Raw genomic sequence first — 737,516 nt, 5'->3', positions numbered from 1 at the left:
GTCGTTTGCTCCGATCAAAGTTCCAGGAAATGGGAGGTCGCCCGTAAGCTCCCTTTCGATGCCGCTCTGCATGATCTTTTCCTTGTCTTTCCGTACCTGTTTTCCACCGGGGATGCGCCTCCTGCATCCGGTTCCGGCGACCTAAGTCTTTGCTACGACGTCCGCTGCCGCCGCCGGCAGATGAACGTCGCCCATTATCCGCGGGAACCGGTGCCGGCCCATGGAAGCCAGTCCGCGTTGTGGGTATGTCAGGGCAATACAACACCGTCCGGCGAAAAGAGCGCCGGCGCGCCGTCTACCTGCCATGTCTAGTTACGCCAGTCCCCTACGCATCGAAAAAAGACAAACCAAACCCGTCCGCGGACTTGATCCGCGTTGCAAATCCCGCCAATTTAAGCTGGCCGATTCAGGCTTGGGTTAAGGGCCAGAGCCCGTCCCTTTCGATAGATCGACACTACCGAAAACGCTGTGGATAGGGCAAGGCCACGTCTAACGGATTTTTAAGGAATCTGGTTAGTGAAGGCGGGTTCGAGTGGCGTGCCGCGACGGCACATTTTAACAAAGCCATTGTGATTCAAACCCTTTTCCGGCGAATATGAAAAACCGGGCGCCGAGAGAAAAATTCTGAAATAATTCGCTTGACAGCTACTTGTCCCCCATCGGGTTGGTCCGGTGTGGACAAGCTGTGGATCACCATCCGTAAGCGTTTGAAAAATATAGACTATTTCTGATAGCCACGAATCCTTAAGTCAGCCCTTTTCAAGCCTGGCGACCAACAGCGGGCATGCATATGCCGGCAAAGTATTCCCAATCGTGAAATCCGAACAAGACATCGTTTGCGGACATTCTTTTTAAGTGCTTGCCGGCAAACGAAAAAACCCGGCACGAACGGCCGGGTTCGAAGAACGTCAGTCTAGGGAAGTAATGTCAGGCCGACAGAACCTTAACCCGCTGAGCCAGTCGCGACACTTTGCGGGACGCGGTGTTCTTGTGGATCACGCCCTTGGTTGCGGCGCGCATCAATTCCGGCTCCGCGATCTTGAAGGCAGCCTGTGCGGCAGCCTTGTCACCGGAGGCAAGCGCCTCTTCGACCTGGCGGATATAGGTACGGACGCGCGAGCGACGGTTCTTGTTGACCGCTGCGCGACGGACGATCTTGCGTGTTGCCTTTTTGGCCGAGGATGTATTGGCCATGATGCCTCTCTTCTGATCTGGTCGGCGCATGCGGGATGCCGCAGGGCGCAAAAAACAAACGGGCAGCCACGGGGCCGCCTCGGTTGGTGCGGCTTATAGTTCAGCTTTTCCGGCGCGTCAACGCTGCCCGGCCTTCTTTTTGGGCTACCAACAGCCATCTTCTTCGCGGCCAAGGGATGGCGTCAGCGGTTGGTGAAATTCGGCTTTCGCTTTTCGATGAAGGCCGCCATGCCTTCTGTCTGATCGTCCAGTGCAAACAGCGAATGAAACAGCCGGCGCTCGAACCGCAATCCCTCGGTAAGCGTCGTCTCAAAGGCGCGGTTGACCGCCTCCTTTGCCATCATCACCGATGGCAGTGAGAAAGCGGCGATCTTGGCCGCCGCCTTCAGTGCCTCCTCGACGAGTTCGCCGGCTGGCACAACCCGCGACACCAGGCCAGAACGCTCGGCCTCGGCGGCATCCATCATCCGCCCGGTCAGGCACATGTCCATTGCCTTCGACTTGCCGACGAAGCGGGTCAGCCGTTGCGACCCGCCCATGCCTGGAATGACGCCGAGCGTGATCTCGGGCTGGCCGAACTTGGCCGTGTCGGCGGCGATGATGAAATCGCACATCATCGCCAGCTCGCAGCCGCCGCCCAGTGCATAGCCCGCCACCGCTGCGATAATAGGCTTGCGCGCTCGCGTAAGCTCTTCCCAGCCGGCAAAGAAATCTTGGCTGTAGGCGTCCGCATAAGAAATAGACTGCATTTCCTTGATGTCGGCGCCGGCGGCGAAAACCTTTTCGGAACCGGTGATGACCATGGCGCCGATGCCGGCATCGGCGCTGAACCCGTTCACGGCGGCGACCACTTCGGTCAGAACCTGGGAGTTCAGCGCGTTGAGCGCCTGCGGCCTGTTCAGTGTGATCAGCCCGACCTTGCCGTGGGTCTCGGTGATGATCGTCTCATAGGTCATGGCTGCTTCTCCTCGCTCGTGCTCGTCTAACTCACCGCTGACACGTCCGGCAATAGAAGGTCGATCGGCCGCTCTGCACGATCCGTTCGACATGGCCGCTGCAGCCGTGCTTCGGGCAGGCCTCGCCTTCGCGGTCGTAGACGGCGAAGGCGTGCTGGAAATAGCCCAGCGACCCATCGGTCTGCATATAGTCCCGCAGCGAGGACCCGCCAGCCGCGATCGCATCTGATATTACCGAACGAATGGCTTGCGCGAGGTGTTCGCTTTGGGCCTGGGCTTTCTTTCCGGGCTTGGCGATCGTGCCCGCCTCGCGCAGCGGCGACAGACTGGCACGCCACAGCGCCTCCGACACATAGATATTGCCGAGCCCGGCGATCAGCCTCTGGTCGAGAAGCGCTGCCTTGAGCGGTGATCGCCGCCCTTTCATCAATGAGGCAAGCAGCGTGCCGTCCAATGTGTTGCCCGTTGGCTCGACGCCGAGTCCGGCCAGCATCGGATGAACGTCCGGCCCATCCGCAAACAACATGAAGCCGAAGCGGCGCGGATCATTGAAGATCACGCGGGATCGGGTGCCTGCCGGAGATACGACATGGAAGACGACGTGGTCGTGACTGGAACTCTTCGAGCGGTCGTGCTGGAAGACGCCGGGCATGTCACTGCCATCCGCCGTCTCGATGCGGAATGAACCCGACATGCCGAGGTGGCAGATCAGCACGGGACCGCCTTCCAGGTTCATGGTCAGATACTTGGCCCGGCGGCCGAGCGCCGTGATCGTCTTGCCGGTCAGTCGCTGCGAGAATTTCTCGGGAAATGGAAAACGCAGATCCGGTCGGCGCGCCTCGACACGGGCAATGGTGGCGCCTTCCAGAACCGGCTGCAGTCCGCGGCGGACGGTTTCGACCTCCGGCAATTCAGGCATGACCGCCGATCGCCGTATAGAAAGAAGTGCCGTAGCGCCCGCGCGCCAGCCCGAGATGCTCGGCCACGGTTTCACCGATGTCGGCGAATGTCGTTCTCAAGCCTATGTCGCCGCCCTTGAAGCCCGGTCCGGTGCCGATCACCGGAATGCGCTCGCGCGTATGATCGGTGCCGCGCCAGGTCGGATCGTTGCCGTGATCGGCAGTCAGGATGAGAAGATCGCCCCGCCGCAGCCTTGCAAATGCCTCCGGCAGCCGCCGGTCGAAGGCCTCGAGCGCGGCAGCATAACCTGCAACATCGCGGCGATGGCCGAATTCGGTGTCGAAGTCGACGAAATTGGCGAAGACGAGATCACCGTTGCCGGCATCATCCATCGCGGCCACCGCCTCGTCGAACATCGCCATGTTGCCTGCCGCCTTGCGCACTTGCGAAATGCCGCGATGGGCGAAGATGTCGCCGATCTTGCCGACGGCGATGACCCGGCTGCCACGCGCCGTCAGCCGGTCGAGTAGGGTCGGCTCCGGCGGTGGCACGGCGTAGTCATGGCGGTTATACGTCCGCTCGAAAGTGGCGGTGGTTTCGCCGACGAAAGGCCGCGCGATAACCCGTCCGATCCTCAGCGGGTCAACCAGCCTACGCACCACCTGACAGAATTCATAAAGCCGCTCCAGGCCGAAATGGACCTCATGCGCGGCGATCTGCAGGACAGAGTCGACCGACGTGTAGCAGATCGGCTTGCCGGTGCGGATGTGCTCCTCGCCGAAGCGCTCGATGATCTCGGTGCCCGGCGCATGACAATTGCCGAGGATGCCCGGCACTTTGCCCTCGCGGATCATCGCCTCGGTCAGTTCAGGCGGAAAAGCGGGAACCGTGTCCGGGAAATAGCCCCAGTCGAAACACACCGGCAGGCCGGCAATTTCCCAATGGCCCGACGGGGTGTCCTTGCCACTCGAAACCTCCTGTGCGGCGCCGTGGAAGGCAGTGGCGAGCAGATCCGTCCCGCTGCTGGCAAAGCCCAGCCCCGTCGCGGTTTCGGCAGCCTTGCCAAGCCCGAGCGAGGCCATGTGGGGGACAAACAGCGGTCCACTGCGAAGCCCTTCGCGATCAGCGCGGTCTTCCGCGCAGGCTTCTGCGATGTGCGCGAACGTGTTGGCGCCGGCGTCGCCGTAGCGGTCGGCATCGGCCGCGCCGCCAATGCCGAAGGAGTCCAGAACGAAGAGGAAAGCACGCGCCATCGAGTTGTTGCCAGCTTGAACGACCAGACATAGAGTTCCGCGACTTCATTGGCATTTCGGAAACCAAACGGCAACGGCTTGGCGTGATAGTCCAGTGATGTCGCCCAAATGTGCGCAGCGGTTTTGGGCAACGACATGCACAAAACAAGGAATGCATGTCGCCACGATGCATTGGGCATTGGCATGGATCGAGGACAACAGACGGTGGTTCTGTCATGAGGGTTGCGCTGAAGACTTATACCGCCCTCATGCTGGTGCAGGTCGCGTTCTGGTCCAATCCGGCGCATGCCGACTGGCGCGATGATATCGGTACGTTTCGCATCGGCATCGTTGCCGAGCCAGGCGCCGGCAACTCCGTTCCGGGCTTGGCACTGTTGACCGACGCCTACACCAAGGCCTTGGGCATGAAGGTCGAGTTTGTCGTTGCCCGCAACTATGCCGCGCTGATCGAGGCGCAGGCCAGTGCCCGTATCCAATACGCGATCTATTCGGCCACCGCCTATGCGACGGCCTCACAGCGCTGCTTATGTATCGAGCCGCTTGTGGCTCCGGTCGATTCTGACGGCGCGGTCGGCATCCGCTCCGTTCTGCTGACGCGGGACGGCAAGCTGCCCGACCTGGCGGCGATGGACAGCCATCGCATCGCCATGGCGCCTTCGGACAGCGTCGGCGGTTCTCTCTTGCCATTGGCGGCGCTGGCGGCGGAAGGCCGCAAGATCGCGGAAGATGCACCGTTTCTGGTCCATGCCGACTCGGCCGAGACGGCCGAAACGATGCTGGTCGATGGCAAGGCCGATGGCCTGTTCGGCTGGGTGACGGCCGCGGCTGACGGCCCGCGGGAAGCGTCGGGCACGCAGGTAAGGCTGGAAGCGGCAGGGCTCTCAGTGACGGCGCTTCGGATCGTATGGACGTCGGGCCTGTTGAGATATGGTCCCCATGCGGTCCGAAGCGATCTCGACCCTGAAGCCAAGCGCAGGCTCACCGTGTTCCTCACCAACCTCAAGTCGACGACGCCTGATATCTACGACCTCCTGGAATCGAGACATTCCGGCGGCTTCGCTACCGTCGCACCAAAAGACTACGAGATGGCCGTTGCTATCGTGCGCTTTGTCTCGGGCGATCCGCAACGGTAACGCGTTCCGGGAACGGCTTTTTTATCCGCAGTGCAATGCCGACAGAGAGCTGGAGCGATCCTGAAAACCGCAAAGGGCTATTTCTGTTCAACAGTCGGTGCAAGGGATCGCCACGCTTCTGCGGGGACGCAGATAGTAGGTTTCGCCCATATTTATCGGGTTGAAAGCAGAGTTTATCGCAAGCTCGATGACCGGCTTGTAGACGAGAGTGCTTTCGACGCGGATGAGGAAGGTGTTGGCGACCTTGAGTGTTGCTGGAACCGTGGTCTCCCCGGTGGCGCCGACGCTGAAGCCGCCATTGATCGACGTGCGTGACCATACCACCGTTGCCTTCGCCCCGTCGGGCGAGACCTGTATCGCCGTGATGGTGATGGTCGGAACCGAGCGGTTGTAGGGCTGAAGGGTGACGCTGCCGATCTTCATGATGGCTTTGACATCCTCCTGGACGACGCTTGTCTGCTGGGTGACGAGATCGGCCACCATGCTGCCGATACGACTAACCTTCTTGCTGGTCTCGATGGCTTGTGACGCTTCCATCGTCACGAAATACATGATCAGCAGAATAGGCATGATCAAAGCGAATTCGACCGCGGCGATGCCGCGGCGATCGGACCAGAATCGACTTGCTTTCCGCCAAACTCCGGTAGCCATAAGATGTGCCCCCGCACGCATCATATCCATTGCCCTTTTTCTTCTACTGCTCGCGGATCCGCCTCGAACTCAGTTGTCGAACGGCTCGTTCTGCCAGGTCACCGATGCGAAATGCAGTGTCTTGTTGCCGCCCATCGACTGCGCCAGCAGGTCGGTCATGATGGGCCATTTGTAAAAGACCCGAAGCATGTTCCTCGACTCCGCCGCACCCCATGTCACTGCAAACGATTGGGTTTCGGTGCCTTTCGTCAGTACGACATCGCCGTTCTGGATCTTGAAGCCCGCCGTGGCCGCATCGGCGAACGATGTATATTGTTGAAGATCCACCAGCAGCTGATTGGGACAATCCTGGGAGACGATGATCCGCAGTTTTGCGCAGATCATGTCCCGCAAACTGTTTCCGGCGATGTCGGCCGCCCTCAAATGGCCTGTGCGCAACTGGCGAGCGACATCGTCGGTGATGTTGGCCATCACTTCCTGGCCGGCAAACGAGATGCAGCTTTCCAGAATGGCAAAGACAAGCAGTGCGAACGGGACGGAAAGGATTGCGAATTCGATTGCCGTGGCGCCGCGCCGGTCACGAAGGAAGCGGGCGAAAAACCTTGGTCGCCTCGCCCTGTGGTCGCCTGTGCAGCCGAATTCCTTGCTCATCTCTGATCCTGCCGATCTCTATGCGGTCTCGGAAGGAGCATTAGCGCAAACCGATTGAGGTCCGGTTTGAATGACCGTTAAAGTCGGCGTTGGCGTTTTAACCAGCCGATAACCGGAACGGCATTCGATTGCGCCACCCTACCGGCTGACACTCATCTCCGCTTCGGAGGACTTCTCCGCATCGCTCTTGTAGGAGCTTTCGCAATAGGGTGTGCAAGACATCGTCTGGATTTCGGCGCGCCGATAGATACGCACGGACGAGGCGGCCTGCCGCACGACGGTAACCTGCTCGTCGACGATAGGGCTGCCCTCCGTATCGAGCACGACCAGATTGGTGACGCCGAAGCCTTTGCCGGTCAGCACGATCGTCGAAGCGTCCTGCACGGAAGCGTCGGCGATTGCCGGGTTGCCGACCACGATGGTGTCGGCGGGGCGCGACAGTTTGACGATCTTGGCCTGGTTCATCGTGACCTCGATGCCGGCGCCGGCCATGGCGGGCGCCGCGAAGGTCGTGGCGGCAAGAAGCGCGGCAATCAGGATTGACGATCTCGGCTGGGCCATTGAGGCGCTCCACGCAGGCGGACTGATCAACGGAACATGAACGAGATTGGTGAACCAACGGTTAAGCGTGCGATGTTGCCAATCGTGCAACGACCGACAAGGGCGCCCGCGAGGCGCGGTCCGGTCAGGTGGCAAGCCCACCAATCCCAGGACTGGAAGGCGCGGCGGTACTTTAGCCCGGAGTTAACCACGCAATGTGTGCGAACCGGGAAAGGAATCGGTAAGCCTGTTTATTAAGCCGATCGAAAGAGCTTCTCCCTAGATTGGCAGCATCCGATCAACCATCACAGAAGTTGACGGAAGTGCTGTAACACGTGGAGTAGGAGCTCTCGAATGTCTAATCTCATCGCACGTTTCGTGAAGGACGAATCCGGCGCGACCGCTATCGAATATGGTCTGATCGCCGCTCTCATCGCGCTCGCCATCATCACCGGCGCCGGCGCGCTCGGCAATGCACTCAACTCAAAGTTCCAAGCTATTGCAACCAAGTTGAGCACGACTGGCAGCTGATTCGTTATCGCCAAAACAATCAACTTACTTCTTGCAGCAAGGGCCGCCTCACTGGCGGCCCTTGCTTTGTTGTCAGACCATAGGGTGCCAGATTTTTTAGCTGCTGGCCTCATCAATCGTTAATCGAACATGTCTACACTGGCCGCACTGGAATTGAACAATAGGCGCGGCGCCGATGCTTGAAGCCCTGATCTTCGTCGTCTTTCCGTTTTGCATGCTGTTTGCCGCGATCTCCGACATGCTGTCGATGACGATCGCCAATCGCGTGCCGGTGGTCCTTGTCGTCGTTTTTGCGCTGGTTGCGCCGCTGACGGGCATGGAATGGGCGGCCTATGGTGGGCATTTCGCCGCCGGCGCCCTGGTCCTGGCCGTGACGTTCGGCCTGTTCGCAATGGGCGGCATGGGTGGTGGCGACGCCAAGCTTTTGGCTGCCACCGCGATGTGGATGGGTCTCAATGTGAATCTCGTCGCATATCTCGTCGCCTCGACAATCATCGGCGGCCTGCTGACGTTTGCGATCATCCTCTATCGGAAGTCGCTGCTTGCGGCCGTTACCAGCCGAAATCCGTTTCTTCGCCATTTCGCCGACGAGGAGAACGGCGTTCCCTACGGCATCGCGCTCGGACTTGGCGGGTTGCTGACCTATCCGGATTCGCCTTTGATGGTATGGGCGCTGGCCAGGCTGGCGGCCTGAACACGATTTCTTTTATCTGTCAGCATCGCCGCAACCGGCTTTCAATAGGGCCTGCCCCGGTCATTTTGGCCGGTCTGGCCATATTCCGTCTAATTTTTGTAAACCTTAAATTAATCACGATCGTAAGCATTACATTAACCTTGTTTTGACGATTGCCGCTGCAAAGTCCGGCCTGGCTACGTGGTTTGCCAGGGCAAGGGTTCGGACAGATGCCAGCATCGCGATTGATAATTCTGGGCGTGGCGGTGGCCGCGGCAGGTGGCGCCGGCTATGTCGCGAAAAACATGGTGGCACCGCCACCCCAGATCGTCGTCGATTCCGGACCTCAAGCGCCGGCCGTATCTCTGCAGGACGTGCTTGTGCTTTCGGGCGATGTTCCGATGGGCAGCCCACTCGAAAGCAACATCGCCTGGCAATCCTGGCCCGCTGACGGCATCAACGCGAATTTCATCACCCGCACCGCCGAGCCCGAGGCTCTGGACAAGCTTAAGGGTTCCGTTGCCCGTGTGGCGATGTACGCAGGAGAGCCTCTGCGGCGTTCAAAGCTGATCGGCGAAGGGCAGAGTTTCATGTCGTCGATCCTGCCTTCCGGCATGCGGGCGGTCGCCACGGCAATTTCGGCCGACACGTCGGCTGGCGGCTTCATTCTTCCAAACGATTTCGTCGATGTCATCATGACTCGCAGGGCAGATGCCAGCGCCGCTGGCGCCGGTTTCAACACCGAGACCATCCTCAAGAACATCCGCGTTCTGGCTATCGACCAGACCATTCAGGAGGATGAGGAAGGCAAGAAGACCAGGGTGGGCCAGACCGCCACGCTGGAACTGACGCCCAAGCAGGCAGAGATCATCACTGTCGCCCAACAGATGGCGGATCGCCTGACCCTGGCGCTACGGGCAGTCGCGGACACACAGGAAAAGAATCTGGGTGAGGCCGACTATCTCGTTTCCGGCAACGGACGCAGAGGAACGGTGAGGCTGATCAAGTCGGGCGAAGTTTCCGAAGTAGGGGCAAGGAAATGAGGCTAAGTGGCAAACTGCCGGCAATCGTAGCCGCGGCATTCGGCCTGCTGCTCGTCGGAGCGAATGTGCAAGGCAGCGTTGTCGAGGCAAAGAACGCGCAGGTCACCGCATCGACGGCCACCCAGCGCGTCAAGCTCGGCCTTAACAAGTCGGTGGTCATCGACCTGCCGAGCGATGCCTACGACATTCTCGTCGCCAACCCGGCGGTGGCCGATGCTGTGACCCGCACCGCAAGGCGCATCTACCTGTTCGGCAAGGCGGTCGGCGAGACGAACATCTTTGTCTTCGGCCCGAATGGCGAGCAAATCGTCAGTCTGGATCTGGCCGTCGAACGCGACGTTGCCGGGCTTGAGGATTATATCAGGCGCTTCCTCCCGACGTCAGCCATCAAGGTCGAACTGCTGAATGACAATGTCGTCCTGACCGGAACGGTCGACACGCCATTGGACGCAAAACGCGCGGTCGATCTCGCGACGATCTTCGTCTCGGGCGGTGAAGCGACGACGGGACAATATTCGCAGACCGCGGCCGGCGGTTCGGCCCAGAGTGGCGTCGACATCAACAATCCGGACCAGGAACGCCGCACCAGCAAGATCGTCAACCTGCTGCAGATCATCGGCGACGACCAGGTTACCCTGAAGGTGACCGTCGCCGAAGTCAGCCGCTCGGTGATGAAGCAGCTCGGCGTCAATATGGTCGGCAGCGGCGGCAGCAATGGCATCAGCTACGGCGCGCTCAGCGACCCTTTCACCGGTCTCGGCAAGCCGTTGTCGAACGCGGGCCTCACTATCGGCACCTCCGCCTTACAGGCCTATGTCAACGCCATGGAGCAGTCCGGGGTTATGAAAACCCTGGCCGAGCCGACCTTGACCGCCGTATCCGGGGAGAAGGCGACCTTCAAGGTTGGCGGTGAATACAACATGGTGACGGGTGTCTCAGCAAACGTATCGCAAGACAACCAGACCGGCCTGAAGACCTATAGCGTCGAAAAGATCGAGTACGGCATCGGCCTGGAATTCCAGCCGGTGGTTTTATCTCCAGGCCGCATAAGCCTGAAAGTCAGAACCTCGGTTTCCGAACCGACAACCGAAGGGTCCGTGTCATCATCCACGGACAATCAGAGTATCGGCATGAATGCCCTGTCACTTCGCAAGCGTCTTGCCGATACGACGGTGGAACTGCCCTCGGGCGGCTCCATGATGATCGCCGGCCTGGTGCGCGACGACGTCAGGCAAGCCGTCAACGGGTTGCCCGGACTGACAAAGATCCCGGTGCTCGGCGCGCTCTTCCGCAGCAGGGACTTCGTGCGCAACGAGACCGAGCTCGTCATCATCATCACGCCCTATCTGGTGAAGCCGGTGGCGCGCAACGACCTTGCCAAGCCGGACGACAATTTCAACGCCGCCAGCGATGGCGCCGCCATGTTTCTTGGCCGCGTCAATCGCGTCTACGGCACCATGCAGACCGACAAGCCCAACGGCCGCTACCACGGCGTTGTCGGCTTCATCTACAAGTGAGCGGGGAAGCGGACATGTCTCAGTCAGCATTGAAGGCAAGGACCATCGCCACGACGATGCGTTTTGGCCGTTCGCAGGTCTGCCGACGGGCCGTTCCGATTCTGGCGGTTGCCGTGGCCGCGCTGCTTGCCGGCTGTGCCCAGCGCGACAGCGTCACGGTAGGCGCCATTCCGGACGACTATCGCACCAACCATCCGATCGTGATCGCGGAGAAGAACCAGAAGATCGACCTGCCGGTTGGCGCTGGTGATCGCGGCATGACCGGTTCCCAGCGCGATACGCTTCTTGGCTTCCTGGACGGCTATGACAGGAGTGCCGCCCCGACGCTGACGATCCAGGTCCCGAGCGGGTCCGCAAACGAGGTCGCCGCAACTGCTGCGTCCCGCGATTTCGCACGACTCGCGGTCGCCAGCGGCGTCAAGCGGAACCGGATCGTCGTCACCTCCTATCAGTCCGTTTCCGCCGAAGCCTCGGCCCCGATTCGCGTCGCCTATATCTCGGTGAAAGCCCAGACCGATAAATGCGGGCGTTGGCCCGAAGATCTCGTGGAGACCTCGGAAAACAAGCACTACGCCGATTTCGGCTGCTCCTATCAGAACAATCTTGCCGCCCAGATGGCCAATCCGGCCGATCTGATCGGCCCGCGCAAGCCTTCTACAATCGATGCTGAAAATCGCGGCGCGGTGATCGATGTCTACCGCGCAAGAGGCATCTCGGACGAGTTCCTCGGCAATTCGGAAGTGACGTACTGAGCCGCCAGTCTCGGACAGAACAGGCTACGGGAAAGAGTATGACGATGAGCAACCTTGCCTACGACGCCCCGGTGGATGGCAGCGATACCTCGCAGCAGGACATCGCCGCGATGCAGGCATTGCGGCCGATCCCGCGCATCTCGATTCAGGCATTCTGCGAGACCGAGGGCGTTGCCAATCCGGTCGAGCGCGCCGGCGAGGACCGCCGCATGGCGAAGGCACATCTTAAGGTCCATATGGGTGGCGTCCCCACCGCCATCGAATTCTACCAATCGGCGCCAACGCCCAACCTGATTCTGCTGGAATCGCGCAGCGAGCCGAAACAATTGCTGGAGCAACTCACCCAGCTCTCGGAATATTGTGATCCGACCTCGAAGGTCGTGGTGATCGGCCACTACAACGATGTCGGTCTCTACCGCGAGCTCATCCGCAACGGCATCTCCGAATATGTGATCGCACCGGTGTCGATGGCTGACATCGTCAGCGTGGTGTCGTCGATTTTCATCGATCCGGAAGCCGAGCCGCTTGGCCGCTCGATCGCTTTCGTCGGCGCCAAGGGTGGTGTCGGCTCCTCGACGATTGCCCACAATGCGGCTTGGGCGATGTCCTCCCTGTTCAAATCCGAGGTGGTCGTCGCCGATCTCGATCTCGCTTTCGGCACGGCCAACATCAATTTCGACCAGGACCCGGCGCAGGGCATCGCCGAGGCGGTATTTTCGCCGGAGCGCATCGATGAAGTCTATCTTGACCGGCTGCTGACCCAGTGCGCCGAGCATTTGTCGTTGCTGGCAGCGCCTTCGACGCTAGAACGGGTTTATGACTTCGATCCCGAGGCCTTCGCCCAGCTCATCGACACCGCCCAGCGCAGCGTGCCGCTTCTGGTCCTCGATGTTCCCCATGCCTGGACGGGCTGGACCAAGAACACCCTGGTCAAGGCCGACGAGGTCGTCATAACGGCGACACCGGAACTGGCCAATCTGCGCAACACCAAGAACCTCGTCGACATGCTCAAGCGGCTTCGTCCCAACGACCCGCCGCCGAAGCTGATCATCAACCAGGCCGGCGTCCCAAAGCGCCCGGAGATTTCGCCGTCCGATTTCGCCGAGCCGCTCGGCCTGTCGCCAATGTCGGTCATTGGTTTTGATCCGTTGCTGTTCGGCAATGCCGCCAACAACGGACGCATGCTTGGCGAAATGGATGCCAAGAACCCGGTTGTCGCAATGATCAACGAAATCGCGCATGTGCTGACCGGGCGTAGCGAAATCAAGGCCAAGAAGAAGGCCGGGCTTGGCAACTTGCTCGGCAAACTCTCGCGCAACAAGAAGTGACGCTTCAGCAGTGGAATCGGTAGTCGATCATGTTTGGTAAAAGAGGCAGCGACGACGGCAACCGGTTCACGCCGGAATTTCGCCCGCCAGCACCGGCGCCTGCTGCGCCGCCGGCTGCAAGTTCTGTGGACACTGCGGTTCTGACCCGGCCTGCGGCCGCGCTAAGTGCTCCTGTCGCGCCGCCGGCGCGCCGTGCGGTCGAGGCTCCGCCATTGGCGCCCGAGCCGAAGCGGGCACAGCGCGAAAAGAGCGAAACTTATTACGATACCAAGAGCCAGGTTTTCTCCGCGCTCATCGACACGATCGATCTGTCGCAGCTCGCCAAGCTTGATCCGGAAAGCGCACGCGAGGAAATCCGCGACATCGTCAACGACATCATCGCGATCAAGAATTTCGCGATGACGATCGCCGAGCAGGAAGAGCTGCTCGAAGATATCTGCAACGATGTGCTCGGCTATGGACCGCTCGAGCCGCTGCTCGCACGCGACGACATCGCCGACATCATGGTCAACGGCTCCAAGAACGTCTATATCGAAGTCAACGGCAAGGTCGAACAGACCGGTATCCGCTTTCGTGACAACCAGCAGCTCCTCAACATCTGCCAGCGCATCGTCAGCCAGGTTGGCCGCCGTGTCGACGAATCCAGCCCTATCTGCGACGCGCGCCTTCCCGACGGCTCCCGTGTCAACGTCATCGCGCCGCCGCTCTCCATCGACGGTGCCGCGCTCACCATCCGCAAATTCAAGAAGGACAAGCTGACGCTCGATCAGCTGGTCAAGTTCGGCGCCATCTCCCCGCAGGGCGCCGAAGTTCTCAAGATCATCAGCCGCGTTCGCTGCAACATCGTCATTTCGGGCGGTACCGGCTCGGGCAAGACGACGCTGCTCAACTGCCTGACCAACTATATCGACCGCGAGGAGCGCGTCATCACCTGCGAGGACTCGGCCGAGCTGCAACTGCAGCAGCCGCATGTCGTGCGCCTCGAAACCCGCCCGCCCAATCTGGAGGGCGAGGGTGAGGTGACGATGCGCGACCTGGTCAAGAACTGCCTGCGCATGCGTCCCGAACGCATCATCGTCGGCGAAGTGCGCGGACCCGAAGTGTTCGACCTTCTGCAGGCGATGAACACAGGCCATGACGGCTCGATGGGAACGATCCACTCGAACAGCCCGCGCGAATGCCTGAACCGTATCGAATCCATGATTGCCATGGGCGGCTATTCGCTGCCGCAGAAGACCGTGCGCGAAATTGTCGTCGGCTCCATCGATGTGATCATCCAGGCAGCGCGCCTGCGCGATGGATCGCGTCGCATCACCCACATCACCGAGGTGATCGGGATGGAAGGCGACGTCATCATCACGCAGGACATCGTCCTCTATAACATCAAGGGCGAGGACGCCAATGGCAGGCTGCTGGGAGAGCATGTGTCAACCGGTATCGGTCGACCGCATTTCTGGGACCGGGCCCGCTATTATGGCGAGGAGCAGCGTCTCGCCATTGCGCTCGAGGCGATGGAGAAACGTGCTGACTGACGCATCTTGGGGCGTAAGGGTTCGGACCAATGTTTGGAATTGACGGCACAGTACTGGCGTTTGTCGTGCTCGCCGGCTTCAGCGCCGGCGCCGTCGCCTATGCATTTCTGTTCACCCGGATCAGCAATGAGAAACAGGTCGGCAAGCGGCTGGAAACGATCAGGACCGCTGAGACGGATCGCTCCGTCGTCAAGGCCTCGCGCGACCGCGTGGCGGAAGCAGCCAAACGGCGCAAATCGGTTCAAGATTCGCTCAACGAACTCGACGCAAAGCAGAAAACCAAGGACAGCGCCGTCAAGAAACCGCCGCTGAAAGCCCAACTCCGCCAAGCCGGCCTGAAGACCACCGTCGAGCGCTTCTATATATATTCCGCCGTATGTGGCCTCGTTTTGACGATGGCCGCCTTTGTGGCCGGGGCGCCGATGTTCGCCTTGCCGGGCGTGCTGCTGGCCGGGGCGCTGGGCCTGCCGCGCTGGTTCGTCTCGTTTCGTCGCGCCCGCCGGGTCAAGGCATTCCTCAACGAATTTCCAAACGCGCTCGACATCATCGTGCGCGCTGTCAAATCCGGCCTGCCGCTGAACGACGCCGTGCGGCTGATCGCCAACGAATCGCCCGAACCCGTGAAGGCCGAGTTTCGCCGCATCGTCGATTCACAGCAGATGGGCCTCTCGATCCCCGATGCGACCTTGCGCATGCCCGAAACCATGCCTTGTACGGAAGCAAGCTTCTTCGGCATCGTCATCCAGATTCAGTCGCAGGCCGGCGGCAATCTTTCCGAGGCGCTGGGCAATCTTTCGCGCGTGCTTCGCGATCGCAAGAAGATGAAAGCCAAGGTCCAGGCTCTGTCGATGGAAGCGAAGGCGTCCGCTGCGATCATCGGTGCGCTGCCCTTCATCGTCGCCTTTCTCGTCTACCTGTCGAGCCCGGCCTACCTGATGCCGCTTTTCAACACCAGCGTCGGAAATCTGATCCTTGGTTGCTCGGCGATCTGGATGTCGATCGGCATCATGGTGATGCGCAAGATGATGAACTTCGAAGTCTAGGATGCTGGCATGACCGATCAAGTCATCAAATCCCTGACGGATCCGAGCTTCCTGATCGCGCTGCTGGTCGCAATAGCGGTGTTTGCGACCGTCTTCACCTTGCTGCCGGCGTTTGGCGGAAACCAGCTCAAGGCACGTATGAAAACCGTTGCGCTGGAACGCGACGAATTGCGTGCCAAACAGCGCGCCCGGCTTGCCGTCGAGGCGGATCGCCGTCGCAAGGGCCTGCGCGAAGAGCAGTCGATTGGCATGCGCAACATTGTCGACCGGCTGGATCTAAGGCGCGCACTCGCCGATGAGGGCACGTTGCAGAAACTCAAAGTGGCCGGGTTTCGCGGCCAGAATCCGCTGACGCGGTTTCTTTTCTTCCGCCTCGTGCTTCCTTTTGCCGGCTTCGCCCTGGCCGCAATCTACATCTTCGTGCTCGGAGGATTGCCCGACAAGCCATTGATCATCAGGCTGTTCGTTTGCATCCTCGTTGCTTATGGCGGCTTCTACGCGCCGGTCGTCTATGTCAACAACCGCGCCACCAAGCGCAAGCAGTCGATCCAGATGGCATGGCCGGATGCGCTCGATCTCATGTTGATCTGCGTCGAATCGGGCATGTCGGTGGAAGCGGCACTCCGCAAGGTCGCTGACGAGATCGGCGCGCAATCGGTGGCGCTGGCGGAAGAATTCATCCTGACCAATGCCGAGCTTTCCTATCTGCAGGAGCGCAAGCAGGCCTACGAGAACCTGGCAAGCCGCACCGGCCTGGATTCGGTCAAGTCGGTGTCGCAGGCACTCGTGCAGGCAGAGCGTTACGGCACGCCGGTGGCGCATGCCCTGCGCGTGCTTGCCGCCGAAAGCCGCGACATGCGTATGAATGCGGCCGAGAAAAAGGCCGCCGCCTTGCCGCCAAAGCTCACCGTGCCGATGATCCTGTTTTTCCTACCGGTGCTCTTCGCCATCATTCTAGGTCCCGCCGGCATTCAGGTCAGCCAGCGCGGTATCTTCGGCGATCATCCGGCGCCGGCGACAAACGCCCAGTAGCGGCGAGGCAAATTCCGGCATTCCACCCCAACGAAGAAGCCGCGCTGCATGCAGCGCGGCTTCTTCGTTTGGGGTGGTTGGGATTGTGGTCTCAGTTGGTCGCGGATTTCGGCTTGTCCTGATCCTTGAGCTGGCTCCAGGCATTCTGCTGGGCCAGCATCTGCCTTAGATAGGCGACATTTGCTTGCGCCTGTTCGGGCGAGAGTTCCTGCGAGGCGATCTTCTCGGCTTCGTCGAAACGGCCTTGCAGGCCGACGACCAGCGCCAGGTTCTGGCGGACCCGGCTGTCCGCATTCGGCTGCTGCGCGGCCGAGCGCATATAGGTCTCGGCGGTGCGCAGGTCGCCTTCCAGCACATAGGACATGCCTAGATTGGAGAGCACGGAAGGTTCGTTCGGCTTGAGGTCGAGTGCCTTGCGGTAAAGCTGGCGCGCATCGTCCTTCTGACCGGTCTGGTCGAGAATGGCCGCTTCGGCCGACACCAGCTTCCAGTCGGGATATTCCGGCGTCTGAGCGCGGCGCACGGCGTCGAGTGCCGCCTCGAACTGGCCATTGGCGGCCAGCGCCTTGCCATAGGATGCAAGCACGTCGCGATCCTTCGGCAGAGCGATGGCGAGCTTGCGCATCACGGCCAGCGACTGGTCGGCGTCGCCGTCCATCTGCAATGCCGCCGCATAGTTTGTCGCTATCCGCTTGTCGTTCGGATTCCTGGCATAGGATTGGCCAAGTGCGCCGGTGGCATTGTGCAGTTCTCCGGCCGACATGGTTTCCAGCGGTTTGCCGCTGGTGCGTCCGATCGAGCCGGTGGAGAGCTTATCGGTCCCGCAACCGGCGACACCGGCCGCGAGCGCCAGCATGAGGGCCGTGGTGATAAGCCGTTTTCCCCTGGCATTGATCGTGCGGTCGGTCGGCATCGGCACCTGGGCCTCCATTCGTGCGCGGCCATTGCGTGGCCGTCTTCCCTCCCGCAGAAATATTCTGTTAACCCTAACGGACGGTTAAGAACGCCGACTCAACGGCCGCCCCACGGAGAACATCGAATGTCTGTCGAACTCGTCGAGAAGAAACTGCCGGGCGCTCTCCCGGTCCATCTGGTCGCCAGGGACGGCCTCGATGCAGCTGGTCTTGCGCCAGCCGCCGTGGCCTGGGCGAGGGCTAACGGCTTTTCAGGCGAGGCAGGCAGGACGCTGGTCGTGCCCGGCGAAAACGGAGCGCTCGGCGGCGCCTTGTTCGGTATCGGCGATGGCGAAGGCGCGCTCGCCCTCGGCGCATTGTCGAAAGCCTTGCCGGAGGGTGACTGGCATTTTGCCTCGGCGCCGGCCGGGCCGGAACTTGCCGCAACCGCGCTGGTGCTCGGCGGCTATGTCTTCACCCGATATGGCAAGAAACCAGGCAAGACGCTGCGCTTCGGCTTGCCTGCCGGCGTCGATGCCGGGCGCGTTCGCCACATCGCCGATGGCGTATTCCTGACACGCGATCTAGTCAACACGCCGACCAGCGACATGGGTCCGGAAGACCTGGAGCAAGCGGTGCGAACCCTGGCCGGCGCCCACAATGCGGAAGTCTCGGTGGTGAAGGGCGACGATCTTCTCGAGCAGAATTTCCCGATGATCCATGCCGTCGGCCGCGCATCGGCCGGCGCACCGCGCCTGATCGACATGCGATGGGGGCAGCAAGGCGCGCCGAAGGTGACGCTGGTCGGCAAGGGCGTCTGTTTCGACACCGGCGGTCTCGACATCAAGCCCTCGGCCGGCATGCTCCTGATGAAGAAAGACATGGGCGGTGCCGCCAATGTGCTTGGTCTGGCCTCGATGATCATGGCTGCCGGGCTGAATGTGCGGCTGCGCGTGCTCATTCCCGCGGTCGAGAATTCGATTGCCGGCAACGCCTTTCGGCCCGGCGACGTGCTGACGAGCCGCAAGGGCATCACGGTCGAGATCGGCAACACGGATGCCGAGGGACGGCTGGTGCTGGCCGATGCGCTGGCGCTGGCCGACGAGGAGGAGCCGCAGCTTCTGGTCGACATGGCGACACTGACCGGGGCAGCTCGTGTCGCGCTCGGCCCGGACCTGCCGCCGTTCTACACCGGCGACGAGGCGCTGGCATCCGATCTGGCGGCGGCTTCCGTCGCGACGGAGGATCCGCTGTGGCGCATGCCGTTGTGGCGGCCCTACGATGCAAAACTGTCATCGAAGATCGCCGACATCAACAATGTCACTACGGACGGTTTCGCCGGCTCGATCACGGCGGCGCTGTTCCTGAAGCGCTTCGTCGAAAAGACCGCGGGCTGGGCGCATTTCGACATCTTCGCCTGGAACCCGGCCGACCGTCCGCATGGTCCGGCAGGCGGCGAGGCGCAAGGCATTCGCGCGCTGGAGCGGATCATCTCGAAACGCTACGGCTGACAGTTGCGGGCAGAGCCGGCAAATTGCCTTGACTGAAACGGAACCGAAACAATTTGCCGTCATGCTGGCGCGATGTCGATTGCGATGCGCCCGAGCCAGGCCTTGCGACTGTGGCAGCAAGTGATGCTGTCGCAGGTGCGCGACGATGCACCGGATCTGACCATGCGCCAGACAGCGATCCTGTTCACCATCTATCTCGATCCGCCGCCGCACACCGTGCGCGGGCTCGCCGCCCGCCTCAATGTCACCAAGCCGGTGATCACCCGCGCGCTCGACACGATGGGTGCATTGAAGCTGGTGTCCCGGCATCGCGACGAGCTCGACAAGCGCAATGTGCTGATCAGGCGCACGGTCGAAGGGGCGCTCTTTGTCGAGCGCTTCGGCGATGGTATCATCGCCAAGGCCCACGAACTGCCGATTTAGAGCATGATCCCGAAAAGTGGGAACCGGTTTTCGGACAAGATCATGCGGAAACAAACAAAAGCCGAGTTGCCGATTTGACTGCCAGGGATGCCCGCCTTCACGCTTTCCGTTCCGACCTCGCCGATGCACGGCTGAAGGGCGAGGTCGCCGCCGACCGCTTCGTCGCCGGTCGGCCGGCGCGCATCACCGCGTCCGTGGCCGATATGCGCAAGGCGCCGCGGCCGGATGCCGGCGTCAACACGCAACTTCTGTTCGGCGACGATGTCCTCGTCTTCGAGGTCACTGAGGGCTGGGCCTGGATCCAGGCGGAACGCGACGGCTATGTCGGCTATGTCGCCGATACGATGCTGGGCGGGCGGGACCATGCGCCCACGCACATCGTCAGCGTGCCGCGCACCTTCCTCTATCCCGGGCCGGATCTGCGCTTTCCCATCGCAGGACAATTGTCGATGGGATCGACGGTGACGGTGACGGACGCCGCCGAAACGCGCGGCACGCACTATGCTGTTCTTCCCTCTGGAGAGGCGTTCATCGCAGGTCACCTGCGGCCAGTCAGCGAAGTTGCCGCGGATTATGTCGCGGTTGCCGAGACGTTTCTTGGAACGCCGTATCTCTGGGGTGGTACTTCCGGTTTCGGCATCGACTGCTCGGGCCTAGTGCAACTGGCGATGCGGATGGCCGGCAGCGACGTGCTGCGCGATTCCGACATGCAGGCGGCGACGCTCGGCGAGCCGCTGGAACCGGGACCTGATTTCTCAGGGCTGCGGCGCGGCGACCTGGTGTTCTGGAAGGGCCATGTCGCCGTCATGACCGATGCCGACACGATGATCCACGCCAACGGCCACACCATGCTGGTGTCGCGCGAAGGGTTGAAGGACGCCGTCGCCCGCATCGGCTACCTCTATGGCGGCCCGACAGGGTTTCGGCGGCCGTAGGGAAGAACGATCCCCTTTTGTTCCGATTCTTCTTGGCGTTCGCGCGCCGTCGCGCTACCTCTGGCGAGTGACAGAGCAGCCGCGCCTTGCCGAACAGAATGCCACCGTGGCCCTGCCCGAACCATTCATCAGATGGTTTGGCGAGAAGGGCTGGTCGCCGCGTGCCCATCAGATCGAACTTCTGGCGAAAGCCCAGGCTGGACAGTCGGTGCTGTTGATCGCGCCGACCGGCGCCGGCAAGACGCTGGCCGGGTTCCTGCCCTCGCTGACCGAACTGGCCAACCGGCCAAGGCGAAAGCCAGGCCAGGCGCATCGCGGAATCCACACGCTCTACATCTCGCCGCTGAAGGCGTTGGCCGTCGATATCGAGCGCAATCTCGGCAAGCCGGTGGAGGAAATCGGCCTGCCCGTCACCATCGAGACACGCACCGGCGACACGCCGTCACACAAGCGACAGCGCCAGAAGCTGGTGCCGCCCGACATCCTGCTCACCACGCCCGAGCAACTGGCGCTGCTGATCGCGGCGCCCGACGCCAGGCGTTTCTTCGAGGATCTGCGCTATGTCGTGCTCGACGAGTTGCACTCGCTGGTGACATCGAAGCGCGGGCATCTGCTGGCGCTCGGTCTGGCACGGCTGCGCAGCTACGTGCCTGGCCTGCAGACGATAGGCTTGTCGGCGACGGTGGCCGAACCAGACGAGTTGCGGCGCTGGCTTGTCAGCCAGAATCCGCCGGGCACCATGGCCGGCCTGATCACCGTGGCCGGCGGGGCCAAGCCCGACATCTCCATTCTCGACTCGGAACAGCATGTGCCGTGGTCCGGCCATTCGGCCCGCTACGCCATTCCCGAAATCTATGAGGCGATCAAGCGGCACCGCACGACGATCCTGTTCGTCAACACGCGCAGCCAGGCGGAACTCCTGTTCCAGGAATTGTGGCGGGCAAATGAGGACTCGCTGCCGATTGCCTTGCATCACGGCTCGCTCGATGTCGGTCAGCGTCGGCGGGTCGAGAAGGCGATGGGCGAGAATGCGCTGCGCGCCATTGTTGCGACGTCGACGCTCGATCTCGGCATCGACTGGGGCGATGTCGACCTGGTCGTGCATGTCGGCGCGCCGAAGGGTGCGAGCCGGCTGGCGCAGCGCATCGGTCGCGCCAACCACCGTATGGACGAACCCTCCAAGGCGATCCTCATTCCGGCCAATCGTTTCGAGGTGCTGGAATGCCGGGCTGCCCTTGACGCCAATTATCTCGGTGCGCAGGACACGCCGCCGCTGATCGACGGCGCGCTCGACGTGCTGTCGCAGCATGTGCTGGGCGTCGCCTGCGGCGCGCCTTTCCACCCCGACCATTTGTTCGAAGAAGTGCGCAGTGCCGCGCCCTATGCCGGTCTGGCCCGCGAAACCTTCGATCGCGTCGTCGATTTTGTCGCCACCGGCGGCTACGCGCTGAAGAATTACGAGCGCTACGCCCGCATTCGAAAGACGGTCGGCGGGCTGTGGCGGGTCTCACATCCGCGCATCGCCCAGCAATACCGGCTGAATGTCGGCACCATCGTCGAAATGCCCGAACTCAATATCCGCTATGTCAGGCAGGGTCGTGGCATGGCTGGGCGCGGCGGGCCGGTGCTGGGCAAGGTCGAGGAGTATTTCGCCGAGACCTTGCGTCCCGGCGACAACTTCCTGTTCGCCGGCAAGGTGCTGCGCTTCGAGGGCATTCGCGAGAACGAATGCGTCGTCTCCAACGGCGCCGGCGCCAACATCATCGTGCCGTCCTATGCCGGTGGTAAGTTTCCGCTGTCGACCTATCTCGCCGACCAGGTGCGCGGCATGCTGGCCGACAGCGACCGCTGGCAGGCGCTGCCCGAGCAGGTCGCCGACTGGCTGCGGCTGCAGAAGGAAAAATCGGTGCTGCCGAAGCGCGGCGACCTTCTGGTGGAAACCTTTCCACGCGGCAACCGCCACTACATGGTCGCCTACCCCTTCGAAGGCAGGCTGGCGCACCAGACGCTCGGCATGCTCCTGACGCGGCGGCTGGAGCGCGCCAATGCGCGACCGCTCGGCTTCGTCGCCACCGACTATTCGCTGGCCGTCTGGGCGCTGGACGACATGGCGGCGCTGTTCAAGGCGAAGAAGCCGTCATTGGCCGCCTTGTTCGACGAGGACATGCTGGGCGACGACCTCGAGGCCTGGCTGAACGACAGCTGGATGCTGAAGCGGACCTTCCGCACCTGCGCCGTCATTGCTGGACTGATCGAGAAGCGTTTTCCTGGCCAAGAGAAGAGCGGCCGCCAGGTGACGGTGTCGGCCGATCTCATCTATGACGTGCTGCGCAGCCACGAACCGGACCATATCCTGTTGCAGGCAACGCGCACGGATGCATCGGCCGGACTGCTCGATGTCAGCAGACTTGCCGAGATGCTCTCGCGTGTGCGAGGTCGAATCATGCATAAGCATCTCGAGCAGATATCGCCGCTGGCCGTGCCGATCATGCTGGAGATCGGCAAGGAATCGGTGAATGGCGGCGCCAATGAGTCGCTTTTGATGGAAGCGGCCAATCTGGTCGAGGAGGCCATGGGCCAAAGATGAGACCGATTTCGAGATGAATTTTTCGCTGGCGCGCACATCGCTGATCGCCGAGGCCGACCTTGTCGGCATCGCCGGCGAGCGTGCCGTATGCGATCCGCGCGGCGTGCTTTATTTTCCGGACCTGCGGCTTCTGGCCGTTTCCGACCTGCATCTCGAAAAAGGTTCGTCGCTGGCGCGACGCGGCACGCTGATCCCGCCCTACGACACCGGCGCGACCTTGCTGCGGTTGCAGGCCGTCATTGCTGACTACCAGCCGTCCATCGTCATCAGCCTGGGTGACAGCTTCCACGACGGCGGCGGTGCCGAGCGGATGCATGCAAGCTTCCGTGAACGGCTGGAAGCGCTGATATCAGGCCGCGACTGGTTCTGGGTTGCCGGCAATCATGATCCTGAAGCGCCAGCCGACCTGCCCGGTGAGACGGTGCAGGAACTCGCCATAGGCTCGCTGCTGTTCCGGCATGAGCCATCGAAACAGCGTGTCGAAGGCGAAATAGCGGGCCATCTGCATCCTTGCGCGCGCATCGTGCAGCGCGGCCGTTCGGTGCGGCGTCGTTGTTTCGCCGGCGACGGCGGCCGCATGATCATGCCAGCCTTCGGCGCCTACACCGGCTCGCTCAACGTCCTCGACCGCGCCTATGCCGGGCTGTTCCGCCTGGATACGCTGATGGCTTATATGCTCGGCACGGAGCGAATTTTCGCGATTTCGCGCTCGATGTTGCGGCCCGGCTGAACAGCCCTACCTGCCGTAGTAGAGCATGACGGTGTGCTTCGCCTCGGCGAAGAACAGCCATCTTTCGACCAGCATGCCGGCGAACTGCACGATGGCCGCCAGCACCGCCAGTAACGCCGCCAGCGGCCAGGGCAGCGCGAACACAATGGCGAGCAGCAGGATGGGCAAGGCGAAGGCCAGCACCTGCGTGATCTGGCGCAGCCGCGCGCTGTGCTTGCGGGCGATGCGGAAACCCATTTCCTTTAGCAGGTAGTTTTCCTCGGTATGCGGCCATTCCAGCGACCGCACCGTCCCGCCCGCCAACCCCGTGGCGGTGTTGGCGGTGGTCGGGATTTCCAGTCGGTCATTGTAGCGCCAGGTCGCCAGTTTCCAGCCCCAGCCGAGCAAAGTAAGCAGCAGGCAAGCCGCCAGCAGCACCTTCGAACCGAGCGCAAAACCCTGCAGCAGCGCGTTCATCAGCACGCTGCCGGTCATCGCCGAGAAGATGAGATAACCGGGCAGGGTGAAGCGGCTATGCCACTGGGCGATCGGTTTCAGCGACGCATAGATCATACCGGTGGTGCAGACGGTGACGACTGCACAGCCGGCCATTAGAAATCCGGCGATGCCGACCCAGCCATCGGTGCGGCCGAAAAACACCCAGCCGACGCCGAACAGTCCCGCCGGGATGAAAGTGATGACCGAAGCAATACCTTCGCGCGACAGCCATGAGCTCCGCCATTGCGAGAACGCTCGCCAGGCGCGTTCGGGGCGGCCGAGGTGACCGGTCGATGACAACAGCCCGGCCGTGATCAGGCCGAGAGCCAGGGCCATGCCGATAAGGCCCAGCCAGAAATCGGGCGGGATGATCTGGAAGCCTCCGAGCACGCCGAGCAGCGCCAGCAGCCCATAGCCGGCGCCGGTGGCGGTGGTGAAGAAGACAACGGAGAAGGCTGGATGCATGGGTCAGTTCGAAAGCATGCGGTCGACCCAGCCGAGGAAACCGCCTTCGGCCCGCACCGGTTCGAGAGCCGGTGCGGCAACCGATGCGGCGCGCTTGCTGTGGGCGCGCGGCGGCAAATATTTGTTGGTCGGGCGATAGCCAAGTTCCGGCATCAGGTCGACGCCGCCGCGCTCCGCCACCAGTTGCGAGATTGCCGAGAGGGGATCGCCGAGATCGCCGAAATGCCGGGCGCTGGTCGGGCATGCGGCGACGCAGGCCGGCACGCGGTCTTCCTCGGCCAGATTGTCATTGTAGATGCGGTCGACGCACAGCGTGCACTTCTTCATCACGCCGACATCGGTGTCAAATTCGCGCGCGCCGTAGGGGCAGGCCCAGCTGCACAATTTGCAGCCGATGCACTTGTCCTCGTCGATCAGCACGATGCCGTCCGAGGCTCGCTTGTAGGAGGCGCCGGTCGGGCAAACGGTGACACAGGCCGGCGTCTCGCAGTGCAGGCAGGAGCGCGGAAAGTTGACGGTGCGTCCGCCCATCTCGGTCGTGTGCTCATAAGCGTGCACACGGTTGAACCAGACGCCGTCGACATGGCCGCCATAGGGGTCGATGTCGGTCAGCGGCGCCATGTGGCCGCCGGTATTCCATTCCTTGCAGGCCGTGACGCAAGCCTGGCAACCGACGCAGGTGTCGAGATCGATGACGAGGCCGAGCTTCCTGTCGGTTTGCGCTGGAAGGCACGTCATAGGGTTTCTTCCCGCTTGCGCCGAAACTCGGCACCGAAAGTCAGTTTGTCGGGCGAGGATTCGAAATGCGGCGGCTGCTGGAAACGCTCGAACTGCGGCTCGGTGAAGCCGGCTTCCTCGGCCGCGCATTTCACGATGCGCACGCGCAGGTCGAACCACGCCGCCTGGCCGGTGACCGGATCTGAGTTCGAATAGCGTTTGCCCTGTGCATCTGCCGAGGTCTGGTCGCCGATGATGTGGTTGAGCAGGAAGCCGCGATTGGATTCGGCTGCGTCGTCCTTCAGCCCCCAGCTGCCGCGCCGCTTGCCGATGGCGTTCCAGGTCCAGACAGTGCTTTCGTTCACCCCATCGATCAGCTTGATCTGCCCCTTCACCCTGCCGTTGATGCTCTCGATCCACACCCAGTCGTCATCGACGAGGCCGAGGCCAGCTGCCGTCCGGTGATGCACGAACAGCCGGTTCTGGCTGGTGATCTGCCGCAGCCATGCATTCTGCGATCCCCAGGAATGGTACATGTGCATCGGCCGCTGCGTCAGCGCATGAAGCGGATATTTTTGCAGGTCAACGACAGCTTCCTCGAACGGCATGTGCCAGAAGGGCAGCGGGTCCATGTAGGTTTCGATGCGCTCGCGATCGCCTTCCGGCGGTAACACACGGCCATGGCCACGCGCGGCGAGTCTGAAGCGCTGCATCGGCTCCGAGTAGAGTTGGAAAACGATCGGCTCTGCTTTCGGGATAAAACCCATCTGCACCGCGAAGTCGAGATAGGAGCGGTTGGCCATCTTGTAGTAGCGCTGGTCGTCCGCGAAGTCATGATGCCAGAAGCCGCCATTGTCGATGTAGCGCTGCAACTGGTCCTGATTGGCCTCGCCCTTGCCGATCGCGGTTCCATCCTTGCCGCGCCAGCCGGCGAGCGGACCGATGCCGGGCGTGCGCTCATGGTTGACGATGTAGTCTGCGTAGTCGGCATACTTGGCCGAGCCATCGTCGTTGACGAAACCGGGCAGGCCGAGCCGGGCGCCGAGTTCGATCAGCACCGACTGGAACGGTCTGACGTCGCGGTCGGGCTCGACGACGGGATGACGAATGGCGTCGCCGGGTCCGTCGGCATGGCTGATCGGCCGGTCGAGCAGGCTGATGCAGTCGTGGCGCTCGAGATAGGTGGTGTCCGGCAGCACAAGGTCGGCGAACGGCACGGTCTCGGAATAATAGGCATCGGAATAGATGATGAAGGGGATCTTGTAGTCGCCCGCTTCGTCGCTGTCGGTCAGCATTGCCATGGTCTCGACGGTGTTCATCGAGGAATTCCACGCCATGTTCGACATGTACATCATCAGCGTGTCGATCTTGTAGGGATCGCCGGCCCAGGCATTGCGGATGACGGTGTGCATCAGGCCGTGCGCGGCGAGCGGCGCGTCCCAGGAATAGGCCTTGTCGATGCGAAGAGGCGTGCCGGCCTCATCGACAAGCAGATCGTCCGGTCCGCAGACGAAACCGAGCGGCATGCCATCGAGCGGCGTCATCGGCTTGACCGTCTTGCCGGCCGGTTTCGGCTCGGGCGGCGCGGAGCGGGGGTAGGGCGGCTTGAAGCGGAAGCCGCCGGGGACATCCACCGTGCCCAGCAGCACTTGAAGCAAATGGATGGCGCGGCAGGTGTGAAAACCGTTCGAGTGGGCCGAGATGCCGCGCATGGCGTGCATCGAGACAGGCCGCCCCTTGATTGTCTCGTGGCGGCGCCCGGCCCAGTCGGTCCAGGCGATCGGCAGTTCGATCGTCTGTTCGAAGGCGACATGGGCGAGTTCGGCGGCGATCCTGCGGATCGTGTCGGCGTCAATGCCGCAGCGCTCGGCGACCGCGTCAGGTGCATAGCTCTCATCGAGATAGCGGTCGGCGATGAGCTGGAACACCGGGACGCAGCGGCGGCCATCGACGTCAAAGCTGCCGGTCAACGCCGGCTTGGCATCTGCATCGGCGGCACTGACAGGCGTCTTCGCAACCCTGTCCCAGGCGAGCGGATTGCCATCGGCGTCGCGAGCGAACAGCCCGTCATCGGCCGCACCAGGCTCCTGGATGACGAGCGAATGGGCGTTGGTGTAGCGCAGCAAATAATCGAGATCGACGCGGCCCGCCCTAAGCAATTCGTGGATGAGGGCGAATACGAACAGGCCGTCGGTGCCGGGCCGAATGCCGATCCAATCGTCGGCTATCGCGTTGTAGCCGGTGCGGCACGGATTGATCGAAACAACCTTGGCGCCACGCGCCTTGAGCTTGCCCAGACCGATCTTGATCGGGTTGGAATCATGGTCCTCGGCAACGCCGAACAGCATGAAATATCGGGTGTTGTCCCAGTCGGGCTCGCCGAACTCCCAGAACGAACCGCCGATCGTGTAGAGCCCGCCCGCCGCCATGTTGACCGAACAGAAGCCGCCATGGGCGGCGAAGTTCGGCGTGCCGAACTGGCCCGCCCACCAGCCGGTCAAGGATTGGGATTGATCGCGGCCGGTGAAGAAGGCGAGTTTCTTGGGGTCGGTCCGGCGGATGTTCGACAGCCGTTCCGTCGCGATCGAAAACGCCTCTTCCCACTCGATCTCGCGGAACTCACCCGAGCCGCGTGGACCGGTCCGTAGCAGCGGCTTTTTCAGCCTTGCCGGACTGTAATGCTGCATGATGCCGGAGGCGCCCTTGCCACAGATCACGCCGCGATTGACCGGATGGTCCTTGTTGCCGTTGATGTAGCGGACCTTGCCATCCTTGATGTGCACGTCGATGCCGCAGCGGCAGGCGCACATGTAGCAGGTCGTCTTGGCAATGCTGTCGGAAACGTCAGGCGAAGTGTCGACGCCGTCGCCTTCATCAGGCGCGCGCGTGTCAGCCAGCGGGCGTTGCGATGGTGCCGAATTCGCGCCGCGCGGCGGTCCCTGCCTCATGATCCGGTGGTGCCTGTACGGCCCACGGATTTGGCCCGTGTCTTCGGTCCGGGTCCGCGCATGTAATGCTCTTCCGGGTGATATCGATCACCGGCCAGCCGCCGCCTTATGCCGCGGGTCCAATGCGCAAGCACGGATCTGAACCGCCCGATCATTCTGCTCTCTGCGATCCCCTAGCGATTTTTTTCTAACTTCGCCCGAAAACTTAGAATAAAGCTATCGATCTGTCTAATCAGTTGTTCTTGTAAATTCAATCGGTATTGGTTCTTAATGCGCTCATGACCCTGGACCAGTTGCGGATTTTCGTCGCCGTCGCCGAGCGCGGCCATATGACCAAGGCGGCGGAACTGCTGGGCATTTCTCAGTCGGCCGCATCGGCCGCTATCCGGGCGCTTGAGGAACAGCACGGCGTCCATCTGTTCAACCGGGTTGGCCGCAATATCGAGCTTGCCCAGACCGGTCACCGCTTCCTGCCCGAGGCCAAGGCCGTGCTCGAGCGGGCCGCTGCTGCCCGCAATGTGCTGGAACATGTCTCGCAAACGGTCACCGGCAGCCTCTCGATCGCCGCTAGCCAGACCATCGCCAGCTACTGGTTGCCACGCCGGCTGGCTTCCTTCCACGAAGCTTATCCGGCCGTCAGGCTGAGCGTCTCCATCGGCAACACCAGGCAGGTGGAGGCCAATGTCCTCGATGGCGCGGCGGACCTCGGCCTGGTCGAGGGGCGCACCGAGTCCGACATCCTGCGCCGCACCAAGGTCGACGTCGACAGGCTGATGCTGGTGGTCGCCAGCGCGCATCCGGAGATCGCCGAAGTCGCGCCCGGCCACCCAGACATCAAGGGCTTGCGCTGGATCATCCGCGAGGGCGGTTCGGGAACGCGCGAGGTGCTGGAGGATCTGGCGCGCCGCGAAGGAATTTCACTCGCCGACTTGCAGATATTCCTGGTGCTGCCGAGCAATGAGGCTATCCGCCAGGCAGTCGGGGCTGGAGCCGGTGCCACCATTATTTCGGAGCTTGTCGTGGCCCGCGCCGTCGCCGAAGGCAGTCTCAGATCCGTGCCCCTCGAATTGCCGAAACGCGACTTCGCCATGATCACCCATCGCGACCGCCAGGCAAGCCTGGCCCAGATGGCGCTCAAGGCGCATCTCGGCGCGGAGATGAACGGGTCTGCGCCAAGGTAGGGTTCGTTGAGATTCAGGTCAGGCCGAGTCGAAAATGGTTGATGCCGAGAACCGGAGCGGAGCGTACTTAAAGTACATGAGCACCGGCCTACGCCGGCCATAGCCTTAACTGCCACGACCACGCTTGATTGCTTCGGCCGGCGAAGGCCGGAAGCGCAGGTATCAGCCATTTGCAGGCCGGCATCACCTGAATATCAATGGACCCTGGTCAGCCGAACTTGCGTTGCGCATCCAGCGCCAGGCCAAGCCCGACCGAGCCGAACATGTCGCCTTCGATGACGGATGCCTGCGGCACCAGCGACAGGATTTCTCGCCTTGCCAGCGGGATCGCGGTCGATCCGCCGGTCAGGAACACCGCGGTGATGTCGGATGGCTTCACTTCAGCGTCCCGGATGGTCTGCGCCACCGTTGCGGTGACCCGCTCGATGTCCCTGGCAATCGTGGCGTCGAGCCCGTTGCGCGTGATTTCGGCGGCGAACCCAGCGCCCGGTAGCTTCACCGCGACCTCCGCGGATGATCTGTCGGTCAGCTCGATCTTGGCCTTTTCGACAAGTGCCGCCAGCGCATGTCCGTAGCGGTGTTCGACGATGTGGATGAAGCGGTCGACAAGGTCGGCGCGTTCGGCCTCGTAGCGGATCTGGCGCAGATGCGTCATCGCCTTTGCGGTGTAGACCAGGTTGATGCGCTGCCATGTCGCAAGGTCGATGAAGTAACTTGCCGGCAGATTGCGCTTGCCGTCCTTGGTTGGCGTCAAATAGCCGAGCTGCGGCATCACATGGGCAATGCTCAGCAGCCGATCGAAATCCGTGCCGCCGATATGGACGCCGCGGCTGGCCAGTATGTCGTCCTTGCGGTCGAGCGAGAGGGAGCGCTGCGGTGAAACGCGCACGATCGAGAAGTCCGACGTGCCGCCGCCCATGTCGATGATCAGCGCCAGTTCTTCGCGCGTCACCTTCTGCTCGTAGTCGAGCGCCGCCGCGATCGGCTCGAACTGGAAAGCGATGTGCTTGAAGCCCTGGGCGCGCGCGGCGTTCTCCAGTTCATTTTGCGCCTTCGCGTCGGCCTCTGCGTCATCGTCGACGAATTGCACCGGCCGGCCAAGAACCACGGTCTCGACCGTGTCGCCGGCATCTGCTTCCAGCTTCTTCTTGAGATGGCCGAGGAACATGCCGACGATCTCCATGAAGCCGATCGACCGCGATTTGATGCGTGTCCTTTCATGGGCAAGCGAACTGCCGAGCACGCTCTTCAGCGAACGCATCAGCCGGCCTTCGATGCTGTCGGTGTAGTTGGCGATGGCCTGGCGGCCGAAACAGGTGCGGTTGTCCTCGAAGTTGAAGAACACGGCACTGGGCAGCGTCACCTGGCCGTCCTCAAGCGCGACGAGGCGCGGCTGCCCGTTGCGGACCACGCCAACGGTCGAGTTTGAAGTGCCGAAATCGATGCCGCCGAATGCTGGTCGCAAAGCAGCCTCCTGTCATTGTCCAGCCGGTGGATCGCGCTCGCCGGGAGACGTGCGCCGCGGCCCGGGCAACCGGACCACTCTGCCGAATTGAATTGTGTGTGTTTGCCCGTCGGGCGGGGAGGTGCGGTCTATAGCATGATCGGCGAAAGGGAAACCCCTTTTGGATGGCTCAGTCCTTTCGGAAGATCACCCTTCCAAGCCAGCCCGTCATCATGGCCAGTGATATCGCGAAGATGCCGTAGAGGAAGGAATAATTGTGGGCGACGCGGAAGATCGACTGTTCGAAACCGGATTTGCGGATTTCGAGCTGGGCCGAGCTTTCCTTGATAAACAGGCCGCTCTTGAACAGGAAGGCGCGCGCCTTGTGGGTGCCGACCGGAACGTTAGGCGCTAGCCTGACGGTGGCGCGGAACAGGTTCTGCGACAGGAATTGCACGCCGCCGACATTTTCGCTGTAGAGGCCTGTAGCCGCCTTGCGGCTGCGCAGCGCCGCGGTGAATTCCTCGATGGTCGCCGGGCTGTCGCCGGCATCGGCCGGCTGCATGTAAAGGTTGGAGGCGCCGAGCGACAGCTGTTTGTAGCTGTTGGGTTCGGTGATGTCCTGCAGCGGCCGCGTCGTCGCCACCGAATAGGACACTGGCACGTTCTCGAAGGTCTCGGAGTCCAGGTTGACCCAGACGCCGAGCACCCGGTCCTTGCGGCGCACCACCACCGGTTTGGGTGGGCCTTCGAGCACGACGATGACATCGTAACGGCCTTGGCGGGCGACGAGTGGGTCTGGGTTTTCCAGCGAGCCGAAAATGGTCAGGTCGGCGCCGGAAAAGCCGGCAGTGATCGACACATTGTCGGTGGAGAGCCCGATCTGGATGCCTTCCGTCAGCGGGACCTGTGCCTTCGCCGGCACGGCGGCCGCGAGCAACGACAGGACAATGGCGGCTGCGAACGCGTTGGGACCCTTCATCAGTTGAGGTCCGCGGCAGACAGCGAATAGAGATTGGGCGGGGTGACGAAAAGATCGATGGCAAGCCGGATCGCCACCGCCAGCACCAGCAGCGCCAGCAAGGCCCTGAGCTGCTCGCCGCGCAGGCGCTGGCCGGCCTTGGCACCATATTGCGCGCCGGCGACGCCGCCCGCCATCAGCAGGAAGGCCAGCACGACATCGACCGTTTGGTTGGTGGTGGCATGGACCAGTGTCGTATAGGCGGAGGTGAAGATGATCTGGAACAGCGAGGTGCCGATGACGACATTGGTCGGCACTTTCAAGAGATAGATCAGCGCCGGCACCATGATGAAGCCGCCGCCGACGCCCATGATCGACGACAGGAAGCCGATGCCGGCGCCAAGGCCAAGCACCGGGATGACGCTGACGAACAGTTTTGAGGCCCTGAACCGCATCTTCAGCGGCAAGCGGTGGATCCAATTGTGCTGGCCGGACTTCTTCAGCACCGGCGCCGCACCGCTGCGCGTGGCGCGCAACGCATTGACGCTTTCGACCAGCATCAGCCCGCCGACGGTGCCGAGCAGCACGACGTAGAGCAGCGAGATGAACAGGTCGAGCTGGCCGAGCCTGCGCAGGAGGGCGAAGACGTAGATGCCGCCGGTGGAACCGATGATGCCGCCGGCCAGCAACACCCCGCCGAGCTTGAAGTCGAGCGTGCCGCGCTTCATATGCGAAAGCACGCCGGAGACGGAGGAGGCAATGACCTGGTTGGCGCCGGTGGCGACCGCGATCGCTGGGGGGATGTTGTAGAAGATCAAGAGCGGCGTGATGAGGAAGCCGCCGCCGACGCCGAACATGCCCGACAGGAAACCCACCGCCGCACCCATGGCCAGCAGGACGAAGACGTTGACGGAAATTTCCGCGATCGGGAGATAGATGCCCACCCGTCAGTCTCGATCAGTTCTGCCTGTCGGCGAATGCAACCGTTGCGGGCATCTTGGACCGACAAGCCAATTCGTTCTTGCGCCGGAGGTGCTGCGAAGTCAAACCGCGCTACGCCGCCGAAACAAAAAACATCTCAATCAGTTAACAGGCAAATGTGTGGCAAGGGCGTCGTGGAAGCGACGCCTCTGCCGTTATTTGCGCGCCAGCAGCGCCTTGACCAGTTTTTCATCGACCTCGCCGGTCGCCGGCATCTTATTGTCGGTCTGGAAAGCCATGATCGCGGTCTTTGTTTTCTGGCCCATCTTGCCGTCGGCGCCGCCGGCGTCATAGCCATTCTTGTTGAGAATGCGCTGGATGTTCTGGACAGCCTTCTTCATGTCGATGCTGGCCGTCGTCTGCGGTGCGCCGTCCTGCCAGGATTCAGGGATGTCGGCCGAATTGGCCGTCGCATCCAGCGGCTTGGCCTTCCACAGTTCGGCTGCGGCGCGGGCGCGTTCGAGCTGCTCTGGCCGCAGCGCATTGGCGATCTCGTCGCGCTTGGCCGCCGCATCCTTGTCGCCGGTCTTGGCAACGAGCGCGAACCATTTGTAGGATTCCTCGAGGTTCTGCTTCATGCCGACGCCCTTGGCAGCGAGGATGCCGAGATTGAACTGACTGTCCTTGACGCCGACATCGGCCGCCGCCTGGAACCAGTGCGCGGCCGATTCATTGTCGGTCACGCCGTCCGCGGCCATGGCGAACAGCACGGCCAGATTGTGCATGCCGCTGGCGTTGCCCTGCGCCGCGGAAAGCTGGTACCAGGTCTTCGCCTTCTTGATGTCGCGCGCGACGCCGATGCCCTTTTCGTAGAAATTGCCGATGCGATATTCGGCCGGGGCGAAGCCGAGTTCCGCCGACTTCTCGTACCATTTGGCCGCCGCCGCCATGTCTTCCTTGACGCCGCGCGACTCGGCATAGCGCGAGCCGATCTCGAACAGCGCCTTGGCATCGCCGCCGGCGGCGGCATCGCGCAAGGCGACCGGGCCGGCGTCGGTGGGAATGTCGATCTTTACAGTGGCCACCGCCGGCGAAACGTCCGCTGGCGGAACCGCGCCGGTGCTGCTGTCCTTGGCGCTGGTCGGCTGAGCCGCCATCGGCTGGGTGCCGGTGTCTGCATCGGTTGCTTCCGGGGCGACTGGAACAGTCGGGGCCGGTGCAGCCGAGGCTATCGTGTCGGAAGTCGCCGCGCTGGCATCGGCTGGTGTAGCCGAGGCGACGGGCTCGGGAACCGACTCTGCTGCCGGCGCAGCATCCATCGACGGTCCGGGCGGCGCGGCCATCATGCTTTGCGTCGCCACATCGTCCTTGGTTGCCGGTTCGGACGGCTCGGCCTGTCTGACGGTGCGGTCCGGCGCGCTTTCCACTGCCGTGGGCTGAGCGTCCGCCTTCGGCTGCTGGTTCGCGGTATCGAGCGAGGCGGTCTGCACCGGTTGCGAGGCGGCGATCGGCGCGGCATCGTTGCTCGCCACTTGCGCCGGCTCGGCGAAAAAAGCCTTGCCCAGTTGCAGGCCGCTCAGTGCCAGCAGGATCGCGGTTGTCCCCATCAGGAGCGGCTTGCGCCGCGCCTTGAGCAGGTCGCCGATCCGCAGCGCCTTCACCGGTCCGGTTATCGTCGACTGGCGCTTCAGCGCGTCAGCCTCGGCGGCCGCGGCCTGCGCCGCGCGCCGGGCTGCGGCGATGAAATCCGACTTCGCGGCGTCGGTGTCGCTGGGCTTGGCCGGCTGGCCGCGCTCGTCGCGCACGCGCTTCATGATGGCATTGAGGTCAGGTGCACCGGAGCCGGGCTCCAGCGGCCGGTTGGCCATTTTCGGATCGAGCGGCTCGTCGAGATCGACGCTTGGTATCGGAGCAGTCGGCGCCGAGCCGGCCAGCGGCGGAATGTCCGCCTCCTTCTTGCCCTTGAAGGCGCGGGCCAGCCCGCCGAATAACGATTTGCGGCCACCGGCCTGATCGCCTTTCTCGGCGATCGTGTCGGAACCAAGCGCGGCCATGGCAGCTGCCGCGGCGGCCTCTGCCGGCGTGCGCGTGCCAATACCAATACCCAGGTCGCTACGAGCACCCGGCTCATTGCGCAGGATGGCGGCGGCGCGGCTATCGAGATCGGCCATGTCCCCGGCCAATGGCAGGGGCTGATCGATATCCATCGACGGCGCGTCGACGGCCATTTTGGGTCGCCGTGCGCCGCGCCGGTTGCTCGGCTCGGCCGGTGCCGCATCCAGCAATTCGCTCATCGCCTCGACCGGCTCGCCGGGTTCAAGCGAACCCAGCCGATCGACGATCTTGAGCAACGTGTCGTGGATAGCCTCGAACGTCCTCGAATTGCGTTCGTCGGAGCGCCGTGTCAGCGTTTCAAGCGTCTTCAAATCCTGGGCGAGGCCGGAAACGGCGGTCGTATTGGCGCTCGAACCGGCCAGAGATTGCACTGCGTTCTCGGCCGCTTCGCGCGCCGCGCCAAGGATGGACTCGCGGGTTCCGGCAAGCGACTTTTCGATTTCGTTGAGACGCGGGCTGATGTCCTCGAATTCCGGCAGCGGCGTGCCGGGCTTGGAGAGATGCGCGGACAGGCCGGCGACCTGCGCCTCCAGGCTGCGGATCAATGCCGGATCGATGCCGGCCACCTGCGCGGCCGACACGTCGAGCCGGCTTGAAATGTCTTCGAGCCGGCTTTCCAGGCCGCGGATCGCCGCTTCGCCAGCGGGATCGGGAATACGCGTTTCCATGCGCTTGGCCAGCGCGGTGAAGCGGGCGTCGATGGCTTCCATGATGCCGCTGCTGTCGACCTGCGGCATGCGCTGGTCGAGCCTGTCGGCAACCTCGTCCAGCCGGCGCTCCAGATCGCGGAACAGCATGTTGCCCTGTTCGATGGCGTCACCCTGGCGGCGTTCCATCATACTGGAGAGCACGTCGAAGCGTTGCTCCAGTCCGTGGAAGATGTAGTCGGCGTCGGGCATGGCGGGCGCCTGATCGATCTTGTCGGCGATAAGTGCGATCTGCCTGGCAAGGCGTTCCATCGCCTGCTCGGGCAGATTGGCGCGGCCGGCGAGTTCGTCGACCCGGCTCGACAAGGTGCTCAACCGGTCCATGACTGCGTTGCCGGGACGATCCTGCGCCACTTCCTCGATCTGCCGGGCAAGCGAGTCGATCCGCTTCTCGATGCGCTCGAAAGCCTCGTGGTCGAATGAATTGGCTTGCGCCGCGACCGTCGATGCGACGATGGCGCGGGAAATCTCGTCCAGCCGCTCGTCGATCAGGCCAAGCGTGTCGCTGCCGCGATTGTCCTGCTGGCTCACGAAATGGTCGACGGCGCCGGCAAGCGTGCGCACCTTTTCCTCGAGCGAACGCAGCGACAGCGATTCCGGCAGGTTGTTGACGGCGTTGCTGATCTGCTCCAGGCGGTCGGTCAGAACAGACAGGCCCGGGTCGTCCGAGCGGTTGCGCTGGTTGGCGTCGACACGGTCCTCGAAAGCCGTCCAGCGGCGATCGAAATCGTCCCAGCGGCGGTCGACCTTCTGCACGCTCTCTTCGCGCGCCAGCGTCTCGAGCGCGGCTTTGACCTGTTCGAGTTCGAGCCGCAGCATGTTGACGCTTCTGTCGTCGCTCTTCTCGGCCAGCGTCTGGATGGCGCCGGAAAGCCTTTCGAATTCAAGGCCGAGTTCGGCGCTGCCCTTGGCCGAAGCGCCGGGCCTAGCGCCCGACTGGAAAGCCCGCTCGATGTCCTTGCGCAGCGCTTCGAATTCGCGCTGCAGCCCTGATGTCATCTGGTGGCGCAATTCCTCGCGCATGCCGCGAAGTTCACCGGCAATCTTGCCGACCATGGCGACGCCGTCTTCCTGGCCTCGTACGCGATCGATGTCGCGGGCAATAGCCTGGTAATTCTGCTCGAAAGCGGCGGCTCCCTGCATCGGGCTCTTCGGCCGCGGCGCCGGCTGCGGATCCTCATACCAGCGCTGCTGGCCGGTGGGCCGGGCTGCGGGATAGCGCGCATCGGCACCATACTGGCGGGGATCGGGTTGGCGGAGATCGGAACGTGCCATCGGTTCCTCGCGCGTCCGCTCCAACCGCTGCTCCAGCGTCTCCAGCGACCGGTTCAACTGCTCGAGCGTGGTCTGCGGCCTGCGCTGCCTGCCGGCGTTGAGTGTGTCGAGATAGGACCGCTTGCTGTTCATCGGTGCGTCCGTCTTTCAGAATGGCTGGCTCGTGCCAGTTCCCCCAAGTCCCTGTCGGAACGAAGGCAACCGGGCTTCTATGCCGCGGTGGAAGACGAGCTTCCCAGGTTCTCACCCGCGCTCCGAAAAACCGTGAAAAATTCGATACAAGATAAACACGGGTAGCCGACGTGCCCACATTTCCCCCAACGTGGTAAACAACGCGTTAACCAAACTTAAGAAGTTGCAAGGATGTTGGCTGCCGGCCGTACGGTGCGGCATAAAGGGCGACGCGCAAAACGCCCTTGCGTCATGAGGCGGCTATCGGTATAGAATTGACGTAAACGTAAAAGACGCATCGTGCGTGCTGTTTGCGATTTGTTTGTTGAAACCACGGCTGGAAGCAGGCCCCCGCTTCCAGTCAGGCGACGCACGGTCCAGGACCGCGACGCCACCAGACGGGGAAAGCCAGTGACTATGAAGCTTATCTCGGCCGGCGAGACCGCGGCCAATACCAATATGTCTGTCGAAGCCGGCGAAGATCTTGTCCGCATCGGCGAGATGGCGAAGAAATACGGAGTGACGCTGCGCACGCTGCGTTTCTACGAAGACAAGGGCCTGCTCAACCCGCAGCGTGACGGTTCGACCCGTCTCTACACGCGCCGCGACAAGGCCCGGCTGAAGCTGATCCTGCTTGGCCGCAAGGTCGGGTTCTCGCTGCGCGACGTCAAGCAGATGATGGATCTCTACGATCCTACCGGTTCGAACACCAAGCAGCTCAAGCTCGCGCTGGACAAGTCGGAAAAGCAGCTTGCACGCCTGCAGAAGCAGCGGGCGCTGATCGACGACGCCATTAACGAGCTGAGCGGCTCGATGTCGGCGGTGCGCCAGATGCTGGCCGAACGTTCGGCGCCGCAGGCGAGCGTCGCGAGGTAAGGCAATTTCGGGAAAAGCGTGAAGCAGTTCCGTTCGGAATCGCGTCAAACTCTTCATCCGCCGATTGTCTGATTATCAAAGCCGCGTGGCCCTGCCGCGCGGCTTTTCGTCGTCCTGGCGTTCATCCATCAGCCTTTCGGCTCTGGCTTGCGCGACCCTGCGCCGCTACGCTCACCGCCGCAACGGGCGGGAAATCTTGTCGCATTGAAAAAATTGACGTTTACGCAAACGTCAATTTTTGCTATCCCGCTCCCAGCATGGGTCCGCATGCCGCCCCTGGCTTGTCATCGGGGCGTTCGGACCGGGTTTGCAGGGTGGAGAAAAAGCATGCCGACATACAGGGCTCCGGTCCAGGATACGCTGTTCGTGCTCAACGAGGTGCTGGGCTATCAGCGCTATTCGAACCTTCCCGGATTTTCCGACGCCACGCCCGATGTGCTCGAGGCGATCCTCGCCGAAGGCGCCAAGCTCGCCGAAAACGTCATGCACCCGTTGAACCGTATCGGCGACATGGAGGGCTGCGTGCGTCATGACGATGGCTCGGTGACGACGCCGAAGGGCTTCAAGGAGGCCTTCGATCAGTATCGCGAAGGCGGCTGGATGGGATTGGCCGCACCGGTCGAGTTCGGCGGCCAGGGCCTGCCCTACGCCGTGCACACCGCCGTCGCCGAATATATGGTGTCGGCCAACATGTCGCTGATGATGTATCCGGGCCTGACGCAGGGCGCGATCGCGGCAATCATCACCCACGGCACCGAAGAGCAGAAGGCCAAGTGGCTGCCCAGGATGATCGAAGGCGCCTGGACCGGCACCATGAACCTGACCGAGCCGCATTGCGGCACAGATCTCGGCCTGCTGCGCACCAAGGCGGTGCCGAATGGCGATGGTACCTATAAGATTTCAGGCCAGAAGATCTTCATCTCGGCCGGCGAGCACGACATGTCGGATAACATCGTCCATCTGGTGCTGGCCCGCATCGAGGGCGCGCCGGAAGGCGTCAAGGGCATCTCGCTGTTCATCGTGCCGAAGCTCAAGCTCGACGCATCGGGCAATCCGGGCGCCAGGAACACTGTCTCCTGCGGCTCGATCGAGGAGAAGATGGGCATCCACGGCAATTCGACCTGCGTCATGAACTATGACGAGGCGCAAGGCTCGCTGCTCGGCGAGGCCAATGGCGGCCTGAAGGCGATGTTCACCATGATGAACGAGGCGCGCCTTGGCGTCGGCCTGCAGGGGCTGTCGCTGTCGGAGATTGCCTACCAGAATGCCGTCGCCTACGCCAAGGACCGCTTGCAGGGCCGCTCGCTGTCGGGGCCGAAGGCGCCGGACAAGAAGGCCGACCCGATCATCGTCCATCCCGACATCCGCCGCAGCCTGATGACCATGAAAGCCTTCAACGAGGCCGGCCGCGCGCTGGCACTGTGGACGGCGATCAAATCCGATATCGCCCACCGCTCCGGCGACGACAAGGACCGCCAGGCCGCCGACGACTACACCGGCCTGATGACGCCGGTGGTCAAGGGCGTGCTCACCGACAAGGGGTTCGACCACGCCGTCATGGCGCAGCAGGTGTTCGGCGGTCACGGCTATATCGAGGAGCATGGCATGAGCCAGTTCGTGCGCGATGCCCGCATCGCCATGATCTATGAAGGCGCCAACGGCATCCAGGCGCTCGACCTCGTCGGCCGTAAGCTCGGCCTGAATGGCGGCCGCGCCGTGCAGGCCTTCTTCAAGGAGGTCGGCGAATTCTGCGAGGAGAACCGCGCCGACGAGAAGATGGCGCCGTTCACCAAGACGCTGAAAAAGGGCCTCAACGATCTGCAGGCCGCCACCATGTGGCTAGTGCAGAACGGCATGGCCAAGCCTGACAATGCCGGTGCCGCCTCGACCGACTACATGCATCTCTTCGGCCTCGTCGCGCTGGGCTATATGTGGGCGCAGATGGCCAAGGCGGCACTTGGCAAGACGGACGCCAATGGCGCTCAGTCGTTCTACGACAACAAGGTTGTGACGGCTCGCTTCTTCATGGAGCGGATCATGCCGGAGACATCGGCGCACCTCGCCCGCATTTCGAGTGGCGCCGACACTTTGATGGCACTGCCGGCGGAAGCGTTCTAAAGATGATCGGCGTCCCCCTCCCCCTTGAGGGAAGGGTGGCCCGAAGGGCCGGGTGGGGTCCTGCGTGAAGCGCGCCGACCTCACCTCTGAAGATGCGCTCTGGGAGGAGTATCACAAGCATGACCAACCCCGCTGAAATCCTGAACCTCCCCAAGCCCGCCTGGGCGGCGGACGAAGTCGGCATGCTCTACGACATGGCGCACCGCTTCATGTCGGAGGAGATCGCACCGCGTTACGACGAGTTCGAGAAAAACGAGATGGTCGATCGCGAAAGCTGGCTGAAGGCAGGTTCCGCCGGCCTGCTCTGCGCCTCGATGCCGGAGGAGTATGGCGGCTCTGGCGGCACCTTCGCGCATGAGAGCGCCATCATCGAGGCCATCGGTCATGTCGGTGTCGACGGCTTTGGCATTGGCCTGCACAATTCGATCGTCGCGCCCTACATCCTCCACTACGGCTCAGAGGAGCAGAAGAAGAAATGGCTGCCGAAGCTGGCGACCGGCGAGTTGATCGGCGCCATCGCCATGACCGAGCCCGGCGCCGGCTCCGACCTGCAGGGCGTCAAGACGCGGGCTGAGAAGGATGGCAACCAGTACAAGATCAACGGCTCCAAGACCTTTATCACCAACGGCCAGCTTGCGAACTTCATCATCGTCGTCACCAAGACCGACCCGGAGAAGGGCGCCAAGGGCACCTCGCTGATCGTCGTCGAAACCGATGAGGTCGAAGGGTTCGAGCGCGGTCGCAACCTCGACAAGATCGGCTTGAAGGCCAACGACACGTCGGAGCTGTTCTTCAGCGACATGCGCGTGCCGACCTCCAATCTGCTGGGCCATGAAGAGGGGCAGGGCTTTGTCCAGCTGATGCAGCAATTGCCGCAGGAGCGGCTGCAGATCGGCACTGGCGCCATCGCCATGATCGAGCGGGCGCTGGCGCTGACTATCGACTATGTCAAGGAGCGAAAGGCGTTCGGCAAGGCAATCATCGAGTTCCAGAACACCCAGTTCAAGCTGGCCGAACTGAAGACCGAGGCCACCATCGGCCGCGTCTTCTACAATGATTGCGTCACCCGCCACATCGCCGGCGGCCTCGACCCGGTGACCGCGTCGATGGCCAAATACTGGCTCAGCGACCTGCAGGGAAAAGTCGTCGACGAATGCCTTCAATTGCATGGCGGCTATGGCTACATGAATGAATATCCGATCGCCCGCATGTTCCGCGACGCTCGCGTCCAGCGCATCTACGGCGGCACCAACGAGATCATGAAATTGCTGATCGGACGCTCGCTCTAATGCATGTCGCTCAAAAGTGGTTCCGGTTTCGGGAAATCGACATGCATCAGTCTAAAGCCGTTCGATAAACCAGGGAGCAAGAAAATGGCTGAAGCTTATGTCTATGACGCCGTGCGCACGCCGCGCGGCAAGGGCAAGAAGGACGGATCGCTGCACGAGGTGCCGGCGGTGCGGCTTGCCGCCAAGACGCTCGAGGCGTTGCGCGACCGCAATGGATTGGACACCGGCAATGTAGATGACATCATCTTCGGCTGCGTCGACCCGGTCGGCGAGGCGGGTTCGGTCATTCCGCGTGCTGCTGCCTTCGAGGCCGGCTACGACACCAAGGCGCCCGGCATGCAGATATCGCGCTTCTGCGCTTCCGGGCTCGATGCCATCAATTTCGGCGCTGCAAAGATCGCGCAAGGCGCCGATGAGATCGTCATCGCCGGTGGCGTCGAATCGATGTCGCGCGTCGGCATGGGTGCCTCCGGCGGCGCCTGGTTCATGGATCCTTCGGTTGGCCTGCCTGGTTGGTTCGTGCCGCAAGGCATCTCGGCCGACCTGATTGCCACCAAATATGGCTTCTCGCGCGACGACGTCGACGCCTATGCGGTCGAGAGCCAGAAGCGTGCCGCCAAATCCTGGGCCGACGGCCGTTTCAAGAAGTCCGTCATCACGATCAAGGACCAGAACGGCCTGACCATCCTCGACCATGACGAGCATATGCGCCCGTCGACCGATATGCAGTCGCTGGCCTCGCTCAATCCGTCTTTCGTCATGCCCGGTGAAATGGGCGGCTTCGATGCTGTCGCCGTGCAGAAGCACCCCGAGGTGGAAGAGGTCAATCACGTCCACCATGCCGGCAATTCGTCCGGCATCGTCGATGGCGCAGCAGCCGTGCTGCTCGGTTCGAAGAAGGCCGGCAAGGCGATGGGGCTGAAGCCGCGCGCCCGCATACGCACCTTCGCCAACATCGGCTCCGAACCGGTGCTGATGCTGACCGGTCCGGTCGACGTCACCGAGAAGCTGCTGAAGCGCGCCAAGATGAAGCTCTCCGACATCGACCTGTTCGAGCTCAACGAAGCTTTCGCCTCGGTGGTGCTGCGCTACATGCAGGCGTTCGATATCGAGCATGACAGGATCAACGTCAATGGCGGTGCCATCGCCATGGGCCATCCGCTCGGCGCCACCGGCGCGATGATCTTCGGCACGGTGCTGGACGAGCTCGAGCGTCGCGATCTCAACACCGCTTTGGTGACGCTGTGCATCGGTGCCGGCATGGGCACCGCAACCATCATCGAACGCGTCTGACGGGGAGAGAAACGATGAGCTACACCAATTTCACCCTCGACATCGACGCCGACGGCATTGCGCTGGTCACCTGGGACATGCCCGGCCGTTCGATGAACGTCTTCACCGAAGAGGCGATGCGGGAGCTGAATGCCATCGTCGACAAGGTGGCAGGTGACGCCGCCATCAAGGGCGCGGTGATCACCTCCGGCAAGGACGCCTTCTCCGGCGGCGCCGACATCACGCTGCTGCAGAAGATGCTGACGACCTTCGCCGCGGAAAAGGGCAAGGACGCCGAAAAGGCCACCAAGGCGCTGTTCGACAATGCCGGCATGATGACCGGCCTGTTTCGCAAGCTGGAAACCTGCGGGAAGCCGTGGGTGTCGGCGATCAACGGCACCTGCATGGGCGGTGCCTTCGAGATGTCGCTGGCCTGCCATGGCCGCGTTGCCGCCGACAGCGACAAGGTGAAGATGGCGCTTCCCGAGGTGAAGATCGGCATCTTTCCGGGCGCCGGCGGCACCCAGCGCGTGCCGCGGCTGACCGACCAGCAGCAGGCGCTGCAGATGCTGACCTCCGGCCAGACATTGTCGCCGCAGAAGGCCAAGTCGATGGGCCTGATCCATGAAATCGCCGAGCCGGCCAGACTGGTCGAGACCGCCAAGGCGATGATCAGGAACGGCCTGAAGCCGGTGGCGCCATGGGACGAGAAGGGTTTCAAGCTGCCCGGTGGCCAGATCTATTCGCCCGCAGGCTTCAATCTGTGGCCGCCGGCCATCGCCATCCTGCGTCGCGAAACCTATAGCAATTATCCGGCTGCCGCCGCGATCCTCAAATGCGTCTATGAAGGCCTGCTGGTGCCGTTCGACACCGCCTTGCGCATCGAGCAGCGCTATTTCACCGAGATAATGCAGACCAAGGAAGCGGCTGCGATGATCCGCTCGCTGTTCGTGTCGCTGCAGGAATTGAACAAGGGCGCTCGCCGCCCGGCCGGCGTGCCCGAAACCAAATTCAAGAAGGTCGGCATTCTCGGCGCCGGCTTCATGGGCGCCGGCATCGCCTATGTCACCGCCAAGGCCGGCATCCCGGTGGTGCTGCTCGACCGCGACATGGAGTCGGCCGAGAAAGGCAAGGCGCATTCCGACGGCCTGATCTCGGATCAGCTGAAGAAGGGCCGCGCCAAGCCGGAGGACAAGGACAAATTGCTGTCGCTGATCACGCCGACGGCCGACTATGCCGACCTTGTGGGCTGCGATCTGGTGGTCGAGGCCGTGTTCGAGGATTCCGGTGTCAAGAAGGCCGCCACCGAACAGGCGGAAGCCGTTCTGAAGCCATCGGCGATCTTCGCGTCGAACACCTCGACCATTCCGATCACCGGACTGGCGAAGAATTCGGCACGGCCGAAGAATTTCATCGGCATCCATTTCTTCTCGCCGGTCGACAAGATGATGCTGGTCGAGATCATTTTGGGCAAGAAGACCGGCGACAAGGCGCTGGCCACCGCCATCGACTTCGTCCGTGCCATCAAGAAGACGCCGATCGTCGTCAACGACACGCGCGGCTTCTACGTAAACCGCTGCGTGCTGCGCTACATGTCGGAAGCCTACAAGATGCTGATAGAAGGCGTGCCTGCGCCGATGATCGAGAACGCTGCGAAAGCCGCCGGCATGCCGGTCGGTCCCCTGGCGCTGACCGACGAGACGGCCATCGACCTTGCCCAGAAGATCATGAAGCAGACCATCAGGGATCTCGGCGATAAGGCGGTCGATCCGAAGCAGATGGCGCTGATCAACACCATGGTCGACACCCACGGCCGCTTCGGCCGCAAGAACGGCAAGGGTTTTTACGACTATCCGGCCAAGCCTGCCAAGAAGAAGCTGTGGCCGGGGCTGAAGGACCTCTATCCGCAACTCGCACCCGAGAAGGTCGATTACGAGGAGCTGCAGCAGAGGCTCTTGGTCACCATCGCGCTGGAGGCGGCCCGGGTGATGGAAGAGAGCATCGTTACCGACCCGCGCGAGGCCGATGTCGGGTCGATCCTGGCTTTCGGCTTCGCGCCCTATACCGGCGGCGCGCTGTCCTACATCGACGGCATCGGCGCCAAGGCATTCGTCAAGATCGCCAAGGGTCTGCAGAAGAAATACGGCGCCGAGTTCAAGGCACCCAAGCTTCTGCTCGACATGGCCGAGAAGGGCGAGACCTTCTACCAGCGCTTCGATCCCTACGCGAAAGGCGACGTGAAGCAGGCAGCCTGACGCATGGGTGAAATCAGGCGTCTTGCAGCGACCTTTGCGCGTCCAAGCGGACACGGGGTGCTGTAATGTATGTCTGGGCGCGCATGGTGCGCATGATGGCCACGGCACGCAGCCGTGGCCCCTATGTGATGGGTGGCGAAGGCCGGCTGGCTTTCCGCTGCCTGCCGACCGACATCGATTTCAACATCCATCTCAACAATGCGCGCTACATGATGCTGGCCGATCTCGGCCGCATCGACCTGTTTGTTCGCGCAGGCCTCATCACGCTGGCGAGGAAGCATGGCTGGGCGCCGATGATGGGCGGGCTGCAGGCGGTCTATGCACGCGAGATCAGGCTGTGGCGCCGCTTCGAAGTGGTGTCCTCGATCGAGACCTGGGAAGGCACCCAGGTTGTCGGCAAGCACCGCTTCGTCCTCGACAATGGCGAGACTGCCGCGTTGATCCTGACGACAGCCGGCGTCTACGATCGCAAGGCTCGCAACTTTCTTGAGATTGACAAGGTCGTTGCGGCACTTGGTCGTGCCGTGAACCCGCGGCCACCGACGCAAACGGAGCGGATTTTCATGACATCGCACCAGGGTCTGCGCAACTTGGCCAAGGGTGTCGATCGATCCCGGTAATCGGACTTTCCGCGATCGACGGGAATGTTTGCAACCACTCCACGACCGGTGGACAAAACGACATTCCGAGACTAGAAGGGAAAGGTATTTTTTCCTGCACCAAAGGAGAGCGAGCATGCTCTCGCACGACCGAGTCTGGGCTGCCATCGATGCTCTTGCCAAGCGCTATTCGCTTTCGGCTTCGGGTCTGGCCAAGCGTGCGGGGCTCGATTCCACTGCCTTCAACAAGTCGAAGCGTTTGTCGTCGGATGGCCGACCGCGCTGGCCTTCGACCGAATCACTGGCCAAGATCATCGAGGCGACGGGCGCCTCGCTCGACGAATTCACCGGCCTGATCGAAGGCCGGTCCGGGATCGGCAATGGTGCTTCGACCGACGCCTCGGTTGCCCGTAGGCGCTCGGTGCCGTTGCTCGGCTTTGCCCAGGCCGGCGCCGGCGGCTTCTTCGACGATGCCGGCTTTCCAGTCGGGCAGGGCTGGGATCTGGTCGAACTTCCGGCGCAGTCGACCGAGAGTTCCTATGCGCTGCAGGTGCAGGGCGATTCCATGCTGCCGCTCTACCGCAATGGCGACGTCCTGATCGTCGAACCGGGCGCCATCACCCGCAAGGGCGACCGCGTCGTCGTCAAGACCACCGGCGGAGAGGTGATGGCCAAGGTGCTCGAGCGCCAGACCGTCAAGTCGATTGCGCTGGCCTCGCTCAATCCCGATCATCCCGACCGCGATATTCCCATGCGCGATGTCGAATGGGTGGCGCGGATCGTCTGGGCAAGCCAGTAGGTCAAGCTGGTGCGGCCCCTTCATCATGCCCTGGCGGTTCTGATGGTCCCGGTGATGGCCGCTATGGTCGTCGCAGGCGGACGCACGCTGAAAGGAAGCGACAGCGTCGTCACGCTGGACCAGATTGATACGGGCGCCGATACGATCTCGCAGCAGGGCGCCGAAACGGTGCCCGATGAGCCGGCCACCTCAGCCATAGCAGCTACGCAGCCGCCAAAGCCGGCGCAGCATTCGAGGGCGATCGATCCTGAAATCATTGCCCCACCGGAACAGCCCGCCGAGGGGCTTGAACGGGTCGAGCCGCGCGAGCCGTTGAGCAAACTTGCGTTGGCCGTGCCGCCCAAGCCCAAAATGCCCGACGATTGGAACGGCACAAAGCTGTTCCAGCCGGTTGCGCCGGCCGCCGGCCTGATCGAGGCGAAAGGCTACTCGGTCGCGGTTTCCGGCATCGACATCGTCGGGCAGGACGAGACCTGCAGCGAGGACGGCAAATCCTGGCCGTGCGGTGTTCGCGCGCGGACGGCATTCCGCGCCTTTCTGCGCGGCCGCGCGGTGGTCTGCACGGTGCCGCCGCAGGGTGGCCGCGACCTGATCGCCGCCGAATGCCGGATCGGCAAGCAGGATGTCGGTCAGTGGCTGGTCGAAAACGGCTGGGCGCGCGCCGCCAAGGGCGGCCCCTATATCGAGGCCGGCGACAAGGCGCGGACGGCGAAGAAGGGCATTTTCGGATCGGCGCCTGATCTGTCCGGCATGCCGGCGATGCCGGCCGCGCCAAGCCCAGCGCCTCAGGCGCCGGGTTCGATCCTGGAAGAGGTCGACGGCGTGCTCAAGCCAGCTGACCAGCCAGCGCCCGCCCAATGAGCGCACGCGTCTCCGCAATACCATAGAGCGCGGCGAACGATCCGAAGCGCGGACCGCGCTCCTGGCCGATCAGCACCTGGTAGATCATCTGGAAGAAGGCGCCCGATACGCCGGGGCCGCCTTCCGGGCTCTGCTTGGAATGGTCCTGATAGCGCTCGATCTTGCGCGCGACATTGAGCGAAGCGTTCTGGATCGCTTCGCCATTGGCGTCCGCCGGCAGCGCGCCAAGTGCTTCGTCGAGAGCCGCCAGCGCCTCGCGCTCGACCTCGTCTGCCGGCCGGAAGGTCTTCGTCGGCTTCACGAAATCGTCGAAATAGCGGATCGCATGGCCGACCAGCCGGTCGAGTTCGGGATGCGTCTTCGGTGTGACCCCCACCGTATGGCGCGAGATGAAGCCCCACAGCACGTCCTTGTTCTGGGCATTGGAAGCGCTGACCAGATTGAGCAGCAGCGAGAACGGCACCGGCATGTCGATCGCGGGCGGGTTGCCGTCATGCATATGCCAGACCGGGTTGCCCAGCCGTTCCTTCCAGTCCTGCCTGGGATACGCGGCGAGGAAGGTATAGTATTCGTCCACCGCCCTCGGGATGACGTCGAAATACAGCTTCTTGGCTTGCCGCGGCCGCTGGTACATGTAGAGCCCGAGGCTTTCGGTCGGCGCGTAGGTCAGCCAATCGTCGATGGACAGCCCGTTGCCCTTGGACTTCGAGATCTTCTGGCCGTTCTCGTCGAGGAACAGTTCGTACACGAAATGCTCCGGCGCCCGTCCGCCCAGAATGTTGCAGATGCGGTCGTAGACCACAGCATTGGTCTGGTGGTCCTTGCCGAACATTTCGAAGTCGACGCCAAGCGCTGCCCAGCGCATGCCGAAATCCGGCTTCCATTGCAGCTTCACGCGGCCGCCGGTGATCGAAAGCGTGGTCTCGGTGCCCTCGTCGTCGAAGGTGATGGTGCCGGCCTTGGCGTCGACATGCTTCATCGGCACGTAAAGCACGCGGCCGGTCTTCGGCGAAATCGGCAGGAACGGGCTGTAGGTCGCCTGCCGCTCGGAGCCGAGCGTCGGCAGCATCACCGCCATGATCTGGTCGTAGCGTTCGGCGGCGCGCAGCAGCATCGCGTCGAAGCGGCCGGACTTGTAGTATTGCGTCGCACTAGCGAATTCGTAGTCGAAGCCGAACGTGTCGAGGAAGCGGCAAAGCATCGCGTTGTTGTGGTCGGCGAAGCTTGCATACTCTCCACCGAAGGGATTGGGGACCGACGACAGCGGCTTGTGCAAATGCGGCTCGAGTGCGGCGCGGTCCGGCACGCTGTCGGGTATCTTGCGCATGCCGTCCATGTCGTCGGAAAAGCACAGCAGCTTGGTCGCAACCTTGTCCTGCGTCAGGACACGGAAGGCATGGCGCACCATCGATGTGCGCGCCACCTCGCCGAACGTGCCGATATGCGGCAGGCCGGATGGCCCGTAGCCGGTCTCGAACAGGATCGTTTGCGGAAAGTCAGCGCCTTTGTAGCGCTCGATGATCTTTTTGGCTTCCTCGAACGGCCATGCCTTGCTCTCGGTCGCAGCCGCCAGCAGCTCGGGATTGAGATCGATGATGTTTGATCCCGCCATGTCACAGTTTTCCAAATCATTCGTCGGCCCAATCGTTCGAAGCCAAATCACTCGAAGAAGGGGCCGCGCCAAGGGGTTTTCAACCGGTCTCTAGGCGTGCGGCGCCGGAGCGTCAACGCGTGCAGCGCTTTTTCCTTGCGGTGCCGATAGTGCGTTCCTACCTTCGAGACCCGGTTCAAGGAGAAAAAATTGCCGACGCCGCATGAAGCCCTTATTTACCTGATGGTCATCACCTCGGCCTCCGATCGCGACATGACCGACGTCGAACTGGCGCGGATCGGCGACGTCGTCCGCTCATGGCCGGTATTCGAGGATTTCAACCACGACAGGCTGGTCGGCGTCGCCCAGGACTGCCAGAAGCGCCTGCACGAAAAGGACGGGCTGGAAGGCGTTCTGGCTGAAGTCGCCGAGGCACTGCCCGAGCGGTTGCGCGACACCGCCTATGCCGCCGCCTTCGAGGTGGCCGCCGTCGATCTCGAAATGCGCATGGAAGAAGTGCGGGTGCTGCAGCTGATCCGGCGTCAGCTCGATCTCGACACGCTGACGGTCGCCGCCATCGGCCGTGCCGCCAAGGCGCGGCTGCGCACGCTGACCTGAAAGCCCTTGGCCGGGCGCTGTTGAGATTCAGGTCAGGCCGAGTCGAGAATGGCGGTTTGCGAGAACCGGAGCGGAGCGTACTTAAAGTACGTGAGCACCGGCCTACGCCGGCCGTAGCCTTGACTGCCACGACCACTCATAAGTGCTTCGGCCGGCGAAGGCTGGAAGCGCAGGAAACCACCGTTCGCAGGCCGGCATCACCTGAATATCAGCAGCGCCCTAGAAAAAACTGACCGGGAAATAGCGCAGATAAAATTCGGCGAACGTGCCTTTCATCGAAATCTCCTGCAGCGCGTAGTCGAACGCGGCGGCCAGCGCCGGATTGTCTGCTTTGGTGGCGATCGCCATGCCTGAGCCCAGATATTCAGGCGCCAGGTACGGACCGCCGGCGAAACGGCAGCAGCCCGCTGCGTCCGAGCCGCCCAGCCAGAAGGCCAGGCGCATGCCGTCGCCGAAGGCGGCGTCGACCTTGCTGGACTTGAGATCGGCATAGAGGTCTTCCGGCCTGTCGAAGGGGACGACTTGAACGGTGCTGAAATAGTCGCGCAGCATGCGCTCATGCGCTGAGCCCGATATCACGCCGACACGCTTGCCGTGCAATTTGTCAAAGACCGGCTCGGTCAGCGCCTTGCTCTTGCGCATGATGAAGCGTGCCGGAAACTGCAGATAGGAGCGCGAGAAGGCATAGGTCGCGCGCGAATCCGGCGTTGCGGCGATGCCGGCGATGATCGCCTCGCCTTCGCCTTTCTGCAGTGCGCCTTCCAGTTCGGCCCAGGGCAAGGCCTGGATCTGGCATTTTTCGACGATGCCGAGTTCGGCGCAGATGGCGCGTGCCAGATCGATGTGGAAACCGGACAGCTTTCCCGAGCCGTCGAGGAAATTGAAGGGCGGGAAATCCGTGGTGGTCAGGAATCTCAGCCGGGGAAGCGCCGAGAGATCCGGCTTAGGCAGCCGCTCCTTGGTATCCCACAGCACCGGAACCTGGGGTCCCGCGGCGCGTGCACCATCGGCGAACGACAGCAATCCGATCAGCATCGCAAGAGCGAAGGACCTCCACTGGAACACCAAGATAAAACTCCGCCACCGTCGTGCTCGCGCCGGTTCTCGTACGAAAATGGGACAGGCACAATGGTTTTTGATTTCAACACGCCGATTTAAGGATATGATTTAGCCGGATTGCAAATCAGCTTTGGCCGCCTTGGTGAGAAGATCAAGGTCGGGAACCATAGAATAAGAATGCGATTTGCAATCCGTGGTCGCTGGCGAAGTGTAAATCAGGCACGCATCATCGGCCGCAATGAATCAGGCAACATGGGGTTGATGTTGCGATGGGTCAATTCGATCGCACGCTGGAATTCATAGACCAACTGCAGCACGCCTCAACGGCGGCGGCGGTCTGCGAAAAGCTGCTGGGCATAACGTCGGATTTCGGTCTTACCGCGCTGATGGCGGGAACCGTGCCGCAGCCGGGCACGCCGGCCGGCCAGCAAAAGCAGCATGTGCTTCTCTGCGATTGGCCCGGCGAGTGGCTGGAGCGCTATGTCGCACGCAACTATGTCGATCACGACCCGGTCGTCAGCCATATGAAACAGCTGCAGGCGCCGTTCCAATGGCGAGAGGCGTCGCAGAGCATCCGCATAGACAAGAGCAGCGGCGAAGTGATGGGCGATGCCGGCGCCTTCAAATTGCGTGATGGGCTGGCCTTCCCTTTGATCACGCTCGACGGCCAGATCGTCATGGTGTCGCTGGGCGGCGAGGCCGTGGAATTGTCCGCTGCCGAGTTCGGCCAGGTGTCGTTGGTGTCGACCTACGCGGTTGGCCGCGCCATGCAACTGCACACCATGGCGAGCAAGACCATCGATCATATCGTGCTGACGCCGCGCGAGCGCGAATGCCTGCAATGGGCCGCCGTCGGCAAGTCCGAATGGGAGATTTCGCAAATCCTCGGCATCTCCGAGCACACCTCGGAGAAACATCTTCTTAACGCCAAAAGCAAACTCGGTGCCGTCAACCGGGTGCAAGCCGTCGCGGAAGCGATACGACGCGGCTACATTAGTTAGGTCGGCCGTGCCGGCCTAGCAATTCTTGCCTACGCGATCACGCAATTTTCTCATCGAAGCACGGCCGTATCTTCCTCTGAACACAGGAGACATCGGCATGCTTTTTTCCCTCACAACCCAGGAATTGATGGAACGTCCCGACCTTTGGGAGGCAGTCCATCGGCTGCGCTACAAGATATTCGTGGAGGAGATGGGGTGGGATGATCTCAGGCGCCCGGACGGACTCGAGCTCGACCAGTTCGATCATGACGAGGCCGTCCATCAGATCGTCATCAGGGGCAACGAAGTCGCGGGCTATCAAAGGATGTTGCCGACCACGCGGCCTCATCTGCTGACCGAGGTCTTGACCGACCTTTCCGAAGGAACGCCGCCATCGGGTCCAAACATCTGGGAATTGACTCGCTATGCGGTGGCTCCCGCCTTTCGCGATGGCCGCCGCGGCGTCTCGACCGTCGGCACCGAATTGATCGCCGGCTTCGTCGAGTGGGGGCTGAAGCGCGGCGTCGACAAGGTGATCATCGAGTTCGAGCCGATGTGGGTGCTGCGCGCATTGCAGCTGCATTTCCTGGCAACCCCGCTGGGCTATCAGCGCACCTATGGCAACCAGCAGGTCGTGGCCACCCTGCTTACCTTCAATGAGCACACGCTCGATGTGGTGCGTTCGCGCCGCAATCATTTTGCTCCCGTGCTGACCAGGGGATATCCCGACATGCTCGGGCAAAGGCGTGCGTCGTGAGATCGGAGACAGTCATGAGCACACACCCGCAACCTGAACTTCGCAACCACACGCTGGTGGTCACCGTGTCGTCGACCGATGGTCGGCCGGTGCTGGACAGGAGAGCCTATGAAAGCCTGGCAAGGACCTTCCATGAAGCCGCCGACAATGAGGAGGTCCGCGTCGTCGTGCTGCGCGGCCTCGCTGGCTGTTTCTGTCTCGGCGGCGACTTCTCCGAATTCCTCGATGCCACCAAGCACCAGAAGCTGATCGCCGCCGTCACCGACCTGTTCCGCACGCTGGCGACGTTTCCCAAGCCCATCCTTGCCTGCGTCGACGGCGATGCGGTCGGCGTCGGCTGCACCATCCTGTTCCATTGCGACATGGTGATCGCGTCCGATGAAAGCAGCTTCCGGGTGCCGTTCGTCGATTTTGGCCTGGTGCCGGATGCCGCGACCAGTATCCTGGCGCCGCAGAAGCTCGGCTATGCCGGTGCCTTCCGCTTCTTCTGCCTCGGTGACACGCTTCGCGCCGAGGACGCCAAGGCGCTCGGCCTCGTCGCCGAGATCGTGCCGGGCGGCAGCGTCGAGGAAGCGGCCCTCGGCAGGGCGAGACAGCTTGTCAAGAAACCGGTTGCTGCCCTGCTGCAGACGCGCGGCCTGCTCAAGGGGAATACCCAGGCGCTCTGCGACCGCATCGATCAGGAGATTTCGCTTTTCCAGCAGGCACTCCAGGACGACACCACGCTGCGGCGATTGCAGCGGATTGCCCGGCTCGCCGCCTGAGCGAATGCGTCAAGCAATACGCGCCGCGCGGCCTTGGTCGCGCGGCGCAAGGAGCGTCAGTCCTGTTTTCCCAGGAAGGACGGTCCTTCGCCGATGATCTTCTTGTCTTCCTTGCCGATCACGTCGAGATCGCGCCCCTCATAGGGCAGCGACAACAGGATGCGGCGCATGACCGCCAGCCGCGCGCGCCGCTTGTCATTGGCGCGCACGATGATCCACGGCGCGAATTCCTTGTGGGTGTGCTCGAACATGGTGTCGCGCACCTTTGTGTAGTCGTCCCACTTGGTGATGCCGGCAACGTCGATGGGCGAAAACTTCCAGCTCTTCAGCGGGCTGTAGCGGCGGTCGTGAAAGCGCTCTAGCTGCGTCTCCCGGCCGATGTTCAGCCAGAACTTGAGGAAGTAGATGCCCTCGTTGGAGATCATCCGCTCGAAATGCGGCGTCTCGTCGAGAAACTGCTCGTGCTGCTGGGGCGTGCAGAAGCCCATCACCGGCTCGACGCCTGCGCGGTTGTACCAGGATCGGTCGAAGGTGACGAACTCGCCCGATGTCGGGAAATGGTCGACATAGCGCTGATAGTACCATTGCCCCATCTCTGTCGGGGTCGGCTTCGTCAGCGCCACGTTGCGTGCCGTGCGCGGGTTGAGATACTGGCGCACCACGAAGATGGTGCCGCCCTTGCCGGCAGCGTCGCGGCCCTCGAACAGCGCCATCACCCGTTTGCCGGTCGACTGCAGCCAGGCCTGCGCCTTGACCAGCTCGATCTGCAACGTCTCGAGTGTCTCGTCATACTCGTCGCTTTTCATCTTCTTGTCGTAGGGATAGCCGCCTGCGGTCAGCTTGTTGTCCTCGACCCAGTCGGGAAGCACGGGGTTTTCGATGTCGAACTCCCGCTCCTTGCCATCGATCCTGATCTTCAGCGGTCCCGAAGTCGGCGTGGCGGAGTTTTCCTTGGTTTTTTTCATCGAGACGAACCCTTCTAACCCTCTGGACTCATGCTATTGGGAGCCACTAGAGCGCCGCGCGCCGTTTGGACTCGCAAAGGACGCTGTAGCACTTTTAATTTGCGCATGATCCTTTCCGAAAATCGATTCCCGATTTTTGGGTCATGCGGCAAGCGGTCCAGCGGAAGTTTTCGTTGCCGCCCGACCGGTGGGAAGACATGGGACGCGGGCGCGCGAGCGAATGACCAATCTGGACGCAGAGCAGAAAGGTGCGGCGCAGACCATGGCCGCCCGGCTGTGGAACAGCCGCTGGCTGCTCGCGGCCGGTATTGTTGCGGTTCTCGCTGTTTATGCCTTGGCCGCGATTTCAGCCTATGTCGTCCTTGCGGCGCTGCTCTTGCTGCTTGCCGCGGCAATACTGCCGGTCGCCGGCGCGCGCCAATCCACCGAGAGCGGCGCTGCCATCGAGGCCATCGGCTTGCAGCGGCTCTCCGGTGAATACCTGGCCGCCGCCGTCGCCGATCCGCTGATCATCTTCGATCGGACCGCCACCATCGTGCATGCAAATGCCGCCGCTTTCGCCGCCTTCGGCGGGATCGCGCCGGGCATATCTTTGTCTTTGAAGTTCCGGGCACCGGAAATGCAGGCTCTGCTGGATGGCGTGCTGTCGGGCGATGTCGCCTCCGATGTCGTAGACTATACGGAGAAGCTGCCGGTCGAACGGGCTTACCGGGTGAGCGCATCCTCGGTCGGTCACGCCACCGATCTCTATGTGCTGGTGTTCAAGGACCAGAGCGAAGCGCGCAGGATCGACCGCATGCGCGCCGATTTCATCGCCAATGCCAGCCACGAACTGCGCACGCCGCTGGCCTCCATTGCCGGCTTCATCGAGACGCTGCGCGGGCCGGCCCGCAACGATCCGGCGGCGCGCGACCAGTTCCTGCAGATCATGCAGAGCCAGACCGGCCGCATGGCGCGTCTAATCGATGATTTGTTGTCGCTGTCGCGGCTCGAGATGAAGCCCTATCTGAAGCCGGGAACCGAGGTCGATCTGCGCGAGACCGTCGACAGCGTCATCGACTCGCTCGGTCCGCTGGCCAGGGAAAACAGCGTTGCCATCGAGCGGGACTATGCCGATGGGCCGCTCGATGTGCCGGGCGATCGCGACGAGCTTTTCCAGGTTTTCGAGAACCTCCTGGAAAACGCCTGCAAATACGGGCAGTCGGGCGGGCGCGTGATGGTGTCGATCGCGCACAGCGATGCCGGATCAGAGCCGGGCATCGACGTGACGATCAAGGACTTTGGCCCCGGCATTCCCGAAGAACACATCCCGCGCATCACCGAGCGCTTCTACCGTGTCGATGTCGAGACGAGCCGCACCCAGAAAGGCACCGGCCTTGGCCTGTCGATCGTCAAGCATATCCTGACGCGCCACAACGCCAGGCTCTCGATCAAGTCCGGGGTCGGACAGGGCGCCGCCTTCTCGGTTCATTTGCCGACGCACTGAAACCGCCCTAGTTTTCCAGCAGGCCGTTTCTTTTTTCTGTCATCTGGCTAGCGTATCAGCGGGGATTCGAGGAAACGACTCAAAGTTAAAACACCCCGTGGGAAGGCATTTTGCCATGCAGTCCGTGCACATCGTCAGCGCCTATGACGAAGAGCTGAAATATCTGTCGAAGCGCATCGCCGCCATGGGCGGCCACGCCGAGCGCATGGTCGAGCAGGCGATCACCGCTCTCGTCAATGCCGACCCAAGCCTCGCCCAGAAGGTCATCCGCGATGACTCCGTACTGGATGAGGGTCAACGCGAAATCGACGACAAGGCGATCATCATCATCGCCAGGCGGCAGCCGATGGCAACGGATCTGCGCGAGATCGTCGGGACCATTCGCATCTCCGCCGACCTCGAACGGGTTGGTGATCTCGCCAAGAACGTTGCCAAGCGAGTGGTCGCCGTCACCGACGGACGCCAGCCGACCAGCTTGTTCCGCGGCCTCGAGGCCCTGACCAACCTGGCGCTGACCCAGCTCAAGGACGTGCTCGACGTCTATGCGTCTCGCTCGGTGGAGAAAATCGGCTTTGTTCGCGATCGCGACGACCAGATCGACGCCATGTACACATCGCTGTTTCGTGAATTGCTGACCTACATGATGGAAGATCCGCGCAACATCACGCCCTGTACGCATCTGCTGTTCTGCGCCAAGAACATCGAGCGTATCGGCGATCACGCCACCAACATTGCCGAGACCATCTACTATATCGTCACCGGCGAACAGATGCCGGCCGAGCGGCCCAAGGGCGACAAGACCGACAAGATCAGCCTTTCTTCGACATTGCCGGTTAATTGAACGTCGCGCTCTCGAACCGTCACCCGAATTACGCTAAGCTTTCCGGGCTTTTACCTCTATCCTCGTCCGTGGGTTTGCTTCGGGAGGCCGTGATGGAAAATGTTCGGAACCTGAGCCCGGTGTCTGCGCCGGCGTCCGGCATTATCGCTTGCGGCGTCTACACGGCCGGGCGCCGTATCGCAGACATTCCCATCGAGGAAGCCGGCGAATGGGCAAAAAAGTCCGGTCATGTTGTCTGGATTGGCTTGCTCGAGCCCGACCGCAACCTGCTGTTGCGCGTCCAGGCGCAGTTTCACCTGCATGAGCTGGCGATCGAGGATGCCGAGCACCCGCATCAGCGGCCGAAGATCGAGCAATATGGCGACGCCCTGTTCATCGTCGCCCGCACCGCCCAGCTTATCGACGGGCGGGTCACCTTCGGCGAGACCCATTTGTTCGTCGGCTCGGGCTACATCGTCAGCGTCAGGCACGGCCCTTCGACATCCTATGCCGCCGTTCGTCAACACTGGGAAAGCTGCCCGCATTCGCTGGCCAAGGGCGAGGATTTCGTTCTCTACGCCATTCTCGATTTCATCGTCGACAACTACATGCCTGTGCTCGAGCAGATCGAGGACGAGGTCGAGGCGATCGAGGACAAGATCCTGCTGAAGCCGATGACCGGTCCCGACATCGAGCGGCTCTATATGCTGCGCCGCGATCTTTTGCGCCTGCGCAATGCGGCGCTTCCGCTGGTCGAAGTCTGCCGCCGGCTGACCAGCGCCGAGCTGCCGCAGATCCATACGGCCATGCATCCGTTGTTTCGCGACGTCACCGATCACATCCGCACGGTCCAGGAAAAGATCGACAGCCTGCGCGAGGTGCTGGCGTTCGCTTTCGAGGCAAGCCTTCTGGTCGGCCAGAGTCAGGAAACGGCGAACACCAAGAAGCTCGCCTCCTGGGCCGCCATCCTGGCGGTGCCAACGGCGCTCGCCGGCATCTACGGCATGAATTTCAACGACATGCCGGAACTCAGGATGGAATATGGCTACCCGATAGTGCTGGCCACAATCGCGCTGATCTGTGCGTTTCTCTACTGGCGGTTTAGGAAGAATGGGTGGCTGTGAAAAGCATAGCGAATAGCGAATAGGGAGTAGCGAATAGGGAATAAAAAACGGCTTGCTTCCTGTCACAGAGGCCAAGCCGTTTCTATTCGCTATTCGCTATTCGCTATTCGCTATTCGCTCAACGGCTCCGCCGCCGCTCCGATGCCGGCTGGAACGCCACGCGGGCGTGGTACTTGCAGTACGGTCCAGTTTCGGCGGCCTCGTTGCCGCAGAAATGGAAGTCCTCCGAAAGCGGGTCGCCGTTCGGCCATTTGCAGGTCCGCTCGGTCAGCTCGACGAGCTGCAGGTGCCGCGAGATCGGCAACACGACATTTTCGACCGGACGGATGTAGTGGCGTGCCACCGGTTCGGCATCGAACTGCGTCTGCAAGGCCGTTGCGCCGATCGATGTCGTGACATGGCGTGCAGCACTTGCGGCGCGCGACACCGATTTCTGAACGGTCGATCCTTGCGCTGCCTTCTTTTGGCGTGCCGGCGCGGCGGTCGAGCGTCCTCGGCCCGACAGTTTCAGCCGATGCACCTTGCCGATGACCGCATTGCGGCTGACCCCCCCAAGCTGCGCAGCAATCTGGCTTGCGCTCAGACCCTCCGACCACAGTTTCCTCAAGAGTTCTACCCGCTCGTCAGTCCAGTTCATGAGACCGCGCTCCTGCTAAGCGTGCGGCAATCGGAATCCACTCCCGACCCGGCAAAATTTGCCGGGGCAGACACCACATATATCTGGTGATTAGGTCCGCCGCACGAAATCTAGTTATTTCTCGACTACAACTACTATATGCGCTGACTCGGTGACAAGAGTCCCAAGTGCAACACGAATCGGTTTTTTCGGTTTTCCCCAACTTGCCCGGTCGCTTATGAGCCGGCGTCTCGTCAGAGGGCTTGCCGCGCGTCACTACGCGACGTTTTCGTTGACTTCATGGCCGAAAAACACGATAAGCCGCACAGGCCGCCGCTTTGGCGGCTTTTTTGATTTTCCGGTACCGGAGACGCATATAATGAGCGGTTCGGCGCTTTACGAGACCTTTGCTCGCGCACCCCTGGCCTTCGACCACGGGGAAGGCACCTGGCTGGTTACCGACAAGGGCGAGCGATATCTCGACTTCGCCGGCGGCATAGCCGTCAATTCGCTGGGCCACAGCCACCCGCATCTGGTCGCAGCACTCACCGAGCAGGCCGCCAAGCTTTGGCATGTTTCCAATCTCTACGAGATTCCGGGGCAGAGCCGGCTTGGCGAGCGGCTGGCTGACGCCACCTTCGCCGACAAGGTGTTCTTCACCAATTCGGGCGCCGAGGCGCTGGAGTGCGCGATCAAGACGGCACGGCGCTACCATTTCGTCAAAGGAAATCCCGAACGCTTCCGCGTCATCACCTTCGAAGGCGCCTTCCATGGCCGCACGCTGGCGACTATCGCGGCCGGCGGCCAGTACAAATATCTCGAAGGCTTCGGCCCCAAGGTCGAAGGTTTCGACCAGGTCGGTTTCGACGACATCGACGCCGCCGAAAAGGCGATCACGCCGGAGACGGCCGCCATCCTGATCGAACCGGTGCAGGGCGAGGGCGGTATCCGCCCGGTGCCGACGCAATCGCTGAAGCGGCTGCGGCAATTGTGCGAGCAGCACGGCCTGCTGTTGATCTACGACGAGGTCCAGTGCGGCATTGGCCGAACCGGCAAGCTGTTCGCGCATGAATGGTCCGGTGTCACGCCCGACATCATGGCGATCGCCAAGGGCATTGGGGGCGGTTTTCCGATGGGCGCCTGCCTTGCCACCGATGAAGCGGCCGTCGGGATGACCGCAGGCGTGCATGGCACCACGTTCGGCGGCAACCCGTTGGCCATGGCCGTCGGCAACGCCGTGCTCGATGTCGTTCTGGAAGACGGCTTCCTCGAAGACGTCCAGCGCAAGGCGCTGCTGATGAAGCAGGGACTGGCATCGGTCGCCGACGAGTTTCCCGAGGTCATAGAGGACATCAGGGGCGCCGGACTGATGCTCGGCCTCAAATGCGCCATGCCCAACACCAAGGTGAACATGGCACTGCGCGACCAGCACCTGCTGGCGGTTCCGGCCGGCGACAACGTCATTCGACTGCTGCCGCCACTCACCGTCACCGATGCCGAGATCCACGACGCGCTCAACCGCATCCGCGCCGGCGCCAAAGGCCTGGCGGAGGCGATCGCCGCCGCCGCTGCGAAGTAATCCCGGAACCATTGCCGATGTCAGTTCGCCATTTCACCGATCTTTCCGCCGTCTCCGAAGGCGATCTGCGCTTCATGCTGGACGATGCGGTGGTACGAAAGGCGCGCCTCAAGGCCGGCGAGCGGACCAAGCCGCTCGAAGGCAAGGTGCTGGCGATGATCTTCGACAAGCCGTCGACGCGCACGCGCGTGTCCTTCGACGTCGGCATGCGTCAGCTTGGCGGCGAGACCATCATGCTGACCGGCACCGAGATGCAGCTCGGCCGCTCCGAGACCATTGCCGACACCGCCAAGGTGCTGTCGCGCTATGTCGACGCCATCATGATCCGCACCACCTCGCATGTGCGGCTGCTGGAGCTGACCGAGAACGCTACCGTGCCGGTGATCAACGGACTGACCGACGACACCCATCCCTGCCAGCTGATGGCCGACATCATGACCTTCGAGGAGCATCGCGGTCCGGTCGCCGGCAAGACCATCGCCTGGACCGGCGACGGCAACAATGTGCTGCATTCCTTGCTCGAGGCCTCGGCCCGGTTCCGCTTCAACCTCAACGTCGCCGTTCCCGAAGGCAGCGAGCCGGCGCAGAAGCATATCGACTGGTCGCAGGCGCATGGCGGCAAGCTGCACTTCACCCGCTCGCCCGAGGAAGCCGTCGATCAGGCCGACTGCGTCGTCACCGATTGCTGGGTGTCGATGGGCCAGGAGCATCGCGCCCGCGGCCACAACGTGTTCTCGCCCTACCAGGTCAACGCCAAGCTGATGGCCAGGGCCAAGCCGGACGCGCTGTTCATGCACTGCCTGCCGGCGCATCGCGGCGAGGAAGTGACCGACGAGGTCATCGACGGGCCGCATTCGGTGGTCTTCGACGAGGCCGAGAACCGGCTCCATGCCCAGAAGGCCGTGCTCGCCTGGTGTCTCCGCGCTTGATCTCTGGGAGCTTGATCTGCGGGGTTGTGATGCCTATTTGCGCCGCATCACGCAAATCAAGCGCGTTTCGACGCATGCGCCCCGGAGGGCGGCATGGCCGCGCCCCGGAGCTTTGTCATGTTGGAAACCTATCAAGTGACTGAACATCACCCCAAACTCGGCGAATTCGGCTACGCCGGCGACGATCACGTCGTGCCGTTCGAGGTCGGCCCGCTCGATGTGCGCGGCCGCACCGTACAGCTCGGGCCGATGCTCGACGCCATCCTCGGCCGTCACGATTATCCCGAGCCGGTCGCCCGCCTGCTGGCCGAGGCTTGTGTGCTGACGGTGCTGCTCGGCACTTCGCTCAAATTCGAGGGCAAATTCATCCTGCAGACCCGCACCGACGGGCCTGTCGACATGCTGGTCGCGGATTTCTCCACGCCCTCGGCATTGCGCGCCTATGCGCGTTTCGATCCCGACCGGCTGGAATCGCTGGTCGCGGCGGGCGAAACCTCCCAGCAGACGCTGCTCGGCAGCGGCGTTCTCGCGCTGACCATCGATCAGGGCGCTCATACGCAGCGCTATCAGGGTATCGTCCAGCTCGATGGCGAGACGCTGGAGGATGCGGCACGCACCTATTTCCGTCAATCGGAGCAGATTCCGACCGATATCAGGCTGTCGGTGGCCAAGCTGCTGACGCCCGGCCCCGGCGGTGCTCGTGAGCAATGGCGCGCCGGTGGCATCCTGGCGCAGTTCCTGCCGCAGTCGCCCGAGCGCATGCGCGTGCCGGACCTGCCGGGTGGCGATGGCGATCCGCGCGAGGAGATCCACGATCCGGCCGACAATTCCTGGCAGGAGTTGCTGGCGCTGCTCGGCACCATCGAGCCGACCGAGCTGATCGACCCGACGATCGGCGCCGAGCGGCTGCTCTACAGGCTGTTCCACGAGCATGGCGTGCGCGTCTTCGGCGGCGTTCCGGTCGCCGACCAGTGCTCGTGCTCGCGGGACAAGATCCGTGGCATCCTCGAGGGTTTTTCCGCGCAGGAGATCAAGGACAGCACCGAGGACGGCGGCATCCACGTCGCCTGCGAATTCTGCTCGAAGCAATATGACTTCGATCCGGCGGAATTTGCGGCCCAGTAAAGAAAACCACGCCTCACCGGTCGCTTCGCGGCCGGTGAGGCGAAACTAATTCACCGTCCGCCGCGTCCCCGGCAGGTCGAGTGAGAACGCGGGGATGGCGATGTCGAACGTCTCGCCCCGGTTGTTGCGCATCGTGTAGTGCCCGACCATGATGCCGGACGGTGTCGAGAGCGGGCAACCGGACGTATACTGGTAGCTGTCGCCGGGATTGAGTTCAGGCTGGTCGCCGACGACGCCGGGGCCTCGCACCTCCTCGACCCGGCCGGTGCCGTCGGTGATGTGCCAATAGCGCGACAATAGCTGCACGAAATCGTCCGACTGGTTGTCGATCGTTATCTGATAGCCCCAGACATAGCGGTTCTCGGCCGGATCCGAGCGGTCCTCCAGATAGAACGGCCTGACCTGAACTTCGATGTTGCGCGTGACGGCGCTGTACATAAGCGGCTCCAAAAAACGGCTTCGGCGGAACTTTCGGCGCTCCGTGCGATTAGGTCAACGGACCGCGGCCTTCTCCGGCCGACATCGTGGGCAGGTGCCGACAAAGAATGTCATTTAAGTGACATATGATAATGATGGTGTGCGCGGACTGGTGCCGCGCGAATCGGGCGCTCTGTCGAACTGTTGAAATCGGTCGCTATGCGCACCGATTCTGGAGTGACCGGATTTCGATGGAACTCACTCTCATAGCCGCCTCGCTTTCGATCGCTCTCATTCTCTCAAATCTCGCCAGCATCCTGCTTGCCGCTTCGCGTCTGAAACGGCGCCGCACCATCGCGCCGCCGGCCGGCAAGCAGCAAGCGGTGTCGATCATCGTACCGTCGCGCGGCGTCGAACCATTCACACAGGAGACGCTGGAGCGCGCCTTCTCGCTCGATTGGCCGCGCTACGAGCTGATTTTCTGCGTCGCCCATGCCGACGATCCGGTAGTCAAATTGATAAACAGGGCGATTGTCCTGTTTCCGAAGGTGGCGGCCCGGCTGCTTGTCGGCGACGACCGCGTCAGCGCCAATCCGAAACTCAACAATTGCGTCAAGGGCTGGGAAGCGGCGCGCCACGATTGGGTCATCCTGGCCGATTCCAACGTGCTGATGCCGAGAGACTACGTCCAGCACCTAATGGCCGCATGGCGGCCCGAAACCGGCCTTGTCTGTTCGACCCCGATCGGCTCGCGACCGGCAGGCTTCTGGGCCGAGGTCGAATGCGCCTTCCTCAACACGCTGCAGGCGCGCTGGCAATATGCCGGCGAGGCGCTTGGCCTCGGCTTTGCCCAGGGCAAGAGCATGCTCTGGAACAAGCCGATGCTCGACGCCAGTGGCGGCATCCGCGCGCTGGCCGCCGAGATCGCCGAGGACGCCGCCGCGACCAAGCTGGTCAACGGCCTCGGCTTGCGCGTCAATCTCGTTTCCGCGCCCTTCGAGCAGCCGCTCGGGCGGCGCAGGTTTGACGAGATCTGGTCACGTCAGGCCCGCTGGGCGCGCCTGCGTCGCGTCACCTTCCCGCTGTTCTTCGCACCCGAAATCCTGACTGGCGCGGTGGTGCCGCTGGCGCTTGCGCTGCTTGCTGCGGCAAGCGCCGGCATTGGCCTCTGGGCAACCGCCATCGCCGTGCTGGCGGCCTTCTATCTTCCGGAATGCGCCCTGGCCTGGTCCAAAGGTTGGTACCTGTCGCCACGCATAATCGCCGCGATCATGGCGCGCGACCTGATCCTGCCGGCGATGTGGGCGCGCGGCTGGCTCGGTGGCGCCGTCGACTGGCGCGGCAATGCGATGACCATCGGCACCAAGACGGCCGAACTGGAAGAGACGCCGTCTGGCGCCTGAAACGACAGCCCTCTTATCTGGCCTTCAGCGCCTGCGCGATATCTTCAAGCAGATCGTCGGTGTCTTCCAAGCCAACCGACAGCCTGAGCGTGCCCGGCCCGATGCCGAGTTCGGCGCGTGCCTCGTCGCTCAGATTCTTGTGCGTCGTCGTCGCCGGGTGGGTGATCAGGCTCTTGGCATCGCCGAGGTTGTTGGAAATCAGCACGATGTCGAGCGCGTTCTGCAGGGCGAAGGCCGCCTGTTTGCCGCCCTTGACGTCGAGGCAGATCAGCGTCGAGCCGCCCGCCATCTGCTTCTTGACGATATCGGCCTGCGGGTGGTCGGCACGGCCGGGATAGATGACGCGGGCGATTTCCGGCCGCTCGGCCAGGAAATCCGCGATCTTGCCTGCGCTTTCCGTCTGCTGGCGCACGCGCAGCGGCAGCGTCTCCAGGCCCTTCAGCAGCGTCCAGGCGTTGAAGGGCGACAGGCTCGGACCGGTATGGCGGAAATAGTCGTGCAGGTTCTCGTCGATCCACTTCTTGTCCGACAGGATGACGCCGCCGAGACAGCGCCCCTGGCCGTCTATGTGCTTGGTCGCCGAATAGACGACGATATGCGCGCCGAGCTGCAAGGGCTTCTGCTGCAGGGGCGTGGCGAAGACATTGTCGACGACCAGCCTGGCGCCGATCGAATTGGCAAGCGAGGCGACAGCGGCGATATCGACCACTTCCAGCGTCGGATTGGTCGGGCTCTCCAGGAAGAACAGCTTGGTGTTCGGCTTGACCGCCTTTTCCCAGTTGGCGATGTCGGTGCCGTCGACCAGCGTCGCCTCGATGCCGTATCTCGGCGCCAGCGTCTCGACCACCCAGCGGCAGGAGCCGAACAGCGCGCGCGCCGCCACGATATGGTCGCCGGCCTTGGCACTGCACAGAAGGGCAGCCGTCACCGCGGCCATGCCGGAGGCGGTGGCGCGCGCGTCTTCCGCACCTTCGAGCGCGCACATGCGTTTCTCGAACATGTCGACGGTCGGATTGGCGTAGCGCGAATAGATGAAGCCCGGTTCTTCGCCCTTGAAACGGGCTTCGGCGGCCTGCGCCGTTTCGTAGACATAGCCCTGGGTGAGGTAAATCGCTTCCGACGTTTCGCCGAAACCGGAACGCAGCGTTCCGCTGTGCACGAGTGCCGTCTGAGGCTTCCAGTTGCGCTTCTTGGTGCTCATCGCTCTTCTTCCAGACACAAAAAAAACCGGCCGCGAAAGTCGCAACCGGTCCATACGGCCTTGCGGCCCGACGGTCCTTTAGCGACTTGTTTAACGTGGCTGCAAGCCGACCGGCCAAATCACCACGGGATAACGACCCTTTAGACCCGCACCGCGCTTGCGTCAATTGCCGGCTTCATTAAGAGGTTTGTACCAAGCAGGTTCCGCAAAAGTGTTCCACGGTTTTGCGACAAGAACCTGCGACAAGAAAATCGTCTTGTCTAGGAGTGGAGCCTTGCGGCAGACAGGCATTCTTCCCGACCAGGACATATCGGCGCTGTTCCAGTCCGGCGCGCTGAAGTCGGCGCGTGCGCTCGATGCCGATCAGATCCAGCCGGCCAGTCTTGATCTAAGGCTCGGCGACAAGGCCTGGCGGGTGCGTGCCTCCTTCCTGCCGGGTCCCAACCACAAGGTTTCGGAAAAGCTCGACCGGCTGAAGCTGCACGAGATCAATCTGGCCGAGGGCGCTGTGCTGGAAACCGGCTGCGTCTATATCGTGCCGCTGCTCGAAAGCCTGGCATTGCCGGCGGGTATTTCGGCCTCGGCGAATCCGAAAAGCTCGACCGGACGGCTCGACATCTTCACGCGCGTCATGACCGATCGCGGCCACGAGTTCGACAAGATCGCCGCCGGCTATCACGGGCCGCTCTATCTGGAGGTCAGCCCGCGCACCTTCCCGATCGTCGTGCGCACCGGCTCGCGTCTGTCGCAGATCCGTTTCCGCACCGGCAATGCGCTGCTCTCGGAAGCCGAGCTGCACGACCTGCATCGCGCGCAGACGCTGGTCGCCACCGAACCGCCCAACATTTCCGGCGGCGGCATCGCGCTGTCTATCGACCTCAACGGCGATCAAAACGGGCTGGTCGGCTATCGCGGCAAGCATCACACCGGCCTCGTCGATGTCGACAAGCGTGCGGCACAGGAGGTCGTCGACTTCTGGGAGCCGATCCACAAGAGCGGCGCCGGCGAACTGGTGCTCGACCCTGATGAATTCTATATCCTCGTCAGCCAGGAGGCGGTGCATGTGCCGCCCTTCTACGCCGCCGAGATGACGCCCTTCGATCCGCTGGTCGGCGAGTTCCGCGTCCACTACGCCGGCTTCTTCGATCCGGGCTTCGGCCACTCCGCGTCCGGCGGCACCGGTAGCCGGGCGGTGCTGGAAGTGCGCAGCCATGAAGTGCCGTTCATCCTCGACCATGGCCAAATCGTCGGCCGGCTGGTCTACGAGCATATGCTGAAGCGGCCGCAGGCGCTCTACGGCATCGATCTCGGCTCCAACTACCAGGCGCAGGGCCTGAAGCTGTCCAAGCATTTCCGCCCCGCGCGCTGAGCGCCTATTACCACCAGGCAAAATACTTGCCTGCGCTGGCTCGCCATGCTTGGCTGCCTTGCCGTCCGTCAGGCTGGCGGCGTTCAAGGGGAACCAAGAATATGCAGATTTCAAGATGGATCGTATCGACAGCGAGCGCTGCCATGCTGGTGGTGGCGGCCGGCTCTTTGTCGGCGCAGGCAGCGGAGAAAATCAAGATCGGCACCGAGGGCGCCTATCCGCCGTTCAACACCATTACAGCTGACGGCAAGGTCGAAGGCTTCGACATCGACATCGCCAACGCGCTGTGCGCGCAGATGAAGGTCGAGTGCGAAATCGTCACCCAGGACTGGGACGGCATCATCCCCGCTTTGCAGGCCAAGAAATTCGACGCCATCATCGCCTCGATGAGCATCACCGAGGAGCGCAAGAAGCAGGTCGCCTTCACCAACAAGTACTATACGACACCGCTCGCTCTGGTGGCGCCGAAGGACAGCGATCTCACCTCGACCGAACCGTCGGCCCTGGCCGGCAAGACGGTCGGCGCCCAGGCCTCGACCACGCAGGCCGACTATGCCCAGAATGAATATGGCAAGGCGGGCGCGGAGGCCAAACTCTACCCGACCCAGGAAGAGGCGATCACCGACCTGACCAACGGCCGTCTCGACGCCGTGATCTCGGACAAGTTCGTGCTGATGGACTGGTTGAAGAAGGCAAGCGACGGCTGCTGCAAGCTGGTTGGCGACGTCAAGGGTACTGAGACGCAAGCCGGAATTGCCGTTCGCCTGGAAGACACGGCCCTGCGCGACAAGCTAAACGCGGCCATCGACGCCATCGTCGCCGACGGCACCTACAAGAAGATCCAGGCCAAGTATTTCGATTTCGATATCTATTGAGGTTGGGCGCTTCTTCCCTTCTCCCCTTGTGGGAGAAGGTGTCGCCGAAGGCGACGGATGAGGGGTGTTCCAGGGAACGCCAACGTCTCACTCCGCTGGAACACCCCTCAACCGTCTCGGCGCTACGCGCCAATCCACCTTCTCCCACAAGGGGGAGAAGGAAAAATCCGCCCTCACAGCGCCTTCACCGCCACCTGCACCGGCTGCTCGATCTCGAGCGGATTGCGCAGCGGCAGGCCGAAATCCTTGGCTTCGATCTCGAACAAATCGCCGGCTTCGGTCTTGATGCCGTCGGCGAAGGACAGCGTCGCCGTGCCGAACATGTGCACATGCACGTCGCCCGGCTGGCGGAAGGCCGCATACTTGAAATGGTGATGTTCGAGATTGGCGATGGTGTGCGACATGTTCGCTTCACCCGACAGGAACGGCTTTTCCCACAGCACCTGGCTGTCGCGCACGATGCGCGAGGTGCCGCGGATGTCGGACGGCAGGTCGCCGATCAGGATTTCCGGCCCGAACGAAGCGTTGCGCAGCTTGGAATGAGCGAGGAACAGATAGTTCACGCGCTCGGTGACGTGGTCGGAAAACTCGTTCGACAGCGTGAAGCCGACGCGGAATGGCGCGCCGTCGTCGCCGATGACATAGATGCCGGCCACCTCAGGCTCTTCGCCGGCGTCCTTGGCGAAGGCCGGTGACAGGAGTGCGGCACCTGGCGCCACTGCCATCGTGCCGTTGCCCTTGTAGAACCATTCCGGCTGCACGCCGATCTGACCTTTCGCCGGCTTGCCGCCCTCTAGCCCCATACGGAACATCTTCATGGAATCGGTCAGCTGTTCCTCGCCGTCGGCGCTGAGCTTCTTGTGCATGGAATCGCGCGTCGCGGCCGAACCCAGATGCGTCAGCCCGGTACCCGTCAGATGCAGATGCGCCGGATCAGGGTGGTTGATGGGCGATAGCAACCGCCCCTTCTTGTAGGCGGCGTCGAGATCGATCGTCTCGCCGAGCCCCTTGCGTTCGATCAGCGCGACGAGGCCGACGCCGGTGCGCGCGGCCTCCATCGCCAGCGAATAGACGCTGCGGGCGCCATTGATGATCCGGGTCTTTCCGCCATTGCGGGCGACGACGCGGATGGTCTCGGCGTCGTCAAGGATCTGGGAGATCAGCATGATGAATCCTCTCTCATTTGCCTTGGCAGGGCTGCCAAACGGCAAACCTTGCCTAGCGCGGCCGGGACCTCGTCCATGCCACGGTTGAAATTCTCCGTTCGGATTGCGCCCGCGGGCCTGGTCCCTCAGGGGACTTCTGTTACCGGCGGGTGGCCGGCAGCACCGCGATCGTATGCCTCCTGCTTGCCTCGCCTAAGCCTGTTCAAGCCTTGTTCTTGTTGTAGACGTCGAAGATCACGGCGCCGAGCAGCACCAGGCCTTTGACCACCTGCTGCCAGTCGACATTGACACCCATGATCGACATGCCGTTGTTCATCACGCCCATGATGAAACCGCCGACCACCGCGCCGATGACCTGACCGACACCGCCCATGGCCGAGGCGCCGCCGATGAAGACGGCGGCGATGACGTCGAGCTCGCTGCCGAGACCCGCGGCGGGCACTGCCTGTCCGAGACGGGCCGCGATGATCAGGCCGCCAAGCGCCGACAGCACACCCATGTTGACGAACACCATCAGCGTCAGCCGTTCGGTCTTGATGCCCGACAGCTGCGCGGCCTTGGCGTTGCCGCCCATTGCATAGATGCGGCGGCCGATGGTCATGCGCTTGGTGACGAAGACGAACAGCGAGATCAGCACGCCCATGACGAGCAGCACCACCGGCAGGCCTCGGTAGCTGGCGAACTGGTAGACCAGGAACAGCGCCAGCGCGCTGCCGACCAGCGTCTTGACGACGAACAGGGCAAAGGGCTCGGCCTCATAGCCATGGCGTTCGCGTTTGCGCCGCGTCCGCAGCCCGAAATAGGCATAGGCCAAAACAGCGATCAGACCCAGCACGATCGTCGTCATGTGCAGCGTCAGGCCGCTGCCTATGATGGTCTTGCCGGCCGCGTTCACTGTTGGCGGGATAAGCGTCAGTGGCCCGATGACGTCAGGGATGAAGCCGGAGCTGAGAGCCTTGAAACCGTCCGGAAGCGGCCCAACCGAGGATCCGCCGCCCAACAGCGCCTGGCAGATGCCGCGGAAGATCAGCATGCCGGCCAGCGTGACGATGAAGCTCGGTATTCGGTGATAGGCGATCCAGTAGCCTTGCGCCGCGCCGATCGCGCCTCCGACGATGAGGCAGATGATCGACACCACCAGCGGATTGCTGAGCGGACCAAGCGGCCAGATCACCATCATCATCGCCGCCAGTGCGCCGATGAAGCCGGCAACGGAGCCGACGCTGAGGTCGATATGGCCGGAGACGATGACCAGCAGCATGCCGAGCGCCATCACGATGATGAACGAGTTCTGCTGCACCAGATTGCTCAGGTTCACCGGCTTGAACAGCGTTCCCGACGTGGTGAACTGGAAGAACACCATGATGGCGATCAGCGCCAGTATCAGGCCGTATTCGCGCAGGTTCGTCGTCAGCGCGGAGACGGCGATGCGTGGACGCTGCGGCACGTCTTCGGCAACGTTGCTCTGCGGGGCGGGGGCGCTATCGGTGCTCATGCTGCTTTTCCTTCTCCACGAACGATGGCGCGCATTATTTTTTCCTGGCTTGCGTCCGCCGCGGGCATTTCGCCAACGATGCGCCCTTCGTTCATGACGTAGATGCGGTCGGTGATGCCGAGCAGTTCTGGCATTTCCGACGAGATGACGACGATCGCCTTACCTTCGGCGGCGAGCCGGGCGATGATCGTGTAGATTTCATACTTGGCGCCGACATCGATGCCGCGTGTAGGCTCGTCGAGGATCAGCACTTCCGGGTCGGCGAACAGCCATTTCGACAGCACCACCTTCTGCTGGTTGCCACCGGAAAGATTGCCGGTCATCTGATAGACGCTGGAAGCGCGGATATTGGTCTTTTTGCGATAGTCGTTGGCTACGGCGAGTTCGCGCATGTCGTCGATCACGCTGTGGCGCGACACGCCGCTAAGATTGGCCAGCGTGATGTTGTGCTTGATATGGTCGATCAGGTTGAGGCCGTAGGTCTTGCGATCCTCGGTCACGTAGGCGATGCCGTGTTCTACCGCTCGGCTCACCGAGGAGACATCGACTGGTTTGCCCTTGAGCAGCACCTCGCCGCTGATGCGGCGGCCATAGGAGCGGCCAAACAGGCTCATGGCGAATTCGGTGCGGCCGGCGCCCATCAGCCCGGCAATGCCCACAACTTCGCCCTTGCGGACATTGATATCGATGCCCTTGATCACCTGCCGTTCGGCGTGGAGCGGGTGATAGACCGACCAATTCTTCACTTCGAACACCACCTCGCCGATATCAGGCTCGCGCGGCGGATAGCGGTCGTCGAGTGAGCGGCCGACCATCGAAGTGATGATGCGGTCTTCCGAGATGTCTTTCTTGGCCAGCGTCTCGATGGTGCGTCCGTCGCGGATCACCGTGACCTTGTCGGCGACCCGGTTCACCTCGTTGAGCTTGTGCGAGATCAGGATCGAGGTCATGCCTTGCCGCTTGAATTCAAGCAGAAGGTCGAGCAGCGCCTGGCTGTCCTTTTCGCTGAGCGATGCCGTCGGCTCGTCGAGGATCAGCAGTTTCACTTCCTTGCTTAGCGCCTTGGCGATTTCGACCAGCTGCTGCTTGCCGACGCCGATATTGGTGATCAGCGTCTTGGGGTCCTCCTTGAGGCCCACCTTCTTCAACAGCGCGCTGGTGCGCGTCTCGTTGGCGTCCCAGTCGATGACGCCGAATTTCGCGTGTTCGTTGCCGAGGAAAATGTTCTCGGCGATCGACAGCATCGGCACCAGAGCAAGCTCCTGGTGGATGATGACGATGCCCTTGTGTTCGCTGTCATGGATGCCTTTGAAGTGGCATTCCTGGCCGTTAAAGATGATCTGGCCGTCATAGGTGCCCGTGGGGTAGACGCCCGACAGCACCTTCATCAGCGTCGACTTGCCGGCGCCGTTCTCGCCGACCACGGCATGGATCTCGCCTTCCTCGACGCTGAGGTTGACGTTCGACAGCGCCTTCACGCCGGGAAACGTCTTGGTGATGTCGCGCATCTCCAAAATCGTCGAAGCCATGGGAACTACCGCTCCTTGAGAGGTCGGCAAACACTGCCGGCGAGGTCGGCAAACAATACCGGGCTCGCTGGTGAACGAAAAGGGGTCCTGCGTTGCGCAGGACCCCTGACTTTGTAACCGGGGTTACTTCAGTTCGTCGGCCTTGATGTAGCCGGAGTCGACCACCAGTGCCTGGTAGTTCGACTTGTCGACGTCATGTGGCGTCAAAAGGATCGAGGGGACGACCTTGACGTCGTTGTTGTAGGTCTTTTCATCGAGGCCGTCCGGCTTGCCGCCCGAGAGCACCTTGTCGACGAGTTCGACGGTGGCCTTGGCCAGTTCGCGGGTGTCCTTGAACACGGTCGAGTACTGCTCGCCCGAGATGATCAGCTTGACCGAGGCGGTCTCGGCGTCCTGGCCGGTCACGATCGGCCAGGGCTGTGCGTCCGTGCCGTAACCGACGGCGCGCAGCGAGGCGGTGATGCCGCGCGACAGGCCATCATAGGGCGACAGAACGCCATCGACGCGGCTGCCGTCCGAATAGTTGGCCGACAGCAGGTTGTCCATGCGCGCCTGGGCGGTGGCGGCGAGCCAGCGCAGCGTGCCGACCTTGTCCATGCCGGTCTGGCCGGACTTGATCTTGATCGAGCCGTCGTCGATCAGCGGCTGCAGGACGGAGATCGCGCCATTGTAGAAGAAGAAGGCGTTGTTGTCGTCGGGCGAGCCGCCGAACAGTTCGACGTTCCACGGCTTGGTGTTCGGGAAACGCTCCTTGAGGCCCTTGACCAGGGAATTCGCCTGGATCACGCCGACGCCGAAATTGTCGAAGGTGGTGTAGTAGTCGACATTGGCGGTCTTCTTGATCAGGCGGTCATAGGCGACGACGACGACGCCGGCGTCAGCGGACTTCTGCAGCGCGTCCGACAGGGTGGTGCCGTCGATCGAAGCGATGATCAGCGCCTTCGGACCCTTGGTGATTTCGTTTTCCAGCTGGCTGAGCTGATTGGGGATGTCGTCCTGCGCATATTGCAGGTCGACGGTGTAGCCGAGAGCCTCGAGCTGGGACTTGACGGCGTCGCCGTCGTTGATCCAGCGCTGCGAGGTCTTGGTCGGCATCAGCACGCCGACGAGGCCTTTGTCGGCTGCCTGCGCCGAGTAGGTCATGGCAGCGATGCCAAGGGCCGCGACGGCGGCCAGTGTCTTGATGATTTTCACTTTAACTCTCCCTGTTTGATGGACGCGGCACCCCGGGGGTCGCGGGCCGCGCAATCGTGCAGAAGTGCCAAGGCACTGCTGCCGTCATATCGATCTCCGGTATCCTCCCATGGTCCCGAGCCTGATTTCAATCGATACGATTTTTCTCGTCAGCGACCGTCACGTCTCGGAACGCGCGGAGGGTGTGGCTCTTTGCCATAACTGTCAAATGCGATCTTTGATGGTTGCTATATCATGACTGGTATATGGTATCGAGGCGTGACGGGCTGCCGCGAAGGTCGACCGGCGACGAGCGGAGGCGAAGAAAAGCGATGGCGGCATTGGGGAATCCGATTGCGATTTCAGGCGGTTACAGAGAGACGCCGGGCGATGGTGAAACCCTGCTGCGCAGCGGTCTCAGTTTGCGCCACATGCGCATGATCGTCGCGCTCGACGACCATGGCCGGGTCAGCGCCGCGGCTCAGGTCATGAACATTTCGCAGCCGGCGGCCTCGCGCATGATCAGCGAGATGGAGGCGGTCCTCGAGGTCAAGCTGTGCGAGAGGCTGCCGCGCGGCATCACCTTGACACCCTACGGCAAGGCGTTGGCCAGGCGCGCGCGCTCGATCCTGCTGGAGATGCGCGAGGTCGACCGCGAGATTTCCGAGCTCAAGGCAGGCAAGGGCGGTTCGGTGTTCCTGGGCGCGGTGACCGCACCGGCAATCGAGCTGGTGGTGCCGGCGATTCGCGAAATCCGCCGCATCCATCCGCGCATCGAGATCACCATGCAGGTCGAGACCTCCAACGTGCTGGCGCGCGAGTTGATCGCCACCCGCCATGATTTCATCATCGCGCGCATTCCCGACGATCTCAATCCGCGGCTGTTCGAGTCGCGCGTCATCGGCGTCGAGAAGGCCTGCCTGATCGTGCGACGAGGCCATCCGCTCACCAAGGGCAATGCGGTGCGACTGGAAGAGACCGCCGCCTATGACTGGGTCTTCCAGTCGGGCGGCTCGCCCTTGCGCCAGGCGATGGAGAGCAATTTCCTCAACCGCAACATCGCCTTGCCGGACCGCATCCTCAACACCAGCTCTCTGCTGCTGACCCTGGTCATGGTTGCCCAGTCCGATGCCATTGCGCCGGTCTCGGTCCAGGTGGCGAAATTCATCCAGAATCCGGACGGGCTGGCCGGCGCCATCGACGTCGTCCAGACCGAATTCGATATCGAGGTCAGGCCCTACAGCCTGATCACGGTGAGGAACCGCGCGTTGTCGCCGGCCGCCAAGATGCTGCATGATTTCATTCTGAGGGAAGTAGGATGATTGTTGCAGCGGGTGGGGCTAGCTGGAGCGGGTAGCGGGAATCGAACCCGCGCGTTCAGCTTGGGAAGCTGACAAGCTACCATTACATCATACCCGCGCATGCCCTCGTTACCATGAGGGTTAGCCTTCGGGCAATCGCAAAGCGGTCCGTTCTTGCACGACGCGGTCGTACCGCGGATCACGGCGCGCCCGCGACCGTGAATTGCTGTTTTGCCTTCGCGACCTTGTTGCTGGCGGCGAAGCTTGGCCAGTATTTCGAGATGGCCAGCGTCGCGCCGGCGGAAGAGAAGTGGCCATAGTCGAAGTAGAGGAATTGCTTGGTCTTGGCGTCGGCGTATGAACAACCGGCCGGGTCGCACAGATACGTCAGCGGATCTATGAAATCGGCCCCTTTGGTGAACGGCAGCACCCGCGCGTTGATGTCCGGATCCATGGCCATCGGCCAGGATGTGGTTCCAACATGCTCCCGTTTCGCGAAGAAAGCGATCTTCTGGACGTCGGCGATGAATTCCGGAGACTGGCCGACGGTATAGACCTTGACCCCCATCTCGCGAAGCCGGTCGATCGTCTTCTGCAGGCCGCCGAAGCCTCTGGCCTGGTAGTCGGTCCATCGGCCGCTCAGGATCACCGCCTGGATGTTGGCGTCGTGGATAATCGACAACGCCCGTTCGTTGAAGCGGGTACAGGCAGGCCGGGCATAGGAAAAATAGGTCAGGTCGGGCGGACAGCCGGCATAGGTGTACTGGATGACATTGGCCTGAATTTTCTGGGCGTTGGGCTCAAGTCCCGAAACATAATGGGCGGCGAAGGAATCGCCCCACAGCAGCACATTGGTGGCAAAGCCCGTTGTACGGGTGCAGTCGGCGAGGTTCCAGTCTTCGATGCGGGTCCCGCCTTCGTTGAAACAAACGCCGTTGCGCCAGTCGCCGACCCGGATCCGTTCGGTCGAGAAATCCGGGAACCGTTGCGGAAAACCGTTGCTCAGCGCGCCGGCCAAACCGCCGGCGCACAGCAGCGCGATCGCCGTCGCCGAAAAGGCGAAGATGGGCAGCGGGGCGGTGAAGGCACGTTTCTGGCGGAAGGGCTGCTCGACATATTTCCAGGAAAATGCCGCCAGGGCGAAACTGGCCACCGTCATCGCGACGATCGTCGGCACGCCGATGGCCTTCAGCGAGAGATAGTGGACGAACGAGTTGATCGGCCAGTGAACGAGGTAAAGCGAATAGGAAACGAGGCCGACCCAGACCAGCGGCGCCAACCGAAGCACGCGGGTCGCGACAGGCGCCGGCCTGTCCGCGTTATCCTGGCCAGCATAGATCAGCAGGGCCGTTCCGATGCAGGGGAACAGGGCATTGTAGCCGGGAAAGGGATCGCTCTGCGAAATCGTCAAAAAGCCAAACGCAATCAAGGCAAAGCCGGCGAGGCCGATCAGGTCCATCGCCAGCCGGTTGGCAAGGACCGGAGGCTTCCGCAGCATCAGCATGGCGCCCAGCGCCAGTTCCCACATGCGTGTCGGCAAGAGATAGAAGCCTGCCGTCGGTGCCAGTGAGGTTGCTATCACCGCCAGGGCAAAACTGCCGACGGCCAGCGGCAAAAGTACCGTCAACCAGCGCTTCGAGGCATATCGGTAGATCAGATAAAGGAGGATCGGCGCGAAGATATAATATTGCTCTTCCACCGAAAGCGACCATGTGTGCAGCAGCGGCCGCAGCTCGGCGTCGATGGAGAAATAGTTCGTCGTTTTCCAGAAATAGATGTTCGAGCAGAAGGTCGAGGCGGCGATCGCACTGAGGCTGAATTCGTGGAGATCCGACGGCAGAAGGATGAACCAGGCGGCAATGCTCGCGAGCAGGATGACGAAGGTCAGCGCCGGTAGGATGCGCCGTGCGCGGCGCCAATAGAAGCGGCCGATCGAGAACTGGCCCCGCTCAAGATCGTCGAGCAGGCTGCCGCTAATCAGGTAGCCCGATATGACGAAGAAAATGTCGACGCCAGTGAAGCCGCCAGGAATGGCGGACACGCCGAAATGGTAGAGTACGACGGGCAGCACCGCAACGGCCCGCAGGCCATCGATGTCGCGCCGGTAATTCATCCGGCCGGCTCGCATGTCGCGACTGCCAATATCCGTGCGGCGGACACAGTGCTCATGCGGCTATGCCACCGGTCATGCGAAAAATCCTGGCTCGTCGATGTCACGGGCGTGTCCCTCGGCCACCCAATTTGCTGCGCTGCAACATGGGTGTCAAGGCGTAAATCGAAGGTTCCGAACGTTTGCGAAATTCGCTCGGATCAGGCGCCGGGCAAATAGATCACGGCGTAGTCGTCCGCATAAGCCCGCTTCCAGCCCAGTTGCTCGAAGAAGGGAATGCGGTTGTCGTCGGCTGACAGCAGCGCCCAGCCTATCGCATACTTCTTCAACTGGGCCTCGAGCAGCGGCTTGCCACCGCTGTGTCCCGTCTCATCCTCGCTTTTTGTGAAACCGCCCAGGAACAGTTGGTCCGTCCGCCCGTCGATATAGGTCTTGATCCCGTGGAAGATCAGCGTGCCGCCGAAATTGTAGGAATTCAGCACGTTGCCGGACAGATGATGGCTTTCGGCGAATGCCAGCGCCCCGCTGGCCGACGTCTTCGGGCTCGGCGTGACCTGATGGGCGCTGCCGAGCGCGGTGACCGCACCAATCAGCAAAACGGCCGCCACGGCCCAAATCGCGTAAAACCGCCGGGCGACGAATTTTTCCAGCCCGTCGCGCTTTTCCGCCAACCATGCGTTGAGCGAAAGCAAGGGATATTGCTGTGCAGCCTCCATAGCGATCACCAAGGGGACCAGGAGGAAGAACAGATACATGAAACGCACATGGGCGAGATAGACATGCAAAGTGAATACGATGAACAACGCCTTGGCCCAGCCAATTCGCAATGGTGACACCAGCAGCCCGAAAAACGCCAGCAGCATCGCAATTTCCTGGACGGGATAGGCTTGCGCATCGAACGGTCGCCATTCCGTGATCAGCGACACCGCCTCATTGCCATAGGCCACGGCGAGGGTCGCCAGGATGGCTTGGACACCATAGGGATGGATCAGGCTCACCAGCGGGCAAGCCAGCCCGAACGCGATCCATTTCGCCAGCAGGACTGGTTTCGACAGGCCCGTGCGCGCCAGCAGATCGAGACCGGCGAAAGCCGCTATGACGAAACTCAAGGTGAAGGTGGCGTGCAGGTTCGCCCACAACACAACCAGCACAAGCAGCCACCAGGGCGGCGCCCGTTCTTCGCTTGCCGCACGAAAGAGCACCGCCGTCCAGATGACGATGATCGGCAAGGTGAAGACATGAGGACGCGCCGTGTAGATCGGATCGATCAGGAAGGCCACGACGAAGGCCAATGCAATCGCCAGGATCGGCTTTAGCCATGTGCTGAGAAACCACCCCGTCAGGAAAACCGTCAGGGAAATCGTGGCGATGATCAGGGTGACCACCCCGTTCCAGCCTCCTGCCTGGTAGGCAAGGGCGAGCAGTACCTGCCCCAACCATTCCTTGGCGATCCATGGCTGGCCGGCAAAAGTGTGGGAATACGGATCGACGGTCGGAAATGTCCGGTTTGCCAGGAAATCCAGCCCGACCTTCACCTGCCACCAATTGTCGGGATCCTGCAGGGTGGCGTTGGCAAAAGCAGCCAGTGCCGCCGCCATGACACAAGCAGCGAAAAGGCAGAAGATCAGCCGGATACGCTGCGCGTCATCGAGCGACGGCGTGGCCGGCAAGATTGCTTCGGTCGGTGTCACGTCGCGGCTCCAGGCCATTTCGCGTTCATTCCGGTCAAGGAATCGGGATCATCGGCGCCGCCGACGAACACGAAACGGGCCGAGCCGACATAGAAGATGACCGAGTAAAGGCAGTTTCCTGCCAGATGGACAAACGGGTTTTCGATATAGCCGGCAGACATGGCAGTGACAACGATTCCCAGGTTGGCACCGTAGGCGACAAGGAAGGTGACCGCGTATCGCACAACCGCGCCGGGGCGAAAGCCGCCGGCCCGGCTAAATGTCCATTGGCGGTTGAGGACGAAGCCGAAGGTGAGGCCTGCGACATAGCCCGCCGCGTTGGAGGCAATATCGCCGAAGCCTAGCGCCAGTCCGGCCAGAATGAGCGTATATCCAAGCGCCGTGTTGAGGAGCCCGACGACACCGAATCGCAGCATCCGCGAGAAATCAGACGGAAGAGCCGATCGCATCCTGCCCATGTCGCTACATCCGGTCGATCTCCGCCTCAAGCACGTGCGGCCCTCTTTGCCATCTCCTGCAGGCGATGGACGGGCAGTTCCTTGTCCTCGGCTGCGTGGTTGCGCGAAACGATCTCGTCGACGAAGTAGAGTGGCCGCCGCTTTGTCTCCATGTACATGCGTCCGAGGTACTCGCCGAAGATGCCAAGCACCATAAGCTGAACGCTGCCGAGGATCAGCATGATCGCGGCAAGGCTGGTCCAGCCGGGCAACACGTTTCCGACCGACCATTCGAACAGCGTGTAGCCGAGCACAAGCAGCCCGAGAAACCCGAACATCATTCCGAGCAACGAGGCGAACCGCAAAGGCACGATGGAGAAGCTGGTCATCGCGTCGACCGCCAGAAGAATCATCTTCTTCAGGGGATAGTGGGTGGTGCCGGCGAAGCGCCGGTGCCGTTCATAGGGCAAAGCCACCTGTTTCAGACCGATCCAGCTCACCATGCCGCGAATGAACCTGTAGCGTTCGGGCATCGCGTTCAGATGGTCGAGCGCGCGACGGTTCATCAGCCGGAAATCGCCGGTGTTCGGCGCGATATCCACGTCGACCATCCGGCGCAGCAAGCGATAGAACATCGAGGCGGAAGCGAGCTTGAACCAGCTTTCGCCGTCGCGCGTCAGCCTCTGGCCGTAAACGACATCGAAGCCCTCGGTCATCTTCGTCATCATCGCGCCGAGCAGCTCCGGCGGATCCTGCAGGTCGGCATCGAGAATGAGAATGCGCTGGCCGCGGCAGAATTCCAGCCCCGCGCTCAGCGCGATCTGATGGCCGTAATTGCGGGCAAGGTCGATGGCGACGATATGGTCGTCCTTTTCAGCCAGCTGGAAAATGGCCTCGCGCGTGCCGTCGGTCGCGCCGTCGATGACAAGGACGATCTCGTAGGAGGGGCCATGTTCCAGGCATGCGGCCGTTACCCGCCGATGCAGTTCGGCCAGCCCGGCCACCTCATTGTAGCATGGGACGACCACCGACAGCATGACGGCGCGTCGCGCGGTGTTTTTCTCCGTCTCCACCAAAAGCCTTGCTCCCGCTATTCGATCGGGAATAGCGGCAATTGGTTAGAAAACAGATAAGCCAGCGGCATCGGCCGCGGCAGTAGCCGGCAGTCTGACATGCGCCCTGGCTCGGCTTGCGGCCACACCATGCCCGGTGTCCTCGCTATCCCGCAAAACTGTCGGCTTGAAGCGGGCAAGCCAAGTGCGTATGTCTGGGCCGACGCCTTCCAAGTCTGGTACCTCAATCCGGAGACGGCCTTGTCCGCACTGACGCGCTTTCTCGGCGACTCGCCGCTCAGGGTGATCCTGAAACTGCTGGTCGTGTCTTTCCTCGTCGGCTTGGTCATGAATGCCTTCGGCTGGTCGCCGATGGATGTTTTCTATGGCATCCAGAAGTTCTTCATCGATCTCTGGAATCTCGGCTTCCACGCCATCGACCGCTTTCTCGGCTACATCCTGCTGGGTGCCGCGATCGTCGTGCCGGCCTTTATCCTGCTCAGGCTCGCCAATTACCGGAAGTAGCTATCGGGCGTAGCCTGCGGCGACCTCGAACAGGATGGCGTGCCTCGCCGCGAGTGCGGGCACATCGGTTGAATAACCACCGCCGATGACGCCGCAGACGGGAATGCCCTGCGTGCGAAAATGGCTGATCACCATGTCGTCGCGGGCGCGCAGGCCGTCATCCGATAGCGACAGCCTGCCAAGCCGGTCCTCTGCATGGACGTCGACGCCGGCATTGTACAAGACGATGTCCCAATGCGCCTGGGCGGACAATTCCGGCAGGAGGGCGGCGAGCCTGTCCATGTAAGCGGCGTCGCCCATGCCATCGGGCAGCGCGACATCGAGGTCGGAAGCGATCTTGCGCGCGGGGTAGTTGCGGTCGCCATGCATGGAAAAGGTGAACACGCGCGGATCGCCAGCGAGAATATCCGCCGTGCCGTCGCCCTGGTGCACGTCGAGATCGACGATCAGGACGTTTTTTGCCGAGCCCTCGGTGAGCAGCACCAGCGCGGCGACAGCGACATCGTTGAAGGTGCAGAAGCCCGCACCTTGCGCGCGCCGCGCATGATGGCTGCCGCCGGCGGTGTTGCAGGCGATTCCGTGGCGCAAGGCGAGCCGCGCCGCCAGCACCGTGCCGCCGGCGGCAAGCTGTGCGCGCAGCGAGACACGTGGCCCGATCGGAAAACCGATCTCGCGTTCGATCTTTTCGGGCACCGAGCAACTGATGACCTGGGCGACATAGTCCGCCGCATGGGCAAGCTCCAGCCATGATGCCGGCGCCGGTTCGGCGGTGTTGAGCGCGTCGGACCCGGCCAGTCCGCGTGCACGCAGGGCCTCCATCAGCAGCGGATATTTGCTCATCGGAAAGCGATGGTTGGTGGCGAAGCCGGCGTCGTAGTCGGGATGATGGACGATCTGCAGGGGCATGAACTGGATCCGGCGGGCTCGCGCCAGACCGGGACATTCGGTTGGCCGTCACGGGATGAGTGATTGCGCGATGGCGGGAAAATGAGGCACATCGGCGGTTCGATCAAGCCGCAATCAGCAAGGCAGCAATCCTTGGACAATGATGCAACCCCAGCCGACGCCAGATCCCCAATCAACCGCGGATCTTTTGTCGTCACCAACCGTGCCGTGCTCGCCATCGCGGTGCCGATGACGCTTGCCTATCTGACGACGCCGATGCTCGGCCTCGTCGACACGGCTGTCGTCGGTCAGTTCGGCGATGCCGCCTTGCTCGGCGGCCTGGCGGCTGGCGCGCTGATCTTCGACGTCGTCTTCACTTCCTTCAATTTCCTGCGCTCCGGCACCACCGGGCTCGTCGCCCAGGCGTTCGGGCGCAGCGATGCCCTGGAGGAACAGGCGGTGTTCTGGCGCGCGGTGCTGATCGCGGTTGTCGCCGGCATCGTGCTCGCCGCGCTTGCGCCGCTGGTTGCCATCGTCGGACAAAAATTCATGGGCGCCGAACCGCGCGTCAGCGAGGCGATGGGCGTCTACATCAGGATCAGGCTGCTCGCGGCACCCTTCTCGCTGATCAACTACGCCATCCTTGGCTACGTGCTTGGGCGTGGCGAGGGCGGACTCGGGCTGATGCTGCAGCTGGTGCTGAACGGCATCAACATCGCGCTCTGTTTCCTGCTTGGATTGGAGCTTGGCTGGGGCGTCGCCGGCGTCGCCTGGGCGACCGTCACCGGTGAGTTCCTTGCCATGCTGCTCGGCCTGGCAATCGTGATCCGCCGCTTTCGCGCGGCCCCATCCTTGCCGCGCCATCGCCTGCTCGACATGGCCGCCTTCTTGCGCATGCTGTCGCTCAACCGCGACATCATGATCCGCTCGTTCTCGCTGCTCGCCGCCTTCGCGCTGTTCACCCGCCAGGGCGCGCAGTTCGGCACGGTGACGCTGGCCGCCAACGCCGTGCTGATGAACTTCTTTCTCGTCGCCGGTTATTTCCTCGATGGCTTTGCCACCGCCGCCGAACAGCTGGCGGGCCGAGCCGTCGGCGCGCGTGCCGCCGCACCGTTCCGGCAGGCCGTGCGGCTAACCCTGTTCTGGGGTTTTGGGCTGGCGGGAGCCGCGACGCTGGTGCTGCTGTTTGGTGGCGCCAATCTGGTTGCTCTTGTGACGACATCGGAGGAAGTCCGTTCAGTGGCCGACATCTACCTGCCGTGGGCGGCATTCACCGCGCTGAGCGGTGTGCTGGCGTTCCAGATGGATGGCGTCTTCATCGGCGCCACCTGGTCGCGCGACATGCGCAACATGATGCTGCTATCGTTCCTCGTTTTCGCGGCGGCACTGCTGACCCTTGCGCCGGCCTTCGGCAACAATGGACTTTGGGCGGCGCTGCACGTCTTCCTGCTCGCACGCGGCTTCAGCCTGCTGACGATCCTGCGGCTCAGGGTGCGGACGGCGTTTTAGAGTCCCCGGAAGGCCGCGCCGTCCAGGGTTCCGAACTCAGGTTAACAAAGGCGGCCAGCTCGGCGGTATCGGCGGCTTTTGTGCCGGCAGCTTTTCACGATAGGAATTTTTTCTTGACTCCCTGCCGTCAGCTATGGTACATATTTTCCTATGGTGCTGATTTGCGCCAGTGACCCGCCGCACAGGCGGGTTTTTCGTTTGATGCTCCGTCAGCCTACGCGCCGGCGAAGGCTCCGAAGGAACCGTTAACCCGAGTTCGTAGCCTGCCGCGCCGTCGGATGCGCTTGCACTTCTGGTCGATTTCAAACAGACTTGATGCACCAATTGTTCCAGGGCGAGCTTATGCGAAGCTACTTCCCATATGTCTTGGGCGCGGCGCTGGGGTTGCTCGCTGCGTTCATTCTCTCCGCGGTTTTTGGCATCGGCGGAACCGCACAATTGCTTCTTTTCGGGGTGTTGCCTGCCATCGGTGGCGGCATCTGCGAGCGGGCCGTCAGTCGCAACCTACGGCCCTGAGAGCAATTCAGAGTTGCTTGGACGCCCAGAAGTCGAGGCGGCTGTCGCGCAACTCGCAAATCGACTTCAGCCGCTCTTTTTCCGCGAAACGGATCATTCCGGAAAGAATACGGCCTGGCAGCGAAGGCCCGGCATAGATCATGCCGGTGTAGAGCTGCACCAGATCGGCGCCGGCGCGGATCTTGTCCAGCGCGGTCTCGCCGGAATCGACGCCGCCGACGCCGATGATGGCGCGGTCCGGGCCAAGCAGCCTGCGCATCTTCGCAAGCACGATGGTCGAACGCTCGAACAGGGGTTTTCCCGAGAGCCCACCGGTCTCGCGCGCTGCATCGCCGCTGCGCAGTCCCGGCCGTGAAATGGTGGTGTTGGAGACGATAACGCCGTCGATCCGTTTCTCGGTGACCTCGGCGGCGATGTCCTCCAGCTCGGCCTCGACCAGATCCGGCGCGATCTTGAGGAAGACCGGCGGCTGGGCCGTTGCCGCGGCGCGCGCGGCCATGACCCGTGACAAAAGTTCGCCAAGCTGCTCGCGTGCCTGCATGTTGCGCAGGCCGGGCGTGTTGGGTGAGGAGATGTTGACGGTGAGATAGCTGGCATATTGCGCAAACCGGGCGACGCCACGCTCATAGTCGCCGATACGGTCGCTGCTGTCCTTGTTGGCGCCGATGTTGACGCCGACGATGCCGCTGCGATCCTTGCGCGCGGCAAGGCGTTTTTCGGCGGCCGCGTGGCCTTCATTGTTGAAGCCCAGCCGGTTGATCACCGCATCGTCGGCCGTCAGCCGGAAGATGCGCGGCTTCGGGTTGCCGGCCTGCGGCAGCGGGGTGATCGTGCCGACCTCGGCGAAGCCGAAACCGAGACCAAGCAGCGCGTCGGGCACCTCGGCGTTCTTGTCATAGCCGGCCGCCATGCCGAGCGGATTGGGAAAATCGAGGCCGCAGACCGTCACATTCAGCCGTGCGTCGCGCGTCGTCGACCCACCAACCGGTACGCCGCATCGCAAGGCCGCGATCGACAGGCCATGCGCGGTTTCCGGATCGAAGGCGAACAGCAGCTTCTGGCCGAGCCGGTCGAGCACGCTCATTGCCCCTCCAGTGCCGGGAACTGGTGCACACCATCGGCGCCAAGCGGCAGTGGCTGGACCCATAGCACGGCTTTCAGGTCCAGCACGCCATAGAGATGCGGAAACAGCGCGCCGCCGCGCGAGACTTCGTATTTCAGCGCCGCGCCCAGGCTGCTCCCGTCGATGGCGACCAGCAAAAGGTCGGTCTGGCCGGAAAAATGCTTTGCCGCCGTTTCCTTGACCTGCGCTGCCGTGGAGAAATGGATGAAGCCGTCGGCGATGTCGATCGGCGCGCCGGTGAAGCGGCCATTTGTTTCGGCCTCGCGCCAAGGCGCTTGCGGGCTTATCTTGTAGATAATCTGAGACATGGTTGCGCTATAAAGCAACTCCAGGAAAAGTGTGAAGCGGTTTTCCGTCCGGAATTGCGTCAAAATGCGTCCGAACCAGCCACGCGGGAAAGGCCACGCCAAGGGTCTTCCCCATTTCCGGCGCAAACATGCGATATTTCAGGCCTTGGCCATGGAGGACAACATGCGTCTGCAACACATCCTGATCCCCGCCGCGCTCGTTTCGCTGGTCGCGGCTTCAGCTTACTCGGAAGAGACCGACCGCTACCGCCTGGAAAAGTCCGATAACGGCTTTGTCCGCATGGATACGCAGACCGGCGCCATGTCGATCTGCGAGGAGCGCTCCGGCCAGCTCGTCTGCAAGATGGCGGCCGACGAGCGCGCGGCTTTCCAGGATGAGGTCGACCGCCTCCAGACCTCGATGAAGGCGATGGACGAGCGCGTCACCAAGCTTGAGAATTCGCTCTCCGCCCGCCTCGAATCGAAATTGCCGAGCGAGGAGGATTTCAACAAGACGATGAGCTACATGGAGCGCTTCCTGCGCGGCTTCATGGGCATCGTCAAGGATATGGACAAGGACAGCGGCGCCCAGCCCAATTCACAGAAGACCTGAGCGGCGCCTACAGCGCCGCGCGTCCTTTGGACGCGCAAAGGACGCTGTAGCACTTTGATTTTGCGCATGATCCTTTCCGAAAATCGAAGTCGATTTTCGGGGTCATGCGGCAAGGGAAAACGCGGCGCGCTGGCTTTGCTGCTTGAAAACAGCGCGCGGCCCCTCATAATCGTTCAACTGATCCCAAAAAAGCTAAAAATCATCGGGGATTCGGGGAGGGACATTTGCCGGCAGGCTATTCTTTCGTCATCGCCGACGATCACCCGCTGTTTCGCGGTGCGCTGCGCGAAGCACTCGCAGGCATCGGCAATGTTGCCGCCATCCACGAAGCCGGCGATTTCGAGAGCGCCAAGGCGCTGGTCGTGGCCAACGAGGATGTCGACCTGGTGCTGCTCGACCTGTCGATGCCGGGCGCCAGTGGGCTCTCCGGCCTGATCTCGCTGCGCGGCATCCATCCGGCGGTGCCACTGATCGTGGTGTCGGCGCATGACGATCCGGCGACCATCAGGCGGGCGCTCGATCTCGGCGCTTCCGGCTTCATCTCCAAATCGGCTAGCATGGAAGAGATCCGCAGCGCCGTGCAGTCGGTGCTTGCCGGCGATATTGCAGCACCGGTCGGGGTCGATCTCGGTGTTGAGCGCGATCCCGAAATATCCGACCTGATCAAGCGCCTGCAAGCACTGACGCCCCAGCAGACTCGCGTGCTCGGCATGCTGGCCGAGGGCCTGCTCAACAAGCAGATCGCCTATGAACTCGGCGTCTCCGAGGCCACCATCAAGGCGCATGTCTCCGCCATCCTGCAGAAGCTTGGCGTCGACAGCCGCACCCAGGCGGTGATCCTGCTGTCCAAGATCGGCAGCGACCCGCTGCAGTCGGCGGGTTGATCGCCAAACGAACAGCTCTATTCAGTTGCAGGTTTTGGCCGCCGATCAGCGGCGCCGCCAAGAGCTCGCCGGTTGCCGGGCTCCGGGAATTGCGCGTTGGTTGACGTAAACGCTTACGGCCGCTCTGAAGCTACATGGGTGTTTGAGTTGGGCATGGGACCGGCGTCAGCCGAGCCGTACGGACAGCTCGACATCCTCGCCGAAGGGCGTGGACATGTAGCCCGATGCCGGCGAGCGCACGCGTTCCAGATATTCGGGCGAGAGATCGGCGTTGTCGGCGATGACCAAGGCACCAGGCCTCAGGCGGCTCTCGACGAGGCTCAAAATCTCCGGGTAGATCGCCTTGGCGCCGTCGAGGAGCAAAAGGTCGATCGTATCCGGCAGGTCGGCGCTCAGCGTCTGCAGCGCGTCCCCCTCGCGGATCTCCACCAGGTCGACGAGGCCGCCCTCGGTCAAATTGGCCTTGGCCCGCATCACCTTCGACGGCTCGAACTCGGTGGTGATCAGATGGCCGCCGCCATTGTCTCGCAGCGCTGCGGCAAGATAGAGCGTCGAGATGCCGAACGAGGTTCCGAACTCGATGATCATGCGCGCGCCGCTGCCGCGCGCCAGCATATAGAGCAGCGTGCCGGTCTCCGGCGAGATCGCGAGCCAGAGGTCCTTCAGCCGTCCGTAGAAATCGACATATTCGGTCTTGCTGTTGAGCAGGCGCGCGCGCTCCTCGTGCGAGAGTGCGGCCACCGCCGGACTGGTCGCGGCATTGGCTTCTTCGAACAGGCGGGCGAGCAGGGGTGCCAGCGGGGCATTGGTTAGCGTCGTCATGAAAGTCTCCAGGCGAAATGGCTGCGTCCTTGTGTCGTGTCGAAAATACGAATAATCCTTCAGTTTTCCAATTCGCATTTGCCGAGCCGAGACATGACCGGACGCTCAAGCCTTTTGATTTCCTCACGAAAACAGCCCAAACAGGCACGCGCGGCGGACCTTGTCGCGGCGATTTTGCAGGCTGCTGTTCAGGTTTTGGCGAGCGAAGGCGCGCAGCGCTTCACCACCACGCGCGTGGCGGAAAAGGCTGGGGTCAGCGTCGGCTCGCTCTATCAGTATTTCCCCAACAAGGCCGCACTTCTGTTCCGGCTGCAGAGCGATGAATGGCGGCAGACGACCGACCTGTTGTGCCGTATTCTCCAGGAAGCCGGAAGGCCGCCCCTCGAACGGCTGCGTATCCTTGTGCATGCCTTTGTCCGCTCGGAATGTGAAGAAGCGGCAGTGCGTGGTGCGCTCGACGACGCGGCACCGCTTTATCGGGACGCGCCTGAGGCTCAAGAGGCGAGGGCTTCGGCGGAGCGCACGGTCGAGATATTCATGCAAGAGACACTGCCCGAGGCCCCGCATGCCACCCGAGCCTTGGCCGGCGAACTGGTCATGACGATGCTTAGTGCGGCGGGACGGGATTTTTCGGCTAGTCCGCGAATGCCGGCGGAGATCGAGACCTATTCCGACGCGATAGCCGACATGTTCTGCGCCTACCTCACGAGCCTGGGGCACAGGGCCTGAGATCGCCAGCCATGGCCGGGCGGCCTATTGGCGTCACTCGGCCGCCGATGCCAGCGGCCTGACCCTGGCCATCATCGAGCGCAGCACCGCCGGTTTGAGCGGCTTGTTGATCACCGCAATCTCGAGCCCGCCTGCCGCCGTGCGTACCTCGTTGGAGCGGTCGGCGGTGACCAGCACGGCCGGCAGGTTGTCGCCATGAATCGCGCGCAGCCTGACGATGAGTTCGAGACCGGTTTCGCCGTCGAGATGATAGTCGGCGAGGACGATGTCCGGGCGATGCATTGCGACACTCTCCAGGTCCGCTGAGCCAGACACGGTGTCGACATTGCAGCCCCAGCCTTCGAGCAGGAGCCGCATGCCTTCCAGGATGCGGGCATCGTTGTCGATGCACAGCACGTGCAGCCCGGCCAGCGAAGCGGTCGCGCGGGCAGGAGCCCTGGTTTCGATTTCGCGCCGCGGCTCCTGCACGGCCGCCACGGGCAGGATGACGGAAAAGCGCGTGCCCTTGCCCGGATTGGAAAATATCCGGATCTCCAGGCGCAGCACCCGGGCGATGCGGTCGACGATGGAGAGGCCGAGACCGAGGCCCTGGGCCTCGCGCGCGCCTTCGTCCAGCCGGGTGAATTCGTGAAAGACCGTGTTCAGCTTGTCGCCGGCGATGCCGATGCCGGTGTCGATCACCTGGATCTCGGCCAGTTCGCCGCGCCGCCTGACGCCGACCAGAACGCGGCCGTGGCGCGTGTATTTGATGGCGTTGGAGACGAGGTTCTGGATCAGGCGGCGCAACAAGTTGCGGTCCGTCGTCACGGTCAGCGATGACGACATGATCGTCAGCTCGAGCTTCTTTTCGGCGGCCAGCGGCCGGAAGTCGTTGCCGATCTGGCGCAGCAATCCGTCGAGATTGAAGGCGGTGTCGTCCGGCTTCATCGCGCCGGCATCGAGGCGGGAGATGTCGAGCACGGCGCCGAGAATGGTCTCGACCGATTCCAGTGAGGATTCGATGTTGACCGCTGCCTTGCCGGCAGGCCCCTTGCCGGCCTTCTCGATCAGCGATGAGCAATAGAGCCGGGCGGCGTTCAGCGGCTGCAGGATGTCGTGGCCGGCCGCGGCGAGGAACCGCGTCTTGCCGAGATTAGCCTCCTCGGCCAGCATCTGCGCCTGCGCCAATTCCTCATTGACCCGGGTCAGTTCGATGGTGCGGGTCTTGACGCGCTGCTCCAGCGATTCATTGGCCCGTTTCAGCGCCAGATCCTGCTCGACGCGTCCGGAAATGTCGGCATAGGTGGCGACGATGCCGCCGTCCGGCATCGGGTTGGAACGCAGCTCCAGGATACGGCCACTGGTCTTCAGCTCCATTTGCCATGGGCTGACGAAACTGGTCAGCCGGTTGAGCATGCCAACGCGCTGCTCTGCCGGAATGTCGCCGCGCTCGGCAAGATGCCGCAGGATGCTGTCGAGCGAGACGCCGACCTGGCCCATCTCGTCGGGCAGGTCGAACAGCGCCCTGTACTGGCGGTTCCAGCAGATCAGGCGGAAATCGCGGTCGAAGACGGTAATGCCTTGCTCCATCTGGTCGAGCGCTATCTGCAAGAGGTCACGGTTGTGCTGCAGCGCTTCGGTGGCGTCGTCGAGCAAGCGGAAGTCATCCCTGGATTCGCGGTCGTGGCGCCGAAACAGCAGCGACAGGATCAGCCGCGCCGAGGAGGAACCGACGGCGCTGGCCAGCAATTGCTCGGAAAAGCGGATGACGTCCATGCTCGCCTGCTCGTTGCCGTGCAGCGAGGTTCCGTTGGTCTTTTCGAACGACTGGAAGGAGCGCTCGGTGCGCTCGACGCCGAGATAGCGCCCGATCGTGTCCTTGAGGTCGTTGACGGTGATGGCTGTGCGGAAGCGGCGCAGGCTGGGCATTGGGCCGGCATCGCGCGGCACGAAGATCGACGCCTGGATGCGTTCCAGCGGCACCGATACGCGCGACAGCGAACCCAGCACAAAGAACACCGCGTTGATGGACAGGCTCCACAACACGCCGTGGTTCAGCGGTTCGGCGACGGTGCCGAACAGCGCCTGCGGCCGCAACGCCTCGAAGCCGAACAGCCCGTGCACGATGATACCGGTATCGGATGCGGCAAGCGATGGGAACAGCAGCGTGTAGCCCCAGACGAGGATGCCGGCGACCATGCCAAGTGCGGCACCCCGACCATTGGCGCCGCGCCAGATCAGCCCGCCGATCAGCGCCGGCGCGAACTGGGCTATTGCCGCGAACGACATCAGGCCGATCGATGACAGGCGCGCGCTGTTGGTGCTCTCGCGGTAATAGAGGAAGGCGATGAACAGCAGGATGAAGATCGCTCCGCGCCGCACATTGAGGATGAGCGTCGACCAGTCTTCGGTCTCGGAGGTCGAGGTCTTGAGCAGGCGGCGCACGAACAGCGGAATGACGAGGTCGTTGGAGATCATGATCGACAGCGCCACGCTTTCGACGATCACCATCGCCGTCGCCGCCGACAGCCCGCCAATGAAAGCCGCCATCGCCAGCACGTCATGGCCGCTGAACAGGGGCAGCGACAGCACGTAGAGGTCGCTGCTGGTTCCGGTGCCGACCAGCGAAAGGCCGGCGAAGGCGATCGGCAGCACGAACAGGTTGATCGCTACGAGGTAGAGCGGAAAAACCCATGTCGCGGTGCGCAGTTCGGCCTCGCCGCGGTTCTCGACGATGGTGACGTAGAACTGCCGCGGCAGCATGATGATGGCAAAACCGCTCAGGCACGTCAGCACCAGCCATGTGGCGAGCGAGGTGTTGTAGCCCATCGCCTGCCGGACCTGCGCGTTCTGCGCGAGCTTGTCGAACATGTCGCCGGGGCCGCCGAAGATCAGGAAGATGACCATCAGGCCGATCGCCAGGAAGGCGGCAAGCTTGACCACGGTTTCGACCGCCACAGCAAGCACCAGCCCGTCCTGGTGTTCGGTGGCGTCGGCGTGGCGTGTGCCGAACAGCACCGCAAACAGCGCCAAGAGCATGGCGACGACCAGCGAGATATCGCTGACGAACGGATCGAAGGAGGGCGGCGATCCCGTATAGTGCTCGACCATCAGGCTGACCGAACCGGAGATCGCCTTCAACTGCAGCGCGATATAAGGCACCGCGCCGATGGTTGCGATCAGCGTGGCGATCGCCGCGACGGTAAAACTCTTGCCATAGCGGGCGCCGAGGAAGTCGGCGATCGAGGTGATCTTCTCGGCCTTGGCCAACCGCACGATGCGGTTGAGCAGCGGAAAGCCGAACACGAAGACCAGCACCGGGCCGGTGTAGATGCCGAGGAATTCGAGGCCGCGCTCGGAAGAGAGGCCGACCGAACCGAAGAACGTCCAGGACGTACAGTAGATGGCCAGGCTGAGCGCATAGATGAAGGGCCGGGCTCGACTCGGCTCGGATATCGCCGAGCGGCGGTCGCCCAGGCTGGCGATGGCGAACAGCAGCGTCACATAGGCGATCGCGACGATGACGATGAACAAGCCCTGCACGCCGGCAAGATCCTCCCTGTGCCGAATTTCAACCCGGCTTGCCCAGACGCAATCACAGCTTGGCTTCCGAGTCCATCACGGCTTTGGGCGCATGAAGGCCACGATTTCCGGGACTGCCGCCGGGTAAAGAGAAAGCGGTTGCTTTCTCCTTTTGCCGATGTTGCAACCGTAGGTTTTTGTTATGTTGTCCTTAGGTCGATGCCCGCAAGGACGGAAACGGCAGCTCGGCCGGTCATGACAAGGAGGGTCGAATGCTGAAAGAATTCCAGGAATTTATTTCCAAGGGCAATGTGATGGACCTTGCGGTCGGCGTCATCATCGGCGCTTCCTTTGGCACTATCGTCAAGTCGCTGGTCGACGACGTCATCATGCCGATTGTCGGCGCGATCTTCGGCGGACTGGATTTCAACAACTATTTCCTTGGACTTTCCTCGGCTGTCAACGCCCCGACACTGGATGCGGCTAGGGGGCAAGGCGCGGTCCTTGCTTATGGCAGCTTCATCACTGCGGTGCTGAACTTCCTCATCCTCGCTTTCATCATCTTCCTGATGGTCAAGGCTGTGAACAACATGCGCAAGCGGCTTGAGCGCGAGAAGCCTGCGGCACCTGCTGCCCCGCCGCCCGCCGACGTCGCGCTGCTCACCGAAATTCGCGACCTGCTCGCCAAAAGATAACTCAGCAAAGCATTGCTGGACCAAAACCCCGGTCGTTCACGGCCGGGGTTTTCTGTTTTCGCATCTGGTAAGGAGCGCTGATCAACGCCCGAGATCGGAACGGACCCGCCCATGCCCTTGATCGACAGCCTTCGCGCCGAAGCCCGCGCCGCGCCCGAAAGCGGCATTGTCGCCGTCGTCAATTACGGCCGGCTGCGCGAGGGCATGATCCCTCTCTGGGCCGGCGAGGGCGATCTGCCGACGCCCGCCTTCATCGCCGATGCCGCATCGAAGGCGCTGGCCGGCGGCGAGACGTTCTACACCTGGCAGAGGGGCATACCCGATCTCAGGCAGGCGCTTGCCCGCTACTATGCCAGGCATTTCGGCAAGACTTTCCCCGAAGAGCAATTCATCGTCACCGGGTCCGGCATGCACGCCATCCAGCTGGCGCTCGACGCGCTTGCCGGCGCCGGCGACGAGGTTGTCTATCTGTCGCCGGCCTGGCCGAATTTCGACGCTGCCGCAGCGATATCGGGAGCCATTCCGGTGGCGGTCACGCTCGATCACTCCGGCAATGGCTGGTCCTGCGATGTCGAGAAGATCGCGGCGGCGGTGACGCCGCGCACCAAGGCGCTGTTCATCAACACGCCGTCGAATCCGACCGGCTGGACCGCCGATCACGAGACCTTGCAGGCGATCCTCGATCTTGCGCGCGCGAAGAACCTGTGGATCATCGCCGACGAGATCTATTCGCTGTTCCACTACGGCCATGGCCGCGCACCGTCTTTCCTCGACATCGCCACGGCGGAAGACCGCATCCTGTTCGTCAACAGTTTTTCCAAGAACTGGGCGATGACCGGCTGGCGTGTCGGCTGGATCAAGACGCATCCGAGCTTGCAGCAGGTGTTCGAGAACCTGATCCAGTATTCGAACTCGGGCGTCGCCCAGTTCATGCAGCGTGGCGCGGTTGCCGCCCTTGATGAAGGGGACGCCTTCATTGCCGAACAGGTGGAGCGGGCGCGCAAGGCACGCGATCTGGTCTGCGGCATTCTCGGCGCCACAGGCCGCGCCCGGTTCACCGTGCCGCAAGGTGCGTTCTATCTGTTCTTCACGGTCGACGGCATCACCGATTCACGCGCGGCTGCCTTCGACATCGTCGACAAGGCCAATGTCGGCCTGGCGCCCGGCACGGCCTTCGGTCCCGGCGGCGAAGCCTTCCTCAGGCTGTGCTTCCACCGCCGCCTCGACCAGATCGAGGAAGCGGCGCACCGGTTGGCAAAATGGATGAAGACTATCTGAGCCCAATCATCCGTTCCTCTGCGCTATATAACTCTGAACCTCGTGGGCGGGCAGCTCTTGAGAAGAGTTTCCGCTCCGAACATAGATTTTGCTTACTTTGTGCCCTTCTTTTGTGGTCACATTGATTGGCATCAACATATGGCTTTTTGCGACGTCCATCCTGCATATCTCAACGCCCGTCGCTATTGGAAAAGATACCTTGATCTTGCCGGCTTTGAATGCCGTCCCAAATTGGTTCTGCAGCGAATTAGTGAGAGCCAGCTCAAACCCGTCTTTGTCTCCTCCAGCGACCGCGTAGTCAGGCTCTAGGCCAACAGCGCCCGACTCATCATGGACGCCGATTAGCAATGTTCCACCATCGGAATTAGTGAAGGCTGCCACGGCCTTGGCGATGACCTCCTCCATCTTTTTGCTTGGCTGACCTCGTTCAACATCCCAACGAAAGGTCTGCTTGAATTCGAGCTCTGCAGACTCTCCAGATTCGATCAATTCATCTATCGTGGCCTCGACGGCAACAGTGGACTTGGCGCCCAAAGAGTCGAGGTGAGCATTGATAGCTCCGGCAATCAAGTTTCGCCGGGCAGTTAGGAAATCCTCGAATCTGGCTATGTCCCAAAGCGTCTTATCCTCTGGGATGCATTGCCGAGCCAACGCGTTCGGGAAAGTCTCCATGGCCGAAGTCAAATAGGCGGTCGGCTCCGCATCTGATTTCTGACGATTTCCAACCTTGGTAAGAATCATCCGATTAGATACTTCCTGTGCCAGAGCATATTTAGGAGCATTGGACTGCCCATAGCCATGTTCTTTCAAAAGTCGAGTTGGGAAAATATGGTCGCGCTCCAAAGAATATTTCTCGCCCATCGTCTGATGAAGTTTAGTTCCAACTGTCAGGCAAACGGCGTCACGAGCTTTAAATACCCAACGCATCACAGTAAAAATAGGATTCTGGATAGGGATTCTTTCCAGCTCTTCAGGTGTAATGGCAAGCGGTCTCTTCTCTGCTATCAATGCGACCAGATTGTCCCACGGATCGTCCACTTTTTCAATTATCTTCAGCTCTGTTTCAAGCTTCTGAAGAACGCCAACAGAATATCTTTGTCTGGCTTGAGACAGATAGAACCATCTTACCATTCGATTTATAGATGATTCGCTTGGCTTGACCTTTGCTTTGTAAAGCCATGAAATAAGCGGAACCATGACATAGGGAGTCGATAGCTCCGAACTATGATCAACGAAAGCGTGGCCCCTCAAGAGATTGATAGCATAGTCTATTGTCTCGCCGCTCAATTTTGACCAAGCGTCTATCAATCTATCTTTGTTGTCAGATGGGTGAAGCTTATGGAGCTCTGTCCCAGAAGAGTAGAGGCAGGCAAGAATTATATAAATTAGTACGTCCAGCGAAAATTCAAATCCGCTTTCGCGAAGCGTGTCGAGTTTCCTCTTCAATTCTTCGCGGGCCTGGGGCCAATATCCGCTGATCTGGGCAAGCGCCAGTTCAGCGTCCGTCAGCGTTATGCCGGCTTTATTTACAATATAAAATATTTCAATCGCCTCGCCAACAGTAGCCCTAATAGGTATAGTTTGTTCTGGTATATCATAATCAAGTATGCGCTTAACAGAATCAATATTTTGGCCGATAATCTGTTGAGTTTGCTGATCAAGAGGGAAGCCAGTCTTTTCAAACTCCGGGAACAAGCCCCATGCATTTACCTTGTTCTGTAATATGTCGGTTAGGCGCTGCCATCTTGGGTCGCCTGAACGTTTTGCGTCGCTGCCATAGTCCGGCTTAAGATTTAAGAGATCGATCCACATACCCGAAGGATCAACCAAAATATCTGTGGAGTTATAATACGGTGGCGGCGCGGAGCGCGCTAACATATACAGTGTTGTCACACGTTGCTGGCCATCAAGAAGAATTTTAACTGCACCTTGGTTTTCGTGATATTTGTGAGGCCCCTTAAGTTCTGGAGGTTTATTTGTTTCCCAAACGAGCAGCGTTCCTGTTGGATACTCCTTCAGCAATGATTCTACCAATTTCAGTGCGTCTGGCCTTTGCCACCGATATTCGCGTTGGAACGCTGGTACGAAAAGCTGTTTCTCGTCGATCTTATCGAGGATAGTTTTGATTTTCATAGAAAGCCCCGCTGATACCACCATTACAAGTATGACGAGTATTCGTTCTGAGAGCTATCCTTATCGAGAAGGCCGATGACTTATGCACATGCGCAGCCATTCGGATGCGGCTAAGTCGCCACCATCCGCTTGGCAACGGGGAGCCAAAACAGCTGATCGTGTGGAGCAAGGCAGCGGACGAAGGTGGTGTAAGCCGCTAACCGACTCTGGCGAGGTAAAATGGCTGCCGGAGTAGAGTTTCGAACAGGCTTTAACCGCCGGACTTAGGTACGAGCAAGGGAATAACCCGGTCGCTCTTGGCCACCGAAGGCCGTCCTGCGGAGCCGTAGGGAATGCCGAGTGCATCCCAGGTCTCGACCAGCGCATCTTGCAACTCGGCGATCAGCGCATCGGAATGGAACGGCGTCGGTGTGATGCGCAGCCGCTCGGTGCCGCGCGGCACGGTCGGGTAGTTGATCGGCTGGATGTAGATGCCGTGCACGCCGAGCAGGCGGTCGCTGGCCATCTTGCAGGCCTCCGGGTCGCCGACCAGCAGCGGCACGATATGGGTGGGCGAGTCCATCACCGGCAGGCCAGCGGCCGACAGGATCTGCTTGGTTCTCGCGGCCTGCTGCTGCTGGGCGTCACGCTCGGCCTGCGAGCGCTTGAGATGGCGGATCGATGCGGTCGCGGCGGCGGCGATCGCCGGCGGCAGCGCCGTGGTGAAGATGAAACCCGGGGCGTAGGAGCGCACGGCGTCGATCACAGCGCTGGTGCCGGTAATGTAGCCGCCAAGCGTGCCGAATGCCTTGGCCAGCGTGCCTTCGATGATGTCGATGCGGTCGGCCAGTCCTTCGCGCTCGGTGATACCGCCGCCGCGCGGCCCGTACATGCCGACGGCATGGACCTCGTCGATATAGGTCATGGCGTTGTAGCGCTCGGCGAGTTCGACGATCTCTCTGATCGGCGCGATGTCGCCATCCATCGAATAGACGCTTTCGAAGACGATCAGCTTGGCGCGTTCGCGGCCCGCCGCCTGCAGCAGGCTTTCCAGATGCGCGACATCATTGTGGCGGAAGATCTTCTTCTCGGCGCCCGAGCGCCGTACGCCTTCGATCATCGAGGCGTGGTTCAATTCGTCCGAGATGATCAGGCAGTTGGGTAACAGCCGCGCAATGGTCGAGATAGAGGCTTCGTTGGAAACGAAGCCGGAGGTGAAGACGAGGGCAGCTTCCTTGTCGTGCAGGTCGGCAAGCTCCACTTCAAGCTCGACCAGCGGATTGCTGGTGCCGGAAATGTTGCGGGTGCCGCCGGCGCCAGAACCCATCTTGCCGGCCGCATTCTGGAAAGCGGCGATGACGTCGGGATGCTGGCCCATGCCGAGATAGTCGTTGGAGCACCAGACGGTGATTTCCTCGGCGCGGCCGTTGGAACGCCAGATTGCGCGCGGAAACTTGCCCGCGATGCGCTCCAGGTCGGCGAAAACGCGATAGCGACGCTCGGCATGGAGCTGGTCGATCGCTTCTTCGAAAAACCGCTGATAGTTCATGTCGATTTCCCAATTTTGCGCGGGATCATAATCATTGCCCTATTGGTCGTCCACCTGGCCTTTTTGGTCAAAATGCCACGCCCCTGACCTGTTCCTAACGGCCACGGATCGTGGCCTATTCCCTTGATGTGGATCAAGTTTGTTTCAGGATGATGCCACTTGCCGGCCATGCCGGTTACCATGAGTTCTAATGGCCATGCGGCGGGCTTTCCAGTAGAGCGGGGTTGAGACAGTTTCCGATAAATCTTGAGATGCGAGGACGCGGATGACGGTTTTGGTAACAGGCGGCGCCGGTTATATCGGCAGCCATATGGTCTGGGAGCTGCTGGATGCCGGCGAGAGTGTGGTCGTTCTCGACCGGCTTTCCACAGGTTTCGAATGGGCGGTGGCGCCGGAGGCGAAGCTGGTGGTTGGCGATGTCGCCGACAGGGAATTGGTCGGCTCTATCATCAGGGACAACAAGGTCGACGCGATCATCCATTTCGCCGGCTCGATCGTGGTTCCGGAATCGGTTGCCGATCCGCTCGGCTATTACGAGAACAACACCTGCAAGACACGCACGCTGATCGAAACCGCGGTGCGCGAGGGCGTGGCCAATTTCATCTTTTCATCGACCGCTGCCGTCTATGGCGGCGCCGGACTGGAGCCGGTGCGCGAGGATGCTCGCCTGGCGCCGGAATCGCCCTATGGCCTGTCCAAGCTGATGAGCGAATGGATGCTGCGCGATGCGGCGATCGCGCACGGCCTGCGCTATACGGCGCTGCGCTACTTCAACGTCGCCGGAGCTGACCCGAAGGGCCGCACCGGCCAGTCGACGCCGGGCGCCACCCATCTGATCAAGGTCGCCTGCGAGACCGCACTCGGCAAGCGACCGTTCATGCAGGTGTTCGGCACCGATTATCCGACGCCGGACGGCACCTGCATGCGCGACTATATCCATGTCAGCGATCTGGCGGCGGCGCATCGCCTGGCCCTGCAGCGGCTGCGTGCCGGGGGACAAAGCCTTGTCGCCAATTGCGGCTACAGCCATGGCTACTCGGTGCTCGAGGTCATCGACAGCGTGCGCCGCGCCTTTGGCCATGATTTCGAGGTGAAGATGGGCGATCGCCGCCCCGGCGACGCTGCGGCGGTTGTTGCCAATTCGGATCTCGCCCGCGCCGAACTCGGCTGGACCCCGCAGCGCGACGATCTCGACCAGATCGTTGCCGACGCACTCGCCTGGGAGCGCATCCTGACCGGCAAGAACTCCGCGCGAGGCTGAGCCGGGCTCTCCCAAGGGCTCGCAAGGCGGGCGGTGAAGCGCTATTGAAGGCATTCGCGGTACGGCGTGGAGGCGCTGCGCCTCCGAGCTTTTGAGGAATGGCATGAAAATAACGGTGCTCGGGGCCGGTGTCGTCGGTACGGCGGCCGCCTATTATCTGGCGAGCGATGGCCATGAGGTCACCGTGATCGAGCGCCATCCGGCGCCGGCGCGCGGTACCAGCCAGTCGAATGCCGGCCTGGTCTCACCGGGGGACGCCACCGCCTGGGCCTCGCCGGCGGCGCTGAAAACCTTTCTGCGCGCGCTCTACAATCATGATCTCGGCATCAAGGTGCGGCTGCGCTTTGATCCCTATTTCCTCGCCTGGAGCCTGCGCTTCCTGCGCCAGTGCACGAAAGAGCGTCTGCGCGCCAACAGTCAGGTCAAGCTGCGCCTGGCGCTCTATTCCCGCGATTGCATCAACGCCATCTCGGCCGAGACCGGCATCGGCTACGACGAGCGCAAGAAGGGCATCCTCTATTTCTTCCGCTCTCAGCACAGCCTCGACACCGGCACCGACAATTATCGCTACCTGGCTAAGCACGGCCTGCCGATCGAGATCGTCGGCCGCGACCGGCTGGTCGAGCTTGAACCTGGTCTTGCCGGCGTGAAGGAAAAGATCGCCGGCGGGGTCTATTCGCCGATCGACCAGACCGGCGACTCCCGCCAGTTCGTGGAAAAGCTCGCGGCCTATTCAGCCGAAAACCTCGGGGTGAGTTTTCTCTACGGCACGACGGTCGAGGGTCTCGACATCGAGGGCGGCCGGGTGCGCGCGGTGATGACCTCGGCCGGACCGGTTTCCGGCGATGCCGTGGTCATCTCGATGGGACCGGAGAGCGGCCTGCTTGGCCGCCGCTACGGGATCGACCTGCCGGTCTATCCGGTGAAGGGTTATACCGCGACGATTCCGTTGGAGGACGAGAGCAAAGGCCCGACCATGGGCGGCGCCGACGAGGACCAGCTCATCGCCTATTCCAGGTTGGGCAACCGGCTGCGGCTCGCTTCGACCGCCGAATTCACCGGCTTCGACCGCAGCCACAGGCCGAGCGATTTTGCCGCCATGTTCAGGACCGGCAAGGATCTGTTCCCCGGTGCCTTCGATGAGAAGAAGGCGGAACTCTGGGCGGGCCTGCGGCCAATGATGCCGAACTCGGTGCCGGTCATCGGCCAGGCGCGCTACGACAATCTCTATCTCGACACCGGCCATGGCCATGTCGGCTGGACCATGGCCTGCGGCTCGGGAAAATTCCTCGCCGATGTCGTCGCGGGCCGCAAGCCGGAGATCGATCCGCAAGGGCTGGTCTACGGGGGGTAGGATGTCGGGACCGCAAGTCGCCATCGACCTCGGCCGCATCGAGCGCAATGCGCGCACGATCGTCGGGCGCTGCGCATCGTCGGGCATAAAAGTGTTCGGCGTCACCAAGGGCACTTGCGGCATGCCGCAAGTGGCGCGCGCCATGCTGCGCGGCGGTGTCGCCGGCATCGCCGAATCGCGTTTCGAGAACATCCGCCGGCTGCGCGACAGTGGCATCAACGCGCCGATCATGCTGTTGCGCAGTCCGCCAATGGCGCGTGTCGAGGAGGTGGTGCGCACCGTCGACATCAGCCTGCAGTCGGAACTCGCCACCATCCGCGAAATTTCGCGCATTGCCGAGCGCATGGGGCGCGTCCACGACATCATGCTGATGATCGATCTCGGCGATCTCCGCGAGGGCATCTGGCCAAATGACCTGGTCCCCACGGTCGAGCAGATCCTGCAGTTCAAGGGCGTGCGCATTGCCGGTATCGGCACCAATCTCGGCTGCTTCGGCGCCATCATGCCGACGCCGGAAAATCTCGGCCAGCTCGTAGCCCATGCCTACAAGACCGAGCGCCTGTCGGGCAGAAGCCTCGACGTGATTTCCGGCGGTGCCTCCTCGTCGCTGCCGTTGCTGCTCGAAGGCAGACTGCCGGCCGGCATCAACAACCTGCGCGTCGGCGAGGCGATCCTGCAAGGCGGCGTCGAGACCTTCCGCGATGTGCCATGGGCCGAGCTCGAACCCGATGCCTGCCGGCTGACCAGCGACATCATCGAGGTCAAGCTCAAGCCGTCACGGCCGATCGGCCAATCCGGCTACGACGCCTTCGGCAACCAGCCGGTCTTCCCCGACGAAGGCGACAGGCTGCGCGCCATCGCCAATATCGGCCGCGAGGACGTGCTGGTCGAAGGGCTGACGCCGATCGCCAAGGGGATACGGGTGCTCGGCGCCTCAAGCGACCATCTGCTGCTGGACGTCGCCGATGCAGATCCGAGGCCTTCCGTCGGCGACCGCGTCGCCTTCCGCATGAGCTATGGCGCCATGCTTTTGGCGATGACCTCGGAATATGTCGAGAAGGCCCCGATGCACGACGTCGAGGACTTTTCCGGCCGCAAAATGGTGCAGATCACGGCCGAGCAAGAGGCTGCCGGCATCCTGGCTCGGGAGGGCACTGGCGCGCGGCTGGAGGTGATGAATTTCGACGTCGTCGAGTTGGCCGATATCGAGCGCCCTCCTTCAGGGCTGATCCGGCTGACTGTCGGCACCGATCGTCGCATCGCCCACAAGGCGCTGACCGCAACGGCGCGCGCGACGCATTCCTTCGGCCTGATCTGGATCGATTCCATCGCCGCCCTGATGCCCGAGGACGAGGACGGCATCGACCTGCCGGAAGGTTCGGTTCTGGCGCGAGCGCTTGGCCTCGACCACAAGGCAGGTGCGCTGCAGCCGCAGCTGTCGCCGGAAAATGTCGTCATCGTCGGCTTGCGCCATGCCGACCCGGCCGAAGCCAGGGTGCTGAAGGACTCACGCGTGTCAGCCTTCACCATGACCGACATCGACGCCATGGGAATGCGCGACCTGATGCATGAGGCGATCCGTATCGCCACCTCCGGCACGCAAGGCTTCCATGTCAGCTATTCGCCCACAGTGACCGAATTCGCCGGCTGGGCTGCGGGCTCCGGTGGGCTGACCGTGCGCGAGACGCATCAGGCGATGGAGGCGATCGCGCTCTCCGGCGGGCTGCTGTCGATGGATGTTTCGGGCCTGACGGCGGATATGGAGCCGCGGATCGGCACCGACGCGGTCAATTTCGTCATGTCGGCCTTCGGCAAGCGGATCTTGTAGCTGAGCATGATCCCGAAAAGTGGGTTCCGGTTTTCTCGGACAAACAGAAATCGTTTGTCCAGAGATCATGCTCAAGCAGACAGACCCTATCTCTGCGCCTTGACCGCCGCGCGCCAGGCGCCGACATAGTCGGCCCAGACCGGGTCGGTCGGCGGCTCCATTCTTTCGCCTTTGCCCTGCGCCATCAGTTGATCGGTTGCCAGCAGTGCGGCGCCGATGCTGGTCCCGGTCGCAGCTTCGGATGCAACAACGGCGCGTGCCGTGCTTGCTGCCAGCATTTCGACAAACAGCCGGTTGCGGGCAAAAGGGCCTTCGACTGTGGTCGGGCCATCGGCGCCGATCAGGTCGAGGCAGGTCGCCGTCATCAGCGCCAGATAGAACGAGATAGCGGCAAAGCGCTGACCATTGTTCATGCCGTTAGCGTTGAGCCATGTGGCAGCCTGATGCGGGAACGGCCCCGACCCTTGCTGGGTCGATGGCAACAGCAGCATCTTTCGCGCCAGCACGGCGCCGACATCATCGTCGCTCCACTCGTCCGGCTGGTCCTTCGTCAGCAAAGAAAACTCGCGGCCACCCATGAAGCGCGCCGAGGGAACGGGATTGCCGAGCGCGTTGACATTGACCAGCGTGTCGCGCGCGGCATCCAGCGCGATCTGCTTGCCGCCGACCGCCATCGACACCACCCAGGTGCCGGTCGAAACCACGGAGAATGGCGGTTTTTCGGACAGCAGATGCGGCAGCAGCGAGGCGTTGGAATCATGCAAGCCGCAGAACACCGGCGTTTGCGCATCGAGTCCGGTTCGCGCCGCAATAGCGGGCTGGATCGAGCCGAGGCGTTCGCTCGCCGGCCGCACCGGCGCCATCAGCCGTCGCCATTCCAGGCTGTTGACCAATGATGAAAAATCCGCCGTCCACGGATTCCACAGATCGGTATGGCAGCCGAGCGAGGTCACCTCGTTGGCGGCGATGCCGGCCAGGCGCAAGGCCCAGTATTGTGGGTACATTAGCATCGCGACGGCCTTGGCGAATTCCGCTGGGAAGCTTTTCTGCTGCCAGAAGAATTGCGCGCCGAGATTGAGGCCGAGCGGCAGGCGCGGCGTCCCGGTCTCGGCGAAGGGCGGGCGGATCGCGTCATAGTCCGCTGCCAGTCTGTCGGGACCGTCGAATTCATAGTCGAGCACCGGCAGCACCAGTTCGCCCGCGGCGTTGACCAGCGCACCCGTCGCGCCATGGGTGGTGATGGAAATGGCGTCGATGCGCTGTTCGCGGTTGAGGCCGGCAAGGCTGTCGAGGATGAATGTCCACAAAGCTTCGACATCGTGATGCGGGTAGGGCGCCTGCCGCACTGGCGCATTGGCCATGCGGCGCAGCGCCACCTCGCTCAACATCGCGAGGTCGACCAGCGCCACCTTGGCGTTGGTCTTGCCGATATCGATGACGGCGATGTGGCGGGGTGCACTCATTCCATATGGAACACGGTTTCCAGCGGCACGGCCACCGGCTCGTTGTCCGGCCTGGTTTCCATGATGTCAGCCATGCGCGCCCACCAGCGCTGCATCACTGGATGCTTCGGCAGTTCGTCCATGCCGTGGTCATCTCGCCGCCACAGCACGCCGAACAGGATATTGGTCTCCTCGTCGAGATGGATCGAATAATCGGAGACGCCGGCTCGCTTCAGCAGCGCGACCAGCGACGGCCAGATCTCGTCATGGCGCTTCTTGTACTCGGCCTTCGTGCCGGGCTTCAGCTTCATCTTGAATGCGTATTTCTGCGGCATCAGCGACCTCCGAGGAGCCGCCGCCAGACGATTGGCAGTGCAATGACGATGATCAGCAGCAGGCCGATGAAGATCGACATGACGATGCCGGGCACGTTGAGCAGGCCAAGCCCGAAGGTCACCAGCCCCATGATGAACGCGGCGAGCACGACGCCAAGAATGCTGCCTGCGCCACCGAGGATGCTGACGCCGCCGAGCACGACCATGGTGATGACTTCCAACTCATAGCCTTGCGCGATCGAGGGCCGCGTCGAGCCGAGCCGCGAGGTGATCAGCACCGAGGCAATGCCCGACATCAGCCCGGTGAGGCAAAACAGGATGAACTTGGTTCGACCGACACGCACGCCGGAAAATTGTGCTGCGACCGGGTTGTTGCCGATGGCAAAGACACGACGGCCGAAACTCGTGCGGTGCAGCAGGAACCAGTAAACGACGGCCGCGATGAGGAAGAGAACCAGTTCGAACGACACCACCCACCAGACATAGCCCTGGCCGAAAAAGGCGAAGCTTGAGGGATAGCCCTTGTAGGCCTGGTCGCCGAGAATGATGAAGGCAATGCCGCGAAACAGGCTCATCGTACCGATGGTGACGACGATCGACGGCAGGCCGAGCCTTGTGACCAGCAACCCGTTGAAGGCGCCGCAGCCTAGCCCGACGACGATGCCGATCAGCACCAGCACGGGCGTGCCGGCGCCGGCCTGCACCGCCATGCCCATCATGGTTGACGCCAGCGCGATAATGGCGGCCACCGACAGGTCGATCTCGCCAGAGATGATAAGCAGCGCCATGGCGAAGGCGATCAGGCCCTTCTCGGTGAAATTGAAGGTCAGATCCGACAGCGAGTACGGATCAAGGAAATAGGGCGAGGCGAAGCTGTTGATGGCGAAGATAGTGACCGCCACCACGACCAGCAGCGCTTCCCAGGAAAAGATCGCCGAACGGAACGGCTTATCGAGCCGGTCGGGAATGTGGCGCGGGGCAGGGATGTCGGTCATGTCGCCGCCTCCACCTTTCTGAGGATAATGCGGCCTTGCTGGCGTTCGCCACGCGCGTTGAGCACCACGGCCAGAATGATGGCGCTGCCCGAAATCGCCATCTGCCAGAAGGGCGAGATGTTGATGACCGGCAAGGCGTTGGAGATGATGCCGAGGAATAGCGCGCCGAGCACCGCGCCGCCGACCGAGCCGATACCGCCGGCAATCGAGATGCCGCCGATGACGCAGGCGGCAATGATGTTGAGCTCATAGCCATTGGCGACCTCGACCGAGGCGATCACATAGCGGGAGATCCAGAGGTAACCGGAAAGCCCGCCGATCATGCCGGAGATGCAGAAGACGATGAATTTCGTGCGGCCGACATCGATGCCGGCATAGACCGAAGCCGTCGGGTTGACGCCGATGGCATAGATCGAGCGGCCGAGCGCGGTGCGCGTCATCAGGATGAAGAACAGCGCGATGACCAGGATGGCGATCCAGGACAGCACCGGAATGCCGAGAAAAGCCGCGCGCTGAAAGCCGATGAAGTCCGGGCTCATCTTGTCGGCATTGACCCAGGCGCCGCCGGACAGCACGAAAGTGGCGCCACGATAGATGGTCAGCGTGCCCAATGTCACCACGATCGAGGGAATGTTCAGCCGCCAGACCAGCAGGCCGTTGATGGCGCCGAGAACCAGGCCGACGGCCAGTGCGATGACGATCAGCAGCGGGATCGGGATTGCCGGATGCGCGGCGTTCAGCATCGCCACCACCATGCCGGTGAAGCAGAGGTTGGAGGCCATAGACAGATCGATCGACCGGGTCAGGATGACCACCATCTGGCCAAGCGCCAGGATCATCAGGATCGAGGTGTCGTTGAACACCTGGCGCAGATTGCCGGGGTCGGCAAAGGCCGGGAAGCGCGTCGAGATCAGGCCGATCAGCACGACGATCGCCGCGAACAGCCAGATTTCACGGTATTTGAGAAGAGCCTTCATGCCGCGATCCCTGCTGCCGTCCTGACCAGCGTTTCGGCGTCGAGCCCCTTGTTGTCGTAGACCGCCGCGACGAGCCCCTCGCGCATGACAACGACCCGATCGGACATGCCGAGGATTTCGGGCAATTCGGACGACACCATGATCACCGACAGCCCTTGCGCCACCAACTCGGCCATGAAGCCGTGCACGGCAGCCTTGGAGCCGATATCGATGCCCTTGGTCGGCTCGTCCAGGATGATCACCTTGGGCGCCGTCGCCAACCATTTGGCGATCACGATCTTCTGCTGGTTGCCGCCCGACAGCGTACCGACATCCTGGCTGAGCGAGGAGGCCCTGAGGTCCAGCCGCTCGGTATAGGAGCGGGCGAGCGAAAACTCCTCCGCCAGCCGCAGCAGGCCAGACTTGGATGTGCGCTTGAGCGAAGGCAGCGAGACGTTCTGGAAGATTGGCAGGCCGATCACCACGCCTTGCTTGCCGCGTTCTTCGGGCACGTAGACGATGCCGGCATCGATCGAATCCGCCGCCGATTTCGGCGCGATCGTCTTGCCTTCCAGCTTGATCGTGCCGCCCGATATGCGGGTGATACCCGATATCGCCTGCATCACCTCGCTGCGCCCGGCGCCGACAAGGCCATAGAAGCCAAGAATTTCGCCCTTGTGCAACTCGAAGCCGATGTCGTTGAATTCAGTCGGGTGCGACAGGCCGGAAACGGAAAGCACCGGCGCGCCGATCTCGGCCTTGCGCTGCGGGAAGATATGGTCGACCGCGCGGCCAACCATCATGCGCACGATCTGGCTCTGGCTAGCGTCCTTGATCAGGCCTTCGCCGACCATCTCGCCGTCGCGGAACACCGTGTAGCGGTCGGCGATGCGGTAGATCTCGTCGAACTTGTGGCTGATGAACAGGATCGCCTTGCCTTCGCTCTTGAGGAACTCGATCAGCAAAAAGAGCTCCTCGATCTCCTTCATCGAAAGCGCGGCGGTCGGCTCGTCCATGATGACGATCTGCGCGTCGATCGACATGGCGCGCGCAACGGCGACCAGATGCTTGTTGGCGATGCCGAGGTCCTTCAGCCGCGCGTCGGCGTCGATATGGCCGGCATGCATGGTGTCGAGCACTTCGCGCGCATTCTTGCGCATGGTGCGCCAGTCGATGGTGCCGAAACGTGTGCGCGGCGCGTGGCCGAGAAAGATGTTTTCGGCCACCGTCAAATCATCGAACAGCACGGTTTCCTGGTGGATGGCGGTGACGCCGTGCCCAAAGGCGGCATGCGCGCTGGGCAGGGTGATGGCGTGGCCGTCGATGCTGATCGTGCCCTCGTCGGGCTGATAGATGCCGGTCATGATCTTGACCAGCGTCGACTTGCCGGCGCCGTTCTCGCCGATCAGCGCGGTCACCTGACCAGGATAGAGCGACAGGCTGACATTGTGCAACGCGCGCACGCCCGGAAAGCTCTTGGAGATGCCGGACAGCGTCAGGCGTGGAGCCGAGGCCGGAGGCCGCTCCTTCACCGCGCCGTGTTGGGCTGTCGTGTCCATAGTCGTATCAAGCCCTGAAACAAGGTCCGTTTAAAGTCGCGGCGGGACGTGAGCCCCGCCGCGGCAGCTCTAGATGGCTCCAGATCAATAGATCTTGGAGAACTTCTCGATGTTGCTCTTGTCGAACTGGAAGGGCGGAGCCATCGCAGCCGAATTGGTGTCGTCGAGCGTTACCTTGCCGACGCGGCCGATCGACAGCGTGGCACCGGGCTTCGCCTCTTCCTTCTTCACCGCCAGATCATGGGCGAGGTAGACGGCCGAGTAGCCGAGGTCGATGGGGTTCCATAGGGCAACCGCCTGGCTGGAACCGTTGTCGATGAACTTCTTGAACTCGGACGGCAGCGCGAGGCCGGTGACATTGACCTTGCCGATCAGGTTTTCGTCGGTGACGACCTGGGCGGCGGCAACGACGCCGACGGTGGTCGGCGCGATGATCGCCTTGAGGTTCGGATAGGACTTCAGAAGACCCTTGGCCTCGTCGGTGCTCTTGGCGGAGTCGTCATCGCCATAGACGGTGGCAACGAGTTTGATCTTGGGGAACTTCACCGGCAAGATTTTCTTGGCCGCGTCGATCCAGGCGTTCTGGTTGGTCGCGGTCGAGGAGGCCGACAGGATGGCGACGTCGCCGCCTTCCGGCAGATAATCGGCGGCAAGCTTGATGATGGTCTCGCCGATCAGGCCGGTGTCGGACGGGTTGAGGTGAAGCTGGCGGCCTTCCTTGGCGACGCCCGAATCCCAGGAGATGACGGTGATGCCGCGCTCCATGGCCTTCTTCAGCACCGGAACCAGCGCATCAGCGTCATTGGCCGAGATGGCGATGGCGTTGACCTTCTGGGCGATCAGCGAATTGACAACTTCGATCTGCGCTTCGGCGGTCGCCTTGGTCGGGCCGGTGTAGATGATGTCGACATCGCCGAGTTCCTTGGCCGCCTCTTCGGCGCCCTTGTTGGCGGCATCGAAGAAGCCGTTGCCGAGCGACTTCACCACCAGCGCGATCTTGACGTTTTCGGCATAGGCGGCATTCACGAACATGGCGGCTGAGAATGCAGCCGTCACCATCAGTTTCTTCAAGAAGCTCATCGAATTTCCTCCCTTGAGCGTTGCATTCCATCGCCGCTGCGGGCGTGAGTTGGCCTCATGCCTGCAGTGAAGATTCTTCCTTGTTGGTTGCGGATGTGCGGGCGACGATCAGCGTCACGCCGGCGGTTTCGAGCATTTTTGCTTCGCGGTCCTCGATGCCGTCGTCGGTGATGACGGTGGCGATGCGCGACAGGCCGCACAGGATCAGGCTGGAGCGTTTGCGGAATTTCGAGGAATCAACCAGCACCACCAGTTCGTCCGCCTGGTCGATCAGTTTCTGCTCCGCCTGGATCAAAAGCGGATCGCCCTCCATCAGGCCGAGCGGCCCCAACCCTTGCGCACCCATGAACATGCGGCGCGCATAGAAATTGCGCGTCACGTCGTTGTCGAAGGGCGACAGGATGATGTTCTGCTCTCGATAAATGGTGCCGCCAGACAGCATCACCGTGTTCTTGGAGTGCTTGAGCAAATGCTCGGCGATCGGGAAGGAATTGGTGAAGATCGGCATGCGGCGGCCGGTCAGGAAATGCACCATCTGGAAGGTGGTGGTGCCGCCATTGATGATGATCGGCTCGCCGTCCTTGCACAACTCGACTGCTTCCCGCGCAATAGCGCGCTTCTGCGAGGCGTTGATCGTTTCGTTGACGGAAAAGGGCCGGCCGGCCAGCCCAATGAACTGCGGCGGCGAGATCGCCTCGGCGCCACCGCGCACACGGCGCAGGCGCTTCTGGACATGGAGAGCCGCGATATCGCGCCGGATCGTCGCCTCGGAGGATTCCGTCAGGTCGACCATCTCCTGCACCGTCACCACAGGCTTTTCCTGGACGGCGGACAGAATGATCCTGTGGCGCTCTTTTTCGTGCATGGTTCCTCCCTGCCTGAGCATCTAGGCACCCAAAACGCGCAGTGTCAATCATTTCCGATCATATAATTTCATTGTGCAGTGCAATATGATCGATCTTGATCGTTTGTGATTGACAAGCTGGCTGCTTCCGTGGAAATTCGGGCCAAATTGGCCGCACCGTTTGCGTGCCTTTCGGGAGGATACCCTATGCTCGACAAGCGCACCGCGCGCCTCGCCAATCTGTGGGACGACGCGAAGGCCAAAGGGATGAGCGACCCTGAGCTTCTAGTCTACCGCTCGAACACGCTCGGCTCCGACAAGCGCGTCACCAACTATGGCGGCGGCAACACGTCGTCGAAGATCTGGCAGAAAGACCCGCTCACCGGCGAGACTGTCGAAGTGCTCTGGGTCAAGGGCTCGGGCGGCGACAGCGCCTCGATCAAGCGAGACGGTTTTGCCACGCTCTACATGGACAAGCTGCGCGCGCTCAAAGGCCTTTATCGCGGCGTCGAGCACGAAGACGAAATGGTCGGCTTCCTGCCGCACTGCACCTTCAACCTCAATCCGCGCGCGGCCTCGATCGACACGCCGCTGCATGCCTACGTGCCGAAGCCTTTTGTCGACCACATGCATCCCGATGCCATCATCGCCATTGCCGCCGCGAAGGATTCCAAGGCGCTGACCAAGGAGATCTTCGGCGACGCCATCGGCTGGCTGCCGTGGAAACGTCCCGGCTTCGAGCTCGGCCTGTGGCTGGAGAAATTCTGCCTCGAACACCCCGCCGCCAAGGGCGTCATCCTCGAAAGCCACGGCCTGTTCACCTGGGGCGAAACCCCCAGGGAATGCTACGAGACGACGATCTCGGTCATCAACCAGGCGATCGAATGGTTCGAGCGCCGTTCCGAAGGCGTCGCCATCTTCGGCGGTGAAGTCGTCAAGTCACTCGACGCCACTGAGCGCCGTGCCATCGCGGCGAAACTGATGCCGAAAATCCGCGGCCTGATCTCGGAAAAGAGCCATAAGCTTGGTCATTTCGATGATTCCGCCGCCGTGCTCGAATTCGTCAACTCCAGGGATTTGCGTCCGCTGGCGGCACTTGGCACGTCGTGCCCGGACCATTTCCTGCGCACCAAGATCCGTCCGCTGGTCATCGAGTTCGATCCGGCAAAGCCCGATGTCGATGCGGTCATCGCGCGTCTTGCCGACGACATCGCCGCCTATCGCGTTGGCTACCAGGCCTACTACGACAGCTGCAAGCATGCGGACTCGCCCGCCATCCGCGATCCCAATGCAGTCGTCTACCTGATGCCCGGCGTTGGCATGTTCACCTTCGCCGGCGACAAGGCGACGGCGCGCATCTCGGGTGAATTCTATGTCAACGCCATCAATGTCATGCGCGGCGCCTCGACGGTCTCGTCCTATGTCGGCCTGCCCGCACAGGAAGCCTTCGACATCGAGTACTGGCTACTCGAGGATCTGAAGCTGCAGCGCATGCCGAAGCCGAAAGCACTCGCCGGCCAGATCGCGCTGGTCACCGGCGGCGCCGGCGGCATCGGCCGCGCGACGGCTAACCGGCTGCTGCGCGAGGGCGCCTGCGTGGTGCTGGCCGACATCGACGAGGCAGCGCTCGCCAGTGCCAACGATGAACTGGCCAAGGCCTATGGCAAGGATTTCGTCCGGCCGGTGCTGATCAACGTCACCTCGGAGGATCAGGTCATTTCGGGCTTTGCCGAGACGGCGGTCGAGTTCGGCGGCATCGACATTCTGGTGTCGAATGCTGGCCTTGCCTCCTCGGCGCCGATCGAGGAGACGACGCTGGCGCTGTGGAACAAGAACATGGATATCCTGTCGACCGGTTACTTCCTGGTCTCGCGGGAGGCGTTCCGGCTGTTCCGCGTGCAGAAGATCGGCGGCAACGTCGTCTTCGTCGCCTCCAAGAACGGCCTTGCCGCATCGCCCAACGCCGCCGCCTATTGCACCGCCAAGGCCGCCGAGATACATCTCGCCCGCTGCCTGGCGCTGGAGGGCGCTGAAGCGCAGATCAGGGTCAATGTCGTCAATCCGGATGCAGTGCTGCGCGGCTCGAAAATCTGGACCGGCGAGTGGAAGGAACAGCGCGCCGCCGCTTACAAGATGTCCACCGATGACCTCGAGGAGCATTACCGTTCTCGCTCGATGCTGAAGCGCTCGGTCTTCCCGGAAGATATTGCCGAGGCGATCTATTTCTTCGCCTCCGACATGTCTGCCAAGTCGACCGGCAACATCATCAACGTCGACGCGGGCAACGCCCAGTCGTTCACGCGCTGAGCGGAGGAGGACGATGGAACAGATCATCTCCGCCGACGTCGTCGACAAAGACAATGCCGCGCGCAAGGCCGACCTTGAGCGCGACTATGCTTTCCTTGGCGAACGCCTCGACCGCCGCGGCATCGCCATCGACGCCATACGCGACAAGGTCGAAAAATTCGCCGTGGCGATCCCCTCCTGGGGCGTCGGCACCGGTGGTACACGCTTTGCCCGCTTTCCCGGCGCCGGCGAGCCACGCGACATCTTCGACAAGATCGAGGACTGCGCCGTCATCCAGCAGTTGACGCAGGCGACGCCGACCGTCTCCCTGCACATTCCGTGGGACAAGGCCAACCCGAATCGGCTGAAGCAGGCAGCCTCGCGCTTTGGCCTCGGCTTCGACGCCATGAACTCCAACACCTTTTCCGACGCCAAGGACCAGGGGCTTTCCTACAAATTCGGCTCGCTGTCGCATGCCGATGCCGGCACGCGCCGACAAGCCGTCGAGCACAATCTCGAATGCATCGAGATCGGCAAGACGCTGGGCTCGAAGGCGCTGACGGTGTGGATCGGCGACGGCTCGAATTTTCCTGGCCAGGTCAATTTCGCCAAGGCGTTCGAGCGCTATCTCGACGCCATGAAGCAAGTCTATGCCGGACTGCCCGCCGACTGGAAGCTGTTCACCGAGCACAAGATGTACGAGCCGGCCTTCTACTCCACTGTCGTGCAGGATTGGGGCACCAACTACATGATCGCGCAGGAACTTGGCGACAAGGCGTTCTGCCTCGTCGACCTCGGTCACCATGCGCCCAACGTCAACATCGAGATGATCGTCTCGCGCCTGATCCAGTTCAAGAAGCTTGGCGGCTTCCATTTCAACGATTCGAAATATGGCGACGACGATCTCGATGCCGGTTCGATCGATCCCTACCGGCTGTTCCTCGTCTTCAACGAACTGGTCGATGCCGAACTTTCCGGCGCCGAAGGTTTCGACCCCGCCCATATGCTGGACCAGAGCCACAACGTCACAGATCCGATCGAAAGCCTTATGCTGTCGGCGGTCGAGGTGCAGCGCGCCTATGCGCAGGCGCTGCTGGTCGACCGCAAGGCGCTGGAAGGCTATCAGGACAGCAACGACGCGCTGATGGCGACGCAGACACTGAAAGCCGCCTATCGCACCGACGTCGAGCCGATCCTGGCCATGGCGCGGCTGAAGACCGGCGGCGCCATCGACCCAGTTGCCGCCTATCGGGCAGCAGGCTACCGCGCCAAAGTCGCGGCGGAACGCCCTGCGGTTGCAGGCGGTTCTGGCGGGATTGTCTGAGACCGAGCCGGCCACTCATCCGGCCGCTTCGCGGCCACCTTCTCCCCGCTGGGGAGAAGAGACTGGCGCCGGCGCTGGCAACCTCCTCTCCCCTCGGGGAGAGGTCGGATTGCCCCGAATTGCCCTTGCAATTCGGTTGGCAATCCGGGTGAGGGGGTCTTTCTCGCGCTCCTTCAATTGTTATTGGACTCGATCATTCCAACACGGTCTTCTAGCGCACCCCCGCCCGGAGAACCGCCATGCCTCTCAACCGTCGGACACTGATCGCCGCCAGTCTTTCCATCACCTTCGCCCTCGCGCCGCTGACGAGCGTCTTCGCTGCCTCGCCGGCGCCAGCCAAGGGCGAGCACGGCATGGTGGTGACTGCCCAGCATCTGGCATCGGAAGTTGGCGTCGAGGTCTTGAAGAAGGGTGGCAATGCTGTCGATGCGGCTGTTGCCGTCGGCTATGCGCTCGCCGTCGTCTATCCCAATGCCGGCAATATCGGCGGCGGCGGCTTCATGACCATCCGCTTCAAGGACGGCAAATCGACCTTCCTCGATTTTCGCGAACGGGCGCCGCTGGCAGCAACCAAGACCATGTATCTCGACAAGGACGGCAACCCGGTGAAGGGCGCCAGCCTCGACGGCTATCTCGCGGTCGGCGTGCCCGGTTCCGTCGCCGGTTTGGAGATGGCGCGCGAAAAATACGGCAAATTGTCCCGCCAGGATCTGATGGCGCCGGCAATCAGCTATGCCAGGGACGGGTTCATCCTCAATCAGGGTGACGCCGCCTCTTTTGCCGGCAGCGCCGACAGGCTGGCGAAGGACCCCGCGGCTGCCGCGATCTTCCTGAAACCCGATGGCAAGCCCTATGGCATCGGCGAGCGGCTGGTCCAGCCCGATCTTGCCGCTTCGCTCGCCGCCATTTCCGAAAAAGGCGCGGATGCCTTCTACAAAGGCGTCATCGCCGATGCCATCGTCAAAGCAAGCGGCGCCAAGGGCGGCATCCTGGCCAAGCCGGATTTCGAGCAATATGCGGTGCGCGAACTGAAGCCCGTGACCTGCTCCTATCGCGGCTACGAGATCACCTCCTCGCCGCCGCCCAGCTCAGGCGGCGTCATCGTCTGCGAAATCCTGAACGTGCTGGAGGGATATCCGTTGTCCTATCTCGGTGCCGGTTCCGCCGAGACGGTTCATGTCATGGTCGAGGCGATGCGCTACGCCTATGTTGACCGCAATTCGGCGCTTGGCGATCCTGATTTCGTCGACAACCCGGTCTCGAAATTGCTGGACAAGGCCTACGCCAAGGATATCCGCGACAAGATCGACCCGTTCCGGGCCGGCGTGTCGAAGGATCTGATGCCGAAGGGCTTTGGCGAGAGTAAGGAGACGACGCATTATTCGATCATCGACGATGACGGCAATGCGGTCGCGGTCACCTATACGTTGAACGGCTCATTCGGCGCCGGCGTCGTCGCCGACGGCACCGGCATCCTGCTCAATAATGAGATGGACGATTTCACCCAAAAACCCGGCGTGCCCAACCTCTATGGCCTGGTCCAGGGCGAGGCCAATGCCATCCAGCCGAAGAAAACGCCGCTGTCGTCGATGAGCCCGACCGTGGTGGCCAAGGACGGCAAGCCGTTCATGGTCATCGGCAGCCCCGGCGGCTCGCGCATCATCACCATCACGCTGGAAGCGATCGTCAACGTCATCGACCACGGCATGAACATCCAGGAGGCGATCGACGCGCCGCGCATCCACCACCAGTGGCTGCCCGACACGGTCTATGTCGAGCCGTTCGGGCTGTCGCCCGATACCGAAAAGCTGCTGGCCGGCATGGGCTATCACCTCGATCTTGCTAACCAGACCTGGGGCCAGGCGGCCGGCATCCTTGTCGGCGGCAAAAGCCTGGCGGAAATCGAGAAAGGCGGCGGCGCCCGCTACAACGGCGCCATCGACAGCCGCGCGGCCTCTGGCGAGGCGCTCGGATACTGATAGCTCAGAGGAAAGGCTTGGAGCAGCGTAGCGAGTCGGGTTGATCGCCCGCTGCCCAACGGGGTTGGCTCATGGCCGGTCGAACCGTCACAAGACCAGCGTGATGGTGGACGCAATCAGCATCAAGGCGGCAATGCCGACAAACAGCGCGTAGATGCGCGGCCGGTCGAGCAGCAGCGCGTTTCCGGATATCCAGGCAGACGTGGCGCCGCCAAGTGCGAAGAGGAAGCCGTTGCGGTGCCCGAAGACCATCGAAGCCGCCATCAGCCCGCCAATGATCAGCGCACCGAACACGATGATCACGGCAACGGCATATTTCTCGAAATCATTGCCGCTTCCCATGCTCGGACCGATCGCGTTCAACGTCGGCAGGTCGTCCGGATCGTAGGGATTCGTCGACCCATATTCGTCTTGACCGGCAGGCTCTCGCATCATTCGTTCTCCGTATAGCGGCAACAAACCATCAAGCCTTGCCGAGTGCAACCCGATCGCGCTCCCTTCGATGCGTTCGGTACGGTCTTCTACACCTTCCGGCAGCGGCTGCCGTGGCTTTTTTGATTCGTTCCTTCCTCAGGCAACCCAATCCAGCGCGCCCCTGCCCGAAGGCGACCGTGCCCGGACCATCATCGAATGAATTCGTGGAGGAAAGATGATGCCGTATGTGGATTGGAGTGATTGTCGGTGGGGCGAGACGTCGCACAGGGCTGCGGGGGCCGAATCGCCTTGCGGCCAGCACCGACAGATTACGCATGCTCACTCGCGGCCAATCGAGGCGGGCGGGCTGGCCCGCATCAGAACTTCATGCTGAGGCTGCCCTTGATGACACGGCCTTCGCCATAGATGCAGCTGAGGTCGGGATTGCTGCCGGCCTCATAGCAGGTCGAATAGTAGGTCTTGTCGAACAGGTTGGAGACATTGAGAGCCGCCTGCCAGCCATTCTTCTTGTAGCGAAGTGCAGCGTCGACCAGCGTGTGGCCGGGCACGTTCACGGTGTTGGCATTGTCGCCGAAGCTGGCGCCGATGTAGCGCACGCCGGCGCCAACGCTCAGGCCCTCGAGCACGCCGCTGCCAATCTCGTAATTGGCCCACAGCGATGCCTGGTGTTCCGGTACCCTGGCCGGTCTGTTGCCGATGATGGCGGCGGCATCGCTGGTTATCTCCGCGTCGAGATAGGTGTAGGCCGCCGTCATGCCGAGGCCGGAAGCCAGATCGGCGTTGGCCTCGATCTCGAGGCCACGATGGCGGACTTCTCCGGTCTGGACCTGGTAGACGGGATTGGCTGCCGCCGTCGGCACATTGGTCTTGCGCAGGTCGAACAGCGAAGCGGTGATGAAGCCGGGGAAGAAGGTCGGCTCATATTTCACGCCGACTTCGTACTGCTTGCCCAGCGAAGGCAGCAGCGGGTCTCCGGACTGGGTCGGGCCGATATTGGTGGTGAAGGACCCGGCATAGCTGGCATAGGGCGTCAGGCCATTGTCGAAGAGATAGCCGATACCGACATTGCCGGTGAAGGCATGGTCCTTCTGATCGTAGCTGCCCGTTCCGTCGAGCCGGTCGAAATTGGCGTTGTCGATCCAGGCCTGCCGGCCACCGAGGGTCAGGACCCAGTGGTCGGCGATCTTGGCCTGGTTCTGTGCATAGAGGCCGACCTGGCCGATCGTCTGCTTGCGATCCGTAATGATGAGGCTCGGCGGCGTGACCGGGATCGAGTAGTCCGGGTTGAGGGTGTCCAGCGGCGGACCCTCGCCGTAGCCGTTCCGCCCGTCGACCGACTGTCTGCTGTAATCGAGGCCGAACAACAGCTTGTTTTCGATCGCGCCGAAGTCGGCCTTGTATTCGGCCTGGTTGTCGACGTTGAACAGCGTGGCCGTCTCATCCACGGTGAATAGCGTGCGCGACATCGTACGGTCGTCGATCATGTCTTGGCCGCCAAGCCATTCGCCATAGTAGAGCTGCCGATAGTCGGTTTCCTGCTGCGAGTAGCGAAGGTTTTGCCGCACCGTCCAATGGTCGTCGAACTCGTGGCTGAACTGGTAGCCGATCGAACCATGGTTGGCATCGAAGCGGTCGAAATCGGGGGAGCCGGTGAAGAAATTGCGCGGCAGATTGCCATACTGCGCGGGCAGAAACTGAATTGGCGTCAGCCTGTCCCACTGGTAGTTTGCAAGGATGGTCAGTGAGGTCTGCGCATCCGGCTGCCACTTGAGCGCCGGCGCGACGAAGATGCGGTCGTTGCGGGAATAGTCGGTTTCGAGCTCACCGTTGCGGACCAGGCCGGTCAGCCGGTAGGACCACACGCCGGCATCGTCTATCGGGCCGCCGATATCCAGCCCGGCCTCGACCGTGTTGAAGCTGCCATAGCTGAGGAAGCCGTCATAGATCGGCTTGTCGGTCGGCCGCTTGGTGACGGCATTGACCATGCCGCCGGCCTCGTTCTCGCCGTAGAGCACCGAGGACGGTCCCTTCAGCACCTCGATCCGCTCCAGCCCGTAGGGCTCGATCTTGAAGCCGGAGAAGTCGATCACTTTCTGCGGCAGTCCGTCGCGATAGATCGCCGAGGTGCAGAGGTCGAAACCGCGGATCAGGCATTGGTCGAAGCGATCGTCGATACCCCATGGCGAAGTGGTGACGCCGGCAAGATAGGACAAAGCGTCCTCAAGTTGCCCCGGCTGGCGGTCGTCGAGTTGCTTGCGGGTCACCACCGAAATCGACCGCGGTATTTCCTTCAGCGGCGTGTCGGTCTTCGAGCCGGTGGTGGTATTCTTGGCGATGTAGCCGTCATCCGGGCCGATCGGGCTGTCGGTCTGTCCCTCGACATTGATGGGGTTGAGTTCGGTCGTGGCATCCTGCGCGAGGGCCTGGCTGCAAAGCAGGGTCGAGAGCGATGCGACCACAAGGCCCTGGGTCCGGCTTCGCCGACGCGCCGCACGATGTGCACTCGACCTCATCTCGATACCTCTCACTGCCTGCAAAGCGCGCAGGGTCGTCCTGCCCTGCGCTAATTTCAAATTGTTGACTCGTTTAATCATCTTAAATGTTGACTATTAAAGTCATGTTTCATAGTCAACCGGCCATCGGCTGCCGGCAGCCAGATTTTTGAACCGCGTCGTGTTGGAGAAAAACCCGTGCCTGAAATCCACGCCCAGCCGGCTTTCCGCACCGGTGTTGTGCTGTGATGGCGGCCCTTGAATCCCACAGGGCTGAGCGTCTCCACGGTCGGATCACCCGGCGCGGCGCGCTGGGACTTTTCGTTTTGCCCTTCATAGGAATTGCATCGCCGTCTGCCGCGGCGAAACCGTTGCGCATCGTCTGCCTGGATGACGGGCTGGCCGAGACCTTGCTCATGCTGGGCGTCGGCCCGATCGCCATTGCCGGTCGCGACATCTGGGAGACCTGGGTGGTCGAGCCACCGCTGCCGCCTGAGATCGCCGATGTCGGCACGCTGCTCGAGCCCAATCTCGAATTGCTGCAGCAGCTCACGCCCGACATCATCCTGTCCATGCCGTATCTCGACGGCATCAAGCCGCTGCTCGAACGCGTGGCGCCGGTGACGACGATCGGGCTCTATACCGAAGCCGGGCAGCCCTATCAGCGCGCCATCGAGGCGACGCGCCAGCTCGCCGGGCTTGTCGGCAAGGAAAGCGAAGGCGAGGCGCTGATCGCGGCGACAGACGCGTATTTCTGGGAAGTTCGCCAGCAGCTGGCGCCGCTTTCGGCGCGGCCGATCTATGTCGTCAGCTTCATGGACCCGCGCAATGTGCGCGTCTACGGCGCAAAGAGCCTGTTTCAGGAGGTGTTCGACCGCATCGGGCTCCGCAACGCCTGGACGGCCGAGACCAATTATTGGGGGTTTTCGACCGTCGGTATCGACGGGCTGGCGACATCCAGCGACGCGCGCCTTGTCTATCTCGAACCCTTGCCCGAGGGCGCCGGCGGCACGCTGACCGAGAGTCCGGTCTGGAACGCCATGCCTTTCGTGCGCAACCGCTCGATCATGGGCCTTCCCGCCGTCCATATGTTCGGCGCGCTTCCGTCCGCCACCCGTTTTGCTCGGGTCTTGGCATCGGCGATGACCGTGGAGGCCGCCCGTGGTTGAGGATGCTGCGGCCATTGCCCAAGGCGGAAAGCCTGCGTCGGCCGGCCGGGTCTCCCGATGGAGCTTTCTTGGCAATCAGCCGGTAGGCGCGATCCTGCTTTGCGCGATGCTACTCGCGGCGGCGGTAGCGGCAACCGTCTCAAACCTCACGGTGCAGCTGCCATCGGCGCTCTGGCTCCAATCGCTCGCCGCCCCCGACATCGCTGACATGCGGCAGGTGCTCGTCCACTACGCCTTCTTGCCCAGGCTTGCCGTCAGCCTCTTGTGTGGTGCGGCGCTCGGGCTTGCCGGAACCGTCTTGCAACAGGTTCTGCGCAACCCGCTCGCCTCGCCCGAAACGGTCGGCGTCTCGGCCGGCGCCTATCTGGCGCTGGCACTGGCGACGCTTCTGTCGCCTTCCGTGCTTGCTTTCGGCCGCGAATGGGTGGCGCTGGCTGGCGCATTCATGGCCCTTGCCGCCGTCCTCGCTTTGTCCTGGCACAAGGGCCTGTCGCCGCTTTCGGTCGTGCTGGCGGGGCTGGTCGTCAGCCTCTATGCCGGCGCCATCGGTGCTGTTCTCATTGTGCTGCGGCATGAATGGCTGGCCAGCCTGTTCATCTGGGGCGCTGGTTCGCTCGGCCAGCAGGACTGGTCGACGACGCTGTGGCTTTTGCCACGTATCGGCACTGCTGCGCTGACGATCTTCCTCATGGTGCGGCCGCTGACCTTGCTTGGCCTCGACGATGAAGGCGCGCGCAGCCTTGGCCTGCCGCTCGGCGCCTATCGCTTCGCCGGACTGGCGGCTGCCGTCGCGCTGATCGCCTTTGTGGTTGCCGCAGTCGGCATCATCGGTTTCGTCGGCCTGGCGGCCGCGACGCTTGCGCGTATCGGCGGTGCCCGCCGGCTGGGCCAGCAACTGGTGATGGCGCCGCTGATCGGCGGCGCACTGCTGTGGGCCGCCGACCAAGGCGTGCAGATCGCGACCGGACCGCAAGGCGACTTGCTGCCGACCGGAGCGATCACCGCGCTTCTCGGCGCGCCGCTGCTGCTCTGGCTGCTGCCGCGCCTTGCTCTTGGCTCGGAAGCCCCGGCTTTGACGGCCGCGCGCCTGCCACGCGCAAGCCGGCCCCACCTCGTGCTGGCGACGATCGGCCTGGCTCTGCTTTTGTTGTTGGGGCTGGCCTTGCTCTATGGGCCGGGGCCGCATGGCTGGACCTTCGCTTTCGGCGACGAGCTTCAGCCCCTGCTGTCGTGGCGGTGGCCCCGTGTGCTTGCGGCGCTGAGTGCCGGCGCCATGCTGGCGCTCGCCGGGCTGATGATGCAGCGGCTGACCGGCAATCCGATGGCCAGCCCCGAAGTGCTGGGCATCAGCGCCGGTGCCGCCCTTGGCATGATGGTGGCGCTGTTTGCGCTCTCCGATGCCGGACGCCCGGTTCAGACGGCGGCCGCAACCATCGGCGCCTTCGCCGCTTTGCTGGTGACGCTGGCGATCGGCCGCCGCGCCGCCTATGCGCCGGAGCGGCTGCTGCTCGCCGGCGTGGCTCTGACGGCTTTGTTCGATGCGCTGATCCTGGTGCTCACCGCCTCTGGCGACCCTCGCGCGATGCTGTTGCTCAACTGGCTGACCGGTTCGACCTACGGTGTCGACGTCGGCGCCGCCTTGCTGACGGGCGGCATTGCCGTCTGCCTCTTCGCGCTGGCGCCGCTCTTCATCCGCTGGCTCGACATCCTGCCGCTTGGCCCCGCCGCCGTTCAAGGCCTTGGCATCAGCCTGAAGAGGACGCGGCTTCTCGTACTGCTGGTGGTCGCGGCACTCACCGCCGCCTCGACGCTGATCGTCGGTCCACTGACCTTCATCGGTCTGATGGCGCCGCATCTTGCCCGTCGTCTTGGCCTTTCCCGATCTCTGCCGCAAGCCGCCGGCGCGGTGCTCGTCGGCGCGCTGATCATGGTCGCCGCCGACTGGATCGGCCGCACCGCCATCTTCCCGCGCCAGATCCCGGCCGGTCTCGTCGCCACGCTGATCGGCGGACCGGTGCTGATGTGGCTGCTGCGCCGCCGCTGACCTTTTTGCCCCTGTGGAGATATTCCATGTCCAAGTCGATGCCAGCCCTGATCGCCGACACCACGGTCCACGACCTTGTCCCGGCGCATGGCGGCGCGCCCTGGCGGATATTCCTGCACGTGCCGTCCGCGCCAGCGCCCGAGGCCGGCTGGCCTGTGCTCTACATGACCGACGGCAACGCCGTCATCGGTACTGCGGTCGACGCCATGCGCGCACAGGCCTTCTATCCCGCGGGCACCAATGTCGGCTGGGGCGTCATCGTCGCCATCGGCTATCCCGTCGACGGCGCCTACGACCCGCTGCGCCGCTCATGGGATCTCGGCCCGCCGCCGGGCAAGACCTATCCGCCCTACGAGGGCACGCCCGAAGTCCGGACCGGTGGGGCAGGGGAATTCCTTGCCTTCATCGAGGACGAGCTGAAGCCATGGGTCGCCAGTCGGGTCACGGTCGATGCCAGCCGCCAGGCGCTTTACGGCCATTCCTTCGGTGGCCTGTTTGCGCTCTACGCCCTGTTCACGCGGCCTTCTTCCTTCCAGACCTGGATCGCGGCGAGCCCCGCCATCTATTGGGAAGACCGCACCATCGACCGCTTTCTTGAAGGGTTCGAGGCCGCGGTTCCCTACGGCCTGACGGCGACCGTGATCCTGTCTGCCGGCGAATACGAGACGGACAAGCTGGCGCCGTTCCAGATTGGCGCCGAGGACGAGGAAAAGCGCCTCCAACAGAAGAAGGTGACACGCACCGACGAATTCGCGCGGGCAATGGCGGAGCGTCTCGACGCCCTTCCGGGCGTGCGCGCCAGTTTCGAGCTGCATGCCGGCGAGAACCACATGTCGATCCTGCCGGTCACCGTCAATCGCGCGGTGCAGGCAGCGTTTGCGGTGAGGGCGAAGGATACCGCCCTTTGCTGAACGCTGCAGCAAGGTGGCCGGCGCCTCGCTGTCATTCCTGTGAAGGGGAGGCGCTCAATCGGCGGTAGGAGACGCCGCCGAAGTTTGCCGTCACAAAATCCGGGACGGACATCTTGCGTCTGGCTCCGTCGCTGCAGGCGTAAACCGGCCAACCGGCATCGCTGCATTCGCTGGCAGCGCAGATGCGCGCCAGGCAGTTTCCGATAGTGAGCCGGAAGCCGCCCTTGCCGGCGAAACCTTGCAACAGGCTGCCGTCCGCCGATCGCCATGTCCGCGCACGGAATTCCGCCCGCAAAAGCAGTGGTTCGAGGGGGACCGCAAGGTTGGTTTCGCCGGCACGCCCTGCGAGCTGCAGACGGAAGCGCGCCATTGCGGTCGTGTATGCGGTCACAAGATCTGCTTGGCGAAAATAGGCGGTCGTCAGGCTGGAGCGCTCAAGCAGATGAGACATCCACTCGCCTGCCTCTACGGGCCTCACCAACGCAACAAAGGCAAGAAAGACGAAGCAAGCTCGTGACATTTTCCAGCAGCCATATCGATCTCGGCGTGCCGGTTTGCCCCCCGGTTGCCCTCCTATAACATCCCGCCAATCGGCGCCCGGCGCAAGCCGCTTGCTGAGGCAGTCCAGAAGGCCGCCGAGCAAGGGCGGCTGGAGCCGAAGACGGCGACCCGCATCGACGAATCTGTGCGGGCGATGGAGAGGTGGAGGCGGCGTTTTGCTGCCAGGGTGAAGACCTTCACCAGCCAGGGTTCCTTAGCCGATGCGAGCCGGCGGCAGCTCATACAGCGTGGCGCCGTTCTCCTGGCCGCGCTCGACATAGCCGATGACGCCAAACCATCTGGCGACGTCAGGCCCCTGGAGCCAGCTGCGCGAGTGGATGGGGAGGTTGCCCGTGAGCGCCTGGATATGCCTGATATGCCGCTTGCAGAAACGGACGGTGGCGGCGCGGAAGAAATCCTCCTGCGCGGCGAACAGCGTATCGGCGGCATCGCTGTTCTCATGCCAGGCGATGATCGCCACGGCCTTGTCGCCCTCGACAAGCGCGTGCGCGCGGCCTTCCTTCAAATTCATCATCAGATTGTCGTAGGCGATCTTGCTGTCCTTGCCGGCGGCCACATATTCGTCGGACATCCGCTTGGACAGGCCGCGAAAGACATCCTCCAGATCCCCAAGCGTTGCTGCGCGTGCTCTCATTTCTCCTCCTGACGCCCCAGCAGGCAGTTTGCCCTAAGGTTGGGGGATCACCAAGCAAATCAAATCCGCCGGTGGGCCGATGAGCGCAAACTTGTTTCGGCCGATGATGCTTGCCAGCTTTGATGGCTACCCTGCTGGCCGCTCCAAGGCCGGGGGATGCAGCCTTGTGTCGAGAGCAAAAGTTTCCTGGAGCTTCAGCGCATAGGTACCTGCCGCTACGCTCGCCACGAAGATCAAGTTCCAGCTGTATGAAGAGACCGCGCTCGGTATCGCCACCACGCGATGCTTCATCAGAAGGTCGTCCCCGAATGCCTGCTGACCCGCGCTTGGTATGCCGGGGCGCAGCCAGTTCGGATTGGGCACGCTTGCAGGATCGACGACATGTATAGCCGATGCATCGCCGATGACAGCGGCCGTTAGTGTGTGGAGAACTGTGTCGAGGGCACGAAAACCCTTATGCATAGCGACTTCGAGGATAGCCGTGGCGGGATCGAGCGAGCAGTACACAGCCCTTACGCCCTTGCTGTTCCAGCGACCGCCGACCCGGTAGGCACCTTCACCGCTGTTCCATGTCGCGGCATGGACGGCCTGGTCGAGCCGCCACGCAATGAGTTCCGTTCCTCCGAGCGCTGGCGGCAGAGGCGTCATGCATAGACGCCGTATTCAAGCCGCTCCAGATGGTCTTCGACCAGTTCCACGCCGGCGGGAGTACCCAGCAGATCGATCGGACGGCGCTGGTCGAGACCGATCGCCGGGCGCTCCAGCCATTGTTCAGCTTCCGACTGCGTGCCGAGGACTTCCGTCGCTTTCGCCAAGATCTCCGCGAATTTCCAAGTCCGTCCGCTCTGCTCCTGGCTAAGGGGCTTGGATGGAGCGTCTTTGCGACGCTGCCAGGTTCGCAGGCTCATTCCAACCGCCTTTTCGAGCGACGCCGTCTTGTCGATGAAGACCAGTTGTCCGACGAGATGGTTTAGCGCCGAGGCCGGCAGACCGCTTAGAAGCAATTCATGCGCATCAAGTGCACTGGTCAATCGACGCGACAATATACGAGACCCGCCGAGCAGCGCCTCCACCCGTTGGAGACCGCCGCCTCTCGTTTCCGTAACGACCTTATCCGCCGTAGTCGCCATGTGCGCCTCCTGTGTCATCTGTCGCGTAAAATATGACAGTTGACGTTCAGGATTTCAAGTGGGCGGCGCAGGCGCTGATTATACCCAGCCAAGGAGATTTGCCGCGTGCGCGGGTGTCGGTAGCAAGACAATCAGAATTGAGGCCGGAAAGGCAGTCGCATAGTGGATAGGGTTTCAATGGCGCGCAAAGCGGCCAACCATCCGATAGGTAAGTCGTTGATATTGTTGAGAAAATGGTGCCCAGAGGCGGATTCGAACCACCGACACGCGGATTTTCAGTCCGCTGCTCTACCAACTGAGCTATCTGGGCCTAATTCGGCAAACGAAATCTCGTTGACCGGAATTCATCGAGGCGCCGTGGGCGCCCCTTGAAAGCGCGTGGGTTATAGCACGGGAATTCGGCCTGTCCAGCGCCTAGGTGGCGATTTCAGACAGGAAAAGCGATGCCGTGCAACGCCCCGGTTTCCATGCTGCTTGCGTGGCCGGAATGGCGCACAGCATGGCACGATCCGGCCTTCGTCACCCTTATCCGCGTCGCTGTTCCAGCCCGAACTGCCGTGACACGTCTTTTAGCCGTCGATCGAGGCGCGCCAATGCTTCGCGGCACCGGGCGCGCCGCTGGTCGCTGCCGCCTATCTGGCGCCGGTCACGCCTCTGCGAAAATCGGAGGGGGACATGCCGGCCAGCTTGCGGAACGACTTGTTGAAGGCGCTGAGCGAGCCGAAGCCGGAATCCATGGCGACGCGCAGCACGTTGGCATCCTGATGCATCAAAAGCGCCTGCGCGTAGCTCAGCCGCAAAAGGTTGACATACTCGTTGAGCGTCATGCCGGTCGACTTCTTGAACAGGCTCATGGCGTATTTGGGATGGATGTCGGCGGCGGCTGCGATGTTCACGCAATCGATGTCGTAGAGGAAATTCTCGGCGATGAAATCGCACATGCGCCCGACATTGCGCGACGATTGCTGGTCGAACGGGCTGCCCGTTTCCTGGCCGGGCGCGGTCCCGGGCACCAGCCGATAGGGCTCGAACCGCACCCGCTCCAACCTGAGCAGCAACTCGTTCACGGCATGCTCGATCATGGCCGGATCTTTCGAGCGGAAGTAGCGGTTCCACCGCTCGAAATTGTGGTGGTCCGCTGGGTCGGTGGCGCCGGTCACCAGCGTCGCGCCCGTCATCAGGCGATGGCGGACATCCGTCGGCAAATGCAAGCGAAAGAAATGCACCAGCGGCAGATGCGCGCCGGCATAGATGGCGTCGTCCGAAAGATCGTCCATCTGGTGCGGCAGGCCGCCCCAGAACAGGCACATGTCGCCTGCCGAGAGTGCGATCTCATGTTCGTTCATGCGGTAATGCACGCTGCCGTGCACGATGAAATTGACCTCGACCTGGGCATGCCAATGTGGCTTGAGCATTACCAGCGGATGGTTGTGAAACATCTGCAAGGCCAGCGGCAGGCCTTCCACGCTGCTGGCGCCAGGCTGATAAAATGGCCGTTCCGGCATCTTACTTTCCGCCAATTTCATATTCCCTTTGACGGCGACAGGCCTTGCCCACCGCATAGTCTAGCCATGCTCGCAGTGAGAGAGCAAATGAAATGGGAGGATTTCTATGCGCATCACAATGACCTGCGCCGCGCTCGCGCTTGCCCTGGGCTCAGCCCCGGCCTTTGCGCAATCCGGCGAAATCACCATCTGGAGCTGGAATGTCGCTGCTTCATCGCTGAAGGCGACCATTGCCGGCTTCAACAAGCAATTCCCCGACATCAAGGTCACGGTCCAGGATCTTGGCAACCAGCCGACCTACGACAAGTCGATCGCCGGCTGCGCCGCCGGCGGCGTCGGCCTGCCTGATGTCGTCACCATCGAGAACGGTGAGGCCGAGAATTACTGGAGCCAGTTCCCCGATTGCTTCGTCGACCTGCATACGCTGGGCTACACCGCCGAGGATCAGGCGAAATTCCCCGACTTCAAGCGCACCGAGCTCGAAGTCGGCGACAAGGCCTACTCGATGCCGTGGGATTCGGGTCCGGTCGCAGCCTTCTATCGCCGCGACTTCTACGAAAAGGCCGGCGTCGACCCGGCGTCGATCAAGACCTGGGACGATTTCATCGCCGCAGGCAAGAAAATCCAGGCCGCCAATCCGGGCGTCACCATGACCAACGCCGATTTCAACGGCGACTCGGAATTCTTCCGCATGATCGCTAACGAGCAGGGCTGCGCCTATTTCGCCGCCGACGGCCAATCGATTACGGTCAATCAGCCCAAATGCGTCGACGCCATGACCAAGGTCAAGGAGATGAAGGACGCCGGTATCATCTCATCGGCCGACTGGGGCACCAAGATCACCAACAACACTGCCGGCACTGTCGCCACCCAAATCTATGGCGGTTGGTATGAAGGCACCATCCGCACGGAATCGGCCGGTGAAAACGGCAAATGGGGCGTCTATCTGATGCCGAGCCTCACCGCCGATGGGCCGCGCGCCGCCAATCTCGGCGGGTCCTCGCTGGCCATCACATCGGCGTCCAAGAACAAGGAGGCTGCCTACGCCTATCTGAAGTACACGCTCGGAACCAATGAAGGCCAGATCACGATGCTGAAGGAGTTCGGCCTGGTGCCATCGCTGGTGTCGGCGCTCAATGACCCCTATGTCTCGGAAGGCCTACCCTATTGGGGCGGCCAGGCGGTGTGGAAGGATATTCTGGGCACCTTGCCCAAGGTCGTTCCAAGCCGAGGCACGCCGTTCCAGAGCGATGCCGAAATCATCGTCCGCGCCGTGCAGACCAAATATCTGGCCGGCGGCTACCCCGACGCCAAGGCGGCGCTCGACGACGCCGCAAGCCAGATAGCGGCGGCGACCGGATTGCCCATCAAGTCATGACCTCCCAAGCCGGGTCCGGGACAGGCGCTCGCGCCGCCCGGACCCGATGGCGGCCTGTGGGGTCCTCCCGCGGGACATGTATTTTTTGACAAACCGGCCCCGCCCAGCGGGGCCATGGCTTGAAGCGCCAACGGATGAAGGAGGAGGAAGATGCGCAATCGTAACGCCACGGCCTATCGCTTCCTCACGCCCTATCTGCTGATCTTTGCAATCTTCTGGGTGTGGCCGATCATCAGCTCGTTCATGATCTCCTTCCAGGCGACGCGCACCGTGCCGTGGCGGTTCGCGCCCGGCTTCAACTGGGGCCGATTGATCGGAGATCCGGCCTTCTTCAACGCGCTGAAGAACACGCTGCTCATCCTGGTCATCCAGGTGCCGGTGATGATCTCGCTGGCGCTCGTCATGGCGGTGCTGTTGAATTCGCCACTGCTCAAGGCGCGCGGCCTCTACCGCTTTGCCTTCTTCGCCCCGGTGGTGGTCGGCGAGGTCGCCTATTCGGCGGTGTTCCGGCTGATGTTCAACCTCGATTTCGGCATCATCAACAAGCTGTTGAACAGCGTCGGCCTGCCCAAGATCGACTGGTTCTCCAACGTCACGCCGGCGATGGCGCTGATCATGATCGCGGTGACCTGGCGCTGGGCCGGCTACAACGCCATCATCCTGCTCGCCGGCATGCAGTCAATTCCCGAAGATGTCTACGAGGCGGCGACGCTCGACCGCGTCAGCAAGCTCAAGCAATTCTTCTACATCACCCTGCCGCTGCTGAAGCCGGTCATCGTGTTCTGCCTTGTGCTGTCGATCATCGGCACCATGCAGCTGTTCACCGAACCCTTCCTGATCACCGAGCGCGGCGGACCGGGCGGCGGCACGGAGACGCTTGGCCTGCTGCTCTACCGCCAGGGTTTTCGGTCGCTCAATTTCGGCTACGCGTCGGCCGTCGCCTACACCATGGCCGGGCTGGCGATCGCCATCACGCTGGCGCAGCTGTGGCTGACGAGGGAACCGAAATGAGTTCGCTCTCCTCCGCCAGGCTGGGACGCAGCATCGCGCTGCATCTGTTCCTGACGCCGCTGGCGCTGATCTGGCTGTTTCCGCTGTGGATGATGGTGGTGTTCTCGACCATGCCGGACAACGGCATTTTCAGCCCCGGCATCGAGCTTTTGCCGCACGGCAATTTCATCGACAATTTCAACAATCTGCAGCGTGACACCAACTTCGTCGGCGCCATCGGCATCTCGGTCTCGGTGGCGGTGACCTACACGTTCCTGTCGGTGCTGCTGACGTCGATGGCCGGCTGGGCGCTCGCCCGCTACCAATTTTTCGGCAAGGGCGTGGTTGTCGCCATCATCCTGGGCACCATCACGCTTCCCTATGCGGTCGTGCTGATCCCCCAGTTCATCATGGTAGCGCGCGACTTCAAGCTCGCCAACACCTGGGTGGCGCTGATCGTGCCGCCGCTGTTCAATTCGCTCGGCGTGCTGTTCATGCGGCAGAGTTTTTCCATGATGCCGGACGACCTCTTTGATGCGGCGCGCGTCGAGGGCGTCAAGGAATGGCGCATCTTCGTTTTCGTCGCGCTGCCCTTGGCGCGGCCGATGCTGGCCGCGCTTGCCATCATCCTGTTCCTCGCCTCCTGGAACAATTATCTGTGGCCGCTTTTGATCAACAGCCAGCCCGGTTCGATGACGGCGCCTGTGGCGCTCGGCACGCTGATCGGCCTCACCAAGGTGTCGTGGGGCGGCATCATGGCGGGCGCGGTCATGCTGACGGTGCCGATGCTCGTCGTCTTCGTGCTGCTGCAGCGCCATTTCATCGCCGGCATCGCTGCCGGCGCGGTCAAGTAGACAGGATCAGCATGGCAACGGTTACGCTCAACAACGTCATCAAGCGCTTCGGTGTCTTCGAGGTCGTCCACGGTGCCAACATCGACGTCAAGCACGGCGAATTCGTCGTCTTCGTCGGTCCTTCCGGCTGCGGCAAGTCCACGCTGCTCAGGATGATCGCCGGGCTCGAGGACATCAGCGGCGGCGAGATCGCCATCGGCGGCAAGGTGGTGAACGATGTCGAGCCGGCCGACCGCGGCATTGCCATGGTGTTCCAGTCCTACGCGCTCTACCCGCACATGAGCGTCGAACAGAACCTCTCTTTCGGCCTGCGCATGACCGGCAATCCGAAGGCCGACACGGACAGGCGGGTGAAGCGGGCGGCTGAGATACTGCGCATCAGCGAATTGATGGACAGGCGCCCGAAAAAACTCTCCGGCGGCCAGCGCCAGCGCGTCGCCATCGGCCGCGCCATCGTGCGCGAACCGCAGGTGTTCCTGTTCGACGAGCCGCTCTCCAATCTCGACGCCGAATTGCGCGTCCAGATGCGGGTCGAGATCTCCCGGCTGCACAAGGAACTCGGCGCCACCATGATCTATGTCACGCACGACCAGACCGAGGCGATGACGCTCGCCGACAGGATCGTCGTGATGCGCGCCGGCCATATCGAGCAGATCGGCCGGCCGCTCGATCTCTATGACAACCCCGACAATCAGTTCGTCGCGGGCTTTGTAGGCTCGCCGAAGATGAATTTCATCAAAGGCCGGGTTGTCGGGCACGATGCGCGTGGTGTCGTGGTCGAGCTGGCGGGCCAGGAGAAAACCCGCATCACGCAACCGCTGACGGACGCCGCGCCCGAAACCGGAAACAAGGTCATCGTCGGCGTGCGGCCCGAACATTTCGGCAATGCCGGAGAGGGCGACACCGACCTTGTGGTTGCCATCGACGTGATCGAGCACCTGGGCGGCACGAGTTTCCTCTATGCCAGGACCGCCAACGGTGACGACGTGGTTGTCCAGCGCGACGCGGCAAAGGTCCCCGACACATCAGAAATCACCGTTTCCATCCGCAAATCCTACCTGTTCGACGAAAAAGGACTGCGGCTGCGCTGACCGGCCGCCCTTTCCAGCCTCCAAGGAGAAATGACAATGACCGCAACCACGCCCATTCGTTGGGGCATTCTCGGCCCGGGCAGCATCGCCCAGTCCTTTGCCGGCGGCGTGGCCGCTTCGCGCACCGGAAAGCTGGTTGCCATCGGCGCACGCAACCCCGCCAAGCCGGGCCTCGCCGAGAGCTTCCCCGGCGCGCGCATTCTGGACGGCTACGACGCGCTGCTCGCCGATCCCGACATCGACGCCGTCTATATTTCGATACCGCATCCCGGCCATGCGCAATGGGCGATCAGGGCGGCCGAGGCCGGAAAGCATGTGCTGTGCGAAAAGCCGATAGCGCTGACCGCTTTCGAGGCCGACGCCATGATGCATGCCGCGCGCAAGGCCGGCACATTCCTTGGCGAAGCCTTCATGTACCGGCTGCATCCGCAGACGCTGAAGCTGGTCGAGCTGATCAGGTCCGGTGTCATCGGCGAGATCAGGATGATCAAGTCGAGTTTCGGCTTCGCCATGCCGAGCTTCATGCCGCAGCACCGGCTCTATGCCAACGACCTCGCCGGAGGCGGCATTCTTGACGTCGGCGGCTATCCCGTCTCGATGGTGCGGCTGATTGCCGGCGCCGCAGCCGGAAAACCCTTCGCCGAGCCGGACAAGGTGGTCGGCACCGCCCATCTTGGCCAGTCCGGCGTCGACGAATGGGCCTCCGCGCTGCTGCATTTCCCCGGCGGCATTGTCGCCGAAGTCTCCTGCAGCATCTCGCTTAACCAGGACAATGTCTTGCGCATTCTGGGCACAAAGGGCCGCATCGAGGTGCCGGACTTCTGGTTCGCCGGCGGCAATCGCGACGTCGGTCTCGGCCGGATCGACGTCATCGGATCCGATGGCACGCGCGAGACCATCAGCGTCGACGAGAAACGCCATGTCTATTCCTTCGAAGTCGACGCAGCCGGTGAGGCCATCCTCGCCGGCCGGCAAGAATTCGCCTGGCCGGGCATGGCCTGGGCGGAAAGCCTCGGCACCTTGCGTGTGCTCGACAGATGGCGGGCGGCAGCCGGCCTCGAATACGGGATCGAAAAGGCCGCGCAGCGAACCAACACCATCTCCGGTCGGCCTTTGCGATCGGGCGGGACGGCGATCGCCAAGCGCACGATCCCGGGTCTGTCGAAGCCGGCGTCGGTGGTGGCGCTGGGCTTCGAGGATTTCCGCACGTTTTCCTCGGGCTCGATCCTGCTCGATGCCTTTTTCGAGGCCGGCGGCAATCTCTTCGACACCGGCTATGTCTATGGCGGCGGCTATACCGAGAAGCTGCTTGGCGAGTGGTTGAAAAACCGCGGCGTGCGCGCGCAATCGGTGGTCATCGCCAAGGGTGCGCATTCGCCGCTTTGCTATCCAGACGTGATCGGCAAGCAGCTCGACCAGTCGCTCGACAGGCTGCAGACCGACCATGTCGATGTCTATTTCATGCACCGCGACAATCCGGACGTGCCGGTCGGCGAATTCGTCGATGCGATGGATCGCGAGGTGAAGGCCGGCCGCATCCGTGGCCCGTTCGGCGGCTCGAACTGGACGATGGAGCGCATGGATGAGGCGATCGCCTATGCCGAACGCACCGGCAAGCAAAAGCCCGGCGCGCTGTCCAACAATTTCTCGCTGGCCGAAATGCTGGAGCCGATCTGGGCTGGCTGCGTGACCTCATCGAGCGATGCCTGGAAGGCCTGGCTGACTGCCCGGCAGATGCCGAATTTCGCCTGGTCGAGCCAAGGGCGCGGCTTCTTCACCGATCGCGCCGGTCGGGACAAGCAGGACAATGAGGAGTTGGTTCGGGTCTGGTACTCGGAGCGGAATTTCGGCCGCCGCGACCGGGCGATCGAACTTGCCGCGAGACTGGGCAAGAGCCCGATCCATATCGCGCTGGCCTATGTGCTCGCTCAGCCCTTCCCATCCATCCCGCTGATCGGGCCGCGCACGCTTGACGAGTTGGACGACAGCCTGCGCGCCCTCGACATCACGCTTTCACGGGCCGATCTCGAATGGCTGGATGGCGGCAGTCGGCGCGCTGCCTAGCCAGCTGCCTGCTTAACAGTGGCGGCGTCAGGTCTCGTCATCAGACGCCCTGACGCCGCGCCTGGCCGGGGTTCTCATGCTGGCATACATGCCGGTGGTGCGGAATTGGCTGGGCGTGATGCCGTAGCAGCGGCGGAAGACCTTCGAAAAATAGTTCGCGTCCTCGAAGCCGCACAGGATGGCGACTTCCTTGACCGGCAGGAAATCCGCCTTGGTCAGCAGCTTCGCCGCGCGTTGCAGGCGTTGCTGCAGCACGAACTCGGCCGGCGGCAGGCCCTCGCTTTCGGCAAAACAGCGTGAGAAATGAGCCCGGCTGAGACCACTGATCTGGACCAGGTCCGCCACTGGCAGCGGCCTGTCGAGATTGGCATTGATGTGATCGATGACAGGCTGCATGGCGCTCTGTTTTTCGGCGAAGGCATGAGAGCCGAAGACATCGTCATAAAGCGCCATCGCAGCCTCATAGGCGACAGCGGAAGCAGCACCCGGCGAAGCGGCCCCTTTGATCAGGCGCAGGCTGCAATCGGCAAGGTGATCGATCGTCGCCTGCTGCAGCCGAAATACGGGACCGGAGACGCTGAGGATCGACTTGTGGATGCGCAACGCCTCCTCGCCGTTCATCGAAATCCAGAAATATTCCCAGCGCTCATCCCTGGCCAGCCAGTAGCGGTGGTTGTGCGGCACCAGCACCAGCAATGTGTCGTTCTTCTGCAGGCGGTAGTTGCGGTTTTCGTAGCGCAGCCGGCCGGTCCCGCTGATCGTGTGCTGGAGCACGGTGAACGGTGTCTGGCCGCGCCTGCGCCCATCCCAGTCGTAGGTTTCGTCCTCGCGCACTTCATAGCCCGTGCTCGTCGGCATGGCATGCAGGCGCTGGCGCCCGCGCGGCAGCGAGATCGTGCGCATCGACTGTCCGTGAGCTATCAAATCCCGCAGCACAAAATTACCCCTGAAAGCATAATCCTTCTCTGGTCGCGCTCGCGAATAAGCGCATAATCCCCGTCGAAAAGCGAGAGAGATCCGCAGGCGAGGAGCGGACAAGGAGGTTGGCGAGCCGGATTCCGGCTTGTCCTGCATACATGTCGCAGCATGTGGCTACAGCTTCCCATTGTCATTCCTTGCCTGCCATTTGAATGGGATGAGGTGCGGCTGATGAGTTTCAAAATCGCTATCATTGGTGCCGGCAGCGTCGGCTTCACCAAGAAACTGTTCACCGACATCCTGTGCGTGCCCGAATTCAAGGACATCGAATTCGCGCTGACCGACGTCAGCGAGCACAATCTTCAGATGATCAAGGCGATCCTCGACAGGATCGTCGAGGCGAACAGATTGCCGACCAGGGTGACGGCGACCACAGACCGCCGCAAGGCGCTCGAAGGTGCTCGCTATGTTATCAGCTGCGTACGGGTCGGCGGCCTTGAAGCCTATGCCGACGATATCCGCATTCCCCTGAAATACGGTATCGACCAATGCGTCGGCGACACGATCTGTGCCGGCGGCATTCTCTATGGCCAGCGCAACATCCCGGTGGTCCTGGATTTCTGCAAGGACATCCGCGAGGTCGCCGAGACGAACGTCAAATTCCTGAACTACGCCAACCCGATGGCGATGAACACGTGGGCGGCGATCGAATACGGCAAGGTCGACACCGTCGGGCTCTGCCACGGCGTCCAGCACGGCGCCGAGCAGATCGCCGAGGTGCTTGGCGCGAAGTCCACGCAGGAGCTCGACTATGTCTGTTCCGGCATCAACCACCAGACCTGGTTCATCGATCTGCGCCTGAACGGCCGTCCTATCGGCAAAGACGAACTGGTGGCCGCCTTCGAGGCGCACCCGGTCTATTCCAGGCAGGAGAAACTGCGCATCGATGTCCTGAAGCGCTTCGGCGTCTATTCGACCGAGAGCAACGGCCATCTTTCCGAATATCTGCCCTGGTACCGCAAACGTCCCGACGAGATCACGCGCTGGATCGATATGTCCGACTGGATCCATGGCGAGACGGGCGGGTATCTCCGTTACTCCACCGAAACCCGCAACTGGTTCGAGACGGAATATCCGCAGTTCCTCGAAGCGGCGTCAAAGCCGATCGACCGCGAGAAACGCTCCAATGAGCATGCCAGCCGCATATTGGAGGCGCTGGAGACCAACCGTGTCTATCGCGGCCACTTCAACGTCAAGAACAATGGCGTGATCACCAACCTGCCGCAGGACGCCATCATCGAGTCGCCCGGCTTCGTCGACCGTTTCGGCATCAACATGGCCGCCGGCATCACGCTGCCGGAAGCGTGTGCGGCCACCTGCATCGCCTCGATCAACGTCCAGCGCATGTCGGTGCATGCCGCGATATCAGGCGACATCGATCTTCTGAAGCTCGCCGTGCTGCACGACCCGCTGGTCGGCGCGGTTTCGACGCCGGAGGAGGTCTGGCAGATGGTGGACGAAATGGTCGTCGCCCAGGCGGCCTGGCTGCCGCAATATGCCCATGCGGTTCCGGCAGCCAGGGAGCGGCTATCGACATCCCAGGTGAAGACCCGCGAGTGGGCGGGCGCCGCACGGCGCAGCGTTCGCTCGATCGAGGAATTGCGCGCCGAAAAAGCCGCGCTGAAGCAAGCCGGCTGAAACCTCATAATACGGTGATGGTGGATCCAGGGGAGGCGGATCCACTGCCACGAAACCGTTTGAATTCGAGGAGAAGCGGAGCGGGTGCAAAGCTCCGGAACAAACAAGAGGGAGAGAGACAGTGAGGAATTTATACGATATCGGCCTTGCCGCCGGACTGGCGCTGAGCGTCTCGGTCTCGGCACTCAATGCATACGCTTCCGAGCCGACGGTTCCGCCGGCGCCGACACCGTTCCCCGCCGAGGGCAAGATCAACTATGTCGCGCGCGACTCCATCCTGGAGTACAAGGCGCTCCCCGAATATCACGAGCCCGACTGGGTCACCGAGAAATACGTCAAGACCGGCAAGCTGCCGCCGGTGAAGGACAGGCTGCCTAAGGAACCGCTGGTCTTCAAGACAAGCAATATGCAGGACGGCATCGGCGTCTATGGCGATACGATGCGCCATGTCATCGGCGGGCGGCCAGAAGGCTGGAATTACGGCGCCGGCCAGACGCAAGGCTGGGGCGGCATCGATATCGGCCTGTCCGAATGCCTGACGCGCACCGCGCCGCTGTTCCAGGTCGAGGCCAAGGACACCGAGCCGCTGCCGAACCTGGCCAGGAGCTGGGACTGGTCGAGCGATGGCCACAAGCTGACCATGCATCTCATCGAAGGCGCTAAATGGTCGGATGGCGTTGCCTTCAACGCCGACGACGTCATGTTCTACTGGGACGACGAGGTCGTTGACCCCAATGTCTCGCCGCTGAACGGCGCGACGCCGGAAACCTTCGGCGTCGGCACGACGTTGAAGAAGATCGACGACTACACCGTCGAGTGGACCTTCAAGGATGCGTTCCCGAAACAATATCTCTATGCGATGGCCTATGGCACTTTCTGTCCCGGCCCCGCGCACATTCTGAAGCCGCAGCATCCGAAATATTCGAAGAACACCTACGACCAGTTCAAGAATGCCTTCCCGCCGGAATTCATGAACATGCCGGTGATGGGCGGCTGGGTGCCGGTCGAATACCGGCCGGACGACATCATCGTCATGCGCCGCAACCCCTACTACTGGAAGGTCGACGAGAAGGGTAACCAGCTGCCTTACCTCAACGAACTGCACTACAAGCTGTCGACCTGGGCCGACCGCGACGTCCAGGCGGTTGCCGGCGCGGCCGACTTCTCCAATCTGGAGCAGCCGGAAAACTTCGTCGCCTCGCTGAAGCGTGCGGCGGAGGCGAATGCGCCCGCACGGCTGGCCTTCGGGCCGCGGCTCATCGGTTACAATCTGCGCTTTAATTTTTCCGCCAATGGCTGGGGCAATCCGGACGAGCGCGGCCAAGCGATCCGCGAACTGAACCGCAACGAGGATTTTCGCAAGGCCGTCACCATGGCGCTCGACCGCAAGGCGCTCGGCGACTCGCTGGTCAAGGGGCCGTTCACCGCCATCTATCCCGGAGGCCTGTCATCGGGCACCAGCTTCTATGACCGCGATTCGACGGTCTACTACCCCTTCGACCTCGAGGGCGCCAAGGCCGAACTCGCCAAGGCCGGCCTCAAGGATACGGACGGCGACGGCTTCGTGAACTTCCCTCCCGGCACCGCCGGCGGCAAGAATGTCGAGATCGTGATGCTGGTCAACAACGACTATACGACTGACAAGAGCCTTGCCGAAGGCGTCGTGGCCCAGATGGAAAAGCTCGGGCTTCGGGTCGTGCTCAACGGCCTCAACGGCACACAGCGCGACGCTTCCCAGTATTCCGGCCGCTTCGATTGGCTGGTACGACGCAACGAACAGGAACTGACCTCGGTGGTGCAGAACACCGTGCAGCTTGTCCCGGTCGGTCCACGCACCAGCTGGGACCATCGTGCGCCGGAAAACGGCGAGGTCGATGTGATGCCGTTCGAAAAGGACCTCGTCGACATCGTCAACAAGTTCGTCTCGACGCAGGACAATGACCAGCGTGCCAGCCTGATGAAACAATTCCAGAAGATCTCGACGGAGCACGTCTACAATGTCGGCCTGACGGAATATCCCGGCGCGCTGATCGTCAACAAGCGCTTCTCGAACATTCCGCAGGGCACGCCGATCTTCATGTTCAACTGGGCCGAAGATTCGATCATCCGTGAACGGGTCTTCGTCGCGGCCGACAAGCAGGCGAAATACGAATTGTTCCCGCAAGAGCTTCCTGGCAAGCCCGGAGAAAAGGGGCCGATGGACTAGGTTTACCTCCCTGACTGAGAGAATTCCGGTCGCGCCGCTGGCGCGGCCGGACAAAACCAACCTCCGGACGCAACCAAAGGGCGCGGTCGGCGAGATGAGGAAGCGGACCGTCCATGTTGCGATTCCTGCTCACGCGCATAGCGTCGGCAATACCGGTTCTCGCCATTTTGAGCCTGGTCACCTTTGCCATCATCCAGGCGCCGCCGGGCGACTATGCCGATTACATCCGCTCGCAGGCGATCAACCAGGGTGGAGCCTCATTCGCCGAGGCCGACGCGCAGGCAAAGGCCTATCGCATCGAGCATGGCCTCGATAAGCCGCTGCCCGTCCAGTACCTCAACTGGATCGGCGGCATCATCACCCGCGGCGATTTCGGCTACAGTCTCTACTACAACAAGCCGGTCGCCGAAGTGGTCGGTGAGCGCCTGCCGCGCACGCTCCTTCTGGCGCTGGTCTGCCACCTGCTCGCCTCGGTGCTGGGCATCACATTCGGCATATGGGCGGCGACCCGGCAATACACCTGGATCGACTCGACACTGTCGGCCATCTCCTTCCTCGGCATGACGGTGCCGCGCTTCCTGATGGCGCTGATCATCGTCTATCTCCTGGTCTTCCAGTTCAACGTGTCGGAGATCGGCAGCTTCTTCTCGCCACAGTATGGCGGCGCGCCGTGGTCGTGGGCCAAGCTCGTCGATCTGGTCAAACATGTCTGGCCGGTCGTGGCGATCGCGACTTTCGGCGGTCTCGCCTACAATATGCGCGTCATGCGCGGCAACCTGCTCGACACGCTGAATGCACAATATGTCGAGACGGCCAGGGCTAAGGGGCTGACCGGCGCCGCCGTCGTCATGCGCCACGCCGTACCCAACGCGCTGCACCCGCTCGTCATGTATCAAGGCGTGGTGCTACCCTATATGCTGACCGGCGAGATCGAGACCGCAATCATCTTCGCGCTGCCGACCGTCGGCCCGGCGATCGTCGGCTCCATGGCCGTCGGCGACGTCTATGTCACCGCCACCTTCATGATGGTCTTGTCGGCGACGCTGATCGTCGGCAACATCATCGCCGACATGCTGCTCGTCCTGCTCGACCCGCGCGTGCGCCAGTTCGGGGAAAGCTGAGATGCTGGCGCGCGATCCATCCCCTCCACCGCTGCCGGCCGAAGGACCCATCGTCGCCAAACCGCCGCGCGGCAACGAAAGCTATATCGCACTTGTCTGGCGCCGGCTGAAGCGCTCCTGGACCGGCATGGCCGGGCTTTGGCTCGTCGTGCTTCTGCTGGTGATGGCCGTGTTCGCCGAGTTCATCGCGCCAATGGACCCGAAAGTCACGGATGTCGGCTTTGCTCCGCCGCAGCTGCCAAGCTTCCATGACAAGGACGGCAGCTTTGTCGCGCGGCCGAGGGTCTATGCGCTGGCCGATTCGGCGGACCTCGATCCGGTCACCTTCCAACCCGTCGTCGGCCCCGACTATGACCACCCAAGGCTGCTTGGTTTCTTTGTGCATGGCGCGCCCTACAAATTATTCGGGCTGGTGCCTGCAGACCGGCATCTGTTCGGCTCGCTGGACGGCCAGCCGGTGCATTTTCTCGGCACCGACAAGTTCGGCCGCGACGTGCTGTCGCGCGCTATCCACGGTTCGCGTGTCTCGCTGATGATCGCGCTGACGGTCGTCTTCATCATCACCGTCATCGGCACCACCGTTGGCATGGTCTCCGGCTATTTTGGCGGTAGGTTCGACGTTTGGATGCAACGCTTCGTCGAACTGGTGCTCGCCTTCCCGCAACTGCCGCTCTATCTGGCGCTGACGACGCTGATCCCGGTCACCGCTCCCACCAACGTCTTCCTCGCTTTCGTCATTATCGTCATGTCGGCGCTGGGCTGGGCGCAGATGTCGCGCGAGGTGCGCGGCAAGACGCTGGCGCTGGCGCGGATCGAGTATGTGCGCGCCGCCATGGCGGTCGGCGCCACCGACCGGCGCATCATCATGCAGCACATCTTTCCCAATGTGATGAGCCATGTGATCGTCGCCGTGACGCTGGCGATCCCGACGGTGGTGCTGCTCGAATCCTTCCTCGGTTTCCTCGGCTTCGCCGTCAAGCCGCCGCTGATCTCGTGGGGCCTGATGCTGCAGGACACCGCGACCTATTCCGTTATCGGCACCTATCCCTGGATCCTGTCGCCGGTCGGTTTCGTGCTCGTCACCGTCTTTGCTTTCAACGCGCTGGGCGACGGCCTGCGTGACGCCGTCGACCCTTATTGAGGTGCCACAGATGTCCGTCGCGCTCGCCGAATCCTTCGCACCAACCGTCCGTCACGACCATGACGGACGCCAGGACCAGCCCGTCATCGACGCCCGCAACGTCGCCGTGGCCTTCAAGGTCGAGCATGGCGTCGTCGAAGCCGTCAAGGACATCTCGTTTCAGCTCTATCGCGGCGAGACGATCGCAATCGTCGGCGAATCCGGTTCCGGCAAGTCGGTGACAGCTCGCACCGTCATGGGACTGCTGTCGCGGCGCGCCACCGTGTCGCCCGGCTCCAGCGTCTGCTATGACGGGCAAAACATCCTGAAATTTCCCGAAAGCGCCCGGCGCAAGCTGCGCGGCGATCGCATTTCGATGATCTTCCAGGAGCCGATGAGCTCGCTCAACCCGATCTATACGGTCGGCAGCCAGATCGTCGAGGCGATCAGAGTGCATCGCAAGGTCAGCCGCAAGCAGGCCTGGGCGCGAGCGCTGGAACTTCTGCAGCACGTGCAGATTCCCGATCCCGCCGCGCGGCTTAAGCAATATCCGCACCAACTCTCGGGCGGGCAACGCCAGCGGGTGATGATTGCCATGGCGCTGGCCAACAATCCCGACGTGCTGATCGCCGACGAGCCGACCACGGCGCTCGATGTCACCGTCCAGGCGCAAATCCTGAACCTGATCCGCAGCCTGCAGAAAGAGCTGCGCATGGCGGTGATCCTGATCACCCACGACCTGACCGTGGTGCGCCAGTTCTCCGACTACGTCTATGTCATGCAGCATGGCGAAATGTGCGAGCACAACGTCACCGAACGGCTTTTCGAAGATCCGCGGCATCCCTATACGAGGCGGCTGCTGGCTTCGGAGCCGCGCGGGCAGCCCAAACCGCTGCCGGAGGGTTGCGGCACCATTCTCGAGGCCAGCGGAGTGCGCGTTTCATTCATGCTGCGCCACGGCACCTTCCTGAAACCGGACTGGCGCGAGCTGGTTGCCGTCGACGATCTCAGCCTCAGCCTGTGCCGGCATGAGACGCTGGGCCTGGTCGGCGAATCCGGCTCCGGCAAGACCACCTTCGGCCAGGCCCTGCTGCGGTTGATCGATGCCAAGCGCGGCGAGATCCGTTTCGACGGCAAGCCGATCCACGGCCTGTCGAGGGCCGAGATGCGGCCGCTGCGCTCGCGCATGCAGATCGTCTTCCAGGATCCTTTCTCCTCGCTCAATCCGCGCATGACGATCGGCCAGATCATCGAGGAAGGGCTGGTCGTCAACAGCATAGGGGCAACCCGGCGCGAGCGGGTCGAACGGGTGCGCGAGGCGCTGGTCGCCGCCGGCATGCCGGGCGATATATTGTCGCGGTTTCCGCACGAATTCTCCGGCGGCCAGCGGCAACGCATCGCGATCGCCCGTGCCATAGCGCTCGAACCCGAATTCATCCTGCTCGACGAGCCGACATCCGCGCTCGACCTCTCCGTCCAGGCGCAGATCATCGACTTGCTGCGCATGCTGCAGGACGAGCGCGGCCTCAGCTATCTCTTCATCTCGCACGACCTCAAGGTGGTGCGCGCGCTGTGCCACCGCGTCATCGTCATGCAGAACGGCAAGATCGTCGAGCAGGGTCCCGTCGACGACGTTCTGTCCAATCCCAAGACCGCCTACACCGAACGGCTCGTCAGGGCCGCTTTCGACGTGGCCTGAACATATGCCGGAGGTTAGCATGGCAAGAAATCCCAAGATCACGTTCATCGGCGCCGGCTCGACGGTGTTCATGAAGAACATTGTCGGCGACCTGCTGCAGCGCTCGTCGCTTTCCGGCGCGACGATCGCGCTGATGGACATCAATCCGCAGCGGCTGGAAGAGAGCGCCATCGTCGTCAACAAGCTGATCGCGACGCTCGGCGTCAAGGCGAAGGCCGAGACCCATTCGGACCAGCGCAAGGCGCTGGCGGGTGCCGATTTCGTCGTCGTCGCCTTCCAGATCGGCGGCTATGAGCCCTGCACGGTCACCGACTTCGAAGTGCCGAAGAAATACGGCCTGCGCCAGACGATCGCCGACACGCTCGGCGTCGGCGGCATCATGCGGGGCTTGAGGACCGTGCCGCATCTGTGGAAGATCTGCGAGGACATGCTCGCCGTCTGCCCACAGGCGATCATGCTGCAATACGTCAACCCGATGGCAATCAACACCTGGGCGATATCAGAGAAATACCCCGACATCAGGCAGGTCGGCCTCTGCCATTCGGTGCAGGGCACGGCGATGGAGCTGGCGCACGATCTCGACCTTCCCTACGAAGACATCCGTTATCGCTCGGCCGGCATCAACCACATGGCCTTCTACCTGAAATTCGAGCATCGCCAGCCGGACGGCTCCTACCGCGACCTCTATCCCGATCTCGTGTGCGCCTACCGCGAAGGCCGTGCGCCCAAGCCCGGCTGGAACCCGCGCTGCCCTAACAAGGTGCGCTACGAGATGCTGACCAGGCTCGGCTATTTCGTCACCGAAAGCTCGGAGCATTTCGCCGAATACACGCCCTATTTCATCAAGGAAGGCCGCCCGGACCTGATCGAGAAGTACGGGATCCCGCTGGATGAGTATCCCAAGCGCTGCATCGAACAGATCGAGCGCTGGAAGGGGCAGGCGGAAGCCTATCGTTCGGCCGATCGCATCGAGGTCGAGCAGTCCCGGGAATATGCCTCCTCGATCATGAATTCGGTCTGGACCGGCGAGCCGTCGGTGATCTACGGCAATGTCCGTAACAATGGCTGCATCACCTCGCTGCCCCGGGATTGTGCCGCCGAAGTGCCGTGCCTGGTCGATGCTTCCGGCATCCAGCCGACCTATGTCGGCGAGCTGCCGCCGCAATTGACCGCGCTGATCCGCACCAACATCAACGTGCAGGAACTGACGGTGCGGGCGCTGATGACGGAAAACCGCGAGCACATCTACCATGCGGCGATGATGGACCCGCACACATCAGCCGAGCTCGATCTCGACCAGATCTGGTCACTGGTCGATGATCTCTTGGCCGCTCACGGTGACTGGTTGCCGGGCTGGGCGCGCGTCAACCGCAAGAACGAAGCCGCCTGATCGGCGGCGCTCGTCTTACTTCGGAGCGTCGGGGTCCGTCTCTTCCTCGTCGTCGCGGGCCTTGATGACATAGGCGCCCTTCAGCCAACGGTTGAGGTCGATGTCCTTGCACCGCGTCGAGCAGAACGGAAAGGTGTCGCGCGCCGATGGCTTGCCGCATTCGGGGCAGGGGCGCTTCGGGCGCAAGGGCGTGACTTTGGAATCCGAATTCATAGCCGGGGTCCCGCCAGCCAGTCGCCATGCACCTTGAAGCCTTCGCCGCTCAGCAGCGCGACGGTCTCGTAGAGCGGCAGCCCGACGATGTTGGTGTAGGAGCCGACCAGCTTGACGACGAAGGCGCCGGCGAGACCCTGGACGGCGTAGCCGCCGGCCTTGCCGCGCCATTCACCCGAGGCGACATAGGCGTCGATCTCCTCGCGCGGCAGCCGCTTGAAGCGCACCCGCGTCTCGACCAGCCGCTGGCGCAGCTTGCCTCCTGGGGTGATCAGGCAGATGCCGGAATAGACCCTATGCGAACGGCCCGACAACAGCCCGAGGCAGTTGGCGGCGTCGTCGAGGGTTTCTGCCTTGGGCAGGATACGCCGCCCGACGGCAACCACCGTGTCGGCGGCCAGCACGAAGCCCGGCGCATAGTCGGCTTCGGTCTGCAGCGAGGCGAACGCCTTCTCGGCCTTTTCCTTCGACAGCCGCTTGGCCAGCGAGCGTGGATGCTCGGCACGCAGCGGCGTTTCGTCGACATCGGCCGGCAGCACACGATCCGGCTCGATGCCGGCCTGCTGCAAGAGCTCGATCCGACGTGGCGAACCCGAGGCAAGCACCAGCTTCTGCAAAATGCTCATCGCGGACCAGTCGGGCTTTGCTTACTTGAAACGATAGGTGATGCGGCCCTTGGTCAGGTCGTATGGCGTCATCTCGACCAGAACCTTGTCGCCGGTCAGCACGCGGATGCGGTTCTTGCGCATGCGGCCGGCCGTATGGGCGATGATCTCGTGTTCGTTTTCGAGCTTTACCCGGAACATCGCGTTGGGCAACAATTCCGTCACGACACCCGGAAACTCGAGGACTTCTTCCTTCGGCATTCGATACCTTTGCTTGGATGGGAGTTCCAGCGCCTAGAGCATGATGCCGAAAAGTGTGAAGCGGTTTTCGGACGACATCATGCTCTACTTCTTTGATTTAGAAACGGATTCACATTTCAGGTCGAACAGACCTGAAATCATCCGACTCTAGCCGGAATTTCGGCGGAACCTATATGATAATCGTGCGCTTGTGAACACGCTTAATCCGTCGCGTTTTTTGCCTCTGGAAGCAAAAAACGTCGGCCGATCCGCGCTTTCAGCCGCTCGCGCACGTCCCGATAGGCTGCCATGATCTGTTCGCGCGTGCCGCTGGCACCGGTCGGGTCCGGCGTCGGCCAGTATTCGACCTCGACGGCGAGCGAGCGGGTGAGCTCGAGCGCGGCATGGTGCGCTTCGGGCGCCAGCGTGACGATGAGGTCGAAATAGTCGTCCTCAAGATCGTCCATCGTCTTTGGGTGACGCTCGCCCAGCGTGAGACCTTCCTCGGCCAGCACCGCATCGACGAACGGATCGCGCTCGCCGGCGCGAACGCCGGCCGAAGCGACGAAGATGGTGGCGGGCAGCATGCGCCGCGCCAGCTGCTCTGCCATTGGCGAGCGCACGGCATTCATGCCGCACAGGAACAGGATCGAACGGGGCAGGGCGCCGGGTGCCAGGGCTAGCCCCGCCAGTGCAGCACGCAGACCAGCGTGAACAGCCGGCGCGCCGTGTCGAAATCGATGTCGATCTTGCCGGACAGCCGATCCATCAGTGTTTGCGAGCCTTCATTGTGCAGGCCGCGGCGGCCCATGTCGATCGCCTCGATGTGGCTCGGCGTCGAGGAGCGGATGGCGTCGTAATAGCTTTCGCAGATCATGTAATAGTCCTTGACGATGCGCCTGAGCGGCGTCAACGACAGGATATGGGTGACGACGGCACCGCCATCCTCGCGCGCCACGGCAAACACCAGGCGCTGCTCGGCCAGCGACAGTTTCAGCCGATACGGGCCGTCGCCGCTGTCATTGACCGGTTGAAAACTGTTCTCCTCGATCAGGTCGAAGATCGCCACCGCGCGTTCATGCTCGACATCGGGTGTCGAACGGCCGATCGATTCATCGAGTTCGACATCGATCAGCCTGGCGCGGGTTTGATCGGAGTCCGACATCGCGGCCTACATGTTCAACCGTATGGCGACGGAGCGTCCGTGCGCATCAAGGCCTTCCGCCTTGGCGAGCGCAATCGCCGCCGGCGCCAGGATACGCAACTGCTCCGGTCCGAGCCTGAGGATCGAGGTGCGCTTGACGAAATCGAGCACGGAAAGGCCGGACGAGAAGCGTGCCGAACGCGCCGTCGGCAACACATGGTTGGAGCCGCCGACATAGTCGCCGATGGCTTCCGGCGTGTGCCGGCCGAGAAACACGGCACCGGCATTGCGCATCCGCGACAGGAAACCCTCGGCATCGTCGATGGCGAGTTCGACATGTTCGGCGGCGATGCGATCGACCAGCGGCAGCGAGGATTCAATGGTTGGAACCAGGATCACAGCGCCAAAATCGCGCCAGCTTGCCGCTGCCGTCTCGGCGCGCGGCAGGCTCTGCAACTGGCGCTCAACCGCCTGTTCGACGGCGGTGCCGAAGGCCGGATCGTCGGTGACCAGGATCGACTGCGCCGATGTGTCGTGCTCGGCCTGGGCCAGCAGATCGGCAGCGATCCAGTCCGGATCGTTGCTGCCGTCGGCCACGACGAGCACTTCCGAAGGCCCGGCGATCATGTCGATGCCGACGGTGCCGAACACCTGCCGCTTGGCGGCCGCGACATAGGCATTGCCCGGGCCGACGATCTTGGCGACCGGCCTGATTGTTTCGGTGCCGTAGGCAAGGGCCGCGATCGCTTGCGCGCCGCCGACGCGGTAGATTTCCGACACGCCCGCAATATCGGCCGCCACCAGCACCAGCGGATTGATGATGCCGCCCGGCGCCGGCACGACCATGACGATGCGTTCTACGCCGGCCACTCTGGCCGGGACGGCGTTCATCAGCACCGAGCTTGGATAGCTCGCCGTGCCGCCCGGCACATAGAGCCCGACCGCCTCGACCGCCGTCCAGCGCCAGCCGAGCTCGACGCCGGCGGCATCGGTGTAGCGGTCGTCCTTCGGCCGCTGCCGCCCATGATGCGAGCGGATGCGATCGCGCGCGAATTCCAGCGCCTCGATCGTCTTTGGGTCGGCGGCCTTGTAGGCTTGGGCGATGTCGTCCTTCGAGACGGCGATACCGAGTCCAGCCAGATCGGCGCGATCGAACTTCTGCGAATAGTCGATCAATGCCGCGTCGCCCTCGGCGCGCACGCGCGCGATGATGTCGCGCACCGCGGCATCGACATCGGCCGACACCTCCCGCTTGGTCAGGAGGAAGGCGGCGAAACGCTGCTCGAAATCGGCGTCGGACTGACGAAGCGTGATGGCCATTGGACGCTCAGGCCTTGTGAATGGGGCGCGAGGTGGCTTCCCACGCCCCGCCGATATCGGCGAGGCGGGCCTCGATGCACTCGACGTCGAGCATGATCGTCCCGCCGCCGGCAAAGATCAGCTCGACGATGCCGGCCGGCTTGCTGATCTCGATGAAGCTGATCGCCAGGAGGGACAGGATCTCGGCCGGCTTGTCACGGTCGATGCCGCTGGTCTTGGCGCCGAGCACGCGGTCGAAATGCAGCACCGCCTGGCGCCGCTCATTGTGCTGGCGAAACAGGCCGGATTTGGCCTCCCAGACGAAACGGTTCATGGTCAGCAAGAAACGCTTGGCCGCGGGCAGGAATTCGAGGTCGCTGACCTTCAGCACGGCGTCCTGGACATGGGCCGAAACAATGCTCAGATCCTGATCGTCGAGCGCGATAAGCTTTAGGCCGGTCATGCGGATTTCGCACCTGAAGGTTGATTGTTCAGCCTTCTGTTAGGCGGTCTTTCCGGCCGGTGCAACCGCGACTGGCATAGGCGCCATCAATGAAGCTGCCGATCGGGGGAGATGCCCGGCAGGGCAGAGGGGGGTGCTGTCCCTCCGGCTTGCCGTCAACCGGCGCTAAATTGCAGGCAGTTCAGGGCTGGGAGGCAAGGGCTCCGAAGCGATTGCCTACGCCGAAATTCGCTCGATCACCGCGCCGCAGTTGGACAGCTTTTCTTCCAGCCGTTCGAAGCCGCGGTCGAGATGGTAGACGCGGTTGACCGTGGTTTCGCCTTCCGCAGCCAGGCCGGCAATGACCAGCGACACCGAGGCGCGAAGATCGGTCGCCATGACCGGGGCGCCCTTCAGCTTCGGCACGCCGTCGACGATCGCCGTCTGGCCCGAAAGCGTGATGTGGGCGCCGAGCCGCGCCAGCTCCTGCACATGCATGAAGCGGTTTTCGAAAATCGTCTCGGTGATGCGCGACTTGCCCTTGGCCATGGTCATCAGACCCATGAACTGTGCCTGCAAATCGGTCGGGAAGGCCGGGAAGGGTGCTGTCGTCACGTCGACCGGCGAAATGCCGGCGCCGTTGCGCTTCACACGAATGCCCGAATTTGTCGGCGTGATTTCGGCTCCGGTCTGGGCGATCACGTCGAGCGCGGTCTGCAGCAGCTCCGGCCGCGCGCCCTCAAGCACGACGTCGCCGCCGGTCATGGCGACGGCCATGGCATAGGTGCCGGTCTCGATGCGGTCGGGGATGACGCGCACGCGGGCGCCCGACAGCGATTCGACGCCGTCGATGGTGATGGTTGGCGTTCCGGCGCCGGAAATCTTCGCGCCCATGGCGTTGAGGCACTCCGCGAGGTTGACGATCTCGGGCTCGCAGGCCGCGTTTTCCAACACCGTCTCGCCCTTGGCCAGGGCCGCGGCCATCATCAGCACATGGGTGGCGCCGACCGAGACTTTCGGGAAGATATAGCGGTTGCCAACAAGGCGGCCGTTCCGGGTCTTGGCGATGACATAGCCGGTGTCGACGTCGATATCGGCGCCCAGCGCCTGCAGGCCTTCGAGGAACAGATCGACCGGGCGCGTGCCGATGGCGCAACCGCCCGGCAGCGACACTTTCGCTTCGCCCATGCGGGCCAGCAGCGGGCCGATCACCCAGAACGAGGCGCGCATCTTCGACACCAGCTCGTACGGCGCCGTCGTGTCGACGATGTTTCGGGCGGAGAAATTGATGGTGCGCGAATAGCCCTCATTCTGCTTCTCGCGACGGCCATTGACCGAATAATCGACGCCGTGATTGCCCAGGATGCGGATCAGCTGCTCGACATCGGCCAGATGCGGCACGTTTTCCAGCGTCAGCGTGTCGTCGGTCAAAAGCGAGGCGATCATCAGGGGCAGCGCCGCGTTTTTCGCACCCGAGATCGGAATGCTTCCGGAGAGCTTGTTGCCCCCGACAATTCTGATGCGATCCATGGAAGAACGTCCCTCTCGGCCGAAAAAGGCCGGTTCAATCGTTTGAGTAGCGGCCCGTCTAGACCATTGGCCGGCTTGGTTCAAGAAATAGGATTTCGCCCAGCCCGGGCCAAGAGTGGCCGATTTGAGTTAATCTTTTTGTATTTCCTTCGATGCAGCGAGCCCGTCCGGCCGCTGATCGGCTTCTCCGGTGCGGCGCGAGCGCGACTGCGCCTTGCGCTTCTGCAGATTGGCACGCAATTGCTCGGCCAGCCGATCTTGGCGGTTGGCGCCGCCCTTTTTCGCTGGACCATCCTCTTTCAGTGGAATTGTCTTGTCGTTCATCGTCCCGTCCCGGCCGGCGACCAGCCAGCCCGCCGGCGATCAGGGATAGCCAACATTGTGGCGCCGCCATGTCATTAAAAGCCATCCGGCAAAGCCTTTCACAGAAGCGTTGCACTTGGCCTTGCGCTTGCCGGTTCGATATGGCAGAAGCCCCGCCATCAGCGGCTGCGGTAGCTCAGTGGTAGAGCACTCCCTTGGTAAGGGAGAGGTCGAGAGTTCAATCCTCTCTCGCAGCACCAGTCAATCTCTTGAATCCTCGATCCCTTCCAGCATCGCCTGGGCGACACGATCTGCGGCATGAGCCACCGATCGGGCCGGAATCGACCGTCACATCGGCGCCGGCAATCGCCGAGGTGATAGACAACACCAGATGCGAGTTGCTTCCGCGACCTCATTCCTGTAAAATTTTTTCCAGATTTGACACCATTTCACAAAATTGTAAGATAATCATCTTCCGTTAGCGATAGGTGATGACCATGTCCATCCGTGAAGAACTGGCCAACACCACCGTGGCGTTCACCTCCGCGGAAGAAAAGATCGTTCAGGTCCTGCTGGCCGATTATCCCATGTCGGGGCTGGGTACGGCGACCCGGCTGGCGCGGCGCGCCGGTGTCAGCGACCCGAGCGTGACGCGCCTGATGACCAAGCTTGGCTATGGCGGCTTTGCCGACTTCCAGGCACGACTGCTCACCGAAGTCGAATCCAGGCTGCATTCGCCGCTTTTGATGATGGAGGCCAAGCGTCCGGGCGGCTCCAGCGAAGGCACGGCACTGGCCTACTTCCATTCGGTTTCCGACAGCCTGGAGCGCACCCGCACCGCGGTGCCGGTGCAGGCCTATACGCGCGCCGTCAACATGTTGCTCGTGAGCAAGGGCCAGGTCGTGCTACTGGGCGGCCGGTTCAGCCGGCATATCGCATCCATGCTTGCCGGCTACCTCCTGCAGTTCCGCTCCGGCGTGCGCGACATCGGTTCGTTGAGCCCCGCCGATTTCGATCTGTTGATCGACCTTGGCAAACGCGACTTGCTCGTAGTCTTCGACTACAGACGCTACCAGTCGGATGTGGTGAGATTTGCGCAGCAGGCAAAGGAACGCGGCGTCTCCGTCCTGCTGTTCACCGATGTGTGGCTGTCGCCTATATCGGATATCGCCGACCTGACCATGGTCGCCGCGATCGACGCCAATTCGCCGTTCGACACGCTGGCGACCGCCGTCGCCCAGATGGAGACCGTCTTTGCCCATGCGCTGGAGGGCCATGGCGCCGGGGTACGCAAGCGCATCGAGGACATCGAGAGGATCCGCAGCGCCAATGCGGTCACGCTCGATGCAGCCCTGTCGCCTGCGACGGACGACGCCAAACCAAAACCCACCAGGAAATAGCATCGATGCGCCCGGCGCCGCGATGCAAGGAAGGAATCGCCAATGCCTGACAACCAAGCCGTCATCGATGCCGTGCAGGCTGAGATCGAGACCGATCGCGACTGGTTGATCGGGCTGACCCGCGACATGGTTCGCATTCCTTCGGTCAATCCCAAATTCGAGCCCAATCCGGCGATCAACCGCGAGGCGGATGTCCAGGCGCTGCTCGAACCGATCCTCAAGCAAGACGGTTTCAAGACCGAGCAATGGGATGCCTTGCCCGGCCGGCCCAATCTGGTCGGCGAATGGGCGGGAGACGAAGACCACAGCCTGATCCTGTGTGGGCATATCGACGTCGTGCCGGTCGGCGCGATGAAGGACTGGTCCGTCGATCCGTTCGGCGGCGAAATCACCAATGGCCGGCTTTATGGCCGTGGTGCCGTCGACATGAAGGGTGGTGTCGCCGCCTGCGTCGCCGCCGCGCGCGCGATCCGCAAGGCGGGCATCACGCTGCAGGGCCGGCTGGCCATCCATTCCGTCGTCGACGAGGAAGCCGGTGGCTTCGGCGCCATGGACGCGGTCAAGAAGGGCAAGCTCGCCAAGGCGGTGCTGGTCGCCGAACCGACCTGGGGCGATGTCCTGCCGGTCGAAGGCGGGCTCGAATGGGCGCGGGTGACGATCCGTGGCCGCAACGCCCATTCGGCGCTGCGCTACAACGAGATTTATCCGCAGCGCCACGACAAGGACCGGCTGGAGCCGGGCGTCAACGCCATCGAGATCGCCGCCCGCTTCATCGCAGCCGTGCGCCAGTATGAGCTGGACCGGACGCGGGCGAAATCCCATCCGCTGCTGCCGATCGGCATGAACACCATCAACATCGGCGTCATGCATGGCGGCACCGGCCTTGGCGAGCACGGCCTGCCGACCGTGATGACCAACCCGGCCATCATTCCCGATGTCGCGGTGCTCGACCTCGACATGAAATTCCTGCCGGACGAGAATTCGGCCGACTATCGCCGCGACTTCGAGACTTTCGTCCACCATTTCGCGCAGACCGATGCATGGCTGCGCGACAATCCGCCGGCGATCCAGTGGGAACTCGGCGGCCTCTACTTCCCGCCGATGAACACGCCGGTCGATCATCCGCTGGTGACCTCGCTGATGAAGCGCAAGGCCATGGTCGGCAGGGCGCCGCAGGCGCGTGGCTTCGTCGCCGTGTGCGATGCCGCGCACTATGCGGGCGCCGGCGTCGACGGTGTCATCTTCGGCCCGTCGGGCGACGGTTTTCATGGTTCCGACGAATATGTCGAGGTCGAGTCGGTGGTCGAGACCGCCAAGGTCATTGCCGCTTCGGTCATCGACTGGTGCGGCGTGCGTTGAACGGCGGCGCCTTCAGGGCAATCGCTTCACGTTTGCGCTGCCCAATCAGGCGGAAGCATTGCTTTGATGGAAGGTCGACCCCCACTCCGTCGAGCTTCGCTTGTCCAGCCGATAGATGGGTAACAGTTTGAACCGGATACATAGGTAACAGTTTTCCCCCTTATAATGGGTTCGCCGCAGCGCCAAGCGGTTGGATTGGCGCGGCGCTGCGGCGAACCAGTTTCATGTGCTTGTGGTCGATGAAGCCGAGCGGATGGGCATAGAAGCGCACCGCCCATTCGCCGTTCTCAGTCTCTTCGATGGCAATCGGCTCGCCTGCCAGCGTGGCCGAGACGTAGATTTCTGCGCCCTGCCATTTGACGGCGCCGTTCTGGCGCACGCTGCGCACCGCCGCCTCGTCCGGATAGTCCGGCTCGGGGATCGTCTTGGGCATGGGACGGGTCGAGGGACGGTAATGCTGCGCCGGGGTGCCCATGCCAAGTGCCTCGTGCGGGCGCTCCTCATTGTAGCTGCGCCGGAAGGCCTCGAAGGCCTTGGCTTGAGCCGCCCTGTCGGCCTCCGGTGCCTTGGCCATCGGCAGCATGGTCAGGTGGAAGCGCTCATGGCGCCCGTTCTGCTGCGGCTTGCCCGGCTGGATGCGCTCAAGAGCGATGCCAAGCTTGATGAAGCGCGCCGCAAGCGGTGTCAGCCCAGTGACGCCGGGCGATGCAAAGGGCGGGCCATTGTCGCTTCGGAACCGATCCGGCAGGCCATGTTCCTCAAACAACCGCTCAAACACCGGCCAGGCTTCGGCATCCGCCGTCGAGCCCGTCGCTTCGAGCGCCAGGAGGTAGCGGCACGCCCCATCCATCACCGTCAGCGGCTCGCAGCGCCAGCCGTCGCCGGTCCGGAACCAGCCCTTGTGATCGCCCGTCCACAGCGCATTCGGCCCCTCGGGCTCCGGCCATGGACCGTTGCCCGCCGCCCTCCAGCGCGCGCGCCGACGCCCGACAAGGCCATGCCGCTTCAGGATCTCGCCAGCCGTCGAGACCGCCGGCCAGCCGCAGCAGGGCTCCGCACGCTTCAGCCGGGCCATGATCTTCTTCGGCCCCCACAGCGGATGCGCTTCCTTCTCCGCCACGATCCGCTCCACCAGCTCCGCTGCCGTTGCCCGGCCGTGCTCGAGCGACGCCCGCGGCTGGTCGTGCAGGCCTTCCGGCCCGAACTCCCGGTAGCGTCCAAGCCATTTGTATCCGGTCTTGCGCGAGATCTCGAAGGCAGCACACAGCTGCGTCATCGTCTCCTCGCCAGAAAGGCATTCCACAACAAACCGAAGCCGCTCATCCATGATGTCAGTCTCTCGCCAAACCATCGCCGGTCCTCCCGGCGAAGGAGAAAACTGTCACCCATCTAATCAGTCCATTCTGTTACCTATCTATCCGGTTCGGACAGCTCGACACCTCTCCCCCGATCGACGGGGGAGAGGAAAGGCGCGAGTTCACCAGCCTTGGCGCCCTTCCTCTCCCTCCGGAGGGGGGAGAGGTGGCGCTCCGAAGCAGCGACGGAGTGGGGGAAGCCATTCGCCAAACGCCCAATAGCCGACAGGCACAACCCTTTGGAGGGGGAAATGCCTGACAGGTCAATGCCGCGCCGACTTCGGCAGATTGATCCTGCTCCCCTCTCCGAGCCGATCAGCCCGGGCGTTTGAGCCGCCCGGCGATGGCACCCCACGCCGCCTTGATCATGCCGACGAGTCCGCTCGGGTAGGCCAGCATCACGCCGATGATCAGCACCGCCGTGATCATCGGCCGCCACGCGCCGAAATCGGCCATCCATTCGGCGAAGATCGTCAGCACGAAAGAGGCGATGATGGCGCCGTAGATGGTGCTGGTGCCGCCAAGCAGCACCATCGACAGGATGATGGTCGCCAGGCTCATGCCGAAGACATCGATCGAGGCGTTGCGCTGGTAGGCGGCGTAGAATGCGCCGGCGATGCCGGTGAAGAAGGCGCTCGCGGCAAGCGTCAGCATGCGCTGGCGCACGATCGAGACGCCGCGGCTGATAGCGTATTCCTCATTGTCGCGCAAAGCGACGATACTGGCGCCGGCGCGTGAGCGCACGAACACGCGCAGGAACAGGGTGCTCGCCACCAGCAATGCCAGCGCGATGTAGAAATAGGCTGATTTGCCGTCGCGGACCATGTTGTGGTCGAACACATAAAGTCCGGGAATGCGCACCAGCCCCTGCGTGCCACCGGTGATGGCGGACTGGCTGATGATCACCTGCATCACCAGTTGCGCAAAGCCGAAGGTGACCAGGATGATATAGATGCCCTTCAGCCGCAGGATCGGGATGGTCACCAGGATCGCCGCCAGCGTGGCGATGACACCGCTGGCGAACAGCGCGACCCACGGGTCGAATTCGGCCAGCTTGGTCAGCAGGCTGTAGGCATAGACGCCGATGCCGAACAGCGCCAGATGGCCGAAATTGAAGACGCCGCCATAACCGAGGCTGAGGTCCCAGTTCGAGGCGACGATCGCATAGATGAAGGCCATGATCAGGATGTGGCGGGCATAGGTGTCGCCGAAAATCAGCGGCATCAGTGCCAGCAGCGCGAAGCCGAGCAGGAAGCCGATGGCCTCGTGCTTCCACGGCGTGCGACCGGGAGCGACCGAGGTCGCCGCCTCTGCGTGGCTCAGGGTGATCGGCGATGTCGTGTCGGTCATGCAAGGCCTCGGGAGCGGCTGGCGAAAATGCCCTCGGGGCGCACCATCAGGGTCAGGATCAGCACGCCGAACAGCAGCGCCGGCGTCCAGTAGAGGCCGAAATAATAGCTGCAGGCGGCCTCGAAGAAGCCGATCAGATAGGCGGCGAAGATCGGACCCGATATGCTCGATATGCCGCCGAAAACGACAACGATCAGCGCCTTGAGCAGGGGATCGCTGCCCATCACCGGTGACATGAAGCGGTAACCGCCCATGAAGATGCCGGCGAGCCCAGCCAGCGACGCGGCGATGGCGAAGGCCAGCCCGTAGAGCGCGGTGACGTTCAGCCCGACCAGATGGCTTGCATCTTCGTTCTGCGCCACGGCGCGCAGCGCCAGCCCCAGTCGCGTGCGATTGAGGAACATCCAAAGTGCTGCCAGGATCAGCGGCGTCATGACGATGATGGCGATCTGATGCAGTGAGACGCCGACGCCGCCGATGGTGGCGTTACCGGCGATGAGCGCGGGGATTTGCTTCGAGCGCGGCCCCCAGATGGTCAAAGCGCCGTTCTCGATCAGCGATCCGGCCGCCAGCGTAGTGATGACGACGACCAGCACGATGTTGGGCCGGCCAATCAGCGGCCGCACGACGCTTGCCTGCAGGATCCAGCCGACGCCGGCCATGACGACGACGGCGATCGGAAAGGCGACCGCCGCCGGCAGGCCGAGCTCGACCAGCTGCCAGGCGATGTAGGCGCCCAGCATCATGAACACGCCATGGCTGAAATTGAACACGCCGATCGTCGTCCAGACGAGAGCCAGCCCGACCGCCATCATAGCGTAGAGCGAGCCCTGGAACAGGCCGCCGAACAGGATTTCCGCCAATGCGCTCATTCCAGGTTCCTAATGGCCAAAATACATCGACATGATCTCGCCATGGTCGAGGCTTTCGCCCGGCTTGATCTCGGTCGCCACCGCGCCATGGTTGACGAGGTAGAGTTGCTGCGTCAGCTCCAGCAGGAATTCGATGTCCTGCTCGACGACGATGAGAGGGACGCCGCCGCGCGAAATGTCCATGACGGAGGCGCAGAGCTCGTCCTTGATCTTGGGCGCCAGCCCCAGCGTCGGCTCGTCGAGGATCAGTAGGCGCGGATGGCTCATCAGCGCCGTGCCGATCGACACCATCTGGCGCTCGCCGCCCGACAGCGTGCGCACGCGCTGGCGCCAGCGTTCCGCCAGTTTCGGGAACAGCTTGATCACCTTTTCGCGGTTCTCCGCCTCATGCGGCCTGGCGCGTGGCGAATAGGCTCCGAGCGCCATGCAGTCGGCGATCGAGAGATCGGGGAACAGCCGGTTGCCTTGCGGCACATGGATCAGGCCGGCGCCGACGATGGCACGCGCGCTGTGGCCGACAATGTCCTGTCCGTCGAACCGGATGCGGCCGCTCTTCGGCTGCAGCAGCCCGGAGATCGCCCGCAGCAGCGTCGTCTTGCCATGGCCGTTGGGGCCGAACAGGCCGACATTGCCGAAGCGGCCTGCCTCCAGCGAGATATCGTGCAGCACGGTGACGCGGCCATAGCCGGCGGTGACGTTTTCGACGGTGAGAATGGGGTTCACGCCGCCGACCTCCTGGTGCCGAGATAGGCTTCGATGACGCGCGGATCGGCGATCACGCCGGCCGGATCGCCTGCGGCCAGGATGCGGCCATTGTTGAGCACCAGCAGGTGCCGAGAAAGGCTCATCAGGAAGGTCAGCACATGCTCGATCAACAGGATGGTGATGCCGCGTTCGGCGGTGCGGCGGATCAGGCCGATCGATGTCTCGATCTCAGGCTTGGTCAGGCTCGACGCCGGCTCGTCGAGCAAGAGCATGCGCGGCTGCATGGCGATCGCGGTGGCAAGCATCAGGCATTTGCGCTCGAACACGGACAATTCGCCGGCAAGCCGGCCGAACGACTGGGATCCCAGACCGACGAACTCCAGTGCCTCGGCGGCGGCATTGCGGGCCGTGGCCGCTGTCTTTTCCTGCTTGCCGTAGCTGGCGCCGATCAGCGCGTTCTCGAATACGGTCAGCCCGTCGAAGCTGGTCTCGCGCTGAAAGGTCCGGGCAAGGCCGAGACGCGCGATGGCATGTCCCGATTTGCCATTTATGGCCGTCCCGTCAAAGCGGATCTGGCCCCGGTCGGGACCGAACGGAATGCCGGTGATGATGTTGAACAGCGTGCTCTTGCCGCTGCCGTTCGGGCCGGCGATGCCAAAGATCTCGCCGGCCTCGACCTTGAACGACACGCCGTCGACGGCCTTCAGCGAACCGAAGGCCTTCGACACGTCGCCCAGTTCAAGCAGGGCCATTCCTCACTTCATCCAGGGCTGGAGCTGGAATGCGCCGGTGGCGTATTTCTCCGGAGAAATCAGCGTGCGTTTGCCGTCCCAGATCTGGAAGAAGGTGATCGGGATATAGTCGTCGCCCTGTGTCGCAAGGTGAGTGGCCGGATCGAACTTCAGCCGCCCTTCCGCCACCTGTTTGTCGGTCTCCGACAGCGCCTTCATGATCGCCGCATGGTCGGATGCGCCGCCGACCTTCTTGACCGCGTCGAAATAGACATTGGTCATCTCATAGAGGCCGACGCCATAGGTGCCGCTCTCAACGCCGTATTTCGCCTTGAACTTGGCTGCCACCTCGTCGGCACGCGGGTTCTTAGGCGTCGTCAGCGCGCCGCCGAGCAGATTGTAGATGACACCATCCGACTTCTTGCCGGTCAGTTCGACGAACTCCGGAACGCTCGGCGCGTATTGCAGGAAGACGAGGCTCTTGGTCGGCTGTTCGAGGAACTGGTTGAGGAAGGACGCCGAATTGCCCGGCAGATAGTCGGTGTTGATGACGACATCGGGAACGTTCTCGCGCACCTTGGCGAGGATCGAACGCCAGTCGGTCACTTCGCCGAAGGGCACGATCTCGTCGACGGTGATGGTCCAGCCCTTCTCCTTGAAGGTCTTCTTCATGCCTTCCGAAATGGTCTTCGAATAGGCGTTGTCGGACGAGATGATGGCGACCTTCTTGGTCGGCAGGGTGATCTTGCCGTCGGCCGCGAGCTTTTCGACGAACAGGGTGACGTCGGTGTTGTAGGCGTCGAAGGAGGGCGTCAGCGACCAGCAGCACATATATTTGTCGGGGCTCGGCGCGATGATGTCCCTGGTCTGCTGCGAGGTGGCCGCGAGCATGTAGGGCATGTCGGCTTCCGCCATGTTGTCGATCTCGAAATTGGTCAGGCTGGCATAGCCGGTCAGCATGAAATGCACGCCCGGATCGCCAAGCAGGCGCTCGACCGCGCTGGTGACGTTGCCGGCGGATTGATCCTTGACGTCGCCGACCACCAGTTCGAACGTGTCTCCGGCAACGCCGCCGGCCGCGTTCGCCTCGTCGATGGCCATCTGCACACCGCGCTGGAACTCCTGGCCGTCCGCCGCGGCCGGGCCGGTCAGCGGCGCAAGCAGGCCGATCTTGACGACATCGGCGAAGGCGGGGGCGCCTGATGCGGCAAAAATGCCGATCAGCGTCGTGCTCATCAGAATATGGCGGACTCGACTTGCGGCGGATTTGGGTTTCATCATGCTGTTCCCTGTTTTCCTCCCGTTCATCGGGAGTTGGATAATTGACAATCTACGCATAATTGTTCTTATTTGAAAAGGATTTTTCAGCGCGACCCGACCGGGAAATGTTTTACGGCGGGACAAGGAAACAGTGGCGCTTTGTTGCGCAACTGCTTCAAAACAGGGCAATTCCAGACGGAGCGGACAATGACGATCTCGCAGAAGACCCTTGAAACAAGCCACGGCAAGATCGCGGTGCGCCAGACCGGCGGCCAGGGAACCGCTGTCCTGCTGATCCACGGCAATTCGTCTTCCAGTGCCGTTTTCCGCAACCAGTTGGACGGCCCGCTGGGCGAGCGCTATCACCTGATCGCTCCCGATCTGCCCGGCCACGGCGCTTCCGGCGATGCGATCGATCCCGAGCGTTCCTACAGCATGGAAGGCTATGCCGATGCCATGACCGAAGTGCTCGGGCTGCTCGGTGTCGACAAGGCCATCGTCTTCGGCTGGTCGCTCGGCGGCCATATCGGACTGGAGATGATCGACCGCTTTCCCGGCCTGCTCGGGCTGATGATCACCGGCACGCCGCCGGTCTCACCCGAGGAGGTCGGCAACGGCTTCAAGCCGAGCCCGCATATGCACCTTGCCGGACAGGAAACCTTCACTGCCGCCGACGTCGAGGCCTATGCGCGCAGCACCTGCGGCGAGCCGTTCGAGCCGTTTCTCCTCGACACAGTGGCGCGCACCGACGGGCGCGCACGGCGCTTGATGTTCGAGAAGTTCGCGGCCGGCACCGGCCGGAACCAGCGCGAGATCGTCGCCGGCAAGACACCGCCGATCGCCGTTCTGAACGGCATCGACGAGCCATTCGTCAACACCGATTTCGTCTCGGCGGTGAAATTCTCCAATCTGTGGGAAGGTAAGGCCCACCTGCTCGACAAATCCGGCCACGCGCCGTTCTGGGATTCGCCGGACCGCTTCAATCCAGTCTTCGCCCGCTTCCTGGCAAGCGTCGACAAAGCGTAGGTTCGCAGGAAAACCGCGCCACCGACCCCGCCTTCGTGGGGGGTGGGGTGACAATGGCGAGCATCTGCCGTATATTGACATAAAGATATCCTTATGTGACACGGATTGGCTTGTCGCCAAAGGGATAAAAAATGTCGCAGAATTCTGCATCGCTGGACGCTTTGTTCGGCCCCGTCGCGGCGAGACCCGACGGGTCGGAGGTGCTTGCGGCGCTCACAGCGGCGGCGCGCGAACGCATCCTCATCCTTGACGGTGCCATGGGCACGCAGATCCAAGGGCTCGGCTTCGACGAGGACCAATTTCGCGGCGAGGCCTTCGCCGGCTGCGCCTGCCACCAGCAAGGCAACAACGATCTTCTGATCCTGACGCAGCCCAAGGCGATCGAAGAGATCCACTATCAGTACGCCATGGCAGGCGCCGACATCCTCGAGACCAACACTTTCTCCTCGACCTCGATCGCCCAGGCCGACTACGGCATGGAGGATGCCGTCTACGCGCTGAACCGCGATGGCGCGCGGCTGGTACGGCGCGCAGCGGTCAGGGCCGAGCAGCAGGACGGCAAACGCCGTTTCGTCGCCGGCGCGCTGGGGCCGACCAACCGCACCGCCTCGATGTCGCCGGATGTCAACAATCCCGGCTATCGCGCGGTAACCTTCGACGATCTTCGCCTTGCCTACGGCGAGCAGCTGCGCGGCCTGATCGACGGCGGCGCCGACATCATCCTGATCGAGACCATCTTCGACACGCTGAACGCCAAGGCGGCGATCTTCGCCTGCAATGAGATATTTATCGAGAAAGAGGTGCATCTGCCGGTGATGATCTCCGGCACGATCACCGATCTGTCCGGGCGCACGCTGTCGGGCCAGACGCCGACAGCCTTCTGGCATTCGGTGCGCCATGCCAGCCCGTTCACCATCGGCCTCAATTGCGCGCTCGGCGCCAATGCCATGCGCGAGCACCTTGCCGAAATATCGGGCGTCGCCAACACCTTCACCTGCGCCTATCCGAATGCCGGCCTGCCCAACGAATTCGGCAGGTATGACGAGAGCCCGGACTTCATGGCCGCGCAGATCGAGGATTTTGCGCGCGAAGGGCTGGTCAATGTCGTCGGCGGCTGCTGCGGTTCGACGCCGGATCATATTCGCGCCATCGCCGACGCCGTGAAAAAGTATCCACCGCGCGCCATTCCGGACATCGCGCCGAAGATGCGCCTTTCGGGGTTGGAGCCGTTCACGCTGACCGACGAGATTCCGTTCGTGAATGTCGGCGAGCGGACCAATGTCACGGGATCGGCCAAGTTCCGAAAACTGATCACGGCGGGCGATTATGTCGCCGCGCTCGACGTGGCACGCGACCAGGTCGCCAACGGCGCGCAGATCATCGACATCAATATGGACGAGGGGCTGATCGATTCGAAGAAGGCGATGGTCGAGTACCTCAACCTGATCGCCGCCGAGCCGGACATCGCCCGCGTCCCGGTCATGGTCGACAGTTCGAAATGGGAGATCATCGAGGCAGGGCTCAAATGCGTGCAGGGCAAGCCGCTGGTCAACTCCATCTCGATGAAGGAAGGCGAGGAAGCGTTCCTGCATCATGCCAGGCTGGTGCGGGCCTATGGCGCGGCGGTGGTTGTCATGGCCTTCGACGAAGACGGCCAGGCCGACACCAAAGCGCGCAAGGTCGAGATCTGCACCCGCGCATACAAGCTGCTGACCGAGCAGGCCGGCTTCCCGCCTGAGGACATCGTCTTCGATCCCAATGTCTTCGCCATCGCCACCGGGATCGAGGAGCACGACAATTACGGCGTCGACTTCATCGAGGCCACGGGCGAGATCACCGGCACGCTGCCGCATGTCCATATTTCCGGCGGCGTGTCGAACCTGTCCTTCTCGTTCCGCGGCAACGAGCCGGTGCGCGAGGCCATGCATGCCGTGTTCCTCTACCATGCCATCCAGCGCGGCATGGACATGGGCATCGTCAACGCCGGCCAGCTTGCCGTCTACGACACGATCGAGCCGGAGCTGCGCGAGGCCTGCGAGGATGTCGTCCTCAACCGCGTGCCCAAGGCCGGCGGCACCGCCACCGAACGCATGCTGGAGATCGCCGAACGCTTCAAGGGCACGGCAGGCAAGGAAGCGCAGGAACGCGATCTCGCCTGGCGCGAGCTGCCGGTCGAACAGCGGATCAGCCATGCATTGGTCAACGGCATCACCGAATTCATCGACGCCGACACCGAAGAAGCGCGGCTTGCCGCCGAGCGCCCGCTGCATGTCATCGAAGGCCCGCTGATGGCCGGCATGAATGTCGTCGGCGATCTGTTCGGCGCGGGAAAAATGTTCCTGCCGCAAGTGGTGAAGTCGGCGCGGGTGATGAAACAGGCCGTCGCAGGATTGCTGCCGCATATGGAGGCCGAGAAGCTGGCCAATGCCGCCAACGGCATCGACAATGGCGAGCGTCAGACGGCTGGAAAAATCCTGATGGCGACGGTGAAGGGCGATGTCCACGACATCGGCAAGAACATCGTCGGCGTCGTGCTCGCCTGCAACAATTACGAGATCATCGATCTCGGCGTCATGGTGCCGGCAGCCAAGATCCTGCAGACGGCACGCGAGCAAAATGTCGACATTATCGGCCTGTCCGGCCTGATTACGCCGTCGCTGGACGAGATGGTGCACATGGCCGCCGAGATGGAGCGCGAAGGCTTCGACATTCCGCTGCTGATCGGCGGCGCGACGACCAGCCGCGTGCACACGGCGGTGAAAATTCACCCGCGCTACACCAAGGGCCAGACGGTCTATGTCACCGACGCCAGCCGGGCGGTCGGCGTCGTCTCGTCCTTGCTGTCGAACGAGACCAAGGGCGGCTATGTCGACACGGTGCGCATCGAATACAAGAAGGTCGCCGACGCGCATGCCCGCTCCGAAGCCGACAAGCAGCGGCTGCCGCTCGAGAAGGCGCGTGCCAATGCGCATCGGGTTGACTGGTCTGCCTATGAGCCGCCGAAGCCGTCCTTCACAGGCGTGAAGGTCTTCGACAATTGGGACCTTGCAGAGCTCGCGCGCTACATCGACTGGACGCCGTTCTTCCAGACCTGGGAGCTGAAAGGCCGTTATCCAAAGATCCTCGAAGACGAGGCGCAGGGACCGGCCGCGCGCCAGTTGTTCGAGGATGCGCAGGCGATGCTGAAGAAGATCATTGCCGAAAAATGGTTTGCCCCGCGCGGCGTCATCGGCTTCTGGCCGGCCAATGCCGTTGGCGACGACATCAGGCTGTTCACGGACGAGAAGCGGTCGCAGGAACTGGCGACCTTCTTCACCCTGCGCCAGCAACTGACCAAGCGCGACGGCAAGGCCAATGTCGCGCTGTCGGATTTCGTCGCGCCAGCGGGCAGCGGCAAGCCCGACTATATCGGCGGCTTCATCGTCACCGCCGGCATCGAGGAAGTGGCGATCGCCGAGCGGTTCGAACGCGCGAACGACGACTATTCGTCGATCATGGTCAAGGCGCTGGCCGACCGGTTCGCCGAAGCCTTTGCCGAGCGTATGCACGAGAAGGTGCGCAAGGAATTCTGGGCCTACGCGCCCGAAGAAGTGCTGGCGCCAGACGAACTGATCGGCGAACCTTACCGCGGCATCCGCCCGGCGCCCGGCTATCCGGCACAGCCCGACCACACCGAGAAGAAAACGCTGTTTCGGCTGCTCGACGGCGAAGGCAATGCCGGCGTGAGCCTGACCGAAAGCTATGCGATGTGGCCGGGTTCCTCGGTGTCAGGCATCTATCTCGCACATCCCGAAAGCTATTATTTCGGCGTCGCCAAGGTCGAACGCGACCAGGTCGAGGACTACGCGCGCCGCAAGGCGATGCCGTTGGCCGAGGTCGAGCGCTGGCTCGGCCCCATCCTCAATTATGTGCCGGCACACTATGCCGAGGCGGCTGAATAGCGGCGGCAAGTCTTCAACAGAATTTGCGCAGGTTGCCGGCTTGTGATCCATGGCGTGACGGTTACACCTTCGCGGGCAGCCGTCCTTCCAGTTGGAGCGCCGAATGACGTTACTCACACGCCGCGGACTTTTGAAAACGGCAGCGATTGCCGGCGCGGGCGGGATCGGGCTCTCGGCCATGGACCGGCTTGGCGGCTGGGCTGCTGCCACGCCTGAGCCGGTGGTTTTGCGGACGGCAAGGATCCAGGCAAAGCTGATGGATGTCGGCCAGACCAGGGATGTGCTGACCTATGGCAACGCCGGGATGCCGCCCGTGCTCAGGATGAAAAAGGGCGAGCCCTTCGCTGCCCGCCTTGTCAACGCGATCGACGATCCGACGACGATCCACTGGCACGGCATACGCGTTCCAAACAAGATGGACGGCGTGCCGTTCCTGGTCCAGCCCTATGTCTATACCGGCGATCATTTCGATTACGCCTTTACCCCGCCCGACGCCGGCACCTTCTGGTATCACCCACATTGCAACACGCTGGAGCAGATGGGCCACGGCCTGACGGGCGTGATCGTGGTCGAAAACCCCGGCGATCCGGAATTCGATGCCGAAATCGTCCTCAATCTGCGCGACTGGCGCCTCGGCGACGACGGCCAGTTCATCGACCAGTTCCGGCCGCGCGACGCCGCCAGAACCGGCACTTACGGCACGGTGCGTACCGCCAACTGGCTCGATCAGCCGCAATATGATGCGCCGGCCGGCGGGCTGGCGCGGCTGCGCGTCGCTATCACCGACGTTACACGGATCTACGCTTTTCGCATCGACGGTGCGGAAGCGACTGTCATCGCACTGGACGGCAATCCGGTGCCTGAGCGTTTTTCACCCGATGCCTTGTTGCTTGGACCCGGCCAGCGCATGGAGCTGGCTATCCGCATGCCCGACGAGGAGGGTGCGATCGTCAGCCTGAGGGACGTCAGGGGCACCAAGCCAAAAATCCTGGCAACCCTGCGCGCGACAGGAAAATCCCTCAAACGGGACATTCGTGATGTCGCTCCGCTGGAGGTCAATCCGGTGGCGGAAGTGGATCTCGCCGGCGCCAAGCATATTTCCCTGGCTCTGAGCGCCACGGCGGAAAACGTCCCGAGCGATGGCATCTGCGGTTCGCTAGGCTACAGTTTCTGGGCCATCAACAAGGTGCCGTGGCCCGGCGATACGCCGGATCCGACCGCGCCGCTGGCCGAATTGAAGCTTGGCCAAAGCTACGTCATCGACATGGAGAACCTGACGCCGCAATCCCACCCCATGCATCTGCACGGCATGAGCTTCAAGGTGCTGTCATCCTCGACGCGCCCGGTTCAGCCTGTGATTTCCGACGCATATCTCATCCAGCCCAACGAGAAGGTTCAGCTCGGCTTCGTCGCCGACAATCCCGGCGACTGGCTGCTGCACTGCCACATCATCGAGCATCAGAAATCGGGCATGACGAGCTACGTCAGGGTGGTTTGAAGCGACATCAGACGGTTTCATTGGCAAAAGGGGGCGGTTCCCTGCTATTGCCGCCTCCAAATCACGAAGCTGTGGACATTCCTGCATGACCAATGTTGCCCTGACCGGCCTTGCCCGCGATCTCGCCAGGCGTGCCGCCGAGGGTCGCCCAGTGCGCATCGGCGTCATCGGCTCGGGCGAAATGGGCACCGATCTTGTCACGCAAGGCATGCTGATGCCGGGCATTTCGGTCTGCGCCGTCTCGACGCGCCGCCCGCACACCGCGCGCGATGCGATCCGTATCGCCTATGGCGATGAAGCCATGGCGCTCGAAGCCGACACCGCGTCGAAAGTCACCGGCGCCATCGAGAGCGGCAAGATCGCCATCACCTCCAACGAGATGCTGGTCACCAATCCGTTGATCGACGTCGTCATCGACGCCACCGGCAAGCCGGGGGTCGCCGCCGATTTCGACCTGAAGGCGATGGAGCATGGCAAGCATCTGGTGATGATGAACGTCGAGGCCGATGTCACCATCGGCTGCTATCTCAAGCAGCAAGCCGACCGGCTTGGCGTCGTCTATTCGGTGGGTGCGGGCGACGAGCCGTCGAGTTGCATGGAACTGATCGAGTTTGCGTCGGCGCTCGGGCTGACCATCGTTTCGGCCGGCAAGGGCAAGAACAACCCGCTCAACCACGACGCCATGCCGGCGACTATCGCGCGGAAGCGATTCGCCGCAACATGAACCCGCGTATGCTGGTCGAGTTCGTCGACGGTTCCAAGACGATGGTCGAGATGTGCGCCATCGCCAATGCCACCGGGCTGGTGCCGGATGTGCCCGGCATGCATGGCCCGAAGGCCGACCGCGACGACCTCGCCAAGGTGCTGATCCCGCGCGAGGATGGTGGGCTATTGCTGAAGAAAGGCGTCGTCGACTACACGGTCGGTAAGGGCGTCGCGCCCGGCGTCTTCGTCATCGTCGAGGCGACGCATCCGCGCATCATCGAGCGCATGGACGATCTGCATATCGGCCACGGCCCCTATTACAGCCTGTTCCGGCCCTATCATCTGACCTCGCTTGAGGTGCCGCTGACCGCCGCCCGCATCGTCCTTTTCGGCAAGCCCGACATGGTGCCGCTGCCGCGGCCGGTCGCCGAGGTGTGCGCCGTCGCCAAGCGCGACCTCGCCGCGGGCGAGACCTTCGATGCGATCGGCGAGACCTGCTACCGCTCCTGGACCATGACCGTCGGCGAAGCCCGCGCCCAGCGCGCCGTGCCGGTCGGCCTGCTCGAGGGCGGCAAGGTGCTGAAACCGGTCAGGAAAGGCGAGTTGCTGACCGCCGACAATGCCGCGCCTGACCAGACGACGAGGCTGTTCGCCCTGCGCCGACTGCAGGACGAGATGCTGTACGGAAAATAGCCCGTTATGGCGCTGTCATGACAAATGCACTATATTGTAGTGCAGATGCCGATGAGGACGCCAATGAATCTCCAGATTAGGGACCCGCGCGCGCGTGAACTGGCACGACGGCTCGCCGCCAAACGCAAGATTTCCATGACCGAGGCGGTAATCGAAGCGCTTGAGTCTGAATTGAAACGGGAAAGCGGACGCGTTCCCCTGGCGGAGCGGCTTGCTGCCATCGCCGAGGATTTAAAGGCCAAAGCCGGCCAGGGCGGCCGGCCTGTAAGTAAGGATGAGATCGACGACATGTGGGGACATTCCTGATGTTCGTCGACACTTCTGTCGTTGTCGCAATTCTTTCGAGAGAAGAGGATGCTGGCGAATGGAGCAATCGGATCCAGGCAACACCACACAAAATAACCTCCGCGCTAGTCGTGCTCGAAGCAGCGATGCGGCTCTCCACCATGCTTGCTATCGAGCCTGTTATTGTAGAAGCGGCGATAGAGGCTTTTCTGCGCGAGGCTGAAATCGAAATTGTGCCGATCGGCGCCGGCGATGCCAAGTTGGCGATTCAAGCATTCTCGGACTACGGGAAGGGGCGCGGGCATCCCGCTCAGCTCAACCTCGCGGATTGCCTATCCTACGCTTGCGCAAAGAGTCATGGCTCGGCCTTGCTCTACAAGGGCAACGACTTTTCCCACACGGATCTCGCTTAGACGTCCGTTTACTTCCCCAGTTCGACAGACCTGAGTCGCGCTGCCTCCACCGCCTGCGTCAGCAGGTTGGTCAGCCTGTCCTCGCCCATCAGAACGGCTAGCGCCGCCGCCGTCGTGCCGTTGGGGCTGGTGACCTGTTGGCGCAGCACACCCGGTTCCTCGCCGCTTTCGGCGGCGAGCGAGGCGGCACCGTAGACGGTCTGCATGGCGAGCAGCTTGGCGGTCGCCGCCGGCAGTCCGGCCTTCTCGGCTGCCACGGTCAGCGCTTCGATGAAATGGAAGATGTAGGCCGGCCCCGATCCGGACACGGCGGTCACCGCATCCATCAGGCCCTCATCGTCGATGGTGGCCACTTCGCCGCTCGCCGACAAAAGGTCGGCGACGAACCGCTTGGTATCGTCGGAAACCCGCTTGTTGGAAAACACCACCATCATGCCCTTGCCGATCGCCGCGGGCGTGTTGGGCATGCAGCGCACGACCGGCGCGCGATTGCCCAGGATTTCCTCGAAGGTGGCGGCCGGTGTTCCCGCGGCGATGCTGACGAAGGTGGTGCGGCCGTCGCCGAAGCGTTTGTAGGCGGCGGTGACGTCGCGGATCACCTGCGGCTTCACCGCGATGACGACGAGATCGGGCACGGCGTCGGCCGGAATGGCACCGGCATCGGCCGCAGTGCCGCAACCTAGTGCGGCGGCGCGCTTGCGCAGATCGGCATTGGGCTCGACTACGAAAACCGCCGACGGTGCAAGCTTGCCTGATTTCAGCCAGCCCGAGAGCATGGCGTAACCCATATTGCCGCAGCCGGCGAGAACAAGCCTGATCGTCATTGAAAGCCCTCCGGAGGAAGACCTTCACATAGACGCTAGCGCTTCCCTGGGGAAGCCCTGTCATCGGGATCGCGCACCGCGATCGGCCGCAGCGAGACTTGCCTGAGGCCAAGCACGCCGAGCACGAAGAACAGCCAGACCGGGTCGCCGCGATGGAAGAAGAAGCTTTCGAGGAAGGCATTGAGCGCCGTGAACAGCACCACCATCATGAAGAAGTCGCCGAGAAAGATATTTTCCCTGCGCAGCGGAATGCGCATGTAATCGCGCAACGGCGCGATGAGGAAGGTGTAGACCGCCACGCAAAGTGCTGGAATGCCCATCAGCACGGCGATGTCGAGATAGCCGTCATGGCCGTGGACGATGGTTCTGATGTCCCATGGCCGGTCGAAGGGCTGGTCCTGGTTGAGCAGCAGCGGCGTGCCCCAGAAGCTTTCATAGCCGTAGCCGGTCCATGGCTTCTTCGCCAGCATGCTGCCGGCGAATTCCCACAGCGTCGTGCGGCCGGTATAGGTCATATCGGGGAAATAGATCGCCGCCAGATGTTTTATCGGTGGCAGGAAGACGATACCCAGCGTGCCGACCGCCGTGGCGATGATCGCCAGCGCAAACAGGATCGGCGTGCCGAGCCGCATGCCCAGCAGGCTTGGGAACATCACGATCAGGATCGAGAACGGCACCAGGCCGGCGGTCGTCTTTGAGCCGGTGTGCAGCATGAAGACCATCGCCGCGAAGAAGATCCCGGCGCCCCAATACCGCTGCCCGCGCCGGTAGAGATACAGGCCTGCGAAGCTGAGGCAGGCCATGATCGGGCCGGCGATGTTCTTGTGGGTGAACACGCCGCGCCACAGGCCGGCATGTTCGGGCTCCTGTGAGTCGGCGGTGTGCATCGCCTCGTGCGGAAAGACGATCAGGCCGAGATAGGAAAGGCCCATGACCACGACGGCGGTGAAGATGATGACCTTCGAGAAGGCCTCGGCGTCGCGCGGCAGCACCAGGATCGTTGCCATCGTCAGGATGCCGATCAGGGTGAAGGAAGCGGCGCGCACGGCCGAAGACGGATCGGTCGACAGGATCACCGACAGGAAAAAGAAGCCCAGCATCAGCATCCAGGACGGGCTGAGCAGCGAGCGCACCACACGCGGATCGGCAAACGCCATCAGCGAGAAGATCGACATGGCGCCGAGCGAACCGAAGCCGAGCTGGTTGACGATGTCGCCGCCTTGACCGGTGAGTTCGGCACCGGCCGGCTGGAACGGCCGGAAGGACACCATGATGACGGTGAACAGCAGCGCGGCAATAGCCGTGGCCACGCCTTCGCGCGTGAACGCGGCGCTGAGTGGCGCGCGCTCAGTTTTTCTCAGGCTGACGGTATTGCTCATTGGCATATCCGAATTCGGCCAGCACGCGGCCCAGCGCCACATGGACGGGGTAGATGGCGATCGCCGGCGATCGCGTCCGCACCAGCCGGATCAGGCCGCGAAACGGCGAGGCGGCAAGCAGCGCCAGGCTCTTCAGCAACACCTTGGCGCCGGCTAGCGGCATGCCGGCGCGCTTCTTCTTTTCGACCAGTGTCGAGATCACGCCGTTGCGCAGGCTGCGGGCACGAATCCAGTCGGCTTCGACACGCCGGGCCGGAACGGTTTCTTGCACTTGCGCTTCAGCACACCAGCCAAGCACGAAACCGCGCTGCGCTGCCCGGCTCAGGAAATCGGAGTCGCCGCCGCCCATGAAGTTGAATTTCAGATCGAGAAAGGGCGGACCCATGGCGATCAGCACGTTGCGCCCGACCAGAAGATTGCCGGACGAATAGAGTGCCGGAACGCGCCCTGTCTCCCGGTAAGGCGGTGCGAACACCGGATGCTCGGCCCATCTCGCATGGGCTGGATCGGCAAACACGGGCACCTGCGGGCCGCCGACAATATCGGCGTCGAGCGTTTCGGCAGCCCGGCACATCCGTTCCAGCCATTGCGGATCGGCGATCTCGTCATCGTCGATGACCAGCAGGTGCCTGAAGTTGGGGAATAGCTGGATCGCCGTCTGCCAGCCGGCATTGTAGGCGCTGCAATTGCCGCGATCATGCGCGACGATGACCAGGCCTGGTATCTCGCCGCGCTCGAACAGCGGCAGTGCCGCCTTGGCGCCGGCGCGCGCCTCGGCTTCGTTTTCCATGACGATGACGGCAAAGCACCTGCCGGTTTGCTGCGCGTGCAGCGACGCCAGCGTTTCCAGCACCTGCTCGGGCCGCTTGAAGGTCGGCAAGGTGACGACCGCTTCGACGGCCTCGACGTCAAGCCGTGGCGTGCGCCCCGCGATCGATACCGAACCGTCCGATGGCAAAGGGATCATCCGCGTCCAGCCACATGGTGAGTTGGGCTCTGGTAGCACCGCGGTTGATAAGGTTTCGTTAATCACCTTGCACGGAGAACGCCGGCAAGCGGGGGCTTTCGGTCGTTGATTGTGCCCGCTTAATCAAGGGTTCACCGCACTTTGCTACCGGCTACACCACAGGATAGGTGAGATGCATCTGCTGTTCGCCACATCGATCGTGCCCGACGGCGCTCTCGCCTCGGGCTACGAGATCGCCAACGCTGCGATCATCGCCGCCTTGCGGCGCGCTGGCGCGCGCGTCACCGTCATCGGCTTCACCTGGCCGGGAAAACCCGCGGCCGATCCCGAAAACACCGTGGTGCTGGGTGCGATCGACGTGCGCACGGACAATGCCTCCGCACGGCAAAAGCTGGCCTGGGTCGGCAAGGCGCTGCTTTCGGGTCTCACCTTCGCGTCGGTCAAGCTGCGCGCCGTCTCCGACACCGATGTTGTCGCTGCCATAGAGAGCGCCGGTCCGGTCGACGGCTATGTCCTGAATTCCGTGCAGCTAGCGGGCGCCTTCGAAAAGCTGTTCGCTGACCGGCCTTCGATCTTTGTTGCCCACAATGTCGAGCATCTTTCGGCGCGGGAGAACGCCGCTGCCGCTGGCAGCCTCTTCCAGCGCCTGCTGTTTCGCCGTGAGGCGAGGTTGCTCAAGGTCATGGAAGAGCGTCTCTGCCGCCGGGCACGCTTCGTCTTCACCCTGGCGGAGGAAGACCGCGCCGCACTCAGTGTCGCCTCCGACGATCGCTCGGCGGTGCTGCCACTGGTGATCGGTGCCCAGGCGCCAACCCCGAAAGGCCCGCGCCGCATAGACTGCGACGCCGCCCTGATCGGCACCTGGACCTGGCAGCCGAACCGCATCGGCCTCGACTGGTTCCTGGAGAAGGTCGTACCGCATCTGCGGCCCGGTTTCCGCATCCGCGTCGCCGGCCACATGCCTTCGGGCGTCACGTCGAAGCATCCGGGTGTCGAATTTGTCGGCCGCGTGCCCGACGCGCAGGCTTTCGTGCGTAATGCTGCCGTCATCCCGCTGATCAGCACCGCCGGCAGTGGCGTCCAGTTGAAGACCATCGAAACCTTCGAGCTCGGCCTGCCTTCCGTCGCCACCAGCCGCTCGCTGCGCGGCATCGACCACCGTCCGGCCAATTGCGTCGTCACCGATGATCCCGTTGCCTTCGCCAGGGCGTTGGAGGCCGCGGCCGCCGACATCCGTGACGTCGACGGCAGCGCATTCCGGCGTTCGCAAATCAAGGCTCTCGATGCCGCCATCCGGCACGGCCTCGAAAAGCTCGGACACGCCAGGCAGGAGGCGCTTGCATGAACATGCATTCCGCCCGCGTCGCGTTCGGGCTCGACATGCTGAAGACGATCCTCGGCATCCCGGTGGTTGCGATCCGCTGGAACGATGCCATCGTCCTGCTGAACCGGCTGATTGCCGAGCAGCGCTTCACCAAGGTCAGTTTCCTCAACGCTCACAACGCCAACATCGCCTATACCGACCCGGTGTTCGCCCAGGCGCTCGATGATTTCCTCATCCTGCCCGACGGCATCGGTGTCGATCTGGCGGCGAGGCTCCTTTACGGGGCGCCGTTTCCGGACAATCTCAACGGCACCGATTTCGTCCCCGCCTTCCTGCAGGCCTCGACGACACCGCTGACCGTCGGGCTGCTCGGCGCGACGCGCGTCAACGCCGAAGCGGCGTCGGTCAAGCTGGCGGCACTGGCCGTGCAGCATAGCTTCGTGGTGATCCATGACGGCTATTTCCCCGCTTCGCAGGAGCAGGAAATCGTCGACCGGATCGCCGCGCTGCGGCCTGACGTGCTGCTCGTTGCCATGGGTGTACCGCGCCAGGAATTGTGGATCGAACGCCACATCGACGCACGCCACTGCACGCTGCCGATCGCCGTCGGCGCATTGCTCGATTTCCTGAGCGGCGCGGTGCCCCGGGCGCCCTTGTGGATGCGCCGGCTGCGGCTCGAATGGCTGTTTCGGTTGGCTGTCGAACCGAGCCGCCTGTGGCGCCGCTACGTTGTCGGCAATCCGCTGTTCCTGCTGCGTGTTGCCAGGCAGAGATTTTCGCGGACACCCGAAGCCGCGGGAGACAGCAATTGAACAGCAGGTTCGTGCCAGGCGCCGCTGTAGAGCCGAGCCCGCTGCGGCAGATACCGACGGCGGCAATAGTGACGGCAAGCTACGCGCCCGATTTCGAGCGCTGCCGCCTATTGTGCGAGACACTTGACCGCCACGTTTCCGGCGCTGCGCACCACTACATCCTGGTCGAACATCGCGATGTCAGGCTGTTTCGCCAATTGGAGACCGGCCGTCGCAGAGTCGTCGATGAGCGGGAATTGCTGCCGCGCTGGCTGCATGCCTTCGACGATCCGCTCAGCCTGTTTCGCCGGCGCGTCTGGCTCAGCCTGAAGACCCAGCCGTTGCGCGGCTGGCACGTGCAGCAATTGCGCCGCATTGCGATTGCCGCGCACGCTGGGGAAGACATTTTTATCTTCTGCGATTCCGACGTCGCTTTCCTCAAACCTTTCGACTGCGGCGCCTTCTGGCGCGACGGCAAGGCGCGGCTGTTCCGCCGCGACGGTGTGCTGGCGGACGAAGGCCATGAAGAGCATCGCATTTGGTCGCGCAACGCGGGGTCGGCACTCGGCATCGATCCGTCCCGGACATCGGTCCACGACTACATCTCGACGCTGGTCGCCTGGCGGCGCGACACCGTGCTGGCCATATGTGGCCGGATCGAGAAGGTCCATGGCCGCGACTGGGTCGAGGTCGTCGGCTCGGCGCGCAAATTCTCCGAATGCATGATCTACGGCCGTTATGTCGACGATCTGCTGCAGGGCGCCGGCCACTTCCACGGCTCGGAAGAGTTCTGCCGCGTCCACTGGACCGGCGAAGCGCTGTCGGACGACGAGTTCCGCCGCTTCGTTGCTTCCATGGAGCCGGAGCAGGTGGCGATCGGCATGCAATCCTTCATCGGCACCGATATCGGCCGCATCCGCCGTTTGATTGGGCTCGACCGCTCGTAGTGCTAGATCGGCTTCGCCGGCTTGCGCATCGCCGAATAGGTGAGCAGCGTCGAGGCGAGATACAGAAGCAGGAAGACGACGTTGAGCGACAGCACCAGGTCCGGCGTGTCGAGGATGGTTGTCAGCACATAGGTCAGCAACAGCGCCTTCAGCCCAGCGAGCAGGCCGAGATTGAGCGCCCGCACCAGCGTCTGGCCGCGTGCGAACAAAAGCTCGGCCTGGTATTCGACCAGATTGCGCAGTCCCGGCACGCAGATCGCCAGCACCACCAGCGGGGCCGCCTCGGCGACATTCTTGCCGAGCGCATTGGGGAAGAAATGCAGCACGATGCCAAGTGTCAGCAGCGCCAGCGTCGACACCGCGAACACGCCGCCTTCAATGCCGCTCTTGACCGCCAGCCGTGACAGCAGCTCCGGCGCGCGCATCATACGTTGCACCAGCATCATCGAGAAGGTGCGGATCGGAATGGCGGTCAGGTCGACCAGCCGCATGATGATGGCGTAGATGCCGGCCAGATGCGGTCCGCCGATCGCGAGAACCAGCAGTTTGTCGAACTCCATCTGCAGGTAGAACAGCACTTCGGCGCCGGCCACGTAGATCGAATCAGCCAGCCGCCGCAAATACAGCTCGATGCGCAGCCGCAGCCGCTGTCGCGGATAGAACCAGCCGAAAGCCAATATCAACGAGGCGGCATTGGCGCCGATGTAGAACCACGACCATATCCAGACGCTGTGTTGCGCCCAGAACATGAACAGCACCGCGCCAAGCGCCCGCAACGCCGTCGCCAGGATGGCCAGCAGCGCGGCGCGGCCGAATTTGCCCAGGCCGTTGTTGACGATCAGCGCCACTTCCACCGGCCGCCACAGCAGCGCTTCGGCAAAGACGATTGCGGCAAACACCGACAGCGGCACGGTGTTGGCGAAGAAAAGCAGATAGACGCCGAACGAGGCCGCGGCCAGCAGCGGCAGCGACAATACGCCGAGCAGCAGGAAGCCGGCGGTGAAGGTGCCGATCAGGTTGGGACGGATGGTGGCGGTGCGGTAGAGCGCCGAGATGAAACCGAAGGCGAGGATGCGCGACAGCATGACGCCGGCCGCCGATGCGGTGGCGAACATGCCGAACTCGGAAATGGACAGCGTGTTGGCCAGCGCGATGAAATAGGCCAGCGAAAACACCAGCCGCCCGCCGGCGCCGCTGATCGCCGAGAAATAGTCGCGAAGCAGCCCCCGTCGTTCGGCCAAAAAGCCGCCGATCCGGGCGAGGGGCCGCCTTTGCGGTATGTCACTGGCCTGCGTCATGTCTCAGGGAGAGCCTAGGCCGGAAAGCTTAACGTGCCGTTCTGGAGCTTGAGATTGCGTTGAAAATAGATGCAACCAAAGAGAGAAACCTTGCCGCCGGCGCGGGAAAATTAACCTTTTGTTTTCCATGCCTGTTTAGCGTGGCTTAACGAATGGCCAATCGCCGTTCGCAGGTCGCCAAGGGTAAAGTTCCAGACGATGGTCGACAGGGAAAACCGCGAAGACTGGAAGCGCGAGCGCTCGTTGCTGGCACTTGGCCAGGCTGTGCGCGGTGACGAACCCGACGCGTCACTGGTCTCGATCGGCGATCGCGCGGACCCGTCGTGGCGCGAGGATGCCGCGACGCGCCATCGCCTCGCCCGGTCACGGCGCGAGACGCCGACGAACCCGAAGCTGTCGGATCCGGCTGCAACGGACGGGTATCAGGCTGGCTATGAACCCGCTTCGTCAGCGAGCCATGCGCACGCCACCTCTCGGACACAGCCTGCTGCCGCCGAAACCGTTGGCACCTATCGCCCCGATCGTACCTCCGAACCATCCCATTCAGGCGACGCGCCGGCGTCCCACAACGACGGCCCGGACAGCCAGCAGTGGAAGCCGCTGATCGATCCGATGCAGGTCGTCCGTGGTGTTGGCAAGTCGAAAGCGCTGATCGTAACGACAACGATACTGGGTGCCGCGCTCGGCATCGCCATCGCGCTGTCGACGCCGAAGAAATACGAAGCCACCACCGAACTGATCGTCGATCCGCGCGACCTGAAGCTCACCGACCGCGACCTGACCCAGTCGGTCGTCGCCTCCGACGCCACGCTGGCCATCGTCGAAAACCAGGTCCGGGTGCTGACATCAGGCACCGTTCTCAACAAGGTCGTCGACAAGCTCAACCTCGTCAATGACCCGGAATTCAATGGGCAAGGCGGAGGCGGCCTCAGCGTCATGTCGCTTATCCGCTCCGTCCTGTCTCGCAATGACGGGCCGGGCGGTGTCGACGACAGCCGCCGCCGTGCGCTTGCTGTCGGCAATCTCGCCGAGAGCCTGTCGGTCGAGCGTGGCGGCAAGACCTTCGTCATCACCGTCAGTGCCACCACGCAGAATGGCGAAAAATCGGCCCTCATCGCCAACACGATGACGGATGTCTTCCTGCAGACCTTTGGCCAGATCCAGTCGAACACAGCCGGCCGCGCCACCGACGAACTGACGGCCAGGCTTGACGAGTTGCGCAAGGGCGTCGAGGCGGCCGAGCGCAAGGTCGAGGATTTCAGGGCCTCGCACGACCTTGTCGATGCGCAGGGCCACCTCATCAGCGACGACGAAATGCTGAAGCTCAACGAGCAGCTGTCGATTGCGCGCGCCCGAACGCTGGAACTCAACGCCCGGGCCGCTTCGGCGCGTTCGGTCGACGTCAACTCGGTCCTGACCGGCACCTTGCCGGAGGAGATCAACTCCAACACGATGAGCGATCTGCGTTCGCAATATGCGTCGCTCAAGCAGGAGGCTGACCGCGCCGCCATCCGGTTCGGCCCACGTCACCCCGAACTCCAGGCACTCAATGCACAGATTGACGGCGCACGCGACCGCATCGCCGCCGAGCTGCGCCGCATCGGCTCGTCGCTGCAGGTCGACCTCAAGCGCGCGGTCCAGCTCGAACAGGATCTCGCCTCTCGCCTGGCGCAGCTGAAGGTTCGCAGCGGCGACGTCAACAGCGATCTGGTGTCGATGCGCGAACTGGAGCGTGAAGCGGCTGCCAAACGTTCCGTCTACGAACAGTATCTGCTGCGCGCCAAGGAGACCGGCGAGCAGAAGGACATCAACACCGCCAACATCAACGTGATCTCGAAGGCCTTCGCGCCGCTTGAGCCGAACGGGCCGTCGCGGGTCGTGGTGGCGCTTGCCGGGCTGTTGCTGGGCTTTGCCTCCGGCATTGGGCTCGGTGCCATGCGTGGAGCCTATGAGAGCCTGCGCGATACCGCCAATTCGCGATCGCGCCGCGACCGCGGCACGGACGAACGCCGTACGAGCTACGAGGACAAGCCGTATCGGGCAGCACCGCCACCGGCGCCACAACCACCAACACCGCAGCCATCGGCACCCCCGCCAGCGCCGCCACCGCCGGCCGCACCGCCGCCCGTCCAGCAGGCCGAGGTCGCGCCGGCCGAAGGTCCCGGCCGGATCGGTGCCTTGCTGTCGAGGCTGCATAAGGCCGTGTCCCGCGAGCCGTCCTCCGAAGAACCCTTCGATGGCGGTGAGTGGGTCTCCGCTGAAAACAGGAAGCCAACGTCCGATCCGGCGTCCCCCGCTTTTCCGCAGCCGGCACCGGCCTTCGCGCCTCGGCAGCCGGTTGCTGCAGCCTACCCGCCTCCGCCTTTTCAGCCGGGCGGCCGCGCCCCTCAAGCGCAGCAGCCGGCGCAACCGCCATCGCCTCCGATGATGCCGCAGCGACCGCATTCGGGTCCGCAACTCTATCCCTACGCGCAGCCGCTGGCCTATATGCAGCAGCCCAGCTATCCCCGTCCGCAGCCCATGCCTGCCTCCAATGCCGGGCAGACGCCATATCCGCCTCAGCCTGCTTCCACGCCTTATCCGCAGCCGCCTATCCCGCAGCAGGGGCCTCAGCCTCATCAGCGATCGGAGCCGCGGCGGGCTGTGGAGGACGTCGAGCAGCAAGCGCCAATCGAGGAAATCCGCGCCAGCCTGCGCGAATTTCGTGAAGCGGTTCGCGAACTCACCGAGAGCCGGGCGCGCCGCAGGTATTTCTGAGCCACAAAATTCTTCGCTGTGCCGTACAAAAACATGCCGGTTTCGCGTAAACGGCATGGGACGGCGCTTTGGCGGGATTGCGTGTTGGAATTTTCGTGAAAATGCCACGCTGTGAAAGATCGAAAAGCGCGTCGCTTCCTGAAGCGACGCGCTTGGGCATTCTGGTGTTGAGGGTGGTTCATGGCCGAAGTGATTGATGGCAAGAGCGTTGCCGGAGACGTTGTGCGGACGGTCAAGACCCTGACGGCCGAACTTGTCGCGAACGGCAAGGCCAAGCCCGGTCTTGCCGTTGTCATCGTGGGCGAGGATCCCGCCAGTCAGGTCTATGTCGCCTCCAAATCGCGCACCGCCAAGGAATGCGGCTTTCATTCCGTCCAGCACACGCTGCCCGCCGAAACCTCCGAACCGGCATTGCTGAAGATCATCGGCGACCTCAACGCCGATCCGGCCATCAACGGCATTCTGGTCCAGCTCCCGCTGCCGGCCCATATCGACGCCGGCAAGATCATCCAGACCATCGCGCCGGAGAAGGATGTCGACGGCTTCCACTTCATCAATGTCGGCAAGCTCGGCACCGGCGAACTCGAGACAGCCTTCGTGCCCTGCACGCCGGCCGGCTCGATGCTTTTGATCGAGCGTGTGCGCGGCAAGGATTTGTCCGGCCTCAATGCCGTCGTCGTCGGTCGCTCCAACATCGTCGGCAAGCCGATGGCCAACCTCCTGCTTGCCGCCAATTGCACCGTCACCATCGCCCACAGCCGGACGAAGGACTTGCCGGCCCTGGCCCGCACCGCCGACATTCTTGTCGCCGCCGTCGGCCGGCCGGAGATGATCAGGGGTGATTGGGTGAAGCCAGGTGCTACCGTCATCGATGTCGGCATCAACCGCATACCGGCGCCGGAAAAGGGTGAGGGCAAGTCGCGCCTCGTCGGCGATGTCGCCTATGCCGAAGCGTCCAAGGCCGCCGGCGCCATCACGCCGGTTCCCGGTGGTGTCGGCCCGATGACCATTGCCATGCTGATGGCCAATACGTTAGCCTCGGCCTACCTTGCGGCCGGACTGAAACGGCCGTCATTCTGACCCGCCAGAAAGCCGCAGCTTTGCCGAACCCCAGTGTTCCCTCAGAACGGCCGGTCATGACGGACCCCGTTCAAGGCGGCCGGCAATTCGCTTTCCTGCTGGTCGACAAGTTCTCCATGTTCTCGCTGGCCGCGGCAATCGATACGTTCCGGTCGGCAAACCGGTTGCTCGGTCGCGACTTTTACGGGTGGACGACGGTGTCGGCCGATGGCGATCCGGTGATGGCCTCCAATGGCCTGCCGCTCAAGATCGATTATGCCGTTGCCGACCTGCCGCCGGTCGATATCCTCTTCGTCTCGGTCGGGCTGACGACTGAATTTCCCGGCAAGAGCAAGGTGCTGGCGGCTTTGCGCAGCTGGGGCAGGCGCGGCAATGCGCTCGGTGCCTTGTCGGTCGGATCCTACCTGCTGGCCGAGGCCGGCCAGCTCGAAGGCTATCGCTGCACCATCCATTGGGAGAACCGCGCCGGCTTCGTCGAACGGTTCCCCGACATCAACTGCACGGGCAATGTCTTCGAGATCGATCGCAAGCGTTACACCTGTGCCGGCGGCACCACCTCGATCGACCTGATGCTGGAGATCGTGCGCGGCGATTTCGGCTCGAACCTCGCCAATGGCGTCGCCAACCAGTTCCAGCACGAACGCATCCGCTCGGCCGGCGACCGCCAGCGTGTCGGGCCGGAACGCGACCTGACCGGCAAGTCGGAGAAGCTCAGGCGCATTGTCGAACTGATGGCCGACCATCTCGACGAGCCGCTGTCGGCGGTGCAACTGGCTAAATCCGCCGGCCTGTCGGTGCGCCAGGTCGAGCGCCTGTTCCTGCGCCATCTCAGCGTCACGCCCGGCCGTTACTATATGCGGCTGCGGCTGGAGCGGGCGCGCGAATTACTGCGCCAGACCAACATGCCGATCCTCGACGTGGCGATCGCGACCGGCTTCACCTCGCATTCCTACTTCGCCCAGAGCTACCGGCTGCAATTCGGCAGGCCGCCCTCGGAAGAGCGCCGCACGACCTACTGAGCGGATTTCGCTTCCACTGAAAAGTTTGGCATTCGGCCCCGGCGCATCGGGCCAGGGCTACGAACTCGGGTTAAGATCGGTGTCGGCAGCTTTTGTGCCGGTAGCTTTTTGTGATAGGAATTTTTTCTTGACTCGGTGAGGGCAGCTATGCTACATATTTGCCTATGGTGCTGACTTGCGCCAGTGACCCGCCGCACAGGCGGGTTTTTCTTTGATGCTCCGTCAGCCAATGCGCCGGCGAAGGCTCCGAAGGAACCAGTTGACCCGGATTCGTTGCCTTGCGCATCGGGCGTCCGGACTTGTGTGCCGGCGCGACGTCAAATAGCTTTGCCGCCCGGATCAGGGGCGGATTTGAGGAGATTTCAATGGCGGGATTTGCACGGGGCGTCGCTGCGGCGATCCTCCTTTTGTCGATGACGACGTTCGGCTTCGCCGCAAACAAGGTCATCGTCATTCTCGACGCCTCCGGCTCGATGTGGGCGCAGATCGACGGCAAGCCCAAGCTCGAAATCGCCCGTGAGTCGCTTCGAACCGTGCTTCAATCGGTCCCCACCGATGATGAGATCGGCTTCATGGCCTATGGCCATCGCGAGAAGGGCAGCTGCGAGGATATCCAGCTGATCGTGCCGCCGCAGGCAGGTTCTGGCAGCGCCATTTCGGCCGCCGCCGACAGCCTGAAATTCCTAGGCAAGACGCCGCTGACGGCGGCCGTCAAACAGGCTGCCGAAGCGTTGAAATACACCGAGGACAAGGCGACCGTCGTGCTTATCACCGACGGGCTCGAAACATGCGGCGGCGACCCTTGTGCGCTTGGCAAGGAGCTCGAGGCATCCGGCGTCGACTTCACCGCCGATGTCGTCGGCTTCGGCCTCACCGCCGACGAAGGCAAGCAGATCGCCTGCCTCGCCGACAACACCGGCGGCAAATACATCCAGGCCTCCGACGAGAAGGCGCTGCAGGAGGCGCTTGTCGAGACCGTGGCGACAGCACCAGCGCCTGCTCCAGAACCGGCTCCCGCACCTGCCCCGGCGCCTGCGCCTGAGCCGGCCAAACCGGACTTCAATTTCCAGCCGACAGTGGTGATGGCCGAAGGTGGCGAGCCGATCACCGACGGCAATGCCTGGGAGATCTACAAGGCGAGCGCTGATGGCTCGCGTGGCGATTCCGTCACCACCGAATATGGCACCTACAACGGCAATCTCGAGCCGGGCGACTATGTCGTCGTCGCGCGCGACGACGAGGCCAAGGTGGAGCAGAAAATCAAGATCGAGGCCGGCCAAGTCTACAAGCCGCTCTTCACCTTGAACGCAGGCACCATTCTCATTCATCCGCGGCCAAACCAGGGCGCCGACATCAGCGACGCGGCCAGCCTCGATTTCGCTTATCCGGGCGGCAGCACCACCCACTATGGCGACACCAAGGTCATCGTGCCGGCGGGCGAACAGAAGATCACGGTCCAGATCGGCGCCGGCAGCGTCACCGAGACCATTCAGCTAACCGCAGGGCAGACGATCGAGAAGGACGTCATCGTCGGCGTCGGCCATGCTGTGCTCAACGCCTTCTATGTCGCCGGCGGTGACAAGGCCGACAGTTCCGGCCTCGGCTTCGAGATCGTCAAGGCGAAGAAGAAAATCGACGGCACGCGCGACAGTGTCGAGCATTCCTATGGACCGGACAGCAAGTTCTGGCTGCCGCCGGACGATTATGTCGCGCTGACCACGCTTGATCTTGCGGTCGTCGAGCAGCCGTTCAGCGTCAAGGTCGGTGATGTCATGGACATCAAGGTGCCGCTCGATGCCGGCGTTCTGGCCATGTCGGCCCCCGGTGCCTATTCGATCGAGATACTGTCGCCGAAAAAGGACATAGAGGGCAAGCGCAAGGCGCTTGGCCTGAACTATGGCGACACCTGGCAGCAGATCGTTCCGGCCGGCGACTATGTGGTCGTCCGCCACATGTCCGATGCGGGCCATGAAAAGGAAATGCCGGTGACGATCAAGGCTGGCGAACGGAGCGAGATCACCGTTACACCGTAGTGGCCGTCTCGCAGGCAACGAAAAGGGCGGCCACGTGCCGCCCTTTTTCATGAACTATGCGAAACTGCCGTCAAGCCGTGCCGAAGGCGCTGGCGCCATGGTCGGCGCGGCCGACCAATTGCCGGAAGCCGGCAAACAGCTCGCGGCCGAAGCCGAACTCGTTGCCGATGAGGTCGGCATCCGCTGTCCGGCGCAGTGCAAAGTCGCCGGCCGGCACCAGCACTTCCAGCGTTCCGGCCTCGGCGTCGAGTCGGATGATGTCGCCTTCATGGATCCTGGCGATCGGACCGTCCTCGACCGCCTCCGGCGTCACATGGATCGCCGCCGGCACCTTGCCGGAGGCGCCCGACATGCGCCCGTCGGTGACCAGCGCCACGCGCTGGCCGCGATCCTGCAGGATGCCGAGCACGGTGGTCAGCTTGTGCAGCTCCGGCATGCCATTGGCCTTCGGCCCCTGAAAGCGGATGACGGCGATGAAATCGCCGGTCAGCGTGCCTGCCTTGAACGCCTCGTTCAGCCCGTGCTGGCTGTCGAAGACCCTGGCCGGCGCCTCGATGATACGCCGCTCCGGCTTCACCGCGGAGGTCTTGATGACGGCGTGGCCTAGATTGCCCGACAGCACCTTCAGACCACCGGTCGCCTGGAACGCCTTGTTGAAAGGCGCCAGCACTTTCTCGTCGCCGCTTGTCCGCGGCGAGGCTTCGCGCACGACGCCGCCGTCGGCGCCGAGCTTTGCTTCGACCGCGTAGGGCCGCAGGCCTTCGCCCCATACCGTCTGCACATCCTCATGCAGGATGCCTTCATCGAGCAGTTCGCGGATCAGGAAGCCGAGGCCGCCGGCGGCATGGAAATGGTTCACGTCGGCGAGACCGTTCGGATAGACCCGCGCCAGCAGCGGCACCGCTTCCGAAAGGTCGGAAATATCCTGCCAGGTGATGGCGATGCCGGCCGCCGCCGCCATGGCGATCAGGTGGATGGTGTGATTGGTCGAACCGCCGGTCGCGTGCAGGCCGACCACACCGTTGACGATCGAGCGCTCGTCGATCATCCGGCCGACAGGCGTATAGGCATTGCCGAGCGCTGTGATCGCCAGCGCCCGTTTCGTCGCCTCGCGGGTCAAGGCCTCGCGCAGCGGCGTGCCTGGATTGACGAAGGAAGCGCCTGGCGTGTGCAGGCCCATGATCTCCATCAGCATCTGGTTGGAATTCGCCGTGCCGTAGAAGGTGCAGGTGCCCGGTCCATGGTAGGACTTGGACTCGGCCTCCAGCAGTTCGGCGCGCCCGGCCTTGCCCTCGGCATAGAGCTGGCGGACCTTGGCCTTTTCATCGTTGGGCAGGCCGGTCGTCATCGGTCCGGCCGGAATGAACACCGCCGGCAGATGGCCGAAGGTGAGAGCAGCTATCACCAGCCCCGGCACGATCTTGTCGCAGACGCCGAGGTAGACGGCGGCGTCGAACATGTTGTGCGACAGGCCGATCGCGGCAGCCATGGCGATCACGTCGCGCGAAAACAGCGACAGCTCCATGCCGGGCTGGCCCTGGGTCACGCCATCGCACATCGCCGGCACGCCGCCGGCCACCTGGGCAATGCCGCCGGCCTCGCGGGCCGCGTCCTTGATCAGCGCCGGAAAGGTCTCGAACGGCTGATGCGCCGACAGCATGTCGTTGTAGGAGGTGATGATGCCGAGGTTTGGCACCTTGTCCGCACCCAGCGCGAGCTTTTCCGAGGGGCTGCACACCGCAAAGCCGTGGGCAAGATTGCCGCATGACAGCACAGCCCGGTTGGCGGTGCGGTTCGATGCCTCGGCGATGCGGCTAAGATAGCGCTCGCGGCCCGGCTTTGAACGTTGGCGGATACGTTCGGTGATGGCTTCGATGTCGCGTCTGGCGGTCATGGGTCGGTCCTTTCAGGCGAGGTCCCGGAACACAATCCGGCTGTCCGCCGGGACCCTTGGCAAGTTCAAATCAGGGCGCCCAGAAAACCTCTACGGGCCTATGGGCGGCGTCGAGCACGGCGCGGATTGGCTTTCGCGGTCCAGGTGCCACCGCGCCGTCGAAGGCGGTGCGCTTGTCTTCGCCTTCGATGTGCAGCGCGATGAAGCCGGCATCGACGATGCGCGCCAGCGACAGGGTCAGCCGCGGCTCGCCGGCACTTGTCGCATGAACCGGCAGCACGATCCTGTCGGAAGACGGATCGAGCAGTGTTGCGAGATCGTCGGCATCGGGAAAGAACGAGGCGGTGTGGCCGTCCGGTCCCATGCCGAGCACGACGACGTCGAGCGGCCAGGGCAGCGATTGCAGCACCGCATTGTCGGATGAAGCCGCATCCTCGATGCTGGTGGCTTCGTGATAGAGCGGCACGAAGCGCGCCGCCTTGGCCGCGTTCTGCAAGAGATTGGCGGCCACCAGCCCGGCATTGGAGCGCGGCGAGGAGGCGGGTACGAAGCGCTCGTCGACCAGCGTCACGATCACCTTGTCCCAGGCAATGGGTATCGCCGAAAGGGCGGCGAAGAACTTTGCCGGCGTGGTGCCGCCGGACACGGCGAGCAGCCCCGTGCCGCGCTCGGCGATCGCCTTGGTTAGGCGGCCGGCGACATGGCCGGCAAGGGCGGCCGCCAAATCCTGGCGCCCGGCGAAGCCGTTCCAGCTGTAGGCGGTATTGTTCAATTGCTCTCGTGCCATGTCCGCCCGTCACGTTCGATCAGTGCTATCGAGGCCGACGGACCCCAGGTGCCTGCCGTATAGCCTTGCGCCTCCTGCCTGGCGCTTTCCCAGGCATTCTGGATCGGGTCGATCCACTTCCAGGCCGCCTCGACTTCGTCACGGCGCATGAACAGGGTCTGGTTGCCACGGATGACGTCCATGATCAGCCGTTCGTAAGCGTCCGGGGCGCGGCCATCGAAGGATTGCGCGAAGCTCATGTCGAGCGAGATTTGGCGCAGCCGCATGCCGCCCGGGCCTGGATCCTTGATCATGATGAACTGCTTGACGCCTTCGTCCGGCTGCAGCCGGATGACCAGCTGGTTGGCGAAGATCGGCCCGGCGCTGTCGCCGAAGATCGAATGCGGGATCGGCTTGAATTCGATGACGATTTCCGAAACCCGCGTCGCCAGCCGCTTGCCGGTCCTGAGGTAGAACGGAACGCCCGCCCAGCGCCAGGTGCCGATCTCGGCCTTGATGGCGACGAACGTCTCGGTGTTGCTGTCGTGGGAAAGCTCCTCGACATAGCCCTTTACAGCTCCGCTGGCCGAGGCGCCTGCGCGGTACTGGCCACGCACGGTGTGCTTCGGCGCCTCGTTGCCGTTGATGCGCTTCAGCGCCCGCAGCACCTTCAGCTTCTCGTCGCGCACCGCGTCGGCATCCATCGACGACGGCGCTTCCATGGCGACGAGGCACAGGAGCTGCAGTATGTGGTTCTGCACCATGTCGCGCAGCGCGCCGGCCTTGTCGTAGTAGGTGACGCGGTCCTCCAGCCCCACGGTCTCGGCCACGGTGATCTGCACATGGTCGATATGAGCGGAGTTCCACAATGGCTCGTAGAGCGCATTGGCAAAGCGCAGCGCCATCAGGTTCTGCACCGTCTCCTTGCCGAGATAATGGTCGATGCGGAAGATCTGGCTTTCGTGGAAATCGTCGCCGACCAGGTCGTTGAGCTTGCGTGCCGAATCGAGATCGCGGCCGATCGGCTTTTCGAGCACGATGCGCGAGTTCGGCGTGATCAGATTGTGCTCTTTCAGCTTGTGCGAGATATCGCCGAACAGCGCCGGCGCCACCGCCAGGTAGAAGGCGCGGATGCGGTCGCTGTCGCCGATCTCCTTTTTCAATTTGTCGAAGCCGGCGCCGCTCGTTGCATCGGCGGAGACATAAGAGAGGCGCGCGAGGAATGTCTTCAGTTCCTTGGCATCGATGTCGGCCGGTTTGACATGCTCGGAGATCGCCTGTTTGGCGAAGGCCTGGAATTCCTCATCGCTCATTTTCGAGCGCGAGGTGCCGATGATGCGCGTCGGCTCGGAGAATTGATGGTCGCGCTGGCGATAATAGAGCGACGGCAGCAGCTTGCGCTCCGACAGATCGCCGGTACCGCCGAAAATGATGAAGTCGAAAGGGTCGACGGGGATGATCTGGCTGGTCATGGTCTGTCCGCTTTGACGCCGGTCGCTGGTACGCGGCTGATATAATCTAATCGATTTAAATTTTCCAGTGCCATGGTGTCACATCTGGGTGTATGCGCCTGCCCCTTGACAGTCCGATGACCCGGAGGCTTGTCGACAGGCGCGGCTCCGGAAGCCTTCGCAGTTGCAGCATAGAGCGGGATCGAAGCGAAAGCCAAAGGAGAAATCGGCGATGGCCGCACATCTTTCGACCAATCCGGTCAGAAGCCGTGGCTTTGCGCGGATGCGCGCCATTGGCGTGGCGGTTGATCGTTACCAATCATGAACGGGAAGAACATGCGTCTGGAAAACAAGGTTGCCGTCATCACCGGTGCTGCGTCGGGTTTTGGCGAGGGCATTGCAAGGCGATTTGCGCAGGAGGGCGCCAGGGTCGTTGTCGCCGATCTCAACGCCAAGGGAGCGGAGCGCGTCGCCGGCGAGATCGGTGAAGCGGCGATCTGGACCCAGACCGATGTTTCGCTGCGCTCCGAATTCGACGAGATGATTTATGCCGCCAAGAGCTCCTTCGGCCGCGTCGACATCATGGTCAACAATGCCGGTTACACCCATCGCAACGGCGACATGCTCGATGTCGACGAGCAAACCTTCGACTTGATCACATCAGTCAACATGAAGGCGATCTATCACGCGGCACTTGCCGTGGTGCCGATCATGGAACGGCAAGGTGGCGGCGTCATCCTGACCACGGCCTCCACCGCTGGTCTGCGGCCGCGGCCCGGCCTCACCTGGTACAATGCGTCAAAAGGCTGGGCGATCACCGCCACCAAGTCGATGGCGGTGGAACTGGCGCCGAAGAACATCCGCGTCAACTGCCTCTGCCCGGTTGCCGGCGAGACCGGCATGCTGGAGAAATTCATGGGCGCCGACACGCCCGAAATCCGCGAGAAGTTCCGCGCATCGATCCCGCTTGGGCGGCTTTCGACGCCGCTCGACATCGCCAACGCCGCACTCTGGCTGGCCTCGGACGAAGCCGCCTTCATCACCGGTGTGGCGCTGGAGGTCGACGGCGGCCGCTGCATCTGAAAGCCTTATGTATGTCGTCCACTGAAAGCCTGGTGTATGTCGTCCAAAAGTGCGCAGCGGTTTTGGGGAACGACAGACGCCAAAGCAAGGGCGTGCCCCACCCAAGGCGGTAGGCGTCAGGCGCCGGTCTTGATGTAGCTCTTGTAGATCCAGCCGGTCTTGCCGTTGTAGGTGATCTGGCACCATTGCTTGCAGCTCATCACCTGCACCGAGGTTCTGGCTGGCACCGTGCCGATGGCGGCGGCATTTTTCTTCGGACCGCTCCGCATGGTCACGGTCCTCAAGATACGCCCTGTTCCAGCGGCAGCAACCTTCCGTGACTTCGCCTTGGCCTGGCTGCCGTCGCCTTCCGTGGCCGAGGGCTGTTGTGTCGGCACCTGCGGCTGCGCTTCAGGGATGGCGGCGGTTTGTGCGCCATCGGGGTGGCTGCTCGCGGTCGCGGTGGGCGCGGCCACCTTGGCAAGCTCAGCGGTAGCATCGGTATCGGCTGCCGGCTGCGCGAATGCCGTCGCTTGCTTATCCGGTGCCTTGTCCGCCGCCACCTGGCTCGGAGCAGTCGAGGCGGAAGCGGATGCAGCCTTCTGCTGCGAACCGGTCCAGCGCGGATCATTGGCCGCGAGTGCGGGTATATTGGCTTCCGCGGCCGCCACGGTCGGTGAAACCGCGTCGGACTTGCGCGCTGCCTGCGGCACGGCTGCCGCGGCGACTGCGGCTCCCACCGGGGCTATTTTCGTCGTCTTCACCGGAATGGTTGGAATAGTCTGTTCGGGGCTTGCTGCCGCTTGCCTGTCGCTGGCCGGCAATGCCAGCCATAGCGCCACGGCGGCGACGCCAAGCAGTGCGGCGGTGCCGATCGCGGCGATCACCAGATGCGAGTTCGAGCGGACTCCCTGCCAGAAGGACGGCCGCATGTCGTATCCGAACTGCATGGCAAAGCGCCGACGTTCCGGCGTGCCGAAACTGAAGGGCTCTCTCACTCTTGCCACCTCCATAAGCGGGCCGATGTTCTTTCGATCGAATGCCAAGAACCTGGCGCCAAATCTGCATCGGTCCCAAGAAACCGGAGCGGGCAAGCCCGCAGAATTCCCCGTCAGTCGCCCGTAACCGGCATCTTTTGCCGGTGATTGTGGCATCACTACGCCTTCCCAGGCGATTCTGCGCCTTTGCAAGGGATTCTGCAATGTGCCGCTACGGCAACAAATATTACAGCAATATTACAGGAACTCAGAGCGAACCTATCCAGCCTGGAGCATGATTCCGAAACGTGGCATCCGGCTTCGCCAAAATCATGCTCTAGCCGACAGATGGAGTCCGGTCCTGATTCCATCGGGACGGAACAGTCCCTATATCCTGTCCCGCAGCGCAAACCAGTTGAGCGCCAGGAACAGCAGTGGCGTGCGGAAGCGCCGGCCGCCGGGGAAGGGCGGGATTTTCAGATCTTCGATCAGCTTCAGCCGGTCGCGGTTGCCGGCAACGGTTTCAGCATAGAGCTTGCCGAAGAAGTTGGACAGCATGACACCGTGGCCGGAATAGCCGCCGGCCGAGATGACATTGGGCATCACTTCGCGCACGAACGGCTTTCTCGGCACCGTGATGCCGACATAGCCGCCCCAGCCATGCGTGATCTCGACATCCTGGAGTGTCGGATAGAGCTCGGCGATCTGGCGGCGGATGTGGATATGGATATCCTTCGGATCGTTGACGCCATAAACCTCGCGTCCGCCAAACAGCAGCCGCCCGTCCTTCGATTTGCGGAAATAGCGCACGACGAAGCGGGAATCGTCGACCGCTTCGCTGCCTGGGAGCACGTCTGAGTCTGCCCCCAGAGGCACCGTCGCGCCGATGAACGAACCGATCGGCATGATGTGCGCGGCACTCACCGGCTCGAGCGTGCCGCCATAGGCGTTGACCGCGATCAGGCATTTCTGCGCTGTCACCGTGCCTCTCGGCGTCGAAACCTTGACCTTGCCGCCACTGGAAACGATGCCGGTCGACGGCGTCCCCTCGAACAGCTGCGCGCCCGCCTGCGCCGCCACCCGCGCCGTGCCGATCACCAGCTTCATCGGATGGATGTGCCCGGTGCCGGTGTCGCGGGTCCCGCCGAAATAGGCGGTCGAGCCCAGCCGCTCCGCCGTTTCCCTGGCATCCATGAATGAGATATGCGGGTAGGAAAAACGGCTCGCCATGATCTCGGCATGCGCCTTGTAGTCGTCGACATAGCGCGGCTTGTGCGCCACCGAGAGCTGGCCCGGCATATAGTCGATTTCGATCTGGTTGGAGGCGGTGAATTCAAGCAGATGCGCCTTCGCCTCTTCGGCAAGATCGAACAGCGCCTTGGCACGGGACAAGCCATATTCGGCTTCCAGGTCTTCGGCCCAGGCACGTTGGCCGGTGCCGAGCTGTCCGCCATTGCGCCCAGAGGCGCCGTCACCGAAGCGGTGCGCCTCGATCAGCACGACATTGGTGCCCGCCTTGGCCAGATGCGCCGCCGCCGACAGGCCGGTGAACCCACCCCCGACGATGACGACGTCGCATGTCCGGTCGCCATCAAGCGCGGGATATTCAGGTCTCGAGCCGGCTGTATCCTCGTACCAGGAACGGCCGGGGGAGATCGGGGATTGGTAAGGCATGGTGTGGCGAAGACTCGGAGATTTTGGAGGTGAAAGCGAATAGCGAGTAGCGAATAGGGAAAGCGGCCAATATTGCTTCTATTCGCTATTCGCTATTCGCTATTCGCTACCCCTCTACACATTCAGCAACAAATACTCCCGCTCCCACGGGCTGATCACTTCCATGAATGTCTCGAATTCCGCCCGCTTGATCGCCGCATAGGTCGCGGCGAAGGACTTGCCCAGATGCGCGCAGAGTTCCTCGTCGCCCTCGAACAGGTCGACGGCTTCGAGCAGGCCGCGCGGCAGGTCGATCTCGTCGGCGTTGGCAGTGGTCAGCACGGGAGGCTCGGCCTTGACCTTGTTGGTGATGCCGATCAGCCCGCAGGCAAGCGATGCCGCCAGCGCCAGATAGGGGTTGGCATCGGAGGACGGGATGCGGTTTTCGACGCGCCGGGCCGCCGGATCCGAGCGCGGCACACGAAACGCCGTGGTGCGGTTGTCATAGCCCCATTTGTTGTTGACCGGCGCCGACGCCGCCTGTGTCAGCCGGCGGTAGGAATTGACATAGGGCGCGAACATCACCAGCGCGTTCGGCACATGCTTCTGCATGCCGCCGATGAAGTGGAAGAAATCGTCGGTTTCCGAGCCGTCCGCGGCCGAAAAGATGTTCTGTCCGGTCTTCTTGTCGATGATCGACTGATGGATGTGCATGGCGGAGCCAGGCTGCCCCTGGATCGGCTTGGCCATGAAGGTGGCATAGATCTCGTGCTTCAGCGCCGCCTCGCGAATGGTGCGCTTGAACATGAACACCTGGTCGGCCAGTTCGATCGGGTCGCCGTGGCGCAGGTTGATCTCCAGCTGGCCGGCGCCTTCCTCGTGGATCAGCGTATCGATCTCCAGGCCCTGGCTTTCGGAGAAATGATAGATGTCGTCGATCAGTTCGTCGAATTCGTTGACGCCGGCGATCGAATAGCCGGCGCCGCCGCCGATCGCGCGTCCCGACCGGCCGACAGGCGGCGTCAGCGGATAGTCTGGATCGGGATTCTTGCGCACCAGATAGAACTCGATCTCCGGCGCCACCACCGGCTTCAGGCCGAGCTTGTCATAGGCGGCAACCACGCGCTTCAACACATTGCGTGGCGTGAACTCGACCGAGCGGCCATCCTGGTGGACGAGGTCGCAGATGACCGCGGCAGTCGGGTCTTCTTCCCAGGGCACCACCGTCAGCGTCGACAGGTCCGGCATCAGTTTGAGGTCGCCGTCGTCTTCCGGGTAATGGAAGCCGTTGCCATCCTCGGGGTAGCCGCCGGAAATCGTCGTCATGAAGACAGCCGACGGCAGTGCCAGCGAGGTGTTGGAGGTGAATTTCTTCGATGGCATCATCTTGCCGCGCGCGACGCCGGCCTGATCAGGCGTGATGCACTCGATGTCCTCGATGCCGCGCCATTCCAGCCAGGCGCTGACTTCCTTCCAGTTCTTGACGCCACGTTGGTTTTTTACGAAGGCAGGCGTGCGGGGGCGTCCTCCGCGGCTCGACGGACGGACTTCCTTTTTTGCAGGCGGCATCAATCACCAGATTGGGTTGCGGATTGTGGAGTATAGCCGTGCCGCACTGTGGAAGGGAAGGGGAGCCGCGTCGGGCATTGGCTGACCCGGTTGAAAATCGCGCCAATCGGCTTAGTTTTCGCACTCTCAATCCAAATCGGGACATTCAATGCGGCACGACGGCAAACTGACGACCATAGGCTTCGACGCCGACGACACACTCTGGCAGAACGAGCAGTTCTTCCGCCTGACGGAGAAGCGCTTTGCCGCGATGCTTGCCGATCATGGCGAAGAGGAGCACATCTCGGCACGATTGCTGGAAGCCGAAAGGCGCAATCTTGCTGTCTACGGCTTCGGCATCAAGGGATTTACCCTGTCGATGATCGAAACGGCGATCGAAGTCACGCAAGGCCGCGTACCGGCTTCGGTTATTGCAGAGATTCTCGATGCCGGCCGCGAGATGCTGAGCCACCCGATCGAGGCCCTGCCGCATGCGCGCGAAACGGTCGAGAAGCTAGCCGGCACATTTCGCCTCGTGCTGATCACCAAGGGCGACCTCTTCGATCAGGAGCGTAAGCTGGCTGGGTCGGGCCTGGGCGACCTGTTCGACGCGGTCGAGATCGTCAGCGACAAGAATGCCGCCACCTATAGCAGGCTCTTCAGCCGCCACGGCGATGGCCCGGCCAAAAGCATGATGGTCGGCAACTCGCTGAAGTCGGACGTGGTGCCGGCCATCGAGGCCGGCGGTTGGGGTGTCCATGTGCCGCATGAACTGACCTGGGTGCTGGAGCATGTCGAGGCTCCCGTGGCCGAATCGAGGTTCCGCCAGATAGTCGATCTGGGACAACTGCCCGGACTGGTTGAAGGCATCGTGAACGCAGGCTGATCGCAGGCCCAGCTATTTCTGCGCAATTCCCGAGGGAAAGCGCTGTGCGCTTTCCTGGGAAAACCGTTACGCAGCTATTCTGCAATTGCTCTAACGATTGAGCAGGCGATCGATCACCGGCTGCAGTCGTTCGGGCGTGATCGGCTTGGCAACCACCACGTCGATGACACTAGACAGGCCTAGGCTCTCCGGCGTGCCATTCTTGGTTGAAAGCAGGATCACCGGTGGCAGGGATTTGCCCGAAATCCGCCGCAACGCGTCGATGCTGGACATCAGATTGTCGCAGTCTTTGTTATCGGCGCCGCCGTCAAGGACAACCGCGCCGGGAATAAGAGACCGCAAGATCCTTACCGCCGTGTCGGGAGATTCCGAGATCGGCTTGAGCCCGGATCGCTCGACAATCTTCGAAATCACCACCCGATTGATCGGCGATTTGCCGACGACAAGCACCTGCGACGGATCACGGATCGCCTCGGTGCTTGCGTCGCGGTTCACCCAATTCAGGTGTCTTCGAGTCTCGCCTTCGCGATTCACTGGGCACACAAGTCGGCCAAGAAGCTCGCCCCCATTTCAATGCAGAGTTGAATCCGGAGCGCAATTGGCGTGAGATCGGCCGCCATGTCAAGTTGAAATAAAAGACCTGGAAATCATCCTCGGGAGCAATGAATTTCAAGCAACGCTACTGTACTGAACTGTCCATACTGCATTTCATAAAAAGAAAATTCACCTGCGCAGAGGCTGCGCAGGCGAAAGATCGGTTGTGCGGATTAAGGTCAGCCGTGGCTCTGCTGCGTGACGATCACCGGGATCAGCAGATCGCCCCAGTTGCCGTCGCCGCCGTGATGGCGTGCCGAGCGCACGAGCTCCACCGAGACGCCTGCCTCGACCGCCTTCATCACCGACTGATTGAGGCGGTGCAGGTCGTTGGCCAGCATGCGGATCGTCGCTTGCTGGTCGACGCTCATCGTCGTGGACTGTTCCTCGGCGCGTTCCTTGACGCGGCTTATCGATGCCATTGGTCTTCTCCTTGTGTCCCAGGCCCTGTTGGGCGTTTCCTCTGAGTTCTTCCGTTCGCTATTCGGCGGCCGGTTTGAACTGCGCGTGCTCCGTCGATTCATGCATGGCGGTGGTCGACGACTGGCCGCCGGTGATCGCCATCGACACGGCGTCGAAATAACCGGTGCCGACCTCGCGCTGATGCTTGGTCGCGGTGTAGCCATTGGCCTCGGCCGCGAACTCTGCTTCCTGCAACTCGGAATAGGCCGCCATCTGCCGCGCCTTGTAGCCGCGAGCCAGTTCGAACATGCCATAGTTGAGCTGGTGGAAGCCCGCCAGCGTGATGAACTGGAACTTGTAGCCCATCGCGCCGAGCTCCTTCTGGAACTTGGCAATCGTCGCGTCGTCGAGGTTCTTCTTCCAGTTGAACGACGGCGAGCAATTGTAAGCGAGCAGCTTGTCGGGGTGATGCTTGCGCACGCCCTCCGCGAATTTCCTGGCCTGCGCCAGGTCGGGCTTCGAAGTCTCGCACCAGATCAGATCCGCGTAAGGCGCATAGGCAATGGCGCGAGCGATGCAGGGCTCTATGCCGTTCCTGACATGATAGAAACCCTCCACGGTGCGCCCGGCGTCATAGTCGACGAAAGGCTGGTCGCGTTCGTCGATGTCGGAGGTGAGCAGCTTGGCGGCTTCCGCATCGGTGCGCGCGACGACCAGGGTCGGCGTGCCCATCACGTCCGCTGCCAGACGCGCGGCGTTGAGGTTGCGGATATGCGCTGCGGTCGGGATCAGCACCTTGCCGCCGAGATGGCCGCACTTCTTTTCCGACGCCAGCTGATCCTCGTAGTGGACGCCAGCAGCGCCTGCCTCGATGAATGCCTTCATGATCTCGAAAGCGTTGAGCGGTCCGCCGAAACCGGCTTCCGCGTCGGCGACGATCGGCGCGAACCATGTCTCGACCGAAAGCCCGTTGCCTTCGGAGGTCTCGATCTGGTCGGCGCGCTGCAGCGTGCGGTTGATGCGCTTGACCAGTTCCGGCGCCGCATTGGCCGGATAGAGCGACTGGTCCGGATACATCGCAGACGCGGTGTTGGCGTCGGCCGCGACCTGCCAGCCCGACAGATAGATCGCCTTCAGCCCGGCGCGCACCTGCTGCATCGCCTGGTTGCCGGACATGGCACCGAGCGCATTGACGAAGTCCTCCTCGTGGATGAGTTTCCACAGCCGGTTGGCGCCCATTTCGGCAAGGCTCTGGCGGATCTGCACCGAACCGCGCAGCCGCTTCACATCCTCTGCCGAATAGGGTCGTTCAATGCCGTCGAAGCGACCTTCCGGCGCTGAAGGGACGAGGTTGTAAAAATCAGTCATGGGTCACTCCGAAGGATTGCTGCACCGTGCCCGGGCATCAATCATCTGTGCGCCGGAATGTGACTGAATTTACATTTCGGTGCGGAATGAGCCAGGAGAATCAATGAAATCGGCAAAACATAAGAGAAAACCTGTGTTGTGTTTGACAGAAGCACGCTGTAAATTTGTCATGATTGTAAAGAGCGACGCAACTAGATTGCCGCGAAAGTTTGTGTAAATTTCTGTCAAGGACAGTCGATGGCTGACCAGAAAATATTTGCCGGACCGCGCATCCGGCGCATCCGCAACGCCAAAGGCCTGACCCAGACGGCGATGGCCGAGGGCCTCGGCATATCGCCGTCCTACCTCAACCTGATCGAGCGGAACCAGCGGCCGCTGACGGTGCAACTGATCCTGAAGCTGGCGTCCGTCTACAAGGTCAATCCGCACGAGCTGCAGGGCGAGGCAAGGGGATCTGTCGCGGCCTTGAAGGAAGTGTTCACCGATCCCCTGCTGGTCGGCGAGTTGCCGGGAGATCAGGAACTGATCGAGCTTGCGGAGGCAGCGCCCAACGCGTCCGCGGCGGTGATAAAACTGTTCCGCGCCTATCGCGAACAGGCCGAGCGCCTATCCGATCTCAACGAGCTCTTGGCGCGTGAAGGTCGGGTGACCGCGCTTTCCGGCGCCCGACTGCCGATCGACGAGGTGCACGAGATTTTCGAGCGCCGGCCGAACCATTTCGCAGCCCTCGAGGAGGAGGCCGCGGCGTTCACCGCAGTGCTCGATCCGGGCGACGATTTGTTTGGCGCGCTGAAGGCCTGGCTGAAGCGTGAATACGGCATCGTGGTCAAGGTGCTGCCGGTCGCCACCATGCCGAACTGGCGCCGCCGTTACGATCGCCACTCGCAGCGCCTGTTCCTGTCCGAACGCCTGTCGCCGTTCGACCAGTTGCGCGAAGTCGCGATGGAGGCTTGCCTGATCCGCATGACGGTCGCGGTCGCCGGCGAGATCCAGGCGCTCAAGCTGACCACCGACGAGGCACGCCGCCTCGCCCGCTTCGAACTCGGCCGTTATGCGGCGCATGCGCTGATGATGCCCTACCAGGCCTTTCACGCGGCTGCCGTGCGCGCCCGCTACGACATCGACGTCCTGCGTTCGCGCTTCGGTGTCTCCTTCGAACAGGCGGCGAACCGGCTGACCATGCTGCAGCGGCAGGGTGCCTCGGGCGTGCCGTTCTTCATGCTGGAGGTCGACAATGCCGGCAATCGCTTCCGCAAGGCCGGCAGCCAGGGCTTTCCGCAAAGCCGCTTCGGCGGCGGCTGTCCCAAGCTGCCCGTGCATGCCGCTTTCACACAGCCGGGCCAGATCTTCGTCGAGGCGGTGGAAATGCCCGACGGCGCCGAGTTCCTGTGCATCGCCCGCACGCTGGAAGGGCCGCAAGGCGCGTTCTCGGAACGCCCGCGCCGCACCGCGCTGCTACTTGGTTGCGACATCGGCTTTCGTGACGAGATCGTCTATGGAGCGGCACTGCCCGGCGCGGCAATCGCCGCGAAGGCCGGCAGTGTCGCGGCGACGCCGGTCGGGCCGGCCTGCCGGCTTTGCGAACGCGTCGGCTGCCTGGCGCGCGCGGAACCGCCGGTGACGCGTCCGCTCGGCCTCGACGAGATGGTGACGGGCCTGAGCGCTTTCGATTTTCAGTAGCGGCGCGAGCTTGCAAGGAAGGTCATCCGGCTTTGCGGAAGAAGCTGCCAAGCTTCGCCGTAAAGTATTGTCGATCGAAATATTGATTTGGAAATGACAACGGGATATCAAAAACGAATTGCGCAAGGCTGGGGGGCGGCGATGGGCAGGACGGTTTTTTGGCTTGGGCTGACATTTGCCCTCTCAGCTTCATCTGCATATGCAGAAAAATCCTCGGATTTCTTCAGTTCCTACAAACAGTACAATGATGCCGGTAAGGCATTCCTGGACAAGATAGATCCAAAGACCGGACCGATAGACCTCGCCGAAGGCATTCACCTCGATCTCAAGGGCAAGTTCTACTTTCTGGATAAGAAGGACGCCGTCTCGGTCCTGACCGAGGCTTGGGGTAACCCACCCGACGCCGGTTCCGACGCGATCGGCATGATCTTCCCGAGCAATTATGACCCCATCGCCGACAACAATTGGGGCATAGAGCTGCGCTGGGAAAAGATCGGTTATGTCGATGACGGCGACGCTGCCTCCATCAATTACAGCGAACTGTTGAGCAGCATGAAGGCCGATACTTTGTCGGGCAACGATCAACGGGTGAAGGACGGTTTTCCGCCCATCACGTTGATCGGTTGGGCTTCGCCGCCAGTCTATGATGCCGTCAACAAGCGGCTGCATTGGGCCAAGGAACTCCAGTTCGGAAACGACGCCGTCCACACGCTCAACTACGATGTCCGTTTCCTTGGCAGGGAGGGCGTCTTCGTGATGAGTTACATCGCCAATGTCGAGCAGGTGCCGGAGATAAAGCAGAGCCTGGATGAAGTGCTTGGCCTGGCGGGCTTCAGCGCGGGCAAGAAATACACGGATTTCCTGCCCGGCACCGACACGGTCGCCGCGGTTGGGATTGGCGGCCTCATCGCCGGGAAATTGGCGGCAAAGGCTGGTCTTCTGGCGGTGGCGCTCATCGCCTTGAAGAAATTCGGACTGATCCTGCTGGTTCCGTTGGCAGGCCTTTGGCGGCTCATTCGGGGCAACAGGAACGCCTCCTCCTAGGTGGGGACGATCAGCCAACCCAGCAGGCGATTTGGTCCAGGCGTCTGACCAGTGCGCCAAAGGGGAACGTGAAGCTGGATCACGCCCGGCCGCTGCCGATGTATTAGGCGAAAACGGCACGTTTCTGTCGCCCATTGCGCATCGTGCAGCGCCGAAAACGCTGACAGTGGAAGCCATGACCGCCACCGCATCATCGCCGATCGTCGCACCGCCAGCCGTCTCGCCGCGCGAGGAACGTGTCGGCATGCTTTTGGTCTTCCTGTCGGCGCTGATGTGGAGTTTTGGCGGCACCATCGCCCGCTTCATCGCCGTTGGCGACAGCTGGACCGTGGTGTTCTGGCGCTCCATGTGGGCCGCCGCCTTCCTGCTCAGCTTCATGGTCTGGCGCGACGGCTGGCGCGGCACGCTGAAGCTGTTCCGCGACATGGGCCTGCCCGGCCTTGCCGTCGGGATCTGCTTTGCCACCGCATCGACCGCCTTCGTCGTGGCGCTGGCCTACACCACCGTCGCCAACATCCTGTTGATGCAGGCCGGCGTGCCGCTGCTGGCGGCGCTGTTTGCCTGGGCGTTGTTCCGCGAAAGGGTTGGTGTCGCAACCTGGGTGGCGATTGCCGCCGTCATTGCCGGCGTCGCCATCATGGTGTCGGAATCGCTCGACGGCGCCGTCTCGCCGATTGGCGACGGGCTGGCGCTTTTGATCGCGGTTATGTTCTCGATCGCCACCGTCATCACCCGGCGGTTTTCCGGCGTGCGCATGACGCCGGCGACCTGCCTCGGCACCATGCTCGCAGCCGGCTTTGCCGCGTCGCAGGCATCGACTTTCGCTGTATCGGGCAGCGACATGGGTTTTCTCTTTGCCTTCGGCGTGGTCAATCTCGGCCTCGGCCTTGCGTTCTTCGCCACCGGCGCGCGGTTGATCCCGGCTGCAATAGCAGCACTGCTCGGCACGTTCGAGCCGATCCTCGGTCCGATATGGGTCTGGCTCATCCATTCCGAGGTGCCGTCCGGGCGCACCATCATCGGCGGCGCGGTGGTGGTCACCGCGCTGCTCGTCCATATCGGGCTCGAGTTCAAGCGCCAGACACGGCCCGAACGCGCAGGGGTCACCGGGGTGCCGTCGCCTAATTGAAGAGGCGCGCAGCTTTGCCATTGACAATGTCGCTGCCGCGCGGGCAGGCTGGGAACACGGCAACAACAAGACAGGCGTATCTTGCCAAGTCTCCCAGCCGGTCAGATCGAGACCGGACCATATCGTCGTATCTCTGCCCGCGCCACGGCGAAAGCCTCCGACGGCATCGGCATGCCTCCCAGGCCGCCCAAGGGACTTAGAGCCATCTCTTGCCGCTCAGCGAACCGCCTGCATGGTGTCGGCAGTTCGCGCTTGTCGCCCCTTGGAAAGCTCAATAGTCTGAAGAAAATGCCGGTCGCGCTGATATCGCGACGAGCCGGTGAAGGAACACTCATCAAAGGAGAATAGCATGATCCGCAAAGCGCTCTGGCTTTCGGCAACCTCGGCATTTCTGACGCTTTTCACCGTCGGCGGTCACGCCGAAGACCGTGTCGTCAACGTCTTCAACTGGTCGGACTACATCGACAGTTCGATCATCGACGATTTCACCAAGGAAACCGGCATCAAGGTCGTCTATGACACCTTCGATTCCAACGAAATCCTGGAAACCAAGCTGCTTGCCGGCGGCAGCGGCTATGATGTCGTCGTGCCCAGCGGCAATTTCCTTGCGCGCCAAATCCAGGCCGGCGTGTTCCAGAAGCTCGACAAGTCGAAACTGCCCAACATTTCCAACATGTGGGACACGGTTACCGAGCGAACCGCCAAGTATGACCCCGGCAACGAATACTCGGTCAACTACATGTGGGGCACGGTTGGCATCGGCTACAACATCAAGAAAGTACAGGCGGCACTCGGCACCGACAAGATCGACAGCTGGGATGTGTTCTTCAATCCCGACAGCCTGGCCAAATTGAAGGACTGCGGCGTGTATGTGCTGGACTCCCCGGCCGACATCATTCCGGCGGCACTGAAATATCTCGGCCTCGACCCGAACAGCACGTCACCAGACGATATAGCCAAGGCCGAGGAGACTTTGCTCAAGGTCCGGCCTTATATCAGGAAGTTCCACTCCTCCGAATACATCAACGCGCTCGCCAACGGCGATATCTGCCTGGCGGTCGGCTGGTCGGGTGACGTTTTCCAGGCCCGCAACCGCGCGGTCGAGGCAAAGCAGGGCGTCGAGATCGGCTATTCCGTGCCGAAGGAGGGTGCCCAGATGTGGTTCGATCAGATGGCGATCCCTGCCGATGCGCCGCATGTCGCCGAGGCGCTCGAGTTCATCAATTACATGATGAAGCCGGAAGTTATCGCCAAGTCGTCGAACTACGTGCTCTACGCAAACGGCAACAAGGCTTCGCAGCAATTCGTCGACAAGGCGCTGTTGGAGGATCCTTCGGTTTATCCCGATGCCGAGACGATAAAGAAGCTCTACACCGTCTCACCATACGATCCCAAGACCCAGCGCGTCATCACGCGCACCTGGACCAAGATCGTTACTGGCCAGTAAGCAATCTGACATGGTCCCGGCAGCCACTGCCGGGACCATTTTTCTGGGGCAAGAAGCAAGAAAATCAGGACGGAGTGGGACATGAAATCGCTTGGCAGCATCCGCAGGGATTTTGCGCCGTGGAACGACCCGAACGCCAAGCCATACATCCAGTTCGAAAACGTCACCAAGAAGTTCGGTGACTTCACCGCCGTCAACAATCTGTCGCTGACCATTTTCGAGCGCGAGTTCTTCGCTCTGCTCGGCGCGTCAGGCTGCGGAAAGTCGACGCTGCTCAGGATGCTCGCCGGTTTCGAGGAGCCGACAGCCGGCCGCATCCTGCTTGATGGCCAGGACTTGCGCGGCATCCCGCCCTACCGGCGGCCGGTCAACATGATGTTCCAGTCCTATGCGCTGTTCCCGCACATGACGGTCGAGAACAACATCGCCTTCGGCCTCAAGCAGGACGGCATGCCGAAGCCCGAGATCGCGTCGCGCGTTGCCGAGATGCTGAAACTGGTCAAGCTAGAGCAATTCGCCAAGCGCAAGCCTCATCAGCTGTCCGGCGGCCAGCGCCAGCGCGTTGCGCTCGCCCGCTCGGTTGCCAAGCGGCCGAAGGTGCTGCTGCTCGACGAGCCGCTTGGCGCTCTCGACAAGAAGCTGCGCGAAGAGACGCAGTTCGAACTGATGGACCTGCAGCAGAACCTCGGCCTGACCTTCGTCGTCGTCACCCATGATCAGGAGGAGGCGATGACGATGGCCGATCGCATCGCCATCATCGACAAGGGCGAAGTGATGCAGGTGGCAACGCCGGCCGAAGTCTACGAGGCGCCGGGATCGCGCTTCGTCGCCGGTTTCGTCGGCAATGTGAACATGTTCGAAGGCAAGATCGCGCGTGGCGAGGCTGGCGCCAGCATCGATGCCGGCAATGGCATCACCATCCGCACCGACAATGCCGGCACCGCCAGCGCCGGAACGGCCGTCACCTTCGCCATCAGGCCGGAAAAGATCAAGGTGTCGTCGAAGAAGCCGGCCGAGGCCGTCAACGCCATCGAGGGCGAGGTCTACGACATCGCCTATCTCGGCGACATGACCGTCTATCACGTCAGGCTGGACGATGGGCAGGTGGTGCGGGCGAGCACCATGAACGCGGCCCGCATCACCGAGGATCCGCTAAGCTGGAACGATCGCGCCTGGGTTTCCTTCCGGCCTGATGCCGGCGTCGTGCTGACACGATAGGAGGCGGTCATGTCGAGTGCCACCGTCACCACTGCATCAGCTCCTCGTGCAACCAATGCCGACAAGTCCGCCCTCGCCAGGTTGGGTGCTGCCTTCGTTGGCCGCCTGGTCATCATCATCCCCTATGTCTGGCTGCTGTTCTTCTTCCTCATCCCGTTCGTCATCGTCTTCAAGATTTCGCTGTCGCAGACGGCGATCGCCATTCCGCCCTATACGCCGGCACTTGATTTCAGCGGCGGCTTTTCCGGGTTTCTGGCTCAGCTGAAACAACTCAGCCTCGACAATTACACCTGGCTGACGCAGGACGCGCTCTACTTCAACGCCTATGTGACCAGCGTCATCATCGCCGCGATCTCGACGGTCCTGACATTGCTCGTCGGCTACCCCATCGCCTACGGCATGGCGCGCGCGCCGGCGACGATCCGCCCGACCTTGCTGATGCTGGTGATCCTGCCGTTCTGGACCTCGTTCCTGATCCGCGTCTACGCCTGGATCGGCATCCTCAAGCCCGAGGGGCTGCTCAATCAGCTGCTGCTCGCCACCGGCATCATCCACCAGCCGCTGATCATCCTCAACACCTACACCGCGATCTTCATCGGCATCGTCTATTCCTACCTGCCATTCATGGTGCTGCCGCTTTATTCCGCGCTCGAGAAGATGGATTATTCGCTGATCGAAGCGGCCAAGGATCTCGGCTGTCCGCCGACCAGCGCGTTCTGGAAGATCACCTTCCCGCTGTCGCTGCCCGGCGTCATCGCCGGCTGCCTGCTGGTGTTCATTCCGGCCGTCGGCGAATTCGTCATTCCCGATCTGCTCGGCGGATCGCAGACGCTGATGATCGGCAAGACGCTGTGGAACGAGTTCTTCGCCAATCGCGACTGGCCGGTTTCGTCGGCCGTCGCGGTCATCCTGCTGTTGCTGCTGATCGTGCCGATCATGCTCTTCCAGCGGGCTCAGGCGCGCGCTCAGGAAATGGACAGGTGAGATCATGAACACCACCTGGAGCCGCTTCAACATCACCTCGATCGTGCTCGGTTTTGCCTTTCTCTATCTGCCGATCGTGCTGCTCATCGTCTTCTCGTTCAACGAGTCGAAACTGGTCACTGTCTGGGGCGGTTTCTCGACCAAATGGTACGTCTCGCTGTTCCACAACCAGGGCCTCATGGACGCAACCTGGGTGACGGCGCGTGTGGGCCTGATTTCGGCCACCGTGGCAACGGTGCTCGGCACGCTGGCGGCACTCGCCTTGACCCGCTACACGCGCTTCAAGGGCAGGGTGCTGTTCTCCGGCATGGTCTTTGCGCCGCTGGTCATGCCGGAAGTCATCACCGGCCTGTCGCTGCTGCTGCTCTTCGTCGCCGTCGGCCTCGACCGCGGCTTTCTCACCGTGACGCTTGCCCACATCACGCTGACCATGTGCTTCGTCGCCGTCGTCGTGCAGTCGCGCCTCATCACCTTCGATCGTTCGCTGGAAGAAGCCGCGATGGATCTTGGCGCAACGCCGGTGAAGACCTTCTTCCAGATCACGCTGCCGGTCATCATGCCGGCGATCGTCTCCGGCTGGATGCTGGCTTTTACGCTTTCGCTCGACGATCTGGTCATCGCCAGCTTCACCTCCGGGCCGGGCGCCACCACGCTGCCGATGAAGATCTACAGCCAGGTTCGCCTCGGCGTGACGCCGGAAATCAACGCCGCCTGCACCATCCTGATCGCCGTCGTCGCGATTGGCGTCATCATCGCCTCGCTCGCCAACAAGCGGCGCGAGGTGCAGCGCCAGCTCGACGAGCAGGCCGCCCAGCGCGGCTGAAGGATAGAAGGCGCGGCGGCCTATTCCCCCGAAACGCCGCGGCTGATCGGGGAAATGAACGGCGTGCTCCAGGTCCCGCCGACGAAAAACGATGACTGGTTGGGGCCTTGCTGGCCATTGGCCTGCGTTGCCGCCTGGTCCGGCTGAATGACACCGCCGGACAGGGCCAGCCCGCGGCCGGCGTAGGACGCGATACCGGACAGCCAGATCTTGTACTTCGCCGAATTGGCCTCGGCCTTGTCGATCCGTGCCACGCCCTTCGAAATGCTGGCCTTGATCTCGGCGCCGTCGATCTGCAGCGTTCCGTCGGAGACGTCGTCAAGCGCGAAGAAGCCGCCTTGTTCGGTATGCTTGAGGAAGGCCGGCAGGTTGAGCTTGCTCAACGCACCTGGCCCAAAGGTCGCCGAGACCGAGCCGTCGGCATTGTCGAAGATGGAGTCCCAGGTTCTGCCCGGTCCCTTGAGGATCACCGAGACGGTGCCCGTGCCGACCGGTACCAGGCGCGTCATGCCCGCCGCCGTCGCGAAAGCGCCGCCATCGATGTCGGACGCCAGCAGCCGGATCTCGACCTGCGAGCCTTCCGGCTTGCGGTCGAAGCGAAGGCTGGTCTGGATGTTGCCGCCAAAGGCCGAGGCGTCGGAGATGTCGAAGACGGAAAGGCCATCCTTGACCTGGGCAGTGGCGGCGACATCGGCAAGCTGGATGGGTCCCGCCGTGGCGTGCGCTGCCGACAGCCTGAGATCGAGGTTGATCTTGTCGGCGAAACTTGTGTCGATTTCGCCGGGTCCCGCCCCTCCGGTCGGTACCAGCGGGGTAAAGGCGGACAGGAACGATCTAAGGTCGAGCGTGTCGAAAGCGAGCGTTCCGGAGATCACCGGCTGCGCCTCGCCAAGCGAGAGGTCCAGCGCTCCCATTCCCGGATTGCTGTCCAGCGAAATCGCGGTGTTGTCGAACTTGACGCGCCCGCCCGTCGCCGTGATCTTGCTCGAAATGCTGACCGAGCCGATCGCGGCACTTGGAGCGATGCCGGCCTGCGACCACTCCAGGACACGGCGCAGCGAGGGTGCCGAGAACTTCGCCTGGCCGTCGAAATAGACGTTTTCGGACATGCTGGCCGTGCCGTCGAACGAGAAGGTGGCTGGTGCCGCCTTGAAGGACAGCGTGAGTGGCGCCGTACCGCCGGCAAACAGCACGAGCGGTTTCGCCGAAGCGACGTCCAGCGCGACGGTTTCGCCGCGCCAGATCCCGGTGGCCGACAGCGTCGCATTGCTGTTCATCGCCGCCCAATTTGCTTGGCCGGTCAAGCTGCTCAGGATCTCGACGTCCTTGCCGGCGATGGACGCCACCATGCGGCCGTCGCGGAACTCGACCGTGCCGAAGGTATCGGTAGGCAACTTGTCGAGGTCCGGCTTGGCGGGGTCGGCATTGACCACGCCGCGCGCCGCGTCGATGGAGCGCGTGATGCGCCCGCCGGTCGGGACGGCGGGCAGGAAGAGGCCGGCTGGCGTGCGCTGGACCCGGATCGTCGGCCGCACCAGCCGCGCCGTCGAAAACACGACGTCGCCGCGCAGGGCCGCCATGGCGGAAAGATCGACCTCGACCCGTTCGGCCTCGACGACCGGCGGTGCCTTGGTGTCGGTCCACTGCGAAAGCGTCACATCGGTCAGGATCGCCCGGAATGTCGGCCAGACCTCGATGCGCGGCGAGCCCTCGATGGCGACCCGGAAGCCGCTCCACGCACTCATTTCCCAGGCGATGCGGTCGCGCACGATACGGGTGGAGGCGATCAGCGGCAAGGCGGCAACGACCAGCGCGATGACGATACCGGCAGCGCCGATCGCCCATATTCCGCGCCGGATCAAAGATGATGGCATATGGCCCCGTATGCTTCCATTCCGACAAACCCGCCCGACGGGTGTAACCCCAGTCGTTACCACAACCCGCAGTGCTACCACGACTCCAGTCGTCACTACGACTTAGGGCCGAGGCATTTCAAGTCTTTATGGCCCGGCGATGGCATTTGCGCACATCTGGTCGCATCAGCCGAACAAAATCTTGCTCTGCTGCGCTGCGATATGCATAAGCGATGGCGACCGTGGAGGAACGATCATGGCTGCCGAAGAACCGCTCTGGACCCCGACGCAAGACCAGATTGACGCCGCACCCTTGACCGCCTTCACCAAGGCCGCCGAATTGAAAGCCGGCGTAGCGTTTTCTTCGTATTCGCAGCTTCACGGCTGGTCGGTCGAGGACCGTGAAGGGTTCTGGAGCCTGATCTGGGATTTCTGCGGCATCGTCGGAGATAAGGGCGAGCCGGTGCTTGTCGATGGTGACAAGATGCCCGGCGCCTCCTTTTTCCCCGACGCGACGCTGAACTTCGCCGAGAACCTGTTGAAGAAGACCGGCTCAGGCGACGCAATCGTATTTCGCGGCGAGGACAAGGTCGATCGGCGGCTGTCCTGGAACGAGCTGCATGCGCTGACCTCGCGGCTGCAGCAGCTTTTCGTCTCGCTCAAGGTGAAGAAGGGCGACCGCATCGCGGCGATGATGCCCAATATGCCGGAGACGGTTGCCGCCATGCTGGCCGCCGCCTCTATCGGTGCCGTCTGGTCATCCTGTTCTCCCGATTTCGGCGAGCAGGGCGTGCTCGACAGGTTCGGCCAGATCGAGCCCGTCATCTTCATCGCACCGGATGGTTATTGGTACAACGGCAAGGCGATCGAGGTCGCCGACAAGATCGCCGTGGTCGCGGCCAAGCTCTCGACCGTCCGCAAGATCCTGGTCGTCGACTATTTGGGTACCTCGAGCGATGTCGCTGCTACCATCGACAAGGCGGTGGCGCTTGAAGAAGCGCTGTCGCCCTTCGCCGGCAAGCCCATTACCTTCGAGCCGCTGCCGTTTTCGCATCCGCTCTACATCCTGTTTTCGTCGGGAACGACCGGCATTCCCAAATGCATCGTCCATTCGGCTGGCGGCACGCTGATCCAGCATGTCAAGGAACACCGGCTGCACGCCGGTCTCATCGACGGCGACCGCTTCTTCTATTTCACCACTTGCGGCTGGATGATGTGGAACTGGCTGGTGTCGGGCCTCGCTTCGGGCGCCACGCTGCTGCTCTATGACGGCTCGCCCTTCTATCCCGACGGCAATGTACTGTTCGACTTCGCCGACGCCGAGAAGATGACCTTCTTCGGCACCTCGGCCAAGTTCATCGATTCCGTGCGCAAGGCCGGTCTCAAGCCGATCCGCACGCATGATCTGTCCACTGTGCGGGCGATCTCCTCCACCGGCTCGCCGCTGTCGCCGGAAGATTTCCGCTTCGTCTATGACGGCATCAAGAAGGACGTGCATCTGGCTTCGGTCTCCGGCGGCACCGACATCGTCTCCTGCTTCGTGCTCGGCGTGCCGACGCAGCCTGTCTGGACCGGCGAGATCCAGGGACCCGGCCTTGGCCTTGCGGTCGATGTCTGGGACGACGACGGCAGGCCGGTCCGGCAGGAAAAGGGCGAACTGGTCTGCACCAAGGCCTTTCCGGCGATGCCGATCGGCTTCTGGAACGACCCCGAGGGCAAGAAGTACCGGGCGGCCTATTTCGAGCGTTTCGACAATGTCTGGTGCCATGGCGATTTCGCTGAATGGACCGAGCATGGCGGCCTCATCATCCATGGCCGTTCCGACGCCACGCTTAACCCAGGCGGCGTTCGCATCGGCACGGCGGAGATCTACAACCAGGTCGAACAGATGCCGGAAATCCTGGAAGCGCTGTGCATCGGCCAGGACTTCGACAATGACGTGCGCGTCGTGCTGTTCGTGCGCCTTGCAGCCGGCGTGCTACTCGACGAGGATTTGGAAAAGCGCATCCGCGCCAAGATCCGCACCGGCGCGAGCCCTCGTCACGTGCCGGCAAAAATCGTCGCCGTCAGCGACATCCCGCGCACCAAGTCGGGCAAGATCACAGAGCTCGCGGTGCGCGACGTGGTGCATGGTCGCGCCATCAAGAACAAGGAGGCGCTCGCCAACCCCGAGGCGCTGGAGCTGTTCAAGGACTTGCCGCAACTGGCCGAATAAATTGGCGACCGGCATGGTTAACCGAATATGTCTCGCGAATTTACCTAGATTTCATGAGTGGTACACATTCGTAAATTTTCCACCGCGCCGGTAAGGAGTTGTTAAGGTCCGGCGTCGATAGTCGCATGTAACTTGAGGGAGAAATCCCGCTCCTCAGCCCCCGGAGGATCCGAATTCGCTCAAGCCCCCGTTGTGACAGCAATCCCATCTCTTAAGGCGTCCTTTGGGCGCCTTTTCTTTTATCGGAGAGGGCTGTGGCCTATTCCGCGAGCACGCGGGTCGACGGGAAAGCGACCTCGACCAGAGTGCCTTCTCCTGGTGTCGAGTTGATGGTGAACCGGGCGCGGTTGGCTTCCACCATCGCCTTTGTCAGCGGCAAGCCAAGGCCGGTGCCGTCGCCGCGTCCGCGCTTCAGCGCGTTGATCTGCTTGAACGGCTTCAGCGCCTGCTCGATCTCGGCATGGCTCATGCCGATGCCGGTGTCGCGCACCCGCATGACGACGTCGCCCGACGTCTCATAGGCGGTCGAGACGATCACCTGGCCACCGGCCTGGGTGTAACGGATGGCGTTCGACAGGATGTTGAGCGCGATCTGGCGCACGCTGCGCAGGTCGGCCACCACTTCCGGCAGCCGCGAAGCGAAGCTGGAGCGGATGATGACGCGTTCGCGGTTGGCCTGCGGCTGCATCATCGCCACCGTCTCGGCCAGCGTGTCGTTGAGCGATACCGCCTCGTAGGCCATCTCCTGCTGGCCGGCCTCGATCTTCGAGATGTCGAGCAAGTCGTTGACGAGGTCGAGCACATGATTGCCCGAGCGGTTGATGTCGCGCAGATAGTCGCGGTAGCGGTCATTGGCGACAGGTCCGAATTTCTCATCGACCATCAGTTCGGAAAAACCGATGATGGCATTGAGCGGCGTGCGGATCTCGTGGCTGATGCGGGCGAGGAAGTCGGTCTTCTGCGAGGACGCGCGCTCGGCCACGGCACGCGCTTGCGTCAAATCCTCTTCGGCCCGCTTCCACTGCGTGATGTCGCGCACGACAGCGCAGAAGCCGCTGTCGTTGGGTAGCCGGCCGATGGTCATGAACAGCGGAATGAAGCGGCCTTGCGACTCGCGCCCGATCACCTCGCGGCCGTCATTCATGACGCTCGCCACGCCGGGCTCGGACAGCCCGTTGAGGTAGTCGCGCGCCGCACGCTGGCTTTCGATCGCAAACAGCGAGGCGAACGGCTTGCCGGTCACGTCGTCGCTGTCGAAGCCGAACAGCGCTTCGGCCGGCCGGCTGATCGATCGGATGGTGCCGTCACGGCCGATCAGCACGACGCCGTCGGTGGCGGTGTCGATAATGGTGCGCATCTCGGCGATGCGCGCCTTGAGCTCGGAAATATCTGGCTGCGTCGGCTCGTCGCCAACCGCATGCACCGGCGCATCATCCTCGCCGGAGCGGCGCACGACCAGCATCAGCGCCTTGCCGTCGCGCCAGGGGACAGAGCGCAAAATGGCCTCGATAGGGAATTCCTGTCCATCACGCGTCTTCAGCCGCAGCGCGTGATCGGTGCCGTCGGAAACGCCGTCATCGGCGTAGGGGTCAGCAAACAGCGCGCCGAGGCCACCGGCATCCGCCAGGTCGTCGAGCGCCTCGTAGCCGGTCAGGTTGAGGAATTCCTCGTTCGCATAGTGCAACTGGTCGCCGGAATGGATGAGCAGCGGCACCGGCAGCTTGCCGAGCAGCGAGGTGTCCGGAGCCTTGTGCTCATCTCCCGCCGAAAACGCCGACGGCACGAAGCCTTCGGCCTTGAGCGGCGGCACCCGCAGGCGAGGGCGCTCGACGCGTATTTCCGCAGCGTCGCCTGCACTGACGGTTTCCTCGGCAACCGCCTGCTCGTCGGGCGACGCGGCTTCCTCGTCTGGCTGCGCCCAATCCTCACTATCCTCGGCATCGCGAAAATCTGCTGACGTCATGCTGTCGTCATCGAGGGAGTCATGTGTCGTCGCGTCAGTGGCTTCAGGCTCTTCGCCAGTCGCGACGGGCCTGGTGCTTTCTGGTTCCGCCACCACAGGGCCGTGTTCGTCATCATGGCCGGCATAGTCGAGCAGCGAGCCCGTCACATTCGGTTCGGATGGTCCCTCATGAGCCGCTTCGTCCGGGTGACCGCCGTCAAGCCGCGCCAGATCCTGCTCGTCTTCGGCCTCGGTCTCGGATGGCTCGACCGGTTCGTTCTCTGGCTCTGCCGCTGGGATTTCGCCGGCGTGCGTCGGGTCGCCAGCCGCCTCGACCGCTGCTGTCGGCACGTCTGCTTTTTCAACCAAAGGTTCAGCAGGCGTCTCGGTCGTCGCTTCGCTGGGTCCCTTGGCACTGGGCGTCTCGGTCTCCGGCGGCTCGACCGGAGCACTATCCTTCTTCAGCCGTTCGCCGATCTCGCGGAACGCGCTGCGTTCCAGGGTCGACAGGCCCTTGTCGTTGGCCGGCTGGCGATGTTCGGCCAACCGGATCACCTTGTCGGCAAAGCGCCGCTCCGGTTTCGGCACGATGGTCAGCGCCGGCACTTCGCCCTTGAACGGGTCCGATGCCTGAGGGGCCTCGGCCTTCGGCTCTTCAGCCGTTGGTTGTTCGGGCGCGGGTTCGACGGCTTGCGGTTCCGGCGCCGCCGGCGCCTCGGCATTAGGCACCAGCGCCATGCCGATAGCCTCCGGATCGACGACCGCGTCACTGGCGCGGGCGACGCCGAAGCCGCGGAAACCCTCGAAGGCGCGGCTGCGGCCATAGACAGGCAGCGCCGCCAGATCGACAGGAACCTTCAGATCGGTGCCGACAACCGGCCACAGCACGGAGCGCCCGGACCAGGTGTCGCGCCGTTCCAGGAGGCCTGATATCTCGCCGGAGGGGTCGAGGCCGAATGTGGCGGCAACATCCCTGAAGCGTCGGCCGATCACGTCGGCTGCCGGTTTGCCGACGATGTCGGCGAATTCCGGCGACAGCGCGCTGAACTTACCCTCGGCATCGGTGCGCCAGACGAAGCGTACCGGCGCCGCTGCACGATCTATCGCCGAGACGGTCGTCGGCGCAGCCGCGGGGATGGCTTGGACATCATTGTGTTTCGTGCCTTGGGCGGGAACTTCCAGGGCCGCCGGTTCTTGAGGTGCTTCAGCTTCGGACGCGGTCGGTCGCCGCGCTTCTTGCCCTTCGTCCTGGCCGGCGTTGAAGTACCAATGGTCGTGTTGCGCCGGCGCGCGTTCCAATGCTGGTTGATCGCTGTTGGCTGCAGACGGCGTCTGCCCGGTCGCGTCGGCGATCTCATGTGGCTGCGATGCGGCGATGTCGTCGGCTGGCACCTCGGGACCCTGTTCCGGCTGGACAACCGCGTCGCCATCCGGCGTGGCCCCGGCAATGGTTGGCGCCGGGTGTTTGTCGGCGGGGGTCGTGTCGTCGAGTTGATCCTCGTCGATCACCACAAGCAGGTGCCGTTCCTCGGTCAATCGTGCCAGCCCTGCGGGATAGGAAGCCGCGCTGCCGGGGACGAGGCGCTTGACGATGCGGTCGCTCTCGGCCGCGACGTCGGCAACCAGCGCCGCCAGCGTTTGCGGCCGAATGCCCAGCGCCGAAAATCCTTCCGAGGCCGCCTCGACGTTGCCGCCGGCATCGACAAAGGCGATGAAATGGCCATCCTCGGTAAGGCCGCTGATGGCACGAGTGGCGATTTCGCCGGCGCTGTGAGAGCCCGTCTGCGCCGCCGGTACCGCCAGCATGATCGCTTTTTCGGCGTCCGGCATGGTTACCTCGCTGGCCAGGAAGCCGACGGCGCGGCTGGTCATGCCGGTTGCCAGTCGCACCATGATGGCGCGGTCGCTGCCGATTTGCGGAAATCCGCTGGTCGCCATGATCTGGCGCCTGGCAATCAATGGCAACTGCGCCGAGGCGCCGATGATGGCCTCGATGTCGGGGTAGCCGAACATCGCGGCTCCCGGCCCATTGGCCCAGATCACCTGCTCCAGATCCGTCGACAGGATCGCGATCGCGTCGCCGGCGGCAAAGCGCTGGCGGACCGCGTCGAGCACGGCGACGTCGAGGAAGGAATATTCGGACGGCATGCGCTTGGCGAACCCTCACGGAGCGGCAAATTTGCAGTTAACGCTTTGTTAATAAAAGCCGGAGGCGCGAAGGTCCACAAGCCAGAACGTGCAAAGGCTGGAATTTGGGCTCTTGGTTAACGGCCCAAAAGAAATTATGGTGCACTGCAACAAAGATATTGCAATGCACAAAATTTGCCTTTATATTGCCATCATACATGAACGAGACGGCTTTCTGTCAAAGCCGCTGCCGCTGAAAAGGATGGAAAATGTCCAGGACCAAGACCGCCGAGACGATCGAAAACGTTGAATTCCCGAGCTTCGACGCTTCCAAGGCTACCGACCAGATCCGTGCTTTCGCCGAAAAGGGCGTTGAGCAGTCGAAGGAAGCCTATGCCAAGCTGAAGACCGGTGCCGAGGAGACCCAGAAGGCCCTGGAGTCGACCTACGAGACCGCCAAGACCGTTTCCAGCGATCTGTCGCTCAAGACCATTTCTGCTTTGCGTGCCAATGCCGAGGCAGGTTTCTCCCACCTCGAAGCCCTGATCGGCGCCAAGTCGCTGTCGGAAGTCGTCGAGCTGCAGACCGCCTTCCTGCGCAAGCGCGTCGAGATGACCGTCGAGCAGGCCAAGGACTTCCAGACCGTCGCCTCCAAGGCGGCCGAGGATGTCTCCAAGCCGATCAAGACCGCCTTCGAAAAGGCGATCAAGGAAATCAAGGTTGCCTAACATTTGCGCATGATCTGAAGATGCAGCAAAGGTCGCATTTTCTTAAAACGGATCAAGCGTATGATGGTAGCTATCAAGGAATACCCGGCGGGTGGAACCTCCTCCCTCTGCTCTCCGGGGTGACCAGCCAGCACCTCCTCCCGCTGGCTCGTAACAGGAAAAGGCCGGCACCTCCTCCCGCCGGCCTTTTTCTTTGTCTGATGCCCTGTTCTTGCCTTGTGCGTTCTTTTTGCCGGGCAAATGCCGCGCCGATGTGGGGAAGTGCCCTTTGCTTTCCAAAAGCCTTGAATTAGAATCCATAAGCCCGTAAGGACGCATCGCCGAACGACAGAGCGGTCGTGTAGATGGTTTTCTGCTTCGATCCCGCTCAGGCAAACGGGCCGTTGTAGCTCAGATGGTTAGAGCGCCGGATTGTGGATCCGGAGGTCGCTGGTTCGATCCCAGCCAACGGTACCATTGGTTTATCCGATAAGTCGTCGATTTAATTTGATAATTGCGGGCCGGTTCGCGGACCTGACGCGTCCAGAATTTGCGACGCCGATCGTCAAGGCGATTTGTGAAGGACTTGGGCATTATAAGCGGCGACGCGGGTCGCCGCGCTATGCCGATGTACCGCGCACTCATGGTTGGCAAACGACCCGACAGAGTGCCGGTCGTTCCGACCCACTCAAATTATTGATCTAGTATGGCAACGCCAGCATGGGCTCCGCGGGTGGCCGATCGACGCCTGAGACTTACCGGATCGGCGTCTCGCCGCGAAACAGCGGCTGGTGAGCCCGCATCAAGGCTGTAATCCGGTCGGCGACTTTTCGTACCGGCAGGGAATGACGTTCCTCGTGATGGGTGACGATCCATTGGTCGGTTTCGAGTTCTGGGATCGGCTGGGCGACGCGAACCAGCCGAGGATCACTGTCGCCGACGAAACACGGAAAGATCGAAAGGCCCGCACCGGCGGCCACCAGTTCGCGCGCCGAATGGGCGTTGTTGCCGCGTACGGCGATGCGGTCGCCGTGATGGGCTTGCAGCCAGCGCGCCGAAGCAATGTTTGCCCCTTCGCCGGTGACGCCGACGAACAACCCCGCTGCGATGCCGTTGATCAGGTGGCGTCCGGAATAAATGGCGTGGGCGACCTTGCCGCTTTGGCGGCCGGCCAGCCACTGCTCGGTCGGGCGCTCGCTGCGTATGCCGATGTCGGCGGCACGGCGTCCGATATCGACCCTATCGGTGGTGGTGATCAGCTCCACCCTTAAGCCGTCATCGACCGTCCAGATCTCGCCGATATGGGCGGAAACGAAGGCGGAGGTCCATGGCCCGGCCGAGACGCGGACAATGCGGTCGGGCAGGCTTCCCTCGCGCCAACGGGTCAGTGACTGCATTGCTGCCTCGACGTCTTCGGCGCGCCGCAGCAGTTCTTCACCGACCGGGGTCAGCCGGTAGCCGGTCTGCTGACGCACGAACAGCGGTTCGCCGATCTGCTTTTCGAGCGCGGTGACGCGTCGTCCAAGGGTGGCAGCGCTGAGGCGCGTGGTTCCCGTCGCCGCGCTCAAGCCACCCAGCCGCGCAACGTCGAGAAATAACCTCAGATCGTCCCAGCCGATATCCATTTTGCAGAAATGAAAAACTCGTTGCGACCGTGGTTGTAGCGCGAAGCGGGCATCACACGCAAGTATGCTGGCATTGGAGACGTTGGACAATCTTGCTTGGCGGGGCAAATGACAAGCGCCTCGGTTGGCAAGGCGCCAGCGCAAACCTTTCGATCGCGCATGCGCTTCGTGCGGATGTATTGCGCTTTCGACGAACCCCGGCGCGCGGGCATTCTGCGCCCCAAAAGGAGACGATCATGTTGTATGAACTTCGATGCCGTTTCGCCCGCTGGCTTGCCTATCGCCAGACGGTTGCGAGCTTGAGGCATGTCCCGGACAGAACACTGGCGGATGCTGGCATTTCTCGCGAAGAGATCCGCGAGCGTGCCCGCCACGCCAGCCTGCATCGATAAGGCTGATGGGCCATCGGATCAGTGGGAAATGGATCGGGTCTCCTCGGATCGGCCTGAATGGACAACCTTACGACGCTCACATCTACCGCCCCCAGACAACGGCATTCTCATGCCGCTTGATGATGTGCTTCAGGTTCTCGAAGGCGGTCGTGACGTGGCCCGCGAAGCGCTCCGCGGCGGGCGAGCGTGGCCCGCTGACCCGGCGCAGGATGCCGAGCGAGCGGCTGGGCTGCGGGATTTCATAGGGTAGCACCGTCACCCGGTTCTCCTTGCGCTGCGCGAAGACCACGGAGAATGGCAGTACGGCCAGCGCATCGGTTTCGGCAAGGAAGTTGATCACGCTCATCAGCGAGCCTCCCGAATAGCGGACGTTCAGGTCCGACATGCCGATGCTCATCAGGATCATCTGCAGGTCCGACATCAGCGGAGAGCCGGGCAGGGGAGCCACCCAGGGGAAGCTGGTCAGGTCATGCGCCCTGAGCCGGCGATTTCGCAGCAGGGGATGGTCGGGCCGGCAAGCCACGACGTTGCGTCCGGGCAGGATTTCGGTGAATTCGAAGCCGGGTCCAAGGTCGAGCACGCCGATCGGCACGATCCCGAGGTCGATCTGGTTGCTTTCCAGCGCCGCGACCATCTCGGGCAGGTTCATATAGCTTTGCTGAACGGTGACCTCGGGTTCGAGCTTCTGGAATTCTCCGATCATCCGGCTGATCATCGCATCCATGAAGAAAGGCACGCCGCCGACGCGGACGACGCCCTTCGTGCCTTTCATGAAGCCCTGTACCGCATCCGACGCCTTGCGCGACGCGGTGATGATCGTTCGGCCCTGCGCCGCCAGCTGGAAGCCGAGCGGTGTCGCCTGCAGCGGCCGGCGGCCCTTGAGGAAGAGCGGCTCACCCACCCGCGCTTCCAGCATGGCCAGCGATCGGCTGACCGCCGGCTGGGTCAGGCCCAGCATGGCGGCTCCTTCCGACACGCCGCCAGCATCCAGCACCGCGGCGAGCTGCATGAGGTGGCGCTCGTTCAGCTTCATAGCAAAACGCTATACAAGGGACGTCACATCTCATCAAGCATCGCGTCGGGCCGTGCTATCCCGCTTGGCAAGGGGAAGGGAGGCCCCGGCGGAATGCACGGCCAGCACGACCCGAAGAGGGATGAGTTCCCCAAGGCGATCTCGACGCAGGCCGAGGAATTCTCGCGGCGTCTGACAGTGATGGGCCAATCCCGACTGGCGGCGGCGGCGCAGGCAGCCGTGGATGGTTTGCACGCACTGATCGTGGAGTTGCGGCCCTCCGGCGAGGAATTCCGACAGGCGATAGATTTTCTGACCGAGGTTGGCCACTACGCTGATGCGCGGCGCCAGGAATGGGTGCTGTTCGCCGATGTCCTGGGCGTGTCTTCGCTGATCGAGGATCAAAACAGCCCCCGCCCCGACGGGGCGACCCCAAACACCCTGGCTGGACCCTTCTACCGGGCCGATGTGCCGGAGATGCCACCCGGCGCGAACGTCTCGCGCGATCACAAGGGCGAGCCGCTGGAGGTTGCGGGCCGGATCGTCGCGCTCGACGGAGTGGGGATTGGCGATGCGATGGTCGAGATCTGGCAGGCCAATGCCGAGGGTCTCTATGAGAACCAGGAACCCGACAGGCAGCCGGAATTCAATCTGCGCGGGCGGTTCCGTACCGATCCGCAGGGACGGTTCCGCTTCATCACGGTGAAGCCGAAGGGCTACACGCTGCCGTCGGACGGACCAGTCGGTCAATTGATGTCAGCGCTTGGCCTTGGCCTCGAGCGGCCGGCCCATATCCATTTTCGCGTCTCGGCGGAGGGCTTCGAGACGCTGACGACCCACATCTTCGACCGGTCCGACCCTGCGATCGGTCGGGATGCCATCTTCGGGGTCAAACCCGAACTCATGGCCGAGTTCCGCGCGCTGCCGCCCAATGGAGGAAAGCGGAAGTACGCGCTCGACCTCAACCTCGTGCTCTGCCCGCAGCGGCGGGACGAAACCGAAACCTCTGGGAGGAGATGACCGATGGCACGTATCAGCGGCTACCACCATTTGACGCTCTCGACCGACAGCGCTCAGGAAGATTTTGATTTCTATACCAAGGCGCTGGGCCTGCATTCGGTCAAGCGCACCGTATTGTTCGACGGCGTCATCCCTGTCTACCACCTCTATTACGGCTCGCCCAATGGCGATGCCTCGACGATCATCACCACCTTTCCGTTCCGCAAGCCCGGCGTCTATGGCCGCCGCGGAACCAACCAGTCGCGCACCATCATGCAGTCGATCCCAAAGGGGGCCGCGGATTTCTGGGTCGACCGGTTGAACGCCCGCGGCATCGAGGCCACCAAGATCACACGTTTTGGCGCCGACCGTGCGGCTTTCGCACATCCCTGCGGCATCCCGCATGAGTTGGTGGAAAGCGACAGGGATCCACGCGCGCCCATCACCAACGAGGCGCAGGGCATCGGCAAGGCCCACGGCATCAAGGGTATCTACGGGGCTGTGGTGGCGGTGATGGACCGCACCGCCATGGACGACTTTCTGACCATCGCGTTGCCGCTGGAGAAAGAGGCCGACAACCACGAGGGGCTCGTGTTCCGCGTGCCCGACGCGACCGGCGTCGCGCAGCGCGTGGAGGTCATTGTCGACCGTGACAGCCAGCAGGGCACCTGGACGCTGGCGGGCGGCACGATCCACCACCTCGCCCTCAACACCGGCGACGAAGAGAACCAGTTGAAGCTGCGCGCCCATATCGAGGGCCTCGGCTTCACCGATATTTCGGAGCAGAAGGACCGCAACTACTTCAAGTCCTGCTATGTTCGCTCGCCCGGAGGCGCGCTGTTCGAAATTGCCTGGACCACGCCGGAAGGCTGGGCCAAGGACGAGCCCCCCGGCCAGATCGGCAAGACACTGGTCTTCCCGCCATGGTTCAAGGACCGCGAGAGCGAATTGCAGGCTGGCCTGGAAGAGGCGGATTTCACGTGAGTTCAGGCAGCGGTCCGCTCCGGCTTGGGCCAAGGGGTCCGGAGGCGAAGGCGATCTGCGTCTTCGTCCACGGCCGCGGCCAATCGCCGGAAGAGATGCAGTCCCATGTGCTGGCGCGGCTTTCCGCGTCTGCCGTGGCCTTCATTCTGCCGCGCGCACCGCTCGGCATGTGGTGGGAGGCGCGTGCCGTCGACCCGTTGACGCCGGTCGCCCGCGCGCAGCTTTCCGACGCGCTCGACCATCTTGCGGCCGCAATGGTCGCAGCGCGGGCGGAACTGCCCGGACTGCCGCTTCTTCTGGCGGGCTTTTCGCAAGGGGCGTGTCTGTCGATCGAATATCTCTGCGCGGGGCTGCCGCCGCCTGACGCTTTGGCGGCGTTCACGGGCTGTCGTGTCGGTGTTCCGGCGGACGAAAGATCCGAGGCGGCGCCGGCCGGAATGCCGATCTATCTTTCCGGTGGCGATGCCGATCCCTGGATTCCCGTCTCGGCATTTGCCGATGCCGCACAAACACTGGGTCGTGTTGGCGCCAGCCTGCGGGCCGACCTGTTTCCTGGTCGGGGCCATGAGGTCTCGGATGCCGAGATTGTCATGCTGGGCACGATGCTCGACGACCTCGCGGCCGGCCGTGGCCCGCGCATGGAGGCGGCGCGATGATGGACAGCTTCACCTTTCCGGGCTTGACGACACGGGTGGTCTTCGGTGCTGGCACAATCGCTCGCGTCGAGGAGGAAGTCCGGCGGCTCGGCCACGACAAGGTGATGGTGCTATCGACACCGCATCAGAAGGGCGATGCGGAAAGGCTGGCCGCAAGCCTTGGCGGCCTCGCCGCCGGTATCTTTGCCGGCGCGGTCATGCATACCCCCGTCGAGGTTACGGAAGAGGCCGTAGATGCGTTCCGCACCAGCGGCGCCTCGGCTGTCGTTAGCCTCGGCGGCGGCTCGACCACCGGGCTCGGCAAGGCCATTGCGGTGCGCACGGGCGCCGACCAGGTGGTCATTCCCACCACCTATGCCGGCTCGGAAATGACCGACATCCTGGGCGAGACGGCGGCCGGCGAGAAGACCACCCGCCGCTCGCCGGACATCCGCCCCGAGACGGTGATCTACGACGTCGATCTGACACTGAGCCTGCCGGTAGACCTCACCGTCACCTCGGCGATGAACGCGATCGCTCATGCGATGGAGGCCTTCTATGCTCCCGATCGCAATCCGGTGATCGTGCTGATGTGCAGGGATGCCCTGGTTGCCTTCCGGGACGGCATTCCAAGGCTGATCGGCGATCCGCGGGATCGCGCGGCGCGGACGCAGGCGCTCTATGCGGCGTGGTGCTGCTCGACCGCGCTCGGCTATGTCTCGATGGCGCTGCATCACAAGCTGGCGCATGTCTTCGGCGGCTCGTTCGACACGCCGCATGCCGAAACCCACGCCATCCTGCTGCCCTATACGACCGCCTTCAACGAAGAGGCGGTGCCCGATCTGCTGGCTCCGATCGCCGAAGTGTTCGGCGGTGGTTCGGCGGGCGGCGGGCTCTGGGATTTCGCGCAGTCGGTGGGCTCTCCGCTGAGCCTGAAGGCGATCGGCATCAAGGAGAGCGATCTCGACCACGCGGCGGCGATCGCTGTGAAGAATGCCTATGCGAATCCGAAGCCGATCGATCCGGGATCCATAAGGGAACTCCTTCAGGCGGCGTGGGAGGGACGCCGTCCGGGGGACTGAGAACAAAACAAGAGGGAGGAGCTAAACATGATCACAAGACGCAGCCTACTGAAAGCCTCGGCGGCGACAGGCCTGGCGCTCGCCGGTTCGCGCCTGGCGACGCCGGCCATCGCGCAAGGCGCCAAGATCCGCCTGGGCTATGTTTCGCCGCAGACGGGGCCGCTCGCCGGCTTCGCGGAGAGCGATGCCTATAACATCAAGGCCTTCCTCGCTTCCGAGGCGGGCAAGAACTTCGAGGTCATCGTCAAGGACAGCCAGTCGAACCCCAATCGTGCGGCCGAGGTGGCGAAGAGCCTGATCGTCGATGACGAGATCAACCTGATGCTCGTCGGCTCGACGCCCGAGAACACCAACCCGGTGGCCACCACCTGCGAGGCGGAGGGCGTGCCGGTTATCTCGACGATGGCGCCGTGGCAGCCCTGGTTCATCGGCCAGCAGGGCAATCCGGCCGATCCGTCCTCGTGGAAGCCTTTCAACTTCGCCTATCATTATTTCTGGGGTCTCGAAGACATCATCGCCGTCTACACCGGCATGTGGAAGCAGCTTTCCACCAACGGCAAGGTGGGCGGGCTGTTCCCGAACGATGCCGACGGCAATGCCTGGGGTGATCCGAAGAACGGGTTGAAGCCGGGTCTCGATGCCGCCGGTTTCAGCCTTGCCGATCCCGGCCGCTATCAGAACCTCTCCGACGATTTCACCGCGCAGGTCAACGCTTTCAAGGCGGCCAATGCCGAGATCGTCACCGGTGTGGTCATTCCGCCCGACTTCACCACCTTCTGGAACCAGGCTCGCCAGCAGGGCTTCAAGCCCAAGGCGGTGACGGTGGCCAAGGCAATCCTCTTCCCGCAATCGGTCGAGACGCTCGGCGATGCCGGCCACAACCTCTCGTCCGAGGTCTGGTGGTCGGCCTCGCATCCGTTCAAATCGTCGGTGACGGGCGAGAGCTCGGCGGACCTCGCAGGGGATTTCACCGCCAAGACCGGGCGTCCCTGGACCCAGCCAATCGGCTTTGTCCATTCGCTGTTCGAGGTGGCGGCCAATGTCATGGGCCGCGTTTCGGATCCAACGAATGCCGAGGCGATCGCGACGGCCATAGCCGCCACCGACATGACGACCGTGGTGGGCAAGGTGGCCTGGAGCGGTGCGGGACTGCCGCCTTTCGCCGGGAAGAACGTCTGCAAGACGCCGCTCGTCGGCGGGCAGTGGCGCAAGAAGGCCGGTGGCGGCTTCGATCTGGTGATCGTCGAAAACGCTGGCGCCGCCGAAATTCCAACCGCCGGCAAGATGGAAGCCCTGGCCTGAGCCTTGCGAGGGCGGCTGATACCGCCGCCCTCGTTCGGCGCGACCCGAGGATGACAGTGATGATACTCAGGCTGGAAAACGTTTCGAAGTCGTTCGGCGCCTTGAAGGTTGCGGATTCCGTGACCGTCAGCGTGCCGCGCGGCGAAGCGCTGGGCATTATCGGCCCGAACGGCGCGGGAAAATCGACGCTCTTCAACCTGATCACCGGCAATTTGTTTGCAAATGAGGGTCGCATCGAATTCCTCGGCCGCGACGTGACCCGTGCTCCGGCGATGGAGCGGGTGCGCATGGGCGTCGGCCGCAGCTTCCAAATTCCGCAGCCTTTCGAGGGGCTGACCGTGTTCGAAAATCTCTTGACCGCGGCCGCCTTCGGCCGAGGCGGACGCGAGGCCGAGATGGTCGGCGATTGCGCGCGCATCCTCGAGGAGACGGAGCTTCTCAGGAAGGCCAATTTCGTGGCCGGCTCGCTGAGCCTTCTCGATCGCAAGCGCCTGGAACTCGCCCGCGCCCTGGCGACAGGCCCCGAGCTTCTGCTTCTGGACGAGATCGCGGGCGGTCTGACGGAGGGTGAATGCAAGGCCCTGGTCGCGACGATCAGAGCCATCCACGGCAGGGGAACCACCATCATCTGGATCGAGCATGTGCTGCATGCCCTGACGTCGGTGGTCGAGCGGCTTCTGGTACTGGATTTCGGGCGCGTGATCGGGATCGGTGCGCCCAATGAGATCATGGCCTCGAAGGCGGTTCGCGAGATCTATCTGGGGCTCGAGGTCTGATGCTGGAAACGCACGGCCTCACCGCGAATTACGGCCAGTTCCGGGCGCTGTTCGGTGTGGATATCACCGTGGCCGCGGGCGAATGCGTGGCGATCATCGGCGCCAATGGCGCCGGCAAATCCACGCTGATGCGCTCGATCACGGGCGTGCTCGGCAACGAGCCCGGCATGGTGCTGCACAGGGGCGAGCCGATTGGCGCGCTGTCTTCGGCCGAGATCATGAAGCGCGGCATCGCCATGGTGCCGGAGGGGCGCCGGCTGTTTCCTTCACTGACCGTCGAGGAAAACCTGCTGGTCGGCGGGCAGGCGCGCAAGGTGCCGGGGCCGTGGAGCCTCGACGCGGTCTATGACCTTTTCCCGATCCTGCGCGAGCGGCGCAAGAGCCCTGGCACCGCGCTCTCGGGCGGCCAGCAGCAGATGGTGGCGATCGGCCGGGCGCTGATGTCGAACCCGGAATTGCTGCTCTGCGACGAGATCAGCCTCGGCCTCGCGCCCGTCGTCATCCGCGATATCTACGCGGCCCTTCCCAGTATCCGCGAAGGCGGCGCCGCGATCGTGCTGGTGGAACAGGATATCGGCAAGGCGCTGGCGGTCGCCGACCGCGTCTACTGCATGATGGAGGGCCGCGTCACGCTGGCCGCCAAAGCGGCCGAGGTCACGCGCGAAGACATCCATTCTGCCTATTTCGGAGTGGCGGCATGACGAGGCAACCAAGGCTCAGTCGTCTGCTTGCGCAGCGCTCTTGTGGCCTGATCGAGGTGGCGCGGCGATGATCTGGCTGGACACCCTCGTGCAAGGGATTCTGCTGGGCGGGCTCTATGCCCTGTTTGCAGCGGGGTTGAGCCTCGTCTTCGGCATCATGCGGCTGGTGAACCTCGCCCATGGCGACCTTATCATTCTTGCCGCCTATCTGGTGTTGATGGGCGTCACGCTGCTCGGTCTGTCGCCCTGGATCGCTGCCCTGATTGCCATGCCGGTGATGTTCGCGCTCGGCTGGCTGTTGCAGGCCGCCGTGCTGAACCGCGTGCTGGGCAAGGACATCCTGCCGCCGCTTCTCGTCACCTTCGGCCTGTCGGTCGCCCTGCAGAACGGGCTGCTCGAGGTCTTTTCCGCCGACAGCCGCCGCATCCCGGTGGGCGCGTTGGAGGGGGCATCGCTTGATCTCGGGCTGGTCACGGTGGGGATCATGCCGTTGATGACCTTTGCCTCGGCGATCGTGATGATCGTTGCCTTGAACGGGCTCTTTTACCACACCGCCCTTGGCCGTGCCTTCCGCGCCACCTCGGACGACGCCGTGACGGCGGGGCTGATGGGGATAGAGCCGAAGCGGATTTTCGCGATCGCCACCGGGATTGCCATGGTCGTGGTGACGCTGGCGGCGCTCTATCTCGGCATGCGGGCGAATTTCGATCCCTCGATCGGGCCGGCGCGGCTGATCTATGCCTTCGAGGCGGTGATCATCGGTGGCCTCGGCAGCCTATGGGGAACGCTTGCCGGCGGGATCATCATCGGCGTGGCGCAGACGTTTGGGGCCGCGCTCAATCCGGAATGGCAGATCCTGGCAGGCCACATCGCCTTCCTGGCCGTGATGCTGCTCAGGCCGCGCGGGCTTTTTCCGCGCGCAGTGGATTGAGGGGCGGCATGTATCGACTGACAACACGCACCCGCGCCGGAACCGTAACCGCGATTGCCGCGCCCATCCTTATCGTCGCAGCGCTCGTGCTGCCTGCCGTGGCCTCGCGAGGCGTCATACAGGATCTGTTCTTCATCCTCACCATGCTGACGCTGGCGCAAATATGGAACCTGCTGGCGGGCTATGGCGGCCTGGTCTCGGTGGGTCAGCAGGCCTTCGTCGGCATCGGCGCCTATGCGATGTTTGCCGGCGTGATCCTGCTCGACTGGAACCCGGTCCTGGCGATCCCGCTGGGCGGCCTTGCGGCGCTGGTGCTGGCGGTTCCGACGGCCTTCTTCGCATTCCGTTTGCAGGGCGCCTATTTCGCCATCGGCACCTGGGTGATCGCTGAAGTAACGCGCCTGCTGGTCGCGCAATGGAAAGCGCTCGGTGGCGGCACCGGCACCTCGCTGCCGCGCGAGGCGACGAGCAGCATCCTGGGCACAGATGCGATCCGGGCGCTGTTCGGCGTCCGCGAGGCCGCGGCACGCGACGTCCTGGCCTACTGGCTGGCTTTGGCGCTGGTCGTGGCCGTGACGGGCGGCATCTATTGGCTGCTGCGCAGTCGCCTTGGCCTGGCGCTGGCGGCGGTGCGCGACAATGTCGACGCGGCGCAATCGGTGGGCGTCGATACCGGGCGGCTCAGATGGGCGGTCTTTCTGATCGCCGCGGCTGCCACCGGGCTGACCGGCGCGCTGATCTTCCTGCAGACGGCCCGCATCTCGCCGGGAGCGGCCTTTGCCGTCACCGACTGGACCGCCAACGTCATCTTCATTGTCGTCATCGGCGGCATCGGCACCATCGAGGGGCCGATCCTCGGCGTGCTGGTTTTCTTTGCGCTGCGCTCGGCGCTGGCCGACTACGGCAGCTGGTACTTGATGACGCTCGGCCTCATCGCCGTCGTCGTCATGCTTTTTGCACCAAAGGGACTGTGGGGGCTGATCGCGTCCCGCAGTGGCCTGCACCTGTTTCCGGTCCGCCGCAGGCTGACCGGTCCGAAGATCGAGGGAGGAATTTGATGGCGGATATCGAAACCGATGTGCTGATCGTCGGCACGGGTCCGGCCGGTTCGGCCACGGCGGCGCTGCTGTCCAGCTACGGCGTGGCCAACATGATCGTCAATCGCTATCGCTGGCTGTCGAACACGCCGCGTGCCCACATCACCAACCAGCGCACGATGGAAGTGCTGCGCGACCTCGGTCCGAATGTCGAGGCAGAGGCCATGATGCATGCCTCGCCGCAGGAGTTGATGGGCGAGAACGTGTTCTGCGAAAGCCTGGCCGGCGAGGAGCTCGGCCGTATGAAGAGCTGGGGCACAGCGCCGCTCTCCAAGGCCGAACATCTCCTGTCGTCTCCCTGCTTCATGAACGATCTGCCCCAGACCTTCATGGAGCCGATCCTGTTCAAGTCGGCCTGCGCCCGCGGGACGCAGGCACGCATGAGCACGGAATATGTCAGCCATGTCCAGGATGCGGACGGTGTGACCACGACCTGCCGCGATCGGCTGTCGGGCAAGGATTTCACCGTGCGGTCGAAGTTCCTTGTCGGCGCCGACGGCGGCAACTCGCTGGTGGCCGAGCATCTGGGCCTGCCGCTCGAGGGCAAGATGGGCGTCGGCGGGTCGATGAACATCCTATTCAGGGCCGATCTCTCGAAGTATGTCGCCCACCGGCCGAGCGTCCTCTACTGGGTCATGCAGCCCGGCGCCGACGTCGGCGGCATCGGCATGGGTCTCGTTCGCATGGTCCGGCCGTGGGACGAGTGGCTGATCGTCTGGGGCTACGACATCAACCAGCCGCCGCCGGAGGTGACGCCGGAACTGGCCACCGAGGTCGCGCGTCAGCTAGTCGGAGATCCCGCGCTCGAGATCGAGCTCCTGGGCGCCAACACCTGGACCGTGAACAACTGCTTCGCCACGCAGATGCAGAAGGGGCGGGTGTTCATCATGGGCGACGCCGCGCACCGGCATCCGCCCTCGAACGGGCTCGGCTCGAACACGTCGATCCAGGACGGGTTCAACCTTGCCTGGAAGCTTGCCAAGGTCATCAAGGGGCAGGCGGGGGTCGGGCTTCTGGACAGCTTCTCGGCCGAGCGTGCCCCGATCGCGCGCCAGATCGTGACGCGTGCGAACCAGTCCATCGCCGAATTCGGACCGATCTTCGAGGCGCTCGGCATGGACGGCGGCGTGGATCACGACAAGATCCAGAGGAACATGGAGGCTCGCGCCGATGCGACGCCCGCGGCCGAAGCGCAGCGCGAGGCGCTCCGCAAGGCCATCGCCTTCAAGAAGTACGAGTTCGACGCCCATGGCGTCGAGATGAACCAGCGCTATGCGTCGGGCGCGGTTGTGACCGACGGCCAGGGCGAGCCGGCTTTCGAGAAGGATCGCGAGTTGCATTATGCACCAACGACCTGGCCGGGCGCGCGCTTGCCGCATGTCTGGGTCTTCGAGCGCTCGGGCAGGAAGGTCTCGACGCTCGATCTTTGCGGCCATGGCGAGTTCACGCTCTTGACCGGCATCGGCGGCGAGGCGTGGGTCGCCGCGGCGGAGACGGTGGGCGCGGAGCTCGGTCTGCCGATCCGAACCCATGTGATCGGCCCGCGCCGCGCGATCGAGGATCATGCCGGCGACTGGGCCGACGCGCGGGAGGTCCGCGACGCCGGCTGCCTGATCGTGCGTCCGGACCACCACGTCGCCTGGCGCTCCGAAACGCTGGCGGCCGATCCCGCGGCCGAACTGCGCCGGGTCTTCAAATCCGTTCTGGCGCGCTGAGGAGGATCCCATGATCGACGAACACGAATCCGGCTATTTCACCGAAGCGAACTCGGCCGAGGTGGTCGTGGCGCGGAACAGGAACGCCAAGGACGAGCGGCTCAAAGAAGTGATGGAGGTCGTCACCCGCAAGCTGCACGAAGCGGTGAAGGAGATCGAGCCGACACAGGAGGAATGGTTCGGCGCGATCATGTTCCTGACCCAGACGGGCCAGATCTGCAACGAGTGGCGGCAGGAATACATCCTGCTGTCGGATGTTCTCGGCGTCTCGATGCTGGTCGATGCGATCAACAACCGCAAGCCGTCGGGCGCCTCGGAATCCACGGTGCTGGGACCCTTCCACGTCGCCGATGCGCCCGAACTGCCGATGGGCTCGAACATCTGCCTCGACCAGAAGGGTGAGCCCATGTTCGTGCATGGCCGCATCCTCGATACCGAGGGCAACCCGATCGCAGGCGCCAAGATCGACGTCTGGCAGGCCAATGACGAGGGCTTCTACGATGTGCAGCAGAAGGGCATCCAGCCCGACTTCAACCTGCGCGGCGTGTTCCGCACCAGCGCCGACGGGCGTTACTGGTTCCGCGGCGTGAAGCCCAAATACTACCCGATCCCGGATGACGGCCCGGTCGGCAAGCTGCTGGGCGCGCTGGGGCGCCACCCTAATCGTCCGGCGCATCTTCACTACATCGTCGAGGCCGAAGGCTTCGACGCGCTGACCACGCACATCTTCGATCCAGACGACCCGTACATCGATTCAGATGCCGTCTTCGGCGTGAAGAAGAGCCTGCTCGCCGAATTTCGCAAGGTCGAGGACGCCGGAGCCGCCGCCAGGGTCGAGGTCGCGTCCCCGTTCTACGACGTGGAGTTCGATTTCGTGCTGTCGCGCAAGGGAGGAAACTGATGGCTGCACTTGAGAAAATGTTCGATGTCAGGGGCAAGTCGGTGATCGTCACCGGCGGCGCCAGCGGCATCGGGCGGGCCTATGCCGAGATCATGGCCGAGCACGGGGCGAAGGTCTGCATCTTCGACCTGAACCCTGCCGGGCTGGAACAGACCGTGACGGCGATAAAGGCGGCGGGTGGCGATGTCTGGGGCCAGATCGTCAACGTCGGCGACCGCGCGGCCATGGCCGAAGCCTTCGACAAGGTGGCCGGGAAGGCGGGCTCGATCGACGTGGTGTTCGCCAATGCGGGGATCGATGCCGGACCGGGCTTCAACACCCCGACGGGCGAAAGGAACCCTGAGGGCGCCATCGAGAACCTGCCCGACGAGCACTGGGACAAGGTGATCGAGATCAACCTGACCTCGGTCTACACCACCATCAAGCACGCCGTCCGGCACATGAAGCCGAATGGCGGCGGCCAGATCATCGTCACGTCGTCCATCGCCTCGCTGATCAACGAGAGCATCGTGGGCACGCCCTACATGCCCGCCAAGGCCGCGGTGAACCATCTCGTTCGCCACATGGCGATGGAACTCGGCGCCTACAACATCCGCATCAACGCCATTCTGCCTGGACCGTTCATCACCAACATCGCCGGCGGTCGGCTGCGCAATCCGGCAGACCGCAAGGCCTTCGAGGCGCAGTCGCTCATCGGCCGGATCGGCGACCCTGAAGAGATCAAAGGCCTGGCGCTTTATCTGGCGTCGCCGGCCGCGTCCTACGTGACGGGCTCGCTGATCGTCATCGATGGCGGCTCGCTGCTGAGGATGACCTGAAGCCGCAATGAAAGGGAGACCGGCACCGTCGATGAGGGCGGGCCGGGAAGAGCTTAACAACGGGAGGAACCGACAATGACCTACTACAACAAACTGGTGAAATCGGGCTTGCGGCCCAGCCGGCGAAGCGTCCTGAAGGGGCTTGGAGCCGGCGTTGCCGCCAGCACGCTGGGCATGCCGGCCTATGTGCGCGCCGCGACGGCGGGGAAGATCAAGCTGGGCTATCTCAGCCCGACGACCGGGCCACTCGCCCTGTTTGGCGAAACGGACGGCTATACCTTGCAGAAGATCCGCGCCCTGCTCGGCGGCCAACTGCAATGCGCCGACGGCAATACTTACGAGATCGAGATCCTCGATCGCGATAGCCAGTCCAATCCGAACAAGGCATCGGAAATCGCCGGCAACCTCATCCTGAACGACGAGGTGCATCTGCTCGTTCCAGCCTCGACCACCGACACGATCCTGCCTGCGGCAGAGCAGGCCGAGCTCTATGAGACCCCCTGCATTTCCTCCGGCGCTCCCTGGCAAGCGGTGATCATGCCACGCGGCGGCGGCAAGCAGACCTTCGACTGGACCTATCATTTCTTCTGGGGCCTCGACGAAGCGCTGAACACCTTCGTAGGGCTCTGGAACCATCTGGAGACCAACAAGAAGGTCGGGATGCTGTTTCCCCAGAACATCGACGGCGAGACCTGGGGCAACGACGAATATGGCCTGCCGGCGCCGACTCGTAAGGCCGGCTACGAGGTCGTGGTGCCCGGCTATTTCCAGCCGCGCACCAATGATTTCTCCGCACAGATCGCCGAGTTCAAGAAGCAGGGCTGCGAGATCATCGGCGGCATCACCTATCCGGACGATCTGAAGACCTTCGTCACCCAGTGCAACCAGCAGGGTTTCAAGCCGAAAGCGGTCACGGTGGCGGCGGCGCTGCTGTTCCCGGGCGGCGTCGAGGCGATGGGTCCTCTGGGCAACGGCATGTCCTCGGAGGTCTGGTGGACGCCGGCCTTCCCGTTCAAGTCGTCGCTGACCGGGCAGGTCAGCAGTGACATTGCCAGCCAGTGGGAAGCCGATTCGAAGCGCCAGTGGACGCAGCCGCTGGGCTATTCGCATGCCTTGCTCGAGGTCGCGCTCGACATCTTGAAGCGCTCTTCCAATCCGCTCGACCGTACGGCCAACCGTGACGCTCTGGTCGCCACCGATCTGCAGACGCTGGTCGGTCACATCAAGTTCGACGGCTCGCCCCACAAGAATATCTGCAAGACGCCGATCTTCGGCGGCCAGTGGGTGAAGGGCGAGAAATGGCCCTATGACCTGAAGATCGTCGACAACACCGTCAATCAGCTCTTCGCACCGCAACAGGCGATTCAGCCGATCGCCTGGTGATATGAGCAGGGACGCGGGCAGAGCTATGGATAGAGAAATCCTGCTGAAAGCGCATGGCGTGTCGAAGTCCTTCGGCGCCGTCCGCGTCCTGCATGAGGTGAGCTTCGACGTGCGTCGGGGCGAGGTGCTGGGCATCCTCGGCCCGAACGGAGCGGGCAAGACGACGCTGTTCAACATGATCAGCGGCGATTTGAAGGCGTCGGGCGGCGAGATCCAGCTCGGCGACACCGCACTTCGCGGCGAGCCGCCCTTCCGACGCTGCCAGATGGGGATCGGGCGGACCTATCAGATCCCCCGTCCCTATTCCGGCATGACCACCTTCGAAAACCTGCTGGTCGCCGCCGCTTTCGGCGGCGGCCGGTCCGAGAAGCAAAGCTATGCTTTCTGCGCCCAGGTCCTGCGCGATTGCGAGCTCTCCGACAAGGCCAACGTCTCGGCCGGCGCTCTCACTCTGCTCGACCGCAAGCGGCTGGAACTGGCGCGCGCGCTGGCATCGGATCCGAAGCTGCTGCTGCTGGACGAGATCGCGGGCGGGCTGACCGACGATGAATCGAAGGCGCTGGTGGCGCTGGTGCGCCGTATCCGCGACCGTGGCATCACCATCGTGTGGATCGAGCATGTGCTGCACGCGTTGCTGGCGGTAGCCGACCGGCTGTTGGTGCTGAACTTCGGCGAGAAGATCGCCGAAGGTGTGCCCGCCGAAGTGATCGCATTGCCCGAGGTCCAGCGCGTCTACATGGGGATCGAGGCATGACGGCCGTTCTTTCCACCCATGGGCTCCTGGCCCGCTATGGTGACTTCCAGGCGCTCTACGGCGTCGACATCGAGCTGCACCAGGGTGAGGCCGTGGCTCTGATCGGCGCCAACGGGGCCGGAAAGTCCACCCTCCTGCGTTCGATCATGGGCCTGCTCCCGGTCGGGCGCGAGATGGTGCTGCTGCATGGCGAGCCCGTCGGCGGCACCGCCACCGACCGCATGGTGCAGAAGGGCGTCGCCATCGTGCCGGAGGGTCGCCGCCTCTTCACCGGCATGTCGGTCGAGGACAATCTTCGCGTCGCCATCGACCAGGCCGCGCGCATGGGCGCCAAGGGCGGGTGGACGCTGCCGCGGCTGCATCAGCTGTTCCCGATCCTCAAGGAGAAGGCCCGCACGCAGGTGCAGAGCCTTTCGGGCGGGCAGCAGCAGATGGTGGCGATCGGCCGCGCGCTGCTCTGCCAGCCGCGCGTGCTGCTCTGCGACGAGATCAGCCTCGGTCTTGCGCCCAAGGTGATCCGCGAGATCTATGCCGCCTTGCCCGAAATCCGCGCCACCGGAACGGCGATGATCGTGATCGAGCAGGATGTAGGCCTCGCCCGAACCGCCTCGGACCGCCTCTACTGCATGCTGGAGGGCCGTGTGACCCTGACCGGCAGGTCCGCCGAAATCACGCGCGAGCAGATCGGCAAAGCCTATTTTGGAGCGGACCATGGAGTGGTTTGACGCCTTGGTGCAGGGAATCCTGCTGGGCGGCATGTATGCCCAGTATGCGCTCGGCATGGCGCTCATGTTCGGCGTCATGCGGATCGTCAACATCAGCCATGGCGATCTGGTGATCCTTTTGTCGCTGATAGGCATCTCGATCGCCACAGCCTGGGGGCTGGGACCGCTGCCTGTTCTGATCGTACTGGTGCCGCTCGCGGTGCTGATGGGCTGGGTGCTGCAGAAGGCGGTGCTGAACCGGGTGGTGGGCAGCGATCCGCTGCCCTCGCTGATCGCGACCTTCGGACTGTCGATCGCGCTGCAGAACCTGATGCTCCAGATATGGTCCGCGAACAGCCGATCGCTGCCCGGCCACGGCATCGAGAGCCAATCCATCGAGATCGGCGGTATCTATGTCGGCCTCCTGCCGCTGATCGTGCTGGCAGTCGCCACGGGGCTGACATGGGGGCTCGACCTGACGCTGAAGCGCACGCGCTTCGGCCGCGCGCTCCGCGCCGCGTCGGCCGATGTCGAGGCGGCGGCGATGACCGGCATCAACCCTCGCGCCGTCTATGCGATGGCCACAGCGGCGGCGGTCGGCATCCTAGGCTTTGCAGCCGTCTTCCAGGCGTTGCGGTCGACCGTTGCGCCGGCCGATGGACCTGCCCAGCTGATCTACGCGTTCGAAGCGGTGATCATCGGCGGCATGGGGACGGTATGGGGCGCCTTCGTCGGCTCGATGGTGCTTGGCATTTCGCAGGCCATCGGCTTCCGCATCGATCCGGGCTTCGGCGTGCTTGCCGGACATATCGTCTTCCTGATCGTGCTGGCGACCCGGCCGCAGGGCCTGTTCGGAAAGGCATTGTCATGAGTGCAATCCCCTATGTGGCAACCGAGGTGCCCGAGGTCCTGGTCCAGCGCCAGACCCGGTCCGGCCGCATCGCGATGACACTGGCGGTGCTGGCCATGATCGGTGTCGCTGCCATGCCGTGGTGGGCCTCGACCGGCACCATCCGGTCGATTCTGGTGCTGTGCTGCTACATCGCCGTCGCGCAGATGTGGAACCTGCTCGCCGGCTATGCCGGCCTCGTCTCGGTGGGCCAGCACGCTTTCATGGGCGCGGCCGGCTATGCGCTTTTCGTGCTGGCACAGACTTACGGCATCAATCCGTTTGTGGCGGTCTTCCTGTCGCTCCTGGTGCCGGCCGCGCTGGCCGTGCCGATCTACCTGCTGCTGCATCGCCTGGATGGCCCCTATTTTTCGATCGGCACATGGGTGGTGGCCGAGGTTTTCCGGCTGACCGCCTCGAACCTGCCGCTCGTCAATTCCGGCGCGGGCATGTCGCTTCGCGTGATGAAGGATTATTCGGCCTTCGAGCGGAATGTCGCCATGTCGCTGCTTTGCGCAGGGATGCTGCTCGTCACGCTGGGCGGCAGTTACTGGCTGCTTCGCTCGCGCTTCGGCCTTGCGCTGATCGCCATGCGCGACAATCCGGTCGCGGCTGCCAGCCAGGGCGTGAATGTCGCGAAGCTGCGCTTCCTGATCTACGTCGCGTCGGCGGTCGGCTGCGGCCTTGCGGGCGCGATCTATTTCATGGCGCAGCTGCGCATAACCCCGGGTTCGGCCTTCGATCCGATGTGGGCGAACGTCGCGATCTTCATCGTCATGGTCGGCGGAATCGGGTCCATCGAGGGCGTTCTGATCGGATCCCTGATTTTCTTCATCGCGGACCGCTGGTTCGGCGAGTACGGCGCGACCTATTTCGTCGTCCTCGGCCTGATGACGCTCTTGGTCGCGCTCTACGCCCGCACCGGCATCTGGGGCCTGATCTCGAAACGATGGGATGCGCCGTGGTTCCCGATCCGGCGCAAGCTCGTCGATCCGAACCGCTGACGAGGAGGATTTCATGAAAGCCGCTATCTTCGATAGGGTCGGCGTCCCGCTGCGGATCGGCACGGTGCCGGATCCGACGCCGGCACCGGATGAGATCGTCTTGCGTGTCGCCGCTTGCGGCATTTGCGGCAGCGATCTGCACATCACCGAGGATCCGGTGCCCTTCGGCATCGGGGCAGGCTTTGTGCTCGGCCACGAATTCGCCGGCGACATCGTCGCGATCGGATCGGAGGCAACGGGCCTTCGGATCGGCGACCGTGTGGCTGTCGTGCCGATGCGCGGCTGTGGGCATTGCGAGGCCTGTGGACGAGGCGATCCGGGGCGCTGTCGCGAGATGGAGCTGATCGGCGGCGGCTATGCGCAATATGCGACCGTGGCCGCACGCCAGTGTCATATCCTGCCCGACGATGTGGCGCTCGAGGATGGTGCGTTGGCCGAACCGCTCTCGGTCGCCCTGCATTGCATCGTCCGCTCGGGCATGAAGCCGGGAGACACGGTCGCCATCCTTGGCGCCGGGCCGATCGGCCTGCTCGTTGCCTTCTGGGCGCGGCGGCTGGGGGCGTCGCGTGTCGTGGTGGCCGACATCCACGGCCATCAGCGCGAACGTGCGCTCGCTCTCGGCGCGACTGGCTTCGCGCTCTCCGGCGAAAAGCTGACCGAGAACCTCGCCGATCTGTGCGGCGGGGCACCCGATATCGTCTTCGAATGCGTAGGCAAGCGCGGCCTGATCGGCGCGGCGGTCGAAGCGGTCCGGCTGCAGGGCACGGTGGTGGGCGTTGGCCTCTGCATCGGCGGCGACCAGTGGGACCCATTCATTGCGCTGACGAAGGAAGTGAACCTGCTGTTCTCGGTCTTCTTCCATCAGCGCAACGAATTCGGCGTCGCCCTCGATGCACTGCGCGGCGGGCCTTTCCCACCGCAGGCTTTGATCACCGATCGGATCGACCTCTCGCCGGTTCCGCAGATTTTCGAGAGCCTTCGCCGTCGCACCACGCAATGCAAAGTGCTGATCCAGCCGGACCTTGCCTGAGGAGAAATGAAAATGGCCGTTCAATTCGAAACGCTCGAATACGATGTCGGTGGCGTGAAAACGGTGGTGAAGGCCATCGGTCGGGGCAAGCCCGTGCTGTTCCTGCACGGCGCCTCGACGCTTGAGGGATTCGACTTCGCCGAAGGCCTCGCCGACCGCTTCCGCATGCTCTGCCCGAGCCATCCGGGCTTCGGCTTTTCGGGGCCTGCGCCGCATGTGACCGGAATGTCCGACATGGTTCTGCACTACCTGAACCTGCTCGATGGTCTGGACCTGCCGGAGAAGCCTCATCTCATCGGCTTTTCCATGGGTGGCTGGATGGCGACCGAGCTCGCCGGCCTGGCGCGCGCGCGCTTCGACAAGGTGGTGCTGATTGCGCCGGCAGGACTCGACGATCCCGCGCATCCGGCCACGGATCTCGGCGCGGTCGCGCCGCAAGAGCTGCCGGTCTATCTGGCACATGATGTCTCGGTGGCGCTGCGCTATTTCCCGGATGGCTCCGACCCCGCCTTTGCCGAGGCCTTCGGTGCCGATCGCGCCCGCGAAGGCGAGACGCTCGGCCGGTTGCTGACGCCGTTCGGCATGGGCCATCCGAACCTGCGGCGCTTCCTCGCGCGCATCACCAACCCGACGCTGGTCGTCTGGGGCACCAAGGACCGCATGCTGCCCGCCAGCCAGGCGCCGCTCTTCGTCGAGGCGCTGCCCGACGCGCGGCTGATCCTAGTTGAGGATGCCGGCCATTTCGTCATGCAGGAAAAACCCGAAACGCTCAGGAAGATCGGCGACTTTCTCGCCGGCTGACCGATTTGAAAAAGGAGGAGAAGACGATGAACAAACCCATCAAGCACGGGTCGTGGGGCACGACCACAGACTATCGCGACTTGCTTAGGCAGATCGCGGAGATCGGGCCGGCCCTGGAAGCCAACGCCACCGCCGATGAGGAGAGTGGCGAATTGACTGCGGCCACGTTCGCGCTGCTGAAGCCGTTGCGGATGTCGCATATCTTTGCCGCTGAGAGCCTCGGCGGCGCGCAGTTGCGGCCCACCCAGGGTCTCGAACTGCTGGAGGCGATCACCTGGTATTCGGGAGCGGCCGGTTGGGTTTCGATGGTGCATTGCTGCATCGGCGCGATGTCGGCAGCCTTTCTGCCGGACAGCGCGGTCGACCGGCTTTTCGCGCCGGGCACCGACAACCGTTTCTCGGGGCAGGGCGCGCCGCTCGGCATGCTGAAGAAGGTCGACGGCGGCTACCGGCTGAACGGCAAGTGGAGCTATGGCAGCGGCTTCAGCCACGCCACCTATAGCCACAGTGCCGCCTTCGTCGATGACGGCACCGGCAAGCCAGCCAAGGACGACAAGGGCAATGTGATCATCATGTGCGCCCATGCCCCGATCTCCCAGCACAAGCAACTCGGCAATTGGGACGTTCTGGGCCTCGGCGGCACCGGCAGCATCGACTATGCGGCCGAGGATGTCTTCATCGCCGACGATCTCGTTTTCCCGATCCTGACTGCACCGCCGCTGCGCCAGAAGGAGTTTTTCAGTCTCGGTGTCGTGGGCCTCGCCGCCATCGGTCATACCGGCTGGGCTCTCGGCACCGGGCGGCGGATGCTGGACGAGATCGCCAAGTTCGCCCGCAGCAAGTCAGGCCGCGCCGGACTGATCGGCGAGAGCGAGAAGTTCTGGCACGACTATGGCCGCGCCGAAGCCCGCTATCGCGCCGCCCGCGCCTTCGTCTTCGAAGTCTGGCGCGACATCGAGGCGACGGTCGAAGCCGGCAATAGCGTATCGACGCGGCAGATCAGCTTTGTCCATCTGGCCAAATCCGAGATCCACGAGGTTGGCGTCGATATCTGCAACTTTGCCTACCGTGCTGGCGGCGGCGCGTCGCTGCGCGCCGGTGTGATCCAGCGCACCTTCCGCGAGATGATGGTGGCGGCCAACCACTTCACGATCGCGCCGTCGATCGTCACCTCGGCCGGCCGCGACATCGGCGGCCTGTGGAGCGATCGCACCTGGCAGTTCTACGACCTGATCGAGAAGAAGTAGTCGCAAGGGCCGGACAGCGGACGCCGTCCGGCCCCTTTTTCATGCTGCAGAAGAGAGATGTCGATGAGCTTCCCGCATCCGATGACCAACGCCTTCCGCGAAGCCTTTCGCCACCATCCGGCCGGTGTTGCCGTGATCACGGCCGATCCCGGCGACAGGCCGGTGGCGATGACCGTGTCCTCGCTGATCTCGGTAAGTGCCGCGCCGCCGGTGGTCGCGTTCTCGCTGTCGATGAAATCGACCTCGTCCGAGCCTTTGCTGCGGGCGCAGACCATGGTGATCCACCTGCTGCGCTTCACCGATATCGACTTGGCGCAACTCTGCGCGTCGAGCGGCGCGGAACGCTTCCCGCCAGGCGGCGCCTGGGCGCGGCTGCCCACCGGCGAACCGCGCTATACCGGCGTTTCGACCTGGTTCCGCGCCCGCCGGCTTGGCATCCTGCCGATCGAGGGCGCGACGCTGGTCGCGGCCGAGCTTCTGGACGGCGAGGTGCAGCCGGACGAGGTCCCCCCGGAGGCGCATTCGCTGGTCTATCTCGACCGTCGCTGGCATCGCCTGCACAAGGAACTGGACGGCGTGGCCGAGCTTCTTGAGTCGTCGCGTTTTCTTTAAGCGAACCGGGTTCCAAAAAGGATTCAGGTGCCGCATGCCCGGGCGTAGACGTCGATGCTTCGCTGGACGTGACCGATCGCGATCTCCTCGCCGTCACAGGCGCGGTCAGCCCATGTGGCTGCCGAAGGCAGGTGCTGGAGAAACAGCGTCACCGGCACCTTCCAGCCCTTCAACGCATCGAACAGCCGGTCGCAGGCGGCACGGGCTTGCGGGGTCGCCCAATAGTATCGGATGCGATCGGAATAGGAGTAGTGGCGCAGCGTCCGCTTGTCGGCATCGCTGCCGTGATAGTGGCTTGCCCAATTCTTGGGGGCATCGAGCATCAGCTCTTCCATGGCGTGGTAAAGCGGCCGCTCGCCATAGCCAGGCACCAGGTCGGAAGCGATCAGGTCGAGCGCGTACAGCGCCTCGCGCAGTTTGAAGGTCAGCTCGGGGCCGACCTTGAGGATGGCGAAGCCGTCCTCGACGAGTTCGCGCAACGGCCTCTCGCCCTGATAGTCCGTCGAATGGGCTTCGAAAATGAGCGACGGCAATCTGTCCAGAGTCGCCGCCAGATCGCTGGCCTTCGCCCGATCGTAGAAAATCACGTTCTGGTTGCCGAACTCCACGCCCGGCTGCACCACAAGGCCGATGACGCGGGAAAACGCGCTTTCAAGCCCGGCCGCCTGGAATGCTTTGGCGTGAATGGCATGTGTCTGGCGAGCGGCCTCCGGACGGGTCGGGGTGATCGCATCCAATGCATGATCGGCGCCACCGGGCGGCGGTACTTCCGTGCCGATGATGTAGACCGGGCTCGCCCCGCTGCTCCGCGCTGCCGCCTGTTCGGCGACGCCCGCCAGCCTGGCCGCACGCTCGGCCACCGTGTGGTCGTCGAGCGCCGCCGGCTCACCCGCGCAGCCCATCGAGGCATCGAGGTGGATCTTGCGGAAGCCGGCGCGGACGTAAGCATCGACCATGGTCCCGGCTTGCGCCATCGCCTCCTCGGCGGGCCGGTCTTTCCAGGGATTGGGGCCGAGATGATCCCCGCCAAGCACGATCAACTCTTTCGGGCATTGCTCGGTCGCCGCGAGTGCGTCCACCATCGCCGCGAAATCGGCCGGCGTCATGCCCGTATAACCGCCCAGATGGTTGACCTGGTTGCACGTCGCCTCAATCAGGACGGTGGTGCCGGTTTCCCGGCCGTGGCGGAGTGCGGCTTTCAGCACCAGCGGGTGCGCCGAACACACCGAGGTCACCCCGATCTTCCTGCCCTCCCTTTGCAGGGCCGGCAAATCTTCGATCGCCACACGCATCAGCTTCTTCTCGCCGTTCTTGCCATGAAATCTTCCAGTTCGGCACGCGTTCCGGCTCCCTCCATGGGGCCAAGGCGTGTGACGTTGCGCGCCCCTGCCGCGTTGGCGAATTCGAGCGCAGTCTGCAGCGGCATGCCCAGCCGCCGGCATGCGACATAGGCTCCGCCGAAACAGTCGCCGGCGCCGGTGGGGTCCGTTTCCTCGACGATAAGGCCGGGGCAATCGACGCGAGCGCCGGTGCGTTGACGGGCCGACGCGCCATGTTCGCCGCGCTTGACGGCGATCTCCTTGACCCCTCGCTTGAACAGCGCCTCGATCGCGCGTTCCTCGCCATCCATGCCGGCGGCCAGGAACAATTCGTTGCCCGACGGCAGCAGCAGGTCCGCTTTGTCCACCAGGCTTGCGAATTTCTCCTCGGTCTGGCCGTGCGCCAGCAATTCCTTGCGCAGGTTGGGATCGAGCGACATCGTGCCGCCGCGTGCCTTGATCAGCGGGATCGCGCGTTCGGTGATCGCCCAGGCGGCGGGACTTGCGAACACCGTTCCCATGACGTGGATATGCCCGCAACGCGCGATCAGCGCCTCGACCCGCGGGCTCCATTCCAGCCGAGCGGCGGCGGATTTAGCGATGTTGTAGACGAAATCGCGGCTGCCGTCCTCGCGATAGCGAACAAAGGCGCTGCCCGTCGGATAATCCGGGGAAACGGCGATGGCGGAAATGTCTACGCCGTCCCGCTTCAGGCGCTCGATGTTGGCGAAGCCGAAATCGTCGTCGCCGACCACGCCCACCATCGCGGCCGCTCCGCCCATACGCGCGCATTGATCGATGAAGATGGCGGGCGCGCCGCTCGGAAACGGGCCAATGAGGTCGATAGGTTCCCTGAAGCCGGTGCCTGTCTGCCTCGCGACGATCTCCACCAATATTTCTCCAATGGTCACGGTTGGCCCGAGCGAGTCCGGTGCAAGCGTTTGGAGGTCGTTCATCAAGCGTCCAATCCTGGGTGTGGTGTCCTTTGCGATTTCATGAGGCTGAGGCGCAAGGGGATTCTTACCGGATCGATGGAATCGACCATCAGGATAGCCCCAAGAGCCGTTAAGCTTCGCGCAATCTATGCAATCTATCCTGGCTTGCAGATTGCCGAGGGAACATGAAACGCAAGCCGCTTCTGCTTTTCGCCTTTCCGTTTCTCATTCTTGCGGTCCTGGCAGGGGAGCGCCTGGCGACCTTCCTGCTGGGAACCTATCCAGCCAGCCCCACCGCATGGTGGATATGGCTTGAGCTGCGCCCTCTGTCGGCGATGCTTTGGCAGCAGGTGGATGCCTGGCTGGGTGGCTCGATGGCTGTCGACGCCGCCATCCTGGCCGCCGCATCGATCGTCTGCTGGGTGGCGTGCCATGCCAAAAGGTCGGCTTTCTTCTTCCTCGCCAACCACGTCGCCCTGATTTTCGCCGGGCTGATGATCGCGGTCGGCAGCCATTCGGAAACGGCGAGCACGATCGCTGCCTTCACCTCGCCCAGTGGTTTTCCATTCGCGCTGACGGTTGATTTCACCTTGAAGAACAGCCTGGTGCTGATTTTGGGCGCAGTGGCCTGTGCGTACTGCCACATCGCTTTCCTGGCCGAAGCGCGGGAGCGGTCCGTCCGAACCATCCGCATCCTGGCCCTGCAGCGCGATCTCTAGACCGCGGCTCTGCCCAAATCCAGGCTCTATAGCGTCTAGTTCATCCTGCGGTAATAGACCTTGCCGTCGGGCTGCTCGATGCGCTGGTAGTTGGAGCTTGGGGCAGGGGGCGACGCCGATGCGATCCTCTTGCGGGGCGCGGGCGGCGCCTCGATGACGCCGGGTTCGCTCGTGCTCTCGCCGTCGAGGGCTTCAGGCGCCTGCGCCAGCGTGCTGGTGGCGATCTCGGACGGTTCCGCGGCACTCGACATGGCCTCGCCGCCGGCGGCCGGCATAGTCTGCCGCAACCGGGCGATGCTGGCATCGATCTCGTTGAAGCTGCCTTGCAACTGGCTGTCCAGTTTCTCGAACCGGCTCTGGAAGCCGTTGTTGACCGTGTCGAGCCGGGCCGCGATCCGCTGCTCGAACGCGCCGAGCTGCTCCAGCCGCGCCTCGACGAAGCGCAGGTCGCTGATACCCCGATAGAGATAGACCGCGGCCGCTATGTTGATCGCGGTGATCAGCAGCGCGCCACCGGCGACGATGACGCCGATCGTCTTTGCCTTGCTGGGTTTCTCGACCGCAACCGGTTCGCGCTGTTCCTGGTTTCCGATGTCGATCGCCGGCATGTCCGGTTCGCTGATCGTCGTCATTGGACCACCACCTTTGCGCCGACCGCGACGCGCTTGAAAAGATCGATCACATCCGTGTTGGTAAGCCGAAAACAGCCCGATGTCCCGTCGAAGCCGACTCCCGAAGGATCGTTCGTGCCGTGTATCCGGTAGAGCGTGTCGCGCCCGTCCCGAGACAGATAGAGCGCCCGTGCGCCGAGCGGATTGTAGGGACCGGCGGGCACCATTTTCGGCAGCTCCGGCTGGCGCGCCCGCATTTCCTGCGGCGGGCGCCATTCCGGCCATTCGGTCTTCGCCCCCACCTGGACGACGCCCGTCCAGCCGAACCCGTCGCGCCCGACGCTGATCTGGTAGCGCAGCGCCTGGCCCTGGCGGGTCACCAGGTAAAGCGCCTTCTCGTCCTTGCGGATGATGATCGTTCCCGGCTGCTCGGTGGTCGCGAAGGCGACGGTCTTGCGCAGGCTCGGTCCCATCGCCGGCAGCGGCGGCCGATCGACCGATCGCGCCTCGGCGAAGTCCTGCACGGACAGCGCCATCGCAACGCCGAGCACGCAGGCGCCGGCCAGCCTCGCGCCGATCCTATATCTATCGGGCAGCATCATCGAGCCGCTCTTTGAACATCCGCTTCAGATCCTTGTTGAAGCGCGCCCGCCCATCCACCTCGGAAGGCGGGATGGCCCTGTTCAGCGCATCGGTCAGAAGCGCGTTGTCCAGCGCGACCGACTTGATGTGCGGCGCCTTGAAGATCTTTTCGAGCTCGCTGCGCGAAAAATGGTTCCCGAACCATTTGCGCTTGTGCTTGTTGGCGACCAGCGTGATGTTGACCGCATTGCCGCGCAGCTCGCGGATCTTCTTGTAGAGCCGCTTGCCTTGCCGCAGCGAAGCGACGTTGAGTTCGAAGACGATGAAGATCTCGTCGCTCGTCGACAGCACGGAATTGTGCCAGGGCGTTTCGAGATTGGGCAGGTCGATGACGATGTCGTCGAAGCGGTAGGCGACGAGGTCGAGCAGCCGGAAGACGAAATCGCCGCCATGCGGCTCGAACGGCAGTTGCGGCCGCTCGAAGGCGTAGAGGGTGAGGCCGGACGGGCGCGACAGCTTGATGACGTCCATCAGCTCGACATCGAGCCGTTCCGGCTGGCCGATGATGCCGGCAAGATCGAACTGGTTGAACAGATTGAGATAGGCGCCGCAATTGGCGCTCTGGAAATCCAGGTCGACGAGACAGGTGGACGCCGCGCGCTCGGTCGATTTCGAAGCCAGGAATTCGGCCGCCGACAGCGCCAGCGTCGTCGCACCCGCGCCACCGCTGGCGCCGATGAAGGTGATGATCCGGCTTTTGGTTCCCTGGTTGCCGGTATCGTGGAAGGTCACCGCGTTGAGCAGCTCCTTGCCGTCGAGCGGCTTGTGCAGCCAGTCCGAGGCGTTCATGCGCACCAGCACGCGCGTCCGTTCCGAGGTCAACTCGTCGGAAACCGCTATCAGCGGCACGCTGGCCCACAACGCGCGCGCCTCGACGATGCCGGGCCTGCCGAGCAACTCGCCATTGCCGAGATCGAGGATGACGATGCCCGGGCGTGTGTCGGCCGGCGGTCCCCTGAGGAAGTCGCTCGTCTCGGAAACCTTGACATCATAGATCGCCAGCGCATCGAGCCGCGTCGCCACCTCGCGCTTGAAATTCGGATCCGACGAGAACAGCGCCACCTGCTTGCGCTTGGTCGGCGTAACCTTGGTGTTGATGGCATTCATGGCCAGCTACTCTTCAAATCTTCGCCCGTAACCGTGCTCAGCATGGAGGGCATGGTGATGTTTCCGAATCCGAGCAGTCCGCCCAGGAAGAAGAACTGGAAAGGATGATTGGTGATGCTGACGGTGATGGTCGGCACCGGCCCGCTGGGACGCGTCCAGTAGCCGAGGCCGGAGGCGGCATATTCGATCCGCACCTGGGATTTTTCCAGCATCGGCAGGAAGTCGTGCATCCCGGCACGGTTGGTAGTGCCATCATAGATCGCATCGAACGAGTCCTGGCTCGCGATCGACGGATCGCACGTGCTGACTGCTAAGCTGCTGCAGCATGCGACACCTGCAGTGCTCGCCGTGCAGGTATAGTCATACGTGCCGGCCGGCACCGCAGTACCGACTTTGGTGACATCGCTCTGCGTTATCGTCTCGGCTAGAAGCCCGCTAGCGACAGGTGTAGAAATCTGCGCCAGCCTTGCGCCGGCTTGCACCGCTTTGTTCCCCGCATTCCATTGGTAAAAGGCGTAGCCGAAATCGACGAAGCCAAGCAGGAGTGTCAACAGCAGCGGCATCACTATGGCCATTTCGACCATTGTCGCGCCGGACTGGCTAGCCCAAAACTTGATGCGCTCCGTCACCATCCAATGACTCGTTCCTGATGGGACACAGTGAGGGTCAGTGGACTAAAGCCAAGATATGACAGGAATCCGAAGCCTGAATAGGAATAGGAGGTAGTGACGTCCACGACATCGACTTTGGTCGTGCTGCTAAGATAAAGCTGCGTGCCCGTGGACACATCAACCGCGTCCAGCGAGACCGCCTTGGTGATGTCAACTGCCGCCGGCAGCCATCCGGTCACTCTGGCGCTGCCGTTAGCGACCGCCCCATTGGCAGCAAGGTTTTGGGCTCGGCCCTTGCAAGTCGCCCAATCGCTGCTGCATCGTGCCATGTAGCGACCCGCGTCCTCAACGCCGGCTTCGAGAAGCAGGCGCGTGTTCAGGATGTTGGAGAACTCGAACACACCGGCCGATAACAGCAAGACGAGTGGTATGGTGATCGCGGCTTCCACCAAAGCGGCGCCACTTTCGTCGCGTTGGAACCGTCCAATGATTCTGCGGAGCCTGGTCATGTCAACGCTACCGATACAACTGGGCTTCGTTGCGAAATGCTTTGTCGACCAGGGTGTTGTTGGCGAACCCGCCATCAACGTCGACGATCTCCAAACTGATAGGCTTTTCGGCGCCGGTGCCGTCTGGGTCGTCACTCGGGTTGGATTTCGCAATTGGCGCGACCAAGAAAACACTGGCATATCCGTCCGGCTTCAGCTGCGTATGCCCGTTGATCTTGGCCTGGTTGGCGATGCAGTCGACGATCGCCATGTTGAGCAGCCGCCGATCGGGATCCGCAGTCGGGGTCGCGCCTTTGAAGCAGGCAGGCGTTCCTCTCTCGTTTGATGGACCCTTTGATTTGTCTGCAACAAGACCAGCGGTCGCGATTTCATATTTGTAGACATCGTATCGAGACGCCGGTGCCGTCTTCGATACCGGGTTGGTAGAACTGGGGATGTTAGGGACGCTGGCTTTGTGATTGCTACTCCAATAATTGCCGTAGAATGTCGTGGCGTTGGTGATCTTCTGCGAATATGCGTTGTTGCCAGCGTCCCATACGCCGGGCGGGAGCGGCAGTGCCGATGCCGGGGGTCCGTCGGTTGCAGGATCGTATTTGTTGCACGTATTGCTTTGCTGTCCCTTGCGAACATTGCTTGCCGGTCGATACGCCCAGTCGTTGTCATATTTATTGAGAGACCCGCTGTAGAGATCAAAGCGGACGTTAAGGCCTGCGCTTACTTGGCCCAAGGTCACACCGGTTTTTGTGGTGATTGCATTCCGGTTGTAGCAAGTGCCGGCTGTTCCCATTGCTATGGCATCGCGCAGCGAAGTGAGGCTGTTGTCGAGCAGGCCGAAGTTGCCGGGACCAGGATTGCTGTCGACCTTAAGGATACGGAGCTCGCGACTGTAGGTATCGCCCGACGCGAACGCCTGCTGGATGGTCTTGCTGGTCAGTGGATCGGTCGTCTCGAACGGATTGCACATGAAGATCGGCACCGTTTCGCAGATCGACTGGACAAATCCGGCCACAGCCTGTGGTTGAATATCGAAGGTGTTGTTGCCGCTGACAACGCTTGCCGGAAAAATCGCTTCGAAGGCCCCGGCACCATCCGCCAAGCCGGACGGATTCACGGTCACCAAGGAGAACGACACGGCTTTGGGATCGGTGCTTGCCCAGTTCACACCATTGGCGTCGACGCCGGCGGCACTCAACTTGATGCTGTCGTCGGCCGGTATCCCGGTCAAGTATGTAACGGTCACGTCGGCTAGGGCGAGTGTATGATCGCCTGCCGTTGAAAACTTGGTCTTGTTGGTGAGAAGTGTCGTCTTGGCCAAGTTGGCTCGTGTGATCGAATCCGCTCTGCCATCCAGTTCCGCGGCGGTCGCGAGCGCTAGCGCATCGACACCCTTCTGCAGATCGTTATGCAGTCCGTTGGCCCGGCTCATATCGATGGCCAGCAACGCGAAGCCGATAAGCACGGGCAGCATGATAGCCACGAGGATCATCGCTACGCCGCGTTGATCGTTCCAGAAGGCACGAATGGTCCCCAACATGACCTTACTCTCTGCTTTCCTGCGCCAGAGCCCCTCGCATGCCCGGCACCCTCCGCATCCTTCCGTTCAGTTCACTGCGTCACACCCGACCCGCCGACATTGACCGTGATGGCTGGCGGCGGTGGTGGTGGCGGTGGATATTTGTAGGCTTGGGCAACAGCGGCGGCGCGCGCGCCGTCGCCTTCGATATGTGTGTTCCTGGAAGCCGGATTGAGCGGATCGACCGTCTGCAGCAGCGAATTGAATTTCTGCGTGTCGCCGGCGGCCAGGGTCACCGAGTCGTAATGGTTCAGATAGTCCGCCGCGCAGCCCGACAGCGCACCGGCGCACAGAAGGAGGATCAAGGCGCTATTTCTTGACATAGAGCATCTTGTCCTTCGATTTGAAGTCGAGCATGTGGCCATAAGGGCCGGTTACGCCGTCGCCCGTTTCATATTTTCGGATCATGTCCTTGTTCACCTCGAGCTGGCCGAGCACGAAGAACTCCGGATCGTTGGCCGGCCGCGTCTTGTCGAATGGCGTCGCCAGTTGCTCGCCGGGTTTCACCGGCCGCACGATGTGTGGTGTGACGATGACCACCAGCTCGGTCTCTTCCTTCTGGTTGCTCGAACTGCGGAACAGCGTCCCGATAACCGGCACCTGGCCGAGCCAAGGCACCTGGTCCTGGAGCTTGGTGGTTTTGCTCGACAGAAGCCCGCCGACCGCGAAGCTCTGGCCGTCGCGCAATTCGACCACGGTCGCTAGTTTGCGGTTGGTGAAGATCGGGTCGCCCGCAGTGGTGAAGCCGGTCAGGTCGCTGACTTCCGGCGCCAGGTTCATATGGATCTTGCCATCGTCGAGTACGACTGGCGTGAACAGCAGATTTACGCCGAATTGCTTGTAGGTGATGCTTATCTCGCCATCTTTGTCGAGAGTGCGGATAGGCACTTCGCCGCCGGCATTGAAGCTGGCTTGCTCGCCGGAAAGCGTGGTGAGGTTGGGGTTCGCGAGCATGCGCACCGCGCCCTTGGCTTCGAGCGCCTCGATGACCAGGTCGACCTTGATGTTGCTGTCGATGACGCGGGTGATCAGCGCTGCGAAGGGATTACTGTCCGAAAGCAGACCGGTGATAATATTGCCGGGTCCGGCCACCACTCTGTCTTCATCGACGGCGGCATCGCCAGTTCCGAGGCGGGTAGTGCCGCGGCTGTTGCGGCTCCTGATCGACACGCCGAGATCGCGGCCCGCATTGCGCTTGGCCTCGAGCACGCGCACTTCCAGATTGACCTGCTGGCTGTCGTCGACGATGACGGAGTTGATGATAGCATCGGGTCCATATTGCTGCGCAACCGCCATGATCGCCGCCAGTGTGGCGCCGTCTTTCACATGACCGCCAAGCCTGACCCTGCCGTTGACCGAGCCCACTTCGATGCGCGACTTTGGCGCCACCTGGCGGATCGCCTGCGCCATGTCGCTGACGTCGACGCCAACCTCGATCTGGAGGGCGCCGAGCGAACGCTTGTCGGTCGAAAACAAATTGACGGTGGTGGTGCCGGCGCCCTTGCCGATGACATAGAGCGTCCGGTCGGTCATCGGCTGGGCATCGGCGATCTTCTCGTCGCCAACGACGATGTCACCCAGATTGGCACTCACTTGGATCGTCACCGATTGCGACATCGGCAGGAAAATACGATGCACGGCAGGGGTCGACACATCGATGAAGCGGTCGGCCGCACCGGCCGCCAGGTTTGACAGAAACAGCGTGGCCAGACACGACAACGCGGCCGCCGCCATCCTTAACCAAGACCCCTGCATCCCCGTCTCCCCACTCGCTGCCGATGGCAGCCCCGTTTTATTAGCCGCACTCTATCATGGTTGTCGCGGCACGTCATATGTCTCGAGCTTCACGCCCCGAAAAACGCCGATCGTCGCCCGTGCCGGAGGTTCAGGCTGCACGTATTTGACCACTTCCTTGACGACCGGCTGCGGTGCGGGTGCCGTCGTCACGACCGGAGCGGGCTTTACCTTGCCCAGTTCGTCGAGGCGGCTTCCCACCCGCTCCACGGCCTGGGTCAGCCCGGCAATCTTGTCTTCGGCGCGCTTGCGCTCGGCTGCAGCCTCCGCTTCCGCTGCCGCCTTCTTGTCGAGCTCCGCCTGCCTGGCGGCGACATCGGCCGGCGTTTCGCCGGTCAGGTCGGAAAGCGTCACCCTTTCGGTCGTCTCGCCCTTGCTGGCCGCGGCCTGGCGAAGCGCCAGCGACAACTGGCCCGCACCGGCCGCAAGCGTCAGCTTTTGAGCGTCCCTGGTGCTGGCTTCGAGCGTCACGGACTTCACCACCGTCGGGCTGTCTTTGCTTTCGTCGGCCACCTGGTCGATGGCGAGCACCTTCATGCTCTGCAGCAGCACGTCGACAAAACTCTTGTCCGCGCCATCGTCGCCGCGCGCCGTGCGGGTGAGTAGAATATCGACCCGATCGCCCGGGAAAACGAAGCCGGCCACACCGAGCACGTCGTTGACGCGGATGGACACGGCCTTCATGCCTTCGCCGAGCACCGCCGAAAGCGTGGCGCGCTGGCCGGGGCCGGTAATCTTGGTAGCAAGAATCGGCTCATTGACGCCGATCGCTTGCAATGCCTGCTTGGCACCGTCGCCAGCTAACAGGTCTTTTGTTGACTTGAATGCCCCCGCTGGAACCGCGCCCGCAGGCCATGCGACTTCGCGCAATTTCTCTGCGCTCAGCGCGTCGCCGAACTTCAGCGGTATTGAAGCAACCACGACTGTACTGCCCTGGCCGATCCCAGTTTGCGCCATGGCGCTTCGTTGGCCGGCCAGCCAAATATTGACAAGAACCACGGCCAGGACGCCGAACACGCCGGCAAGAACGATCATGATGAGTGTATTGGCGCGCATAAGCCCAAACCCCGAAAAGGCAGCAGAACGGCCGAGTGACCTGAGTGAGATCAGGCCCGGATCCGATCCGGGCCTGATCTCCGCTTGCTAGTTAGGAGCCCACGCCGCCGGCGTCGCAGCCACCTTTTGTGGTGATAACGCTAGCGGCCTGCAGGTCAGCGCAGAGGTCAGTGAACCGGCCCGTCACCCAGCCGCCGATGGCGATGACGACCAGAATAGACGCCGTTGCGATGATGCCGATAAGGATGGAATATTCGACCATGGCAGCGCCGTTCTCATCGTCGCGGAACTGCCGGGTCATCGTCATGAGCTTCTTCATGTCAATTTTCTCCCTTTGGAGGTTGCAACCCGACGAGACAGAGCACGGGATGAAATCCATACCCAAGCATCCCCCGTCATCTCGATCCTAGGTCCCGAGAAAATGCAGAGTCAAACGACATTAAGGGTTCCTTAACTTTCATATACGTGATTCGGCAAGAAGATTGCAAAGCTCAATCTTACCAAGGGATTGATTCTTTTCATTTTTCAATCGCCCTTAACCATTCGTTCACAATTTGGCCGCTCATGTGGCGAAATTAGGTAAGCATTAGCTATAATGCATATTCCTTTATATCTAAGGGCTTAAGCGGTAGTTTTGCTCATTTTCGCGGCGCGGTCGGATGAGCCCGAGAGCCGCGGATAAAACTTGGAGAACCGCGCATGCCGTCCGCATCAAATAAACAAGGGGTTGACGGCCTTTGATCTTAACTATGTCGAAAGTAATGGCTGTACGCGGGGCATCCAGGCGCTTGTGCGCTCGTTGGTTAACGTTTAGTTTCCGCTAATGCGTGTCTGAGGGGAGTATAAGCGATTATGCTGGGGCGATTCATCAAGGGAGCAGGCGAGCCGAAGGCCCAGGTAGAAGCCGAGCCGACCGCAGCGCTGACTGTTGTCCCAGCACTATCTCCGGCAGCCGAAATCGAATCCTATGGCGATGATTTCCTGACGCTCAAGGTCGAGCTTCATCGCCACTTGATCGATCGTTTCAATCTGACCGCTCTTGAAAATGCCTCCAAGGATGAGATCCTGAATGAGATTCGTCCGATCGTGCGCGAGTTCGTTCGCGCTCGTGCGGTGCCGCTGAACGCCCGCGAGCTCGATCAACTGACCAGCGACACGGCCGACGAGATGCTGGGTCTCGGGCCGATAGAGCCGCTGCTCAAGGACGATTCCATTACGGATATCCTGATCAACACCCACAAGCGCGTTTTCATAGAGCGGCGTGGCATCGTCGAGGAAACGCCAATCCGGTTTCGGGATGAGGCGCATCTGCTGCGCGTCATCAACAAGATTGTTTCGGCTATCGGCAGGCGTGTCGACGAATCCTCGCCAATGGTCGATGCGCGGCTGGAGGACGGCTCTCGCGTCAACATCGCGGTGCGGCCTGTCTCGGTCGACGGTCCGCTGGTGTCGATCCGCAAATTCTCGAAGAATCCCTATTCGCTCGAACGTTTGATGGCATTCAATTCGATCCGGCCGCCGATGATCGAACTGCTGCGGATCGCCGTGCAGGCGCGCAAATCGATCCTGGTCTCGGGCGGCACCGGCAGCGGCAAGACCACCTTGCTCAATGCATTGTCGAGTTACATCCCCTCCAAGGAGCGTCTGATCACCATTGAGGATGCGGCCGAGCTGCAATTGCAGCAGCCGCATGTCGGGCGGCTGGAAACGCGTCCGCCCAACGTCGAAGGAAAAGGCGAGGTGCGCCAGCGCGAATTGCTGAAAAACGCCTTGCGCATGCGGCCGGACCGCATCATCGTCGGCGAGGTGCGCGGCGAGGAAGCCTTCGACATGCTGCAAGCGATGAACACGGGCCATGAAGGCTCGATGACCACCATCCACGCCAACACGCCGCGCGATGCGATCTCGCGGCTCGAACAGATGGTCGGCATGGCCGGCATGCCGATGACGCACGACTCGATCCGGGCGCAGATCGCGTCCGCCATCGACATCATCGTCCAGACACAGCGTCTTTCGGACGGAGGCCGGCGTGTCACCTCCATATCGGAGCTGACGGGCATGGAGGGCAATGTCGTGCAGCTTCAGGAAATCTATCATTTCGTCCGCCGAGAGGTCTCAGCCGAGGGCAAAGTCATCGGAGACTTTCGCGCGACCGGTGTGCGTCCGCGCTTCGCTCCGGAGGCCGCGACCCTGGGGCACCATTTTGCCAAGGACGCCTTCAACCCGCAGGTCGCCCTCTGATGCCGACCGGTCAAGCTCTGCTGTACTTCATCTATATGCTGGCGGCGGCCTCGCTTATTCTCGCCGGCGAAGCCCTGTATCTTTCTTTTGCCGGCCGCCGCTCCCGGTCCATGGCAGTCAATCGCCGGCTGAAGCGGCTTGCCGGCGAGGTTCCGGCCGAGCAAACTTTACAGGGGTTGCTGCGAGAGCGCGGCCTCACGGACTCTGGCGACTTTCTTTTTGGGCTGGTCGGGTTGAACAGGCTCTATACCCAATCCGGCATCACCGGAAATGCCCTGACGTTCGCCGCGACGTTCCTGCTTGCGGGGTTGGCGATAGCGTTGCTGCTGGCGATCTTTTTCAATTTCTCCACCTTCGCATCGCTCATTGTCTTTCTGGTCGTGGGGCTCGTCTTGCCGCTTCTCGTCCTCCGGCGTGCCCGCAACAAACGCATCCAGAAGTTTGCCAAACAGCTGCCGGATGCGCTCGACATGATTGTTCGTTCGTTGCGCGCCGGACACCCCGCTTCGATCGCGATCGGTCTGGTTGCGCGCGAAATGCCCGATCCGCTCGGCACCGAGTTCGGCATCGTCGCAGACGAGATCACCTTTGGTCTCAGCATAGAGCAAGCCGTGCGAAAGCTTTCGCAGCGTGTCGGCTTCGAGGGTCTTCAACTGCTGTCGGTGTCGCTGTCGATCCAGGCGAAGACGGGCGGCAATCTTACCGAAATTCTGGCCAATCTTTCCTCGGTCCTGCGTGACCGGCAGAAATTGCGAATGAAAATCAGGGCGCTTTCGGCAGAAGGTCGCGTCTCCGCTTGGATCATCTCACTGTTTCCGGTGGTTATGTTCGCGATCCTTCAGCTCATTGCCCCGGCCTACTACGGCACTATCTGGGGCAACCCGCTCATTTTTCCGGTGTTCTTGATTTTTGGGCTGTGGGCGCTGCTTGGCGACTTCATCATGTACCGGATGGTCACTTTTGATTTCTGACTGGAGCGACGAACAAACTTGTTTTCGAACATTCAGGACCTGGGTTACTTGGTGTCTATCGCCGTCTTTGTGGCGGCGGTGTCCCTTTTCCTTTTCGGTGCGCTTGTCTTCTTGCCGGCTCTGCAAACTCGAAAGCTTGTCGCGCAGAGCTTGATGGGCGGAGAAGTTACCGACCGCCGATCCATGCTCGGACAAGACCAGCTTGCCAAGATTGCGGCGGAACGGCCGGTCGACGCATACTTCAAGTCGATCGAGAAGGAGCGCGATGAACCAAACGCGCTGGAAGCGAAGCTGTTTCGCGCCGGCTTTTATCAATCAAGCGCACCGCTGATCTATACGCTGTCGCGCTTGGTCGCAGTCTGCGTCGGGTTTTTGGCCATCTATGCAGTTTTGTCGCGAGTTCTGCCGCCGCACCTGCCAGGTTTCATCACCTTTGCCGGCTCTTCCCTGTTCGGCCTCGCCTGCATCGTGATTCCCGGCATTTTGCTCGATCGATTCGAGAATGGCCAAAAGAAGATTTATCGCCGGGCATTCCCCGATTTTATGGATATGATGATCACCTGCGCTGATGCTGGCATGAGCCTGGAGGGGGCAGTCGAACGCGTCAGCCAGGAGATGGCCGCCACCCACAAATGGCTGGGAATACAGCTGTCGATCATGAATTTGCAACTACGCGCCGGCAAGCCACTGAGGGAAGCGCTACGTGAACTCGCCGATCGCATCGGGCTTGACGAGGCGAGGGCACTGGCGGTGCTGTTTCGGCAGTCGGAAGAACTCGGCACCAGTCTCACCGATGCCTTGCGTGTTTATAGCGCCGAGATGCGTGGCCAAAGAATTCTGAGTGCCGAGGAACGCGCCAACTCTCTGCCGGTGAAGATGATGATTCCGTTGGGGTTGTGTATCTTCCCGGTGGTTATGATGGTTATCATGTTGCCGGTCATCATTCGCATGAAGGGCATTTTCTTCTAGTTAGGTATATGATTTTATCCTAATGTGAGTCGGGGACCCCCAGGGGACACATTTATGAAGAGGGTTATCGCGGCCGCGGCCTGTCTGTTGATGGCGGTGCTTGCCGGCTGCCAGACGGACGCAACCGATGGTGTCGTTCGCACCAATGAGCCGTCGAAAGGCGACGTAACGTCTTTTGGCGATGCTTTTGACGGGCTGAAGACGGTCAGCGATGTCGAATACTATGCCTCCGACCAGGCAGTTGCCGAAGCCAAGAACCAGTTCCGTGCCGAAAATTACGGCAATGCCGGCGCGCTGTTCTTCAAGGCAACACAACTGGCGCCCAATGACGGTGGCGCCTGGATGGGGCTGGCCGCCTGCACCGACCGGATCCACCGCTTCGACCTGTCCGACCGGGCCTATGCCAGGGCCTCCAAGCTGGTCGGCGCGACGCCTGAATATTACAACAATGTCGGCTACTCCTATCTGCTGCGCGGCAAGCTGCAGGACGCCCGCTCGAATTTTCTCAAGGCTTATGAACTGGCACCCAACGATCCGACAGTAGCCAACAATCTGAAGCTGCTGTCGTCGAGCGTGCAGAACATCGAGCGTTAGCATGTTGCTGGGCGAAGCGCTGCTGCTGAAAGTGCTCGCCATCCCTCTGCTAGCATGGATTGGCTGGCTCGACTTCACCACCCAGAAGATTTCCAATCGCGACGTGCTGCTGCTGCTCTGCCTGGGAGCTGGGGGCTTGCTGCTGCTCTCGCTTCAAACCGGCTCGTGGTGGGACATGGGGCTGAGCGCTCTCGCCGGGCTTCTGTTGTTCGCCGCGCTCTTCCCCTTCTGGGTGCTTCGCAAGGTCGGCGCCGGCGACGTCAAGCTGATAGCAGTCGTGCCCTTCCTGATCGGCGGTGGCGATCTCGCGGTGTTTTCGGTGCTGCTCCTGGTTTTCGCCCTCGCCACCGCGGCGATCGTGAAAAACCCGTTCATGCTGCCCGCGGGAGCTTTTCGGCTCATCGTCCAGCATCTGGACCGCAAGGGCGTGGTGCCCTTCGGCGTGCCGATCTCGATCGCCGCGATCTGTACGCTAGCGTTCCTGATCTACAAGAGTTTGGTGCTGGCGAGCAGTTCTGGGATCCTCAACCAGCTGAACTGACCTTGACATCTCGCGCGGTCGAACGCGCTGCGATCCTGTGCGGCGGGTCACTGGCGCAAATCAGCACCATAGGCAAATATATGCCATAGCTGACGGCACGGTGTCAAGAAAAAATTCCTATCTTGGAGAACTACCGGCACAAAAAGGCTGCTAACACCGCCGAACTGCCTGCCGCCAGGCGGTGACGAAAACCTTGTCGAGAAAGCAGGTCGATGGCTAAATAAACGATCACAGGGAGAAGGCAGCATGGCACTTCACCTTTCGGCGGATGCCCCGGTTTCAGTCGCGGCATCTCCGCAGAAATATCTGTTTGGTCCATTCATCGATTTTTTCATGCTGGGCGGGAGCGCGTTCGTGATCCTGCCGGTCCTGTATTTCGTGCCTCTCAAATACGAAGGTCTCGTGGCGCTGACGGCGTTCTTGCTGTCGCATCTCATCAACCAGCCGCACTTTGCTCACTCCTACCAGATTTTCTATCGCAATTTCGCGCGCAAGATGCGCGGTGACGGATACGACAGGAACCTTCAGATACGCTACATTTTCGCGGGCATTGCCGTCCCGCTGATCATGGTCGCCTTCTTCGCCTATGGCTCGGTAACCGGCAACGCCCGCCTGCTGGGATATGCAACCAATGCGATGGGCTTTTTCGTCGGCTGGCACTACGTCAAGCAAGGCTACGGCATGCTGATGGTGGACGCCGTGCTGAAGCGCAAATTCTTCAAGGAACAGGACAAGAAAGTGTTGCTGTTCAACGGTTATGCCGTGTGGCTGTTCGCATGGCTTCAGACAAATTTGGTGATCACCGAACGGCAGTTCTGGGGCCTGGATTACTACACATTCGCGGTTCCGCCATGGCTCATCAACATCGCCGTCTCGGTCGCCGCTGCTTCCTCGGCGGCCACCGTGGTGATGTTCGTCAATCGCTGGCGCAAGAACGGTGGTGCGCTGCCGTATAACGGCGTCGTCGCTTACATCGTGACCCTCTATGCCTGGATTCTGTTCGTGACGTTGAACCCACTTTGGCTGCTCGTGGTACCGGCGCTCCATTCGTTGCAGTATTTGGCGGTGGTCTGGCGTTATCAGACCAATGTCGAACGCGACCGCGCGGATGCCGTCAAGGATCCGGAATTCAAAATCCTGTCCATTCTGGGGCCGTTGTACAGGCTGCGAGTGCTGACTTTCATCATCGCCGGCACGATTCTCGGCGCTCTTGGTTTCTGGCTCGTGCCGATGGCGCTGAGTGCCTTGGTTCCCTACGACAAACAGGTGCTCGGCTCGTCGCTTTTCCTCTTCATAGCGTGGATATTCATCAACGTGCACCACTACTTCCTGGACAATGTGATGTGGCGTCGCGGCAACCCGGAAGTGTCGAAATATCTGTTCCGCTAGTGCGGCGCTCCGTTCAGTCCCGCAGCAGATCGAACATCAGCTTGAAGAAGCGGTCCGCATCGACCTCATACGCGATGCGCGCATTGTCCTTTTCGCCGCGTTCGCCCCAGTAATCGGCGATGGTCGCGCCGAAGGCGTAGGTGCCGGACAGATCGACGCCGATATGAGCGGGGCGCGTGCGCACCAGCGTCGGGTCGATGGCCAGCGCCAGCGCCAAGGGATCGTGCATGGCACCGCCGACGCCCATCGAGTTGCGGTGCAGCTTCTCGTAGAACAGCAGCCAGTCGTTGACGAGCCGGCCGAGCGGCGTGTCGATGGTGGCCAGTTCGGCATATTGCGGCGCCTCGACCAGCACCTGCATGGTGACGTCGAGCCCGACCATCAGGATCGGCACGCCGCTGTCCAGCACGATCTTCAGCGCTTCGGGGTCGCAGAAGGCGTTGAACTCGGTCGGCGTGATGATCTCGCTCTTGCGGTAGAACACGCCCCCCATCCAGATCAATTCCTTGATCTTGGGCAGCACGTCGCGATGCTTGAGGATCATCAGGCCGATATTGCTGAGCGGGCCGGTGGCGACGACCAGGATCGGTTCGGGCGCGGCACGCAGCTTGTCGGCCAGGAAATCGACCGCATGCCGGTCGACCGGCTTGATCGTCGCCCGCGGCAGGTAGGGCGAGCCCTCGAGGCCGCTTGGACCATCGGCGGTGCCGAGCACCAGCGGGCGCGCCAGCGGGCGGTGACAGCCCTGCGCGACAGGCACGTCGCCGGCGCCGATATATTCCAGGATGCGCAACGCATTGGCGGTCGTCTTCTCGACCTCCGCATTGCCGCAGGTCGTGGTGACGCCAAGCAATTCGATGGCAGGCGAGCGATGCGCCATGACCAGCGCAATGGCGTCGTCGTGGCCCGGGTCGCAATCGAACAGGATGGGAGTTGGCTTGATCATCATGTCGTCTTTCACGCCGCCCGCTCGTAGCGCGCTATGGTTTTCTTGAAGCTGTCGAGGAAACGCCGGCCGTCGAGGCCGGTGCAGATACGGGTGGTTTTGGGTCCGCCGCCGGGCAGCAATTGCCGGCCGCGATAGGCGACGGTCTGGCCGCGCGCCAGCCGGCCGTCGAGCACGACGTCGGCGAACAGCGGCTCGGTCATCGTCGCCAGGCCGGGATCGAAAGCCAGCGCCACGGTGATCACGTCGTCCATCGGGAAACCGACGAGATCGAAGAATTCCCGCCAGATGTCGATGTAGATCGGGAAGCTGTCGGCGATCATGTCGACCACGGCATTGTCCTTGGCCACTGCCTGCATGTCGGCGATGTCGTCGCGCGTCAGCATCGAATCGGCGACGCGGTTGTCCTCGCAGATGTCGAGCGGCACGAGAATCTTCTCGACATCGGCGTTCAGCACGATGCGCGAGGCCTCCGGGTCGGCCCAGATGTTGTATTCCGACAAAGGCGTGATGTTGCCCGGCGTCTGGAAATTGCCGCCGAGCACGATCAGTCGCTTCAGTGCACCGGTCAATCCTGGCTCCTGCAACAGGGCCATCGCCGCATTGGTCAACGGGCCGGTCGTCACCAGCGTGATTTCGCCGGGATTGGCCATGACCGTCTCGATGATGAAATCGACCGCATGTCCCGGTGTGGCTTGCCGCGCCGGCGTCGGCGCCGGCGGGTTGAATTTCTTCAGCCGGTCGCCGAACCGGGCAACAAGCCGTTTTTCGAAATGCACCGGCGCCTCCATGTCGGCCTTGGCGTTGCCGACGATCGGCCGCCATGCGCCGGCGTGAACGGGGATATCGTCACGCCCGGCGAGCGTCAGCGTGTTGAGGACGACGTTGGTGACTTGCTCGATCGGGCCGGCCGCACCGGTCACGGTGGTCACGCCCTCGAGCCGCAGCTTCGGATTGACCGCTGCAAACAGCACGGCGAGAATATCGTCGCCGGCCGAATCCACGTCGAGGATTATGCGTTCCATAGAGACTTCCTTCACTGGGGATTTTTGCCGCCGGGCTCGGCGCTCCTGTCTACCGACAGCAGTTTCCGCATCGACTCCAGCGTCTCAGCGATGACCCTCGGGCGCGCCCGGTAGGACAGCGCGAACAATGCGATCAGCGCGACGACATAGGGGACGGTGAGAACCAGGTAGGATGGATAGCCGAACGTCTGCAGGCGCAACGAAAAGGCATCGGCGAAGCCGAACAACAGGCAGCCAGCCAGAACCTTCAGCGGATCGCCGTTGGAAAAGATCAGGATCGCGACGGCCATGAAACCACGGCCCGATGACATGTTCTCGGTGAACATGGTGATGTAGCCGAGCGACAGATGCGCGCCGGCGAGGCCCGCCAGCAATCCGCACAGCAGGGACGCGGTGTAGCGGACGCGGGTGATCGAGATGCCGAGCGCCTCGGCGGCTTCCGGCTTTTCGCCGACGACGCGGATATAGAGGCCGAGCCGCGTCCTGTTGTAGCACAGAACCAGCAGCGGCACCGCGATCAAGGCGACATAGACGAGTGGCGTGAAGCCGGAGATCAGCGGCGCCCATGAACCGAGAAGGTCGCGGGCACCGGGCAGCTGGACTTTCGGCAGGCCGACGATACCGTGACCGACGATCGAGCCGCGCGTGCCGAAGATCGCTTTCATCAGCGAGATCGTCATGCCGCCGGCCAGGATGTTGAGCGCCAGCCCGACGACCACTTCATTGGCTTTGAAACTCACCACCAGGACGGCAAAAACCAAGGCGAAGACAAGCGCCGCCGCGACGCCGCAGGCGACGCCCGCGAACGCGGAACCCGTCCAGATCGAACCAAGGACGGCGAAGAAGGCGCCTACCAGCATCTGCCCTTCGAGGCCGATGTTGAAGATGCCGGCCTTGGTGGTGAACGATCCGCCAAGCGCGACCAGAAGGATGGGCGCGGTGGTGCGAAGCGTTGCTGCGATCAGTGCGACGTTGATGAGCTTGTCTAGAATTTCCATCGCCGCTCCCCCGCCTGGCTGTCGCCGCGCTTTCTCACAAGCACCTGGGCCGACACGCTGAGGATGATCAGCGCCTGGATCACGGTGATGATCTCGCGCGACGCGCTGGTGTCGACTTCGAGCAGCAGCGATCCGTTGCGCAAGGCGCCGAAGAACAGGGCGGTGAAGATGGTGGCGACCGGCGAGCCATTGGCGAGCAGGGCGGCGATCAGCCCGTCGAAGCCGAAACCGGGAGCAAACCCTTCCATGAACCGGTGATGGACGCCGAGCGTCTCGACGCCACCGGCCAGCCCGCCGACCGCCCCCGACAGGAGTAAGACCAGGAAACCCTGCCGTTTCACATTGACGCCGCCATATTCGGCGAATTTTGGTGCCGAACCGACCATCGTGACGCCGTATCCCCATTTGGTGTAGCGGAAGACGAGGGCTGCGCCGACTGCCAGCACCAGACCCATGACCAGGCCCCAGTTCAACCGCGAGAAGGTGAAGATTTCCGGCAGATAGGATGTGGGCAGGATCGGTGGCGTCTCCGACCAGCCACCCGGCCGCTTGAACAGGAAGATGGTGAAATAGGACGTGAGCAGCACCGCCACGTAATTCGACAGGATCGTCGAGACGACCTCGTTGGTGTTGTAGCGCGCGCGGAAATAGGCGGGGATGGCGACCCAGGCCGCGCCTGCCACGACCGCGAGCGCCAGCGCGGCCAGCGTGTGAATGCCCGCGGGCAGGGGCATGGCAAAGCCGACCCAGGCGGCGGCGAAGCCGCCGAGGAAAAGCTGGCCCTCGATGCCGACGTTGAACATGCCGCCGCGCAGGCCGATGCAGGCAGCGACACCGCAGATCAGGATCGGCGTCGTCTGCAGCAAGGTCCCGGCGATCTTTTCCTGGTCGCCGAAGGCGCCGCGCAACAGTGTCATGAACACACGCACCGGACTTTCGCCAACCATGAGGATGATGATCGCGCCCATCAGCAGCGCCACGCCGATGGCGATGGCCTGGCCGGAAACCGCACGCAAATGGTCTTTCATCGTGCGGTCTCCATGGCGAAGTCTGGCGCGGCCACGCCTGCCATCATCATGCCGATGCGCTCCTCGTCGGCGTCATCGCCGGCGACCTCGCCCATGATCCGCCCGTTGAACATCACCAGGATGCGGTCGGCAAGGGCGGCCAGTTCGTCGAGCTGCACGGAAATCAGCAGGATCGCGCGGCCGGCGGCGCGCTGGCGCATGATCTCGTCATGAATGGCCTCCTGGGCACCGATGTCGACGCCGCGCGTCGGCTGATCGATCAGCAGGAAGTCGGCGCCGTTGGTGAATTCTCGGGCCAAAACGACCTTCTGAATGTTTCCGCCCGAAAGCCGCTTGACCGCATCGCCGGGTCCGCGCGTGCGAATATCGAAGCCCTTGATCAGCGTTTCGGTATTTTTGCCGATGGCGTTCCAGTTGAGCACGCCGCCGCGGCTCCACGGTGCGCGATGCTGGCGGCCCATCAGGATGTTGGCCGATATCGAAGCGTTGCGATCGACCCCGCGCACCATGCGGTCGCCTGGAACATGGGCAAGGCCCGCCTCGCGGATGGCTGCGGGGGAGAGGGCGGTGAGGTTCTGGCCCTTCAGCCACGCCACGCCATGGCTTGCCGGCCGCAGGCCCGAAAGCACCTCTGCCAGCTCCGTCTGCCCGTTGCCGGCGACACCCGCGATCCCCACCACCTCACCGGAGCGGACCGTGAAACTGGCGTCGCGAAGCGCCGGCAGCAGGCGATCGTCGCGCGCCCACAAATCCTTCACTTCGAGCACCACGTCACCGTGCAGCGAGGCGCGCGGCCGGCGGTCGAAGCTGACCTCGCGGCCGACCATCATATGCACAAGCTCGTCCTTGCTGAGCTCGGCCGTCCGGCGGGTCGCCACCTTTCTGCCGTTGCGCAGCACCGTCACCGTGTCGGACACGCCCATCACCTCTTCCAGGTGGTGCGAGATGAAGATCACCGTCATGCCCTCCGCGACGAAGCTGCGCAGCGTCTGGAACAGTTCGCGGCTCTCCTGCGGCGTCAGCACCGCGGTCGGTTCGTCGAGGATGATGGTGCGCGCGCCGCGCACCAGAACCTTCAGGATTTCGATACGTTGCTCTATGCCGACAGAGAGCAGCCCGACACGCTCGGTCGGATCGACCTGCAAGCCGAAGCGCTTCGACAGTTCGCGCGTGCGCGCAACCTGTGCAGCGTGATCGATCAGCCCGTGGCGGCGGATTTCCATGCCGAGAAAGACGTTGTCGGCGACCGAGAGCGAGGGAACCAGCTTGAAATGCTGGTGAACCATGCCAAGGCCGGCCTTTATCGCCACCGACGGGTCGGCGATCACGATCTCTTCACCGTTCAGCCGGATCGAGCCTTCGTCTGGCTGCAAGAGGCCGAACAGGATGTTCATCAGTGTCGTCTTGCCGGCACCATTCTCGCCGATGATGGCGTGGATCTCGCCGCGGCGAACCGCAAGGTCGATGCCGGCATTGGCGACGAATGCGCCAAAACGCTTGGTGATGCCAGTCAACTCGACGGCCATTGCGGCAGTGCTGTGGAGGGTCGGCGACCCCGGCGTGTTCGACAACATGGCTCTCATAGATTGGACGCTGGTCCGCCGCGGCAAGCCGCGACGGACCAGCGTAGCGCTTTCTTGGGAGGGAGGCGCTGTTGTTGGCCTACTTCGCCTTGGCGATCACGATCTTGCCGTCGAGGATGCCCTTCTTGATCTCATCCAGCTTGGCGGTCACGTCAGCCGGGATATTTGGGGCGATATCATCGCAGACCTTGACTTCGACACCACCCGACGCGAGGTCGAAAGTACGGGTGCCGGCGGTGATCTTGCGGCCCTCGACCTCGTCCTTGATCAGCGTATAGACGGCGATGTCGCCGCGCTTCAGCATGCTGGCCAGCACATTGCCGGGAGCCGAGCCGCACATGTCGATGTCGACGCCGATCGAATATTTGTCGACCGCGGCACTTGCCTGCATGACGCCTTCACCCGTCGGGCCGGCGACGTTGTAGACAATGTCGGAGCCTTGGCCGTAAAGCGCCTGGGCAAGCTCGCTGCCCTTGGCCGGATCGTCAAAGGTTCCGGCGAAGACGGAGTTCACCTTTACATCGGGAGCGGCATATTTTGCGCCTTGCTCGTAGCCGCCGAGGAAATTGCGGATCACCGGGATATCGCGGCCGCCGACGAAGCCGATTGCCTTGCCGTCGCCGATCTTGTCAAAGGCGGTGCCCTTGGCCTCGATCATGCCGGCAAGCGCGCCGGCGACGAAGGATCCCTGTTCCTCGGCGAAGTTGGCGTAGATCATCTTGGGGTTGTCGAGCACCCCATCGATGAACACGAAGCGCTGGTCGGGATATTCAGCGCTGACCTTTTGCAACGAGTCCACCAGTTCCCAACCCATCACGAAGATGAGGTCGTATTGTTTGCCCTTGGCAAGGTTCTCGAACTGCTGCTGGTAGTCTAGCGCGCGATTGCCGGTGTCGACCAGCTTGAGGTCGATGCCGAAATCGGTCTTGGCCTTGTTGAGGCCGTTGACGATCGAAACGCCAAAACCCTGTGCGAAATATCCCGAGATGGCGGCTACGGAAACCTTGGCCTGTGCGGCGGCCGATCCGAACGAAATGGCAAGCATCGTGCCGGCCAGAAATAAACTCTTGAGCGCCCTTTTCATGTCATTCCCCTTCAGCTTTTTTCAGCTTTTGAAGCCACGCCTTGACCATCCCCAAATGTCGCCTGGACAGTGGCGATTTCGTTGATGGTCATATGAGTTTAGGAGCGGCTTAAGAGGCTGTCAATCGCCATCCGATACAGTTTTCTTGGCCCTTCGTTCGCTTCCTCGACGTCGACGCTTGACAAATATCGCCAGGCATAATTGTTGATACTCTAACGAGTTTTTATGGACGAAGGGAGCGAACAATGCCCGCTGTGGTGGTCAGGAAATTTCTGGTTCAGGTCGAAGAGATATTCCACGAGGGCGGACCTCGCGCGGCGCGCCCACTGAAGCGCGGCGCGGTCGTCGCGGTCATCGCCAACCCTTTTGCCGGACGCTATGTCGAAGAGATCGCCGGCTTCATGGAGGATCTGAAGCCGCTCGGTCTCGATATGGCTCGGCGCCTGATCGACGCCATTGGCGATGGCGTCCCGGCCATTCAAGGCTATGGCAAGGGTGCCATCGTGGGCGCCGCCGGCGAGCTTGAACACGGCGCGCTCTGGCACAATCCAGGCGGCTACGCGATGCGCGAACTGCTCGGCAACGCCAGGGCTATCGTGCCTTCGACCAAGAAGGTCGGCGGCCCCGGAACGCGCATCGACATCCCGATAACGCATATAAACGCCTCCTACGTGCGCAGCCACTTCGATGCGATCGAGATCGGCATTGCCGATGCGCCGCGCAGCGACGAAATGGCGGTCATCCTGGCGATGACGACCGGCGCACGCGTTCATGCACGGGTCGGCGGCCTTGCCGCAGCCGACATCAAAGGCGAGGACGGATTGCGATGAACCCGGAAATCCGCCGCATCATCACCATCGTCGAGGAAACCCGGATCGAAGGCGGGCGGCCCGTCGATCCGCCGACGCGGCGTGCCGCGGCCATCGCGGTGATCCGCAACCCCTATGCGGGCACCTATGTCGAGGACTTGTCGGCACTGAGTGCCATCGGCGAAACGTTGGGCGATATCTTGCCCAAGCGCGCGATTGCTGCCCTGGGCATTGCCGGCGACCTGGTCGAGAGCTTCGGCAAGGCGGCCGCCGTCGGCGCCGATGGCGAACTCGAACATGCAGCGGCTATCCTTCATCCAAAGCTAGGCGCCCCGTTCCGCGACGTGCTCGGCAAGGGTGCCGCGCTCATTCCCTCATCGAAGAAGCGCGGCGGCCTCGGCGTGCCGCTCGATATTCCGCTCGGGCACAAGGATGCGGCGCGGGTGCGCAGCCATTTCGACGGCATGGAGGTCCGCGTTCCCGACGCGCCGCGAGCCGACGAGATCGTCGTCGCCATCGCGGTCACCGATTCCGGCAGGCCGCACCCGCGCGTCGGCGGGCTGACCAAGGACAAGATTGTCGGGATTGACGGCGTCGGCTGACCGTCAGGCCGCCAGGACTTCCGGCACCCGGAGCGCCGGAGGCGTATTTCTGCTGCGGCCGGTCCGTACCACGCCGTCGATGACGACCATGCCGATGCCCGGCAGATTGCCGAGCGCCACGCTGTCGAGCAGCCCGTCGCCGGCGCCGCCGATCGCCTGATCCATGAAGATCAGGTCGGCGGCGCGACCGACCTCGATCAGGCCGCGATCGTCCAATCCGCGCACGCGCGCCGTATTGCCGCTGGCAAGACAGAACGCCACTTCCGGCGCAATACCACCCAGCGAAGCCAGCATGGTCAGGGTCCGCAGGATGCCGAGCGGCTGCACGCCGGATCCGGCCGGGCTATCCGTGCCGAGGATGACGCGCGCAAGTTCGCCGCGCTGCCTTGCCAGGTCGAGCACGAACAGTCCGGTGCGCAAATTGCCGTTGTGAACGATTTCAAGCGCCCTCGAACCCTTCTCGCAGATCTGCCGTATTTCCGCGTCGGGCAGGGCGGTTGGCCCGCCATTGACGTGGGCGACGATGTCGGCGTCGACCTCCAGCACGACATCCGCGCCGATGCGGCCTGAGCCGGGTAGCGACGGACCGCCCGTGTGGGTCATCGAGGTCATGCCGTATTTGCGCGCCCAGGCGATCATCTGCCGGCCGGTCGGGCCGTCCTTGACGCCGCCTAGCCCGACCTCTCCGACAAGTGTCACGCCGGCTTCGGCGAGCGTGCGGAAATCCTCCTCGGTGAGGCCGGGCTCCAGGATCGGCGCGCCGGCCAGGATCTTCATGCCGTTCGGACGGAAGTTGGAGAAGGTGCGCTGGGCGGCGATCGCCAGCGCCTTCAGCCCGACCAGGTCGCGCGGGCGGCCCGGTGTGTGGACTTCCCCCGCCGAGATGATGGTGGTGACGCCTCCATGCACGGTCGAATCCATCCAGCCGATCTGGTTCTGCCGCGGCGTCCAGTCGCCGGCCACCGGGTGGGCGTGATTGTCGATAAGCCCGGGCGCGACCGCGCAGCCCATCGCATTGATGACCGTCGCCGCGCTGCCGCTGTCAACGTCGCTTGCCTTGCCAATGCCGGTGATGTGTCCATCGGTCACTACGATGGTGTCGGCGTCGATGATCGGTTGTGCGAGATTGCCGCTCAGCATGAGACCGATGTTGCGGACGACGAGCGTGTTGGCAGACGACTGGGGGTCGGACGACATCGGTTCTCACTTCTGCTGTTATGGAAAGGTCTGGACGCCGCTTATTTGCCGCCGTCGCCATTCGACGGATCGTCGTCGTTGATACGCTGGAGCAGGCGAAGCAGCGTCGCCTGCTCTGCCGCTGAGAGCGGCGACAGCAATCGCCGCCCGACCTCGACGCTGCGTTCGAGCCGCTCGAGCGTGTAGTCGGTCCCCTTGCCGGTCAGCGCGATCATCGTCAGGCGTTGGTCGGTTTCGGAGGCGCTGCGCGTGATCAGCCCGTGTTTGAGCAGTTTGCGCATGACGATGCTGATGGTTGACGGGTCCATCGCCGTCAGCCGGCCGAGATGGTTCTGCGAGACTTCGCCATGCTTGAGGATCGTGGCAAGCGCGGCGAACTGGGTAGGGGAAAGGTCTTCGCCGGCCATGACCTGCTGGAAGCGCAGCGTCGCGCGCTGGTGCGCCCGGCGGATGACGTGCGCCGGATGGCGATCCAGTTCGTAGCCGGTCTCGGCATATTGCTGCAACACTTGCTCGCGGCTCAGGGGCGCCGCATTGCAGGCTGGCTCTTTCGGCGTCCCGCCTTTTTTGGCTTGTGGTTTCTTTTCAGTCGTCACACCGGACTCCTATCGCCGCTGTCTCGGATATCGCCGGCTGGAAAAACCTCAAGCCGCGACCTCCGCTGGTTGAAGCGACGTCCCGTCGCGGAGGGCTGCGACGACATCAGCCGAATCGCTGACCACGCCGAAATGCGTCGCTATGTCGTAAAGCGAGCTTTCCTGCTCGCGTGGCCCCGTCGCCGCGCAGCAATCGCTAGGCACCACCACCTCGTAGCCCTGGAAAAAGGCGTCATGGACGGTCGAGCGCACACAGATGTTGGTGACCACGCCGAAGATGATCAGCTGATCGGTCTGCATGTCTTTCAGCGTCAGGTCGAGATCGGTTTGAAAGAAGGCCGAGTAGCGCCGCTTGATCACGTGGATCTCATCAGCGCGGGCGCCGAGATCCTCGATGATTTCGGGTCCCCAGCTTCCGTCCAGGCAATGCGGCGTGCGCTTCAGCCATTCACGCTCGCGTCGCATGCCGGGCCGGTGGCTGTCATGGACCCAGATCACCGGCACGCCGGCGGCGCGCGCCGCCTCGATGACGGCCAGTTGCGGTGCGACCAGCGCCTCGTATCCAGGCAGGACCATCGCCCCACCGGGCTTGCAGAATTCATTGACCATATCGATGACGACAACGGCCGCACGACGTGGATCGAGGCGCACCGCGTCATCGTGCCGATGTGAGGAAAAACTGTCCACGGGCATGGCGGGCTCCTTTGACCGATCGTTGATGCTCATACAAAAAACCCTGGCGGATGCCAAGTCAATCCCGTTCGACGCAAAGCCAGGGCTTCGAACTCAGGTTAACAAAAGGCCTGACGACAGCCAGTTCGGCGGTGTCGGCAGCTTTTGTGCCGGTAGCATTTCGCGATAGGAATTTTTTCTTGACTCCGTGCCGTCAGCTATCGTACATATTTGTCCATGGTGCTGATTTGCGCCAGTGACCCGCCGCACCGGCGGGCTTTTCGTTCATACTCCGTCAGCCTATGCGCCGGCGAAGCCTCCGAAGGAACCCGTTAACCCGAGTTCGTAACCCCGGACGCAAAGCGTGCTCGTCGGTCTTGCGCACCGCTCCGACAAGCGTATGCGCTATTTGTCCAGCGCGAAATGGCCTTGACAACGCTTGTCAAGCATGTGCTCGATTTGTACGACCATCAATGATATTCCAGCCGCTGAATTGCGGACCGAGGTCGAGATATGAAGACGATCGTCACCGGAGCCAGTGGCCTGCTCGGCCGCCATGTGGCCGAGGCTCTGGTTGCGGCCGGTCACGATGTGCTTGGTGTCGATGCCGTGGCACCGGGTAGGGTCGCATGGCGCCATGCGACCGCTGATTTGACCGATCTGGGATCGACGCTGCAACTGGTGCGTGATTGCGATGCCGTGGTGCATGTCGCGGCTATTCCGCGACCGACCGGCCGGGCCGGCGGCGAGGTGTTCAAGACCAATCTCGCGACCGCCTACAATGTGGTCGAGGCAGCCGTCATGGCCGGCGCCAGGCGCTTCGTCTATGCCTCGTCCTTCAGCGTTTTCGGCTATCCCTTTTTCGAGAAACCTGTGCGGCCGCCCTATCTGCCGGTCGACCTGAACCACCCGGTCGGCGCGCAGGACCCTTACGGCCTGTCCAAATGGCTGGGCGAGGAAATCGTCGACGCGGTGGTGCGCCGCGGTGCCTTTTCGGCGGTCAGTATCCGCATGCCGTGGATCCAGACGCCGGGTTCTTTTTTCGACGGCGTCGGTCCGCGCCGCGCCACCGCCGACAGCGCCCGCGACCTGTGGGCCTATCTCGACGCGCGCGATGCCGGGCAGGGCTTCCTGCGGGCGCTTGAATGGCAAGGCGAAGGCCATCTGCGCGTCATCCTGAGCGCCGCCGACACCTTCATGGAGGAGGAAACCGAAGCGCTCGTGCGCCGGGTCTACCCTGATGTCGCGCTGTCGCGGCCGATCGCAGGCTTCGGCACCGTGCTCGACACGATCCATGCGCGTGAAACGATCGGCTTCGAGCCAATCCATTCGTGGCGTTCCTATCCGAAGCCGGAGACCGAAGGATGAAACGGTTCGACCAGAAGAAGATCCTCGTCACCGGTGGGGCCGGCGCGATCGGCAGCGCTGCCGTGCGGCGTTTCCTCGACGAAGGCGCACGGGTTGGCATTGTCGACCGCAATGGCGCCGCGGCGCAGCAACTGGCTCGTTCACTCGGTGAAAACACCATTGCCATCGAAGCCGACGTCACCGATGAAGCGGATGTGCGGCGCGCCGTCGAGGCGACCGTCGAGACGTTCGGCGACCTCGACGTAGTGTTCAACAATGCCGGCATCTCCGGCGTCGTCGCTCCCGTTCACGACCTGCCGGTCGACGATTGGGATACGATCATCCGCATCAATCTGCGCGGCATCTTTCTCGTTTTGCAAGCCTCGCTTCGGGCGATGATCAAGGCCGGGACCGGCGGCTCGATCGTCAACATGGGCTCGTCCATGGCCGGTTGGGACGTTCTTTCGGGCGGTGCCGGCTATGTCGCTTCCAAACATGGCGTGGTCGGCCTGACACGGGTCGCGGCGCTCGATGCCGCGCCCTATGGCATACGCGTGAATGCCATCTGCCCCGGCGTGATCGAGACGACGCTTGGCGTACCGGCTTCCGGCGGCGGCGATTTCAAGAGCAGCGTCCAGCATTTCGCCGACCGCATCCCATTGCGCCGCATCGGCCAGCCGGACGATGTCGCGGCCGCGGTGGCTTTTCTGGCCTCCGACGAGGCGAGGCACGTCACCGGCGTGGATTGGCTGATCGATGGCGGGCAGACCTTGCAGAGCTGGGCCAACGCGCCGGCCGGCGGCGCGTTTCCGAAATTTCGCTAAAGCAATTCCAGGAAAGGTGTGAACGGTTTTCCGTTCGGAATTGCGGCAAAACAAAGAGTTAGAGCAGTTCACCGTTTCCGCAAAACGGTGAACTGCTCTAAAGTCTCAATTTCGCTAAAGCCTCTTGGGCGGCATTGCCTGGATGATCCGGACGGCAAGGTCGAGATCGGCGAGCCCGCCCGAAAGCGGCGTGCGCGGCTTCGCGCCGGCCTGGATGCAATCGGCGAAATGCAGCCATTCGCGGCGAAATGACGTATCCGGAACGCCAGGTAGCACACGTTCGGACGCGGCTTCGCCTGCCGCCTCGCGTAGCCGAACGGTTGCCGAGGCATTGCGGAAATAGGGGTTCTGGAATTCGATCCGCACCTCGTCGCGCTCGCCATGCACGTGGATCCACTCGTCCCACCATTCATACTGGGCAAGCGCCATGTCGAAGACGCAAGGGACGCCGCCATAGTCGAGCACGGCCAGCAACTGGTTCGGACCGGTCTGCTGTGCGTGGACGACGCGGTCCGGCGTGCCGAAAGCACCACGCATGACGGCAAGATCGTGGCTGCTGAGACCCAGCAGCAAGAGATAGAGGTCGCGATAACCGGTATGATCGGCACCGAGGGCCGCTTCGACGCGTCGGGCGACGGCATTGCGTCCCGTCGCGAGCATGTCGGCCGGCACGTCAGCGATGCGGGTCTGGGTATAGAGCTGGCCATAGCGGTCGAAGCGGCCGGCGAAATCATGGACATGGATCGACTTCGGACGGCCGATCGCGGCGATGCGCTCCAGCCCGATCTCATAGCCGGGATCATAGAATTTCATGTAGCCGACAAGGGCGACGAGGCCGCTCCGCTCGGCCTGCTCGACCAGCGGGCGCGCCTCCTCGGGCGTGAAGGCAAGCGGCTTCTCGACGATCAGATGCTTGCCGGCGCGCATCGCGTCGGCGACCATCTCGCCATGATCGTAGGTGCAGATCACCACCGCATCGACATTCGGATCGGCGAGCAGGGCGCGATGGTCGGTATATCTGGCAGTGACACCATAATGTTCCGCGACCTTGTCGACCGTGCCGGGTGAGATGTCGCACAAAGCCGCGATGCGAAACGCCGGCAATTCCATGAGATAAGGCAAGTGCATCAACTGGGCGATCTCGCCGCAGCCGATGACGCCAACGCCAATAACGCGATCCTGCATTTCAACCCTTCACGGCGCCGGCGGTCAGGCCGGCGATGAACTGCCGTTGCATGGCGACAAAGACGACGATCACCGGCAGTGTCGTGATCGTCAACGCGGCGAAGTAGAGGCTCCACAGCGAGTCGTACTGCTGGAAGAAGCTGACCAGTCCGAGCGGGATGGTCTGTACGGAAGGGTCGCGCAGCAGCAGGAAAGCCAGGAAGAAATCGTTCCAGATCTCGATGAAGCCGAAGATGAGGATCAGCGCCACGCCCGGCCGCACCAGGGGCAGCATGATGTGGATCAGGATCTCCAGCCGGCTGGCGCCATCGACGCGCGCGGCATCTTCGAGGTCGGCCGGCAGCGTGATGAAGAAGCTGCGCAGGATGAAGACCGAAAGCGGCAGCGATGTCGCGGCATAGATGAAGGCAATGCCGAGCCGGCTGTTGATCAGGCCGAGATCACGCGCCACCAGGAACAACGGAATGGCCATCACCTGCGGCGGCACCAGCATGGCCGCCACCGCGACGGCAACCACAAGCCCGCGTCCGGGGAAACGAAGACGCGCCACCGCATAGGCGCAAGGCGTCGCGACGACGACCAGGATGATCAATGCCGAACCGGTGACGAAGACGCTGTTGACGATGCGCGATCCCATGCCGGCGATCCGCCAGGCATCGGCATAGTTCTGCAACACCAGGCTCGATGGCGGACCCCATACATTGCCGAGCATTTCCTGCTTGGTCTTGAGCGAGCCGAACAGCACCCAAAGCAACGGATAAAGCGTCTCGAAGAGCACGAGGACGAGCGCGGCATAGACGCCGGCAAGTTCGAGGATGCCGCGCATGCCGAGGCGCTGCATGAGCCCGCGATGGCGAAGGCCGGCAGCGCCGTCGTCCAGGGAAAATGGAGGGTTGGCGGCGACTCTCATCAGATATCGAGCCTTTGTCGGCGCATCAGGGCGAGCAGGCCGACGCTGGCCAGCCCGACGATCAGGAAGAGCACATAACCGATCGCCGCGGCGTAGCTCATGGCGCCGTCCTGGAAGGCCTTGCTCATCATGTAGGTGAGCACCACTTCGGTGGCGTGGTTCGGACCGCCCTTGGTCAAGACATAGACGATGTCGAAGTTGCGCACAAAGGCGCCGGAAAGGCCGAGGATAGTGTTGATGAAGACGATCGGCATCATCATCGGAACGGTGACATGCCGGAAGCGCTGCAAGGGGCCGGCGCCGTCCATCTTCGCCGATTCATAGAGTTCCGAGGGAATCGTTTGCAGCCCAGCCAGATAGATGACGGCGTGGAAGCCAAGCCATTTCCAGACATCGACGACGATGATCGAGTAGAGCGCGATGTCGGCGTCGCCAAGCCATGATCGTTTCAGCGCGCCGAGGCCGGCGAGATCGAGCCCGCTGTTGAGCAGCCCGAAGACCGGATTGTAGATCCAGGACCAGAGCAGGCCGACGGCGACGAAGGACATCGTCACCGGGATGAAGGCGGCGGCGCGAAAGAAGGCGCGGCCGAGCAGCGCCCGGTTGAGAAGTAGCGCCAGCCCGAGGCCGAGCACGTTCTTCAGGATGACGACGGCAGCGACGAAGATCAAATTGTTGCGCAGCGCGCCGAGGAAGATGCGATCGTGCATGAGGCGCTTGTAATTGGAAATGCCTGTCCAAGTCGGGTCGGAAAACCCGTCCCAATTGTGCAGGCTGAGCCAGAAGCCGTTGACGAACGGCCAGAGGTAGAAAAGACCGAAGAGGATCGCGGCGGGCAGGATCATCAAGAAGGCGACGGCCCCGTCCCCGGCATCGAAGCGCCAGGTGCCGGATCGGCTCGAGACAGGAGCCGCCTCTCGCGATCGCGTGATCATGTGGCCTTCGCGCCTTGCGGGGTCAGCACCAACCCGAGCGTGTCCCTGACATAGGCGATGCTCTCGAGCGTGCTTTGCTCCGCCGTCTTCTTGGAGGCATCCAGCTCGATAATGGCGAGGCCATCGTAGTTGGCCTCCAGCAAGATATCGACGATGCCGGCTAGATCGACGACGCCGGCGCCGAGCTCGCAAAAGGCGCCATAGCGGTCATAGCCCTTCAGCGCCGGATCGATCTTGGTGTCCTTGAAATGCATGTAGCGCACGGCCGAAACGTAGGTCTTGACCGCGTCGACCGGATCGGAATTGGTATGCGCAAGATGCGCCGGATCGATGCACAGGCCGGCCAGGTCGGTATCCAGTTCATCCATCATGCGGTCGAGCTGGTCGCGGCGCTCGATGAAGGTGTCGAGATGCGGGTGATAGACCGTCTCTATGCCAAGGTCCTTTGTCCGCCTGCCGATGTCCTCGAGTGCCCGGCAAAAGGCGCGGTAGTCGTCGGCCGTGTGCGACCCGGCAATGGCTTCCGATGGACCGCCGCCGAGAACCAGCACCGGTGAGCCGAACCCCTTCAGCATCCTGGTCAGCGCGACGAGCACGTCGCGTTCATAAGGCCAGGCGACAGGGTTGGTGAAGATCGCATTGACGTAGAAGGAGGACAGCTTGATGCCATATTCGCTCTGGCCTTCCGACAGCAGCGCGTAGCGCCGCAAGATGTCGGTGTCGGTGGTCACTCCCATCGGCGCCTGATTGCCGAGCTGCATGTATTTGCGGGCGTACTGATCCGACAGGCTGGTGAAGGCGAGGATTTCAAACCAGCCGAAGCCCTGGTCTGCCAGGAACTTGATGGCCGGCCTGAGTGGAAGGCCGGTCAGGTCCCAGCTATTGAGATGATAGCCGATCGAGAAGCGCTGCCGTTCGGCGCGATTTGTCGTCATGTGTTCTCTCCGATGGGCGAGGCTGCCCGAAGCAGGCAGTCTCTGTTCTTCTTGCCTGGCGCATCAGCCCCACTGCTGCGCATGCGCTTGCGGGCGCTTACTTGCAGGGCCTCATTTGGGCGGCCAGCTGCCCTGGGCCTTGAGGTCGTCGAAAATGGTCTGGATCGATGCGGCGGCGTCTTCGGGCGTGGTCGTGCCGCCGACGATGCCGGCGATTGCCGAAGCCGTGGCGCTCGCGACTTCCGATGGCCAGATCCAGTCGAGGAACTTGATCGTGCTCGGGAAGGCTTGCTTGCGCAGTTCGACGGCATAGGCATCGTCGACCTGCGGCACGCCCTTGATCGAGGCCGCGATCGGCTGTTCCGGCGCGAGATAGAGCGTCGCGACCTCGGGCCTTGTCAGATACTCGATGAACTTGACCGCGGCATCGAGCTTTTCGGGCGGGATCGAGGAGGCGACGCACATGCCGTTGTCGGCACCGCCGCCATGGCCCGGCGCTCCTGGCGTTCCGTCCATTTTCGGAAAGGCAAAGACACCCCATTTGAAGTCCTTGACGCTGGTCTGCAGCGACGGGATTTCCCAGGTGCCGCCATAATACATCGCGCTCTTGCCGGCGGCGAAGGCCGCACGCATGCCGTCCTGGTCGACGGAAAGCGAATCCTTGGAAAGGATGCCGTCATCGACCCATTGCTTGATCAGCTTGAACGCTTCGACATCGGGCGCATCGGTGAATTTCGCCGTGCCTTCAAGGTTCTTCTGCGTCTTGCCGACCGGGTCGCCCGAGGCCTGCGAAAAGGTTTCGAAGTACCACATCGGCCACATCACGGTGTTCGAGCCCTGATGCAGGAGAGGGATCACGCTCGCGGCCTGGAACTTCGGCACGGCTGCCTTCAGGTCGTCATAGGTCGGCGGAACAGGGACGCCGAGCTTCTGAAAGAGATCGACATTGTAGAAGATCGTCGATGTCGAAAGCGTCGAGATCGGCACGCCGTAGACCTGCCCGCTGACCGTGAAGGCGCCAAGCGCCGCGGCGTCGATCCTGTCCTGGAACGGCTTGATCCTGTCGGTAATCGGCATCACCAGTTTGCGCCTGACATAGGCACCATTGGTGTAGAAGGCCGGGCAGGCGATCAGATCCATTTCTTGGTTTGCAAGCTTGGCGGTCATCACGCGCTGGATGGAGTCGGTTTGCGGCCCCTGGGCATCCCACTCGACCGCGGCGACGTCGGGATTGGCCTTGAGGAAGCCGTCGATAACCTGCTGCTGGATTTTCTTCTGCTCGTCCGGCGGTTGACGCGGCGCGAGTTCGTCGAGCGCCGAGCCGCCGAAAATCTTCAGCGTGATCCCGTCGGCGTGGCCGATACCGGGTAGTGTGATCAGGCCGAGGCTTAGCAGTGCGGTGGCAAGGATGGAGGCGGTGGGACGTTGTTTCGGACGATGGGTCACTCTCTGCTGAAGGGGCATCTGGCTCTCCTTTACGCCAATGCCGAGGGGCAACCTCGGGACCAAGATCGTTGATGGTCATATGATCTTGGTCGCCTGTTGATGTTTTTGTCAATCGGCAAGAGTGCCTATTATTTCATCGATCGCGGCGGCCCCTCGCAGGGGTTGAAAATGGCTCGATCAGTCACCTCCACGCCGCGCTCAGAGGATATTGGCGCGGGTCGACATCAGCGCGCTCGAGACGAGCGAAGCGGAAATAGTCAGATGCGGGCGACTCTCTGTTAAGGCCAAGCCCAATCTTCATGACCTACTTCACGCCGATGCCGGCGGTCAGGCCGCCATCGATCTTGTAGTCCGCGCCGGTGCAGAAGCCGGCCTTCGACGAACACAGGAAGGCGATGAGTTCGGCCACCTCCTCCGGCTCGCCGATGCGACCGATGGGATGCGCTTCGCCGAAGCGCTTGTATGCGGCCTCGACATCGGCATCCGTCCCGTTCTCGCCGCGGGCGGCTTTCTCCAGGATCGGGGTCCGGATCGAGCCCGGGCTGACCGAATTGACGCGGATGCCGGAGCGCGCATGGTCGAGGGCCAAAGCGCGCGTCAGCGTGTGGATGGCGCCCTTGGTCGTGGCATAGGCGGCGACGTTTTGCTGGCAGGCAAAGCCCTGCACCGAAGCGACGTTGACGATGGCGCCGCCTCCCCTGCGGACCATTTCGGGAATGCCGAAATGCGCGGTCAGATAGATCGACCCGACATTGACCGACATCGCTCTGTTCCAGGTCTCGAAATCGGTGCTGACAGCGGTTCCGTACGGATGCACCGCCGCGGAATTGACGATGATATCGATGCCGCCGAATTTCGCGACGCCGGCCGCGACCGCGTCGCGAACCTGATCCGGCACGGAGACGTCGGCGCCTATGACCAGCGCCATGGCTCCGGACCCTTCCAGTTCCGCTGTCAGCGCTGCGTTGGCCGCGCGGTCGATGCCGCAGGCGATAATCGCGGCACCGCCTGCAGCGAGGCGTCTGGCGGTTGCCAGGCCAATCCCGGTCGTCCCCGTCACCAAGGCCACCTTGCCGTCGAAATCCTTCATCGCGGGAACTCCTTCATTCGCTACCCCGGTTTTGGGATAACGACATGCATAAATCAAAGCCCCAAAGCGCGCCGCCAGAATCCGTTGAAACGCGAGGCGCTTTAGTTTGACACTCATTGTGGTCCGACAATAGGTTGCCGTCCTCTCGCAGAAGGAAGCGGCAATGGAACAGTGCTGGCGCTGGTATGGACCAAACGACCCGGTAACACTCGATCACGTCAAACAGGCAGGCGCGACAGGTGTGGTATCGGCGCTGCACGATATCTATGACGGGCGCGCCTGGCCGCTCGAGAACATTCTGGAGCGCAAGCGAATCATCGAAGCCGCCGGCCTGACATGGTCGGTTGTCGAGAGCATCCCGGTCCATAACTCGATCAAGATCGGCTCGGCCGAAAGGTTGCGCTATGTCGGCTGGTACAAGGACACGATCCGCGCGCTCGCCAAGGCCGGCATCGCGACGGTCTGCTACAATTTCATGCCCGTGGTCGACTGGACCCGCACGGATCTGGCCTACCGGCTTCCGACGACGGGTTACGCGTTGCGTTTCGATGCGATCGATTTCGCGGCCTACGACCTGTTCGTGCTGAAGCGCGGCAATGCCGAGGCCGGTTACAGCGCCGCCCGCATCGCCGAGGCGGAGGCGCGGCTGAAGGAGCTGAGCAGCGAGGCGATCGACAGGATCGAGCGCAACCTCATCGCTGGCCTGCCGGCGACCGAACGCAGCTATGACAGGGACAGTTTTCGCGAGGCCCTGGCGGAATACGATGCGATCGGACCGACGGAACTGCGCGACAACCTTGCGTGGTTTCTGCGCGAGATCATTCCTGTGGCCGAAGAGGAGGGAGTGCGCATGTGCATCCATCCCGACGACCCGCCCTTCTCGCTCTATGGCTTGCCACGCATCGTTTCGACCGCCGAGGATGCGCGTTTCATACTCAACGCCGTCGACAGCCCCGCCAATGGCCTGACGTTCTGCACCGGCTCTTATGGCACGCGCGCCGACAACGACATCGTCGCCATGGTCAAGGAATTCGCCGACCGCATTCATTTCGTCCATCTGCGCAACATCACCATCGAGGATGACGGCTCGTTCTATGAGGCCGAGCATCTCGAGGGCGGCACCGACATGGCGCATGTCATCCTGGCTCTGATGCAGGAAGAGACGCGCCGCCGTAGGGAAGGCCGTGCCGACTGGCGCATTCCGATGCGACCCGATCATGGTCACCTGCTCGCCGACGACATCGGCAAGAAGAAGATCAATCCCGGCTATTCGCTGATTGGCCGGCTGAAAGGCCTCGCCGAGCTGCGTGGCATCATGCGCGCCGTCGAGCGGTTCCGGCTGGCTTGAAGCCGTCCCGCCGGTCGGCTGGCTGGATTTATAGACGATCATACGCGGTTGCGCTTCCGCTCTGACTTATACGATGTCGCACTGGAAAGTGCGGTCCACGAGAGGCATGGCGGATTAAGCACCTGTCGGGAAATTATTTGCCGGCAGGTCACAATATGCAGCGCTGACGTTCTTCCATCCGGCCCAGATTGGACTTCCTGTTGCTTTGATCGGCACGCCTTGCGTGTCACTTTGAGATGCATTCATGCTCGAAGCTCTTGCCGGTGGTCGCTTCTACTTCTCCTAAGCCAAGGCAGAGAAAAGAAGGAACCTGACCATGCCCAGAATTGTGCCGGTGCTTGACCTGAGCCGTCTCGAACAAGGTGCGTCCGAGTATCGCACTTTTCTCCTGGACCTGCGTACGGCGGCCCGGGATGTCGGCTTCTTCTACCTCAGCGGCCACGGTATTTCCGCTTCGGAGATCGACGACGTGCTCGATGCCTCGCGCCGGTTCTTCGCGCTGCCGGAGACCGACAAGCTGGCGATCGAAATGGTCAAATCCCAGCAGTTTCGCGGCTACACCCGCGCCGGCGGCGAACTGACCAAGGGTGCGGCCGACTGGCGTGAGCAACTGGACATTGGCGTGGAGCGCCAGCCCATACCGCAAGGGCCGGGAATAGCGCCCTGGACACGGCTGCAAGGGCCGAACCAGTGGCCCCTGGCGCTGCCGGAACTCAAGCCGGCGCTGCTGGCATGGCAGGCCAAGGCGACGGCGGTGGCGATCCGGCTGCTGAAAGCCTTCGCATTGTCGCTCGATCAGCCCGAGGACGCCTTCGACACGATCTATCGGGACTCGCCCAACCATCGCATGAAGATCGTGCGCTATCCCGGCCGTGACGCGACCGAAGGCGACCAGGGCGTCGGCGCGCACAAGGATGGCGGTTTCCTCACCCTGCTGTTGCAGGACGACAACAAGGGCCTGCAGGTCGAATACGATGGAAGCTGGGTGAATGTGGATCCGCTCCCCGGAACGCTGGTCGTCAACATCGGCGAACTGCTCGAACTGGCATCGAATGGATATTTGCGCGCCACCGTTCACCGCGTCGTGACGCCGCCTGCCGGCGTCGAGCGGATTTCGGTTCCCTTCTTCTTCAGCGCCCGGCTGGATGCGACCATACCGCTTCTGACCCTGCCCGAGGAATTGGCGGCCGAAGCGCGCGGACCGGCAAGCGATCCCGACAACCCGTTGTTCCGCGATGTCGGTACCAATGTGCTCAAAAGCCGGCTGCGTTCACATCCCGACGTGGCACGCCGCCACTATGCCGATCTTCTCGAGACCGGAGCCGCGGGTTCGTGAGGGTTCTGCAATAAGGCGCACGAATTTTTGCCGGTTTGTATTTTTTTTGGAATTCCATTCGTCGCCAAGGCTTTGAAATAAGCTCAAACAGGTAAAATCGTTCGGCGGTTTCCTCCCATTCCGCTGGACGGTGTTCCCCTCTGAAGGTTTTGACCTTCTTTTGGCCGGGCCGCATTCGAGCCCGGCCATTTTTTGTCCTGGTCCCGGGCGGCGCAAAACTGACATGCTGCAGAAGCCAGGCGCGGAGGAACAGGATATCTTCCCGAACTGGACGGACCGTCCGATCCTTGGTTCAGGATTCGAGCGATGGTGCTCGATTGCATCGATCGGTCGGAATGGCTTTCATGACACAAAAACAATTGCGCCTCGGCGCCTTCATGCGCCCCGTCAGCCTGCATACGGGCGCCTGGCGCTATCCAGGCGCCTATCCCGACGCCAATTTCAATTTCGCGCATCTGAAGCGCTTCGCCCAGACCCTGGAGGCGGCGAAGTTCGACGCCTTCTTCATGGCCGACCATCTGGCCGTTCTCAACATGCCGATCGAGGCGCTGCGGCGCAGCCACACGGTCACGTCGTTCGAACCGTTCACGCTGCTGTCGGCGCTCGCCGCCGTCACCGACCATATCGGGCTGGTCGCAACCGCATCGACGACGTTCGACGCGCCCTATCATGTTGCCCGCCGCTTCGCCTCGCTGGACCATATCAGCGGTGGGCGCGCCGGCTGGAACATCGTCACCACGTCCAATCCCGATGCGGCGCTCAACTTCGGCCTCGACGAGCATGTCGAGCATGATGAGCGCTACCGGCGGGCGCGGGAATTCTACGACGTCGTCACCGGCCTGTGGGACAGCTTTGCCGACGATGCCTTCATTCGCGACGCTGACAGTGGGCTTTATTTCGACCCCGCCAGACTGCACGTGCTCGACCACAAGGGCGAGCACCTCTCGGTGCGCGGGCCGCTCAACATCGCGCGGCCGGTGCAGGGCTGGCCCGTCATCGTCCAGGCCGGCGCCTCGGAGGCGGGGCGGCAACTGGCGGCCGAAACGGCGGAGGTCATTTTCGCTGCCCATGCCGATCTCGCCTCGGGGCAGCGTTTCCTTGCCGACGTCAAAGGCCGTGCGGAGAAACTTGGCCGGTCGCGCGACGACATCAAGATCCTGCCGGGTGCCTTTGTCGTGGTCGGCGACAGCGTCGAGGACGCGCAGGCCAAACGGGCGAAGCTCGACAGCCTCGTCTATTACGAGAGCGGCATCGCCTCGCTGTCGATTGCCATCGGACACGATGCATCCGGCTTTGACCCGGACGCGCCCTTGCCCGAAATCCCCGAGACCAATGCGAGCAAGAGCGGCCGCGAGCGCGTCATCGAACTGGCGCGCCAGGAGAACCTGACCGTCAGGCAGCTTGCCCAAAGGCTGGGCGGCTATTCCGGCCTTGCTTTTGTCGGCACGCCTGAAACAATCGCCGACGAGATGGAGGAATGGCTGGTCGCCGAGGGCTCCGACGGGTTCAACATCATGTTTCCCTACTTGCCTGCCGGGCTCGATGATTTTGCCGAGAAGGTCGTGCCCGAACTGCAGCGGCGAGGGATATTCAGGCGGCAGTATGAGGGGTCAACGCTGCGCGAGAATCTCGGCCTGAAGCGGCCGCCCAACCGGTTTTTCGATTAGAGCGTTCTTCGCAAAGAGGTTTTCGATGTCGATCCAGTCCAACACCCGCATCGTGCTCGCGGCGCGACCGCAAGGCCGGCCGAAGCCAAGCGATTTCCGCATCGAGACAGTGGACCTCGTCCAGCCGGAAGAGGGCGAACTGTTGCTGCAGGTCCTCTATCTGTCGCTCGATCCCTATATGCGCGGACGCATGAACGCCACGAAATCCTATGCCAAGCCGGTCGATGTCGACGGCGTGATGGAGGGCGGCACCGTCGCGCGCGTCGCGATCTCTCGCCATCCGGAATTTGCTGAAGGCGACATCGTCCTGTCCCACTCCGGGTGGCAGAGTTTTGCACTGTCCGACGGTGTCGGGCTGCGCAAGCTCGATCCCGTGGCTGCACCCATCACAACCGCGCTTGGCGTTCTCGGCATGCCGGGCTTCACTGCCTATGCTGGCTTGCTCACCATCGGACAGCCGAAGCCTGGCGAGACGGTCGTCGTGGCGGCCGCCAGCGGCGCGGTCGGGTCGGCCGTTGGCCAGATCGCGCGCATCAAGGGCGCGCGTGCCGTCGGCATCGCCGGCGGCGCCGACAAATGTGCTTTCGTGAGAGACGAACTCGGCTTTGACGCGGTCGTCGATCACCGTGCCGATGATTTTGCCGAGCAGTTGAAGGCAGCCTGCCCAGATGGCATCGACATCTATTTCGAGAATGTCGGCGGTCCTGTCTGGGACGCGGTGTTCCCTCTACTGAACGAATTTGCGCGTGTGCCGGTCTGCGGGTTGATCGCGCAATACAATGCTATCGCGGATGCCGGCACTGATCGGCTGCCGACACTGATGCAGCAAGTGCTGCGCCGCAGCCTGACGATCAGGGGTTTCATCCAGCGTGAATTTGTCGACCAGCGCCCGGCCTTCTACAGCGATATGGCCGACTGGATAGCATCCGGGCAGGTTCGATACAGGGAAGATATCGTGGACGGTCTGGAGAATGCGCCACAGGCCTTCCTGGGGCTTCTCGAGGGCAGGAATTTCGGCAAGCTTGTCGTGCGTGTCGCGGGAATTCCCTGACTGCATCGCCGCGGAATTTCGGACTCTGTCGAACCCGAAAGTGGGCTTCGCGATTGAGCGTCGTTCCCTCTTCACCACATCATGAAAGAGGCGACGTCCGCATCAGAAACCTTGCCGGCATTCACGTCGGCGATCGCCTGGTCGACGATCGCCACGCCCTCCGCCACCTCGTCTTCCGTCAGCGTCAGCGGCGGCATGAACTCCAGCACATTCGCCTTCAGCCCGACATAGGTGAAGGCGGCGCCCAGCTCGTAACCGCGATAGATGATCTTGGCCGTGGTCGTCGCCGCAACCGGTTCGCGTGTCACGCGGTCCTTGACCAGGTCGACGCCGATGGCAAGGCCGCGCCCGCGCACGTCACCGATGGTCTCGTGTCTGGTGCCGAGTGCCCGCAGCGCATCGGAAAACAGCGTGCCGATCCGCGCCGAGCGTACGACCAGGCCTTCACTCTCGATCGTCTTCAGCACCGCGTTGCCGGCCGATGTCGCCACCGGGTTGCCCGCGGTCGTCTGCAGCGCAAAGGCCGGCGCATGGTCCATGATCTCCTTCGGGCCGATGACGGCCGACAGCGGCAAGCCACCGCCGATGCCTTTGCCGAAGACGACGAGGTCCGGCGTCAGTCCTTCGTGCTGGAAACAGTGCATCATGCCGCTGCGGGCGAGCCCGACCTTGACCTCGTCGACGACTATTCTGATGCCGTGCTTGCGGCAACGCTCCTGCAGCGCCTTCAGGAAGCCGGGCGGCGGCACGATCAGTCCGCCGTCCGACATCAACGGCTCGATGAAGACGGCCGCGACCTGATGCGGCGGGCAGGTGGTTTCGAACTGGTAGTCGAGCAGCCCAAGCACGTCCTCGCCGCTGAAATTCGGCCGGTACGGATCGGGATAGGGCAACAGAAGCACGCCCGGCCGCGGCAGCGTGTGGGTCATGGCGGTATGGCCGCTGATGCCCATCGAGCCCGAGAGGTTGCCGTGATAGGAACCGATGAAGGAGATGAAGCGCGAACGGCCGGTGGCCGCCTGCAGCACGCGCACCGCGCAATCATTGGCGTCGGACCCGGAATGGCCGAACCAGACGCGCCGTTCACCTTCTCCCGGAGTGATCGCCAGCAACCGTTCTGCCAGCGATACAGCCGGCTCGTTCGGGTAGAGCAGCAGGCTGGCGCCGGCCATGTCGCGGATCGACGTCTCGACCGCTTCGACGACGGCCGGATGGCCGTAACCGAGCACCGCCGGGCCGGCCGATCCCGACAGGTCCAGAAGCGAACGGCCGCCTTCCTCGATCAGCCGGTTGCCCTTGCCGCCGATGACGCTGAGCGGCGAGAAACGCAGCTTGCCGATCTGGGCGATGGTCGCGGCGTCGCGTTCGCGCAGGCTGAGATTGCTCACGGCACGGCTTCCGTCTCCAGGGCTGGCAGTGCCGCCGCCAGGCGGTCCGCCCATTCCTCGATGCCGGACCGTGTCGACAGCAAATCCTGCCGGATCTCGACCAGCACGGCGGGGATGCCGCGATCGTCGCCATGGATCGGCACGGCGTAGTCGGCGTCGCGGCTGATCACATAGGGCACATTGGCCGCGACATTGAGCGCCGGATCGGTGCGAAGGCCCGAGAGGATCGCCTCGGCGAGACCGCTTGCATCGCCATGCAGCACGCCGGCATGCCAGGGCCTGCTGACACCGAGGAAGACCGGCGTGAAGGAATGGATCGTGATGATCCGCGTCGGCCGGCCTGCTTGCGCCCGGCCGTCGAGATGGGCAGCCACCTGGTCATGAAACGGCGAAAAGATGATCTCGGCGCGCCGGGTTCGCTCCGTCGCATCGATGCCGACATTGCCGGGAATGTCGGTGTCTTCCGACAGCACCGGAATGCTGCCTGGGGTGCCCAGTGGCCGGTTGAGGTCGATCAGCAGTCGCGAATAGCCGCTGAGGAAGGCCGGAGCATCAAGCTTCGCGGACAGCAGGCGGGTCACTTCGACGGCACCGATATCCCAGGCGATGTGGCGCTGCAGATGGCTGGCATCGAGGCCGAGCTGTCGATGCTCGGCCGGCATGTGGTTGGACGCATGCTCGCACAACAGCACGATATCGGAATGGCCGTGCTCGTTGAGAACCTCGACGGCGTCGGGCCAATCTTTTTGAGCAGGCGGTTCTTTTTCAGTCTGTGCGGTCATCAATAGAGCGTCCGGTAGAGATCGCAGATGGCAACTGGATCGAGACCGGCAAGACGCTCGGCTTCATGTCGTTTCAGGCCGACGAAGGTTTCGATGAACACAGGCGCGAACCATCCCGCCACGGTGCTATCGGCGAGAAGCGCGTCCAGCGCCGCCGGCAGGGTTTCGGGCAGGCGCACGAGACCGAGCTTTGCCCGCTCCGCCTCGCTCATCAGTGTCGGGTCGCCGGTGACCAAAGGTGGCGACGGCAGGCCCGCCTTCAGCCCTTCTAGTCCAGCGCGGATGATCGCCGCCAGCGACAGATAGGGATTGCCGGTGGCGTCCGCCGCCCGGTATTCGATGTTGTACTGCCGCGCCGGATCGCGCCCACCAATCGTCACCGTCGGGCAGATGCGCAAGGACGCCTCGCGGTCGCGGTCGGCGAGCCAGGTGTAGGACGAACTCCAGCTGTGCGGCTTCAGCCGGTAGAAGGAGGATACGCTCGACGCCGTCATGGCGGTCATTCCAGGCAGATGGCGCAGCACGCCGGCACAGAAGGCGCCCGCTTTGGCGGAAAGGCCTCCGGGCTGTGCCGGATCGTAAGTCGCCGGCTTGCCGGCCTCATCGACGAAGCTGAAATGGATGTGGACGCCGTTGCCGACGGCATTCGGCGCCGTCTTGGGGGCGAAGCTCGCCCGCCAGCCGGCATTGCGCGCCAACTCACGCGTGATTTCGCGGATGGCGACGGCGCGGTCGGCTGCCGTCAGCGCGTCCGCCGGTTCATGCGTCACCTCGAACTGCTCGTCGCCGAATTCGGCGATGACCACCTCCGGGCCAACGCCTGCTTCCTCCAGCGCGGCCATCAGATTGGGTGCAAACGGATCGGCGCGGCGCAGTGCGGCGAAAGACATCGAATGCGCCGGTGCGAAGCCGCCGTCGGCGACGTTGAATTCATGCTCGAAGGCGGCGATGACCGACAGGCCAGTTGCGGCCTTCAGCTCCGTCAGCGCGTCCTTCAGCATCGTGCGCGTGCAGCCGAGCCATGGGCTGCCGTCGAGTTCGACGATGTCGCCGGCGACCATGTCGAACGGCGTCGTCGATCCGGTGCATATCGCGCGGAAGCGCGCCTTCAGATCGGGTATCAGCCGCAGGTCACCCGACGAGCCCCAGGGGTTGGGGTCGACGATCGAGTTGAACGGCGTCAGCGACAGATTGGCCTGCAGCCAGCCGACGCCGGTCGTGGCGGTCTTTTGCAATTTGCTCTCGACGACGAAACGGCCCCGCGTAACGGCGGAGAGATCCGTGGTGACGATTGCAACCAGAGGCTCGACGGTCGATGTCATGCCGTTTTTCCCAAAGCGTTGAAGCGGTCGACGACCGTGTCGGTGTCGGCGACCCAACAGTAGCCGCCGAACGCCTTGAGCGCGATGTCGTGGCGTTCCTGGGTGATGGTGGCGCAGGCGTCCGATACGCAGGTGACGAGATAGCCGCGGTCGGCGCCGTCGCGCACCGCCATGTCGACGCATTGATCGGTCAGCACGCCGACCACGACGAGATAGCGAATGCCAAGGTTCTTCAGGAGATAGTCGACATTGGTCGAGTTGAAGATGCCGGACGACGTCTTCGGCAGCATGATCTCGTCGCCGACTGGCGCCAACGACGCCACCGGCAGGCCCTCGGGGAGACTGGGCGCAACATGGATCGGTGTCAGCTTGTGGTCGAGCGAGCGGTCACGGCCGTCTTCGGTCAGGCTCTGGATGATGGTGTGCAGAACCTCGACGCCGTTGGCCCGGGCGGCCGCCAGCAGGCGCTCCTGGTTGGGGATCGTTTGCGACGATGTCTGCCGGTAGAAGTAGTGATCCGGCCCACGCTCCGGATGCGACGGATCGGCGCCCGGCTCCAGCCAGATGCGCTGCATGTCGACGAGCAGCAGTGCCGTTTCGCCGGAGCGGAAAGCTTCGTTTCGTTTGGGTAGAGCCTGCGTCATGCCTTGTCGTCCTACTTTGCTGATTTGGGTCCCGGCGTCTTGCGTATGCCGTTCTCTTGCGGGTCGCTGTCGAGTGTCACGGCATTGGCATGCCGCACCTTTTCGAGCCGCTCGATGCGGGCGCGGGCGTCATCGCCCAGCGTCGAAACGATATGGGCGACCAACGCTTCCATCTGTGCGATCGCCGGCGCCAGCGTGTCGTAGGGCGAGGCGACTTCGAGTGGGCTGACGATGGTGACTTCGGCGAGATCTGATATCGGCGACAGCCACTGGTCGGTGAACAGGACGATGCGCACATCGAGCGCTGCCGCCTGTTTTGCATAGGCCATCACATCCAGCTGGTAGCGGCGATAGTCGAAGACGACGAGCACGTCGCGACGGCCGAGGTCGGCCAGCGTGTCGAAGGTCTGCGGAGAAAGCACACCGAGATCGCGAACCCCGGAGCGAAACTGCACGAGGTAGCCGGCAAGCATGCCGGCGATGTGACGGCTGAACCGGCCGCCGACCATGACAATCTCGCCCTTGGCCTCCATCAGCAGACGGGCCGCCCGCTCATATGTCTGGACGGGTGTCGCGGCGGTGGCTTTCTGCAAGGCCGTGGTGACGCTGTCGAGATAGGCCAGCACGGCGCTGTCGCTGGAACCGCTCTGTCGCTTGGCCTCCATCATCAGCAGCGGCGAATGCAGCCTTGCCTCGACCTCGGCCAGGAGCTTCGCTTGGAAATCCGGAAATCCTTCATAGCCGAGCTTCATCACCAGCCGCACCACGGTTGGATCGCTGACGCCGGCGCGCCGCGCCAGCGACGAAGCGGTGCCGAGGCCGGAGGTCGGATAGTCCGTCAACAGCAGCCGGACGATCTTCTCCTCCGACGGCGTCAGCGCAAGATCGCCGCGCATCAGAACATCGCGTATCGCCATGGGCCTCCCCGAAATCCGTGGTCTCTTGTTTTGTCGAGTTTATTACAGAGATTTAAATCTTGGTCAACAATGAAGAGATGTTGACATTGTACGATCGCTGGCCCTACCTTGTCGGAAAGCAGCCAAGAGACTGTGGGGAACAGCCATGCGAAACGGAAGCGACGTTATCGTCGTCGGTGCGGGAATTGTCGGATCGAGCGCCGCCTATCATCTGGCCAAGGCCGGTGTGAAGGTCACGCTTATCGAGCAGACCCATCCGGCCGGCGGCCCGTCGGGCAAATCGTCGGCGCTGCTGCACGCCTTCTACCTGATGCCGGAACTGTCGCAGCTTTCCATCCGTGGCCGCGAGATCCTCGTGTCGCTGCCGGAAATCGCGGGCGAAGGATCCTTTGTCACTGAAATCGGCATGATGTGGGTCTGCGGCAACGACAACAAGGCAAGCTGGACGGCCGCCGCCGAACGCATTCGCGGCGAGGGCGCGCGCATCGAGACATTGTCGCCGCAGGCCTTTGCCGATGCGGCACCCGGCTTTGCCCTGGACAATGTCGCACTGGCTTTGTGGGAGCCGGAATATGGCTATGCCGATGCCTTCGGCGCCACCAATGCCATCGCCCGCGCGGCCCGTGCAAAAGGTGCCAAGATCCTCCAGAACACCCTTGTCCAAAGCCTCCAGCGGCAGGGCGATCGCATCACCGGCGTGACCTTGACCGGCGGAACGGTGCTGGAAGCCGATACCGTCGTCCTGGCCGCCGGTCCGTGGACGCGCCGCCTGCTGGCGACGGGTGACCTCGATCTGCCGCTGCATGTCGAGCGCCATCCGATGGCCGTTCTCGACGCCGCCGGCAAGGCTAGGCAGGTCATGCCTTTCGCCTGGTGCGACGACATTTCCTGCAACTACGCGCGGCCCGACAATGACGGCGTCATCCTGGCTGGCACCTGGGCCGGCGGCGGCACCGGCCTGCGCCACGAACATGCCGGCCGGCCGCGTTTCGTCGAGAATCCCGACACCTACATGGAAGGTGTCGAGGAGGCGGAATCGGTCGAGATCCTGGAGACCTTCGCCACCCGCGTGCCGGCCATGGCCGAGCTTGGTGTCCGGCCGGGCTATGCCGGGCTCTACGACATGAGCCCCGACGACCTGCCTGTCATCGGCGCCATGCCTGGTGTCGAGGGACTGGTCGTTTCGGCGGGGTCCTCCGGCCACGGCTTCAAGACCGGGCCAGCCGTCGGCGAGGCCGTGGCCAGACTGGTCACCGAGGGCGCCCAGCCGATCCTGGCGCCGTTCTCGCCCAGCCGCTTCAAGACCGCGTGATGGCGTCGGTGACGATGAGCGAGAGCAAGCCACGTAGCTTCGTGCCGGCGGCGTTCCGCAACGCCACGGCCGACGCCTTGTGCATGGTCGCGGTGCTGCTGCTGGTGGCGCTTGCCGCCTTCATCTTCGGTGGCGCCGCCATGCAACGCGTCGTCACCTACGCCGCGATCATGCTGACGGCGGTGCTTGGCCTGCAGATCTTCTCCGGCAACAGCGGCATCGTCTCGTTCGGCCAGGCAGCCTTTGTCGGCCTCGGAGCCTACGCCACCGGCATTCTCACCATGCCGGCCGCGCTGCAGCGAACGGCGCTGCGCGACCTGCCGCAGTTCCTCGCCGGCCATCAACTCTCCTTCTTCGCGGCGCTGGCCGTTGTCCTGGTCCTGGCGGTCATCATCGGCCTATTGACCGGCACACCGCTGCTCAGGCTTTCCGGATCGAGCGCCTCGATTGCCACGCTGGCCATGCTGATCATCGTCTACACGCTGCTGGTCGCCGGGCGCGAGATCACCCGCGGCAGCCAGCCCTTCTACGGCGTGCCGCGCGAGGTCGGGCTGTGGACGGCCGCCGCTGTCGCTTCGGTGGCGTTGGTTGCGGCGAGGCTGTTTCGCGAAACCTTCTTCGGCCTTGCCACACGCGCCGCCGCCAACGACGAGCGCGGCGCAGCCGCCGTCGGCGTCGACCAGCGCACGGCGCGTCTGGCCGCCTGGGTGGCGGGTGTCGTCGCCGCCATGGCCGCCGGCTCCATGATGGCGCAATTCCTTGGCGCGTTCTCGCCACGCGATTTCTATTTCGATCTCGGCTTCACCATGCTTGCCATGCTGATCGTCGGCGGCATGACCTCATCGCTCGGCGCCTTCGCCGGCGTCATCGTCACCATCGTCTTGATCGAAGTGGTGCGCCGCTTCGAAGGCGGCGGCGAGGTGCTCGGCCTGCATCTGCCCGTCCTGTTCGGCCTGACCCAGGGCGTGCTGGCCATCGCCATGATCCTGGTCATCTGGCGGCGCCCAACCGGTCTGTTCGGCGAGCGTGAATTGAACCTGCTGCGCCGGCCCGGACGCCAGGCCGTGACAGCTTCGGCCGCGCCACCTCGCCACGTCGAGAGCGATCGGCTCACCGCCGATCACTTGTCGCGCCGCTATGCCGGCGTCGTTGCGGTCGATGACGTCAGTCTCAGTTTCGAGACCAACAGCATCACCGGCATCATCGGCCCCAACGGCGCGGGCAAGACGACGCTGCTCAACATGCTGGCCGGCGATGTCCAGCCAAGTGCCGGTACCGTATCGGTGGGTGGCGCGGTGCGGCAGGCTTCGGCCTTCCGCTTTGCCCGCTCCGGCGTTGCCCGCACGTTCCAGAACATCCGCGTCTTCCCGCACATGACGGTGCTGGAGAATGTCGTCGTCGCCGCACGCCAGGTGGAACCTGATCTCGGCCATGCCGAGGCGGCGGCCATGGGCGAGCTGGCGCGCATGGGGCTGGAGAAATTTGCCGACCAGCCGGCCGCCAGGCTCGCCTATGGCCAGCGCCGCCGGCTGGAAGTGGCACGTGCGCTGGCGTTGAAGCCGCGCTTCCTGCTGCTCGACGAACCGGCCGCCGGCATGAATGCCGTCGAGACCGCCGAGCTGGTTTCCATCCTGTCGACGGTTCGGGACGAGCGTCGCATCGGCGTCGTCCTGATCGAGCACGACATGCGGCTGGTGATGAATTTGTGCGAGCGCATCGTCGTCATCGATCATGGCCGCGTCATCGCCGACGGCACGCCGGGCGATGTCCAGAAGAACCCTGCCGTGATTGCCGCTTATCTCGGCAGCCGCACGGCGCGCGCCAAGACGGCAACGCCTGAAAACCAAACCGCATAGACCGCAATGACCAACGATAAGAAATCCAGAAGGAGAACCGACATGCCAAGCCTCTATCGCCTCCATCGCGCCGCCCTGTGCGCGGCCGTGTTCGGCATTGCCGCCATTTCGACTGCCTCTGCCGAGGAGATCATCATTGGTGCCGCGACCGCGCAGACCGGCGGCCTCGCCCCTTATGACCAGCCGGCACTTGCAGGACTGCGCATGTCGCTCGACGAGCTCAATGCCAAGGGCGGGCTCGGCGGCAAATACACCGTCAAGCTGCTGATCAAGGACACCCGCTCCGACACCGCGCAGACCGCCACCGTCGCGCAGGAGCTGATCGACGCCGGCGCCAAGATCATGATCACGCCGTGCGATGCCGATCCCTCGATTTCCGCGGGCCAGCTGACCCAGCCGCTCGGCATTCCGACCTTGACGCTGTGTGGCTCTGCCCCGGTGCTCACCGGCGCGGTCGGCGACGTCATGTTCGGCACCTATCCGGCCGACAATGTGCAGGCGACGGCGGTTGCCGACTTCGCCGTCTCCGAAGGCAAGAAGAAGGTGTTCCTGCTGACCTCGCCGGACTCCACCTACACCGCCAATCTTCCGGAGTATTTCGGCAAGGTGTTCGAGAAGAAGGGCGGCGCCGTGGTTGGCCGCGGCACCTTCAGCATGGGCCAGCCCGACTTTTCCGCCGAGATCACCAACATCAAGGGCCTGGCCGACAAGCCCGACCTGATTATGACGGCCGCCTATGAGCCCGATTTCCCGGCCTTCATCCAGCAATTGCGCGGCGCCGGCGTCACCATCCCGGTCTATGGAGCCGATGCCATCGGTACGCCGACCATCAAGGCTTTGGGCAAGCTGGTCGACGGTGTCGTCTACACGGCGGCCGGCTATGCCGAGCCGGGCAGCAAGCTCGAAGCCTTCAACGCCGCCTTCACAAAATATGCCGGCCATGCGCCGGAATCGACCTATGAGGTCAATGGCTATGAGATCGGACTGATCCTCGACCAGGCGGTCAAGACGGCAGGCTCCGACGACCCGAAGGCGATCCGCGACGCCATCGCCGCTTTGAAGGATTTCGACGGCATCACTGGCAAGATCACCTATGCCGGCACCGACCGGATGCCGCTGCGGCCAGTGGCGCTGATGCGCTATGAGGGCGGCGAGGGCAAGCATGTCGAGACTATGATACCCGACGCCGCCGACGTTCCCGCGCCGTGATGTCATGCTGAGCGTCGAAGCCCTGAAAATCCGGTATGGCGAGGTCGAGGCGGTGCGCCGCGTCGACCTCACCGTCGACAGCGGCGAGATCATCGCTCTGGTCGGCGCAAACGGCGCTGGCAAGAGCTCGACGCTCGGCGCCATCGCCGGGCTGGTGCCTGCGGCGTCCGGCAACGTCGTCTTCGACGGTGTCGACATCACCGGCATGGCGCCGGAGGCGATCGCCCGCAAGGGCGTCGCGCTGGTTCCCGAAGGCCGCCGCATCTTCGCCAGCCTGACGGTGGCCGACAATCTGCGTCTCGGCGGCGCGGTGCATCAGCCGGCGGCCGAGGCGCGACTGCGCGAGGAGGAGATGCTGGAACTATTCCCGATCCTGCGCCGCTACCACCGCGTCAAAGGCGGCAATCTGTCAGGCGGCGAACAGCAGATGCTGGCCATCGCCCGCGCGTTGATGGGCAAGCCGCGCATGATCCTGCTCGACGAGCCGTCGCTCGGGCTCGCGCCGCAACTGATTGACACCGTCTTCGACCTGATCGCCGAACTGCGCCGCAAGGGCCTGACCATCCTTCTGGTCGAACAGAATGTGGCGCTGGCGCTCGAAATCGCCGACCGTGCCGTCGTGCTCGCCAATGGCGAAGTGGTGCTGTCGGGCACGGCAAAGGAACTCGCCTCCTCGGACCTCGTCCGCCAAGCCTATTTGGGAGCTTAAGAAGCATGATCGCGCAGCAGATCATCAATGCGGTGAGCCTCGGCGGCGTCTATGCGCTGCTGGCGCTCGGGCTGGCGATCGTCTTTTCCATCGTCGGTCTTATCAACTTCGCCCATGGCGAGCTGATGACCCTGTCGGGCTATGCGCTTCTGGCCTCGCTGGTGCTTGGCTTTCCCTTCCCGGTGGCGGTGCTTGTTGCCGTCTCCTGCGGCGCGCTCGCCGCCGTCGCCATGGAGCGCGTCGCGTTCCGGCCGATGCGCGGCGCCAGCGTCACCAGCCTGCTTCTGACCAGCTTTGCCGTCTCCAGCCTGCTCAAGGTCGTTTTCCAGAACGGCATCTCGGCGCGGCCGCAGGCTGTCGCCATGCCCGGCTGGATGACCGGCGCCTTCTCCTTCGGCGATTTCACCATCGGCGTCGGTCCCAGCATCTCCATCGTCGTCTCGGCGCTGGCGCTGGTTGCCCTGGAAGTCTTCCTGCGTCGCTCGGTGACCGGCACGGCGATGCGCGCGGCGGCGGAAGATTTCGACGTCGTGCGCCTGATGGGTATTCCGGCCAGCCGCATCATCGCCACCGCCTTCCTGCTCTCCGGCCTGCTGGCCGGGCTGGCGGCCATGCTGTGGGTGGCGCAGCGTGCCTCGGTCGATCCGCTGATGGGCTTCACGCCGGTGCTGAAGGCCTTCATCGCCGCCGTCGTCGGCGGGCTCGGCAGCCTGCCCGGTGCTGTCGCCGGCGGCTTCCTGCTCGGCATCATCGAGGTGCTGTTGCAGGCCACATTGCCGGGGGCGATCGCGCCCTACCGCGACGCCATCGTACTGTCGGGTGTCATCGCCGTGCTGCTGGTTCGCCCGCAAGGCCTGATCCCGGCGGTTCGCGCCCAGCGAAGCTGACCTGATGTATACCAAGCCTGAATTTGCGCCGCTGTCGCGCGACGAGGTGTTCGGCCTGATCGAAGCCGCGGCCTTCGCCACGGTGGTGACAGCGGGACCGCAAGGGCTGGTCGTATCGCATCTTCCCTTTGTGCTAGATCGCGACCGTGGCCCGAGCGGAACGTTGGTCTCGCATCTCGCCAGGGCCAATCCGCACAGTGCGCTGATTGCCGAGGGCAGGGAGACGGTCGTCATCTTCCACGGCCCGCATGGCTACATCTCGCCGTCCTGGTATCCGCGCAATCCGGTGCGCGACAGCGCGCCGACCTGGAATTTTGCCGTCGTGCATTGCCATGGCAGGCCGGTTCCGCTCGACGACCATGCCACCGCCCGGCATCTCTTGCAGCTTGTCGACGTGCTGGAAAAAGATCGCGACGATCGCTGGCGCATGCGCGAGCTCGGCCCTGGCGGCATGGAGCGGCGCATACCTGATATCATCGGCTTCGACCTGCCGATCGGGCGGCTCGAAGCCAAGTTCAAGATGGGACAGGATGAGCGCCTCTACGACACAGGCGGAGCCATCAGGGCGCTGGAGCAAAATGATCCGGCGCTGGCAACGATGATGAAGGCACACAACGCGCATCGCCAGGACTGACCGCCGGCATGCGGCAAGGATAAGAAAAAATGATTCCCAATCTCAACATCGTGCCCTTCGTCAGCGTCGATCATATGATGAAGCTGGTGCTGAAGATCGGCGTCGAGCGCTTCCTCGTCGAACTCGCCGGCTACATCGAGGATGATTTCCGCCGCTGGGAGCTGTTCGACAAGACGCCGCGCGTCGCTTCGCACAGCGCCGAGGGCGTCATCGAACTGATGCCGACCAGCGACGGCGAAGTCTACGGCTTCAAATATGTCAACGGCCACCCCAAGAACATGCGCGAGGGCCGCCAGACGGTCACCGCTTTTGGCATGCTCGCCGATGTCCACAACGGCTACCCGGTGCTGCTGTCGGAAATGACCATCCTGACCGCGCTGCGTACGGCGGCGACGTCGGCGCTTGCCGCCAAGTACCTGGCGCCGACCGGCTCCAGCTGCATGGCGCTGATCGGCAATGGCGCCCAGGCCGAATTCCAGGCGGTGGCCTTCAAGGCGCTGCTCGGCGTCGACAGGCTGAGGCTTTACGACATCGACCGCACGGCCACCGAAAAATGCATCCGCAATCTAGCCGGCCTCGGCTTCGACATGGTCGCTTGCAGTACCGCTCAGGAGGCCGTCGAGGGCGCTGAGATCATCACCACCGTCACCGCCGACAAGCAGTATGCCACCATCCTCACCGACAACATGGTCGGCTCCGGCGTGCACATCAATGCGGTCGGCGGGGACTGCCCGGGCAAGACCGAACTCCACCGCGACATCCTGCTGCGCTCCGACATCTTCGTCGAATATCCGCCGCAGACGCGCATCGAGGGCGAGATCCAGCAGCTTGCACCGGATCATGAGGTGACCGAGCTGTGGCAGGTGATGTCAGGCGCCGTGCAAGGCCGCCGCGACCCCGGCCAGATCACGCTGTTCGATTCGGTCGGCTTCGCCATCGAGGATTTTTCGGCGCTGCGCTATGTCAGGGATCAGCTGCGCTCGACCGGCCTCTACCAGGAACTCGACATGCTGGCCGACCCCGACGAGCCGCGCGACCTGTTCGGCATGTTGCTGAGAGCGGCCCAGCAGGGTTGAGGCATAGGTTCAGCCGGCCGAACCCCACATGGCATCCGGCACCACCACCAGTTTGCCGACGAAATCCTTGGCGATGAAATCCGCCTGCGCGTGGTGGAAATCGGAGAGCTTGTAGACGCCGCCGACCAGCGGCCGGATTTTCTTTGCCTCGATGTATCCGACGATGCGGCGGAAATCCGCGCGGGTACCCTGGCTCGACCCATGCAGCTGCAACTGCTTCAGATACATGGTCCTTAGATCGAGCTGCACGACCGGACCGGCAATCGCGCCGGCGGTGGTATAGCGACCCTCGGGTCGCAGGATGCGCAAGAGGTCGTTGAAGATGGCGCCGCCGACGAGGTCGGCCACAACGTCGATCGGCTGGCTGCCGGTCGCCTCGTTCACGGCTTGCGGCAGGTCGGCAACGCCACGGGTGATGACAGCTTCGGCGCCGATGTCGAGAACCGCCTGTTCCTTTCCTTTGCCGACGACGGCATAGGGAATGGCGCCGCGCGCCCGTGCCAGTTGCACGATGCCGGAGCCGACGCCGCCCGAGGCGCCGGTGATCAGCACGCGCTCGCCGGCCTTGAGCGCGGCTCGTTCCAGCATCTGTTCGCCGGTAAGGTAGGCGCAGCAGAAGGTGGCGAGTTCGACGTCGGTAAGGTCTGTGTCGACGACATGAGCGTTCTCGGCCGGCACGGCCTGGTATTCGGCGTAGCCGCCGTCGCGCCCATGGCCCATATAGTCGATGTCGGCGAGCGAATCGTCGTCGCGATTGTAGATGGAGAAATCGACCATCACCCGTTCGCCGATACGGTTCGGCGAAACGCCTTCGCCGACGGCAACGATGGTGCCGACGGTGTCAGTGCCCTGGATGCGCGGAAAGCTCAGCGTGTTGCCCTGGCGGCGCCAGGTCGACACGGCCGCGGCATCCTCCTCCGTGCCATAGGCGCCCTGGCGCACCCAGACATCGGTGTTGTTCATGCCGCAAGCGCTGACCTTGACCAGCACTTCACCTGGTGCAGGCGCGGGCACTTTCACATCGCTGCGGTAGACGAGTTTTTCCGGTCCGCCGTGCCCGGTGAGCAGCACCGCGGCCATGGTGGCGGGGAGAGTTTTGGTCATGGCATTCATGGGTCGATCTCAGAGATTGGCAAACACGCTCTTCACCGCATCGGCGGTCTTCGAAACGACGATGTCGGCTTCTTCACGGGTCAGGCAGAGCGGCGGCGCAAATCCAAGAATGTCGCCCTGCGGCATGGCGCGGCCGATGACGCCGCTTGCCGCAAGCGCCGTCGCCACTTGCGGTCCGACCTTGAGCGAGGCGTCGAAGAACACCCGGTCGTCCTTGTCGGCAACGAACTCGACCGCTGCCAGCATACCGTCGCCGCGCACGTCGCCGACATTCCTGTGGCCGCCGACGGCTTTTGCGAGTTCTGCGCGGAAATAGGCGCCGGTCTCGCGGGCATTTGTCACCAGGTCCATCTCGTCGATCAGTTCGAGATTGGCGACGCCGGCGGCGACGCAGATCGGGTGCGCCGAATAGGTCCAGCCATGGCCGAGCGAGCCGAGCTTGTCGGAACCCTCAACCAGCACCTGCCACATCTTGTCGGCGACGATGACGCCCGACAGCGGCGCATAGGCCGAGGTCAGGCCCTTGGCGATGGTGATCAGGTCCGGTTTGATACCATAATGGTCGGAGCCGAACATGGTGCCCAGCCGGCCGAAGCCCGTCACCACCTCGTCGGCAACCAGCAGCACGTCGTACTTCTTCAGCACCGCCTGGATCTTTTCCCAATAGCCGGCCGGCGGCGGCACGATGCCGCCGGTGCCGAGGATCGGCTCGCCGATAAAGGCAGCGACGGTTTCGGGGCCTTCGGCCAGGATCATCTCCTCGAGCTTGTCGGCGCAGTGTTGCGAAAACTGCTCCTCGCTCATCGAGCGGTCGGCGCGACGGAAGTAATAGGGCGCCTCAGTGTGCAGGATCGGCGCGCGCGGCAGGTCGAAGGCGTTGTGGAACAGGTCGAGCCCGGTCAGCGATCCCGTCATCACGCCCGAACCGTGATAGCCGCGCCAGCGCGAGATGATCTTCTTCTTCTCTGGCCGTCCCAGCACATTGTTGTAGTACCAGATCAACTTGATGTTGGTTTCGTTGGCATCTGAACCCGACAGGCCGAAATAGACCCTCGACATCCCCGCGGGCGCGCGGTCGATGATCATCTTGGAAAGCGTGATAGAGGCCTCGGTGCCGTGGCCGACATAGGCGTGGTAGTAGGCGAGGTTCTTCGCCTGGGCGGCGATGGCATCGGCGATCTTCTGGCGGCCGTAGCCGACATTGACGCAATAGAGGCCGGCGAAGGCATCGAGGCTCTTCCTGCCATTATTGTCCCAGACGGTGACGCCTTCACCGCCGGCCATGATGCGCGTCGGGCTCTCGCCGCGCGCGTGCGTGCCCATATGCGTCGAGGGGTGGAAGAAGTGGTCGCGATCCCAGGCGGCGAGTTCGTTGGACTGGTCGAGCATTTTTTTACTCCTTGAGAAAATCTGTCGCGACTTAAGATGTGTCGAGATTCAGGTCAGGCCGAGCCGAAAATGGCGGGTTTCGAGAACCGGAGCGGAGCGTACTCAAGTACGTAAGCACCGGAAGCGCAGAAGCCTGGCATTTGCAGGCCGGCATCACCTGAATATCGGCACATCTTAGGCTACATCCAGGCAGAGATATTTGAGATCGGTGAAGGCTTCGAGCCCATGGCGCGAGCCTTCGCGCCCGATGCCGGACTGTTTGACGCCACCGAACGGGATCGGCGCGCCGGTGATCTTGACACGGTTGATCGCGATCATGCCGTAGTCGAGCGCGCGGCCCATGCGCTGCTGGCGGGCGCCGTTCTCGGTGACGACATAGGCGACGAGGCCATATTCTGTGGCGTTGGCGCGGGCGATCACTTCGTCCTCGCTGTCGAAAGGTGTGACGGCGGCGACCGGGCCAAAGGTCTCCTCGCGCATGATCAGCGCCTCGTCGGTGACGTCAGCCAGCAGCGTCGGCTGGTAGAACAGGGGGCCAGCCTGATGCCGCGCGCCGCCAGTGAGGCACCGCGCGCCGTGAGCAACGGCATCGGCGACCTGTTCCTCGACCTTCTTGACGGCGCGCTCGTGCATCAGCGGGCCGATGTCGGTGTTATCAGCAAGGCCGTTGCCGGTCCGCAACGTTTCGATGCGCTTCGCAAACGCGGCGCAGAAGCGATCGTAGATCGGACGCTGGACATAGATGCGGTTGGCGGCGAGGCAGTCCTGGCCCGACGTGGCGAATTTGGCGTCGATGGCGATATCAACCGCTTTGTCGAGATCGGCATCGGCAAAGACAATCAGCGGCGCATGGCCGCCAAGCTCCATCACCAGCCGCTTCATGGTCGGCGCGCTCTGGGCGGCGATCAGCCTGCCGATCTCGGTCGAGCCGGTGAAGCTCATGGCGCGAACGCGCGGATCTTCGCACATCCGCCCGACGATGATCGAAGCCTTGCCGGTGATGATGTTGAAGACGCCTGCGGGCAAGCCGGCGCGTTCGCCGAGTTCGGCCAGCGCCAGTGCCGACAGCGGCGTTTCGGAGGAAGGATGCGCGACGATGGTGCAGCCGGCGGCAAGAGCGGCGGCGGCCTTGCGGGTCAGCATCGCCGACGGAAAATTCCATGGCGTGACGACACCGACGACACCGAGCGGCTCGCGCCGCACCATCATTTCCGCGCCCGCCAGATGGCTGGTGACGCTCTCGGCGTTGAGGCGTTTTGCTTCCTCGGCATACCATTCGATGAAAGAGGCGGCGTAGTCGATCTCGCCCAGCGATTCCTGCAGCGGCTTGCCCTGTTCCAGCGTCATCAGCAGAGCCAGATCATCCTTGGCGGCGACGATCAGCTCGAACCATTTTCGCAAAATTTTCGAGCGCTCCTGCGGCAACAGCGCCCGCCACGCCGGAAAGGCACGCGCTGCCGCATCGATTGCCTTCGTCGTCTGCCGGCCATCGAGCGCGGCGACGAAAGCGACGGTGGTGCCGGTGGCCGGATCGGTGACCTCAAAGCTTTCCGCGGCGTCGCTCGCTGTCCAGTGGCCATCGATATAGGCGAGTTCGCGCAGCAGCCGGCGGTCGGCGAGGCGATCGAGCGCTTCATGGCGATGCGAGCGGGCGAAATGCGCGGACATGGTCGAGGCCTCCCGGTTCGGACTGATACGGAAGACTATCCGTCCGATGCAGACAGAGAGGCTGTTTGGATGCTTTGAACTAGAGAGATTCTCTCTATTGTGCCGCCTCGGCAGACGATCTCTCCGGCCTCAAGCCGACGCCGGCAGCAGGTCGGCTATGGGCAGCGCGATCTCGTCCTTCACTGTCTTGATGACGATGTAGGTGAAGTAGCGATCGATGCCGATCTCGCGGTCCAGCAAGCCGTCGACCAGCCGCTGATAGGCGTCGATGTCGCGCGCCATCACCTTCAGCACATAGTCGACGCCGCCTCCCACCGACCAGCAGGCGACGATTTCGGGAATGTCGCGGATGACGCGCTCGAAGCGGTCGAAGTCGGCCTGGCGGTGGTTGGCCAGCGTCACCTCCATCAGCACGGTGGCGACGGGTGCGACGACGCGCATGGCGATCCTGGCGTGGTAGCCAGACACGATGCCGGCCTTTTCCAGCTTGCGCAGCCGCATCCAGCACGGCGTCGGCGACAGGCCGACCTGCTCGGCCAGCGCCAGCTTGGTAATGCGTCCGTCGCGCTGGATGGCGTCGAGGATTTTCAGGTCGGTCGGGTCGAGTTTCGCAGCGTTCATCGTCGTCCACTTTCGTCCATGCACCATGACGGCGCATTATTTCGATTGTCAATTGCACTGATTTCGATCTCTAATAAGTCATGACATTGTGGCAACCCGATCCCGCGCTCATCCGACGGCCGGCCTATCAGTCGCTTGCCGACCAGTTCGCGCGCGCCATCCATGACGGACGTCTGGCCAATGGCGCACGGCTGCCGACCCATCGCCGGTTGGCCGACGACCTCAAGCTTTCTGTGCAGACGGTCAGCCGCGCCTATGAGGAGCTGATCCGGCGCGGCCTGATTTCGGGCGAGATCGGCCGCGGCAGCTTCGTCCAGACGCAGCGCCGCGAGCCGGAGCCGCCCTATCTGCCGGAGCGGCTGGGCGAAGTCATCGACCTGTCGATCCTCAAGCCGGTCTGCGAGCCGATGCATCTGGAGCGGCTGAAGCAGGTGCTGGGCTGGCTGGCCGAGAACCTGCCTTCGAGTTCAGCACTTTCATTCCGGCCCAACATGGTGTTTCCGCGCCATCGGGCGGTGGCGGTCGAATGGCTGAGACTGTGCGGCCTCGAAGCATCGCCGCAGAACATCAGCCTGACCAACGGCGCCACCGCTGGCATGACCGTGGCGCTGATGAGCGTCGCGCCGCCGGGCTCGACGGTCGCCACCGAGGCGATCGGCCACCACACATTGGTGCCGCTGGCGCGCTATCTCGGCTTCAACCTGGAAGGCCTGCCGATCGACGACAACGGCCTGATCCCGGAGGCGTTGGACGAGGCCTGCCGGCTTTCCGACATCCGGGCCGTCTTCGTGCAGCCCTCGGTGATCAACCCGACGGCGACGCTGATGGACGCGCGGCGCCGCGAGCAGATCGCGGCTGTGGCGCGCAAGCACGACATCGCCATCATCGAGAATGACGTGCTGGGTCCCCTGGTCGAGGACCGGCCGCCGCCGATTGCCGCGTTTGCGCCGGAGCGCACGCTCTACGTCACTTCCTTCACCAAGATCGTGGTGCCCGGTTTGCGCATCGGCTATCTCGCGGCGCCCGACCGCTATGTCGCCGCCGTTGCCAATCGGCATCTGGTCTCGAACTGGATGGCGACGCCGATGGTGGCGGAGATTGCCACCAAATGGGTGACCGACGGCACGGCGATAGAGCTTGTCCACTGGCAGCGCGCGGCATTGCGGCGCCGGCTGGATATCGCGGCACAAGTGCTGGCGGGCGTCGACTATCGTGCCCGGCACGACGGGCTGCATGTTTGGCTGCAACTGCCTGCCGACCGTGCCGAGGAAAGTTTTGTCGCCCAGGCTCGCCTGCAGGGCGTGGCGATTGCACCCGGCGCATCCTTCCGCATTTCGGATGCGCCCTGGCATCCGGCGGTGCGCATCTCGCTGGGCTCGACCACCGAGGGGGAACTGCGCGCCGGCCTTGGCGTTGTTACCAAGCTTTTGCTCGGCGATCCCGAGCATCTGCTGCTTGCGATCTAGGCCGGAAATGCTGGGAAATTGTGCAGAATCAGAATAATTGTCATGATATTATTTTCCCAATTGACATGATTTGGCGCGTTCCGCATCGTTAAGGGCACAGGCTTCTCCAGCACGGGGAAATTCATTTGTCCGCATCAGCGCCCATCATCAAGATCGACGGCATCTCGAAGAGCTTCGGCACTTTCAAGGTGCTGGACGGGCTGTCGATGCAGGTCATGCCCGGCGAAAAGCTGGCGCTGATCGGCCCGTCAGGCTCTGGCAAGACGACGATCCTGCGCATCCTGATGACGCTGGAGCGCATCGATGGCGGTCATATCCAGATCGACGGCGAGCAACTCTACCATGTCGAGCGCAACGGCCAGTTGCTGCCCGCCGACGAGCGGCATCTGACCAGGATGCGCCAGAAGATCGGCATGGTCTTCCAGCTGTTCAATCTGTTTCCGCACAAATGCGTCATGGACAATGTCACGCTGGCGCCGATGCTGACCAAGGGCACGCCGCGCGCCGCGGCCGAGAAGCGGGCGATGGAGCTGCTCGAAATGGTCGGCATGGCCGACAAGGCCAAGAATATGCCGGCACAGCTTTCCGGTGGCCAGAAGCAACGCGTCGCGATCGCTCGGGCGCTGGCACTGTCGCCGAAGATCATGCTGTTCGACGAAGTGACGTCGGCGCTCGATCCGGAGCTGGTCGAGGAGGTGATGAATGTCATGCGCAAGCTCGCCGCCGAAACCGACATGACCATGCTGCTCGTCACCCACGAGATGGGTTTTGCCCACGATTTCGCCGACCGGGTTCTCTTCTTCGATCGTGGCAAGATCGTCGAGGAAGGCAAGCCCGACGAGATTTTCCGCCATCCCAAACAGGAGCGCACGCAAGGCTTCCTGAAGAAGATCATCGCGGCCGGACATCGCGTCTGACCGCAATGCACCAGGGCGGCGAAGCCGTCCCGCAACAAACCAAGAAAACGAAGACAAGGAGTTGGGAACAATGAAGAAACTTGGCATTCTGGCCGGCGTCGCCGGCCTTGCGCTGACTGCGGTGCTGGCCGTCTCGACCGCCGGTTCGGCCGATGACAGCAAGCTCGAACAGCTCAAGGCGCAAGGTTTTGCTCGCCTTGCCATCGCCAACGAGCCGCCCTACACGGCGGTCGCTGCCGACGGCAAGGTTTCGGGTGCCGCACCTGATGTGGCGCGCGAGATCTTCAAGCGGCTCGGCGTCGCCGACGTGGCAGCCTCGATCTCTGAATATGGCGCCATGATCCCCGGCCTGCAGGCCGGCCGGTTCGATGCCGTCACCGCCGGCCTGTTCATGAAGCCGGAGCGCTGTGCCGCGGTTGCCTATTCGGAACCCGTGCTGTGCGACGCCGAGGCGATGCTGGTGAAGAAGGGCAATCCGAAGGGCTTCAAGAGCTATGAGGATGTCGCCAAGGATACGACCGCGACCATCGGCGCGCCGGGCGGCGGCACCGAGGAGAAGCTGGCGCTCAATGCCGGCGTGCCGCGCGAGCGGGTGATCGTCGTGCCAGACGGCCAGAGCGGTTTGAAGATGCTGCAGGATGGTCGTATCGATGCCTATTCGCTGCCGGTCCTGTCGATCAACGATCTGGTCAAGAAGGCCGCCGATCCGAACCTCGAAGTCATCGCGCCGGTGCAGGGTGCGCCGGTCTATTGTGACGGCGCCGCCTTCAAGAAAGGCGACGAGGCGTTGCGCGATGCTTTCGACGTCGAACTCGCCAAGATGAAGAAATCAGGCGATTTCGCCAAGATCATCGAGCCCTACGGCTTCTCGGCGGCGGCGGCGATGTCGACGAGCCGCGACAAGCTCTGCGCGGCGAAGTGAAGTAAGGAAGACCCCCTCATCCGGCCCTTCGGGCCACCTTCTCCCCGCTGGGGAGAAGAGGCTGGCGCCGACGCTGGTAGTCTCCTCTCCCCGCCGGGGAGAGGTCGGCCGAGCGTAGCGGAGGCCGGGTGAGGGGGCTTCGATCAAACGTCCAAGTGGAACAGTTCACTAGATGACCCAGTGGTCCGGCTATTTCGGCCTGATATTGCAGGGAGCGCTTGTCACCATCGAGCTGACGCTGATGGGATCGGTGCTTGCCCTGTTCATGGCCTTCCTTGCCGGCATGGGGCGGCTTTCGCGCTTCTTCGTGCTGCGCGCACTGGCCACCGCTTACATCGAATTCTTCCGCGGCACCTCGATCTTCGTGCAGTTGTTCTGGGCCTATTTCGTGCTGCCCTTCATTGGTATTTCCCTGACGCCGTTGCAGGCCGGCGTGCTGGCGCTCGGCCTCAATGTCGGCGCCTATGCCGCCGAAGTGGTGCGCGGCGCCATCCAGTCGATCGGCCGCGAACAGTATGAGGCCTGCACCGCGCTCAACCTCGGCCGCTGGCAGGGCATGCGCCACATCATTCTGCCGCAGGCGCTGCTGGTGATGCTGCCGACCTTCGGCAACAACGCCATCGAATTGCTCAAGGCGACCGCCGTGGTGTCGCTGATCTCGCTTGCGGATCTGACTTTCCAGGCGCAAGTGGTGCGCGCCCAGACCGGCAACACCCTTGTGCCGTTCACCACCATCCTCGTCATCTATTTCATCCTCGCCCTGCTCATCTCATGGGGCGTGCGCTCGCTGGAACGCCGCATGGCGCGCGGCCTCGATGGGGTGCGCGTCTGATGGCCAATGCCCTTCTGATAAATTGGGCCTGCTGATGGAATGGGATTGGAATTTCGTCTGGGAAATCATGCCGACGCTGATCCAGGGCGTGAAGATCACCATCCTGGCGACGCTGCTCGGCTCGGTGCTGGCGGCGATCGTCGGGCTGGGCATCGCGCTGGCGCGCCGTTCGCCCAACAAGGCGCTGTCGCGCACGGTCGGCTTCCTGGCCGAGTTCATTCGCGGCACGCCCTTGCTGGTGCAGCTTTATTTCATCTTCTACGTTCTGCCCGACATCGGCATCCTGCTGCCGCCGCTGGTCGCCGGCGTCATCGGGCTCGGGCTGCATTACGGCACCTACACGGCGGAGGTCTACCGCGCCGGCATCGACAATGTGCCGCGCGGCCAATGGGAGGCGGCCAAGGCGTGCAATCTGAGCGCTGGGCAGACCTGGACCCACATCATCATCCCGCAGGCCATTCCGCCGATGATCCCGGCGCTGGCCAATTATTTCATCGCCATGTTCAAGGAAACGCCGCTGCTGTCGGCAATCACAGTGCTGGAGCTGATGAACCAGGCGAAAAGCGTCGCCAACACCTATTATCGTTACATCGAGCCGATTACGCTGGTCGGCGCTTTCTTCCTCGTCATCAGTCTGTTTTCGGTCGTGCTGCTGCGCTGGCTGGAACGTCGCTACGGCAAGATTGAGAGGTAGCCGATGAAACCCTTGCCCGAGATTAAGGTCTATCCGAAGCGGCCGGAGTTGGAGGCGCGTCCGCTTGAGCGGCGCGTCGGTCTGATCATCCTGGCCACCGACCACACAAGCGAACCGGACTTTCGCCGCATGGTGGCGAGCGAGCGCGTCGGCGTTTATGTTGCACGCATTCCCTATGCCAACCCAACCACGCCGGAAAACCTGCGCAAGATGCAGCCGGCGCTGACGGCAGGCGCGGCTCTGATCCTGCCGGATGAGCCGCTCGATGCCATCTGCTATTCCTGCACTTCGGCGTCGGTGGTGATCGGCGATGCCGAGATCGAGACAGCGATCCAGGCTGCCAAGCCCGGTGTTTCAGTCGTTACCCCGCCCATGGCGGGCGTGCGCGGGTTGCATGCGCTGGGCGCAAGCAAGATCAGCATCCTCACCCCCTACACCGTCGAGACATCTAGGCCAATGGCCGCCTATTTCGCCGCGCAAGGGTTCGACATCGTCAGCTTCACCTGTCTTGGTTTCGAGGACGACCGCGAAATGGCGCGCATCGCGCCGGCGGTGCTTGTCGATCTGGCGCGCGAGGCGATCGACGCGGACGCCGATGCGCTGTTCGTCTCCTGTACGGCGCTGCGCGGTGCTCTCGCGGTCACCGGCATGGAAAAGGCGATCGGCCGCCCCGTGGTGACCAGCAACCAGGCGACCGCCTGGAATTGTCTGCGGCTTTGCGGCGACGAGGCGCCGCATCCGGAGTTCGGGCGGCTGATGACGTTGCCGTTGCCGCGTGATTGATGATCATGACACAGGTCGCCCTTGAGCACATCCGCGCCGCCCGTGACCGTATCGCCGGCAAAGTCGAGCGCACGCCAACCGTCTTGTCCCACAGCCTCTCGGAACAATTCGGCGTCCCCGTCCACCTCAAGCTGGAACACCGCCAGACCACCGGCAGCTTCAAGCTGCGCGGCGCCTCGAACGCCGTCGCTTCGCTGAGCGCCGGCGAGAGGGCGCGGGGCGTGGTCGCGGCGTCGACCGGCAATCATGGCCGGGCGCTGGCGCATGCGGCGAAGCTCGAAGGCCTGCGCGCCGTGATCTGCATGTCGCGGCTGGTGCCGGGCAACAAGCTCGATGAAATCCGTCGGCTTGGCGCGGAGGTCCGCATCGTCGGCAACAGCCAGGACGATGCCCAGCAGGAAGTCGATCGGCTGGTGGCGCAGGAGGGGCTGGTCATGCTGCCGCCCTTCGACCATCCCGACATCATCGCCGGGCAAGGCACGCTCGGGCTGGAGATGATCGAGCAGGTTCCGGATGCTGCCCTTGTTCTGGTTCAGTTGTCGGGTGGCGGGCTCGCCTCAGGCGTTGCCGCAGCCATTAAAGGCGTCAGCCCGGGGACAAAAATCATCGGCGTCTCGATGGCGCGCGGTGCGGCGATGAAGGCGAGCCTCGATGCCGGCCGTCCCGTTCTGGTGGAGGAATTGCCGACGCTGGCGGATTCGCTGGGCGGCGGCATCGGCCTCGACAACCGGCTGACCTTCGCCATGTGCCGCGACCTGCTCGACGGTGTCATCCTGCTTGGCGAGGACGAGATCGCCGCCGGCATCCGCCACGCCTATGCAAGGGAACGCGAGATCGTCGAGGGCGCCGGCGCCGTCGGTATCGCCGCGCTGCTTGCCGGCAAGGTCAAGTCTGACGGGCCGGTGGTCGCTCTCCTCTCCGGCCGCAACATCGATATGGACGCGCACCGCAAGATCGTTTGTGGCGAGGCGCCGTCGCTCAAGGAGCACGCCGCATGAGCAGAATGACAATCCTAACCGAGAAAGAATTGCGCACAATCGTGACGCTCGATCTCGATGCCGTCGCCTGCATCGAGAACGCCTTCCGCGCACTCGCCACTTTGCCGGTGGCGATGCCGCCGATCCTGCGGCTCGACATCCCGGAGCATCGCGGCGAGGTCGATGTGAAGACCGCCTATGTGCCCGGCATCGATGGCTTCGCCATCAAGATCAGCCCCGGCTTCTTCGACAATCCGAAACTAGGCCTGCCCAGTGTCAATGGCATGATGGTGCTGCTGTCGGCCAAAACAGGTCTGGTCGAAGCGCTGCTGCTCGACAATGGCTATCTCACCGATGTCCGCACGGCGGCGGCCGGCGCGGTCGCGGCGAAACATCTGTCGCGGCCGAATTCCACTGTAGCCGCGATCTTCGGCGCCGGCGTGCAGGCCGGGCTGCAACTGGAAGCACTCATGCTCGTGCGGCCGATTGCCGAGGCGCGCATCTGGGCGCGCGATGCCGCCAAGGCTGAGACGACCGCCGCTGCCTTGCGCGAGAAACTCGGCATTGTTGTGCGTGTCGAGCCCGACGCGGCAAACGCGGTTGCCGGCGCCGACATCGTCGTCACCACCACGCCCTCGACGGAGCCACTGATCAAGGCGGGGTTCGTTTCCGCAGGGCAGCACATCACCGCCATGGGCTCCGACGCCGAGCACAAGAACGAGATCGCGCCGGCAATCCTGCGCATGGCCGATCTCTATGTTGCCGACAGCGCCCGCCAGACAAGGCGGTTGGGTGAACTGCACCATGCCATCGCGGCGGGTGTGATGGCTGGAGATGCAGACGTGACCGAACTCGGCCAGATCATCGCCGGCGAAAAACATGGCCGCCGCTCGGCCAGCGACATCACCATCGCCGACCTGACCGGCACCGGTGTGCAGGATACGGCGATAGCCACGCTCGCCCGTGACCGGGCGCGGGCGGCCAATTCCGGGACCACTTTCGAAAGCTGATGCTGGCCGCAGGAGCATGATCTGGAAAAGTGGGAACCGGTTTTCTCAGACAAACGATTCCCGTTTGTCCAGAGATCATGCTCAAACAAAAATCGACCGGAGCCAGATTCAACGAAGTTGAAGCGGGTTCCGAGGCCCAACAAACGAGGACCAAGAACAATGCAACCGAACCTGAAGTTCTCGCGCGGCGAATATGCGGATCGCCTCGCCAAGACGCGCAAAGCCATGGAGGCGAAGGGCGTCGATCTTCTTGTTATCAGCGACCCCTCCAACATGGCCTGGCTGACCGGCTATGACGGCTGGTCGTTCTACGTGCATCAGGCGGTCATCGTGCCGCCGTCGGGCGAGCCGGTCTGGTACGGGCGCGGTCAGGACGCCAACGGCGCCAAGCGGACCGCCTATCTCGCGCATGACAACATCGTCGGCTATGCCGATCACTATGTGCAGTCGACCGAGCGCCACCCGATGGACTTCCTGTCCAGCGTGCTTGCCGATCGCGGCTGGAGCAAGCTCACCATCGGCGTCGAGATGGATAATTACTGGTTCTCGGCCGCCGCCTTTGCGTCGCTGCAGAAGCATCTGCCCAACGCTCGCTTTGTCGACGCCACCGCATTGGTGAACTGGCAGCGTGCGGTAAAGAGCCCGACCGAGATCGACTATATGCGCAAGGCCGCCCGCATCGTCGAGGCGATGCACCAGCGTATCGTCGACAAGATTGAAGTCGGCATGCGCAAATGCGATCTCGTCGCCGAGATCTACGATGCCGGCACGCGCGGCGTGGACGGCATTGGCGGCGACTATCCGGCGATCGTGCCGTTGTTGCCGTCGGGCGCTGATGCCTCGGCGCCGCATCTGACCTGGGACGACCGGCCGATGCAGCGGGGCGAGGGCACCTTCTTCGAGATCGCCGGCTGCTATGCCAGGTATCACTGCCCGCTGTCGCGCACCGTCTTCCTCGGCAAGCCGACGCAGGAATTCCTCGATGCCGAGAAGGCGACGCTGGAAGGCATGGAGGCAGGCCTGGCGGCGGCCAAGCCCGGCAACACCTGCGAGGATATCGCCAATGCCTTCTTCGGCGTGCTGAAGCGATACGGCATCGTCAAGGACAACCGCACCGGCTACCCGATCGGTTTGTCCTATCCGCCGGACTGGGGCGAACGCACGATGAGCCTGCGTCCCGGCGATCGCACAGAACTCAAGCCCGGCATGACCTTCCATTTCATGACCGGCCTATGGCTGGAAACGATGGGATTGGAGATCACCGAATCCATTCTGATCACCGAAACCGGTGTAGAGTGCCTGGCCAATGTGCCGCGCAAGCTGGTGGTGAAGGATTGATGCCGATGTCCGCTCTACGTCCGTCGCCGATCGCGCCTACCGTCGATTTTGACCGCGACGGCATCCAGCATGGTTTCCTGCGTCTGCCCTACAGCCGCGACGATTCGGCCTGGGGCTCGGTGATGATCCCGATCTGCGTTATCCGCAACGGCAAGGGGCCGGCCGCACTGCTGACCGGCGCCAATCATGGCGACGAGTATGAAGGGCCATTGGCGCTCTACGACCTCGCCAGCACGCTCGATCCCAAGCATGTCAGCGGCACGGTGATCATCGTGCCGGCGATGAATTATCCGGCCTTTCGCGCTGGCACGCGCACCTCGCCGATCGACAAGGGCAACATGAACCGCAGCTTTCCCGGCCGGCCGGACGGTACGGTGACCGAGAAGATCGCAGACTATTTCCAGCGTGAGCTGCTACCTCGCGCCGACATCGTGTTCGACTTCCATTCCGGCGGCAAGACGCTGGACTTCGTGCCGTTCTGCGCCGCGCACACGCTGCCGGACAAGGCGCTGGAACAGAAAGCCTTCGACGCGGTGGCGGCCTTCGCCGCCCCGTTCTCGATGCGCATGATCGAGATCGATTCAGTCGGCATGTACGACACGGCAGCGGAAGAGATGGGCAAGGTCTTTGTCAGCACCGAGCTTGGCGGCGGCGGCACCTCGCGCGCGCAAACCGTGCGGATCGCCCGGCGCGGCGTTCTCAATGTGCTGCGCCATGCCGGCATTGTCGCCGGTGCGGTCGAGAAGACTCCAACCCAGTGGTTGGATATGCCGTCGGGCGATTGTTTCTCCTTCGCCGAGGATGACGGCATGATCGAAACCATGGTCGATCTTGGCGAGCCCGTCGAGGAAGGCGCGGTGCTGGCGCGCATTCATTCCACCGGCCGCACCGGCATCGCCCCTCAGGAAATCCGGGCAAAAATGTCGGGCATGCTGGCGGCTAGGCACTTTCCTGGCCTGGTCAAGGCCGGCGACTGCGCGGCCGTGGTGGCTGTGCACTTCTGAGCGGTTCCGCCGAGGCTGGATCCGCACGGTCACGTCCACAATCATTTGCTCCGCGTGCCGCGCGGAGCCCTTTGGCGCGGCGGAAAGAAGCAGCATGGCGCGCAGAGTCGACATTGCATGAGGATGACACTATATAGCGGCGGCTTCGACCCGCGCGCCTGAAGGTTTGCGCCGCGAAGCGACTGTGAATGTGTTGTGTGTTGCGCCATCTATTGTGACGAAAATCGGCTCGGAAACCGGAAAAAGCGAATAGAAACAGTGGCGCAGCGCTGGGCGTGACCCAGCCAATGGTACCGACCCCTCCAGAATCAGAAAATGCTCTTGACCCCTCGATTTCCTATGGCTCTGTGGACCTTGGACGGCATTGGCTTGCCGGCTGACCGCGACTCGGCTCGAATGGGGACATGCATCCTTTGCGGGATGTCGACGTTTATGATTACCAACCGGCTTTGCCGCCAGGGAACAGCAGTATGAGTGAACACGCCATCGAGTTCTTGCGGGAATGGATCGGCGAAAAGGTCCATTGCCAGTCATCCCAGGCCAGGATCGACAAGCAGGCCGAGACGTTGGCCAAGGAATGCGCTGCCGAGGCGGCCGAGGTCGGCATCCCGTTGGAGGATATCCAGGAAGAAGTCGGCGATATCAAGGAACTTATTGCATCCCGGCTTGAGGAAGCTGCTGAGGCCGAAGATAGCCAGCAGGCCCCCAGCAAAGCTGCGGAATGACCGCATAGCGGCGACATTGGCTGAACTCGCGGGCTTCTGGCCCGCGTTTTTGTCTCACGGCGGCTTTCAGCCAAACTTCTCTTTCAGCCACGCCTTCGGCAGCGCCGGCACGAAATTGCCGTCGCGGCCAACCATGTCGTCATTGGCGATCAGAGCGTTGAGGATCGCTTCCTCTATGCCTTGGATGACCGCATCGAAAAACGGATCGATGTCGGTGTCCGGAATGAAATCGGCGCTGGCAATGCGGCCGGATGGCGCCAGCGCCGCGCTCGCATTGGCGGTTGAGAAGGCGATGAAAATGTCGCCGGAACTGTGATAGCCGAAGCCGCCGGTCATGGCGACGCCAAGCGGCACGCGGCGGGCCAGCCGCTTTATCTGGTGCGGCAGGAAAGGTGCGTCGGTGGCGATGACGGCGATGATCGAGCCCTTTTCGGCACGCTGCGTGCCTTCAAGGACCGCCGGTTCGACAAGCTCCGGCCCGGCGCGCAGGCCGCGAACGGCAATATTGCGCCGTTTGCCGAAATTCGACTGTACGAAGGCGCCGACGGTGTAGGCACGGCCGTGCCAGTCGACGATGCGCGATGCCGTGCCGGAGCCGGCCTTGAAGCCGAAGGTGATCATACCAGTGCCGCCGCCGACGCTGCCCTCCTCGACCGGTCCGCTGGCGGCGTCCTCAAGTGCCTGGGCAACATGCTCTGATGTCAAATGGTGGCCGTTAATGTCGTTGAGGAAACCGTCATAGGTCTCCGCCGCCACCGGCAACCCCCAGCCGCTGTCGAGCGCCGCCGGCAGCACGCTTTGCATCCAGCGCAGCGTGCCGTCGCGTGAGACACCGCAGGAATGCGTGTTGGTGATGGTGATCGGGAAGTTGAAAGCGCCGGTTTCCTCGACGATGTGCGAGCCGGTCAATTCGCCATTGCCATTTTGGCTGAAGATGCCGGCAAAGACCGGTGTGGCGAGCTCGGCGCGCGGCCTGGGCAGGATAGCGGTCACGCCGGTGCGCACCGGTCCCTGGCCGACGACGAGCGCGCCATCGCCTGAAATCAGCGTCGTATAGCCGACCGCAACACCGGGCACGTCGGTGATCGCGTTGAACGGCCCGGGCTTCCCGTCGAAGCCGATGCCAAAACTTCGCGCGCGCGGCTTGCCGGAAGGCGTTGCCAGATGATGCGGATTGTCGGTCATGGTGTCAGAACAGGGATCCCTGATTGCCAGGCTCTTTGACCTTGCCCGTTGGCTTGGCCACGGCCTTCGGTTTTGCCGTGCCGCTGATTGCAACCGCATCAGCGGTGCCGTCGGCGAATTCCAGCGAAAGCGCCATTCCCGACGCCACATCGGCCGCCTGCTTGATCACCGCGCCGTCAGCATCCTTCACCAGGGCAAAGCCGCGCGCCAGGACGGCCTTGTGCGACAGCGTCGACATCAACCTGTCGGCCTGGACGACGCGGCCGCGCAGGCGCTCCAGCCTGAGCACCACCGCTTGCGTGCCGCGTCTCGTTAAAGCCGCCAGAAAATCCCTCTGCACCCGTTGCCGCCGCGCCGTCGGCTCGATGGTGATGCGGCCCTGCAGCAAAGCCAGCTGCTGCCTGTGCCGCTGCAGCGATGCTTTGGCACATTTTGGCAACTGATCCGCCGCACGATTGAACTCCGCCCGCCGGGCTCTCGACAACGCGCGCAGCGCGCCTCGCGCGCGCAAAAGATTGCGCTCGTTGTTGCGCCGCGCCTCGGCAATGCGCTGTGACAGCATTGCCGGCGTCAGCTTTACAGCGAAGAACCGCGCGCGCTTGCGTTCGGTGGACACCAACAGGCCTCGGCCGAGCCGGCTGGTTGCTTCATCGAGGCGTCGGCGCGGCAGCGCCAGCAATTGGTCAGGCGAAGGCAGTGCACGGGCCGCCGCCCGCGCCGCCTGCCGTTTGCGTTCGAAATTGCGCAGGACCGCCGCCTTGAGCCGTGCGCCGAGGCTGACAAGCGTCGCTTCGAGGTCGGCCTTCACCGGCACGGCAATTTCGGCCGCACCCGTCGGCGTCGGCGCCCGCACGTCGGCAACGAGGTCGATCAGCGTCCAGTCCGTCTCGTGGCCGACAGCCGAGATCACCGGTATGCCGGAGGCGGCGACGGCGCGCGCCAGCGCCTCGTCGTTGAAACCCCAGAGGTCTTCGAGACTGCCGCCGCCGCGCGCCACGATCAGAAGATCGGGACGCTGAATGGCGCCATCCCATGCCAGCGCGTTGAAGCCATTGACCGCGGCGGTCACTTCCGCGCCTGACGTCTCGCCTTGCACACGCACCGGCCAGACCAGGACATGCAGCGGAAACCGGTCCTTGATGCGGTGGATGATGTCGCGGATGACGGACCCCGTCGGTGAGGTGACGACACCGATGACGCGCGGCATGAATGGCAGCAACCGCTTGCGGCCGGTGTCGAACAGCCCCTCGGCCTGCAGCCGCCGCTTGCGCTCTTCCAGCAGCGCCATCAGCGCACCGGCGCCGGCCGGCTCCAGATTGTCGATGACGATCTGATAGTTGGACTTGCCGGGATAGGTGGTGAGCTTGCCGGTGGCGATCACTTCCATCCCTTCTTCGGGACGGAACTTCAGCCGGCTCATCGTGCCTTTCCACACCACGGCGTCGAGCCGCGCGCGGTCGTCCTTCAGCGCGAAATACGCATGACCGGAGGAATGCGGCCCGCGATAGCCTGATATTTCGCCGCGCACCCGCACATTGCCGAAGACGTCCTCGACCGTGCGCTTCAGCGCGCCGGAAATCTCGCTCACCGTGTATTCGGTGGCGTTGGTGCGTGATTCGGATGCTGCGTCGCTCATCGGCCGATTGGGGGACGGTTGGGCGTCCGCGTCAAGGCGCCCGTGTTGGCTTTCATATCCCGCGCGGGACCCTTCCTACCAGCCCGGCAGGATCTGGTTCGGCTTGGTTCGCCGCATCTTGCTGAAAGCGAGCGCCGCGAAGTCGAATGATCCCGTCTCCTCGCCAAGCGGCACGGAAATATTGTCCAGGCTTTCCGAAATATGGCGCGCAAGCGCGTCGACGATCTCGGGCCGCGACGTCTGGCCGCGCATGATGCCGATGCGGCAGTCGGGAAGGGCGCCGAAGCCGTCGGCCTCGCCCAGCACCCGCATGCCGGGGCGCAGTGCGCATTCCGGCAGCACCGAGATCGCCAGGCCCGAAAGCACGGCGGCGGTGATGACGGTGGCCGAGAAGCTGGTGAACAGGATGCGATAGTCGCGGTTCTGCTGGTCGAGCACATCGACGGCAGCGCGCCGCCAGATGCAGTTCGGCCGGCCGAAGGCCATCGGCAGCGTTTCCTGCTCATGCGTCGCATGGTTGGCCGAGGTAACCCACAGCAGCGGTTCGCGCCGCACCACCTCCGACTGGCCGCGTACGTCGTTGTGCGTCACCAGCGCCAGGTCGAGATTGCCGCGCTTGATATGTTCGACCAGGCCCGGCGTCGGCTCGCAGATGACGGTCAGTTCGACGCGCGGATTGGAGCGCGTGAACCGCGCCATGATCTCGGGCAGGAAACGGTCCGCATAGTCGTCGGGCGTGCCGATGCGGATCGTGCCTTCGAGCCGCCGGTCGTCGAAAGCCGCCAGTGTTTCGCGGTTGAGATAGAGCAGCCGCCTCGCATAAGAAAGCAGCTTGTCGCCTTCCTCGGTCAGCCTGTTGGTGCGCCCGTCCTTTTCGAACAGCGGCTTGCCGATCCGCTCCTCCAGCCGGCGCATCTGCATCGACACCGCCGACTGGGTCCGGTGCACCTCTTCGGCCGCTCGGGTGAAGCTGCCGGTGTCGGCAATCGAGATGAAGGTCTGCAACTGATCGAGATCGAGCGGCGATTTCATCGACATGATCCATCACTAGTGTTGATGCTAAAGATTAGAAACATTCGTTGGATTAATCAATCGCTCGATGGCAAATTGGCATTGTCCACATGAAGGCATGTGAATCGAAGCCGGAACGGCCGCTGTCGCCAGCGCCGATCGCCTGGTTTTGTCCGCCCTACAGCGCCGCGCGTCCTTTGGACGCGCAAAGGACGCTGTAGCAACTTTGATTTGCGCATGATCCTTTTCCGAACCTCCGGTTCGGGGTCATGCGGCAGTCTGAAGGAGACCGACAATGACCACGTTTGATTTCGCCACTGAGACCTCGCGCATCACCTCGCGTCCGGCCGTTGCGACGCGCGTGGCCAACACCGTCTCCAACATCTACCGCGCCTGGAAAAACCGCCGCGCCTTCTACCGCCTTGGCGAGATGTCGGACGCCGAACTCGCCGATATCGGCCTGACGCGCGCCGACCTGCATGTCGCCATCGACGTGCCGTTTGGCCGCGATCCGACGGCCATGTTGCGCGAGATCGCCAGCGATCGCGTCGAAACGATCGAGGATTTCGCCCGCAAGGTCGCCTGATCGGTTGCTTGTTGTTTAGGTTGCTTTGAACCCTTTCGGGGTTCGGCGCGACTGACGAGTATGCAGGCCCCCACTCCCTGCCGGATCCCCGCCGGCCCGCCTGCACTCTGCCCGGTCCTCCCAGGACCGGGCTTTTCTTTTGGCAGTCAGGCGAATGCCAGCTTTCGTGATGGCCTTGGTATCGATCTGCCGAGCTTTTGCGCGGCCTCTATCCAAGATGCTATGGCGTCCTGGACATTCGCGATGGCCTCTTCAGGGGTGTCGCCGTAGCTCACGCAGCCTGGCAAATCAGGCACGAACGCGGAGAAACCGCCGCCGTCCTCTGCAGAAAGTGGCGCTATGACGACCGGATATTCAAGTCTGTCCATCATGTCTCTTTGCCTCGTCGACAAATGCCGCGAGCTTGCGACTACCTTCGGTCCATGTCCCGCTTGAACTGGTCGAAGATCGTTTCCACGCCCTTCTGATACTCGTCACGCTGCTGGGCGCCGGTCTCGAACATCTTGCCGAACAGGTCGTCGAACGGATTCCTTGGCCTGCCGCTCGGATTGGCCTGTGGCTGCGGTGCCTGACGCTGCTGTGGGGGCGCTTGAGGCTGTTGCGGGGCCGGCTGGCCGCCTGGGATGCCGAAGCCACCGCCGCCTTGCCGCAGCATCTCCTCGAAGATTTTTCCCAGCGGATTGTCACCGTAGGGGCTTTGCGTCTGCTGAGGTTGCGGCTGCGCGCGGCCTTGCGGCTGCGGCTGAGGCGCGCCGCCGCCGAACATGTCCTGCAGCACCTTGCCGAGCGGATTGTCGCCATAGGGATTGGGTGCCGGCTGCGGCGCGCTTTGCGGCTGTGGCGCACCGCCGCCGAACATGTCCTGCAACACCTTGCCGAGCGGGTTGTCCATAGGGTTCTGCGGCGGCGGCGCCTGGCGCGGCTGCGGAGCTGGGGCCTGCCCACCTTGCCGCATCATCTGCTCGATGATCTCGCCGAGCGGATTGTTGCCACCGCCGCCGAAACCGCCGGCGGCCTGCATCTGATTTGTCGTCTGCTTGAACAGCCCGCCCATGACCATCGAGGCGATCGCCGGCAGCATCTGCTGCAGGATCTGCTGGTTGACGCCGCTCGCTTGCGCCGCCTGGCTGGCCACGGCGCGCGACAGATCCTTCGAACCGAACAGGTGCCCGAGAATGCCGTTGCCCTCGTCGACGCCCTGCGGCGAGAAGGCCCGGGTCGCGTCCTCGAAATACTTGGCGTGCTGGCCGCTCGCCATCGCCGTCATGAAGGCGCCGAGCCCGTAAGGATCGGCGGTGTTGCGCTGCAGCCCCTGCGAAAAGGCCGGCAGCAATGCGGCGACCGCCGCCTGCGTCTGCTGCATCGAAAGCCCGTATTGCTGGGCAAGCGCCTGCATGCCGTTGCCGTTCTGGGCCTGCGTCAGCATGTCGAACAAGGAAGGCATTGGTCTCTCCTCCGGAAATCCTCGCCGGAGAAGCCTAGTTCGTTTCCACTTCCGATTGAAGCGACTTTTGCCGATCGATCCGCGGCGTCAAATCCGAGAGTTAATAGGCATATTCCATGAACACCGGCTCGATCGAGCCGCCCCAGCGCGTGTGGTAGGCCGACAGCATCTCCTCGGCGCTGGTGGTGCCGCGCGCCACGACTTCGTCCAAAGTGTTGAGGAACGAGGTCTCGTCATAGCCGTCGCGGTTCTTCTTGCCGCGGTTCTTCAGGCCCATGCGCGAAATGACAAGCACGTCACGCGCGATCTCGCGCAGCGTGGTGTTGCGGAACGGCGCGGAGATGCCCTGTTCCGGCACGGCATTGCGCATCGCCAGCGTTTCTTCATAGGTCCAGCTCGCGGTCAGCGCCTCGGCGGCATCGAGTGCCGCCTCATCATAGAGCAATCCGACCCAGAACGCCGGCAACGCGCAGATGCGCCGCCATGGCCCGCCGTCGGCGCCGCGCATCTCGAGGAAACGCTTCAGCCGTACGTCCGGGAACAGCGTCGACAGATGGTTTGCCCAGTCGCCCATCGTCGGCAGCCCGTCCGGCACTTCGTTGCGCGCGGCCCCGGCCATGAACTGGCGGAAGGTGATGTGCGTCATGTCGTGATAGCGGCCGTCGCGGATGACGAAATACATCGGCACGTCGAGCGCCCATTCGACATAGTCGGCGAAGCCGAACTCGGGCGAGAAGCAGAATTCGAGCAGGCCTGAGCGCTGGTTGTCGGTGTCGCGCCAGATGTCGCCCCGCCAGCTCTGCAAGCCGTTCGGGTGACTTTCGGTGAAGGGCGAATTGGCGAACAATGCCGTCGACAGCGGTTGCAGCTTCAGCGACACCTGCATCTTGCGGCGCATGTCGGCCTCGCTCTCGAAGTCGAGATTCACCTGGATCGTGCAGGTGCGGTACATCATGTCGAGGCCCTTGGTGCCGACCTTGGGCATGTAGCGCGTCATGATTTCGTAGCGCGATTTCGGCATTTTCGGCGTCTCGGCCAGCGACCATTTCGGGCTGCCGCCGAGGCCAAGAAAGCGGATGCCCATCGGCTCGGCGATCTCGCGCACCTGCGCCAGATGGGCATTGCCCTCGCGGCAGGTCTGATGGATAGTCTCCAGCGGTGCCCCGGAAAGCTCGAATTGGCCGCCGGGTTCCAGCGAAATCGCCCCCTGGCCGGTCGGTTCGACCAGGCCGATGATGCGGCCGTCATCGACAATCGGATCCCAGCCGAGCTTTTCCTGCATGCCTTCGAGGATGGCGCGGATGCCGCGCTCGCCGCCATAGGGCACAGGCGCGTTGCCGTCGACATAGAAGGGGAATTTCTCGTGCTCGGTGCCGATGCGCCACTTGTCGCGCGGCTTGTTGCCTTCGGCCAGGTGCTCGACGAGTTCGTCGACACCTTCTATCGGGCGGAAATCGGTCGTATCGCGCGCCATTTATAAGCCCTTTGCACATGATCCCGAAAATCGGCTTTCGATCTTCGCTGGGGATCATGTGCCCCAATGGAATGCTACAGCGTCCTTTGCGTGTCCGAAAGGACGCGCGGGCGCTTTAGGACGGTCGGACGACCGCCGGCGCTAGATGGACGAAATGTCAGTAGACGATCAAGCGAAAAATCCTGAGCCAGAGGTCAAGAGGAATTGAACGTTGCTTCTTCCCTTCTCCCCTTGTGGGAGAAGGTGGATCGGCGCGCAGCGCCGAGCCGGATGAGGGGTGGGTGACGGAGTACTGGCGGCGCCAAGCTGAAGCACCCCTCATCCGACCTCGCTTCGCGAGGCCACCTTCTCCCGCAAGGGGAGAAGGGAAGATCCCTCACCAGTCCCCGACCGTCGCCTGCATCACCGCGAGCGCGGCTACCGCTGCCGTGTCGGCGCGCAAGATGCGCGGTCCGAGCGGAATGGCGGTGACGAAAGGCAGCGCGCGCAGCATCTTGCGCTCGTCGTCGGAAAAGCCGCCCTCCGGCCCGACCAGCAGCCCAAGCTTGTTTTCCTTGACCGCCTGCAGCGCGGCCAGTGGATTGTTGGTCGACGCGTCCTCATCGCAGAAGATCAGCCGCCGTTCCTTGTCCCAGCCGGTCAGCAAGCGGTCGAATTTTTCCGCCTCGCGCACCCTCGGCACCGCCAGGATGCCGCATTGCTCGGCGGCTTCGACGACATTGGCGCGTAGCCGATCGATCGAAGGTTTTGCCACCTGCGTGTGCTGGGTGATGACCGGCTGCAGGATGCCGGCACCCATCTCGACCGCCTTTTGTACGAGATAATCGAGCCGGCCCTGCTTCAGCGGCGCGAAGCAGTAGACGAGATCGGGCAACTGTGGCTGCGGCCGTTGCAGCGCCGACACTTTTAGCCGCACCGCCCTTTTTGTCTTCGCCGCGATGGCCGCCGACCATTCGCCGTCGCGGCCATTGAACACCAGGATTTCGGCGCCTTCGCCAAGCCGCAGCACATGCAGGAGATAATGGCTCTGCTGTTGGCCGGCGTCGAACTCGACATCCGGTCCGAGATCGTCGGGCACGAACAGACGTTGCATCTTGTAATTGGCGCGCATCGCCGAGGAATGGGCGAGCCGGCCGCCTCCGTCAAGCCTCGGCGGTCGGATGCCACACCGGCCGAAAGCCATGCCGCAGCACGGCGAGCGTCGTCCCAGGCGTCAGCAGCGAGAGCGTCTTGCCTTTGAGCAGGCTAAAGTCGGTGGGCGGGCCATATCCCGCAAAAGACCAGCGCAGTGCCTTGCCGCCGCGCAAGGCATAGGCGTTGCCGCCATCCGCGACCACGGCGCCATCCGGCAGTCCGGCAAGCTCGTCAAGGCTCACCACTGGCGGCTTGCCACCCGACGCCGGCCGCTCCTTGTGCAGCCGCTTGTCGACCTGCGGCGCGCGCGGCTCGGCAATGCCGAAGGCTTCGCCGAAGCGGGTGACGAAATCCTTGGCCCGTTCGCGCTGGCAAAAGAAGCAGGGGCGATGTCCGGCAGCCAGCGCCGTCACCTCGTCGAGGAAGAACAGCTCGGTCCAGCCGGCCTTTCCGCCCGGCCGGTTTCGGCCCATCGGCTCGCGCCGCACATTGCGGAATTGGCAGACGCAGATGATCCAGGCTGGTAAAGCCCAGCGCTTCTTCAGCAATGTTTTCGTTTCCGGGTCATGGATGATGCCGCGATTGCCGGTGAACAGCCCGCGCTCGGGTACGGCGTGGATGGCGCCGAACGGATCGACCCGGTTCTGCAGTGGCATAGTTTTCTCCTGGAATACGCATCTTGGCTGCAATGCGGACGGCATGATATCGCTCGTCGCATCATTTTCATGTCAGCAGGGTTTTGCGATGCGGGTGCTGGTGGTCCAGAACTACGACAATACCGGCCTTGGTCAGGTCGGTGCAGCACTTGCTGAAGCCGGCGCCGATCTCGACCTGCGTCTTCCTTACAAAGGCGATCCCTTGCCGGATGACGCGACCGGGCATGATGCCATGGTGGTCCTCGGCGGTGGCCAGAATGCGCTGGCCGATGATGAATATCCCTATTTCCCGGCACTGCTCGAACTGACCCGCGATTTTGCCGACAAGGATCGCGCCGTGCTCGGCATCTGCCTCGGCAGCCAGCTCGTCGCCCGCGCCTTCGGCGGCGAGAACCGTATCGGCGGCGCCAATGAGTTCGGTTGGCACGGCGTGTCGCTGACGCCGGACGCCAAGGCCGATCCGGTGCTGGGCGCGCTGCCGGCAAAATTCCCGATCTTCCAGTGGCACGACGATACGTTCGTTTTGCCCGAAAACGCCGTACGGCTTGCCGGCAACGAGGTCGCCGAGAACCAGGCGTTTCGCGTCGGCCGCGCCGTCTATGGTTTCCAGTTCCATTTCGAGGCCGACCGGCCGATGGTGCAGGATTGGAGCATGTCCTTTGCCCCGATCATCGCTTCGCGCCATCCCGACTGGGCCGACAAGCTCGATGGCGAAATGGCCCTCAACGGACCTGACGCCGACGCCGCCGGCCTGGCCATAGCCCGCGCCTGGGTAGCGACCATCTGAGCATCCATCCTCAGCGTCCTGCCGCGTGACATAATTGGCACGCTGCAATGAATCCGCCTGGGGAAAACCGGTTTCATCCTTGGCTTGTGTCCATCCGCCATCCTAGAAGGCGCGCGCTTTGCATCTTTTGTGCAACCGCGATGAACCTTTGTGTGACCCGCGCGACACACCGTTGAAACAGAACATGCCTAGAAGCGCGAAATCGTCGAAAGTTTGAAGCGAATTCTCCGTTTCAACGCATTGGTAACCGCCTCGTGCACAGATGCAGAAAGCTCAACAAGAGATGACGTCCGTGAAAGCAGCGCTTCTGTCCTTTGCCATGTTGTCGGCCATCGTGCTGTGCGGCCTCGGCATTTATGCCGCCGACGCGGCCAACAACCACAACGCCGTCGACGGCTACGGCGTCACCGCCTCTCTGCGCTAAAGCCGGGGCTGCGCCACGAGCCGAAGCGTCTTTCGCGCCCTCTGACGCGACGCTCAGGCTTCCTTAAAGGTCATTGTCAGGATGCGTTTGTCCGAGCCGTCGACGACGAGCGCGGTCAGCATCCCTGATTGCCAGGCAAGCGTGTCGACATTGACGCGGTTGGCCATTACTTCCGCCTCGGGGACCGGCGTGTGGCCGTGCACGACGATCTTCGGATAGAGCCCGGTGTGATCGTGGAAGACGTCGCGGATCCAGATCAGGTCCTGCCGGTTTTGCCTGTCCAGGGGAATGCCCGGCCTGATACCGGCATGGCAGAAGAAGAAATCGCCCAGTGTCAGCGAAAACGGCAGCGACCGCAGGAAGTCGATGTGGCTTTCCGGCACGGCCTCGACCAGCGCCTGATGTCCTTTGCGCACGGCGGACTCGGCTTTGCCGAACCATACGCTGGCGCCTTCACTGATCGCCACGCCATAAGACTGTGCCGTCTGGATGCCGCCGAAGCGGATGAAAAGCCCGTCCGGGTCAGGGGTCTTGAGAAATTCGAGAAAACCGATGTCGTGGTTTCCGGCCAGCATCAGATGGCGGGGGTCGCGCTCTCGCGCTTCGATCAGGAAGTCGATGACGCCCTTCGAGTCCGGCCCGCGGTCGACATAGTCGCCCAGATGGACGACGCGCCAGTCGGCAGGCGCGTCCTGTTCGATCTCGGCCTTGATGCGCTGATGCATGGCGGCCAAAAGGTCGAGGCGGCCGTGGATGTCGCCAATAGCGTAGACACGCATGCCGTCCGGCCCATGCGCGTCGAGAAAGTGGATGCCGGGTTCCGTCAACGTCGCGTCGTCTCCGTGGTCGGGTTGTCACGGAACTCTAGCGCCGGAGCTGGTCCTTGCCCATGTCGGTGACCAGACGCTTTCCGCACAGCGCCAGCGTGATGTCCATCTCTTTTCGGATGATTTCCAACGCCTTGGTAACCCCTTCCTTGCCAAGCGCACCCAGGCCGTAAAGAAATGGCCGGCCGATATAGGTGCCCTTGGCGCCGAGGCAGAGTGCCTTCAGCACATCCTGGCCGGAGCGGATGCCGCCATCCATATGCACTTCGATCGTGTCGCCGACCGCATCGGCAATCTCTTCAAGCACGCCGATCGATGATGACGCACCATCGAGCTGGCGTCCGCCATGGTTGGAAACGATGATCGCGTCGGCGCCGGTCCTGGCCGCCATCAGCGCGTCTTCCTTGTCGAGAATGCCTTTGAGGATCAGCTTGCCGCCCCAGCGCTCCTTGATCCAGTCGACATCCTTCCACGACAGCTGCGGATCGAACTGCTCGTTCGTCCATGAACCAAGCGATGAGACGTCGCCGACACCCTTGGCATGGCCGACAATGTTGCGGAAGGTGCGGCGCTTCGTGCCGGCAATGCCCATCAGCCAGCGTGGGCGCATGGCGATGTTGGCGATGTTGGCGAGCGTCATCTTGGGCGGCGCCGACAGCCCATTGCGGACATCCTTGTGGCGCTGGCCGAGAATCTGCAGGTCGAGCGTTAGCACCAGCGCCGAGCATTTCGCCGCCTTCGCCCGGTCGATCAGATTGATCACGAAATCCTTGTCGCGCAGCACATAGAGCTGGAACCAGAACGGCTTGCTTGTCACCGAGGCGACATCCTCGATTGAACAGATGCTCATCGTCGACAGGGTGAAAGGCACGCCGAACTCTTCCGCCGCCTGCGCGGCCAGCATCTCGCCATCGGCGTGCTGCATGCCGGTCAGGCCTGTCGGGGCCAGCGCCACCGGCATCGACACCTTCTCGCCGATCATGGTCGATTCCAGCGAGCGGTTGCTCATGTCGACCAGCACGCGCTGGCGGAACTTGATCTTCTGAAAATCCTCCTCGTTGGCCCGATAGGTGCTTTCGGTCCAAGCGCCGGAATCGGCATAGTCGAAGAACATCTTCGGCACGCGCCGGCGTGCGAGATCCTTGAGGTCGGCGATGGTCAGGATCTGGCTCATGGGATTCCCGTTTCGATAGTTAGGAGCGTTTGCGTGCAGGTTCGGTATCGGCGGCGTCGACGCGCTGTTTCAGCCTCAGCCGGGAGACGCGCTGCCAATCGCCGCTGCGCTCGGCCTCCGCCATCGACCGTTCGACATAGGTGATGTGGTCCATTGCCGCTTGCCGGGCGGCGGCCGGGTCGCCGGCCTTCACCGCTGCATGGATCGCCCGATGCTGCGCAAGCAGCGCCTCGCGCGCGCCGGGCACGGTGAACACCAGCAGCCGGTTCTGGAACACCCCTTCCGACAACAGCCGATAGCAGGAGCGCAGCGTGTGCAAAAGGATGATGTTGTGCGCGCATTCGCAGATCGCGTGGTGGAACTCGACGTCGATCTCGGCCTCGTCGTCGAAGTCGTCGGTCCGGTGCGCATCGTCCATGCGTGCCATGATCTTGTCGAGCAGGGCTATGTCGTCCGGCGTGGCGCGCCGCGCCGCGTATTCAGCCGCGATCCCTTCGATCTCGCGGCGGTATTCCAGGTAGTCGGTCACGGCCTTGCGGTGCATCGAGATCAGGTCCGTCACTGGCTTGGTGAACAGCTGGCCGATGACATCGGCGACATGCGTGCCGCCGCCGGGCCTTGTCGTCAAAAGGCCGCGCCCCTCCAGCGTCTTCAGGGCGTCGCGCAGGATCGGCCGCGACACGTCGAACTGGCGTGCAAGCTCGCGCTCGCCCGGCAACCGGTCGCCGGTGCGCAGCACGCCTTCGAGGATGAGACTCTCGATCTGCTGCACCACCTCGTCGGCGGTGCGAGAATGCTCGATCCTGGAAAAAATGTCGCTCAACTCAATGCCTGGAAGGTGAACCGGTGTCGCGCAGGATAAAGCCTGCGTCGCCAACTGGTCAAATTATTTATCCAATTGGTCGAAGCGTGTCGATTTCGCCGCCAGTCGCCATATCGTCTTCGGCTAAACTTTGCTGTTTGCGTCATCGGGCTATTGGTCTAGAGGGACGCGAGTGCAACAGGGTTCAAGGGAACCCCGGGGGACAAGCCGTGTCAGACGACCCGCCCGATCTCGAGTTCCAGCCGCGCGCCAAGGGCAGCGTCATGGGGTTTCCCGCGCATGAGGGTCGGCCCGGCGCGCTTGGCGAGGTCCACGCCCGACCTCATCCGTTGATCGAAAAGCCGCGCATCCTGGTGCAACTCGCCTTCATGACGGAGGGCGGCTCCGGCGTCGACCATGCGGTGCTCTCCGAATTGTCGCGACGCCTCGGCATCGCCGCACCCGACCGCCAGGCCCGCCACCACGCCATGAAATGGGGCAAGGGCTCGCTGCGCTGGGAGCGGCACACGGAATTCTCGACCTATCTGTGGGAGGGGCCGCTCTCCGAAAGCGGCAGGGCGCAGGAGGACTCGCCGTTCGGCAATGGTTTTTCGCCGCCAGGTACCGTCATTTCCGGCATCCGGCTCGAAATCCGCAAATGGACGCAGGCGAGCGAGCGGCTGATCGCCGGCTTCGACCCGACCAGCCTGTGCTACTCGCTGGTCGAGCGCGGCAACGCCGCCATCGTCACGGACTTCCGCCAGGACGGCGACGGCATGACGCGCATGCTGGTTCTCGATCGGGGCCTGACCCCGGCCCGCACCGGCGCGCTGTCGCAACGGCTGATCGACATCGAAACCTACCGGACGCTCGCCATGCTCGGCCTGCCGTTGGCGCTGACCTTGTCCGGCCGCGCCCGCCGCATCGAGGACCGGCTGGCGCAGACCACGCGGGAGATGAAGGTCACCGAGACCCGCGACAGCCAGACCTTGCTGGCCGATCTCACCGAACTCGCCGCCGAGCTGGAGGCGGACGCCGCTTCGAGCCTTTACCGTTTCGGCGCCAGCCGCGCCTATGACGGCATCGTCGTCGAGCGGTTGGAAGCGCTCGAGGAAGAGGCCGTGCCCGGCTACGACACATGGCGCGGGTTCCTGCAGCGCCGGGTGGCGCCCGCCATGCGCACCTGCCGCTCGGTCGAGGAGCGGCAGGAAAATCTGTCGCGAAAACTGACCCGCGCCACGACGCTGCTGCGTACGTGGGTCGATGTCGAGGTCGAGAAGCAGAATCGCGACCTGCTCGCCTCGATGAACAACCGCGCCCGTCTGCAACTGCGCCTGCAGCAGACCGTCGAAGGGCTCTCGGTCGCCGCCGTCTCCTATTATGTGGTTGGCCTCATCGGCTATGTCGCCAAGGGCGCCTCGATCTTCGGCCACGCCTTCGCCCCGGAAGTCGTCACCGCCGCCTCGGTGCCCGTCGCCATCCTGCTGGTCTGGTGGGGCGTGCGCCGCGTGCGCCGGATGCATTCCGAACCTGGCAAGCACCCGGGCGAATAGCGCCGGATTTCCGCCGTGGAAGCCTGTATGGCTCGACTTCCCACCAAGGCAGGATTTGCAACCGGCGCGCTTCACTGGTAAAAGATTTTGACCAGTCAAGCGAAACGAGGCTGCTGATGTCCGGCCTGGCCATGCCGAAACCAGACGACGCCACGATGCGCCGGCGCGACGAGATCGTCGCCGACATGCGCATCATCGTGCCGGGCGAGGGCGTCGTCGATGCCGCCAATTCCATGCGTGCCTTCGAGAGCGACGGCCTGACCGCCTATCGCCAACTGCCGCTGGTTGTCGTTTTGCCGCAAACCGTGGCGCAGGTTTCCCGCGTGCTGAAATACTGCAACGACCGCAATATCCGCGTCGTACCGCGCGGCTCCGGCACCTCGCTGTCGGGCGGCGCGCTGCCGCTCGAGGATGCAGTGCTTTTGGTGATGAGCCGCTTCAACTGTATCCTCGAGATCGATTTCCCCAATCGCGTCGTCGTCGCCCAGCCGGGCGTTACCAATCTCGGCATCACCACGGCCGTCGAGCAGGAGGGCTTTTACTACGCCCCCGATCCATCCTCCCAGATCGCCTGCTCGATCGGCGGCAATGTCGCGGAGAATTCCGGCGGCGTGCACTGCCTGAAATACGGCCTCACCGCCAACAATGTGCTCGGCATCGAGATGGTGCTGATGAATGGCGAAGTGGTGCGGCTGGGCGGCAGTCACCTCGATGCGGAAGGCTACGACCTGCTCGGCGTCATGACCGGCTCCGAAGGGCTGCTCGGCGTCGTCACCGAGGTAACCGTGCGCATCCTGAAGAAGCCGGAGACGGCACGTGCACTGCTGATCGGCTTCCCGACCAGCGAGCAGGGCGGCCAATGCGTCGCCGACATCATCGGCGCCGGCATCATTCCGGGCGGCATGGAAATGATGGACAGGCCGGCGATCCACGCGGCCGAAGATTTCGTCCATGCCGGCTATCCCCTCGATGTCGAGGCGCTGCTGATCGTCGAGCTGGACGGACCTGGCGTCGAAGTCGATCATCTGATCGGTCTGGTCGAGGCGATCGCCTACAAGAACGGCTCGACCACCTGCCGCATTTCGCAGTCCGAGCAGGAGCGGCTCAGCTTCTGGGCCGGCCGCAAGGCGGCATTTCCTGCAGTCGGCCGCATCTCGCCGGACTATTACTGCATGGACGGCACCATTCCGCGCAAGGAACTGCCGCGCGTGCTCGCCGGCATGCGCGAACTGTCGGAGAAATACGGCCTCGGCGTCGCCAATGTCTTCCATGCCGGCGACGGCAATCTGCATCCGCTGATCCTCTACGATGCCAACGTGCCGGGCGAGCTCGACAAGGCCGAAAGCTTCGGCGCCGACATCTTGCGGCTGTGCGTCAAGGTCGGCGGCGTCTTGACCGGCGAACACGGCGTGGGCGTGGAAAAACGCGACCTGATGCCGGAAATGTTCAGCCAGGTCGACCTCGACCAGCAAATGCGCGTCAAATGCGCCTTCGATCCCAACCATCTGCTCAACCCGGGAAAAGTCTTCCCGCAACTGCGGCGATGCGCCGAGCTTGGACGGATGCACATTTCCGGCGGCAAGCTGCCGTTTCCGGACATTCCGAGGTTTTGAGGGTGCATGTCAGCGCTTGAGCACCCCCCTCTGTCCTGCCGGACATCTCCCCCTCAAGGGGGGAGATTGGCTGCCACGTCCGACTTCGCCACTCTCCGCCGTCGGCAGAAGGGCGAGGCGCGCAATCTGCCAATCTCCCCCCTTGAGGGGGAGATGTCCGGCAGGACAGAGGGGGGTGCCAAGGAACGCGGCGTCTCCGCACTCGCGGGTGCGTCGCGTCCATGACCACCTTCACCCCCACCACCCCATCCGAAGTCCTGTCCACCGTCGCCTGGGCGGTGGCGCAAGAATCACCGCTGGAAATCCTTGGCCATGGTTCCAAACGTGGCATCGGCCGCCCGCTGCAAACCGAACACACGCTCGACCTGTCGAACCTCTCCGGCGTCATGCTCTACGAACCGGCCGAGCTGGTGCTGTCGGCAAGAGCCGGCACGCCGCTCGCCGAGATCGAGACGCTGCTGGCGGAAAACGGCCAGCAACTTGCCTTCGAGCCGATGGACTACGGCCCGCTGCTCGGTGGCGAGGCCGGCAAAGGCACGATCGGCGGTGTGCTCGCCGCGAACCTTTCCGGTCCGCGCCGGCTCAAGGCGGGTGCCGCGCGCGACCATATTCTGGGCATCCATGTGGTGTCCGGCCGTGGCGAGGCGTTCAAGTCGGGCGGTCGCGTGGTCAAGAACGTCACCGGCTATGACATGTCGAAGCTGATGGCCAACAGCTGGGGCACGCTCGCCGTATTCACCGACGTCACCTTCAAGGTGCTGCCGGCCGCCGAGACCGAAGTCACGCTCGCGATCCGTGGGCTGCTCGATGATGCCGCAGCAAGCGCCATGGCGCTGGCGCTCGGTTCCAGCGCGGAAGTGTCGAGCGCTGCCCATCTGCCCGAGCGGATCGCCGCGCGTGTCGCCGGCGGCGCGCTCGGCAACGAGGCAGCCACGCTGCTGCGCGTCGAAGGCTTTGGCCCGTCCGTCGCCTATCGCGTCGCCGCGCTGAAAACGCTGCTCGGCGGGGCCGGGCCGCTGGAGGAGATTGGCAGCGAGGCTTCACGGCTGATCTGGCGCGATGTGCGCGATTGCAGGCCCTTCGCCGACAACAGCGAGAAACCGGTGTGGCGGGTCTCGATGGCGCCTTCTCAGGGCCATCAGATGGTGTTGACGCTGCGTATGCAGGCAGCCGTCAGCGCCTTCTACGATTGGCAGGGCGGACTGGTTTGGTTGCGCATGGAACAGGGCGATCCGGAAGCCGCTTTGCTGCGTGGGCTGTTGAGAAAACATGGCGGCGGCCATGCGACGCTGGTGCGCGCGGCACCTTCGCGTCGCGCCGCCCTGCCGGTGTTCGAGCCGCAGCCGCCCGCACTTGCCGCACTATCGGCGCGCCTGAAGCAGGAATTCGACCCGAAGCACATCCTCAATCCCGGCCGCATGGCCTAGGACCCAGCGCGATGCAGACCAATTTTTCGCTTGCCCAGCTTGCCGATCCGCATGTCGCGGAATCCGAAAAGATCCTGCGCAAATGCGTGCATTGCGGCTTCTGCACCGCGACGTGCCCGACCTATGTGACGCTGGGCAACGAGCTCGATTCGCCGCGCGGACGCATCTACCTGATCAAGGACATGCTGGAGAACGGCCGCCCGGCCGACAAGCAGATTGTCACTCATATCGACCGCTGCCTGTCCTGCCTCGCCTGCATGACCACCTGCCCGTCGGGCGTCAATTACATGCATCTGGTTGACCATGCCCGTGCCCATATCCAGGAAACCTACAAGCGGCCGCTGCTCGACCGCCTGACCCGCGCCATGCTGGCCTTGGTGCTGCCTTATCCCCAGCGTTTTCGCGCTGCGCTCAAGCTTGCGAAGCTGGGCAGACCGTTCATCGGCCTGTTCGACAAGGTTCCGGCGCTGAAACCGCTCGGTGCAATGCTCAAACTCGCGCCAGCATCGATCCCGGCAACCTCGCCGATGACCTCGCCAGGCGTCCATGCCGGGCAGGGGAGCAAAAAAGGCCGCGTCGCCATCCTCACCGGCTGCGCGCAGTCCGTGCTCGATCCCGCCATCAATGAGACGACGATTTCGCTGCTGACGCGGCTCGGCGTCGAGGTCGTGGTGCCGCCGGGCGAGGGCTGCTGTGGTGCGCTGGTCCATCATATGGGGCGCGAGCAAGCCGCCCTTGCCTCGGCGAGACAAAATGTCGACGCCTGGACGCAGGCGATCGACCAGGGCGTGCTCGATGCCATCGTCATCACCGCGTCGGGTTGCGGCACCACGATCAAGGATTACGGCTTCATGCTGCGGCTGGATCCGGCCTATGCCGACAAGGCCGCGCGTGTGTCGGCGCTGGCTAAGGACATCACCGAATATCTGACCGGCCTCGAGCTGCCCGAGCCGATGCGCAAGCCGGGCACCGTCGTCGCCTATCACTCGGCCTGCTCCATGCAACATGGCCAGAAGATCACCCGCGAGCCGAAGGAGCTGCTGGCCAAGGCCGGTTTCGTCGTGCGCGAGCCGCGCGAGGGCCATCTGTGCTGCGGTTCGGCCGGCACCTACAACATCCTGCAGTCCGAGATTTCGGCCAAGTTGCGCGACCGCAAGGTGAAGAACATCGAGGCGACGGGGGCTTCGATCGTCGCCACCGGCAACATCGGCTGCATCACGCAGATCGCCTCCGCCGCGAAGCTGCCGGTGGTGCACACGATCAAGCTGCTCGACTGGGCTTACGGTGGACCGAAGCCGGAAGGTGTCCCCGAGGAAGGGCTGGTTGCGGCTGAGTAGCGTGGCGCGCTGTCAGAGTTACGGCAAATCCCCCTCATCCGGCCGCTTCGCGGCCACCTTCTCCCCGTTGGGGGAGAAGAGATTTGCGCCGGCGGTGACAGCCTCCTCTCCCCTCGGGGAGAGGTCAGCCGAGCGAAGCGGAGGCTGGGTGAGGGGGCCTTGGCGCCGCCCTGTCCTTACTCCGCCGCGAGCCTGTCGGCCGTGCCGTAGGTCGCCTCATAAAGCGCGCGCTGGCGGCTGAGCGCGACCATCGTGTTGCGCAGCAGGATGGCAACCGTGATCGGGCCAACGCCGCCCGGCACCGGGGTGATCCAGGAGGCGACCTCGCGCACGCTTTCGGTGTCGACATCGCCGACGATGCGGCTGGAACCGTCAGGGCCGATCTCGGAATTGATGCCGATGTCGATGACGGCAGCACCCGGCTTGACCATGTCGGCCTTGATCAGCCGCGGCTTGCCGACGGCGACAAACAGCGCGTCGGCGCGCCGCGCATGCGCGGCGACCGATCGCGTCATGTGGTGGCAGACCGTAACCGTGGCGCCTTCGCTCATCAGCAGGAAGGCGATCGGCTTGCCGACAATCTCGGAATGGCCGACGATCACGACTTCCAGTCCCTTGAGGTCGAGGCCGGTTTCCTTCAGCAGTTCGACCGAGGCGGCCGCCGTGCAGGGGGCGAGGTCGAGCTGGTTGTAGACGATGTTGCCGATCGAGGCTGGATGCATGCCTTCGACATCCTTGAGCGGGTGCACCGCCGCCTGCAGCGTCTTGATCGGGATATGCGCGGGCACCGGCCGCTGGATGATGATGCCGGTGACGCGCGGGTCGGCGTTCAGGCCGTGGATGGCCGCTTCCAGTTCGCCTGAGGTAATGGTGGCGGGAAAGCGCCGCTCCTCGAAATCGATGCCGGCGAGCTCAGCCTTGGCGCGCTGGTTGCGCACATAGACGTCCACCGCCGCGGTGTCGCCGACGGTGATCGAGATCAGCTTGGGCGGAAAACCCTCGGCTTTGGCGATCGCGGCATCCTCGCGGACAGTGGCAATGATGCGCTGGGCGACCGGGCCGCCCCGGAGATAACGGCTGTCTTCGGACAGGGGCATGGTGGACCCTTTTGTGGAACTTGCCACCGAGATAGCAAAAGAATGCGGCGAAGGGCAGCATGAAAGCGAACCGCTATGCCCGTTGCGCGACGCGTGGGTGAACTTTGCCCTCGATTTTGCTCAAAAACGGAAAGGGCAGCGCGGTTTCCCGTGCTGCCCTTCCTGACCGGCCGCATCCCCATACGGCCCGTCCCCCGTTATCCCTAAACTGGCCTCGAAAAGCGGACTGCTTTGCCGGCCAAGTGATTCGCAGGACCTATTATATCACCTCGACCGTGGTTCCGACATTGACCCGTTCATAGAGGTCGACGACGTCCTCGTTGCGCATGCGGATGCAACCCGATGACACCGCGCCGCCGATCGTCCATGGCTGGTTGGTCCCGTGGATACGGTACTCCGTGGTGCCGAGATAGAGCGCGCGTGCACCAAGCGGGTTCTCCATGCCGCCGGCCAGATAGGTCGGCAGATAGCGGCCCTTGGCGGCTTCGCGCTTGATCATCTGCGCCGGCGGGCGCCAGTCCGGCCATTCACGCTTGTTGGTGATCTTGTGCGTGCCCGACCATTCGAAGCCCGGCTTGCCGGTGCCGACGCCATAACGCCGCGCCTTGCCGTCCTTCTCGACGAGGTAGAGGAAATTCTGGGTGGTATCGATGACGATCGTGCCCGGCTTCTGCCCTCCGTCATAGTCGACTTCCTGCGGCAGGTAGATCGGGTTGATTTGCTGGCGCGTGGCCACGCGTTTGGCCGGTGGTTGCACCGCCGCCGTCTGCACCTGGTCGGACTGCGCCGAGCGCAGGCGCCGCTGTTGCTGCTGCTGCACCACCTGGCGGTTCTGGCGTACGATGCCGGGCGCGTGGCCAAGCTGCAGCACCCAGGGTGCGGAAAGGTCGGGGCTCATCATCACCGGCGGCCTGTCGGCATAGCGGTCGCCGGCGGTTGAGGGCGTGACGCCGGCGGCAAGCACAGCCACGGCGCCGAGCACGGGAAACAACATTGTCTTCATCGGAACGCACCTTGATCGTCTGATACAAACGGGTGGAAACGTCCTCCCGGTTCGGCGATCATTGGTGCGCAAGCAGCAACCGAAACATGAATCGGAATGCGTAAAATGCGGCTTTGTCAGTAAACCTTTTGGTGTGGTTACCGCCGGGTTCAGGAATCTGGTAAAGCCGCGGTAAATGCAGCGCAAAAGCGCATTAACGAACGGATTTTGGCAATGAACAAGGAAAATACCGGTCTGCTCGCCGGTCCCGACGGTGTCGCGCGCTGCTTCTGGCACGGCAATCTGCCCGACTATCTGCACTACCATGATCATGAATGGGGCCGGCCTGTGGCCGACGATCGCAGGCTGTTCGAAAAGATCTGCCTCGAAGGCTTTCAGTCGGGCCTGTCATGGCTGACCATCCTGCGCAAGCGGGAGAATTTTCGGCAAGCCTTCGCCAATTTCGAATTCGACAGGGTCGCCGCTTTCACCGACAAGGATGTCGAGCGCCTGCTCGGCGATGCCGGCATCATCCGCCATCGCGGCAAGATCGTCTCGACCATCAACAACGCCAAGCGCGCCCGCGAAATGGCCGATGAATTCGGCTCGCTGGCCGCCTGGTTCTGGAAGTTCGAACCCGGCAAGGAGGAGCGGCCCGAAATCGTCGACCTCGCCCATCTGCGCGCCAACCCGACCACGGCCGTCTCGGTCCGCATTTCGAAGGAGCTGAAGAAGCGCGGCTGGAGCTTCGTCGGCCCGACCACGGTCTACGCCTTCATGCAGGCGATGGGTCTGGTCAACGACCATCTCGAGGGCTGCGTCTGCCGCAAAGAGGTCGAGAAGGAGCGGAAGGCCTTCAGACGGCCGAAATAGGGCTCAGGTGCCGTTGGCGCTGGCCAGCACCAGGCCGGCGACGATCGCCACCACCGTGGCCACGGTCGGATAGATCACCAGCAGGCCCGTCATCAACGCGTCGCGCATGGATGGGTCCTTGCCCGCATCGGCGGGCACTTCGAAAGGACCGGCAGCCTGGCCGACCATTTTCGGAGCGTGGATGTCGGCCGGGCGCAGGCGTGCGGGCAATTCGGCATCGCCCTCGATGGCATGGACTCTTGCTGTGCTGATCATGGCCCCGAACCCCTCATTTCGGCGCGTTTATTGCTTGCGATTGTGTCGGCACGATGCCGCACCCATGGCGGGATTGTTTCATTTCGGTGCGGTTTGGTTTCAGAGGCAAATGAAACGAAGGCGAGAACTCACGCACTTCGCCTCGAAAGGGACGGAGATGGTACGCCTCGGCGCCCTTGCCGCACAAAGCCGCTTCGGCTAGGACACGCGCACTCGAAACAAGTCCGTATTTACCAGCAAAAGACACCAGCTCATGGCCGACAAATCGGAAAAGACGAAAGCGCGACTGCCGCGCGGTTTTGCCGACCGCAGTGCCGAGGACATCCGCGCCGTCGAAAAGATGATGGCGACAATCCGCTCGGTCTATGAGCTTTATGGGTTCGAACCGGCCGACCAGCCGCTGATCGAATACACCGATGCGCTCGGAAAATTCCTGCCTGACCAGGACCGGCCGAACGAAGGCGTGTTCTCCTTCCAGGATGACGACGACCAGTGGCTGTCGCTGCGCTATGATTTGACCGCGCCGACGGCGCGGTACGTCGCCGAGAATTACGAGCGGCTGCCCAAACCCTATCGCAGCTATCGCTCCGGCTGGGTGTTCCGCAACGAAAAGCCCGGTCCCGGCCGCTTCCGCCAGTTCATGCAGTTCGACGCCGACACGATCGGCACGCCGGGCGGGATCGGTGGCGCCGCCGCTGACGCAGAGATGTGCATGATGATGGCCGACGTGATGGAGAAGCTTGGGATCAATCGGGGGGAGTACGTCGTCCGCGTCAACAATCGAAAAGTGCTCGACGGCGTGCTGGCGGCCATCGGCCTCGGGGGCGATGAGAACGCCGGCCGAAGGCTGCAAGTACTCAGGGCGATCGACAAGCTCGACAAGTTTGGCCCAGAAGGCGTGAAGCTTCTGCTGGGACCGGGGCGCTGGGATGGCGGCAAGGAAGGCGAGGGAGACTTCGCCAAGGGTGCCGGGCTGGACGAGAAACAGATATCTTGTTTTGAACCCCTGTTAACGTATCAGCGTGATCAGAGTGAAATCTCAGTCGCAATTGCGACCGAAGACGCTCTGAAGCCGATCTTTGTAAAAGTGCGAAGAGACGAAAATAGGGTTCCTGTATCGCCGTCACCAGCCGCCCAGAAATGCATCGATCAGTTCGGTTGGGAAAATGCCAGTGCCTTAGGTTACCTGAGTTCGATGTACGATCGTATCGAGAACGCATTCCCCGAAAGCGCTAGCATATTCGCTACGGGGGGCGTCGGACATCAAGCCTATAGCGAGCTTTCGCAGATTGCAGCGCTGGCGCAAAGCGCGGGCTACTGTCAGGACAGAATTCAAGTAGCCATCGACCCGTCCGTCGTGCGCGGCCTCGAATACTACACCGGCCCCGTCTTCGAGGCCGAACTGCTGGCCGAGATCCCCAATGAGGATGGCCAGATCGTCCGCTTCGGCTCGGTCGGCGGCGGCGGGCGCTATGATGGCCTCGTCTCGCGCTTTCGCGGCGAGCCGGTTCCGGCCACCGGTTTTTCCATCGGTGTTTCCAGGTTGATGACGGCGCTGAAGAACCTCGGCAAGCTCGACAGCGCGGATGTGATCGCGCCGGTCGTCGTGCTGGTGATGGACAGGGACACCGACAGCCTTGGCCGCTACCAGAAGATGGTGGCGGAGCTGCGTGCCGCCGGCATCCGTTCGGAAATGTATCTCGGCGGCGCCGGCATGAAAGCGCAGCTCAAATATGCCGATCGCCGCGGCTGCCCGGTCGCCATCATCCAGGGCGGCGACGAGCGCGCCAAGGGCGAGCTGCAGATCAAGGACCTGATCGAAGGCGCGCGCATGTCGGCCGAAATATCAGACAACGCCGAATGGCGCGCCGCCCGCCCGGCGCAAGTGACTGTGGCGGAAGGCGAGCTGGTCGCCGAGGTGAGGAAGATTTTGGCGGCGCAGGCCGAGGAGAGGGCTCGTGGCAAGTAGAGGCCGCGCTCTACGGCGCCCCCCTCTGCCCTGCCGGGCATCTCCCCCTCTAGGGGGGAGATCAGATGTCGCCTCGGCTTTCGCCAATCTCCAACGTTGCAAGGGGAATGCCATCGGCGAAGCTGCCGATCTCCCCCCTAGAGGGGGAGATGCCCGGCAGGGCAGAGGGGGGCGCCGTAGAGCGCCGGCCTTCGCCTGGATCGTTAGCACCTCTGATTTGGGACCAGTGGGTCGGAGTGCATCGAGGTCTGCAGGATGACCTCCCGCTACCCCGCCATCTCCACCGACATCACCAACCTCTTCGCCTCCCGCAACACACATGCGGTCGAAGTCGCCATATTGCAGCCGGCGGACCCGTTCCTCGACATGGCCGGCGAGGATTTGCGCCGCCGTATTTTCCTGACCGAAAGCGAGACCGGCCAGACATTGTGCCTGCGGCCGGAATTCACCATTCCGGTCTGCCTTGACCACATCCACTCGCAGGCCGGTACGCCGCGCCGTTATTCCTATCTGGGCGAGGTGTTTCGCCAGCGCCGCGAAGGCGGCAACGAGTTCTTCCAGGCCGGCATCGAGGATCTCGGCGATCGCGATACGGCTGAAGCCGATGCCCGCTCGGTGGCCGACGCCCATGCGCTGCTGTCGCTGGTGCTGCCTGGCCAGGCGCTGGCGATCACGCTCGGCGACCAGACCATTTTCGAGGCGGTGCTGGCTGCCCTCGGGCTGCCGCGCGGCTGGCGCATGCGCCTTGCCCGTGCCTTCGGTTCGGCGCCGATGCTGGAGGCGGCTCTCGCCGACCTCGCCAACCCGCCGCGCAACAGCCAGCTCTCCGGCCCGGTCGCCGCCCTCGTCCTCGACGGTGATCTGGATGGTCTTTCCGCCCACATCGCGACCGGCATGGAAGAAGCCGGCCTGTCGGCGTCCGCCGGACGCTCGCCATCCGACATTGCCCGGCGGCTGATCGAGAAGGCCGAATTGCGCAGCGTGCGGCTGTCGAACGAGGCTTTCGCCGCGCTGAAGGGTTTTCTGGCAATCGACGTTCCGCTCGATGGCGCGGCCCAGGCGCTGGAGAGCTTCGCTAGGGGCGCCGGGCTTTCGCTTGATACCGCGCTGGAGAAATTCGCCGCCCGTGCCAAGGCGATCGAGGCGCATGGCCTGCCAGCCGAAAAAATCCGCTACGATGCCGCCTTCGGCCGCCCGCTCGATTATTACACGGGCTTGGTCTTCGAGATCGCGGCGCAAGGTGGCGACCGGCCGCTGGTCGGTGGCGGCCGCTATGACCGGCTACTGACCTTGCTTGGCGCGAAGACGCCGATCCCCGGCGTCGGCTTTTCCGTCTGGCTCGACCGCATCGAGGCGCTGCGGGAGGCGGTGCAATGATCACGCTGGCGATTCCATCCAAAGGCCGCCTGAAAGAGCAGGCGTTGGAAGTGCTGGCCAAAGCCGGCCTCGCCGTCAGCCTGCCCGGCGACGAGCGCAAGTACCACGCCCGCGTCGAGGGCCTGGACAATGTCGAAGTGGCCTTCCTGTCAGCCTCCGAGATTGCAGGCGAGATCGGCCAGGGCGCGGTCGATCTCGGCATCACCGGGGAGGACCTGGTGCGTGAAAACCTCTCCGACTGGGAGACCCGCGCCGAAATCGTCGCCCGTCTCGGCTTTGGCAATGCCGATGTCGTGGTCGCCGTGCCGGACATCTGGCTCGACGTCGATACCATGGCCGACCTCGACGACGTCGCCGCCGATTTCCGCCAGCGTCACGACAGACGGCTGCGCATTGCCACCAAATACTGGCGGCTGACTCAGCAATTCTTCTCGCAAAAACACGGCATCCAGGTCTACCGCATCGTTGAGAGCCTCGGTGCCACCGAAGGCGCGCCGGCGGCGGGGCTGGCAGACGTCATCGTCGACATCACAACCACCGGCTCGACGCTGCGCGCCAATCATCTCAAGGTGCTGGGCGATGGCCTCGTCCTGCGCTCGCAGGCCTGTCTGGTGGCGTCGAAGAAGACACGCGCGCCGGCGGATGAAGCGGTCCTGCGCGACATTGCCGCGAAGATGGCGGGTGCGGCCGGATAGCGGCGGGGCCACTACCCTCCCGGCTCCGAACCCAGCTTGACAAAACCCTGACAGCGGCCCCTCTGCGGTGTCGGTAGCTTTGCGCCGGGGTTTTTCCTGCATAGGAATTATTTCCTTGACTGGTGACGGCAGCTATGGTATATTTTTGCCTATGGTGCTGATTTGCGCCAGTGACCCGCCGCCCAGGCGGGTTTTTGCGTTTTGAAGCTTCGTCAACCAACGCGAAGGCTCCGAAGCATCGTTGACCGGATCGTTGCCCTGCCACGACTATCGGCGGGATTTTCACCACCCCTTCGGGCTGATAGGCTCGGCTAATACGTGTCGCCCAAATGACCTCGGTTTTGGGAGAACGACATGCATAAAAACAAAGACCTAAAGCGGGTCGCATGGATCCGTTTCAGCGCGACGCGCTTTAGTCCCGGGAGGAGAGAGCGGTGCCAGTCAATCTCGACGAGCTGAAGAACGCCAGCAATCTGCGCGGACGCGGAGCGCGCAATGGCGGCACCTTCGTAGCACCCGTCGATGGCAAGGCGCATGTCTCGGGCGAGCGCAGCGTGCCGTTGCTCAACAAGACAATTCCCGCGCTGTTTTCCGACACAGCCAGCAAATATGCCACGCAAGACGCCGCCGTCTTCGTCGACCAGGATAAGCGCTTCACCTGGAGTGAACTGTCGGACACGGTCGACGCTCTGGCCGCCGGCTTCCTGGCGTTGGGCCTCGAAAAAGGCGATCGCGTCGGCATCTGGTCGCCAAATCGCTGGGAATGGCTGGTGACGCAATTCGCCACCGCCCGCATCGGCCTGATCCTGGTCAACATCAATCCGGCCTACCGGCTGACCGAGCTGGACTATGCGCTGAACAAGGTCGGCTGCAAGGCGCTGGTCACCGCTGCCAGGTTCAAGACGTCGGACTATCTCGGCATGATCGAGGCGCTGGCGCCGGAGATCGCCAAGGCCACGCCCGGCAAGCTCAAGGCGCAAAAACTGCCGGCGCTGAAGATCGTCATCCGCATGGGCGAGGAGAATTCGCCCGGCATGTTCAATTTCGGCGATGTGCTGGCCATGGCCGGCCGCGACGAGCATGATAGCCTCGACCGCATCTCGGAAGGGTTGAAGCCCGGCGACGCCATCAACATCCAGTTCACGTCAGGCACCACAGGAGCCCCCAAGGGCGCGACGCTGACCCACAACAACATCGTCAACAACGGCAATTTCGTCACTTCGGCCATCAAACTGACCGTCGACGACCGGCTCTGCATCCCGGTGCCGCTCTATCACTGCTTCGGCATGTCGATGGGCACGATGGGCTGCGTCACGAAGGGCGCAACCATGGTTTTCCCGGGCGAGGGGTTCGATGCCGGCGCGACGCTGAGGGCGGTGGCTCAGGAACGCTGCACCGGGCTCTACGGCGTGCCGACTATGTTCGTGGCACTCCTCGATCACCCGGATTTTTCCGCCTTCGATCTCTCCAGCCTGCGCACCGGCATCATGGCCGGATCGCCATGTCCGATCGAGGTGATGAAGAAGGTGGTATCGCTGATGCATATGGAACAGGTGACCATCGCCTATGGCATGACCGAAACCAGCCCGGTCTCGTTCCAGAGCGGCGTCGACGATCCGCTGGAAAAGCGCGTCTCGACCGTCGGGCGCATCCACCCCCATGTCGAGGTCAAGGCGGTCGATGCCGATGGCGCCACCGTCGCCGTCGGCGCGCCGGGCGAGCTTTGCACGCGCGGCTATTCGGTGATGAAGGGCTACTGGGACGACGACGACAAGACCCGCGAGGCGATCGACGCCGACGGCTGGATGCACACCGGCGACCTCGCCACCATCGATGCCGAGGGCTATTGCAACATAGTCGGCCGGGTCAAGGACATGGTCATCCGCGGCGGCGAGAACGTCTACCCCAGAGAGGTCGAAGAATTCCTCTACCGCCATCCCAAGGTGAAGGAGGTGCAGGTGTTCGGCATTCCCGACGCCAAATATGGCGAGGAGCTGTGCGCCTGGATCGTGCTCAAGCCAGGCCAGATCGCCACCGAACAGGAGATCAAAAACTTCTGCGCCGGCCAGATCGCCCACTACAAGATCCCGCGCCACATCCGCTTCCGCACCGAATTGCCGATGACGGTGACCGGCAAGCCGCAGAAGTTCCTGATGCGCAACGCGATGGTCGAGGAGCTGGGGCTGGTGACGCAGAAGACGGCGTGAGCGAGGGCGGCGCTTCAATTTGTCCGGGGCGCTGGGTGCAGCCAGGTCGCGATCCTGCGGCATCATCTGGAGCGCGTTGTTTGTCAGGGGGCGAACGCCGGCCGTCGGGGCCTGCCGGATATTCTCCAAGGTGCTCCCACATGGGTTTTCCGCAAGGTTCGCAGAAACGATAGGGGCTTGAATGAGCGGTTTCAGACGATCGGTGACTTCTTATGCGATGCCCTTGGCCGCCTTGGTGATGGCTGTTGCGGTCAGGGCAGGCGGGCTGTCGGCGGACGAAGGTTCGCTGAGCGTCAGGATACTCGTCGGAGCGCTTTCGAGTGCGATTATGTTCACCACCATTTTCGTGGTGCTCGACCACGCCGAGGCGGTGGCTCGACGTGTAGGAGAGCCCTACGGCACATTGGTGCTGACTTTTGCCGTGACGGCGATCGAGGTGTCGATCATCGTTTCCATGATGCTGCATGGAGAGAACAACCCTACGCTTGCACGTGAGTCCGTCTTTTCAACGGTGATGATTGCATCTACCGGCGTTGTCGGCACGTGTCTCGCGCTTGGCGGCTGGCGTCATCGCAAGCAGGCAATTGTCCGACAAGGGACCAGCGCATATTTGGCGGTTCTGATCGCACTGACCATCATGACGCTTATTCTGCCAACCTACACACAAACTACGGGGCCGGGCACATTTTCAGCAGCTCAACTTGGCTTTGTGAGCGTGCTTTCGGTGCTGCTTTATGCAAGTTTTGTGTTCGCGCAGACTGTCCGGCACCGAGACGACTTTATCGAAGGGCAGGCGCACGGCGTTTCGCTGCGGACTGCCCCTCACGAAAGCGTCCTTGCCAGCACCTTGCTGCTGTTGATCGGGCTGATTGGCATTGTCATGCTCGCCGAGCAAGTCGCCGCAGGTGTTGAAAATACGCTCGTTGCCTATCAGGTGACACAAGCTGACAGTATTGTGGGGGCATTGATCGCCGGGCTGGTTTTGATGCCAGAGGCCATTTCGGCGGTTCGCGCTTCACTCAACAATGAGCTGCAACGCGGTTTGAATGTCGCGATGGGTTCCGCTTGCGCTACTATTGGTTTGACAATACCGGCGGTCGCAGCCGCCAGCCTGCTGACGGGAAGAGGGTTAACCCTGGGGCTTCCAGCGACTGACACAGTGCTTCTGATTTTAGCGCTCTTCATATGCAACGTGAGCTTTAGCACCGAAAGAACAACATTCTTGACGGGTACGGTCCATATCGTGGTATTTTTTACTTATTTATTTCTTATATTTGTACCATGAAAAATTTGGCTCAGGCTGGCAATGAGATGCGGCGACGAGGAACTGGGGCTGGTGGTGCGGAAGACGGCCTGAGGGCCGGCTTAACTTTGTGGCTGGGTTGCTTCGGGCCAACTGTCGACGACGGCGACGAGGTAATGAACGTCTCAATCGGGGCCGGAAGCAGACTGACAGACGGAGCGAACGTATTTGCATTCAATCTGCCCCGAACGTGGTCCGGCATTTGGCGGTGGCTTCATCGAGCCAGTTCTCCCGTTGCTCCTCGGAACTGCCGACAACCGGCCTGAACACATGTCGTTCGTGTTCCAGAACCCCGCAATATGGGAGGACGCATCGTTCCCAGATCAGCCCGAGCGGGTCGCCCAGGTCATTCACCTCTCGCTCCGCATTGGTATCGGAAGTATTGAAGACAATTGCTTTCTTGATCGATAGGAGGCCTTCGGGCAACCCATCCGCGGTTTTCAGGCGATAGGCGACACCAGGAACCAGAACGCGATCGAGCCAGCCCGCCAGAATTGCAGGCGGCTTCCCCCACCAGTTCGGGTGGACGATCAGTAGACCATCCGCATTCGCGACTTGCGTCCGGTGCTGGAGCAAGACGCGATCCTCGGCGCGTGAAAGCGCTTTTTCCAGCGTGTCGCCGACCGTGTAGGCCTCTTCCGCGGTTAGGCACGGATCGAAGCCTTCCATGTAGAGATCATGATGTTCGATAATGTGGCCGTCGCCGATCAGCGAGTTGCAAACGCGTGCGGAAATTGCGTGGCAAAAACTGTTGGCACGCGGGTGGGCTATGATGGAGAAGATGCGCATCGTTTACTCCTCGGCTTGAGAGGCGCGGGAATTGAGGGACTGGCAACCGTGCTGCCTCGCCTTGGTTGCCGTGCCGACATTGTCGATACCGCACGAAGAGGACGAGAAGGTAAATGTTCATTTGTGGCCAATGACGGCAGGGGTCAAAGGCAGCGCTGCCATTGCCGCCAGGATCGGGTCGATGCAGATCGACGCATCTGCCGGCGACGTATCCTTTCACTCAGTTCGTCCGTCTTAGTTGATGGGCGCGGTCATCCTGAACGTCGCCATCCTAGACGAATTGGAGCGTGACAATGAACAGCAAGCAGAGCTTGGCAAACAAGATACACTACGAAACGCTCGCCGAGGCTTGGCGCAGCGGTCGAGAATCGCCGCAGGATGCCTCCGAGTGGTCTGTTTTGACGGCGGAGCCGGGCGGCGTCGACTATGTCGAAACGAACCTCGGCGACAAGACCGCCCTGTGGGTAAGGCCAAAACTGGCGGCCGAAGATCGGGTCATGCTTTACCTGCACGGCGGTGGCTATGTTGGCGGATCGATCTGGACCCATCGCAAGATGGTCGGACATCTGGCCAAGGCGATTGGCTGCAACGCCTTGCTCGCCACTTACGACTACGCGTTTGAGAGCAAGTTCCCGCGTCAGATCGAGCAGGCTGTGGCCGCGTTCGAGTGGCTGGCCGAGCAAGGTATCGAGCCGAAGCACATGATCGGTGCAGGCGATTCGGCCGGCGCGGGCCTGATCGTCGCAGCCGCGATAAAACGCCGTGATGCGGGACGTCCGCTGCCGGCTGCGCTCCTCAGTATCTCAGGCTGGCATGATTTTTCGGCGAGCGGGCGTTCGTACGAAACCAATCGCGAGAAGGATGCCTTCTTCCAGAAGGCGTCTGTGGATATGCTGACATCGATGGTACTCGGAGGGAGCGATGCGCGAAATCCATTGGCCAGCCCGATCTTTGCCGATCTCAAGGGCCTGCCGCCGATCTATCTGCAGGTGGGCGGAGATGAGACCTTGCTCGACGACAGCCGAGTGCTCGCCGACCGCGCAAAGGCCGCCGGCGTCGAGGCGCGCGTGGATATATTTCCGGGGATGCTGCACTCGTTCCAGATGATGGCCGGGCGCGCGCCCGAAGCCGACGACGCGATAGAGCGGTTGGCACAATGGGTTCGCCCCAAGCTCGGTCCGGGCGGAACCGCGGCGACACGCGATGAAAGTCAGCAGGTCGCATGACTCGCAAATTGAAAGTGGGGAGCTTCGTCTCGCTCGACGGCGTGATCGAGAACCCGATGACGATCGCGGGGTCGTATTTCGATGAAGAGGCGAAGGAATATTCGTACGAAGCTTTGGCCGATGTCGAGTTCCTACTGCTCGGTCGCGTTGCTTACGAGATGTTCGCCTCGCGTCCGGAGACGAGAGGTGACAAATACGCAGATCGCCTCAACGGCATGAAGAAGCTCGTCGCCTCCCGGACGCTCAAGAAGACAGCGTGGAACGCCTCGTTGATAAAGGGCGACGTGGCTGCCGAGCTTGCAAGGATCAAGCAACAGCCGGGCGGCAACATCGTAAAATACGGCATCACCAACCTCGATCGGACCCTCCTCGCGGCGGGTCTGGTCGATGAGTATCAGATTTGGGTGATCCCCAAGGTGGTCGGCGAGGGCAAGCGCGTATTTGAAGACGTTGACCATGATCTCGTCCGTCTGAAGCTTGTCGATACGCATCGCTTCAAGAATGGCGTCATAGTCCTCACCTATGTTCCTCAATGACGCCAAGATGTGGCAGGTGAAGGACATGCCTGAGCGACCGATCGGCCTATTCGACGCGCAGTATCGAGCCTTCCTCGAGACGGTGTCGGGCACCCGCGCGCAACTGCATCGCTATTGCACCCGCATGACCGGCTCACGGCTCGACGGTGAGGATCTCATGCAGGAGACGCTGTTCGAGGCCTACACCAAGATCGAGACCCTCGACGATATCAGCAGGCTGAAATCCTGGTTGTTTCGCATCGCTCACAATCGCTGCATTGACTTTCTGAGGCGGCGCCATGCGCGCGAGCGCGCGGAAAGCACCTATTCGGACGACATCGGCGTTGTCGCTGCAGAGCCGGCGACGACCGATGCCCGTCACGCCATCGAACGGCTGGTCGGTCACCTGCCGCCCAAGGAGCGCGCCTGCGTGCTCTTGAAGGATGTGTTCGACTATTCGCTGGAAGAGACCGCGGAACTCGTGGACTCGACGGTTGGCGGCGTCAAATCCGCGCTCTCCCGTGGACGGGCGAAGCTCGCTGACTTGCCTGCTGAACCTATTGGCGAACCGAGCCATCCGCTTGATCCCGACACCGCGCGGCTGTTGCAGCGCTATGTTGACCTCTTCAATCGCCATGACTGGGAGGGCGTGCGGGGCCTGACCAGCGCCGACGCCCGGTTGCGGGTCGCCGACTGCTTCGATGGACTGCTCAGAAGCTCTCCCTATTTCGTCGAATACGAACGAAACCCGGAGACGTGGATCATGGAGGTCGGGGCGATCGATGGAGAACCCGTCCTGCTCGTGCTCTTCCAGCGAGGCGACCAGTGGCAGGTGGCGTGGCCGGTTCGTGTCCATGTCACCGGTCGCGTCATCGACTGCATCGAAGACTATTATGCCTGCCCATGGATGTTGGAAAACGCCTCGGAGTCCGACTTGAAACTCACGCCGGGGCCAGCCGTTTTGGGAAGAGCATGACGCGACGACTTCTCACTCTGGCTTGGCGGAGTTACGATGGTGAGTTCTCAACGAAAAATCGTGGCCTGCCTCGGATCGAGCAGCACGGCGGGCAAGGGCCAGGCATTCGATTGGATCGCCGAGCTCCGCCGCCGGCCGGGCAACGGGCAATTTGAATTCCGGAATTTCGGCGTCGGCGGCGACCTGGCCTATAACGCGCGGCAGCGGCTGCCGGACGTGCTCGCCTGTCGTCCCGGCAAGGTCATCGTCTGGGTCGGCGGGAACGACGTTCTCGCACTCGTGTCGCGCAAAGTGCGGCGGTCCTTTGCGTTCTGGAAGCGCCTCCCTCGCACGCCGTCGCCTGACTGGTTTCATGAGAATCTGACCGAGATAGCACGCAGGCTGAAGCGCGAGACGGCGGCGGACATCGGCCTTTGCTCGCTCCCTCCGATAGGAGAAGCACCGGATTCGGACGACCCGTTCCAGAGCGAGCTCAACCGGCGGATCGAGGAATATTCTGCGATCGTGGCCGCCGTCGCGCACGAGGAACGCTGCTTCTATATCCCGGTTCACGAGGCGATCAGCGAGGCGATCCGCGCCTCGCCTGGCCGGGCCTTTACGGCGTTCAACTTTCTTCCGTTCTACCGCGATGCCTTTCGCGTACTGGTGCTGCGGCAGCATCCGGACGAGGTCGCCCGCAGAAACGGCTGGCTGTTTCACAGTGACGACGTGCACTTGAACAGCCGCGCCGGGCGGCTCGTTGCGGATCGCGCACAGAAGTTCATTGAGGCCTGAGCCTGAGCGGCAAGGCCGTATCCGATGGACCGAGATGCAATGGGGAGATCGACGATGCACATTCAGTTCGCGGAGCTGCCGGTGTTCGACCAGGAACGCGCCAAGGCGTTCTACATCGATCACTTGAATTGCCGCGTCGTGGCCGATCAGCCAATGGGCAATGATGGGTGGCGATGGATCGAACTCGGATTTCCAGGAGCCGATACCACCCTCCACTTCCTAAGGCGCAAGGACGAAACACCATCTGAGGGGTCCGTCCTCGTGCTGGTTGACAACGAAATCGAAGTCACCGTCCAGAGACTCAAATCGCGAGGCGCCGAGATCATAACAGAACCGCGCCCCGCGCCATGGCAAACGGGGCGCACGATCGCGGAGTTTCGAGACAGCGAAGGCAATCGCATGATGATCACCAGCAGATGACGCACTCACCCATCATGACCGCAACATGCTCTTGCGGTGGCGTCGAACTCAAAGCGTTTGGCAGGCCGATCGTGAGCAGCGTCTGCTACTGCGACGACTGTCAGAAGGGAGCTGACAAGATCGAAGCTTTACCAGGTACTGGCGCCATACGCGATCCCGATGGTGGCACCGCATACATCCTCTATCGAAAGGACCGTATCGAGTGCTCCAAGGGGGCCGAACTGCTGAAGGGTTATAAGCTTAAGGAAGTTTCGGTCACGAATAGGGTTATCGCCACGTGTTGCAATTCGGCGATGTTCATGAACTTCGATAAAGGTCCGCATTGGGTCTCGGCATACAGAGCTCGGTTTCGCGGAGAACTCCCGCCACTGCAGCTGCGGATTTGCACGAAGTTCAAACCGCATGGCGTTGTCCTTCCCGACGACGTGCCGAGCCACCGGGGCTATCCCCCAGGGTTCGTTGTTAAGCTTCTCGCATCGCGCCTGGCGATGTTGCTAGGTCGATAAACCGGCCGCCAGCCTGCGCGATAAGACATTCAGATAGATGCGGCGCGATGCGTACCGACAGCTTATCACTGTACTCACGCCGCGCGTCATGCAGCTGCGCCGGCTGGTGATTGGCGAGGTCGGCCGTTTGCCTCAGCTGGCGAGGGCTCTCTTTGATGATGGACCCAGGCGTGCAATGGCCGCGATGGCAGTGTTGTTTGAACGCCTGGCCGATCGTGGACTACTTGCGATCGATGATCCGGCTGTCGCCGCTTCCCGGTTCAATTGGTTGATCATGGGCGAGCCATTGAACAGGGCCATGCTGTTGGGTGACGATTCAATTCCGAAACCGGCGGAGCTTCGACGACACGCCGCAGCCGGCGTGCGCGTGTTCCTTGCGTCATATGGCAAGTGAGGCATGCCACGGCGACCTCCAGCCTGGTTGACGCGATGTCCGCTTTCAGGTGGTCGCAAAACTGATCGCAATGTCAGACATGAGGCGCAAAGCAACCATGCCGCCGTCGCGTGTGAGACTCTGATCTGGTGACAAGCAAAACAGCAGCCCCCTACGACTCGTCCCTCTCATCGCGCAAATTGGACACGACGCGGCGGTTCTGCGACCTGCAGGCGGCGTCGGGGCAGTCGCGGACGAGCCTGTCCTTGCCGTAGCCCTTGGCCCACATGCGGTTGCGGTCTATGCCGCCGGCGGCGAGGTAGTCCATCACCGCATCGGCGCGCTGCTGCGACAGCGCCGTTTCACTTGCGCCGGGATCGTCGGCGAAACCTTGCAGCTTGAGCAGCCAGCGCGGATGCTTTGCTAACCAGGCGATCTGGGTGTCGAGGGTGGCCTTGGCGACAGAATCGAGCGCGGCCGAACCTTGCGTGAAATAGGTGCGGCGGCCGACATTGAGGATAAAATCCTCCTCGCTGCCCGGCTGCACGTTCTGGAAGCCGGCAATCTCGGCGTTGGTGATGTCGGGCGTGGAAGGGGCCAGCGTGTTGCTGGTCGAGCAGGATGCGGTCAGCACCAGCAGGCCGGCGGCGAGCAGCCGGCGCGTGTTTTCAATCATGCGGTTCATGAGGCGCCAATCATTCGACAGTGGTGGAAGCGGGCGCCTGGTCGGCGATGTGCGGCAGGACCTCCACCGCGGTGCCGATCGGGCAGCGCTGGTAGAGGTCGATGATGTCTTCCGGGAACATGCGGATGCAGCCGCTGGAAGCGTCGGTGCCGATGCTCCATGGCTCCAGCGTGCCATGCAGGCGGTAGCCGATGTCGGCGCCGTCGCGGTACAGATAGAGCGCGCGCGGCCCGAGCGGATTGTTGGACGCGCCGCCTGCGATCATGTCCGGTAGCTCCGGCTTGCGCTTACGCATTTCGGGGGGCGGGACCCATTGCGGCCACAGCGCGCGGCGGTCGATCGTCGCGCGGCCGTACCATTTGAAGCCGTCCTTGCCGACGCCGACGCCGTAGCGGATGGCGGTCTTGTTTTCCATGATGACGTAGAGGAAATGGTGGCGGGTATCGACCACGACGGTGCCGACCGGCTCGCTGCTGAAATACTTGACGATCTGGCGATGCCATCTCTTGTCGATCTTGGCGAAGTTGGTCTTGCGATAGACAAAATTGTTGTCGCTGGCGGTACCGGCGAAAAAGGATTTCGCCGCCGCGGCTTGAACAATATTGCTGGTTGCACCCACCGCGACCAGCGCCAGACCGCCAAGCACGACACCCCTGCGTGACAAAACCATCGGCAATATTCCCCCATGCCTAAAGCCTGGCGGACCATAGTTGAGAATTATTTCGCCTCAAAATGGAAAATGCTGCGTTGCTTCAGTCAGCCGAAAGCGAAACGTCCGCTTTTAGGGCGCTGCACCACGGCGGCGGCGAGCCAGACACTGTACAGAAGGCGATCGACGCGACGGCGCCAAGGCCTTACCTGACTCTATGTTCCCTTCACGATTCTCGGTTTAGTTGGTCGGCGGGATTGAGACGCGCTTTCGAGGGCCAGGGCCAACCGCTTCTCGTCTTCGATAGCGCGATCGACTGCCTCAATTTCCTCTTGGAGCACCTTCAGCTCGGCTCCGTAGCTGGAGCCGTCGCTGTCCCCGATCTGGAAGCCACTTGCCCGCATTGCGTCGCGAGTATGGTGCACATTACGCACTCCTTCGCGTCGAGTCGCGACCAAGATTTCCCTGAACTCTCCAAGACGTTCAACGTGATTGCGAGCCATTGCGTTCTCCTATTTCGTCGTCATCGTCGCCGACGGCGGTTCAGAACGGCTAAAACCTACGGAGATACTCTCGACAAAGCATGAGTGCGGAAGCTCAAATTTGAACGACGGCGACGAGGTAATGAACGCCTCAATCGGGGCCGACAGCGGAATGGCCACTTTAAGGAAGCTGCAGCGGTAGAGCATGCCCCCCGGTGTTCGGTCCCGAATTGGAACTTTGCAGCAGCTTTGGTTTCGGCGCTAAAACGGGAAAGGGTCTCGGCATATGGGATTTGAGCTCGCAGGCCTGAGGCCAAGAGTGCTTGGAACAGAATAGAGCCTGCCCGGACCAAACCTTGGTTTGGTCGAACGTAAGCCCGGAGCGAAAATGCGGACAAGGGACCGCTGCTCATCCTGCATCAGGATGACGGCGAATATCCCCAGGTTTCGTTCGTGGCAGAGTTTGACGCATGAGGCGTAGTCAAGTGTCGATTCATCCGCGCAGGCAGGGCCGCTATTCCCACCCTGCAAATATGGACACAGCCCAAGATCCGTCTCTTGGTGCCAGCGATAAAGTTGCCACGCCCCGGGCGTAAAGAAGGTCGTTGCCTGTTGCCGCGCCTGTTGGGAGAGCAGAGCAAGGTTCGCTTCGCATTGAGCAAGCTCGCCAACCGCCCTTGTGGCAGCCGCTGACCACGATGCGCCTGCCGCAAACCCCATCGCCGGACAACGGCCGGAACTGTCGCTGGAGATTGCCGCAACTATTGGCACCGCCAGATCCAACGTAAGTCGCAGAAGCCGCAATTCGCGACCTCGGCGCCGAAGCCAATCCTCGTAAGAAGATACGGTGTCGCTTGCCATCGACTTCGGATCGATTCGAGGCAGAACAAGTCGATTGTACCACCAGATAGAGGTCGCATCTCGCTCTATCAGCTCGAGAAGTGCGCTCATCGCAGCGTCCTCAGGGTTGATCCCCAGCGCAAGTCCGTTCGAGTCGGCAGCCGGCAGAGATAATTCCTCGCCACCGGGATCATATCCCAGGAAACACAGCCCCGCGGGCACCCAGGCTTGCTCCGTACCGAGCTTGTCGTCACTCAGGATCCAGTCTTCAGGCGCGGATCTATCCCAGCGGGCCGGAACCGTGTTGCGGGGTGTGGGCTGCCGGTTCCCGGCCTCTCGCCGGTCATATTGCTCTTCGCTGAAAAGAAGGATGCTGGGCGGCTCGACGACCCGCCCATCAATCGCATTGGCACACAACCGGAGAATTCGCCTCTCGGGAACGATCTGGGCGAAGTAGGTCTCGTCCGCCTCATAAAGGCAGCCTTGCAGCGCCTGCTCGACTGTCGTGCCCCACCCAGACACGAAGTAAGCGCTCTCATCGCCATCCCTGGCGGCGCGAACGCGGCCGGCCGCCACAGTGAGAGGACAGCCGAGCAATGGGTCCGAGATCACCACCGGGCCATAGAGAAGACTCGACCCCACGCAGACCTCGAATGTGCGGATCTTTCGCATTGCGAGCGCTTCTGAACGGATTTCGCTCTGTCGTACGTCCGACGCTCTTCGTGCAGCAGTTTACACGCTGTCATGCGCCATAGCATCATGCAAATGTGCTAAAGTACGTTCGGACGTCCGACCGAGGTATGGATTGACCCCAAAGTATGGATTAGCCGTAAGCAACGGCACCCTGAAGCGACGCCTGACTGCGATCGTGGTCGCCGATGTGGTCGGCTATTCGCAACAAATGGCGGAAGACGAGGAAGGCACGTTCACCCGCGTCCGAACGCTGATGCACGACGAGATCCCAGGCTACGTTCATCAGTATGATGGCCGCGTTGTAAAGAACACCGGCGACGGAGTCGTTGCGGAGTTCCTCAGCGCGGTCGAAGCGGTCCGGTGTGGCGTGGCTATTCAGGCCTATCTCGCAAGCCCCGAGCGATCGCTGCCCGGTCTGTTGCTTCGAATGGGCATTAATTTCGGCGATATCATCGTCGACGGCGATGGAGACGTGTTCGGCGACGGGGTAAACGTGGCTGCACGCCTTGAACAGATTGCAGCCCCCGGAGGCATTTGCCTTTCGGCAAAAGTCCATGAGGAGGTCCGTGGAGGGCTGCAATTACCCTTCGAATATTGCGGTGAGTTTCAGCTCAAGAACATTCCCCGACCCGTAGCAGTCTACTCGCTTATTCACAGACCCGACGGCCCCTCTCAGAGCATCGGCGCCGAGACTTCGGGCTCGAACAGGCCATCGATCCTGGTTCGCCCATTTGTCAGCACCGGCGGCGTGGAACCCTATTTCAGCGAAGGGTTCACAGAAGACGTGATCACCGAGCTGACGCGGTTCACGCAGCTCTCCGTCGCGTCATATCATACCTCGATGCGGCTCAAGGATGTGGACCTGCCGAAGCTGGTCTCGGAAATCGGGCTCGATTTCGAGCTTGCGGGGCGAATCCGGAAGATGGGGAGGCGCATCCGCCTGTCGTGCGAACTGGTTGACGCCACGTCCGGCGGTGACGTTTGGGCCGAGCATTATGACAGCGACGATCAGGACATATTCGATGTGCAGGACGAACTGGTTCGCAAGATCGTGGGCACAGTTATCGGGCGGCTCAAGGCAGCGGGTGCTGAGAAGGCGCGACGCAAGCCGCCGGCCAACCTGGCGGCCTATGAGTGCGTGCTTCGCGGCAATGCCCTGCCGCTAGGCGACCTCGCGTCCGAAGCGGAAGCCAGGCAATGGTATCAGCGCGCCATCGACCTCGATCCGACCTATGGGCGCGCCTACGCCAAGCTGGCTCACTACAAGCAGCTGGAATGGTTTCGCGACATGGGACCTTCGGATGCCCTGCTCGACGAGGCGCATGCAATCGCCAAGAAGGCGGTGGCGCTCTCCGCCAACGATCCGGTTTGCCTCAACATTCTCGGCTGGGTGCTGCTGCACTTGCGAGACTTCGACGTCGCCGCGCAACTCTACGCACGAGCCCTCTACCTCAATCCGAACGATCCCGAGCAGGTTTCTTATCTCGGCACCCTCTACACATTTGGCGGCGAGCCGGATCGCGCCATGCAATGGTTCGAGCGGGCGCAGGTGCTCGATCCACTCTACGAACCATCCTGGTATTGGCCGTTTCGCGGCATCGTCCACTTCATTGCGGGCCGGCCCGAGTCGGCACTGGTCGCTTTGAGCCGTTCGTCGACAATGCCGGCATGGGTTACCGCCTACATGGCCGCTTCGAGCTCGGTGCTTGGCCGGGACAGCGACGCAAAGTTGTATGCGGCTCGCGTGTTGGCGGGTACGCCCAGCTTTTCTTGCCGTCGATTTGTGGCCAAGGAGCCCTATCGGCTGGAGGAGGATCGGGCCACGCTGTTCAAGGGGCTGCTCGCCGCAGGGTTACCGGACTGAAATTGAAGTTTGCTATCGGCAGCCGAAAAGGACCGCGGACGCAAGCTCGTCATGATAGTGCCGACCCTGTGCGTTGTTGTGGTACGTCCCTAGGTAATCCAGCAGATCCTCTCGCGTGACGACGCCTTCCGGCAGGGCTGGTAGGACTACAGTCAACTCCGTTGGGGCGTCGCACACCAGTTTCACTTTCGCGTCGACGATTTGCTCCAGCACAATAGTGACTTCGCTACGAAGAGTAGCGTCATTCAAGTCTTTTACTTTCGACACCACGCCATTCACCAAACTTTTGCCTTTGTAGTCGATATCGACACCGGCAAGATCAACTACACGAAAGGTTTTTCCCGAAGTGCCCGTGGTGATCGGTCCTACCATCACACTTCGAACGCCGCCGGTCCTGTCTTTAGTGCGCAGAGCTATGACGTCATTGAGCATGAATGCGTTCGCCACGTTGACGGTTATACTCAAAGGGCCGGTCGAACCTACTGCTGATATAGTCGCCGTGAACGCGGGCGGCAAAGCCTTTAGCCAAGCCCCCACGAGCGCCGCGCCAATCTCCTGGGCCTGTCGGCCTGGCTTGAGTTTCACCTTGGGCACAAGCGTTGCTCCCCGCGCTTTGAGGCGTGCGAGACAACCTAGGCTGCTTCTTCTTTGGCGGCAAGGAGGTTGCCGTGGACAGATAGAGGTATTGGGAGCATTCTGTCAGCCAGTCGACCAGCGGACGGTAGGGATTCATGAAGCTCGCCTGGCTTGTGACTTTTATCATTACATATCAGCTCGCCGCCATTCTTTCCGCGCCCACTATTGTGTACGCGGACGAAGCCCCCGGCGAGCCACAAGTTACGCAACGTACATTCGTCGCACCACTTGCGGACAAGGTCATATTTGGAACGAGCATCGCCAACCTGAACAAGATCAATCCGTTGGGGGAAGCACTGCAGGCTGTCGACATGCCGGACCTGGGATTTAGCCTGGTCACTGGAAGCTTTACCGACGAGGAAGCTGACAAGCTTCGATCGGAGGGGTATCAGGAACCGGACTCCCTTGAAGTAAGCCTGTTCGCGGATGGCGCTTGCGAAGGACGCCGTCGGCTAGAGCCTGTGATGGGTGACAAGCTGGTGCCGCCGAGCGTTTGCAGAGTAATCGGGTCGCCCAGTCCTGTGACCAACGGGTCCGCGGTCTGGATCATCGATAGTGGTATCGACGACGACGTCGTCACAAACGGGCTTCTTAATATTTCGGAACGGATCAACTGTATGGTCACTCCATGCAGCAAGGTCATCGGCGTGCCAGACCATCAAGGTCACGGCACGATGGTTGCAGGCATTATTGGTGGAATGCGTGTGCAAAGTGGAACAAGCGGTCAATACCTTGGCATCGTTGGGGTCAGCCCCGGTGTGCCGCTCAAGATTGTCAAGGCATTTGAGGACAAGAAGTCGAAGATCGTCGGACCGCCGCTTGTCGCCCTGCAATATGTTCGTGATAACGCGTCCGCCGGCCAAATCCTGAACATCAGTTGGGGCGCGCAGTTCATGGAGACCGCGAGGAAGGGTGGCCAGTTAGACCTGCTTGGTCAGATGGACAAGCTGCTGTTTGAGATCGCAAACAAGCAGGTCCGCATTGTGATTGCGGCGGGCAATGCGCAGGAAGACGACGAGCCGTCGTGGGTACAATCCTTTTTCCCGGCGAATGCGTCGGAATACGTTTCTCCAAACCCGACGCAAGGCTTCATCCAAAGTGTCTCGGCATCCGATAGCACATATATAAAGGCCGGCACCACCGGCACAGGCGCGTGCAGCACCGTTTCAGGCGATTGGTGTGATCTGCTTTGGAATGGCGGCGCTTTTGGCGCGGCCATGTCCGAGCCCGGCGTTGGCATCCAGGTGCTTTGGCGGAGCACGGACAATCACAAGCTAAGACAGAATATCTGTTCGGGGACATCCTTTGCCGCTCCAGTTCTGGCAGGACTGCTGGCTCGGAACCCTGCGAATTTGCCAAAGGTCCCGACCAAAAAGAGCGTGATCCCAAATGCCGATCAGCTTGGATATTCGACGGCAGGAAAGTCGGACGTCACTGATCCGGATTATCCGACATGCAATTGACGCGCCGTGCGGCCCTCCAGTGTTTAGGTCTTGCCTCGCTGTTTGGGACGAGCGCAGGGCGTGCTTCGGCGGTTTTTTCTGGCGACAGCCACCCGCGACTACTGGTCGTTCACCTTCGGGGCGGACTTGATGCGCTGGCCGCGCTGCCGCCCTATGGTGATCCGGATTTCCCGCGAGTGCGAGGCAGGGCGAGAGAACTTGACGTCTCCGACGACGGTGGGAAGCTTGATCCGCTGTTTGCGCTTCATCCGGCGCTGGAACCTCTTGCTCCGTTCTATTCGGCCGGCGAACTGCTGATCCTGCCCGCGACGGGCATCCCGGGTATCGGGAAATCGCATGGCGTCGCGCAGAGGGTCCTGTTCGACGGCGATGTCGACGGCGGCGATTTTGGCTGGCCAGGAAGAGCCGCTTCGGTGCTGTCGCAGGGAAGGCAACCAATCTGGCGTCCAGCGCCGGCCGACCTCTCGAATGATGTGCTTTTCGATCTTGTATTGGCCAATCCGGGACTTGACATCGCCCGCCTTTGCCTCGGTGAGGCGTCTGGTACAGCCGGAGACGCGGTGCAGACGTTGCTTGCACGGCGACATGCGCTGAGTGCCGCCAGCTTTGCCGCAGCGGCGACCTCCGCGGCGCAGGCGCTGTCCAGGCCGGACGGTCCGCGCGTGGCCCTGCTGCAGTTGGACGGCATCGATACCCACGTTGCTCAGGGAGAGCGTCTTTCGGCGACCCTTGGGACATTGGCGCGTGGCGTCGTCGCTTTCTCGGAAGCAGCAGCCGCGATCTGGCATCAAACCGTTGTGCTCGGCATTACGGAATTCGGGCGCTCTATCCACTTCAACGAGCAAGGCGGCACCGACCATGGTGGCGCCAGCGTAGCGTTCTTGATGGGTGGTGCGATAGCCGGGGGGCGGATCGCGGGTCGCTGGCCCGGATTAGCGCCAGATCAGCTCCACGAGGTGACCGATTTAGCGGTCACCACCGATGTCCGCTCGATCGTCAACGCGGTGTTGAAAGACCATCTTGGGCTCTCAAGCCAGGCAATGGCGATGGTCGCTCCAAACGCGTCGGGCCTTCAAACAACTAAGGGGTTGTTTCGGATTTGATGCATCCTTCGCAAGAACGCGTAGCAGCGCGATGTCCTCTTGCTTGGCTGCCTTTCGCTAACTCACGGTTTCGGCTAAGGGATATCTCTCAACATCGGAGCACGGTCGTCTTCGTTGAAAGGCTCGGGATGGTCCGCCCTATTGCGGACTTCCCAAGAAATCCCCCTGTCTTTTACTGTGGATTGTCCCTTCCGATAACCAGCAAAGGAAAGCAGCTCAAAGGCGAAGCCTCAAGTCCTTAGTCATTGTCGTCGTTCGGCCTCGCCATCATTGCATCTGTCCCTGCCATAAGGGCAAGCCACTTTCCGCAGCGAAGTCTCTATCCTCGGCGTAGATTGGCTCACCTCTTCTCACCATCCGTCGAAGCAAATCCGCATCTTCGTCGACATGATATCGAAAGGCATTTCGGGTGTCGTATCCATGCCCGGCTTGGGACAGGGAAAACCCGCTGACCACAACAGGAGCGAAACCGGCGAAACGCGCCAGCGTGATCGCGAAAACGCCGGTGGAGATTTTCCGGTGCCAGCCGCGGGACACATGATATTTGCCGCTAACCCGCCAGACGATGTTGGCAAGCTGCCATTTGGTAAGCGCCTGCAAGGTGTCATAACGATAGTTGAAGGTGCGGCAACCGGCTTTCAACTTGTCCTCGACATCAGGCCAAACCGGGACGATCAGGTGCTTTGCCTGCCGTCCTTTCAACAAATCACGCTTATAAAGATCCTGCTCGCTGTCGCCGACTAAAATGCCGCGGCGGATGAGGGCGATATCAGGAGCGGAGAGGCCGAAGGTTTCCGCCAAAAGCTGGGAAGCGTTGATGGTCACAAGCGCCCAACCGGCATCATGCCGCTCAGGGAGGCGAAAATTCGGCGCCGATCCCATCACCAATGCGGGACCCGTGCCGCTGGGCAAGCGAAGAACTGGCTTTGGCAAGAGGTCCGAAAGCGCCATTTTCATACGGGGATCTGAATCGCATTTTCCTCAAACGCGCGCAGAATGCTCTCTTCTCTGCTCCACAATTCGTCCCATTGCGTCGCGCCGGACCAGCCCGCGAACCAGGGACCGCCGAGCGTGTAGTGGGCCAGCGAGACATCGGCGGGATCGAGTTCGGAAGCCGAAGCCCCGACGAGGTAATTCCAGGCCAGAGGCAACTCCCCGATCTCATCGTCCTCAAGCCATTTGAAGGCGTGGAGGTCGCGTCCGGGCCACGTATTGAGCATCTCGTTGGTCAGTCTTTTGTTGGCGGGATGATCCAAATTCCACAAGACGACCGACGACCAGTTTTTGCGGCGATAGAACATCTGCGTTTGTCCGTCCATCTTGACCGCTTCGGATTCGCGTTGCCGGTGCTTGACGGCCATAATCGCGTAGGAAGGGTCGACCAGGTCGAGCAGCTTGACCGGATCCTTCAGAAACAAGACGTCACAATCGCAGAACATGGCCCAGCCGCCTTGCCGCATGAACGGAACGGCAAAGCGCGATATGGCAAACTCCGTCGCCATCGGTGCCTCGGAAATCGGGCACCAGAGCCTGCCGTCACGTATCTCCATCGGCCGCTTCATGATTCCTTGAGCTTCAAGCTCTCTGAGCACGAGTGGCTGTATCTCCAGCGGCGTGCTTGTCCGCCGGAAGGCGCTCCACCGCGCTACGTCCAGAACTCGGGCTTCGCGTGGATCATACCCGATGTAGATTGGTATCATGTGGCAACTCTGTAATTGGATTGGATGTGAATTTACTCGAATTGGAGGTGATTTTACTCGAATCGTGCATAACAGCACTGCAAGCCGGAGACCCGAAGCAAGCGGACCACTTCGTCGCGGTGGCGACCGTACAAAGCCAGAACGTCGCAGACGGAATATTGCTGCAGCGCATGTTCCAACTCAAGGGGTAGAAATGACGGAATTCCGGATCATGCGGCACCTATCTCGTTTTGCGGGAACATGGCGCGACGTGATTCAGCATCGAGCTCAGCCTTGAAGGTATGCTTTGCCTTCATGTCCAAGGCTCGCTGAACCGCAGAGCGCTTGGTCACTTCGTCCATGAAGCGCATGACATTGGGATAGTCGCCAAGGCCTTTCTCGCCGAATGCATATCCGGCGGAGGCGGCCCAACCCCAAAGCGCCATGTCCGCGATCGTGTACTCGTCGCCCGCCAGATATCGTGCCTGCCCAAGCCGACGGTCCAGAACCGCGTAGTGGCGCTCGAGCTCCTTCACGTAACGATTTTTCGCATAGACGATATCTTCCGGCGCGTAGTGCAGAAAGTGGATCGCCTGGCCGGAAAACGGCGATAGGCCCGTCGCCACGAACTGAAGCCATGACAGCATCAAAGCCTTGGTCCTCAGTTCGCCAGGAATGAATTTTCCGTGCTTCTCGGCGAGGTAAAGCAGGATGGCATGGGAGTCGAATATCGTCACATCCCCGTCCACCATCGCCGGAACCTTGCCGTTTGGATTGATCTCCCGGAATTCCGGCGCGTGCTGCTCGCCCTTGAAGATATCGACCGGCGAGACGTCGAAAGGCAATTCCAGTTCTTCCAGCAGCACCGCCACCTTCATTGAATTCGGCGTGGCGTGAAAATACAGATTGAGCATTTTTTCTGTCCCATCGTTGAACAACCACCCAGTCCGCCCGATTGGCGTCTGCCGATGTTGAAGCGCCTGAAACATGCTGGCATGTCCGCCAACGCGCCAATCGATCATGCGCATTGGTGGCATCGAGCCCGTTGATGGCAGGTCGGGCGATGGGGTGGGTTTGGATTTTAACAAGTACCAAACCCATGAACACGATCGATTCGTCTCATCGTGAAGCGCGATTTCTCAAGGCGCGCGCAGAGTTCTAGAGCGGTGACATCAACCGATCGAAAGGAACCGATCATGATCTCCCGCTCTGTAATGGCTGGCGTCGCAGCCATGGTTTTCTTCAATATTGTATCGCCATCGATGGCCGACAGCACGGCTCAGGGAATTTCGTTCGCCTCCGACCAGAGTTATCCGGAAAGCATTACGTGGTCGGCCAGGCAGGACATTTTCATGGTCGGCTCGGTGCGTCATGGCCTGGTGGCCAAGGTCGATGAAACCGGGAAGTACACGGCGTTCGTCCACGACGCGAGGCTGGTTTCCACGGCGGGCCTGCTCGTCGATGACGAGCGCAATACGCTCTGGGTGACGAACTCCGATCCGGGCGTCGGCGACCGCACCAGTGCGTCGACCAAGGGCAAGCTTGCGGGAGTGGCCACATATGATGCCACGACCGGCCAGAATCGGGCCTATTACGATCTCGGCATCCTCAGCGAAGGCACGCATTTTGCCAATGATATCGCGCTCGACGCCGACGGAAACGCTTATGTGACCGACAGTTTTGCCCCGATCGTCTACCGGATCGATACAGCGGGCAAGGCGACGATCTTTGCGCAGGATCCACGCTTCATGGCTGGCGATGGCTTCAACCTGAACGGCATCGCCTGGCACAAGGACGGCTATCTGCTCGTGGGCAAATACAATACGGGTGAGCTGTTTCGCGTCAGCATCGCCGACCCCCGCAAGGTCGAGCCGGTGACGCTGCCCGAGGCCCTGACGGGTGCCGACGGCATTCAGTTGATCGATGACCAACACCTCGTGGTCGTGCAGAACCTTGGCGTCGATCGCACCGTCGAACTGGTTTCCACCGACGGTTGGGCATCGGCAACGATCGTCCGGCAGAAGCGCAGCATCATGTCGATGCCGACGGCCGCGGCGATTTTGGGCGACGATGTCTACGTGCTGAACTCGCGGCTCGATACGCTGTTCGACCCCGCTGCCGACAAGGTCGGCGACTACCTGCTGCAGAAGTTCTGATTGCACGGCATATGGTGGCCGGAATGGCGTCCGGTCACTACTCTTCGTGACTGCGGCGAGCGCTCTGCATCACCAGTTTGCGCAGCCATATGTGGGCGGGGTCACTGCGCATCCGCGGGTGCCAGAACAGGTTCATGGCGAACGGCGAGAGCTGTAAGGGGGCTTCGAACAGATCGAGGATTTGAGCGAAGCGCTTCAGGAAACGCCGGGGCAGGGTGCAGATCAGATCACTGTTGGCCAGAACGAGCGGGGCCAGGGCGTAGCTCTGGATGGAGACCGTCACGTTACGCTCGTGGCCAATTTCGGCAAGCGCGTCGTCGATCATCCCTGCAAAATGCCCGCCGCTCGTCGAAATGAGCAGATGGTCGAGGGCACAGAATTCGTCCAGGGTGATTGGTCCCTGGCCACGCGGATGGCCGTGCCGCTGCGCGGTAACGAATTCCTCTTCGAACAGTTTCTGACCGATCAGGCCACTGGAACCGTCTTCCGCGGCTCCGATGAAGAGATCGACGTCGCCTTGCTCGAGGTGCTCGACGATCCTCGGCTTGTTGGGCACCGTAAAGGCGACCTTTGCGTTGGGAGCCTGGGATTTGAACCGCGGAATGAGGTCCGGAGCCAGGATCGCCGCCGGATTGTCCGTTGCGGCAATGCGATAGACACGTTTGCTTGTCGCGGGGTCGAACAGATGAGCGGCATTCACGAAATCGCTCAACCGTTCGAGCAGCCGCGTGAGTTCGGGCTCAAGTGCCAGGGCGTGAGGCGTCGGGATCATTCCCCGCCCGGACGCCGCCGTTGTGAAGAGTGGGTCGTTCAGCAATTGACGCAGCCGCGTCAGGCGGGCCGACAGGGCCGATTGGCTAATGTTCAATCTCGACGCCGCATGGGTGACGTTCTGGTGCTTCAACAGCGCGTCGAGGGTCAGCAGCAAGCCAATGTCGAAATCCGATAGCCGTTGTGTCAATGGGACCTCGAACCAGCAGGCGCTATTCAATCGGTAGCGATGTCTAGCACGATTCCGGAGATTGAAGGACATGCGGTTCCAGTCAATCTCGCTATGGCTCGAAGCTCACTTCCCGGTACGCGCCGCCTTCAGGCGCGGGGCCATGGCCCGCGCCTTTTCATATTTAGCCTTCCAAAGCTCAGTCCTTCTCGAAGATGCGTGCCTTGGCAACCACGCCGGCAATGGCGCCGCCGATCAACGGTGCAATGATGAACAGCCAGAGCTGGCCGATCGCGGCAGTTCCCGAAAACAGCGCCGGGCCGATCGAGCGGGCCGGATTGAGCGACGTGCCGGTCACCGGGATGATGGCGAAGTGCAGCCCTGCCAGCGTCAGGCCGATAACCAGCCCGGCGAACGCCGTCGAGTGCTTTTCAGCCGTGACGCCAAGGATCACGGTGACGAAGGTGAAGGTGCCGATCACTTCCCACAGGAATGCCGAACTGACACCCCATTTCGTCACATCCCAGCCATTGGCGCCGAAGCCGGTGGTGTGTCCGCCAACCTGGCCGGAGACGATGATCCACAACGCCAGCGAGGCGAGGATGGCGCCGATGATCTGCGCGATCCAGTAGGGGATGACGTCCTTAGCCGGCAGCCGGCCGGCAAGGAAGACACCGAGCGTCACCGCCGGATTGAGATGCGCGCCCGAAATCGGGCCAATCGCATAGGCCGCCGCGATGAGGCCGATGCCGAACGCCAGACCGATGCCTTCCTGGCCGAGCGGCAGGGCACCGCCAAAGCCGCCCGTCACCACCGACGCCGTGCCGATGAACACCAATAGAAATGTGCCTAGAACTTCCGCCAAATAAGTCTTCATTGCCCTCTCCTCGTAGCGATCCGCCGGCCCGCGTTTTCCGCGCCGCGAATCATGCCGGCAAGAGTATTCCCTGGCGAAAAACTTGGGAAGCAGCGCAGTTGCGCCAGATTGCGTGCTTGCAGACATCAGTTGCGAACATTAGAGACCTTTCATCTATTGATATGTCTGTTGCTGCTTGCCGAGGATATCATCTGCTGGCGCGCCGCGACCGGGATTGCCTCGCTCGTTGCAAAGGCGAAAGCGGGGTTCAATCCAGGCGTGAAAGGCTCTAAGAGCAGGCCCAGAGATCATGTGCTCGATTTGATGGAATGACGAATGCGACTGGGCGGACGGCTGGCTGCGGCCATCGAAGTGCTGGAAGACATCGGCCGGCGCCACCGGCCGGTGGCGGACGCGCTGAAGGATTGGGGCCTGTCGCATCGCTTCGCCGGCGGCGGCGACCGGGCGGCCATCGGCAACATCGTCTATGACGCCTTGCGCCACAAGCGTTCCGCCGGCTGGCTGCTGGGCGAGGACACGCCGCGCGCAATCGGCTTCGGCGCGCTGCTGCTCGAATGGGGCCAGACGGCACAATCGCTCAACGACGCGCTCGATGGTGACAAGTTCGCACCACCGCTGCTGACTGCAACCGAGCTTCAGGCAATTGCCGGGCGCCGGCTTGCCGATGCGCCGGCCGCGGTTCGGGCTGACATACCGGATTGGTGCGAACCGCTTTTCGAACAGGTCTTTGGTGCCAACTGGGTCGACGAGGGCGCGGCACTGGCGACACGTCCGCCACTCGATCTCAGGGTCAACACCTTGCAGGCCAACCGCGACAAGGTGCTGGCTGAATTGACGGGAACCGGTGCGAAACCCGCGGCCATCGCACCGCACGGCATCCGAATCCCGCCGATCGACGGCGACGGCCGGCACCCGAACGTGCAGGCTGAACCGGCCTTCCAGAAAGGCTGGTTCGAGGTCCAAGACGAAGGCTCGCAGGTGGCGGCCGCCCTTGCCGGGGCCGAAGCCGGCATGCAGGTGCTGGATTTCTGCGCCGGCGCCGGCGGCAAGACGCTGGCGCTTTCGGCTTCGATGGACAATCGGGGCCAGATCTTTGCCCACGATGCCGAAAAGGCCCGGCTTGCGCCGATCTTCGATCGCATTCGCCGCTCTGAAAACCGCAATGTCCAGATCGTCACCAAGCCGGCCGAACTCGCCCCGCTCGGCAACCACATGGACATCGTGCTGGTCGATGCGCCTTGCACCGGCAGCGGCACCTGGCGGCGCCGTCCCGATGCCAAATGGCGGCTGACGCAAAGGCAGCTCGACGCCCGCAAGGGTGAGCAGTCGGCGATCCTCGATGCGGCCAAAGCCTATGTCAAACCGGGCGGCCTGCTGGTCTACATCACCTGCTCGGTCTTCGATGAGGAGAATGGCGAACAGATCGCGGAGTTCAGGCAGCGTAACAGCGGCTTCGTGCCGGTCGACCACCGCGCGCTCTGGGACAGCCGTTTTCCCGGCCATGCGGCAGCCGCACGCATCGGCGCCAAAGGCGACATCTCGCTGTCGCCAGCGCTGAGCGGCACGGATGGGTTTTACTTCTGTGCGTTGCGCAGGTCGGCCTGAATCCGATTGGGCATCGCCATTCCTGACGGCCGCCAGCCCGCAGGCGCGGACGATTGCTGCAGTGCAGCAAAAGCATTTGCCTGCCGCCCATGCCTCTGCAATAAGCTTATCCGCATAAAGGAAGGCAGCGGCCATGGCAGCAAAGATCGTACCCGCCCCGGACTATGAAGATCGCGTCAGGACCTCCTTCGCGCGCCAGAAGGCGATGGCCACGATCGGCGCCGAACTGACGCTGGTGACGCCCGGCATCATCGAGATCGAGATGCCCTATTCGGCAGCGCTCACCCAGCAGCACGGCTTCCTGCATGCCGGCGTCATTTCGACCGCGCTGGACTCGGCCTGCGGCTATGCCGCTTTCTCGCTGATGCCGGAAAACTCCGGCGTGCTGACCATCGAGTTCAAGGTCAATCTGCTGGCGCCGGGCCGTGGCGAGCGCTTCCTGTTCCGCGGCTCGGTAACCAAGCCCGGCCGTACCATCATCGTAGCCGATGGGCAGGCCTATGCCTTCGCCGCCGACGGCGAGGCCAAGCTGATCGCCACCATGACCGGAACCATGATGACGGTGGTCGGCCGTGATGGCATAGAGGGGTGAGTGGCCGGTTCGCCGCAGGCGAATTCATCGTGCCGGTGGCACGATGAAAGGCCACGAACGCCGGGAGCTGCCGGAGGCAGCGGGTCCCGGCGAGCGGCGGTGCAGATAAGCAAGTGATCGGGAGGAGTAAATCACCATGGCCGATAAAGTGTCCCGCCTCTCCGGCAAGGACGTCCTCTTCGTCATGGCGGCGCAGGCCGAATATGGCCCGCACCTCAAGCAGCTGTTCACGCCATTGATGACAGGCGTCGGTCCGGTCGAGGCCGGCGTCAGACTGGGCGCGGAATTGTCCTGGCTGAAGTCGCAGAAGGCGCTGCCCGACCTCGTCGTCTCGCTCGGCTCTGCCGGCAGCCGGACACTGGAGCAGACGGAAATCTACCAGGCGACCTCGGTCAGCTATCGCGACATCGACGCCTCGCCGCTCGGCTTCGAGAAGGGCGCGACACCCTTCCTTGACCTGCCGGTGACCGTGCCGTTGCCCTTCAAGATACCGGACATCAAGCTGGCGACCCTGTCGACCGGTGGCGCGATCGTCACCGGCGCGGCCTATGACGGGATCGCCGCCGACATGGTCGACATGGAGACCTTCGCCTGCCTGCGCGCCTGTCAGTTGTTCGACATCCCGCTGATCGGGCTGCGCGGCATTTCCGACGGTGCGGCGGATCTCAGGCACGTCGGCGACTGGACCGAATACCTGCATGTCATCGACGAGAAGCTGGCGGACGCCGTCATGCGGCTGGAGCGGGCGATCGGCTCGGGCATGCTTCGGACGGAACCATCCCATGAAGATGCCAGGCCAGTCTGAAGGTCGCAACCCATTGCGCCGACTCATTTCTTTCTCTAAACGCTCGCCATGAAAACAGCCAATCATCCCGACACCGTCCTGATTGTCGATTTCGGCAGCCAGTTCACCCAGCTCATCGCCCGCCGCATCCGCGAGGCAGGCGTGTTTTCCGAGATCGTGCCGTTCCAGTCGGCCGAAGCGGCGTTCAAGCGCATCAATCCGAAAGCCGTGATCCTGTCGGGCGGTCCCGCATCGACCGGCGACATCGGCAGCCCGCGCGCGCCCCAGATCGTCTTCGACGCCGGCGTGCCGGTGCTTGGCATCTGCTATGGCCAGATGGCCATGTGCGTGCAGATGGGCGGCGTTGCCGAAAGCTCCGACCATCGCGAGTTCGGCCGCGCCTTCGTCGAGATCGAAAAGGACAGCCCGCTGTTCGAGGGCCTGTGGGCGCCTGGCCAACGCCACCAGGTGTGGATGAGCCATGGCGACCGCGTCATCTCCTTGCCCAAGGGCTTCGAAGTGTTCGGCAAGTCGGAAGGCTCGCCCTTTGCCATTTTCGGCAATATCGAGCGCAAGATGTACGGCATCATGTTCCATCCTGAGGTGGTGCATACGCCTGATGGTGCCCGGCTGCTCAGGAACTTCGTCCACAACATCGCCGGCATCGAGGGCGACTGGACCATGCGCGCCTATCGTGAGCACGCGGTCGAGACGATCCGCAAGCAGGTCGGCAAGGGCAAGGTCATCTGCGCGCTGTCGGGTGGCGTGGATTCCTCGGTCGCAGCACTTCTGATCCACGAAGCAGTCGGCGACCAGCTCACCTGCATCCTCGTCGACCACGGGCTCATGCGCAAGGACGAGGCCGCCAGCGTGGTGGCGATGTTCCGCGAGCACTACAATTTGCCTCTCATTCTGGTCAACGCGTCGGATCGATTCATTGGTGCGCTTGAAGGCGAGTCGGACCCGGAGAAAAAACGCAAGACCATCGGCCGGCTGTTCATCGAGGTGTTCGAGGAAGAGGCCAAGAAACTCGGCGGCGCCGAATTCCTAGCGCAGGGCACGCTCTATCCCGACGTCATCGAAAGCGTCTCCTTCACCGGCGGCCCGTCGGTGACGATCAAGTCGCACCACAATGTCGGCGGCCTGCCCGCGCGCATGAACATGCAGCTGGTCGAGCCGCTGCGCGAACTGTTCAAGGACGAGGTGAGGGCGCTTGGCAAGGAGCTCGGCCTGCCCGAAAGCTTCATCGGCCGGCACCCCTTCCCAGGTCCCGGTCTCGCCATCCGCTGCCCCGGCGGCATCACCCGCGAAAAACTGGAAATCCTGCGCGAGGCCGACGCCATCTATCTCGACGAGATCCGCAAGGCCGGCCTTTACGACGCTATCTGGCAGGCCTTCGCCGTGCTGCTGCCGGTGCAGACGGTCGGCGTGATGGGCGACGGCCGCACCTACGAGTTCGTCTGCGCGCTGCGCGCCGTCACCTCGGTCGACGGCATGACGGCCGATTTCTACCACTACGACATGGCCTTCCTCGGCGCCGCCGCCACCCGCATCATCAACGAAGTCCGCGGCATCAACCGCGTCGTCTACGACGTCACCTCGAAGCCGCCGGGAACAATCGAGTGGGAATGATTCAGACCTACCCAAACGCCGCCGAAAATAGGCCGGTCTGCGACGTAACGTACTGAGAACAAAAATAAATCTGTTCAGAGACAATCGGCGACAATCGGTGCGCAGAGATTGGCTTTGACGGACCGCTTGACGGACCTTCCGCATATTGCCCACTCTAATTTATCAAAGTACCGTCAGGCCAAATGAGGCTCGTGACGGTACTTTTTTGTGCCTTAAGGCATTGAAGAAAAAAGGAATTTCCTTCCGCGGAGCCTCGAAATTGTACTGACGGTACTTTTTAGGAGGCAATGGGTATGTTGACGGACGCCACCCTTAAGGCACTGAAACCAAAAGAAAAAATCTACAAGATCGCTGACCGTGACGGCTTGTACGTCCGCGTCATGCCCAGTGGCGCGATCTCGTTTCGCCTGGATTACAGGCTGAATGGACGCCGTGAGACGGTCTACCTAGGCAGATATGGCAGAGATGGCATCTCGCTCGCGTTGGCCCGAGAGAAGTGCCTCGACGCCAAGCGCGCCATAGGCGAAGGGCGATCGCCGGCGATCGAGAAGCAGCGTGACAAGCGGCGCTTGAAAGAGGCAAAGAGTTTTGGCGAATTCGGTGAGAAATGGCTCACTGCCGCGCCGATGGCCGACAGCACGCGCGCCATGCGGCGCGCCATTTTCGAACGGGAGCTTCTTCCGGTCTGGCGCAATCGCCTCCTGACGGAGATCACACCCGATGACCTCCGGGCCCATTGCGGCGCTATCGTTGAACGCGGTGCTCCAGCGACCGCCATCCACGTTCGAGACATCCTGAAGCAAATCTACGGCTTCGCGATCTTGCACGGGGAGAAGGTCGCCAATCCGGCTGATGAAGTCGGGCCCGCTTCAATTGCTACCTTCGTGCCAAAGGACCGCTCGCTTTCGCCCTCAGAAATTCGCGTGATGCTCAAGCAGCTGGAGCACGTCGCCACAATTCCCACGATCCGTTTGGGAATGCGGCTGTATCTGCTCACCATGGTGCGCAAGAGCGAGCTGCAGGACGCGGTGTGGGACGAGGTCGATTTTGAGAATGCGGTCTGGACGATCCCGAAGGAACGCATGAAGCGGTCGAAGGCGCATAACGTCTACCTGTCGCGCCAAGCGCTCGACATCATGATTGCCCTGAAGACCTGTGCGGGAAATTCCAGATACCTTCTTCCATCGCGGTACGATGCGGATGCTCCGATGTCGCGTGCAACCTTCAATCGGATCACTTACGCAGTCGTCGAGCGCGCGAAGTCCGAGGGGCTGCCCCTCGAGCCGTTCACGGTTCATGACCTGCGGCGAACGGGCTCAACTCTGTTGAATGAACTTGGCTTCAACAGCGATTGGATTGAAAAGTGCCTGGCCCACGAGGACGGACGCTCGTCACGTGGCGTCTACAACAAGGCCGAATACGAAATGCAGCGCCGCCACATGATGCAGGAATGGTCGGACATCATCGACGCCTGGGTCGTTGGCAAGAAGTTCGTCCCGACGCTCATCCCGCCGTCGATGCCCCTCTTGGAGCCTGATCCGGCTCTCTGATCGGCCGAGCCCGACGCTGCTTAAGGTCCGGTTTCGGAGCGCGCAGGATTGGCTTTGAGCGACGGGCCGCGAGCCATGCTTGAACCTCGCCCAGATCCCAAACCACGCATCTTGGAGTCAAGGCGAAGCGGCGCGGGAATTCGCCCCGCTGTTCCATTTCGTAGATCGTACTGTCCGCAAGCGGCACCATTTCACGCAGCTGGCGTCTCCGGATTGTGCGCTTGAGCGCTTCTTCATTCGATCGGGTCATCTCGTACTCCTCAGCAACGAGTCGAAATTGAAGGCGATTGTGTTCGATGAGAAAAGAGCTTCAGCCCCGGCGTCGTGTCATCGGCGGTTTCGACCTGTGAAAGGGACAAGTCTGACCGGGTCTTGAGCTTCAGATGTTGCAGTATGCATTGGCTTCGGCCGAGCCCCCGGCTTTCTAAGCAAAGGGCAGCAACAACAGGAGAGTTGACGAATGTCAGTTCCCAGCCGCTGACGTTCGTCGCTTGACACTCGGCCTTGCCAAGGCACTGCTGACTGAGCCACGGTCTATCATCGTCGCCTGTAGCAAGGTTTCCTTGGCAGGACCTGTAGCCTCGCCTTGCAAACGAGCGATCAGATCTTCTGTCGCAGCTTTGGCTAAGTCTCTGATGGGCTGCGACACAACGGTCAGGGGCGGCGTCACCGCCGCCGTCCAGTCGGCGTCGTCAAAGCAGATGAGCGAAACCTTGTCGGGTATCGATAAATCTAGCTCCCGAAGAACGTTGAGAAGGACGAGGGCGACGGAACTGTCTGTCGCGAGAAAAGCGGTCGGACGGTTCGCAGACTGACAGAGCTGGCGCAACTGGCGAGCAAGATTCTCAGTGTCCCAACCTCCGAGGATAATCAGCTTGGGGACAATCTGGATGCCGGCGTCGTGGAGCGCTGCGCGGTAACCGTCGATACGCTCGCGAACAGAGGAAATCAGGTAATGTTGCTCCCCACGAGATGGAGCGTTGGACACCAGCGCGATGCGTCGGTGTTCTTGCTTGATGAGAGATGCCACCGCCTGATGGGCCGCGCGAAAGTTGTCAATCGCAAAGGTGTCGGCATTGAGTACCGGCACGCGTCTGTCGAGAAGGACAAAGGGGCAGCCCATGTCCCGCGCGCCGATGAGGTGATCCACCTCGATGCTGGAGGTTGGCGAAACAATCAGGCCATCGACACGGTTGGCGAGCAGCACGCGCACCGCGTCACGCTCAAGCTCAATATCCTCGTCGGTGTTGGCTAGAACCACACCGAAGCCATTTGCACTGGCTGTGTCTATGATAGCCCGAATGGCTCGCGCAAAATACAGATTCTCAATATCGGCTACAACGACGCCAATCATCTCGCTGCGGCCGGTCGCCATGCTGCGAGCGAGTTGGTTGGGCTGGTACGCCAGGCGTTTTGCGGCGTCGAAGACGCGCTGGCGCGTCTCAGCACCGGCATAGCCGTAACCGCCAAGCACCCGCGCCGCGGTTGCGCTTGAGACACCCGCCGCACGCGCAACGTGGGCGATCGTCGGCTGAGCGCCGGAGCGTCCATTATCCTTCATGGTCTGATCGCATCCGCGTTGCGGGACTCGTGCCCGTGCATGGCGGACAAATAGACCGCCGCGACGCCCCTTGACAACCCATTGGGAAGTGTGAGAGCGTTATCACATGAGAGCGCTATCACATCTTGATCGCAAAAAGAGAGGCACTGTGAATCGATACCCCAATCTTGTCCCAACAGATGTCGATTTCCGTCGCATCACTGAAGCCGCCGTCGAGCAACGCGAACGGATCAGGCACGTGGCCAAGGCCGCAGCTGATGGAATGCGCAACCTCTTCCTGATCGGTTGCGGTGGCTCCCTGAACGACTTCTCTGCCGCATCGTACCAGTGCGACCGAAGCGCCGGATTTCCGACTTTCTGCCTTAATAGCGAAGAGTTCAATCGCCGCCATCCTGCGCTGCTCGGGCCGGGATCAGTGGTGCTTGTCGCATCGCACAACGGCACGACGGGAGAAACGATCGAAGTCGCTCGCTGGTCGCGCTCCGCCGGCGCCCGCGTCATCGGCTTTACCAAGAACGAGACGACCAAACTCGCCGCCGAATGCGATGACGTCTTCACGTACCACAGCGACCGAACCATCCTGGCGCCGAAGCAAGTGCTGATTGGCCTGATGGTGACGGCGCTTCTGAAGGAAGCCGGTGCAAAATTCGATTTCGCGGCATTGGAACAGGCTTTCGCTGCGGTGCCGGCAGCTTTTGAACTGGCTGTGCAGGAGGCGGAGGCGCGCCTCCACGAGATCGCCACTGACTTCGCGGCCGAGACCCTGACTTACGTCCTGTCCGCCGGTCCCAACCAGGGCGCCGGCTACGGATTCGCCATGTGTTATCTCATGGAGATGCAGTGGAAGCACGCGTCCTGGTTCAACGCGAACGAATTTCTGCATGGGGCTTTCGAGGTTGTTCAGCCCGATACGGCGGTTCTTCTGTTCAAGGGCGAAGACGAAACCCGCCCGGTGATCAACCGAGTTGAGGCTTTCCTTAACAAGAACACCCGGCGCTGCCGCGTGATCGATTCGATGGACTACAGCCTGCCCGGCGTGCCGGCGTCGATGCGTGGGGACATTTCCCCGCTCCTTCTCTCGACCCTTTCCAAGCGTTTGGCCGAACACTACCAGGCGGTCACCGGGCATTCGCTCACAGACCGCCGCTACATGTTCAAGACAACCTACTGAGGCATTTCGCATGCGTGTCTGTGGCGTCGGTGACAATGTTGTCGACCGATATTTCAATCAAAGGCTGATGTTTCCGGGAGGCAACGCGGTGAATTTCGCCGTTCACGCCCGGCGAAGCGGAGCGCACGCTGCCTATCTCGGCGTGATCGGCACCGATGCCGATGGCGATCTGATCCGCTCGAGCCTGCAGGCTGAAGGCATTGAGCTCGAGCGGCTGCGTGTCGAGGACGGACCCAATGCCTTTGCCACCGTTCATATGGACGACAGCGGCAACAACCGCAGATGGGGTCTCTGCGAGAAAGGCGTATCGATGTTCCGACTCGACAACGCCGATCTCGACTATCTTGCCGGCTTCGACCTGGTTCACACCGGTGAGACAAGCCGATTGGACAACCAGCTTCCCGACATTCGCGAGCGCGTTGCGATTTCCTTCGATTTTTCCGAACGGAGTTTGGAATATGCTGCTGGTGTCCTGCCTTATTTAAGGGCAGCTGCCTTCTCGCGCGGCAGTGCCGGCGACGACGAAGTGGCGCGTGTTCTGGGTTGCGCCCAATCGGCCGGCGTCGAACTGGTCACGATCACCCAGGGCGCGCGTGGCGCCACCGTGTGCCACAAAGGCGAGATCCTGTTCGCGCCCGCGGTGCCTGTCGATGCCGTCGATACGCTCGGCGCGGGCGACGCATTTGTAAGCCGCCTCGTTTACCGCGTGCTGACCGGCGTACCGCTTGCCGAAGCGGCCAGCGACGCGGCGCAGTACTCCGCGCTCATCTGCGGCACGCGTGGCGCCTTCGGCCATGCCCGTCCCATCACACGCGAAATACCATCGTGAGAGCAAAATGAACGAGAACCCTTCGAACTCCAGGCTCACCTTTCCTTCCGAGGCGGATTACGGCAAACGCCTCGAACGCGCCCGAACTGCGATGAAGCAGGAGGGCATCGACGTTCTCGCGCTGTCGAGCTTCGACAATCATCGTTTCTTTGCCGGACTGGATGGCATCGCATCGGTGCGGCCGGTCTGGTTCGTGCTGCCACAGGAAGGCGCAGCGGCTTTTGTCTCGCCTCGCATCGAAGCACCTGAGATACGGGCGCAATGCAGCGTGCCCGTGGCTATCGAATGGGTCGAATGGGAAGAGCCGGCGAAGCCGCCTATGTCGTTCTCAGCCGCGCTCGCCGAGCATATCGGAAAAGTAGCTCCGGAAGCCCGCACGATCGGCGTCGACTTCGACGCTACCTCGGCGCGCAATCTCGACCTGGTCAGGGATGCCCTTGGTACCGAACGTATCCGGGACGTGACAGTCATGCTTCGTGAGGTGCGTCGCCGCAAGGATGCCGCAACGATCGACGTCGTCCGGCGCTGCGCCGACATCGCTGCCCACCAGTTCAAGGCAAGCTGCGAAGCTTTAGCCCCCGGTGTTGCCGAATGGGAAGTGGCGCTTGCTTCCCGCACGGCCGCGATGCGGCGTGCCGCGGAATGGTGGAACGGCGATGAGAACCATTCGCCGCTTCTCCAGGGCATCCATGTCATGGGTAGCGGCAGCATCCGTTCAGGGCGCGCCCATGCAGTTGCCGCCGGTCGGTCTATGCGGGAAGGGGAACTCCTGCAGCTCTGCTATTGCGGCCGGCCGTTCTTTGGGCACGGCATCTGTTTCGACCGACCGGTCCAGGTGGGGTCGACGGGTTTGCCGGCGGATGTTCGCAAGATCGTGGACGTCGCACGCGAGGCCCAGGAAGCGGCGTTGGCAAAGGTGCGCGCGGGCGTGACGACCGGCGAGGTTCACGCTGCCGCCGTCGCGGTCATCGGACGCCACGGCTGGGACCGTGCCATGCAGCATCGCACCGGTCGCGGGATCGGCCTTTCCGATCCTGAGTTTCCCGAGATCAAGGCCAGCGACCCGACCGTGCTTGAAGCGGGCATGCTCCTCGGCATCGAGCCGGGCGTCTATGTCGACGGCGTCGGTGGCGCCCGCTTTGGCGACACGATCCTTGTTACCGAAACCGGATACGAGCCTCTCACGCCGCTTGACCTAGGAAGGGCCGTGGAATGACAGGCCAGCCACTCCCCGCCGTTTCCTTTCAGGGTGTCACCCGACGCTATGGCAGCGTGTGCGCGGTGAGCGACGTTACCCTCGACATCTCATCGGGGGAGTTCTTCGCACTGCTCGGCTCGAGCGGCTCCGGCAAGACGACGCTTCTTATGCTCCTGGCGGGGTTCGACACGCCGACCGAAGGCCGCGTGCTGATGTCGGGCACGTCTGTCTCGGACGTGCCTCCGCATCGGCGACGGATCGGGGTGGTCTTCCAGAACTACGCGCTTTTCCCGCATATGTCGGCTGCCGACAACGTTGCCTACCCGCTGAGGATGCGCGGCGTCGGGCGTGCCGAGCGCGAGGCGCGAGTGAACGCCGCGCTCGGCCTCGTCAATCTTGCCGATCGCTGGTCGTCATATCCTTCGCAGTTGTCCGGTGGACAACAGCAACGCGTCGCGCTTGCCCGCGCCCTCGTCTTCGGCCCCGACCTTCTGCTCATGGACGAACCTCTTGGCGCGCTCGATCGAAGGCTCCGCGACCAGATGCAGCAGGAATTGAAACGCATTCAGGGCGAACTCGGCATCACCGTCATCTACGTGACACACGACCAGTCGGAAGCCATGGCCATGGCGAACCGGATCGGGATCATGGCCGGGGGGCGGCTTCTCCAGGTCGCCGATCCGGAAACCATCTACGCCGCACCATCCAATCACTTCGTCGCACGCTTCCTCGGCGAGTGCTCGATTCTGCGCGTTACCGCGACGGATGGCGGCCGTGGATACGAGATCGCTGGCGTGCGCCAACCATTGCCGTCCCCCGCGACGGCGCCTTTCGATATCGTGGTGAGGCCGGAGAACGTCTCCGTCCGCTCCGCACATCAAATCGTATCAGACAGTGCCCCTGGTGTTCCCGCGACGATCCGCGATGTCACCTACCTCGGTGCCGGCTGGCGCGTGGCGCTGGAACTTTCCGACGGGCAGTCCCTGCTCGCCAGCATCACGCGTGGAGATGATGCGGCCGGACACCTGGCTCCCGGCAAACCCGTCATCGCGCGATGGATGCCGGCATCCGTCGCTGTTCTTCCGGCTGAAGGATCACCCTGAAGCGGATTCAAAGGGGAGTAAAAAATCATGACAAAAAACAGACTTTATATGGGTGTGTCCGCTGCCTTGCTGGCGGCGGCCAGCGTGGTCTTCTTTGCGCAGTCAGCACCTGCCGCCGATCCGGCTGAGGTCGTGGTCGCCTCCTACGGCGGCTCGTTCCAGGACGCGCAGACGAAGGCCTTCTTCGACACCTACGCCAAAGCCACGGGTGCCAAGGTGACCGGCACCACCGGTTCGGGCTACGCCAAGGTGAAGGCCATGGTCGAGAGCGGCAACGTCACCTGGGATGTCGTCTCGGCAGAGAGCTCGGCTCATGCGAACGAGGTGAAGGACGATCTTCTTCAGCCGCTCGACTATTCGGTCATCAAGGCCGACGGCATTCCGGCGGAACTCCGCACGAAATACGGTGTCGGCTACATCAAGTTCGGCATGAACCTCGCGTGGAGCAAAGACAAGTTTTCGAGCGGACTTACTCCGGCTCAGTTCTTCGACCCGGCGGTGAAGGCTCGTCGCGCGGTTCCGTTGGAACCGGAATACACTCTCGAATTCGCGCTGCTGGCCGACGGTGTGAAGCCCGCCGATCTCTACCCCCTGGATGTGGATCGCGCCCTCAAGGTTTACGAGCGGATCAAGGACCAGATCGTCGCCTACAAGGGGGCCGCGGATACCCAGGCGCTCATCCAGCAGGGAGAGGTAGACCTGGCCTACATCCCCAATGGTCGGGTCAATGATGCCATAAAGGCTGGAGCTAAATGGGCTTATGGCTGGGACGCTTCCGTCTCCGATACCGAATGGTGGGTGGTGATGAAAGGTGCTCCGCATGCAGCCGAGGCCATGAAGTTCATCAACTTCGCCGTCCAGCCCGAGCAGCAGGCAGAACTTACCCGGCAAATTCCGTACGGCCCGACCAATGTCGACGCGCTGAAGCTTCTCGACCCTGCCGTCGCCAAGGATCTGCCGAGCTATCCGGACAACGCGAAGCTTGGCGCAGTTCTCGATTCGAAATGGTGGAACGAGAACCGCGAGTCTGTGAAGACCCGCTGGAACACGGCCATCATGCAGTAGCAGAACTTAGACGGGAAAAAACGATGATGAGACGGAGCGGTATCATAGATTGGGGGCGGCTTTGCCTGCTCGCTCCAGCATTCCTGCTGCTCCTCCTCGCTTTCGCTCTACCGTTGCTTGCCATTGTGCCGGAAGCGTTCGGCGGTGATGCCGTCGGGCGCTTCCTACGAATTTTCGGAAGTCCGGTGTACCGAACGGTCATCTGGACGACGGTTCGCATCAGTCTGGAAGCAACCGCGATAACGCTCGTCGTCTCGTTTCCCTTGGCGTGGCTCTTGAGCCGGGCGAACGGGGTGAAGGGCCTGCTTCTTGGGCTATTGGTGCTGGTTCCCTTCTTGACCAGCGTGCTGGTGCGGACTTTCGCCTGGTTGGCGATCCTCGGACAGCGTGGCCTTGTCAACGCGACGCTTCTCAGCCTCGGGCTGATTTCGGAGCCGCTCCCCCTTCTCTTCAGCGAGCCGGCGGTCGTTCTCGCCCTCGTGCACTCCTCCATTCCGATGATGGTCTTTGCTCTTGTCAGTGTCCTGCGGCGCATCGACGGACGCATTCTTCTGGCCGCTCATACGCTCGGCGCCAACCCACTGCGCGCCTGGCTGGGCATGGTTGTTCCGCTTGCAATTCGCGGCATCCAATCCGGTGTCACCATCATCTTCCTTTTCACCATGGCGAGCTTTATCGCGCCTGCCTTCCTCGGCAACCAACGCCAGCAGATGCTCGCACAAGTGATCCAGTCGGAAATCGAGACCGGGGCCGACTGGGGTTTCGCCGCGGCACTGGGCATTACGCTCGCCGTGACGGCCACGATCATTGTCGTAGCATTGTCCACAATGGCGCGATTCTTCTCGCGGTGGCAGCGTCCGGGCTCGTTGCCGCCGACCTTGCCGCAACAGCAGGCACGGAACGTGGACAAAGCACTTCTTCGCCAGCCGGTGGCCCAGCGCACCCCGCGGCCACACAGTCCCACGATCTGGCGCTTCGCCGCGCGGCTTGTCGAACCGACCTATCTTTGCGTTATATCTGTCTTCATTCTCCTTCCACTGGTCGTGCTCATTCCGGTCTCGTTCAGTGCGGCGGACGTGCTCATCTTTCCGCCTCCAGGCTACTCGATGCGATGGTTCGAAGCGATCCTCGGCAGCCCGGAATGGATTGCGGCAGCACTCACCAGCCTTCGCATCGGATCTGCCACCTGCGTTGCGACCCTCGTCCTGGCCACTCTCACGGTGCTCGGCTTTGGTCGTCATTTCCGGTTTCAGGGTGCTGCCGAAGCCCTGGTGCTCTCGCCCTTGACCGTACCAAGCGTTGTCTTCGCGCTCGGTGCCTATCTGACCTTTGCGCGCGTGGGACTGGTTGATACCGAGGCAGGCATCATCATAGCCCACACGGTTCTGATTTTCCCGGTGGTTTACCTCGTCGCATCGGCGACACACAGTTCCATTGATCCATGGCTGTCACTTGCCGCAGCAAGCCTTGGCGCCAACCCTTGGCGCATCTTTCGCACCATCATCTTCCCACTGCTGCTTCCGGGCCTGGCCGTCGGCGCTCTGCTTGCGATACTTCTCTCATTCGATGAATCGGTGGCTTCGATCTTCCTCAGCGATCTGTCGGTGAAGACACTGCCGAGAAAATTGTGGGAGGGTATCCGCTTCAACACAAGCCCCGAATCCGCGGCCGTCTCCGTCATGCTGCTTGGCGTGACATGCGTCGTGGTCATAGCCGGCATGGCGGTTGTCCTCGGGCGCCGGAAAACCGCTCTGTTGTCGTTGCAAGCGCGTTCCTGAATCGGTCTTCTTGACCGACCTCAGAGCGGAACTCGGACAAGCGGCGCTACGAGTGCGGAAAAGCCACAGGCAGTTCCGCGATCGTTGTTTCTAAGGTCATCCCCGTTCGGGCGATTGCGTGTCACGACGCTGCTCGACGGTCGCCGTTAACAGAGTTCGACTAATTCATGTGCGGGGCGTGCGCTGTCATGTCCGCCTCGCTCAGCCTGTCGCTCGCTGTACCCAACTGGTGCCAGTAGGGGTAGATAATCGGCGGCACACTAACCTCATCCAGACGTTTCCGCTCCTCCGCGGTCAGGTTCAGGTCGGCTGCTGCCAGGTTATCTTTGAACTGCGCTTCGGTCCGTCCACCGATGATGACTGAGGTGATTGCCTTTCGTCCTATTAGCCAAGCAAGCGCCACCTGCGCGGCCGAAACGCCGCGGCTTTCCGCAATTGAAACCAACGTATCGACGATGTTCCACAGTCGATTTTCGTCGCGGATCGGCGGTTCCGTCCAGCCGGCGAACTGGCGCGTGCCCTCAGGCGCGGTTTGGTTTCGCCGATGCTTGCCAGAGAGCAGACCGCCTGCGAGCGGGCTCCAGAGAAGCACACCAAGGCCTTGGTCTACGGCAATCGGAAGCAGCTCATATTCGGCCTCCCGCGCTTCCAGCGTGTAGTGGATCTGCTGGCTGACGAAGCGCTGGCGCTTGTCTTTCTCGCTCACGCCGAGAGCCTTCATGATGTGCCAACCGGAAAAGTTCGAGCAGCCGATATAGCGAACCTTGCCATCCCGAACGAGCGTGTCGAGCGCCTCCATCGTTTCTTCGAGGGGCGTCTGTCCGTCCCATTCGTGGAGTTGGTACAAGTCGATGACATCGGTCTTCAAGCGCCTGAGGCTTGCCTCGCAGGCAGCGATCAGGTGCTGGCGAGACGAGCCGACATCGTTGGGGCCGTCGCCCATGCGGAAACGCGCCTTGGTGGCAAGCAGCACGCCGTCCTTGCGCTTGCCGCCGAGGATGTCGCCAACTATCTCTTCGGACTTGCCATCGGAATAGACGTCGGCGGTGTCGATGAGATTGACGCCGGCATCCAGGCAAAGATCGACCAGCCGTTTGGCTTCGGAGACGCCGAGATCGCCGACTGTCCTTGCCCAGCCTACCCCGCCGAAGGTCATCGTACCCACTGTGACGGTCGAAATCTTGAGGCCCGAACGGCCAAGCAGACGATACTCCATAATTTCCTCCCAAGAATTGAAACAGGCGGTCGCCGGCGGCACGCTGCACGTCGCGATCCTACGGCTCAGGTGATGGCCGCTCGGCTCTCCCCGTTTCTATAGCAATGAATTACGCTGTTGACAATCCAATCGATTGTATGAATGATACAACCGATTGGATAGTGCTGCCGATGTCTTTGAGAAGCGTGGCAAAGGAGTCATATGCCTGGTCCCTATGTCGTCCCGGTTGCCAGTGACGAGAAAATTCCGCCGCGCGTGGATGTGGTCGTGATTGGCGGCGGCATTGTCGGTGCTTCAACCGCGTTGGAACTCGCCGAGCGTGGCCATTCGGTGGCCCTCTGCGAAAAGGGAGGTATCGCCTGCGAGCAGTCGAGCCGGAACTGGGGATGGGTGCGCCTTTCTCGCCGGGATATCCGCGAGCTGCCGCTCATGCTCGAGGCGCAGAAAATCTGGAGCGGCCTCTCCCAGCGCATCGGTCGCGAGACAGGGTACCGCCAGACGGGCATCGTCTTCACCGCCCCTTCGGAAAGCGTTCAGGCCCAGAATGCGCGGTACCGCGACGAGCTTCAGCACTATCAGGTGCCGTCCAATCTTCTGTCCGCCGCGGACGTGAAGGCCAAATACCCTGAGCTTGATCTGCCGCTTCAGGGGGCTTTGTTGACGCCCAGCGACGGCCGCGCCGAACCGCAGCTGGCCGGACCGGCCATCGCGTTGGCCGCCCGCGATCGAGGGGCGAATATTCTGGTCGAATGCGCCGTTCGAGGTCTGGAGCTTTCGGCCGGTCGGGTGTCTGGTGTCGTTACCGAGCATGGACCGATCGCCTGCGATTCCGTGGTGCTGGCCGGTGGTGCCTGGAGTAATTTCTTCGCCCGCCGCTACGGTATCGATATTCCGCAGCTTAATGTCACTGCTTCTGTGCTGCGGACCAACCCCTTGGAAGGGGGGCCGGAAGAGGCGATGTGGTGCGAAGACTTCGCGCTGCGAAAGCGCCTGGACGGTGGCTACACGATTGCCTCAGGCCACGAAAACGTCGTGGATATCGTGCCGCGCTCTTTCAAGTACATGTTCCGGTATCTGCCTGCGCTTCGGTCGGATTGGAAGTCCCTGAACTTCCGGATTTCGGGCCAGTTCTTCAAGGACATGTTGGATGCCAAGCAGCGGCCACTGGATGAAGCCAGCGCATTCGAATACACGCGCGTCCTCGATCCAGTGCCTTCGAAGAAGCTCTCCGACGGCGCTCTCAAGGCGCTTGCCAAGCACTGGCCGGTCTTCAGGCAGGCGACGATCGCACAGCGCTGGGGTGGTCTCATCGACGTCACCCCAGACGCTATCCCGGTTATCGACGCGGCAGCAAAGGTTCCCGGTCTGTTTATCGCTACAGGATTTTCTGGTCACGGGTTTGGCATCGGACCCGCCGCCGGACGGCTGATGGCGGACCTCGTCACCGGAAAGCCTCCAGTCGTTGATCCCAAAGCCTTCAGGCTGTCTCGGTTCAGCGACGGAACCAGGATAGTTCTTTCGCCGGAGCATGCGTGAGGCAGAAGCTTCAAGCATGGCCTAAATTTATCTCACTCTCATTAGCAAAAGAGAAAAAATGTCCAACGTCACCAAAATAAAGTCCGGAAGTCCATTTGAAGACAAGGAGAGTTACTCGCGTGCAGTCGTTGTTGACAACTGGATATTTGTTTCCAACACTGCGGGTGTGAATTACAAAACCCAGAAAATGTCAACCGACCCGGTGGAGCAGGCAAAGGAGTGCCTCAACAAGATAGAAGGTGCGCTTAAATCAGTTGGCGCCAGCTTGGCCGACGTCGTAATGTCGACGGTCTATATTCCAAACCCTGAAGATGCGCCTACTGTCATGGCCTACATCGGTGAACGCTTTAAGGGGATTGACCCCGCCCGTACGGTGCTGTGCCCCGGACTTGGAGGCCCCGATTACAAGGTGGAGATTGAGGTGCAGGCCTATCGCGGCGTCGGCACCGCGGAAGTTGAGCACAAGGTGATCAGTCTTTGATTTCGGGACTGGAGAGGTCGGACTTAGTCCGACCTTTTTCGTCGAAGCGGACTTTTCCGTGTACAGCGATTGGCGAAGCCAAAAAACCTGCCGTGTGCACTTGCACGTGGCATCACCTCGCAGGCAACGTGTTGGAGATTGCGCCTTTCTCATCCAGACCCATTTATTGAACGGACATGGCCACTTCATTGACCGACGATAGGACGGAAAAGCCGACTGGCGGCCGACAGCCCAGGATGGCCGACATCGCTCGCATAGCGGGCGTCGACATTTCGACCGTCAGCCGAGCTCTGTCGGGAAGTGAGCGAGTCACCGTGGAGACGCGGGCGCGAATTCAAGAGATTGTACGCGATACCGGCTATGTCGTTAACAAGGCAGCTCGTACTCTGCGTGATGGTCGCGCCAATCAGGTGCTGGTCATCATTCCGGAGCTCTCGTCAAAGTCCTACCCAGAGATGGTTCAAGGCATAATCGAGGCCCTGGATGAACACGAAATCAATGTTCTTTTGGGCGCTACGCAGCGTGAGGCCAAGCGCGAGGCGGAACTCGGCAAGCGACTACTGACCGGCGTCGTAGACGGCATCATCACCATTACCGGAAGCATCCCCGAGACTATCCTCAACATGCCGGACTTCCAGCGCAAAGTCGTCGCCTTGGCGCGACCGGTCCCGCAGCCGGGCATTTGCTGGGTTACCATGGACAACTACGCAGCATCCAAGGAGGTCATGGAACACCTGTATGGCATGGGGCATCGGAGCATCGTCCATATCGGGGGAATAATGAGCTCCGAGACATTCCGTGCCCGTTCCGCGGCCTATGTCGACTTCATGCGGGAAAATGGCCTGGCCGACCTGATCACTGTACGCCCAACCGATTACTTCGACGCCGACGCTGGGGTCGAAGTCATGAAGTCCCTGCTCGGAGCTGGCCAGCGCCCCACCGCTATCTTCTGTGCATCTGACGACTTAGCGATAGGCGCCATGGCGGTGGCGCGGCAAGCCGGGCTCAGTATTCCAGACGACATCTCGTTCGTTGGTTGCGACGACCTGGGGGTGGCCGCGCTGATGCATCCTCCACTTTCGACGGTGTCGGTTCCGCGCATCGAGATCGGTCGCTCTGGAGCCGAGGCGCTCTTTGGCCAGATCTACCAGGACATTATTGCGCCTGCGAAAATCGTGCTGCGCCATCATCTGGTCCTTAGGGACAGTGTAGCGCGGATCGGGTGACTTGATAGGCCGGTCAGCGGTTTTGGCTACGGGCACCCAAGGATGAAGTCCAGTGTGTGACCTGTGGGTGCAAATGCACCCACAGGGCGCTGTTCCTTGGGCCACGCGACCCAATACCCACAAGATGCCATCCTGAGACGCCATGAAACAGCACTTCGCGCTATGTCACCGAAGATTCACAATTGACAATCCAACCGATTGCATGATTGATACAAACGATTGGATTGCCGCATCGGTGCAAGGCAGTTGGTTCGCGCCACACACGAGAATTCAGAGAACGCCATGATCGAGAACCCAACGAATTCCAGGCTCACTTTTCCTACCGATGCGGACTACGGCAATCGCGTCGAACGCGCCCGAACTGCGATGAAGGGGGAAGGGATCGACGTTCTCGCCTTGTCGGGCGTCGACAATCATCGTTTCTTTACCGGATTGGATGGCATCCCAGTCGTCAGGCCGATCTGGTTCGTCTTGCCACAAGATGGCGCGCCGGCTTTTGTCTCGCCCCGCATCGAAGCATCGGAGATACAGGCGCAATGTAGCGTGCCGGTGGCTGTCGAATGGGTCGAATGGGAAGAGCCGGCGCAGACTCCCATGTCGTTCTCAGCCGCACTCGCTGACCATATAAGGAAAGTAGCGCCGAAGGGCCGCACGATCGGTGTCGACTTCGATGCTACCTGGGCCCGCAATCTGGATTTGGCCAGGGAGGCACTTGGCACTGAACGCATCAGGGATGTCTCGGCCATGCTTCGCGAGGTCCGTCGGCGCAAGGATGCTGCAACGATCGATGTCGTTCGGCGCTGCGCCGACATCGTTACCCACCAGTTCAAGGCAAGCTGTGAAGCTATTGCCCCCGGCATTCCCGACTGGGAAGTAGCGCTTGCGTCCCGCACGGTCGCAATGCGGCGAGCCGCACAATGGTGGAACGGCGACGAGGAACATGCGCCGCTTATCCAGGGATTCCATGTCATGGCTAGCGGCGTACGCTCAGCCCGCGCCCATCCTTCTGCTGGCGCTCGCATTATGCGAGAGGGGGATATCATGCAGCTGTGTTATTGCGGCCGGCCGTTCTTCGGGCATGGAATCTGTTTCGACCGACCGGTCCTGGTTGGTTCGACGGCGTTGCCTGCGGAAGTCCGCAAGATCGTTGATGTCGCACGCGCGGCCCAGGAAGCAGCTCTGGCAAAAGTGCGCCCTGGCGTGAGAGCGGGCGAGGTACATGCGGCAGCGGTGGAGGTGATCGAGCGTGGAGGTTGGGACAATCCCTTCCGGCACCGCACAGGCCGCGGGGTCGGTCTCTCCGATCCCGAGTGGCCCGAGCTCAAGGCCAACGACCCGACCGTGCTTGAGCCGGGCATGCTCCTCGGCATCGAGCCGGGCGTCTATATCGCCGGCGTCGGTGGTGCCCGCTTTGGCGACACGATCCTAGTTACCGAAACCGGGTACGAGCCGCTCACACCGCTTGACCTCGGCCGAGCGATCTAATGAGAGCCCTGCCGCTCCGCCGCAAATGAACAAAAACCATGAGAGCACCATGAACGAGGATCCAGCGAATTCCAGGCTCACTTTTCCCACCGATGCGGATTACCGCAATCGCATTGATCGGGCCCAAGCTTCGATGAAGCGTAGCGGGATCGACGTTCTCACCATTTCTGGCTTCGACTACCTTCGCTTCTTCACCGGATTGAATGGGCTCCCCGTCGGCAGGCCGATTTGGCTGGTCCTGTTGCAGGATGGCGCGCCGGCCTTTGTCTCTCCTCGCAGCGAGGCCAAGGAGATAAGGGCGAGATGCAACACCCCCGTGGCTATGGAATGGGTCGAATGGGAAGAGCCGGTGCCGGCTCCCATGACGCACCATGCCGCGCTCGCGAAGTATGTAGGAGAAATCGCACCGACGGCCCGCACAATTGGCGTCGACTTCAATTCCACATGGGCTCTAAACATTGAGTTGGTCGAGCAAGCACTTGGCGCCGAGCGCGTCAAGGACGCCACCGTGATGTTGCGCGAGTTGCTTGCTCGCAAGGATGCAGTAGCGATCGACGTCATTCGACGCAGCACCGACATCGTTGCTCACCAGTTCGCGGCCTGCCGTGAACTTGTCGCCCCCGGCGTTCCCGAATGGAAAGTAGCGCTTGCTTCTCTGACAGCCGGGACGGAGCGGGCAGCACAATGGTGGAACGGCAATGAGGAGCAGTCACCGTTTGTGCAGGGCATGCAAATGATGGGAGCCGGCCGCGAGCGCACGGCGCGCTGCCATTCTGCTGGCGGCGGTCGCCAAATGCGAGAGGGCGAAATCCTGCAAGTCTGCTTTTGCGGCCCGTCCTTCTTCGGGCACGCAATTGGTTACGACCGGCCATTTCACATTGGGTCGAAACCATTGCCTGCGGACCTGCGCAAAGTCGTGGATGTCGCGCGCGAGGCCCAGGAAGCGGCGTTGGCAAAAGTGCGCCCCGGCGCGTTGGCGGGAGAGGTCCATGCCGCGGCTGTGGCGGTGATCGAACGCCAGGGCTGGAAGAGTCCCTTCCTGCACCGCACCGGTCGCGGGATCGGCTACTCCGATTGGGACGGGATCGAGCTCAAGGCCAATTCTCCGACCGTGCTTGAGCCGGGCATGGTGCTTACCGTCGAGCCGGCCCCCTATGTCGACGGCATTGGTGGCGCTCGCTTCGGCGACACCGTTCTCGTGACCGAAACCGGATACGAGGTGCTCACCCCGTTCGACCTCGGCAGGGATATCTAATGGCAGACAAGTCGCTTCCCGCCGTTTCCTTTCAGGGTGTCACTCGGCGCTATGGCAGCGTTTCTGCGGTGAGCGACGTTACCCTCGACATCTCATCGGGGGAGTTCTTCGCGCTGCTCGGCTCGAGCGGTTCCGGCAAGACGACGCTCCTTATGCTTCTGGCGGGGTTCGACACGCCGACCGAAGGCCGCGTGCTGATGTCGGGCACGTCCGTCTCGGACGTGCCTCCGCATCGGCGACGGATTGGGGTGGTCTTCCAGAACTATGCGCTTTTCCCGCACATGTCGGCTGCCGACAACGTTGCCTACCCGCTGAGGATGCGCGGCGTCGCGCGTGCCGAGCGTGAGGCGCGAGTGAATGCCGCGCTCGGCCTCGTCAATCTTGCCGACCGCTGGTCTTCATATCCTTCGCAGTTGTCCGGCGGGCAGCAGCAACGCGTGGCGCTTGCCCGCGCTCTCGTCTTCGGCCCCGACCTCCTGCTCATGGACGAACCTCTTGGCGCGCTCGATCGAAGGCTCCGCGACCAGATGCAGCAGGAATTGAAACGCATTCAGGGCGAGCTCGGCATCACCGTCATCTACGTGACACACGACCAGTCGGAAGCCATGGCCATGGCGAACCGGATCGGGATCATGGCCGGGGGGCGGCTTCTCCAGGTCGCCGATCCGGAAACCATCTACGCCGCGCCATCCAATCACTTCGTCGCACGCTTCCTCGGCGAGTGCTCGATTCTGCGCGTTACCGCGACGGATGGCGGCCGTGGATACGAGATCGCCGGCGTACGCCAACCATTGCCGTCTCCCGCGACGGCGCCTTTCGATATCGTGGTGAGGCCGGAGAACGTCTCCGTCCGCTCCGCACCCCAAATCGTATCAGACAGTGCCCCTGGTGTTCCCGCGACGATCCGCGATGTCACCTACCTCGGTGCCGGCTGGCGCGTGGCGCTGGAACTTTCCGACGGGCAGTCCCTGCTCGCCAGCATCACGCGTGGAGATGATGCGGCCGGACACCTGGCTCCCGGCAAACTCGTCATCGCGCGATGGATGCCGGCATCCGTCGCTGTTCTTCCGGCTGAAGGATCACCCTGAAGCGGATTCAAAGGGGAGTAAAAAATCATGACAAAAAACAGACTTTATATGGGTGTGTCCGCTGCCTTGCTGGCGGCGGCCAGTGTAACCTTCTTTGCGAAATCGGCACCTGCCGCGGATCCGGCGGAAGTTGTGGTCGCCTCCTACGGCGGCGCCTTCCAGGACGCGCAGACAAAGGCCTTCTTCGACACATACGCCAAAGCCACGGGCGCCAAAGTTACCGGCACCACCGGCACCGGCTATGCCAAGGTCAAGGCGATGGTGCAGAGCGGCAACATCACCTGGGATGTCGTCTCGGCCGAGAGTCCGGCCTTTGTGAACGAAGTGAAGGATGGCCTCCTTGAGCCGATCGACTATTCGGTCGTCAAGGCTGATGGCATCCCGGCCGAGTTCCGCAAACAGTATGGTGTCGGCTATATCAAGTTCGGCACGAACCTCGCGTGGAGCAAGGAGAAGTTCCCGAACGGAGTGACCGCAGCTCAGTTCTTCGACCCTGCGGTAAAAGCCCGCCGCGTGATGCCGTCGGACCCGACCTACTCCCTCGAATTCGCGCTGATGGGTGACGGTGTAAAGCCCACTGATCTCTACCCCCTGGATGTGGATCGCGCCTTCAAGGTTATCGATCGGGTCAAGGATCAGATCGTTGGCTACAAGGGTGCCTCAGATCAGCAGGCTCTCATCCAGCAGGGCGAGATCGACCTAGCCTACATCGCGAATGGCCGAGTTAACGACGCGATCAAGGCAGGCGCCAACTGGGCTTATGGTTGGGACGCCTCGCTGTCGGATACAGAATTCTGGGCCGTGATGAAGGGCGCTCCGCATGCAGCCGAGGCGATGAAGTTCATCAACTTCGCCGTCCAGCCCGAGCAGCAGGCGGAACTGACCCGTCAAATCCCCTACGGCCCGACCAATGTCGACGCGCTGAAGCTTCTCGACCCTGCGGTTGCCAAGGATCTGCCGAGCAATCCGGACAACGCGAAGCTAGGCGCAGTCCTCGATTCAGAATGGTGGCACGACAACTACGAGTCCGTGAAGGCTCGTTGGTCCACCTACATCATGCAGTAACGGCGGGTAGACGGGGTAAACGAAAATGAGGCGGAACGGGTTGATCAATTGGGAGCGGCTTTGCCTGCTCGCTCCAGCATTCCTCCTGCTCCTCCTCGCTTTCGCTCTCCCGCTCCTGAACATCGTGCCAGAGGCGTTCGGCGGTGATGCCGTCGGACGCTTCCTGCGGATTTTGGGGAGCCCGTACCCACAGATCATCGCGACGACGGTTCGCATCAGTCTGGAAGCGACCGCGATAACGCTCGTCGTCTCGTTTCCCTTGGCGTGGCTCTTGAGCCGGGCGAGCGGGGTGAAGGGCCTGCTTCTTGGACTATTGGTGCTGGTTCCGTTTTTGACCAGCGTGCTGGTACGGACCTTCGCATGGCTGGCGATCCTCGGGCAGCGTGGCCTTGTCAACGGGACGCTTCTCGGTCTCGGGCTGATTTCGGAGCCGCTCCCCCTTCTCTTCAGCGAGCCGGCGGTCGTTCTCGCCCTCGTGCACTCCTCCATTCCGATGATGGTCTTTGCTCTTGTCAGTGTCCTGCGGCGCATCGACGGGCGCATTCTTCTGGCCGCTCATACGCTCGGCGCCAACCCACTGCGCGCCTGGCTGGGCATGGTTGTTCCGCTTGCAATTCGCGGCATCCAATCCGGTGTCATCATCATCTTCCTCTTCACCATGGCGAGTTTTATCGCGCCTGCCTTCCTCGGCAATCAGCGCCAGCAAATGCTTGCACAAGTGATCCAGTCGGAAATCGAGACCGGGGCCGACTGGGCTTTCGCTGCGGCACTCGGCATTACGCTTGCTGTGACGGCCACGATTGTCGTCATGGCACTCTCCTCGGTGGCTCGATACTTCTCGCGTTGGCAGCGTCCGGGCTCGTCGCCGCCGACCTTGCCGCGACAGGGGGCAGTGCAGGCGGACAAGGCGCTTCTTCGCAAGTCGATAGCCTTGCCAACATCGCGTTTCCACATTCCGGGGTTTTGGCACTTCAGCGCGCGTCTCGTCGAACCAGCCTATCTTGGCGCCATATCTGTCTTCATTCTCCTTCCGCTGGTCGTGCTCTTCCCGGTGTCGTTCAGTTCGGCGGACGTGCTCATCTTTCCGCCTCCCGGTTATTCGATGCGATGGTTCGAGAAGATCCTCGGCAGCCCGGAATGGGCCGCGGCCGCACTGACCAGTCTTCGCATCGGCGCCGTCACTTGTGTCCTAAGCCTCGTCCTGGCCATTCTCACGGTGCTCGGTTTCGGTCGTCGTTTCCGGTTTCAGGGTGCTGCCGAAGCCCTGGTACTGGCGCCGTTGAGCGTGCCGGCCGTCGTCTTCGCGCTGGGGGCCTATCTCGCCTTCGCGCGCGTCGGGCTCGTCGATACCGAGGCAGGCATCATCATAGCTCATACGGTTCTGGTCTTTCCTGTGGTCTATCTCGTTGCATCCGCGACATACAGTTCCATTGACCCTTGGCTGTCGCTCGCCGCTGCGAGCCTCGGGGCCAATCCGTGGCGCATATTTCGAACGATCGTCTTCCCACTCCTCCTTCCGGGCCTGGCCGTCGGCGCTTTGTTGGCGATGCTTCTCTCATTCGATGAATCGGTGGCTTCGATCTTCCTCAGCGATCTGTCGGTGAAGACACTGCCGAGAAAATTGTGGGAGGGTATCCGCTTCAATACAAGCCCCGAATCAGCCGCCGTGTCCGCCATGTTGCTTGGCGTGACATGCGTCGTGGTCATCGCCGGCATGGCGGTTGTCCTCGGACGCCGGAAAACCGCTCTGTTGTCGTTGCAAGCGCGTTCCTGAATCGGTCTTCCTGACCGACCTCAGAGCGGACCTCGAACAAGCGGCACAGGCACGAACGAGTGAGGGAATTGAGATCAATCATGTGCAGGAACTGCCTCCATCGGAAGAACTGTGGACGCATCGCTTCTCACCGGCGACAGCCGTGCGTACCCCGGTCGATCATCATTCCAATGTTTTCCCCATCCTGGCCTCGTGGCGGCGGCGGCCAGGACGCCGGTGGGCATCAAACCTCCCAGATGGCCCACCGGCACCCAACTAGAGCGCAAAGCGACGCGTTGCCGCCCAGTTCGAACGCGTTACCCCCTACTTGATCCGCGTTGATGACAAGCGGCGAGCGTTACGGGGAGCCAGCCATCCCGTAGAACGAGACAGGGCGAGCAAACGCCGACGAGGTTGGAAAGGGCGGACAGGAGCTGATGCAGAAAGCCGTTGATACCGCCGAATCAGGAGAACCCAATTGGACCGTGCACCTTCGAGTGCGAGCTTTCGATCGGGACCTGATCCGCGCGAATGGCATTGTTGCCAGCGGCATATGAAGAGCCGCACCTACAGGTCGGATACGTGGCCGCACCAACCAGCAACTGCAGAGCGCTCAAGTAGAACCCTTCCCAATGGAGAGCCGTCCATACACGGCCCAAGCAAGACATTGGAATTCAGCGCGCAGACTTTGTCCGCCTTCTGGCGCGAGGCGGATGTTGGCTAGCGGCAGCTTTTGGCCTTGGGAATGCTTGGTTGAAGGTGCAGGTGCGACTGGGCAAGGACTGTTAGATTTGCCCCCCGGTCGCTGCTTTTGGGCGAGCTTTCTCAAGCCGCCGGCTGCATGGCCGCCCTCAGCAGCATACCGAACAGGTCGCGTGGCTCGTCGGGATCGGCGAGCAAATCGAGTTCCTCATAGAGGCCTGTTGCTTGCAGCTGGTCACGCACATAGCGCAGCGCCGAGAAATCCTCGATCGCAAAGCCGACGGAATCGAACAGCGTGATCTGCTTGGCGTCGCGGCGGCCTTGAACCTTGGCGGCGATCACTTGCCAGAGCTCGGTCACGGGATGATTGGGATCCAGCTGCTGGATCTCGCCCTCGATGCGTGTCTGTGGCGGGAACTCGACGAAAATGTCGGAGCGCAGCAGGATGTCCTTGTGGAGTTCCGTCTTGCCGGGGCAATCACCGCCGACGGCGTTGATGTGGACGCCGGAGCCGACCATATTGTCGGTGAGGATGGTGGCGCACTGCTTGTCGGCGGTGACCGTCGTGATGATCCCGGCGCCTTCAACCGCTTCCTGCCCGGTTTCGCAGATGGTGATGTCGAATCCCATGCCAGCCAGGTTCTTCGCGCATTTCAGCGATGCCGATCGGTCGATGTCGTAGAGCCTGAGCCGGTCGATGCCGGTCAACGCCTTGAAGGCGATCGCCTGGAATTCTGATTGGGCACCATTGCCGATGATGGCCATGGTGCGTGTGCTCGGCGCCAGATATTTGGCCGCGACAGCGGAGGTGGCGGCTGTGCGCAGCGCGGTCAGGATGGTCATTTCGGTGAGCAGCATCGGGTAGCCGCTGCCGACATCGGCGAGCACGCCGAAGGCGGTCACCGTCTGCAGACCCTGGCGCATGTTCTTCGGATGGCCGTTGACATATTTGAAGCCATAGAGGCGCCCATCGCTTGTCGGCATCAGCTCGATGACGCCGTCATGGCTGTGCGAGGCGATGCGGGGCGTCTTGTCGAAAAGCTCCCAGCGTCGGAAGTCTTCCTCGATGTAGCCGGCGAGCTCGGTCAGGAAGCGCTCGACGCCGATGACATTCACCAGCTTCATCATGCGGTCGACGCTGACGAAGGGGACGATGTTCAGCTTTGCCGTGGTCATGATCAAAAGCTCCCGGAATGGCTGCGGGTCGGACGGTCCATGATGCGGCGGCCCATCAGGCTCGCCGTCAGGTCGACCATCAGCGTCGCGGTTCGGCCACGCTCGTCCAGAAAGGGGTTCAGCTCGACCAGGTCCAGGCTGGAGACGAGGCCGCTGTCGGACAGCATCTCCATCACCAGATGCGCCTCGCGGAACGTCGCACCGCCGGGAACCGTGGTGCCGACTGCCGGTGCGATCGACGGGTCGAGGAAGTCAACGTCGAGACTGACATGAAGCAGTCCGTCTTCAGCCGATACACGCGCCAGAAAGGCACGCAGCAGCGGCGCGATGCCATGCTCGTCGATGGCCCGCATGTCATGCACGGTCACGCCCGCCTGGTTGAGCGCGCTACGCTCGGCCGGGTCGACGCTGCGCAGACCCATGGTGCAGATACGCTTGGGATCGACCGCTGCCGGCAGATCCGGAAAATAGCCGCTAAAACCCGGCTGGCCGCTGGCGTAAGCGAGCGGAACACCGTGCAGATTGCCGCTGGCGGTGGTGTCGAGCGTGTGGAAATCTGGATGCGCGTCGAGCCACAGCACGAACAGCGGGCGCCCGGTCTCTGTGGCGCGGCGGGCGAGGCCCGACACGGTCCCGGCCGAGATCGAATGGTCGCCGCCGAGAAAGATCGGCATGGCATTCTCGCTAGCCGCGTAGGCGGCTTCGGCAATGGCGGATGTCCAGGCCGATATTTCAGGCAGGGCCTTCAGCGCCAGATTCCCATGCACAATGCGCCTCGCCGGAATTGCCTGGACGGCGCCCATATCCTCGACAGCGTGACCGAGGCCGGACAGCACCTCAACAAGCCCGGCGGTTCTCAGCGCACTCGGCCCCATTTCGCATCCCATTCTGCCGGCGCCGTCCTGCACCGGCGCCCCGACGATTTTGCAACGCATTGTTTTTCCCGCAGCCTAAGTTCGAATGACCGCAAGAAGATCACGGCGAGCCGGCGATATGAACAGGTAAAATTGGCAATTCGGGAAGCATGGTTTATCGTAATGGGACCCAAACTGATCAAAATGGTACCCCGATGGATTCGCTGGACGAACGGCTCGTGACCTTGCTTCGGCATGACGCTCGGCGCAGCGTATCGGATCTCGCCGTCGATCTCGGCGTCTCGCGCGCCACAGTCAGGGTACGTATGGAGCGGCTGGAACGGTCCGGCGACATCATCGGCTACACGGTGGTGCTGCGCGCCGACGCGGTTGATCAGCGCATCCGCGGTATCATGCTGATCGAGATTGAGGGCCATGCCGCCGATCGGGTGGTCCGGGCGCTGGGTGGCTTCCCGGAAGTCTCGACCATCCATACCACCAACGGGCGCTGGGATCTGGTCGTCGAACTTGGGACGTCCTCGCTCACTGATTTCGACGCGGTGCTACGACGCATCCGACTCATTGCCGGCATAACAGGCAGCGAAACCAGTTTGCTGCTGGCGACACCGCGCACGACCCGAGCACTACTGACCTAACGGTGGCGCTTAGCCGTTGCTGCCGGCCAGAAACTGACGGAAGCGGTCCGATCGGCTGGCCGTGAACAGTTCGTCTGGCGGTCCTTCGTCCTCGACCAGCCCCTTGTGCAGGAATACGACCTTGCTGGAGACATCTCTGGCGAAACCCATCTCGTGAGTTACCACGAGCATCGTCCTGCCTTCTTCGGCAAGCGCGCGCATGACGCGCAAGACTTCACCGACAAGTTCGGGATCGAGCGCCGAGGTCGGCTCGTCGAACAGCATAACTTTGGGCCGCTGGGTAAGCGCCCGTGCGATTGCTGCACGTTGCTGCTGGCCGCCGGACAAGTGGGCCGGATAGTGGTTGCGCTTATCGGCAATCCCCACCTTGACCAGCATCGCCTCCGCCTCTTCCACGCACTCTGCACGAGGACGTTTTTGGACGTGGATAGGCGCTTCGATCAGGTTCTCGAGGATGGTCATGTGAGACCAAAGATTGAATCCTTGAAACACCATGCCGACGCGAGCGCGTATTCCTTGGAGCTGCCGCAGATCTGCCGGTCGCGTCTTCCCGCCCTTTTTCTCGAGCAGGATTGTTTCGCCCCCGACCTCTATGCGCCCTTCATCCGGAATTTCCAGCATGTTGATGCAGCGCAACATCGTCGACTTTCCCGATCCAGATGAACCAAGGATCGAGACCACGTCTCCCTCCCTGGCCACCAGGGAGATGCCCTTCAAAACCTCCAGGTTGCCGAAACGTTTGCGAAGCCCGGTCACGCTGACGGCCGGTTGATGTGGGTCTGTCATCGTGTACCTCTCTGCTGGGCGTCGGCGGGCACCGGTGGCAGCCTCAAATGACCGGTCAGACCGTAGTCAGCCCACTGGAGGAGCCGCGTGACGAGGAAGTTGATCAGGAGGTAGATCGCCCCCGCGACGACAAGAATTTCGATGGCGCGGAAAGACTGGGAGATGAGTTTGGCGGCGAGGCCTGTCACCTCCATCAACGTGATGATCGATGCCAGCGACGTCGCCTTCACCATGAGGATGAACTCGTTGCCGTATGCTGGCAGTGCCTGACGCAGGGCAAGGGGAAAGACGATCCGCCGGTAGAGCACTATGGTGCGCATGCCGCAGGCTCGTGCCGCTTCGATCTGTCCTGAGGGAACCGACAGCAGTGCGCCGCGAATAACCTCGCTCGAATAGGCAGCCGTGTTCAGGGTCAGGGCGATGAGGGCGCACCAGTAGGGTTCGCGCAGCATCGGCCAAAGGAAGCTCGCCCTGATCGCCGGAAACTGACCCAGACCATGGTAGATCAGGAAAATCTGCACAAGCAATGGAGTGGAGCGGAACACGAAGACGTAAAATCGGGCCGGCCACGCCAGCAGGGTCAGTCCGGACAAGCGCGCCAGAGCCAGCACGATGGCCAGTACAGTTCCGAGCGCTACCGAGGAGACTGCCAGTTGAAACGTCAGCGGGACACCGGTCAGGAGCGTCAGCAGCGTTTCGTACAGGAAAGGAAAGTCCATCAGACTGGCCTTGATGCGCGTGTTAGGCGCCATTCGGTGCGCTGTAACAGCCACCCCGAGATCGACGAAATCACCAGATACAAAACAGCAGCGGCAAGGAAGAACGTGAACGGCTGGCCCGTCGAACCGGCCCCGATTTGCGCCGTCCGCAGAATTTCCACGAGGCCAGTGACAGAAACGAGCGCGGACTCCTTGAGCACCAGCTGCCAGACATTGCCGAGACCCGGCAGCGCATGCCGGAGCACCAGCGGGGCTACAATCCTGCGAAACAGTGTCAGTCGCGACATGCCGCTTGCAATCGCCGCCTCGATCTCGCCCGGAGAGACCGCCCGGTACGCCCCGCGCATGACTTCGGTCTGATAGGCGCCCGATACCAGGCCGATGGCGAGCGAACCCGCCAGGAAACCCGGTATGCTTATGAAACCGGAAGCCCCAAAAAGCCCGCCCAGCGGTGTCAGCACTGCGCTTGAACCGAAATAGAAGAGATAGATCACAAGCAAATCGGGTATGCCGCGAAGAATAGTCGTATAGGCGTCGGCAAGGCTCCTGTTGAAATATCCGCCCTTAAGTTTTGCCCAGGCGCCAATCGCACCAATGAGCAGGCCTATCCCGAACCCTGTCAGTGCCACCGCCAAGGTCATTACGGCCCCATGAAACAGCAAGGGCCCCCAGCCATTCTCGCCAAAGCCAAGTACGAAGCCGGCGCCCATCACCCCGTGGCTCCCTGCTGTTCATGCTGCGCAGCATGAATTGGCCTAATCGCACCGTTCGAAAATCGGTTGGGACTGAAAGCCGTGATCGGAAGCGCGCTCTTGCCGTCGGCGATCATATCCGAGACGACCGAACCAACGATCGGGCCAAGCTGAAATCCGTGACCGGAAAATCCGAATACATGCCAGAAGTTTCTGGCAACCGAGCTTGCACCGATGATCGGAAGGAAGTCGGGCGTAACCGCCTCCAGCCCCGCCCAGGTTCGAACGATAGTCGCCTGACGCAGAACCGGGAAAAAATCCCAAACGGTTTGCGCGCTTTCGACCATGCGGTCAGCCACGGTCAGCGTTGCTCCGGCATCGAGGTCCGGCTCGCCAAGAATGCCGCCGCCGATCACCACCGTGCCGACTTCCGTCTGCTTCAGGGATAGCTTGCGGTCGATGCCGATGACGACGGGATCGAGAAAGTGCTGTAGACGCGACGTCACCATGAGAGTCAGGGCGAGATGTGTCCTTGGCAATTGTTCGCCGATCATCTCAGCGATCTGCCACGCCCACGCACCGCCACAATTGACGACGACGTCCGCAACCATTTGGCCTCGAGTTGTATCGATCCGCCATTTCGAACCAGCTTCGGCCACATCGGTGACGCAGGTCTGCTCGTAGAAGCGGGCACCAAGCTGCTCTGCCCTGGTACGGAACGCCTGCGTCGTGCGAAACGGATTTGCGTGGCCGTCGCGACGGGAAACGATGCCGCCAATGCAGATGTCCGATAGTGTCGGGACCAGTTTCCTGAGGTCGCTGGGATCGAGCATTTCCTCGAAATCGTAGCCCAGCGCATTCATGTCGGCGGCCCGCTGCTCGCACCAGGCGAGCTCCGAGGCGCTTGCTGCTACCCCCACCTGTCCGACACGGCTGACGAATTCGCAGGTTTCAGCCAATTGCGGTCCGAGCAGCCTGTCCAGGTTTTCCCAAATATCCATCGCGGCGATCGACAGGGGGATTTCAGCGACATCCCGCATCAATTGCCTGACGCCACCGGCATTCACTCCCGACGCATGGCGGCCCACGACGTTTTTTTCCAGCACGATCGGCTTGAAACCCCGCTGCGCCAGGTGAAGCGCGGTTGAACAACCGTGCAGGCCTCCGCCGATGATGATGACGTCTGTTTCCATGGTCCCTAGACTCTCTGGCTGGGATCGCCAGAACTGGCAGGCAGTTCAGGGTGGCATTCGGCATTCTGCAGATGAGCCAGTTGATCGAGTGGCAGTGGTTTGACCGGAATGCGAAGCCGGAAATAGCCGACATCCTTCATCGAGAGGCCGCGGTGTTCAGCGAGGATACGCGCTATGGTCTGGCCACACATGCGGCCCTGGCATTGCCCCATTCCGCATCGGCTTTGAGATTTGAGCTGATCGAGTTCTACAAAACGCTGGCCGTCGACCAGTTGTCTGATCTCCCCGGCAAAGACCTCCTCGCATCGACAGACGATGTCAGCGTCGGCCGGGGTACTGATCGCTTCAGAAGGAGAATAGAGGTGGTCGAGAAGGCTGCGCAGGCCGACCTGAAGGGCGAGCGCCTGCTTGTCCCCGGTTGCCATCCGGTCTCGTTCCTCCATCGACAGCCGGCCAAGTCGAAAAGCCGTTTCCAGCGCGGCAAGGCGGCCGGAATGCGGCGCGGCCTTTGCGCCTCGGATGCCCGCTCCATCGCCGGCGACGGCGATACCCTCATGGCAGGTGGTTCCCCATCGATCGAGAACCGGTGCCCAAGCCACTTGCGCCTCGTCCCACCGATGTGAGCACCGCAGGCTCGCGGTCAACTGGATGTTGGGTATCACGCCCTCGTGAAGAAGAAGGGCGGACGCGTCGATGCGATGGCGCTGCCCCCGGCTTTGGAACGTGACCGCTTCCAGTCTGTCCCGGCCTTCACCTCGGATGTCACTTGCGTGGAGTACTGGAACGCCGGAGGACTTGATCGCTCGGATCCAATTCAGTCCGTCAAGCAGATCGCCGGCGCCAGCACGCACTTGTGACAGAAGCCGGATTTTCGAAAACCACGACGTGGGTTTCTGCGTCTGAAGGATGGCGCGCAAAGGCGCACCGGCAGCAAGCAGTTGCAGCGCGATGAGATAGACAAGCGGTCCAGAGCCGGCGAGAACCGTGTCTTCATCCGGTACGATGCCGGCGGCTTTCATCAGGGTCTGAACGGCACCTGCCGTCATAACCCCCGGTAGCGTCCATCCCGGCACTGGCACCGGCCGCTCGACGGCTCCGGTAGCAATCAGCACGCGGTCGGCTTTGAGAAGGTAGGCCTGCCCAGATTGTGAGACACCGACCTTGCCGTTGGGCGTGACCTGCCAAACCGAGCTCGAAGGCTCGTAACGAGCTCCACTTTGGCGGAAAGCCTCCACGAGCGCGCTTCCGTGCGCGTAATGCTTTCCCAGAATTTTCAACAGGCGGCCGGAAGCGAGGTTGACGGCCTCGATATTGCGATAGACTTGGCCGCCTGGAGTCGGCTGCTCGTCCAGAAGCACAGTGTCGATGCCAAGCCGCGCGGCAAGTGTAGCGGCCGCAAGGCCTGCTGGACCACCGCCAATGACCGCGAACTGGCATGTTCTTGGGGCTGTCATCTGTCGTCCCATCTGCCTGTCCCCGACTGACTCCGAACGATCATTCCGTCTGCAACAATCGACAGGCACGCCTGACGGTCAGCCCGTCCGTCGATCTCCACCAGGCAATCGAAGCAGTTTCCAATCATGCAGAAGGGCAAGCGCGGGGCTCCCGAAACGGGTGTCGTGCGGAAGTGATCGACGCCAGCAGCAAGCAACGCCGCGGCAACGCTTTCTCCGGCCTGGCATGAAATCGCCTGACCATCGAAGACGATCGTCGCCGTCAACGGCGCTTCATTGAGGCGTCGAAATTTCATGGCGCATTTCTCGAGTTCGGTTGTCGCTGGAGCCGGAGCCCGTGCTGGGAATGAGACAACGCCACGGCAACCGCCGCGGAGCGCTCATCATGCCGTGCGGTGCGAGCGACCAGGCCGCTCGCACCGGGTGATGTCAGTCCTTGACCGAGATATCGGCCCCGAACCATTTTTCAGTCAGTGCCTTGTTGAACCCGTCGGAATCCACCGAATGGATCGCAATGTTGAATTTCTCCTTGAGCGCGGTGTCGCTTTTGCGAAGTGCAACATTCGTCGTACCGCTGCCGAGCACGCCTTCGACGAACGTTGGCCCGACCAACGCTGCACCACTCAACTCGGGCTTGGCCAAAGCCGCGTTGAGAACCGTGACGTTCGCCATGACGAGATCAACCCTGCCTGCCACCAGGTCGAGGTTCATCTCATCGATCGTCTTGTAGGAACGGATGGTCACCGCATCCTTCAGGTAGGCATCGGCAAAGAGCCCTGCCGTCGTCGATCCCTGAACGCCAAGAACCTTTCCTTTGAGGGAAGCAGCCAGATTTTCGACCACCTTTTTGGAGCCGTCGGGATTGATGCGCAGGTTGAAATCCTCCCGCGCCGGAACAACCTTGTCGAGGCCGCTCTCCTTCATGGCCATGAACGCATTCGGTGCCCTGGAATATGGATCGGAGAAAGCAGCGACTTTCTGACGATCGGGCGTCACCCCCATGGACGCAATGATGGCGTCGAACTTCCCTGCGTTCAGCGCCGGCAGCATTCCATCCCAATCCTGCCCAACGATCTCGCATTCAGCCTTCATGCGACGACACAACTCCTTGGCGAGATCGATTTCGTAGCCGGCCAGGCTCCCGTCAGGGAGCGTATAGTTCCAGGGTGCATAAGCACCTTCGGTGGCAATACGGATGTGGGTGACGTCCTCAGCCCAAGCTGAGCTGGCCGACGGCATGACAGCGAGAGAAAGGACGGCCGACAACAGAATATTCTTGATCATGTGAACCCCTTTTTTGTTGCCGAACAGCGACCGACACGTCCGAAACGAATCGGAAAATTGAATAGGATCGGTGCGAGCGACAATCGACCCGCACCTGCGCCAAGTTCGTGAAACTGTTCGATTTAGCCTGCTTTGTGCAGACCTGGTCGGAGTTAATTACAAATCGCCGCTCCGTTCCAATACGAAAAGTTGCGCAGCGTATAGGATTTACCTATGGATTTGACTCATGAGTGCCGAGGAGCGTGATCCATGAACTACAAGCAGCTCGAGGCGTTCCGCGCTGTCATGGAGGCGGGAACCGTGACCGGTGCAAGTGAGCTTTTGCATATAGCCCAGCCATCGGTCAGCGCCCACATCTCCAACCTTGAACACGCCTTGAAGATCCAGCTGTTCATACGGCGTGCTGGTCGCCTGGTTCCAACTGCGGAAGCGATGCTGCTCAACGAGGAGGTTGGCCAGATCGTCAAGGGCATGACTCGCATTCGCCGCCTTGCAGACGACATTACCCAACTGGAGGCCGGCCGCCTCACCATCGGCGTATATCCAGCACTTGCAAGCATTGTCCTGCCGCGTTTTCTCAAGGATTTTGCCGGACGCCATCCGAAGGCTCGGATGAGCATTTTCCCCAGCGCCTCACCGAGGATCGCCGAGTTGACTGCTGGGCGGCAGATCGACGTTGGTCTCATCCAGGCGCCGGTGGTCGACATTGCGATCACCTGCGATCTGATCTTTGAGGCCGAGTGTGTCTGCGTGGCGCCTCTCGACCATGCCTTTGCCAACGAGGAAATCATTGGCCCACTGCAATTTGCGGAGCAGGCATTCATCGCCTTAGGACGAGACGATCGTACCAGGCAGGATATTGATCGCGCACTCGTCGATGCGGGCATTTCCATCGACTGCCGTTTTGAAACCCCTTTCGCCGACACAGCCTGCGCGCTCGTCGCACAAGGCCTGGGAGTTTCAATCGTCGATCCGTTTTCTGCAGCCCGGTGGGAAGGCCAACTCACTATCCGACCTTTCGCCCCTCGACTTCCCTGTCACATCTACATGACACGCAACCGCACGCAGGTGTCGTCGATGCTGCAGCAGGTATTCGAGCGGGAGTTCCGAACGGCGCTTGAAGATAACCGAAGTGGCAATGTGAGGCTGTTTTAGACACTGCAACACATCTCAGGGCTCAGGCTGCGCAACCGCGATGCTGTCAAGGAGCGCTTCCGCAGGGCGGGCATCGCCACCTTGTGCAACACGCTCGACGGCGTTGCCTGCGGCGGCTTCACCGACACCGCTGCGTAATAGCAATGTCGTGGTGGCTTTCAATTTAGGGGCGCGCGTCGACGCGGCGCGTCAGCCAGCGAGCTTACCCTCACGCCAGGCATCGCGAAGATGGGCGCCGACGCGAAGCGCCTGGGCACAAACCGTCAAAGCCGGATTCAACGCGGCGGAAGACGGAAAAAAGCTGGCGTCGACGACATGGAGATTAGGATGATCATATGATTGGCAAAGGTTGTTAAGCGCGGACGTAGCCGGTTCGTCGCCCATGCGAACCGTACCGCACTGGTGAACCGGCCCCTTAATTCCAGACGGACGATGCAGAACGAAGGGGAAGATCTTGCGGAGATGGCTTCTTACGTGGCCAACGAACCTGTTATGGGCGGCAAGACCGCCAGGATGATAGGCCACTTCAACGCGGTCCCCTGGCAGCAATCGGACCCGGCTTTCGGCGCTCGGCAAATCCTCGGACATGCAGAGCCAGTCGACGCTGTGCCGAGCAACGATATCTGCCATCCGCTTTGGCATCCATGGGATATTCGAGCGGATCATCGGTCCCTTGAGATTGGCGAGCATCTGGATATTGCCGCCCGCAGCTGGATCTTCGGGCAAACCGTAATAGAAATCATTGACCGCCATCGTTTTGGTGAATTTAGTTTCGTTCACGCGGAACGGCATAAGGCCCACCAACCCCGTGAGATGGTGGTTCATCAGATAGCGGCCAACGACGCCCGAGCGATTGGCGATGCCATCCGGATAAGCCTCGTTCGCGGACCGGAGCAAAATGAGTGCCGAATTGATCGCACCTGCGCTCAACACGACCGTGCGAGCTTCCACGCGCAAAAGTTGGCCTTCACGCAACACTTCGACAGCGGCAATGCGGCCGTCGGATGCGGGAATAAGACGTGTGACCTGAGCTTTGGTCCATAGCCGGACGTCAGGATGGTTAAGGATCGGCCGGATAAGGCGTGTCTCACCGTCCCCTTTTGCTCCATAGCGACATGCGAAGGCATCGCATGCCCCGCACCGGCGGCAACTCCCGCCTGGACCAAAATCTATGGCGACAGGATTTGGAAACGGCCGCAGGCCCTGCCGGGTCAACCGGTCAGCCATTTCCGCAATCAAGGGTTCGTGTGGGACGGCGTCATGTGCGTAACCGGCGGAACGCGGCGGCTCTGTGGGATCGATACCGGCTTGGCCGCGTACGCCGAAAAGGCGCTCTGCAGCATCATACCAGGGTTCGAGATCGTTATATGAGATTGGCCAGGCAGGTGAAATTCCATCCTCGCGACCAACTTCTCTGAAGTCGCTTTCACGGAAACGGAACATAGCCGTCCCGTACCACTTTGTATGGCCGCCAACGTAATAGTACTGCGAGGGCCGATAGCGATTTCCAGCTTCATCCTGGTATTCTTCGTGCGTCCGATACCGCCGGTGGCTGTATACTGCTTCAGCATCGGAATTTTCCGGCTCGTTTGGCACGAAATCGCCACGCTCGAGGATCAATATCTTCGCACCTGATCCCACCAATTGCCCAGCTACCGAGCCGCCGCCGACACCCGAGCCAATGATGATGACATCCGGCTTGAATTCTTGAGCCACGTTTGCCTCCATATACGCCTGCGTCACCTGGGTCAGACAGCCATCTTTAGATTGCCTAGTCGGGATGGTCGGACGGACTGCCCATTTTTGCGACCGCAGCGCCGGAACATTTCAGCTACTGCGCCTCACGAGGGTTCGTCTCGGCAAGCCTTGACGCTGCAAAGCAACGACAGCAGGCCGAGACAAGATCTCCCGCTGAGAAAGCGCATTTCGCCTGCACTAACTCGCGAGCAAGCCATCAGGCCGTGGAAGAGCTTGCAGCAAAGCCTCGCGCATCGCGAAAATGGGCGCATCTACGTTCGTGTAGAGTGTAAATTGGTGGACTGCTTGATGCAGCAACATCAGCCAGCCGGGCACTGAAATGAGGCCACGCCGTTCGGCCTCGGCACAAAGTGGCGTGTGAACGGGGTTGAATACAACATCAAACACAACCTTCGCATCCGGAAAGCGGTCCAGATCAAGAAGTTTTTCCGACAACGTCGCAACAGGCGTTGTATTAACCACCAAGTCGAATCCCGGAAAGTGCAATTTCTGCAAGTCATGCGGAGACGGCAGGTCAAAATCCGTCGCCAGCACGCTGGCAGATTGCAAGTTTCTGGCCGCGACTTCTACATGCCATCCAGCATTTTTAAGACCAAATACTAAAGCCCGCGCGGCGCCACCTGCGCCCAGGACAATTGCGCGACCTGGCTGTTCTACGCCACGCTCGCATAATGCGTCCATCGCACCGCGCCAGTCCGTGTTATGTCCTGTAAGGCGGCCGTCTGTGTTGACCACAGTGTTGCAGGCACCGATAGCTGCCACATCCGGCGAAACTTCATTCAAATACTTAATGATTTCAAGCTTATAGGGCATCGAGACCGCGAAACCTCTGAAGCCCAATTCGATAAACGAAGCGACTGTCCCTTTAAGATCCTGGCTCTCAGCGGCAGCATACCCAAAATCCAGGTCTAGCGCCTGGTATCCCGCTTTATGCATCTTAACACCCAGCACCGGGGGAGTTACCCGCCCCGAAACAGAACCGCAAAGCGTGGGGAATGTGCGTGCCATCGTGATGTTTGCCTTGCTCAGGTTGTTCAGTGCTAGGTTTGGTAAAGTCCGCGCCATCTCAGTTAATGTGAGAGCGCTCTCATGTGAGATCGCTCTCACATTACGCCGCCGATTGTCAAGAACTTTGTGCGCCCATCTGGCGCGCCGCTTCGGCTCGCACGTGGAAGTCGAGACGGCGCGGCAACTCGCCCCACCTTCGCGGAAGGGACAGCTAGGCTGGCGGAAGCCTATCTGGGCAAATTGGGTTGAGCGGAGCTGTCGAATCGCGAAAGCCGGCGGGCAGGTTGCGCGAAACGCAGTTCTTGTTTCCACCCCCGTTGAAGCCCTGATCCGGCACGCAGGCGATCGTGCCTGGCCACATTCTCTTCGATGTTTGGTCTAGAGGGCATCTTGAGGCTATTTGGTTTCGGTGGTTCGGGGAAAATCGGAGGAAGGAGCAGACCGGGAGACTGAACGGCTGCGCCGTATCGCCGAACTGTACGAGATGCTAAAACCCTATGATGGAGTTCGCCTATGCGCGACCACCATGTGCATGTTGCGCGGCGATGAAGGTCAGGCAAGTCGTCAGAAGCGGTTGGTTCGGACTTTTTTGAATTGAGCCGGCGACTGGCCCGACAGCTGACGAAAAGCGCGCGAAAAGGCACTCGTCTCACTGAAGCCCAGCGCAAGTGCGGCCTCAGTCACCGACCACCGGTTATCGGACATAAGAAGCCTGGCGCTATCGAGCATCACGCAGTTTCTCAGGTCGCGGAACTTCGCTCCATAAGCGGCGAGCTGTCTGTGCAGCGTGCGCACGCTGATGCCGAGTTGACGGGCGACATTCGGCGCATTGAGTTGTTCGAAATTGCCGGCGCTGAACGCGTGCTTCAGCAACTTCACGACTATACTCACAAGGTCACTCCGCGAACCTAGATTTCGAAGATCGTCGAAGACCCGGTCTGCGACGATCCTGTAGAGATACGCGTCTTTGAATCGGCCCGGCTGATCCAAGGCACTCCGCTGCACAAATATCGCGTTGCGGTTCGAATTCGGCCGAAAATCCGTTCCAAGCCAAGCAGGAGCCGCACCTCGCTCCCAATCGGGATAATGTTCTAGATCGAGTCGGCAGACATTGGAGGCACCACCGTGACCCTTGCGGAGTGCGGCGCCGAGCATGGTCACGGAGAACTCCGCGTCGGGCCCCTTTTCTTCCGGCGTTCCGAACCGGACGGAGTATGATATTCGCGCCAAGTCGCCCTGCACCTCGAAACCGATTTCGGTGTTCTCCTGAAGAAGTTCAAAGGCAGCGCAGAAATCGTTCAGCGCGGTGCCCAGGTCGGGTGCAAGTTCGAATAGATAGCCGATCGCGCCGAACGAGCGCACATCGAAAGCCTCCGCGAACTCCATGCTGAAGGTTGGCAGTCCGGTTTCCTCGGCCGCCGCGCGTAACAGTGACGAGAAAGCGGATAGAGTGATCTCCGGTGTGTGCGCCACCGGCTGAAATGTGTGCTGCAATCCCGAAGCTTCAATGACGCGCGCAGGATTGCCGCCATGTCGCCTTACGATCTCATCGAGGCCAATCGTGACCCCAGCGTGCACCATACCCAAATGGCCTATCGTTGGAGGGTGACGCTGCCCTTGGCGACCTAGCTCCAATCCCACAGCACTCTCCAGCGATTGCAGTCTCTGCCTTCGGAGCTCGTCGATTAAAGTCTCAGGTCTGAAGCACAGACGCGGCCATTTGGCTGAAACTGTCAACACTCTGACCGACGCTGTCAAGCTTGTGCTGCCTAGATAGGGCAGGTTTGACGAACTCAAAAAGGGGGAGACGCATCATATGCCGGATAATCAATCTACGGCTATCGGCCTGAGGCCGGAATCGCTCGGCCTGGCGAGCATCGTTTTCTTTGTTGTTGCAGCGGCAGCGCCCCTCACTGCGATCGTGGGTGCGGCGCCTTTGGCCTTCGCACTTGGAAACGGCGCTGGTGCCCCTTCCGCCTATATCTTCGCGGGCCTTACTTATCTGGTCTTCGCCGCAGGCTTCACTGCAATGAGCCGTCACGTCGGCAGTGCCGGAGCGTTTTATGTCTTCGTGTCGCATGGACTTGGAAAATCCTGGGGTGCGGCAGCCGGCGCAATCACATTGCTCACCTACATAGAAATTCAGATCGCCGTTTACGCATTCTTTGGCGTCGTCGTCGCGGGCATCGGGGAATCTGCCGGCATAAGGCTGCCGTGGTGGGTCTGGGCTGCTATCTGCATGGTCGTGATCGACTTTTTCGCTACACGGAATATCGAATTCTCCGGAAAAGTGCTTGGCGTCTGTATGATCGGAGAAGTCACCGTCCTCGCCATCCTTGACGTGATGATTCTTCTTCAGGGCGGCGGTCCGGAGGGCATAGGATTCACATCCTTCGCCCCACACACAGTGTTCTCGACGGGTTTGGGTGTCAGTCTGCTTTTCGCCGTAGCATCATTCATTGGTTTCGAAGCGACGGTGATATTCGCCGAGGAGGCCAAAGACCCCCGCCGCACAATTCCTGCGGCAACCTATATGGCGGTCATCGCGATAACCGTTTTCTATGCTTTCTCGGCATGGTGCATGGTGGTCGCGTACGGGCCTTCCAGCATCCGGGACGTCGCCAATGGCGATCTTGCGAATTTGTTCACCAACACAGCGGCAGCTCGGGTGGGCGATTGGCTGAAGCTTGCGATGACCGCTCTGCTCATAACCAGTCTGTTTGCAGCCGCCCTTTCCTTTCAGAACACGATCAGCCGCTATCTCTTCGCGCTGGGCCGTGATGGTCTCCTGCCGAAAGCGCTCGGTTCCACCGATCCCGTACACCGTTCGCCGCGACTGGCATGCCGGTCTTACACCATTGCGGCGCTGCTCTTCATTGGTGTTGCCGTGGCACTGCATCTCGATCCCTACACGATCCTGTATTCATGGCTGGCTGCTGCATCCGCGCTTGGAATCTTGATCGTGCAGTTGTTGGTCTGCGTAGCCATCGTGAGGTTCTTTGGTGCGGATCGGCGCGGGACGACTGTGTGGCAAAGTCGCTTTTCGCCTATACTTTCCATCATCGGCCTCGGCGGTTTCCTGCTTCTTGCCCTCACCAACCTTTCACTCTTGACGGGTGATGACACCTGGAAGGTTTGGCTCATTCCATGTGCCTTCGTCGTGGTCGGGCTGCTGGGTTGGTGGCGATCTCGTCAAGTCGAGATAAACGTTGCCAATTCCCTTGCGTCGCCAGCCGGCGAGTAGGACCTGGTCATGGCTTACGAGCTTAATCAGCTGATACTGCCTGATGGAAACACCATGGAGTATGTGCGCCGGCCTGGCGGAGAAGAGCCAATGGTCCTGATCCATGGATATGCCGACAGTTGGTATTCATTCAAAGGAGTGATGGACTTCCTACCCGACAATGTCGCGGTTTTCGCGCCAAGTCTGTTGGGGCATGGCAGATCATCCAAACCGAAGCAGGCTTACTCGATCGAAGGGTATGCCGCCGATGTCCTGGAGTTCATGCGGTTGATGGGCGTACAGCGTTCGGCAATCGTGGGGCATTCCATGGGAACCTTCGTCGCCCAAAACATTGCGATCAGCAATCCGGACAGCGTTTTGAGCTTAGTTCTGATTGGATCCGCGGTTACCGCCGACAACTCCGTTCTTCGAGATCTGCATAGGGAAACGCTCGAGTTCGAGGATCCGGTTCCATCCGACTTTGTAAGGAGCTTCCAAAGCGGAACCTGCGTTGGACCAGTCGATCCCTCGATGTCGATGGACGATATCGTCAATGAGAGCAGTCTGCTGCCCGCGCATGTGTGGTCGTCGGCACTCGAAGGGCTGATAAAGTATCGTGACGCCGATTTCGACAGTCGGGCTTTGCATTCGCTTCAGACGCCGACGCTCGTTCTGGGAGGCATGATGGATGAAATATTCGATGAAGCCGCGCAAAGAAAATTTGCTGACGCACTTCCGAACTCGGAAATCTGGTTGGATGCAAATGGCGGCCATTCTCCAAATTGGGAGAAGCCACAACGGACCGCGGCACAGATAGCGGACTTTGTCGGAAAAAATAGCTGACGGCTCCGTTCTGGTCTCCTTATGAGGCCAAGCTGCGCAGCTGGCCAACGTCTCTTGAGGCGATAGACGCAGTAAGCGATAGGGAAGGGCGCCGCGATGCCTACGGATACCATCCCGCTTCAGGAGCTCCTGGGCCACATGGAACGGGCGGTTCAAAGCTCACTGCATCTCTGGCCCATGCCCACCAACGCTGTGGCGAGATTGATCAATGTGTCGGAAAACGCGACATTTCTGGTTGAAGGGACCAACTATCGATCGGTCTTGCGCGTACACCGGCCGGGCTACCACAGCCGGAAGGGTATCCAGCAGGAGTTGGCTTGGTCGACAGCCCTCGCTCGCGACGGAATGGTCATCACCCCGGCGCCCGTCGCGGGCATCGACAATGAATTGGTCCAGGTCCTGCAATCGCCCGGCCTTGCGGAGCGTCACTTCATGGTGATGTTCGAATTCGCAGAAGGCCGGCAGCCTGACCCGGGCGACGATCTGACCAAACCCTTTGGCCGGCTTGGTGCCATTGCCGCACAAACACACGAGCACTCTCGTGCCTGGACGCATCCGCAGCCGTTGGAGCGTTTAACCTGGGATGCGGAAGCGGTGTTCGGCCGCTCACCGACCTGGGGTAACTGGCGCGATGCCCCGAACGTCACCTCCGAGATTAGGAATATCCTCGACAAGACGGAAGCCTTGATTGCGAGGAGGCTGGATGCATTCGGCAAAGGCAGAGACCGCTATGGCCTAATCCATGCCGACATGCGATTGGCCAACTTGCTGATCGAGGGCGAGAGAACGTGCCTAATCGATTTCGACGATTGCGGACTGGGCTGGTTTCTCTACGACTTCGCCGCGGGCATCAGCTTCATGGAAGACCATCCGCAAGTGCCTGCACTTCGCGAAGCTTGGATTGAAGGGTACCGCAGCGTACGGTCGCTTGCGGTCTCGGAAGAACGTGAGATCGACACGTTCGTCATGATGCGGCGAATGGCATTGCTGGCATGGATAGGCAGCCACATCGAAGCACCAGAGCCTAGGGCCATGGCACCGCATTTCGCCATGGGCACCGCCCAACTGGCGATCCGCTACCTCGATAACTTTTCAGAATCCTGAGGTACCAGCGCGGCGACGGATCAAGCTCAGATGGATAGAGCGTCGCCCTAGACGCACTATATCTGTCATGCGCGCCCTATCAAATTGCGCGTTGTTTTCCAGTTTTTAGGCCGGTTCGGGCACAACCGTTGCCACGATCGACGCGTCCAGCGCCTCGTAGCCAACCAGGTCGATGGTATCGTAGAGCTCTGCACGTGTCTGCATTTCGCCGACCATTGCCTTGGTCGAGCCGTCCCGCCTAAGTGTGGCGTAGAGCTTTTCCTGCGCCTTGTTGGCGACGCGCAGCGACGAGACCGGCCAGATCACCATCCTGTAGCCCATTTCCTCGAATTCCTTCGCGGTGAAGAACGGCGTGCGACCGAACTCGGTCATGTTGGCAAGCAGCGGCACGCCGGGCATGCGGGCGGCAAACTCGCGGAACATTTCCGCCGTGTTCAGCGCCTCGGCGAAAATCGCGTCGGCGCCTGCCTCCATGTAGAGCTGGGCTCGGGCCACCGCGCCGTCGATGCCTTCGCTGGCGGCGGCGTCTGTGCGCGCGACGATGTAGAGATGCCTGCGCGCCTTTGCTGCGGCAGCTACCTTGGCCGCCATGTCGCGGGCGTCGGCGAGCTTCTTGTCGTTGAGATGGCCGCATTTCTTCGGCAGCAGCTGATCTTCCAAGTGGACCGCACCGGCGCCGGCGCCCTCGAACGTGCGCACCATGTGCATGACGTTGAGCGCCTCGCCGTAACCGGTATCGCCATCGACAAGCAGCGGCAGGCCGGAGGCGCGCGCGATTTGTCGGATGAAGAATGAAACCTCGTCGACTGTGATGATGCCGAGGTCGGGAATGCCCATCGAGGCGGTCATGGCCGCGCCGGACAGGTAGAGTCCCTCGAAGCCGGCGGCTTTCGCTTGCAGTGCTGCCATGCCGTTATGGGCGCCGGGAAGCTGGGCGATGCTGTCGCGCTCGACCAACGCACGGAAGCGCTCGCCGGCCGGCCTCTGTGGGAGATCTGAAGATACAAGATAGGGCATTCTCTCTCCTCACGCAGCCTTGCTGGCGACGTCCGGCCGACCGCGCTTCTCAATCGGCACGAACTCCAGATTCTCAGGGCCGACATAGTTGGCGGAAGGCCGGATGATCTTGTTGTCCTGGCGCTGCTCGATGATATGGGCGGCCCAGCCAGACGTGCGCGAGATGACGAAGACCGGCGTGAACAACGCAGTCGGCACGGCCATCATGTGATAGGAGACGGCGCTGAACCAATCGAGGTTTGGGAACATCTTCTTCGCGTCCGCCATAGTCGATTCGATGCGCTCGGCGATGTCGAACATTTTTGTCGAGCCGGCCTCTACAGAGAGCTGCCGCGCCACTGTCTTGATCATCTTGTTGCGCGGATCCGAGACCGTATAGACCGGATGGCCGAAGCCAATGACGACCTCCTTGGCCTCGACGCGCTCGCGAATATCGGCCTCCGCCTCGCCAGGATCGGCATAGCGCTTCTGAATCTCATATGAGACCTCGTTCGCGCCGCCATGCTTGGGTCCGCGTAACGCGCCGATCGCGCCGGTGATTGCCGAGTAGATGTCGGAACCGGTGCCCGCGATGGAGCGAGCCGTGAAGGTCGAGGCGTTGAATTCGTGCTCGGCGTAGAGGATCAGCGACACGTGCATCGCCTTCACATGTGAGGACTTCGGCGCCTTGCCATGCAGCAGGTGCAGGAAATGCCCGCCGATGGAATCGTCATCGGTCTCGACCTCAATGCGGCGGCCGTTGTGGGCAAAATGATGCCAGTAGAGCAGCATGGAGCCGAGCGAGGCGAGCAGCCGGTCGGCAATATCGCGCGCGCCGGGATGGTTGTGGTCGTGAGCCTCCGGCAGCACGTTGCCGAGCACGGACACGCCCGTGCGCAGCACGTCCATTGGATGGGCGGAGGCCGGCAGCAGTTCAAGCGCCTGCTTCACTGCCTGCGGCAGTCCACGCAACGCCTTCAGCTTTGCCTTGTAGGCGGCCAGTTCGGCCACAGTAGGCAGCGATCCGTGGACGAGGAGATGGGCGATCTCCTCGAACTCGCAGGTCTCGGCCACGTCGAGAATGTCGTAACCACGATAGTGCAGATCATTGCCGGTGCGGCCTACGGTGCACAGCGCCGTATTGCCGGCGACGACGCCGGAGAGAGCAACGGATTTTTTTTGCTTCGGCGGGGTCATGTCCATCTCCTCAACCAAGCTTCCAGTCGAAAATGCCGGTTCCCGTAGCAGCACCGAGCTTTCCGGCATCGACGGTGAAGGTCAGGCCAGCTAGCTCCGCGGGCTTGAGATCAAGCAGGTGCTCGACTGTCGTGATGAAGCGGTCCTGCTCTCGTGCCTCGACGATGCCGTCCGAAAGTGTGCGGAACTTGTTGACATAGTCGGGACGCGTGAAGGGACGCGCGCCGAACGGATGCGCGTCGGCCAGGGCGATCTCGTCCTCGACCACCTTGCCGTCCTTCAGCGTAACGACGACGCGGGCGCCAAAGGCCAGTTTGTTGGGGTCGCGGCTGTGGTAGCGCTCAGTCCAGACCGGATCCTCGACGGTGCGGATCTTGTGCCAGAGCGTGACGGTTTCGGGCTGGGTGGCTCGTTCGCGTGCATAAGAGCGCTCATGGTGCCAGCCGCCATCCTCCAGCGCGACGGCGAAAATGTACATGATCGAATGGTCGAGCGTCTCGCGGCTCGCCTTCGGGTCCATCTTCTGCGGATCGTTGGCACCCGTGCCGATCACATTGTGTGTGTGATGGCTGGTCTGGATCACGATGTCCTTGACATTGGCCAGGTCGCTCGCCCTCTCACGGACTTTCGGTCCCATGCGGCGCGCCAGGTCGATCAACGCCTGGCTTTGGTATTCGGCCGAGTGCTCCTTGGTGTAGGTTTCCATGATGGCGCGCTTGGCCTCGCCCTTTTTGGGCAGCGGCACTGTGTACTCCGCGGTTGGGCCCGACAGAAGCCAGGCAATGAAGCCGTCCTCACCCTCCCAAGCCGGCGACGGCGCACCTTCGCCACGCATGACCCTGTCGACCGCTTCGACGGCCATCTTGCCGGCGAAGGCCGGCGCATAGGCCTTCCAGCTGGAAATCTCACCCTTGCGCGACTGACGCGTCGTCGTCGTGACATGCAGCGCCTGCTGAACCGCCTGGTAGATCGTCTCGACAGGAAGCCCAAGCGCCGTGCCGATGCCTGCGGCAGACGACGGCCCCAGATGGGCAATGTGGTCGATCTTGTGCTCGTGAAGGCAGATGCCCTTCACCAGATCGACCTGAATCTCGTAACCAGTCGCGAGACCCTTCGCGAATTGCGAACCTGAAAGGCCGCAATGCTGCGCGACAGCGAGGATCGGCGGGATGTTGTCGCCCGGATGCGAGTAGTCGGCGGCGAGAAAGGTGTCGTGGAAGTCGAGTTCGCGCACGGCGACGCCATTGGCCCATGCCGCCCATTCCGGCGAAACGCGCGCGGCAGGGGGAAGGCCGAAAACGGTCGCGCCCGGCGCACTCGGCAGGAACGGGTGAGCCTGCGCCTGCGCGCGGGCGCTGACGACTGGCCGGCGTGCCAGTGACGCGGCGGCAACGGCGGCATTATCGATGATCCGGTTGCCGATCATATCCACGACGTCGGCATCAAGCGGGACATCGTCTGCGGCGACGGAGGCGATCTTCCATGCAAGCTGGTCCTCGCGGGCAGGCTTCTCGGCGGATTTGTAGGTGCGGACGGAATGCGACTTCACGAAAACGGCTCCCTCTGTATGGTTTGAATCTGAAGGTGGGATCGGCATTGGGACGCGTCCGGCACCGGGCGGAATTTCTTGCTGCCGACGTCCTCAGATCTGCCGCAACCAGTCATTCCAGCGTGGATCGTTGAACAGCGTCCTCGCCCTGGCATATTTCCAGATCCCATATTTCTGGTAGTCGAAATCCCAGGTAGACAGCTTCCGTTGCTGCACTGCCCATGAACCCCATTTCATGTCTGACACCGCGCGAGCGACCCACACCCGGGCGACCAGTTCCTGACGGATTTCACCGTAGTAGCGCTCGATCATCTCAACCGTCGTGGCTTCGTCGGTGAAGGTCTCGCCGAGGAACGCGCCGATCTCGTAGGCGCGCTCGTTGTTGGAGGCGAACTCGAAGTCGATGAGTTTCATGTCACGGATAGTGTCGCCGGACATAGACACCATGAAATTGCCTGCCATGCAGTCGTTGTGACAGGGGACGATATCCAGCCCCGATGCCATGAACGTGCTCTTGGCACGACCATACTGGTAGAGCAGCCAGTCGAAGTCCGCGGGGCGGATCACGCCCAATTCATCTCCCTGCTCGATGTGTTCATCGGTCATGGCGAACACATCCTTGGTGACCGGCAGCCGCTCGCAGGAATTGAACTTCTGGAGGAGATCTACGACCGCCTCGAGAAAATCGTTCCGCATGAAATCGGCCGCTGTCGAGGGTCTATAGCCGTCCAGGAATTCGAAGACTTCGATGCCGGCTTCAGGATCGAACAATTCGACGCGTGGCGAAATCCCCAGGACGTTGGCCTTGGTGGCAGCCTCGTTTGACAACCGTCGGTCGACGAAGCTCTCGGTTCCCTTGCCGAAGATCTTGAGGAAGTAGGTAACACCCTCATAGGTGAGCAGCCAGTTGGAGTTCATGAGCCCGCCGGTCAGCGGGCGCCGGATGACCTTCTCGTGATCCCAACCCGGAATGGCCGAGATGGCGGCGACGACTTCGTGTTCGATCTGTTCGTCCATTGGCTTTCCCTCTACGCCGCGCTGCGAAGCCGATCGGCGGCGTGCGAGCGCTGTGCCAGTTCATTGAAACGCATGAACCGCCATGAAGCGTATTTGGCGAATTCGAGGCTCCGGCGGGGCGAGGTCGCTGCCATCAAGGCGCCGATGAGTCCCCAACGCAGGTCGTCCAGGATGCCGTAGATCATTGCGCGCTGGAAATGCCCTTCGTGGAAACGGCCGAACCATTCCTCGAAACCCTGGCGCGCCTCGGGTTCGCATTCGAAAAACTCCAGCAGATAACATCCAGCGTCTTCGAACGGGTCGGCGTTTGCCGAAAGATCGAAATCGATCAATTTCACTTGGCCATCCGGGCCGATCATAAGATTTGCCGTGTTGCCGTCGCGATGGCAGGGAACCTTCTCGGCGCCGAGAACCGTGATCGCCTGCCGGGCCTGATCTGAAAATGCAAGATAGGCGCTGATGTTGAGCGGAAGGCGCGACTGGGCAGAAACGCACGCTTGATTCAGCGATGCAATCTCGGAGAAAATGTCGCCATCGCGTGGGAATTTCGGCCCTTTGTGGAGAACTTTCTTGGCCGCGATGATCTGGCAGCGGAGGTCCGGCTTCACACAATCATGCAGTCCACCCGCCCGCCACCCTTCGCCCAGATACTCCATGACGACCAGTCCGTGCTGGGACACCGTATCGAGGACTTTGGGACCCACGCCGGCCTCGCCAGCCAACTTCGCTACCGACGAAGCGCAGGCGACATCGACATAGGCGCCGATGTCGTCGTGATAATGCTTGTATATCTCTGCCGAGACCCCCTTCCTGGCCAGCCAGACATCGGCTTCCACGCCCCGCCACGCCGGCGAAGCCAGAACCGTCAGCGGACTCTCGAATGTTTCGAGTTCTCCGCCCAGCCGCTGCGTCGCAATTTCCCGGACTGGCATGCTTCTATCTGCGCTCATCTGTCCCCTCAATCGCGTGGTACGAGAGGCCAGGCGCGGTCTTGTTCCGCACCGCCCCAGATCTCGGTCTCCAAGGCAGCCGCAAGGCGGCACAACCTGACGTCGTCGAAACGCTTTCCCACGATCTGCACACCAATTGGCAGCCCGCGCGCATCGAAGCCGGCGCAGATGGCGGCGGCAGGGTGGCCGGACTGGTTGAAAGGCGCCGTGAATGTACAGTGACGTAATGGATTCTGCGGATCGGGCGCGCGATCCTCAGCTGGGAAGTTGACCACCGGCATCACCGGCGTCAATAGGAAGTCGACGCCTTCAAATAGGGCGTTCGCCTGGGTGACTCCTCTCGCGATTCCCGCTTCGAACCGCGCAACGCGATCGGCGTCCCAGCCTTGCGCCTCGGCGAACCAGTTGAAGATCGCCTTCGGCGTGTTTGCGCGCATTGCCTCGGAGACCGAGGCATATTCGCGCCAACCGCGCAGCTTGAAGGACTCCTCCATCGGCAGTATCGCGTCGAAATCGAAATGTCTGCTGCCGTCCACGACGCGGCGAACCAAACGGCCCATTGCAGTTTCAGCAGTTTCGAGTGCCTGCCGGACCGCAGGCTCGACGCTGGGACCAAAGCCGAATTCGCCGTAAACGGCTACCGTCGCCTCCCTGAAGTCGCGTTCAGGCTCCGTGACCGGGACCGAGAAGCGGTCGCCAGCATGCACGCCGCCGAGAATGCGCAGGTATGCCTCGAGGTCGCCGGCATGCCGCACCATTGGACCCGGGGAGCGCACATCAGACGCGGGCGTGTGCGCGATCATGCCCTGGGTGGGCTTTATCGTCGCGAGCCCGCAATGGGAGGAGGGCAGGCGCACCGAGCCGGCTATGTCGGTCCCCACCGACATCATTCCGATGCCCGCGGCCAGCGATGCTCCTGCTCCGGCGCTGGAACCGCCAGGGTTCCAGCTCTTACCCCAGGGATTGCGCACGATGCCATAGCAGGAGCTGACGCCCGAACCGCTCAGGCCGAAATCGGGCATCGTGCCTTTGCCGAAGATGATGGCACCTGCCGCCTTCAGCTTCGCGACCGGCGGCGAATCCACCGTGGCGACGATGCCATCGCCATGAATCTTCGAACCGTGGCGCCAGACCATGCCCGACGCATTCACCGAATCCTTGATGGAGACGGGGACGCCGTCGAGAGGCCCTGCGGGTATACCGGCGCGAAACCGCCTGCTGGCCTCCTTCGCCGCCACGAAGCTGGGGTCGCGCCGCAGATCGTAAAGCGCCGTGAGTTCATCGTTTACCCGCTCGATCTGGTCGAAGGTAATCTCCACTACCTCGACGGGATCGATCCGCAGGTCGTTGTAGCCGGCCTGCAGTTCGGCAAGCGAAAGCTTCGACAAGTCAAGAACGTCCATCGGTTCTCCTTCCGACGCGGACCGCCGAGTGTGCCGGCGAAGGCCAGCCATCAAACGATAGCGCGCGCTGCGGTCAGGGCGCCTGTCATAGAGGTGCCCGACTATCTTAATCCCCAGCGCGGGCGAACGCGCGCGGTATGCCGAGCCCTATGCTTTCGATCCGCCCGTGACGATGCCGCTGCGTCCTACTAGCGTTCGAAACATGCTTCCCTGCAACAGCAAATCGGTCGACAGCCGTGTGCGAAAAGCGGCTGGCGAAAAGCATCGCGCCCGCCCGTGCCGCAGGCGTTGCTAACGACCGTTGATGCTCTCCAGCTTGCGGGTTATCGTGTCGCGAGCAATGGCGAGATCCTCCACTGTTCCCGACATGAATATCCGGCCTGATGCGCCCATCATCTGAACATCGTTTATGACGGCGTTAGGCGCGGCCCTTTCCGCCTCGTTTGCAGCGACACACGCGAACAGTGCCGGCGCCATTTCGTAGATCAGCAACGCGACGCCCGGGACCAGGATAGAAGCATCGCGTGACCGATTGAGAATGACTGCGTGCTGGTCCGAAAGGTCTTCAATGATGTCGTGGTAGAGAATCTGCGGGCGGAGCTGATCTTGCGGCTGAGCCCCTATGCCTTTGAGGATTGCACCGCCCGCTGCCTCCAGTTCCTCCATCTTGTTGGAATGGAGTTCGAGCAGGCCGAACTGGCGTTCGGTGTAAAGGATTCCGGGTTCCATCGCCGGATTGGATTTGAGGGCCAGGTCCGTGATGCGATGGATCGCGAGGGCGGGGGCAACCTCGATGATCAGCGAATGCTGACCTTCGAAGGGTGGGTAGCCCCTCGCACGCGTGGGCGAGGACAAATACGCCGCGAACTGCGGCTGCAGATCTTCGATAGGCAGATAGACGCGCAGCTCCGTCATGCCCTTGTCCTTCTTCCGATGTTTCGGGCCGGTCTCAGCTCTTGACCGCTTCAAAGTGCGCGGAGAGATCCGGGTGCGGACGCGGAATGACGTGGACGGCCGTGACTTCCCCGACTGCCGAGGCGGCTTCAGCTCCCGCTTCGGTCGCGGCCTTGACTGCACCGACATCGCCGCGCACGACAACGGACACCAGTCCGCCGCCCACTTCCTTTCGGGCGATGATCTCGACGTTGGCCGCCTTGACCATTGCATCCGCGGCGCAAAGCGCCGGCACGTATCCCTTGGTTTCGATCATTCCAATTGCAAGATTTGCCATTTTAGGCGCTCCGTGATTTGCGTTTCGTCTGTTGTTCATCGATTGAGCCAATAATCAGGGCGTCGATCGGTGCGGACCGTTCCGCAAACCATCCCGCCGCGACCGAGCCCTGGGTTACCAGCACGCTCTCGCCGTCCGCACAGCCAAGCGGATCGAATGCGATCAACTTGACGCCCGTTTCAGTTTCAACTTCGAGCAACGCGCCCGTTGGCAATGTACTTAGATGGCGGCTAGACCAGAGCCTGCCGCTGACACGCGCTCTAATCATACGATTGTCCTTTCGATCCTGATGCCTCGGCGGCGGGCTTCGTCATTGGCAAGCGGAGTAAGACGCGCCGTCTTTGTGATGCGCAGCCGAGTTTCGCCGCTCCCGACCGCTGCAAGATCACGCTCCGTAATCAAATTCTTACGGAGCTCTGCGACCCTGGATGGGACTGTCGTCACAAGGGTCTCCGGTTGCCTCACGACAGGCGTTCGCTCGACAGCGAGCGCAACTCGATCCTGGCATTCGGGATTTCCAATATTCCGAACCGGCTCGAAATGGAGGCGGCCGCCGCGCAGGGCCGATATGAACCCAGCATCGTTCGCGCGGTCGAGAATGGAAAGCGCAAACCTGTTCAGGTCGGCCGATGTACTGACGCTCACCCGCTCCACAGCTGAATCGCAGCCGAGTGTGGCCCGCAGCGAAGAGAATTCTTCGGCAAGAATTTCTTTGATGAGAGCGCGGAGGTCTTCCATCAATCTGCTCCGGCGTCGCGAAGCGCGCGTTCTGCTGCATCGCGAGCGTTGCGGACATCTGCTTCGGTTCCAGCAAGGTAAAGCCGGCCGTTCGCTCCTATCATGCGCATGTCGACGACCTTGATGTCAGCCGCCTTTTCCGCCTCGTTGCAGGCCAGAATCGCGTATGCCGCCGGCTGGCATTCCAGCAGATAGATGCTCTCTCCACCCAGGACCATCGAGCCCGTCTTGTTGCGGTTCATGAGGAAGGCGTGCTGGGCATCGACCCGGGTCACGATCTTCGACGCCATGATCTTCGGCCTCTCGGCCTGGTCGGGGCGCTTGCCCATCGCCGCGAGCGCCGCTTGCGCTCCAGCCTGGACTTCAGCCGTGGAGTACGCATGGAACTGAAGAGTGCCGAACTGACGTTCGACAACCAGAAAGCCGGCTCTCACTTCAGCACTCTTCAGCACCGTGTCGGTGAGAGCCTCGATGTCGAGGCCCGGCGCGATCTCGATGATCTGAGCCGCCATTCTGGCGCGCGGCAGCGTGCCGCGCATCCACGTGGCCGTGTAGGCCAGCGTCTGGGGCTGCAACTGATCGATGAAGATGAAAGCGCGAAGATCGGTCACGGCTCGCTCCGGGTCAGTTGACGAAGTTCCTGGAGGATCAGTTGACGCAGCACATCGCGATCGATGCTGCTTCCCTCATCGACCGCTGTGGTCGCCGCAGGTGGAGATGGCTTGAAGGATGGTGCAGAGACCCCGTCTCCATTGTCGAACGGCGCGCGTACCTCGCTGAAATCGCCAAAGGGCACGGACGCATCGCTGTTCCACGCCAATCGCGTCCAGTGGACGAGATGCTGCGGCCCAATGTTTTCGCCGACTGACGATCGTCCGAAATAGCCCGTGCCGATCATGAAGGACGGTGCGAGATGAGTCGCGAAACCGGCCGCCCCTTGCGAACAGGGTGCGTTGACGACAACCCGGTAGACCGGCAGTGCGTTCGCGAAAAGCATCGCACGTTGCCGATCCTCGCCATGGAAAGCCGCCGAATGTCCCGACCCGGTCACGCGAAGAACCATCTGCGCCATGCTCGTGGCGCCTTCGAAGCTTGCGGCGCTGGCAAACGTCAGTACCGGACAGAGCTTCTCCTTGGTGAGAGGCTCCTCGATACCGAGATGGCTGACCGGTGCGACCAGCGTGCGGATGGAGCCGACCACACGGAAGCCCGCCTGTTGCGCGATCCATTCCGCGCTTTTGCCGACCGCGGCGGTATTGAGATGACCTTCCGGGAAGAGCCAGTCCCGGAGCTTCGATGTTTCGGCCTCGCTACAGATATGAGCGCCTGCCGCGCGCAACGCCCGCTCGAGCTGCTGCCTGCTTTTTTCCAGCGTGATAAGCACGCTTTCGTTGGTGCACAGGACGGAATTGTCGAAAGCCTTGCTGTCGACGATACGCCGTGCCGCGGTATTGAGGTCCGCGCTCGGATCGACATACACGGGCGCATTGCCTGGACCGACGCCGATCGCCGGATTTCCGGACGAGTAAGCTGCACGAACCATCGCGCCGCCACCCGTCGCGAGGATTACCTGGATTTTCGGCGAAGCCATCAACGCTTGCACCAACGGCACGGACGGCTGCTCGATACATTGGATCAAACCAGCCGGCGCTCCCGCCGCGACTGCGGCCGCTTCGAGTTTGGCGGCCGCGTCGCAGCAGCAGTCGCGCGCCAGCGGATGAGGGCTGAAAACGATGGCGTTGCGGCCCAGCAGTGCAATGATCGTTTTGTAATAGAGCGTGGATATGGGATTGGTCGCAGGGGTCAGTGCCAGGATGATCCCTGCCGGCTTGGGAATTTCGACCATCCTGCGGGCTTCATCGACCCGCGGATTCACGAGATCCGTGTTCTCGTAAAAGTCGATTAGCGCATGGGAGGAAAGTTCGTTCTTGAGCTTCTTGTGCTCGACGACCCCCATTCCCGTCTCACGAACCGCCCATGCCGCGTAGTGCTGTGCTTGGGAGAATGCGACCTCTGCAACGGCTCGCGAGACTTTCATGACTGCTGCCCGGTCGAAACGAGCGAATGCGCGAACTGCCCAGCCGGCACGTTCGATCTTCATCCTTGCGATCGCCTCAGCCTGGTCGGGTACGACGAGGCGAGGCGCATCTTCTCGACTGTGCATATGCGTACCCATCGTCTAAGCCACTCGCCGTGTTTTGCGCAGCAGTTCGCGAACACGAGGCATCACCGCTTCCATGCGGTCCACGATTTCCTGGCAGGTCGCAGCATCGAGGAGCACGCCTGGCTTGAACTGCAGCACGCGCTTGTCGAGTGACGAGAAGATCGCCCACACTCCGTTCTGGTACAGCGCGCGGGAGACTGCGACCGCCCCCTCGGGATGATCGAACTCCAGCCCGATAATGACGCCGCGCTGGCGGATGCCGACGAAAATATCGCTGTTGGCTGCCATGAGTGCGGAAAGGCTGCGGCGGAAGAACTCCGCAACCGAGCGGACGTTCGCAATGACTTCGGGGCGCTGCAGTATGTCGATGACCTGGTGACCAACCACGCAACCCAACTCGGAGCCGCCGGCGGTAGAGATGTGCGCGGCGCCGTCTTCATGGAGCCAGCCGCCGCATTGCTCCGTCACCACGCAAGCTGAAATGGGATAGATTCCGCCGCCAAGTCCCTTGCCAGTAACGAACATATCGGGTTGCAACCCATAGGATTGCCAGCCCCACATGACACCGGTGCGCAGGAGGCCCGTCTGTACTTCATCGGCGATGTAGAGGGTGCCGTAGCGACGGCAGAGGTCCTGGCAGGCCTTCAGGTAACCTTCATCAGGAAGCGGGAAGCCATAGGTCGCAGGGATCGTTTCGATAATGAAAGCCGCCACGTCGCGACCGCGCAATGCGCGTTCCAGGGCGTCGACGTCATTGAAGGGCACCTGGAAGAATTCGTCCGGACGATCCGCCAGGAATATCTTCGAGAAGCGATCGTCACCCGTTGCGACAGACAGCCCGGAATGACCGTGATAACCTTTGACGATCGATACGATCTTGCGCCGCTTTGTGGTGTATCGGGCGGTCTTGAGTGCGATCTCCACGGCCTCAGCTCCGCCAGCGCCGAAGATCGCATACTTCATTCCGGGCGCAGTCCCGACCAGCTTCTCCGCGAATGCGGCTCGTGCAACTGACGGGAACCAATGGTTCCCCATATCGAAATAATCCAGTGCCGACTTCAGCGTAGCGACGAGCTCGGGATGGCGGTGGCCGAAATTATATGTGCCGCCGTTCAAATGCAGGTCGATCAGGCGCTTGCCCGACATGTCGTAGAGGAAATACCCCTCGCGGCGATCGATCACGAGGTCGATGCCGGCGTCCTGCCAGAACTTCGTCTTGCCAGGGTTCCAGTACTCGATCGCTTTGTCGAGCAGTTCGGCCTTGGACTCGAATTTGAAGAAGCCGTAATCGAACAATGAAGTCTCTCCCGTCGCCCGACTATTGGCACGCAAAATTTTAACTTGCAACATATTTCTGCTGCATGTCGGGCAAAATCTTGTTTGCCTCTGGGCGCTCAATCTGTAACTCTGCCACATCGGGTATTGGGAGGTCGGCCAGATGGCCATGCAGAAGTCTCGTAAGGGCGTCCGCCAGGACAACATTCTCGCGGCGCTGGAACGAAATCCGGCGTTGCGCGTGGTTCAGATAGCTGAAGAACTGGACGTCTCGACGGAGACGGTGCGGCGTGATCTGACCGAACTGGAAAGTACGGGGAGGCTCAGTCGTACCTATGGTGGCGCGATCAAGAACACGAATCGTTTCGAGCCTGCGCTCAGCGAGCGTCTGTCACTGAAGGTTTCGGAGCGGCGCGCTATCGCCTTGGAAGCGGCCTCCCGTTACGCCACGGAAGAAGCCTTGCTTTTGGGTGGAGGCTCAACGATGATCCAGTTTGCGCGAGCACTCCGCGAGGTTCCGCGGCGGATCACCGTCGTAACTCCAGCATATCCCATAGCTGTCGAGCTTGCTGCCAACCCGATGATCGAAATCATCATGCTACCGGGGATTTTCGAGCCCCAGGAGCATATGGTGGTGGGGCCGGACACCATGCGCGCCATGGATCGCTATAAGGTGCGCACCGCCATCATCGGTGCTTCGGGCCTGAACGCCGACGGTGTGAGCGAGGCGCTTTTGAGGGTCGGCGAAGTGTATGGAGCGATGGTGGAGCGGTCGGAGCAAACTGTGGTGCTCGCGGATTCGGATAAGTTCGATAAGCGTGCCCTCGTCTTGCTGACCGACTGGAACGCAGCGACGACGCTTGTCACGGACGTCGCCCCACAGGGCGCGCTTAAGAGCGCGCTTGATCGCGGCGGTGCGAAAGTGATCGTCGCCTCTGCGAATTAGGATGGTCGGGGCGGCACAGGCCTCTGTCTCAATCAATCAGGCCGGCACTAAGCGGAACTCGTCCGACGTAGATCTGACAAGGGGTATTGCGGTGCCTAGCCTTGCACCGGTGATCTCGACGCCCCCCAATCGGGGCCAGCATCAGCCGAGGCGTCTCGGTCTGCGTCGACTCGCAGAAGCAACTTGCCCGACATGCTACTAAAATTTGTTGCAAGTCAAAATTTTATATGCAACGTTGATAAACGGCTAAGAAGCCGCAAGAAAACCAATGACAGCCAGAGGGACGGTGTTATGCTCAAAATCTCCAGGCGTTCTCTTTTGACAGCAGCGGCAGGTGGCCTCGCTTCGACAGCGTTGCCTACTCCCTTCATCCGGCCGGCGTACGCGCAGGGCCGTAAGTCTTTGATATACGGCTCCGCCCAGGCCCTGACCGGCAACTGGGACCCGACCAGCCACACTCAGCTGGCCCAGATCAATTTCGAGAATTTCGTCTTCGGGTATCTGTTCCGCACGCCGATGCGCCCCGAAAATCCGTCGGAAATCGTCTGGGAACTGGCGACCGGTCAGAAGCTGATCGATGAGTACACGATGGAATACACGCTGCGCGACGGCGTGACGTTCCACGACGGCGCGCCGTTCTCGGCCGAGGATGTCAAGGCGACGTTCGAATACTCCACGAGCACGGGCAGGCCTGCGAGCGCGTTGTATCCCAGTCAGTGCGAAGTGGAAGTCGTGGACCGGCTGACGGCCCGCGTGCATACGAAGAAGTTCGGGTGCCCGGCGTCGGCGTTCCAGTTTACCGGCGCCCTCATGGCGATCGTTTCGAAGGACGACGTCAAGGACCCCAAGGTTCTCTCACAGAGGCCGAACGGGACAGGGCCCTTCAAGTTCGTCAAACAGGAAGGCGATTCGAGCCATCTCGTCGCCAACGACAAGTACTTCCGTGGCCGGCCGAAGCTCGATCAGGTCGAGTTCAGATATGTCGCCGACGCCACGGCCCGCATTCTCGGGCTGATGTCCGGCGATATCGATCTTCTCCAGCGTCTCGAACCGGAGCAGTATGCGACGGTCAAGGAGAACAAGGCCGTGAACAGCTGGGAAGCGCTGTCGACGGAAAACAAGTACCTGCACTTCCGCTGCAACAAGCCGCCTTTCGACAATCCGCTGGTTAGGCTGGCGGCTGGCCATGCGATCGACCGCTCGCAGATCCTCGCGGTCATGGACGTCGCTGGTGCAGCCAGCAATTCCTATATCAGCAAGCTGAAATTCGGCTCCGTGGACGTTCCGGGCTATCCTGAATACAACCCCGAAAAGTGCCAGCAGCTCTTGGCCGAAGCCGGCTTCCCAAACGGTCAGGGACTTCCCTCGCTCGAATATCTTACTTCGACTGGCTTCTATCCGAAGACCAAGGAATACGGCGAAGTCATCACGTCTATGATGAATGAGCAGGGCTTCAATGTTAAGCTGAACGTGATGGATGCCGCGGCATGGGAGGGCCGTCTCTACCAGACGGCCGACAAGGTGGCCGATGGCCACATGATCGACTGCGGCTGGATGTCGGGCTCGCCGGAGCCGGACATCGTGCTGCGTGCGATGTTCTATTCCAAGGCCAGTGGCGGCGGTGGTCTGATCAACGGCATCAAGGACAAGGACATGGATGCGGCGCTCGACGCCGAGCGTGCGGAAGGCGATCCGGCCAAGCGCGAGGTGCTGATTGGCAAGGCAACTGAGGTAATCGCATCCAAGCTGCCGTCGCTGTCCTTGTTCACCTCGGTCAATCTCAATGCCTGCCGGGCCGGGCTGACGGATTTCTACGTCTACCCCAACGGCCTAATGGACGTGTCGCGCGCCTACTACAAAGACGTTTGAGAGATTCCGTCGGATGGTCTCGCTCGTCAGCTTTCTCGTCCGGCGTATCCTGCAGGGCGTGCTCATCATTCTCCTGGTGTCCTTCGGCATCTTCGCAGTCCTGCGACTGGTGCCGGGGGACCCCGCCCGACTGGTCCTCGGCCCCATGGCCAGCGACCAGGTTGTGGAGGCGACAGCCAGGGAGATGGGTCTGCGCGATCCGATACCGATCCAATATGTGCATTGGCTCGGCGCGGCTCTGCATGGCGATCTGGGTCAGTCCTATATCCGCGCGCTCAACGGCTCGCAGGTTGCGGAATCGCAGGGAGGGCTCGCCCAGGCCGGGAAGGCTCATGTGCTGGACCTGATCGGGCGAGCCTTGCCCTATACCTTGCAACTGTCCGCGCTGGCGCTGCTTTTCGCCGCGATCATCGCCATCCCGCTCGGCATTGCCGGCGGGATGCGTTCGGGAGAATGGCCCGATAAGTTGGTCCTTTATGTCAGTTCGGCCTTCGTCTCGATCCCGAATTTCTGGCTGGCGGTGGTGCTGGCGCTGGTCGTTACCGCCCAGCTCCATCTCATCCCGTCGATCGGTTATCAGGGCTTCTCCTATACGATTTTGCCCGCGTTCGTGATCGCGATAGAAATGTCGCCGATCTTCATGCGAAGCCTCTCGTCGTCGGTGTCAGGTGCCAGACAGCGAGGCTTCGTAAGCCTGGCAGAGATCCGCGGACTGTCGCGCTGGCGCATCTTCTTCGGCCATATCCTGCGCAATGCAGCCGTACCCGTCCTGAACCTGTTCGGCGTTCAGATCGGCGCTCTGCTCGGTGGCATCCTGATCGTCGAGTTCATCTTCAACTATCCCGGAATCGGCCTGCTGACCGTGCAGGCCGTGCTTCAACGCGACTTTCCGGTGATTCAGGGCGTTGCGGTTCTTTCCGCCGTACTTTTCATCGTGATCAACATACTTGTTGATCTGGTTTCTACCTGGATAGATCCGAGGCTCGATTTCTGATGTTGATCGACCCCGTCACCGTCGTCACTGCCGTACCCGCCGACAAGACGGCCGCCGTCAGTCCCGGACGGCGCGTCTGGCGGACGGCTTATGCCGAGCCGCAGTTTCGTGTCGGCCTCGTGCTCCTCGTTATCCTGATCGCCACGGCCCTTATCTTCCCGCATCTGACGTCGATGTCGGCGACCAAGATGGCCGTGCTCGAGCGCTTCAAGCCACCGTTCTTCCTGTCCGGCGGGACGTGGCTGCATCCGCTGGGAACGGATCAGCTCGGCCGCGACTTGTTCCTGCGTTCGCTGATCGGCCTGCAGAACGCGCTGCTCATAAGCGTGAGCGCCGTCATCATCATGTTCGTGTTCGGCGCGGTGATCGGGCTTTTTTCCGGCTATTATGGCGGCTGGATCGACACGGTGCTGATGCGTATCACCGACGCGCAGCTTGCCGTTCCGGTGATCATTCTCGCCATCACCATCCTGACCGTGCGGCGACCGAGCGTGGAGACGGTAACGCTGGTGCTCGCCTTGTCGGGCTGGCCCGCCTATGCGCGCGTGACCCGTTCCGTCACGCTTTCGGAGCGCCAGCGCGAATATGTCCGGGGAGCCAAGATCCTGGGCGCTTCGGACCTGCGGATCATCTTCCAGCTGATCGCCCCCAATGTCCTGCCGCCGATCGCCTTCGTCGCCGTGCTCGACATCGCCCGGATGATGATATTCGAGGCGATCCTCGGCTTCATCGGCATCGGTGTCCAGCCGCCGACACCGACCTTTGGCAACATCATTGCCGACGGTCAGAAATACCTCATCAACGCTTGGTGGGTCGCGACGATGCCCGGTGCCTTCCTATTCGCCGCCCTGCTCGGCATCAACCTCATAGGCACGTCGGTTGAACAGGCGCGCAACAAGGTGCTCGGAGGGACTATCTGATGGGTGAGACGCTGCTGTCGCTGCGAGGCCTTTCGATCGAGTTCGTTCGCGGCGGTGACCGCCGCCAAGTCCTCGACGGCATCGACATCGACGTCGCCCGCGACCGCGTCCTGGGCATTCTGGGTGAAAGCGGTTCGGGCATGACGACGCTGGCCAAGGCGATGGTTGGCTGGGTGAGCGAGCCGTTGCACGTTACCGGCGGCCAGCTGCTCTATCGCGGTCGCGATCTGCGCGACCTGCGGGTCCGGCGCGAGGTGCGTTCGAAGATCGGTTTCATCGGCGCCGATCCCGGAAACGCCTTTGACCCGACGCTGCCCGTCGGCAACCAGATCGCGGAGAAGCTGAGAGCGGTTCGCCCCGACATCGGCGATTCCGAGGCGCAGAAACGCGTCATCGAACTGCTCGACGCGGTCCGCATCCCCTCGGCGAAGAGCCGCTATTCCGAATTTCCGAACCAGTATTCCGGCGGAATGCTGCAACGCGCCGTCATCGTTGATGCGCTCATTGCCGAGCCGGAACTGCTGATCTGCGATAACATCATTCAGCCGCTCGACGTGACGGTCGCGGCGCAGATCGTTCGGCTGCTGCGCGAACTGCGCGGACGGATATCGGCCGGTATCGTCTTCATCAGCACCTCGGTGCCGTCCGTCGCCGAGGTGGCGGATGAGACCTTGGTGCTCGCCGGTGGCCGGATCGTCGAAAGGGGCGAACCCATGGAGGTCGCCCACAGCCCCAAGGACCCGATAACGCGCGAACTCGTGGCCCGCACGCCGCGCATATGGACCGGTGACGAGATAGCCGGGGAACCCCACCACGACCGTGATCGGCCGATCCTGCAGGTCCAGGATGTCACGAAGACATACCGCAAGAGGGACCGCCAAACGTTCTTCGGTCACCAGAATGTGCAGGCTGTCCGCGGCGTCAGTTTCAGCGTGTTCCGCGGCGACAATTTTGGTCTGGTGGGCGAATCCGGCTGCGGAAAGTCGACGCTGTCGCGGCTCCTCTCGTGGGTGGAGAAACCGGATCAGGGCTCGATCATGTTCGAAGGTCGCGACATTTCGACCATGAACCGGCGCGAGCGACTCGCAATGCGCAACGGGTTCCAGCTCCTGCTGCAGGATCCATATAATTGCCTCCCCCCGCATCTGTCCGTCGGCCGCTCGATCGGGCTGGGGCTGGAAGTCCACGGCGTCGGCCGCAAGGAGATCGCCTCACGTGTGCGCGACGTGATGCGGGAGGTCGGGCTGTCGGTGGACGATCTGCATTCGCTGCCCGTGGGCATGAGCGCCGGACAGCGCCAGCGCGTGAACATCGCGCGCGCCCTGGTGCTCGAGCCGCGCCTGATGATCCTCGATGAGACGCTGTCGGCGCTCGACCCCGTGGAACAGTCGCGCCTCCTGGCCCTTTTCGAGCAATTGCAGGTCAAGCACGGCCTGACATATCTCTTCATCTCGCACGATCTGGCCATGGTCCGTCGCGTGTGCACGCGCATCGCCGTCATGTATCTCGGCAAGATGGTCGAGATCGCGGATACCAGCGGAACCTTCTACGATCCCGGTCATCCCTATACCCGGGCGCTGCTGTCCGCCGTGCCGACGCTGGACGCCAATCCGTACAAGCCGGAGGAATGCCTCCTCGACGGGGAGCCGCCGAGCCCGATCGACATTCCGCCGGGTTGCAGTTTCGCGTCGCGGTGCCCGCATGCCTTTGCGCGCTGCCGGGTCGACACGCCTCTGCTGCGCGAGCACAAACCTGGAAGGCTCGCGGCCTGTCATCTGCTCGATCGAGAAGAAACTAGCGTCGCGGCGTGAACCTCGGCGTCAGAGCGCCACCACCATGCGCCAAAGCGTTTCGTGCCTGCGGATTGTCGAGTGATGGGAGGGACTTCATTGTTCGATTGCGGTTTCTTCAAAAGGGAAAAAGCAAATGACCATTATTGATCTGGCCGGCAAACATGCCGTGGTCACCGGTGGTTCTTCTGGCATCGGTGCAGCCGTGGTGAGAGCCCTTTCGGCTGCTGGAGCGAGTGTGACAGTCCTGGCGCCCATACGCGCCTATTCCGAAGCCGAGATGACCATGTATGACAATCCCAAAGTGGATTTCAAGGAACTCGACGTCGGGGACAGTGCTGCCGTCAACCGCGTATTTGCCACGATTGCCGAAAAGAAGGGGATCGACATTTCCGTTCTTTCGGCTGGCCTGCTGCTGCTCGGCTCGGTACTGGACACCGATGATGAGACCTGGCGCAAAACTATGGCCGTCAATCTGGACGGACTATTCTTCACGACCCGCGAGTCAGTCCGCCACATGATGGCGCAGGGGCGCGGCGGAAAGATTGTAACGCTCAGTTCCATCTCGGGCTATCGCGCCCACCAGGGATGCGCGGCCTATTGCGCCGCCAAAGGTGGCGTACTGCATTTCACCCGTGCGGCCGCGATGGACTGCGCCGCGCATGGCATCAACGTAAACGGGGTCGCCCCCGGTTACATCACGACGCCGATGACCGCAGGCTACAGTCAGGACACAAAAAACATGTTTGCAGCGCAGACGCCCGACGGCAAGTGGGGAACGCCGCAACAGATCGCGGATGCGGTTCTGTTTCTCAGTTCAAGCATGGCCGATCACATACATGGACAGAGTCTATTAGTCGACGGCGGTTGGACGCTCGGAGTCTTCATGCCGGGGGTGGAGTATTGATTACAGAGTTACGGAGAAACGGCGGCTGGTGGTGGACGCTACATAATGCCGGAAATTTCTCCAAATTTCAGCATTCAATCCGTTGACGATAGGAGAGACCATGGGCCGTTTAAAGGGGAAAGTTGCCATCATCACCGGCGCTGGTGCAGGGATTGGCCGCGCCAGCATGGAGCGCTTTGCAGAGGAAGGCGCGCTTGTGGTGGGCATAGGTAGAACCTATGAAAAGCTGGAGCAAACCAAAGCGCAGCTCCAGGACAAGGGGCGGAAATGTCATATTGTTGGCGGAGACGTTTCAAGCTGGGAAGGTGCCAGTGAAGCGTTCAGCGCAGCGTTCGAGGTGCATGGACGCGTTGATGTCCTGCTCAACGGCGCAGGCGTTGGCTATAGCTGGGCGAAAGTCAGCCCGGGCTCCATGTCCAACGTGGTTGATACACCCGTGGACAAATGGCGCGAAGTCATGGCCATCAACCTCGACTCGGTGTTCTACATGTGCAAGCTGGCGATCCCAAAAATGCTGGCCACCGGCGGCGGGTCGATTATCAACATATCCAGCATTCTGGCCGTCAAGGGTCTGGCCGACGGGCACACCTATTGCGCCACCAAAGCTGGCGTCGAAAACCTGACACGCTCGCTCTGCATGGCTTGGGCCGCACAAGGCATTCGAGCCAATTGCGTCGCTCCTGGTTGGACCGCGACCGACATGATCAAGGACGTGATGCACAAGTTCGACGATCCTGAAGCCGCCAAAGCCCTTTCTCCAATGCTACGCCCCGGAACGGCCTTGGAAATTGCAAACGGATGCCTCTATCTGGCGTCCGATGAGTCATCATATTGCAATGGCTCCGTTTTGAGAATCGATGGCGGCAACACCGCCGGTTAGGTGGATTGCGTACGACTTCAATCACCAGCCAGCAGTCCGCAAGAACTTCAAAAAGAGAATTCAACGGGATCCAGTCGCCAGTTTTTTTGCGCGGCAGCAGCGCTGTCGTCGGAGGCATTGGCGTCGCCACCAAGGAGCAAGCGACATGACCGGTGCTTCAGATGCGACCTCTCCCCCCATCATCGACGCCGAAGCGCATCACAAACTGATGGAGCAACTCTCCACAATCGGCGGCGGACCGGGCGGTGCGCTGACCCGACTGGCCCTGTCGGAAGAGGATCGTCTGGCGCGAGACTGGCTGGCTGGCTGGATGAAGGCGGCGGGCCTGCGTTTGGAAGTCGATGCGATCGGAAACATGTTTGGCTTTCTCGACTGGGCCGGATCGGACGCGCCGCGTATCATGACCGGATCACACATCGACAGCCAGCCGAATGGCGGCCGCTTTGACGGCAGCTATGGCGTTGTCGCAGCCTGCAGCGCCATCGAGGCCATTCAGCGCAAGGTTCGCGAAACCGGCATCACGCCGAAGGCAAACTTCATTCTGGCCAATTGGACGAATGAGGAGGGTGCCCGTTTCCAGCCAAGTGTGCTGGGGAGCGGGGTCCATTCCGGTGAACATGCGCTGGAATTTGCGCTTAGCCGGAAGGACGCCGACGGAATCACCGTGGGTGAAGCCCTGAACAGGATCGGCTACGCCGGCAGCGCCGAAAGCGTCATTCCAGATGCGTTGATCGAATTGCATATCGAGGGCGCATCTTTCCTGGAAAATGCCGGGAAGCGTTTCGCGGCCGTCGATCGATTCTGGGGCGCGACCAAGTATCGGGTCGCATTCATCGGCCGGCAAGCCCATACGGGCCCGACGCCAATGGCCGAACGCCGGGATGCCGTGCTGGCCGCCGCGTATCTCATCTCAGATATCAAGGCGATCGCCGATAAGGGCGGTCTCGACATGCACACATCTGTGGGGCGCCTTGAAGTCTATCCAAACTCGCCGAACGTTGTACCGGGAGAGGCGGTGCTGTTCATCGAGCTGCGCTCGCCTGAGCCAGACCTTTTGGCCTCGGCGGAAGAAGAACTGAAGGCAGCCATGCAAGAGGCCGCCCGGCGTGCGAGCGTGGAGGTCGAAGTCCGCAGCATTGACCGCCGCAAGGCGGGGCGGTTCGACGCGGATTTATTCAAGCTCGCGGAGGAAACGGCGGCGGCTCTCGGCGAAGAGACGATGCGACTGGATTCCATCGCCGGTCATGACACAGTCGCTATGGCGTCCGTCACCAAGGGGCTGGTCATCAACGTGCCGAGCCTTGGCGGGGTCATGCATCATCCGTCCGAATTCACGTCGCCAGATGATCGGGCTTTTGGAGTCCAGATCCTCGCGGGAATGCTGTGGCGCTTCTGCCTCGAGGGATCCGGTCTAATTCGGCGCCGTTCATAGGCTTCCATGGCTCGCCTCATGTAGCCTCTACGACTTACAAAGGAATGTGGCATTGCCCTGTCGGATTGGGCGGTTGATGATGGTAGCGCCAGAGCGCTACCGCCTTTCCCCCCACCCAGCCTCGCCGCATTTTGCACTTCGTTGCCGCGCGTAGCACCCAATGGCTTCAGGAAACGCGTGACATCCACGAGGTTCAGTACGAGATCTCCGGCGAAGAGAATGAACGGCTGAAGCTACGCCTCGGCGAGAGACTGAAAGAAATCCGCCACGCCGGCAAGACCTTCGTTGAGGCCGCAAAGGAGGCAGACATCCTCGTTGAGCGGGATCCGTTCGGTTGAGCGCCGATCCGCTTTTCATCCTGCCCTCGATAGCCCTACTGTAAACAGGTCGCCCAGATCCGGAGCCTCCCATGTGCAACGATTATGAACAGCATGTACTCTGGGCTGAATATTGTCGGATGATGGCGTCGCTGGCGCTCAAAATCCCCAGCCACCAAACCGAACTTGATTTGCCCCAGGCGGGTGACGTCCACATCAATGACCCGGCGCCAATAATGCGTGCCGCTGATGACACGATCGAACTGGCATCGATGACGTTCGGATTTCCGCCGACCGGACCAAAAGGTGGGCCTGTGTTCAACTTCCGATCCGAGGGTCGGCAATTCGGAAACAGCAACCGCTGCCTCGTTCCTGCGTCCGCGTTCTTCGAATTCACAGGCACGAAATATCCGAAGGCGAAACATCGCTTCACGCTCAACGGCTCGCCGTTCATGGCTGTCGCGGGGCTTTGGCGTGAGGCTGTCGGCAACAAGTCGCCCACCTTCACCATGCTGACGACCGATCCCGGACCTGATGTTGCGCCATATCACAATCGGCAGGTTGTGGTCCTTCAGCCGGAAAATTGGGTGGCATGGATCAATTTGACAAAGCCTGAGGCTGAGCTGTTGCGGCCGCTTCCGGCCGGATCGCTCTCGGTCGAGACAGTTCGCCCCGAAAGCTCGTGACTTAGCTGCGCAGGATCTCTGGTACGCTGAGCGGCCCGAGATCGAGAACCGGCGTGTATTCGCCCGTGCGACGCCAGACGCCTCGGACCTTTCCATTCTCCCGATCCTGCCTCGGATCGAACCTCAACCCCTCGAAGTGATCCAGAAAGGCCTCTGCAGATGCCGCATCGCTGAAGCAATGGAGCCGATAGGTTTCATATTTGCCGTTTGGCCATATCGCCTGCACGTGCCGCGTCTGGTGCTTAAGCCCTCGTTCCTGGCAGAATGCCGCGATCATGCTGAAGTTCCGGTCCGTGCAGTGGTCATCCGGCAGCGCAACCTGGTGCGGCCAGTCGCGGTCGATGACCGATGGCGTTGGTGAGCCCCGACTGCGTTTGACCACTATTCGAAATGCATGGACTGGCCGCGCATCATGGCCAGCGTCAGCGCGATTGCAGGATTTGCCGGTGGCTTCTCCATATGCAACGAGCCGTCGAAATCACGCCATGCCGCCATGCGCAGTTCATCATCGTCATCGCTGGCTGCCGGGTCGAAAACGTGGGCATCGCAGGGATCTCGGTCGATCTCGATTGTCCAGTCCTTGAGCGCCTTGCGAGCCATCTCTTCGACCTGGGCAAGGTCGCTGGTGAAGAAGGGGATACGGTCTCCATCTTCCGAAAGCGGCTCAACCCGATCCAGCGTCGGTCGCTCGGGAACCCAACCAAGAACGAAGGCAATATCGAAATCGATCTGGCGGTCCGGGCCGGTCGTGATCTCCAGCCGCTTGACGACGTCGGGATAGAGCTGCTTGCGCTCCGGCCAGGTGTCTGGAATCGCCTCGGCTTGCAACTTTGTGCGGGGAACATTGATCAGTTCCATGACCTGATGGCGCGGAACTTTGTCCTCCGGCCAGCCCGCACAACATGCCGCCGCCGCAGCCTCATCGGCCTCCAGCCAAACTGTGGCGGCCCGGTCCTCGTCCTCGGTAGGCTTGTCCTCTTCTGGAAAGCCTTTGATATCCCACCCTTCCAACGCCAACAGCCCTTCCGCGCCTTGCAAAGCTGTAAGGCCGGCGCGTGCAAACACTGCTTCGGCTGCCGCGATGCCACGTGCGAGCTCTTGGGGTGTTGCGTCCTCGATGTTCAAGCGAAGTTCCATGGTTCGCCTCCTATGACCTATCTCTGCCAATGTGAACAAAATGAGAACAAAGAGTCAAGCATGCCCCTTGACGGGAGAGGAATATGTTCCCTATTTCAGCGTGATCTGGAGCAGCAAAGGACCATGGCTCGGCGTCAATCGCGCTGGCCGGCGAAGCTATGGCAAAAACAGCGGAAGACAATTTTCGGATCGAGGTCTGGGATCGCGAGGGGCAGGCTTTGGCAGAAACCATTTCGCGTTCCCCCGATTCAACGGTGAGTCAGGCAGCCTGGCAAGCCGCCATCCGGCGCCGACCGGGCATGTTGCTGATCCACTACAACAGTCGGCATGTGATGGAGAAAATCCTGACGCCGGGCGAGGTGAAGATCCCGCCACAGGCCATCATCGACGGCAGCGTTCACGCCGGCCTCGATGTGGCGCTCGGAGATCTTCGCGAATGGCATGTGTTGCGGGCTTGGTGCAGGTCCTGTTCGCACCATGCAATGGTGAAGCCAGTCTGGCTCATCAAACGCTATGGAACAGGCGCTCTGTTCAGTTCTGTCGAGCGAGCGCTTTTTTGCACGAGTTGTGACAGGGGCGGGCCGGTCAGGCTGGAAATTCACAAGCTGCCACGCAATTGAGAGGAGCCGAAGGGCGCAAGACCTGATCGATTTCTTCAAGGCAAACTTGGCGCTGGCACTGGTCAATCCTATTGCATCGTCGCCGATCCGCGGCCGGACTGTCGAGAACCGGAACTGCGCGCGATCGAGGCCGGTCGGCTTCCATATCCTGATGCAAAACCATGCGGACCGCCGCGGACGGGGACAGTCGGTCCCGCGTCCCGTCCTGCGGCCGGCGCTACGCTGACGCTCCTACGGCTGTCCCGTTCACAGCCCGCGGCGGAGGCGAATCTCCTCTGTCCTACGCGCGACTATCATCCGTCGTTGCGGACGCGCGCAGGACTGCGGTTTATGCGCCGTTCTTCCTTGGCGCGCCGACGGTCGCCGGCAAGGGAGATCGACGAGGCATAAGGACCGGCGGCATCCGGGCCGGCCGTCGGGTCGCTCGCTCGGCCAGTCTGGATCGAGCGCAAAGCCATCGGGATTGAGATTGAGGGCAACCAGCACGGGCCTGACAATCTCTTCGATGCGATGCGCCGTCATTAGGCCAGCTCCTGTTGGTCTGCGGCGCAAGGGTAGGCCCATGCACCTGAAATCGGTGCACCGATCCGCGGACGTGGCTGCGGTGTCAGTACAGCGAGGGCATCGTAAAGGGCGGCGCTGAAGGCCGCATCGAACTCCCGGTGGCTGGACCAGATATACTTGTCGTCCCGGTCGCGCCCGGCGACCAGCAGCAGCGGGCGATCCTGCGACGGCTTTAGGCATGTGTCGAGGAAGAGATGCACGCCGGATTCGTTATTCGGCTTGGCAACGACGAGGATGCGCTGGGCGGGCAGATGTTTGAGGGCCTCCGCCAGTTCCCAGCGCATATTGTCGGTGACGTCGTCGACCCAGTCGAAGACGGCGAAATCCGCGACCTCCATTTCGATCGAGACCTGTCGCTGCCAGACATGGAAAAAGGCATCAGGTTTCAGCGTCTGTTCTATCTCGGAAAAGATCGGGAACCAGGAACCGAGCGACGATTCCCGCTGTTCGCCGAAGTCCTCGTCCGTGCGATCCAGTTCATAGTCGTGCAGCGACGTGACCTGTCCATATTTGCCGCATGTCGCCATGACGAAAGCTTTGTGGCCATAGCCAAACACACGCGAATTACGGCGCAACACGATGATGCGGAAATTCCAATCCAAGCTCCATTTGCGAAGGATCAAGACGCCCGCGACGATGGCATTTCCGCCAAATAGGGCCAGCCATGCGGCGATATTGACCATGGTGATTGTGAGGTCCGGTTCCATCTTGGGATGCAATCCAGTTCGGGCGACGAAATAGGCAATGGCCCCGCATGCAACCCCTATCGTGACGATCCACAGGGTCCTTGCGAGGCTGCGCGGCCTTAGGTCCCGGCTGGTTGTCGGATTTGCAGGCGCGCGCAGCGTCGCGCGGGAAATCGCCCTGATCCGATGCGGCCCCAGCCATTCCGGTAGGATCCGCAGAATGGCTGCGGCGATGAAGAACAGGACGAGCGGCGTGCCGTGCGGAAGCCGGGCGAACAACAATGCGCTGGCCACGGCGATGAAAACGTATAAATCCGCCATCCACGACCCCCCCTTTCGCGTACTACGGACATAGGGATCGAACCCGGTCCTAGTCGCTCGGCGATCCGCGGGTTCGATCACCAAGGTTCGGGGGTCCACCCACCGATAGTCGCGTGGACACGATCCGTCCTTGCTCAGCGCGCGATACCTGTCGGCCGGGAAGCGCGTCAGCGCTCGGACTTGGACCGCGAGTCCCTCATCAGCCGTGTCGAGCACGATCAAGTCGGCATGGGTGGCGAAAGCCGCCAGCGCGTCGACCAGTCCCTCCGGCGTGGACAGGGCTGTATACAGCCCCCGCACAGGCGGTTCCTGCACCTCGTCCTCCAGCGACGAGCGCACGAACAGGACCACCGCGTGCCCGATCCGGGCATAAAGTTCCCACGTGGCGAACAACCCCAGCGAGGACAGTTCCGGCTGGTCGGTAATCACGATGGTCCGGAATCTGGCCTTGGATCGGAAATCGTGGACCTTGTCGCCCACCATCCGCACCATCAGCAGGACCGAGAATGCCGCAAGAAAAAGGATCAGCGCCTCCAGCGCCGTTGCCACGCTGACGAGTGGGGCGGTCGGCGCCAGCACTCCCAGCAAGGCGCCAATGACCGCAATCTTGGCGCTCGTCTTCCTGATGAAGCCATCGGGAATGAGGACGGGACGGCCGAGCGGCCTGCGGTCGCCCACCCTTCCTGCCTGCTCCTCTAGATAGTCCTTCATGTCTTGTGCGGCACCGTGCCAGGCGTCGGCATCGTTCGACCGCAACTGTGCCTCCCACAAGGCGATCCGGCGCCGCGTCGATCCTTGCAGACCGAAGCGTCGCCGGAACAGAGGCTGATCGGCAAGCCGCTGGGGATTGGCACCCATCTGTAGGGCCAGGCAAAGAGAATAGAAGACCGTCTCGATTTCGAGGCGAATGCGCAAACGCGGCGGGTACAATTTGAGACCCTTCGCAAACAAAAGCAAATATACAATCGTTAAGCCGGACAACAGCTGTATAAACACAATGCTGCAAGTCAGGTAGTCAAACTTGTCACTATACCAATATTTTGTTATATATAGAGAAATTATCCCCAGGAATGCCGTCAATAAATGCATAGACACAGCGGGAGTCGATCTCATTTTCAACAACTTCTTCCCAAAACTGCTTCTACGTTAAACTTATAGCATGAATGCATTATCGATTCAAAACAACTTATCGAAAAACAAATGCGAGGAGGGAGGGTGCGAAGCTCACGTAAGGCCGCTAAGCACTGGCACGCCGATGAGCAGACGCTTCCGTCGGCGGGATCGGGGTTGCTTATGTCATGGGCGGGGCGGCCGGATCGAGCACGCGCAGGATCGTGCCGCACAGCGCGTCGCCTTTGGGTCTCATTGCAAACGGCAAAGAAATCGGGTCACCGAAACTCACGGGGAAGTTTACAAAAATCGTCTTGCAACAAGAAATAATCCGTATAATTCTTCGCGAGTAAAAATAATCGTCCCGTTTTCCTTAGAGACGTCTGGAGATAAAAATGACGAGAAAGACCTTTCTTAGTTTTCACTACAAAAACGATCACTGGCGTGTTTCCCAGGTTAAACAGATGGGAGTTATCGAAGAACAGCCGTTGTTGAGCGCAAACAAATGGGAGGAAGTAGAGAATAAAGGCGAGGCGGCCATAAAAGAATGGATCAATGATCACTTGAAAGGTAAAAGCTGCCTGATTGTTCTTATAGGCGCGAAGACCGCCGGTCGGAAATGGGTGAAGTATGAAATCCAACAGGCTTGGGATGCGGGCAAGGGGGTTCTGGGGGTCTATGTCCACAATCTGAAAGACTCTGACAGTAAACAGTCGGAAAAGGGGGCCAATCCGTTTGATACTTTCAAAGTGGGCCAAGAACCCATGACGAAGTACGCAAAGACCTATGATCCGCCATACTCGACCAGCACAAACGTCTATGATTACATCAAGGAAAATCTGGCCGATTGGGTCGAGAAAGCGATCGAACTCCGCGGATAATTCAAAGGGTTTGGCGACGTATTCGTCGAGGGTGGAGCCGTCGCATGAGCATCTATGAATTCGCGGTTCTAGGCGGGGGGGTGGTCGGAGAGCGGGAGACGTTGATAGCGACCGTCGCTGACATGGTTACCGATTTCGGACTTGAAGTCGGCACCGACTTGGTCGTCTTGGATGCAGCCACGGTGGCTGGTCGCGATCGTCACGCCGCCTTCGCTGCCGTCTACTTTGGCGATCCAGCGCACCCAGAGGCAGAAATCGCTCGAGAGTTGGCCAAAACCAGTGCTCCCATTATTCCGACTGTGGGACCAGCCGGCGACTTCGGGGCACTCATTCCAGATTTTCTGCAACGTTTCAACGGGTATCGGCGAAAGCGCGACGACCCGAAAATGATAGAGCTCGCTTCGGCGCTTCTCGAATGCATCGGTCTATTGAGGCGACAGCGAAGAGTATTCGTAAGCTACCGGCGTATCGAGTCACGAGCCGCAGCGTTGCAGCTTCATGATCTTATGTCATCAAAGGGATTCGACGTTTTCCTGGACACCCATGACATCCGCCCAGGGGATCCGTTCCAGGACATCCTATGGCATCGTTTGTGTGATTCTGACGTACTAGTCATGCTGGATACGCCAACTTACTTCGACAGTAAGTGGACACGGGAGGAGATCGGTCGCGCGCGGGCGAAGGAAATTCACGTCCTACGCGTGGTTTGGCCTGAACACAAGCCGAGCATGTTCACCGATCTAGCGGAAACCATTTATCTCGACCCCAAGGAACTTGAAGGGGCTGATGGTCCGATCATTGCACAGACAGCGGAAGACATCGTCTTAGCGGTAGAAAGGTTGCGCAGCCGAAGCGTGGCTTCCCGCTACATGTCCATTACGGGGAAGTTTCGGGCGGACGTTGAAAAAATTGGAGCAACGGTTGAAGGTATTGGCGCTCACAGGGCAATAGCGATCCGGCTGATCGATGGCAGAAAACTTTGGGCCTATCCTATTGTTGGAATTCCAAATGCCGAGATCCTGAACGAAGTGGCCGAAAGGGCTAGTCGAGCAGAACAGGGAGAGATGCCCATGCTTGTTTACGATCATGTCGGCATACGCGAAGCTTGGAGTGCGCATCTGCGATGGCTGGACGATAACATTAGTGCTGTGCGCGCAATAAAGGTGTCTGAAGCCGCGTGGTCACTGGCAGCTTGGCAGTGACAAGAATGGCCGAAGCGATCTTTTTGTCAGCAGGCGTCCCCGACCCAAAGCGCGGACCTGAATTCGCCGCAACGGCCAACACCGTGGCCATCACGGCAGCCGTTTCTGCGCTCGTCCATGTTACGCTTGGCCGACGGCCGCTTGTTTGGGGCGGCCAGCCCGCGATAACGCCCATGATATGGGTCGTTGCCGAGGATTTTGGCGTGGACTATGGTCGCTGGGTACGCCTGTATCAGTCCCGATATTTTGAAGATGAATTCCCTGAAGACAACGAGCGCTTCGGTAATGTTGTGTATACCGATGATGTCGATGGGGACAGAAGCAGAAGCCTTCTCGCTATGCGTCGACAGATGTTCACCGAGCATGCGTTCGCCGCCGCGGTTTTTATCGGAGGTATGGGCGGTATCATCGACGAATTTGAACTTTTTCGTCAGCTTCAGCCCGAGGCGGCGGTCGTTCCTGTAGCGTCGACTGGCGGGGCGACTTTGAAAGTTGCGGAGCGTGTGCCAAGGCTGGACCATGATCTTGTCCAGGACTTGGACTACGTGGCGCTCTTTCACCGACACCTCGGCATTTCCGTAAAAGAAGAACGATACGCCAGACCTGAAGATCAACCTACCGAAATCGGTATGCGCCTTTGGAAGCCGCGCCCCTAATTGGGTAAGAATTGGATAGCGTAATGCTTCCAAGGAATGCGACGAAGATGTAGGCGAAGACTGAAGTCGCTTCCACGACAGTTGCCGAAAATCGTTGGTGAATTGAGGCTGCGGCGGCAGGGAATATTGACTAAATGGCTATTCTGAACGAGCGCGAAGTACGTGACGCAGCCCTGATCTACCGCGTAGGGAAGAGCAAAACGGCAGATGCAATCTTGCGGGAGGGGATAAACACCTGGGAGACGTCATTCGACGTCTTCCTGTCTCACTCACGACTCGATAGCGAGTTGATACTTGGGGTGAAAGCTATTCTTGAGCAACTCAAATTGAAGGTTTACGTCGATTGGATCGACGATCCGCAGTTGGACAGGAGTTCGGTCACTCCAGCGACCGCTCAGCAACTTCGCAAGAGGATGCAGCAGTGCAAGTCGCTGTTCTATGCGCACTCGACCGCAGCGACTAAGTCGAGATGGATGCCGTGGGAGTTGGGTTACTTCGACGCGTTCAACGGCAACGTCGCCATTGTCCCGATCGCAGCTGCCAGCGGCACCATATTCAAGGGGGAGGAATTTCTTGGCTTGTACCCCTATGTGGACGTTACCGGCCGCACGCCTGGTCAAGCTGGAACGCTCTACATCCATCGTGATCTCACAACATACAAACAGTTCCGAGATTGGCGCGACGGTGCCGAAAAATTGCGGCCGGTTGCCTAGCTTCGATGGGCCGTCATCCGAACTTTTCACTCCCACTATGCCCTGACGTCGCGGTTTCAGCGCCAGTGACTCATTGCAGCCCCATGAACACTTCGATCAATCTACCCGCACGCAACTCAGCGGCTTGCCAAGCCCGCGGCAGTCTCGATCCACCCACCGATATTCTTTCGACCATCTTGAGCCGTGAAGTCATAACTCATACAATGTGTCGACAACTGTACGATTGAGGTGGAGGTCGGCGCCTTGAACCAAAGATCTCCCTCCGGAATGCCCAGAGTATAGTCTTGGTATTTAACCCACTTGCCATTTTTCCATTCAGCGAGAAATATACCGGAGTCGCTCTTGTAAACACCCATTTGCGCCAACGGGTTCGCGCCTCTAGCCGATTTTTCACCGTCCTTGTTGCCGACGTCCTGGATATAGACTGTCAGCAAGCCGTTTCCTTTCAGAACGCTGCGCGCGATTTCGTAGCGAACCCAACGTCGCGACCAGGTTTCGTTACCCGCCAAAACGCAGGTGACTGACGTGTTTTCCAAGCCCTTCCTTAGAAAAGCTTTTAGCGCGTCGTCTCCTTCCTTCTTCGATGCCTCGAAAACGCTCGCATCAAAAAAGCCGTTGCTAATTTGATCGTCCGCTCGAACGACCCATGAATTTCGAACGTTCCAGGCTCGCCACACGTCGGGCTGGTAGTGAAACGAGAAGAATGTTCTGCGCGCCACGAAATTCCTCATAAATCATCTATGGTAGACAAACAGACGCGAACAGTGACCTGCGTGAGCTCGCATCATCGTCTTGATCGGACTGTTAGACGAGATAGCCACGCCAGTGCAAGTGCCAACTGGCGCCCCGACAAGCACAGCACAGCTTTATTCTCTCATTGACCGGCGAAGTAGTTTCACAATGACGACGGTACTGAGGAGGAGCTACGCTGGGTCATGATGCGATCTACTGCTGGCTGAACGCCGAACCGGGGCGCTAGATAGTGCTGTGGACGAGTTTTGCCGCGAGTGCCAAAGAGGGTTCCTGCTTATGGCTACCGATCACTAACGACGATCAGGCTACTTAGGTGTAAGGTCGTGCTCTTGTGGGGATAATGAAATGTACGAACATGATGTATTCGTCTCATACCGTCGTTCTCCAAATGTCGGCGCTTGGGTCCAACGGCATCTCGTGCCACTGCTTCAGTCAAGGATGGATGAAATTGCTCCGAGGCAGATTCGAGTTTTCTGTGACTACAAGATGGAGGATGGAGTCAATTGGCCCTCCGAGTTGCGCAATCGGGTTCGTTTCTCCAGCCTGCTTCTCACTGTTTGGTCGGCCGATTATTTCCGTTCGGCTTGGTGTATGGCCGAATGGCAAAGCTTTCGGGATAGAGAACAGCATCTAGGCCTTTTCTCTGACGAAATGACGTTGGGACTCGTCTATCCGCTGCGCTATGCGGACGGAAAATACTATCACCCGGATGCGCAATTGACTCTATGCCGAAAGGATTTTTCCGAATTGAATTATCCAAGTGAGGTATTTCGTGAGTCAACCCAATATCTGAAGTTTGATGCTCTTGTCCAAGCTGTTGCTAGAGAACTTGTCGATCGACTTGAAGCGGTTCCGCCATGGCAGGAGGATTTCCCTATTATCGAGCCGAAAGCGTTGCCTGCTGTCATTCTCGATCGTACGGTGCTCTGATGCCCGGCTCCGTTGTTACTTTCTACTCATACAAGGGTGGGGTAGGTCGTAGCTTTGCCTTGGCCAATATCGCAACCATTCTCACCCAGTGGGGCAGCAATGTTCTGGTGGTTGACTGGGACATTGAAGCCCCTGGATTGAACCACTACTTCGCACAGTACGCAGGCCCAATGCGGGCCGGCGTTCTCGACTTCATCAATGATTGTGCCCTGAGCCAGGAAAGAGATTGGGCCGACTATGTGACTCCTGTGGACCTTCCACAATCTTCGGGGCGCCTTCGGATTATGCCAGCAGCTGCGGATGGTGTTGATTACACCGCTCGGGTGCAGAGATTGGATTGGGAAGAACTCTTCGGGAAATACGGCTTAGGGGCACGGCTTGAATCCCTGCGCGCTTCTTGGGTAAGCGAATTTGATTTTATCTTGGTGGATAGCCGTACTGGGGTGACCGACTTCAGCGGCCTGACAACAGCACAGTTGCCGGATATTCTTGCTTTCATGTTTACCGCGAACAACCAAAGCCTGCAGGGCTGCGCGGATATTACGCGGAGAGCGATGGAGGCGCGGCGCAATATGCCGATCGATCGGCCCGCTCTGCTTCCTTTGCCTATTCCGGCGCGATTCGAACAACGGGAGGAATACGACAGGGCCCAGGTGTGGCGTGGACGGTTCGCGGACGAGCTCAAGCCTTTCTTGGATACATGGGCTCCGCCTAGCACAGATTACCACAAGCTGATCGATCTTCTTTGCATCCCCTATGTACCTCGCTGGACTTTCGGGGAGGATCTGGCCGCGCTAGTCGAAGCGGCTGGCACCACCGGGACTCGCAGCCCGAGCCAAGCAGCCACGTTCGCGTTGGAAACTATCGCTGCGCTGCTTATGAACAAATTTGCAAAGATTGATCTCTTGGCATCCAGCCGTGACGAGTACGTACACGTAGCGCGTTCGATTGCAACAAGTCGGCGCTCCACCGACCGCCAGCAACTTCGGGTTTTCTTTTCCTACTCCCAAGCCGATCAGAGTGCGCGAGAAGTTGTCCAACAAATCATTCGAGCTTCCGAGGGAATTGTCGAAGCGGCCGACCCAGACGAAATAGGCAATTCTCGGCGTGAACTATCTCCCGACGTGATACAGGCAAGAATCGCCACGTCGGACGTCTTCATTGCCGTCGTGACGCCTTCATTGGAGAGTTCATCGGGAGTCCGGAGAGAGACAGAGTGGTTTTTACGGCAGGCACTGCGGAGCAACGAGCGGAAGACTGTTATTCCTGTCGTGTTGCCGGGTGGTGAGAGTGCGTTTTCATCGTCTAGATTGGCGGACTATAAGGCAATATTTGTCAATAACATAAAAGATCAAAATGAAATATCAGTAATTTCCGAGCGCCTAGAAAGTGTTAGAAGTAAGATAACCGACGTTGGCACATAAATACTGCGGAAAGGAATCGCTCGACTATGCTGGATTTTCTTCGGATCTACGTCTTGTGGCCGGCGAATTCCAGGACTGGAAGGCTCAACGCCGAACTCATTTCGCGACACTTCGATGGAATTGGCATGGAACGTGACGGGGTTGCGTTCCGCATTCCGGTGCGGTTCAGAAGCGCTCCTTGGGACAACAAATCTCTTTACCCTCGAAAGGTTGATCTCGAGAGAGCACGACACAATGCCGTGGTTCTTCTATACGACGATTACATGAACGCCGACCGCGCCGATTGGGACGGCTACGTAAAGAAGATACGGAGCGAGATGGATCACAGAGGTGGTCGTGACGTCTACATCCCGTTTGGAAGTCCGACCGGGGAGGTGGCATTAGAGTCCGACATGGTTCGCCATACACAGTACGCAAGACGGGATCATTGGAAAAAAACAGTTCCATCGGAAGCCGCCAGAGACGCGCGTCTGTTGTTGCACCTAGTTCTGAAACTTCGGCAGCATGTGCGTACGCTCGTCGGTTCGCCCGCGCAGACGGAGCCTCTGTTTGTAAGTCACGCCAAAGCGGACGGCGATCTCACTGCCAGAGCGATCGTCGATTATGTGAATGACACGACGAATGACGTGCCATTGGAAACCTTTTACGATGCAATGGAACTCTCTCCTGGAGAAGATTTCGAGGCGCGATTTGAGGCAGAAATCTCGCATGGGACGCTCCTTGCAATCGTCTCCGATGTTTATGACACGCGACCGTGGTGCGTCTATGAACTTACAACTGCGAAGAGACACCATCGCCCAATCGTGCTTGCGGACGTGGGCAAGGTGCGTACCAGCCGTACGTATCCTTATGGAGCTAACCTGCCTCGCGTGCGGCTAACGCAAGCTCCTGAGAATTCGACTTGGATAGAACCTCTGTTGGTTGAAACACTTTCGGAGGGCCTTCGATGCGACGTCTTTGAGGCTCACGCCGCTAAAATGCTTGACGCCGCGAACATCCGCGAAGCCGTCGTTCTACCGCGCCCGCCCGAATTGCTAGACATCGTGGATCTGTCCGGTCAGAAGCGCGCTATCATTTATCCCGACCCCCCACTCGGTAGGATCGAGAGCGACATTCTCAACAAGGCGATCCGATATCTTGCGCCCGGCTCCACAGTGTTAAGCTTGGGCGAGGTCAAATGACGCGTCTCGCTGGCCGAGCGGTGGCAATTTCTATCAGCGACGGACCTGATCGACTCAAGCTTGGCTTTCCCGAACGCGAGATCGAGCGCGCGCTGTATTCGATATGCATGGCAGTCGTTAGGGCCGGGGCTCGAGTAGTGTATTCCGGCGACCTACGACCATCGGGTTATACTTTCAAGATATTTCGGCATCTCGCGGGTGCATACGCTGCGCAGGGGGAAACGCCATTCACACACGTCGTCCCGGAACCAGTTCTAAGGGGATCGAAGTTCGATGACTGGCTCGCATCGATGAGAGAAGCCCGCAATACAGCTAAAACGCTGCTCGTCATCGGAGGTGACTTGGTCCCGTTCCGTCTCGCCGCGGACGGACTTTTGGTCGGTGGAGGTGTCGATTCTGCGCCTACGTTGCTAGAAGATGCCACAGCATTCAGCAGGTGGCTGTCTACGCTCGCCCCTGTAGTGGAAGAAATTGCATTTACTGCGGCTCGGGAAGCGGTGTGCACCCTCACGGATGCACGGATCGCGATGGGAGGAAAGATGGGGCTCCAGAACAACGCAAGTGACCTCTATCGCGGAGCGATGCCCGGAATCATCGAGGAAGCCATCCTTAGCCTGGAAGCTCGCAAGCCGTGTGCACTTCTCGGCGCATTCGGTGGGGCGACACGTGACGCTACGATCGCCCTTGGGCTATTGCCTGAAAGTAAACGGGTCCCTCGAGGCCCCCAGGTGGCGTCATATGACGAGGCGATAGCCAGGTTGAGTATGCTCCGTGACGTCATTCCTCCCGCCCTGCGCAATCGACTTGCCGATCTTGCCGACGATGATCGGACGGAATACGTCGCCTCTGCGGTCGCCGATGTTCTGTCTGACTGGCTTGACCTCTGACCATGAGCAGCGGAACCGAATGGACATGGATTGCTCGCGGTTTGGGACGTAAGGGATAGGTAGTTGGCGGGCTTGCGATGCAAGACTGCTGCACTAGTGCCTTCTCGGGTTGGTGTTTGATTTTGGCGGGAGTGTTTCATGACCAATGCTGCAGAAGACAAGACCAGAACGTGGCGCCAAGCTCTCAGCCAGCTCGAACCATCTGAAGAGAGCGCTTTTGGCCCCGACTTCCTCAGAGTCTATGGTGAGCGGCTGTGGCAGCCAAACGATGCGGATCGCAGCGCCGCACATTCCTTGCACGTTGAGCTCATTTCACGCATTGCCACCCAAACTCTTAGCTACAGTGAGGGGGTCGAAGAGCGTGCATTGGGGAGCCTTTTCCGATTGTTTGAAAGGGGAAGGAAAGCAACCGACGCCAATCCGGGCGGAGCTACGTTTGAAACGCTCTTCTGGCATGTGCTCAATTCTCGCGTGCGGCCGTTCACTGCCAAATGGCATCCTCAGAGTGCCTCCGGCGCGCTCAGGGCATTGGACAGCAGTGACGAATTTCGCGCAGGCCTTGCGGACATACAGGGGGCACTTGTCGAATTGGACAAGGTCCTTCAATCCATGGGGTCCCCGCCCGGCTACATTGTTGGTCGGAGTGGCCGGCCGGATCGAGATGCGATCGACAAAGAAATGGCGAAGTCTGTCCATTGGCGTCCGATGGGTGCCACCTCTGGCGAAGAGGTTCAGCTTGCTGAATACGCTGATGCTGAAAAGAGTGAGATCGCGAAACGTCGCGACCGGTATGGACTTGACGCCGCGCGACCCTGGGCGGCCGGTCTTGCTCTGTCCGGCGGCGGCATCCGAAGCGCCACCTTCTCGATGGGCGTCATGGTTTCGCTCGCGAAGAGAAACCTGCTGCATCAGTTCGACTATCTTTCCAGTGTCTCGGGTGGAGGTTATGCGGCGGCGTTCCTGACCCAGCTTCTTGGAAGCGCGAGTGAGCTGCCCGGATTTAGCCTTTCGGACACGGACGCGCCATTCACTCGCGATGAAGGTGAAACCCTGATCCTTCGACGTATCCGACACGGCGCGAGTTACCTTTCGGGATCGTTCTTGGAACGCATCGCTGTATCGATGGCGCAAGCGCAAGGCATCTTTATCAATTTTCTTGTTCTTGCATTGGTGGCCGCCGCAATCGGCTATGCAGACTTTTTGCTTCGTCGTCTCGTTTCGCAAGAAATGGCAGTTGGGATCGCGCTGATTTCTCCCATTCTCCTGCTGTTTGTGTTTGTCGCTACCCCATTGGTTCGAAAGCTTTCCGGCGTAGCTCGCGGCGCGGAAACATGGATGGCCTGGCTTGGCATCATCCTTCTGCTGCCGATCCTATGGGTTGTGTTGGGCGCTGTGCACGTGGGGTGGCAGCCGCTGTTCCAAGGCGCCTATCATCTTCACTTGAGTGTGCCCGAGAAGCTTCCCGATGCGAGCAGGGTCTCGGCGTGGCTGACCGCGCTTGGATCTGTGTCGGCAGTTGCCGGAGCTCTCCTGACGACCTTCAGTAAGGTTAGACCACTTCTCCTGACTGTGCTCGGTGTGTTGTTTTTCGTCTGTTTGGAGGCATTGGCTTTCAACTTCTATGTTGAACTCGATTGGCCCCTAGCGACCGCTGCCTTTGCTGCTTGTGCGTTGCTTTGGGTGTTCCTTTGGGTCGCGGTGGACGTGAACACCACTTCGTTACACGCTTACTACAAGGCAAAACTCTCAGGCTCTTTCCTGATTGGCTCTGATCTCAAGTCGGCAGCTGCCATATATTTGAGTGATTTCAAGCCGGAACTTGCTCTTTTCCCGATTATCAACTGCGCGCTGAATGTTCCAGGCTCCAAGAACCCATCTATGAGAGGTCGGCTTTCCGACATATTCTCGTTGACGCCAATTGCAGTCGGCGCACCTGTGCTTGGATACAGGTCGACCAAAGACTGGGAAAAAGCCAACCCAAACTTAGACCTTGCGACCGCAATGGCGCTTTCGGGGGCAGCTATCTCGCCGCAAATGGGGTTGCGAACAACCCGCTATGCAAGTTTTTGGTTGACGCTGTTGAATCTGCGACTGGGGCTTTGGCTAAAGAGGCCGTCCGAAGGTAAGACAGCAAGTCCTGGCGTTCGGTATCTTTTTCGCGAGTTAACGGCGACGGCGGATGAATGCGGCGAATTTGTCAATGTTTCCGACGGGGGCCATATCGAGAACTTGGGTGTCTACGAGTTGCTGCGACGGCGTTGCCGCTTCATCGTTGCCGTCGATGGCGAGAACGACCCAAAGATGACCTTCCATGCACTCACCAATCTTCAACGGTTGGCATACATCGATTTCGGCATCGTGCTGGAACTGGATTTGGACGACTTGCGGTTAACCCAAACAGGATACAGTAGATCTCATTTCCGATTCTGTCGCATAGTCTATCCGACGGGGCATCAGGATACGACTGAGCAGATCGGCTACCTGATTTACCTCAAACTTTCACTCACGGGAAATGAGGGGGAGTTTTTAAGGCGCTTCAAGTTAGACGAACCCGCATTCCCGCATCATTCAACGGCCGATCAGTTCTTCTCGGAGCCGCAGTTCGAAGCGTACCGAGCGCTTGGTGAACACGTTGGGGAAAAGTTGTTTCTTCCGGCGATTGTCGGCCAACAAGGACTAAACGTCGACTTGGAGGATTGGTTTCGGCAGCTTGGACGCAGTTTGCTCGATGTCCGCCCTGCGGCGACGGGAAGTAAGCCTGCCGCAACGCCGTGACTGAGGCGGGTCTAACGAATAGCCTCTCAATGAATGGGGCAAGCCAGATCTAGAGCTACCGGATCTCGATTCTGGCAAGCTCAAGGAGCTTCTGGTGCCCTCCGACGCAGATACGTGCGCCGCTCTGACGTTTCACCGAGCGCCGTGACTGCCGTCAAGACGACAGCTGCCTACCATCCATTCATCGTCGCGATTCGAATGCGAGAGAAACGTTGTCCCTTGAGGCGATCGATCTTGGGCGCGCTTTCTCGTTCGCTCGCGTTCAACGAGGGGGATATTCCTAACAAGTCCCCGAAACTCGTCTTTTGTTGTATAGGCTACCAAGTCGCCCCTTAGAGTTTGTCTCCAGCACGTTCGTCTATTGGCACTGTCGATTGTAGGACATCCTCTCACGCCGATTTACAATCAAGCGGGCATGCGTCGTGCGCCGTTGATAAGCCGCTTCAATAGCATCGACGAGAACTTGAGTGCTTGCCGGATATTCCATGTGCCTTGCATAGCAGTCTGTGCGTGGCCAATCGGAGGAGAGATTTTCGTTAAAGCGCTCAGGAAAGCTGGTGAAGGTGGGCAATTTAATACCTAGCAACCCGTTCGGTGTCGTATATGCCCCTTGGCGTAAAGACGCCTGAATCTCCCAATCAACATAGCGCCGCGCCCAAGTGCATCGGCCCAGCAGAACAATCGTGACAGTCGAACCAGAAAGAAAGCGCTGCCTAATCCTTGCCATCACGTAATCAGTATTGGTGCTATCAATAACATCACCGGGCATCTCCTCGCCCAAGCCGCGGGCTATAAAGCTATCGCGTTCATGGTCGAAATTGCGAACAAACGCGTTCACCGCTTCTTGGTCCGCGTGATGGTATGAGATGAAACACTTTCGTCTAACTATTGCCACGGCAGCTGTTCTTCGCTTGTGGATCCCTTGGATTCTTTCCGTTCTTGCAAATCCGCGTGCTATTCCCACACTGGCCAAGGCGGCAATATGGTGACCTTGGCGCGAACGAAGTCAATGTGCGGCCGGCGACAGTGGCGCCCGCTGCAAAGGCGAACGGTGATCGCACGTCCGTCGTGTGCCCATCACCGCAAAGCCCGGGTGTGTCCTACTGCGAAAGTCCGCACAGCCTCAAGTTGTGGACTCGAGGCGGGCTGACGATTGGTGATGGCGAGCGACGAGATCTCTACGCGCCCGAATAGCTAACGGCCGCGCTCTCAGGGCTTTTTCTTGTCATCATTACCACCTGCGCCATGCTTCCCGTGCAACAGACGTGCGGCCTCTCGCGTATACGCCGCGATATGTGAGCCTGGCATTGCAACCACCACATGCCCGGTCATGAAGGAATGCGGACTGCACGAGTACTCAAAGCCCTTGGCGTCGCTGGCTTGGGAAAACGCGATCTCTTTCTCCTGATTCTTAGCCAAAAGTCCCGTGTCGAACGTCGGTGCACTCGTTCGGTGAGCGTTGTGCTGGACGTCGTCTCTATTTATCCACTTAACTGTATCGCCGACTTCAATTGCGACTGACTCCGGCACGTACTCAAAGTCCGTGATCTCAACAATTTTTGTCGCCATACCTTCCTCCATCCCGCAACATTGAACGTAGTAATAGATTTCGATTTTAGCTATACTCTTTGCTGATCGATGACTCAAGATGGGAGGGGTGTATGCGTCTCCAGATCATTCCACTGTTGTTTGCTGGTCTCTTGCTCCTTGTCGCAGGCGATGCCAGTTGGGCAAATGGGTCCGACAAATGCGCTGCTTTAACGCCAGCTTCCTCGCCGCTGCCGGATAAGGAGATAGGCATCCTTGTTGAACACGGCAGTCAAGCCGAGGCCGATGCGTATTACGCAACTTTCAAATCGAAGATCAACCTCGATCTTAGCGACGCCACGCAATCCACACTTGACTACCTCGTACAGTCCTACTTCGGCTACGGAGGCCTATCAGCCGCTGACCTTGAGCTACTGGCCTCAAGTGAGCTTATGCCTCGGAATCAGACCCAATTCTTGAAGCTTGCAAGCGAAGTGCGCAATCCGGCGTTATTGAAAGCGAGCCTCGCACTTCATGATTTCACTGGCGATCGGGTGTTAGTGACCAGGTTTTTCGCGCCAAAGATTGTTAACTTCGCCAATCACTCTGACGGTCTCTTCACTGCCGGTTGGCGGAAGCTCGTCCGATTGGATGCTCGGCCGAAATCTCTCGCTGCGGGTGCCGGCCTGCGGCAGATGTATCTGCTGTTCAACTATGTCAGCAACGACGCCGACCCCTTTGCTCAGCCAGATGGGTCGTCGGTTAGGAATTTTTCCAAAAACAATCAAGTAATTCTGATACCTAGAACGTTTAAGAAATGTGAGGAGGACTCGTTGAAGTGGATGGTCTACGGGCCATTCGACAAAGGATACACTATTACAAGCGCGTTGAACGCTGCGTTCGACTTTCCTGGTCCGCAAGATTATTTTGTGCCACGCGCCTGTGCTCAATGTCATGGTCATGACGAGGAATTTGGGGGCGCATTGAAGACAAGTGGTGGTGTAAGTATTTTTCCATACGGAAAGATAAATTACCTCGATAGCGATCAGTGGTATGACGCGTTGTTCTTGGATTTCCCACAGATCGCTATAGGCTCAGCTGATGTGATCTTTGACGGTGGCAAGAACCATTCGTCGCACCAATACCGGAATGCAGAGGGGGTGATTGCGAAACTCAACCGTGGAGCTCGCGATCAAAACGTGCTCGCCGAGCGGCGAACAGGGTCGTTCCAGGTGCGCGCCGTAAAGAAATGGCTCGCACTTCATAACTCTGGTAGTGGACCCCAGAAGCTTGAGACCCGAATTTTGGCCGGCGCGGGCGGGGTGTCTTGGAATCCATCGGACCCATTGGAGATGGAAACCCTAAGGTTGCTGAATAGATATTGCTTCAGATGCCATAGCTCGATGCTGTACAACGTGTTCGACAAGGCCGGTCTGCTCGAGCCATCGGTTCGGATCCCGAAATTTCGCCGAAATGAGGTCGCATCCAGGTTTTACTTGGTCAGTAAAACGAGTGATCCACCGTTCATGCCACAGGGTAGACTATTGGATGACTTGGACCGGCAGAAGTTAGTCGACTACCTAGCGGGACTCAAATAGCGCGGTGACAGCAGCGATCAAGCGACCTGTTTGCTGCCGGTGTCACTCACGCATCGCCGCCTTTTGGCGTGGCATCAAAGGCGGTGGCAGGGATTATGGCCATAAAAGCTCGCCAGAATGGGATCCGATTGATTGTCATCGGAGAAAGTCTCAATGCCAGCCAGCTTCTTTGAGCACACCTGAGCAGCAAGATCGTCGCCAACCTCAATTGTCCAACTGACGTCAAAAACCGTGACCTGGCCGTCATCGGAGGCGGCAAGCACGTGAGTACCATCGCGCGTGAAAACAGAAGATTCAACCGTATTTGCCATGCCAAATCTGACTATTTCCGCCCCTGTTTGGGTATCCCAAACGCGAACGGTGTGATCACCTGAAGCGGTTACCACTCTCGTCCCGTCCACGCTGAAGTTGGCGTCATTCACATCTCCTTCGTGACCTACAAGCTCTTGCGGGAAGGCGCGGCCACTCACTTCCCAAAGTCGCACTCTCCCATCCAGCGATGCGGTTACAACCCTCGATCCATCGGCATTGAAATGCGCTGCAGTGACCGCGCTGGCGTGGGGAAAAGACACCACCTCATCGCCAGATTTGCAGTCCCAAATTCCTGCCCCATTGTGCTCCGAGGCAATGAGTACCTGTTGGCCGTTACCACTGAATTCGACACTTGTAACGCCGACAGCTCCGCGTAGCGGTTGGTGTTCATGCGTCTTAAGATCCAATACCTCTGCTTCCTGCTGGGTGTCGGACGCGACTACAATTTTCGATCCGTCTCTACCGATGTTCACGGACACGCTATTGGCAGGATTTACTGACCCGACGCGAACATTGAGTCCCGTTGCAAGGTTCCAAACCAAAATCGAACCGTCAGCAGAAGCTGTCGCAATATCATTGACCGTCGCGCCAAACGACACGCCCGTGACCTTCGCGTTGCTTCCCGGTAAGGCACGGACTCTGACGAGATGGTTGCTCTGTTCAATTCGCCAAATAACAATTTTCCCATCCAATGAAGTTGTAGCGAGAAGGGTCCCATCCTGGCTTAACGCCATGCTAAGGATGGGTCTTTCGGACGCCTTGACTGTTGGTGGCGTCACATTGGTCACCGCATCCCAAATCCTAGCCGTCCCATCCGTCGATGCGGTGATTAATTGTCGACCGTCGGGACTAAACTGCGCACTTGATACGCTCTTAGAATGACCTCTGAAGACAAATAGTGGGGAGAGCGTTTCTGAGTCCCAAATTCGAGCTGTGTGGTCCGCCGATGCGGTCACGACCAAATGCCCGTCTGGGCTGAAGGAAGCATCTCCGACCGTTCTAAACTGACGGGGAAGCGGTGTCCTCGTCCCGTGCCCCAGATCCCATATGGAGACATTTCCGTCGTCAGATGCGGTGACGACAAGCCTACCATCGGGGCTGAAGCGAGCGCGTCGCACGGGCGCCCCCTTATTCTGAAGGATTGTGTTCAATGCATACGTGCTGGCATCCGCTATGCCGATGAGGCCATCCGATCGACTTATCACAATCGATTTCCCATCTGGGCTGAATTCGGCGCTCGTCGTGTAGACCGTCGAACTGGATGGCGGGTCCAGAGATACGATGCCAAGCTGCGCTCCTGTCTTTGCCCACCAGACGCGGACTGAATCGTCGTCTGAGGTCGTCACAATACGTGTGCCGTCGGGACTAAACGCGCCGGTCCGCACATTCTCGGTATGTCCGACGAGCAATATACTTCCTTTGCAGTCAGGCTCATTGGTATTCCAGACCCAGGCTTTGTCGAAAGGACCGACACTGACCACGTATATGCCATCGTTACTGAAGCGGGAGTCGCGCACCCAAGTGAGATTGGCCTTCGTGTGTTGTTCACCCGTTCGAACTTGAGGGACAACATACTCTTGCCGGCACGTTGTCATCAATTTGTGGGATATTGCATCCCATATCGTCGTTGTGCCAGCCTCAGAGGATGTGACGATCTTGCTGCCGTCCGAACTAAAGGAAACGCTCGTTAGATTTTTGTCACCTTGCAACTTTGCCACAAACGCAGAGAGCTGCGCGGCGCCTTCGACCTTCATCCTGAGGGCTCGTACCCTCGCGTTTGAGGAACCCAGAGCCCAAGGCATGTCGCCCGAATAAGGAAGCCCTTCTAGGCCAATCCGCAGGGCGCGTTCGAGCTCTTGATTGTCGATAGCCTTTTGCGCCTCATTGGTGAGGGATATCGTCTCCTGTTCTCGCCTCAGGCGGTCCGCCAAGATCCCCACTGCCAAAATTCCGACGATGGCTACCGCCACCATGTTGCGACGTCTAGCCTTCGCCTTCCTGTCCGCGCTGGCATATGCTTCAACGAGGTCACTCAGGTTAATTGTGCGAGCCTTGGCGTCGGAGACTAGCTGCGCGCAAATTCTGCTAACTTCTTCCTCGAAGGATCGCACACTGCGCCAGGAACTCATGTCACCAATTCGAGTGGTGGGTAGACTACTGGACCCCGTTTTCGAATCCGATATTGCGCCCAAGAGCATTCGAATTGATCTTTGGACCATCAACCAGACGCTCGACGCCCAGCCGCGCGAGCGGTGAAACCCCCGTAAGTCAAAGTAGATCGAATTGTCCGGTCCGCCCCTGGCGATCAGTGCCTTCGGCATGAATTCTGACTTCTTGTTCTGATCGGGATATGGGCCGTGAGTGTACGTAAGATAGACAGGGCCATCTGGTCGTTCTTTAGCCCACCATTCGATTTCACGGTCGATCCACGGGTGATTGAGCACTCCCGGCCCCGTAAAGACAATCAGCGCGCGTGATTGGCGCTGGTATCCACGGACGACCTGTTCGATCGCATCCTTTCCCTGGTCGTCAGGTTTGCGCCGCGGGAATCTGAAGTCCCGCCCGTCCACGCACAATTCCAGCTCCGAAAGATACTGCGGCGAAATATCCTTACGGCGATGGAAGCCCTCCAGTGCCGTCTCAACCGCGCGGACTAATTCCCCGTCAGGATCTGTCGCGTAGGACGCAAACGCATCGTAGGCGAAGGCGTCAGCCCGCGCCGGGTTCGCAGCTTGACTTTCACTCGGCAAGTCGATCATTCGCCCTCCGGAATACATCTCATCAGGCGCGTTTGGGTTCGTCGAACTAATCAGTACGCATAAGGACGACTGTAGTGAGTTCTGGTGATGGCGGCCAGTTGTCATGACAAAGAGGATTGCGTCAGCCGGACGTGAGTGAAGCACGGGACGTGTGGTAGCCGCTCTTCGGGACGGTGGCTCGGTCCTCACTTGCGGGCTGACGAAGGGTCTATCACGGAGCGTGAACCTGCGTCTTGTGACTGGCGGGGTTGAGAACCGCAGGATACCCACCCCGACGTTGTTCGGGTCGGGCACGTCGTCGGTAGATCGTTCACCGGGTCCGTGCTTCCGCGCCGCCTTTGCCGCTCCGATAGGGTAGGGTCTTTCTGAGAGCGAATCATCGCTCCAATCAGGCATTGGCCAAGCTAGCGAACACAATGAACGTGGCGCCCCCGATCGGAACTTCGCTCGCCATCGACCTCGACTCGGAGACGCCAGGGCGCCGCGCGCTCGCCGGCTTTCTCGTTCAGATATTGAGGAGCGTTCAGCTCGGTCTGGAGATGAGCATCACGCTGTCGCCTATGGACACGGATGCCCAGATGACTCTGCATCTCGAACCCGTCGACGGCGGCGACCATAAGGTTCTCGGCGCTGCCCGCGACATTGTCGAACAGGTAAAGATGCGCACCGAACGGGGCAAATGGTCTAGCGGCGAGGTTGCATCAAAGGTGTTTCCCGATCTGCTGCGCGCGGTTCATCTCGGCGCCGACCAGACGTTTCGCTTCGTCACGAACAACGGGAGTGGCCTTGCAGCGCTTCAGGACTATATTGCATCGCGTGGGCAGCTTACGGGCAAGCCACATCGGTGGGGCGGCCAGCGCCTCACGACCGCCGAGTTTGAACAACGTCTCGCGAAATCCGCTGGCCTGAACCAGGTGACGGCCGAGCTGCGTCATCTGCTGGATCGACTTGAAATCCGCGTTTTCGATCCAGCGGCGGTACAGGACGAGATCGACGAGGCGCTCGCGCCGCTCATCGAGCCTGGTGAGCACGCAAGCGACAAGCGCCTCCAGTTGCTTGGGCATTTGATGATGCTTGCAACGAACGGAGCAAAGCTCTCGCCCCAAGAGCTGCTCGCCCTGGTCAGTCCGCGGGCACATCGCCTGCTTTCCCACATTCAGTCCCTGCCGACTCTGCTTGCCCGTCATCTGGAAGAGGATGCTCGCCTCATCGGCTGCCGTCGGCAACAACAGGTGCGTCGGGCCTTGCCAGAGATCGAGGCTGATCTCGCCGTCCTTTCTGGAGAGTCCGGACAAGGCAAGACATGGTCACTGGCGCAGCTTGCTTTCGAGCAGATCGATCGCGGAGAGCTCGCGATTCTCATGCGCGCGCCCGCTACAGTCGAGAACGTTCTCGACTTTGTCAGTGAGCGGATATGGCAACCGGCACATCCGGATCGCGCGAGCATTGCGGTCATGGCCGCAACTTTGCGTGAAGCGCTCCGCCGCGCCGGCGAGACCTGGCTAACCCTCTATATCGATGATGTGCAGGACCGGAACTTCGCCGAGCGGCTCGCGCGATTGAGATGGCACGAACATGGCGTGCGCATTGTCGTCTCGGCGCAACCGCGCATCATGGAGGCGCTTCGCTTGGTTCGCCAGGAATTGCAGATCATCGATATCGGCAATTTTCGTAGCACGGAACTCCGCCGGTTCCTGACGCTGAACGAACGTGCCATGTCGCTGGAAACGATGCCCGACGATGTTTTCGAGCTGCTCCTCAAGCCCGTACACGCCAGTATCTTCGTTCAACTGCCCAAGTCCGATGTCTGGTCAAGTGTGTCCGAGTATCAGCTCTTCAACACCTATTGGGACCATGCATGCCTGATTGCCCGCGAGCAATCCGATCATCCCAGCGACCATCATTGCCTGAGATCGCTCGCCGCCCAACTGCTGACGGGACAAAGTCACTATCCCTGGCGCGTTGTCGACTTGCGGACTGCGGGGCTCGACGATCCAGCGATCCTGCGGCTGGAGCAGGTCGGACTATTGCGTCGGCCGGATCGCGACCGCTTCGCTTTCACCGTCGACCGTATGCTGAACTGGGCGGTCGCGGAAGCGTTAGTCGACACCATACTGGAGGATGGATCGCCTCACACGGAAGTCGAAGCCCGTCTTGCCGCGGTTGACAGCTTGCAAACGAAGAGCGGCGAGGCGATTGGCTTCCGTTTGGGCTACGTCTATTTCGACGCGCTGTGGCTGCTCGTGGCCGAGAGCAAGGCTGAATTCGTTGCAAAGCTGATCCGTGAGCATGTCGAGCGGCTTTCGCCGGAACTGCAGGGGGAGGGTTTGTGGACAGACGGCTTCGGCACCCTGGGCCCGCGCATCCTCCCCGCCCTTGAACATCTCGCCGCCGAAAACCTCGATGAGGAGCGTGACGGAGAAATCCTGAGGAACCTTCCGCTGGCCCTGGCCGCCATTGCGGTCTCGGATACAGGGGCTGTCGAGGAACTGACCGAGCGTCTGATCACTTCGAAAGTCGAGCATCAGGTCGACATTGGACTTCGCACGGCCCACATGGTGTCCGCAGCCGCGGCGCTTGACGCTATCTGGTGTGAACACCTCGCGCGCATGGCCGCCTATGAACTGGCCAGCAAGGCTTCTGACGTCGAGGCGAAATCGGTCGCGATTTACCGCCGTGGTTTGAGTTCCGATGCGTTGCGGCCGGCTATTGCGTCAGCCCCGGAGTGGCTCGAAAAGAAGCTGGCCGTCGAAACGGATGCAACTGCTCTCGATCAACTGCTCTGGTGGCTCAAGGACGAAAAGTCCGTCGACGGCGATACGGCGGTAGCGATCTGGAGCAGGTGTCGCGATCGGTTGGTAGCCCTGATACCGGCGTCGAGCACTGGGCTCATAGAGGCAATCGGCCATTTCCGAGAGACGGCCTTGAGCACGGTGCTCGATGCGGCCGCCGCCGATACACAGGCGTTGATGCCCCAGCGTGTCTTGCGAAGTCGCGCCCGGCTTGCCCCACAAGATGCCATGCGGCAGCTGGCCGAAGGTAACGACCAATACGGCTGGCAAGCTTCAAGCTGGTGGTTCGACCAACTGGCGGCGGCCGATCCGGAAGGCCTCGCCGCTGCAATCCGCCTGCGTGCGTATCGAAGCGATGATCCATTGAGCGAGCTCATCTTCTACTATCGCAACCGGCCCGAGGCGATGGATGCGGCGACGCTCGACGAGGTACTCGACGCCTTTGCCGAAAAGCTTCGCGCCTTCAACGAGACAGGAAATCCCTCCCGGGAAGAGGGGCGTTTGCATCACCCGTTGGATTTCCTGCCCCGCCTTAGCGAACCGTGGCAGTTCGACAAACTGAGAGATCGTGCGGGTACGGCGCTCGAGGCCGAATTGCTGGTGTTCGCCGCAAAGCGTCGCGGGCGCATCGATATGGCGCGCGACGTAACGGGCGGCCATTGCGAGCGCATTCTCGCAATGATCGCCGGAAGCGGATTCGATGACCTGGTGGTCGCCGAGCTGGAAAGATCCAATAATTTCGGTCGCCAGGATGGCTACATCGCCGCGCGCTGGTCTGATGACCACACGGTGAAGACGTCGCTGTCGGCAGCGCCGGGCGATCCTGACTCTCAATCCGTTGGCCAACTCCTGCGCATGGAAGCGCTCGCCGTCCACAGTTGCGACGCCCTCATCGAGCGCATGATCCGAGCTGGCACCCCAATGTACCTGAATGCCTCGGAAATCCGCTCGTCAAACGGCCGGGACACCTCGGCGCTCCGCGCTCGTATCATGGACCTTCTCGCTGATGGCGATGCGCAGTCTCTCGACACCTCCGCGGCTCTGACGGGCTTCCTCGGTGCAGTGGAGGACGCGGTCCCCTTGGTCGCGATCTTCCTGCGACCGGCGACTTCTCAGCAGGTCAGGCTGAGGATTCTGGCCTCGTTTCGCGCGCTGGGCTTCTACACGCCCGAACTGCTCCCACTGGCGCGGCAGATGATTGCCGGGCAGATCCATCAGGAGGCTCAGTTCGTCGCAACCTACCTCGCCAAGGACGGCGATGACGAAGCCCGACGCGCAGTCATCGATTGGCTATCGCGGCAGGACATAGGAAGCTCATCATGGTCGCGTCAAAGTTACCTGGGCGCGCTCATCGACCATCCCGACGGCAAAGCAGCGGTCGTCGAGTTCCTTCGGCGCTCGCGGGTGAATGGACACCTGATCGTCGACGGAGGTCTGTTGCGCCTGCTCGCCGAGGCGGGCGACAGTCGCGCTCGAGACGATCTGCTGCGCGCCGCCTACCGCTACTCGGGCTTTGAGCGGGGGAACGCGATCGGAGCCATTCATTATTTGCGAAACGAGGATCCCGACGAAGCCTATTTCGCTGCACAGCGCCTGCTCACGCGCCACAAAGTGCCGGCTGCCGCCGAGCTGATGCTGGAGATCGAACCGGATCGCGCCGGCCCCGAACTGCTTCGCCGCTACAGAGACGCAAAGCCTTCCCTCCGCCTTGAGCTCGAACGGCGGCTGCGCGTGCACCTTGGGGGCGAGAGGCTGGCAACGCTGCTCGTCCCGCTGGCGAGCTCACAGCGGTCGAAGGACCGGGTTTTGGCGGCCCAGATAGCAGCCGTCGTTCCTTCAGCCGTGGCGGTGCCCTGGCTTGACCAGATCGCAACCGAAACTTTGCCTGCTGTAGTTGACGCCGCCCGCGCGGCGCTGCGTCAACGCCGTCTTGAAGCGGCTGCGCTGTCGCATCGCGATTTGCTGTCCCAATCGCCGAAGCCGCTTCAATGGGCTCGGTTGGCAAAGATCATGGAAGTCGTCGACCCATATTATCTTTGGGCGCGCAACGATCCCGCAAGCCTTAGGCCCGTGTTTGACGCGCTCCCATATGAGTTTGTCGTCGAGGCCCGCCAGCTGCGTTCACGGCTTCTCAAGGACCGGGAGAATGCTGCGTCCAACGCGGATAAGGACCGTTGACGCGCGCCATGGCCGGGCAGCTGTTGGTTATGCGTCTGAGCTAAAAATGGCCCGGGGCTTGCCGTCAGGGCATTGGCTTCGTCATTGCTAGAACGATCACATCGGCAGTCTCAGCTCGGTTTCCGCCGGTCGCGAGAATTCTAACGCCCCGGCATTCCTCGCGGCGAGTTCGACCCGCCGCTTGGCATTGAGTGTGAAGATTCATCTACTGGTTCAGGAGGGAAGCCCATTCAAAGCACGCCTTCCTGCATCGGCGCCGCCTACAATCTGACTGGGGGCCCACCAGCGGTCGCGAGCATTTCCCACGTCAGGTCATGAACGGAGGTTAAAAGGCGAGTGCCGTACTGCGCATCGAGCTTGGCCTGTCGGCTGAGATTCACGAACTGCTTTTCGGCCACGATAATGTCGACAAGTGGTAGCGTCGTGATGAAGGCGGCCATGTCGCGCAGGTCGTTCTCGTTGATCTCGCGGGGTTGGTCCTCCAGGCGTACCGCCAATTGCCGCTCGACATTCATGATTGGAACCTCAGCCACCAGGCTCTTTCCCATCTTGGCTCCGATGTCTCCGGCATCTTTCCACGGCAAGCCGTAGCGTCGTCCCAGCCCCAGAATGTAGTCGAGCTCGTCAAGCATGATATGAGCGCTATAGGCGCGCAGTCGCAGAGCGAAGTTCTCGCCGGCCACCCGCTGGCGACGAATCGCCATGCGAGCAAGCAAGGCCCGCGAATCGGCCGAATACCGACGCACGGCTTCCTTGCGCACTAGCGCGTCGTCCCTAACGAGGTAATCGAACAAGGTGTCCTGCGGGTTTCGTCGTATGTGATCGACCACCGCCGGGGACATCACCTCATCGAAGGCGCCGGAAGCGTGCTCGGCGACCGTCTCGAACCAGAGATCGGACAAGAACCAATCGCCAGACACTGCCGGCGCCGGGACGCTGGTCGCCTCGGATATCCGGCGCAGCAGCATCACCTCCAGAATCTGGCGCCGTGCGCGCAGAACCTTGCCGCCGCTGATAGTCGCTTGGACATGCGCAAGGTGTGCTCGGCGCACCGGAATGTCGACCTTCATGGTCTCGTATTGGTTGGTGAAACTTAGAGGCGTGACGATGTGGCCGGCCTTTAGCGCTTCGATCACGACGGTCAGGGTGGCGTGCTCGCGGGGATACTCGGTTTTGTCCCAAGCCCCACGGGCTAGGGCAATCCAGGCGTTCTGATCGAGATAGAGGACCTTCGGTCCGCGTTCCACGGTGCCCCTCCTGGTGAAATATAGTCCCGTAGGCGAGAATCTTGGTCGGCCGCCCGATCAGGCGCTTTGGGCTAGAATCGCTCTCGAGGCTAGGAAACCTGCTCGGCCTCGGACTCCGTCGAGCTGTCAAAGGCTCTCGCCAATCCGATCGCGTCGTAAGGATTGGTGTCCCAGGTCTCGATCATGCGGCTGACAAACAGGCATTGTGATCGCCCCGACTTTGCAAGCACATGCTCGACCAGTCTTCGAAGACCGTCGTCGCGTTTCGCTCGATCCTTGCGGCGAAGGATGTGGAAGACGATGACGAGGTCGGACGCGTCGTCTGGGGGCACTACAAACGCGTTCAAATGATCTGGATCGGTGGAGGCTTGCGAAACCATCAGCCGCAACTCTTCGAGAGATTCGACGCATGCGGCTTGGTCATCGACGTCCCCGACGCTGAGAAGACCCATGGACATTGTCGTCCACCCTCGGGGTTGGCGTATCTCGAGCTGGTGGAGGAGCGCCTCGAAGAATGGATCAAGTCGTGGAACGGGTTTCGCGCTCGGATGTCCAATTTCAATGTTTTGGTAGTAGAGATCGACGTCCCGCGACATTTCGGTGATGACGAGACGATGACGACCGTGGGTCGTGGGCATCACGAAATTGGTGGCGAGATACAGTCCCAGAAAATCCAGCTCAAAGCCGACGACGTCAGCAAACTTCTGCACCTGTGTGCGACGGCTGAAATAATGCAGAAACTGCGATGGGCGCCCAAGGATGTCCGCGACGCAGGTAAGATCGGCGATATTGAGCGTCGGCGCAAGCTCAAGTTGTTCGGACACCCAGCCGGCGGCCTTCAACTCCCTTTCAGCCGAGGCTAGCACGGTTAGATCGTCCAGTGTGACCGAAATCCGGATGACTGTGTCGATTTCCGCTGGGTCGATGCCAAGACTGCGCGCGACAGCGAGCGCACTATGATCGCCGCCACGCGCCCGAGTGATCACATTTTCTAGACGTGAAGATTGAACAGCGGGACCGGCGATCAGATCGACGACGTGATGCCGTACGCGATCTGGCGCACCTCGCAAGCCTTGCGGTGTCAGAGCGGCTGATTTGCACTCCGCGATCAGCACCGTCCGATCCAGCACCGCCAGAACATCGGTTTCGAAGTCTTGCCCCTGCCATCTCCATTTGGCCGCGGACTTTATCGAGGCTCCGGGCAAGGCCTGACTGATAATTCGGAGTGTCTCCTGTTCCAGAAAGATCGACCGTCGCTTTTCTAGGGCCACCTTGAGGCCAGCTTCCTCGCAGAGGGCGCGAAGGATCTGATGGAGGAAGCTGACTACTGTTTGCGGGAAGGCAAAGAAGTACTGGTCTCCTGACTTGATTCCGGGTTTCGTCCATACCGGGTTGCCGAGAAAGAGATGGTCGGGGTTTGCTGCTGATAGGTCGCCCGGTTGGAAGCTAAGGCGATCCAGAACCGTTCGCGTCTGCGTCTCGGAAAGGCCGCTTGTTGCGGCGATAGACGCCACAGGCGCGATCGAAGTGACGACCAACCAACGGTCGGCGTGAGAAAGCAGACGTGCGCGAACAGACTCAAGAGGTTCTCGAGGGTCGAGAGCGGAGAGAAAGTTCGCCGGATCGCCGGCCACGCCAGGAAACCGGTCGAAGAAATCGTTGACCAGTTCGGGCATCGCTTGGGCTTTGAAAATGTCCTTCAGCAACCGGAAGCGCTCGTTAACCTGGGCTTCGATGCCCGCCACGGCGTGCTCGGCCACTGCGATGACATCGAGAGCGCCAAATCCGTGATGCTCGCGCATCTTCGCGTTGAGTGGCTCGTAAAGGTCGTACAGGATTTGAAGCATCACCCTGTAGGGACCCCAGTTGCGCACCATCTGAGTGTGTACGCGCAGGCGTTCCTGCAGCAACAGCTTCGTGGCTATCAAAGAGTCAGTTACGGCTTCCGCAGCAATTACGCGCTTTGCCGAGAAAGCTGTGGCGAGTCTAAGCGTAGTGTCGATCGTCTTCTGAATATCCACCGGTTCCGCGGGCTGTTGTCCCCATTCGTCAGCTGGCAACGTCAAGGCAATGGCTTGTAGGAGCTCGAGATGATGCTGAGACGCTCCCTCGATCATTGACTTGCCCACGACCCCTTGAGGTCCTACGGCGGTGTGAAGACCCCAACCCGCGAACACCGCAATCAGATGGAGTGGGTAGTAGGTTCGAAGCAGAGTTAGCAAGCTCTCCATGAGTTCGGGAAACGCTGCAGCCTCGAGGCCGGCTCTTTGGCGTTGTTCGGCCCCGATGGCTTGAACGGTCTCGGCATCTAGCAGACGGAAGAAGGCTGCTCCCGCCGTCTCGTCCTGAAGCCCGCTCTCTTCGCCCTGCAAGTTCGCCCTCCGTTTGCGTTACTTACTGTATCTGGAAGTTGGCTCCTATTCATTACTTGGGTGACGGAATCCTACTCAGCTAAGATCGCGCGCCGAATCCCTGTTCCGGCTGCACGACAGCGGGGCATTCGCGACCTCGCCGACGCAAGTCACATACAGGGGAGAGATGGTCTTGGCCATCTCTCCCCCGCGAATGCCGCCTGCGCAGAGCGGGGCCGCCCGCTCGCAGGGCGGCGAATGATTTTCAGCGCTTGACCTGATCCGACGCGCCCCGCTCGACGCGCAGCCCAGCTCCGCTCGCCGGCATTCGCCCCCCTCTCTGCCGCGCGCTCACGCGCCCCCGAAAGGCATGCCGAGGGGCATGCCTTCGGCATGTAACGTGAAAGGACCAGAACCATGACAACCAATGAAACGATTGCGAAGACCGCAGCTGCCAGCGAGAGCGGCACGGAGGTTTTCATTCCACTGAACAAGCTGAAAAAGTCGCCCCGCAATGCGCGCAAAACCCCGCACAGCGGGGCGATCATCGAAGCCTATGCCGCGAGCATCGCCGCCAAAGGCATCCTGCAAAACCTAGTGGTGGAGCCGGAGCTTGACGGGGAGGGAGCAGAAACCGGCTTCTATTTTGTCAGCATCGGCGAAGGCCGCAGGCTGGCGCAATTGCTGCGCGTGAAGCGCAAGCAGATCAAGAAGACCGAACCGATCCGCTGCGTCGTTGACACCGTGAACGATGCGCACGAGATCAGCCTGGACGAGAACATCACCCGCGAGGATATGCACCCCGCAGATCAGTCCGAGGCGTTCCGCGAGCTTCACGAGGAACGTGGATGGGGTGCTGAGGAAATCGCCGCCCGCTTCGGCATTACCGCGCATGTCGTGCGGCAGCGCCTGCGGCTCGGCGCGGTCAGTCCCAAGTTGATGCAGGTCTATCGCGACGGCGACCTAACGCTTGACCAGTTGATGGCTTTCGCCATCACCGACGATCACGCCCGGCAGGAACAGGTTTTCGAAAGCCTCACCTACAATCGAGAGCCCTACATCATCCGCCGCGAACTGACGCGGACGCATGTTGCAGCGAACGACCGGCGAGCCGTCTTCATCGGCGCTGAAGCCTACATGGAAGCTGGTGGCGCCATCCTGCGCGACCTGTTCACCGAGGATCGTGGCGGCTTCTACGAGGATGCCGCTTTGCTCGACCGCTTGGTGATCGAGAAGCTCCAAGGCATCTCGGAAAGCGTCAGGCAGGCCGAAGGCTGGAAATGGGCTGATGTCCATATCGACTATCCGCACGCACATGGCCTGCGCCGCACCTACCCGCAGCCGGTGGATTTGTCGGACGAAGATAAAGCCGCCTATGCAACGGCATCCGACGAGTTCAACCGGCTCACGGAAGAATGGGATAGCGCTGAGGAACTGCCCAACGATATCGATCAGCGTTTCGGTAAGCTTGAAGCCGAAATCGAGCGCATCGACGCTCTGCGTCACGCCTTCGATCCCGATATTGTTTCGCGTGGTGGCGTGTTCGTCGTCCTTTCCCACGACGGAGCGGCGCGCATCGAACGTGGCTTCATCCGCGCCGAGGATGAGCCGGCGGGTCCGGAAGCGGAAACGCGCTCAGACGGCGAAGGCTACGCCGTCAACGACGATGGTGAGATCATCGAAGCGGGCATCAGTTCGGATTCCGATGGTGGCAGCGATGAGGACGCGGAGGACGACGGCAAGCCGCTGTCCGATCTTCTCATTCGCGACTTGACCGCTCATCGCACGCTTGGGCTTCGCCTCGTGCTTGGCGAGCAGCCGGACATCGCCCTTATCGCAGTCACCCATGCGCTTGCCGCGCAGACCTTCTACCAAGGCGCAGAAGCCCACTGCCTCGAAATCCGCCCAACCAGCGTCTATCTCGCCGGTCACGCGGACGGCATCGAGGATACGGCGGCAGGCAAGGCACTGGCGGATCGGCATGCGGAGTGGGCTGCCGACATACCTCACGATGTGGCTGACCTGTGGGGCTTCATTGCCGCTCTCGACCATGCCAGCGTCATGGCGTTGTTCGCGCATTGCGCCTCGCTCACCGTCAATGCCGTAAAGCAGCCATGGGAGCGCAAGCCGCGCGCCCATGAGACTGCGGACAGGCTGGCGACGGCGGTCAACCTCGACATGACGGCACATTGGAGGCCGACCGTCCGGTCGTATCTCGGGCGTATCACCAAGGCACATATCCTCGATGCCGTATGCGAGGCGGTTAGCGACGAGGCGGCCGACAGGCTTTCGGACCTGAAAAAGCAGCCAATGGCGGCAGCCGCCGAGCAGTTGCTCGCCGGAACCGGCTGGCTGCCTGCGATCTTGCGCACAGAGCAACCTGCAATGTCCGTTGAACAACAGGACGAGGCAGCAGATGCAAGTTTGGTGGACGTTTCCGAACTGGATACGAAATCCGCTCACCCCGGTACGCCCGAAGAAACCGAGGCCTTCAACGTCGCTGCCGAGTGAGACGCAACGGGCGGGGGCCGCCATGCGGCTTCTGCCTATGCTTCAAGAATTTTCGGCCGCGCCATTGGCGCGGCCGGAGACCTCGACCGCCAGAGGTCAGAAATCGCAGACCGATAACTGTCAAGAACGTCGGCGATCGTAGCCTCGACGCTGTCCTTCCGACGATGTGCATCACCAGCCACGGCGCATCGTCGTTCATGCTAACGATCAGCCGTTTACCGCATCCTTGAGCGCCTTTGCCGGCTGAAAGACGACCTTCTTCGAGGCGGCAATCTTGATCGTGGCGCCAGTTGACGGATTGCGGCCCTCACGGGCCGGCTTGTTCTGCACCTTAAACTTGCCGAAACCGTTGAGACTGATTTCTTCGCCTTTGGCAGCAGCCTCCGAAATGCCTTTCAGCACATCCTCGACAACGGTCTTCGCTTGCGCTTTCGACAGGCCATGCGCGTCAGCAAGGCGGTCGGCAATATCGATCGTGTTTACAGCCATCGTTTCCATCCCTTCTGAGTTGGTTCAACGATTGGCCTTATGGCACAGGCAATTCCACACTGTCATCGCGTCAAGGAACGGAATCCGGTGCAAACCAACGCTCGAACCGGGAATTTCCACCACTCTTATCGCGAAAGTCACGCAGCGCATCACCTCGGCATCAGACGCCCGGTGTGGAGGCGACCCTCTCCCAGCAATGCCTCACCGTGCGTGAGGCGTGACCGCAGCGGGATCATTCGGCCATGCGGTGGAGGATCAGGTGTGACGCGGCTATCCTCGCCTTCGATCTCAAATCAGACTTGCACCGAATCGACGTGAGACAGGAAATCGTCACGGCATTTGGCGGCTTGGAGGCCGCTGCCCTCAGCAATCAATTGGTCGCCTTCGGTGCTGCTCCGAACGCGATGACGATTCAGCCCAAAGATTAGGGAAATCGGACATCCCTTCTTCACCGGTTGGAGTAGGACCAACACCGCCCTGGCGCGGGAGGAAGCGTCTTTGACCGAAATAGAGAAGCGCAGCGGCGCAAGCGACAATGGCCGTGACTGATCTTTGCCACTGTGGCGTTCCTTCCGCGTATTCTTTCCAAGCCACGCCCACGGCGTCCTCGAATGGATTGGGTCTGACCAAGATCGCCTTCGCTGCACTCAGTCTCGATCGTCTTCCCGCAACGACGCCACTGCGTTTTCTTCCCCTGGCCGCTGCGCGTCCATTCCTCGCGATTCAAGAAAGCCTCGCGTCGCCATCTTCCACTTCGTTTCAGCCCCTTCGGGGTGCGGACCGATCGTCTCCGGTCTCACGACCACCATCGAGGCCGCGATGGGCGCGGCCCCGAGAAAACAGAAGGAACCACCACAATGGCTACGATCGGCACTTTCTCCCGCACCGCGAACGGCTTCTCCGGCTCGGTCAAGACCCTCAACCTCAACGTCAAGACGGTAACGTTCTCCCCGGCCGACGGCGAAAATGAAAAGGGTCCCGACTTCCGTATCTTCGCCGGCGCCACCGAGTTCGGGGCGGCATGGAAGAAGACCTCGCGCGAGGGACGCGACTACCACTCCGTCAAGCTCGACGATCCCAGCTTCCCCGCTCCGATCTATGCGAGCCTGGTCGAGACCGACACCGAGGGCGACTTCTCGCTCATCTGGTCCCGCCGCACCGCAGAGTGATCCGACTTAACACGAAGCCCCGCCGCAAGGCGGGGCTTCGCCATGTTCAGGTCCTACTCAGCCTGCACGTCTGCCAAGCGCAGCGTGCTAGGCTTTGGCTGGCGCCTTGCGCGTTTTCTTCAGTGGCGACTTGACGGCTGCCGCGGCCGTCGTCGCTGCTGCGGCACGAGCAGCTCGTTTTGGTTTTTCTGCCGCGGCGGGCGGAGGTGTGGCCGCCTTGCGCCCGAGCCCTATTGATTTCGCCAGAGCCGAGCGGGTGGCCGCGTAGTTCGGCGCCACCATCGGGTAATCGGCGGGAAGGTTCCATTTCTGGCGATATTCCGAAGGGCTTAGATTGTAATGAACGCCGATATGGCGCTTCAGGGATTTGAACTTCTTTCCGTCCTCCAGGCAGATGATGAAGTCCGGCGTCACCGACTTCTTGATCGATACTGCCGGTTCCTGCTTGGTCACGGGTTCTATTACCGGCGTGCCGATGCCTTTCAGAGCGGCATGAATATCGCCGATCAATTTCGGCAACTCGCCGACCGGTAGTGGATTGTTCGACACATAGGCGGCGACAATGTCAGCCGCTATCGACACGGTATCCAGTTGGCCGTCTTGTTCGAGAGAAGTGGTCATGCAGTTTTCCTCTTATTGTATCGGACGAATTAAACGTCGTTTGTTTTCCCGAGCCCGCCAATGTGGCAAATAGTGCGTTTCCTTTCTTCAATCCACACCCCTCGCCAATATTGTTAAGGTAAGCTTCGCTTTCATCGTTCTGATCGCCTGCGGATAGCCTTGCCGATCCGTCGGGAAGCGAGGAACTTCCCCTCGCTTCCCCGCCATTGCCGCCTGTGCAGAGCAGGGCAGCCGGCTCGCAAAGCGGCCGACCGACGCATTTGTGGCGATCAATTTCCCTCAGCTTCGCTCGACCGTGCAGCCCGGCTCCGCGCTCCGGCATTGGCCCCCATCACTCCCGCGCGCTCACGCGCCCCCGGAAGGCATGCCGGGGGACATGCCTTCGGCATTGACGGAAAAAGGAGTGAACGCAATGAACATGACCACCATCAGCAACAGCAACAGCCAGCAGCAGCCGGCTTCCAGCGGCTTCCGCGTCGACGTCACGCGCGGCGAGCGGATCGGGCGAGTTTCCTCGGAATGGTTTTCGCGTCCCGATGACGAGCGTTATTTGAGCCTCACCGAGCTTTTTGATGCCGTGAAGCAGAGAGCGGACCGCGCTACCGCCCGCACCGTCGAGAGCCGTGCGGTTCGCGTCGAAGCTACCCGCGACAATGCAGAGCGGCTTTCGCTTATCGTCCCCGGACAGGAGCAGCCGATTGCGCCCACGCATTGGAGTTTCGGTCAGCTTTGCAGCCTTGTCAGCGCACCGGCGAGCTACATGCGCCAGCTTCCTGCGCCTCTAGCGGGCATCAATTTGCAGCATGGCCTTTTGAGCCATCGGGCGGAGCTGATGAAGACCCTCGAAACAGAGGACGGACGCATTGAGCTTCGCGCCGTCACTGGTCCGGACTATGGCCGCATCTGGGATCACGAGCTTGTCGCCGCCGTCATGAAGATAGCGGGCAACGGAACCGGCGACACCATGTGGAAGGTGCCGGGCGTTTTGGACTGGCCGACGATGATCCACAATCCTTTCGTGGACATCACAAAGGACACCACCACTCTTTACGCCAGCGACCGCGACGTGTTCCTGTTTCTGGTGGATGACACACATCCGATCGAAGCCGGACGTCTTCCGAATGGAGACCCGGATTTGTATTTTCGCGGCTTCTATTGCTGGAATTCGGAAGTCGGCGGCAAGACGCTGGGCATTGCGAGTTTCTATCTCCGAGCGGTTTGCATGAACCGCAATCTGTGGGGCGTGGAAGGGTTTGAAGAAATTAGCATCCGGCATTCGAAGTTCGCAGCACTTCGTTTTGCTCATGAGGCAGCACCCGCTTTGACGAGCTTTGCGAACTCAAGCCCCGCACCGTTCATCGCCGGCATCAAGGCTGCCCGCGAGAAGATCGTCGCTCGCTCTGATGAGGATCGCGAAAACTTCCTGCGCAAGCGCGGTTTCTCCAAAGGCGAAACGGGCAAGATCATCGAAGCTGTGTTGCAGGAGGAAGGGCGCCCACCTGAAAGCATCTTCGATTTCGTACAGGGCATGACCGCGCATGCCCGCACCAAGACGCATCAGGATAGCCGACTGGTGCTTGAAAACAGGGCGAAGGCCTTGTTGGAACGAGCGGCATGAGCATACGAAGGCCGCGCAGCGAACATCTCGCCGCGCGGCCTATCAGGTCCGCCGTATCAACGAGACCGTCATAGCATAAGAATATCTAGCGACCAGATCATCGGGATCGGCGCGTGCTGCCGTTTTTGGACACGGCGGCCGCTCGCCGGGCTCTGCCCGGCTCGCGACGCAACTGCTATAAATAGTGGCCATAGAGAGCAAGTTTGGTCCCATAGGTGGCAACAATTCGTGCACTCACGGGAGAAAGCGTGTGAATGCGCGTTGAGGCGTTTCTGGCGATGTCTTTGCTATTTCTTGCCCTTCGGCTTGTCCGGTGACTGGGTGAGCACCGATCCGGCAAGCTTCTTGCTCTCGGCAAGGGTGGGCTTCTTTGCGCCGCTCAAGACCTTGGCTGCAAGCGTTGAAACTTTCGAAGACGACTTCTCATTCTTTGCCATAGGAGGCATCCTTTCACCGACTCAAAGAGGTGTATACTACCACGCGACTAATCACTTTGCTTATCGCTGATCTCGGATGGGACTGTTTCGGTGGGAAAAAAGCTACGCTGGGACAATTGCGCCTTATGCGGCGAGTTCCGTCTGACGACGCGTGAACACGTGGTGCCAAAGGGCTTGTATCCAGAGTCTAAAGGCGCGACCAGCACGTTCCAACGCATTACCATCGCAGCATGCTTCGCTTGCAACAACGGTACGTCGGACGACGATGTACATTTCCGCAACGTGGTGGCGATGTCCGGCGACGCGAACCCGAGTGTCCGCGAAGTTTGGGAGGGGCCAATACGGCGAAGCTTTGAGAAGGTCGACGGTCGACGACGTGCGCTCGATATCTTCAAGCTAATGAAGCCAGCCCCCGAATTCGAGGGCGACAGATATATGATCTACCCTGGAAACGATCCACGGGTGCTGGGCACGATACGGAAGGTCGTTCGCGGGCTTTGTCACCATCACGAGCTGTTGGCAGTCGTGGAGAACGACAAGGTTTGGACCGACGTTCTTAAATACCCAATCCCGACAGAGTTTGCGGACGCGATGGTCATCGCCCATGCCGAGCCGGACATCCTGGACTACAAATACCTAGTCGTTGACGAGGCTGAGCTACACTCGTTTTGGCTTCTTCGCTTTTACGAACGGACGACTTTCATCGCATTTGTGTTCAACAAATCGATTGCTATTGAGGAGCCGAGCTCGATGGTAGAAGGAGCATCCTAGGCTCGTCGCCCACGGCCGAGGGCAAGGTGCGGAAACCCATCCTGCAGCGTAACTTGATCGCCAAGATTTTCCGCGATCCGTCAATTTAGGTCGGTGGACACTGCCATGCTTGGGGCGCGGCCGCGGCTCGCCAGGCTCGCGATGCAACTTGCTGTCATGTGTGGCAACAAGACCAAAATGGTCGATTCCCTTGCTATTTTGTAACGCGTAACGGAGGTCTCCTTAGAAGGTCGGCAGCCTCAATGCCGAGAACATTTGCCAGCTTGTCGACAACGTCGATCGTAGCGCCGTAGACGCAGCGTTCCAATGCACTGATATAGGTGCGATCGACTTCCGCGCGGTGGGCTAGCTCTTCTTGCGAAAGCCCAGCCGCCTGTCGGTGCCGCCTCAGATTGCGTGCAAATACCTCGCGTATTTCCATGCCCGCGAGTGCAGCGCCTTGTAGAGTATGCAACCACGGAGTATTCTCGACAAAACGAATTCAGGGATGGAAATCGCGTTTGCTCAAACCACTGCTTGATCCCGATGTTGCCGACGTTGCTCCAGACTCCTCGATCTTGACCGGGTATGATGAGGAGCGGCTGCTCACCTACATCCGCCTGCTCGACGCGGCGGCCGAAGATGCGGATTGGCGCGAGGTGGCCAGGATCGTCCTCCACATAGATCCTGACCAGGAACCAGAGCGGGCGTTCCGATCATGGGAGACGCATCTAGCCCGCGCCCGCTGGATGACGACGAACGGCTATCGATATCTTCTGGCCGGTGGTGCGCCACATTGAAAGTCGCTGGCCGTCGCTGCGCTTTGTTGAATCAGCACAGCGGTTTGCCGACTCTCCAACTACCCGACTTGCGTATCGCAACGGATGCTCATTCCGAAGCCCGCTGGCCGATGCGGGTACCGGGAGAGGACGTAGCACATTGCGAGGCGATTGGACCGATCCGGCTGCCCATGCGCACATGCAAGACTACGAGTCTGCAGAGTTCGCTGCCGAGTATCTGATCCGGAATAAAGACTTCGTCGCCGAGTGTAGCCAGCTCGCAGCGCAAGACTCTGGCACCGGACAGCTTGTCGGTCCATCCGACTTCGCTGCCCGTTGGGGTGCGCGATTTCACGGTCACCGGTGACGGACTCCCGTTAGCCGAGAACATCGTCTGGACGGAGCAGGCTTCGCCGCGCGTACTGCGCGGCACGCGGTTGCCTGCCTCGATTCGACCTTCGCACCAGACCGTGCATCCCCTCGGGCTGAGCAACGTCAGCGTATGGAACCCAGGCGAAGAGTTGCTGGTTGTTTGGCCGGCTTCGGCCTCGGCGCATCGCCTGGTTGCCGAAAGTAGCGACAGTTCATTTGGCATCGATGCCATAATCCTGCCGCTTGACGGCGCCTTCGAAACAAGACTGGACGCGGCGCGTCAGTTCTGGCGTGCGCTGGACGGCCGACCGCCCGGTCCTGCCTACGGCGCGCTGCCGAAGCAGACGAAGGCGAGGCACACTCTCAATCTGCGCGCGTACGACGCCCGCCGCGCGGGCGCCGCCTACCGCGAGATCGCGGAGGTGCTGTTGTCACGAGAGCCGATCGCGCCTCGAGACTGGCGCGATCATCATCTCCGGCACAAGGTTCGGGCGATCCTGCGAAGGGCGGATCGTCTTGTGGCCGGCGGCTACCGCGACCTTCTCTTCTATCCACACAGCCGCAGCCGACAATCCGATCGCTGAAGCCGTTTTCGCAAGGGTAGCGAAAACACCTCCCCCGATGTTTGCCCTCCCACGCCTCTTCTTAATTCGACCATCGTCCGTTTCGCGCGTCCCGGCAGGCCAGGATGACAGCAAAACCGAATGGAGATCGAGCGATGTCGAAGGGTCCCGCGGACGCGCCCCAAAAATACCTGCGAACGAAGGAGGCGGCACCAATCGTCGGCCTTTGCGCTCGCACGCTGGAAAAGCACCGGACCTATGGCACCGGACCAAAATACCGAAAGGTCGGTGGTCGCGTCCTCTATGACATCGACGATCTGCACGCCTGGATCGAACTTGGTGCGCGCACTTCCACCAGCGATGCCAACGCGACTTTTGTTCCGCCTGCCAAGCCGCATGCCGCCCGCGCGCCGGCCTATGCCGGCCGGCGCCACCGCGTCTCCTGATTCTGCGGGTCAAAGAAAATGCAGCTTCGCTCGACCAATCAGCGGCAGCTTGATCTGTTCCACGCGCGCGCCAGTGTGATCACGCCACGCGATGCGCAAGACCTGATGTCGTGGCCGTTTTTCTCACTCGCCAAATCCCGCCGCATAACACCGATCGACTTTCGCATGGGCGAGGTGTCGATCCGCGTCGAGGCGACGATCGAACATGGCATGGCGACGATCTGGGACGCCGACATCCTGATCTGGGCAGCCAGTCAGATTGTCGATGCACGTGACAACGGCCTTCGCACGTCGCGTTTGATGGCGGCCACGCCCTACGAGATCCTTGCGTTCATCGGGCGTGGTGACTCCGCTCACTCCTACGACAGGCTGAAAGCCGCGCTCGACCGCCTGCAATCGACGACCGTCGCCACATCTATCCGCCAGTCGTCCGAGCGGCGGCGACATCGATTCTCCTGGATCAACGAATGGAAGGAGCGAATGGACGTCAGCGGGCGCCCACTCGGCATCGAGCTCATCCTGCCAGACTGGTTCTATGCCGGCGTCATCGACGATGCACTTATTCTCACGATCGACCGCCAATATTTTGGGCTAACGGGCGGCCTGGAGCGCTGGCTTTACCGTCTCGTTCGCAAGCACGGTGGCCGTCAGACCTATGGCTGGAGCTTTGATCTCGGCCATCTCCACGTGAAGTCCGGCAGCCTGTCACCCTTCAAGCGCTTCGCCTTCGACCTGCGCGAGATCGTGCGTCGCCAGCCATTGCCTGGCTACCGGCTGGCACTCTCCATCGATCCCGACGGTCGGCCACGCCTGACCTTCCAACCCAACCCGGTCGATCCCTTCGTGAGCGCCAGCGCAACGCCGCGTGCGCCACGTGGCCGCACCACCAGGGCTGTGAAATGACTGTGGACAGGCCCGTGCTATCAGGAACTGCAACTCCCGTGCCATCGGGAACCGGATTCCCGTGCTATCAGGAACCGGAATCGGGCTTAAGTCATTGCAGCGATTGCCGAACCCGCTCCTCTAACGTTTCTAACTGTGAATCCTTCGGATTCTTTCTAACGGAAAGCGCTCATCCACGAGGCTGTGGACGACAGCCGAGTGGTGATCTTTCCGCCAAGCCGGGAATGATCGACGTCCGCTGTTCCTCCCGAGGCACAGCTGCGTTCTTTGATCATCGTGTCGCCATGGTGACTGCTGGCCTCCTGTCACAGAGGCCAGCATGAGCAATCTCACCTACGTCGAACTGGTGTGGCTGAAGAAGCGGATCGAGAACTATATCCGGTTCGGCAAGGTTGCTTCGAACAGGACCATCGACCGCAGTCGTCGTGTCGTCTCCTTCACGCCAGGCTGCGTCTTCGCTTTCGTTCGCTGGACCGCGAACGACTTCGGCACCGTGGCTTCACGCATCGATATCCTACGCGCTGTTGCCACCGGCGAGCGCTGCTCGACTGTAGCGTATGTGCGGCCTGGTGCCGACATCCTGCTTACAGCCATCGGATGGCCGAGCGTCGAGAAGGTGCTGAAGATCATCGACGCTATCGAAGCGATCGGCATCGATCCCATTGATGTGTCGCCGGACTACTGGCGGCATGTCCACAGCCGACTCGCCGCGCGGGAGGCGCCCCGGACCTACACACGCCAGCGCCATGAGGCATGGCTCCTGCGTCGCCGAATTGAGCCATGAGCATGCGCGCAACAATCATCGTCGCGATGCTCGGCGGCGCGGTCCTCGTCGCCGCGCTGGCATGCATCGACCATCGACCGAAGTTGATCTGGAACGCGTCAGCGAGCCTCCCGGTCGGCCTCTACCGCGTCGAGCCGGTCGACAGGATCGGCGTTTCCGATATCGCCGTCGTCATGCCGCCCAAGCCACTGGCGGATTTTCTTGCCCAACGCGAATACCTGCCGAACGGCGTGCCGCTGCTGAAGCATGTGTTGGCACTCGCAGGCACTGAAGTGTGCAGGCGAGGCGGCTCCATCGTCGTCCATGGCGTGACCTTTGGACGTGCGCTCGAGCGTGACAGTCGTGGCCGGCCGCTGCCCGGCTGGCAGGGCTGCCACGTCATTGCCGATCGTGAAGTCTTCCTCATGAACTGGAACTCGGCTGACAGTTTCGACGGCAGGTATTTCGGCCCACTCCCGCTCAATTCGATCGTCGGTCGCGCGGTCCCGGTCTGGACCAAGGACCGCGCTTCTCAGGCGACGGACGATTCCGGCGAAACGGATCGCCGCGAGCCGTGACGGCTCGCACCAACACTCATCAAGGCTCATGAAAGGAGCAACGCAATGGCCCAGATCGGCACCTTCACTCGCAACGACGACGGCTTCTTCGGCAATATCTCGACGCTGACGCTCGACGCGAAGCTTGCCATCCTGCCGGCCGAGAAATCGGACGCAGAAAACGCTCCCGACCATCGCGTCTTCTGCGAAGGCATGGAGATCGGCGCGGCGTGGGATCGCAGCGGCGAGAAGGCCGGCAACTATCTCTCCGTCTCCATCGATGATCCGTCCTTCACTCAGGCGATCCGCGCCAATCTGTTCCAGTCCGATGCCGAGAAAAGTGTCTGGGCCTTGCACTGGAGCCGGCTGTCGAAGCGCGACGAACGGGGCTGATCGGATGCTCCGATTGCGCCTCAGCGAACTTTCTGAGTCAAACCCTTTGATCGATTGGGCGCCGGTCAAACCCTTCGACCGGATCGCCCGTCGGGCGGCCGCCGCGCGCAGCGAAGGTCAAGGGCGGCCGGACGCTTCCGTGTCGCTTTGGACGCCCATGGCGTCGTGGTTCGCCGGAAGCAAGTCCGGCCGGCGAAGCCTTGCCCTTGATGGGGGCGAGCACGGTGGCAGGCTGCAGGCGCGTCGGGATCGTGGTCCATGTGCTTTTATCTGCCGAGGCATTGCAGCATTGTCTGCAAGCGTCATGCTTGCCCTCCTGGCGTCTACTGTCTGTGCAGAGCCATCCGCGCATCGTGAGCGGCCGGCGCACCCCGGCAACGTCATCTCGTCCGCTGATCCCTGGTTGGTGCACATCCGGGAGGCTGCCAAGCGCTTTGCCATTCCCGAGCGGCTGCTTCGCGCCGTCATGCATGTCGAGAGCGTTGGTGATGTTCATGCGGTGTCGAGAAAGGGCGCGATGGGCTTGATGCAGATTATGCCGGCGACATGGGAGGAACTGCGCACCAGGTACCGCCTCGGTGACGATCCTTATCAGCCGCGCGACAACATTTTTGCAGGTGCAGCGTATCTCCGCGAGATGCTCGACCGCTTCGGTCGCAGCGGCTTCCTCGCGGCCTACAATGCCGGTCCTGGGCGATACGAAGAGCATCTTGCAACCGGCCGGCCGCTGCCGCGTGAGACGATCGACTACGTCAGGAAACTCGCGCCTCTGATCAACGGTTCGGTTCCCATTCCGATGCGCGAACGGCACGAAGCCGGCAGGGCGAGCGCACTCGAAGCGGCGATTTTCGCGCACGTCGTGAACACATGGAAGAGCTCGGCTTCGCAAGGTAAGCGCGAAACCAATGTTCCCGTCGAGACCGTCCTCACGGCGATCCGTTCACCCAGCGTACGATCACCTGTGGTTAAAGCGGTCACCGATCTTACCGCGCTCGTACCGCCATCGGACGGCTCGCGCAGTGAACGTGCGTTAGATCCGCCGCCCGCGATCCAGGGCCCGTTTGTGCAGAGTTCCTCCACGACACCACAATGATCACAGACTCCCTGGTCAATCGCACTCCGACCTGTTCCGTCGCGGAAATTGCGGTGGAGGATTGGCCCTGAAAGAGGACGGAGAGGGATGGCAGGATAAAGGGCCGCGATGTGCGGCTCGGTCGGGGTGCTGGATTTCAAGGGTTTGCGCGCCGGTTCCGCGATGTACGTGAGAAATCCGCGATGTGCACCCTTGCCATTTTCGGAATCTTTCCAATCGAAACCGCACCTCGCGAGCTCAGCAGCCATGAACCGTGATGATAGCTTTCGCGTGCGCCCCGGCCGCATTCGCTCTCGCGCCGGTCAGCGCGCACGCCCCTTCATCTTCCAGGCGCTCGCAGCGGCACAGCGCGCGGGCGGGCACATCTCGCGTAAGGGCCGGATCGTCTCGCCGCGCGCCTCGACGTTCGGCCGCGGCAGATCGGCGAGCATCCGGGCCAATCGCCTTATCACCGGCCGCTCGCGCGGCGCCGTCATCAAGGCTCGCGTCGTCCGACAGTTCCGTGGGTCGACACCGCTCGCTGCTCATCTCAAATACCTTCGTCGCGAAGGTGTAACGCGTGACGGGGCGGAGGCGAAGATGTTCGGCCCGGATACGGACAAGGCCGATCATGATGCCTTCTCCGAGCGATGCAAGGACGACCGGCACCACTTCCGTTTCATCGTCTCACCGGACGATGCTCACGAGTTGGGCGACCTCAAAGGCTTCGCCCGAGACCTGATGGTCGATATGCGGCGCGATCTCGGTACAAAACTCGATTGGGTGGGCGTTGACCATTGGAATACCGAACATCCGCACGTCCATATTCTCGTTCGCGGTGTCGCCGATGACGGCGAGAACCTCGTCATATCGCGTGACTACATCCGCCAAGGCATGCGCGACCGGGCGAGAGACATCCTCACCCAGACACTTGGGCTGCGCACCGATCACGACATCCGCCAAACAATCGAGCGGCAGATCGACAGCGAACGTTGGACACAGCTCGACCGCCAGCTTGTTCGTGATGCCGATCGCCATGGCATCATCGATCTCGCGCCGCACCCTGATGGCCAGCCGGACGAGTTTCTGACGCAGAAGGTCGGACGGCTCCGCAAGTTGGAAAGCCTCGGCCTCGCAAACGAGATCCGTCCTGGCCAGTGGATGATGGGCGAAGACGTCGAGTCGACCTTGCGCGCACTCGGCGACCGCGGCGACGTTATCAAGCGCATGCATCGCGGTCTCGCCCGCCAGGGTATCGACAAAGGCGCGGCCGACTATGTGCTCGCGGCTGAACAGATCGACAAATCAGTCATTGGTCGGCTCCTTGAGCGCGGCCTGGATGACGAACTGCGCGGCTCGGCCTATGCCATCGTCGACGGTGTCGACGGACGTCTTCATCACATCCGCTTCCAAGATCTCGATGCCTCAGGCGATTCAGCGCCCGGCTCCGTCGTCGAGCTTCGCCGCTACGAAGATGCGAACGGCCGCGGACGCACCGCGCTTGCCGTCCGCTCCGACCTGTCGATCCAAGAACAGGTCCACGCCTTTGGCGCGACCTGGCTGGACCGGCAACTCGTCGCCAGCGAGCCTGCCGAACTCGGCGAGGGGGGATTTGGCAGGGACGTGCATCAAGCGCTCAATGCGCGCGCCGATTATCTTGTCGAGCAGGGTCTGGCTCGGCGCGAGGGACAGCGCGTCATTCTCGTTCGCAACATGATCGACACGCTACGCGATCGCGAGGTGAACGCGCTCAGCGCTCGGCTCGCCGACGAGACCAGACTGCCGTTCTCGAAGGCTTTGGAAGGCGACCAAGTAGCTGGCGTCTACCGGCAACGTTTTTCGCTCGCGTCCGGCCGCTTCGCTATGATCGACGACGGTCTTGGTTTCAGGCTTGTCCCATGGTCGCCGTCGCTTGATGGGCACCTCGGTAGTCATATCGACGGCGTTGCACGCGCTACCGGAGGAGTGAATTGGAGTTTCGGCCGGAAACGAAGCCTCGGGCTTTGAGCGGCCTCGACCGTCGCTCAGATCAAGCCGTATCCTATCTCGGCGGACTTAAGCTTGACTGGACGAAAATGCCACTGTCATTCGGCTGCTTGCTTCTGGAGCTTCTCGAACACAAACAGCTTGCCTTTGCGCACGCTGTCTTCAAGCGGACTCGCCTTCGCCAGGTGCGCCGCAATCGCGCTGGCCAGCATGCAGCCCGTCCCGCGCATCGAAACGGCAAGACGCGGTTTGTCGAAGCGGATTGGTTCTTGATCGGGGCGCAACAGAATGTCGGCCGATCGAGGTCCCGCAGCGTGGCCGCCCTTGATCAGCAAGGCCTGCGCTGCACCGGCTAGCAATTCCCGGCCCTGCCTCACTGCGCCGTCCTCGTCCATCGCCAGCTCTGTGCCAACAAGAAGCGCCAGTTCGAAGAGATTGGGTGTGACGAGACGGCAAAGCGGCATCAGATTGCGCTTCATGACGGAGATGGCGCCTGCTTCCAGGAGCGCCCGGCCTGACGTCGACGCCAGCACCGGGTCAAGTACTGCCGGCACCTGCGGATTCTCGCGCAGCACGCCGGCAACGGCAACAACGATCTCAGCCGTTGCGAGCATGCCGATCTTGATGGCCGCCACCGTGTTGGCCCGTAGCGCGGCGCGCATCTGATCGGCCACCAGACTGGGTTGCGAATGATGGATTTCCATGACGGCTTCGTGCGTCTGCACCGTTAGCGCGGTGACAGCAAGGCAAGTGCGCACGCCAATGGAAGAGATCGTCTCGATGTCGCGCGCAATTCCGGCTCCGCCGCTGGAGTCCGACCCACCGACGACGAGCACATAAGGCCTCAGCGCCATCGGCCTGTCTTTTCGATCCATTCTCGCGTGCGTGCTTCGGGATCGTCGTTCAGCGTGATGTCTGTCACCACCGCCGCGCTGTCCGCGCCAGCCGCGAAGACGCCGTTGAGCCGGTCCGGGTTGAGACCACCAATGGCGACCAGGGGAATCGGTGCGACCCGGCGCATCCACTCGCTGATCCGTTCGAGCCCTTGCGGGGCCCATTTCATCTTCTTCAGGATGGTCGGGTAGATGGGGCCGAGCGCGATGTAGCCGGGCTCGGCGGCCATCGCCGTTTCCAGTTCGACATCATCATGTGTGCTCAGTCCGAGCCTCAGACCGGCTGCCCGAATCCGCGCGAGGTCGGCGGTTTGCAGATCCTCCTGGCCAAGGTGGACGAAGTCGCAACCTTCCTCGATCGCCAGCCGCCAGTAATCATTGATGATGAGCTGGCATTCGTGTCGGGCGCAAAGGGCCTTCGCCTTGCGGACCTCCGCGCGCAAGCCGGCCTCATCCATGGTCTTGATGCGAAGCTGCACCAGCTTGACGCCGAGCGGCACCAGCCGCTCGATCCAGGCAGAGCTATCGACGATAAGGTAAAAGGGATCGAGCTTCATGAAAAAACCGCCCTGCCGATCGTCGGTGTCGATGGCACGGCGACGTCGCGCGGTTCGAGCATTCCCGAACTGAAAGCCTCACGGCCGGCGTCGACCGCCTTGCCGAAAGCACGCGCCATGCCGACCGGATCGGCCGCCTTGGCGACCGCTGTGTTCAGGAGCACGGCGTCAAAGCCGAGTTCCATGACGGTTGCCGCATGCGACGGCCGTCCGAGCCCCGCATCCACAATGAGCGGGACGCCAGGGAAATGTCCGCGCATCGAGCGCAGTGCCATGATGTTGACCGGCCCGAGGGCGGAACCAATCGGTGCGCACCACGGCATCAAGACCTTGCAGCCTACGTCCAGCAGCCGCTCGGCGACGACAAGGTCATCGGTGGTGTAGGGGAATACATCAAAACCGTCCTCGCACAGGATGCGGGCGGCTTCGACAAGGCCGAACACGTCCGGTTGCAACGTGTCGTGGTTGCCGATCACTTCGAGCTTGATCCAGTTCGTACCGAAGACCTCACGCGCCATTTTCGCGGTCGTGACCGCTTCCTTGGCGGAGTGACAGCCGGCAGTGTTGGGCAGGATTCTGACACCCAGCGAACGGATCAACGACCAGAATTTTTCGCCGGCCCTGCCGCCTGCCATCTCACGGCGCAACGAGACCGTCACCACCGACGTGCCCGATGCCTTGACCGCATCGGCAAGGATGGCCGGCGAAGGATATTGAGCGGTGCCGAGAAGCAGGCGGGAGGCAAGCTCCGTTCCGAAAAGATTGAACAAGGTCTAGCCTCCCTGCATGGGCGAGAGGATTTCGATCCGGTCGCCGTCGCTCAACTGGAATTCCGCCCGGTTGGCTTTGTGCACGAGGTCGCTGTTGACGGCAGTGGCGAGCCAATCGCCCTCATAGGCGAGCGCGGCAAGCAGCTCCGCCAGCGTGGTGGCGGCAACCTCATGCGCTTCGCCGTTGACCATCAGTTTCATGAGCAAGTTCCTTGGTTCCGTCTTGACTGAAAACCAGGTCGGCGGCCTGGCGCGCCATGGTGGGGGCGAGGAGAAAACCGTGGCGATAGAGCCCGTTGATCGCGACGGTGTCTCCACTCGTTTCGACGCGCGGCAGGTTGTCAGGAAAGGCCGGACGAACGCCGACACCGGTTTCAACGATCTCGGCCTCGCCAAAGGCCGGATGGAGGGCATAGGCGGCCCCCAGCAGCTCCATCATGGAACGCGCCGTGACCGGTCCGGCGGACTGGCTCTCAATCATCGTCGCGCCGATCATGAACTGCGTGTCGGCACGCGGCACCGCATAAAGCGGAAAGCGCGGATGCAGCAGCCTGACCGGGCGCGACAGCGAGATATCAAGCGTGCGCAGGATCAGCATTTCGCCGCGAATGCCGCGCAGCCTGTCATCGACGGCGGCCATTCCCGTGCAGTCGATCTGACGATCGAAGCCGGAAACATGCCGGGCGTCGGTGCCGAAGTGGAATTCGACACCCATGGCTGCAAGCTTGTCATGAAGTGCCGCCATCGCCTGGCGCGGGTCGAGATGAGCCTCATCGGGGAACAGCAACCCGCGCCGGAAGCGGCCTGCGAGGTCGGGCTCCAGGATCGCAATTTCGTCTTCATCGACACGCCGATGCCCTGACGTGCGACTGGCGAACCGGTCAAGCTCACCGGCATCACGCGGCGCGGCCACGACCAGCGTTCCGGCTCGTGTCACCTGACCCGGCAGTACCGCATCCCACCAGCCGGCGGCATCGCGTCCGAGATCCAGCACCGGCTGCTCCGCGCTTTCACGCTCGCACCATGGCGCCAGCATGCCGCCGGCGAACCACGACGCATTGCCGCCGAGAGCATGTCTTGTCTCGGCAACTGTCACCGCAGCGCCGCGTGTGGCGAACTCGAAGGCTGCGGTGAGGCCGGCGACCCCGGCCCCTTGGACCAGCACCCTCACGATGGCCCATGCGCCTCCGGCATGAGCGGCGCGCCGGTCTCGTCCGCCGGCACATAGAGATCGCCGCCCTCGCGATATTTCGCCGCCATCGCCGCCATGCCCTCTTTCTGTGCCTCGGCGCGGATGTCGTGAGAGATACGCATGGAGCAGAATTTCGGCCCGCACATCGAGCAGAAATGTGCCAGCTTGTGCGCCTCCTTGGGCAAGGTCTGGTCGTGGAAGGATCGCGCGGTTTCGGGATCGAGCGACAGGTTGAACTGGTCCTCCCAGCGGAATTCGAAGCGCGCGCGGGAAAGGGCATCATCCCTGACTTTCGCCGCCGGATGCCCCTTAGCCAGGTCGGCGGCATGAGCGGCTATCTTGTAGGTGATCACGCCAATCTTGACGTCGTTGCGATCGGGAAGGCCGAGATGCTCCTTGGGCGTGACGTAGCAGAGCATGGCGGTGCCGAACCAGCCGATCATGGCCGCGCCGATGCCGGAGGTGATGTGGTCATAGCCCGGCGCGATGTCGGTCGTCAGCGGTCCAAGCGTGTAGAAGGGCGCCTCGCCGCAGACAGCGAGCTGCTTGTCCATGTTCTGCTTGATCTTGTGCATCGGCACGTGGCCGGGGCCTTCGATCATTACCTGGCAATCCTTCGCCCAGGCGATCTGCGTCAGCTCGCCGAGCGTTTCCAGCTCGGCGAATTGTGCTGCGTCATTGGCGTCGGCGATCGAGCCGGGACGAAGACCGTCGCCGAGCGAGAAGGACACGTCATAGGCGCGGCAGATGTCGCAGATCTCCGCGAAATGCTCATAAAGGAAGCTTTCCCGGTGATGGTGCAGACACCATTTGGCCATGATCGAGCCACCGCGCGAGACGATGCCTGTGACCCGGTCAACGGTCAGCGGGATGTAGTGCAGCCGCACACCGGCATGGATGGTGAAATAGTCGACGCCCTGTTCGGCCTGTTCGATCAGCGTGTCGCGGTACACCTCCCAGGTCAGGTCCTCGGCGATGCCGCCGACCTTTTCGAGCGCCTGGTAGAGCGGCACCGTGCCGATCGGCACCGGCGCATTGCGCACGATCCAGTCGCGGATGTTGTGGATGTTGCGGCCGGTCGACAGGTCCATCACCGTATCGGCGCCCCAGCGGATCGCCCAGACCATTTTTTCCACTTCCTCGGCCATCGAGGAGGTTACCGCCGAGTTTCCGATATTGGCGTTGATCTTCACCAGGAAATTGCGGCCGATGACCATCGGTTCGCTCTCTGGGTGGTTGATGTTGGCGGGAATGATCGCCCGCCCGCGCGCCACCTCGTCGCGCACGAATTCCGGTGTGACGAAGTCGGGGATCTCGGCGCCGAAGGCCTCGCCGTCGCGCTCAAGTTTGCCACGCAGGATCTCGCGGCCGAGGTTCTCGCGGATGGCGACGAACTCCATTTCGGGCGTGATGATGCCGGCGCGCGCATAGGCAAACTGGGTCACCGCCTTGCCCTGCTTGGCCTTGAGCGGCCGGTTGCGAATGGGAAATTCCGGCGTCAGGCGCTCGCCTGAGGCGAATCCATTGTCCTCCGGCCGCACGTGGCGGCCGTCATAGGCTTCGACATCGCCGCGGGCCATGATCCATTCGTGGCGAAGCCGTGCGAGGCCCTTTTCGATGCTGGTTTCGACGGTCGGGTCTGTATAGGGCCCGGACGGATCGTAGACGATGACGGGCGGCTCGCCGGCCGTCGGATGGACGGAGATTTCGCGCATCGGCACCTTGATGTGCGGATGGAGGAGGCCGGATTTGTGGATCTTGCGTGAGGCGGGCAGTGGTCCCGTCGACACGGCGGGGGTGAGGGCATTCATCTTGAGGCTCCTTTGCTCATGCATTGGAGACCCAGTTCTGTGCCGGAAGGATGAAAAGACGCTTTGCCCGGCCTGTTCGAAACAGGACTTCGGGCGTGAACTCCCGCAAAGCGCTTGCACCGTCCCTACGCCAGTATGAACTGGATCAGGTTCAACGGGTCACTGCGCCGCGAAAGCCAGCAGTATCTCAGCCCCTTGCCGGGACTCCCCTGGTGAATGCCTCAGGTTGAACGGGCCGGCGCTATTTTGTCAAGCGCATTTGGCCCGCGGCGTTGATCGGTCGCCAATCAAGTCTGCGGAAAGGCTGATGAATGCGTGGGGAAAGTCACGTCCCGGAGACCAGCGCAGGAATGGCCAAAGCCGCGTTCGCCTCGTCAAGGATGGAGAAACTGTATCGGCCGTGCGCGTCAAAATCGACCGAGTAGCTCAAGCGGTCGCGTATGTGGTTGTCCTGGTCGAAGGTGACGATCCGCGGCTTCAGCGAGGTGATCTTCGCTTCGTCCAGGTAGATGGAGTTGCAGATTATGATCTGGTCGCCGGGCTGGCAGGTGCGGGCCGCCGCTCCATTGAGGATGCAGCATCGTGAGCCGCGCTCGCCAAGAATGACATAGGTCGAAATCCGCGTACCGGAATTCTTGTTCCATATCTCCACGAATTCCATGGGCAAGATCCCGGCTGCTTCGCAGTGGTCAGGGTCCAGCGTTATCGAACCGTGATAGTTGAGGTTCGCTTCGGTGACGTGGATGCCATGCAGCTTGCCGGCGACTATTTTTCGCATTGGTCCCGTTGTCCTATTACCATTCATGACCAGTCCTACGCGCGGCCGGTCGTTCGGGCTAAATTCCGACCACGAGCGCACCGCCGCTGAGGCCTGCGCCCGCCGCCGTAAGGAGAATCTTTTCGCCCTGCCGAAATGGCTCCGTCTGGTTGGTCAGCGAGAGCGACAGCGGGATCGTCGCGGCGGAAGAGTTGCCGTATTCGGCGATCGTCTTGACGATTGCTTGATCTGCTATTCCGAGGTTCCTGCCGACCGCATCGAAAATGCGGGCATTGGCCTGATGCGGCACGAACCGGTCGATACCCTGTGGTCGCACTCCGGCAGCGGCAAGCGCGCTTATCGAGCAATCGGTCATCATCTCGACAGCCTTGGCGAACACTTCGCGTCCGTCGGTCATCGTCATGCGGGTCTGCGCGAGGTCGAGGTCGCCACGGAACGGGATGTTGCTTCCGCCCGCCGGAATCTGGATCAGCCCGTAGCGCGAGCCGTCGGAATCCACCGAAGCGCCGAGAATGCCCTGATAGAGGTCCTCGCAAGGACCAATCACCAGGGCGCCGGCGGCATCGGCGAAAAGGACTGAGCTCGCGCGCTCGGCCGGATTGATGCGGCGGCTGAGGATGTTGGCGGCGATGACCAGCGATGGTTTGCCGTGCAGGCGGGTGAACCCGTCGGCGAACATCAGCGCATAGATGAAACCGGCGCAGGCGCCGGTCAGATCGACCGCGCCTGCACGGCCAATGCCGAGCTTGTGCGCGACAAGGGGTGCACTGGGCGGCAGGAGGTGATCGGGCGTCGAGGTGGCAAGCAACAGCAGACCGATGTCGCTGCGGTCAATACCTGCGTTCGCCAGCGCCATGTCGCCGGCCTGTGTGGCAAGACCAGACAGCGTATCTTCGTCCGCTGCCCAGAAGCGCGAACGAATTCCGGTACGCCGTTCGATCCAGCCCGGTTCGAGCCCGAGATTGTTCTCGATCTCGGCATTCGCCACTTTGCGCCCAGGCGCATGATGGCCAAACCCGAGAATGCGCGACGATCTGCTCATGGCCCCGAACCGAAGCGTTCACCGGCCTCCTCGATGGCGTCATAGAGTCGATCGAGTTCCTCGCTGGCGATGCAATAGGGTGGGAGAAGATAGAGGACGTTGCCGAGCGGACGCACAAGCAGCCCCTTGTCGAGGAAGAACGCGCGCAGCTTCGGCCCGATCTCGGCCAGATAGCCGGCTGAGCCGGTGCGCAGGTCGAGGGCCGCGATCGTGCCAGTCGCTCGGCAGTCGGTGAAGTTGGCATTGTCACGAAAGCGCCGAAGCCCAGCTGCCTGCTGCGCACTCAACGCCGCGACCCGTTCGGCCACCGGCTCATCGTGCCAGATCTCGACATTGGCGAGTGCTGCCGCGCAGGCAATCGGATTGGCGGTGTAGGAGCTCGAATGAAAGAAGGTCTTCTTCCGATCTTCGGAATAGTGAGCCTGGAAGATGGCATCGGTGGCAAGCGTGGCGGCCAGCGGGATGGCACCACCGGTCAGCCCCTTCGAGGTGCACAGGATATCCGGAGAGATGGATGCCTGTTCGCAGGCGAACATCGTTCCGGTGCGCCCCCAGCCGGTCATCACCTCGTCGGCGATCAGCAGCGTGTCGGAGGCCTCAGTGATCTTTTTCAATTCGGTCAGAACTGACGCCGGATACATCAGCATGCCGCCGGCGCCAAGCACCAGCGGCTCGACGATCAGGGCGGCGGCACGCCGGTCGCGAGAGATTGCCTCGAACCGATCCAGTGTCTCCTGCTCGCGCCCTGCGGCCGGGAAGGGGATGGTGTCAACCTCGAACAGCAAAGGCTCGTAGGCGGCGTTGAACACGCCGCGAGCACCGACGCTCATCGTGCCGATCGTGTCGCCATGGTAGCTGTGCTCCATGACGACGATGCGCGAACGCGGCGCACCGAGGTTGCGGAAATAGCCAAGCGCCATCTTCAGCGCGACTTCGACGGAGGTCGAGCCGCTGTCGGAATAGAACACCCAGTCGAGTCCGGGCGGAGCGAGGCCGACAAGTGCCCTGGCCAGGCGTTCGGCCGGCTCGTGCGTGAAGCCGGCGAAGATGATCTGGTCGAGGCTCGACGCGGTCGTCTCGATCGCCTTCATGATGCGGGGATGGCGATGGCCATGGGTGACGACCCACCAAGAGGAAATGGCGTCCAGGATGCGCGCGCCGTCGGCCTTGTGAAGGTAGGCGCCTTCGGTCCGGACGATTTCGGGGATCGAATGCTCGAGCGCGTGCTGGGTGAAGGGGTGCCAAACTTGGGACTGCGGCATCATTGGCCTCTGGCAATCAAAGCGAGGTCGAAGCCGGCAATCATCGCGTCCCTCAGCGTCTTGCCCGTCAGCGGATCAAGGTGCTGCAGCCTGCCGAGCTGTGGCACGCCGCTGAATTCGACAATTGTCCTTTGCGTGTCTGCCACCTCGTCGCCGATAAATGCGACGCCGATGATTGGAATAGAGCGGGCACGCAGAGCTTCGATCGAGAGGAGCGTGTGGTTGATCGTGCCGAGCGCGGTGCGGGCGCACAGTATGACCGGCAGCCGCCATTGCGCGAATATGTCAATGAACCGTGTCTGCCGGTTGAGCGGCACCATCAGCCCGCCAGCACCTTCGATGACAAGCGGGCCCGGCAAGGCTGGCAGCGAGAGCTTTGCCGCCTCGATCGCGACGCCGTCGATTTCGGCTGAACGATGCGGCGACAGGGGCTTGCTCAAGCGGTAGACCTCCGGCAGCACGCGCCCTGGCGGCAGGCCGGCAAGCCGCGCAACCACCTCGCTGTCGGTCTCCTCATCGAGACCCGATTGCACCGGTTTCCAGTAGAAGCCGTCGAGCAGGCCGGCGAGTCCGGCCGAAAACACTGTCTTGCCAATTCCGGTATCTGTTCCTGTGATGACGATGCGCTTGGTCATGCCGACGCCAACACCTCGACGAGCACCTCGACCATGGCGGAAATGTCGGCTTCATCGACGTTGAGCGTGAATGAGATGCGCAGGCGCGAGGTGCCCTCAGGGACCGTCGGCGGGCGAATGCCGCGGATGTCGAAGCCGCGGGCCTGCAATGCCGCCGCCACCGCCATGGTGCGCCTGACGTCGCCGATGACGAACGGCTGGATCTGCGATCCGCTGGGCGTCACACCGCAGCGTTCAGCCAGTTGGCGGCCCGCGAAAGCGACACGCTCATGCAACTGAACACGGCGCATCGGCTCGTCGGTCAGCATGGCGAGTGCTTCGCGTGCCGCGACCGCCATCAACGGCGATGGCGCAGTGGCGTAGATGAATGGCCGGCACCGGTTGACGAGATAATTGCACAACGTTCCCGGTCCGGTGACCAGCGCGCCGGACGCGCCGAGCGCCTTGCCGCAAGTATGGAGCGCAATGATGTTGTCGCGACCCTCGAAAGCGGCGGCCAGCCCCCGGCCGTCCGGCCCGCAGACCCCGGTGGCATGCGCTTCGTCGACGACCATGAATGCCTCGTGCCGATCGGCAAGCGCGACGAGGCTCTCCATCGGCGCACGGTCGCCATCCATGCTGTAGAGACTTTCGACCGCGATCCAGACGCGCCCCATGCCGCCTTCGGCGCGCCAGCGCGTGATCGCGTCTTCGACAGCATTGACGTCGTTGTGCGCGGTCAGCATGAACTGGGCGCGTCCGGCCTGCGCACCCTCATGCATGCTGGCATGGGCGAGTTCGTCGAGAACCAGAAGGTCGCCCTTCTGCGGCAACGCGGTCAGGAGAGCGAAGTTGGCGATGTAGCCGCTGCCGAAGAACAGCGCGCGGTCAGCCCCGAAGAACGCCGCCGCGTCTGCCTCCAGTTGCTCATGTTCCGGCGCGTTGCCGCGCAACAGCCGCGACCCGGTGGCGCCAACCGGCGTGCCCCGCGCAATGGCCGCGGCAACCGCATCGCCCAGCCTCCTGGAGGCGGCAAGCCCGAGATAGTCGTTCGACGAGAAGTCGAGCCCGGCGCGCGGCGCCAGCGTCCGCAACCGGTCCTTGCGCGCCAGCCCCTGCAAGGTCGCGTCATAGCGGGCAAGCGGTGCCCCGCTCATTGCGCCTCGAGTTCCATCGGCTCGATGCCGAGACGACGGAACAGCAGAGTATCCTTGTCCTCGCCGGGATTGTCCGCCGTCAGCAGCGTGTCTCCAACAAAGATCGAATTGGCGCCGGCAAAGAAGCACAGCGCCTGCATCTCGTCGGTCATGGCGGTGCGACCGGCGGAAAGACGGACATGCGATTTCGGCATCATGATACGCGCCAGCGCGATCACTCGCACGAATTCGATCGGCTCGATGGGCCTGGCGTCGGCCAGCGGCGTGCCGGCGATCGGGATGAGCATGTTGATCGGAACGCTTTCGGGATGTTCCGCCAGATTGGCCAGCGTCACCAGCATGTCGATCCGGTCCACCGGTTCTTCGCCCATGCCGACAATGCCGCCGCAGCAGACCTTGATGCCGGATTGGCGAACCTGTTCGAGCGTATCGAGCCGGTCGGCAAAGCTGCGCGTGCCGATGATCTCGCTATAGTAGCGTTCCGACGTATCGATGTTGTGGTTGTAATAGTCGAGACCTGCCTGTTTCAGACGAGCGGTCTGCTCAAGATCGAGCATGCCGAGCGTCATGCAGGTCTCCATGCCGAGCGCCTTGACGCCTTCGACCATGGCGACGACCGCGTCCATGTCGCGCGCCTTGGGGTTTCGCCAGGCCGCGCCCATGCAATAGCGAGTGGCGCCGGCATCGCGCGCCTTGGTCGCCTCGGCGATGACGCGCCTGACTTCCATCAGCTTCGACGCCTTCAGACCGGTTTCGTAATGGGCCGACTGGCTGCAATAGCCGCAATCCTCCGGGCATCCGCCGGTCTTGATGCTGAGGAGGCGGCTGAGCTGGACCTTGTTGGGATCGAAATTCTGGCGGTGCACGGTCTGCGCCTGAAACAGCAGGTCGTTGAAGGGCGCATCGTGGAGAGCCTGGGCTTCTTCCAGGGTCCACGTCCGGCGGCCGTCGAATGATTGAGCTTCAGGCAGGGTCTTTTCCGAAATCGCTGCGTGCATTTCCATCCTGTTCCTTGCGTTGCGGCGACACGCGCCTTTGAAATGGCGAGGCACGGTCGAGAGAAGCTGGGTAGGCTAGATGGTCAGCCTCGACGATCAAAGCTCACGGTAGTCGAGGCCGATATCGAGGATCGGCGCGCTGTGAGTCAACCAGCCGATGGAAATCAGATCGATGCCGGTTGCGGCAACGGCTGGCGCAATCGCGGCGGTGATCCTGCCCGACGCCTCGGTTGTGGCGCGGCCGGCAACCATGGCCACCGCCTGGTGAAGCTCGTCGACAGACATGTTGTCGAGCAGGACAGCGTCGGGGGTAAGCGCCAGGGCCTCTTCCAACTGGGCCAGCGTATCGACCTCGACTTCGATTTTGACCAGATGGCCGACACTGCTTCGCGCCCGCTCCATTGCCGTGCGAATGCCGCCGGCGATGGCGATGTGGTTGTCCTTGATCAGGATAGCATCGTCGAGGCCGAAGCGGTGATTAGCGCCACCACCTGCGCGCACGGCATATTTTTCGACGGCCCGCAATCCAGGCGTCGTCTTGCGCGTGCAGACGATTTTTGCGCCGTGGCCGCGGACCGCCGCGACGATCGATGCCGTCGCTGTGGCGATGCCGCTCAAATGACAGAGAAAATTGAGCGCCGTCCGTTCCGCCGTGAGGATTGCCCGAGCCGGGCCGCTTACGGAGGCGATGATGTGCCCGGGCGCGACCTCGCCGCCATCCGGGCTGTGGACGATCATTTCGACGTTCGGGTCGATGAGTCGGAAGGCAAGCATCGCCAGATCGAGCCCGGCGACAGTTCCGGCCTGGCGCGCAGTCAGCAATGTTGTCGCACGATGGCCCTTCGGTATGATCGCATCCGAGGTCAGGTCGCCGGCCCTGCCGAGATCTTCGAGAAGAGCTGCCCGTACCAAAGGCTCGAGCATGATTGCTGGAAGCGGTGGGAGGTTCATCACGGGATGCTTTCCAGCGCTGGGGAGGATGCGAGTTCCCGTGCTACGGCGATGGCTGCGTCGAGCGTGAGGTGGGAACGGCGGGCGACGGTTGCATGGTGGGGGAAGTCCGTCCGGAAATGAGCGCCGCGGCTTTCCCGGCGCAGCAAGGCTGCAATCACGATCATCAGCCCAACGGTGGCGGGACCGGACGCAGCGTCGTGCCGCTGCAGCAGCGGCAGTAAGGCGCGCGCAGCCCCTTCCAACCCCTCGCCATCCCGCGTGACGCCGAGGGCGCGTGACAGGAGAGGGCGCACTGGTCCTTGATCTGCGGCAGGCAGGTCAGGTGCCATCGCTCGCTTTCCGCTGCCGTCAGGCGAAGCGGCTATACTCTCGGCAACCCAGCGTGCGCAGACGACAGCTTCGGTCAGCGAGTTGCTGGCAAGCCGGTTGGCACCGTGCAGCCCGGTCGACGCGACTTCTCCGCAAGCCCAAAGTCCTGGAATCGAGGTGCGCCCGACCAGATCCACGGCGACACCACCCATGTGATAGTGCTGGGCCGGCCGGATGGGAATGAGATCATGCGCCGGATCGATGCCGGCCTTGCCACAGGCTGACGCGATCGTCGGAAAAAGCTGCGCGAAGGTCGCGCCCGGCTTTTCGCGTACGTCGAGGAAGACGCGATGGCCGGCGGCAAGATGTCTCCAGACAGCGCGCGCGACGATGTCGCGCGGTGCAAGCTCCGCCCCTCGCACGCCGTCGAGAAAACGCCGCCCCGTCTCGTCGACGATGGTTGCGCCTTCGCCGCGAACCGCCTCGCTGATGAGCGGCATCGGACGGCCCGGCCCGTCAAGCGCGGTCGGGTGGAACTGGATGAACTCCAGGTCGGCAAAAATTGCACCCGCGCGCGCTGCGAGCGCGAGACCCTGTCCGCAATTGCCCAGCGGGTTTGTGGTGTCATCGAACAGGCCGCCGATCCCGCCAGTGGCGAGAATGACCCGTCCGGTGGCGAGGAATACTGGACTTGTCGAACAGCTCGCCAGCACCCCGGTGACCCTGCCGTCCTCCACGGCCAACCGGCGCGCTTCCACGCCTTCCACGACTACAATCGACGGAGTGGAACGCACGGCGGAGACCAAGGCGCGCATAATCTCGCGCCCGCTGCCGTCGCCGTCGGCATGAACGATGCGCCTCCGGCTGTGCGCGGCCTCCAGTCCTAGGCGCAGCGTTCCTTCGGGTGTGCGATCGAAGCGGACCCCAAGGCGCGCCAGATCCTCGATCGCCGCGGGCGCGGCGTACACGATGCGCCTTGCTGTATCCGCATCGCAAAGGCCGTCACCTGCGGCGAGCGTGTCGGCAAGGTGGAGTGCCGGGTCACCATCGTCTCCTACGCTGGCGGCAAGCCCACCCTGCGCCCACACGCTCGACGCATCCGCGCCAAGCGGGGACCGCGAGAGGAGAACCACCGGCTCCGGCGCCAAGTGCAGTGCAGTCATCAGTCCGGCTATGCCGCCGCCGATGATGACCGGCCGCCCGGCGAGATTGCGGAGGTCCATGCTCATACGGCCAGCATCCGCTCGACGGCCAGCCGCGCGCGCCCAGCGATCTCGGGTGCGATGGTCACGATATGGCGGTTCTGTTCGAGCGCCGCCCGGATGTTGGCGAGCGTTATCCGCTTCATGTGCGGGCACAAATTGCAGGGCCGGATGAACTCGACATCGGGATGCTCGACCGCGACATTGTCGCTCATCGAGCACTCCGTCATCAGCACGACGCGAGGCGGTTTTTGCCGCCCGACATAATCGGACATGGCAGCGGTCGAGCCGGAAAAATCGGCCTCGGCCACCACATCGGGCGGGCATTCGGGATGGGCCAGCACCGTCACGCCGGGATGGTCCTCGCGAAGCTGGCGGATGTCGGCAGGCGTGAAGCGCTCATGCACCTCGCAATGCCCTTTCCAGGCGATGATCTGCACGTCGGTCTGGGCCGCGATGTTCTGGGCCAGATATTCGTCCGGCAGCATGATCACCCGGGGAACGCCAAGCGACTCGACGACAGCCTTCGCATTGCCGGAGGTACAGCAGATATCGGACTCGGCTTTCACTTCGGCTGACGTGTTGACATAGGTAACGACCGGCACGCCCGGATAGCGTTGCCGCAGCAGCCGGATGTCCTCGGCAGTAATCGAGTCAGCAAGCGAACAGCCTGCTCTGAGGTCGGGAATGAGCACCGTCTTTTGCGGATTGAGCAGCTTCGCTGTCTCGGCCATGAAATGCACGCCGGCGAGAACGATGATATCGGCTTCGACCGACATCGCCTTGCGGGCAAGCGCCAGGCTGTCGCCAACGATGTCGGCGACACAGTGGAAGATCTCCGGCGTCTGGTAGTTGTGAGCCAGGATGACGGCGTTTCGCTGCCGCTTCAGATCGAGAATGGCGTCGATATCATCGGTGAACGCTGGCCACTCGATCGGTGGAATGACACGCCGTACCCGATCGTAGAGCGTGGCCGTACGTGCGGAGGCGATCGGCATGGCCTATTATTCTCCAAATGAGTATAATAGGCATATTCTTATCTTGAGAATAAGAAATGTCAAACGCGTGAGAGTGGCAATTTGGTCCCTGCGACAGTTCGCTCCGCCAGAACCGTCTGGCGAAAGCGAAAGCGCTTGGCTGGACGCCCCCCGGTGTCGGACATTGTCTCACCTGTCTCTTCCACCAGATCCTGCTCTTCGATGAGACGCCGAAAGTTTGGCTTGTGAACGAGCCGGCCTGCGAGCGCTTCAACGGTGCGCTGCAGCTGCAGGAATGTAAATGTTGGCGGCATCAACTCGAAGACGACGGGCCGATATTTGATCTTGGTCCGCAACCTGCCGATTCCCGTCGCCAGAATACGGCGATGGTCGGCAATCATCGACCGGCCAGGTGTCGACGACAGGCTACCCACGTTGCTGCCGCGTACAGCTTCCGCCACCAGCGCGGCTTCATAGAGCAGTTCGTACCGCTGCAGGACAAGCTCCTCGTTCCAGTCGCGCGCTTCGAAGCCGAAAGCGACTGCCGCGCGCTGCCATCGATCGTGACGCGTGTCCGGGGCGTCGGCCTCATCGGCCCAGACCCGCAGTCGGGGCATGAGAATGCCAGGCACTACCGACGGCACGCCCGCGCGATGATCTTCCCACGGAAAATAGTCGTACCAGCTTCGCCAGCCATGCGCTGCCGACTTTTCCGTCTGCTCCTCCCGCGTCAGTCCGAGATAGCTGATCGAGATCACGCGCCGCACGTGCTCGTCATCGATCCGGTCGCGATCGGCAAAGGTATAGAGCTGCTCGACATAGCCCAGTGGATGATTGGTCTGCCGCTCTACCCAAGCTCGCAGACCCGACTGCAGGGAACGATGGTCGAGTTCGAAGGGACCCGAAGGCAAAGCACTGGCGCCCTGTCCGATGGTCAGCACGCGTGGCTCACCATTTGTCACGGCGATCACGACGGCGATCAGGTCCGCGCTCACGGCCTGGCCGCGGTCATTTCTAGCGTTCTCGTTCTTCGCCAGAGTTTTCTTGTTTTGCATAGGGGTTTGATGGCATTCCAATTATCAAGTCGCCCCGAAGGGACCAATGTGAGGCAAGGTTGAACTGCTGACTGCTGCCCGTCAACGTCGTCCAGGACGGCGTATTCGGCCAGGTCTTGGTCTTTGCCCTTCGCGGCGGCGCATTTCTATACCAAAATGCGACAGCCAGATCGCTCACCCCGTAGATGTTGCCTTTTCAAAGGCAAACGCACCTCTGAACGCGTGAGCCTCGCACTGTAACCAGCAAGTCTTTCCACGTCGGTCCACGCCATGTTGTCCTGGCCGGCCCTTTGTTCTTGCGTGTCCGAAACCTCGACACTTTCTATCTGCTCACGCTAGTTCATCCCCGAGGAGAGAGAAGTGCCGGCGACCAAGATATTGTGGGGCCAGATTCTCACCGTGCTCCTGATCGTGATCGGCACCACCTGGTGCGCGACACAGTGGACGGCATGGCGGCTGGGCTTCCAGCCGCAACTCGGTTCGCCCTGGTTCGATTTCGCTGGCCAGTCCGTCTATCCCCCTCCTGCATTTTTCTGGTGGTGGTTTTTCTACGACGCCTATGCGCCGGGGGTCTTTCTCGAAGGGGCACTGATCGCGGTGAGCGGAAGCTTTGTTGCAATCGCGGTCGCCATCGGCATGTCGGTGTGGCGTGCGCGCGAGGCGAAGAACGCGGCCACCTACGGGTCGGCGCGCTGGGCGACGCAGGAGGAAATCTCGGCCGAAGGCATGATCGGCCCCGACGGTGTCGTGCTGGGCAAGCTCGATGAGGATTATCTGCGCCACGACGGCCCGGAGCATATTCTGTGCTTCGCGCCGACTCGAAGCGGTAAGGGCGTTGGCCTTGTCATTCCGTCGTTGCTGACTTGGCCTGGAAGTGCGATCGTCCATGACATAAAGGGGGAGAACTGGGAACTGACGGCCGGGTGGCGGTCGCGTTTTGGTCACGTCCTTCTGTTCGATCCGACCAACGCGGCTTCGGCCGCCTACAATCCCCTTCTCGAGGTGCGGCGCGGCGAATGGGAAGTCCGCGATGTCCAGAACGTTGCCGACGTCCTGGTCGATCCGGAAGGATCGTTGGAACGCCGCAATCATTGGGAAAAGACCAGCCACGCGTTGCTGGTCGGCGCGATCCTGCATGTCCTTTATGCCGAACACGACAAGACGCTGGCCGGCGTCGCCAACTTCCTCTCCGATCCGCAACGGCCCATAGAAGCGACATTGCGCACCATGATGCTGACGCGCCATCAGGGTGAAGGCGGGCCGCATCCGGTCGTGGCATCGGCGGCGCGTGAACTGCTCAACAAGTCGGAAAACGAGCGCTCCGGTGTGCTCTCGACGGCGATGAGTTTTCTGGGCCTCTACCGGGACCCTGTGGTGGCCAAGGTGACGTCTCGCTGCGACTGGCGCATCGCCGATCTTGTCGAGGGCGCGCGCCCGACGACCCTCTATCTGGTCGTGCCGCCATCGGACATCAGCCGCACCAAGCCGCTCATTCGCCTCGTGCTCAACCAGATCGGCCGCAGGCTGACCGAGGACCTGCACGCTAAGCACCGGCGACAACGCCTTCTGATGATGCTCGACGAGTTCCCCGCGCTGGGCAGGCTTGATTTCTTCGAAAGCGCGCTGGCCTTCATGGCCGGCTACGGCATCAAGTCTTTCCTGATTGCCCAATCGCTCAACCAGATCGAAAAAGCCTACGGGCCGAACAATTCCATCCTGGACAATTGCCATGTGCGGGTCAGCTTCGCCACCAATGACGAGCGGACTGCCAAGCGCGTCTCGGATTCGCTTGGGACGGCGACCGAGATGCGGGCCATGAAGAACTACGCCGGCCACAGGTTGTCGCCCTGGCTTGGACATCTGATGGTATCGCGGCAGGAGACGGCGCGTGCGCTGATGACACCCGGCGAGATCATGCAACTTCCGCCGACCGATGCCGTCGTCATGGTGTCGGGCCTGTTCCCGATCCGGGCAAAAAAAGCTCGCTACTTTGCCGATCCGCGGCTGGCTGAGCGGGTGCTGCCGCCACCGAAGCCGGGCAGCACGGAGGGAGCCTCGCGTCCCGACGACTGGAGCGGTGCAACGATCTTTGCGGCGTCAGACAACTCTCACCAACGGAAAGCGTCCAGTGATTCCCGGGACGAGGATCCGGCGAACGGCGGTATCCGTCGCCAGCCCGGGCTCCCCGAACACGAGGACATTGCGCCTGAGCGAGCAGCACATCGCGAAGACGAGTTCGACCTCGATAGGGACGAAGCTGACGACGAGGCCGTCCGTCGGCGCGCGGTAGACCGGGCTATGCGGGGCACTGCGCGACAAGCCGCCCTCGATCCCAACGACGGCATTGAGCTTTGAGCCCTTGAAGAACACGAAGAAAAAGCGGCTCTCCGCCTATCTCGATCCGGACGTGATGAACGCGTTGGCCGACTACTCTGCTCGGCGCGACGTCTCGCTGTCGCTGATCGCTGAGGCTGCGATCGCGTCATTTCTGTCCCCGGACGCCGAGGAACGCAAGGAGGCGGCGATCACCCGCCGCCTCGACCAGATCGACCGGCGCGTCCAGCGCGTCGAGCGCGATGTCGGCATCGCCATTGAGACACTTGCGCTGTTCGTGCGCTTTTGGCTCAATTCCACCCCAGCCTTGTCGGAATCCGCACAGGCTGAAGTCCGTGCGAAGGGACTGCAGCGCTATGACAGCTTTGTCGATGCGCTCGGTCGCCGATTGAGCAAGGGGCCAAAACTCAGACAGGAAATCGCTGACGACGTGCCGCCTGCGTCGCCAGCCGACGCGGATGATTCTCCGGCGAGATAGAAAGGCGCAGGCAAGCCGACGAGATCGTCGCACCGCATTCTGCAAGTCTCTGCACGCCGCATCACGATCGCCGGTTTTGCTTGTTGCAAGGTCGATGTTCCTGCCTCTTCTAATCATCCCCGACAGCGGCACGGACCCAACGGACCGCGGGAATGGGGATCATCGTGGCAACCAATCATCATCCCGGCAGGGAAGCAGTATCGCGCGGTGCGCGCATGCTGCGCACCGCCCTCGGCCCAGCCATCGCTGGTTTTCTCGAAGATCCTGCAGTCATCGAGGTGATGCTGAACCCGGACGGGCGGCTGTGGGTCGACCGGTTGAAGGAGGGACTTGTCGCAACCGATGAAGTCCTGATCCCGGCCAACGCCGAGCGCATCGTGCGACTGGTCGCGCACCATGTCGGCAGCGAGGTGCATTCGGGCTGGCCGCGTGTCTCGGCCGAGCTGCCCGAGACGGGCGAACGCTTCGAGGGCCTGCTGCCGCCTGTCGTCACGGCACCGACCTTTGCCATCCGCAAGCCGGCAATCGCTGTGTTCTCGCTGGAAGACTATGTCACCGTCGGCATCATGACCGAGGCCCAGGCCGACGTGCTGTGCCTTGCGGTCGAGAAGCGGAAAAATGTGCTGGTCGCCGGTGGTACGTCGACCGGCAAGACCACGCTGGTCAACGCACTGCTGGCGGAGGTGGCCAAAACCGCCGACCGCGTCGTGCTGATCGAGGACACGCGCGAACTGCAGTGTGCGGCGCCAAATCTGGTTGCATTGCGCACGAAGGACGGCGTCGCTTCTCTATCCGATCTGGTGAAGTCGTCGTTGCGGCTTCGCCCCGACCGCATCCCGATCGGCGAAGTGCGCGGCGCCGAGGCACTTGATCTGCTGAAAGCCTGGGGCACTGGCCACCCCGGCGGTATCGGCACCATCCACGCCAGTTCCGCCCTTGGCGCACTGCGCCGTCTCGAGCAGCTCGTTCAGGAGGCCGTCGTCATGGTCCCACGCGCGCTCATTGCCGAAACCATCGACCTCATCGCGGTCCTCGCTGGCCGGGGTCCTGCGCGTCGTCTGGTCGAGATCGCCTGGGTCGAAGGGCTCGATCTCGCCACCGGCGATTACCGCACGCTCGAAGCCAAGCTCGAGAATCAAATCAACCGCCAATCCCCAATCTCTCATGGAGCTCCAGAATGAATCCGATCTGCTTCACTTCATCGTATATCCCTAAGGTTCGTGCGGCACTCCCACTCGCCGCAACGACTGCTGCGGTCGAGGCCATGATGATCGCGTCTGCCCATGCCGCAGGCTCGTCCATGCCGTGGGAAGAACCGCTTCAGCAGATTCTCGAATCCGTCGAGGGACCGGTCGCCAAGATCGTGGCGGTGATCATCATCATTGTCACCGGCCTGTCGCTCGCCTTCGGCGACACGTCCGGAGGGTTCAGGCGCCTGATCCAGATCGTGTTCGGGCTGTCGATCGCTTTCGCGGCAAGCTCGTTCTTCTTGTCCTTCTTCTCTTTCGGGGGCGGAGCGGTGATCTGATGGACGAAGACATCCGCGACTTTTTCGCGCCAGTGCATCGCGCGCTCACCGAGCCGATCCTGCTTGGCGGCGCACCACGCGCGGTCGCCATTGCCAATGGCACGCTGGCTGGCGCCGTGGGGCTCGGCCTTCGCCTCTGGATCGCAGGTCTCGTCATCTGGGTGATCGGACATTTCGCGGCCGTCTGGGCCGCGAAGCGCGATGCGCAATTCGTCGACGTGGTTCGCCGGCACCTGCGCTATCCCCCGCATTTCGGTTGCTGAGAGGTTTTTCCAATGATGAACCTCACTGAATATCGAAAGCGCTTATCGAGCCTTGCCGACTATCTGCCCTGGGCGGCACTCGTTGCGCCTGGTGTCGTGCTCAACAAGGATGGCTCATTCCAGCGAACCGCCCGTTTCCGTGGCCCCGATCTGGATTCCGCCACGCCGGCTGAACTGGTCGGGACCACGGCGCGGCTGAACAGTGCGCTTCGCCGTCTGGGCTCCGGCTGGGCGATCTTCGTCGAAGCCGTTCGGCTTGCCGCGCAGCACTATCCCGAAGGTCTCTTCCCGGACAGCGCCTCGGCGTTGGTCGATCTCGAACGTCGTGAACAGTTCGAGGGTGACGCCGATCATGAATCTTCCTTCCAATGGTCCGATCGCAGGTTAGACGGGGAACTGTTCGAGAGCAGCTATTTTCTTACCTTCGTCTGGCTGCCGCCGGCCGAGGAAGCCTCGCGCATCGAGAGCTGGCTCTACGAAGGCCGGGAGAAAAGGGGCGCCGATCCGTGGGAATTCTTGAAGAGTTTCGTGGACCGCACCGACCGCGTGCTGAACCTGGTCGAAGGTTTTGTCCCCGAAGCCGCCTGGCTCGATGATGGCGAGACGCTGACCTACCTCCACTCCTGCGTTTCCACCAAGCGCCATCATGTCCGTGTCCCCGAGACGCCGATGCATCTCGATGCACTTCTTGTCGATCAACCGCTCGCCGGCGGGCTGGAGCTGAGGCTCGGCGATGCTCAGCTGCGCACGCTCACCATCATCGGTTTTCCCACCGCGACTTTCCCGGGGATACTCGACGATCTCAATCGGCTTGCCTTCCCTTACCGCTGGTCGACCCGGGCGATCATGCTCGACAAGGCTGACGCCACCAAGCTGCTGACGAAGATCCGCCGGCAGTGGTTCGCCAAGCGCAAGTCCGTCGCCGCGATCCTCAAGGAGGTGATGACCAACGAGGTATCAGTCCTCGTCGATACGGATGCCGCAAACAAGGCGGCCGATGCGGACGCCGCCCTTCAGGACCTTGGCTCCGACCAGATCGGCCAGGCCTATGTCACCGCTACGGTAACGGTATGGGATGCCGATCCATCGATCGCCGACGAGAAACTCAGGCTGGTCGAGAAGGTCATTCAGGGCAAGGATTTCACCTGCATCACCGAAGGCGTCAACGCCATCGAAGCCTGGCTCGGCAGCATTCCAGGCCACGTCTATGCGAATGTCCGCCAGCCGCCGCTGTCGACGCTGAATCTCGCTCACATGATCCCACTCTCGGCAGTCTGGGCTGGACCGGTTGAGGATGAGCATTTTGCTGCTCCGCCACTGTTCTTCGCCCGGACTGAAGGCGCGACCCCGTTCCGGTTCAGCCTGCATGTCGGCGATGTCGGCCACACCCTTGTTGTTGGCCCGACGGGTGCGGGCAAGTCGGTCTTGCTGGCCCTGATGGCGCTGCAGTTCCGGCGCTATGAAAACAATCAGATCTTTGCCTTCGACTTCGGCGGCTCAATCCGTGCGGCCATGCTGGCCATGGACGGTGACTGGCACAATCTCGGCAGCAATGCGGCGAGCGGGCAGGGAGTGGACGATCCGCTTGCTCTGCTGACCCTGGCCGATCTGTCGGAAGACGTCGACACCGTTTCGCTACAGCCCCTTGGTCGCATCCACCAAACTCCAGAGCGCGCCTGGGCAGCCGACTGGCTGGTGGACATTCTTCTGCGCGAAGGCGTTCCCACCACGCCGGATGTGAAAGAACATCTCTGGTCGGCGCTAACCTCGTTGGCCTCTGCGCCGGTACAGGAACGGACGCTGACCGGCCTGACGGTGCTGCTGCAGTCCTTGCCGTTGAAGCAGGCGCTGCGGCCCTATTGCATTGGCGGTCCTTACGGCCGGCTGCTCGACGCCGAGCGTGAGCGTCTTGGTGAAGCTTCCGTCCAGGCCTTCGAGACTGAAGGGCTGATCGGTACGGGTGCGGCACCGGCGGTGCTTGCCTATCTCTTTCACCGTATCGAGCAGCGGATGGACGGCAGGCCGACGCTGCTGATCATCGATGAGGGCTGGCTGGCGCTCGACGATGGTGGCTTCGCCGATCAGCTTCGCGAATGGCTAAAGACCCTTCGCAAGAAGAATGCTTCCGTCGTCTTCGCCACGCAGTCGCTCTCAGACATCGACGGCAGCAGGATCGCACCGGCCATCGTCGAGAGCTGTCCGACGCGGCTGTTCCTGCCGAACGAGCGCGCGATCGAGCCACAGATCACTCAGATATACAGGCGATTCGGCCTCAACGACCGCCAGATCGAGATCGTCGCCCGGGCAACGCCAAAGCGCGACTACTACTGCCAGTCACGGCGGGGCAATCGGTTGTTCGAACTGGGCCTTGGTCCGATCGCGCTGGCACTGTGCGCCGCATCGTCCAAGTCCGATCAAGCGGCGATCGACCGGATCATCATAGACGTCGGTCGAGAACATTTTCTCGCGGCCTGGCTTGCCGACCGCGGTCTCTCCTGGGCGGCCGACCTTATTCCCGATCTCACCAATGTCATCGACCAATCCGCAAAGGAGGTTCCGTCATGAATCCCGTTCGCAAGAATTCTCACTTTCGCCACATGGCAGCAGCCAGTGTCATCGCCATTGCGGTCGGCCTGTCATCGGTGCCCGCATCGGCGTTCATCGTCTTTGATCCGACCAACTACAGCCAGAACCTGCTTCAGGCAGCACGCGCCCTGGAGCAGATCCAGAACCAGATCACCTCGCTTCAGAACGAAGCGCAGATGCTGATCAATCAGGCGAAGAATCTCACCTCGCTGCCGACCTCGCTGCTTGGTCAGATCGAAGGCAACTTCTCACAGATGAAGAACCTGCTCGGCGAGGCCGACAGGCTCGCCTACAGCGTCCAGGACATCGAGAGCCAGTTTACCTCGACATACGAGAATTTCGGCTCGGACCTGTCCAGCCAGCAGCTTGTCGATGGCGCGCGCGCACGCTGGCAGACATCTGTTTCGGCCTTCGAGCATTCCTTGAAAGCCGGAGCCGTCGCTGTCGACAACGTCGAGGGGACACAGCAGCAGACGAGCGCGCTGGTCGACGCCAGCCAGTCGGCCGTCGGCGTGCTGCAGGCGACACAAGCCGGCAATCAGCTTCTCGCCGTGCAGGCGAAACAGGTCGCCGATCTCACGGCGATGTTGGCGGCGCAAGGAAGAGCCGATGCTCTGGAGCAAGCGAGGAAAGCCGCGGCTCAGGAGCAGGCACGGGAACAGTTCAACCGCTTCATGACCGGCAGTGGCTACACCCCGTCCTCGGTCCGCATGTTCCACGACTGAGGCTTTTCTCATGGACCTGAGAATGACGGCGCGACTTGTCGCGGTAATGGCGCTCGCGCTGGCGGTCGCCGCGACCATCGTGTCGCGCAACGACGACAGATACACGTCACCGCCAGTCTTGCGTCCGGCCGATCCGGATGGCGGACCGCTCTCCCGCGAGCTCGCGCGTTGCCGCCAGCTCGGTGAGCGAGCGGTCGACGAAGCGGCGTGTAAGGCGGCCTGGGAAGAGAATCGCAGGCGCTTCTTCATGCCCGCCGACAGCGACAAGCCGGCTTGGCCAGCGGACGACCGCTTCGACCGGATCGACCGTTCGATCGGCGAGAACAAGAAGCCATGAACGACACCGGCGTTATCGACCGCTTCCTGGAGACCTTTACCCGCTACATCGATTCCGGGTTTGGCTTGCTTGGCGGCGAGGTGGCCTTTCTCACCTCAACGCTGATCGTCATCGATCTCACGCTTGCCGGCCTGTTCTGGGCCTGGGGTGCCGACGAGGACGTGCTGCACCGGCTGGTCAAGAAGACGCTCTATATCGGCTTCTTCGCCTTCATCATCGGCAACTTCAATCATCTCGCCGGCATCGTCTTCGAGAGTTTTTCCGGGCTTGGCCTGAAGGCCGGAGGATCGACACTTTCAGGCTCAGCGCTCCTGCAGCCAGGACGCGTCGCACAGGTCGGCATCGACGCTGGCAATCCGATCCTCGAGGCCGCCAGCCAGTTGATGGGCTACGTCTCCTTCTTCGAGAATTTTGTCCAGATCGCGGTGCTGATGATCGCATGGGCAATCGTTCTGATCGCCTTTTTCATCCTCGCCGTCCAGATCTTCGTCACGCTGATCGAGTTCAAGCTGACGACGCTTGCCGGCTTCGTTTTGATCCCTTTCGCGATGTTCAACCGGACCGCCTTCCTTGCCGAAAAAGTGCTCGGCAACATCGTCGCCTCGGGCGTCAAGATCCTCGTGCTCGCCGTCATCGTCGGGATAGGCTCGGGTCTCTTCGGCGAGTTCACTCAAGGGTTTGGTGCGGAGCAGCCAACGATCACGGATGCGCTGTCGCTTGTGTTGGGCGCCCTGTCGCTGATGGGGCTGTCGATCTTCGGTCCCGGTATAGCGACGGGGCTCGTCTCCGGTGCGCCACAGCTTGGTGCAGGCGCCGCTGTCGGCACAAGCCTCGCCGCCGCAGGCCTTGGTGCCGCCGGCGCCATGGGGGCTCGAGCCGGACTGAGCGGTACTGCGAGTGCTGTCGGGGCGGTCGGTCGCACATCTGCGGCCGCCGGACGTGGTGGCGCCCATCTTGCGGGCACCACCTCGACTGCCTGGGGACTAGCCACGGCTACATCCGGACAACGCGGCACGGGTTCGATCGCCGCCGGCATGGCGGGTATCGCCAAGGCAGGAGCTGGTGCCGCCGTTCAGCCGGTGAGACAGGCGATGTCGCGCGCGGCTTCAGCCTTGTCTTCCAGCCATGAGGCTGGCCGCTCTGCCGCATGGACCGCGACCGGTGGAGGCGAGTCATCGGCAGCAACCTCCTCAAGCCGTGTGTCGAGCGCTGGATCCGTTGCGGGATCACCGCCGGCATGGGCCGCTCGCATGAAGCGCGGCCAGGCCATGAGCCATGGTGCCAGCATGGCCGCGCATTCCGTCCGCTCCGGCGATCATGGCGGAGGCTCGATGAACGTTTCCCTCAATCAGGACGACCGCCGATGAACCTCTTCAGACGACCTTCCGTTCGCTACGGCAAGACTCCGCAACCGGAAACGCCCTATCAGCGTGCTGCGCAGGTCTGGGACGAGCGCATCGGCTCAGCTCGTGTGCAAGCGAAGAACTGGCGGCTGATGGCCTTGGGCTCGCTCGTCCTGGCCGGCAGTTTCGCTTCCGCTTTGGTCTGGCAGTCGACGCGCGGCACCGTGGTTCCCTGGGTCGTACAGGTCGACAAATTCGGCGAGGCGCAGGCCGTCGCCCCGGCCGCTGCCGACTATCGTCCGACCGATCCGCAGATCGTATGGCATCTGGCCCGGTTCATCGAGCAGGTCAGAAGCATCCCGGACGATCGCGTGGTTGTCCGTCAGAACTGGTTGCGTGCTTACGACTACACGACCGATCGCGGCGCCACCTCTCTCAACGACTACGCCCGCCTGAACGATCCTTTTGTCAAGGTCGGCAAGATACAGATCGCCATCGAGGTCTCCAGCGTCATCCGTGCTTCGCCTGACTCGTTCCGTGTCGCCTGGACAGAGCGCCGCTACGAGAACGGCAGCCTGGCCGGCACCGAACGCTGGACCGCCATCCTCACCATAGTCATCCAACAACCCCGCGACGCCGACCGGCTGAAGACCAATCCGCTCGGCGTCTACGTCAACGCCATCAACTGGTCGAAGGAGCTTTCATGATGTCTGCTGCACAAACACCCAAAACGACGAGACAGATCGCTCGCAGCATCACAAAGGCACCGGTGCTAGCCCTGGCACTGCTGTCGGCGACGGTGCTCTCCGGCTGCGCTTCGAAAAAATACATTCCGCCCGAGATCCAATATGATGATGCTAAGCCTGCCATACTGAAGGTCGACCCGCCTGGTCCGGTGAAGGTGGTGGAGCTTCCGAAACCCCTTCCGCTCCCCGGCCAGTTGAAGCCTGTCGAGACCAGCAAGGCGAAGTCGGAGCCGGCCGATCCCAAACAGCGGATCAGCCAGGCCAATGAGGCGGCGAGAATGCAGCCAGTCCGTGACGGTTTTATCAACGCGATCCAGCTCTATCCCTGGAGCGAAGGCGCGCTCTACCAGATCTACACCGCGCCCGGCCAGGTCACCGACATCGCCCTGCAGCCTGGCGAGCAGCTGGTCGGCTCCGGTCCGGTCGCCGCCGGCGACACGGTGCGCTGGATCATCGGCGACACGCAGAGCGGGGCAGGGGATCGGCTTCAGGTCCACATCCTCGTCAAGCCGACAAGGCCAGAGCTCCAGACCAACCTTGTCATCAACAGCGATCGTCGTACCTATCATCTCGAGCTGCGATCGACCGAAAAGACCTACATGGCCTCCGTGTCCTGGCAATACCCGCAGGACCAGTTAATCGCGCTCCGGCGCCAGAACGCCCAGGCTTCCGCAGCACGGCCGGTCGCTGCCGGCGTTGACATCCAGAAACTCAATTTTCGCTATCGCGTCGAAGGCGATGCAGCACCTTGGAGACCGCTGCGCGCGTTCGACGACGGCGCAAAAGTCTACATCGAATTCCCGCCGGGCATAGGGCAAGGGGAGATGCCGCCGCTTTTCGTCATCGGACCGTCGGGTGGGTCCGAGCTGGTCAACTACCGCGCCCGCCAGAATTATTACGTTGTCGACCGGCTGTTCGCCGCTGCCGAACTGCGGCTCGGCGACAAGACGAGCGAGAAGCGTGTCCGGATCGTTCGCACCGACGGTAGACCCCAGCGCAGTGTGGGGCTGTTCCGATGAGCGACGCTGCAAATGCCCCGGGCCCGGACATCAGGGCGCAACTGCGCCTGCGGCCTGAACCCACCAGGGTCACCCGGCTGTCGCGTAAAGTGCTCGTTGGTCTTTGTGGTGTCGTAAGCGTTGCGATCCTTGGCACACTGATCTGGGCGCTTGACACCAGACGACGCGGCAACGAGCAGCCCTCGGAGCTCTTCACTACGGAAAACCGTACCACGGCTGACGGGCTACAGGCTCTGCCAAAGGATTACTCCGGCGTCCCGAAACTCGGTCCCGCGCTTCCCGGCGATCTCGGACGGCCGATCCTGCGCGCGCAGGAGCGTGGGCAACCAGCCGAGGTGCCGAACATCAGCGCACCGCGCGCTGATCCGGATGAGCAACGCCGCCTCGCCGACATCGAGGCAGCGCGCGTCGCAAAACTCTTTACCGACTCCAATGCGCGGGCAAATCCGATGCGACAGGGTCCTGGTGCAGGAAATACCGTCGCGGACGCCATGTCCGGCTTGACGCCGTCGGCCGAACCGCCGGCAATCGATCAAGGTTCCGCTCAAAACGTGCAGGACCGCAAACTTGCCTTCGTCAATGCCGAGCCAGACCGACGCACTGTCAGTTCCGATCGTCTCGCCGAAAAGACCTCGCCCTATGTCGTCCAGGCAGGCACGGTCATTCCGGCGGCCCTCATCACCGGCATCCGTTCCGATCTTCCCGGTGAGATCACCGCTCAGGTCACCGAGAACGTCTACGACACCCCGACAGGTTCGTACCTCCTGGTTCCCCAGGGCGCAAAAATGATTGGCCAGTACGACAGCCAGGTCACCTTTGGGCAGTCACGCGTACTGCTGGTCTGGAACCGGCTCATCATGCCGGACGGCACCTCGATATTGCTGGAGCGCCAGCAAGGCGCAGATGCCGAGGGATTTTCAGGGTTGGAAGACGAGGTTGACCATCACTGGGGGCAATTGTTTCGGGCCGCGGCGCTCTCGACCTTGCTCGGCATCGGGACATCGCTTGGTTCCAGCAGTGATGAGAGCGACATCGCCAAAGCCATCCGGGAAGGTGCGCAGGATTCGGCGAGCAATATCGGTCAGCAGATCGTGCGCAGCCAGCTGAACGTTCAGCCGACACTTACAATCCGGCCAGGGTTCCCGGTTCGTGTCATCGTCAATCGTGACCTTGTACTGGCGCCCTATGGCACAGCAAAAAAGGAGCCCTCGTGATCAAGCTGAAACTTTCCGCCATTCCCGATGATCGGCCCGTCAAGATCACGGTCGAGCTGCCCGCCACCGTTCACCGCGATCTCGTCGCCTATGCCGAAGTGCTCGGGCGCGAGGCGGGCCAGACGGTCACCGATCCGGCAAAGCTGATTGCACCGATGCTGGCGCGGTTCATGGCGACAGATCGGGCGTTCACCCGAACTCGGCACGGAATGAAAGGCAGGTAATTTTTGTGAGCGGCCGAGGAAGAGTATCAGGACGTAGGATCCCACTTCCGGAAAAACGCGATGAAGGCAGCTACGCTACGATCGCGGGCCATCGACCCAGCGACGGCGTCGAGAAACGCACAATTGCAACGAGACGCATCCAACTCGATCGGTGATTGCGCACTCTTCCCCGATCCCTGTGCTTCAACCCACTCAAGCGCTTCATCCAGATCGTTTAGAATGCGGCGCAGGTTGGCCAGGAAACGTTCGCCGGCAGCCGTTGCCTTGACCCCGCCCGGATGGCGTTCGAACAAAGCCACGCCCAACAACAACTCAAGATCCCTGACACGCCTGCTGAGCGCGGAATGATGAATTCGCAGTCGCCGGGAGGCACCGAGGAAGCTGCCTTCCTCAGCGACAACGAGCGTACAGTAGAGCGTGATCAACTGAATGGAGCGCCACATTGCACCTCCTTTGCGCGGAGACGATGTCTCGCTGTCACGAGATTGAGCTTTTGAGGCCTGGGCTGCGCGTCTCGCGAAGCCTTTGCTGCGTTCGTTCATCGAATCGCGCTGTCACCGCAACCGTCTCTTCGCCACCGATGAGCTTCGGAAGGCCCAGTGGTGTCACCCTGAAATGCAATTGAACCAGGCGCAGCAGCCAAAGCGGGTTCATTTCGATGATGATCGTGTCGATGCCGCTGCCCAAGCCCCACTCGACGATGCCGGACAAAAGCGCATTCGCGACAGGACTGAGCATGCGTCCCCGTTCGCGAAATTGCGGTTCGACGCAATAGCGCGTCCATTCCCAAATGTTTGCGCCAGCCGGCCGCTCGCCTTCGCAAAGATCCGACAGGACCTCCGACAAAAGGTGGGGTCGCGTCGAAGGCAGCATCCGTTGGTAGCCGACAACGCGATCCTCGACGGAAAAGAGCATATGGACGGCATGCGCATCATCGAAGCGGTCCATCTCACGGCCGTCTTCGCGACGTAGATCCGTCCAGCCCTTTTCTTCGACAAACACCTTGTGGCGAAGACGAAATGCCTGGTCCAACTCTGCCTGATATTCTTCTGCATTCTGCGCCGTAACGACAAGAAGCATCTCGGTTGTCCTCCAGTTTCGAGGTCAACCAATGGTCGTTTCCGGTAAAAGGCGGCATCACGCAATTGCGTGAGTTAGGCAATCAAACCGTGGCGAAAAGCTTCCGCGACAGCATGTACGGTGTTTGCTACTCCGAGCCTCTCCCGCGCCGATCGTAGATGAGTATCTGCCGTATTGCGACTGATGCTGAGGCGATCAGCGATTTCGTCCACGGTGAAGCCTTCCGAGGCCCAGCGCAGGACATCCCTTTGTCGTGGAGACAGATGCACCGGTTTCGAATCCCATTTTCCAGCCGCCAGAGTAACCGCGCAGCCGAAAGCGCAGGCGGCAACGAATTGAAAGGCGAGACGGTCGTGAGGGTCGGGGTCTAGCTTTTCGCCGGCGACGGAAAAGCCAACCGCCTGTCGTTCCAATGTCGCGAACGGTATTGTGAAGCCTTCGCACAATTTGAACTCGGTTGCTTCGTCCATGACCCGCCGACCGACAGGACCCACCCCGCACATCTCATCTATTTCGCTCCAGCGGAAAGGGCTGCTACCACGACTTACGAGTTGAATGGTTGGATCACGATAGAGATAGCCCTTTGAAAAATAGCGCTCGGACCATTGTTCTGGCCAGGCGTCGAGCAGGACATGTGAAACCTGCTCACGCCTTAAGGCACGAGGTGGAGGAATTGGTCCTGCCAGCAGATTCGTGGCACCAAATCGTTCGGCGTAACAAAGCAGGTGCCGACATATTTCCTGTTGGGTTGAACTCCGCCGAATTCTACACAGAAATTCGAGCGTATCATCAAGACGTCTGCGCCAAACTGCAGTTTCTCTCATAACGATCAGATGTCATCCCTGCGAGACGGGAGCGGCAACTTCAGTCTACGCCTGTCGCCCTCCGGCCCTCTAATTTCCGACAGACCCCAGTGGTCTCTCTCAATCACACCGGCCGTCTCGCTCCGCCGGGATGACGCCAGTCCACGTATCCAGTTCCAGATCGGTTCTCTTGTTGCACCGCCAATCGGCGGAATCACATGACGGGTAGGCTTGGCGATGGCATCGTTTTGCGCTGGAATGGGGTGCCGGTGGGCAATCAGGGAGGTTTCATGCCCACCGGCGTCCTGGCCGCGCCGCCGCGCTGCCAGGATAGCGGAATGACGATCGACCGAGGCGCGCACGGCTACAGTCCACAGGACTTCCGATAGCCCTTTAGCCCTCCAGGTGTTCGATCTTCGGGCTTGCCCGCGTAAAGTGCGCGGATGTGCCAATCGGCGGTCGGCCCGTACGCCTACGGAGAGCATCGTACATTCGCGCGGCGGGCGTTTAGGGTTCGAAGGTAGTCGACGCCTGGGCGGCGGTCCCATGGAGTTCGGTCACTTCAGATGTGAGCCGAACAACGCCATGTCCGCCTCGCTTAGCCTGTCGGTTGCCTCGTTCAGTTGGTGCCAGTACGGGTAGATGACCGGCGGCCGACTGACGTCGTCCAGGCGTTTGCGCTCCTCCTCCGTTAGTTTCAGGTCGGCTGCAGCCAGATTGTCCCTGAACTGCGCTTCCGTACGTCCACCGATGACGACCGAGGTGACGGGCTTTCGGCCGATCAGCCAGGCAAGCGCCACCTGCGCCGCTGAGACGCCACGGCCCTCGGCTATCGAAACCAGAGTCTCGACAATGTTCCATAGACGGTTTTCGTCGCGGATCGGCGGTTCGGTCCAGCCGGCGAACTGCCGGGTGCCTTCCGGCGCGGCCTGGTTGCGACGATGTTTACCCGAGAGCAACCCGCCCGCGAGCGGGCTCCAGATGAGCACTCCGAGGCCTTGGTCCACGGCGATCGGAAGCAGCTCATATTCGGCGTCGCGGGCTTCCAGCGTGTAGTGGATCTGCTGGCTGACGAAGCGCTGGCGTTTGTCTTTCTCGCTCACGCCGAGAGCCTTCATGATGTGCCAGCCGGAAAAGTTCGAGCAGCCGACATAGCGAACCTTGCCATCGCGAATGAGCGTATCGAGCGCCTCCATCGTCTCTTCCAGCGGCGTCTGGCCGTCCCATTCGTGCAGATGGTAGAGGTCGATCACGTCGGTCTTCATACGCCTGAGGCTCGCCTCGCAGGCGGCGATCAGGTGCTGACGGGAACAGCCGAGATCGTTGGGTCCGTCGCCCATGCGAAAACGTGCCTTGGTAGCGAGCAGCACGCCGTCCTTGCGCTTGCCGCCGAGGATTTCGCCGATGATCTCTTCGCACACACCGCCGGAATAGACGTCGGCAGTGTCGATCAGGTTGACGCCAGTATCGAGGCACAGGTCGACCAGGCGTTTCGCTTCGGGCACACCGAGATCGCCGGTTTTCCTTGCCCAGCCCACGCCGCCAAAGGTCATTGTGCCCATCGTGACTGTCGAGATCTTGAGGCCGGAACGGCCCAGCAGACGATATTCCATGGATTTTCTCCCAATAATCTGGCAAGTCGCGAATTCCAATCGCGACTCCATTTCCGGCTCAAGCAGGGGCCTTGTTCATTGCGACGGTTCTCTGTCGGTGGCTCAGACCCGCGCGCCCTTCCGACGAGGAGGATGAAAGGGCCGGCTTCTAAATGAAGCCGCAGCACATCGACATCCAATGGGCGAGTTGTCGCCTAAAACAGGTCCTCGAACTCGCAGTTGACGAGCATTTCGGCCATCGCTGCATTGTTCGGGAGTTCAAGAGCCGTCCGAACAAGATGGGCAATAGTGGAGGGGTCGATCATCTGCTCTGGCTGAATCCTCCGGGTCGGCGAAGTGAGGCCCATATTGGTCTTGACCCAGCCCGGGCAGATCGCCGTTGCTCGAATCCCTTTGTCCCAGCCGTAGGTCCGGATTGCGTGCGTCAGCCCCATGGCGGCAAACTTTGTCGTGCCGTAGCCAACCGTAACGTTCTTGATCCGCTTGCCACCCAATGAAACCAGGTTGATCACCCGTCCTTTGCCGCAGGTTTCAAGATACGGCATGCATAGCCTCGCAAGCCGAAGCGGCGTCTTGACGTTTACCTCCCAGAGCTTGTCTAGATCCTCGTCATTGTCGTCCATGATCGTGACACGGACTGCGAGTCCGATAGCGTTTACCAGACCGTCTATCTGCCCGAATGTCTTGGCGGTTCGATCAACCCACGCTTCGGCGCTTCCACGTTCAAAAGCATTGAATGGCTGGTAAATTCTGTCGGCCGATTCCGGCCCGAATTTCTCCACGAGCGCCTTGATCTCAATCGCCCCCAGGCTCAGACGGTATCCGTGCGCCGTCAGTTCGGTCACTATTGCGGTGCCGATTCCGCCGTCACTGCCTGAGACAAGAATCACTGGTCTTTCGGTTGCCATCGCTCGTCTGTCCTCTCGATCACTTCGACTTGCATTGAATGGGGCAGCTAGGAGCCCCTGCCAGACTTAGGCTCTCGCCGCACACGCTGCTGCTTGCACCAAGCCGGTTCCGGAGGCGCACCTTTGTCTGCGCGGGAAACGCCCGCCTCCCGCGCGCCTCGATACGGCGGAGATAATCGCGGCGTGGGCCGGCGCTGCGCGCCTCGGTCCGGTGGGTCACCCTCTGAACCGCCTCGATGACGGGCATTTGAGCTCCTTGGGCACTTGGCTGATGGTCAGATACCTGACTTCAGATTGTTGGCGCCGGGGTGGGGTTTCATGAATTGCGGCACCGGAGTGGCCTCGCCAATGTAGACTCGGGCAGGTCGAGTGACGATGAACGCTACGTAGTCTGCCACGTCCTCGGGAAGGAGCAGCTTCGAGTGATCATCGACGTGATTTTCGGCACGCTGTTGGGTGTCGACGGCACCTGGACAGAGGGCCGTGGCTTTGACGCCGAACTCAAGTCCCTCAGCATCAGTCGTCTGGGTGAAGCCAAGCATGCCGAACTTTGAAGCAGCGTAGGCGCCGAATTTCGCCGATCCAATTTTGCCGGCTCGCGAAACGATATTAACGATATGGCCGCTCCGCCGATCGCACATATGCTGGAAAAAGGCCTGGGTACATAGGAATGTGCCCTTGAGATTGATGGTCATCATCCAATCCCAGTCTTCCTCCTTGATGTTGGGGATAGCGTTGTGGATCGCCACGCCGGCGTTGTTCACTAGGAAGTCCACAAACTTAAAGCGAGAGAGCGCTGCTTGGGCCAAGGCCGTGACTTGAGATTTGTGCCCGATGTCGGTCTGTACGGCTAATGCCTCGGGGCCGATCGCGCGGACCTCGGTTGCTACAGTTTCGATCTGGTCCATCTCGGGCGCGGCGAGAACGATGTTACAACCTTCCCGGGCGAGTGCATGAGCGGTCGCACGCCCAATACCGCGACCAGCGCCGGTGATGACGGCGGTTTTCCCTTCGAGTTTCATGCAAGATCACCCTTTTGCGCTGATCCCTGCTCCGGGCACAGCCCGGCCGGGACAGTTGAAGTGTTGTTCCTTGAGCATCACCGTGACTGCGCCGCCGCGAACGGCGACGGCACGGAGCTAGTCATTGCATTATCGTATTGGTATATACCAAGTTGTCAAGAACTTTGCGACTGATAGTAGCCCAAGACACGCGGTGAACGGCCCCCCCGAGGCGGAGCTGCGGGGGACTCACAGAATGCTCGGTTCTCAACAGAAATGCGCTCAGGCGCCGCTTGCACTCGTCTTGTCAGCTGCCGCCGCTAGCTTGGGCGTCGGCTTCGGGACTAGCAAGCTGGTGACGGAGGCAAACAAGCTAGAAGGCGATGCTGACAGCGGCGCGCTCGTCAGTGTTTCAATTGGAGCCCGCGCATTGCTGTTGGTCGTTGTTTTCAGAGTTCGGATGCTCCGCGACCTCAGTTGCATCAGGCTTTGCCGTCCGGTTCTCTCGTGAACATCTTAAGGACTTGAGTCCCTCTTACGCATAGAAAGCAGGCTGAATCGTTGACGCTTTGGTCGTCAGGCATCCCGTCATGGAAGGCTCCCGTCTTTCGCTCGGCGACAGCGCACTTCCAAATGACCCCTTGCGCGCTTATTGGCATATACCAGGCACCGAGAGTTGTGGCTAAATGGCCGCATCAGTGAAGACGTTTAGGAAAGAAGGGTTTATGGAAGCCAAAGGCAACGCGGTGGACAGCGTACCGATCTACATCAGGGTGCAGAAGGACCTGCTCAAGCTCATTCAAGACGGAGCGGTTGAGCGGGGAGGCCGCTTCCCCTCGGAACGGGAGCTTTCGGTCCGGTTTGGCGCCAGCCGCATGACGATGCGCAAAGCCGTCGACCATCTCGTCGAAGCGGGAGTTCTCGAACGACGAGGGACCAGCGGCACGTATGTTCCTGACCGATTGTTCGACAGGCCGCTGAGCGACCACGTCTTTTACAGCCTCTCTGAGGTTGTGGAGAAGGCGGGGCACACTCCGGGATCCAAACTGCTTTTCTTCGAACGTAAGGAAGCAGATGAGTTTATCGCCTCCAAGCTTGGGCTGTCGCCAGGCGATCCGGTCATCTCCATCGAGCGTTTGCGAACGGTCGACGGGGTACCCGTGTGCCTCGAGCTTAGCCATTTCCCGGCACTCCTTGTGCCCGGATTGTCGGCGAGCGACGTTATTGAGAACAAGTCTCTCTACAAGCTTTTCCGAGATAACTATCAGCTGGAATTGCACAACGATGTCAGGGTCATCAGCATCCACTATGCAACGAAGGGCGAGGCGGAACACCTCGACCTACGACCTGGCTCTCCCGTACTGCATTTCGAGGGGTTGTCGCTCACGGGTGACGGCCAGCCGTTCGAGCATCTGCGCTCTTTGAATCATCCGGATCGCGTGAGCCTCACGATCAATCCACCGACAAAGAAACAAGATGCCAGGCAGAGCAATCCGGTGGGCTGGATCCTACACGACTAACATTTGATTGATTGCTTGATCACCCATCTGGTTGAACCGCATCCCGCGGTAGTCTTCCGAGCGCGGAGCGCTCCTAGCTGAGAGCGCCGCGCGCTGAGACCGCTAGATCGGTCACCGGATTATCGCCCATAACGAGTCTGTCGTAGAGGTTCACGACAGGACACGAGTGGTTAGGCAGGATGAGAAGTCTTGTGCCAACGGGCAGGTCTGTATCCCCCCTAGGCACGAAGCCGTGTTCCTCAGAGAGACGGCTGACCGTCAAGCGGGTTTCGGCATCCCCTCCGTCGGCGAGCAGAACACGCCCGTAACCAGCGAGCCCGCCACTCGAATGCGGACCCAGGTCACTAGTAAGCGCCTTCGATCCGGCGTCGATTATGTAGTGCTGCGAGTTTCGACTGACCACGGTTGCAACCACGCAAAGCGCGATTTCATCCTCCGTCGCGACCCCGAGGCGCTGAGCGGTGAGGTCGAACAGGGCGTAGTTGCCCGGTCGAATCTCGTCGATGCCTGAGAAGTCTTCCGTTGCGAGTACGGTTGGCGTGGAACCAACGGTGAGACGCAAAGGGAGGTCAAGCGAGGCAAGCCTCTCTCGGGTTTCAAGCATCACCAGCCGCTCTTGGCGAGCGATCTGGGCGAGCATCGACGGGCTGCTGGCGCCGTACCCGTGCCCAGCATGAGATATCAGCCCCGTTAGCCGAAGCTTTGGGTTGCGGGCGACAGCTTCCCCGAGACTGGTGAGTGCAGACGACATCGGAAGAACACCGATGCGGCCGAGACCCACATCAATCTTGATGTGGACGTCAAATATCCTGCCGGCCGGCCGGGCGGCCTCGGCCAAGGCTTCCGCTCCTGCCTCGCTATCTAGGATGAATGTAGTAGCGGTTGCGTGCTCGGCCGCCACCGCAAGCATTTCGCGCAGGCGCCCCGCCTCGATAATCGGAAACGCAAGCAACAGCGATGGCGTCCCAGCGCGAATGAATGGGAGAGCCTCCGATGGTTTGGACGCAGTTACCCCGATAGCTCCCAGGGCTAGCTGTAGCCGCGCGATTTCAACCGACTTGTGCGACTTGATATGTGGACGCAGTGCTACCCCATGCCTATCAGCGATCATCTGCATTCGGTCGAGATTCCGGCGCAGCCGGTCCATGTCAAGGAAGGCAAAGGGCGTTGGCCTGTGCGGTGGCTTTCGTTGATCAATCGGCATAGTGCGCTCCTTTAGATCTCTTGAACTCCTTTGATCGCGTGCGCTGTACGAATCAATTTCCGGCCGGAGAAGTGAGATTTTGCGAGACCGGCAAAATCACCGTTGACACACCATTGTCGCGATCGTACTCTGGTATATACCAAGTTTGAGGAAATCCCTAGGGCAAGGTTAGAGATTGAGCTTTGAATTTGAGGCGGGCTCTAGTCGCCACAACGCCTGAATTTCTTACGTTACAACACCCTGACTTCAGACCGCGGCGCTGGGCTGCGGAGGGCCTCGGCGGACCACCGCTTGGTGTATACCAATGATATTGCAAAAACAAAAATGGGAGTAGGACAATGAAACTGACAAGTCTTGAGATTTCTCGCCGACAAATGCTGATCGGTGCCGGCGCTATTGCGACTCTGCCACTCACAGGGCTGCCGACTTTCGCGCAGGCAGCACCAAAGATCAAAACCGTCGAACCTGGAACAATCCTGCTTGGTACAAGCGGCGATATGCCTCTGGTGGCCGAACGCGACGGCAAGCTTGTGGGAATCGACGCCGAGTTAATCACTCTCATTGCAGATCGCATCGGTTTGAAACCCAAGATTGCTCTGATGGACTTCCCAGCGATCCTCGCGGGAGTTCCGGCCGGCAGCCTTGATTGGACCGGAGGCAACTTTTCGTGGAGGCCGAAGCGTGCCGAAATTATGGCGTTGACCGACGCCGTTTATTATACGGCCGGTTTTGCCATCATGAAGGTAGACAAGCCGTTTACTGACAAGATTACAGTTGGTGATCTGGCCGGTCACAGCATCGGCACGGGGACCGGCTATTCATTCATTCCCGACATGAAAAGTGTCCCCGGCACCACTGAGCTGAAGCTCTACGATAGCGTGGATTCGTGCGTTCGGGATATCTCCGCCGGGCGACTTGATTTCGGCGTCTTGGATGCCCCTGTCATCGATTGGATCGCCAAGCAGGATCCAAGTCTCGGTATCAAGCAGGTCCCATTTGTCTACGACGCGAAATATCCTATCATTACCGGCAAAACCCCCATGATCTGGGGCGTTTCCCCAAGTGAGCCGGACTTGTTTGATGCGCTCAACCAAGGCATCCAGTGGCTGAGAAAGACGGGGCAGATTGGTCCGATCATGGCCAAATACGGCATCACCGATCCTGGCTATCTGACCCCTCCGACGACGCCGAATCCGCGTCTTGGCGTCGATCGGGATGAGGTCGGAAACGTCATCGGGCCGTTCGCCCACACCACCAGGGACTTCTCTGAGTACTTCAAATAATGCAGACCTCACCCGCCACGGCGCCGCTCGATTCGAGCGGCGCCATAGTCCAGATCAAAAAACTGGAGAAGTCTTTCGGGGCCCTATCGGTCTTGAAGGGTATCGATCTTGATGTCTCTCCAGGAGAAAAGGTCGCACTGATCGGGCCAAGCGGCTCCGGCAAAACGACCTTACTGCGCTGTATCAACTATCTGGAGAGACCCACGGCCGGGCATGTCGTTGTTGCCGGCGAGCTGATGGGGGAACGACAGATCAACGGCCGATATCGCCCGATGACCGACCGGGAGCTTTCAGCTGCCCGGTCGAATATCGGAATGGTATTTCAGCGTTTCAACCTCTTTCCACATCTGACCGTCATAGAGAATGTAATGGCGGGACCGTTGAGGGTCCAAAAGTGCAGCCGTGCAATCGCGGAAGAGCGTGCCCTTAATCTCTTAGACAAGGTAGGGCTGCGAGACAAACGCAATTCCTATCCAAGCATGTTGTCTGGTGGCCAGCAGCAACGGGTTGCAATCGCGCGTGCTTTGGCCATGACCCCGAAACTCATGCTATTCGATGAGGCGACGTCGGCACTCGACCCGGACCTCGTTGGTGAGGTTCTCCGGGTCATTCGGGATCTCGCGTCAGAGGGGATGACCATGATTATGGTCACCCACGAGATGGAGTTCGCAAAGCACATTGCCGACCGGGTTGTGTTCATGGCGGATGGGAATATCGTTGAACAAGGACCGCCCAGTCAGCTCTTCGACAATCCCTCCGATGCAAGGACACGGTCGTTTCTGCGTACGATAAACGAACGGGTAGCGGGCTGAGTAATGGAGCTTCTAGTTAGTCGGCTTCCTTATTACCTAGAGATGCTTGGTATCGGAACTGCCGCCACGGTGATCATCGCCATCGGCGCGTTTGTGTTTGCGGTAATACTCGGCCTTGCATTGACCATGGTACGCCAATCGCGCGGGCTGGTGGCCCCGATGCTTGTCACGGGTTACGTGGAGGTTTTTCGCAATACACCGACGCTCGCCCAGCTTCTGATTATTTACTTCAGCCTTGTACAAATGGGCATCTTCGTGCCTTCCCTCGTCGCCGGGATTGTTGGTTTGGGGTTCGGCGGGGCGGCGGCGCTTTCCGAGGTATTTCGGGCAAGCCTGCTTGCAATCGATAAGGGTCAGTCCGAGGCCGCCCAATCCTTGGGAATGCGGCGTGTGGCGCGACTGCGCTATATCATCGTTCCACAAGGGGCGAGAATTGCGCTGCCTTCCGTTAGCAACTACGCCATCGGTCTGCTCAAGGATACATCCTTAGCCTCCGCCGTGGCTGTTCCGGAGTTGGCCCTCCGGGCACGGATTCTTGTGGCGGACACCTACGACTCGACGACGATCTACCTCCTTGTCGCGTTCATCTATCTCACATTGAGCGTGTCGTTGTCCCTGTTGTTTTCCTCCCTAGAACGTCGCGCTAAATGGGGTCTGACCTGATGGGACGAAACATTGAGGTCCTTGTTGAAATAACCCCTCAAATCCTCGAGGCGGCGGTCTCCACCCTAAGGCTTGCGGTCCTCGCCTTCATCTTTGCCCAGGTCTTGGGTCTTGCTCTTTCTCAAGCCAAGTCCAGCCGCCAACCGATGCTGCGGAGGGCAGCCATCGCCTATATTGAATTTTTCCGCGGCACGCCGCTGCTCGTGCAAATATTTCTGGTGTATTTTGCACTGCCGCAAGTTGGGATACTGCTCAATACATTTTGGGCGGCTGCGATCGCGCTTTCGATGAATGGGGCCGCATATATAGCGGAAATCTATAGATCCGGGTTTCTCGCAGTGGATGTTGGACAGAGAGAGGCGGCGCAATCCATTGGAATGCGCAAGGCGCAAACATTGTACTATATCATACTGCCACAGGTCGTACGCGTCATCCTGCCGCCAACGGTGAATGCCGCAATATCGATGTTGAAGGACACATCTGTAGCTGCGCTCATATCGAATCCCGATTTGATGCTTAGGGCGCGTGACTTGAGCAGTGAATATTTCCGACCTGTCCTGATATACGCCTATGTTGCGGTAGTGTATTTTGTACTGGCCTATCCGCTTTCCAAGCTCGCAAGCCGTTTGGAACGGCACCTCAACAGGGCGCACGCGTGAGTAGTTGCCCCCGCGCTGGCGCCTGCGGGTGCGTTCAACGCGTTCTGAATCAACAGTTGTTTGGAGTAAGGTTCTAGCTAGCGCGTTGGTCGATCTAAATGGCCCGAGCATCCGCTATGGCAACTGGAACGACGTAGTCGCGTCCTCACGACCGCGGCGTAACCACCTTCCATCGCCCTTCCGAGATCACCGCGACGGCGTCCTCAACCACCTTGATGGCCGTTACGTCGTCGGAACGGAACGGTTTCTGTGGGACCTGCCGACGCGATGGTGGCGCCGGTGCACAAGGGAACTGCCCCCGAGCTCTCAGCCTCAAATTCTGCCCGCCATAAATTGCTGCAGGCCGCGAGCGCGATGAACTGAAGCTTGTCACACCTTGTCACACCGGATCATGCTCACTCTGTGGTTGGCGTCTGCCTCGTTTGAGAACTGAGATGTGGCGCTCGCACAGGCTTGGGCGCTTCGACTGTTGGCCTTTCCGCACTTAGTGGCGCTGTACCATCCCCGCTCGATGTGGCTCAAAGCAGCGCCCCCTTCGCTGGCCATCAACCTGCTTGCGTCGCCGCGTCCAGCCTCGAATTAGGTTGCAATTGGTATATACCAAGTGTAGGTATTGCAGCGAAGCGGTACAGTTGGTTTCGAGCCTTTCGGGTTTCGGAAGAGCTAGAGTCTGCGACGCATGCTTCGTGGCGATTGGGCCACAAGGTTAGACGCGGTTCCACGTGCCAATTTCCTGGCACCTCTCAAAGGGAGAAGTAGATGGCACGTACTTTACCACCGCTTTGCGGATCAGTTTCGGGACGTCTCGGTCCGTTGCCGCTTGGCGTCAGGATGCACGAAGCTGGCTACAAGGCGCTCGGTCTCGATTTCAGCTACGTTTCGGTCGAAAGCGAGGACTTGAAAGAGACAGTTGCCTCGTTTGTGCACCTGGGCTTCAGGGGCTTTGGGGTATCGATGCCCTACAAGCGCGACATCATCGACTATCTGGGTGACGTATCTGATGACGTTATTTCGATCGGTGCATGTAATACCGTTGTCAACGATGGCAGCCGGCTTGCTGGATTTAATACAGATTGGCGCGGCGCCATGGACGCGTTGCGTGAGCGTGGCATTGATCAACCCGGCCGCGCGATCGTCCTGGGTGCAGGTGGCGCAGCCCGAGCGTTGATATTCGGACTGCGCAAGGAAGGATGGCAGGTCGAGGTCACCGCACGCAATCACATGTCGGCGTCCACTCTCACTTCACACTTCGATCTCGCACCCCCGCGTGATTGGAACGCGCCGTCATTTCCGACTTTTGATTTGGTTGTGAATACGACACCGGTTGCAACATTGCCCTCTGATTTTCCCGCCTTGGAGCGCTTCCCGGACTCAAGGGCCCTGTTCGATGTTGTGTTTAATCCCGTGCGGACCGCCTTGTGCGCAGAGGCTGAGGGGCGAGGTCTCATCACAATTCCAGGATGGCTGATGCTGCTACACCAGGCACTACATCAGTTCACGCTATATACGGGGGCAGAGGCACCTTTAGCCGCGATGCGCGACGCACTTCTCGAAGCCCTCCCATAGATCCGGGGTTCATACTTGCCGCGCAGCATTCTGGAGTCAGCAGCCGGAGGGCTTGCGCACAGCACGTCTGGAATGAACTCTCGAAAGTAAAATAGTATTCCAACTGGCAGCGAAGGGCCTGCCGCCACTGGGACCATAACTTGGTCTTTGAGGAACGCCTTCGCGATAATCGAATCTCGCTGGCAGGCATCAGGAAATCCCAGAATGGTCGAAGTCATAAAGCCGGACGTCGTAATTATTGGCTCAGGGGTCGGTGGCGGCAGCGTTGCGCATCAACTCGCGGGATCTGGTGCAAAGATACTGATCCTGGAGCGCGGCGATTTCATGCCGAATGAGCCAGAAAATTCGGACGTGGAAGCGGTTTACACCCGGAAACGGTACCGAACACGCGAGGAGTATCAAGACGAAGGCGGCACCCGTTATCGTCCCGGCCAGTACTACTATGTCGGCGGCCACACTAAGTTTTTTGGCACCGCTATGTTCCGTTTTCGTGAGCGCGACTTTGAAGAGGTTGCTCATGAAGGCGGAAGTTCACCGGCTTGGCCCATTTCGTATCAGGACCTTGAACCATGGTACGACTCAGCTGAGCGGCTATTCGGTGTGCGCGGCCAAGCAGGAGTCGATCCTACCGAGCCGCCACGGTCTGCCGGCTATGCGTATCCCCCTGTCCCGCATGAACCCATCATCGCCGAAATGGCGTCGAAAATGGCTAGTCAAGGCTTGCGTCCCTTTCCAATGCCGGCGGCGATCGATTTTGGTCCAGGTGGCAGTTGCCGCCGCTGCGGCACGTGTGATGGGTTCCCCTGTCGTTTCGAAGCAAAGGGAGATGCTGAGTCACGCCTTATCCGGCCTATTCTGAACCACCCTGATGTGACGCTGTGGACAAATGCACAGGTGACCCGCCTTATCTCAGCGCCAGACGGCCATATCTCTGCGGTCGAGATGCTGAGGGAGGGTCAGTTACTCCGGATCGAAGCTAAGACCTTCGTGCTCAGCGCCGGTGCGATCAATTCGGCGCTCGTCCTACTACGTTCTGCCACTGAGACTTATCCAGAAGGAATTGCGAACCGTTCGGGTGTTGTCGGCCGTTATCTAATGAACCACCATCTCACCGGCCTCCTTGGCATCATGCCTTGGCGCGTGAACGAGACGAAATTCCAGAAGACCGTGTCATTTAACGATTTTTATTTTGGTCTACCCGAGGACCCGGCTGCGCGAGGCAATATCCAGATGCTGGGTAAGGTTAAAGGGCCGATGGTCCGTGCTTCATATCCATGGATGCCGCGTCCAATTGCTGACTTGATCGTAAATCACAGCGTTGACTGGCTATGCATGTCCGAGGATCTCCCGCGGGCTGAAAGCCGGGTGCGAGTTCTTTCGGATGACCGTGTTGAGGTCGCCTATCATCCGGGCGATAGGAATGCACATATCCGGTTCGTCCATCACGTGCGAAGCCGCCTTCGGAAAATCTTCCCGCTGGTCTTGAGCCGCCCCTCCGGGATTAAGGGACCGGTGCATCAGTGTGGCACCGCCCGCATGGGAAATGATCCCGCGCACTCGGCGCTCAATGAGCTATGTCGCTCGCATGACCATTCTAACCTCTACGTTGTTGATGCCAGCTTTTTCCCATCCTCGGCCGCTCTGAATCCAGCTCTAACCGTTTGCGCACAGGCGCTCCGGGTTGGTGCACACCTGCGCGATCGATGGCGTGCCGGGACGCTTGGGGCCCAAACCGACGAGGGAGCGACGAAGCCTATTAGCTAGATGAACCACTGGGCGGATTGTTAAGACCGAAGCGCCGGCAATTGGGGTTCTGATTCCTGGGCCGGGTTAAATACTTTCGCCAAGGATGGCCGGAGGATAGGGAGCAAGCAAGGGGCCGGCGTCCCTACAACATCCCATCCGCTGATCCGCCATCGGGGCGATGAGCTCGAGAGCCCCATTCCAGATCCGCTGAACCCACGGCACATGCTCTCACTCTCGGATCGCGTGCGCTTTTTCTGCGATCAACTTACCGGTTCGACTTTAGGATGGCATTGGCGCAGATATAGCCCCAGGTCATGTTGGGGCCGATAGTCGTGCCCGAGCCGACGGCTCGGGTCCCGATGGGGTTGGCCATGGCCAAGCCGGCGGCGTAGAGCCCCGCAATGACCGTGCCGTCGTTGCGCATCACCTGTCCCCGAGCATTGGTCCGTGCCCCGCCCTTGGTCCCGAGGATTGAGCGATTAAAAGGAATGGCGACGAACGGTGCCCTCCGGATTGGCCGCATCAGCCCGCTGAGAGCGGCACGCTCCTTTTCGAGCGGGGTTTCGCCGCGATGGAAATCTTCGTCCACGCCCGTGGCAGCCAAAGCATTGAAGCGCGCGACCGTCTTGCTCAGCTCTCCTCCCGGCAGGCGAATCTTGTCCGCAAGATCGTTCACCAGCACATCGGCCTGGTCATCAAAGCCACCGGTCTCACCGGTTGCTGTGCCGACGCCGCCGTCACCACCCGAGAAAGTTGCGGGTTTTTCGTTTCCCATTGGCCGAATGTCCTCTCGATCGTGTTTGACGGCAGCTTGAGCGCGAACGTTTCGTAACGAGTTCTCTTTGCGGTCCATCACGCTGTTCAGGACGCCGCCAAAGAGGCAGGGCCTTAGACATCTGGTATATGCCAATCGCGGTTGTTTCCAAGACTGGTATACACCACGGTTTTGGAACTGCAACCGACCATCCCGAGTGGCAGTGGCTCATGGATCTTAATTCAAGTTGTGCCGGTGAGTCGGTTCCCAACAACCCCGATCAACACTGGCGCATCGGACTGTGTCGATCCAGATATGAACCGGGGCGGGATGGCCGATCCCATAAATCATCCCATCTGGCGAAAGATGACCCTCATGCGCCGGATGGGTTATCCCGAGGAAGTAGCGGCGTACGATTTCTTCCCTTCTGAGGCTTCAAGCTACATACGAGCGAGGTGTTCGTGGTCACTTGAACGCCGCAGACCGATCTACGTGAAGTCGGTAGACAGGCGAAGCGGCGCCGTACTGTAGGCAATCTGTCATCCCGCAAGGACAGGCGCGACATCGATCGCGGCAATCCGATCCCCTGGACGCTGCACCGGTGTAGTCGTCTGCCCCTTATTTGCGTGACGGCAAAATCATCGTTGACACATCAATGCCGCGATCGTAACTTGGTATATACCAATACCCCATAGGGAAGCAAACAGGGAGTAGGACCATGGAACTTGCAGGTCGGCACTTTGCCGCCCGGACGATTTTGTCTGTCGTGATGTTGGTGGGGTCCGGTTGACGTCGCCGCCATAGGACGTCGCCCAATCGTATTCGATGGACTTCGACCTCTGGAAAAAGAACCTCGCTGAGTCGTCCGAAGCGTTTCACCACATGTTTGCGGCTAATTAGCCGGCACGCCCAGTACCGTCGCAGCTTCCTCCTCCCACCGCTGCGACCCGAAGTGGCCGATGGACTGTCTCCTGGCCGTCGGCCACTTCGCCGACAGGGGAAACGAACTCAGGCGATGTCGGTGGGACGAGATAACTGAATCAAAAGTAGATGACGGCGGTGTGCGATCAAACCACGCGAATGATGCCCCAAGCTCGTCAAACTAAATAAGGATTTCAAATGACGACTGAACAAACTGACGCGCAAATTGCGAATGCGTTGAACGCCGTGGCTGCTCGGGAAAATGTCGCTGATATCTATTTCGTCGCTTGCGGTGCCTCTTATGCGCATATGCTTCAGGCCCAGAATATTGTTGAACGCGAGGCTAATGCCATTGTCGGCAATGCGCTTAACGCCGCCGAGTTCAAGGCGCGAGCCCCCAAACGCCTCGGCAAGAATTCGGTGGTCATAGTCGGTTCGCTTTCCGGCACGACCCCGGAAACGGTCGAGGCGGCAAAAATCGCGCAGCAGTCAGGCGCCCTGACCATTTGTCTAACGCAAGAACGGGGTACCCCTCTCGAGCAAGAATCCGCACTTACCGTCACCTATGTCCATTCACCCTTGATCACGTCTCCCGACCATTTGCCTGCGGTCCTGGGTAGGCTCACATTCGGGATTCTCAAAGTTCGGGAACGCAACACTAAGCTGGCTGACTTTGAGAAGGGTTTGGCGGCACTGCCGGCCCTGGTAGAACAGGCAGTGTCTGATCGGCGTGCTAAAATTGCGGACTTTGCCGAAGCTCATAAGCGCGAAGCCGTAATCTATACAATGGCCTCGGGCGCCAACTTCGGACAGGCCTATTTATTCTCCATTTGCCTGTTGCAAGAAATGTTGTGGGTTCACTCGTCAGCGATCCACGCGGGGGAGTATTTTCACGGGCCGTTCGAGGTGACAGATTTCGACGTGCCTATTATCCAACTCATCGGTCTGGGGCCGTCGAGGGTGATGGACGAGCGGGCGCTGGCTTTCGCCAAAAAATACAGCCAGCGTCTGACCGTTGTGGACGCGAAAGAGCTCGGACTCGCTTCGCTTCCTGAAACAGTGTCGGAATACCTTGCTCCACTGGTCCTTTCGCCGGTTCTCCGTGCGTATGCTGACAAGCTGTCGGAGGCCAAGGGCCATCCGCTGACGGTGCGTCGCTACATGTGGAAGGTGGAATACTAGGAGAAGGGGGCGGGACCTTCCGCGGTCCCGCCCCACACCTTCATTTCGTCGGAAAGCACTAACGATGATATCGATCTCTTCCACTGAACGCGGCCTGGTTGGCATCGGCGACAATGTTGTGGACCACTATGTTGACCAGGGCATCTACTATCCCGGTGGAAACGCGCTCAACGTGGCCGTTCTCGCTCGAAGGTTCGGACTGGCAAATACGGTCTATCTCGGAATTCTGGCAGACGACGAGGAAGGCAGGCACATTCAATCATGTCTGGTGGCGGAAGGCTTCTCCGACAATTACGTCCGCTACGTCCGCGGCGAAACGGGAAAGGCCAAGGTCGCTATCGTGGGAGGCGATCGTGTCTTCGTCGGCTCTAACAATGGTGGCGTACGGAAACGTCTCGCCCTGCGCATGGATGAACCCGATCTATCCCTGATTAGACAGATCGGAAACGTTCACTCGTCGTGCTCCAGCTACTTTGAGCCCGAGTTGCCCCGGATACGCCCGCACGCCGAGAACGTTTCCTTCGATTTCTCGACCGGTCGCGAGAGGGACTACCTAGCCGCGATCTGTCCGCTCGTGACGATGGCCTTCTTTTCGGGCGCGGACATGAATGACCCAGAGACCGAGGCGTTCATCCGAGACGTGCATGCCCTCGGCGCACCGATGGTCTGCGTTACCCAAGGCGCACGTGGCGCTGTCTTCAGCGACGGCAGATCCACTTTCCGCCAAGGGATCGTTCAAGCCAAGGTGGTCGACACTATGGGGGCGGGTGACGCGTTCACTGCAGGCTTCCTTTCCGCCACAATCCAGGGAGCTGCCATTGAGGCATCTCTCCTGCATGGAGCGAAGTCAGCGGCCGCTGCTTGCGAGTGGGAGGGAGCCTTCGGGTATCCACACCCAGCAAAATAGCGTCCGCGTTGTGCCGTTGCGGCGTTGAGGAACTCCGCCAGAAGATCCGCCGATAGACGGTATCCCCGGTGTGTGCCACGGATCTAACCGCTCTGGTGGCCCCCATCGCAGACGGGGAGGTCTTCCGGTCAGGTTGCGATCTCAGTGGCGGATCGGGCTGGGTCCTAAGCAGAGTTCAACCCGAGGCAAGGGGAGCTAGGCAGGGTCAGCAAGGCCGGAACCACTTTCCGTGGCAGACTGATGGCCGTCGGTGTGCTGTCCGTGATCAAACAAGCCAAACAACTAAGCTACAACTCGACACGCCTGGCAGGTGAAGTTGGTGATGGAGAGCTGATCGGTGAAGATTGCGGCCGCCCAAGCTAACAATATGGGGCGGGCGGCTGCGCCAAAGTGCAGTTTCTTTCACAAACTACCGTTTTGTCATCCCTGCGAGACCGGAGCGGCAACCGTCAGTGTATGCGTGTCGCCCTCCGGCCCTCTAATTTCCGACAGACCCTAGTGGTCTCTCTCATCGGACAAATCACACCGGCCGTCTCGCTCCGCCGGGATGACGCCAGCCCAGGTGGCCCGGTCCCAGATCAGGTGCTCCTCCTCTTACATCGCCAATCGGGCCGAATCACATAACGGGTATGGCCAGGATGAAGGGCGCCTTGCTCAAGGGCGCCCTTCGCATCGGCGGCACGCTTCGATCCGAGGAGTACGGACCTTAGCATTCTGGGAGGAGCCGCCGATGAGCGCTGTTTGCTATTCCGCTTCGCCAACGTTGACTGGATCAGCGAAGCCTGGTGTCGACAACAGCTATGCTGCGGTCACCAGCCTCATGCGCCCGATCCGCTAGAACGAGCGCTGGAAACGAACGACGCCGCCGATGCTGCTCTTCTTGTCGGCGCTGGTCCAGTTGCTGAAATCCGCCGCACCGAACTTGCCTGCGTTGAGGTAGTCGACTTCGGCCGTGATCGTGAAACCGGGTACGATTGAGTAGGCGACATTCGCCGCGATACCGAGATTTTTCCCCTGGTCATAGGAAATCTGGGTATTGAAGGCGGTTTTGTCGTTGAACTTGTAGGTGCCGCCGCCCCAGATCGCCCAATGACCGTACCACTGCTTGTAGAAGCCGCGACCGCCATTGCCGAGATAGTTCGACAGGTTGTTGTCCGTGCCATAGCCGCCCATCACCCAGAGCGACAGTTGGCTGGTAGCAATCACGTCCAAGCGAACCTTGCCGGCAACTTCTTCGTAGTTGCTGTCGTAGGAAACGACACCGGTGATCGCACCCCAGTCCTGCTTATATTTCACGCCGCCCACGACATGCGGGACATAGCTGTCGATCGTGAATGCCTTGGAGCCTTCTTCGAGGGAGACCACGGCCGTGAAGCCGTTGCCGGCTTCGAAGTAGTACTGGATGACGTTGGTGTCGAAGGAACCGAAGGGAACCATGGTGTCGGCGATGACGCTGCCGGCGTAACCGATGAACGTATTGAAAGCCGATTCGTCCTTGCCAACGCGCAACCCGCCGAGCTGAATCCAGGCGAAGTTCAGTGACGCGGGCTTGTTGTAGGCGCCGACACCGCCATTGGAGTCAGGACCGAGACCACTCTTGGCTGTGTTGCCGAAATTGAAGCGGGTCTCGGTGTAGGTCTTCAGAGTGCCGAGTTCGGTCTCCTGGCCGGTCCAGGTCTTCAGGTTGAAGCGGGCGTTCTTGGCCCAAGTATCGTTGACGCCACCGTCCTCGTGGTCGAGCGCTCGGGCGCCGTCGAAGCTGCCAAGGTCGCCGCCACGAATGTCATAGCGGATATAGCCGCCAATGCGCAGGCAGGTTTCAGTGCCAGGGATGTAGAAGTAGCCGGCGCCATAGACGTCGCAGATCTTGACGTATTCGGCCGGTTCGGGCTCGGCGACGACAACCGCGTCAGCGGCGCGCGCGCCGGTGACTGTGGCCAAAGCCGCAGCGGAGCCGAGAAGAAGGCTCTTGATGTTCATTTTGATCTCCACTCAAAAGATTAAAAAAAGGGCCAGGGTATTTCTGCTGAAGACAGCGCCCCTCCCCATTCCCCACGATCGAGAAACCATGCGCATCGCGCTGCTCCCTCGCAGTTTGACGCTACCGGTCGTTGTGATTTATTCAAGACGTATAGCGCGAAATTCGACGCTATCCGTAATAACAGTGGCAGTTATGTCACGAAGTTTGAAGTATATACTGTACTAATAGTACAAACTATACAAATAGAACAATCTGCACAATTGGACATATGCCGCGAGATACACCACTCAATACGAGGGCGCTTGCACGTCTACCCGATCTGGCATCGTGACCAGGCGATTGCCGGTGGATTGATTTGCAGTTGGTTTCGTCAGGTGGCCGTTATGTCGAGGCAAAATCTCGTGCGGCCGAAACGACTTCTTCAGCTAGGTCTTGTCTGAGCATTTCTATGGGAACGCGGCCATCGAGAAGCGGCGAGGGGCGGATCAGCCAAAGCCACGCCAGTCTGGGATTGGCGATCAGGGAGACCACTTGTCGTATCCCGGGTGCAGGCCTGCCGTCGACGAACTGAGCCAGGGGGAACACATGCTTGCGGGCGCCTTTGCGCAACGCGATGACGTCGTTGTGCCGCTGCCACCAATGCAATGTCGATCGCGGGATGCCGTAGTGCTCCTCCAGATACGTTGGCCCTGCAACCTGACCCGCCCAGTTTTCAATGCGCATGCAATCGGGTTGATGATCTTGCGATTTCAGGACAGCGCACTTAGGCCCGTCCTCGCTTTGACAGGTGAGGGGAGTCTCCTCCCTGAGGCTGGCATCGAAACGTCGCGCCGCTTCGACTGCGAGCCTGTGAACAAATCCGGAGGCCAGGGCCGCTAGATCGTCATGAATAGCTTGTTGGCGAGTTGACGAAGGCAAATCGGCAGCGGCGATATTGGTATTCCCAACGCGCGATGAAATTGAAATGTGTGCTTCAACAACCTCGTCATACTGAGCCAGAACGCGCTGGACTTCTTTTGAAATCAAGCTTGAAAGCTCGTCCTGGCGAGCTTCATTTCCAACCTCCAATGACTTGTTCATATGTGCCCCTCCGCAGCGTCCTAAGCCGCAAAAACCTCACACCCAGTTGTCGGCTCGGCGCCTGCGGCAGACATCGGCGGCTGCGCGACAGTCGTCATTTCGTCCTCTCCGGTGCACTGCAACTGCTTCACGCGTCACATGATCGATATCGCTCATACAGCTACCTGACTGCGATGTGGAGTGAGTCATAAAAAGCGCAGTCTAAAAAAGCAATCCCTATAAGAGCCTGTAAAAATGTCATAAAAGCGTCACAAGCTATTCACTTGACAAAGATGCATTTCGCTCGTTATGAGCGATATACGTCATAAGGGAATGAGGGGGAAGCCTTTGTTCAACACCGCCGAAGACCGCCAGGCAAAACTTGTCGAGCTGTTGCGCGAGGAGCTTTTCCTCGACATCCGCTCGCTTACCGAGCGCTTCCAAGTCTCGGTCGCAACCGTCCGGCGAGACCTTGGCGAGCTCGAAGAGGCCGGGCTCCTGCGCAGGACGCATGGTGGTGCTGTCAGCATCAATCAGGTGGCGCAGGACTCAACGCATGCGGTTCGCGCCGTGTCCCACCAGGCAGAAAAGGCGGCAATTGGGGCGGCGGCCGCCGCAATGGTCGCGGACGGAGACGCTGTTCTCCTGGATGCCGGTACGACGTCGCTGGAGGTTGCAAAGCTGCTCGTGGGGCGCACAGGCCTCACGCTTATATCGAATGGCGCCGACATCATCGCCGAACTGATACGCGGCGAGGCGCAGAGCGTCTACGCGGTCGGAGGCGAATATACCGACACGAACCGATCCTTCCGGGGTCCTCTGGCAGAGCATTTCATCCGCCAGTTCAATGCGGACAAGCTCATTCTCAACGCCGCTTCGATCGACCTCGATCGCGGATTGATCTGCACGGGATCACCACAGAACGCGAGTGTCGAGCAGGCAATGATCGAGGTCTCGCGCCGCGTAATCGTGGTGGCGGACTACTCGAAGTTCACGAAGTCGAGCTTCTCGGTCGTCGCGAAAATCGAGGACGTGGGTGTCATCGTCACCGACGCTGGTGCCCGAAGCATCATCGATACGGTGCCCGAGAAGCTGCGGAAGAAGTTCGTCATCGCGAACTAGGGCTCGATGCCCCGCTAACCCATCAACAGCATTAGACAGAGCACGGAGGAACCAATGCTCAGAACTGATCGCAGGAAGTTTTTAATTGGCGCCAGTGCCATGGCGCTGGCATCGGCATCGGGCATCGATCTCGCGCTTGGGCAGGAGCGGCGTGAACTTCGGCTGGGTGTCAACGGGCTGCCCAACTCGCTGGAACCGGTCAACGCAATCAGCAACACCGGTGTTCGCATCGTCAACCAGATCTTCGACACCCTTATCGCACGAGATTGGTTCCGGGATGGTGCGGCCGGCAACGGCACAGAATTGGTGCCTGCTCTTGCTGTGAGTTGGGAGCGCATCGATGACAAGTCGGTTCGCTTCAAGCTGCGCCAAGGCGTCTTGTTCCATAACGGCGTGGAGATGACTGCGGACGATGTCGCCTATACGTTTTCATCGCAACGGTTGTGGGGCGACGAGGCGATCAAGACGATCCCCAACGGCCGCAATTTCGCGCCCAACTTCGATGAGCCAATCGTAGAAGACAAATACACGGTCGTCCTGCGAACGACGAAGCCGTCCTATCTGATCGAAAAGTTCGCGGCCTCATGGGTCGGCCGTATCGTACCGAAGGATTACTACAAGGGGCTTGGAGCTGTCGCGTTCGGCAATAGCCCCGTCGGCACCGGACCATATAAATTCGTCGAGTTCATCGCCGGCGATCGCGTAGTGCTGGAAGCAAACGACGCTTACTGGGGTGAAAAGCCGACCGCGTCGAAAGTCACGTACCAAGTCGTTGCAGAACCGGCTACTCGCGTCGCAGGGCTGATCAGCGGCGAATACGATGTCGTCACGACGTTGACGCCCGACGACATGGCGCTCATCAACGGCTACCCCGATCTGGAAACACGTGGAGTTGTGATTGAGAACTTCCACATGTTCACCTTCAACATGAACCAGCCAGTCTTCAAGGCGAAGACTCTGCGGCGTGCATTGGCCCTCGCCGTCAACCGGCCTGTAATGGTCGAGTCGCTGTGGAAGAACCTGGCGCGGATCCCCAACGGCTTCAACTTTCCGCACTATGGCGCGACCTATGATCCCAATCGTCGTCCCATGGAATACAACGTCGAAGAGGCCAAGCGCCTTGTGAAGGAAAGTGGCTACGACGGTACGCCCATTTCCTACCGCACGATGGGAAACTACTACGCCAACGCCGTGCCGGCGCTAATAATGATGATCGAAGCGTGGAAGGCGATTGGCGTCAATGTCGTGCCGGAGATCTACGCTCCCGGAACGACAGCGAAGGATGAGAATGTCTGGATCAGGAACTGGTCTAACGGCTTGTCCTTGACGGATGCCCTGAACACCATCGTCTCCGAGTTCGGGCCAAACGGTGGCGTTCAAAAGCGGTGGGGCTGGGCGGCGCCGGCAGAATTCAACGAACTGGCAGTGAAAGTATCGGAATTGCCGGATGGTCAGGAGCGCTTCGACGCCTTCAACCGCATGCGCGATATCTTCGAGGAAGAGGCCCCTGCCGTCATTCTCTATCAGCCGTTCGATGTGTATGGCGCGCGCAAAGACGTGCACTGGCGGCCGGTGACCTTCGAAATGATGGAATTTCGGAACAATCTCAGTTTCGCCTGAGACGATCGCCCAAGTTGGTGGCGCGCCCTTCGGTGCGCGCCGCCCGGGAGGAGTGACAGTTGTCAGATATCCTAACGGTTCGCGAGTTGGTCGTTCAGGTGCCGGCGCGAGCGATCAAGATCATCGATGGTATCAGCTTTTCGCTAGGCGTCGGCCAGACGCTCGGGCTGGTCGGCGAGTCTGGTTGCGGCAAGACCATGACGTGCTACGCCATCGCCAAAGCGTTGCCGCGCGGCGTGGCTCAAACCGGTGGCACAATAGCGCTGGGCTATGGTCCGCACCGCTCCGGCAAGCGGGACGAGCCGACGATCGCAATGATCTTTCAGGATCCTACGAGCAGTCTCAATCCAGTCCACACAATTGGCCACTACCTGGAATCGAGCCTCTACCGTCATCAGGGGCTCAAGGGTATTGACGCGCGACTCGAAGCGATCCGGCTGCTTGAGCGTGTCGGCATCGACCAGGCAAAGAGCCGGCTGCGCTCATATCCCCATCAGTTCTCAGGTGGCATGAACCAACGCGTAATGATCGCGCACGCGCTCGCAGCTAAACCCAAATTGCTCATTGCCGATGAACCTACAACAGCGCTCGACGTGACTACGCAGGCCCAGATCCTTCACCTGCTGGAGGAACTGAGGTTGGAAACGGGCATGGCCTTGCTCATCGTATCGCACGACCTGGGTGTGATCGCTCGGTTGGCGGATCGAGCAGCGGTTATGTATTGCGGCAAGATCGTCGAGACAGCGCCTGTCGGTGAGTTGCTTGAGCGGGCGGCCCACCCATACGCCCGCGCCTTAATCGACTGCATGCCGACCATCGATCCCGACGACCTTGAGCCGCCAATCCCTATCCCGGGGTCTGTTCCCCTTCTCGAGAACCTTCCCGCGGGATGCTATTTCCATCCGCGTTGCTCTCACGCAACCGAACGGTGCACCGTCAGCTATCCCGGTCCTGCAAACATCGGCCATCTCCATGAGGCCTCGTGTTACCACCCGGTGTGCGCATGAGTGCCCTTCTGCTTGAAGCCCGCAACCTGACCAAGGTCTTTCGGTTGCGGTCGGGGCTGTTCGCAAAACCATCCGGCCATGTGGCGGTGAATTCCATCGACTTGGAACTCATGCAAAGAGAGCGGATCGGCGTGGTCGGCGAGTCCGGCAGCGGAAAGTCGACGCTAGGCCGCCTTCTGCTCGGTCTGACCTCTCCGACGTTGGGTGAGGTCAGGTTCGAAGGAGTAGCCCACACCGATCGCCGCTCGCGGGACTGGTCGAAGTTTCGCATGCAGACGTCCCTGGTGCAGCAAAACCCCTTGTCGGCCCTGAACCCCCAAATGACCATTGGGCAGCAGGTGGCCGAGGCCGTGTGGGTGCACCGCGTGGCCGATCGTGCCGGGGCTCTCGATCGAACGGCCGCCATGCTTGAGAGAGTTGGCCTATCGAGTGCGATGATGAACCGCTTTCCGCACCAGATGTCAGGCGGTCAGCGACAGCGCGTCGTCATCGCTCGTGCTTTGATCCTCGAACCGAAGCTGGTCGTGTTCGACGAAGCCGTGTCCGCACTCGACGTGTCGGTTCAGGCGCAGGTCGTTTCGATCCTGAGGTCGCTTTGGCAGGAGTTGGATCTTGCCTATGTCTTCATAACGCACGACTTGCGCATCGTCCGCCACCTGGTCGATCGCATTGCCGTGATGTATCTCGGCCGTGCCGTCGAGACAGGCGACATCAAGACAGTCTACGAGTGGCCTCGTCATCCGTACACGAGGGCCCTGCTGGCGTCTGTGCCCACGATGGACCCGCGGGTCCGAAACGTGGCGCCGCCCATCCAGGGTGAACTCGACATCAGCAAGGTCACGCAGGGATGCGCCTTCCGGTCGCGCTGCCCGTTTGCCATCGACAGGTGCGCATCCGAACTGCCGGAGCTTCGTCAAGTTGAACGCCAGCATGTGGCTTGTCATCGCGCCGAGGAATTCCCGCGATCGATCGTGGCCCGGATGGAGATCGCGGAGTGACTGCCTTTATCCTCGCACGCGTCGTTCGAGCCCTGGTGGTGCTCTTTCTCACCGTGACATTTGTCTTCATCGTTCTTCGGCTGAGTGGTGATCCTGCCGAGCAGATGCTGTCCGAACTCGCATCGCCGGAGGCTCTGGCGGCGTTCCGCGTCAACTGGGGCCTGGATAGGTCGATCCCGGAGCAGTACTTCATCTATTTGGCTCACGCGATTCAAGGTGATTTCGGAACGTCTTTTGCCGATGGGCGCCAAGTGTTCGTGGTCGTTGCCGAGCGCATCCCCAAGACGCTGTTGGTGACCGTATCGGCCTTCGTCCTGAGTATGCTCATCGGGATCCCGGCAGGAATTGTCGCAGCTGTGCGTCGCGATACTGCTGCCGACAAGGCCGTCATGGCAGGAGCGGTGCTGGGATACAGCGTTCCCAATTTTCTGCTGGGTCTTGCCTTTATCTTCCTATTCGCGGTCTGGCTGCGCGTATTGCCCAGTTCGGGAAGCTCCACGTGGCGGCATGCGATACTGCCCATAGCGACCTTTGCCCTCTATAACGCAGCTGCAATCTCGCGATTTGCGCGCTCAACCCTGATCGACGTTCTTGGCCAACCCTATATCGCCGCCGCTCGCGCCGACGGTGTGCCGGAGTGGGAGATCATCCTCCGGCACGCGCTTCCGAATGCCGCAATACCGATGGTGACCATGCTGGGCTTCATCGCAGCGGGCCTGCTCGGGGGAGCGGTGTTAGTCGAGCCGGTGTTTGCCTGGCCTGGACTGGGGAGCGGGTTCGTTCGCGCCGCGAGCACCGGCGACCTCAACGTGGTGCAGGCAATGATCCTTCTCTTCACCGCGTTCATGGTCACGATCAACTTGACCGTCGACATCCTATACGCCGTCCTCAATCCGAAAATCAGGCTGCAAAACAATGACGCAAGCTAAGGCGCCCGACCTGCCGAGGGGGCAACTGTGGACGTTCGCCTCCCGAATGCCGACCAGTATCTGGCTGTGTAGCGCTTGGGTAGCCGCAGTCGTGGTCGTCGGTGCAACCGCACAAGGGATTGCGCCTTACGACTATCTGCAGCAGGCTCCTCTCTCGCGTTTCGCGGCGCCCGGTAGCCTGCCGGGTCATCTGCTGGGGACCGACTATCTCGGGCGAGATTTGCTCAGCAACATCTTGGTCGCGACCCAGACGACACTGATGATCGCGCTTGTTGGCTCGGTGATCTGCGCGCTCATCGGCACAAGCCTCGGCTTCCTGGCCGCGCATTTTGGTGGCTGGGTCGACAATGTCATCATGGGCTTCGCGGATGCCATGGCTTCGGTGCCGTTCATCATCTTTGCACTCGGCGTGCTGGCGTTCTTTGGTTCTAGTCCGTTGCTTTTTGTGTTCCTCGTGGGCGTCGCGTCCTGGGAGCGTTATGCGCGCCTAACGCGTGGACTCGTCCTGGGTGCCAACCAGGAAGGTTATGCAGAGGCGGCTCGCATCGTTGGCGTTCCTTCGCTTCGCATCTACCTGCGTCACGTTCTCCCGAACATCGCAGGTCCACTTATCGTCCAGCTTACTGTGAACTTTCCCGAGATCATTCTGCTGGAGAGCGGATTGAGCTTTCTGGGACTGGGTATCCAGCCGCCTGCAACAAGTCTGGGGCTGATGGTCGCTGACGGAAGAAACTACATTGCGATTGCCTGGTGGCTCACGGCTCTGCCAGGCCTGATTATTGTGCTCACCACTTTGTCCATAAGCCTGCTCGGCGACTATCTGCGCGATCGTTTTGACGCCCGCCTGCGCTAGAAAGATGGAAGAAAACAATTGAACCCGCTGGTAATGACGCCGCAGACGATGTGGATCGCCGGACATCGACGCCACAGTGCCGGCGCTCAGGTGGATGGTGCTCTTGCTGGCGCTCGCCCTCTTTCTCAACACGCTGCCATCAGGTCCACCGGCGACGCCGTACGCGACCGCCCCGACTCCACTCTCAGATAGGGACTCCCATGTTCGACCTCCTTCCCTCGCGCTCCGGGCGCATTCTCGTCTGCGGCCATCGCGGCCATGTCATAGATGGTCACGAAAACAGCCGCCCGGCCTTCCGCCGAGCCGGCGAACTCGGCGCTTCACTGTGCGAGATCGACCTGCATATGACGCGGGACGGTCGGCTCGTGGTGTTCCACGACGACATCCTCGACAATACCTCGACCGGCACCGGCCTCATCTCGCAGCTGGACTATGCCCAAATCGCACAGTTCCGCACCAAGTCCCGCAACGGCATGCCGATCGAGGGCCAGCCGATCGAGCTGTTTGAGGACGCGCTCACCTTCTGCCGCGACCTCGGGCTGGGGCTGATCGTCGAGATCAAGGACAAATTCGAGGGCACCGCCTATCTCGAGCAGGTGGTCGGCCTGCTGAAGAAAGCCGGTATGTTCGAGCGGGTGCTGATCAGCTCGTTCGACTACGTGGTGCTGCGCGACATCAAACGGGTCGCCCCCGGCATCCGCACGATGGGCATCAACTACCACCGCCTGGTCGACCCGGCTGCTGCCGCCCGCTCGGCGTCGATGGACATCATGAACACCGACTATCCGCAGTTCGCGCCCGACCTCGCCGAGGGCCTTCACGCCGCCAATATCGGCGTCAGCCATTTTGTGCCGCGACCAGAATTCTTCGCGCTCAGGCGCGGCTATGGCGTCGACTATCTCGACATGTTCGATGCCTATCTGCGTGCCGGGCTGATCGACATGCTGGTCTGCGACGATGTCGGCTGGGGCGTCGATTTCGTCACCGGCCGTGGCCTTGCCGTCGCCCGACTCGAGCCCGTCAAATGAGCGAGGCCGATCGCATCGCAGCAACTCATCGGTTGAGCGGCGACCTCCCAATCAGTGAGAAGGGTGACATCGGGCGAATGGCCAGCATCAGGAATGAAGTTCGTGGCTGAGTGGAATGGGCTGACATCCGCTGAACGCACGATCGAGTCACTTGTCGAGGAAATCGCACGGAACGCAGGCGAAATTGCGCTCGTGCACTTTCGATCATTGGCAAGCGTGCTGGTCGAAAGGAAGGGTCACCTTGACCTCGTCACCATGGCCGACAGGGAGGTCGAGGAATTCCTGATCGCTAGCTTGCGCAAGGTGTTTCCGAACGACGGAATCTACGGCGAAGAGGGCGGCGACCTCCCAGGCGTCTCCGGCCGTGTCTGGGTGATCGACCCGATCGACGGAACGTTCAATTTCGTGCGTGGCGGCCAGAACTGGGCGATATCGATTGGTCTCTACGAAAACCGTCGGCCGGTGTTTGGAGTGATCTATGCTCCCGTCCGCGATCTGATGTTGACCGGAGGCGAAGCCGTCGAGACACGGCTGAACGGCAAGCCGATGCCGTCTTTGCCGCCACTCGATCTGTCGCGGGCTTCAATGGGGATTGGTCTGCACCCCTCCGTCGCCACCGAAGACCGCCTGGAAGTGCTGCGCTTCATATCTGACGAACTGCGCATCAGCTTCCGTTGCTGCGGGTCGTCAACCCTCTCGCTGATTGAGGTGGCGATGGGCGAGACCGACGGCTACGTCGCCTTAGGAGATTCGACTTGGGACGTAATGGCCGGGCTGCCTATACTCGGCAATCTGGGTGTGTCCCATACGATCGACTGGGACCGTACCGACCTGAGCGCAAAGCTGCGGTTCGCATGTGGCAGCGAAGGATTTCTGGCAAAGGTGCGCCCTTTGCTGGACAATGTCGGTGGCGGCGTGATGTCGTCCGATTCCGCCCATGGCTAGCCACGCGCAGGCAGAGCTCCGCGCAGCTCATCAAATGTCGCCTGCAGAGCTATGGCAGCGCACCGTAGACGGGAGGGGCCTGGCAGAGATTCGACTGTTGCAGGTAGAAGATGGTCCAGGACGAGGACAGCGGCTGCTTTTCGTTCGAAACGCGGTGGGCATCGGATTCGAGATCGCCGTGGACCGAGGCTTCGATATTTCCAGCGCGACTTGGCGCGGGATAAACATCGGTTGGAACAGTGCAAACGGAATGCCGTGGCCGGCGAATTCGGTCGATGCGGAAGATGGCGTTGGCTTCTACAGGAACTTCGATGGCTTCATCGTCACCTGCGGTCTGGACCACATAGGTGGCGCCCTGAGGGGCGGCGCGGATCGCTATATCCACAAACATCGCAAGCAGGTTTTCAACCCCCTGCATGGCCGGATTTCCAGCCAGCGCGCCGCTCTTTCGGGCTATGGCATCGACTGGACCTCAGACGCCCCCGTCATCTGGGCAGAGGGCATCGTCAGGCAGAGTTCGGTGTTCGGAGAGAACCTTGTCCTGCGGCGTCGCATAGCACTCGATGTTTTCGGCCAGGCGATCCACCTCAGCGACATAGTCGAGAACCGAGGGTTCCGACCCACGCCACATGCGATCCTCTACCACGTGAATTTCGGCTATCCGTTTCTCGATCAGGCGACAGAGATCTCAGGTGACCTGAGCAGCGAGGTGGTCTCGGCGTTCAATGGCGAGGACAAGCGCCCACGGGAAGACTTCGTAGACTACTATCAGGAGACTCCTGTCGTTTCTGACCTTCCAACCGCGTCCATCGAAGTGTGTAACAGCGCCTTATGCGGAGGAACACGCGCCCGGCTCTCGTTTTCACGTGAGGACCTACCAAGTTTTGGAATCTGGAGAGCTTTTCAGTCGGGTGTTTATGCCCTCGCGCTGGAGCCGGCCCGGCGATTTGATCCGGAAGGGAGCTCAGAAGACGATTCGGTGACTCTAGGAGCCGGAGAGACCGCCAGGTACGAGATCGCGATAGCCCTGGGCTCGATCAACAAATAAGCCCCTTGGCATCGGCATCAGAGCCAAGGTCGGTCGAGACCTCTCTGACAGGCAGGAAAGGGCGGGTGCCCAGCGCAGAGCGTCCTATTGCTGATGCATCGATTTGCGGTGGTTTCGTGAGTTCGGTTTATGTCGATGCAAAATCTCGCGCGGCCAAGCCGACATCCTCAGCCAAGTCTTGCCTGAGCATCTCTATGGGAACGCGACCGTCGAGAAGAGGCGAAGGGCGGATCAGCCAGAACCAGGCCAGTCTAGGATTGCTGATCGAGGCGAGCACCTGTCGTATTCCCGGAGCAGGCCTGCCGTCGACGAACTGAGCCAAGGGGAACACATGCTTGCGGGCACCTTTCCGCAATGCGACCACGTCGTTGTGCCGTTGCCACCAATGCAATGTCGATCGCGGTATGCCGAAGTGCTCTTCCAGATATGTCGGCCCTGCAACCTGACCCGCCCAGTCTTCAATGCGCGTGGATTCAAGATCGTGGAGCGGAACCCACGTTTTCGGGGCTGCGGACCTATGCGCGCCCTCGGTTCGCGCTATGAGGGAAGACGCCTCACAGATGCCGGGGTTGAAACGCAGCGCTGCCTCGGCCGCGAGCCTGTGAACAAATTCGGACGCCAGACCGGACAGATCGTCGTGGATGGCCTGTTGGTGCGTTGGCGTCACATCGCCATCGGCAACGTGGCCGGCCACCATGCATGGTGCATCTGAACCGTATGTTTTTGTAACCTCATCGTACTGTGATAGAACGCGCTGGACTTCCTTGGCAATCAGGCTTGAAAGCTCGTCCAGGCGAGGTTCATTCCCAAAATCAAAAGACTTAGCCATGTCGTGGCTCCCCCAAGTCCTCAAGCAGTTAACTCGTTCCGTTCATGCTGGAATGAACATCGTCTGTGGCTTAAGCGTCTAAACTGCAAAAACCTCACGCATCAAAACATCCCAGCTTTCGGAATCGGTCGCAGCAAGCAGGGCACCCGTGCGCTTGCTCATCTCATAGGGCGACCCATCGAAGCAGGCGACATGGCCGCCGGCTTCGGTTGCAATGAGCGCGCCGGCGAGATGATCCCAGGGGGTCAGCCTGTCCAGCATGGTAAAATGCGCATGGCCACCGGAAAACGCGCGATACATATGCGCCGCGCAGCGATGGCTGGCAAACATGCGCGGTTTGGCGAGATTGGCCAGAATCTTGGATTTGGTTTCGGCAGGCAGATAGTCGGTTGAGACATAGCCAACCATTTGTTGGAGTGGAACAGGAGCGGCAATGCTCAGCCGGCGTTTGTCGCCCTGCGGTCGCACGAGGAAGGCACCGCTGCCTTTTTCCGCCAGAACCCAGTCGTCACCCATCGGATCGTAGATAACGCCGGCGACGGTCTCGCCGCGCCGAATGATCGCGGCCATCACGCCGAAGAGCGGCATGCCCGCGACAAAATTGGCGGTTCCATCGATGGGATCGACTACCACGACTATTTCGGCATCAAGCGCCATATCCAGCAAGGCGGGGTCAGCGGCCGCCGATTCCTCGCCGAGGAACAGCGCCTCGGGCATCATTTCCGCTAACGCGAGTTTTAGGAACTGCTCGGCAGCCTCATCTCCGTCGGTTACCAGCTCCGTCGCCTCGGTCTTTGTGCGGATATCACCCATGGCGAGCCGGCCGAACCGAGGCAGGATTTCCGCTTTCGCTGCCGCCCGCAGGACGTCTGCGAGTTTGTGAATGTCGAATGTCATCCGGTCATTCGTCTTTCAAAATCAAAACACACGGGTTCATAGGGGCAGGGCCCTCGTGTTCTTCGCGCGGTCGGTGATGAAGGCCTTCAGAACCTCTGCATGATCAGTCTGAATGGCGGAGATACCTGCATCGATCAGCCGGCCCCAGATCGCTTCGGGATCCTTGAGTGCGGCCGTGTCTGTGAAACCGGGGCAGGAGACCGGATCGAGCGTGTTGTACCAGAGGGCGATGCCAGCCTCGCGGCATCTATCTTTCAGCGCCGCAACCTGGTCCAGCCGATCGAAATAGATCTCGCACAGGGCGGGTGAAAGCTTGAACAACAGATCGAGTTGGTTGTCGGCGTCCGGATGATCCAGGTGGGTCTTGGCCATGAAGAGAACGCCATGCGGTTCCACCGCCTCCCGGATCCAGGTGAGGTCTGCTTGAGTCTTCAGATCGCCCCAATAGTCGACTTGGCTGTCGACGCCCATCGAGCGGGCAAGGGCCATGACCTCTGGCAGCATTTCCCTGCGCTTGATGTCGAGGTGAATAAAAATGCGGCCGCGCGTGAGATCGAACACCTCCTTCAGGCTTGGCAGCTTTTCGCTCGTCAAAAGATTGGGCTCGCCGCCGTCACGATTGCGCAGTTTCAGGCTGCGCAATTCCTGCAGTGTCAGCGTTTCAGGCCTCTGGTCGACCCCGGTCATCCGTTCCAGCGTATCATCGTGCAGCAGAAAGAACTCGCCGTCAGCGCTGCGCCGGACATCGATCTCCACCACCTCGCAACCGACTGAGATGGCCTTCCAGATTGCCAACAAGCTGTTCTCCGGAGCCTTCTGCCAGATGCCGCGATGAACGACGATGGCACAGGCCCGATCGGAATTGGCGATGTGGTCGGCATAGGAATGCGTAGGCAGATTCATGAACTCATGCTCTTTCAGCTATTGAATGCGTTTGGGATCGCTCGGCCGGTATCCGATGCGAACAGATGCAGGCGGTCGCGGGGCAGGGCGATGCGAACCGCCTCGGTTGCCTCGAACCGTCCGCCCTGGGACGTCGTGATGCGGAGGATGATCTCCGGCGCGAGTTCCGCTGACAGGACCCGGTGCGAGCCGACGTCCTCGGTGCGCCGCACAGGGAGAAGGAAGACCTGCTCTTTCTTGGCCGGCTCCTCGTCGACCAGCAAGATATCTTCCGGGCGCACGCCCAGGAGCGCAGAACCGGAAAAGGCGCACCGCACCAGTTCCTCGCCGTTTGCCAGCCGAAGCGACTGCCCGTCGCCCTTGACGGGGACCAGGTTCATCGGCGGCGCGCCTATGAAGCTGGCGACGAACACCGTAGCCGGCCTGCGATAGACCTCCTGCGGCGTGTCGAACTGCTCGATGCGACCGCGGTTCAGAACCATGATCCGGTCGGCCAAAGTAAGCGCCTCGACCTGGTCGTGCGTGACGAACACGCTGGTGGCGCCGATGCGCTTGTGCAGGTCCGCCAGTTCGATCCGCATGTCGTGCCGCAGCTGCGCATCGAGGTTGGACAGCGGCTCGTCGAAAAGAAGGACTTTTGGCGCGCGCACAATCGCCCGGCCGATGGCGACGCGCTGCCGCTGCCCGCCCGACAGCTGCCCCGGACGCTTCGTCAGTTGATCCGAGAGGCCGAGCATCGCAGCGACATCGGCGATGCGCCGCTGCCGTTCAGCCTTGCCGACACCGGCAATCCTGAGGCTGTAGCCGATATTGTCGGCGACATTCATATGCGGATAGAGAGCGTAGTTCTGAAACACCATGGCGCAGCCGCGAAACCTTGGTTCCAAATCCTGCACCGGGCGATCGCCAAACAGGATATTGCCGCCAGTGACCCGCTCTAGACCGGCGATCATCATCAGAAGCGTTGATTTCCCACAGCCAGAGGGGCCGAGGATCACGGTGAATTCACCCGACCTCAGCTCTGCCGTAAGCGGCGGGATCACCTCCTGGCGACCGTAGGATTTGGTGAGGTCCAGAAGGCTGATACTGGCTGCAGAAGAAGTCATGATCATTTCTCTGATAGGATGAGGCCGCGGACCATGTAGCGCTGCAAGAGCGCAATCACCGTGAGAGGGATAGCTGCGACAAGCGCGGCCCCGGCCATGATCATTGGGAAGTTCGGAATGAAGCTGTCGTCGTCCGGCACCAGATGGGCGAGGCCTACAACCGCCGTCTGCATGTCGGCCTTGGAACTGGCGACAAGCGGCCACAGATACTGTGTCCAGCCGGAGAGAAACTCGAGCACGAACAGACTGGCAAACGGGGTCAGCGAAAGCGGCAGCAGAATATCGATCATGAACCGAAGCGGTCCCGCGCCGTCCATCTTTGCCGCCTTGACCAGATCCGCCGGCAACGTGCGGAAAAACTGGCGGAACAGGAACACGCCGGTTCCTTGCGCGATCAGTGGCGCTGCAAGACCGAAATAGGTGTTGAGCACGCTGAGTTGAAAATGGATCGGCGCGCCCCAGACCTTCGTGATGAGCCCATTGAGGCCAGTGATGTCGAGCAGGGTGTTGACCGGTGACAGGATGTTGGATGCAACGCCATAGGTCGTGATGACGCGCACCTCAACGGGCAGCATGATCGTCAACAAGATCAGGGCAAAGAGGAGCGAGCGGTGACGTACTTCGAAGAAGACAAGCACAAAGGCCGCCGCAAAGGAGAGGATGCATTTGCCGGTCGCGACCGACAGGGCCACAACAGTGCTGTTCCACAATTGCCTGGGAATGGCTGTCTCGGTCAGAACCGAGCGAAAATTCTCAAGGAATTGATCGCCTGGCAGATAGGCCAGGCCATGGCTCAGAACGTACTCGTATGACTGCGTGGCCGTTATCAGCATGAGTACAAGGGGGCCGACGATGTACAGCATCCCCAGAGCGAGAATGATGGTGGCGGCGATGTTCAGGGAGCGTGCGTTTTCGACCATGTCAGCGCTCGTACTGCACGCGGCGTTCGAGGTAGAGGAAGTGGAAGGCGGTGACCGCCAGCATGAAGATCATCAGCAGCACGGTCTGCGTTGCCGCCCCCGACAGGTCGAAGCCGAGAAAGCCGTCGACATAGATCTTGTAGACGAGAAGGGTCGTGGCGCCGCCGGGGCCCCCCTTCGTCATCGTATCCACCAGTGAAAATGCCGAGACGACGCTATCGGTGAACTCGAGCACCAGCGTGAGGAATATCTGCGGCGTAATCAGCGGAAGCTGGATATCGAAGATGCGCCGCCACGGTCCCGCACCATCCATCGCCGCAGCCTGCTGCAGCGGCGCGGGGATGGCCAGAAGACCGGCAAGCAGGATCACGAAATTGAACGGAATGCCGCCCCACACGTGTGCGGCCACCAGCATGATGAATGCATCGGTCCCGTTGATGCCAGGGTTCCAGATTCCCGGAAACCAATGGTTGAGCGGCATCAGGATGCCGACGAAGGGGTTGAAGATGAAGTTGAAGACCACGCCAATCGAGGCGCCTGCCACCGCTTTGGGCCACACCAGAACGTTGCGCGCCGGATAAGACAGTCGGATATGCCGGTCGGCCGCAAGCGCAAGCACCAGTGGGACGAGGACGGCAAGCGTAGACGCGACGACCATGAAGACGACGGTCTTGCGCAAGCTTTCCCAGAACGCCGGGTCCGAAAGAACGCGGGTGAAATTATTCAGGCCAACGAAGTTCGCCCCGCCGAACGGCCGCTCGAGAAAGAACGACCAGTAGAAGGCGTCGATGACCGGCAGGTAGAAGAAGATCATGATCAGCAGCAGGAGCGGCGCCATCAGGGCAAGCGCCGTCCAGCGACCCGAAAACAGGGTGGAAGACATGGGAGAGCCTTTGCGGTGGCGCGGGGAGCAGGCTCCCCGCGAATTTTTGCAATCAGGGAAGCTTGGCATCGCCATAGGTGGCCGCGAAGCGTTTCAACAGCTCATCGCCGCGGGTCTTGGCGTTGTCGAGCGCTTGCTGCATGGTCTGCTCGCCGTTGAAGGCTTTCTGGACTTCTTCGGTCCAGCCGGCACGGAACTGTGTGTAGAAGCCCAACCGGATGCCCCGGCTTGCCGGGGTCGCCGGCTCGTTGAGGGACTCGATGCCCAGAGCGGCCGCCTTGAAGGCTGGCTGGTCCTGCTTGCCGCTTGTCCGCACAGTGTCGAGCGCGCTCTGGGTGACCGGCACATAGCCGGTTGCCTCGGTCAAAGCGAGCTGCTGCACGGGCTGACGCAGGAAGTTCAGGAACGCTTTTGATGCGGCGTTTTCCTCATCGCTGTGACCCTTCATCAGCCAGATCGAACCACCACCCACCAGGGTGTTGTGGCGTTCGTGTCCTGCGTACATCGGGGTCAGACTTACCGTGAGCTCATACTTGCCTCCGAACCCGGCCAGGGCAGTGGTGTAGGAGCCCGAGGATCCTTCCATCATGGCGCACTCGCCACTGGTGAAGGCGGAGACGAACTTGCCAGCTTTGGTGTCGACGTCGAGGCGGACCAACCCTTCGTCGCGCCACGCCTTCAGGTTCTGCATGTGCTGGGCGATCAGGCCCTTATTGAACACATATTCGGCATCCAACCCGCCGTACCCGTTGTCCTTGGTCGCGATCGGCTCACCGTGACGGGCGGCGAACTGCTCGAAGATGATCCAGGGTTCGGCATTGGTACCGTACGGGCAGGTGACGCCGGAAGCCTTAAGCTTGCGCGCGGCGTCGATGACCTCTTCCCATGTTTCCGGCGTCTTGGTCACGCCAGCCCTCTCGAGCAGGGTCTTGTTGGTGTAGAAGACCAGCGTCGAGGCGTTGTAGGGCTGGGAGAACAGCCGACCGTCGGACGCCTGATAATATGACCTCGCGCCCGTGATATAATCGTCCCACTTGACGTCGGGCAGCGCTTCGGAAAGCGGGATCGCTGCATCCGACAGCATGATGTCTAGCGTGCCTGCGTCGAAGACCTGGAGCAGGGCCGGAGCGTTGCCGGCGCGGAATGCGGCGATGGCCTTTTGCATTGCCACTTCGTAGCTGCCTTGGCCAACGCAGGTTACTTTGTCCTTTTCCTGTGACTTGTTGAATGCTGCGCAGGCAGCCTGAATGGCCTCTTCCGGTTTGCCGGTGTTGCCGTACCAGAACTCGATATCGGCGGCTTGGGCCGCTCCGGTACCGAACATGGCGACGGCGACGGCCGCCGCTAACGTGCGCTGCTTCATGGATATTCCTCCCTTGGTTATGGCCCCAGGATGGGGCAGGACGTGTTATTACTACACCTTAGGTGTGACATTAACATGACACTTTAAGTGTGACAATACCTTGGCCTGTCGGTAACGCCTTGCGTTTCAGGCGTTGGAAAATGGCTTGACCGACCGCGTCGACGCATGCAGTACCAGTATCTGTGGCTGAGGTGTTTTCACTCTCAGAATGTAAACTCCTCGCCCAATCCTCTAAGCGTGCAATCCCATGAGCTATTCCCCGACCGGACAAATCGCCCATCGCTTCCTCAGAACGGCTCACGGAGACGTTGTGTCTACCAACGAGCGCTGGGTCCTTCGCCAGATATGGCTGCACCCCGGAATCTCACGCTCCGAAATCACTTCCCGCAGCGACCTCGCCCAGCAATCCATCCATCGCATCCTCGATCATCTTGGCGAGCGCGGGGTGATAAGCTTTGGTGAGCCAAAGAGCGGGCTTGGCCGTGGTCAACCGAGCCCGATGCTGTCGCTGAACGGCAGCCATGCCTATTCGTGCGGCATCTCGGTGAATACCGATGTCATGGGCATCTGCCTGATGAATCTGGCGGGTGAGGTCCTCGGCGAAGCCAGCCTGCCGTTGCTTGGCCAGAAAATCGAAGACGCGTTGGCGGAAGCTGAGGAAAAGATTGCGAAGCTCCGACAAGCCCTCAGTCTGGACCCGGAAAGCTGCTTCGGCTTAGGACTAGGTATCGCCGGATACTATGTCGGTGGAACACGATACAACGCCTCTCTGCCACTTCATGAATGGTCGCTGGTCGAACTCGGACCGTTGATGTCGAATTTCTTCGGCAAGCCGGCCTGGGTGCACAACGGGGGGAGTACAGGCGCCGTCGCTGAAGCGTTGTTTGGCGTCGGCCGCTATATCAGGCATTTCGCCTACCTTTCCTTCAACTACGGTTTCGGCGGCGGCATGATCAGCGACGGCGAGCTTCTTGTCGGCGGAAATGGCAACGCCGGCGAGTACGGCCCGATTTTCCGGGGCAATGTCCCGCGACCAGCCCTGCAATTCCTGATCGAACGCCTGCGCGCCAATGGCATTGAAATACAATCGATCACGCAGCTGCAGCGACAATTCAATCCCGACTGGCCGGGTGTTGCAGACTGGGTCGAGGAGACTGCGCCATACTACAATCGTCTGATCGATGCCATCATCGGGGTGTTCGACCCGCAGGCGATCGTCTTCGGCGGCCAGGTGCCGCCCGCTCTTGCTCAGATGCTCATCGCGCGAAGCGATGCCCCAGAACCCGCCCGATACGGGGTTCCGCGCCCCGCCGCCAAGCTGATCGTTTCGGAGATCAACGGAGATGCCCAGGCGCTCGGCGCCGCCGCTCTGCCGTTCAAATCCGAATTCTTCTAGTGGCTCCGAGGCTCACGATGATGCTCGCGTCGGAATTCGTCGCATTTGGAAGCCGGTCTTGTTCTGCTCGAAGCCAACATCGTGATAAAACTTCAAGGTGGCTGGCCGCTTCGAACCGGTAAGGAGCATCACTTTGTAGCATCCAGCCTGCCAAGCTGTCTCAATTGCTTGGAGGAGAACCGCTTTGCCGTATCCCTGCCTTCTGTGATTCTCACGGGTCACGACGTTTTCAATCAGAGCATATGAAGCTCCACCGCGTGTGAGGTTAGGAATCACTATCAGCGTGCAGGTCGTCACGACGGTGTCGTCAAGACACCCCACGAATATATCGCTTCCAAGGTAATCTTTTAGCCGCTTCCATCTGTTTTGTGCTTCGGCAAGTGAAATCTCTTTGTCCTTCGGATCTAGATCACGATAGAGTTGCAGAAGTTGCGGAATATCATCGTGATCAGCGATCCTTACTATCACAACGGACTCCCTTCCATCTTGGTTTCGTGACATCGGCAGTGATACGTCGGCGCTTGGTACAACCGCAGTGCCGTTCAAGTCCGAATTCTTCCAAGGCCCTTCTTCTGCGCAGCTAGCCTGCGCAAAATCAACCGCATCCGATCCTGCCGGCTGTCCGGAATCGGCGAATGATGCGCCGCGTGCGCTGATGACTAGCGCCTTCCGCTTTGGTGTGGTCGTCGAGCCGCACATTTGGATCGATTGGCCAAGTATAGTCGTGAGGTGCACCTATCCTTGGGATTACCCCGCGTACCGCAAGTTCAGGATGCAGCTAGCGGCAATTAGACCTTCCATTTCAATCGACTTATTCCCCATGCGCATTAGAATAATTGCTGCATTCCTAAGCACTTGATAGCGTTACCTGCCTCTCTATGTGCGAGCATATTCCCCATAGGAATAGGTCGCGCAAAAAACTGAATTGGCCATGGGCGAGATCGCTGGGATAGCCTCCATTCAACAACAAAAAGGGGAATGACATGAGGAATGCATCCAACAAATCAATTTCGAAACGCACGCTCAGGGTGTCTGTCGCCGCCGCGCTGTTGATGGCTACAACGTCGTTGTTCGGCCCGGCATTCGCGCAGGCCCCAGAAAAGCCGGCCTCGTTGACGCTCAATGGATTCTCGGGTGTGTGGGAGGCTTGCGTCAAAAAATCGTTGGTGCCTGCGTTCGAAAACGGCACCGGGATCAAGCTCAATCTCGTCACCACACAGCCGCCGGTTGCCAAGTTGCAGGCTCAAGGTGACGCACCCGAGATTGATGTTTTGGTTGCCGGTCAGTCGGACATGCGCGCTGCCCACGAACTCGGCGTTCTTGCTGACATCGATCCGTCTTTGCTCTCCAATCTGCCCGATCTCTACAAGCCTCTGACCGCTATTGGCACCGATGGCGACAAGCGCTATTCGGTTGTCTTCACCTACAACCCGACCGGGCTTGTCTACAATGCCGACAAGTGGAAGAAACCTCCGACGTCCTGGTTTGATCTGGCCTCGGCTGATACGCCAGGCGTTGTGAACGTCCGCGTACCTGACAGCCAGAATACCGTGGCTTGGCTTGCCATCATGGCCAAGACACTGAACGGTGCATGGCCTGAGAAGCTGTCCGACTATGATGCGGTGCTGGACCACGTGCGCGAGCATCTCAAGCCGAAGCTCGGAGCGGTGCTGGCCAGTTCGGGCGCCATGCAGTCCTCGTTCGTCGACGATCCCAGAAGTTCTTTGACGGTCGGGCCGTTGAACGTTTCCATCGCCATGGCCGAGAAATCTGGCCTGAACATCAAGTGGGCGGCGCCGAAGGAGGGGGCCTACCTGATCACGTCAGAAGCCGGGGTAACCAGGACCCCTAGTAACTACTGGTCGCACGTGCTCATCAACTACATGTTGGACGCTGACGTGCAGAAGTCCTTCGCTGAATGCGGCTACTACAGCCCCGCCAATGCCACGACAGTGCTCGACCCGAAGTTTGATCGCCGAGTCATTCAAGGCGAGGACAACGTGGCAAAAATTATGCAGATTCCTTGGGAAAAGATCACTCCAATCGCGGCGGAACTCGGCCAGGCGTTTCTCAGCGCCGTCGAGAACTAAGCGGGTAAGCTAGGCGATCCCACGCCCGCATCCCGCGGGGCGTGGGGTCGTGCGGACAGCGAGGCGTGACATGTCTGAACCACAGGTTGAAGTAAAAGGCGTTACGTTCAAGTACGAAGGGTCCATTCGCGGCGGAATCGATAATCTAAACCTGGAGATCGCAAAGGGAGAGTTCGTTTCGTTGCTGGGCCGAAGCGGCTGCGGCAAGACGACAACGCTCAAGATCGTGGCCGGGCTTCTCAATCCCAGCCAGGGCGATGTCCGAATACGCGGGGCGAACGTGACGCGATTGGGACCGGAAAAACGGAACATCTCGATGGTGTTCCAGAACTATGCCCTTTTTCCTCATATCGACGTGTTCGACAACATAGCCTTTGGCTTGAGGATGAAACGCGAACTGCCTCGCGCGGAGCAGGTCGCGAAGGTCGAGGCGGTGCTCGATCTGATCGGCCTGCAGGACTTCAAGAACAAACGTCCCAAGGAATTGAGTGGCGGTCAGCAGCAACGCGTCGGCCTTGCGCGGGCCATCGTGACGGAACCCGACGTCATGCTGCTTGATGAACCGCTCTCCAATCTCGATGCACAATTGCGTGAAAGCATGTGCGTGGAACTGATGAACCTCCAGCGTCGATTACAGCTCTCGGTCCTATACGTGACCCATGATCGGTCGGAGGCACTCTCGATGTCCGACAGGATTGCCGTCATGGACGGAGGTCGCATCGTTCAGATCGATTCCCCAACCCAACTCTATCGCGCTCCGGAATATGCCATCACGGCCAAGACGCTCGGAGAAGCCAATATCTGGAGGCTGGCTGATCTGCCCGAGACTCTCGTTGCCGACATTCGTGCGCATCAGCCGGGTCTGTCCATCGAGTCGGACGCCAGCATCATGATCCGCCCCGAAGACATTTCGATCGTGGGAGCAACGCCACCAGGACGCGATCTGCGGTTGAAGGCGGAGATTGCGTCGGTCGTCTACCGGGGCGATCAATATCGCCTGCTGCTTTCCATCCCGGAGCTGAGCCAACAAGCCCTGTGCACCATTCGCGCCAGCGATGACGCATCGCCGGTCGTTGGCCCCGGGACAGAGATCTTCATCGATTACCGCAAAATCCGCATCGTCCGCAGGAGCTCGAGCGGGGTGGAGCCATCATGAAAAGCAGAGCCAATTTGCTTGCAGCGCCCGCCCTGCCGCTCATCGCATTGTTCTGCGTGAGCATTGGCTGGGTGGCCTTCGTCAGCTTCTCATCGGGCACGCCGAGGCTGCTCTACTCGCTCCCGCTCACGGCACAGAATTTCGCTGCCTTGTTCAGCAAGGCCTTCATCTCGAAATCGATTGTCCGCAGCATCTATCTCGGCATCACAGCCACGCTGATAGCCGTCACGATCGGATACATCGTGGCAGGGCATGTTTCTCGCCATGAGAAGCGCAAGGACCTGATCGTTTCGGGAATCTTTGCCGTCTACATGGTCAGCTTCGTGATCAAGGTCTACGCGCTGCAGATCATTCTGGCGCCTGGCGGGCCGCTCAATCAGGGGCTGATGGCGTCGGGGCTGATTGCCAACCCGATCATCTTCATGGGCACCGAACCGGCGGTTCTCATCGGTCTCGTGTACGCGTCCCTGCCGATTTCAATCCTGGTCTTGTTGGCGCAGTTCGAACAGATGCCGGATTACTATGACGATGCCGCGGCTTGCTTCGGTGCAGACAGGTGGCAGCGGTTCTGGCATGTCCACCTTCCCCTATCGATGCCTGGAATCCTGACCAGCATCGTCTTCTCGCTGCCGGCAAGCATTGCCGCATTCGAGGTGCCGGTGCTGCTTGGCCGCGGCCGGGTCAACATGATTTCGACGCAGATCTATCAGTCCTCATCGGGGACCGCTGGCGCCGACTGGCCAATGGCGGCGACGCTCTCGATCCTGCTTCTTCTGATAAGCGGCGGCATCATTCTGGCGATCCAGTCCTGGCTGGCTCGGCGTCAGGTGGTCTAGGAGGCTTACCGATGACAAAAATCGCATGCAGGATACTCACCTATCTGATCCTCGTCTTCATTTGTCTGCCGCTGATCTTGCTTGTTCTCGCCTCGATCAACGACAACGACGTGCCATACCCGATTACGGGCTTCAGCCTGCGCTGGTTCAACGAAGCGTTGTCTCGTCCCGACTATCTCATGGCTGCGTTGCGATCGATGTCGATCAGCGTCGCGGTCACGATCCTCGCTGGCGTTCTGGCAATTCTGCTGGCGGTCGCCGTGATCCGAGGCCGGGGACGCTGGCTGAAGGCGGTAAATTTCCTGGCCATTTCGCCCATTTTCGTTCCAACCAGTGTCCTGGCGTTTGCGATGCTGGTCATGGCTGCCGCGATGGGCTTGATCGGCTCCGTCGCGATACTGCTCCTTGCCTATCTGGTTGTCGCTTTTCCGCTGATGTATCGGGCGCTGGTCGGGGCATTGCAGCACGTCAACACCGACGTCGAGGACGCAGCCCGAGTGTTCGGCATGTCGCGCACCAGGGCTTTCACGGCAACCACGTTGCGGGCGGTCAGCCGGGGGGCGACCGTGGCAGCCATCATGGCGGTCGTCGCCGTCTTCAACGATGCGGTCATTGGAACCTTCCTGGGCAGCGTCAAGAACCAGACCTTCGCCATGATGCTGTTTGCCTACATGGCCAATGAGTATGACTCTGTCGCCGCGGCCTATGGCGTGCTCATGCTTCTGGCGGCCATCCCCTTCATCATACTCGTGAACCGAGTCATGGGCGTCCAGCGGTTCAAAGCCATGTAGACGCGCGCCTTATTACCAACCCTTCAACAACAAACGGAGCAAAGCCATGCCGTCTGGCAATGGAATAAGTTTTCACGTCCCGAGATACGACTTCACCGTCAGGGCCCGATGGCTCGAACGCAATGCTCGCTTGATCGAGGTCATCCGTTCGGCGCTGCCCACGCGCTGCCTCTATTCGCATGTGGTGGTGTCCGGGCAGACCATCGGCGCGGTGACACGCATTCGCTACGATGGCCCTGGCGTGATGGTCCCCCGCGTCTTCGGCTCGGTGTTCTTCTACCAGCCGAGCCAGAAGATAAATCTCTGCTACGGCGAGATCACGGAAAGCGCCACCGTGAACCAGTTTGCCGAAGTCATCGCCGAAGACCTGGACGCCCTGCGCGATCTCGGCAGTGGGGTCTGGGCCGACACCGTGGTCAATCCCGTTCGGCATGTTGTTGAAGTCGGCATTCAGGAGTGGTGAACATGAAAAACGTACAGGTATCCGACTGGCGCGACGTTGTCGCCGAGATCGAAAGCAACATCGACCGTATCTGGCTCGAAGAACCTCCCGAGCTGCGCAAAGTGGTCGCCGGGGTGATCGACAGTGGCGCCGGCTCAGGAAAGCAGGTGTTCAGCGTGCTGGTTCACCTCGAGGCTTACCTGATGATCGTCAGCCAGGACATCGTCTTCCGATTCCAGAAATCGTCGCTTCACCAGAACATCGAGCTCGAGCAACTGGTCACGGTCACGCGCGAGTTTCTGTTCGGGACCTTCCATATTTTCGAGTTCATGGAGGATCTCGGGCTTACGGGCATGCATGAGCTTGGCGAGAAGTACAACAAGGCTCTCGATTTCGTTCGGACCAAGGAAGAATATCGCGATCTCACTGGCTCGATGCATACCTACATCATCAAGCTTCACCAGTGGATCCACCTCATGTTTCCCTGGAAGCTCGGCGTGGTGTTCCCACACCGCTCGGCCGCCGAAGTGAAGAGCCTTGCCGGCATCGTGTAACCGTTGTGCTGTCAGGGGCCGCTTTTCTGGCTCAGCCGGTTCAGCTGTCCCTGACAGAGTTTTGTGGCGAGCGTTCGGCCATCGACTTTCGACTCGCGTCAAAGGATTCGAGGCACGCTGCTGCCGTCGCCTTGGCTGCCTCCACGAAATCGTCGATACGCGCCGAGTTACCAATCGTCGAGCTAACGATAATTTTGTAGTCCCAGAATATCTCGGGAATGAAGGACCGAACCTCAACCTTGGTACTCGAGTCAATCATGGCGAACGGATGAACGACTGAAATACCCATGCCGTGCCCGACCAATTCTACCAATGTGGGCGTCGTCGTGACGATCGCTTTCGGGTACAGTTTCATGCCGCTGTCCCGGACGACGCCGTCTATTGCCGATTGCAGCGGGCTGTCGCTCTCAAACGCCACATAATCATACACTGCCAAATCTGACGGTTCGACATGAGTCTTGGATGTCAGGGGGTGACCGACCGGCATAATGCAAAACATCGGACTTTTCGCTATATTGATCCCCGGTCCGTATATTTGTTCACCAACGATCGCCACGTCGAGGCGCCCGGATGTGATCCAATTTTTGAGTATCGCTGAGTCTTTCACGGCAATGTAGAGGGCAAGATCCTTATGTTCCGTCTTCATGTGCGCAAGGACTTCGCTGATAAAGCGAGACCTTAGGACCGCGGGAAGGCCGATCCGTAGGCGCCGTCTGGCATTTCTCGAAAACGATTCAAGCAAGCGATCTACACTACTGGCTTGGTCGAACAGGACATGCACCTCTTCAAACATCGAAGTCGCCGTGGGAGTGGGGATGATGCCGCGTCCCTCGCGCACAAAGAGCTTCGCACCGATCGTGGCTTCTAGCGCCTGTATGTGTTTGCTGATGGACGGTTGTGACAAATTCAGAAGCCGCGCCGCCGCCGTCATGGAACCAGTTTTCATAACGGCTTGGAAGACCTCGATCTGATACCATTTCATGAAGTTCATTTGCGGTGTCCCATGTCGGTCCGCAAATGATCGTTGCGGCCTATGCGCTTCCTTCTCGTATGAGCACTATCTTCGCCAGTCTACCTGCAAGTTACCGGCCCAGACGTGGGAGGGCCCACCTTGGCACATGGCGTCACGTACGATCAGATCGACGATTTCTTGGAAAACAAGAAAATCGACAAGGCGCCGCGCACGGGTGTTCTCAAATCGCCACGATCAGTGAATATCGATAGCGGCGGTTGCGTGTCACTGCCACCAGACAATGCGACATCGCGCGAATACACATCAAGGCTGCGGATTGAAAGGCTGCGGATTGGCCAACAAAAACGCCATAGTAATTGGTAAAAAAGCACGGCGTCAAATCACGTGTGCTTGAAAACCTTGGTGATACCGACAGTAATCGAACCTGACCTACAAATTAGGAAGCAGGCGGCATCAGAAGTATCGGCCGGCGACGTCATATATACGAAGAACACAATCAGAGGTCGGATCGTGTCACCAGCAGATACTGCGACAGGATGCTGATCTTCGCGGGCTTTTCATTCCCAAAAGAATTATTTTCCAAGTTTGGCGCGATATCCGAAGCTTGGCAATTATGGTCCACATCTGAACCTCCTCAGATATCTGACGTGACAACTTTGCGGCGTCGACCCGAATTATCGCATCTTTCTACTATGAGGCTAGCGAGGACAACCGGTGAGATCCCCCGACGGACTTCGAAACGGCTCATGATTATGCTCCCAGCACCGGCAGTATGTCGGATCCGATGGCGGAAACCAGGGCGCCGGATGCGACGAGCATGCTTGCGGCCTTGAGGTCGAGCGCCATATAGCGATCCTCTTCCAACTCAGGAATATCCTTGCGCACAATAGCGGCAGCCTTCAACAGGGCCGGGCTGGTCTTGAGCGGCCCTCGCAGCTCAACGCCCTGAACCGCAGAAAGCGCTTCGATGCCGAGGATACCGAAGAGATTATCCGTCATCGCCAGCAGGCGGCGGGCGCCGTGGCAAGCCATCGAAACGTGATCCTCCTGGTTGGCCGAAGTCGGTGTCGAATCCACCGAGGCGGGATGCGACATTTGCTTGTTCTCGCTCATGAGCGCGGCGGAAGTTACTTCGGCGATCATCAGGCCCGAATTCAGCCCTGGCTTTTTGGCGAGGAAGGCAGGCAGTCCGTAAGATAGCGCCGGATCGACCAGAAGCGCGATACGCCGTTGCGCAATAGAGCCGATTTCACAGACCGCAAGTGCGATCTGATCGGCAGCGAAAGCCACCGGCTCAGCATGGAAATTGCCACCCGAAACGACAGTGTTATCCGAGAGAATAAGTGGGTTATCCGTGACCGCATTCGCCTCGATCTCGAGCGTGCGAGCGACTGAACTCAAGAGATCGAGGCAGGCGCCATCAACCTGCGGCTGGCAGCGGATACAATACGGGTCTTGGACGCGCTCGTCGCCCTCGATGTGGCTGTTACGGATCTCCGATCCTTCGAGTAGCTTGCGCAAAGCGGCAGCCGCGTCAATCTGGCCTTTGTGACCACGCAAAGTGTGGATCTCAGCATGGAACGGAGCAGTAGATCCCATTGCTGCGTCGGTGGAAAGCGCTCCGGTCACCAACGCGGTCTGTGCAGCGCGATGCGCCCGGAAAAGACCCGCCAGGGCCAGAGCAGTCGATGCCTGCGTGCCGTTGATCAGCGCCAAACCTTCCTTGGCAGCAAGCACCACCGGCTTGAGCCCGGTCTTTGACAGCGCGTCGCCTGCGGGCATCAGAGCGCCGTTGAAGATTGCGTCGCCTTCGCCGATCATCGCGGCCGTCATGTGAGCGAGCGGTGCAAGGTCACCTGACGCGCCGACGGAACCCTTTTCTGGGATGTTTGGGATGACGCCCTTATCGAGCATTCCTTCTATGAGTCGCACCAGTTCAAGGCGAACACCGGAGGCGCCGCGTCCAAGGGAGATCAGCTTCAACGCCATGATCAGGCGCACAACGTTTTCCGGCAACGAGCTCCCCATGCCGCAGCAATGCGAAAGAATGAGGTTACGCTGCAAGGTCGCAAGATCTGCACTGTCGATCTTGATGGAGGCGAGCTTGCCGAAACCAGTATTGATGCCGTAAACCGGGGTATTGCCGCCGGCAATCTCGGCAATACGCGCTGCCGCCCGTTCGATCCCGGCATCAAAGGATCGATCGAGTTTGGCGGAACCATTGTTCCAATAAATCTCTGCGAGATCGGCCAGCGGAACGCGGCCGGGATGAAGGATGATTGTCATGCGGATACCTTTTGGCCTCTGAAAATACGGGGGATGCGGTGGATCAAAGCCGACAGGCTCGTGGCGGCCATAAATGCGGCAACACTCTTATGGCAGACGGATCGCGGGATCATTGGATCGACCAACAGATCAAGCCCCTCATAAGGATGGGTTTCCCGGCGCCTTGTCGGTCACAAAAATGAGCGGCACATCATTCAACCACGACGAACCGCCCATTTTCCTGTAGCAGCAGTGGGTTCACCCCGTGGGGAGGGTGGTGAACCCAAGTCCAGGTTAGGTTTGTCGAACCATTACGGGTTCGGCAGATCCGCGATGGCCCAGCTGTTATTGTGGTGTCAGATCTACCCCAAAGACCGGGACTGATAGTTTCTTGATGGTCCCGTCCTTCTTGGCTTCGGCGATTGCCTTGTCGAACAGGGCCTTAAGGTTGGTATCTTCCTTGCGCACGCCGACGCCGACGCCCTTCCCGAGAAGGCCACCTTGAAAACACGGACCGACAACTTTTACAGATTCATTGCCCGGCTTCTTCACGAGGTCGACGAGCTGGTCCTTTGTGCCGATAATCACGTCAAGCCGGCCAGCTGCCAGGTCGAGGTCACGCGCTTCGGGAGTTTTGTACTGCCGCATCAAAGTGCTGCCCTTGAGATAGGTATCGACAAATGCGACCGAACCGCCCCCTGCCAGCGTTCCAATCGTCTTGTCTGTGAAGGCAGCTTTGAGAAGGTCGAGTGCGCTCTTTGTCGCCGGCTCATTGTCCAAGGAAATGATGCTATCGTCAGGCTTGAGCTTGCTTTCGATGTCGCTGTTGGAAGTCGCGAATGTGTAGCAGAGCGATCCATATGGAGCAGAGAAACCGATCACCTCTTCGCGCTTCGGCGTGATGGTGAGCGAATCCATAATTGCATCGAACTTTCCAGCGTTGAGCGCGGGTATCATACTGTCGAATGATTGCGCGGTGAACGTGCATTTGACCTTCATTCGGCTGCAGAGGTCATTTGCTAGATCGATCTCGAAACCAGCAATTGTGCCATCCGGCTTCGTATAGTTCCAAGGTTGATACCCGCCTTCGGTGGCGATAAGAACCTCGGTGATTTTCTTGTCTTTGGCAAAGGCAGGGTACGCGGCTACAAGTACAACCAGTACGACTGCAAGTCTTGTGGTGTATTTCATGGTATGTTCCCCTTCTTCATATTGCATACTTCGTTTTATTGCGCTTCCCGTCCCAAAAATTGCTCAAAGTGGGGCGAGTTGCTCCTTGTAAAGACGTCTTCTGGTGGGCCGTCGGCTTCGACTTCACCCTTGTGGAGAAAGATGACTCGGCTGGAGACGTCGCGGGCGAAGCTCATTTCGTGGGTTACGACCAACATCGTGCGACCCTCTTCGGCGAGAGAGCGCATGACACGCAGCACCCCACCTACGAGTTCGGGATCGAGAGCCGATGTCGGCTCGTCGAAAAGCAGGAGACTGGGGTGCATGGCGAGCGCGCGAGCGATCGCGGCCCGCTGCTGCTGACCACCGGAGAGGTGAGCGGGATATTGCCGGGCCTTATCGACGATACCGACCTTGGCCAGCAGCTCAAGCGCCTCGGCGACACACTCTGGGCGATTGCGGCGCTGTACATGCACCGGGGCCTCGATAACATTCTCCAAGACCGTCATGTGGGGCCACAGATTGAAGCTCTGAAACACCATGCCGATGCGCGAGCGCAGCCGGTCGATCTGGGCTGTGTCGACGACCCGCGCAGCACCCCGGCGTGGAGCCCCGAACTTCACCGCCTCGCCAGCGACCCAAACGTCGCCCTCGGTCGGGACCTCAAGCATGTTGATGCATCTAAGCAACGTGGACTTGCCCGACCCGGATGAACCCAGCAGCGAGACGACCTCACCCTCTTTGGCTTCCAGATTGATGCCGCGTAGCACTTCGAGGGCGCCAAACCGCTTATGGATGTTGTGCAGGCGAACGGCAGTAGTCATGTCGGGAACCCGCCTGGCTTTGTTGCTGCCAGGCCCGGGCCATGGTCCGCGGGACGCAGGTGCGGCGTTAGGCGGTACTCGAGGGCCTTTACCGCCCGTGTCAGCAAAGTGTTGATGATAAGATAGATTGCACCGGCAGCCACGAAGACCGCGATCGGCTGGTAGGTCGTGGACGCGATCGAAGCAGCGATGCCCGTGACGTCCATCAATGTGACCAGTGAGGCCAGCGAGGTCGCCTTCACCATGGCCACCATCTCGTTGCTGTAGGCGGGCAGTGCCTGGCGCACGGCGATCGGGATGACGATCCTGCGCAGTAGCAGCGTTCCCGACATGCCGCAGGCACGCGCTGCCTCGACCTCGCCGCTTCCGACCGAGAGCAATCCGCCGCGGATGATCTCTGACGCGAAGGCGGACGCGTTAATGACAAGCGCGATGACGGCGCACCAGTACGGTTCGCGCAGGATCGGCCACAGCATGCTCGAGCGGACCGTCGCGAACTGTCCAAGCCCGTAGTAGACGAGGAAGAGCAGGACCAGCAGTGGCGTGCTGCGAACCACCTGGACGTAGATCCAGGCGGTCGAGTAGAGGATAGCGTGACGCGACAGTCGCATCGTTGCGACGACGAAGCCCAGGACGAAACCGCCGCAGATCGCGAGCACGGACAGTTCGAGGGTTAGTGGAACGCCGCCCAAGAGGTCAAGGAAGCTCTGGCCGATGAGTTGTAGATCCATCACGCCCTCACGACGCCGCGCGAGAAGCGCCGCTCGGCTGCTTGGAAGAACAGACCCGAGGTGACGGTGATCGTGATGTAGATCGCCGCCGCGCCAAGATAGAAATTGAAGGGAAGGCGGGTCGAACCGGCCGCGACCTCGGTCTGGCGCATGAGTTCCGCGACCCCGGTGGCCGACAGCAGCGAGGAGCCTTTGAGAAGCCCGATCCAGACGTTGCCGAAGCCCGGCAAGGCATGGCGCATGGTGAGGGGGGCGACGATCCGCCGGAAGCGCAGCATGCGGCCCATGCCACAAGCCTTTGCGGCCTCGATCTCGCCAGGCTTGACGGCCAGGAATGCCCCGCGGAAGACCTCAACCATCTGCGCGCCCTCGACAACGCCGATGGCCAGGACGCCGGCGGCGAAGCCGGGCAGGGCGAGGAAGCCGTCATAGTTGAACAACCCCGCGACGCCGCTGAGCACGGAGCTGCTGCCGAAATAGAGCAGGAAGATGACCAGAAGTTCGGGTACGCCGCGAAGCACCGTGGTGTAGGCCTCGGCCACGACGCGTGCGGACCGCCCACCCATCAGCTTGGCGTTTGCCCCGAGCGCGCCGAGGAGGGCGGCCAGGACCAGGCCGCAAAGCGCGGCGGCAAGGGTAGTGGCGGTACCCGCCAGGAGGATGGAGCCCCATCCTCCTGGGCCGAAACCAAACAGAGATAAGCTATCGGTCAATTCAACCACCTGCCATCATGTTCAGACGAAGGTTCTGCCGAGCTCGCTGAGCACCGCCGCTGCCGGATTTAGGTCGCGGCCTTTCAGTTGACGACGCTGATGTCGACAAAGATCGGCCGACCCGGTCCCTTCCTGAAGAACTCGGCGACGGTAGTGCCGGCCTTGGCGACATCGTCCATGTCCTTCTGGTCGATCCGGCCGAACGTGTTGACATCACCCGGCTCGGAGAACCCGCCATAGGGCACAATGCCTAGCTGGCCATTGGCGTAGATGTACATGTTGCCACGCGTGCGGGGTTGCGGGTTCTCGAAGGTCGTGCAGACGACCGGCAGCGCAAAGCCGATGTTGTCACCCGAGATGACCGAATGCCAACTGATCGACCGCAGTGGCAAGCAGTCGACCACCGCCTGGCACAGCTTCGGCGCCTTGTCCCAAAGCAGCTGGATGTGGGCCTTGCACCCCAGCTCTTTCCATTCAATGAGCAATGTCTTGGCCATTGACGCGATACTCCTTTATCTCAATTTCAGTTAGCCGACGAGCCGCCGCAGGGTCTTGACGCGATCGGCGTCAACCTGTTCGAAAACCGCGCCCAGCGACCATGGGAAGTAGACGTGGAGCCACCAGTGAAGAATGTTCTGGTAGGTGAAATAGGCGCCCAGGAGCGCCTTGAAGTCCTCGCGGCTTTTGACGCCGTCGAGCACTGCCACGATCTCTTCGGCGAATGACTCGGCCTTGGGGGCCAGCACGTAGCCGACAAACATCGGCGCCCTGAAGCCTACGACGAAATGCTCCCGGGTCAGCTCCTTGAGCGCCTCGAGCGGAACCTTGTCGTTGTCGGCGCCCTTGACGAGGCCGTAGACGACGTGTTCACCGAGAGCCAAGGTGTAGGTGAGCGCAAAAACCATGGTGGAAAAGTATTGACCAAAAGAACCGGCTTTGCCGTGACAGACACCCATCCTGAGACGTGTAATGTCGTCGCTTTCGACGGACCAAATTCTTTTGACTTCTGAGTCAATGTTGTTGCGGACGTCTGTCCATTGCATGGCTACGCTCCTCAGGACCAATTGCTTATGCCGCACAGCTGAATGTGACGTGCATCTGGCTCAAAGTTAATGGCTGGCGCCATCCATTGTCCAAGACTTTTGAAGACTGTTATCTATCGCAAAAACGAATTGATCAGAGGCGACCGCTAAGGTAGGAATTACGCCGGATGTTGACGGTCTTCAGGCGCCCGCCGGTCCCGCGCGCGCCGTCTTAAACGGACGGTGTCGGCGCCGGGATGGATCACTGACATGTAGCGGTTACACCGGTCTAGCGGAGGCGACGTGGAACTCTTCCAGCTACGGTACTTTGTCGCGGTCGCCGAGCATCTGAGCTTCACGCGCGCGGCCAAGGCGCTGCATCTGTCGCAGCCACCCCTGTCGCAACAGATCAAGAGGCTTGAGGACGAACTCGGCGGTGACCTTTTCCAGCGTTCAAGCCGCATATGCCGGCTCACCGACCTCGGCGAGGCGTTCCTGCCCCGCGCCCGGAGCATCCTTCTGCAGACAGAGGACGCGGCCAAGGAAATCAGGGCGCGAACAGGCCTGGAGAAGGGGATGTTGCGCGTGGGCGCCTCGGGCGCACTCGCGTATCACCTCTTGCCGCTGCTCATTGTCGAGTACCGAGCCCTATATCCCAATATTGACCTGCACATTGTCGAACACCGAACGCCGCATCTGCTGGACAGCGCCGAGCGGCACGAGATCGACATCGCTTTGATCAGGCTGCCGCACGACCGCACCAAGCTCTCGATCACAGTGTTGCGCGAAGAGTCCCTGCTGGCCGTGCTGCCGAAATCGCACCCGCTGGCCGGTGAGACCTCGGTGAAGCTCAGGCAGTTGCGCGAAGAGCCGTTTATCCTCATCAGCAACCGTGGCGAGCCGTTTCACAACCTGGTCCTGCAACTGTGCGCCCGCGAGGCCTTCCTGCCGAACATTATCTGCTCGGGCACGGAGTATGCGACGGCCTGCCGCCTGGTGGGGCTCGGGGTCGGCGTCAGCATCCTGGCCGAGATGGGCAGCAAGCTCCACGTCGAGCCATCCCCGACCTTCATCCGCATCGACGACAGGGACGCCATCAGTCCGATAGGGCTGCTTAGCCGTCCGTTTGAAGAACTCTCTCAGCCGGCAAAAGCTTTCTTCACCCTGGCAACGACCCTCGGAAAGATACTTTAGGCGCAACAGCGCTGGTCGGTACGATCACTGAATCATGAAGCGCGAGCTGAACGGCAGGCTTGCCGCGCCTACGGCCTTCGGGCTGATGGTGACGCGCGCCGGCAACGCTTCGATGGTGGCGAATTCCCGGCTGATGTCGGCGCACAACGCCTTGGCGATCTTCTGCGGCGCATAGCTGGACAGGACGACCGTCCTGAACTCGACAAACTGGGTCAGTGCGGAGATCGACGCTTTCAGGCGGTTGGAGCATTCCCCCAGCCATTCGCTGTAGGCCTCGCCAAGGTCAGGCCACTCAGGGCTGCTGCTCCAGATGATTTCGGACGGACGCCCGCGCTTGGTCAGTTCGCTCTCCAGGCGCACAAGGCCATGATCGAAGCTGGCGCTGGAGTTTCCCTTGTAGATCTGGTGGTTGAGGATGAGCCTGCTCTGCAGCCGTGCTCCGAGATAGAAGAACAAATAGTCGTTCAGCGGCTTGGCGACGCCGAACATGCTTTCGCCGCCGGCTGCCGCGGTGATGTCGTTCTGCACGAAAACCGGCAGCTTGCTCTGCTCCTCGATCTCGCCTTGCAAAGCCTTGAGGGAGGTGCTCGATCCGTTGCGGGTTGCAGCCATGGCGTCGACTTCGTCGGGAACGGCCAGCCCGATGCCGGCGACGCGGCTGCGCGCCTCGACCGGCAGGCTCGTCATGGCTTGCCCGATCGCCCCCAGCAAATCACTGCTTTGCGGAAACGGATTGGCTTCATCCGCCGGCAACTGCTTGTGGAAGCGCACGGTGCCGATGAAGTCGATGAGCGCGATGTCGATCCTGCGCCGGCTGAAGCCGACGCCGACCGCATAGGCGCCCTCCGGGTTGAGCGAAAGCGGGATGGTGGGCGGCCCGACGCGGCCGCGCTGCGCCTCGCCCTGCGAGACCAGGCCTTCCTGCTCGAGGGAACGGACGATGACCGAGGCCGTCTGCGCCGACAGGCCGGTCTTCTCGCCGATTTCCATCCGCGAAATGCCTTCGTTCTGCAGCAGTAGCGACAGTACCAGCCGCTCATTGTAGCTGCGCACGCTCAACGCGTTCAATCCGCTCGCACGATCGGCGATGCGCAACGGATTGGGTGGTGCGAATCTCATGTCAGGCAAGGGTCGCCCCGTCGGTAAGAGCGCATTGCCTGGCGATACCGGGATTGCTCATGTGGAGCGGCTCCAGCCGATCGCGTCGACCGCGCGGGCGAGTGCGGTGCCAAGCAATCTGTGCGCCTCGACATCGATATGAAACCCGTCGGCTTCGCTGCAGGATACAACCGAGCCGGCATCGAAAAAGTGCAGTTCGAGCGAGTCCGCCAGGACCTCGAACTCAAGCGCGAGCAGGCGCGATTTCTCCGGCGCGCCGGCGAAGATGGACTTCCATTCCTTGACGTCGTCCTGCATCGGTGGTGGCGCCACGATCATGATTTCCGGGGTGGTGCCGCCCGGGCCGGGCGCCAGCTCCTTGATGTCGTAGACGAGGCAGCCGATGCCCATCGCCACTTCCGACGGCGGCTTGTTGAAGCGGATCTTCAGATCATTGGTGCCGAGCATGATGATGACGAGATCGAGTGTCGCGTGGCTCTGCAGACAAGGGCGAAGATAGGTCCGGCCGTTCTTGTGGGCGCCCTCGATCGGATCGTCATGGACGGTCGTTCGACCGCTCAATCCCTCCTCGATGACGTACCAACCGGCCCCCAGCTGAGCACGCAGGATTCCCGGCCAGCGTTCATCGGGTCCATAGCGCTGGAGCGGTCCTTTGCCGGGCATTTGGCCGTGTGTGTTGGAGTCGCCGTAGCACAAGACTGATCGCATGTTTTTCCCGCTGGGACTGATCACGCGCCGTACAGGCGAGTGTCATCCATGATGGATAGCGGAGCGGTGAAACGCAAGCAAGGGAATAGTCATTCAACATGACTAACTATTGACAGGTCGAAACCGCTGTGCTTCTAAAGTGCCCGGAGGAGTTCTCGACCGTCATCATCGTCCAGCAGAAGTTGGGCTTCGACACGTATGTGTTCGAGGGGCGGGAGAATTGCGTGCATCGGTCGGTTTGCGACGACGAGCATGCCATTGGGAGAGCGTCTCGCGGCCCGTGCGAATTCGCACGGCCGGGGCAACCACAAGGAGGAGAGTTCAATGTTAGGATTGCTGAAAACCGTCGGTCTGGGAGTGCTCGTTGCGTCCGCGCTTGTCGCGACGTTGGCGCATGCGGAAGATGTCAAGCTGATGGACGGCGTCGCGCCGCGCCCCGACGACACGCGCATGACCGCGGCCGGTGCGTTCAAGAAAGATCCGCCCTGGGTCATCGGAATGAGCGACTTCGGCGTCAACGCAAACACTTGGACCGTGCAGGTGGCACATGAGGCGGAGAACGCCGCGGCAAAGGACAAGCGCATCTCGAAATTCATCCTGCTCGATGCCGGCTTCGACCAGAAGAAGCAGGTGGCCGATATCGAGGATCTGATCGCGCAGCATGTCGACGCGATCATCGTTCAGCCGGTGACCAGCACATCGGCGAATGCCAGCATCGCCAAGGCGGTCGCCGCCGGCATCCCGGTCATCCTTCACACCGGCCGCATCGATTCCGATGCCTACACCACAGAAATCCAGGGCGGCGCCGAGCACTTCGGCAAGGTGATGGGCGACTGGCTGGTGAAGACCGTCGGCGACAACGGCAAGATCTGGGTCCTGCGTGGCCTTGCCGGCCATCCGGAAGACACCAACCGCTACAACGGCCTCCTGGAATCGCTCAAGGGCACGCATGTGCAGATCATCGCCGAGGAGCATGGCGACTGGCAGTACGACAAGGCCAAGAAGCTGTGCGAGACGCTCTATTTGAACAATCCGCAGGTCGACGGCATCTGGTCGTCCGGCGCCGACATGACGCGCGCTTGCGTCGATGTCTTCAAGCAGTTCGGCACGCCCATTCCGCCGATTTCGGGCGAGGGCAACAATGGCTATTTCGGCCAGTGGATCACGGACGGATTCAAGTCGATCTCGCCGGAATACAGCCCGGCCCAAGGTGCGGCCGGCGTGCGCGCCGCCGTCGCTTTGCTCGAGGGTCAGCAGCTCTACAAGCGCTATGTCTACAATCCCGACGGCTGGGACAAGGACAAGGCCGCCAAATACTATCGCGACGATTTGACGGCCAATGTCTGGTGGCCGAGCGAACTGCCCGAGGACAAGCTCAAGGAATATTACGGCAAGAAGTGACGGCGCTGTGGCTGGCGGGGAGTGGACAAGCATTCCCCGCAGGCCGCTCCATCTGTTGAATCCTGTTCGTTCGAGGGTTTCGTGACCAATCTTATCGAGATGTCCCACATTTCGAAGGCGTTCGGAGGGAGCAAGGCGCTCCACTCCGTTTCCCTCGATCTCAAGGGGGGGAGCGTTCACGCCTTGATGGGCGAGAACGGCGCCGGCAAATCGACGTTGATGAAGATCCTGGCGGGCGTGCATCAGCCCGATTCCGGCGAGATCTTCATGAACGGGGAAAAGCTCGATCTGAAGTCGCCGCGCGACGCGCTGGATGCAGGCATTTCGACTGTTTTCCAAGAGCATTCGCTGCTGCCCAATCTGTCGATCGCCGAGAACATGTTTCTCGGCCGGGAGCCGACGACCCGGTTCGGCTCGATCGACTATCGCGCGATGAGCAGCCAGACCGCCAAGGCGCTTGGCGAACTCGGCCTCACGCTCGACCCGTCGCAACTCGTTTCCAACCTGACGATCGCCGAGCGGCAATTCGTCGAGATCGCGCATTGCATCCAGGCGGACGCCAGCGTGCTCATCCTCGATGAGCCGACGGCGGCGCTCAATGCGGCCGACGTCGATGTGCTCAACCGCAACATCCGCCGGCTGCGCGATAAGGGAAAGGCTGTCGTCTACATCTCGCATCGCATGGAGGAGATCTTCGAGCTCTGTGACACGGTGACGGTGCTGAAGGACGGCGCACTGGTCGGCACCAGGATGGTGTCCGAAATCACCACCGACGAACTCATCGCCATGATGGTCGGACGCGAACTCCAGGACCTTTTTCCCGATCGTACGGGCGACAAAGGCGACGAGATACTGCGCGTCGAAAACCTCAGGATTACCGAGACATCGCAGCCGCTGTCGCTGACTTTGCACAAGGGCGAGATTGTCGCCCTGGCCGGCCTGGAAGGGCAGGGCCAGCAGCGCTTCCTGCGATCGCTGATCGGTCGCTATCATCCCTTCGCCGGGACGATTTCCATCAACGGCAAAGCGCTGAAAATGCCGCTCCCGGCATCATCGGGCGTTCGACATTTGCAGCAGCTGAAGGTCGGCTTCGTCCCCGAGGACCGCAAGGAAGAGGGGCTCTTTCTCGCATTGCCGATCGCCCACAACATCGCCATCGGATTGCATTCGAGGCGACCCGAACTTGCGCCGGCGCGACCGTATCGAAACGTCATCGCCCGCATGATGGAGGTCATGAACATTAAGGCGGCTGGGCCATCCGCTCCAGTCGGCTCCCTGTCGGGTGGCAACCAGCAAAAGGTTCTGCTCGGCCGCTACCTGGCCGCCGATCTCGACCTTCTGCTGGTGGAAGAGCCGACCCGCGGCGTCGACATCGGCGCCAAATCCGAGATCTACCATCTGCTGCGCGACTTCACCCGCAAGGGCGGCGCCGTGCTGGTGCTGTCGCGCGAGACGATCGAGCTGATCGGGCTCTGCGACCGCATCTACGTCGTCCATCACGACACCATCGTTGCAGAAATGCCGGCGGCGCAGGCGACGGAACACAAGATCCTCGACGCGGCCCTGATGGGCGGCTCCACGCGCCAGCATTAGGGGGCCTTCATGTATCGTTCGCTTTTCAGCATCCTGAGTGGCCGGAACACACGGCAAGGCCTGTGGGGCCTGCCGCTGCTGGTCGCCTTGCTCATTTCGCTGTGGCTGACCGTCGAGACGACACAGTTCGCAACGGCTGAAAACCTCTTCAACCTGGTTGCCCAGGCGATGCCGCTGATCATCGCGGCGATCGGACAACTCGTCGTCGTGCTCATCGGCGGGCTCGATCTGTCGGTCGGCTCGGTCATCAGCTTCACCACGGCGGTGCTGGCGCTCGACCAGCCGGCGATCGTGCTGATCCCGGCGGTCTTTCTGCTGGCCGCACTCATCGGGCTGATCAACGGCCTGGCGATCACCCGCTTCAACGTCCATCCGATCATCGCGACGCTGTCGACGCAGTACATCGTGCTTGGCATCACGCGCATCTTGCGTCCCGTCTCCGGCGGCACCGTGCCGGAGATCGTCATCGCCGCCGTCTCGGGCAGTTTCCTCGGCATTCCCTATCCGGCCTTCTGGGGCATCGTCGTGATCCTGGCAGCGTGGAAGCTGCTCTACGGATCGCGATACGGGCTGCATCTGTTTGCGATCGGCGGCGGCATCGCGTCCGGCGCCGAAAGTGCCGCCCGCAATTTCGGCGTCGCCGACCGTCGCAACATCATCCTCGCCTATGTGGTCTGTTCCTGCTTCGCGGCCGTTGCCGGTGTCTTCCTGGCCGGGCGCATCGTGTCGGGCGATCCGAATGTCGGGCTGCTTTTCGAACTCGACACCGTCACCGCCGTCGCCCTTGGAGGCACGCAGCTCTCCGGCGGCATCGGCAGCCTGCACGGCACGGTGATCGGCGCGCTGGTCATGGCGCTGCTGGCCAATGGCATGAACCTCGCCAACGTCTCGCCCTTCGTCCAGACCGCTATCAAGGGCGGCATCCTGCTGGCGGTGGTCGGGCTGCAATCCCGCAAGAAAATGGGGCTCTGAGCGATGACTGCCGTTCTCGCAAATCCGATTGCCCGGCGTCTGCTTCGCATCCCGCCGTCCTATTTCGTTTTCCTCGTGCTGCTGGCGACGTTGTGGATCGCGCGGCCGAACATGCTCAACCTCAACATCATGGGCATCTTCATCAGGCAGATCGTTCCGCTCGGCATCCTGGTGCTGGGGCAACTCGTCGTCATGCGGGTGAAGTCGATCGACCTCTCCGGCGGCGGCGTCATCCTGCTCATCAACTATTTCATCTCGTCGGGCACTTTCCCCGGCGCGTCGCTGCCTTTCTTCGTCGCGCTGGCGCTCGCCACGGGCCTCGTCATCGGCCTGTTCAACGGCTTCATGATCGGCAACCGGCGAGTGTCGGCGGTCATCGTGACGCTGGCGGTCAGCATCATCCTGGTCGGGTTGGTGCAATTCCTGTCGAGCGGCAATCCGCCCGGCGACGTGCCGAAGCTGTTCAACGACCTCTACAACACGAAATTCCTGTCGGTTCCGACGCCGGTGCTGTTCTGGATCCTGCTGACCGCCGCGGTGTCGCTGCTTTTGTCGCAGACGGTGTTTGGCCGCTACGTCGCCTCGGTCGGCGAGAATGCCGAAGCAGCCCATTTCTCGGGAGTGCCAGTCCAGCGCACCGTCATCCTGGCGCATACGCTGGCCGGCCTGATCGCGGCGATCGCGGCCCTGGTGCAGACAGGTTCGATTGCCGTCGGCAGCGTCCGCGTCAGTCTCGATCTGCCGATCCTGGCCGTCGCGGCAACGATCCTCGGGGGCGTCGTCTTCGGCCGTGGCGACGGCGGCGTCTGGGGGCCTTTCTTCGGTGCGCTGTGTTTTGCGCTGCTGTTCGTGGTGATGACGGTGCTCGGCATCGACGAGCCCGGCAAGCTTATCGCTCAGGGCGTCATCATCCTCGGCGCGGCGATCTTCTACGGAGTGCGCGTGCGAACCCCCTGACGTGAAACAGCGAAAGGCAAGCGGGCACCGGTGTTCGCCGGGACCGATAAAACCGCGCGTTCAGACAATTGGCAAACAGATGGAGAGACATGGATGTCACCGCCAAAAAACATCATGTGCTACGGCGACTCGCTGACCTGGGGCTGGGTTCCGGTCAAGGAGGGATCACCGACCCACCGCTATCCCTATGATCAACGCTGGACGGGCGTGATGGCGGCAGCACTGGGAGCGGGCTATCACATCGTCGAAGAAGGCTTGAGCGCACGCACGACTTGTCTCGACGATCCCAACGATCCGCGCTTGAACGGGGCCAACTACCTGCCCTCGGCCATCGCCAGCCATCTGCCGCTGGACCTGGTCATCGTGATGCTCGGTACAAACGACACGAAATCCTATTTTCGCCGGACGCCCTACGAGATCGCCAATGGAATGGCGAAACTAGTCGGGCAGATCCTGACCAGCGCCGGCGGCATCGGCACCCCTTATCCGGCCCCGAAGGCGTTGGTCATCGCGCCGCCGCCGCTGACGCCGATGCCCGATCCATGGTTCGAGGGCATGTTTGGCGGCGGCCACGAAAAATCCAGGGATCTGGCCAGGCAGTACAAGGCGATGGCGGATTTTATGAAGATCGACTTCCTGAATGCCGGCGATTTCGTCACCACGGACGGTGTCGACGGCATCCATTTCACCGCAGGAAACAACGCCGATCTGGGGCGCGCGGTCGCCGACAAGGTCAAGTCGATCCTCGAGCCAAGCCGCGTCAGCACCGCCGCCTGAAGCCGCAACGCCCGCCGGCTTGCGGCACACAGGCCGACGGAGTGTGTCGCACCTTCCTCCCGCGATACACAAAATACGGGGCCGGACGATGAGTTCGACCCCGTATTTTTGTTGCTTGGATGGCTGTCCTGGTCAGGTTCTGCTCGGCATTCAGAGTTGCGGGGCGGGATAGATTAAGTCGTCACCTTGCCCTGGTTTGAAGACTGCGAAATTTGCCGCCCCCAATTCCGATATATAATCATGCAGGCTACGGATGAAGCCCTTCACATAGGCTGGTTTGTTTTCGCCATAAGGGTCTACGACAATCAGCGTCGGCCGGCGCAGCTGATCGGAAATGGGAATGCGTCGCAATTCGGGGCCGTCGGGGCTCGCGTCACGATTTGGCTTTATGTTGAGAACGGAAACGCCCAATCCATTCGAAACGGCGGTGCGGACCGTCTCGTAGGATCGGGTACGCAGTCCAAGTTTCGGGCGGCGAGCGGCGAAATCAAAAAGCGCCATCAGATAGGTGCGTGACTCCGGTAGATCGAGTAGCACCAATGGCCGTTGCGAGAGGTCCTCCATGGATACCGTCTCCTTGTCGGCCAGACTGTCGTCGTAACGAACAAGGGCGTGGGCTGGGACTTTGCAGATTGGGGTAATGCCGCTGCCGTATTCCTCACCGATATCGTAGGTAACGACAAGGTCGAGTGTTCCCGCGGTAAGCCAACCGCGTAACTCCACCTGATCGCCTTCGTAGAGGCTCACTTCCGATTCACCGATCTCCGCAACCATGCGCTTGATCACCGGTGGAATAAGCAATGGACCGAGGGGTGAAAAACAGCCCACCCGTATCGAATGCTCTCCCGAATGGGCCAGTTCGTCCAGCGATGAAAAAAAATCGGCGCTTGCCGACAAATATCGCCTTGCTGAGACAAGAAACTTCTGGCCCGCTGGCGTGACGACAACGCCATGGCCCTTCCTCCGGTCGAACACTCGGGTTCCGGCGGCTTGCTCCGCCATCTCCATTGCCGCAAGAATAGAGGATTGCGAAATGCGCAATTGAGTGCTGGCGGCCGAAATGCTGCCGCGCTTGGCAACTTCGACGACATATTCAATCTGGCGGACCGTAAGCGACATAGCTATTTTTTGTATCTGTTCGTTTAAATTATACATTTTATGACAGAGGGGTGACGTGCTGTAAATCCGCCATCGGGAAGTGATGGAGGAACTGGGTGCTAGCCGGCATAAGCAATATCAACGAGATTTGTCAGTGGACTGCCAAGGAGCTGACGAATGCGTTTGCCGCCGGCGAATTGAGTCCCGTCGATGCGGTGGCGGCCGTGCTCGAACGCGCCGAAGATGTCCACGCAGCGCTCAATGCCTTCACTGTGATCGATCATGACGGAGCGCTTGCCGCGGCGCGCGCATCGGAAAAAAGGTGGAGGACCGGTACAGCCCTGTCGCCAATCGATGGCGTGCCAACCACGATCAAGGATATCGTGCAATGCCAGGGTTTGGACGTCCGCTATGGAAGCACCACGACAAGCGATATCTCCGGCCAGCCCGACGCGCCGTCGGTAAGAAATCTGCGCGGGGCAGGGGCTGTTATCATCGGCCTTACGATTACGCCCGAATTCGGTTGGAAGGCCGTTACCGACAATCGCAAGGACGGCATTGCTCGCAATCCGTGGGATGCTTCCAAGACGCCGGGTGGCTCTTCCGGAGGCGCAGCCATCGCTGCCGCAGCCGGCGCGGGTGTTCTTCACCTTGGAACCGACGGTGGCGGGTCGATACGGATCCCCGCATCTTTCACCGGCGTTGTCGGGCACAAGCCCAGTTTCGGGCGGGTTCCCGCCTATCCGGCGAGTTCGTTCGGCACGGTGGCGCACATAGGGCCGATGGCGCGTACCGTTGAGGACGCAGCAGCCATGCTGAATGCCATGTCAGGCCGAGATCTCCGCGACTGGGCCCAGCCTCCAAAAGCCTTCCCCGATGTCTCGCTGCACCATGTCAATTGGTCGGAGAAGCGGGTCGGCTACTGGAAAACACCCTGCGTGGGCGGTGTCGATCAGTCGGTGACCGAGGCGGTCGATGTCGTGTTGAGAGACCTGGAGTTGGCAGGCGCCAGAATCGCGGAAATACGGCTTCCGGAACAGGATGCTCTGCTCGAGATATTCTTTCGTCACTGGTACGTTGGGGCCGCCAACCGGCTGTCGTCGATAAATCCTGGAGACCACGACATGCTTGATCCAGGGTTTGTCCACGCCGCGCGGATTGGTCAGCGGTATACAGCGGTCGAGCGCATGCAGGCTGAGACCCGTCGCGCCCAGTTCGGCGCGCAGATGGACGCGCTTCTCGACCAGTTCGACTACGTCGTATCGCCCTCGGTTCCGATTCCCGCTTTCGACATCGGCTATGACGTTCCCAAGGACAGCGGGTTTGAAAGCTCCTTTGAATGGTCGTCCTTCAGCTTTCCGATTAATTTGAGCCAGCAACCAGCCTGTTCGGTGCCCTGTGGCTTCACGGCAGACGCACTGCCGATCGGCCTGCAAATCATCGGCGCGCGTGGCGACGACGAAGCAGTTCTGAGCGCTGCTCTGACTTACCAGCAGATGTATCCGGAACGCTTTCTGACACCGGGTGGCAAATGGCCTGCCATCGGAAGAAGGGAGGACTGATGCAAACCGCTATTCCCTTCGTTCTCAACGCCCTCACGCTCATCAGCATCTTGCTGATCGTCTCGATGGGCCTCGCCATCATTTTTGGGTTGATGAACGTCATCAATCTGGCCCATGGCGAGTTCATCACCATCGGCGCCTTTACCCTGGTGGCAGTGCAAGCAGCCGGCGGCAGCTTCTGGCTCGCCCTGCTGCTCGCCCCAGTCGTCGGCTATTGCGTCGGACTCGCACTTGAAAAAGTGCTTATCGCGAGGGTCTATAAAAACCCACTCCACGCGATCCTGGTCACCTGGGGTCTGAGCCTCATTATACAGCAGGCTCTGGTGCTGACATTTGGGGCAGCGCCACAGCGAGCGGTGGGTCCGTTTGCCGGCGCGATTGACATCGCAGGGGCCAATTATCCCGCCTATCGCATATTTCTGATCGGCTTTGCGCTTGCGACTTTCGCCGTGACAATTCTGCTGTTCAAGCGGACGCGCTTCGGCCTTGATCTCAGGGCGTCCATCCAGAGCACCGAGATGGCAGCCGTCATGGGTGTCAATGCCGACAAGATAAACGCAAGGGCATTCGCATCTGGTGCCGCGCTGGCGGCGCTTGCTGGCGTGCTGCTCGCGCCGCTAACCTCGGTCACCGCCTATATGGGCATCAACTACCTGGCGCGATCGTTCTTTGTCGTTCTGGTCGGCGGTGCGGGCAGTGTCGCGGGCGTCGCAGCCGGCAGCAGCATCATTGGCGGACTCGAGACCGCGCTATCCTACCAGATCCCCACCACGGTTGCGCAGGCCCTCGTTCTGGTCCTGGCGATTGTCATTCTGCGTTTCCGTCCGAACGGGATACTTTCGTCATGAGTGCGGTCGGACAGTCCACGCGCATTCGCGACCGTGTGAAGCCGGGTTTCGTGCGGCCCTCGACGCTGATCGCCATCATCATGCTCGCGGCATTGGCGGCGATGCCGGTCTTTGTCGGCGGCTACACGCTTTCCAATTATCGCGACATCATCCTGCTTGGCCTTTTTGCTTTGAGCCTCGACATGTTTTGGGGGCGTACAGGCATTTTGAGTTTCGGTCATGCCACGTTCTTCGGGCTTGGCGCCTACGGCATGGCCATCGCCTCGACCCGCTTTGGCATCGACCCGCAATGGGTGAGTTTGGCTGGTCTGCTCTTCGGGGTCGGCATGGCGGCGCTGGTGGCGTTGGCCGTTGGCTATTTCATTTTGTATGGCGGGGTGCGTGGCGCCTATTTCACGATCGTCACCCTGGCGCTGACGCTGATCGCAAATCAAATCGCGGTTGGCTGGTCCAGCGTGACCGGCGGCGATTCCGGGCTGATCGGCGTGCCGCCCTTCTCGATCTTCGGATACAGCCTCGGTGGCACCACAGCCTCATACTATCTGGCGCTCGGCATTCTGGCCGTGTGTCTCCTGGCGGCTTTACGCGTCATGCATGGGCGTCTTGGCCTCGTTTTGACCGCCATCCAGGACAACGAAGTCAAAGTGCGCACGCTGGGCTACCGGACGCAGTTCATCCTGCTGATGACGTTCACAGCTTCGGCGGCAATGGCCGGCCTGGCGGGTGCCATCTATGCCACCGGGACCGGATTTGTGGCGCCTGATCTGATCGCGCTGTCGCTGTCGACCGAAGTCATCATCTGGGTGGCGGTGGGGGGCAGCGGGACGCTGACAGGCGCCGTCATCGGCACCTTCGTCGTCTGGCAGCTTCAGCAAAAAGTCAGTTCGCTCAGCATCGAGGCGTGGCCGCTATTTATCGGCTCGTTCTTCATCCTTCTCGTGCTGGTGTTTCCCAAGGGGGTGCCCGCTTTCGTCATGGACAAGGTCCTTCTTCGCAGGAAAAACGAAGGGGCAGGGCAATGAGCGACGCATCAATTCCCGTCCTCAAACTCAATCGCGTCAACAAGCGGTTCGGCAATTTTGCAGCCGTGACGGACGTTTCCGAGGTCTTCGCGCCCGGTGAGCTGATCTGCATTATCGGGCCTAATGGCGCGGGCAAAAGCACGCTTCTCAACATGATCTGCGGGACGCTGCCCTTGAGCGAAGGCTCGATTGAATTTGGCGACATCGCCATCGACGGGCGGGCACCCGAGCAGATCGCAAAACTTGGCATTGCGCGGAAATTTCAGGTTCCAAGCGTATTCGAAAGCCTCACCGTGGCTGACAATCTGAGGCTGTCCATGCCCCGAGGGGCCGATAGCAGGCGGCTGGAGGCCTTGCTCGCCAAGGTTCATCTGCTGGGCGATCGCGACGTTGCGGCGGGCAATCTGCCGCATGGCAAGAAGCAGTGGCTCGAGATCGGCATGGCGCTCGCCATGGAGCCGAAGGTGCTGCTGCTCGACGAACCGACGGCGGGTCTGTCGGTGGACGAGACGCGGGACACCGCACGGTTTCTCAAGGACCTCGTTGGTCGCGTGACGGTGATCGTCATCGAACACGACATGGCCTTCGTGCGCGAATTGGGTGCCCGCACGATCGTCATGCACCACGGTGCGGTGATCGCCTCCGGTCCGTTCGATCTCATCGAAAGCAATGAAACAGTCCGCGATGTCTATCTGGGGCGGCGATAGATGTTGACGGTCAAAGCACTCACCTCAGCCTACGGCTCGGCGCAGATCTTGAATCGCGTGAACCTCGATTTGGCAAAGGGCGAAGTTGTGGCTCTGCTGGGCCGCAACGGCGTCGGCAAGACAACGCTTTTGAAAACAGTCATGGCCATCGTGACGCCAACTGGTGGTGAGACCGTACTCGACGGTCGCGCCATCACCAATCTGCGCACCCACGAAATAGCGAAGGCCGGCATCGGCTATGTACCGCAGGGCCGCGGCATCTTCGACAAGCTTACTGTCGAAGAAAATCTCAAGATGGGCCTGCGCGCCAATCCGTCTGCGTCAGCCGGTATTCCTGACTTCATCTTCGAAAGATTTCCCATTCTGGATGAGCGCAGGCGTCAGGTCGCAGGCACCATGTCCGGCGGTCAGAAGCAGCAGCTGGCGATCTCGCGGGCGATGTGTGGCGACCCCAAGGTCCTGCTTCTTGACGAGCCGTCGGAAGGCATCCAGCCCAACATCATCCAGGACATTGGCGTTTTCATCCGCGACCTCGCAAAAACGCGCGGAATTTCAGTTCTCCTTGTCGAGCAGAATCTGGGGCTGGTGAAAAGTGCCGCCGACCGCTTCGCCATCATGGTGAAGGGGGACGTGGTCTATGGCGGCGCCCCCGCCGAACTCGACGATGAGGAATTGCTCCAGCGGCATCTGTCCGTCTGAGGCGCAACGAGTCAACAAAAGCAAAGGGGAACGACATGACTTCCAGATTGATTACCAGACGTGCAACGCTCAAGCGGCTCGGTGCTGGAGCGGTGGCGGCATCCGCCTTCTCGCTTGGCATGCCAAGCATTCTTCGAGCCCAGCAAGGACCGATCAAACTTGGCTTCCTGTCAGGTATGACTGGTCTCGAAACGATCTTGGGCGAGACCCAGCTCAATTGCTTCAAACTGGCGATCAGCGAAATCAACAAGGGCGGCGGCATTGCCGGCCGGCAGGTCGATTTTGTCGTGGAAGACGATCAGACCACGACACGCGGAGCGATTGAGAAGGCTCGCAAGCTCATCAACGATGACCAGGTTGACGCTATCATAGGCCTTATTGCCAGCCTGACGCATGTGGCAGCGCGCAGCGTCACGACGCCGGCAAAAAAGCTCCTGATGTACACCACCTATTACGAGGGTGGGGTCTGCGAACGCTACTTCTTCTCAACCGGCCAGGTCCCCAACCAGCAGATTGACCCGTCGGTCGCTTGGCTGACCGCAAACACCGGCAAGTCCACCTACATCGTCGGTTCGGACTACGTCTGGCCCCGTAAGAGCGCCGACGCCATCAAGGCGTCGATGGAAGCAAAGGGCGGAAAGGTGCTCGGCGCGGAATTCCTGCCATTCGGCACGCAGGATTTCGGTCCCGTTTTCGACCGGCTCAAGGCAGCCAATCCTGATTTCGTCTGGTGCATGGTGGCCGGCAGTGACGTTATCACCTTCCTCAAGCAGTATCAGAGCTTCGGCTTCAAGCAGCAATTGTTCTCCAACGGTCTCGATGAGCTGTTCTCCTTCTTCCACCCTGAGCTGACGGCCGGAACCTTGTCGAACCAAGCCTATTTCATGGGGCTGGAAAACGACAAGAATGCCGCCTTCAAGAAGGCCTATGCCGACATGTTCGGCGCCGACAAGCCGATCGATGCCATCGGCGAAGCGGCATACGATGCCGTCAATTTGTACAAGCTGGCGGTCGAGAAGGCGGGGAGCACGGAAACCGAGGCCGTGATCGACGCATTTCGTCAGGTCGAATTCGATGCGCCGCAGGGCAAGGTCGGTTTCGCCGCCAACAATGTGATGCGGTCCAACAGTCTTCTGGCGCGAGGCAACGACAAAGGCCAATGGGACATCGTCGAGAATTTCGGCCAGATCGATCCCGAGGTTACGGGTTGCAGTCTGTAGTCCGGCTGAAATGAATACTGCAGTGGCGGATTCGTTGGAAATGAGCGTTGTGGCGGCGCTCACCGCCATTCGCGAGCGCGATGTCAGTGCCCAAGAGCTGACATCGCGCTTTCTCAAGCGCATCGAAAGCGGCAATGGCGATATCGGTGCGCTGCGCCATACCTTGGCCGATCAGGCAATTGAAGTGGCGCGCGCCATGGATGTGCGCATCCGAGCCGGGGAGGCGCTCCCTCCTCTTGCCGGACTGCCCGTCGTCGTAAAAGAGAATTGCGACACCGTCGGCGCGCCCTGTTCGGCTGGATTGTCGTTTCGCGCAGACCACATGCCGTCGACAGATTCGTCTATCACCGCGCGTCTGCGTGCGGCAGGCGCCATCGTGCTGGGCGTATCTGTCAGCGATCCCGGAGCGTTCGGCGTACGCACGCCGGACGTCACTCATCCCATCGACCCCGCTCTGACGGTCGGTGGCTCAAGCGGCGGCTCGGCAGCAGCGCTGGCGGCCGGCTTCTGTCTGGGAGCGATCGGAACAGATACCGGTGGCTCGATCCGCATTCCCTCCGCTTGCTGCGGTACTGTTGGTTTGAAACCGACCTTTGGGGCTTTGCCGATGGGAGGTATTTTCCCTCTCATTCCGTCCCTGGATCACGTCGGCCCCATGGCCAGAACGGTCGAAGATGTGGCACTGCTATGGGCGGCGCTTTGTAACGACGAGGGTGGCAACGGCGCTCGCGTGCAAAAGATCGGATTTGATCCCATTTGGCTGCAGGAAGCGGACGCAGAAATCAGGGGTGCCTTTGGTCAGGTGCTGGACCTTCTCAAAGCGCAAGGCATCGAATGCCAGGAGGTTCAACTTCCCGATCTCGATGAGATTTCCGAGATGCATGGGCGCATCTTTTTTGTCGAGGGAGCCGCCTACCACCACGCCAACTTCAAAAAGCACATTGGCAGCTATCCGGCGATCGCCCAAAGCTGGTTTGCTGCGGCGCTTCAGGCGCCCGTGGGGGATTATGTCAATGCATCTGAGAAGAGGGTTCGATTCACCGACCAGGTCAATCGCCTGTTGGAGGATGTCGATGTCATACTGACGCCGACCCTCTCGGTGTCACGTCCGCGACGCGATGCGGAAGAACTGATCGTTTCGGGCAAGTCTTGCGACTTTACGATGGCGTTGGTCAGGCAGACATGTCTTTTCGACCACACTGGACATCCAGCGCTTGCGATGCCGCTCAATGATTCGGCCGAGACCCCGCATCCCAGTCTTCAGATCGTCGGACGTCACCGAGGCGAAAGCAGAATTCTGAGGTTCGCTAGAGCACTCGTTGGCACCTAGTCTGATTTCTGGCGACACAATGCCGGACGAAAACTAGAAGATCTGATTCCATGGATTTTTCGTCCAATCCACTAGTGATTGTGGGCGATTTGACTCTGCCTGATCTCGTCGATACTGGCCTTAATCGCCTCGATTTGATGGGCAACCTCCCGTTCGTCAACAAATCCGGATGTCGCCAGCGTCTCTTCAGCAGCCCTGAGCCAGCAATCGAAATATTGCAAGTCGACGTCCTCCGACGTCAGTTTTACATCTGCGGATTGATGCTCCTTCAGATCTTTGGCCAACCGCTCCTGGAATTCTATCCATTCCAGCTTGTGGCCTTTCACCAACGCAACCATGACGGCGAAAATACGCGCGTGCCATGGCTCGCGGAACAGGGGCTCGCCATCGCATCTGGGCGGCATGGTGGATCGGGCCAGGCCGATCACGTCACGATGCTGCTCAAACCGGTTCAAGATAGGACTCCCAAAGGTCGGCATTTATCGTTTCCCCCGCTTCCGCTGATTCTCCCCAAAGGCTGCGGGCAGGAAAGGCGATGGTGTAGCAGTGCTGCGGGCATTGTCCTTTGCCGGCAGCGACGGTGTCAGCGAATTGAAACACGCCGGAATCGTGGGTGACGGTGCCAACCCGACCGCGCAGATAGCGCGGAACGCGCGTGTGGTCTTTCGGGGCGTTGACCGTCACGCGCACCGACTGTCCCACCTTGAATCTCGCCGGCTGGCTGTCAGAGGGAAATTCCAGCGATGCACCTGCGATGAACGCTTCGATCAGCACTTGCGGCCCTATAGGAGACCGATTCGTCATGTCGGCATCGAACTCTTTTTTGCCGGTCTTTAACTCGTTCTCGTTCACCAGCCCCGCCTCGAGGAGCAGGGTCTCGGTCGCCATGACCCATCTCTCGAAATAGCTGTGACGGAGAGATTCATCTGCCGAAATACGCTCCAAAGCACGCCTGAACGTATCGGAGTTGAAAGGAACAACACCGGCCAGGGCTTCGACGACACCGAAAGCCCTTCTTTGCCAGTCTGCCCGAAATGTATAGTCATTGTGCCGGTCGACCGGCCCAAAGCCATGCATGCCGCCCATGTCATGAATGCCGTCCACTAAACCGTCCCCAGCATGAGTTGCTCCACCTATAGCCTTGCAGTGCCGATCATGCCGTCCCGCGTGACCATTGCGGCCAGTTCTTTGACAGATGCGCCTTCCGTACCTGATGGCTTTTTTGGGATGACCAAATATCGCACTTCCGCAGTGCTATCCCATACGCGCACTTCAACATCATCCGGAACGTCATAGCCGAATTCGGCAATAACGGCGCGCGGTTCGCGCACGACGCGCGACCTGTAGGCAGGGTTCTTATACCAGGCGGGCGGCAGGCCAAGTACTGGCCACGGATAGCAGGAACACAAAGTACATACGACGACGTTATGAACCTTGTCGTTGTTTTCGAGTACACGAATATGCTCGCCCTGGAAGCCGCTGAAACCCATGTCGTTGATAGCGGCGGTTCCGTTGCTCAGCAGCCATTCGCGGTATTGCGGGTCCGTCCAGGCTCTTGCGACGACGGCCGCGCCGTTGCGTGGTCCGACGTCGCGCTCGTAGTGTTCGACGATCGCGTCCACGGTATCCGGGTTGATTAGACCCTTTGCGATCATCAGTTCTTCGATGGCCCGCACCCTGAGGGCCGCTCCCTTCTCGATCTCGTCATGATCGTGATGGTGATGGGTACCGGCGTCGGCGTGATGGTGGCTGGCGCCGGCGTTGTGTTCATCGCTCATGACTCGTTTCCTGGTCGATCGACAGCCGGGTGTTCCGGACCTGCTCTAGTTGGCTTTCGGCGAGAGCGGCATAGTCTACCGAAACCGCAAGAATTTCTTCCAGAATCCTTGCGCTAGAAAGGAGTTCTGCATCGGAACCGAGCTTTCCTATCAGCTGGATGCCAAGTCCGCGGCCATCGAGCAGCCTAAGGCCTGGCATGGCAACCACAGGATGACCCGTCTGGCTAAACAGCGCCGTGTAACGCACCGTTGCCGCCAGGATGGGATAGCTTTTGTCGTCCAGGACAACTTGCCTCTCGTTCCGAAAGGGAGCATGCATCGGCAATATCGGCAACATCAATATATCCACCGATCCGAATGCCTGTTCCACTTCGAACCTTAGCTTTCCGCGTTCATCCTCGGCCTTCTCGAAGTCCTCCGCATTCACGGAAGCCCCCAATTCCACAGTCGATTTCGCGACTCCGGGATAGGATTCCCAAGCGTCTCCAAAATGACAAATGTGATAGTCGGCGATCTCTTTGACGGCGTTCACCATGTGTACCTTCATGGTCCGCTCCGGACTCGGAATGGAAAGATGTCTTATTTCGATATCCGCGTCTCCAACGCCGGTTAGAATCGCCGCCAACGCTGATTTGATCTGCGGTTCGGCATCGGCATAATAGTCTTCAGAGACGCCGATGCGCAGCGGCCGCTTTCCAGCCGGAGACATGGCAAAGCCTTCAGGATCGAGAACAGCCTGCAGAATGTGCAGATCCGCAACACACCTTGCCATCGGCCCGACGTGATCGAGACTCGGCGCAAGAGGCCGTATGCCGTCGAGTGGGACTCTTCCCCAAGACGGCTTGAAGCCATAGGTGGAACAACAATAGGAGGGGATGCGGATGCTGCCGGCCGTGTCGGTGCCGATCGCGGCATAAGCCAAACCGGCGGCGACAGCGGCAGCCGAACCGCCGCTCGATCCACCGGCTATGCTGTTGGGGGCGACCGGATTTACCACGGCAGGCGTGCTGGTGCCGAACGCGCCAGAATCCGTTTCCGCGACCCCTATGATGACAGCGCCCGCCGCCCTCAGTTGCCGGACCACGGAGGCGTCCTGGTGCGGGTAGTATCCGGAGAGATGGTTTAGCCCGCCTTTGCAGCGCGCGGGCACCGTATCGATCAGGTCCTTGACCGCAATCGGTATGCCATCGAGGGTGCCCAGACTCTTCCCCAGCCGCCGTCTTTTATCGGAAGCATCCGCATCGTCGAGTGCCCGTTCTCCAACGACATCGCTATAGGCGCCTACCCCCGGATTCAGCGCCAGCACCCGGTCGAGGGTCTCTTCGCACAGTCCCATCGCGGTGATATCACCACGTTGAAGATATCTGGCGACTGTCTTGACGGTTGCAAACGCTAAATCGTCTGAACCGACCTGGGCAGTGCTTGTATGAATTGGCGAAGCCTCCATCATGTCCAGCTTCCTGATACGAACTGGCCCGGTATCGCTGCGCGGCCGGGCATGCCGCGATTGTCCCGTCCACCTGCAGTTTATTCGGCCCCTACGTTGATACGCCGGCAATCGCGTTGAGCATCCCCGTCTTGTCATGGCAGTTGAAATACGAAAACGACTGGTCGGCTGCCTTCAGGACCATCATTTCGTGGTAGAGCCGTATGTTGACGGTTTCGCCAGTGTCGGCAGCCTGTTGGAGATGCCTGATCCATGGCCCGAAGATCGCAAGGTGTGTGGGCGTCTTGACCCACTTCTCTGGGGCCGCGAGCGAATGCCAGGCGCTGACGCTGTATGATTTTTCGGCCCAAACACCGTCTTCCACCACCGTCATGTAGCGGTTGAAATAGCAGCCCAACTGTGCACCCTGATCACGAATTTCGATCATTCCGGCGTCCAGGGACGGTTTGATCTTGTCCAGATAGAAAGCCAGTTCGTCGCCTTCCGCTCTCGACCAGTCTTGCCCGGAGCGCAGTAGGCAGAGATTGTCATGAGGGATGATATTGACCATACGCCCGCGTGGGTCCTGGCCCGTCGCTAGGGGGGGATCAAGCCGGGGAGCACCAACAGGCTCAAGTGCATCTGTCTGCGCTGCGGGAAGCCTGTCCCTCGCCGAGCCAAAATATGCATTGGGATAGCTGCGGAACATTTTTGGCGAAAGCTTTGCGAGGCCTTCAGGTTCCGCGTGTGAAAACGTTGTTTCGAAGTCGGCGGCGCCGGGCGTGTATGCCTCGCAGAACGCTCCGATTTCGCCATTCAAGTCGAGGCCCTGATGCCACCACCCGGCCGATAAGGCATTTCCCCAACGGCCGCATGTGGCGCTATCGTCCCAGTAGGCGACGATCAAGTTGTTCCAATAGCCTTTTTCGTCTTCATATCGGGCTCGATCCCGGTGTCTCGGCCCATCGGCAGCGTTGAATGCCGCTTCGATGGTTGCGATTGCGGCGCTCGGATCGATACCGGCGGGGCATTGTACTCCGAAATAAATGATCGACAGATTCCTGATACTGGGGTCGAACCCAGCCGAAAATGCGAGCGGCTCCGGCTTATACCTTGCCGGAGCACGCAGCGGCTGCGTTCGCTCCACTCGCAGGTGCTCCGGTATGGCAGGCTCCAGTTGGGATAGATCAGGCATCATTCCTCACTAATCTTCGCTGGAAGAGCCACTCTGGAGAGAGCAACGGCCCGGGCGTTGACCGGTTTCGAGTTGTCGGTTCCCTTTCTCGCCGTCTTGGGATGCAACGACTTATCTGCTTTGCGGCGGAAGAAGAAAAAAGCATCGGCGCCAGCTCCAGCGATGCCCTTGGGAAGCAACAACACAAAGATCACGAGGACCGTCCCGACGACCGTGTTTTGTATGTCCGCCATGCCGCGCGAGACTTCCACCAGGCTCATGATCAGCATCGCGCCGAAAATTGGGCCCCATGTCGACCGCAGCCCGCCGACGATCATCATCGACAGGATGAGAACCAGCGTCGGCAGTTCGAACAGGCTGGGTCCGGCAAAGCGGTAATGCGTTGCATAGACTGCCCCTGAGAAACCAGTGAACATGGATGTAATTGCAAAGGCGATCATGTGGAATTTGGTCAGGTTTATACCCCTGCTGGCTGCATAGATTGAGCTGTCCTTCAACGCTCGGAACGCCAAGCCCAACCGTCCGTGGATGACAACGATCGAAGCGACAAACGAGATAGCCAAAGACACAAGGACGACGAAATAGTTGCCGACAATCCAATTGCCTTTCAGAAGCGCCCGAAATCCGAAATCCTTGAACCCAGAAAATCCATTGGTGCCTCCAAAGAGTGGCTGACAATTGCCGCCGATCGCCGTGAAGCAGGCGGAGTCCGTGGTTATCAAGGAGTAGGCCATGAAGGCGATAGCGAACGTCAGAAGCGCTACATACGCCGGAGCAAGGCGAATACAGGCGAGGCCGATAAACAAAGCGGCCACAGCCGCAACTGCGGCTCCGGCGGGTATGGAAATCCAAGGCGACAGATCGAGGTAGGTGCCCGCCATGCCAACGGTATAGGCGCCGATCGCAAAAAATAGCATCTGGCCCAGTGAGAACACACCAGCGTGTCCCATCAGGACATTCCACTGTATCGCTACCGATGCCCACAACATGAATACGATGATTTCACCGAGGATGTATCTCTGTGTAACAAAGATGGGCAGCGCGGCTATGGAGACAAATAGAACGACCGCGCCGATCAGATGCCTTTGCATTTCACTAAGCTGGCTCATGCGCGAACGACGTCCTGCTTGCCGAACAGTCCCGCTGGCTTGACGATCAGCACCAGGATCACGAGCCCCAGCATCACAGGCAGTCCGTACCGAGCGCCAAAGAAGTAGCTGATCGTCGCTTCCAGAAGACCAAATGCGATGGCGGAAACGCCGGCGGCCGGAACGCTTCCGAGTCCAGCCACCACACAGATGACGAAGGCCCGTATAAGCGGGGAGGACCCCATATCTGGCGACAGACCCACGCGGGAGGAAATAAGCATGCCCGCTGCCGCAGCCAGGACCCCAGCGATGACCATAACCTGAAGATAGGCGCGGTGCGTGTTGACGCCCATGAGACTGGCTGCATCGGGATTCATGGCAGTCGCTCGAATGGCAAGTCCGAACTTACTGCGGGTCAGGAGCCAGGCGACGCAGCCAATAAGCAGTCCGGCAACCAGTAAGATCAACACGGACTGATAGGGTATTGCGACGTCACCGACCCAAAAGGATCCGTTTATCTGCAGCGGTTGCTTGAAGGGATAACCACCATATTTCTTCAGGATCAGATCCTGCAGCAAAGTGGCGACACCGACCGTTGCCACCATAACGGTTGTTTGAAAATCCTCGGTATCAAGCATGAAGCGGACCACGAGCACCTGCAGCAATGCGCCAACCAGGGCGCCAGCAGCGATGCCGGCAATAAGGCCCATATAGATCGGAGCTCCAAAGACAGTTGAGACCGTGTAGGCGGCATAGGCGCCGATCGTCATGAACACCCCGTGCGCCATGTTGAACATGCCCATGGTTCCGAATGCCAATGCGAGCCCGACCGAGGCCAGGGCATACATGGCGCCCATGGTGAGCCCGGTGGCGAAAATCTGCACAAAGATGTTCACGCGTTCTAGTTCCCCAAATACGTCTTAAGGACATGCGCTGAATTCGACAGTTCATCGGCTGACCCATGCCAGGCGAATTCGCCGCCATCCAGCAGGTGGAATGCTGTGGCAACCTTGTTCACGCGGCTTAGATCTTCCTCGACCACGATAATCGACTGGCCGTCCTTCGCCATATGCCCAAGAACCTCGTAGATGTGGTCCGTCACCAGTGGTGCCAGCCCGAGCGATGGCTCGTCGACCATCATGAGCAGGCCTTTGGCCATCAATCCGCGGCCGATCCCGACCATCCGCCGTTCACCGCCAGAAAGGGAGTTCGCTCGCTGCGTCCGGCGGTCCCGCAGTTTTGGAAACAGCGTGTAGACTTCGTCCAGCGTCTTTCCGACGTCGGCATCTGATCTTGCAAAGGCGCCCATCAGCAGATTTTCCTCTACCGTCAACCCTGTGAACAGCTGGTCGCCCTGGGGCACATGAACCAGTCCCAGCCTGGCTATGTCGGAGGCCCTTGCCGGCAGTTTCCGCCCATTGAATTCGATCTGACCAGACCAGATCGGAAGCAGGCCCGAGATCGCTTTGAGCAGCGTGGACTTGCCGTGCCCATTGGGGCCGATAATGGCTGCAATCGCCCCGCGCTCTATCTCAAAATCAATCCCGTGAAGCACCTTTTGATGGTGATAACCCGACGAAAGGGCCTTGATTGACAGGAGTGGGGTCACGCGACTACGCAGCTCCCAATATTTCTGCTTGCGACCCTAGGTAGACGGCCTTGACCGTAGGATCCTTGGCAATGCCGCGGGGGTCGCCATCATAGATGAGCCTGCCCTGGTGGATAATCAGAGCCCGGTCCGAGACTGTCGTCAGGAAGCGCATGACATGCTCAATAAAGACGATGCATGTACCTCGGCCGCGCAGATGGAAAATCAAATCGATGAATTCGTCGATTTCGGCTGGGTTGAGACCGCCTACCGGTTCATCAAGCAACAACAGTTTCGGCTTGTGTACCACCGCCGATGCCACCATGAGCTTCTTGCGTGCCAAAGCCGGAATGTCCGAGACCAACGAGTTTGCGATATCCGCAAGACCGTATTCTTGCAAACAGGCCATCGACCTTTCTCGGAACGCCTTCGTCAGCAACAGTCCCGGACGTTCGCGGCCTGACCCGTAGACAACCGCGGCGAGCATGTTCTGCAGAACCGTCAGACTTGCAAATCCACTGGTGACCTGGAAAGTTCGCGCCATTCCCATATGGAAGAGCTTGTGGGCCCTGATGCCGGTGATCGCCTTGCCCTGAAAGGTAACCTGACCGCTTGTTACTGCGGTCAGGCCTGAAATCACGTCCAGAAAAGTCGTCTTGCCGGCTCCGTTGGGCCCCCCGATACCAATAGTCTCACCACTTCTGATGGACAGACTGATCCCGTCAACCGCAGCCAAAGCACCATAGTGCTTTTTGACGTCGCGACATTCGAGGAGTGGCTCAACGTCAAACGGCATTGGCTTCACTCTACGCCTTCATCCATTTCGGCAGAACGAAATCGTGATGGTTGTATGGCTTGGGTGCTATGAGAAATCCGGACTTGGTCTTGTCCTGGATCTGATTGTAGCAAAGCGGAGCCGCAAGCGATGGATCGTCTGTCTGGACCGGGTAGCTGAAGACCGACTGTGTCTCCGGGTCGAAATGGACGCTGCCAAACACCGAACGGTAGATCAGCGACTTGAGCCGATCCGCGATCTTGCGGTTTTGGTCGGCTTCATAAGCCTTTCCCGCCCCGCCCGCGAGCGCTGCCGCGATCGAATACATGTAGAGGGCCGTGTAGGTCTGGGCGCCGCTTAGAGGTGAAGCGTTGTCACCGTAAGCGCCAAGGTAGTTCTTCGTGAAAGCATTCCCGAGTTCATCCTCCAGAACGCCAAGGCTTGTCGCATACAATACGCCCTCTGACGCGTCGCCGGCCACGTCCCGGAAGATTCCAAGGGATGCGCCATATTGCATGTAGATCAAGCTGTTTGTCGGATTGGTTATGAACTGCAGCATGAACTGCGCCTGGTCCTGCGGAAAGAAGTGTGTAACCGCAATTAGGGCCGGCGGATCGGCGCGCAGCTTGGCCAATGTCGGGCCCCACTCGGACGTCGGGGCCTGCACCGTCTCGTACAGCGAAACCTCCAGATTGTATTTCTTGGCGGTGTCACGGATGCTCTGCGCGATGTTGATGGAGTACGTCAGAGGCCCGGTGATAATCGCGAGCTTGCGGTTAGAAAGCTTCAGTTGGGCCGAGTCTTCCAGGCGCTTGATGAAATCCAGATAAGAGTATCCGTAGAAATATTCGGACGGGCAATACATGAATGATCCCCAGTATTTTTCCGGGTCTTTCTTCACGAGATCGCAATGGGCGCGAGCGGTATCTGCGTTGAGGTAAACCATCGACGCGTCCGCCGTCAGGTTCTGCAAAGCGGTCTGTGAGCCAAAATTGTAACCCGAAATGAGGACATTGGCCCCATCGCGGTCAATCAGGCCCTGACCTGCGCTGACGATGAGATCGTCGCCGCCACTTTGAGTGTCGGCGACAACAATTTTCACTTGCCGACCCAATATGCCGCCAAGTGCGTTGATTTCCTTCGCCGCCATCTCAAGGCCGCGTTGAAATTCAATGCCGTCCGGGGAGGCGACGCCCGTGAGTGGAAGTGGCGCCCCGATAATAACCGGTTCGGACGATTGCGCTGCGGCAGACGAGTTCAAACCCGCCATTATTGCGGCCGAACCAAGCCCGCTCATGCCAGCTGACTTCAGGAAGTTGCGCCGGGACGCATCAGTTTTTCGTTCGCTAGTCATGGTATTTCCCTCCATTGTTAAATTATGCATCGGGCTCAGCGTCGTCTGGCTGGCATCTGATACAGGGGCAGTAGTTCCCGTTTGCCTTCACCTCTGCTGGGCGAAGGTTCTTGTTGTTTTTTAGTCGCGCCTGCGAGAAGTTCTTAATGCAGTTCGAACCGCCATCGGCATCAACTCTTGTCGGGCCATTTTCCACCCAGTCCGATAAACCGGTCGGGGTACATCTGCTGGATTGTGAGAGCAGCGCTGAGCACACTTCCATCGGCACCGCGAGGGCCAATGATCTGCAGGCCAATAGGCAATCCGCTCGCGGTGAATCCGCATGGCACCGAACAAGCCGGCTGTTGGCTCAAATTGGCTGGGAAAGTGAACGATAGCCATTCGGTCCAGTCAGTCATCCCGCTATTCCTTGGCACGTGCAATTCAGCTTCGAATGGCGGAATGGCCACCGTCGGGGCAAAAATGTAGTCGTATTCTTCGAGCAAGCCATCCATCTGTGCGCCGAACCTGACCCGCCGAATTTCGGACTGCATGAGGTCAACAGCGTTGTAACGCCCGCCGATTTGCGCTGCCTTGACGAACCCTGGGTCGATCAGCTGATGGTCCTGAATATCTATTGAGGCCAGTTTGGTGGCAGCGGCGACATACCAATGGCGGAGGAACATCTCGAACAAGGCGTCATGGTCGGGAAGCAATGTTTCGATGACGGCGCCACCGGCCAACGAGATGTCCTCCAGCACACTTTCGACCGCGCCTATGACCTCTCGGTCGGCAGTGCCTGTGAATGGCGTTTTCCAGTAGGCTACCCGTTTACCTGACCAGTTCACCGATTTGACGTCGATGCCGCCGAAACTCATGGGCGCTTGGGTCCAGTCGCGAATGTCGCGTCCTGCCATGGCGTTCAGCATCAAGACCGCGTCGTCGACCGTCCGGGTCAGGGGGCCGATGTGAGCCAGCGTGCCGAATGAACTGGCGGGATGCACCGGAACACGCCCGAAACTCGGTTTGAATCCAACGACGCCGGTGAACGAAGCCGGTATCCGTATAGACCCGCCGCCATCGCTTCCCAGGTGGAGTACTCCGGCGCCGGTCGCTGCCGCGACAGCCGCGCCTCCGGACGATCCACCCGGAGTCATAGCGCTATCCCAGGGATTGCGTGTGATGCCGTCCTTTGGATTGTCGGTTACAGGCTTCCAGCCGAACTCGGGCGTCGTCGTGACGCCGATTATTATGGCGCCGGCATTTCGCAGGCGCTCCACGGAGGGGGCGTCCGGCAGCGAGGCGGTGTTCGGTGTCGTCTTGCTGCCGAAGCGGATATCCAGCCCTCTGCAGTAGGCGACATCCTTGATTGTGATCGGAACGCCGTCGATCGGCGAGGCGGGCTCGCCCATCTTCCACCTTGTCTCAGACGCCCTTGCCGCAGACAGCGCTCCATCCCGATCGATCACGGTAAATGCGTTGAACGCCTCCTGCGTGGCTTGCGCCCGCTCGAGAGCCGCTTTCGTCACCTCGACTGGAGACAATAATTGCCGCGCATAACGCCGAGCAAGTTCTCCGGCCGAGGCACTGCACAAGTCAGCCTTCTGTTCCTCGAATAGCACCAACGTACACCCTCCTGAGCGAGGGGGGTATTCTCAGCCCAGATCGAGCACGCTATAAAATGTAAAATATGCAATAATTGTTCTATGGAATAGAATGCGCCTGACCCTCCGCCAGATCAGATACGTCCACGAAGTGGCTCGCTTGGGCAGCATCTCTGCTGCTTGCGCTTCGCTACACATGTCGGCCTCGCCTGTGCTGGCAGCCATCAAGGTTGCCGAGGAGGAAGTCGGGACGGCCATTTTTGTCCGCCGTGCTGCCCATGGAGTCGACCTCACCCCAGCAGGACAGAAATTCTTAGTTTCAGTGCGGCGCTTCCTCTCCGCGGGTTTGGATTTCGAGAGGTCGGTCTCCGAAGTTGCACGACACAGTACGCATACGATCAGCATCGGATGCTTTTCCCCCTTTGGGGGTATGCTCATTCCCCCAGTGCTGCGGCGCTTCATCGAGGCGAACGGAGATTGTGAGATCATTTTGCGGGAGGGCGAGCAACCTGAACTTCGGCGCTGGCTCGCGACAGGAGAAGTCGATCTAGTTGTCGCCTATGACGTCGGTGATAAACTTGGCACTGCGAACACGCCAATCTGTAAGATGCCGGCGCATGCGATCATGCGGGTGGACGATCCGCTGGCGAAGCAGGAATCAGTTTCGATTCGAGATATCGCTCAACGCCCGTTGATCCTGCTCGATTTACCAGAAACAAGAACTTGGTTGCTAACGCTGTTTGACTTTGCAGGAGAGCGACCCAAGATCGGTCTGAGGGCGCGATCCTATGAATCCATACGCGCGGCCGTCGCCAATGGTCTCGGCGTCTCCATCTTCAACATGAGACCTCTCGCCGAAGCAAGTCCCGACAGTCCCTTGCTGACGCGAATACCGATATCAGATCCGCTTCGGCAACCGACCCTGATCGTAGCAGACCCTTACGGTGCCCATAAGCCAGCCTACGTCAACTCCTTCATTCAAACGCTCTATCAGTGTATCTTGGACGTGGGTCCAGCGAATATGGCCGTAGTCCAGGAGGAGTTTGCTAAGGATCTCATGTATCCAAGACCAAAATAGATGTTTGGTTTGGGAATCGGCTTTAGAACCAGCTTTTCCATCCGCCTTGTCGACGTTTGTGGCTTGTTGCGAGGGAAAGCTATCCTCCCGTCGGCGAACTGCCTTGCTCGGGATGAGGACCCGGGCCCAGAGATCGAAACCGACGTTATCAATGACGTCTCGTAGGTTTCGTCGAGACTACGGGCTAGGTTCACCAAGGGAAATAGGCGTGCAGCCCTTTCCTCCACCTGCTTCCACATCCATCACCTTCGCCGCAGGAACGACGATAATCATCCCTTCAGATGTAACCCGCCGACCGGCACTGTCGGTCGAGGCGCCCGCTTGGGTGCGCAAGCTCGTCATCCCGACACTGAAAGCGGTACAGAAGGCGGTAATCGCCCTCTAGCCAAGTTTGTAATTTTTCATGCATTGACATTGTGAATGAATATATACATAAATGCACTTGCCGGGAAATTTCATTCATTCACGTCGAGGAGTTCCAATGTCATCCCCCGAAATGCTCGAATTTGACGCCCGTGGCGCGGGCTTGTCGTTCCGCGCGAAGCTGCTCACAAACGACAATCCGGACGTGGTCCAGCAGGTACTCTCCCAGATCCCGCTGCAGAGCGTGCTTGGTCATGTTGTGGTCTCCGGGGAGGCCATATGGATGCCAACCCGCATTGTGCATCTCGGCCGCAGCAACATGGTCGCGCGCCACCCAGGTGCTGTTTACCTCTATGCGCCCGGCCAGACGATCTGCCTGACCTATGGTCGCATCACGGAAAGCGCAAAGGTCAACAAATTCGCGGAGGTGCTGGAGAGCGATCTGCCGGCCCTGCAGAGGCTCGGTGAAATCGTCTACGAACAGACCGTCGCCCAGCCACGCCGAAACATCGTCGAAATCAATGTCCGGAGGGCTGCATAATGTCTGCAATAGCCAAGTTCGAAGGCGACTGGCGCGAAGCCAAGGCCCTCATCGAAAAGGAAATCGACAGGATTTGGTTGAACGAGCCGGAGGAGATTCAAAAGATCCGCTGGGGGGTAATCGATAGTGGCGCAGGGAGCGGCGAGCAGTCGTTCTCGGTTCTTGTGCACCTTGAAGCGTATCTGATGCTGGTCGGAGCCGATGTCATGTACCGCTTCCTGAAAATCTCGCAATACGAGGATATGGAACTCTCGACGCTCAATCGAATTTCGCGCGAGTTTCTGACCGGCACCTTCAACGTCTTCGAATTCATGACCGACCTTGGCATCACCAATATGCACGAGGTCGGACAGATGTATTCCGACGCGCTGGATACGTTGTCCACCAAGGAAGAGTACGTCCAATTGACGGGTGCGATGATGACTTATGTGATCCGCATGCACCGCTGGATCCACTACATCTTTCCCTGGAATCTCGGCGTGGCGTTCCCGCATCGCAAGAAGGCGGAAGTTCTCAGCTTTGCCAGAGTAGCGGCCAACGCCTGAACAAGTGCGGTCCACAAAGCCAGCACGCGCCAAAGCCTCGGTCTTGAAAGCCGGGGCTTTGGCATTCCTGGAGTTGGCATTCTTGGAAAATGAAATATACGGAGCCTTCTATGTTGAATATATTGATACAGGAAGCGATGCAAAGGGAGCCGGATTGCATGAACCAGGACAGTGAGCCGATGCCGATCAATGCGGGCGTTCATGTAAACGACCGTCAAGCCATCCAGGCGGAACTCGATCGGCGCACCGAGGGTCAGCGATTGACGCCTGCACAGCGACGCATCGCGCAATGTCTTGCCGAGCGCAGCGCCGAGATCGGCTTTCTTTCCAGCATGGAACTCGCCGAGCTGGCCAGCGTCAGCCAACCGTCGGTGACGCGCTTTGCCATGGCGCTTGGCTTCGACGGCTATCTCGAGATGCGAAAGTATCTGCGTGCCGGCATTACAAGCGAGGAGCAACCGACGGACGCAAAGTCCAGCCGATATCAGGCTGCCGCGCTTGCCGAACTCGCCAATCTCTCTGAGCTCGCGCAATCTCTCGCCAACGAGGCGGAGATCGATGATATCGGCAAGGCGCTTGCGGCTTCACGGCCTCTCGCGGTGCTTGGTTTGCGAGCATCTGCCAGCCTTGCGCACCAGTTCGGCTTCTTTGCCTCGAAAGTGCATCCCGACGTCCGCCTGATCGTATGTGGTGGGTCGATGGTGGAAGACCAGCTTGAGCAGTGCTATGCGGCCGGTGGCCGTACACTGCTGGCATTCATGATGCCTCTATACCCCAGGGAGACGATGCATGCGCTCGAGTTTGCGCGGCAGATAGGCATGCGCATCGTGCTTGTTTCCGATGCCAGCTACAACGACCATGACAGGCATGCCGATATGCTTCTGAAAGCTCGTGTCAGTACGAGGCTGGTTTTTGATTCCTACGCAGCCTCGACGGCATTGGTGTCGGTGTTGCTGGACTCCATGTGCAACAACATGAATGGGCAGGCGCAAAAGCGCCTCGAACAGGTCGATCGCTCATCGAAAAAGCGGAAGGTCTTTGCTTCCTAGCTAGTGGCTGCTTTGGCGCCCATTCGTGAAGCGATCCAGAGGACTATGTGCGGACAGGCCGTTCTGTGAATTCGAAATTTCCCTGATAAAATGTATTGAATGTTTCATTCATATGGCGTATGAATGAAACCATGGTTTCGGGGACGTGGCAATGGATCACTCAGGACGTCATCACGTGAGATTTTCCGGCTCGTGGCCGTGTGCGGTCGCTCATTCCGCGCCCGTGAGTCAGGTCGGGGCAGGTGGCTGAATTGACCCATGCCGATCCCATAAGCCTGTTTGGTTTTGGCCCCGACGGCTGGGGCGCCATCCTTCTGGCTGGAGCCGCCGTCAGCCTGGCTGCAGCAGGCTGCGGCTTGCTGCTTGCGGCTATCATCGGCGCTTTGGGCGCTCATGCCAAACTCACCGGCGGCCGATTTGTCCGGATCGTCGCGGAAGCCTACACGACGGCTCTGCGCGGCATTCCCGACCTGCTTGTTATCTACCTCCTTTATTTCGGCGGCAGTTCCGTCGTCACCAGCATTGCTGGATTCTTTGACGATCAGGGCTTCATTGCATTGCCTGGTTTTGCTGCCGGCGTCGTGGCCATCGGGGTCGTGGGCGGAGCGCAAATGACGGAAGTGTTCCGGGGCGCCTTCCTCGCCGTCAAGCCAGGCGAAATCGAAGCCGCCAAGGCCTGCGGGATGAACACGCCGCTGCGCTTCAGACGGATAGTCGTTCCTCTGACGATGCGCCATGCGCTTCCGGGGGTAGGCAATGTCTGGCTGGGACTGCTGAAAGGATCCTCGCTCCTCTCCGCTACCGGCGTCGCCGAGCTGATGCGACAGACGCAGGTCGCCGCAGGCTCAACCCGATTGCCGTTCGATTTCTACATCGCGGCTGCTTTGATTTACGTCGCACTCTCCCTGTCGTCCGGCGCCGTGGTGCATCTTGCAGAGCGATACTATTCGCGCGGCGTTGTGAGGGCGTGATGGACATCCGCTTCATTGCCGAGACGATTCTCAGCCTGCTTCAAGGTGTTCCGCTGACCCTGGCATTGTCAGCGCTCGCCATCATCGGCGGTGCCCTCGTCGGTTTCGTCATCGCCAGCATGCGGCTTTCGCGCAGCCGGCTCCTGCAGGCTCCAGCCTGGGTTTATGTTCAGGTCATTCGCAGCATTCCGCCGCTGGTGCTGATATTTCTGATCTATTATGGCCTCGGCCAGTTCGCGGCCGTTCGCTCGAGTTTCCTGTGGCCGGTGCTGCGCGAACCGTTCTGGTGTGCAACGATTGCCCTGGTGTTCAACAGCTCGGGCTATGCCGCCGAAATCATTCGTGGCGGCCTGCTGTCGGTCGGACGAAACGAGATCGAGGCGGCCCGCGCCTGCGGCATGTCGGGAACGCTTCTTTTGCGCCGGATCGTCGTGCCCCTCGCCATTCGCCAGGCTTTGCCTGCCTACAGCAATGAGATGGTGGCGATGGTCAAGGCGACATCGCTCGCCTCCCTGGTGACCTTGATGGATGTCACCGGGATTGCGGCCTCGGTCGCTTCGTCGACCTATCGACCGATCGCCGTATTCGTAGCGGCCGGCGTGATCTATCTGGCCATCAATATGGCGCTGGCCCATGCGGTTAAGGTGCTCGAATATCGACTGACGCCGCATCTGCGACCGGCTGCACACCGGCCCGACCTACAATCGCAACCGGAGCAGCTTTGACATGACGACAGCGGTGCGACTTGAAAACGTTCGCAAGCGCTTCGGAGAGCTTGAAGTCCTGCGCGGCATTACCGTCGAGGCGAAGGAGGGCGAGGTCGTCTCGATCCTGGGGTCATCGGGATCGGGCAAATCGACGATGCTGAGATGCATCAATATGCTCGAAATTCCGAGTGAAGGCTCGGTATGGGTGGCAGGCGAGGAGGTCAAGTTCGGTTCTACCCGCGGCGCAGTATCACGCAGCGTCGACACCGCGCAGATCGACCGGCTGCGCTCGCGCATAGGAATGGTCTTTCAGAGCTTCAATCTGTGGCCGCACATGACGGTTCTGCAAAACGTCATTGAAGCACCCGTTCATGTTCTCAAGCGCCCGCGTTCGCAAAGCGTCGAGGAGGCGCATGCACTCCTGGAAAAGGTGGGCATCGGCGATAAGGCAAACCAGTATCCCGCGCATTTGTCGGGTGGGCAGCAACAGCGCGCGGCGATCGCGCGTGCGCTGGCCATGCGCCCGAAACTCATGCTGTTCGACGAGCCGACCTCGGCACTTGACCCGGAACTCGTCGGCGGTGTCCTGCGCGTCATGCGATCTCTTGCCGAAGAAGGCACGACGATGCTCGTCGTCACCCACGAGATGAGTTTTGCGCGCGACGTGTCGAGCAGGGTCATCTTCCTGCATCGGGGTGCCATCGAGGAGGACGGCAGGCCGGAGGACATTTTCACGCAGAAAAGTTCGCCGCGGTTCCAGCAATTTCTGGGGCGGTGATCGCAGCCTTAAGCCAACCAAACAATACTAAAAAGGGGAAGACCTGATGAAGCGCTACACACTCATTGCAATTGCTCTCGTCTCACTTGCAGCCGCAAACCCGTCAAGGGCTGAGGACAAGAAATGGACCGAGGTCCGCATCGCAACCGAAGGCGGCTTCCTGCCGTGGAACTACACCAAGCCGGACGGTACGCTCGCCGGCTTCGAAATCGATCTTGCCAACGATCTCTGCACCAGAATGAAAGTCAAATGCACGATCACTGCGGAATCGTTCGACAGCATGATCCCGGCGCTCAACGCTGGAAAGTATGATGCTCTGATCGACGACGTCGCCATTACGCCGAAGCGCCAAGAGGTCATAGCCTTTTCCAAGCCATACGCATCGATCTGCTATACATTTGCGACCTCCACCAACAGCGATATCGCAAGCAAACTCGAGGCTGATGACCACGTCATTTCGCTCGCCGACGGGGCGGCCGTGAACGCCGCCATGGAGCCGCTAAAGGCCGCCTTGAAAGACAAGACGATCGGCACGCTTGCTGCCGGCACCTCGGTCTCCTTTGTCGAAACCTATCTGAAGGGCGTGGTTCTGATGCGGCAGTACAAGACGCCAGACGCGCGCGATCTCGACCTCGTTTCTGGGCGCGTGGATGTGATCGTCGGATCCAAGGATGCCTTGAATGGCGCTGTGGCAAAGCAGGGCAAGGACGCCATGAAGATCGTCGGTCCTTGTTTCCAGGGTGGCGTGATCGGCAAGGGAGCCGGCGTCGGCATGCGCAAGCAGGACACTGAGCTCAAGGCGATGTTCGACAAGGCGATCACCGAGGCCCAGCAGGACGGCACGATCAAGAAGCTGTCGATTCCGGTCTTTGGCATCGATGTGACGCCGCAATAAGGCGTCACGCTTTCCGCACGCCAAACTCTCTCGACTATCAACAGGTGCAGGACAATGTTGGATACCGTCAAAGGCGTGCATGCAGTGCGCGTAGGCGTGGACTCAGGTGGAACGTTCACCGACGTCTGCGTCTACGACACCCGGAAAAAGTCGATCAGCATCTGGAAGGTCAGCAGCACCCCCCAGGATCCGTCGGTCGGAATTGCTGCCGGGATCGAGCAAGGCCTCCAGGCCTACAGAGCGGCGACAAACGAAGAGCCGGCGGTGGAATATCTTGGCCACGGGACCACCGTGGCCACCAACGCTCTGATCATCGGTCGCGGCGCTGAAACTGGGATGATAACCACAGCCGGATTTCGCGACGTCATCGAAATACGGCGACAGAAGCGCGACGCTCTCTATGATCTGCAGACCGAGAAGCCGCCGATCCTTGCACGACGGGACAGACGCCTCGAAGTCAACGAACGCGTGCTGTTCGATGGCCGTATCCTGGTTCCATTGGCTGAGGACGACGTCCGGGTCGCGGCAAGGAAGCTTCGAAGCGAGGGCGTCAAGGCAATCGCGGTGTGCTGCCTGTTCAGCTTTGTCGATTCCCGTCACGAGCAGATGATCAAGCGTATCGTGCAGGAAGAGTTTCCAGAGGCATTCCTGAGCGTTTCCCATGAAGTCGCGCCCGAGTTTCGCGAATACGAACGGTTCTCGACGACGGTCGTCAATGCTTATCTCGGACCGATCATGCGCCAGTATCTGCAAGGCCTGCGGCCGCGCTTGGACCTGATCGGTGTCTCGGTCGAGCCACACTTAACCCAGTCGAACGGGGGTGTCATTTCGGCGGAAACGGCACAGAACTTTCCTGTACGCACCGTCCTTTCAGGTCCTGCCGCCGGGGTGACCGGAGCGACGGCAGTCGGCCGTCTGAGTGGCTTCGAGGATCTCATCACGTTCGATATGGGCGGCACCTCAACGGACGTGTCCCTGATCGAACGAGGCCGGGCGCAAACCTCAAACGAGGCCGTCGTTCATGGCTATCCGCTCAAAGTCCCGATGCTAGACATTCACGCCGTGGGGGCTGGTGGCGGCTCGATCGCCTATGTCGATGCGGGCGGCATGCTTCAGGTCGGACCGCGCAGCGCCGCCGCTGTCCCCGGGCCAATCTGCTACAATCAAGGCAATGTGGACGAGGCGACTGTAACCGACGCCAATGTTGTCCTGCAGGTTCTGAATCCGACCCACCTACTCAATGGTCGTCTGCCGATCGACCAGGCCGCGGCCAAGAAGGCAATCGCTGCCTTGGGCGTGAAGCTCGGTATGGATGTAATGTCTACGGCACAGGGTATCATCAGTGTTGTCGTGGCGAATATGGCAAAAGCCATTCGCGTCATCTCGGTGGAGCGGGGGTACGATCCTCGGGAATACGCGCTGTTCGCCTTTGGCGGCGCCGGCCCCATCCATGCGACACGGCTCGCCCGCGCATTGGAAATGCGCCGTATCGTGATCCCCAAATATCCTGGGGTTATGTGCGCCCTCGGCTTGCTCCTGACGGATCTTCGCACCAGCCTTTCGAGCACGAAGCTGCAAGAGTTGTCGGAGGACAGCGCCAGAGACGTCGCGCATGAACTCGCTGAATTGGAGCAGCGTGCGCAAGGCTGGTTCGAAATCGAGAAAATCGCTCCGGAAGACCGGAAGGTGGCCCGGTCGGTTGACCTGCGATATGGCGGGCAGGGCTACGAGATCAACGTCAGCCTGCTGGAGGGAGAGATCGGGAGCCAGGCAATCGCGGCCCTCCGGTCTGATTTCGAGACCGCCCATAAACGGCTCTATGGCTACGTTTCCGAAGGCGAGCCGATCCACTTGACAACGATCCGTCTTGAATTGACCGGACGCGTCCCGAAGGTGGAACTGGCGGCGCAGCCCACCGCGACCTCAAACGTCGCTGATGCATTGAAAGCCCATCGGCCCGTCTGGCTTCCCGAGATGGGCGGGTTTGTCGACTGCCCGCTCTACGATCGAGACCGCCTCGGACCGCACCACAAGGTTCAAGGCCCGGCCATTATCGATCAGTACGATTCCACGACACTGGTTCTGACAGGGCAGTCCGCAAAGGTCGACCGCTACCTCAATCTGATCATCGAGGACAACGATGCCTGAAACCAGCGCCATGCGAAAGCATCGAGATCGAGTCGCAGTCGATCCCATTACCGTTGCCGTTATTTCCAGTGCGTTGTCGACCATCGCGGAAGAAATGGGCAAGGCGATCATTCGAGCGGCTTATTCAACAAACATCAAGGAGCGACAGGATTGCTCGACCGTCGTTTTCGACGCGGCGGGCGAGACGCTCGCGCTGGCCGAACACATTCCGATTCATCTGGGATCGCTGATTGGCATCGCATCCTATGTCCTGGCGAATTGCGACTTGTCCGACCTGCAGCCGGGCGACGTCTTCATCGGAAACGATGCTTATACGGGTGGAGGAACGCATCTCAACGATTTCGTGCTGATGGAGCCGGTCTTCTACAAGGAGAAACTCGTCGCCTGGGTTGCCAACCTCGCCCATCATTCCGATTTCGTGGACCGCAGCCACGCCCACATCTTCCAGGAGGGGCTGCGGATCCCTCCCGTCAGACTCTATCGGGCAGGGGCGTTGCAGAAGGATGTGCAGGATCTCATCCTCCTCAATTGCCAAGTGCCTCGCGAACGGATCAACGACCTGCGTGCACAGATGGCCGCGAACCGCCTGGGTGTGCGGAGATACCAGGATCTTTGTGACAAATACGGTGCTGAGACCGTAGCCGAGGCCGCGCACGAAGCGCTTCAGTCCACCGAGCGCCGAACGCGCGCCGGTATCGCCCAGATACCGGATGGCTCATACAGCTTCGGACACCCGTTCGACACAAATCTCGTCGACGAGATTCTTGATCTCAAAGTCACCGTCGATGTGCGCGGCGACGAAATATTCTTCGATTTTCCCGACGCGCCGCCGCAAATGCGTGCGCCGATCAACATGGTTCGCACGGCGCTTTTGGCGACAGTCTACTTTGCGGTCAAGACACTCATAGACCCCGGCATTCCCGTCAATGGCGGGTTCTATCGCCCCATCCACGTGACGGCGCCACAAAACAGCGTTCTTAATGCCTCGGCACCGGCGGCCGTCTACAGCCGAACTGATATTGCTGGCCGACTGGTAGACATGATCTTTGCCGCATTAGCTCCGATACTGCCGGAGCGTGTCGCTGCCGCTTCGACCGGAGGCACGCTGCTCACCAGCAGCGGCACCCATCCGAGGACCGGACGGTTCTATGTCTACAATGAAATGCACGGTGGCAGCATGGGTGGGAGGGCGAGCAAGGACGGCCTCGATGGCGTTCAGGTCAACACCACCAACACCGCAAACCTGCCGGTGGAAGCGCTCGAGATCGAACACCCGATCATGATCGACAGCTATGAGCTGGTTTGCGATTCCGGCGGCCCTGGGAAATTTCGCGGCGGCATGACGATCCGGCGTCAGGCCAGGGTCATCGATCACAACGCGACGATATCCGCGGGTGGCACCAACAGCGTAATACCGCCTTTCGGCATCCTCGGTGGCCATCCGGGCACCGTCGCTCGTGTCGAGCTTTCGCCAGGCGCTTCTGCGCTCAATAAGCGTTCCGGCCATCTCGATGCCGATCAATGGGTCGGCATGGTTGCGGCTGGCGGTGGTGGTTATGGCGATCCAAAGCAGCGTGACCATGCCCTGGTATTGCGCGACCTACGCGAGGAACGGATCTCAAAGACCGCCGCCATTGAAATCTATGGTCTCGATGCCGGCGAGATCCCTCCGGATTTGCGGGGGTAGCATCTCGGGGCAGCCATACTGAGTAGGGACGCAAATCGCGGTACCCGGAGGCATCTCGTCCGAAGGCCAAGGGTCGCAATTCGAATATGGAGGAATTTCACATGGCCCTGTCGCTGGCCCCTGGGCGTGTCCCGCTATCCGATCTCGCTGACGTCTTCTGGAACGGAACTCCGGCTTCAGTCGCTGCAGATTTTCACCCTGCGATTAGACGTAGTGCGCAGCGAATTGCTCAGATCGCCGCAGGTAATGATGCTGTCTATGGCGTCAACACCGGCTTTGGGAAGCTCGCTTCGATCAGGATCGATGCCGCTGATACGGCAACGCTTCAGCGCAATCTTATTCTATCCCACTGCTGCGGGTTCGGGGTACCGCTCTCGGAACCGATCGTTCGCCTTACTATGACTCTTAAGCTCATTTCCCTCGGGCGTGGCGCTTCGGGGGTGCGATTGGAAGTCATCCACCTTATCGAGTCCATGTTGGAAAAAGGCGTGCTCCCCGTCATTCCCGAGAAGGGTTCCGTTGGCGCGTCCGGAGACTTGGCTCCCCTCGCTCATATGACCGCCGTAATGATGGGAGAGGGACAAGCGTTCGTCGCAGGAGAAAAAGTTTCGGGCAAAGTTGCTCTCCACCGTGTTGGGCTTTCTCCTGTCGTGCTGTCCGCAAAGGAAGGTTTAGCTCTAATCAACGGAACGCAGGCGTCGACGGCATTGGGGTTGGCGGGCTTGTTTCGAGCACACCGAGCCCTGCAAGCCTCACTCGTGACTGGTGCCATGTCAGTTGATGCTGCCATGGGGTCGACGGCTCCATTTCATCCCGAAATCCACACCTTGCGGGGACATCGGGGCCAGGTCGACGTCGGGAGAGCATTGCGGCACCTTCTTGAAGGATCGAATATCCGCGAAAGCCATCTCGAAGGCGACGAAAGGGTGCAGGACCCGTACTGCCTTCGCTGCCAGCCTCAGGTCGTGGGTGCGTGTCTGGACATTCTTCGCCAGGTCAGTGTTACGCTGCAGACTGAAGCCAACGCGGTCACTGACAACCCACTCGTTCTCAGTGACAATTCTGTTGTGTCCGGAGGGAATTTTCATGCGGAGCCAGTGGCATTCGCAGCGGATCAGTTGGCACTTGCGGTCTGCGAAGTAGGCGCCATCGCTCAGAGGCGGATTGCGTTGCTGGTGGACCCGGCTCTGTCGTTCGGGCTGCCTGCGTTTCTCGCAGCGAAGCCCGGGCTAAATTCGGGTTACATGATCGCCGAGGTGACTTCCGCGGCTCTCATGTCCGAAAACAAACAGATGTCTCATCCTGCATCCGTGGATTCGACGCCAACATCCGCAAATCAGGAGGACCATGTCTCGATGGCCTGTCATGGGGCCCGCCGGCTGCTCGCAATGACCGACAACCTTTTCGGCATTCTAGGCATCGAAGCGCTCTGCGCAGTTCAGGGTATCGAGTTCCGAAGGCCACTCGCAACGAGTCCTGAACTTGAAGCCGTCGTAGCTGCAGTTCGAAGGGTGATAGCTACCTTGGAAAACGATCGATTCATGGCTAGCGATATTGAGGCCGCTGCAGAGTTCATTGGGAATGGTGTGTTGATCGACATAGTGTCGCGTGGAATTCTTCCGGATTTAGCAGCATGAAACCAGATAGTGTCAAATTGTGCTGGTGGATCGTGGTCTAATTGTTTTTGTTGCAAAGACGACGGCCCTCCGGGCCCACCGTGACCATCGATTTTGCAGCTAAAAATGCTAGACTAGTTAGAGCGGTGACGGTACTTTTTGAGACGGCTTGGGCACGTCGTCGAACGCCCTAAAGTGCAAAAAATCGACGATTGGTCCCGATAGTTGGTGAAACCTCAGAATATTTTTTGCGGCGATTTCCCCTTTAAAATCAAAAGCGTAACTTTTTGACGGACCATGCGTCGGCTTTCGGTGCCGCAAGCAAGAAAAAACCCAGCTAGATCAATGACCTAGCTGGGCTAAAAACAATCGAGTGGGAGTAGAGGGCGACGTTCGGCAGCCCTCTTGCCCTCTCTTTTAGCGCGCACCAGATGTCTGCAACCGTTCCTGCGCTCCTTCCTGACCATTTGGCTGATCAGATACGTTGCTGCTTCGGAAGTAAATCCCGTTCAGCCCCACTGAGGGCTTTGGCGTACTATGGCGTGCAAATCGGCTGGTCATAGCAGGCCAGAACCAGGGCTGTTGGCGGTAGCTTTTGCTGCTTTCCAACCTTGATATCCGTGGTCAAACTTGTTCCCTTCCAGGCAGAATTGACTGCCGCTTCCTTTTCTGTCGGACCATAAAGCAAAGCCCGTGTGATCAGTTTTCGCGCGCCGCGCCCCGGGATTCTTCGCTCTGTGTGCCGGCCGCCACGCGAAACATGTAGCCTCAAAGTCGCACAATGCGGTCTGGAATGGGCGAGGGCCGCTCCCATTCAGGCGCGTTTGACATGGCACGAGGCCCAGACCTGGAACATTGTACCTCCAACCGGGCGGCCTAGATCGCCATCGAGGTCGGGTTCGAAAACGCCTCGCATTTCTCGAGGCTCTTCCGTCAGACCTATGGCCAACCGCCCAGCAAGTTCAGATCGGCAGTCTCGAACTGACTGTCGATATTCTTTAGAATGAAGCACGACTGCTCGCTGCTCACACTGGAAGAAGCGCCTTTTGCAGTTCCGGCAGGACAACGAAAAGGTCACCGACGAGGCCGTAGTCGGCGACCTGGCAGAGCGGTGCGTCCTCGTCCTTGTTGATCGCGACGATGACCTTGGAGCCCTTCATGCCAGCATGGTACTGGATGGCGCCGGAGATGCCACGGCAATGTAGAGATCGGGGGCGACGACCTTGCCGATCCGGCTAAAATTTCGCGATATCCGTCGTGCTTCCGGGCTGATCGAGCTTCCAGACACGGGCTATGCAGCGGCGCATCTCGTCAGCGGTGGCGCCGCCTCGAAATTCGGCAAGGCGTATAGCCTTTGCCTCCAATTCCTGCTGGCGCTTGATCTTCGCCCGGGCCAGCCCATCCGATTTATCCTCGAGCCTCCGGGCTTTGCGCTCCACGCCTGGTCGCCCGAGACCGGCTTGGTCTCGCATGTCGCGCCAATCGGCGACTACGGACCGAGTCGCGATTTTTAGCTTTATTCCGGTTGTCCGTGGAAGCTCGAGAAAAGAGCCGCTGCTGCTGGCCTCGGCGGAAGCGGAGGCCGGAACGCGCATCCAAACAGCGCCGTAGTGACGGTCCGGAGGCGGCGTAAATGCAACGGAAACGCCGCGCCGGCTGTGCCGGCGTTCGCCCTCGCCTCGCCTGCAACGCGAATAGCGCTGCTGGCTCGCCCAGGTTCGGTTCATCGTCAATCACCAGATCACGCACGATCAGCACGGGAAGGAGCCGGTGAGCGACAGCGCAGGGTTCGGCGTCGTTTTGGCCTTCGGCCTATTGGTGCTCAACTGGCTGGCGATCCGCTATATCGATGTTGTCGCCTGGTTGGCGAGCTTCTGATGCGCACGCCGTTCCACCCCCGGTGCGAGGAACGGGAGAGCAATAGCAGGGCGGTACAACCTGCCCCAACCGAAGCCGCGTTCTCGACGACATGGTTACTGTGACGAGACGAACAGGGTATAAAGCTGTCTGGCAACAGACTGGTTGAGGAACGCCCACCGTCATGAAGCCGATAAACGAAGAGCACCTCGCGGTTCTACGCAGGCACATGGTCGAGGTGATTGCAATCCATGCCGACCTTGCAAGCGAAGAACTCGGCAAGGCGACGCTTGATGAGCGGGTGATGGCAGCGATGCTGCGGGTGCCGCGGCATCGCTTCGTGCCAGCCCCGTTTGCGCATTATGCCTACGAGGACATGCCGCTGCCGATCGGCTTCGATAAAACCGTCTCGCAGCCCTTCATCGTCGCTCTCATGGCCGATCTCCTTGCTCCCCAACCGCACGAGGCAGTGCTCGAGATCGGCACCGGCCTGGGCTACCAAACCGCAATCCTCGCGGAACTCGCCTCGCAGGTTTGGAGCGTCGAAATCATCGAGGAATTCGCAAGCCATGCAGAGGCTCTCCTGGAGGGCCTCGGCTTCTCCAATGTCGGCATTCGTGTCGGAGACGGGTCTCGCGGCTGGCCTGAGCACGCCCCATTCGACAAGATCCTGGTCACGGTGGCGGCTGAGCCGACGCCCCCGGCTTTGCTTGAGCAGCTCAAGCAAGGGGGGCGCATGGTTCTGCCTGTGGGATCTGAAAAAGTCCAGTTGCTGACTATCATCGACAAGGACGCGGCAGGGCAACTCAAGACTCGGAAACTCATCCCAGTTCGGTTCAGTCGGCTCGAAACGGTCTAACGAGGGGTGCGGCTGCGCGGAGCCGTGCTGGAAGATCAGGATAACGCGGGCCGCATCGATCACACGGGCGCTGGATGGCATCGCCGATCTTTTGACATCCATGCCGCAACGCTACTCGTCGAGCGCGCCTGCAGCCGCCGGTCGCAACCGCTGGCCGATCACGACGGCGCGGTCGTACGCGCGCTTCTCGAAGACCCTTATCCAGCCTACTGTGTGCCTACCAGAGGGCAAATGGGTCGCTCATCTGGGAAATGACGGCCAAAGGCTCAAGGAATTCGCCCTGTAGCAACACGTAGCGGGCAGGAGGTAACGATGGATCTCAAGGACAGGCGCGCCTCTGGTACGGCATGGTAGCCGTGATCGTGGTATTGGTTGTGATTGCGTATGCGGCTGGTTGGTTTGGCGGCACACCGATACCAGCACCGCAGCAGTGAGAGCGATCGTCATTCTCGCTTGGCGGCAGCTGACTGCTCAGTCTCTAAAGGTCGAAGGAAGGGACACCTGATTGGCTGTTTCGCTGGTTCGGCCACCATCCTGACGACGCACAGCCTGCACCGTTTTTGAGATGGCTTCCGCTCAAGTTGTTGGAACGGACCGGTCCTTGGATCGCGCGCAATCCGCAACACTCCGCCATCGGGCCGGGTAACTTCGATAGTGGTTTCGACACAGAAACTGCGATCCTACGGAGTAGCCAGGCGCCAGGTCGTGCCGGAAGTCGTACACTGGATTCACAAGGCCCAACGACCGAGCGGAGAACTCGTATCAGCCCGGCCTTCGGCGGTTTCGAAGCTAAACTGCCACTCCCTTGATCCCGCTGCCCGGCCCGCAATGGAGCCGGGCTACTCCAGCACAGACTCTGCCCGTCGGTCACCTCGATCGGCACGACGCCAGACCGACATCGTCGGACAGCCGCGCATGTTGACCGCGTTTCGCCAAATTAATGGCCGGATCTTTGCGAAGCCTCCACATCTGCGTGAACGAAGCCCTCCAGGCATCATCGTGATTGGACTTCACGATCCGTTGGAGTCACGCTGGCTGCAGGCATAAGAAGGATATGGGTGGACCAACTATCGTCCGAATAGGAGGCCAACATGAAGCACCAAACGATCGAGCAACTGCAGATCGTCGCCGAGATCGATCAGGCCTACCCGCGCCAGACCATGTCGCGCAGCGAACGTCTTGAACGCTGGGCGGAGCTCCTCGAACGGAACCCTGACCGGCGCCTCTCGACGCTGCCTCAGACTGAGTACCAGCCGGCTAATGCGCGCGCGATCATGCGCGGCCACGACACGCCGATTTCGATCGCTTTCGAGGATCCTGTCCTCCGCGCCGCCGGGTTGGAAAACGACAACTACGGCGAAGCGAAGCGGTTCTTCGAGCTGACCGACAGGCAATTGCATGAGATCATCTGCTATTGCCATTTCGGCGCGACGGTGAACGCCGCAACGGCCGCCCGTCACATCCGTGCGGCGATTGCCGGGAGACAGCCCGGCATGTTCGCTCGGATGCGTGAGGCGTTCGTCGGATAAAGCCGGTGCCGTTTCGCAGCATCATTTTTGAAGCGGCTCGCAAGGAAAGCCGCCGCCGCAGCGCAGGCAAGCGCTCCCCACGCGGGAAGGCTGCGTTGCATGAGGGATGGTGCGGTCATGATTATCCAAGGTCCTTTTCGAGAGCGGCGTCGAGGTCTGCTGGGCTGAGCTGCACCATCTGTTGCGCCGAACTCTGCAGGGCGATTGCCGGCAGGTGAATGAACGCGCCGACGCGTCGCCAGGCAAGCCTGGAAAATTTGGCGCTCCTATCATTCGAGTGCCAAAGGGGCTATGTTAAGTGTTGCAGTCGCTCTATGTGCGGCGGCAGAAAGAACCCCCAATGAAATTCCGACCACTCCACGACCGCGTCGTCATTCGGCGCGCTGAAGGCGACAACAAATCCAAGGGCGGAATCATCATTCCCGACACCGCCAAGGAAAAGCCTCAGGAAGGCGAAGTGATCGCCGTCGGCCCTGGCTCGCGTGATGAGAGCGGCAAGCTGATCCCGCTCGACGTCAAGGCCGGCGATCTCATCCTGTTCGGCAAATGGTCCGGAACCGAGGTCAAGATCGACGGCGAGGATCTCCTGATCATGAAGGAGAGCGACATTATGGGCATCGTCGAGAAGACCAAAGCAGCCAAGAAAGCCGCCTGACCGGGCGATTTGCGCTCTCCTAATTTCTAGACTGAATTGGACGTAAAATCATGTCTGCCAAGGAAATCAAATTCGCTACCGATGCCCGCGACCGGATGCTGCGCGGTGTCGAGATCCTCAACAATGCCGTGAAGGTGACGCTCGGCCCCAAGGGCCGCAATGTCATCATCGACAAGGCCTATGGCGCGCCGCGCATCACCAAGGACGGGGTCGCCGTCGCAAAGGAAATCGAGCTTGCCGACAAGTTCGAGAACATGGGCGCGCAGATGGTGCGCGAAGTGGCTTCCAAGACCAACGACCTCGCCGGTGACGGCACCACCACCGCCACGGTGCTGGCCGCCTCGATCCTGCGCGAAGGCGCCAAGCTGGTTGCCGCCGGCATGAACCCGATGGACCTCAAGCGCGGCATCGATCTTGCCGTGGCTGCCGTGGTGAAGGACATTCAAGCCCGGGCCAGGAAAGTCAAATCTTCGGACGAGATCGCCCAGGTTGGCACGATCGCCGCCAATGGCGACGCGTCGGTCGGCGCAATGATCGCCAAGGCGATGAACAAGGTCGGCAATGAGGGCGTGATCACCGTCGAGGAGGCCAAGACCGCCGAGACCGAACTCGATGTCGTCGAGGGCATGCAATTCGACCGTGGCTATCTTTCTCCCTATTTCGTCACCAATGCCGACAAGATGCGCGCGGAGCTGGAGGACCCCTACATCCTCATTCACGAGAAGAAACTCGGAAATCTGCAGGCGATGCTGCCGATCCTCGAAGCGGTGGTGCAAAGCGGCAAGCCGCTGCTGATCATCTCCGAGGACGTCGAAGGCGAAGCGCTGGCGACCCTTGTGGTCAACAAGCTGCGCGGCGGCCTGAAGGTCGCGGCCGTCAAGGCGCCGGGATTCGGCGACCGTCGCAAGGCCATGCTGGAAGACATCGCCGTGCTCGCCGCCGGCCAGATGATTTCCGAGGATCTCGGCATCAAGCTGGAGAACGTCACCATCGACATGCTCGGCCGCGCCAAGCGCGTGCTGATCGAAAAGGACACCACCACGATCATCGACGGCGCTGGTGAAAAAGCCACCATCCAGGCGCGTGTCCAGCAGATCAAGTTGCAGATCGAGGAAACGACCTCGGATTACGACAAGGAGAAACTCCAGGAGCGGCTGGCGAAGCTGGTTGGCGGCGTTGCCGTCATTCGCGTCGGCGGCGCGACCGAGACGGAAGTCAAGGAAAAGAAGGACCGCATCGACGACGCGCTGAACGCCACGCGTGCGGCGGTGGAAGAAGGCATCGTTCCCGGAGGCGGTGTGGCGCTGCTGCGCGCCAGGTCGGCGCTTAACGGGCTGACGGGAGCCAATGCCGATGTGACGGCCGGCATTTCGATCGTGCTGAGGGCGCTCGAGGCGCCGATCCGCCAGATCGCCGAGAATTCCGGCGTCGAAGGCTCGATGGTCGTTGGGAAACTCATGGACAGCAAGGATCACAATCAAGGTTTCGATGCTCAGACCGAACTCTACGTCGACATGATCAAGGCCGGTATCGTCGACCCCGCCAAGGTCGTTCGCACGGCCCTGCAGGATGCCGGCTCGATTGCCGCGCTCCTGATCACCGCCGAAGCAATGATCGCGGACATTCCGCAGAAGGATGCGCCCGCTATGGGTGGCGCAGGAGGTATGGGCGGAATGGGCGGAATGGACTACTGAGCGGCGCCTGAAAACTATAGCCAGGACGACGGAAGGCCAGCGACGCGGGGACATGCGAGCCGATATCTCGGCGATCATCGGTTCGCTCGACATCGTGTTCGGGGAGATCGATCGATAGGCGCTCGTCGCTGTCGTTTTTGCTGCTAAAAATAGTCTTGGAGACAGGAACATGACCGACACTCTTGCCGAGAAAACATGTACGCCTTGTCGCGGCGGCGTCCCGCCGCTCACGCGTGATGAAGCCCAACGCTTCCAGGCACAGGCTCCAGATTGGGAGCTGGGTGATGATGCCCACCGCATCCAACTGAGCTTTCGATGCCGCAATTTCCGGGACGCGCTCACCCTTGTTCAGGAGATCGGTGAGCTCGCCGAAACCGAAGGCCATCACCCCGCATCAGCTTCGGCTGGGGTTATGTGACGGTTTCCCTGAGCACCAAGAAGATCAATGGACTGCACGAGAACGATTTCATCATGGCGAGCAAGATCGATCGGGTGCTCGATCGCTCGGGCCGGCCCGTCGACCGCCAGCAGTGACACGGCAAATCCATCGCCAATCTAGCGAGGTCGTTTATGCCACACATCCGAACCGACAATCAGCGCGTCACCCAAATCACCATCGTCGATTCTGAACCGGACAAGCAGGCCGAGGCATTGTCCGTCATGACCGAGCGAGCGCGCTTTATGGCGCGCCAGCCTGGCTTCATCTCAATCAGCCTGCATCGCAGCCTCGACGGGCGGCGCATCGTCAACTACGTCCAATGGCAGAATCGCGATCTGCTGCGATCGGCTCATCGGTCGCCGGAATTCCGCAAGGAGTGGGGTCATTTCGATCAGTTGACGGACGAGATCGATCCCAATCTGTACGAAGTAGCCCAAGTGATAGATAGTGGTCAGTAGGCGTGCCGCCACATGACCTGAACCGCCGGGTCGAGACGGCCGACATGAGCTGACAAAGTCTAAGCCATGGCTGCCATGAACCATCGCGTCGTCACCGTGTTCGGTGGAACCGGGTTTCTCGGCCGCCGCGTTGTTCGGCATCTACGCACTGGTGAGTTTATCGTTAGGATTGCATCAAGACATCCGGAACGGGCCAGGAAGCTGTTTGGTTCTGATGATCCGCAACTTCAATCGGTCGAAGCCAATATCCACGATGAGCGGGCGATCGCCGATGCACTTGCCGGTGCTTACGGGGTTGTAAACGCGGTCAGTCTTTATGTCGAACAGGGACAGGAGACCTTTCATTCCGTGCATGTCGAGTCGGCCCGGCGGGTTGCAGTTCAAGCACACCGAGCTGGCGTCGAACGGCTCGCTCACATTTCAGGAATCGGCTCCGATGTTGGCTCGCAGTCGCTCTACATCCGCAAGCGTGGCGAAGGCGAACTGGTGGTGCGTGCGGCGTTTGCTGACGCCACTATCATCCGCCCGGCGGTGATGTTCGGACCGGATGACGCGTTTCTCACCATTATCCTCAAACTTCTCCGCCGGCTTCCAATCTATCCGATGTTCGGTCGCGGCCTGACGAGATTGCAGCCGGCCTATGTGGGCGATGTGGCAGAGGCGACCGCACGAGTGCTGCAGGGGACGGAAACGCATGCGATCACGTATGAGTGCGGCGGTCCTCGCGTCTACTCTTACAAGGAATTTCTCAGAGCCGTTGCGCACCAAGCCGGTCTTAAGCCCAAACTGATTCCAATCCCATTTGCCGCTTGGCACGCGCTGGCTTGGTTCGCCGAAATGCTCCCGAGCCCGCCCGTCACTCGGAATCAAGTGGAACTGATGCAGGTCGACAACGCGTCATCGCCGCAGATGCCGGGATTTGGAGAACTTGGAATTTCGCCGTACTCGGTCGAGGAAATGCTCCAGGAGATACTGTGGGATCACTGATTAAAGAGCTTCTTTGGCTAGTGCGCTCCCGCCAAGGGGGGCGCTTCAAGACCGACTTCCTTCTGGCCATGCCTGTCGGCCTCAAGCGCTAATATTTGCCTTCGTCTCTCAACCGATCGCGCTGCTCTTTCGCTATCACCCGTGCATCTTCACGTGATTTGAAGGGGCCAAGGGCCTATCGCGGCCGTCGACGTTCACTTTAATATACCAGCGACCGTCCTTCTCCTCGACGTCGATCGTTGTCGGCGGACGCTTCGGCAATGACATGGCCCCACTTCTGTTTGCTCACGTGAGAAAAGCATTTCGCGGCGCTTCGGGCAAATGCCCGATAGCAATATTGCGGGCGGAATTCGGGTGCCGAATGACGTCCGAAACGCTCCATCTAATACTTTAGTTGTAATCTCTCGCGTGTTTGATATCGTGACGGCGGGAGGAATTCAGATGGCGGTGGAGTGCACATTCGCGCCCCATATGGGCGTCTTTTCAGCCAATGAACTGGATCTCTTGAGAGGTGTGGTTCGTGAAGCGTTGCGGTCCGGCGAAGCGGAGCTTGACAAAGAGGACGCTGAAATGATCGCCCGCGCAGTGATTGCAGCCTGCGAGGCTGGCACCTCAGGTCGCGAGGAATTGCTTAAAGCCGCCCGGATTGCCGTCAGACGCTGCGCCCTCGATCATTATTACGATCGAGCGGCAGGCTTGTTCGCATAGGATTTCGCATCTGACGCAATGCAGGGCGGAGTTACTCGTTCTTGCGCCGCTGGCAATTGGCGCACCGGGTGCAGAGGCCTGTCAGTTGTGTCAGACCTCCTATCAGAGGGTCCGAAGCTCATCGGCCGATGATTTACCTGACCGTTTGTCCTGCACCAGCTCGTAGCTGACCTTCTGGCCCTCGTCGAGACCCCGCAGGCCGGCGCGATTCTTCGCCTAAGTAGAGCGACACACTAGGACGGACGATCGATGCGCCGCTCATAAAGCTTCCCAACAAGCTCATGGTGCCGTTGCTCCAACGCCATCCACTGGGCGAGGTCAGTCCGAACGTCGATCGCGGATAGTTCGGCAAGGATTGCCTTGATCTCGGTTATGATGCTCTGGGCTTCTTGGTCGTCGCTGGGAATGATCATGCTCGCCTCCTAGATGGGCAGCAAACCACGGAATGCCCCATTTCAATAGTCCGTCGGGGAACCAAAGGAAATCAAATTGACGCGCTCGGCAGGGTTCGAACCTGCAACCCACGGATTCGAAGTCCGGTGCTCTATCCAGTTGAGCTACGAGCGCATGGCGGGTTGGGAATCGAGCGTTCCGGTGGGCCGACGTGAACAACCCGAGAGAGGGCGGAGGCGATGGCGCCGTTCTGATCATCCGGTCGCTATGGCAGGTCGTAGGTAGTGACGCTCGGCAGCGAACCGTATCTCACCCTTATTCTCGCCGCTCAAGTGATTGCCGCCTCGTGGAAACCGGCTGTTTTCGAGGCTACTTGTTGATTGTTCAGGACATCTGGAAGTACCCGCAGTCAGAGCAGGCGAACTCCAGACACCGGCAGTCAGCTGTGATTGTTTCGCCGCCTTCTTGCAAATCGGGCATGGAGCCGAACGCTTTGCCATTCCATGTCCTCCCAATACCCTTCAAAGAAACCATACGCGGCACTCCCGTACAATCAGCGCTTTTGCGTTGATCGAGTTTTTAATCGGCGACTGCCCTTGGCTATCAAGCGCAACGAACGCCGGCGGAAGAAAAGAGGCGGCTTAAGGAAGTGACCTGGCTAGATCAACCGATACCGCTCCTTAGATTCGTTTGCCCGTCGCCTCGTGCCATTGGTGTCATCGGTTTTAGCTCGCTGCACCGCGTCGCTTTGAGCCCGATCTGAGTTCTTCTTTCTTCCGCTAGCGCCGCCTTCATTCTCCCATCGCTCGATTGCCCTCCGTTCGAGCACCTTTCGCGTCTTAAGCACGTCGAACTCAATTCCGACGCCAGCCGATAGAGCTTCACTCGCGATGGCGTCGGCAAGATCGCCGTCGGAGATTTCCAGTTCAGGAAAGATCTGTCTTATTGCTGCTAGGGCCTCCGAGAGAGCAATTGGTTTCGGGTCTCTTTGGACCTGGTTGAGGAAGGCGCTAATTGCGGCGAGCACTTCAGGCTGAATTCGGTGGGTCGGGTCCGCGCTATTCATGGCGATTCTCCCTGGCAATCGTCTTAACGGTGCATATGCGTTGAGGGTTCCCCCACGCGCGCAGGCACCAGTTTTCGCGGGTATGAGTGATTGGCCGCATTCACCGTGGCATTTATTGCCTGAGTTCTCCGGCCATTCGCGCGTCGGTGGAACAGCGCCGACCATGCCAGGGCCACGGTTCTTGGGATTTCGACCGGGCTTCGCGACGGGTGCCGCGCTCAGATGCTGCCTTTCGACAGTCCCAAGGCTTCGGCAGCTTCAGCCTGGGACAGCGCCATCATGCGGGCGCGCTCTCGGATTTCACCATCAGGTTCAGGGCGGGGCTGTAAACTTGCCGAGCCCGCGCGGGCCGGGCCGGACGAGACAGCGCGCCGGATCATCGAATTGCTGGCTCGCGCCGCAATTCTGCAGCGCAAATCGCTGAGACGGCACTATCGGCGGGGACTGGATCGCGGCGCAGCGCGCGTCGAGGCCGAGCTCGTCAAAACCTCTACCGCTTGGCCGGGAGCGACGGCGTGGCCGTTAGGCCAACGCCTTCGGCGCTGCAATGCCGCTTCGGATGGTCGCGATATCTGCCGCCGGCGTCCAACTGAGGCCGCGCCGTGCGATCCAAAGTAGGACGGATTGACCGGCGAGGCCGACGACAATCGAAGTAACAGCTATTCCCGAGATGATATCGGCATGCATGTGTGCGAGCCCCCGCTCTGCTTAAGCTACGGGCACGGAGTATTGGCTATGACTCGCGTGCGAGTCGAGGGCCGGCACCTACTTCGAAAGGGGTACATTGTGGCCGGTAGGGCAGCAGCCAAAAGGGATACCAGCGAGAGTCACGCCGAAGACTATCGGCGCTACTTGCTCATTCAAGTAACTGGTTCAATACGGCGGTGTCCCCGCGGGGGCGACCGTGGCTGATGAGATAGACGATAAGACCCTGTCTCACTCGTCAGCGATGCCTTCATTGGCCAGCAAGTCTCTTATGTCGAAAAGGTCGCGCGGATGTTGCCGGTCGAGGGCCGCCATGATCTTGCCCGAGTATAAATCTGCGAACGAGACGACCTGGATTTCTGCGAAACCGAACCGATCTTCGACCGCCGCGGAAACGTGCCTCGTTTCCGGCGCAAAGACGCAGCCGCGCAGCGCACCGTCGCTTTGACGGACGTGACCTGAACGAAGGAGTTCCGCCTCGGAGGAGGAGGCCGGTGCAGACCAGGAACGACGGGAAGCACGCCATCTTGCCTGCGGCCGCGCCGATAGGGCTTCGACACCTTCAAGGACGACGTCCATCCGCGCCAGCCCACATGGAAAGGCTGACCGAAGGATTGCTCCTGGCGGACATCGTTGAAAAAGTCGGCTGTGTCTCGGCCACGACAACGACCGATTTTCGCGTCATGTCTTGCCGCGATTTGGCAATGCGCTGGGGACCGCGTGTTTCAAAAATCGACGACAGGCGTGTCCGGCATCTGGTGCTCGAATAGGGTCCAGAACGGCGATCCTCGCGTTTCGGCGTACCAATTCTCGAAATCGGCGAGGGCGTCGTGAAGGTTCGTTGCAGGTCCGTCCTCTCTCGATGTGGAAGCGCGGAATACCGCCAGCGCAACCGGCGCGAAATGCGCGGTCACTTCCGTATACACCTCGCTGTCCGAAGCCCAGCCGAGGCGCAGACTCAGGACAGCGAAAGCGCTCGCCACGGCGACCTCCTCGCTTTCCGCCGAAGCGATGGACTCGGCGATCGCCTGCATGAGGTTGAGGCGCCTGAAAGCGAATGCGCGTTCCTGCTCAAGCGTTGCAATCCGCACGGCGGTATCCCGCCGGAAGTTTCCCTCGGCAGCCTTGGCAGCCTCGGCAGCAGCTTTCAGTTCATGCAGGAAAGGGGCCATCACCATCATCATTGCGTCTTCAACAGGATGGCGGAAGAGAGTGGGAGTCGAACCCACCAAGGACCGTCTCGCGGCCCCTCCCGGATTTGAAGTCCGGACGCCCCACCGGGGACGCTGCTCCTCCAGAAGCCTTTATGGTCTGCGACTCATTATCGTCCGGGTTGCGAAACAGATCCAGCCGATGGCTGTTGACGCGTCGCAGATCGCCGCGCCGCAAGGTGACACCGTGCCGGTCCAGAAATTCGAGAATGTTAATGGCGACCTTGCGCCCGCAACCCGCGCGGTCGCGAAACCGGGCAGCGCTGAACTGCCCATCAGGCTCGGCGGCTAGATCATGGGCGATTTCGACGATCTCGGCCAGCGCCGAGCGCAGGAAAAAGTGATCGTGCGCGATCTCATGCACTTTCCCAATGCGGCACGTGAGCTTCAGAAGCCGGCGGATTTCCGTTTCCGGTCTGGCCAACGTGCCGGCGATATCGCGCACCCGCGGCGGATGGAATCGCTCGAAACCACTTATCAGCGGCTTGATCTGCATCCAGAGAGCCTCCTCCCTGGGCGCGAGATGGACCTCGTGGCCCGGAAGCCGCACCCAGGCGCCGTCAAGGTCAAGCTCGCCGCTTCGAGCCAGGCCGCGCAGAACGGCGGCGAATGCGGGAGCCGGGAGACGCGGATCGAGCTGAAGGCGCAGCCTTTCCGTTGCAATGCCCGGCACATCCGGATTGCTGGCGTGAAAGGTCTCCAAGGTCGCGGTCAAGTCGCGCTTGAACCGTGCCCAGCATGTTGACGATACTGCGAGATGTGTCCGATCGGCGGGAATGTTGACCAGGCCGAGACGCTCGATCAGACGTGCAGTCTCGCCGGCGCCAAGCGCCCTGTCACGCGCGAACGCGCCAAGGTCCAGGTAGCGGGGCGGAGCCTCGAGAAGCGCTGCGACGGCCTGCTCGGGGGAGGGGATCGCATATGCTTCGAGCCTGGCCAACCGCTCAGGGGCACGGCGCCTGCGGCTCGGCGCCCTCAAATCAATGAAGCGCCCGCCGCCGATGGTCCGTTGCGCCGAGGTGTCTCGCACCACGTAGGCGTCGCCTGCTGCGGCCGCGATCGGGCTCTCCAGAACCAATTGAACCTTGGCAACGCCGCCGGGTGCGATCGCGTCATCGCCGAGAAGCACGATTCTGGCTCCGACCTCGGCGGCAGCATGATGGAGCCGCACCGGAAACCATTGACCGATCGGCTTGAGCTCTCCCGGCAAAACACGCAGCCCGGCGTCGATCCGATCCGTGGGTGCATGAAGTTCTGGATCGAGGACGACGTCACCGCGGCGGATTGCTGCCCTGTGGATGTTTTCGCCCGTTAGGTTGAGCGCGCAGCGGTCACCAGCATGGCCGCGTTCGGCGGCCCGGTTCTGGGCGTGAATCGAGCGTACTCGCGCTTCCAGCCCTGATGGGCTCACCGCAACTCTGTCGCCGATGCCGACCGAACCTGAAAGGACGGTACCGGTCACGACAGAGCCGATACCGTGCAGCGTGAAGCAGCGATCCGCCGCCAATCTGAAGCGGCCCGAAGCCGCGCGCCTGGCAAATCGGCCCGCCTCCTCGAACAGTTGGCGTCGGAGATCGTCGATGCCTTCGCCTGTGACGATTGAGGCCGGAACCAGTTCGGCCTCGGCGAGAGCGGTGTCCGCGAGCGCGGCGCGGATGTCCGCGACAACGGCAGCACGGCGCTCGGATGCGGCCAAGTCGGACTTCGAGAGCACGATCAGACCGCGTCTGACGCCGAGCAGATCCAGGATGGCGAGGTGCTCCCGCGTCTGCGGCATGACGCCGTCGTCGGCAGCCACGACAAACAGCACGAAGTCGATACCGCTTGCACCGGCGAGCATCGTGTGCACGAAGCGCTCGTGTCCGGGCACGTCGATGAAGCCGACGATGTCCCCGCCCGGCGCCGGAAGATAGGCGAAGCCGAGATCGATCGTCATGCCGCGCGCCTTTTCTTCCTTGAGCCGGTCGGTGTCGACGCCGGTCAAGGCATGCACAAGCGCCGTCTTGCCGTGGTCGACATGTCCCGCCGTACCCACGATCATGGCGTGATCTCCGGCAGGGCCGCCGCAGCGCGGCGCTCTGCCTCAGCAATTTCCATCGCACCCAAGACAGTGCGTGCAGCTCGTATATACCGACCCGCAAGAGGGCTACCGCCTTCTCGTGCACGCAAGAGCCACGCATAGGCTTCGACCGCGTCGGCCGGCACCCCGGTCCCCAGATGGTAGGCGGCGCCGAGCATGGCCTGACCGTCCGGATCCCCACGCAAGGCGGCGCTGCGCCACCACCGGGCCGCTTCGGCAGGATCGCGCGGTACGCCGAGCGCTTCGTGGTAAAGCATGCCTAGGCGAGTCATAGCCGATGCGATCCCCTGACCGGCGGCGGCAACTGCCCAGCGCCGCGCTTCGGCAATGTCAGGCTCTATCACTTCACCCTCGACCAGCATCCAACTAAGCATATCCTGTGCCGGCCCGTCGCCCTGTTCGGCTGCCGCCCGATAGAGCCCGGCCGCGCGGCGGTAGTCCTGCTCGACGCCCTTGCCGCGGAAATAAAGCGATGCCAGGTTCCGTTGCCCGACGGCATCGCCGGAATTTGCGGAGAGCGCCAGCCAACGGACGGCGAGGTTGCGATCCTGCTCGACGCCGAGCCCCTCAGCGAAGCAGGCCCCGATATTGTTCTGTGCGCGGGCCACACCGGACCGGGCCAGAGGCTCCCAGATATCGAGAGCCGTCGCAAAGTCGCCCCGCTTGGCGGCTTCCAGACCTGCGGCCAGTCGTTCAGCCACCGGCATATGGGCCGGCCCGCGCGCGGCACGATCAAGCCATCGCATCGACGCCTCCCGATGAGAGGTTCGCCAGATTGGGCATGAAGCCGGCTTCGTCCTCGAGACAGCGCAGGTCAAGCACGAGCGCCCCATTATCGATGCGCCCGATTACCGGGACGGGCAGCGCCCGCAGTTCGGCCGCAAGCGCGTCCAATGCCTGGCCACTCCCTGATCGGGGACGCAGTGCAAGTCCGGCGCTCGGCAAGGTGTCGAGCGGTAGCGCGCCAGATCCGACCTGGCTGAAGCACTCCACGGCGTCGACTGCGAACGCGTCGCCTAAGGCTTTGGCTAACGCGGGAACGAGGCGCTCCGCCTGGGCGGCGATGTCGGCGACCGCGCGCGCCAGGAACCTCAGCGTCGGCAACCGCTCCGCCAGACGATCGGGATTCCGATAGAGCTTCAGCGTTGCCTGAAGCGCGGCGAGCCGAAGCTTGTCGACCCGCAGCGCCCGCTTCATCGGATTCCGGCTGATCTCGGCGAGCAGATCCTGTCTGCCGATGATGAAGCCCGCTTGCGGGCCTCCCAACAGCTTGTCACCCGAGAAGGTAACGAGATCAGCGCCGTCGGCGACCGCCTCGCGTATGGTGGGCTCGTGCCTGAGACCGTAACGGGCGAGATCGACGAGCGTGCCAGAGCCGAGATCGTGCACGAGAGGCACGCCACGCTCCTTCGCGATCGAGGCAAGTTCGCGAGCCGAAACCTCAGCTGTGAACCCTTCGATGCGGTAGTTTGACGTGTGTACTTTCAGCACGAGGCCAGTTGCAGGACCGATGGCTGCGAGATAGTCCCTGGGATGCGTGCGGTTGGTGGTGCCGACTTCAACAAGTTTTGCGCCGGCGCGGGCCATGATGTCTGGCATTCGGAATGAGCCGCCGATCTCGATCAGCTCACCACGCGACACGATCGCCTCGCGACCGAGCGCGAGCGTGTTGAGTACGAGAAGAACGGCAGCCGCATTGTTGTTGACGATGGTTGCGTCCTCGGCTCCGGTCAGCTCGCAAACGAGCGATCGAAGATGATCGTCCCGTTCGCCGCGCTCGCCTTTCTCGACGTCGAATTCGAGCGCCACCGCTTCGCACATCGCCAGCCGAACAGCCTCGACCGCGTCTTTCGCGAGGAGGGCTCGTCCGAGATTGGTGTGCAGTACCGTCCCGGTCAGGTTGAAGACCCGGCGTAGGGAAGTGCGTGCTCCTTCTTCGAGCCGCGCGAGGGCTTTGGCGGCAAGATCGCCGGCTTCCGGCATCCTGGCTCCGGTGCGGCAAACGGCCCGGGCTTCGGCGAGTGCTTCGCGGATGGCGTGCGCTGCAGCCTGTTGGCCGAAACGCTGGGCCGTCGCCGCGCCAAGCGGCGTATTCAGCGCCCGATCGACCGAGGGGAGATTGCGCAGGCGGCTTGCGGACACACCGGTCATCGCATCCTCAATAGCCAATCAGGAACGGGTTGAATGATCCACGGCGATAGCCGCCTTCGCGGACGAGTAGATCGAGGCCGAGCGTAGCCACGTCGTCGGCAACGGGGTCGAGAGCGGGATCCTTATGCTGATGCAGGATTTTCACATAGCAGCCGCATGAATCGCAGGTCTCGGCCTTTATCGTGCCTGGCCCGCCGTCGATTTCCTGGTAGCCGATACCCTTGGTCGAGCCACACAGCGTGCATTTTATGCGGACATAGTTCCACCACGTCCCGCAAAGCGAGCATACGCAGAACCGCGCCCCGTGGGCGCCCTGCCAGCCAACGATGATCGATGAAACCGGCGGGCCGCCGCAGACCGGACATGCTCCATCGCCTACCGGGACTAGCGCAGAGGCGTCGAGGCGGGCGGCTATGCGGGCGAAGTGGACCTGCAGCGCGGTCGCGACATAGACATGCTCGGCGAGGGCATCCATCGGGATCGCATCAGCGAGAACGTTGCGCACCATGCCATCGCGCTTTGCCGGTGCAGCCTGCTTCAGCCGGCCAAGCGCATCAGCCGCCGTGGCCGGCTTCTCGATCGCCGACGCCGCGCTGATCAGCCTGTCGAGCGTCTCGACAATGACGTTCGGCGCGAGCCTCCCGCGATCCAGTGGCGGCATTCCGAAAGTACGCGCACGCTCACGTGCTTCCGTATTCGGCAACTCCGGCTCCCGCAAGCCCGCCTGGACGCCATGCTGGGCCTCGGCGAGAGCGGCAAGAAAGCGAAGATAGGGACCAAGTTCATGGCTTGCCGCCAGGGTGTTCAGCCGCTGCGCGCGGCGAGAAAACAGACGTTCAGACTCGGGGAGGCAGGCAAAGGGAGGGGCGGAGACTTCGCCGATGGCGGTGGGATCGGAACCGGCCGGAATGATCTGTTTGGGCATTCAAAACCTCACGAACCGCACGGGCCACGTGGTTGCCGGATCAGCAGACAAAGATCGTGCGCAAATAAATCTAGGGCGCGATGATCGAAAGTCATCCCGCCAATACCGCCCTACTTGGCGGGCTTCGATCCCGATCCTTCACTCGATTTCATCGTGACGAGTTCCCGCAGCCATTTGCGATGGTGCCGCCAGGCCCAGCCGCCAGTTACCCGTCCGCGCGTCATGGCGGGAATGGTGCCGCGCACCCAGATGGCCGAGTAGAAATGGATAATCCAAACGCCGATGATTGCCACCGCAGCGATCGAATGAACAAGCAGCGCCACCCGCTGCTGGCCGATCGTGGTGTAGGCGGCGAAATATTGTTGCCAGATGACGATGCCGCTCGAAATCAGGATGACGATGAGGATCGACATTGACCAGAAGACGAGCTTCTGGCCGGCATTGTACTTGCCGACTTCAGGGACGTTGTCCTCGTGATTGGTCAAGACGTCACGGATACGGGCGAGCCACGTTCTGTCCTCGCGCCTCCACAAATTGGCCTTCCAGAAGCGAAGGAAAAGCCCAAGGAAGCTGAAGAACAGCAAGACGCCGATCCATGGGTGGATGAAGCGCGTGAACTGGCCGCCGCCAAACAGCCCCGACAGGAAGAACAGGCTCGGGTGAAACATGGCAAGGCCGGACAAGGCGAGCAGGATCAGGCTGGCTGCGGTAATCCAGTGGTTGATCCGCGCGCCCACCGTGTAGCGGTCCACGGTGACTGGCTTGCCGGGATGTACCTGCTCGTTCGGCTTTACGTCATACCCGGCCATCGTTGTCGCCTTCCGTCAGTTCTTCGGCATGCTCCTCGTCCGTCTCGGAGACCCTGTTCGGTCCCATGACCAGATGGTGAAGCAGGCCGACGCCGGCCGCCACGCCGAGAATGGTGAGGCCGGCATATTTGGTCACGCCCTTCCACGCCTCCACGAGCGGACTGATCTTCGGCTCCTTCGGCAGACCAGAATAGAGTTCCGGCTGGTCGGCATGGTGCAGCACATACATCACATGTGTCCCTCCGACGCCGGGCGGATCGTAAAGGCCGGCATTCGAATAGCCGCGCGATTTCAAGTCCTTGATACGGCCGTCGGCGTGCTGTTTCATCTCGTCTTTCGTGCCGAACACGATCGCCTGGGTCGGGCAGGCCTTGGCACAGGCTGGTCCCTGGCCGACAGCGACGCGGTCGGAGCAGAGCGTGCATTTGTAGGCCGTGTGATCGACTTTGGAGATGCGCGGAATGTTGAACGGGCAACCCTTGATGCAGTACCCGCAGCCGATGCAGTTCTCATGGACGAAATCGACGATGCCGTTCGAATACTGCACTATGGCGCCTGGCGCCGGACAAGCCTTGAGGCAGCCAGGGTCAGCGCAGTGCATACAGCCATCCTTGCGGATCAGCCATTCGAGTTCGTTCGTCTCGGGATTGTCCCATTCGCTGAAGCGCATCAGAGTGAACATGTCCGGCGTCAGATCGGGAGGATTCTCATAGACGCCGGCATTGAAGCCGATCTCAGGATGCGTGTCGTTCCACTCGATGCAGGCCGTCTGGCACGCCTTGCAGCCGATGCATTTCGAAACATCGATGAGCTTGGCGACTTTCGTCAATTGCTGCTCGGGCGCGGGGACCGTCGAGGCCGAGCGGCGGATGAGGTCCTTGTCGGAAAAACGCGGTGCGGTATCCGTCGTCGAAGGATTTGGAAGTGGAGGAAACATCGCTTGCGCCTCCTACGCTACCGGCCCGGCGATGGGCTCGATGTTGACAAGGAACGCCTTGTATTCGGGCGTCTCGATGTTGGCGTCGCCGACATAGGGGGTGAGCATGTTCGGGCCAAAGCCTTTCCTCGCCGCTCCGGTGAAGCCCCAGTGCAGCGGTATTCCGACGATGTGAACGGTCTTGCCGTCGCAGGTGAGCGGCCTGATCCGCTTGGTCACCACCGCCTTCGCCGTAATCGAGCCGCGCTTCGACCAGACCCGTACCCAGCCGCCCTTGGCGATGCCCTTCTCGGCCGCAAGCTGTTCCGAGATCTCCACGAAGAACTCCGGCTGGATCGCCGCATTGGCGATGACGTGCTTGGTCCAGAAGTGGAAATGCTCGGTCAAGCGATAGGAGGTCGCCGCGTAGGGGAACTCCTGCGAACCCGCTTCGGCGAACTGAGCCAGATCGCCTTCGAACACCCGCGCCGCGGGGTTGCCGCGGACTTTGGGAGCTATCGGGTTCGCGATGGGCGACTCGAACGGCTCGTAATGCGCCGGGAATGGTCCGTCGCGCATCATGCCCCGGGTAAAGAGGCGCGAGACGCCTTCCGGATTCATGATGAACGGGCCCACTTGATCGGGCTTTGCCGTTGGCAAGATGTCGGGGACATCGTAGCCCGACCATTTCGTGCCGTCCCACTCGATCACCTTGCGGCTTGGATCCCAAGCCTTGCCGGTGAGGTCAGCTGACGCCCTGTTGTAGAGAATGCGGCGGTTGGCGGGCCATGAGAACGCCCATTTGGAATAGGCGCCGGTTTCGTCAGGATCGGTCGTGTCCCGCCTGGCCATGTTGTTGCCATTTTCGTTGAAGCAGCCGGAATAGATCCAGCAGCCGCAGGAGGTGGAGCCGTCGTCGCGCAGTGCGGCGAAGCCCGGCAAGAGCTTTCCGGCCTCGGCCAGCACCTTTGTCGGGTCGGCCGCGTCGGTCACCCTAGCGAGCGCCCTGCCGTTGATCTCCTGGGCAAGTTCCTCGGCCTTCGGATCCCCCGGATCTGCATAAGGCCAACTGAGCTTGACGATCGGATCGGCGAAGGCGCCGCCTTCCTTGGTGCAGAGCTCCTTCAGGCGCAGAAAGAGCTGCGCCATGATCCAGGTGTCGCGCTTGGCCTCGCCGGGGGGCGTGCCGCCGGCCCAATGCCACTGCAGCCAGCGCCCCGAATTGACCAGCGAGCCGTCGTCCTCGGCGAAGCAGGTGGAGGGCAGTTGGTAGACTTCCGTCTGAATCTGCGACGGATCGACGTCGTTGTATGGCCCGTGGTTCTCCCAAAACCGACCAGTCTCCGTATCCAGCGGATCCATGATGACGAGGAATTTGAGCTTCGAGAGGGACTCAGTCACCTTCTTCTTGTTCGGAGCTGCCTGTAGCGGGTTGAAGCCCTGGCAGAAATAGCCATTCATCTTGCCCTGGTGCATCAGCTCGAAAGTACGCAGCAGATCGTAACCCGGCAGGTCTAGCTTCGGCAGGTAGTCATAGGCGAAGTCATTCTCCGGCGTTGCCGCGTCGCCCCACATCGACTTCTGGAAGCTTACGAAGAACTTCTTGTAGTTCTGCCAGTAGCTCATCTGGTTCGGCCGGAGCGGCTTGAAACCGCGCGTCGACATGTAGGTGGCAAGATCCGGCTCCTTCTGCGTCGGCAGCGTCAGGTAGCCCGGCAGCAGGTTCGACATCAGCCCGATGTCGGTCAGCCCCTGGATGTTGGAGTGGCCGCGAAGCGCGTTCATGCCCCCGCCGCGTATGCCGATATTGCCGAGAACAAGCTGCAGCATCGCCATGGCGCGGATGTTCTGCGAGCCCTTCGAGTGCTGGGTCCAGCCGAGCGCGTACATCGAGGTCATCGCCTTGGTCGGCGACGAGCATTCCGCGACCATCGCGGCCACCTTCAGGAACCGGTCCTTCGGTGTGCCGCAGATACGCTCGACCATCTCCGGTGTGTAGACCGCGACATGCTTCTTGAGCAGGTTCCAGACGCAGCGGGGATTGGCCAGCGTCTCGTCGACAACGGCAAAGCCGTCCGTGCCTATGTCATAGTCCCAACTGGACTTGTCATAGTCCCGCTTCACCTCGTTGTAGCCGGAGAAGAGGCCGTCCTGATAGGTGAAGCCCTCCTTGACGACATAGGTCGCGTTGGTGAAGGCCTTCACATAGTCCCATTGCACCTTGTCGTTCTGGACGCAGTAGTTGATCAGCCCGAGCAGGAAGGCGATGTCCGTTCCCTGGCGGATCGGCGCGTAAAGATCCGACACAGAAGCCGAGCGCGTGAAGCGCGGGTCGATGACGATGAGCTTGGCGCCGCGGTTGGCCTTCGCCTCCGTGACCCATTTGAAGCCGCAAGGATGCGCTTCGGCGGCATTGCCGCCCATGATGACGACGAGATCCGTGTTCTTGATGTCGGTCCAGGAATTGGTCATTGCGCCGCGGCCGAATGTTGGGGCGAGACTCGCCACCGTCGGGCCGTGTCAGACACGTGCCTGGTTGTCGAACACCAGCATGCCAGCGCTGCGGACCACCTTGTAGGTCGCGAACGCGGTTTCATTGGTTGAAGCTGAGGCGGCGAGGAAGCCGGTGGTAATCCACCGGTTGACCGTCACGCCGTCATTGTTCGTCGCGACGAAGTTCTTGTCGCGATCGTCCTTCATCAGGCGGGCGATGCGGTCGAGCGCGTCTTCCCAGCTTATCGGTTCGAACTTGTCCGAGCCCGGTTTGCGGATCATCGGATGTTGTAGACGGGTCGGCGACTTTACAAATCCGAGCAGGGCCGACCCCTTGGGGCATAAGGTGCCGCGATTGGTCGGATGGTCGGTGTCACCCTCGATATGGGTGATCTCGGCCGGCTCGCCCTTTCTGAGATCGCCCTTCGAATACAAGATTACGCCGCAAGCCACAGAGCAGTATGGACAGGTGTTGCGTGTTTCGGTGGTGTTCGCGAGCTTGAAGGGCCGTATGGCCGCCGCGTGTGCGGCCTCGATGTCGCCGAAGCCGAGGGCTCCGATCGTCGTGCCGGCGAGACCCGCGCCTGCCGCCTGCAGGAACGCGCGCCGTGAGAGTTCTACATCCATTGAAATGTCCTCCCGAAGTCGATGCCCGTCGGGCATCCGCAACCTAGGATAACGGAGCTATTTTGAACCGAATCGAACCAATGTCAAACAAAGTCGACAAAGGAGGTTGTGTGGCGCACCACAATCGCGGCGGTTTATTGCCCTGCACCTGCGTTTCGCGTCTACCCCGGAATGCGATTGACGCTCGTCGCGAGCTGACCCTACAGTGCAGTGTGGTGCTGAAAATGGCTCCCGCGTGCCGGGGCGCCTTTCGAACGACTGCCGACGGTAGCGATGCCATGCGCTCCGGCGCGGTAGATGTATCCCGTTTTACGGCTCGCGCGACGCATCATTGGACGGTCAGTGCCGTTGCCGATGCGTCCGATCTCTTGTCACGTCCGATTGCAACCGAACGATCGCTGGCCCGCTGGGATCGGTGCGTTTGTTCGGCGCCGATCAAGGAGGCTTTACCATGACAACCGCCGTCGCGACTGATCCTGCCGGAACGCCGGTCGTGCGCCTGACCAGCCTTGCCCACGGCGGCGGCTGCGGCTGCAAGCTGGCGCCGTCCGTCCTGCAGCGGCTTCTTGACAACCAGGCCGAAGCCAATCCCTTCCGGGAGCTCCTCGTAGGCACGGAGACAGGCGATGACGCCGCGGTTTGGCAGATCGACGAGGCCACATGCGTGATTGCGACCACCGATTTCTTCATGCCGATGGTGGACGATCCTTATGACTTCGGACGGATCGCGGCTACGAACGCGATCTCTGATGTTTATGCGATGGGTGGCCGACCGATCATGGCTTTGGCGATCCTGGGCATGCCGCTCGACAAGATTCCGGTTCCTATAGTGCGGGAAATTCTGAGGGGCGGCCGAGCCATTTGTGCCACAGCCGGTATCCCGGTTGCTGGGGGCCATTCCATCGATTCACTTGAGCCGATCTATGGCCTCGCCGTAATCGGCACATGCCGGCCGGAGGACGTGCGGCGCAATTCCAGCGCCAGGCCCGGAGATGCCTTGATCCTGACGAAGGGGCTAGGCGTCGGAATCTATTCCGCGGCCATCAAAAAGCAGGCGTTGTCGCCCGGCGGCTACGAAGAGATGATCGCTTCGACAACCCTTCTCAACCGGGTCGGTTCGGACCTCGCGCGGGATGCGTGCGTCCACGCAATCACCGACGTGACAGGGTTCGGCCTGATCGGGCATGCCCTTGAGATGGCGCGCGGCTCCGGCTGCACGTTCGTCATCTGCGACCACGACGTTCCCGTCTTTGAGGAAGCGGCAGTGCTCGCGGAGCGCGGTTTCGTCACCGGCGCCTCGCGGCGCAACTGGTCGTGCTATGGCGATGCAGTTCTCCTGCCGCCGGATATGCCGGAGTGGCGACGCCATCTTCTTACCGATCCACAGACTTCGGGCGGGTTGCTGGTTGCCTGCGAGGCTGACAGCGCCGCGGCACTCGTCGACAAGATTATCGCGGCAGGTTACCCATCGGCCAGACTGGTGGGCCACGTCGAACCTGGCTCGGCCTCCATAGTCATCAATGCGTGACCACGAAAAGCGTAGGGTTCGGCCCAGCCCAGGTTGCAATGCAGGACGCTTCTGTTGGTTTGCGGTTTCGCTGCGGTGGATGGCTCGCTCTGGCGAGGTGTGATAGGCTACGCTGACGGTACTTTTTGAGATGGAGTCGCGTGCGCTAGCTGTGGAACCTCAACAGGTTGTCCTCGGTTAGGCCGAGGCGGCTGATTGGTGTTTTGGACTTTAGGCTGCCGTGCGGTCGATGCCAATTGTATCGGTGCAGCCAGACGGGAAGTTCTCCGGCACGATGATCGGAGGTCGGGTAGGCAATGGCGTAGGCCATTCCCTGAGCGCGGTCTGAATGAAGCGCTCTGCCTTGCCATTGGTCTTCGGCGTATAGGGCTTTGTGCGGATATGTTTGAGGCCAAGCTCGCGGCAGGTCCTGGCGAAGGCTTTCGATCTGTAGCAGGAGCCGTTGTCGGTCATGACGCGCGCGACTGAGATACCAAGGCTGGCATAATAGGCCACCGCTGCCTTGAGGAAGGCGATGGCGCTTTCCTTGCGCTCGTCGGGCAGTATTTGCGAGAAGGCGACGCGCGAAGCGTCGTCGATGCAGACATGAACGAACTCCCAGCCCACGCCGCGACTGTTGGACTGGCCGGTGCGATCGCCGGTGATGCGGTGGCCAACCCGTTCAAATCGCCCGAGCTTCTTGATGTCGATGTGGATCATGTCGCCGGGATGCTCGCGTTCGTAGCGTCGGACCGGTTCGGCCGGCTCGATGTCTCTGAGCCGCGACAGTCCAGCACGCTTGAGAACCCGGCTGACGGTGGCGGGCGACACGCCGACCTCCATGGCTATGTGCTTGCCGGTCAGCCGCTGGCGGCGCAAGGCGACGATGCGCTCGGCCACGGCCTGTTCGGTCATGCTCGCCATGACGGTGGGCCGCGACGAACGGTCGGCCATGCCTTTGCTGCCCTGGGCCTTGTAGCGCTCGACCCAGCGCGCCACGATCTTCGCCGACACACCATACGTCCGCGCCGCATTGGCTTTGGAAAAACCGCCTTCTATCACCGCCAGCGCCATCTCCTCTCGACGCAGCGGCGTGAGACGGGCATTCTTATGGATGTTCATTCGGACCCTCCGACGAGTGCTGAAGCCTGGTAACTCCAGTCTCCTCGGTCCGGTCCGAATGGACAACCTTCTGAAAGCTCACAGCTAGCGGACGCCGCGAGAGAAAAAATCGGCCGACTGACTCCGATAGTAGGCGAAACCTCAAAAATATTTTTTTGGTGATTTTCCATTTAAAATCAACACCGTAAGATTTTGACGGTCCGAGAGTCGGCTTTTGACGCTGCAAGCAAGAAAAAACCCAGCTAGATCAATGATCTAACTGGGTTTAAAACAATCGAGTGGGAGTAGGGGGTTAGCGTAGTCTGGAGTGCTTCGGCGTAGTTTTTCGCAGAAAAAGAAACGTTTCGCGGTCTATCTCATTCACCATCGGATCTACATCATCAATTGAAGCCATTGACCGTCTAAGTCATTGATTTTTTTGGCTGCAGGCAAATTGGGCGCTCGCTCGAGGGCAGCGCTCAATTTGACGGTACTTTTCATATCAGGCTCAACGTCCGAGAAAAGTACCGTCACGGATTTTCGAGCCTGACGGTACTTTTTTAGAGCGTCGGGCGATTAACATGCAACATAGCTGGCCTCTTTGAGAAAGTTCCAACATTCGGTTGGGCTGAACTGATCACAGATATTGCCGATGGCGCGCCAGAGATCGTCATAGTTTCGCGCTTTGGCTTTGCGCAGCAGTGTCTTGAGCTTGGCGAAGGCCATCTCGATGGGATTGAGGTCTGGGGAGTATCTGGGCAGGAACAGGAACCACGCGCCGCGCTCGGCCAGGGCCTGTGCGGCGCGCGGACTTTTGTGAACGTTGAGATTGTCGAGGATGACGATGTCGCCACGGCTCAGGCTTGGTGCAAGCTGGGTCTCGACATAGGCATCGAAAGCCGCGCCGTCCATGGCTCCTTCGATGATCCAGGGCGACACGAGTTCATGGCAGCGCAATCCGGCGATGAAGGTCTGGGTTTGCCATTTGCCGAAAGGCGCGTCGGCCCGCAGCCTTTCGCCGCGAGGGGCGCGGCCACGCAACGGCGTCATGTTGGTCTTGACGCTGGTTTCGTCGATGAAGACCAGCCGCGCCGGTTGACATCGCATCAGCGGCTGGCGGCGCTCGCGCCAGTCACGCCTGGCTTGCTTCACGTCGGGGCGTTCTTGCTCCGACGCCAGCAGCGCTTTTTTTATAGGTAAGCCCTTCCCGGCACAGAAACTTCGACAGGTTCGAAGGGTCCACCTTCACCCCGTGCTCAGCCTCGAGCCAGGCGCCAAGGTCCGGCATCGTGATGTCCGGTTTGGCATGCACCTTATCCAAAATGACCTGCCGCAACGGCCCCAGCTTGCCAGAGCCGGCCGGGCGGCCCTGCCGCGCCGGCGCCAGTGAACCGGTCGCAGCATACCGCGCTTGCACCCGCACCGCCGTTGACGGAGCCACCTCAAATTGAGCCGCCACCGCTCGCCGCGACTTACCAGCTGCAATGCCCCGCACCATCCGAAGTCGCAAATCAGCCGAAGTTATTTTTCCCATGAAGCACCTCCGTGCCCAAGGGAATCACAGTTCCACCAAAAAGGGAATCACATCGATTCACCCAATTCGCCCGACGCTCTAGGTCAACGTTTTGAAATGTATAAAGAAAATCGCCCACGGATGACGCCGCCCGGATTGAGCGTTACGTCGGAACGGCCGTGGATGATCTTGCCGCCATGCGCCGTCCATTCGGCGAAGTCGCCATGACACCAGACATTGTCGAAGCGTTCGAAATAGGCCGTCTGAGAGCGCGCATCTGATTTTCAACCTGTGGGATTGTCGCTCAAAATACTCTGGCTCGACAGCCTCCCACTGCTCATCGCATTGCCGCATGCCCTAAATAGGCTCCGGCACACTTGGCAAACAGTGGTGTTGGCGATGTGAATGACCCTGGGGACACTGGCAAATAAGGAGCGCTTCAGAAGCCAAGCGCCACAGCCATGCCGCTAAGCCTTTCCGACACGTTGCTGCGTCGCGATTGCGCTGGCGAGCCAGATCGGATTGAACAGGTGAGCCAGCGTTCTGTAGGAAGGCGGGTCGATTTGATCAAGCCCTCTTTCATCGCTACTATTCAGAAACGCACCGATGCCTTCGTCGACAGCGATGGGATCCGGAATCCGCAGACCCAGCGACGCCAAGTCGCCGGCAACCGACGTCTCGGGCGGCAGGTAGGCAACTGCGGAGCGCAACTGCATGTTCGGCACGGGAAGCCGGATCATCACTATTCGGGTAACCGATGGCCGTGCATCAGGATCGATGATCGTCGCACCGCACATGAGGCCAGCCAGGACGCTTACCGGCGGTGTCGGCAAGAAGAGGCAGAAGAAGAAGCGGGCATCACCGCCAGGTTCGCGCAGATCGAGATGCATGGCCCGCCCCGACATCACGAACGGACCTTCCAGACGCAGCCCGCTCGTCGGCAAGCGCTCGGCATAGGAAACGAGAAGCTTTTGCGGGCTCTGCGGTCGCGTGATCGACAATTCCCCACGGATAAGCTGACCGCCAAAGTAGGGCGACCAGGCATGGGAGTAGCAGGCGTAGGTCCCCTCGAGCGACAAGCTCGGTTCTTGGTGCTGTCCAGCGCCTGAACGGCTCGAGGATTCGATCCGCCGCTCCAGTGTGTCACGGTCGCAATTGTGTCGAGCACAAACAGCGTCGATGAAGTCGCCGAGATCGCACTCGGCAACCCAGGCTCCGGGATGTCCAAGATCCAGGACCTTTGCCCAGTCCTCATAAAGCCGAAGCTCGCGCGGGTGAGCACGCCCTTGGATCCACTTGTGCGCGCGATCGACATCGAACGAAGTCGCCGGGTTAGCGCGACGGAACGCAGTCGCGAGATCCTTGGCCGTCACGGTACCCAACAGGGCCGCGGTCGCTCGCAATTTCTGATCGATATCCCGTGCCACATCAATTTCCTTGCCTTATCGCCCGATCTCCAGGTCGTTCAGAATTTCCAGGGCCAGTTTTCCAGGAAAAGACAAAGTATTCTATACACTAGGCACCGTTTTTTTGCGAATACAACTTTCGGTATAAATGCCTGCGGCCCGAGAAACGTGTCGCAGGCACCCGCGCGGCGCTCATGAACCTGCCATCGGCCGGAAGGTCGCTGAAAAATTAGTCGCCAGAGCGTCGGTGTTGAGGGGCACAAAGATGAATCGACACAACCGGTATCGTCTGGCGATCGAGCTGGTTTTGATCGTCTCAAGCGTGTTCGGGATGCTGATTGCTCGCGCCGAAGCGCAAGATGCAGGCGATATCGCCAGAGATCAGACCACCATCATCGAGCAGTTCGAGCCACCGCCGCGGCGGGCTCCGAGCATTGGCATCACGTTTGCCAATCCAGTTGCCGGTTTGCCCGTCGAGAAACTCAAAGCCATCCGCTTCCAACTCCGCGGCGTCAAACTCGAAGGAGCTATGACGCTCGACCCGTCAATCTTCGCTCCACTTTGGAAAGACCTTATCGGGCGTAAGATTTCTCTGGCCGATCTGAAAACGGTGGTCGACGGTATCGAACGCATCTACCGCGAACACGACTACTTCGGGGCGGCTCTGGTCCCACAGCAGGATTTCAGCAAAGGCCAAATACGGATCGTCCTCTACGAAGCGCATATCCTCGACATCGTGGTCGAATCGAACAGGCCAGAGCTGAAGGAAAAGCTGCAACCGTATTTCGACCGCATGATGGCCATGCGGCCGGTCCGTGTCTCCCGCCTCGAGCGCTACGCGCTGCTGATTGCTGATATTCCGGGGGTCACGGTGGAAGCTCAGTTTTCCAAGATCGAGGACGATCCGGGCGCGGGAAGGCTTGTGTTGAAGATCGACTACGAGCCGTTCGGGTTCGCCGCGCGCCTGGATAATTTGGGCACTCCTGCCACTGGGCCGCTGCAGCTTTCCGGTATCGCGCGCTTCAACGATACTCTCGGATTGTTGGAGGGCAGCGAGGCGCTCGCGGTGACCAATCCTGTCGACCCGGAGGAGCTGGTATTCCTCCGGTTCGGGCAGCTCTTTCCGTTGGGGCCGTCCGGCTTCGCCGCTGGGTACGAGGTCGGCCATGTGTGGACGAATCCGCAAGACGATGACGACATCGACGTCGAGACCACGTTCGGCAAGATATATTTGAGGTACGCGCTCGTGCGCGCGATCGACCACAATCTCTTTGTCAATTTCGCGATCAACACCAAGGACGTAGCAGTTGACGTCAACGGCGATCCTGCAGTCAGGGCGAGCAATCGGTGGCTGACGGCCACAGGAACCTTCGACACGACAGTGGCCGGTATCGCAGTGGTCGCCGAGGCTGGCCTGGGCCAAGGGATCGGCGGCCTCGGCTCGAACACCGAGAACGCCGATTTCACCTACGTGTTCGGCGAAGGCACGCTCTCGCACAACGTCACCGAATCGCTGTCGGCACAACTGCAGATAACAGGCCAGTACGGCTTGACCGAGCTTCCTTCGGCGGTTCGCTTCGATGTCGGGGGCGATCCCTATGGCCGAGGCTTCGACGGCGGCTCGATCACCGGCGACGATGGCATCGCCGCCGCGTTCGAACTCCGGCAAAAGATAGACACCCAAATGGAATGGCTGAACGATCTCAGCCTGTTCGGATTCGTCGATTATGCAGCTGTCTGGAACCCGCCAGGCAGAGATTATGAGTTCGCTTCGCTCGGTTCCGTTGGTGCCGGCTTCCGCGCCGAGATCGGGAACCGGTTCAACCTCATGGCCTATGTCGCCACGCCCTATAAGGACGAAGCGAAGCTCGGCATCGAGAGCACGCAGTTCCGGCTTGCTGCCGGGGTGCGGTTTTAGCCGTGTGGCCTCCGTTCAAAAATCTCCCAGCGCGTAACTTCCACGCTCGTGAAAGGAATAGCCTGATGCCTGTGATCCGCATGATGCCCGTGACCCTCTTCGCTCTGGCCAGTCTTGGTATCCTCAGCGGAACCGGCGCGCGCGCCGATGCCCTTCCCCCGGTTGTGGGCGAGTTGCCCAAAAGCGTTTCGGCCCAGATCGGAGAAATCCAGTCGAAAGCTGCCTATGCGCATACGAGTTGGGGCATTCGCGTGGTCGATCTCGATACAGGTGCGGTGCTTGCCGATCAGGCAGGCGAACGATCGATGGTCCCCGGATCGATCATGAAGGTCTACACCTCGGCCACGGCACTCGATCTTTATGGTGCGGACTACCGCTTCCAGACCCCGGTCTACAGAACCGGGCCGGTGTCGGACGGCGTGCTTGACGGTGATTTGATTCTGGTCGCCTCCGGCGATTTCAGCTTCGGCCTGCGCACGCAGCCCGACGGCACCCTCGGTTACAACAATATGCCGGAAATCGACCACAACTATGCCGATACCGGCTTTGCCGGCGGTGCGTTGGTAAAGGGAAGCGACCCGCTGGCGGCGCTGGACGGCATGGCTAGGAAAGTTCGTGGCTCCGGCATCTCGAAGGTCGCGGGCGACGTCCTCATCGATGCGCGCCTTTTCGAAACCTATCGCGACCCCACCGATGGGATCATTGCACCGATCTGGCTCAACGAAAACGTCATCGACATCATGACGACGGCCGCGAGTGCCGGTCAGCCGGCCAAGATCGATTGGCGACCCAAAACCGCGTCGATCAAGGTGACGGGCGACGTGATGACCGTCGCGGAGAATCCGAAGCCCATCACGATCGAGCAGCAGGGGTCCGGGGAGATCCGTGTCAGCGGCGAAATCGCCGCCGGATCCCCGCTCGCCTTGAACATCTGGCATGTGCCGGATCCGGCCGCCTTCGCCCGAACCGCTTTCATCGAGGCGCTTGAGCGCGCCGGCGTCAAGGTCGACGCAAACCCATTCGGGAGAAATCCCGCGGAGAAACTGCCGGGCAACGCAGCCTACTCCGCTGAGAACAAAGTAGCCGAACATGTCTCGCCGCCGCTCTCCGAGTTCGTCAAGGTCATTCTCAAGGTCAGCTACAATCGCGGCGCCCATCTGATGCTGTGCCTTGCAGCCGTGAAAGCAGAAAGCCGCGATTGCGCGGCCGGAATCGGCAAGGAGCTTGAACTCCTCGATAGGCTGGGCGTATCGCGACAGAGCACATACGTCTTCGATGGCGCGGGTTCCAACGACCACGGAAAGACGGCTCCCGCGGACCAGACAACGCTCCTCACGCGAATCGTCAAGGAGCCATGGGGAGCGTCCATCCGGGACGGGATGGCCATCCTGGGCGTGGATGGAACGCAGGCTGCAAACGGTCTTGGGTCCCCGGCGGCCGGGCATATCCAGATCAAGGACGGCGCACGGGTTATCCCGGCGCCCGGAGACAATCAGGTCCTGATCGTCGCCAAGACGCAGGTCGGCTACATCGGAGCGAAAAGCGGCCGTGAACTCGCTTTTGCGATCTTCCTCAACAACGCCCCCTTTGGCTCGGTCGACGATTTCATCGCCGCCGATCATGACATCGCTGAGATCGCTGCCGCAATTCAACAGGCCTACTAGGCCGTGTCGCGTCTGCCCGCATTGGAGAGTAAGATGGAACGGAAACTGTTCAGCGGCACCCGAAGTGGGTTGATGATTGCGTTGGCCGTCGTGGCGCCGCTTTGGTGCGCCGGCGCGGCCGCGGCCGACCCCGGCCTTCCTCCCGCTATCCGCGCGATTATGGACGCGCCGCGCTACTCCGGGGCGATCTGGGGCCTCCAGGCAATCGAGCTTCCATCGGGGGCGACGGCAACGGCTTACGGCCCCGACGCGCTCTTCTTTACCGGTTCGGTGCGTAAACTGTTTTCGGTCGGCCTCGCATTGAACGCGCTCGGCGCCGACCATCGCTTCGAAACGCCGGTCTATCGCCTCGGCGACGTGACGGCTGACGGCACGCTCCAAGGAGATCTTGTCCTGCTCGCAAGCGGGGATTTGACCCTTGGCGGACGAACGATTGCTGACGGCAAGATCGCCTTCACCAACTTCGACCACACCGAGTCCAACTCGCTTGGCAGCGCGATCCTTACGCAGACCGATCCGTTGTCCGGCCTGGATTTCCTTGCCAGGCAGGTCGCCCAATCCGGAATCAAGGCCGTTGCCGGCGATGTCATCATCGATGATCGCCTCTTCGACCATTTCCGTGTGCCGAACGGGAATGTTCTGATCACGCCGATCATCGTCAACGATAACCTGATCGACGTGACGATCCTGCCGACCGAAGCACGGCAGGCTGCCAAGGTGGACTGGCGGCCCAAGACGGCGGCCTTCATGGTCAGGTCAGAGGTGAAAACCGTCGCCGCCGGCGAGCCGATAGAGATTGCCCTCGAGATCTCGCCCGACGACTCCAAGGTCGGGGTCGTTAAAGGGCAGATACCAGTCGGCTACAAGGCGAGCCTGCCCGGCGTGGCGACGCTGGTCCGGACGTTTCCGATCGCCGACCCTTCGTCCTTTGCGCGCACCGCTTTCATCGAGGCTCTGGGTAGGGCGGGAGTCGCTGTCACAGCTGCGGCGACGCGCGGTAACCCAAGCGCGAAGCTACCCTCGAACGGCTCGTACGCAAAGTTTACAAGGGTCGCTCGGCTCGTTTCACCGCCTTATGCGGAGTACGCGAAGCTGATCCTCAAGGTCAGCCACAATCTCGGGGCCAATCTGAGCCTTGCGCTGCTCGGCCTCACAAAGGGAGCGAGAACGGTCGAGACCGCGCTTGCGGTCGAGCGGAATATGCTGGTTGGTGAATACGGGCTTTCCCCTGATGGCTTTGATTTCCCGACGAATGGCAGCGGCAGCCCCGATAGCCGCGCGACACCCAGTGCCGTCACCGGGCTCCTCGCAGCGATGCGAAAGACGAAAGCATCTGAGGCCTATTTCGACGCCCTTCCCGCTCTCGGGGTCGATGGTTCACTGGCAACAGTTGGCATTGATCCACCAAATCCGACCATTGCGCCAGCCGTGGGACGCGTATTTGCGAAGACCGGGACGACAATCGCGGACGGAACGCTTAAAGCCCAGGTCTTTGCGGGATACATCAAATCCAAAGCAGGAAAACTGCTCGCCTATGTCGTCTACGTAAACAATGTCACGCCGATCGGCAGCATCGCGGACGTCATCGAGGTGTTCGGCGACGAGGGCGAGATATCTGCGATTTTGTACGATCTCAACTGATGGGCCACGAGATTTTCCGCTGCGCGCCCGAAGGCATGTTCCAACGCTGGAGCAGACGATGAAACATTCGAGATTGGTGCAGGGTCGCCTGTCGACGTCGAGCTCGCGCCTGGTGCTGGCCATACTTCTCGCAGCATGCACGCTGTCGGCAGCGCCTCCGGCGAGAGCCGACGACTGGCAAGTCAACGACGAGGGGGACCTGCAGTTAGCCCTCTTCAACGCCGACTTCGGCGACACCATCACGTTCGAAACCAACGTCACGCTGACCGCCAACCTGCCGCTCGTGCGCACCGGCAACTTGACCATCAACGGCCAGGGCTTCACCCTCTCCGGCAACAACCAGTATCGCGGCCTGTTCGTGCAGTCGGAGACGGACGACGGCATCGTGATCAACGTGGCGATCAACGATCTCACCATTACCAATGCCACGGCCCAGGGCGGCAAGGGTGGCGACGCAAGATTTGCCGTATACGGCAATCCCTCCCACGGCGGCGGCGGCGGCGGCGGCGCCGGACTGGGCGGCGCGCTGTTCGTCGGCAGCTTCGCCAATGTGACGTTGAGCAACGTCAACCTGCAGACCAACCTGGCGCGCGGCGGCAATGGCGGCGCGGTCGGACCTGACACCAGTTTCGACAGCGGCACGAGTGGTGGTGGCGGCGGCTATTGGTTCACCGGAGCCGACGGCGGTAACGGCGGCCCTAACGAAAGCGGTGGAGGCGGTGCGCCAGACGACGCCGGCGGGGACGGTAGCCAAACAGACGCCAGCCCCGGTGGCTTCGGCGGCGGCGGCGGCGGCAGCGGCTGGTGCTATGACGACGGTGACTGCCCTTATATACCTGGGGCCGGCGGTTTTGGCGGCGGTAGCGGCGGCGGCAGTAGTGGTGTGGTTGAGCCTGGTGGCTTCGGCGGCGGCAATGGCGTCAGCGACTTCAGCGGTGGCGGCGGAGGCGGTGCCGGTTTTGGCGGTGCGATCTTCGTTCAGGAGGGCGGCAGCCTGACCTTGGCCGGCTCTCTCGACATTTCCGGAAATGGCGTTGCTGGCGGTGACGGTGGAAGGAAGCAAGGGGAGGGCAATGCCACCGCCGGCCAGGGCATCGGGTCGGGCATTTTCCTTCACGGCGACGGGTCGTTCACCGTCGCCCCCAGCGGCGGACAGACACAGACCATAAGCGACGCCATCGTCGACCAGACCGGCGTGGGCGGCACCGGCACTGACAGCGGGAGCTGGTCTCTCGTCAAGAACGGCGCCGGCACGACCATTCTCACCGGCGCGAATGCCTATACCGGCGGCACCACCGTCAATGCCGGAATCCTGCTGGGCAACACGTCGAGCCTCAAGGGCAATATCGCCAACAATGCCTCCGTCATCTTCAGCCAGGCGGGCGACGGCACCTATGCCGGCAACATGTCCGGCAGCGGCGCCCTCTTCAAGCGGGGCGATGGCGAGGTCGCGCTCATGGGCACCAACACCTACACGGCAGGCACGCGAGTGGAGGGAGGAACCCTGCTGGTCGCTTCAGACGACAAACTCGGCGCGGCAGGTACCCACATCGACTTTGCCGGCGGCGGCCTGCATGCGTCCGGGACCTTCTCCAGCGCCCGCCCTGTCAGGCTTTTCATCGGCGGCGGCGTCTTCCTCGTCGACGAAGGCAAGGCCCTCACCCTGAGTGGCGTGATCAGCGGCACCGGCACGCTGGTCAAGTCCGGCACCGGCACGCTGGTCCTCATCGGCAACAGCACCAACACCGACACAACTGTCCACGCCGGCACGCTCTCCGTGAACGGCTCGATCGAAGGGCTGACGACAGTGAATACGGGCGGTACACTTGGTGGTATCGGCTCGTTGAACACGGTAATCATCAATGGTGGCGGCACGCTTTCGCCCGGCAATTCGATCGGCACGATCAACATCGCCGAGAACCTGGTGTTCGGCGCCGGCTCGGCCTACGCCGTCGAGGTCTCCAACGCCGGCGCGGCCGACCGCGCGGACGTCTTCGGCACCGCCGATCTTTCCGGCGGCACCGTCGATGTCAAGTTCCTGGCAGGCAGTTCTGTTGCCAGGAGTTACACCATCCTCAATGCCGGGGCCGGTCTCCTCGGCACTGAATTCGCCGGCCTCGACGCGCCGACTCTGCCCGGCTTCGTGACCAGGCTCGCCTATGATGCGAACAATGTTTACCTGGTAATGGCGACGGACCGCACCGATCCTGACTTCGTTGCCCTCAACCACAACCAGCTAGCCGTGGCCGATGAGGTGCTCGACCATTTCGACGCCAACGACACGCTGCGCGCCGAATTCGTCGGGCTCGACGCGGACGGGCTGAGCGCGGCCTCGGGCGAGATCGCGGCTGGCGCGATCATCTCGGGCATCGACAGCGCCGACAAGTTCCTGGCCGCGCTCGATGGCCAAGGCGAGGGCGGGGCCAGCGGCACGGAGGACGCGGCGGGCAGCGTTGCGTCTTATGCCGAGGACGACAAGGTGGCCGGCGGGGGCAACTTCGCCGCGCTCGACATGGCGGCCAGCCACGCCGCCGACCCGGTCGATACGGCCATCACCCGCCGCTGGAGCGCCTGGGGTGCGGCCTATGGCGACACCGTGAAGATCGGCGGCGATGCGGCCGTCGGCTCGCACGACACGAAGGCCAACACAGTCGGCCTGGTCGGCGGCGCCAGCTACCGCTTCGACGAGACGCTCGTCGGCTTCGCACTCGGCGGCGGCTGGTCGAACTTCTCGCTTGCGGACGGGCTGGGCTCGGGCGATGCCAGCACCTTCAATGCCGGCGTCTACGGCCGGCAGGGCTTCGGCGATGCGTATCTCTCCGGCGCACTTGCCTATGGCTTCCACGCCGTCGAGACCAACCGCAGCGTGCTCGGCGACAGGCTGACCGGTGAGTTCAACGCGCACACCTTCTCGGGCCGCGCCGAGGCCGGCTACCGCTTCGAGACGCCGGTGGTGGCAATCTCGCCCTACGCCGCCTTCCAGGCGATCGCCTATCACCTGCCGGCCTATTCCGAGACGTCGAGCGGGTCGGGAGCCTTCGCGCTCGACTATGGCAGCGACACCACCACGGCCACGCGCGTCGAGCTCGGCGCGCGGCTCGACCGTGCCATCGCTCTCGACGGCGGCGCCCGACTGAAGCTCTCCGGCCGCGCCGCCTGGGCAATCAACGGCAGCACCGGCCGCAATTTCAGCGCCGGCTTCCAGAGCTTGCCCGGCACCAGCTTCACGATCGACGGCGCCGAGCCCGACCGCAACGCCCTGCTTGTCGACCTCGGCGCCGAATACAACTCATCTTCCGGCTTCTTCGCCGCGGCCGCATTCCGGGGCGAGTTCTCCGGAAATGTCGAGAGCTATTCCGGCAAGCTCAAGCTCGGCATCACATGGTGAGGCCACCGACGATCAACGCGATGTGAGAGGTACAATACGATGCCTGGGGTTTGGAAAACGCGGTCGAGATCAATTTCAGCCGGAAGTTCTGGCGCTGACTCCGCTCGGGTCGCTCGCAAACCGCAACACGGAAGAGGGTGGGAGATGTCGAAGCACGTGGGAGCAAAAGCCGATGCTGCGAGGCGGGCAGGTCTGACGCCGCGTCTGCTCAGGGAAACCTGTCTTTCGACGCCGGGCCTGCGCCTTATGCTGGGCATGCTTTTTGCAGCAGGCACGCTGTCCGTGGCGTTCCCGGCGAGAGCAGCGGACGTCGAGGTCTCCAACGAATCGCAGCTCAGGGACGCTATCAACAATGCCCAGGACGGCGACCTCATCATCTTCACCGCAAACATCACCTTGAGCGCCAACCTGCCGACCGTGCAGCGCAACGTGACCATCGCCGGCGCCAACGAATTCACCCTCTCCGGCAACAACCAGTATCGCGGCCTGTTCGTGCAGTCGGGCACAGTGACGATCGAAGGTCTCACCATTGCCAACACCAAGGCCCAGGGTGGCGACGGTGGCTACGCACAATTCGATAGAGCCCCCGACACCAATGGAGGCGGTGGTGGCGGCGGCGGCGCCGGACTGGGCGGCGCGCTGTTCGTCGGCAGCTTCGCCAATGTGACGTTGAGCAACGTCAACCTGCAGGCCAACCTGGCGCGCGGCGGCAATGGCGGCGCGCTCAATCCGAGTACCCACGGAGGCGGCACCAGCGGGGGTGGTGGCGGCTATTGGCCGACAGGGGCCGACGGCGGCAACGGAGGCTCCTTCGTCAGTGGTGGAGGCGGTACCGGCGGTGGCGGGAACGGTTCCCTCGATGTAGGCAAAGACGGTATCTTCGGTGGTGGCGGCGGCGGCAGCGGTGACCCCGGCTTTCCGGCTGCAGGTGGGCGCGGCGGTTTTGGCGGCGGCGGCGGGGGCAGCGGCGATGTCCTTAATTCCTTGGCTGCGCTCGGTGGCTTTGGTGGCGGCAATAGCACCAGCCGTGACCCTGCCGCCGGCGGGGGAGGGGGTGCCGGCCTTGGCGGCGCGATCTTCGTCCAGCAGGGCGGCACTCTGACCCTGGCCGGCCCCCTCAACATTTCCGGAAATGCCGTCGCCGGCGGTAACGCTGGAGGGGGTGCCCAGCCCGGCCAGGGCATCGGGTCGGGCATTTTCCTTAACGGCAGCGGATCGTTCAGTCTCACGCCCGACGCCGGGGAGACACAGACCATAAGCGACGACATCGCTGACCAGACCGGAATAGCCGGCAGCGGCGGCAGCTGGTCTCTCGTCAAGAGCGGCGCCGGCACCACCGTCCTTACAGGCGCGAATGCCTATAGCGGCGGCACGACCGTCAATGCCGGCGTCTTGCTGGGCAAGGCCACGGGCCTGCAAGGCAACATCGCCAACAATGCCTCCGTCGTCTTCGACCAGGCGGGCAACGGCACCTATGCCGGCAATATGTCCGGCACAGGCACCCTCAACAAGACCGGCAGCGGGGCTCTCACGCTCACGGGAACCAATTCCTACTCCGGCGGGACGACCATCTCGGTCGGCGCGCTACTGGGCACGACCAGCAGCTTGCAGGGCAATATCCTGAACAATACCGCCTTGACCTTCGACCAGGGTTTCGACGGCACCTATACCGGTGCCATGACGGGCACCGGCACCTTGACCAAGAACGGCACCGGCGGCACGGTCACCCTGTCCGGCGCCAACACCTATACGGGCGCGACCACGGTCAATGCTGGTACGCTTCTGGTGAACAGCTCGATCGCCTCGTCCTCGCTGACGACAGTGAATACGGGCGGTACACTTGGTGGTATCGGCTCGTTGAACACGGTAATCATCAATGGTGGCGGCACGCTTTCGCCCGGCAATTCGATCGGCACGATCAACATCGCCGAGAACCTGGTGTTCGGCGCCGGCTCGGCCTACGCCGTCGAGGTCTCCAACGCCGGCGCGGCCGACCGCGCGGACGTCTTCGGCACCGCCGATCTTTCCGGCGGCACCGTCGATGTCAAGTTCCTGGCAGGCAGTTCTGTTGCCAGGAGTTACACCATCCTCAATGCCGGGGCCGGTCTCCTCGGCACTGAATTCGCCGGCCTCGACGCGCCGACTCTGCCCGGCTTCGTGACCAGGCTCGCCTATGATGCGAACAATGTTTACCTGGTAATGGCGACGGACCGCACCGATCCTGACTTCGTTGCCCTCAACCACAACCAGCTAGCCGTGGCCGATGAGGTGCTCGACCATTTCGACGCCAACGACACGCTGCGCGCCGAATTCGTCGGGCTCGACGCGGACGGGCTGAGCGCGGCCTCGGGCGAGATCGCGGCTGGCGCGATCATCTCGGGCATCGACAGCGCCGACAAGTTCCTGGCCGCGCTCGATGGCCAAGGCGAGGGCGGGGCCAGCGGCACGGAGGACGCGGCGGGCAGCGTTGCGTCTTATGCCGAGGACGACAAGGCGGCCGGCGAGGGCAACTTCGCCGCGCTCGACATGGCGGCCAGCCATGCCGCCGACCCGGCCGATACGGCCATCGCCCGCCGCTGGAGCGCCTGGGGTGCGGCCTATGGCGACACCGTGAAGACCGGCGGCGATGCGGCCGTCGGCTCGCACGACACGAACGCCAACACAGTCGGCCTGGTCGGCGGCGCCAGCTACCGCTTCGACGAGACGCTCGTCGGTGTCGCACTCGGCGGCGGCTGGTCGAACTTCTCGCTTGCGGACGGGCTGGGCTCGGGCGATGCCAGCACCTTCAATGCCGGCGTCTACGGCCGGCAGGGCTTCGGCGATGCGTATCTCTCCGGCGCACTTGCCTATGGCTTCCACGCCGTCGAGACCAACCGCAGCGTGCTCGGCGACAGGCTGACCGGCGAGTTCAACGCGCACACCTTCTCGGGCCGCGCCGAGGCCGGCTACCGCTTCGAGACGCCGGTGGTGGCAATCTCGCCCTACGCCGCCTTCCAGGCGATCGCCTATCACCTGCCGGCCTATTCCGAGACGTCGAGCGGGTCGGGAGCCTTCGCGCTCGACTATGGCAGCGACACCACCACGGCCACGCGCGTCGAGCTCGGCGCGCGGCTCGACCGTGCCATCGCTCTCGACGGCGGCGCCCGACTGAAGCTCTCCGGCCGCGCCGCCTGGGCAATCAACGGCAGCACCGGCCGCAATTTCAGCGCCGGCTTCCAGAGCTTGCCCGGCACCAGCTTCACGATCGACGGCGCCGAGCCCGACCGCAACGCCCTGCTTGTCGACCTCGGCGCCGAATACAACTCATCTTCCGGCTTCTTCGCCGCGGCCGCATTCCGGGGCGAGTTCTCCGGAAATGTCGAGAGCTATTCCGGCAAGCTCAAGCTCGGCATCACATGGTGAGGCCACCGACGATCAACGCGATGTGAGAGGTACAATACGATGCCTGGGGTTTGGAAAACGATCAAACGCATCTTCGCCGCGCCAATCGGGTTCATCATCATGCCGACCGCTTCAGGTAAACACACGAAATCGGGCTTTTGGACGGTAGCCGCAATGGCTGCCTGCCTTCTCCCGAGTTTGGCCTTCGCCGAGGCAGCGACTGCCAAGCGTATCTCCGATGCGCTTCCCAAGCTCGAAGCGATTGTCCGCGATGGCATGGCACGAACCGGCGTGCCCGGTTTAGCTATCGCCATCGTTCACGACGATGCTGTCGTATTTCTCAAAGGCTATGGTGTTCGCGAGGTGGGCAAGCCGGAACCGATAGACCCGGACACTGTGTTTCAGCTCGCCTCGCTGTCGAAGCCGATAGCATCCACAGTGGTCGCCGCCCTCGTCGGCCAAGGCCTCGTGGCCTGGGACGATCCGATTGTAAAGCACGATCCCGGATTCGAGTTGAAGGATCCGTGGGTGACACGCGCGGTAACCCTCAGTGACATGTTTTCCCACCGAAGCGGCTTGCCCGATCACGTCGGCGACCTTCTCGAGGATCTGGGATACAGCCGCGAAGAAATTCTGTTCCGGCTACGCTACGTCACCTCTGGCGGCCCTTTCCGGGCAAGCTATGCCTATACCAATTTCGGATTGACGGAAGCGGCCGTCGCTGCCGCCAAGGCCGCCGACAAGCCTTGGGAAATCGTATCGGAGGAGCGACTGTACCGTCCTGCCGGCATGACCCGAACGAGCTCGCGATATTCCGACTTCCTCGCCGCCGATAATCGTGCCGTGAACTCCATTCGTACTGACGGCAACTGGCTGCCCGGCCCGCCGCGCGATCCCGATGCCCAGTCTCCCGCGGGTGGCGTCAGCTCCACGGCGCGCGACCTCGCGCAGTGGCTAAGGCTCCAGCTTGCCGGCGGCAGGCTCGATGGCAAGCAAATCGTCGGCTCGGCCGCTCTGGCTCAAACCCATCAGCCCGTGATCGCGCGTGGAGCCGCGCAGGATTTGGCGGCGGGCAGGCTCACCCCGTTTTACGGCCTCGGCTGGAACGTCGATGTCGATGCAAAAGGCCGCCTCCATCTCAGTCACTCGGGAGCGTTTAATCTTGGCGCCGGCACGAATGTTCATCTCGTTCCCGCGGAACGGCTCGGCATCGTCGTCCTGACGAACGGCTACCCGGTCGGCCTGGCCGAGGCGGTGAGCAAGAGCTTTCTCGATCTCGTGTTTGACGGCAAAATTGAACGAGACTGGGTCGATGCCTATGGCCAGCTCTTCGCCGACGTCATGAAGCCTGACTATGGCGACGCCATCAATGCTGCGGTTCCGCTTTCGCAGCCTTCACCGGCCTTGCTTTTCGCAAGCTATCTCGGCGCCTACGACAACGATTTCTATGGCGCGCTGGAGATCGCAGATGAGAACGGCAGTCTCATCATGAAGCTCGGACCCCACAAGGAAGCCTTTCCACTTCAGCACATCGATCGCGATACGTTCATATACCAGCCGATCGGCGAGAACGCCTTTGGACCGAGTGCCGTCACGTTCACTGTCGAGGCCGATCGGGCAACAGCCATCACGATCGAGAACTTGAACCTTCACGGCCAAGGTGCCTTTCTTCGATACTCACACAAACCGTGACGGAAGGCGCTTGTAGAGGGGAGTTGGCGATGGGGTTCGACTTGATGTTTGGCGGGGGCCACACCCTGATTGCCATGCTTGGACTGCTCGGCGCGTTGCTGCTGATCGTGTCGGCGTTCATAAACAACCAGGTTGCTCACCACACGCAACGCGACGAGCGTCACAAGGAAAAGAAGCTTGAATATTATCGAAATACATCTTCGCAGCTTGGCGTGATCCTCCTGGGAATCGGCATTTCACTGTTCACCTTCTTCTTTCAGCAGAGTTACCTGGAGCGTCAAAGACAGCAGTCGCAAACGCAAGAGCTTTTGGGAAAGCTTGCGGTAAGGCTGAGCCGCGCCGCGCCGCTTCTCGAATTCGTGGCTCAGATCGACTCGGTACTGGACGATGGCGGCGCCTATCTCGATCCCGACCACGGCGGGGCGAACCGAGCCGTAACCGCAAGCGGCGCTGCTCTGGCCAAGCAGATCGAGACGATCAAGCTGCTTGAGAGGGAAATCGATCTCGATGGGTTCGCTGCCATGCAATTTTCTGCCGACTTCCAATCGTCACCCCTGGTGAACCGAATGGACCCGAACCTGTGGTTCGGCATGGTCAAGGACGAGGCAGACCTGCAGTACGCAGTGGAGCAGCTTCGCCAGGACTATGGTGACCTGCAGGCTGCGATCGCGGCTCGCAAACCCGACGAGAGCGTGACCGACCCCGTTCTCGACAACGGTATCAAGCGGGAGGTGTTGGATGTGCTTTGGGACTACGCTTGGCTCCGCGACCGCAGTCGTCGCCTCGTCGGGCGTGCCTGTTGGCTCTTGAGCCAGGGCCAGAATTTCCTCTCGCTGAAGCCGATTCGTACCGTCGAGGCCAGATACGATTCGCATCGTGAATGGCTTCAGCAGGCGCAAAAGGCCTACCAACCGTTCTCGGCCGGAGGGGAGGATTGCTACGCCATGCTCAGGGTTGCCGGGCAGCCCTGAAACATCACCAGAGCGACACTGCTCAAAACGGAGGAATAATCTTATGGGACGCATCGATATTCCGAGCAAGGCAATTGGCGCTGCGATGCTTGTGTTTTCCGTGGCCGCCATAGTTGGGTTCGCTCGAAGCGAAACGGCCTTCGTGGCAAGCGCATCGCAGCCGATCAATGTTGGTGACGCGATTGCGGCGGCCGCAGCCTATCACGAGTCCGGGACCTACCAGCGAGATCTGGCTTCCGTCGCTCAGCAGGCGACGGCCTGGATTTTGGAGGGCGCGGAATCTGCAGAGAAACCAGCGGTGGTGTTCGACATCGACGAAACCGCCCTCGCCAATTGGGATGTCATCAAGCGAGACAATTTCGGCCGGCCAATTGCCGGCCCTTGCGATCTTGCGCTCGACGGCCCTTGCGGCTGGGCCGCATGGGATCAACTGGCTCTCGACCCAGCCATTGCGCCAACTCTCGAGATTTTTCAGCAGGCGAAGGCTTCCAAGGTTGCTGTCTTCTTCATAACGGGCCGTCCCGAGGACCAGCGGCAGGCGACCGAGCGCAACCTCCGAGAGAGCGGCTATGACGGCTTCGAGAAGGTTTACATGGTTCCGGTCGGTGCGAAGTACGGCTCCGCCGCCGATTTCAAGACGCCGGTGCGAGCCGAAATAGAAGCGGCCGGCTATACCATCATTGCCAATATAGGCGACCAGCCTTCAGACCTGTTTGGCGGTCATGCGCAAAGGCTTTTCCTGCTCCCCAATCCTTTCTACAGGGTGCCCTGATAATGTGTTCGAGCCAATCGCGGACGAGAGCGACCGCATCGGTGCGTTCGGGCATGGCTTCACGGGCGGCGGCCATCCCGTCGCCGCAGCCGTGGCACTGGAGAAATCTCAAGCTGATCGAGGAGCGCGACCTTGTCGGCAACGCCATACGGTCGGTGCGGACATGCAGGCACGGTTGCGCAAGCTCGCGTCGCATCCGCTCGTCGGAGAGGTGCGTGGTGTGGGGTCTGATCGCCGCCGTCGAACGTGGCTGACCGGACCAGCAAGGCGCCGTGGGGGAAGCCCGGGCGCTTGGCGGAATGGTCGACAGCTTCCTGCAGCAGAATGGGGTCATCTCGCAATGCGATTGCCTTCTGCCCGCCGCTCATCACCACCGAGACCAAGGTCGATGCGCTGATCGATGCTTTCGAACGGTCGCTCGCTGCCGCAATGCCGCAGATTTCGCGCCGGACTGAAGAAAGTCTGTGATTGCGGGCGAGTCTTGATGTGTCCGATCGTCCTAGAGCGGGGGATTTCTGATTTTGGCCTACGAAAAAGCCAATGAAATCAATGGTATTCACATACCCTCCGGGCCACCATGACCATTGATTTTGCAACGAGATAATGCCCTGTTGCTGCGATTGACGGTACTTTTCGAGACGGCAGACAAGGCCTTCTTGAAACTCAAAAGTGCAAAAAACGTCCGATTTACATCGATAGTTGGCGAAACCTCAAAAATTTTTTTGCGGCGAATTTCCCTTTAAAATCAAAAGCGTAGTTTTTTGACGGTTCTTATGTCGGGCTTCTCGCGGCTACGAAAAATATTTGTCAGAAATTTCAATAAGTTATATGCTGTTTGAACAATCGAGTGGGAGTAGGGGAGCTGTGGCAATAGCATAGTGTCGGGGGTTATCACCCTCCGTCCGCGTCTATTCTCCGATCGACCTTAATAGATTCGTGTCCTTTCCAAATAGCTTGGTTGATCTGAACGCGCTGGGCGGCGGATGTAAAGCGCCATCGGCGTCGTGTAGGGGATTGGCGTGCAATGGCGTGTAAATCGACGGCCATACCGCCGATCGCCATAGCCGCCGATCATCCTTGCTCGGATCGCAACTCGGAGCAATTATTGGTCCGTGGTCGCCTTCCGTCAGCGCGCCGATCACCCGTGGCACGCTTTCGCGCCCGCTGGCCATCGCCTGTGCTGAGGGTGTCGCGGACGATTGGAGATCGACCCGCGTCCTGCCCGATCAGGCGAGGTGGACGTCGGTTCTTTCGCCATCGTTGGGTGAGCGCCCCGACGTCACGGCCAGATGGCGCACAACGCGCATTTCGCTCCGTGCGGTCGGCTGCCACAGTCCTTGGCGCAACGCTCTCGGGTCAGATTCTATATAGGAACCCATGCCGCGAGGTCGTGGCTGCGTGGTGGCTCTCTTCCCGGCACATCAGGCAGTTGTATTTTGATAAAATCTCCGTAACGTGCGCCGCAGTCACAGTTTAATGACGAGGTGTTTGGCACATGGCGAAGAAATTTCCAGGCGAAGGCAAAGAAGCCGCTTCGCCGCAGCAAGCAAAGCCGGCAAATGGCCATGGCGCGGCGGTGCCGGAAAGCCAGCCGGCGATCGATCCGGCCGTGCTGGAAAAGATCAAGGGCATTCGCGCCCGCGTCCACGAAACCTTCGGCAAGGTGGCGCTGGCCATGATGGCCGTGCCGCGCTACCGGCATCTCTCGATCGCCGACCTGCAGCAGCTGGTGCTCGAGCCGCTGATCCGCGACCGCATCGCCATCGCGCAGCCCGCCAAGGAAGATGGCCCGCAACTGGAGGCGCTGGCCGGCATCGCCATCTGGGCCAGCGTGTCGGCCGAGGTCGACGCCAAGATTCGCGAGCAGATCAAGGCCGGCATCTTTCCGGTTCGCCTCAAGCCCGAGGAATGGACGAGCGGCGACATCAACTGGCTGATCGACGTGATCGCGCCGACGCCCAAGCTCGCCACCGCCGTGATCGCCAATTTCAAGCAGGTGATCAAGCAGGGCGACCTGCGCATCCACCCGCTGGTGACCCGGCTGGTTGACCCCGAGGCGCTGAAGAAGATGGGCGCGGCACCGATCGCGGCGGCCAAGGTCGCGGCCGACGCCTGATACTGGCGACTATCTCCGCCAGATCGGCAATGCGCTGAAATCGGGCTGCAGGCGTGCGGCTTGGATATGAGGTGCATGGGGACTGTGAAGTAAGAAGAAGCGCCCGGCAAAGGCGCCGGAGGCGGATCCAACATGAGGGGGCGGGCATGGCCGGGGGGCTTGTCCAGGATGGTAGTGGCTGCAGGGTCGTAACGCGCGACAGCGCTACGCCAACTTGCTGCCTTTTCGAATATTCCGTTCAAGTTGAAGAGCCGGACTGCGTTTCCTTCGCTGCACACGCCTTTCGCGTGCCTGGCTTGGGGGCGAAGACGGGGGAGCCAGGTGGTCGAAATTCGACGATTTCAAAGCGCGGTCTCCTGGCAGTTGGCGCGTCGGTCGGGCTAAGCTACGCAATGGCGCTTGCCTTCGTTGGCAAGGCAGAAGCGCACCTACTGCACCCGCAAGGGATAGCCCAAAAGGAAACAGAAATGACGGTTTACACGATCTTTGACGATACCGGAGAGGACTACAGCCCTGGTTTCGCTTTGCTCGATGGTGACATGAAGAAGGTCTTGCCGATCGGGTTTGAATTTCACCCAGTGACGAACAGGGCGAAACTGTCAGATGGGACTAGCGTCAAGAAGAAAGAGTTCTACCAAGGCGTTCGTGTCGATCCGACGCACCTGCCGACCAAAGTAATAATGAAAGGACGCAAGCGGGAGCTCACTGATCTCCAGCGAGCACACAACATCTTCCTGGTAAGCGACAGTTTCCGTCAGGTGGTTGAGGGGCTAGAACCCGGCATTCATCTGTTCAAGCCGGTCGAACTGGTGTGGGAGGATGGCAGCCATGCCGCCTCTTACTTCTGGTTCTATCCTTGCGTCCGGCTAGACGGCATGGACCGCAAACACACCACGCATGAACTGACCGATGTCGGGCTTTGGATAAACAAGCCCGGTGGACAATATGTCGTAAACCTTGAGCAGGTCGCCGGGCATCATGTCTGGATCGATCCGCGCATGAATTCTTTCGACCTTCCTTTCGTTTCAGGGGCTTTCAAGCGGGCCATGGCCGATGCCGGTGTAAGGGGCATTGGCTACCACGAGTTGCCGACGATCCCGCGCGTGAAATGATCGAGACTGACCAAATTCGCCGCGATCGGCGAAACGGCTGCGGTAAGTGGCTGCCGGCTACGGCTGGCATGAACATGGAAAGGGCTCTTGCGAGCTCGGAAGGCTTCGACCGTATGTCCTTCGGCATTGCCGCTTCGGCTCTATACAGTCGGGCGGGTCGGCCTGCGCCAATAACAGCGCTATCTAATATATCTCCGAAATGTTTTGTTCAAGTATGAAGCATCGGCAGCGCGGCCTGGCTGCTGTCATCTTCCCGGTATAGAATTACTGAAAAAATATCGTCCGGGCGCAACTATTCCACTTCACAACCGCAGATAGTTTTGCTTCATTGTCGAACAAGAAGAAGCGTCGGCAAAGGCGCCGGAGGCGGATCCAACATGAGGGGGCGGGCATGGCCGGGGGGCTTGTCCATAGAAGCCATCGGCTGGCACTGGCGCTTGCAAGAGCCTCGGCGAGGCGCGTCTTTGGTTGGTTCCGCGATGCGGTCAAGCTGACAAATCCAGGACAACCCTTTGTGGCAAGGAGTTCATACGTCGTCGGCGGACGGCGCCTGCTGGCGCTGAGCTTCGGCCTTTTGATGCTGGCCGGCTGTTCGCAGGAGCAGCAGCGCGAGCCGGAGAACTGGGCGGAATTGTGCAAGAAAGCCGACTGCGAACAATATCCGACCGGCTACAGCACCTTAAAGATCGATGGAATTCCAACGCTGTATTTCCCGCTATTGGGCGTCCCCGATGTAGATCTGACGCCAGATTGGTTCCAGCGGGCGGAGACAGATGGATCGATAGTGAGATCCTTAACCACCAATATCAATATCGGCTACGTAGTTTTAGGAGCTGCATATCCGAAGGAGTTAATGAAATCGCTTGGTTTATTCCAGCAATGGCCAAGGACAATAGAATTTCCGTTTGAAATCATATTTTACATCGAAAAAAAACAAAGAGAAAGATTCTGGTTTGGCGAAAACACCAGAGGGGAGATATTTCTTGGCGATAGGCCAGACAAGGAAGTTATTACCTCTTTCCTGTCTTCGGATATGAAGAATTATCAGTCATTGACCGATGATTTTACAATAATATTTCAGTCAAAATCGCTTGGAGAACGGCCATCGAACAAATCAAAATTTAGACGGTTTGGTATATACTCGAAGAGGCCGCTCGTGCAGGGCAAGCATGTCCTTCTCTTGTGCGGTGATGTCTGCGTCTCATTCACGGTCAGTGATGGTGAGAACCAGAAAAACGTCCATCTGGAATACAGTTTTGGTCCAATGTTCCGATTTGGTCGGCTGAATATGACGGCGTCGACTCCATCGGGCTCTGAGGAGATGGTCCTGACCGCGGTCGAATGCGATGCGCCGAATCCGCTCGTGACCTGCGACAGGATGGACCAGACCTTCAAGGATATGCCGTTGGCCCTCGGTTTGCTTGATCGAATGATTGATTTCACCCAGCAGAAGCCGAAACCGGCGGAAGGGGCAGCGCAATGAGTTTCCAGATACCGCAATGGCAAAAAGACATTCTGCAGCTTGTATCGCAGTTTCTGCCTCTTGCTACCGAAGACTACAGGACGCCGTCCGCAAAGACGGCGGAGAATCTCATTGCAGCCGTTCAGACTGCGCTGACCGATCCTGCCAAATTTCAGGGCAGGCCGGCTGGTCTTGACGTTGTTGCTTATGTCACGGAAATCCTGACCAGGAACGGCGCGCTGCCGGGTCATGTTGACGGTGTCGTCAACGACATCGAGCGCAAAATCCAAGTCTATGACGGCTATTCATTTGTCCTGGAGTTCACAAGCGTTAAGGACGCCTCCGGTTATGCGCTGCGCAATGCCGATGGCGGGTTCAGTGCGCCTGTGGAAGGGCTTGATCCATTTACCTGGGTTTTCCTGGAAGGCGCGCGGCTCACGAATCTGGCCGCAAACCACGCGTCGGCGGGAGTCAGCGTTCTCGGTGAGTTTGGTCGGCAGTACAATGATCTTCAATATAAGATCAGGTTCGGACACGAGCCGAAACCAGAAGATACAACAGAAGCATCCAATAAAATCGGCACCCTTATTACTTCAGCGGCCGAAAGAGACGGCGACTTTCCTTCACTTTACTATTTGGGTAACGAAGATGGTCAGCGAGGCGCTGACAAGCTGTGGCATCAGGTTCCGGGAGCGCGGGGCTTTGGCGCGGACGTTGGCGGTTGGGCTGGCAACCCATTCTTTATGCTGTTGCGAGAGCCAGGCTTTTTCGAGCGTGACATACTTTATTACAAGCAGATCGGGGAAGCTGCTGATCCGCGGCCTACGTTCGTACCCACTTTTGAAAAAGGCGATCCGGCTTTCGAAAGTGCGACCACTTACGATCTTCTGGCCTTCTTTCGAGCTTACGTGGATTCGGCTGTAGGGGCGTGGGACAAGACACCTCTCGGGTTGCTCAATGGATTGAAAGAAGCTGCAAAGGCTATTAGCGGCGAAAATGGCTTCTTCTCAGGTGCAGAATCCACCGCGCTTGCAGCTCTGGAATTCGCCAAGGCCGATACTTTCCTGGCGCAATCCTATGGAAGTCTCCCATCGGATCTGGGTGTCGACCTGTTTAAGGCCGCAATTCATCGCGCGCCGATCGATTTGGTGGGGACTTTCTATCCGAACGTTGAGGACCTGATCTACAAACTTGTGCTCGGAGAGGTCACCCTTGGAACAAACCAGCCAAATGTCGGTGATGTTTTGGGCGTGTCCCCGGGGGCGAATGGCTATGGTCAATCCACCGACGGTAGCGACATCGTGCATGCGGGGCGGGGGGATGACAAAATCATTGCCGGGCCGGGCTCGGACCTGATTGATGGCGGCGAAGGCATCGATACGGTCGACTATTCAAACTACGACTTCGAGCTTTTGTTTTCCATTTACGACCTTGTCAATCTCGACGACAAGCAGCGGAACAAAATTGCTGAAAGTTTCATCGCAACCGTTGGCCGGGGCGATTATTGGGGATTTCTGCCTTACAGCGAGGAGGATCGCCTTTACGGCATAGAGAAGATCATAGGTGGCCAGAAAGACGATACATTCCTTATCAATCGGCTGCAGCGGGATCTTGAGGTCGATGGTTCTGCCGGCGTGGACCGTCTGTCATTCGAAAATCTGATCAGCGCCATTACCTTCGATGTGAAGAGCGGGGTCGCGACTATCGGCTCCGAGCAGGGAGATCTGCTGGAGACACTTAAATTTTCCAACATGGAAGGCATAGCCGGGACAGAGTTCGACGATGTATTTTCATTTGATAAGTTAAGTGCAAAAATAAAAGGAAACGATATTGTCGATTTTGACGGTAGGGGTGGCAGGGATACGTTAAGTTTTACTGATTACTATACGATTATCGATTCTTCTACATTGACGGTATTGCCTAATCAGGCTCTAAAGCTTGAGGGCGTGGAGTTCCATCACTTTGAAACGTTGATCCTGAGCAACGGTCGCGACGAATTTTTTGGTCTGGATCCGCAGACGACCGGAAGTGTGCCCGACGAGGATCCGGCGTCGGATCCCAGGATCGAAAACGCCATCGATGCAGTTCTCGCGGTTGACCGTCCCGGATTTGGTTCGGCGGTGAACGTTCTGACCGTTCTGTTGAATGGCCACTACCAGACGATGGGCGACGTTGAAGTCATTCGCGGCGGCGAAGGCAATGATTTCATCGCGTCCGGCACTGGCGTGTTTGAAATCCGTGGTGAGGAGGGCAATGATTTTCTCATCGGCAAGAACGGGCTCTACGTTCCGCCCAAGCCGGCGACAGAGGACACCCCGGCGGAGCCGGAGCGACGCCTGACGGTGGATGGCGGCGTCGGCAACGATCATGTGGTCGCGGTCGGCGGTACGGGAGCAATTGCTGTCGGCGGGCTTGGTCGCGACTTCATCTTCAACACCTCCGATCACGGCCAGCTCTATGGCGATACGATCGACGGCCAGGGCGGGGTCTCGACCTCTGGCCTGACCGATTCCGACGTGTTCTGGTACTGGCCGGGCACCTTCATCATGGACGCCCAGCCGAACGACCTCTTGCAGATGTTCGGTTTTCCGCTGCTCGGCGGCTCGAATTCCATCGCAGGCATACCGGCAGGCGATGGCTCGCTCGCCATCGACTGGCTCTTCCCGTTCGTCTTCTACGGCTACACCGACGGCAACCAGCTTCTGGTCATCAACACCCTGTTCGCCGCATTGGGTATCGGGCCAGCTGGCCTCCAGGGCGTCATGGTTGTCGAGGACTATGATTTCGGCGGCTGGAAGGACGAGAACTGGGGCGTGCCGAAGGCCGGCGATCTCGGCATGACCTTCCGCATCTATGGCGGCGAAGGCGCCAAGGAAATCTCGCTGTGGAATGCCGTCTGGGGCAGCCTGTTCACCTATATCGACGTGCTCGAAAACCTTGCCAAGGCGCTTCGCTGGCTTCCGGTTGACGACCCGCTGGTGCTCGACCTCGACGGCGATGGCATCGAGACCGTTTCGCAGTCGCAGTCGGGCGTGCATTTCGATCTCGACGGCGATTACTTCGCCGAGCGGACCGGCTGGATAGGCTCCGATGACGGTTTCCTGGTTGTCGACCGCAATGGCAATGGCCGCATCGACGATGTCTCGGAGATGTTCGGCGGTCCGGACCGCTCCGGCTTTTCGGTGCTGGCCGAGCTTGACGGCAACCATGACGGCGTCATCGATCTCAACGACGCCGGCTTCGCCGAGCTGAAAGTCTGGCGCGACCTCGACCAGGATGGCACCACCGATGCCGGCGAATTGTTCAGCCTCGGCCAGCTCGGCATCGTCTCCATCGACGCGCATGGCCAGGCGCTGAATTCGACGACGCCGCAGGGCACGACCCTGCGCGAAAAGGGCGGCTTCACGCGCGCCGACGGCTCGCATGGCAATGTCTTCGAGGCGATCTTCGAGACCGACCCGACCGACACCATCTTCCGCGGCGACAAGGGCGTCGCCGCCTGGCTGGACGGCGTCAAGCTGCCGGACGCCAAGGGCTTTGGCTCGATGGTCAACCTCGCCGTCGGCGCGTCGAACGATTTCGAACTGGCCGACACGGTGAGGGCGGCGGCCGCCTCGATGACGCTGCCGGACCTCAAGGATATCAGGGAAAAAGCGACGCCGGTGTTCGGCGCCTGGGCCGAGACGCTGGAGCTGACGCGTGAGCTGGCGCCGGTGCTGGTCGCGCAAGGCACGGACGGCGTCACGCTGGTCGACCGTGGCGTCTATGTCGAGGATGCCGCCGGCGGCTACTGGACCTTGAAGAGCGGTGCTGCCGTGTACGATGCCGGCGGCCATGCGATCGCCCGGCCGACGCTGGAAAACATCCTGGCGCAGGCGACGGCGCAAGGCCAGGACTGGCGGCTGGAGCAGACATTCTCGCCGACCTCGCGCGCCGAGCCGCTCGAGCACCGCGACGCAGCACCCTATCTGGTTACGGTTGTCGACGGCCGCGCCGTCATTTCCGATTACGGCATCGAGAATCCGGACGGCAGCTGGCGGCTGGCCAGCGGTGCGCCGGTGCATGACGCCGCCGGCAACGCCATCGCCCACCCGACGGTCGCCGACATCCGCGCCATGACGCCGCCCGCCGGCATGGAATGGCGCGTCGAGAGCCTCGGCGCCAACCCCTATGCCGACCTGCCGGTCGACAAGATCGGCGTCTATCTCATCGACGGCATCGTCGTCGACTACACCGTCCAGGTGACCGACGCCGACGGCAGCTTCTATGTCTGGGCGCGCAATCTCGATCGCGCGCTCGAGCTGCAGAACAAGCTCGGCCATCCCGGCGAGTTCCAGCTGCGCAACTACGAGGTCGATTTCGACACGCTCGACGAGGTCGGTTCGAGCGATGACAGCGCCTACCGCGTCGAGGTGATGACGGCCGGCCAGCTGCACTTCGCCACCTCGATCTACGGCGTCGATTTCCAGCCGCAGATGATGGCCGCGGTCACCGATCCGGTGACCGGCATGGTCAGCTATTCGGTCGGCTCCTTCAATGGCGAAGAGGCGCCAAGCACGAATCCCGACGGCAGCTATCACAGCGTCATTGCGCCGGCCATCGACATGCTCGACGTGCTGATGCAGAACTACATCGAGGTCAGCCGCGGCTTTGCCGTGCGTATGGCGCTGCAGGGCGGCCTGTCCGAGTTCGCGCAGGGCCTCGCCTACAACGCCGACACCGACCAGTTCCATGCCACCACCGACCGCGAAATGGCGCCGATGTTCGAGGCGATCTTCGCCGGCGCACCGGATGGCGCGACGGCCGCCTATGATTATCTCGCCGACTGGCGCGAGATCCTCGAGGTCGTCTATCCCGACTACCATCTCGACACCACGGCCAACTTCGTCACCGGCACGATGAAGCTGGACAAGGAATTCGTCTTCCAGATGATCATCCCGGCCTTCGAGAATGTCGGCATCGACGCCGACCTTCCGGCGGTGATGCACGCGCTCGGCGTCGACGAGACCAAGCTGATCGCCGAGACCGGCGCGCCGGTCGTCAACGGCACTGGCGGCGCCGACTATTTCTACATTTCGGCCGCCGGCGACCAGACCTACAAGGGCGGCTACGGCCGCGACGTCTATTTCGTCGGCAAGGGCTTCGGCCACGACGTCATCGAGGACCGCGAGGAGCCGCTCAGGGCGCATTCGGCCGACGAGCTGCGCTTTGCCCAGGCGAAGTCCACCGATGTCTATGCCACCCGCGACGGCCAGGACCTCGTCCTGTCCATCATCGGCACCGACGACGTGCTGCGCGTCAAGAACCAGTTCGTCGGCGACAAGATCGACCCGCTGTTCGGCTTCAATTTCGCGCCCGACACCAAGATGGTCAACATCGTCTTCGCCGACGGCGTCATCTGGGATGCCTTCCAGATCGCCCGGGCGGTCAGCCACCCGACCAATGCCGACGAACTCGTGCTCGGCTCGGAATCGCGCGACTTCCTCGAAGGCGGCAAGGGCAACGACGTGCTGCGCGGCGGCCGCGACGGCGACATCTACGTCTTCCGCCAGGGCGACGGCGACGACCGCATCTCCGATTCCAACGACTGGCCGACCGACGATCCCAAGGTCAAGATGGACCTGCTGCAGTTCGTCGGCGACATCACCCCGGAAACCATCCGCTTCCACCGCGCCGGCGAAAGCAACGACGTCACGCTGACCATGCTGGACGCCGCGGGCAACTCGACCGGCGACCGCGTCACCCTGGAGAACCAGTTCGGCTGGTACAACATCCCGCTCCTCGGCCTGCTGTTCCCGGACACGATCGAGCGCGTCGCCTTTCAGGACGGCTCCTTCATGACCGAGAAGGACGTCATGGCGCGTGTCCTGGAGGACATGAAGACCGACGGCCAGGACGCCATCTACGGCTTCAACAACGCCGACACGCTGGATGGCGGCGCCGGTGACGATGTTCTGGTCGGGCGGGCGCAGGACGACACCTACATCTACGGCCGCAATTATGGCCGCGACGTCGTCGCCGACGGCCACAACGACTTTTTCGGCAGCAGCTATGATGTCCTGAAATTCAAGGACGGCCTGCGCTGGACCGATTTCGATTTCGAGCGCGACGGCGCCTCGGCCACCATCACGATGCGCGTCACCGGCACCAACGATACGGTGACGCTGAAGGACCAGTACAAGAGCGAATTCCTGCTCGGCTTCGCCAATATGGTGGAGCGGCTCGATTTCGCCGACGGGACCTCGTGGGACTATGTCAAGCTTGCGCAGCATGTCATCGACCTTGCCCGCACCGATGGCGACGACGTTATCTACGGCTTCGACATCGGCAATACCCATGACGGCGGCGCCGGCAACGACAGGCTGGAAGGCTTTGGTGGCTCCGACACCTATGTGTTCGCGCGCGGCTACGGCAACGACGTCGTCTACGATACGTCAGGGGGCAGCGACACACTGCAGATGCAAGGCATTGCTTTCGATGACGTGATCATCGGCCGTGCCGGCAACGATCTCACCTTCACGGTGCGCAACACCGGCGAGAAGCTGACGCTTTCGGACCAGTACTACCGCTACGGCGAGCAGGGACATGCGGTCGAGTCGTTCGTGTTCTCCGACCAGATCGTCGATTTCCGCAACCTGAACCCCGAAGATGTCGACCTGGTCGGCACCGCGGCCGGCGAAACACTGATCGGCACCAACTTCGGTGAAGTCATCGACGGACGTGGCGGCGACGACACGCTGATCGGCAACAGCGACGGCGACACCTATCTCTTCGACGTCGGCTACGGCCACGACGTGGTCCAAGACCACCAGACCAGGCTCGCCTGGGAAGATCGCAACGGCAAGAGCTTGGCGGAGCACGACGACACCATCCGCTTCGGTGATGACATCACCACCGGCAATGCCGTCTTCACCAAGGATGGCAATGACCTGCTGGTCTCGGTCTCCGGCCATACCGACACGCTGCGCGTGCGCAACCAGTTCTCGTCGATCGAAGACGGGATCGAATGGTTCGAGTTCAAGGACGGGACCCGCTGGCATATTTCCGACATCGAGGAGCGGCTTGCCATCGTCGGCGGCAGCCGCGGTGACGATCGCCTGGTCGGCATCGTCGACCAGCCCAACGTGCTCGACGGCCGTCAGGGCGACGATGAACTGATCGGCGGCCGGTTGGGTGACACCTATGCCTTCGGCGGCGCCTACGACCTTGATGAGATCACCGAACGGGCCGACGGTGTTGCCGGCGCGATCGACCGCGTCATCTTCGGCAGCTCGGTCGATCCGGACGCGATCATCGTGCGTCGCGACGGCGACAATCTGATTATCGATCTCGGCAATGGCGAGGATCGGCTGACCATCGTCGACGGGCTGACCGTACGGCAGGTCGAGGAATTCCAGTTCGGTGACGGCACCACGCTGACGCTGGAGCAGATCCGCACCAGGATGCTCGTCGGCACGGATGGCGACGACGCGCTGGTCGGCTTCGACGACCGCAACGACGTGCTGGACGGCGGCGCCGGCTCCGACGCACTGGAAGGCAGGTACGGCAACGACACCTACAAGTTCGGGCTGGGCTCGGCTGACGATTCCATCCTCGACGCGGGCGGCGTCGATAAGGTGGTGTTCGGTGCCGGCATCAGCACGGCCATGGTCAAGTTCTCGGACGAGGGCGGGGACTTGCTCGTCCAGCTCAAGGGCGCCGGCGACACGCTGATCATCTATGGCGGCGCGGCGGCGGGAGCCGGGCAGCAGGTCGAGACATTCGTCTTCGAGGACGGAACGGTGCTTGGCATGGATTCCGTGCTGCGCAGCCTGCTCGCCGACGCGCAGACGCCCGGCCACGACATCGTCGACGCCCATATCGACCTGCCGGTTACGGTCGAACCCGGCCGTGGTGACGATTCGGTCTCCATCGGCGAAGATGGCGAACTGGTGTTCAAGGCCGGAGACGGCTCCGACGTCGTCGATGCCGACCAGTACGCCGTCAGCCGCGTGACGTTCTCCGATCTCGCCTCGACGGACGCGGTGATCCGCCGCGTCGACCTTGACGGGCCGGATCTTGTCATCGCCTTCCCCAATTCGGGCGATCAGCTGCGCATCGTCGCGGCGCTGACCAACGCCAACATCCCGTCGATCGAGTTCGCCGACGGCGTCACCTGGAATCGCGCCGAACTGGTGCACCAGGCGATCGCGGCGCAGTCCACCGAGCGCTCCGACGTCATCACCGGTTCAGTCCTCGCCGACACGATCGACGCTGGCAAGGGCGACGACGACGTCCAGGGCGGCGGCGGTGGCGATACCTACACCTACAATCGCGGCGACGGCCGCGACGTGATCGCCGATCTCGGCTCTTCGGGCGAGGATCGTGTGGAAATCCGCGGCTATCGCCCCGATGAGGTGACGATCAGCAAGCCGGTCGCCGACCGCGACGAGATCGTGCTGCGTTTCGAGGGAACCTCGGACGAGATACTGCTGCGCTTCGGCGTCTCGCAAGGCGTTGAAAAAATCGTCTTCGGCGATGGTACGACATGGACCCGTGAGCAGCTGTTCGAGGCAGCGATCGGGCAGGGCACCGCCTATGACGATGTCATCACCGGAACCACCGGTGCCAACACAATCGACGGCGGCGCCGGCAACGATACGCTGACCGGCCGCTCCGGCAGCGACACCTATATCTTCGCCCGCGGCGACGGCCGCGACATCATCGACGACCAGGGCACGACCTCGACCGAGGTCAACCGCCTGGTCATCCGCGACTATGTGCCGGCCGACGCCACGGTGGTGCGCTACACCGACCGGCCGGACGATCTGGTACTGCGTTTTGATGGCGGCGACGAAATCGTCATCGTCGGCGGTTTCAACCAGAACGGAAGGCACGTCGCTACGTTCACGTTCCAGGATGGAACGATTTGGGGCATGGCCGATGTGCTGTTCACCTTGGCGGCCAGCCGGCAACCGGATCAGGCGGAGCGCATCGTTGGCACCAGCGCCGGCGAGACGTTGTTTGGCGGTGGCGGCGACGATTTCCTATCCGGCGGTGGCGGCGGCGATATCTACACGTTCCGGCGCGGTGATGGCGCCGATGTCATCGAAGACAACGGATCGTCGTCCGCGACGCCCCCGGACATCATCGACATCATCGGCTACAACGCGTCGGAAGTCAGCTTCCAGCGTAATCCGGCCGCGGTCAACGACCTGATCATCCGTTTCGCCGGCACTCAGGACCGTATCCATGTCATCGGCGGTCTTGGCACCGATACTGACTTCATCGAGACCGTCAGGTTCGAGGACGGCAGGACTATAAGCCGCACCGAGATTCTTGCGCGCCTGATCACCGATTCCCAGACGGATGGCAACGACATCGTCCAGGGCACCAGCGCCAACGAGCAGTTTGCCGGTAAACTCGGCAATGACCGCCTCCATGGCGGCGACGGCAGCGACACCTATGTGTTCGCCCGCGGCGATGGCAAGGATGTCATCGACGACAATGGCAATGGCGATACCGATGTCTTGAAGATCTCGGGCTATCTGCCCTCTGAAGTTGTTCTGATCCGGGCCGCTTATCCCGCCGATTCCGTCATCCTGCGCTTTGCAGGCGCTGGCGACGAAGTGACATTGGTAAACACGCTCGACGACGATGCTAGTGACCAGATTGAGGAAATCCGTTTCGACAACGGCACCGTTTGGAAGCTCACGGATGTCAAGGCGCTGCTTCTGAGCCAGGCGGCGACGCCGGGAGATGACAGGATCGACGGCTTCACGTCCGGCGACACGATTGCCGGAGGGGCCGGGAACGACAGTCTGTCGGGTGGCAGCGGCAATGACACCTATGTGTTCGCGCGCGGCGATGGCCAGGACAGTATCGATGACAACAATGGAAATCCGTACAATGGCAGCACCGACGTTTTGCGGATCACTGGTTACCGGTTCGACGAGGCAGTTTTCTCTCAACCTTTTGGTCTGGCCTCGGCGCTCGACATAGGCTTTGCCGGCACCAGCGATCGCATTCGCGTCTGGAATACTCTCAACGGCGACGAAGTGGATCAGATCGAGCAGTTCAAGTTCGATGACCGAACCCTGACGATCGCCGAGGTCAAGGCGCTGCTTCTGAGCCAGGCGGCGACGCCGGGAGATGACAGGATCGACGGCTTCACGTCCGGCGACACGATTGCCGGAGGGGCCGGGAACGACAGTCTGTCGGGTGGCAGCGGCAATGACACCTATGTGTTCGCGCGCGGCGATGGCCAGGACAGTATCGATGACAACAATGGAAATCCGTACAATGGCAGCACCGACGTTTTGCGGATCACTGGTTACCGGTTCGACGAGGCAGTTTTCTCTCAACCTTTTGGTCTGGCCTCGGCGCTCGACATAGGCTTTGCCGGCACCAGCGATCGCATTCGCGTCTGGAATACTCTCAACGGCGACGAAGTGGATCAGATCGAGCAGTTCAAGTTCGATGACCGAACCCTGACGATCGCCGAGGTCAAGGCGCTGCTTCTGAGCCAGGCGGCGACGCCGGGAGATGACAGGATCGACGGCTTCACGTCCGGCGACACGATTGCCGGAGGGGCCGGGAACGACAGTCTGTCGGGTGGCAGCGGCAATGACACCTATGTGTTCGCGCGCGGCGATGGCCAGGACAGTATCGATGACAACAATGGAAATCCGTACAATGGCAGCACCGACGTTTTGCGGATCACTGGTTACCGGTTCGACGAGGCAGTTTTCTCTCAACCTTTTGGTCTGGCCTCGGCGCTCGACATAGGCTTTGCCGGCACCAGCGATCGCATTCGCGTCTGGAATACTCTCAACGGCGACGAAGTGGATCAGATCGAGCAGGTCAAGTTCGATGACCGAACCCTGACGATCGCCGAGGTCAAGGCGCTGCTTCTGAGCCAGGCGGCGACGCCGGGAGATGACAGGATCGACGGCTTCACGTCCGGCGACACGATTGCCGGAGGGGCCGGGAACGACAGTCTGTCGGGTGGCAGCGGCAATGACACCTATGTGTTCGCGCGCGGCGATGGCCAGGACAGTATCGATGACAACAATGGAAATCCGTACAATGGCAGCACCGACGTTTTGCGGATCACTGGTTACCGGTTCGACGAGGCAGTTTTCTCTCAACCTTTTGGTCTGGCCTCGGCGCTCGACATAGGCTTTGCCGGCACCAGCGATCGCATTCGCGTCTGGAATACTCTCAACGGCGACGAAGTGGATCAGATCGAGCAGGTCAAGTTCGATGACCGAACCCTGACGATCGCCGAGGTCAAGGCGCTGCTTCTGAGCCAGGCGGCGACGCCGGGAGATGACAGGATCGACGGCTTCACGTCCGGCGACACGATTGCCGGAGGGGCCGGGAACGACAGTCTGTCGGGTGGCAGCGGCAATGACACCTATGTGTTCGCGCGCGGCGATGGCCAGGACAGTATCGATGACAACAATGGAAATCCGTACAATGGCAGCACCGACGTTTTGCGGATCACTGGTTACCGGTTCGACGAGGCAGTTTTCTCTCAACCTTTTGGTCTGGCCTCGGCGCTCGACATAGGCTTTGCCGGCACCAGCGATCGCATTCGCGTCTGGAATACTCTCAACGGCGACGAAGTGGATCAGATCGAGCAGGTCAAGTTCGATGACCGAACCCTGACGATCGCCGAGGTCAAGGCGCAGATTGCGGTCGGTTCCGTCAACCAGATTTCCGGGACGGCCGGTATCGACACATTGAAATCGCTTCCAAGCAATGATCGGTTGTCTGGCGGCGATGGCAGCGACACCTATGTATTTGGCCGTGGCGGCGGCGCCGACGCAATCGTCGATGCCGGCAATTCTGATACTGACATTCTGAAGATCGAGGGTTATTCCGCTTCGGAAACCAGCGTATCGCGCAATGGCACCGACCTGGTCATCAGCTTTGCCGGCAGCACCGACATGGTGCGCGTCGTCGATACCCTGGAAGACAGTTACATCAATCAGGTCGAGCAGATCAAATTCGACGATGGCACGATCTGGACAACGGCCGGTGTTCGCAATGCTCTGGTGGCACAGGCGTCAACGGGGGGCGACGATCGCATTTCGGGGTTCAATGTTTCCGGCGATATGCTGGTGGGCGGGCTGGGCAATGATTGGCTCTCAGGGGGTCAAGGCTCCGACACCTATGTGTTCGGTCGTGGCGGCGGCTCCGATACGATCCTCGATGCCGGCTATTATGCCACCGACACTTTGAAGATCGAAGGGTATTCCGCTTCGGAAACCAGCGTATCGCGCAATGGCGCCGACTTGTTGATCAGCTTTGCCGGCAGCACCGACATGGTGCGCGTCGTCGATACCCTGGAAGACAGTTACATCAATCAGGTCGAGCAGATCAAATTCGACGATGGCACGATCTGGACAACGGCCGGTGTTCGCAATGCTCTGGTGGCACAGGCGTCAACGGCGGGCGACGATCGCATTTCGGGGTTCAATGTTTCCGGTGATACGCTGGTGGGCGGGCTGGGCAATGATTGGCTCTCAGGGGGTCAAGGCTCCGACACCTATGTGTTCGGTCGTGGCGGCGGCTCCGATACGATCCTCGATGCCGGCTATTATGCCACCGACACTTTGAAGATCGAGGGTTATTCCGCTTCGGAAACCAGCGTATCGCGCAATGGCACCGACCTGGTCATCAGCTTTGCCGGCAGCACCGACATGGTGCGCGTCGTCGATACCCTGGAAGACAGTTACATCAATCAGGTCGAGCAGATCAAATTCGACGATGGCACGATCTGGACAACGGCCGGTGTTCGCAATGCTCTGGTGGCACAGGCGTCAACGGGGGGCGACGATCGCATTTCGGGGTTCAATGTTTCCGGCGATATGCTGGTGGGCGGGCTGGGCAATGATTGGCTCTCAGGGGGTCAAGGCTCCGACACCTATGTGTTCGGTCGTGGCGGCGGCTCCGATACGATCCTCGATGCCGGCTATTATGCCACCGACACTTTGAAGATCGAAGGGTATTCCGCTTCGGAAACCAGCGTATCGCGCAATGGCGCCGACTTGTTGATCAGCTTTGCCGGCAGCACCGACACGGTGCGCGTCGTCGATACCCTGGAAGACAGTTACATCAATCAGGTCGAGCAGATCAAATTCGACGATGGCACGATCTGGACAACGGCCGGTGTTCGCAATGCTCTGGTGGCACAGGCGTCAACGGCGGGCGACGATCGCATTTCGGGGTTCAATGTTTCCGGTGATACGCTGGTGGGCGGGCTGGGCAATGATTGGCTCTCAGGGGGCCAAGGCTCAGACACCTATGTGTTCGGTCGTGGCGGTGGCGCCGATACGATCGTCGATGCCGGCTATTATGCCACCGACACTTTGAAGATCGAGGGTTATTCCGCTTCGGAAACCAGCGTATCGCGCAATGGCACCGACCTGGTTATCAGCTTTGCCGGCAGCACCGACACGGTGCGCGTCCTCGATACCCTGGAAGGCAGTTACATCAATCAGGTCGAGCAGATCAAATTCGACGATGGCACGATCTGGACAACGGCCGATGTTCGCAACCTTGTGTTGGCGCAGGCTGCGAAACCAGGTTCGGATGTAATCAACGGCTTCAGCAGTGACGACACATATACTTGGCGGCGGGGCGACGGCAACGATGTGGTCACGGATCCGGGTGGCGCCGCGGACCGTCTCATACTTGTCGGCGTCTTGCCTGAGGAAGTCTCGATCCTGACGGATGCCGGCAACCACTCGACGGATGCTGTTCTGGTTATCTCCGAAAGCGCGGGCGGTGCCGGCGACGGGGGCACGGTCCGCCTTCGCGGTTCGATCAATGCCGGCGGCAACGGCATTGAAACGATCCTCTTCGGCGATGGCAGAACGTGGTCGATTGCCGATTATCAGAGCATAGCAATCTCCTCGGTAAAAACCGACGCTGACGACGTGATCAATGGCTTTACATCGAATGACACACTGGTCGGTGGGCTTGGCGACGATCATCTCTACGGTGGCGACGGCAGCGATACATACGTCTTCAATCGTGGTGATGGTCGCGATGTAATCGAGGACAATGGCTGGGATGACACCGACACGGTGCGCATTCGCGGCTATGCGCCGACGGATCTGATTTTATCGGAGAGCAATTATCCAGAGGATTCACTGGCGATCCGCTTCATCGGCACTAGCGACGAGCTGACGCTGGTTAACACTCTGGACCAGGCCCGCGAGGACCAGATCGAGCGTCTCGAGTTCGATAACGGTATCGTCTGGACGATCGAAGAGGTGAAGGCCCACTTGCTGGCATCACGGTCCACGGCAGGCAACGACACATTTTCCGGCTTCTACGGCGACGATCTCATTGCAGGCGGACGAGGCAACGACACTGTAACCGACGAGTTTGGCGCCGATACCTACGTCTACACTCGTGGAGACGGTTACGACCTGATTATCGATCAGACCAACCAGGCTGGCGACGTGCTGGACCTGCGCGGCATCTCGCCGGACGAGGTAACGGTAAGGCGCGGCCTGCAGGATGATCTGGAACTGCTCATCGCTCCTTCGGCGCGGGACGCCTCCGATGCCGGACGCATCACCATCCGCAACTCCTTCCTTGCCACGTCTTCGGTCGGAATCGAGGTTGTCAAGTTCGACGACGGCACGGTGTGGACGCGCGACATGTTCGAGACGCTGGCCGCGCGCAATGTCGCGACCGCCGGCGATGACCGCATCATCGGAACGTCGCAGGCCGATCACCTCGCCGGCCTTGGCGGCGACGACTATGTTTCGGGCGGTGCCGGCGACGATACCTATGTCTTTGTACGCGGCGATGGCCAGGACATCGTCCGCGAAGCCGGCTCGGGCACCGATACGATCGAGATTTCCGGCTATGCCGCGAACGAAATCAGCTTCACCCGGCGCGGTCGCGACGGTCAGGACTTGATCATCCGTCTCGGCGCCAGCGAAGCCATCACCGTCGTCAACGGATTGAGCGATGGCTACGCCGACGCGATCGAACGCGTGGTGCTCGTCGATTCCGGCCGCGTCTACAACTGGGCCGAAATCCAGAGTTCGCTAGTGCTAGGCAACCCAAGTCCGGAGTCCGACCAGATTATCGGCACCAGCGCTGCCGACACCTTGCACGGCGGCGGCGGCGCCGATCTCTTGATCGGCCTTGGCGGCAATGACACCTATGTCTACACCGCCGGCGACGGCGACGACCGCATCAGCGACGGCGCCACCAGCACCGGCGACAGATTGTTGCTGCAGGGCATTGCCTCGACCGATGTGCAGTGGGCGCGCCGCAGTCCTGCCGACGGCAACGATCTGGTGCTGCGTTTCGAAGGCGCACAGGATCGCATCACGCTGACCGACACGTTGTCCGGCTCCGGCCACGGCATCGAGAAGGTTGTCTTTGCCGATGGCGTCGAGTGGAACCTTGCGGCCATGCGGGCGGCGGTACTGTCCTCGGCGACGACGGCGGAGGCCGACACCATCCGCGGCTTTGACGGCAACGATTTGCTGGTTGGCGGACGTGGCGACGACTGGCTGCTTGGCGGCCAGGGCAACGACACCTACCGCTTTGCACAGGGCGACGGCCACGACATCGTCGAGGACACCGGCACCACCTTTGGCGATCGTCTGGAAATCACCGACCTGCTTTCGCTGGAGGCAACGGTGGAGCGCCTCTACAAGGGCAGCGACACGGTCGTTATCTCCTTTGCCTCCGGCGGCGACACCATCACCGTGCGCGATGCCTTGTCGCAGACGGGCGCCGGCGTCGAGCAGATCGTCTTCGCCGACGGTGTGGTCTGGACCAGGCAGACGCTGCTCACCTTGCTTGACAACCATGCGCCCGTGACCGTCGAGGACGGCATCTTCACGGTGAAGATGGATCAGGAGCTTCATCTCGATCCGTCGCTTCTGCTGCGCAACGACTATGACGCCGATGGCGACACGCTGCGTGTCATCGCCGTGCATGGCGGCCCGAACGGCACCGCCCAGATCGGCGGCAATGGCGAGATCATCTTCACCGCGGCGCCGGGCTTCACCGGCGCGACCACTTTCACCTACACGGTGAGCGACGGCCGCAACGGCCTGTCCACGGCAACCGTCGACGTGCGCGTCACGCCGCCGGCCAGCGCCAAGGACGATTTCGGCTTCACCGTCGGCGAGGACGAGTTCCTGGCAATCGACGTCAGGCGACTGTTGTCCAACGACATCGACGGCGACAGGATGATCGTCGCCCAGGTGCTGGATGCGGTCAACGGCACCGTCAGCCTGTCGAGCGATGGCCATATCGGTTTCACGCCCTCCGAGAATTTCCACGGTCTTGCAAGCTTCCGCTATGTGGCGAACACGCCGGAGGGCGGCCGCGCCGAGGCGATAGTCTATATCGACGTCACGCCGCGCAACGACGCGCCCGACGCGCGCAACGACACCGGCTTCGTCACCGACGAGGATGTCGCGTTCCAGATCAACGCCTCGACGCTGTTGCAGAACGATTCCGATATCGACGGCGACACGCTCAGGGTCACCTCGGTCATCGGTAACGAGCATGTGCGCGTCGAGCTTACCGACGACGGCGTCATTCTGGTAACGCCGGAGCCATTCTTCTTCGGTCAGACGACCTTCAGCTATGTGGTCACCGATTCACAAGGCGCGACCGACACCGCCACGGTTCGGATCGACGTCACCCCGGTCAACGACCCGCCGGCGCCGGTCGCCGACTCCTTCACCATCGACGAAGACGAGCCGATCCTGATCGCCGCGGCGACGCTGATGGCCAACGACATCGAGCATGACGGCGACCCGCTCCACATCGCCTCGGTGCGTGGCGGCAGCGGCGGCTCGGTGCAGCTGTTCGAGAACCAGACGGTGCTGTTCACGCCGTCGGCCAATTATTTCGGCCAAGCCTATTTCTTCTACACGGTCGATGACGGGCAAGGCGGCCTGGTCGAGGCCAGGGTCAATGTCCAGGTCGATCCGATCAACGACGCGCCCAATGCCCGCGACGACAGCTATACGACCTTCTTCCTCAACGGCATCGAGGACACGCCGCTCACCATTTCAGTCGCTTCCCTGCTTGGCAATGACGGCGATATCGACGGGCAGACGCTGACGATCCAGTCGGTTTCCGCCAGCGGGAACGGCACGGCGGAACTGCGTGCGGATGGCACCATCATCTTCACGCCTGCCGCCGACTACTGGGGCGAGGCGACCTTCCACTACGTCGTGTCCGACGAGGGCGGCCTGGTCGACGATGCTGCCGTCACCATGTATTTCGCACCGGTGGGCGACGCACCGCCAGAGGCCGGCAACGACACGATCTATATCTATGAGGATGTGCCGACAGTCATTCCGGTCTCGGCACTTCTCGGCAACGACACCGACATTGACCGCGACCCGCTTGAGATCATCAGCATCTCGATGGGCTTCGGCACGCATGGCAGCGTCGCGTTCAACGAAAACGGCGACATCGTCTTCACGCCGGGTCTCAACAAGACCTCGGGAAGCGAATTCTCCTATGTCGTGACCGACAACGCCGACGGCACCGACAGCGCCCGCGTCTCCATCGTCATCATCCCGGTAAACGACGCGCCGACCGCGGCGCCCGATACCGGCTCGACCAGCCTCGATGCGCCGCTGGTCCTGCGCATTTCCGACCTGATGGCCAATGACAGCGATGTCGACCTCGACCCGGACGACTACGATCTGCTGTCGTTTGCAGGCGTGCGCTCGACCAGCGCCGGCACGGCGACCATCTACAACAACGAGTTCGTCGTCGTCGAATACGCGCGCGGCTTCTCGGGTGCCGTCTCGCTCGATTATACGATCAAGGATGAGGTCGGCGTCGAGGACGATGGCACCGTCCAGGCGGCGATTTCCGCCGCCCATGCCGCCACGCTCACCGGCAGCGCCATCCGCGATCTCATCATCGCCACCTATCTCGGCGAGCGCATCGAGGGCCTCGGAGGCAATGACGACATCTTCGGCCGCGAAGGTGACGACTATATCGTCGGCGGCGATGGTGGCGACCGCATCGATGGTGGCGATGGCTTCGACACGGTCGACTTCGTCGGTTCGAACATCGGTGTCCGCGCCGATCTTGCCGCGCGCATCGGCCAGGGCGGCCATGCGCAGGGCGACATCTATTTCTCGATCGAACAGCTGATCGGCACATCCTTCGCCGACGAGCTGGACGGTGATGCCAACGCCAATGTCCTGAAGGGCCTTGGTGGCGCGGACTTGCTGGTCGGCCGCGAGGGCGCCGACACGCTGGAAGGCGGGCAAGGCGATGACCGGCTGGACGGCGGCAAGGGCGCCGACCGGCTCGACGGCGGTGCCGGTTCGGACACGGTCGACTATTTCCTCTCCGATGCAGCCGTGCAGGTTTCGCTGGCCGCCGGCACCGCCGCCGGCGGCGACGCGGCTGGCGACATTCTGGTCGGCATCGAAAACCTGATCGGCACCGATTTCAGCGACGTGCTGGAAGGCGACGGCAATGACAATATGCTGACCGGCGGCCGCGGTGACGACCACCTGTTCGGCGGCGCCGGCAACGACATCCTGATCGGCGGCCGTGGCGCCGATGAGATGGTCGGCGGCGACGGCATCGACCAGGCCGACTACTCGACCTCGGTCGAGGGCGTCAGCATCAACATGGCCAACGGCGCGGCCGGCGGCGGCGATGCGCTCGGCGACACCTTCTCTTCGATCGAACTGGTGATTGGCTCCTTCCATGACGATACCATCGTCGGCGACGCCGGCGACAACGTCATTCGCGGCGGCCGCGGCGCCGACCATATCGACGGCGGCGGCGGTTTCGATATAGCCGACTACAGCGCCGCGGACGAAGGCGTCATCGTCGATCTCGGCAGCAACTTCGGCTCCGCTGGCGAGGCGGCCGGCGACGTGCTCACCAACATCGATATGCTGGTCGGTTCGTCGTATCAGGACTATCTGGCCGGCGGTGCAGCCGCCGAGACCTTCGAAGGCGGCTTCGACGACGACACGCTGGCTGGCGGCGGCGGCTCCGACCGCTATCTGTTCGGCTATGATTCTAGCGCCGACACGGTCTATGAAAACGGCGCGACCACGGACATCGACCAGATCGTGCTCGACGCCGATGTGCGCGTGAAGGATGTCAGCATTATCCGTGCCGGCGACGATCTGGTGCTTGAGCTGGAACATGATGACGGCTTGCTGATCGACACCATCCGCGTGGTCGGGCATTTCACCGGCACGCAAACCGGCATCGAGGAGGTCGTGTTCGCCGACGGCAGCGTCTGGGACCGCGATGATATCGACTTCCTCCAGCGCAATGGCAGCTTCAACGCCGAGAACGACGTCATCCGCTTCGCCGACGAGGATGTGGCGCTGGTCATCGCTCGCCATAGGCTGACCAACAACGACGCCGCCGAGGCGACCGAGCTTTTGACGATCATCTCGGTCGGCAATGCGGTGAATGGCACTGCGACGCTGCTCGCCGACGGTTCGGTGCGCTTTGTCAGTGCGCCCGATTTCAACGGCGATGCGTTCTTCGACTACACGGTGCGCGACCAGGCCGGCCGCGAATCGACGGCCAGGGTCGAGGTCGACGTGCTGCCGGTCAACGATGCGCCGATCGCCCACAATGACGGCGTCTTCACCGGTGTCGAGGACACGACACTGTTCATCTCCTATGCCGATCTGTTCGGTAACGACATCGATGTCGACGGCGATGATCTCCAGGTCGTGGCAGTCGGCCCGCTGCTCGACGACAACGGCCATCCGCTTTACCAGAATCTGCCGGGCGCAGCCTCCAACGGCATCGCCTTCGCCGGCAATGACGGTATCTATTTCACCCCAGACGGCGATCACTACGGCTTCGCCGGCTTCACCTACACGATCACCGATCCGTCGGGCGAGACCTCGACCGCTTCGGTCGAGCTCAACTTCATCGGCGTCAACGACGCGCCAGATGCCGAGAAGGATGGCGCCACCGCCCGCCTTGGCCAGACGAAGACAATCTATGTCCGTGATTTGCTGGCCAACGACCATGATGTCGAAGGCGACGATTTCTCCTTCGTCGGCATTCATTCGGCCAGCAACGGCACGGCCAGCCTGCGCACGATCATCGAGAACGGCGTCGCGGTCCAGGTCATCGATTTCGATGGCGCGGCGCTTGGCGATGCATCCTTCCTTTACGATGTCATCGACGTGCATGGCGCCCAGTCGACCGGCCTGGTCGAGATCCATGTCATCCCGCTCAACGATCCGCCGGACGCGCGCAACGATGGCGGCTTCGAGACGCTTGAAGACCAGCCGATCATCATCGACCCGTCGGTGCTGCTGGCCAACGACACCGACCCCAATGGCGATCCGCTGTCGGTCATCACGCTCGAGCGCTTCCCGCTCAACGGCAAGGTGGCGTTCAACGAAGACGGCATGATCGTCTTCACGCCGCGCTCCGACTACAACGGCGCCGCCGGCTTCACCTATACGATCTCCGACGGCCGCGGCGGCACCGACACGGCGTTCGTGTCGATCACCATCCTGGTCGACAATGACGGGCCGGTGCTGCGCGACGACATCACTTCCGGGCTCGAGGACCATCCGATCACCATCCTGGCGGCGGAAGCCTTCGCCAACGATATGGATCCGGAGGGTGACGTCATCTTCTTCGAGAACGCACACTTCCTCGGCGTGCTGACGGACGACTTCAGCCACCGCACGCTGCACGAAGAGAGCGTCGATCTCGTTTCGCCATTGGTCGATGCCGGCGTTACCGTGGCCGCGGTTTTGGCCGACGGTTCACCGCTGCCGTCATGGCTGGCCTTCGACCAGGCGACGCTGACCTTCAGCGGCGCGGCGCCCGCAGGCACCGTCGATCCGATCGAGGTGGTGCTGACCTTCTCCGATACCGACCCGCACAGCGGTCAGCCGGTTTCCTATCAAGGCTATCTTTCCATCGACCCGACGAATGCCGCCGCGCTTGCCGTGGGCGTCGCCTACGACGCCGATATGCTGGCCGTCGGGCTGGGCGAAGGCACCTGGTCGGCGGAGCTGGCCTCTGGCCGCGAACTGCCGGGCTGGCTGTCCTTCAATGCCGAGACCATGCGCATCGAGCGTACGACGGTCGAGCCGGCTGCAGACGCCGACATCGCCCGCGTGCACATTGCCTTCGCGCCGACGGATGGCGGCCAGCACGGTTTCGCGATCGAGTTCCGTATCGATCCGAACGCACCGCTCGATCCCGCGATCAACGCGCTGCTCGCCAATCCGGACTTCTTCGCCGCCAACGGCCTGTGGGTGCTGCCGGTGGCCAACGATGCCGCCGTCACCGCCGCCAAGGCGAGCGGCACCGACCTGCCGTCCTGGCTGCATTTCGATCCGCAAACGCTGTCCTTCACCGGCACGCCGCCGGCTGAATATGTCGGCTCCATTCCGGTGCGCATCGATGTCGGCGCCTCGGCCGCGACCGGCATGCCGGCCTTTGCGCTGATCAAGGACGTCGTCATCGACCAGACCTACCATCTGAGCAATCAGGGCGGCTTCCTGATCACCACGACCGACGAACACATCTATGTCTCGACGCCGGAGGACTTCAACGGCGCCTTCGTTATCGAATACAACGCTCATGACGTGAAGGATGCGGTCTCCAGCGAGCCGGCTCGCATCGTCGTCAATGTCGCCGCGCAACGCGAGTTGCCCGATTCGGTGAACGATGCGGTCAATACTTCGGAAGATACCGACGTCACCTTCACGCTCGCTTCGCTGCTCGCCAACGACCGCGACGACGACGGCGATACCATCCGCGTCATCGCTATCGGAGCCCCGGATCGCGGCACGCTCACCGTCACCATTCCTGAGCTCAGCGTCGACCTGCCGCCGGTCTCGGGCCTGAGTGCCGGACCGGTCACGCATTCGGCGACGCTCGCCGACGGCAGCGCGCTGCCGTCCTGGCTGTCGATCGATGCGCAGACCGGAAGGCTTTCCGGTATCCCGCCGCTCGGCCTGCACCAGACGCTGGCCGTGCTCGTCCATTCGAGCGACGGCACCGATACTGTGGATACGGCGCTTTCAGTGCCGGTCGACGGCAACGCCGGCGTCACGCTCACCTACCATCCCGAGCCGCAGCAATCCGGCACGGCGACCTTCACCTATACGATCACCGACGACCATGAGGGCACCAGTACCGCCCAGGTTCATGTCAATGTCGCGCCGGCGAACGATCCGCCGGTGGCGCACGACGACAGCGTCAGCGGTTTCGAGGACACCGTGCTGTCGATCGATCCGGCGACGCTTGCCGCCAACGACAGCGACATCGATGGCGACGCCTTGCGTGTTCTTTCGGTGTTCAACGCCGTGCACGGCGTGGTCCAACTCTCGGGCAACACCATCCTGTTCACCCCCGACCACAATTTCGACGGCGATGCCTTCTTCGAATATGTGGTGACCGACGATGCCGACGGCGTCGATACCGGCCGCGTCACGGTCCATGTCGCCTCCACCGACCAGCATCCGATTGCCGTCGCCGATCACTTCCAGGGCACCGAGGACACACCGGTCACAATCCTGATCGCCGACCTTCTGGCCAACGATTCCGATCCGGACGGCGACACCATCTCCTTCGTCGGCGTCGACCAGAATGGCGACGGTGGACAGGCCTTCATCCTGTCGGGCGGTCGCATTTCGCTGGTCCCGCGCGACAACATCAACGGCACGGTCACCTTCACCTATACGGTGACCGACGGGCGGCTGGGCTCGGTCGAGACGCACAACATCGTCGTCGACTTCGCAGCGGTCAACGATGCGCCGGTGGTGGCGAACGAAAGCGGCTTCATCACGCATGAGGATGAGCCGATCGCCATCGATCTCGCCGCCCTGCTGGCCAACGACAGCGACGTCGAGGGCGACACTTTGAGCATCACTTCGGTGCTCGACCCGGTCAATGGCTCGGTCCGCATCGAAGGCGGCCAAGCGATCTTCACCCCGCGCTCCAACTATTTCGGCAATGGCGGCTTCTCCTATATCGTTTCCGACGGCCATGGCGGCGCCACCACAGGCACGGTCACGCTTTCGGTAATTCCCGATGGTGACCTGCCGATCGCCGTTTCGGACAGCGGCTGGCTCATCGACGAGGACAGTTTTGTCGACATCGATCCGGCCGAGCTTCTGGCCAACGACTACGACCCGGACGGCGGCACAATCAGCTTCGTCGGTGCTTTCGGCAGCGGCGTTGAGGACCTGCCCAACGGCCTGATCCGTTTCACGCCGGCAGCCAACGCCAACGGCCATTTCACGCTCAGCTACACCATCACCGACGGCAGCGGCCCCAACGTGACGGGGACCTTCAGTGTCGATGTCCGCCCGGTGGACGACGACCCGACGGCCAGCGACGATTTCGTCTCCGGCACGGAAGACCAGACGCTGGTGATCCCGATCAGCGCACTGCGCGCCAACGACAGCGATGCCGATGGCCAGTCGATCGCGATCACGGCGCTGACCAACGCCGTCGGCGGTTCGGTGAGTTTCGACAATGCCGGCAACATCGTCTTTGTCGCGGACGCCGATCGCAACGGCCTGGCGAGCTTCGGCTATGTCCTGACCGACGTCACCGGCGCAACCGACACGGCGACGGTGACCATCGACCTGCAACCGGCAAACGACGCGCCGACGATTGCCGTCATCGCGCCGCTGACCGGCACCGAGGACACCCAGTTCACCGCGCAACTGCCGGCCGCGGCCTTTGCCGACATCGATGGCGACACCCTTGCCGTCAGCGTGCTGCTGGCCAATGGTGAGCCGCTGCCCGACTGGCTGGTCTACCATCCCGCGGCCAGAGGTCTCACCGGCCAGCCGCCGGCCGATTTCGCCGGGACGATCGATTTGCGCGTCATCGCCAGCGATGGCTCACTGCAGGCGAGCCGCATCGTCCAACTGGTGATCCAGGGCTTAAACGACGCTCCCGTCGCCATGGACGATGTCGTGGACGGACAGGAGGACCAGACCACAACGATCACCGTGCAGTCGGTGCTGGCCAACGACCATGACGTCGATGGCGATGCGCTGACGATCACGTCGATCTCGGCCAGTCAGGGCGCGACGGCAACGCTCGATGGACTTGGCAACATCGTGGTGACGCGCGAAGCCAACGCCTCCGGCGACGTGCAGATCGAATATGTCGTCTCGGACGGTCACCTGACCGATACCGGCATCATCACCGTAAGCGCCGCGCCGATCAACGACGCGCCGGTGGTCGGACCCCTGCAGAACCGGCATTCGGCCGAGGATGCGCCGATCGACTTCGTGCTGCCGCTAGGCTGGGCAACGGATGTCGACAGTGACGCGCTGACGATCACCGCCACCCGCGCCGGCGGAACCGCGCTGCCGTCATGGCTCGCCTTCGATCCGGTTGCCATGCGCTTCACCGGTACGCCGCCGGCCGATTTCAACGGCACGGTTTTGCTGCAAGTGACGGCCAGCGACGGTGCGCTGTCGGCGTCGTCGAGCTTCGATCTGGTCATCGATCCGGTCAACGATGCGCCGCGCATTGTGGCGCCGTTCTCCGACCGCTTCGTGACCGAGGACCAGGCGTTCGACGTCACGCTGCAACAGAACCTGTTCACCGATGTCGAAGGCGACCACCTGACCTATTCGATCACCGCCGCCAATGGAGCGGCGCTGCCATCCTGGCTGGTCGCCGATGCCGAGCACCTGCGCCTGACCGGCCGGGCGCCGCAGAACTTCAACGGCTCGCTCGACGTCAAGGTCACGGCTTCCGACGGTTCGCTCTCGACCTCCGACATCTTCAAGTTCACGGTGAGCCCGGTCAACGACGCGCCGGTGCTCGACCATCCGCTGCCGGATGTCAGCACCAACAGCGCCGGCCAGCCGCTGAAGACCGGCAGCGCCTTCACCATCAACATCGCGGCCAACACTTTTAGCGATCCGGACGGCGACGCGCTGCACTACGCGGCGCGACTTGCCAACGGCAACGCGCTGCCGTCCTGGATGACGTTCGACGGCGCCAAACTGACCGGTACGGCGCCGCACAACGCAGCCGGTGCCTGGAACGTCGAAATCCTGGCCAGTGACGGCTCTTTGCAGAATTCCGACGTTTTCCAGGTCACCTTCCAGCAGGGCAATGCCGGACCGATCGTGCGTGACGACGGTCGCTTCAACGTCTACGTGCCGAACGCGCTCACGCTCTCCACCAGCGTGCTCCTGGCCAACGACACCGACCCCGACAACGACCCGTTGTCGGTCGTCGGGATCGGCCAGGGCGGGCATGGCACGGTGACGCTGCAGAACGGCGTCGTCACCTACCGCTCGGCAACCGGTTATGTCGGCAACGATCAGTTCATCTACACGGTGAGCGACGGCAAGAGCACCACCAACGGCACGGTCTTTGTGAAAGCCGACAATAGCTATGCCGGCTATCAGCAAGGCACGACCGGCAACGACAACATGTTCGGCGGCTTCGGCAACGGCTCGCTCTTTGGCGGCGATGGCGACGACAGGCTGGTCACCGGCCTCCTCGGCGGCAATGCTGCCGGCGGGCGTGGCAACGACACCCTGATCGGGTTCGCCGGCAACAACCGGCTCGATGGCAACGAAGGCAACGACAGCATCACTGGCGGCATCGGCAAGGACACGATTTCCGGCGGAACCGGCAATGACCAGATGACCGGCGGCCTGGGCAATGACAACTTCATCTTCGCCCAGGGCGACGGCAGCGACACCATCACCGATTTCGATCCGGGCCTCAGGTTGCTGCGCACTTTCTTCATCGCCGGAGACGAAATCAGCATCGACGTGAACGGCATCAACGATTTCGACGACCTGATGCATGCCGGACATCAGACCGACACCGGCGTGCTGTTTGACTTCGGCAATGGCGATCAGTTGTTCCTGAAGGGCACGCAGCTTGCCGCGCTTGACAAGGACAGCTTTACCTTCTTTTAGGGCATCGGACCCCGGGACGATCCGATTCTCAAACAAAGAGATAGACTAGCAGGTTGTTGAAAAAGGATCCGAGATACCCGTTTTGAATCTGATTTGTACTCGGCTGATTCTGATGGGTTCCGCGAACAAAACAGTTTTCAACAGCCTGCTAGATCAAAAATTTGAGGTGGGACCACTGACCCTACACTTGTTCGAACCGTCCGAGGCATCATGAACCAGCCGCGTTCGGCCAAATCCGGCAAGGACAAGAACCCGCTCAGCCTTGCCCTGCGCTCGCTGCGGACGGCCTTTGTCGGCGTCGGCCTGTTCAGCTTCGCGATCAATCTGCTGATGTTGACCGGGCCGATGTTCATGCTGCAGGTCTACGATCGCGTGCTGACAGCGCGCTCGGTGCCGACGCTGATCGCCTTTTTCGGGCTGGTGGTGGGGCTGTATCTGTTCCTGGGCGTGTTCGACTTCCTGCGTACCCGCATTCTTTCGCGCTCCGGCTATTGGCTCGACCAGCGGCTGGGCGGGCTTACCTTCCGCACCTGGGTTTGCCAGGGTGTCGCTGGCCAGGCCGAGGCGGGGCGGCCGATCCAGGATTTGAACGCGGTGCGTGCGTTTCTCGGCAGTTCGGGCCTGCTTGGCTTTTTCGATATGCCGTGGATGCCGTTCTACCTAGCCCTCGTCTTCTTCATGCACCCCTATCTCGGGTTCCTGTCGCTCGGTGGCGCGGTATTGGTGGCCCTTCTGGCATTGGCGAACGAGATGCTGACAAGGCGCCATCTCGGCCGTGCCGCCGCCATAGAGGGGCTGGAGAGCCGCTTCGTCGAGCAGAGCAACCGCAACGCCGAGGCCATCCTGTCGATGGGCATGCTCGGCAATGTCGGGCGGCAGTGGCAGGCGATGCATGGAGAAAGCACGGAGCGGGCGCAGGCGGGCTCGGAGAATTCGGAGATCTTCGCCTCCATCTCCAAGGCCGTCCGGATGCTTCTGCAATCGGCCAATCTGGCGCTTGGCGCCTGGCTCGCCATCCAGCAAGAAATCTCACCAGGCATGATCGTGGCCTCCTCCATCATCTCGGGGCGTGCGCTGGCGCCGGTCGACCAGGTGATCGGGCAATGGACGGGAATCGTGCGCGCCAGGCTCGCCTACCGGCGGCTCACCGCGCATCTGGACCAGGCCGAAAAGGCGCAGCCGCCAATCCAGCTGCCTGAGCCGAAGGGCGACCTGCAGCTGCGCAACGTGACCAAACACGCCCCGGGGCAGGCCACTGATGCCGGCGGAGGTCGCCGTGTGATCCTTAACCAGATCAGCTTCGACCTGGTGCCGGGCGACGGGCTGGGCGTCATCGGCCCAAGCGCATCCGGCAAGTCCACGCTGGCGCGGCTGCTGATCGGTGCCTGGACGCCGGATGCCGGCTCGATCCGGCTCGACGGCGCGTCGCTGGCGCACTGGGACAGCGAGGCGCTGGGTCGCTATGTTGGCTACCTGCCGCAGTCGGTCGAGCTTTTGGCCGGCACCGTCCGGCAGAACATAGCCCGCTTCGATCCCGAAGCGCAGGATGCCGACATCATCCGCGCCGCGCAGACCGCCGGCGTGCACGAGATGATCCTGCGCCTGCCCGAGGGCTACGCCACAACCATCGGCTACGGCCCGACGTCGCTTTCGGGCGGGCAGATCCAGCGCATAGGGCTTGCCCGCGCACTGTTTCGCATGCCGAAGCTGGTCGTGCTCGACGAGCCCAATTCCAATCTCGACGCCGATGGCGATGCCGCACTGACGGCTGCGATCGAGCAGATGCGCGCGGCCGGATCGGTGGTTGTCGTCATGACGCACCGGCCGAGCGCGATCGCAGCCGTCAACAAGGTGATGATGCTGTCGAACGGAACCACGGTCGAACTCGGCGACAAGTCCGAGGTGCTGCGCAAAGTGACGCGCTCGGTCTGACGTGGCAATTTCGGCGGGGGTGAAGCGATGAGCAACATATCTTCCACGGACAGAAGCGGCAAGCCACGCACCGGCTACCGGACATTCCTGGTTGTAGGACTGGCGGCTTTCCTTGTCCTGTTCGGTGGTGTCTTTTTCTGGATGGCCTATGCCTCGATCTCCGGTGCGGTCATTGCCTCCGGCTCGATCATCGTCAGAGGCAAGCCGAAGCTGGTGCAGCATCTCGACGGCGGTATCATCAAGGAGATTCTGGTCAAGAATGGCGATCTGGTGAAAGCCGGAGACGTTCTGGTCAGGCTGGACGAGACGCTGCTGGACGCCAATGTTGAGATCTATCGCAATCGCCTGCGAGAGGGGCTGGCGCGCAAGGCGCGACTGGAAGCGGAGCGGGATGGCGCCGACAGCCTGACCTTTGATGAAACCATCCTCCACCTCACCGGCATCGACCAGAATGAAGGGCATCGCCACGGGCAGGAAAGGCTGTTTCATGCGCGGCGGATGAGCCGCACCGGCCAGATCGAGCAGCAGCGCGAGAAGATCAGCCAGTTTGGCAACCAGATCACCGGCGTGCAAGGAATGGTGAAATCGAAGCGGGAGCAGCTCGGCTACGTCGTCCGGGAGCTCAACGGCATCAAGAAGCTGCGCGACCAAGGGCTTGCGGCGGAAACGCGGGTGATGGCGCAAGAGGCGCGCCGCGCCGACCTCGAGGGGCAGATCGCGGAGAGTCAGGCCGATCTCGCCCGCATCGAGAATTCGATCCGCGAGACCGACATTGCCATCCTGCAGATCGATCGCGAGTTCCAGGAGCAGGTGCTGTCGGAACTGCGGGAGGTATCGACGCAGGTCGACGATCTCGTCCAGCAGATACTGGCCACCAACAAGCAGCTGGAGCGCATCGAAATCAGGGCGCCGGTCAACGGCATCGTGCATGAGCTCAACGTCTACACAATCGGTGGCGTTGTGCCGCCTGGCGGCACGCTGATGCAACTCATCGCCATCGATCAGGGCCTGGATCTGGAGGTCAACGTCGAGCCGCGCTCCATCGATCAACTGCACGCCGGACACAAGGCGCTGATACGCTTTCCGGCATTCAACCAGCGCACGACGCCGCAGCTGTTCGGCAGCATAGACACGATCTCACCGTCTACGATCGTAAACGAGAAGACCGGCGTCGCCTTCTACCGCGTCGGCATCATCGTTTCGCCCGAGGAGATTGCGAAGCTGGGCGACCTCGCGCTGATGCCCGGGATGCCGGCCGAAGCGTTCATAGAGACCAGTTCTCGCACGGTGTTGGATTTCATTTTCAAACCGTTGTCAGACAGCATCCGCCATGCATTCCGTGAACAATAGCACGATCTTGATAGCGTGGCCGAGGGGTTGTGGGTAGCGGAACAGAAATGTCAGCTGAATCATCTTCAATAGTCGAACTGACGAACTGAAACGTCCAGCAGCGGAGGCGATGAGGGATTTGATTGAAGCCGTTGCTGGTTTGCCCATTAATTCAATGCATGTCTCCCAAAAGTGACCTCGGAGTGGACAGATCATGATGGGGAATTGACCATGGCTGTCGGGTTTTCGAAGAGAGAACCATGGCAAGACATCGTGTTACAGCATCGCGTTCAAGCGTCAGGTCGTGCAGGAATATCTGTCGGGCGAGACGCTGCACAGTTGGCGAAACGGCATGACATCACCCGCACCCTGATCCGTGTCTGGATTGGCAAATATGAGGCAGGCGGCTTCGATGAAGATACGGCTTCGGCCACTCTCATCACGGAATATGAGGTGCGGATCGCCGCGCTTGAGCGGCTGGTCGGCAAGCAGGCTCTGGAGCTGGAGTTTCTAAAGGGGGCTCTGAAAAGCGCTCCGCGGCCGAAAAGCTGGTCATCCTCGACGAGCCCAATTCGAACCTCGATGCCGAAGGCGAGGCTGCGTTGACGGAAGCCATCCAGGGCGTTCGCGCGCGCGGCGGCATCGCCGTGGTCGTAGCGCACCGCCCGAGCGCGCTCGCAAGCCTCGATCAGGTTCTGGTGATGGCCAACGGCCGCGTCCAGGCGTTTGGCCCGAAGAATGAAGTCTTGAACAAGGTCACACGGCCGGCCGGCGTTCCCTTGAAGGTCGTGCCCGCATCTGAAGAGAATGTATCCTGATGGCCGGGACCCCAACCATCGATCGGACCATCCGGCGCTCTGCTTGGTGGCGTCGCCGCCTGCATCCTTCTCGTCGGCGGCGCGGGCAGTCTGGCGGCGGTCACCGAGCTTTCCGGTGCGGTGATCGCGTCGGGAAAGATGGTCGTCGATTCCAGCGTCAAGAAGGTTCAGCATCCCACCGGTGGCGTGGTCGGCGACATTCTGGCACGCGAAGGCGATGCCGTGAAATCCGGCCAGGTCCTGATCCGCCTCGACGAAACCGTCACCCGCGCCAACCTCGCGATCGTCACCAAGGGCCTCGACGAATTCGAGGCTCGGCTGGCCCGTCTCGAAGCCGAACGTGACGATCACAATGACATCGCCTTCCCAACCTCGCTGACCTCGAGGCGGGATGAGACCGCCGTTGCGCGCGCCATGGCTGGCGAACAGTCGCTGTTCGAGTTTCGCCGGCAGGCCCGCGCCGGGCAGAAGGCTCAATTGGAAGAACGCATCGCGCAGCTTGCCGAAGAGGCCTCGGGGCTCACCGAACAACGGGAGGCCAAGAGCCAGGAAATAAAACTGATCGGCACCGAACTCGACAGCATCCGCAAACTCTGGCTCAAGAAGCTTGTCTCGATCGACCGCATGACGGCGCTGGAGCGTGACGCGGTCCGGCTCAACGGCGAACACGGGCAACTGACCGCATCGATTGCACAGGCGAAAGGCCGGATCGCCGAGACCCGGCTGCAGATCATCCAGGTCGACCAGGATCTGCGCAGCGAGGTTGCAGCCGAGCTTCGCGATGTCCAGGGGAAGATATCCGAATTCGTCGAACGCAAGGTGTCAGCCGAAGACCAGGTCAAACGCATCGATATATTCGCAGTCCGCAGAATGGCGTGGTCCACCAGCTTGCCGTTCATACGGTCGGCGGCGTCATTTCGCCGGGCGAAGTGATCATGCTCGTGGTGCCGGTGGCCGACGATCTGACCGTCGAGGCCCGCATCGCGCCGCAGGACATCGATCAGCTCTCGCTCGGTCAGGACGTGACACTGAAGCTCTCGGCGTTCAATCAGCGCGTCACACAGGAACTGAATGGCAGCGTCAGCGAAATCTCCGCTGATCTCAGCGTCGACGAGCGAAGCGGCGCGGCGTTTTACACGGTTCGCGTCAGCCTGCCGCGCACCGAACTGAAAATACTGAAAGGCCTGACCCTGGCGCCGGGCATGCCCGTCGAAGCGTTCTTTTCGACCGGCAGCCGCACCATGCTATCCTACCTGGTAAAGCCGCTGGCCGATCAGATCCAGCGGGCCTTCTGGGAGGAGTGATGATGATCGCTACCCTAGGGACATTTAGGCTCGGTTGGCCGCATGTCCAATTTGAGGCCCCTGCGAGACTTGACGTGTAGATGTGCCGACCAGTGAGCTCCTTTCTCAACCGCCCGCGCGGGGTTCGATGGATGTCCGAAGTTGTTGGGTTAATCTGTTCTATATGGGTCGTTTGATCTCGGGCCAAATTGCACTAGTCATCTGACTTCATATAGCCTGCTGACGGTACTTTTCGAGACGGCAGAGACACTCCGTCGAAAGCCGAAAAGTGCAAAAATCGCTGATTGGTTCCGATAGTTGGTGAAACCTCAAAATATTTTTTGCGGCGATTTTCCCTTCAAAATCAAAAGCGTAATTTTTTGACGGCCCATGGGTCGGCGTTGTGCGTCACAAATAAGAAAAAACCCAGCTAGATCAATGACCTGGCTGGGTTAAAAACAATCGAGTGGGAATGACGGGACGGCGGCGATAGCGTAGCTTGCCGATCCGCCCTGGCTCGATCGTCACCTGTCGCTGTTTGGTTGCGATAACCTCTCTCGATCTCCTAGCAAAACACAGGATTGATCTGAACGAAGTTGGAAGGGGTGTAAAGCGCAATCAACATGTTGGAGAGTTGCGGCGTACAAAAGCGTGCAAACCGGCGGGTCTGCGTCCTGCCACGGAGGCGCAACGCAGATAGCAGTTCCTCCACGCCAAGGGCCGTTCATCGATCTCAATCGGCTGGAGAAGCGCCCAGGCGTTTGGAGATGGAAACGATCCAGGCACGAAGTTCCGGTGCAAATGGCTTTTCGAGCGCTGCACGGTCCCAGGCAAGGAAATAGGCATCGGACAACTTTATCCGCTGATTGAACGGGACGATGAGCCGGCCTGCGGTGATATCGTCGGCGGCCATCGACAATTGAGCAAGCACAAACCCCTTTCCGTTTATCGCAGCATCGATCGCGGCACTCGACAACGAAAAGGCAACTTCGCCTGACGTCTTTCGATGTGACGCGCCGATCCTGCTCGCCCATTCAGCCCAACTTGGCGGTGATTGGTGATCTTGGGCCCATTCGATGCCCAGGAGAGGAAAATCAAGAATGTCCGAGGGCTTGCCGAGAGGTCGATTGGTCAGCAATCCGGGCGCGCAAGCAGGCACCACCCAATCCGTGAACAGTTCGGTATAGTGGTCGTAGTCGTGGATCTTGGTGCCGTACGAAATCCGGAAATCAACCTGATCCTTGTCAAAACGTGGCTCCTGCTCGGCGCCGACGAGACGCACCGTCGCGCCGGCGTGGCCAATTTGCCAATCTAGGAGCTTTGGTGCGATCCACTTGCTGGCAAGCGAGGGAAGGCAAGAGATGGTCAGCGCGCTCTCCGATCGTGCCCGCTCGACGATGTGTTGGGCGTTGCGAATCTGGTCGAATCCTGAGGAAATCGCCGCATGGTAGGTTCGCCCCCAGGATGACAGTGCAACATTCCTGCCACGGCGTTCGAGCAGACTAAGCCCGAGCATATCTTCAGCCTTGCGGATTTGCTGGCTGACCGCGCCGACTGAAACGCCAAGTTCATCGGCCGCGGCCGTCACGCTGCCGCATCGACCGAAAGCCTCGAAGGCCTGTATCGCACGCAAGGGGGGCGTTTTCTTCACCTGGGTATGATCCTGGGGTCGGTTTGTTTTAGCATTTCTAAAATAGAACGCAGATGCAAGCACTATGTCGTCTCATGCCCGAGAGGTATTCGTTTTGGCGTTCACGAGCTCGGGAGGACACCATGTTTCTTCGAAATTGCTGGTATGTGGCCGCGTGGGATCATGAGGTCGCCGACAGGCTGGTGCCGACCCGGATTCTGGGAGAGGATATTGTCCTTTATCGCCGGACCGATGGCGTGGTGGCGGCGCTCGAGGATGCCTGTCCGCACCGCAAGTTGCCGCTGTCCATGGGCCGCATCAAGGGCGACACTGTCGAATGCGGCTATCATGGGCTGACCTTCGACAGCACGGGGACCTGCACACGGGTGCCGGGCGCGGAAAAGATACCGCATGTGGCATGCGTTCGTTCCTATCCGATCACCGAGCGTTACGGGCTGCTGTGGATATGGATGGGCGAAGCGGCAAAGGCCGACCCCGCGCTGATTTTCGCGGTCGACCACTGGGGCGATCCGGCATGGGGCGTCAATCGCGGCGAGTCGATGGCGCTCGATTGCAACTACCTCTACATGACCGACAACCTGCTCGACCCCTCGCATGTATCGTGGGTCCACCAGTCCTCCTTCGGCGGCGTTCAGGCGATGGAGGATGCGCCGCTCGAAACCACCGTGGGCGCGGACGGCGTGACCGTGTGGCGCTGGGTGGTCGATGCCGCGCCGGCGCCCTTCTATGCGCCTTTCCTCAAATTCTCAGGCAATTGCGACCGCAAGCAGCACTACGAGGTGCGCTACCCCTCCAACGCCATCATCAAGGCGATCTTCGTGCCGGCCCGCACCGGCGGCGAGGGTAAGCCGCTGCACGAGGACGTGTTCCTCATGGACAGCTACAATTTCATGACGCCGGTCGATGAGAACCAGACGAAATATTACTGGTTCCAGATGCGCAATTTCGCCCCCGACGACCTGGAGGTTTCGCGTCAGTTCGCCACCTCCGTGCGCGGCGCCTTCGACGAGGACCGCACCGTGCTCAATGCCGTGCACAAAGGCATGGCAAACAAGCGCACGCCCAATCTCGATCTCAAGATCGATGTCGGGCCGCTGCGCTTTCGCCGCAACCTGGCCAAGCTGATCGCCAGCGAGAACCAGCAATTGGCGGCTGCCGAATGAACGCATTCACCGCTCGCGACACCATCGCAAGAAGCGGATTTCGCGGCCTGAAAGTGGTCGCGAAGGTGCGCGAAAGCGCCATCATCACGTCGTTCCATATCGAGCCGGTCAATCCACAGGACTGGCGCGACTTCCAGCCGGGTCAGTTCCTGGTGTTCCGGATTCCGGTAGCGCGGGAGGCAGCCGGCGAAAGGGGATATGTGCTGCGTAACTACAGTATCTCCTGTTCCCCAGACAGCGCTCGCTATCGGATCAGCGTGAAGCGTGAAGCAGCACCGGCGCCGGGGCTGCCCGACGGGGTAAGCTCGTGCTTCCTGCATGACGAGATCAACGTCGGTGATGTGCTTCAGGCGGAAGGGCCGCGCGGCGATTTCGTGCTCGACAAGGCCAGCAACCGTCCAGTCGCGCTGCTCAGCGGCGGCGTAGGGCTGACGCCGATGGTGTCGATGCTGCATGCGCTGGCTGCGATGCCGGACCGCCGCGCCGTCTTCATTCATGCCTGCGAGAACGGCGATGTGCATGCCTTGCGCGACGAGGTGACCGGCCTGGTCACGACCCGGCCCGGCCTGGCCGCGCACTACTGCTACCGGTCTCCGTCCGAGCGTGACAGGGCCGACCAGCGCTTCCACAGCGAGGGCATGATTTCGCGCGACGTGCTGCAGCGCCTGCTGCCGATCGATGACTATGATTTCTACCTCTGTGGCCCACCGCCGTTCATGCAGGCGATCTACGCCATGCTGCGCGAGCTTGGCGTGCCGAGGCATCGCATTGCCTATGAATTCTTCGGCCCGGCGGCGGTGCTTGAGCCCGATGCCGTACGAGCTCCCGCGGTTCCGGCGCAGCCGGCAAGGGTCGAGCCGACCGGGGAAGCGACAACCGTGGAATTCCGGAAGTCGGGCCTGACGGCCGTCTGGGATAGCTCGGCCGCATCGTTGCTCGACTTCGCCGAGAACCAGGGTCTGTTGCCGGAATTCAGCTGCCGGGCCGGCATCTGCGGCACATGCAAGTCGCGGCTGATCTCGGGCGACGTCGCCTATTTCGAAGAACCGCTGGACGAGCTTGGGACAGGCGAAGTGCTGCTATGCTGCTCCAAGCCACGCGGATCAGTCGTCCTGGATATTTGACAAGATCGTGATGCCGCGCGTGGGCGCGGGGAAACGGAAGTCGGGATTTGGAACAGTCGGTCAAACCAGCGTCGAGCCTGCCGCTCAATCCGCATATCGCCGCCTTGCCGCCCTACAATGCCGGCATGAACATCGCGATGGCGCGGACGCTCAGCGGACGCCATGACATTGCCCGTCTGGCCAGCAATGAGAACCCGGATGGCTGTTCTCCCGCTGTCGTGGCCGCATTGGCCTCCTCATCTTTCGAACCATGGCGCTATGCCGATCCGGCCTGCACGGCGCTGCGAGCTGCGCTTGGCGAAAAACTGGCGGTCGATCCCGGCCTGATCGTTGCCGGCAATGGTTCCGAGGAGATGATCGCCGCCATCTCACGCGCCGTCCTGGTGCCGGGCGCCTCGGTCGTCACCACGGTGCCGAGCTTCGGCCTGCATGAGATAGAGCCGCTGGCTGCCGGTGCGGATGTCGTCAAGATTGCGATGACACCCGAAATGGGGTTCGATCTTGCCGCGCTCGAGACGGCGATCGCGGCCGGGCCAAGGATCGTTTTCATATCCTCGCCGTGGAACCCGGTCGGGCCGGGTCTCGACCATCCCAGCTTGCAACGGCTGATCGGCGCCGTGCGGCCCGGCACGCTTCTTGTCCTGGACGAGGCCTATTTCGAATTCGCCGATCCCGGCGCGCCCGACGGCATCGAGGTTCTGCGCGACAGCGGCATCGACCATGTGGTGCTGCGAACATTTTCGAAGGCCTATGGCCTGGCGGGACTGCGCGTTGGCTATGCCGTCTGTTCCGGCCTCGAACTGGCAAGAGTGATCGCGGCCGCCAAGACGCCGTTCAACGTCAATGCGGCAGCGCAGACCGCCGCTATTGCGGCGCTGGCCGACGAAAGCTGGATGAAGGCGTCGGCGGGCCGCGTCAGGGCCGAGCGCGTGCGCACCACCGCCGCACTTACCGGCCTTGGTTTCCGGGTTGCCCAGTCGCAGACAAACTTCCTGTTCTTCGACTGCACGGGCGACAGCTCCAGCGTTGCCGCCGGTCTCCTGAAGCAGGGGATCATCGTCAAGGCGTGGCGCGAAGCCGGCTACGAGCACTATCTGCGCGCCACCATCGGCTTGCCGGTCGACAACGACCGGCTTCTCACAGCGCTTCAGGGATTGGCGGGGCGATGAGCGGCCTCGCGTCTCCCAGGCAAACGAACTGGATCGAGCAAGCGGTTCCGTTGTCGGTTGTCGACGCGATCCGCGATGTGGTTGGCGCCTCGAATGTGCGCACCGGTGATCATGCGGGGGCGATCGACCTTGGTTCGGACGGAACGGATCGCGGCGCCGGCATCGTCGTTGCGCCTTCATCGACCGGCGAGGTCGCGGCGGTGGTGCGCATCTGCCGTCAGAATGGGATCCCCATCGTGCCGCAAGGCGGGCGTACCGGTCTGGTCGATGGAACTGTCTCGCGGACAGGCGAGATCGTGCTTTCGATGGCACGCATGAACCGCATCGAGCGGCTCGATCCGGTCGAGCGCGTGGCGGTCGTCGGTGCCGGTGTCACCCTCGAAGCTTTGCAGGCTGCCGCGTCTGAGCATCGACTGGAGCCCGGTATCGATCTTGCCGCGCGCGGCTCGGCGACGATCGGCGGCATGGTGTCCACCAATGCCGGTGGCGTGATGGCCTTTCGCAACGGCGTCATGCGCCATCGCGTGCTTGGGCTCGAGGCCGTGCTGGCCGACGGGTCCGTCTATTCTGATCTTACGCGGGTGGTGAAGAATTCCGCCGGCTACGATCTGAAGCATCTCTTCATCGGTGCGGAGGGCACGCTTGGCATCGTGACCCGCGTGGTCGTCAAGCTCGACCCTTCGCCGCGAGCCACCGCCACCGCGCTTTTCGGACTGCCGTCTGTCGAAGCGGCGCTGCAAATCATTCGTCTGGCGCTTGAATCGGATGCCGGACATTTGCGCGCGGCGGAGGCGATGTGGACCTCGTATTTCAGCCTGGCCGCCGCCGCGCATGAATGGTCCGAACCGGGGGTGCCGCTCGACCAGACGCTGTTCCTGCTGTTGTCGCTTGGCGGCGCGCGCGAAGAGGCGCTGCGCGAGGATTTCGAGCGGATCTATTCGGAAGTGATGGAGCGCTATCCCGAAGCCACCGGCATCATTGCCGGCTCGCGGCGGCAAGAGGACGACCTGTGGCGGTTGCGCGAGGACACCGGCGTGCTCTATCGCGTCCATCCTCATGCGCCTTCCTTCGACGTGTCTGTGCCTCTGTCGGAAATTCCGGCCTATCTCGACAGAATCCTGCCCCGGCTCGCCGCGATTGAATCGGGTCTGGCGCCCTATGTCTTCGGGCACCTGGCCGATGGGAACCTGCATATCATCCTCAACCGTCAGGGTCCGCTGGCGCCTGACGTGGCGGAGGCTGCCGAGAGCGTCCTGTACCAACAACTGCGGGAGATTGGCGGTTCTTTTTCCGCCGAGCACGGTGTTGGGTCCAAGCGCATCCATTCGCTGCTGGCGACGGCTGACCCGACGAAGCTCGCCGCCATGGAGCGGGTGAAACGAGCGCTGGACGATCAGTCGATCATGAACCCCGACAAGGTGCTTCCCTCCGACGCCTGGTTTGTCCGGTCCTCCAGGCCGCTCCTTTCCGGCAATGAGCGCCGATTGCCACCTCAGAACACGAGCGATCACAACGATGAATAGCCCCACGGTGGAACGACAGGGAATGAACGGATTGACCGCAACCGCCAGCGGTCCAGTAAGAGCGACCATGCGCCATGATGAGCCAGCACCAGCCTATGCCTGTGATTTCGCCACCTTGCGACAGGGATTTCGCGAAGCCGCCGAGCGGGCCGGCGCGGAACTGTCCGAATATGTTCATCCGCTGAACGGCCCGGATGGCGAGACGCTGGCGACGGATGTGGCGCTGCTTGGCCGCCGCGATGCGCGCAAGCTGATCGTGCTCATCTCCGGTACGCATGGTGTCGAGGGTCCGTTCGGCTCGACTTGCCAGACCGCCTGGCTCGGCCAGAAGAATCTGCGGCGCCTGCCGGGCGACACGGCGATCCTTGCCATTCACCTCATCAATCCCTGGGGCACGGCTTGGTCGCGGCGCGTCAACGAGGACAATGTCGACCTCAACCGCAACTTCATCGACTGGTCTTCAAGTGCTCCCGTCAACAACGGTTATGCCGGCCTGCACGACGCCATGGCGTATCGCGAGTGGGAAGGGCCGGACCGCATAGCGGCCGACGAGAAGCTCGCCGTGGCGCGCAAGAGGCTTGGGCATGCCGGTCTGGCGGCGATCGTCGAAGCCGGCCAGTATGAGTTCGCCGACGGCATGTTCTACGGCGGTGGCGGCCCGGTCTGGTCGAACCGCACCTTGAACGAAATCCTGAAGACCTTTGCCGGCGCGGCGCGCCAGGTCATCGTCTTCGACCTGCATACCGGCGCCGGGCCTTATGGTTATCCGGCTCTGCTTTCCGTGGCGAATTCCGAGCATGACGGCCTTGCCTGGGGCAAATCCATCTTCGGGCCGGCGCTGGCGACAGTCCTGACAGGTCAGGGCGCCAAGACCGACACCGGCATCGCGGCAACGGCGACCGGCTATGTCTCCGACGCCGTCCGCAAGGCAATGCCGAACGCGCGCGTGCTGCCGCTTGTCGTTGAATGCGGCACGTTGGACGGGCCGGCTGTCATGGAAGCGGTCCAGGCCGACAACTGGCTGCATCTGTTCGGCAAGCTCGATTCGCCGCTGGGCAAGCGGATCCGCGACACTCTGCGCTGCGCCTTCATTCCGGATGACCCAGACTGGCAACGCACCTGCCTGTCCAGCAGCCTGCGCTATTTCGACCGTGCGCTGGCGGACCTGCGGACTGTCGAGATAACCCAGGACATCAGCAGCGAACAGACGCCGCCCGCCGTTCCCGCCGTGGCGGCCGATCCGGCGCCCGCTGACGAGGCAAAGATCACCACGCCGGCCGTGCAGATCGACGAGCTTCACAAGAGCTTCGGCTCGCTTCTGGTGTTGAAGGGCGTCAATCTCACCGCCCATGCCGGTGAGGTCATTTCCATGATCGGTTCGTCGGGCTCGGGCAAAAGCACGTTCCTGCGCTGCGTCAATCTTCTGGAACAGCCGGATGGCGGCAGGGTCGCCATCGACGGCGAGGTGATCAAGATGAAGCCGCTGTCGAACGGCCGTCTTGGGCCAGCCGATATGGCGCAGGTCGAACGTATCCGCGCCCGCGTCGGCATGGTGTTCCAGAACTTCAATCTGTGGCCGCACATGACGGTGGCGGAGAACATCATCGAAGCGCCCCGGCACGTCTTGAAGGAGCCCCGCGAGAAGGCCATTGAACATGCCCACGCCCTTTTGAAGAAGGTCGGGCTCGCCGACAAGCACGCCCATTATCCCGGCCAGTTGTCCGGTGGCCAGCAGCAACGGGCGGCGATCGCCCGCACGCTGGCGATGCGGCCGAAGGTCATCCTCTTCGACGAACCGACTTCGGCGCTCGATCCCGAACTGGTCGGCGAGGTGCTGCGGGTGATCCGTCAACTGGCGGAGGAAGGCAACACCATGATCCTCGTGACGCATGAGATGCAGTTCGCGCGCGAGGTCTCCCACAAGGTTCTGTTTCTCCACCAGGGAAAGGTGGAGGAAGAGGGTGCGCCCGCGGCGCTGTTCGGCAGCCCGCGCTCGGAGCGTCTGCGCCAATTCCTGGCACGGACACTGTGAGGGAAGCCCGCATCCTCGAAGCGTCCGGTTCGCACCGGACAACGGCAATGAAGATCAACAAGGGGAACTGACATGAAACTGAAAGTCTTGACGCTGCTCGCATGTCTCGCGGGAAGCATGGGAAACGCATTGGCGGCCGAAGGCGAGTTGTCCATCGGAACGGAAGGCGCCTACCCGCCATGGAGCATGTCCGACGCCAATGGCAACGTCACCGGTTTCGACGCCGATGTCGGCGCGTTGCTGTGCACCAAACTCGCGGTGACCTGCCATTTCGTCGTGCAGGCGTTCGACGGGTTGATCCCGGCGCTGAAGGCCAAGCGCTTCGACGTCATCATCTCGGGCATGTCGATCACCGCCGATCGCAAGAAGGAGATCAATTTCAGCGTCGGCTATGCCGAACTGGCCAATATGTTCGTCGCGGCCAAGGGTTCTGATCTGGCCGCCATCACCGACGTCGATACGCTGCTGAAGTCGCTCGACGGCAAGAAGGTCGGCGTGCAGGCTGGCACGACCCACGCGCATTTCCTTGAGAAGCGTGCGCCGAATGCCGACCTGAAAACCTACGACACGCTTGACCAGATGCAGATCGACCTGGCGAGCGGCCGGATCGACACGGCTTTCGCCGATCAATCCGCCTTGCAGGACTTTCTGGACAAGCCCGATGGCAAGAACTTCCAGCTGGTCGGCGTTGAGATCAAGAGCACGTACGACCCGACGCTTGGCGAAGGCATCGGCGTCGGCATCGCGCAGGACAACACCGAACTCAAGGCCAAGATCGACAAGGCGCTTTGCGAGCTGATCGCGGACGGCTCGATCGGCAAGGCAAGCCAGAAATGGTTCAAGACGGACATTTCCCAGCCCTGCAAATAACGCCTTGGAATCCTCGCATGCGCCCGGAGCGCCGGGCGCATGCACTTCATTTGCACGACAAGACTAGGCGACTCAGATGGAATTCGGTCTCTGGCAGGTTTGGGAAGCGGGTTGGGTGACCGCCATCCTGCGTGGCGCGTCGATAACGATCCTGGTGGGTCTCGTCAGCATGGCGGCCGGGCTGGTGATCGGCATTGTCTGCGGGCTGATCAAATGGGCCAGGATATTTCCGCTCTCGCTGCTCGTTGATGCCTATACCTCGCTGGTGCGCGGCGTGCCCGAACTGCTCATCATCTACCTCCTGTTTTTCAGTTCGGTTGAATTCGTGACCAGGGTCGTGACCGCTTTCGGCTATGCCGGTGTCGCGGAGAGCGGCTATGCGTTCGTCATCGCGGTCATCGCCATCGGCGCGATCTCCGGCGCCTATTCGACCGAGGTCGTGCGCGGAGCCCTGGGGGCGATCCCCGATGGGCATATCGAGGCCGCTCGCGCGCTTGGGCTATCGGGCGGCCGGATCTTTCGCCGCATCATCGCGCCGCAGATGCTGCGCATCGCGGTTCCCGGCATCAACAATGTCTGGCAGACCACGATCAAGGACACGGCCCTCGTCTCGGTGGTCGGCCTTCAGGAGCTGATGCGCATTTCTTTCATTGGCGCCAATTCCACCCGCCACCCGTTCATCTTCTACCTGATCGCGGCTGTGGTTTATCTGGCCATTACGCTCGTCAGCCAGGCCGGGTTCGACGGCATCGAACGCCTCCTCAGAGTGAGGACGAGAAAGTAGTATGATGGATCTCATCCAGCTAGCGGTTCCCGTCCTGCTCAAGGGCCTGTGGGTGACGGCGGCACTGACGTTCGTTTCGGTGCTGATCGGCTTCAATCTGGGCCTCGGCCTGGCGCTGATGCGGCTGTCATCGAACCGCTTCCTGTCGGGCTTCGCCAAATATTATTCCAATGTCTTTCGCGGGACGCCACTGCTGGTGCAGATTTTCCTGTTCTATTACGGGCTTGGACAACTTTCCCTGATCAAGGACAACGCGGTTTTGTGGTGGTTGATCAGTGACGGCGCGCGCTGCGCCGTGCTGGCACTTGCGCTGAACACGGCTGCCTACACGTCCGAGATACTGCGCGGCGGATTGATGTCGGTTCCGGTTGGCCTCGTCGAAGCGGCCCAGGCATGCGGCATGTCGCGGATGCTGCGGTTCCGGCGCATCGAGTTTCCGCTCGCCATCCGCCAGGCGCTGCCGGCCTATGGCAATGAGCTCATCCTCGTCGTCAAGGGGACCAGCCTTGCCTCGACGATCACGGTGCTCGAAATAACCGGCTATGCCAAACGGCTCATGAGCCAGACCTTCGCCATCTTCGAGATCTTCGCCATTGCCGGCGTGCTCTACCTCGTGATCAATCTGCTGCTGATCGCGATCATCCGCGCCATAGAGCGTTTTCTCATGCGGCATGAATCGCGATCCCGCCAAGAATTGAGCACGCCTCGCCCGGAGGGGGCCGCGGGGGCCTTGTAACGTGCTCCCTAGCCTGGCGATGACGGTACTTTTCGAGACGGCTTGGGCGCTCCGTCGAACGCCGCGAAGCGCAAAAATAGTCCGATTGACATCGATAGTTGGTGAAACCTCAAAATATTTTTTGCAGCGATTTTCCCCTTAAAATCAAAAGCGTAATTTTTTGATGGTTCTGGTGACGGGTTTTTTGCGAAAATGGCTTATATGCTGTTTAAACAATCGAGTGGGAGTAAGGGGGATCGCCGGCAATAGTGACGTTCGGCAGCCCTCTTGCCCTTTCTTTTCAGTGCGCGACAGATTTCTTCGACCGTTCCTGCGCTCCTTCCTGACCGTTTGGCTGATCAGATATGTCGTTGCTTCGGAAGTAAATCCCGTTCGGCCCCGCAGAGGGCTATGGCGTACTACGGCGTGCACTAGGCTGGTCCTAGCAGGCCCGAACCAGGGGCTGTGGTTTGCTACGTTCGGGGCTAGCGGCAGCTTTTGGCTGCTTATCCGTCCTGATTTTCCCGTGGTCGAACTTTGTTGACCTCCATCCAAAGCAGAATTGACCACCGCTTCTTTTTTCGGCCTACAATAGCGACGTGCGCGTGCGTATCCTCTTCCATCATGGGTTGCAACAGCGCTGCGAAGTCGCACCAAAACCAAGCGGATTTCGGCCGCTGGCGCAGCACTCGCCGACTAGGCATGTGAAGATCTGGCCCGGTCCAGATCGTGGATCGCAGCTTGTATGTTGTGAGCAAAGTTGCGCCCAAAGCACGATTGCGGGAAGGCGGTGGTGCTCGTCGCAAGCAAGATATCAAGCGCCGAGCGTGGCTGGGACAGCAGCACTTTCAGGTTTCCAAATTGTGCCGAGGGGAACCAGCCCTTCAACGAGCCGAGACCAGAGGTGCGACCGCGATCGATAGGCTTTTCAATCTGCGGATCGCAGACGCGTGTCTGCTCCTGAAACACCCGCGCAATCATCTGGCGGGCAGGTGTCTTGCACATCGCGCTTCTGCCCAATTGCCTGATCTGCTCTCACTGTTCGTGCATGGCTTCTGACGAAACCTGCATGAGAGGCGAAAAAAGGTATCCGATGATGCGGCGTCTGCCAGTCTTGATCTCGACGGTGACGGACATGCCAGCACCACCATCGTTTGCTTGTCAATGAGTTTAGCTGGGCGGTGGCGCTCTCGGTTAGCCGCGACAAGATGGCGGGCGGGCGTGGAACGATAGCAATTCTCTCTGGCGCGGCCCCCCAGGGCGGAGCAATTCCCAAGCCTTTTGAACAAACGAGTAACGTCCACTTTTGTGACAACACCAAAATTGCACCAGGACCTACCCCAAAGGGGGTATGTACCCCGGCGTTCCGCTGTTCGAAAGTTGTCTTCAGGAGAACGAGGGGTATGGGAGTGCCCGAGGTCGGTGCGATTCTGCGCGGATCGCTCCATCGCTGATAGCATCTACCGGGAGCGGTCGTGAGCTGGACCTGTTCGAAGATCGGTGTCGGCGGTGTCTGGGCCAGCGGCATGTCCGTGCTTTCCCAGGGTATGACCGTGCGCGCGGAGCAGAGCAGGCGCGGGGTTGCTGCCGCACGCGCCGAATTGCTCAAATGCTGAAGTCCATGTCCCCGTTCGAGAAGATAGCGCTGGTCGGCATCGGCCTGATCGGCTCGTCACTGGCCCGCGTCATCCGCCGCGATGGTCTCGCCCGTCATGTCGCCATCTCGACGCGCAGCCAAACGACGCTGGCGCGGGCGAGGGAGCTCGGCCTCGGCTCCTCCTACACCACGGATGCGAAAGAAGCGGTCCGCGATGCCGATCTGATCATCGTCTCGGTGCCGGTCGGCTCGTCCGGCGCTGTGGCCGAGGAAATCGCGCCGGCGCTGAAGAAGGGTGCGATCCTCACCGATGTCGGCTCGACCAAGGCGTCTGTGATCGCGCAGATGCAGCCCTATGTGCCTGATGGCGTGCATTTCATTCCCGGCCATCCGCTGGCGGGCACGGAAAAATCCGGCCCGGATGCCGGTTTTGCCGACCTGTTCGACAATCGCTGGTGCATATTCACGCCGGTGCCCGACACCGACCCGGAGGCGCTGGAGAGGCTTTCGGAATTCTGGCGCCGCTGCGGCGCCAACATCGACACCATGGATCCCCAGCATCACGACATGACGCTGGCCATCGTCTCGCATCTGCCGCACATTATTGCCTACAACATCGTCGGCACCGCCGATGATCTGCAGTCGGAAGCAATCAAATATTCGGCTTCCGGCTTTCGCGACTTCACCCGTCTTGCCGCGTCCGATCCGACCATGTGGCGCGATGTCTGCCTGCACAACAGGGATGCCATTCTCGAAATGCTGGGGCGGTTCTCGGAAGATCTGGCGTCGCTGCAGCGGGCGATCCGCTGGGGCGACGGCGAAAAGCTCTTCGATCTGTTCACTCGCACCCGCGCTGTCCGCCGCTCGATCATCGAGGCCGGTCAGGAAATCGATGCGCCCGATTTCGGCCGTCAGGCGGTCGAGCATCCGGTGAAGAGTTAGACTGGCTATGGTGGCTGGTGTCGGAAAGATGAAAATGTCGGTGACCGCAGCCGGCGCTCCGGCATCCCGACCCGCATGGCGCGGCGAAGCTCGCGCAATGCTTGCGCTGGCCTGGCCGATGATGTTGACCAATATGGCGCAGACGGCGATGACGGCGACCGACGTCATCTTCATCGGCCGGTTGGGCGGTGACGCCCTGGCGGCCGCCGCGCTGGGATCCAACATCTACTTCATGGCACTGATCTTCGGGCTGGGGCTGGTCTACGCCACGTCGCCGATGATGGCAGTCGAACTCGGGCGCAACAAGCACTCGGTGCGCGATGTGCGCCGCACGGTGCGGCAAGGCCTGCGGCTGGCGGTCCTCATCGCCCTGCCAATCTGGATATTCCTCTGGAACGCCGAGACCTTGCTGTTAGCCATGGGCCAGCAGCCGGCGCTCGCGGCGCAAGCCGGCGCCTATGTGCGCTGCCTGCAATGGGCGCTGCTGCCCTTCTACGGCTATGTCGTGCTGCGCTCGTTCGTCTCGGCGCTGGAGCGGCCGGGCTGGGCGCTCATCATCATGGCGTTTGCGGTGACGCTCAACGCGCTCGGCAATTGGCTGCTGATATCGGGCAATCTCGGTTTCCCCGCGCTTGGCATCGTCGGATCGGGCATCGCCACCACCCTCGCCAGCCTGTTCATGTTTGCCGGCATGGCTGTGGTGATCGTGTTGCACAGGACGTTTCGGCGCTACCGGCTTTTCGGCCGTTTCTGGCGGGCGGATTGGTCGCGCCTGGTCGCGTTGCTGAAACTTGGCGCGCCGATTTCCGCCATGCTCGCCTTCGAGGTGACGATCTTCAATGCCGCTGCCTTCCTGATGGGGCTGATCGAGCCGGCGCAGCTTGCCGCCCATGCCATCGTGCTCCAGATCGCTTCAATCACTTTCGTGATCCCGCTCGGCCTGGCGCAGGCGGTGACCGTGCGCGTCGGTCTGGCGTTCGGCGCCGGCGATGCCGAGGGCATCGGCCGCTCGGGCTGGACGGCTTTCGTCATGGGCGTTTCGTTCATGGCCTTGATGGCGCTGGTCATGCTGGCCTGGCCGCAACTGCTGATCGGCGTGTTTGTCGACACGGACGATCCGGCCAATGCCGCGGTGGTCGGCTTCGCCGTCTCCTTCCTCGCCTTTGCCGCGCTGTTCCAGGTGGCGGACGGCGCCCAGGCGGTCGGAGCCGGAATGTTGAGAGGGTTGCAAGACACCAAGGTCCCGATGCTCTACGCCGCGATCGGCTACTGGGGCATCGGTCTGCCGCTCGGTGCGCTGCTGGCTTTTCATTTCGGCTTTGCCGGCAAAGGCATCTGGACCGGATTGTGCTGCGGGCTCGCCATCGTCGCCGCGCTGCTGCTCTACCGGTGGCTGCAACGCCACCGGTTTCTCCTGGCCACCAAAAAGCCGGCCGGCGTCCTGATGGCGGAACTATGAACCTCAGTGAGGCGCCGCCACCGTTTCGATAGCAATCGATCCCGCAATTTGCTGGGCGATTTCGGCGGCCTCGACATTGGTCGAGGCAGAAACCAAAACATAGCCATAGCGGTCAAACGAACTGCCGACTTGCTTTACCACACTGCCAATTTCCAATGGCAAGTCGATGCGAATGACGTTGGGATGGCTCCTGAACCGGAAGCTCCCCTTGATGTTCCTGACGATGCCGGGAGGCGCCATGAAGTAATGTATCGACGCCGCCCGTTTCGGCGACGCGTCGATTTGAATGGCTTCGCCCGCGGCCCAGCGCACATAGTTTTCGAGAAGATTGCATCCAGTCGATCGCTCGAAAAGCTCCGTGATGAAATCGCCAGCAAAACGGGAGTGTGTTTCAATCAGCACCGGTCCGGTTTTGGTCATCAGCACTTCGGTGTGAGACGGCCCGTAGTCCAGCCCTATGGCCTCCAATGTCTGCCGAACAAACGCGATTGCCTCATCGCGCAGCTCGGCGCTGATCCGCGCCGGATAGACATGCTGCGCCTCGACAAAGGGGTTGTGATACCGCTCTCCGCCATTGACCTCTTCATTCACGCCAAGCGAGATCAGTCCGTCATCCGTGCCGATGAAATCTAGAGACAATTCAATGCCCTCGGCGATCTCTTCCATGAGTATCGGAAAATGTGCGGAGGTGAGCGTGTCCAGCTCGGCCTGATCTCGAATGGCCCTGACGCCTTCGCTTGCGAAACCGCCGATTGGCTTGATGATCGCCGCCCCGCCGGCCTCGGCTAGAAAAGCCTTTGCTTCTTCCGGGTTCGTCACCTTCGAAAAACGAATGCCATGTCCAAGTTTCTCCTTCAGCAGTTCGCGCATGTCCGCCTTGTTTCGGCTTATGTTCACGGCTGCGACCGGAGCATATCGAAGGCCAAACTCTTCGGCGGCGAGCGCGGCTGGCAAGAGCCCGTACTCGGAGAACGAAACAACGCCCGACAAGGGCGTATCCTTGGCCATACATTTCAAAATACCCAGAAATTCCATGCTGTTCACATAGTCGGTGATGATGACCATGCGCGCGTCCTGATAGCGATAGTCGCGGCTGTCGGACGGTGACAACAATTGAACGAGCGAAAAACCCAGGCTCCTGATTATGTCGACGAGTACCGGGGCGTTGCCAAAGACCACGAGCGTCTTCATCAGAAACCGTCACCAGGGGTTGATGGTTGCGGGATGTTTATCTGCCCGCAGAGGCTGGCCTCCACAAACAACTGAAGCTTGGTGATGCTCAAAAGGTATACCCCTGTTGGGGTATGGCCTGACGACGTTGGAGCATTGGCAGCCGACATGGGTGTGTCTCGCAAATGAACGCGACGATACTGCCGAAGGTTACGATCGACACAGAAGAGTGCCGGCCACGCGTGAAAATCCTCCCTGCCGTGCAGTCGGTGATATTCCAAGGATCATCAAAAAGAGAGGCTGTCGCAGCAATACCCCATTGGGGGTATGTACCCCTCAATCAACCAGACATAGGCTATTTTCGACAAGTGAAGGGGGGTATTTGAGCGATCGCTAAAATATACTCTCGAATACTCGAATTGACGCTGCTGTATTCTTTCGTGATTGCGCCAAAGCCAGAATTCCCTGCCCATGTCCGGAGCAATCCGGGCGGGAGAACGATGACGGCAATAGCACTGGACGATACCTGGCCCGTCACGCGACCCTGACATAAGGAAATGGAAGCCCGATGCTTGCCGCCTCTCTGTCCATCAACGACATCGCATTGCATGAACTCGACGGGTTCTCCCAAACGCAGAGGGGGCAACTGCTGACACGGGTGGAGAGTGATCTCTCACATTTTGTCGCGGGCGCGGCGCCGATCATCGAAGCCGTCGCGCGCGACGGAGATGTTGCGCTGGTACGCTTCGCGCGGGAATTCGACAAGGCTGACATCACGGGAAGCGGCGTGGAAGCCAGGCGAGCGGACTTCGACGAAGCATTCTCGATGCTCGATCGGGAGATGATCGGCACGCTCGAATATGCCGCCGACAATATCCGCCGTTTCCATGAGGCGCAGTTGCCCGCTGAAATCTGGATGAAGGAAATCAAACCAGGTGTTCTTGTGGGCGAACGGTACACTCCGGTGGACAGCGTTGCGCTCTATTCTCCACGCGGGAAGGGTTCGTTCCCTTCGGCGACGCTGATGACGGCCATCCCGGCGACGGTGGCGCGCGTGCCAATGCCGATCATTCTGACGCCAGCCGGACCGGACGGCAAGATTGACGCGGCAACGTTGGTGGCCGCCAGGCTGGCGGGAATAGAGCGGGTCTACAAGGCTGGCGGCGCGGTCGCGGTTGCCGCGGCCGCGTTTGGGACCCAGACCGTGCCGCGTTGCTGCAAGTTCGAGGGACCCGGCAGCCCATGGGTGGCGGCGGCCAAGCATCTCCTGCATGGCAAAATCGGCTCGCGGGTTTCGGCGGGGCCGAGCGAGAGCATCGTCATGGCTGACGACTCTGCCGATCCGCGTCTTGCCGCGCTGGATCTGTTGATCGAATCCGAGCACGGATCAGACTCCTCAGCGTTCCTCATCACCTGGTCGCGCGAGATTGCCGAAGCCGCCCGTGCAGTCATTCCGGAGTTCTGGAAAGAGATGGGCAAGCGAAGGGTGGAGTACTCGCGCGATGTGCTGAGCGGAGCTCGTGGGGGCATCGTGCTGACCCGGGACCGCCAGCAGGCCTACGACTTCATCAATGACTATGCGCCCGAGCATCTCCAGATACATTCCAAGACGCCGTTCGAGCATCTCGGACACATACGAAATGCCGCGGAAATACTGCTTGGCGAGCATGCGCCAGGGTCGATAGCCAACTACCTGATGGGACCAAATGCCGTGCTGCCGACAGGGGGGGCTGCGCGATACGGCTCCGGCCTAAGCGTGCATGATTTTCAGAAGGCAACTTCAATCGGCCATGTCACTGCTGCCGGATATGCCGAGATGGCTCCGCACGCGCATCGCTTCGCTTCCTACGAAGGGTTCGATGCGCACGCCAACGCGGTTTCTCCGCTGCGAGAGCGCGCTCCGTTGAAAACAGACATGCCAACCTAGGGGCCGAGACAATGACAATTGCAATTAGAGAGGCAGTGAGAACGATGACGGGTGCTGAACTGATTGTGGATGTCCTGACGCAGAATGGCTTCCATCAGGTGTTCGGCGTCCCGGGCCGGCGCGTCCTGCCGATATATGACGCAATCTATCGCGCTGCAGACAAGATACGAATTGTCGCCAGCCAGAACGAGCAAGGTGCGGCATTCATGGCGGACGGTTATGCGCGGGCGCGCGGCCGGAGCTGCTGTCTCGGCATTTCAGGACCTGGTTTGCTCAACATGGTCACAGGTGTCGCGGCGTCGTATTACGATTCCGTGCCTGTCCTGGTGCTGGGCGGGCAGGCCCAGACGAAATCGATCGGCAAGTACGCCATTCAGGAGGCGACCGGGCACGGACGGTCGCCCGATCAGCTGGAGATATTCCGCCGCATCACCAAAAAGGCGACGCGAGCGCAAACAGCCGACGATATCGTTCCGGTGCTGACGGCATCGATCGACGAGATGTTCTCCGGGCGCCCAGGACCCGTCTACATCGAGTTTCCAACAGACATTTTGCACCAGGAGATCGCGCCTGGTGCCTATGACACCTCAGCGAAGCCGCCGGTGTCGGAGGACGCTTCGGCCAAACTCGAAAAATGGCCGTTCCAGGCATTGATGGCCGATCTCTCCCGCGCGAAGTTTCCGGTCATACTTGTCGGCCAGGGCGTCAATGCCAGCGGCGCGCGCGACGAGGTGAAGCGCATTGCGGAGGGCCTCGGCATTCCGTTCGTAACAACCACTCTGGCGAAAGGCACTCTGCCGGAAGACAGTGAACTGTCTCTTGGAAGTTGCGGGATTTGGGGACAGCCCGCAGCAAAGGAATATCTGTTGGGACCTTGCGACGCCATCCTGGCGTTTGGCACGACTTTTCAGGAGCTGTCATCCTATGGCTGGCGGATCAGAAGCGAGCAGATTCTGCTGCGGGTCGATATCGATGAGGGAGAGCTTCATCGAAATTACAGTGGCAAGCATAGTTTCCTCGGTGATGCGAAGGATTTTCTGACGGCGTTTGAACGCTGTCTTTCCATGGGCGGCGAGCAACCGCGGTTCCCCGAGGCCAAAGCCCTGGTGGCCACGCTCAAAAATGATGCGGGATTCTACACGACGATCCAACACGCCCAGGAGGACGTGCGGTCCGATCTGATCAATCCGATCGCCCTGGTCAAAGCGATATCCCGTCTGACGCCGCAGGATGTGCCGATCATATCCGACGTCGGCGAGAACGGGGCCTGGTCGATGTATCTGATCCAGAGGGAAAAGGTCGGCAGCTACGTCATCAATGCCGGTCTGGGTACCATGGGGCATGCCGTCGCCGCCGCTGTCGGAGTCAGTCTGGCACTGCCGGGCAACAAGATCGTATCCATCTGCGGGGATGGTGGATTCATGATGAATGGCAATGAAATTGCCACTGCAGCCAAGTATCGATCAGATGTCCTCTGGATCGTTTTCAACAACGGAATACTTGGAACGCAAAAACACTATCAGCGTGATTATCTTGACGGGCGTTATATCGCGTCGGACATGCCGGACATAGACTATTGCAGATACGCTGAGTCGCTTGGTGTTTCCGCAACGCGCGTAAAAACCATCGATGAATTTGATGTGGAATATAAGAGATTACTAAAAATCAAGGGAAATCACCTGATAGAAGTATGCGTAGATCCTAATATTAAGCCGGAACCCTGTTATTTTTACTGAAGGTCTGCTTTCATGTCGGCATTGCTGGTGGTTGGCTGCGCAGGCGGTATTGGCAGGGCGATGGTTTTGCACCTGGCTCATCAATTCGATGTTCTCGTCCTGGCAGACATTGACGTTGAAGGCGTGCGCAGGGTCCGTGACGAGATTGCCGCGGCCTGCCCAGAATGCAGATGCATGGCTGTTCATGTCGATATCAGGGAGATGGAGTCTGTCGCCAGGCTGTTTTCGGAAATAGAAGCGCAAGAGATAGACCTCACCGCGGCGGTGAACAACGCTGGCATACTTGGCGAACGCGCGACCCTTGCCGACAGCAATCCGGTCGAATGGCGAAATGCTTTGGAGCTGAATGTTTTTGGAACCTATCATCTCGTCAAACACGAGATCGCCGCGATGCGCAAAACGGGCGGCGGCAGGATTCTCAACACGGCTTCCGAGTTCGGCGCGCGCGGCGCCGTAAACGTTTCCTCCTACGTGGCCAGCAAGCACGCGATCATCGGGATGACGAGGGCTGCTGCCCTGGAGGTTGCCCAGTCCAACATCCTCATCAACGCCATTTGTCCCGGAGCGATAGACGCCGGAATCACCAGGAAGTTTGTCGATGAGGTTGAGGGGTTTCTGGAAAGAACCACGCAAGGCATTCCGCTTCGCCGGCTGGGGGATGCCGACGAAGTTGCCAAGGCCGCCGCGTGGCTCCTCAGTCCCGACAACAGCTACATGACCGGACAGTCAATATTCATCGATGGTGGCAACACCGCTTAACGGAAGGGGTTTGCGATGGAACGCAGTATTGAGCTCATCAACGATCGACTGTCTGGCCGTTACGGCCACACCAATGTGATGGTGGCCAATGCCGCTGGTGCCACCATCGAGGCCGAGGACAGCACGCTATACGTGGATTACATTCTCGGAAACCTCACCCAATTGAGAGGGTTCCGCAGTATTGCATCTTTGTTCAAAAGCCTGGGCGATGTATCGACGCCGACGAATGTCGGCGACAATCCGCATGCTGTTCAGGGTGTTCTGGCAGGTAAACTCCTGAAGATTGCCAAAAAGGAATGCTTGCGCTTTACAAATTCCGGATCGGAAGCCGTGCATCTTGGAGTTCGTGTTGCGCGTGCGCATACGGGGCGAAAGAAGATACTTCGTTTCCACGGGCACTATCACGGCTGGTATTCCGAAGAGATCGCCGGGTTTGTCCCTGTCCAGTATTCCGCAGGGCTGCCCGAGGAAGCCACTGCAAACAGCATATCGATCGAATGGAACAATCTCGATGCCTTGAATGAGGCCTTTGAGCAGCATGGCGACCAGATCGCTTGCGTCATATGCGAACCCATCCTTGCCCACTCCGGGACAATCCCTGCCAAGGACGGTTTTCTCGAGGCGATCGTAAGCCAGGCCAGCCGATATGGCTGCCTCTCGATTTTCGATGAATGCATCACCGGGTTTCGCGTTGGGCTGCATGGGGCGCAAGGCCTCTACCGGGTCTATGCGGACATGGTGGTGTACTCGAAGGCGATCAGCGGCGGTCTGCCGTTTGGCGTTCTGCTTGGAATGAAGGAACATTTCGCGCCGCTGTCGGAGGGCAAGGTATTTCACGCCTCCACCTATGACGGAAACGTGCTGTCGGCACTTTCCTGCCTGGAAGTGCTTTCGGAACTGGAGCAGGGAAAAACCTATGAGCTTGTCGAGCGCGCTCAAGGCCAGCTGATCGATGGCATCCGAACGATAATGTTGCGCTCGGGGCTGCCGTGCCATGTGCAATCTGTCCCTGGGTTCTTTCAGGTCTATTTCACATCCGCGAACGATATCGACAGCTATCACGCGGCGATGGCGACGGACTATCCGCTTTACCGCCGGTTCGTGTCGCGCATGCGCGACAACCATGTGTTGATTTCAGAGGGGGATCTGAGCCATCCGCAGCCCTATCAAAACTGGATAGGGTCCTGGTTCCTGTCCTCGGCCCACGACGACAGCGCCGTCGCCACGACACTCGAGGCGTGTGAAAAATCGGTAAAGGAGTTGCTTGCCTGATGCAGCAATATCCAAGACGCGTGTTCTTTTTCAACGATGCCGAATTCGCAATCGAGGACAGGGCGAACAAGAGCGAGATAGATCAGGTTCGCCGTGCCTTCTCACAGGTATCACGCTACATCAAGTCGCCCGAAGTCAGTGTAATCGACTACCAGTTGTGCCGGATCAATTTCGAGAACGCGCTGGGTTCCGCGCATTATGACGAAGTTATCTGCCTCGGCGGCAAGGGCCTGTCCTTGTACAACAAGGTAAAGCAGTCGCTTACGGCGGGTCGGGTCCGCGAGCTGAAGATAAGGCGGGTGTTCGACGACCAGTCCCTCGATAATTTCGATTTCGGCATGGCCATGAGTCCGGGCGATTATGCCGAACTCGAGAAGATAGCCAACAAGAGCGTATTGATTGTCGACGACGTCATCTACACGGGGCGGACGCTGGACTATGTCCTGAAATGCATCGGCGATACCAACGCGGTCTCCATGCTGACGATGGTGGCCATGGAACACACTCGAGACAATCTCGGCCGGCAGCTGTTTGCCGGGTTGATCATTCCCGGCGGTCCCTGGTCGGGACGCGATCAGGATCAGGATCTTTGGTGCTTTCGAGACCTGATCGAGAGTGATGCTGTCGTCTACAGTACTGGAAAAGCCGAAAGCTTCATAGAACGCGAAGACATAATGAGGCGCTATCTTTTTGGAGACGACTATGGGGCCGTTACCTCTGTCATCAGTGAGATCAGGCATTTGTTCAAGTGAACCCGACGTCGCGAGACTGAAGTATCTGGATGTCGGCATTTCGATGGAGATGCTTACCGACGCCAAGGAATATTCAGTCGATTTTATCGTCGTCGAAGCGAACGCCAAAGAGGTTACGATCGTGCACAAGCGAACGGATGAATTCCTATTTGTCATTCGTGGAAAACTGCTTGGCACGGTAGGGCGCCAGCCGGTCGAATTGCCTGCGGGCGGGTATGTGGAGATTCGCCGGGGCACGCCGCACACCTTCACCAACAACGGACCGGGGAGCGTCCATCTCGTGTCTTTTTGCGTGCCGAAGTATGACTCGGATGACGTCTATCAGGTCGCCGACGATGCGTAGCGCAGGTCTTCAGCTCTGCGTTGGAGACGTTCCCCGTGGACGTTGACGTCTGTATTGTCGGCACCGGCGCTGCTGGCGGCATATTGGCGTATCGTTTGGCCAAGCTTGGACTGGTCACCATGTCCGTCGATGCCGGCGATGTGGTCCCGGACTCCTACTTCAGGACCGACGAGCCCGGGGAGGCCGAGGAAGCCGATCAGTTCAATCCGTTCAACGCGCAGGCCTCGCGGTTGTTTGCCGATACGCCCGTCTCACCGGCGGACGGCTTTGTGCAGCATCAGATACTCAGGGTCGGCGGCCTGCAAAATCTCTGGGGTGGCGTTTCCCTGCGCTTTTCCAGGGACGACTTTTCGGGGCCTGGCCATTCGACGCATGCTCCGCGGTGGCCGATCACCTATGACGATCTCGAGCCCTATTATGCCGATGTCGAGGGGCTGATCGGCGTGACGGGAGCGCCTGGGGGCAATGCGGATCTGCCGGATGGGGTTTTTATCGAGCCGCTGCCGCTAAACCGTCTGGATCGCCACATCTACAAAAGACTGAAGGCGAAGCCAGGCCTCTGGTCCCGCGTCACCGCCAATCGCAAAGCTGTCGAAACACGCCCGTCCAGGCACAACCGCTGCAGGCGATGCGGAATGTGCCAGAACGGATGCTATTCAAACAGCATCTACAAGTTCAGCAGCCGGCTGCTGCCGGAGATTGTTGATGCGCCGAACTATCGGCTGAAGGCAAACACCGTCGTCCAGTCGATCACGTGCGGTGCCGATGGCAAGATAACCGGCCTTCGCTGCTTTGACAGGGCGAAGGCAACCCATACGACCGTTACCGCAAGGCGGTATGTCCTGTGCGCGGGGGCTATCGAGAACGCCAAGATACTCTTGTCCTCCCACACAGCCGAGCATTCCACTGGCCTTGCGAACAGCAGCGGGCTGGTAGGGCGTCATTTGATGGACAACCCGAACGTCGTGTTTGTCGCTCTTCATCCAAGGTTTCTTTTCACCCGCAAGGAAACCTATTTCGGCTACGGCAACCACTTGCTCGTTCCGGCACAGACCTCCGGGGACGATGGCATCAGCACGCGATACCTGGCCGACATCTACCACGGCAACCCTCATCTGGTGCCGCTGTTCAAAAGGAACCTGCCCAAACTGCTTTCACACCCGCTTGCCGAGAGGATCACCTTCGGGTCGTCGCTGATGTTTCTGTTCGGGCCTGCCGAATCGCATTTCGACAACCGGGTGGAGATTTGCGACGGGCAACCCCGGGTGTTCTACAACTGGACGCAACGCGATCGCGCGGTGATTGGCGCCATCGAGACGCAAGGGCGCCAGATGGTTCGAGCTGTCGGTGGCGTGTTTCTCGGCAGCTACCCTGGCGGCCCCGGCGATTCCATTCACTATGCCGGCACCTGCAGGATGTCGTCCGATCCCGTCACCGGCGTCGTCGATGCGAACCTGCGTTCATTCGACCATCGCAATCTCTTCATCTGTGATGGCAGTGTCCTGCCGTCACTTCCGGAAAAACATTCTGCGTTGACGATGATGGCGCTGGCATCTCGCCTGTCGGCCTATCTCGGTTCGCCGCAGGGCAGGGCCTGACAACCACGAGCGTCGCAAGCAAGCAGGCAGGATCATACAAAAGGGGCAGGGACATGAGCCGATTTGAGGGAAAGCGCGTTGTCATCACCGGTGGCAGCCGTGGCATCGGCCTGGCCACCGCAAGCAGATTTGCCGCCGAGGGAGCCCATGTCGTCGTAGCCGGTCGTTCGCTCGAGCGCCTAAACGACGCATTGGCTGCCCTGGGGCAAATGCCCAACATCGTGGCGCTGAAGTGCGACGTGACAGACGTGTCCGAGCTTCAGGCAGTCTTTGCCGAAATCAACGCACGCTATGGAACCTTCGATGTTCTGGTGGCAAATGCCGGCGTCGGCCAACGAACGGAATTCGAAAAAGTCACCGAAGCCGAATTCGACAGGATCATGAATGCCAATGTGAAAGGCGCTTTCTTTTCCGTACAGAAGGCCCTGCCATATCTGAACCCTGGCAGCTCCGTCGTGCTTGTCGGATCAAACTTGAGCTACACCGGTTGGGAGCTCGCCACAGTCTATGGGGCAAGCAAGGCAGCGATTCTGAATTTGACCCGCTCTCTGGCAAGCACACTTTCCAGCCGTGGTATTCGAGTGAATGGGGTGACGCCCGGCTCCATCAGGACAGCGATGCTGCAGGAAGTCGTGCTGGATCACTACGATGAAGCCGAATTCATCGCCAGCGAGTTGCCGATGGGATTCATCGGTGATCCGGACGATGTTGCGAAGGTCATTGCATTTCTTGCATCGGACGACGCCAGGTACATCCTTGGCGAGGATATCCTTTGCGACGGCGGATCGACACGATTGTAGCCATTGCCGGTCAGGGATCCTCTGTGTGGCTCTGGCTGTATTGCAAACCGGGTTGGGAACGAATGGCAAAGCGAAGTCGTATATTGGTGACAAATGACGACGGTATCGGATCCGGCCTGGTCTTGCCGTTCATCCAGGCCATGAGAACGGTGTTCGACGTCGTGGCGATCATTCCGCGCGATGATTGCAGCCTGACCGGGCATTCGGCTTTGGTGGGTTCCAACCAGCGGCTTCAACTGATCGGCGAAGATTGTTTCGTTCTCGACGGATTTCCGGCGGACTGTGTGGCATTGGGCCTCAACCTGCCGGAATTCGGCGCGTTCGACGCGGTTGTCGCCGGCATCAATCGCGGCCTCAACATAGGGTCCGACACCTGGTATTCGGGAACCGTTGCCGCTGCCAGGGAAGCGGCTTTGGCGGGGCTTGCGGGGATCGCGATTTCCTGCGCTGAACCCGGTGCGAACCCCGAAGAGCTGGCCAGGATTGCCACCGGACTGGTCAAGGACGTTATGGAGCGGTCAATCGCCGGCAAGGGCGTTTTGGTCAATATCAATATCCCTGCATCGGACGAAAACGGTCTGAAGGGAATCTTGCAAACCATGCCGGCCGACCATGGCTCGCGAAGCGTCTTTTCGTTGGAAAAGATGCACGCCAAGGAATGGCGTGTCAGCGTCGTGGCGGAGCGCGCTGCGAGCGCAACATGCAATGATCGATGCGAGTGCAAGGCTCTGGATCGCGGCTTCGTATCGGTTGCGGTGATCCAGCGGTTCCCTTGCAAGCCTGACCCGGCACGGGAGGTCGATCATGTTTGACAAGGCCGAGATGTTGCAGCGGGCGGCACTGCTCGCCGGGCTGACGGATTACGGGGAACCCTCCTTCGAGGAAGCATTGGAGCGGCTGCTCGATTCGGCCCGGCTCGAGGCTGGGCTGAACGGCACGGGAATTGACATTTTTCGCGATGAAGTAATCCGCTTGTTGTCAAATCGCCTCGTGCTGGTGAACGACTGGAAGGCAAACCCAACTCTGGCGGACGAAGATATCGAAAGACCCTTGTTTATCCTTGGGCTGCCTCGATCCGGCACGAGCATACTGCATGAATTGTTGGCACAAGACGTCGAGAACCGGGTCCCCTTGACGTGGGAGACAACGCGACTCACGGCGGGGCCAGGCCATGGGCTGCAACGCGAAGAGGAGATCATCTCTCGGACGGAGAACGAGTTTCTGCAAATTGACAAGATCATCCCGGATTTGAAGAAAATACACCGTATCGGTGCATTGTTCCCGGACGAATGCGTGACCTTTATGAATAACGACTTCAAAAGCATGCATTTTCATGTGTGCTACAGATTGCCCAAATTCCAGAAATGGCTGGACCGGTCGAGCTTTGTGGACGTGTATCGCTCGCACAAGCGTCAGCTGCAACGGCTGCAAAGCAGAAGGCGTGGCGTGCAGTGGGTGCTGAAGTCGCCGCAACATCTGTGGACGCTGGACGCGTTGCTCCAGGTCTATCCGGATGCACACATAGTTCAGCTTCACAGAGATCCCGTTGATTCAGTCGCCTCCTACGCAAGCCTTGTTCACAGCCTCCGGCGTGCCGTTAGCGACGTTCAAGACGCCCGCGAAATAGGCCATGAATGGGCGGAATATTTTGCGCATGGACTGGCAAAGACGATGTATCTCAGGAACAAGCTCGAAGGGCGAAATCCGTTCCTGGACATACCCTATCGCGAATTCATGGACGATCCCGTTCGCATGATTGGGCTGATATACACCCATTGCGGGCGCACCCTTTCCGCTGCCGCGGCGGAAAGGATGAAAGACTACATGAAATCGCATCCGGCCGATATGTTCGGCAAGCACCGGTACAAATTGGCGGATTTCGGTCTCGATCTGGATGAAGAGAGAGAAAGATTCCGGAGCTACCGACAGGAATTCATCGTGAACTAATGCATGTCGCCCAGAAGTGCGCGGCGGTTCCGGGACAACGACATGCATCAAGACAAAGATTTAAGCGCGTCGCATGAATCCGTTTCAGCGCGACGCGCTTTAAGCCGTCCTTCCGTTGTATTTCGGGATAGCATCAATTCAACAGGGCGTCGACCGCGTGTTCGGGCGCGAGAAACCGCGATGCCGCAATCAGGCGTCATCCCGCTCTGGTCACGGAGGATCGCTGTTTGCCGGTGGGCAGCATCGAGATCTGCTGCAGAATAGGCATGGTCAGCGCGAAGAGCTCTGCCTGAGATGACAAATTGCACTTGTGGTAGAGTTGCTTGCGATAGACCTTGACCGTCTGCGGGCTGATGCTGAGATTCAAGCCGATGGAAACCGAGGAATGGCCTTGCAGGATGAGAAGCGCGACTTCCGCCTGTCGCCGGCTGAGCGTCAGGCTGTGCCGATCCCGCATCGCGGCGATGAGGCCGTCGGTGACTGTCAGACCGCGAGGCTGGCGAGAAAGGGGATCGGCGCCGCTGGCCCAGTGCGCTTTCAGCAACGTCATGATGACGGCTTCGTGTCGTCGTAACCGCCTTTCGTCCAACGAAGAGAACATTTGCGCCGACGACCGATCCTTGCCCATCGAGATGGTGATCGTGGTGTCGTCTCCTACCGTCTGCACGACCGAGATTTCATCGGTGATTCCAATTAATCCATAGTACCACTCATAGTAGTGGCTTCTCTTGAATTGGTCGGGCGCGACATCCAGCAGCCGGAAGATCCCCGACCTCTCTCTTCTCAGATGATATTGGTAGATCGGATCCAGAACATATGCGCCTGTGAGATATGTCGTTTCCAAGTGTCTGAACACATTGGGACCCCTTGCGCAGCGATGGTGCACCACGGGAAGTGATGAGCCCTGATAGGTAATCGCAATGACATTGTCATACGGCATGCACTCGCGCAGATAGCTGCAGATACGCTCATAAAAATCCGCCCTGCCGATAGCTTCGATGGCGGATGCAAGGGTGTTCAGTTCAGCGTTCACAACAGCCCTATCTGAGCATCAAGCCCGTTCCATTGCCATGACCTTCAGCGTCTCTTCGCGGATGTCCGCGAATATCTCGCGCTTGTATGCGGTGAAGGCCGCATCGGTGACGATGTCGAAAGATCGCGGTCGCCCCAGTTCGATGGCCATGTCCTTCTTGACCCGGCCCGGACGGCTGGCGAGCACGATCACCCGATCGGCAAGGAAGATCGCTTCATCCACATCGTGCGTAACGAACAGCACCGTCACCTTATGGTCTTCCCAGACTTTTAACAGCAGTTCCTGCATCATGCCGCGCGTCTGGGCATCGAGCGCGCCGAACGGCTCGTCCATCAGCAGAATCGACGGCTTGTAGACGAGCGCCCGTGCGATCGCCACGCGTTGCCGCATGCCGCCGGAAAGCTGCCTGGGATAGGCGTTCTCGAAGCCGGACAGCCCGACGGCCTGTATGAAGTGCGCCACCAGTTCGGTCTTCTCGGCCTTCGCCATTGTGCTCTTTTCCAGGGCGAAGCGGATGTTGGTCTGCACCGTCATCCACTCGAAAAGGCTGTAAGACTGAAAAACGAAACCGCGGTTGCGTCCCGGTCCGGTGACTGGCACACCGTCGATCCTGATCTCTCCGGACGTCGGTTCATCGAGCCCGCCAACCATGTTGAGGAGCGTTGACTTTCCGCACCCTGAGGTGCCGACAATCGAGACGAACTCGTTCTCACGGATATTGATGTCGATGCGCTCGATCGCCACCAGCGGCATGGCATTCACCTGGAAGGTCTTGCCGACGCTGTCGATGGCGACTTTCGGTTTCATGAGGGTTTGGTTCACTGCTCGTTCACCGGGTTTGGCTGTTCCAGCGGAACAGCGATTGGCCACTTTTCTTGAACACATAGTCCGTCAGCAGCCCCAGAAGTCCGATGAACAGAGTGCCAAACAAAATCGTATCTGTCGCCAGGTAGCGTTGCGCATCCATGATGCGCCGTCCCAGCCCTTCGCTGGCGGCCACCAATTCGGCGACAACCAGGTAGGTCCAGGTCCAGCCGATGGTTATGCGGAACGTGTCCCATATGCCTGGCGAGGCAGCCGGCAGGATGATGCGGCGAAGAATCTCGCTGTTGCTGAACCCCAGCGTCTGGCCGGCGCGGATCAGGTTCATGTCGATGTTCTTGACATTGTCCATGATCATCAGCGACTGCTGAAAGAAGGTGCCGAGGAACAGGATCAGAATTTTCTGCGCATCACCGATTCCAGTCCACAGGATCGACAGCGGAATCAACGCCACGACGGGCATGTAGCGCACCGTCGAAATCATGGGTTCGAGCGAACCCTCTATGATGCGATAGTTGCCCATCAGAATGCCGATCGGCACAGCGACAATTGTCGCAGCCAACCAGCCGACAACGATGCGGTATATGCTGATGGATGCGTCGGCCACGAGGATGCCTTCCGAAAGTTGACGCCATCCTTCCATCACGACGGCCTGCGGGCTTGGGAGAAACAGCGGGCGCACGAAACCGAGCTCGGTAACCAGCCACCAGGAAAACAGCAGCAAGGCCGGCACCACGAAGCCTGCCGCCGAAAAGATACTGCTCGGTATCTCTTGCCTTAGCTTGAGCAGATCCCGCTTCGGCTTGTGCCGCGTACGGATGGCTTCAGGCTGATGCACGTGATTGTTCATTGGAACTCCATCGGACCGGGCTTGCGGCGCTCTTTGGGAGCGCCGCCAGTTCAGGGCTACTTCGCAACCGCGTTGAGCTCGTCGAGCGCCAGTATTTCACCGGCTGCTGGAATCTTCTTGATCTTGTCAGGGGTGGTCGCCTGCATGATCTCGCCGATCTCCTGAATGGTCGCTTGGAAATCGCCTTTGAGAATTTCCTTGTTCTCGGCCACGTTGTAGAGGCGTACCCCCTTGAATGCCGGTTCGAACTCTTTCATCGGGCTGCCGACGGCCTTGGCAATGAGCGCGCCGCCTTCCGCCGGGTTGGCCCGGATGAAGTTGATGGCGTCGTCCCAGGAGCGAATGAGACCCTGCACATCCTTGGGATGTGCCTTGATCCATACGGATGAGCCGCTGAGCAGGTCGCTGATCAGTCCGGGCTTTTTCGCAGCCGTGAAAATCACCTTGTAGCTGCTATCCTGAGCAAGCGCGGTGGAGATATAGGGCTCATATGTGACCGCCGCGTCCACGTGCCCGGCGATCAAGGCCAACCCCGCCTCCGAGGCGCCCATCGGCACATGTTCGATGTCTGCGATGGTCATGCCGTTTTGTCTCAGCGCATAATTGATAAGAAGATCGCTGGTCGAACCACTTTCGAAGGCCACCTTCTTGCCCTTCAGGTCGGTGACCGAGCCGACGCCCTTTGCCGCCAGGACCGCATCGGCCTCGAAGGACACGTCCATCACCAGGAAGCCTTTCTGATCGACGCCCCGGTTGAAGTTGGCGATCATCCCGTTGGTCGCGCCGGCGATGACGTCAAGATTGCCGCTGGCGAGCGCGGCTGTCATGTCCTGGTCCCAATTGAACGTGGTCAGCGCGACGTCGACGCCGTTTTTCTCGAAGAAGCCCTTCTCCTTGGCGACCCAAAGCGGGCCATAACCCAACCAGGGCTGCAGTCCGAGCTTGACCGTATCGGCGCAGGCGGCGGTAGCGGTCACCGTCACCAAGGCGATTGTAAGCACCAGTCTCTTTAGCATTGCGGTTCTCCTCTTGAGATTGATTTCCCCGGTTCCGGAGTTGATTTCTCCTTTTGTGGAGCCGAGAGGCGATTGAGCAGGTTGAGCGTAATTCTTCCCACATCGTTCATGCGGCCGCTGGCCGGTAGCGCGCCGCACCATGCGACCGAACTTGCCGAGAAGATGAGGCCGCCTGCGGCGAGGTTGCGCAAGGTCATTTCCGCGCAGCGACGGCTGGTGCGTTCAGGATCTCCGCCCTCGTACCAGCGTGCCGGGTCCTGAAAAAAGCTGTCGGGGAAATCCGTCGCGCGGGCGATGATGATGGTGTCCGGAGAGGTGCCGAGGGCTGGACTTGTGGCATCCACTTCGTAGCCGGCAGCCGCACCCAGCACGATGCCATCCGATCCGAAGGTCGAATTTTCAACACCCTCGAACAGCCAGGCGCATCCTGCCTGATAGCTTTCGTCGGTGCGCGTGAAAGGGCGCGCGCCGTCGAAGCCCATCAGGGAGATCGCGCCGCCGATCAGCGAGAATTCGCCACGGCCGCGGGACCGGAGATGGCCTCCCGGCTCGTTGGTGATTGAAAGCGACTGTTCCGCGATCGAACCGTCCCATGTGCGCCCGGCCTCCAGCGGCGACCGGCGCAACTCCATCAGATCGTCCTTGAAGGCGACGACGCCAGCAAAGCCGTTGCCGCCAAGATAGGCGATGCTTCCGCCTTCGGCCACGAACTGCCGCAGCGCTTGCTCGATCTCGATCGACATGTATTCGGGATGACTGCCGGTCACGACCGCTCGATAGTCACGCAGTCCGTCGATGCCGCGTTCATGCAAATCATGATCCGTGACGACATCGAACGCGATGCCATTTTCATGGCAGAATCTGAGGAAGTGCAGGTCGACCGGAAGGTTGTGCGGACAGCCGCAGAGCGGATAGTCGTAGTCGTCCCGGACGGTCACCTTCGGCTTCTTGTAAGAGCAGATCGACACGCCGCTAAGATCGGAATGGTAGTCGTAGAGCGACTTCAGATTGTTGGCGATCGCGAAGCGATGCCCGCGATCGTCGCTTTTCCATTCGTAGAGATGGTCAGGAAGATATTCGTCGGCATAGGCAAGATAGGTGGCGGTTGGCACAAGATACAACAGTGGCGACGAAGCGCGTGAAGAGCTGACGAAGAACACCACACGTTCGTAGCCACCCTCCCATTCGACCTGGAATGCGTAGACGCCTGGGCGAGCGTTTTCAGGCACCGTTACGCGATGGGAGGCAGGCCACTGAAGCGGACCGATGTCGTCGTCATGGCAGTGGATGGCATCGTAGTGCGCCGGTACGAGCCGAGGATCGAAGCTCGATCCATCACAACGCGCCGATGTCATGCAGAAGGCCGGCTGATTGACCACATCGAGGCGCAGCGGATCTGTTCCGCTCGACCACAGGACCGGCTCCGTCGGCAACAGTGTCGGGAAGTTCCAGGCGACGGTCCCTTGCGGCGTGTCCAGCCGGATCGCCGCGAATTTCGCATTGAGCGTCGGCCCGTTTCGCGACGCGCATGCGCCGAGATGGATGCCGCTCCCTTGCAGGCGCCACATATGGTCGCCGAGACATCGATCAAGTTCGTATGGTGCGAGAAGGTCGTGGGATTTGATGCGCAAACACAACTCACGGTGCCGCTGATGGAGTTCGACAGTCAGCCAGACCCCAGTCGGTGCTTTTTCTTCGGCAAGCAGGACGTCGTCGGCGATGTCCAGGACAAACGCCCCGTTGCGCAGACACAGTCTCACGGAGCCGACTTCCAGAATGGTGCGCGACCCTGGATTGCGGGTGAGGAACAGTTCGAAACGAATGCCATGAACAGACTGCGCTTTGGCGAGCTCGTCAGCCGCCAAGCGCAGGAACGAGCCTTGATCGAACTGCCGATGTCCGACTGTTTCACCTGTCGCTTCGATCGGCCAAGTCGGAAATTCGGTAACCGGCCTATCGAGCCAGCAAATCCGCGTGTTCTTTATCGGCCGATCGCAAGACAGACTGAGGTTGACCTGCTGGCCCGCCTTGGCACTCCAGGGGACAGTGTAGCCAACCGCGTTTATCGCGCCATGATCCACTGCGCGCTTCATTGATCGCTCCCGTTGAATCCATGCGCGATAGAGCGACCCACGTAGAATCGATCCGGCGTTGGCCAAATACCCCTCATACCCCTCGCTCTCCTGGGGACTACTTTCGAACAGAGGATTGCCGGGGTATATACCCCCTTTGGGGTAGGTCCTGTTGCAACAGTATGTTGTAGGCAAACTGTCTTGCAATGCGAAAATGCCGGCCGAGGCCCGGAGGAATCATACTGCCGCGAGGTCTACGGAAACTGCCGTTTCAAAAATACCGGCCGGGCGAGATTTGATCTTCATTCTCGTACGGCAAATCGAGGTGCTCAATGACCGGTCTAGATTCATCGAAGGTAACGGGATGGCGTCCTGAGACGCCAACTGGCTTCGGACCGCTCAGTCGATTGCTCCGAAGTGGTACGGCATGTCATTTCTCACGGCAGACTTTGGTTCGTCTAAAATGAGGGAGAGTTCCTGCATTTCAGCATCAATGCACGTCCCGCTGCAAGGAAACGAATGCTATTCCGGGGTCCTGCTTTGGAGCGGGAAAAGCGTTCAGCCTGCAGCGGAATGACGAACGGTTTTACGCTTCACAAGTTTGACGCCGGAGGCAATCCAACGGTGCTCGTCGACAATGTATCGGGCGGGATTCATGAGAGCGATTATCCCGAGGTAGCAAGAAACATCCTGAACAACAAAGGATTGGGTGGGGTCGATCAGGTTGGCTTCATCGAAAAGCCGCTGCGAGAAGGGCCGGATGGCCGGATGGTGATGATGGGTGGCGAACTATGTATCAATGCCCTGCGTTGCTACGGAGGCTTCCTCGCCTCGGAAAGACAACTCAAGGCTGGCAATTTCTCTATTGAAACAAGCGGTGTTGATGCCCCAATCCGGGTAACTGTCCGGAGCGAAGAAGGCATAACAAAATCGAAGGTTCAGCTGGATTGCGTACCTATCGTGTCGATTGCAGATGATGTCCATACCGTCGATCTGCCGGGTATCCGGCATCACATAGTCTTCACCCCCAAACCGTTATCAAAAGTTGAACTCAGGCGACGGCTCGCAAACATGGCGTGCCACCATCATCTCGAATTTGAAGCAATCGGGATGATTGCGATATCGCCTTTCAACGGGTCGTTCCTGATTTCGCCACTAGTCCACGTGCCCGCGACCCGCACGAGCATCATGGAAACTTCGTGTGGTTCGGGATCTCTGGCTGCATATCTCGTCCTAGCCAACTCTGTCGGCATGACGCAGACCAAGCTTTGGCAACCGAGCGGCGAATGCCTCGAAGTTGAGGAGGTCGGACGCCATACATATTCCGTCGAAGGCTCTGTTTTCCCAATCTTCACAGGATCCTTCCTGTTCGAAGGTTCTACGGGGTATTACGAACTCGTCATCGACGGTTCGGCAAAGGTTTGGGTAGGAATGGAATAGCCAAGCGTTACCAAGAAAGAATTGGAAGCCGAGCGCTGGCCCGGACAGACAACGGCTACCGTGATTGCTTCTAAGACGATCGCCAAGCCGGCTTCTTCAAGGTTATCACGGATCTCGGCTACATACCCAACTAGGTATGGCAGCGGGTGAATATAGCCATATAGATCAGCGCCGAAATCCCCCTTTGCGCAACGCCTCGATGGCTGCGGCGGAACCATACGAAAAAATACGGGAAGTTCTCTAATTCTGGCTCACGAAAAGCCAACAAAATAAACGATTCTGGCACATCCTCCGGGCCTACCATGATCATTGATTTCGCAACGAAAAAATGCACCTATTTGAAGCAGTGACGGTACTTTTCGAGACGGGCTAAGGCGCGCCGTCGAACGCCGTCAAGTGCAAAAATCGCCCGATTGGTCGCGATAGTTGGTGAAACCTCAAAATATTTTTTGCGGCGATTTTTCCTTTAGAATCAAAAGCGTAACTTTTTGACGGACCATGCGTCGGCTTTCGGTGCCGCAAGCAAGAAAAAACCCAGCTAGATCAATAACCTAGCTGGGTTAAAAACAATCGAGTGGGAATAGTCGGACATCATTGACGCGTGGGTGGCGGGACGTAAACACACACCCGGGCTCTTGCCGCCGGCTATGCCTCCGATGGAGCTTGATCCCGCCCTTTGACTGGCCGCGTTTTACGCTTTGAAACGTCCGGGTGCTGAGCGCGTCGGATCGGCGCGGCGCGGCGCGCCAGCAGCCAGGCCTCAACTTCAGCTAAGTCCCAGACGAATGCATCTAGGCGATAGTGCAAAGCGGCGGGGAAATTCACCACGGTGCTCCATTTCGTAGATGGTGCTGTCAGCGAGTGGGATCATCTCGCGCAGCTGATGGCGCCGTATAGTCCGGCGTAGTGCATCGTCGGCATTTGCCTTGGCCATGCTTTGCCTCCTGTTGCTCGGGGGGGCCGAGATAGAAAGCAATAGGTCGTGGAAGATGGAAGGCCCCACAGCGCTGCGTGCGGGAATATCGCATCATAGCGTGCAAATCGGACGGGCGGTCTCAAGGGGCAGGCGTCGTCTAGGACATCCAACCGCGGCACGCCCGAGAGAAGATCGCCGTACCGATCGGTAAAGATGTTGATATCTGCCAGTCGCGCCTAATCTTTACCGATTGGTAATTGGGCGGATGCGGTCCACATAGCCAAGCTGCTCTCGACGAGTCCCGCAAGCTCGCTTCGGCTTGCCCCTGCCGCCCCCTGCATGAGGATGCCGTTCATCATGGATTGGACGAAGCGCACAAGGCCGTCGATATTGACGGTGGGCAGTAGGTCGCCCTCGATCTTGGCCCTTTCAAACCGGGCGGCGAGGAGATCGCGCCCGACGGCCTGGCGCCTGAGGATCTCGTTGCGGATCACCTGCGCCTCATCGCCGCCCGGCATTGAGTTAAGGACCATGAGGCAGCCGCGCGGTTGTCCCTCCGCCAGTTGGGTGCGTAGCGTCCCCCTCAGGATTGCTTCGAAAACGCCTCGCGCTGTCGGAGACTGGAGCGCTCTAGCCATGTAGTCCCCTCGAAGGGATTGATAGAGCTCGAGGGCCTTGAAGAAGAGCGCTTCTTTGTTGCCGAATGCGGCATAGAGGCTTGGGCGGGTAATTCCCATGGCCTCGGTCAGATCATTCAGCGACGCGCCCGCGAAACCCTTGGTCCAAAAGACCTTCATGGCGGCATCGAGCGCTGCGTCAGCACTGAATTTTCGTGGTTCGCGAAGTTGATCGGCCGGCGTCGATCCCCTAGTTGAAGCGCTCGCGGCGGCCGCAACATCGCTGATCGCCCGCCAGGCCGCCATCGCCTGTTCGGCACCCTCTCGCAAGTCGTCGTGCGGCGCGCCGCCGGCGGCTTTCACGGCGAGGCCGCCGAGAACCGACGTCACATAGCTCGCCAGCCCTGAGGCATCAGCGTCCACAGGGAGTTCGCCACTCCGTTTCGCCTCTTCGAACCGGTCTCGCAGTTTCAGTTCTGCCGATTGGCGGCGATGAAGCAGGGCAGCGGGAATGTCGGCATTCTCACTGCCCATCGCCAAGCCCGCATGAACGAGTATGCGGCTAGACTCCTGCGCTGGCGAGGTCGTCAGCAAGCGCTTGACGACTTCTTCGGCCGTGGGGGCTGTGAGCGCCCACTCCCAGTGCTCGTCCTCGCGCGCACTACAGCGGCCGAGAACAGCGTCGAAAAGCCCACGCTTGCTTCCGAAGGCGGCGTAGATGCTGGGAGAGTTCAAGCCCATTGCGGCCGTCAATTCCGCCATGGTTGAGCCGTCGTAGCCCCGGCGACCGAAGACGTCCGCCGCGCGATCTAGCACTTCGCTCTCTTCGAACGCGCGGGGGCGGGCCATTGACAGCACTCCATTCTGTAACGTACATAACATAACCGGCTTTGGTCATCCGCCAATCGCGACGTATGACACGGGCCATTTTGTAGCAGGCGTTAGGCCTGCCTGGCTAGATAGTCAGCAAACTAGGAGGTAAAACATGAGTTCGTTCCGCTTCGAGCAACACGGTGCGGTGGGCAAACTGATCTTGCTCGGTGATGCAGACAGCGAACCAGGGTCCGACTTTCCCTCGTCGCTGCGGGCTGCCGTTCGCCAGGCATATGCAAGCGACATCCGCGTCCTTCACTTGACGTCCGCGTCCGGCAACATCGCCGTGGCAGACGATCTCGGCGCCATCGGTGACAAGGGCTCGAAATTTCTCGAAGCGTTTGCGGCCGACATCCTGGCTTCGATCCGTCTCATCGAGGAACTGCCCGTCCCCACGGTTGCTTCGGTAGCAGGGATGGCCCTGGGCGGCGGTTTCGAACTGCTCCTGGCGTTCGATTTCCTGGTCGTCGCGGAGTCGGCGATGCTCGTCCTCCCGGAAGTGTCGGCCGGCGGCATTCCGATGGCAGGCGGGGTGCAGCGGATAGCCGATCGCGTCGGCAAAACACTCGCTACTCGCTTCGTCCTGCTTTCGGAGCCAATTTTCGGAAAGGTCGCAGTCGATCTGGGTATCGCAACCCATTCAGCGCCTGACGGCAAGTTGGAGGAGGTCTCCGACGAACTCGTGCGGCATCTCGCGACAGGGCCGACCCTCGCGTACGGCAAGGCGGGCACGCTCATCCGCACCTGGGCTACCGGCGGCGTTGCGGCTGCCGACATAATCTCCACCCAGCTCGGCGCTGGCATCCTCGACACCAAGGACGGCGCAGAGGGAATGGCCATTGCGGTCGCGGCTGTGCGCAAACACGAGCCGATCCCGAAAATCCAGTTCTCCGGGAAGTAACTCGATCCGGTGCTGACATCAATTCTCGGAGTCAGGCAGCGGCTAGTCTGCGACCTCAATCGGAGGCGGATGACTGAGAGTCTCAAGTAAAGACGAACACTATCTCGACCGCACGCGAACTATTATCGAACTGTGTACTTCAAAGATCGATCTCAGTGGTTGCCGTACCGCGTGCGTCAATTTCACCATTCAAATGGAGCATGAAAGATGAATTTCGTGGATCGGAATAGATCGCTGAAGCAGACCTTTGTAGAAACCAATGGCGTCAAGCTGAACGTTGTCGAGGAAGGCGAGGGTCCGGCTGTGCTGTTCGTCCACGGCTTTCCTGACGGATGGCGGGGCTGGCGCCGGCAGATGGCGGCAGTCGCGGCCGCAGGTTACCGCGCGATATCGTTCGATACGCGTGGCTATGGCGATAGCTCCAAGCCTGAAGACGCCGCGCTTTACACGGTTCTCTACCATGTCGGAGACCTTGTCGGCATCCTCACGGAACTCGGGATCGAGCGCGCTAGCCTGGTCGGCCACGACTTCGGTGCGACGGTGAGTTGGAACATGGCGGTGATGCGTCCGGATCTGTTTGACGCGGTCTTCGGCCTCAGTGTCCCTCCGGTACTACCGGGTGCGGGGATAAGGAGTAGTCATGGGAAAGCTTGAGGGTAAGGTTGCAGTCATCACGGGTGGATCGAGCGGCTTGGCGCTGGCGAGCGCCAAGCGGTTCGTTGAAGAGGGCGCCTATGTTTTCATCACCGGCCGGAGACAGGAGGCGCTCGACGAGGCCGTCAAGCTGATCGGCCGGAACGTGACCGGCGTGCGGGGCGACGCGTCCAATCTCGACGACCTCGACCGCCTGTTCGACACGGTCAAGCGGGAAAAGGGCAAGATCGACGTCCTGTACGCGAGCGCCGGCACGGGCGAAGCCGTCCCACTGGGCGAGATTACCGAACAGCACTTCGATGCGACCTTCAACTTGAATGCGCGCGGCACGCTGTTTACGGTTCAGAAGGCGTTGCCGCTGTTCAACGACGGCGGATCGATCTTCATGACCGGGTCAGTCGCTTCGATCAAAGGTTTTCCTGGTTACAGCGTGTATGCGGCGAGCAAGGCGGCGCTGCACGCATTCGCACGCGGGTGGCTCAACGAACTCAAGGGCAGGAATATCCGGGTGAACGTGCTGCACCCGGGGCCGATCGCCACACCGATGCAGGACCAGGTTCTCACCGAGGAGGCGAAGCAGATGTTCGAATCCCTGATCCCGCGCGGAAAGATGGGCCGTCCTGAGGAAATTGCGGCGGTCGCGCTGTTTCTTGCTTCAGACGATTCGAGCTTCGTGAATGGGATGGAGTTGAATGTCGACGGCGGCTTCTCGGCCATCTGAAATCGCGCCGGATCGCGGGAGCGGTTAACCGGCGGGAACTGAGCATGATCCCGAAAAGTTGCAGACTTTTCGGATAAGATCATGCGTTAAAAACAAAACTTAGAGCATGATGTCCGATTCCTCTTAATTGCATCCTGCTCTAGCGTGTCCATGGTGGACGACTTCCGCGCTGAACGTGATGACGAGTTGGAGGGTCTGTCGCGTCGAAGCAACTCCGCCCTGTCAGAGCGCGGGGCGAATCCACCATTCTTCAAGGGATCTTCGATAGGCCGTACCAAGCGACACTATCGTTCGAAAGGTTCTCCCAGCGAAGCCACGCCGTTGAGCTTGAGCAGACGCCGGTTCGAAGAAATGATGCCGAGCACGATGACGGTCACAAGATAAGGCAAGCTCGATAGAAGTTGCGAGGAAACGTTCAGCCCTGTCGCCTGGGCCGCGAGGCTTGCTAGGGAGACGGCGCCGAAAAGGCACGCACCTAGGAAGATACGGCTGGCGAGCCAGGTGCCAAAGACGACGAGCGCAATCGCAATCCAGCCGCGCCCGGCGATCATGCCGTCGGCCCATAGCGGAGTGTAGACCACGGCTGCGTAGGCGCCGGCGAAACCCGCCAATGCGCCGCCGAAGGCGACGGCGGCGAAGCGCACGGCGATCACTGGATAGCCGAGCGCATGGGCCGCCTTGGGGTTCTCGCCGACGGCGCGGACGACGAGGCCGGTCTTGGTGTAGGCGAACATCGCCCAGATGGCGACGGTCGCGACAAGCGAAAGCCACACGACAACGTCTTGGGCGAACAGGCCACCGAAGACCGGGATATCCGAAAGCCAGGGCAGCGAAAGCTTCGGAAGCCCCTTGACCGTAAGGCTCTCATAGCTCTTGCCGAACAGCGCCGAGAGGCCTTGGCCGAGTATGCCTATGGCGAGTCCCACTGCGACCTGGTTCGCGCGGAATCCCAGCGCGATGACGGCAAAGACAAGGGAAAGCGCAGCGCTGGCCAGGCCCGCGGCGACGAAACCGAGGAGATGCCCGCCGCCCTGATGGACGACGATGAAGGCGATGACCGCGCCGAGGGCCATTAGTCCCTCCACGCCGAGATTGAGGACGCCGGCCCGCTCGGCCACCAGTTCGCCGAGCGCCGCCAGAAGGAACGGCGTAGCCGCCGCCAGCATCCCGGCGACGATGAACTCGGCGGCGTTCATGACATGCTTCCGTGGACGGCGTGGCGCCAGTCGAGCCGGTAGCGGACGAAGGCGATGGCGACGAGATAGGCGAGCAGCAGGCTGCCCTGGAAGACCCGGACCGCGGCGACCGGCAGATTTGCCGAGACCATCGCGTTATCGCCACCGATATAGAGGGCTGCCATCAGCAGCGCGGAAAAGACGATGCCGATCGGGTGAAGGCCTCCGAGGTACGCGACGATGATGGCGGCATAGCCGTAGCCGGTCGAAATGGAGCGCTGCAACTGGCCAAGCGGTCCGGCTACCTCGGCGGCTCCGGCGAGGCCAGCCGCGAAGCCGCCGATGAGGAGCGAAAGCCATATCGCGCACCCCTCGTTGAAGCCGGCGTATCCGGCTGCGTGCGGCGCGAGGCCGCCGACCTGCAGCTTGTAACCCGCGAAACTCCTCTGCATGAAAACCCACGCCGCGAGGGAGAACGCGCAGGCGACAAGCAGCGAGACGTTGACACGGGTGCCGGGGATCAGGATCGGCACCATCGCATCATACTGGAACATCACCGATTGCGGGAAGTTGAAGCCGTTCGGATCCTTCCAGGGTCCGAGAAGCAGATAGTTGAGCAATTGCGCCGCAACGAACACCAGCATGAGTGACACGAGAATCTCGTTCGCGTTGAGCCTCACGCGCCAGAAGGCCGTGAGCGACGCCCATAGCGCGCCACCCAGCGCACCGATGACAAGCATGGCGGGCCAGATCCACTGGCCCGTTGCCTCCGGGAACCAGATGGGAATGGCCGATGCGAAAATCGCGCCAAGAATGAACTGGCCTTCGGCGCCGATGTTGAAGACCTTGGCGCGAAAGCCGATCGCAAGCCCCTGCGCGATCAGCAGGAGCGGTCCGGTCTTCAGCAGGACTTCCGAGAACGAGGCCCAGGACAGGAAAGGCTCCAGAAGCATCGCGTGGAAAACGGCTACCGGATCGCGGCCCATCAGGAGGTAGAGCCCGAGATTGAGGAGTGTCGCAAGACCGAGCGCCACGGGCGGGGCGACCAGCTTCACGCTAAGCGAGGCATGCTCCCGGCGAACCAGAACGGGAAGGAACGGCGGGGAGAGAGCACTCATGCAGGGACCTTCCTGGGCGTCGAATGCGCGCCGATCATGTAGCGGCCGATCTCCTCGGGTCTGGTATCGCGCGTCACCAGCGGCGGGCTCAGCCGGCCCTGATGGATCACCCGGATCGAATCGCAGAGTTCGAACAGCTCCTCCAATTCCTCCGAAATGACGAGGATTCCCATGCCTTCATTGCGAAGGGCGACGAGACGCCGGCGGATGGCGGAAGCAGCGCCGACGTCCACGCCCCAGGTGGGTTGCGCCACGAACAGCAATTTCGGCGACAGCATGATCTCGCGGCCGACGATGAACTTTTGCAGATTGCCCCCCGAAAGCGCGCCGGCCTCCGCTTCGGAACCGGGCGTGCGCACGTCGTATTGCCGGATGCAGTCCTCGGTGAAAGCCTTGGCCCGGGCAGTGTCGACAAGGCCGCGTTTCAACAAGCCGAACGGATGGGCGGTCAGAAGGCTGTTGAGGACGAGAGACATCTCCGGCACCGCGCCGCGGCCGAGCCTTTCCTCCGGAACGAAAGCGAAGCCCAGCCGGCGGCGGGCCGCCGCATTGAGCGCGCCAACATCCTTTCCCATCATGTAGATGCGATCGGACTTCTCGCGCGGCAGCGCCGTCTCACCTGAAATCAGCGCTGCGAGTTCGCTCTGCCCGTTGCCCGATATGCCCGCGATGCCGAGGATCTCGCCGGCCCGGACCGTCAGGCTGACGTCGCTAAGAGGCACAGCGAAGGGATCGTCCGGCCGATGGTCGAGGCCGATGATTTCGAGGCGCTTTTCTCCGCCGGAATGCGCCATCGCCGGCATGGGCTGCGGCATGTCGCGGCCGATCATCATGCGGGCGAGGTCGTGCGCGTCATGATCGCGCGGGTCCACATGGCCGGTGATGCGCCCACCGCGCAGGATGGTCGCGCGGTCGCAGACCGCGCGGATCTCCTCCAGCTTGTGCGAGATGAACAGGATGGAAACGCCACCGTCGCGCAGCCGCCGCAAAGTCTCGAACAGCTTGCCCACCGATTGCGGCGGCAGGACGGAGGTCGGTTCGTCGAGGATCAGGAGCTGGGGTTCGGTCATCAGGCAGCGGATGATTTCCACCCGCTGCCGCTCCCCGACCGAGAGCGCGTGGACATGGGCGCGCGGATCGACCTCGAGTCCGAAGTCGCGGCCGAGCGTACGGATGCGTTCCGCAAGATCCGATTTGCCCCTCGGCACGACCAGCCGGATGTTCTCCACCACCGTCAGCGTCTCGAACAAGGAGAAATGCTGGAACACCATGCCGATCCCCTTGCGCCTCGCATCCGCGGGGGAAGCGAGGGCCAGGGGCTCTCCTTTCCAGCTCACCGTTCCGGCGTCCGGCTGCTCGACGCCGTAGATCAGCTTCATCAGCGTCGACTTGCCCGCTCCGTTTTCCCCGAGGATCGCATGGATCGAGCGCGGAGCCACATCCAGATCGATGTCTCGATTGGCATGGATCTGGCCGTAGCTCTTGGAGATGCCGCGCAGCGACAGGAGCGGGACGGTCATTGTCACTTCGGCAGCGGCGTGTTGACACCCTTGACGTGCCAGTCCATGGCCACGATCTCGGCCTCGCTCATCGTCTTGCCGGCGGGGACGGCCTCGCTGCCGTCGGCCTTGGCGATCGGGCCGGTAAAGGTCGAGAAGCTGCCGTCGGCGATCTTGGCTTCCACCTCCTTGATCCTGGCCACCATGTCGGCCGGGATGCCCGGGTTCCAGTCAACAACCTCGACCACCTTGTCGCCGACACCCAGGAAAGCGTTGGCGCCCTTGAAGTTGCCGGTGATGTGGGCATCGACCGAGGCTTTGAAGAAGGGCGACCAGTCGGTCGCAACACAGCCGAGATAGGTTTTGGGCGCGTATTTCTTCATCGACGAGTTGAGGTTGAAGGCGGGGACGCCGGCCTCCTCGCAGGCCGAGACGACGGAGGGTGTGTCCTGCGCGTTGGAGAAGATCACGTCGCATTTCTGCGCCAGCAGCGCCTTGGCGGCTTCCTGCTCCTTGGCCGGATCGAACCATGAGTTCACCCATACGACCGAAACCTCGACATCGGGCTTCACCGCCTGCGCTCCCAGCGTGAAAGCGTTGATGGAAGTGATCAGCTCCGGAATGGCGAAGGCCGAGACCGAGCCAAGCTTGCCGGTCTTGGAAAGCGCGGCCGCCGCCATGCCCATCAGGTAGGTCCCCTGGGAATATTGGGCCGCGAAGGGTGAGAAGTTCGGCGCCACCTGGAAACCGGAAGCATGCAGCACGGTGACGCCGGGATTGCGGCGCGCGATCTGCAGGGCACCGTTCTGGTAGCCGAAGGACCCTGCGATCAAGAACTTGTTCCCGTCGGCAACCGCCTTGTTCATGATCCGGTCGGCATCGGGTCCTTCCTGTATGTTCTCGATGACGGTCACCTTCACCTTGTCGCCATAGGCCGCCTTCACCGGTTCGAGCCCGTCGGCGAGCGCGCGACCCCAGCCGACATCGCCGACCGGTGATGGGACCACAAGCACGATGCCCAAAGGTTCGTCGGCGGCAAGCGCGCGGCCGCCCACCGCTGCGACGAGCCCGGAGGCAGCCGCGCCCTTCATCAATGTTCTGCGGGTCAGATTTGTCAGCATGTCAGTTCCCCTTGTTTTGGTTTCTAGAATTCCACGGTCGCGAGCGCCGCCTCGGCGTGCGCGAACAGCCGAGCCTCGTCGAGCCCCGGGAACTCGCCCTTGGCCCAGACGATGCGGCCGTTGATCATGGTCATGTCGGTCGGCGCGCCGATGCCCACCTTGGCCAGCAGGCTCAGCGGATCGTGCCGCGTGCCGACATAGTCCATGCGCCGCGTGTCGATGGCGAAAAGGTCGGCGGCCATGCCGGGCGCCAGCCTGCCGATGTCGCCGCGCCCGAGCAGCGTCGCGCCCCCGGTCGTCGCATAGCTGAGAAAATCGGCCGGCGGCGGAACCGGATGCTCGCGTGTCGACGCCGACAGGCATTGCAGCATGTAGGCGGAATGGATGCAGTGCATCAGGTTCGAATTATCGTTCGAGGCGGCACCGTCGCAGCCCAGCCCCAAATTGAGCCCGAAGGCCGACATCGCCGGGATGTCGGTGATTTCGGCGCCGACGAGATAGACCGGCTCCGGGCAGTGCGCGACGCCGGTGCCGCTTGCGGCCATCTTGCGCAGTTCGTCGTGGCTCAGCTCCCAGCAATGGGCATAGAAAGCGTCCGACCCGCAGAAGCCGATCTCAGCGCAATAGTCCACCGTGCGCATGCCGTGACGGGCCTCGATGAGCGGGCTTTCGCCCTCGCCGACATGTGTATGCATGCGCACTCCGCGGTCGCGCGCCAGCGCCACCGATTCCACGAACGTCTCGCGATAGCAGTTGACTGGCTGGCAGGGCGCGACGGCGACCTGGCGCATGCTGAACGGACCGGCATCATGGTAGGTATCGATCAATCGGGCACAGTCGGCGATGAATTCGTCCGTCGTTTCCAGCATGGCGTCGGGGATGGTCGAGCCTTGCGATTTCGGCAGCGTGTTGCCGCCGCGTCCGGCATGGAAGCGCATGCCGAGGAGTTCGGCCGCTTCGAACTGCCGGTCGATCAGCCGTTTGCCGGCATGCCGCGGAAAGCAATACTGATGGTCGAATGCCGTCGTGCAGCCGTGCTTTATCAACTCGGCCATGGCCGTCACCGACGCGTGGTAGAAGCATTCCTCGGTCAGTCGCGAGAAGATGGGATAGATGCGGTCGAGCCATTCGATGACCGACAGCTTCGTCCAGTCCAGATCGGCGCGGTTGCGCACGAAGCACTGAAAGAAGTGGTGATGAGTGTTGACGAGGCCGGGATAGACGAACCAGCCAGCGGCATCCCGCGCGATGGTGCCGGCGGGCAGCTCGCCCTCGTCGAGGCCTTCGCCGATGGCCCGTATCGCCGGCCCGTCGGTCAGGACATCGACATCGCGTCGGACGTCCGGACCGTTGCCCTCGTCGACGATGACCGCAGCGCAGTTCTTCAGCAAATAGCCCGCCACGTCAGGCCTCGCCGACTTCTGGGACGGGCTCGGCCTTGAGCTCGTGCAGCCGATGGATGCCGGGCATCTCGATGAAACCCTCGATGGCGCGGATCGCCCGCGACCAGAGCCGGATCGCGGGATAGGGATCGAGCGAAACGCCGCCGTCGGGCGCCAGCGCCACATAGGGAAAGCAGGCGACGTCGGCGATCGTCGGCCGGTCCGACGCAAGGAAGCGCTGGCCGCGGATACGCTGTTCGACGAGGCCGGCTTCCAGTTCCCGCAGGGCCGCTGTCCCCTGCCCCTGAAGGACAGCGATATTGCCCGGACGCAACAGCATCTCGTGCAGGCGCGCCGCCCCCAGGCTGGCGGTCAGCCGATGCGAGAAGGAAAGCCATTGCTGAACGCGCGCCGCCCGCCTGGGCGTGTCGTTGCCCAGCCATTGCGGCGCCGCCTTCGCGGCGAGGTAAACCAGCATGGCCGAGGATTCGGTCAGGACGAGGTCGCCATCCTCCAGGATCGGGATCGAACCAGCCGGGTTGAGCGCCATGAGCTCGGGACCGCGATGCTCGGCGCCGGGATGGAAGTCGACGGGGCGGATGTCGAGTGTCACACCGGTCAGCGCGGCCATCAGGCGCGCCTTGTAGCAGCTCGGCGACAGCACGTAGTCGTAGAGCTTCATTGCGCCACCAACTGCGCGCCGTAGGTGTAGCCATGGCGTTTCAGCCAGCGCCGGTAGGCAACCGATGTCAGGTCGGCCCGCGTGGGAATTTCCATGCCGGGATCGAGCGGCAGCAGCCCCGGAATCTGGTTCTCGAGGATCGACCGGTCCTGAAGGAAGATCGTCTGCTGGAAATGGATCAGGTCCGTCATCGGTGTTTCGTCGTCGAACAGCGCCATCCACGGCCAGACGTCGCACAGGTCTTCGGCAAGTGGCTGCACGAACAGCGTGATGACGTCCCATTCACCCGGGCGCGGCGGGCAGGTCTTGTAGAGGATCGAGCAGGTCGGCGCAGGCACGCGATACATGTATTCGGTGGTTATGCCGCCTTCCGCCGATTTGGCGGCCTGCGGCTGGTAGAACTTCACCTGGGTCGCCCAAACCTCGTCTTCGTCCTCCCGGATCTCGACCTTGTAGTTCTGGACCTCGGTATGCGGTTCGGCCCCCAATATGTCGGTATGCACAAAAGGAAAATGCGCGATGTCGAGGAAGTTCTCCACCGCGCGCAACGGCGAGCAGCGCACGCGCATCACCCCGACATCGACGAGCCGGCGGCCGGGCTGATCGGCCTCGGGGATCGCAAACAGCGGCTTTTGCGGATCACCGAGCGATGACCAGACATGACCATAGCGGACGCAGGCCGGCAGCGCGCGTTCGTTGCCGCCCGTGACCTTCGCGGTTCCGTCTTCGCCGCGCCTCACCACGATCGGCTCGCCCATCAGGGCCGTCTTGCGTCCATGCACATCAAGCTGGCTGGCGAGGCCGACCGGATACCATTCGTCGATCATCGCGTTGCGGGTCATTGGGCGATCCCGCTGCGCGAAATATTCTCGGCCGCCCGTCGCAGCGCCTCGGCGGCCCTCGACGCGCCGATACGCTGGGTCGGATTGCTGTCTTCGTCCACCAGAACATGCATCAGCGTCCGCGCTTGCCCTTCGGGGACAAGCAGCAGCCGGACGGTCTGGGCATTGTGCGTGTAGTCGAGCAGGCCTGCGCCGGACTTCGTGCCCGCGGCCGCCTCCAGCGCCGCGATGTCCGCTTCCACCATCATGGAGCGCAGGGGGGCAAGGCCCTCGAACCGCGGCGGCCCGGCGGCGGGTTCGCCAGCGGAAATCCATATGATACCGTCGTCGTCCTCGACGGGCTGCATCGCGACACGAATCGTGTCCGGCGGCGTCAGTGCCGGATGGGCCGGGATGCGCAGGCAGTTTCCCGCCTGGGCATAGCTCCAGCCGTGATAAATGCAGGACAGGGTCTCACCGCGCACGAAGCCGTGGGAAAGGCGCATGCCGCGATGAGGGCACCTGTCGGCAAAGGCCGCCGCACGGCCGGAGCGGCTTCGCCAAAGGGCAACGGGTCCGGCTGGGGATTGCACCGGCATTACAGTTCCCGCAGGCAAGTCCGCGGAGAGGGCAACAGGCATCCATGAGCCGGTCGGATAGGGCGGCATACTTCAACTTTCAAACGACACCAGCATCTTCCCGAGCGCAGCTTCGCGGTCAAGGACATGCTAATAAGCCTGGTTACGTTTGCACAACATTTCCTCACTGGCAATAATGCCTAAAAAAGGTGCATGACACCTGACAGGCGACGCCGCAAACCTAGCCCGATTCGTTCTCGATCGGCGCCCGGCGAATGGCCTCGACCCAGACATCGATTGGTCCAAGAGAGCACCCCATCTCCATCATGTCGACCAGTTCCGCCGGACCGGCAACGTCGAGTTCGATCCGGTCGGGACCGGCAATGAATATTGCCTGCGCGAGGCCGAGCTTAGCGGCATGACGCTCGATCCACGGAAGAAAGGATGCCGCTCTGACATCGCCGAGGATTGTCATGCGCTCGCGCGTAAAACGTCGATCTTGCTCGTTCATGAAGGATCTTAGCAACGAAATTCATTTTACAGATACGTCGTATCCAATCACGTGGCTAGGGCATGAAAAGGCGGACAGATCTTTCGCCGACAAGGACGCTCGTCATCCTCGCCGACCCCGGTCAAGACCGGGTCGCTGCCGCGACCGGTCCATATGATGTCAGCACCCCTGCATCGGATGGCTCCCGGACTGGATGGAAGCAAGTTGCTGGGGAATGGGCCAGGTTCGACGATCGCCGAGTCGACGCCGAAGCTCGACAGTTCATAGCGGTAAGATTCGGCAAGCGCCTCGAGCGCAAATTTGCTCGCAGAATAGACACCGAAGAGAGGAAAGATCAGTCGGCCCATGAGCGACGTGACATGGACGAGAAGCCGCTGCTGGCGGCACGCATATGCGGCGGAACGGCGCGGTCGGCGCGCACGGCGCCGAAGAAATTGACCGCAAACTGCCGTTCGACATCCGCGACCGTGTAGGCTTCCGTGATCCCAACGAACATCGTTCCTGCATTGTTGATCAGCGCATCAATTTTTCCGTGCTTGATTACATGGTCGATCGCCGAATTGACCGACGCTTCCTTCGACGTCGCGCATGGTCGCAACCACCGTATGACGTGCAGTTAGCCGGTTCTGACTTCGCTCAGGCGGGAAACAGGAACGCGGCGGCCGGATCGAAAAACATCTGCCGGCGGGACTGCGCTGGGTCATGTGACCGCATGGCGCTAGAGGTCGGCCTGATGTCGATCTCCTGTCCTGAGGCGGTGCGCGCAACGATGCGCCGGCGTTCGCCATAGAAGGCGACATCGACGATCTCGACATTGAGTTCCGCGCTCGCCGGCTTTCGCTCCATGCCAAACGCTTCCGGCCTGATCATCAGCCTGGTTTTTTGGCCCTTCTCGAAAGCGCCGTTGACGCTCACGCCGGAGACGAGCGAACCGTCCGTCAGCCGGATCGTTGCAGCCCCGTCGACGGTTTCGAGATGCTCGGCGGGGAGGAAATTCGAATTGCCGATGAAGCCGGCAACGAAGTCCGTCGCCGGACGGAGATACAGATCCTCGCCGGTGCCGGTCTGTTCGATGCGGCCGTCCCTGAACAGGGCGACGCGGTCGGAGAGATGCAGCGCCTCTTCCTGATCGTGGGTGACGTAGAGGATGGTGACGCCGGTCTCGCGGTGGATGCGGCGGATCTCGGCCTGGATTTCCTCGCGCAGCTTCTTGTCGAGCGCCGACAGCGGCTCGTCCATCAAAAGGATCGGCGGGTCATAGGCCAGCGCTCGCGCCAACGCGACGCGCTGCTGCTGGCCGCCCGACAAGGCGCCTGGCAATCGCGCGGCGAAGCTTTCCAGCCGCACCAACGCCAGCATGTCGGCAACCTTCTTCTTCACCTCGGCGTCCGGTTGGCGGCGAACGCGCAGCGGAAAGGCGACGTTTTCGGCCACCGTCAGGTGCGGAAACAGCGTATAGCGCTGGAACACCATGCCGATGTTGCGCTTGTGCGGCGGCACGGCGAGCAGCGACTTGCCTTCCAACTGCACGTCGCCGGAGCTCGGATCCTGGAAGCCGGCGATGGCGTAGAGCGTCGTCGATTTCCCGGAGCCCGAAGGTCCGAGAAAGGTCAGGAATTCACCCTTGGGTATCTCAAGGGTGACGTCATGCACGGCAGTGAACGCGCCGAACGCCTTGTGCAATTTGCGGATAGAGAGGAAGGGCTGGGTCATGTCTGGAACTTTCGGCGCAGCAATGCCGTCACCACCATCAGGGCAAGCGTCAGGCCGACGAGCAGGCTGGAGGCGGCGGCGATGACCGGGCTCAGATCCGAGCGCAAGCTGCCCCAGATCTTGACCGGCAAGGTCTGCAAGGTCGGGCTGGCCATGAAGATCGCTACGACGACTTCATCCCAGGAGGCGAGGAAGGCGAAGATCGCTGCGGAAAAGATGCCGATCCGGATCGAAGGCAAGGTGATCCTGAGCTTGGCCTCGAGCGGGCTGGCGCCGCAGACGATGGCCGCATCCTCGATCGATTTATCGAAGCCTTCGAGCGCCGTGGCGATAGGGATGATGGCGAAGGGCAGCGCCAGCACGGTGTGGGCGATGACGAAGCCGATCGTGGTGCCGCCGAGACCGAGGCGCAGGAAGAAGGCGTAGATGGCGATGGCGAAGACCACGACCGGCAGGACCATCGGCGTCAGCAGCAGGCCGCGCAGGATTTCGCAGCCGCGAGACTGTCCACGAACCAGGGCAAAGGAGGCGATGAGGCCGATCACCACAGCGAGGATTGCCGTCATGGTGGCGATGCGGGCGCTGGTCAGCGCCGCCTCCAGCCAGGCCGGATCGGCAAACAGCTCCTGGTACCATTTCAGCGTCCAGCCGGGTGGCGGAAAGGCCAGCCAGCGCGACGATCCGAAGGAGAGCAGGACGATGAAGACCACCGGCAAGAGGAGGAAGGCGGCGACCAGCGCGGTGAAGCCGAGCAGCGCAATTTTCAGCCAACCCATGCGGTCGTAATCAAGCAGCATCTCAGACGCCTCCCGTCACGCGGCGGGCGCCGACAAGGCGCAGCTGCAATGCGTAGAGAGCCATGGTCACGACCAGCAGGATAAAGGCGGCGGCGCTGCCGAGCCCCCAATTGAGTAACGACTGGATCATCTGCGCGATCATTTCGGCCAGCATCATGTTCGACGTGCCGCCGAGCAGTGCCGGCGTGACGAAATAGCCGAGCGACATGACGAACACCATCAGGCCGCCGGCGGCGATGCCGGGCAGCGACAGCGGCAAAAGGATACGGCGGAAGGCCTGGAAAGGGCTGGCGCCGCACAGCGACGCGGCGCGCAGCGTCATCGGGTCGATCGCCCGCAACGTGCCGACCAGCGGCAGGATCATGAAGGGCAGCATGATGTAGACCATGCCGATGGTGACGCCGGTGAGATTGTTGATGAGCGGCAGCGGCAGGTCGATGATGCCTGCGGCCATCAGCGTCCGGTTGATGACGCCGGTGCGCTGCAGCAACACCATCCAGGCGTAAGTGCGGGTGAGCAGATTGGTCCACATCGACAGGATGATGATGCCGAAGACGATCGAGGCGATCGCCGCCGGCATGATCGCCAGCATCCAAGCGACCGGAAAGGCGACGAGGACGGTGACGGCGGTGACGACCGCCGCGACCAGGAAGGTGTTGAAGAACACCCTGGCATAGGTGCCGTCACCCAGAAGCGTCGCGTAGTTCTGCAGGCCGGGAGCGGGCTCGGTGATGCTGCGCAACAGCAGGGCCAGCACCGGGACGACGAAAAAAAGCGCAATCAGGATCAGTGCCGGCAGCAGGCCAGCGAAGCCTGCCGGCATTCTGACTATCCCAAAGATCTGACGCGTTTCGACTGACATGGCGGGAACCTGTTTGTGGAACGAGACAGCCTGAGCCGCCTCGTCCCGTTCTGTTGCGGCAGCCTGCGCTATTTCGCCTGCCAGGCGTACCAGCGCGTCGCGATGGCGTCGCGGTTCTCAGCCCAATAGTTCATGTCGAGATCGATCTGCCCATCGACATGAGCGTCCGGCAGCGACTTCACGACGTCCGCCGCCATCTCGGCCTTGGCCTTGGTATTGACAGGCGCATAGCCGCTGGCTTCGGCAAATTTCGCCTGGCCGGCCGGGCTGCTTGCCGCGGCTAGGAACTTCATCGCTGCATCCTTGTTCTTGGCGCCCTTCGGCACCACCAGAACGTCGGCCGCCGTCAGGTTCTGAGCCCAGGACACGCCGACGTCAGCTTCGTCATGCTGAAGTGCGAAGACGCGGCCGTTCCAGAGCTGGCCGAACGTCGCTTCGCCGGACGCGATCAATTGCTGCGACTCCGCACCGCCGCCCCACCAGACGATATCCGACTTGATGGTGTCGAGCTTCTTGAAGGCGCGATCGAGGTCGAGCGGATAGAGCTTGTCGGCCGGAACGCCATCGGCCAGCAAGGCGATCTCGATGACACCGGGCGCCGACCATTTGTAGAAGGTCCGCTTGCCGGGGAATTTCTTGAGGTCGAACATGTCGGCCCAGCCGGCCGGTTCACCCGAAACGGCGCCCTTGTTCCAGGCGAGCACGAAGGAATAGTAGAAACTGCCGACGGCATGATCGGTGGTGAAGCGCGGATCGAGGTCGGCCTTCGGCACGGCGGTGAAGTCGATCGGCTCGAGCAGGCCGTCCTTGGCCGCCTTGATGGCGAAATCCATCTCGACGTCGACGACATCCCAGTTGACGCTGCCGCTGTCGACCATCGCCTTCAGCTTGCCGTAGTCGGTCGGGCCGTCCTGCAGGACCTTAATGCCGGATGCGGCCGTGAACGGCTCCGCCCAGGATTTGGTCTGCGCTTCCTGGGTCGTCCCGCCCCAGGAGGTGAACACCATGTCCTCGGCCCTTGCGGCTGTCGTTGCCAGAAGTGTGGTTGCGAAAAATCCGGCCAGGATGCCGGTGGTGATCAGTTTCATGTCGTTCTCCTCTGTTTGTTTTCGTTGTTGGTTGTTCGTGATCGGCGTTTTCGCCTTGATCGCGAATCCCCGACCTGCGGCGGCTACCGCATGACAAAAGGATCGGGAATTGGGTCGTCCGATGTGCGTATCCAGACCGATTTCGAGCGTGTGTAGTCGCGGATCGCGTCCATGCCGCCTTCGCGGCCGAGGCCGGACTGGCCATAGCCGCCGAACGGAACCAGCGGCGAGACGGCGCGATAGGTGTTGATCCAGACCACGCCGGCATGGATGCCGCGCGCCATGCGGTGCGCTTTGGTGAGATTGGTGGTGAAGACGCCGGACGCCAGGCCGAAAGGCGTGTCGTTGGCAAACGCGAGCGCCTCGACTTCGGTATCGAAGGCGAGCACGCTGAGGACGGGACCGAATAGTTCTTCGCGCACGCAGGGCAGGCCGGTGTTGTCATTGGCATCGATGATCGTCGGTGCGTAGTATAGGCCGCTTTCGTGGCCTGCAGGCCTTTCGCCGCCGGTGACAAGGCGTCCGCCTGCGGCAAGGCTTGCCGCAACGATCTTCTCGATCCGGTCGCGCTGCCGTGATGTGGCAAGCGGCCCCATTTCGGTTGCAGGATCCTGCGGGTCGCCGATGCGGATCGCTTTTGCCTTGCGCTTGAGCCGGGCGAGGAATTCGTCCTTCACCGAACGTTCGACCAGCAGCCGCGAGCCGGCGACGCAGCTCTGGCCGGTGGCGGCGAAAATGCCGGCGACGACGGCGTTGGCGGCACTGTCGAGATCGGCATCGGCGAACACCACGACCGGGCTTTTGCCGCCCAGTTCGAGCGTCGTGTAAGCGAGATTTTCAGCCGTGTTCCTGACGATCTGCCGCGCCGTCGCCGGGCCGCCGGTGAAGGCGACGCGGGCGACGAGCGGATGGCTGGTCAGGCGGTGGCCGCAATCATGGCCGAAGCCGGTCAGGATGTTGACGCTGCCGGCGGGAAAGCCGGCCTCATGAACCAGTTCGGCGAAGGCGAGCAGCGGGGCAGGGCCATCCTCTGAAGCCTTGAGGACAACGGTGCAGCCGGCGGCAAGCGCCGGCCCGAGCTTGACGGCGGACAGGAAGAGTTGCGAATTCCACGGCACGATGGCGGCGACGACGCCGATCGGCTCGGGCCGGATAGTCACTTCCATGTCCGCCTTGTCGATGGGAACGAACGCGCCTTCGTGCTTGTCGGCCAGTCCGCCATAGTAGCGGTAGTAGTCGCCGACATAGGCGATCTGGGCGCGGGTCTCGCGGATGATCTTGCCGGTGTCGCGCGTCTCGAGTTCCGCCAGCCGGTCGGCATTGGCGACCACCAGGTCGCCGAGCCGCACCAGGAGCTTGCCGCGCGCTGTTGCCGTCAGCGCCGGCCATGGACCGGAGCGCAGCGCAAGGTGAGCGGCCTCGACGGCGCGGTCGACGTCATCGGATGAGGCAGCGGGCATTTTTGCCCATGCCGCGCCGGTCGACGGGTCGATGCTGTCGAAAGTCGCTGCCGCGTCCTCGAAGCTGCCGTCGATATAGTTCCTGAATTGAGCGGTGCTCATCACGATCCCGCTTTCGGTTCGGTAAAAGCCGGCATCACCCTGTCGATGAAGAGCTGCAGCGATTTCTTCTTGCGCTGGTGGGAGAGGCCGCTGTCGATCCAGATCGAATACTGGTCGTAGCCGAGCGCCTCATAGGCCTTCAGCCTGGCGATCACCTCGTCGGCTTCGCCGATGACGAGGTTCTGCCGGATCTTGTCCGGCGCATATTGCGGCATGGCCGCGATTTCGGCATCAGTCAGCGGCTCCAATATGCCCTGGCGCACCGGCTTCTTGTTCTGGAACCAGGCGCCGAACTGGCAGTAGAATTGCGACAGATCCTGCGTCAGGTGGTCGGCATCGGCCGCGTCCTCGGCGACGAATGTATGCATCAGGAGCATGATTTCGGGCCGTGCTATGTCGGGGTGGGCACCACAAGCGGTGTTGAAGCGCTCCATCAGACTGGCCACCTCGCCATCGCCCGAGGCCAGCGGCGTCACCTGCACATTGCATTTGCTGGCGACGGCAAAGTCGTGCGAGTTCGGATCGCGCGCGGCCACCCAGATCGGCGGATAGGGCTTTTGCAGTGGCTTGGGCGACGAGGTGGTCGGCGGGAACGACCAGAACTCGCCGGAGAGTTCGAAATCGCCATCCCACAGGCCGCGGATCGCCGGTACCATCTCGCGCATGCGCTGGCCGGCGCCCCATGCTTCGAGGCCGGGAAAAAGCCGCTGGTATTCGTAAGCGTAGGCGCCGCGCGCAATGCCGATGTCGAGGCGGCCGCCGGAGATCACGTCGGCCATCGCCGCTTCGCCGGCAAGCTTGATCGGGTGCCAGAACGGCGCGACGATGGTTCCGGTGCCGAGCCTTATGCGCCTGGTCTTGGCGGCGAGCCAGGCGATGTTGATGAACGGGTTCGGCGAGATGGTGAATTCCATGCCATGATGCTCGCCGATCCAGGCGGTCTCGAAGCCTGCTTCTTCGGCCTGCACAACCAGCTCTTCCAGCTCGCCGACAAGCTCGGAATGCGGCTTTGCCAGATCCGAGCGCTCCATGTGGACGAAAAGCGAGAATTTCATCAGCGTCACCCGCGACCGGACAGAAGAACTGGCGAAGGTTTGGCGAGCGGCCGGACTTCGCCTTCGACCTCGTTGCCGACATAGACGCCGAATGCATCTTGCGTGCGTTCGCGGACATAGCGGGTCAGCATGGAACGAACCGCCGGGTCGGCGATCCTGAGATCGGCGATTTGGTCGATGTCGACAAGCCTGATCCGGCGATCGCCCAAACAGGGGCCGTCGACCGCTCCGCGATAGTAGACATGCGTGCGCGACGGAGCAGCTGCATCGTCCCAGACGGCGAACAGGAAGCCGAGATGCGCGTCGACAGCCTTGGCGGCAAGGCATCCTTTGAGGCTGTGGGGATCCTTTGGCGAGCCCAGCCCGCGACCTGCCGGCAATTCGTTGAAACCGTCCGGTGTTTCGAAGAACAGCACGCGGCCTTCATTTTCGAGAATGGCGCCGACTTCCGTATCAGGGGGTACGGCCGCTAGCGCCTCCTGGCTGAGGCCGGGCGTCACATAGGTGCCCCGGCAATAGCCGAGAGGCTGTGCTCCGTTGTGGCTGAAATCGCGGACGCGGCCGATGAGGATCGAGTGATCGCCGGCGTCGACCAGTTGCTGCATGGCGCAATCGAACACCGCGACCGAACCGTCGATCAGCGGATTGCCGGTCTGGCCCGGCTGCCAGGCCACGGTCGCGAACTTGTCCGCGGCCTTGGAGGCAAAGATGCCGGAGTGGGTCTTCTGGCTCTCCGACAGGATGTTGATGGCGAAGCCTTTCGATGTGGAGAACGCGCCGTGTCCCAGCGCCTTCTTGGCGATGCAGACAAGCACCAGCGGCGGTTCGAGCGAGACCGAGGTGAAGGAGTTGGCGGTGAAGCCGCGCGGCTCGCCTTCCGCACTGACCGTGGTGACGATGGTGACGCCGGTCAGGAAGGAGCCGAGCGCGCGCCGGAATTCGCCGCTGTCGAAGGCGGCATCGGCCTGCGGCGTCTCGGCTTCGCCAGCATCGAGAAAGGCGCTGATGCGGTGAGTCACTTTTTCGGATGAAGCCATTGCCATCATGTGCCTTTCTCCGCTGAGCACCAGGCATTGGCCGTGCGGCGCGAGCCGCGCCATCGCCGCCGACATGGAAGGGGTCGAATTGCTATCGTCAGACCCGGTCATGAACAGGGCTGGTGCGGCCAGCCCGGCCAAGGCATCGGCATGCTCGGCATCGGCATGGGCAAAAAGGCGATAGGTGCGCGCGTAGCCTTCCGGGTCGACGCCTTCAAGAGCAGCTCGCGCCGTTGCCGCCGCCCCCGCCAGGCTCTCCGGCAGCGGGTCGCCGAACCAGCGGGCAAGCGTTGCCGCGATGGCGGAAGGATCGCCATGCGTGCCGAGGGCTGCCGCACGCTCGCGCACGGCCTGCGCCAGGGTTTCGGGGCGGCGGAACACAGCGTTGAGGCAGACAATGGAGCGGACGCGCGACGGCGCGCGAAGGGCGATTTCCAGGGCGACCAGCGCGCCCATCGAATGGCCGACGATCGATACCGACGCAAGGCCAAGATGATCGAGCAGGCGCAGCGCCTGCTCGGCGAAATCCGACAGGGCAGCATTTTCCGGCGGCAGCGGCGAGCTGCCGTGGCCGAGCATGTCGATGGCGATCAGGTCGTGGCGGTCCTGCATCGCGACGATCTGATCGCGCCAGATCGTCGCGTTCATGCCGACGCCGTGGATGAGCAGAACCGGCGCGCCGGCGCCGGCGCGGATGAAGCCGGTGCCGTCCGGAGCAGTGTTGCGGATCCATGCGGGGGCGGCGACATCAGCCATGCAGGTCTCCCACCTCCTTGAGGTCCTGATAGCGGTCGCCGATCCGGTGATGCGGGCGCCCGCCGATCGAAGCGCCAAGCGCCACCACCAGTTCGTCGGGGGCGGGGGCATCGCCGATCTGGAAATGCACGGTCAGATAGTGCGAGCGGCGGCCCTCGTCGTTCTTGTCCATCAGCGGGATCATGATCGGCGTGTTCGGCCCGCCGCGCAGATTGGTGAAGGCGAGATAGGTCTTGGCGCCGACCGCGCGGCGGTAGTGATTGCCGAAATGCAGCGTATGGATCAACGCCGATGCATGCTCGATCTCGCCCGCCGTGCCGCAGATGGCGGCCTTGCCGTAGCCCTCGATTGCTTCGCTCGAACCGGCGACGGCGATGATTTCGCGCGTCAGCAGTTCGCCGAGGACCGGGGCGACGGCGCGGATCTCCGGCGACAGGTCCTCGGTGAAACCGCGGCCAGCCCAGGGGTTCGTCAGCACCGCGGCGACGCCGATCAGGCGCAGCGGCTTGGGCGCGGCCTTGCCGCCCTCGATAAGCGTGTTTTCGATGTAGGTGACGGTTTTTCGAATGGCCGGTTTCATGAAGTCCTCGTTCGCGATGGCAGCCATCCGGCGCCGTCATCCCTGTGTCATCTTATGGTATACCATGCTATGGAGCGCCAAGAACCTTGTCAATCGGCTGCGGAATCTGTTTTGTGGCGGCGCAAGCTAAGGCGGAGAAAAAATGTCAGACGATACGCTGCGGATCGACCGCTCTGCCAAGACACTGAGGACGCTGGCGCTGGAGCGCATGCGCGAGGCGATCATGGGCTTTCACTTCCAGCCAGGCGAAAGGCTGGTCGAGCGGCCGCTATGCGATCAGCTCGGGGTGAGCCGTTCGGTGGTACGCGAGGTGCTCCGGCAACTGGAGGCGGAAGGCCTGGTGCAGATGATACCAGGCCATGGACCTGCCGTGGCTAGGCCGGATCTCGGCCGCACCGATGAAATATACGAATTGCGGGCGCTGCTCGAAGGCATCGCGGCGCGTGCTTGCGCGACCTCTGCAACCAGCGAGCAAATCGCGATGCTTGATGGTGCCTTTGCGAACCTTCTCGAAGCCTGGGCGTCAGGGGAGCCGGTCGAGGTGATGCGGGCAACGGCGAAATTCTATGAAGAGTTTTTCGACGCTGCCGGAAAGCGCATCGCTTGGGAGATCGTGCAACGATTGAATGTTCGCATCAATCAACTGCGGTCGATGACCATAACCTCAACCAATCGCCGGGAACCGGCGATAGTCGAAATGACCGCGATCATGGACGCCATTAAGTCGCGCGACCCTGACAAAGCTGAGGCGGCCGCCCGACATCATGTCGAGCAAGCCTGGTCTATCGCTCAACAGTTGTTGCGCTCGAGGTGACGGTGGTCTTGTGGTGAAGTTCAAGCGCCAAGCTCCCGGCCTCGCCCGATACCATGCGATCCCAATGGCTGGCCGCAAGGCGTTGCTCGGTGCTGGGTTCAAGGCACGTCAAAACCGACATTCCTACCGAAACTGGGTGAAGCTACGGAGCAATGTCGCTCAAATAGTAGCTCAGGAGCCGCGCCGGAAATGTCGGCTTCTGGCGCGATGCTGGCAATGAGGTGGCCGAATTCACGCGTACGGTGGTGGCGGACCCATACGAGACAATACGGGAAACTCTCCAATTCACGCCCACGAAAAAGACAATAGAATCATGGCCCGCGCCACATCCTGTGGTCCCATGACGATTGATTTCGCAATGAAAAGATGCACACAATTGGAGAGGTGACGGGACTTTTTCGAAACGGCATAGGCGCACCGCCAGACGCCATATGATTGCAAAAATCGCCGATTGGTCCCGATAGTTGCTGAAACCTCGAAATATTTGTGGCGATTTTCCCTTTAAAATCAAAAGCCTAATTTTTGACGGTTCTGATGTCGGACTTTGCGCGCTTTAGCGTGGAAAAGTATAGTGTTAACTCGGTCTCGTTGACCATACACTCCACATCATCAATTGAACCGCCAATATCGGCAAGCTATTGATTTTCAAGAGATAGGTTTTGATTGCTGCTGGCGACGGAAAAAGCAGTGACAGAATCTGCCGGTATTTCTGACGGTACATCCAGAAGCGCGCCAACAAGCCACCTGAGGTCCGGCCGCGCGAGGTCGCTACACGGTTGACGCTCGGCTATCTATTAGGGCCATTGTTCGGCCTATCAGGTGTCTCCGACATCCGGCCTGGGTGGGGAATGGAACTTTCTGCCGATCAGTGGGCTTTTCGGATACGCCGTCGGAGAACGATGTGGAGAAATTGATGCGGAACCTTATGCTGGTCTTCGCGGCACTTGCCCTAGCCGCGTGCCAATCGGCTCCTGAACCGCCGCAATCCGCTGCTGTCGAACCTGTGTTGGATCCTGCTACCATTCCGTCCCAACCCGCCTTGGATCCTGCCGCTGTTCCTCCTGGCTCGGTAATCATGGATCAATCCGTGACAATCACTCCTCCTTCAAAGGGCGTTCCAACAAAGTACGCTGCTTTTTCGGGCAATTGGGCCGGACGATTGGAGGGCACATATGAAGGTAAACTGGCTGTTCAATCTGTTTCTTCGAACGGAAAGGTGACGGTCACCTATGCGTGGGGAATTCTGGGCGATAACAATCCGGGAGAGGCCGCAGGCGCAGGAAAAATTGTAGGGACTACGTTGAAGCTTGGGCGCCTCCCGAATGGCGCGGACGTTAGTTTTATGATGCTGCCCGACGGAACTCTGGCCGGAACCTATACGCTCGCCGGCCAGACCTACAGGGGCGTGTTCATCAGGCAATGATCAAAGAAGATACGGTCGCGCTCCCGCGGTTTTGATCCGCGCGATCGCGCGCCAATGGACAATCTCCCTATAGCGGCCCTTCCAATGCTCCGATGCCTTTGCGTCATAACCGCTGCGCTCAAGGAGCGTGGCGGCCACGAGCCGCGGCATTCCCACAACAAGGGCGGTAACGAAGCGCGCCTGACCACCCACATCCTAAAACACGCCACCAATGCCTATGCCCCCACTAATGTCTGGTGGGGGGGCTGCGGGGCGTTGCGGGGCGACCTGCGTGCGTTTCGCGGCCTTGCGGCCGGGACCGGTTTGCGAAGGGCCGTTATCCGACGCGACTTTAGCCGGCTTGGCCTTGACGATGACCGGCTGCTTGCAGATTCTGCCTGAGCGCAGAAAGAGATCGCCGAGCAGTCCGACGGTCGGCTCGGGTGTCGATGCGACCTGTTTGGTATTTTTGTAATAGTCGGTGAGGGCGCGGATGGAGCCCGTGCCCCAATCGCCATCAACCTGCATCCGGTAGCAACCCAGGCGCCGAAGTTCCGTCTGAATGCTGCGCGCAAGATCGCCCGCCTTGTCCTTTTCCGCTTCGCCCGCCGATGCGCCGACAATGAGGGTTTCGAGGCCGGAGACGACGCTCTGGCGAGCGACTGCAACGCTTTCGGTTGAAGACAGATTGGCGACCTGAGTGCCGACCGGCCCCGCTGAACCGCCTGACGGCGCCGGAATCTCGACCGACCGCAACGTCTGCCCGACGATGAGAACGGCGGTCTGCAGGTCGTTGGAGGCGAGTTCGATCTGCAGCTTCTTCTTGGCGTCGGGATCGGACAGGATGCGCGACAGGCTGGCGCTCAACTGCGCCGGATCGAGCATCTGCTGTTCGGTGAAATAGAATTGTTCACGTAGGTTCGACTGGTCCCACGGAACCTGGCGGCCGACGGTGAGCGCCTCGGTCTCGTTGCGGACGCGGATCATCATGTCCGAAATGCTCAAGCCGGGGATTTCGACATTTTTCAGGAGCGCCGTGGTAAACGGGCTGTTTTCGCCGGTACCGTCGACGGTGACGTTGCCGGGCTGGGTGGCGAAGGCAACAAATGTGTTTTCACCGACCTCTACCTGTGCCAGACCGTTGGAGATGTTGGCGCCGCTGCCCAGCGGATTGTTGCGGCAGGCATCAAGGAAGATGAAGGTCTGACGGTCGCGACTGGCGAATTTGGCGATCACATCGTTCAGCTTGACGGCGTGCGCCGTCAGCTTGTCCAGGTTTTCCGGATCGGGCGTATCGATCGGCAGCAGGTAGTTTTCGCCCTGCACCTGCATGCCGTGGCCGGCGTAGAAGATCAGCACGGCGCTGCTTTCGGGCAGCTTGGCCTCGGCGGCGTGGAAAAGCTTGGCGAATCCATCGGCGGTGAGATCGGTTCCGGTCAGAACCTCGAAATTCAGCCGCTTGAGACTATCGGACAGTTTCGTCGCGTCGTTCACCGCATTGGCGAGGTGCTCGAGACGCTTGCTCTGGTAGTTCGTGTTGCCGATGATGATCGCCAGCCGGTTGCGCGGCTGTGGCGAGGCGTTCTGCTCGACCGCGGCGCGAACGCCGACCGTGCTCAGGATCACGAAAAGTATCAGCAACGGGATGCGCAAGAAGAATCCGTGGCGATGGGTCATATCGGCATGCTCGTTCCAGCCTGCGTCAATCTTGATCCGGCAGCCTTCGAACGCACCACACGCAAACGCAATCCTGCCTGAGCGTCTGGACTCCGTACCGTCAAAGGCCAGCAAATTTTTATACCAAGTATCCTGTCAAAGATAGGAAAAAGGGATTTGTATGCAGCCACTGGACTGTGGAGGGCACGATGCCGATCAAGATCAACCTCGCGCTGCCGGTTTATGGAGCAGCCTACAAAAGCGTGTTCGTTCGCAGCCTTTTCACGGCCCTGACCCACAAGAGCCTGTCCAGCTACGCCTTCACGCTGTCGGAAATCGAGTACACGGATATCCCGTTTTCCCGGAACTATCTGCTGACGAATTTCTACTACAACAAGCCCGATTGCAGTCACATCCTGATGATCGACAGCGACATGGGCTTTTCGCCCGATCTCATCGCCGCGATGCTGGCGCTGGACAAGCCGGTGGTCGGCACTTTGTATCCCCGGCGTCTGGTCGATCTGCGAAAACTCCACTCACTGTCGACACTGCCCTTCGACAAGGCCTTCGCACAAAGCCTGGAGTTCATCGGAACCGTCGTCGAACCCCGGCAAGAGATAGGGGGCTTTGTCCGGGTATCATCATGCGGCACGGGTATCTTTCTGGTCTCCCGCGACTGCGTGACGGCGATGATCGAGAAGTTGCCCGAGACAGTGGACCGGTCTCGCTACCGAAAGAACAAGTACACCGCTCAGTTCCAGAATTTCCTGACGCCGTTCGCGAAGATCGTGACCCCGGAACTGGATTTGCCTGACGATTTTTCTTTCTGTCACCGCTGGGCGGAACAGTGTGGCGGCGAAATATGGGCAAGCTACGATCGCAAGATTGCCCATGCCGGAGACCTGACCGTTTCGGCAGCCTATTCTGATCTCTAATGTGCCCTTTGAACGGTGATACATTGGGGTAAATAGTTCGCTTCGAGCTTCTCGATCGTGACTTTGTCGCCACAGCTGGACTGATAGTCGCCCCGACGGCGAACCCCGAACCATTGCCGTAGAGCAACACGCCGCGTACACTCTCGGCGAGGCAGGTCAACGAGCCCCGATCACATGGGTGGGACCTATTTTAGTTTGTCTTAATTTGTGACGGTATCGATTTCTCGTAAGGTGGGGTCGAATGAGAGTGCCGCGCGAGGCCTATCAATTGGCGGGAGTCTCGCTGCTTGCGTTAGCGGCAGCGTCCACGTTCCAAATATCTGGCGCAGCGGCGTGCTCCGCCACTGCAAACGGCGACGGCGATCCGTTCCAGACGACATCGGTTACGGTGGAGTGCAGGACGACCGGTGATTTTCAGGACATCGATGGCGTATTCACCACCCGGTTCAATGGGTTCCAGAACTCGTCGGAGATCGAGATCAATGACTACGATGGCAATGGCGACGACATCGTAAGGATTTTTGGCGGCGAGTTGACCGACGATGTGTCGACAACGCCCAGTGTAGGCGGCCTGCCTGCGGAAGGGTCGACCTCCTTGCAGTCGGCGGATGGGACGATCCAGCTCCTTGGCGGCAAAGACCAATTCGAGATGTTCTATGGGGATTACTTGGGCGAGCCGTTCGCCCCCAACGTCAGGGCCAATCTCGATACCGGGGCGGGCGATGACACCGTCGTCATTCAGGCCGGCAGCATTCAGGACATCAACCTTGGAGATGGTGCCGACAGGGCCGAGATATCCGGCGGCGCTACGCAGGTCGGTGATGTGACCGGCGGCGTTGGGGACGACGAGATAACAGTCGGTATCCTCGAGACCGGGGAGGGCGTTTTTTTCAGCGCGCCAACCGTCGGTATTATCTCTGGGGGCGGTGGCAGCGATACCATCACCATAGGGGGAGGCAACGTCGAGGCCGTGGATGCCGGGGCCGGCGACGACCAGGTCAGCATTAGCGGCAATACCGCAATCGAATTAGATGTCGATGGAGAGGCCGGAAACGACACAATAACGGTCAGTGGCAACGCCACCATCGGCGGCAGCATATTCGGCAACGACGGCGACGACACCGTCAACATCAACGGCAGTACCATAGGGTCGACCACGGCGCCGGGCCGCGTCGATCTCGCGGATGGCGCCGACATTTTCAACATGACCGCGGGTCATGTGACCGGTTCGGTATTCGGCGAAGGCGGCGGCAACACCTATACGGTCAGCGGCGGTAGGATTGACGGTTCGATCTATGCTGGCAGCCAGAATGACAGCGTCTCGATCTCGGGCAGTGCCAGCGTAGGGATTGATCCTGAAGTGGGCGGACCGGATTCCGTCGGACTGGAGGGTGGGAACGACGCCTTCACCATGACGGGCGGCACGCTCGCGGGGTCGGTGAGCGGTGGTGCCGGCAATGATATCATTGCGCTGCATGGCGGTATCATAAACAGCTTTCTGGAAGGCAACGACGGCAACGATCAGATATTCGTCTCCGGCGGTGTGCTTGCGGGAGAGGTCATCGGCGATGTCGGCGACGACCTGATTGTGATCAGCGGCGGTACTGTCGGATCAACCGTTTCCGGCGACGACGGCAACGACACGGTGCGTATTCTGGGCGGCACGATCGGTACCGCAGCCGCGCAGGCCTATGTCGATCTCGGCACCGGGGTCAATATTTTCGATATGAGCGGCGGCACGGTCAACGGATCTATTTTCGGGCAAGGCGGCGGCAACACCTATACGATCAGCGGTGGCACGGTCACCGGATCGCTGTTCGCCGGCGACCTCGACGACAGCGTCACGATTTCGGGTACCGCCAACATCCAGGGCAATGGCCTCGGCGTCTTCGCGGTTGTCGTGCCGAGCGGTACCGTAGCATTGGAAGACGGCAACGACACGTTCAACATGACCGGCGGCACGGTCGGCGGTTCGGTCACTGGCGACGATGGCAACGACATCATGACGGTCAGCGGCGGTGCGATCGCCAATGCGTTGGAAGGAAATGCCGGCGACGACCAGCTGACCGTATCGGGAGGCTCGGTGGGCGGCGGCGTTTTTGGAAGCGACGGCAACGACAGGCTGGACATCAGTGGCGGCAGAATTGTCGGCAATCTCAGCGGCGGCCTTGGCGCGGATACGCTGACGGTCAGCGGCGGCGCCGTCACCGGGAACGTCTCCGGCGACGACGGCAACGACACCGTCACGGTCTCCGGCGGCACGGTCGGCGGCAACGTCAGCGGCGGCGGCGGCTTCGACAACGTCTCGGTCACCGGCGGCACCATTACTGGCGGCATCGACGCCGAGCATGTCCATCTGTCAGGCGGCACGATCGGCGGTGACATCACTGGCCTCGGACCCGACACGCTCGTCATCGACGGTATCGGCACGGTCGATCCGCTCAATCTGGGCGATGGCGTGCTGTTTAGTGGAACGAATGCCAATGGCACCGTCACCGACACCGACCTCGCGGCCGGCGGCAAGAGCCAGAACTTCACGGGCTTCGACAATTTCTCGGCCGACGCTTCCACGCTGCGCTTCAGCGGCGGCACGCAAGGCATCAACCAGCTCAACCTCGGCAACGGCTCGACGCTGTTCATCAACGGCAACGTCACCATGCCGGGTTCGATCATCGCCACGAATTCGCTGATCGACATGACGAACGGTGTCGCCAATGACGTGCTGACGCTCGGCGGACTCACCCTCAACGGCGCCCGCATCGGCCTCGACATCAACCAACAGACCGTGCAGGCGGATCAACTCGTTGCCGGCGCGTTTTCAGCCACCGGCGCCAACACCATCATCGTCAACCTGCTCGGCACGCCGCAATTCACCCAGCCTACCGATATCCCGATCATCGTCTCGACCGGCGGTCCGGTCACCGGGACCTTCAGCGTCACAGGCATTCCCGGCACACCGGGTTCGCTTTTCACTTATCAGGTCGTAACCGGCCCGAATGGCAGCGTGTTCTTGCGTGCCACGCCGGCCAATTTCGGCATTGCCGCGGCGCCGACCAGCGCCACCAACGCCGGCGCGGTCACGGTGGCAATCGACGCTCTCTACGGCATAAACCGCGACGCGCTCGATGCTGACCTCAACCTCTCGCCAGCGACCGGGTCTGGAATGGTGCCGGTTTCGGAGAGCTTCGGGGTCTTTGCCTCCGGTCAGTTCGCTCATACCGAGCATCACGGCTACAACATCACCGGCGGTGGTTTGGATGGCCCCGGTCCGAGCTTCGACGCCAATGATTTTTCGGCCGCCATCAGCCTGGATTTCAATGCCGCCAAACACTTCCAGTTCGACAATGAGTATGGCCTGAACATCGGCGTTTTCGCCGGCTACGCCTCGACCGACGTCAACCTCGGCGGGTTCCGGGGATTTGATGCCATCGGCGAAGGCACCAACAAGGCTGGCATGTTCGGCGGCTACGCGCTGTTGCGCAAGAACTACGACTACGCGCTGGTCTCGGCCTCCGGCTTCATCGGCGGAAGCGACGTGACGAACGGCGTGCTCGGCACCACCGGCAGCTATGACACCGAGGGCTATGCGGTGACGGCGTCGGTCGGCCACATCTTCAAGCTGGGCGAGCGTACCCGTTTCGATCTGCGCGGCGGCCTGCTTGGCGTTTCGTTTCGTGGCGATCCCTACACCGACAGCGGCGGCAACGAGTTCGGCAAGAGCAAGCTTTCTTTTGGCGCGATCAAGCTCGAGCCCGGCATCTATGGCGATTACACGCTAAGCAACGGCATGGTGATCAGCCCCTATGCGCGGGGCGAATTGCAGCAGCGTTTCGGCTACAAGAACACGACCGAAATCGACACCAGGGAGATCGACTTCGACGATGCCGATTTTTCCGCCGCGCTGTCGACCGGCTTCAACCTGAAGATGTCGGCCTCGACCACCGTCAACGGCGAAGTCCGTGGCAAGGCATCTTCAGACAGTTCCACCATCGGCGCCAAGTTCGGACTGAAGATCGCCTTCTAGCCGATGGCTCCGGCGATTGTCACAGATCCGAAATTCACATCACCTGGGCCGCACCACCACACGGTCAGCGGAGATGCTCGCCAAGCGAGAACAAGTGTTCTATGCTCTCTGGCCGCACCGCATGGTGTGATGTCGATACGGAAGTCTGTTGTCGCGGACAGGGGGTTCCATGTTCGAAGTCGTCGGATTCTGCTGGAAAATACCGTCGAGAAGGCGGCTCGCCACAAACACGCTTGGCTTGATCGTTGCGCTGTCCGTGTTGCTCTTGCCCGGACTGGGAACCGCGAACGCACAGGCGAACTGGACGCTCGATCCCACCGCGTCGGTGCTCACCTATCAGTCGGTCAAGAAGAACACGATCGTCGAGACCAACAAGATCAGGAACATTTCCGGCAGCCTTACTACGGCGGGTGATGCCAAAGTCACCTTCGATCTCAATTCGGTCGATACGGGGGTCGATCTTCGCAATGTCCGCATGCGGTTCCTGTTCTTCGAGACATTCAAGTTTCCGACCGCCGAACTGACCGCGAAGGTGGATCCCGCGGCGTTTGCCGACCTGGCGACCAAGCGACGTGTGAAGACTGTGCTTCCGTTTCGTCTCAACCTGCATGGAGTCGACAAGGACCTCGAGGCAAACGTCGTCGTGACCATGATCAGCGACAACATGGTGTCGGTCGCTTCGGAGGCCCCTGTCGCCGTGCATGTGGAGGACTTCGGGCTGCTGCCGAATGTCGACAAACTCCAGCAGGCGGCCAATGTGACCAACATTGTTCCGACCGCATCGGTGTCGTTCGATTTCGTGTTCACCGCCGACGGCAGCAAGCCGGCTGCTGTCCGGCCTGTTGCGGCGAAGACCGCCGACGTCGGACCCGTCGCCACCGATGCCGCGAAGGCGAACTTCAGCGACGAGGAATGCCTCAACCGGTTTGCGGTGCTCTCCCGAACTGGAGCTATCTACTTTCGAACGGCGAGCGCGCGGCTCGATACCCAAAGCCGCCCGCTGCTTGCGGAGGTCGTCGGTGTCGTTGGCAAGTGCCCGGGCCTGAAGGTCGAGGTTTCCGGACATACCGATTCCGATGGGTCGCCTGTCGAGAACGAGCGCTTGTCGGAGCGGAGGGCCGAGGCGGTTGCCGAGGCCATTGTTGCTGCCGGCATTCCTCGCACGCAGATCGCCGCGACCGGCTACGGCGAGGAGCGGCCGGTTGCCCCCAACGACACGCCGAAGAACAAGGCACTCAATCGGCGGATCGAGTTTTCCGCTACCAAGCTCGTCAACTGAGGAAGGGTCCGTTGTCCCGGTGGGTTTCGATCTGATCGCCCGTTGTGGTGGCCTTATGCGCGGCATCGGGCTTGCAGCCCTGGCATTGCTTTTGACTTTGTCGGCCGCCAATGCCGAACGCCGTGTCGCGTTGGTCCTCGGCAACTCCAGGTATCAGCATGCCCCGGCGCTGACCAATCCGGTACGCGACGCCCAGGCCATGGCCGAACGCCTGAAGAACCTGGACTTTGAAGTCGTTTCCGGCTTCGACCTGACCAAATTGCAGACCCAGACGACGATTGCGCAGTTCGCCAAGCAGGTTCGCGGCGCCGACATCGCCCTGTTCTTCTATGCCGGCCATGGGTTGCAGGTTTCAGGCAGCAACTACCTTCTTCCGGTCGATGCAGCACTTGAGGACGAGACCTCGCTCGACTTCGAGGCGGTGCCCGTGGATTTCATCTTGCGGCAGATGTCACGCGAGACCAGCATAAGGTTGATTTTCCTCGACGCCTGCCGTGACAATCCGCTTGCCGATGTGTTGGCAAAGACCGCCGGCGTCAAGGGAGCAAGGAGCGGCCTTGCCGAAATTCCGATCGAGAATGGTGGCGCGGGGACGCTTGTCGCGTTCGCCACCAGTCCTGATCAGGTCGCCTATGACGGGTCGGGCGAACATTCGCCGTTTGCTTCGGCGCTGCTCGCGCATATGGGCGAAACGAATGTTTCCATCACCGAAGCGATGAACCGCGTTACCGCCGATGTGTTCAAGGCAACCGCCGGCAAACAGCGCCCCTGGACCAACGTCTCGCTGACCACCGAGGTCGTCCTGCACAAGATCGATCTCAACGCGCCGCTGATCGTCGGCGAGGCGAGCGCTCCGCAACCGGAAGGCGGCTCGGATGGGCGCAACGCCACGGCAAATCCGGCCGGCTCCGATGACGACGCCCAACTCGCACTCAATGTGCTTCGTCAAAAGATCCCGAAGCTTGCCTCGGACGACCCCATCTTTTTCGACCACCCCATCGATTTTGGCGATCCGGAAATCGACGGCAAGAGCATTGCCGAGCTCATCAAGGGCAAGCCGCGCTTCAGTCCAGTGGAGGGGCTCGACAAGTCGGTATGGGAAGGCAAGCACTGCGACGGCTGTCATCAGTGGAACGAGGCCCGGCTGTGCGAACAGGCGAAAAATTTCGCCTCCAACGATGTCTCTGTTTTGCGCCTGCAGCATCCGCTTGGAACACGCTTCAAGGTGGCGCTGGCCAAATGGGCTCAAGGTGGCTGCAAGTAAGGCAGGGCATTGATGGCATCCATCCAGTTTGTGCCGGGGTGAATGCTTTAATACGCATCCGCTGATTGGCGCAGCGCCTCGATCTCGGCCATCTGGATGCCCATTTCGACAAAGGCCGAAAGAACGGCAAACCGGTCGGCGAGAGCGACACGTGCCAGTCCGGTCAGAATCCCGGCATTGACCGCATGGGCGGCAGGAAATGGTTGCAGGGCCGATACCATCGTCGCGGCCCCGGCCGAACCATTGTCACGCCATCCCGCAGCCAGGACAATCCAGCCGACCGGCGTCGTTGGCTGTGTCGCCGCGGCCGCACTGACTGCTGCCCGATGATGCACGCTGTCCGGTTCACCCACCCAGTCGCGGACAAGCGCGAGCAACTCGTGATCGGTCTCATCGAACAGGTCGGTCAGGTGGCTCAGGCATTCATGGGCCCACCAGACCGCGGCCCGCTCGGGAAGCAGGTAGGCACAAAATGTAATCGCTTCCTCGGGAACGCGCCCGGCGAGGAGGTCGCGGCAGAACTCGATCGAGCGCTGGTCGGTTGGAAGGGCTCTCATGTCCCGGCCAACAGCGGGACAGGCCATGAAAAGATCCCGTGCCGTTTTGAACCGGAGCCCATTGGCCATGACCGCCACGCTTTCATCGAGGAGCTTTGGCCACTCAAGCCTCGCGCACGGCGCGGGTCAAGTCTCATCCTGTGACGCGCCGACAACTCTCGGCATTGTCCGTGCCCCAAGTGTTTTGTCGACAGACAGTTGCCTTGGAATTTGGTATGATCGCGACGATCGAAATCGGATTGCTCAAACAGGAGGAGCCGCTATGCAGTGGAGCAGTTCAGCTTTTGTGTTGGCGGTCGTGTTTTTCTCGAGCCACGCTTCCGCCGACCCTGTTCAGAAATCAGAAGACATTGTGAAGTTTTTTGCCGGTGCGGCCGATCTCGGCAAGTCGCGAGGAATTTGTGTCGGCTCCGAGGAGGAGTGCAAAAGCAAGACCAAGGCAAATGACACGCCAGCAGGAAAATCCAGCCTCGACATGCTGATCAATTTCGGGCTGGATTCGGCCGAGCTCGACACGACTGCGCGCGCTGAACTCACCGAATTCGCCAAGGCCCTGAAGGACAGTCGGCTGCGCACGTTCGACTTCGTCGTCGAAGGCTACACCGACGCCACCGGCACCGTGCATTACAACGAAGGCCTGTCGCAACGACGAGCGCAATCGGTGGCGACCTTCCTAACAGCCAGCGGGATTGAGACCGCGCGCATCAATGCGATCGGCATGGGCGAAAAAAATCCTCGCAGCCCAAACCCGTACGATCCCGTGAACCGTCGCGTGGAAATGCGGATAAAGACGCAATAGGGCAATTCCAGGAAAAGTGTGAAACGGTTTTCCGTTCGGAATTGCGTTAAAACAAAGAGAGCGAGCGGTTCGTCGTCTCCGTGAAACGGTGAACCGCTCTAAAGCCCGTTCCATCCCGGTGATATCGGGCTGGGGAACATCAACAGTCTGAGACACTGATGCCGCGCGGTCAGGTTCAAAGCGTGTTCTGAATCGAGCCTATGAGGGCCGTGACGGTCTGTTTGTATTTTTCGAACTCCGGCGATGTCTGGCGGATCTCCGTGGTTGTTGTCTGCGGGCTGGCGTCGGTGGCCACGCGGCTCAGCTTTTGGCCCATTTTCCTCTCTGCCCAGTCCGCCACATAGCTGGCTGTCTTGCCGGTGAGAAACGGGTTGGCCTGGATGACGGCCGAACCCAGCACGGCGCTCAGTTGCGCCGAACCTGTCGCCGAAAGCACCTGATGCGCGCCTTCCATTCCCAGGAAATGACAGAGATACAGCCGACCGGCCGTGATCTGGTGACCGCGCGCCCGAAGATAGGCCTCGCCTTCGCGCGCCAGATTGCGCACCATCTCACGCGAGATCGTGGCGTCGTAGCGCAGGGCGAGCAGGTCGGCGGTCGACAGCGAGCGCGCAAGTTCCG

At 61.5% G+C, this 737,516-nt stretch carries 634 protein-coding genes, 6 tRNA genes, 12 pseudogenes and 2 riboswitches (1 of these 654 cut by a window edge); of the genes and pseudogenes, 358 read left to right on the top strand and 294 right to left on the bottom strand.

The window, feature by feature from the left end; genetic code table 11:
• Nucleotides 1-312, top strand: a 312-nt coding sequence (locus tag ACSQ3L_RS30770; protein WP_436163348.1) for a hypothetical protein, incomplete at its 5' end; no start/stop codon positions are given.
• 615 nt (nucleotides 313-927) lie between these two features.
• Here ACSQ3L_RS30770 and rpsT read toward each other — a convergent pair.
• The 4 genes from rpsT to ACSQ3L_RS30750 form a co-directional block, all read right to left on the bottom strand.
• The gene (gene rpsT, locus ACSQ3L_RS30765; RefSeq protein ID WP_027039558.1) at nucleotides 928-1,194 is read right to left on the bottom strand and encodes a 30S ribosomal protein S20; all 267 of its coding nucleotides are present in this window, start codon (nucleotides 1,192-1,194) and stop codon (nucleotides 928-930) included.
• Nucleotides 1,195-1,376: 182 nt separating this feature from the next.
• Nucleotides 1,377-2,150, bottom strand: a complete 774-nt coding sequence (locus tag ACSQ3L_RS30760; protein ID WP_436163347.1) for an enoyl-CoA hydratase — start codon at nucleotides 2,148-2,150, stop codon at nucleotides 1,377-1,379.
• 31 nt (nucleotides 2,151-2,181) lie between these two features.
• Nucleotides 2,182-3,069, bottom strand: coding sequence for a bifunctional DNA-formamidopyrimidine glycosylase/DNA-(apurinic or apyrimidinic site) lyase (mutM, locus tag ACSQ3L_RS30755; protein WP_436163346.1), 888 nt, complete (start codon nucleotides 3,067-3,069; stop codon nucleotides 2,182-2,184).
• Nucleotides 3,062-4,303 (bottom strand): phosphopentomutase, encoded by a 1,242-nt coding sequence (locus ACSQ3L_RS30750; protein ID WP_436163345.1) that lies wholly within the window; start codon nucleotides 4,301-4,303, stop codon nucleotides 3,062-3,064. The genes mutM and ACSQ3L_RS30750 overlap by 8 nt, the downstream gene beginning before the upstream one ends.
• 215 nt (nucleotides 4,304-4,518) lie before the next feature.
• On the opposite strand from ACSQ3L_RS30750, the gene ACSQ3L_RS30745 reads away from it, so the two are divergent.
• A complete protein-coding gene (locus ACSQ3L_RS30745; protein WP_436163344.1) occupies nucleotides 4,519-5,436 on the top strand; it encodes a phosphate/phosphite/phosphonate ABC transporter substrate-binding protein in 918 nt (305 codons plus the stop codon).
• Nucleotides 5,437-5,523: 87 nt separating this feature from the next.
• Here ACSQ3L_RS30745 and ACSQ3L_RS30740 read toward each other — a convergent pair whose 3' ends face one another.
• From ACSQ3L_RS30740 to ACSQ3L_RS30725, 4 genes and pseudogenes are all read right to left on the bottom strand, one after another.
• Nucleotides 5,524-6,111, bottom strand: a complete 588-nt coding sequence (locus tag ACSQ3L_RS30740) for a TadE/TadG family type IV pilus assembly protein (protein WP_436163568.1) — start codon at nucleotides 6,109-6,111, stop codon at nucleotides 5,524-5,526.
• Nucleotides 6,112-6,156: 45 nt separating this feature from the next.
• Complete coding sequence (locus ACSQ3L_RS30735; protein WP_436163574.1) at nucleotides 6,157-6,558, bottom strand: TadE/TadG family type IV pilus assembly protein; 402 nt, start codon at nucleotides 6,556-6,558, stop codon at nucleotides 6,157-6,159.
• Nucleotides 6,559-6,588: 30 nt separating this feature from the next.
• A pseudogene (locus tag ACSQ3L_RS30730) lies at nucleotides 6,589-6,738 on the bottom strand (TadE/TadG family type IV pilus assembly protein); the annotation flags it as partial.
• Between the two features lie 138 nt (nucleotides 6,739-6,876).
• Complete coding sequence (locus tag ACSQ3L_RS30725) at nucleotides 6,877-7,299, bottom strand: pilus assembly protein N-terminal domain-containing protein (protein WP_292181300.1); 423 nt, start codon at nucleotides 7,297-7,299, stop codon at nucleotides 6,877-6,879.
• Nucleotides 7,300-7,632: 333 nt separating this feature from the next.
• On the opposite strand from ACSQ3L_RS30725, the gene ACSQ3L_RS30720 reads away from it, so the two are divergent.
• From ACSQ3L_RS30720 to ACSQ3L_RS30680, 9 genes are all read left to right on the top strand, one after another.
• Nucleotides 7,633-7,809 (top strand): Flp family type IVb pilin, encoded by a 177-nt coding sequence (locus ACSQ3L_RS30720; protein ID WP_292181302.1) that lies wholly within the window; start codon nucleotides 7,633-7,635, stop codon nucleotides 7,807-7,809.
• A 175-nt stretch (nucleotides 7,810-7,984) separates the two neighbouring features.
• Nucleotides 7,985-8,503 carry an A24 family peptidase gene (locus ACSQ3L_RS30715; protein ID WP_436163343.1) on the top strand — a complete coding sequence of 173 codons (519 nt, stop codon included), beginning with the start codon at nucleotides 7,985-7,987 and terminating at the stop codon, nucleotides 8,501-8,503.
• A 209-nt stretch (nucleotides 8,504-8,712) separates the two neighbouring features.
• Nucleotides 8,713-9,525, top strand: a complete 813-nt coding sequence (gene cpaB / locus ACSQ3L_RS30710; RefSeq protein WP_436163342.1) for a Flp pilus assembly protein CpaB — start codon at nucleotides 8,713-8,715, stop codon at nucleotides 9,523-9,525.
• Nucleotides 9,522-11,042 carry a type II and III secretion system protein family protein gene (locus ACSQ3L_RS30705; RefSeq protein WP_436163341.1) on the top strand — a complete coding sequence of 507 codons (1,521 nt, stop codon included), beginning with the start codon at nucleotides 9,522-9,524 and terminating at the stop codon, nucleotides 11,040-11,042. The genes cpaB (ACSQ3L_RS30710) and ACSQ3L_RS30705 overlap by 4 nt, the downstream gene beginning before the upstream one ends.
• A 14-nt stretch (nucleotides 11,043-11,056) precedes the next feature.
• The gene (locus ACSQ3L_RS30700; RefSeq protein ID WP_436163340.1) at nucleotides 11,057-11,794 is read left to right on the top strand and encodes a CpaD family pilus assembly protein; all 738 of its coding nucleotides are present in this window, start codon (nucleotides 11,057-11,059) and stop codon (nucleotides 11,792-11,794) included.
• Nucleotides 11,795-11,838: 44 nt separating this feature from the next.
• A complete protein-coding gene (locus tag ACSQ3L_RS30695; protein ID WP_436163339.1) occupies nucleotides 11,839-13,122 on the top strand; it encodes an AAA family ATPase in 1,284 nt (427 codons plus the stop codon).
• Nucleotides 13,123-13,151: 29 nt separating this feature from the next.
• Nucleotides 13,152-14,654: a CpaF family protein gene (locus tag ACSQ3L_RS30690; RefSeq protein WP_436163338.1), complete on the top strand. Its 1,503-nt coding sequence runs from the start codon at nucleotides 13,152-13,154 to the stop codon at nucleotides 14,652-14,654.
• 29 nt (nucleotides 14,655-14,683) lie between these two features.
• A complete protein-coding gene (locus tag ACSQ3L_RS30685; RefSeq protein ID WP_436163337.1) occupies nucleotides 14,684-15,697 on the top strand; it encodes a type II secretion system F family protein in 1,014 nt (337 codons plus the stop codon).
• Nucleotides 15,698-15,706: 9 nt separating this feature from the next.
• The gene (locus ACSQ3L_RS30680; RefSeq protein ID WP_436163336.1) at nucleotides 15,707-16,729 is read left to right on the top strand and encodes a type II secretion system F family protein; all 1,023 of its coding nucleotides are present in this window, start codon (nucleotides 15,707-15,709) and stop codon (nucleotides 16,727-16,729) included.
• Between the two features lie 91 nt (nucleotides 16,730-16,820).
• On the opposite strand, the gene ACSQ3L_RS30675 is transcribed toward ACSQ3L_RS30680, so the two are convergent.
• Nucleotides 16,821-17,642: a tetratricopeptide repeat protein gene (locus ACSQ3L_RS30675; RefSeq protein WP_436163567.1), complete on the bottom strand. Its 822-nt coding sequence runs from the start codon at nucleotides 17,640-17,642 to the stop codon at nucleotides 16,821-16,823.
• 126 nt (nucleotides 17,643-17,768) lie between these two features.
• Between ACSQ3L_RS30675 and ACSQ3L_RS30670 the strand changes: the two genes are divergently transcribed.
• From ACSQ3L_RS30670 to pdeM, 5 genes are all read left to right on the top strand, one after another.
• Nucleotides 17,769-19,133: a leucyl aminopeptidase family protein gene (locus ACSQ3L_RS30670; protein ID WP_436163335.1), complete on the top strand. Its 1,365-nt coding sequence runs from the start codon at nucleotides 17,769-17,771 to the stop codon at nucleotides 19,131-19,133.
• A gap of 72 nt (nucleotides 19,134-19,205) precedes the next feature.
• Nucleotides 19,206-19,556 (top strand): MarR family winged helix-turn-helix transcriptional regulator, encoded by a 351-nt coding sequence (locus ACSQ3L_RS30665; protein WP_056588405.1) that lies wholly within the window; start codon nucleotides 19,206-19,208, stop codon nucleotides 19,554-19,556.
• Between the two features lie 74 nt (nucleotides 19,557-19,630).
• Nucleotides 19,631-20,491 carry a C40 family peptidase gene (locus ACSQ3L_RS30660; protein ID WP_436163334.1) on the top strand — a complete coding sequence of 287 codons (861 nt, stop codon included), beginning with the start codon at nucleotides 19,631-19,633 and terminating at the stop codon, nucleotides 20,489-20,491.
• Nucleotides 20,492-20,558: 67 nt separating this feature from the next.
• Nucleotides 20,559-23,078, top strand: coding sequence for a ligase-associated DNA damage response DEXH box helicase (locus ACSQ3L_RS30655; RefSeq protein ID WP_436163333.1), 2,520 nt, complete (start codon nucleotides 20,559-20,561; stop codon nucleotides 23,076-23,078).
• A gap of 13 nt (nucleotides 23,079-23,091) precedes the next feature.
• Nucleotides 23,092-23,808 (top strand): ligase-associated DNA damage response endonuclease PdeM, encoded by a 717-nt coding sequence (gene pdeM / locus ACSQ3L_RS30650; protein ID WP_436163332.1) that lies wholly within the window; start codon nucleotides 23,092-23,094, stop codon nucleotides 23,806-23,808.
• Nucleotides 23,809-23,814: 6 nt separating this feature from the next.
• Here the strand turns inward: pdeM and ACSQ3L_RS30645 are convergent, their stop codons facing one another.
• The 3 genes from ACSQ3L_RS30645 to ACSQ3L_RS30635 are packed head-to-tail and all read right to left on the bottom strand — an operon-like array spanning nucleotide 23,815 to nucleotide 28,415.
• Nucleotides 23,815-24,750 carry a dimethyl sulfoxide reductase anchor subunit family protein gene (locus ACSQ3L_RS30645; protein WP_436163331.1) on the bottom strand — a complete coding sequence of 312 codons (936 nt, stop codon included), beginning with the start codon at nucleotides 24,748-24,750 and terminating at the stop codon, nucleotides 23,815-23,817.
• 3 nt (nucleotides 24,751-24,753) lie between these two features.
• Nucleotides 24,754-25,488 carry a 4Fe-4S dicluster domain-containing protein gene (locus ACSQ3L_RS30640; protein WP_436163330.1) on the bottom strand — a complete coding sequence of 245 codons (735 nt, stop codon included), beginning with the start codon at nucleotides 25,486-25,488 and terminating at the stop codon, nucleotides 24,754-24,756.
• Entirely contained in the window at nucleotides 25,485-28,415 is a 2,931-nt protein-coding gene (locus ACSQ3L_RS30635; RefSeq protein WP_436163329.1) for a molybdopterin oxidoreductase family protein, read from the bottom strand. Before ACSQ3L_RS30635 ends, ACSQ3L_RS30640 begins: the two co-directional genes overlap by 4 nt.
• A gap of 278 nt (nucleotides 28,416-28,693) precedes the next feature.
• On the opposite strand from ACSQ3L_RS30635, the gene ACSQ3L_RS30630 reads away from it, so the two are divergent.
• On the top strand, nucleotides 28,694-29,596 hold the full coding sequence (locus ACSQ3L_RS30630; RefSeq protein WP_436163328.1) for a LysR substrate-binding domain-containing protein: 903 nt from the start codon (nucleotides 28,694-28,696) through the stop codon (nucleotides 29,594-29,596).
• Between the two features lie 208 nt (nucleotides 29,597-29,804).
• On the opposite strand, the gene ACSQ3L_RS30625 is transcribed toward ACSQ3L_RS30630, so the two are convergent.
• From ACSQ3L_RS30625 to ACSQ3L_RS30610, 4 genes are all read right to left on the bottom strand, one after another.
• Complete coding sequence (locus tag ACSQ3L_RS30625; protein WP_436163327.1) at nucleotides 29,805-31,061, bottom strand: Hsp70 family protein; 1,257 nt, start codon at nucleotides 31,059-31,061, stop codon at nucleotides 29,805-29,807.
• A 169-nt stretch (nucleotides 31,062-31,230) separates the two neighbouring features.
• Nucleotides 31,231-32,022, bottom strand: coding sequence for a TIGR02186 family protein (locus tag ACSQ3L_RS30620; RefSeq protein WP_436163326.1), 792 nt, complete (start codon nucleotides 32,020-32,022; stop codon nucleotides 31,231-31,233).
• The gene (locus ACSQ3L_RS30615) at nucleotides 32,022-32,945 is read right to left on the bottom strand and encodes a sulfite exporter TauE/SafE family protein (RefSeq protein WP_436163325.1); all 924 of its coding nucleotides are present in this window, start codon (nucleotides 32,943-32,945) and stop codon (nucleotides 32,022-32,024) included. Before ACSQ3L_RS30615 ends, ACSQ3L_RS30620 begins: the two co-directional genes overlap by 1 nt.
• Nucleotides 32,946-33,137: 192 nt before the next feature.
• On the bottom strand, nucleotides 33,138-37,151 hold the full coding sequence (locus ACSQ3L_RS30610) for a peptidoglycan-binding protein (protein WP_436163324.1): 4,014 nt from the start codon (nucleotides 37,149-37,151) through the stop codon (nucleotides 33,138-33,140).
• 456 nt (nucleotides 37,152-37,607) lie between these two features.
• On the opposite strand from ACSQ3L_RS30610, the gene ACSQ3L_RS30605 reads away from it, so the two are divergent.
• The 8 genes from ACSQ3L_RS30605 to ACSQ3L_RS30570 all read left to right on the top strand — a co-directional run bounded on the left by ACSQ3L_RS30605 (nucleotide 37,608) and on the right by ACSQ3L_RS30570 (nucleotide 47,259).
• The gene (locus ACSQ3L_RS30605; protein ID WP_436163566.1) at nucleotides 37,608-38,066 is read left to right on the top strand and encodes a MerR family transcriptional regulator; all 459 of its coding nucleotides are present in this window, start codon (nucleotides 37,608-37,610) and stop codon (nucleotides 38,064-38,066) included.
• 327 nt (nucleotides 38,067-38,393) lie between these two features.
• Nucleotides 38,394-40,184, top strand: a complete 1,791-nt coding sequence (locus tag ACSQ3L_RS30600; RefSeq protein ID WP_436163323.1) for an acyl-CoA dehydrogenase — start codon at nucleotides 38,394-38,396, stop codon at nucleotides 40,182-40,184.
• A 119-nt stretch (nucleotides 40,185-40,303) separates the two neighbouring features.
• Nucleotides 40,304-41,473: an acyl-CoA dehydrogenase family protein gene (locus tag ACSQ3L_RS30595; protein ID WP_436163322.1), complete on the top strand. Its 1,170-nt coding sequence runs from the start codon at nucleotides 40,304-40,306 to the stop codon at nucleotides 41,471-41,473.
• An 84-nt stretch (nucleotides 41,474-41,557) separates the two neighbouring features.
• Nucleotides 41,558-42,766: an acetyl-CoA C-acetyltransferase gene (locus ACSQ3L_RS30590; protein ID WP_436163321.1), complete on the top strand. Its 1,209-nt coding sequence runs from the start codon at nucleotides 41,558-41,560 to the stop codon at nucleotides 42,764-42,766.
• 14 nt (nucleotides 42,767-42,780) lie between these two features.
• The gene (locus tag ACSQ3L_RS30585) at nucleotides 42,781-45,000 is read left to right on the top strand and encodes a 3-hydroxyacyl-CoA dehydrogenase NAD-binding domain-containing protein (protein WP_436163320.1); all 2,220 of its coding nucleotides are present in this window, start codon (nucleotides 42,781-42,783) and stop codon (nucleotides 44,998-45,000) included.
• Nucleotides 45,001-45,065: 65 nt separating this feature from the next.
• Complete coding sequence (locus ACSQ3L_RS30580; RefSeq protein WP_436163319.1) at nucleotides 45,066-45,620, top strand: thioesterase family protein; 555 nt, start codon at nucleotides 45,066-45,068, stop codon at nucleotides 45,618-45,620.
• A 115-nt stretch (nucleotides 45,621-45,735) separates the two neighbouring features.
• Nucleotides 45,736-46,398 (top strand): S24 family peptidase, encoded by a 663-nt coding sequence (locus ACSQ3L_RS30575; RefSeq protein ID WP_436163318.1) that lies wholly within the window; start codon nucleotides 45,736-45,738, stop codon nucleotides 46,396-46,398.
• 9 nt (nucleotides 46,399-46,407) lie between these two features.
• Nucleotides 46,408-47,259 carry a thermonuclease family protein gene (locus ACSQ3L_RS30570; RefSeq protein WP_436163317.1) on the top strand — a complete coding sequence of 284 codons (852 nt, stop codon included), beginning with the start codon at nucleotides 46,408-46,410 and terminating at the stop codon, nucleotides 47,257-47,259.
• Here ACSQ3L_RS30570 and ACSQ3L_RS30565 read toward each other — a convergent pair.
• Nucleotides 47,225-48,871 (bottom strand): lysine--tRNA ligase, encoded by a 1,647-nt coding sequence (locus tag ACSQ3L_RS30565; RefSeq protein WP_436163316.1) that lies wholly within the window; start codon nucleotides 48,869-48,871, stop codon nucleotides 47,225-47,227. The two genes, ACSQ3L_RS30570 and ACSQ3L_RS30565, sit on opposite strands and share 35 nt — an antisense overlap.
• A gap of 189 nt (nucleotides 48,872-49,060) precedes the next feature.
• Between ACSQ3L_RS30565 and ACSQ3L_RS30560 the strand changes: the two genes are divergently transcribed.
• Nucleotides 49,061-49,468: a tellurite resistance TerB family protein gene (locus ACSQ3L_RS30560; protein ID WP_436163315.1), complete on the top strand. Its 408-nt coding sequence runs from the start codon at nucleotides 49,061-49,063 to the stop codon at nucleotides 49,466-49,468.
• Nucleotides 49,469-49,687: 219 nt separating this feature from the next.
• Here ACSQ3L_RS30560 and ACSQ3L_RS30555 read toward each other — a convergent pair whose 3' ends face one another.
• Entirely contained in the window at nucleotides 49,688-50,536 is an 849-nt protein-coding gene (locus ACSQ3L_RS30555) for a transporter substrate-binding domain-containing protein (RefSeq protein ID WP_436163314.1), read from the bottom strand.
• A gap of 260 nt (nucleotides 50,537-50,796) precedes the next feature.
• On the opposite strand from ACSQ3L_RS30555, the gene ACSQ3L_RS30550 reads away from it, so the two are divergent.
• The 3 genes from ACSQ3L_RS30550 to ACSQ3L_RS30540 all read left to right on the top strand — a co-directional run bounded on the left by ACSQ3L_RS30550 (nucleotide 50,797) and on the right by ACSQ3L_RS30540 (nucleotide 53,028).
• Entirely contained in the window at nucleotides 50,797-51,528 is a 732-nt protein-coding gene (locus ACSQ3L_RS30550) for a helix-turn-helix transcriptional regulator (RefSeq protein WP_292187807.1), read from the top strand.
• 97 nt (nucleotides 51,529-51,625) lie between these two features.
• Nucleotides 51,626-52,264 (top strand): acyl-homoserine-lactone synthase, encoded by a 639-nt coding sequence (locus ACSQ3L_RS30545; RefSeq protein WP_436163313.1) that lies wholly within the window; start codon nucleotides 51,626-51,628, stop codon nucleotides 52,262-52,264.
• Nucleotides 52,265-52,278: 14 nt separating this feature from the next.
• Nucleotides 52,279-53,028, top strand: a complete 750-nt coding sequence (locus tag ACSQ3L_RS30540) for an enoyl-CoA hydratase-related protein (RefSeq protein WP_436163312.1) — start codon at nucleotides 52,279-52,281, stop codon at nucleotides 53,026-53,028.
• 56 nt (nucleotides 53,029-53,084) lie between these two features.
• Here the strand turns inward: ACSQ3L_RS30540 and ppk2 are convergent, their stop codons facing one another.
• Complete coding sequence (gene ppk2 / locus ACSQ3L_RS30535) at nucleotides 53,085-53,993, bottom strand: polyphosphate kinase 2 (RefSeq protein ID WP_436163311.1); 909 nt, start codon at nucleotides 53,991-53,993, stop codon at nucleotides 53,085-53,087.
• Nucleotides 53,994-54,213: 220 nt separating this feature from the next.
• Between ppk2 and ACSQ3L_RS30530 the strand changes: the two genes are divergently transcribed.
• From ACSQ3L_RS30530 to ACSQ3L_RS30520, 3 genes are all read left to right on the top strand, one after another.
• Complete coding sequence (locus ACSQ3L_RS30530; RefSeq protein ID WP_436163310.1) at nucleotides 54,214-55,479, top strand: ATP-binding protein; 1,266 nt, start codon at nucleotides 54,214-54,216, stop codon at nucleotides 55,477-55,479.
• A gap of 115 nt (nucleotides 55,480-55,594) precedes the next feature.
• Nucleotides 55,595-56,320, top strand: coding sequence for a phosphate signaling complex protein PhoU (gene phoU, locus ACSQ3L_RS30525; protein ID WP_436163309.1), 726 nt, complete (start codon nucleotides 55,595-55,597; stop codon nucleotides 56,318-56,320).
• Nucleotides 56,321-56,412: 92 nt separating this feature from the next.
• On the top strand, nucleotides 56,413-57,423 hold the full coding sequence (locus tag ACSQ3L_RS30520; RefSeq protein ID WP_436163308.1) for a magnesium and cobalt transport protein CorA: 1,011 nt from the start codon (nucleotides 56,413-56,415) through the stop codon (nucleotides 57,421-57,423).
• A gap of 118 nt (nucleotides 57,424-57,541) precedes the next feature.
• On the opposite strand, the gene ACSQ3L_RS30515 is transcribed toward ACSQ3L_RS30520, so the two are convergent.
• Complete coding sequence (locus tag ACSQ3L_RS30515) at nucleotides 57,542-58,060, bottom strand: GcrA family cell cycle regulator (RefSeq protein WP_436163307.1); 519 nt, start codon at nucleotides 58,058-58,060, stop codon at nucleotides 57,542-57,544.
• A 358-nt stretch (nucleotides 58,061-58,418) separates the two neighbouring features.
• On the opposite strand from ACSQ3L_RS30515, the gene ACSQ3L_RS30510 reads away from it, so the two are divergent.
• From ACSQ3L_RS30510 to ACSQ3L_RS30500, 3 genes are all read left to right on the top strand, one after another.
• On the top strand, nucleotides 58,419-59,618 hold the full coding sequence (locus ACSQ3L_RS30510; protein ID WP_436163306.1) for an aspartate aminotransferase family protein: 1,200 nt from the start codon (nucleotides 58,419-58,421) through the stop codon (nucleotides 59,616-59,618).
• 17 nt (nucleotides 59,619-59,635) lie between these two features.
• A complete protein-coding gene (gene argF, locus ACSQ3L_RS30505; RefSeq protein ID WP_436163305.1) occupies nucleotides 59,636-60,547 on the top strand; it encodes an ornithine carbamoyltransferase in 912 nt (303 codons plus the stop codon).
• 93 nt (nucleotides 60,548-60,640) lie between these two features.
• The gene (locus tag ACSQ3L_RS30500; protein WP_436163304.1) at nucleotides 60,641-61,672 is read left to right on the top strand and encodes an Hsp33 family molecular chaperone; all 1,032 of its coding nucleotides are present in this window, start codon (nucleotides 60,641-60,643) and stop codon (nucleotides 61,670-61,672) included.
• A gap of 45 nt (nucleotides 61,673-61,717) precedes the next feature.
• Here ACSQ3L_RS30500 and apaG read toward each other — a convergent pair whose 3' ends face one another.
• Entirely contained in the window at nucleotides 61,718-62,110 is a 393-nt protein-coding gene (gene apaG / locus ACSQ3L_RS30495) for a Co2+/Mg2+ efflux protein ApaG (protein WP_436163303.1), read from the bottom strand.
• A 230-nt stretch (nucleotides 62,111-62,340) separates the two neighbouring features.
• Here apaG and ACSQ3L_RS30490 point away from each other — a divergent pair, with 230 nt between their 5' ends.
• Complete coding sequence (locus tag ACSQ3L_RS30490) at nucleotides 62,341-63,492, top strand: ceramide glucosyltransferase (protein WP_436163302.1); 1,152 nt, start codon at nucleotides 62,341-62,343, stop codon at nucleotides 63,490-63,492.
• Nucleotides 63,493-63,505: 13 nt separating this feature from the next.
• On the opposite strand, the gene ACSQ3L_RS30485 is transcribed toward ACSQ3L_RS30490, so the two are convergent.
• On the bottom strand, nucleotides 63,506-64,693 hold the full coding sequence (locus tag ACSQ3L_RS30485) for an O-succinylhomoserine sulfhydrylase (protein WP_436163301.1): 1,188 nt from the start codon (nucleotides 64,691-64,693) through the stop codon (nucleotides 63,506-63,508).
• A gap of 58 nt (nucleotides 64,694-64,751) precedes the next feature.
• A riboswitch (SAM riboswitch) is annotated at nucleotides 64,752-64,829 on the bottom strand.
• A gap of 138 nt (nucleotides 64,830-64,967) precedes the next feature.
• Here ACSQ3L_RS30485 and ACSQ3L_RS30480 point away from each other — a divergent pair.
• Both ACSQ3L_RS30480 and ACSQ3L_RS30475 read left to right on the top strand, forming a co-directional pair.
• Nucleotides 64,968-66,062, top strand: coding sequence for a 2'-deoxycytidine 5'-triphosphate deaminase (locus ACSQ3L_RS30480; RefSeq protein WP_436163300.1), 1,095 nt, complete (start codon nucleotides 64,968-64,970; stop codon nucleotides 66,060-66,062).
• A gap of 101 nt (nucleotides 66,063-66,163) precedes the next feature.
• Complete coding sequence (locus ACSQ3L_RS30475; protein ID WP_436163299.1) at nucleotides 66,164-66,937, top strand: ABC transporter substrate-binding protein; 774 nt, start codon at nucleotides 66,164-66,166, stop codon at nucleotides 66,935-66,937.
• Between the two features lie 173 nt (nucleotides 66,938-67,110).
• Here the strand turns inward: ACSQ3L_RS30475 and araD1 are convergent, their stop codons facing one another.
• The 4 genes from araD1 to chvE all read right to left on the bottom strand — a co-directional run bounded on the left by araD1 (nucleotide 67,111) and on the right by chvE (nucleotide 72,321).
• Nucleotides 67,111-68,103, bottom strand: a complete 993-nt coding sequence (gene araD1 / locus ACSQ3L_RS30470; RefSeq protein ID WP_436163298.1) for an AraD1 family protein — start codon at nucleotides 68,101-68,103, stop codon at nucleotides 67,111-67,113.
• A gap of 202 nt (nucleotides 68,104-68,305) precedes the next feature.
• Nucleotides 68,306-69,598, bottom strand: a complete 1,293-nt coding sequence (gene mmsB, locus ACSQ3L_RS30465) for a multiple monosaccharide ABC transporter permease (protein ID WP_436163297.1) — start codon at nucleotides 69,596-69,598, stop codon at nucleotides 68,306-68,308.
• Complete coding sequence (mmsA, locus tag ACSQ3L_RS30460) at nucleotides 69,595-71,127, bottom strand: multiple monosaccharide ABC transporter ATP-binding protein (RefSeq protein ID WP_436163296.1); 1,533 nt, start codon at nucleotides 71,125-71,127, stop codon at nucleotides 69,595-69,597. Before mmsA ends, mmsB begins: the two co-directional genes overlap by 4 nt.
• Before the next feature lie 123 nt (nucleotides 71,128-71,250).
• Nucleotides 71,251-72,321 (bottom strand): multiple monosaccharide ABC transporter substrate-binding protein, encoded by a 1,071-nt coding sequence (gene chvE, locus ACSQ3L_RS30455; RefSeq protein WP_436163295.1) that lies wholly within the window; start codon nucleotides 72,319-72,321, stop codon nucleotides 71,251-71,253.
• A 311-nt stretch (nucleotides 72,322-72,632) separates the two neighbouring features.
• On the opposite strand from chvE, the gene ACSQ3L_RS30450 reads away from it, so the two are divergent.
• Nucleotides 72,633-73,622 (top strand): LysR family transcriptional regulator, encoded by a 990-nt coding sequence (locus tag ACSQ3L_RS30450; RefSeq protein ID WP_436163294.1) that lies wholly within the window; start codon nucleotides 72,633-72,635, stop codon nucleotides 73,620-73,622.
• A 23-nt stretch (nucleotides 73,623-73,645) separates the two neighbouring features.
• On the opposite strand, the gene ACSQ3L_RS30445 is transcribed toward ACSQ3L_RS30450, so the two are convergent.
• The 5 genes from ACSQ3L_RS30445 to ACSQ3L_RS30425 form a co-directional block, all read right to left on the bottom strand.
• Nucleotides 73,646-73,719, bottom strand: a tRNA-Gly gene (locus ACSQ3L_RS30445).
• Nucleotides 73,720-73,800: 81 nt separating this feature from the next.
• On the bottom strand, nucleotides 73,801-75,714 hold the full coding sequence (locus tag ACSQ3L_RS30440) for an acyltransferase family protein (protein WP_436163293.1): 1,914 nt from the start codon (nucleotides 75,712-75,714) through the stop codon (nucleotides 73,801-73,803).
• A gap of 197 nt (nucleotides 75,715-75,911) precedes the next feature.
• Nucleotides 75,912-77,402, bottom strand: coding sequence for a hypothetical protein (locus ACSQ3L_RS30435; RefSeq protein WP_436163292.1), 1,491 nt, complete (start codon nucleotides 77,400-77,402; stop codon nucleotides 75,912-75,914).
• Nucleotides 77,399-77,818, bottom strand: coding sequence for a GtrA family protein (locus tag ACSQ3L_RS30430; protein ID WP_436163291.1), 420 nt, complete (start codon nucleotides 77,816-77,818; stop codon nucleotides 77,399-77,401). The genes ACSQ3L_RS30435 and ACSQ3L_RS30430 overlap by 4 nt, the downstream gene beginning before the upstream one ends.
• Nucleotides 77,819-77,886: 68 nt before the next feature.
• On the bottom strand, nucleotides 77,887-78,876 hold the full coding sequence (locus ACSQ3L_RS30425; protein WP_436163565.1) for a glycosyltransferase family 2 protein: 990 nt from the start codon (nucleotides 78,874-78,876) through the stop codon (nucleotides 77,887-77,889).
• 276 nt (nucleotides 78,877-79,152) lie between these two features.
• On the opposite strand from ACSQ3L_RS30425, the gene ACSQ3L_RS30420 reads away from it, so the two are divergent.
• Nucleotides 79,153-79,416 carry a DUF6460 domain-containing protein gene (locus ACSQ3L_RS30420; RefSeq protein WP_436163564.1) on the top strand — a complete coding sequence of 88 codons (264 nt, stop codon included), beginning with the start codon at nucleotides 79,153-79,155 and terminating at the stop codon, nucleotides 79,414-79,416.
• Here the strand turns inward: ACSQ3L_RS30420 and ACSQ3L_RS30415 are convergent, their stop codons facing one another.
• Nucleotides 79,417-80,322 carry a histone deacetylase family protein gene (locus ACSQ3L_RS30415; protein ID WP_436163290.1) on the bottom strand — a complete coding sequence of 302 codons (906 nt, stop codon included), beginning with the start codon at nucleotides 80,320-80,322 and terminating at the stop codon, nucleotides 79,417-79,419.
• Between the two features lie 132 nt (nucleotides 80,323-80,454).
• On the opposite strand from ACSQ3L_RS30415, the gene ACSQ3L_RS30410 reads away from it, so the two are divergent.
• The gene (locus tag ACSQ3L_RS30410) at nucleotides 80,455-81,810 is read left to right on the top strand and encodes an MATE family efflux transporter (RefSeq protein WP_436163289.1); all 1,356 of its coding nucleotides are present in this window, start codon (nucleotides 80,455-80,457) and stop codon (nucleotides 81,808-81,810) included.
• Nucleotides 81,811-82,333: 523 nt separating this feature from the next.
• On the opposite strand, the gene ACSQ3L_RS30405 is transcribed toward ACSQ3L_RS30410, so the two are convergent.
• Nucleotides 82,334-83,410, bottom strand: coding sequence for a quinone-dependent dihydroorotate dehydrogenase (locus tag ACSQ3L_RS30405; protein WP_436163288.1), 1,077 nt, complete (start codon nucleotides 83,408-83,410; stop codon nucleotides 82,334-82,336).
• Nucleotides 83,407-83,757 (bottom strand): DUF952 domain-containing protein, encoded by a 351-nt coding sequence (locus ACSQ3L_RS30400; RefSeq protein ID WP_436163287.1) that lies wholly within the window; start codon nucleotides 83,755-83,757, stop codon nucleotides 83,407-83,409. Before ACSQ3L_RS30400 ends, ACSQ3L_RS30405 begins: the two co-directional genes overlap by 4 nt.
• Nucleotides 83,758-83,920: 163 nt before the next feature.
• Between ACSQ3L_RS30400 and ACSQ3L_RS30395 the strand changes: the two genes are divergently transcribed.
• Nucleotides 83,921-84,349: a hypothetical protein gene (locus ACSQ3L_RS30395; protein ID WP_436163286.1), complete on the top strand. Its 429-nt coding sequence runs from the start codon at nucleotides 83,921-83,923 to the stop codon at nucleotides 84,347-84,349.
• A 224-nt stretch (nucleotides 84,350-84,573) separates the two neighbouring features.
• Nucleotides 84,574-85,233, top strand: coding sequence for a response regulator transcription factor (locus ACSQ3L_RS30390; protein ID WP_436163285.1), 660 nt, complete (start codon nucleotides 84,574-84,576; stop codon nucleotides 85,231-85,233).
• A gap of 165 nt (nucleotides 85,234-85,398) precedes the next feature.
• Here the strand turns inward: ACSQ3L_RS30390 and ACSQ3L_RS30385 are convergent, their stop codons facing one another.
• Complete coding sequence (locus ACSQ3L_RS30385) at nucleotides 85,399-86,055, bottom strand: O-methyltransferase (protein WP_436163284.1); 657 nt, start codon at nucleotides 86,053-86,055, stop codon at nucleotides 85,399-85,401.
• 93 nt (nucleotides 86,056-86,148) lie between these two features.
• On the opposite strand from ACSQ3L_RS30385, the gene ACSQ3L_RS30380 reads away from it, so the two are divergent.
• Nucleotides 86,149-86,784: a TetR family transcriptional regulator gene (locus tag ACSQ3L_RS30380; protein ID WP_436163283.1), complete on the top strand. Its 636-nt coding sequence runs from the start codon at nucleotides 86,149-86,151 to the stop codon at nucleotides 86,782-86,784.
• Between the two features lie 33 nt (nucleotides 86,785-86,817).
• Here ACSQ3L_RS30380 and ACSQ3L_RS30375 read toward each other — a convergent pair whose 3' ends face one another.
• Complete coding sequence (locus ACSQ3L_RS30375) at nucleotides 86,818-90,306, bottom strand: PAS domain-containing hybrid sensor histidine kinase/response regulator (RefSeq protein WP_436163282.1); 3,489 nt, start codon at nucleotides 90,304-90,306, stop codon at nucleotides 86,818-86,820.
• 251 nt (nucleotides 90,307-90,557) lie between these two features.
• Between ACSQ3L_RS30375 and mscL the strand changes: the two genes are divergently transcribed.
• Nucleotides 90,558-90,980, top strand: a complete 423-nt coding sequence (gene mscL, locus ACSQ3L_RS30370; RefSeq protein WP_436163281.1) for a large conductance mechanosensitive channel protein MscL — start codon at nucleotides 90,558-90,560, stop codon at nucleotides 90,978-90,980.
• 111 nt (nucleotides 90,981-91,091) lie between these two features.
• Nucleotides 91,092-92,258 (top strand): pyridoxal phosphate-dependent aminotransferase, encoded by a 1,167-nt coding sequence (locus tag ACSQ3L_RS30365; protein WP_436163280.1) that lies wholly within the window; start codon nucleotides 91,092-91,094, stop codon nucleotides 92,256-92,258.
• Between the two features lie 6 nt (nucleotides 92,259-92,264).
• Here the strand turns inward: ACSQ3L_RS30365 and ACSQ3L_RS30360 are convergent, their stop codons facing one another.
• Nucleotides 92,265-94,391 (bottom strand): GmrSD restriction endonuclease domain-containing protein, encoded by a 2,127-nt coding sequence (locus tag ACSQ3L_RS30360; protein WP_436163279.1) that lies wholly within the window; start codon nucleotides 94,389-94,391, stop codon nucleotides 92,265-92,267.
• Nucleotides 94,392-94,641: 250 nt separating this feature from the next.
• A complete protein-coding gene (hemA, locus tag ACSQ3L_RS30355) occupies nucleotides 94,642-95,919 on the bottom strand; it encodes a 5-aminolevulinate synthase (RefSeq protein ID WP_436163278.1) in 1,278 nt (425 codons plus the stop codon).
• A gap of 265 nt (nucleotides 95,920-96,184) precedes the next feature.
• Here hemA and galE point away from each other — a divergent pair, with 265 nt between their 5' ends.
• The 3 genes from galE (at nucleotide 96,185) to ACSQ3L_RS30340 (ending at nucleotide 100,362) form a co-directional block, all read left to right on the top strand.
• On the top strand, nucleotides 96,185-97,180 hold the full coding sequence (gene galE / locus ACSQ3L_RS30350) for a UDP-glucose 4-epimerase GalE (protein ID WP_436163277.1): 996 nt from the start codon (nucleotides 96,185-96,187) through the stop codon (nucleotides 97,178-97,180).
• Nucleotides 97,181-97,283: 103 nt separating this feature from the next.
• The gene (locus ACSQ3L_RS30345) at nucleotides 97,284-98,534 is read left to right on the top strand and encodes a D-amino acid dehydrogenase (protein WP_436163276.1); all 1,251 of its coding nucleotides are present in this window, start codon (nucleotides 97,284-97,286) and stop codon (nucleotides 98,532-98,534) included.
• 1 nt (nucleotide 98,535) lies between these two features.
• Nucleotides 98,536-100,362, top strand: a complete 1,827-nt coding sequence (locus tag ACSQ3L_RS30340; RefSeq protein WP_436163275.1) for an alanine racemase — start codon at nucleotides 98,536-98,538, stop codon at nucleotides 100,360-100,362.
• Nucleotides 100,363-100,448: 86 nt separating this feature from the next.
• Here ACSQ3L_RS30340 and ACSQ3L_RS30335 read toward each other — a convergent pair whose 3' ends face one another.
• The 7 genes from ACSQ3L_RS30335 to ACSQ3L_RS30305 all read right to left on the bottom strand — a co-directional run bounded on the left by ACSQ3L_RS30335 (nucleotide 100,449) and on the right by ACSQ3L_RS30305 (nucleotide 107,594).
• Nucleotides 100,449-101,825, bottom strand: coding sequence for an FGGY-family carbohydrate kinase (locus ACSQ3L_RS30335; protein WP_436163274.1), 1,377 nt, complete (start codon nucleotides 101,823-101,825; stop codon nucleotides 100,449-100,451).
• Nucleotides 101,822-102,139: an L-rhamnose mutarotase gene (gene rhaM, locus ACSQ3L_RS30330; RefSeq protein WP_436163273.1), complete on the bottom strand. Its 318-nt coding sequence runs from the start codon at nucleotides 102,137-102,139 to the stop codon at nucleotides 101,822-101,824. The genes ACSQ3L_RS30335 and rhaM overlap by 4 nt, the downstream gene beginning before the upstream one ends.
• Nucleotides 102,139-103,134, bottom strand: a complete 996-nt coding sequence (locus ACSQ3L_RS30325; protein WP_436163272.1) for an ABC transporter permease — start codon at nucleotides 103,132-103,134, stop codon at nucleotides 102,139-102,141. The genes rhaM and ACSQ3L_RS30325 overlap by 1 nt, the downstream gene beginning before the upstream one ends.
• Entirely contained in the window at nucleotides 103,131-104,111 is a 981-nt protein-coding gene (locus ACSQ3L_RS30320) for an ABC transporter permease (protein ID WP_436163271.1), read from the bottom strand. The genes ACSQ3L_RS30325 and ACSQ3L_RS30320 overlap by 4 nt, the downstream gene beginning before the upstream one ends.
• Nucleotides 104,108-105,649, bottom strand: a complete 1,542-nt coding sequence (locus ACSQ3L_RS30315) for a sugar ABC transporter ATP-binding protein (RefSeq protein ID WP_436163270.1) — start codon at nucleotides 105,647-105,649, stop codon at nucleotides 104,108-104,110. Before ACSQ3L_RS30315 ends, ACSQ3L_RS30320 begins: the two co-directional genes overlap by 4 nt.
• Nucleotides 105,650-105,733: 84 nt before the next feature.
• Nucleotides 105,734-106,729, bottom strand: coding sequence for a rhamnose ABC transporter substrate-binding protein (gene rhaS, locus ACSQ3L_RS30310; RefSeq protein ID WP_436163269.1), 996 nt, complete (start codon nucleotides 106,727-106,729; stop codon nucleotides 105,734-105,736).
• 55 nt (nucleotides 106,730-106,784) lie between these two features.
• The gene (locus ACSQ3L_RS30305) at nucleotides 106,785-107,594 is read right to left on the bottom strand and encodes a DeoR/GlpR family DNA-binding transcription regulator (protein WP_023813909.1); all 810 of its coding nucleotides are present in this window, start codon (nucleotides 107,592-107,594) and stop codon (nucleotides 106,785-106,787) included.
• A gap of 186 nt (nucleotides 107,595-107,780) precedes the next feature.
• Here ACSQ3L_RS30305 and ACSQ3L_RS30300 point away from each other — a divergent pair, with 186 nt between their 5' ends.
• The 3 genes from ACSQ3L_RS30300 to ggt all read left to right on the top strand — a co-directional run bounded on the left by ACSQ3L_RS30300 (nucleotide 107,781) and on the right by ggt (nucleotide 113,162).
• Nucleotides 107,781-109,880, top strand: coding sequence for a bifunctional rhamnulose-1-phosphate aldolase/short-chain dehydrogenase (locus tag ACSQ3L_RS30300; protein WP_436163268.1), 2,100 nt, complete (start codon nucleotides 107,781-107,783; stop codon nucleotides 109,878-109,880).
• A gap of 13 nt (nucleotides 109,881-109,893) precedes the next feature.
• Complete coding sequence (rhaI, locus tag ACSQ3L_RS30295; RefSeq protein WP_436163267.1) at nucleotides 109,894-111,183, top strand: L-rhamnose catabolism isomerase; 1,290 nt, start codon at nucleotides 109,894-109,896, stop codon at nucleotides 111,181-111,183.
• Nucleotides 111,184-111,422: 239 nt separating this feature from the next.
• Nucleotides 111,423-113,162 (top strand): gamma-glutamyltransferase, encoded by a 1,740-nt coding sequence (gene ggt / locus ACSQ3L_RS30290; protein ID WP_436163266.1) that lies wholly within the window; start codon nucleotides 111,423-111,425, stop codon nucleotides 113,160-113,162.
• An 87-nt stretch (nucleotides 113,163-113,249) separates the two neighbouring features.
• Here the strand turns inward: ggt and ACSQ3L_RS30285 are convergent, their stop codons facing one another.
• Together ACSQ3L_RS30285 and ACSQ3L_RS30280 are read right to left on the bottom strand one after the other, a co-directional pair.
• Nucleotides 113,250-113,597 carry a hypothetical protein gene (locus tag ACSQ3L_RS30285; RefSeq protein WP_436163265.1) on the bottom strand — a complete coding sequence of 116 codons (348 nt, stop codon included), beginning with the start codon at nucleotides 113,595-113,597 and terminating at the stop codon, nucleotides 113,250-113,252.
• A 356-nt stretch (nucleotides 113,598-113,953) separates the two neighbouring features.
• The gene (locus tag ACSQ3L_RS30280) at nucleotides 113,954-116,056 is read right to left on the bottom strand and encodes a TonB-dependent siderophore receptor (RefSeq protein ID WP_436163264.1); all 2,103 of its coding nucleotides are present in this window, start codon (nucleotides 116,054-116,056) and stop codon (nucleotides 113,954-113,956) included.
• Between the two features lie 404 nt (nucleotides 116,057-116,460).
• Between ACSQ3L_RS30280 and ACSQ3L_RS30275 the strand changes: the two genes are divergently transcribed.
• From ACSQ3L_RS30275 to ACSQ3L_RS30265, 3 genes are read left to right on the top strand one after another with little or no spacing between them, the layout of a single operon-like run.
• On the top strand, nucleotides 116,461-117,258 hold the full coding sequence (locus tag ACSQ3L_RS30275) for an ABC transporter substrate-binding protein (RefSeq protein ID WP_436163263.1): 798 nt from the start codon (nucleotides 116,461-116,463) through the stop codon (nucleotides 117,256-117,258).
• Nucleotides 117,251-119,302: a Fe(3+)-hydroxamate ABC transporter permease FhuB gene (fhuB, locus tag ACSQ3L_RS30270; RefSeq protein ID WP_436163262.1), complete on the top strand. Its 2,052-nt coding sequence runs from the start codon at nucleotides 117,251-117,253 to the stop codon at nucleotides 119,300-119,302. Before ACSQ3L_RS30275 ends, fhuB begins: the two co-directional genes overlap by 8 nt.
• A gap of 26 nt (nucleotides 119,303-119,328) precedes the next feature.
• Nucleotides 119,329-120,213 (top strand): alpha/beta hydrolase, encoded by an 885-nt coding sequence (locus ACSQ3L_RS30265; protein ID WP_436163261.1) that lies wholly within the window; start codon nucleotides 119,329-119,331, stop codon nucleotides 120,211-120,213.
• A gap of 31 nt (nucleotides 120,214-120,244) precedes the next feature.
• On the opposite strand, the gene ACSQ3L_RS30260 is transcribed toward ACSQ3L_RS30265, so the two are convergent.
• The 6 genes from ACSQ3L_RS30260 to ACSQ3L_RS30235 all read right to left on the bottom strand — a co-directional run bounded on the left by ACSQ3L_RS30260 (nucleotide 120,245) and on the right by ACSQ3L_RS30235 (nucleotide 124,043).
• A complete protein-coding gene (locus tag ACSQ3L_RS30260; protein WP_436163260.1) occupies nucleotides 120,245-120,664 on the bottom strand; it encodes a hypothetical protein in 420 nt (139 codons plus the stop codon).
• A gap of 303 nt (nucleotides 120,665-120,967) precedes the next feature.
• The gene (locus ACSQ3L_RS30255; protein WP_436163259.1) at nucleotides 120,968-121,408 is read right to left on the bottom strand and encodes a hypothetical protein; all 441 of its coding nucleotides are present in this window, start codon (nucleotides 121,406-121,408) and stop codon (nucleotides 120,968-120,970) included.
• A 126-nt stretch (nucleotides 121,409-121,534) separates the two neighbouring features.
• Nucleotides 121,535-122,056, bottom strand: coding sequence for an RES family NAD+ phosphorylase (locus tag ACSQ3L_RS30250; RefSeq protein WP_436163258.1), 522 nt, complete (start codon nucleotides 122,054-122,056; stop codon nucleotides 121,535-121,537).
• Entirely contained in the window at nucleotides 122,053-122,538 is a 486-nt protein-coding gene (gene parS / locus ACSQ3L_RS30245) for a type II RES/Xre toxin-antitoxin system antitoxin (RefSeq protein WP_436163257.1), read from the bottom strand. Before parS ends, ACSQ3L_RS30250 begins: the two co-directional genes overlap by 4 nt.
• A gap of 234 nt (nucleotides 122,539-122,772) precedes the next feature.
• Nucleotides 122,773-122,848, bottom strand: a tRNA-Phe gene (locus ACSQ3L_RS30240).
• Nucleotides 122,849-123,170: 322 nt separating this feature from the next.
• Nucleotides 123,171-124,043 carry a helix-turn-helix domain-containing protein gene (locus tag ACSQ3L_RS30235; RefSeq protein ID WP_436163256.1) on the bottom strand — a complete coding sequence of 291 codons (873 nt, stop codon included), beginning with the start codon at nucleotides 124,041-124,043 and terminating at the stop codon, nucleotides 123,171-123,173.
• Between the two features lie 106 nt (nucleotides 124,044-124,149).
• Between ACSQ3L_RS30235 and ACSQ3L_RS30230 the strand changes: the two genes are divergently transcribed.
• The 5 genes from ACSQ3L_RS30230 (at nucleotide 124,150) to ACSQ3L_RS30210 (ending at nucleotide 130,420) form a co-directional block, all read left to right on the top strand.
• Entirely contained in the window at nucleotides 124,150-125,421 is a 1,272-nt protein-coding gene (locus tag ACSQ3L_RS30230) for an ABC transporter substrate-binding protein (RefSeq protein WP_436163255.1), read from the top strand.
• Between the two features lie 150 nt (nucleotides 125,422-125,571).
• Nucleotides 125,572-126,432, top strand: coding sequence for a carbohydrate ABC transporter permease (locus tag ACSQ3L_RS30225; protein ID WP_183445468.1), 861 nt, complete (start codon nucleotides 125,572-125,574; stop codon nucleotides 126,430-126,432).
• Entirely contained in the window at nucleotides 126,429-127,265 is an 837-nt protein-coding gene (locus ACSQ3L_RS30220) for a carbohydrate ABC transporter permease (protein ID WP_436163254.1), read from the top strand. Before ACSQ3L_RS30225 ends, ACSQ3L_RS30220 begins: the two co-directional genes overlap by 4 nt.
• A gap of 11 nt (nucleotides 127,266-127,276) precedes the next feature.
• On the top strand, nucleotides 127,277-128,356 hold the full coding sequence (locus ACSQ3L_RS30215) for an ABC transporter ATP-binding protein (protein ID WP_436163253.1): 1,080 nt from the start codon (nucleotides 127,277-127,279) through the stop codon (nucleotides 128,354-128,356).
• Between the two features lie 36 nt (nucleotides 128,357-128,392).
• Nucleotides 128,393-130,420 carry an aldo/keto reductase gene (locus ACSQ3L_RS30210; RefSeq protein ID WP_436163252.1) on the top strand — a complete coding sequence of 676 codons (2,028 nt, stop codon included), beginning with the start codon at nucleotides 128,393-128,395 and terminating at the stop codon, nucleotides 130,418-130,420.
• A gap of 27 nt (nucleotides 130,421-130,447) precedes the next feature.
• Here the strand turns inward: ACSQ3L_RS30210 and ACSQ3L_RS30205 are convergent, their stop codons facing one another.
• On the bottom strand, nucleotides 130,448-131,494 hold the full coding sequence (locus ACSQ3L_RS30205) for an AraC family ligand binding domain-containing protein (RefSeq protein ID WP_436163251.1): 1,047 nt from the start codon (nucleotides 131,492-131,494) through the stop codon (nucleotides 130,448-130,450).
• A 75-nt stretch (nucleotides 131,495-131,569) separates the two neighbouring features.
• Here ACSQ3L_RS30205 and ACSQ3L_RS30200 point away from each other — a divergent pair, with 75 nt between their 5' ends.
• From ACSQ3L_RS30200 to ACSQ3L_RS30175, 6 genes are all read left to right on the top strand, one after another.
• A complete protein-coding gene (locus ACSQ3L_RS30200; protein WP_436163250.1) occupies nucleotides 131,570-133,036 on the top strand; it encodes an alpha-glucosidase/alpha-galactosidase in 1,467 nt (488 codons plus the stop codon).
• Nucleotides 133,037-133,157: 121 nt separating this feature from the next.
• Nucleotides 133,158-135,242, top strand: a complete 2,085-nt coding sequence (locus ACSQ3L_RS30195; RefSeq protein ID WP_436163249.1) for an ABC transporter substrate-binding protein — start codon at nucleotides 133,158-133,160, stop codon at nucleotides 135,240-135,242.
• 113 nt (nucleotides 135,243-135,355) lie between these two features.
• Nucleotides 135,356-136,363 (top strand): ABC transporter permease, encoded by a 1,008-nt coding sequence (locus ACSQ3L_RS30190; RefSeq protein ID WP_436163248.1) that lies wholly within the window; start codon nucleotides 135,356-135,358, stop codon nucleotides 136,361-136,363.
• Between the two features lies 1 nt (nucleotide 136,364).
• Nucleotides 136,365-137,504 carry an ABC transporter permease gene (locus tag ACSQ3L_RS30185; RefSeq protein ID WP_436163247.1) on the top strand — a complete coding sequence of 380 codons (1,140 nt, stop codon included), beginning with the start codon at nucleotides 136,365-136,367 and terminating at the stop codon, nucleotides 137,502-137,504.
• Nucleotides 137,505-137,514: 10 nt separating this feature from the next.
• Complete coding sequence (locus ACSQ3L_RS30180; protein ID WP_436163246.1) at nucleotides 137,515-139,182, top strand: ABC transporter ATP-binding protein; 1,668 nt, start codon at nucleotides 137,515-137,517, stop codon at nucleotides 139,180-139,182.
• Between the two features lie 19 nt (nucleotides 139,183-139,201).
• Nucleotides 139,202-140,572: an alpha-glucosidase/alpha-galactosidase gene (locus ACSQ3L_RS30175; RefSeq protein ID WP_436163245.1), complete on the top strand. Its 1,371-nt coding sequence runs from the start codon at nucleotides 139,202-139,204 to the stop codon at nucleotides 140,570-140,572.
• 15 nt (nucleotides 140,573-140,587) lie between these two features.
• Here ACSQ3L_RS30175 and yacG read toward each other — a convergent pair whose 3' ends face one another.
• The 9 genes from yacG to ACSQ3L_RS30130 form a co-directional block, all read right to left on the bottom strand.
• Complete coding sequence (gene yacG, locus ACSQ3L_RS30170; RefSeq protein ID WP_436163244.1) at nucleotides 140,588-140,785, bottom strand: DNA gyrase inhibitor YacG; 198 nt, start codon at nucleotides 140,783-140,785, stop codon at nucleotides 140,588-140,590.
• Nucleotides 140,782-141,411, bottom strand: coding sequence for a Maf-like protein (locus tag ACSQ3L_RS30165; protein WP_436163243.1), 630 nt, complete (start codon nucleotides 141,409-141,411; stop codon nucleotides 140,782-140,784). Before ACSQ3L_RS30165 ends, yacG begins: the two co-directional genes overlap by 4 nt.
• Nucleotides 141,412-141,432: 21 nt before the next feature.
• The gene (gene infA, locus ACSQ3L_RS30160) at nucleotides 141,433-141,651 is read right to left on the bottom strand and encodes a translation initiation factor IF-1 (RefSeq protein ID WP_006200926.1); all 219 of its coding nucleotides are present in this window, start codon (nucleotides 141,649-141,651) and stop codon (nucleotides 141,433-141,435) included.
• Between the two features lie 200 nt (nucleotides 141,652-141,851).
• The gene (locus tag ACSQ3L_RS30155; RefSeq protein ID WP_436163563.1) at nucleotides 141,852-142,322 is read right to left on the bottom strand and encodes a low molecular weight phosphatase family protein; all 471 of its coding nucleotides are present in this window, start codon (nucleotides 142,320-142,322) and stop codon (nucleotides 141,852-141,854) included.
• Entirely contained in the window at nucleotides 142,310-142,795 is a 486-nt protein-coding gene (locus ACSQ3L_RS30150) for a UPF0262 family protein (RefSeq protein ID WP_436163242.1), read from the bottom strand. Before ACSQ3L_RS30150 ends, ACSQ3L_RS30155 begins: the two co-directional genes overlap by 13 nt.
• A gap of 6 nt (nucleotides 142,796-142,801) precedes the next feature.
• Nucleotides 142,802-144,094, bottom strand: coding sequence for a histidinol dehydrogenase (gene hisD, locus ACSQ3L_RS30145; protein ID WP_436163241.1), 1,293 nt, complete (start codon nucleotides 144,092-144,094; stop codon nucleotides 142,802-142,804).
• A 7-nt stretch (nucleotides 144,095-144,101) separates the two neighbouring features.
• Nucleotides 144,102-144,536 (bottom strand): DUF2948 family protein, encoded by a 435-nt coding sequence (locus ACSQ3L_RS30140; RefSeq protein ID WP_436163240.1) that lies wholly within the window; start codon nucleotides 144,534-144,536, stop codon nucleotides 144,102-144,104.
• 216 nt (nucleotides 144,537-144,752) lie between these two features.
• Entirely contained in the window at nucleotides 144,753-146,045 is a 1,293-nt protein-coding gene (murA, locus tag ACSQ3L_RS30135; protein WP_436163239.1) for a UDP-N-acetylglucosamine 1-carboxyvinyltransferase, read from the bottom strand.
• A gap of 129 nt (nucleotides 146,046-146,174) precedes the next feature.
• Complete coding sequence (locus ACSQ3L_RS30130; protein WP_436163238.1) at nucleotides 146,175-146,369, bottom strand: hypothetical protein; 195 nt, start codon at nucleotides 146,367-146,369, stop codon at nucleotides 146,175-146,177.
• 164 nt (nucleotides 146,370-146,533) lie between these two features.
• Here ACSQ3L_RS30130 and ACSQ3L_RS30125 point away from each other — a divergent pair.
• The 3 genes from ACSQ3L_RS30125 (at nucleotide 146,534) to ACSQ3L_RS30115 (ending at nucleotide 149,107) form a co-directional block, all read left to right on the top strand.
• Nucleotides 146,534-146,608: transfer RNA gene (locus tag ACSQ3L_RS30125), tRNA-Thr, on the top strand.
• Between the two features lie 237 nt (nucleotides 146,609-146,845).
• Nucleotides 146,846-147,748, top strand: coding sequence for a MurR/RpiR family transcriptional regulator (locus ACSQ3L_RS30120; protein ID WP_436163237.1), 903 nt, complete (start codon nucleotides 146,846-146,848; stop codon nucleotides 147,746-147,748).
• 42 nt (nucleotides 147,749-147,790) lie between these two features.
• Entirely contained in the window at nucleotides 147,791-149,107 is a 1,317-nt protein-coding gene (locus ACSQ3L_RS30115; protein WP_436163236.1) for a M20 family metallopeptidase, read from the top strand.
• Nucleotides 149,108-149,267: 160 nt separating this feature from the next.
• On the opposite strand, the gene ACSQ3L_RS30110 is transcribed toward ACSQ3L_RS30115, so the two are convergent.
• From ACSQ3L_RS30110 to ACSQ3L_RS30085, 6 genes are all read right to left on the bottom strand, one after another.
• The gene (locus tag ACSQ3L_RS30110) at nucleotides 149,268-150,458 is read right to left on the bottom strand and encodes an integrase core domain-containing protein (RefSeq protein ID WP_436163235.1); all 1,191 of its coding nucleotides are present in this window, start codon (nucleotides 150,456-150,458) and stop codon (nucleotides 149,268-149,270) included.
• A 319-nt stretch (nucleotides 150,459-150,777) separates the two neighbouring features.
• On the bottom strand, nucleotides 150,778-151,812 hold the full coding sequence (locus ACSQ3L_RS30105) for a branched-chain amino acid ABC transporter permease (RefSeq protein WP_436163234.1): 1,035 nt from the start codon (nucleotides 151,810-151,812) through the stop codon (nucleotides 150,778-150,780).
• Nucleotides 151,809-152,684 (bottom strand): branched-chain amino acid ABC transporter permease, encoded by an 876-nt coding sequence (locus ACSQ3L_RS30100; RefSeq protein ID WP_436163233.1) that lies wholly within the window; start codon nucleotides 152,682-152,684, stop codon nucleotides 151,809-151,811. Before ACSQ3L_RS30100 ends, ACSQ3L_RS30105 begins: the two co-directional genes overlap by 4 nt.
• A 9-nt stretch (nucleotides 152,685-152,693) precedes the next feature.
• Nucleotides 152,694-153,407, bottom strand: coding sequence for an ABC transporter ATP-binding protein (locus tag ACSQ3L_RS30095; RefSeq protein WP_436163232.1), 714 nt, complete (start codon nucleotides 153,405-153,407; stop codon nucleotides 152,694-152,696).
• The gene (locus ACSQ3L_RS30090) at nucleotides 153,404-154,141 is read right to left on the bottom strand and encodes an ABC transporter ATP-binding protein (RefSeq protein ID WP_436163231.1); all 738 of its coding nucleotides are present in this window, start codon (nucleotides 154,139-154,141) and stop codon (nucleotides 153,404-153,406) included. Before ACSQ3L_RS30090 ends, ACSQ3L_RS30095 begins: the two co-directional genes overlap by 4 nt.
• 3 nt (nucleotides 154,142-154,144) lie before the next feature.
• On the bottom strand, nucleotides 154,145-155,401 hold the full coding sequence (locus ACSQ3L_RS30085) for an ABC transporter substrate-binding protein (RefSeq protein WP_436163230.1): 1,257 nt from the start codon (nucleotides 155,399-155,401) through the stop codon (nucleotides 154,145-154,147).
• Nucleotides 155,402-155,587: 186 nt separating this feature from the next.
• Between ACSQ3L_RS30085 and ACSQ3L_RS30080 the strand changes: the two genes are divergently transcribed.
• The 6 genes and pseudogenes from ACSQ3L_RS30080 to ACSQ3L_RS30055 all read left to right on the top strand — a co-directional run bounded on the left by ACSQ3L_RS30080 (nucleotide 155,588) and on the right by ACSQ3L_RS30055 (nucleotide 163,941).
• Nucleotides 155,588-156,406 (top strand): alpha/beta fold hydrolase, encoded by an 819-nt coding sequence (locus tag ACSQ3L_RS30080; protein WP_436163229.1) that lies wholly within the window; start codon nucleotides 155,588-155,590, stop codon nucleotides 156,404-156,406.
• A gap of 131 nt (nucleotides 156,407-156,537) precedes the next feature.
• Nucleotides 156,538-160,347: a methionine synthase gene (gene metH, locus ACSQ3L_RS30075; protein WP_436163228.1), complete on the top strand. Its 3,810-nt coding sequence runs from the start codon at nucleotides 156,538-156,540 to the stop codon at nucleotides 160,345-160,347.
• Nucleotides 160,348-160,450: 103 nt separating this feature from the next.
• Complete coding sequence (locus ACSQ3L_RS30070) at nucleotides 160,451-161,845, top strand: multicopper oxidase family protein (RefSeq protein WP_436163227.1); 1,395 nt, start codon at nucleotides 160,451-160,453, stop codon at nucleotides 161,843-161,845.
• A gap of 85 nt (nucleotides 161,846-161,930) precedes the next feature.
• Nucleotides 161,931-163,243 (top strand): annotated as a pseudogene (locus ACSQ3L_RS30065) (NAD(P)H-dependent oxidoreductase).
• A gap of 63 nt (nucleotides 163,244-163,306) precedes the next feature.
• Nucleotides 163,307-163,549 carry a type II toxin-antitoxin system VapB family antitoxin gene (locus ACSQ3L_RS30060; protein WP_436163226.1) on the top strand — a complete coding sequence of 81 codons (243 nt, stop codon included), beginning with the start codon at nucleotides 163,307-163,309 and terminating at the stop codon, nucleotides 163,547-163,549.
• Nucleotides 163,549-163,941: a type II toxin-antitoxin system VapC family toxin gene (locus ACSQ3L_RS30055; protein WP_436163225.1), complete on the top strand. Its 393-nt coding sequence runs from the start codon at nucleotides 163,549-163,551 to the stop codon at nucleotides 163,939-163,941. The genes ACSQ3L_RS30060 and ACSQ3L_RS30055 overlap by 1 nt, the downstream gene beginning before the upstream one ends.
• Before the next feature lie 8 nt (nucleotides 163,942-163,949).
• Here the strand turns inward: ACSQ3L_RS30055 and proC are convergent, their stop codons facing one another.
• From proC to ACSQ3L_RS30040, 3 genes are read right to left on the bottom strand one after another with little or no spacing between them, the layout of a single operon-like run.
• Nucleotides 163,950-164,765 carry a pyrroline-5-carboxylate reductase gene (gene proC / locus ACSQ3L_RS30050; RefSeq protein ID WP_436163224.1) on the bottom strand — a complete coding sequence of 272 codons (816 nt, stop codon included), beginning with the start codon at nucleotides 164,763-164,765 and terminating at the stop codon, nucleotides 163,950-163,952.
• A gap of 35 nt (nucleotides 164,766-164,800) precedes the next feature.
• Nucleotides 164,801-166,144: an O-antigen ligase family protein gene (locus ACSQ3L_RS30045; protein ID WP_436163223.1), complete on the bottom strand. Its 1,344-nt coding sequence runs from the start codon at nucleotides 166,142-166,144 to the stop codon at nucleotides 164,801-164,803.
• Nucleotides 166,113-167,111 (bottom strand): glycosyltransferase family 2 protein, encoded by a 999-nt coding sequence (locus ACSQ3L_RS30040; protein ID WP_436163222.1) that lies wholly within the window; start codon nucleotides 167,109-167,111, stop codon nucleotides 166,113-166,115. Before ACSQ3L_RS30040 ends, ACSQ3L_RS30045 begins: the two co-directional genes overlap by 32 nt.
• A 172-nt stretch (nucleotides 167,112-167,283) precedes the next feature.
• Between ACSQ3L_RS30040 and ACSQ3L_RS30035 the strand changes: the two genes are divergently transcribed.
• The 3 genes from ACSQ3L_RS30035 to ACSQ3L_RS30025 are packed head-to-tail and all read left to right on the top strand — an operon-like array spanning nucleotide 167,284 to nucleotide 170,173.
• Nucleotides 167,284-168,456, top strand: coding sequence for a glycosyltransferase family 4 protein (locus ACSQ3L_RS30035; RefSeq protein WP_436163221.1), 1,173 nt, complete (start codon nucleotides 167,284-167,286; stop codon nucleotides 168,454-168,456).
• Nucleotides 168,453-169,247: a WecB/TagA/CpsF family glycosyltransferase gene (locus ACSQ3L_RS30030; RefSeq protein ID WP_436163220.1), complete on the top strand. Its 795-nt coding sequence runs from the start codon at nucleotides 168,453-168,455 to the stop codon at nucleotides 169,245-169,247. The genes ACSQ3L_RS30035 and ACSQ3L_RS30030 overlap by 4 nt, the downstream gene beginning before the upstream one ends.
• Nucleotides 169,244-170,173: a DUF6492 family protein gene (locus ACSQ3L_RS30025; protein WP_436163219.1), complete on the top strand. Its 930-nt coding sequence runs from the start codon at nucleotides 169,244-169,246 to the stop codon at nucleotides 170,171-170,173. The genes ACSQ3L_RS30030 and ACSQ3L_RS30025 overlap by 4 nt, the downstream gene beginning before the upstream one ends.
• Nucleotides 170,174-170,175: 2 nt before the next feature.
• Here ACSQ3L_RS30025 and ACSQ3L_RS30020 read toward each other — a convergent pair whose 3' ends face one another.
• On the bottom strand, nucleotides 170,176-171,471 hold the full coding sequence (locus tag ACSQ3L_RS30020) for a lipopolysaccharide biosynthesis protein (RefSeq protein ID WP_436163218.1): 1,296 nt from the start codon (nucleotides 171,469-171,471) through the stop codon (nucleotides 170,176-170,178).
• 198 nt (nucleotides 171,472-171,669) lie between these two features.
• On the opposite strand from ACSQ3L_RS30020, the gene ACSQ3L_RS30015 reads away from it, so the two are divergent.
• From ACSQ3L_RS30015 to ACSQ3L_RS30000, 4 genes are all read left to right on the top strand, one after another.
• Entirely contained in the window at nucleotides 171,670-174,228 is a 2,559-nt protein-coding gene (locus ACSQ3L_RS30015) for a GumC family protein (RefSeq protein WP_436163217.1), read from the top strand.
• A 180-nt stretch (nucleotides 174,229-174,408) separates the two neighbouring features.
• Nucleotides 174,409-175,308, top strand: a complete 900-nt coding sequence (gene folD, locus ACSQ3L_RS30010) for a bifunctional methylenetetrahydrofolate dehydrogenase/methenyltetrahydrofolate cyclohydrolase FolD (RefSeq protein ID WP_436163216.1) — start codon at nucleotides 174,409-174,411, stop codon at nucleotides 175,306-175,308.
• A gap of 56 nt (nucleotides 175,309-175,364) precedes the next feature.
• Nucleotides 175,365-176,327: a GlxA family transcriptional regulator gene (locus ACSQ3L_RS30005; protein WP_013530232.1), complete on the top strand. Its 963-nt coding sequence runs from the start codon at nucleotides 175,365-175,367 to the stop codon at nucleotides 176,325-176,327.
• A gap of 365 nt (nucleotides 176,328-176,692) precedes the next feature.
• On the top strand, nucleotides 176,693-178,360 hold the full coding sequence (locus tag ACSQ3L_RS30000; RefSeq protein ID WP_436163215.1) for a vWA domain-containing protein: 1,668 nt from the start codon (nucleotides 176,693-176,695) through the stop codon (nucleotides 178,358-178,360).
• A gap of 70 nt (nucleotides 178,361-178,430) precedes the next feature.
• Here the strand turns inward: ACSQ3L_RS30000 and edd are convergent, their stop codons facing one another.
• The 3 genes from edd to zwf all read right to left on the bottom strand — a co-directional run bounded on the left by edd (nucleotide 178,431) and on the right by zwf (nucleotide 182,492).
• The gene (gene edd / locus ACSQ3L_RS29995) at nucleotides 178,431-180,254 is read right to left on the bottom strand and encodes a phosphogluconate dehydratase (RefSeq protein WP_436163214.1); all 1,824 of its coding nucleotides are present in this window, start codon (nucleotides 180,252-180,254) and stop codon (nucleotides 178,431-178,433) included.
• A gap of 70 nt (nucleotides 180,255-180,324) precedes the next feature.
• Complete coding sequence (pgl, locus tag ACSQ3L_RS29990) at nucleotides 180,325-181,041, bottom strand: 6-phosphogluconolactonase (protein WP_436163213.1); 717 nt, start codon at nucleotides 181,039-181,041, stop codon at nucleotides 180,325-180,327.
• Nucleotides 181,023-182,492: a glucose-6-phosphate dehydrogenase gene (gene zwf, locus ACSQ3L_RS29985; protein WP_436163212.1), complete on the bottom strand. Its 1,470-nt coding sequence runs from the start codon at nucleotides 182,490-182,492 to the stop codon at nucleotides 181,023-181,025. Before zwf ends, pgl begins: the two co-directional genes overlap by 19 nt.
• 315 nt (nucleotides 182,493-182,807) lie before the next feature.
• Between zwf and ACSQ3L_RS29980 the strand changes: the two genes are divergently transcribed.
• Nucleotides 182,808-183,554: an SDR family oxidoreductase gene (locus tag ACSQ3L_RS29980; RefSeq protein ID WP_436163562.1), complete on the top strand. Its 747-nt coding sequence runs from the start codon at nucleotides 182,808-182,810 to the stop codon at nucleotides 183,552-183,554.
• 116 nt (nucleotides 183,555-183,670) lie between these two features.
• On the opposite strand, the gene ACSQ3L_RS29975 is transcribed toward ACSQ3L_RS29980, so the two are convergent.
• The 3 genes from ACSQ3L_RS29975 to ACSQ3L_RS29965 all read right to left on the bottom strand — a co-directional run bounded on the left by ACSQ3L_RS29975 (nucleotide 183,671) and on the right by ACSQ3L_RS29965 (nucleotide 187,732).
• Nucleotides 183,671-184,531 carry an SH3 domain-containing protein gene (locus ACSQ3L_RS29975; RefSeq protein ID WP_436163211.1) on the bottom strand — a complete coding sequence of 287 codons (861 nt, stop codon included), beginning with the start codon at nucleotides 184,529-184,531 and terminating at the stop codon, nucleotides 183,671-183,673.
• 366 nt (nucleotides 184,532-184,897) lie between these two features.
• The gene (locus tag ACSQ3L_RS29970) at nucleotides 184,898-186,184 is read right to left on the bottom strand and encodes an NAD(P)/FAD-dependent oxidoreductase (RefSeq protein ID WP_436163210.1); all 1,287 of its coding nucleotides are present in this window, start codon (nucleotides 186,182-186,184) and stop codon (nucleotides 184,898-184,900) included.
• Between the two features lie 114 nt (nucleotides 186,185-186,298).
• Entirely contained in the window at nucleotides 186,299-187,732 is a 1,434-nt protein-coding gene (locus ACSQ3L_RS29965) for a glutamine synthetase family protein (RefSeq protein WP_436163209.1), read from the bottom strand.
• Between the two features lie 148 nt (nucleotides 187,733-187,880).
• On the opposite strand from ACSQ3L_RS29965, the gene ACSQ3L_RS29960 reads away from it, so the two are divergent.
• Nucleotides 187,881-188,597, top strand: coding sequence for an HAD family hydrolase (locus ACSQ3L_RS29960; RefSeq protein WP_436163208.1), 717 nt, complete (start codon nucleotides 187,881-187,883; stop codon nucleotides 188,595-188,597).
• 90 nt (nucleotides 188,598-188,687) lie between these two features.
• Here ACSQ3L_RS29960 and ACSQ3L_RS29955 read toward each other — a convergent pair whose 3' ends face one another.
• The 3 genes from ACSQ3L_RS29955 to aceA all read right to left on the bottom strand — a co-directional run bounded on the left by ACSQ3L_RS29955 (nucleotide 188,688) and on the right by aceA (nucleotide 190,961).
• Entirely contained in the window at nucleotides 188,688-189,092 is a 405-nt protein-coding gene (locus ACSQ3L_RS29955) for a response regulator (RefSeq protein ID WP_436163207.1), read from the bottom strand.
• A 278-nt stretch (nucleotides 189,093-189,370) separates the two neighbouring features.
• Nucleotides 189,371-189,613 carry an SMc00767 family acetate metabolism repressor gene (locus ACSQ3L_RS29950; RefSeq protein ID WP_006202762.1) on the bottom strand — a complete coding sequence of 81 codons (243 nt, stop codon included), beginning with the start codon at nucleotides 189,611-189,613 and terminating at the stop codon, nucleotides 189,371-189,373.
• A gap of 58 nt (nucleotides 189,614-189,671) precedes the next feature.
• The gene (gene aceA, locus ACSQ3L_RS29945; RefSeq protein WP_436163206.1) at nucleotides 189,672-190,961 is read right to left on the bottom strand and encodes an isocitrate lyase; all 1,290 of its coding nucleotides are present in this window, start codon (nucleotides 190,959-190,961) and stop codon (nucleotides 189,672-189,674) included.
• A gap of 237 nt (nucleotides 190,962-191,198) precedes the next feature.
• On the opposite strand from aceA, the gene ACSQ3L_RS29940 reads away from it, so the two are divergent.
• The 7 genes from ACSQ3L_RS29940 to ACSQ3L_RS29910 all read left to right on the top strand — a co-directional run bounded on the left by ACSQ3L_RS29940 (nucleotide 191,199) and on the right by ACSQ3L_RS29910 (nucleotide 199,286).
• A complete protein-coding gene (locus tag ACSQ3L_RS29940) occupies nucleotides 191,199-192,641 on the top strand; it encodes a helix-turn-helix domain-containing protein (RefSeq protein ID WP_436163205.1) in 1,443 nt (480 codons plus the stop codon).
• 141 nt (nucleotides 192,642-192,782) lie between these two features.
• Nucleotides 192,783-193,685, top strand: coding sequence for a DUF2167 domain-containing protein (locus tag ACSQ3L_RS29935; protein ID WP_436163204.1), 903 nt, complete (start codon nucleotides 192,783-192,785; stop codon nucleotides 193,683-193,685).
• 175 nt (nucleotides 193,686-193,860) lie between these two features.
• The gene (locus ACSQ3L_RS29930; RefSeq protein ID WP_436163203.1) at nucleotides 193,861-194,814 is read left to right on the top strand and encodes a DMT family transporter; all 954 of its coding nucleotides are present in this window, start codon (nucleotides 193,861-193,863) and stop codon (nucleotides 194,812-194,814) included.
• A 349-nt stretch (nucleotides 194,815-195,163) separates the two neighbouring features.
• Nucleotides 195,164-196,261, top strand: coding sequence for a polyamine ABC transporter substrate-binding protein (locus ACSQ3L_RS29925; protein WP_352555018.1), 1,098 nt, complete (start codon nucleotides 195,164-195,166; stop codon nucleotides 196,259-196,261).
• 81 nt (nucleotides 196,262-196,342) lie between these two features.
• Complete coding sequence (locus tag ACSQ3L_RS29920; protein ID WP_436163202.1) at nucleotides 196,343-197,479, top strand: ABC transporter ATP-binding protein; 1,137 nt, start codon at nucleotides 196,343-196,345, stop codon at nucleotides 197,477-197,479.
• Nucleotides 197,480-197,488: 9 nt separating this feature from the next.
• Nucleotides 197,489-198,463: an ABC transporter permease subunit gene (locus ACSQ3L_RS29915; protein ID WP_436163201.1), complete on the top strand. Its 975-nt coding sequence runs from the start codon at nucleotides 197,489-197,491 to the stop codon at nucleotides 198,461-198,463.
• Between the two features lie 4 nt (nucleotides 198,464-198,467).
• Complete coding sequence (locus tag ACSQ3L_RS29910; RefSeq protein ID WP_436163200.1) at nucleotides 198,468-199,286, top strand: ABC transporter permease; 819 nt, start codon at nucleotides 198,468-198,470, stop codon at nucleotides 199,284-199,286.
• A gap of 20 nt (nucleotides 199,287-199,306) precedes the next feature.
• Here the strand turns inward: ACSQ3L_RS29910 and ACSQ3L_RS29905 are convergent, their stop codons facing one another.
• Nucleotides 199,307-201,160, bottom strand: a complete 1,854-nt coding sequence (locus tag ACSQ3L_RS29905; protein ID WP_436163199.1) for an AsmA family protein — start codon at nucleotides 201,158-201,160, stop codon at nucleotides 199,307-199,309.
• 235 nt (nucleotides 201,161-201,395) lie between these two features.
• Between ACSQ3L_RS29905 and ACSQ3L_RS29900 the strand changes: the two genes are divergently transcribed.
• A complete protein-coding gene (locus ACSQ3L_RS29900) occupies nucleotides 201,396-203,354 on the top strand; it encodes an acetoacetate--CoA ligase (protein ID WP_436163198.1) in 1,959 nt (652 codons plus the stop codon).
• Nucleotides 203,355-203,613: 259 nt separating this feature from the next.
• On the opposite strand, the gene ACSQ3L_RS29895 is transcribed toward ACSQ3L_RS29900, so the two are convergent.
• A complete protein-coding gene (locus tag ACSQ3L_RS29895; protein ID WP_436163197.1) occupies nucleotides 203,614-207,444 on the bottom strand; it encodes a PAS domain S-box protein in 3,831 nt (1,276 codons plus the stop codon).
• Between the two features lie 248 nt (nucleotides 207,445-207,692).
• Here ACSQ3L_RS29895 and ACSQ3L_RS29890 point away from each other — a divergent pair, with 248 nt between their 5' ends.
• Together ACSQ3L_RS29890 and ACSQ3L_RS29885 are read left to right on the top strand one after the other, a co-directional pair.
• Complete coding sequence (locus tag ACSQ3L_RS29890; protein ID WP_436163196.1) at nucleotides 207,693-208,151, top strand: phasin; 459 nt, start codon at nucleotides 207,693-207,695, stop codon at nucleotides 208,149-208,151.
• Between the two features lie 379 nt (nucleotides 208,152-208,530).
• Nucleotides 208,531-208,607, top strand: a tRNA-His gene (locus ACSQ3L_RS29885).
• A gap of 278 nt (nucleotides 208,608-208,885) precedes the next feature.
• Here the strand turns inward: ACSQ3L_RS29885 and ACSQ3L_RS29880 are convergent.
• Complete coding sequence (locus ACSQ3L_RS29880) at nucleotides 208,886-209,755, bottom strand: LysR family transcriptional regulator (RefSeq protein ID WP_436163195.1); 870 nt, start codon at nucleotides 209,753-209,755, stop codon at nucleotides 208,886-208,888.
• 236 nt (nucleotides 209,756-209,991) lie between these two features.
• On the opposite strand from ACSQ3L_RS29880, the gene ACSQ3L_RS29875 reads away from it, so the two are divergent.
• Nucleotides 209,992-210,147: a DUF1127 domain-containing protein gene (locus ACSQ3L_RS29875; RefSeq protein ID WP_436163194.1), complete on the top strand. Its 156-nt coding sequence runs from the start codon at nucleotides 209,992-209,994 to the stop codon at nucleotides 210,145-210,147.
• A gap of 82 nt (nucleotides 210,148-210,229) precedes the next feature.
• On the opposite strand, the gene ACSQ3L_RS29870 is transcribed toward ACSQ3L_RS29875, so the two are convergent.
• The gene (locus tag ACSQ3L_RS29870) at nucleotides 210,230-211,180 is read right to left on the bottom strand and encodes a LysR family transcriptional regulator (protein WP_023808937.1); all 951 of its coding nucleotides are present in this window, start codon (nucleotides 211,178-211,180) and stop codon (nucleotides 210,230-210,232) included.
• A gap of 93 nt (nucleotides 211,181-211,273) precedes the next feature.
• Between ACSQ3L_RS29870 and ACSQ3L_RS29865 the strand changes: the two genes are divergently transcribed.
• The 21 genes from ACSQ3L_RS29865 (at nucleotide 211,274) to ACSQ3L_RS29765 (ending at nucleotide 231,524) form a co-directional block, all read left to right on the top strand.
• Nucleotides 211,274-212,179 (top strand): dioxygenase, encoded by a 906-nt coding sequence (locus tag ACSQ3L_RS29865; RefSeq protein ID WP_436163193.1) that lies wholly within the window; start codon nucleotides 211,274-211,276, stop codon nucleotides 212,177-212,179.
• 3 nt (nucleotides 212,180-212,182) lie between these two features.
• Nucleotides 212,183-213,142, top strand: a complete 960-nt coding sequence (locus ACSQ3L_RS29860) for a VOC family protein (RefSeq protein WP_436163192.1) — start codon at nucleotides 212,183-212,185, stop codon at nucleotides 213,140-213,142.
• Complete coding sequence (locus ACSQ3L_RS29855) at nucleotides 213,139-213,798, top strand: alpha/beta hydrolase (RefSeq protein ID WP_436163191.1); 660 nt, start codon at nucleotides 213,139-213,141, stop codon at nucleotides 213,796-213,798. The genes ACSQ3L_RS29860 and ACSQ3L_RS29855 overlap by 4 nt, the downstream gene beginning before the upstream one ends.
• Nucleotides 213,795-214,859, top strand: a complete 1,065-nt coding sequence (locus ACSQ3L_RS29850; protein ID WP_436163190.1) for a maleylacetate reductase — start codon at nucleotides 213,795-213,797, stop codon at nucleotides 214,857-214,859. The genes ACSQ3L_RS29855 and ACSQ3L_RS29850 overlap by 4 nt, the downstream gene beginning before the upstream one ends.
• 27 nt (nucleotides 214,860-214,886) lie before the next feature.
• Nucleotides 214,887-216,161, top strand: coding sequence for an ABC transporter substrate-binding protein (locus tag ACSQ3L_RS29845; RefSeq protein ID WP_436163189.1), 1,275 nt, complete (start codon nucleotides 214,887-214,889; stop codon nucleotides 216,159-216,161).
• Between the two features lie 59 nt (nucleotides 216,162-216,220).
• Nucleotides 216,221-216,937: an ABC transporter ATP-binding protein gene (locus ACSQ3L_RS29840; RefSeq protein ID WP_436163188.1), complete on the top strand. Its 717-nt coding sequence runs from the start codon at nucleotides 216,221-216,223 to the stop codon at nucleotides 216,935-216,937.
• Nucleotides 216,937-217,638, top strand: coding sequence for an ABC transporter ATP-binding protein (locus ACSQ3L_RS29835; RefSeq protein ID WP_436163187.1), 702 nt, complete (start codon nucleotides 216,937-216,939; stop codon nucleotides 217,636-217,638). The genes ACSQ3L_RS29840 and ACSQ3L_RS29835 overlap by 1 nt, the downstream gene beginning before the upstream one ends.
• A gap of 67 nt (nucleotides 217,639-217,705) precedes the next feature.
• Entirely contained in the window at nucleotides 217,706-218,569 is an 864-nt protein-coding gene (locus ACSQ3L_RS29830) for a branched-chain amino acid ABC transporter permease (RefSeq protein ID WP_436163186.1), read from the top strand.
• Between the two features lie 8 nt (nucleotides 218,570-218,577).
• Nucleotides 218,578-219,627, top strand: coding sequence for a branched-chain amino acid ABC transporter permease (locus ACSQ3L_RS29825; RefSeq protein WP_436163185.1), 1,050 nt, complete (start codon nucleotides 218,578-218,580; stop codon nucleotides 219,625-219,627).
• Complete coding sequence (locus ACSQ3L_RS29820) at nucleotides 219,627-221,381, top strand: FAD-dependent oxidoreductase (RefSeq protein ID WP_436163184.1); 1,755 nt, start codon at nucleotides 219,627-219,629, stop codon at nucleotides 221,379-221,381. Before ACSQ3L_RS29825 ends, ACSQ3L_RS29820 begins: the two co-directional genes overlap by 1 nt.
• A 10-nt stretch (nucleotides 221,382-221,391) precedes the next feature.
• Nucleotides 221,392-222,282 carry an intradiol ring-cleavage dioxygenase gene (locus ACSQ3L_RS29815; protein WP_436163183.1) on the top strand — a complete coding sequence of 297 codons (891 nt, stop codon included), beginning with the start codon at nucleotides 221,392-221,394 and terminating at the stop codon, nucleotides 222,280-222,282.
• On the top strand, nucleotides 222,282-223,100 hold the full coding sequence (locus ACSQ3L_RS29810; RefSeq protein ID WP_436163182.1) for an SDR family NAD(P)-dependent oxidoreductase: 819 nt from the start codon (nucleotides 222,282-222,284) through the stop codon (nucleotides 223,098-223,100). Before ACSQ3L_RS29815 ends, ACSQ3L_RS29810 begins: the two co-directional genes overlap by 1 nt.
• Before the next feature lie 75 nt (nucleotides 223,101-223,175).
• Nucleotides 223,176-224,483, top strand: a complete 1,308-nt coding sequence (locus tag ACSQ3L_RS29805; protein ID WP_436163181.1) for an ABC transporter substrate-binding protein — start codon at nucleotides 223,176-223,178, stop codon at nucleotides 224,481-224,483.
• Between the two features lie 25 nt (nucleotides 224,484-224,508).
• Nucleotides 224,509-225,237 (top strand): ABC transporter ATP-binding protein, encoded by a 729-nt coding sequence (locus ACSQ3L_RS29800; protein ID WP_436163180.1) that lies wholly within the window; start codon nucleotides 224,509-224,511, stop codon nucleotides 225,235-225,237.
• The gene (locus tag ACSQ3L_RS29795; RefSeq protein ID WP_436163179.1) at nucleotides 225,234-225,962 is read left to right on the top strand and encodes an ABC transporter ATP-binding protein; all 729 of its coding nucleotides are present in this window, start codon (nucleotides 225,234-225,236) and stop codon (nucleotides 225,960-225,962) included. Before ACSQ3L_RS29800 ends, ACSQ3L_RS29795 begins: the two co-directional genes overlap by 4 nt.
• A complete protein-coding gene (locus ACSQ3L_RS29790) occupies nucleotides 225,949-226,812 on the top strand; it encodes a branched-chain amino acid ABC transporter permease (protein WP_436163178.1) in 864 nt (287 codons plus the stop codon). Before ACSQ3L_RS29795 ends, ACSQ3L_RS29790 begins: the two co-directional genes overlap by 14 nt.
• Nucleotides 226,809-227,834, top strand: coding sequence for a branched-chain amino acid ABC transporter permease (locus ACSQ3L_RS29785; protein WP_436163177.1), 1,026 nt, complete (start codon nucleotides 226,809-226,811; stop codon nucleotides 227,832-227,834). The genes ACSQ3L_RS29790 and ACSQ3L_RS29785 overlap by 4 nt, the downstream gene beginning before the upstream one ends.
• A 13-nt stretch (nucleotides 227,835-227,847) precedes the next feature.
• On the top strand, nucleotides 227,848-228,864 hold the full coding sequence (locus ACSQ3L_RS29780) for a zinc-dependent alcohol dehydrogenase (RefSeq protein WP_436163176.1): 1,017 nt from the start codon (nucleotides 227,848-227,850) through the stop codon (nucleotides 228,862-228,864).
• A gap of 12 nt (nucleotides 228,865-228,876) precedes the next feature.
• Nucleotides 228,877-229,665 (top strand): alpha/beta fold hydrolase, encoded by a 789-nt coding sequence (locus ACSQ3L_RS29775; RefSeq protein ID WP_436163175.1) that lies wholly within the window; start codon nucleotides 228,877-228,879, stop codon nucleotides 229,663-229,665.
• A 26-nt stretch (nucleotides 229,666-229,691) separates the two neighbouring features.
• Nucleotides 229,692-230,912: an acyl-CoA dehydrogenase family protein gene (locus tag ACSQ3L_RS29770; RefSeq protein WP_436163174.1), complete on the top strand. Its 1,221-nt coding sequence runs from the start codon at nucleotides 229,692-229,694 to the stop codon at nucleotides 230,910-230,912.
• A 63-nt stretch (nucleotides 230,913-230,975) separates the two neighbouring features.
• A complete protein-coding gene (locus ACSQ3L_RS29765) occupies nucleotides 230,976-231,524 on the top strand; it encodes a flavin reductase family protein (protein WP_436163173.1) in 549 nt (182 codons plus the stop codon).
• A 23-nt stretch (nucleotides 231,525-231,547) separates the two neighbouring features.
• Here ACSQ3L_RS29765 and ACSQ3L_RS29760 read toward each other — a convergent pair whose 3' ends face one another.
• Both ACSQ3L_RS29760 and ACSQ3L_RS29755 read right to left on the bottom strand, forming a co-directional pair.
• Nucleotides 231,548-232,816, bottom strand: a complete 1,269-nt coding sequence (locus ACSQ3L_RS29760) for a D-tagatose-bisphosphate aldolase, class II, non-catalytic subunit (RefSeq protein WP_436163172.1) — start codon at nucleotides 232,814-232,816, stop codon at nucleotides 231,548-231,550.
• Nucleotides 232,816-233,799, bottom strand: a complete 984-nt coding sequence (locus ACSQ3L_RS29755; protein ID WP_436163171.1) for a tagatose kinase — start codon at nucleotides 233,797-233,799, stop codon at nucleotides 232,816-232,818. Before ACSQ3L_RS29755 ends, ACSQ3L_RS29760 begins: the two co-directional genes overlap by 1 nt.
• 164 nt (nucleotides 233,800-233,963) lie before the next feature.
• Between ACSQ3L_RS29755 and ACSQ3L_RS29750 the strand changes: the two genes are divergently transcribed.
• A complete protein-coding gene (locus tag ACSQ3L_RS29750) occupies nucleotides 233,964-234,497 on the top strand; it encodes a hypothetical protein (RefSeq protein ID WP_436163170.1) in 534 nt (177 codons plus the stop codon).
• A 35-nt stretch (nucleotides 234,498-234,532) separates the two neighbouring features.
• On the opposite strand, the gene ACSQ3L_RS29745 is transcribed toward ACSQ3L_RS29750, so the two are convergent.
• The 10 genes from ACSQ3L_RS29745 to ACSQ3L_RS29700 form a co-directional block, all read right to left on the bottom strand.
• Nucleotides 234,533-235,129: a hypothetical protein gene (locus ACSQ3L_RS29745; RefSeq protein WP_436163169.1), complete on the bottom strand. Its 597-nt coding sequence runs from the start codon at nucleotides 235,127-235,129 to the stop codon at nucleotides 234,533-234,535.
• On the bottom strand, nucleotides 235,126-235,710 hold the full coding sequence (locus ACSQ3L_RS29740) for a L,D-transpeptidase (RefSeq protein ID WP_436163168.1): 585 nt from the start codon (nucleotides 235,708-235,710) through the stop codon (nucleotides 235,126-235,128). Before ACSQ3L_RS29740 ends, ACSQ3L_RS29745 begins: the two co-directional genes overlap by 4 nt.
• Complete coding sequence (locus ACSQ3L_RS29735) at nucleotides 235,694-236,857, bottom strand: AAA family ATPase (RefSeq protein ID WP_436163167.1); 1,164 nt, start codon at nucleotides 236,855-236,857, stop codon at nucleotides 235,694-235,696. Before ACSQ3L_RS29735 ends, ACSQ3L_RS29740 begins: the two co-directional genes overlap by 17 nt.
• The gene (locus ACSQ3L_RS29730; RefSeq protein WP_436163166.1) at nucleotides 236,854-237,489 is read right to left on the bottom strand and encodes a TadE/TadG family type IV pilus assembly protein; all 636 of its coding nucleotides are present in this window, start codon (nucleotides 237,487-237,489) and stop codon (nucleotides 236,854-236,856) included. Before ACSQ3L_RS29730 ends, ACSQ3L_RS29735 begins: the two co-directional genes overlap by 4 nt.
• Entirely contained in the window at nucleotides 237,483-237,977 is a 495-nt protein-coding gene (locus tag ACSQ3L_RS29725; protein ID WP_436163165.1) for a TadE/TadG family type IV pilus assembly protein, read from the bottom strand. The genes ACSQ3L_RS29730 and ACSQ3L_RS29725 overlap by 7 nt, the downstream gene beginning before the upstream one ends.
• A gap of 7 nt (nucleotides 237,978-237,984) precedes the next feature.
• Nucleotides 237,985-239,511, bottom strand: coding sequence for a TadE/TadG family type IV pilus assembly protein (locus ACSQ3L_RS29720; RefSeq protein WP_436163164.1), 1,527 nt, complete (start codon nucleotides 239,509-239,511; stop codon nucleotides 237,985-237,987).
• Between the two features lie 71 nt (nucleotides 239,512-239,582).
• Nucleotides 239,583-239,855 (bottom strand): hypothetical protein, encoded by a 273-nt coding sequence (locus ACSQ3L_RS29715; RefSeq protein WP_436163163.1) that lies wholly within the window; start codon nucleotides 239,853-239,855, stop codon nucleotides 239,583-239,585.
• Between the two features lie 4 nt (nucleotides 239,856-239,859).
• Nucleotides 239,860-241,305, bottom strand: coding sequence for a type II and III secretion system protein family protein (locus tag ACSQ3L_RS29710; RefSeq protein ID WP_436163162.1), 1,446 nt, complete (start codon nucleotides 241,303-241,305; stop codon nucleotides 239,860-239,862).
• 54 nt (nucleotides 241,306-241,359) lie between these two features.
• Nucleotides 241,360-242,400: a Flp pilus assembly protein CpaB gene (gene cpaB, locus ACSQ3L_RS29705; protein WP_436163161.1), complete on the bottom strand. Its 1,041-nt coding sequence runs from the start codon at nucleotides 242,398-242,400 to the stop codon at nucleotides 241,360-241,362.
• Nucleotides 242,401-242,491: 91 nt separating this feature from the next.
• Nucleotides 242,492-242,719, bottom strand: coding sequence for a Flp family type IVb pilin (locus ACSQ3L_RS29700; protein ID WP_436163160.1), 228 nt, complete (start codon nucleotides 242,717-242,719; stop codon nucleotides 242,492-242,494).
• Between the two features lie 533 nt (nucleotides 242,720-243,252).
• On the opposite strand from ACSQ3L_RS29700, the gene ACSQ3L_RS29695 reads away from it, so the two are divergent.
• From ACSQ3L_RS29695 to ACSQ3L_RS29670, 6 genes are all read left to right on the top strand, one after another.
• Nucleotides 243,253-244,641, top strand: coding sequence for a CpaF family protein (locus tag ACSQ3L_RS29695; protein WP_436163159.1), 1,389 nt, complete (start codon nucleotides 243,253-243,255; stop codon nucleotides 244,639-244,641).
• Entirely contained in the window at nucleotides 244,641-245,612 is a 972-nt protein-coding gene (locus ACSQ3L_RS29690) for a type II secretion system F family protein (protein WP_436163158.1), read from the top strand. The genes ACSQ3L_RS29695 and ACSQ3L_RS29690 overlap by 1 nt, the downstream gene beginning before the upstream one ends.
• A gap of 18 nt (nucleotides 245,613-245,630) precedes the next feature.
• Nucleotides 245,631-246,581 carry a type II secretion system F family protein gene (locus tag ACSQ3L_RS29685; protein ID WP_436163157.1) on the top strand — a complete coding sequence of 317 codons (951 nt, stop codon included), beginning with the start codon at nucleotides 245,631-245,633 and terminating at the stop codon, nucleotides 246,579-246,581.
• A gap of 54 nt (nucleotides 246,582-246,635) precedes the next feature.
• Nucleotides 246,636-247,175 (top strand): tetratricopeptide repeat protein, encoded by a 540-nt coding sequence (locus ACSQ3L_RS29680; protein WP_436163156.1) that lies wholly within the window; start codon nucleotides 246,636-246,638, stop codon nucleotides 247,173-247,175.
• Between the two features lies 1 nt (nucleotide 247,176).
• On the top strand, nucleotides 247,177-247,716 hold the full coding sequence (locus ACSQ3L_RS29675; protein WP_436163155.1) for a prepilin peptidase: 540 nt from the start codon (nucleotides 247,177-247,179) through the stop codon (nucleotides 247,714-247,716).
• 246 nt (nucleotides 247,717-247,962) lie between these two features.
• Nucleotides 247,963-249,105: a hypothetical protein gene (locus tag ACSQ3L_RS29670; protein ID WP_436163154.1), complete on the top strand. Its 1,143-nt coding sequence runs from the start codon at nucleotides 247,963-247,965 to the stop codon at nucleotides 249,103-249,105.
• A 13-nt stretch (nucleotides 249,106-249,118) separates the two neighbouring features.
• Here ACSQ3L_RS29670 and ACSQ3L_RS29665 read toward each other — a convergent pair whose 3' ends face one another.
• The 6 genes from ACSQ3L_RS29665 to ACSQ3L_RS29640 all read right to left on the bottom strand — a co-directional run bounded on the left by ACSQ3L_RS29665 (nucleotide 249,119) and on the right by ACSQ3L_RS29640 (nucleotide 255,769).
• Entirely contained in the window at nucleotides 249,119-250,054 is a 936-nt protein-coding gene (locus ACSQ3L_RS29665) for a nucleoside hydrolase (protein WP_436163153.1), read from the bottom strand.
• 8 nt (nucleotides 250,055-250,062) lie between these two features.
• Nucleotides 250,063-251,076 (bottom strand): nucleoside hydrolase, encoded by a 1,014-nt coding sequence (locus ACSQ3L_RS29660; protein WP_436163152.1) that lies wholly within the window; start codon nucleotides 251,074-251,076, stop codon nucleotides 250,063-250,065.
• Between the two features lie 11 nt (nucleotides 251,077-251,087).
• The gene (locus tag ACSQ3L_RS29655; RefSeq protein ID WP_436163151.1) at nucleotides 251,088-252,074 is read right to left on the bottom strand and encodes an ABC transporter permease; all 987 of its coding nucleotides are present in this window, start codon (nucleotides 252,072-252,074) and stop codon (nucleotides 251,088-251,090) included.
• Nucleotides 252,062-253,102: an ABC transporter permease gene (locus ACSQ3L_RS29650; protein ID WP_436163150.1), complete on the bottom strand. Its 1,041-nt coding sequence runs from the start codon at nucleotides 253,100-253,102 to the stop codon at nucleotides 252,062-252,064. Before ACSQ3L_RS29650 ends, ACSQ3L_RS29655 begins: the two co-directional genes overlap by 13 nt.
• A complete protein-coding gene (locus ACSQ3L_RS29645) occupies nucleotides 253,099-254,676 on the bottom strand; it encodes an ABC transporter ATP-binding protein (RefSeq protein WP_436163149.1) in 1,578 nt (525 codons plus the stop codon). The genes ACSQ3L_RS29650 and ACSQ3L_RS29645 overlap by 4 nt, the downstream gene beginning before the upstream one ends.
• A gap of 88 nt (nucleotides 254,677-254,764) precedes the next feature.
• The gene (locus ACSQ3L_RS29640) at nucleotides 254,765-255,769 is read right to left on the bottom strand and encodes a BMP family lipoprotein (RefSeq protein ID WP_436163148.1); all 1,005 of its coding nucleotides are present in this window, start codon (nucleotides 255,767-255,769) and stop codon (nucleotides 254,765-254,767) included.
• A 245-nt stretch (nucleotides 255,770-256,014) separates the two neighbouring features.
• Between ACSQ3L_RS29640 and ACSQ3L_RS29635 the strand changes: the two genes are divergently transcribed.
• Both ACSQ3L_RS29635 and ACSQ3L_RS29630 read left to right on the top strand, forming a co-directional pair.
• Nucleotides 256,015-256,599 (top strand): amino acid synthesis family protein, encoded by a 585-nt coding sequence (locus ACSQ3L_RS29635; RefSeq protein WP_436163147.1) that lies wholly within the window; start codon nucleotides 256,015-256,017, stop codon nucleotides 256,597-256,599.
• A complete protein-coding gene (locus tag ACSQ3L_RS29630; RefSeq protein WP_436163146.1) occupies nucleotides 256,596-257,180 on the top strand; it encodes an amino acid synthesis family protein in 585 nt (194 codons plus the stop codon). Before ACSQ3L_RS29635 ends, ACSQ3L_RS29630 begins: the two co-directional genes overlap by 4 nt.
• Before the next feature lie 3 nt (nucleotides 257,181-257,183).
• On the opposite strand, the gene ACSQ3L_RS29625 is transcribed toward ACSQ3L_RS29630, so the two are convergent.
• Genes ACSQ3L_RS29625 through ACSQ3L_RS29615 form a run of 3 tightly spaced genes read right to left on the bottom strand, consistent with a single transcriptional unit; the run spans nucleotide 257,184 to nucleotide 259,666 of the window.
• Nucleotides 257,184-258,377: an amidohydrolase family protein gene (locus ACSQ3L_RS29625; RefSeq protein WP_436163145.1), complete on the bottom strand. Its 1,194-nt coding sequence runs from the start codon at nucleotides 258,375-258,377 to the stop codon at nucleotides 257,184-257,186.
• Nucleotides 258,378-258,418: 41 nt separating this feature from the next.
• On the bottom strand, nucleotides 258,419-258,973 hold the full coding sequence (locus ACSQ3L_RS29620; RefSeq protein WP_436163144.1) for a MarR family winged helix-turn-helix transcriptional regulator: 555 nt from the start codon (nucleotides 258,971-258,973) through the stop codon (nucleotides 258,419-258,421).
• A gap of 48 nt (nucleotides 258,974-259,021) precedes the next feature.
• Nucleotides 259,022-259,666, bottom strand: coding sequence for a cysteine hydrolase family protein (locus tag ACSQ3L_RS29615; protein ID WP_436163143.1), 645 nt, complete (start codon nucleotides 259,664-259,666; stop codon nucleotides 259,022-259,024).
• 492 nt (nucleotides 259,667-260,158) lie between these two features.
• Between ACSQ3L_RS29615 and ACSQ3L_RS29610 the strand changes: the two genes are divergently transcribed.
• Nucleotides 260,159-261,013 carry an NAD-dependent epimerase/dehydratase family protein gene (locus tag ACSQ3L_RS29610; protein ID WP_436163142.1) on the top strand — a complete coding sequence of 285 codons (855 nt, stop codon included), beginning with the start codon at nucleotides 260,159-260,161 and terminating at the stop codon, nucleotides 261,011-261,013.
• Nucleotides 261,010-261,816, top strand: coding sequence for an SDR family NAD(P)-dependent oxidoreductase (locus tag ACSQ3L_RS29605; protein WP_436163141.1), 807 nt, complete (start codon nucleotides 261,010-261,012; stop codon nucleotides 261,814-261,816). Before ACSQ3L_RS29610 ends, ACSQ3L_RS29605 begins: the two co-directional genes overlap by 4 nt.
• A gap of 114 nt (nucleotides 261,817-261,930) precedes the next feature.
• Here ACSQ3L_RS29605 and ACSQ3L_RS29600 read toward each other — a convergent pair whose 3' ends face one another.
• From ACSQ3L_RS29600 to ACSQ3L_RS29575, 6 genes are all read right to left on the bottom strand, one after another.
• The gene (locus ACSQ3L_RS29600; RefSeq protein ID WP_436163140.1) at nucleotides 261,931-263,001 is read right to left on the bottom strand and encodes a Gfo/Idh/MocA family protein; all 1,071 of its coding nucleotides are present in this window, start codon (nucleotides 262,999-263,001) and stop codon (nucleotides 261,931-261,933) included.
• Nucleotide 263,002: 1 nt separating this feature from the next.
• On the bottom strand, nucleotides 263,003-263,911 hold the full coding sequence (locus ACSQ3L_RS29595; protein WP_436163139.1) for a carbohydrate ABC transporter permease: 909 nt from the start codon (nucleotides 263,909-263,911) through the stop codon (nucleotides 263,003-263,005).
• Complete coding sequence (locus tag ACSQ3L_RS29590; protein ID WP_436163138.1) at nucleotides 263,911-264,846, bottom strand: carbohydrate ABC transporter permease; 936 nt, start codon at nucleotides 264,844-264,846, stop codon at nucleotides 263,911-263,913. Before ACSQ3L_RS29590 ends, ACSQ3L_RS29595 begins: the two co-directional genes overlap by 1 nt.
• Nucleotides 264,843-265,781, bottom strand: coding sequence for a sugar phosphate isomerase/epimerase family protein (locus tag ACSQ3L_RS29585; RefSeq protein WP_436163137.1), 939 nt, complete (start codon nucleotides 265,779-265,781; stop codon nucleotides 264,843-264,845). Before ACSQ3L_RS29585 ends, ACSQ3L_RS29590 begins: the two co-directional genes overlap by 4 nt.
• A 111-nt stretch (nucleotides 265,782-265,892) precedes the next feature.
• Nucleotides 265,893-267,245: an ABC transporter substrate-binding protein gene (locus tag ACSQ3L_RS29580; RefSeq protein WP_436163136.1), complete on the bottom strand. Its 1,353-nt coding sequence runs from the start codon at nucleotides 267,243-267,245 to the stop codon at nucleotides 265,893-265,895.
• Nucleotides 267,246-267,531: 286 nt separating this feature from the next.
• Nucleotides 267,532-268,317, bottom strand: a complete 786-nt coding sequence (locus ACSQ3L_RS29575) for an SDR family NAD(P)-dependent oxidoreductase (RefSeq protein WP_436163135.1) — start codon at nucleotides 268,315-268,317, stop codon at nucleotides 267,532-267,534.
• Nucleotides 268,318-268,480: 163 nt separating this feature from the next.
• Between ACSQ3L_RS29575 and uxuA the strand changes: the two genes are divergently transcribed.
• The 4 genes from uxuA (at nucleotide 268,481) to ACSQ3L_RS29555 (ending at nucleotide 273,719) form a co-directional block, all read left to right on the top strand.
• The gene (gene uxuA / locus ACSQ3L_RS29570; RefSeq protein ID WP_436163134.1) at nucleotides 268,481-269,665 is read left to right on the top strand and encodes a mannonate dehydratase; all 1,185 of its coding nucleotides are present in this window, start codon (nucleotides 268,481-268,483) and stop codon (nucleotides 269,663-269,665) included.
• 316 nt (nucleotides 269,666-269,981) lie between these two features.
• Complete coding sequence (locus tag ACSQ3L_RS29565) at nucleotides 269,982-271,001, top strand: isopenicillin N synthase family dioxygenase (protein WP_436163133.1); 1,020 nt, start codon at nucleotides 269,982-269,984, stop codon at nucleotides 270,999-271,001.
• Between the two features lie 344 nt (nucleotides 271,002-271,345).
• Nucleotides 271,346-272,668: an LLM class flavin-dependent oxidoreductase gene (locus ACSQ3L_RS29560; RefSeq protein ID WP_436163132.1), complete on the top strand. Its 1,323-nt coding sequence runs from the start codon at nucleotides 271,346-271,348 to the stop codon at nucleotides 272,666-272,668.
• A gap of 25 nt (nucleotides 272,669-272,693) precedes the next feature.
• Nucleotides 272,694-273,719, top strand: coding sequence for an NADP-dependent oxidoreductase (locus ACSQ3L_RS29555; RefSeq protein ID WP_436163131.1), 1,026 nt, complete (start codon nucleotides 272,694-272,696; stop codon nucleotides 273,717-273,719).
• A 71-nt stretch (nucleotides 273,720-273,790) separates the two neighbouring features.
• Here the strand turns inward: ACSQ3L_RS29555 and ACSQ3L_RS29550 are convergent, their stop codons facing one another.
• From ACSQ3L_RS29550 to ACSQ3L_RS29530, 5 genes are read right to left on the bottom strand one after another with little or no spacing between them, the layout of a single operon-like run.
• Nucleotides 273,791-275,107: an aspartate aminotransferase family protein gene (locus ACSQ3L_RS29550; protein ID WP_436163130.1), complete on the bottom strand. Its 1,317-nt coding sequence runs from the start codon at nucleotides 275,105-275,107 to the stop codon at nucleotides 273,791-273,793.
• On the bottom strand, nucleotides 275,104-275,889 hold the full coding sequence (locus ACSQ3L_RS29545) for an N-formylglutamate amidohydrolase (protein WP_436163129.1): 786 nt from the start codon (nucleotides 275,887-275,889) through the stop codon (nucleotides 275,104-275,106). Before ACSQ3L_RS29545 ends, ACSQ3L_RS29550 begins: the two co-directional genes overlap by 4 nt.
• The gene (locus ACSQ3L_RS29540; protein ID WP_436163128.1) at nucleotides 275,889-277,211 is read right to left on the bottom strand and encodes a glutamine synthetase; all 1,323 of its coding nucleotides are present in this window, start codon (nucleotides 277,209-277,211) and stop codon (nucleotides 275,889-275,891) included. Before ACSQ3L_RS29540 ends, ACSQ3L_RS29545 begins: the two co-directional genes overlap by 1 nt.
• Nucleotides 277,208-277,855: a cysteine hydrolase family protein gene (locus ACSQ3L_RS29535; RefSeq protein WP_436163127.1), complete on the bottom strand. Its 648-nt coding sequence runs from the start codon at nucleotides 277,853-277,855 to the stop codon at nucleotides 277,208-277,210. Before ACSQ3L_RS29535 ends, ACSQ3L_RS29540 begins: the two co-directional genes overlap by 4 nt.
• Nucleotides 277,856-277,866: 11 nt before the next feature.
• Complete coding sequence (locus ACSQ3L_RS29530) at nucleotides 277,867-278,772, bottom strand: MurR/RpiR family transcriptional regulator (RefSeq protein WP_436163126.1); 906 nt, start codon at nucleotides 278,770-278,772, stop codon at nucleotides 277,867-277,869.
• A 145-nt stretch (nucleotides 278,773-278,917) separates the two neighbouring features.
• Between ACSQ3L_RS29530 and ACSQ3L_RS29525 the strand changes: the two genes are divergently transcribed.
• Genes ACSQ3L_RS29525 through ACSQ3L_RS29495 form a run of 7 tightly spaced genes read left to right on the top strand, consistent with a single transcriptional unit; the run spans nucleotide 278,918 to nucleotide 286,455 of the window.
• On the top strand, nucleotides 278,918-280,084 hold the full coding sequence (locus ACSQ3L_RS29525) for an NAD(P)/FAD-dependent oxidoreductase (protein ID WP_436163125.1): 1,167 nt from the start codon (nucleotides 278,918-278,920) through the stop codon (nucleotides 280,082-280,084).
• A 14-nt stretch (nucleotides 280,085-280,098) separates the two neighbouring features.
• Entirely contained in the window at nucleotides 280,099-281,940 is a 1,842-nt protein-coding gene (locus ACSQ3L_RS29520; RefSeq protein ID WP_436163124.1) for a branched-chain amino acid ABC transporter ATP-binding protein/permease, read from the top strand.
• 42 nt (nucleotides 281,941-281,982) lie between these two features.
• Nucleotides 281,983-283,149, top strand: coding sequence for an ABC transporter substrate-binding protein (locus tag ACSQ3L_RS29515; protein ID WP_436163123.1), 1,167 nt, complete (start codon nucleotides 281,983-281,985; stop codon nucleotides 283,147-283,149).
• Between the two features lie 4 nt (nucleotides 283,150-283,153).
• Nucleotides 283,154-283,858 carry an ABC transporter ATP-binding protein gene (locus tag ACSQ3L_RS29510; protein WP_436163122.1) on the top strand — a complete coding sequence of 235 codons (705 nt, stop codon included), beginning with the start codon at nucleotides 283,154-283,156 and terminating at the stop codon, nucleotides 283,856-283,858.
• Between the two features lie 5 nt (nucleotides 283,859-283,863).
• Nucleotides 283,864-284,745, top strand: coding sequence for a branched-chain amino acid ABC transporter permease (locus tag ACSQ3L_RS29505; RefSeq protein ID WP_436163121.1), 882 nt, complete (start codon nucleotides 283,864-283,866; stop codon nucleotides 284,743-284,745).
• A 4-nt stretch (nucleotides 284,746-284,749) separates the two neighbouring features.
• Nucleotides 284,750-285,379, top strand: coding sequence for an FMN-binding negative transcriptional regulator (locus tag ACSQ3L_RS29500; RefSeq protein WP_436163120.1), 630 nt, complete (start codon nucleotides 284,750-284,752; stop codon nucleotides 285,377-285,379).
• 29 nt (nucleotides 285,380-285,408) lie between these two features.
• Entirely contained in the window at nucleotides 285,409-286,455 is a 1,047-nt protein-coding gene (locus ACSQ3L_RS29495) for an ornithine cyclodeaminase (RefSeq protein ID WP_436163119.1), read from the top strand.
• 9 nt (nucleotides 286,456-286,464) lie between these two features.
• Here the strand turns inward: ACSQ3L_RS29495 and ACSQ3L_RS29490 are convergent, their stop codons facing one another.
• From ACSQ3L_RS29490 to ACSQ3L_RS29475, 4 genes are all read right to left on the bottom strand, one after another.
• The gene (locus ACSQ3L_RS29490; protein ID WP_436163118.1) at nucleotides 286,465-287,568 is read right to left on the bottom strand and encodes an alcohol dehydrogenase family protein; all 1,104 of its coding nucleotides are present in this window, start codon (nucleotides 287,566-287,568) and stop codon (nucleotides 286,465-286,467) included.
• Between the two features lie 9 nt (nucleotides 287,569-287,577).
• A complete protein-coding gene (locus ACSQ3L_RS29485) occupies nucleotides 287,578-288,957 on the bottom strand; it encodes an aspartate aminotransferase family protein (RefSeq protein WP_436163117.1) in 1,380 nt (459 codons plus the stop codon).
• Nucleotides 288,958-289,131: 174 nt separating this feature from the next.
• A complete protein-coding gene (locus ACSQ3L_RS29480; RefSeq protein ID WP_436163116.1) occupies nucleotides 289,132-290,625 on the bottom strand; it encodes an NAD-dependent succinate-semialdehyde dehydrogenase in 1,494 nt (497 codons plus the stop codon).
• 129 nt (nucleotides 290,626-290,754) lie between these two features.
• Nucleotides 290,755-291,246: an Lrp/AsnC family transcriptional regulator gene (locus ACSQ3L_RS29475; RefSeq protein ID WP_436163115.1), complete on the bottom strand. Its 492-nt coding sequence runs from the start codon at nucleotides 291,244-291,246 to the stop codon at nucleotides 290,755-290,757.
• 80 nt (nucleotides 291,247-291,326) lie between these two features.
• Here ACSQ3L_RS29475 and ACSQ3L_RS29470 point away from each other — a divergent pair, with 80 nt between their 5' ends.
• The 11 genes from ACSQ3L_RS29470 to ACSQ3L_RS29420 all read left to right on the top strand — a co-directional run bounded on the left by ACSQ3L_RS29470 (nucleotide 291,327) and on the right by ACSQ3L_RS29420 (nucleotide 301,914).
• Nucleotides 291,327-292,712 carry a PLP-dependent aminotransferase family protein gene (locus ACSQ3L_RS29470; RefSeq protein WP_436163114.1) on the top strand — a complete coding sequence of 462 codons (1,386 nt, stop codon included), beginning with the start codon at nucleotides 291,327-291,329 and terminating at the stop codon, nucleotides 292,710-292,712.
• A 125-nt stretch (nucleotides 292,713-292,837) separates the two neighbouring features.
• Nucleotides 292,838-293,629, top strand: coding sequence for an ectoine/hydroxyectoine ABC transporter ATP-binding protein EhuA (ehuA, locus tag ACSQ3L_RS29465; RefSeq protein ID WP_436163113.1), 792 nt, complete (start codon nucleotides 292,838-292,840; stop codon nucleotides 293,627-293,629).
• Nucleotides 293,630-293,699: 70 nt separating this feature from the next.
• Complete coding sequence (gene ehuB / locus ACSQ3L_RS29460; RefSeq protein WP_292186663.1) at nucleotides 293,700-294,551, top strand: ectoine/hydroxyectoine ABC transporter substrate-binding protein EhuB; 852 nt, start codon at nucleotides 293,700-293,702, stop codon at nucleotides 294,549-294,551.
• A 172-nt stretch (nucleotides 294,552-294,723) separates the two neighbouring features.
• Nucleotides 294,724-295,383, top strand: a complete 660-nt coding sequence (gene ehuC / locus ACSQ3L_RS29455; RefSeq protein ID WP_436163112.1) for an ectoine/hydroxyectoine ABC transporter permease subunit EhuC — start codon at nucleotides 294,724-294,726, stop codon at nucleotides 295,381-295,383.
• Between the two features lie 34 nt (nucleotides 295,384-295,417).
• Complete coding sequence (gene ehuD / locus ACSQ3L_RS29450; protein WP_436163111.1) at nucleotides 295,418-296,077, top strand: ectoine/hydroxyectoine ABC transporter permease subunit EhuD; 660 nt, start codon at nucleotides 295,418-295,420, stop codon at nucleotides 296,075-296,077.
• A 3-nt stretch (nucleotides 296,078-296,080) separates the two neighbouring features.
• Nucleotides 296,081-296,860, top strand: coding sequence for an ectoine utilization protein EutA (gene eutA, locus ACSQ3L_RS29445; RefSeq protein WP_436163110.1), 780 nt, complete (start codon nucleotides 296,081-296,083; stop codon nucleotides 296,858-296,860).
• Nucleotides 296,860-297,858 carry a hydroxyectoine utilization dehydratase EutB gene (gene eutB / locus ACSQ3L_RS29440; protein WP_436163109.1) on the top strand — a complete coding sequence of 333 codons (999 nt, stop codon included), beginning with the start codon at nucleotides 296,860-296,862 and terminating at the stop codon, nucleotides 297,856-297,858. Before eutA ends, eutB begins: the two co-directional genes overlap by 1 nt.
• On the top strand, nucleotides 297,855-298,847 hold the full coding sequence (locus tag ACSQ3L_RS29435) for a cyclodeaminase (protein ID WP_436163108.1): 993 nt from the start codon (nucleotides 297,855-297,857) through the stop codon (nucleotides 298,845-298,847). Before eutB ends, ACSQ3L_RS29435 begins: the two co-directional genes overlap by 4 nt.
• A gap of 159 nt (nucleotides 298,848-299,006) precedes the next feature.
• The gene (doeA, locus tag ACSQ3L_RS29430; RefSeq protein WP_436163107.1) at nucleotides 299,007-300,185 is read left to right on the top strand and encodes an ectoine hydrolase DoeA; all 1,179 of its coding nucleotides are present in this window, start codon (nucleotides 299,007-299,009) and stop codon (nucleotides 300,183-300,185) included.
• Nucleotides 300,185-301,189, top strand: a complete 1,005-nt coding sequence (gene doeB, locus ACSQ3L_RS29425; protein WP_436163106.1) for a N(2)-acetyl-L-2,4-diaminobutanoate deacetylase DoeB — start codon at nucleotides 300,185-300,187, stop codon at nucleotides 301,187-301,189. Before doeA ends, doeB begins: the two co-directional genes overlap by 1 nt.
• A gap of 470 nt (nucleotides 301,190-301,659) precedes the next feature.
• On the top strand, nucleotides 301,660-301,914 hold the full coding sequence (locus ACSQ3L_RS29420) for a hypothetical protein (RefSeq protein WP_436163105.1): 255 nt from the start codon (nucleotides 301,660-301,662) through the stop codon (nucleotides 301,912-301,914).
• A 66-nt stretch (nucleotides 301,915-301,980) separates the two neighbouring features.
• Here the strand turns inward: ACSQ3L_RS29420 and ACSQ3L_RS29415 are convergent, their stop codons facing one another.
• The 3 genes from ACSQ3L_RS29415 to ACSQ3L_RS29405 form a co-directional block, all read right to left on the bottom strand.
• On the bottom strand, nucleotides 301,981-303,099 hold the full coding sequence (locus ACSQ3L_RS29415; RefSeq protein WP_436163104.1) for a P1 family peptidase: 1,119 nt from the start codon (nucleotides 303,097-303,099) through the stop codon (nucleotides 301,981-301,983).
• A gap of 4 nt (nucleotides 303,100-303,103) precedes the next feature.
• Nucleotides 303,104-304,735, bottom strand: a complete 1,632-nt coding sequence (xseA, locus tag ACSQ3L_RS29410; RefSeq protein WP_436163103.1) for an exodeoxyribonuclease VII large subunit — start codon at nucleotides 304,733-304,735, stop codon at nucleotides 303,104-303,106.
• Between the two features lie 75 nt (nucleotides 304,736-304,810).
• On the bottom strand, nucleotides 304,811-305,767 hold the full coding sequence (locus ACSQ3L_RS29405; RefSeq protein WP_436163102.1) for a LysR substrate-binding domain-containing protein: 957 nt from the start codon (nucleotides 305,765-305,767) through the stop codon (nucleotides 304,811-304,813).
• 274 nt (nucleotides 305,768-306,041) lie between these two features.
• On the opposite strand from ACSQ3L_RS29405, the gene ACSQ3L_RS29400 reads away from it, so the two are divergent.
• Nucleotides 306,042-306,332, top strand: a complete 291-nt coding sequence (locus tag ACSQ3L_RS29400; protein WP_292186699.1) for a DUF1127 domain-containing protein — start codon at nucleotides 306,042-306,044, stop codon at nucleotides 306,330-306,332.
• Nucleotides 306,333-306,478: 146 nt separating this feature from the next.
• On the opposite strand, the gene ACSQ3L_RS29395 is transcribed toward ACSQ3L_RS29400, so the two are convergent.
• From ACSQ3L_RS29395 to ACSQ3L_RS29375, 5 genes are all read right to left on the bottom strand, one after another.
• On the bottom strand, nucleotides 306,479-306,703 hold the full coding sequence (locus ACSQ3L_RS29395; RefSeq protein WP_436163101.1) for a type II toxin-antitoxin system HicB family antitoxin: 225 nt from the start codon (nucleotides 306,701-306,703) through the stop codon (nucleotides 306,479-306,481).
• Nucleotides 306,704-306,741: 38 nt separating this feature from the next.
• Nucleotides 306,742-307,776 (bottom strand): DUF937 domain-containing protein, encoded by a 1,035-nt coding sequence (locus ACSQ3L_RS29390; protein ID WP_436163100.1) that lies wholly within the window; start codon nucleotides 307,774-307,776, stop codon nucleotides 306,742-306,744.
• Nucleotides 307,777-307,876: 100 nt separating this feature from the next.
• On the bottom strand, nucleotides 307,877-309,250 hold the full coding sequence (locus ACSQ3L_RS29385; protein ID WP_436163099.1) for a glutamate--cysteine ligase: 1,374 nt from the start codon (nucleotides 309,248-309,250) through the stop codon (nucleotides 307,877-307,879).
• A gap of 376 nt (nucleotides 309,251-309,626) precedes the next feature.
• The gene (locus ACSQ3L_RS29380; RefSeq protein ID WP_436163098.1) at nucleotides 309,627-310,361 is read right to left on the bottom strand and encodes a 16S rRNA (uracil(1498)-N(3))-methyltransferase; all 735 of its coding nucleotides are present in this window, start codon (nucleotides 310,359-310,361) and stop codon (nucleotides 309,627-309,629) included.
• Nucleotides 310,362-310,392: 31 nt separating this feature from the next.
• Entirely contained in the window at nucleotides 310,393-311,040 is a 648-nt protein-coding gene (locus ACSQ3L_RS29375) for a hypothetical protein (protein WP_436163097.1), read from the bottom strand.
• A gap of 88 nt (nucleotides 311,041-311,128) precedes the next feature.
• On the opposite strand from ACSQ3L_RS29375, the gene ACSQ3L_RS29370 reads away from it, so the two are divergent.
• Both ACSQ3L_RS29370 and ACSQ3L_RS29365 read left to right on the top strand, forming a co-directional pair.
• On the top strand, nucleotides 311,129-311,827 hold the full coding sequence (locus ACSQ3L_RS29370) for a type 1 glutamine amidotransferase (protein WP_436163096.1): 699 nt from the start codon (nucleotides 311,129-311,131) through the stop codon (nucleotides 311,825-311,827).
• Between the two features lie 292 nt (nucleotides 311,828-312,119).
• Nucleotides 312,120-312,251, top strand: a complete 132-nt coding sequence (locus ACSQ3L_RS29365; protein WP_013893872.1) for a hypothetical protein — start codon at nucleotides 312,120-312,122, stop codon at nucleotides 312,249-312,251.
• A 53-nt stretch (nucleotides 312,252-312,304) separates the two neighbouring features.
• On the opposite strand, the gene ACSQ3L_RS29360 is transcribed toward ACSQ3L_RS29365, so the two are convergent.
• Genes ACSQ3L_RS29360 through ACSQ3L_RS29350 form a run of 3 tightly spaced genes read right to left on the bottom strand, consistent with a single transcriptional unit; the run spans nucleotide 312,305 to nucleotide 315,075 of the window.
• Nucleotides 312,305-313,078 carry a metallophosphoesterase gene (locus tag ACSQ3L_RS29360; protein ID WP_436163095.1) on the bottom strand — a complete coding sequence of 258 codons (774 nt, stop codon included), beginning with the start codon at nucleotides 313,076-313,078 and terminating at the stop codon, nucleotides 312,305-312,307.
• Nucleotides 313,079-313,115: 37 nt separating this feature from the next.
• A complete protein-coding gene (locus ACSQ3L_RS29355; RefSeq protein ID WP_436163094.1) occupies nucleotides 313,116-314,252 on the bottom strand; it encodes an alpha-hydroxy acid oxidase in 1,137 nt (378 codons plus the stop codon).
• 19 nt (nucleotides 314,253-314,271) lie between these two features.
• Nucleotides 314,272-315,075: a FadR/GntR family transcriptional regulator gene (locus ACSQ3L_RS29350; protein WP_436163093.1), complete on the bottom strand. Its 804-nt coding sequence runs from the start codon at nucleotides 315,073-315,075 to the stop codon at nucleotides 314,272-314,274.
• A gap of 209 nt (nucleotides 315,076-315,284) precedes the next feature.
• Here ACSQ3L_RS29350 and ACSQ3L_RS29345 point away from each other — a divergent pair, with 209 nt between their 5' ends.
• The 4 genes from ACSQ3L_RS29345 to glcF all read left to right on the top strand — a co-directional run bounded on the left by ACSQ3L_RS29345 (nucleotide 315,285) and on the right by glcF (nucleotide 320,984).
• Entirely contained in the window at nucleotides 315,285-316,607 is a 1,323-nt protein-coding gene (locus ACSQ3L_RS29345; RefSeq protein ID WP_436163092.1) for a DUF3422 family protein, read from the top strand.
• Nucleotides 316,608-316,723: 116 nt separating this feature from the next.
• Nucleotides 316,724-318,220 carry an FAD-linked oxidase C-terminal domain-containing protein gene (locus ACSQ3L_RS29340; RefSeq protein ID WP_436163091.1) on the top strand — a complete coding sequence of 499 codons (1,497 nt, stop codon included), beginning with the start codon at nucleotides 316,724-316,726 and terminating at the stop codon, nucleotides 318,218-318,220.
• A gap of 221 nt (nucleotides 318,221-318,441) precedes the next feature.
• Complete coding sequence (gene glcE / locus ACSQ3L_RS29335) at nucleotides 318,442-319,647, top strand: glycolate oxidase subunit GlcE (protein WP_436163090.1); 1,206 nt, start codon at nucleotides 318,442-318,444, stop codon at nucleotides 319,645-319,647.
• Nucleotides 319,648-319,658: 11 nt separating this feature from the next.
• A complete protein-coding gene (gene glcF / locus ACSQ3L_RS29330; protein WP_436163089.1) occupies nucleotides 319,659-320,984 on the top strand; it encodes a glycolate oxidase subunit GlcF in 1,326 nt (441 codons plus the stop codon).
• Nucleotides 320,985-321,160: 176 nt separating this feature from the next.
• Here the strand turns inward: glcF and ACSQ3L_RS29325 are convergent, their stop codons facing one another.
• Nucleotides 321,161-322,081 carry a bifunctional 5,10-methylenetetrahydrofolate dehydrogenase/5,10-methenyltetrahydrofolate cyclohydrolase gene (locus ACSQ3L_RS29325; RefSeq protein ID WP_436163088.1) on the bottom strand — a complete coding sequence of 307 codons (921 nt, stop codon included), beginning with the start codon at nucleotides 322,079-322,081 and terminating at the stop codon, nucleotides 321,161-321,163.
• Between ACSQ3L_RS29325 and ACSQ3L_RS29320 the strand changes: the two genes are divergently transcribed.
• Nucleotides 322,080-322,247 carry a hypothetical protein gene (locus ACSQ3L_RS29320; RefSeq protein ID WP_436163087.1) on the top strand — a complete coding sequence of 56 codons (168 nt, stop codon included), beginning with the start codon at nucleotides 322,080-322,082 and terminating at the stop codon, nucleotides 322,245-322,247. The genes ACSQ3L_RS29325 and ACSQ3L_RS29320 overlap by 2 nt on opposite strands.
• 93 nt (nucleotides 322,248-322,340) lie before the next feature.
• Here ACSQ3L_RS29320 and ACSQ3L_RS29315 read toward each other — a convergent pair whose 3' ends face one another.
• Nucleotides 322,341-323,084 carry a L,D-transpeptidase gene (locus ACSQ3L_RS29315; RefSeq protein WP_436163086.1) on the bottom strand — a complete coding sequence of 248 codons (744 nt, stop codon included), beginning with the start codon at nucleotides 323,082-323,084 and terminating at the stop codon, nucleotides 322,341-322,343.
• Between the two features lie 213 nt (nucleotides 323,085-323,297).
• On the opposite strand from ACSQ3L_RS29315, the gene ACSQ3L_RS29310 reads away from it, so the two are divergent.
• Nucleotides 323,298-323,936 carry a DNA-3-methyladenine glycosylase I gene (locus ACSQ3L_RS29310; protein WP_436163085.1) on the top strand — a complete coding sequence of 213 codons (639 nt, stop codon included), beginning with the start codon at nucleotides 323,298-323,300 and terminating at the stop codon, nucleotides 323,934-323,936.
• A gap of 3 nt (nucleotides 323,937-323,939) precedes the next feature.
• Here the strand turns inward: ACSQ3L_RS29310 and ACSQ3L_RS29305 are convergent, their stop codons facing one another.
• Nucleotides 323,940-324,191 carry a hypothetical protein gene (locus ACSQ3L_RS29305; protein WP_436163084.1) on the bottom strand — a complete coding sequence of 84 codons (252 nt, stop codon included), beginning with the start codon at nucleotides 324,189-324,191 and terminating at the stop codon, nucleotides 323,940-323,942.
• A gap of 253 nt (nucleotides 324,192-324,444) precedes the next feature.
• Here ACSQ3L_RS29305 and ACSQ3L_RS29300 point away from each other — a divergent pair, with 253 nt between their 5' ends.
• From ACSQ3L_RS29300 to ACSQ3L_RS29280, 5 genes are all read left to right on the top strand, one after another.
• Nucleotides 324,445-326,160 (top strand): histidine--tRNA ligase, encoded by a 1,716-nt coding sequence (locus tag ACSQ3L_RS29300; protein ID WP_436163083.1) that lies wholly within the window; start codon nucleotides 324,445-324,447, stop codon nucleotides 326,158-326,160.
• Between the two features lie 255 nt (nucleotides 326,161-326,415).
• Nucleotides 326,416-327,537 (top strand): ATP phosphoribosyltransferase regulatory subunit, encoded by a 1,122-nt coding sequence (locus ACSQ3L_RS29295; RefSeq protein ID WP_436163082.1) that lies wholly within the window; start codon nucleotides 326,416-326,418, stop codon nucleotides 327,535-327,537.
• Nucleotides 327,534-328,232 carry an ATP phosphoribosyltransferase gene (gene hisG / locus ACSQ3L_RS29290; protein WP_436163081.1) on the top strand — a complete coding sequence of 233 codons (699 nt, stop codon included), beginning with the start codon at nucleotides 327,534-327,536 and terminating at the stop codon, nucleotides 328,230-328,232. The genes ACSQ3L_RS29295 and hisG overlap by 4 nt, the downstream gene beginning before the upstream one ends.
• A gap of 434 nt (nucleotides 328,233-328,666) precedes the next feature.
• Nucleotides 328,667-330,439 (top strand): AMP-binding protein, encoded by a 1,773-nt coding sequence (locus ACSQ3L_RS29285; protein WP_436163080.1) that lies wholly within the window; start codon nucleotides 328,667-328,669, stop codon nucleotides 330,437-330,439.
• 181 nt (nucleotides 330,440-330,620) lie between these two features.
• Nucleotides 330,621-331,724: a calcium:proton antiporter gene (locus ACSQ3L_RS29280; protein ID WP_436163079.1), complete on the top strand. Its 1,104-nt coding sequence runs from the start codon at nucleotides 330,621-330,623 to the stop codon at nucleotides 331,722-331,724.
• 192 nt (nucleotides 331,725-331,916) lie between these two features.
• Here the strand turns inward: ACSQ3L_RS29280 and ACSQ3L_RS29275 are convergent, their stop codons facing one another.
• Nucleotides 331,917-332,531, bottom strand: coding sequence for an NAD(P)H-dependent oxidoreductase (locus tag ACSQ3L_RS29275; protein ID WP_436163078.1), 615 nt, complete (start codon nucleotides 332,529-332,531; stop codon nucleotides 331,917-331,919).
• Between the two features lie 293 nt (nucleotides 332,532-332,824).
• Between ACSQ3L_RS29275 and ACSQ3L_RS29270 the strand changes: the two genes are divergently transcribed.
• From ACSQ3L_RS29270 to ACSQ3L_RS29240, 7 genes are read left to right on the top strand one after another with little or no spacing between them, the layout of a single operon-like run.
• A complete protein-coding gene (locus tag ACSQ3L_RS29270) occupies nucleotides 332,825-333,757 on the top strand; it encodes an alpha/beta hydrolase (RefSeq protein ID WP_436163077.1) in 933 nt (310 codons plus the stop codon).
• A complete protein-coding gene (locus tag ACSQ3L_RS29265; protein WP_436163076.1) occupies nucleotides 333,754-334,293 on the top strand; it encodes a dihydrofolate reductase family protein in 540 nt (179 codons plus the stop codon). The genes ACSQ3L_RS29270 and ACSQ3L_RS29265 overlap by 4 nt, the downstream gene beginning before the upstream one ends.
• A gap of 25 nt (nucleotides 334,294-334,318) precedes the next feature.
• The gene (locus ACSQ3L_RS29260) at nucleotides 334,319-335,248 is read left to right on the top strand and encodes an RNA polymerase sigma factor (protein WP_436163075.1); all 930 of its coding nucleotides are present in this window, start codon (nucleotides 334,319-334,321) and stop codon (nucleotides 335,246-335,248) included.
• Between the two features lie 36 nt (nucleotides 335,249-335,284).
• Nucleotides 335,285-336,022, top strand: coding sequence for an SGNH/GDSL hydrolase family protein (locus tag ACSQ3L_RS29255; RefSeq protein ID WP_436163074.1), 738 nt, complete (start codon nucleotides 335,285-335,287; stop codon nucleotides 336,020-336,022).
• 54 nt (nucleotides 336,023-336,076) lie between these two features.
• Entirely contained in the window at nucleotides 336,077-336,442 is a 366-nt protein-coding gene (locus ACSQ3L_RS29250; RefSeq protein WP_436163073.1) for a VOC family protein, read from the top strand.
• Entirely contained in the window at nucleotides 336,370-336,948 is a 579-nt protein-coding gene (locus ACSQ3L_RS29245) for a GFA family protein (protein WP_436163072.1), read from the top strand. The genes ACSQ3L_RS29250 and ACSQ3L_RS29245 overlap by 73 nt, the downstream gene beginning before the upstream one ends.
• Before the next feature lie 37 nt (nucleotides 336,949-336,985).
• Entirely contained in the window at nucleotides 336,986-337,342 is a 357-nt protein-coding gene (locus tag ACSQ3L_RS29240; RefSeq protein WP_436163071.1) for a TetR/AcrR family transcriptional regulator C-terminal domain-containing protein, read from the top strand.
• Nucleotides 337,343-337,493: 151 nt separating this feature from the next.
• Here the strand turns inward: ACSQ3L_RS29240 and ACSQ3L_RS29235 are convergent, their stop codons facing one another.
• The 4 genes from ACSQ3L_RS29235 to ACSQ3L_RS29220 form a co-directional block, all read right to left on the bottom strand.
• Entirely contained in the window at nucleotides 337,494-338,006 is a 513-nt protein-coding gene (locus ACSQ3L_RS29235; protein ID WP_436163070.1) for an OmpA family protein, read from the bottom strand.
• 10 nt (nucleotides 338,007-338,016) lie between these two features.
• Nucleotides 338,017-338,676, bottom strand: a complete 660-nt coding sequence (locus ACSQ3L_RS29230) for a L,D-transpeptidase (RefSeq protein WP_436163069.1) — start codon at nucleotides 338,674-338,676, stop codon at nucleotides 338,017-338,019.
• A gap of 194 nt (nucleotides 338,677-338,870) precedes the next feature.
• A complete protein-coding gene (locus ACSQ3L_RS29225; protein WP_436163068.1) occupies nucleotides 338,871-339,158 on the bottom strand; it encodes a hypothetical protein in 288 nt (95 codons plus the stop codon).
• A gap of 240 nt (nucleotides 339,159-339,398) precedes the next feature.
• Nucleotides 339,399-340,649, bottom strand: a complete 1,251-nt coding sequence (locus tag ACSQ3L_RS29220) for a YcaO-like family protein (RefSeq protein WP_436163067.1) — start codon at nucleotides 340,647-340,649, stop codon at nucleotides 339,399-339,401.
• Nucleotides 340,650-340,782: 133 nt separating this feature from the next.
• Between ACSQ3L_RS29220 and ACSQ3L_RS29215 the strand changes: the two genes are divergently transcribed.
• Entirely contained in the window at nucleotides 340,783-342,534 is a 1,752-nt protein-coding gene (locus ACSQ3L_RS29215; RefSeq protein ID WP_436163066.1) for an adenylate/guanylate cyclase domain-containing protein, read from the top strand.
• Nucleotides 342,535-342,546: 12 nt separating this feature from the next.
• Here the strand turns inward: ACSQ3L_RS29215 and ACSQ3L_RS29210 are convergent, their stop codons facing one another.
• The gene (locus ACSQ3L_RS29210; RefSeq protein WP_436163065.1) at nucleotides 342,547-343,128 is read right to left on the bottom strand and encodes a hypothetical protein; all 582 of its coding nucleotides are present in this window, start codon (nucleotides 343,126-343,128) and stop codon (nucleotides 342,547-342,549) included.
• 137 nt (nucleotides 343,129-343,265) lie between these two features.
• On the opposite strand from ACSQ3L_RS29210, the gene ACSQ3L_RS29205 reads away from it, so the two are divergent.
• On the top strand, nucleotides 343,266-344,633 hold the full coding sequence (locus ACSQ3L_RS29205) for a S8 family serine peptidase (protein WP_436163064.1): 1,368 nt from the start codon (nucleotides 343,266-343,268) through the stop codon (nucleotides 344,631-344,633).
• The gene (locus ACSQ3L_RS29200) at nucleotides 344,624-345,736 is read left to right on the top strand and encodes a DUF1501 domain-containing protein (protein ID WP_436163063.1); all 1,113 of its coding nucleotides are present in this window, start codon (nucleotides 344,624-344,626) and stop codon (nucleotides 345,734-345,736) included. The genes ACSQ3L_RS29205 and ACSQ3L_RS29200 overlap by 10 nt, the downstream gene beginning before the upstream one ends.
• Before the next feature lie 267 nt (nucleotides 345,737-346,003).
• Here ACSQ3L_RS29200 and ACSQ3L_RS29195 read toward each other — a convergent pair whose 3' ends face one another.
• From ACSQ3L_RS29195 to ACSQ3L_RS29185, 3 genes are all read right to left on the bottom strand, one after another.
• Entirely contained in the window at nucleotides 346,004-346,693 is a 690-nt protein-coding gene (locus tag ACSQ3L_RS29195) for a hypothetical protein (RefSeq protein WP_436163062.1), read from the bottom strand.
• Nucleotides 346,690-347,436 (bottom strand): hypothetical protein, encoded by a 747-nt coding sequence (locus ACSQ3L_RS29190; RefSeq protein WP_436163061.1) that lies wholly within the window; start codon nucleotides 347,434-347,436, stop codon nucleotides 346,690-346,692. Before ACSQ3L_RS29190 ends, ACSQ3L_RS29195 begins: the two co-directional genes overlap by 4 nt.
• 209 nt (nucleotides 347,437-347,645) lie before the next feature.
• Nucleotides 347,646-348,329, bottom strand: coding sequence for a glutathione S-transferase family protein (locus ACSQ3L_RS29185; RefSeq protein WP_436163561.1), 684 nt, complete (start codon nucleotides 348,327-348,329; stop codon nucleotides 347,646-347,648).
• 282 nt (nucleotides 348,330-348,611) lie between these two features.
• On the opposite strand from ACSQ3L_RS29185, the gene ACSQ3L_RS29180 reads away from it, so the two are divergent.
• Entirely contained in the window at nucleotides 348,612-349,571 is a 960-nt protein-coding gene (locus tag ACSQ3L_RS29180; RefSeq protein WP_436163060.1) for a hypothetical protein, read from the top strand.
• 37 nt (nucleotides 349,572-349,608) lie between these two features.
• Here ACSQ3L_RS29180 and ACSQ3L_RS29175 read toward each other — a convergent pair whose 3' ends face one another.
• Together ACSQ3L_RS29175 and ACSQ3L_RS29170 are read right to left on the bottom strand one after the other, a co-directional pair.
• Nucleotides 349,609-350,532, bottom strand: a complete 924-nt coding sequence (locus ACSQ3L_RS29175; protein WP_436163059.1) for a LysR family transcriptional regulator — start codon at nucleotides 350,530-350,532, stop codon at nucleotides 349,609-349,611.
• A gap of 178 nt (nucleotides 350,533-350,710) precedes the next feature.
• A complete protein-coding gene (locus ACSQ3L_RS29170; protein ID WP_436163058.1) occupies nucleotides 350,711-351,388 on the bottom strand; it encodes an MIP/aquaporin family protein in 678 nt (225 codons plus the stop codon).
• A 315-nt stretch (nucleotides 351,389-351,703) separates the two neighbouring features.
• Here ACSQ3L_RS29170 and ACSQ3L_RS29165 point away from each other — a divergent pair, with 315 nt between their 5' ends.
• The 5 genes from ACSQ3L_RS29165 to ACSQ3L_RS29145 all read left to right on the top strand — a co-directional run bounded on the left by ACSQ3L_RS29165 (nucleotide 351,704) and on the right by ACSQ3L_RS29145 (nucleotide 357,551).
• Nucleotides 351,704-352,993: an RsmB/NOP family class I SAM-dependent RNA methyltransferase gene (locus ACSQ3L_RS29165; protein ID WP_436163057.1), complete on the top strand. Its 1,290-nt coding sequence runs from the start codon at nucleotides 351,704-351,706 to the stop codon at nucleotides 352,991-352,993.
• Between the two features lie 133 nt (nucleotides 352,994-353,126).
• Entirely contained in the window at nucleotides 353,127-353,585 is a 459-nt protein-coding gene (locus ACSQ3L_RS29160; RefSeq protein WP_013530371.1) for a PaaI family thioesterase, read from the top strand.
• Nucleotides 353,586-353,721: 136 nt separating this feature from the next.
• Entirely contained in the window at nucleotides 353,722-354,390 is a 669-nt protein-coding gene (locus ACSQ3L_RS29155) for a 5'-methylthioadenosine/S-adenosylhomocysteine nucleosidase (protein ID WP_436163056.1), read from the top strand.
• Nucleotides 354,391-354,438: 48 nt separating this feature from the next.
• The gene (gene guaA, locus ACSQ3L_RS29150) at nucleotides 354,439-356,001 is read left to right on the top strand and encodes a glutamine-hydrolyzing GMP synthase (RefSeq protein WP_436163055.1); all 1,563 of its coding nucleotides are present in this window, start codon (nucleotides 354,439-354,441) and stop codon (nucleotides 355,999-356,001) included.
• A 293-nt stretch (nucleotides 356,002-356,294) separates the two neighbouring features.
• Complete coding sequence (locus ACSQ3L_RS29145; protein WP_436163054.1) at nucleotides 356,295-357,551, top strand: tyrosine-type recombinase/integrase; 1,257 nt, start codon at nucleotides 356,295-356,297, stop codon at nucleotides 357,549-357,551.
• Here the strand turns inward: ACSQ3L_RS29145 and ACSQ3L_RS29140 are convergent.
• Together ACSQ3L_RS29140 and ACSQ3L_RS29135 are read right to left on the bottom strand one after the other, a co-directional pair.
• A complete protein-coding gene (locus tag ACSQ3L_RS29140) occupies nucleotides 357,505-357,801 on the bottom strand; it encodes a helix-turn-helix transcriptional regulator (RefSeq protein ID WP_436163053.1) in 297 nt (98 codons plus the stop codon). The genes ACSQ3L_RS29145 and ACSQ3L_RS29140 overlap by 47 nt on opposite strands.
• A gap of 213 nt (nucleotides 357,802-358,014) precedes the next feature.
• Nucleotides 358,015-359,112, bottom strand: a complete 1,098-nt coding sequence (locus ACSQ3L_RS29135; RefSeq protein WP_292178964.1) for a LacI family DNA-binding transcriptional regulator — start codon at nucleotides 359,110-359,112, stop codon at nucleotides 358,015-358,017.
• A 148-nt stretch (nucleotides 359,113-359,260) separates the two neighbouring features.
• On the opposite strand from ACSQ3L_RS29135, the gene ACSQ3L_RS29130 reads away from it, so the two are divergent.
• The 6 genes from ACSQ3L_RS29130 (at nucleotide 359,261) to ACSQ3L_RS29105 (ending at nucleotide 366,256) form a co-directional block, all read left to right on the top strand.
• Nucleotides 359,261-360,283 carry an SIS domain-containing protein gene (locus tag ACSQ3L_RS29130; protein WP_436163052.1) on the top strand — a complete coding sequence of 341 codons (1,023 nt, stop codon included), beginning with the start codon at nucleotides 359,261-359,263 and terminating at the stop codon, nucleotides 360,281-360,283.
• Between the two features lie 88 nt (nucleotides 360,284-360,371).
• Nucleotides 360,372-361,112, top strand: coding sequence for a PfkB family carbohydrate kinase (locus ACSQ3L_RS29125; RefSeq protein WP_436163051.1), 741 nt, complete (start codon nucleotides 360,372-360,374; stop codon nucleotides 361,110-361,112).
• Complete coding sequence (locus ACSQ3L_RS29120; protein WP_436163050.1) at nucleotides 361,063-362,328, top strand: M24 family metallopeptidase; 1,266 nt, start codon at nucleotides 361,063-361,065, stop codon at nucleotides 362,326-362,328. Before ACSQ3L_RS29125 ends, ACSQ3L_RS29120 begins: the two co-directional genes overlap by 50 nt.
• Complete coding sequence (locus ACSQ3L_RS29115; RefSeq protein ID WP_436163049.1) at nucleotides 362,325-363,413, top strand: ABC transporter ATP-binding protein; 1,089 nt, start codon at nucleotides 362,325-362,327, stop codon at nucleotides 363,411-363,413. Before ACSQ3L_RS29120 ends, ACSQ3L_RS29115 begins: the two co-directional genes overlap by 4 nt.
• A 27-nt stretch (nucleotides 363,414-363,440) precedes the next feature.
• Nucleotides 363,441-364,478 (top strand): ABC transporter substrate-binding protein, encoded by a 1,038-nt coding sequence (locus ACSQ3L_RS29110; protein WP_436163048.1) that lies wholly within the window; start codon nucleotides 363,441-363,443, stop codon nucleotides 364,476-364,478.
• A gap of 23 nt (nucleotides 364,479-364,501) precedes the next feature.
• On the top strand, nucleotides 364,502-366,256 hold the full coding sequence (locus ACSQ3L_RS29105) for an ABC transporter permease subunit (protein ID WP_436163047.1): 1,755 nt from the start codon (nucleotides 364,502-364,504) through the stop codon (nucleotides 366,254-366,256).
• 160 nt (nucleotides 366,257-366,416) lie between these two features.
• Here the strand turns inward: ACSQ3L_RS29105 and ACSQ3L_RS29100 are convergent, their stop codons facing one another.
• The gene (locus tag ACSQ3L_RS29100; RefSeq protein WP_436163560.1) at nucleotides 366,417-367,472 is read right to left on the bottom strand and encodes an aldo/keto reductase; all 1,056 of its coding nucleotides are present in this window, start codon (nucleotides 367,470-367,472) and stop codon (nucleotides 366,417-366,419) included.
• A 201-nt stretch (nucleotides 367,473-367,673) separates the two neighbouring features.
• Here ACSQ3L_RS29100 and ACSQ3L_RS29095 point away from each other — a divergent pair, with 201 nt between their 5' ends.
• The 8 genes from ACSQ3L_RS29095 to ACSQ3L_RS29060 all read left to right on the top strand — a co-directional run bounded on the left by ACSQ3L_RS29095 (nucleotide 367,674) and on the right by ACSQ3L_RS29060 (nucleotide 377,382).
• Complete coding sequence (locus tag ACSQ3L_RS29095; protein WP_436163046.1) at nucleotides 367,674-369,008, top strand: NAD(P)/FAD-dependent oxidoreductase; 1,335 nt, start codon at nucleotides 367,674-367,676, stop codon at nucleotides 369,006-369,008.
• A 58-nt stretch (nucleotides 369,009-369,066) separates the two neighbouring features.
• Entirely contained in the window at nucleotides 369,067-369,489 is a 423-nt protein-coding gene (locus ACSQ3L_RS29090) for a RidA family protein (RefSeq protein WP_436163045.1), read from the top strand.
• A 236-nt stretch (nucleotides 369,490-369,725) separates the two neighbouring features.
• A complete protein-coding gene (locus ACSQ3L_RS29085) occupies nucleotides 369,726-370,715 on the top strand; it encodes a LacI family DNA-binding transcriptional regulator (RefSeq protein WP_436163044.1) in 990 nt (329 codons plus the stop codon).
• 282 nt (nucleotides 370,716-370,997) lie between these two features.
• Nucleotides 370,998-372,200 (top strand): M24 family metallopeptidase, encoded by a 1,203-nt coding sequence (locus ACSQ3L_RS29080; protein WP_436163043.1) that lies wholly within the window; start codon nucleotides 370,998-371,000, stop codon nucleotides 372,198-372,200.
• A gap of 49 nt (nucleotides 372,201-372,249) precedes the next feature.
• Nucleotides 372,250-373,455 carry a M24 family metallopeptidase gene (locus ACSQ3L_RS29075; RefSeq protein ID WP_436163042.1) on the top strand — a complete coding sequence of 402 codons (1,206 nt, stop codon included), beginning with the start codon at nucleotides 372,250-372,252 and terminating at the stop codon, nucleotides 373,453-373,455.
• Nucleotides 373,455-374,543: an ABC transporter ATP-binding protein gene (locus tag ACSQ3L_RS29070; RefSeq protein ID WP_436163041.1), complete on the top strand. Its 1,089-nt coding sequence runs from the start codon at nucleotides 373,455-373,457 to the stop codon at nucleotides 374,541-374,543. The genes ACSQ3L_RS29075 and ACSQ3L_RS29070 overlap by 1 nt, the downstream gene beginning before the upstream one ends.
• A gap of 27 nt (nucleotides 374,544-374,570) precedes the next feature.
• Complete coding sequence (locus tag ACSQ3L_RS29065; protein WP_436163040.1) at nucleotides 374,571-375,608, top strand: ABC transporter substrate-binding protein; 1,038 nt, start codon at nucleotides 374,571-374,573, stop codon at nucleotides 375,606-375,608.
• A gap of 25 nt (nucleotides 375,609-375,633) precedes the next feature.
• Nucleotides 375,634-377,382 (top strand): ABC transporter permease subunit, encoded by a 1,749-nt coding sequence (locus ACSQ3L_RS29060; protein ID WP_436163039.1) that lies wholly within the window; start codon nucleotides 375,634-375,636, stop codon nucleotides 377,380-377,382.
• A gap of 804 nt (nucleotides 377,383-378,186) precedes the next feature.
• Here ACSQ3L_RS29060 and ACSQ3L_RS29055 read toward each other — a convergent pair.
• Nucleotides 378,187-379,239, bottom strand: coding sequence for an ornithine cyclodeaminase (locus ACSQ3L_RS29055; protein ID WP_436163038.1), 1,053 nt, complete (start codon nucleotides 379,237-379,239; stop codon nucleotides 378,187-378,189).
• 2 nt (nucleotides 379,240-379,241) lie between these two features.
• Nucleotides 379,242-380,174, bottom strand: a complete 933-nt coding sequence (gene rocF, locus ACSQ3L_RS29050; protein ID WP_436163037.1) for an arginase — start codon at nucleotides 380,172-380,174, stop codon at nucleotides 379,242-379,244.
• 134 nt (nucleotides 380,175-380,308) lie between these two features.
• On the opposite strand from rocF, the gene ACSQ3L_RS29045 reads away from it, so the two are divergent.
• Entirely contained in the window at nucleotides 380,309-380,749 is a 441-nt protein-coding gene (locus ACSQ3L_RS29045) for an Lrp/AsnC family transcriptional regulator (RefSeq protein ID WP_436163036.1), read from the top strand.
• A 9-nt stretch (nucleotides 380,750-380,758) separates the two neighbouring features.
• On the opposite strand, the gene ACSQ3L_RS29040 is transcribed toward ACSQ3L_RS29045, so the two are convergent.
• From ACSQ3L_RS29040 to ACSQ3L_RS29010, 7 genes are all read right to left on the bottom strand, one after another.
• Nucleotides 380,759-381,535 carry an ABC transporter ATP-binding protein gene (locus tag ACSQ3L_RS29040; RefSeq protein WP_436163035.1) on the bottom strand — a complete coding sequence of 259 codons (777 nt, stop codon included), beginning with the start codon at nucleotides 381,533-381,535 and terminating at the stop codon, nucleotides 380,759-380,761.
• Nucleotides 381,532-382,254: an ABC transporter permease gene (locus tag ACSQ3L_RS29035; RefSeq protein ID WP_436163034.1), complete on the bottom strand. Its 723-nt coding sequence runs from the start codon at nucleotides 382,252-382,254 to the stop codon at nucleotides 381,532-381,534. The genes ACSQ3L_RS29040 and ACSQ3L_RS29035 overlap by 4 nt, the downstream gene beginning before the upstream one ends.
• On the bottom strand, nucleotides 382,254-382,964 hold the full coding sequence (locus ACSQ3L_RS29030) for an ABC transporter permease (RefSeq protein WP_436163033.1): 711 nt from the start codon (nucleotides 382,962-382,964) through the stop codon (nucleotides 382,254-382,256). Before ACSQ3L_RS29030 ends, ACSQ3L_RS29035 begins: the two co-directional genes overlap by 1 nt.
• Nucleotides 382,964-384,139 (bottom strand): NAD(P)/FAD-dependent oxidoreductase, encoded by a 1,176-nt coding sequence (locus ACSQ3L_RS29025; RefSeq protein ID WP_436163032.1) that lies wholly within the window; start codon nucleotides 384,137-384,139, stop codon nucleotides 382,964-382,966. Before ACSQ3L_RS29025 ends, ACSQ3L_RS29030 begins: the two co-directional genes overlap by 1 nt.
• A gap of 5 nt (nucleotides 384,140-384,144) precedes the next feature.
• Nucleotides 384,145-385,605: an NAD(P)/FAD-dependent oxidoreductase gene (locus ACSQ3L_RS29020; protein WP_436163031.1), complete on the bottom strand. Its 1,461-nt coding sequence runs from the start codon at nucleotides 385,603-385,605 to the stop codon at nucleotides 384,145-384,147.
• Nucleotides 385,590-385,889 (bottom strand): (2Fe-2S)-binding protein, encoded by a 300-nt coding sequence (locus ACSQ3L_RS29015; RefSeq protein ID WP_436163030.1) that lies wholly within the window; start codon nucleotides 385,887-385,889, stop codon nucleotides 385,590-385,592. The genes ACSQ3L_RS29020 and ACSQ3L_RS29015 overlap by 16 nt, the downstream gene beginning before the upstream one ends.
• A 133-nt stretch (nucleotides 385,890-386,022) precedes the next feature.
• Nucleotides 386,023-386,859 (bottom strand): transporter substrate-binding domain-containing protein, encoded by an 837-nt coding sequence (locus ACSQ3L_RS29010; protein WP_436163029.1) that lies wholly within the window; start codon nucleotides 386,857-386,859, stop codon nucleotides 386,023-386,025.
• 267 nt (nucleotides 386,860-387,126) lie between these two features.
• Here ACSQ3L_RS29010 and ACSQ3L_RS29005 point away from each other — a divergent pair, with 267 nt between their 5' ends.
• Complete coding sequence (locus ACSQ3L_RS29005) at nucleotides 387,127-388,032, top strand: LysR substrate-binding domain-containing protein (RefSeq protein WP_436163028.1); 906 nt, start codon at nucleotides 387,127-387,129, stop codon at nucleotides 388,030-388,032.
• Nucleotides 388,033-388,221: 189 nt separating this feature from the next.
• On the opposite strand, the gene ACSQ3L_RS29000 is transcribed toward ACSQ3L_RS29005, so the two are convergent.
• The 3 genes from ACSQ3L_RS29000 to ACSQ3L_RS28990 form a co-directional block, all read right to left on the bottom strand.
• Nucleotides 388,222-389,748, bottom strand: a complete 1,527-nt coding sequence (locus ACSQ3L_RS29000; protein WP_436163027.1) for a GMC oxidoreductase — start codon at nucleotides 389,746-389,748, stop codon at nucleotides 388,222-388,224.
• Between the two features lie 219 nt (nucleotides 389,749-389,967).
• Entirely contained in the window at nucleotides 389,968-390,798 is an 831-nt protein-coding gene (locus tag ACSQ3L_RS28995) for a shikimate dehydrogenase family protein (protein ID WP_436163026.1), read from the bottom strand.
• Between the two features lie 564 nt (nucleotides 390,799-391,362).
• Nucleotides 391,363-392,379, bottom strand: coding sequence for an AraC family transcriptional regulator ligand-binding domain-containing protein (locus tag ACSQ3L_RS28990; RefSeq protein WP_436163559.1), 1,017 nt, complete (start codon nucleotides 392,377-392,379; stop codon nucleotides 391,363-391,365).
• A gap of 235 nt (nucleotides 392,380-392,614) precedes the next feature.
• On the opposite strand from ACSQ3L_RS28990, the gene ACSQ3L_RS28985 reads away from it, so the two are divergent.
• The 3 genes from ACSQ3L_RS28985 (at nucleotide 392,615) to ACSQ3L_RS28975 (ending at nucleotide 395,968) form a co-directional block, all read left to right on the top strand.
• Nucleotides 392,615-394,042: an APC family permease gene (locus tag ACSQ3L_RS28985; RefSeq protein ID WP_436163025.1), complete on the top strand. Its 1,428-nt coding sequence runs from the start codon at nucleotides 392,615-392,617 to the stop codon at nucleotides 394,040-394,042.
• A 9-nt stretch (nucleotides 394,043-394,051) separates the two neighbouring features.
• Entirely contained in the window at nucleotides 394,052-394,864 is an 813-nt protein-coding gene (locus ACSQ3L_RS28980; protein ID WP_436163024.1) for an alpha/beta fold hydrolase, read from the top strand.
• Nucleotides 394,865-395,002: 138 nt separating this feature from the next.
• The gene (locus ACSQ3L_RS28975; protein WP_436163023.1) at nucleotides 395,003-395,968 is read left to right on the top strand and encodes a phosphotransferase enzyme family protein; all 966 of its coding nucleotides are present in this window, start codon (nucleotides 395,003-395,005) and stop codon (nucleotides 395,966-395,968) included.
• A gap of 105 nt (nucleotides 395,969-396,073) precedes the next feature.
• Here the strand turns inward: ACSQ3L_RS28975 and prpB are convergent, their stop codons facing one another.
• The 13 genes from prpB to ACSQ3L_RS28910 all read right to left on the bottom strand — a co-directional run bounded on the left by prpB (nucleotide 396,074) and on the right by ACSQ3L_RS28910 (nucleotide 408,509).
• Nucleotides 396,074-396,985 (bottom strand): methylisocitrate lyase, encoded by a 912-nt coding sequence (gene prpB / locus ACSQ3L_RS28970; RefSeq protein ID WP_436163022.1) that lies wholly within the window; start codon nucleotides 396,983-396,985, stop codon nucleotides 396,074-396,076.
• Between the two features lie 9 nt (nucleotides 396,986-396,994).
• A complete protein-coding gene (gene prpC / locus ACSQ3L_RS28965; RefSeq protein ID WP_436163021.1) occupies nucleotides 396,995-398,161 on the bottom strand; it encodes a bifunctional 2-methylcitrate synthase/citrate synthase in 1,167 nt (388 codons plus the stop codon).
• Between the two features lie 10 nt (nucleotides 398,162-398,171).
• Nucleotides 398,172-399,710 (bottom strand): MmgE/PrpD family protein, encoded by a 1,539-nt coding sequence (locus tag ACSQ3L_RS28960; RefSeq protein ID WP_436163020.1) that lies wholly within the window; start codon nucleotides 399,708-399,710, stop codon nucleotides 398,172-398,174.
• A gap of 93 nt (nucleotides 399,711-399,803) precedes the next feature.
• Nucleotides 399,804-400,727: a phosphotransferase gene (locus tag ACSQ3L_RS28955; RefSeq protein ID WP_436163019.1), complete on the bottom strand. Its 924-nt coding sequence runs from the start codon at nucleotides 400,725-400,727 to the stop codon at nucleotides 399,804-399,806.
• A gap of 11 nt (nucleotides 400,728-400,738) precedes the next feature.
• Nucleotides 400,739-401,659 carry a phosphotransferase gene (locus ACSQ3L_RS28950; RefSeq protein WP_436163558.1) on the bottom strand — a complete coding sequence of 307 codons (921 nt, stop codon included), beginning with the start codon at nucleotides 401,657-401,659 and terminating at the stop codon, nucleotides 400,739-400,741.
• 26 nt (nucleotides 401,660-401,685) lie between these two features.
• On the bottom strand, nucleotides 401,686-403,080 hold the full coding sequence (locus tag ACSQ3L_RS28945) for an amidase family protein (protein ID WP_436163018.1): 1,395 nt from the start codon (nucleotides 403,078-403,080) through the stop codon (nucleotides 401,686-401,688).
• Nucleotides 403,081-403,371: 291 nt separating this feature from the next.
• The gene (locus ACSQ3L_RS28940; RefSeq protein WP_436163017.1) at nucleotides 403,372-403,995 is read right to left on the bottom strand and encodes a hypothetical protein; all 624 of its coding nucleotides are present in this window, start codon (nucleotides 403,993-403,995) and stop codon (nucleotides 403,372-403,374) included.
• A gap of 34 nt (nucleotides 403,996-404,029) precedes the next feature.
• Complete coding sequence (locus ACSQ3L_RS28935; protein WP_436163016.1) at nucleotides 404,030-404,290, bottom strand: BMC domain-containing protein; 261 nt, start codon at nucleotides 404,288-404,290, stop codon at nucleotides 404,030-404,032.
• 22 nt (nucleotides 404,291-404,312) lie between these two features.
• Entirely contained in the window at nucleotides 404,313-404,579 is a 267-nt protein-coding gene (locus ACSQ3L_RS28930; protein ID WP_436163015.1) for a EutN/CcmL family microcompartment protein, read from the bottom strand.
• A complete protein-coding gene (locus ACSQ3L_RS28925; protein WP_436163014.1) occupies nucleotides 404,576-405,049 on the bottom strand; it encodes a hypothetical protein in 474 nt (157 codons plus the stop codon). The genes ACSQ3L_RS28930 and ACSQ3L_RS28925 overlap by 4 nt, the downstream gene beginning before the upstream one ends.
• Nucleotides 405,049-405,660, bottom strand: a complete 612-nt coding sequence (locus ACSQ3L_RS28920; protein WP_436163013.1) for a BMC domain-containing protein — start codon at nucleotides 405,658-405,660, stop codon at nucleotides 405,049-405,051. Before ACSQ3L_RS28920 ends, ACSQ3L_RS28925 begins: the two co-directional genes overlap by 1 nt.
• Nucleotides 405,657-407,213 (bottom strand): aldehyde dehydrogenase family protein, encoded by a 1,557-nt coding sequence (locus ACSQ3L_RS28915; RefSeq protein ID WP_436163557.1) that lies wholly within the window; start codon nucleotides 407,211-407,213, stop codon nucleotides 405,657-405,659. The genes ACSQ3L_RS28920 and ACSQ3L_RS28915 overlap by 4 nt, the downstream gene beginning before the upstream one ends.
• A gap of 15 nt (nucleotides 407,214-407,228) precedes the next feature.
• Nucleotides 407,229-408,509: an aspartate aminotransferase family protein gene (locus tag ACSQ3L_RS28910; RefSeq protein WP_436163012.1), complete on the bottom strand. Its 1,281-nt coding sequence runs from the start codon at nucleotides 408,507-408,509 to the stop codon at nucleotides 407,229-407,231.
• 142 nt (nucleotides 408,510-408,651) lie between these two features.
• Here ACSQ3L_RS28910 and ACSQ3L_RS28905 point away from each other — a divergent pair, with 142 nt between their 5' ends.
• The 10 genes from ACSQ3L_RS28905 to ACSQ3L_RS28860 all read left to right on the top strand — a co-directional run bounded on the left by ACSQ3L_RS28905 (nucleotide 408,652) and on the right by ACSQ3L_RS28860 (nucleotide 419,229).
• Nucleotides 408,652-409,434 (top strand): DeoR/GlpR family DNA-binding transcription regulator, encoded by a 783-nt coding sequence (locus ACSQ3L_RS28905; RefSeq protein ID WP_436163011.1) that lies wholly within the window; start codon nucleotides 408,652-408,654, stop codon nucleotides 409,432-409,434.
• 291 nt (nucleotides 409,435-409,725) lie between these two features.
• Nucleotides 409,726-411,303, top strand: a complete 1,578-nt coding sequence (locus ACSQ3L_RS28900) for an ABC transporter substrate-binding protein (protein WP_436163010.1) — start codon at nucleotides 409,726-409,728, stop codon at nucleotides 411,301-411,303.
• Nucleotides 411,304-411,316: 13 nt separating this feature from the next.
• Nucleotides 411,317-412,297, top strand: a complete 981-nt coding sequence (locus tag ACSQ3L_RS28895) for an ABC transporter permease (RefSeq protein ID WP_436163009.1) — start codon at nucleotides 411,317-411,319, stop codon at nucleotides 412,295-412,297.
• Nucleotides 412,297-413,217, top strand: a complete 921-nt coding sequence (locus tag ACSQ3L_RS28890; protein ID WP_436163008.1) for an ABC transporter permease — start codon at nucleotides 412,297-412,299, stop codon at nucleotides 413,215-413,217. The genes ACSQ3L_RS28895 and ACSQ3L_RS28890 overlap by 1 nt, the downstream gene beginning before the upstream one ends.
• On the top strand, nucleotides 413,217-415,028 hold the full coding sequence (locus ACSQ3L_RS28885) for an ABC transporter ATP-binding protein (RefSeq protein ID WP_436163007.1): 1,812 nt from the start codon (nucleotides 413,217-413,219) through the stop codon (nucleotides 415,026-415,028). The genes ACSQ3L_RS28890 and ACSQ3L_RS28885 overlap by 1 nt, the downstream gene beginning before the upstream one ends.
• 115 nt (nucleotides 415,029-415,143) lie before the next feature.
• Nucleotides 415,144-415,914, top strand: a complete 771-nt coding sequence (locus ACSQ3L_RS28880) for an SDR family NAD(P)-dependent oxidoreductase (RefSeq protein WP_436163006.1) — start codon at nucleotides 415,144-415,146, stop codon at nucleotides 415,912-415,914.
• Nucleotides 415,915-416,014: 100 nt separating this feature from the next.
• Nucleotides 416,015-416,794: an SDR family NAD(P)-dependent oxidoreductase gene (locus tag ACSQ3L_RS28875; RefSeq protein ID WP_436163005.1), complete on the top strand. Its 780-nt coding sequence runs from the start codon at nucleotides 416,015-416,017 to the stop codon at nucleotides 416,792-416,794.
• Nucleotides 416,795-416,939: 145 nt separating this feature from the next.
• Nucleotides 416,940-418,226 (top strand): Zn-dependent hydrolase, encoded by a 1,287-nt coding sequence (locus ACSQ3L_RS28870; protein WP_436163004.1) that lies wholly within the window; start codon nucleotides 416,940-416,942, stop codon nucleotides 418,224-418,226.
• A gap of 131 nt (nucleotides 418,227-418,357) precedes the next feature.
• Complete coding sequence (locus tag ACSQ3L_RS28865) at nucleotides 418,358-418,564, top strand: hypothetical protein (protein ID WP_436163003.1); 207 nt, start codon at nucleotides 418,358-418,360, stop codon at nucleotides 418,562-418,564.
• Nucleotides 418,565-418,635: 71 nt separating this feature from the next.
• Nucleotides 418,636-419,229: an SOS response-associated peptidase gene (locus ACSQ3L_RS28860; RefSeq protein WP_436163002.1), complete on the top strand. Its 594-nt coding sequence runs from the start codon at nucleotides 418,636-418,638 to the stop codon at nucleotides 419,227-419,229.
• Between the two features lies 1 nt (nucleotide 419,230).
• Here the strand turns inward: ACSQ3L_RS28860 and ACSQ3L_RS28855 are convergent, their stop codons facing one another.
• Both ACSQ3L_RS28855 and ACSQ3L_RS28850 read right to left on the bottom strand, forming a co-directional pair.
• Complete coding sequence (locus tag ACSQ3L_RS28855; protein WP_436163001.1) at nucleotides 419,231-419,506, bottom strand: hypothetical protein; 276 nt, start codon at nucleotides 419,504-419,506, stop codon at nucleotides 419,231-419,233.
• A gap of 104 nt (nucleotides 419,507-419,610) precedes the next feature.
• Nucleotides 419,611-420,354, bottom strand: coding sequence for a hypothetical protein (locus ACSQ3L_RS28850; RefSeq protein WP_436163000.1), 744 nt, complete (start codon nucleotides 420,352-420,354; stop codon nucleotides 419,611-419,613).
• 170 nt (nucleotides 420,355-420,524) lie between these two features.
• On the opposite strand from ACSQ3L_RS28850, the gene ACSQ3L_RS28845 reads away from it, so the two are divergent.
• Complete coding sequence (locus ACSQ3L_RS28845) at nucleotides 420,525-420,986, top strand: hypothetical protein (protein ID WP_436162999.1); 462 nt, start codon at nucleotides 420,525-420,527, stop codon at nucleotides 420,984-420,986.
• Nucleotides 420,987-421,507: 521 nt separating this feature from the next.
• Here the strand turns inward: ACSQ3L_RS28845 and ACSQ3L_RS28840 are convergent.
• Nucleotides 421,508-423,487, bottom strand: coding sequence for a hypothetical protein (locus tag ACSQ3L_RS28840; protein WP_436162998.1), 1,980 nt, complete (start codon nucleotides 423,485-423,487; stop codon nucleotides 421,508-421,510).
• Nucleotides 423,488-424,062: 575 nt separating this feature from the next.
• Here ACSQ3L_RS28840 and ACSQ3L_RS28835 point away from each other — a divergent pair.
• The 4 genes from ACSQ3L_RS28835 to ACSQ3L_RS28820 all read left to right on the top strand — a co-directional run bounded on the left by ACSQ3L_RS28835 (nucleotide 424,063) and on the right by ACSQ3L_RS28820 (nucleotide 427,119).
• A complete protein-coding gene (locus ACSQ3L_RS28835) occupies nucleotides 424,063-424,548 on the top strand; it encodes a TIR domain-containing protein (protein WP_436162997.1) in 486 nt (161 codons plus the stop codon).
• Between the two features lie 44 nt (nucleotides 424,549-424,592).
• Entirely contained in the window at nucleotides 424,593-425,750 is a 1,158-nt protein-coding gene (locus tag ACSQ3L_RS28830) for a toll/interleukin-1 receptor domain-containing protein (protein ID WP_436162996.1), read from the top strand.
• Between the two features lie 5 nt (nucleotides 425,751-425,755).
• The gene (locus ACSQ3L_RS28825) at nucleotides 425,756-426,406 is read left to right on the top strand and encodes a hypothetical protein (RefSeq protein WP_436162995.1); all 651 of its coding nucleotides are present in this window, start codon (nucleotides 425,756-425,758) and stop codon (nucleotides 426,404-426,406) included.
• 134 nt (nucleotides 426,407-426,540) lie between these two features.
• Complete coding sequence (locus ACSQ3L_RS28820; RefSeq protein WP_436162994.1) at nucleotides 426,541-427,119, top strand: TIR domain-containing protein; 579 nt, start codon at nucleotides 426,541-426,543, stop codon at nucleotides 427,117-427,119.
• A 116-nt stretch (nucleotides 427,120-427,235) separates the two neighbouring features.
• Here the strand turns inward: ACSQ3L_RS28820 and ACSQ3L_RS28815 are convergent, their stop codons facing one another.
• On the bottom strand, nucleotides 427,236-427,838 hold the full coding sequence (locus ACSQ3L_RS28815; RefSeq protein ID WP_436162993.1) for a TIR domain-containing protein: 603 nt from the start codon (nucleotides 427,836-427,838) through the stop codon (nucleotides 427,236-427,238).
• Nucleotides 427,839-428,217: 379 nt separating this feature from the next.
• On the opposite strand from ACSQ3L_RS28815, the gene ACSQ3L_RS28810 reads away from it, so the two are divergent.
• The 5 genes from ACSQ3L_RS28810 to ACSQ3L_RS28790 all read left to right on the top strand — a co-directional run bounded on the left by ACSQ3L_RS28810 (nucleotide 428,218) and on the right by ACSQ3L_RS28790 (nucleotide 435,069).
• A complete protein-coding gene (locus tag ACSQ3L_RS28810) occupies nucleotides 428,218-428,802 on the top strand; it encodes a toll/interleukin-1 receptor domain-containing protein (RefSeq protein ID WP_436162992.1) in 585 nt (194 codons plus the stop codon).
• Nucleotides 428,802-430,226, top strand: a complete 1,425-nt coding sequence (locus tag ACSQ3L_RS28805) for a KGGVGR-motif variant AAA ATPase (protein WP_436162991.1) — start codon at nucleotides 428,802-428,804, stop codon at nucleotides 430,224-430,226. The genes ACSQ3L_RS28810 and ACSQ3L_RS28805 overlap by 1 nt, the downstream gene beginning before the upstream one ends.
• A 26-nt stretch (nucleotides 430,227-430,252) precedes the next feature.
• The gene (locus ACSQ3L_RS28800) at nucleotides 430,253-431,407 is read left to right on the top strand and encodes a toll/interleukin-1 receptor domain-containing protein (protein WP_436162990.1); all 1,155 of its coding nucleotides are present in this window, start codon (nucleotides 430,253-430,255) and stop codon (nucleotides 431,405-431,407) included.
• Nucleotides 431,404-432,294, top strand: coding sequence for a hypothetical protein (locus ACSQ3L_RS28795; protein WP_436162989.1), 891 nt, complete (start codon nucleotides 431,404-431,406; stop codon nucleotides 432,292-432,294). The genes ACSQ3L_RS28800 and ACSQ3L_RS28795 overlap by 4 nt, the downstream gene beginning before the upstream one ends.
• A gap of 138 nt (nucleotides 432,295-432,432) precedes the next feature.
• Nucleotides 432,433-435,069 carry a hypothetical protein gene (locus ACSQ3L_RS28790; protein ID WP_436162988.1) on the top strand — a complete coding sequence of 879 codons (2,637 nt, stop codon included), beginning with the start codon at nucleotides 432,433-432,435 and terminating at the stop codon, nucleotides 435,067-435,069.
• 358 nt (nucleotides 435,070-435,427) lie between these two features.
• On the opposite strand, the gene ACSQ3L_RS28785 is transcribed toward ACSQ3L_RS28790, so the two are convergent.
• Together ACSQ3L_RS28785 and ACSQ3L_RS28780 are read right to left on the bottom strand one after the other, a co-directional pair.
• A complete protein-coding gene (locus tag ACSQ3L_RS28785) occupies nucleotides 435,428-435,964 on the bottom strand; it encodes a TIR domain-containing protein (protein WP_436162987.1) in 537 nt (178 codons plus the stop codon).
• A 314-nt stretch (nucleotides 435,965-436,278) separates the two neighbouring features.
• A complete protein-coding gene (locus ACSQ3L_RS28780; RefSeq protein ID WP_436162986.1) occupies nucleotides 436,279-436,638 on the bottom strand; it encodes a plastocyanin/azurin family copper-binding protein in 360 nt (119 codons plus the stop codon).
• Nucleotides 436,639-436,730: 92 nt separating this feature from the next.
• Here ACSQ3L_RS28780 and ACSQ3L_RS28775 point away from each other — a divergent pair, with 92 nt between their 5' ends.
• Nucleotides 436,731-438,194: a hypothetical protein gene (locus ACSQ3L_RS28775; protein ID WP_436162985.1), complete on the top strand. Its 1,464-nt coding sequence runs from the start codon at nucleotides 436,731-436,733 to the stop codon at nucleotides 438,192-438,194.
• A 74-nt stretch (nucleotides 438,195-438,268) separates the two neighbouring features.
• On the opposite strand, the gene ACSQ3L_RS28770 is transcribed toward ACSQ3L_RS28775, so the two are convergent.
• On the bottom strand, nucleotides 438,269-441,265 hold the full coding sequence (locus ACSQ3L_RS28770; protein ID WP_436162984.1) for a hypothetical protein: 2,997 nt from the start codon (nucleotides 441,263-441,265) through the stop codon (nucleotides 438,269-438,271).
• Between the two features lie 416 nt (nucleotides 441,266-441,681).
• Here ACSQ3L_RS28770 and ACSQ3L_RS28765 point away from each other — a divergent pair, with 416 nt between their 5' ends.
• Nucleotides 441,682-446,235 carry a hypothetical protein gene (locus ACSQ3L_RS28765; protein WP_436162983.1) on the top strand — a complete coding sequence of 1,518 codons (4,554 nt, stop codon included), beginning with the start codon at nucleotides 441,682-441,684 and terminating at the stop codon, nucleotides 446,233-446,235.
• 260 nt (nucleotides 446,236-446,495) lie between these two features.
• On the opposite strand, the gene ACSQ3L_RS28760 is transcribed toward ACSQ3L_RS28765, so the two are convergent.
• Both ACSQ3L_RS28760 and ACSQ3L_RS28755 read right to left on the bottom strand, forming a co-directional pair.
• The gene (locus tag ACSQ3L_RS28760) at nucleotides 446,496-447,482 is read right to left on the bottom strand and encodes a hypothetical protein (RefSeq protein ID WP_436162982.1); all 987 of its coding nucleotides are present in this window, start codon (nucleotides 447,480-447,482) and stop codon (nucleotides 446,496-446,498) included.
• A gap of 89 nt (nucleotides 447,483-447,571) precedes the next feature.
• Nucleotides 447,572-449,854, bottom strand: a complete 2,283-nt coding sequence (locus ACSQ3L_RS28755) for a hypothetical protein (RefSeq protein WP_436162981.1) — start codon at nucleotides 449,852-449,854, stop codon at nucleotides 447,572-447,574.
• A 396-nt stretch (nucleotides 449,855-450,250) separates the two neighbouring features.
• Here ACSQ3L_RS28755 and ACSQ3L_RS28750 point away from each other — a divergent pair, with 396 nt between their 5' ends.
• Complete coding sequence (locus ACSQ3L_RS28750; protein ID WP_436162980.1) at nucleotides 450,251-452,344, top strand: ParB/RepB/Spo0J family partition protein; 2,094 nt, start codon at nucleotides 450,251-450,253, stop codon at nucleotides 452,342-452,344.
• A gap of 207 nt (nucleotides 452,345-452,551) precedes the next feature.
• Here the strand turns inward: ACSQ3L_RS28750 and ACSQ3L_RS28745 are convergent, their stop codons facing one another.
• Nucleotides 452,552-452,833, bottom strand: a complete 282-nt coding sequence (locus ACSQ3L_RS28745) for an HU family DNA-binding protein (RefSeq protein ID WP_436162979.1) — start codon at nucleotides 452,831-452,833, stop codon at nucleotides 452,552-452,554.
• A gap of 857 nt (nucleotides 452,834-453,690) precedes the next feature.
• Between ACSQ3L_RS28745 and ACSQ3L_RS28740 the strand changes: the two genes are divergently transcribed.
• Nucleotides 453,691-454,002, top strand: a complete 312-nt coding sequence (locus ACSQ3L_RS28740) for a DUF736 domain-containing protein (RefSeq protein WP_023728967.1) — start codon at nucleotides 453,691-453,693, stop codon at nucleotides 454,000-454,002.
• A gap of 87 nt (nucleotides 454,003-454,089) precedes the next feature.
• Here the strand turns inward: ACSQ3L_RS28740 and ACSQ3L_RS28735 are convergent, their stop codons facing one another.
• The gene (locus ACSQ3L_RS28735; RefSeq protein ID WP_436162978.1) at nucleotides 454,090-454,623 is read right to left on the bottom strand and encodes a MucR family transcriptional regulator; all 534 of its coding nucleotides are present in this window, start codon (nucleotides 454,621-454,623) and stop codon (nucleotides 454,090-454,092) included.
• A 412-nt stretch (nucleotides 454,624-455,035) separates the two neighbouring features.
• Between ACSQ3L_RS28735 and ACSQ3L_RS28730 the strand changes: the two genes are divergently transcribed.
• Nucleotides 455,036-456,241: a DUF932 domain-containing protein gene (locus ACSQ3L_RS28730; RefSeq protein ID WP_436162977.1), complete on the top strand. Its 1,206-nt coding sequence runs from the start codon at nucleotides 455,036-455,038 to the stop codon at nucleotides 456,239-456,241.
• A gap of 287 nt (nucleotides 456,242-456,528) precedes the next feature.
• Here the strand turns inward: ACSQ3L_RS28730 and ACSQ3L_RS28725 are convergent, their stop codons facing one another.
• The gene (locus ACSQ3L_RS28725) at nucleotides 456,529-456,678 is read right to left on the bottom strand and encodes a hypothetical protein (RefSeq protein ID WP_436162976.1); all 150 of its coding nucleotides are present in this window, start codon (nucleotides 456,676-456,678) and stop codon (nucleotides 456,529-456,531) included.
• Nucleotides 456,679-456,768: 90 nt separating this feature from the next.
• Between ACSQ3L_RS28725 and ACSQ3L_RS28720 the strand changes: the two genes are divergently transcribed.
• The gene (locus ACSQ3L_RS28720) at nucleotides 456,769-457,449 is read left to right on the top strand and encodes a hypothetical protein (RefSeq protein WP_436162975.1); all 681 of its coding nucleotides are present in this window, start codon (nucleotides 456,769-456,771) and stop codon (nucleotides 457,447-457,449) included.
• Between the two features lie 193 nt (nucleotides 457,450-457,642).
• Here the strand turns inward: ACSQ3L_RS28720 and ACSQ3L_RS28715 are convergent, their stop codons facing one another.
• Entirely contained in the window at nucleotides 457,643-457,870 is a 228-nt protein-coding gene (locus ACSQ3L_RS28715; RefSeq protein ID WP_436162974.1) for a helix-turn-helix domain-containing protein, read from the bottom strand.
• Nucleotides 457,871-457,949: 79 nt separating this feature from the next.
• Here ACSQ3L_RS28715 and ACSQ3L_RS28710 point away from each other — a divergent pair, with 79 nt between their 5' ends.
• The 10 genes from ACSQ3L_RS28710 (at nucleotide 457,950) to ACSQ3L_RS28665 (ending at nucleotide 465,283) form a co-directional block, all read left to right on the top strand.
• The gene (locus ACSQ3L_RS28710) at nucleotides 457,950-458,228 is read left to right on the top strand and encodes a DNA -binding domain-containing protein (RefSeq protein WP_436162973.1); all 279 of its coding nucleotides are present in this window, start codon (nucleotides 457,950-457,952) and stop codon (nucleotides 458,226-458,228) included.
• Between the two features lie 178 nt (nucleotides 458,229-458,406).
• Nucleotides 458,407-458,574 carry a transcriptional regulator domain-containing protein gene (locus tag ACSQ3L_RS28705; protein WP_436162972.1) on the top strand — a complete coding sequence of 56 codons (168 nt, stop codon included), beginning with the start codon at nucleotides 458,407-458,409 and terminating at the stop codon, nucleotides 458,572-458,574.
• Nucleotides 458,516-459,163, top strand: a complete 648-nt coding sequence (locus tag ACSQ3L_RS28700) for a DUF2285 domain-containing protein (RefSeq protein ID WP_436162971.1) — start codon at nucleotides 458,516-458,518, stop codon at nucleotides 459,161-459,163. The genes ACSQ3L_RS28705 and ACSQ3L_RS28700 overlap by 59 nt, the downstream gene beginning before the upstream one ends.
• A gap of 134 nt (nucleotides 459,164-459,297) precedes the next feature.
• Complete coding sequence (locus ACSQ3L_RS28695) at nucleotides 459,298-459,588, top strand: helix-turn-helix transcriptional regulator (protein ID WP_095084952.1); 291 nt, start codon at nucleotides 459,298-459,300, stop codon at nucleotides 459,586-459,588.
• 18 nt (nucleotides 459,589-459,606) lie between these two features.
• Nucleotides 459,607-460,491 (top strand): replication initiator protein A, encoded by an 885-nt coding sequence (locus ACSQ3L_RS28690; protein ID WP_436162970.1) that lies wholly within the window; start codon nucleotides 459,607-459,609, stop codon nucleotides 460,489-460,491.
• A gap of 319 nt (nucleotides 460,492-460,810) precedes the next feature.
• A complete protein-coding gene (locus ACSQ3L_RS28685; protein WP_436162969.1) occupies nucleotides 460,811-461,275 on the top strand; it encodes a DUF2840 domain-containing protein in 465 nt (154 codons plus the stop codon).
• Nucleotides 461,272-461,832, top strand: coding sequence for a S26 family signal peptidase (locus ACSQ3L_RS28680; protein ID WP_436162968.1), 561 nt, complete (start codon nucleotides 461,272-461,274; stop codon nucleotides 461,830-461,832). Before ACSQ3L_RS28685 ends, ACSQ3L_RS28680 begins: the two co-directional genes overlap by 4 nt.
• A gap of 45 nt (nucleotides 461,833-461,877) precedes the next feature.
• Complete coding sequence (locus tag ACSQ3L_RS28675) at nucleotides 461,878-462,204, top strand: DUF736 domain-containing protein (protein ID WP_436162967.1); 327 nt, start codon at nucleotides 461,878-461,880, stop codon at nucleotides 462,202-462,204.
• Between the two features lie 13 nt (nucleotides 462,205-462,217).
• On the top strand, nucleotides 462,218-463,297 hold the full coding sequence (locus ACSQ3L_RS28670; protein ID WP_436162966.1) for a lytic transglycosylase domain-containing protein: 1,080 nt from the start codon (nucleotides 462,218-462,220) through the stop codon (nucleotides 463,295-463,297).
• Nucleotides 463,298-463,543: 246 nt separating this feature from the next.
• Nucleotides 463,544-465,283 carry a relaxase/mobilization nuclease domain-containing protein gene (locus tag ACSQ3L_RS28665; RefSeq protein ID WP_436163556.1) on the top strand — a complete coding sequence of 580 codons (1,740 nt, stop codon included), beginning with the start codon at nucleotides 463,544-463,546 and terminating at the stop codon, nucleotides 465,281-465,283.
• 77 nt (nucleotides 465,284-465,360) lie between these two features.
• Here the strand turns inward: ACSQ3L_RS28665 and ACSQ3L_RS28660 are convergent, their stop codons facing one another.
• The 16 genes from ACSQ3L_RS28660 to ACSQ3L_RS28585 form a co-directional block, all read right to left on the bottom strand.
• The gene (locus tag ACSQ3L_RS28660; RefSeq protein ID WP_436162965.1) at nucleotides 465,361-466,116 is read right to left on the bottom strand and encodes a hydroxymethylpyrimidine/phosphomethylpyrimidine kinase; all 756 of its coding nucleotides are present in this window, start codon (nucleotides 466,114-466,116) and stop codon (nucleotides 465,361-465,363) included.
• On the bottom strand, nucleotides 466,107-466,712 hold the full coding sequence (locus ACSQ3L_RS28655) for a thiamine phosphate synthase (RefSeq protein WP_436162964.1): 606 nt from the start codon (nucleotides 466,710-466,712) through the stop codon (nucleotides 466,107-466,109). The genes ACSQ3L_RS28660 and ACSQ3L_RS28655 overlap by 10 nt, the downstream gene beginning before the upstream one ends.
• Nucleotides 466,709-467,482, bottom strand: coding sequence for a thiazole synthase (locus tag ACSQ3L_RS28650; RefSeq protein WP_436162963.1), 774 nt, complete (start codon nucleotides 467,480-467,482; stop codon nucleotides 466,709-466,711). Before ACSQ3L_RS28650 ends, ACSQ3L_RS28655 begins: the two co-directional genes overlap by 4 nt.
• 3 nt (nucleotides 467,483-467,485) lie before the next feature.
• The gene (gene thiS / locus ACSQ3L_RS28645; protein WP_436162962.1) at nucleotides 467,486-467,683 is read right to left on the bottom strand and encodes a sulfur carrier protein ThiS; all 198 of its coding nucleotides are present in this window, start codon (nucleotides 467,681-467,683) and stop codon (nucleotides 467,486-467,488) included.
• Nucleotides 467,652-468,653 (bottom strand): glycine oxidase ThiO, encoded by a 1,002-nt coding sequence (gene thiO, locus ACSQ3L_RS28640; RefSeq protein ID WP_436162961.1) that lies wholly within the window; start codon nucleotides 468,651-468,653, stop codon nucleotides 467,652-467,654. Before thiO ends, thiS begins: the two co-directional genes overlap by 32 nt.
• Nucleotides 468,650-470,485, bottom strand: a complete 1,836-nt coding sequence (gene thiC / locus ACSQ3L_RS28635) for a phosphomethylpyrimidine synthase ThiC (protein ID WP_436162960.1) — start codon at nucleotides 470,483-470,485, stop codon at nucleotides 468,650-468,652. Before thiC ends, thiO begins: the two co-directional genes overlap by 4 nt.
• Before the next feature lie 104 nt (nucleotides 470,486-470,589).
• Nucleotides 470,590-470,706: riboswitch (TPP riboswitch) on the bottom strand.
• Nucleotides 470,707-470,810: 104 nt separating this feature from the next.
• Nucleotides 470,811-471,263: an aspartate 1-decarboxylase gene (gene panD, locus ACSQ3L_RS28630; protein WP_436162959.1), complete on the bottom strand. Its 453-nt coding sequence runs from the start codon at nucleotides 471,261-471,263 to the stop codon at nucleotides 470,811-470,813.
• Nucleotides 471,264-471,321: 58 nt separating this feature from the next.
• Nucleotides 471,322-472,305, bottom strand: a complete 984-nt coding sequence (locus ACSQ3L_RS28625; RefSeq protein WP_436162958.1) for a beta-ketoacyl-ACP synthase III — start codon at nucleotides 472,303-472,305, stop codon at nucleotides 471,322-471,324.
• Complete coding sequence (locus ACSQ3L_RS28620; protein ID WP_436162957.1) at nucleotides 472,302-473,567, bottom strand: adenosylmethionine--8-amino-7-oxononanoate transaminase; 1,266 nt, start codon at nucleotides 473,565-473,567, stop codon at nucleotides 472,302-472,304. Before ACSQ3L_RS28620 ends, ACSQ3L_RS28625 begins: the two co-directional genes overlap by 4 nt.
• On the bottom strand, nucleotides 473,567-474,202 hold the full coding sequence (gene bioD / locus ACSQ3L_RS28615) for a dethiobiotin synthase (protein WP_436162956.1): 636 nt from the start codon (nucleotides 474,200-474,202) through the stop codon (nucleotides 473,567-473,569). Before bioD ends, ACSQ3L_RS28620 begins: the two co-directional genes overlap by 1 nt.
• On the bottom strand, nucleotides 474,199-475,338 hold the full coding sequence (locus ACSQ3L_RS28610) for an 8-amino-7-oxononanoate synthase (RefSeq protein WP_436162955.1): 1,140 nt from the start codon (nucleotides 475,336-475,338) through the stop codon (nucleotides 474,199-474,201). The genes bioD and ACSQ3L_RS28610 overlap by 4 nt, the downstream gene beginning before the upstream one ends.
• Nucleotides 475,335-476,336, bottom strand: a complete 1,002-nt coding sequence (gene bioB / locus ACSQ3L_RS28605) for a biotin synthase BioB (RefSeq protein WP_436162954.1) — start codon at nucleotides 476,334-476,336, stop codon at nucleotides 475,335-475,337. Before bioB ends, ACSQ3L_RS28610 begins: the two co-directional genes overlap by 4 nt.
• Before the next feature lie 96 nt (nucleotides 476,337-476,432).
• Nucleotides 476,433-477,287 carry a carboxylating nicotinate-nucleotide diphosphorylase gene (gene nadC / locus ACSQ3L_RS28600; protein WP_436162953.1) on the bottom strand — a complete coding sequence of 285 codons (855 nt, stop codon included), beginning with the start codon at nucleotides 477,285-477,287 and terminating at the stop codon, nucleotides 476,433-476,435.
• Entirely contained in the window at nucleotides 477,287-478,828 is a 1,542-nt protein-coding gene (locus ACSQ3L_RS28595; protein ID WP_436162952.1) for an L-aspartate oxidase, read from the bottom strand. Before ACSQ3L_RS28595 ends, nadC begins: the two co-directional genes overlap by 1 nt.
• On the bottom strand, nucleotides 478,825-479,799 hold the full coding sequence (gene nadA, locus ACSQ3L_RS28590) for a quinolinate synthase NadA (RefSeq protein WP_436162951.1): 975 nt from the start codon (nucleotides 479,797-479,799) through the stop codon (nucleotides 478,825-478,827). Before nadA ends, ACSQ3L_RS28595 begins: the two co-directional genes overlap by 4 nt.
• Before the next feature lie 59 nt (nucleotides 479,800-479,858).
• Nucleotides 479,859-480,833 (bottom strand): NUDIX hydrolase, encoded by a 975-nt coding sequence (locus ACSQ3L_RS28585; protein WP_436162950.1) that lies wholly within the window; start codon nucleotides 480,831-480,833, stop codon nucleotides 479,859-479,861.
• A 360-nt stretch (nucleotides 480,834-481,193) separates the two neighbouring features.
• On the opposite strand from ACSQ3L_RS28585, the gene ACSQ3L_RS28580 reads away from it, so the two are divergent.
• The 13 genes from ACSQ3L_RS28580 (at nucleotide 481,194) to ACSQ3L_RS28520 (ending at nucleotide 493,630) form a co-directional block, all read left to right on the top strand.
• Complete coding sequence (locus ACSQ3L_RS28580) at nucleotides 481,194-483,188, top strand: conjugal transfer protein TraG (protein WP_436162949.1); 1,995 nt, start codon at nucleotides 481,194-481,196, stop codon at nucleotides 483,186-483,188.
• Nucleotides 483,189-483,243: 55 nt separating this feature from the next.
• On the top strand, nucleotides 483,244-483,645 hold the full coding sequence (locus tag ACSQ3L_RS28575; RefSeq protein ID WP_436162948.1) for a CopG family transcriptional regulator: 402 nt from the start codon (nucleotides 483,244-483,246) through the stop codon (nucleotides 483,643-483,645).
• Between the two features lie 215 nt (nucleotides 483,646-483,860).
• Complete coding sequence (gene trbB, locus ACSQ3L_RS28570) at nucleotides 483,861-484,826, top strand: P-type conjugative transfer ATPase TrbB (RefSeq protein ID WP_436163555.1); 966 nt, start codon at nucleotides 483,861-483,863, stop codon at nucleotides 484,824-484,826.
• 83 nt (nucleotides 484,827-484,909) lie between these two features.
• Nucleotides 484,910-485,173 carry a TrbC/VirB2 family protein gene (locus tag ACSQ3L_RS28565; RefSeq protein ID WP_436163554.1) on the top strand — a complete coding sequence of 88 codons (264 nt, stop codon included), beginning with the start codon at nucleotides 484,910-484,912 and terminating at the stop codon, nucleotides 485,171-485,173.
• On the top strand, nucleotides 485,173-485,436 hold the full coding sequence (locus ACSQ3L_RS28560) for a VirB3 family type IV secretion system protein (protein ID WP_436162947.1): 264 nt from the start codon (nucleotides 485,173-485,175) through the stop codon (nucleotides 485,434-485,436). The genes ACSQ3L_RS28565 and ACSQ3L_RS28560 overlap by 1 nt, the downstream gene beginning before the upstream one ends.
• Before the next feature lie 12 nt (nucleotides 485,437-485,448).
• Entirely contained in the window at nucleotides 485,449-488,001 is a 2,553-nt protein-coding gene (gene trbE, locus ACSQ3L_RS28555; protein ID WP_436162946.1) for a conjugal transfer protein TrbE, read from the top strand.
• Nucleotides 488,002-488,033: 32 nt separating this feature from the next.
• Nucleotides 488,034-488,747: a P-type conjugative transfer protein TrbJ gene (gene trbJ, locus ACSQ3L_RS28550; RefSeq protein ID WP_436163553.1), complete on the top strand. Its 714-nt coding sequence runs from the start codon at nucleotides 488,034-488,036 to the stop codon at nucleotides 488,745-488,747.
• 22 nt (nucleotides 488,748-488,769) lie between these two features.
• A complete protein-coding gene (trbK-alt, locus tag ACSQ3L_RS28545) occupies nucleotides 488,770-489,084 on the top strand; it encodes a putative entry exclusion protein TrbK-alt (protein WP_436162945.1) in 315 nt (104 codons plus the stop codon).
• Nucleotides 489,081-490,451 (top strand): P-type conjugative transfer protein TrbL, encoded by a 1,371-nt coding sequence (gene trbL, locus ACSQ3L_RS28540; RefSeq protein ID WP_436162944.1) that lies wholly within the window; start codon nucleotides 489,081-489,083, stop codon nucleotides 490,449-490,451. Before trbK-alt ends, trbL begins: the two co-directional genes overlap by 4 nt.
• Nucleotides 490,448-491,134, top strand: coding sequence for a conjugal transfer protein TrbF (gene trbF, locus ACSQ3L_RS28535; RefSeq protein WP_436162943.1), 687 nt, complete (start codon nucleotides 490,448-490,450; stop codon nucleotides 491,132-491,134). Before trbL ends, trbF begins: the two co-directional genes overlap by 4 nt.
• Entirely contained in the window at nucleotides 491,134-492,192 is a 1,059-nt protein-coding gene (gene trbG / locus ACSQ3L_RS28530; protein ID WP_436162942.1) for a P-type conjugative transfer protein TrbG, read from the top strand. The genes trbF and trbG overlap by 1 nt, the downstream gene beginning before the upstream one ends.
• Entirely contained in the window at nucleotides 492,189-493,406 is a 1,218-nt protein-coding gene (locus ACSQ3L_RS28525; protein WP_436162941.1) for a TrbI/VirB10 family protein, read from the top strand. Before trbG ends, ACSQ3L_RS28525 begins: the two co-directional genes overlap by 4 nt.
• The gene (locus tag ACSQ3L_RS28520) at nucleotides 493,403-493,630 is read left to right on the top strand and encodes a DUF2274 domain-containing protein (protein WP_436162940.1); all 228 of its coding nucleotides are present in this window, start codon (nucleotides 493,403-493,405) and stop codon (nucleotides 493,628-493,630) included. The genes ACSQ3L_RS28525 and ACSQ3L_RS28520 overlap by 4 nt, the downstream gene beginning before the upstream one ends.
• 26 nt (nucleotides 493,631-493,656) lie before the next feature.
• Here ACSQ3L_RS28520 and ACSQ3L_RS28515 read toward each other — a convergent pair whose 3' ends face one another.
• The 6 genes from ACSQ3L_RS28515 to ACSQ3L_RS28490 all read right to left on the bottom strand — a co-directional run bounded on the left by ACSQ3L_RS28515 (nucleotide 493,657) and on the right by ACSQ3L_RS28490 (nucleotide 499,056).
• Nucleotides 493,657-494,073, bottom strand: a complete 417-nt coding sequence (locus ACSQ3L_RS28515; protein WP_436162939.1) for a LysR family transcriptional regulator — start codon at nucleotides 494,071-494,073, stop codon at nucleotides 493,657-493,659.
• A 34-nt stretch (nucleotides 494,074-494,107) separates the two neighbouring features.
• Nucleotides 494,108-494,710 (bottom strand): acyl-homoserine-lactone synthase, encoded by a 603-nt coding sequence (locus ACSQ3L_RS28510; protein WP_436162938.1) that lies wholly within the window; start codon nucleotides 494,708-494,710, stop codon nucleotides 494,108-494,110.
• 74 nt (nucleotides 494,711-494,784) lie between these two features.
• On the bottom strand, nucleotides 494,785-495,534 hold the full coding sequence (locus ACSQ3L_RS28505; RefSeq protein WP_436162937.1) for a helix-turn-helix transcriptional regulator: 750 nt from the start codon (nucleotides 495,532-495,534) through the stop codon (nucleotides 494,785-494,787).
• 536 nt (nucleotides 495,535-496,070) lie between these two features.
• Nucleotides 496,071-497,126, bottom strand: a complete 1,056-nt coding sequence (locus ACSQ3L_RS28500; protein ID WP_436162936.1) for an aldo/keto reductase — start codon at nucleotides 497,124-497,126, stop codon at nucleotides 496,071-496,073.
• Between the two features lie 194 nt (nucleotides 497,127-497,320).
• Nucleotides 497,321-498,034 carry an SDR family NAD(P)-dependent oxidoreductase gene (locus tag ACSQ3L_RS28495; protein WP_436162935.1) on the bottom strand — a complete coding sequence of 238 codons (714 nt, stop codon included), beginning with the start codon at nucleotides 498,032-498,034 and terminating at the stop codon, nucleotides 497,321-497,323.
• Nucleotides 498,035-498,309: 275 nt separating this feature from the next.
• Nucleotides 498,310-499,056, bottom strand: coding sequence for an SDR family oxidoreductase (locus ACSQ3L_RS28490; protein ID WP_436162934.1), 747 nt, complete (start codon nucleotides 499,054-499,056; stop codon nucleotides 498,310-498,312).
• 704 nt (nucleotides 499,057-499,760) lie between these two features.
• Here ACSQ3L_RS28490 and ACSQ3L_RS28485 point away from each other — a divergent pair.
• Nucleotides 499,761-500,555, top strand: coding sequence for a GntR family transcriptional regulator (locus tag ACSQ3L_RS28485; protein ID WP_436162933.1), 795 nt, complete (start codon nucleotides 499,761-499,763; stop codon nucleotides 500,553-500,555).
• A 73-nt stretch (nucleotides 500,556-500,628) separates the two neighbouring features.
• Here ACSQ3L_RS28485 and ACSQ3L_RS28480 read toward each other — a convergent pair whose 3' ends face one another.
• Nucleotides 500,629-501,759 carry an alanine racemase gene (locus tag ACSQ3L_RS28480; protein WP_436162932.1) on the bottom strand — a complete coding sequence of 377 codons (1,131 nt, stop codon included), beginning with the start codon at nucleotides 501,757-501,759 and terminating at the stop codon, nucleotides 500,629-500,631.
• A 338-nt stretch (nucleotides 501,760-502,097) separates the two neighbouring features.
• Between ACSQ3L_RS28480 and ACSQ3L_RS28475 the strand changes: the two genes are divergently transcribed.
• The 6 genes from ACSQ3L_RS28475 (at nucleotide 502,098) to ACSQ3L_RS28450 (ending at nucleotide 508,506) form a co-directional block, all read left to right on the top strand.
• The gene (locus ACSQ3L_RS28475) at nucleotides 502,098-503,042 is read left to right on the top strand and encodes a substrate-binding periplasmic protein (RefSeq protein ID WP_436162931.1); all 945 of its coding nucleotides are present in this window, start codon (nucleotides 502,098-502,100) and stop codon (nucleotides 503,040-503,042) included.
• Nucleotides 503,042-503,854 carry an amino acid ABC transporter ATP-binding protein gene (locus tag ACSQ3L_RS28470; RefSeq protein WP_436162930.1) on the top strand — a complete coding sequence of 271 codons (813 nt, stop codon included), beginning with the start codon at nucleotides 503,042-503,044 and terminating at the stop codon, nucleotides 503,852-503,854. The genes ACSQ3L_RS28475 and ACSQ3L_RS28470 overlap by 1 nt, the downstream gene beginning before the upstream one ends.
• Nucleotides 503,855-503,857: 3 nt before the next feature.
• Complete coding sequence (locus ACSQ3L_RS28465; RefSeq protein WP_436162929.1) at nucleotides 503,858-504,517, top strand: amino acid ABC transporter permease; 660 nt, start codon at nucleotides 503,858-503,860, stop codon at nucleotides 504,515-504,517.
• Entirely contained in the window at nucleotides 504,517-505,176 is a 660-nt protein-coding gene (locus tag ACSQ3L_RS28460) for an amino acid ABC transporter permease (protein ID WP_436162928.1), read from the top strand. The genes ACSQ3L_RS28465 and ACSQ3L_RS28460 overlap by 1 nt, the downstream gene beginning before the upstream one ends.
• Nucleotides 505,177-505,935: 759 nt before the next feature.
• Complete coding sequence (locus ACSQ3L_RS28455) at nucleotides 505,936-506,742, top strand: shikimate dehydrogenase family protein (RefSeq protein ID WP_436162927.1); 807 nt, start codon at nucleotides 505,936-505,938, stop codon at nucleotides 506,740-506,742.
• A gap of 204 nt (nucleotides 506,743-506,946) precedes the next feature.
• Nucleotides 506,947-508,506 carry a GMC oxidoreductase gene (locus ACSQ3L_RS28450; protein ID WP_436162926.1) on the top strand — a complete coding sequence of 520 codons (1,560 nt, stop codon included), beginning with the start codon at nucleotides 506,947-506,949 and terminating at the stop codon, nucleotides 508,504-508,506.
• Between the two features lie 247 nt (nucleotides 508,507-508,753).
• On the opposite strand, the gene ACSQ3L_RS28445 is transcribed toward ACSQ3L_RS28450, so the two are convergent.
• The gene (locus ACSQ3L_RS28445) at nucleotides 508,754-509,263 is read right to left on the bottom strand and encodes an FAD-binding protein (RefSeq protein ID WP_436162925.1); all 510 of its coding nucleotides are present in this window, start codon (nucleotides 509,261-509,263) and stop codon (nucleotides 508,754-508,756) included.
• A 1,098-nt stretch (nucleotides 509,264-510,361) separates the two neighbouring features.
• Here ACSQ3L_RS28445 and ACSQ3L_RS28440 point away from each other — a divergent pair.
• A complete protein-coding gene (locus tag ACSQ3L_RS28440; protein WP_436162924.1) occupies nucleotides 510,362-511,345 on the top strand; it encodes an SIS domain-containing protein in 984 nt (327 codons plus the stop codon).
• A gap of 64 nt (nucleotides 511,346-511,409) precedes the next feature.
• Entirely contained in the window at nucleotides 511,410-512,252 is an 843-nt protein-coding gene (locus ACSQ3L_RS28435; protein WP_436162923.1) for a PfkB family carbohydrate kinase, read from the top strand.
• Between the two features lie 834 nt (nucleotides 512,253-513,086).
• Here the strand turns inward: ACSQ3L_RS28435 and ACSQ3L_RS28430 are convergent.
• Together ACSQ3L_RS28430 and ACSQ3L_RS28425 are read right to left on the bottom strand one after the other, a co-directional pair.
• On the bottom strand, nucleotides 513,087-514,232 hold the full coding sequence (locus ACSQ3L_RS28430) for a porin (protein ID WP_436162922.1): 1,146 nt from the start codon (nucleotides 514,230-514,232) through the stop codon (nucleotides 513,087-513,089).
• 382 nt (nucleotides 514,233-514,614) lie between these two features.
• The gene (locus ACSQ3L_RS28425; protein ID WP_436162921.1) at nucleotides 514,615-515,313 is read right to left on the bottom strand and encodes an antitoxin Xre/MbcA/ParS-like domain-containing protein; all 699 of its coding nucleotides are present in this window, start codon (nucleotides 515,311-515,313) and stop codon (nucleotides 514,615-514,617) included.
• Nucleotides 515,314-515,640: 327 nt separating this feature from the next.
• Here ACSQ3L_RS28425 and ACSQ3L_RS28420 point away from each other — a divergent pair, with 327 nt between their 5' ends.
• The 9 genes from ACSQ3L_RS28420 (at nucleotide 515,641) to ACSQ3L_RS28380 (ending at nucleotide 524,842) form a co-directional block, all read left to right on the top strand.
• Nucleotides 515,641-516,414 (top strand): DeoR/GlpR family DNA-binding transcription regulator, encoded by a 774-nt coding sequence (locus ACSQ3L_RS28420; protein ID WP_436162920.1) that lies wholly within the window; start codon nucleotides 515,641-515,643, stop codon nucleotides 516,412-516,414.
• A gap of 54 nt (nucleotides 516,415-516,468) precedes the next feature.
• The gene (locus tag ACSQ3L_RS28415; protein WP_436162919.1) at nucleotides 516,469-518,034 is read left to right on the top strand and encodes an ABC transporter substrate-binding protein; all 1,566 of its coding nucleotides are present in this window, start codon (nucleotides 516,469-516,471) and stop codon (nucleotides 518,032-518,034) included.
• A gap of 59 nt (nucleotides 518,035-518,093) precedes the next feature.
• Nucleotides 518,094-519,041 carry an ABC transporter ATP-binding protein gene (locus tag ACSQ3L_RS28410; protein WP_436162918.1) on the top strand — a complete coding sequence of 316 codons (948 nt, stop codon included), beginning with the start codon at nucleotides 518,094-518,096 and terminating at the stop codon, nucleotides 519,039-519,041.
• The gene (locus tag ACSQ3L_RS28405) at nucleotides 519,038-520,039 is read left to right on the top strand and encodes an oligopeptide/dipeptide ABC transporter ATP-binding protein (protein WP_436162917.1); all 1,002 of its coding nucleotides are present in this window, start codon (nucleotides 519,038-519,040) and stop codon (nucleotides 520,037-520,039) included. The genes ACSQ3L_RS28410 and ACSQ3L_RS28405 overlap by 4 nt, the downstream gene beginning before the upstream one ends.
• On the top strand, nucleotides 520,036-520,968 hold the full coding sequence (locus tag ACSQ3L_RS28400) for an ABC transporter permease (protein ID WP_436162916.1): 933 nt from the start codon (nucleotides 520,036-520,038) through the stop codon (nucleotides 520,966-520,968). The genes ACSQ3L_RS28405 and ACSQ3L_RS28400 overlap by 4 nt, the downstream gene beginning before the upstream one ends.
• Before the next feature lie 46 nt (nucleotides 520,969-521,014).
• Nucleotides 521,015-521,821, top strand: coding sequence for an ABC transporter permease (locus tag ACSQ3L_RS28395; protein ID WP_436162915.1), 807 nt, complete (start codon nucleotides 521,015-521,017; stop codon nucleotides 521,819-521,821).
• A gap of 200 nt (nucleotides 521,822-522,021) precedes the next feature.
• On the top strand, nucleotides 522,022-522,849 hold the full coding sequence (locus tag ACSQ3L_RS28390) for a glycerophosphodiester phosphodiesterase (protein ID WP_436162914.1): 828 nt from the start codon (nucleotides 522,022-522,024) through the stop codon (nucleotides 522,847-522,849).
• Between the two features lie 102 nt (nucleotides 522,850-522,951).
• Nucleotides 522,952-523,794 carry an inositol monophosphatase family protein gene (locus ACSQ3L_RS28385; protein WP_436162913.1) on the top strand — a complete coding sequence of 281 codons (843 nt, stop codon included), beginning with the start codon at nucleotides 522,952-522,954 and terminating at the stop codon, nucleotides 523,792-523,794.
• Between the two features lie 97 nt (nucleotides 523,795-523,891).
• Complete coding sequence (locus ACSQ3L_RS28380; protein ID WP_436162912.1) at nucleotides 523,892-524,842, top strand: aldose 1-epimerase family protein; 951 nt, start codon at nucleotides 523,892-523,894, stop codon at nucleotides 524,840-524,842.
• A 127-nt stretch (nucleotides 524,843-524,969) separates the two neighbouring features.
• On the opposite strand, the gene ACSQ3L_RS28375 is transcribed toward ACSQ3L_RS28380, so the two are convergent.
• The 7 genes from ACSQ3L_RS28375 to ACSQ3L_RS28345 form a co-directional block, all read right to left on the bottom strand.
• The gene (locus ACSQ3L_RS28375) at nucleotides 524,970-525,671 is read right to left on the bottom strand and encodes an antitoxin Xre/MbcA/ParS-like domain-containing protein (RefSeq protein WP_436162911.1); all 702 of its coding nucleotides are present in this window, start codon (nucleotides 525,669-525,671) and stop codon (nucleotides 524,970-524,972) included.
• A 78-nt stretch (nucleotides 525,672-525,749) separates the two neighbouring features.
• Nucleotides 525,750-526,568, bottom strand: a complete 819-nt coding sequence (locus tag ACSQ3L_RS28370; protein WP_436162910.1) for an inositol monophosphatase family protein — start codon at nucleotides 526,566-526,568, stop codon at nucleotides 525,750-525,752.
• Nucleotides 526,569-526,604: 36 nt separating this feature from the next.
• On the bottom strand, nucleotides 526,605-527,471 hold the full coding sequence (locus ACSQ3L_RS28365; RefSeq protein WP_436162909.1) for a glycerophosphodiester phosphodiesterase family protein: 867 nt from the start codon (nucleotides 527,469-527,471) through the stop codon (nucleotides 526,605-526,607).
• A gap of 14 nt (nucleotides 527,472-527,485) precedes the next feature.
• Nucleotides 527,486-528,583 carry an ABC transporter ATP-binding protein gene (locus tag ACSQ3L_RS28360; protein ID WP_436162908.1) on the bottom strand — a complete coding sequence of 366 codons (1,098 nt, stop codon included), beginning with the start codon at nucleotides 528,581-528,583 and terminating at the stop codon, nucleotides 527,486-527,488.
• Nucleotides 528,580-529,497, bottom strand: coding sequence for a carbohydrate ABC transporter permease (locus ACSQ3L_RS28355; protein ID WP_436162907.1), 918 nt, complete (start codon nucleotides 529,495-529,497; stop codon nucleotides 528,580-528,582). The genes ACSQ3L_RS28360 and ACSQ3L_RS28355 overlap by 4 nt, the downstream gene beginning before the upstream one ends.
• A gap of 1 nt (nucleotide 529,498) precedes the next feature.
• Complete coding sequence (locus ACSQ3L_RS28350) at nucleotides 529,499-530,380, bottom strand: carbohydrate ABC transporter permease (RefSeq protein WP_436162906.1); 882 nt, start codon at nucleotides 530,378-530,380, stop codon at nucleotides 529,499-529,501.
• Nucleotides 530,381-530,432: 52 nt separating this feature from the next.
• Nucleotides 530,433-531,743, bottom strand: coding sequence for an extracellular solute-binding protein (locus ACSQ3L_RS28345; RefSeq protein WP_436162905.1), 1,311 nt, complete (start codon nucleotides 531,741-531,743; stop codon nucleotides 530,433-530,435).
• A 247-nt stretch (nucleotides 531,744-531,990) separates the two neighbouring features.
• Here ACSQ3L_RS28345 and ACSQ3L_RS28340 point away from each other — a divergent pair, with 247 nt between their 5' ends.
• Nucleotides 531,991-533,139, top strand: coding sequence for an ROK family transcriptional regulator (locus tag ACSQ3L_RS28340; protein WP_436162904.1), 1,149 nt, complete (start codon nucleotides 531,991-531,993; stop codon nucleotides 533,137-533,139).
• Nucleotides 533,140-533,151: 12 nt separating this feature from the next.
• On the opposite strand, the gene ACSQ3L_RS28335 is transcribed toward ACSQ3L_RS28340, so the two are convergent.
• On the bottom strand, nucleotides 533,152-533,640 hold the full coding sequence (locus tag ACSQ3L_RS28335) for a GNAT family N-acetyltransferase (protein WP_436163552.1): 489 nt from the start codon (nucleotides 533,638-533,640) through the stop codon (nucleotides 533,152-533,154).
• 482 nt (nucleotides 533,641-534,122) lie between these two features.
• Here ACSQ3L_RS28335 and ACSQ3L_RS28330 point away from each other — a divergent pair, with 482 nt between their 5' ends.
• From ACSQ3L_RS28330 to ACSQ3L_RS28305, 6 genes are all read left to right on the top strand, one after another.
• Nucleotides 534,123-535,229: an ABC transporter substrate-binding protein gene (locus ACSQ3L_RS28330; protein ID WP_436162903.1), complete on the top strand. Its 1,107-nt coding sequence runs from the start codon at nucleotides 534,123-534,125 to the stop codon at nucleotides 535,227-535,229.
• A 70-nt stretch (nucleotides 535,230-535,299) separates the two neighbouring features.
• Nucleotides 535,300-536,385: an ABC transporter ATP-binding protein gene (locus tag ACSQ3L_RS28325; protein WP_436162902.1), complete on the top strand. Its 1,086-nt coding sequence runs from the start codon at nucleotides 535,300-535,302 to the stop codon at nucleotides 536,383-536,385.
• Nucleotides 536,382-537,221 (top strand): ABC transporter permease, encoded by an 840-nt coding sequence (locus ACSQ3L_RS28320; RefSeq protein WP_436162901.1) that lies wholly within the window; start codon nucleotides 536,382-536,384, stop codon nucleotides 537,219-537,221. Before ACSQ3L_RS28325 ends, ACSQ3L_RS28320 begins: the two co-directional genes overlap by 4 nt.
• An 11-nt stretch (nucleotides 537,222-537,232) precedes the next feature.
• A complete protein-coding gene (locus ACSQ3L_RS28315; RefSeq protein WP_436162900.1) occupies nucleotides 537,233-538,012 on the top strand; it encodes an ABC transporter permease in 780 nt (259 codons plus the stop codon).
• Nucleotides 538,013-538,142: 130 nt separating this feature from the next.
• Nucleotides 538,143-538,475: a hypothetical protein gene (locus tag ACSQ3L_RS28310; RefSeq protein WP_436162899.1), complete on the top strand. Its 333-nt coding sequence runs from the start codon at nucleotides 538,143-538,145 to the stop codon at nucleotides 538,473-538,475.
• Between the two features lie 2 nt (nucleotides 538,476-538,477).
• A complete protein-coding gene (locus tag ACSQ3L_RS28305) occupies nucleotides 538,478-539,008 on the top strand; it encodes a hypothetical protein (RefSeq protein WP_436162898.1) in 531 nt (176 codons plus the stop codon).
• Between the two features lie 40 nt (nucleotides 539,009-539,048).
• Here the strand turns inward: ACSQ3L_RS28305 and ACSQ3L_RS28300 are convergent, their stop codons facing one another.
• The 8 genes from ACSQ3L_RS28300 to ACSQ3L_RS28265 form a co-directional block, all read right to left on the bottom strand.
• Nucleotides 539,049-539,999 (bottom strand): LysR family transcriptional regulator, encoded by a 951-nt coding sequence (locus ACSQ3L_RS28300; RefSeq protein ID WP_436162897.1) that lies wholly within the window; start codon nucleotides 539,997-539,999, stop codon nucleotides 539,049-539,051.
• A 732-nt stretch (nucleotides 540,000-540,731) separates the two neighbouring features.
• Entirely contained in the window at nucleotides 540,732-542,267 is a 1,536-nt protein-coding gene (hutH, locus tag ACSQ3L_RS28295) for a histidine ammonia-lyase (RefSeq protein ID WP_436162896.1), read from the bottom strand.
• A gap of 324 nt (nucleotides 542,268-542,591) precedes the next feature.
• Nucleotides 542,592-543,437: a transporter substrate-binding domain-containing protein gene (locus ACSQ3L_RS28290; RefSeq protein ID WP_436162895.1), complete on the bottom strand. Its 846-nt coding sequence runs from the start codon at nucleotides 543,435-543,437 to the stop codon at nucleotides 542,592-542,594.
• A gap of 35 nt (nucleotides 543,438-543,472) precedes the next feature.
• The gene (locus ACSQ3L_RS28285; protein WP_436162894.1) at nucleotides 543,473-544,240 is read right to left on the bottom strand and encodes an ABC transporter ATP-binding protein; all 768 of its coding nucleotides are present in this window, start codon (nucleotides 544,238-544,240) and stop codon (nucleotides 543,473-543,475) included.
• Complete coding sequence (locus tag ACSQ3L_RS28280; protein WP_436162893.1) at nucleotides 544,237-544,971, bottom strand: ABC transporter permease; 735 nt, start codon at nucleotides 544,969-544,971, stop codon at nucleotides 544,237-544,239. The genes ACSQ3L_RS28285 and ACSQ3L_RS28280 overlap by 4 nt, the downstream gene beginning before the upstream one ends.
• On the bottom strand, nucleotides 544,971-545,684 hold the full coding sequence (locus ACSQ3L_RS28275) for an ABC transporter permease (RefSeq protein WP_436162892.1): 714 nt from the start codon (nucleotides 545,682-545,684) through the stop codon (nucleotides 544,971-544,973). Before ACSQ3L_RS28275 ends, ACSQ3L_RS28280 begins: the two co-directional genes overlap by 1 nt.
• Before the next feature lie 83 nt (nucleotides 545,685-545,767).
• Nucleotides 545,768-546,181: a DUF3830 family protein gene (locus ACSQ3L_RS28270; RefSeq protein WP_436162891.1), complete on the bottom strand. Its 414-nt coding sequence runs from the start codon at nucleotides 546,179-546,181 to the stop codon at nucleotides 545,768-545,770.
• Nucleotides 546,182-546,211: 30 nt separating this feature from the next.
• The gene (locus tag ACSQ3L_RS28265; protein WP_436162890.1) at nucleotides 546,212-546,727 is read right to left on the bottom strand and encodes a hypothetical protein; all 516 of its coding nucleotides are present in this window, start codon (nucleotides 546,725-546,727) and stop codon (nucleotides 546,212-546,214) included.
• A 282-nt stretch (nucleotides 546,728-547,009) separates the two neighbouring features.
• Here ACSQ3L_RS28265 and ACSQ3L_RS28260 point away from each other — a divergent pair, with 282 nt between their 5' ends.
• Nucleotides 547,010-547,900 carry a LysR family transcriptional regulator gene (locus tag ACSQ3L_RS28260; RefSeq protein ID WP_436162889.1) on the top strand — a complete coding sequence of 297 codons (891 nt, stop codon included), beginning with the start codon at nucleotides 547,010-547,012 and terminating at the stop codon, nucleotides 547,898-547,900.
• 24 nt (nucleotides 547,901-547,924) lie between these two features.
• Here the strand turns inward: ACSQ3L_RS28260 and ACSQ3L_RS28255 are convergent, their stop codons facing one another.
• Together ACSQ3L_RS28255 and ACSQ3L_RS28250 are read right to left on the bottom strand one after the other, a co-directional pair.
• Complete coding sequence (locus ACSQ3L_RS28255) at nucleotides 547,925-549,019, bottom strand: ROK family transcriptional regulator (protein WP_436162888.1); 1,095 nt, start codon at nucleotides 549,017-549,019, stop codon at nucleotides 547,925-547,927.
• A 57-nt stretch (nucleotides 549,020-549,076) separates the two neighbouring features.
• Nucleotides 549,077-549,727: an SGNH/GDSL hydrolase family protein gene (locus ACSQ3L_RS28250; RefSeq protein ID WP_436162887.1), complete on the bottom strand. Its 651-nt coding sequence runs from the start codon at nucleotides 549,725-549,727 to the stop codon at nucleotides 549,077-549,079.
• Between the two features lie 324 nt (nucleotides 549,728-550,051).
• Here ACSQ3L_RS28250 and ACSQ3L_RS28245 point away from each other — a divergent pair, with 324 nt between their 5' ends.
• The 5 genes from ACSQ3L_RS28245 to ACSQ3L_RS28225 all read left to right on the top strand — a co-directional run bounded on the left by ACSQ3L_RS28245 (nucleotide 550,052) and on the right by ACSQ3L_RS28225 (nucleotide 555,427).
• Nucleotides 550,052-551,128: a substrate-binding domain-containing protein gene (locus ACSQ3L_RS28245; protein WP_436162886.1), complete on the top strand. Its 1,077-nt coding sequence runs from the start codon at nucleotides 550,052-550,054 to the stop codon at nucleotides 551,126-551,128.
• A gap of 81 nt (nucleotides 551,129-551,209) precedes the next feature.
• Nucleotides 551,210-552,721: a sugar ABC transporter ATP-binding protein gene (locus ACSQ3L_RS28240; RefSeq protein ID WP_436162885.1), complete on the top strand. Its 1,512-nt coding sequence runs from the start codon at nucleotides 551,210-551,212 to the stop codon at nucleotides 552,719-552,721.
• A gap of 9 nt (nucleotides 552,722-552,730) precedes the next feature.
• On the top strand, nucleotides 552,731-553,693 hold the full coding sequence (locus tag ACSQ3L_RS28235; protein WP_436162884.1) for an ABC transporter permease: 963 nt from the start codon (nucleotides 552,731-552,733) through the stop codon (nucleotides 553,691-553,693).
• Between the two features lie 3 nt (nucleotides 553,694-553,696).
• Nucleotides 553,697-554,650, top strand: coding sequence for an ABC transporter permease (locus ACSQ3L_RS28230; RefSeq protein ID WP_436162883.1), 954 nt, complete (start codon nucleotides 553,697-553,699; stop codon nucleotides 554,648-554,650).
• 93 nt (nucleotides 554,651-554,743) lie between these two features.
• Nucleotides 554,744-555,427, top strand: coding sequence for an SGNH/GDSL hydrolase family protein (locus tag ACSQ3L_RS28225; RefSeq protein ID WP_436162882.1), 684 nt, complete (start codon nucleotides 554,744-554,746; stop codon nucleotides 555,425-555,427).
• Between the two features lie 150 nt (nucleotides 555,428-555,577).
• Here the strand turns inward: ACSQ3L_RS28225 and ACSQ3L_RS28220 are convergent, their stop codons facing one another.
• The gene (locus tag ACSQ3L_RS28220) at nucleotides 555,578-556,546 is read right to left on the bottom strand and encodes a LysR substrate-binding domain-containing protein (RefSeq protein WP_436162881.1); all 969 of its coding nucleotides are present in this window, start codon (nucleotides 556,544-556,546) and stop codon (nucleotides 555,578-555,580) included.
• Between the two features lie 95 nt (nucleotides 556,547-556,641).
• On the opposite strand from ACSQ3L_RS28220, the gene ACSQ3L_RS28215 reads away from it, so the two are divergent.
• From ACSQ3L_RS28215 to ACSQ3L_RS28185, 7 genes are read left to right on the top strand one after another with little or no spacing between them, the layout of a single operon-like run.
• Complete coding sequence (locus ACSQ3L_RS28215) at nucleotides 556,642-558,087, top strand: amidase (RefSeq protein WP_436162880.1); 1,446 nt, start codon at nucleotides 556,642-556,644, stop codon at nucleotides 558,085-558,087.
• On the top strand, nucleotides 558,057-558,935 hold the full coding sequence (locus tag ACSQ3L_RS28210) for a branched-chain amino acid ABC transporter permease (RefSeq protein ID WP_436162879.1): 879 nt from the start codon (nucleotides 558,057-558,059) through the stop codon (nucleotides 558,933-558,935). The genes ACSQ3L_RS28215 and ACSQ3L_RS28210 overlap by 31 nt, the downstream gene beginning before the upstream one ends.
• Nucleotides 558,932-559,957: a branched-chain amino acid ABC transporter permease gene (locus ACSQ3L_RS28205; RefSeq protein ID WP_436162878.1), complete on the top strand. Its 1,026-nt coding sequence runs from the start codon at nucleotides 558,932-558,934 to the stop codon at nucleotides 559,955-559,957. Before ACSQ3L_RS28210 ends, ACSQ3L_RS28205 begins: the two co-directional genes overlap by 4 nt.
• Nucleotides 559,954-560,664 (top strand): ATP-binding cassette domain-containing protein, encoded by a 711-nt coding sequence (locus ACSQ3L_RS28200; RefSeq protein WP_436162877.1) that lies wholly within the window; start codon nucleotides 559,954-559,956, stop codon nucleotides 560,662-560,664. Before ACSQ3L_RS28205 ends, ACSQ3L_RS28200 begins: the two co-directional genes overlap by 4 nt.
• Nucleotides 560,665-561,363 carry an ABC transporter ATP-binding protein gene (locus tag ACSQ3L_RS28195; RefSeq protein WP_436162876.1) on the top strand — a complete coding sequence of 233 codons (699 nt, stop codon included), beginning with the start codon at nucleotides 560,665-560,667 and terminating at the stop codon, nucleotides 561,361-561,363.
• A 35-nt stretch (nucleotides 561,364-561,398) separates the two neighbouring features.
• On the top strand, nucleotides 561,399-562,583 hold the full coding sequence (locus ACSQ3L_RS28190) for a substrate-binding protein (RefSeq protein WP_436162875.1): 1,185 nt from the start codon (nucleotides 561,399-561,401) through the stop codon (nucleotides 562,581-562,583).
• Nucleotides 562,584-562,623: 40 nt separating this feature from the next.
• Nucleotides 562,624-563,913 carry an amidase gene (locus tag ACSQ3L_RS28185; protein WP_436162874.1) on the top strand — a complete coding sequence of 430 codons (1,290 nt, stop codon included), beginning with the start codon at nucleotides 562,624-562,626 and terminating at the stop codon, nucleotides 563,911-563,913.
• A 71-nt stretch (nucleotides 563,914-563,984) separates the two neighbouring features.
• Here the strand turns inward: ACSQ3L_RS28185 and ACSQ3L_RS28180 are convergent, their stop codons facing one another.
• From ACSQ3L_RS28180 to ACSQ3L_RS28130, 11 genes are all read right to left on the bottom strand, one after another.
• Nucleotides 563,985-564,368, bottom strand: a complete 384-nt coding sequence (locus tag ACSQ3L_RS28180; protein WP_436162873.1) for a nitrile hydratase accessory protein — start codon at nucleotides 564,366-564,368, stop codon at nucleotides 563,985-563,987.
• Complete coding sequence (gene nthB / locus ACSQ3L_RS28175) at nucleotides 564,355-565,017, bottom strand: nitrile hydratase subunit beta (protein WP_436162872.1); 663 nt, start codon at nucleotides 565,015-565,017, stop codon at nucleotides 564,355-564,357. Before nthB ends, ACSQ3L_RS28180 begins: the two co-directional genes overlap by 14 nt.
• Before the next feature lie 29 nt (nucleotides 565,018-565,046).
• Complete coding sequence (nthA, locus tag ACSQ3L_RS28170) at nucleotides 565,047-565,691, bottom strand: nitrile hydratase subunit alpha (RefSeq protein ID WP_436162871.1); 645 nt, start codon at nucleotides 565,689-565,691, stop codon at nucleotides 565,047-565,049.
• A complete protein-coding gene (locus tag ACSQ3L_RS28165; RefSeq protein WP_436162870.1) occupies nucleotides 565,681-567,141 on the bottom strand; it encodes an amidase in 1,461 nt (486 codons plus the stop codon). Before ACSQ3L_RS28165 ends, nthA begins: the two co-directional genes overlap by 11 nt.
• An 88-nt stretch (nucleotides 567,142-567,229) precedes the next feature.
• Nucleotides 567,230-568,315, bottom strand: coding sequence for a phenylacetaldoxime dehydratase family protein (locus ACSQ3L_RS28160; protein WP_436162869.1), 1,086 nt, complete (start codon nucleotides 568,313-568,315; stop codon nucleotides 567,230-567,232).
• The gene (locus ACSQ3L_RS28155; protein WP_436162868.1) at nucleotides 568,312-569,421 is read right to left on the bottom strand and encodes a branched-chain amino acid ABC transporter permease; all 1,110 of its coding nucleotides are present in this window, start codon (nucleotides 569,419-569,421) and stop codon (nucleotides 568,312-568,314) included. Before ACSQ3L_RS28155 ends, ACSQ3L_RS28160 begins: the two co-directional genes overlap by 4 nt.
• Nucleotides 569,418-570,296, bottom strand: a complete 879-nt coding sequence (locus ACSQ3L_RS28150; protein ID WP_436162867.1) for a branched-chain amino acid ABC transporter permease — start codon at nucleotides 570,294-570,296, stop codon at nucleotides 569,418-569,420. The genes ACSQ3L_RS28155 and ACSQ3L_RS28150 overlap by 4 nt, the downstream gene beginning before the upstream one ends.
• Nucleotides 570,297-570,301: 5 nt before the next feature.
• Nucleotides 570,302-571,009 carry an ABC transporter ATP-binding protein gene (locus tag ACSQ3L_RS28145; protein ID WP_436162866.1) on the bottom strand — a complete coding sequence of 236 codons (708 nt, stop codon included), beginning with the start codon at nucleotides 571,007-571,009 and terminating at the stop codon, nucleotides 570,302-570,304.
• Nucleotides 571,010-571,013: 4 nt separating this feature from the next.
• Nucleotides 571,014-571,784, bottom strand: coding sequence for an ABC transporter ATP-binding protein (locus tag ACSQ3L_RS28140; protein ID WP_436162865.1), 771 nt, complete (start codon nucleotides 571,782-571,784; stop codon nucleotides 571,014-571,016).
• 10 nt (nucleotides 571,785-571,794) lie between these two features.
• A complete protein-coding gene (locus ACSQ3L_RS28135) occupies nucleotides 571,795-573,117 on the bottom strand; it encodes an ABC transporter substrate-binding protein (protein WP_436162864.1) in 1,323 nt (440 codons plus the stop codon).
• Between the two features lie 170 nt (nucleotides 573,118-573,287).
• Nucleotides 573,288-574,718 (bottom strand): amidase, encoded by a 1,431-nt coding sequence (locus ACSQ3L_RS28130; RefSeq protein ID WP_436163551.1) that lies wholly within the window; start codon nucleotides 574,716-574,718, stop codon nucleotides 573,288-573,290.
• A 94-nt stretch (nucleotides 574,719-574,812) separates the two neighbouring features.
• Here ACSQ3L_RS28130 and ACSQ3L_RS28125 point away from each other — a divergent pair, with 94 nt between their 5' ends.
• The 12 genes from ACSQ3L_RS28125 to ACSQ3L_RS28070 all read left to right on the top strand — a co-directional run bounded on the left by ACSQ3L_RS28125 (nucleotide 574,813) and on the right by ACSQ3L_RS28070 (nucleotide 588,063).
• Complete coding sequence (locus ACSQ3L_RS28125; RefSeq protein ID WP_436162863.1) at nucleotides 574,813-575,778, top strand: LysR family transcriptional regulator; 966 nt, start codon at nucleotides 574,813-574,815, stop codon at nucleotides 575,776-575,778.
• A gap of 481 nt (nucleotides 575,779-576,259) precedes the next feature.
• The gene (locus ACSQ3L_RS28120; RefSeq protein ID WP_436162862.1) at nucleotides 576,260-576,682 is read left to right on the top strand and encodes a hypothetical protein; all 423 of its coding nucleotides are present in this window, start codon (nucleotides 576,260-576,262) and stop codon (nucleotides 576,680-576,682) included.
• Nucleotides 576,682-577,227, top strand: coding sequence for a hypothetical protein (locus ACSQ3L_RS28115; RefSeq protein WP_436162861.1), 546 nt, complete (start codon nucleotides 576,682-576,684; stop codon nucleotides 577,225-577,227). Before ACSQ3L_RS28120 ends, ACSQ3L_RS28115 begins: the two co-directional genes overlap by 1 nt.
• A 179-nt stretch (nucleotides 577,228-577,406) precedes the next feature.
• Nucleotides 577,407-578,276 (top strand): MurR/RpiR family transcriptional regulator, encoded by an 870-nt coding sequence (locus tag ACSQ3L_RS28110; protein ID WP_436162860.1) that lies wholly within the window; start codon nucleotides 577,407-577,409, stop codon nucleotides 578,274-578,276.
• A gap of 251 nt (nucleotides 578,277-578,527) precedes the next feature.
• Entirely contained in the window at nucleotides 578,528-579,247 is a 720-nt protein-coding gene (locus tag ACSQ3L_RS28105; RefSeq protein ID WP_436163550.1) for an ABC transporter permease, read from the top strand.
• Nucleotides 579,247-579,972 carry an ABC transporter permease gene (locus ACSQ3L_RS28100; protein ID WP_436162859.1) on the top strand — a complete coding sequence of 242 codons (726 nt, stop codon included), beginning with the start codon at nucleotides 579,247-579,249 and terminating at the stop codon, nucleotides 579,970-579,972. The genes ACSQ3L_RS28105 and ACSQ3L_RS28100 overlap by 1 nt, the downstream gene beginning before the upstream one ends.
• Nucleotide 579,973: 1 nt before the next feature.
• Nucleotides 579,974-580,732, top strand: a complete 759-nt coding sequence (locus ACSQ3L_RS28095) for an ABC transporter ATP-binding protein (RefSeq protein ID WP_436162858.1) — start codon at nucleotides 579,974-579,976, stop codon at nucleotides 580,730-580,732.
• Nucleotides 580,733-580,778: 46 nt separating this feature from the next.
• On the top strand, nucleotides 580,779-581,627 hold the full coding sequence (locus tag ACSQ3L_RS28090; RefSeq protein ID WP_436162857.1) for a transporter substrate-binding domain-containing protein: 849 nt from the start codon (nucleotides 580,779-580,781) through the stop codon (nucleotides 581,625-581,627).
• A gap of 54 nt (nucleotides 581,628-581,681) precedes the next feature.
• Entirely contained in the window at nucleotides 581,682-583,775 is a 2,094-nt protein-coding gene (locus ACSQ3L_RS28085; RefSeq protein ID WP_436162856.1) for a hydantoinase/oxoprolinase family protein, read from the top strand.
• Nucleotides 583,768-585,462: a hydantoinase B/oxoprolinase family protein gene (locus ACSQ3L_RS28080; RefSeq protein ID WP_436162855.1), complete on the top strand. Its 1,695-nt coding sequence runs from the start codon at nucleotides 583,768-583,770 to the stop codon at nucleotides 585,460-585,462. Before ACSQ3L_RS28085 ends, ACSQ3L_RS28080 begins: the two co-directional genes overlap by 8 nt.
• Nucleotides 585,463-585,563: 101 nt before the next feature.
• The gene (hutH, locus tag ACSQ3L_RS28075; protein WP_436162854.1) at nucleotides 585,564-587,099 is read left to right on the top strand and encodes a histidine ammonia-lyase; all 1,536 of its coding nucleotides are present in this window, start codon (nucleotides 585,564-585,566) and stop codon (nucleotides 587,097-587,099) included.
• A gap of 859 nt (nucleotides 587,100-587,958) precedes the next feature.
• Nucleotides 587,959-588,063: a helix-turn-helix domain-containing protein gene (locus tag ACSQ3L_RS28070; RefSeq protein WP_436163549.1), complete on the top strand. Its 105-nt coding sequence runs from the start codon at nucleotides 587,959-587,961 to the stop codon at nucleotides 588,061-588,063.
• Between the two features lie 40 nt (nucleotides 588,064-588,103).
• Here ACSQ3L_RS28070 and ACSQ3L_RS28065 read toward each other — a convergent pair.
• A pseudogene (locus tag ACSQ3L_RS28065) lies at nucleotides 588,104-588,306 on the bottom strand (FAD-binding protein); the annotation flags it as partial.
• A 7-nt stretch (nucleotides 588,307-588,313) separates the two neighbouring features.
• The gene (locus tag ACSQ3L_RS28060; protein WP_436163573.1) at nucleotides 588,314-588,805 is read right to left on the bottom strand and encodes a hypothetical protein; all 492 of its coding nucleotides are present in this window, start codon (nucleotides 588,803-588,805) and stop codon (nucleotides 588,314-588,316) included.
• Between the two features lie 314 nt (nucleotides 588,806-589,119).
• Here ACSQ3L_RS28060 and ACSQ3L_RS28055 point away from each other — a divergent pair, with 314 nt between their 5' ends.
• The 8 genes and pseudogenes from ACSQ3L_RS28055 to ACSQ3L_RS28020 all read left to right on the top strand — a co-directional run bounded on the left by ACSQ3L_RS28055 (nucleotide 589,120) and on the right by ACSQ3L_RS28020 (nucleotide 596,264).
• Nucleotides 589,120-589,794, top strand: a complete 675-nt coding sequence (locus ACSQ3L_RS28055; protein WP_436162853.1) for a protein-L-isoaspartate(D-aspartate) O-methyltransferase — start codon at nucleotides 589,120-589,122, stop codon at nucleotides 589,792-589,794.
• Between the two features lie 1,091 nt (nucleotides 589,795-590,885).
• Entirely contained in the window at nucleotides 590,886-591,323 is a 438-nt protein-coding gene (locus tag ACSQ3L_RS28050) for a hypothetical protein (RefSeq protein ID WP_136621987.1), read from the top strand.
• 340 nt (nucleotides 591,324-591,663) lie between these two features.
• Complete coding sequence (groES, locus tag ACSQ3L_RS28045; RefSeq protein WP_258589076.1) at nucleotides 591,664-591,978, top strand: co-chaperone GroES; 315 nt, start codon at nucleotides 591,664-591,666, stop codon at nucleotides 591,976-591,978.
• A 50-nt stretch (nucleotides 591,979-592,028) separates the two neighbouring features.
• Nucleotides 592,029-593,672, top strand: coding sequence for a chaperonin GroEL (gene groL / locus ACSQ3L_RS28040; RefSeq protein ID WP_436162852.1), 1,644 nt, complete (start codon nucleotides 592,029-592,031; stop codon nucleotides 593,670-593,672).
• Nucleotides 593,673-593,841: 169 nt separating this feature from the next.
• Nucleotides 593,842-594,206, top strand: a pseudogene (locus ACSQ3L_RS28035) (4a-hydroxytetrahydrobiopterin dehydratase).
• 36 nt (nucleotides 594,207-594,242) lie between these two features.
• Nucleotides 594,243-594,569: an antibiotic biosynthesis monooxygenase family protein gene (locus ACSQ3L_RS28030; RefSeq protein ID WP_436162851.1), complete on the top strand. Its 327-nt coding sequence runs from the start codon at nucleotides 594,243-594,245 to the stop codon at nucleotides 594,567-594,569.
• A 66-nt stretch (nucleotides 594,570-594,635) separates the two neighbouring features.
• On the top strand, nucleotides 594,636-595,556 hold the full coding sequence (locus tag ACSQ3L_RS28025; protein ID WP_436162850.1) for a complex I NDUFA9 subunit family protein: 921 nt from the start codon (nucleotides 594,636-594,638) through the stop codon (nucleotides 595,554-595,556).
• Nucleotides 595,557-595,877: 321 nt separating this feature from the next.
• A complete protein-coding gene (locus ACSQ3L_RS28020) occupies nucleotides 595,878-596,264 on the top strand; it encodes a hypothetical protein (protein ID WP_436162849.1) in 387 nt (128 codons plus the stop codon).
• Nucleotides 596,265-596,366: 102 nt separating this feature from the next.
• Here the strand turns inward: ACSQ3L_RS28020 and ACSQ3L_RS28015 are convergent.
• From ACSQ3L_RS28015 to fdnG, 14 genes and pseudogenes are all read right to left on the bottom strand, one after another.
• Nucleotides 596,367-596,480, bottom strand: a pseudogene (locus ACSQ3L_RS28015) (cold-shock protein); the annotation flags it as partial.
• Nucleotides 596,481-596,497: 17 nt separating this feature from the next.
• Nucleotides 596,498-596,677: a hypothetical protein gene (locus tag ACSQ3L_RS28010; RefSeq protein WP_436162848.1), complete on the bottom strand. Its 180-nt coding sequence runs from the start codon at nucleotides 596,675-596,677 to the stop codon at nucleotides 596,498-596,500.
• Between the two features lie 80 nt (nucleotides 596,678-596,757).
• Nucleotides 596,758-596,831, bottom strand: a tRNA-Arg gene (locus tag ACSQ3L_RS28005).
• A gap of 484 nt (nucleotides 596,832-597,315) precedes the next feature.
• Nucleotides 597,316-597,723, bottom strand: a complete 408-nt coding sequence (locus tag ACSQ3L_RS28000; protein ID WP_436162847.1) for a hypothetical protein — start codon at nucleotides 597,721-597,723, stop codon at nucleotides 597,316-597,318.
• Nucleotides 597,724-598,659: 936 nt separating this feature from the next.
• Nucleotides 598,660-599,007, bottom strand: coding sequence for a nucleotidyl transferase AbiEii/AbiGii toxin family protein (locus ACSQ3L_RS27995; protein ID WP_436162846.1), 348 nt, complete (start codon nucleotides 599,005-599,007; stop codon nucleotides 598,660-598,662).
• 146 nt (nucleotides 599,008-599,153) lie between these two features.
• Nucleotides 599,154-599,612, bottom strand: a complete 459-nt coding sequence (locus ACSQ3L_RS27990) for a hypothetical protein (RefSeq protein ID WP_436162845.1) — start codon at nucleotides 599,610-599,612, stop codon at nucleotides 599,154-599,156.
• A gap of 16 nt (nucleotides 599,613-599,628) precedes the next feature.
• Nucleotides 599,629-599,724: transfer RNA gene (locus ACSQ3L_RS27985), tRNA-Sec, on the bottom strand.
• A 129-nt stretch (nucleotides 599,725-599,853) separates the two neighbouring features.
• Nucleotides 599,854-601,680, bottom strand: a pseudogene (gene selB, locus ACSQ3L_RS27980) (selenocysteine-specific translation elongation factor); the annotation flags it as partial.
• Complete coding sequence (locus ACSQ3L_RS27975) at nucleotides 601,677-602,465, bottom strand: tetratricopeptide repeat protein (RefSeq protein WP_436162844.1); 789 nt, start codon at nucleotides 602,463-602,465, stop codon at nucleotides 601,677-601,679. The gene ACSQ3L_RS27975 and the pseudogene selB, both read right to left, overlap by 4 nt.
• A complete protein-coding gene (selA, locus tag ACSQ3L_RS27970) occupies nucleotides 602,452-603,870 on the bottom strand; it encodes an L-seryl-tRNA(Sec) selenium transferase (protein ID WP_436162843.1) in 1,419 nt (472 codons plus the stop codon). Before selA ends, ACSQ3L_RS27975 begins: the two co-directional genes overlap by 14 nt.
• A gap of 7 nt (nucleotides 603,871-603,877) precedes the next feature.
• On the bottom strand, nucleotides 603,878-604,795 hold the full coding sequence (gene fdhE / locus ACSQ3L_RS27965) for a formate dehydrogenase accessory protein FdhE (protein WP_436162842.1): 918 nt from the start codon (nucleotides 604,793-604,795) through the stop codon (nucleotides 603,878-603,880).
• A gap of 110 nt (nucleotides 604,796-604,905) precedes the next feature.
• Nucleotides 604,906-605,604, bottom strand: a complete 699-nt coding sequence (locus ACSQ3L_RS27960) for a formate dehydrogenase subunit gamma (protein WP_436162841.1) — start codon at nucleotides 605,602-605,604, stop codon at nucleotides 604,906-604,908.
• A complete protein-coding gene (gene fdxH, locus ACSQ3L_RS27955) occupies nucleotides 605,591-606,541 on the bottom strand; it encodes a formate dehydrogenase subunit beta (RefSeq protein WP_436162840.1) in 951 nt (316 codons plus the stop codon). The genes ACSQ3L_RS27960 and fdxH overlap by 14 nt, the downstream gene beginning before the upstream one ends.
• 12 nt (nucleotides 606,542-606,553) lie before the next feature.
• Complete coding sequence (fdnG, locus tag ACSQ3L_RS27950; RefSeq protein WP_436162839.1) at nucleotides 606,554-609,640, bottom strand: formate dehydrogenase-N subunit alpha; 3,087 nt, start codon at nucleotides 609,638-609,640, stop codon at nucleotides 606,554-606,556.
• A 451-nt stretch (nucleotides 609,641-610,091) separates the two neighbouring features.
• Between fdnG and selD the strand changes: the two genes are divergently transcribed.
• Nucleotides 610,092-611,168, top strand: coding sequence for a selenide, water dikinase SelD (selD, locus tag ACSQ3L_RS27945; RefSeq protein WP_436162838.1), 1,077 nt, complete (start codon nucleotides 610,092-610,094; stop codon nucleotides 611,166-611,168).
• 145 nt (nucleotides 611,169-611,313) lie between these two features.
• Here the strand turns inward: selD and ACSQ3L_RS27940 are convergent.
• The 3 genes and pseudogenes from ACSQ3L_RS27940 to ACSQ3L_RS27930 form a co-directional block, all read right to left on the bottom strand.
• Nucleotides 611,314-612,269 (bottom strand): annotated as a pseudogene (locus tag ACSQ3L_RS27940) (IS481 family transposase).
• A 555-nt stretch (nucleotides 612,270-612,824) separates the two neighbouring features.
• A protein-coding gene (locus tag ACSQ3L_RS27935; protein ID WP_436161484.1) for an IS630 family transposase occupies nucleotides 612,825-613,782 on the bottom strand; the annotation gives its coding sequence in 2 pieces (ribosomal slippage) (nucleotides 612,825-613,430 and nucleotides 613,432-613,782; 957 coding nt in all).
• 446 nt (nucleotides 613,783-614,228) lie between these two features.
• Nucleotides 614,229-615,188 carry a hypothetical protein gene (locus ACSQ3L_RS27930; RefSeq protein WP_436162837.1) on the bottom strand — a complete coding sequence of 320 codons (960 nt, stop codon included), beginning with the start codon at nucleotides 615,186-615,188 and terminating at the stop codon, nucleotides 614,229-614,231.
• Between the two features lie 244 nt (nucleotides 615,189-615,432).
• Here ACSQ3L_RS27930 and ACSQ3L_RS27925 point away from each other — a divergent pair, with 244 nt between their 5' ends.
• The 20 genes and pseudogenes from ACSQ3L_RS27925 to ACSQ3L_RS27830 all read left to right on the top strand — a co-directional run bounded on the left by ACSQ3L_RS27925 (nucleotide 615,433) and on the right by ACSQ3L_RS27830 (nucleotide 666,601).
• Nucleotides 615,433-617,085, top strand: coding sequence for a ShlB/FhaC/HecB family hemolysin secretion/activation protein (locus ACSQ3L_RS27925; RefSeq protein WP_436162836.1), 1,653 nt, complete (start codon nucleotides 615,433-615,435; stop codon nucleotides 617,083-617,085).
• Between the two features lie 65 nt (nucleotides 617,086-617,150).
• Nucleotides 617,151-618,749, top strand: coding sequence for a D-alanyl-D-alanine carboxypeptidase/D-alanyl-D-alanine endopeptidase (gene dacB / locus ACSQ3L_RS27920; RefSeq protein WP_436162835.1), 1,599 nt, complete (start codon nucleotides 617,151-617,153; stop codon nucleotides 618,747-618,749).
• 33 nt (nucleotides 618,750-618,782) lie between these two features.
• On the top strand, nucleotides 618,783-620,390 hold the full coding sequence (locus ACSQ3L_RS27915) for a D-alanyl-D-alanine carboxypeptidase/D-alanyl-D-alanine-endopeptidase (RefSeq protein ID WP_436162834.1): 1,608 nt from the start codon (nucleotides 618,783-618,785) through the stop codon (nucleotides 620,388-620,390).
• Nucleotides 620,391-620,448: 58 nt separating this feature from the next.
• Complete coding sequence (locus tag ACSQ3L_RS27910) at nucleotides 620,449-623,778, top strand: autotransporter outer membrane beta-barrel domain-containing protein (RefSeq protein ID WP_436162833.1); 3,330 nt, start codon at nucleotides 620,449-620,451, stop codon at nucleotides 623,776-623,778.
• A gap of 144 nt (nucleotides 623,779-623,922) precedes the next feature.
• The gene (locus ACSQ3L_RS27905; RefSeq protein ID WP_436162832.1) at nucleotides 623,923-627,180 is read left to right on the top strand and encodes an autotransporter domain-containing protein; all 3,258 of its coding nucleotides are present in this window, start codon (nucleotides 623,923-623,925) and stop codon (nucleotides 627,178-627,180) included.
• A gap of 39 nt (nucleotides 627,181-627,219) precedes the next feature.
• On the top strand, nucleotides 627,220-628,851 hold the full coding sequence (locus ACSQ3L_RS27900) for a serine hydrolase (RefSeq protein ID WP_436162831.1): 1,632 nt from the start codon (nucleotides 627,220-627,222) through the stop codon (nucleotides 628,849-628,851).
• A 29-nt stretch (nucleotides 628,852-628,880) separates the two neighbouring features.
• The gene (locus ACSQ3L_RS27895) at nucleotides 628,881-629,822 is read left to right on the top strand and encodes a hypothetical protein (protein WP_436162830.1); all 942 of its coding nucleotides are present in this window, start codon (nucleotides 628,881-628,883) and stop codon (nucleotides 629,820-629,822) included.
• A 43-nt stretch (nucleotides 629,823-629,865) separates the two neighbouring features.
• The gene (locus ACSQ3L_RS27890; RefSeq protein ID WP_436162829.1) at nucleotides 629,866-630,594 is read left to right on the top strand and encodes an HAD family acid phosphatase; all 729 of its coding nucleotides are present in this window, start codon (nucleotides 629,866-629,868) and stop codon (nucleotides 630,592-630,594) included.
• 53 nt (nucleotides 630,595-630,647) lie between these two features.
• Complete coding sequence (locus tag ACSQ3L_RS27885; RefSeq protein ID WP_436162828.1) at nucleotides 630,648-630,848, top strand: hypothetical protein; 201 nt, start codon at nucleotides 630,648-630,650, stop codon at nucleotides 630,846-630,848.
• Nucleotides 630,849-630,918: 70 nt separating this feature from the next.
• On the top strand, nucleotides 630,919-631,062 hold the full coding sequence (locus tag ACSQ3L_RS27880; protein WP_436162827.1) for a hypothetical protein: 144 nt from the start codon (nucleotides 630,919-630,921) through the stop codon (nucleotides 631,060-631,062).
• 1,027 nt (nucleotides 631,063-632,089) lie between these two features.
• Nucleotides 632,090-632,710, top strand: coding sequence for a toxin-activating lysine-acyltransferase (locus ACSQ3L_RS27875; protein WP_436162826.1), 621 nt, complete (start codon nucleotides 632,090-632,092; stop codon nucleotides 632,708-632,710).
• A 146-nt stretch (nucleotides 632,711-632,856) separates the two neighbouring features.
• Nucleotides 632,857-633,822, top strand: a complete 966-nt coding sequence (locus tag ACSQ3L_RS27870) for an imm11 family protein (RefSeq protein WP_436162825.1) — start codon at nucleotides 632,857-632,859, stop codon at nucleotides 633,820-633,822.
• A 391-nt stretch (nucleotides 633,823-634,213) separates the two neighbouring features.
• Nucleotides 634,214-635,305, top strand: coding sequence for a hypothetical protein (locus ACSQ3L_RS27865; protein ID WP_436162824.1), 1,092 nt, complete (start codon nucleotides 634,214-634,216; stop codon nucleotides 635,303-635,305).
• Nucleotides 635,302-636,657, top strand: a pseudogene (locus ACSQ3L_RS27860) (hypothetical protein); the annotation flags it as partial. The gene ACSQ3L_RS27865 and the pseudogene ACSQ3L_RS27860, both read left to right, overlap by 4 nt.
• A gap of 747 nt (nucleotides 636,658-637,404) precedes the next feature.
• The gene (locus ACSQ3L_RS27855) at nucleotides 637,405-661,218 is read left to right on the top strand and encodes a tandem-95 repeat protein (protein WP_436163548.1); all 23,814 of its coding nucleotides are present in this window, start codon (nucleotides 637,405-637,407) and stop codon (nucleotides 661,216-661,218) included.
• Nucleotides 661,219-661,428: 210 nt separating this feature from the next.
• A complete protein-coding gene (locus ACSQ3L_RS27850) occupies nucleotides 661,429-663,150 on the top strand; it encodes a type I secretion system permease/ATPase (protein WP_436162823.1) in 1,722 nt (573 codons plus the stop codon).
• Between the two features lie 27 nt (nucleotides 663,151-663,177).
• Complete coding sequence (locus ACSQ3L_RS27845; protein ID WP_436162822.1) at nucleotides 663,178-664,500, top strand: HlyD family type I secretion periplasmic adaptor subunit; 1,323 nt, start codon at nucleotides 663,178-663,180, stop codon at nucleotides 664,498-664,500.
• 210 nt (nucleotides 664,501-664,710) lie between these two features.
• Complete coding sequence (locus ACSQ3L_RS27840; RefSeq protein WP_436162821.1) at nucleotides 664,711-665,085, top strand: transposase; 375 nt, start codon at nucleotides 664,711-664,713, stop codon at nucleotides 665,083-665,085.
• Nucleotides 664,977-665,297, top strand: a pseudogene (locus tag ACSQ3L_RS27835) (type I secretion system permease/ATPase); the annotation flags it as partial. The gene ACSQ3L_RS27840 and the pseudogene ACSQ3L_RS27835, both read left to right, overlap by 109 nt.
• 39 nt (nucleotides 665,298-665,336) lie before the next feature.
• Nucleotides 665,337-666,601: pseudogene (locus ACSQ3L_RS27830) on the top strand (HlyD family type I secretion periplasmic adaptor subunit).
• Nucleotides 666,602-667,313: 712 nt separating this feature from the next.
• On the opposite strand, the gene ACSQ3L_RS27825 reads toward ACSQ3L_RS27830, so the two are convergent.
• Nucleotides 667,314-668,231: a LysR family transcriptional regulator gene (locus ACSQ3L_RS27825; protein ID WP_436162820.1), complete on the bottom strand. Its 918-nt coding sequence runs from the start codon at nucleotides 668,229-668,231 to the stop codon at nucleotides 667,314-667,316.
• Nucleotides 668,232-668,353: 122 nt separating this feature from the next.
• On the opposite strand from ACSQ3L_RS27825, the gene ACSQ3L_RS27820 reads away from it, so the two are divergent.
• The 8 genes from ACSQ3L_RS27820 (at nucleotide 668,354) to ACSQ3L_RS27785 (ending at nucleotide 677,632) form a co-directional block, all read left to right on the top strand.
• Entirely contained in the window at nucleotides 668,354-669,394 is a 1,041-nt protein-coding gene (locus ACSQ3L_RS27820; protein WP_436162819.1) for an aromatic ring-hydroxylating dioxygenase subunit alpha, read from the top strand.
• The gene (locus ACSQ3L_RS27815; protein WP_436162818.1) at nucleotides 669,391-670,518 is read left to right on the top strand and encodes a 2Fe-2S iron-sulfur cluster-binding protein; all 1,128 of its coding nucleotides are present in this window, start codon (nucleotides 669,391-669,393) and stop codon (nucleotides 670,516-670,518) included. Before ACSQ3L_RS27820 ends, ACSQ3L_RS27815 begins: the two co-directional genes overlap by 4 nt.
• A gap of 47 nt (nucleotides 670,519-670,565) precedes the next feature.
• Nucleotides 670,566-671,687 (top strand): aminotransferase class I/II-fold pyridoxal phosphate-dependent enzyme, encoded by a 1,122-nt coding sequence (locus tag ACSQ3L_RS27810; RefSeq protein ID WP_436162817.1) that lies wholly within the window; start codon nucleotides 670,566-670,568, stop codon nucleotides 671,685-671,687.
• Nucleotides 671,684-673,210, top strand: coding sequence for an FAD-binding oxidoreductase (locus ACSQ3L_RS27805; protein ID WP_436162816.1), 1,527 nt, complete (start codon nucleotides 671,684-671,686; stop codon nucleotides 673,208-673,210). The genes ACSQ3L_RS27810 and ACSQ3L_RS27805 overlap by 4 nt, the downstream gene beginning before the upstream one ends.
• Before the next feature lie 67 nt (nucleotides 673,211-673,277).
• Entirely contained in the window at nucleotides 673,278-675,242 is a 1,965-nt protein-coding gene (locus ACSQ3L_RS27800; RefSeq protein ID WP_436163547.1) for a DUF2817 domain-containing protein, read from the top strand.
• Nucleotides 675,243-675,314: 72 nt separating this feature from the next.
• Nucleotides 675,315-676,112: a transporter substrate-binding domain-containing protein gene (locus ACSQ3L_RS27795; RefSeq protein ID WP_436162815.1), complete on the top strand. Its 798-nt coding sequence runs from the start codon at nucleotides 675,315-675,317 to the stop codon at nucleotides 676,110-676,112.
• 76 nt (nucleotides 676,113-676,188) lie between these two features.
• On the top strand, nucleotides 676,189-676,896 hold the full coding sequence (locus tag ACSQ3L_RS27790; protein ID WP_436162814.1) for an ABC transporter permease: 708 nt from the start codon (nucleotides 676,189-676,191) through the stop codon (nucleotides 676,894-676,896).
• A 4-nt stretch (nucleotides 676,897-676,900) separates the two neighbouring features.
• Nucleotides 676,901-677,632, top strand: coding sequence for an ABC transporter permease (locus tag ACSQ3L_RS27785; RefSeq protein WP_436163546.1), 732 nt, complete (start codon nucleotides 676,901-676,903; stop codon nucleotides 677,630-677,632).
• A 675-nt stretch (nucleotides 677,633-678,307) separates the two neighbouring features.
• Here ACSQ3L_RS27785 and ACSQ3L_RS27780 read toward each other — a convergent pair.
• Nucleotides 678,308-678,616, bottom strand: a complete 309-nt coding sequence (locus ACSQ3L_RS27780) for a hypothetical protein (RefSeq protein ID WP_436162813.1) — start codon at nucleotides 678,614-678,616, stop codon at nucleotides 678,308-678,310.
• A gap of 470 nt (nucleotides 678,617-679,086) precedes the next feature.
• Between ACSQ3L_RS27780 and ACSQ3L_RS27775 the strand changes: the two genes are divergently transcribed.
• From ACSQ3L_RS27775 to ACSQ3L_RS27765, 3 genes are read left to right on the top strand one after another with little or no spacing between them, the layout of a single operon-like run.
• Nucleotides 679,087-679,227 carry a hypothetical protein gene (locus tag ACSQ3L_RS27775; RefSeq protein WP_436162812.1) on the top strand — a complete coding sequence of 47 codons (141 nt, stop codon included), beginning with the start codon at nucleotides 679,087-679,089 and terminating at the stop codon, nucleotides 679,225-679,227.
• Nucleotides 679,221-680,150 (top strand): prephenate/arogenate dehydrogenase family protein, encoded by a 930-nt coding sequence (locus ACSQ3L_RS27770; protein ID WP_436162811.1) that lies wholly within the window; start codon nucleotides 679,221-679,223, stop codon nucleotides 680,148-680,150. Before ACSQ3L_RS27775 ends, ACSQ3L_RS27770 begins: the two co-directional genes overlap by 7 nt.
• A gap of 34 nt (nucleotides 680,151-680,184) precedes the next feature.
• Nucleotides 680,185-681,609, top strand: a complete 1,425-nt coding sequence (locus ACSQ3L_RS27765) for an MATE family efflux transporter (RefSeq protein WP_436162810.1) — start codon at nucleotides 680,185-680,187, stop codon at nucleotides 681,607-681,609.
• Nucleotides 681,610-681,612: 3 nt separating this feature from the next.
• On the opposite strand, the gene ACSQ3L_RS27760 is transcribed toward ACSQ3L_RS27765, so the two are convergent.
• The gene (locus ACSQ3L_RS27760) at nucleotides 681,613-682,800 is read right to left on the bottom strand and encodes an ATP-grasp domain-containing protein (RefSeq protein ID WP_436162809.1); all 1,188 of its coding nucleotides are present in this window, start codon (nucleotides 682,798-682,800) and stop codon (nucleotides 681,613-681,615) included.
• 547 nt (nucleotides 682,801-683,347) lie between these two features.
• Here ACSQ3L_RS27760 and hisD (ACSQ3L_RS27755) point away from each other — a divergent pair.
• The 10 genes from hisD (ACSQ3L_RS27755) to ACSQ3L_RS27710 all read left to right on the top strand — a co-directional run bounded on the left by hisD (ACSQ3L_RS27755) (nucleotide 683,348) and on the right by ACSQ3L_RS27710 (nucleotide 693,913).
• A complete protein-coding gene (hisD, locus tag ACSQ3L_RS27755; RefSeq protein WP_436162808.1) occupies nucleotides 683,348-684,706 on the top strand; it encodes a histidinol dehydrogenase in 1,359 nt (452 codons plus the stop codon).
• A gap of 44 nt (nucleotides 684,707-684,750) precedes the next feature.
• Complete coding sequence (locus ACSQ3L_RS27750) at nucleotides 684,751-686,442, top strand: thiamine pyrophosphate-binding protein (protein ID WP_436162807.1); 1,692 nt, start codon at nucleotides 684,751-684,753, stop codon at nucleotides 686,440-686,442.
• 12 nt (nucleotides 686,443-686,454) lie between these two features.
• Nucleotides 686,455-687,201, top strand: a complete 747-nt coding sequence (locus ACSQ3L_RS27745) for an SDR family NAD(P)-dependent oxidoreductase (RefSeq protein WP_436162806.1) — start codon at nucleotides 686,455-686,457, stop codon at nucleotides 687,199-687,201.
• Between the two features lie 15 nt (nucleotides 687,202-687,216).
• Nucleotides 687,217-688,473 (top strand): aspartate aminotransferase family protein, encoded by a 1,257-nt coding sequence (locus ACSQ3L_RS27740; RefSeq protein WP_436162805.1) that lies wholly within the window; start codon nucleotides 687,217-687,219, stop codon nucleotides 688,471-688,473.
• Nucleotides 688,473-689,225: a phosphoribosyltransferase family protein gene (locus ACSQ3L_RS27735; protein ID WP_436162804.1), complete on the top strand. Its 753-nt coding sequence runs from the start codon at nucleotides 688,473-688,475 to the stop codon at nucleotides 689,223-689,225. The genes ACSQ3L_RS27740 and ACSQ3L_RS27735 overlap by 1 nt, the downstream gene beginning before the upstream one ends.
• A gap of 43 nt (nucleotides 689,226-689,268) precedes the next feature.
• Nucleotides 689,269-689,568, top strand: a complete 300-nt coding sequence (locus ACSQ3L_RS27730; RefSeq protein ID WP_436162803.1) for a cupin domain-containing protein — start codon at nucleotides 689,269-689,271, stop codon at nucleotides 689,566-689,568.
• A gap of 119 nt (nucleotides 689,569-689,687) precedes the next feature.
• Nucleotides 689,688-691,166: a GMC oxidoreductase gene (locus ACSQ3L_RS27725; protein ID WP_436162802.1), complete on the top strand. Its 1,479-nt coding sequence runs from the start codon at nucleotides 689,688-689,690 to the stop codon at nucleotides 691,164-691,166.
• A gap of 53 nt (nucleotides 691,167-691,219) precedes the next feature.
• The gene (locus tag ACSQ3L_RS27720) at nucleotides 691,220-691,966 is read left to right on the top strand and encodes an SDR family NAD(P)-dependent oxidoreductase (protein ID WP_436162801.1); all 747 of its coding nucleotides are present in this window, start codon (nucleotides 691,220-691,222) and stop codon (nucleotides 691,964-691,966) included.
• A complete protein-coding gene (locus ACSQ3L_RS27715) occupies nucleotides 691,939-692,778 on the top strand; it encodes a 5'/3'-nucleotidase SurE (protein ID WP_436162800.1) in 840 nt (279 codons plus the stop codon). The genes ACSQ3L_RS27720 and ACSQ3L_RS27715 overlap by 28 nt, the downstream gene beginning before the upstream one ends.
• A complete protein-coding gene (locus ACSQ3L_RS27710) occupies nucleotides 692,771-693,913 on the top strand; it encodes a sulfotransferase family protein (protein ID WP_436162799.1) in 1,143 nt (380 codons plus the stop codon). The genes ACSQ3L_RS27715 and ACSQ3L_RS27710 overlap by 8 nt, the downstream gene beginning before the upstream one ends.
• 196 nt (nucleotides 693,914-694,109) lie before the next feature.
• Here the strand turns inward: ACSQ3L_RS27710 and ACSQ3L_RS27705 are convergent, their stop codons facing one another.
• Genes ACSQ3L_RS27705 through ACSQ3L_RS27685 form a run of 5 tightly spaced genes read right to left on the bottom strand, consistent with a single transcriptional unit; the run spans nucleotide 694,110 to nucleotide 699,793 of the window.
• Nucleotides 694,110-694,946 carry a helix-turn-helix domain-containing protein gene (locus ACSQ3L_RS27705; protein ID WP_436162798.1) on the bottom strand — a complete coding sequence of 279 codons (837 nt, stop codon included), beginning with the start codon at nucleotides 694,944-694,946 and terminating at the stop codon, nucleotides 694,110-694,112.
• An 18-nt stretch (nucleotides 694,947-694,964) separates the two neighbouring features.
• Complete coding sequence (locus ACSQ3L_RS27700; protein WP_436162797.1) at nucleotides 694,965-695,753, bottom strand: ABC transporter ATP-binding protein; 789 nt, start codon at nucleotides 695,751-695,753, stop codon at nucleotides 694,965-694,967.
• Nucleotides 695,754-695,775: 22 nt separating this feature from the next.
• Nucleotides 695,776-696,618, bottom strand: coding sequence for an ABC transporter permease (locus ACSQ3L_RS27695; RefSeq protein ID WP_436162796.1), 843 nt, complete (start codon nucleotides 696,616-696,618; stop codon nucleotides 695,776-695,778).
• A 56-nt stretch (nucleotides 696,619-696,674) separates the two neighbouring features.
• The gene (locus ACSQ3L_RS27690; RefSeq protein WP_436162795.1) at nucleotides 696,675-697,634 is read right to left on the bottom strand and encodes an ABC transporter substrate-binding protein; all 960 of its coding nucleotides are present in this window, start codon (nucleotides 697,632-697,634) and stop codon (nucleotides 696,675-696,677) included.
• On the bottom strand, nucleotides 697,628-699,793 hold the full coding sequence (locus ACSQ3L_RS27685; protein ID WP_436162794.1) for a N,N-dimethylformamidase beta subunit family domain-containing protein: 2,166 nt from the start codon (nucleotides 699,791-699,793) through the stop codon (nucleotides 697,628-697,630). The genes ACSQ3L_RS27690 and ACSQ3L_RS27685 overlap by 7 nt, the downstream gene beginning before the upstream one ends.
• Before the next feature lie 453 nt (nucleotides 699,794-700,246).
• On the opposite strand from ACSQ3L_RS27685, the gene ACSQ3L_RS27680 reads away from it, so the two are divergent.
• Nucleotides 700,247-701,146, top strand: coding sequence for a hypothetical protein (locus ACSQ3L_RS27680; protein WP_436162793.1), 900 nt, complete (start codon nucleotides 700,247-700,249; stop codon nucleotides 701,144-701,146).
• A 645-nt stretch (nucleotides 701,147-701,791) separates the two neighbouring features.
• Here ACSQ3L_RS27680 and ACSQ3L_RS27675 read toward each other — a convergent pair.
• Nucleotides 701,792-702,080, bottom strand: a pseudogene (locus ACSQ3L_RS27675) (helix-turn-helix transcriptional regulator).
• 218 nt (nucleotides 702,081-702,298) lie between these two features.
• Nucleotides 702,299-703,528, bottom strand: coding sequence for a TetR/AcrR family transcriptional regulator (locus ACSQ3L_RS27670; protein ID WP_436162792.1), 1,230 nt, complete (start codon nucleotides 703,526-703,528; stop codon nucleotides 702,299-702,301).
• A gap of 136 nt (nucleotides 703,529-703,664) precedes the next feature.
• Here ACSQ3L_RS27670 and ACSQ3L_RS27665 point away from each other — a divergent pair, with 136 nt between their 5' ends.
• The 3 genes from ACSQ3L_RS27665 to ACSQ3L_RS27655 all read left to right on the top strand — a co-directional run bounded on the left by ACSQ3L_RS27665 (nucleotide 703,665) and on the right by ACSQ3L_RS27655 (nucleotide 705,828).
• The gene (locus tag ACSQ3L_RS27665; protein WP_436162791.1) at nucleotides 703,665-704,453 is read left to right on the top strand and encodes an enoyl-CoA hydratase/isomerase family protein; all 789 of its coding nucleotides are present in this window, start codon (nucleotides 703,665-703,667) and stop codon (nucleotides 704,451-704,453) included.
• 207 nt (nucleotides 704,454-704,660) lie between these two features.
• Nucleotides 704,661-705,107, top strand: coding sequence for an alpha/beta fold hydrolase (locus tag ACSQ3L_RS27660; RefSeq protein ID WP_436162790.1), 447 nt, complete (start codon nucleotides 704,661-704,663; stop codon nucleotides 705,105-705,107).
• A complete protein-coding gene (locus ACSQ3L_RS27655; RefSeq protein ID WP_436162789.1) occupies nucleotides 705,094-705,828 on the top strand; it encodes an SDR family NAD(P)-dependent oxidoreductase in 735 nt (244 codons plus the stop codon). The genes ACSQ3L_RS27660 and ACSQ3L_RS27655 overlap by 14 nt, the downstream gene beginning before the upstream one ends.
• Before the next feature lie 284 nt (nucleotides 705,829-706,112).
• Here ACSQ3L_RS27655 and ACSQ3L_RS27650 read toward each other — a convergent pair whose 3' ends face one another.
• From ACSQ3L_RS27650 to ACSQ3L_RS27565, 18 genes and pseudogenes are all read right to left on the bottom strand, one after another.
• Nucleotides 706,113-707,024: an ABC transporter permease gene (locus tag ACSQ3L_RS27650; RefSeq protein WP_436162788.1), complete on the bottom strand. Its 912-nt coding sequence runs from the start codon at nucleotides 707,022-707,024 to the stop codon at nucleotides 706,113-706,115.
• Nucleotides 707,021-708,121 carry an ABC transporter permease gene (locus ACSQ3L_RS27645; protein WP_436162787.1) on the bottom strand — a complete coding sequence of 367 codons (1,101 nt, stop codon included), beginning with the start codon at nucleotides 708,119-708,121 and terminating at the stop codon, nucleotides 707,021-707,023. Before ACSQ3L_RS27645 ends, ACSQ3L_RS27650 begins: the two co-directional genes overlap by 4 nt.
• The gene (locus ACSQ3L_RS27640) at nucleotides 708,118-709,641 is read right to left on the bottom strand and encodes an ABC transporter ATP-binding protein (RefSeq protein ID WP_436162786.1); all 1,524 of its coding nucleotides are present in this window, start codon (nucleotides 709,639-709,641) and stop codon (nucleotides 708,118-708,120) included. Before ACSQ3L_RS27640 ends, ACSQ3L_RS27645 begins: the two co-directional genes overlap by 4 nt.
• 2 nt (nucleotides 709,642-709,643) lie before the next feature.
• Complete coding sequence (locus ACSQ3L_RS27635) at nucleotides 709,644-710,738, bottom strand: BMP family ABC transporter substrate-binding protein (protein ID WP_436163545.1); 1,095 nt, start codon at nucleotides 710,736-710,738, stop codon at nucleotides 709,644-709,646.
• Between the two features lie 26 nt (nucleotides 710,739-710,764).
• Nucleotides 710,765-712,144: an amidohydrolase gene (locus tag ACSQ3L_RS27630; RefSeq protein WP_436162785.1), complete on the bottom strand. Its 1,380-nt coding sequence runs from the start codon at nucleotides 712,142-712,144 to the stop codon at nucleotides 710,765-710,767.
• A 1-nt stretch (nucleotide 712,145) separates the two neighbouring features.
• On the bottom strand, nucleotides 712,146-712,805 hold the full coding sequence (locus ACSQ3L_RS27625) for a glutathione S-transferase family protein (protein ID WP_436162784.1): 660 nt from the start codon (nucleotides 712,803-712,805) through the stop codon (nucleotides 712,146-712,148).
• Complete coding sequence (locus ACSQ3L_RS27620; protein WP_436162783.1) at nucleotides 712,802-713,647, bottom strand: aromatic ring-hydroxylating dioxygenase subunit alpha; 846 nt, start codon at nucleotides 713,645-713,647, stop codon at nucleotides 712,802-712,804. The genes ACSQ3L_RS27625 and ACSQ3L_RS27620 overlap by 4 nt, the downstream gene beginning before the upstream one ends.
• Nucleotides 713,644-714,294, bottom strand: a complete 651-nt coding sequence (locus tag ACSQ3L_RS27615) for a Rieske 2Fe-2S domain-containing protein (RefSeq protein WP_436162782.1) — start codon at nucleotides 714,292-714,294, stop codon at nucleotides 713,644-713,646. Before ACSQ3L_RS27615 ends, ACSQ3L_RS27620 begins: the two co-directional genes overlap by 4 nt.
• A 151-nt stretch (nucleotides 714,295-714,445) precedes the next feature.
• Nucleotides 714,446-714,715 carry an acylphosphatase gene (locus ACSQ3L_RS27610; RefSeq protein ID WP_436162781.1) on the bottom strand — a complete coding sequence of 90 codons (270 nt, stop codon included), beginning with the start codon at nucleotides 714,713-714,715 and terminating at the stop codon, nucleotides 714,446-714,448.
• Nucleotides 714,716-714,851: 136 nt separating this feature from the next.
• A pseudogene (locus ACSQ3L_RS27605) lies at nucleotides 714,852-715,331 on the bottom strand (SDR family NAD(P)-dependent oxidoreductase); the annotation flags it as partial.
• A gap of 20 nt (nucleotides 715,332-715,351) precedes the next feature.
• Nucleotides 715,352-716,428, bottom strand: coding sequence for an ABC transporter ATP-binding protein (locus ACSQ3L_RS27600; protein WP_436162780.1), 1,077 nt, complete (start codon nucleotides 716,426-716,428; stop codon nucleotides 715,352-715,354).
• Nucleotides 716,425-717,225, bottom strand: a complete 801-nt coding sequence (locus ACSQ3L_RS27595) for an ABC transporter permease (RefSeq protein WP_436162779.1) — start codon at nucleotides 717,223-717,225, stop codon at nucleotides 716,425-716,427. The genes ACSQ3L_RS27600 and ACSQ3L_RS27595 overlap by 4 nt, the downstream gene beginning before the upstream one ends.
• A 1-nt stretch (nucleotide 717,226) precedes the next feature.
• Nucleotides 717,227-718,087: an ABC transporter permease gene (locus ACSQ3L_RS27590; protein WP_436162778.1), complete on the bottom strand. Its 861-nt coding sequence runs from the start codon at nucleotides 718,085-718,087 to the stop codon at nucleotides 717,227-717,229.
• Between the two features lie 68 nt (nucleotides 718,088-718,155).
• Complete coding sequence (locus ACSQ3L_RS27585) at nucleotides 718,156-719,175, bottom strand: polyamine ABC transporter substrate-binding protein (protein ID WP_436162777.1); 1,020 nt, start codon at nucleotides 719,173-719,175, stop codon at nucleotides 718,156-718,158.
• A gap of 83 nt (nucleotides 719,176-719,258) precedes the next feature.
• Nucleotides 719,259-720,737, bottom strand: a complete 1,479-nt coding sequence (locus ACSQ3L_RS27580) for an aldehyde dehydrogenase (RefSeq protein WP_436162776.1) — start codon at nucleotides 720,735-720,737, stop codon at nucleotides 719,259-719,261.
• Nucleotides 720,737-721,792 (bottom strand): LLM class flavin-dependent oxidoreductase, encoded by a 1,056-nt coding sequence (locus ACSQ3L_RS27575; RefSeq protein ID WP_436162775.1) that lies wholly within the window; start codon nucleotides 721,790-721,792, stop codon nucleotides 720,737-720,739. The genes ACSQ3L_RS27580 and ACSQ3L_RS27575 overlap by 1 nt, the downstream gene beginning before the upstream one ends.
• A gap of 5 nt (nucleotides 721,793-721,797) precedes the next feature.
• Nucleotides 721,798-723,585, bottom strand: coding sequence for an alpha/beta fold hydrolase (locus tag ACSQ3L_RS27570; RefSeq protein ID WP_436162774.1), 1,788 nt, complete (start codon nucleotides 723,583-723,585; stop codon nucleotides 721,798-721,800).
• Nucleotides 723,578-724,165 carry an amino acid synthesis family protein gene (locus ACSQ3L_RS27565; RefSeq protein WP_436163544.1) on the bottom strand — a complete coding sequence of 196 codons (588 nt, stop codon included), beginning with the start codon at nucleotides 724,163-724,165 and terminating at the stop codon, nucleotides 723,578-723,580. Before ACSQ3L_RS27565 ends, ACSQ3L_RS27570 begins: the two co-directional genes overlap by 8 nt.
• Nucleotides 724,166-724,307: 142 nt before the next feature.
• Between ACSQ3L_RS27565 and ACSQ3L_RS27560 the strand changes: the two genes are divergently transcribed.
• Both ACSQ3L_RS27560 and ACSQ3L_RS27555 read left to right on the top strand, forming a co-directional pair.
• Nucleotides 724,308-724,979: a GntR family transcriptional regulator gene (locus tag ACSQ3L_RS27560; RefSeq protein WP_436162773.1), complete on the top strand. Its 672-nt coding sequence runs from the start codon at nucleotides 724,308-724,310 to the stop codon at nucleotides 724,977-724,979.
• A 901-nt stretch (nucleotides 724,980-725,880) separates the two neighbouring features.
• Nucleotides 725,881-726,402 (top strand): hypothetical protein, encoded by a 522-nt coding sequence (locus ACSQ3L_RS27555; protein ID WP_436162772.1) that lies wholly within the window; start codon nucleotides 725,881-725,883, stop codon nucleotides 726,400-726,402.
• A 195-nt stretch (nucleotides 726,403-726,597) separates the two neighbouring features.
• On the opposite strand, the gene ACSQ3L_RS27550 is transcribed toward ACSQ3L_RS27555, so the two are convergent.
• Nucleotides 726,598-728,058 (bottom strand): caspase family protein, encoded by a 1,461-nt coding sequence (locus ACSQ3L_RS27550; RefSeq protein WP_436162771.1) that lies wholly within the window; start codon nucleotides 728,056-728,058, stop codon nucleotides 726,598-726,600.
• Between the two features lie 188 nt (nucleotides 728,059-728,246).
• Here ACSQ3L_RS27550 and ACSQ3L_RS27545 point away from each other — a divergent pair, with 188 nt between their 5' ends.
• The 4 genes from ACSQ3L_RS27545 (at nucleotide 728,247) to ACSQ3L_RS27530 (ending at nucleotide 735,539) form a co-directional block, all read left to right on the top strand.
• The gene (locus tag ACSQ3L_RS27545) at nucleotides 728,247-728,972 is read left to right on the top strand and encodes a hypothetical protein (RefSeq protein WP_436162770.1); all 726 of its coding nucleotides are present in this window, start codon (nucleotides 728,247-728,249) and stop codon (nucleotides 728,970-728,972) included.
• A 241-nt stretch (nucleotides 728,973-729,213) separates the two neighbouring features.
• Complete coding sequence (locus ACSQ3L_RS27540) at nucleotides 729,214-732,996, top strand: autotransporter (protein ID WP_436162769.1); 3,783 nt, start codon at nucleotides 729,214-729,216, stop codon at nucleotides 732,994-732,996.
• A gap of 169 nt (nucleotides 732,997-733,165) precedes the next feature.
• Nucleotides 733,166-734,275 (top strand): OmpA family protein, encoded by a 1,110-nt coding sequence (locus ACSQ3L_RS27535; RefSeq protein ID WP_436162768.1) that lies wholly within the window; start codon nucleotides 733,166-733,168, stop codon nucleotides 734,273-734,275.
• 19 nt (nucleotides 734,276-734,294) lie between these two features.
• Nucleotides 734,295-735,539: a caspase family protein gene (locus ACSQ3L_RS27530; protein ID WP_436162767.1), complete on the top strand. Its 1,245-nt coding sequence runs from the start codon at nucleotides 734,295-734,297 to the stop codon at nucleotides 735,537-735,539.
• Between the two features lie 47 nt (nucleotides 735,540-735,586).
• Here ACSQ3L_RS27530 and ACSQ3L_RS27525 read toward each other — a convergent pair whose 3' ends face one another.
• On the bottom strand, nucleotides 735,587-736,165 hold the full coding sequence (locus ACSQ3L_RS27525) for a DUF6931 family protein (protein WP_436162766.1): 579 nt from the start codon (nucleotides 736,163-736,165) through the stop codon (nucleotides 735,587-735,589).
• 193 nt (nucleotides 736,166-736,358) lie between these two features.
• Between ACSQ3L_RS27525 and ACSQ3L_RS27520 the strand changes: the two genes are divergently transcribed.
• Nucleotides 736,359-736,895 (top strand): OmpA family protein, encoded by a 537-nt coding sequence (locus ACSQ3L_RS27520; RefSeq protein ID WP_436163543.1) that lies wholly within the window; start codon nucleotides 736,359-736,361, stop codon nucleotides 736,893-736,895.
• A 175-nt stretch (nucleotides 736,896-737,070) separates the two neighbouring features.
• On the opposite strand, the gene ACSQ3L_RS27515 is transcribed toward ACSQ3L_RS27520, so the two are convergent.
• A protein-coding gene (locus tag ACSQ3L_RS27515) for a M23 family metallopeptidase (RefSeq protein ID WP_436162765.1) crosses the window boundary here: on the bottom strand, nucleotides 737,071-737,516 show its end. 1,885 nt of this gene lie beyond the right edge of the window; 446 of the gene's 2,331 nt are visible here — the last part of the coding sequence; its start codon lies off the right edge, out of view; the stop codon is at nucleotides 737,071-737,073.

Source organism: Mesorhizobium sp. LjRoot246 (assembly GCF_964254115.1).
Classification (GTDB): Bacteria; Pseudomonadota; Alphaproteobacteria; order Rhizobiales; family Rhizobiaceae; genus Mesorhizobium.
Note: the sequence above shows the minus strand (reverse complement) of the source record. Positions and strands in the feature narration are given on the sequence as shown.

Excerpts from the sequence above, each read along its gene's own strand:
- rpsT (WP_027039558.1), bottom strand. The coding sequence starts at position 1,194 with ATGGCCAATACATCCTCGGCCAAAAAGGCAACACGCAAGATCGTCCGT.
- ACSQ3L_RS30760 (WP_436163347.1), bottom strand. The coding sequence starts at position 2,150 with ATGACCTATGAGACGATCATCACCGAGACCCACGGCAAGGTCGGGCTG.
- mutM (WP_436163346.1), bottom strand. The coding sequence starts at position 3,069 with ATGCCTGAATTGCCGGAGGTCGAAACCGTCCGCCGCGGACTGCAGCCG.
- ACSQ3L_RS30750 (WP_436163345.1), bottom strand. The coding sequence starts at position 4,303 with ATGGCGCGTGCTTTCCTCTTCGTTCTGGACTCCTTCGGCATTGGCGGC.
- ACSQ3L_RS30745 (WP_436163344.1), top strand. The coding sequence starts at position 4,519 with ATGAGGGTTGCGCTGAAGACTTATACCGCCCTCATGCTGGTGCAGGTC.
- ACSQ3L_RS30740 (WP_436163568.1), bottom strand. The coding sequence starts at position 6,111 with ATGATGCGTGCGGGGGCACATCTTATGGCTACCGGAGTTTGGCGGAAA.
- ACSQ3L_RS30735 (WP_436163574.1), bottom strand. The coding sequence starts at position 6,558 with ATGGCCAACATCACCGACGATGTCGCTCGCCAGTTGCGCACAGGCCAT.
- ACSQ3L_RS30725 (WP_292181300.1), bottom strand. The coding sequence starts at position 7,299 with ATGGCCCAGCCGAGATCGTCAATCCTGATTGCCGCGCTTCTTGCCGCC.
- ACSQ3L_RS30720 (WP_292181302.1), top strand. The coding sequence starts at position 7,633 with ATGTCTAATCTCATCGCACGTTTCGTGAAGGACGAATCCGGCGCGACC.
- ACSQ3L_RS30715 (WP_436163343.1), top strand. The coding sequence starts at position 7,985 with ATGCTTGAAGCCCTGATCTTCGTCGTCTTTCCGTTTTGCATGCTGTTT.
- cpaB (WP_436163342.1), top strand. The coding sequence starts at position 8,713 with ATGCCAGCATCGCGATTGATAATTCTGGGCGTGGCGGTGGCCGCGGCA.
- ACSQ3L_RS30705 (WP_436163341.1), top strand. The coding sequence starts at position 9,522 with ATGAGGCTAAGTGGCAAACTGCCGGCAATCGTAGCCGCGGCATTCGGC.
- ACSQ3L_RS30700 (WP_436163340.1), top strand. The coding sequence starts at position 11,057 with ATGTCTCAGTCAGCATTGAAGGCAAGGACCATCGCCACGACGATGCGT.
- ACSQ3L_RS30695 (WP_436163339.1), top strand. The coding sequence starts at position 11,839 with ATGAGCAACCTTGCCTACGACGCCCCGGTGGATGGCAGCGATACCTCG.
- ACSQ3L_RS30690 (WP_436163338.1), top strand. The coding sequence starts at position 13,152 with ATGTTTGGTAAAAGAGGCAGCGACGACGGCAACCGGTTCACGCCGGAA.
- ACSQ3L_RS30685 (WP_436163337.1), top strand. The coding sequence starts at position 14,684 with ATGTTTGGAATTGACGGCACAGTACTGGCGTTTGTCGTGCTCGCCGGC.
- ACSQ3L_RS30680 (WP_436163336.1), top strand. The coding sequence starts at position 15,707 with ATGACCGATCAAGTCATCAAATCCCTGACGGATCCGAGCTTCCTGATC.
- ACSQ3L_RS30675 (WP_436163567.1), bottom strand. The coding sequence starts at position 17,642 with ATGCCGACCGACCGCACGATCAATGCCAGGGGAAAACGGCTTATCACC.
- ACSQ3L_RS30670 (WP_436163335.1), top strand. The coding sequence starts at position 17,769 with ATGTCTGTCGAACTCGTCGAGAAGAAACTGCCGGGCGCTCTCCCGGTC.
- ACSQ3L_RS30665 (WP_056588405.1), top strand. The coding sequence starts at position 19,206 with ATGTCGATTGCGATGCGCCCGAGCCAGGCCTTGCGACTGTGGCAGCAA.
- pdeM (WP_436163332.1), top strand. The coding sequence starts at position 23,092 with ATGAATTTTTCGCTGGCGCGCACATCGCTGATCGCCGAGGCCGACCTT.
- ACSQ3L_RS30645 (WP_436163331.1), bottom strand. The coding sequence starts at position 24,750 with ATGCATCCAGCCTTCTCCGTTGTCTTCTTCACCACCGCCACCGGCGCC.
- ACSQ3L_RS30640 (WP_436163330.1), bottom strand. The coding sequence starts at position 25,488 with ATGACGTGCCTTCCAGCGCAAACCGACAGGAAGCTCGGCCTCGTCATC.
- ACSQ3L_RS30635 (WP_436163329.1), bottom strand. The coding sequence starts at position 28,415 with ATGAGGCAGGGACCGCCGCGCGGCGCGAATTCGGCACCATCGCAACGC.
- ACSQ3L_RS30630 (WP_436163328.1), top strand. The coding sequence starts at position 28,694 with ATGACCCTGGACCAGTTGCGGATTTTCGTCGCCGTCGCCGAGCGCGGC.
- ACSQ3L_RS30620 (WP_436163326.1), bottom strand. The coding sequence starts at position 32,022 with ATGAAGGGTCCCAACGCGTTCGCAGCCGCCATTGTCCTGTCGTTGCTC.
- ACSQ3L_RS30610 (WP_436163324.1), bottom strand. The coding sequence starts at position 37,151 with ATGAACAGCAAGCGGTCCTATCTCGACACACTCAACGCCGGCAGGCAG.
- ACSQ3L_RS30605 (WP_436163566.1), top strand. The coding sequence starts at position 37,608 with ATGAAGCTTATCTCGGCCGGCGAGACCGCGGCCAATACCAATATGTCT.
- ACSQ3L_RS30600 (WP_436163323.1), top strand. The coding sequence starts at position 38,394 with ATGCCGACATACAGGGCTCCGGTCCAGGATACGCTGTTCGTGCTCAAC.
- ACSQ3L_RS30595 (WP_436163322.1), top strand. The coding sequence starts at position 40,304 with ATGACCAACCCCGCTGAAATCCTGAACCTCCCCAAGCCCGCCTGGGCG.
- ACSQ3L_RS30590 (WP_436163321.1), top strand. The coding sequence starts at position 41,558 with ATGGCTGAAGCTTATGTCTATGACGCCGTGCGCACGCCGCGCGGCAAG.
- ACSQ3L_RS30585 (WP_436163320.1), top strand. The coding sequence starts at position 42,781 with ATGAGCTACACCAATTTCACCCTCGACATCGACGCCGACGGCATTGCG.
- ACSQ3L_RS30580 (WP_436163319.1), top strand. The coding sequence starts at position 45,066 with ATGTATGTCTGGGCGCGCATGGTGCGCATGATGGCCACGGCACGCAGC.
- ACSQ3L_RS30575 (WP_436163318.1), top strand. The coding sequence starts at position 45,736 with ATGCTCTCGCACGACCGAGTCTGGGCTGCCATCGATGCTCTTGCCAAG.
- ACSQ3L_RS30565 (WP_436163316.1), bottom strand. The coding sequence starts at position 48,871 with ATGGCGGGATCAAACATCATCGATCTCAATCCCGAGCTGCTGGCGGCT.
- ACSQ3L_RS30550 (WP_292187807.1), top strand. The coding sequence starts at position 50,797 with ATGGGTCAATTCGATCGCACGCTGGAATTCATAGACCAACTGCAGCAC.
- ACSQ3L_RS30545 (WP_436163313.1), top strand. The coding sequence starts at position 51,626 with ATGCTTTTTTCCCTCACAACCCAGGAATTGATGGAACGTCCCGACCTT.
- ACSQ3L_RS30540 (WP_436163312.1), top strand. The coding sequence starts at position 52,279 with ATGAGCACACACCCGCAACCTGAACTTCGCAACCACACGCTGGTGGTC.
- ppk2 (WP_436163311.1), bottom strand. The coding sequence starts at position 53,993 with ATGAAAAAAACCAAGGAAAACTCCGCCACGCCGACTTCGGGACCGCTG.
- ACSQ3L_RS30530 (WP_436163310.1), top strand. The coding sequence starts at position 54,214 with ATGACCAATCTGGACGCAGAGCAGAAAGGTGCGGCGCAGACCATGGCC.
- phoU (WP_436163309.1), top strand. The coding sequence starts at position 55,595 with ATGCAGTCCGTGCACATCGTCAGCGCCTATGACGAAGAGCTGAAATAT.
- ACSQ3L_RS30520 (WP_436163308.1), top strand. The coding sequence starts at position 56,413 with ATGGAAAATGTTCGGAACCTGAGCCCGGTGTCTGCGCCGGCGTCCGGC.
- ACSQ3L_RS30515 (WP_436163307.1), bottom strand. The coding sequence starts at position 58,060 with ATGAACTGGACTGACGAGCGGGTAGAACTCTTGAGGAAACTGTGGTCG.
- ACSQ3L_RS30510 (WP_436163306.1), top strand. The coding sequence starts at position 58,419 with ATGAGCGGTTCGGCGCTTTACGAGACCTTTGCTCGCGCACCCCTGGCC.
- argF (WP_436163305.1), top strand. The coding sequence starts at position 59,636 with ATGTCAGTTCGCCATTTCACCGATCTTTCCGCCGTCTCCGAAGGCGAT.
- ACSQ3L_RS30500 (WP_436163304.1), top strand. The coding sequence starts at position 60,641 with ATGGCCGCGCCCCGGAGCTTTGTCATGTTGGAAACCTATCAAGTGACT.
- apaG (WP_436163303.1), bottom strand. The coding sequence starts at position 62,110 with ATGTACAGCGCCGTCACGCGCAACATCGAAGTTCAGGTCAGGCCGTTC.
- ACSQ3L_RS30490 (WP_436163302.1), top strand. The coding sequence starts at position 62,341 with ATGGAACTCACTCTCATAGCCGCCTCGCTTTCGATCGCTCTCATTCTC.
- ACSQ3L_RS30485 (WP_436163301.1), bottom strand. The coding sequence starts at position 64,693 with ATGAGCACCAAGAAGCGCAACTGGAAGCCTCAGACGGCACTCGTGCAC.
- ACSQ3L_RS30475 (WP_436163299.1), top strand. The coding sequence starts at position 66,164 with ATGCAGATTTCAAGATGGATCGTATCGACAGCGAGCGCTGCCATGCTG.
- araD1 (WP_436163298.1), bottom strand. The coding sequence starts at position 68,103 with ATGCTGATCTCCCAGATCCTTGACGACGCCGAGACCATCCGCGTCGTC.
- mmsB (WP_436163297.1), bottom strand. The coding sequence starts at position 69,598 with ATGAGCACCGATAGCGCCCCCGCCCCGCAGAGCAACGTTGCCGAAGAC.
- mmsA (WP_436163296.1), bottom strand. The coding sequence starts at position 71,127 with ATGGCTTCGACGATTTTGGAGATGCGCGACATCACCAAGACGTTTCCC.
- ACSQ3L_RS30450 (WP_436163294.1), top strand. The coding sequence starts at position 72,633 with ATGGCGGCATTGGGGAATCCGATTGCGATTTCAGGCGGTTACAGAGAG.
- ACSQ3L_RS30440 (WP_436163293.1), bottom strand. The coding sequence starts at position 75,714 with ATGAATTACCGGCGCGACATCGATGGCCTGCGGGCCGTTGCGGTGCTG.
- ACSQ3L_RS30430 (WP_436163291.1), bottom strand. The coding sequence starts at position 77,818 with ATGCTGCGATTCGGTGTCGTCGGGCTCCTCAACACGGCGCTTGGATAT.
- ACSQ3L_RS30425 (WP_436163565.1), bottom strand. The coding sequence starts at position 78,876 with ATGCTGTCGGTGGTCGTCCCATGCTACAATGAGGTGGCCGGGCTGGCC.
- ACSQ3L_RS30415 (WP_436163290.1), bottom strand. The coding sequence starts at position 80,322 with ATGCCCCTGCAGATCGTCCATCATCCCGACTACGACGCCGGCTTCGCC.
- ACSQ3L_RS30405 (WP_436163288.1), bottom strand. The coding sequence starts at position 83,410 with ATGAGCGTGCTCGACCGGCTCGGCCAGAAGCTGCTGTTCGCCTTCGAT.
- ACSQ3L_RS30400 (WP_436163287.1), bottom strand. The coding sequence starts at position 83,757 with ATGTCTCAGATTATCTACAAGATAAGCCCGCAAGCGCCTTGGCGCGAG.
- ACSQ3L_RS30395 (WP_436163286.1), top strand. The coding sequence starts at position 83,921 with ATGCGTCTGCAACACATCCTGATCCCCGCCGCGCTCGTTTCGCTGGTC.
- ACSQ3L_RS30385 (WP_436163284.1), bottom strand. The coding sequence starts at position 86,055 with ATGACGACGCTAACCAATGCCCCGCTGGCACCCCTGCTCGCCCGCCTG.
- ACSQ3L_RS30380 (WP_436163283.1), top strand. The coding sequence starts at position 86,149 with ATGACCGGACGCTCAAGCCTTTTGATTTCCTCACGAAAACAGCCCAAA.
- mscL (WP_436163281.1), top strand. The coding sequence starts at position 90,558 with ATGCTGAAAGAATTCCAGGAATTTATTTCCAAGGGCAATGTGATGGAC.
- ACSQ3L_RS30365 (WP_436163280.1), top strand. The coding sequence starts at position 91,092 with ATGCCCTTGATCGACAGCCTTCGCGCCGAAGCCCGCGCCGCGCCCGAA.
- ACSQ3L_RS30360 (WP_436163279.1), bottom strand. The coding sequence starts at position 94,391 with ATGAAAATCAAAACTATCCTCGATAAGATCGACGAGAAACAGCTTTTC.
- hemA (WP_436163278.1), bottom strand. The coding sequence starts at position 95,919 with ATGAACTATCAGCGGTTTTTCGAAGAAGCGATCGACCAGCTCCATGCC.
- galE (WP_436163277.1), top strand. The coding sequence starts at position 96,185 with ATGACGGTTTTGGTAACAGGCGGCGCCGGTTATATCGGCAGCCATATG.
- ACSQ3L_RS30345 (WP_436163276.1), top strand. The coding sequence starts at position 97,284 with ATGAAAATAACGGTGCTCGGGGCCGGTGTCGTCGGTACGGCGGCCGCC.
- ACSQ3L_RS30340 (WP_436163275.1), top strand. The coding sequence starts at position 98,536 with ATGTCGGGACCGCAAGTCGCCATCGACCTCGGCCGCATCGAGCGCAAT.
- ACSQ3L_RS30335 (WP_436163274.1), bottom strand. The coding sequence starts at position 101,825 with ATGAGTGCACCCCGCCACATCGCCGTCATCGATATCGGCAAGACCAAC.
- rhaM (WP_436163273.1), bottom strand. The coding sequence starts at position 102,139 with ATGCCGCAGAAATACGCATTCAAGATGAAGCTGAAGCCCGGCACGAAG.
- ACSQ3L_RS30325 (WP_436163272.1), bottom strand. The coding sequence starts at position 103,134 with ATGACCGACATCCCTGCCCCGCGCCACATTCCCGACCGGCTCGATAAG.
- ACSQ3L_RS30320 (WP_436163271.1), bottom strand. The coding sequence starts at position 104,111 with ATGAAGGCTCTTCTCAAATACCGTGAAATCTGGCTGTTCGCGGCGATC.
- ACSQ3L_RS30315 (WP_436163270.1), bottom strand. The coding sequence starts at position 105,649 with ATGGACACGACAGCCCAACACGGCGCGGTGAAGGAGCGGCCTCCGGCC.
- rhaS (WP_436163269.1), bottom strand. The coding sequence starts at position 106,729 with ATGAGCTTCTTGAAGAAACTGATGGTGACGGCTGCATTCTCAGCCGCC.
- ACSQ3L_RS30305 (WP_023813909.1), bottom strand. The coding sequence starts at position 107,594 with ATGCACGAAAAAGAGCGCCACAGGATCATTCTGTCCGCCGTCCAGGAA.
- ACSQ3L_RS30300 (WP_436163268.1), top strand. The coding sequence starts at position 107,781 with ATGCTCGACAAGCGCACCGCGCGCCTCGCCAATCTGTGGGACGACGCG.
- rhaI (WP_436163267.1), top strand. The coding sequence starts at position 109,894 with ATGGAACAGATCATCTCCGCCGACGTCGTCGACAAAGACAATGCCGCG.
- ggt (WP_436163266.1), top strand. The coding sequence starts at position 111,423 with ATGCCTCTCAACCGTCGGACACTGATCGCCGCCAGTCTTTCCATCACC.
- ACSQ3L_RS30285 (WP_436163265.1), bottom strand. The coding sequence starts at position 113,597 with ATGATGCGAGAGCCTGCCGGTCAAGACGAATATGGGTCGACGAATCCC.
- ACSQ3L_RS30265 (WP_436163261.1), top strand. The coding sequence starts at position 119,329 with ATGTCCAAGTCGATGCCAGCCCTGATCGCCGACACCACGGTCCACGAC.
- ACSQ3L_RS30260 (WP_436163260.1), bottom strand. The coding sequence starts at position 120,664 with ATGTCTCATCTGCTTGAGCGCTCCAGCCTGACGACCGCCTATTTTCGC.
- ACSQ3L_RS30255 (WP_436163259.1), bottom strand. The coding sequence starts at position 121,408 with ATGAGAGCACGCGCAGCAACGCTTGGGGATCTGGAGGATGTCTTTCGC.
- ACSQ3L_RS30250 (WP_436163258.1), bottom strand. The coding sequence starts at position 122,056 with ATGACGCCTCTGCCGCCAGCGCTCGGAGGAACGGAACTCATTGCGTGG.
- parS (WP_436163257.1), bottom strand. The coding sequence starts at position 122,538 with ATGGCGACTACGGCGGATAAGGTCGTTACGGAAACGAGAGGCGGCGGT.
- ACSQ3L_RS30235 (WP_436163256.1), bottom strand. The coding sequence starts at position 124,043 with ATGCCGGAACGGCCATTTTATCAGCCTGGCGCCAGCAGCGTGGAAGGC.
- ACSQ3L_RS30230 (WP_436163255.1), top strand. The coding sequence starts at position 124,150 with ATGCGCATCACAATGACCTGCGCCGCGCTCGCGCTTGCCCTGGGCTCA.
- ACSQ3L_RS30225 (WP_183445468.1), top strand. The coding sequence starts at position 125,572 with ATGCGCAATCGTAACGCCACGGCCTATCGCTTCCTCACGCCCTATCTG.
- ACSQ3L_RS30220 (WP_436163254.1), top strand. The coding sequence starts at position 126,429 with ATGAGTTCGCTCTCCTCCGCCAGGCTGGGACGCAGCATCGCGCTGCAT.
- ACSQ3L_RS30215 (WP_436163253.1), top strand. The coding sequence starts at position 127,277 with ATGGCAACGGTTACGCTCAACAACGTCATCAAGCGCTTCGGTGTCTTC.
- ACSQ3L_RS30210 (WP_436163252.1), top strand. The coding sequence starts at position 128,393 with ATGACCGCAACCACGCCCATTCGTTGGGGCATTCTCGGCCCGGGCAGC.
- ACSQ3L_RS30205 (WP_436163251.1), bottom strand. The coding sequence starts at position 131,494 with ATGCAGGACAAGCCGGAATCCGGCTCGCCAACCTCCTTGTCCGCTCCT.
- ACSQ3L_RS30200 (WP_436163250.1), top strand. The coding sequence starts at position 131,570 with ATGAGTTTCAAAATCGCTATCATTGGTGCCGGCAGCGTCGGCTTCACC.
- ACSQ3L_RS30190 (WP_436163248.1), top strand. The coding sequence starts at position 135,356 with ATGTTGCGATTCCTGCTCACGCGCATAGCGTCGGCAATACCGGTTCTC.
- ACSQ3L_RS30185 (WP_436163247.1), top strand. The coding sequence starts at position 136,365 with ATGCTGGCGCGCGATCCATCCCCTCCACCGCTGCCGGCCGAAGGACCC.
- ACSQ3L_RS30180 (WP_436163246.1), top strand. The coding sequence starts at position 137,515 with ATGTCCGTCGCGCTCGCCGAATCCTTCGCACCAACCGTCCGTCACGAC.
- ACSQ3L_RS30175 (WP_436163245.1), top strand. The coding sequence starts at position 139,202 with ATGGCAAGAAATCCCAAGATCACGTTCATCGGCGCCGGCTCGACGGTG.
- yacG (WP_436163244.1), bottom strand. The coding sequence starts at position 140,785 with ATGAATTCGGATTCCAAAGTCACGCCCTTGCGCCCGAAGCGCCCCTGC.
- ACSQ3L_RS30165 (WP_436163243.1), bottom strand. The coding sequence starts at position 141,411 with ATGAGCATTTTGCAGAAGCTGGTGCTTGCCTCGGGTTCGCCACGTCGG.
- infA (WP_006200926.1), bottom strand. The coding sequence starts at position 141,651 with ATGCCGAAGGAAGAAGTCCTCGAGTTTCCGGGTGTCGTGACGGAATTG.
- ACSQ3L_RS30150 (WP_436163242.1), bottom strand. The coding sequence starts at position 142,795 with ATGTCGGACTCCGATCAAACCCGCGCCAGGCTGATCGATGTCGAACTC.
- hisD (WP_436163241.1), bottom strand. The coding sequence starts at position 144,094 with ATGGCCATCACGCTTCGTCAGTCCGACGCCGATTTCGAGCAGCGTTTC.
- ACSQ3L_RS30140 (WP_436163240.1), bottom strand. The coding sequence starts at position 144,536 with ATGACCGGCCTAAAGCTTATCGCGCTCGACGATCAGGATCTGAGCATT.
- murA (WP_436163239.1), bottom strand. The coding sequence starts at position 146,045 with ATGGATCGCATCAGAATTGTCGGGGGCAACAAGCTCTCCGGAAGCATT.
- ACSQ3L_RS30130 (WP_436163238.1), bottom strand. The coding sequence starts at position 146,369 with ATGAACGACAAGACAATTCCACTGAAAGAGGATGGTCCAGCGAAAAAG.
- ACSQ3L_RS30120 (WP_436163237.1), top strand. The coding sequence starts at position 146,846 with ATGTCCATCCGTGAAGAACTGGCCAACACCACCGTGGCGTTCACCTCC.
- ACSQ3L_RS30115 (WP_436163236.1), top strand. The coding sequence starts at position 147,791 with ATGCCTGACAACCAAGCCGTCATCGATGCCGTGCAGGCTGAGATCGAG.
- ACSQ3L_RS30110 (WP_436163235.1), bottom strand. The coding sequence starts at position 150,458 with ATGGTTTGGCGAGAGACTGACATCATGGATGAGCGGCTTCGGTTTGTT.
- ACSQ3L_RS30105 (WP_436163234.1), bottom strand. The coding sequence starts at position 151,812 with ATGACCGACACGACATCGCCGATCACCCTGAGCCACGCAGAGGCGGCG.
- ACSQ3L_RS30100 (WP_436163233.1), bottom strand. The coding sequence starts at position 152,684 with ATGAGCGCATTGGCGGAAATCCTGTTCGGCGGCCTGTTCCAGGGCTCG.
- ACSQ3L_RS30090 (WP_436163231.1), bottom strand. The coding sequence starts at position 154,141 with ATGGCCCTGCTTGAACTGGGCGACGTGTCGAAGGCCTTCGGTTCGCTG.
- ACSQ3L_RS30085 (WP_436163230.1), bottom strand. The coding sequence starts at position 155,401 with ATGATGAAACCCAAATCCGCCGCAAGTCGAGTCCGCCATATTCTGATG.
- ACSQ3L_RS30080 (WP_436163229.1), top strand. The coding sequence starts at position 155,588 with ATGACGATCTCGCAGAAGACCCTTGAAACAAGCCACGGCAAGATCGCG.
- metH (WP_436163228.1), top strand. The coding sequence starts at position 156,538 with ATGTCGCAGAATTCTGCATCGCTGGACGCTTTGTTCGGCCCCGTCGCG.
- ACSQ3L_RS30070 (WP_436163227.1), top strand. The coding sequence starts at position 160,451 with ATGACGTTACTCACACGCCGCGGACTTTTGAAAACGGCAGCGATTGCC.
- ACSQ3L_RS30060 (WP_436163226.1), top strand. The coding sequence starts at position 163,307 with ATGAATCTCCAGATTAGGGACCCGCGCGCGCGTGAACTGGCACGACGG.
- ACSQ3L_RS30055 (WP_436163225.1), top strand. The coding sequence starts at position 163,549 with ATGTTCGTCGACACTTCTGTCGTTGTCGCAATTCTTTCGAGAGAAGAG.
- proC (WP_436163224.1), bottom strand. The coding sequence starts at position 164,765 with ATGACGATCAGGCTTGTTCTCGCCGGCTGCGGCAATATGGGTTACGCC.
- ACSQ3L_RS30045 (WP_436163223.1), bottom strand. The coding sequence starts at position 166,144 with ATGAGCAATACCGTCAGCCTGAGAAAAACTGAGCGCGCGCCACTCAGC.
- ACSQ3L_RS30040 (WP_436163222.1), bottom strand. The coding sequence starts at position 167,111 with ATGATCCCTTTGCCATCGGACGGTTCGGTATCGATCGCGGGGCGCACG.
- ACSQ3L_RS30035 (WP_436163221.1), top strand. The coding sequence starts at position 167,284 with ATGCATCTGCTGTTCGCCACATCGATCGTGCCCGACGGCGCTCTCGCC.
- ACSQ3L_RS30030 (WP_436163220.1), top strand. The coding sequence starts at position 168,453 with ATGAACATGCATTCCGCCCGCGTCGCGTTCGGGCTCGACATGCTGAAG.
- ACSQ3L_RS30020 (WP_436163218.1), bottom strand. The coding sequence starts at position 171,471 with ATGACGCAGGCCAGTGACATACCGCAAAGGCGGCCCCTCGCCCGGATC.
- ACSQ3L_RS30015 (WP_436163217.1), top strand. The coding sequence starts at position 171,670 with ATGGTCGACAGGGAAAACCGCGAAGACTGGAAGCGCGAGCGCTCGTTG.
- folD (WP_436163216.1), top strand. The coding sequence starts at position 174,409 with ATGGCCGAAGTGATTGATGGCAAGAGCGTTGCCGGAGACGTTGTGCGG.
- ACSQ3L_RS30005 (WP_013530232.1), top strand. The coding sequence starts at position 175,365 with ATGACGGACCCCGTTCAAGGCGGCCGGCAATTCGCTTTCCTGCTGGTC.
- ACSQ3L_RS30000 (WP_436163215.1), top strand. The coding sequence starts at position 176,693 with ATGGCGGGATTTGCACGGGGCGTCGCTGCGGCGATCCTCCTTTTGTCG.
- edd (WP_436163214.1), bottom strand. The coding sequence starts at position 180,254 with ATGACCGCCAGACGCGACATCGAAGCCATCACCGAACGTATCCGCCAA.
- pgl (WP_436163213.1), bottom strand. The coding sequence starts at position 181,041 with ATGGCACGAGAGCAATTGAACAATACCGCCTACAGCTGGAACGGCTTC.
- zwf (WP_436163212.1), bottom strand. The coding sequence starts at position 182,492 with ATGACCAGCCAGATCATCCCCGTCGACCCTTTCGACTTCATCATTTTC.
- ACSQ3L_RS29980 (WP_436163562.1), top strand. The coding sequence starts at position 182,808 with ATGCGTCTGGAAAACAAGGTTGCCGTCATCACCGGTGCTGCGTCGGGT.
- ACSQ3L_RS29970 (WP_436163210.1), bottom strand. The coding sequence starts at position 186,184 with ATGCCTTACCAATCCCCGATCTCCCCCGGCCGTTCCTGGTACGAGGAT.
- ACSQ3L_RS29965 (WP_436163209.1), bottom strand. The coding sequence starts at position 187,732 with ATGCCGCCTGCAAAAAAGGAAGTCCGTCCGTCGAGCCGCGGAGGACGC.
- ACSQ3L_RS29960 (WP_436163208.1), top strand. The coding sequence starts at position 187,881 with ATGCGGCACGACGGCAAACTGACGACCATAGGCTTCGACGCCGACGAC.
- ACSQ3L_RS29950 (WP_006202762.1), bottom strand. The coding sequence starts at position 189,613 with ATGGCATCGATAAGCCGCGTCAAGGAACGCGCCGAGGAACAGTCCACG.
- aceA (WP_436163206.1), bottom strand. The coding sequence starts at position 190,961 with ATGACTGATTTTTACAACCTCGTCCCTTCAGCGCCGGAAGGTCGCTTC.
- ACSQ3L_RS29940 (WP_436163205.1), top strand. The coding sequence starts at position 191,199 with ATGGCTGACCAGAAAATATTTGCCGGACCGCGCATCCGGCGCATCCGC.
- ACSQ3L_RS29935 (WP_436163204.1), top strand. The coding sequence starts at position 192,783 with ATGGGCAGGACGGTTTTTTGGCTTGGGCTGACATTTGCCCTCTCAGCT.
- ACSQ3L_RS29930 (WP_436163203.1), top strand. The coding sequence starts at position 193,861 with ATGACCGCCACCGCATCATCGCCGATCGTCGCACCGCCAGCCGTCTCG.
- ACSQ3L_RS29925 (WP_352555018.1), top strand. The coding sequence starts at position 195,164 with ATGATCCGCAAAGCGCTCTGGCTTTCGGCAACCTCGGCATTTCTGACG.
- ACSQ3L_RS29920 (WP_436163202.1), top strand. The coding sequence starts at position 196,343 with ATGAAATCGCTTGGCAGCATCCGCAGGGATTTTGCGCCGTGGAACGAC.
- ACSQ3L_RS29915 (WP_436163201.1), top strand. The coding sequence starts at position 197,489 with ATGTCGAGTGCCACCGTCACCACTGCATCAGCTCCTCGTGCAACCAAT.
- ACSQ3L_RS29910 (WP_436163200.1), top strand. The coding sequence starts at position 198,468 with ATGAACACCACCTGGAGCCGCTTCAACATCACCTCGATCGTGCTCGGT.
- ACSQ3L_RS29905 (WP_436163199.1), bottom strand. The coding sequence starts at position 201,160 with ATGCCATCATCTTTGATCCGGCGCGGAATATGGGCGATCGGCGCTGCC.
- ACSQ3L_RS29900 (WP_436163198.1), top strand. The coding sequence starts at position 201,396 with ATGGCTGCCGAAGAACCGCTCTGGACCCCGACGCAAGACCAGATTGAC.
- ACSQ3L_RS29895 (WP_436163197.1), bottom strand. The coding sequence starts at position 207,444 with ATGCCGTCCGAATATTCCTTCCTCGACGTCGCCGTGCTCGACGCGGTC.
- ACSQ3L_RS29890 (WP_436163196.1), top strand. The coding sequence starts at position 207,693 with ATGTCCAGGACCAAGACCGCCGAGACGATCGAAAACGTTGAATTCCCG.
- ACSQ3L_RS29880 (WP_436163195.1), bottom strand. The coding sequence starts at position 209,755 with ATGGATATCGGCTGGGACGATCTGAGGTTATTTCTCGACGTTGCGCGG.
- ACSQ3L_RS29875 (WP_436163194.1), top strand. The coding sequence starts at position 209,992 with ATGTTGTATGAACTTCGATGCCGTTTCGCCCGCTGGCTTGCCTATCGC.
- ACSQ3L_RS29870 (WP_023808937.1), bottom strand. The coding sequence starts at position 211,180 with ATGAAGCTGAACGAGCGCCACCTCATGCAGCTCGCCGCGGTGCTGGAT.
- ACSQ3L_RS29865 (WP_436163193.1), top strand. The coding sequence starts at position 211,274 with ATGCACGGCCAGCACGACCCGAAGAGGGATGAGTTCCCCAAGGCGATC.
- ACSQ3L_RS29860 (WP_436163192.1), top strand. The coding sequence starts at position 212,183 with ATGGCACGTATCAGCGGCTACCACCATTTGACGCTCTCGACCGACAGC.
- ACSQ3L_RS29850 (WP_436163190.1), top strand. The coding sequence starts at position 213,795 with ATGATGGACAGCTTCACCTTTCCGGGCTTGACGACACGGGTGGTCTTC.
- ACSQ3L_RS29845 (WP_436163189.1), top strand. The coding sequence starts at position 214,887 with ATGATCACAAGACGCAGCCTACTGAAAGCCTCGGCGGCGACAGGCCTG.
- ACSQ3L_RS29840 (WP_436163188.1), top strand. The coding sequence starts at position 216,221 with ATGATACTCAGGCTGGAAAACGTTTCGAAGTCGTTCGGCGCCTTGAAG.
- ACSQ3L_RS29835 (WP_436163187.1), top strand. The coding sequence starts at position 216,937 with ATGCTGGAAACGCACGGCCTCACCGCGAATTACGGCCAGTTCCGGGCG.
- ACSQ3L_RS29830 (WP_436163186.1), top strand. The coding sequence starts at position 217,706 with ATGATCTGGCTGGACACCCTCGTGCAAGGGATTCTGCTGGGCGGGCTC.
- ACSQ3L_RS29825 (WP_436163185.1), top strand. The coding sequence starts at position 218,578 with ATGTATCGACTGACAACACGCACCCGCGCCGGAACCGTAACCGCGATT.
- ACSQ3L_RS29820 (WP_436163184.1), top strand. The coding sequence starts at position 219,627 with ATGGCGGATATCGAAACCGATGTGCTGATCGTCGGCACGGGTCCGGCC.
- ACSQ3L_RS29815 (WP_436163183.1), top strand. The coding sequence starts at position 221,392 with ATGATCGACGAACACGAATCCGGCTATTTCACCGAAGCGAACTCGGCC.
- ACSQ3L_RS29810 (WP_436163182.1), top strand. The coding sequence starts at position 222,282 with ATGGCTGCACTTGAGAAAATGTTCGATGTCAGGGGCAAGTCGGTGATC.
- ACSQ3L_RS29805 (WP_436163181.1), top strand. The coding sequence starts at position 223,176 with ATGACCTACTACAACAAACTGGTGAAATCGGGCTTGCGGCCCAGCCGG.
- ACSQ3L_RS29800 (WP_436163180.1), top strand. The coding sequence starts at position 224,509 with ATGGATAGAGAAATCCTGCTGAAAGCGCATGGCGTGTCGAAGTCCTTC.
- ACSQ3L_RS29795 (WP_436163179.1), top strand. The coding sequence starts at position 225,234 with ATGACGGCCGTTCTTTCCACCCATGGGCTCCTGGCCCGCTATGGTGAC.
- ACSQ3L_RS29790 (WP_436163178.1), top strand. The coding sequence starts at position 225,949 with ATGGAGTGGTTTGACGCCTTGGTGCAGGGAATCCTGCTGGGCGGCATG.
- ACSQ3L_RS29785 (WP_436163177.1), top strand. The coding sequence starts at position 226,809 with ATGAGTGCAATCCCCTATGTGGCAACCGAGGTGCCCGAGGTCCTGGTC.
- ACSQ3L_RS29780 (WP_436163176.1), top strand. The coding sequence starts at position 227,848 with ATGAAAGCCGCTATCTTCGATAGGGTCGGCGTCCCGCTGCGGATCGGC.
- ACSQ3L_RS29775 (WP_436163175.1), top strand. The coding sequence starts at position 228,877 with ATGGCCGTTCAATTCGAAACGCTCGAATACGATGTCGGTGGCGTGAAA.
- ACSQ3L_RS29770 (WP_436163174.1), top strand. The coding sequence starts at position 229,692 with ATGAACAAACCCATCAAGCACGGGTCGTGGGGCACGACCACAGACTAT.
- ACSQ3L_RS29765 (WP_436163173.1), top strand. The coding sequence starts at position 230,976 with ATGAGCTTCCCGCATCCGATGACCAACGCCTTCCGCGAAGCCTTTCGC.
- ACSQ3L_RS29760 (WP_436163172.1), bottom strand. The coding sequence starts at position 232,816 with ATGCGTGTGGCGATCGAAGATTTGCCGGCCCTGCAAAGGGAGGGCAGG.
- ACSQ3L_RS29755 (WP_436163171.1), bottom strand. The coding sequence starts at position 233,799 with ATGAACGACCTCCAAACGCTTGCACCGGACTCGCTCGGGCCAACCGTG.
- ACSQ3L_RS29750 (WP_436163170.1), top strand. The coding sequence starts at position 233,964 with ATGAAACGCAAGCCGCTTCTGCTTTTCGCCTTTCCGTTTCTCATTCTT.
- ACSQ3L_RS29745 (WP_436163169.1), bottom strand. The coding sequence starts at position 235,129 with ATGACGACGATCAGCGAACCGGACATGCCGGCGATCGACATCGGAAAC.
- ACSQ3L_RS29740 (WP_436163168.1), bottom strand. The coding sequence starts at position 235,710 with ATGATGCTGCCCGATAGATATAGGATCGGCGCGAGGCTGGCCGGCGCC.
- ACSQ3L_RS29735 (WP_436163167.1), bottom strand. The coding sequence starts at position 236,857 with ATGAATGCCATCAACACCAAGGTTACGCCGACCAAGCGCAAGCAGGTG.
- ACSQ3L_RS29730 (WP_436163166.1), bottom strand. The coding sequence starts at position 237,489 with ATGGTGACGGAGCGCATCAAGTTTTGGGCTAGCCAGTCCGGCGCGACA.
- ACSQ3L_RS29725 (WP_436163165.1), bottom strand. The coding sequence starts at position 237,977 with ATGACCAGGCTCCGCAGAATCATTGGACGGTTCCAACGCGACGAAAGT.
- ACSQ3L_RS29720 (WP_436163164.1), bottom strand. The coding sequence starts at position 239,511 with ATGTTGGGGACCATTCGTGCCTTCTGGAACGATCAACGCGGCGTAGCG.
- ACSQ3L_RS29710 (WP_436163162.1), bottom strand. The coding sequence starts at position 241,305 with ATGCAGGGGTCTTGGTTAAGGATGGCGGCGGCCGCGTTGTCGTGTCTG.
- cpaB (WP_436163161.1), bottom strand. The coding sequence starts at position 242,400 with ATGCGCGCCAATACACTCATCATGATCGTTCTTGCCGGCGTGTTCGGC.
- ACSQ3L_RS29700 (WP_436163160.1), bottom strand. The coding sequence starts at position 242,719 with ATGAAGAAGCTCATGACGATGACCCGGCAGTTCCGCGACGATGAGAAC.
- ACSQ3L_RS29695 (WP_436163159.1), top strand. The coding sequence starts at position 243,253 with ATGCTGGGGCGATTCATCAAGGGAGCAGGCGAGCCGAAGGCCCAGGTA.
- ACSQ3L_RS29690 (WP_436163158.1), top strand. The coding sequence starts at position 244,641 with ATGCCGACCGGTCAAGCTCTGCTGTACTTCATCTATATGCTGGCGGCG.
- ACSQ3L_RS29680 (WP_436163156.1), top strand. The coding sequence starts at position 246,636 with ATGAAGAGGGTTATCGCGGCCGCGGCCTGTCTGTTGATGGCGGTGCTT.
- ACSQ3L_RS29675 (WP_436163155.1), top strand. The coding sequence starts at position 247,177 with ATGTTGCTGGGCGAAGCGCTGCTGCTGAAAGTGCTCGCCATCCCTCTG.
- ACSQ3L_RS29670 (WP_436163154.1), top strand. The coding sequence starts at position 247,963 with ATGGCACTTCACCTTTCGGCGGATGCCCCGGTTTCAGTCGCGGCATCT.
- ACSQ3L_RS29665 (WP_436163153.1), bottom strand. The coding sequence starts at position 250,054 with ATGATGATCAAGCCAACTCCCATCCTGTTCGATTGCGACCCGGGCCAC.
- ACSQ3L_RS29660 (WP_436163152.1), bottom strand. The coding sequence starts at position 251,076 with ATGGAACGCATAATCCTCGACGTGGATTCGGCCGGCGACGATATTCTC.
- ACSQ3L_RS29655 (WP_436163151.1), bottom strand. The coding sequence starts at position 252,074 with ATGGAAATTCTAGACAAGCTCATCAACGTCGCACTGATCGCAGCAACG.
- ACSQ3L_RS29650 (WP_436163150.1), bottom strand. The coding sequence starts at position 253,102 with ATGAAAGACCATTTGCGTGCGGTTTCCGGCCAGGCCATCGCCATCGGC.
- ACSQ3L_RS29645 (WP_436163149.1), bottom strand. The coding sequence starts at position 254,676 with ATGTTGTCGAACACGCCGGGGTCGCCGACCCTCCACAGCACTGCCGCA.
- ACSQ3L_RS29640 (WP_436163148.1), bottom strand. The coding sequence starts at position 255,769 with ATGAAAAGGGCGCTCAAGAGTTTATTTCTGGCCGGCACGATGCTTGCC.
- ACSQ3L_RS29635 (WP_436163147.1), top strand. The coding sequence starts at position 256,015 with ATGCCCGCTGTGGTGGTCAGGAAATTTCTGGTTCAGGTCGAAGAGATA.
- ACSQ3L_RS29630 (WP_436163146.1), top strand. The coding sequence starts at position 256,596 with ATGAACCCGGAAATCCGCCGCATCATCACCATCGTCGAGGAAACCCGG.
- ACSQ3L_RS29625 (WP_436163145.1), bottom strand. The coding sequence starts at position 258,377 with ATGTCGTCCGACCCCCAGTCGTCTGCCAACACGCTCGTCGTCCGCAAC.
- ACSQ3L_RS29615 (WP_436163143.1), bottom strand. The coding sequence starts at position 259,666 with ATGCCCGTGGACAGTTTTTCCTCACATCGGCACGATGACGCGGTGCGC.
- ACSQ3L_RS29610 (WP_436163142.1), top strand. The coding sequence starts at position 260,159 with ATGAAGACGATCGTCACCGGAGCCAGTGGCCTGCTCGGCCGCCATGTG.
- ACSQ3L_RS29605 (WP_436163141.1), top strand. The coding sequence starts at position 261,010 with ATGAAACGGTTCGACCAGAAGAAGATCCTCGTCACCGGTGGGGCCGGC.
- ACSQ3L_RS29600 (WP_436163140.1), bottom strand. The coding sequence starts at position 263,001 with ATGCAGGATCGCGTTATTGGCGTTGGCGTCATCGGCTGCGGCGAGATC.
- ACSQ3L_RS29595 (WP_436163139.1), bottom strand. The coding sequence starts at position 263,911 with ATGAGAGTCGCCGCCAACCCTCCATTTTCCCTGGACGACGGCGCTGCC.
- ACSQ3L_RS29590 (WP_436163138.1), bottom strand. The coding sequence starts at position 264,846 with ATGATCACGCGATCGCGAGAGGCGGCTCCTGTCTCGAGCCGATCCGGC.
- ACSQ3L_RS29585 (WP_436163137.1), bottom strand. The coding sequence starts at position 265,781 with ATGACGACAAATCGCGCCGAACGGCAGCGCTTCTCGATCGGCTATCAT.
- ACSQ3L_RS29580 (WP_436163136.1), bottom strand. The coding sequence starts at position 267,245 with ATGCCCCTTCAGCAGAGAGTGACCCATCGTCCGAAACAACGTCCCACC.
- ACSQ3L_RS29575 (WP_436163135.1), bottom strand. The coding sequence starts at position 268,317 with ATGAAGGATTTCGACGGCAAGGTGGCCTTGGTGACGGGGACGACCGGG.
- uxuA (WP_436163134.1), top strand. The coding sequence starts at position 268,481 with ATGGAACAGTGCTGGCGCTGGTATGGACCAAACGACCCGGTAACACTC.
- ACSQ3L_RS29565 (WP_436163133.1), top strand. The coding sequence starts at position 269,982 with ATGCCCAGAATTGTGCCGGTGCTTGACCTGAGCCGTCTCGAACAAGGT.
- ACSQ3L_RS29560 (WP_436163132.1), top strand. The coding sequence starts at position 271,346 with ATGACACAAAAACAATTGCGCCTCGGCGCCTTCATGCGCCCCGTCAGC.
- ACSQ3L_RS29555 (WP_436163131.1), top strand. The coding sequence starts at position 272,694 with ATGTCGATCCAGTCCAACACCCGCATCGTGCTCGCGGCGCGACCGCAA.
- ACSQ3L_RS29545 (WP_436163129.1), bottom strand. The coding sequence starts at position 275,889 with ATGACCGCACAGACTGAAAAAGAACCGCCTGCTCAAAAAGATTGGCCC.
- ACSQ3L_RS29540 (WP_436163128.1), bottom strand. The coding sequence starts at position 277,211 with ATGACATCGACCGTCGAGCCTCTGGTTGCAATCGTCACCACGGATCTC.
- ACSQ3L_RS29535 (WP_436163127.1), bottom strand. The coding sequence starts at position 277,855 with ATGACGCAGGCTCTACCCAAACGAAACGAAGCTTTCCGCTCCGGCGAA.
- ACSQ3L_RS29530 (WP_436163126.1), bottom strand. The coding sequence starts at position 278,772 with ATGGCGATACGCGATGTTCTGATGCGCGGCGATCTTGCGCTGACGCCG.
- ACSQ3L_RS29525 (WP_436163125.1), top strand. The coding sequence starts at position 278,918 with ATGCGAAACGGAAGCGACGTTATCGTCGTCGGTGCGGGAATTGTCGGA.
- ACSQ3L_RS29520 (WP_436163124.1), top strand. The coding sequence starts at position 280,099 with ATGAGCGAGAGCAAGCCACGTAGCTTCGTGCCGGCGGCGTTCCGCAAC.
- ACSQ3L_RS29515 (WP_436163123.1), top strand. The coding sequence starts at position 281,983 with ATGCCAAGCCTCTATCGCCTCCATCGCGCCGCCCTGTGCGCGGCCGTG.
- ACSQ3L_RS29510 (WP_436163122.1), top strand. The coding sequence starts at position 283,154 with ATGCTGAGCGTCGAAGCCCTGAAAATCCGGTATGGCGAGGTCGAGGCG.
- ACSQ3L_RS29505 (WP_436163121.1), top strand. The coding sequence starts at position 283,864 with ATGATCGCGCAGCAGATCATCAATGCGGTGAGCCTCGGCGGCGTCTAT.
- ACSQ3L_RS29500 (WP_436163120.1), top strand. The coding sequence starts at position 284,750 with ATGTATACCAAGCCTGAATTTGCGCCGCTGTCGCGCGACGAGGTGTTC.
- ACSQ3L_RS29495 (WP_436163119.1), top strand. The coding sequence starts at position 285,409 with ATGATTCCCAATCTCAACATCGTGCCCTTCGTCAGCGTCGATCATATG.
- ACSQ3L_RS29490 (WP_436163118.1), bottom strand. The coding sequence starts at position 287,568 with ATGAATGCCATGACCAAAACTCTCCCCGCCACCATGGCCGCGGTGCTG.
- ACSQ3L_RS29485 (WP_436163117.1), bottom strand. The coding sequence starts at position 288,957 with ATGCTCGACCAGTCCAACGAACTCGCCGCCTGGGATCGCGACCACTTC.
- ACSQ3L_RS29480 (WP_436163116.1), bottom strand. The coding sequence starts at position 290,625 with ATGTCCGCGCATTTCGCCCGCTCGCATCGCCATGAAGCGCTCGATCGC.
- ACSQ3L_RS29475 (WP_436163115.1), bottom strand. The coding sequence starts at position 291,246 with ATGAACGCTGCGAAACTCGACCCGACCGACCTGAAAATCCTCGACGCC.
- ACSQ3L_RS29470 (WP_436163114.1), top strand. The coding sequence starts at position 291,327 with ATGACATTGTGGCAACCCGATCCCGCGCTCATCCGACGGCCGGCCTAT.
- ehuB (WP_292186663.1), top strand. The coding sequence starts at position 293,700 with ATGAAGAAACTTGGCATTCTGGCCGGCGTCGCCGGCCTTGCGCTGACT.
- ehuC (WP_436163112.1), top strand. The coding sequence starts at position 294,724 with ATGACCCAGTGGTCCGGCTATTTCGGCCTGATATTGCAGGGAGCGCTT.
- ehuD (WP_436163111.1), top strand. The coding sequence starts at position 295,418 with ATGGAATGGGATTGGAATTTCGTCTGGGAAATCATGCCGACGCTGATC.
- eutA (WP_436163110.1), top strand. The coding sequence starts at position 296,081 with ATGAAACCCTTGCCCGAGATTAAGGTCTATCCGAAGCGGCCGGAGTTG.
- eutB (WP_436163109.1), top strand. The coding sequence starts at position 296,860 with ATGATCATGACACAGGTCGCCCTTGAGCACATCCGCGCCGCCCGTGAC.
- ACSQ3L_RS29435 (WP_436163108.1), top strand. The coding sequence starts at position 297,855 with ATGAGCAGAATGACAATCCTAACCGAGAAAGAATTGCGCACAATCGTG.
- doeA (WP_436163107.1), top strand. The coding sequence starts at position 299,007 with ATGCAACCGAACCTGAAGTTCTCGCGCGGCGAATATGCGGATCGCCTC.
- doeB (WP_436163106.1), top strand. The coding sequence starts at position 300,185 with ATGCCGATGTCCGCTCTACGTCCGTCGCCGATCGCGCCTACCGTCGAT.
- ACSQ3L_RS29420 (WP_436163105.1), top strand. The coding sequence starts at position 301,660 with ATGAGTGAACACGCCATCGAGTTCTTGCGGGAATGGATCGGCGAAAAG.
- ACSQ3L_RS29415 (WP_436163104.1), bottom strand. The coding sequence starts at position 303,099 with ATGACCGACAATCCGCATCATCTGGCAACGCCTTCCGGCAAGCCGCGC.
- xseA (WP_436163103.1), bottom strand. The coding sequence starts at position 304,735 with ATGAGCGACGCAGCATCCGAATCACGCACCAACGCCACCGAATACACG.
- ACSQ3L_RS29405 (WP_436163102.1), bottom strand. The coding sequence starts at position 305,767 with ATGAAATCGCCGCTCGATCTCGATCAGTTGCAGACCTTCATCTCGATT.
- ACSQ3L_RS29400 (WP_292186699.1), top strand. The coding sequence starts at position 306,042 with ATGACCACGTTTGATTTCGCCACTGAGACCTCGCGCATCACCTCGCGT.
- ACSQ3L_RS29395 (WP_436163101.1), bottom strand. The coding sequence starts at position 306,703 with ATGATGGACAGACTTGAATATCCGGTCGTCATAGCGCCACTTTCTGCA.
- ACSQ3L_RS29390 (WP_436163100.1), bottom strand. The coding sequence starts at position 307,776 with ATGCCTTCCTTGTTCGACATGCTGACGCAGGCCCAGAACGGCAACGGC.
- ACSQ3L_RS29385 (WP_436163099.1), bottom strand. The coding sequence starts at position 309,250 with ATGGCGCGCGATACGACCGATTTCCGCCCGATAGAAGGTGTCGACGAA.
- ACSQ3L_RS29380 (WP_436163098.1), bottom strand. The coding sequence starts at position 310,361 with ATGCGCGCCAATTACAAGATGCAACGTCTGTTCGTGCCCGACGATCTC.
- ACSQ3L_RS29375 (WP_436163097.1), bottom strand. The coding sequence starts at position 311,040 with ATGCCACTGCAGAACCGGGTCGATCCGTTCGGCGCCATCCACGCCGTA.
- ACSQ3L_RS29370 (WP_436163096.1), top strand. The coding sequence starts at position 311,129 with ATGCGGGTGCTGGTGGTCCAGAACTACGACAATACCGGCCTTGGTCAG.
- ACSQ3L_RS29355 (WP_436163094.1), bottom strand. The coding sequence starts at position 314,252 with ATGAGCCAGATCCTGACCATCGCCGACCTCAAGGATCTCGCACGCCGG.
- ACSQ3L_RS29340 (WP_436163091.1), top strand. The coding sequence starts at position 316,724 with ATGTCCGGCCTGGCCATGCCGAAACCAGACGACGCCACGATGCGCCGG.
- glcE (WP_436163090.1), top strand. The coding sequence starts at position 318,442 with ATGACCACCTTCACCCCCACCACCCCATCCGAAGTCCTGTCCACCGTC.
- glcF (WP_436163089.1), top strand. The coding sequence starts at position 319,659 with ATGCAGACCAATTTTTCGCTTGCCCAGCTTGCCGATCCGCATGTCGCG.
- ACSQ3L_RS29320 (WP_436163087.1), top strand. The coding sequence starts at position 322,080 with ATGGTGGACCCTTTTGTGGAACTTGCCACCGAGATAGCAAAAGAATGC.
- ACSQ3L_RS29325 (WP_436163088.1), bottom strand. The coding sequence starts at position 322,081 with ATGCCCCTGTCCGAAGACAGCCGTTATCTCCGGGGCGGCCCGGTCGCC.
- ACSQ3L_RS29315 (WP_436163086.1), bottom strand. The coding sequence starts at position 323,084 with ATGAAGACAATGTTGTTTCCCGTGCTCGGCGCCGTGGCTGTGCTTGCC.
- ACSQ3L_RS29310 (WP_436163085.1), top strand. The coding sequence starts at position 323,298 with ATGAACAAGGAAAATACCGGTCTGCTCGCCGGTCCCGACGGTGTCGCG.
- ACSQ3L_RS29305 (WP_436163084.1), bottom strand. The coding sequence starts at position 324,191 with ATGATCAGCACAGCAAGAGTCCATGCCATCGAGGGCGATGCCGAATTG.
- ACSQ3L_RS29300 (WP_436163083.1), top strand. The coding sequence starts at position 324,445 with ATGGCCGACAAATCGGAAAAGACGAAAGCGCGACTGCCGCGCGGTTTT.
- ACSQ3L_RS29295 (WP_436163082.1), top strand. The coding sequence starts at position 326,416 with ATGACCTCCCGCTACCCCGCCATCTCCACCGACATCACCAACCTCTTC.
- hisG (WP_436163081.1), top strand. The coding sequence starts at position 327,534 with ATGATCACGCTGGCGATTCCATCCAAAGGCCGCCTGAAAGAGCAGGCG.
- ACSQ3L_RS29280 (WP_436163079.1), top strand. The coding sequence starts at position 330,621 with ATGAGCGGTTTCAGACGATCGGTGACTTCTTATGCGATGCCCTTGGCC.
- ACSQ3L_RS29275 (WP_436163078.1), bottom strand. The coding sequence starts at position 332,531 with ATGCGCATCTTCTCCATCATAGCCCACCCGCGTGCCAACAGTTTTTGC.
- ACSQ3L_RS29270 (WP_436163077.1), top strand. The coding sequence starts at position 332,825 with ATGAACAGCAAGCAGAGCTTGGCAAACAAGATACACTACGAAACGCTC.
- ACSQ3L_RS29265 (WP_436163076.1), top strand. The coding sequence starts at position 333,754 with ATGACTCGCAAATTGAAAGTGGGGAGCTTCGTCTCGCTCGACGGCGTG.
- ACSQ3L_RS29260 (WP_436163075.1), top strand. The coding sequence starts at position 334,319 with ATGCCTGAGCGACCGATCGGCCTATTCGACGCGCAGTATCGAGCCTTC.
- ACSQ3L_RS29255 (WP_436163074.1), top strand. The coding sequence starts at position 335,285 with ATGGTGAGTTCTCAACGAAAAATCGTGGCCTGCCTCGGATCGAGCAGC.
- ACSQ3L_RS29250 (WP_436163073.1), top strand. The coding sequence starts at position 336,077 with ATGCACATTCAGTTCGCGGAGCTGCCGGTGTTCGACCAGGAACGCGCC.
- ACSQ3L_RS29245 (WP_436163072.1), top strand. The coding sequence starts at position 336,370 with ATGGCAAACGGGGCGCACGATCGCGGAGTTTCGAGACAGCGAAGGCAA.
- ACSQ3L_RS29240 (WP_436163071.1), top strand. The coding sequence starts at position 336,986 with ATGCGGCGCGATGCGTACCGACAGCTTATCACTGTACTCACGCCGCGC.
- ACSQ3L_RS29235 (WP_436163070.1), bottom strand. The coding sequence starts at position 338,006 with ATGAACCGCATGATTGAAAACACGCGCCGGCTGCTCGCCGCCGGCCTG.
- ACSQ3L_RS29230 (WP_436163069.1), bottom strand. The coding sequence starts at position 338,676 with ATGGTTTTGTCACGCAGGGGTGTCGTGCTTGGCGGTCTGGCGCTGGTC.
- ACSQ3L_RS29225 (WP_436163068.1), bottom strand. The coding sequence starts at position 339,158 with ATGGCTCGCAATCACGTTGAACGTCTTGGAGAGTTCAGGGAAATCTTG.
- ACSQ3L_RS29220 (WP_436163067.1), bottom strand. The coding sequence starts at position 340,649 with ATGCGAAAGATCCGCACATTCGAGGTCTGCGTGGGGTCGAGTCTTCTC.
- ACSQ3L_RS29205 (WP_436163064.1), top strand. The coding sequence starts at position 343,266 with ATGAAGCTCGCCTGGCTTGTGACTTTTATCATTACATATCAGCTCGCC.
- ACSQ3L_RS29200 (WP_436163063.1), top strand. The coding sequence starts at position 344,624 with ATGCAATTGACGCGCCGTGCGGCCCTCCAGTGTTTAGGTCTTGCCTCG.
- ACSQ3L_RS29195 (WP_436163062.1), bottom strand. The coding sequence starts at position 346,693 with ATGAAAATGGCGCTTTCGGACCTCTTGCCAAAGCCAGTTCTTCGCTTG.
- ACSQ3L_RS29190 (WP_436163061.1), bottom strand. The coding sequence starts at position 347,436 with ATGATACCAATCTACATCGGGTATGATCCACGCGAAGCCCGAGTTCTG.
- ACSQ3L_RS29185 (WP_436163561.1), bottom strand. The coding sequence starts at position 348,329 with ATGCTCAATCTGTATTTTCACGCCACGCCGAATTCAATGAAGGTGGCG.
- ACSQ3L_RS29180 (WP_436163060.1), top strand. The coding sequence starts at position 348,612 with ATGATCTCCCGCTCTGTAATGGCTGGCGTCGCAGCCATGGTTTTCTTC.
- ACSQ3L_RS29170 (WP_436163058.1), bottom strand. The coding sequence starts at position 351,388 with ATGAAGACTTATTTGGCGGAAGTTCTAGGCACATTTCTATTGGTGTTC.
- ACSQ3L_RS29165 (WP_436163057.1), top strand. The coding sequence starts at position 351,704 with ATGCGACTGGGCGGACGGCTGGCTGCGGCCATCGAAGTGCTGGAAGAC.
- ACSQ3L_RS29160 (WP_013530371.1), top strand. The coding sequence starts at position 353,127 with ATGGCAGCAAAGATCGTACCCGCCCCGGACTATGAAGATCGCGTCAGG.
- ACSQ3L_RS29155 (WP_436163056.1), top strand. The coding sequence starts at position 353,722 with ATGGCCGATAAAGTGTCCCGCCTCTCCGGCAAGGACGTCCTCTTCGTC.
- guaA (WP_436163055.1), top strand. The coding sequence starts at position 354,439 with ATGAAAACAGCCAATCATCCCGACACCGTCCTGATTGTCGATTTCGGC.
- ACSQ3L_RS29145 (WP_436163054.1), top strand. The coding sequence starts at position 356,295 with ATGTTGACGGACGCCACCCTTAAGGCACTGAAACCAAAAGAAAAAATC.
- ACSQ3L_RS29140 (WP_436163053.1), bottom strand. The coding sequence starts at position 357,801 with ATGACCCGATCGAATGAAGAAGCGCTCAAGCGCACAATCCGGAGACGC.
- ACSQ3L_RS29135 (WP_292178964.1), bottom strand. The coding sequence starts at position 359,112 with ATGAAGGATAATGGACGCTCCGGCGCTCAGCCGACGATCGCCCACGTT.
- ACSQ3L_RS29115 (WP_436163049.1), top strand. The coding sequence starts at position 362,325 with ATGACAGGCCAGCCACTCCCCGCCGTTTCCTTTCAGGGTGTCACCCGA.
- ACSQ3L_RS29110 (WP_436163048.1), top strand. The coding sequence starts at position 363,441 with ATGACAAAAAACAGACTTTATATGGGTGTGTCCGCTGCCTTGCTGGCG.
- ACSQ3L_RS29105 (WP_436163047.1), top strand. The coding sequence starts at position 364,502 with ATGATGAGACGGAGCGGTATCATAGATTGGGGGCGGCTTTGCCTGCTC.
- ACSQ3L_RS29100 (WP_436163560.1), bottom strand. The coding sequence starts at position 367,472 with ATGGAGTATCGTCTGCTTGGCCGTTCGGGCCTCAAGATTTCGACCGTC.
- ACSQ3L_RS29095 (WP_436163046.1), top strand. The coding sequence starts at position 367,674 with ATGCCTGGTCCCTATGTCGTCCCGGTTGCCAGTGACGAGAAAATTCCG.
- ACSQ3L_RS29090 (WP_436163045.1), top strand. The coding sequence starts at position 369,067 with ATGTCCAACGTCACCAAAATAAAGTCCGGAAGTCCATTTGAAGACAAG.
- ACSQ3L_RS29085 (WP_436163044.1), top strand. The coding sequence starts at position 369,726 with ATGGCCGACATCGCTCGCATAGCGGGCGTCGACATTTCGACCGTCAGC.
- ACSQ3L_RS29080 (WP_436163043.1), top strand. The coding sequence starts at position 370,998 with ATGATCGAGAACCCAACGAATTCCAGGCTCACTTTTCCTACCGATGCG.
- ACSQ3L_RS29075 (WP_436163042.1), top strand. The coding sequence starts at position 372,250 with ATGAACGAGGATCCAGCGAATTCCAGGCTCACTTTTCCCACCGATGCG.
- ACSQ3L_RS29070 (WP_436163041.1), top strand. The coding sequence starts at position 373,455 with ATGGCAGACAAGTCGCTTCCCGCCGTTTCCTTTCAGGGTGTCACTCGG.
- ACSQ3L_RS29065 (WP_436163040.1), top strand. The coding sequence starts at position 374,571 with ATGACAAAAAACAGACTTTATATGGGTGTGTCCGCTGCCTTGCTGGCG.
- ACSQ3L_RS29060 (WP_436163039.1), top strand. The coding sequence starts at position 375,634 with ATGAGGCGGAACGGGTTGATCAATTGGGAGCGGCTTTGCCTGCTCGCT.
- ACSQ3L_RS29055 (WP_436163038.1), bottom strand. The coding sequence starts at position 379,239 with ATGACCACGGCAAAGCTGAACATCGTCCCCTTCGTCAGCGTCGACCGC.
- rocF (WP_436163037.1), bottom strand. The coding sequence starts at position 380,174 with ATGCGTTGCAAAATCGTCGGGGCGCCGGTGCAGGACGGCGCCGGCAGA.
- ACSQ3L_RS29045 (WP_436163036.1), top strand. The coding sequence starts at position 380,309 with ATGGATTCGCTGGACGAACGGCTCGTGACCTTGCTTCGGCATGACGCT.
- ACSQ3L_RS29040 (WP_436163035.1), bottom strand. The coding sequence starts at position 381,535 with ATGACAGACCCACATCAACCGGCCGTCAGCGTGACCGGGCTTCGCAAA.
- ACSQ3L_RS29035 (WP_436163034.1), bottom strand. The coding sequence starts at position 382,254 with ATGGACTTTCCTTTCCTGTACGAAACGCTGCTGACGCTCCTGACCGGT.
- ACSQ3L_RS29030 (WP_436163033.1), bottom strand. The coding sequence starts at position 382,964 with ATGGGCGCCGGCTTCGTACTTGGCTTTGGCGAGAATGGCTGGGGGCCC.
- ACSQ3L_RS29025 (WP_436163032.1), bottom strand. The coding sequence starts at position 384,139 with ATGGAAACAGACGTCATCATCATCGGCGGAGGCCTGCACGGTTGTTCA.
- ACSQ3L_RS29020 (WP_436163031.1), bottom strand. The coding sequence starts at position 385,605 with ATGGGACGACAGATGACAGCCCCAAGAACATGCCAGTTCGCGGTCATT.
- ACSQ3L_RS29015 (WP_436163030.1), bottom strand. The coding sequence starts at position 385,889 with ATGAAATTTCGACGCCTCAATGAAGCGCCGTTGACGGCGACGATCGTC.
- ACSQ3L_RS29005 (WP_436163028.1), top strand. The coding sequence starts at position 387,127 with ATGAACTACAAGCAGCTCGAGGCGTTCCGCGCTGTCATGGAGGCGGGA.
- ACSQ3L_RS28995 (WP_436163026.1), bottom strand. The coding sequence starts at position 390,798 with ATGGCACGCACATTCCCCACGCTTTGCGGTTCTGTTTCGGGGCGGGTA.
- ACSQ3L_RS28990 (WP_436163559.1), bottom strand. The coding sequence starts at position 392,379 with ATGGTGCACGCTGGGGTCACGATTGGCCTCGATGAGATCGTAAGGCGA.
- ACSQ3L_RS28985 (WP_436163025.1), top strand. The coding sequence starts at position 392,615 with ATGCCGGATAATCAATCTACGGCTATCGGCCTGAGGCCGGAATCGCTC.
- ACSQ3L_RS28980 (WP_436163024.1), top strand. The coding sequence starts at position 394,052 with ATGGCTTACGAGCTTAATCAGCTGATACTGCCTGATGGAAACACCATG.
- ACSQ3L_RS28975 (WP_436163023.1), top strand. The coding sequence starts at position 395,003 with ATGGAACGGGCGGTTCAAAGCTCACTGCATCTCTGGCCCATGCCCACC.
- prpB (WP_436163022.1), bottom strand. The coding sequence starts at position 396,985 with ATGCCCTATCTTGTATCTTCAGATCTCCCACAGAGGCCGGCCGGCGAG.
- prpC (WP_436163021.1), bottom strand. The coding sequence starts at position 398,161 with ATGACCCCGCCGAAGCAAAAAAAATCCGTTGCTCTCTCCGGCGTCGTC.
- ACSQ3L_RS28955 (WP_436163019.1), bottom strand. The coding sequence starts at position 400,727 with ATGGACGAACAGATCGAACACGAAGTCGTCGCCGCCATCTCGGCCATT.
- ACSQ3L_RS28950 (WP_436163558.1), bottom strand. The coding sequence starts at position 401,659 with ATGCCAGTCCGGGAAATTGCGACGCAGCGGCTGGGCGGAGAACTCGAA.
- ACSQ3L_RS28945 (WP_436163018.1), bottom strand. The coding sequence starts at position 403,080 with ATGGACGTTCTTGACTTGTCGAAGCTTTCGCTTGCCGAACTGCAGGCC.
- ACSQ3L_RS28940 (WP_436163017.1), bottom strand. The coding sequence starts at position 403,995 with ATGACGGAGCTGCGCGTCTATCTGCCTATCGAAGATCTGCAGCCGCAG.
- ACSQ3L_RS28935 (WP_436163016.1), bottom strand. The coding sequence starts at position 404,290 with ATGATCGAAACCAAGGGATACGTGCCGGCGCTTTGCGCCGCGGATGCA.
- ACSQ3L_RS28930 (WP_436163015.1), bottom strand. The coding sequence starts at position 404,579 with ATGATTAGAGCGCGTGTCAGCGGCAGGCTCTGGTCTAGCCGCCATCTA.
- ACSQ3L_RS28925 (WP_436163014.1), bottom strand. The coding sequence starts at position 405,049 with ATGGAAGACCTCCGCGCTCTCATCAAAGAAATTCTTGCCGAAGAATTC.
- ACSQ3L_RS28915 (WP_436163557.1), bottom strand. The coding sequence starts at position 407,213 with ATGCACAGTCGAGAAGATGCGCCTCGCCTCGTCGTACCCGACCAGGCT.
- ACSQ3L_RS28905 (WP_436163011.1), top strand. The coding sequence starts at position 408,652 with ATGGCCATGCAGAAGTCTCGTAAGGGCGTCCGCCAGGACAACATTCTC.
- ACSQ3L_RS28900 (WP_436163010.1), top strand. The coding sequence starts at position 409,726 with ATGCTCAAAATCTCCAGGCGTTCTCTTTTGACAGCAGCGGCAGGTGGC.
- ACSQ3L_RS28895 (WP_436163009.1), top strand. The coding sequence starts at position 411,317 with ATGGTCTCGCTCGTCAGCTTTCTCGTCCGGCGTATCCTGCAGGGCGTG.
- ACSQ3L_RS28890 (WP_436163008.1), top strand. The coding sequence starts at position 412,297 with ATGTTGATCGACCCCGTCACCGTCGTCACTGCCGTACCCGCCGACAAG.
- ACSQ3L_RS28885 (WP_436163007.1), top strand. The coding sequence starts at position 413,217 with ATGGGTGAGACGCTGCTGTCGCTGCGAGGCCTTTCGATCGAGTTCGTT.
- ACSQ3L_RS28880 (WP_436163006.1), top strand. The coding sequence starts at position 415,144 with ATGACCATTATTGATCTGGCCGGCAAACATGCCGTGGTCACCGGTGGT.
- ACSQ3L_RS28875 (WP_436163005.1), top strand. The coding sequence starts at position 416,015 with ATGGGCCGTTTAAAGGGGAAAGTTGCCATCATCACCGGCGCTGGTGCA.
- ACSQ3L_RS28870 (WP_436163004.1), top strand. The coding sequence starts at position 416,940 with ATGACCGGTGCTTCAGATGCGACCTCTCCCCCCATCATCGACGCCGAA.
- ACSQ3L_RS28860 (WP_436163002.1), top strand. The coding sequence starts at position 418,636 with ATGTGCAACGATTATGAACAGCATGTACTCTGGGCTGAATATTGTCGG.
- ACSQ3L_RS28855 (WP_436163001.1), bottom strand. The coding sequence starts at position 419,506 with ATGATCGCGGCATTCTGCCAGGAACGAGGGCTTAAGCACCAGACGCGG.
- ACSQ3L_RS28845 (WP_436162999.1), top strand. The coding sequence starts at position 420,525 with ATGGCAAAAACAGCGGAAGACAATTTTCGGATCGAGGTCTGGGATCGC.
- ACSQ3L_RS28835 (WP_436162997.1), top strand. The coding sequence starts at position 424,063 with ATGACGAGAAAGACCTTTCTTAGTTTTCACTACAAAAACGATCACTGG.
- ACSQ3L_RS28830 (WP_436162996.1), top strand. The coding sequence starts at position 424,593 with ATGAGCATCTATGAATTCGCGGTTCTAGGCGGGGGGGTGGTCGGAGAG.
- ACSQ3L_RS28825 (WP_436162995.1), top strand. The coding sequence starts at position 425,756 with ATGGCCGAAGCGATCTTTTTGTCAGCAGGCGTCCCCGACCCAAAGCGC.
- ACSQ3L_RS28820 (WP_436162994.1), top strand. The coding sequence starts at position 426,541 with ATGGCTATTCTGAACGAGCGCGAAGTACGTGACGCAGCCCTGATCTAC.
- ACSQ3L_RS28810 (WP_436162992.1), top strand. The coding sequence starts at position 428,218 with ATGTACGAACATGATGTATTCGTCTCATACCGTCGTTCTCCAAATGTC.
- ACSQ3L_RS28805 (WP_436162991.1), top strand. The coding sequence starts at position 428,802 with ATGCCCGGCTCCGTTGTTACTTTCTACTCATACAAGGGTGGGGTAGGT.
- ACSQ3L_RS28800 (WP_436162990.1), top strand. The coding sequence starts at position 430,253 with ATGCTGGATTTTCTTCGGATCTACGTCTTGTGGCCGGCGAATTCCAGG.
- ACSQ3L_RS28795 (WP_436162989.1), top strand. The coding sequence starts at position 431,404 with ATGACGCGTCTCGCTGGCCGAGCGGTGGCAATTTCTATCAGCGACGGA.
- ACSQ3L_RS28790 (WP_436162988.1), top strand. The coding sequence starts at position 432,433 with ATGACCAATGCTGCAGAAGACAAGACCAGAACGTGGCGCCAAGCTCTC.
- ACSQ3L_RS28780 (WP_436162986.1), bottom strand. The coding sequence starts at position 436,638 with ATGGCGACAAAAATTGTTGAGATCACGGACTTTGAGTACGTGCCGGAG.
- ACSQ3L_RS28775 (WP_436162985.1), top strand. The coding sequence starts at position 436,731 with ATGCGTCTCCAGATCATTCCACTGTTGTTTGCTGGTCTCTTGCTCCTT.
- ACSQ3L_RS28770 (WP_436162984.1), bottom strand. The coding sequence starts at position 441,265 with ATGATCGACTTGCCGAGTGAAAGTCAAGCTGCGAACCCGGCGCGGGCT.
- ACSQ3L_RS28765 (WP_436162983.1), top strand. The coding sequence starts at position 441,682 with ATGAACGTGGCGCCCCCGATCGGAACTTCGCTCGCCATCGACCTCGAC.
- ACSQ3L_RS28750 (WP_436162980.1), top strand. The coding sequence starts at position 450,251 with ATGACAACCAATGAAACGATTGCGAAGACCGCAGCTGCCAGCGAGAGC.
- ACSQ3L_RS28745 (WP_436162979.1), bottom strand. The coding sequence starts at position 452,833 with ATGGCTGTAAACACGATCGATATTGCCGACCGCCTTGCTGACGCGCAT.
- ACSQ3L_RS28740 (WP_023728967.1), top strand. The coding sequence starts at position 453,691 with ATGGCTACGATCGGCACTTTCTCCCGCACCGCGAACGGCTTCTCCGGC.
- ACSQ3L_RS28735 (WP_436162978.1), bottom strand. The coding sequence starts at position 454,623 with ATGACCACTTCTCTCGAACAAGACGGCCAACTGGATACCGTGTCGATA.
- ACSQ3L_RS28730 (WP_436162977.1), top strand. The coding sequence starts at position 455,036 with ATGAACATGACCACCATCAGCAACAGCAACAGCCAGCAGCAGCCGGCT.
- ACSQ3L_RS28725 (WP_436162976.1), bottom strand. The coding sequence starts at position 456,678 with ATGGCAAAGAATGAGAAGTCGTCTTCGAAAGTTTCAACGCTTGCAGCC.
- ACSQ3L_RS28715 (WP_436162974.1), bottom strand. The coding sequence starts at position 457,870 with ATGGAAATACGCGAGGTATTTGCACGCAATCTGAGGCGGCACCGACAG.
- ACSQ3L_RS28705 (WP_436162972.1), top strand. The coding sequence starts at position 458,407 with ATGCAAGACTACGAGTCTGCAGAGTTCGCTGCCGAGTATCTGATCCGG.
- ACSQ3L_RS28695 (WP_095084952.1), top strand. The coding sequence starts at position 459,298 with ATGTCGAAGGGTCCCGCGGACGCGCCCCAAAAATACCTGCGAACGAAG.
- ACSQ3L_RS28690 (WP_436162970.1), top strand. The coding sequence starts at position 459,607 with ATGCAGCTTCGCTCGACCAATCAGCGGCAGCTTGATCTGTTCCACGCG.
- ACSQ3L_RS28685 (WP_436162969.1), top strand. The coding sequence starts at position 460,811 with ATGAGCAATCTCACCTACGTCGAACTGGTGTGGCTGAAGAAGCGGATC.
- ACSQ3L_RS28680 (WP_436162968.1), top strand. The coding sequence starts at position 461,272 with ATGAGCATGCGCGCAACAATCATCGTCGCGATGCTCGGCGGCGCGGTC.
- ACSQ3L_RS28675 (WP_436162967.1), top strand. The coding sequence starts at position 461,878 with ATGGCCCAGATCGGCACCTTCACTCGCAACGACGACGGCTTCTTCGGC.
- ACSQ3L_RS28665 (WP_436163556.1), top strand. The coding sequence starts at position 463,544 with ATGAACCGTGATGATAGCTTTCGCGTGCGCCCCGGCCGCATTCGCTCT.
- ACSQ3L_RS28660 (WP_436162965.1), bottom strand. The coding sequence starts at position 466,116 with ATGGCGCTGAGGCCTTATGTGCTCGTCGTCGGTGGGTCGGACTCCAGC.
- ACSQ3L_RS28655 (WP_436162964.1), bottom strand. The coding sequence starts at position 466,712 with ATGAAGCTCGATCCCTTTTACCTTATCGTCGATAGCTCTGCCTGGATC.
- thiS (WP_436162962.1), bottom strand. The coding sequence starts at position 467,683 with ATGAAACTGATGGTCAACGGCGAAGCGCATGAGGTTGCCGCCACCACG.
- thiC (WP_436162960.1), bottom strand. The coding sequence starts at position 470,485 with ATGAATGCCCTCACCCCCGCCGTGTCGACGGGACCACTGCCCGCCTCA.
- panD (WP_436162959.1), bottom strand. The coding sequence starts at position 471,263 with ATGCGAAAAATAGTCGCCGGCAAGCTGCATGGCATCCACGTCACCGAA.
- ACSQ3L_RS28625 (WP_436162958.1), bottom strand. The coding sequence starts at position 472,305 with ATGAGCAGATCGTCGCGCATTCTCGGGTTTGGCCATCATGCGCCTGGG.
- ACSQ3L_RS28620 (WP_436162957.1), bottom strand. The coding sequence starts at position 473,567 with ATGCCGCAGTCCCAAGTTTGGCACCCCTTCACCCAGCACGCGCTCGAG.
- bioD (WP_436162956.1), bottom strand. The coding sequence starts at position 474,202 with ATGACCAAGCGCATCGTCATCACAGGAACAGATACCGGAATTGGCAAG.
- ACSQ3L_RS28610 (WP_436162955.1), bottom strand. The coding sequence starts at position 475,338 with ATGAGCGGGGCACCGCTTGCCCGCTATGACGCGACCTTGCAGGGGCTG.
- bioB (WP_436162954.1), bottom strand. The coding sequence starts at position 476,336 with ATGCACGCAGCGATTTCGGAAAAGACCCTGCCTGAAGCTCAATCATTC.
- nadC (WP_436162953.1), bottom strand. The coding sequence starts at position 477,287 with ATGAACCTCCCACCGCTTCCAGCAATCATGCTCGAGCCTTTGGTACGG.
- ACSQ3L_RS28595 (WP_436162952.1), bottom strand. The coding sequence starts at position 478,828 with ATGAGCATGGACCTCCGCAATCTCGCCGGGCGGCCGGTCATCATCGGC.
- nadA (WP_436162951.1), bottom strand. The coding sequence starts at position 479,799 with ATGCCGATCGCCTCCGCACGTACGGCCACGCTCTACGATCGGGTACGG.
- ACSQ3L_RS28585 (WP_436162950.1), bottom strand. The coding sequence starts at position 480,833 with ATGCAAAACAAGAAAACTCTGGCGAAGAACGAGAACGCTAGAAATGAC.
- ACSQ3L_RS28575 (WP_436162948.1), top strand. The coding sequence starts at position 483,244 with ATGAACGCGTTGGCCGACTACTCTGCTCGGCGCGACGTCTCGCTGTCG.
- trbB (WP_436163555.1), top strand. The coding sequence starts at position 483,861 with ATGCTGCGCACCGCCCTCGGCCCAGCCATCGCTGGTTTTCTCGAAGAT.
- ACSQ3L_RS28565 (WP_436163554.1), top strand. The coding sequence starts at position 484,910 with ATGATGATCGCGTCTGCCCATGCCGCAGGCTCGTCCATGCCGTGGGAA.
- ACSQ3L_RS28560 (WP_436162947.1), top strand. The coding sequence starts at position 485,173 with ATGGACGAAGACATCCGCGACTTTTTCGCGCCAGTGCATCGCGCGCTC.
- trbE (WP_436162946.1), top strand. The coding sequence starts at position 485,449 with ATGATGAACCTCACTGAATATCGAAAGCGCTTATCGAGCCTTGCCGAC.
- trbJ (WP_436163553.1), top strand. The coding sequence starts at position 488,034 with ATGGCAGCAGCCAGTGTCATCGCCATTGCGGTCGGCCTGTCATCGGTG.
- trbK-alt (WP_436162945.1), top strand. The coding sequence starts at position 488,770 with ATGACGGCGCGACTTGTCGCGGTAATGGCGCTCGCGCTGGCGGTCGCC.
- trbL (WP_436162944.1), top strand. The coding sequence starts at position 489,081 with ATGAACGACACCGGCGTTATCGACCGCTTCCTGGAGACCTTTACCCGC.
- trbF (WP_436162943.1), top strand. The coding sequence starts at position 490,448 with ATGAACCTCTTCAGACGACCTTCCGTTCGCTACGGCAAGACTCCGCAA.
- trbG (WP_436162942.1), top strand. The coding sequence starts at position 491,134 with ATGTCTGCTGCACAAACACCCAAAACGACGAGACAGATCGCTCGCAGC.
- ACSQ3L_RS28525 (WP_436162941.1), top strand. The coding sequence starts at position 492,189 with ATGAGCGACGCTGCAAATGCCCCGGGCCCGGACATCAGGGCGCAACTG.
- ACSQ3L_RS28515 (WP_436162939.1), bottom strand. The coding sequence starts at position 494,073 with ATGTGGCGCTCCATTCAGTTGATCACGCTCTACTGTACGCTCGTTGTC.
- ACSQ3L_RS28510 (WP_436162938.1), bottom strand. The coding sequence starts at position 494,710 with ATGCTTCTTGTCGTTACGGCGCAGAATGCAGAAGAATATCAGGCAGAG.
- ACSQ3L_RS28505 (WP_436162937.1), bottom strand. The coding sequence starts at position 495,534 with ATGAGAGAAACTGCAGTTTGGCGCAGACGTCTTGATGATACGCTCGAA.
- ACSQ3L_RS28500 (WP_436162936.1), bottom strand. The coding sequence starts at position 497,126 with ATGGAATATCGTCTGCTGGGCCGTTCCGGCCTCAAGATCTCGACAGTC.
- ACSQ3L_RS28495 (WP_436162935.1), bottom strand. The coding sequence starts at position 498,034 with ATGGCAACCGAAAGACCAGTGATTCTTGTCTCAGGCAGTGACGGCGGA.
- ACSQ3L_RS28490 (WP_436162934.1), bottom strand. The coding sequence starts at position 499,056 with ATGAAACTCGAAGGGAAAACCGCCGTCATCACCGGCGCTGGTCGCGGT.
- ACSQ3L_RS28485 (WP_436162933.1), top strand. The coding sequence starts at position 499,761 with ATGGAAGCCAAAGGCAACGCGGTGGACAGCGTACCGATCTACATCAGG.
- ACSQ3L_RS28480 (WP_436162932.1), bottom strand. The coding sequence starts at position 501,759 with ATGCCGATTGATCAACGAAAGCCACCGCACAGGCCAACGCCCTTTGCC.
- ACSQ3L_RS28475 (WP_436162931.1), top strand. The coding sequence starts at position 502,098 with ATGAAACTGACAAGTCTTGAGATTTCTCGCCGACAAATGCTGATCGGT.
- ACSQ3L_RS28470 (WP_436162930.1), top strand. The coding sequence starts at position 503,042 with ATGCAGACCTCACCCGCCACGGCGCCGCTCGATTCGAGCGGCGCCATA.
- ACSQ3L_RS28465 (WP_436162929.1), top strand. The coding sequence starts at position 503,858 with ATGGAGCTTCTAGTTAGTCGGCTTCCTTATTACCTAGAGATGCTTGGT.
- ACSQ3L_RS28460 (WP_436162928.1), top strand. The coding sequence starts at position 504,517 with ATGGGACGAAACATTGAGGTCCTTGTTGAAATAACCCCTCAAATCCTC.
- ACSQ3L_RS28455 (WP_436162927.1), top strand. The coding sequence starts at position 505,936 with ATGGCACGTACTTTACCACCGCTTTGCGGATCAGTTTCGGGACGTCTC.
- ACSQ3L_RS28450 (WP_436162926.1), top strand. The coding sequence starts at position 506,947 with ATGGTCGAAGTCATAAAGCCGGACGTCGTAATTATTGGCTCAGGGGTC.
- ACSQ3L_RS28445 (WP_436162925.1), bottom strand. The coding sequence starts at position 509,263 with ATGGGAAACGAAAAACCCGCAACTTTCTCGGGTGGTGACGGCGGCGTC.
- ACSQ3L_RS28440 (WP_436162924.1), top strand. The coding sequence starts at position 510,362 with ATGACGACTGAACAAACTGACGCGCAAATTGCGAATGCGTTGAACGCC.
- ACSQ3L_RS28435 (WP_436162923.1), top strand. The coding sequence starts at position 511,410 with ATGATATCGATCTCTTCCACTGAACGCGGCCTGGTTGGCATCGGCGAC.
- ACSQ3L_RS28430 (WP_436162922.1), bottom strand. The coding sequence starts at position 514,232 with ATGAACATCAAGAGCCTTCTTCTCGGCTCCGCTGCGGCTTTGGCCACA.
- ACSQ3L_RS28425 (WP_436162921.1), bottom strand. The coding sequence starts at position 515,313 with ATGAACAAGTCATTGGAGGTTGGAAATGAAGCTCGCCAGGACGAGCTT.
- ACSQ3L_RS28415 (WP_436162919.1), top strand. The coding sequence starts at position 516,469 with ATGCTCAGAACTGATCGCAGGAAGTTTTTAATTGGCGCCAGTGCCATG.
- ACSQ3L_RS28405 (WP_436162917.1), top strand. The coding sequence starts at position 519,038 with ATGAGTGCCCTTCTGCTTGAAGCCCGCAACCTGACCAAGGTCTTTCGG.
- ACSQ3L_RS28395 (WP_436162915.1), top strand. The coding sequence starts at position 521,015 with ATGCCGACCAGTATCTGGCTGTGTAGCGCTTGGGTAGCCGCAGTCGTG.
- ACSQ3L_RS28390 (WP_436162914.1), top strand. The coding sequence starts at position 522,022 with ATGTTCGACCTCCTTCCCTCGCGCTCCGGGCGCATTCTCGTCTGCGGC.
- ACSQ3L_RS28375 (WP_436162911.1), bottom strand. The coding sequence starts at position 525,671 with ATGGCTAAGTCTTTTGATTTTGGGAATGAACCTCGCCTGGACGAGCTT.
- ACSQ3L_RS28370 (WP_436162910.1), bottom strand. The coding sequence starts at position 526,568 with ATGACATTCGACATTCACAAACTCGCAGACGTCCTGCGGGCGGCAGCG.
- ACSQ3L_RS28365 (WP_436162909.1), bottom strand. The coding sequence starts at position 527,471 with ATGAATCTGCCTACGCATTCCTATGCCGACCACATCGCCAATTCCGAT.
- ACSQ3L_RS28360 (WP_436162908.1), bottom strand. The coding sequence starts at position 528,583 with ATGATCATGACTTCTTCTGCAGCCAGTATCAGCCTTCTGGACCTCACC.
- ACSQ3L_RS28355 (WP_436162907.1), bottom strand. The coding sequence starts at position 529,497 with ATGGTCGAAAACGCACGCTCCCTGAACATCGCCGCCACCATCATTCTC.
- ACSQ3L_RS28350 (WP_436162906.1), bottom strand. The coding sequence starts at position 530,380 with ATGTCTTCCACCCTGTTTTCGGGTCGCTGGACGGCGCTTGCCCTGATG.
- ACSQ3L_RS28345 (WP_436162905.1), bottom strand. The coding sequence starts at position 531,743 with ATGAAGCAGCGCACGTTAGCGGCGGCCGTCGCCGTCGCCATGTTCGGT.
- ACSQ3L_RS28340 (WP_436162904.1), top strand. The coding sequence starts at position 531,991 with ATGAGCTATTCCCCGACCGGACAAATCGCCCATCGCTTCCTCAGAACG.
- ACSQ3L_RS28335 (WP_436163552.1), bottom strand. The coding sequence starts at position 533,640 with ATGTCACGAAACCAAGATGGAAGGGAGTCCGTTGTGATAGTAAGGATC.
- ACSQ3L_RS28330 (WP_436162903.1), top strand. The coding sequence starts at position 534,123 with ATGAGGAATGCATCCAACAAATCAATTTCGAAACGCACGCTCAGGGTG.
- ACSQ3L_RS28325 (WP_436162902.1), top strand. The coding sequence starts at position 535,300 with ATGTCTGAACCACAGGTTGAAGTAAAAGGCGTTACGTTCAAGTACGAA.
- ACSQ3L_RS28320 (WP_436162901.1), top strand. The coding sequence starts at position 536,382 with ATGAAAAGCAGAGCCAATTTGCTTGCAGCGCCCGCCCTGCCGCTCATC.
- ACSQ3L_RS28315 (WP_436162900.1), top strand. The coding sequence starts at position 537,233 with ATGACAAAAATCGCATGCAGGATACTCACCTATCTGATCCTCGTCTTC.
- ACSQ3L_RS28305 (WP_436162898.1), top strand. The coding sequence starts at position 538,478 with ATGAAAAACGTACAGGTATCCGACTGGCGCGACGTTGTCGCCGAGATC.
- ACSQ3L_RS28300 (WP_436162897.1), bottom strand. The coding sequence starts at position 539,999 with ATGAACTTCATGAAATGGTATCAGATCGAGGTCTTCCAAGCCGTTATG.
- hutH (WP_436162896.1), bottom strand. The coding sequence starts at position 542,267 with ATGACAATCATCCTTCATCCCGGCCGCGTTCCGCTGGCCGATCTCGCA.
- ACSQ3L_RS28290 (WP_436162895.1), bottom strand. The coding sequence starts at position 543,437 with ATGAAATACACCACAAGACTTGCAGTCGTACTGGTTGTACTTGTAGCC.
- ACSQ3L_RS28285 (WP_436162894.1), bottom strand. The coding sequence starts at position 544,240 with ATGACTACTGCCGTTCGCCTGCACAACATCCATAAGCGGTTTGGCGCC.
- ACSQ3L_RS28280 (WP_436162893.1), bottom strand. The coding sequence starts at position 544,971 with ATGGATCTACAACTCATCGGCCAGAGCTTCCTTGACCTCTTGGGCGGC.
- ACSQ3L_RS28270 (WP_436162891.1), bottom strand. The coding sequence starts at position 546,181 with ATGGCCAAGACATTGCTCATTGAATGGAAAGAGCTGGGGTGCAAGGCC.
- ACSQ3L_RS28265 (WP_436162890.1), bottom strand. The coding sequence starts at position 546,727 with ATGCAATGGACAGACGTCCGCAACAACATTGACTCAGAAGTCAAAAGA.
- ACSQ3L_RS28255 (WP_436162888.1), bottom strand. The coding sequence starts at position 549,019 with ATGAGATTCGCACCACCCAATCCGTTGCGCATCGCCGATCGTGCGAGC.
- ACSQ3L_RS28250 (WP_436162887.1), bottom strand. The coding sequence starts at position 549,727 with ATGCGATCAGTCTTGTGCTACGGCGACTCCAACACACACGGCCAAATG.
- ACSQ3L_RS28245 (WP_436162886.1), top strand. The coding sequence starts at position 550,052 with ATGTTAGGATTGCTGAAAACCGTCGGTCTGGGAGTGCTCGTTGCGTCC.
- ACSQ3L_RS28235 (WP_436162884.1), top strand. The coding sequence starts at position 552,731 with ATGTATCGTTCGCTTTTCAGCATCCTGAGTGGCCGGAACACACGGCAA.
- ACSQ3L_RS28230 (WP_436162883.1), top strand. The coding sequence starts at position 553,697 with ATGACTGCCGTTCTCGCAAATCCGATTGCCCGGCGTCTGCTTCGCATC.
- ACSQ3L_RS28225 (WP_436162882.1), top strand. The coding sequence starts at position 554,744 with ATGTCACCGCCAAAAAACATCATGTGCTACGGCGACTCGCTGACCTGG.
- ACSQ3L_RS28220 (WP_436162881.1), bottom strand. The coding sequence starts at position 556,546 with ATGTCGCTTACGGTCCGCCAGATTGAATATGTCGTCGAAGTTGCCAAG.
- ACSQ3L_RS28210 (WP_436162879.1), top strand. The coding sequence starts at position 558,057 with ATGGCCTGCCATCGGAAGAAGGGAGGACTGATGCAAACCGCTATTCCC.
- ACSQ3L_RS28205 (WP_436162878.1), top strand. The coding sequence starts at position 558,932 with ATGAGTGCGGTCGGACAGTCCACGCGCATTCGCGACCGTGTGAAGCCG.
- ACSQ3L_RS28200 (WP_436162877.1), top strand. The coding sequence starts at position 559,954 with ATGAGCGACGCATCAATTCCCGTCCTCAAACTCAATCGCGTCAACAAG.
- ACSQ3L_RS28195 (WP_436162876.1), top strand. The coding sequence starts at position 560,665 with ATGTTGACGGTCAAAGCACTCACCTCAGCCTACGGCTCGGCGCAGATC.
- ACSQ3L_RS28190 (WP_436162875.1), top strand. The coding sequence starts at position 561,399 with ATGACTTCCAGATTGATTACCAGACGTGCAACGCTCAAGCGGCTCGGT.
- ACSQ3L_RS28185 (WP_436162874.1), top strand. The coding sequence starts at position 562,624 with ATGAGCGTTGTGGCGGCGCTCACCGCCATTCGCGAGCGCGATGTCAGT.
- nthA (WP_436162871.1), bottom strand. The coding sequence starts at position 565,691 with ATGAGCGATGAACACAACGCCGGCGCCAGCCACCATCACGCCGACGCC.
- ACSQ3L_RS28165 (WP_436162870.1), bottom strand. The coding sequence starts at position 567,141 with ATGATGGAGGCTTCGCCAATTCATACAAGCACTGCCCAGGTCGGTTCA.
- ACSQ3L_RS28160 (WP_436162869.1), bottom strand. The coding sequence starts at position 568,315 with ATGATGCCTGATCTATCCCAACTGGAGCCTGCCATACCGGAGCACCTG.
- ACSQ3L_RS28155 (WP_436162868.1), bottom strand. The coding sequence starts at position 569,421 with ATGAGCCAGCTTAGTGAAATGCAAAGGCATCTGATCGGCGCGGTCGTT.
- ACSQ3L_RS28140 (WP_436162865.1), bottom strand. The coding sequence starts at position 571,784 with ATGCCGTTTGACGTTGAGCCACTCCTCGAATGTCGCGACGTCAAAAAG.
- ACSQ3L_RS28135 (WP_436162864.1), bottom strand. The coding sequence starts at position 573,117 with ATGACTAGCGAACGAAAAACTGATGCGTCCCGGCGCAACTTCCTGAAG.
- ACSQ3L_RS28125 (WP_436162863.1), top strand. The coding sequence starts at position 574,813 with ATGCGCCTGACCCTCCGCCAGATCAGATACGTCCACGAAGTGGCTCGC.
- ACSQ3L_RS28120 (WP_436162862.1), top strand. The coding sequence starts at position 576,260 with ATGTCATCCCCCGAAATGCTCGAATTTGACGCCCGTGGCGCGGGCTTG.
- ACSQ3L_RS28115 (WP_436162861.1), top strand. The coding sequence starts at position 576,682 with ATGTCTGCAATAGCCAAGTTCGAAGGCGACTGGCGCGAAGCCAAGGCC.
- ACSQ3L_RS28110 (WP_436162860.1), top strand. The coding sequence starts at position 577,407 with ATGCCGATCAATGCGGGCGTTCATGTAAACGACCGTCAAGCCATCCAG.
- ACSQ3L_RS28100 (WP_436162859.1), top strand. The coding sequence starts at position 579,247 with ATGGACATCCGCTTCATTGCCGAGACGATTCTCAGCCTGCTTCAAGGT.
- ACSQ3L_RS28095 (WP_436162858.1), top strand. The coding sequence starts at position 579,974 with ATGACGACAGCGGTGCGACTTGAAAACGTTCGCAAGCGCTTCGGAGAG.
- ACSQ3L_RS28090 (WP_436162857.1), top strand. The coding sequence starts at position 580,779 with ATGAAGCGCTACACACTCATTGCAATTGCTCTCGTCTCACTTGCAGCC.
- ACSQ3L_RS28085 (WP_436162856.1), top strand. The coding sequence starts at position 581,682 with ATGTTGGATACCGTCAAAGGCGTGCATGCAGTGCGCGTAGGCGTGGAC.
- ACSQ3L_RS28080 (WP_436162855.1), top strand. The coding sequence starts at position 583,768 with ATGCCTGAAACCAGCGCCATGCGAAAGCATCGAGATCGAGTCGCAGTC.
- hutH (WP_436162854.1), top strand. The coding sequence starts at position 585,564 with ATGGCCCTGTCGCTGGCCCCTGGGCGTGTCCCGCTATCCGATCTCGCT.
- ACSQ3L_RS28060 (WP_436163573.1), bottom strand. The coding sequence starts at position 588,805 with ATGAACCGAACCTGGGCGAGCCAGCAGCGCTATTCGCGTTGCAGGCGA.
- ACSQ3L_RS28055 (WP_436162853.1), top strand. The coding sequence starts at position 589,120 with ATGAAGCCGATAAACGAAGAGCACCTCGCGGTTCTACGCAGGCACATG.
- ACSQ3L_RS28050 (WP_136621987.1), top strand. The coding sequence starts at position 590,886 with ATGAAGCACCAAACGATCGAGCAACTGCAGATCGTCGCCGAGATCGAT.
- groES (WP_258589076.1), top strand. The coding sequence starts at position 591,664 with ATGAAATTCCGACCACTCCACGACCGCGTCGTCATTCGGCGCGCTGAA.
- groL (WP_436162852.1), top strand. The coding sequence starts at position 592,029 with ATGTCTGCCAAGGAAATCAAATTCGCTACCGATGCCCGCGACCGGATG.
- ACSQ3L_RS28030 (WP_436162851.1), top strand. The coding sequence starts at position 594,243 with ATGCCACACATCCGAACCGACAATCAGCGCGTCACCCAAATCACCATC.
- ACSQ3L_RS28025 (WP_436162850.1), top strand. The coding sequence starts at position 594,636 with ATGGCTGCCATGAACCATCGCGTCGTCACCGTGTTCGGTGGAACCGGG.
- ACSQ3L_RS28020 (WP_436162849.1), top strand. The coding sequence starts at position 595,878 with ATGCCCGATAGCAATATTGCGGGCGGAATTCGGGTGCCGAATGACGTC.
- ACSQ3L_RS28010 (WP_436162848.1), bottom strand. The coding sequence starts at position 596,677 with ATGATCATTCCCAGCGACGACCAAGAAGCCCAGAGCATCATAACCGAG.
- ACSQ3L_RS28000 (WP_436162847.1), bottom strand. The coding sequence starts at position 597,723 with ATGAATAGCGCGGACCCGACCCACCGAATTCAGCCTGAAGTGCTCGCC.
- ACSQ3L_RS27995 (WP_436162846.1), bottom strand. The coding sequence starts at position 599,007 with ATGGACGTCGTCCTTGAAGGTGTCGAAGCCCTATCGGCGCGGCCGCAG.
- ACSQ3L_RS27990 (WP_436162845.1), bottom strand. The coding sequence starts at position 599,612 with ATGATGATGGTGATGGCCCCTTTCCTGCATGAACTGAAAGCTGCTGCC.
- ACSQ3L_RS27975 (WP_436162844.1), bottom strand. The coding sequence starts at position 602,465 with ATGCGATGGCTTGATCGTGCCGCGCGCGGGCCGGCCCATATGCCGGTG.
- selA (WP_436162843.1), bottom strand. The coding sequence starts at position 603,870 with ATGACCGGTGTGTCCGCAAGCCGCCTGCGCAATCTCCCCTCGGTCGAT.
- fdhE (WP_436162842.1), bottom strand. The coding sequence starts at position 604,795 with ATGCCCAAACAGATCATTCCGGCCGGTTCCGATCCCACCGCCATCGGC.
- ACSQ3L_RS27960 (WP_436162841.1), bottom strand. The coding sequence starts at position 605,604 with ATGGCCGGGTATGACGTAAAGCCGAACGAGCAGGTACATCCCGGCAAG.
- fdxH (WP_436162840.1), bottom strand. The coding sequence starts at position 606,541 with ATGTTTCCTCCACTTCCAAATCCTTCGACGACGGATACCGCACCGCGT.
- selD (WP_436162838.1), top strand. The coding sequence starts at position 610,092 with ATGACAACCGCCGTCGCGACTGATCCTGCCGGAACGCCGGTCGTGCGC.
- ACSQ3L_RS27925 (WP_436162836.1), top strand. The coding sequence starts at position 615,433 with ATGAATCGACACAACCGGTATCGTCTGGCGATCGAGCTGGTTTTGATC.
- dacB (WP_436162835.1), top strand. The coding sequence starts at position 617,151 with ATGCCTGTGATCCGCATGATGCCCGTGACCCTCTTCGCTCTGGCCAGT.
- ACSQ3L_RS27915 (WP_436162834.1), top strand. The coding sequence starts at position 618,783 with ATGGAACGGAAACTGTTCAGCGGCACCCGAAGTGGGTTGATGATTGCG.
- ACSQ3L_RS27910 (WP_436162833.1), top strand. The coding sequence starts at position 620,449 with ATGAAACATTCGAGATTGGTGCAGGGTCGCCTGTCGACGTCGAGCTCG.
- ACSQ3L_RS27905 (WP_436162832.1), top strand. The coding sequence starts at position 623,923 with ATGTCGAAGCACGTGGGAGCAAAAGCCGATGCTGCGAGGCGGGCAGGT.
- ACSQ3L_RS27900 (WP_436162831.1), top strand. The coding sequence starts at position 627,220 with ATGCCTGGGGTTTGGAAAACGATCAAACGCATCTTCGCCGCGCCAATC.
- ACSQ3L_RS27895 (WP_436162830.1), top strand. The coding sequence starts at position 628,881 with ATGGGGTTCGACTTGATGTTTGGCGGGGGCCACACCCTGATTGCCATG.
- ACSQ3L_RS27890 (WP_436162829.1), top strand. The coding sequence starts at position 629,866 with ATGGGACGCATCGATATTCCGAGCAAGGCAATTGGCGCTGCGATGCTT.
- ACSQ3L_RS27885 (WP_436162828.1), top strand. The coding sequence starts at position 630,648 with ATGGCTTCACGGGCGGCGGCCATCCCGTCGCCGCAGCCGTGGCACTGG.
- ACSQ3L_RS27880 (WP_436162827.1), top strand. The coding sequence starts at position 630,919 with ATGGGGTCATCTCGCAATGCGATTGCCTTCTGCCCGCCGCTCATCACC.
- ACSQ3L_RS27875 (WP_436162826.1), top strand. The coding sequence starts at position 632,090 with ATGGCGAAGAAATTTCCAGGCGAAGGCAAAGAAGCCGCTTCGCCGCAG.
- ACSQ3L_RS27870 (WP_436162825.1), top strand. The coding sequence starts at position 632,857 with ATGGCCGGGGGGCTTGTCCAGGATGGTAGTGGCTGCAGGGTCGTAACG.
- ACSQ3L_RS27865 (WP_436162824.1), top strand. The coding sequence starts at position 634,214 with ATGGCCGGGGGGCTTGTCCATAGAAGCCATCGGCTGGCACTGGCGCTT.
- ACSQ3L_RS27850 (WP_436162823.1), top strand. The coding sequence starts at position 661,429 with ATGAACCAGCCGCGTTCGGCCAAATCCGGCAAGGACAAGAACCCGCTC.
- ACSQ3L_RS27845 (WP_436162822.1), top strand. The coding sequence starts at position 663,178 with ATGAGCAACATATCTTCCACGGACAGAAGCGGCAAGCCACGCACCGGC.
- ACSQ3L_RS27840 (WP_436162821.1), top strand. The coding sequence starts at position 664,711 with ATGGCTGTCGGGTTTTCGAAGAGAGAACCATGGCAAGACATCGTGTTA.
- ACSQ3L_RS27820 (WP_436162819.1), top strand. The coding sequence starts at position 668,354 with ATGTTTCTTCGAAATTGCTGGTATGTGGCCGCGTGGGATCATGAGGTC.
- ACSQ3L_RS27815 (WP_436162818.1), top strand. The coding sequence starts at position 669,391 with ATGAACGCATTCACCGCTCGCGACACCATCGCAAGAAGCGGATTTCGC.
- ACSQ3L_RS27805 (WP_436162816.1), top strand. The coding sequence starts at position 671,684 with ATGAGCGGCCTCGCGTCTCCCAGGCAAACGAACTGGATCGAGCAAGCG.
- ACSQ3L_RS27800 (WP_436163547.1), top strand. The coding sequence starts at position 673,278 with ATGCGCCATGATGAGCCAGCACCAGCCTATGCCTGTGATTTCGCCACC.
- ACSQ3L_RS27795 (WP_436162815.1), top strand. The coding sequence starts at position 675,315 with ATGAAACTGAAAGTCTTGACGCTGCTCGCATGTCTCGCGGGAAGCATG.
- ACSQ3L_RS27790 (WP_436162814.1), top strand. The coding sequence starts at position 676,189 with ATGGAATTCGGTCTCTGGCAGGTTTGGGAAGCGGGTTGGGTGACCGCC.
- ACSQ3L_RS27785 (WP_436163546.1), top strand. The coding sequence starts at position 676,901 with ATGGATCTCATCCAGCTAGCGGTTCCCGTCCTGCTCAAGGGCCTGTGG.
- ACSQ3L_RS27780 (WP_436162813.1), bottom strand. The coding sequence starts at position 678,616 with ATGTGCAAGACACCTGCCCGCCAGATGATTGCGCGGGTGTTTCAGGAG.
- ACSQ3L_RS27770 (WP_436162811.1), top strand. The coding sequence starts at position 679,221 with ATGCTGAAGTCCATGTCCCCGTTCGAGAAGATAGCGCTGGTCGGCATC.
- ACSQ3L_RS27765 (WP_436162810.1), top strand. The coding sequence starts at position 680,185 with ATGTCGGTGACCGCAGCCGGCGCTCCGGCATCCCGACCCGCATGGCGC.
- ACSQ3L_RS27760 (WP_436162809.1), bottom strand. The coding sequence starts at position 682,800 with ATGAAGACGCTCGTGGTCTTTGGCAACGCCCCGGTACTCGTCGACATA.
- hisD (WP_436162808.1), top strand. The coding sequence starts at position 683,348 with ATGCTTGCCGCCTCTCTGTCCATCAACGACATCGCATTGCATGAACTC.
- ACSQ3L_RS27750 (WP_436162807.1), top strand. The coding sequence starts at position 684,751 with ATGACGGGTGCTGAACTGATTGTGGATGTCCTGACGCAGAATGGCTTC.
- ACSQ3L_RS27745 (WP_436162806.1), top strand. The coding sequence starts at position 686,455 with ATGTCGGCATTGCTGGTGGTTGGCTGCGCAGGCGGTATTGGCAGGGCG.
- ACSQ3L_RS27740 (WP_436162805.1), top strand. The coding sequence starts at position 687,217 with ATGGAACGCAGTATTGAGCTCATCAACGATCGACTGTCTGGCCGTTAC.
- ACSQ3L_RS27735 (WP_436162804.1), top strand. The coding sequence starts at position 688,473 with ATGCAGCAATATCCAAGACGCGTGTTCTTTTTCAACGATGCCGAATTC.
- ACSQ3L_RS27730 (WP_436162803.1), top strand. The coding sequence starts at position 689,269 with ATGGAGATGCTTACCGACGCCAAGGAATATTCAGTCGATTTTATCGTC.
- ACSQ3L_RS27725 (WP_436162802.1), top strand. The coding sequence starts at position 689,688 with ATGTCCGTCGATGCCGGCGATGTGGTCCCGGACTCCTACTTCAGGACC.
- ACSQ3L_RS27720 (WP_436162801.1), top strand. The coding sequence starts at position 691,220 with ATGAGCCGATTTGAGGGAAAGCGCGTTGTCATCACCGGTGGCAGCCGT.
- ACSQ3L_RS27710 (WP_436162799.1), top strand. The coding sequence starts at position 692,771 with ATGTTTGACAAGGCCGAGATGTTGCAGCGGGCGGCACTGCTCGCCGGG.
- ACSQ3L_RS27700 (WP_436162797.1), bottom strand. The coding sequence starts at position 695,753 with ATGAAACCGAAAGTCGCCATCGACAGCGTCGGCAAGACCTTCCAGGTG.
- ACSQ3L_RS27695 (WP_436162796.1), bottom strand. The coding sequence starts at position 696,618 with ATGAACAATCACGTGCATCAGCCTGAAGCCATCCGTACGCGGCACAAG.
- ACSQ3L_RS27690 (WP_436162795.1), bottom strand. The coding sequence starts at position 697,634 with ATGCTAAAGAGACTGGTGCTTACAATCGCCTTGGTGACGGTGACCGCT.
- ACSQ3L_RS27670 (WP_436162792.1), bottom strand. The coding sequence starts at position 703,528 with ATGGCCCGCCCCCGCGCGTTCGAAGAGAGCGAAGTGCTAGATCGCGCG.
- ACSQ3L_RS27665 (WP_436162791.1), top strand. The coding sequence starts at position 703,665 with ATGAGTTCGTTCCGCTTCGAGCAACACGGTGCGGTGGGCAAACTGATC.
- ACSQ3L_RS27660 (WP_436162790.1), top strand. The coding sequence starts at position 704,661 with ATGAATTTCGTGGATCGGAATAGATCGCTGAAGCAGACCTTTGTAGAA.
- ACSQ3L_RS27655 (WP_436162789.1), top strand. The coding sequence starts at position 705,094 with ATGGGAAAGCTTGAGGGTAAGGTTGCAGTCATCACGGGTGGATCGAGC.
- ACSQ3L_RS27650 (WP_436162788.1), bottom strand. The coding sequence starts at position 707,024 with ATGAACGCCGCCGAGTTCATCGTCGCCGGGATGCTGGCGGCGGCTACG.
- ACSQ3L_RS27645 (WP_436162787.1), bottom strand. The coding sequence starts at position 708,121 with ATGAGTGCTCTCTCCCCGCCGTTCCTTCCCGTTCTGGTTCGCCGGGAG.
- ACSQ3L_RS27640 (WP_436162786.1), bottom strand. The coding sequence starts at position 709,641 with ATGACCGTCCCGCTCCTGTCGCTGCGCGGCATCTCCAAGAGCTACGGC.
- ACSQ3L_RS27625 (WP_436162784.1), bottom strand. The coding sequence starts at position 712,805 with ATGAAGCTCTACGACTACGTGCTGTCGCCGAGCTGCTACAAGGCGCGC.
- ACSQ3L_RS27620 (WP_436162783.1), bottom strand. The coding sequence starts at position 713,647 with ATGACCCGCAACGCGATGATCGACGAATGGTATCCGGTCGGCCTCGCC.
- ACSQ3L_RS27615 (WP_436162782.1), bottom strand. The coding sequence starts at position 714,294 with ATGCCGCCCTATCCGACCGGCTCATGGATGCCTGTTGCCCTCTCCGCG.
- ACSQ3L_RS27610 (WP_436162781.1), bottom strand. The coding sequence starts at position 714,715 with ATGAACGAGCAAGATCGACGTTTTACGCGCGAGCGCATGACAATCCTC.
- ACSQ3L_RS27600 (WP_436162780.1), bottom strand. The coding sequence starts at position 716,428 with ATGACCCAGCCCTTCCTCTCTATCCGCAAATTGCACAAGGCGTTCGGC.
- ACSQ3L_RS27595 (WP_436162779.1), bottom strand. The coding sequence starts at position 717,225 with ATGCTGCTTGATTACGACCGCATGGGTTGGCTGAAAATTGCGCTGCTC.
- ACSQ3L_RS27590 (WP_436162778.1), bottom strand. The coding sequence starts at position 718,087 with ATGTCAGTCGAAACGCGTCAGATCTTTGGGATAGTCAGAATGCCGGCA.
- ACSQ3L_RS27585 (WP_436162777.1), bottom strand. The coding sequence starts at position 719,175 with ATGAAACTGATCACCACCGGCATCCTGGCCGGATTTTTCGCAACCACA.
- ACSQ3L_RS27580 (WP_436162776.1), bottom strand. The coding sequence starts at position 720,737 with ATGAGCACCGCTCAATTCAGGAACTATATCGACGGCAGCTTCGAGGAC.
- ACSQ3L_RS27575 (WP_436162775.1), bottom strand. The coding sequence starts at position 721,792 with ATGAAATTCTCGCTTTTCGTCCACATGGAGCGCTCGGATCTGGCAAAG.
- ACSQ3L_RS27570 (WP_436162774.1), bottom strand. The coding sequence starts at position 723,585 with ATGGCTGATGTCGCCGCCCCCGCATGGATCCGCAACACTGCTCCGGAC.
- ACSQ3L_RS27565 (WP_436163544.1), bottom strand. The coding sequence starts at position 724,165 with ATGAAACCGGCCATTCGAAAAACCGTCACCTACATCGAAAACACGCTT.
- ACSQ3L_RS27560 (WP_436162773.1), top strand. The coding sequence starts at position 724,308 with ATGTCAGACGATACGCTGCGGATCGACCGCTCTGCCAAGACACTGAGG.
- ACSQ3L_RS27550 (WP_436162771.1), bottom strand. The coding sequence starts at position 728,058 with ATGACCCATCGCCACGGATTCTTCTTGCGCATCCCGTTGCTGATACTT.
- ACSQ3L_RS27545 (WP_436162770.1), top strand. The coding sequence starts at position 728,247 with ATGCCGATCAAGATCAACCTCGCGCTGCCGGTTTATGGAGCAGCCTAC.
- ACSQ3L_RS27540 (WP_436162769.1), top strand. The coding sequence starts at position 729,214 with ATGAGAGTGCCGCGCGAGGCCTATCAATTGGCGGGAGTCTCGCTGCTT.
- ACSQ3L_RS27535 (WP_436162768.1), top strand. The coding sequence starts at position 733,166 with ATGTTCGAAGTCGTCGGATTCTGCTGGAAAATACCGTCGAGAAGGCGG.
- ACSQ3L_RS27525 (WP_436162766.1), bottom strand. The coding sequence starts at position 736,165 with ATGGCCAATGGGCTCCGGTTCAAAACGGCACGGGATCTTTTCATGGCC.
- ACSQ3L_RS27520 (WP_436163543.1), top strand. The coding sequence starts at position 736,359 with ATGCAGTGGAGCAGTTCAGCTTTTGTGTTGGCGGTCGTGTTTTTCTCG.